This window comes from Shewanella psychrophila, assembly GCF_002005305.1.
In the GTDB taxonomy this organism is placed as follows: domain Bacteria; phylum Pseudomonadota; class Gammaproteobacteria; order Enterobacterales; family Shewanellaceae; genus Shewanella; species Shewanella psychrophila.
The window spans coordinates 2768228-3690973 of sequence record NZ_CP014782.1; the positions used below are offsets into that span (position 1 = coordinate 2768228).

Consider the following 922746-nt stretch of genomic DNA (forward strand, 5'->3'; position numbering starts at 1 on the left):
ATAGGTTTAAACCGTATACGAAGGATGAAAAATGACGCATCGCCTGGACTAATTGCATGGCTTTATCGTGTTTTTCTGGCTCCGCCTCGACCAGTCGAGCGCCCCAGATCTGAATCTGTTCCAACAACCATTGATATTTCTCACTGTCACGACCATGACAGACTACAACCACTTGTTTAGCCAAACTACCAACATCAGGGCCAAACATGGGATGAAGTCCTACCACTGGACCACTGTGAGCCTCGAGCATCGCCTTAACAGGCTCAGTTTTAACTGAGGTTAAATCGGCCAAGATGCAATCACTTGGCAATGATGACAGCTTATCCTTGATCAGATCGCAGGTAATAGAGATAGGCACTGTGACGATAACCAGACCTGCGCCTTCGAAAGTCTGCGCTGCACAGGCCCAGTCATCTTTATCCAATACTTTAACCTGATAGCCAGACAAAACAAGCATCTGAGAGAACAAGCCACCGAGCTTACCTTCCCCACCCACTATCACAACATGACCAAGATCTTCATTTATTTGTTTAAAGCCGACATCTTTCTCATTAAGATAAGATTCACGCATTAGGCGGCGCAAAATATCTTCAATTAGCTGAGGAGAGACATTCATCTTCTCTGCTTCATCTCTACGCTTGGCCAACATAGCGGCCTCACGCTGAGGAGCATAAATAGGCAGCCCAGCGCCATGTTTAACCGCTCCGACCTGAGCCACAAGGTCTAGACGCTTTCTTAAAAGGTGGATCAACTGCTGATCCACTCCATCGATCAGACCTCTGAGGTTCTCGAGATCCGATGTTGTTTTTTCATTCATCTATATTCTGTCCATCAAGAAAACGTAAAATCGATTGCTAACCAGTTAACGGTCAAGACAATAACCGCTACATTTATGCATTAACGACTTTTAGCATATCAAATCGGGACGGTAATACGTGAGTTAATAATGTCGATCCTTCACGTAAAATCTGCTCAGTGGTTGCCCAATCCATACAGGCATCAGTGACTGAAACCCCGTAGTCCAATTCATTCATGGGTTTATCACTGCTCTGTCGCCCTTCATTGAGGTGACTCTCGAGCATAACACCTATGATAGATTGATTACCCTGCAGGATCTGCTCGAATATATCTTCACAGACCCCCTGCTGTTTCCTATGATCTTTTAAGGAATTGCCATGGCTGCAATCGACAATCAAACGAGCGTTAAGCTTAGCTGCATGTAACTGACGTTCGCATTCGGCAACGCTCTGTGCATCGTAATTAGGTGTCTTACCGCCACGTAAGATCACGTGACCATCAGGGTTACCCGCCGTTTGCAGTAACGCCACCTGACCCTGTTGATTGATGCCCATAAACCTGTGTCCACTCGCAGCAGACTCCAGTGCATTGATGGCAACACCAAGCTTGCCGTCGGTGCCATTTTTAAAGCCCACTGGCATAGACAAACCTGAAGCCATCTCTCTGTGAGTTTGCGATTCTGTAGTACGTGCGCCGATGGCAGACCAGGTGACCAGTTCTGACATGTATTGAGGGCTGATAGGATCTAGGGCCTCAGTCGCCACAGGCAAACCTAAATCGGCAAGCCAGATCATCAGCTCACGCGCTTGACGCAAACCTTTTTCGACATCGAATGACTCATCCATATCAGGATCATTGATCATGCCTTTCCAGCCCACAGTGGTTCTGGGCTTCTCGAAGTAGACCCGCATCAGGATGTAGAACTCACCACTCAATTCATCATGTAGCTTCTTAAGCCTGAGGGCATACTCTTTCGCGGACTCGATATCATGGATTGAACAAGGACCTGTCACAATCAAGACTCGGCTATCACGCTTATGTACGATATCGGCAACGGTCTTACGGGCATTAAGCACGTAGTGATATGCATCTCTTGATAGCGGTAGTTCAAGCTTCAACTCCTCTGGAGTCACCAATACTTTCTCTGAACTGATATGAACGTTATTAATCGTATCTTGCTGCATACTACCCACCTAAGGCCTATCCGTTATTAATCGATTTCGACATAACTTGTATCGTCGTACTGCTACACCATTACACTTGTGAGCTAACTATGCCTACAGATTAAAATAAGATCAAGCATGATCTGCAAACTAAAGAAAAATTCATGGAATAAAGGGAAAATGTCTTAGCCTTGTCTCTAGCCTTTCTGCTAAAAATGGATTCCGGCCATAAGCATGCCGGAATGACCTGTAACTTTGATTTGCTCTTGTACTTACGACTTTCTCAGCTCTATCTCGAGACTTATAACTTTCTCAGCCTTATCTTTAGCTCGCAACTCGGAACTTTCTTAGCCTTGCCTCGAGCCTTTCAACTCAAACTGGATTCCGGCCACAAGCATACCGGAATGACCTGTGGTTTGGATTTACACTTAGCCTGACGACTTTCTCAGCTCTATCTCGAGACTTATAACTTTCTCAGCTCTATCTTTAACTCACGACTCGACACTTTCTTAGCTTTGTCTCGAAACTTTCTCGCCCCAAGATCACAAAAACCCGCCATAAGGCGGGTTATTGTGCGAACACTGCATCTTTTTCTTACTGCATACTACTAATTACTTAGTAGAAAGCTTCTCACGGATACGTGCAGACTTACCTGAACGCTCACGTAAGTAGTAAAGCTTGGCACGACGAACACGGCCGCGACGCTTAACTTCGATGCTAGAGATGATTGGGCTGTGAATCTGGAACGCACGCTCAACACCTTCACCATTAGAGATCTTACGTACTGTGAATGCAGAGTGAACGCCACGGTTACGCTTAGCGATTACAACGCCTTCGAACGCCTGTAGACGCTCTTTACCGCCTTCTACAACACGTACTTTAACAACTACTGTGTCACCTGCACCAAACTCTGGTACATCTTGCTTCATTTGCTCTTCGTTGAGCATTTTAATGATGTTATTCATGAAATAAACTCCATACTAGAAATAACCGATCGTAACTATCCGCTTGGGTTCGCTTATTCAACAAACTCATTTAATAGCTTCGTTTGTTCGTCAGTCAGAGCTAGATTTTCTAATAAATCTGGTCGTCTTAACAAAGTTCTACCGAGACTTTGCTGTAGACGCCAGCGTCTAATATGTTCGTGGTTGCCACTTAATAAGACTGCCGGTACATCTAAACCATCCAAGCTTTCAGGACGAGTATAGTGGGGGCAATCCAATAATCCGTCAGAGAAGGAATCCTGCTCCGCCGAGGCTTTTTTTCCTAGTACACCAGGAACCAGCCGTGATACTGAATCAATCAAAGCCATCGCAGGAAGTTCACCGCCCGAAAGCACGTAATCTCCGATTGACCACTCTTCATCCACTTCAGTCTGAATGATGCGCTCATCAATACCTTCGTACCGACCACACACCAAAACCAAACTGTCGTACTTAGCTAACTCTTCGACGCCTTGCTGTGTCAGCTTGCGCCCCTGAGGAGAAAGATAAATAACCTTCGCACTGTCGCCAGTCGCAGCTTTCGCTGCATGAATGGCGTCGCGTAATGGTTGCACCATCATCAACATACCAGGGCCACCACCGTAAGGGCGGTCATCCACTGTATTATGTTTATCATGGGTGAAATCACGAGGATTCCACGTTTGCAACTCCAGCAGGCCATTTTTAACGGCCCGACCCGTTACTCCAAAGTCTGTTACGGCGCGAAACATCTCAGGAAACAGGGTTACTACCCCTAACCGCATATGTTCTACCTCGACTTAAAAGTCCGGATCCCAATCCACTGTGATCTGTTTTTCCGTCAAGTTCACTTCAACGATGAACTGTTCGGTGACAAAGGGGATCATACGTTCCGCTTTGCCGAAGCCATCTTTTGCGTTAGCTTTAACTAAGAGCACGTCATTTGATCCTGTTTCCACGATCTCCTGCACCTTGCCCATGTTATAACCTTTGGTATTAACCACTTCACAACCAATAAGATCTCGCCAGTAGAATTCATCTTCCGGCAAGGTCTCCATCTGCTGCGGAGTGACCGCAATCTCACAATTTGTGAGCATTTGCGCCTGATCCCGAGTTTCTACACCTTCAAGGGAAGCAACAACTGCCTTACCCTGAAAGCGCCACTGCAGCACCTTAACCTCGCGCCATTCACCTTGCTCTTTAATCAACCAAGGAGAATAGTCAAAAATACCTTCAACAGAATCGGTATAGGTAGTGATCTTCAACCAACCCTTAATGCCATGACTGGATCCTAATTTCCCCAGTACGACAGGTTCTTGTTTACTACTCATCAATCTATACCTTAACGCAATTAAGCAGCAGCTTTACGCGCGTCTTTGATCAACTTAGCTACACGTTCAGATGTAGTAGCACCAGTTGCAACCCAGTGCTCAACGCGAGCTAGGTCTAAACGTAGAGTTTCTTCCTGGCCACGAGCCATTGGGTTGAAGAAACCAACACGTTCGATGAAACGACCGTCACGAGCCTTACGGCTATCAGCAACTACGATGTTGTAAAATGGACGCTTTTTTGCGCCGCCACGAGCTAAACGAATGGTAACCATGCGTCTTTTATCCTCTAATGATTTGCTTCTCAAGAAGCAAAAATAAAAACTGGAACTCCGTGTTCGCGAAGAGTCCCAGATAGAAAGCCGGACGATTTTACCTTACTCGCCGACGAATGCAACCAATTAGATGATTTTTACACCTAATGTTTACTGAAAACAAAAAGCCCACAGACAACAATATTAGCATCTGTAGGCTTAAAAACAGGATACTCTGTAGTCTATTTCAACGTACAGACAGCATCATTTTGATGGGAAAGTGCTACTAATACCAGCCAACCAGCCTTATTTATTAACGACCCGGCATCTTCATTCCTGGTGGTAGCATGCCACTCATGCCACGCATCATCTTCTTCATACCGCCTTTTGCAGACATCTTCTTCATCATCTTCTGCATCTGAGTGAACTGTTTTAGCAAACGGTTCACATCTTGGATTTGCGTACCTGAACCCATGGCAATTCTGCGCTTGCGTGAACCCTTAATGATATCTGGACGCTTACGCTCACCCGCAGTCATAGAGTTGATGATGGCTTCCATCTGATTGGTCATCTTGCCATTCTGCACTTGAGCAAGCGCCTCTGGTGGCAATTGGCCGACACCAGGCATTTTTTCAATCATGCCCATCATGCCACCCATGTTCTTCATCTGCTGCAACTGTTCACGGAAATCTTCGAGATCGAAGCTACCGCCCTTCTTCACTTTAGCAGCAAGCTTCATCGCCTTGTCTTTGTCGACGCCGCGCTCAACTTCTTCGATCAGTGAAAGTACATCACCCATGCCGAGAATACGTGAAGCCACACGATCCGGATGAAAGGCCTCTAAGGCGTCAGTTTTCTCACCCACACCTAAGAACTTAATAGGCTTGCCGGTAATGTGACGAATGGACAGAGCCGCACCGCCGCGAGCATCACCATCGACTTTTGTCAGTACAACACCGGTTAAGGGAAGTGCTTCATTGAAGGCTTTAGCCGTGTTAGCCGCATCCTGACCCGTCATGGCATCGACAACAAACAGAGTCTCGACAGGATTTACCGCAGCATGGAGTGCCTTAATCTCATCCATCATGCTTTCATCAACATGCAGACGACCCGCTGTATCGACAATCACAACATCGATGAATTTCAGCTTGGCATGAGCCAACGCCGCGTTAACGATATCAATAGGCTTTTGGCTGACATCCGATGGGAAGAATTGCACTTCAACTTCGGTAGCCAAGGTCTCAAGCTGTTTAATCGCCGCCGGACGGTATACATCGGCACTCACGACTAATACAGATTTCTTCTCACGCTCACGCAGGAATTTACCCAGTTTAGCAACACTGGTCGTTTTACCCGCACCTTGAAGACCCGCCATCATGATCACAGCTGGCGGCTGGGCTGAGAGATTCAGGCCTTCGTTGGCCTCACCCATGGCATTTTCAAGTTCGTTTTGAACTATCTTGATGAATGCTTGACCCGGACTCAGACTCTTTGAGACCTCCTGACCAACGGCACGCTCTTTGACTCTGTTAACGAAGTCACGTACAACAGGCAAGGCAACATCGGCCTCAAGCAGTGCCATACGCACTTCTCGTAGAGTATCCTTAACATTATCTTCTGTTAAGCGACCACGACCGCTGATATTTTTCAGCGTGCGTGACAATCTGTCCGTTAGGTTCTCAAACATTATCGCGTTCTTACCATTTAGAATTTATATTAATGAGCAGTATTATAGCGATGCCCAGATAATATGCTACTGCTATGGTGCAAGATATCCAGCACTCGTAGACCATAACATTTAGACTAAAGTGCAAAACTTTGGTCTAACGCTCAGAAAGCACTAATTTTTGTACCTATACCTACTGCACAACTCACCTTAGCTCGTGTTACTCTAGGAGTAACATTAAAAAGATGACTTTGCTTGCTTCTCACCCTTCGCATTTGTAGTGAGTTAAGCTGCCCCCTAGCAAACAAAACGATAGGTCAATACTCAATGGTTTTATTTTCCGCTTCAGCCATGTTCTTTTACTCCATAGCCTTAGTGCTGGTGGCCAGTCGCCTGTTTCATGCCGAAGGGCCTAATCGCCGTCTTGTTGCTGGTTTTGCCGCAATTGGAGTGGTGCTTCATGCAGCAGCTTTATCTCAGGCAATCCTGACCACAGATGGACAAAATTTTAGCCTGACCAATGTCATCTCTATGGTGAATTGGATCATTGCCTTCAGCTTCACCGTCTTATTATTCAGACTCAAGATGATTGTCGTAGTGCCGGTTGTGTATGCCTGCTCCGTCATCTCGGTGGCATTGCTCTGGTTGCTTCCACCCCAATACATCACTCACTTTGAGATCCATCCCGACATATTAGTCCATGTCGTTCTATCATTGATGGCCTATAGCGCCTTGATGATTGCCGCGCTTTATGCCATACAGCTAGCGATAATTCAACACAGATTAAAGAGTAAGAAGTTAATGATGAGCCCGTCAATGCCACCTCTGATGACAGTTGAAAAACAACTTTATCATCTGGTGATTGTTGGCGTTATCTTATTGAGTCTCTCTCTCGCCACCGGCTTTATCTTCCTCGATGATATGTTCGAAGAGGGCAAGGGTCACAAGGCAGTGCTGTCTATACTGGCCTGGTTTACCTATATTTCCATGTTGGCTCAACAGTATTGGGTAGGCTGTAAAATAAGAACCGCCGTGCTTTATACCCTCACAGGTGCCGTCATGTTGTCACTGGCCTATTTTGGTGCCAGAATTGTTAAAGAGCTAATATTATCTTAATAATTTCAACAACTAACTCTTTATATGCGCTGCGTTTCCCCCTGCGCATATAGACGGGCGAACTTGACACAAAACTCAAATCATTGTAATTACTACCCTTTGAATAAAAAAACTAAAGCACAGACATACCTAAAATTCAGATAAGCTAACAGTTATAGCGAAAACTGAATTGCAGATGTCGTAACCAATTTCAGATGTTTTAGTCAACTAATGGAGCTCCTTTTTGGACGCCATATCAACCAGCGCACTGCTCATCATTCTTGTCGTGTTACTCATCATCTCAGCCTATTTTTCGGGCTCAGAAACCGCCATGATGACCCTGAACCGCTATCGACTTAAACATTTAGCTTCAAGCGGCCATCAGGGCGCAAAACGCGCGATGAAATTACTGGACCGACCCGACAGACTCATTGGCCTTATCCTCATAGGCAATAACTTAGTCAACATCCTCGCCTCGGCCATTGCAACTATCATAGGGATGCGACTGTTTGGCGACATGGGCGTAGCCATCTCAACTGGCGTCCTCACCTTAGTGGTACTAGTCTTCGCCGAAGTCACGCCAAAAACCGTAGCCGCACTACATCCAGAGCGTATCGCCTTCCCATCCAGCCTGCTGCTTAAATGGTTGCTGGTTATCCTCTTACCTTTGGTGAAAGCAGTAAACTTATTCACCTCTGGGTTCCTACACTTACTTGGAATACGTTCAGTTAAAACCTCAGACGCCCTGAGTAAAGAGGAGCTCAGAACCGTAGTTCACGAGGCTGGCGCTCTCATCCCTAGGCGCCACCAAGAAATGCTACTGTCGATCATGGATCTTGAGAAAGTGACCGTAGAAGACATCATGATCCCTCGCTCCGAGCTATTCGCCATCAATATCAACGATGATTTCAAGAGCATCACCAAGCAGATGATCCAGAGCCCCCACACCCGGGTCCTGCTGTTTAGAGACAATATCGACGATGCTGTCGGCTTTGTGCACCTGCGCGATGCGCTGCGCCTGCAGTCTAAGAACCAATTCAGTAAGTCTTCCTTGCTACGAGCGGTAAAAGAGCTCTACTTCATCCCAGAAGGAACCCCTCTCAATGTGCAACTGGGTAACTTCCAGCAGAATAAGGAACGTATCGGCCTAGTAGTAGATGAATACGGTGATATTCAAGGGCTAGTCACCCTTGAGGACATACTCGAAGAGATTGTAGGGGATTTTACCACCTCATCGGAACCCACCCCGAGCGAAGAGATTAACCAACAACAAGACGGAAGCTTCCTTATCGAAGCCTGCATTAATATTCGAGAACTCAATAAAGAGATGAAATGGGACTTCCCCACCGATGGCCCTAAGACTCTCAACGGTCTTATTGTCGAGTACCTGGAAGATATCCCAACCCCGAATACCAGCATGCGTATTTCAGGCTACCCCATCGAAGTCGTCGACGTGGCCGAAAACATGATTAAAACCGTGCGCATCATGCCTCAGCACTATGAAATTCCGAAAAAATCATCGAATAAATGATGTGATGACAATTCAGATATAAAGAGTACACACAGAAAAGGCGCATAATGTGCCTTTTTCATGAAGAGAGAACAAGCAGTAAGTTTAAGATCTCGCCTCCCGGCGTAGAGTCTCCAAAGCACGGCGCTTTTCTACCGCCATGGGGGTTATCTGCTTATCTAACTCTTTCTCCAGCCCTAGCATAAAATACAATTCTGCCATCAGAAAAAATGGCCCAATCAATAGCTGATTAAGATCATCGACAAAGGCAGGCTTAGCCTTCTCGTATTTATGACCGATAAGCTGGAACACCCAGCCGATGACAAACACACCGATAGCTATCCACACCGCGCCTTGCACCTCGGCAACTAAGTAAGTGCTATAGAGCACAGGTAGAATGAATAGGCTCAAGCCAATCGCCAAACTAGCATGTAGCTTAAAATAATAAATAAGTACACCAATAGCGAAAGCCGACGCCACATTGATGCTAATAGCAGGATCATCCCAAGCGAAAAAGTTAACCGGGATAAGGTTTAGTAATAAAAATATTGACCAGATGATCAAAGGAACCCCAACAAAGTGAGTCCTGATATTCTTCGAATTCAAGTGAACACTCTTATAAGTCGATAACTGCTCTTCGGCGGATTTCATCTGCTCTTCTCCCATGGGGGCTAGGTATAATTATAGTGATTAAACTTTTCACTTCTTGTCTCGGGCAGGTTTAACCGACAGCCAAGACAAAACAAACGTTTGTTTAATTTAACACAGTATTAACCTAATGGATTTTACTCTCTTTTAACAGAGTCAATTTTTGACTTGTTGGATAACAAGTTACTTAAATATCCACTGAATTGGTTTCATTAGGCTGACTTTACACTTGGTTATTTTCAGGTAAACACAACTTCATTGCTATCTATTGCCTGCAGCAGGCTTAAGCGTAAACACTTCTGCGACACGCTGTGAATATGTCCCTATACGCTCTGCGACATCATCCCTGATGCCGAAGGTCACAGCCGCGTTCACACCTGGTTATTTGTTTCTTCGATTGCGATCAACTGTTGTAACTCGTTTTTTGACAGAATGTATGGTAATCAACATCAATCATATTATACAGTTCGATCAATTTCCTTTTTTCTCTACCAAGCCCACAGTAACCATCAAATAAGTAAGGCCCGCTAAAGCTATTAAAATTGATCCAGTTTGCTAACCAGCCACCATAACCGTCATATCCAACCGATTTAAAGACAACCTCGTGAGTATCAATATCATGAGTTGTATATAAATCTTCAGTTATTTTTATTGGCGTCAGGATAACTTCAGTACTCTCGAAAGTTGTTTTTACCTTCCGCCCCTCAAGATCATCCACTAACACCTCAAGTCCGGGGGTTGTGTAGCATAAATAACCAAATTGAATTCCCCCTATGACCTCATCGCCAATCAATATCATGTAGCATGTGAACACCACCCCGATGAAACTCAGCAATTAATCGGGTCAGAGAATTAATCGGGTCAGAGTAACATTTAGCTAAGTCTATGTTCGTTGCCATTTCTAAGCAGAATAAATGAAACACGACTCAAACTTTAAGCAAAACCTTTTATCCATAATACGAGTATTTTTATATGGTAAATCACCATAATCCAGAGCTAAAGAATTTATATTTAAACTCACAATGGGGAACAGTGAGTTACATACATTGCCTAGCTGTGACTTATAAAGCCACAATCGAAGAAGTAAATAACCGAGTGTAGATGCAGCTGCTGACGTTGATGGCATGGATACCATCGTCGAGCCCACAGGGAAGTGTTCACGGCGTTTCACAGAGGTATCTGCACATGCCTCGCCGGCCAGGCGGTTAGTTACAATGAAGGTGCAATTTTCCAACACAAGCCAATACCGATAGAGCCAAATGATAGCAACAAAACAGAATGAAAGAGTCTTATTCCTAAGACTCAACTCTTTATGACTCAAGGATTACTGTTGCAGTAGCGTAGTGCTTCTCATCGGCTATAGAGATATGCCCTCTCACGCCACCAAGCAGCGCTAATCTTTCGGCCGCGCCAGCACTGAAACTCACCAATGGTGCGCCATTGGCATCGTTACTTATCTCGATATGCTGAAACGACACGCCGCGGCCGATACCTGTGCCTAGGGCTTTAGCAGCAGCTTCTTTGGCGGCGAAGCGCTTTGCCAGGTAACGTCCAGGCTTTGATGAGGCGATAAAGATCGCCATTTCAACTTCGGTCAGCACACGTTTAGCTAAGCGGCACTGTGCTAAGGCATCTAAATCCCCTGCGGCAGGTACCTTTTGCTCGATACGTTCAATCTCGGCGATATCGGTACCTAAACCAACAATCATATATTTCCTTAAAGCTAAGAAGCTGTAAGTTTTAAGCTCAAGACAGAGCTAAGAAAGTCTTAAGTTAAAGCTGAGAAAGTTGCGAGCAACGAATTGCGAACAGCAAGCTAAAAGACTTAAGCACAAGACGGATCAACGAGCCAAGCTCGTAGCTCGTAGCCCGTAGCTTATGACTTAAAACTTATCGCTTATAACTTGTTTTTCGCAGGACTTATTCGCCTCTGCGGCCTTCATTCATTAGCTGCTTCATGTCTCTAACCGCTTTATCTAAGCCATCTATGACAGCACGGGCTATGATAGCGTGGCCAATATTCAGCTCATAAAGCTCTGGAATAGCAGCTATTGGCTTAACGTTGTGATAATGAAGTCCGTGGCCTGCGTTGACAATTAAGCCTTTAGAGTGAGCGTAGGTTGCCATTTCCTTGATACGAGCCAGCTCTTTAGCCTCTTCCACTTCGTTCTCGGCATCGGCGTAACAGCCGGTGTGAATTTCAATCAGAGGTGCGCCAACTTCAACCGCTGCATCGATCTGAGCCTTGTCGGCGTCGATAAACAGCGAAACCTGAACCCCAACATCATCGAGACGTTGTATTGCAGCTTCAATTTTGCCCATCTGACCTGCGACATCAAGCCCGCCTTCGGTGGTGAGTTCTTCACGCTTCTCAGGAACTAAGCAAACATAAGTGGGCTTAACTTCACAGGCGATATCTAACATCTCATCGGTGACGGCCATCTCAAAATTCATGCGAGTCTTGAGGGTTTTCGCCAGCAAATAGATGTCTCTGTCTATGATGTGACGTCGGTCTTCTCGCAGGTGCACGGTGATGCCTTCGGCACCGGCATGCTCAGCGACTGCCGCAGCATGCACAGGGTCGGGATATGAGGTCCCACGGGCCTGACGTAAAGTTGCAATGTGATCGATATTAACGCCTAGTAAGATACGGCTCATTGAAAGTCCTCAGAAAATAGGGTGAGTTTGCGACCACTTTCTATAGGCCGTCAAACGGATTTTGGTATTGTACTCAGGTTACATGCAAAGGTGAAATGACAAAACAAATACAAGAGCAGATAGTATGAAGAAATAACATCTCATGGATAAAAATCACAGGGAGTTTAAGTGAATTTCGTTTTCACAATTTGAAATTGAAGTAAAAGTTAACTGCGTTGCTGCACTCTTGATGACACGGGTAGTGACGACTGAGCTAGTAACTTGATTTAGAAGGGAAGCTATTTAGTCAACGGGGATGTCATTTTATATTTAAATAGCGCCCGAGATTTAAGTGGCTTATCACCCAAACATGGTGCCAACATCAAGCGCATCAGATATTTAGCTTGCTTTAGGTGTGGGGATTCTAGCCTATGTTCATCCAGTGCCAGTAACATCTCGCCGCTGTAGTGAGATGTCTTGGGACCCAAGGCATTGACGAAACCTTCGTCGGGCAGTAAACGATAATAGTAACCTGGCTCTATCACCTCTTGGGACAAATCGGTTCTGAGCGTCGGCATCAGCCCTAGCTCTTTGAGCAGGCTTAATTCGAAGTATCGCAACTGGCTCTCACAGAAACCTGAGGCCATGGCCATTAAGGTCTTGTGATAGGTGAAAAACAGCGATTCTGCACCATGATCGACGGCGATGCAGCGAACCAATAACTCATTGAGATAGAAACCAGCAAAACTAACGTCACCCGAGAGAGGGATAGCCGGGCTTCCCGCCTCTACACTGTTCATATTTCTTAGGGACGTGCGGCCGGATAATTGAAAGATCAGCGGTTGGAAAGGTTGCAATATGCTTTTAATGGAGGTCTTGCCGCTACCAAGACGAGCGACGCAATCGACTCGTCCTTGACCATCAACCAGCATATTGACTAACACACTGGAGTCTTTGAAGGGGCGAGTATGGAGCACGTAACCGCGCTCCATTATCTCATACCAAAGGTCAGGCTCATCACTAGCACTCCAACATAAACGACACTCGTTTAACTGTGATCATGATTCAGAGCTCGACTTATGATTTAAAGATAAGCACAGCGAAGCTGTTACAATAAAGCTAGCAACTTCACTAAGTGAATCAGTCAGATTGATTAATCTTCGCCGTAGCCTAAGCTGCGAAGTGCACGCTCATCATCGGCCCAACCAGATTTAACCTTGACCCACATCTCTAGGAAGACCTTGTTATCGAACATGACTTCCATATCAACACGAGCGGCAGAGCTGATCTTTTTAATACGATCGCCCTTGTTGCCTATGACCATGCGCTTCTGAGTCTCTCGCTCAACCAACACTAGAGCATTAATCTGATAGACGCCATTTTCCATCATCTTAAACTGCTCGATTTCAACGGTACAATCGTATGGCAGCTCATCACCTAAGAAACGCATCAGTTTTTCACGCACTATTTCTGACGCCATAAACTTCTGTGATCTGTCGGTAACATAATCTTCAGGGAAGAAGTGCGGCGACTCAGGCAATGATTCTATAGACATGTCTAAGATACGCTGCACATTGGTGCCCTTTGTCGCAGAGATAGGTAAGATCTCGTCGAAAGGAAACTTCTTCGATAACTCTTCAAGATAAGGAAATAACTCCTCTTTCTCTTTGATGTTATCGACCTTATTTACTGCAAGTACAGTTTTACGGCCATCATCACGGCTCTGTAGCTTGCGCAAAACCATATCGTCATCTTCGGTCCAGGTCATGCCGTCTACGACAAAGATAACCAAGCTGACTTCGGCTAATGAGCTCGCTGCGGCGCGGTTCATCAAACGGTTGATGGCGCGCTTCTCTTCCATATGCAGACCAGGGGTATCGATAAATACCACTTGGCGCGCGGCCTCGGTATGGATCCCCATGATACGATGACGCGTGGTCTGGGGCTTCTTCGAGGTGATACTGATCTTTTGACCCAGTAGCTTATTCAGCAGAGTCGATTTACCAACATTCGGGCGGCCAACAATCGCGACCATGCCACAATAGGTGACATCGTATTTTGCCGCAGATGAAGGGTTATTCATCTGTGCTAACAGGTCGTCTAAGTTAGGCTCGTTATTCGAAGCCGCTTCATTGGCTGTTGGTGCTTTCTTCTTACTCATTTCTTAATTAACTCCAAAACCTGCGCAGCGGCAATCTGCTCAGCTTTTCTTCGGGAACTTGCAACCCCAATAAGGGGTTTCTTCAACTCTTCGACGCTACACTCGACAGTAAAGGTCTGTGCATGTGCCTCACCTTTGATGTCTGTCACTTTATAGACAGGTAGAGGCTTCTTAAAACCTTGTAACAGCTCTTGTAACAAGGTCTTTGGGTCTTTCTGATTAATAGGCTCTATGGCTGCCAAACGAGACTCATACCAGCTCAAGACTCGAACTCGACAAGTCTCCAAATCAGCATCTAGATAGATAGCACCTATGATAGCTTCTACTGCATCGGCGATGATCGACTCACGTCTGAAGCCACCGCTTTTAAGTTCACCCGGGCCTAACTTAAGGTAGTCTCCGAGTTTGAACTCGAAACCGATTTCAGCCAGCATCTTGCCACACACTAAGGTAGCTCGCATGCGACTAAGGTCACCTTCGGTCACCTTTGGAAATTGATGATATAAAGCATCAGATATAATAATAGACAAGATTGAATCACCCAGAAACTCCAGGCGTTCATTATGCTTGCTAGAAGCACTTCTATGGGTCAGAGCCTGATCCAGATGTGCTTGTTGGGTAAATTGATAACCTAACGTCCGACATAGACGCGGGATATTTTTAATCGGTTCCATCTTAAGTAATTCCACCTACACGCTCGAAACGGACACCTGTTGGGATCCATGTCGGTAAGAAGTCTGCCTTTGTTCTATCAAACTCGAAGCTTATCCAGATGGCAACGGCTTTTCCGACCAGGTTCTCTTCGGGAACAAAGCCCCAGAAACGACTGTCGGTGCTGTTGTCTCGGTTATCGCCCATCATAAAGTAGTGGCCTTCAGGCACAATAAACTCACCCACAGGCAATTTACCCTCGCGGTAATAATAGCCAATAGGATCCGGGCGCTGAGGATTGATCAAGATGTCATGACTCACTTCACCTAGCTTCTCTGTGTAACGAGACAGTGGTGCACCATTTTGTGAAAACTCACCTTGATTAACCCCCACGCGAGCCACTTGTTTAAGCTCAGGGCAGCTTGTCTCACCTTCGGCACACGCAGGCTGAATGTACAGCTGCTTATTACGATAGACTATCCTGTCACCTGGTAAGCCAACAACACGTTTGATGTAATCGATACGTGGGTCTTCGGGATACTTAAACACGGCAACATCACCACGCTCAGGTTTACCATTTTCCACTAACTGACTGCGCCAGACTGGATCTTTTAATCCATAGGTAAACTTTTCCACCAAGATGAAATCACCAACCAGCAAGGTTGGCATCATAGAGCCCGATGGGATCTGGAAAGGTTCATAGATAAATGAGCGTAATATAAGAACAAATGCAATCACTGGGAAGATAGAACGAGACGTTTCTACAAACGCTGGTTCACGGGTGATTTTTTCGGCATTTTCCTCACTGATATCCGCGTCGACGGCTTGGGCCATAGCGAGTCTCTCTCGACGCTTAGGCGCGAGTAACAGAGCGTCAGCCATCCACACCAGGCCACTACACAAGGTTACTAACACCAAAATGAGGGAAAAATAAGCTGCCATAGTTTATGAACTCCTGCTTGCAAACAAAAATACTATTTATCACTGCGAGTTTAATCAAACTCGTACACAGCGATGGATAGGTCAGTTATACGTGAGTAACGAAAGCGCCGCAAACTGCGGCGCTAGATATTGCTCACTATTAACAATTCTTAACGATTTAGTCGTTGAGCTTAAGCACAGCGAGGAAGGCTTCCTGCGGCACTTCCACATTACCCACCTGCTTCATGCGCTTCTTACCTTCTTTCTGCTTCTGCAGTAACTTCTTCTTACGAGATACATCACCACCATAACACTTAGCGGTCACATCTTTACGCATCGCCTTAATCGAAGAGCGAGCTATGACCTGGGTCCCCACTGCGGCCTGAACCGCGATATCGAACATCTGTCTAGGAATAAGCTCTTTCATCTTATTCACCAGAGCCAGACCTTTATGACGAATGAGTCCCTTATGGATGATCATCGCCAAGGCATCGACTCTGTCACCATTGATGAGGATATCGAGGCGTACCATGTCAGCAGGCTCAAAGCGCGTAAAGTTATACTCGAGAGACGCATAACCACGACTGGTAGATTTTAGACGGTCGAAGAAATCCATCACCACTTCTGCCATCGGCATGTCATAGGTAATAGCAACCTGATTGCCGTGATAGACCATATTAGTCTGCATGCCACGTTTCTCGACACACAAGGTGATAACGTTACCCAGGTATTCTTTCGGTACCAGAATATTGGTCTCAACGATTGGCTCTCGCATCTCTTCGATGTTATTGATTGCCGGCAGATCAGATGGGTTATCAACATAGATAGTCTCACCATCTGTCTTGATGATTTCATACACTACGGTTGGCGCCGTGGTGATCAGATCCAGGTTATATTCGCGCTCCAAGCGCTCCTGAATGATCTCCATGTGTAGCAGGCCTAAGAAGCCAATACGAAAACCAAAACCCAGCGCCGATGAGGTCTCAGGCTCGAAGAATAAGGACGCATCGTTGAGGCTAAGTTTGCTTAGCGCATCACGGAAGCTCTCGTAATCGTCGGTAGATATTGGGAAAACACCGGCATAGACCTGAGGTTTAACCTTCTTGAATCCGCTTAAGGGCTCGGTAGCACCATTTTTAGCGAGAGTTAAGGTATCACCTACGGGCGCGCCGTGGATCTCCTTAATTCCTGCGATTACGAAACCAACTTCACCAGTCTTAAGTTCTTTTGTGTCGGTCTGTTTTGGGGTAAAGATACCCACTCTATCGGCGGTATGATTCACGCCAGTAGACATAACCTTGAACTTGTCACCCTTTCTGAGTATACCGTTCTTGATTCGAACCAGAGAAACGACACCTAGATAGCTATCGAACCAGGAATCGATAATCAAGGCTTGCAATGGCCCCTCTTTATCTCCCTCAGGAGGAGGAACTTGGGCGACGATAACTTCGAGTACGTCCTCGATACCTATGCCTGTCTTAGCCGAACAGCGCACCGCATCGGCCGCTTCGATGCCGACTATGTCTTCGATCTCTTCGGCAACACGCTCAGGATCGGCTTGAGGCAGATCGATCTTGTTCAAAACAGGAACGACTTCCATATCCATCTCAAGCGCCGTATAACAGTTCGCCAGAGTCTGAGCCTCTACACCTTGCCCAGCATCTACGACCAGCAAGGCACCTTCACAAGCTGCCAGAGAGCGAGAAACTTCATAGGAGAAATCTACATGACCCGGAGTATCGATGAAGTTTAGCTGATAGGTTTCACCGTTTTGGGCCGTATAATTTAGCGTAACACTCTGAGCCTTGATGGTAATACCACGCTCACGCTCAATATCCATCGAGTCCAAAACTTGGGACGCCATCTCACGATCTGAAAGACCTCCGCAAAACTGAATTAAGCGGTCTGAGAGTGTTGATTTGCCATGATCAATATGGGCAATAATTGAAAAATTTCTAATGTGCTTCATGATGCGAAATGACTGACTCAAAGTTGGAATTATCTAAAAGTGCGGAATTGTACCCGATCGGCTCCCCAATACCAATCTAAACCGCTCTCCATCGTCATCAATACTGTGAAAAGCGGGCGAGTAAACCTAATACCGATACGTATAAAATATTAAAGAGATTGGCCCAGATGAGAAAGAATCACAGGCTGACTGGTGTGCTCCATCTTCTTTGCAGCTCTTTTGGCATAGAGCCAAGACAGAAAGGCTCCCATGAGTGCAACGGGGATCACTTGAAAGTCACTAACTTCGACCTGAAATTGAGATAAAACAAGCGTCGCCATACCAGCCCCCAGAAAGAGTCCAAACAGGGGAAGCAAGTAAATGAGCGCCGCCGCCTTTAGAATCACACTTTCGGGTAAACCTAGCCGAAGAAGTTGACCAGGTTCATATTGTGTTTCAGATGGAATAGAGAAAACTTGCACCTTAGGGGAGAAGGCTGACGCTACTGCTGAGGTGCCACAAGACTCACTGTTATCACAATGATTACAGGCATTTTTGACTTGAACCTCTACGGTTATCCAGCCCTTGTCGTCACATTTTATGACTTTAGCCATCTCTTCCATCATAGAAGTATCCCCTATTGGAGCATCATTATTGGATACTGATGCTCTTAGCAACGCGAGTTAAGGTTTCAGTCGGCACTTTACCTACCGCCACGACTTCGAAATTACCGACAACTTCCGTCGCCAATGATAGTCCATTTCGAGTCACTAGCTCTTCGGGCATCTTAGTTTCCCCGGCACGGGCGACATAAACAGAGATGTTAGCCATGCCATCACTGAGAGCTATATACTCTACAGCCTCATGGCTGCCCATCAGTCTATGGCTGTCTTTAACCAAAACCTCGAAACCCTCAGGTAACCAGTTAAATTTCCAGTTATCACCGGCATCACGTTTAGATTGAGAGACGACTGCAGGCCACTCCTGCTTATAAGCTTCAGATAAAATAGCGGGAGGCTCATCTAATACCAGCAACTCGACCACTAAGATCTGCTCAAGTAACTGTTTATCTTGAGTCAACATGTCATAGCGTAAAGGCAGGAATGATTCCATATCCAACCAGACTTGGTAACCGTAGCGAAAATCATCGTTAGGAATGATGCGCACTAACTGGCCAGGACGACCCGCTAAACGAGTTCGACCACCCAAGACGAATTGATAACCTGACTCCAATTTAGAGATATCTCCGGCAAATGCCGGTGGCAAGATCCCCTGAATACGATTAGCACTTACGCTATAAGCGGGTTGATCATGCTCGATAAAAGTCACTGTATTACCGACTCTTACCGCATTCTTAGGAGGACCGTTGAGGTGTTCTAGAAAGGCGACTTCTTGATCTTCAATCTTGCCATGAATATAGACTAAGGGACGAATGTGATCCGCTTGTAGCTGGATCAGAGACACCTTGAATTCTTGCTCCCGCAAAGCTTGGCTCATATTTTCCAACCAAGCCTTAGCGGAGAGATCTTCCTGTGCCATCACAGGGAAATTAAAAACTAACAGGGCCAACAGGATAAGACGCAAGCTAACTCCTTAACGTTCATAACTTAGAAAACTAGTGATCCGCAGATTTCGAATCAAGTTTGCTATTGTCATCTATTTCGGTCCCATTATTCAATCTTTGTTGCAGCATATGATCTTGAATATAGGCATTGATGCGTTGACGTTGCTCCATCACCTGAACATTAGTGAAACTTTGGCTCGCTTGTACCGGCCCAGTCTGTAGACTCACTGGAGTCACACTACCGACCAGAGGACGAGTATTAAGCACAGGTAACGGCGATGCATCTATGGCACTCTGCTGACTGTAGTTTTGAACCCCAACGACTGCCACTAAGGCAACACTAGCTGCAATAGCATATTGACCGAACTGCTTAAACATAGGGATCACATTAGCGAATCCTCCAGCAGCCTGTTTTGGCTTTTGGCTATCGGCGCGCTGCACCGGTGCTATAATTGCGGGTTCTTTATCGATTGCATCTGCAATACTGGCACTGAGATCTAAGTTAATCGACTTAGGTAGCTCACCACGCATCGCGTCACCGATCATATGATAATCACGCCACTGCTGATGAGAACCCTCATCGGCAGCTAAATCAGCCAATGCCTGCTCGTCGGATTCACCATCGACGGCAGAGGAAACCCATTCCTGACCTAATTTATCCATTTATCACCTATGTTGGTACTTCAATAAGTACCTGTGTTAGTAAAAAGGCTACTATTCTTCCAGCAAAGGCTGAAGCTTTTTATCGATCGCTTCCCGGGCTCTGAAGATACGAGATCTTACGGTGCCTACGGGGCAGTCCATAACGCTTGCTATCTCCTCGTAGCTCATACCATCGAGCTCTCGTAATGAGATAGCCATTTTTAATTCTTCTGGTAATGAGTCTAGCGCATCGAAAACCACTTTTTGAATATCTTCGGCCATTAATAGACGTTCTGGAGAAGCAAACTCCTTTAACGCATCACTGCCATCGTAATATTCGGCTTCCTCTGCATCGACATCATTTGCAGGAGCGCGTCGCCCCTGAGCAACCAGATGATTCTTGGCGGTGTTTACCGCAATTCGGTATAACCAGGTATAAAAAGCACTTTCACCACGAAAGTTTGGTAATGCCCGGTACGCTTTAATAAAAGCTTCCTGAGCCACATCAGCAACGTCAGCCTGGTTTCGCACATAGCGTGAAATCAGGTTTATGACCTTGTTCTGATACTTGAGTACCAATAGATTAAATGCATTTTTATCACCTTGCTGTACACGCTCAACTAGTTGTTGATCACTTATTTGTCCACTCATCCGAGCCGACTACTCCTAAATCTAAAATGCTGATTTCTCAGTCGCTCGAATCATATGCACATATGTAGACTAGCGAACTTCGAAAAAGTTCTAAAAAATTACATCGAAATGAATTTATTTTCTGTTAACTAGCAATCTATCCAAAAAAGCTCTCTTGGTTTACCATAGCTAGACCCCACAGAACTTAACATGATACCTGATGAAACAAGTAGTTGAACACCAATCTGATATTTTGGTTATCGGCAGCGGCGCTGCTGGTTTGACATTAGCACTGCATCTTGCTGAAAAGTCTAAAGTTATCTTACTCTCAAAGGGACCACTGAGCGAAGGTTCTACTTACTATGCTCAGGGCGGCATAGCATCTGTCTTCGATGAAAATGACACAATTGAATCCCATGTTGCCGATACCTTAGTCGCCGGAGCCGGACTTTGTGATGAAAGTGTCGTTAAATTTACCGCCGAAAATGCCAAAGGGGCCATGGAGTGGTTAATCGAGTGCGGTGTGGCTTTCGATAAGGAAGAGACCAGTGACGGTGACACGGTAAATGCTCCTTACCACTTAACCCGTGAAGGCGGACACAGTCACAGACGCATCCTACATGCGGCTGATGCAACAGGTAAAGAAGTTCAGGTCACCTTACAAGATAGAGCCAAATCCCACCCTAACATCCAGGTTTTAGAGCGTTACAACGCCATAGACCTCATAACTTCCCGTAAATTAAACCTATCGGGTAACCGAGTCTTAGGTGCCTATGTTTGGAATAGAGATGTTGAACAAGTAGAGACCGTCAAGGCAAGGTTCGTCGCTTTAGCAACTGGTGGAAGCTCTAAAGTCTATCAATATACTTCAAATCCAGATATTGCATCCGGTGATGGTATTGCTATGGCTTGGCGCTCAGGTTGCAGAATTGCCAACATGGAATTCAATCAATTCCACCCTACTTGTCTCTATCATGCCGATGCCAGAAACTTTCTACTCACAGAGGCATTGCGAGGTGAGGGGGCCTATCTTAGACGCCCCGATGGCACGCGCTTTATGCCAGAATTTGACGAACGTGCCGAATTAGCTCCCAGAGATATAGTCGCACGGGCCATAGATTTTGAGATGAAGAGGCTCGGCTCAGATTGTGTCTATTTAGATATCACCCATAAGCCAGCAGACTTTGTCATTAAGCACTTTCCGACCATTCACAAGCGTTGCTTGGAATTTGGTATCGATATCACCACTGATCCGATCCCGGTCGTACCAGCCGCCCACTATACTTGTGGTGGCGTGATGACAGACCTTCACGGACAAACCGATCTTAATGGCTTATATGCCATCGGTGAAGTCGCTTATACGGGTTTACACGGTGCTAACCGCCTCGCCAGTAACTCACTACTCGAGTGTTTGGTCTTCGCCAGAGCCGCAGGTGAAGACATCGAGGGACTACTGCATAAAATTCCTATGCCAGGTACGTTGCCTGCATGGGATGAAAGTAAGGTATCAAACTCAGACGAGGAAGTTGTCATCGCCCACAACTGGCATGAACTGCGCTTATTCATGTGGGATTACGTCGGTATCGTTCGCTCAGATAAACGTTTAGAAAGAGCGCTACGTCGCTGCGCTATGCTACAACAGGAGATCCAGGAATATTATAGTAACTTCAGAGTAAGTAACAACTTACTGGAGCTAAGAAACTTAGTTCAGGTAGCTGAACTTATCATTCGCTGTGCCATGGAGAGAAAGGAGAGCGTCGGTCTTCACTACAATATAGATCACCCTAAATCTTCGAATAACCCCACTCCAACCATACTGCAGCCTGACAGCTAATCCTGCGAATTAGAAAGAAGCAGACGACACAGGTGACGATAACTTGTGTCGTCTAACATATCAGCCCAAATGATCACTAACCGTCTGCGACCAACACTCATATCTTGGGTGTTGATATAGAAAAAAACCACTAATGGTGTAACGATTGGATTCAAGACCAAGGTGAATTTTTCCATGGCAGTTTCATCCACAGAAGTAAGCTGACTCTTGTCTCCAAAAACTATCCTACCTTCCCCATCACGACCCAAGCTGAATCGACAATACCAATGTTTTAATTGCCAAAACTGATAAGAGAAAAACGTCAGAGTCAAACACGCAGCGCAATATTTAATACTCAGGTAGATAAGATTATCTAGAGGAGGCCAGACGAGAAATGAGCTTAAGCAAACACTCGCTAAAACGACCAACGCGAGACGCTGGTCGAAGGAAGGAGTTAGTCTAAAACTATGGCGCCGGTCTGCCACGGACAAGTATGACCATCTCGGCCAATTCAGGGTCGGGACACTGTTCATGACCCATAAACCAAGCAAATAACTCAGGATCTTCCCCTTCGAGAAGTCTGACAAAAATCCCTTTGTTCTTAACTGATAACTGCTCGTAGTGACTCTCGACAAAAGGTTGAAAAAGAACGTCCAACTCAAGCATACCCCGTCGGCATGCCCATCTCACTCTCGATATTTTCATTGGTTCAGACACGCATTTGACTCCTAGGTCTCGTTATGGAGCTAGTGTAACCTTAGTTGTGATTTGAGTCGATGAAATCACCATTTACACTCAAAAGTTCTGCACCTGTGCACCTATCCTAATCAGTCTACCAGATAAATTTTTTCTGTATCTTTAGCCGACCTATAAAAGATGCTGAACTTGCGCATCCCGGCCTTCAAACAAGTCGGTGAAATCTGTTTCCAATAGACGCTTTACTGCCGGATGCTGGATCATTCGCTCGGCAAACATGACATGGTATACCTCTTTAATGTCGGTAGTTTCACCTAACAAGTGCATATCATGGGACAAGATATCTTGTTTGTAGATAGAGGGGGCCACGAAGATCCCTTGCTTGAAATATCCAAAAGCCTTCATCATGGCCGCATCATCGAATTCGCCAAGAATATTGACGTTGAGTCCATTTTCATCGAACCAGTGATGTAGCTGTTGGCCAAGGGAAGTTCGCTTGCCCGGAATGAGTAACTTACCTTGCTCTAAGCACTCAGGAAACGGCTTGTCATACTTCTCGGCAGAGAAAAAAGCGACTCCACATTCGCCTAACTTCTTAGATAAGATCTCAGGGTATTTAAGCGACTCTCCAGCGCAATCAGACAGAATCATATCCAGCTTGTGTTCTCTTAATCTTGTCATCAAGTTTTCGTGTGTAGCCTCGAAACAGGCCAGATGCATGGACCCATCGCTGGGTACAACCGAAAGTAAGACTCTACTTGCTAAGGCTTTAGACAAGGCATCCGCAATACCAACCTCGAACAGAATATTCTCATCTTTCTGGTAATTAAGCAGATCTAGCATCTCATAGCTGAGGCTAAACATTTTATCGGCATAACGAAATACCAGTTCTCCTAGCTCTGTAGGCTCTAGGCTTCGACCCACTCGTTTAAATAGGCTCCCCTTAAAACGAGTTTCGAGAACCCGGATTTGTCCAGTAACAGTTTGTGGTGTGAGGCACAAAGCCTCAGCAGCTTTCGCCACCGAGCCCTTTTTATGTACCATCCAAAAGTAGTAGAGGTGGTTATAATTCAGATGTGACATATATGCTCTAACCTGATCCCATTATAAATGATAGAACAAGTGTGATCACTTGAGTCTCTGACAATCCATCAAGCTATACATCACCGTATTTAGTGACTCTACATCTTGAATCGTTCCGGCAGAGAAAGCTTCAGCGAGTCCGTCAACTAACACCTGCCTATCGGGAATACGGCTCTCACAATAAGTACGGTTAGCCTCTTGAAAGCGTTTCCCCCCCCTATATTTGAGAGCCCTGGACTCGTAGCTGTCAGTTTCAATTCGCGCCCCTGTTGCATTAGGCTTATACATCATGGCGCCATCTACAACGCCTTCGAGGTAGTGTTGACACACCACACTCTCTGTATCCTGATTACAGGCTTGCAATTGCTCGGCCTGAACTGCCCCTATGAATCCAAAACTAAATACTAATGATAGAAAAATGGTTCTCATAATGTTCTCTCCATGACTATTTAACCCGTTGTTTATCTATTATTTAGCGCTATTCGCAGCTTCTTTGGGTAACACTTTATCCAACCAAAAATAACCAATGACAGCAGATAAAAGCGATCCGACTAAGATCCCTAACCTTGCAAAATCACCGTAGGCAGCGCCCTCTCCCACAAATGCTAGAGATGAGATAAACATAGACATGGTAAAACCGATACCACACATCACAGCCACCGGAGCAATATGCCTCCACCCCATGCCTTCAGGAAGTACGGCCCATTTAAGTTTTACCGCAATATAGCTAAAAAACAGGACACCCAGTGGCTTACCTAACAGCAGACCTAAGGCAATACCTACTGGCACAGGAGAAAATAGCGCATCTAAACTCATACCACCTAGATTTACACCCGCATTAGCGAAAGCAAAAATAGGCAAGATGATAAAAGTGCTCCAAGGATGCAGGCTATGCTCTAAACTCTCCGATGGAGAGGTGCCATCTTTCGCCCTGAGCGGAATACAGAAAGCGATGATCACCCCCGCTAGTGTCGCGTGTACACCTGACTTTAGTACGGCAATCCAGAGGATCATACCTAGGACTCCATATGGGCCTAAAGCTGTTACCCCTCGCCTGTTTAAACCGATTAAGCCTAATATTGCGATAGCAGCGACAACCAGACTCACCATAGACAAATCAGTGCTATAGAAGAGGGCAATAATCACCACAACCCCCAGATCATCGATAATAGCTAATGCGAGTAGAAAAACTTTCAACGCCACCGGGACTCGGCTGCCTAATAGCGCCATGATCCCCAGTGCAAAAGCGATATCTGTTGCAGCTGGAATGGCCCAACCTACTTGAGTAACAGGGTCACTGTAATTAAATAGCAGATAAACACCAACCGGAAAGACCATGCCACCTATTGCAGCGAAAGTAGGAAGAGATGCCTGGGCTCTGCTCGACAGGGCTCCTTCGAGCAGTTCACGCTTCACCTCTAGGCCAATCAACATAAAGAAGATTGCCATCAAGCCATCATTGATCCAATGTATGAGCGTCTTGTCAATATCCAGACTACCGACTCGGACCTGCATCTCGGTATCTAAGAATCCTTGATATATTCCAGACAGAGGCGAGTTTGCCATTAGCATAGCGAGCAAAACCGCTACCATAAGCAGGATGCCACCCGCCGATTCCTGGCTTAAAAAATTCTTTATCGCCTTTTCCATAATACGCTCCAATAAACCTTAATGATTTGAGTGTAGCCGAATACAATTATGTTGAATATTCGCTTCCATCTGCTATTAACATCGGAAATTCCGAGCTATCCAGTGTAACCAGTGAATGACTAGTTATCAACTGTTCAGATAACAGGCAAGCATTAATACACAAGATAAACAATATTGTGACTCAAATCACAAGTGCAACAGAGGAGGAAGATGATGAGAATTTATGCAGATAAAATGGATAATGAGTGCTAACTTAAAACAAATTTAGCACTCGTTAACTCTGAAATATCAGTGAATTAACACTCAGTTAAGAAAACTTTATGTTTAAACAGAAAAAGGGTATTTGATGGCATCATGGTGTTGATAATTTGACACTTCAAAGTCATCCATGGTCACCCAGGTCTCTAGATCTTCCAGTGATTTGATATCAGGATTGATAGACAATGAAGCAGGCTCAAAAGGCTCTCGTTTCAATTGAACATCGCGCATCAAATCTAATTGATCTTCATAAATGTGAGCGTTGACAATTTTATGGTAGGCCATCCCCGGCTTCTTGCCGGTAATTTGCGCAATTAACGCCAGGAGTGTAAATACCTGAACCTGATTAAAATTCAATCCTAAGGGGACATCACAGGAACGCTGAAAGCTATTGAGATATAATGTATCTCCCAACAGGGAAAAATTATGGGTGTGCATACACGGGCGTAAGCAGCCCATATGAAATTCCCCCGGGTTATAGAAACTGAGGATCTCTCCGCGATCATCGACCCCTTTCTTAAGGTTATCAACTATTTTCTTCAACTGATCTATGGTGCCACCATCGGGTTTACTCCACGCCCTTCCCTGAACACCATATACCCGACCCATATCATCCTCTCCTTTTCGATGAGGATTATTCAACCAAGCCAAGTTCTCATTGGCATTAGCGTCCCAGGTCTTCGCCCCCAGCTTACGGAAATCGGCAGCATTATCATAACCACGAATATATCCCAACATTTCGGCAATAGCCGCTTTCCAAAAACTTTTACGGGTAGTGATTAAGGGGAACTCATTTTTCTCGACGTTATAAATAAGATCGGCATTTATGACAGTGAGACACCGTTTTCCGGTACGTTCATTCTCAATCCAGGTACCTTCATCGATGATCCGATTACAGAGTGCTAAGTATTGCTTCATTATGGTTGACCTTAATCTGGAACTTTAAAAATATGTCTATTATCGGTACTAATTCCCGATAAAACCATCCACTCAAATTTCAAACAGAGATAGATGAGATTGGAACTAAACTTAAGTTATTGCGAGCTTCACTCCGACAACAACTAACAAGAGTGCAAAAATTCTCTTCAATACTTTAGTCGGCCAAATACTAGCAGCCTTCACTCCTAAGGGAGCGATCAAGACAGATGTCATAACGATACCTAAGAGTGCTGGCAAATACACATAACCTAAGGTCCACTCTGGTAAATCCGACACGTTCCAGCCTGAAATGACGTAACTGGCACTGCCAAAAAGTGCGATAAATACCCCTGATGCAGAAGAGAAGCCTATGGCGCTTTTCATCTGTAATCCACACCAGCTCAAGAAGGGGATTAGCAGAACCCCGCCGCCGATCCCCATTAATGCCGCGATAATGGCAATAACGGTTGATACCGCAAATAATATCGACGTCGAAGGCATAGGTTTGTCGGCTTTACTAAATCCATAGGGGAAAATCATCTGTACCGCCATACAGATAACAAACACGGCAAAACTTGTTTGTAGCAAATCTGCGCTAAATAGGCTTGAAATAAAACCAGCGCTTAAGGAGCCCAGTATCAAGCCAGGCAGTACAGATTTAAGTAAAGGCCAGGGAATATTGCCCTGCTTATGATGAGCGCGAGCCGAAGACAGTGAAGTTAAGATAATGGCCGCTAAAGAAGTCGCGATGGCAACATGGGGAAGAACGGTCACATCGAAGCCAACCGATGGCAACAGATATAGGAGTATAGGGACGGCTATTATGCCACCGCCTATGCCTAATAACCCTGCCATGAAGCCGATAACACAACCGAGAAACAGACAGCTTATGAAGAGCAAGAATAGACTATCCATTAGTATTGAATACGCTCAAGCCAAAAAGTACGCTGCTTATAGAAGAAATACTGATCATATTCTAAGTGGGAACCTATATTAAAAATGAGCCACAGTTTAAAGCAAAATCTTAGATTAGTTAAGGATGGCCCCAAGCTGTCTTGATTCGAAGTACTCTCTCACCAATTCCCTCACCTCCTGACCACTGGTTAGGGTCAACGCCATCTCCAACAGTTCGCTGAGATCGGAATGAGAAACTCGACGAAGTAGGTAGTTAATCCGAGCTAGGCTACCTTGATTCATACTCAGCTGATCATAACCCATAGCCACGAGCAATATCACGCCGATAGGCTCCCCAGCTAATTCGCCACAAACACTTACCGGAAGGTGATATTGCCAACAATCAAATCTGGCCCTTTTTAAGGCCCTGAGGATCCCTGGGTGATAACAATCATAAAGTGTGCTCACCCTAGGGTTATTTCTATCCACTGCCAGCATATATTGAGTCAGATCGTTAGAGCCTACAGAGACAAAATCGACCCTTTTAGCCACTTCAGCGAGTTGATATAGCAAGGCAGGCACTTCAATCATTATGCCTATTTTAGGTCTGACTATCTCTTTTCCAAGATCACCTTTTAACTCAAAAAATGCTTGTTCCAGATAGGTTATGGCTTGATCTATCTCATCTAAGTTACTGACCATAGGCAAAAGAATATGCAACTGATCACTATCGGCTCCCGCGTGAATCATAGCTCTGAGCTGTACTAAGAAGAGCTCAGGGTGATCCAGAGATAATCTTATCCCTCGCCAACCCAAGAATGGGTTTTCCTCGTTAATAGGAAAATAGGATAACGGCTTATCACCACCCACATCTAAGGTTCTCATCACGACAGGCTTACCGCATGCGATTTCAAGTACCTGACGATACACTTTCACCTGTTCAGATTCGCTAGGGAACCTTTGATGCAACATAAATGGAATTTCAGTTCTATATAGACCGACTCCGTCGGATCCTTCTGCAATTTCCGACTCTAAGCTACTCAGTAGACCAGCGTTAAGATAGAGGTGTATCCGTTTACCATCTATGGTTTCAGCCGGAAGAGTTAATTCCTGTGCATATCTGTTTTGTAAGGCTTTTTCAGCCGAGATTAAATTTCTATATTCGGCTATGAGAGGTGGGGCCGGTGAAACCAGCAATTGGCCACGATTAGCATTGATGATCAATAACTTCTTGTCGATACCTGCAGTCAATACACCTTCGACGCCGATGATCGCTGGGACGCCAAGTGCTCGAGCTAAAATTGCGGCATGGGAGTTAACACCGCCCTGCTCGGTCACTATGCCGACTAACTTGTGACGGGGAAACTCGGCTAACATAGTCGCATCGGCTTCTTTTGTCACTAAGATCACAGGTACATCGGGCTCGAAACCCATTCTTTCCGGTTCAATAAGCAGACGTAATACTCGTAAACCAAGATCTCGAATATCTCCGGCGCGCTCCTTTAGGTAGAGATCTTGCATCTGAGTAAACTGATCTATATATCGCAAAGAGACACGACTCACAGCAGAAATAGCACTCCAGCCCTCTCGAACCTCCTTGATATATTCTCCACCTAGGCTGGCATTATCGAGCAGTAACTGTAGAGCCGAAAATATAGAAACAACTTCGTGATCTTCTTCTTGCTCGAAGCGCTGAGACAATGAAGAAAGCGTGTCTTTACACGCTTCTATAGCATGACTTAACCGAGTAACTTCAGCCTCGATGTCGGTAATTTTTACTTCAGGCTGGGATAATTCTATCTGCCCACCTATGACCAGAGCATGTGCTATCGCAATGCCATTAGCAGCAGAGGTTCCCTTAAAATGTAATAAATCAGGTGCTTCGGCTTTCTTTCGTAGGTTTCTTATTGCCATAGCGAGTTGAGCCGCCAATGTCATCAAGAAAGCTTCTTCGCCCTCACTAAACAGACGGGTATCGGCTTGCTGAACCACCAAGACACCTAGAATGCGTTTCTGATAGATGATAGGAGCAGCCAAAAATGCCCGAAAGCTTGCTTCCTCGGCTTCTTCAAACTGCTTAAATCTAGGATGTTGCTGAGCATCTGCTAGGTTAATAGGCTCTTCTCGCTCTGCAACTAAACCCACTAGGCCTTCCGATAGTGGCATTCTCACTTGGCCTACGGCGCTGTTTAACAAGCCATCCGTTGCAGAGAGCACCAACTGCTCCCCCTCTAACAGATATATAGAGCAACACTGAGTTGTCATCGCAGTTTTTGTACGAGAAACGAGCAAATCTAAAGCTGAGTGGAGATCTCGTGCCGCTGCCACGGCCTGTGTAATATCTCTTAGCATCTTAAGCACTTAGTCACTCCCTATACACCACTCAGTTGTTGTTGATTCTATTTAGAAGGCTAGGTTCTTTATACAAGCCGCATACAAGCCTTAGCGTCGCCTATTTCTTCTTTTATTACTCTGGCTATTACCGAAATGAGATTCTCGAGATTGAAATGGAAGTGCCGTCGGAGCAAATTCCTTCATTGCTTTCCTATATACATCCCGCTTGAAGGACACGACTTGCCTAACGGGGTACCAGTAACTCACCCAACGCCAATCATCGAATTCTGGGTGACCACAAGCATTGAGATCGATTGCACTCTCACCACTCTTTAACTGCAGTAAAAACCACTTCTGTTTCTGTCCAATACAGACAGGTTTGCTATCTTGCCTAATCAAACGTTTAGGTAATCTGTAACGCAACCAAGAGCGAGTCGAAGTTAAAATCTGAACATGTTCAGGTTTTAATCCCACTTCTTCATAGAGCTCTCTATACATCGCCTCTTCAGGAGTTTCGCCTTCATCAACTCCTCCTTGAGGAAACTGCCAGGAATGTTGACCAAATCTTCTTGCCCACATTACCTGCCCAAAGCGATTACAGATAATGATGCCCACATTTGCGCGAAAGCCGTCACTATCAATCACATGGACTCCGTATTTCACAATTTCAATATCACGATTGTTTCACAAAGCTGAGGCCGCGGCAAATGGCATGTAGCAGATTAACCTTGGATAAAAAAGTAAAAATATCACTTTTATCAACAGATGTAGATCACTAAAAGCAATGATATCCACAAAATCTGTGGATATCTCTGTTCTTAACTTATATATAGACCTTGATCCATCAAAAACCGGGTACATTAAAATGTGTATTACCATTTAACCAACGACAATAAAGAAGATGTAAACCATCAACTTAAATAAAAAAAGTGTTAACCAAGTCTAACTCAGCCTCATCTGCGATTGTTTTTTAACCATAGTCAGCTTTTGAATAACACAGAGGAACATTTTACTCGTTTATTCACAGGCGATAGTGAAAGTCCCATCTAAATGGAGAAAAATAGCTAAATTTATTGTTTGGCAAGGAGTATTTTTCAACTTGGATAACTTAAAAATTGAGTTATCCAATGTTTCTGTGGATAACTATGTTGGAAAAGTAAGGGCAAGAATAATCTAATCTCTAAATTGATTATCCAAATCAGAAACGATATATAAATTAATAAATATTTTCAATAACTTAAATAGACATAGTAAGTCGTAGTTACTAACAAACCCAAGTTAGTACGTTTTATGAGCAGATATTCAATGTGACTGGTATTATCTAATATCTTAGGTAAAATCCTTGAAATGAAAACTACGACCCCCTCTCCCAAGACAATAGAAGAACTGATGCAACGAGCCAATAACATGGCTGGCCTGACTCTGGGACAAGTTGCCAGTTCGCACGGATTCACTACTCCAGCCGATCTTAGAAGAGATAAAGGTTGGGTGGGCCAGTTAATCGAATATGAACTTGGCGCTCTTGCCGGCTCAAAACCAGAGCAAGACTTTCTTCATTTAGGTGTAGAGTTAAAAACGATCCCTATTGATAACAAGGGAAAACCCATAGAAACAACATATGTGACTGTAGCCCCCTTGGTCAATATACAAGGCCTGACTTGGGAAAAAAGTATCGTCTACCATAAATTGCAGACCGTACTTTGGGTTCCTGTACAAGGAAACCGTGACATTCCGGTGGCTCAAAGACAGATAGGTACTCCTATTTTATGGTCTCCAACACCGGATGAACTTGATCTTCTGAAGCAAGATTGGGAAGAAATAATGGAATTCATTGCCATGGGGCAAGTACAGCAACTTACCGCCAGACATGGTGAAGTACTACAACTTAGGCCTAAGGGTGCAAATAGCCGCTCTGTTACCCAAAGCATAGGTAAGGATGGGTCAAAGAAATTGACTAACCCAAGGGGCTTTTATCTTAAGATCCCCTTTACGCAATCGATACTAGAGCGTTTTTTTAGCTGAATTTCAAACGATATCACTTTCATTTGACCAAGATCACAAATACTACTGGAAATCATAGGGTCATTTTCTATAGACTAGCGCATCCTGAACAAATAGACCTACGTTAGGAAAAATTAGATACCGTGAGAGCACGCATACAAGCAAAAAAACTAATTTTTGCGATTTCCGCCTGGGGAATAGCCATGGCGGCCTTTGTGTTTTTCAGGTATGCCCAGGCTCCAGACCTCCCACAATGGGCGGTAGGAACCGCTGACCTCGCTACACTCGCTATATATATGGGGATAATATTCGGCAGCCTACATTGGATGTCTAACCTCATTGCCGACTTCAGTGCAATTAACAGACTCCCGTATTTGTTCTCTGTTATCTTCAAAGGCCTCTTCCTTCTGCTTGGTGCGACAACTCTTGCTTATATGACTCAATTTTTGAATATGTGGGCCATAGAGAATCATATGTCTACATTGAGGCAGATGCTGACTGCGCATATTCTTTATAGTCCCTCGTTCCAAGCTTTGATCGTCTATCTCGTTGTTGTTAGAGTGAGCTTAGCTTTTATCGAACAAATGGCGCTCTTAGTCGGCCCTAGGGTGTTACTCAATATTGGCCTAGGAAAATACCATAAACCCAGATATGAACAGAGATTATTTCTTTATTTAGACATGGTTGCCTCAACGACTCATGCAGAGTCATTAGGTGACTATCGTTTTAGCCGCTTGATTCAAGATAGCTTTAGCTTACTTTCTGACACTGTAGTTAATAATGAAGCCGAAATATATCGATATATGGGCGATGCAGTCCTGATCCATTGGCCCTTGGAACACGGAATTAAGAATGACCGAAGCTTTAATATCTACTACGAATTCAGTCAGCAGCTTAGTTGGCAACGACAATATTTTGAAGAGCAATATGGATTCGTACCTAAATTTAAAGCCGCGGCCCATTGCGGCCAGGTCGTTGCGGCAGTCGTTGGCGTGCAGAAGCAAGAGATAAGCTTTTTCAGTGACGTATTAAATACTCTAGCCAGACTACAAGATCAATGTAATCCCTTAGGGCAAAGAATGTTGATATCGGGCTCCCTTGCATCCCGCATAGATATTGATACCAGTGCATATAAGATTAACAGCTTAGGTCCTATTAAACTCAAGGGAAAACAACACTCGACAGAAGTCTTCAGTGTCATACCTAAATAGGCAGACAAGCTCACAGATACCCGTCATTATAAGATAAACAGCTTAGGCTAGATTAAAATCAAAGATAAACAGCACTCGACAGAGTGTCTTCAGTGTTGCCCCCAAACAGGAACAAAACCAACAGCGCCATCAAGCAAGTAAACTCGATGGCGCTAGATGTTATTTAATATCGCTCTGTTCCAAAATATTTTGAATCGCTAAACCTAAAGTTCTAAAGGTTAATATTCGACTCGATGTTTGACGCCAAACCAGCCCGATCTCTCTGTATGGGGCTTCACCAGGAGGCTGCATCACTTTCAACTCAGTATCATTTAAGATGCCTGCATCGATTGCCATCTGAGGCAAAAAAGTTGTTCCTAGCTTACTGTTCACCATCTGTACTAAAGTATGCAGACTCGTTGCAGCGAAAGGATTTACCTTGGCGCTATTAGCCAGTTGGCAGGCACTCACGGCATGACCCGTAATACAATGCTCAGCCTGCAACAGGAAGATGCTTTCATCAGGCAATGAATCATAATCCAGTGGTTCGTGTATCACATCCGTCAGTTCTTCATGAACAACGAGTTTAAATGGGTCTATCCCAACCTTCATACTATGAAAGCCACTTGTATCAACAGGCAAGGCTAAAAGTAACAAGTCTAGCTCGCCCTTTCCCAACGCATCTAATAAACGCTCTGTGGTATCTTCTTTCAAAAGTAGCGTTAAATCAGGATAAGTACTCTGACAATGCTTAACCACTTTACTTAATAAGAAAGGCGCTATAGTCGGAATACACCCTAGGCGGATATCTCCGGTCATTGGCTCACCCTGATGCTTGACTAACTCTACTAGATCATCAACATCGGTAAGTAATTTCCTCGAGCGCTGAACAACTTCCTCTCCAATAGCTGTAAAGATAAATGATTTGTGATCACGCTCAATCAACTGATGACCAAGCTGCTCTTCTAAATTTTGAATACCACTCGACAGTGTGGATTGACTGACATGACACATCTTCGCAGCTCTATTGAAATTCTGCTCTTGATGCAAGTTAACCAAATAAAATAGGTTTTTCAAACTGGGCAAATGTTTCATAAAATCGATTACCAACAACAATGTTTATCCAAATATCCAATCTAACTTTATCACATAGGACAAGTAAAGCGACTAAGCTTAACCCTCAATATGTGAACAGAATCCACTTAAACCATTAAAAAGTGGCCAATATGTGATGCTATTCTATACTCATGACAGATAATTCTTCGGAGTACTCAAGGAATGAGATTAGCATTAGCTTATATACTCATGCTGGTATCTGTTGCCACAGTACAGGCTCACGCACATGTTAATCTCTCAGAGAAAAGCAGGGAGATGCCAACCTCAATGCTTTTCGAAGTCTCGAGCCCAGAGCAATTATCAAAAATAAAGTCCTTGTTGCCAGATGACTACTTGCCTAATGAAAACCTTCTACCTAAGCTGCTGACACTGAAAAATGAGACGGCCAGGGCTCGAAAATGGACCTTAACCAGGCCGGTAAATTCATTTGATAAACAGCTAGCGAATTATACTCGCTATGAAAACGAGGGCTTTTCTCTCCTGCCGAGTCAAACATTAAACTGGCCAGCAAAAATAGTCATACAATCATTAACCATCCCCCCATATCAGCAAGTTGAGGTATTGCTCGACACACGTGTTTTACCGACTCAGATCTGGTCACATACCTGGTTAACACACAGGTTGAACCAATACAGTCAATATTCATGCCTAATGCTGGGGGCCATATTCTCCATCGTTTTGCTACAAGTGATCATGGGTCTGCTTAAAAATAACGCCAACCTGTTACTTTTATGCTTTCAACTCAGTTTCCTTGTATCCCTTAGCCATGAGCTGGGCTTAGTTGAAATCCTAATTCCATCGATTTCAAGTCGTGCCATTGGTTTTTTCTTGCCAATTCTATCTTTGCTTCTATTTATCCACATGAGGAGGAAGCAGAATCAAGAAATGAATAATCTAGTTCATTCTATCAATGTCACTCTTTATGGAACTGCAATACTCGCTTTACTAGTGACGACAATTCTCACTCAAGTTTCATTGCCTATTTTAGAATCAATTCTCCCCACCTATTTAGCTATCACCCTTTCAACCTTAGTAATCCTCTGTGGTTACACTTTTATCAGGTTCTCTAATGTCCATCACCTTTGTGATTTTGGCATCATAGTATTCATGGCATTGTTTTGCATCATACTCAATGACATAGCAAGCATCTTAGATAAGATGCTTCTCTACCTTCCTGTGCTGGGAATAAATCTATTATGCTTTGTATCGGCTCAAATTAGTGAGTCTAAAAACTTAAGTAATAATAAACCACTAGCTAACGTACAGAAGGTGACCTTAGAGAGGAAATTTAAGGAACTCGAGATGAACCATCGTCTTCTGCAGGAGAAAAATGCTATCGACTTCCTGACAGGGCTAAAGAACCGACAGTTTTTCGATGAGAGATACCACCAGGAATTATCCAGAAGCGCCCGGGAAAATACGCCAATCAGCCTAATTATTATCGATCTGGATCATTTTAAACGTGTAAATGATCATTATGGCCATCAAGTAGGAGATGAAGTATTGAAAATGGTGGCTAAACGTTTTTATTACGCACTCAACCGCCCTGCAGATGCCATCTGCCGATATGGTGGTGAAGAGTTCGTGATCTTATTACCTAATACCCATATACAGGGAGCAGCACACCTTGCCCAACAGCTCAGCTTAACTATAAGTAGCAAACCAATCCTAACCTCCAGGGGCGATATAAGCATCACTATAAGTCAAGGTGTAGCATGCGTTTCGCATCAGGCAGATTTTGAAGAGATGAAGCTATTGAGCATAGCGGATGAAGCATTATACCGAGCTAAAAGCTTAGGGCGTAACAGGTTTGAGCTCGCAAGATTAGAGCCTTTCATAGTAAAGGAACAAGCCTAGTACCAACCTCACTAGATGCTAGCAAACAAGCAATAAAAAAGCCCCAATGACCGACTCTATGAGTTAGGTCATTGGGGCTTTCTTTACCCCATGCATAAGCAAGAGGTGGAATTTTTATCTAATGATTAAGCTTTAGACTCTAAGTATTGCTTAAGCTCGGCTAAATCTTGGCTGGCATGCTCAACGATGGCTTGTAACCAGACATCATGTTCTGTAGCCCACGCCGCCTCTTCACCGTGCTGGAGTAACTGTGCAAATTGCTGAATTCGCTTTAACCCCACAGAACCAGCAGCTCCTTTAAATTTATGAGCTTCAGAGCATAATGTATCTTTATCTTGCGCTTCTTTAGCATTAACTAAGTTACCCACATATTCTGGCATTAGTTGCTCAAATAACACGACACTTTTCAGCAAAGTTCCTGCACCGATAGCGCTACAGTATTGCTCCAGTGTATTAAGATCCAAAATTGATTCTATTTCAGCTGTTGCCATCTTCAGGCACCTCTCAAAAATTTTGACTGTTTTAAAGACTAATTTACCACATAATACCCGCTATAATTACTGGTGCAACTAATTGAGCCATATGTCAGTAAAAACTGATACATTTTAACCACTCATTAACTATCTATTAATTGAATCTACTAATAAACTCCAATATCTTTGGCTTTAGAACAGGTTTTCCTTAAAATTCAAATAGCTCCCCTGACCGCCTTTGTCTTCCAAGTCATTCACAATCGCTACCAGCCCATCCCAACGAAACGCACACCAGTCAGGAGCCAATAACATGGGCTTCTTAGCGTAGGCTGTAACACGGTGAAAAATAATCTCTTTTGGTGTATAGCGAATCAACTCGCCGACACTATAGGCATAATCTTCTATGGTTAGCAGCGACATGCGATCATGTCGCCATGCTTTGGCCATGGTACTACCTTCAACAATATGCAAAGGATGTAACTTAAGGCCATCGACACCTGTACTGAGTACTGCATCGAGCGAAGATAGGTAATCCTGATGGCTTTCACCGGGTAGCCCAAGAATAAGATGAGTGCATACTTTAATCCCTTTCCCTCTGGCTTTTAGTACAGTATCGCGGTAGTCATTATATGTATGCCCTCTGTTGATCCGCTTCAGAGTCTTATCATTCGCCGACTGCAGACCTAGCTCAAGCCAAACCTCTATTCCTCGGTTTTGATAACTGATGAGTAAATCTATGACTTCATCAGACACGCAATCTGGTCGCGTACCAACGCAAAGCCCCACAATATCAGGGTCACTAATGGCTTCATCATATTTAGCTTTCAAAACACGGTACTCATCATAAGTGCTGGTATAAGCTTGAAAATAAGCAATATACTTTGTAGCCCTTCCTCTAGCCCTCTCACGACCTAGCTTTAGTTGCTCGTGAATAGAGAGCTCAATACCATGTTCAAAGCTAAAAGAAGCCACATTACAATAAGTACATCCGCCCTTGCCTAAGGTGCCATCTCGATTAGGGCAAGTAAATTTCGCATCTATGGTTAGCTTTTTAAGCTTTTCACCAAATTGCTTCTTGCAAGCAACACCGAAGGTATTGACGTAATGATCAAGTCCCACTCTATAACTCTATTATTCAAGAAAACGATAACGATATTTTAAGTCATCCACCTACCTCAAACATCGCGCTATATCAAACTCCTGACAGTCGGTATGTTTCAGTCAAACTTTTCGATTTAACTGAAAATAACGAGATCGAGTTCAAATCATGCTGAATAATGTTACTTATAGCACTAGTTATGCATAAATAATCACGCCAAAAACTCAAGAAAAATTCACTGTAGATGCAAAAAAAATCACTTTTAATAAAATAATATATTAGATTAAGTTTGTTGCGATTTAGTAAACCCACAACCATTCAAAAGCTAAAATTCTTTTTATTCATAACGTTATACAGCCAATTACACAGTTTACGTTAACGTAAAGGCGTTATTAAACCTGTATTAAACACACGGTAACTACCATATTTTATGCAATCATTTGGTTTGACCTTTGCACTATCAAGGGTTAATTTGAATGGTTCGGGTGCATATATATAACAAGAATTTCCCCGAGTAGTATTTTAGTTATAGTTTATGGAGTCGTGTATGAGCTTATATCACCCCAGTTTCGAGCGAGACAATTGTGGTTTTGGGCTAATAGCCCAAATGGACGGTGAACCTAGCCACCGCATAGTAAGAACAGCAATCCAGGGGCTGGATCGTATGAAGCACCGTGGTGGTATTGCATCCGACGGCCGCACAGGTGATGGCTGTGGGCTACTCATGCAACTGCCCGTGAAGTTCTTTGAAGCCGTTGCCGCGGAGAATGATTGGCACCTGAGCCGTAAATTTGCAGTAGGTGTGTTTTTCCTCAACCAAGATGACAAATTAGCTGAAGAAGCTAAGCAACTTTTAGAACATGAACTTGAAAAAGAAACCTTAAGTGTTGCCGGATGGAGAAAGGTTCCCGTCAACTCAGATGTGTTAGGTCCAATAGGTAAGGCGAGCCAACCACAGATTTATCAGGCTCTCATTAACTCCCCCATCGGCTGGCGAGAAAAAGATTTAGAGCGTCGTCTTTATATGGCCAGACGACGTTTAGAACAGCAGCTCACTCAAGATAAAGAGTTTTACGTAGCAAGTTTATCTGGCCAGGTCATTGTCTATAAAGGCTTGATGATGCCTGCGGATCTACCGGAATTTTATCTCGACTTAGCCGATATTCGCCTACAAAGCTCAATCTGCCTGTTTCATCAAAGGTTCTCCACCAACACTTCGCCTAAGTGGCCGTTGGCTCAGCCATTTAGATATCTGGCCCATAACGGCGAGATCAATACCATTACCTGTAACCGTCAGTGGGCACGTGCACGAGCCTACAAGTTCAATGCGCCACTTTTACCTGATCTTCAGCAAGCGGCTCCCTTCGTCAATGAAACGGGCTCAGACTCATCCTCACTGGATAACATGCTTGAGATGCTACTTGCTGGCGGTATGGACTTATATAGAGCCATGCGCCTGTTGATTCCACCAGCATGGCAAAGTAACCCTGAAATGGATGAAGAGCTTAAAGCCTTCTACGACTTTAACTCCATGCATATGGAGCCATGGGACGGTCCTGCGGGGATAGTCATGACGAACGGTAGACATGTAGCCTGTGCGGTCGATCGCAACGGCCTGCGTCCGTCTCGCTACGTGATCACCAAAGATAGAATACTCACCTTGGCCTCCGAAGTCGGTATATGGGATTACGCCCCCGACGAAGTCGTCGAGAAGGGTCGAGTTGGCCCAGGCGAACTACTCGTGCTAGATACACTCAATGGTCAGCTTTATTCTTCATTTGAGATCGATAACGATCTTAAACGTCGTCACCCGTACAAGGAATGGATGGCTAAAAACAGTCGAACCCTGATTCCTGCAGAAGATTTACCCAATGAAGCACAAGGAGTGAGCGAATTCAACGATGACCAACTCCTGCAATATCACAAACAATTTGGCTATTCCCGGGAAGAGTTGCAAGACGTCATCTGGGTACTGGCACAAAAAGGCGAAGAAGCCACGGGTTCTATGGGTGACGACACGCCTATGGCTGTACTTTCGAAGAAATCTCGTACTATTTACGACTATTTCAGGCAAAAATTCGCCCAAGTCACCAATCCTCCTATCGATCCATTGAGAGAGAAACACGTGATGTCTCTCGCCACATGTGTCGGCAGAGAGCAGAACTTATTTAATGAGACCACAGGGCATGCATACCGTGTCATGTTTAACTCACCGGTTTTACTTTATAGTGATTTCAATCAGCTAATGGCTCTTGACTCGATGTATTATCGTGCCAACATCATAGATCTAAACTATGACTTGAGTGAAGGATTAGAGAAGGCGATCACTCGAATCTGTGACGAATCCGAGAGACTAGCCAGAACTGGAACCACCTTACTCATTTTGTCCGACAGAGCCACAGACAAGTCTAAACAGGTTATTCCAGCCGCTATGGCCGTAGGAGCCATACAGCATGTGCTCGTCAACAAGAGTCTTCGTTGTGATACCAATATCGTGGTTGAAACCGCGACGGCGAGAGATCCACACCATTTTGCAGTGCTGCTCGGATTCGGTGCCACCGCTATTTATCCTTACCTGGCCTACGAATCTATCTGCGCCCTAGCGAAGAAGAGCGATATTGCCGACACTCGCCAATTGATGCTCAATTTCCGCCAAGGTATCGATAAGGGTCTAAGAAAGATCATGTCAAAGATGGGGATCAGTACCGTAGCCTCATACCGTTGTAGTCAACAATTTGAGGCCATAGGTCTGGCAACAAATGTAGTCGACCTCTGTTTCAACGGCGTAATTAGCCGTATTGAAGGAGCAAATTTTGACTTGCTAGAGCAAGATCAAGTCAAACTTCATAAAGTCGCTTTTCAGGCACACCAGCCACTCAGCCAAGGTGGGTTATTGAAGTACGTCGAAGGGGGGGAATATCACAGCTTCAACCCGGATGTCGTCAACACGCTTCAGGCATGTTTGAAAGACAGGGATTACCCCACTTATAAACGCTTCACAGAGCTTGTAGACAAACGTCCAGTAGCGACGCTAAGAGATCTCATCGAAGTGAAAGGTGAGTTGGCAGCCGTAGAAGTGGACACTGTCGAATCCGCTACTAGCTTATACCCAAGATTTGACAGTGCGGCCATGAGTATTGGCGCCCTTAGCCCTGAAGCACACGAAGCGCTCGCCGTGGCGATGAATCGGCTAGGTGGCCGTTCTAACTCGGGAGAAGGTGGAGAAGATCCACGTCGATTCAACACCGAGGGGAACTCCAAGATCAAACAGATCGCCTCAGGACGCTTCGGTGTCACGGCCCATTATCTGGTTAATGCCGAAGTGTTACAGATCAAGGTTGCCCAAGGGGCAAAGCCCGGTGAAGGCGGTCAACTTCCAGGTGATAAGGTGAGTGTCGAAATAGCGGGTCTACGTAATGCCAGACCTGGTGTCACATTAATATCGCCACCACCTCACCATGATATCTACTCGATTGAAGACTTGGCCCAACTCATTTTCGATCTTAAGCAGATTAATCCTAAGGCATTGATCTCGGTTAAATTGGTTTCAGAGCCAGGTGTGGGCACCATAGCCACTGGCGTGGCTAAGGCCTACGCCGATATGATCACCATCTCAGGATACGATGGCGGTACGGGGGCAAGTCCAATTACCTCAGTTAAGTACGCCGGCAGCCCATGGGAGCTTGGTCTTGCAGAAGTGCATCAGTCTCTGGTGAAAAACGGATTGCGTCATAAAATCCGTCTTCAGGTCGATGGCGGCTTAAAATCAGGCCGAGACGTCATCAAGGCAGCCTTGCTAGGAGCAGAAAGCTTCGGTTTCGGTACAGTGCCTATGATAGCTTTGGGATGTAAATACTTGCGTATTTGTCACCTCAACAACTGTGCGACAGGCATAGCAACCCAGAATAAGCAGCTCAGAAACGAGCATTATCATGGTCTTCCGGAACGTGTGATGACTTATTTCGAGTTCGTTGCCAGAGAAATTCGCGAAGAGATGGCAGCCTTAGGTGTTACCGAGTTTGAGCAACTAGTGGGCCGTAGCGACTGGTTACATGCACTGGAAGGCGAAACTCCTAAGCAAAATGGCCTCGACCTAAGCGCTATCCTTTACACACCAGAAGTCCCTGAGGGCAGTGCTGTTACCTGGAAAGAACTCAATCCAACCTCAGATATTGGTGTGCTCAACCAAAAGATCTTAGCTAAGTGTAAAAACGCCGTTGAGCAAGGTGAGGAATTATCCACCCGTTTCGAAATTGGCAATGTCGACCGCTCTATTGGGGCCACACTCTCTGGCTTTGTGGCTACAACAGTAGGTAAGGAGGGAGCTAAATCTCCTATTAAACTGCAGTTTAATGGCAGCGCGGGTCAGAGCTTCGGGGTTTGGAACAGTCCAGGTATCGAATTAACTCTCTGTGGTGATGCCAACGATTATGTCGGTAAGGGCATGTCCGGCGGCAAAATCACTATACATCCTCCTCTGGGAAGCAACTTCCAAAGCGAGCGCTCATCTATCATAGGTAACACTTGCCTCTACGGCGCCTCAGGCGGCAAGTTATTTGCTTCCGGCATTGCCGGTGAACGTTTCGCGGTTAGAAACTCTGGGGCCCTTGCGGTTGTTGAAGGCCTGGGCGATAACGGTTGTGAATATATGACCGGCGGTATTGTCGTGGTGCTAGGTAAAACAGGTGTTAACTTTGGTGCTGGAATGACGGGTGGCTTTGCCTATGTCTTCGACCGTTTTGGACGTTTTAACCGAAGAGTTAACACTGAGTTGGTCGATACACAAAAACTCGACTCACCTATACATCAGCAACATCTCAAGGGCCTCATAGAGGAACATCTGGCTGAAACGGGCAGTGAACATGCGAAAATGTTACTGAACGATTTTGAAAATTGGCTCGGCTGCTTCGTGATAGTCAAACCTAAGAGTGTGCCAGTCTCAGATCTATTGAGACTCGAGCAAAAACAACCAGAGCTCAAAGTGATCGCGGGGTAAATAATATGATGAAAAATAATTTTAAATTTATCGTGATTACACATAAAAAAACAGAATTAAATGTTGAAGTTACAGCGGGGGTAATAGCGATATGAGCAATGATTTTCAATTTATCGAAGTCGATCGTATCGATCCGATCAAACACCCTGTAAAGAAGCGCGCCACTCAATTTATTGAGATTTATCAGCCGTTCGCTCAAAGCCAGGTAAAAGAGCAATCAGACCGTTGTCTCGATTGTGGTAACCCTTATTGTGAATGGAAATGTCCACTGCACAACTACATCCCTAACTGGTTAAAACTGGCTAAACAAGGCCGCATACTAGAAGCGGCAGACTTGGTACATGAAACTAATACCTTGCCTGAGATTTGTGGACGAGTCTGCCCACAAGACAGATTATGTGAAGGCGCCTGCACGCTCAACGAAGAGTTTGGCGCTGTAACTATCGGCAACGTAGAGAAATACATCACAGATACCGCAATCGAACAAGGCTGGCGCCCAGACTTGAGTAAGGTTGTGGCTAGAAAAGAGCGTGTCGCTATTGTTGGGGCCGGTCCAGCTGGTCTAGGCTGTGCTGACATTCTGGCCCGAAATGGTGTCCAGGCCGTGGTATTTGACAAAAACCCTGAGATTGGCGGCCTGCTCACCTACGGTATCCCGGCATTTAAGCTAGATAAAGCTGTGATGGCGACTCGCCGCACGGTAATGGAAGGCATGGGGATCGAGTTCAAACTGGGTGTGACCATAGGTAAGGATCTGCCCTTCGACGACTTAGTCAATGACTATGACGCCGTATTTATAGGTATGGGAACCTACACTGCCATGAAGGCGGGTTTGCCCGGTGAAGATGCCCAAGGCGTTCATCAAGCACTGCCTTACCTGATAGGCAATACCCACCACATCATGAGTACTCAAGATACTGAATCCCCTTACCTGAATCTGAAAGGCAAGAGAGTGGTAGTACTAGGTGGTGGTGATACCGCCATGGATTGTGTCCGCACTGCAATTCGTCAGGGGGCTAAAGAAGTCACTTGCGCCTATCGCCGTGACGAACCCAACATGCCAGGCTCTCGCCGCGAAGTACAAAATGCTAAAGAAGAAGGCGTAAACTTCCTCTTCAACAGGCAGCCTGTATCCATCGAGACCCAAGATGGACAAGTCACCGGCATCACTTGCGTCGAAACCCAGATGGGCGCAGCCGATACCAGTGGACGACGCCGCGCCGAAGCTATAGAGGGCAGTGAAGCCTTACTCGAAGCCGATGCCATCATCATTGCCTTTGGTTTCCAGCCCAGTCCTGCTAGCTGGCTCAAAGATCATAATGTAGACCTTGACCAATGGGGACGTGTGGTCGCACCGAAAGCCGCCGATAATCCATTCCAAACGACCAACCCTAAAGTGTTTGCCGGTGGAGATATGGTGCGTGGCTCAGATTTAGTCGTAACAGCTATCGCCGAGGGGCGAGATGCGGCACTGGGTATCCTCAATACTTTTGAGTCATAACAACCAATATTGGTTCATCACCTAACCAGATACCGATTGAGATAATAGCAATCTGTATCAATAACGCTTTGCTTGTGATTTGCACATCGATTGATGTGCTTTTTTTTGCCTGTCAAAAAGCAATCCAACTGATTCCGGCTAGTAAGTTATGCTATATTGGCCGCCATCAAATTCGGCTTAATACATTTACGGTTACTCAATGAAAATCGGTATTAGTTAGCCTCCATCAATTTTACTTAACACATATTTAAGGTTACTCAATGAAAATCGGTATTATTGGCGCCATGGAGCCAGAGGTTGCTCATCTTATTGCTGCTATGACATCTGCAGAGTCAAAGACTATTGCGGGTATTGAATTTATCGCCGGCACACTAGATGGTACTGAGGTGATAGTCACTCGCTCTGGCATAGGAAAAGTCGCCGCCAGTATCGCCACAACCTTACTTATCGAGAAGTACGCTCCCGATGCCGTGATCAATACAGGCTCAGCCGGTGGTTTCGTCGATGAACTGGCTATAGGTGATATCGTTATCTCCACAGAAGTCAGACATCATGATGTCGATGTCACCGCATTTGGCTATGAGATAGGCCAGATGGCCAGTCAACCAGCCGCTTTTGCGGCCGACGAGAAATTAATGGACGCCGCTTGTAAGGCCGTAGCCAGCCTTGATGATGTGAAAGCCATCCAAGGTTTAATCTGTACTGGCGACAGTTTCATCTGCGATCCAGAACGTACTAAGACCATGCTCAGCCATTTTCCAACTATGGCTGCTTGCGAAATGGAAGGAGCTGCCATTGCCCAAGTCTGTCACCAATTTAAGGTGCCTTTTGTGGTCATCCGCTCACTATCAGATAATGCCAATAATGACTCTCCGGTCGATTTTGACACTTACTTAGTCAAAGCGGGCCACCAATCAGCCTTAATGGTGATGGCTTTACTTAAACATCTATAAATACTAATGTTTATTAGAGTTTAGTAATTACCGAACATCTAGCAAGGTCATTATCATGGTTCCAGAGTTTGCCCAACAGCTGCTCAACGACAGTTCGTTTTATGAAGGAACCATGATCCTCCTTGTCAGTTTATTGCTGTCTCGCCTCGCGCCACTGCCTAGAGAGTTTCAACCCATAGTTTGGTTCGGCTTACTTGCTAACGAATTAGCAAAGAAAGTAGCACACAGTAACCGCTCGCCTTCCCAACAAGTCATTGCAGGTTCAATGGCGGCGATACTATTGATATTGCCTTTCTGGGCCATTATCTATTTCTTGTTACAACTCGCCGCTTTCCCCTGGTTTTTCGAGTTTATTATTCTCTATCTCTGCTTAAATGATGATAATTTTAAACAAGTCGCTGGTGAGGTGAGGCAAGCTTTGAGTCGAGAAGATAAAACCCTCGCCAGACAACTGCTCTCTCTATGGTTATACCGGGACACAAAACAATTAAGCAGTGTTGGAATCAGCAAGGCCACCATAGAAAAATTGGTCACAACACCAGTTTACGGCACAGTTTCAACCATATTATTTTTTAGTATCGGCGGTGCACCTTTGGTACTTGTCGCCCGAATGATAAAGAAGCTTGAGCTTTGTTGGCCAGCGATTAACCCTAAATTTAAGTATTTTGGTCAACCAGTTAATCTGCTTAGCGCCGCCTTATTCATCATCCCGAGCTGGTTGTGGAATTTCACTCTAGCGATTCAAGGCGGCCCTAAGAGCATACTTTTACTCTTTAAACCCTTGTCTAATAACGGCCCCCTCTATAACTGTATTAACACCTGTGCAATCGCCGCATCGGTACTCAAGGTTGAGCTGGGTGGACCGATGAAGTTTAACAATCAGCGCGTCGCGGTCACTAAGCTCATTTACGGCCCTAAGCCCGATAGTCACTCTATCGCTGCTGCAATAAAATTGACCAGTACAGGGTATACACTTTGGCTCAGTTTTCTTATCCTGATCCCACTCATCTGGGCAGCACTTCGCTATTTACAGACTTAAGCGCTTCAATCAGTCTAGACATCTTCTTATCCATAGGTATCATTCTCATTATCGGCTCAAGACTTCCCGACATAGGCTATAAAATTTGTTCGACAATATTCATGTATCATTAACCACTCCCGCCTTGCTATTCCCAGCAATTTCCTTGCTGTTGCTGGCCTATACCAATCGATTCTTTGCCCTCGCGGCCCTTATAAGAAGCTTGAGTAGTGACGGAAAACCTGTTCATTATGAACAATTAAGAAACTTACGTCAGCGGATCAGCATCATCAGGCGCATGCAGGAAGCGGGTGTCATGAGTTTCGCCCTATGTGTGCTCTGCATGATTTTCATCTATGTCGGACTCAATAAAACCGGCTCGTTTATCTTTGGCTCTAGTTTGCTTTTACTGCTTTATTCACTGCTGCTCTCGGTGATTGAGATCCGCATTTCGGTCGATGCCCTCAACCTTCACCTGAAAGAGATGGACGAATGATTGAGTGGATCTACTTCTTCGATCTCTGTGGTACCGCCGTATTTGCCCTCTCAGGGGCGCTAGCCGCGGGGCGACACCGAATGGATCCTTTCGGAGTAATTGTACTCGCCTCGGTCACAGCCGTCGGTGGCGGTAGCATACGAGATGCGCTTCTTGGGACGACTCCGGTATTTTGGATCCGTGATCCCAATTATATTGTCGTTATCTTGATCACGGTATTAATAACCTTAATTTTGGTTCGAAAACCTAAGAAGGTCCCCCAACATACCTTGCCCATAGCCGATGCCCTGGGCTTGGCTTTGTTTACAGTTATTGGCGCCGAGAAAGCACTCAATCTCGAACTAGGTGGAATGATAGCCGTGGTAATGGGCTTGATAACTGGCGTGGGAGGAGGCATTATTCGAGACTTGCTTTGCCGTCAAGTCCCTATGATATTGAGAACAGAGATCTATGCTACCGCATCTATCTTAGGTGGGATCTGTTATAGCATGAGCATCTATTTAGGTGTGGAGAATATGCATGCCATGCTACTCTCCATGATGGTGGCACTTTGCATCAGGCTCGCTTCCATTAAATGGCATCTGTCCCTGCCAGCATTCGATTTAAAGAAAAACTTAAAGAATTAATTATGATGATCTCACGCTACCTTTACCTTATTCTTGCTTTTGTTGGCTTACCTGCAGTAGCAAACAACGGAGAGATGCCACTCGAACAGCAGTTGGCAGTGAAGTATATTCAAGCCGTCACAGATCATGATTACAAGGTATTAAGCGCCTTCTATGACAGAGACAGCATCTTCAAAGACAGAACAGCAAGCAAGTCCTATACTGGCCGCAGACACATCATTAGTTTTCTCAGACGCGCCCATCAGGGCGTCCTCGAATACGGCTTTAATATCGAACATATGTTTAACTCTGGTTCTTTGGTCGTGATGATAGGCAGCTACCACTACAAGGGGCCTGGAGATCAATTTGGTAAACCCGGTAAGATCATCGACTTGGCAATCCCCGGAGTTACAACCGTCAAATTAGATATGGATAATCGCAGGATCGAGGAGCATGAAGATCTGATGGATTACCAAACCATGGCCGATCAACTAGCGGTTCAATAGATTAAACGGCCATATGCCTTAGTCTTAGCTTTAGCCCTATTAAGTTCTGTTCTGCACAGTTTGGTTTTTCTTTCCCTTCATCCGTATTCCCCATCATTGAGATCCCCTTTCATCCCATCAGTGAACGTGTTTCAGATCGACATTTACCGGACTCCCCCGGTTCAGGTGGCCTTGTTAGGGGGATTTAATGCATTTTAAGGAAACCAGTCTGGGACGAAGTACAAAAGGTTCATAATAGAAAGCCACTCCGGGATAAAGAAGTTGTTTATAGCAATGAGATGACAATAATGGATAAGGTCATCATCACGGACACTAAATAGAAACTTAAGGATATACCACTAACCTCACCAAGCTAGAGCTGCATAAGCAAACGGAACAAGACCGTAAATATCAAATATCGCTCACCGAGTCGTGACTCAGTGGCACATGGGGAATGGAAAACTAGGAAGCATGGTAAAGAAAAGCGTCATATCTGGCGTAAGTTACACCTCGTAGTAGATGCGAATACGCATGAAGTCGTAGCAGGTGTAAAGGCAATAAACAAAGTCATAAGACTAGGAATGCCAGTTAAGAAACAGACTACCTAGTTAGCTCACATCCTTGGTGTTGCTGCATCTATAGTGAGGGGTTGGCAACAACGTCCTTAAATAGTACTCAGTACAAAGACTGTCCCCTTGAGAAGCTCGGCAATACTCTTTAAACATGAACTTTATTACATACCAGACCATGCAGGTTGGCTCCATATGGTTGAAATTAACGACATGAGAATGATGACGAAAAAAAGAGAGAGCCAATCAGACTCTCTACTAGTTAACACTTGTGTGATCCGGAATATGGAATATGGAGATATCTTAAATCATTAATTCCAAGGTAAAACTTCGCACCACTATTTAAAAAGGGGATTATTCTTATCCTTTGTCAGTCTTAATTTTAGTGGAGTTTGCTTTGTGTGAGGCAGACCAATATCTAGCCTTAAATTTATCTTCTAGGATTAAATAGTTAGTTTGTTTTATTGGTTTCCCCAGGCATTTATCAGAATTCCTGATTTCTACTTCTTGAAATATTTCACCCATTTTTTCAGATAGTTCCTTCAACTTGATGCACTTGGATTCAGACATGTTTACATCTTTATTTTTTAGATTTTTTATCTCTCCCTGTAATTTTGTAAAATTTTTAAAAGTCTGAATAAGTTGATCGCCAGACATATATTTAGGAACTTGCCTTACAGATTTAATTGATTTATTCAACTTGTTAATTTGTTTATTTGTAACATGGCTTTCATCTTTTCTCTGATTAAGAATACTTCTTATATTAAAATTCATATAGTTAAAACCTAAGGTTAAGTTACATTATAAACAGGGGAAATTATGACTTCCCCCAATTACATACAGAACGAGCAATAAATAACGCTATCAGCCTGTTAAAAACGGCTTGTTTAAGAGAATAGTAAATAGAATGCTTGTTACCTAAAACTATTAGAAATATATTCTCGAACTCCCCTTATTTTAGGAAGGATCTCTGTATTTAAATGGCTCCGTTCTGCATTCATTCTGTTTTAAGCTTATATTATCACGCACTTAGCATTACGACGTCACGTGATTAATGCTGAAAACTCCTGTAAAGTTGGGTATGAAAGGAGTTTGAATTCTAGAAGTCTACCCTGCCCCGATTAGCTCACAGCTAGGTGAAACCACTAGTCAAAACTTGAATAATAAAAGATAAAGTTTTATTTAAGCACGCAATCAACATATATATGACCCTTTTGAATTAACATGATTTATTCTTATATTTATTTCATGTGTTTACGGGAGGAACATATCAATATACCTATCCCATGTATAAAAATATTTTTACTGTCGTATACCTAATTTCAACATTCACTTCAATGTGGCTTTCTCAGATAGATAGTTCAGACTCATAATTGGTATGATGATGCATTCAACTCATTCGACAGCCAGTAAAGGTTAACTATCCGCGACCCTATGAGTTCACTTAATAATACATACTTAGCAGTTTTTTATGTACGCCACAGTTTAACTTATACACTAAACAAGCCACCCGACCAGAACAAAGATGATGGAATATAACCCGCATTAGATTTGGAAACGGAAATTTAACGGGTCAAGGTTGAAAACCTACTACATTATAATAACTTACATATACAAAAAATAATGAGTGCTGCTGAACTATAAAACAGAGATTCTAGTTATTAAAACTAATTTTAATGTTTTGACTGAGAAACTATTAAAGGAAGGAAGTAATTAATTAATTAATCTATATACCTTATGATATCCAAGATGACACTATTTACAACAAATCTCCTTTGAGAGGCTTAAGCGGTATGTGGTGAAATTTACTGGCCCCCCCCTTCGGAGAGCAGAGTTTGAAAACAGGCATGACTTTTCAGAGTTACTGTGAATGGGTTTAGAAACGGTTTAATCAATTGAAGCAAGATGCGACTTTTCATAGACTCAAGCACGCTAAAACTGTTCTGCACTCTGGATAAAACACTGTAATGATTGCAAATGAGTAACCTAAAAATGCATGCTTAATACCTTTCCTCCCCACTAGAATAAGAGATAGAGTCATAATGAACAACTAACCTAAAAGTCAGTTGACACAAGGGTTAAATGATTCATCAGAATACTCATGACTTGAGAAGCTCGATTGTTCATTATTCAAGCTCTGCTATATAATTGGCAGTAGACTAAAAATACTCTAGTAGAGTATCTAATTACTACATATTAACCAATGTGTTATCCATCAAACTAGCTCTCCCGCATTCCTTAACCGAATAACCAGGTTTTAGGGCTTGAGTCCAACGAAGAGAATAACGGAATGGCTAAGTTTGGCAGTTTTTTTCAGGATTAGTCTCGTGACGCTGATTGTTGGAAGTGGGATATTTCTCGATTATTGATTTCACCATCCATAATCAAGTTACTCAGATTGATTGGATCAGAATATAAATTCAAAAAAAGTACAAAGTATTCATTTAATTAAATAGTTTTCTCTTACTTATAATAACTTCCAACCAAAAACAGATATAACAGTTAAAAGGAATAATCTATATGCTTACTATTTATAAAAGTGGCAATCAGTTGGATAGTATTTCTATCTCACAAGCAGATGAGTCCAAAACCATCAGCTCAGCTAAAGGCATATCCATCGATGAAGCGAAACAACAAGCTTTAACAAGTGCCCGAATGTTCGAAGCCGGCACTAGTATGAATATTTTAAATAAACCAGGTTCTGCAGGCTTAGTTATTGACAAGTATGCAAAAACACTGGAAAAAACTATTGAAAACATTGATAAAAAAGGAGACCAACATAAAGTCGTCTTTAATAATAAAGAGATGACAATTAAAGAGTTATTCCATAAGCAGTTTGGCCAGATGAGTAGTGACTCAGACCAGATTGGACGTCAGTCAAAAACTTCAGATAAACCATTGATTGAATGGCTAACTAAAGAGTTAAAAACACCAATTGGTGAGTTAAATCACTCAGGAATGCTAACAAAAATAAAATCACTGAGTGTCTTTGGCACAACAGTTTGGCAGCTAATGACCCCGCCAGAAGGTAACCGGCCAACAAAATCCAGCGATCCAATAGAAAATAAAGCGAAAAACGCTGCGGATTTTAGTGCAAATCGCGATAAAAATATCAAGGCTCTTAATTCAGTACTGAGGGGAGTGTGTTCAGATGTTGCTCCTCTGTATAAAGAATTTACTCAAAAAACACGTACAAAAGCGTTTGATGATCCTCTTACCCGTGCACGTTCAGAGCGCATGCCCATGGTAGAAGACGAAAAAGGTCAACTAAAACCAGTAGAAGGTAAATATGAAGATGCCGCAAAATATGGTTTGGGCTTTGGTCAGGTCGTTCAACGAGTTCATGATAAGAACTCATTAGAACAAAAAAAATTGTCTGCGGCTCTGAATGACAATAAAAACATCAATGGAATTCCTCGTGAAAATGCTCCTATTCAGGATCTGAATCGACCTTATATGATGTCAGAAGACGAAATAAAGTCTATTCCTCAAGGCTACAAAGATCTAGGAATTGAACAAGGCATCAAAGCCCACGAGCTCAATCACGGTACAGGTGTTAACCGCTGGCAACCTTATGGGGTATATGCACTTGAGAGTACACAACAAGGTCTCCCTTTTGCTGGCGCTCAATCTGGGGGAACATGTGATATTTTGCTTGCTGCAACGGTACTTTCCGGTAACTCTCTGTATAGTAACCCTAAAGAAGTCATGCCATTAACTTTGGGAGCAGCAGCATTCATGAATTATGGTGGATATCATACTTTCAACGAAGTATTACCGATCGGAGAAGCGATGAGCAGTGGAAAGCCATTTGTTCCATCAAACAGAACCGAACGCAATAAAACTGAACTTTATGACCGTGTTCAGTCTCATGCTAGAAAGTACCTTCCTCCTATAACAGAACAGAATATTTCATCTTACAAGCAAGTACATACTGGAACTATTAACGAATTAAAACAGCAACATAAATCTTTGTCATTCGACTTATCAGATTTCGGTAATACTACCTTTTACAATAAATAATAAAGAAAACTATTCGAGGTTCCTACTTGGACCTCTACATGATGCTCACGTTAGTTATCGGTCTCTCAATGGAGGAACCATAAGTGTATCGTTCTACTAAATCGAAGGCTTAAGTTTCTGGGTCGACTTTACCCAAATAAATTAGTTATTATCTATGCTAATAAGGATAGCCGCAGCCTACCCTTATTAGCTATACCTTCGCGTTGAACAGCCATAACGTAATTTAAGCTATGGCAGTCTGGAAGTGATTTTATTTACTGGCAATAAATACTTACTAGAATGAGAACCATCAGATTCCACTGAAAATTTGGCTGAGGAAAAGGAGTGAACTAAGATGTGTGTTCATCAATACATCAACTTAGGTTAAATATCTTCAAGTACTTCATAGGTTACAATATTAGGAGCCTGAATAAGGAAGCTGAGCAGGAGGGAGAATTCACCTGTATTTTCCCTCCAATTAAGATAATGGCCTAAATCACTTTCATGCTGCCAGTAAGTAACAATGATGAATTTATTGTCAGATAAACGTGAAAAGTCAGTGCCTTTATTACCAGGAAAATCTCTTGTTCCTGGTAGAATACTTTTAAAAAAAGAAACAAGCTTTTCAGACATTCCTTCCTTTGATTGAATTTCAAATATTGTCATTTTAGTCATTGTGTGTTTTCCACATATTAATAGGAGATAAAGATCATTAATCGTTAATAACTAGTTACTTTTAAACTATTCCCAAGTGTTCTACGAATAATGGAAGTGACTAAACTCAGAAAAATAACCTCTCTCAAGTTTAAAAAATCACGTGGTAAAATATATCTAACCAACTAAGCCGAGTGATTTTCAGTACTACCCACATTACAACAACCAAATTGTGAGGCGGTCATAAACGCATGATTAACAGGTACTGTCACCCCATTAAATTCAAGCTCTAGCGTGGAGCAAGCATCATCCTCAACATGGTAATAACCCAAATCCATAACAGTCTGAGTCACCGCATCAATGCACATATGGCTCATGACACCAACTATAACCAGTTTTTCAACATTAAGTGCCTTCAAAAAAAAGTGTAATTCAGTACTACGAAAACTGTTTATTTGCAGCTTCAACCTTACAGTTCCCCATTTATTGGGGCAACGCTATAATGAGCTTTTTCCACTTCAGATCCTAATAGGAAAAAAGGAGCATCATTTAAAACGAACTCATGACGCACATGAATAACGGGCAATCCTTGTTGACGAAATGCAGTTAGTAAAGTGGCAGCTTTCCATGCTGCGGCTTCTGTACCTGATAAAGCCCACTGAGCATCTTGGTATGTAGAATAATCATCATTATGAAAGTCAATTAATAACAAGGCTATATTAACTATAATAATCATTCTTGTATTGTTTCAGTGTTTCGTTGAAGTAACGATACAAGATACAAATTAATGACTCCCCTAATGTGCTAAAGAGTGTAATTTTAAAATTAAAAGAACTTTTTACTATAAAATAATCATCGATAGTCAGCTTGAGAAGCGCTTTGTTGTTACAATTGTTCAGCCTGATAGTCAGTTAGCTTGTGTTAGTCAAAGTGACATTATTCTTCCCAACTTTGATGGTTGTTATTACCTTTCGCCTCAACCGGAATCATTACAGTTTCTCAATAATTCCCATCGGATGGGCTCAATATTAATCTCTACCTATACAGGTACATTTGAACTTCCTAAAGTAAGTTTACTAGAGAATCGAGCAGTGACGACACATACAAGCCAATTATAATCAGTCCCTGAATGTGTCGATGCTAGCAGCTTTAGCAGGCATGAGCGAACGAACGTTTCTCCGTCAATTTACCAATACCACAACCTTGAAACCTATACACTATATTAAAAAGATTAGGGTACAAAAAGCATGTAGATTATTAGAATCAACCACACAGCGTGTTGAGAAAGCCGCACTAACATTGGCTATGATGACGTGAGCTATTCTGGTCAAGCACAACTGGACACCTGACTTTGTAACTTTTCATAGTTGCTCGGTGTTAAATCACCTAGCGTAGTATGTAACCGCTCATGGTTGTAATACCTAATATATTCCTCAACATCTTGCTTCATTGACTCTCGTGTTAAATGAACTACATTCAACAGCCATTCGTGCTTTAAACTACCAAAAAATCGTTCAACGACAGCATTATCTAGGCAAGCGCCAACACTGCTCATAGAAGGTGTCATTCCGCTCTTTGTTAGCAAGCTTTGGAATTGCTTACTCGTATACTGCGAGCCTCTGTCACTGTGAAATAAAACACCGCAGCCTGGTTGACGAAGTGTTATAGCCACCTGTAATGCACGTTCAACCAAGCTGACGGTCATTCGTTTCGAGATACTCCAGCCAATGATTCGTCTAGAGTGTAAATCCATAACAATAGCTAAATACATCCAGCCTTCGTTAGTTCTCAGATAGGTGACATCACCTGCCCAAGCTTGGTTAGGTTCAGCAGGGTTAAAGTTCTGGCTCAGCACGTTATCTGCAACACTATCACTGTGTTTTCGCTTAGTCGTTACTGTATAGGCTTGGCGCTGAGTCACCACTAAGCCTAGCTTTCGCATGATAGAGCGAGTGCGATAACGGCCGATGATATAGCCTTCTTCACATAGTTTTTTGGATAACTGACGTGAGCCTAAGCTGTTACGACTGCGCTTGAAAAGGCGCTTTGCCGTACGATACAGTTTTAGCTCATTTTCGCTAATAATCTTAGCGGGCCTAGATAGCCAATCATAGAAGGCACTACGGCTAACGTTCAGCACCTTACAAACTGTTTTTATTTCGAATTGAGAGCGGTTGTCTCGAATATACCGAAACTTTACTTCATTTCTTTCGCGAAGAAGGCACTGGCCTTTTTTAATATTTCTTTCTCTACCCGAAGCTGCTTAACCTCTTTTCTTAGGGCTAAAAGCTCGGCTCTCTCATCTGAAGTTACGTTAGAACTCTCTAGCTCTTCAGCCTTCTGTTTCCAGGTATAGAGCAGGTTGGATGAGACACCAAGCGCGTCTGCGGCTTGTGGAACGCTATAGCCTTGTTCGGTTATCAAGCATAAAGCTTCTTCTTTAAACTCTTTGGTATAAGTTCGGTACTGTCTTTTCGTATTCATGCTCACCTCGATTGATAGTTCTATTATCCACAATCATGGTGTCCAGATCGATTAGACCAGAATAAGCAACCTAAAAAATCACTTGATAATATCAAATTAATTTAAAGCTAGATTTGTTTGGTCACGTTATTAGCCCTACCAGAAACGTTTAAATATGGCACGGTTAACCTTGTGTGTTATGCCAAGAAAAGTACAATATATATTGCATACTTAATGGGTATGTAACCCCTAAATTTTAGTAGTGAATGGAATTATTAGCCTTATGCCAGTAATGCAGTTTTAACTTATCTATCAAGTTTAATGGGGCTCTCCTATACTCCAAATGAGGTGATACTCGACGAACTCAGATAAACATATTACTCATTTAATATCTGCAGTATTAAACCTATGTTCAGTAGACTGCAATCTCTTGACTACAGATAGACCTTTTCACTTAAACATATTAAATCCCAACTTCGTAAACAGCCTGTTAGATGAGTTGTTTATTGTTGACCTATTGTTCATCCTAGCGGAGAAAGCTAGCTGTTTATCATTTTATAAAATATAATTGAATAAGGTGATATTGATAATTTTAGTCTATTTGTAGATAGCATTAATAGAAGATGGATAGAAAGTGACAGCGAATTCTTGAATATAGACAACATGATTTCAAACACTCCACGTTAACTCTTTAATTATTAATGCTCATACTTATCATGATAAACTCGCTACTGAACCTATCGTGAGAGTAATGAGATGCGTCTGTATTTAAAGTTGTGAAATGCCCCTTCACCCAGTGCATAATGAAAAAGCCAGCAACAGTTAGCGGCTGACCTTTATAAAAATCATCAACGTATTACAGGACATGGCAGATTAAGAGTATTTCAAACCATGATGTGATTACTTCAACCACAGGCTCGGTCTGCATCAATGCCTTCACAGCCAACTTCGTTTAGCGCCCTGTTATCGGGAGACTGAATTTTTCACGGACCTCAATAGTCGGTGCATAGCTGCCTGGCATTCCTTTAATGAGGTGCAATGCGTCTTTTTTGGGTAACGTAAACAGACCTTCATTTCTGGAAAGTATAAGACTGTTTATATTTTCGTCGTTCCTCAGGTGCTCAATAACCTCATTAAGTCCAAATGCTCTAGACTCATTCAGTGGATGGTCACCTTTATTGACCCAAATATGTAGATGCAAGGTAGCGGTTGAGGGAGCAACCGGAAAGTGAAAAAATAGATCAACATTGTCTTTTTCAGCTGAAACACCATAAGTGTCAGACAAGTGCCCAATAATATCAGACTTTAGTTTTTCCAACATCTTTAGATCTTTTGGCTCCAAATCAAGTATGGATGTCAGGGATTTCACAGTCCATTTGGACTCAGCTTTCCTTTGATTTAGCTCTTCCCCCTGGGTTACTGACGGTTTTCCTATTGGATGAACGTCGGTTATTTCTTGAATTAAACTCAGTGGGAGTGCAGGATGAACAGCCCAAGCAGTCAGCTGGACGCCTTCTCGTCTATCGGCCAAATCTTTGTGGTGTCCATTGGTATAGGTCTCTGACATGTAGGGGATATTAGGGTAAATGAGGAATCCATTACCTTGGTTCAATGACCCAGAGTAGTGGAATACATCCGGTTGCTTCTTATACAGAGAGGTATACACATTATCGAGAGATTCGGCGCTATCTCCACGTAGCAGATTAACCAAAAACTCAGTGGTATTTTCATCTTTATAGGTCGCTTGAAGTTGCTTTAGGTTTTCCATTGACAGAGTCACCTGAGCCAGATCGTTAGTCTGATATTTTTTCAAGCCTCTTGGGTTTAACCAGCGAAAAGCCCCATATTCATCTACGCCTACTTTAGATATATAAGCACCATGACTTAACTCAAGTGTGCCTGATTTATCTTTCTTTACAAACACATTGTATTTGTCTTGATTTAAATGACTCAGCGTATTTCGATTGTCATCAATCCCATAAGCATCTAATGTCCGACGGAGCTGAGAATGGCCGTTTTTCTCCAAGTCAGTGTGAATATTACGCACTTTACACACATCAATGCTTTGATTGAGGTTGGGGGTAGCACCGACCGTCATGGTCGAAGATGCGCGCTGTAACGTTTGAATGGTATTCATAACATATTTCCCATCAGTAGTTTAAAGTGGAAGAGTTAGCGAGTTATGAACAACCCCTTTAAAAGGAATGCCAACGATATCCTTAATGGAATCCGAGGTGGGTAAAAAGAATGATCCCTCGTTTCGATTGAGTACCAATTCATTGATATCTTTGCCCTGTTGAAGATGTTCAATTATGGTGTCTAAATCGAAAGACCTTGGCTCATTCAACGGGTGATCGCCTTTGTTAACCCAAGTATGTAGGTGGAGGGTGGCGGTTTTTTCTGCAACCGGAAAGTGAAAGAACATTCGTATATTGTCATTTTCATTTGTATGATAAACGTCCTGAAGATGTTGCAATGTCCCCTCCCTCAACTTTTCCAACTGTGGCAAATGTGCTAGTTTCAAGCTCAGAATACTGGTTAGAGAATCCATTTTTGTTTTTTCATCAATTGCTTTTTGTGGTGTTGGCAGGTTCACTTCAAGCCGCTCCAGATCCGGTTGATTGTGTTGACCACCCAAAAAGTCCGACTGTATACCAGGATGAATCGCGTAGGTACACAGGATGATCCCCTCTTTACTGTCTTTGAGCTTTTCGGGAGAATCGATATAGGTTTCCAACAAGGCATCACTGCTATACGGGGAGTTGGGGCGAATAAGATACCCATGCTGCGCTTGGTTAACTGGTGGAATAAACTTAGCTAGTTGAGGTTTCTTACTATAAAGAACTGTATCTCGGCATTCCTCTCCATTAAGGATCTGGATAAGAAAGTCCGGTAATGGCTTTTCTGAATAGGTACGGCTAAGCTGGGTTAATTCAGCTTGATTGCGAAAAGTAACGACAGCGACTTTTTCAGTTTGATATTTAGTGAGACCTTTAGGGTTCAACCATTTAAAACTGCCATAGATATCTTCTCCTTTTTTAGAGATATAGGCACCATGACTTAAATCTGCAGTGCCTGATTTATCTTTCTTAACAAACACATTGTATTTTTCTCGATTTAAATGACTCAGTGTATTTCGATTGTCATCAATCCCATAAGAATCCAATGTCCGACGGAACTGAGAATGTCTGCTTTTCTCCAAATCGGTGTGAATATTACGCACTTTACTCACATTAATGCTTTGATTTAGGTCTGGGATAGCACCGACCGTCATGGTAGAAGTTGAACACTGTAATGTTTGTATGGAGTTCATATAATTTAACCTTTAAAAATTTTACTGGATTTATTTGACTTAGAACGACTTTCCCCCGATAAGTGGGATAGCTATCGAGTGTATTGACGAATTAATCCATCGATTTTGTCCCTAGCGATATGTTTAGCGTGTATCTCGAGCTGGCTAATATCCACTCCTTTCGCCACAGTTCGTTCTAGAAAATGTTCAAGTTGCGGGAGCTGAGGCATATAGTGCCCTGAATCTAGGTGAAAGGATTTAGCTTTGCCCAGCTTAATTTGAATCATGCCCGCCGATAAAACCGGCTTGCCATCTGTCGTGGAGGTGTGTTGCCATTTTCCTTTTTCGTACGGGTGAACAAAGATATTTCCGTCACGGTGGATGACAATAGCAGCGTGGCCGCTCATCCCTTCCTTTCCTTGAAACTGTGTTGTATCTAACAAGGTACCTCCTTGCTTCCATTCTCCCTGTGAAATATCAATACGGTAGTTAAGTGACTGATTGGGATCCAAATAGTTAATATAATCAAGTTTCTGACTCAGCGGGTGTTTTACTCCACCTTCAAGAATGTCTATTTCAACATCTGGATTCAACTCAATCCACTGGAATAGCCCAAACTTGGTGTTACCGTCCGCCTGCCATGCGCCTAATGCACCGGACTTCAAATCAAAGCCGTTCAACGAAACTCGATCACGATGGTCCGAATCTTTAATTTCCAGCCAATATTTCGGGTGAGCAGCCACTTCTCCATTACTCTTTTTAGGCATTAACCCAGTTACAAATTCAGCCACTTGGCGGAACTTAGCCACGCCGTGATGGGATTGCAATCTATCGTTAACACACGTAGGTGATCGTCGTGATGAGTCAAGTCCAGTAAGTTCTTTTGTATTTAGATCTACATTGATAACCGATTTGACCTGAAGCACATTGTAGTGGTCAACCTTTTTTGGCCACGGTTTTATACGTAAGGCAGAACCTTCTTTCTGATTCATTTGGTGTCAAGCCACCGTTATATTGATGTGGTCTGACTTGGCTATAGTATCCAACTATATAGTTAATGATTGATGCCTTGGCTTCAGTGAAGCTGCTGTAGCCCGTAGAGGGGACCCATTCAGTCTTTAAGCTTCTAAAGAATCGCTCCATAGGTGCATTATCCCAGCAGTTTCCTCGACGGCTTAAACTCTGTTTTATTTGGTATCGCCAAAGTAGTTGACGATATTGTCGACTGGTATAGTGACAACCTTGGTCGCTATGAAACATCAGTGCCTGCGGTCTTCCTCTTGACTCAAAAGCCATTGATAACGCTTTTCCCGTTAAGGTACTATCTGGTGAAAATGACATTGACCAGCCAATTGCCTTTCGAGCAAACAAGTCAATAACCACTGCTAAGTAAGCCCATCGATTACCTGTCCAGATATAAGTCACGTCGCCACACCACACTTGATTCGGCTCAGTGACTTGAAACTGACGCGACAAATGGTTGGGTATTTCAACATGCTCGCTGTCCGCTCTTTTATAGCTATGCTTAGGAAGTTGGCAACTCACTAACCCGAGCTGTTTCATTAGCTTACTCGCTCGATAACGGCTTAAGCTAGTGCCTTTAGCTGTCACTATCTCAGCGATGCTCCTAGCGCCCGCAGAGCCGTTACTAGCAGCGTGGGCTTCTCTCACTAGGCTGTATAATTTAACTCTTCCTGGTGAAATATTTTTCACGCGGCCACACCAATACTTATAGCTACTGCGATGAAGCCCGAACACTTCACAAATACGCTTTACTGTATGGCTCTGCTTGAGCTTCTCGACTAACGAGAACTGTTCAGGGAGTCTGACATCAAGAGAGCTGTAGCCTTTTTTAAAATAGTATTGTGCTCCTCGAGACGGTCAATTTTCTTCTTTAGCTCACGGATTTCAATCTGCTCGTGTGTCATTGGAGAGGCTTTAGGGGAGAGCCCTTTACGCTCCTGTTTAAGCTGTCTAACCCACTTATCCATTCCTGATTTGCTCACGCCCATGACCTTGGCCGCTTCAGTCACTGAATAGTTTTGGTCAACAACTAGCTGCGCCGCTTCAAGTCGAAACTCTGCGCTATATGTGGGTCTAGATTTCTTTGTCATTGTCTCACCTGCTTTAATAGTGAAGTGATGATATCACCTCTAATCAGGTGGCCAAATTTAGTGTGCCACTACACATGGTTAGTTTGCTGTAACTCGGAAGCTAATTGTGTCACTGGTGTTGGAACCAACAATTGAAAAACTTTATTATTCGCAGCTGAAAACATATCGATTTAAACCTCTTAAATAATTTGACTCTTCATTATTAGTGCCTCAATACACCCTCATTTTCACCAGAATTTTCATGAAATGTCCTGTTGATTTCCGAGTTAATGTTTTAATCGCTTTTAAATAACTCGGTTTTAGGTTTAATAATAATTAGTTGTTGGTGAGATTATTTGGTATAAGCAGGCTATCACTGGTACCTTCGTTATTATTAAGCTACATAGATCTCAACGAAAGCTTGGTCTAGCGATTACCCGTTCCCCTTGTTCGATCAGCAGATGGAGCCGACATAAACATTAAAGGCTGTGGATTTACTATTAGCAAGCAGTTGATAATATTGTTCAATTAATGATTCTGACTTAAGTAAGACTCACCATGAAAAAGTAACTTTAGCATTTTTGATAAAGCAATGAACCGTGGCGTAATGCCGCGGCATTAATACTGTCAGCATTCGCCTTTGATTACCTGAATATATGCTGTTTATGATTATAGGACTCAATCGAAACCGAGCTTCACATCCTTATCACCATGGAAACTCTAGCGTATTCCAGTCCAGAAATGGTTAAAGGGAGCAATCTGATGAGAAGAAGCATTGTATTGCGTGTCTTTAGTAGAGTCATCGTCTCTCCGTAACAACTCGATATTATCCAAATTATCGACAAGATAAGGTGACACAGAAATGCATCAGCTAGCTCCGAACATGCCAACAACATGCTAAACGACAGTCGACTCAAGGAAAATTAGCGAGGGTTCAGACAAGATTTCAGATTATTTCACTCGCCAACATCAATTTTGCCAGGAAAACCTCATCACTATGCTTTTATTTTAAGCTTCCTCTGGACTGTAGCATATGAAGAAATAACTTAATTTATGAACACTCCTCATTATTAGTGGTCACCTGATAAGTAAATCATTCAGCACATTTAAAGCCTCCCAGCGCAACAAAAAGTTGCTCTATACTCCCTCAACTTAACTAGATCACACTTATTAGCGTTTCTCTCCGCATTCAATAAGCGTGATTTAATATTAACGACTTCCACATGGTCATATGGAAATAAGCTTAATGCTTCATTAAATTCAGCTCTTAGTGAGCTTGCCTTGGGACAGAAATCATATATGTAACTCATAACTTATTTACTTTCTTTTAAATTAACTAGAAACTGAAAAAAACACTCTAGACAGCATATCCCTGAGTATTGATGAAGGGTTCTCAACGGTTCAAATATTAACCATTCGCATTGAAAATGAATAATCAAAGCAAATTAATAATGTTTTTAGACTGAACCATAGCAGGACTAGCACAGTCCAGCCTCCTCTACGTGTCAGTTAAGTGTTTTGGCTAAATAATAAGGAAGGTTTGTGTTTTGTTAAATCACCAACAAAAGCACAACAAAAGGGTGTCTGACGGCTAGCAGGCTGAATGTTGTATTGTATTGTGTTGTGTTGTGTTCTATTGCCATAGATGCTTAAATTAATGCCTTAAGGCCATTGGTGATTAGCACTTGGTAAATGTTTGGAGGAATATTTTTGAAAATTAGTACGGTAAATGGCCGCACAGTACTTTTCGATGAGCAAGCAATTTTAATGGGAGAACATAAGACAAAGCTAGGCAGTGGGGACTGGCAAGTATTAGACTTACTTCTGAAAAAACATGGTGAAGTGATCTCACGAGAAGAGCTGATATCCCATGCCTGGAAAGGGAGAGTAGTAACAGAAGCAAGCCTAACGCAATCAATTTTTAATATCCGATTAGCTCTCGGAGATGACGGGAAAAAACAAACTGTTTTAAAAACCATTGCCAAAATAGGCTATATAATCCCTGCAGAAGTTATCCTATATTCAGAATCCAAACTCACTAGTCACTCTCGACAATGGAAGAATCCTATTGCAGTGGTAATTTTAATTGCTTGTTTCTTTTTTGGTATAGCCTTAGAGAGACCTGTATTCGAAAGTGAATACTTTCTAAACAATCTAAAGAAGACAAGAGTTCAGAATACTCTCACTGTCACTTCTAAAACTGGAAATATCAACATAAACTTTTTAAATGGTTTTTCAAGCGAGCAATTGGAAATACCTAAAAACCTTGAATTGATAGCAGGATCTACTCCAGATGTATACATTTCAGCAGGTAAAACTTATTACACCTTTATATTTGATGATATTGAGAAAGCACCTATAAGCATAGGTATTAATAGAACTATAGGTTTAACCCACGCTTTTACTCAAGCTATCAATCTATATATAGAGGAGCTGAACAGTTGAGATTTTATATCCTTTTCCTAGTAGGTACATTAATTTCTACACTTTGTGGTTTTTTCGTCAGTAAAATGTTTATCTCTGAGACAATATTATATGAAGGAGGTTACCACCTTTTTCACCTGAATAAAAAAGGGGTTAAAATACATGAACAGGGAAAGATAGTGGTTCGAGTAGACCATATACAAATTAGAGGAGTTGAACTTTATCCGAATGGTTCAAACTTTTACAGCTTCAAGTTTGGCTTAAAAGGGTTAAGAAGACATTTTTCAAATTCGATATCATTAGAAGATTTTACTTGTCAGAGAGCCCCTCAAGGAACTATTCCTCCCAGTGTATTCCTTAAAAATGAGTACTTTTTATCTGACTATGCTTTTACACAAAGTCGTAGTAGATTAGAATTATTTACCACTAATCAAGGAAATTACTACCTAGATCATGATAGAGATGGATTAGTTTGGATTATTAGTGAAGAAGGGTTCTATGAATGAGAAACTATTTAAAGATATTACTTAATATATAATACCAACATAAATTTAAAGTAATAACTCAAATAAAAACACGACACTAAAATTAAAATAATTACCTTGGTGCAATACCGAACCTAAATTGAAAATAATCACTTCAGTATAATGCTGGCCTTACTCCCGGTAATTTTTATTGATTAAATAAGGCGTATAGTCTTAGTATTGCTGTAAACATCATCATGTAAGCCCTTCTTATCTGGCTTACAAATTCAGCCACTTTGAGTTTGATGAAATATTTTTAAACATAATTATCATGACACAGACTAAACATGCCTATATACCGACCTTCAAAAATACCTCTTAAGAGGTATTCGATCGAATAGTGTGGGGGACATACAATCCTAACTTTCATCTCAATATAGTTTGGACCAATAAGATTATTGCCATCAATATGTCTGACTATCCCATCATCAAACGTTAGGTTACTGGTTTAATAGCGTGTACAAAAAACCGTGTTTATGCAAAATTTTAGCTCACTTATCAAGGTATTAAATACTGAAATTCTAGCTAATTCCCCCTCTTGAATAAGAGAAGCAACTTCCTTCCCCCATTCTAGCTATTATCGTTGTCGGATTAACATTACGCCTTACAAATGGAGTCATAGTCTTTCGAAGTGCGCTCAACAAGCTCATTGCAACGTCCTTGGTTAATCTCGATATCTAATTCATGAATATACTAGTTCAACACATTCTCTATCCTTGTGTACAAGTTGTTTAAATAAGCCTTTCTCTCCTTTTAAAAGTTATCAGGAATTCGACCAAGAACTGGCCTTCTTTATTATAAATAGTAGCTTCGGCATGCCTTTGAATTTATCCACGTTTTAAAACCAATTAAATACTCGACTTGAGCATTTTTTCGTTGCTTATACGCTTTAAAGGTATCTCTGATGACCTTAGTCGCACCTTGTCTTTTCCTTGCTGCGTAAGCTCTAGTAGCTTAGTAGCTGAAGTATTCAACACCTCAACTGGTTTTTCAGCCAAAGCTCGGCTTGACTATTGTATTTACGGATAAGTTCTATGACTTTTCAATAATTACCAATGCTTAATATTGGGAAATAAATTTTAATTTAGATAGCCTCATTATCAACCCACCAAAGATTGAACATCACATGATAACTTACGAAATATCCGGTAAAACCCTCCAATCAAAAGTTTCTTAATTATATGACTTGATAAATATCAAGACATCTTTTCGAACCAAAAAAGAAAACATTAAAAACAATCATACGCATATAAACTTACGCCAAGGAAATAATATGAAACTTTGTGATTATTAGCTTTAAGATTGCTAACCCACCCTTGTTCCCTCAAAAAAACAATACCCACATAGCAATTTATTTTTATAAAAAATATATATTAAACATCACATTCAGTGAAATTATTTCCAATGAATTCTCGTGACCCTTGGAAGGGTTTTATTTATAGTCGCAATAATAATTTTACAAGGAACAAAAGTATGCGTCCCATTAGCCCGTTAACCCAACAAGCCATTGCTTCATCGGCAATAATAAAGCCAAACACTAATTTCACTGTTCGTAAAATCACAAGCAAGTCTTTTGACTTTGTTAAAAAATTCGAGTTTTTCAACACTCCACCTCAAAATAAATCACAAATAACAAAGCAAACACAACAGCGGTTAAGTAAACTGACACTAAATCCACCACCGCTAAGCAAAGCACTGGTGACAGCACAGCTCCCAACAGAAAAGCAAGCGACATCAAGCAGAGAAAACCTACCGGCAGAGACTATAAAGCCCATGCCTCTTAAGAAGATTGAAATAAAACAAACACAAGAGCAGTCAAGTAAACAGACATTAACTCCACCTCCCCCACCAATGCCACCAATGCCACCAATGCCACCAATGCCAAGTAAAGCACAGGTGATTATACCGCTCCCAACAGAAAAACAGTCGACATCAAGCAGAGAGAACTTACTGCAAGAGATTATAAATCACAAGGCCCTGAAGAAAGTTGAAACAAAACAAACACCGCAGCCTAAAACTTCACAGTCAGCGCCTTTCGATGGCAAGCTAAAACAAAGCAGTCAATCAAAACAGTCAGTAGCCCAAGATTCCTCTGCTAAGCTACTAACACCACAAACACACAAGATTAAGCAAGAAAATACCGCCTTATCTTTCAAGCCTGAGCTTATCTTGTCAGAAACCTTGCATCAGGAGTTTTTTTCACTCCCCCGGGAGCAACAAAGTGCCTTAGCAAACCAGCTTAGTAAGGGAGTTGTCGCGGGTATGACAATCGACTGGCCCAAAGCCGCTAAAAACACACGATCCAATATATCAGACAAAGGACAGGAACATATTCAAGCGTTTGTTAATGAGATAAAACGTTATCCTGTGTTGTTCATTCCACTAGAGGCAAACTCTAAATATATACCAACCAATGCAGCAGAAGAAATAAAATGGAGTGGCAACAATACTCAAACATCAGCAACCACAACCCAGCCTCTATCGTTCACGGATGCAATAAAAAGATTACAACTTCAATCACCAAGAACCACATTAACTTCTGATTCTGGCGATAAAAATAGCCCTTTAGAAATAATGACGAAAGCCAGTAAAATAGCAAATAATGGTATAACTCCAGAACTAAAAGTCGAGATCATCGGCGATCAGTACCGATCATCGCTTCTTAAATCATTTAACGCTTTGCCATTTGTCGAACACATGACAAAAAGCATGGATAATAATGCTGTATTAGCCTTGGAAAAGAGCTTTAAAGCTCACATTAACTGCGCAAATGCACTGCAAACAAGCATCAATACATTCATCATCAAACACATGCACAACCAGTTTGGAGATTTTACTTACACTGGAAACCAAACGATAATCAAAGAACAACAAACCACAATCGAAAAACTTAAGGCCCAATTAGCACTAAGATAACATTTAACATAGAGCTTATTGCGGATTTAGCCATATTAAAAATTTGTACGAGCGCTACGTAGAGTAAAGAATAAGATTAGAATCTTGACTTTTCCTAATGTAAGCGCTCAAAAAAGGGTTCATAACCTCTTGTAAGCAGCAGGTTGCCAGCATGATTTAAATTTTTAACGCTTTTATGAACAGTTTAATGCTACCAGGAAATAACAACTGAGTTGATGATACCGTTGGTTGGTCGGCCCGCCACCTTGGATATTATGAGTTCAACTAATTTATGGTTGCAGCTATGAACATCATAATCACGAGATAAATGGTGAAATATCCTGATCACATTCAGGCTATGAATATCAAAATATGATTATGATATTCATAGGAACACTAGCGAACCTATTTATTTAAATTGGATTAACTTTAGTTATCGCATAATATACTTAGAATAAAAATGGGGAACAACAATAGTGAAGATGTGATTTTATAGATATTTAAAAATTCGATAATTAATTATTTACCCTCCCACATCGTGAGAATAACAAGAGCCCAATTATGTAGTCAGACTCTATTAACATTTAGTCGTTTGTTAACTTTTTATATAGGAAACCATATTATTGAACAGTATAAGTTTATCAGCAAGTTTTCGCTCCACATCGGTTACATCAGCCGAAAACTCCGTCAAAAATATCAACTTCTCCTTTTTTATACTAAAAAAAACCTCATCGTCAGACATAAGGCTTTCTATTATTTTAGGTGATTTATTTCTGAGCATACGTTGATCACACAATGGAATTTCAATAAATGTTTGCAGCGCCCCTTTTTGAAGGTATACAAAAATTTCTTCTCCTCCTTTTAATTCAATAGCAATAGGTTCATCCCCCTCTATACGCGACAGTAAGCTGGGTGATATATTAAAATTATCCACGAGTGTTTTATAAACAATTTCTCTAAGCTTTTTCATGATGGTATCCATTTTAAAAATACAACAATTGTGAGTAAACGTCTGGTCGTTAAAGTTGCCAAAATAATAAGTGGAATTGGTCATATATCCCTCCACCGACTTGTGTAAGTAATACAATAAAGACCACTAATTTAGCTGCCATAGGTAAGCCAGGATCTTGAACACTGAATACTGTTTGCAGTAGACCGACAATAACTCCCGTGACAACAAAGCTCAGAGAAAAAATAATAATAGCGTCCTTAACTATCTCTAAACACGCCGCAGTAACGTCAATGACGGTCATAATGCTCCTCGAGAAAATCAGTCACTTCATGACCGACAAATTGGAATAAGAAGTACTTATTACGAAAATAAACACGGTAAGTATTCACCTCTGCATACTGAGTAAAAAACTCAGGAGCTAATTGGTAATGGAACATCTGAGAGGACAATACCGGCTGAACAACCGTTGACACATTAATCGTGGCAATCCGAGTGAGCTTAACTCCTTCTAACCCCAAGCGTTCCATTTTAATTCCTGATGCAGGGGTCGCTTCTCCGAAACCAACAATACTTGTCATTAATGGAGCTTCCCCTTTTGAAGTCGAAGAAGCAGGAATTAACGTTTTTCCCTCGGATAAAACATCAGTCCCTATCGAAACAGACGATGATGTCATTTCAGATACAGGTGAAGCATAAACTACCTTTTTCTGAAAATTAACCAATTGGTCGGCACTCGATTGATTCATGTTCGTCGAAACTAAATTTTCTGATTTACTAGAAATACCACTCTTTATTTCTGCTCCTTGCGGTTGTGAAACACTGGAACTCAACATATTCTCTGAAGCTGGTGGTACTTTGGCACTCGGCTCTAGCGTCATCACAGACGAGCGCGAATTACCCGCTATTGCAACAAGATGATTCATTTTTACATTACCTGAAGCAGCAGCTTGCTGATCATGAACATTACTCAATGAAGTCTGTGGCACTTTGGCACTCGGCTCTGACGTCATCACAGACGAGTGCGAATTACCCGCTATTGCAGCAAGTTGATTCATTTTTACGTCACCTGAAATAGCAGCTTGCCGATCGTGAACATTATTCACCGAAGTCGATTGCACTTTGATACCCGCCCCTGGCATCATCACAGACGAGTGCGAATTACCCGCTATTGCAGCAAGATGATTCATTTTTACATCATCTGAAACAGCAGCTTGCCGATCGCAAACATTATTCACTGAAGTCGATTGCACTTTGGTACTCGGCCCAGGCATCATCACATACGAGTGCGAATTACCCGCTATTGCAGCAAGTTGATTCATTTTTACGTCACCTGAGATAGCAGCTTGCCGATCGTGAACATTATTCACTGAAGTCGATTGCACTTTGATATCCGACCCTGGCATCATCACAGACGAGCGCGAATTGAGGTACTCGGCCCAGGCATCATCACATACGAGTGCGAATTACCCGCTATTGCAGCAAGTTGATTCATTTTTACGTCACCTGAGATAGCAGCTTGCCGATCGTGAACATTATTCACTGAAGTCGATTGCACTTTGATATCCGACCCTGGCATCATCACAGACGAGCGCGAATTGCCCGCTATTGCAGCAAGTTGATTCATTTTTACGTCACCTGAGATAGCAGCTTGCCGATCGTGAACATTATTCACTGAAGTCGATTGCACTTTGATATCCGACCCTGGCATCATCACAGACGAGCGCGAATTGCCCGCTATTGCAGCAAGTTGATTCATTTTTACGTCACTTGAAATAGCAGCTTGCCGATCGCAAACACTATCCAATGAGATTGGTGGCACCTTAAGACTTAATTCAGGCCTCCCCATCAATGAAGAGAGCGATTTACTCGCTATTGAAGCAAGGTGATTCATTTTGGCATCGGCTGAAACAGGGCTGTCAGCATTCTGTTTTATCCGACCATTGTCTAACAAAGCTGATGGCTGCTTAGCATTAAGCGCAGGCCCATCAACACTCTGTTCAACTAAAGCAATTGATGCAGGTTTATTTTTAATACCAGATATACTGTTTAATAATTCATGCTGAAGAGGGGGAGAATAGATTGTAATCGAAACAAGATATTCACAGCCCTCCTTATGGTCCGCTTCATCATTTTCAGTAGCCTTTTTTATACCTTCGTACGTTGAAGATGCATTATGAGAAGAAGGCTTGCGTTCGGGTATGTTCAACAGCTGTTCAAACTCACTTTCATTATTACTAGCACTGTATTTCTTAGTAATGGAAGCTGGCTTTTCAAATTTTATCATCTTATTCTTCATCTCTTAGCTGCTCTTGAATCTCGCCTAATGCGTCTTTTCTCTTTTCCAGCCTTCGTTTTTCGACTACAACTTGTTCAATCTCAAGTTCCAGTTCATCTGCATTTTGCCGAGCAACGGACACATCGAAGAACAAGGATTCTATACATGATTTCACACTCTCTCTGCGTTGAAATAGTCGAGATAGGCCGTTAAATTCATCCTTAACCACTAGACTTTTTAACCTTTGCTGTTCATGGGTTATCAACTCCCACTTTTCATCAATTGAATCGATTAGTCCTTGAAACCTATTTTTTAATTTTACTAATTCACGTTGTTTCTTTCCGATTCTAATATCAATTATTTCAATAAGTTGATGAAATTCCAGCCATCTTTTGGAGGGTTTCTTCATATTCAACCCCATCGTACCCTTGTTTCAGAAATTCCATAATACGCGGATACAGCTCTATCGCTTCATCGGTTGCGAGATCATTGCCTTTCTCATACTCTCCAACTCGAATTAAAAGTTCTACGTTAAAATAACGATAAACCATATCCTTAAACTTTTCCGACATGCTAACATATTGATAATTTTGAACTTTACTTTGAAGTCGACTTTTACTTTTGAGTACATCGATAGCTGGATATCGTCCAGTAGATGCTATAGTCGTTGCATACACTAGGTGACCATCTATTAGTGATTTAACTTCATGTGCAATTGGATCCTCATCTATCTCTTTTTCAATCAAGACAGTGAAAATCCCCGTCACGGAACCATTGATAGAGTTTCCACAATTTTCAACAAGGCGTGATAGCGCCAAAGAAACGCCGATAGGAATACCGCCATGAATAGGGGTGCCATCTAACATGGCTTGGGCACGGGCAAAACGAGTCAATGAGTCGAAATAAAGGACTACTTTTTTCCCTTGATCCATAAAATGCCTGGCAATTGATACCGCCACCAGACCTGACCTCACCTTCTCGAGCGGGTTCGCCTCGGAAGTGGAAACAATAGTGATAGATTTTTGAATAACTTCAGGACCTATTTCCCCCTCAAGAAACTCAACCACTTCTCGAGCGCGCTCTCCAATCATGGCAAAAATCACTACATCCGCATCCATGTTATTAGCCATAATAGACACGGTAGTGGTTTTCCCTGCTCCCGCAGGAGCAAACAACCCTAGGCGTTGACCTACACCAATAGTGAATAATCCGTCAATTATTTTGAGTTTAGTAGGAAATACAGTGTCAATTGGTGCACGAATATTTAGAGGAATCGGCTTCTCAATGATGGGCAAATCAAGGTAATCACCATCCAAACTAAGGTAGTCATCACCATATAGTGACTCTCCATAGCAATTGATCACTTTTCCTACGATGGCAGTCTCATTCAGTGGAAAGCAGAATCGTTTGGATGTAATTTCGACTTTACTGCCTCGCTGAATGGCACCTGGTTGTAAGAGCTTTATTTCCACTCTTAAACCAGTTATTTTCATCACCTCACCACGAATACGCTCATTAGTGACAGAACTAATAAAACATTCCTGTCCCACAAAGGTATTCACGTTGACATGACAAATTACCGTATCTTGATAAGATTCTTTAACCTTAAAAAAATTCTTGAGCATGCCTAAATAACCTTAAAAGACACAGAGATATAGCGCTTGTATTTACGCTTAATTTCTTTCTTACTCTTAAACAATTCTCCTAACCATGGAATACTCGATAGAATAGGCACACCACTTTCTGTAGTCTCAGTCACTGTATTATCAAATCCACCGAGAATAACTGTCTGGTTAGGATCAATATAAACTTCTGATGCCAAAGATTGTGAGTTAACCTTCGGGGCCTGAGTCGTACCGGCGTCATCGGTATCGTCACCATCAAGAGACTCTTCTATATAGCTAAATTTTGCTTGTACTTTACCCGATGGTAGAAGACGTCCCGTCACATATAAGCCATTTTCAGCTTCAATAGTCTGAGTTGAAACCTGTTTATCAGAAATAAGTACAATCGTCGCGGTTTCTTTTTTCCCAAAGTGGCCTTGCTGATTTTCTAACACCAGTAAGTTGGTCTCATACACGCCCCTCGCCATATTATTGGTATACAAGGCTTGGAAGTTTTTGACAAAATCTACCGTATCAGTAAATGGAGGAACAACGATATCGTAAATTCCACGACTGCCGTTAAGCCAGGAACTATTAACACCTAATGCTTCAGTACGCTCTACAGAAACATCATAAACATGAAGAGAAAAAAGTAATTGTTTACGTTTAATATCGATCAAAGTGGCGATATGTTTTGCTAACTTAACCTCTTCTGGAGTACCGCGTATAAGCAGCGCATTACTCCCTGGCAACGATTGAACTTTGGAGGTTAACTCATCCTCCTCAAGCTGCTGCTTATCACTTTGACTGAGCTTAAGCTTATAGGCACGCTTCACCATTTCACCGTCGCTAATATTTTCAAACTGACCAATTCTTTCTATTGCAGACGATATTAAAGATTGAGCCCCCGGAAAGGTCACATTGCCATCATAGGTGCTAATGTCACGATCGATAACAGATAAATAATGAAACTCGATTCTCGCCAACTCCAAATTATTTCCATTTTCTAAAAATTCATTTTTGTCGATCATATTCGAATAGCTAACTGCATCATTGACGAATTGTCGGGTACCAGAAAATAAAATTGAGTTACCACGTGAAACTAATTTAATTTTCGTCGTATCGTCAGTTCTAAAAGTACTTTTTAATTCTTTAATAAGACTGGCAGATGAGATGTTGCGTGGTTGAAATGCATAATTTATGTACGCTTGCCCAGTGTGCACAGTAAGAGAACCGCCATAAACATACCAGTCAAAGTCGTAGACCTCTGACAATTGAGCTAACAAATCCAAGCCTTCGCCGGACAACGTTTGGGTGATAGCTTGTTTGGCAGCCTTGTCCTCGAGCTCATCGACCAATTTAACTTGCATATCTTTTGCAATAGCCCCCAATGCGCCTCTCAGATCGATATCAGATTGTTTAATAAATACCTTTGCCTGACATGTAAAAGTGGTACACAAAAACAATAATAACCAGATGCTAGGCTTCATCAAGAATGTCCTCCATACGCTCTTGATTTGCCTTCATCTGTCTTATGCTTTCATTGATGATGGTTTGCTCTACAATCATTTCTACTATCTCATCCTCCGTGACATCAGTAGTAGCTTTGGAATCGTGAATCTGAATTGAGTTATCGGTCATATTTCTATTTAATTGTACTTTGCTCGCAGCAGTTTTAAGTTCGAACTCAAAGTCTGTAACCTCTTTTTCAGAAGATAAATTGACCTGCTGGCTACTAAACACTGAATTGGTAAAATTAACGTTATTCATATCCTGCCTTTTTCATTAGTTGTGTGAACACATAGAATTGATCTTGTAAAAACCATAAATTGAGAATAATGATCACAGCCATGGCTTTAATATCCGCTGTTGTGCTAACGGATAAAGAAGCCTTTTTAAAGAAAAGATCCACATATCCACAACAGATCGTAATGCACAGCATTAAAATAATGTATTTCCCCGTGACGATAGCCATCATTACTAAACTGTCCGTGATGTAAAAATACAAGGTGTCAAAACCCACATTACTGACTTGGTCTACATTCTCCAGAATCACCGATAGTAGCGGTCTAAACACAACGCCTGAATCCACGGCATACATTAAAAAAACCAAAGAGCTAATCTTAGATAAGGCTTCTGATTCATCGGTAAAACGTTTATCCTGCACAGATTGTTCGTTAAGCAACAAAAGCTGCTGTATGACACTACCAACCATACCGCTGAGCCAATAAGGCACCGATGAAAACATAGCAAAGATAATGACGCTTAATACCCATATGAGTGTGGGTACTTCACCTAAATCACTGAGTTCAAGTCCAATTGCAAGAGCAATAGCGATGGCAAGTGATGTTGAATTATCCAAATATAGACGTGTTGGATTATAAATTTTTAAGAATAAAAACAATCCTGCAAATAGCAGCCAATTAGGGAAAAGAAGCGAGTCCATATCACTGCAGTGCCTTAAATAAAATAGTCCAACTATCAGAGAAATAAAACACAGCGAGTTTTACAGGTGTAGATATTACAGTCGGCGATAACATGGTCATACCAACACCACTCAGAATCACGGCGATTAAAAAATCTATACTGACAAATATCATGTACAACTTAAGACCAAACTCAAACCCTTGATATAAATCTAAGATCAGATTACCTAGAAAAAATTTTAACGTATCATTATCAGAGTCAAAATTAATCGGTATATCCATAATGCTAGTTAATTCATCAGTTTTACGTTCCGCCCGAGCCAATAATTCAGGGAAGAATTCAAACACATTACTGATCAAATAATACATCGTAATATTTTCTGATTTTCTTTCTAGCAACATAGGCGGCATCTGCATATCGCCTAGTACACCAGATGTTTCCACCGTCTCGCTGAAATAGGGTTTTATTCGCTCTAACCCCGGTTTTATATCCGGCCAAATACTATTAAGTGCCATTAAGGCAGCCAGCAAATTAACAACTATTGTGGGTGGAATTTGCTGCGTACCTACCGCATTTTTAATTATGTTAAGTACAATATTGTACTTAACATAGCCGGAAAAACAGATGAAAAAGACCGTTGATAACAAGACCAGAGTCAAGAGCAGTATTAAATTAGCTCCTGAAAATGCGTTATCCGGGTTCAATAGTTGCAACATCAATGACACTCTCTATAAACAGCTTCATAAGGAGATTAATTAAAACCTCCTTAACAAAAATTATATATTTCGAGCTGCCGCAGAAATTGAGTCTTTAATCGATTTTAAAGTCGACGTTGACGTTTGAGCAGTAATACTTTGATCCGCCATTAACTGTTGTAATGAGAGAGAATCTGATGCACTTAAAATAAGAGTACCATCTTTATTTGGGATGAAATTACCATCAGCATCCGTTGAACCAGTGTGGTCTGTGATAAAGGTGCTGACAGCGTCATCCGCATTATTGACTAATCCACCAAAAACCCCACTAATGTAACCTGTAGATAATTCAGACATTTAAAGCTCCTTTCTTGTATTTATAGACATTTAGAACCACAAATATAATGAGATGGCTTACAGGGAACCAGTGAAAAATTATGATAAAATACGATAAGATACAAAGGGTTACAACTACCCCGACAGTGTTTACACTATGTTGCAAAGGTTGCGTAACAGCATCGAAATCTAATCAGAATGATGATAAATAAATAAAAAGAGGTTAAAAACAATACAGCTACATTTAATAATATTTATCATCAGACCAATACACTAATATCCCAACCACAAAGCCAAATAAAATCTTAAAACCACGCCATACCAGGCCTTTGAAAAGAAAATACCTAAGTAAGAGAGCTGTAACAGCATGCCAAAGGAAGTGGTAATAGATAAAAGAGAGAAATGGAATCGACACTAACAGGCGTCGAACGAAGATCCATAATTAACACTGAAGGTATTACTTCGTGGTAACCAATATATTCTTTATCTGCATAATGTCTGAGGGGGTCCATCCCCTCTATTTTTTGCGGCCAATGTTCAATAAGTAACAGAACTTATACGCCTTGATAAGTGACGCTAAATCTTGCGTGAGCGGCTAAATTCGTAAAGTGAAATAATCTAATACATCTTCTAAATTGGATGTAGGTCACAGATAGAAAAACTCAGATATGATTAACTAGATAAGATTTTTAACGTAAAATCATAGTAACTCCAGTAGTTAACATGGCTGCGAACAAAGCAGAGAAAAAGCACAATAAAATCATAACCATGAGTTCAGTACGCTGTATTCCAACGGTGTGTATAGAAGGTGGTGCTTGCATGGGAGTATTGAAATGTAACTTGTTACTCTTCATCACATTTTTTACTTCAAGCACAAGAGGCTCTTCCGCTATAGAAATACCGGTAAGCCCTTCATCAAGTATTAACATATAGCCTTCTTTAGGGATCGTTTTGATCTCACAAGCCAAACTGTCGAACTGAGCAAGTGATCGACGCAAGTTTGAAATCGCTTTAGTTAAGGAAGTTTCATTGACAAACACTTTACCCCACACCTTGTCATTGATTTCATCTTTACTGATCACTCGGTTTTCTTTGTCGCATAGCAATTTAAGTATTGCTGCCTCTCGCCCACCGATGTTAATGATTTGTTTACCCGCACTAATTTGCCTTTTAAGCACATCGAAAATCATCTGGTTTCCTAATGCGTAATTTCTTGTCATATCTTATTCCCTAAAGTTATTACTTATATTCCTCAAACCGAATAATGAAGTTTTTTTCAGTAAAAGTAATATTAAAGTCGTAAAAACAATCTAAAAAAGAATATTTTTCAGTCAAAGCAATATTAAAGTCATAAAAATAATCTAAAAAAGAATATTTTTCAGTCAAAGTAATATTAAAGTCGTAAAAATAATCTAAAATATCAAATGGTAGAAACTACAAACCACGCCAAGCGTACAAATGATTCACATGACCACCAAAAACACAAGTTAACAACAATCATATCTGCGCATTCACTATTCAAGTGTATTAACTTGATCGATGGAAACATAAAACTGCTCATCCACTTTGACTAGAATCCCGGTAGCAATCAACTCATTACCGCTTTTAAGTAAAACTTCAGATTGAACGAAATCGTTGACAGGTTTAAGTTGACTATGTTGCAGTCGATTAAGCTCATCCAAGGTCATAGTGCAGTTAGCAATAACAACATCTATCGCAATACGCATCAATTACCCTCCTTGAGAAATCGAGATAATAGAACGACGAACATCACGGATCTCTTCTTGGGCCGAGGTGATTTCAGTCATCACGTTTTTAAACTCTTGTTGTTCTGTATCCAAATCCACCTGGATCGTGTCGCAATAAGCTGTCATGGTCGCATTCATTGATTGAAGCTGATCATAAGTAACATTCTGGCTCATACCACCAGAACCAACAATCTCTTTAATGCCTTCGCTATTACCAAGCTGCTGCTTAATTATTACATCTATTTCCAATAAATAATCACTGGCCTTGCCTCCATTCAATGAAGTTGTTTTGTTATCGCCAGGCTTAGTGTTTGGCAGTCTGTCACTCATTATCAACCCCCAAAGTCTGTTAATTTCTGCAATTGCCTCAGATTTTTTAGAAATAGCATCAGCCTTAGTCTCAGCAAGTTTTGTTTGATCGGTAATATATTTGGATAAGATACTATCAATCAGCGCAAGAGGGTCCCTGCTTCCTGATGAAAACAAATATAATGAAGTTGTATCTGTACCCTGTGATTTTATAGCTTTGGCTGCGATAGGACTTTGGCTTAACGCTTGATCTAGCATCTTTGTCTCTGCTCCCTGTATGGGCATAAAAGCAGGCATTGGTGTTACTTGAATTTCTGACATTAGAATTGTTCCTGTTATGGTTGAATAAAAAAAACTCGGAGTTTATCACCGTCTTTAAAAATGGCTTTATCACGTGAAATAGATTGAATCAATCCTAGACCTGGCACGCTACTTCCAACCCAATATCGATATTTATCGTCATACAAATAACGTCCAGCTCCCGACGAGTAGAAAATCGAATATGGGAAATTGGCACTGTCTATCACTTGGGAACTATCGTTTCGCGCTGCAATATGCGCGATGACGTCCTTCAGGCCGTTCTCTTTTAGTAAAAACACCGCTTTGGCCCTATTATTAACAAACCAGGTATTATCAAGCTTAATAAACGACAATCCATTCTCACCAAAAACGGCCATGACTCTGTTATCAGATTCAAATGTTTCAACTTGAATTTGATCACGTCCAGATTTTTCTATCACCTTTATCGGAACAGTTTTTTTTGAGTAACTTGACACGACTTCCACCACCAATTGGGTGAGAGCTTGAAAATTCGTCTTATCCACAACTTCAGCATTGACCTGCCAAGCCTGAGGCAAAAGATTAAGTACAGATGAGTCTAATACTTTCATTTTGCCATTTTTAATATAACTGCCATTAAGCTGGGTAAAGTATTCCGCAATCTGAGTTTGTTGATTAACTTTAAATGCTATAAACATCCCTACGCCTAAACCAATATTAAGTATTAAGGTAAATAGAATGACTGCACGATATTTTTTAGCACTATAGCTCATCAATTTAGGAGCACGATTGCCTTCGAGGTAGACAAAAAAAGCAACACCTCGTAGGCGATAGACATGCCCCTGCCTAAGTTTCTTCGATTTATCTCCCTTTTTAACCCCTTTTATTACAATGTCAGTTCCGTCATTTGAAAGCTCCCAATGCGTATTGGCAGGGACTGTCTCTGGAATACAAAGCGTGTCAGGCTTATCACTTTCACTAGCTCCGGTAATCACTAATTTGGGTTCTATAGGCAAGGTAACTCCATGTAAATGCCCATCAACAAACTCAATTAGCCACATGTAAGCTCAGCTCTTGTTTCAATGTTTTCGCAATATCCAGAGTGTTACTTAAAGTTTTTAATAACGCCTGCGGGTGTTCCGGCAGAGGTATACCACGAACAAAGAAATATTCTTCTGACTGAAACTGGGCAATATAACCATCAGAACTAAGTGAGAAATCAGCATTTATTCTTAGCGCTACTTCCGATTGAAATGGCCCCCCTCCCATCGAGATCATGATTAAAATGGAGTCATTGAGTCCCACGCGAACACCATCCTCAATACGACAACTCATCTCATCGAAATCACAAAGGAGCGCATGGTTTTCATCTAACAATAGCGACGAACCTTGTACTAACTGAGTAAACTCCATCATCAACAGAGTAAATTTTTTATTTTTCATCGTAATTAAACTTCATCTCAATAATAAATCGGCGCTGCGATATCCGCTGAGTAGCTGTTGGCAATCCATTTTCAACACTGCCTCGTAACATAATGGGGGTATCTCCCATACCTTCCGTTTGTAAATAGTATTTAACGCTATTGGCTCGTGCATTAGCCAAACGACGATTACTGGAATAAGAGCCTGACGAATCAGCAACACCATAAACCCGTAGGCTTTCCACTGGCTGACCCCGTAGCTCCTCAATCATGCGAATTAAGATATTCTTTCCTTCTGGTGTGAGCACAGATTCATTGACCAAAAATAAACTCTGAAACACCAAACGTACATGATCCTGATTAGTGTGGTGGATCAAGACTCCAGAATCTGATTTCCACAGCTCTGCGGAAAATGCCTTTTCTGTCGTCGCACTGACTAAATTTGAGTGGAGCCAATAGTCACCTTGGCAACTTTTTACTTCGTTAAAAGCGTAGGTGTTAATATTCGCAAGATAGTACTTACTTGATATAGCCGGTACAGCTACTTCAATACACGCATTCTGATGTGGCGAACCATCAACATATTCAGGCTCCCTTTTCACCCAATAACGCACATGGTCAATATCATCGATATTGGTGAAAAGTAAATTATATATATCCTGCTTCCATTCATGATCCCAAACTATTGAGTCCTCTCGGACATCCTGAGCACAAGAAACTAGTCCCATAAACACTCCTACAATCAGCCCTGCTTTAAACAGTCTTTGCATCTTTATGCCTATTCAATTCCAATAGAATAAATGCGATATCACGATAAAATGCTTTAGGTATAAAGTCTTCTCCTGTTCGCATGCTCTTATAAAACGCCCTTGCAAGTCCCTTATGCTCCAAAATCGGAATATTAAGCCCCTCCAATCTTCGTCGCTCTTCCAGTGCAAGTGATTCCGTACTAATCTGTAACACCACAGGGACTTTATCTATCAAACGGTCATAACAAATTGGCACCAAAATATGCGTCGGATTCGCAATCGCAAAGGTTGGACTACGTCCTTTTGTTATAGGAGTGTCCATGACCTCACGCATTTGCCGCTTTCGCTCCGACTTCATTTCCGGTGAACCTTCGGTTTCTTTCATCTCATTTTTCATTTCCGTAAATGTCATTCTATTTTTGCGGTTAAAGTGATAACGCTCAACCATCAAATCTATACATCCAAGACTGACTCCGTACACAAAAAAAAGCATTGAAACCAGCCCGATATATAACATTAAGTTGTAAATGAAATAGGAGGTGTTATTGACTTGCGCCAAGGTATTTAACTCGCTCCCCCCGACATCCGATACATACTTCAAGAGAAACAATAAAAAGATTAGTTCGAGGACCTTACGCAAAGAGCGGGATATAGCCTCAATCCCAAAAATATTTTTAGCCCCCGTCACTGGGCTTATTTTTTCCATTTTAAGGCCCAAAGACTCAGTACTGAATACAGTTTTATTAATCAAGACCCAACTGATAGCCGCCATAATGAGCTTAACCATAAACAAGATGAAGATCCCCCAAGCAATAACCGAATAAAGAATCCCAAAACCAGTTGATATATCGGCATATAACATCACCTCTAACCAATCATTGGCCGATTGAAACACCAGATAAATTGCACCGATAAATACCACTGTAAATACCACTAATTCCATCGTAGGCTCGGCCAATTCAGTTTTAGGAAACTGACCCTTTTTCATTAAATCTTTGAGCTTCTTCTCTGTCGGTGGATACTTTTTAGGTTCAGTAGATTCATTTGACATAGTATTACATCACAACCTGCAGTGGCTCAGAGCTAACGACACAGCTCGGTTCAGCTATATCACCATGGCTACAAACAGAAATCGTCGACACCACTTGCTGAAAGAATGATTTAACAGAATTAATTTCAGTATCATTCACCACTAGAGTTGGCTTACAGCCGTACTGAGTCGTCATACGTATAATTTCCTTACGCAATGAAGATTGCAACTCAATCAAACGATCCAAATCCTCATTTTCCCCCATCACAAAAGTTTCGATACACTCCGTTAATTCAGGGGTGAGCAGTGCAACATAAATTTGTCCATCGCAGTTCATCAATCGTGATGTGATCTCGTAGCGAGCTTGGTTCCTGATGCGATTCAGCCAGTTTTTAGGTTCGTTATCTATTCGAGACCAATAGATCAGAGCCTCAAAGAATGTCACTCTATCAAGATAAAACTCTCTGGCACGTATCATCTCTTTAATGACATCATGTACACGATTCAAACCGAGCGCAGCATCTATCTCGTTCTTCATTACTTCACTTTGGCTCGCAAGTCCGTCAATAATATTGCTGGTGTATTGGAGGTTATACTTTTCAATAAGGCACTTATTTAAAAAGTATTCCACTATTGTGGCAATACTTTGAGTCGACGCATCACTAATAAAGACTTCGTCTCCTAGTACTTCGATCAATTCTAAAGAGCTTTCCTGAGAAAAGGAGTAGATGCAAATACCTGAGATATACACTTCAATGTCACACTCCAGATCCCTCTCTATGATTATTGAAGGCGTCCCTAACGCTTGGCCCCAAAGTGTTTGCTCAATACGATGAAGACTAGTATCAACTAAGGTTTGATGCTGAGGCTCTCGTAACACCATTTTCAAGGACTCATAAAGGCCACTTCCTGCAGCCACTGTACTCGTCACTTTCTTTGGCTGGCCGTGTATTCGCCAAAGTAGACATGCTATCAGTGCACACATAAGAAACAGAATCACGCACACAAACAATAGGCTAGGACGGGCTAAACCGAGTACGAATATAAAACAACCAATAACCAAGAGGCTTTTCCAAAAGCTGCTAACCTGCTTTGCCATCTGTCCCATAAATGAGCCAGAATCCTCCTCTCCTTTGATGCGTGTTAAGTAAACGCCACAAGCGATTGAAAGCAGTAAACTTGGTATTTGTGATACCAAACCATCGCCTATTGTCAGTACGGAAAAACGATTAATACTCTCAGATAAAGTGAGATCAAACTGATTGACCCCAACATAAATACCGCCAAAAAGATTTACTAAACTAATTAAAATACCGGCTATAGAGTCGCCTTTTACAAACTTCATCGCCCCATCGAGTGAACCAAAAAGTTTATTCTCGGTATTGAGGTCTGCACGCATTTTCTGTGCCTGATCACCTGTTATCAAACCGCTTTTCAGATCGCCATCTATACTCATTTGCTTGCCAGGCAAGGCGTCAAGAGAAAATCGAGCGCCCACTTCCGCTACCCTTTCACCACCTTTTGTCACAACTAAAAACTGAACAATAGTGATGATAATGAAGATCAACAAGCCTGAAATAAGATTGCCACCCATCACGAACTCACCCACAGTCTCAATGACGTCACCAACATCCTCGTTAGCAATGATATTTCGCGTTGTAGCAATAGAAAGTAATAATCGGAACGTCGTCAACAGCAAGACTACCGTTGGCAAGAATGTCACCTTAAGGGGCTGATCATTCTCTAACATGATAACTAAAAGCAACACCGAGCTAGTAAAGCTAATTAATATAAAAATATCAATTAGCCCCCCTGGTAGAGTGAATAGAATAATCGTTGGCAGCATAAGTGCGATGATGATACTGCTAGGATTAAACATGAACAGATTACGACGAAAATACTTAATCATATGCTGTCCAAACTACGACCTAGCTCTTCGACGATAGATAGAGTATCTATGCTGACCAGGTTATCCTCACTTTCAATCGTTAGCACGACTCCCCCATTTTCAAACACTTGCTCAACAGACAAAGTGTTATCTTCGTCATCTATTGCTTTATGGAGTAAATCGATAAGATGACCTATCACTGCCTCATTTAAGCTAAGTGAGGGTAGGCGTGATTTGACCTTAGTAGCTATCGTACTTTTCAACTCATCTTTTAACGTATTTAAGCTATGGTATTGCGCTGCAACAAGTTCAGTGAGCTGTTGATTTGCCTTTTCAAACCAAAGAGCCTGATTGACCATTAATTTATCTTCCATCTCATTATGCAAATCAGCCACATGAAGGTTGAGCGCTTGCTCCTTCTCTTCAATAAGATGCACAACTTGTTCTTCAACTAGCTGTTGATATTGCTCAACCCTCTCTTCCAAAGCCGAAAGCAAGGATTTAGCCTCGGTGTAAATGAGGACATCAGACTTCTTTATCACATTTGAATGCCGCTCTTTCTTAAATAGAATCTGTGGGATAGTTCTCTGGTCTGAATTAATTTCTATGTACAAGGCATACCTCATTCTGGTTTCGAAATAATCATACTCAATCCTGAAACGGCACAACAAAAGAAAAAAAAAGACTAAACCTGAACTCTTATGATTTAGTCTTTTTTCAATGATTTATGAATCTTTTACTGAATGGCTTACTGACTGGATGATGAAGAAAAAGATAGTGAAACCAAGTTATCTATTTTTACTGGAGGGACGTACATTATTAAACTTCCATTATCCCTTGCTAGTTTGTTTAAATGACTATTAGTTTTGAAATCCAATCCTGCCATTTCCTTATAATTTGGCAGGCGATGTTTAGGTATAATCTGGAGACGTTCCTTTACCCTCTCCCTGACATTATTCATTGGACCAACCAAGTAATTCTGACCACGCATGCTCACCGCCCCTTGGCTCAATAGCACCTTCGTATTCAAACTTTGCAGATACGCGTTAAGATCGTTTTTCCGCCACTCCTTAAATTCAAACGAATCTGTTTTTCCTCTAAGCCATTCTGGTATAGGTCGCCATGAGCCCATAAATGTTCCTGCTTCGGGACGATCTAGGAACTTAGGTACTTTATACTGAATATGCCCACCATTCTTCCCTATAAACCTAGACCCTATTTTATCCAAGTCGACTTTATTCTTCCCTTCAGCGAGCCCACTATCAGATGTTATGTCATTTTTAGTAGTATTGTCTGGCGTCACCTTCCTCTGCTCACCAGTCTGTACCTGTCTAGTCGCCCCCCTATTGCCGACATTAGTTTGTCCGCCCATATGCGTAGTCATACTGCCAATATTATATCTTAGCCCTTGACTGTAATTACTCCCCATTTGTGCCCCATTAGTCAGGCTAACGGGAGCAGGTATCGGCCCACCCCGTTTTATGTCAGTCTGAATCTTGGCAGCTTGAGTCTCAGTCGGAGCAACTGTTGCTACAGTATCAGTCTCAATCTGACTGCCGATGGCCTGCTCCGTATTGCTGCCTTTTCTCTTGTGAGTACTGTCAAGGTTATATCTTGGCCCGGGACTGTAATTACTGCCTGTTTGTGCACCATTAGTCAGGCTAACAGATGCAGGTATCGGCACTTTCCATTTTTTCCCAGTATAAACTTTAATTGCTTGGGTCTCTGTCGGAACACCTGTTACTACTGTATCAGTCTCAACCTGATTACCGATGGCCTGCTCCGTATTGCTGCCTTTTCTCTTGTGAGTACTGTCAAGGTTATATCTTGGCCCGGGACTGTAATTACTGCCCGCTTGTGCGCCATTAGTCAGGCTAACAGATACAGGTATCGGCACTTTCCATTTTTTTCCAGTATAAACTTTAGCTGCTTGGGTCTCTGTCGGAACACCTGTTGCTACAGTATCAGTCACACCCTTGGCAGCTTGCGTCTCTGTCGAGATCAAAGCATAAGCAGTGACACCATCTCTTCCAACGATATCCACCATTTGTACATCAGCGGTCCCCCCTCCTTCACGAAGAAAATGAGACAAACCGGCTAAGTTAGGATCGGAAGAGTTTTGATGCTTTAACCTCAGATCCTCCAATCGCTTTTCACTGACATGTGGCAACGTCTTATCAACCTTCACCTGATTTATATCGGTAAAAGAGTTACTCGCACGATCAATCAATGAAACATTGGTTGTTTGCGTCCCTTCATCAGCCCTCGACTCAGCTGGAGTATTCACCATGTCCTCTGTTTCAGAGTTCGCGAGTCCGCCACCTTGATCGTCTAGAAAGATATACCAACTGTTATAATTGTTGGTATTAAAACAATGATTAAATGTATTTCCTCTCCCCCCTACATCAGTCACATCAGTCACATCTTCCGATTCATGTGTTGGTTCAGTCGGCGCAGGTGCATTAAATAAATGTTTGGGTGGCAAAACTGGCTTATCTTCATGTTTAGGTGACTCTGACTCTGATTTTTTCTTTTCTTTATCCCCTACAACAAACTCAGAGCCTCCATACATAGTTATCGCTGATGCATTGCCATACATGATTACAAATACTGTAGGTAATAAGCTAAGCCCACCAGTAAAAGGGGCTAATACGGCACCAAGAGTAACCGCTCCGGCAATAGACGCTAAGTGAACCTTTGCCTTCTTATCGTTGCTTACTCTATTGGATTTTTTACTGCTTTTTTTACTCTGTCTTGATTCAGTTCCTCCTGTTCCTAAGATAGTCGGAACAGAGGTTATCCCATCCGGAGATTGTGGTTCTACAGCTCCTAATATTGGAGTAGTTGCCTCCAACAAAGAAGCTGACCGAGTCAGCTTGCCTCGGGGAGTTTCATTACCTAAACTCGATTGGCTGGGGAGGGAGACACTTCGAGTTAATCCAGGAGTAGATACCATATTAAAACCTCATATTTTCAAATAAATTAATGGCGAAGTGCCTAACTTCATCTTCTAAATAGTCTTGCTCTACAATAGTGAACGTGAGAAATCCATCGACGCGAATAAACATGCCTTTTGTCATAATTTCAAACTGTAAAATCATCTCTATTACCGTTTCTAAATTGCCGAGGTGGACTAGCTGAAAAAAAGGCACAATAGGAAGTAACAGATGATCCGGGTAGTCTCTGAAAATAACCTTTTCGTTTTGTTCAAGCCGTTGCAGAAATCGTTCAACACCATCTAATGATATGGACTTCATCTACTTTGGAAAAACCAAAACAAGTTCATCTGCACTCAAGCCTCTTATTTCATCAAGGCTAAGCATGGTTTCGAAGGGGGTAATAGTCGATGTCAATGCCAAGGTTTGCGGCAATAAAGTTGAACGAGCCTGTAAACTATCGAAATCAATTTCTAATGTCTCCATTTTCAAAAAGGCCGCTACACTAATCCCTCCCATAAGGATCTGGCAGGCTATCAACAAAGGTTGATCCTGTTTGTTCATATCAAGGTACTGCTTTAACTCAACGCCATACTGACCCAACGCTTGAGTTATCACATATGAAAGGTAATCATGATCAAGGTGCTTTATTTTCAAACCTAACAATCTTTCAGCTTCAGCCAAGGGAACATAAACTTCAGCTTCAACCCCCAAATGACTTAAACTTAACTGGATGAAATCTTGCTGCCGACTTGACCTGTATTGCACAGCCCCCATTTCGATAGAAATAACCTGATTATTAAAATACTGCCCGGCCAATCCATTGATAATCAGCTTCATTTCCTCGCTAATCTCATATCTTGGAATAAAGATAATGCTCTGTTTATTCATGGTTCCCTCATCGATTTCTAGATAAAAGTGCTAATACATCTCTACTCATCTGAAAATCTACATCATCAATCCAATCCTGTACCCCGGCTGGCGTCCGACAAACAAAATCATAGAGCTGTTGATAAGCATCTTTCGAAGTCACAGCTTCGAAATCAGCACTTTGTACTAGCGTCAAAATAAAGGTGATTTTATGAAATTGGCTATCCAATATGCCTTCCACCACGATCGCCTTAACCGTTGCCTCAGAATAATCTCGTAACATAGAAAACCAATCAATGACGGCTTGCTTGTCGACATAAATTTCTACATCAGACAATCGGTTCCAGCTAAGGCGTTCCGATTTTGCTTTCAATAATTGATAAGGATCCAGTGATTGCCCCTGCAAATGACAATGAGCAATGCGACTCGATCGGTTATTTGTGGCCATTGTTATCTAACTCTTGTTCAGCTGACTTTCGCTTATCGTAACGACGGCATAACACCAAAATTGACAACAAGCCATCCAGATTATGCTCGTAAGCAAGAAGCTGTTGCACTGTCTGACTATCGACATTCATATCCTCTGTCAACTGAAACTCATCAATGTGTTTTTTAAGTAATTTTCGCAATGCCCTAGGGTATAGATGCTCACAAACTCTGGCCGCGTTCAGGATCCAACGTTGAGCATCATTCAATGACTCTATGTCGAGTAAGCTGTCAGAAAAACCTTGCCAATTACGCAATGCCTTGAGTTGATAGCTGTTTAGCTGTTTAGCAAATTGACCTTGCTGCTGAAAAGTTAAAGGCTTACGTTCAACACGAAACAGACGAGGATACTTTTTGGCTCGCTTATCCGGTTGACTTACCTCTTTGACACGACGAGGCTTAAAATCCTCACGAGTTTGCTGACCCCGCGTCACCTCCGACACTCTTTCTGTACGTTGTGGTATAGCCAAGGATATAGGTCGCAGCATCGTCAATCAGAGCGAGATAAGCTCGCTCTGCCCTTAGTTTTATCGGTTAGTTACCAGACTAGCTCTTGCCACAGCATCAAGGATCTCATTCAACTTCACACCTTCAGCAGTCAGATCTTGAATGTATTGATCAAGCTGTGCATCGAACTTCTCTTTCAAGTCTTTGCTGGCTTGCAACTCTTCTTGCCCTTTCACCTGTTCAGCATTTTGAATCTCATTAGCATTGCCAACCATACCATCGGCCATTCCACCCATCTGAGTGACAGAGTTATATTTAGCGGTACGCTGTTGCTGGAGACTTGCAGTGTATTTATTGAGTTCTTTCGACGTTAAATCAGACACTTTTGGAGACTTATCAAGGTTAGTGATTTTGCCTGATTCTAGATCAGTCACTTTTAATAACTTAACCCCTCCAGTATCTGCCGCCCCATTACCCGACATTTTAGATAAATGTTTATCTGTCAGAGTCTTAGTTTGTCCAATACGCACGGTAGCTCCCGTGGTCATCGCCATATTAACCACAGATGACGCTAAGGAAATACCAAAACGCAACTTGGCATCATTAGATTTATCCTGTGCTAGCATAGTAGCAAGAGCCGATGTGGCAACGGCTTCACCAATACGGTTTTTCATGACTTGAGCACGAACCTCCCTAGACGACGCGATAATTTGCGACAAGAGCGCAAGCAAATCACTCATTGATACAGTACCTTTATTGACCTCCGTCAATGAACTATCATAGGAGTTCCATGTTTTCTTATCTGCTGGATTAGACTGAGAAAATGAGGCAGTCTCTTCAGTCATTATCGATTGAGATGACTGTGCATTTATTGAAATTGAGTTCATAAATTTACTTCCTCTTACATATTGATTGATATAATCTTGTCGTTAAATTCACGCTGGTCACTATTAACTTTAAATAGTGATTCAAAAGCATGACTCACTGCCCGCAACGCTTGACTAAGCATCATCAATATTTGTTGGATTCGAGTAGCTAACTCTTCTTGTTCCGCTTGCGCAATTTCAAGATCTTTGGTGATATCTGCAGACTTAATCCCGTAGCCACTACTCACAACAGAAGTCAAATTTGAGCCAACTGAGCTTGCCTGACCGATTTGAGCTGTCAGCTTTTCGCCACCGACAGCAAAGGATTTTAGTTTATCGAGTAATGGCTCAATGAACTTCATGATCTTATTGACCGTATTTTGAATTTTGGTCGATAATGTGGTAAATGATTTGAATGTATTAAGGGCATCAACAGCTTTATCAACCAAATTAGCCACTTTAGCAGCACCACTTGCCGCAGCTTTACTGGCACTTGCCAGGAAGTTCCCTGGATTAAAACTGACCACCATACCGATAATGCCGATGGCAATCTCCAACCCCATAGACACATATCCTCGAATTTCTTCTGAAACACCGGCAGCTTGCAGAATCTTATCGACGATTTTAGGGAGCACAATCGCAGCAATCATAACGCCTATCATCACTGCAGCCATCACAGGGTTAAACGGTGCCATTACTATCGCAGCAAGAAAGCCAAATGCCATGGCAATCTTGCCCCAAATCCCCTGACTTTTTTGGGCTTGTTTCTGCTCTTCGATTTGCGCCATTCGTTCATTAAGCGAATCAATTTGTGTGTTTTTTTGGAGTTCAATCAGCGTTTTTTTAGCTTCAGAGTTCTCTTTTCCTGTACCTGAAAATGCGCTTGCCGCCAATTTCATACTCTCTTGCACCATACGCCAGAGCTGACTGTTGGACACTCCTACCGCACTACCAGGTAGCGGTTGATTCGGCTTGGGCTGTTGTTCAGCTTGGGCTTCATTACTTTGACGCAGAACGCTCAGGCTCGGGTCTTCGGCTGTGCTGACAATGCTTGGCACAGTAATGGCACTCATGAATGTACTCATCTTAATTTCCTTTCATGTGATAATACTGGGAATTGGTGCACTCATATTATTGATACACCATAACTCTCGCGACGCGAGCGGCATGGCCCCCAGCGTTACCATGCCCTTCTATTTTGTCCCGAGATCTTAAATCTGGGGCTATTTAGATGTTGCGGGCTATGGCCATCTGTTCATCACGACTGATTTGAATCCAGTACTTAAGAGTTTGCTGAATCATCTTTACCTGATCGCCAATACGATTAACTTCCTTTATGTCATCGTCAGTTAGTTCACGTGGTGGAAAATCGGTATACATATTTTTAAAGTAAGCTGCATCCAACCCGGTACCAAACCAATCAATCACAGTGTGACCATTTTGAGTGACTTCACGCCAACCTTCATTATCCGCTTCACCATCATTTTTAAATAAAAAGTCCATCGCATCTGTATAGTCAGTACCCGGAGTATTATTGATGATGTAGGCATCTAATTCACCCACTGACGCCGTTAAAAACATCTCGATGGTATCTTGTGTAACGTCTGGATACTGGTCCAAATACGCGGCCATCAATGCCATACGTAACATGGAGATAGGCCTGCACTGTTTGGATAATTAGCATCACCAACAAAACCACCTTGCTTATCGAAATTATTCCTATATTGCTGTTCCAGGGACGCTGGTGCCCCTTGTTCAACTTTCATATAAGTTAAAATGTCATGACATAGGCTCCCATCTGGTGCACTCGCTAACATAAAATTGAAAATGTCAGCTGTCTCATTTGCAAACTGAGTTCCGTCCCAACCTTCATGATACCCATGTGAGCCAGATCCAGTGCTTTCCAAATAATGCATCATCTTAGCTTCCATACCAGGAGGTAGATCTGCGTATTCCGAGGAGTGTGAGATGTAATCCATGATTGCTAATTGAAATAAGTCCTCTAGTTCACTACCACTGACTCCATCTTTAATGAAACCATCAAACATCACCCGCATAGCGCTCTCGAACATAGGCAAGCCACCATTAGTCCAACCTTGAATAACCTCTAATTGCTTACCATAGGCTTCGATACTTCCAGCCAAAGCTAACGCTATTGCACTCTCAGCATTTTGGCTAACCATAGCCATTACCACTTGCTTTTGTTGCGCCGCAACCATAAGCAAGGTGCTAACATCTACTGGCTCGGCTTCAAACGTGGCAAGAGGTTTATCTGCCTTAGCGAGCATCAAACCCGCTTTATTTGTGGCAATTTGCTCCGCTGACTTTATGTCTGATTTGTCTAAACCAGACTGGACTTGCCACAGGGGCTGAGCTATCGAAACTCCAGACATACTCATAGCAACACTCCTTCAAATAATTATATATTTCTAGCGATGGCCATTTGTTCATCACGACAGATTTGAATCCAATATTTAAGGGTCTGCTGAAGCATCTTCACCTGATCGCCTATTCGATTTACTTCTTTTAATTCTTCATCAGTCAGTGCTCGTTGGGGGAAGTTGGTATAAAGGCTAACAAGATCATTAATATTAATGCCATCTCCCTTCCAATCCACTTGACTTGTATGCCCCCCAGGATAGTTATACCCCTCCTGTAACTGCCAATTGGTTGAATCACAAAACCACGATAATGTTGTCAACGGTCCCAATGAGCCCGGGCCAAAGGTTTTATTGATGTAATTATCTATATCGGCAACGGATCCATTCAGAATAAGTTCAACCTCTTCCTGAGTCATAGTCGAATGTTGACTCAGAGATTCACTCAGAATAAAGAGGCGCAGCATAGGACTAAAATCACTGGCACCACTATCCCACCATCCATAATCTTGATAGTAATTATTTTCAATTTGTCCACACAGTTCATTAGCACCACCAGCCGCTTCTAGACCATCCATGGCTTGATCGAGTAATGACCCTTCCGGAATATTGCCGTTCGACAAGATACCCTCATATAATTTACGAGTAACATCGGCTAACTCCTTTGGAGTATCATAATTGGCTTCATGTAAGCCATGACTGCCACTTCCCGTACTCTCCAAAATATGGCTAATATCTTCCTTATTCTTTTCATACCAATCCGTAAGACCATATTTCTCGGGATTTATCATGACCTCTAGTAAAGCGATCTGGAATACATCCTCTAGCTCTTCAGGCTGTATTCCCCCTTCTTCGAGATCTGCCAGCATCAGCCACAATGCAGACTCAAACATAGCAACACCACCATTTGTCCATCCCTGTATCACTTCAAGTTGTTTACCATAAGCTTCGATACTTCCAGCCAAAGCTAATGCTATTGCACTCTCAGAGTTTTGGCTGACCATGGCTGCTACTAACTGCTTTTGATGTGTAGCAATAGCGGCAAGCACCTGAGTTGGTTCCGTATCATTTGGAGTAAATGGAAGAATCTGAGCTAAATTGACCTCTTCTTTAGTGGCTAATTCAATAAGCTTATTACTCTCCTCAAATTTAGCCTTTCCAACCTCTAATTGATTTGAACTCCCCTTTTCCACATTATCTACACCTGCTAATGACCATGAGTGAACTGGTATCATTTGTTGAACCTCTAATTAAAGTAAATACCATTCTAATAACAGCCACAGTACTGAAACAAACTTTTAACTTGTTGAGTTGCATTCCACTTATTATAAATATGGATGTAACTGTTTTTTAAGGTAGTCATACCGGTCCAAATAAAAACCGTTTAAATTATTTTCTTTGACGATTATTAATGTGACACTTGCCTGTGTATATTCTTTCAATTTATAATGACAAAGTGAAATATTAAGAATGGTCTCATCCAAATCATTAGTTGGAAATGTTTTCAGTATATTCAATATTTCCAATGCTTTTTTAAACTGGCCTTTCTCTAAAAGAATCGCCGCCAGACTACCTGGCCCTCGATGATCATATGGATTCAAGCCAATATAGGCAGAGAATATAATTTCAGCTTCCTTAAATTGGAAGTTATTGTAGAAGCTCACACCTAATTCATAAATTGATTTTATTTGAGTTATTGTGATTTTCTTTGACTTACGCATCATCGCAATATCTTGCTCGATCACAGTACCCTTAAGCAGTTCAAAAAAATCCTCACAAGCCTCACCGGGTTTTATAGCTTTTTTTTTCATGTTTCCTCAATCCAAGTTAAGTCGAAAATGTTACCCCACGTTAAGATTTATATTGGCACCCTTGGTCACTTGCGAAATTAATCCCCCCAACCGGGCAGGAAATCGCACAACCAGCGCAGAGTCAGGCAGTGACACACCGAGTCTCATAGACCAGATAATGGCGTGACGTGGATTGTGTTCCGCCAGTAACATAAGTCCTAACTGTTCTAAACATATAGATCTAGTACGATTAGAATCCAGACCAATTCCCAGAGTGTTAGACCAAAGATATAGCCTCTGTTCAAGACTCTTCTTGCTCAATAGCCAAGACCTATCACTGGCGTAATATTTTAATGTTTGATACATAACAATATTGCCTAAAATACTCGCAGCATTAGAAATATCAGACCGTCTTGGTGTAAACCAAATTTTCACCTCTCTCTCAGTCAAAGATGTAAGAACTCGATATTCATCTTCACTGAGTCGACGTTTTACCAACAAATAATGTAGATAGGTTTGGTACAACTTTTTATATTTCTTCATTTCCGATATTCTGAAAAAAGTAACTTACAGTTAATGTATCTAAGTCTGAAACCAGTCCATTCAAAAAACGCTCAATATTCAATTTATTTCTCGGTTCAATTTCATCGAAGCTCAAAATAAGTACTGACACTCGCTTAGTTTTATCCCCAGTAACAACCACACTCGTACGCAATACGTTGGGAATAACACTCAACTTATTGTATATGACTCGACTTTCAAGTAAGTTCCCCTTTACCATTTCTAACTTACTTAAACTGGCAAATTTAGACTCTAAAAGATCATTTAGATCTTCTCGTTCAAAATAAAAATTAAATTTGGTTAGTACCTGCCTCGCCTTTACTAAGTTCTCTTTACTGACAGAGACAAGATAATGCTCTTTAGTAACAGATAATGTTGCGGAAACCTGATATCGACCAAGTAAAACAATAACCTTATTGGCAAAATCAGCAGATTCGAAACTTGCCACCTCTAAATTACCTTGATCATTACATCCACAAAGCATAAAAAGCACTATCCAGAACAGTCTCTTCATTACTGCGCCTTCATAACATCATTAATTGCCGTAGCAGACTTAGAGGCTATTTTTGTGACTGTCTCTTGGTACATGCTGTAATGAAATACAGATTGCTGTAAGGCCAGAGTGTCTTGTAAAGAAATAGTGTTTCCACCTTCATTTATCTTCTGTAAATCATCCATGATTTCTTGAAACCCCTCACCTATGTTGTTGTAGGTATCTTCAAGCACTGAGGGCTGAATTGCTTGCACGTTAAGATCTGCCATTACTTAAGCTGTTCTCTAAGCTATTAAAAGTTCCGTGGCGATATTAGGACAGTCAACATCGGCAAGCAAATGGATAAACTTGAATCATTGTGAAAACTTACGAAATGAAAAGTTAAAAGTTAATTTCAATAACTTAATGTGACATTGAAATTTAATTCCGAGGGTAGACAATTTATTTCACTTAACATTATTTCAGACTTTTTGGAGATTTTGTTATTTCAGATTATCGAAATCAACCTGCATATTCGCGCGCCAGTTTTACATTAATTTCTATAATAGCGCTCACTAAAACAAGTACTTTTCCTCGTTAATTCAGGTATTGCATGTTTACTTCTGGTTGGCGCAGCGGTATCCCCTTACTTTCGATGTTCAATTCACTCAACTGCAATTTATTCAAGCCATGCTGAGCGGTTCAGGTCTAATCGATTTGAATACCTTGATTGTGGATTATACAAGCGTCAATCGGGGTGAGCAGATAATACAATGTCATCCCTACTTCACTTACTTCACTTCAGTTAAAAATACTAATCCCCTCTATGTACTAGTATTTATACCAAGCAAATATCAAAGCTTGTGAGGTAAGTTCATGAACCCAGCTCAAAATTCGCCAACCGAAGAACAGGGATTCAATGATGATTTCTTAGGCCACCCTAAGGGGCTATATGTCTGCTTCGCTACCGAGATGTGGGAGCGATTCTCCTTCTACGGCATGAAGTATCTACTGCTGCTTTATCTGACTAAATATCATCTGTTCTCCGACGGTGCCGGACTCGAAGTATTAGGCTCCTATGCGGGCCTGGTCTATTCACTTCCTGTTATAGGAGGCCTATTAGCCGACAGGTATTTAGGTATGCGCAAGGCGGTTATCTTTGGCGGGATTCTCCTGTGCATGGGGCACTTTTTGATGGCGGTAGAAGGACACCAAGCAATGCAGTATTCGGCGGGTAGCCAACTACTGGCCGATATCACCCTCAATGATGGTAGCGTGATACTCACTGGCACAGTGCTATCCGAAACTATCCAGATACGGGATCTAGCAGCCCTCAATGTCTTTTATCTGGCTCTGGCATTGATCGTCGTGGGTGTCGGCTTCCTCAAGCCAAATATCTCTACCATAGTCGGTCAGCTCTATGATAAAGACGACCCTCGTCGAGAATCCGGCTTCACCATCTTTTATATGGGGATTAATATCGGCGCCTTCGCTGCGACGATAATCTGTGTCTATCTGGGGGAAACCTTCGGCTGGGGATACGGTTTCGGCGCTGCCGGAGTCGGTATGTTGATAGGCTTATTTACCTTCCTCAAGGGACAGAAATACCTCAGAGGCTTGGCAGAGCCGGACAATCCACAGCGCCTTAGTGAAAAGGTGCTAGGCATGCTAAGCCGAGAGCACCTCATCTATCTTGCCGCCCTCCTCAGCTTGTCGATGTTCTGGTTGATAATTCAACATGAGCCAGTGGTCTTCGCCGCCCAACAAATATTACTACTGGTTTCTGGCGTCGGCCTGATTGGCTATGCAGTCTTAAGAGGCACCAAGGAGGAAATGCACCAGATGGTTGTCTTGATGGTGCTTATCGGCTCAACCATTGTATTTTGGGCCTTGTTTGAACAAGCGGCAGGCTCCATGACTCTGTACGCCGATCGCGTGGTAGACAGAAACCTGGGGGGCATAGAGATAGCCGCGGGGCAATTTGGTTCCCTCAATGCAGGCTTTATAATGCTGCTGGCACTCCCCTTCGCCGCATTATGGGTTTGGCTGGATAAACATAAGTTAAACCCCAATATTCCGGTCAAATTTGGCCTGGGTATCATTCAGGCTGGATTGGGCTTTGGCGCCCTTGTCATAGGTGCTTCGTATCCTAACGAGGCCGGACAAATCAGCCTCTGGTGGCTGGTGCTGGCATACCTGCTCCATACCACAGGTGAGCTTTGCCTATCACCAGTAGGCCTGTCGGCCGTGACTAAACTGGCCATCCATCGAGTCGTCGGTCTGTCCATGGGGGTCTGGTTTCTGGCCACCGCTCTATCAGAAACCGTCGCCATGCGATTAGGCCAACTGGCCGCCATAGACACCTCCGATCCCCAAAGCATGGACATAAGTCAGGCCGCCACCATTTACACTCAGCTATTCGAGTTCTTAATGTGGACAGGCATAGGCTTTGGGGTATTTATGCTACTCATCTCTCCTATCTTGAAGAAATACATGCATGGGGTACGATAATCAACACACAAGCTCTACCGGCTCCCAAAACCGTTACTGTGAGTAGACTTATGTGAAAGTTTTATTTCAGAAATCGATTCACATAAAAATAATAAACCAATATTCAATAAGTTAACGATCACTCCATAGATACCTCTCTACGAGGTTCAATTAAATGCTTAAGTGGGGGCTTACAAGTTCTGATCTGTGTACTAGTATTTTCTACGACCAGCACAATACAGGGGACGTTTAAGTCTGGCTATCCTGACTCCGACAATAGGAGTTTTCAAAAGGTAGCCTATTAATATGAAATATAAGGAAATATATTCATGTTTAAATATGTATTAGTCGCACTCGCCGCGAATCTATGTGTCACGACTCAAGCCTACGCTAAACCTCAACAAACCACGTTAACTCCGATTATCATTGCAGATACAGTGACAAAAACGATGTCGCTGAGCCCCAAAATAAATTCACTCTCAGCAGCACCTATCCCTAACGATATCCGTATCACACGAAGCGGCTCTGCTTTTATCAAGGTTCATTTCAGCTACTTCAGCCTGCCAACCGGGGCCTACGTGACAGTAAGCACACCCGATGGCAAGGAAAGCTATAGCTACGATGGGCAGACACATAAAACCGCTACCTTCGACAGAAATAAAGGAGAAAATGGTCTCAGTCAATTCTCAGCCATGTCAGTGTTTGGGGATACCGCCATAGTCACCTTAGTCATGCCTGCTGGCCGGGTATGGGAGTCACATCACGGTATCAAAATTGACAACTTCAATGCCGGTCACAGTGAAACCTATGATGACCAGAGCCAGTCTGTCCCCCTCATTGATGTCATCACCCCCCAGTCCACTTGTGGCGTCAATGAACGCCGTGACGTGGCCTGCTGGCAGTCTACTCACTCGGTTGAGTATGAGCGAAGTCGACCGGTTGCTAGACTATTAATGGCTGGCAGCGGGCTGTGTACTGGCTGGCGTGTGAGCAACGACAATCGTATGTTTACCAACAACCATTGCCTCTCAACCCAAGGAAAGCTTGAAAATACCGAGATATGGTTCAACTATCAGCGCAGTAACTGTGGCGGCTCTAGTAATGTCGCAACCATCAAGGTCACGGGACGGGAGCTACTCCAGACTGACTATGATCTGGATTATTCCCTATTTACGGTGAATAACTTTGCCGATATTACCCAATTTGGTAACTTCGGCCTGGAGCCCAGAGCTCCCAGTCTAGGAGAGACCATTTACATTGCCCAGCACGGTGCCGGAAACCCAAAAGAGCTAGCTATAGAAAGTGATCAAAATTCAGGCGGCCTATGCCAGATAGATACTGCTAGTGCCAATGGCCGGGCAGCAGGTTCCGATGCCGGTTATTTCTGTGACACTACCGGTGGCTCGTCGGGTTCTCCAGTCATCGTCCGTAGCTCCAAACAAGGTCATAGCTTTGCACCATTTTGGCGGCTGTGAGAATCAAGGGGTACGTATTGATAAGATATGGCCTCAGGTTTCGGCTCACTTCGGTGATGTAGTTCCAGATGGTGATGCCGGACCGATTCAGAATAGGCCTCCCGTGGCACAAATTGACGCCACTTGCAGCGATTTAAGCTGCAGCCTGAATGGTATAGGTTCCAGCGACGATAACGATGCCATCGTCGACTACTCCTGGGACATGGGCGACGGAACTCAACTGAATGGAATATCTGTTCAGCATCATTATGCCGCTACAGGCAGTTATACCCTGACACTCACAGTAACCGACGACCAAGGGCTTAACCACGCCACGAGTCTACAACTGATTGTCACAGATAGCGGTACAGGTAATGAGTTGCATGCGGGGATTCCCGTCTCAAACCTAACGGCAAAAAAAGATGAGGAACTAAGCTATTTCATTAGTACAGATGAGAATAATCGCGAAATCCTGATTAACATCACAGGCGGCACAGGTGATGCCGATCTTTATGTGAAATCAGGGGCAGAGCCGAACAAAAATGATTATGATTGCCGTCCCTATATCGGCGGTAATAATGAGCAGTGTCGGATCTTGATGGGCACTCCGGGCAAGGTCTATGTGAAATTAATTGCCTACAGTGACTTTGCCGGCGTGGAGCTCCTTGCCACTATTAAAGCGAATATGCCAGATGATTTTCCTCATACAGACCTCAGTGCAGACAAAGGAAGCTGGCTGAATTTTAGTTACACTGTTCCACAAGGGGTGACTCAACTAGTGATCAACGCTAGCGGCGGGATCGGGGATGCGGATCTCTATGTCAAGAAAGGAGCTGCGCCATCTCAGACCGACTATGACTGTCGTCCATATCAATCTGCCAATGATGAGTCATGCTCACTCACCGTCAGCCAGGATGAGCAGCTGCATATCGGCTTACGAGCCTACCAGAGCTTTTCCGGAGTCAGCTTAGACATTAACTAAATCTGGGTTCATAAATGGCCAAGATCGAAAAAAGGTTTCCGGCTAAGCCAGAAACCTTTTTAATTATATAACGTTAACTAAAGCTAAGCCGTCAGATTTTAACAAATCTAAACTAAGGTCACCTTGGCAAACTTACGTTTACCTACCTGGAAGATACCGCTCGTACCAGCAGTTAGCTGTAGGCGTGTATCTTCAATTTTTTCGCCATCGATCTTGGCTGCGCCTTGCTTGATCATACGCATTGCATCAGAAGTCGACTTAACAAAGCCTAACTCTTTAAGCAGATTAGCGATGGCAATACCTTCACCCACACTCAGCTCAATCTCTTCGATATCATCGGGAACCGCCCCTTTTTGAAAGCGATTGATAAATTCCTGATGAGCCGCTTCTGCCGCAGCGTCATCATGAAAGCGAGCAATGATCTCTTTCGCCAAGGCAATCTTGATATCACGAGGGTTTGCCCCGGCTTCGATATCGGCCTTAAACTGCTCAATTTCGCCAAGAGGACGGAATGACAACAGCTCGAAGTAGCGCCACATGAGTACATCAGAGATAGACATAATCTTGCCGAACATCTCACCAGCTGGCTCACTCACACCGATATAGTTATGAGCAGACTTAGACATCTTCTTCACGCCATCAAGGCCTTCAAGAAGCGGCATCATGATAACCGTCTGAGGCTTTTGCCCTTCAGATTTCTGTAACTCGCGTCCCATCAGCAAGTTAAACTTCTGATCGGTACCGCCGAGCTCAACATCGGCTTCTAATGCTACCGAGTCATAACCCTGTAGCAAGGGATACATAAACTCGTGAATAGCAATCGACTGACCCGAAGCATAACGCTTCTTAAAATCATCACGCTCCATCATACGAGCTACGGTTTGCTTCGAGGCAAGACGTATCATGCCAGCTGCACCAAGAGGCTCCAACCAGGTCGAATTGAACTCTATGCGCGTCTTGGCCGGGTCTAAAATTTTGTAAACCTGTTGCTTATAGGTTTCTGCGTTAGCGAGTACTTGCTCGCGAGTCAGCGGAGGACGAGTGCTATTCTTACCACTCGGATCGCCAACCATACCAGTGAAGTCACCTATCAAGAAGATCACTTCGTGACCTAGTTCCTGAAAAGTACGCATCTTATTTAAGATCACAGTGTGACCAAGATGAATATCAGGCGCGGTTGGATCGGCTCCAAGCTTAATACGTAAGGGACGCCCCTCTTTCAATTTTGCCAGCAGATCCGCCTCGAGTAATATCTCATCGGTACCGCGTTTAATCTCTGCTATTGCTTGGTCTAAATCAGCCATCTCGCCAACTACTCCTAGGAGCTCATTCAAAAATAAAGAGTCATGTTACTTGTTAGCCAGCACAATTGAAAGTGTGTACACTAAGGGGATCACTATAAGCAAAAAAATTGCGACTGAGCTCAACAGGAAAATGTTCGATGGGAAAGGTTATAACGCTCTTAAAATTACTACCGAAAGTACACCAAATACTCTTGTGTTTCTTAGTGTTAGTAACCTTAATCATAATTATTTTACCTTCCAGCGATACCGATGCATCTAATGATGCAAACTCTCGTCTTTCCGGTAGCATAGACCTAGGCAATGGTGACAGAAGTGCCGACTCGAATATAAGTGCCGATAAATTAGAACAGCTGAAGACTCCACTCTCATTCCGTACGCCGACACCACCAGCCGATCTGCCGCAAAATATTGCCGACTCAAATCTCCAGAACACTCCCCGGGCTGAAAGCTCCATCGATGAATTAAAGAATCAGCAAGCCCGAAAGAAACACGTTAAACATTTCAAAGTAGAGAGCGGTGATACCTTAGCCGCCCTGTTTAATCGTGCAGGGTTAAGCTCACGGGATGTCTATGAGATAACTCAACTACCGGCAGCGAAGAAAAACCTGCTGAGAATAATACCTGGCGAAGAGATCATCATAGTGAAAGATGACGCCGACGAACTCTTGCAACTGAGTTACCATATCAACCCCATTTCTACTCTGGTCATAGATAAAGATGACAAGGGCTATTCCGAACACATTTCACAAAAGAAAGTTGAGAGCCGTAATAAATTTGCCAGCGCGACGATTAGCAATAACTTCTGGAATGCTGGCGTGAGCGCAGGATTAACCCCAAATCAGATCATGCAGCTAGCGACGATTTTTGGTTGGGACATCGATTTTGCCCTGGACATCAGACTGGGAGATAACTTTGCCATCATCTTCGAAGAGGAATATGCCGACGGTGAGTTCCTCAGAAATGGCAATATTTTAGCCGCAGAATTTAGTAACCAGGGCGATCGTTACACAGCGGTGCGATACACAGATGGTAACTATTATTCAGAAGATGGACGTAGCATGCGTAAAGCCTTCCTGCGCTCTCCCGTCGATTTCAAATATGTCAGTTCAAGCTTCAACCCTAGGCGCTTACATCCAGTCACTGGTCAGGTCAGAGCCCATAGAGGCGTTGATTATGTGGCTGCAGTCGGAACACCGATTAAAGCTGCAGGTAAGGGACGAGTGATAAAATCAGCTTACAACCAATACAATGGTAACTATGTCTTTATCAAACATAACGACACCTATACCACTAAATATTTGCACCTGAAGAAGCGTAAGGTAAGACAAGGAGAGACTGTTAAACAGGGACAGATCATTGGTACCCTCGGCTCAACTGGTCGTGTCACAGGTGCACATCTGCACTATGAATTTATCGTCAATGGTACACACAGAAACCCTAGAACGGTCAAACTACCTAAATCATTACCCATAGCCAACACAGAAAAATCCAAGTTTTTGGCTCTAAGTAAGCAGATCATGGCTAAACTTCAACAGAACAAGCAGGTCCAGCTAGCCTCTACAATAAACTAAACGCTAAAAGCCCTTAGCCTGGCTTCCTGAAATAACTTACATTCCCAGGCTATTGTTCGATAGATTATGGAATATATGCAATGAACAAAGACTACTATATTGGCTTGATGTCAGGTACTAGCATGGATGGTGTCGATGCTGTCTTAGTCGACTTTAACGAGCGACAACCAAAACTTGTGGCGAAACATAGTGAAACGATTCCAAAACATACCTTAAATGGTTTGCAGCGCCTCTGTTTGCCTGGAAATGATGAAATCAACCTGCTTGGACAACTCGATCGCAGTGTCGGGCAGTTATTTGCTACGGCCGTCAACGCCTTATTAGCCAAAGCTGCTGTTGAAAAAGAGCAAGTGATTGCCATAGGTAGTCATGGACAGACTGTCAGACATATGCCCAATCTGGATATGGGATTTACCCTGCAAATTGGTGATCCCAACACCATAGCGGTAGCTACTGGTATCGATGTAATTGCCGATTTCAGACGTAAAGACATCGCCTTAGGCGGACAAGGTGCCCCCTTAGTGCCAGCCTTTCATCAAGAGATATTTGCCACTACAGACACACCTAAGGTCATTCTCAATATCGGCGGGATCTCCAACATCACTTACCTGCCTGCGGTTAAGGACAACCAAGAGGTGATAGGCTTCGATACGGGTCCGGGTAATACGCTAATCGATGCCTGGTGCCAACAGGCATTACAGCAACCCTATGACAAGGACGGTACCTGGGCTGCTAGCGGGAGTACAGATGAAAAGCTGCTCAAGCACTTACTGTCTCATTCCTACTTCTCTCAAGCATTCCCTAAAAGCACAGGACGAGAGCTGTTCAACCAAGCTTGGCTTGAACAGCAGACAGCGGCATTTGGTTATCTTAACGAAGCCGATATTCAGTCAACTTTGCTCGATGTAACCTGTCATAGCATAGCCAAGGATACATTAGCCTTATCTGATAGCGGAGAACTGTTTGTCTGCGGCGGCGGCGCATTCAACGGTGAGATGATGCGACGCCTAGCTAAGCTATTGCCAAGGTATACCTTGAGTACCACATCTAAGCTGGGGATAGATCCACAATGGGTCGAAGGCATCGCCTTTGCCTGGCTTGCCATGCGGTTCCACACTAGACAGTCTGGAAACCTCCCCGCTGTCACAGGAGCAAGCCGAAAGGCCGTATTAGGCTCACTATTTCCAGCGGCCTAAAAAGGCATAGCCGAGTGCTACTTTAATTAAAATAATACCTAGCCTAAGTAGCGCTAATCCTTTGCGGGTGCCATTCAATTCAGTGTAGTAACTTATGATCGAGTAACATCACATCCCGTTTAGAGTATTCTGACAAAGTCATCAGCACTCTATGCTCGCTCGGCACATAACTCATCGAACCGAAGGGATGCAGGCTATTCGGCGGTAGTTTTAATATTGGTGTGATAAGATCTGTATTGAAACTCCAAAAGTTAATCAGCTGATATTTTGAGTGAACGTCTCTAAAATAAACACCTTTACCTGTTACCACCCAATTGTAATCTTCATCAAAATCATCAACTGATATGAGTTCTCTAATTTCATCGCTCTTGCTTAAATCTAAAGTCCATAGTCCTTTCTTTCCAACCAGCGTAAAAATCAACTTGTTCCCATCGATAAGTTTACTTAAACGTATATGTAGTGGCGTGACATTTGACGGTAACTTGTTAGACAATGAAAAAGCCATTAAGCCATCATCAGTCGAAGACAGTACCACTTCATCATTAGCTCCCCAGGTTGGTCGTCTATGATCTAAGTAACTTGAAGCAAGTATGCTAACCCCATCATTTTCCAAATCGAGTACATGCACCTTATTGCCTTCATTTTTATCATCTGGCGCCAAGAATGCAATTTTACTGCCATCTCTTGACCAACTTGGATAGGCAACACGACGTTTAAGATCTGTGTGTTGCCTTCTATTCGTTCCATTAACATCGGAGGTCCAAATCTCATTATTACCGGTCTCATTAGAAACATAAACAATACGCTTATTCACTCTGGAGTAATCTGGATTACGGTAACTAAATTCTGCATTAGATAAGGGGAATATCGTAGACGGAATAGCCTGGTCCAGAGCTAAATATGCTACCTTGAAGTCCTTCACATAATTAGAAAAAACTAATTTAGTGTCATTGGGTGCAAACTTTGGATAACTAAAGCCAGGGACAGATAAATTTGTCAGCTCTTTAGAGTAAATATCTATGAGGTAACCCGATCTAGTACTCGAGTTTTCAGTACTAAAGACTAACTTATTGCTATCAGGGTGCCAACTTAACCCTCGAATATCCTCTAGACCTTGGGTTAATCGAATTTCATTTCCTGTTGACCTATCCCTGATAAAAATATCTTCAGATATATTCCCAAAACGTCTAGAGATCGCTAGCCAACGCCCATCAGGACTAAATGCCACATCACGATCTCGGTAATCACAATTCATAGAACAAGAGATCCTTTGAGGTACACTCTTCTTCGTTAAGTCAAGTTGGTACAAACCACTATATTCTTCTGAATCCCCCTTCCAGATATAGATAAGTGAGCTACCATCAGTTGAAATATCCAAGGCTGAACTTGTGTTATAACAAGATGTAAGATTCACCACTTCATGACTGTCGAGTCTCAATAAAGACATGTAACATTCGCCACTTTTAACGTCCCTGCTCGGATAAATCAAAGCCTTACCATCGGGAGTCCAAATTGCACGCAATTCAGACGTTTCTTTATGAGTGAGTCGTTTAGGAGTGTTGGTTGGCGTTTGAAGGTCTTTAAGATATAAGTTTTTTCCTTTTCCATAAACCAACCAACGCCCATCCGGCGAAAGAGCTGGATAAAGTTCGGCCCCTGCAGCTCTAGTTAACTGAAGTAGCTCAGTTTTTTTTAACTGCTTATTATCTTGATAAAGATGGAAAAAAATAGCGATAGTTATAACAAACAAGGAAAAAATAACTACAACTCTTCCCTTCCTAAGTTGATGTGAAAGACGCTGTACTTTTGCCTGCTCTATTTCCAAGACTTCTGGTTGAGAGACTAAATCGGCTGGTGAGAACTCAGGCTCAATTAACAGTCTGTAGCCTGTCTTTCTTACCGTTTCTATTGCTGGTGTTCTAGAGTCATTTTGCTGACAAACCAGAGGATTGAGTTGCTTTCTTAGATGCCATATGGCGTTGGTTAATGCCTTAGTTCCCACATAAACGTTGCCCTCCCAAATATTTTCGATCAACTCTTCCCGAGTCACCACGTTGGGATACTTTCTGGCAAGGTAACTTAACAACTCAATAAACTTAGGCTGCAATGAGATTTTATCGCTAGATAGTTCCTGATTATCTGCAATATTCACAGCACAACCTTTGAAGTTCAGGCTATTGTCGCTTGGCGTTATTACACAGCCTGCTAACGTAAATATGGCTTCTTTTTTTATCTCTATCATGATCCCCCCGCAAACAACCGAATCGTATTCTTTGACTATTTATGCATCACCTCACTTGAGTGGTGATTATCTCGGCCTCAAATAAGTTTACAGGTTTTAAACATATGATCACAAGTTAATTCAGCACATCAAAACTAGAGGTAAGAAACTAATAATAAAAGAAATAGATATTAAATAGATATATAAACAAGGTATAAACGACACATAAGCGATTGCCCAAAGCCAACATTTTATTTACAAATAACTCCAGCTAACATCTTACGAGATTGTGAATTGCTAATCGACAGCATAATCCCTAAAAAACTAGGTTCTAATCTAATTGGTCCTAGTAAATTATAAAAACAAGGACTGGACTCAGATGAAAAATCAGATGAAATTATCAGCTTTGACAATGGCCATAACAATGGCAGCGCTAACATCGTCAACGCTACAAGCTGCAGAGCAGACAGCCGGTAAAGCTGAAGCAGATAAAGAGATGGAGAAAATTGCTGTAACGGGATCTCGTATTAAGCGTGCTGACTTCGAAGGTGTTGCGCCAGTTACCGTGATCACAGCAGATGACATCGCCAATAGCGGCCTATCTTCCATCGCTGAGGTTCTACAATCATCAGTTGCCAATAACGGCGGATCTCTTAACGGTGAAAGTGACGGTTTCACCGACAGCGCAAGCTCAGTTAACCTACGTGGTATGGGCGCCAACAGAACTTTAGTATTGATTAATGGACGTCGCCAGGCTTCATTCCCATCGGCTGCGGGTGGCACTTCAAACTTTGTTGATGTATCCGATATTCCAACCGCTGCAGTTGATCGCATTGAGATTCTTACAGGTGGTGCTTCTGCAATTTACGGCTCAGATGCGGTTGGTGGTGTGGTAAACATCATTCTTAAGAAGCAATATGACGGCGCAAAAGTCGAAGCAAAATATTCAGATACCACCCAGGGTGGTGGCGAGCAGTTTGACCTTTCTTATCTTCAGGGCATTAACACTGAAAACAGCCAAACCTTAATCATGCTCGAATACAAACAAGTCGGCGCTATACAGACCTATCAACGTGATGATCTTTACAACCCTGCATATTATGAAGATGGAGATACTCGCTGGGGAGCGGGGCCCTTTGGTGATGCATCGGCTTCTAGCTGGGCCTCATGGGTACAGGATTATAGTAAGGTCTATACCGATGATAAGTACAGCCCTTTGAATAAATCTCAGTGTACGGATCTGTTTGGTGATAAAGGCATCTACACCCCCGTAGGTAAATATGATTGTTATTACGATAAGTACGCCGACCGTGGTTTACAGTCTGAATACGACAGAATTAACTTAGTCGTTAACAGCACTTATGATCTCAATGATGATTGGCAGCTATACGGCATGCTCAATGCCTCTTACAAAGAATCAACTAAGTACAAAGATGAAAAAGGCTTTGGAACTTACATCTATGAAGATGAAGTCACAGGCGCCATAAGTTACGAAAAAGCTGACTTTGAAGATTACAACAAATTCCAGATGCGTCGACGTATGGAAGAATTTCCAGGTACTCGCACCTATGACACTCAAAATACTAAGGCATCATTAGCGTTTGGCGCTAATGGCATGATTGGCGATTATGAGCTAGACCTTTCCTGGTCAAGCAGCTACAACAAATATGAGAAGCAGAATCATCACATGGTTAGTGCCGATGCCCTATTGGGCATGGTGACGTTCGATCCTAACGATACCGATGCCTCTAAATGGTACCCAAATAACACGTTAACTTCTGAGCAAGCTGAAGCGCTAATGGGCGACTCAACTAAAGATTCAGATTCCAGCATGCACCAGTTTCAGGCCGTTTTTACCGGCGACTTGATGGAGCTAGATGCTGGTACAGTCGGCTTTGCCACCACTGCAGAGTGGGCACGTGAAAGTTATGAAGATACCTTAGATGAGACCACTATGAGTGGTGGTTTCATCGGCATGGGGGGCACGGGGGGTAAGGGCGATCGAGATCGCGTAGCCGTTGCCGGTGAACTACAAATCCCACTGCTTGCTAACATGACAGGGGTTAAATCATTAGACCTATCTGCAGCACTGCGCTATGACCAATATTTAGATGATTCAGATGTGGGCGGTGCAACCACTCCACAAGTAGGCCTTACCTATCGTCCAATCGATGAGATGATGCTACGTGCTAACTGGGGTAAGAGTTTCAGGGCACCTGATATGCACCGTCTTTATGCGGGACAAACACGTGGCTATAGCAGCATAGATATTCCACACCCAACGGATCCAAATGATATCTACGAAGATGATTACGTTTCGTATAACTCAGGAAACCTAAACCTTAAAGAAGAAGAAGGTGAGTACTGGAACTTAGGCCTAGTTGCAAACATTACAGATAATGCCGACCTGACTATAGATTGGTGGAACATTGAACTTGAAGGCGCTGTAAAAACCATTTCCAGCTACGATGTGGTAAATAACCCTTCCTATGACAAAACAGGTCAATACAACGACTGCACAGAGATGTCAGAAGTGGGTTACCTGAATGAGTTTGATGATGACGGCATCGAAAATATAAAGTGTATGCGTAAGGGACCGATCAACAGTGCCTATGAAGCATCGGAAGGTATCGATGCGAGCTTCAACTACCAGTTCCCAGAAACTGCCGCAGGTGAGTTTAAACTTAAGCTGGCGACCTCTTACCTACTCAAGAAAGAGTATCAAGAGAAACTGGGGGATGTTATTGAGGAGCAGACTGAGACAGATTACTTCCCGAAGTGGAAAGGTAATGCCAGCCTGAGTTGGAACTATGAAGATTTCCGAGCAACCATCACCTACTACTACACAGGTGAAGCTGTCGGTACCGATCTGTTCGAGTACACAGACGCAAATGGCGATGACATAGAGTCAATTGAGACTGATACCTTAGATGCATATCAGACAATAAACATCACAATATCTTACTCAGCACCATGGGAAGGTAAATTCACCGCGGGGGTTAAAAACCTAACCGATGAGATGCCGCCACTTTATGACGCCCGTAACGACAAGCATAACGATTGGCCATTCTATGAAGATGATAACAGCAGTTACTCTTCAAAGGGTCGTAGCCTATTCCTCGGTTACTCACAAAAGTTCTAGCCCCTAGAACTAACAAATAAATAGCGTCCGTATTGGGCGCTATTCTTGCCTATTACAATCCTCTTTTATCAGGAGATAAGAATGTCTCGTATCCCCGTCTTTATGTTTGCCCTGATAGCTTTTTGTAGTCATATCAGCAAAGCCGATGAATACCAGGTGCCAAGCCAAGCCCTACAGGATGTCGTTAACCAAAATAAGAAAGTAAGCACTCGCTTATCAGGTAACAATCAATGGTTAGCGGTTTTATCACCCAAGAGTCATATAGAGATCCAAACCTTAGCCAAAGCAGAATTAAAGCTAGCAGGCCTTAGGTTATCTCCAGAGCAACTGCTCCCCAGCCGAATTAAGTCACAATACATAAGTATAGAATTAATTGACCTCACAACAGTGAGTCCATCCAAACCACCTAAAAAACGCAGTATCCTGTTAGCGACCACTAACATTGTAAAAGTTAATTTCTCTCCCGATAGCCGTTTCATTAGCTATATCGGTATATCAGAGCAAGGTGCTCACCTATATGTTTACGATATAGAAAAGCAAATTACCCAAAAATTAACTAAAACCAGACTCAATGCGAGCTTAGGCCTTAAGTATCAGTGGTTACATAACAGTCTGGGGGTGCTAACCAATATAGCATCTGTGAATAATGACTCTACAGAAACGCTAAATGAGCTTGGTCCTAACATCAGCAAAACCAGTAGCCAAAAAGCGCCTCGACGTACCTATCAAGACCTTCTTAAAAATACTCAGGATGATGAAAATTTTACCCTACTGACTCAAAGCCAATTAACCTTACTCTCCCTCAATGGCGATATAAACTTGATTGGCCCACCTGACATCAATATCGGCTACCAGCTATCCCCCAGTGATGAATATATTCTAGTTAGACGTATCTCCCCACCATTTTCTCATATGGTGAAATACTATGATTTTGCCCAATCAGTTGAGCTATTTGATATCGCAGGAAACCAGCTTAAAACACTGGCACAACTAGAAAGTAGCGAATTCAGACCGTCGGGAAGTGACTCGGTCAGAAAAGGACCACGCCAGATACACTGGCGCTCAGATAAACCCGATACTATTGCCTTCGTAAAAGCCTTAGATAAAGGTGATGCTAATGTGAAAGTACAAAACAGAGATCAGCTGTTACAAATATCAGCCCCCTTTAATGGGGAAGCTAAAGGTTTATTAAAAACACCTTGGCGAATAAAAAAAGTTCAATGGGGAGAAAAAGCCCTTGGCATGATCACCGAAAAGAACTCAAGCAAGAAACAGATACGAGTCAGCTTCTTCGATTCAAACCAAGCTTCAGAGCTTAAGCTTTGGTATCAAAAAGCCCTGCGTGATACTTATTCAGATCCAGGAAAAGTCCTTTCACAGCGCGGCGAGATTAATGGTAAAGCCTACGGGAAACTGATCTCAATAAAAGATGACACCCTACTTCACTATGGTTTAGGCGCATCAGCTCAAGGCTACCAACCTTTCCTAAAGTCGCTACCGATTAATTTAACCTCAGAACCCAAATTAACATTCTCATCTGAGACACTGTGGAAGTCCTCAGTCAATAAACTTGAAACAGTTCGATACGTGCTCAACAGAGCCCCGCTTAAACTCATTATCAATCGACAAACTAGTGAGAATCCATCACATCTAGTCTTGATTGACGCTGAAACTAAAACCGAAAAAATTTTATATCAAGCAGCTAGAGATCTGTCGCAATATGCAGGAATGAGCCGACAACTAGTCACGTATAAACGCGCCGATGGCCTGCCCCTATCTGGCAACCTCTATCTTCCCGCTGGTTATAAAAAAGAAGACGGACCTCTGCCGGTACTGATGTGGGCTTATCCAAGAGAGTTCAAAAACTCAAAAGTAGCAGGCCAAGTTAATTTTTCACCGAATCAATACAGCTACATAAGCCCGAAAGGCCCCATCCCCTTCGTTGCCAAAGGCTTCGCAGTATTTGACCGGGTTGCCATGCCGATCATAGGCACTGGCAAGGAGAAGCCGAACGACAGTTTCAGGGCTCAGCTTATTGATAACGCGGCTGCAGCCATCGACACTCTAGTCCATATGGGGATCGCCGATAGAAAGCGAATAGCCATAGGTGGTCATTCCTATGGTGCATTTATGGTGGTTAACCTACTAGCCCATTCAGACCTTTTCGCAGCAGGCATAGCCAGAAGTGGCGCCTATAACCGCAGCTTAACGCCATTTGGCTTCCAAAATGAAAAAAGAAACTTCTGGGAAGCCCCAAGCCTATATCAGCAGATATCTCCGTTTACCCATGCCGATAAAATTGATGAGCCACTACTCATCATGCATGGAGAAATGGACTCCAACTCAGGCACCTACCCAATGCAATCAACCAGATTGTTTAAAGCCATTAGAGGCTTAGGCGGTAACGCTAGACTCGTGACTTTCCCTTATGAGAGCCATAGCTATAAAGCTAAGGAGTCTATCTTACATATGCTGTGGGAGCAGGAGATGTGGCTGGATGAGCATGTAAGCCATAAGACCAATGCACCAGATACGGCAGTAAGCTTTCATTAATTTTTGGCTTAACCGCCCAGAGAAACCTTAAGCATACAGCGTCGAAAGGTGCTGTTTGTTAAATTAAGCAGCGACCCTCATTGAGATGATAAACGCCGAACGATTCAGGCTAAATCAATAAGGCTTTAGTCATATTTTAAATTTGCAACACTCCAAATCACACAAAATTCAGAGGGTAACATTAAGGAAACTGTGATCTGAATCCATTTACGCTTTAATGTGAATCGTTTGATACTACATAAACTGTAAACACAAAAAATTTCACTGTCTCATTCATTTAGCAAAGCGTAGAGTAGAGTTGAACTCATTTTGCTCTACTCTTGTTAGCCGATCTTTTGGCTAAAAGTACGTCTAATGTGGCTAAAAGGCTTTAGCTAACAAAGAGTATGAGCGGTAAAACAAAAGGAACTGTTAATGAACATGTCTCAAAAAATGGCTGCCGAATTCATCGGTACTCTTTGGCTCGTACTCGGTGGTTGTGGTAGTGCGGTAATAGCTGCCGCCTTTCCCGAAGTCGGCATTGGGCTATTAGGCGTCTCATTTGCCTTCGGACTCACTGTGCTAACCATGGCGTTCGCCATAGGCCACATCTCAGGTTGTCACCTTAATCCAGCTGTTTCATTCGGACTCTGGGCTGGCGGACGTTTCCCGGCAAAAGATTTAGCCCCTTACATTGTCGCTCAAGTTGCTGGTGGTATCGCCGGTGCGGGAATTTTATTCCTTATCGCATCAGGTAATGCCGACTTTAGCTTAATCGATGGCTTCGCATCTAATGGATACGGCGAGCACTCACCAGGTGGTTACTCCATGACTTCAGCCTTAGTAACAGAAGTCGTTATGACCCTGTTCTTCCTATTGATCATTTTAGGAGCAACCGATGCCAGAGCGCCACAAGGCTTCGCCCCGATTGCCATAGGACTGGGTTTAACTCTCATTCACTTGATCAGTATTCCTGTCACAAACACTTCTGTGAACCCTGCCCGTAGTACTGGACCCGCACTATTTGTCGGTGACTGGGCGATATCTCAGCTCTGGCTGTTCTGGGTAGCCCCAATCGCAGGTGCAATCATAGCTGGCTTTATCTACAAATTCTTTAACGCAAAAGAGAGTTAGTAACTGCTTTATATCGATAAATATTGTACCGACAGAGAGTCTACTCTCTCGGTACAATATTTATATTCTCCCCCTTTTCTTTCCAAAATAAAAAAGCCTCAAAATACTGCCAACGAAATGGTATGATCCGCTCAATTCCGTTATCGCTAACACTTTGGCGCTAACACGTTCAAGCTATTTAAAACGAGAGATACCATGAGTAAAAGTGCCAAAGATGCAAGCCAGATGACTCCAGAAGCTCGCTACGACTATTTTGTTGAGCAAGTAAAGTCTGAAGAAATATTATGGACCCTTCAAGATGATGATGGCTGCGTAATGCTAACCACTGAAGAGGAAGACTGTATTCCTATGTGGCCTAGCGAGGAGGCTGCGAAGTCATGGGCTGTCGATGATTGGGATAACTGCATCCCACTCGCAATCCCGGTATCTGAATGGTTGGAACGCTGGGTTCCGGGCATGCAGGATGATGATCTATTTGTTGCAGTATTCCCTGTGCAGGAAGACCTTGGTGTCGTTATTCCTCCCTTTGAATTAGAGCAGCGTCTAACACCGAAGCAACGTCACTAATTTAGGCCTTGCTTACAGGAGATTCAGCTTGGAAAAGAAAACCTCGGATCCTTCAATCGATAATCGCAATGATTTAGGTGAAGCCACGAATCGTGAGAATGAGAACGGTGAAGCTCTCCAAACACAAACCAATTCAGCTGCAATTCCTGTAGTAAATCAACCTCTGCCTAAAAGGCTTGCGGCCTTATGCGCTTTCTTCACGATCGCCTCAATTAGCGGCCTCATCGCAAATCAGGGCGAGTTATTTTGTATACTAACCATAATCATGGTGATTGCGATACTTGGCCGTCAGCGTACTGCCATGTATTTCTTACAAGGTTATACGGCACTTCAACTTGCTCTCGTCAGTATGTTACCAGTCTATCTTTATGATCCAGATAACTTGCTGGTCGGAAATCCATCGACATTTAAGATCGGTGACTTGCAAACGAAAGTGCCGGATTTCGTCATCTTCGGCATTATTATCGTACTTGCAATCATTCAAGTCTGGGTAGCCTTTACTCCTAAGGTAAAGGCCTACTTCAATACCAAGATAAATATGAATATAATGAGTTAAGGTGCTAGGTGCTAAAGACAACAAAAAAAGCCAGTTGCAATGCAACTGGCTTTTTCATAAATGCTTTAATTCAGCTTTAATCGAGAGCTTATACTGAGAAGCTAGCTCCACAACCGCAGGTTGTCGTCGCATTAGGATTCTTCACGAAGAAGCGTGAACCTTCAAGACCTGAGGTGTAATCGACTTCACCACCAACCAGATACTGTAAGCTCATAGGATCGACGACTAACTGGACTCCCTGCTTCTCGACGGTAAAGTCACCTTCGTTAACTTTCTCATCGAAAGTGAAGCCGTACTGAAAACCAGAACATCCGCCACCAGTGACGTAGACACGTAGCTTCAATGCATCGTTTTCCTCTTCATCCAATAACGTTTTTACCTTTGAGGCAGCCGCATCGGTAAATTGAATAGGCAAAGCATCTTCAGCTTCTGTCACTTGTTCAGCAGTTTGTTCAGTCATGAGTACCTCTAGATCTAATTACTGTGCGGGATTATCTAATACCTGACCAATTTGTTCAAGTATTAAGCCCATCGCATTTCGTTTCTGTGATCTAATAATAACACTGGCTCAGTCGATCACTGAACTGGTTTCTCGATTTTATCCGGTTCAATATTACTAGCATCGGGAAGTAACTCAAGGGCAGAGAACTCCATTTCAGCCTGAGAACCTTTAGCCCAACGGCTCGAGGGCACTATGACTTTAGCTAGAATTCTGGACAACTTAAAGCTCTCCGGTAAAGTGATCTCAGCCTCTAATACCTGAAAATATCTAAACTGGAAGTTCAAACTCTTATCGCCTGTTAGTTTAGCCAAACTAAGTTCAACGACTTTACCGTCTTGAACCCCGACAAAAGTAAATTCGGCTCTCCCCTTAAGAGACTGCTTACGTTTTTGTAGCTGCGTCAGGATAAGCTTGAGTCGATACTGGCTTGGCAATAGACTTGGAGTAAACTCTAGACCATTTATGGCTACGCCATCGGCAATGCTCTCAGGTGCCATAATACTGCGGTAGAATGCCAGTTCCCTATGTAAGTCTTTCTCTTTGCTGTGTTGCTCTACGAACAAGTCCTGCATTTTCTCATTAGTTTCTCTAGACAATGCCAGCTCAAGATTTTTGGCCGCTAAAGTTTGAGCCTGAATATTCAGTTGCTTATTCAATTTACTTAGCTGTTCTGTGTTATTCTCTGGGACGGGTCGATTATGGTCAGACCATAAGCTATAAGTGAGTCCACCCAAGGCAAAGGCAACCAATACCACTAACAGTAAATAAACACTCGATGGCCGAATTTTTCGCTCTAACACTTGAATACGATCGAGCCAACGCTGATAATTTGCCATTCAATAACAACCTCTTTATATAACTAGTGTGTAAAATAATCTCACCTCCAAAATGATGGTAGGCAATGGAAAATCAGGAAGGATCCGGTGCAAAACAGAATTAAAAATATCTACACGCGATGCCAGATGTACCTGAGAACAGAGCTGCAAGACAAGTTATCCCAAGCTAAACTCAGTCTGCAACTGTGTATGTTATCCCTGTTATTTGCCTTAATCGCATCAGGCGTGATTATTCTGTTTCGACTACTTCTACTCTGGTTGAATAACTATACCCAAACCAGCGAACTCGATTTTACTGAGATAGTGGACGACTGGCGAGTGCTTTTACCTATATTAGGCGCACTTTTAATCTGGCTAGTGGCTCGAATGGGGTCAAAACGCTATAAGCGTATGGGCATAGCCTATGTACTCCACCGGGTGAAGCTTCATTATGGCAAGGTCCCACTGCAATCGGCCCCCGGTCAATTTTTTCAGGCCTTATTTGCTCTTGCCACTAACTTTTCAGTAGGTCGGGAAGGTCCAGCCATACATCTTGGAGCTGTCAGTGCCAGCGTCATGGCAGAAAAGTTTAACCTACCCGATAACAGTGTCCGTATCATGTGTTCAGGCGGTATTGCCGCAGGAATAGCGGCAACTTTCAACGCACCTTTGGCCGGCGTATTTTTCGTATTTGAAGTCATATTACGAGAGTATAAACTGCACTACTTCTTCCCAATCATGATATCTGCCATCTGCGGCGCGGTATCTAGCCAACTAGTTTTCGGTAATATCCATGAATATGAACAAATTGGAGTCATTCGTATTCCATTGTCTCAATACCCTATCTTGGCCATCACGGGCATTATCATAGGGTGTGTTGCCGCGCTGTTTAACTACTCCCTCTTAAAAGTCACTGCTAAGGGACAAAACTGGCCCTTGATCTATCGCCTGCTCTTAGCAGGTATCGCCACCACTCTTGTCGGTGTCTTTTTACCTGAAGCCTTAGGCAGTGGCGATCTAGCCATCGAGCGGGCAATCAGTGAACACCCAGGATTACTGTTTCTTATAGCACTGTTCATCGGAAAAATCATTGCTACCATAGCGGCTCTCGGACTGGGCATTCCTGGTGGCATCATAGGCCCGTTATTTGGTATTGGCGCTCTACTTGGTGCCATACTGGCCATCATCAGTGCCGCACTTTTCCCCTCTATAGCGCCCTATATCGGCCTCTATACCATCATAGGTATGACAGCCATGATGGGGGTCTGTCTTGGTGCACCTCTGGCGGCGCTCATTGCACTACTGGAATTAACCAACAATGCCTCGATGATCTTGCCTGCCATGTTTGTCAGTATCCCGGCTTTCTTGATCGCCCATCAAGGGTTTAACTCTAAATCCTTGCTCTATAAACAGCTTGAGATAATGGGCCTTGATTACAAGGTATCGCCAGTCAAACAAGGCTTGATGAAAACCGGCGTTCGCGCCTTGATGGATAGACGCCTAGTTATCGTTAAAGATAATGAGGAATTATTACTAGAAGTATTAAAGCGTGCAGAGGGGCGCTCTGTCCTTGTAAGAGACAACTTAGGTGATATTCAGATGTTACAGCTTGAACTACAAGCTGCTGATGACGCCAGCACATTGACCCGTCACCCTATCCAGGGACTCCCGGATACCGCAACCCTCAATGAAGTCTACCAAATACTTTCCCGTGAACGCCGAGGCGAGGTCTATATCTACCAAGATAACCAAAACAATGTCATCGGCGTGATAAGCTGGGCCGTGCTTCAGAAAGAGATAAACTCTGGACAGGTGTAATTAACCTCTCACCACGCCTATTTACGAAAGCTAGCAAGATAAACATCAGGAAATATTTTCAACCCGAGAGTGATTCATTCGTAATTTTTTACAATCTGACTTAAGTTTAAATCTTCAACCATCAATTGCTTTCCCCAAATTGACTCATAATAAGAGTAAATAAACCTGAGATAGCATGACTTGAAACCAGCAGATAGAAACTTCCTCCAACGGCTTGCCCTCGACTGTATTAGGTGTATATCCCTTTACTGTTTGTTGTTCTTTGCCTGCTTCACTCTCAATCGAGTCCATGCTGAGGCGCTTCAACCTACCTCCCCAGTCATAGAGATATGCACAATCGACATTTTACCCTATGGTATTAAGACCAAAATCAATACAAGTTCATCTGAATACCTCACCAGCGGGATCTATTTCGATATTGCCAACATGCTGGCTGAAGAGTCAGGCTATCTGCCTCACAATGAAGTATATCCCTATGCCAGGATAATGCTTGAGCTTAAATCAGGACAAACAGACATGACCATCATGTTCAAATACAAAGAGCTTGAACAGTATGTGACTTACATAGCACCGCTACCGAGTTTAAAAAATGTAGTGATTGGTCTCAAGGGCACAAACTTTACTTCCCTAGAAAGCCTCAAAGGCAAAAAACTCGCCTATCTAAGGGGAGCAAAGTTTAGCGATGACATAGACAGAGACCCGGATATTATTCGCTTTAAGACATTTGATTTTGTTCAAGCCGTAAAAATGTTGATAGTAGGGCATGTCGATGCTGTAATTGGCCCAATGGATCCAATTCTGAGTGCAGCACTTCAGCTTAATAAAGATATAAACCTCTTCGGTGAACCTTTTATTGTTTCAGAAAGGACACCTTGGGTGCAGATTTCCAATAAGAGTTTAGGGAAAGTATCAGTCATCAAATTAAAGTCTCAATTTGAACAGATAATCGCAAAAGGCGAACTCACCAAACTACGTCAGAAATACTTAGGCAAGGCTCGTTGAAGTCTAACAAGTTTCCTCTCGTGATTTTTCCAGAGACTTCTCCTGTCGTTTCGATTTGACTCTTAAATTGAGTAACTCGACGATGACAGAGAAACCCATGGCAAAATAGATATATCCCTTGGGAATATGCAAGCCGAGCCCTTCAGCCAGCAAGGTGAAACCAATCAAGGTTAAAAACGTTAAAGCCAGCATCTTGACTGTTGGATGTCGCTCCACAAAATCTCCGACGCTTTTGGCCGCAAACATCATCACACCAACGGCAAGCACAATCGCCAATATCATCACTTCCACATTATCGGCCATGCCTACAGCTGTTATCACCGAATCCAATGAAAACACCAGATCGAGAATGGCAATCTGAATTAAGACAAACAGAAAGCTACTGTTCTTAGGTTCTGAGGCAACTTCGTCCTGCTCCTCAAAACAGGCATGTATCTCCGAGGTGCTCTTATAAATAAGAAACAATCCCCCAAAGAATAAGATCATATCCCTACCTGTGACTGAATGATCCATCACAGTAAAGAAAGGTTGGGTTAACTTCATCACCCAAGCGATGCTAAGTAGCAATAATATCCGGGTGAGCATCGCCAGCCCCAGACCCAGCACACGGCCTCGTTCTCTCTGATGCTCAGGCAGACGAGCGACCAAGATGGAAATAAAGATAACATTATCGATACCGAGGACGATTTCCAAGGCTGTCAGCGTCAATAACGCCAGCCAAACATTGGGATCTAACAAGAGTTCCATATAAGACACCTAAGCATAAGACACCTAAATACACCAAGTGTCACCAGTCTATGAGTCTGTTTATGAATTGGAAATTAACGCCAGATGTAACTTTATTTATTAACGTAAGAATTCCACGAGTCCGGATAATAGCTAAGGTATAGTCAACTCTAGGAGTGAACATTGTCTCCTTTACTCTATTTTTTAGGAACGCCTATACATGCTGGACTCTTTTACACATGTGCTTACCGCCTTATGGCATCAAGACTTTGCCATACTGCAGAACCCAGACAGTGCCATCATGATCTACTTGTGCATAGTGATGCTGATCTGGCTAGAGAGCGCCTTTTTACCTGCGGCTCCCCTGCCCTGTGACAGTGTGGTGATATTATCCGGTAGCCTGGCCGCTGCAGGCATAATCAGCTTACCCTTAACTTGGCTATTGCTGGTTATCGCCGCAGCCACTGGTAGTTCCGTCGCCTTTATGCAAGGACGTTGGCTGCATAAACTGCCTAAAATACAGGGCTGGATCAGTGCTGTCCCCAGTGAGCAACTGCAAACCGTAGATAAACTACTGACTCGTCATGGACTATTGGCACTATTCAGCGCTCGCTTTATTCCCGTGGTACGCTCGCTTTTACCCTTGATGATGGGATTACGCATGAAAGAATCAGCCCACTTTCAATACTATACTTGGATGAGTGCCTGCGTTTGGAGCGGTTTATTACTGGGTCTTGGCTACTCAATGTCGCTATTACCTGAAAACATATCAAAAATGATCACTATGGGACTGATTATAGCGCCAGTAATCACCCTTGGAGTGGCCATCGCAGGTTTCTTAACCAAGTATTTTCTGAAGAAAACAAGACACGTATAATTATCCATCTCCTCAGGCCTCTGCGCCTGTAGTTCAAAGATATAAAAAGGCTGAATCAGCTCGTAACTCAGCCTCTCCCTCCAAAACCACAAAAGCATAAGCCACTGTTTAAAATCGACTTTCATGGTTTTTTATAACTTTTTACATGCCATTTCTTACTTTTAACAGTAACTTCGCGACTTACAGTAAAGTGCTGCAAATAACTTTGATTTCAATCAAGCAAAACTGATTTCTTGTGCAAGTTTGTAAAGTAAATAATCCCAGCTTCTATGTATCGGTTTGCGTTTAATTTCCAAACCTGTATGTCAAAGTTTAGGAAAATGATGGGTGTGAATATGAGTAATAAACAACAAAGAATAAAGCAGCTTAGCTACTCACTTCTATTGCCATGTATCTTAAGCAGCTCTGTAGTGATAGCAGATCCTGACGCGAGACTCTTGGCTATGTGCCAAGCCTGTCATGGCAGCGATGGCAGTAACGAGTTTAGCTCGATCCCAAACCTCAAATGGCAGAACCAGCAATATATGGTGCAGCAATTACAGCAATTTAAAAGTGGCCAGCGCCAAGACAAAACAATGACCAAGGTGGCAATACTGCTTTCAACTGAGCAGATGGAATCTATGGCAAGCTATTTCAGTAAGGGTGAGGAAAAATAATAATGACTATTGATAGACGTAAATTTTTAAAAGGCGCAGTCGCAACTTCTGTCACTGCAATGCTGCCACTAAACTGGGCGTTTGCTCAAAATCGACCTGCAGGTATGGTACCTCTCGATGTTTCTGCCGTTACCTGGAAAAATGTCGATGATCTACCAAAGCATTTTAAAATACTTAACAGCAGTCCGCTGAATGCTTTTCCACCAGAACACCTACTTGCCCCAGCCAAAACCCCGGCCGATATTGCCTTTATCCGCTGGAATGGTCTGATGCCTGACTTTGACAGTATCGATGCAGATACCTGGGAGTTTACTGTAGATGGCGAGTCTATTGAGACACCTAAGACCTACACAATAGCCGAGCTAAAAAAGAAATTTAAAACCCATACTCAGCAGCTAGTTCTTGAGTGTGGTGGTAATAGCCGTGAAAACTTCTACCCCAATGCAAAAGGCAACCAGTGGAGCAATACGGCGGTTTTCTGCGCCGAGTGGACAGGGGTCTTAGTCAAAGATGTATTGGCCGATTGCGGTGTTAAGACTAATGCAGTCTACACAGCACATTATGGCGCGGATAAGCATATCAGTGGCAAAGGTGCAGCGATTTCCCGTGGTGTGCCAATTGAAGCCGCCATGAGTGAAAATGCCATGATAGCCTGGGGCATGAATGGCGAAGATATTCCATTTATGCACGGTTATCCGCTACGCATCGTCTTCGGTGGACGACCAGGTTCCGTGTCACAAAAATGTGCCGTAGGCATGGGGGTGCGCGACCGTGTTCACGACGGTAAAAAAATGGGGGCCCCAGCCTACCAAGTACCAAAAAATCCAGTAGCACCTGGCGAGAAGGTCGATAATAAAGACTTTAGGATCATCGAAGAGATGATAGTGAAATCCCTTATCACTGCGCCTCAAACTGGTGATGAACTGATCTTAGGAAAATCATTAGAAGTCAGTGGCCATGCCTGGGCTGGCACTCGTGATGTGGCTAAGGTCGAGGTCAGTTATGATTATGGAACAACTTGGCAAACCGCTTCACTGACTAAACCTGTGAACCCTATGGCTTGGCAGCAATGGAAAATAAACCTAAAACTGCCCCAAACAGGTTATTACGAGATCTGGGCCCGTGCTACCGATACTAAAGGTGATACCCAGCCCATGGTTCAACCTCAGTGGAACCCTAAGGGTTATCTATTTAATGGCTGCCATAGAGTCGCTATAAGGGTCGTATAATGAAGAAACGACTCATAGCAGCCAGCCTAGCAATCACCGGGATGATGTTTCCGGTCACAGCTGCCGAAGAATATCCGGTCGATGAGGTAACAGGCTTGATCATGGCACCGGGTTGGGAAATAGTAAAAGCTCAGTGTAATGCCTGTCATACCAGCCATATTATTCCTCAAAACCCAGGAAACCGAGAGGTGTGGCGAGATACCATTCAATGGATGATAGATACTCAAGGTTTATGGGATCTCAATGATACTTGGAAACCAGTATTGGATTATCTGTCCACTTATTATGATGAGAAAGCCATCGATATGCGCATCTTCAGGCGTAAACCTTTAGCTGAATCTCAGATGCCTCCGATGCCATCTAAGCTGGAGCACTAATGCTATGACAATGATGAAAAGTTCAATATTGCTATTAGCAGGTCTCTTGCTCAGTGGTGCGGCTTTAGCTAATACCCCACAAGACAATGATGCATTCAATGCCACCTTGGCTGTTTCAGGGCTCAAACTTGATACCGAAGTACTTGCACATGAAGCAGATTTTAGCAGGGGAGAAGCATTAGCAAACCAGCGCTGTATCGCTTGTCATGGAGAAACTATGTTAAAAATAATGCCTACATATCCGAGTTTGAAGGGACAAAAATCTGCTTACCTGTTTAAACAGCTTATGGAGTTTAAACGCGGTGTTCGTAATAACCCTCTGATGCAAGCCCAAGCGGGCATGCTGTCTGAAACAGAGATGAAAGATGTGGCTTATTATTATTCACAACAATCACCAGTCATCATAAAGTAATACGGGTAAAGTAAATTAGCTTAACTTAAGAAGTAAGAAGTTAGATTAACGGTATCTATCCACAAGCCGCCGTAAGTCTTCAGCCTGCCCAGCCTAAGTTGGGCAGTTTTTTTAGTCCAAACTCCTTTTAGAACACGCCCCAGACAGAAACGAACCTCTGTGTACGTATAGAAATGTCAACTTCACACTCGTTTCCCCCAAAGGAAACCTCTATGCCTGACTATGTGATCAGTGATCATTGAAATTGCCGGTCATAAGATCACAATAACAGATCAACTTGAAGGCAATTTAGATCGAACTGATATACTCTATCTGACACGAATTCAAGAAGAGCGTTTTCCTTCACGGGAAGAAGCGAACAAGTATCGTGGTAAGTTCCGTCTTAACCACAATATTTACACTCAGCGTTGATTCGCAGCAGGAAAAATATGAGTGTCCAGTAAATTGGTATTCACGAAAAGCCGAATTTTAATCAGGCCACTGACTTTAAGGATTGATAATGACCCGTTCCGACACACTTTTTGAACAGGCAAAGAAAACCATACCAGGTGGTGTTAACTCACCAGTACGTGCTTTCAATGGCGTAGGTGGTTCACCACGTTTTATCGAAAAAGCCGATGGGGCATACATCTATGATGCCGACGGTAACGCTTACATAGATTATGTAGGTTCTTGGGGCCCGATGATCTTAGGTCATAACCACCCAAAAATTCGTCAAGCGGTATTAGCTGCTGTCGAGAATGGCCTATCTTTCGGTGCCCCGACTGAACTTGAAGTCACCATGGCTGAGAAAGTCATCGAGATGGTTCCATCTATGGAACAGGTTCGCATGGTGAGCTCAGGTACTGAAGCAACTATGAGCGCGATTCGTCTTGCACGTGGTTTCACCAACCGCGATAAGATCCTGAAGTTTGAAGGCTGTTACCACGGCCACGCCGACTGCTTACTGGTTAAAGCGGGATCTGGTGCTCTGACTCTGGGTCAGCCAAGCTCTCCGGGGATCCCTGAAGATTTCGCCAAGCACACGCTGACAGCGACATACAATGAGCTCGAGTCAGTTAGAACATTGTTCGAGCAATACCCAAAAGAGATCTCTTGCATCATACTCGAGCCTGTTGCCGGTAACATGAACTGTATTCCGCCGATAGAAGGCTTCCTAGAAGGCTTACGTACTATCTGTGATGAGTACGATGCCCTGCTTATTATCGATGAAGTAATGACAGGTTTCCGTGTCTCTAAGAGCGGGGCTCAGGGTCATTATGGCATTACACCTGATTTAACAACCCTTGGTAAAGTGATCGGTGGCGGTATGCCAGTTGGCGCATTCGGCGGTCGTAAAGATGTGATGCAGTTTATCGCACCTACTGGCCCGGTATATCAGGCGGGTACCCTATCCGGTAACCCTATCGCCATGTCGGCAGGTCTTGCTCAATTAGACGCACTATGTGAAGACGGTGTCTACGAAGAACTAGCGGCTAAGACTAAGCGTATAGCTGAAGGCTTCAAGGCTGCGGCTAACAAGCACGGCATCCCTATGTCCATCAATTACGTTGGTGGCATGTTTGGTTTATTCTTCACTGAAGAAGAAAAAGTCACGACGTTTGCTCAGGTAACTCAGTGTGATGCAGACAAGTTCCCTATCTTCTATCATGGCATGTTGGATGAAGGTGTTTACTTAGCACCTAGCGCTTATGAAGCAGGCTTCTTGTCGATGGCTCACAGTGAGAAAGAGATCGAAGCAACTCTAGCAGCAGCCGATCGAGTGTTTGCTAAGATGGCTAAGTAAACTAGCTAACTTAAACGAATACAGAAGGGACGCTTTAAGCGTCCTTTTTATTGCCTGTCCTATGTGGGCAGAAGCCAGCTTCCCCTATCTATAACCCACAGTGAGAAAGAGAGCGAAGCAACTCTAGCAGCAGCCGATCGAGTGTTTGCTAAGATGGCTAAGTAAACTAGCTAACTTAAACGAATACAGAAGGGACGCTTTAAGCGTCCTTTTTATTGCCTGTTCTATGTGGGCAGAAGCCAGCTTCCCCTATCTATAACCCACAGTGAGAAAGAGATCGAAGCAACTCTAGCAGCAGCCGATCGAGTGTTTGCTAAGATGGCTAAGTAAACTAGCTAACTTAAACGAATACAGAAGGGACGCTTTAAGCGTCCTTTTTATTGCCTGTCCTATGTGGGCAGAAGCCAGCTTCCCCTATCTATAACCCACAGTGAGAAAGAGAGCGAAGCAACTCTAGCAGCAGCCGATCGAGTGTTTGCTAAGATGGCTAAGTAAACTAGCTAACTTAAACGAATACAGAAGGGATGCTTTAAGCTAACTCTTCTGTGGCTTTCTAGCCGAGTCTAATGAGTAATACTAAGGTAAGAGGTACTGGGTACCTCAGAAACTAAAAACTATCTCGGTTTCTCTTTGAGCCCCAAGTCGAACGTAGGATAAGCAAGGCAATAACACCTTGGATCAGGAGTAAGCTATTATCCATAGCAATCGAAGGGTTGTGTACCACACCCAATTTTAGCAACTCTTTGGCACAAACAATTAACCAAACTAAGGAGCCTAACAACAACACGGCTCGAAATATAAACTTCATACGCCCCCCCAAAAAAACACCTCATGCTAGATCTTATCTGCATTCGAGATTAAAGCCTAAAATGCTAAACCTAGTCACTATAATGAGCACAATATACTGTTTAATTATTGAGCGGTCAATTATTTGACCCCGTCATAAAAATGACGAGCGCATTAATTTTTAAGTTAACTCTATTGGATATTAAATCCGTAGCCATAAGTCGTTGCACCTAAAAGTTTTTTATTGGTTACAAACTAAATCTAGTGATGAAAAACATTTCACAGCCTTCCCACCTTTATCAAACATGCGTATCAGATGAACAGGATTTAATAAATTAAAAACCAGAGCGAAATTTCAGCTTAACGAGCGCTATTCAGGCTTTAAAAGCCTAAATAAGATGATCCTCAGCACAGAAATACCGAAAAACAGACCCAGTTAACACTTGTATTATTAACATCTGTGTGGCCTAATCCGCCCGATTAACACACGAAGCTTAATTAAACCTTGATTCTAGATGTTGCTTGCCCAAACCAGGCAACAATAAATCTTCTGTAGGAACTGATGTATGCTCAACATATTCCTGATCTCCCTCGCTGTTTTAGCCCTATTAAGTATCATTTTCGAAGAGGTCACACACCTCAATAAAACCAAGACCACCCTATTCTTTGGATGTATCTCATGGGTTGTACTGTTTATCTCTGCTGGTGATGCTGGCCATGAGAAACTCATCGAAGCTGAACTAAATGAAAACCTACTTGAGATAGCAAGCCTCTGGCTGTTCCTCATGTCCACCATGACATTCGTGGCTTATCTCAACGCGAAAGGCATGATCCAGATTCTGGTACACAAGCTTTTCCCCCAACGAGTATCAGTTCGTTTACTCATGATACAAGTCGCTTTCTTCTCTCTGGTACTATCCGCTATTTGTGACAATGTCACGGCGACTCTGGTCTCGCTCGGCTTGTTGACGACCTTTAAACTCGATAGTCAGGTACGCCGACGCATGGCGGTGCTAATTATCTTCGCCGTAAACTCGGGTGGGGTCTCCTTGATAACAGGTGATGTCACCACCTTGATGATATTTCTCGGTGGCCACGTACAAATGTCCGAACTCATGATGCTCTTTATACCTGCATCTGTCAGTGTGATGTTATTAGCCGTACTCTTCTCCCTCAAGGCTGAAGGCCATGTCAGCACCACACCAATAAAGCGGGATTTTCAAAAAGTTGATGCGGTTATTGCCATCATCTTCTTCTCAACCATAGTGGCAACTATGGCACTGAATGTCTTGTTTGGTATCCCACCAGTGCTAACCTTCCTAACAGGTTTATCCATTATGTTCCTTGTTGGTCACACCTCGCGCACTAATAAAGAAGAGCTGCAGATCCTCGAATATATCAGGCAAGTTGAATACGATACCTTACTCTTCTTCCTTGGGATCTTACTGCTTGTAGGCATGCTTAAAGAGATTGGCACCTTAGACCTGCTCACTCAAGTCTACGCTCAATTTGATCCAAACATCTCTAACTTCGTGGCAGGTATGGGATCTGCATTACTCGATAATGTGCCGCTCACCGCCGCATTATTAAAAGCCGATCCGCTACTCAATACCCCTGAATGGCTAGGGTTAACCTACTCGGTAGGCGTGGGTGGCTCATTACTCGTCATAGGATCCGCTTCGGGCATCATAGCCATGAGTAAGGTTAAAGAACTCACATTTGTCAGTTATCTGAAGTACGTACCAGCACTCTTGCTCTGTTACAGCGTAGGTTACGGTTTAACTCTGTTACTATCATATAAATTGTTTGGCTAAGCTAGCTTAGCTGAAAAGATAAAAAGAGGGCGCCAATTGGCGCCCTCTTTTTTGTTTCAACTATCTGAATAATATTAACTTGGTTCCTAGTTGCCTAGATTCTATATCGCTGGTACTTTAAACTTAGTGCCTTGTATCGCTAACACCACATCTCTTGGCCTTATCTCAACAATATCTAACTTACCACCTATGCTGTCACCTTCTTGCAGCTCTGCACCATCAACATTGAGCCAACGATTATCAGGGTCGGTAGAATACACATGCGCATTGATATTAAATTCCGGTACCTGCAATTGGAGCCCTGCGGGTAGCTGACCATATTTAGGCAAGGTATCAGACTTTGTGGCTGGAATAGGATCGAGTTCAAGTGCAGTCATGGGCGACGCAAGAGACTTTTCTACTTCAACCGCATTTAACGCAGCCTCAAAAGCCGCTAATAAATTATTTTCATCTTGATAGTTTTTCGGCGTAGCAGAAGTAGTTTCTAATCCGACCTCAGATGCAGCTTGATTAACTTCTAGCTTTAGCGCCGCAAGCATATCTTGCCCCTTCTGATTGGGATGTGCCCCCAGTATGATCGGCTCACTCGCTGAACTATTACTTGAAGCATTAGCTGAACTATTTTTTAGAGCTGTAGTTGAGGCTTCTGTTGAATGAATCGTAGTTTCAAGATATCCACTGGGCTCAATATATTGTGAAGAGCTAATCCTATTATCAACATATCCATTTGATTCTGTATGCTGTGATTTAACTCTATTATCGACATAGCGTTCGGCTATAGGGCGCTCTGTCGCCACAGGTAAGGCCACCTTTCCGGCAAGCCTAACACTCTGTTCACTTTTTAATGAGATGTCTTGAGAAGATGTGGCTGGCGTTACTTGTAGCTCTTGCTGAGGTACGGGTGTCAGTTTTAGCTCGGATAATTGTCTAGAATCATTCATAAGATAACCTCGGCCTAACCAGGCTATGATGACCAGGAGCAAGAGAATTAATACACCAAAGAGGATAGTTAAGTTTCTCTGGCTGTTACCAGAGAAATTATCATATTGAGCCCTAGGGGTTAATACGGGATCTATGCATGTATCCAGCTCTTGGTTCTTCGCCCGTGTCACAGCATCGAGTAAAATGGACATTAATAGTTCCTTCTCGCTTCGACTAATCTCGGCCCTTCCGCACTAAGGTAAAGGTTAAGCTGCACTAATGTCTGACTCCCGGCAATAGCATCGGCTCTCAAGCCGTGTTCACGTTGGAAGCGCATCAACTTATCTTCTAATTTGGCATCGAAACCATCAACTAATCTTGGTGCCCTGTGATCTATTTTAGCTAAACTATTTTCAAGCCATTGAATCTGCTCTGAGTTTGAACCTTGCCCTATCTCTCTTGGTTGGCTAACCGGAGCTTTCCACAAAATCTCGAAGGTACCGCTAAAGTGTCGCGTAAACCAATCTCTGTCGACCCAAAGTTGCTGCTCATTGAGTTGTAGCAACAGCTGTTCACCATGGCGTGAAACAACGGTGCCGTAAAAGGCCTCTTGTTGACTATCAATAAGATAAACGACAGCGGGAAAGTTGAGGCGAGTTAACGAGTTCCAATTCCCCTGCTGCTGGAAACAAGAAAGTCCCTGTTGCTCTGCCGATTGGCAAGCAGACAGTCCAATATATGGCACTCGGTCCCAGAGCCCTAAAATGCTGGCATAGGCGGTATCTATGTCTCTGCTTTGTGCAATCGCACCATTGAGTACTCTTTGACTGGAATTGGAAACCTGTGTCTTATTTTCTTGCTGCGAGGATTGTGGAACCTGACTGCTGCTCACTGAACCTGCTACTGAACTTTCAGTTGCACTCGCTGCAGAGTTATCTGGTTCAAGGCTGTTATTGCCCCATAAGATAACCCCTATGACGCAGCTAAGCGCCAGTACCGACCCTGCTGCAATAGGTAAGAAATAACTTCGCTGTTTGATATCTTGTCCCAGCACTTCGGCTGCTGCCGAGCGCACCATCTTCTGGTCGATAGGCACTTTAGACTGGGCATACCCAGCCATTAAAGCGCGCTCACAGAGCAAGTTTATCAGCCTTGGGATCCCGCCACTGTACTTATGTAGCGCCTTGATCGACCTTAGGTTAAACAGGGGCTCATGCCGTCCAGCGACCTTAAGTCTGTGCTGTACATAAAGACCCACCTCTTCGAGCGTAAGCGGAAGTAGGTGATAACGAGCGGTAATTCTCTGAGCGAGCTGACGAAGCTCTTGCCTTCTCAATAACTGTTGTAACTCAGGTTGGCCGATTAAGATAACCTGCAAGAGTTTCTTGGTGTCAGTTTCCAGATTGGTCAACAAACGTAGCTGCTCAAGTACTTCAGCCCTAAGATGCTGGGCCTCATCTATGATAAGGACTGTATTTCTGCCCTTCTCATGATTAGCCAACAGGAACTGGCTCAGAAGATCCGTTAGCTGCTTCAGGCTAGGATCTTTGTCATACACAATGCTGAGCTCATCACAAAGAGTGGCCAATAGCTCCTGCTCTGTCAGTGATGGATTTAAGATAAAGGCAGTATCAGTATTTTCAGGAAGTTGATTAAGCAGACAGCGGGACACTGTAGTCTTACCTGTGCCAACTTCACCGGTTAACAGCACAAAGCCACCTGTTTCCCCTAACCCATAGGTCAAATGAGCCAAAGCTTCGCGATGCCTATCACTGAGAAATAAATAATGGGGATTAGGTGCGATAGAGAAAGGGTTATCGCTTAAACCAAAAAACGCCTTGTACATACTGAAATCAATCCTTAACCAGTCACATATCGGTTATAAAATACAAAAAACAGTTCAAACTAAAGCTAACCGCTCACCTTGTCAAAAAATGCTTAACAAAAAACAATAAAAGTCCGTAAATAAAGCCCCGGAGAGACGCTGCAGCAGATAACATCTTATAAGTATTAGGAAGCAAATGCGTGTTAAGATTTACTCCATCTGATCCATACATGAAAACTGTGATTTAAATTGTGAAAATTTACCTCGTTGGCGGCGCAGTCCGCGATAGCTTACTCGAGCTCCCTATCAAAGATAGGGATTATATGGTCGTAGGTGCAACACAAGAGCAGATGTTAGCCAAGGGGTTTCGCCAAGTAGGCAAGGATTTCCCGGTATTTTTACATCCAGATAGCCAGCAAGAATACGCCTTGGCCAGAACGGAAAAAAAAACGGGTTCAGGTTACGGGGGCTTCAGCTGTCATGCCAGCCCTGATGTGACGCTAGAGCAAGACTTACTACGACGGGATCTCACCATCAATGCCATTGCCCAAGATGATGATGGTAAATTATATGACCCCTATGGCGGCGTGAACGACCTAAATAACAAGGTGCTGAGACATGTCTCTGATGCCTTTATCGAAGACCCATTACGTGTGCTTAGAGTCGCCAGGTTCGCCGCAAGGTTCCATACCCAAGGCTTCACAATTGCCGGTGAAACACTCACTATGATGACTAACATAAGTCAAAGTGGTGAATTAGAAGCCCTTACTGCCGAAAGGGTATTTCAGGAACTCAACAAGGCCCTGAGTACAGATAATCCTCACATCTTTATCGATATACTCGAGCAATGCGGGGCTCTAGAAGTGCTCTTTCCCGAGATACATGCTCTGTTTGGTGTGCCTCAACCAATTAAGTGGCACCCTGAGCTCGACACTGGCATACATACCCTCATGGTGCTCGAGCAAGCCGCTAAGCTCACGAAAGATAACTCGGTGCGATTTGCTGCCCTAGTGCACGATTTAGGCAAAGCCCTGAGCCCCAAGGAACACTTACCGAAACATCATGGTCACGGACAGAAAGGTTTAGCACCAATCAAGGCCCTGTGCACGCGGATAAAGGTCCCTAACGACTATCGGGATTTAGCCCTGCTAGTCAGTGACCTTCATCAAAACATTCACAATATCGATCAGTTACGTCCCGAGACACTGATCAAGCTCTTCGATAAGGCCGACCTGTGGCGTAAACCTCAACGTCTTGAGCAAATAGCACTAGCCTGTGAAGCCGATGCCAGAGGCAGACTCGGGTTAGAAGATGAAGCTTACCCTCAAGCTAGCTACTTTAAGCAAGCCTTCGAAGCGGCGAATTCTGTTGCGGTAAAACCTATTATCGATGCCGGTTTTAAGGGCGCAGAGATAAAGCTGCAATTACAGAAAAAGCGTATCGAAATTGTCTCAGAAGTGAAAGGGAACTTTAACAAAAGTGCTGCAGAATAGGCTTCTCTGAAGAAGATTTTGTCACTAAATTGTTAGAACATCATACTAAGCGCTCATAAATCAGGCGTTCAACTTGCATTTAACAGTAAATTAGTTAAGGTATTCAGGCCTTAGGTGAAAATTCGTAGCAATATACATCAGCTATGACATAATCTATTGGCTGCAGTTGTATGGTACAACTGCTTCATATCTATCCAACCTATTTAAAGGGATTTCCCAATGAACAAAAAAGTACTGATGATTGCTGGTGTAGCAATGACTGCCCTACTAGGTGGCTGTGCAAACACTACTGCTCTAGAAGAAAGCATTTCTAACCTAGGTAACAAGGTTGATCAACTATCTTCTGAAGTTAGCTCTCTGAAGTCTGAGCAAGGTGCTCTTTCTGCAGACGTTAAAGATGCAAAATCGGCTGCTATGGATGCACAAGCTGAAGCTAAGCGCGCTAACGATCGCATCGACAACGTTGCTTCTTCTTACAAGAAGTAATTTGTCTGTATCGGCAACACATATGTGTTGCCGATATGTTCTCCCCCTTTCTAAGCTAAATCTCCCTACACAAGTTCAAGTAGCTGTAAGCTGTAAGCTGTAAGCACCAGTAAAACTGAACATCAGTAAGATGAAGTTCATTCACCTACTTCTTATCACTTAAAACTTATCACTTTTATCCCTCAGCTTATTAGTTTCTATAAATCGTACCCACAAAAAAAGCGCCCACTGGGGACGCCTCTTCACACTGACCTGCTCATGTTAATACCAATCGATGTAATTGGCCTTCCTAGTCACTAGCAACACCTAGCTCTAACCTAGTACCTTCTGTAAAATCTAGTACCTTCAAACACCATCTCTAAAGCGTTATATTCACTGGCAGACCATTCTGAGTCATTAGTGCATCGTTAGCCTTGAAACTGTCTATATCGTCCTGGCTAATGAACTTGACGATGTTAGCACTCATGCTCACGACTTTCTCTTGCTGCATCTCTAACTCAGATTTAGACAGGGCAGAATGTACCTCTATGATATGGCGACCATCGGGCTCGGTAGAGATCTTAACCGTTTGATTAATCACCCGAACAGGATCGCCGTATTTAGTCTGATTAAACAACCATTCGATATCATCTGGGTTGAGACGTACACAACCTGAGCTAACACGCATGCCGATACCAAAATCTTTGTTAGTACCATGGATCAGGTAGCTGCCATCACCATAAGAAAGCTGCATTGCGTAATTACCCAATGGGTTATCCGGTCCTGCTTGCACTATGGCAGGAAGCACTTCACCACGCTCCAGGTGATCTTTGCGAATACTTGCCGGAGGCGTCCAACTTGGGTTAGGAATTCTGGCCTTAATCTTAGTGACCATTTCAGGAGTTTCACGACCTATACGGCCAATCCCAACGGGAAAGACATGAACTTGCTTACCGTTCTTAGGAAAATAGTAGAGCCTCAATTCCGGTAAATTAAGCACGATTCCTTTTCTTGGCACATCCGGTAGCAACATTTGAGTCGGGATTATGAGTTTAATCCCTGGAGTCGGTAAAAATGGGTCCACACCAGGATTTGACTCCATCAATTCCAAAATACCAACATTATACTGTTTGGAAATCGTCTGAAAAAAGTCCCCCTTCTGTACCACATGCTCCTGAAGTTCACCAATGAGACGACTGCCCTTTTCTGGCAGATCATAAACGTTGGCCATACTGATGGCTGGAATTACACTTAAGATGAACAACAGCAATATTCTCATCATAGGTATCTCTATTTCCTTTTTATTCTCTACTATCGAATCTGACGACTGCTAATACCAATCAATATAAATACCAGCAGATAACTCAAACACAAATATTCAGCTTAAATATTAACCTCAGTCGTCACTAAATCCTAGCCCTATCGAATACAAAGCGAGGATAAAATAAAACCATTCAGCCGAGGTTAACTTCAAGCTATAACGTTATACTTTCTTCGATAGGGTGACAATAAAGTCAATCTCTAACCCTTCGAAGTTGCCAGAGGCTATCTTCTTGCGCACCTTATCATTAGCCCGCCACGCATAAGGCGTCATTTCTAGCAGCGTCAAGGCTTGCTCGCCGTCTGCATTTAGTTTAAATGTCACTCTCTGAGTGTCTAATAATTCAAGCCCACTCACTTGAGTCGATTGCACTTCCTTCTCTTTCATATCTGGGTAGATATACCCTTTTAACTGCCATAGGTGCCGTGGAGCGGGAGAGACCTGCAATAAGTAACCGGCTTGCTTGAGGACACGTAGCGGCTCCTTTCCTTTGAGTTGCTTATCGATTAGCGTCACTAAGTCGAAGCTGGCGTCTGCGAAAGGAAGCGTCCTCAGGCTACTTACAATCAAGGTACTTTTTTCTGCTGGTTCAGGATTACTACCAGAGTCACTACTAGCATCGCTGCCAGTGCCTGTTGCATTATCAGAGTCCACTTCAGAATCGATCTTCGCTGCTGAGAAGAGTGCATTCTCAGCCTCGTTGATCCCATGCTGCACCAGATTTAGCTCGGCTTGCTTGAGCGGCTCATTAAGTGCCGACTTTATCGCCCTGAGATAGTAACCTTCGCCACAATCATAATCCAGATGCGCAATAGCACCTTCAGACGCCATATGCACGAGTTCAGGTTTAAGCATTTCTGTTATCCTCTCGACAAGAGGAGAAAATACACCGGATTCGAGTAAAAAACGTTTACCCCTCATCACCTGCCTAGAATCTAGCTTAGGCTTTTTAGCCAGGCTAAATATCCAGTATCCTTTATCACTTTTATCGAAATGATGCTTATTGCTACAGTGTAAACCTTGGGATTCAAGATGGATCAGCAGAGGCTGGTTACACACAGGGCATAGATAAATACTTTTCATAATGTCTCTTTAACAATGAAGATGAGACTTCCTGTAGCCCAAGAAGTCACACCTTGTAAAAATTAGGCGAATATAAATACACACAAGAGTGCGCCCAGTGCTAGACGATAGACGACGAAGGGAGTCATTCCAATCCTGCTGACCAGCTTTAAAAACACATGGATACAAGCATAAGCGGCAAGGAAAGAGACGATAATACCCAGAGTTAGGGCCTGATAATCTATAGCCTCACCACTGGATATCAGATCTTTAGTGACCAATATTGCCGCCCCTAAACTGATTGGTACCGACATAAGAAATGAGAAACGCGCCGCGGCCTCACGTCCTAAACCCAGCATCAAGGCAGCCGTGATGGTAGCACCGGAGCGAGATGTACCGGGGATCAACGCCATGGCCTGAGCCAGACCTATTATTAATGCCTTCTTCCAACCCACTTGAAACTCGGTCAGCCCCTGGCGGGTCATTCTATCGGCCCACCACAGCAAGAGACCGAACACGATAGTGGTCGTTGCCACCACTTCAATATTTCTCAGATGGGTTTCGATAAAACCTTTTGCGGTGAAGCCAACGATGACAGCCGGAATCGTCGCGAGTATGATCCACCAAGCCAGCTTACTTTCATCATTATGCTCCCCCTTGGTCATGCTGCCGCCCCAGGCAATAAACATGGACCACAACTCACGTCTGAAATAGATAATAACGGCGCACAATGAACCTGTGTTGACGGCAACATCGAATGATAAGCCCTGATCTTCCCAACCCAGCAGTTGTGCAGGCAAGATAAGATGCGCCGAGCTTGAGATTGGTAAAAATTCGGTCAAGCCCTGAATTAAGGCTAATACTATGACCTGAAATGTGTCCATGCATATTTCCTGTTAAATGAATCTAAACTTAGTACTTAATCTGTATTTAGATGAGAGCCTAGATTTGCACTTAGAATGAGTTAAGAGTTGAGGCTTTCATCTGCAAGAGCCGGAGCCCAGGAAAATGGGATTGGCCAAAGCCTTTGCTGAGTTTTATCGTATTCATCCCACAGGGTTTGATAGCGAATATTCACCAAAGGATGGGGTAAATCAGGTGCAAGTTCCGCCATAGGCCATAGAACAAAGGCATTGGTTAAGATTTCAGCCCTTGGAAGTTCTACGGGCTCGAGAATGACTCGGTCATCATAGAGCAAGAGGTCAAGATCCAATGTTCTGGAGGCAAACTTTTTAGCCCCTACCAGACGCCCATTGTCTTGCTCAATTTTCTTAAACAAGGACACTAGCTCACTGATACTCAAATCGGTATCGACACCAACCACCATATTTAAAAAGTTACTGCCTTCAAATCCAACGGCTTCGCTTTCGTATACAGAGGAGAGCAAGAGCTTACCAAAATGATCGTTCAGCTCACTTAATCCAGACTTAAGGTAACGCTCAGGCTCAATATTACTGCCTAAGCTGATATAGACACGAGATAACATCTAACAATAACCTCTCTCAATTTCGACACCAACGGCAGCAGCGCAAGGCACAGCCCCCGGTTTCATCACAGTGACTTTGACCTGAGGCACATCAAACTCATCCATTAAACAAGTCGCGATCATCTCGGCTACGGTTTCGATGAGTTCAATTGGCTTTTCAGTTATTAAGGCGACTAAACGATTCGATACCGTCTCATAACACAAGGCATACTGATAATCATCGGTATCCGCGGCGGGCTTGTTATCCCAAGCCATATCCAAATCGATCAACAAGTTCTGATGGATCTTTTTTTCCCACTCATAGATCCCGATAACAGTTTCTATTTTTAACTGTCGTATTAATACTCTGTCCATGATCTCTCCAAAACCAGACTCGCTCTTCATCGATGAGGCTCATTTGCGCCACCCGCCTAAGAGGTCTGATAAGCGTTAACGGATAAAAAAGATATAATACAAATCTTATCTATTAATTTGCTAAATGCCTCTTTCTAACGATACAAATCCCAAGTAGGATAAGGCGCTGTAGAAGGATTTTACCTTTCAGGCAAAGCAGATAAAATAGAAACTTGTAATTATGCCTTGGCACTGATAAATATTGTGGCGCGATGATACCTTAAGACGGATAAGGAAACCAATTTGACCATAACAGTACTCACTCTGGTAATGATATTGACCGCCTACTTGGCTGGCTCAATTTCCAGCGCCGTGCTCGTTTGTCAAATGCGTGGACTTCCCGATCCTCGCACTGAGGGCTCAGGTAATCCAGGGGCGACCAATGTCCTGCGCATAGGTGGAGCCAGCTCCGCAGCTATGGTGCTATTCTTTGACATGTTAAAAGGTGCCCTACCTGCCTATCTCGCCTTCCGTATTGGTGTCGACCCAGTCTCTCTAGGCCTGATTGCAATCGCCGCCTGCGTAGGTCATATCTTCCCAATATTCTTTAAATTTAAAGGCGGAAAAGGAGTCGCTACGGCATTCGGCGCCATGGCCCCAATCGGCCATGACCTAGCGCTTTCTCTGATAGGCACTTGGATCGTCATGGTAATAATCAGTCGATACTCCTCACTTGCGGCGATTATCACAGCCCTACTTGCTCCCGCCTATACCTGGTACTTAGATGACAGATTCACCATTCCGGTCTCCATGCTTTCGGCCTTAATCGTCATCAGGCATAAAGATAATATTCGTCGCCTAATAAAAGGTGAAGAGTCTAAAGTTTCCCGAAAGAAAAGAGAGAAGCCGGAGAAATAAGTTCTAAGTTCTAAGTTCTAAGTTCTAAGTTCTAAGTTCTAAGTTCTAAGTTCTAAGTTCTAAGTTCTAAGTTCTAAGTTCTAAGTTCTAAGTTCTAAGTTCTAAGTTCTAAGTTCTAGCAAGCCTAAGCTAAACCTCCAAACATAAAAAAACACCTGTTTGCAACTGCAAACCAGGTGTTTTTATTACTTGCCACTTATCGCTTAAAACTTACAGCTCCTAGCTTAGAACTTATAGCTTACGGCTTATGGCTTATGGCTTATGGCTTATGGCTCTCCTATAGCGGAGGCAGTGAGTCTAAGGACCAACGCGGCATACCTTTGACACCTAAATCCTCTGTTTGACCAGCCTTAAGCCTTTGCAAACCGGCATAGGCGATCATCGCACCATTATCTGTACAGAACTCGCCTCTGGGATAGAAGACTTCTCCGCCTAACTTTTGCATCATCTCAGCCAGTGAGCCGCGCAAACGAGAATTAGCACTCACTCCTCCAGCAATCACTAAGCGACTATAGCCTGTTTGTTTAAGCGCACGACGACACTTGATAGCGAGCGTATCAACAACCGCCTCCTCGAAAGCCAATGCAATATTAGCTCGGGTCTGCTCATCATCAGGCTCGCTGGCAATCGTATTGGCGGCAAAGGTCTTCAAACCAGAAAAGCTGAAATTGAGCCCAGGCTTATCCGTCATAGGCCGAGGAAAACGATAGTGGCCTGTTTCACCTTTAGCGGCTAACTTAGCGAGTCTTGGCCCACCAGGATAATCGAGCCCCATAAGTTTAGCCGTTTTATCGAATGCTTCACCTGCTGCATCATCAACTGACTCGCCAAGCACTTCATATTGACCAATGCCTTCGACGGCCACCATCATAGAGTGTCCGCCAGATACTAACAGCGCAAGAAAAGGAAACTCGGGCACATTATCCTCTAACATAGGCGCTAAGAGATGGCCTTCCATATGATGCACGCCAACGGCTGGCTTACTCCATGAATAGGCTAATGAGCGTCCCACACAGGCACCGACTAACAAGGCTCCGACCAAACCAGGACCTGTGGTATAAGCAACACCATCGATATCATCGATTCCACAGTTAGCATCGGCAAGAGCTTGTTTGATTAAGGGCACAACCTTTCTAACATGATCTCGAGATGCAAGTTCGGGTACAACCCCACCGTAATCGGCATGGAGTTTTACCTGGCTATATAATGTGTGAGATAACAAGCCTAGCTCATCATCATAAACGGCTATTCCTGTTTCGTCGCAAGATGTTTCAATACCTAAAACCCGCATCGTATCCCGTCAAAGTGTCATAAAAGGCTGCTAATTCTACCTGCTGTGCTTTAATTATACCAATAGACTTGTTGCTGATTTAGGGTCTCCCGACAATTGAACCTATTACAGCAATAATTACTGCACACAGGCGGAATAACCCGAACACGGGATAGCCGAGCCCTAAAATAGGATACTTAGGGTGAAAGGATCTAGAATATGATCGCGAAATGTGCTTTACAAACACGCTTAAGTCGGTATAGAATTCCGCACCATTTTTAAATTAACTTGAGTCTACTAATTGACTCATTACAAACTACACCTAAGGGGTGATGGCGTATGCCAATAATTAAAGTACGCGAAAACGAACCATTTGACGTAGCTCTACGTCGTTTTAAGCGCTCTTGTGAAAAAGCCGGTATCTTAGCTGATGTTCGCGCTCGTGAGTTCTACGAGAAGCCAACTACTGCACGTAAGCGTGCTAAAGCCGCTGCAATTAAGCGTCTTGCTAAGAAGCTTTCTCGCGAAAACGCTCGTCGCGTACGTTTATACTAATCTATTATGAGCCTAGTTGATCAGCTAAAAAGCCAGATGAAAGACGCCATGCGTGCCAAAGAAAAGGTACGCTTGGGGACTATCCGTATGGCACTAGCCGCCGTTAAACAGATTGAAGTGGATACCCGCGAAACTCTGACTGACGACCAAGCTATAGCTGTCTTAACCAAAATGGTTAAACAGCGTCGTGATTCGATTACACAATATAGTGCAGCCGGACGCGACGAACTAGCAGCAATTGAAGCAGAAGAGATCAAGGTACTTGAAGTCTTCCTGCCTCAGCCTCTTACTGAAGAGGAAATTGCCGTGCTAGTTGATGCAAGCATCGAAGAGATGAGCGCATCCTCCATGGCGGATATGGGCAAAGTAATGGGCGCATTAAAACCTAAAGTCTTAGGCAGAGCTGATATGGCGGCAATAGGCGCTATAATCAGAGCTAAACTTAAGTAACTTAAGAATAATGCGTAAATAAGCCGTGCTCTTGCGCGGCTTGTTTGTTTGTACTGTTTCAGTTTTAATTTCGCGATAATAGCGATAGGCGGCATTTACCAAACTAATGGCGATACCTCGTGATTTTATCAATGAGCTTGTAGCTCGCATCGATATTGTCGATCTGATCGACGCTAAGGTACCCCTTAAAAAGGCGGGTAAAAACCACTCTGCCTGTTGTCCGTTTCACAGTGAAAAATCACCTTCTTTTACCGTCAGTAGAGATAAGCAGTTCTACCACTGTTTCGGCTGTGGTGCTCATGGCAATGTTATCGACTTCGTCATGGAATATGACCGTCTCGACTTTATCGATGCTATAGAAGACCTAGCTGGGCAACTGGGCCTCGAAGTACCGAGAGAACAGGGAACGGGTCAGAGACGCGATGAAGGTTTAAGCCGCGATCTGTATCAGTTAATGGAAGAAGCTAGCCGACACTTTCAGAGCCAGCTTAGACAACATAAAGACAAACAAAAAGTTCTCGATTATCTGGATCATCGAGGCCTATCCGAGAAAGTGATAGAACACTTCAATATCGGATTTGCACCAGAAGGATGGGATGGTTTACTCAGCCGCTACCGCCAGAGTCAGGAGTCCCAGGATAAACTACTCACCGCGGGAATGGTGATTGAGAACGATAGTGGCAGACGTTACGACCGATTTCGCGACCGGTTAATGTTTCCCATTCGTGACAGACGAGGCCGAGTTATTGGCTTCGGCGGAAGAGTTTTAGGCGATGGTACCCCAAAGTACTTGAATTCTCCGGAAACGCCCATATTTCATAAGGGCAATGAGCTATACGGACTCTATGAGCTGAAACAGCGCCACCGAGATCCGCAGCGAGTACTCATAGTCGAAGGCTATATGGACGTAGTCGCACTGGCACAGTTTGACGTCGACTATGCAGTCGCCTCTCTTGGTACCGCAACCACGGCAGAGCAATTTCAGCTCCTGTTGCGAAGTGCCAAAGAAGTCATCTGTTGTTATGACGGTGACAGAGCCGGGGTAGAAGCCGCATGGCGCGCATTAGAAACAGCACTGCCACTGCTCAAACCCGGTAATCAAGTTAAATTTATGTTCCTACCACAAGGTGAAGATCCAGATACTATGGTTCGCCAGGTAGGAAAAGAAGTATTCGAAAGTCAGATTGATGATGCTACGGCACTGCCCGAGTTTCTTTTCGAGACGTTAGCCAAACGCCATGGCGCTGATAAAGGGACATTGGCCAAGCAAGCCATTAGTTTGATTGAGAAAGTACAAGACACAGTTCTACAGAGTTTACTGCTGGAAAACCTAGCCTTTAAACTTGGAATGAACGGTGCCGATGAGTTAAGAAGAAAGTTGGGATTCACCTCTAAAAATCAGAGCCAAACTCTTCAGACTAAAGCGTTAAAAGGACGAGGAACCCCACTGCGATTAGCCATCGCATTGCTAGTACAACATCCTATGTTAGGTGAAGGACTGCCGCTGCAGCCAGCACTAAAACACATCAAGATGGCCGGCGTAGATTTGCTGATCCACTTGCTAGACATTACTCGTGTACAAGTTAAAAACAGCGCACAACTACTTGAACAGTACAGGGATGCTCCACAACTGGGCACCCTAAAAAAACTGACCCGATGGGACCATCAAGTGGCGGATGAAAACTTGCAACAAGAGTTTAGAAAGACCCTGGTTTGGCTCAATAATCAATATATTGAGCAGCGATATCAGGAATTGAGTCTAAAACAGAACCATACTAAAGAAGAAAGGATCCAGCTAAGCAAGCTGATCGCAGTCATACAAGGGCAAAATTAAGACAGTTTTTGTCTTGAAAATAGGCACTTGGACTAGCACACGGAAGCGCACAAGGCTATAATTGACGATTTGCGTGGCGATAAATTATTGCCCGTCGTTTTAAACGTTACCCAACTTGGATGATATCTATGGAGCACACTCCTCAGTCGCAACTTAAACTGTTGCTAGCTAAAGGTAAAGAGCAAGGCTACTTAACCTATGCAGAAGTGAATGATCACTTGCCTGCTGATATGGTCGATGCAGACCAGATCGAAGATATTGTCCAGATGATTAATGACATGGGTATTCGCGTCTATGAACAGGCGCCGGATGCTGATGAAATCATGATGTCTGAAGACAGCACTGATGATGATGCTGCAGAAGAAGCTGCCGCTGCACTTGCAACGGTAGAGGCCGAGCTTGGTCGTACAACAGATCCTGTCCGCATGTATATGCGTGAAATGGGTACTGTGGAACTTCTTACCCGTGAAGGCGAGATCGTTATCGCTAAGCGTATCGAAGAAGGAATCAATACGGTTCAAGCATCGGTCGCCGAATACCCTCAAGCGATCTCCATGATCCTTGATCAGTTCGATCGCTATGAAGCCGAAGAAGTTCGTCTATCCGATATCATCTCAGGTTTTATTGACCCTAATGCCGACGATGTAGCTCCTACAGCCACTCACGTTGGTTCAGACCTGTCTCAAAAAGATCTCGACTCAGACGATGACGAAGAAGATGACGATGATGAAGAAGAGGAAGGTCCAAAAGGGCCGGATCCTGAAGAATCTAAAGAGCGTTTCACTCAGCTAAGAGAAGTTCATGAGAATACGCTGAGAATCATCGCAGAAAAAGGTCGTGGTCATCCTGAAGCAACCGTTGCCCTATTTGAGATTGGTGAGCTATTTAAAGAGTTCCGTCTCATGCCTAAGCAGTTCGATCGCTTAGTTAAGAGCATGCGCGCCACCATGGATAAGGTTCGTATTCAAGAACGTTTGATCATGAAGCTCTGTGTTGAGCAGGCTAAAATGCCTAAGAAAAATTTCGTTAAGGGTTATACCGCAGACGAAAGTAGCATAGCCTGGTTTGACGCCGAACTCGCCTCTAAGAAGCCTTATGTTGAAGGTTTACAGATGGTCGAAAATGACGTGCGTCGTTGTCGCGCCAAGCTCGATATTATTGAGAAAGAAACCGGACTCGCGATTGCTGCTATCAAAGATATCAACCGTCGTATGTCGATCGGTGAAGCTAAGGCTCGCCGCGCTAAGAAAGAGATGGTAGAAGCTAACTTACGTCTAGTTATCTCTATTGCGAAAAAATACACCAACCGTGGTCTGCAGTTCCTGGATCTTATTCAGGAAGGTAACATTGGCCTGATGAAGGCGGTTGATAAGTTTGAATATCGTCGTGGTTATAAGTTCTCAACCTACGCAACTTGGTGGATCCGTCAGGCGATCACTCGCTCAATTGCCGATCAGGCAAGAACGATCCGTATCCCAGTTCATATGATTGAAACTATCAACAAGTTGAACCGTATTTCTCGCCAGATGCTACAGGAAATGGGCCGCGAGCCGTCTCCAGAAGAGCTGGCTGAGCGTATGTTGATGCCTGAAGATAAGATCCGTAAGGTATTAAAGATCGCCAAAGAGCCTATCTCAATGGAAACACCTATCGGTGATGACGAAGATTCGCACTTAGGTGATTTCATCGAGGATACCACTCTCGAGCTACCTTTGGACTCGGCCACTGGCGAAAGCCTACGGAACGCAACTCACGAAGTATTAGCAGGTCTAACGGCCCGTGAAGCTAAGGTGTTGCGTATGCGTTTCGGTATCGACATGAACACTGACCATACCCTCGAAGAGGTTGGTAAGCAGTTCGACGTAACCCGTGAGCGTATTCGTCAGATTGAAGCTAAGGCGCTGCGTAAGCTACGTCACCCTTCTCGCTCTGAGATCCTCAAGTCATTCCTTGACGAGTAAGTCTACACGCTAAGTAATTAGCTAGTTAAGACTCGAAAGCCCTGCCATTTTGGCGGGGCTTTTTGTTTTCCGCCCTCTTGCCATTCTCTTTCTTAATCGAGCACCTAAAGTTAATATCGAGTAGTATTATTAGAAGTTAAGCTGGCAACTTCCCAAGAATGAACGAGTGAGCCATTCTGTTCTCCTTAATTTTGCCACTTTCACCTATTTAGCTGCTCATAAAAATGCCACAAACAGCTTTATCCCCCAAGGATTGATTAACAGATAAGCAGTTGAATTCAAAGTTAGCATTTCTCTTCAAAACACGGGTGACAATCGCATTTAAACCTCGTATACTTCTCGTCGCTTTAGGTAGTGACGACTTCCTTTAGTAGGCCCCTTAGCTCAGTTGGTTAGAGCATACGACTCATAATCGTCAGGTCCCCCGTTCGAGTCGGGGAGGGGCCACCATATTTTGATAAGCCGCTTGAAGAAATTCAAGCGGCTTTTTCATATCTGGAGTTCTGTGTAAAAATGATTAGCACTTTACTGAATTAATTTTCCCAAAACTTGCTAGCCTTCGAATGAAGACTGATTACATTTATTGTTGATGGGCCTAGGTTATATTGGTATTTCTAGATTATTGAGAGTCTAACCTTCGTAGCTATCTATCGCTTGCTCAGCGGGATATGCTCGTTCTTTATTTTGAGAAGGTTCTTCGATCGAGGCGCTGGCTCTTGATTTCATGAGCCCCCCTGTACGCTCTGCGATTTCCAATAACTTCCATGTTTAACTGCCAGTTCGGCATCCCTTCCTCTCGTTCGAAGAGTATCACTTCGCGATACCTCACCCTGAAATCGAAGCTCGCAGTCACAGGTACAAAAAAGCCTGCATCGCTGCAGGCTTTTCTCAAAGTTAACTCTCTTTGCTCTTTTCTATTTATCTATGACAAGCTTTCTATGGCAGAGCTAGATCCCTAACTTGTCCCTCATGGTGTAGTACCAGGCCCCGACGGCGCTAAAGGGGACTTGGAGTATATGTCCCCCGGGAAATGGGTAATGGGGCAAGCTGGCGAACGCATCGAAGCGGGTCGCCTGTCCGTGGATCACATCTGCAAGTATCTTGCCTGCCAGATGAGTGTAGGTCACCCCATGACCGCTACAGCCTTGCGAGTAATAGATGTTATCGCCGATACGGCCAACCTGAGGAAGACGAGACAGGGTCAGCAGAAAGTTTCCTGTCCAGGTATATTCAATTTTTACATCTTTAAGTTGCGGGAAGGTCTCCAACATCTTAGGACGTATGATAGCTTCGATATCGGCGGGATCCCGTGCTCCGTAGACCACGCCGCCACCATAAATGAGTCGCTTATCGCCGGATAACCTGAAGTAATCCAGCAAATAGTTACAGTCTTCCACGCAATAATCTTGTGGTAATAGGCTAGCGGCCAACTCGTCATTCAATGGCTCAGTGGTGATGACCTGAGTACCACAGGGCATGGACTTGGCCTGTAATTCTGGGATGAGTCCATTGAGATAGGCATTACCCGCAACGATGACAAACTTGGCTTTGACCGAACCTTGTGCCGTATGGATAGTCGGATTATCGCCCTGCTCAACCTTAACAACTGCCGAGTTTTCATAGATCTTTCCACCTTGAGCCTCTACCGCCTGAGCCTCACCTAAGGCTAGATTTAGCGGATGGATATGACCGCCACTCTTATCTAACAAACCACCAATATAACGCTCGGAACCCACCACAGAACCTATGCCTTGCTCATCTAATAGCTCTAGATGTCCAAGATGGCCATGCTTCTCCCAGAGTGCTTTTTGATGCTCTAAATGCCCCATCTGCTTTTTGTTAATAGCAGCAAATACGCCACCGTCTTTAAGGTCACACTGTATCTCGTGCTTGGCAATCAACTCCTTGATGATCCGCCCACCTTCGAAAGCCATTTCACCAAATAACTGGCCAGTCTCTTTACCCACAGTGTGTTCTATGGAGTCTATATCCCGGCTGAAGCTGTTGACTATCTGGCCGCCGTTACGACCGGAAGCCCCCCAGCCCACTCGAGCCGCTTCCAGTACTGTGACGCTATAACCTAGCTCTAGTAAATGTAACGCCGACGATAGACCGGTATAACCGGCACCTATAATGCAAACATCGGTTTCTATATTGTCGTTAAGTTGAGTACGTTCGACCTTATCATTGGCCGACGCCGCATAATAAGATTCTGTGTGAGGTACGCTGGGCATATCATTCCCCTAATTAAATTCGTAAAAGCGGCCTACTCCTCCTAGATCAAAATAAGCAGAGTAAGCCGTAATAAGTCAGATAGCTACATAGCTGGTGGCAGGTTCTTGCGCTCGCTTCTGCGGGCCAGATACCAACATATAAATGCAATCAAAGACACCGTCAGAATGATCAGGGTCGCTAAGGCATTGATCTTAGGAGAAACCCCCATACGCACCGATGAGAACACCACCATGGGCAGAGTTGTCGCGCCAGGTCCCGATGTGAAGCTGGCTATCACTAAGTCATCTAAAGACAAACTGAATGATAGTAACCAACCCGCCGCCAATGAAGGCGAAATCATGGGCACAGTGATATGGAAGAAGGTCTTCAAAGGTGTCGCGCCTAGATCCTGAGCCGCCTCCTCGATAGAGAGATCTAATTCACGCAGACGAGCCGAGACCACCACTGCCACATAGGATGCACAGAAGGTCGAGTGAGCAATCCACACAGTCAACATCCCCCGCTCCTTGGGCCAGCCCAAGAAATCTGCCATATGGATAAACAGCAACAACAAAGACAGACCCGTGATCACTTCCGGCATAACTAAAGGAGCGGTGATCATGTTAGATAGAGTCAGCTTGCCCCAAGATCGTTTGAAGCGTGTCATCACAAACGCCGCCATGGTGCCTAAGACAACAGCCATGGTTGAGGCGAAGAAGGCCACCTTCAAGCTAGTCCATACCGCATCTAAGATCTGCTGATCGCGAAACAGCTCACCGTACCACTTAGGCGAGAATCCCCCCCAAACAGTCACTAGCTTAGACTCATTGAAGGAGTATATGACTAAGATCAGCATGGGTGCATAGAGGAAAAACATCCCCGCCCACAGCATGATAGTAGAGAAGCTCATCTTACTTAACCTGCTCATAGATCACTCTCCATACTCTTGGCCTGATAGCGATGGAACAAGGTGATAGGTATGATTAACAGACCCAACATGATGATCGCCAGCGCCGATGCCACGGGCCAATCCCGGTTATTGAAGAACTCCTGCCACAACACCTTACCTATCATCAAGGAATCTGGACCACCTAAGAGTTCGGGGATAACGAACTCACCGACTACGGGAATAAACACCAGCATTGAGCCCGCAATAACCCCACCCTTAGACAGAGGCAAAGTGACTTTCCAGAAAGTATTCAGGCTACGGGAGCCAAGATCCGATGCGGCCTCTAGCAAGCTGCCATCAAGCTGAGACAGAGTTGCGTACAGGGGCAATATCATAAATGGCAGGTAGGTGTAAATAATGCCGATATAGACAGCAAAGTTAGTATTGAGCATCTGGATGGGTTCGGATATCACCCCGAGCCACATTAAGAAATTATTAATCACTCCGTTATTGCTCAATAGTCCCATCCAGGCATAGACCCGAATGAGGAACGAGGTCCACGAAGGTAGCATCACCAATAAAATCAATAGTCCCTGATGCTTTTTGGGGGCTCTGGCAATGGCGTAAGCCATAGGATAACCGATCAATAAGCAGCCTAAGGTAGTGATAAAGGCCATCTTCAATGAGCCCAGATAAGCCTGGACATACAGGGAGTCATCGAAGATCAACAGATAATTCCCCAGATTGAGCATGATCTGTATTGACTCATCTGCATAAGTCATCAGAGACTCATAGGGAGGGATTGAGATAGCTGCCGTCGACAGGCTAATTTTCAGTACGATGGCAAACGGTAGGGCGAAGAACAGGAGTAACCAGAAATAAGGCAAGCCTATGGTCCAGTATTGTCCCTTGGGTAATCTAAACTTTAATGGTCTTTTCATGATGCCACCTTAAGATCTGAGAACCACTCCACTGGTGGCCTCCCAGCTGATGAATACCTTGTCTTCCCATGTTGGCGGATCCGAGCGACGGTCCCTGTTAGTCATCATGGACTGGATCACTTGCTTATTATTCAGTCGAATATAGTAGACAGATATCCCCCCCAAATAGGCAATATCTTCGACTTCCCCTCGGCACCAGTTATATTCACTCTCTGGTTGCTCTCGGCTAATACGTGCCTTCTCCGGCCTGACAGCTAACCAGACACGTTTATCATCGACATTGGTGGATACGCCGTGACTGATATAGAATTGTTGCGTTAAATCGGGAGATTTAATGATGGCATGATCCGGCTTATCCACGACGATTTCGCCCTCGAACAGATTCACAGAACCAATAAATTCCGCCACCATACGACAGGTGGGACTCTCATAGATATCCATGGGCGAGCCAGTTTGCACTATCTTGCCCTCATGCATGATTGCAATGCGCTCCGCCATGGTCATGGCTTCCTCTTGATCATGGGTCACCATCACACAAGTCACCCCAACCTCTTCGAGGATATCGACCACTTCCAGCTGCATCTCGGTCCTAAGTTTCTTATCCAAAGCACCCATTGGCTCATCGAGTAACAGTAACTTAGGTCGCTTAGCCAGAGAGCGAGCCAGTGCAACTCGTTGACGTTGGCCCCCAGAGAGCTGATTTGGCTTACGTTTGGCATAATCTTCCATATGCACCAGCTTGAGCATCTCCTTGACCCTTTGCGCAATCTCCTCTTTCGGTAGCTTGTCCTGCTGTAAGCCAAAGGCGATGTTTTTTTCCACCGTCATATGGGGAAACAGCGCATAAGATTGGAACATCATATTGATAGGGCGCTCATGGGGCGGCATATCGGTGATGTCGACTCCGTCGAGGATAATGCGTCCCTCAGATGGCTTCTCGAACCCTGCCAGCATACGCAACAAGGTGGACTTACCAGAACCAGAGCCCCCCAACAGAGCGAATATCTCCCCCTTATGAATGTTCAATGACACATCATTGACGGCTCGAACTTCATCGAATAATTTGCTCACCCGCTCAACCTTAAGCAGCAGTTCTCCTTGCGTCTTTGTTGTTGGTTTATTGGCGACGCCTGCGTTGCTAACCATATTACTTCTCCACAACAGGCACTGATTTCAGTGCCTGCGGCAATATAAATGTGAATAACAAAAGAGATTTAGACATAAAAGGGCAAGCCTACAGGCTTGCCTTTACTTTCTAATAACCAGACTTGACCTTAGTCCACACGCGAGTCATTACACGCTGAGCCTTTAATGGACGAACCTCACCCACATAAAGGCGATTGAGGATCTCTTCATTTGGATAGATGGAGGTATCGTTTAAGATCTCCTTATCTACAAACTCTTGAGCGGGAACGTTAGGGTTAGCATAGGCCACATAGTTAGTGATAGGGGCTATCACCTCAGGGCGTAGCAAGTAGTTGATAAAGGTATGTGCATTCTTAACATTGGCAGCATCGGCCGGGATCGCTAGCATATCAAACCAAAGATTTGCCCCCTCTTTCGGAATCGCATAGCTAATCACTTGACCATTATCAGCCTCTTCGGCACGAGCCGCCGCCTGGAAAATATCTCCTGAATATCCGAATGCGACACAGACATCGCCATTAGCAAGATCGGTTATATAACGTGAGGAATGGAAGTAAGTAATAAAGGGGCGAACCTTAGCCAAGACTTCACCGGCTTTCTTAAAGTCATCGGACTTGGTGCTGTTGGGATCTAAACCAAGGTAGAGCATCGCCATCGGTACCATCTCATCGGCCGAGTCCAACAGTGCCAAACCACATGAAGATAATTTTTCGGCATATTTAGGATTAAAAATCAGTTCCAGAGAATCCAATGGGGCATCTTCACCTAGTACCGCTTTAACCTTAGCTTCGTTATAGCCTATGCCATTGGTTCCCCAGAGATATGGCACCGAATATTGATTGCCGGGATCTGCCGTCTCCAGCTGCTTCATTAGTTCGGGATTTAAGTTTTTATGATTTGGCAGTTGATTAGAATCTAATTTTTGAAATGCACCCGCTTTTATTTGTTTTGCCAGGAAGCTATTCGACGGCACGACAATATCGTATCCCGAGCGGCCAGAGAGCAATTTAGCTTCAACGACTTCATTACTGTCGAACACATCATAGATGACGCGGATCCCTGTTTCTTTCTCGAAATTAACTAAGGTATCTTCGGCAATATAATCAGACCAGTTATAGACGCGAACGACCTCTTCGGCCATGGCTCCTGTACTTGCCAATACACCCGCTCCCAAAAGCGCTAGTGTGGTCATCTTCTTTAATAGCTTCATGGTATCTCCTTGATTTAGCGTAGCAGCAAGCCTAAGCCTGCTGTCTGTCATTGTTTCCGGTCATGCCGGTTTTAGTTTTTATAGTTAACCAATGCTACACCTTAAAACCGCATCGGCAGTCTGTTACTGCTATACAGCTATCGCATCGCTAGCTTACTGAAATATATTAATTTTCAATAAGTCGCCATGCTTAATTTGACTCCTTTGAACAGTGAAGGCTCCACCCCAATGGTTAGCCTCAATCAATGCCAATTAAAATACGTGGGGACTTCACAGCCCCCGGAATATGAAAGATTGAATTGTTAAACCGTCAGTAGCAGGAATTCACGTTCCCAGGAGCTGATCACTCGCTTATAACTGGCAAGATCCGCTTGCTTCACCGCGATATAACCTGTAGTAAATGCTTCCCCTAGATACTCACGGCACGCTGCACTTTCTGACATAACCCCCAGAGCTTCTTCTAATGTCAGCGGCAGACTGATACTTTGGCGACTCTCATTTGCTCGCCCTTGAACTGGAGTTGAAGGCTTAACATCCTCTATCATGCCGATATAACCGGCTAACAGACTCGCAGCAATAGACAGATAACTATTAGAGTCGGCTCCCGCGATGCGATTCTCCACTCTCAGATTTTGCGGAGAAGACTCGGGAATGCGCAGACCGCAGGTTCTATTCTCTTCTCCCCATTCGAGGTTAATCGGCGCAGATGTGCCGGGAAGGAAGCGTCTGAAGGAGTTTACATTGGGTGCAAGTAACGGCAGTAATTCAGGGATAAACTTCTGCAAGCCACCGATATAGCTATAAAACAGTGGACCCTTGGTGCCGTCATTCAGTGAGAAGATATTCTTACCGGTTTTTGCATCCACTATGCTCTGATGAAGGTGCATGGCACTGCCAGGCTCATCGGCCACAGGCTTGGCCATAAAAGTAGCGCAAACATTGTGTTTAAGTGCAGCCTCACGCAAGGTACGTTTAAATACAAATACTTGATCTGCCAGAGACAGAGCGTCACCATGGCTGAAGTTGATCTCCATTTGGGCCGTGCCCTCTTCATGGATCAGGGTATCGATATCTAGACCCTGGATCTCACACCAGTCATACATATCTTCAAACAGAGGATCGTACTCATTGGCCGCATCGATAGAGAAAGATTGCCTACCAGACTCCTGTCGACCACTGCGTCCCACTGGGGGGATCAATGCCTGATCGGGATCTTCGTTACGACGAGTCAGATAAAACTCCATCTCTGGCGCAACCACAGGCTTCCAACCTTTGTCTTCATATAGCTTGAGCACCTTCTTCAACACATTTCGTGGAGAAAGTTCAATGGGATTGCCCATCTTGTCATAAGTATCGTGAATAACCTGGGCCGTCGCCTCTATAGTCCAAGGTAACTTGAACACGGCATTCTCATCGGGGACACAGATAAAATCAATATCCGCCTTATCTAACAGGGCATCATAGGGCTCATCTTCGACATAATCCCCTGTCACCGTCTGCAGCAGTACACTCTCGGGCATACGCATGCCCTTCTCATCGATAAACTTACCAACAGGTGCGATCTTGCCTCTGGCGATCCCCGTCATATCACTGATGACACATTCTACTTCTGTTATTTTTTGTTCTTTTAAATACGCAGTTAATTTTTTCATTTTTTATCTCGTTCGGCTGTTTGCACGGCGTTCACAGGCATTACTGAAAGCTTTGAAAATCGAGGTATAAAACGGATTGTCTAACACCTTCCATTCAGGATGCCACTGCACGCCCAGTGCAAAATTCTTTGCATCTTTAATAGAGAATGCCTCTATTAAACCATCTGGGGCATATGCTTCTGGCCGTAACCCAATACCTAGACGATCGACGCCTTGAGTATGCACAGAGTTCACCTCTGCGGAGCTACGGCCCCATGCCTCATGGAGCAATCCTCCAGGTTCGATGTGTACCTCATGTGAGATGCCATACTGCACTTCGACCGGCTCTTGCTTATCTTCTCTATGCTCGATAAAGCCATCCACCATATGTAATTTCTGATGCAAACTGCCACCGAAAACCACATTCATCTCCTGAAATCCACGACAAATTGCCAACACGGGAATACCGGCCTCAATAGCCGCCTTGAGTAGAGGAAAAGTTGTCGCATCGCGTTTAGGATCGTGGTGAGTGCCAGCCTCACTTGGCTGGCCCTGAAAATGATGGGGCTCGATATTTGAAGGAGAGCCGGTAAAGAGAATGCCGTCCAGACGAGGCAAGATTAACTCAGCCGGACAGTGGCCTAATGCAGGAATGACTAATGGCCATGCCTTAGTCGCATCCGCAATGCTAAGCAGATACTTCTCACCGACAATATTAAATGGATGTAAGCCTAAATCTTGATTGCACGCCGTCACCCCAATGACCGCAAGCCCTGCATCCGACATAAATCACCTTTATTGTTATATTTTTGATTTTATCTTTTCTGATTGCTCAAGTATGCGAACACACTTTAAGCAAGCGTTCAGTTTTTCAAACACTACACTGAAAATACCAAACAGGCAAGAGACTAAGTGAATACAATTTGAAATTATAATAACAAACAAAATAAACCAATCAATAACATAAGCTTAAGGCTATATCCACATTCGTAAACCACGAGATACAAGCAATTTCATGGTTTAATAATGGAAATTTTTTGACATGATTTTAGCAAGAAAGATCACAGCTACAGCTTGACATTGACCAATATTATTTACATCGAATATTCAATCTATCGAACATGTATTAAAATGCTAATCACTATTTTTACTGCCTTTTTTACAAGAAACAGCATAAAAGCCTAGATAACAATGACGGTAAACTTTGAATCTGCTAGAAAATAAAAATATAACGAAATGAATCACACACCAAGAGGAAGGGATACAACAAAGAAGAGGTAGGAAAAATAAAAAATTAAGCTAAAAAAACGAAAAGCGCGGTAACCCGCACCCTTGTATATCGTTAAATATATTATCCCTAAAGACATATCACTAAATTGAGTTTATCAGTATTAGAAATTTGCCGGTGTTGTTGCACTCACTGTACGACACTCTTCATCGAATGGATTTCTAAATCTATGGGGAGACTCACTGTTAAAATAATAACTATCGCCAGCTTCGAGAATAAACACCTCATCCCCAACGGTGAGCTCGAGTCTACCTTCAATCACCAAGGCCGCTTCTTCACCCTCATGCTTGAGCATCTCTGCACCAGTGTCGGAACCTGGAGGATAGGTCTCACTCATTACCGACATTGCACGATTAGGGTAATCTCGTCCGATTAATTTATAGTCTAAGTTACCATCGCCTATGTCCAGCAGCTCATCACTTCGGTACACCACCTTGGCTTCGCTTTCACCATTCCCCTCCATAGAGAAGAAATCCACCAGAGACAGAGGCAAACCCGATAACACCTTCTTTAGCGAGCTTACCGAAGGGCTAACACTATTTTTCTCAATCATAGAGATTGTACTATTGGTCACTCCAGCTCTCTTAGCTAGTTCTCGTTGCGACAGACCTTTCTGTTTACGGACAGCTTTCAGGCTAGCTCCAATATCCAAATGTATATCTCCTGTAAGAATGCTTAATTATTCTATATTGCTTTTAATCTAGGATAAAAAATATGCAGATTATTCCTCATAGTAATTTGTATCAAACAAAAAATCATGTTAAATATAAACAACACATGTGAATTATATATGACTCTAGCTTAATTGCAAAAAACATACTGGGCTAAGTCAGTTTCATTCTCAATGGCTAATAGATAATAACAAGAATTCTGGAGATATGATGCTAGTTAATCGCCCCGTTCACAGCGACCAATACCCCTCCTCATACTATTTCAATACTGCCAAGGAGCTATACGAACACCCACAATTGCAAGAATCTATCAAGGTGGATGTCTGTATCGTGGGTGGTGGCTTCAGTGGGATCAACACAGCCATAGAATTAGCCCAGAAAGGGTTTTCGGTGGCACTGTTAGAGGCAAAACGAATAGGCTGGGGAGCGTCCGGGCGTAATGGCGGAGAGCTGATACGTGGCATCGGCCATAATATTGAACAGTTCAAAGACATCATAGGCGAAGAAGGCGTTCAAGCCATCAACCAAATGGGCTTTGAGGCCGTCGACATCGTCAGACAGAGAGTCAAGGAACACAAGATAGACTGCAATCTACAGATGGGTTATTGCGACTTAGCCATCAAACCCAGACATATGAAAGAACTTTATGAAGACTATGATGACTTAGTATCACAAGGACGAGGGGAAGGTTTTAAAATCCTCGAGAAGCAAGACATGAATCAAGTTATAGGCTCAGATTGCTATGCAGGAGCCCTGGTCGACATGAACAGCGGTCACCTTCACCCGCTCAATCTGGCACTAGGCGAAGCCCGGGTAGCTCGTATGCTTGGGGTCAAAATGTATGAATACAGCGCCGCAGAAAAAATTATCAAGGGCGATAAGCCCAAGGTTCTCACAGCCAAGGGCGAAGTAAACTGCCAATACCTAATCTTGGCGGGGAATGCCTATATCGGCCACAAACTCGACAGCTATGTCGGTGGCAAGGTGCTACCAGCCGGTAGCTACCTGCTCGCCACAGAACCATTAACCGATGAGCAATGCAAAACCATCATCCCGCAAAATATGGCCTTCGCCGATATGCGTATCGATCTGGATTATTTCCATCTATCAGAAGATAACCGCCTGCTCTTCGGTGGTCTGTGCACTTACTCAGGCAAGGACCCTAAAGATATTGAAGCCGCTCTTAGGCCAAATTTAGAAAAGGTCTTCCCCCAGCTGAAAGGGGTCAGAATCGATTTCGAGTGGGGCGGCATGATTGGTATAGGAGCCAATCGCCTGCCCCAGATTGGCCGACTACCAGATTGCCCTAATATCCTCTACGCCCAGGCCTACGCGGGGCATGGTGTCAACGCCACCCACATGGCAGCGAAACTTATCAGCGAAGCTCTAACGGCTCAGGCTGGACGCTTCGATATCTTCGACAAAGTACAACATATGACCTTCCCCGGAGGGCCAACATTCAGATCTCCCATGCTAGCGGCAGGAATGTTGTACCACAGGGCCTTGGATATTTTTTAGAAAAGGGCTGACAGTAATTCTGACGCTAGGGGAGCTTGTCGGATGAAAAGTGTCGTGGTAGCAGGTGTTCTGGTGGTAGGTAATTGTGTTCTCTACATCATCAGGACATCTGACCCATCTTCCTATGGGTCCGATGTCATGGGTTCGGTGTCTAAGTATCTGATATCTATAAGCCCAGTGTAAAGTAATAAGCTGAGTATAGTGACGCCTTGATAAGCCTGTAAAATTTGTAAAACGGTAAAAATATTAAAGCTTGTAAAACAGTTAGCTAAATAAGTAAAACACTACATTTTCTCTGTTCGCTCACTTATACATTCACTTGTTCCCATGCCAAACTCTCGGCAAACCCATGGTCTATTTTCATAGATTGAGCACAATAAAGTATCTCGATCTAAAGCAGAGCACCAGCCATCATCTAATCGCAACATAGATTCACTCCCATACATATCAACATAAATATGCTGCTCAGGAACACCTGTATCGGAAATAATAATAACTTCTGAACTACAACAGCATGCTTGACAGTTTGAACATTTGACTTCGGGATCTAGTAAGTTTTTTACGCTAATGGTCATAAACAACAACGATAAATTCAATAGCCCATAGGATACTCTATACTGCAGTCCACCTCTAATTTATCGTTCCCTAATGTCTTAATTTTATGCCTTGCGTTGTTTACTGGAGTAAATGGCTTATTGGGCTTGGTTGAAAAATGAAGCCAGCCATTGCGAATCAATAACATATCCAGTCTATAGTAAATTATCAATGGGACTTTCCCATAAACCCAACCAAACAAATTAATGGCGCCTTCGAGGTCAGTAATATACTGAAGAGGATGCTACTAACAGTTAAAGACAGATAAAAGAGTTGAAACGAATAAGGTCAACTTATTTTACTGATAAAAGGTAATCAGCCTTCATTCGAAGGATGCCCCTGTTAAGAGCATCAAAAAAGCCCCTTCGGGGCTTTCTGATGTGAACCCCTTATAGCTTACAACTTATGACTCACTACTTACGCTTTATTGCTTAACGCAATTAATCCAACATGATCCAAGTCGCCTTAATCTCAGTATATTTATCAAATGCATGCAGTGACTTGTCGCGGCCGTTACCTGATTGCTTATAACCACCAAATGGGGCTGTCATGTCACCGCCGTCATAGTGGTTAATCCACACCATACCGCTACGCAGCGCCTTGGCAGTTTTATGCGCCTTGCTGATATCTGAAGTCCATACGCCTGCGGCCAGGCCATAGATGCTGTCGTTGCCTATTTCGATCGCTTGATCCATGCCATCGAAGGTGATCACTGATAACACAGGACCGAAGATCTCCTCTTTGGCGATAGTCATCTGGTTATTCACTTCACTGAATATAGTTGGCTGTACATAGACGCCGCCGCATTCGGCCATTACCTGCCCACCACCTTGTATGAGTTTTGCGCCTTCATCGACACCGGACTTGATATAGCTAAGCACATTATCCAGCTGTTGTTTATCCACTACGGCACCACAAGTGGTGGCAGGATCCAGCGGATGTCCCGGCTGCCAGGCTTGCATCTCCTCGGCTATCAGTGTCAGTAACTCATCTTTAACCCCGGCTTCCACCAGCAGACGTGAACCCGCGGTGCAGACTTCTCCTTGATTGAAGGCGATAGCCGCAGCGGCGGATTCGGCGGCCTTCTTTAGATTAGGGGCATCGTTGAAAACGATATTCGGACTCTTGCCACCAGCCTCGAGCCAGACACGCTTCATGTTTGACTCACCGGCATAGATCATCAGCTGTTTGGCTATCTTGGTAGAGCCAGTGAAGACCAAGGTATCGACATCCATGTGTAGTGCTAAGGCTTTACCTACAGTATGACCAAAACCAGGCAGGACATTGAGCACGCCTTTGGGAATGCCCGCTTCTATGGCTATTTGCGCCATACGAATCGCAGTAAGAGGAGACTTTTCAGAGGGTTTGAGTACCACTGAGTTGCCCGCTGCTAAGGCCGGACCTAGCTTCCAGCACGCCATCAAGATAGGAAAGTTCCAGGGCACAATAGCAGCCACAACGCCGACAGGCTCGCGGGTTATCATGCCTATTTCATTGTGAGCCGTAGGCGCAAGTTCATCATAAATCTTATCGATTGCTTCACCTGACCAACGAATGGCTCGGGCGGCGCCATCAACATCCACCGAGCCTGAGTAACGAATTGGCTTGCCCATGTCTAAGGTTTCTAACAAGGCAAGTTCGTCCCGGTTATGCTCCAGCACTTCGGCAAAACGTATCATTACCTGTTTACGCTTAACTGGTGGTATTTCAGACCAAACACCTGAATCGAAGGTTTGTCTGGCATTAGCCACGGCTATGTTGGCATCTTCGATATCACAACTGGCAACCTGACATAGCACTCGGCCATCGACAGGGCTGACACAATCGAATCGCTCACCGGACACCGATGCTAAATATTTCCCATCGATAAAGGCATCGGCCTTGATCTCTTTATTAGATATAAGCTTGTCAGCTCGACTCTGCCATTGTTCGCGACTGTTTGCTGTACTCATGATGACCTCTTGACGGGTAATACTCTTAACGGGTGATAGGTAGGTTCTCAGATTACGCTTTTATCTGACTAGGTTTCAATAAAAATTCAATATATTTTACAAAAATGTCTTTTTTGCTATAAATAAATGCACAAAAAGCTTTCATGTTCGTTATTTCTGACATAGCATGCAAAATATCAATCGCTCACAAAAACAACTAATACTGAATCAGGGTAGATGATATGACAGATATTCAGAATCACAGCAAAAGCGAAGCTCAGTCTCTGGAACATTACTGGATGCCTTTCACGGCAAACAGACAGTTTAAAGCTAATCCCCGCATGCTCGCCGAAGCCGATGGCATGTATTACAAAGATACTTCGGGCAGAGCTATTCTCGATGGTACAGCCGGTTTATGGTGCTGTAACGCCGGTCATGGCCGCCGGGAGATCTCCGAAGCAGTAAGCCATCAGATCAAACAGATGGATTACGCTCCTTCATTTCAGATGGGTCATCCTTTGGCATTCGAGCTCGCCGAGCGCCTGGCCCAAATAAGTCCTCAGGGCCTGAACAAGGTGTTTTTCACCAACTCTGGCTCTGAATCTGTCGACAGTGCCCTTAAGATAGCGATTAATTATCACAGAGCCAATGGAGAACCGACTCGCACCCGCTTTATCGGTCGTGAGCTGGGCTATCACGGTGTGGGCTTCGGCGGTATTTCGGTGGGCGGCATAGGCGGTAATCGTAAGGCCTTTAGCCAACAACTACTGCCAGGTGTCGATCACCTTCCCCATACCTTAGATATGCAGGGCAATGCCTTTACCCGTGGCATGCCAACAACGGGTGCAGAAAAAGCCGATGTACTCGAGCAGTTAGTCGCACTTCATGGTGCTGAAAATATCGCCGCCGTCATTGTCGAACCTATGTCCGGCTCGGCTGGCGTCATTTTGCCGCCGGAAGGTTACCTGAAGCGTCTGCGCGAGATCACTCAGAAATATGGCATTTTATTGATCTTCGATGAGGTGATCACAGCCTTTGGCCGTGTTGGCGATGCCTTTGCCAGCCAACGTTGGGGGGTGACTCCAGATTTAATCACCACAGCCAAGGCTCTCAATAATGGTGCAATCCCTATGGGAGCCGTACTTATCGATGACAAAATCTACGATGCCTCCATGCAAGGACCCGATGGAATAGAACTCTTCCATGGATACACTTACTCGGGCCACCCAGTTGCAGCTGCTGCCGCACTGGCTACTCTGAACATCTATGACAACGAGAAACTGTTTGAACGCAGCAGAGAGCTAGAGGGCTACTTCGAAGATGCCATGCATAGCCTTAAAGATCTGCCAAACGTCATAGATATCCGCAATATAGGCCTGGTCGGTGCGATTCAGTTATCTCCCAGTAATAAGGGCATAGGTAAACGAGGCTTCGATGTTTTCGAGCGCTGCTTTGCCAAGGGGACTCTGGTAAGAGCCACCGCAGATATTATCGCCATCTCCCCTCCACTGATTATCGATAAGCAAGAGATAGATCAGATAGTCAATACCTTAGCCGATGCTATTCGGGCAACCGATTAACCGATATTAAGTTAACCATCCACCGAACGAACAAAAGACATATGCCTCCGGCTGCGCCGGAGGTTCTATTAATAGGATCTAATCTATGCAAGCAGTCAACAACCAAGAGATCAATCATTACATCAACGGCAGCCACACAATATCAAGTGAGCGTACTAGTTCAGTATTTGAACCCGCTACGGGGGAGCACAGAGCCACAGTATCTTTAGCCAGTGCCGCCGAAGTCGATGGCGCCATTGAACTAGCTAAAAAAGCTCATAAGACCTGGTCTCAAGTGTCTCCGCTCAACCGAGCCCGTGTGCTGTTTAAATTCAAGGCGCTGATAGAAGCCAATATGGACGAGATGGCCGAACTTATCACACGCGAGCATGGCAAGGTCATCGACGATGCTAAGGGTGAGATTATCCGTGGCTTGGAAGTTGTCGAGTTCGCCTGTGGTATTCCACACTTGTTAAAAGGTGAACATACCGAGCAAGTTGGTAATGGTGTCGATGCCTGGCATGTCAATCAATCACTCGGTGTCGTTGCCGGTATTGCACCATTTAACTTCCCAGTCATGGTACCCATGTGGATGTTCCCTATCGCGATTGCCGCGGGTAACACTTTCATAATGAAACCATCTGAGAAAGACCCTAGCTCGGTAATGCGTATCGCCGAGCTACTCACCGAAGCTGGGCTACCTGATGGTGTTTTCAATGTCGTCAACGGTGACAAGGAAGCTGTCGATACCCTGCTAAGCCACAAAGACATTCAGGCCGTGAGCTTTGTCGGTTCGACCCCCATCGCCGAATATATCTATGAGACAGCATCCAAACATGGCAAGCGCGTACAGGCCTTGGGCGGCGCTAAGAACCACATGCTCTTGATGCCAGATGCAGATATGGATCAAGCCGTCGGTTCTTTAATGGGCGCGGCATTTGGCTCTGCAGGAGAGCGCTGCATGGCAATATCTGTGGTGCTGGCTGTAGGTGACTCAGGGGATGCCTTAGTCGAAAAGCTGCTACCGCAGATAAAAGCGCTCAGGATAGGTAACGGCGTCACACCAGAAATGGATATGGGACCACTCATCTCGGCTCAACATCTCGCAAAAGTAAGAGGTTACGTGGATAGCGGTGTTGCAGAAGGTGCCACCTTACTCGCCGATGGACGTGACTTAAGTGTTGCCGACCATGAACAGGGATTTTTCCTCGGTGGCTGTCTGTTCGACAATGTCACCCCTGAGATGACCATATATAAAGAGGAGATCTTCGGCCCGGTTCTGGCCATCGTTAGAGTTAAAGATTATGCCGAGGCACTTGAACTGATTAATGAACATGAGTTCGGTAACGGCACAGCCATCTTCACCCAAAGCGGCGAGGCGGCCAGACATTTCTGTCATCACGTCCAGGTGGGCATGGTCGGCGTTAATGTACCGATCCCTGTTCCTATGGCATTCCATAGCTTCGGCGGCTGGAAGCGCTCTTTATTTGGACCACTGCATATGCATGGTCCCGATGGCGTACGTTTCTACACTAAGCGTAAGGCGATTACCGCACGTTGGCCAAAGGCGAAAGATGCCAAGGCCGAGTTTGTTATGCCGACAATGAAATAGTACAAATTGAAGAAGCGCAGCCTATCTGCGCTTCTCTATTTTCGCTGCATTTTTATCAGTATTTCCACCTAATTAGATAAACCAATTCGGGAGCCCTGTACGTGAATATCGATGACATTATCAACTTTAACACCAGCACACCGGACATTGAACGTTATAGCTTAGCCGATGAGAAAGTCTTATCTGGCAAGCCGTCTCAAGAGCTGAGCAATCACTATTCCAGTCCCTGCGATCAATTTCACACCGGTGTCTGGCAGGGAGATAAAGGCCAGTGGCAGGTCGAGTACACCGAACATGAATACTGCGAAATTCTTTCGGGAACCAGTGTGATCAGGTGTGACGATGGCAATGAGATGCGGGTCACTAAGGGGGATAGATTCGTCATCCCGGCAGGTTTTAGTGGCACATGGGAGGTTATCGATACCTGTAAGAAGGTCTACGTCATCTTCGAAGCTAATAAAAGCTAGCGCTAGTGTAATTAACCAGATTAAAGGGCTCGAATATAAATTAAATAGAATTGAAGCTCAGGTTTCAAAACATAAGCCATGAGGTCTCAGCATTGAAGTTGATGTTTGGCAAACAATAGATGCTCTTGTTAAAGACATTTATGTCAATAAAGTAAAATGGAGAAACTACCGTGTATAAAAAATTAAATAATAAACGGATTGCCCAACTTACCGGCCTCACCTTGGCTGCCGCGCTAATCACTCCCCTTGCCCAAGCCGAAGTGACGGGCGAAGTCAGTGTTACTAACGATTATCGCTTTCGTGGTGTATCCCAAACTGCAGGAGATTTTGCCGTTCAGGGGAGTATCGACTACAGTGCCGATAATGGCTTCTTCGCCGGGGTCTGGGGAAGTAATGTTGACGATGAGAGCTATGACTCTGATGTGGAAGTCGACCTTTATGTGGGTTATTGGGGGGCACTCGGAGAAGATGAAGAGTTCGAATACGATATCACGCTCACTTACTATACCTATCCAGGACAAGATGAGAGCACCAAATATTTAGAGGCCAATATCGGATTCTATTATGCTGGGTTCCACTTCGCACAATGGTACACCAACGACTACGCCAATGCAGATGTATCACTGAACTACTCAGAGCTTAACTATTCATATGAGATTAGCGATAACTGGAGCATAGATGCTCATGTAGGTTACAGCTATGGTGATGGCGCCGATCTTGACTGGGGTGAAGACTACCTTGATTATTCTATCGGGGTCTCGACAGAGTTGGCAGGGGTCGGATTATCCCTCGCCTGGCTGGAAACCAACCTAAGTGATGACAACATCATTAAGGATGGTCCATGGCAAAATGATGGAACGGTACTATTCACAGCCAACTATGGCTTCTAACTGGGAGTAACCAGCCAAAACCCGACCGATTTTAAAACCGAGCTTTAAACCATAGACTTAGTCGTTCGGCTAGCCAACAAAAAACCGCCATCTTGGCGGTTTTTCTATCTAACTTATTCAGCGTCTCTATATCTATCTAGGGTATCACTTATTCAATACGTCTAATGTATCTAAAGTTTGCCCCCTACTCACCTGATCACCTAAACGACGCCAGCTGATCCCAAGATCGCTGTGATATTCTTTACGCTCGGGAAAGGCATTAGAGAGATTTTCTATGATCTCGGCTTGACGCTCACAGATCTGAGCCCAGCGCTGTGCATTTGATAAAAACATATGACCATCCTTGATTAACTGCTGTCCTAAGGAGTAATAATAGCCTACTAAGGTCATATGACAAGTAAGCTTACTTATAATACTAGAAACATATTCTATACAAAGTGTGCACTGCAACACTTTAAAAGTATCAGCCACAAGAGTATTGTTAACTAATATAAAGTAATGAGATAAATAAACACAGGATGACTAGATGACACCAACAATTTTGAAAGTGCTATTTATTGCAATAGGGATTTTTCTCGCTTATAAACTCATCTTTAGCGGTAAGAAGGGCCTAACTATCTTCGAGATGCACTTCAAAGATGGAAGACTTAAATCTCACAAGGGTAAGATCCCAGAGAAGTTTCAGAAAGATTGTCGCGCCTTAGTCAAATCCGAGAAGCTCACTTGCACTGTCAGATGTGAAAAGCTATCGGGTGCAGTTAGGTTACACATCTCAGCCAATGTTAACGACGCTATCACACAAAGAATTAGAAACCTGTTTCCCTTCGAATACTATGACAAGAAACAGGTCGATAATAGCCGCCAGGCCGGTTAACTAAATCCTAAGACAGATCCAATTAAGATCTGTCTACTCCCTTCAATTTCCGGCTAGTTTCGCTCCATCCTCCCGTCTTTTCTGGCATCTTCAATCATACGCTCATTGTTTTCGACCATAGGATCTTGCTTCACTTCCACTGCACCTTGATTCGCTCCATCTTCGCTTCCAAGGTCGAAATCGATATTGGTTGCACAGGCTGAAATACCCAATAGGGCCGTGATAATAAGTACTCGTTTCATTAAATTAAATCTCTTTGTTAAGCTTTGGCTTGTCAGTGTCAGAATCGGCATTACGCTCGGCAATCTTTTCCATTCCCCACACGAGTAATATGCCTGCAATCAATGCAGCCACGGCCCAAAAAATATGCGCCGCTTGTCCGGTGACTTGTTCAAAATGCATAGGTGAGAGGTTCTGCTCCAGCAGAGGCACCTGTTCTCCGGCAGAGTTTTCACGCCAAGAGATCACCTCTTTCCAGGGCCAGATCTTACCCAGAGTCCCCAACATCAAACCCGTTAAGAAGATAAGAGTGGCATCGTGAAACTTGCGAAGCAGTGCCGACAGAAGATGACTGAATGTCAGCAAACCGAAAATACAGCCGGTGGCAAAGACGGCAAGCACGGCAATGTCGAAATTTTTAGCTGCGGCTAACACCGATGGATACAGGCCTAATAACAGTAAGATGAAACTGCCCGAAATCCCCGGAAGTAGCATGGCACAGATGGCAATACTGCCACCTATGAATATATTAAGGTAGGTCATCTCCAATGAGATGGGATTGAGCATAGTGATGCCCCAGGCAAATAACACGCCCAAAGCAAATAGCACAATTCGGATAACAGAGAAGCCTTTTACCTGTTTGAGCATATGCACGACTGAGATCAAGATAAGACCAAAAAAGAAGGACCAAACAGGGATAGGATGATTAAGCAAAAGGTAAGAAATCAACTTAGAGAGGCTGAAGATACTGGTTAATATGCCACCGAAAACACATACAAGGAAAGGCCCGTTAATATGATTAAAAGCACCTTTAATACCTTGCTCTCTTACCACCTTAATTAAGCTCGGATTGATACGACGAATACTGTCTAGCAAGGTATCGAGAATACCTGTGATAAAAGCAATGGTTCCACCGGAAACGCCAGGAACCACATCGGCAGCGCCCATCGCCATGCCTTTTAGGTAGGTAAGCAGGTATTTCAATTTTCAGCCTTATATTCAGTTAAATTGTGTTGATCAATGTGTAATACCGATAGGTATAAAGTGTTTCACAGGGGGATTATACGGTTCATGATCCGCTAAAGGGAAATGAACTTTGTTTCATTTACGCTAAATCGGCTAACACAGGCTAGATTAGCCTCCGAAACGACTATTACCTTGGTTAAGGCCAGTATTGATTCAAAATCAGCTTGTTAGTTTTTTGTGATCCATATAGTCTAAACTCATCCGACCAGGAGCTGAGACTCCAGTATCACATAACAATAAGGCCAGATAAAGATGACACAGCAAAGACCCACTAAGGTAATGGCACTCTACAACAAGGTCACCCGCTTCCCTTTCGGCAACAAAATATTCTCAGTCATGGTATCCCGAATGGCCCCTTACTTCGGTACCATCAAGCCGCTGATCACTAACCTCAGGCCTCATTACTGTGAATGCCTCATCAAGAAGCGTAATGCCGTACATAATCACATTAAAACGGTCCATGTTATCGCCATCTGTAATGGGCTCGAGATGGCGATGGGCGTGATGGCTGAAGCGTCGATCCCACATCATTTAAGATGGATACCTAAAGGGATGAGCTTAGACTACACGGCGAAAGCTGGCAGTGATATCCGCTGCGTCGCAGAGGTAAAGCCTGAGCAATGGGTAGAGGGAGATCTACTGGTTCCGGTTACCGCTTATGATGAAAACGACATCATAGTGGTCAAGGGACACATTAAACTTTGGATCTCGGCTAAGCCACCTAAGCCTTAATGAGCGGTGAGCAGCCATCGAGCTCATCGGTTGTCGAAGTGAGTAACAAGCCTAGTGATCACCTTCAGTGTGATCGCTAACTCCTCTTCAGATATTCCCTCCATCGCAGCTGCGCTCCAATCTGGCAACAGCATAGTAAGCTGTTCAAATAGCTTGACTCCCCTCTGTGTTCTGGCAATCAGCTTAGCCGTTTTATGGTTAGGGTTATCATCGAAGCGTAAAATATCTAACTTCTCCAACTCATTAGCAATACGTTGCACACTCTGGCGCGTCTGCCCCATGGTTCGGGCAATTTCAGAAGCCGTTTGAGCACTATGCTCTATCGCTCCTAGCACTTTCCAACGCGCACTCGTTAAGCCAAGGGGTTGACTGAGTGCATCACCTTCATTGATCAATAAGCCATTGAGCCTAAATATACTCAACACCAACTGGGTAAAACCTTCATCTTCTGACATCTATCTCCTGCTCCACGTTAATCACAGTCAAAATCATCATCACTTCGCGTAAATATTCCTATCTATAGCTTCGACTATGACAGTCAACTATAACAGTACAAAACAAAAACGACAACAAGCTGTCAATATTGACAGTCTGCTGTCGAATGTACTAGACTACGAATATTGACAACACGCTGTCACTTTTAATTACTATCTGAGGTTACCCTATGAAGCTTAAAATTCATCTTATTGCAGCTATTCTAGCTAGCCTATGTATCACAACATTCTTCACAGCAAGTTTGTTGAGTGAGCTGTTTGGTAGTTTGCAGCTAGTCACTCAGATAAAAGCGAGTATTTTGTTTCCAGGCTTATTTATACTCATCCCAGCGATGGCAGTGACAGGTATCACCGGCAACCTATTAGCTAGAGGAAATAACAATAAACTAATTAGACAGAAGCAGTTTAGGATGAAACTCGCCGCAGCAAATGGATTACTCATCTTGCTTCCCGCCGCCATAATGCTGAACAGCTGGGCCCAGGCGGGACAATTTGATACTCAGTTTTATATTGTACAAGCCATCGAGCTTATTGCCGGCGCATGCAATCTGGTTCTGTTGGGGAAAAATGCCATTGCCGGTCGCAAATTGTCACGAAAAACAGACAGAATATTGAATGCTAAACAAAACGTTTAAAGCTTGATTCAAGCCACAGAATCATAAATACAAAACAAGTATTCTGTATGCGTATTAACGACTTTATCGAGTGAGAAGATATCTACATGGAACAACATGATTATTTCGTTATCGCCCGTGCTGTCCATGTTTTAGGGGTCGTATTATGGATAGGGGGCGTGGCATTTGTCACTACGGTCCTTATACCAGCCATTAAACAATTCGCCTCACCCGAGGAGCGACTCCAGCTATTTGAGCAGTTGGAGAGCAAATTTTCATTTCAGGCCAAGTTTGTCACCTTAGCCACAGGCATCTCCGGCTATGTGATGCTCGATATTATCGATGGCTGGAATCGCTACCTGTACCCACAATATTGGTGGATGCACTTGATGACTCTGGTCTGGGCAATCTTTACCTTAGTACTATTCGTGTTGGAACCTCTATTTCTGCACCAGTGGTTTCATAAAAAAGCGGCGAAGGATAGCGAGCAGACATTTATCTTAGTTCATAAGATGCACATTTTTCTACTGAGTCTAAGTCTCATTGCCATAGCAGGCGCTGTTGCGGGTTCTCATGGGTATGCTTTTTAACTTTTCCACTTTGATGTCGATAAGGGAGAAATTGAGATCTACTGGCTAAAAATAGCCTTACTTCTGATAAACTCGCTCCCTTGTTATATCAACTCTCAATGACAGAAAAATCCATGAGCCGAAAAAAAATAGACGCTACCAAAATTATCGCCCTCACCTTCCTAGTGCTAGTTGCCACCAGTGTCGTTTTTGATAAGCTTCCACTGGCCATATTGATTGCCTATTTCGTCGTCAGCCTGATTACTTTTATCGCCTATGCCAGAGACAAGTCTGCCGCCAGAGATGGGCAATGGCGAACAAAAGAGAGCACATTGCAACTTCTAGCCCTCTGTGGGGGTTGGCCTGGGGCTATCATTGCCCAGCAGAGCTTGAGGCATAAGTCGCAGAAGTTAAGTTTTAGAATTGGACTATGGTGCATGATTGCCATAAACAGTGCGGGTTTCATTTGGCTTATGTCCCCCCAAGGACAAGCATTTCTCCCAAGATTTTAGTGACTAAAACGTTAGAAACTGTTTAAAAAAGAAAGGCGCACTGGGCGCCTTTACGTGATCACTATTAGCCTTACTAACAAGGCATATTAATTTACCGTGACATTGGCCGTACCAGACTTACCATCGTAAGTTGCTGTTAGCACAGCATTACCTACAGCATGACCGTATATTTCATCATGAACTCCAGTAGCAACGTTCGGCTTGTCACTGCCCCAGTTCACGAAATCAGCATAATCATGTGATGTTTCATCGGCAAAGTGAGCCAAGACTTCGACTTTCTGACTCCCCCCTACCGTTAAGCTTATATCCGCTGGATTAACCTCTATCGACACGATCGAGTTTTTCTCAACCGTTAACAAGCGAGCATCACTCTTGCCTTCATAAGTCGCACTTATGGTCGCGGATGTGCCAATATTATACCCAATAGCCTCGCCCGCATTTTTATTACCAGTTTGTATATTAATACTACCCGGCTCATCACTCTTCCAACTCACATCTAAGGTTACATCATGCTGAGTATCATCGGAAAAATACGCCGTAGCCTTAAAATAAATCAGAGACTGTTGATAAATAACATCAGTGATAGGTATTATTTCAATCCGCTCGAGTACTGCGGGGGTTACAGTTGTCGTAACCGTACTACTCGAACTTTCGTACTCAGCCGTGATTTGACTGCTACCTACCGCATTAGCCGTACCCGTGCCACCATCAAATCCGGTTGTCACCATATGGATTATATCAGGCTCACTGGAAGACCAGGTAGCCTTGTTGGTTACATCGACTTTTGACAAATTAAACATAGTCGCCGTAGCCGTATAACGTCCCTTAGTACCTAATGGAACCTCTAGATTATTGGGAGTTACCTTTATACTGGTAACTTCACTGTCAAGAACAATTAGCCGCCCCTCACCGCGAACCTCCAGATAATCAGCATAAACAGCAGAGTTACCTACCTCAATTCCAGTGACTAGCCCTGTGCCATTGATCGATATAATTGAATTATTCGCCACAGACCAAACGCTCTGATTCGTGACATCTTTGCGAATAATATCCCCTCCACTGTCCATGTAAGCCGCTAGTGCTTGCATCTGAAGAGTTTCATTAATAATCACATGATCGTTAGCAGGTTCAACATCAACCCCCAGATACTCGAGATCAGTCACCACGACTTCGGCGTTGCCTGTCTCACCGATCCACTCCGCGATCACACCAGTACTTCCATGGGTATCACCTGTCACCAAACCTGCAGTTGAACCTGTAGGATTAACATGAGCTACACTTCCATCGACAACTGTCCAAGTAGAATCTTTAGTCACATCACTAATGTAGCCATCACTAAATATGGCAGACGCTTTATATTGCTGTAATTCACTGATATTGATTGTTGATGTTGCTGGCGTTACCTGAAGTTCTACCAATACAGCCTCACCGACATAGAGATTAGTCTCTGCGATTAAACCTTTGTATGTAGCCTTTATGACAGTTTGATATTCACCACCATCTATTATCGTTTGTGCCAGTCCATCCATATCTATGGTAGCAGCACCCAGATTCGAGCTCTGCCAGCTAGACGCTAAGGTTACCTCTTTACTGGTGCCATCGGAAAAACGTGCAAATGATTGATAGGGCTGACTCAAGCCTAAGGGGACGGTTTTATTTTCCGGAGATATAGTAAGTTCAAGCAACTCTGCGGCAGTCACTTCTATCTCGGCCGTAGCGCTCATGCCATTAAACTGCGCCTTAACTTGAGTGCTTCCAACATCGAGTGCGCTGGCAAAACCACCATTCAGTCTACCAGTTCCTATATGGACAATATCTTCATTTACACTTGTCCAACTGGCGATTTTAGTTATGTCCTCCGAATGGTTATCGGTATAAAAAGCCCAGGCTGCAAACTGACCCTCGGTCCCCTTAGGAACTTTTACATTAGGAGGAGTCACTTGAATAAAGCTTAACTCGGCATCGGTTACTGTTAATGTTGCCGTAGCAGTAAAGCCAATATATCTGGCCGTTACCGTCACTTCACCAGGGATGTAGCTGGTTGCGACGCCCTTCCTATCAAGGGTGGCAATACTCGCCTCTGAACTCTGCCAATAAGAGGTGTTGGTTAAATCTTTGCTGGTACCATCGGAGAAGATCCCCGTAGCTTCGAAGTCTTGAATTAAACCTGCAGCGACGGTCGCTATCACAGGACTCACAACAAGCTCTTTTAAAATTGCGTCAGTCACTGATACATCGACCGAATCAGTTTGTGCCTCAAAATCGGCTTGAACTTGGGTTTCCCCTACCCCAATCGCCTCGGCGAAGCCAGCTGTACTCCCCGTAGCTGTTACATTCAATATCGAGCCATCGACGGCAGACCAAGTCGCCAACAGGGTAACATCACTGCTATGACCATCTGAGTAGAATGCCGTAGCCACATACTGGCCACTTGTCCCTAATGGCACAGATTCGTTCGCCGGAGTCACTTGAAGTCCTATCAGACTTGCATCTGTCACATCGAGAGCCGCTGTTGCACTAAAACCTATATAACTGGCCTTGATCTGAGTGGTTCCCTTAACATAAGACAGTGCCAGACCGTGGCGATTAACACTGGCAACTGAGCCTTCGCTCGATTGCCAACTGGAAACTTCAGTCAAGTCTTGGTTACTGCCATCGGAAAATATGCCAGTAAATTGATATTGCTGAGTATTACCCGCAGCAATTGAAGCAGTAACAGGCGAAAGCGACACTGTTTCCAAAATGGCATCGGTCACCACAAACGCTGAACTTGACTCCATGGCATCGTAATTGGCTGTGATATTGGCATTTCCAACACTCAGGGCATGAGCAGAACCAGCATCAATACCAAGAGACACTACTTCAACAATGCTCGAATCATCTGATGACCAAGTCGCTAATTGCGTCACATCGCTAGAATGACCGTCAGAGTAATAAGCGGTAGCCGTGAGTTGTTGCTGCTGACCCTTTGGCAGCTGATTCTGCACCGGTGTCACTTGCAGACTTTCGAGCACTGCATCTGTGACAATGAGCTCCGCCTCTACGCTCATACTTGAGATAGATGCCATAATTTTAGTGGCACCGGACGCAATACTTATCGCGTTCCCCTCTTGGTTTATCTGAGCAACCAAAGGGTCGGCAACCTGCCAATCCGCTGAATCGGTTAGCTCCTTACTGCTTCCATCGGTGTAGATCCCGGTCAGCACATATTGCTGACTGTTCCCTGCTGCAACTCTGGCTATAAGAGGAGAAATAACTAATTGTTTCAATGCAACAGCGGTAACAGTTGCATTAGTGGTGTCTTTTACGTTTTCATTTTGTCCAGGCACTGGACTGGTCGCTGAAGGTTTCGCCCCAGCCCTGGAAAGTAAGCCTCCATAGCTGGCACTGATACTCGTTTCACCAACTGTACTCGCATGTGCAAATCCAGCTCTTTGTCCAAAAGTGATGATACTGACAATATTTCGGTCACCAGAAATCCACGTAGCTTCTTGGGTGACATCTTGACTATTACCATCGCTGTAATAAGCCGTGGCATGGTACTGGCCTTCAGTACCAATAGGGTCCTGCAAGTTTTTGGGAGTGACTTGCAAAGAGGTAATGCTGGCATCAGTAACCGTCAAAGAGGTCGACTGAGTCATCCCCATATAGTCAATTGAGATCTCAGTTTCGCCTGCAATGTATGTACTCGCTTTACCTGCCAAGGCATCGGTTAAGCCTATGGTCGCTATATTGGTATCACTGCTCTGCCAGTAACCTAGCGATGTGATGTCATGCACACTCATATCAGAAAATCGGGCACGGGCAGAATACGCTACATTGCTACCAGCAGGAGTAGTGACATCCAGAGGCGAAATCTCAATGCTCTCAATAACCGCATCAGTCACTTCGGCACTTGCCGTGCCAAGTACCTGCTGGAAACTGGCAGTCACAACCTCGTTACCTGGTTCTAGAGCCGTAGCATGCCCCCCCATCTCACCTGACTCGACAATAACAGCAACCACTTTATTGTCCACAGACCAAATCGCATCATGGGTAACATTTGCAGTTGTCCCATCTGAATAATAGGCTGTGGCAGTATAATCCCCTTGAGTACCTACAGGCTTAACCTGCATGTCCGGGCTAACTACAAGCTGAGTCACCACTATTTCGGTTATTGTCGCGGACGTTGAGTCTGACACATTGACATCTGCAAAACTTAAACTGGCTGACACTTGGGTTTCGCCAGCAGTCATGCCACTCAAACGCCCATCAGAATTAATACTCGCCACGGAAATAACACTACTTTGCCAGCTAGACTGAGAGGAGACATCCATGCTCAGACCATTTTCAAACACTAGGTCTGCGCGATATTGCTGGCTGGTTCCCGCAGGAAAAGAGATATCTATTGGGCTAATAATAAGCTTATCGACAGCCGAATCCAGCACGATTAGTGAAGCCTCGGCGTCCATTCCAGCATAAGTGCCCAGCACTTGAGTCTCACCGACAAGAAGGCCTGTTGCAATACCTTTGCTCTGTTCATCACTGGTAATAGAGGCAACACTTGGCTCTGATACGCTCCAGTCGGTATATTTTGTCACATCTTGTTTATGAGAATCGGCAAACAGAGCAACGGCTTTAAAGGCTTGGGTTAGCCCTACTAATGTTTCTCCTTGCCCGGGTTCTATTGTCAGTGACGTCAATACAGCATCTGTCACATTCAGAGTTGCACTGTCGCTAACCTCAGGGCCAGCCTGACTCGCTACAAGCGTTGCAATGATAGTTGTAATACCTGAGATTTTAGCATCTGCAAGTCCTTTGGCAGCAATTGCAGCTATATCCGGAGCACTGCTCGACCAGATAACATCAGAGGTGACATCCGCCCGTGTGCCATCGCTATAAAGTGCCGATGCAGAATATTGCTCACTGGTTGCAATAGCTAAGGTACTCAGCTGAGGAGATACGGTTAATTCAACCGCATAAGCCGGACATGGATCACCTTCACCACCACATCCACCAGTAGGGAAACCGTCGTTGTCTCCGCCGCAGGCCGATAATAGAAGAAGTAGGGAAAATAGAAAAAAGTGCTGCAGAGATTTGACGCTTGTCATCATTATCAATTCCAATCTAAGCTGGCTAGTACCTAACGTACATCCAGAAAACACAAGTGGAGTTATCAATCACTCACATCCTTGTCATGTTAAGTGCAGGTCTCCATTTTCGAGCTACACCCTTAAGAACCAACACCACACTAACTGATGTTATTAAAGCTATTGCAACTACCAAAATGTTGCAACTGATTTACACCAAGGTGACACCCACCTAGCAAATATAGCAGATCGAGAGAAACACAAACAAAACAAGACTCGAAAAGAATCATCTTATTCTCTTAATTATTAACAGCTTAACGTAAAGTGTATCACACCCGTAATTTAGGTGCACAATAAGCGCTAAATCTGAGTATATCCAAACTCAAAGTTTCTTTACCCAATACCCGCCAATCAGTACCATTGGGTTAATTCAATCAAGAGATCTATTTCATGAAAATGCTTTTAGCCATTGTCGTCATTGCCGGCGTCATTTTTTATTTCTTTACCTCAATGAACAATCAAAAAGTGTCTAAGGAAAATATTGAAATAGGCAACGCTTTCTTAGCAGAAAACAAAGCTAAAGAAGGTGTGGTCGAAACCTTGTCTGGTCTTCAATATAAAGTGTTGCACAAGGGAGACGGCGAGACTCATCCTAAAGCCAGCGATACCGTTACCGTCCACTATCACGGTACATTGGTCGATGGCACAGTATTCGATAGCTCGGTTGAGCGCGGCGAGCCAATTGCTTTTCCATTAAACCGGGTAATTAAAGGCTGGACCGAAGGCGTACAGTTGATGGTAACAGGTGAGAAAGTTCGCTTCTTTATTCCGAGCACATTGGCCTATGGCAATCGTAGTACAGGTAAAATAGCTGGTGGCTCGGTGCTGATTTTTGATGTTGAGCTTATCAGTATAGATTGATCTCCTACGCGACCTCTACAAAAGTAAAAACGCGCCTCCAGGGCGCGTTTTTACTTTCAAAAGCTTATGATTATCTGGCTATCCAGGCATCTTCCCAAGCGGCTCCGACTCCCGGCTCATAGGCCCATGCTGCTCCCGCGCACCAGGCTGTATAGGGGAAAGGTTTACACTCATATAAACCACCAGCATTACTGACTATATCCCCCGCAACATAAGCGTAGCCCGCCTGATAAGGGCTTGCTCCATCTGGTGGGGTCTCGCCACTAACCTTAACCAAGACATTATGAGAGTTAACAGCAGTCGCCCCCGCCTCATCTGTCACCGTGAGCATCACGGAGACACTCTCACTACTACTTGGTGTTGGTAAGGTCAACTCAAGGTTCACTAGATTAAGTGCCGGAGCCCTGCCGCCAACAGGTAGCTGCCACTGGTAACTCAAAGCGCCTCCCTCAGGATCACTAGACTCAGCAGCCGAGAGTGGGATCACAGTGCCAGCATCTCCCTCTAAGGGACCTTGGATCAGTACTTGCGGTGGTTGATTGACCGGATCTGTGGGATCCGTTGGTGTACCCGAGTCATCAATCACTATCTCCGGGAAGAAATGCTGAAGACACTGTACATAATCCCCACCTTTAAATGCACTATAACGCGTCTGATAACCAACCAATTTACAAGCATAGCTCTTACCACCATTGGGATTACCCGGGATATAGGACCAGTCCTGCTCCCAGTATATCTGCATGGCTCCTGCGCCTTGAGTGTCAAAGGGTTTCATATCTTTACAGCCTAACTCCTCATTCGCCTCAATGGGCACTCCCATATACTGCGCCAGCGCTTGGTAGTATTCGATACGGTTGAGGGACTGAGGTTTTTCGCTACCAGCGCCACACTCAATTCCACCGTTGATGATATGGGTGGTGATGCCAAACCCGGCTTGTAAGCCGTTTTGCACATCTCTGGCATTGGGCTGCCAGGTACCATCAATAACATGCAACATGGAAGCTTTAGGTGGCTGAGGGTAGGTAAAGAAAAACACTGCGCTGGCTAAGTTTAACCAGGTATCGGCGACCATTTCGGGATTATTCAGTAGTGTTGTCACATCACCAAACATGGCATCAGAGAAGGGCCCATAGTTATAATTATAAGATAGCTGCTTTGCCCCACGGCCAAAATAGCTCTTGTAGCTGCCATCATCAAAGGTACCACAAGGCCAAACCTGTCCCTGCCAGATATCAGGATTACATTCCATATTGTAACCACCATGCTTGGTTTCATCCCAACCAACTTCCCTCACCCAATATAAACCTTGTCGCCATTGAGGCTCTGTCATCCACTTATCATGGGCACCGGTTTCTTGGGCAAAATGAGCAAACATGGTCGCTAATGATTTACGACATATTGCTTCAGCATCACGGGCATCGGTGTAAGAGCCACATAAAGCTGGAAACTTAGCCGCGGATTGTAACAAACCAAGGTAAGTGTATTCGGCTGCTCGAACCGGAAACAGAAATTCAAATTGCGCTTCACTTAATACAGATTCGAGGCGTCTGACATTGTCTGGATTATTAGCGTTTAATGGGGTAACAGCCTCGACGATAGCGTTATCTCTGGTCGCTATGGATGACTTAACCGCCCGCATCAAGGGAAAGTCAGTCAACTCCGCTTCTTTAGCGTCAATCTCGGCTTGGGTGAAATGTACAGGTTCGACAGCTAACAGGGGAAATGCCATGACAGATGTTAGGATAGAAATGGCTAATTGATGATGTTTCATAGGAACTCTCCACCTAAATATAGACACACGCACAAGATAGATAATGATTAACCTGGCTCAAATGCCTGATCTGATATTTAGGTCTGTTCAAAGGAAAAGAGGGGGATTGCTCCCCCTTATGAGAATAAGAACGACGACTTAATTGGTTGTAACACCAAGATCATCCCAAACATCGGCAACGCCAGGCTCTTCACCTTTAGTCCACCATTTAGCCTGCCAAGTATGTCCATTATGAGTTGTCTGCTCGCCGCCGTTATAGGCCACTCCAGCATTCCACCCCATTTCAACATTACTCTGCAGCGCCCATTGACCCGCCGTCACTGTTGGCTCATTACCTTGAGTCCAGTATTTCGCTTTCCAAACTAAGCAGCTATGGCTCACGGTATCGCCACCATTGTAGATGATGGCTGTTTTCCATGACGGATGATTACCAGCATCGGGATCGCTCGAGTCACAGCCGCCAGTTGTTGGCGCTTTCACTGTCAACACAGTTTGAGCAGAGGCATCCAGTGCACCATCGGATACTAAGACGCTTAAGGTATAAACTGTATCTTCTGTCACTGCAGGTGCTGTCACCGCTAAGGTATTTGATGATTGCCCAGTTGCCGTTAAGCCAGCTGGCACTGTCCAACTATAAGTAAGACTGTCACCATCGGCATCGCTGGCAGTAGCACCAACACTGACCTGCTTAGCCGAATCCACCGATACAGCGGCATTCAATGAGACCTCTGGCGCTCGGTTAGCTTGAGGGGCCATATTAGTCACCGAAGTCGTCGCCGAAGTAGATAAACCTTCAGGGTCTGTAACCGTGAGTGAGAAACCATAAACCACATCGGCGTCGGTAGCATTTAAACTGAAACTAGTTTGAGCCATATCGGCATTGACTAAGGTCACTGCCGGGCCTGATGTTTGACTCCAAACATAAGTGAGCGCTAACCCTTCAGGATCTCGTGACAATCCGCCATCGAGTACTATGTCACTGGGGCCAGTGACACTTTGTGTACTCCCCGCATTGGCGATAGGCGCCTTGTTAGCCGGAGGCGTAGTGCCTTCTCCATGCCCGAGTCCTTCGTGCATGGCATTAAGGATGTCACCATTATCTGAATCTATCTCCCAGGCAAACAAGCCACCTAGCTGATTAGCCGTAACATACTGGCCTTTAGCCTTCACCGAGCGAGCATCATCGAAGGTGATCAAGTCACCGGTAGATGGCTTAAATACATAGGGAGCCTCGGCAACCTCATCATAGTGATATTGCCATTCACCAGCCATATACTCATTCACAATTTGACGGTAGTCGACCACGCCATCTTCCCAAGTACCTTTAACCTTGCCCGTTGCCGTTCCCGTGAAAGGATTGCCATCTTGATAACCTGTTACACCAGTCCAGCCTCGACCATACATGGCTGCACCGACGACTATCTTCTCAGGAGTCACACCTTGGGCAAGTAGCGCATTCACGCCGATTTGAGTGGTATTTTTGGTATCCGGTTTCCAACTCGCAGCATAAAGCGCCGCTTGATGGTTAAGATCTGTATTTGACCATCCGCCGTAAAAGTCATAACTCATCAGGAAGATGTTATCCATGTACTGCTGAGCTTCCTGATAATCCACCAGGGCAATCTTCTCTGCGCCAGCACTGATAGCTGATGTTAGTTCATAAGTTCTGCCAGTTTCTGCGCTCAGTTCATCTAGCATAGCCCTAAGCTCTTTCATCAAGAGCACATAGGTTTGGCCATCGGTCGCGGGATCGCCAAGATTTGGGTTCGCGCCGTTACCACCAGGAAATTCCCAGTCGATATCCACACCATCGAAAAACTTCCAGGTCTGTAAAAACTCTTTCACCGAAGCCACGAAACGGTCACGCTTAACTTTATCGCCTAGGAAATAGAAAGGATCTGACAGTGTCCAGCCACCCACAGAGGGTAATATTTTAAGATCGGGCTGAGCTTGTTTCAGCGCCATCAACTGACCGAAATTGCCCTTATAGGGATCTGAAAATTCACTAACACCCGCTTGTGGCATCTGCACTGCTGCCCATGGATCATGTATTGCCACCTTAAAGTCTTCGCGGCCACTACAAGCACGTTGCAAAGCCTGGAAGCTGCCTTCTATTTCCTTCAAACTGTCATTGATACCATCGCCACCACAGATGGGGGTGAAGCCATATAAAATATGGGTAAGGTTTTGTGCTGGCACTTTATCGACGGGAAACTTGCGACCATAAACGCCCCACTCGACAAAATAACTGCCTACCACCTTGCCAGACTTGTTAGCGTAAGGTTTGTTGTTTTCCCCAAGCTGAGTCTCTAAGGGCAATAAGTGACTACCATCGGTATCGGCGACGATGATCTCTTTAGCATCACTGAGCGTACATCCCTCAGCGTTACATAGCTGGATCTGCATCTGATAGCGCCCCCCCTGATTGACACTAAATGTCGCGGCGCCCGACGCCGTAGAAGTGCCCGACCAGACCTCTACCCCATCAAATAACACCTTAGCCGTCTCACCCAGCTCACCTGACCACAAGTTCCAGCTAACAGACACTTCAGCGGCATCTTTAACGGTAACGAGTTGGTTATATGCTGTGGCTGCTTGGTCTACTTCAATAATCGAAAAGTTGGTTTCGCCCCAACCGATAGTTGGCTTACCAGGAACCGATGCGTATGCCGATGAGGCGAGTACGCTAGCCACGACGAGTGCGGCGGATGAGATTTTAGTGTTAAACATAGGGTGTCCTTATTGCTTTTTATTTTTAAAATAATCAATAAGGCAAACAAAGCGTGAACAGGATACTAGCCTATTCTTAATACCATGGATGCTCTCGATGACGGACCGTTTAGGGCTCTTTTCATCAAGACATCACACGAAGAAATACCTGAAACATCCCCGCTATCATAGGTACTTCGATAACATTGAGAGAACGACCTTCTCAACACTATCCCCTTAGACCGGAGGCTTTGCGTCCCAACCTTTCGATTGGTTTGCCTTTCATTCATAATTTGCACTGGTGAATGACAACGCTGTCATCACTTAATTAGCATAGTCTTAAATTAAACATAAATGCAACACCTAGTTTTACATTAACACAAGCTTATGATTATTAATGGTTTAAACAGTTAACAATCTAACGTTTGACAATATTTTAAGAAGGGGAATATATCTAAACAGGAATATTTCACTAAATACGATTTGAGGAAAGATGACTAAAACTGACAATACATTGAATAAAATAACATCGAAAAAACAAATTTATCGGATTAAAACAGAGAAAAACTTCGGATAAAAACAAAGAAAAAAGCGGGATCACTCTAGGCAATACCCGCTCTGTATTTTTTGCCTCTAATAACTAGATTTAGCGACTCGCCCCCTCTCGACTAGATACCTAAATTCAAGCTTCATACCCAAAAGGATCATCGATGGAAAACATTGGCTTGGTGAACCACACAGGGCCTTCATTTGTCATATAGAAATGATCTTCATGACGCACGCCAAATTCGCCAGGTACGCATAACATAGGCTCATTACTAAAACACATGCCAGCAGCCAAAAGGGTCTGGTCATTAAGCACTAAATAAGGCCATTCATGAATGTCTAAGCCGACACCATGACCGGTTCGATGTGGCAAGCCCGGCACATCGTAGCCAGGGCCAAAACCTGCAGTTTCCAGCACATCACGGGCCGCTCTATCGACACTAGCACAGGTTGCACCAATCTTAGCCGCATCAAATGCAGCAATCTGAGCATCTTGCTCATGTTGCCAAATCTCACGCTGACGATCGCTTGGTTTACCGAACACAAAGGTACGGGTGATATCTGAGTTATAGCCTTGAAGCTGACAACCAGTATCAATCAGAACCGTATCATTTAGATCGAGCGCTTTAGGCGACTTAACACCATGGGGATAGGCACTGTCTTCACCGAATAACACGATACAGAAATAAGAACCAGCAGGGGCACCCACGGCTTTGTGAGCATCATTGATGAAAGCTTCAATTTCACCGACTGTGATGCCTTCTCGCAAAATACGCGCCACAGCTTTATGTACTTCAAGAGTCATATCTTTAGCGCGTTGCAACAAGCTCAGCTCGGTATCAGATTTGATCATGCGACAACCTGCTGTCACAGGCTTAGCATTAACATAATCGAACTGACTATGTTCCTGACGGACACCATCGAAGATGAAGAAGGCGGCAGACTCATCGATACCGACTTTACCCTTATCTATGCCCATCTGCTTGAGCACTTCACCGAACAGGGCAAAAGGACTCTCATCTTCTTGCCAAGTATTCACCTTACCTTCGATAACCATATAACCTAATAGTGTATCGACCTCGAATGCCGGAGCCATATATTCCAACTCGCCTTCGGCAGGAATGATGGCGCCAACCATACGCTCACTAGCATACCAGCGTGTACCCGTATAGTAATACAAGTTAGTACCAGCATTGATATAAATGGCTTCAAGTCCTTGAGACTTCATCAGTTCCTGAGCCTTCTTGATACGCGCGCCATATTCACTCTTAGAGATTGGCTTAGTGCCCTTGGTCATATCACTCAGTTTTGCCAACTCTTGCATTGCGGTCGAACCGCCCACACCTAAGGTCATAGGATTACCCTTTTATATTTTATCTAAGATTCAAAGCCTAATGCCTTGTCAGATTTTATGTTTTGATCAGCTTTGAAACTTGCCTTTATGTGAGGCGAGAAGCCGATACTGAAATCAGAGCTACTTTCTAGCATAAAATATACAAAGGGTCAGTAGAAATATTTTCAGAATAAAAGAAATGACTGTCACAGAGAAGGGAATAAGCGCAATAAGACAGTATCACGCTCACTGAAAAATAAATGGTGCAGTTAGCAGTTCATAATCAAGTTAAGCCTACTTATCCAACAACACCTTTAATCCGCGGCAGACTAAGGTTTCCATATCGTCGACGCGAGCTACTTTAACTTCTGAAAAATGAATGGTGCAGTTAACAGTTCATAATCAAGTTAAGCCTACTTATCCAACAACACCTTTAATCCGCGGCAAACTAAGGTTTCCATATCGTCGACGCGAGCTATTTTACCTTCTGAAATGAATGGTGCAGTTAACAGTTCAATCGAGTTAACCCTGATTTTCTATACCTACTTATCCAACAGCACCTTTAATCCGCGGCAGACTAAGGTTTCCATATCATCGACACGAGCTATTTTAACTTCTGAAATGAATGGTGCAGTTAACAGTTCAATCGAGTTAACCCTGATTTTCTATACCTACTTATCCAACAGCACCTTTAATCCGCGGCAGACTAAGGTTTCCATATCATCGACACGAGCTATTTTAACTTCTGAGAGCGGTGCAGTTAACGCCATATCTTTGAGTGAACTGACACACCCAAGGTAGTAATCTGAACTGTTCATCATGCCACCAGCTAGCCAGATGCGATTGGGGTTAAACAAGTTTATTGCCCACGCAATCCCCATTCCCAAGTATCTGCCTGCACGGTTGAGATCTTTCGGATTCTTGAGCCCACGAACTCTAATCGAGTCACCACTGGCGAGTTGCTCCAAACCGAACTCTCCTGATTCGGTCATTACCCGACAATGTCCCAGCTCACCAGCAAAGCCACTCGCACCGGAGAAGATTTTCCCATTGATTGATATCGCCATTCCGATCCCGGTGCCACACATGATCAATAACTCACAATCGTGCTTAGGATTTAACACAGCGTGCATACCTGCATCGATATCATTACTCAACAGAATAGTCTTAGCCTGGGTGTGTAGATCTTCTCGTGATAAGCCATTCAAACAAGGCAGCGACTTACTCGAAATCAGCTGGTTATTGTTTACTAAACCAGGCACTGCGATGGCGAGCCGATAATCCACCAGTCCATAGTCTGATTCCAACTCATACAATTGCTTAGTTAAACTCTCTATACCAAAGCCTTCGCCAGTAGGGATCTTATATTGCTCGGTTCTGTCCCCAAAATGCATCTCAAATAATGCCTTGGTTCCACCTATATCCACCGTAATCGTTTGCATCTGTTACTCCACTGGGATACGTATCATTTGAATTTTTTATGAGCAAAATATTAACATATCCTAAGTTGAATTAAGAATGAGTTATTCACTCACCTTCACACTTAAGAGTTTGCTTTGGTTGAATTTCCACCAAGCCATCAAGATCAACTGAATTCCGATAAACGGAATGCAGATAATGAGTAGCACTTGCCAACCCAATTGATGTATGACCCAACCGGCACTGAGAGATGCTATCGCTTGGGAGCCAAATACCAAGGTGTCATTGAATGCTTGGACCTTAAAGCGCTCATTGGCGCGATAACAACGGGGCAGCAACACAGTTCCCCCCACAAATAACAGATTCCAGCCTAAGCCAAGCAACACCAGAGCGGCCCAATAGTTGAGCACATCATTGCCCATTAAGGCGGTCACTATGGTAACCAAGTAAGCCAATAAACCCGTGAGCATCATTTTAGACACACCCAATTTTGCCACCAGATAACCGGTAAACAGAGACGGTAAATACATGGCAATGATATGGCTCTGAATCACCCATTTAGTATCGGCTAAAGAGTGATGTTCTATATGATGCATATGCAGAGGCGTCGCCGTCATCACGAAACTCATCATGGCAAAACCTATCATGGCACCGGCAATCGCAACCCAGATCTGCTCTTGATTCAATATGCTACTTAACGGCCTCATATCTCCCAGAGTCTCAGTACTAGCTTGAGATAATGCATTTCTATCCTCTCGATAGAAACAGAGTGTCACCCCGGCAAGCAGACTCACCATGGTCAAAAACAGAAAAGCTCCGACATAGGGAGTCTCGATTAACTCGCCACCCAGCACTGCAAGCTCAGGGCCCAGAAATGCCGCGACCAAGCCGCCTAACAAGACTCTCGATGTGGCCTTAGCACCCAATTCAGGCACTACAGACTCCATCGCCGCGAAGCGGTATTGCTGGATAATTGCGCCTGCAGCCCCCAGTAGAATGCCGCTTAAACAAAAGAGTTCAAAGTTGTGCTCTTGGGCCGCATAGGCCGCAACCAATCCAGCTACACCCGCCAATACCGAGCCACCGATAAACACTTTTTTCCGACCAAACATGCGCATCAGTAAAGTTACAGGCAAAATAGAGATGGCAACACCGACCACCATAGATGCTATGGGCAGAGTCGCTAATATGGGGGTAGGAGCGAGTTCGACACCGATAATCCCTCCCAATAGCATCATCATAGGTGCGGCGCTCATGGCAAAGGCCTGCGCTAAAGTAAGCACCCAGACATTAAATGGCATTTTTGTTTCCATTATTAAATTCATTCCTTTAAGCACTGAACAACAGTAGCCAATCTAATTGATTTAACAACAGATGTAACAGATATTATGTTTCAAAGTTTACAGCTCTTTCCTATTTGAGCTTTTTAGGCTAAACAATCCCTGCTCTTTCACTTCCCACATTCAACAGCAACTGCGATAATTGGCCGCTATATCGGCTTCCAGCCAAATAATCAATAAGAGTAATTCTGATAATACTTGCCTCTCATCAGAGATGCATTAGTCAGTAAACACCGGAGTATTTATGTCTCAATCTATTGCCGCACGACTCGATGCGGTTCGCAGTGAGATGGCCGACGCCAATCTCGATGCCTTCATTATCCCACGCGCCGATGAATACTTGGGCGAATATGTCCCCGAGCGTAACGAGCGCATGCAGTGGATCAGTAATTTCACTGGCTCCGCCGGCATGATCATAGTCCTAAAGGAAAGCGCCGCTATCTTTGTAGACGGTCGATACACAGTTCAGGTCAAATTACAGGTTGATGGTGAGCTATTTCAATACATGAGCCTCACCGATACGCCTCAGATCCCGTGGCTAGCCCAGACCTTAACAGCTGATGCCCGTGTAGGATATGATCCACGCCTACACCCATTGAGCTGGCAAAAATCAGCTGATAACCAGCTCAGTAAAGCACAAATGACCTTAGTCGCCGTCGACGAAAATCCTATCGACCTTCATTGGCAAAACCGACCTCTCGCCTCCAGTGCTCCAGCCATGCTTTTCGACGAGAATCGTACGGGTAAAAGCAGTCAAGAGAAACGTCAAGAGATAGGGGCGGTAGTGACTAAATCCGGCGCAGACATGGCGCTTATCACCTCACTGGATTCATTTTGCTGGTTACTGAATATTCGCGGTAATGACGTACCTCGCCTGCCTGTTATTTTAGGCGCTGCCCTATTAGCGGCTAATGGCGATATGACTCTGTTCACCGATGTTGAAAAACTTCCAACTGGTACATCTGAGCATGTAGGATCAGGAGTCTGTTTCAAGTCTGAAAGTGAACTTAAAGATGCGCTTGGTGAGCTTTCAGGCGTTAACTTGCTCGCCGATCCAAATTCGTGTAATGCCTGGTCTCAGCTCATTGCAGAGCAAGCAGGCGCGATACTCATTGCTGGCTTCGATCCTGTGTCGCTGGCCAAGGCCCAGAAAAATACCACTGAGCTGGCAGGCATGCGCGCTTGTCATATTCGTGACGGTGTGGCTGTCAGTCGCTTCTTAGCTTGGTTAGATGCAGAAGTCGAAGCCGATCGCTTTCATGATGAAGCCACATTGGCAGACAAGCTGGAGAGCTTCCGCTTAGAGGATGAGCTTTATAAAGAGCCTAGCTTCGATACCATCTCTGCCGTTGGGGCAAACGCCGCTATGTGCCATTACAACCACAACAATGGCATCCCAGCGACCATGACCAAAGACAGCATCTATCTGGTTGATTCCGGTGCTCAGTATCTAGATGGCACCACAGATGTCACCCGAACCATAGCCATTGGACAAGTCACTAACGAGCACAGAAAAATGGTCACCTTAGTGCTTAAGGGCCATATCGCACTGGATCAGGCTAAATTCCCTCGCGGCACCACTGGCCAGCAGTTAGATGGTTTCGCCCGCCAATACTTGTGGCAACATGGTTTCGACTATGATCACGGTACTGGCCATGGCGTAGGTCACTTCCTCAATGTTCACGAAGGACCTCAGCGTATCGCTAAAAACAGCAATGATGTCGCCCTGCTTCCTGGAATGGTGGTATCCAATGAGCCGGGGTATTATCGCGCCGACGAATTTGGCATTCGCCTCGAGAACCTTATCGCCGTTCGCCCTTGTAAAGCCCTGGAAAACGCTGAACGAGAGATGTTTGAATTCGAAGCATTGACACTTATCCCCATGGACTCACGCCTTATAGATAAGGGACTGTTAACTGATGCTGAGCTAAATTGGTTTAACGATTACCATCAGCAGGTGTACAAGACACTCTCACCACTGATGCAAGGCGAAGAATTAATCTGGTTAGAAGGTGTAACTCAAGCTATCTAATTGTTTGCATAAGCAGGCAGGTGATACCCTATAGGTATTAAGTAAACCTGCTTGCTTCTGTTTACGCCATATTCGAGTTAACAAGTCTCCGTCACTTCTAATCTGAGCAAAGGCTCAGCCCACTAGCGAATTTCATCTATCTAGGCTTTTATAACAGATGATATTATGGATTTTAGTAGGGCTTTGTGACAAATTCCGGTAACCATGCTGCCTGTTGGCACCGAACTTAACCACTTGGCCCTCAGCCAAGTGCTTCCACCGCTTATTTAAGAAGTACTCCATCGACCCACTCACCACTATGATGTGCTCTATCACACCCTTATTATGTGGTGCGGATAAGTACTCCCTTCCCGGCGCTAAGATGATCTGAAACGTTTCCATGCCAGTCTCTTTATCGAAAGGAAACAACGTCACGACTTCGATATCGGACTCCTCATTTTTCATAAGATCTGGCGTCTTCGTCACTTCTAAATCAGTCAAAAAATAGGAAAGCGGCAACTCGAAGCCATTGGCAATACTCCATAACCTGACGATGGTGGGGCTAGATTCTCCACGCTCAATCTGACCCAACATGGCCTTAGAAACGCCAGTCTCGGCACCCGCCCTGTCTAGGCTCCAGCCTTTGTGAGATCTAGCCTGTTTTAGACGCCCACCTAAAGAGCCATTAATATTTTTATTCATATCACCCTTGTGCGCTATAACGCACAGTGTTAGTTTTAATTCGTGCGCTATAACGCACGAAGATGAGATTAGCATATAAAGCACAGAGAGCACCAAGAAATGACTCAATTGGGTATGATTTTAAACCGTATTAACACAGGTTTTATCGCCGTTCTGGTTGGATTCACCAGCAGCGTGGCACTTATCTATCAGGCAGCGATAAATCTGGGTGGTGACCTACAGATGGTGTCGAGTTGGGTCTTTGCACTCGGTCTCGGCATGGGAGTCACCTCCATCGGCTTGTCTGCGTACTATCGGGTACCGATCCTTATCGCCTGGTCTACACCTGGCGCAGCACTACTCATCTCTGGAACCCAAGGCTTTACCATTAATCAAGCCGTGGGCGCTTTTCTTTTTTCAGCAGTCTTGATCACCCTTGCGGGTATGACTGGCTGGTTTGAAAGAATCATGAGTAAGATCCCTCAACAAATAGCCAGCGCCATGCTGGCGGGTATACTCATTAATTTCGGCATAAACACCTTCAACCTGATGAACCGGCAAGCCCCCTTAGTCTTAGTTATGCTTATTACATATCTGATTTGCAAGCATACGCTCCCCCGCTATACCATGCTGGCAGTTCTTACCGCTGGCTTCAGTGTAGCTTGGTCAATGCAGTTAATTGAACTACCCCAACTGCAATGGCAGATGAGTGAACTCAATTACATTCAGCCCCAGTGGAGCCTGCCAGCCTTTATCAGCATAGGATTACCTCTATTTATTGTCACCATGGCATCCCAGAATATGCCCGGTATAGCGGTACTCAAGGCTCATGACTACCACCCGCCAGTGTCGCGTACCATAACAGTGACCGGAGTGGTCAACATGATTATTGCCCCTTTTGGCGGTTTCGGTATTAATTTGGCCGCGATTACGGCGGCAATTTGTATGACAGAGAACGCAGATCCCAGGCCTGAGAAACGTTATTGGAGTTCAGTTGCCGCAGGAGTGTTCTACATCTTGATGGGAGTGAGTGCAGTCAGTTTAATGACCCTATTCGAAAGTTTACCCTCTGCACTCATTTTGGCTCTCGCAGGAATGGCCTTATTATCGACCATAGGCACTAGCTTGCAACAGGCCCTAAGCTCTCCACGTTATAGCGAAGCCGCATTGTTAACCTTGCTAGTCACGGCATCGGATCTAGTGCTTTATCACATAGGCTCGGCTCTTTGGGGAGCACTAGCTGGTTTGGTGACCTTGATGATCCAGAACCTACTAAGCAAGCACTCAGCTTGATGACATGGTTTCGGTCATGTATCAATTGGGATTAGATAGTGTAATTTGAAACTCTGATCTCACAGAGTTCAGCAGAAACAAGATAGCTTGCCTTAGACCCTGCATCTTTAACAGACGAGCTATCACTAGCCTGAGTTTTTAATCCCTCCACCTTCTTATGCGCTTTGAGCCAACGCATCAAGTCACCGAATGGTTTAGGTCGGCAAATTAAAAAACCTTGTAAGCGTAAGTTATCAATTTTCTCGAGATAGTTAAGATCCCTCAGGTCTTCGACTCCTTCGGCTACCAGTTTAACCCCAAGCTTACTACTGATCTCTTGTAAGGATTTTAGAATCGTTTGCGCTAGGGGGTCATGGTGTATCCCCCGCACAAGACTCATATCTAACTTAAGCTCACTGATGGGTAAACAACACAACTGAATGAGATTAGTATATCCGGTACCGAAGTCATCGATGGCTACCCCAAAGTCATGCAAGCGTAATCGACTGATATTTGAGTATTGGCTCTGCTCGCTCAATGCCTGATTCTCGGTGATCTCTATGGTGAGTTGCGATCTTGCTATCTGATTATCATGGCAATATTTAACTAAACGATTAGGCCAACTAGCTTGATTCAGTTGGCTTGGGCTCAAGTTAATAGAGAGGCTACAATTATCGCAAGAATCATCTTGGCTTATCAGCTTCCACTGTGACAAGGCCTTATCCAGTAACTTTTCAGTTAAATCATTAAGAAGATTATGAGATTCGGCTAGTTCAAGAAAGCTTGCAGGGGAAAGCAACTGCAACTTATTGCCCAACTGAATCCGACATAAGACTTCAAAACCGACTATATCTCCCGTTTTAGCATCCATTTGCGCCTGAAAATAAGGAACAATCTTATTTTCATTCAAAGCCTGATGTAACTCATCGAGAGAAATGGAGGCTGGCTTAGGAGCTAAATCTGACTCCATCATAAATAATCGTTCGATACACAGCTTAAGTTCCTTAGTCGAAACTGGCTTAGTTAATGCACCTAAGAGACGTAACCTTGAATTAGTGACTATTTGAGAAGCCGCCTCTATGATACGATTTTCCATTGCAGACGCTATGATAACGCCTCCCCTATAGCCTATTTCACTCAGGTTCATCAAGAGCTCAATGCCATCCATATTTGGCATATGCAGGTCGATAACAACGACCTGATAATCCCTGGCATACTTGGTCAAGATTTTTATCGCCGAACCAGCATCGGTACAATATTCAACACGATTAACATCTAATTGCATCAGATATTCGCTCAGAACATGGCAACAAGCTAAGGAATCATCGATAACCAGTACATTAATAGACATATTAGTTCTCTAGTTAGATAGCGATAAGCAGAGAAATACTGCCAAAAGAGACTGGAAGTTAAACTTGAAACAAGCGGGGAAACGTGAGAGTTGCTCACTTAATAAATGATGAATTATCCCTTTCAAAGCACACTGAAAAAGTGCCATATAGCCTCCATGCGTGATATCAATCCCACTCAACATCCGTTGAGTTCAGAGTAAGTTTCTAATAGGATAGATATGAATCTAATAAAGCCTAGTCCAAAGCCTCAAACTGTCAAATCCTTCGTCTTCTATATCTCCATAGCGATTCAAAAAATTTCAAAGAAAGTCAGGGTGGGTCTGATATAGAGCAGAAAATGATATGCTGTTAAAACCTGCTGAAAATTGCTATACTCCGCCGCCGCGATTTATTCCCGGTGCTTAGGCATAAAACGCCTGTTGGAAAGTGAACATTGCCTGCGTATGGTTAGGTGAACGAACAAGTTGAATAGAGGTCCCAAGATGAGATTTGAATCTTTTAGTTTTGCTCCCGAGATTTTGCGCGCAATCTCTGAATGTGGTTATCAAAAAATGACGCCTGTTCAGCAAGAAGCCATACCGGCGATCCGCCGCGGTCAGGATGTCTTAGCCAGTGCCCAAACTGGTACAGGTAAGACAGCAGCATTTGCACTGCCTATACTGCAAAAGATGTTCGATAACCCGATGGAGACTCAACGCTCCAATGCACGGGCGCTTATCCTCACACCTACACGTGAACTTGCCTCTCAGATCGCCGACAACATCAGTGATTACAGCAAGTATATGGATGTCTCTGTATTGACCATCTATGGTGGGGTTAAATTAGATACTCAGGCACAGAAACTTAAACGTGGAGCAGACATCATAGTGGCAACTCCAGGCCGTCTGCTGGAGCACCTTCAAGCCTGTAATTTGAACCTGTCTAATGTCGATTTCTTGGTGCTGGATGAAGCCGACCGTATGTTAGATATGGGCTTTATTAGCGATATCCAGAAGATAATGCAGGCCGTCAACAAGCAACGTCAGAACTTACTCTTCTCGGCTACCTTCTCCAGCTCCGTGAAAAAACTGGCTAACGACATGTTAGTCAAGCCTAAGCTTATCAGTCTAAACAGCCAAAACAGCACAGCAGACACAGTTAGCCAGGTTATCTATCCTGTTGAGCAACGCCGTAAGCGCGAGTTACTTTCCGAGCTTATCGGTAAGAAGAACTGGCAACAGGTCCTCGTCTTCACCGCCACACGTGATGCTGCCGATAAGCTGGTGAAAGAGCTAAACTTGGATGGTATCCCTTCATCTGTTGTTCATGGTGAAAAGGCCCAAGGCAACCGTCGTCGCGCCTTAAGAGAATTTAAAGAGGGTAAGATACGCGCCCTGGTTGCCACAGAAGTGGCGGCACGAGGTCTGGATATTCAAGATCTAGAATACGTAGTTAACTATGATCTGCCTTTCCTTGCCGAAGATTATGTTCACCGCATTGGCCGTACCGGTCGTGCGGGTAAATCTGGCGTCGCTATCTCTTTGGTAAGCCGTGAAGAGGAGCGTACTCTATACGATATCGAAACCTTAATCGGCAAGAAACTTCGCCGAATCACGATCCCAGGCTATGAGGTTGGTAGCCGAGACGTGCTGATCAAGCAACTACAAAAGCGTCGCAGCTTCGCTAAGAAACAGCAACGGGAAGATAATGCAGGTGCGCAAGTCGTTGGTGAAAGAAACATGGAAGGCCGCCGAGTCAAAGTGAAAAACACCTCCAATAGACCGGCCACCAAGGCCAAGAAAATCCGCTAAGGCTTAAGGGGAATAAGTTGATGACAAGTTATAATCAGGCCCTTATCGAAATCACTCAAGCGGGTCTTGCTGCACTCGAAGAGCGCAGCAAGAGTAAGAATGTCGTTAAAACAGCCGCGGCCGAGAGTCACTTCCTATGTAACTGGATGGTTCAGGCTCTGAAGGAGCGACGCTTCTCTAAGTTGATTGCCAAAGAGCTTAATCAGTGGATCCGGGATGCCCGCAGCATGGGCGCCGCTGCTCAGCTAACTTCAGTGTTGCAACGCATAGAGAGCCAATACCTGGCAGCGGAACAAAATCAAGCATTGGCCACATCCCTGAACGCCATGTTAAATGAGTTTAGGGAAAATGACTGGGTCGTTATCTTAGATAGTGAAGTCACCACCAGGCTAAAACTAGACAGCAGTGGCCAAAACAGCCTGATTATTTCCAATGAGCAGTATGATGGCCACATCGATGGCGATAATCTGACTAAGGCTATCACCCTCTATGTCCGTGCCAATGAGCAAGAATTGGCAAAGGCTGCAGCTAAACACGGTTTACTCCTAAGCCAAGGTAATAAGAAAGCTAGCCTTATTAAGCACCACAAGGCCTATGGAGTCTTCCCCAATAATCAAGTCCCAGCCATGGCACTGCTTGTAGAATAAGCTAATTAACCTTTCGGTTTATACAAGACATTAAAAAGCACCCTGAGGTGCTTTTTTACTTTAAACCGTATTACTATCGGCTTATTGCAGCTCTTGAAGTTCTTCACCTAAGTGTTTTTCCCCAAGGTGACTATTACCATTTAACTTACTTTTGGTATTCTCCCCTTGAACAACTGAGATAGCCTCTGTCATCATGGGGATCTTACCTGTGAGTAGGTCATTCAAACTGCCCTTATCGGCATCCACAAGACCTAGCTCTTTCAACATTGCATCGACAACTGGCGCGTTAGCACGATAGTTGAGTGCCGCATTAGTCACTTGCTCGGCGATACCCGCTTGACCCGTCTGAGCCAAGACACCATCTTGGGTCACGCCATTACCGCCAGTCCCATAGCCCTGTAAGATCTTAATGCCTTCGATATTTTCCAGAGGCTTAACCGCCTGTTTAACCACTTCAGGCAAAGCTGCCAGTATAGCCATAGAACGTTGAAGCTCGATCTGCTCATAGCTGAGTATATTCTCTGCTTCATGCAATGCCTGCTTACCCGCAGCTTCTACCGCATAAAACTTCTCATCGGCTTCGGCCTTGAGCTTCTTAGTCTCTGCTGCGGCTTTCGCCTCGATCAAGATGGCACTGGATCTGTCTTGTGCAGCACGCTTTTCCGCTTCTGCTTCGACCGTGACCCCAACAGCTTCACGTTCCGCCTCTTTACGTGCATCGATCACCTCAATCTCCTTACGGCGATTAGCTTCGGCGACCTGACGTGTGGTGATAACCGCTTCCTCTTTCTCTACCTTAAGCTTCTCGGCTTCGGCCGCCTTGGCCCTGGCAGCCGATTCCTCTTCCGATTTAACCGCAACGGCAATCTGCTTCTCCTGCTCCGCGACCTCAATATCTCTTTGCTGCTGAATTCGAGACTGCTCGATAGCCTTACGCTTCTCAATTTCCCGGGTTTCTATGTCTTTAGTCTTCTCTATCTCGGCAGTTTCTACCGCACGCTCTCTAGCGATCTCCGCCTCACGCTCTTCACGAGTCTTCTGCTCTTGCTTCTTAAGGATCTCTGCCTTCTGCTCCGCGCGCTTAAACTCAAGCGCCTGCTGCTGGATCAGTCTGGCCTCTTCTTCAGCCTGCTCAATCTCTAATGACTCTTTCTCGGCTTCAAGGTTACGCAGTTCAATCTTAATGCGGTTTTCCTGCTGGATATCGTTGGTCTCTTTACGCTTCTCTTCAATAATCTTAGCGAGTCGTGCACGACCTTCGGCATCGAAGGCATTATTTTCATTGAAATATTGGAGATCGGTCTGATCGAATCCAGTCAAAGATACAGACTCAAGTTCGAGGCCGTTTTTCTCAAGATCATTCGCCACATTATTCTGCACTCGCTGCACAAAGTCGGCTCTTTGCTCATGCATCTCTGTCATGTTCATTTCTGCGGCCACCGCACGTAGCACATCGACAAACTTAGATTCCATCAGCCTCTTAACTTCTTCCACTCGTGTGGTTCGCGAGCCCAAGGTTTGTGCCGCCATAGCAATTCCTTCTGCATTTGGCGCGACCCTAAGGTAGAAGTCGGCTCTCACATCGACACGCATCCTGTCTTTAGTGATAAGCGCATCTTTTTGCATCTTCTCCACTTCGATGCGTAGGGTATTCATATTGACACTAATGGTCTCATGTAACACTGGCAGCACTAGGGCGCCACCATCTTTAACGACTTTTTCACCGCCGAAACCAGTACGAACAAACGCAGTTTCTTTAGAAGCCCTACGGTATAGCTTGGCAAAAACAAGCCCGATAACGAACATACCCAGCAGTGTAGCACCGGCAATTAGCAGCACGAAGCTACTACCAAAATTTGAACTTATATCTTGGATCTGATCCATTTTATTTCCCTTAAAATTACGATCTAACAACGATTTTAATTATGACATTTTTAACTATTTTTCTGTTTCTTTACAGTATTGAGTGCGTTAAATGGTTAAGAATCAAACCTTGCGGCAGACCAGACCGTCCCCTCCCTTCTGAGTAGCACAACCTGAGTACCAGGGTTAAATTCAATGCCGGGTAATTCCGGCTCCACCAGCACATAATGTTTCTGCTGATACTGGTCTTTGACTAAGGCCTCACTGGGGTTGCCCTTAATCGCACAACCTATGGTCACAGTGCCTACACTGCCGAGTAAGACATCGATAGAAACGGCGCTGGACTCATTTTTGGGGAGTATTCTAGCGACAAGGACGCCGATATAGCGACAAGAGAAAGCGGTAAAGAAGAGTGCGATGGGTAGAGTAGCACTTTGAGGTAGTAGCTCATGACTGATAGCCAATGAGATGTAATTACTAATATAACCTGTGATAGAAAAACTGACCAACACCAGCACAAACCAGATAAGCAATGGCAACCTATCCAGACAAAGCCAACCGGCAATCCCTGTTAAGCCACTCCCGCCCCCGAGACCGTCCACATCAGAGTCAATATCGACATCACTGGGCGCCCAGTCATCCAACGCCCCCACAAGACTGTAACCAATGCACAGTGAAAACGCCTCGAAAGCACCGAGCAAGAAAACAAACGCAAGAGAAAGTGTAAAAGGTAAATTAGCTTGGGTGAGCAGAAAGTCCACCATATGTCGCCTCCATGTGTATTACCGCATCCATTTTATTGAAACTTAACGTGATTAGTGAACAATCTTGTTTACTGTAGCAACCCGTTTAGTCTCTAAAATCATAGCAAAGCCAAAACAATATGGAAACAATATTAAGATTAAGATTTTTACATATCACTCAACACTCCTGCAGATTGAGTGATAACATGAAGCAAGTGACAAATTTGATGAAGAGCCCCCATGACACACTCACACAGTTCGCCCCATTACCTGCGCTTAACTGAACACTTTCAGAAGATCGCCCATTTTGAACATCTAAGCGCCTTAGGCGATTGGGATCAGGCCACCATGATGCCAATTGGAGGCAGCGAAGGTCGCGGTGCCGCTATGGCCGAGCTGGCTCGTCACATTCATGAGCTAAAAACAGATTCTTTTATCGAAACCAGCATCGAGCAAGCCGAAGAGGAACTACTCGATAGTCACCAGATGTCTAACCTCAGAGAGATCCGCTATCAGTTCATGCAAGCCAATGTCGTTCCAGCCGATCTCGTTCAGGCTAAAACACAGCTGGCATACCGATGTGAACATGCCTGGCGGGATCAGCGAGCCAATAATGACTGGAAAGGATTCAAGCCTAATCTCGAAGCCCTGATGAAACTGGTGAAAGAAGAAGCTTCGATACGGGCACAGGCACAAGAACTCACGCCTTATGACGCCCTGTTAAATAAATTTGAGCCAGGCATGACCACCAAGCGTCTAGAGCATGTTTTTGGCGATCTCAAATCATGGCTCCCCGGATTGATTGAAACAGTTCAAGGGCAGCAAGCCGATGATAAAAAGATAACCTTGGCAAAATACTCGGCTCAAAGTCAGGAAGCACTGGGGCGTGATGTTATGGCATATCTGGGGTTTGACTTCACCCAGGGCCGTTTAGATGTCAGTAGCCATCCTTTCTGTGGCGGCGTACCCGGTGATATACGTTTAACTACACGTTACGACGAAGCAGATTTTACCAGCGGCTTAATGGGAATCGTCCACGAAACAGGACACGCCAGATACGAGCAAGGACTCCCAAAAGAATGGCGAGGTCAGCCAGCAGGTGGTCATCGCTCTATGGCCATACATGAGAGTCAGAGCCTATTTTGTGAGATGCAATTGGGCCGTGGTGAAGGATTCCTCACTCAAATCCAGCCCAAAATACGCCAGCACTTAAACAGCCAGCTCAGCATAAAAGAGTTAAATCACATCTATAGCCGAGTCAAACCAGGATTAATTCGAGTCGATGCAGATGAAGTCACTTACCCGTGCCATATTCTATTGCGTTTCGAAGCCGAAAAGGGCTTAGTCGACGGCAGCTTAGAAGTTGCCGATTTACCCGAATTCTGGGCAGAGCAGATGAAGTCTCTCCTAGGCATAGATACCCGAGACGATTTTCGTAATGGTTGCATGCAAGATATCCACTGGGCCGTTGGTGAGCTAGGCTACTTCCCCAGTTATACCTTAGGTGCCATGTATGCGGCACAATTTAGATTCGCCATGGAAGCAAACCTAGGGCCGGTCGATGAATTACTGGCTCAAGGTAACATTGCCCAAGTATTCGATTGGCTCGACAAGAACATCTGGTCTCAGGGCAGCTTATTAACTACCGATGAGCTGGTTAAACATGCCACAGGAGAAAGCCTGAATCCTAATTTCTTTAGGCGCCATCTAGAGCAAAGATACCTTAAATAACGTATCATACGGGGATAAATTAGGCTGCCTAGGTAAAATGATGCACTTGCGAAATATCGACTCCAGAGACTGGGAGACTATCCTCATAATTCAGGAGGAATGTTACCCAGAATTAGAACCCGAGTCTCTGAGTGTATTACAGAGTAAATGGCAATTATCCCCACAAACTTGCTTCGTCATAGAGGCGGATAATCAAGTGGTTGGATACAGCCTGGCACATCCCTGGACACTCGGCTCGCCACCATCGCTAGAACAAGTAACAGGCCAGGTTGAGCAAGCCGATACCTTGTATCTACATGATATTGCTCTGTCGGCCGGTGCTCAAGGAAAAGGCGCCGGACGCGCCGTTTTCGAAAAACTGTTAACATTGGCCCAGCAGCTCTCATTTAACAGTATCTCCTTAGTGGCCGTCCAAGGGGCGAGTAGCTACTGGAAAAAACAAGGATTCGTAAAACAATCTATCCATAAGAGCCTAGCAACCTATACACCTGATGCCTGCTATATGGTCTTGAAGCTATAGGCATATAACAGTGTTATTAGAAGTTTTATCAGATTGAATAAACAATTAGCACAAGATAAATAATAGAGAACATTATGGCCGTAAGAGTAACGTACAAATATAAGAAGCAAGCGAAAGAGATCAATTTCGCTTACGACAAGCATCATGATATCCATGAGGCTATAGCTGCAGCCGAAGGCGTCGACCTAACTCGCTATCATATGATGGAGCAGCAAGTCGCCATGACATCGAAAGGCTCTGCCGCAGTGAGAGATTTCAGAGATAAAGAGTTCGCTCGAATGGGCTTTAGCGATATTTATTACATTAAAGATGACCCAAAAGCCAAATAACCTTAGACCGACAGCAACGACTAACAGAATGCGAGAGTGAACTTAAAAATGACCGACAGCTCAATGCCAAACCGAGAACATGCTAACTTTCCTCGTGCGGGTTTTTTTCGCCGCTTCGGCGCCGCCGTCTATGATCTTCTACTTGCTGTTGCCGTCTATATGATTGCTGGTGCCATAGGTTTTGGCGTGTTTACCGCCCTCACCTCTTCAGGCCTAATAGACATGGGAACCTATGAGCATGTATCAGACCTGCTCAATAGTGACTCTCTTTATAAAGGAATATACCAACTCTGGATAGCACTCTGTGTGGGTCTGTTTTACATCTCCTTCTGGAGCTACGGTGGCCAAACCTTAGGCATGCGTGCCTGGCAACTAAAAATTCAGCACCCTAACGGTCAGAGCCTGAGTATGATCACAGCCTCGGCTCGCTTGGTGTGGTCTCTGCTGGGGATCGGAAACCTGTGGATCTTGATCAACGGTGATAAGCTAGCCCTGCAAGATATGATGACCCGTTCAGAAGTCGTGGTCTTGTCGAAAGAAGCCAACAAGATGCGCAACTGGCGCGGCGTTTAGCGATAAGCCAAATAAACAGCATAGAAAGTTGCGAGACGCGAGCTAGTGCAAAGAATATTAGCTCGAAACTCGTGACTCCTGTGACTCCTAGCTCGTAACTTTAAGTTTTGCCTTGTTTTGCACTTCTTTACATTAGCCTGTGATTCATTTACTCCCCTTACTTTATAGTTAACCTTGTTATCAATTTGTTATCGATTTATTTCTAACACAAGGTTAAGGAAGTCAGATATGGATCTCTCACCATACTCAAATGTCTCTCGGTCAACGAGACAAAAATTACCCGTATCAAGACTCATTTTTGCCTTACTGGCTTCAATCTTACTCAGTGCTTGTGGCGGAGATGGTGACTCTTCACCCTCTGAGCCCGGCATACCGACTCCTCCAGTGACTAACGCTGCACCAGAACTCAATCTTGCCACAGAGTCTGTTTCGATAGAGGCGAATTCAAGTCAAACAATCAGCTTTACCGCGAGCGATGCCGATGGTGACTCACTCACGGTCACGACTTCATCAAGCGACTCTCTTGAGATAAGTCACACCGAAAATGAGCTGATACTTACATTAGGTGAGAACCTAGAACAATCGGTTGAAACTATCACCTTATCCGTGAGCGACGGCACAGACACAGTATCTCGCCAGCTGATCGTGACCTTACAGCCTCAACCTATACTCATAGAGCCGCAACTGCCGGAAATATCCTTCGATTATGCAGGAGTCACCCTGCCTCAACATTTCCTACAAAATGACTTTCCCGCTAATTTCCAATTTCAATCCGCAGCCATAGACAGTGACAATACACCATCAAATAATCTTGTCACCAATGCTGGTGCGACCTTAGGACGAGTATTGTTTTACGATACCCAGCTCAGCGCCAACAATACAGTCTCTTGCGCTTCATGTCATATACAGGAACTAAGTTTTTCAGATAGCAGGCAAGTTAGTCTGGGCTTCGACGGCGGTGAGACTCGCCGTCACTCCATGGGACTGGCCAACGCCCGTTTCTATCAGACAGGAAGATTTTTCTGGGATGAACGTGCAGGCTCACTTGAAGAGCAAGTCTTGATGCCGATACAAGATGAAGTTGAAATGGGGTTAAGCTTAGATGAGCTTTTTTCTAATGTCTCCAGTCAAGGCTACTACTCACCACTATTTAGCGCCGCTTTTGGAGATGAGCAAGTCAGCAGTGACAGAATAGCCCTGGCTTTAGCCCAGTTTGTTCGTGCTATGGCCTCTATGGATGCCAGATACGACCAAGGCCGCAGTCAGGTTTCCGATCCATTACAGCCCTTCCCAAATTTCACCACTCAGGAAAACAATGGCAAGCGTCTGTTTATGACCTTTAGAAATGGCATCCCTCCATGCACTAGCTGCCATAGCTCAGAAGCCTTCGTAGGCCCTCTTATCGGCCCTGATTCAAATGCAACCACTATAGCCAGCAATAATGGCCTAGATGAGCAATCCGATGATGACTTAGGGGTATTTGAAACCACAGGAATCAATGGTCATACAGGAAAGTTTAAGGTGCCGTCTTTAAGGAATATCGGTGTACGCCCACCCTATATGCATGATGCGCGCTTCAGCAGTTTAGAGGAAACCATAGAACACTACAGTAGCGGTATAAAACCTCATCCAACGCTGCAGGCACTGCTAAGAAACCAAGTAGGAAATCCGGTGCAATATAACTTCTCGGCAGAAGAGCAGGCTGATCTTGTTGCCTTTCTTCATACCCTCACCGATGAGAGCTTTCTCAATGATGAGAAGTTTAGCGATCCGTTTTAGGTAAACAAAGTATCTAGAGGAGCTTATCGAGACATAAAAAAACTCCGAAGCTAAAGTAACTTCAGAGTTTTATACTTAAAAGAGAGCCTAAGCCTTTCCTATCTAAGTTTAATAAGCTGAGGCTTCACCATACAAGCCCACAATCTTTTAAAACTAGCAGAATAACTCATGCTTAGTAAGTCGCTTCACGCTTCTTAGCTTCAACTTCCCACTTAGGCACCTCAGTCTTCTTGAACTCTTCTTTATCAGCATTCATCTTCTTCATATCCATGCCCATGGCAGCTTGTGCCTTAGCCTTGGTAGAAGTGTCAGGGTATGAGATAGGCTGCTTAACACCTTTATTAGCAAGTAGGTGCGCCAGCTTAACACGGGCATCAGCTGCCTTATCTACCGCAGTACCTAAGATACGCAGGGCTTCAGCCGGAGCGTGAGCCGCAACACCGTGAGAGGCAGTCGCATAATCCCAGCGCCACTGTGAATGACGAATATCGGTAAGAATTGGCTTCATCTCGGCTTCGGTAGCACCGGCTTCCCAAGCTGCACCTGCCTCAAAGTGTGCTTTAACCAATTGACCTTCAGCAGCCATCTTAAGTTCTTCAACTTTCGCCTTGCGCTGATTAGTCAGGTCGACCATGAACTCCTTGCTCTGTTCATGACAAGTACCACAAGTTTCTTCGAAGCGATCGAATGGGTTACCCACCTTGTGATCGGTATACTTACGGCCTTCGGCATTCTTAACTCTAGGCATGTGACAATCTGTACAACTTACATTGTTCTGTCCATGTACACCAAGCTTCCAGGTTTCATAACCAGGATGCTGCGCTTTCAACATAGGTGTCTTAGAAATCTTATGAGTCCAATCAGCAAACTGAATCCCATCATAATAGGCTTCTGCTGCATCTACGGTAATGCCTTGATCCCAAGGGAACTTAACAAAACCTTTCTTATCTTTAGTCTTCTCGAAGTAGTATTCGACGTGACATTGGCCACAAACCATAGACTGCTTATCTTTACGAGAAGCTTTATCGAATGGCGTACCAATTGTTTCCATGGCGCGTTCGGCGAAAGGACGAGAGATACGTAACTTAGACTTACCGCTCACGTGACAATCGCTACAACCGATAGTATTGACGATTTCAGCACCGCCTTTGTACCACTTACCCGTAAAGTAACCGTCTTCACCTTGCTCTTCGATCATGCGAGGTACATCCGGGCTCTTACAAGACCAACATGCCATAGGCATTGGACCATCAGCATCAGACTTAGGTGCGCCGGTACGTAATGTATTACGAACATCGGTGATCGCATACATATGGCCACGGGCCTTGTTATAATCTTTCGCGAAGCCATAACCCGCCCACAAAACCACTAGGTTTGGATCGGCTTCCAATACATCGACAATTTCTGTGCTCTCAGAAGTTTCATGCCAACTGTTATACTGCTTAGAAAACTTATCTTTATATACTTCGTTTCTAGGCTCAGTCTTATCATTCGCCATCACACCTGAAGTCATAAGACTCGCTGCGACCAATGCACTTAGGGCAAAGGATTTTTTAGTTAATGTTCTCACCATCTCATCTCCGCGTTACTTTTTATAGTAGTCTTAATAACCACATCATCTCCAAGGCCAAAGTTAGACCCTTAACACCATTTTAAATATACCCCTAAGTGAGTATCCTATGTAAAGTTTGCGGTAGATCAAAATGTAAACGTGTTGTTGTTCACACTTTTGCCTATTTGTTAACAGGCTTAAGTGAAAACTAAATTAGGACAACTCTAACGGATAGACTAATCAAAGTAATTTAGCGAGTTTTAATCAATGAAAAAAGGTAGCTTAACGTCGACCATTTTGGGTCTAATGTTAACTTTAATATTATTATCGAGCGGTCTGGCGACTTTTGCCATTATCAACTTATCCTACAGTCTTGGGGATGCCAGAGCCATCAACGCATCCGGCTCTTTGCGAATGCAAAGCTATCGCTTAATGTTCTATGCAAACTCAGGTAGCGAAGATGCCTTACAGAAGATAGAGGAGTTTGAAAATACTCTATATTCAGATGCACTTAAACGTTCACTCGACTGGAAAACCCCTGATGAACTCGAAGCGCAATACCTGTTAGTCATTCACAAATGGAAGGTGATGAGATCTTATATCGAAGAAGAAAACTCACGTCTCTATGCCGCTGCACTGAAAGACTTTGTCGATACTATCGATCTGCTCGTTCTGGAAACTGAGCACTATGCCGCCTTCAAATTAAAGTTACTCGCCGTGAGCCAAATTATCGGGCTCGGCTTAATGCTGTTTATTGCTTTTCTGGCGGTGCGCTTCACCAAGCGAAAAGTGGTCGCCCCCCTCAATCAGTTAATGGAATCTGCCAATACCATCTCCAAAGGAAACTTCGATGTTGAGATGCCTAAAACTGAGTATATCGAGCTCAGTGCCTTAAGTAGTGCATTTGAATCTACGGCCAAGGAACTGTCAACCCTTTACCAAGACTTAGAGGGTCAGGTAAAGGATAAAACCTTAGCCCTGACTCGCACTAATAATGAGCTGACACTCTTGTACGATAACTTAGTCATGCTTCACTCGGGTAAGCTAGAGATCAGCAGCTTGAAAGCCGCACTTAACCAGCTAAGAGCCCATGAACCAGATACATTTCTTCGCCTTGTTATAGTGCAAGATAATGAAGAGGAATTAGTCATAGAGGCCGACGGCGGCTGGCCCATAAAGTCGAATAGCCAAACTCATTTCCCACTAAAATTCGAGACCAATGAGCTAGGTTACTTAGAAGCCAACTCCAGCGCGGAGCCCAATTTTCAACTATTCGAAAACTTTGCCATCATGCTAGCTCGCTCAATCGTTATCTATAATGCTGGAGAGCAGCGGCAACAGCTTGCGCTAATGGAGGAGCGAGGGGTTATTGCCAGAGAGCTGCATGACTCCTTAGGTCAAATTCTCTCCTTCTTAAAGATCCAAGTCAGCTTACTGTCTAAAGGGCTGGACAGTGCTTGCCGCAGCCCTCAAGTCGAGCAGCAAATAGCTGAAATAAACGAAGGGGTGAACACTGCCTATGTGCAATTAAGGGAGCTACTGTCGACCTTTAGGCTAACCATCAAGGATCCGAACTTGCACCATGCTATCGAAGCCATGTTGGAACAGCTTAGAATCCAGTCCAACGCTAAAATAACCTTAGATTATAAACTGCCCATGCAGCTGCTCGGCGCCCATCAACATATCCATGTGTTGCAATTAACTCGTGAAGCGACGGTTAATGCCATCAAGCATGCCCAAGCCGACCTGATTAACATTCGTTGTTTTAAGGACTCAGATACCCATGTCACCATCACTATTAACGACAATGGCGTAGGCATAGATAGCGTGAAAAAACGTGATCAGCATTTCGGCATAGGCATTATGCATGAGCGTGCCAGTCGCTTATCGGGTATAGTGGAGTTCACTGGCAACTCCGAAGGAGGAACGAGAGTAACACTGACTTTCCCTCCACAGCAGGAACCAGCCTAGATAAATGATTAGTTTCATATTTTTCTTTGTATACAATACAAGGCATAAAAAAATACCCTTGCAGGAGGCGCTTTAAAAAATGGGCAAACCTTACTCAGTGCTCGTTGTCGATGATCACCCGCTGTTACGCCGCGGTATTTGCCAATTAATTACTTCTGACTCAGATTTCACCCTTTTTGGTGAAGCAGGGACTGGATTAGATGCACTGTCGGCTATCGAAGAGAGCGAGCCGGATATAGTGTTACTCGATCTCAACATGAAAGGCATGACTGGATTAGATACCTTAAACGGTCTACGCCAAGAGGGAGTCACCTCTCGCATCGTCATACTCACAGTTTCCGATGCTAAACAAGATGTTATTCGCTTGGTTAGAGCCGGTGCCGACGGTTATCTATTGAAAGATACTGAGCCTGATCTGCTATTAGAGAAGCTAAAGAAGGCTATGCAGGGGCATAGAGTGATCAGCGAGTCGGTCGAAAACTATCTCTATGAGCTCAAAGATGCAACCGATGAACAGGTTTGGATCGATAACCTGACCCCTAGAGAACTGCAGATCTTGCAGCTCGTGGCACAGGGAAAGAGCAATCGCACGATCTCGGAGCAATTGCATATCAGCGAAGGGACAGTCAAAGTCCACGTTAAAAATCTACTGAGAAAGGCCAACGCCAAATCGAGAACCGAGATGGCAGTTCGATATCTCAATCAGTAACAAGTGATCCAGCTTAATTAAAAAGGCAGCCAATGGCTAATGCCGGTAAGTTAAGCTTACTGGCATTTTTTATTTCTGGCATATTTCTGTGGTCTGCGCTTGACCGTTCTAGGAAAAGACCGAGTTCGTCGGGGCTCTAAAATCAGGCTTTCAGCCATTTCATAGAAATATTTAAGCTGACGAGGAATTGCACCTGGTGTCGAGTAGGACAAACCCACTAATAGCCTCAAAATATGAGCCAAAGAACCATTAAAACTCAACTGATAAGGGAGATAATCCCCTTTGAGTTGATGACACATTTTCACCATCTGATAACGCACTAGATTGTAGGTGAGTAAGATCCCCCACAACTCCTGTTTTACAAGCTCTGGCAGTCGACTTCTCAACGTTAAACGATTACCTAGCATGTATTGTTTTTGCTCTCGATAACCTAATTCTATTTCCCATCGATGCACGTATAAGTCAGCTATGTCTGCAACGGGATAACGCATGGGATCTATCATTGATGTCAAAACCGAGTATTCCTTGCCATTAATCTTTCGACTTATCAGCCGAACTTCCAGCTCATAAGGCAGCTCAGGCCATCGTTTTCTGGCATGTGGATTACTTTTTAATTGAACGATTTTATCGTTGCGCCCCAAGCTGCGGAGCACTTCATATTGGACATTTTTTTTCAACGGAATTAGCCAGTGTCGCTCGTTACCTGTGGATTGCCACTGATAAAGTAGCCCTAGAGAATAAAAGCCTCGATCAAACAATGTCAGACTATGATCCGGTGTGGAGTCGATAAGCTTTTCGGCCAAAATCATCTCATTAACGGCGTAATCATCGAAAGCACTGGCGGTAATAAGATGGCTACTCAATTCCATTTGGCAGACCATACGAACTTGAGGATATTGAGTCTCTTTTTGTCGAGAAAAGGCTTCTGCATTATCGGGAGTATCTTCCGCCCGCCAGACTACACCATCGACTCCCAGTAACGTCAGTCCATTCCAGTTTGGATGTAGAGCTTCACGATTCCAGTGAGCTTGAGTGCACTCAAACAGAGCTTTCATTGCCGCTTCACCGAGATTTTTTCGTCGTTGAGTTAATGCGCTCGGAGCAACAAATGGCTTGCCCTCTCTATCAACGATATCGAGCATGTTAATGATGTGAGCCATCGACTTATCATTATAGATAGCCATTCCAATAATAAGCCAAGCCATTGACTCTAGTGTTAATTTACGTTTTCTAATCGTGACTGTTTCAGTTAATGAATACGCTTCCTCTATCAACTCCAGAGGGAGTAAATCTGCGAGGGTTTCAACTTGATGGGGCTTGAGTTGGTTGATCATGTCAAAAGCTTGGGAAACTTGCATAAAAAATCCGAGACCTAGAGATAGGACTCGGATTCTGAAGCATCTAGAAGATCAGTCAACCGATCGATAAATCACTAAATGATCGGCATTACAGCCAATGCCTGCCTTTTTAATACCTGCTCTTTCGGCGAGCAAGCCCCTATCGAGACTCGTCGAGAAACTCTCGCCAACTCACGAGTGCCGACTGGAAATCTTCTAAGCCACAAAATGCCTCGGATTCACCGTTATAGAGTGACATACCTTCTTCAAATTCATGATCTAATCCATCTTCTAATTCGTTGGCGAATACCCTGACCTGCTCACTGTCCAACTCCAGTGACAGTGCCTTACCAAGCCATCGCCTTTCGATAAGCGAGCCCACTTGTAACTGCTCGATGACCTGAGAGAGATCATTAAACTTATCTTTGCATTCACCCAACTCCTCCGCAAACCAAAAACCTAACACCTCATGATCCATACTAAAATTCGCAATCACAGTGCCAGTCATGGTGTTGCGCCGAAATTCATATTCCATACTAAAACCTATTACCCAACAAATTAACGCTATATCTCCCGTAATTTTACCTTAAAATAAATCTCGATGCGCAGTAACCTTAAATCTCAGGCATTAAAAAGGACGCCTAAGCGTCCTTTTTGTCTAACTCTACTAACTTAAAGATAAGCGAGAATTAGTGAGCGTGACCATGTTCTTCACCAGCGGCTGCAGCTTCGGCAGTCGGTGCGCCAGCTTTCTCGATAGAGTGCAGCGTGATTTCGAATATCAAGGTAGAGTTTGCTGGAATAGTACCTGTATCGCGCTCGCCATAGGCTAGGTTAGCCGGAATAACGAACTTGTACTTAGCGCCAACAGGCATTAGTTGTACACCTTCAGTCCAACCAGGGATAACACGATTTAGCGGGAACTTAGCTGGCTCACCACGGGCAATAGAGCTATCAAACTCAGTGCCATCGGTAAGAGTACCGACATAATCGACCTCAACAGTATCTTCAGCGCTAGGCTTCTCACCAGTACCTGGAGTCAAGACTTCATATTGAAGACCCGATTCAGTTGTGACTACGCCTTCTTTAACCTTGTTAGCTTCTAAGAATGCGCTGCTATCGGCTAAAGCTTTCTCAGCAAGGAGTGTCGCTTGAGCCTGACGCTTCTCGTTTAATTTTTCATCGAGACCCTGAAGGACAGTCTGCATCTCTTCTTCAGTCAGCTTAAGATCGTCATTAAGACCGCTACTGAAACCCGAAATGATCAGGTCACGATCCACTGGCATACCAAGCTCTTCTTGCTCTTTAATATGGCCAGACATGTATTTACCAATAGATGCACCAACACTGTAAGCTTCTTTCTGTGCTTCTGTTTTCAATTCAACATTGGCAGCAGCTTCAGTTGTTTTTTGCTCTTGATTACAAGCTGAAAGACCAATAACGGCCAAAGCAACCAGTGATAATTTATAAATAGATTTCATTAAAAAGCTTCCTCAGGATCTTCAAGTCGAGACAATAACCTTATCTTATAAGGCGATCCACTTTATACTAGTTAAATACGTTATTCCAATTACATTACTTATGTTTAATCATCGAATGTAAATGCAACTTCACTTGAGTTAGAGACAACAGTATTGGAGGCAAGTTCATGAAGAAATTCTTTTCGGTTGTTTTTTGCACTCTCATCATTTCAGCTTGCCAGCCCAATCCCATAGACACACAAGCATTAATCACAGAGCCTAGCTATGATGCCAGCCTGTCTGAGAATGGAAAATTAGTCCTGATCAGCACGGCCAATAGCGGCATACAAGTTTGGGATCTCGAGACTGGGCTGCAGAAATATACCTGGATACATAGCGAGTCCGATAACGATGCCTTCGATGTCGCCATTTCACCTAATCAAATCTTTGCAGCTTCCTTGAGCAGAGACTCCGTCGCCCTTTGGAGCATCTTAAATGGCTCATCCTTAGGATGGTGGTCATTGCCCTCTACCGGGCAAAGTGTGGCAGTATCGAACTCAGGCTCATTACTCATAGGTCTCACCGACGGCAGTGTCATGTCTCTGATGCCATCGGTTTCCACCAAAACACCTTCATTGATTAAGTTTCTTGGCCATTCAGAAAAAGTGAACAGCGTCGCCCTTTCTGCCGATGGGAAACTGGCTCTGACGGGATCGAATGATATGCAGGCCATATTGTGGCGCACCAACTCAGGTCAGCCCATTCATAGCTGGCAATTCGATAATCGAGTCATTAAGGTGGGCTTAAATGGAGCCGGTAGCCTGTCATTTATTGGTGACAGCACTAAAATAGCCAAGATTATGGACAATCTAACAGGCAAACAAATCAGCCAATTAAAAATCTCCCGTAGAAAAATGAACTTTTCGGCGGCGCGCTTTTCAAACCGTGATACATTGCTCCTGACAGGCACTCCAGCGAGAGAAGTTCGAATCTGGGACGTCAAAACAGGTCACTCCTTGGACAATTGGCAAGTTCAGCGTACCAAACATGCCCAAACCAAGGCTGCCGTTGTATACTCTATCGCTAACCTGGATTCAAACCAGATCCGTACCATCAGCAGCAATGGTCTAGTCGAAACTTGGCCAGTACCTGTCCATTAGAGGTAAAAATGGAACAAATAGAACAGAGAGTCGAAGATCTTGAGATGAAACTGGCATTTCAGGATGGCACCATTGAAGACCTCAATCAGCAAGTGATCAAGTTAAATGACCTGCTGTCTGATCAGCAGCAAGCAATACGACTCTTAGTCAGCAAGTTACAAACTGCAGAACCGAGTAACATAGCGAGTCAGTCAGATGAGAGCCCACCACCTCACTATTAAATAGGGTGGTAAACTTTTGCAAGATAGCTTTTGTAAAATAGATAGCGCTGTATATATTAGATATGGGTGCCAAAATATTGAAGGATCAAGATGTTAGCCATAGCTCAAATTGGTGAGTCCGTACTTAATAGACCAGCACAGAAGGTGATTGAATTTTCACCGGCATTAGCTAAGCTTGCCAATGAGATGCTAGAAACTATGCTGGAGGCCAAAGGTGTAGGCATAGCAGCGCCTCAAGTTAATCAAAGCCTATCACTGTTTATCATGGCTTCTAGGTCCAATGAGCGATATCCTGACGCCCCCTTTATCGAACCAAGCACAGTGGTTAACCCTAAAATCATTGCTTGCTCAGATGAGAAAGTCTCCGGTGAAGAGGGCTGTTTGTCCATCGCAGAACAAAGGTTCACCATCTTGAGACATGAATGGGTTGAAGTGAGTTTTCAAGATCTTAATGGCCTAGAGCATCATCAGACCTTAACCGGTTTTATTGCCCGCATTTTTCAACACGAATACGATCATCTTCAGGGTATCACCTTGATTGAAAGGAGTGCTATGCAAGCCAGTAATAGCCTCAGTGGGGCTGTACGATGAAAAGTACAATAAAGACCATCATGAAAAAGACGGTGAAACATTGGCTATTGCTCCCTCTGTTAACCCTCAGCCTGTCTGGTTGCGCATTTAACAGTATTTTCATCAACTACCCGTCGCAAATTGCACCGGTAAAAGCTCAACTTAATAGCAATGCTCCCATGAAAGAAGTCGAAGATGTGGCATCGAACATATCCGGAGCTGATGGCCTGCTCTATGCTCAAGAGGCTGGGCGGGTCGCTCAAATAAGTGGTGATTTCGAGGCGAGCAAAAATTACTATCAACAAGCCGTATCTGCCTATCTTAAGTTTGATGATAAAGCGACTCTGAGTGTCACCGACATTGGTGCCACCGCCAGCAGTCTTCTTATTAACGACAATGTGATCCCCTATCGCGGGCCAGGTTATGAACGGGTGATGTTGCACCAATATCAGGCTCTAAACTACCTGTTCAGTGGCGATCAAGAAGGCGCCTTAGTAGAAGTCAGACGCAGTAACCAACTGCAAAGTTCAGAACAGGCCAGGTATCAAAAATCTCAGAAATCCGTTCAAGCCATGGCCAACGGCACCATAGATGCGGAAGTGAATAAACTCGGCAAGGCCGCGGGCACAGTTACTAGCTCCTTCTTAAATGCCTACAGCTACTACACCACAGGCCTGTTACATGAAGTTTTAGGTGAACCCAACGATGCCTATATCGATTATCGTAAAGCTGCGCAAATAACACCGAATAATCCCTATCTGCAACAAGATCTTGTCCGTTTAGCGACACAACTATCTATGCCTCAACAGGACGAGTTTGAACGTCGCTGGGGGAAACCTAAGACCCAACAGAAAGGCGAAGGACAAGTCATCGTCCTGCTCGAACGTGGCTTTGTCCCTGAGAAGAAAAGTATAACGGTTCCCTTCACCATCCATGGAAACTGGCAGACCGCCTCATTAGCCACCTATACTTCAAATTCTCTAGCCGTTTCAAAAGGTAAGATAAACGGATTAGGAAAGACCTTAACCGCAGCCCCCATCGCCAACATAGACGCTCTGGCAATCACAGCCCTAAAGGAAGACCTCCCTGCCGCCTTAGTGAGGCAAGCAGCCAGAGTCTACGCCAAGTCTGAGATGGCCAGAAGTGTAGAGAGCAGCAGCAAGAAAAGACATAACGAAACCGACATTGCCTCCATCGCCATGCAGATATTTAACGTAGTGACAGAGCAAGCCGATAGACGCAGCTGGCTTACCTTGCCCAAACAGGCACAAATTGCCAGAACTTACCTTAAAAATGGCAGTTACTCACTCAAGCTTGATAATTCACCGAGCCAAGAAATAGAAGTAAAGAGCGGTAGAACCACCTTGGTCTGGGTAATAGACACTGGTAATCACACACGTTTTTATTCAATAATCATCTAATACACACTTAATGGAAGCCACTATGAAAAATTTTAAACTCCTTTTTATGCTAGCAGTCGCTATCGGACTGGCTGGTTGTCAATCAAAAGTTGAATACGGTGACGCCACTGAGGTGGAAACCGTCAATGAAAACTTCGGTTCTTCAGATCTTCAAGCTATCACGGCTAAGATGGTCGACAGCATGCTAACTTTCCCGCCGATCGTTGCAATGACAGTCAACGACCGTCCCATCATGTTCGTCGATAAAATCAAGAACAAGACCTCAGAGCATATCGATACTGAATCGGTAACTGACTCTATCAGCAACAAGCTACTACGTTCTGGTAAGTTCCGCTTTATCGATATGACAAAAGTCGACGCAGTGCGTAAGCAGCTAGATTACCAAAACAATGCCGGTATGGTTGACCCATCCACCGCCATTAGCTTCGGTCGTCAAATCGGCGCTCAGTACATGCTTTACGGCAATCTTTCTAGCATAGTTAAGCAGTCTGGTAGCACTAAAGATGTTTACTACAAGATGACCATGCGTCTGATGGATCTAGAAACGGGCCTCATCGAGTGGTCTGACGAAAAAGAGATCCGTAAGGTTAAGTCTAAGTCATTCCTGGGAATGTAATTTAGCGTAAACTGCTAACTAGCAGAATAATAAGAATGCCAGTCTAGATGACTGGCATTTTTTATAGGGCCAATTGACTAAGCGTTTTTTTATTATCGTACTCGGCAAAGAAATCGGTTAGTGTTGCCACTCATAACTCAATTGCCGGAAACCAAGCTGTGAATCTACTGCGTGTCTGTCAGCTCTGCCTTGTCTCACTACTGCTCATCTCATGTAACAGCACCAATACCAGCCAGTCTAAGTTAAAAGATAGTACTTCAGTCAACTCTCCAGCCGCTAAGCTAGCCTTAGCCAAGTCTCGTAGCGCCTGCATCTCTGAAGTCAGTTATCAAATAACATTGGATTTAGCTCAGAGTAAGCACTTCACTGGTACCACTCAGGTTAACTTTCAACTATCCGATACCAGTACCGCGCTCTCCTTAGACCTGCTCCAAGCCGACATAAAATCATTTATCATTAATGGTCACAAAATATACCCCAGATATAACGATAAGACCTTTATTATGAGTCCGGGCCTCTTGGTGCCAGGCGGTAACACTGTGGAAATCACTTACTCACAGAATTATGGTAAGAATGGCATGGGCTTAGTCCGTTTCGTGGATCCAAAAGATGCTAACGTCTACCTTGAATCGAACTTTCCCCCCTATGCTGCCAGCATGATGTTCCCCTCGTTCGATCAACCCGATCTTAAAGCCAGCTATAGCCTAAATGTCACAGTGCCAAAAGGCTGGGTAGTCATCAGCTCAGTCAAAGAGCAAGAAGTCATAGGTTCATTGGAATCAAATCAGTGGCAATTTCCCAGCAGCCCTAAATTAAGCCCCCATATGTTTTCCCTCCACGCCGGGCCCTATCGCACTTGGGAAGACGATACTGCTAAATCAGATCACCCAATTCGATTATTTGCCAGGCAAGCTATCGCAGACGAGATATCCCCACAGCTTTGGTTTGAAGATATGGGTAAAGGGATGCATTTCATGGAGGAGTATTTAAACACGTCTTATCCGTTCAACAAGTTTGATCTGCTTCTTAGCCCGACTTTAACCGATAACAATTCGATAGCTAGCGCTTCGGTAGTCAGCATAGATGAGAATCAGGCTCTCTTTTCAGGCCTGTCCCCGAAAGAGCAAAAAAAACGCATCGCAATAACCAGTATGACTGGCCTGTCCACCCAATGGTTTGGCGCGCTCATTACCATGAACTGGTGGAACGAAAGCTGGCTCAATATGAGTTTACGTTCTCTGTTAACCAATAAAACCTTGTCTCAGCTTGGCCATGGCTATCAAGAGTCTAATCACTACTATGACCCAATAAAATCCAGGGCATATATGGATGATGCTCTATTCGCCAATCATACAGATTCGTCGGCATTAGATTCTGTGGGAGTCCATAAAGGAGAAGCGAGTTTACTTGGGCTGGAACAGTTAATCGGTGAGTCAAATTTTAGACTCGGCCTAAAACGCTATCTGGAAGAATTTGCCTACCGAAACGTCAGTGCAGCCGGGTTTTTCACTAGCCTGAGTCCCCATGCCAAACGAGACCTGACTCAATGGCAGCGAGACTGGCTCTTCACTCCGGGTGTGAATACCATAAGGGCTGAGTTCGCTTGTGAGAATAACCGTATAAGTGAGTTTTCCCTTATACAATCTCCAGCCAGCGAGCAAAGCCCTACTCTGAGAGAACAGAAAATAACACTGGCACTGTTTACCAAGGGAAGAAACGAGCTTCACAGAGTCCGCTCAATTTCAGTTACCTACAAGGGCGAGAAAACGCCAATCGAGAAATTGAACGGCAATCGCTGTCCCGATCTCGTCTATCCTAACTATCTCGATTCAGGCTACGTGAAAGTAAGCTTGGATAGCCGCTCACTCGAGACGGTAACACAACACCTCAATATGGTCACAGAGCCTCAGTTACGCTCTATGTTATGGCAGAGCCTGTGGGAAAGCGTATCTGACGGTAAACTAGCATTAAATAAATATCTAGGTGTGGTCTTCATTAATCTTCCAAAAGAGAAAGATCCAGCCATTCTGGAACAAGTACTGACCCAGCTCAATCAGAGTAAAGCCCTCCTTGAGCAGATACTGCCAAATCACAGTAGTTACGTTCACATGGCACTGAAAGGCTTAGAGCAAATGAGCCTGAGAAAGGCCATGGTCAATGGTGAGAGCGCCGATATTCAACGCCTTTGGTTTAATGCACATGTTCAATTTTCACGCAGCCAAGATGCCTTGACCCACCTAGCTAAATTACTGGCAGGTCACTCTAGTATCAAGGGACTAGAGATAAACCAAGAGATGCGCTGGCACATCATCACCCAGCTCAATCGTTATGACTTTTTAGGCAGCCGCTCTCTGATAGACCAAGAGCTAAGTAACGATCTGAGTCAGCGCGGCCAAAATGCCGCCATTACAGCCCAGGTCTCCAGACCCGAAGCCGGAATAAAACGCTATTGGCTGACTCATATTCAACATGACAGCGAGCTGCCATTTTCGACACTCAGTATCGCCATGACCCATCTGTACCCAAAAGAGCAACAAAGATTGAGCTCTGCCAGCTCAGAGCAGAGACTAGAATCTCTGACTGAGATAGACGACCAAAAAAGTGACCGTTTTATGCAGATTTATGGCCAATACTTGATCCCAACTCAATGTAACCATGGAGGTATCGCCATGCTCAAAAAGACGATAAATAATCAGCATGGACTCTCGGCGACGACTCAAAAAGCCCTGTTACAAGCCTATCAGAGCGAGTTAAGGTGTGTCGCCATTAAGGAGAGCCTGCTGCACTAATGAAACAAGAATAGCTTGGTCGGGACGAGTTTGGTTTATATGATTAATTTTTAGTAGGAAGCACTAACGCTTGATATTAGGAACGAACAAAAAAACATTAACTATCTGATGAGTAATAACATTTATTCATGGCATAGAGATTGCTATTCCAATACATATATAATGATTAACAATCAGAATTGCAAAGCAAGCATAGAGGGAATTAGAAATATGGGACCATTTGAAGTCATCACAGTTGCCATCATTGCCGTATTCGGTGTGAAGGCCTTTAAAGAATATAACAATAAAAAAATCAGTGTCGATACCAGTGAAGTTGATGCGCTTAAGTCAGAACTCGTCAAACTACAGGAGCGCGTAGCCACACTCGAAACCATAGTCACTGACAAGTCATATCAACTCGGTGAGCAGATAAACAAGCTATAGCTTCCCAGAGCTTAAAACAAAAAACCAGTGCATAGGGATATGCACTGGTTTCATATACTCGGCCTAAATACTTAACCTTTATTAAACGAAAAGCTCTTTAATATTAGCCAGATCGCTTTTACCTTCGAGAATTTCATCGGGTGATAACCCAGAGACTTCATGGGGAAACACTAACCACTCTTCTGACTCATGAATAAAGTAATCAGGCTTTAAAGGCACAGATGTATTCTTAGGCTTGAAATAAGGACACGCAATACGCACATCTTTTGGCATATTAAGGCGCATCAACTCACTGAGTTTATCTTTGAGTGCATGAATGCTGCGACCCGAATCGAACACATCATCGACAATCAACAGACCATCATCGGCATTGGCATTTTCGACGATATAATGCAGTCCATGAACCTTAATTTTTTTGTTCTGCTTGTCGGTGCCGATCCCATAATAAGAAGAAGTACGAACCGCAATATGATCGGTTTCAACCTCTTTAAAATCGAAATATTCCTGCACCGCGATCCCTATAGGTGCACCACCACGCCAGATCCCAACGATAAATTGCGGACGAAAACCGCTCTCATAAACCTGCGCCGCTAGGCGAAATGAATCTTCAAGCAATTCCTGAGCTGTAATAAAGTGCTTATCTGACATTCGACCATCCCCATCTTGTTATTTAATTAGGTCAACTTGGTAGGCGAAACGAGCACTCCAAAGACGGAATGCGCGCTATTTTATTCCTGCGAAATAATCACAGGTTAAAGTGTAGGCACCAACCAGATTTTGGGGCGGAATTTTATACTAAAACGAGATTCGATGCCTCATATAAAATAAAAACTTAGACTCTAATCGCTATTTATTTTATTTATCGCCTCAAAGTAATGACTAATTTAAGGGATTAAATCTGGGATTTGAAAGCAAATTACTATCGAAAAAGAACTATTAAAAAAGTGCTATCAAAAAAGAGCTACAAAAAAATGAGCCACATCTTACTAAATGTGGCTCATGGTTTACTGCCAAGCTCTGGCTTTAGCATTACACTCGCTAGTTAATCACGACTTAATCGCTAACTGGCACTCACCACCTGCGCCGTCCCCATCTCACAGACACAAGTCTGTTGCTTACTCATATCTTCACTGAAGTCTTCAGAGAGTATGGTATCGACATAATGCCAGTCACTGCGAACTTCATCTGCTGTGAAGGTGAGTAGCATAAAGCCCCTGTCTCTTAAGTTGGTATACTTAAGGCCCTCCACCATCTCCAAGATCCCCGCTTCAGTTTGCACCTGCTGATCTTCCGGGATCCCCAGATAATACTCGAGACCAGGAGAGGATACAGAGCTGGTAGCAAACTCCACGCCTACACAGTCACCATGACTGTCCATAAGCTCATTAGCCCAGGCATTATGAGTATCCCCGGCTAGTACCACTAAGTTACAACCAATAGATTTCGCCGTGGCCAATACCACCTCACGCTCATAGGCATAGCCATCCCAGGCATCTAAGTTATAGGGCACTGCAGGCATCTGCAGCAAAGCTATAGCCTCTGGGGTTAACCTGTGCTGGTTCTCGATAAGAAAAGTATATTCAAATGCCGTAACCGTCGGATCTTTCGCCTCCCAACGGGCGGCTATTTTCGCGAGCGCCGCCAACTCACCAAACTCTGACACGCTCAGTTTTTGCATGGCAATGGCTGCCGGAAGCATCATGCTGCCCATCAAAACCTGCTGACCCAAAACTTGCCACTTGCCTGTCGCTGTCAGCAAGCTAGATTGTAACCATTGCAGCTGCTCGGTGCCCAGCAAGGTTCGCTCTGTCCCCGTCACTGCGGCCATAAAATTCTGACTATCCATAGATTTGGTCACAGGATCAATAAAGTCGACATAGTTTAAGGGTTTATCACGGGCTAAGACCCGTGTGTCTAGCATATGCAGGTCGACCAGATCGCCGAAACTAAAGGAGCGGTAAATCTCCTCATGATTGCCTTCACGCCAAGGGCGAATGGGCAACCACTCGAAATAAGCCTGCAGCGCTCCCTGTTTTCTCTCATCGAAATCACCGTCTTCCTCGTTGTGATTCTCGGCGCCATTCTGCCAGGTATCATTAGCGACTTCGTGGTCGTCCCATACCGTAATAAAGGGCACCTTGGCATGTAATTCAGTCAGTTTTGAGTCAGTTCGATATTGCGCATAGCGAGTACGATAATCGGTTAAGGTGAGTAGCTCCCCTGCCGGGAGAACCTCGCGATCCATTTCAGCAGCGTGCTCGCTGGCATATTCACCGCGAGCATATTCATAGATATAGTCCCCTAGGTGAATAACCGCATCCAGCCCCTCTTGCTGAGCCGCTAATGCGTATACATTAAAATGTCCTGCCGGAAAATTCGCACAAGAGAGCACGGCTAACTTAACTTGATCTATGGCCCCTTGAGGTAAGGTGAGTGCCCTGCCCACTTCTGAAACAGCTTCCCCTTGCTTAAAACGGTAGAAATATTGAGTCCCGGCGTCCAGCCCAGTTGCATCTACTTTAATGGTGTAATCTCGCTCGGCACTGGTGGTGGTTTCACCATTGGTGACTAAATTAGTGAACTCCGTATCCGTAGCAAGCTCCCAAGCAACCATGAGTTCCCCTTCTACTTCAGGGGTCACACGAGTCCACAAGATGATGGCATCATGGCTAGGATCACCACTAGCAACACCATGTAAAAATTCAGCCTTAACAGCATCATCATTGCTGTCGTTACTATCACTACAGCCCATCAAGCCATATGACACAACTGCCGCGCCCACACCTTTAGTCGACATTTCCAAAAAATCCCGACGTGTAAATCTCCGTTTCATTATTATTATCCTTATAATGCACAAGTGGTAAGAGGTCTAACAAGTATTGTGCAACACCACTATTACATTCGTGCTACACATTGTCTAATGTGGGGGAAACGTGCACAAAAAAAGATAATTAAGCTATATTACTCAGGGTGTTAAATGGGACAAAACGATCGGCCCCTAGTCACTATCGCAATCAGACATAAGGATAAGTGGATGAAAGTACAAGACATCATGACAATTTCAGTGGTATGTATCAGCGATCAGGCCAGTTTAAAAGATGCTCACGCTCTTATGACAAATAGAAATGTCAGGCACCTTCCTGTTATCTCTGAGCAAGACTCAAGTTTGGTCGGCATTCTTACCCATAAGAAGATGGTTGCAACCGTGATGGCATTAGTCAATAAATACGGCAGTGGAGCATTAGACAGACGTGAGCGGGCACAAACCGTTGAAAGTATCATGGACAAGAATTATCAACATCTCACCGCCGATGAGCCTTTACCCATAGTAGTAGAATACTTTATCGACAATAAACTCGGCTGCCTACCCGTCATCAATGCTCAAGGCAAAGTTGAAGGCATAGTCACCTCTTCTGACTTTGTGAAGCTGTGTGCCAAGCTGCTTAAGCTATCGGTAAGTTAACCCTAGAACGGCTTTAGTTTCGCACCGAAATGGCTTAACTTGGCAATAATCAGGCAAAGAGCACACTAGGTAAAAAGCGGACTAAATAACGGAGCAGTTAAGACCATGGCAATACCGGTAAAAATCATGGTAAGGCTGGCGATAACGCCTTCCTCTTCCCCTATCTCAGAGGCTTTGGCCGCGCCGACACCGTGAGCCGATGCACCGAGCGCGGCGCCCTTACCCAGAGATGTGCTAATTTTTGCCAACCTAAAAATAGGCTCACAAATTATCATGCCTAATACCCCAGTGAGCAAAACCAACATGGCCGTCAGCTCAGGCACACCACCAAAGCTCGATGTTGCTTCCATGGCAAAAGGCGTAGAAACGAAACGGACTAGCACACTTTGAGCGAGCTCCGGTGGCAGAGAGACTAGCTTAGACAGGCTCCAGGACGAGATTAAGCCTAAGAGGAGCCCGAAGATCACACCAATAGAAAGCGTGAGTGGGTATTTAGCAATTAAGTGCCGCTCACGATAGATAGGCACAGCGAAGGCGATGACCGCAGGCGTCAACATCAAGGTCAACAGATGACTGAAGTGAAAATAGCTAGGTAAGGGAATATCCAACAACAGGACCAGAGAGATAATCCCTAGAGGTGCCAGCATGATGGGCGACAACCACCAGAATTTGAGTTTTCCATAAGCATATTTTGCCCCCGAGTAACACGCTAGTGTCATCACTAAACTAAAAATGCCGACCAAAGCCAGGCCTGTATCTTCGAACATAGACATCATTTAACCTTCCATACTCGGTGCCAACGAGGCCTGGGCTCGCTGGCGATTCATTCTACGCTCGAAACGAAAAACACGATCGACCACGAACCCTGTTCCCACCAGCACAAATACCGTTCCCAGTACTAACATCACGATCAGTCGAGCACCGTAATGCTCAAATAAACTTTGATACTTAATCACTGAGACAACCGGAGGGATAAAAAACAGCAGCAGTTCGCCGATCAGCCAGGCCGAGCCTAAGCTAACGCCACGTTCGGGGATCGTTTTAGTCAACAGGAGTAACAGGACTATGGCGAGACCTATGACGCTCCCGGGAATAGGTAAGTTAAAGTATTGCTCGGCTTGCACGCAGATAATCGCTAGCAAACTAAACAGGCTCACCTGTGCCAAGGTCTGTAGCATCACTCTCAACTTGCCATTGCTCTTTGTCCCTAAGGAAACCTTAGCGCTACTCTCGCTAGTGAAGCTGGGATCGGTATCACTCTCATTGGAGGCACATGAAGCAGGCATAGGTTGGATAAACTCATTCAATAACTGAAGTGCAAGTTTACGCTTGCACTATAGATAAAAAAAATGAATATTAATTATAGAATACATTCCAATAGGTTATACAAATGGATCTACGTGTTATTGGTTATCTGATTGAGATAGTCGACTCCGGCGGCTTTGCTAAAGCCTCCGAGAGAGTCCACATCACCCAACCTGCACTATCGAAAGCGATTCAACAACTTGAACATGAACTGGATGTCATTTTACTCGAGCGCGGTAAGCGAGGCACTCGCGTCAAGCTCACCCCCGCCGGTGAGCTGGTCTACCGTCATGGACAAACCTTACTGGCTAACAAGCAATCATTAATCAATGAACTCGCTGCCCAGCGTGGGCTAACCTCGGGTCAGTTAAAACTCGGTCTTGCTCCATTGGGCAGCGCCGAGCTCTTCGCACCGGTTATCGCAAAGTACCGAGATACTTACCCTAAAATCGAGATGGAGCTATTAGTCCGTGGCTCAGTAGAACAAAAAGAAGCCTTGATTAAGGGAGAGATAGAGCTAGCTACAGGCATCATAGCCCGAAATAAGCAGTTTGAAGGCATCCTAGTACGTGATGAGCCTATGGTCGTCGTCTTGCCTAAACATCATGTATTAGCCAATGAGCAGTCATTGAGACTGGAACAAATCTCCCTCGAGCCACAAATCATGTTCGAACCAGGTTTTTCCCTCCATAGCATGGTCTTAGACAGCTGTAAGCAAGCGGGTTTTACGCCGAAAAATATCACTCGAATAAGTCAGGCAGAATTTGGCATCGCCCTAGTCGCTGCCGGAACTGGCAATATGTTACTGCCTAAGATGATCGCCGAGCGTCACAGGGTCGCTGGCGTCGTCTCGGTGCCACTTGTCGGCTCAGACTTGAGGTGGAACATGTCGCTATTTTGGCGAAAGGAGCAAGCCCTCTCTTTTGCAGCGAAAGCCATGATTGAGATGATAAAACAAACAAGCCCCGTTTAAACGGGGCTTGTTTTGGCAAAGATACAGCTTATACCCTTTGGCATTATGTTCCGGGGCAGACAATCTCACTGACACTATTGATGAGGATATTTTCTACGGGAACACTGTTACTGGTATCGACAATATCAATCTGATCGACGATTTCAATTCCATCAATCACCTTACCGAATACCGCATAACCAACACCATCGGAGGCGTGTTCTTGATCCAAATTAGCATTGTCTATTGTATTAATATAAAACTGTGAAGTGGCCGAATTGGGAGCTGTGGTTCTCGCCATGGCTATAGTGCCGCGCAAATTACTTATCCCGACATTCGCTTCATTCTCGATTGGATCTCGTGTCTCTTTTTGAACCAAATCTGGTGTAAACCCACCACCTTGCACAACAAACTGACGCACTACACGATGAAATATCAAGCCATCATAGAAACCAGTATCCACATACTGTTTAAAATTCTCGCCCGTGATAGGGGTATTGCTGGCATCGATAGCTAAGGTAATATCCCCCATGCTAGTACTCATAGAATAACAATAATCTTGTGCTAACTCAGGGGCTGGAGCCGGAGGTGGTGTTGGCGGTGTCGTCGAACCAGAGTCATCTGAACCACCACAGGCGGTTAACACGGAAGCCAACACTAAACTTGAGGCTATACTTACTGCAAATTTTTTCATCTATATCCCTATTTTCTTATCGGCTCATTAGCATTTTTATTAGTAGGCCGGTCAATGACTACGTTAAGACAGGTTAAACCCTACAAACATTTAACCTGTCACACAATAGAAGATACAAACTAAAACATTTAGGCAACCTTGGCTAAGTTTTAAGTTTTAGTTTTTGTACCCCAGACATAAGAAGCAAGGCCAGTGCACCGGCAAACACACCGAACACTGTATTTAACAGGCTTGGAGTGATAAATGATAATACAGACCCGATAACACTTACCTGCTCTACCCAATGTGCTGCAGTTTGAATCTGGACACTCATCCAATGCAAGCCATGGGTCAGAATCCCGCCTCCCACCATAAACATGGCTATGGTGCCGACTATGGTCAGGCCGCGCATTAAATAGGGAGCGGCGTTAACCAATTTTGTGCCAAGCCAACGTCCGAAGCGAGTCAACAGACTAGCGCCTTTTCTCTGGCTCATATACAAGCCGACATCATCCATCTTGACAATGCCAGCAACTAGGCCGTAAACCCCGATAGTCATCACCAGAGCAATCACAGAAAGCGTCACCACTTGAGTAAGAAAGCTGCTTTCCGCCACCACCCCTAAGGTGATGGCGATAATCTCGGCAGAGAGTACGAAGTCGGTACGAATGGCACCTTTCACCTTCTTGGCTTCGTATTCTCTGAGATCGTCAATTTCCGGCAGGTCATCCATTTCATCAGCGAGTTTCCCTCCGCCTTGAGCTAAAGTGGCGGCTTTCTTCTTTCGTTTCTCATAGGTGTGATGCAACTTCTCGAAGCCTTCGTAACAGAGAAAAAGTCCACCAAACATCAGCAAGGGCGTCACCGCCCAAGGGATAAAGGCACTAATAAGTAATGCTGCAGGCACCAAAATACACTTGTTACGAAACGAGCCCATGGCCACAGCCCAGACTACCGGTAGCTCCCTATCAGCACTGACTCCAGAGACTTGCTGGGCATTCAATGCCAGATCATCTCCAAGCACTCCTGCCGTCTTCTTGGCAGCAACTTTACTCATCAGAGCCACATCATCCAAGATGGCGGCAATATCATCCAATAACGTTAGCAGGCTAGCTCCAGCCATAAATTTTCCTTCCCTTTCCTTAATGCTGCAAACCCATTGCAACTCTCATACATGCTTAAGCAGCCAAATACTTAAGCCAAACTTAAATTCCAAGGGGTAAAGTTACTCTGTGGCCGTGACTTTTACCACCATCAAGAGATTAACTTGCTTTAATTTTTGCGTGAATTAAAACAGAAGCAAAGCCTAGGTTCTAGAAACTAGTCCCTAGAGCCTTCTTCCTGATTTACAACTGATAACACTATAGTTTCGATAAAGTGCGGGTATAATGACCTCAGAATTTTAAAAACTCCTTACAGGAAACGACCATGACACAAGATGAGATGAAGAAAGCCGCAGGTTGGGCCGCTCTGGAATATGTTGAAAAAGATAGCATCGTTGGTGTAGGTACAGGTTCTACCGTTAATCACTTTATCGATGCGCTAGCTACCATGAAAGCCGAGATAGAAGGGGCAGTTTCTAGCTCTGAAGCATCAACCGAGAAGATGAAGGCGCTGGGTATTCCGGTCTACGATCTCAACTCTGTGAATGAGCTTTCTGTCTATGTCGATGGTGCCGATGAAATCAACGAACGCATGGACATGATCAAGGGTGGCGGCGCCGCGCTGACCCGTGAGAAGATTGTCTCAGCCGTTGCCGACAAGTTTATCTGTATCGTAGATAATACCAAGCAGGTCGATATCTTAGGTGAGTTCCCACTGCCCGTCGAAGTGATCCCTATGGCTCGCTCATACGTAGCACGCCAACTGGTCAAGCTAGGCGGCGATCCCGTTTACCGTGAAGGTTGTCTCACCGATAACGGCAACATCATCTTAGATGTCTACAACATGAAGATCATGAAGCCGAAAGAGCTTGAAGAACAGATCAATCAAATTGTCGGCGTAGTGACTAACGGTTTGTTCGCAAAGCGCGGAGCAGATGTGTTGTTAGTGGGTACACCAGAAGGGGTTAAAACGGTTAAGTAGACCGTTTTTTTGCTCTTTTTGCTGGTAGCTCGTAGCTCGTAGCTCGTAGCTCGTAGCTCGTAGCTCGTAGCTCGTAGCTCGTAGCTCGGCAGCATCATAGCCACTCTTTTAATGGGTGGCTTTTTTGTGTCTTCATTTTGGATAGTACTGTTTGTTATTTGGTAGATCGTTGGTAGATAGTTGAAGGTCGTACCTTCATTGTTATCTATCACCTGCGGTGAGCTTTTATGCAGCTACTTCTGCGAGACGCTGCAAGTCCATCCATGGAAGCTCTGCCAAATCATCCCTGATTTGGAAGCTCGCAGCCGCATCTGCACTAGGTTATTCAAAAGAAGATTAACCTTATCCGCTACGACCCCTTTGTTATTTGTCAATTTACTCGACATAACAGATTCTTGCATATTAAAAAATAGCCATTTAAATGAAAACTAATTGTTAACTTTTAATAAATGAGTACCACTACTAAGTAGATTATGATTATAAATTGTTTTTAAAATATAGTATTCGCGAAATGGTTTTAACGTAAAATCAAGGGTTGGCTATTATAAGGTTACCCTTCATACAGGGGGAATAATACCGTCCATTTGAAATTTTATAAGGTTAATTATTTAACTTGAGAAAAAAATGTATTGTAGTCTTCCAAGTGCCAGTTTTTCATGATTTTTCCATCATGAATTTCATATATATCAGCTGCGGGGAAATCAATAATTTGACCTTTACCTTGAATATCACCCATTTTCCCATTGAAATTACCTTTAAAACGGTAGCGGACTGTCGCATAGTCACCAGTAATTAATAAATGTTCAACTTCTACATGCAAATTAGGAATAACCTTACGAAAACTTCTAGAAGCTTCTAATACACCTTCAATACCAGCTTTACGACCTTCTGGTGGAGTCATATCCTTAAAGTCTTTAAATAAAGCTTCTCGAGCATACTTTTCTTCTCCTGTATTCCAGAAATTAGCATAGTTCATCGCAGCTTCTTTAATTTCCATTGAATGTGCTGATTGGTCAGCGCTTACAAAAATATTTGGATCTAGAACATTTGCTATAGTTGTGTAACTAATTATTGATAGTGAAGTAATTACTACCAATTTAACTAGATTTTTCATGTATTATTTCTCATTTTTTGTATTTAACTAATCATCTGTTTTAATATTTAATGATGTACTAATTAATAAGTGCGCCACCATCGACATCAACGATAGATCTCGTCATAAAGGTATTGTTGATAACTAGTGAGTACGCCATGGAAATATCACTGTTATTCCCCACTTTACCAACTGGCAATGTACTTTAGCCTGTTCGTAAAAGCTGCCCGAACAGTACTAGCCATACCTTGATAGGCCGCTTTTTGCGTTAAGGCTGGGCTAATGCCGTTAACCCTAATGGGTACTAATTTTTTTGCCAGCACTTTGATATCAAGGCTGTTTTTGCATCAGTTATATTCGACAACTTTACCTGATGGTGCGTATGAACCTACTGTGATTATTAAATGGTCAAATGCACCGATAGATCCAAAATACTGATAGACCGATTGCTAGTTACTAACATCTAACCCTGTTTGGCGATAGGCCACATGTACAATATTATTTTCACTAACAAGTTGGTTGACCATTTCATCACCGATGCCTAATGTTCTGCCAATAATGACATAAATAGCTTTATCTTTACTCATGATGATTACTTCTCTTAGATAGGTTGATGGAGTCAGTATATGCATTTGAATCATTTTAATAATTGAGTAAAATTCGAATTCAATATTCAGTTCATCCGAATAATAGGAGCGTGGATGGAGACAGTAAATAGTTCCCCCCATTGCTAGTCAATAACATACCGAGTTTATAGGTGACTCCCAATGCTCTACTTGGCGATAAAACTAATCGAATGGGTCTATACATTATTCGAAGATAATAAAGTACTGGAAGTAGGTATTTAGAGGCGATAATTATGAAATTAAATTGCAGGTTTTGACTCGACTTACTAATAAGCTAGCTTTAACAGGTGGAGTGATTTATACGCTTAGTCAGCTTGAAAATACTGACAGTTTTGAGAAAAGTGTCGTCGTTTACCCAAATGTTCACAGTAACTCGTCAGCTCTTGTAATGTTCCCACAAAAAGACAGAGAAAAAGACAGAAAAAGACGAAAAGACAGGATAGCCATATCTTTTCTTGATGAATAGTAGAAAGTCGCCCCTTCAATGTTATCTATCGCATTTACGGCGAGGAATGCGCACTCTATATATTTGAGAAGGTTCTGTGGCACGCCAGTTCTTGATTTTATAAGGGTTACCCCTTAAGCATCCCCTCATAATAACCAGAGGCAGCAAGGCTTCCAGAGTATAATAAGCCAAATCACTCTATGTTCTAAAATTTATAACATGATAAATAAAGCCCTTATTCATAATCACATCGATGAACTCTTTGGCCATGACATGCATGCTAAAAGGGTCACCTCACTTGCTAATGCCGCTCACGGAGTGATTGAAAAGGGGTCACTCGCTATTCATGCCATTGGCGCTGGCTTAGCCCAAGCCAATAAACTTAAGCGTAAGTCTGCTATTAAACAAGTAGACCGATTACTCAGTAATACAAAGTTAAACGTCTGGCAATTACTGGACTCCTGGGGGCCTTATATTATCGGTGCACGCAAAGAGATAGTGGTCTCTCTCGATTGGACTGAATTTGATTCAGACGACCATTCAACCATCGTACTGAGTATGCAAACAACCCATGGACGTAACACGCCACTGCTATGGAAAACCCATCGTAAACATGCTTTAAAAGGTAATAGAAACAACCATGAAGATGAGTTGTTGGTTAAGTTAAGGTCGATCGTTGCAGAGGATGTTAAAGTGACAATTGTTGCTGATAGAGGCTTTAGTGATACGGCACTATTTAACTTCATTGAACATGAGCTGGGTTTTGACTTCATCATTAGAATTAAGGCTAATATCAAAGTCACCGATGCGGTAGGAGAGCTGTTTCCAGTAAAGGACTGGCTATTACCCAGCGGCATAACAAGAACCCTTAAGGACGTTCAAATAACGGGTAATAAGCAAGCAGTCGCTCGGGTCATTTGCACCAAGAAAAAAGGCATGAAAGAAGCTTGGTATTTAGCATCAAGTCGACGTGACCTAGTGAGTAGCAAGATGTTGACTTTATATGGGAAACGTTGGGGGATAGAGACGACTTTTCGTGACATTAAAGACTATCGTTTTGGCATGGGGATGAGTGCCACCTACACGCGTTCCCCGGTACGTAGAGACCGGTTGTTTTTGCTAAGCGCCTTGGCGATAGGCTTGCTGACGCTACTAGGAAAAGCGGGCGAGGATGCTGACTTGGAAAAGACAATAAAGGCAAATACCAGTAAAACTCGCTCATACTCTCTGTTTCGCCAAGGTTGTATTTACTATGAACTGTTACCCACGATGCGAGAAGAGTGGGCAGAACCTCTAATGGATAATTTTTATCGTTACCTTAAAAACCAGCCTATTTACCGTTCAATTTTCGGGATTATTTAAAATTGAAAAATGAGGGGATCTCTAAGGGGTTACCCTATAGCCTCGGCCGTGATATCTGATGTGAATGGATTCACATCAGTGAAACCGCAGAGCGGCCAGGGATGGCTTCACAGCGTCCCACAGAAGTGGCTACATATGAGCCTACTGCAAGCAATAAACAACTGTGAACTTATGGGCCTAAACACAGTTAACAAACTCTAATTAAAGTTTGACGCTAATACCACAAAGGATAAAGGCAGTGTATCCCTACACGGCCCCCTACCTACATGGGTTCTATCTGCTCTACCATTAACTGCACCGTCTGATTACCTCTAAACTCATTCACATCGAGTTTATAGACCACCTGAGCATGCTCTATGGTGGCATCGGGCCAGGTTTTAAGGTCGATATTAAAAGCGATGGCATCTAGCATGGTTTGCCCACATTCGGTTTCCAGCACCAACTTAAGGTGTTTCTCACCCACTATGCGCTGCTGGATGACCTTGAAGTGCCCGTCGAACAAGGGCTCAGGAAACTCTTGGCCCCAGGGGCCAGCGTTTCTAAGCTCACTGGCCATCGCTAAGTTCATATCTGAGGCGGACAAATCACCATCAGTGACAAACTCACCAGTCAGCTGTTCAGGCTTTAGTAACTCGCGCACACCTTGATCGAATGCCTTCTCGAAGGCCTCGAAGTCTTTGCCTCTCAAAGAGAGTCCTGCTGCCATGGCGTGACCACCAAACTTGAGGATCATCCCAGGGTAACGGCTATTAATCAGCTCTAAAAGGTCTCGCATATGCAAACCCTTTATCGAGCGCGCCGAGCCTTTTATTTCACCCTCTCCCGCATCGGCAAAGGCGATAACGGGTCTGTGATATCTGTCTTTGATTCTAGAAGCCAAAATACCGATAACCCCCTGATGCCAATCCTCCTGAAAAAGGGCGATCCCCCAAGGTAGGCTTGCTTCATTGAGTTCCACGGACTCCAGACTCTTTAGTGCTTCTTGCTGCATATCGGCTTCGAGATCCCGGCGCTCGGCATTTAAGCCATCAAGCTCAGCAGCCATTCGTCTGGCACTCATCATGTCATCACAAAGCAAGGTCTCGACCCCAAGGGCCATCTCATCGAGACGCCCCGCGGCGTTGAGTCTGGGCCCCACGGCAAAGCCGAAATCCGATGCCACAATTTTAGCCGGGTTACGCTTAGCGACTTCTAATAAAGCTGTGATCCCTGCGCGGCAACGACCCGCCCTCACCCTCTGTAATCCCGCTTCCACTAAGATTCGGTTATTACCGTCGAGGGCCACCACGTCGGCCACAGTGCCTAAGGCAACGATATCGAGAAGGTGACCTAAATTCGGTTCGCTAATGCCTTGTTCTTGATACCAGTTACGTTGTCTAAGCTCCGCTCTTAGGGCTGACATCAGATAGAAAGCCACCCCGACACCGGCGATAGATTTACTGGCGAAGGTACAATCCACTTGATTGGGGTTCACTATGGCGTCGGCATCGGGAATCGTCTTACCTGGCAAGTGGTGATCGGTTATCACCACTTGCATACCCAGCGCCTTAGCTGCGGCGACGCCTTCGATGGAGGAGATACCATTATCAACGGTGATCAACAGCTCTGCCCCCTTACTATGGGCGACGGCCACGATCTCCGGACTCAGGCCATAACCGAAATCGAAGCGATTAGGGATAAGGTAATCTATCTTGCTGGCACCCATCATCTTCAACGCCAGCATGCACACACAGGTCGAGGTTGCGCCATCGGCATCGAAGTCACCCATGATTAAAATAGTGCGATTGTCTCTGATCCCATCGGCGATAATCTTAGAGGCTATGTCCAAACCTTTCATGGTATTGGGGCGCAGTAAACGTGACAGAGTCAAATCGCAATCCTCTGCACTCGTGCCGCGGCTTGCATAGATCTGCTTTAACAGAGGAGAGAAAGAATCTGGCAGATGAGTGTCATCAACCTTGGAACGTCGCACTATCTTATGGATCACGTATTACTGCCTTATAGCTAGGTTGAACACAGAGAGATCAAACGACGGCTAGCATATCAAACCGCAGCCCGTATAACACTAGATTAGGCATACAAGGGGAGCATATTTCAAATATGCCAGACATAAAAAAGCCAGCGATATCGCTGGCCTTAGGCTTCGCAGAAGTGAATCTAGTTAATCGCTTCTAATGCACGGAGCAATTCTTTAGGCTGCTGATAGCCTGGGATCATGCTGCCATCTTCTAAGATGATAGCCGGAGTACCATTGATACCGAAACTCTGACCTAGATTATACTGCTCGGCAATTTTCGCGTCACACTGCTTATGCTTAACGATCTTACCCGCCTTAGCTTCAGTCATCGCCTTAAGTGGATCGGCTGCACACCAAACCGCTTCCATCTCATCGGCGTTAGCCGAAGGTACGCCACGACGCGGGAATGCCAAATAACGTATGGTGATGCCTAAGTCGTTATACTCAGCCATCTGGTTATGCAGTTTGCGACAATAACCACAGCTAATGTCGGTGAAAACCGTAACCACATGCTTCTCGTTCTTAGCCTTATACACCAACATATGGTCTTCAAGGGGCTTCATCATTTCTATACGAGGTCCTGCCATAGCAGCTTCTGTCAGATTCTTCATACCATTATCGAGATCGTACAGGCTGCCATGAAACAGTTTAGAGCCATCTTTAGAGATATATAGCACGCCACGATCCGTCAGGGCTTCGTACAAACCAGGGATCGGCGACTGACTCAAAGAGTGGACCTCGACACTTAATGTGTCACTCAACTTCTGCTTTAGCTTGGCGCTATTGGCAATTGTGTCACTTGTAGTATTCGATGTAGCCATAGCGAAAGGTGCTACTAACACGGCTATTACCAAAGAAAATATGCGAGTAAACTTCATTATATATCCTGTTCTTTGCATTGGTCTGGTGCGGTTATTTACAATTACAGTTCAATAGACCCTGTTTAGGCCAGAAAAGTTACAGTTTCAACGCGATTAAAGCAAATAATAACTGTAACTAAATCACTGCCAGTAGAGCTAATTATAAATTACCTCACAGTTAAGCAGCTTCGAATGAAGCTTGTTTGCATTTTTTGATGGTTCATTTGGGTATCAATCCTTCTTCCCCGTCGTTCCGGCAGATCTTTTTAGCCGGAATCCAATGGCGATTGTTAACCTTCAAATGAAGGTCGATGACATTTGGTTGGTTTCATTTGACGGTGTTGACGTTAACTATCGAACCTGAAAATTTAACCTTCAATCTAACCTAACGCTTCCCAGCGAGGGTTATGTAGGTACTTCTTCGGGACGCTACAAGGTCGTCCCTGACAGCTTAACGAAAACATCCCTGTTTTCGATACCCTCAGCTGTATCTACACTGGGTTATTTATCTCTTCGGTTGGGGTTTTAAGTTTTATGGTTTGTATACAATGCCCTTCTGCCAACTAAAACTAAACTCTGATCCCCGTTAAAATCATGAAACAGAAGCCTTTTCTCATCAATTTAACTCAAATCGAACAGACAGCTTTTGATTTTGAGATTACAAGTGTAGATGCGGCTGTAGCCGTTGATGGCAGGGACGCCATCGTCGAGCTTACAGGGACGTACTTGCAGCCTGCTACAGAAGTATCTGCACATCCCTCGCCGGCAGGCGTTAGATAACAAAACCATTTCGGCATATGGTAAATTGCCAAATACCAAAGTAAGCCAAATGAAACCAATCTAAGAAGATACTTCAAACTTGCTATCAGACAAGCCAACCTTTAGCTAGGGGGCTTAGGGCTACCCCCTAGGGTGATGCTCTGTGTGTAACTGACTAAGCCTAGCTTTCGCCACATGGGTGTAAATCTGTGTGGTCGACAGATCGCTGTGTCCCAGTAGCAACTGCACCACGCGTAAATCGGCGCCATGGTTAAGTAGGTGTGTCGCAAACGCATGCCTTAGAGTATGGGGCGAAATGTGTGTCGCGATTCCGGCTCTAAGCGCATAGAGTTTTATTCTATGCCAGAAGGTCTGCCTGGTCATCATCTGGCCACGTTTAGAGGGAAATAACACATCACTGAGCTTACCTTTTAGCAATTCTGCTCTGGCTCCCTGAAGATAGTGTTCAACTTCGTTGACTGCAAGCTCTCCCAGGGGCACTAGTCTCTCCTTGCCCCCTTTCCCCACGACCCTCACCAGACCCTGCCTGAGACTGAGTTGCTCCATAGTCAGACTCACTAGCTCAGTGACACGCAGCCCAGTAGCATAAAGAAGCTCCAACATGGCCCTGTCACGGCATTCGATGGGATCTTGTACTTCTGGTTCATTCAGCAACATATCGACATCGGCCTCGCTGAGTGAATCTGGCAGTTTACGTGCTAACTTAGGCGACTTTATCTGGGCAATAGGATCTACTTCAATCAGCTTTTTAAGCAACAAGAAACCATAAAAACGCCTCAGGCTACTCATCAAACGAGCACTACTGGTACGAGCGAAACCTTTATCGAATCTCACATCCAGATAATCACGGATCGATTCTTGAGATACCTGAACTAACTCGGCCCCCGATGTCTGAATATAACGATCGAAATGACGCAAATCGGTTCGATAGGCAGAAAGCGTATTATCACTCAGCCCGCGGCTCGACCACAGGTCATCCAGGAATGAATCGATAAGCGGGTCGGGTTGATATTTTTTAGATTCAGCAGGCTCAGCCAAGCTAATCACTCCTTTGAGGCATTAAAAAAGCGCGTTCTCATCGAGACCGCGCTTAGTATTCTATGACATCTTCAGCAAATTAACAGAGTGGTATAGCGGCTTATCCCAATACAGGCTCAGCTTTACTCTTCTTGATAAATAAACACGCCATAATTGTCAGACCCGTCGGCAGCAACCAGGCCATACCTTCATTGTGCATTGGCATGAAATCCACCCAACTCATGTCGATACCAGCAGCTTTAAGGCCATCGATAATACCAAACACCAAAGCGACGCTGAGCACGATACGATGAGAAAGCTCAGGCATGGCAAACTTATCCGTTAAGAAAGTCACTGCAACCAGCGCTATTGCAACAGGATAGATGGTGTAAAGCACTGGCACACTGATGCTGATTAATTGTGAAAGGCCAACGTTTGCCACAGTGGCACAGGCCAGACTCATGATAACTACAAATAGCTTGTAGGAGATACGTGGGAACAGTTCATTGAAGAACTCGGCACAGGCCGTTACCAAGCCAATAACCGTAGTTAAACAGGCTAACGTGACCACGGCTGCCAACAACATCTGCCCTAGGCTGCCAAACTCATGGTTCACATAGTTAGTTAAGATCATCCCGCCATTGTCTGCACCTTTGGCGAGTTCACCGGCAGAGGCACCAAGATAAAAAAGAGAAATATAAACGAATGCCAGGCCGGCTGCGGCAATCAAAGCGGCTCTAATCAGGTATTTAGTCTGATCTTTACTGTCATTCACCCCTTTTCGACGGAGAATATCGATAATCAACATGCCGAAGATGAGCGAGGCCAAGGTATCCATGGTGTTATAACCTTCCAATATACCTTTGGTCAGCGGGTTAGTTTGATAATCACCCACTGCTTGACCGACCTCAGAACCCGGCAACACCATGACTGAGATGGCTAAACCTACTAGAAGAAAAATCATGATAGGCGTAAGTATTTTACCTACACTGTCGAGTAACTTCCCAGGGTACAGCGCCAGTAGCATGGCCGCACCGAAGAAGATAATTGTATAAATAAGTTGGGATACATTAAGCGCAATGCCAGCAATCATAAATGAAGCATGACTGTCGGCGAGGAAAGGTTTAAAGCCCATTTCATAAGCCACTAAACCCGCTCGAGGGGCCGCGAAAGCAGGACCTATTACGATATAGATGGCGATTGCAAATATAGTGGCGGCAAGTGGTGGCAATAAGCCCATCACCTTACCATTCGCCTTAGCAACGGCAATCAGGGTGATCAGGGGCAAAGTGACTGCCGTGATCAAGAAGCCAATCATGGCTAAGGTCATATTTTCACCGGCGAGGTAACCTGCCAATGGCGGAAAAATAAGATTTCCAGCGCCCAAGAAGAACGCGAAAGTCATAAAGCCTAACCCTAAGGTATCAGCCATGCTCATTTGTTTGTTTTGCACTTTTTGCCCCATCATCTTTTATTATTTTGTAACGATCTCAATTTATTAGGCCAATCACAGACTCTGTAAATGGAGATTATATTTGTGTAAACTTATTATTACACGAGTCCATGGTCAATTCGGCCAATACTTGGCGAGTTTATGAACAGAAGCGGGAGTAGCTGACGCTAACATTACTAAAAACTGGCTTGCCTAGCCTGAAAAAACGCCTAAAGTCCTATTCCAGAGGCATACTATTATCAAATACAGCATAAATTGACAAGGAACCTACTCAAATCAGGAACGATCGGCACCAAAAATACAACAAAAGCACAACACACCATTAAACAAGCTCACAGGGCAACAGCATCCAACATCTAAAACGAGTTGACACAACAAACCAGTAACAAAATAAAACTGCCCCTTATGTGAAAGCAATTAACCTATCCCAGCCGATGGAGTACAATCCGGCCACCTAACTTTTCATTTCAGAACAGATCAGACCCGATGCCATTTACCTTCAAGCAATTTCATATAGATGACCATAACTGTGGCATGCCTGTTAGCACAGATGGCGTGATTCTCGGGGCCTGGGCACCTCTGACTCAAGCTAATAACATTCTCGATATAGGCGCGGGAAGCGGATTACTAAGCTTGATGGCCGCTCAACGAAGTGAAGGGGTGATCACCGCGATCGAACTAGATGAAACCGCAGCATCAGCTTGTGAGAACAATTTTCAGGCCTCTAACTGGGCTGAGAGGTTGACAGTAGAGCAGTGTGCGATTCAGGACTTTGCCCAACAGCATCTGGATACTCAAGAAAAATTTGATCATATCATCTGTAATCCTCCCTACTTCAAAGGCGGAACCCAATCTCAGAATCAACTTAGGGCAAAAGCCAGACATACCGATACTTTAGATTTTTCATGTTTGATAAAAGCGATAACTCGTCTCTTGGCAGTCGATGGCAGCGCTAGCCTCATCCTCCCAAGTCAAAGTATGCCTAAGTTTCAGGATGAACTTGCAGGCTCATCTCTCATCATAACCCGAGTCATGGATATTGCAGACTCGGCAGTCAAACAGCCTCACAGACACGTGTTTACTTTAGGTCATAGGCAAAATTCTCAACTTGAGCAGAGCAATCGAATCGACACTAGTCACTTCTGTATCAAGGAACATGATGGCAGTTACACCCAAGAGATGATCGCCCTCATCACAGGTTTTTATCTCAAGTACTAGGCTTACTTCACGTCGAATTAATCTCCACAAGGGCTAATGATTTAGATGAAATACTAAGGTAGTTTGGTGTATAATGTGCGGCTATTATTTATTGAGAACGCTGCGCATGCTATTTGAAGACTTCCTGCTTGATCCTATTTTACTAGAGTCATTAAAAGCCATGGGCCATAAAAAGCCTACCACGATACAGCAACAAACCATTCCATTGGCGATGGAGCAGAAAGACATTTTAGCTCGAGCACCCACAGGGACAGGCAAAACTGCCAGTTTCTTGTTGCCAGCGATCCAACATATCATAGACTTCCCTCGTCGCTTCGGCGGTCAGGCCCGTGTCCTCGTTTTGACACCGACTCGTGAACTTGCCAGCCAAATTCATCGCTATGCCTCGCATCTGTCCACAGGCCTAGATCTCGATATCAGCATCATCACTGGCGGCGTGCCTTACGGCCCACAAGAAGAAGCTCTGAAGAACAATGTCGATATCTTAGTCGCCACTCCAGGGCGTTTGATGGAATATCTAGATAAAGGCCACTTCAATGCCGAAGAGGTTGAAGTGCTAGTTATCGATGAAGCCGACAGAATGTTAGATATGGGTTTCTCCGCCGTAGTCGAAACCATAGCCATCGAATCCGTTGGTCGCAAACAGACCATGCTCTTCTCGGCCACATTAGAGGGCAGTGACGTGGGACGTTTCTCACACCAATTGCTAACCGATCCAGTAAAAGTAGAGGCAGAAGCACCTCGCAGCGAGAAAGCCAAAATCCATCAATGGATCCATGTTGCCGACAATAAAGAACATAAATTCGCAATGCTTTGCAGCATCCTCAAACAAGAAGATGTGAAACGAGCCATAGTATTTGTCAAAACCCGCGAAGGTGTAGCAAGCTTAGATGGTTTGCTACAGAGAGAAGGGATAGTCTGTAGCTTTATGCGTGGTGACATGGAGCAGAAACAGAGATTTCAGGCGTTGGGTCGCTTCACTAAAGGCGAGGTCAATGTCCTGTTAGCCACCGACGTTGCCGCCCGTGGTATTGACGTCGACGACATCACCCATGTGATCAACTTCGATATGCCAAGATCTGCTGATACCTATGTACACCGTATTGGACGTACCGGCCGTGCAGGCGCTAAGGGCACAGCGATCTCCCTGGTCGAGGCTCACGATATCCGCGTTGTCGGTAAGATCGAACGTTACACGGACCAGCTTCTTAAGCGTAGATTCGTCAAAGGTCTTCGCCCTAAGAACAAGGAAGCTAAGCCACCGGGGAAAAACAAGGTTAAGCCGGGTGCTACTAAGACATACAGTAAGAAAAATAAGAAGAAAAAGAAGTAACTTTTTCAGCTCATTTAATTCTTATTCATAAAAAAAGAGTCGCTAATCGCGGCTCTTTTTTTACATTTTTTTGTAGAGAAAAGATATGCCAGTAAAGCTAAGATAACGGCTACGCCTATTCGACTGACCCCGCCCTGTTAGTAAAAGCGAACTGTGTAGCGTCTTCTTTTCTGTAGGAGGGTGCTTCAGCCCCGAGGTTCATGGATTCATCCTCTCCCAGCTAAAGCCAGTCCTACTGGCATCATAGCGAGCCACTAACCTAAGCGGCTTTCAACCTAAAAAAACGCTACGTCTTCTAACCTAGTTCCTAGACCTCTAGCAACTAGTGCCTCCCTTCCTCTCTATATACCCGCTAAAACGCTAAGTAATTTATACATTTATTTTACAAAAACAGATTTATCCGACCTTAATACTCTGGTAATTTAAATAGTAGAAAAATTTCAGCAAGGAAAAGCGGGAAAATAATAATGATAAAAACAATCCTGAGAAGATCTTCTCCCCTATTGATTCTTTTAGTTTTCGGCGCCGCGGCAGCAATTCTCATCAGCACCAAGGAAGCACCAGAGCAGAAAGAAGATGAAGTACCTGTGCCCATCATAGATGTTATCCGTGTCGAACAAAAAACCGTATCTTTAAACTTACCCTCCTACGGTGTCGTCACTCCCAAGAACAAAACCCAGCTTGTGACAGAAGTTCAAGGACGCATGCTGACCATAGCCCCTAATTTTGTCGCCGGTGGTGTCGTTAAAAGAGGCGAACAACTTGCCGTTATCGAGCCTTCCGATTATGAAGCCGACCTGATGCAAGCTCAGGCCTCTCTAGCCCAAGCCGAAGCCGCACTGGAAGAAGAGGTCGCTCGAGGCGAAGTGGCTAAGAATGATTGGAAAGGATTCGATGGTGGCATTCCACCCGAGCTTGGTTTACGTCTTCCTCAACTGAAAAAAGAACAAGCCAACGTTAAATTCCAGCAGGCAGCACTGGCTCGCGCTCAGCGTAACCTTGAGAGAACCATCATTCGTGCACCTTTCGACGGCATCATCAAGTCAAGAAATGTCGATTTAGGTCAGTACGTTACCTTAGGCACCAACTTAGGGGAACTCTACGATACCCGAATCGCCGAGATCCGTTTACCTCTTGCAAATAATGACCTCGCCTATCTGGAGTCCGTCGATAACCCAGATACGCAAGTAACCCTAAGCGCATCTTTAGCCGGTAAAGATGTCACCTGGAATGGGACTATTGTGAGAAGCGAGGGTGTTATCGATGCCGAAAACCGCATGGTCTATCTGGTTGCCGAAATTCAAGATCCTTACCTGAGAAAAAACCGAACTGAGGGACAACTTCCCCTTAAATACGGCAGTTTCGTTACCGCCGTAATTAAAGGCCGTACCGTAGACGGTATTGTACAGTTGCCCCGCCACCTTGTGCGTAACGGTCATGTGGCCGTAGTATCCAGTGATAATGTTATTGAGATCCGTGAAGTCAATGTGGTCAGAACCGATATAGACAGTGTCTATATCAAGGACAGTCTGGCCGATGGAGAGCGTATCTCACTGACTAAACTCAATAATATGTCTACCGGACAGGTCGTTAAAATCCTAGGTGAGATGAAAAAAATTGATATAGGAGTTGATGCTCCGGATCCACAGACCAAGGAGCAGCGACTCGCTAGCGCGGGTGAGCAATAATGGATGTGCAAAATGTGGATCCTCAAAAAGGCATAATCGCCTGGTTTGCCCGCAACAGTGTTGCCGCCAACCTGTTAATGGCCTTCTTAATTTTAGGTGGCCTGTTTAGTAGTTACTTCTTGGTCAATAAGGAAATTTTTCCTTCCTTCGAGCTTAATTACCTGCAGATATCAGTAGCTTACCCTGGCGCTGCGCCTCAAGAGATTGAGGAAGGGATTAACATTAAGATTGAAGAGTCCATCCAAGATATCAATGGCATCAAGAAGGTCACCTCTGTGGCCAGTGACGGCTTTGGTAATGTCACCATAGAGGTAGAAGATGACTATGATCCTCAGGATATTCTCGATGAAGCTAAACTTGCGATAGATGCAATTTCAACCTTTCCCGATAATATTGAAAAGCCAAATATTTTTCGCATCAAACCAGAGAATAATGTTATCTGGGTCTCAGTCTATGGCGACCTGACTCTCCATGAGATGAAAGAATTAGCGAAATCCATTCGAGAAGATATTACGTCTTTACCAGCGGTGACTCGGGCAAAAGTCACAGGTGTACGTGACTATGAAATAAGCATTGAACTGTCTGAAGATAAACTTAGAGAGTATGGCCTGAGTTTCACTCAGGTCGCTCAAGCTGTACAAAACTCATCAATAGACCTTCCCGGCGGATCCATTCGTGCCCAAGATGGTGATATCTTGCTACGAACTAAGGGCCAGGCATACACAGGCGAAGACTTTGAAAAAATAGTCGTCAGCACTCGGCCCGATGGTAGTCGCATCATGCTGCCACAGGTTGCCGAGATTAAAGATGACTTCGAAGAGCGCCTTGAATATACCCGCTTCAACGGCAAGCCCGCGGCAATCATTGAAGTTAGTAGTATCGATGACCAAAATGCCTTAGATATCTCGGCTCAAGTAAAGTCCTATATCGAAGACAGGCGTGCGACACTTCCAGCTGGTGCTCAGCTAGATACCTGGGGCGACTTGACTCACTACCTTAAAGGCCGTCTGAACATGATGTTATCTAACATGTTCTATGGTGCGTTACTGGTGTTTCTAATTCTGGCCATTTTTCTGGAGCTCAAGCTAGCCTTCTGGGTCATGATGGGCCTGCCTGTGTGTTTCCTCGGTGCCATGTTATTGATGCCGGTCGAGCCTTTCTCACTCTCCATCAACTTGCTGACTCTGTTCGCCTTTATTCTGGTGCTGGGGATCGTGGTGGATGATGCCATCGTCATCGGCGAGAGTGCCTACACAGAAATAGAGCGCCACGGCCACTCACTGGAAAATGTGGTCAGGGGAGCAAATAAGGTTGCCATGCCGGCAACATTTGGCGTATTAACCACTATCGCAGCATTTATTCCAATGTTGATGGTCTCTGGCCCCCAAGGTGTCATCTGGAAATCTATCGGTATGATAGTGATCCTCTGCCTGATATTTTCTCTGGTAGAGTCTAAGTTGATTCTTCCAGCTCACCTCGCGCATATGAAGCCTAAGAAACCTAAGTCTCAACTGGGAAAACTTGGGCTGTTTAAGGCCAACTTAAACGACAAGATCCAATATTTTATTCATCATAAATATCGCTACTTTCTCGAGCGCTGCATCAAGCAAAGATATAACGTAGTTGCGATATTTATCGGGGTATTGATCCTGTCCATCGCCTTAGTCGTCAGTGGCAAGATCCGCTGGGTATTTTTCCCTGATCTTCCCTCCGACTTTATTCAGGTACAGTTGGAGATGGATGAAGGTAGCTCAGAGACCAATACCTTAAAAGTGGTCAAAGAGCTCGAAGAAGCCCTCTACGCCATGAATGACAAGATGATGTCTGAAAATGGCTACGAAGTGGTCAAACACAGCTTTATCGACATGAGTTCGAGAACCTCAGCCTTTGTGTTCGCCGAGCTGACTAAGAGTGAAGACCGTGAAGTTGATGGTGTCGCTATTGCCTCTGCCTGGCGTGAACAGCTACCTGAGTTGATTGCCGTCAAAAAACTCAATATTAACGCCAGAACCAATGACAGTGGCGGCGATATCTCTTTCAGATTAACCGCAAGCAATCTCGAGCAGCTATCAATGGCTGCAACAGAGCTAAAGCAGAAGCTGAAAACCTATGAGGGTGTCTACGATATTTCAGACAACTTCTCATCGGGTAGCCATGAGATACGCTTAAAAATCAAACCAGAAGCTGAGGCTCAGGGGCTGACACTGTCAGATCTGGCCAGCCAAGTTCGTTATGGTTTCTATGGTTATGAAGCCCAGCGTATCCTGCGCAACAAGGAAGAAGTAAAGGTGATGGTGCGCTATCCCCTCGAACAGAGACGTACTGTGGGCCATCTGGAGAACATGATGATCCGCACTCCGACTGGTATCTCAGTGCCTTTCTCTACCGTTGCCGATATCGAAATGGGCGACTCTTACTCTTCGATAACCCGGGTCGATGGACGCCGTGCCATTACTATCATAGCCAATGCAGATAAAAATAAGGTCGAGCCTTCTAAGGTAGTCACAGAGATCCAAAATGATTATCTGCCTTATCTGGAAGGTAAGTACCCTGCAATCTCGACAGCACTGGATGGTGGTAGCGCCGATGAGCAGAGTGCCTTAATTAGCCTATTACAAGGTTTCTTCTTTGCACTCTTTACCATCTATGCCTTGATGGCGATCCCGCTGAAATCATACAGCCAGCCGCTGATCATCATGTCGGTGATCCCCTTCGGCATCATTGGCGCCTTGTTTGGTCATCTTCTATTAGATTTGCCACTCAATATCTTAAGCCTGTGTGGTATTGTCGCCTTGTCAGGTGTAGTGGTGAATGACTCACTGATCTTGGTCGACTTCGTCAATAAGGCAAGAGCCCAAGGTCAATCGATTACGCAAGCTGCTATTGAATCAGGATGTTACCGTTTCAGGGCTATCATCTTAACTTCTATGACCACCTTCGTCGGTCTGGTGCCCATTCTGTTAGAGAAAAGCTTGCAGGCACAAATCGTCATACCTATGGCAACGTCACTGGCATTTGGCATAATATTCTCGACGGTAGTGACTCTAATTCTGGTACCACTTTTGTACGTCATATTGGATGATATCAAACGCGCCAGCCGCCGCTTCTACAACTGGTGGTGGCAGCCAAAGGAGCAAACATCTCATACTCGAGGGGCGGGCTCTGTGAATAGAAGCGAGTAGATAAACCCTCGTTCCCCTCAGTGAGCTTGCGAATGGCCTAGGTACTAGAAACTAGGCCATTTAAAAACCTATAAATATAATACTTCCACTTCCGTGATCCCTTTGGCAGTTTAAAGCCCCATCCTTATCTACACTAAAGCCCAGAGAATATAATCTTGGGCTTATACCATTCCGAGTAAGTATCGGATCATTCAGCGGGAGTTCAAAGCGCTGTAGGCAAGGCGAATTTTTGAAGCTAATCGTTATTCTCGGCAACAAGCTCCTGCGTTGCTCTACCTCCTGCATCCATGCAGTCGTATATCGAGAACATTCAACGTAGCATAAACCCGTACCGCGTGAGGCTCTCAGTGTTTCCACTTCGGTGTTGCATTGACTTAAAAAGGAATAACCATTTCCTCATCAATGCGCCTTGAATCGGAAAAACTAAGGGCCTCTGAACTGACCACATACTTATATGAAATGGTATTATATGGCTAACTCAACCTTAGTTTACGATATTCGTGATAGTCGCTATCTTAATATTACCGGTCGATGCACCCTGCGTTGCCAATTCTGTCCTAAACATAATGGCAGTAAACAAGTCCATGAATATCAGTTAGCTCTAGATCATCAGCCCACAGCCGAAGAGTTCATTCCCCTCCTTGGTAACGTCAATGCCTTTGATGAATATGTCTTCTGCGGCTATGGCGAACCCACTCTTAATTTAAATACCTTAATTACTGTGGCAAAGGAGATTAAGCTCAGAGGCGGCCAGGTAAGAATCAATACCGATGGTTTAGGCAATTTATTTCACCGACGCAATATATTACCTGAACTTGCTCCTTGGGTAGATAGCCTGTCAATTTCACTCAATGCAGACAATGAAACCGCCTATCTGCTGCACTGTAAACCTAAATTAAAGGGGAGCTATGACAACGTTAAAGCCTTCATTCGACTGGCAGTCGATACTATCGACTCAGTGCAGGTCTCGGCCATAGAGGGGCTGGATGGGGTTGATATTGAGGCGTGCCGAGCTTGGGTAGAACGCAGCGGCGCGGAATTTAAACATAGGAGCTTAGGTGTAGTAGGCTAACTATATCCGCTCATCATCTCCTTGGTGGACAAGAAGCTCATTAGCTTGAACAAAACTAAGGTTATCTTGGTGTAACCAGCAGTGTTCGAAAATTTGATTTATGTTAATATGATTTCCCATAAAGCAAACAACAAAAATACCTAGATGTTGACGCCAAAACTATCACCTCTTATCCCTGCCCAAGATATTCATTGGTCAAATCAAAGACTCTTGTCGGTAGCGACACAGATCTTCATACTGATAATCAGCGTGGTATTGCTCAGTAACGTCATCATCACCCTAGGCGAACGTAGACTACAAGAAGACTGGGCGACTCAGAGATACAGTGAACTCCAGGCTGTAGGTACCTTGATCGCAGATAAGGTCTCTTTCCAGCAGTTTCGCACTCAGATGTTTGCCAAGTCAGAACTCCTCAAGCGCTACCTTGATGTGCCTAGCATTCCAAGACAAGACAAGCTGGAAAAAAACTGGGATGTAATCACTAGTAATATTCCTGAGCTATTAGATATCGCCTTGTTTGATCCTCAAGGTAACTTCAAATTTGCTACCAGCGATAATTTCGGTCATGAACCTCTGCCTCCTTCCCTGCTCGGCGGCTCTAGAAATATGGGAGGCAATGAGATATATACCTCTCCACTGGAGTTTAGTCCGGTCAATGGCAAGCTAGAACCATACATGTACCAACTTGCCTGGCTTGAAAACCCAGATCAGAGTGTTCGAGGCTATTTAGTAACATACAACTCCATGTCTAAAATGCTAAAGAGCATTAAGCCTGCGTACTCCAGCACTCAATCGCCGCTTTTGATGTTAGATACTCAAGGGTTACTCTACGCAGGTGCAGATTCCCGTCCGTCATTGAAACGTGTTCCCGATACTATGGGAGGCAGCCTAAAGCAGAGGTATCCAGCACTTTGGCGTAAGATGGCCATGAGTAATTTTGGTCAGTTTCACGGTGATAATGCCACTTTTGTTTATCTTAAAGTTGAGCTTACCACCCAGTACGAGACCCGCAGGGAATACTTCCTGGTATCTTACGTGCGCAATGATGATATTGCAGCCAACTTCTCTCAGTGGCGCACCATACTTATGGGCTGTGCATTTATGCTGACTCTGTTGGCCTCTCTGCTCATTCTGCTGAGTCACTTTTATCGTTTAGAGCAGAGATCCAGACAGTTCAGCATAGAGCTATCGAATCGCCTCTTCCATCGGCAGGTGGGGTGCATCATAGTCAATAATAACAATCGGGTGATCTCGGCGAATGAACTGGCGGCAACTCAATTATCTTTGCCTAAAGATGAGCTACTCGATCGCAGTCTGCAGAGGATCTTACAGCTTGAGGATGATGACTATGAACATATCATGGCTCAGATCCAGCAAGAGCAAGAATGGAAAGGTGAACTTAGTCTGGATATGGGAGCCGAGGCACAAGCCAAATTAATAGCCCATATTAAAACTCAGGCCTCTAAAGATGAACAGAGAGCCTATCTAGTCATCACCTTCGAAGATGTCAGCCAACTCAAGCATGCCCAGCAAGATGCCTATCTGAGTAGAGTCTTAAATAACAGTGGAGTGCCGACGGCCTTGATTCAGGCTGACGGCACCATCATACGTGCTAACCCAACGTTTGAACAAGAGATGCTATTAAACACTGAATCTACCAATATCATTGATACCTTACCCAATGATTTAGGCAGTAAGTGGTCCCAGATTTCTCAGCTGATTTTGCTTCAGGGAAGTTGGAAAGGTCAGGTATTGTGTGCATCATCGAGTACTGATACCTGCTTGCAAGCCACACTCAAGGGACATATTGATGCGTCCGGAGAGCTGGACTATATCGTCTGTACCTTCGAACAAGCAATCATCAAGAATAACCATGATGAGTCAGGTGTACTGGTGCCTCATCGCTCGACTATCTTAGTCAACTATAGAGATCTTGAAAGCTACTTCAATTCACTAGAACAGAGCAGTAAAGATCGTTCTAGTCTACTCCTGATAGATATCACATCTGAGAGTATGTTGAGTCATATGAGTGATATAGGACTCCTGGAGAGCAGACAGAAAGAAGTTGAGATTTTTCTTCTCAGAGAGCTACCGGCCAATTATCAGATGTCACACTGGCAACTGGGTAAACTCATCTTCATCTTGCCAGATACAGATGCAGATCAGGCGCATCATTTCGCCATAAAGTCTTTAGCTAGCCTTAATGATATGGGACTGGGTCAAGGTATCTGTATGGGAATAGCGTCATTCCAGCCTGAGCAGAATCTCGAACAATATTTGGGAAATGCCGAGGTCGCACTTAAGCGAGCCAAGCAGATCGGCGAGCAGAATATCTGTCAGGCGTTTACGCGTTAGCGCTGAGAAAGTTCCTAAGCTCTAGGAACTTATACTATTGCTTCTATGCCTTCTGGCAACTCACTCTGACTGATATCGATTATCGTAGAGCGATTCATAGTGATCTTGTAACGGGCATATTGTACTTCGTCTTTACCATCTTTCACCGCTAAAATCAGGTTGATCTGATAACGGCGCTCCACCGAATCATTACTTATTTTACCATCCTGTTCCTTGTATATCTTCGCCTTTCCTCGTTCTAGATAGCGGGCAAATGGCGCTAAGCTAAAGTTTACCTGCTCCTGTATCGAGGTATAACCAGCCAGAAATTCCTTCTGAGTCACGCGAGTATGAATGCCATAGTGCAGCACTTCAGCATCGAGTTTATTTTGTCTGTGGCGCCGTTTAAGAATTTCAGCAACTTTATCCGGTAGCTCCATAGATTTCATAAAGTCTAACCAAACTAGCTGCTTAGCAATAGGAGCCTGACTGTTGGTGTCTCTGAGTAATCGACTCCACTTAGGCCTGCCCTTCTGTATCAGTCGCCAAAGCGCATTACGGATATCTTCTTTAAATATCTCACGAAAACCATAGATCACGGCCAGAGTTAGCACTAAGGCTATGGTCAAGCCGCTAAATACACCCTGAGCCTTGATAATAAGCGCCGACACCACCAACATCACCATTGCCGTTGCAAAGCCAGTAGTCATCTTCTTAAGGCCTATGCCTAAGGTTTTCATCTCCTCTTTTAACACTACACCTTGCTGTATTAAGCGTCTCAGTAGCAACATCTTGTTGGAGATACGATTAGGATCTTCCTTAGTCTGTTGAGAGTTATACCGCTTAGTTTTTCTATGCTCGCTCTCAGCCCTACACAGGACAATAGCGGCATCTAAAGTTTCACTGTACTCGCTACTTCTTGGCGCCCGCGATAATAGCTTGAGCAACCTCTGCTCACAGAACCAGGAGAGGTAATTGTCGGCGTTCTCAAAATAGGATTTCCATTTAGGATCGCTGGGTTCATTACGGCGAAATTTTTTCAGCAGCTGGCTCACCAAGTCACACAGACCTTGTAGAGAGTTGAAGAACTCTTTAGGATCTTCAATCTGTTCCAACTCCTTGCTGTCCGTCTCGATAGCAACTGAGAATTGATAGGCGAACAGGTTTAAATAGAGGCGAAACTCCTCCACTGTACGCTTCTTCTGACTGGCAAAGCGGCTCTGTACCAGAGGTAAGTGAAGCCCGGTAGAGTAATAAGAACGTCGCCCAGTGATGGCTGAATGATAATACTCTTCTTCATTGAGGCTCTGAGGCCCTATTCCCATCTCTTTAGGAAGAAAGAAATAAAGATCCAGACGTCGGTTATCTCCCACCTTCATCTGATGGATAAACTTAATAGAAAGCGACTCTTCCTGTTTGACTTTGATCTTAGACACTTAATTTCAGTTCCCTTTAAATGCAGTAAACGAACCAGCAAACATTGTGAATATTAAGTTCCAGCTAATGCCTTATAGGTTTGCGAGTAGAAACCTCTATGACACGTACTAGGCTTGGCGAAAGGCATGGAAACTAATCTTTAGGGACTATTTACTATGGTAATGTTTTATACGCTGCAAAAGCACGATCTCTTCTCATATCCGCCAAAAAGGCCATATAAAGAGTAATAGTTTGATCACTTTCTCATGCAGAAAAATACAAGAGGTAGGTTTAGATAAAATAGTTAAAAAATTAATAGGATATTAGATTATAGTATAGTCTAAAACTCTATTAATACCATATCAGAAAATATTAGAAATAGTAGAAAACTTTATCTTTGAAAGGCACTTCTCGATTAAATACCTTTCAAAAGCATTAATGACTACAGGATTAATCGAGCTCGCAGATCCAGATGCCATTACCTGGATTAAACTGAATGACAGCATAACCTTCAGCATTATTCATCTCTATAATCTGCAGATCGAGATTAGCTATTTTTGAATGCTCTAAGGCCCATTTTGCCGAATCAATTATGGATGACATATGGGGTGGAATAGCGTTTTGACCAAAACTAAGTTGAAACTCCCCTGCATCAATCAAAAATCTATAGGTCAAATTAGCAACATCAAGAGTATCTAGAACGCCTCTGAAGGTGATCTTACCTAAGGGACTATCTTTGCGGTAAAACTGATAATTTAAAGTGACCAGTTTAGCCTTAGTTTCAAGGGTTAGCGTTAAATCCAAATCATCCGAAGCATCTTCCCCATATGAGCTACCCGTGCAAACCAGATCAATCCCATCTTCACTTAAATGATAATAGTGCAAGCCAAAGACTAATATTACAACAGCAAGTAAACTGAACAATATAGGCCAAGCCTTAAGCCTAAATTTGTTTCTAGGAGAAAAATCAGCCACAGATACCGGTCCTTTTCAGCCATACCGGATTGACATAATCCATGCTAGCATCAGGTGAAACACCTTTAACATTTCTCACCTCGGTACCGCTATAATTTTTCCGCTTTAACACTATGCTGGTCACTCTCTGATTATGAGTAAGTGACACAAAAACATCATCCCATAATATGCTGTCGCAAAGCTCAAGTTGCTTTATAAAAAAACTTGATCGTTTTTCAGTATCAGCTATAGCTTCCCCTTCATTAAGTACTGGGTAATAAGAAACTACACCTGACGATGTAATAATTTCACGCTTATTCAAGTACTTTATTGATTCTGAAGGATCGAAAATTGAATGAACGAAGATAATCAATAACAAGATCTGTGCGATTAAAAGTCCGTACTTCTGCTTAGTCATACCCACTAAGGGGCCAGAGAGAGTATGATTTATAGAAGCCTTCATTCTAGTATGCAGAATGAAACCCTGATCATCTATCGTCTCTAACAAAGGAGCAGATTGCTCGCCCAAAAAAAATCTGAGTCTATCGATCGCTTCTTGTAATTTAACCGGTGTTCTCTGCTCTTCTGGTAGTTGCTGTAAAAGCTGCTCCTTTGATAACACCTGCTCCCTGAAACGTACTAATAGTTCGAGTACGGCAAACTCCACCGAAGGCATCTTCCAGCTAGTATCATTTATCTGATTTGATAGTGTGGTTCGCTTCATATCAAACCAACAGCAACCAATTTGCATAGTTAGCGGCTCAATTTATCTTATGGTCAAACATTGTATCTATTCCCATCACTGGAGTCAGCGATCGAAATTACCTATCTACAACCAATGAAAGGAAACGTGATTAAGTGCACATAAGCGATTGATAATATTAAACAAGAATTAATACAAATTAGCACGGATGTAAACTTATGGTTAATAATGAGGTCTATTGAGGAAATTGAGGAAGTTGAATTAACAAGCGCCATGATGACGCTTATTACTTTCAAATACGATTAGAATGCGTAAAGCAAGGTCATATTCGTTTCTGTATCTGTGCTTTCTTTGTCATCGAGAGGCGAATCGTTGTAACGCACAATAACGGCAAATTTCATTGCTAAAGCACCAATAATATTTGCGGTAATTGAGGTTTCAGATCGACCTTCGAAACTTTCGCCATAATCTGCAACAAACATCTGCTTAAACTTAGAACTCTCGGTGATCTCAGTTTCAAAGTTCATCACACCGTGAGCAACCCAGCTATCTTCGGTGTCATAACCAGCTTCTGCAGCACTCTCACTGTCTAAACGCTTATACTTATAACCTGGACCGACTTCAACATTAAACAGAGTCTTACCATCATCGACAAACTTATGACCGTAACCAGAAGATACTGTCGAGGTAGAATCGAAACCAGTGAAAGGATCGATTTCATGGTTTCCGTTCACAAATATATAGCTTGTGTCGGTTAACTGATAGTTACCTTGGATTAGACCAAAATAGCGCTTACCCGTTACAGCACCAGTGTCCTCAGTGTACAAGGCCTCTAACAGGTACTGATTTTCCCAGTTACCCAGCTCGTGCTTAATATCTAAGCGTCCCTTGAGTGAAGTCGTTTCAGTATTACCTGTGGTCAAGGTCGCGCCTAGTTCAGCCTCACCAGCCAAGGTTTTATCACCTTCGACAAAGTCAGCACCGGCTTGTGCAGCGAAAGGCGCCGCCATTAAAATAGCAGACGCTATCAGCATTTTTTTCATTTTTATACTACTCCTAAAGATCATATCCCTTAAAATCGGCGCAATATTAACACTCACAAAACAGAATTGAAAATCGTGATACATATTAATTAATTTAGGAAGAGGGCCTAAAACCTGAGCACCTCCTCTATTTCTTATGTTTCTATAGGTAAAGACCAGATACAAAAATGCCCGCAAGTAGCGGGCATTTTCACATTATATCTAAACTAGCGGTTACTTAATCTGTGGATCTAACTCACCAGATTGGTACGCCTTATACATGGCTTGCAGCGACTTAGGTTTGATCTTAGAACCCATGCCCGCACTGCCGAAAGCTTCGTAACGCGTAGTACAGATATCAGCCATGGCTTCCATGGATGCCTTAAGGAATTTACGAGGATCAAATTCGCTTGGATTCTCGGCCAGAAACTTACGCACCGCCCCCGTAGATGCTAAACGAAGATCCGTATCGATATTGACCTTACGCACACCGTGCTTAATACCTTCGACGATCTCTTCTAATGGCACGCCATAAGTTTCCGGGATATCTCCGCCGTACTGGTTAATGATCTTGAGCCATTCCTGAGGCACAGATGAAGAACCATGCATCACTAAGTGAGTGTTAGGAATACGGGCGTGAATTTCCTTGATACGGTCGATACGCAGCACTTCACCAGTAGGCTTGCGGCTAAACTTATACGCACCATGGCTAGTACCAATGGCGATAGCTAATGCATCGACATGGGTGTCAGATACGAAACGCGCCGCTTCTTCCGGCGTGGTCAACATCTGATCCATAGTCAATATGCCCGCAGCACCGATACCATCTTCTTCACCGGCTTCACCTGTCTCCAGGCTACCCAGACAACCAATCTCACCTTCTACAGACACACCACAAGCGTGTGCGAAAGCTACAGTCTTACGAGTTACATCTACATTGTAATCGTATGATGCCGGTGTCTTACCATCGGCCATCAAAGAACCGTCCATCATCACTGATGACATACCCAGCTGAATAGAGCGCTGACAGATATCAGGATCGGTACCGTGATCTTGGTGAATACACACAGGGATATCAGGATACTGCTCAAGAGCGGCAGCCATCAGATACTTAAGAAACTGAGGACGGGCATACTTACGTGCGCCAGCCGATGCCTGAACGATCACAGGACTGTCTGTCGCTTCGGCAGCTTGCATAATTGCGCGCATCTGCTCAAGGTTGTTTACATTGAACGCTGGTACGCCATAGTTATGTTCTGCAGCATGATCAAGCATTTGTCGTAGGGAAATTAAAGCCATTTTTTACTCCAATAATAGGGTGAGATCAGCACTTAAGTTTTACATTTAAATGTTAAAGACACCGAGGTCACTATCGTTTGGATTGATTTTTATATGCCTTGGTCAAACACAATACTCAGACCTAAATCTTAGTATCTAGCTTAACCAAAGCACGGTTTCTTTTTATCGCTGATTTAGAGGTTATTTATAATTTTAACAGCGCTATTTATCTCTAAATCAGTCTATGTTTGTTATTTTCCGCGAGATTCTAACATAGCTACGGCCGGAAGTTCTTTTCCTTCGAGAAATTCGAGGAAAGCACCGCCACCAGTAGAGATATACGAGATCTTGTCGGCAATATCATATTTATCCACCGCCGCTAAGGTATCACCGCCACCAGCGATAGAGAACGCCTTAGACTCTGCAATTGCTAGGGCGATACGCTTAGTACCTTCACCGAACTGATCGAACTCGAATACGCCGACCGGACCGTTCCAAACTATGGTGCCGGCATTTTCGATAATTTTTGCTAAGGCTCTTGCACTGCCGGGACCAATATCGAAAATCATATCGTCCTTGGTCACTTCACTCACATCTTTAAGTGTCGCGCTTGCAGTAGGGCTAAATTCACCGGCAACCACCACATCGGTCGGCACAGGAATATCACCACCTCGACTCTGAGCATTAGCAACCAGACGCTTAGACTCATCGATGAGATCTGCCTCATACAGAGACTTGCCCACTTCATGACCAGCTGCGGCGATAAAGGTATTGGCGATCCCCCCGCCGACCACTAGTTGATCAACGATGCCAGAAAGGCTTTCTAATACCGTAAGCTTAGTGGAAACTTTAGAACCACCCACGATCGCTACGAAAGGACGAGCTGGATTATCCAGAGCCTTACCTAATGCGGCAAGTTCATTGGCAAGCAGAGGACCCGCACAAGCTATAGGTGCATGCATACCCACACCGTGAGTCGAAGCTTGAGCTCTGTGTGCGGTGCCGAAAGCATCCATCACATAGACATCACAAAGACTCGCGAGCTTCTTGGCTAGAGATTCATCATTTTTCTTCTCGCCGACATTGAAACGAACGTTTTCAAACACAACCACTTCGCCGACATTTGCTTCGACACCATCGAGGTAATCATTAGCCAGGCGCACAGGACAATCCAATGCCTTAGTCAGATAATCGACTACAGGCTTGAGAGAGAATTCACTGTTGAATTCGCCTTCCGTAGGACGGCCCAGATGAGACATCACCATCACGGCAGCACCTTTCTCCAGTGCAAGCTTAATCGTTGGCAATGCGGCTCTAAGACGTGCATCACTAGTGACAACACCGGCACTCACAGGTACGTTTAGATCTTCACGAATAAGCACACGCTTACCTTGTAAATCCAACGCTGACATATTAATAATCGCCATTTACGTTTCCTTAAAGATTAAAAGTTAAAAGTTAAAAATAAAAATAAAATTTACGAATCAAAATTTGTCACTCTGACCGCTGGGACAGGACACCAAGCCATCAGAAAAATATATGTAGGAGGGGCTTTAGCCCCGAGGTTCCTAGGTTAACCCTCTCCCGGCTAAAGCTGGTCCTACAGCCTTACACTCTTTTCGCCTTAATCATTTCTAAACTGGTATCTAACATACGGTTGGCAAATCCCCACTCGTTATCACACCAAAGTAGTAACTTAACTAAGTGACCAGCACTCACACGGGTCTGAGTGCCATCGACTATGCTGGATCTGGGATCGTGATTAAAATCACAAGATACTAGCGGCTCATTAGTATAGCCTAGAATACCTTTGTAGAGGCCCTTTGCCGAATCACGAAGCACCTGATTTACATGATCAATATCGACTCTTGATGCTAAAGTTACCGACACATCTATGGCGGTGACATTAATCGTCGGAACCCGCACAGAAATAGCTTCAAACTTGTCTTTCATTTGGGGCAAAATTCGCTCTATGCCTCTAGCCAGCTTAGTGTCCACGGGAATGATCGATTGACCCGCGGCTCGTGTACGACGCAGATCGTCATGATAGGCATCGATCACTTGTTGATCGTTCATCGCCGAATGTATGGTGGTGATTGCGCCGCTCTTTACACTAAAGTGTTTATCTAACACTTCTATGACGGGAACAATACAGTTTGTGGTACAGGATGCATTGGACACAACAGTGTGCTCAGCCTGTAATAGTTCATGATTTACCCCATAGACGATTGTCGCATCCACATCACTGGATGAAGGATGGCTGATGAGTACCTGCTTAGCCCCCGCATGGATGTGAGCCTCACAGCTGGTTCTATCGGATAGCACGCCGGTGGCCTCATAGACTATATCTATATCCAGCTCAGCCCAGGGTAATTTGCTCGCATCACTTTCATGGAGCAGCTTGATGACATCATCACCGACATGCAGGTGATTTTCATCCACACTCAGTTCTACTTGAGACTGAAAGCGTCCATGAGTGGTGTCATATTTAGTGAGATGAAGAATTGCTTCGGGTTTAGCCAGCTCATTGATTGCTACGATCTGAATCTGATCACGCTTACCTGACTCATAAACGGCACGAAGAATTGAACGGCCGATGCGGCCATAACCATTGATTGCAACTCTGATCATTAAGCGCTTATACCCTATAGAAAAATATTGGAATCGACATCTGTAGCTCAACAAGCCTCCCACGGAGGTAAGTTAAAGCTGCAATTTCAATTTGCTCATCTCAACATGTATGTGAAAAGACAATTTTAAAACTGGCATTTATCAAAGATCACTGACAGCATTTCAATGACCTCTGATAAATACCCTATCCCCTTATATAGACGAAACGTACTCTATCAGATGTAACAACGGCCTACCCCATTATTTGTAGCTTTAAATAAGCCACATGAGATAAGCCGTTAATAAGATCACCGAGCTAACACGCTCGGTGATGCACTGCTAAATGAACTAATTAACCTAGCTCGTTCGCAGTAGCCACAACATTTTCAACCGTGAAGCCAAAATGCTTCAACAAATCAGCACCTGGAGCCGACTCACCGAAGGTAGTCATGCCCACAACCGCGCCGCCGAATCCGACATACTTGTGCCAGAAATCGACATGAGCCGCTTCGATAGCAACACGCTTAGTCACAGACTTAGGCAATACAGACTCTCTATAAGCCGCATCTTGCTTATCAAACTCGTTGGTAGAAGGCATAGAAACCACACGTACCTTCTTACCTTGCTCAGTAAGTGCAGCAGCCGAATCGACAGCTAACTGAACTTCAGAACCGGTAGCGATTAAGATCAAATCTGGTGTGCCAGCACAATCGACTAAGGTGTAACCACCTTTAGCAACATTAGCCAGTTGCTCACCAGTACGAGCCTGAGCTTTAAGGCCCTGACGACTGAAGATCAGTGACGTAGGAGCATCGCGACGCTGGATAGCAGATTTCCATGAAACCGCAGTTTCAGCAGCATCACATGGACGCCAAACAGTCATGTTTGGAGTCATACGCAGGTTAGCAAGTTGCTCTACAGGCTGGTGAGTCGGGCCATCTTCACCTTGACCAATTGAGTCATGAGTATAAACCCAAACGTTTTGGATCCCCATTAGCGCAGACATACGTACCGCGTTACGAGCATATTCCATAAACATCATGAAAGTTGCACCATAGTTGATGAAACCACCGTGAAGTGATGCACCGTTCATGATACCGCTCATACCGAATTCACGTACACCGTAATAAATGTAGTTACCGGCTGGATCGTCTTGAATACCTTTAGAACCAGACCAAAGCGTCAGGTTAGAACCTGCAAGGTCGGCAGAGCCACCTAACATTTCTGGTAAGATTGCACCGAATGCACCAATAGCATTTTGTGATGCTTTACGGCTGGCAATGCCTTCTGCTTTGTCTTGACACTCTTGAATGAAGGCTTGAGCTTTCTCTTCAAAATCTGCAGGAAGATCGCCAGTAATCACGCGACGCTTATATTCTGCAGCAAGTTCAGGGAACGCAGCTTCATAGGCAGAAAACTTGTCATTCCAGCTTGACTCGTTAGTCGCGCCAGCGTCTTTAGCATCCCAACCAGCGTAAACATTTTCAGGGATCTCGAAAGCACCGTGCTCCCAACCCAAGAATTCACGGGTCGCTGCGATCTCGGCATCACCCAGTGGTGCGCCGTGGCAGTTATGAGTACCTGACTTGTTAGGAGAACCGAAGCCAATAACGGTTTTACAGCAGATCATAGTCGGCTTGTCGGTAACAGACTTAGCTTCTTCGATAGCAGCGCGAATTGCATCGCTATCATGACCGTCTACACCAGCAACCACATGCCAGCCGTAAGCCTCGAAACGCTTTGGCGTATCATCGGTAAACCAACCTTCGACGTGACCATCGATAGAGATGCCATTGTCATCCCAGAACATGATGAGCTTGCCTAGGCCTAAGGTTCCCGCTAAAGAACAGGCTTCATGTGAGATGCCTTCCATCAAACAACCATCACCTAAGAAACAATAGGTGAAGTGATCGACTATGTCGTGACCAGGTTGGTTGAACTGAGCCGCTAATGTCTTTTCAGCTATGGCCATACCTACGGCGTTACTGATACCAGCGCCTAGTGGACCAGTAGTAGTTTCAACACCTGGAGTGTAACCATATTCTGGGTGACCCGGTGTCTTAGAGTGCAGCTGACGGAAGTTCTTAAGCTCTTCGATAGGCAGTGCATAACCTGTCAGATGAAGCAAAGAGTATATAAGCATAGACCCATGGCCGTTCGATAAGACGAAACGGTCACGATCAACCCACTCAGGGTTATTCGGGTTGTGCTTAAGGAAGTCATTCCAAAGCACTTCAGCGATATCCGCCATTCCCATTGGTGCACCAGGGTGACCAGAGTTGGCTTTTTGGACGGCATCCATACTTAATGCGCGGATAGCGTTTGCGAGTTCTTTACGAGATGACATGCTCTCTCCTGCTTGGTTTTGAGGTCTAGATCATCGAGCGCTATATCAATCAGCACTTAAATTAGAAATCGATGCTCTACTGCAAATTTTGGAGACATATTTTCGCCCACATAACAGACGGACGCAAACGATAATTCACCAAATCACGATATTTCACTGCAAGACATAGGGACTATCTTGTCTCTTATAAACACAGCATCAGTCAATCACTACCTTTACTTCATTTTTATCTGAAGAATATTCATCGAAATTAGTTATCCTATAAGGCTGATAACTAAGGTTTAATAACTAACATACAAATTTTCTTTACATATTCAATGTCACAATATGTACTAATAATTAGTGAACGGGGGTGATCGCCAACTCATTTTGAATTAATATAGACGTCTAGATGTAGATACTTCTACACATTCAAATTGTTCAATGACGAGATTTCCCACCATGGCAAAGCACTTGTTTACTTCTGAGTCTGTATCAGAAGGTCATCCAGATAAAATCGCCGATCAGATTTCTGATGCGGTACTAGACGCAATCCTAGAGCAAGATCCTAAGGCTCGTGTCGCCTGTGAAACTTATGTAAAGACCGGCATGGTCATGGTCGGTGGTGAAGTCACGACTTCAGCTTGGGTCGATATCGAAGAGATCACCCGTAAAACAGTACGTGAAATTGGTTATATCAATTCAGATATGGGCTTTGATGCCGATTCTTGTGCTGTATTAAATGTTATAGGTAAACAGTCTCCAGACATTAACCAAGGTGTTGACCGTGCCGACCCTAAAGAGCAAGGCGCTGGTGATCAAGGGCTAATGTTTGGTTATGCCAACAACGAGACTGACGTATTTATGCCTGCACCCATTACCTATGCTCACGCTCTGGTAAAACGTCAATCAGAAATGCGTAAAGATGAGACCCTTCCATGGTTACGTCCTGATGCGAAGAGCCAAGTGACCTTCGCATACGAAGACAACAAGATTGTTGGTATCGACGCCGTTGTTCTTTCAACTCAGCATTGCGACAGCGTAAATCAATCTGATCTGATTGAAGGTGTGATGGAAAGTATCATCAAGCCAGTACTACCAGCTAAATGGTTATCTAAAGACACTAAATACTTTATCAATCCAACAGGCCGTTTTGTTATCGGTGGTCCTGTAGGTGATTGTGGCCTAACAGGTCGTAAAATCATTGTTGATACCTACGGCGGCATGGCACGTCACGGCGGCGGTGCTTTCTCAGGTAAAGATCCATCTAAGGTTGATCGCAGTGCAGCTTATGCCGCGCGTTATGTAGCAAAAAACATTGTTGCAGCAGGCCTTGCCGATCGCTGCGAGCTACAGGTTTCTTACGCCATTGGTGTTGCTGAGCCAACCTCTATCAGTATTGAAACGTTCGGAACCTGTAAGGTATCAGAAGAGCTGCTAATTGCTTTGGTACGTGAGCACTTCGACCTGCGACCTTATGGCCTAACCGAGATGTTAGACTTGGCACGTCCAATCTATCAATCTACAGCGGCATACGGTCACTTCGGTCGTGATGAGTTCCCTTGGGAGCGTACAGATAAAGTTGAAGCACTAAAAGCTGGCGCTAAAATATAAATTTGTTTAGCCCGTCTAACGACGTGTTAAACCAGAAAACCGCCTTCGGGCGGTTTTTTTATGCCTACATCCTACAGCTCACACTGACTCTTCATCAGTTTTACACTTATTTCTACGTAGCTGAAAAAATCCTGCTAGGTTAAGCTCCTATTAAGTCCGTAGGCGGTAAACTTCCCGACACTTAATTTTTGATACATTTCAGCAAGCCTTCAATGGAGAGATAATGAAAGATAACCTTGGAAAATTGGTACTCCTTGCCCTTTTAATAGGGACTTCACTCTATTGGGGGGCCGATAGTTTCACAAATGACTCCGTCAATCTAAAAAATACTGATAACGCAGAACTCGATGTGACAGATCCCAGCAATAAACGAGCTGCACCATCAGACGAAGAACAAACAAAAAGCAATCTTCCTCAGCTGAGCGACAATATCCCCACCAGCGAAGCTAGAGATGTGGTACTTGACTCACTAGACGATCTTATCACCCTGTTCGATTCACTGGATTACAACACTCAAAGCTGGCTCAAAGGAAACCGCGAAGTGCCGCGCCTCACCTTTGAAGGCGTCAGCGATAACTGGCATAAGACATCCAACGAGATCCCCGTTCAACAGAAGAAGATGGTCTTCTTCCGTCTAATGGCACCGCTGATTCTAGTATCTAACGAGAAAATATTACTGGAGCGGCAGATCGTTGAAGCTGCCAAGTTAAATGATCCTGAACTAAAGCGTATCGCATTAAGGTATAAAGCCATAACGGATGCTAGCGTCCAAATAACCCAAGATATACGCCTTCAATTATTGAATCAGGTCGATATATTGCCGCCTTCTTTAGTACTAGCTCAGGCTGCCGAAGAAAGTGGCTGGGCTACCTCGAGATTCACCTTAGAGGGCAATGCATTCTTCGGTCAGTGGGATTTTAGCGGCAAGGGTATGATCCCTAAACAACAACGAAAAGAGTTAGGCAACTATGGTTTGGCGAGATTCGATAGTCCGTTAGCATCGGTGGAAGGTTACATGTTTAACCTCAATACTAATAATGCCTACGTTAAACTACGTAACCTTCGTACCGAGCTAAGAAAGAGTGGACATCCAATAACAGGACCAGAACTTGCGGGCACGTTAGATAAGTACTCTGAACGTGGTCAAGCTTACATAGATGGCATTCGAGAGATGATACGTTTTAATAAACTAGATCAAGTGGATCAAGCTTACCTCAGTAGCAAGCCCCCACTGCATTTAATTAGCAACAAACAAGAGTAGACCGAATCTAAAATATAAGCGCTAACTTTCTGATTTGAGTTAGCGCTTATTAAAGGTAAAAAGCTTCAAAGCCACTAGCAATGATCAAAGTGTGCATACTCCATACACATAAATTCAATTTGTTGTAGCGATAAGACGGGGACATTTATTTCCCTCAATAAGGACGTTTCTATATTAAGGGGAGCGAGAGTATCTTCAGCTGTGGCATGCACATCTCTAACCTCAGAGGTGCCCGCCTCCTTAATCTCCTGTACTTTAATCTCCTGTACTTTAATGCCTTGGCCATCATGAGTTAGCAATTGAATCGAAGCACTGTAATCATTAGTGAGGCCACAATCTAGCCAAAGGTTTTTCCATCGCACACAGTAAAATTGTCTACTCTGAACCAGAGTATCGTCTGCATTATCTGATTGTTCGTTCATGTTAGGAGTCACTTCATAGGCTATAGCTTCTTGCTGCGGCTCATTTGAACGCTTAGCTGAGGCACTAATAACAGCAATGACCAACTTCATATTATCGAAAGCCGACAGCGACTCTCTGGCATAGGGCGCGAGTAAACTTTGCACTAGCTCTAATACTTTTTTATCTGGTCCAGAATTCATAATCACACTACCTGTGGAGGTTAATTCAAGCTGATTGAATCTTGTTTATTCAAGTGGATAAGGCCAATAGATAGTAATCTCTATCATCAAAGGTAAAATAGTCTAAAACCACCATAGAAGCTTTTTTGGTATGAGCTGTAAAAGAAGCTAGGTTATCTTCTGCAATAAAGGTCAGCATAAACGAAAATTCGTTTTTAACTTGAGCCTTTATCCCATTGACCAAAGCCTCGAATATCCCCTGCCCACGACACTCTTTCTTAATCCAGATAGGACCATATTGGCAAGAGTTCCCCTTAGATAACTGACTACCATCGACATTGAGCTCCTTCAATCCCTTAAGAATGCGCCTGTAAACAGGCCAAGCTTCAAAAAACGTCCAACGGCCTGCAATAACATAGCCAATAATCTCACGAGTCTCTGTGCTTGAATCCTTAGCCATATTTTTTTCGGCAATGCAGATCCAATGGTTTTCAATGAGTTCTTTTAGCTCAGCTTTCCCGAACGCTTGCCCATCTAATGTCTTGGCTTTTGAACCATCATTAAGTTCATCATTAAGATGTAACTTTTCCAGTTCAATTAATTGTTCGAGATCGCCAATATGGGCGGGTCTAATATTCATTGTACAAGCATTAACCTTTTAACTATCGATGAAACACATTCGAGGAGATGAAGCCTAGATTATATACCTAAAAGGCTCAGGTATTGATTATATATCCTAAGGGTACTCGTCTCTAATTGAGCCCCTATTTGCATAATGACGATCTGACTACCACAATTAACGCAATAGCCAGATAACTTTGCCTAGGTTCCCATGCTTCCTGAAAATATTGATACCAGTATTAGCTTACTTGAAAGTGATAATACGCAGCTAAATTTAGTTCGCTGGATGCACCAGTGTGAATTGATGAAGCGTTATTATGAAGCTGATGTGGTATTTATCATTCAAGAAACCGGGAGCAGTTTTGAAGTTATCGTGAGCTCGATCAGTCAATCCAGACAGTTTACCACTGGCACAGCGTTCGATAGAGATCATAAAGTCTTTCAACGTTTAGTTCGCTCATTACCAGATGGGTTAAATATCGATTTGACCAATCATGACCATGTAGATCTACATGAAGAATTTGATCAAGCCCACAGCTTATTAACCCGTCCAATTCTCTGGCCCGATGGCACACACTTTGGTTGTATCTGTGTATTGAATGCCAAAGCATCCACTTCGGCATCGAACTCATTCATGTTGGAACCTTTTCAGGTATTACTTCAGCAAGAGCTGACCCTATATTGCCAAACTCAACGAATAGAATCGCTATCCATGCGTGATAGAGAAACTGGCATGTTGAACCAATATGGTTTCATCATGATGGCACCGAGACAACTTAGCCTTGGGCGACGCTTCGGTGCTCACGCGGGCATCATCTTCTTCGAACTCTATTCCGCTCATACCTTGGAGCATATCGAAGAGAAACATCATAGATTATTGGGAAGTATCATCCAGGATACGATAAGAACTGCCGATATTGCGGCCCACTACAGTGATGATCAGTTCGTTGTACTGGTATTTGTCGATTCAGAGAGAGATCTTCTCCATATAGGTAAGCGAGTCGACAAGCTGATTTATCAACAAAACGATCAACTTAAAGTCGACTCAAGCTGTAACTATTTCACTCCAGACTCGACACTTAAATTGGCCCCCATGCTTGAAGAATCAAAAAAAGGATTGAAATCTGAGCAGCTTAAGTTAGAAGAGCAAGCAGCCAAACTAGAAGCCGCAGCTGTAACATGAAAACCACACTTCACCAATAGGTTCGAATGCTGTCCCCCCCGCGCCTTTTTCCAAATATGCACAATATTGATTTAGTAAATAGTCGAACACTCTGTTCTTCAAAAAACATATAATGTTACATTTTATTAACCCTAAAAATTCAGTATGCTTGACCAGTGTTAGAACAGGCCAATCTAAATCCTGAACATGACTAATTTAATACGATAAAAATAATTGTAGTGCAGATTAAAACTAAGAGAGAAGTTACATGCTAGCCCAAAGCAACCATCATCAACTCTGGCTAAGAGAACAAGATCATCCTGCTATCAACTTGCCAAGATGGCAACAACAAATGGATCTCTTGGCCAGTTTCTATCGTTCACAGGCTAGCCTAATTTTACAATTAGCTGATAATCGTTTTCAGATAGTCTGCGCTCACCAGAGCCAAGATTACTCCCTCAATGGAGGAGCGATATTTTCCGATGCTGGATTATTTAAAATACTCGAATCCCACAGCGGTTATGGTCTACCTAACTCCAACGGAAGTGAGTTCACTTCAGGCCTATCTCAGTTTCAACAAGTGCTATACCAATTGATTTATTGGCCAGATGGTGAACTCTTTGGCTGTATATTGATCTGCGATCCTAAGCAGAATAGATTTCAAGACCGTCTAGCACCTCTTGTAGAAACAACTAAATCTTTAATTCAGGCTGAACTTAAACATCTATTCTTGATGATGAAAGTCCAGATGCTATCTGTACAGGATGAACAAACCTGCATGCTTAACCAATACGGCTTTAGCCTGATGGCACCAAGACAATTGAGCCTAAGTCGGCGTTTTGGTTCTCATGCTGGAATAATTTTAGTCGAAGCCATCTTCGATGACTCGACCGAAGGACAGACGGAATCAAATGAACAAAAACTGCGTATACTAGCCAGGATAATCCATAACAGTTTAAGAGATGCGGATGTATCGGCAAGAATAAATCATAACCAGTTTATTATTCTTTGCTTCATCGATAATCAGTCAAACCTTGATTCCTTGGTGTTAAGGCTGAAGAAGCAGTTTGCCAAAGAGGAGCAGAATTTGAACTTAGTCACAGGACAGAGTTACTTTACTCCCGATACTCAAATTAGCCTTGCTCCTATGCAGCAGCAAGCCAACGACAGTCTAAACCTGAACCGACTCCAGCTGCAAAAAAGAACAAACTAGCTCTAGGCTGATGATTTAAAATTGGACTAATCTTGATTTTCCTCCTGGGCTCTTGCCCATTGTATAAACATTACAATGGGAAAGGGTGACATCATTACCGCTCCCATTCCAATCAAGCTAGACACCAACACCATCCCGGATATTTCAAGTGTCATATCTGTAAAAAGGTAAGCACCAATGCCGCTAAGAAGCATCAGCAAGCCTATCCAATGTAATAGTTTCAAAGCTTTCATTACACTTTGCGCCCTTATCTCGAATTTTCGCTGTTTATCTTGTTCTAAACTTGCCACAATATAAGCATAAAATTATTTGGATCTCAGTTATGTCTTTAAAATCTTTTTTGATCGCTACTACATTCTTCGCATTATCCGCCTGTCAAAGCACGGCAGAGCCAGAGCCTCAGGGAATTGAACTAGCTGGAACCTGGCATATAGAGGTAATCGCAGGTAATCCTGTCATCGATTACAGTCCGGCTCAACTCATCTTTAGTCAAGATGGCAAATTGACTGGAAATAACAGTTGTAATAACTTCTTTGGTGGATACTCAATTCAAGGATCATCGATCACACTCTCTCCGGCAGGTAACACGATGAAAGCCTGTGTCGATGCATTAATGGATCAAGAACAAAGAGTCATGATGGCCATGCCTAAAGTCACTTCGGGTCAAATTGCCAAAGGAAAGCTGCTATTAAAAGACGCCAGTGGTAAAACTCAATTTGTATTGAGTAAGCTCTGAAGCGAATTAATCTGCTAAACAGACTCTCTGAGTAGATAACAAAAAAACCGCCCAATGGCGGTTTTTTGTTATCTATCATCAACTCATCTGCGGCGAGATTAACTCGTCTAGACCAAACCTGTTAGACTAAGTCAGCTAGATTAAGTCATTGCTCTCAGGCATCAAAATACCCACTCTTAGCCAGTTGATCGACTTCCACTTTATGAAGTGATGCCGGAGGTTGCTCCCGCTCAATAAGATAACTCCAATATGCATCATCAAACCCACGAAATAATTGATCCGCTTTTCCTTCAGACTTTAAGATCAACCACCACCAGACAAGCCCCCAAGCCCCAAAAGTTATCAGAGTAAGAATAAAGTGAATCAGCTTATTTTTCTCAAGGTTGGTTGGCTCAAGTTTGGTCCGTTTACCATTATCACGATGAATACCTGATTCTTCTTCCGGAATGAGGCTATCTTGATTAGCTGCCGTTTGCCGAAACAATGAGTGCATGTCCTCACCATTTCTTTTATATCTCACATCACAATGAGAAGAAGACTTTACCCCTAGCCGATGAACTCGATATTTATGGTGGACTGATGCCATAGGCGCCTCTTTTTTCTTGAGCCGACTTCTCTTGAGCCAATAATAAAAGTCTAGCAGAGATAGGGCCTGTTGACCTTTCATGGTTGTTTTGCAGCGAGTTGTTGACCTTTTTATACAAGTTGGAGCTTGAGTAGTGTAGTGACTCAACATAAACAAGCGATAACGCGGTAGAAATGGTCAACAAACGCTGCCCTACGGGCTCATCTCAATGGGCTTCCTGCTGTGTTACGAGCTTTTCATCTAATCCATTAGGCGTCATCGCTCGATGCCTTGCATCAACCCCATTAAGATTGAGCAAAATTCAAGCTCGAAAGATAAACAAGCCCTGGTGCTTTAGTCGAGTAAAAATCATAAATTATTCGTCAGAATAAACTCGGCAGCATGCTAGAGTATCTGCAAAATGGAGTCTTCCTCCGTAAAATCAAAAGTACAATGAGTGTGGAATCAAATATGCAAACAAATATGCAATTAAGAAAAGGTCAGCAGTCAGATCTGACTGCGCTGGTACAATTCAATCAAGCAATGGCAATGGAAACTGAAAATCTATCCCTAGATGAAGACTTGCTAACCAAAGGGGTGAACACCTTACTGTCAGAGCCGGAAAAAGGCTTCTACCTAGTCGCCGAAATCGATGGCGAAATAGTAGGTTCTCTGATGGTGACATTCGAATGGAGCGATTGGCGCGCACTTAATTACTTTTGGATCCAGAGTGTCTATATCCGTCCGGAGAATCGACGCCAAGGTATCTATGGCAAGCTATACCAGCAAGTGAAAACCATAGCAGCAGAGAATGGTGGTGCGGCCAGTTTCAGACTCTACGTCGAGCAGGAAAATACCAAGGCTCAACAAACTTATAAAGCCCTGGGAATGGAGCAGAGTTACTATTTAATGTACGAAGAAAAATAGCGAGAGCGAACGCTTCGCTTCGAGGACGTTCGCGGGAACAAGTTCCCTGCTAGAGCGCTTCGCTGCGAGAAAATGAGAATAAGCAAAGAAACAAGCAACAGCTTTTGACTTATCTTTTCCTCGCAGTGACGAAGTCACGCTCTCGAAGGCGCTTTCCAGCTGCTCTCAAAGACCGAAGGTCGCCCTCGAAACTATCTTTTAAGCACAGATACTCGTCACCTTGATGGCTAAACCACCTTGGCTAGTTTCACGGTATTTAACGTGCATGTCTTTGCCCGTTTCATACCATAGATTGTTGCGATAACCTGCTCTCATCTGCATGAGAATATGAACATAAAAAAGGCCATCTTTTGATGGCCTCTTCTCAAAAATGTTACTTGTTAAGCACAGATACTCGTCACCTTGATGGCTAAACCACCTTGGCTAGTTTCACGGTATTTAACGTGCATGTCTTTGCCCGTTTCATACAATAACTGTTGCGATAACCTGCTCTCATCTGCATGAGAATATGAACATAAAAAAGGCCATCTTTTGATGGCCTCTTCTCAAAAATGTTACTTGTTAAGCACAGATACTCGTCACCTTGATGGCTAAACCACCTTGGCTAGTTTCACGGTATTTAACGTGCATGTCTTTGCCCGTTTCATACAATAACTGTTGCGATAACCTGCTCTCATCTGCATGAGAATATGAACATAAAAAAGGCCATCTTTTGATGGCCTCTTCTCAAAAATGTTACTTGTTAAGCACAGATACTCGTCACCTTGATGGCTAAACCACCTTGGCTAGTTTCACGGTATTTAACGTGCATGTCTTTGCCCGTTTCATACCATAATTGTTGCGATAACCTGCTCTCATCTGCATGAGAATATGAACATAAAAAAGGCCATCTTTTGATGGCCTCTTCTCAAAAATGTTACTTGTTAAGCACAGATACTCGTCACCTTGATGGCTAAACCACCTTGGCTAGTTTCACGGTATTTAACGTGCATGTCTTTGCCCGTTTCATACATGGTCGCTATAACCTTATCCAAGCTGACTCTAGGCTCGCTAGTACGACGCATCGCCATGCGCGACGAGTTAATTGCCTTTACTGCTGCAATGGCATTACGTTCAATACAAGGCACCTGAACTTGACCCGCAACCGGATCGCAGGTTAATCCTAAGTTATGCTCCATGCCAATTTCTGCGGCTATGCACACCTGAGATGGGCTAGCGCCCATTATCTCGGCCAAACCTGCAGCGGCCATAGAGCAAGCCACACCCACCTCGCCCTGACAGCCCACTTCGGCGCCGGAGATAGATGCATTGCGTTTATAGAGTGAGCCTACAGCGGCTGCCGCCAGATAAAAACGAGTGTATTCTTGCTCACCCATAGGCTGAATAAACTTATCATAATAAGCCATTACAGCAGGAATAATGCCTGCGGCCCCATTGGTTGGAGAAGTTACCACACGCCCACCAGCTGCATTCTCTTCACTAACTGCCAGAGCAAACATATTCACCCAGTCGATAACGACCATAGGATCGGAAGACAGCCGTTCATTCGTCATCAGTTGACGATAAAGCGCAGGGGCGCGTCTTGGTACTCTAAGAGGACCAGCAAGCACCCCTTCAGTTTTTTGCCCTTTTTCTATGCCGGCTTTCATCACCTCCCATACTGCACCGAAGCCTTCATAGATGACCTCTTCACTGCTGAAAGCCTTCTCATTTTCCATCATCAAGGCACTGATACTCATGCCAGTATCGGTACATTGATCCAGTAACTCAGATGCATAGGCGTAGGGATAAGGCACCATGACTTCATTTGCCGCGGTTAAGCCAAAGTGCTCTTCATCGATGATAAAACCGCCGCCAGTTGAATAGTAGGTCTTACTAAAGACACACTTATCGTTAACCCAGGCATGAATCGACATGCCGTTCTCATGGAGGTCTAATGCGTAGTTATGAAAAGTCACGGCCCCTTTAGGCAATTGCACCTTATGGCCTTCTTTACCTAAAGATAGACTTTCTGTTAGTTCAATCTGCTTGATAGTCTCAGGAATTGACTCGATATCGACGCTCTCGGGACTGTTGCCACCTAAACCCATCAGAATCGCAATATCCGTGTGATGACCCTTGCCTGTTAATGAGAGTGATCCATAAATATCTACACTCATGCGGGTTATCGACTCTAACTCACCACGTTGACGTAACTCATCGACAAACTCTTTGGCGGCCTTCATCGGCCCGACGGTATGCGAGCTCGATGGACCCACACCTATCTTAAATATTTCAAATGCGCTAAACATAAATTTACCTCTTAATCCTGAACGGAAGGTGAAATGAGGAGGGTCAGCCTCAAAGATTGAGACTGACCCAAATAACCAGACGTTATTAAAGAGATGAAAACAGTGAACTTAAGACAGCATACCGAACAGAATTGCCGTCATAGCTAATAGACCCGCAATGACAACGAAGATATTGCTGATGCGGCCTCGATAAGCCTTAAGTGCAGGAACCTTGTAGATAGCATACATAGGCATTAGATAAAGAATCGCGGCTATAATTGGACCACCAAGCGCCTCAATCATGCCCAAGATGCTTGGATTAATGATGGCCACACCCCAGATGGTGACAAACATAAATGCAAGAATAAACTTATCGACTTTCTTATCAGACACTTCTTTATTGCTGCTACGTAGCTGCTTAGTGATAATGCCTTTCATGCCTTCTGTCGCGCCCATATAGTGACCGAAGAAAGAAGACACAATAGCTATCACAGCAATGATAGGACCGAAATAGCTGACGAAACCACTTGCATGAACATTAGCCAGATAAGACAGAATCGGTAAGTTTTGTGCCTTAGACTCGGCAAGTTGTTCCGGACTCAGAGAAAGCACACAAGAGAACACAAACAACATGACGAAACCAACTAACATCATAGAAGTATTACGCAGAATCACATCGGCTTTCTTTGATGCATCTTTACCATGCTCGCGCTTGAGCGCCACAGAGAACTGAGAAATAGCTGGAGAATGGTTAAAAGCAAAAACCAACACAGGAATCGTTAACCATACAGTCCCCAGGAAGTCACCCGCAGCAGGAACTTCCATCAAGGCATCCATTTTCCAGCTTGGAATTAGATACAAGGACATGAAGACTAGAATACCCACCAAAGGGTAGACCAAGAACTGAGTCACCTTCAACATCAGCTTCTCACCTGAAACCATAACAGACATCATGGCCATAATAAGCAAGCCGGATAATATCCAACGTGGAGGCGATGCCATACCGAGCTGATGAACGATGAAACTGTCTACGGTATTAGTAATACCCACACCATAGATCAATACAATCGGGAAAATAGCGAAGAAATAGAGCAAGGTAATTGCCTTACCAGCCCCTACACCAAAATATTCTTCAACCACATCGGTAATATCACTGCCTGGCTTCTGAGAAGAACAAACAAAACGTGACAAGCCACGATGAGCTAAATAGGTCATAGGGCCAATTATCAAGGCCATCATCACCAACGGCCAGAAGCCGCCCATACCAGCATTAATAGGTAAAAAAAGGATACCAGCACCAACGGCAGTACCAAACAGACTCAACATCCAAGTCGTATCTTTACGTGTCCAGCCCTGGCTGACGGTTGACTCGTTTTGAACCTCGGCTCCACCGAGCTGAGCATCCTTGACTGGGGTGACGGTCGCTTCTTTCTGCATAAACATTACCTTTGAGGTGTTCTACACCTTTGTTTTTCCAGATACCACTCCACCTAAAACCATTTTCAAAGGGAAGCAGCAAATTTCAAGGCCAGAGTATAGAACTCAAGCCATGAAAAATTGATCTGGAACGGGGTTTTGTAATCAAATTTAAGAACAAGCTAATAATGGGAGCTAGGTCTAAATTATCATGGTCTAAATCTTCATCTTAACTGCACCTTTGCAACCAAATCGAACCAAGAGTTAACAGTAAGAACACATATATTACCTGATGGTGATATTAGAAAATTTATTCAAGACAATAACTGAGTGATCTGGGTCACAATTAACAGAAGATTTGATGGGTCAAACCCCAGAAGCATTACAAAGCATGAATTAGATCACAGGTTTTTTCGCTAGCAGAGCCTTAAAGCTAAACGTGATCCACTATACATTCCGCAAAACCCATAACGTGACCCAGGTCTCATATCAATTTTTCTAACTCAAAACCGAAAGACAAAGATACCTATTCCCGCCAAATTCAATACTGGCCACCAGCAATAAAATAGGCGTAAATTTGGTATCATACCATTCCATATAAGTATCTGGTCAGTTCAGAGACTCTCAGCTTTTTCAATTCAAGGCGCATTGATGAGAAAATGGTTATTCCCTTTTAAGTCAATACAACACAGAAGTGGAAATACTGAGAGCCTCACGCAGTGCGGCTGATGTTTAAAGCAAAGGGCAAAGCCCTTTATGCTACGTTGAATGTTCTCGATATACGACTGCATGGATGCAGGAGGTAGAGCAACGCAGGAGCTTGTTGCCGAGAATAACTATTAGCTTCAAACATTCGCCTTGCCTACAGTGCTTTGAACTCCCGCAGAATGATCAGATACTTACTCGGAATGGTATAGCCCCTAGATTTATTGGAATAAATAAGAAAATGGAACAGATAACCAAGCTAAAAAAAATCAGAGTATTAGTCGGCTCGAAAAACCCAGTTAAAGTGAACGCGGCCAAAGTCGCTATCTGCCAACTGTTTCCGGATACGGATATCGAATGTAGTGGCATGCACGCCCCGTCAGGTGTGCCTGAGCAACCCATGACAGATCTTGAAACCCGGAAAGGTGCCATAAACCGTGTAAAATATTGCCGAGACTTTTCCGCCGTGGCACAACAGTCTGATGGCGAAGCGATCACTGAACTGTTTATTGCAATGGAAGGCGGCGTCGATAACTTCGAATACGGGCCAGCTACCTTTGCCTACACAGTAGTAGCCACCCAGAACCAAATTTCCGTTGGCCGTAGCGCGCAACTCCCCATATCTCAATCTATTTATAAATCATTGATCGCTGGTGAGGAACTGGGGGATGTAATGGATAATCTATTTAACACTAAGAACATCAAGCAACAAGGCGGAGCAATTGGCCTATTGACCCAAGGGCATGCCACCAGAGAGAGTGTCTATACTCAGGCACTAATCTTAGCCATGGCTCCCATGCTAAACCCTGGGCTTTATCTCGACTAGTGATGCTTTGTACAAGCCTTTTTATGCAAGCAATCTTGTTTCATTAGCAATTGCTTGCATTCTCCTCAATGAGCTACTAGGTTAGTCACTAGCCTGCGCGCATCATTACTATTAACTGAAATAAAAACCTCCTAGCTCCACAGAAGCACTGACTCCAACTTGCAATCTGGTTAATACCCCTCTAAGTTAGATGTAACTCGCAACCATTTTTCATTCAAATATAACAGTTACGTTAGCTCCGGATGAAAACGTTATTTCTGACCAAGATAACGAATGTCGATTCAGACAAGATAAATTGCAGGAACAGGGTATGACAGACGATAATAGACCAACTAACCATCAAGGTTCTGAACTCAGAACCGTATCTCGCCATATTGTGCGACAACTTGGCATGCTTAACTCTGCTTGCGGCGACCTACCACTATCTCCAGTCCAAGCCCATGCGCTTATCGAAATCAGCCACGGAGCAATATCGATTAAAAAATTGGCGCAAATCCTTAATATCGATAAATCCAATGCGAGTCGCGCCGTTAGCCACCTAGTTGAGAAGCGGTTTGCTCATACCAAGAGCAATCCCAGAGACAGTCGCAGCCTACTGGCCCACTTGACTCCCCAAGGGCGAAAATTACTACAAAAGTTAGATCATCAACAAAACATCATCTTCAATGAAATTTTATCCCAGTTATCCCCCTCGGAAACCCAGCAGATTGAAACTGCAATGACCTTATACCACAAGGCTATTCATCGTTCTCGGCTTCAGCAAGAATATCAACTTAGGGTGATAACCCCTGAAGATAATGCCCCAATGGCCGAGGTGATACGAACAGTCTCAGCAGAATATGGCCTCACCTCAGATAAAGGTTATAGCGTGGCAGATCCCACCTTAGACATTCTTAGCCAACAATACCAAGCACGTGATGCCTGTTATTGGGTCATAGAGAAAGACGGTGAACTCTTAGGTGGTGGTGGAATTGCGCCTTTAGTAATAACAACCAAAGTTAAACCCACAGCAATCCCGGATCGAGTGTGCGAACTACAGAAGATGTACTTCAGTCAAGCGCTTCGAGGCAAGGGATTTGCCAAACGCCTTGCTTATCTGGCACTCGACTTCGCCCGCGAGCTGGGATTTAGCTCTTGTTACCTGGAAACTACCGCGGAACTAAGTGAAGCGGTAAAACTCTATGAGTCTATCGGGTTTAAGCATTTAGACTCTCATCTGGGCGATACAGGTCACGATGCCTGCGAGATGCCCATGTTGTTAAAGTTATAAAAGGTACTAGTTCCTAGAGCCTAGGAGATAGGAACTAAGATCTTTATTTCCCTAGTCTTTCCTATGAAAGCTTGTTAGCCTCAAATGATAGTAAGCGCACTCTTGAGCCAAAATATGCGCCCAAATAACGAGTCTAAATAACAAACAAAAGTAACCGTGGAGATTTTATGGAATATCGTCGTATCCCACATTCCAACCTTGAAGTCAGTGAACTCTGTTTAGGCACCATGACCTGGGGTGAACAGAACACACAAGCCGAAGCCTTCTCTCAGCTAGATTATGCTATTGGCGAAGGCATCAACTTTATCGACACCGCCGAGATGTATCCGGTTCCTCCCAAGGCCGACACTCAGGGCGAGACGGAGCGAATTCTCGGTAACTACCTGCAAAAAAGCGGCAACAGAGACAAGCTGGTCATCGCCACTAAGGTATCTGCTCCTGGTCCGAAGAGTGACTACATCCGCCCAAATATGGCTCTGGACTGGCGCAATATTCATGAAGCGGTCGACGCTAGCCTAGAGCGGCTAAAGATAGACACCATAGATCTGTATCAGATCCATTGGCCAGACAGAAATACCAACTTCTTCGGTGAGTTGTCCTATCAACAAGTCGATGACAACGAGAAGCAAACTCCTATCATAGAAACTTTAGAAGCCTTGGCCTCTTTAGTGACGGCAGGAAAAATCCGTTATATCGGTGTATCCAATGAAACCCCTTGGGGCTTGATGAAGTATCTTCAGCTCGCCGAGAAACACGATTTACCTAGAGTCATCAGCGTGCAAAACCCCTATAACTTGCTTAACCGCAGTTTTGAAGTTGGCTTGGCTGAGATAAGTCACCGTGAAGAAGTGCCCTTACTGGCATACTCTCCCTTGGCATTTGGTGCACTGACAGGTAAATACCTTGACGATAAGTGGCCCGAAGGTGCCAGACTCACCTTGTTTAAACGTTTCTCTCGTTATACCGGTACCCAAATCGCGCTCGAAGCCACCAAAGCCTATGTAGAGCTTGCTCGTGAATTCAAGCTGAGTCCGGCACAGATGTCATTAGCCTTCGTCACCTCACGAAAATTCGTCGCCTCAAACATCATAGGAGCCACCAGTGTTAAGCAGTTAAAAGAGAATATCAACAGCATCAACACCTGTATTTCTCCAGAGCTAATGATAAGGCTAGATGAGCTGGCGCAAACCTATCGGCTGCCTTGCCCATAGCCTACCAATAAACAGCTCAACCAATAAAGTTGTAAAATAACAATCACAAATAAGAAAAATACAGTGAGACAGACCATACCTTCCATAAATGGAGTGACTAACTAGTTAGTCACTCCTCTCTCTTTTCTACGCCAATTTTCTACAAAAGCAGTAGACGAAATGCTGTTCGCTGCCACCAGGCGTTTGATGGGACTCCTTCTCATGGCCTAGCAAAGAGAAAGGTTCTCCAAACTCTTCATGGAGTTCATCGGCGCTATAACGCTTTACGGGAAGTCCACTGCACATAGTAGGGCCATTCTCTGCAAAAGTGGCCACGATAACTAAACCGCCAGGCTTCACGGCATGAAGCACGGCTTTCACATATGCCTGACGTTCTTCAAGCGTATTGAGAAAGTGAAACACAGCCCTATCATGCCAGACATCATAGCCATGATGGGGGTATTCGGCTTCAATCACATTAGCCTCAAGCCAAGTCACATTCGACGCTTGCTCGCCCAGCCTATTTTGAGCTTTGGCAAGCGCCGCTGCAGAGAGATCCAGCACACTAATATTGCGATAGCCGTTATCTAAAAGGTCATCGACAAGTGTAGAGGCTCCCCCTCCGACATCTATGATTGAGGCACTCTTGCTTGCATCCGAATTCTGGATCAATTTCAATGAGAGTTCTGCATGTTCTTGAAACCAACTAACCTCATCTTCATCTTTGGTTGAATAGACCTTCTCCCAATGCGTTTTTGATTGCATTTTTACTCCCTAGGTAACTTTCATCTCTGGCAAACTAACGAAACTCTAGCAAAAGTAGGTTTGAAAAGATTGCTAAACAATGTAATCAGATTCATCAAGAACACAATGCAAATAATCCAACTCAAAAGCCACTTGCATTAGCCGCCTAAATCTCCGAAGATCTAGGTGCCTTTCTCTTATGATGAACTACCGGACCGAACAATGGACTTTCCCCAGCTGCGTGCTCAATTTCCTACACTCGAGCAGACCTTAGAGGGATACCCTCTGTGTTATCTGGACACGGCAGCTACTAGCCAGAAGCCCAATAGAGTCATAGATGCCATGACTCAGTATTATCATAACAATAATGCCAATGTTCACCGAGCCGCACACCAGCTCTCGTCCAGAGCCACGTCTCAATATGAAGCGGTACGCGATCAGCTAAAGGGCTTTATCAAGGCCAGCCGTCGTGAAGAGATCATCTTTACCCACGGCACCACAGAGTCGATCAATATGGTCACCCATGGCCTGATTAATCAAATACAATCAGGCGATATCATCTTAATAGACACTGCCGCTCATCATGCCAACATCGTCCCCTGGCAAGAACTCGCTAAGCGTAGCGGTGCCATCATCAAACCAATCCCGCTGACTGATGATTGCCGAATCGATGAACTGGCTTATGAAGAGCTGCTCAAACAAAAGCCAGCCATCGTGGCTCTATGCCATGTATCCAACGCTCTGGGCACGCTTAACCCAGTGAATAATTTAGTCGCTAAGGCCAAGGCGACCGGTGCTATCACCTTAGTCGACGGAGCTCAAGCTATCGCCCATCTGGAGATCGATGTACAGGCCATAGGTTGTGATTTCTATGTGTTCTCCGGCCACAAGATGTATGGCCCAACGGGCATAGGTGTGCTCTATGGGCGTTTCGATATTCTCGATAAGCTCGAGCCTATGATGACTGGCGGTGAGATGATAAAGGCCGTCAGCTTCGATGTGACTGAGTTTAATATTTTACCCAACAGACTCGAAGCCGGCACACCGCCCATAGCCGAAGTTATCGGCCTTGGGGCGGCGATAGACTTTATCCTTGCCCTCCCTAAAGCTGAAACGGCTCAAAGAGAACAAACACTGTTGGCTTATCTGCAAAATCAATTAACAGGTTTAGGCGATATTCACCTCTACGGTGCCAACAAAAACAACATCGGTGCCGTCGCCTTTAATTTGGCCAGTGAACATCATCAAGATGTGGGGATATTACTGGATCAACAAGGGATCGCCGTTCGCTGTGGCCATCACTGTGCCATGCCTTTGATGCAGAGCTTAGGCATTAAGGGCTGCTGCCGGGCATCAATAGGCGTCTATACCAGTAAAGAAGATATCGATCGCTTTATAGAGGCTTTAGCGTCGGTAAAAGAGATGTTGTTAGATTAACGAAATCAGCTATAGCTTCTAGCTATGTTATTTAAACATCATTCAAGGTAACTAATTCAGGTCAATTTTATGAGCTCAGCAGTACAGCCAGCCACAGAGACATTTTTAACACTTAAACTCGATAGCAGTGAGATATTGCCTCGATTCGAAAACGCCAACAACTGGCAGGAGCGCTATCGTCAGATAATGCTCCTTGGCAAGAGCTTACCTAAGCTGGAAGATGAATTTCGTGTGGAGCAAGCCCAAGTCAGAGGATGCGAGAGTAATGCCTGGCTGTATCATAGTGAAATCGACGGAAAACATTACTACCTCGCCGACAGCGATGCCCGCATAGTCAAAGGCCTGGTGGCACTGCTACTCACCGCTTGCCATGGTAAGAGTTCAGCAGAGATAGCGGCTTTCGATATTGATGCCTACTTCGATAAGCTTGGGCTAACTGGACAGCTTAGTCCCTCACGCACCAATGGATTGTTTGCCTTGGCTAAGGCAATTAAAGCATCAGTCTGACTGACTTGTTAGATAACAAATAGGCTTAACCTGTCTGATAACAAGTAGTAAATATCTTTTTTGATTGGGTTCATTGGGCTTTACTGTTACTTGATTAGTTTACTAAGTACCATAGCATTATTGTTATTTATTGCTTGCAGCAGGCGTATGTGCAGATATTTCTGTAGCGCGCAGCAAGTACATCCTTGTAAGCTCGACGATGGCACCCTTGCCATCAACGGCTACAGCTGCATCTACACAGGTAATCCCAAAATCAAAAGCTGTGAATGAGTGACCTGATGTACAAACGTTTCCATCACTCTTTTCAGTGTGTATCTGTTACTTATCCTTGCCCTCAGTTCTCTCTGTGGTAAATGAAATGTGCTTAAATCTGTATTGCTTGTTACCTAAGTAGCATCATTTGACTAGCTTATTTGACTAATATCTAATTATGTTAATTTAGAATATGATGACATCACAAAGAGATGCAAAAACTCAGTGAGTAGAGTTGTTTACAATCAGAGAGGATTCCATTGAAGACTTTAGCGCACAGCAGTAAATTACCGCACTTAGGCACCAGCATATTTACTTATATGTCAGGGCTGGCAAATCAATACAATGCCATTAACCTCTCTCAAGGCTTTCCCGAGTTCGATGCGCCTAAACTGTTAAAGCAAGGTTTGGCCAAATACTGCGATCAAGGTTTTAATCAGTACGCCCCCTCCTCTGGACTTGCACCACTACAGACTCAAATTGCCTCCCTTATCGGGCGTAAGTATGGCGTAGATGTAAACTCAAAAGATACGGTAACCGTGACTTCGGGAGCGACCGAAGCATTGTTTGTCGCAATACAGGCCATCACCCATCTAGGAGACGAGATAATCATCTTCGATCCGGCTTATGACTCCTATAAACCCGCCATTGAACTGGCCGGAGGCCGTGCGGTGCATATACCAATGCAGGCGCCAGATTATGCCATAAACTGGCCGTTGGTAGCCGCTGCTATCACCGATAAAACCCGCGCAATTATTATCAACACGCCCCATAACCCCAGCGCAAAAACGTTAAAGCAAGCTGACTTCGATGAATTAAAGGCATTAGTGATCGAACATGATCTGCTGATAATAAGTGATGAGGTATATGAACATATCACCTTTGAAGGGACACCACACATCAGTGTATTGAGCGATGCTGAACTTTTTTCACGCGCTTTTGTTATCTCTAGTTTTGGCAAAACGTTCCATTGTACTGGCTGGAAGATGGGTTACTGCGTAGCCCCCGAGACGCTGACACAAGAATTTAGGAAGATTCACCAATATATCACCTTTTCAAGCTTCACCCCTGCGCAACTGGCGTTAACAGATATGCTGGCCGAAGAGCCTGAACATATCACAGCACTCGCCCCTTTTTATCAACATAAGAGAGACGTGTTAGTTAATGCACTGCAAAATAGCCGCTTTACGATTTTACCCAGCGAAGGCACCTATTTTTTGCTGCTAGATTACTCAGAGATCTCAGGACTAGACGACATGTCATTTTGTGAATATCTAGTCAAAGAGATTGGCGTAGCTGCAATCCCACTCAGTGTGTTTTACCAAACAGCCCCCGGAGATAGAGTCATTCGCCTATGCTTTGCTAAAGAGGATAGAACATTGATTCAAGCCGCCGAAAAGCTAAGTGCTTTGTAGCAAGTATTGTCCGCTACTAATATTGACTCACTTGTCAGATAACAAGTTTAAAATGCCTTTTTAGCAATGATTCATGAACTGCTTTAATACTTGTTTAGCTTGCTAAGAACCATAGCTGCATTGTTGTCTAACGCTTGTCCGTCGAGTGCCGAGCATGGATGCACCAATGTCGTGGTGGCAGGAGCCTGTGAACAACGTATATGCAAACACTTTTATTACACGGCGCGATAGTCTCTGCCGTGGCATCTTTGTCACGGACGGTCACAGCCGCGTTTACATCTGAGTATTTATCTCTTCGACTTTGGATGGCGGGTATTCAGTCACTCATTTGTGGACATAAATGAATTACAGTTAAAAATAAGCAAGCATTAACAATATCTTTTAGCTTCCCAACTCATCTAAAGGAAAGTTGCTTACACAAGCTTTCATAATCAGACGTTTCGATCCAACCTAGGCTAATTGTATTAATGGTTATTGGTGTGTCAGATAAAGAAAGAGCCTCGGCAACGCGAGGCTCAATAAGAAAGTAATACCTTTAAATCATTATGGCTGCTGACGAGTCGCAGCAATAACAATCTCACGAATACAAACGCCTTGTGGCTGCTGATATGCAAACTCAACTGTGCGAGCTATGTCGTCAGCGACTAACACGCCTTCCATACTCTCTTTCCATGCTTCGTAGCCTTCTTTGATCTCATCAGAAGTTGTGTGAGATAACAGTTCAGTTTCAACCGCCCCCGGTGCAATCGTAGTGACACGAACGTTTGAGCCTGCAACTTCTTCGCGTACATTTTCAGAGATAGCGTGTACCGCGAATTTAGTACCACAGTATGCTGCATGGTTGGGGAATGTCTTACGACCAGCAATCGAGCTAACATTAATGATAGTACCAGACTGACGCGCTTTCATTGGTGCAAGTACCGCTTGCATGCCGTTCATTAGACCAATTACGTTTACATCGAACATGGTTTTCCACTCCGATGCGCCTTGGTCAGCAAGTTCGCCGAGTAGCATCATACCCGCGTTGTTAACGATACAATCTGTTTCGCCGTAAACCTCTTCTGCTTTTGCAATGGCGGCTTCAAAAGAGGCTTTATCAGTCACGTCTACCTTCTCACATATCGTGTTTGGTAGATTTAGTGCTTCGAGGCGATCGACACGACGAGCCAGAAGAAGCAGTGGGTGACCAGCATTACTCATGCGACGTGCGATTGCTTCACCAATACCAGAACTTGCACCTGTAATAACAACTAACTTTTTCATTTTTAAATCTCCAAATATTCAATTAAGAAGCAACGTGGTTTGTTGCGATGGGGGTATATTAAGAGAATACCCTTAGTTGATATATAGCCATTAAATCAAATAACTGTTTCCATACAGCAACAATTGTAAGGGCCACATTTAACGATTAAATACACTTCCAATTTCCAATAGATAAAAACGAAACAAACCAGCGTTTTACAGGCCAAAAAGAGCAACTAAACGATAGCTTTGTTCACTAAGAGCTAATTAACGTAAGGTCTTTGAGAAAAAATCGTCCAACTTATCAATAGCTTGATTTACATACTTATCTTGATCATAAAGATCAAAGTGTTGAGCGCCTTCAATTTCAAAGAGTTGCACATTTTTGCCTGCTTCAGTCCCTCGTTTTACCGCAACTTCACTAAAATAAGCCGTTAATGCCTCTGTCCCCACAATCGCTAAGAATGGCGTATCACCAATGAGTTCCATGTTTTCCGATGGGTTAAATGCATAACGCGTATCCAATGACATCGCGGCGCGAAGCGGGCTGTAGTTTTCTGCCGCGGCACCACGTTCTGGGTTGCGATAATAGTCAGCCGCTCGTACCCAAAATTCGTTCATTGATTTAGCTTTCTCTGCCGACGGAATACCATCAACTAATACAACTTCACCTGTTTCGTAATATTTTTGGCGAGCATCACTTGCCATTTTGATCTGCTGGCGGTACTGCTCAATTGGGTCACCGGTAAGCTGATCCATATATTGCGTAGCGCCGCCCATACCATAATCAGTAAAGTCGACAAAACCACTTACGGTCGCAACAGAGTCTAAACGTGTGTCTTGTATTGCAACTTGTATGCTGTAACCAGCACCAGAACAGATACCCAGCTCTCCAACACGCTCAGGATCTACACCTGGGAAGTTACTTAGGAAGGTAATCGCATTTTTGATGTCTTCCACTTTCATTGGCGCATTTTCCATACCGCGAGGATAGCCACCACTTTCACCGTAAGTTCGGTGATCGAATGCTAATGTGATGTAACCTTCTTTTGCCATCTTCTGTGCATAAATCCCAGCCGTTTGTTCTTTAACACCGCTTGCAGGGGTGATCACAACAATCGCTGGATAGCTTTTATTTTCGTCGTAGTGAGGCGGTAGAAATACGTTCCCAGCGATGTGGACATTTTCACTGAGAAAAGCGACTTTATTTTTCCCTGCTTGGTACTCATCACCTAGGAAGTTGCTTTGAGCGATTGCAGGCGCTGCACTTAGCATTGCTGTAGCGACTAAAGAAAGGCTCATTAATTTTAACTTTTTCATTTTTTCTCCAATTAAATTCAAGTTGTTTAGAAAACGAGTCGAATTATATGGAGTGATTTATTGTAGATATATAGGTCACAATGCACAGCTATGTAACCTATTAGTCAACAATAAAGCTAAATTCAGCGAACTATTTTGTGTTATTCGTGTACACGATCCTTATTAGTCTAGACAGAAAGCAGAGCTTTTCCCTAGAAATCCGACTCAAATCTCTGCTTGATAAAGTCAATGAAGGCTCTTAAACGTTTAGGCTGATATTTATCTCTATGGTAAACCGCAGAAAATAACACCGATGGAATATGCCATTTGGGCAGTATTTCCACCAAGATCCCCTGTTCAATAGCATCAGCGCAGTACATACGAGGCACACGAATAATGCCGTTTCCAGCCATCGCATTGGTGATCAAAGCATATCCGTTCTTAGAAACCAGATTCCCTTCAACACTGATCCCCACTTGCTCATCGGCATTCTCATCCGACTCAAAACTCCAGCGTTTAACTGAGCCGGTCAAACATCGGTGCTCGCTCAGTTCACTTGGGTATTCAGGATTGCCATATTTGTTGACGTAACTTGGGCTCGCTAAGGTTACCACGTCAATGTCCATCAGTTTCTTGGCAATAAAGCCGGAGTCTTCCAACAGCCCCATTCGAAAGGCAATATCGAAGTCGTCTTGGATTAAATCGATTCGATGACTACTAAAATCGAGGTGAACTTGAATATGAGGGTGCTCTATCATGAACTCAGCCACATACTTGGAGATGATCCGCTCACCGATGTAACCTCCGACACAATTAACTCGGATCAGTCCCCGCACTTCTTCTGTATCATCCACTGCGGCGATAAGTGCTTGGTCAATCCCATTAATCGCTTTTTCACATTGTTGGTAAAAGCGTTCGCCCGCTTGAGTAAGTTTTAGACTTCGAGTTGTACGAGTAAGTAGCGTCACTTTCATGTTCTTTTCAAGTGAGCTTATCTGGCGCGATACATGCGAGCGCGATACATTCAGCGCTTCCGCCGCTTTAGTGAAATTACCTAACTGTGCAATCAGCACAAAAGAACGAATATCCGCCAAGTTGATATTGTTTATCACGACTCTCTCCCATTTCATTTGTAATCATATAACAACAGTAAATCAACCATTGCCGCATATATCAACAAAGTGACCTGATTTATTATCTCATTCGTTAAAACACAGCATGAATAGCAAACCTTTTGGAGAATATTAAAATGGCCATTCAAACTCTAAACCCTTACACCAACCAAGTTGAACAAGGTTTTGAAGCAATTTCTAATGCAGAGATCAAGCAAGCAATAAGTGACTCTCACTCGGCATTCCTAGAGTGGAGCAACACTGCTATTGAACAGCGTTCACAGTTACTCCTCAATGTGGCTGATTTACTAGAAAAGAATGCTAGCCACTACTCAGCTCTAATGACAAAAGAGATGGGAAAACTGTTTAGAGAAGGTGTTGAATGGGAAATTCCAAACTGCGTAGATATGTGTCGTTACTATGCCAACAACGCGGCGGAGTTCTTAAAACCACAGCCTATTTTGGATGTTGAACAAGGAACTGCACATATTGAAAGCCTACCTATGGGGGTTATTTTCGGTGTTATGCCTTGGAACTTCCCATTCTACCAAATAATCCGTTTTGCAGTGCCTAACTTGATGGCTGGCAATACAGTGCTATTTAAGCACGCTTCTAATGTTCCTCAGTGTGCCATCGCACTTACAGAGCTGTTTAAAGACGCTGGCTTCCCACACGGTGTTATCAATAACCTGTTGATGTCAGCTTATCAGTCGGAGTTAGTGATTAGTGACAAGCGTGTTCAAGGGGTATCTCTAACTGGGAGTGAACGAGCTGGATCTACCGTTGCGGCTCTGGCAGGCAAATATCTTAAGAAAGTTGTGATGGAGCTAGGTGGCAACGACCCATTTATTGTTCTTGCGGATGCCGATGTAGAAAAAGCCGCCGACTTAGCGTTAATTGCAAAAATGTTTAACTCTGGTGAGGTTTGTACAGGTGCCAAACGATTCATTATTGCGGCACAGGTTTACGATGAGTTCATGACTCTGTTTACGCAAAAAATGGCTGCTATGAAAGCGGGCGATCCGATGAATATGTCGACTGATTATGCGCCACTCGTGAGTGAGAAAGAGTGTCAATCTTTACTCGAACAAGTTCATAACGCCGTTAAACAAGGGGCAACATTAGTTCTTGGTGGTGAACGTGAGCCGTTACCTGGTGCATGGTTAAAACCAACTATCTTGGCGGATGTAACGGAGAAAATGGATGTCTTTGACCGTGAATTGTTTGGACCCATTGCAGTGGTTTACAAAGTGTCATCAGAACAACAAGCCATTGAGCTTGCCAATAACAGTTCTTATGGCTTGAGCTCATCTATCTTCTCTCGTGATGAAAATAAAGCTCGTGCTATCGCATCCAAACTTGAAACCGGTGTGTCATTCATCAATAGCTTTACTATCTCTGAGCCATGCCTACCTTTTGGTGGAGTGAAACACTCAGGTTTTGGTCGTGAACTAGGCCGTGCCGGTATGGATGAATTTGTAAACAAAAAGCTTGTACGTTCACTTTAATCTCAAAGGAAGCCTCCAAACGGAGGCTTCTGGTTTTTGGGAGAAAGAAATTATGAAATTGCGAGTAGATGAATCAAAAGAAAAAGACGGGACAGCCATATCTTTTGTGCTTTAGAACATCCGCCACGTTCAACCTTTAAGTCACCTCTACTCAGCTTTGTTCAGAATAACGATTATGACTTCAGCTCGACGTACCTTAATCGGCTCAGAATAGAAGAATTTCGCAGTCGAAATATGCCTATTTAATAAGACCTGTCTCCACTGCACCCGATAGCTTATTTTCCAGACTAGACCATAGCCCTTCACTGCCTTTAGCTATACGACGATTGACGGAAAAAACCTTCTCTTTAGGCACATTATTGTCACGCCAACTATGACCCTCGCCATGCAGATTATGTAATAGAGGCGGCACCCTGTCGATTGCCTTGGCGAAACTTGCATCGGCGGTTTCACCCAGCTCAAACTCATACCACAGATCCATATAGGTATCAGCCTGCCCCTCAGGTAAGATATCTAGAATACGCTTAAGGCCTGCCGCTTCTTTCTGTTTCATTTCCTGAGTTTCAGATTGATAGATGATGGTATCCCCTGCATCTATCTCACCTAAGTCATGTATGAGTAGCATCTTGATGACCCGATCGATATTGATAGGCTTATCAGCAAACTCTTTAAGCATCAGAGCCGATATACACACATGCCAGCTATGCTCGGCCGAATTCTCGTAACGGTCAAGACCAACAGGTCTGGTTTTTCTCTTAACATCCTTAAGCTTCTCGATCTCCACGATAAAGCTCAGCACCTTTTCGATATCACCATTAACTGAATCTGCTTTGTTCACTAGTCCTCCTTAATCTGTCATGTAGGATACTGCGTCTTGCACCATCCTGATAAAAGCGTGTCGTTTCTATCAGCTTCAGCAGATATTATAGGGGCTATAGTCATTGATAAAGACGGCAACCTTCTACACACTTTCAAAAATAAATTGTAAATAAACACCTTCCAGAACAAGACATCAGTTAAAGAAAAGGCCTTCTGTCGATGACTGAAGGCCTTAGGTGATTTTCAAGATATAACAGCAATTGGTATTAACAGTGTTTACTCGCAGTTGTTCTTATTGGAACCAACTCCGCGCCAATTACGTTCTCGTAACCAGCTCTCGACTCCTCCACTGCAAAAGTATTAATCCTAAAATAACTAGTATTCCCACGAAGCCTGCACCAAAAGGATTGAACAATATCAAGGGAACCATCATTAGCGCGATAACACGTTCCATATTAGACAGTACCCGCAATAGATACCCTTCGATGGATATCGCTAATGCCAGTATGATTGCAGCTGTCTGAGCGATAGCAAAACCAAACTCCAATACACTCGCCTCAGAACTTACCAGATCCGTATAGGCCATCATGATAGGGATAATAAACAGACCACCAGCAAGCTTAAAGGCCTCCACCGAAGATTTCATTGGATTCGCCTTGGCCACACCAGCCGCAGCAAAGGCGGCCAATGCAATCGGCGGCGTCACATTTGAAGTCTGAGACAACCAGAAAATAATCAGGTGCGCCGTCAACAAGGGCAGACCAAAGTCCCCCAACATGGGCACGGCCATCACGGCAAGTACGATATAAGCCGCGGTCACAGGTAATCCCATGCCCAACACCAGTGCTACGATACTGATGAGCCCGAGAGCCAGTAGCATGTAACCGCCGGAAAACTCCATCACAAACTGAGTGAACTGCAAGCCAATTCCAGTCTGACCCACTACACCGACGATAATCCCCGCCGCGCCACAGGCCACCGAAATTGGTAGTGCCATCAGAGCACCGTTTTTCATTCCCTGAATAAACTTGGTCAAGCCAATACGGCTGTGTTTACGCAGCGCAGCCGTCACTAATATGGCTGCACAACCAGCAACACCAACCAACAATGGCGAATAAGCCATCATCAGCAATGCGGTGATCAAGCCCAGAGGAATAAGATGATGAGCACCATGTTTCATTACAGAAATTACGGCCTCGGTGCGACTCACAGCCTGCAGGTTTAACTTACAAGCCATCAAGTGTACATAGAGCAAGGTACAGAAGAAGTAGAGAATAGCCGGGGCAATAGAGGCTAACATTATCTCGCTATAGGGGACCCCGGTAAACTGCGCCATCACAAAAGCGCCAGCCCCCATGATAGGTGGCATAATCTGCCCGCCCGTCGATGCAGCCGCTTCGATACCCGCCGCCTGTTCAGGTTTATAACCCAGCTTCTTCATCATAGGTATGGTCACCGAGCCTGTAGTCACAGTATTGGCAATCGCAGACCCCGAAATAGAACCAAGACCTGCCGAGGCCAAAACCGCGGCCTTTGCTGGACCACCGCGATACTTACCTGCGATAGAGAATGATAGATCAATAAAGAATTTACCCGCACCGGTCACTTCTAAGAAGGCGCCGAAGAGTACGAAGATAAATACCGTCGTGGCCGCAATGCCTAAGGCTGAGCCAAATACCCCATTAGCGGAGTAAATCTGAAACTGGATGAGTTCTTGCAGCGAATATGCCTTAGTCGCAATCGCGCTTGGCAACATGTCACCAAAGGCACTGTAGGATAGAAACAGCGCAGCAATCAGTACCATCACCCAACCCACAGTACGACGACAACCTTCCATCAAGAGCAATAACAGGGCACAACCCGCCACTAAATCTGGCACCTTCAAACCATAGAGCAAATGATCAATATCGTTATAATCAAAAATACTCATTCGGTAGGCGGCAAACAAGGTTAATCCACAGAGCGCGAGATCAAACACTCGGCCCGGGAGGTAGAGTTTGCTGTATCGATTGTTCACTAGCGGGTAATGCAGGAAAATCAGCACCAACACCCAGCACAAATGCACAGGCCTGAAGTAAGTCGCCGAAATGGTGGAAGTGATCCCCTGCCAAATCTGAAACGCAGATAGAGCAACTGCAATGGCTAGAATCACATAGCCAAATACTTTTAACGTTGATTCATAAGGCAGAGATGTATCGATGGTCACTGAGCTATGATTAGCTTTAGTATCTTCGAGTACAGGTTCAGCATGACCTAATTTAGTATTATTAGTTTGGGTCATATCATGTCCTCAATAGGTTAATGCCAAAGTGACTCCTTGCTTACGAAAAGAGAGGTTTACATTAGGCATCAACAAAAATGAAAAGGGTATATCAGAAAAAATAAAGGTAACTCATTAAGCTACCTTTACCTTTGTCTCATTGAGTTTTTAAATTGTAATTAGCTTACTTAGATAATGAATCCAGATACTTCTGCGCACCAGCATGCAGTGGCACACCCGCTAAACGGTTGGCATTTTCAGGTGTGGTCGCCTCGGCAACTTTCACAACCTTACGCACTTCACCCATGTTTTCAAACGCAGACTTAGTCAAGTTATAGGCCATTTCATCACTCATTTTGGCACTGACAACAACTACGTTCCATACACTCAAGGTAGACACAGCTCCCACGTTCTTATACACATCAGCAGGTATGGTGTACTTGCTATAAGCCGGGTTTGTCTCGATGAAGGCAGCACTTTCGGCATCGGATACAGGAATAAGATTGATCTTATGAGTCAGAGAAATTTGAGTCACTGCGCCAACACCTTGTCCGCCAACGATGAAACCAGCATCAATCTGACCATTGGCCAATGCATTGGTAGTCTCACCATAATTTAAGTAGACCGCATCGATATCTTTCTTCACATCAATACCGACAGAGGCCAGCAAAGCTGCAGCCGTTACCGCAGTACCGCTTGCCGGAGCACCTAAGGAAATACGCTTGCCCTTAAGATCGGCTAAAGATTTAATTCCGGACTTTTCCAATGCTATGGTATGTACTAGGTTTGGATAAAGCGCAAACAAGGTTTTAACTGGCATTTCGCTGCGAAATTTACCTTCGCCTTTATAGGCATCGAGTACCACGTTCCCCATAGCAATACCTGCAATCATGTCACCGCGCACGACCTTGATGGTATTCTCAACCGATGCCGCTGTCACTTCCGCTTTCACGTTTACATCAGGCACCTTGTCGGACCAAACTTTGGCTAACGCCCCACCGAATGGATAATAGATACCGCTTTGACCGCCAGTACCGATAGAGTAATTTTCAGCTTGTACAGCCGAAGGTAAAATAAGCAGCAATGCGAGTGCAAGCGCGCGATAAAACATAGCTTTCCCCTTGATTAATTTAATACATTTGTTGTTTTTAGTTCTTAACTTCATCAGTCAGAACCTGTTGATTATTAGTACGTTTTCACTTCAATTTGGCAACGATAGTCACTTAAGGGCAAGTCAAAGTCAAGATGTCGAATAGTCTAAGTGGATAGGTTAATATGAAGCTTATGGGAATAATAAAAAACATATGTACTATGGGTGTTTCCTTACCATAATCTCAGGAGAGATATGAAGCGCGAACTGAACAGACGACAACTGATTAAAGCCATAGCAGCTGGCGGTGTGCTTAGCCAATTCGGTAGCTTCTCGGCCCTTGCCACGCAAACGAAACGCCTCTATATCGATGGTCTATGTTTTCTGCCCGATGACCTCACCGATTTAAAAGCCTCAAACATCGATGCTTACCTGTGTGATATATCCGATATTGAAGCCATAAAGCAGCCCGATGGTACCACCAACTATAAACGCACCTACCAAGCGTGTATGAGGAGTATCTCCAAAGCACTCACGCGAGTGAATGATAACCCTGACAAGCTTATTCTGGGTACAAGCAGCAGCGATATTACCCGCGCCCACAACACTGGAAAAACTGCGGTTTTCTTTCAAATTCAAGGGGCGGATTGTGTCGAGAACAGTATTAGCTCAGGCTTGAGTCAAGTCGATGAGTTTTATGACAAAGGACTTAGAGCACTGCAACTCACTCACCATTATGGCAACAAATTTAGCGGTGGCGCCTTAGATAATACTCAATCAACAGATGACGCTCTGGGTAATAAAAAGAGTCAAGGGCTCAATAAACCACTGACCCAAGCAGGCAAACAGTTAATCACTAAGCTCAACGATAAACGTATCTTAGTCGATGTCAGTCATTCCAGTCCGCAATCAGCGTTGGACACGGCCAAGGTATCGAACTCCCCTATCGTTCAAAGCCACGGAGCCGTGCGCGCCATCGTCAATCATGCTCGCTGCTCACCCGATGAGGTTATCAAAGCTATCGCAGATACTGGCGGCCTGTTTGGCATATTTATGATGAGCTTCTGGCTCACTAACGACAAAATACCGACTACCGAGCACTACATTGCTCACCTGAAGCATGTGGCTAATGTGGCTGGCATAGATGCCGTTGCTATTGCCAACGACTATCCGCTTACTGGTCAGAATAACCTGCTTAAGCTGAACAACAATAATGCAGCAGGCGTAAAGCAGTATCTCGATTGGTGGCACAGTTTACGAGCCAAGAATGTACTTGGCTATGATATTGAGCCAGTACACGTGGTGATCCCCGAACTCAACCATATTCACCGTATGAAACGCATAGATTCAGCCTTAGCTAAGTCTGGATTTAGTGGCAGTGACAGAGATAAGATCATGGGCGGCAATTGGCAAAGAGTATTAAAAGAAGTATTAGGGTAAACTCTCATTGATTAATGTAGATACCTCTTCAACTGAACTGGTCAGACTATAAAATCTTATGGATAAAATGAGAATATACCAGCTGAGTGATTGTCACTTACACCTGGGCGATGAAGCCTCAAGAGCAAATTTAATTCGTGCTCTAACGACAATTGAAGAAGCTGATGATGGTGATGTACTCCTGTTAACTGGTGACTTAATCTGTGGCCCTTGTGTTGAAATATATACGCAATTTAAAGCCATAGTTCAGGCTCATACTTCTATCGTCAAAATCTTTGCCATTGCGGGGAATCATGACGATTTAGCTATGATGAAGTCGGTGTTTAGTGACAGTCGAATCCAAGTAAAAGATCATGTCCATCTTAACGATAACCTGAGTCTATGCTTTGTCGATTCCAGCCAAAAACCACTATCCAACATGTCACTCGGTGGGGGACGAGTTTCAACCAAAGCTCTAAGCGCCCTGAAAAAGTTCACCAGAAAGCATCGGTCCATCGTGGTGATTCACCACCCAGTGGTTAATTTAGGCGCCAAGTGGTTTACCGAGATAGGTATTGAAAATAATCTTGCTGTCATGGAGGCGATACATCCACAAACTCTGGCTATTTTAAGCGGACATGCCCATGCATTTTTCAAGGAGCCTATAAAAATCCAAGAGCGAATCATCCCGCTCATTGTCAGCCCGGCAACCTCCTACGGCTTCGAACACACCAATCCCAGCTATGAAAAAAATACCAATATAGGCATCATGGCTTTTGACCTTGTTCCCACTCTAGCTCTGACTCCAGCTCCAGCTCCAGCTCCAGCAGTGGGCGAAGAGATAAAACCAGAGAAAGCAACTGGCACTAACAACAGAGAAATTGAATACTCATTACGTGAATCTGTGATCAATCTCAATCACTAGGGTTTCATTGCTAATCCAACAGACCAGCAGCAGATAAAATCCTTCAAGAGCATCTGATTTTTACAGCTCCCTCCCCCTGAAAGAGACAACAGCAACAATTCTTATCCAAACAGCCTATTAGAACACATGTTCAATAATAGCCAATGATGTCATATCAAGGCCAAGTCTTGGGCCTGAATACATAAGCCACAACCTAGACTTTTAACCTAGTACAAAAGATTAAGTTTACCTGCTTTATGTAAATATCATTGTTCAAAGATAGCAATTAGCAGTCTACTCCAACTTAACAATTTTATTACCTATGTATGTCGCCTCCCCATCTTCTTTGGCCTGAGACATTCAGCGAATACCATCGATAACATTATATTTTAATTACAATTAACGAGTCAGAATAACCTAAGGGATTGCTAATATCTTTAATGTTATTTGTAGTACACATCTCTTTGATGTTGAGGAATCCGCCAATAATAAATAAAAATTAACTAATGTAACAATGTGAGATTGATCACACATTGTCGTCATAAATCGACGCATTATCAGATCTGATCATGAGGTTCAATCTACAAGTTGAATCAAACATATATTAAATCATCTCGACCAATGAAGGTTTTATATGGACATTTTAGAAGAACTTTTCAAAGCTGCTCCCTTAGTCGCACTTTTTATAACGCTCACTTTTGGTTACCTCATAGGTAAAATCACCATAGGTAAATTTGTCTTAGGCGGGGTGGCAGGGACATTGCTCGTAGGCGTTGTTGTTGGCCAAGTCGGTGTGGATATTGACAGTGGTGTCAAAAGTATTTTTTTCGCGTTATTTATTTATGCCGTCGGTTTTCAAGGCGGACCACAATTTTTTGGTGCACTAAACCGGCGCACACTCAATATACTGCTCTCCGCTGTCGTCATGACTGTGACTGGCTTAGTCTGTGTTATTGCTGCGGCTTGGCTTTTCGATCTTGATAGAGGCACTGCCGCAGGCTTGGCCGCCGGAGGATTAACACAGTCATCAATTATAGGAACTGCTGGTGACTCCATCGCTAACCTCATGGGAGTGAGCGACCAAGCTAAGAAGATCATGGAAACCAATGTGGCTGTCGGCTACGCCGTGACCTACATTTTCGGCTCATTGGGACCGATAATTATGGTGACCTGGTTTTTCCCCACGATTATGGGTTGGGACATTCGCGCCGAAGCAATCAAGAAAGCCAACTCGATGTCAGGTGGTAAACCCGAACTAGAACCAGGGCAATTCAACGCTATAAGCAGAATTGTTTCGAGAGCTTATAAGATATCTCCTGATAGCTATGCAATAGGCAAAACCGTCGCAGAAGTTAATGAGGCGCTCTACGATGTGGCTATTGAACTCATTCAACGACAAGGCGCAGACACCGCGGCCGATGCAGAGACAATAATACAACAAGATGATGTTGTTATTGTCACCGGTGTCAGAACTTCAATTCATAAAATACCCGATTTCTTAGGCGTAGAGTGCAGCGTACCGGAAGACTTTACCTTAATTGAAGAGCATCGACAGCTACTGGTGACTGGTGAAAAGCTGGTAGGTAAGAAATTAAAAGAGATAAAACAGGTTACAGGCTTGTCAGTGCGACGAGGTGTTTATCTATCTGACTACAAACGCGCAGGTAAAACCATCAATATATCGCCAGATCTTATTGTCGAAAAGAACGACCAGTTGCAATTAACCGGCACGCCTGATGATATTAACCGTGTTCAAAATACCATAGGTGACAGATTAGTCTCTCCATATTTCACCGACTTTGTATTTTTTGGACTGGGCATGACAGTAGGTATGCTGATTGGCCTGATACATTTTAAGATAGCCGGTATTCCCGTCACCATAGGATCTGGAGCCGGTTGCCTTGTTTCCGGTCTCATGTTCGGTTGGCTCAGAAATACCCACCCAAGATTTGCATCACTGCCTATGGGAGCCTCTAACTTTCTACGTGATTTTGGTCTTGCGGTATTTGTCGGACTCGTTGGCTTATCAGCTGGCCCTCAGGCGGTAGTCACCATCAAAGAGTACGGTCTCACACTGCTTTTCTTAGGCGTTTTTGTCACTATCGTGCCTCAAATTATCGCCTTTTTCTTTTCCTATTACGTCTTGAGAATAAAAGATCCAATAGAAGCCTTGGGCGCCTTAGTCGGTGGCCGAAGTGCTAACCCAGGCTTTGCCGCCTTACTGAGTAAAGCGGGTAACCCAACGCCAGTATTCTCTTTTACGGTGACCTATGCCGTAGCAAATGTTCTCCTCACATTGTGGGGACCTATCATAGTCGGCATCATCACTAAAAATGTTGCTGGTTAATTGTTTATCTATATACATAAATGGATGGTTATATGAAAAATCTAGATTTCTCACAATTTACAAACCTAAGCCCGTTTGAGCTAAAAGATAAGCTAATCGAAGTCGCTCAAGCCACGCCAGATCGAATTTTATTGGATGCCGGGCGCGGCAACCCCAACTTTTTAGCCACATTACCGAGACGCGCTTTTCTAAGATTAGGTGATTTCGCCTTAGAAGAGTCTGAGCGTTCATATGCTTACCTCAATGAAGGCTTCGGTGGCATTCCCGACGGCAAAGGCATCGTTGCCCGATTTGATACGTTCGCTAAAGAGCATAAAGATACCGAAGGCGTTAAGTTTCTCCAGTCTTCAATCAGTTATGTAAAAGACCAGTTAGGATTAAGCCGCGAATCGTTTCTACACGAAATGGTGAATGCATTTCTAGGTTGTAATTACCCAGTGCCTCCTAGAATGTTGACCAATATCGAATCGATCGTAAACGCATACATAGCACAAGAGATGTATGGCAGTTTACCTGTCAATAACGATTTTGATTTGTTTGCCACCGAGGGCGGTACGGCAGCAATGACCTATACCTTCCAAACTATGTTTACTAACGGCTTATTAAAGAAAGGCGATAAAGTAGCGTTAACCACACCTATCTTTACACCTTATTTAGAAATCCCGGAACTTGCAGAGTTTGAGCTGGAAATTGTTGAGATCCGCTTAGATGAGGAGACATGGCAGTTAACCGATCCGGAAATTGCTAAACTGGAAGACAAAGACATTAAACTGCTCTGCGTCGTAAATCCAAGTAACCCGCCTTCGGTTAAGTTTTCCAATGACATATTAGATAAGTTAGCCAACTTAGTTGCCACTAAGCGCAAAGACCTGTTTATCGTCACTGACGATGTATATGGCACATTCGCCGATGACTTTGTGTCGCTGTTTGCTAAATGTCCATACAACACCTTATGTGTATATTCCTTCTCTAAATACTTCGGCGCGACGGGTTGGCGCTTAGGTGTTATCGGTATTCAAGATAAAAATATCTTCGACGACACATTAAAGTCTATGTCTGAAGAGCACAACTTAACATTAGATGATCGCTATAAAACCTTAACCCCTCATCCCAGAGACATAAAGTTTATCGACCGCATGGTTGCCGATAGCCGAAATGTCGCCCTTAACCACACTGCTGGTCTTTCTTTGCCACAACAAGTACAAATGGCACTGTTCTCACTCAGCTGCCTGATGGACAGAGGTAATGACTACAAGCGCGCAACCAAACGACTCATTCGTGAACGTTATCAAACCCTCTACAAAAATATGGGGATTAAGGTAGAAGAGAACGAAAACAGTGTTGACTACTACACCTTGCTCGATTTAGATATCCTTGGGGCTAAAATGTATGGTGATGAATTCGTCAACTGGTTCAAGCAGTCTGGCTTAGGTAAAGAGTTTCTATTCAGGCTCGCCGATGAAACAGGGGTAGTACTCCTGCCAGGTAAAGGATTCGATGTAGTTCACGCTTCAGTCAGAGTGTCCTTAGCGAATTTAACCCATCATGAGTATGCAGCCATAGGTCGCTTAACCAGAAAAGTGATGGATGAGTGCTATGCCGAATACGTGAAAAATAAGTAAACTTATCTAACTCGCTCACTCAAGATAACGAGTGTGATCTTGAGTGAGTTTGTCCCCGACTTGCCTATCGTTCAGAAAGCCGTTCAACTTACTCTTATGTTCAGCTTCACTAAATCGATTTTTATCCCGCCGTTTCTCCCAGCTTGAATAACTGATTTAAGCACTAAAATCTTTTTCGACCATTGATTTATTGTCGCGATTCTCATCTAATACCAATCGGTATAATAATCCTGTTCGCCACAAACCAAAGAAATATTTATGCTGACAACCTTAGCCATTCAAAATTACCGTTCGCTGCGTGAGATCAGAGTCCCACTCGAGCGGCTCAACTTAGTCACAGGCGCTAACGGAAGCGGCAAGTCTAACCTCTACAAGGCACTGAGATTACTGGCGCAAACCGCACAAGGAGGCGTGGTTAACGCATTGGCATTAGAAGGTGGATTGGACTCCAGTTTTTGGGCTGGGCCTGAAAATATCACTAAGGGTATGCTAAGAGGCGAAACCGCCATAGAACCAACGGTGCGACAGCAGGTCAAGCGTCTTAAACTCGGATTTGCCAGCGATGAGTTCAGCTACCTTATCGAACTTGGACTACCTAAGCCTGATTCCACCACCTTATTCGGCTTAGACCCGCAGATTAAACGCGAAGCCATCTGGGTTGGTAACAAGTATCGTCCCGCGGCTGTACTCGTTGAGCGTCGAGGTCCTTTGGTCAAGAGCCGCGCCGAGAAAAATAAGCAAGCCGGCTGGCAAACTTTGAACTTACATATGCAACACGGTGACAGCATCTTTAGCGAACTTGCCGATCCCGAGCGTGCTCCCGAGGTACTTAGGCTCAGAGACAGCATCCGCGCCTGGCGCTTTTACGATCACTTTCGTAGTGACAGCGACGCCCCAGCAAGAAAGCCACAACTAGGCACGCGAACACCAGTACTTCACCATGATGGCCGAGATCTCGCCTCGGCAATTCAGACTATTTTCGAGATAGGTGATAAGGAAGGCTTCGATCATGCAGTCAGTGACGCCTTTCCCGGCGCACATGTGCATATCGAATATGAATCTAACGGTATGCTCAGCCTGAACTTCTATCAAGAAGGTTTACTCAGGCCCCTCAAGGCTGGCGAATTATCCGATGGTACGCTGAGATACCTGCTACTCATCGCAGCCTTGTTAACCCCAAGGCCACCGGAACTAATGGTGCTCAACGAGCCGGAAACCAGCTTACATCCGGATCTCCTGCCCGCCCTGTCTCGGTTAATTGCTAAAGCATCGAGCCTATGTCAGCTTTGGGTCGTCTCTCACGCCAAAAGGCTCATCAATGCCCTCAATGAATTTGAGCACTGTAATCTTATTGAGCTAGATAAACAGCTGGGTCAAACAGAGATCATAGGCCAAGATATCTTGAGTACACCGAGTTGGAACTGGCAACAGAAATGAGTTTACTTGTCAGATAACAAGTTTCAAATATCTTTATTGGGTTCATTTGGCAGGTTTGATATTTGGTTCGCTAACTGAACCGTTTTACTTCAATTTTATCTATCACCTGCCGTGGGCTTAAGTGCAAACACTTCTGTGACACGCTGTGAATATATCCCTATACGCTCTGCGACATCATCCCTGATGTCGAAGGTCACAGCCGCGTTTACACCTGATTATTTATCTCTTCGATTGGAATTTTACTGACTGTGATCACAGACTGTGATTATTGACAGTAACCCACTTTTGGACATAAACGAGTCAGAGCCTAGCCTCTAACTCGCGAGCTTTTGGTTAGGAGAAGTATGGCAATTAGATATGAGTTAACGCCGCCATAAGCGGTGAGTAACAGTTGGCTAAAATGTGTAGCGAAGCGGAACTGAGCCAACTGTTACTAATCCGACTTTATGGCCTTGTTATGTGCTGATTACTAATATGTTTATCCAACATAAATTACAGCTAGCGACCTTTCTACAAAGCTTAAAAGCTCACTATCTGTAATTTGAACTTGGTCTGCCGCTGGATTAGTATCGTGATGAAACTGTCCTGCATAACGATTTATTTCATTTAGTTCGTTAGTAATGTTTTGAGCATTAATAAGGGGACTTGATGGTTGCGCATTACTAATCAAGTCAATAACTTGACCAAACAAAAGGCCTCTATTTATCAGGTTAGGAAAGCGTCTATGTAGATACCCCTCAAGCATAGGCCTAATGGATCTAGCTATTTCCATACTACTCTGAGCAGTACCAACTATATATTCATCAAGCATACGGTGGCATTTGAAATATGCACTTTCACATTCTTGATCGAGATTAATTACATCGAAGTCACTATAGCGATTAATAACTGATTTTAGCTTTAAACATTTAATGTCGTTTGGGCTTCCGGTACGCAACACATCATCACGAAGATTGCGAAGAAAATGAACATCATGTGCAAGAACAATTATTTGCTCGCAACTATCATGCAATCTCTTTAAAACAGTACGTGTTTGCTGTTTTCTATTAAGATCTAAACTACACATTGGATCATCAATTACGATAACCTTGTTGGCTAAATCAGGTTCAGACTCTGCAGAAGCTATGAAGAAAGCAAAAGCTAATGTGCGTTTATCACCTTCGCTCAAAGAAGTCTTAAAATCTGGTACACCGCCATTTAAAGCAATATTGGCACCGCGCATTTGCAGTACATAATCACTTCTCAAACCACCCCGGTAATTAAAATCAATGTTAGGAATCAGAAATTGAGCACCAAAACCGCGTAAAAGCTCATTAATACGATCTTTATAGCTTTCTAGTGTTGCTTGCATGATTTGATTCAAGGCATCTTTTTTTGTTTGCTTTTCGGCTTTTGCAGCTACATCTTGATTTTTTTCCAACGCAAGCTGCGAAAATAAATCTATAACATCTTGCCTGTAACGTATTTGGGCCCACTCCAAATCACGGATTTGGTTTTGCAAATTATCAATACTTAGAGCTGCCAAATTGTTTTTGTAGTCTGTTATAATAGCTGTAGCATTTGAAATTGAATCGTTACATGCACCAACAACATCTAAAACTACCTGCCAGTTTCTAGAAACTTCGTTTCTGTCCTCTTCAGATCCAACAGAATCAAGCAAATTGACTTCTTTTCTCTCTCTCAAAGCGTTTAACAGATTTTCAATATTAGAAAGAGCATCTCTTGCTGAACTTTCATCGAATGTAGGAGGTATTACCTCAGCATGTTCCTGCCAACCATCAATGACTGCGCTGACAGTTTCAAACCGAGACTTTAATCTATCAATTATCTCATTAGAGCATCTTGCGTTAATAAGGCCTGTCAGCCGAGAAACTCCTGATTTCAGCTGATTATAATCTTGATTAAAATAACTGCGATATGCTTGTATTAATTCGACCCCATCAAGAGGTTGGTTGCAATACAAGCAATTACCTTCATCACCATACGAATGCCCGTCACTTATCCATTTCTCTAAACGATTTTTGCTATGACTATTTAAATGTTCTTTAACTTGCTGTTCCGCAGCTAGGTCAATATTTTCAAGGGATGTACCTAAAATATTGAAAACATCATCCACATTAAGTGTTGGCAATACTAATTGCTGAGGCAATGCCTTAGCTTGAATAAGACTGATATTTTGAGCTTCAACGATTTTGCCATTAAGAACGGATATTTGGTCATCTGCATCTACAACTTCTGCTATTCTTTGAAATTGAGTTTGCGTCAAACCTCTGTGTAACACTTCTAATTGATTGCTTGTTTCTCGTAAAGAGCTGGCTGCTGTTCTCGCATTATTATCTGCAAGATCATATTCTTGTTGCGCTACAACAGCACTTTCGCCAAGTGCAAATTGCAATAAGTTTTTTCGTTGGTCGGCAGTAACTTGTCCACCTGCATAAACATTTTGCTCAACGAAATCGGCATCAAATACTAAAAGTTCTGGGCGCTCGGTATTCCAACTACCATTTTGAAAAGTAGAACGCTGCCCATTAGAAAATTGAAGAATAGCTTCTTGGTCATTATTACCATCAATCGTTCGGCGGTTTACAAGTAATTCAGGCCTATTCGTTGAGCAAGAACGAAATAACGAAGCAAGTGTTGATTTACCTCGTCCATTATCTGCATAAATAAAGCTAGCTTTCTTTAGCCCATGAGCTCTTGCATCAGCATCATGTAAAAGCCCTATACCTTTTATTCTATGTATTCTTTCTAACATCGATATCCCTTTTGTAATTCGATACTAAACATGCTGGCTTTCCGAAGTACATAACAGCGTATTAGCGTGAATTCCGATAAACCTTTTGTAACGAACAGTGCTGAACTAAACTAAATCCTAATTAATTCACTATATTTTTAGTAACTTACCATCAAGAATATTGTCAAGCAATGGGATTAGGGAGTGGAGAAAGCGAGAATTTAGATAATCGAGAATCACTTTAGGTCGATATGTAAACTTAAGGAAGTATAAAATACTTACTTTTCAATATCATAAAGTTATTTATTCATTAAAATCGAGAGTTTCTCCTTTAACATAACGAGAAGCAAAACCTGCATATTGCTTGATTTGAATCATAACTGTACGAACAAAGGGGTCGGAGCGAATAAGGTCAAACCTTCTTGTAAATCCACAAGTGTAGATACAGCTGCGAGCTTCCAAATCAAGGATGATTTGGCAGAGCTTCCATGGATGGACTTGCAGCGTCTCGCAGAAGCATCTGCACATCCCCCGCTGGGAAGCGATAGATTGCAATGAAGGAGCGACCTTCAAACTACTACTCAAGAACAAAACAGCCAAATGAACCTCAAAAAATGTATTAAGACTTCATTCGAAGGCTAACGAAGTTTGGGGCAATAATGAGTCACAAACTCAACCCTGAGTTACTAAAAACTACAATCGAAGAGATAGATAAACGGGTGTAGATACGGCTGAGGGTATCGAAAACAAGGATGTTTTCGTTAAGCGGCCATGGATGGCGCAAAGCGTCCCGAAGAACTTCCTCAAAATAAAAAGCGCACATTCCTCGCCGGACAGGCGGTAGGTTACATTGAAGGTAAGACCTTCAAGCATAAATCCCAATAACAAAACCGCCCAATGAACCCCAAAAAAATGTAATCAGCCTTCATTCGAAGGCAGACAAACTCTATTGGCCGACGCCAATGGGTAAAGTCAAAGCGAGAAGTTGGCTATCGTCTTCTGAATGCCGACCACATCAGTGCCCTTCTTGAGCTCTTTAACTAGCGGCTTGTCTTGACCCGAGATCCACAGCTTGAGCTCTGAGTCCATATCGAAACGCCCCGCAGTTTCGACTTCAAAATGAGTGATAGCCTTGTAAGGGATGGAATGATAGCTAACCTTCTTGCCGGTCAATCCCTGCTTGTCGATAAGAATGAGGCGTTTATTGGTGAACACAAACATGTCACGGATCAGTTTATAAGCTAAGTGCAACTCTTCGTTATCGCCCATGATTGGATTTAACTCTGCGGCTAGTTCTTCAAGGTCAACTTCCGATGCATTACCCATCAATGAATCTAATAATCCCATAATTTCATCCTTAAAAATGTTGTTAATTTCAGCTAAACATCAGCAGTAAGATAGCACAATCTAGTAGTAGGCTTCAGATTCATCTCTTGCCTTTAGCTAATGCTGTTTTCTATAGACTGAACACTTTAGCTAAAAAAACAGCCTACCCTTGGAAGACTTGAAAGCTAAAGTCACTATAAGTTTGCACTCGAAGTGCTGCAATCAATTCAGATAGGCTGTATAAACTGTTATCGGTATTAGGTATAAAAAGTTAAGTGGCACAACGAAATTTACCACTTAAATAACGAGCAGCTCTTGCAGCCTGCTCCCCTGAGACGCTTTGGAATAAAAGTAAATTGTCCTCACTCAGTAAACCTTCAGTTAGCACCTTCTAACGGGCATAGGTTCATTGGCAGTCTCCAACTATTTTCCACACGCCCCACTGACCAGAATCGGCCGGAGACTCCCCCTGCGTCCACCAGTTTGCGGAATATTCCATACCTAACTGTGAAGTTTTATCTCCACCGAGATAAATAGTGGAGGCATCCCATGCCGGAGTCTGGCAAGTGCCAGGTTCATCTGGGTCGGTTTGCCTTTCTAGGCTCACCACTTGAGTTTGACTATGAGATAAACCGTCACTGTCGGTGACGGTCAATACCACGCTATACTCTCCTCCATCGCTAAATTGATGAGTCGGATTTAGCGCGCTGCTCGAACCACCGTCGCCGAACGACCAGTTGCGACTATTGATCGCCACATCATCGAAGGATAAATCGATAAAGCTCACACTTAAGCCAGTCACAGAGTAACTAAACTTAGCAATAGGTGCGTGTGGTGTTCCTCCACCATCACCGGTACAGGGACCGACAAGTGACCAGACTTGGGTATAAACATCTGGCGCTGCGCCCGTTGACCACCAAATGGCCTCATATTCATTGGCTTCAAATGCCACACGATCACCCAAGGCATAATTTACCGCCACATCCCAATCATACAAACCAGTACAGATGCCGGTATCAGGGGAGCCGCTAGACACAGAGACCGTTTGGCTATCACTATCAGATGCGCCATTATCATCGGCAACTGTGAGTGTTATTTGATATTGACCCGCCGTAGCAAAGGTGTGGTTAGGGGAAACTTCGCTGCTCGAACTAGCATCACCAAAGTTCCATCGATAGCTGGTGAGCTCCCCACTCGAAAGAGACGAATCGAACTGACAGCTGAGTGCATTACACTGAGTCGTGAAGCCTGCTACAGGCTCGATGGGGATGTCACCGATATTCGGGTTACCCATCTCGATGGCAAAACTCAGAGCCAGACGTGCAAAAGGCACCGAGTTAGCCGCTTCAGCATCACTGTTAGCCAAGGTATCATTACGGCTGTGAATATTCGGATTAGCACCGTTGAAGCTAGACTCGAAGGGCATAGTGGCCGGATAGCCTTGGTTATACCAGGAGGCGTGGTCTGAGCAAGCATAACCACAACGATCATCACCATACACCACCGTCGGCTGATAGGTATCGAGTAACTGTTTCATATAGCTGGTGAAGCTGCTATCGATATAATCTGTCATAAACACGATATCTTCGGTCGAACCATGATAGTTAGTCATATCAAGCTGCAAGGCTGCTAACACTTTCTCCCCTCGCCCCTTGTAATCTGCTGCTATCTCTTTCGACCCCCTTAATCCCACCTCTTCGGCGGCGTAACCTATGATATGAATACTGCGCTGTGGTTGCTCACCACTACTGAGTAAGGCACTGGCAACATTAGTGAGCGATGCTATGCCCGATGCATCATCATCTGCACCTGGCGCAACAGTCCCCTCCCTTGTTCCACTGCCAGCCGTGGAATCAAGATGCCCACCCATCACCAAAATTTCATCGGGATAGCGGCTGCCGGTTATTTTCAAAATAACCGAGTCCTGACCCCAACCACTGTGATTATAGGGCTCTACGATTGCCCAGCTATGCTGGCTGGCAAGTTGCCCCCAATGACTAGCTAGCCAATCGGCTGCTTGCTTACCTGTATTTGTTGTATAAAAACGGTTGGTAAAGTTACTCAGAGATTGAATTGTCGCCTTGATGTTTCCAGCCTTGATTTGTGGCAGCAATGCATTCACCTTAATCCCTTGCTGAATAGGCGGTGGCGTAAAAGCCAGCATCTGCTGCGATCCTTGCAGCGCATCGACCGCCTCTTGATAGCTACCATGGACGATATAACCGCCGCATCGATTTTTCTCTTCATGCATCAATTGAGTCAAGCTTTGTAGCTGAGTCTCATCGGCCTGATAAATAAGGATCTGTGATTGAGAAAGCTGAGTATTTTGCATTGCAGGTGCTAACTGAGCTCCGGTTTGCTCAACTTGAGATACTGCATCATTGCCAACAGTGATCCATACTTTGTCCTCGTGTTCACTAGCACTAGCGCTAGCAGATAAGAGAGCAATCAAGGCAAGGTGTACTGCATTTTTTGAATATATGTTCATAAACAAACATCCTATTAAGGAGTGTCGATAGAGCTGGTCCAAGGCGTTTAATCGATAAAAATGGAATAAATTAAGAGTTGTGAGCTTAGCTTTTAAAGATAGAAGCTAAGCTCACAGGTTTGATAAGCTTCCGTAGAATCCATAGCTCCCTAACGATTCTTTACAATAGATTAGAAAGGGAGCGAGTTATTTCTGCTTTACTGACAGTCTGAGATAAATTCCCAAACACCCCATTGACCGGCATCGGCAGGAGACTCACCTTGAGTCCACCACTTGGCGCGGTACTCTTTACCCGACTGAGATACCTGGTCACCACCTGAATAAATGGCCCCTACATCCCATGGGCTAGCACTACAGTCACCAGGAACTTCACCACCGTTTGATACGGTCACGACTTTAGTCATAGTATCGCTGGCACTATCGGCGTCAGTCACTGTCAGCTGCACGCTATAGCTACCTGCAGCAAGGTAAGTGTGAGTAGGGCTCACTTCAGACGAGCTAGCGCCATCACCGAAGTTCCAGGCATGACCTGTCACATCCGTATCATCAGTTGAACTGTCACTGAAGCTCACAACTAGCTTATTGGCACTGTGGCTAAAACCAGCCTTTGGTGCCTCATTACCAGGCACTTCACCACCAGAGCATTTAGCCCCCTTGCTCCACACGTTAGTGTAGACAGCAGGCGATGCCCCTGTTGACCACCAGATAGCTTCATATTGATAGCCTTCGAATGACACCATATCGCCAAGTGCATAACTCCTTGCTACATCCCATGCAGAAACTCCATCACAGGTACCCGGAATTTCCCCCCCTTCAGAAACAGCAACCACCATAGACTTAGTATCACTCAAGCCTTCGGCATCTTTAACCGTCAATGACACTGTGTATGAACCCTCGGCAGCATAACTGTATGAAGGGTTAGCACTCGTGGATGCACCGCCATCACCAAAGCTCCATTCGTGGCTAACCACAGCTTTATCATCGGTCGATGAATCATTGAACGTAACATTTAGCTGATTAGCCGAATAACTGAAGTTTGCATCAGGCCCTTGATTCTCAACTGGGCCACAACCTGAGCCATCCTTAGCACCACTATTATTTACCCCCACGGCTTCCAGCGATATCAGCACATCATCGACACAATAGCCGAGATCTTTGGTTGCATTGTAGACGCCGCGTCCCGCAGCATCGAAGGTGGAGTTTGCATTCCAATAGAGCTGGTTCGCTTTGACATAGATATCGAAAGCCTGGCGGATATTCCAACCCTGAGTCGTCGATAACAGATAAAAAGCCTTGTTATAAACACCCGAGCTAAAGTGAACATTCATGCCTGAGGTATAGTCACGGGTATGACCGATCGAACGACCATCTTGTGGCGGGTTATCCATATAGCGCATGGCGCCGCTACCCTTCTTAATCTTGTCACCAATCTGCCAGGTAAAGCTCCCCTCCAGATAATAGCTCGCCGCAGCTGCGGCAATATCAGAAAAGGATTCATTCAAACCACCAGATTGATTTTCATAGGCAAGATTTGAGTTTTGCTGAGTAAAACCATGACTGACTTCGTGAGCGACGACACCTAGCCCTACCAAGGGGTGGAAGGTATTTTGTCCATCACCGAAGGTCATCTGCTGACCATCCCAGAAAGCATTTTCATAGTTGCGGTCGTAATGTACACGCATCTTAAGCTTTTGAGTGATTGGCGCCTTGTTATACCAGTCTCGGTACATGTTGAAGGTCACCTGACCAAAAGCATGGGCATCGTTAAGCGCTGAGTAACTACCATTCACCTCACGAGATGTATTTTCATAACAGGGGAAGGTATGGATACTCCCCCCGGATTTTTGGTGGTTCATATCGTGAGTTTCAACATTTGTGCTGTCGAGGCGACATGAGCTGCCACTGCCGGTCACTTCGAACGCTGGATACCTGTCACCGTAAGCATAACGACCCGTTCTCTGGTTACCACCTGGGCCTGTACCCTGAGCGAAAGTCATACCGTCCCAATGATGTAACACGGCTCCACTGTGAGCGTCGATAAACTGATAAGGCCGACTAGGTTTAGCACCATTGGTGTCCACATAGGAGATAAGCCAGACAAGGTGTGCTTCCTCTTTTTCATCCAGCCAAATATAGATCTGACTCTCAACGTTATAAACTTGATCTTGGTTTAATTGATTCTTACCTTGGCCCAGTGCGACCTGCATAGCTTCGCCGAGAGAGAAGCTTGGGCTGGTAGAAATGACATCGCTGTCAATTTTAGCAACATGAGAACCTGAAACATCATAAAACATGTTCATCGCCGAACGAGTGGCGACCACACTCGCTCCGTAAACAGGTACACCTTGATAGAGTTGCTGATAACGGGAACGCTCATCACCGCTCGCGGCTGTCGATGTCATAGATGCCTGGTAAGTATCGCCTTGGGTGGCAGAAAGCAGGCTCTGAGCATTGGGGGAATCAGCCGAAAACGTCAATGGCTGTTGAAGATCGATTCTTTGTGCTGATAATGCATTTCCACTCAACACTGCACTTACGGCTATCGCGCATATTGCGAGCTTTTTATTTATTGTAAACATTTCAAACTCTCCATGTATCTCTTGGGTAATTGATCTAGTGATTAATATCCCGACACGGTTTACAACATGCACATCATAAAAACATAGCTACAACTCAAGCTGTTACACTAACAACCACACTATCTACAACAATGAATAACATAAACATTGTGCCGACAAAAAATGACTACATCTTTGAATATTCTCTTCTATTGAGAGAACTTATTATTTATTCAGTCATAAATCCTGATGACATTCCGACTATAGGATCCGATTAAATATTCATCAAGATTAAATTTTTATGTCAAAAAGTGATAAATAGTAAAGGAATGATGACAAAAGCGTAACGTAAAGCGGACAGTGTATATTTCAATCTGCATCAGTATGTAAATTGCTCAATAGAATTGGCATCGAGGCGGAGTATTAGTGTTTAAACACTATCTTAATGGAGGTGTAACTTTAACGGTGCAGTCTGACTAAATCGGCTAAAAAAACCACTTATTGCGTTTTGAAATATCTTATAGCAAAAACACCAAAATGGCCGTTAATATTTATATGAATCATATGAAAACCCATTAATATTAATTGGTTAAATTATTTTTCCAGCTCAATTAGGGAATAGTCAAAAGGGGTGAGCTTTAGCCCACCCCTTTTGACTAAAAAGGCGAAATTATAGAGCTTTAGGATTAACCTCGACCTTCATTGGGCACTTGACGGTTGGCTCCAACCACCAACATCTCACATTTAGGGCAATCGAATACCAGCTTCAACACGTCTTTACCTATCTCCAATATCATGGGTTCGGCCTTGATCCCCGGCACTTCTTTGGGACACAAATTGAAGTTAAAACGCAAACAGTGTTTAGTGACCATCAAGGGCACCTCTTCAGTGATACCGTTCTTCTCATAGGTATCCTCAATCTCTATCACGCCATGTTGTTGATAGAAATCTTTCGACTTTTGGTTGGCCACATTGGCCAGATAACTTAAATGCTTACTTGGATACATGGCATCTTGATTATGCTTCCAGGGCTTAGGTCTCTGATACTCATCGATACGGGCCTTCTCAAGCGCCGCCACCACATCGCGTCTGAGACCATTGATAACAGAGGCGGGAGCAAACCAGACTTGGGCTGTGCTAATGCTAATCTCTCTGGCGACAAAATCTGTACTACCTAGTTTAGCCAGTTGCTTACGTAATTTACCACGCGCCGCCTCTTGATCATTAGCTGGCAGCTTTTCCATCGCCAATGAGACCTCACCTTGATGACCATACACATCAGTCATGATCATTTTGATGCCATCATAGGTATCTGTGACAGCTATATCGACATCGATGGATCGCTTAGAAGACTCTTTGGCTAATACGACTTCGAAGGCCTGATCACGATTGCGGTATATCGTCATGCCCACCTTAAGATCTCCAGGAACCATCAGCACATGCAATATTAGTCCTTCGGCACGATTGACCCGCAGCCCCTGTAACTTATCGTCAGATTGTTTGGCAGTGGCATAATTTTCAGGGAAATAACATAATCCATCACCATTATTGAAGGTGTTGGTCGAACTCACTTCGATAAAGTTTTTCCCCAGACGCTTAACGGTCGCCACCTCTTCACCTATGTATTTAGGCGAACGAAAATCACTGACGCCTTGGCTACGATCATTAACGAAATAATCGGTACGGCCGCGGTTAAACGTCTTCTCAGGATTAGGCGTAAAACAGTGTACCGAGCGGCCATGGGAAGAGGCTTTCAATTCAGGGCGGCGGGCGATTATTTTATCCAGCTCTTGGCGATAATGAGCGGTGATGTTTTTGACATAATTGATATCTTTGAGTCGCCCCTCAATTTTAAATGAGCGAACGCCTGCATCAATCAAGGCTTCAAGATTGTCGGTCTGATTATTATCTTTGAGTGATAACAGATGTTCATTTTGCGCCAGAACTTCCCCCTGACGAGTCTTTAACTCACCCGGCAGACGACACATCTGCGAACATTCGCCACGGTTAGCACTGCGATTACTAAAAGCATGACTCAAATTACACAGGCCACTGTAGGCCACACACAGAGCGCCATGAACGAAGAACTCCAACTGCATCTTAGTATGGGTCGCCACTTCACGAATTTGGCTTAAGCCTAGTTCTCGAGCCAAAACGACCTGAGAGAAACCCACTTGCTCTAAGAATACCGCCTTCTCTGCGGTGCGGTTGTCCATCTGAGTACTGGCATGGAGGGCGATTGGAGGAAGATCCAGCTGAAGTACCCCCATATCTTGCACGATAAGTGCATCGGCGCCCGCCTCATAGAGCTTCCAGATCAGTTTTTGTGCTCCGGCAAGCTCATCATCCATCAATATGGTATTGAGGGCGACAAACACCTGAGCATGATATTTATGAGCAAAGTGACACAGCCTAGCAATATCTTCGACGCTATTCCCCGCAGTTAAACGAGCGCCGAACTCGGGCCCACCGATATAGACGGCATCGGCACCATGGAGAATCGCTTCCATGCCAAACTCCGCATTTTTTGCCGGGGCAAGTAGTTCCAGTCGATTCGGTATATGTGAGATAGCATCAGGGGTAAAGATACTGGTTTTACTCATAAAAGATCGCTCATAAAAGGTCACTCGAAAAAGTTATCGTGTAAATTTTGGTGGGAGAGTATAGCAAAAACCACAAAATTGCCTCCGTGCAATATACGCGGTGTTAAGGACTGTGATCTAGTCCCAAAACTTTACCACTAGCACCAACAAAGTCACAATCAATAATGCACCGCAAGCCATAAGGTTTCAGTTTCAGTGCTGGTCCAGGCAACCCTATGTTTACAATGAGCCGGAATATCCAAATGTTCACCCGCTTGTAGGTGTACCAGCTCACCTTGCTCGAATTGCAATTTGGCCTCTCCCTGCAGCACCATAACCCATTCACTACGGTCTTGATCGTACCACTGTCCCTCGGGAGTCACGTGAGCCTTAGAGACAATCCTTTCTATGAGAATCTTAGCATTACCACCGATCTGCTCGAAGGCCTCATCAGTCAGATCCGATGGTATCTTGTCGAAAATATTACTCTTTTCCATTGACGCTCTCCTCAAGTATTTATGATAGCTCTTTAATTATTTCTTTTAATAACAGCGCTTCAACCACAGCAGATCAGCTACCACTAAGGGTGACAGCTTTTATCACACTGATCCCTAACCTCTTTGCTAACCTGCTCAGATTGGCTCTATCTGTTTGTAGGCGTTTAGCCGCAGCCGACCAATTTCCAGATTCCTGACTCAATACTCGGGTAATAAGCTTACGTTGAAACGTTTCCGTTTCCAGCTTAAGGCCAATACTCGCTCCATTCTCCACCATTAGTCCCGTCGTCAACAAATCGGCATTTAACCCATTCGAGGCTGAAAACTCCAACTTATCTTCTGAACGTCCCACCGAATCGACTAATTGCTCGATATGTCTGGTATCTATTCTCACAATAGCCTGATTACCGCGTCCTCTGGCTCTGAGTGCAGCGCGACCTATCACATGCTCCAACTCACGAACATTACCAGGCCAATCATAGCGATTGAGAATGCCCATGGCCGAAGCATCAATTGCCAGCTGACGGATGCCTAATTTGCGCCGGATCTGTTCAATGAAATACCCCGCCAACATAGTCACATCCCCTTCCCGAGCCCTAAGAGGAGGCACAGAGATGGGATAGACACTCAGTCTGTGATACAAATCAGCTCTAAACCGTCCCTCACTCACCTCCAACTTAAGCTTCCTGTTCGTCGCCGCTAAAATGCGAACATTGACCTGTTCGGTGGCATCTTTCCCCACGGGCTGGATCTCTTGGCTCTGCAGTGCCCGCAGTAACTTGCTCTGTACACCTAAAGGAAGCTCACCAATCTCATCGAGAAAAATAGTGCCGCCATCGGCCAGACTGAATTTACCAGTACGATTTCTATCGGCCCCGGTAAATGCTCCCTTAACATGACCGAACAGTTCACTCTCGATCAGGTTTTCCGGCAGTGCGGCGCAGTTAACATAGACCAGAGGCCCTTCTGCCCGCGCCGATTGCCTATGTAAGGTTCTGGCCACCAGCTCCTTGCCCACACCAGTTTCACCTTCAATAAGAATCGAAAAACCTGAGACCGCCACCATATCGATCTCTCGTTTAAGCTTTAGCATCACAGGGCTATCACCAATCAACTCGCCACCATCCTTAACCAGAGCCTCGTTTGTCAGCTCGGCAACCAGCTCCTGACTGTGTTGGGAATGACTCTCCAACTCTTGCAGTAAAATTGCCGTCTTTAGGGTCGCTGCCGACATGGCGGAGATGATATCTAAGGTACGCTTAGGTAATTCATCAAACACTTGTGGGGTCATGCTATCTAAGGTCAGCACCCCGATAAGCTGGTCATCGGCAAGCAGCGGTAAACCCATACAAGCATGAACCGGAAGGTCACCTTCATGAGCTAACAACATGCCGTCATAGGGATCGGGAAGCACGCAGTCGGCGGCGAAGCGCACCGGAGTTGAGGAGCCACAGATAACCTCGAATCTAGGATGAGCCTGAATATCGAAACGTCGCCCCAGGCTGTCTTTGCTCAGACCCTGTTGGGCCAAGGGTTTCAACCTACCACCTTGAACGTGCAACAAGACCACGGCATCACAACTCACGGTACGACGCACAGTACTGAGTAAACGCTCGAAACGATCTTTGGTGGTCAAGCTGTTAGTCAAATCTAGGGCCAATTCTATTAGAGCCGTCGAAGAGATATCTATCATAGTCATAAACGTTGCCGCATTTTTGCCTGCTCGAACGAGCCAGGTTGTGGAATATAACCTGACCATAGCATGCAGATAGAAAAAACACATCATAAGAGTCAATTTGACTCAAAACAAAAAGAGTCAATATGACTCACCAAATACCATAGAATAAGCCAACACACTGTAAACAAATGATTTTCACACTTGGCATGAGATTAGCAATATTAAAAACATAATAAGTTCGGTATAAGTTATTTGAACTAACTATCTGGCTCAAACACAGACTCAGATTTAAGGAGTTCCGCCATGTTTGCTACTCATGCTAATGATTTCAGATTCGCTCATGACACAGATCTCAGCACAGACTCACTCACTACAAACTCTAAGAGATTTAAACTGGTATTACACAGTGGCAATGCTGCCATGTCGGTTGCGCTAGTCGGCATGTTGCTTTCTATCTTTGTTGGTTATACCCATGCAGAGCAATTTTCATTGTGGGCTCAAGTCGCCAGCCACATCACACTCATCTTGTGCGCCACAGCCATCAAGATTGGCTACGTGATGCGTTGTATCGGGCTTCATGGATTGGGAGCTACTCAGCTATGAGCCAATCCTTGCATAAGATCTGCGAACCTCAAGCCAGTTATGCTAAACAGCAGGAAAGTAATACACAAAAATTCAATTTCAGACTCTCTTCGACCGGGGAGGTCGAAGAGATATCTGAAACCAGAATGGCGATAGAAGCACCACTGTCTAAACTGACTCAACTGCCAATTTGGGATCTGGCCTTTCGCCCTTGGTTTATCTCGGCCACCGCCTTATCAGTGATCAGCTTAAGCATCTGGATCTTATTCCTCCATGGCAAGATATCGCCTCTTAGTGGTGATGGGATCAGCCCGCTTGTCTGGCATATTCATGAGATGCTTTTTGGCTTCGGTGCCACCATAGCCGTGGGCTTTCTGTTAACTGCAGCCCAGACTTGGACCAAAATTCGCAGTCTCAACGGTCTGGGACTACTCCTGCTCACCAGCATCTGGTTAGCCGTTCGTTTCTTACTCTTAAGCAATTCAGTTAATCTTCAGCTGCTGGCTATCGCATTGCAGGCTCTATGGTGGCTGATATCCATCGGATTTTTAGCCTATATGGTGCTACGCGCTAAAAGCAGGCGTAATTATCAATTTATCCCACTTCTTTCGGCCATGATGCTGCTGAACTTAGCTTTTTTGTTGGCTGATATCTTCGGAGATACCGAACTCGCCCTGCACCTGTCCCGCAGTGCCATACTCATGTTTGGTTTGCTGGTTGGTATCGTTGGTGGACGTGTTATTCCCTTTTTCACCGGACGAGGTGCCGAAGGAGCTCAGGTAAAGGCCACACCGATACTCGACAAGTTGCTGCCTGTTGTGACTTTACTCGGTGTATCTGTGTTCTTTAGTGGCCATTTTATTGCTCTGCCATTCACACCCGCAGCCTTGCTAATTACTGCAGGAGTGTTACATCTGCTGCGTCTATATTGCTGGGATCCCTTATCTACAATTAAGGTGCCCTTGCTCTGGTCACTCCATGCCAGTTACTTAGCCCTAGGCCTAGGTTTGGTGCTGTTAGGCGCAAGTTATTTGACCGACACCATACGTTTCGCCGATGCCTTACACCTAATAACGATCGGTACCATAGGTGGCATGATACTCGCCATGATAGCCAGAGTATCACTAGGTCATACGGGCCGTGCACTCAAACCCCATTCCTCACTGAATATCGCCTTCGCCCTGATTTTATTTGGTGCAGTAGCTCGCTTCACGCTGCCACTGTTACAGCAAGCGAGTTGGGGCTGGGATATAGGCGCAGCATCTTGGGTCATCGCCTTTAGCTTATTTCTGTGGCACTACACACCTATCTTGTTTAGTGCCAGACGCTAAGGAGCCATATTATCGAACCATTTTCACTCACAAGTTGGTGACGTCTAGTGATAAATACGCTCACTAGCACAGCCTAAGATTTATGCAGCTTAACTCATGCTATCAGCCGCATACCGTTAAGCTAAAACAGTAAAACTAAGACAATAACCCTAAGGGATGACGCACAGTGTCGCCCACAAAATGAAGGATATTTAGATGTTATCTGCAAAACATATCGAACTGGTAAAAAGCACTATTCCTCTATTAGAATCTGCAGGCACAGACATTACCGAATACTTCTATCAGCGCATGTTTAAGCATAATCCAGAGCTTAAACACATCTTTAATATGAGTAATCAACGTAGCGGAGGCCAACCAGCAGCACTCTTTAGCGCCATCGCTGCCTACGCTAAAAATATTGAAAACCTCGCCGCTCTCTCTGGGGCTGTCGAACGTATCGCACATAAACATACCAGCTTAAATATACAGCCTGAGCACTACCCGATTGTGGGACACCACCTGCTAGCCACGTTACGAGAGCTGGCACCAGAGGCGTTTACCACCGAAGTAGAAGAGGCTTGGGCTGCAGCTTACGGCCTGCTGGCTGGGATTTTCATCAACCGGGAAGATGAGCTCTACCAAAAAAATGCCAATCAGCTTGGTGGCTGGCTAGGCGCAAGACAGTTTAAGGTGATAGAGAAACGCCAGGAATCAAGCTTAGTCACCAGTTTTGTGTTTGCCCCAATCGATGGTGAGTCAGTGGTCGATTACCAGGCCGGACAATACTTGGGTATCAAGGTTGAACCTGCCAATCATGAATACAGAGAGATGCGTCAATACTCACTGTCAGACAAGCCCAATGGCAAAACTTACCGTATATCGGTGAAACGCGAAGACTCGCGAACACCTGGCAATGAGCCGGGCACCGTTTCCAACTACCTCCATGACCAAGTGAACATAGGCGACGTGTTGGATGTTTTCCCACCGGCTGGTGATTTTCATTATGTTGAACGAAACGAACCTGTGGTACTTATCTCGGCAGGTGTGGGTGTCACCCCTATGCAGTCTATGTTGGAGATGCTCGCTTCAAAGGCTCTCGACAAGCCGGTATTTTACCTCCATGCCTGCGAGAACTTGGCCCAACACTCTTTCAATGAACGGGTTCAGGCACTGACAAACGAGCTAAAGCTAACTCACCATACCTGGTACAGAGATCTCGATGGCAATGAACAGGAAGCCTTGAATTCACAAGGCCAGAGTAATAGCGGCAGCGTCAATAGCCATATGGGCTTTATGAACCTTGTCCCCTTGAAAGCCGAATTGCCTCTGGATAAAGGTGACTTCTACCTATGTGGTCCGGTCGCCTTTATGAGTTTCGTCAAACAGCAACTGATCGAGTTAGGCGTCGAAGATACACGTATTCATTACGAAGTCTTCGGTCCACATTCGGATTTATAAAAAGAGTAAGTGTGAAACATCCCAGTAAAAAATGAGGATGAAAACTTTACTTTAACGACAGGCTAATAGACTCCGTGATACTAACCTGTATCGCGGAGTCTATTCAATTCAACTAATCACAAGTTCAAGAAAGTAATTTGCTGATCGCATCCAGATGCGTATCTACCCAGGCCGAGCTTATCGGTCCCCAGGTACTGATCTTGTAATATCCCGAGTTATTACGTTCTCCATCCTGCACAAACTGACACTCGATACCGACATCACTCAGGGCGGCTATCGAATCTTGCAAGGTTCTTCTTGGCATGCCTGTCAATTTGTTCAAAGACAGCAAGTTATGCTGCTCGCTATCGATGGCGTGAGCAAGATAAAGCTTACGTAAAAATGCTTTTTTCTGTTTAGAAACTTCTATATCCACAAAAACACCTATTTTCAGATAGTGGCGAATCAATTACCTATTGATAAAATAGCACATTATTCACTAATACCAGCAATGTGAATGGTGTCAGCTAGGTTTATGCAAACCACTTAAATACCTCTCATTAAATTGTTGTGAAATATGTCTGGCCTAGAGTAAGTTGGTGCGATCCTGATATAGTGATTTTCTATTTAATAGGAACAAATTGAGAAGAGATGGATAATTCGACCAACAAGGGTTCAGATAATATATCAGGCGATGCCTTATCCAATCTTCAAGCCTCTGAACTGGCTTCTGATAAAGTAAGCGCCCAAGAGAATAAGTTACCCAGACACGGCCAAGCTGAACCCGACTGGTTAGGCTTCGATCAAATCCCTTTGACCCCGGTGGCTCAGCGTCACTACACCCAGGTCTTATGGGAGACAATCATAGGGACATTGGTTCTTTTCAGCGTGCTCTCAGTGTTTATTATCTTCGTCGCGCAACTTCCTATTCTTATTGCTCTGCCTATGCTGTCAGTTTTAGGCCTGATTTTTAGTGCGATCAACTGGTTACGTTACGCCCATGCTAAGTCAATAGCCTTCGCCGTGTGTGACCACGAACTTTTGATGCAAAAAGGCATAATCTGGTTTAAGCGTATCTCGCTACCTTATACCCGACTGCAACATATTAGTCTGTCTCAAGGCCCCCTAGAGAGAAAGTTTGGCCTACATACGCTTAAGTGCTTCAGTGCCGGTAGCGGCAGCGCAGAAATAGAGTTGCCAGGTTTAGAAAGCAGAACGGCCGAAAAGCTCAGGCAACATCTACTGGCTAAGGCTGGCATTGCCAGTCAAGGAAGTAAGCCAAACATCAATTCAGACACGAGCTTAAACAGCTCTACAGCTTTCTCCCCGGAGACTTCATCAGAAACCTCTCGAGTTACTTCTCCTAATACGCACCCTGAAGGACAGCTATCGAAACCGGCCAGCCTCACCACAAAAAGTGAGCGCTAATATGCACAAGAGATTCTCACTATGGTCAGGCCTCTCGCCCTGGTCGATAATCAGCTATACCTTAAATACGATTCGTTTAGTGATCACCAACGGTTATGCTATGGTGCCTGTGGTCTATACCGGTTGGAAACAAGGCTTTAACTCCCCCTGGGTTATAGTGGCAGCAGTTGGTGTCACCTTAGCAGTATTCGTCTACGCTATCGTTCAATGGGCCATGTTTCGTTATCGCTTATTTGAAGATAAACTCGGGGTGCGTCAGGGGCTCATTTTTAAGAAGACCCACGAAATCCCCTTGAGCAAGATACAAAATGTGCGTCTGGAACAGCCCTTCTATTTCAGACCCATGGGGCTCTATAGCTTAGTCGTGGAAACCGCTGGCTCCAAAGAAGATGAAGCCGTACTCGCCGCAGTCAGTTACCGCAAGGCTATTCAGCTAAAGAAACGTCTGGTCAATCCATTGCTGCCAACCCCACTAGCATCCGACCCGGATGATGTAGTTCTAGATGAAGATCCAATTTTAGATGAGAGGACAAAGCCTAAAAATCCCAATAAAACATTAGTTCGCAAAGATCTTAAACAACTCCTGCTGTTCGGCTTATACCAGAACAACCTATTTTGGTTTGCCATTATCGCTGGTCCAATCCTAGGCCAGCTCGACTGGTCACAGCTTGCAGATACCCAAATGGTGCAGTCTGCAATGCAGTGGTATGAGCGAGTTGTCGGTATCAGTGTGCTTTATCAAATCGTCCTTGGCAGCTTATTACTGATAGGCTTTTACTTTCTGCTGTCATTGATTTCAATGGCGGCATCGGTACTTAAATATTACCCCTACCATCTAAGTCGAGACAGCAACACCCTTCACCGCAGTGGCGGCGTTATCGCTAAACAAAACGATGCCTTAGCCCTACAACGGATCCAGGTTATCCGATTTTCTCAACCTGTCATAGGTAGGCTATTAAGCCTATGGACCGTCTACTTTAAACAAGTTCAGGGCACAGAAGTTGAGCAAAAGTCACAGCGACATATGTTAGTACCTAGCATGACCCGCAAGACGGCCTCAGAACTGCTCAGTGATATGAATGGCATTGAAGCTAAAACCACAATATTGCCGACTCGATTTAACCCTATCCATTTTGGCTGGTATTGGCGACGAGCTCTAGCCCCACTGATTGTGCCTGCTGTAAATACCATTGGTATGGGGCTTAATCCCATCACCGAAATCATGTGGTTTATTGGCCTTGGGTTTACCTTAGGGCTTTATTTAAGATATCGTCAGTGGGGTTACTATTTAGATGGTTCAGATTTCTGGATACACACAGGGATGCTCGGCCATAGCTGGCATTTAGTCCCATTAAGAAAGGTACAACATGTGGCAATAACCCAAACCCAAGGACAACGCCGTAAAGGCTTGGCAACACTCGAACTTGGCCTTGCCAGTGGTACTCAGACGATCCCATACATGCCACTTTCTGACGCAAGAGAGATAGCCGAACGAGCCTTGGCCATCACAGCCCGATCACCTAAGAATTGGATTTAAATGCACTAGGATCTAGAAACTAGGAACTGAAAAAGGAGAATACTCTTGAACACAAGTGAACAAGCACTTTCCCAGAGAGAGTCACAGACAAAACTGACCACACCTGAAACTATCATCAACTTTTGGTTTGATGAGATTGAACCAAAACTCTGGTGGGTAAAAGATATTGAGTTTGATGCATTGATAAAACAAAGATTCGGTTTGCTCGTCGAGCAAGCTAAAGCTGGCGAACTCTACCATTGGCGTGCCACGCCTCAAGGACGACTTGCCGAGGTCATTGTACTGGACCAGTTTTGCCGTAATATTTTCCGTGATACCCCCGATGCATTTTCAGCCGACTCGCTCGCATTAGCACTGGCTCAAGAAGCTGTGGCCCACGGTGCAGATACTGAGCTCAAGGCCAAGCAGGTTCCTTTCCTGTTTATGCCATACATGCACAGTGAATCTAAGAAGATCCATGAAATCGCCATGGTACTGTTTAGCCGTGAAGCTGCAGCTGGCAACTTGGAATTTGAGCGTAGACATAAGGCGATTATCGACCAGTTCGGCCGCTATCCTCACAGAAACGAAATCCTTGGACGAGAATCGACGCCGGAAGAGTTGGCGTTTTTGTCACAGCCAGGATCAAGCTTTTAGATAATAGAATCTAGGCTCTAGTGCTTAGTGCTTAGTGCTTAGAGCTTAGAGCCTAGGTTCTAATATCATTCTAAAGGAAGGTAAATATCTGTGATTAGTTCATGTTCAGCCACTTCGGGGAAGAAGTTTTGATAGTGAAAGAAACAGTGAAAATCTCTTAAAGACTCGCCGCTTTCCGGTAACCACTGCCCATATAGATAATGAATCTTGGTATCTAAGTTGTCATGTGAACCCAAATGTTGAATGACGGCGCAGCGGCCAGCAGGAATGATTTTATTAATAACCCCCAAATCGTTATCTGGCACCTCATGCAATACTGAGCCACCGATATCAAACCTAAATTTTTCTGCTGGTACTGATTTAGGATCTTCATAGATGAGTCCGAACGTATGGCTCTTAGCCACAGGCGATAGCCCAGTCAGCTTGCGCCACTTAATAAACTTACCCGCAGATTCATTAACGAGCTCAGGAGCACCTCGGTGTTCAAATACCGCTATCTTAGTCTCGGCAAAGTTGACTATATCGACCTTAACCTCTAACTGTTCAGCCTGCTGTTTTTTATCCATTTTACTACCTCCGAATTGATACTTTTCATTCCAGCTCACCCAATGAGCCTGACGACGAAATTCAGAAGGAGATTGATCAAATGCTTTCTTGAATGCCCGAGAAAATGACTCGGGATAATCAAATTTTGCATCTAGTGCAATATCGATAATCTTGGCATCAGGGTTAAAGTAGAGCCTGTAAGAAGCTCGCTTTAAACGTAATAGTTGGACATACCTGAATATACCAACACCAAAATAATCCGAAAACTGACGATGAAAATGATACTTGGAAAAACCAGTAAACTGACTCAAGAGTTCAACAGACAAATCTTCATCCAAATTTTCATGGATATGGTCACAGACCCGATCCATCACCTCGTTATAACTCTCTATTTTTGTTTTCAACTTCATAAGCTCTCAACTAGTTTCCATAGCCAGTTCAAGGTTCATATCATCAACTACTACGTGCCCTTCTGAATATGAAGCTAGTATGAAGGTGTCAGACAAGGCTTTCCTGACAGATATTGCTCTAATACCAATCGATATAACCTATAACGATCAGTAAAGCGCTGACCTTAATAGCACCTTTACGAGTTCCTGTTGAATAATCCCCATAAGAAACTCATCCTGCTTATTGGCAATCCCATCGAATAATTCGGATGTTATTAATACTGTCACCACTGAAAGAAGTGGTGTACCTCAGAGGCTAAAAATAAAACAACCAACAAGTTAACCGTAAGCAGTAAGGCTAGTAGCCAAACAAAAAACATCATTAATGAAGTCCGGTCTCCCTTGTTAAATGGATCCCCCTTTTCGCAATAAGGGCACTCTTTTACCTCCAAAACAATTTTTTGGTTGCAACTTGGGCAAGGTAATAAGCTCATCACTGGTCCTTCAGGCTTATTCAATAGTCTAAGTAACGTACCATTACCCGTCTTAATTGTTAATTTATTGTCGATTTATTTCATGCAAAATGGAAATATTGATGCCTTGCGAAAAAAATATGCCGCAAAATTGATGGGATTATCTTTGTACTGGATCTGTTTCTCCGTCACATACGCAGTCAGTCCAAAAAATAATGTAATAGCCAAGGTACTATTTAGCAGAGAAGTCACTCCGTTAGAGTTTGAACATCAGCATATGGAGGTTATCGACCACTTTGAGTGATATCACCATAGAAACAAGATCCTTGGAAGATAGTCGACACCAGAGGAAGTAAAGTTCCAGTCTCAGCCAGAATCCAGCTTTGGATTAATACCAATAAAAAATGCCGGATACATGAGTATCCGGCATTCTTTAGAAACTATATAATCAAACTGATTAACCGCCAGCAGCTCTTTCTTTTATCGCCGCAGTGATGGCACTGCCACCGTGGCCATTGCCGTCGGCCCAATCTGTAATTGTCATACCATCTGCTTCAGCAGCCGTAAGATCTGATACAGAAAGGCGTTTAGCAATGAAAGTACCCACTTTATCTGAACCGCTATTCATTGCGGTCCGCAGTAAACTACTTCCATTACATGTAACACCAGAATAGATATTACGCAGCTTTACGCGATTTTCTTTTAACTTTTTGCGCAAACGATTCTTATCATCTGTTTGAACATAATTACAGATATTCGCCGCAAGTTGGTCTGAATTGGCATGTACTGGCATTGAAAATGCCGATGCGGCGATAATTGCAGCAATGCTTGTAGGTAACAGACGCATCTGATACTCCCTCTTATTATTTATTTTTATACTGTAGAGCATCAAACAATCACATTTTATATGCCCCACCCTAAATCCGAAACATAACAACCCCCACAATTTAACATTTTTTCACCAAGTTGATAAAGCTATATTCTAAACCTTTGTCATTTTTTGATGTTTCTTGGCTAATCCGTTCCCAGGAACCATCATTCCACTCGGGGAAGTAAGTATCGCCATCGACATCTAAGTTAATCTCTGTGAGATAAAGTTTGTCGGCTTTACTCAAAAGCGAGGCATAAAGTTGTCCACCACCAATCACCACCAGTTCTTCACACCCGTCGGCCGCTTCGATAGCACTTTCAAATGAAGTGACACAGGTCACTCCGGCTATAGACAGATTGTCTTGGCGGCTAATGACAATATTGAGCCTTCCCGGAAGTGCGCGACCTATGGATTCATAGGTCTTTCGGCCCATGACGATGGGCTTACCTAAGGTCATCGCCTTGAAATGTTTAAGGTCTTCAGGCAGGTGCCAGGGCATCTGATTATCTTTACCAATGACACGATTATTAGCCATCGCAGCTATCATGGCGATTTTCATAGTTATCTCCGGGTCTCTTGACCCACTTAAATTAAATAACGGGGCGACTTCTGAAATATATCAAGCTAGGCATAGCTAGCCCTACCGATAAAGCACCCAGAATAAACACAGTTTTTAAGCCATTACTAATAACTTGCGAGGTGAGCTCTGGACTTATCTCAGATTGTGCCGTCAGTTGGACTAGAGCAATAACGGTATTAAACGCGTAAGTGCCAGGAATCATAGGAATAATCGCCGCAACCGCATACATAAGAGGTGGTGCTAAATGACGTTTAGCAAAGCCTATGGTAATAAGCCCTACAAAGGCTGCTGCCGCAAATGTCGCCCATTCGATGGGCAAACCGACATGAAGTAATAAGGTTCTGCTACTGTGGCCAATAGCACCAGCTAATGCACAATAGGAAAGGAATCGTTTGGGAACATTAAAGACCATGGCGAAACCGACAGCCGGTATTGCCGAAAATAGTGCATCATTAAGTAAAGACCAAACCAGTTCGACGATTTGCTCCATCAGAGAAATAACCCACCGAGTTGCATCGCCATCGTAATACCTATAACCGACGAGACGGTCAGCAATGTCGCGTGTCCCCATCTTGAAATACCGACATTGAGGTGACCCTTAACCATATCGGAAATAGCATTTATCATGGGAAACCCGGGGACTAGCATAAGCACACTCGCAGCCATGGGCAGCTTAGGTGTTGCGGTAAAGGGAATTTGATAACCAAGCTGAGCAATTAACGTTGTCACGAATGCCGTAACGGCAAAGTTTATCAGTAAATTAAAATGACGTTTGGCAATAGAAAGCCTAACAAACATTCCCACCGACGACGCACAAAAGGTCAGTATAGATGCGGGAAGATCCCCGCCAAAAAGATGACAAAAGCTGGCACATGACAAGCCAATCATAGGCACTAGGTAACGTTTGGGATAGGTTCTAGGTTGGATTCGGGAAACCCGTCTCCTGACTTCCTGAAGGCCATATAAGCCTTTCTCTGTGAGCAAACATATTCTCTGTAGTTCACAGATGACGGTCATATTAATACCATGATCGCGGGTACGCCGAGTAGTCGTAATGCAGCGGCCATGAACTAAGCTGGTTAATACTAGGGAATTTGAAGAGATAGAGATTTCGACACTGGCGAGACCCAATGCATAACCTAAGCGCTGACTGATCTCTTCAACCAGCTCAGAATCAGCACCATAAGCTAGCAGGAGTTGAGCAACCCGGACAACTTGCCGGGTTATATCATTTTGAGTATCTGCGTACACATCAATCCCGAAGAATATAAACTCAAAATGAGGCTCCGATTTACACTAAAGCTAAAGACTTACCTTTGATAGATCACTTTGACATCGTAATCATCGTCATCAAAATCATCGTCATCATCGAGGTCGTCCTCGAAGCTTTCATTTAGCTCATCACTATCTTTATGATAGTTATCCCACTTAAATTCAACTTCTTGGTCTTTATCGATGACTTCCTCATCAGGAAGTGAGTCAATAAAGTCCATAAGCTTAAGGCTTAACGCTTCTGTGCCATCGCGGTTATAAGCTGAAATGGTGAAAACATCACCCTCCCACTTAAGCTCTTTTACTATGTGATCGACACGCTCTTTAAGCTCCTCTTCGAGCAGCAAGTCTGTCTTATTGATCACCAACCATCTAGGCTTGCCGGCAAGCTCAGGAGAATGCTTCTCCAGTTCGCCAACAATGGCACGCGCCGACTCAACAGGATCGCTACCATCGATAGGTTCTATATCGATAAGGTGAAGCAGCACACGACAACGTTCTAAGTGTTTCAAGAAGCGAACACCTAGCCCGGCACCATCGGCAGCACCTTCGATCAAACCAGGAATATCGGCGATCACAAAGCTCTGACCATGTCTGGGATTAACAACCCCTAAGTTAGGCACAAGCGTGGTAAACGGATAGTCGGCTACCTTAGGAGTCGCTCTAGATACAGAACGAATAAAGGTCGACTTACCCGCATTAGGCATGCCTAAGAGACCTACATCAGCAAGCAGCATAAGCTCAAGCTTAAGGCTACGCACTTCGCCAGGTGTACCTAAGGTTTTCTGCCTAGGAGCGCGGTTAGTACTACTCTTGAAGCGAGTATTACCTAAACCGTGGAAGCCACCTTTTGCCACGAGCATTTTTTGCCCATGAACAGTCAAGTCCCCAAGAGACTCCATAGTCTCTTCATCGATAGCTCGGGTTCCTACAGGTACTTTAAGCACCAGTTCCTCACCACCATGACCGGTACAATCGCGTCCACGGCCATTTTTTCCACGCTCAGCGCGATGAAAACGCTCAAACTGGAAATCGATTAATGTGTTGAAACTTTCATCTGCTTGCAGATAAACATTACCACCATCACCGCCATCGCCACCATCCGGGCCGCCATCGGGTACATATTTTTCGCGTCTGAAACTAACGCAACCACTACCACCATCACCAGCTTCAACTCTGATCACAGCTTCATCGACAAACTTCATATCTACTCCTGGCACCACAGATTAAACGAATTATACTCGTTTCCGCTTTGGGTCGCCAAAACAATTCTTAAATATCTAAAACAATAAAGCCCCACCAAAGGCGGGGCTTTCATAAGCAATCTTAGCTAAAAGCTAAAGATTAGCCTTCGATGCTAATGAACTTACGGCTCTTAGGACCTTTAACTTCAAACTTAACTTTACCGTCAGTCAAAGCGAATAGAGTATGGTCACGACCAATACCTACGTTAACACCAGCGTGGAATTTAGTACCACGTTGACGAACGATGATGTTACCAGCAAGAACTGACTCACCACCGAAACGCTTTACACCAAGACGTTTGCTTTCTGAATCGCGGCCGTTACGAGTAGAACCGCCAGCTTTTTTATGTGCCATGAGTTAGACTCCTAATTAAGCGTTGATAGCTGTAATTTTAACTTCGGTAAACCACTGACGGTGGCCCATTTTTTTGTCGTGATGCTTACGACGACGGAACTTAACGATAGTAACTTTATCGTGACGGCCATGGCTGATAACTTCAGCAACAACCTTTCCACCTTCGACTAAAGGTGCACCAACATGTACAGTCTCACCGTCAGCAACCAAAAGAACTTGGTCAAACTCAACAGTATCGCCTGTAGCGACTTCTAATTTTTCTAAACGTAATGTATGGCCTTCAGCAACACGGTGCTGCTTACCACCACTTTGAAAAACAGCGTACATAGCTATTTTACTCCGGTATTCTAACACGGCAGCTCATTTGTTGAGTCTGGGGTGTTATAAAAGCTTTAATGACAATGGTCGCGGAGTTTACGCTAAGAAGCGTAAGGTGACAAGCCCTATTCACTAAAGAATAAAAAAAGATCGGAATTACTCGCACAATTCGCCTCAAGTGCTGTCTTAAGACGCTTTTTTAGGTAGAATCCCATAATTATAACATTAAGCCTTAATTTGGGCCGACAAGTAATTTTCGGCCCCACAGACCAGAGCCTATTTATGGATTTGAACGCCATCCGTCAGTTAGCTGATAGCGATATGCAAGACGTCAACAAGCTTATATATACACAACTTGAATCTGATGTTGCCCTGATCAATCAGTTAGGCTTCTACATTATTAATGGCGGCGGTAAACGCATGCGTCCATTACTCTCTATTTTGGCAGCTCGTGCTATTGACTACCAAGGAGAGACTCATCTTAAGCTAGCCGCTATCATTGAGTTTATCCACACAGCATCGCTTCTCCATGATGATGTCGTAGACGAGTCCATGCTCCGTAGAGGAAGGGAGACTGCTAATGCCCTATTTGGTAACAGTGCCAGCGTATTAGTCGGCGACTTCCTTTACACTCGTTCATTTCAGATGATGACTGAATTAGGCAGCATGAAAGTATTAGAGATGCTTGCCGACGCAACCAATGTACTGGCCGAGGGAGAAGTGCTGCAGTTAATGAACTGTAATGATCCTGACACCAGCGAAGAAAGTTATATGCGTGTCATCTATTGTAAGACTGCAAAATTGTTTGAAGCCGCCACGCGACTCGCTGGTGTGCTCGCCGATAGCCCCATAGAGATACAGACTGCGCTGGCGGATTACGGCAAGTACTTAGGCACTGCATTCCAGTTAACCGATGATCTACTCGACTATACGGCCGATACCGAAGAGTTAGGTAAGAACATAGGCGATGACTTGGCAGAGGGAAAACCTACCCTACCGCTTATTTATGCGATAGCCCATGGTACGGAGAAAGAACAAGGATTAATTCGTAAAGCCGTCGAACTCGGTGATGGAACCCAAAACATCGAAGAGATCCTCACAGCACTGAAGAACTGTGGTGCATTGGAATATACCTATAACAGAGCCTTAGAAGAGTCTGATAAGGCCATAAAAGCCTTGGCCTGTATTCCCGATAGCGATTACAAGCAAGCCCTGATATCTCTGGCTAAAATTGCCGTAGAAAGAAGCCACTAGAGCGTTAACCTCTAGATAGAAGCTAGAAGCTAGAAGCTAGAAGAACAGTTTGGAATCAGCCTAGCCGAAAGCAAGATCAAAAAAGGAGCCATTTGGCTCCTTTTTATTAAACAGCTATTTTATTCGTAAGCGCGATTACTTAACGAATTCAACACCTAACTTAATATCCGCTTTCAATGTATCTAACATAGCATCACGGGCATTACTTTCGAACTCACTCACGTCACCGTAAGCCAGTAGTTTCTCTACGCCATTCTTGCCCAGTAAAACTGGCTGAGCGAAGAATTCAGCATGCTCACTGCCACCATCGACATAGGCACACTCAACAACATTCTCTTCACCTTGAAGACCACGAACCAAAGATAGACCGAAGCGACATGCAGCCTGACCCATAGAAAGTGTCGCGCTGCCGCCACCGGCTTTAGCTTCAACAACTTCAGTACCCGCATTCTGGATACGAGTCGTCATTGCGGCAACTTCTTCATCGGTAAAGCTTATGCCTTCGACCTGAGATAGAAGTGGAAGAATCGTCACACCACTGTGGCCACCGATAACGTTCAGCTTAACATCAGCAACGTTTAGACCTTTCGCTTCAGCGATAAAGGTCTCAGAGCGAATAACGTCCAATGTAGTCACACCGAACAGACGGCTCTTGTCATAAACACCGGCTGCTTTTAACACTTCAGCGGCAATAGCTACTGTGGTGTTAACTGGGTTAGTGATGATACCGATCAGTGCTTTTGGACAAGTCGCAGCACATTTCTCAACTAGGTTTCTTACGATACCTGCATTGATGTTGAAAAGATCTGAACGATCCATTCCAGGTTTACGTGCAACACCAGCTGAAATAAGAACCACATCGGCACCTTCTAGGGCAGCAGATGGATCTTGACCAGCAAAGCCTTTAACTTCGACAGCTGTCGGGATATGGCTTAGATCGACCGCAACACCAGGTGTTACAGGAGCAATATCATAAAGGGACAGTTTTGAACCGGCTGGCAATTGAGTTTTTAGTAATAGGGCAAGAGCCTGGCCAATACCACCAGCGGCACCAAGTACAGCAACTTTCATAGTTATCTCCGTCAATTCTTGGATATTTGTGATACAGATCTATCTTTCTAGATGGCGCAACATTACTGGAATAATGAATAAATTTCAATTATCCCTTAGTCTTGATTAGATTTTATTTCTAATTGCCATCACAAAAACGTCTAAGTCGGTGAGCCATATACGCATTTCCCAGCATATTATCAGCTAAACAACGCAACTTTAACGCTCAGCTTAGCCTAACTTCACCTAATTACTTGGTATAACAAATCTCCCCCCTTGATAACTTGCATTTTTATTCATCCAACTCGAGTATTTGTTGACAAAAAAAGCAACAATATTCAAAATAGAGGGGATTTTTGAATAAAAGAACACAAAAACTATGCAAGCAAATAAAAATCAAGACGAACTTGTTAAGACCTTTAAGTCGATTTTGAAAGAGGAGCGTTTTGGCTCCCAAAGTGAGATTGTTATCGCCCTTCAAGCCGAAGGCTACGGCAACATAAATCAATCGAAAGTCTCCAGAATGCTGAGCAAATTTGGTGCGGTGCGTACCCGAAATGCTAAACAGGAGATGGTCTACTGCTTACCGGCAGAACTGGGTGTTCCCACCGCGGGAAGTCCGCTGAAAAATCTGGTATTAGATGTTGATCATAACCAGGCCATGATAGTCGTCAGGACAAGCCCGGGAGCGGCTCAGTTAATCGCACGTCTGCTGGACTCTATAGGCAAGCCTGAAGGGATTTTGGGCACCATTGCTGGTGATGATACTATTTTCATTACACCCGCTAACATAGACGAGATAAGCAGAACCTTAAATACGGTTAAATCTCTGTTTAACTATACAGATTAACTCAGTTCCTGAAGGAAATGATGGGACTCCAGGCCTCGGAGATGTATTATTTTCAGCATAGAAGAAGAGACGCTTATGGCGTCTCTTTTCATTTCAATATTTCCCCCCTCTTTAGTACCTATTGATATAATTATCACTCGATAGTATCCAATATATTGAATCACACTTTAATTCGTGCGAAATTAGTCAGACTATGAGAGGCAGCTTCGGGCTAAGGATGTATGATGACAATAAATAAAATAATTAAAGTCGATGATGTTTGTTGGGAGTCCTGGCAGCATTCAGAGCAATATACCAGCCAACAGAAACATATCGGCGATGCTGCAGGGTGTGAAAAAATAGGCGTAACCATGGAACGTCTCGCCCCGGGAAAATTATCAACCGTCGCTCACTATCACACCAAGGAAGAAGAACACCTTTATGCCTTAGAAGGCGAAGCAACATTGTTCATCGATGGCGAGCCTCACCCCTTTAAAAAAGGCGACTATATCTGCTTCAATGCCGATACAGCCATAGCTCACACTCTCAGGAATGATTCAGACACAGAGTTTCTTTTTATGGTGATTGGTAACCGGGATAAACACGATGTGGTGGTCTACCCAGAGAACAACAAGGTGTTAGTCAGGGCTGTCGATGAGATCTATGCCAAGCGTCCGACCAATTACTGGGATGCAGATAACCAAGATTAATCTGGTTAACCTCAAACAAAATAAAGCGCACCTAAGGGTTTAATGCAAAACCCTTAGTGTGTTTCGGTTTACCTCATTCACCTTAATGCTCTGATTACTATTTCGCCCAATCATAAAGAAAATCAGCATTATTGAGTCATACCTTTCGTAGCATTCTTAGCTGCACTACCTCATTCTCAAGTTGATTAACAAACAGATGACCTTTTAGCTGTAAAGCAAGCCAGCTATCAATCTCTACCTAAATTTAGACAGGCCAATAAGAGTGTTTTTTTAGTATATGACTATACTCAAGGAGGCATGGCTAAATCCAACCTCGGCTTGCCGCCGATTCTAAGGGTTAACAAGCACAAGCGAGCTATCTTGGCCAAATATTTAGAGGATGTTTTCATGATTAACCTATCGCTCAAGGCAAGATTACTTGGCAATACAGCCATAGTCATCGGCCTGTTAGTTCTCAGCTCTGGATACGCTATTTACAGCATGAATCAAATAGGAAAAGAGTTAAAGGCTGTTGCCGAGCAAGATATTCCGCTCACAGATAAGCTCGCCGCCATCACCACTCATCAGCTTGAACAAGCAATTCAATTTGAACGAAGTCTGCATTTCGGCACAACGATGGGAAGGGAACCTGATAACCGAGAGCATTTTAACGCTGCAATGCATCATTTCGCCGCCCTCACTCCTAAGATCGAAGCCGAAATCTTCGAAGCAGAAGCCATGGCTAAAGAAGCCATGGTGGGAGCAACGGGAACCATCTACACTGAATTCGAGTCTGTTTTGACAGCATTGAAACAAATTGAAACCGAACACAAAGGTTTTGTCGAACACGTGCATCAGGTATTTGACCTTCTGCAAAAGGGTGAGTTACATGAAGCAGAGATGATGGTTCAAAAAGTTGAACACGAAGAAGATAAACTCGATCAAGAACTCTCAGCCTTATTACATGAGATAGGTAGGTTTACCGAAGCCAGTGCCCGACATGCTCAAGACTATGAACATCAGGCTATCTGGGTGTTAAGCTTACTGTCTGGAGCCAGTATTATCATAGGCCTATTAACCAGTTGGCTCACCACCAACATGATCATTCGTGGGATTAAGCAAGCAACAAATATGGCCGAGGGAGACATAAACCACCAGATAGAAGTCAACAGCAAGGATGAAATAGGAGAGCTGTTAACCGCCATGAATGAAATGCGCCTCCGACTAGTCAATATGATCAATCATATTTCAGAGACTACGGTACGGCTTTCAGCTGAATCGGAGCAGCTAGCCGATGTCTCTCAGCAAACCAGCCAAGTGATCGATGAACAACGCAAAGAGACTGAGATCGTCGCCACCGCCATGAATCAATTAACAGTGACTTCTCAAGAGGTCGCCTCGAACCTGGCCCATACAGCTAACTCTACCACCGAGGCCAATAAGCAAACCGATGATGGCGCTAAAATTGTGCAACAGGCCGTGGTACAAATTGATGAGCTAGCTAAACAGATAGATATTTCGGTACAGGCAATTGCAGAAGTCGATCAACAGAGCGCAGCCATCACCACGGTTCTAGATGTGATCAAGGGCATAGCCGAGCAAACAAACCTGCTTGCATTGAATGCCGCCATCGAAGCAGCAAGAGCCGGCGAGCAAGGACGAGGCTTTGCCGTTGTGGCGGATGAAGTACGCACCTTGGCCGGTAGAACTCAGCAATCTACCCAAGAAATTAACTCCATAATAGATAAACTCCAAACAGGCTCAAGTAAAGCTGTGGCTGTTATGGAGCAGAGTCGTGAACAATCTCAGGCAGCAGTCGAATACTCCACCCGCTCAGGTATGGCACTGACTAAAATAGCTGAGGCCATAGACTCTATTCACCAAATGAATGTTCAAATTGCCTCTGCCGCCGATGAGCAAAGTGCAGTTTCTCAGGATGTAGATCAGAATATTACCAAGATACATACGATGTCAGTCGAGCTAGCTACGGGGGCTGAAAAACACTCCCTTGCGGGTCAAAGCCTATCTAAGATGAGCGGTGAACTAGAAGAGATGGTTAAGCAATTTCAACAGGGGCACTGAACAGTACGTAATTATACTCTAGCTAGCCACTAGCGATTCGATAATGAGTGTTTAACACTCATTTTTAGGGGCTCGATTTAAATAAACTAAAAATAACTCTGTACAATTTTTGATTATAGGGTAATATTTGCCTCGCTCAGCTGTTTAGAGTTATTAGTGATAAAATAAGTAAAAAGTAAACCTTAGATTTCTTCGTTATTGTTGTTATCCTCAGTTTCCCTTATCTTCATCGTCACATTCAATAATTCAATTTCAGCTCATCGCATATTGCGATAATTTTATGAATTTAACTATAAGGGACACATCATGTCTAATTCAACAACTGGTCTAGTAAAGTGGTTTAACGAAGAGAAAGGTTTTGGTTTCATTACTCAAGACAATGGCGGCGCTGACGTATTCGTTCACTTCCGTTCAATCACTTCTGACGGCTTCAAGACTCTAGCTGAAGGCCAGAAAGTATCTTTCGAAGTAGAGCAAGGTCAAAAAGGCCTTCAAGCAGCAAACGTAGTTGCGCTGTAACTTTGTAAGTTGACGTAAATGGATTTATGCCATTTACGTCATATTTGATTCAACTTTAATAAAATTTTATACCGTACCTGCGAAAATATTAACATTCCAATCATCTGCTTCTTTGTATATGTCGTTACGTTTCTCACTCAGCTCGTTACATCACTATAAATAAATATTAAACATTTACTGCCAAAGCTAATTTTCAGTTTGTACCTCTAGTACATTGATCTTGCAAATAATAAAACAAGCCGAAACATGTCTTGGGCACCAGATCTGACACTATTTAAGTACAACATCTGTATCAAAATCAGTAAGCCAATCCCCCCAATAAACCAAAAGGTAATCAATGAAAGTAAACTTCAACATCTTTAAGAATCAAATTTCCTGGAATGCATTAATCCACCAGTTAAATGGTGATGTACTATTACGTCATATTTTAATGAAAGGTAACTTAGATAACAGGAATATTGAATTGTCCTATTGTGATGAAACCTGCCAAGGTAAGATCATTAATAGTGAAAATCAGCTTATCGGCAACTTCTCAATCTCCTGCTAGTACCATTAAGCCATATATTTAGAAAATAATTAACGCCTGTGAGTTGCCCCAGTCCCGCTCTCCCCTTTTCAATGAGCAATTAACACCAGCCTATTGAAAGAGCAAATTGAGTGTAATTCGATAGAAATGCAATAAAACTAAGTCTATGGCCCTCTGAACAGATAAACCGACTTCGGTATTGTGTTCCTTAAAGTATGACTTCAAAAGGGAGCACCATTCCCTCACTCATCCGTCTTGAATTATGCAGCCAAAAATAACTCTGAGTTAACCACTTTTTTATACCGATTAGTATACGCTCACCAAACAAGTTGACAGCGCTGTCATTCGGCGGGTAAGTTAATCATCGCTAGAGGGTAATGGAGTACCTCTTGGAGTAACTATTTATAAAAACAATAGATCTCAATAATTTAAAGGAATAATAAAATGAAAAAAGCAGCACTAATCGCCTCTACAATTTTATGCGCATCGACACTATTTGCAGGAGTGGCGACAGCCGGAGACTGGTGGCGCACAGTAAGTGCCACAGCTTCTATAAGTGGCGGGAGTGGACAAGGTCAAGTCTGCGGTTTAGCTGAAAACAAGCTGCGTGCTCAATATAGTGATGTAACAGCTATCAAAACCTACTTTGGTTTCGATACGTACACTTTAACCTCACATTGTAGAGCTACGGGTCAAACCCAGCAATAACCCTAGCTTGCACATCTGGAATAAAAACTAAATTTTTCACTCATTTTTAAAATATCTATGGATTACGCTGTCATTAAGCGGGGAATTTAAGACCCTGTAGCAGATTCTGTGTAACTACCTAAATTATATATAGTCTGCTATTCGATCTTCAAATTCAATAATAAAACGATTGAGTGCTGGTTTCCAGTTTCTTATCGGCATGGTCCACTTCTTCGAAGCTTGCATAATCGCCAAGTAAACGACTTTCTTCGCTGAGTCATCATTTGGGAAGAGCTTACGATTCTTGATTGCTTTCCTAATCACACTGTTTAATGACTCGATAGCATTAGTTGTATAGATGGCTTTCCGGATGTCTTGAGGGTAATTAAATAGCGTATTAAGATTAGTCCAGTGCCTGTGCCAGGATGCTGAGATACTAGGATATTTAGCGTCCCATTGCTCGCCAAAACGTTCCAAATTAAGCAACGCTTCCTCTTCGGTCACTGACTGGTAAATCCTCTTTAAATCAGCTGTCACCGCCTTGTAATCTTTGTACGGCACAAACTTCATCGAGTTTCGAACCATATGGACGATGCAGAGCTGGATTTGAGTGTTTGGGAACACGGTATTTATGGCATCAGGAAAACCTTTTAGACCGTCAATGCAGGCGATGAGGATATCTTTGAGTCCACGATTTTGAAGCTCTGTCAGTACATTTAACCAAAACTTAGCGCCCTCGTTCTCTGCTATCCACATGCCAAGTAACTCTTTATGGCCTTCGAGGTTAACGCCAAGCGCGAGGAAAATAGCTTTGTTGATGACCTTACTGTTCTCCCTGATTTTAACCACAATACAGTCAAGGTAAACGATAGGATACACGGGTTCTAGCGGACGAGATTGCCATTCGACGACACGCTCAAGGACTGAGTTAGTGACGCGAGAAATTAGCGTTGGTGATATCTCTGCGCCATACATCTCATCAAAGGTATCGACAATATCTCGTGTCGTCATTCCTTTCGCATAAAGATGTAAAATTTTGTCATCCATCGAGGTGAAGCGGCTTTGGTTCTTTTTAACAATCTCAGGCTCAAAGCTACCATTTCGGTCACGGGGAGTGTCTAACTCGAAGCATCCATCTTCGGTCTTTATTTGTTTGTGGGAGTAGCCATTGCGGTTATTACCAGCCGCGACCTTCTCGTTTTTTTGATAGCCTAAGTGATAATCGAGTTCAGCATTTAATGCGGCCTCAACAGTGACTTTGGTTAACATAGCCCTGAAGTCATTTAAATCGGCTTCGGTTTTAATGCCTTTAGCGGCTTGTTTAGCGAATGCTTCTAGTTCTTTTTTATTCATACTCTACCTTCCATTGACCCACATAGGGTACTGATTGAAAGGTAGTTACACAAAATTATTTACAGGCTCGTATTTAATCATCCCCGGAGGGTAATGGAGTACCTCTGGGAATAACTATTTATAAAAATAATAGTTATTAACAACTTAAAGGAATAATAAAATGAAAAAACAGCATTAATCGCATCGACAATTTTATGTGTATCTACCCTACTCACAGGCTTTGCAGCGGCAGGTGATTGGTGGCGTACTGTATCTGTAACGGCATCGCAAAGTGTGCCCGCAGACCATAATCAAGTCTGCGCCAATGCCTCTAATAAACTTAGAGCACAATATTCAGATGTAACTATTATCAAAACCAGAATCAGCTTTGATCAGTATTCAGGAACCCTGTACTGCACGGCGACAGGCCAAACCCAGCAGTAACGCTAACGATAGATTAAGTCGGTTAAATATCAAGTAGGCGTCATCAACTGAGTTGGTGACGCCTTTTAAACCTAAAATGATGCACTTTTATCATTTCACTGTTAACGCATATCGCCTAGAAAGCTTGATATACAGAAACAGTGACAGGAAGATCACACAACCACCTAGCGCTTTTTGTAGTTCCAACGTCTCTCCCAACATAGTGACACTCAGCATCATGGTCCATATAGGCTCTAAAATCATGATTAACGCTGCGGTTTCCATCTTGATAGAGTACTGACCCATAGTTTGCAGCAAGTAACGTATCGAAGTCGCCAAAATGGTAGAAATAACAAACCAAAATAGTAAGTTGTGGCTGTATTCGAAGGCATACTCTTGAGTAAATCCTACATAAACTAGGCCCACTATGCCCACCGTAAATAGCTGTAAACATATTGAAACCAAGGGCGTTAGCTGGCTACTAATTCTCTTATTCAGCACAAAGTGAATAGAAAGAAGCACCGCAGCAAGTAAAAAATAGAGCTGGCTTGCATCAACTTGCCAACCATTACCTAACGTCAGCAACATCATGCCTATCATGCTAACAGGCAAAGCTAACCAAAATGCTTTGTTCGGTGTGACCTGAAAAAATATCCATGAAGTCACGGGAGCAATGATCATAGCTAAACTCATGATAAACGCCCCTTCAGACAGGCTACTGCTAATTGACACGGCATAGACCCAAACTTGCAATGCCAGTCCAAGAAATACACCGACACCACAAGCCAAAAAAATCTGCTTAAGGCTTAACTTCACGACATGCTTATAGCAGAACGGCAGTAAAACCAAGCTGGCCAGCAAGAACCTTATCGCAATAAACGTCTCTCCCGGCATCTCTAACACGACTAACTTAGACGCAATCCAACCTAATGCCGCCAGTAAGGTGGCTAAAAGTAGGTACAACTCTGCACGCATCAACGACTCTCTTCTCATTGTGTGGGCTGAAATCGATAAATTTACTCTTAAATTTCAACCTATCAAGCAAACAATACAGACTCAGCTCAAACTCAAATTCAAATTCAAATTCAAATTCAGCACTGAAAACAAAAAAGCAACCACACGCGAATGCGTGGTTGCTCTATCAAATATCAAGCCGATCTTAACCTACCTTTGCAGGTTTAACTACTGGTAGACTCACAATAAAAGCTAGGTTTGATTTACTACTGAAGTTATTCAGTTTCCCGTTTAACCAAAATGAAGGTCAGGTACATTTTGGTGGGTAAAGACAACGCCATGCCGAAGGCAACGCACATGGCACTAACCATGATCCCTCTTACCCCCATAGCTTCAATCATGTCACTGAAGTTGTGGAAGTAAACTCCAAGCATAATTAAACAAATACCAATTATGACACAGCTCTTTAAAATTAGGATTAGCTTGTCATCAGTCACTATAGCCTCCCCATTATCAGCATTATCTTTGGCTAATGTATCACGCCATTATAATGAATCGTTCTGGTCTAATACGCGTTGACTGAGATCAAAAAACAGCGGCTAAAAATTAACATGCTCATCAACACCTCAATCCATGGCACAGGCCTACGGCATAGCCTAATTATGCAGGTTAACGCTCATATAGCTGGCTTAAGGTTTCCAAGATCAAGCTCTGTTTACTCGACATCTGCTTAAATTCAACTTCGTGCTTACCATTAAAGATATCACTCATCCCCTTAGCACCAACATCCGGCTGATAGATATTCTTTGATATGGTTTCTAATAGAAGGCTTTTATCGTGGTAATCCGTTTTCAATGTCAGCTTATCATTAATTTTTTGAGGCAAGATGATATAGGCTACACCGAACTCTTGGGCCAGAGATATTGTCCCCTTGCCTTCTGCTAATACCAGGCATGACTTGGAAATCATATAGTTATTAACTTCAGCAGGCAGCTTTCCAGCGAAGACGATTAATGGCGTATTCAGATCGGACGAGAGTTTCTTGGGTATCTCCGCATCACTAATGTGGATGGTTTCATGCTGTTCAATTGCTGGAATACCATAGTCTCCGACAATGAAGATAATCGGGCGTTGGCGATTCTTCCCGCTTAAGGCATTTATCTGCGTCTGCACTAATTCCTCACGACTTTCCTCCGACACTTGATGAAATCCATAATTGTAGACCAATGGAATGTCTTCTTGTGCTAACAAGGCTAAGTTCGATCTTGTGGTAGGTGCTAACTGAGTACTGGTATCGATACTGGCTTTATTGACTAAGGTACGATAGATGGCTTTGGCTTCGATATTCTCTGGATATGTCTCCTCGCTACCCGCAATAAATATCTGCCTTTTCTCTGGCTGGTGATCTTTATCTCGCATATGAACTTCGGTGATATTTTGCAGTTCAGGGTACATGATCCCTTGGCTATCACGCGCCCCTGTAAGCAGCAAAGTCTTCCCCTCCCACGGGTCACTCATGTTACTAAACTCGAACCCCGTCTCTAAGAGGTTCGGACACAGCTTAAGCAGCTTACCTCTTGCCGTTAAAGGGGCTTTTTGTTCAAACGTAAAGGTAAATTCACTCTTTTGTGAGTACAACTCTTTGTCGTAGCCCCTAACAAGAGCAGGGACTTCTAATTTTTCATTGTCAGCTGAAGGCCCCTTTATTACGATGGCATCATTGGTCACTGTGCCAAAAATTTCATGGAGTTCATCTGCATTCGTGAAGCAAGCGGAGGTACTATCTGGAATAATGATATGAACTTGGTCCTCGTCTCCTTCAATGATCCCTCCATCTGCAAACACTTGATAAAATTCAGGTAGATAATTATTCACGTCATGGCCTTCTTTCACGGCCAGAATGACTCGTACCTCCTGATGGAAAGGCTTAAAATCGTCATCATCTGTGATTATCGATATGACCTGTTTACTGGGTAAATACGAAGAAAGTTCCAGCATTGCTCTCAAATTGATTCCTTGCTCCCCATAATTCGGCGAATTAGGCACAAAGAACACGATATTATTAAACCCCGCACAAAAAGCGGCTAGCTTTCCAGCTTGATCAAGAGAAATTTCAGCGACTCGGAGTACCGCCAGTTCAGGCATAAGGGTTTGCTCACTAATCCCTAGCACACCGGTTAAGATATCTCGATTCGGATAACTGTAATACACATTTTCGGGTCGACTCACGGACTGTGGAGGCTGAGGAGGTTTATCTTTTACAGCTTCATTTCTGGCAATCACCATTTGCTGATTAATGGCCAAAATAGGGGCTGGCTCAATGATAAAGGCATTATCATTGAGCCAATTTTTGTCGATTGATTGCAATATTTCAGTGGTTAATTTTTCTTGACTGTAATAAATGTGTTGAGGAGCTACGGCTTGACCTTCTACCTTCCAAGGTAAAAAAATATGCCCACGTAGTTCACTAAACCGGATCTCATCGGATAACATGCTGGCCGTTGAGCAAGTGATATTAAAGTAACCTTTACTGCCATCGACAATTTGGTATTCGTGTATAAGGTCTGCATGTCGAAAATGATAATAAAAGCCCTTAGTGGGACAGCCGAGTCTCGCCCCCACTTGAATAACCAATTGAACCGGAATAAATGATTCACTGACTTTTTGAGAACCAATGGGGACCATAGCCACAGGCTGAACCGATAATTGACTACTCTTGCCCGTGGCCAATATATGCTGAAGCCGTTTCGCTTCATCAAATCGTCCTAGGGTACTTAGCAAAGTATGTTCGCCAAAGGCCTCGGCTGTGGAGAGCGCTAGGACGGGTTCATTATAGGTTTTAGCCAGCATAAAGTAGCCGTAGCTTAGTGCACTCAAGCGCTGAGGTGTGCAAGCTATTTCTATATTGTACTGGTAAGAAATAGGGGTCACCGCTTCTTTAACTTTTGACGTATCCGGCTTGTAATCCAATGGCGGCGAAGGCGGCAGTGACTCAGAGCCCCCACGCCCAAATAAGATACTGCTGCCAGCAGAGCTAAAACGTTGAGTAATGGCGGTAGTGGCACCGATAGGAAAATCCATACAAGCACTCGCCGACGTGATCCATTCACCTTCGGATAAAACAAATAATGGATTTCTAGGACTGCTGCTCAATAAAACAAGCTCACCGGCGGCAAGTTGATATTTGATTTGGCTTAACGAGTTGCCACTAGGCAGAAGCTCCAGCCATTCATTATCACTTATCCAAGAGATATCCGATTCAATACTGCTTGCGTCATGTAACATCAATTCATTAACATTGACTATCTTACCTATTGGCATATTTTCTCCAAAAGAGGATGGTTGCAAATAATCAAATGAGGCAGATCGAGTCCATCTTTCACTCCATGTAATAAAGAGACTCTTTCAAATATTTAAGAGATGGAATCTTAAAAGCGGCTCACTCCCGCCAATAGTTTCATATTCATTGCGACTTAAATAAAAGTCAACCTGACCTTTATTTAACATAGGTGCTGTTCCATATCCCCCTAGTTACCATAATTAATACCAAGCATTCTTATATCTCCCTAATTCAGGCATATAAGCGATTTTCTTAACTGTACGGGAGCTCGACTATGGTGGAATTATTAAATCCATTTCATTTTAAAGTAGGTTAACAAAGACACAATACCGACGCATACTTTTCACACAAAATAACAATGGAACAACAATAGGCGTTTCATGCTTAACTTAAAATGAATGTTACCTATTCTCCTTCTATCATCTAGTTGTGCCAATTTACAGCTTCCGGATATAGGATCAGAAATAAAAAATTCAAAGTTGGTTCCGTCTTTCAATGGCTCTACATATAATAGTTATAGCCAAAACAAAAATAGCCTCTTTATGATGCATATTATGAAGCGGAATATTTTTCAAAGGAATACGGTCAATACGCGGGTGACAGCGATAACAAAGCTAAGTATTTTTACGCAGTGATATTTCTATCGACATTGTCTGCTGATGTGGTTTTCAAACAGAATGACTTATAAGAAGTTTATCAAAAAATAATGGTGTTAAAAATGGTACTAAATAGCAAAAACATCAGTAAAGGCAGTGGGGAACTGCCTTTAGATGCGATGAAAATCAAAGACTCAACTTGTCCTCAATCACAGCAAGCTGCTTAGTCTGATACCAATGCTTTCTCAAACTTTGATAGAATTTTAGATCTAGCTTATCTTCTGTAGAGACTATCAACAAAAAGTCACTATCATCATTAAGCAGCACTGTAATTCTCGTTTGTTGATCTAAGTCCTCTCCAAACTCCACCTTGAGATTTCTTACATCGACAAAATCAGCTGTAGCAACCTTAAGCTCGCCATCTTCTTCCCAATAAGAGAACACAGATGAATCGGTAAACCCGTTGCCATCTTCTTCGTAGCTGATGACACCATCACTATAGAACATCAAGATATCTTCATTTTCCTTTATGATCTTATTGTCATTCATAAAGTCTATGTTGCTTTGCCAAACCTCACCGCCGCTCATGATCTTACCCGACGGGAAAACGGTTAGATCACTGCCAATATCGAAGAGTATCCAGGGAATAAAGAGCAATGAAACCACTGTGTGGCGTATTTTCCAGGCTGAATTATCAATATAGGCTTCAGAGTTTCTGCCATTGAGCTTAATGATATAATTTATCAAAGGAAACAAGAGTATTGGTGTAGCTAACACACCAGCTAGATACCAATCATCTGAATTATACGCGTAATTAGCAATGAAGAAGATAATTGCAGCCACGACACCAAAGCTCATTGGCATAATGCGATTTCTGCTATACCTCTCCTTACTGTCATCGACTAAATGGGAAAATAAACCGTAGTACCAAAACGGACTAAAAATCCCTCTGGCGATAGGCATTATCCCTAGCTGCTCGGTCTGATTAATATACTTCCAGTTCCTATACATCCAATAACTAATGTATAGGCCACCCGTAGAAAGTGACAAAAAGAACAGTTTACGTCTTGAAACTGGATAATACTTTTCATCGGGATACTCGAGCCGGCTTTTTGAATCAAAACGCCAAGTTACAATGGCGTATATTAGACCTAAGCTATAAAGCAACACGCAAAGTAAAATCAGTTTATCTTTTTTATCAAGAGTATCGCCTACAACGGACTCTGACACACTTGTTTCACTCACTGCAGGAGTACTTCCTTCACCATAGGTCATCACAGAGTAGTACAGCGAGTCTTCAATCTTATTAATTGAGCTAATGTAGTCACCAACATTCATCGCAGCGATATACTCAACTTTAGACTCATAATTAAACGTCAGCGTTAACGTTTTCTCTGCATCGTCGAAGTTGGATGTAAAGTTATAGATGAAATACGGGTTACTCTCCGTTATCGTTTCATTAGGAAACTGCCAATCTCCGTTTGAGACCTTTATATGGATCTTATGAGTGATTTTATTAGGATATCGGGTGGAAAATGGTGATTGTCGATTGGAATTTGTTGGCTTTTCCAAGGCATTCTGGATCGAATAACTAACAAAATTGATATTAAAATCAGCCCCATCAGGCTGCCATGCATTATCTATCTGATAAGCTTCTTGTGTGTTAACGACCCCTGTTTGGCCATTGTCATCGATGATGAGTTTATTGGCCAATTTTATGCCAGAAAAATCTTTTCGATAGTAATCTTCATAACTAGTTTGAAGCGCTTTTAGCCCTATATCTTCGAGCTGATAACGAAATGATTGAGCCCGCTCACCTTGATAGCGACTCTTAACAGATAATGATGCCCGCCCTTTAAAACCTGCACTTACATCGTAGGATTCAGTCAAGGTTAACAGTGACTTAGTTTTCCCAAGTCTGAGCGCAGTCAGATCGCTCTCCCCTGGTTTAATCACCAGCCCATGGTGATAATTGGCCTGAAAAATATCTTCTAGCGGCCCCTTTTGATAATTCATTGTAGGGTCTAACCAATACGTTAGCCCAAACACTTGTACTTTGGCGATAACATGATTAAACGCATTGAGCGATACAGGATGAGCTAGTAAGTCATGGCCATAATCTGTATTGACTAAAACCGGATAGGCGCTGATATCGAGTCCGTTAAGCAGCGCGATAAACAACATGACCTTGTCTTTACAGTCACCATAACGCCTGCTGAGCGTATCTTCAGCCAATGAAGGCTGGTGAGAATTAACTCCCATTTCAAGGCCTAAGTAACGGATCTGTTCTTGAACATAATTAAGCGCTAACATCACCCGCTTATTAGGGTCTCTAGTTTGTAACTTAATATCCTTAATGACTCGACTAACCTCTTCACCAGCCACTGATCGTTGGCTATAGAGCGGTATAGCCCAATCAACAACTTGCTCCCAGGAGTTCAATTCAGAAAAATAAACAGTAGCGAACGGGTTATACCAAGAGGGAGTGTTGCTATCCCGTATGAGTATAGGGCTATAAGTACCTACTATGACATATTCGATGTAAGCGTCATTATCTATAGTCAGCTTTCTCTTGATGACTGTATCTTGCATATTTTTGACATCAACATACAAAGGATGTTTTTTCCCCCAGAGCACTCTTAGGCTTTGGACATGAATGGGGAAAGACCACTGTAAAGCTCGCTGGAAGGAGAATATATTCTGATAGACAGGGTTGGCGCCACTAATAGAATAACTGTACTCGATAATGTCACCCACTCGCACATCATCTAAAATAATGTGAGCCGTCAAACGTCCATCATAGAGCCCTTGTTCGATACGACCCTCTTGCTTTAACAAAGATATATTAGGATCTGATAGCTTATCTATGACTTCAGAATGTCGGATAATCTGCATGGAATGAAACGTCAGTGATTCATATAAAGGGTCAAAATCCACCTCTATCTGAGAGACTTTATCTAAACCTCTTTGATTAACCACTAACTGGCGTAGACGCGTAAAACGAACTTGAGGGCTAGATTCATCAAGCTTTAATTGATTATCTACCAGCAAGTAATAGTTGCCAGAACCAATTTCTTCTACCGGGATATTATCCGGTGTTGAAGCCTCCACTACCTGTACCCAAGCAGGAGCGGATTCAATTGCAAGGGTATACTCTGTCCCAGCGACTGACACTTGAGGCAGTAATAACAGCAGTAACATAGCCTGGAGATAACAGAATAAACGACGAGCTTGAGGCATGTGGCTTCTGTAGAAATGAATAGAAGTAATGATTGAAATAGACAAGATCAGCATCCTTTGCTGTTGAGAAACGAATATAGATTGTTACCAGTTCATACCATTCGCTGTTAGGCAGCCAATTTGGCATTAAAAGCAACATTCTATATGAAAAACACCAACACATTAAAGCAACTTACACTCAACTAGACTTACATATGCTCAATTTTCCGCTAATTTGATTCATGCATTGTCTATGCACGCTTTGCACCATAGAAGGGATAACCTCGGAATATAGTTAAGAGTATTCAAAATGCTTTATCAAAATTCAGTACCATGAGATTTACTAACCCAGCTTGTCTGAACCTGAATTACCAGGAGTCTACGTAAAAACGAGCAGTTCTGGCTTCAGCCGTGGTGCAATCGGTGATATGGATCAATTCGGCCAGGGTGATGTTGGGGTTATCAGTGATCATGCGCGCTAATTTGGCCTCCAAAGGTTCTAGTTTGTCAGCATGATCAAGCAAAGCGGTTTCAATTTTTTGAATAAGGTAACGAAATTCACCAGCTTCCTTTTTCAGATGTTCCGTTTTCAATCCTGCGGTTTCTGCCTGCACTGTTTTTAAGTGAGCGCTAAAAGATTGAATCTTGATAGCTCCACCAGAGATCTTCCAGTTTCTAGAACGACGGACACGCTTAAGCTCGCAGTGATATTGCAATGCAATTGATTTAGCTTGATTGACCTCTTCCCTTCCAATTCGATGAATCAGGGAGGGAAGTGAGATAGTGATAGTTTCGTTCATAGCGGTGAATAGTTTACTTTGATCCTATTTAACCGAGTAAAACCTGACATAGGAAACACCATTGGGCTTCTGCCTTAAATTAAATTCTGGAAAACCTTATTATGGCAATCTAGATTAAGCTTAGACTGTAGCTATTCAGGCTTCTTTATTACATTTTCCAGCTTAGCACCGCAATGAGCACATTGATGTAAGTTCATCTGTATAGAGCGACCATCTGGCCCGGTTGCCATATGAAGGCATGCAGGGCAGCGAGTCCAGCGATATAAACCAAAAACGTAATAGAATATACCTAAGAAGATGATCAATAGTCCCGATGAAAAATACGGTATCTTGGTAATAAAAAACAGTACCGTTAAACTGACACCAATAACAGCTATGACCGCGCAAACCTTAAAGTGTTTTCGCATTCGAATCATGTTAGCTTGATAAATGTCGGCGAAGTTTTCATCGAGCCGATCTAATGGGTGATGTTCTTTACCTGTTAACAAAGTAAAAAGCGCATGAGAAAAAATAAGCCCGCCAACAGCAAAGGGAATACCAATAACATAAACAGCCAAACTTTGACTATTATTCTCCCCAATTAAGCTTTCTAGCGTTAATTGCACCACAAAGCCCGCAGCAGCAATTAGCCAACCAATAAAAGCCTGCTTCTTAACTTCTTTTCCATCATAGATCTTGTTCATTTTATGTTTTCACTAACAAACCCCTCTTAATTTTTACACATCAGAGAGATTCAGCATAGATATATAAACCTTCTATACCTCATTGAGATGAGATCACATCTGTCTCCATCACGTTCTGTTAGATTTTACTGTGCCAGACACTGTTAGCTTTAAAATACGCCAATAAAAAAGGAGTGGTCTTAACCACTCCTTTTTTGCAATAGCATCGCCTTTAATTAGGCTCCTATTAAATTATTCACAGTCATCGTTTTACGTTTAGCTGTCGCTTTACGCTTAAACTTAGCCTTAAGCTTGCTCTTAATCAGCAATGGCTTTCTCTGCTTCTTTTTTAACAGAACATGGCAAATCTCAGTGATTAAACCAAATGCCATCGCAAAATAGACATAACCTTTATTAACGTGCAAACCAAAACCTTCTGCTATCAATAGTCCACCTAATAACACCAAGAACAGCAGCGCCAAGGTTTTAAAGCCTGGATAAACTAAAATCAGATGAGTGATCTTGCCAGCTATCAATACCATCACTACCGCAGAAGATAAAATGGCCGCAACCATAATAGGCACTTCACTGGTGAGTCCCACGGCGGTGATCACTGAATCCATCGAAAATACCGCATCAACTGCGATAATCTGCAATAAAATAACCACTAACCCCGTTTTAGCATAATTAGATTGATTCACTTCCGTATGACTCACTAACCAAGACCAAAGCTCCTTTAAGCTTTTGAGTAGTAAAAATAGACCACCAAAGATCAGAATTAAATCACTACCGGTAAAGGCCATGTCGGCGATTGAAAATACCGGCTTAGTTAATGTCATTATCCAGGAGATTGAGAAAACCAAACCAATACGAGAAATAACGGCTAAAGATATGCCTAAATTTCGCGCCAACTTGCGCTTCTCTTGCGGTAGGCGCTCACAAAGCACCGATATAAATACCAAATTATCGACGCCTAAGACTATTTCCAACGCAAATAATGTTGCAAATACAACCCAAGTCTCAGGCAATAAGAAGAGTTCTAACATGATAATTTAAGCTCCATATAAAGACAGCTTATTAACAGTGTCAGTCGACTTCGTGGGTCATCCATTTTGATTTTAAAACCTATAAGTAATTAATGAACTTAAATTAGAACATCAATCTTAAAACCTGACAATAGAGCAAATCTATTCAGTTATACGCTTTATAGCACCTTATACGAAAATCATACATCACCACTCAGAAAGTTAAAGCAATTATCTTTATTTACAACTAGATACGTGATCATTAACTTAAGATAACTGATGGATTAATTAACGTTAAGGATAAGTTTAGGTATATTTTGGCCACTTAAAACAAGATTTAAGTACGCAGTCAATCACAGGGAGATAACATGGGGCACAGTTAATCACGCTTAACAATGGTGATAGCAGTGCCCCATATATGAGCGTTAACTGACTAACTGCTCAGGGGTTTGATAACTAATATGTTGATGGAACCGTACAATGAGTTCTTCACGGGATTTATCTAACGCTAACTCGGAGGTTAAGCTCTTTAGCGCATCTTCAACTCGATTCAAATAACGGCCAAGTCCGCCATCTTTACAGTCTTTTTCTCCTGCGGCTATAGTGAAGCTCACCATTTCGACTAAGTGGCTACCATCCCAATGACGAGTGTATTGCTGCTCTTCTACATTGGGGTCAAAACCGAGCATTTGCACTTCGTCAGTACCATCAACTAGATCGTACTTACTGTTACGTACAAGTGGTGTTAGACCATTAGCCACCATAGCAACCCGCTTAAGCTGTTTGGCTGATGTAGCTTGAATGAATGCATCTTCTAGCTTCTGATACAGTGGCGAAAAATCATTGGTATACTCTTTAGGCAATAAACTTTGTTTAAGCTTGCTACTTAGAGGGAGCTTTACCGTGACATAGCATAATGAACCGTGCAGTTCGGGGATCGGACAGCTTCTAGCTCCATACCTGTCACTAATCGATCTTAACTTATATCCATAGCTCTCTTTATTGCCTTTAGCTTTGGCGAATAAATCATAAGAGAGGTGTTGATGATCGCGGATTTTAATTGCCAGATCTTTTTCTGGCAATTGAGGCATCAGTTTCGCGAGGAAAGACTGCACTTTTATATGGAAATTAGCTGAATTTGCACGAATATCTTCACCCGTCGCTAACAATACAACTCTTATTTTTCTTGCTCGGTAATCATCCTGGCTATGGAGCGTTTGCGCTTCATGATACTCAGGATTATAGAAAAATATGATCTGCTCCGCGGTTGGGAAACAATACGCTTCAGTGTGAAAACGCACTACTGGTAACTTATCGTTAGTGATCACATGGAGGTTATATAACTCTTCTTGCTCCGCGAGATTGAAAATAATGCGGCTAAGGGTCTGATAACAGGTTTTATAATCTGGGTAATGAGCTAATAAAGCATCCGTTACTTTAATCTCTGCAGTGATATATTGATTACTTCTAACGTCCTTGGGAATGTACACTTTTTGTTGATGACTGCGGGACATAAATCTTCCTTGTAATAAGTGAACCATGTGCAACTTGGTGCTAATCCTAGCAACAATCTGTCACAACGGTTTAATACGGTAATAAGCTGTTACGAAACTTGTTAAGCGAACCCTGCGATAAAACATGCTTTACCAGCTAGTAATATCATACCCTTATATTATTATTTATTTATTAAAATCAATATACAGAAAATCAATTTAATAAACAAAAACACCAGTCCTCACGTTACAAGTATACTTATATCATAAATTAGTAAATAGCGACGAGTTCTCGATGTTTATCTCTTTCGGCCTTGTATCGGAAAAGTCGATAAAAGCTCCATGGCTTGCAAGTTACAATATTCAAGCGATTGATTTATTTCATCTAAGCTAATAGCTAGATCATCTAGAATACCCTGATTAATTAACGCTTCCTTGGTATATACCCCTGGTTCAGCATTAATCACGGCAATACGCGAAGCAATATAGAGTAATTTGCTATTGGCTGCTTGTTCGGCAAGCTCTACACTATTGAACTCAGCAATGGGCTGTATAATGGAGTCGGGTAAATTCCATAGCTTTAACAATTCAGTGGTGCAATCAGCAAAGGTAAAGCCAAACATCTCGTGCTGGCGAAGCCAAGGGGTTTCGTCGCTATCATAGCCTTCACAATATCTGACTTTATCAGGCTCGCTGTGGACAATGGCCAGCATTCCCAAATTATGAAATAGCCCCGACAAAAATATATTGTCAGTATTAGGGATCTGCTTATCTTTTGAAAAGTACTGACAAATCAAAGCACAATCTACACTTATCTCCCAAAATTTATCCATATCAGCGACTTTAGGATCTATGCCAGAAAATGCCGCGGTAATGCCATACGCATTCACCAGATTCTTTACCTGCTTGATACCCAGTAAGACTAATGCTTTAGCAAGACTGTCTATCTCTCTTGGCATACTGAACATTGCACTATTAGCGATTTTTAAAATCGATGCGGCAATAGCGGGTTCATAGGCAATGGCATCGGCCAACTCCTCCATACTGCAACCATCACTGGATAACATTCGGTTCAATGTCATATAAACATCAGATAGCACACAGAGTTCTTGCGCTTGCATAGCATAATCAAGAGGTAACTTTGACATTAGGTTCAACTAGTTCGGATTGGGTAATACTAATAATAGTTAACGCATTGATTTGTTCAATGCCAGTAACACGGGGACAAGGTTAATCTGTTTGAATAAAGTAGATTCAGCCCCAAATATCCGCAACATAGCGACAAGAAATAGGTATTTCCATATACAAAAAACGCCCTCCTCATGGTGCTGCCATACAATTTAGCTGCACAATGATAAAGGGCGTATCTTCAAAGCCAGTGAACGCGTTAACAAGCATGCGTTCTGTTAATCGCTTATTCTAGCTTTCTAGCTTTCTAGCTTTTCAACGTTCTACATTTTAGTCTAAACTGTTGAATTAGTTTATTTATAAAAAACTTCGACCTTGCCTTTTATCGTCATCAAAAGCGGTTGCCCGCGACGATCTAACGCTTTATGTGATGGGACTTTTACCCAAGCTTCACTGATGCAATATTCTTCGACATCAAAACGCTCTTTGCCATTCAGTATAATACCTATCTCGTGCTCGAAAATTGCTGCCACATGGTGTGGGCTACGGGGATTGCCGGAAAGGCGATCGGGTAAAGCTGGTTGCGAAGTTGTGTCGGTCATGGTCTGGCCTGTAGTAAAGAAGTGTAATATATAATCGCGCTATTGTAGGCAAAACAGGCCTTATGCTCAAGAGAGGCTGTCATAAATGTTGTGGACTACCTCTGTTCTCAAGACAATAGCCAGTCAATAAGATTTAAATAACGTTTATTCTGACCCAAATGATTCACTAATTTCGCCTTATTCCCTACTTATTTAAAGATAGATACTGAGCTTTACTGGACACCTTAAAAGCAGTAACAGCTGAAAATATACACTGGATGACAGAGCAAGAAATTGCCCGATATGGCTTAGAGATCCCCTCATTTTTCAATTTTAAATAATCCCGAAAATTGAACGGTAAATAGGCTGGTTTTTAAGGTAACGATAAAAATTATCCATTAGAGGTTCTGCCCACTCTTCTCGCATCGTGGGTAACAGTTCATAGTAAATACAACCTTGGCGAAACAGAGAGTATGAGCGAGTTTTACTGGTATTTGCCTTTATTGTCTTTTCCAAGTCAGCATCCTCGCCCGCTTTTCCTAGTAGCGTCAGCAAGCCTATCGCCAAGGCGCTTAGCAAAAACAACCGGTCTCTACGTACCGGGGAACGCGTGTAGGTGGCACTCATCCCCATGCCAAAACGATAGTCTTTAATGTCACGAAAAGTCGTCTCTATCCCCCTACACGCGTTCCCCGGTACGTAGAGACCGGTTGTTTTTGCTAAGCGCCTTGGCGATAGGCTTGCTGACGCTACTAGGAAAAGCGGGCGAGGATGCTGACTTGGAAAAGACAATAAAGGCAAATACCAGTAAAACTCGCTCATACTCTCTGTTTCGCCAAGGTTGTATTTACTATGAACTGTTACCCACGATGCGAGAAGAGTGGGCAGAACCTCTAATGGATAATTTTTATCGTTACCTTAAAAACCAGCCTATTTACCGTTCAATTTTCGGGATTATTTAAAATTGAAAAATGAGGGGATCTCTAAGGTTTGTACCAGTCTTTTTTACTCTTACCACGACTTGAAGCCCAATCTAAAATTTCAGGATAATCCAAAGACAAATCCACTTTCTCTTTTGGGTGCTCCCATACTTGCGGGATGATCATCGCCCAAGGTAAATTATCTTCTGTCTGGTAAAATTTATCAGTGCTTTTATCTGTATCATCATGATTTGAACCAAATTGTCTTTTCGATGCGAACTTGGTTGGTCGATAACCAGGGAAATGTACTTCAATAACTTCACCATTGCCCAGTTTGCGTGAAATATACGTATTATAAGGTGCTGAACCAAATAAGTTCTCATCCACTGGATTTTTTAAGCTGATGGTTACAGTAAGCATTGCACCTGTCACTTTAGGACTATTCGGTTCTGTATTAGCAAATTTAAACCCATTTGGGGTCGGTAAAGCCAGGGTCAGATCGTGAACGTTATTTGAGCCGTTTCAGCAAAATATTGACCTGATCAAGTGCTTGTGATCTTATACTCCTTTTTAAGGAGTCTCATTATGTATATTGAATCATTCAAAGAGCATTTTGGCGCGATTGACGACCACCGCCAAAGTGCAAAAATCACCTATCCATTGTTCGATATATTGTTCGGTTCTCTTTGCGCTGTTATTGCAGGTTCGAATGGTTGGTTCGATATCCGAGAATACATTCTTGGTCACCACCATTGGTTCAAAACGCAAAAAATGTTTACAGGCGGGATCCCTACTGACGATACAATTGCTAGAACAATTTCTGTGATTAATCCTGATAGTTTTAACGAGTGTTTTCTAGCATGGATGCAATCGGTTCACCAGCTAACTAATGGGGAAGTCATTGCGATTGATGGAAAAACGCTACGCGGCTCATATAATCGTGATGACCGAAACAGCACTATTCATATGATAAGTGCTTATGCTTCAGCAAATAAGCTGGTACTTGGTCAATTAAAATCAGACCAAAAAAGTAATGAAATTACGGCAATCCCAGAGCTTTTAAAAATGCTAGATCTACGCGGAGCGCTAGTGACAATCGATGCTATGGGCTGTCAAACGGCTATTGCTAAAGCGATCATCGACAAAGGTGGTGATTACCTACTGGCTGTAAAAAGCAATCAAGGCCACTTAGCTAAAGCGGTAAATCAAGCTTTTAGTCAGCATCGTTCAGCAGGCTTAAGTAATGATGATTTCAATATAGAAACAGGCCATGGTCGTATTGAAAATCGAACGTGCTATGTTTTAAATTCGGCTGAACTCGAAGGTGATTTCTCACGCTGGGAAGCACTCAAATGCATTGTTATGGTTGAAAGTTTTAGGGCGGTTAAAGGTAAGGCGATAAGCCTTGAATATCGTTACTATATTAGTTCGAAAGAGTTATCAGCAGAGCAAGCCTTAAGTGCTACTCGTGAACATTGGGGTATCGAGTCAATGCACTGGGTCTTGGATGTCAACATGAACGAAGATACATGCCAGATATACAAAAATAACGGCGCTGAAAATCTAGCTTACTTGAGGCATATGGCTCTCAACATGCTTAGAAAAGAACCGACCAAACTCAGCATCGTTGGTAAACAAAAGCGCTGCTTAATGAATCCTCAACATCTAGAGAAAGTTTTACTCGCTGGATTATGTAGCTCGACTAAAAAATAAACACTCATGCGGTCGCCCTGTCGGTAAAGCATCTTCAATATCATCGATAATAACAAACATAGTCTGATTACCATCTGCAATCGGCGTTAATGGTACAGCATTAGAAACCGGCCCCATGGTTGCGGATGCGATATTCGTAATGGGGGTATTAATACTGACCTGAAGTGCATTTTTATATGACGTGCCCCTCGCGACTGGTTGAAGTTTAAGGATAACTTTACTTATCTGTCCATCAACTTTCGTCTCTGTCGTATTATAATTAATCACAACATCATTAAAGTCATAATCACCTTTACTGGGCCAAAAATCTTCAAAAGCCATTGTCCCCATCTGATTCTCCGCGGGTGAGTAAGCAGTGCTACTGACTAACGGCACTGGTACATCGGCCACCTCTAACGGAGAAGTATCATAAAGATTAACCTCAAGACCATCACTAAAATTATCCTTATCACTATCAGCATCGAGGGGGTCTGTAAGATGAAGATTAAGTTCTTCATTATCGGTCAAGCCATCACCATCGTATCGGCCAGTTTAGGGTCTGTTGCTAACTCATTCACTTCAACTTCATCAGATAATCCATCGCCATCGGTATCAATTAATCCTGGGTCAGTATTAAGTATGTTTACTTCGTATTCATCTGAAAACCCATCCCCATCCGTATCCAATAAAATCGGATCCGAATTATAAAATATAACTTCCTCTAAATCGGTCAGCGTATCTTGGTCTGTGTCACTTAAAAGCGGATCTGAGCCGTAAACAGTCACTTCTTCAAAGTCATTTAACCCATCGTTATCAGTATCAGGATCTGTCGGTGATGTATTTAAAATATCAGTTTCATCACTATTAGATAATCCATCTCCATCAAGATCATCTGGATTTACAACCGCTTCCGCAGTGGGATTATTCAATGTTGCCAAGGTATTTTCTAAATCTATTTCAGCTTGAGTTTGCTGTGTTTGCACATTCAATGCATATACATAAACATCACCAGGTAAACTTTTTTTGATCTTCTTATTATGTGCGCCAACGGTAACATAGCTTTCAGAAACAGCCACTGCATGGCCAAAATTATCCTGTGAGGCACCGTCTGCCGCTGTAAATGAAAATTGCTCCAGCCAAACATCACCAACAAGATGGAACAGAACAACGCTTCCTGATGATGAATTCCTATTTTCAGCACCAATCACTATATGCTCGCCAACAATCGCGACTGAATTACCAAATTGATCGCCAGAAGCTCCCGTACTAGCGGTCAGCTTGGCTTGATTAGTCCATACATCATCTTTGCGTTTATATACGTAAACAGCCCCCTTTTTAATCTCATTATTTCCATGGGGATTACTTTCCATCCCAGCACCAACAACCGCATAATCTTTAGAAATAGCCACTGATAATGCGTAATTAGCAGCACGAGTCACTAAGCCTCCTTTTAGTGTTGCTTGCTTAGTCCAAGTATCATCATAATCATCATATTTATAAACATAAGCAGAACCTTCTTTAGTCTTACCTGACTCACCATCGCCAATGATTAAATAGTCTTCAGATATGTTGACTGCCGCTCCAAATTTTTTACTCTTGAACTCTGAATCAGGAGTGATAGTAGTATTTAATATCCAATTAGATCCCGTACGTTTATAAACATAAACAGCACCATCATCATTCGAGCCTCCTGGCGAAGCAATTACCGCAAGATTGCCCGATATACTGACTGACTGACTGTCCGAAAAAGTCATTGCTCGTTGTCCCCGGTTTCGTCATCTCCCCTTGCTGACTCCAGTTACCATTTTCATAATTAAAAATATAAACTGCACCAGTTTGTCCGCCTTGAAGCTCAGCACTAACAATCACACTCTGATCTGAAATCGCCACTGCACGACCAAACTGTTTAATTGCTTTTTGAGTACCTGAGATAGGGCTTAGGCAACTCGTCATAGTCCAAGTGGATTGATTTCGTAAAAAAATACACGCCTCCCCCTGATCGTTTTGTTTTCCTGGCGTTCCAACAAGGATAAAAGACTCAGTAACGGCCACTGAAGTGCCAAAATTAGCAAATGATTTAGTTGCACCATTAGCAAGCTGCCCCTGTAGCGTAGGCTCAGCATTAAGAGAAAAATGCCATAAGCTGGTCATTAGCAATAAGATAAATAACAGTACATCTGAATATTTTTTTATATTAAGCATAATCGTTTACTCAACTAGGTAGTGAATATGATTAGTTTTATCTATAGGTAGCTCAAGCTCTGCATAACTATCGCCATCAATAACGACGACCATTGATTCTGTATAACTGGTGACAGGCAGCAAACTGGTGTATTTCATCGCCTTGTGGATTTCAGCTTTTTCTAGCAAATTGACTGGCGTATTAGTATCAGGATCAGTTGCTGAATAAACTGAAATAACCGTAAAGTCTTGCATCTGACTAAAAGAGATATCAATTTTCACGGCTCTTTGCATATCAAACGTAAAGCCATCTTCAATTACAACATCGTCAAAAGACGCTATTAACTCAGGCTCTGGTTCAGGTACGGGGTCAGTGTACTCCTCTACTTCCGGTACAGTATCTTCCTCTCCATCTGAGTTTGAACACCCCATAAAGAGCATCATAAACAAGACTGCATAACAGCATATTTTTACTCGGCTTAGATCTCCCATCACTCGATATCCTTTTAGCAAATTTAAGTTGGTTCCCGGTAGACACAGAATCTATAGCTTCGCGAAACCAATCTTCAGTTCTAAAGAGCAATGTTTACGCCAACTGGATAATATTAATAAATAAGGTTTTAAAACAAGACCAAAAAAAACCATAACCAACTGTTAATAAATAGGAAAGAAAGACAACCTCAATATGAAATGATAATGAGCTTACTTAGCTGTATTCTCAAAAAACGATTAAAGTGTGTAATTTGCAATGAACATAGCAAAGTACACATTTCAATATTGCATAATGCAAATGCTGTTACCTCAGCCCCACTAGGGACAAGAGGCGCAAAGAAAATTAAGAGATAATTAAGACACCCATATTTGTTCTCGAACACTTTAGTTTGAGCCATTTAACTAAAGCGAGTTGCTGAGAGGTTGATTTATCACTGTTCTCCATAGAGAATGGCACCTAGTTAGACTAATTTATTCAGTAGCATAGAATTGGAGTTCTTATTAAGATGATGACAAAATGGCCAACACGTTTTCTACAGATGGCAGAGCTCGTTGCATCTTGGAGCAAAGATCCCTCCACTCAAGTTGGTGCGGTGATCACCGAAGATAACCGTATTGTCTCTTTAGGATTTAACGGCTACCCTCACGGGATCTCCGATAGTGCAGAAACCGATAACCGGGAGATGAAACTCTTAAAAACCCTCCATGCAGAAGAGAACGCCATTCTCTATGCTAAACGTGATCTCAGCGGCTGCGAGATCTGGGTTACTCACTTCCCCTGCCCCAACTGCGCTGCAAAGATAATCCAAACGGGTTTGAGCACAGTGCATAGTCCACAACCAAGCGAAGATTTCCTGTCACGCTGGGGGGAGAAGATTAAAATAAGCCAAGATATGTTCGACCAATCCGGCGTTAAAATCGATTGGATGCAGGTAGAGTCCTCAGAATCTGTTTGATCGGTTTATTTAGTTAAGACATCCATTTAAATTCGACAAATATACTCTTTAACTATCAAATTTGCGTCATGCAGACGAAGCCTACTATCAATGCTAAGAAGTGGTCATCAATAGTCCGTTATGAGCGAGTAACGGCTTAATTGAGGTGTGTAACTAGGCGCTATCTAGGACCGTTAGCGACCCTTTCCTTACGCTTTCAGTTTAAAATGTTCAAAATAGCTAGAGAGCTTTTACAAACTCCCTATAGGACAATGAATTCAGGTATGAATCTTGCCTTATTGTAATTCAGCAAGTTCGATTTCTAGTTCAGATATGTCCTCTTCTTTTTCTTTAATTTTTCTTTGATACTTTTCAATTTTATCTGTTTCATTGTCTGATTCAGCTTCATTGAGGTCTTGTCTGTATCCCTCTATGTCTGCCATCTTATCATCAATTTTATCGAGTAAATCATCACGTAATCCTTGGATAGAGCAATTCTCTTTAGCGTATTTTAAAGCCTTAGTTAATCCATCAACCTTAAATTCATTGTTGTTAGATTTGGCGATTGATAGCTGATAATTTATTTCACAAAACTTCCTCTCACATGCCTTTAAATCTCTGCAATCTGATGCTGAAGCAAATGCATTACTTGATACACATACAAGGATAAACAGCCCTAATTTGTAGTCTACTTTCACAAAATAATCCTCTGGACGTTATGAAGACAAGTTAAATTCGATTTTATACATGTTGCAAGATTAAGGGAGTGCTAGGCAAGAGGTGAATTAACATTAACCTCTTGGAATAAGTTGGAGTTGAGTAAACTTTAGAATTCAATTTTCGCTATGTACTTCTATTTTAAATATTTTTGTGAGAATACAATAATAATTCCAATCCTTGACTATACGGTTTATATTTTGTCATCCTGACAAATGATAATGATTAAGGCTGCCTGAAAACGAAAACAGGACAGCCTTATCTTTTCATCAGTGATTAATTAGTCTGTTGCTTTAACCACTTAGCCACATCATTACCTAAGGTATTGACCGTGTGCGCCAATACCGAGCATGAGCCTTTAAAACCGCCGAAGAAGCCACCACCCGAATTTCGAGTCTTTTCTGTCGTTGCCAGCATCTCACCATCGACTAGATATGATGCCGTTATACTCGCTGACTTACGGTGACCTATGAAAGCATTTCCCGCGCTGTAAACATCATCAATGGATAACTTTAATACTTTGCCATTAGCGGGTAGTTGATCTACAGCTTTAAGCGAAAGCTTCTGTTTCTTAGCATACTTTAATACAGAGTTTGAGAATTGATTCCCAAGTTCAGCACATTCATTTTCAATATTATCCGCGATATGGCTGTCTGGACGAAAAGGGATATCCATTAAGATATAAACGGTCTTGTCATCAGTCAAGTTCGATAATTTAGTGACCTGCTTAACCGTTTTTTCCACCTTTTGCGTTTGCACTATTTCTGTCTGTGCTATCTCTGTTTGTGCTATTGCTTTATTCGTTTCAAGTGCAGGGCTAGAAGCAGTCTTAGTGGCACCACAGCCACTTAATAGGGCAGCAGTTAGCAAAGATAAAGCGATGTGTTTCATTTTAAGTCCTTTTATAATGATAGTAATTAAGTTGTTTACGCATGACATGTGATAAAAATTAGTCACTTATATTATTTGAGGTGAAAAGTTGAAGCAGTATACATTTATCTACTTCTTTCTAAAACAGTGCTGGAAAAAGACAGATAATAAGTGGAAGTTAAATAAACTTTGGAATGCTAAATCCGACATATCTTCCTAACCCAAATTTTCTAATGGGAGTGGAGACGAGTATAGGAGCAGCGACTAAAAGAAATAACTAAGCCCCCATAGCTAACCTCTTCCATATAAACGACTCACTTGTGTCGGAAAGATTAACTATGCATGTCCATATTGGCTCTCATCTATGTCAGTCCTCAGATGTTCACACTTATCAGGGGCTGGCACATAATAAAGAATTAAACCGGGGCCTGTTCTTTAATTATATCGACAAAGAAAGACTTTAGCGCTTGCTTACTCTCATCGTCTAATGCTTGACCATTTTTATCAGAGACTAGGAATACATTGTCGACTTGCTCTCCAACTGTGGTTATTTTTGCAGAGTGAATGTTAAGCTCAAACAGCCTGAAACCGTTACAGAAGTGGCTCATAAATTGTGGGTTATCGAGTGCGGTAACACTGATAAGCGTTCTATCCTTTTTACGAGAGTGTAAGAACTCAACTTTGGCCTCACTGACGAATGAGCCAATGTTGCTATTAAGGCGTTGTTTAGGCACCTTTCTATTTTCAAACAATACTTGTTTCAGTCTTTTCTTGATACGGTCACGTCGACCCGCAGTTCTTATTGGGTGATGGTCATAATCCAATATTTTTAAAGACTCCACCACATAACCATCTTTAGTTCTGGAGATATTAGCTTGTTGAACTGAAATTTGTAGTGAAGCTAAGGTATTAAATAATGTCACAAACAGGCCTGGCTTATCCTTCATATAAACAAACAGATCACTGCTACCTTTAGTACTGCTTTCATCTAACAAAATAAGTGCATGTTCAGTGGGGTACTTCATCATGGCTTTAGAGTAACGTGCGATGTCACGGGGTTGAGCGTTACTGAAAAATGATAGCGGTAAGCGCTTCCAAAGCTGTTTAATATCATCAGTCGTTTCACTCATTCCCATCAGTTCTAGGGCTTCATTTTTGTGCTCACGGACGATAGTTCGCTGCTCTAGTACATTTTCTAGACCATTACGCAGTGCATAACTAATCGACAAATAGAGATCTCGAAGTAACGTTGCCTTCCAGTTAGTCCACAAATCATCATTGGTCGCCTTAATATCGGCAACCGTTAAGCAATAGAGCGCATCGAGCCTGGCTTTAGTTCCTATCGTTTTAGCAAGATTCTTAACTTCCGAAGGGTCATATATATCTAACCGTTGGGATGATAAAGATAACAATAGATGGTTTTTAACTAACCATACGATCACCTTAGCTTGCGATGGTTTTAGCTCATGAAATTTAGCAAATTGTAACGCGTCGACAGCTCCTAATTCACTGTGATCACCGCCGCGTCCTTTGCCTAAATCATGGAACAAAGCGGCTAACAACAATACCTCTTTATTCTCTATCGCTTTGTAAACAGTACTAGGCTGTACAAGAGAGGGAATTTCAGGTTTATTATTTAGCGAGTATAAGTTTTTAAGTAGCTTATGCGTATGCTCGTCAACGGGGTAAACATGGTACAAGTCGAATTGCATTTGACCTACAATTTCGCGCCACTGCGGAAGATAAGACGCTAAGATCCCATGTTTGTGCATTAATGATAGTGCGAGGCCCATGCCTTGAGGATGTCGAAATAGTGAAATGAACTCTTTACGGCAACTATGAAAATCTTGCAAATCACCCAGTAATCGTCGTCTCACCTGACGTATTAATCGAATCGTCTGTGGCGTAATACCGTCTATATCGTTCGCGTTTTCTGCTATATGAATGAAGAGAGCGATTAGCTGCTTACGATCAACAAATACATCATCATGGCGAGCATTGATCAGTCGACCATTTATTTCGAAGTGTTGATTTAACGGGGTAGATTTCCTGTCTGTTTGCTCTAGGATTTCATCTTTAAAATACTGCAGTAGCATTTGATTAAGTTCGCTAATCCGCCTCATTGCTCTGTATAACTGACGCATCATTTTTTCGATAGTAAGGTGACTGCTATCTCCAAAGCCCATCAGCCTAGCCACATCACTTTGCAAAGAGATAAGTAATCTGTTTTCAGAGCGCTGCGCTGCTGCGTGTAATGCCCAACGTGCACGCCAGATAAAATGTTGTGACTCTAATAACTCAGCATATTCGTCAGCAGTAAAGAAGCCGAACCGTCTTAAAGCCGCCATATCCTCAGCAGCAAAGTACTTACGGGTTACCCAAATCAGGGTTTGAATATCCCGCATTCCACCTGGGCTATTTTTGAGGTTTGGCTCTAGGCTAAAAGCACTGCCTTGTGCCTTTAGATGACGTTCCTCTTGCTCACTGACCTTAGCTTTAAAGAAAGCTTCACTGCTCCAGAGGTCATCCCCATAAAGTCTGTCTAAAACTTGATTAGCGTGAGACTCAGGCCCTGTTAAATGGCGAATCTCAAATAATGAAGTAGCAATGGTGATATCTTCACACGCTTTATCAATTTCAGTCAGTGCTCGAACGCTATGCCCAAGCTCTAGGCCTAAATCCCATAGTTGAGTAAAGAAAAGGCCAATCTGGGTAGTTTGGTGAGGACTAAGTTCTTCGGGAAATAGTACACAAATATCAATGTCTGAATGTAGGTGCAAGGTTTGACGGCCATAGCCACCTATAGCATTGAGGGATAAGTTTTCGCCGGTGAGTTTGGCACATTCCCAGAGATGGAGAAGCAAGGAGTCAAAAAAATCAGCACGTAACTTTACTATTTCGTCGATAGCAACGTGGGTAAAGTTTTTATTAAAGTAGTTGTCAGCATCTTGGATTACTTTTTTATAATCAGTAATGCTCATTTTTGAACTAAATTGAGGTGATATATCAGAGTCTGACATGCTTCTCCTGTGCCTGTTTGCACTGAGTATAATTAAGCTTTATAGACTTTTAGTTATACTCATTAAACCGCTATGCAATGGCCTTAAAATGAGCAAATAGAGTAGATGATCTCAGTAGGAATTACAAATCGCTAACAGGAAAACCAAGCCGACCTTTGCTAATAAAGAATGACTTGGACTCAAGGTAAACGATAGGAAGCCAGCAGTAATGGGAGACAAGATAGCCGTATCTTTATTTTAATTTTGTGAACTGTGCACCTAGGTTTCAGCGCACACTTGTACGCATAATAGTCACTAGCCATAGGACTAACTTGTGACAACTGGAGTTTGCAATGAAAAATAATGATTTCCCATGCTTTCAATGTACAGAGTGCAGCCAAAATATCGACCCGAGTTTAATCGTCTGCCCACTATGCCATGCAGCTCAAGGGTTAGAAGCACTCGCAGGAATCGATCCGCACATGCGCATTAAAAATCAAAAGCTCGCAATATGGTTTAGCTTGTTATTGGGGGGGTTAGGCTTACATAAGTTCTATTTAGGTCAATATCTGAAAGGCAGTTTGTACTTAATGTTTAGCTGGACCTTAGTCCCTATGATTGTTGGCTGGGTCGATGCTTTTCGCACCATGAAAATGAGTCCATTTAATTTTGAGCAACGTTATTGTCGTAGAGGGGCTCGTCACTACATTTAGCAATGATAAAGAGCTCAAAGCCCATCAGCTTCCAGTTTCAAAACAGGAAAAGAAATATCCACCGTTAACCCTTTACCTACACCACTGGTGAGCTTGATATGACCATTAAGCTTTTGAGTGACAATATTGTGAATAATACTCAACCCTAGCCCACTACCTCCTTCATCTCTTTTAGTCGTGAAAAAGGGCTCCATCACCTTTGGCAGAACCTCATCAGCAATACCAATACCATTATCACGATATTGTATGCTGACTTCATTATTTTTAGCCGATATAAGCAGTGTAATCGTGCCATTCTTTTGCTCTGCAAAGCCGTGGATAATAGAGTTGGCTATTAAGTTAGTTATCACTTGAGATAAGAAGCCTGGATAAATAAAGCAAGTGCGATCTTCAATGCAGTCAAAATCAACCGTCACTTGTGCTCTTTTGGTTTTAGGCAACATGCTATGAATAACTTCTTTGAAGTATTCAGATAGCAATACCTCTCGTGCTTGTTCACTCATTTGATCGACCGATACTTGTTTAAAACTGCGAATAAGATCTGCCGCTGAAGATAAATTTCGAGTTAAAATAGTCATTGAACTACGACTCGATTCTAAAAACTCCTCAAAGTCCTCCTCATTTAACTCCCCAGAAGCAAACTTCTTGGCTAATATTTCAATTTCACCTTGCAAAAAGCTGGTTGCGGTAACGCCAATACCTATGGGTGTATTCACATCATGAGCGATGCTGGCCACCATCCTGCCCAATGAGTTAACTTTTTCTGTTTCAAATAGTTGTTGCTGTTTTTCAAGTTCTTGACGTTCTAATAGTGCAGTTTTAAACAATTGAAATGCCATGTACATTTGATGTGTTTCTAACGTGGCAGAATATTGAGGTATTTCTGTCTCGTAATCGCCCTTACCAAGGGCAATCATGCCTTGTGAGATATTACCGACTTGCTTGGTTATTTTCCCCGTTAAGAAATAAAAAAGTATGATCAGTAATATACACGCAATGAGCATGCATGAAATTATCCATAAACTTAAAGTATTTGCTAGAGCCAGTTGAGACGAAATATCTATACTCACCTCTAATACGCCACGTACATCACCTAACTTCCAGTCTGCTTTAGGTGTTAGTGGATGGTTATTATGACAATCTACACACGTTTGCACCTGCATTTGATCGGAAATCGCGACTCTTAATATCGTATGATCATTTTCATTATTTACGACACTAATTATTTTACTCGGATTATCCTTGAGCTCTAACCAAGCTTTTTGTTGAAAAGAGTCAAGTACAATATGTTGACGATTAGGAAAAGGGTAAGCGCTGAATAGGTTCAATTTACTTCCATTTTCGTCAAACAACTGGCTTAAATCGTGAATCATAGTCGCCGGCAGAGGAATTTTATCAGTCTCACCTAAGTGTTTAATCGCTGGTGTTAACACGCCAAAATCTTGCACTTTCTTAACAACATTTTTGGTATAGTAAGCGCGTAATGATTTCAGTTGTTTTAAGGAGTTAAGTGCTGTGTGTAATGCATGTTGCTCTGCATTTCTTTCAACCAGTATTGGAATAGAATAACTAAGTACCGCTAACATAATCGCCATAATAAGCGACAGTGGGAATATTATCTGAAATCGTAAATTATTCTGAAAAAATGACATAGCTATCCATGTTTTTCTGAGCTTGACCATTGCTTAGTCCATCACTGAAATATAGCCATAGTTTACTTAGAAAGAAACTTAACAAGTGTTTGGCTCCGCCATTTCAACCTATACAGTGAGTAATATGACCCTATTCGGCAATGTGAATTGAAACCCATTTAAATGTTAGAGCCAGCCAACTATCTCCAGACTATCCAGTAAAGCAATATCAAGGCTAAGAGCACATGGGCTCAGTCTCTCCCCCCCAAGGATACCCATTGATACTTTTGTCGCAATCAACGCCAGATGCTATACCCTATTTAACGCATTGTAATAATTAGTAAAAGATGTTGAGCGACCTTACTTTGACTGTGATAATGATATTTTTTCAGGTGTTACAAATGTATTTCAATAATAAAAGTGGGCTTCCCGTAACCCTCATTTTCCTCTGCCTCTCTAGTGCTGTAAATGCACAAACCATTCGCCACATTGCAGACCCTCTCAATTTAACCACAACCTTAGGGGCTGGTTTCGACGCCGATGTACTAAAAGTCGCTGGGCGCTATGGGTGGAACAATCAAAAAATTGAACTAAACACAAACTTTGGCGGAGATAAATGGAACTTGTCTTATCTCTATTCTCCTCAAAGCCCGTTAAGTAACTGGAATCTGAGCGCTTCAATTAAACATGGGAAAACGGATACAGAAATCGGCCGCTTTAACCACTACCAATATCAAGTTGGCATTATTAGCGAATTTAATGGTTGGATGGATACAGCCTTATTTACTGAGTTCGGGGCAAACTACCTGAATGTAAAAGATTACTCGAGTAGTGACAGTATTACAGCAACTGCCAGTGCAACGATTCTCAAACCATGGAGTGATAGGTGGTACAACACATTGGTTGTACAGGGCAACGCGGCTATCGATGGCAGTGAACGATATGAAGTTTATACCTGGCTGTCACTTGGATATCGTGTAACCGAACGTTGGTCATGGGAAATCAGATATCGTTATGAGTCTAGTCATTTTGATAATGTTAATGAAGAAGAGACTAAGTGGGGCTTAGCTATGCAGTCTCAATTTTAGTTAGATTTAATAACGGTGCACATACTGAACTCGATGTTTAGACAGTGGATCTTTAGCTCAGATCCACTTGCACTGTAAAAAATCAATCTAGTTTAATAGGAGCCGTTTTTAATGACTCATCTAAATCGTCATTTATCTCTATATAGTTTTTACCTTTCATATCATAAATTGATTTTTTGTCTGTAAGGATATTCTCTCCAGTCCAAAACTCAATAGGATTAAATAGACCATAATCAGCAACAGTAGTGACAGCATATACTGGAGCCATCAGTATTGTTAGGCCGCCTCTGGCATAACGATTATCGACAGCATCCATATTAAATTTCATTGTTGCGTTACTTACAGCCATTTGACCTGCACAACCCGATAATAACACTGACAGCATAACTGCAGATAGCACTTTGATTTTCATTGACAACTTCCAGACTTAAAAATAAAGCCAGTAAGCTTAATAGGTTGTAGCCTATTATCAATACTTATTTATTTTCTTACTTTCATAATTTGAATTCAATCACAATAAAGCTATTTTACAGTTATCTCCACTCCCTAACTTCATTAACAACAAGTGAGAATAAAAAACAAAGGCACTGCTTATAATAAATAATACTGAGTTTCAATATAAAAAACCACACTCTAGCTACATACAAATTAGCATGGATAAATATGGTTTCATTAATAATAATTAATGAAACCATATTATATTACAGAATTTAAGTATCTTAGACTCTTGAGAATGTTTTAGCAGCTAAATAGGCTAGCAATAAACAACAGCTAGCCTATAACACCATATTCGACAGTTAAACGTGTTCAGGCCAATACTGGCTTGAGACTTCATTTCCTTTCTCGAAAGTAATTTCAGCAGCTTTTTCGCCATTAGGGTACCAAGCCGTCACCGTCCCATCATTTAACTTACCCAGGGTGTAGTTTGACACCTGGTACTTTTGTCCATTGCGATACCACAAGGTTTTCGTCCCATTTTTCTTGCCATCTTTATAGGTTATCTCAGAAGATTTTTGGCCATTTTCAAACCAATGTGTTTCTACTCCATCTTCTTGGCCTTTAGTGAATTGAGATTCAACGGCTTTTTGACCATTTTCATACCAGCCAATCTCCTTGCCATCTTTTTGCCCATCACTATATTGAACTTCACTGATCTTTTGATCATTCGGGTACCACCTTGTTGCAGTGCCATTCTGTTTACCGTCTTTGAAGCTGACTTCAATGTCTTTTTGACCATTGTTATACTTATTCACAAAAGTGCCAGTAAAGGGCTTGTCATGGTTTACCTGATACGCCACCCCACCTCTTGATTGTAAGTAGTCCACCGTGGCCGCTTGAGATGCCCCAGCAAAAGTCATTAGAAGTAATGCAAAAGGAATTGTTTTTTTCATGATGATATTTCCATTTAATGGTGATCAATTCAATGTTGACTTCACTATGCTTGAGCTTAGCGAGTTGGCTCTGTGAAGTATCTGTGTGACAAAAAAATCATCGGGAAAGTTCACCTCCTAAACTCCTTTTAATAATCTGGCAATGTTTACCTGCACATAAAAACAAGGAGACACAGGTCAGCCAAACCATCTCATTCGTTCAACATAAACATGGCCCCTTCAGCTCTTGACCATTGCCCCGAGCGCTTTAATTCAAAGCAGACAAGTTCACCTAAGCTTCATAAGGTCTTGATTTATGGAGAAGCAGGACAAAGGTTCATCATCATAGAAACCAAACAAGCCCCACACTATACAAGTCCACGCGACCAATGTTTATAAAAATTAAACGCATGTTAAATACATTTAAATATTTTTACTTACCAATTTAGACAAATATAGCCTCATGTCATGGACATTTATTTAAATCTAGTACAGGCAAACAGGTTAAATATCCTGGGGAATTCCCGAAATAAATTAGCACAAAGGTAAATACTATCTTTGTGTATTGATTTTTATATCTGAAAATATATTGGAAACATAAAATCATGTTTAAAAAAACTATGTTAGCTACAAGCTTATTTATCGTTAGCTCATTAGCCCATGCAATTTCAACAGAACCTCTGGATAAAGATTTTACCTTACAGTTATTAGGTTCTGGCGGCCCAATTTCTGATGATGCCAGAGCTTCCTCAGGTGAGGTGATTTGGTGGAAAGGTAAATCACGGATCCTTATCGATGCTGGAGGAGGTGTATACCTGAGATTTGGTCAGTCAGGCTCCAGAATGGAAGAGTTGAATTTCTTAGGTATGACTCACTTTCACACCGATCATGTTACAGATTTACCAGCCTTACTAAAAGGCGGGATATTTTTTGACCGAAGTTCGACATTAGCCATATCAGGCCCAACTGGAGGTGGAGGATTCCCAAGTTTAACTGAGTATATGGATGCATTATTTAACTCGGATAAAGGGGCTTACGCTTACCTTAATGGCATCTATGATGGCAGCCATGGTCTATTCCCTGTCTCTTTAAATGATGTCGACATCCATAAAAAACAACCTACCAAGGTATATGACGCAGATGGCTTAACCATTTACGCCAAGAGTATTCCCCACGGAGATGTACCTTGCTTATCTTATCGGATTGAATCCGCCAAAGGCACAATCGTTATTTCAGCCGATCAAAATGGCAGTGATGAATCATTTATCGAATTTGCTAAAGATGCCGATATTCTGGTAATGCCGAGCGCTATTGATGAAGGTGCTGACAGCGGCTCTGCTTATTTACACGCTAAACCTTCAACCGTTGGACAAATTGCCGCAAAAACCCATGCGAAAATGTTGGTTCTTAATCACTTTATGGGTAAGAGCCTGGGCATGAAAGATGAATCTATCGAAATAATCAAGCAATACTATCACGGACCAGTCTATGCGGGTCGCGACCTTGCTAGTTATCCCGTTAACGCTAATAAAGGATCTGACAAATGAAAAACAAATTAATTCTCTCAATCGCCATGACCTCCTTAGTTGGTCTTAATATTAGTCTGGTGCAAGCTGCTGTATCTCAACCCCAGCTTCAGTCTCAGTCTAGTCTGCCGCAGACTAAACCAGAGAAAACCACTGGTAATAATGGTGCCTGTGCCGCTGGTAAATGCGGAGGAACAAAGCAATTTGGCAAAAAAGATTTAGTCAATGATCCCCAGGGACGATTGGTTTACGCTCGGGATGGTCAATGTGGCTCTTCAGGGGAAGGCATTACCAACAAGAAAACACAGACTCAAATAGCTCAACCAGGAAAATGCGCAGGTGGCTTATGTGGTCAATAACAGCTGCAAATAAAGGGATTGGTCTGCGTAACGAACATATCCTATCGCTATGTAACCAAGCTAAAATTCCACAACTAGATTTCCTGGAACTCGCACCGGAAAACTGGATGAATATGGGAGGGCTGAAACGTGAAAGTCTCGACTGTATTGCCGAACGGTATCCTCTTATTGCTCATGGACTCAGCCTGTCAATCGGTGATGCCCAACCTCTGAATATTGATTTCATCAAAAAAGTCGGTGACTTCTTAGATTACTACGATATTGATATTTACAGTGAGCATTTGAGTTTTTCTCGAGATAGAACCGGTTACCTCTATGAGTTGCTACCCATCCCCCGCCACCGGGCCAATATTGACTACTTAGCGGATCGTATTAAACGGGTTCAGGATATTATTAAGCGTCCATTGGTATTGGAAAATATATCTTACTATTACCAATATGCTGATGAGATGGCAGAAGCAGAGTTTATATCAGAACTCGTTGATAAGAGTGACTGCGAGCTACTACTGGATATAAACAATGTCTATGTTAATAGTAAAAACCATCATTATAACGCCTTAGACTTTATTACTTCGCTGCCTAGTAAGGCTATTCGCTATTACCATATTGCTGGACATTTAGAACAAGATGACGGCTTTCTTCTGGATACTCATGGCAAGGCTGTAAATCATGAAGTTACCACATTAGCTCAACAGGTCATTAAATATCATGGTCTACGGCCTTTACTGTTAGAGCGAGATCACCATGTTCCAGAGCTAGCAAGGCTTTGTACTGAACTGGAGCTATTACATGATTCGATAGCAGGAGAGAAGCAAGTCGAGGAGGACTGGTATGCACAATCCGCCTGAGAAGCTATGCAAAGATACGCAACGACTGACTCAAGCTATTCGTCACCAAAGTATGACGACTAATAAGGCAGATGTTACCCTTTACCGAGAATTTATTATTGACAACATAAGTGATGTTATCAGCAATACGTTCCCATTATTTAGCTTTTCATTAGGAGTAAAAAATAAAGAGAAGCTAGCCTTAGACTTTTTATATAATCATCCTTCAATAGAGCCTGAATTTCATAATATAGCTACAGAGTTTGTTCGCTTTATGCAAGGTTATAATGCAATAAGCCACATACTATTATCTCTAGTTGAGTTTGAGTGGGTTATATTCAACACGGAAATAAACCCATTATCAATAAAACATTCAGAGATAATACCTGAGTTAAACGATTTTAATGAGCAGGAAGTTTATATCTATCTGAATCAAACTCTTCAGTGTATTGAAGTTCCATTTTCAATAGACCAGGCAATGGTAGGGTTTTGCAACCTTAAACCTGAGCGATTGTCATATGGGATTTTTAGAAATATAAGACATCAGGTTTTATGGCAAGAGCTAACTCTTATTGATAGATTTTTAATCGGTTATCTAAATCAAGTCATGCCTGTTAGCTATTCTGCACTTAAAGAATATATAGATAAAAACCTAAAGCATTTCGATTTAAACATGTGGTTAATTCAGTCCCACAAAACAAACTTAATTAACATGTCACACAAAGAGGAATTCCATGATTAAATTATTATTTTCTCGAATCAATTTATTACTCAACAGATGTAAGAAATTTGATTTTATTGCTTTGCTTGCCATTCGCCTATATTTAATTCCGGTAATATATACAGGAGCCCACTCTAAAGTTGTAGGTTTTTCTGGCACTGTAACCTCGTTTGGAGAGGGTGGTTTGAATTTACCTTTTCCGACATTAATGGCCTTTATGGCAACAGGGACTGAAATTATAGGACTCATTTGTATTGCACTGGGGCTGTTCACACGAATCATGTCGGTTCCAATGATATTTATGATGAGTGCAGCCAGTGCTTTAGTTCATTGGTCTAATGGATGGCTGGTTGTTGCAGGTAAAGGAGCTGAATCCAGTATGCGGTTAAGTTCTTTTATGACTTGGTTAGGCGAGAACTTCCCGGGACGTTATAACTACCTTACTGAGCTGGCCGATCCTGTGATGTTAAATAACGGAATGGAATTTCCAATAACTTATTTTGTTATGTTTATGGTTCTATTCTTCTACGGTGGGGGACGTTATGTCAGTGCCGATTACTGGCTGAATAAACGTTTCAAGCTAATCAATAATGGATAACACGTCTAGCCGTCTAATTACAATTCAGTAAACCTAATGAGTTAAAGTCAGCAGTTTTTATATCAAGAGACATGCTCTACTTAAGCCAAAATTATTATTCCCTCCTTTTAACGAAGGAGGGAATAAATGAAACTGTGAATACATAGGTTAGCACTCTTTATCTTTACGCCTGAACCCTCACTTCAATGGGGCTAACTGGCACTATCGAATCACCTGTTAAGACGTTCCTTTCTTTGGGTTTACCCCCTGAAGTGAGACTTATCGATTTTTTATCAATAAGTCAAATATATAGCGCGCAGGCAACAAACATAAATAAGATTAATAGGAAATCTTTATATGATTAATGAAACTCTCGTGGAGTTATCTCGCTGGCAATTCGCCATCACAGCTCTGTTCCATTTTCTCTTCGTCCCCTTAACCATAGGCATGTCCTGGATATTGGTCATCATGGAGGTAGTTTATGTAATAACGGGACGTGAAATATACCGGGACATGACTAAGTTCTGGGGCAAGTTATTTGGTATTAACTTTGCGTTGGGTGTCGCAACAGGCCTGACTATGGAGTTCGAATTTGGTACTAACTGGGCTTACTTCTCACATTATGTTGGTGATGTGTTTGGCGCCCCTCTGGCTATCGAAAGTTTAATGGCTTTTTTCCTTGAATCTACTTTCGTAGGCATGTTTTTTTTGGGTTGGGACAGGCTAACTAAACGTCAACATTTAGCCGGCACTTTTTTGATGGCCCTGGGCACTAACTTATCTGCATTGTGGATCCTGATTGGTAACGCTTGGATGCAAAACCCGGTCGGTAGTGAATTTAATTTTGAAACAATGCGCATGGAAATGACCAGTTTCACACAATTGATATTCAATCCAGTGGCCCAAGTGAAATTCATTCACACTGCAGCAGCCGGATATGTTGCTGGTGCCATGTTTGTAATGAGCATCAGTAGTTATTACATATTGAAGGGCCGGGACCTCCCCTTTGCTAAGCGTTCTTTTGCGGTCGCATCTGGATTCGGTCTGGCAGCGATTTTATCCGTTTTAGTACTGGGTGATGAGTCAGGTTATGAGGCTGGAGCAGTACAAAAAGTTAAGCTTGCTGCAATTGAAGCTGAATATCATACCGAACAGGCACCAGCTGACTTTACCCTGATAGGCATACCGAACGATAAAGAGATGCATACTGATTATGCGATAAAGATACCCTATGCTCTGGGGATTATAGCGACCCGTTCATTAGATAAAAAAGTCATTGGGATCAGCGATCTGAAAAAGGATCACGAAGTGCGGATCCGCAATGGCATACTTGCCTATGACTACCTGTTAAAGCTGCAAGCGGGAGACAAAACTCAAGAAAACCTCACAGGTTTCAACGATACCAAGCAAGATCTGGGATACGGCCTGCTACTTAAGCGCTACACCGAAAATGTAATAGACGCCAACGATGAGCAAATAAGCATGGCTGTGGATGACTCTATTCCCCCAGTTGCTCCACTATTTTTTGCATTTCGTATTATGGTTGGTAGCGGTATAACTATGCTACTCCTGTTTGTTCTGGCATTTTACTTCAATGCAAAACGGGTTATCGAACAAAAAAGATGGTTACTTAAAGCCATTTTATTTGCACTACCATTACCTTGGGTTGCCATAGAAACAGGCTGGCTTGTCGCCGAATTAGGCCGTCAACCTTGGTCAATAAGTGAAGTATTTCCGACCTTCCTCTCCGTATCCAACCTAGCGGTGAGCGATGTTCTTACCAGCATGCTCGCCTTTATTTCTGTCTATCTCATTCTGTTCGTTATCGAAATGTGTCTGATGATTAAATTTGCCCGGATCGGACCCAGCTCATTACACACAGGTCGTTATCATTTCGAGCAAGAATCCGATGCCAGCCCTCTATTGCATCTAAGCACCACAAAGGAATCCTTAAATGTTTGACTATGAAAGCTTAAAATTACTCTGGTGGGGATTGATTGGCGTCCTGATGATAGGCTTTGTCATCACCGCGGGGATGGATATGGGAGTGGGCGGCTTATTACTCTTCGTTGGAAAAAGTGATAATGAACGCCGAGTCGCGATTAATAGCATAGGCGCTCATTGGGACGGTAATCAGGTATGGTTTATCGCCTTTGGCGGTTGCTTGTTCGCTGCCTGGCCTATGGTTTATGCCACCGCATTTAGTGGATTCTATTTTGTCATGATGTTGACCCTATTCTCGCTATTCCTTAGGCCTCTGGCTTTTGATTATCGCAATAAGATTGACTCTCCACGCTGGCGTAATAACTGGGATATAGCCTTATTCGTTGGCAGTATGGTGGCTCCTTTAGTATTTGGAATCGCTTTTGGTAACTTACTGCAAGGTGTGCCATTTCATTTTGATAAGTTTATGCGCGTTACTTATACCGGCACTTACCTAGGCTTATTTAACCCCTTTGCCATACTGTCTGGCGTCGTGAGTGTTGCCATGATTATTATGCATGGCGGCACCTGGTTAGTGATGCGCACCGATGCGCTAGTCGCATCCAGAGCGGCCAAGGCTGTCCAAATAGCCGCCTTGGTTCTGGTTGTCAGTTTTGTTTTAGCAGGAGTGATGATTGCCCAATCTATCGAAGGCTTTGTGATCACCAGTCAGGTAGATCCTTCCGCATTAGCGATTCCGGTCACTAAACAGGTTGTCACTGAGCTAGGTGCCTGGATGCATAACTATAAGTTACAACCCTTGCTTTGGTCATTCCCGGCGCTCGGTATAGTGATGGCGCTTATAGCAGGCTTGATGGCCCGCGCTGGTAAGGGCACATGGGCATTTACCGCCAGTGCCTTATCTGCAACTGGCGTCATTCTCACTGCGGGTACTGCAATGTTTCCATTTGTCATGCCATCGAGTAGCGTTCCAGATCATAGCTTGACCCTATGGGATGTTGTCGCCAGCCAATATACCTTATCGGTTATATCAATTATCGCGGTCGTCATCATCCCGGTCATCCTACTCTACACTTTTTGGTGTTACTACAAAATGTGGCGAACCGTTACGGTAAAAGAAATTATTCAAAATAATCACTCGGCATATTAGCGCCTAGCTATACGTGCTTCAGTTCTTAGATATCGCCTTAAATAGGCGATATCTAAGGTTGAATTTGATCAAGCCAGCTTTCAGAATGCTTGGCCTCATGGTAAAGCCAAGCATTTATTAGCAAGCATTAAAGAAAGTAATAACAAGCTAAGGTATATAAAAATATACCTATTTAGGAGTTTATATGTGGTACATGTGCTGGATATTAGGTGTTTTTTTTGCATGCGCTTGCGGCATAGTCAATGTAATCTGGTATGAGATGGAACAACATCAAGATAACATTGCAAAAGATCAGCAAGACCAAGTGTGATGCCAAGGTGGGTATATGGGACTTCTATGGACAGAAATCTCTATACTCAGATCACGGCTAAAATCTGTAGCAGATGTCAATTTAAGCCCCATGTTTCTCAGTGAGTCAATGATGAATATTACCTTTAAACAGCTTAAAGTTTTCGCCACCGTGGCCAGAAACACCAATTTGAGTCTGGCTGCCGAGAAGTTATACCTATCAAAGCCTGCGGTCAGTATCTCACTCAAGGAACTGGAAAAGCAGCTAAACAGGGAGTTATTCGATAGATTGCCAAATTCCTTGAGGCTTAACTCCAATGGAGAAAAGTTACTTCCCCTCGCCGATGAATTGTTAGCTCGGGCTAAGTTGCTCGACAGCTTATTTGATAATGCCGAGTTGACCGGAGAAATTAAGATAGGTTGCAGCAAGGCCATAGGTAATCATGTACTACCAGAGTTACTGGCAGGCTTCCGCCAGCAGACAGGACATACAAATCAACGGATAGAGATCCTCAATAGTGAGGATGTTTGTCGAAAATTGGCCAACTTCGAGTTGGATATCGGCTTAATCGAAGCCGATATCCCCCGGGAAGGTCAGGTACATTTACCCTGGTGGCAAGACCGTATGTGCCTTATTGCCGCTACTAATCACCCTTTAAGCCAACAAGCCAGTCAATCTTACGCTGATCTAGGTGGGCAAGACTGGATTTTAAGAGAGTTAGGTTCAGGAAGCCGTGATGTATTTACCCAATGTCTAGCGCCCCACCTGAGCCAATGGAATATGACTCTGGAACTCAATGACAGCGAAGCCATTATAAACGCCGTCAGCACAGGTCTGGGGTTAGCGTGTGTTTCAGAGTTAACGGCCAAGTGGGCATTAGACGACAAAAGAGTTAAAGAGCTGCCACTAGACGTCGTCATCGCACATCCGCTATTTATTACCTATCAAGAGCATAAATATAAAACACCGTTATTCGAGGCGTTTTTTAAGTATTGCCAACAATATGGAGAAGCTAAAGATGGATGATAGTCCGCCTGCTTATTCTCATCCAGAACCACAATAAACAAGCACAGCTAGAATCCAGTAAATACAGAGCTTGCCATTAATAGGCCAGATACGAAAAGAGTAGACAACTTTAGAGGATGGCTTTAATTTTTAAATCATAAGGTTAAACAGAAAAAGACTCCGCTGCACAGGCAACGAAGTCTTTTTAGTAAATAGCATTCAACTTACGATCATTTAGAAGGTATAAGTCACATTCACACCGACATTTCTAGGATCAATAACTGCCGCATATCCATCCGGGTAACGGCCACTGGGTGGGTCGTTAACCGTTAATGCCTGCTCATCAAACAGGTTGTTGACGAAAGCACTCACTCGCCACTCGCCTGTCTGATAATCAACATTGAAACGGCTAACCACGTAATCACCGGCGACTCTCTCTTCGGTGTTATTGATATCGGCAAAGTACTCACCCACATAATTGCCCGATAGCCCGAAGCTAAGCTCGTCATTAAACCAGTATTTCACACCTAAGTTAGCGGTGAGATTGGGCGCAGAGTTAAGCTCATTACCTATGATGTCACCATAACTCGCATCGGCTTCCTTAATCTCTGATTTGAGTAGGCCTAATCCAGATGTAAGTTGCCAGTCATCACTCAACATCGCGGTAAGCTCGGCTTCTAGACCCGTTGTCACTGCCTTGTCCACATTGGTGATCATACGTTCACTGTTAGACGCCTGATAGCCATCGAAATTATTGTAAAACAAGTTGGCACTTAGATTGACATTGCCATTGAGGAAGCTACTACGAGAACTTATTTCGTAGGTGTCTACCGACTCTTCATCATAGTAGTAATAGGCACTGGTCGAGAATGAAAGTGCGCCGCCACCTGCGTTATATCCGCGGCGAGCACTCGCGGCTAACGTAGTACTGTCGCTGATAGCATATTGCAGCACTAGCTTAGGTAAGCTCACCGTTTTACTGGTGTCTAACTGCTCATCCAGATCATTGCCTCTAAACTCCATGGCGAAATTTCGGGTTTGCTCGTCACGCATCACTCGACCACCGACTGTGAGCTTGAGTGTCTCTGTCATGGCATAGGTGACTTCACCATAGATAGATGATGAAGTACTGCTGTCGTCACCCCCATAAGAAAAGCCGCCTTTACTAGTAAAATCCTGGCTACGCTTGTAATAAGCAAGGCCGACAAAGCCATTAAAATTGGCATCGTTCAAGCCGAAACTATACTTACCATCGACGGTGTAACTCTTGTCATGCATCATGACATCTTGCTGAGCTGCAGCTGAGGCTTCATAGGAGACAAAACCCCAGTCATAACCCATATAGGCTATCTGTAGATCCAAAGCTTGGCCGTTACCCAGCTCATAATCGAATGTCACCGAGTGAGTATTAGATTGGGTCTCTATGTAGCGCTGGAACATGGGTTTATAGGCCCAGGGATCATCGCCAGTAAAGAAATTTCGACCCGAATCCCCCTTCTCATCGTTATAAGAAAAGCTATAGAGGACTTTGAAATTATCGACTCCGGTAGGCTGCCACAATAACTTACCTCGCCAGCGGTTGGTGATAAGCTCATTCTGGTCGAATGTCTCAGGGTTAGTCTCAAACACTAAGCCATTATTATAAGTCTCACCCGTCACATTCTGACCAGTGACACGAAAGGCTAATTGGTCATCTAATATGGGGCCGGATAACATCACCGCGCTGTCGATATGACTGTCTTGATTGCGATAACCGAGTCTTGCCGCGCCTGTCCAGTCAAAACTTGGATCTGCGGTCTTAATAAAAACGGTACCACCTATGCTGTTACGGCCATTAATGGTCGATTGTGGCCCACGAAAAACCTCTATCTGCTCAATATCCCAAAGACCCGTGTCGCCGGTTAAGTCTGCAACGAATGGCTCAGCGACACCGTCGACCAGGGTCGATACTCTCGCCTTGGCTCCACCAGAGAATGAGTTAAAACCCGTTGCAGAGCCATTACCGGTGACACCACGAATATCCGGTACTGCACCACTTAACACCACCACGTTGGGAATTTCTGATAAAGCACTGGATACGGAAAGATACTGGCCGCTATCTAGCTTGTCCTTATCAATAACGGATACCGATGAAGTAGTATCTTTCAAACTACGCTCTATTTTTTCACCATATACGGTGATCACTTCAATAGATTTGGTCGACTCAGCATCAACGACGGCATACGCCGAAAATGCTGGACTGCACAGCATCGCGATGACAATAAGATTTTTCTTGAACACCCTGTTTTCCATGAGATCCCTCAGACTTCTAATAAGTAAATTTCATCATGACTTTGTAAATCCGCAACAATTTACTCCAAATTGCGAAACTGCGCAATTGCGAATCATTAGCATTTACATTACGATTGTCGCGAGTTTTACATCTAGAAGGGAAAGGAGTTACTTATGTTTCAAATTACGGCATTAGTATTAACCCTGTGTGGTGCCACGTTGATTTACCTCACCAACAGGCATCAAGGATTGATCCGACAAAGGTTGCCTAAACCCATCAGGCAGATAGGCTACGGCCTTTTCATCTTGGCACTCGCTTGCTGGTTGCAAGTACTCACCACCAGCGCCGCGATATTCACCTGGATTTTTACCTCTATTACCTTACTGACCTGTATTCCCTTATTGAGCCTGAGTAAGAAACGAGAAGATAACGGATGAAGCGTTTATCGAAAACGGAGAAGATCCAACCCCACTGGTGGCAAAAAAGCTTAGCCGCATCTGTGCTGGGCTTAACGCTGGCCTACGCCATCATCGCCATCTTTGCCTGGTTCGGACCTGGTGGTATAGATGCGCCGATGAAAGTGCAATTTAATATGTGGATGGTTAGCCTACTATGGATGCCAATTCTGGCATTCAGCTTTATGTTTAAGACCGGGCTTAAAACGCTTATTTATCTGGGTTATGCCAATATTTCGGCCTATCTTCTCTTTGCTTCTTTAAAGTGGTTGTCAGCATGAAAATTCGCAGCGATATATTAAGAACTTACCAATCTATCCACACATGGACAGGCATTATTGCAGGATTGGTGCTATTTATTGGCTTCTATGCGGGCTCTCTCACCATGTTTAAGCCGCAAATAGAGGAGTGGGCAACCCCACCGAGTCAGCAACTAGCTCAGATAGACTCAAGCCAGCTGGACACTTTAGTCGAGCAGACCATCACCCAACATGACCAAGCCCGAGAGGGTTTTATCATTAACTTAGATGATCACAGCTCCCCCATGAGCTGGTATGAGCAAGGTGGCGGCCGAGGTATCAGACTCGACGATAGCTTAAGGCACGCAAGTTTATCTGCAACTGGCGAAATGATCACCCAAGCAAGTAGTACCAATGAGCTGGGAAATCTTATCGATCAACTGCATCGCACCGCGGGTATCATGGGCAAGGTCGGGCGCGAGGATATCGGCGTACTCATATTGGGCATAGCGGCGCTGCTGTATTTTCTCGCCTTAGTATCGGGCGTGATCTTCTTGCTACCCACGCTGGCTAAGAGCTTGTTTGCCCTACGTAAGAACAAGGGAGCGAATCGCTTCTGGCTTGATAGCCATAACTTAGTCGGCGTGTTGAGCCTGCCCTTCCACCTTATTATTACCTGGACCGTTGTCGTATTTGCCTTCCATGATGTTTTCTATGGCGGCCTCAGCTTAATTTATGGTGATAAGCCTATGTTTGAGCCTAGAGAAAAGTCGACACTAGAGTATTCAATAGAAAACCTCCCATCCATCCAGAGCTACATCAGCGAAGCACACAAATTGGCCGAAGGCTACACCATCACCTCGATGAACTTTTCTAAACTTTCATCCACCAGCCCGTCAGTAGCCATCAAGGTAGTGTCTGAAGACAGGATGATGCGCGGAGGGTACAGTGATTACATCTATATGAATCCTTATACTTATAAGGTTCAATACAATACCGTCTCCGGCTCAGATGACGGCGTTTACGGACCTATAGTCAATAGCTTATTCGCTCTGCACTTTGGTAACTATGCCGGTAGTTTCGGTCGTTGGCTCTATTTCACCATGGGGCTATTAGGAGCATTTCTTTTTTACAGCGGTAACTTACTCTGGCTCGAAAAACGCAGACAGAAACAGGGATCACAAACCCGAGGCAGTCGCTTTATGGCATCGCTTACTATAGGGGTTTGTTTAGGGTCTATCTTAGGTGTCGGATTGGCCATGCTATCCACTAAGTGGCTATATCTGATGGAGCAGACAGTAAACAGTCACTACTTAAGTGTTTACTATGGCGCTTTCTTTATTGCTATCGCCTATAGCTTTATTCGCGGTGCAGCCCAGGCAGCCATTCACCTGTTACAGCTAGTCGCATTGACTTGCCTACTCATTCCAATGAGTTCCTTACTCACCTTCCTGTTACCCGAAGTTGGATTATGGACACCAAAAGGACTCAGTGCGGTAACGCTCGAACTTATGGCAATGATCTTTGCAGTTCTATTCTTCTATAGCGCCAAAAAAGCCAAACACAGAGCCTACTATGGTGAACGAAACAGCATCTGGGCCCTGATACCGCCATCTCTGAATACAGAGTTATCCCAGGAAATCGATGGCAGCAAAGCCCATTACAGTTGAAATAAGCGGTTAGATAGGGTTTCAATGCAAACTGCTGCCTGACTTAACAGTAAGCAGCTTATACCGATGAGTATTACGTCATGTTGTTCATTAAAACAGTCACAGCAAAATTTACACTTTATGTATAGCTAATTGAGAGAGAATTTTTCACGCATCCTCTTCATGCATATAATCTTCAATCTGTGTCATCTGTTCGGCTAATTCATCATCCTTAGTTACGAGCCGATAACTGCCATGTGCCATTTTTTCGAGACAGATACTGTCTCCGGCACCAAGGTGGAGCCGCTCTACTACATCTTGTGGTAACTGCAGCCCTAAGCCTTTACCCACATTTTGAATCTTGAGTACTGTCATCATCGCTACCTATTCGTTTTATTTATCATCCGACACTTCATCGTTAAAAAAGTGCGAAATCAGAAAGAAGCCATTAATGCTGATTATAGTTGTTCTGCATAGAAATGAGCCAAGCCTTACCTGCTGACAATATTAGCAGGCCAATATCGTCAGCCAAATTAACAGGCTAACAATTTAGCTAGCCACTAGCGGGAAAACAAAGTTAGTCTGCAAAACTGTTACTTAAATGAGATATCGACACTAGCCTCAGTCTGTAATTGAACCGCCTCTCAAAACTGATACTATTCTCTCATTGCTCACTATCTCACTTTGCTATGCTACCACTCATCTATCACCCCATATATTCACTCTTGCCTCTGCCTGAGGGACATAGATATCCCATCATGAAGTATCAATACTTGTATGACGCAATAGTTGAGAACATGCAAAACGATAGTTACTGGCAGCAAAAAATTGCATTTTTCTCGCCCCAGGCTTTAAGCTTTCGAGATATCAAACTGGTACACGATGAAGCTTATGTTGATCTGTTAGCCAGTGGTCAACTGCCTGCGCATAAGATGCGCCGCATAGGTTTCCCTTGGAGTGAGGCGCTGATGCAACGCACTCTGACTTCGGCGGCAGGAACAGTATTAACTGCCCATAAAGCGATAGAGTCAGGCATTGCGATTCACCTAAGCGGCGGTTACCACCATGCCCATAAAGACTTTGGCAGTGGCTTTTGTTTATTCAACGATCTGGTATTAGCCGCTCACTTCGCCTTACAGAAAGAGGATATCGAAAAGGTATTGATCATAGATAGTGATGTGCACCACGGTGATGGTACTGCGACCCTATGCCAAGGAAGAGATGACATCATTACCCTGTCTTTCCACTGTGATAAAAACTTCCCGGCCCGCAAGCCTGACTCAGATCTTGATGTCCCTTTAACACGAGGAACGGGTGACGAAGCCTTTTTAGTCACCTTTAAACAAGTAGTGAAGATGGCGATACGTTTACACCGGCCAGATCTGGTAATTTATGATGCGGGTGTCGATCTTCATCAAGACGATGAACTGGGATATCTCAATATATCCACACAAGCCATCTATCAAAGGGATTTATTTCTATTACAGACCGTGCAAGATAATCAGATCCCTGTCGCTGCCGTTGTCGGTGGAGGCTATCGAACCGAGCAAAAAGAACTCGTGCCGGTGCATTTTCAGTTGATCCAGGCAGCGCTGGATTTAGGCTTAGATTTAAATTTAGATTTATTAAAAAATTAAGTTAAAACACACGTTTGCGCCTAAACTAAAATCAATGGCATTTGTAACTTGTCTGATGCCAGCATTAGTAACCTAGGTGATACCTATGTTTACTATATGAGTGATAGGCTAACTATCTCAACAATTTCCTAGCGAAACCAACGATATATTGCTTTAATCTAATTTAACTTGTAACCCTGTTGAATAGTCAATGGGTTGATACCAATCGGTATAACCTTAGCCTCTGGTTCGACTCACGTACCTAGCATGCCTATTCTGCTTACGAATAAAAAAAGGACAAATTACATGATTAACAAGACACGAGTATTGTGCGCCACGGCGGTGCTTTTCCCACTTTTGGTTAATGCTGGAACGACGCAAGATACAGTCTCAGATAAAGTGATAGAAAAGCAGAGAGCCGAATTGGCCTCTAATACTCAAGGCAAAGGTTATGGTCCTCAGTCGCCAAGAGATATCGACTCCATTCAAGGCAACAACAAGCGCATATTTTCTGAGGCGCCTGACTACATGGAAATGAACCTATGTAACATACATTTTCATAAAAATGCCGAGCACAAAGGTGGCGAGTTCACTAAATATGCCGGTAATGGTGATGGTCATGGTTACCAAAGCGGTTACAAATATTCAGGTAAACTAACCAAGCAGGAGCTAGCTCCACTTGACCATGAAGTTGGCGCGAGTAAGCACGGAAGTCTGTATCCAGGAGATACGATTGAAGTGCACTATGTCCATTCAACCGCACAAGTAGGTCCAGGTGCGACTCTGGGCGCTTGTCTCAGTGAGGCCAATAGCAACCCTCAGCTACGGGTTGAGACTCAGGTATACGTGTTGGTAAACGATGATAAAGCCATGAGCTTTATGGAACTGACTAAGTTAGGCATGAAAAACGGACTTAACCAGGCCCTCAATATCCCATCCAATACCGGTGATCCAGTAGAGTATGAAGGTTCAACCACAGGCCCTGGATATAACGAGAAAGCTTCACCATTACAGGTGAGCTGGAGCGTGCGTCCAAAAGTAATGAAGGTAAATATTAACACTGTAGGTAAGTGGTTAGAGGGCAATGCCTTCGATGAAGATCATGCCCACGGCGTCAGAAATCTAGTGATTAACCCAGACTTACTATCTGCTGACAATGACTAATCTTGACAATCATGTCTAAAGTATAACTAAATAAAGGGGCCGATTATTTCGGCCCCTTTATTATGTCTGTCATCTCAGTCTTAGATTTTATGACTTATACCGATTGGTATTAATCCAGTTCACTTCTCAACAGGTTTTCGTACTGCTACTGAGTCCCGGATGACTAAAGTGGGTGGTAACAAGGTACGTTGCCCTTCCCGTTCGGGAGTCTCTATTCGAGCGAGTAACATGGCAATCGCCTGCTCCGCCAATTGTTCCAATGGTTGACTCATGGTCGTCAGTGGGGGATTGAAATACTTAGCCCCAGGAATATCGTCATAACCGATAATAGACAGATCATGTGGGATAGTGAGCCCCTGCTTACCTGCCACCCTTATCGCGCCCATGACCATAAGATCATTGGAGGCAAATATGGCCGTCACCGAACTGGGCTGGTCAAGCAACTTACTCATGGCCTCTGCGCCACCTTCGTAGGTAAACTCTCCGGATTGGATCCAGCGCTCATCCACTTCGGCATAGGCTTCCGCCATTGCTCGGCGATATCCGGCAATACGGTTCTGACTGTTAGACTTATCCAGCGGCCCGGCCAACAAACCAATACTTCTATGACCCGAGGCTAACAGATGTTTGGTCGCCATGTAGCCGCCCTGCTCAGAGTCATCCAAGATGCGATCATAGCCAGCCTGCTCCGGACCGGAATCCATCATCACCATGGGCATGGTGCCGTAAGAGGAGACCGGTAACTGCCGAGCATCGGAACTCATCATTAGCATGCCATCGACCCGTCTCTGATTCAGCATCACCATGTAATCTTTTGCCCGTTCAATGCTGCCCTGGGTATTACACAAGATCAGGTTATAACCATAACGGTATGCAACTTGATCGACCCATTGGATCAGGTCTGCGTAAAACGGATTATTCGCATCAGTGATCAGCATACCTAAGACCCGACTACTGCCGCCTTTGAGACTACGTGCAATGGTATTGGGCACATAGTTAAGCTCGATAACTGCCGCCTCGACCTTGGCCTTCCCCCCTTCAGAGACAAAGCGTGTCTTGTTGAGCACGTGAGAAACTGTAGTAGTTGAAACACCGGCCAGCTTGGCAACGTCGCGAATGGTGCTCATTGATAATACCGCCTAAGATTAGCCAAAATGCTACGAATGCTGATCATGGAATTCGACTCCTATCGAAAATTCACACTAGGGCTAGAAAACTAGCACTAAAGCGAATACTGAATCGTACACAACTGATCGATCAAGCTAGCAACGCCAAGGTTTCTACCTGAGTCGGAATAGAACTTTGAGCGCCCATGCGGGTCACTGAGATTGCCGCGGCCGCCTGACCAAAACGCACAGAGTCCAGCATAGATTGACCTTCGAGTAATCCGGTGACGAAGCCACCGTTGAAAGTGTCCCCAGCTGCCGTCGTATCTATGGCCTTCATCACGAACCCGGCAATGTGCTTGCCCTCGCCCTTATGTGACAACCACACACCACGCTTACCTAAGGTGATCAGCACTGTCTCTATACCAAACTGAGTGTGCAGCTTGTTGGCCGCAACATCTGCATCTGATAACTCATTGATCGCCACGCCAGTTAATTGCTCGGCTTCGGTCTCATTGGGCGTGATAATATCGACATGCCGCAGTAAGCTCTCTGGCAATGCCTTGGCCGGAGCTGGATTCAACACCACTCGAGTACCGGCAGCTTGCGCAATTTTAGCCGCCGCTATTAAGGTCGTGATTGGGGTTTCCAGCTGTAACAAGAGTAAGTCAGAACCTTGGATAGCGGCCTTGTGCTCTGCCATTACAGTCTCAGTCAGAGCAGCATTGGCGCCAGGCCAGATCCCGATACGATTTTCACCTGAGTCCTCGACATAGATCATTGCCACTCCGGTATTTTCACCGGTTATGGTGGTGATGCCCTTAGTGTCGATACCAATATCCATAAGACCTTGTTTCATCTGCTCACCAATGGCATCTGCGCCGATACAGGCAATCATCGCCACGTCCGCCCCAAGTTTAGCCGCGGCCACCGCTTGATTCGCACCCTTACCACCCGCTACAATTTGGTACTGTTTTGCTTCGATAGTCTCCCCGCCCCTGGGGGCTGCACCGACTTGCATCAGGTGATCTACGTTAATACTGCCCAATACGGATAATTTGGCCATCTGAATCTCTCTTTACTTAATTGGATAACTGCACAGCCTAGACAGCGGCGCAGCAAGGGTCAAATAACCGACCCTGTTATAATAATTTCGTTTTAAATAAGCAAGCTAAACAAGCCACTAACGGTCTATTGAGTAATAATCTTCAGGGGTACGGGCTGGAACTCAGGAACAACTTCGCCTTTAAGCACTTTAATTGCGGCCTCTACACCCAACTCACCAATCAGTTGTGGCTGCTGCGCCACGGTTGCACTCAACAGGCCACGTTTAACTGCGGCAATGCCTTCATCAGTGCCATCAAAACCAACTATCAATACCTCTTTACCTGCACCACGTACTGCGCGCAATGCCCCCAGAGCCATCTCATCGTTCTGAGCAAATATAGCCTGTACATCTGGCTTCGAAGCCAACAAATTTTCAGTGACATTCAACCCTTTAGTGCGATCGAAGTCCGCCGGTTGTGACGCTTGTAACTCAAAGCCGTTAGCCGCAACGGCCAGAGCAAATCCCTCACCACGATCACGGGATGCCGACGTCCCCGCCACACCTTCGAGTTGGATAACCTTAACGCCTTTACCTAGCTTTTCTGCGATGAAATCACCCGCAAGCTTACCGCCGGCCACATTATCTGATGCGATATGAGACACAACCTTGCCTCGGGTTACGCCGCGGTCCAGGGTCAATAATGGGATACCTGCACGGTTCACCATGCGAGCCGCATTCGAGGCCGCATCGGAATCAGTGGGGTTAAGCAAGATAGCCTTTACCTGACGAATAGTCAGATCTTCGATATTGCTCAGTTCCTTAGAGGGATCGTTCTGAGAATCCAGGACTATCAGCTTATAGCCCAGTTCATCGGCCTTCTGCTCCGCGCCCTCTTTCATCGACACGAAAAACGGATTATTGAGGGTAGATACCACTAAAGCTATGGTGTCTTGTGCCATGGCCGGAGCGGTTAGGCCCAAAGTCATAGCCAGTGCAACTGCTGATGTGAGTAGCTTGTTCATATTAGTCACCTTGTTTCCGGTTTAGTTATCGTTATGTGTTGGATTTTCGGTCGGCGAGTACCGCCAGTAAAATGACCCCAGCCTTGGCGATCATCTGATAATAAGATGAAACATCCAGCAGGTTCAAAGCGTTGTTAAGAAAGCCTATGATCAGCGCGCCGACCAAGGTTCCCCAGATAAACCCGCGACCACCAGCCAGTGAAGCACCGCCAACAACGACCGCAGCGATGGCGTCTAGTTCATAGGAGGTGCCCGCCGTCGGTTGAGCCGAAGACAAACGTGATGTCACAATCAGACCCGCTAATGCCGCCATCATACCCGAGAGCCCGTAGACCGCGACTTTAACCCGATCGACATTGATACCAGACAAACGCGCAGCGGATTCATTACCGCCTATGGCGTAGATGTAGCGGCCTAATCGTGTGTGAGTCAACATTACCCAGACCAGCACGAATGTGATCAGCATCAGCCAGACCGGAACAGGTACCCCAGCCAACCAGCCTGTGCCAATAAAGGCAAAACTGTCGGCGGTGTCGGTAAAACCGGTAGAGATAGGACGCCCTTCGGTGTACACCATAGTCAGGCCGCGGATAGCCGTCATGGTCACTAGCGTCGCGATGAAAGCTTGAACCTTACCTTTAGATATCAGCAAACCATTCATGGCACCAAGCGCTCCCCCCAACATTAAGGTCAGAGGCAAGGCCACTGCCAAGGGTAGCTCAGCTCCCACCATCGACGCACCTAGCGCCCCGGTCAGAGCCAAAATAGCGCCGACAGACAAGTCTATACCGGCGGTCAAGATCACTAAGGTCATGCCCACGGCGATGATGGCGTTAACCGACGTCTGGCGCAGTATATTCATCAGGTTACCCATGGTGAAGAACTGATCGTTCAACATAGAGACCACGGCAATCAAGGCGATAAGGGCGATAAGGGCTTTTTGCTGCTTCAGCCATGCCAAGGTTTTAGTGCCTGTGACGTTATAAGTTGCAGTTTGATTCATTATAATAATTCTCTAATCAGTGGTTGCCGATGGCCGCAGCCAAGAGTTGTTCCTGAGTCACTTGGGTGGCATCGAACTCGCCGCTAATGCGACCAGCGCTCATCACCATGATCCTGTCACTCATCCCCATTACTTCCGGCATATCGGAAGAGACAAGAATGATGCTCATGCCTTGTTGCTTGTACTGGTTAATCAATTCATAAATCTCTTTCTTCGCACCGACATCGACTCCCCGGGTCGGCTCGTCCAAGATCAAGACTTTAGGTCTGGCCATCAAACCTTTAGCTATTGCCGCCTTCTGTTGATTTCCACCGGATAATTTACCTATTGGCTGGTCCAGTGATGGTGTTTTTATGTTGAAGGCTTGCTTGAAATGTGTCGCTTGTGTGAGCTCCGCATCGGCCTTGATTGCCCCCATGTTAGACAGTGCAGTCAAAGAACTGAGACTCATATTCTGTTTTACCGACATGCCCAGCACTAGGCCGTCACCCTTACGGTCTTCTGAAATGTAGGCGATTCCCGCCTTTATGCCCTCACTCGGATGAGTCGGGCGTACAGGTTTTCCATATAGCTCCACCTCACCACTAGTACGTCTGGTATCCCCAAACAGCACTCGCATCAACTCGGTTCGACCCGCGCCCATCAAACCATTGAAACCTAAGATCTCCCCCTCATGCAGATCGAAACTGATGTTATTAACGCCCTTGCCTGACAGGTTACGTACCTTCATCGTCACCTTACCCGACTTGTGTTCGATGCGCGGATACAAGTCCTCAAGCTTACGGCCGACCATCAATTCAATCAGACTCTCTTCGGTGAGTTCAGATACTGCGGATTCAGCAATATACTGACCATCACGCATCACAGTGACGCGATCGCAGATGGTAAATATCTCTTGCAGGCGATGGGATATATACACTATGCCTACGCCCTGTTCGCGCAGCTCGCGGATCACCTTGAACAGGCTTTCAGTCTCACGTTCGGTGAGAGAATCTGTAGGCTCGTCCATCACTATGATGTTGGACTCGAATGAAAGGGCTTTGGCTATCTCTATCATCTGTTGCTCACCCAGAGGTAAAGCCCCCATCTTCTCGCGGCTACTGCGCTGCACATTCAGGCGGGTCAACAGGGCGTCAGCCTCACTGAACATCTTGTGCCAATCGATCAGACCCGGAAATTTCTGTGGCTCACGGCCCAGAAAAATATTTTCGGCAATGGACAAGTCGTCAATCAGATTCAGCTCCTGATGAATGATGCTGATCCCCGCCGCCTGTGACTGGCGAGGACCATCGAAGTTCACTGGCTCACCGTTTAAGATGATCTGACCTTCATCGGCATGATAGATCCCCGTCATCACTTTCATCATGGTGGATTTACCCGCACCATTCTCTCCCATCAGCGCCATCACCTGACCGGGATAAACGTTTAGTTGGGCACCATCTAAGGCTTTCACCCCAGGGAAAGATTTATCGATACCGGCAAGACTTAGCAGTGCTTTCATTTGAATACCACTCCTGCTTGCAAGATGATGTTAGCGTAAGGGGTACACTCTCCGGTACGAACCACGGCGCGGCTATTGGCGGTTTGTATCTTAAAGGCTTGATGACTGATGGTATTCACACGAATAGGATGAGATTGGGCTTCCCCTATCTCATCTAATAACTGCAGCAGCTGAGTGTGCACGACTGAATTGTAAATCAACAATTCCTCGGCAATAACCACAGACTCAATTTGTAATTCGGTGGCAACTATCTTTAGGGTGTCGATAAAAGCCGGGACCCCATGAGTCAAAGCCAGATCGATACGTTCACAGCTCTCAGGCACGGGCAGACCGGCGTCGGCTATGGTGATTTCATCGGTATGAGCTGACAGGCCAATGACCCGCGCCAAATCACTGTTCAGCAGTGCACATTTTCTCATCTCACGAACCTTACTTCAAAACTGTGAAATAAATGCGCAAACGTGTGCGCAAACGTTTGCGTGAATACTAATGCACCTAAATTTGTATATCCAGACCAAAAACATGATCTAGATCACGCTATTATAAATGTTAGCTACTTTCAATAATGGACTATTTAGATCATAAAAATGGAGAAATTCTTCGGCCAAATGTAAATAAAAGGGCTTAACTAACCTCTAGCCAGATTTATTAAAGAGTCACTAAAGAGAGCCGAATGAATATATGTGTGAGAAATATCGAGGTGAAGCCAATGGTAAAATTATAGTCACTGGAATATTGATTAAAACGGCAAGACTTGCTCTATCTGCTGACGAACAAGCTTGCCAATATACTTCTACTCCGAGCTTTATAAGATTAGCTATCTTGGCTGGATCACCAGAGGCGCAAAGAATGCCCTGGCATTACCGCCAGCACCATGATGATTTGTATAAGTCTCTCCCTCTTGTAGGGTGTAATACACATCCACAAAGTCATCGTCATTGGTAAACCAAGCATCGGGTAAGGCATTTAAAATCTCGTTAGTTATCGTGGCTATGATGGCATACCCCTGAACTTCCGGGTCGGGATATTGCTGCAAGACGCGCTCGGCGATACTCACCAGTGCAGTCGCAAGGTCTTTATAGTTAGTACCATCATCATGTTCCATGAGTACAAGGTCGGCAGCAGCCCAACGGTAACGCTCCCAATGAATCACGATCTGATTGGGATAATACTCTGTGCCTGAATAATCGAGATATGGCATCTCAATGATATCCAGTGCGGGTTCATCACGGCTTGGATTAACCCCTGTCACTATGCCGTAGATCTCGGCTTTCCCCGAAACCCAAGGCTCTTCATCATCTTGCACACTGATCTGTTTGATGACCGTGGTCGATATGGGCTGATCTGCAGTGGTAAAGCTACTAATCTGAGGCCTAGCCTGAGAGATAGACCTTTTACTCAGATTTGCAGAGTCTGTGCTTAAAGCGAATGTGTCTCGCATGACAGCCAATCCTTCACGCATGGCCTGCTGCTTATCCAAGCCAATCACAATCACCGGTCTTTGTGGAAGCTGATAGACATCCAGCAGATGAATATTACCTTCAACGTCATAGGCTTCGATATTAGCCCACAGCTTATCATCGCCATCGGGTTCAAAGGCAAATAGTGGAGATTCGCCTTGTTGCCAATCACTCAGCATGCTGGCATCGGCCAGACGAAATTGCACTAAATTGGGCTCCATTGAGCCCTTAAGATCTGTATTAATCTTAGATTTAGTATGAGTATATAAACCTTTTGCTTCACGGATTGCCAACTCGCTTTGACGTAACTTCTTAGTGTCGCTACCACTGGATTTGAACGCTAAATTAGCATCCATAGCTAGATTATATTGGTTGATATTGGATTGCAGTGTAGGTAATAACCGAGCGTATTGGCGACTGAGCTCCAGTGCTATCTCACGCTTAGCACTTGATACGCTGACACTGTATTGTGATGCTTGCTGAGTAGAAAGCTCTATTTTATCGACTGGTTCGGCGAAACTAAATGGCGAAATAATAGAAGCCAGAGGTACCGTTATCATAAGCAAGGCTAAAGTCATTTTTTTCACATTATGTCCTTATTGAATATTATTCGTTTTATATTGCTTCTGTTCGGTCCTGAAAAGCATATGAGCATATACAACAAAGCTTGTAAATAATAACAACAACTATTTATAATAATATTTACATTTCGTTCACTTGATATTTAAACCTAAAAGAAGCTATTTAATAAGCTTGAGTAATTGATATTCTTATATAAAAACAAAGACTGGATAGACATCTATAAAAGATTTATTACTAGATATAATCTGTAGCTTCTTATGAAAATTAATTTTTATATTTTTATTTTAACTAGCCTAGTAACATGACAGTTATTATTGACCCCAATGGATTTCACTCAAATTTTCACAAGCACTATGATGAATACTATTAATAACCAGCCTGAAAATGACCAAGCAGATCATGCAAGTCTAATCCACTTTCTTTCTATATTAGGTGTCAATAAGGATGCTATCGGACGGGATCTGGCACAATTTAAAACCATGAATGTAAATGCTGGCGAGGTATTATTGCTACAGGGTGGAGAGCAGAAATATGCTTACTTTATTGTCTCCGGTATTTTAAAAGCTTGCCATTATGGTGATTCGGGCAGTATTTTGTCAAAAGAGTTCTATTTCCAACATGAGTTATGTTTCCTATATTGCTCATGGTTAACTCAAGTTCCGGCAAAATACCAGATCGAATCGGTAGAGGATACGCTACTCATTCAAGTCCCTCTGGAGCTACTATCCCATGTAGACTGGCAGTCAGCCAAAATAGCCTTACTTAGCCAGCAGCTCATTTACAAAGAGGAAAAAGAAGCATTCTTCCTTTTGAACACGCCTGAACAGCGTTACCTGTTTCTGGTAGAAAATAGACCTCTATGGGTAAAAAAACTCAATAATATTCAGCTTGCTAGCTATATTGGCATCAGCCCAGTGAGCCTTTCACGCTTAAAAGCACGGCTATAGACGATTTCTACATTGAAAAATGGGCTGATATTGAGAATGAGCAAGAATAAATAAAAGTCATCACTATTAACTTAGGTTAATTCACTATCCCCGAACTTTCCCTATCCTTAGCCTATCTTTGCTTAGTTTGTTAACTAAGTTCTTCGTTAGCTAGGTTACTCTATGTCGGCATTTGCAATATCTCAAGTCCTGATCGCTATCGCGATCATTTTTGATCTGATCTCATTCCAATTTAAGCAGAGGAAAAAAATCCTTACTTGCTTATGTATATCCGGCATTTTAATCAGTAGCCATTTTTTTCTGTTAGAGCAGTGGACCGCAGCCATATTGATGCTGCTTGCTTCAATCAGATACCTGGTCACAGTTTTTAGCCACTCAAAATCTTGGATGATGTTTTTTCTAGCGGCAAGCTCTCTAGTTACCCTAGTCACTTTCAGCGGGATCTTGAGCTTAATCAGTTTTGCTGGCAGTGCCACCCAAACCTGCGCAGCATTTTGTCCAAACGATCAAAGATTAAGGCAAATGATGTTGATAGGTACCAGCATCTGGCTGCTTAATAACACGCTAATCGGCTCCCCCACTGCGGTATTGATGGAGGTGCTATTTATCGGCAGTAACTTACTGGGCTATTACCGATACTATGGTTTCACATTATCGAGTAAGTATGAGCAGGCTTAAAATTGAGATGACTCACTCATCAAGTCGCCAAAAAGGCCTATAGGTATTGCTCTACTACGTTCTGTATCACGTCTGGCATAATAGGTTTATTGATATAATCGTTAGCACCGAGTTTCAGGGCGAAATCACGATCTGAGGTTTCTACTAATGTACTGATAACAACGACAGGTATTTGAGATCGTGACAAGTCCCCTTTTAGGTACTTAAGCACCTGATAGCCATTCACCTCAGGCATAGTGATATCCAGAAAAATAAGGTCCGGAGTCAAGGAACTTAAAATATCTATGCCACCACTGCCTGAATTGGCGGTAGTAATTTGATAGTCATCTCCTAAGATTGCCAGTAATACCCCGGTACAAACAGGGTCATCATCAATTATCAGAATTTTAGCTCTTTCCATGTAGCCCTCTCGGATCTATTTCGGATACCTTTATTGTATCCAATTTAATAGAAAAAGATAATGGTTAATCCTAACTAAGCTTTGAAAACCTTAGTTAGGATTATTGGCACCTTTTACACCTAGTAGCTGAGGTTAATGAAACTAGAAAAACATACTACTTAAGTCCCACAAAATGTTGTGTAGGGACCAAAACTCATGGGGGCAGGTTTGGCGTATTCCCCGGCTCCAGACTGGTATGTGAACGGACTTTCCAGCACCGCAAGCAAGTTTTCAAACGGCTCATAATCAGCTCTTTGCTCTGCCGCTTCGATGACATGCTCAACCTGATGGTTTCGAGGTATGTACATAGGATTGACTGCATTCATCATGGCCGCGTGTTCTGCTAGATACCGCTTTTCTTGGGATGACTCTTGTTTTGACTGCGAGTCTCTTGACTGATCGTCTCGAGAAAGGCGAGCCCGCCATAATTCCTTCCACTGAATAAACTTCTCGGCATCATTGAATAGATGATCACTTTCGTTGGTTACCTTCTCAAGATCCCTAGCAAGCTGGCGGAAAAGCTGAGTAAAGTCCACCTCTTGCCCCGACATAGACTCGAGCAGTTGCTCACAAAGTGCTAAGTCACCTTCCTCTTCAGTGGATATACCCAGTTTGGCTCGCATACCTGTTAACCAATAGCCTTGATACACCTCCCAGAACTTGGTGACCACTTCGGTAGCTTTCGTGACCGCTTCCTCTTCATCATCGCTTATCAAGGGCAACAAGGTTTCGGCTAATCTAGCTAGGTTCCACTGTGCTAAGACAGGCTGATTATTATAAGAATAACGTCCATCTCTATCTATGGAGCTAAATACAGCTTTGGCATCATAATCATCCATAAAGGCACAGGGACCATAATCTATGGTCTCCCCGCTAATCGTCATATTATCAGTATTCATCACACCATGGACAAAACCGACCAGTAACCAGCGGGCCACTAGATCAGCTTGCTTGTCACAAACCGCACAAAGAAAGTCGAGGTAAGGCTGCTGGCTGGTTTTTAGCTGGGGATAATGACGCTCAATGGCGTAATCAGCCAATTGTTTAACTTTGTCTTGCTCGCCACGAGATGCAAAAAACTGAAATGTGCCGACACGTAAATGGCTGGATGCGACGCGAGTCAACACAGCGCCTGGCAGGAGTTGAGTGCGCATGATCCGCTCCCCTGTGGTAACAGCCGCTAATGCTCTTGTGGTGGGGATATTCAGGGCAAACATGGCTTCACTGACTATGTATTCACGCAATACGGCACCCAGTGCCGCCTTGCCATCACCACCTCGTGAGAATGGCGTTCGGCCAGATCCCTTGAGCTGAACATCCAGACTCTTTCCGTCCTCATCTAACACCTCTCCCAACAACAGGGCTCGGCCATCACCTAGCTGAGGACTAAAGCCGCCAAATTGATGCCCTGCATAAACTTGTGCCAGTGGGCTAGCGCCTACTGGTGCTTCGCTGCCTGATAACACTTCGGCTAATTGATCCGGATCATTATTACTAAGGCCAATACTATTCGCCAATGAGGTATTTAATTTTACTAGCTCAGGATTCGGCGCTTTTGCTCCTGGGCAGGCAGCATAGAAACCTTCTAAGTTTTTTGCGTAACTGTTATCGAATGTCAAACCTAGATCAATCTTCATGCTATTCATCGTTATTCCTATGCCATCGAGACAAAAATATTCTTAAAACCATTCTCTCTACTTTAACTCAATCTGCATAAGAAGGTGATCTAGGTTGCCATTTTCCCATAGTTTATACATAAGTTTTATACCTAAGCTTAAGTCTAAGGCTCGATAGCATAGAGAAAAGTAAGCCTCAAATTACTGCCTAGTAATAACCCTGAATTTAATCCTATTTAATAGAATGTTTAGTTCGTTATTTCGCAATATTCATTCGATTATCCAGAGGGTATGCTGTTCTTAATCACTAATAAAGACATTAACTAGCTAGATAAGACAATTGCTAACTAGCAAGCTTTAGCCCAATTCAGGAGATAAACATGAAAGTACTGAGTCAGTTTTCAGCCAGACCAGCGATGGATGGCGATGGCGTAAATATACGCCGGGTAGCCGATTTTACTAATACCAAGTTCGACCCTTTCTTGATGATGGACGAGATTAAGTCCGATGATGAGCAAGATTTTATCGGTGGCTTCCCGCCTCACCCTCACCGTGGTATCGAGACGTTTACCTATATTCGCAAAGGCGGGTTTGAACACAGAGATCATCTGGGTAATGTAAAAGCCATCCGCGCTAAAGACGTACAATGGATGAGTACCGGCAGTGGAGTAATCCATTCTGAGATGCCTCTAGCCGATACCGATGAGGGACTGCATGGCTTTCAAATTTGGGTAAATATGCCAGCGAAAGACAAGATGCGTCCGGCGAGATATCAGGACACCAGTGAAACGTTAAATCCTGAGGTCAGCAATAACACGGGGGCGACACTGCGTGCTTTAGCAGGGGACTGGGAATTTTCCGGACAAGAAAAAATAAGTGCGCCGATACAAGGACTCGCAGGTGGAGCCGCGATTGCCGATCTTGATTTAGGCCCTGACGCTATAACAGAATTAGTACTCAAGCAGCATGATTTTGTCGGCCTCTATCTGTATCAAGGTACTCTCAGCAGTACTCACATCAATACAGGCAAAAATACCGACAGAGATAATAACAAGGAAGCCAAGCAATATATCGAGGGCCAATATCTTATTCTGGATAGTCAGACCTTACTCCAGATGCAAGCCGGTTCTGACGGCGCAGGGTTGCTCTTGTTCGCAGGCAAACCAATTAAGGAAGATATCGTGCACATGGGGCCCTTTGTGATGAACACACAAGCTGAGATCCAGCAGGCGGTAGAAGATTATCAAGCCGGACATTTTGGCGAGATCCCGGCGTAATGATAGTAAACATGAGTGTTGAACCTGAAAGTGAAACCGCTAGCCAACACCGGAGTCAAGTGTTAGAAATATAGCCTAATTAAAATAACGGCGTTATCTATAACATTCAAGGGAATGCATCATGACTAACTCAATGCCTGACTCAAAAGCAGAACCAAGATCGATTGCAACAGCTGAAGGCAACACCTTAACCACAGTTTCCAATGGGACGCCGACCGTGCTGATCACAGGTGCATCTAAGGGGGTTGGTGCGGCTTGTGTTCATGGATTTGCCAAGGCCTTTCCTGAAGGAATTAATCTAGTCATAGTGGCTAGGGGATTAACGGGCTTACAGCAGTTAGAGACTGAATTAGGCCAATACCCTAATGCCAAGGTGTTAACCTTGGCAGCCGATATTGCCGACCTTAAGGCCTGCAAACAGTTAGTCAAGGCCAGCGTCACAGAATTTGGCGGCATCAATGTCTTAGTGAACAATGCGGGCCTGCATCATAGGGGAGAATTCATTGAAAGATCACCAGAACAGATAGCGGCCATGGTAGATGTAAATCTCAAGTCGCCCTTGTATCTGTCCTCACTAGTGTTGCCCCTAATGCCTAAATCAGGCCCTAAAGCCATAGTCATGGTGGGCTCGCTGGCGGGGCGTGCGCCACTCCAAGGCGCTGCAACCTATAGCAGCACTAAATCTGGGCTCAGAGCCTTCGCTTATGCCTTGAGTGATGAACTTAGGGATAAAAATATCAATGTAGCCGTAGTATCCCCAGGTCCCATTGACACCAGCTTTATTATGGATGAGATAGATGAAGTGGAAGATATCGTCTATTCCCAGCCCATGAGCACACCGGAGCAAGTCGCCGAAGCTGTGGTTAAGTTAGCGAAGGGCAGCGAAACTGAAATTGCCATGCCCTGGTTTAGCGGTAAACTCACCACGCTAGGCTACCTATTCCCAAACTTTCGCCGTGCCAGCCGTGGCTTACTCTATCGCATAGGTCGTAAGAATAAGGATAAATACCGTCAAAGACAGTCTTAACTGTTTCACTATCCCCAGCCGATTTCATAAGCATCGGCTATATTTAATTCTGTCGGGTTCCATTAAATGTCAGAGTAGCGATGTTTTTTAATCAAATACGTACACAGAGAGGCTGTCAGTCTTACCTTATTGGCTGCAATGAAACTGGTTCAGCGATTTTAATCGATCCCGAAACCAGTCAAATTGAACATTACTTAGGCCTTCTCAACCATGATAGTCTGAGCCTTCACTATATTCTCGATACCCATACCCATGCGGATCATTTCTCTGCCAGTAAACAATTGGGAAGTCAGCTAAATGTTCCTATTATCATGCATAGTTACAGCCCTGCACCTTTTGTGAATATGCATGTCGATGACGGCGAGATGATAAAAGTAGGAGAATTACAGTTAAGCATAATGCACACACCGGGTCATACTGCAGATTCTATATCTATCATCATGAAGGATAGGGTTTTCACTGGCGACACCCTACTGATTGGTGGAACCGGAAGAACTGATCTGCCTACAGGTGATCCCGAACAGCTATACACCAGCCTGTTCCATCGATTACTTAGACTCGATCCCGAATTAAAAGTCTATCCAGCCCATATCTATTCCCAGCGTCTCCATAGCACGATAGGTGAAGAGTTAGCCAATAACCCCAGACTCCAGAAGCGTGATAAAGAAGAGTTTGTGACTCTTATGGCTACACTCGAACTCAATACGCCGACACACTTAACCGAATCCTTACGCACCAACTTAACTGGCGCCAAACCTATAGAGCGCTTACTTAGAGAAGCTGCTAACGACATCTCTTTCATACAAGCCAAACAGCTGTATATTCATGCACAAACTGACTCAACTGAATTTATAATTATAGATGTTCGCGAACAAGAGACTTTTAGCCAAGGTCATATCAAGGACGCCATAAATATTCCCCGTGGTCAGTTAGAATTTAGGGTTAATGAAGTATTACCTGATCCCACAAAACGTATTGCCGTATGTTGTGAATCAGGTACCTTATCAACCTTAGCCACTGCAACCTTGAGAAGTCTGGGCTACTCACATGCTGTAGCGCTAGAGCAAGGAGTTAATGCTTGGAAACAACTCGGTTACCCGCTAGTAAAAAGCTCAAATCAATAGAGACCTGTCCTCACTTTTATTTGGCAAAGCCATACAATAACTGTTTACTTTTTCCTCGAGTGTCGATTATAGTTCGCCCGTTCATATAAAGATGAAATCAAATAGGTTTGCTGAACAGAACGAATGCGAATTGTATGTAAATATAAAATACACAGAGGTAAGTCATGGCAAAACACAGTACAAAGACTGCCATTATCGAACACGATAATAAGCGCGGCACAATCAAAGACAACGCCCTAAAGGCCTTAGTCACCAGCGAGCTTTTTAGAATGAGGACCGAGAAGCCTAAGAAAGGTAAAGGTTCATATAACCGCAAACAACAGAAGGGGCATATGCTGAAAGGCAATGCCCCTTTCGACTTTTTAACCTTTAACGAAATTTAAAATCACCTTCTCAATTCAGCTGAAAAGATTAACTTCCTTCCGAAAAAACCTATCAAAACCTTCATCTTTATTAGCAGTAAATAAATTAGATTTTCAATTGACAGCTCACCTTAAGAGATACACTATCAATGTTCACTTAATCTCCAAATTTAGGAACACGGTTTAGTCCATGCTTTTAACTCAATCTCAAACAAGTCATCTAAATAAACAGGTATTAGTGCAGTTGCGACTCCTCGCAACGAATGCCAATACTCGTGTGATTTCTTGTGTGTGGCTTAATCAGCCCGCGGATGAGATGGAATAGAAAACTAGCCTAAACCATTACCCAGCCGCAGAAGATAGCAATGTAGCACTCTATGGCGTCTCATCCATCGGTATAGTCGGCGATATGTTACTCAGCTACTTATCGGCTCGTTATCTGGCGTCGGGTACTATGTCACTGATCTTCGGCCTGTCTCCACTTATTTCAGGCTTGCTGGCTCAGAGGCTGCTCGGTGAAGCAAAATTTGGTTCCATGAAAATACTCGCCCTAGGGATGGCATTTACCGGACTGGGGATTGTCTGTTCATCTAAGCTGTCACTGGATTCAGATAGCTGGATTGGCCTTGTACTGATCTTAACCGCGGTGTTTCTATTTAGTCTCAGTGGGGTGTTAATAAAAACCATCAAAATCAATATTCATCCCATTGCCAGTACAGTTGGAGCATTAGCGTTTTCTACGCCAGTGTTTGCCTTGGCCTGATTAACATTCGATGGCACCTTGCCAGTAGAGACTTGGCAGGAGAGATCACTCTGGTCAATTCTGTATCTAGGGGTGTTTGGCTCCCAGATAGGCTTTATCTCTTATTTTTATATTTTGCAGAATCTGAAGGCGAGTACCGTCGCTTTGGTGACCTTAATAACACCAGTGTTCGCCATGATGTTAGGTGCCCAGCTTAATGATGAGACAATCACGGATTCCTTAGTCATAGGCGCCATGTTTGTAATTTCTGGCCTGGGCCTATATCAGTTCGGTGAAACGACCATAGACTCTATCAGGCGCAAGCAATTGAAGAAAAAGAGCAGTGAGCTTAAATAGGTTCTGACGCAAGTTCAGCATTTCGAAGGATACCAATTGCAGTAAAAATACGGCTCAGTGTATTACTGTGATTGGTTTATACCCTCAAATATATTGCTGTCAGTGAACATCTGATAAGTCAGACTACCGCCGACAAGTAGTAAGACTATGATAAATAGCCGTGATATAACACCCGATGAGGAGATAGATATTTTACTATTGCCATTACCTAGATAGGGTTTATTTTCCTTCACATTATCAGTATTAACTGTAACCCCCTCAATATGAGCCTGGATGGCATTGAGCTTACTGTCGAGTTTAGTCTCTATCAGAAAGAAAATAGTATCTCCAACTTTAGGACGCCTGCTCATATGCTTCAAGGCAGAGATATGAATAGAAATTTCCTGCTCACTGGCAGGGCCATGTAAGGTGGCCATATCGACATGAGACGTATCCGGCCTAATAAAACCGCCGCCCTTATCATCGTTCCAGCGGATCAATAAGCCCTTTAACATCTGAGTTTTCATACCTGTATCTACATTGTCCTTAAAATTATTCTTTGCCTGTGGCAAGTTTACCTAAACTTGCTCACCTCAGAGTCTAGGACTCTTTTTTATATCGCTCATCGCTTGCAGCTTCTGCTGAAAATGAGTGTCGAGTTTAAACCATAAGCCTCCAGTTGGTGCCACATTCTTCATAATTGTATAGTCACCAATCTTGCCTACATAAAAACGAGAAAACTTATCGGCCATAAATGAAGTTTGAACGAACATCTCGCCTTTACCCACAGCATCACAGCTTATCTTAATCGGCGAGGTCTTAGATATTGAAAAGTCGGCTATGTTCATCACCTCCCCCTTAACTCTCATTGACTCCTCAGACAATATTTCTACCAGTTCATCGTAATGAGTCTTGCCATCGCAAACACCAGGGATATTCACCCAAGAACCTACGATGAGGGGAACTAAACTCTTATCTTGATAGTGTTTGTCAGCATTAAGGTACAGACCTACCCCGACTCCAGCCGCAGCGAGTGAGAAGAATAAGCCAAGGAACATTATTTTAGTATTTTCTGAGGACATTGGGTCTCTTCACAGATACACAAACTAGGTGGGCTAAAGTTATCCTAATAGCTATGAAACATCCATAACATATTGTTAAACAGCTATAAATAATAATTACCACTATTAGAACATATATCCATGTTAATCAAGGAAACCAAGTATTAGCCTGATAGAATAGAGAAGTTTAGTTATAACATTCTCTATTCTAGGAAAATAAGCTTTATTAGCTTTTATCATAAAACATAAGCAAATTCACACTCGACAATTAGATGTTATTGACCAAATATTATCAGTTATAACCTCGAATAAAATCCTTCTCCAAATTAATCACATCTTCCTTAGTGCAATGTGCCTCTTTAGGCTGGCCTAACTCTTCGGCGGCGAGTAACTTGATAACGTAGTCGACTCTACAGCGGTATGAACTAGAGGTTTCATAAAGATGATGATTAACTTTAAAATGCAACTCTGGCTTGACAGGTTTATCTTGGCTTGTAATTGACATGATAGATTCCTCATATGACTCATCCATATCCTTTATATCGGATATAAACAGCTAGACTTTAATACAGCATATGCTGTGCCAAAATCTATCAGAACCATAATGAGAACTTTATTTTACTCGGTTTTGAATGGGTTAATAAAAAAGATAATCATTTGAAATTATTATTTACTTAACTAGCAATTATTTCAGACAGTCAGCAGCCAAAATAAATACCAGAATAAGGTTCTCATTGGCGAAATGCTAAAATTCAGCAACAGTCTCCCACTTTGCAATGCATCACGAATGTGCAGTAAAGCGCTCTGATTCTGCTATCAGCGAGTACTCCCCTTAACGCCTGTTAATCGTCTAACTTGGAGATCGCCATCCGGTTAATGTCTGTCCCCCATAACTGAATAATTTTTCTGGTTTTTTCTTTATTGAAAAAACACTTACCAAAAATGATGATCCCCGCCCCTTCAAGATCCCGCCGACCTTGGATATCGAACCTCTTACACAAGGCCTCCTGGTAATCTTCGATGGGGATCCCCACATCCCTGCAATCGGCAGGATTGAGCCAATGCATATTTTTGTCACTGTGAGAAAGAGTTCCCCAGTACATGCGCGGCGCGCCATTATCGGTAGGCTCGGCATCGGCAAAATTAACGAACAAGTTTTTGGCCCGCCAGCGATACTTCTCATCGGTATAGACCCAGAGATCTGATTCGGCCAGTTCACTGCCTCTAAGCAGACTGTGAAGCAGTTTATCCAGTCCCTCAGAGGAGACTCGACTCATACCAGACTGTTCATCTTGGACGAGTTTATTTTCTGGGTCAGTCCTTAATAGGCCTGTATTACCTTTACTCCCAACGATAATATTCTTATCTGTTGAGCTACAGCTAGCCCGCTTTCCTCCAGCCCGCTTAGAAAAATCGATGACCAGGGCATCACTGTCCACCAGCAGTTGATTAACCTCAATGACGGCAAGCTCTTCACGAATTTTAGCTTTAGAGGGATTAAACTCACTGCAATCGACCTGATGATAACGAGAGCCAAAACATGCGGCCTTGCCATCCTTAGAAGCCTTGCGAAAATATGCCTTGCCGTTACAGACCGGACAGGAGAGTGACTGGCGATACTTCTCAATATCGTCATCACTCAACTTTTGAAACTTAAACACGGTATAAGTCACCGGCTTTACCTCATCTAAGGTACAGATGGCATCTAACATGGCTATAAGAGTCTCTTGCAGTAAAAACTAACGCTAACCTAAAGTCACTATAGATGATACCAGTTCCATTAAGTAAGTGATCATTCTGCGGGAGTTAAAAATGCTGTAGGCAAGTAAGGGGATTGAAGCTAATAGTTATTCTATATCGAAAGCCACTTGCGCAGCATAAAGTATTTTTAACCCCGCACTACGTGAGCTTCTCAGGACTTCTACTTCTGTGTTGCTTTGCCTCAAATAACCATTTCCTCAACAATGCGCCGTGAATTAAAAGCCCTGAGAGAGCTCTGAATTGTTCATCAATTTAATGGAATTGGTATAATACTGAAGCCCACAAAAAAGGAGAGCCTATGCTCTCCTCCCATGATAAACCGCTAAGCTAACCAGTCAAAATCATTAGCTATTTGACTTCATTAGCCACAGCTTCGAGGTTAGGCTCAGAAGTGTCACATTCAATCGCTAGTTCTTGTGCTGCCTCTTGTTCCTTGCCAGCCTTTAACCAGACAACAAATAACTCATACCAGATGGCGAGCACTACGGCGCCGAGGAACAAACCTATTATCCCAGCCGACAACATGCCGCCGATGGCACCGATCAAGATAACGGGCATAGGCACATCCACTCCACGTCCCATCAACAGAGGCTTAAGGAAGTTATCCGACACGCCTGCTAGCAGCACCCATATAGTGAAGATGGTCGCTGGGGTCGTATCCTGAGTAGAAAACACATAAAAAATCACCGGCAGCACAACGATCAATGCGGGCAGCTGGGCGATACCGAGTATCAGCACACCTAATGTGATGAGACCTGCCGCAGGCACATCAAATACGAACATGGCGGAGCCGATTAACATCGACTGGATAAACGCCACGCCGACAACCCCAAGCAAGACGCTGCGTATGGTCGCGGCCGTGAGTGTAGTCCATTCCTCGCCATTCTTACCCACAACTCGTACTGCGACAGTGCTAACGGCCTCGGAGATTTTCTCTGCATGTGACATGAAACCTGCCGCAATAGCTAAGGAAATGATAAACATCATCAGAGTCGCCAAGCTGCTACCTATAACCGAGGCAATTGTGCCCACGGCTGTCTTTATCTCCGGTAAAAAGTGCTGCACCGCCTTCTCTAGATTTGTGGAGAACAAGGCCCATATTTCATAAAGCTTATCGCCGAGCACAGGAATGTCAGCCACCTTCTGGGTGGGACCAGGGATCTTAACATCGCCACTCTGCAACACCTCTATGGTGCGGCTAACGCCATCGAATATTGAACCTGAGACTAAGACAAATGGAACGACCAGAAGGGCGATTCCGATAATAGCCAGTGCGGTCGCAGCGATACCGCGCCTGCCTTTGAAGGCCTTCTCTAACTTTTGGGTCAGCGGCATCAGAGCCACGGCTATGATGGCACCCCACAACACGGGAATGACGAAGGGCCTGATAATGTCATATGTCCATACGATAAGCATAAACAGCAAGCCGATGCGAATAGCCGACTCCATCATGTTATTGACGAATATTTTACTCTGCTGATTTCCCACTCGATTATTTCCTTGTTGATTATCCATGCTGTTTTCCCTGATTTGAACTTACTAAACTCGCTACCACGATAGCCATATAAAACACGCCGGCAATCGCTTCCATGTAGACAAGAACCTGTGAAAATGGGCTGATGGGACTGATATCCCCATAGCCTAATGTTGTTAAAGTAACGAAGCTAAAATAGGCCATCTGAGAGAAATTATCCCCCCAGGACATCTGATTCATACCGGTAAAAGAATCTGGCGAAAACTCCATAACCACCAGATAGGCTATGGTCCACATCAAGCCCATCAGGAGGAACAGGGCCACAGACCCCACCACCTTGTTGCTGTCCACTGTGCCTGTAAATAAAATCTGCCTAGAGATAGATCTGAACGTGCCCCAGAAGAAGGCAAACATAATCAGTAGCACCAAAAAATCTATCTCCTGTATACCTAAGGCTTGCCTAAGTATCGAGGCAAGCACCCAGCACAAGGCTAACGTCTGCATGAAACGTTTCCAACGAGGATCGAAACGCAGACTCAATATACAAACCAAGAAGGTGAGCACTATCACTCCTTCGAGCACGTACTCTAAGATACCGCTCGGCATCACCTCTACCAGAGATGAGGTTATCAGCAAGGCAATAAGCGCGAAGGTCATGTAGTAGAAGTTGTTCTCCTTATTGATTTTCTTATTCATCGCCAAGCACCATGATCGAAGCCGACAGGCCGAACCTAAGCTCTACTCCCTCGGGTAGCTCATCTAAGGTAATACGCACCGGAATACGTTGAGCAAGGCGGATCCACTGAAAAACAGGATTCACATTAGGTAACAAGTTATAGCCCACAGTGCCGTCTTTAGGCGCTATGCCCCAGCCTATAGATTCCACCTTGGCCTCGATGGGCTTTTCAGGATGGGCCATCAAGGTCACCATGGCTGTACTGCCTATATGGATCTGCGCTAACTCACTTTCACGAAAATAGGCGAAGGCCCAGAAACTATTGCTGTCAACGAGGGCGATAAGAGGCTGATTCATCACAGCCTGAGTGCCAACCTGGATGTCTATGTTGGAGACATAACCATCCACAGAAGCATAGATTTTCGTAAAGGCCAGATTCATCCTCGCCGCTTTCAACTGCTCTTCCGATGCTTTGATCTTAAGTTTGGACTCTTCATAGGCTATCTCACGGCGGATCAAATCTTTATGAGAAACCGCTCCCTTGTCTTTCGCCCTAATGTCCTGAAGGCGATCGAACTCTATTTTTTTCCCCTGTGAGCTCAACTTTGCCCGCTCCAGCCCTACTTCGGCTTGGGAGAGGGAGACCTCATAGGTGCTGGGATCAATCTGAAACAACAAGTCTCCTTTATGCACAAACTGATTGTCCTTGATATGAACCTGCACCAAAGGGCCGGAAACCCGGGGAGCCACCTTGATCACATTCGCCCTAATCTGGCCATCGCGAGTCCAGGGGTTATTAAAGTACTCCTGGTATTTCTGATATCCCAGAAACAGGGCGCCGCCTATGATGAGAACATTGAGGACTATGATTAATAATTTTTTCATCTTATTCACTTGTTCGAAGATCCGTTTAGAAGCGTAAAAAGAAACTATCTATGGCGATAACGTAGCACAAGGTTATTGCCATAAAGGTAATCGAAGGAAACGCAATGAAACGTGACAATCGCGTCTTATTTAACAGGGCTACCGTTATCCAGCTGGCGATTATCGCCATCACCAGCACCAATAAAAGGGGTGAGAAATAAACATCTCCCGCTGCGAGTTCATGAGGCAGTTCCATTACTCTTCCCCTCCTTCGACCAAACTGGGAGATTTAGCTGATTCAACATCTACAACCTTAGGTTTATTGCCCAGTACAGGCAATAGTTGAGGTTCATCTAGGACATCTCCCCAATCGGTTCTCTGTCTCATCAGCTCTCTGGTTTCATCGCTGATAAAGGCCTTACCGTTATTTATCTGCCAGCCACCGCCCAAGGACTTATAGAGCGCCACGACCTGATTGGCCACATTGCCCTTGATCTGGGCATAACTGTCTTCGCTACGGGTCATCTTCTCTACCGAGTTAAGTAGCCGCTCAAAGCCGATCTGGCCATTCTCATACTGGGTCATGGAGATGTTAAAGGCCCGAACCGAGGCATTAACCGAGCTCATTCTCAAGGCTTTCTGCTCCTGGTACAGGGAGTAGGATTCCATAGCACCGCTCACCTCTTGCACCGCCAGCAGTACTTTCTTGTTGTAGTTGGTGAGTGCCTCTTGTAAGCGGGCATCCTCCAGACGGACATTGTTCTTAATCCGGCCATATTGGAAAATGTTCCAGGAAAATGAGGGGCCAGCAGAAAGGGTCAAGGAGTCACTGAAACTGCTACCGCTGGGAGTATTGCTATTAATACCTATGGAACCGAATAGGGAAAAGCTGGGGTAGAGGGCTGCCTCTGCCGAGCCTATTTTGGCACTCTGGGCATGGGCCAGTAACTCGGCGACCTGAAGATCAGGACGTCTCATCACCAGAGAAGCATCGATACTGGCATCGAGCATGGGTGGCGTAGGAACGATAGATTCGGTATTCTCATCAGTCATGGTACGCTTGGTATCCGCCCTACCATACTCGATATTGTAAGCATCGACCTTAGCCTTGAGCTGCTCCGACTCCAGCATGGACACTATCTCTGCGGGCATAACACCGAGTAACACGGCTAGGGCATTTCTTGCCTGCATCATGCCTAATTTAAGTGAAGGCAGCGCCGCCTTAGTGGTGTAGAGCTGGCTCTTGGCCTGCTGCACGTCTAGCTCGGTGACATTGCCCGAATCATACTGCACCTGAGTGATGTGTACCACACGCTGCTGGATCTGAATATTTCGCTTAGAGAGCAGTACCCTCTCCTGAAAAGTTCTAAAGTTAATGTAATTACGTGCCACTTCCGATGTGATGGTGACGGCAATATCATTGTATGAGGCTATGCTGGCATAGAGCGCCGCTTCCGTGGCTTCGACTCCTCGAGCATATTTGCCCCAGATGTCCATCTCCCAACCAGCGTCGAATGACAGGGCAGCACTATTGAGTGAGCTCTCATTGCGATACGCTTTCGCTAAGCTACCCGACACCACCTGCACCTGTGGATAGTTTAGTGAATCGCTGATCCCCAAGATCATTCTAGCCTGCAAGATACGCAGGCCCGCAGCCTCGATATCCAGGTTCTGAATATTGGCTCGCTCCACCAGAAGATTTAAGATCGGATCGTTAAACTGTTTCCACCATTGAGCAGATGATTGCACTGTCTGCTCAACCTCACTCTCTGAATCTGAGCCTGAAGCAGAATTTTTCCAGCTCTCAGGTAACTTCTTCGCCTCCAGAGTCTGAAAGTCTGGTCCCAGAGTTGTACACGCCGAGAGACCCAGCAATGGCATCATCACCAGACAGGTTTTGACGTACTTATTTAACATTGCCACTCTCCTAAAAACGCTTCTGTCGCAAATTGTTCCAACTGATACCTTCGTATGCCTGCTTACACTGATTTGTTGCATCAAACACATTCTTCTTCAAGTTGAGGAAAATATAGAAGCCTGAGATATCCGTCGCCGAATACCCAGACAGGTCAAGACCATTGAGATAATCCTCCAACTGCAGCTCTGTGGCTTCATAATCCAACTCATAGTCCCTAAATACCTTATCTAACGCCTCTTGCTTATATCCACCAGCTAGAGACTTAGTCATAGGTAGCAGCACCCTATCCTTGAAAGAGTGCCGCCCCTGCAACACCAGCTCATTGGTTGCAAACTTACTCTGGGCAGAGACAAAGATATTAAGCTGGTTATTAAGCAGTTCACAGGCTGCAGAGAAATCCGCCAGCACTTCAGGTTTGGTTTGCTCAAACTGCTTATTATTAATTTTTGTCGACCATAGGGTTAACTTCTTCACCGTGATGTTCATGGTCATTTGGTGCCAATCTGCCCTGAGCCGCCGCAAGCCGTTAGGTTTAAGAATTTGATTACAACGGATCACCCCAGCCGCATGCCTGAAGAAGCGTTCCCTCATCACCAGAAACAGATGTTCTGGCCGCGATGAGAAGGGAAAATAATAGGACAAAATGATCATCAAGACCACCAAGTAAAACATCATCATGACACTAAGCAGCACGGCAAAGTTATACTGCATAGTATTATCTATACCCAGCACAAACAGCCCCATAAGGAAAAAGATGGTGACTGGCCCCTTAAACAGATAGAAGGCGGCAAAGGTATAGATGAAGATAAAGACCCCAAGCTCGGCACCTAAAGTCAGGCTTGGCAGAACGAACACATAGGCTGGCACCGCAAACAGGAAGCCGAAAGTAAACAGCACCAACAACATCACTGGATGTACAGGCAAGAAAGACAACAGGGACATATAGATCACCGAGAAGATCACGAAGGTGTAGCCACCCGGCGGATTGAAGTAGATCCAGATGAGTCCCGCGATCCAATAGGTGACGAACACTTTTATTGCCGTCTTGGCATTCTCCGCATCCCACCAGATAAACTGTGATAATGCCTTAGGAAAGCGCTCGCTGAAATTCACCTCACCTGTCACTGAGTCTATGCAGCTGATGGTCGCCGTCAACCTAGACAATTTTTCATGGAGCTGATTGAGCAAGTAGGCGAAAGTCAGCACCTTGCCTCGGCCAAGATGAGTGCAGGTTTTTAACGCTTCTTCATCTACCGTCACCCAGTGTTCGATGGCCTCACAGGCGCGCTCTTTATCTTCCCAAACCTGCTCTGACTCGGCAAACAAACTAGCCAGCTTTTGGACAGTTTGATCATAATCTATAATAAAGCGATCTAACCTTAACTCTGCCCCCTCTCTCACACCATGAGAGCCTGACTCGGCGACGAAGATCAGCAATTCTGTGATCTGCTTATAATAGAGCAGAGCCAGATCCCACTCTTTCTTATAAGCCGAGACATCACTGCACTCGGCACTAATTGAGGTGTACCTCTGCTCCAAAGCCCCCTGTGCTGCGAACAGCTGCTTCACCAGAATTGGCATTTCCGTTTGCTCTGCCAAATCTTCGGGGCAATCCATGGAAATTGGCTCAGCAGCATCTACAGAGGCTCGCCTCATTTTAGGCTGGGTCAAAAGATGAAACATCAACCTCTGTATTCGATTCAGATCATGGGCCAATGCTCTGAGGTTTTGTTCTGTCTTGACCGGAAATAGAAATACGCTGACTAAGGTGAACACCACCACACCGAATGCAGTCATAAAGGCCCGGTCAACACCATAGATGAAGGCTCCATTGGCATCCCCACCATTAGACATCATCAATACCATCACCCCGGTGAGCATAAACACACTGGGATCTTTCTTATAGGCATTGCGAAAATAGAAGATGACCGAGACCACTACAGACACCACGAGCATGTAAATGAAGCGCTCTTGGGCAAAGAGTCCCACCAACGACAAACCGATAACGGCGCCAATCAAGGTGCCAATTACCCTATAGGTGCCCAGAGCGAGAGACTCACGGCGACTACCAGTAGAAGCAATCAGCATAACGGTGGTGGCTGCCGTCGATGCTTGAGGCCAGCCCATAGCCATGGGGATCAGATACGCCAGAGTCAGACTCAGGGCGACTCTAGAGGCAAATTTGAACTTCTCGCTCAGGCAAAATGGCCATAGCCAAGAACTAAAGTTCAGCCACGACCAACTAGACTGCTCAATTTGACTTGAGTCCTTATCTTGCATTAAATATCCTTATAGAGTCTCTATACTTGCTCAAACAAACACATGAATCGACTAATGCTTTTATACTGACTCATTCGAGAAAGCTATAAACTCTGCTAAAAAAGTAAACTGACACCAAGCGGTATAAATCGACAAACGACCAACAGATTTCGATCAGGGAATGAGAAAAACCAGAGCGAATCATCGTACTAATCTAAAATTGAAATGTTAATGCTGTGCTGCATTATTAGATGAAATCATTTCCCTGATACATGTGATAACGTCCATCGTGAACAGGCTCCTGTTCTGTGCGACTATTTTATCACCATGTAGAAGCTTTACCGATAACCTTTGCCTCTTAGTCTATAAAAAATGTGACCCATTTAAGAGTTAACAAACATAATCCGGATAAAAATCACACAGCAGATGGGGTACGGCTGAAATTATCTGCTAAATTACCATCAAGATGATGGTTACAGCACTTATACTAAGGCTAAGTATTTTCATCTAAGCCTCAATACTCCGTTACTTTTCATTATCATAGAAACAGCATAGGTATAACTCTCGGCTTGGAGCGGCCCTAAAGATGTTACATGGTCGTACAGTACCCACTCAGTCCAATACCCAACAAACATGTTAGAACGGATGATCCACCATCACCCAAGTGTTACTGCCCTCTTCTGAAACTGCAATATCAGTCCTCACGACTAGGCCAGCGGCTAGAAAACGTAAAGAGAAGCCTGCGTCATATTTAAGATCTGTGAGTAGCTCACTGGCAGTATATTCCGCGCCCACTCTTCCTGCCTCGACAAAGCCCACCAATTGAAACCAGTCAATCTTGAGAAACTTAAGCCAATTCACATCTTCGATGGGATTATATTTCAGGGTATATCGATATTCCGCAGAGCCGTAAATAGCCGCTTTATCGTGGAAACGATTCTGGTCGAAACCACGCATTCGATAAAAACCACCTAAAGTAGCCGCCTCATTATAGGGGGCATTATTCACGACTTTCTGACCACCTAAACCGTCATACTCCAGCTCCCAGGAGGGTGAGTATCCGGTCCAGAAGTTTAGCGCCAAAATTCTCTGATGAGCATAATCTGACTCGCCGAAGGAGAAGTACTTGCTCATGTCTAAATTTAAAAACGTCCATTGACTATCTGAATCGAGCCAGGCGGCATCATGGGAGATAGATAAATACTGGCTACTGCCTCTCGATGGGTTAATAGAGAAGTCAGTGTTGTCATACAAGATCCCAAGCTCGATTGCATGTATGGTGCCATCGGATTCCCCATCTTCGAATTCAAAGCTCTGGTAACGATTAAACTGGCGTAACACCATTACGGTCGCCCCATGATCCAAAGGATTCCAATCTCCTCCCCCGCTAGGTTCAGAAATTAACAGGCCATCTTTGAGCTGGTATTTCACCGAACCTTTATCGGCAGTTGCGCCAATGGGAAGCGCATATTCAAGTTTAATATCGAACCAGTTCGACGAGCCATCGGCCTCGAGAAACTGGGTATTGTCCGAGTCATTGCTCCCGGGAAGGGGCGTATTCGCGGGAATAAAATCTTGAGTACCACCCGCATAAGCGCGCTGTTTAGGATAGTAACCCATCATGCCATAGGCACTTAAATAGAAACGCTCTGTATTTGGCAGCAGGAAGTTCCAGACACCACCACCGGCCGCCTTGCTGACGTCACCGCCAAATATAGTCCCGCCTATGGTCATATGATCTTGATAGTAACCATTGAGCATACCACCAACGCCAATATTCAAGCCCATAGAGTCTGAACTGAAGAGGTAAGGTAAAACTAAGCTTTCTTTAACTCTGTTTAGAGATTCGGTGCGATTAACCGATGTTTTCACATTGGCCGCGGGAGCGGCGAAAATGGAAGCGCTGAATACCAGGACGAAGCAGGCTGAAATAGAAAATGAGACAGAGAAAGATAAAAAGAGAATTTGCTTCATAGGAGTCGGTTCCATTAGCCTGTAAAACTGAACACATTTAGGCAATTACTAAAAACACCCCAAGCATATTATCAAAACGATAACAAAACCGCAGCATTAACTCATTCTCTGATAGCAAGGGTGATCATCACAGGGGCATGATCTGTACTTTGGCTGTCATGCTCGAAGCTGGGATTGAGCAAATGGCGGTCATAGGTTTCGTAACGGCCGACCTCAGCCAAGCTTAAATCGTTTTTTGCATCAAACTCACTGGACAGCAAGATGTAATCCAGCACAGAGCCTTTAGCAAAGTAAAAATGAGTCGCAGGCCTAGCCTGCTCCGACAGGCTATACTGACTCGCTTGGTAAAGATCATAGGAATCTCGTAAACGATAAAAACCTAACTGATGTGCCACGTCCCCCATTGCTCCCTGACCCATATCAGCTTGAGGTTTGATGCGGGTATCTACCGAGGTTATGGCTGCTAGTACGCCATCGCTCAAAGTGTCATTAAAATCCCCCATCAATATCATAGGGTTTTGTGTCTGACTTCGACGTTCAACCATGGCGTATCTCAACAGCACGGCTTCGCTGCCCCGCTGAATACTCGAGCCCCATTGACCCAGCGCCTCCATGGCTAGCAGCTGTCCGGTGTTTGATGCAGCACTTTTACTAGAAGAGCCAGTATCGGAACCTAGCTTGATCTCCTGTGCATCGAAGAGGGGACGCTTAGATTTAAAGTGCACTACATAGCAGTCACATAAGCCAAGCTTAGGCAGTTCCACCGTTGCCCTAAGCGGTTTTCGGCTAAATTCAAATTGATTAATTAGCCCCATCTTCGTCGCCCATTCTTTATCTGCGTTAACTGAAACCGCTTCTTTAATAGGATAACGAGAAGCCAACGCAACGACCGGCTTGCTATAGATAAAATCGTCCATGACCTGAGGGGAGTCTAAAACAGTAAAGTAGTCTAAGCCGCAAGACTTAGTGAGATGTTCCAGTTCAACTGGGCTGAACACCTCCTGAAAACCAATCACATCAGGTTGATGCTCTTTGAGATACTTAGCTATCCAATTTAGCTTCTTCTGCCACTGCTCTTGAGTGTAGATATTGTCAAACTCATAGAAGGCATCGGGAGGCGCAATAAAATTAAATAGATTAAAACTGGCTATCTTTAATTGATAATGGCTATCGGAGGAAGTTGATAACAAGGTTGAACCTAGAAATAGCGAAAACTAATTAGAAGGTATACCGAAAATAACTCGAAGGATAGTATTCACAGCAGCTAAATGTAAAAAATGACGGTACAGCAAATCTCCGTCATCAATCCATCAACTAGTTTAAGTCACACCTTTACTTTACTGTACTATAACGACGCATAATATCGAGGTAGAATCATCTGCCGATTGATGACTTGAGCTTACTTCCTCCTTTTCCCTCAATCGGCTAGGAGTATGATGCAAACCACAGCTATCGAACGAGTTAAGTCTGCTTTTATTGCCGGAATTTGGGCTACATTAGCCAGTATAAGTATCGGTTTCGGATTTAAAATTTGGCTAGCCCAATGGGTAGCTAAGGAAGATTTAGCCCTCTATCACACAAGCATAGATATCATTTCACTGTCTCTGATCTTGATGACAGGTTTTCGCTCATCAATGGTGGTGAGTTACTCCCAAACACAGAACGATAAAGATATCACCAATATCTTCCGTTATAGCCTAATCGCTATGGTATTACTCACTTGGGGAGTGGTCTTACCTTATATCAAACACCAGCTGCATATCCAAGTGGAGTACTTCCACTTAGTTGGTATCATCTTAGGTATGGGATTCAAGGTCTACTTTACCAATCAGATAGCCATGTACCGTATGTACAAGATCTCCAACAAGGTCACCTGGATGGAGCCCTTAGCTCAAATGTTAATCTTCTTTATCTGCTTCTATCTACTCGGGCAAGCAGCCATTGCCTCGCTATTTTTCTCCATGATGTTTTCCTCTCTCGCCATGGCAGGCTTCATGTTTATTAGCCGGCGTAAGCAGATAGCCACAACCCCTTTAGACTCAGTAAACATGAATTCTAGTCTAGTCAACTTCGTGAAAAAAAGCTTTACCGCATCCTTGGAAGCCGGTGCTAGCATCTTGATGATCTACATTACCGTATTACTCACCATCGCTCACTTTAGCATTGCTGAACTGGGGGACTTTCAGGTGGTTGTCAGACCTGTGATTGCCTATCTGACACTCCTGTTCGTTTTCCCTATCTATCGATTCGTGTTACCTGAACTTGCTGTATGCGTTCGAAACTCTGATCTACAACAAATTAAACAGATAAAAAAATGGATTTATAAACTAGCCATCATAGTCGGATCAGCTTTCTTCATTACTATGCTTCTATTTAGCCACGACTTAGTAGATTGGGTATTTCCACAGGAATACGCTAAGGCTGCACCTGTGCTGATGCACTTTTCCATGTTCTTCATCTTCATGATGCTCAACGCCTATCAGCTAGCATTCATTAAGGCCCACGGCTTATTTACTCAAAGCTTAATGATCAGAATTAGTGGCATCTTAGCCCTAATAGCAAGTTACTATATTTACAGCGAGCTAACCGATAATGTGGTTGCAGTGATCTTAGCTTTGGGGACCGGGTATCTCTTGATGTTTATCTTCTCAAGCTTAGTAGAAAGGCAGATCCACAGAAAAGAACGCTGCAGCCTACCTAAGGAGAAAAAACAATAAGATAGTGACAGTGTATTCTTTCGATACTCTAAGCTTGTTACAGCACTTTATCGGCCTGAGGGATAAGCTCCAGAATATCCATATATTGGGATTAAAAGTCCCAGGGCATATCGATATAAACTCTAACCAAGGTATCATTATCCCAAGGTAAGATCGGTAAGTAATCTGAATCGTCTAAGGCCACTTTGGCATATGGGTCGAGATTGTATTCGGTATGCTCAACACTCACCACAAACAGACTGCCCTTCACCCAAGTATTAGAATCATAATTCAAGGCAACACTATAACGATTCTCTAGCCACTCATTACCATCGTTCCAATGTTGAATCTTTGCCGATAGATCGAACGAAGACCCCAAGGCCAATCGAGTATCGGCAGCGAGTGTATAAGCCCCTGTCTTATTCTGGAAATCACCCCGATCGTACCCGCGCATTCTTGGCACATCATCATCGATTTCCAGGGAGTAGTATCCCACCCCCGCCTTGACTCCGGCAAAGAAAGCTTCAGTATCGTATTCATAGCTTATACTAGGAAAAAGTTTCAGCTGTTTCTCAACTGAACTGACTGTATTTCGCCTACTATTCGCCTCTACTTCCCATTGCAATGAACTATCATGAGACAGGCGAAGCAGCTCGCCCTTTACCATAAAGTTCGAACTGAACCAGATAGGAATATGATCAGGATCTAACTTATCTTTATCATGGTCGACAAAAACATCTAAAGAGCCGGTCAATAAAATATTGGATTGCATGAGATGAGACAGTGAAAAGGTCGCCCCAGCACCTAGAGTATGTGAGTCAGCTTGCTCGACTATAATATCATGGCCACCAAAAGCGATACGCCAATCCAGTGCCTGAGCACTAAAAGTACTCACTGATGAGACACACAAGACAGAAAGGATGAGTGTAGGACTTTTCAATGCCATTTTACGATAACCTTATATTTCCCAGCGAACGAGAGCTACACCAGCAGGTTGCTGTGAAAACTTAGCCACAAACCAAGATTAAAGTCAGCAATTGGTGACTAAGTAGAACAATTAAGCTAATGATGAAGTAGGCATCGAAGTGAAAGTACGAGAAGGAGGCTTCGAACAGAAAGCAAATTACTTCTTCGGTGCTTTAAAATCTATCACATCCCCTTTCTGCAGGATTAACCGCTCATCGATACAGACTCTATTCTTACCTGAGTCCTTGGCAAGATACAATAATTTATCCGCTTTCGCAGTGAAGGAAAACGGATCGCAGTTCTGTGTAGGAGCAACGCTAATCACCCCAAGACTGATGGTCACATATTCAGAGACGCTCGACGGTTCATGGGGAATATGTAACTTTTCAATATTCATTCGACATTTATCGGCCAGCAATGTCGGTTCATTAGTATTTGGCAGTAAGATGACGAATTCTTCACCACCATAACGAGCAATTAAGTCTGTGTTACGACTCATGTTACTCTTCAATGCCTTGGCCACATCCCTCAAACATTGATCTCCCGCCAAATGTCCATAATGATCATTAAACTGTTTAAAGTTATCGATATCGATCATGATAAGGGAAAGTGAAGTATTGCTTCGAACGGCTCTCTGCCATTCTTTCTCGAATTGTTCATCGAATTTACGACGATTAGCAATCTTGGTCAAACCATCGGTATGAGATAATTCTTCTAGCTCCAACTTGGCCTCATTCAGATCTTGGGTTCGCTCTTCTACCTCAACCTTTATTAAGGAGCTGCGTCGAATAATGGCATAGGTATACGCACCACAAAGCAGTACGAACAAGATCCCAAATACACTGCTAATAAAAGGCAACAAACTTCTACGTTCTGCAATATAGCCAAGCGTCGGAGTCGCCACTAAGGTCCATTGCCGGCCTCCGAATCGACTTAAAGGCTTATTGTATGTGAGCTGAAACTGAGTCGTATGTAGAACTTGGTCACTAGAATAATTTGAATAGAGTTGCTCCGCCGAGACCCCAGTATTATCAATCAGTTTTAAATTTATGCCCTGAGCGCCTGTATACTTGATCGCTGTTTCGAACATATCTCCTATTCTATACACCCCGAGCACAAAGCCAATCAACTTATCCCGGCGCTTAATTAAGGTATTAGGCTCGCCTCGATAAATAGGCATAAACATCAGAAATCCCTTCTGATTGGAAATTTCCTGTACTAAGGTAATGCTGGCTGTCGCCAATGAGAGGTCAAGATCCCGTGACTTCCTGAGAATTTTTTCTCGTTTAGGATTAGATGCCAAGTCAAAACCGAATGCCACCTCATTGCCTTCCATAGGCTCGACATAGTAAACAGGGAAATACTCTTTACGCTCAGTCGCTCGGATCATACTCCCCTGAAACTCACGCTCGGTGAATTCAAAATCAGGATGAAGCAGTCTTCTTTGCAGCTCATATTTCTCGCGCTGATCCAGACTCACTCTAGGGATCCACTCTAATGCCTGTATATTCTGATGCCTGACCAAAAAACTACTTGCTAGCCTTCTAAATTCACCTTCAGTCACATCATCTGAACTATTGAATAAGCCTTTAACCGCATAAAGCACTTCTAAATTAATCAAAAGCTCTCGTTCCAAGGCGGCGGCCTTATCACCAACATCTCGCCTAAAATCAGATTCGATGGCCAATGTCTCATTTTGATAAAAGCTGTACCCAATCCCACCAGAAAGTATGATGCCAACTAAGATGGAAAAAAGGACTAAGTAGTTAGAAAAGATGCTGAATTTGCGCATAATTAATTATCTCGACTCAAATTGAGTAGAGCAACAAAGAATGAAATAGGCTCAAGTTGTGACAATGTTTTACTCTGCTTGAAGAAAATAAAAAGGCTAACAGGCTGTTCCCCTAATAAGTTTAAAACCCGAGGGTTCCACATGAGTCTAAAAATGACACCAAACATTGAATGTCCAAACAATGCCAGAGTGGGTTCCAAGGAATATAAATAAGTTATATTAGTTAGCCCTTTTATGCAATTAACTCCCATCAGCTATCATCCAAAATTTATACCAGATAAAAACAATCGTGAGAAATGCTAAGACGATTACAGAGACATACGAGTAAACGAAGAGAAATGATGAAAACCTTTCTCTTAGACTAGTTATAACAGTCAAAAAATCAAATACTATTTTGTCTATAACCAATGACAGAAACAAACCCACTGCAGATTCAAATGCCAAGTAGCAAACCCCTGACCATCACAGAAAACGATTTTCACTTAGCTTTGAAACAAAGAAAACCTGATAACGTGCTCAACCAAACTTATTTTAGTGAAATCATTCTTGTGTTCTCTTGCACCTATGGCATAGTCTTAATCATAAGCCTATGCCATAGACTGAACACATGGTCAGTAATTCAGGATGAATTCCACATATGCTATTTGCTAAAAACTCAACTTCGGTTTCAGCGATAACAGAGAAGAGTCCTGATGCCAGCTTATGTGACATCAAGGAGGATAACCCTTTGATTTGGCCGCTGCTAAGCCTGTTAAAATCCTCCAACACAAGCTGGAAAGTACATCACCTAGCGGCCAAACTTCAACAGCAAGGATTAATGCATCACCTAGACGATGATCAACAGAAAGCCCTATTCAAAACCAACTTTCTCCTGATGAACGCTCTCTTCGCACTGCAGCAATTGCTCTTGCCGCAACATTGGCTACAAGTTAAAGCCATGGAGATCCAAATTTTCAGAGTTGTACCCCAAGATCTGGTCACTAGCCTCAAGGAAGATGATGCTTTAAGAGATTATTACCTCAATTGGCTCAATTACGATACCTGTCCCAACATCATTCAGGAGATGCTCGAGTCTTTCTGGAGTCGATACGAAAACTACATAGGCACGAATCCCAACTCGATGCATAGCAATCAGGCATTATCCGTATTTGAGTTAAATGACGATGCAACTAATAAGCAGATCCGCAAGCAATGGCGAAAATTAGCCCTAATTTGGCACCCAGATCGTCCCAATGGAGATGCAGCTCAATTCCGCAAAGTTTGTGAAGCATGGCAAACTTTAAGAGATAAACGTTAAAACATCCTCGAAATTCATACCTAGATCACACTGTAAACGCTGCTCCAGTTGGTTAATTCAGTCATAATTAAGCATTAGCTTTTATGCTGGATTTCACTAGGTACAGTATGGCGTATCGAAAGCTTGATTTGTCCTTCAGACAGAAGCTCCGATATTTAATACCAGTCGGTATAAGCCAGCTCTAACCTATCACTTTTGAGGATAATCAATTGATTAAGCACTTAGCATTAGCGTTAACTTTGGCTTTAGCCCCTTTAAGTAGTTTTGCCGCACAATTTGAAGAAGGTAAGCACTTCACTCAAATAGCCGAAACCGCCAGCGCCCAGCCAAAACTTACTGAATTTTTCTCTTTCTATTGCCATAACTGCTACAACATGGAAAAGCAATATCTTGGTGATATTAAGGCTAACTTAAATAAGAAAGTCACCTTCGATAGCAAACATGTAGACTTTATGAATAGCGACATAGGTACGGAAGTCATGCGCTCTCTGGCAGTGATTCAAGAGCTAAATTCCGGTGACAAAATGACTCACGCCATGTTTGCTGCGATTCAAGGTGGCGAAAGTGCTCATGGACATAATCATGAGCACGGCGCACATGAGAAGCCAGAGCTTAATAATCGAGAGGATATCAAGAAGGTCTTCGCCGACAATGGATTCGATATAAAAAACTATGACACTATCGCTGACAGCAAGGCTGTTAATGACAAGATAGATTTATGGCGCGTACAACAGAGACAGTTCCAAATCCAGAGTGTCCCGGCATTTGTGGTAAACGACAAATATGCGGTCAACATGAGCGCTGTTCGAACACTTGGTGAGCTTATCGACCTTATCAATTACTTAGCCCTAGAGCGCAAGTAGTACAGATAAAAGTTAAACTAAAAAAACGATAAACTAGGCCCTAAAACCTAGTTTATCGTTCAGTTTCTAATGAAATCCAGTAGATGCAGGCATGCACAGAAAACATGTATCAAGAAAAAGCCGATAAACCCTTTCACAAGCAGTATGTGATAACCGCGCCACATCAAGGCATCCGAACTGCCTTGCAAACAAAACCAGATCACACCAGTAAAGCCAACACCAACAAGCAACAAAATTCCAAGGCCTTCGATGCAACTATATAGACCTCGCCCTCCGGCCAATGGTATTTTTCCCTTAGCCAACCCAAATAAGTCTTTATTGAGCTGAGAAAAGTCAGCAAGAAGCCAAGGAAACATCTGTCGCCACCTGCCTTTGATACAGCAAATCACCAACATGCTAAAGGATAAAGCAGCAGTGATTAGCCCCAGATAGACATGTAAGTAGTCCCATATAGAAGCACCGTTACGCAGGCCTCGTCCCATCAAGATCCAGCCACTGGTAGAAATTAGAAATACTGATAATATGATGATTAGCACATGTTGATAATCGACTAGCTTAGCAACCAGTCTGCTAAAAACCGAAGGAGAGTCAGACATTAAAACCTCTGCTTAATAGAGTTTTGATAGGCGTCATGCATTAAAGGCGTTCGAGTTCCTTGACGAAAACATCGACCCCCAGCCAATCCGTATACTCAACCTTAGTATTTACAGCCGTTGGACCTTTGGTTATCCACATGATTAGACGAATGATATTCCTATCTAACCAGTTATACCCCTGATAGTCCAAGTTACCAGCAAACACCTTAAGCAAGTTAGGTCGCCACTGGGTTTTACTCAGAAATGCCTGCATATAGGGGTTACTCCCTGGGGTATTCCTACCGTTTTTCCGTGCAACTAAACTCACAGAAAAGAAGCCGCTAGACTTAGATTCTAATGCTTCAAGATGGGTCGCAATAAAGTTATACACCTCTGAATTATGTTTGCCGTGGCGGATACTAGCTCCAATAATAATTTTATCGAACTCACCGAGGAGCGGAGCTTGCTCTATGCAGCAAGTCACCACTTGGTTGCCATTTTCAATCAAACGTTTGCCGATATGCTCAGCAATTTTGCGTGTCTGGCCATGAACACTGGAGTAGATTATCAATATTTTACTCACCGGGCCCCCTGACTAATTTACTCATTATGGATTAGAGGCATACTAATGTATAAGGCAAAATATTTACTTGAAACAGATCACGAGGCTCCGAGGTCAAATCTGGAATACGCCTACCCAGCTCACAAACTCAACCATCAACCATCAACCATCAACCATCAACCATCAACCATCAACCAGGAGTGAAAACATTAAAGCTGATCTTGCAAAGAACACGATTAAGCCAACTGATACCTTTTAGTTAAAAATGTTACCAATACGTAGTCGTTAAGTTTTCATATAGAGGCTATTTAATATGGAATCGATTTCCTTAAAAGGGAATACTTTCATTCACTAGTCTCTTTTTGGTATGCTCCGCCTCATATCACAATCTTAACATTTTCATTTATTTACCTTTATCTGAAACCATTTCCGGATAAAGTTATATAACATTGTTAATCACCTAAGTACTTGCAAAGTTAAGCAGGCTTAATGCCTCAAAAGTGCCTTGCCATCATGATTGATTAACGGTTATACAAACCTCATAGGGCCAAGCTAAATAAACAAGGTTGGAAACTCTCGGATGCTAGTAACTGAGCTCCAATCATACTTAGAGAATCGAAATGAAAAAACGAATAGCCATCGTGCTAGCTTGGGCAATATCTGGATGTGCAAGTGAAAACCAACTCTTAGCGGATCTAAAAAAAGACACGCAGCCTATTGAGCTCACTACGTGTCAGCAGGTACTCGATGCCTACAAAAAGGGACAGGATATTGAACCTTATGTGCGGCTCGCTAGGACATTATGGATGACACAGAAGAGCACTGAATATGGCAGTGCGGCAGCCATGAGTAAGTATCAGGTTGATGAACGAATGGGTTTAGTCATCAAGAAATGCATAAACGAACCTAAAAACACTTTTATTGCCACCTATGCTCTCGCTGCAGATTAAGGGCGTATAACAAAACAACACTGGACTCAGAATTCCTTTTCAAAGCCAGTTACCAATTAACTAATCTAAAAATTGAGTATATCGTGGCCCCTAAAGGAAAGTCCTAATTCCAATTGCCGTACAGAGAAAAACAGAAAGCATGATAGTGAGTAAAACTCTAGATACAAAAAAGCGGAGCAATGATTTGCTCCGCTATAGGTGCTAGCTGGTTAAGCTTTATAGTGACATCAAAAAGGCGACGACTTGATCTCTCTCCGTCTTAGTCAGCGCCATAAATGCATCACGGCTATTTTCAGCTTCACCACCATGCCACAATATCGCCTCTTCCAAGGTCGCGGCGCGGCCATCGTGTAAGAAGCCAGCTAGTGGGTTAACGGTCTGAGTCAAACCTATGCCCCATAATGAGCGAGTACGCCACTCATTACCATCGGCAAGAAAATCAGGACGGCCATCGGCTAGCTCTTCACCCATGTCATGTAGCAACATATCGGTGAAAGGATAGATGGTCTGTCCCTTTAGCGCATCTACCATAGGTGCGCCACCAATATCGCCAGTAGACTTAGTCACGAAGCTGGCCTTATGACAACCTGTGCAGTTAACTTGCTCAAATAAGCGTGCGCCTTCACGAACATTAGCATCATCCACATTTCGTCTGGCCGGTACAGCTAAAGTCTCGGCATAGAAAACCACTGAATCACTAAACTCGGCGCTCGCCTCAGGCTCACCATTAACATCTTCTCCCGTGTCAACGAAGCCGGTTCTGGTCATATAACTATCATGCAAGGCTGTGCCGAATACGCTCTCATCAGGAAACAGTGGGTTAGTAATACCAATATCACCACGCAATGCGCCGAGTGACTGAACACGTACACTTGGGGTATTTGCCTTCCAACCGAAACGACCCAGAGAAACAGGGTTAGTATCTCCTGCCTGCGCCTTAACGGCGTCGAACACAAAGTTGGCACGACCTGAGATCTTATCGCCATCGGCATCATTCTCATCCACCAATGCGAGAATATCGGCTTCAGGAATAGCTTCAAGTAAACCTAAGCCAAATACTGGCATACCGTTTCGCCAGCCCAGCAAGACATCCTCTTGAAGCAGATCGGAGGTCACATTGGCACTGCTTAAGGTTTCACCCGGCGCATCATAGGGATTTTCTACCGCAAACAATGGCTTCTTCAATGTGGTACTTGAGCCATCCGAATATGTCACTATTTTGGTTTCATAGGAGAGATACACATCCGCCTGTCCACCAAACAAATTATCCTCCCAATCGGGTCGCGCCTTTAGCACGCCGCGATGAAATAACTGACCACCAAAGTTGGGGACAGGAATTGGCGCACAGTAATCATTCGCTGCAGTACCTATGGTACACGTCTCGGCAGGTGCCTTACTGATACGTAAAAATAGCCCGGTTTCAGAACTTAGTTTTACTCTATCTTGGCCAACTGGCACGATAGGCGTCGAGTTACGCCCATCTCGCTGATGACATGAGTTACAGTCGGTATTATTAAATACTGGGCCTAAACCATCCAGATCAGGATGTTCGACGTTTGGCGCAGTAGTGAAGGCTGTCTCGAAACTAAGATCACCTTCCAGGTGATGCTCTAGGCTCGCATCAGATAAATTAGGTGCTGGCGTAGAGAAGCCATGTCCCGATTCAGATGCATCAAAAGTCGTGGTCTCACCACCACTGGACTTCATATCGGTAAAACTTGGATAGACTTTTTCTTCGGGTTTAGGTTCAGGGGCATCGTCACCAGATCCACCACAGGCGGTTAAACCAAAGCAGATAGCGAGAGCTAAACTGGTATATTTATAGCGATTAAAATTCATCATTTACATCCCACACACATTTTTACTTAAGCGAGTATTTCTCTATCCTGAGCTGAATACTGCTTAAAATAGGTCTTTTCATATTAAAAAAGGAGGCCATTCCTGTACCTCCTTTTTCTATCCAGTCACATCTGTGTTAGATAGGGAGTTATACTTTCCACTTATTAAGTAGGGGAAGTACATCGGACTCCAGGCTGGCTTGTAGCTTAGAAAGCGCATCCACAGCAGTTTGGATTCTCACTCGGCCTTCTGCATCTGCAATTGCCTGACGGAATGGCATATTGTTAGAGCCATTGATAGCCTGGATCTTGATGATGGCATCATCAATTTCACTGCCTACACGCAATGCAAGTGACTCATCGCCGGCCTTAACAAAATCGATAATGCCTTGCTTGTCACTGGCGCCTGTTAACTCACCCTGATAGACATTACGCACGCCTATGATGTTATCGCTGAAATCAGTCAGTGAGTTCCATGAGTACTGAGACTCAACCTTAGAGGTATCAGCAGTTGCTGCCGAAGTGCCAAAAGGATCGGCAATCTTACCGTTGCCTACCTCATCGACAATACCTATCATGCCATTTACCAGCTCCTGGATCACACCGACCTGAGAAGCGTAGAAGGTGTTATCGGCTGTTCCCGGAGCTTTAACAAGCTCACCATAGGCCTTACTAGCAGCTTGACCGTCATGGCTTATCTTCCATGCATCATCCAGAGTCTTGGTGTAGTCACGAAACACTTCCGATAAACCCATTAGGTATTCGGCTTCAGAAATACTTAGATCGGCAACATCTTTCTGGTTATCGGCAACGCCATCACCAAACAGCAGGTATTCCATGGTGTGGAAGCCTTGAATATCATCGTTCCAGCCCTTAATGGTATCGGCAGCGAAACCACCAGTATTATTCGCCAATACACCGGTAAGATCGGCAGTATTTAATGGCCAGCTATCTAAATGTGGATCGATACTCAGAGAGTCAACCGGGCCAAAGATATGAGACTCACCTTGCTCCCATGGCTGACGTGCAGCCTTCCAAGCTTCTTGCGCCGCAAGCAGGTTAGCCTGAGTCTTGTTAGCCACTAGAGTTTGAGACGCAAGAAACATCTCCTCGCCTTTCATCGCCAGCGTCGAGTAGCCACTAATAATCACATCGTCGGTCAAGTTAGTGATCATCTCTGTCGCAGCAAATTCAAACTTGTCATCAGTAGGCGGTGGTGTCGAATCATCACTACCTGAACCACCACATGCGGCAAGAGTAGAGATGAGTGCAATGGCGACTGCTGAGTACTTAAGTTGTTTCATGTAAAGCTCCATTTTTACTTTATAATTAGGTGTTATAGTGAGAATTGGTAACCCACGCCCAAGGCGAAAAAGTTAGTATCAGGAATTGAAGACACGGCGACTTGCTGACGCCCTGCTTCGGCCTTGATAACAATTTCAGGAATTGGGAAGTAGTTAATTCCGACACTGGTCCAGGTATTCTCATAGCGCTTAGATGCGATGCCGGTATCGACATCGGCTAGTGGATTTGAGTAATCGATATTGGCAAAAACGGTAATAGGAACCGGAGTGAAATGACTCAGGTCTACACCAGCCTCGACGAAAAAGGCTTCAGACTCTGAGCCAACTTGAGCAAAGTTTCCTGGCTTTAGACCCGGTGTGGTCTTGTTTGCTTGGGTGATGGCATCAGCATCGCTCAAAGTGCCGTTTAGATACTGGCCGCGTAAAATCCAAGGCCCCTGAACGAAGGCACCAGAAACAGCCAGAATACTGACCGTGCCGTCACCGCTAACCTTATTACTCTTATGACGGTTACCTGTAGTATTACCATAGTAATAAGCTACACCAACGGCGCTGCCCTTCTTGAAGTTGCCGTAATCCAAACGCAGTGCATAGGCAAGGTCGTCGGCATTAACATGTTCGAAACGCTTCTGGTGGCCGGATGCAATCCAGTCATAGGTACGGAAATACTCGGAGTTTAGACCGCTTACGACCTGAGCTTGATAATGGAAGTTAGCCAATTCACCAAATATGCCAACACCCATCTCATTCCAAACTGCAGGTAACATGGCCGCCTCACTGCGGTGACGCAATACAGTCAGGTATTGATCTGGCTTATGTAAGATGCTTGAGAGCCCGATTGGCAGATGGATATTACCGAACTTAACGCCAAATTCATCACTGGGACGGTATCTCAACTCAGCCTTCTCGACCATCACCTCACCACCAGCTTCGACTTCAGTTTCAAATTCGCCAAACTCATCGAAACCATCATATTCAAGTGCCGTGCCCGTGCCACCATGTTCGTACTCAATCTCGACTTCCATGTCCCATTCATCGTTGAACTGGTAGCCGAACTCGGTGACGATGCGTTCGAGATCGAATCGGCTACGGCGTTCAGGAGATGTATCTTGTACATTCTGGTAATACTCATCACTGGTGTAAGTCATGCTGCCGTATGACTTGAAAGAAAACTTGTTCCATTTACTTTCAATCAACTCTTTTGTGGCAGTTGCAACCACTTCAGCCTGCGCTTCTTGCTGCTGTTGTTGCATTTTCTGGTGGGCTGCTAACTCTGCGAGATCGTGTTTAAGCTTATTGAGTTCCGCTTCCTGTTTAGCAATTGCCTGCTCTAATTGAGCTGGATCTGTTGCCGCAATGGCACTGGTACAACTTAAGCCAGCTATACATAAAGCCAACAAACTTAACTTAGTTTTCATTTATCTCTCCGAACAAATTAACAGCATCATCTAAAATCGCGAACAAAATACTACAAATGAAAATGATTTGCATTAAAATTTACACTAACCTTTGCAACCGTATTTACAAAACACTTACATTTGTAATGTCTAATATGAGTAATTTGTACTAGTACAAATATGAATTTGAGAGATTCCTACTAGATAGATAGGCAAATTGCAGTGAGTTTTACGGAAAGCTAGATAGCAAAAAATTAGATAGAATGAACAAACAATCGCTAACCAAATGAGAAACAACTCATGTAGACTAGTTGTAAAATAGCTAATTTTGACGCCCTATAATCTGCGTTAATTGCCATATGGAAGGCCTAATGAAGCATAAAAAACCGCAGAGTCTCCTGCTTTGGATGACCTTCATCATGTCCCTGGTATTCGCCGTGTGGCAGGTACTGCTCAATAACTTTGTTATCGAGAGGGCACAATTTACTGGCGTGGAGATCGGCATACTTCAGAGCCTACGTGAAGTCCCAGGCTTCTTAGCCTTTACCGCCATATTCGTACTACTGCTTATCCGAGAACAAACCTTCGCCTTACTCTCTCTGGCAGTTTTATCCATAGGCGTCGCGGTTACCGGCTTTTTTCCTCAGGTACTAGGCCTCTATATCACCACAGTGCTCATGTCTGTGGGCTTTCATTACTTCGAAACCATAAACCAGTCATTAACGCTACAGTGGGTAGATAAAAAGGAAACCCCAGGCTTTCTCGGCAAGGCACTGGCCTGGCGCTCAGCCGCTGCACTGTCAGGTTATGCCAGCATCTGGCTAGTAATGAGCTGGCTAAAACTCGATTATGTGTATATGTATGCATTAATTGGCTGCTTGGGTTTATTGATGGTGCTAATCATCACCTTGTATTTCCCTAAATTTGAAGTAGGTGAAGTACAGCACAAGAAGATCATTCTCAGGAAAAAATACTGGCTCTACTACCTGCTCACCTTTTTCTCAGGAGCTAGGCGTCAGATTTTCATGGTCTTCGCTGGCTTTATGATGGTGGAGAAGTTCGGTTATAGTGTCAGTGAGATCACTAGTTTATTCCTGATCAATTACGTCGTTAATCTGCTGTTTGCTCCAGCCATAGGTCGTTTCATCGGCCGCACCGGCGAACGTCGAGCACTCACTATCGAATACCTTGGCCTTATCATCATCTTTGTCAGCTATGCCTGGGTGCAGCAGCCAGAAATCGCAGCGGCCCTCTATGTGATCGATCACTTGCTATTTGCCATGGCGATTGCCATCAAGACTTATTTTCAGAAGATTGCCGACGCCAAAGATATCGCGGCCACAATGTCGGTAAGCTTCACCATTAATCATATTGCCGCGGTGGTGATCCCAGTTTTACTGGGTGTACTCTGGCTATATTCCCCACAGGCTGTATTTTATATAGGAGCAGGCTTTGCGGTTTGCTCCTTAGTACTTGCACGAAATATTCCTAGTGCTCCATCCCAAGGTAATGAAGTCAATTGGAGCTGGTCAAGTAAACACAACCAGCATAGGCTCAAGCAATAACCTTGAGCCTATGCTGGAAACGAGTTAAAAACCTATGTATATGAACCGAGAGTGATATGGCCGAAATATCGAAAATCAGCGAAGTAAAGTCAGCACAATCTGATGTATCTGCCCGCAAGAAAGCACTCCTGTTAGGGCGTCAGCTTGGATTGAGCAGTGAGGAGGGTTATAGTGCCAGCACTGCCTCGATCGCAGAGCGCGCCGAGCATAGGCAGCGTAAGTTAATGAGCCAGTATCAGCTCAATCTTGAAACCATCTATAAGATAGCCTTAAGCATCACGCCATCAGACGTAACTGGTGCCGATCTCGATCCTGACTGGTCGCATCAATTCTTTCAAATCGCAGAGCAGATACATAACCGTAAGATGCAGGAGTTATGGGGCAGAATTCTTGCCAATGAAATTACCAATCCTGGTAACTTTAGCCTAAGAACCCTGACAACACTAAAGCAGTTAACACACAAAGAAGCGCAGATTTTAGAAAAAGCCTTAGGTATGGCCGTTAAGGTTAATAATGAGACTCGTCTAAAACTCATCATTGGATATAGATATACTGGGGGGATCGGTCAAATATTCAGAAAGTCAGCACCCATCAATATCGGCTTATCGAATTTCGGTCTGCCCTATTCCAATATTCTCACCTTGATCGATACGGGTATACTGCACCGAAGTGAATTTGAGACGGGGTTATTAAATAGCAAGACGCCGATTCATTTCACCATGCTAGATACTAAGATGAAACTGACCCCAAAAAGTGGCCACCTACTGTTTAACTATTACCGCTTAACGCCGATTGGGGATGAACTCACCCAACTTATTCACCCTAAATCTGATAATGACTATACCAAGGCCATGAGATCTCTGTTCGCCAAAGATTTCATGATCGAATAAAGATCTATTGTGCTAACTCAGCCTTTAACTTTTGACTCAACCCTCGAAGCAATTCACTGTGCAGCAGTGTGTTATGAGTAGAATCGTTTTGGATTGTGTCGCTTTGGTTGAAATCAGGCTTAAACCAGTTCAAGGTATCGGCGAGTTCCACCACTTCACCTATGATCATCAAGGCGGGCATCTTAAGCTCGGGATGTGATGCTAATCGCTCTAACTCTCCCAAGGTTCCTATGAAGCACCTTTGATCTTGTGTGGTAGCCTTAGAAACAATTGCCACCGGCGTATCGATATTGCGTCCAGCTTCTAACAGCCCAGATTTTATCAAGCCTGCATTCAAGATCCCCATATAGATGACTAAGGTATTATTGGGATTTGCATAGTCCCTCCAGTCCATTGGCCGGCTCTCAAGCTGACAATGGCCCGTTATAAATGTCACCCCTTGGGCATAATCTCTATGGGTCAGTGGAATACCTGCGTAGGCGGATGTCCCACTGGCAGCAGTAATACCCGGAACAACTTCAAATGCTAAATCCGCCTCGACTAAACTCTGAAGTTCTTCGCCGCCACGTCCAAAAATAAACGGATCGCCCCCTTTGAGACGCACGACATTCTGCTTAGTAAAGGCCTTAGTGACTAAAAGTTGATTGATTTCATCTTGGGCTGCACTGTGCTTACCAGCGCGTTTACCAACAGCAATTTTCTCGGCATTTTGAGGAACCAGAGCCATGATGTCTTCACTAACTAGGGCATCATAGAGGACAACATCGGCAGTTTGTAAGATCCGGTATGCCTTGAGTGTTAACAGCTCAACGTCTCCCGGACCCGCTCCAACTAACCAAACTTTTCCACCGGCTCTCTGACCAGGTAAAGTGACTATTTCCATCTCTATGCCCCACACACGATTTTAATAGTGTAAATATAACCGCCTACTTATAACTTAATAAATAGTTATTTCTTTATTGTTATAACTTTTAGTTATTAATTGTAGGAGCTTTGCATTCATATTCAATATTTTAACGGTTACGAAAAGAGCCTTATCGACTATAATGCCCGTACCCAATACATAGGCAACGACGTATTCCTATTTAAATAATTTTTAGTTGCTTCAGATCGGTTGATTAACCAATCGAACCTATAACTTTTTCTACTTCCGGGTAGTAACGTCTACTAGCAGTAACAAGCTGGACGCACAACCAGTGTATCAAGGAGAGATATTGAGATTCGGATTTCCACAAATAGTCAATGTATTTGGACTCTGTTTACTGATCAGCACCCTACAGCTAGCACGCTTAACCCTATATTCTGTCGAGTATAAAACCCGTCTAACTCAGAGTGAAATGCATCAAGACCTCGATGTATTGATAAACGAGGTTAGGTTACATTCAGCATTTGCAGCATTAGATGAGCAGCGCTTCGCCAAGATAGAGGCCGATGTAGAGCCACTCGTCTATCGCGCCACGAACTCCCTTGAATCCCAATATTTTTATGCCGAAGTCGTAAAGCTCCTCGCCACTCTTGAAGATCCAGGGGCTATAATCACGTCACCCAATAAGCCTCTGCCAGTTTTACCTGTGATCCTCAAACCTGTTGCAGACTCTTGGCTTGCACTGGATGGAAATGCCGTCCCAATAGATCCCGATCATCCTTTCATTACTCATATCGACGGCCTTCCTCTATCTCGCTGGGAACAAACCAGTCAGAAATTTATTTCTAACCCTGTGAACAAGAGCGTCAGTGAGCGTGTACACTGGCTTTCACAGCTGAATATTCTGAGGCGCGATATGGGATTGCCTCTCAAAAGCCAGGTAACTCTGTCACTCAGCGATAATCTGGATTCCAATATTCAGCTAGTCTTACCTGTTGCCAAGCATCAAGTCCATCCCCCCAGAGAGCTCATCTCCGGCAAAATGAATAGCTTGAGCGATTCTGGCACGACGAGTCAGCCTGTGTACGCTTCAATAGAATTGCTATCTAACTATGATAGAGATTCTGAACTAGTGGCAAAGCTAGAGAGAGGGGCACAACAAGCCTTAACCATAATCGACCTCAGGAATGCCGTTGGAGACAGTGATGAGCTGTTACATTTTATCGCCCGTCATTACCCTAACCCCGAAACCACCAACAACCGAAACAATGCGCCTCAGCGCCTCATGGCCCTTGGCCAATACCGCCGCTCAATTGATTTCAAATCCGACTTTCTCAGGCCTCTTGGCTTTATTCCTTTTGATGAGTTTAATTTCTTCGAACAACTTGAGTTCCGTCAGACAAGCCAAACTATCGATATTGATAAAGCAGAACGATTCGGTCTCTGGTACGGAAGAAGATCGCCACTCGCGGCTGAGTTCCACTATGATGAGTCATACAGGGCAACATCCAGTCGCCTCGGCTTAATCATAGGCCCAGAATGTCGGCGGGAATGTGAATGGGTGGCCTACTTTGCTAAATCATTATCACGAGTCACCCTTATTGGCGAGAAAACTTCTGGTGACTTAGGTAGACGATATGGCTTTACCCTACCCAACAGTGGCATTAAGGTTGAGCTTACCGCGAGTCTCACCTACAACATGCAAGGAAAGTTACTGTCTAGTGTAGGAACTCAACCCGATATTCCACTGCCAATCACTGAGGTTATAAACTGGCAAGGATTATTGTCACTGATTGAAAGTGAGCAGCAAGATCGTGAAACAGTCTACACTCTCAATAGTCCTGATACTGAAGCTAAACAGGCCTTAGGTGTCGAGCAAGGCTCTGATAAGACTCCCACTACAGAGTCCCGAGTGACGTTACAACAAGAGAGTCATACCATGACGGAATTAGCAGTTAAAGCGTTGACCCCCTAAGATAGACATAACTAAAACAAGTAATTAGTCTGATTTCGGTTAGATCAGATAGTCAAAGGAAGTAAAAAGCCAAAGGAGAGGGATATGCAGAGTCAGGAAGAGGTAGTATCAACCGCAGATACGTTTAGCCGAGGAGCTTTACGCATGTCAGTCACCCTATTACGCGGCATAAATCCGAAACTGGCACTCACAGTACAAAATCAGATGCATAGCCCCATCAATCCTCAGCCAGATAATAACCCAAGCCCTAAAGACAATTTCAAAATAGAGCTCGCTCCATTAGAGGTTAGATGGGTAGTTGAATTCTTGCAAAAAAAAGGGCAGCACCCCCAAGTAGATCCTGGCACTCAGATGTTGGTGAAAGCACTTATCATTGACTGGATAAATTATGCAAATTTACTCATAGATCTAGAAAACAGCAAGAATGCATAGTTGTGTAAACATAATAAAAAATGAGGCCTTTTGAGATGAGCAGCCCTATCGGTGGATTCTATTTAAATGCGCAGTATAGGGACAAGGCTGCCAAATTCGAGCTAACGACCAAACCTGAGATTACACTCAATATCTGCATCGAGCTCGATGGCATCCCACTTATCAACCAAACTCAAACGGTCACCTCAGAATCTCAATGCCATTTAGAAAATGATCTAATCACTGTCTCTGCTTTGCCAGCACAAATTTCCAATGAGATGATACGACTAGAATTTCATATCTTGATCAAGCATCTTGACTTAGAAATCCCAAAGCCGAAGCAGCAAGTATTAAACCTCGAACCAAATGAGAGCCTATGCGCTTTAGTCGAGGGAGATGAGCGATTAAAAGTCACCGCATCATGCTCAGTCACCCCATAAGATAGCTCAGCTCAATACTTTACCTTCACCTATTTTCGCTCTGACCAGATTACATGCATCTGCCAATGTGTTAATTTGAAAGGATCATATATCAGTAATGCCGATTGATATAACAAGCAATATTCATACTAGGTACTAAAGATGTTTAAATTATCGCTCAAGCTTATTCTATTATCCATACTCAGCTTCTCCGCCATGGCAACCGATCTCAAGGTTGGAGATACTGCGCCAAATTTCAGATTACAATCCACCGACGGTAACTTTTATCAACTAAGTGATTATCTAGGTAAGCAGACCTTAGTCCTAGCTTGGTACCCCATGGCCAACACCCATGGCTGTACATTGGAGTGTCGCTCGCTAGTTCAGAAGGGGCACTTAATCAGGGAGTTTAACGCGGTTTATATGATGGCCAGTGTCGATGACTTAGAAGACAATCAAGATTTCGCCAAGAAACAAAAAGCCGACTTTCCCATGTTGAGCGACCCAAGTAAGGAAACAGCTAAGGCTTACGATGTGCTAAATTTCGTCCGTGTCGCGAGTCGCGTCACCTTCTATGTAGGCAAAGATGGCAAGATAATTAAGATAGATGAAGATATCAATGCTGCAACGGCAGCAGAAGATATAGCCGCTAATTTGAAAAAATTAGGCGTCGAAAAAAGTGATTAGTAGCTAAAATTTAGGTTCTAGTTCCTAGGAACTAGAACCTTTTATTTAACCTTCTTCAGCTTCCCGGATACGCTCTTTGCGCTCCTGTTCTTCATCGAATGCCGCTTCAATTTCAGCGAGTACCGAATTTACATCAGCAGTCTTAGTACTCTCTTTAAACTTACCAGTGAGTTCAGACTCAGGATTTAGCTTACCTGACTCAAACAGAGCCCACATCTCCTTGGCATACTTACTAGTCAAAAGCTCGGGAGCAAACTGACCGTAATATCTGGTCATATTATTCACATCGCGCTCAAGCATGCGCTTAGCATTATTGTTTGCTGCCGCATCAACCGCTTGGGGGAGATCTATTATCACGGGGCCATGACTGTCTAGAAGTACATTAAACTCAGACAAGTCGCCATGGATTAAGCCGACACACAACATACGCTGTACATCTTTTATCACCGACTTGTGCTGCTCTATTGCCTGCTCACTGGTCAAGGTAATGTCGTTAAGCCTTGGCGCCACATATCCTTGATCGTCGGTGATTAACTCCATCAATAGCACACCATCGAAACAGCCGTATGGCTGCGGGACTCTAACACCAGCGTAGGCTAGGCGAAATAGGGCATCGACTTCGGCATTTTGCCAAGAATTTTCCTGCTCATTACGACCAAATTTCGAGCCCTTTTCCATGGCACGAGCTCGGCGACTGTTACGGCTCTTTCTGCCTTCTCGGTATTGGACAGCCTGCTTGAAGCTACGCTTCTCGGCTTCTTTATAAATCTTGGCACAACGAACATCGTCGCCACAGCGGACAACATAAACATCGGCCTCTTTACCACTCATCAAGGGGCGAAGGACTTCATCAACTAAGCCTTCATCGACGAGAGGCTGAATGCGTTTCGGTATTTTCATAGCGCCGTTATACCTTACTTAAGGCTTCGATGGAATATTAAAACAAACTTTCATGGGGACTGGATCATTCCAAAAACCAAACCCACTAACGTAATTTCTACAATTACAGTAATTTTTCAAAAGCTTATATAATTTGGGTTAGTTTAACAGTTCAAACGCCAGATCATAAGCCTTACCTAAATCAACCGTTTTAGGTTTTAAATCTTTTAGGGTGAGAGTGCGTTTATCGGTCGCTCTTATTGTGGCAGGATGAACCAAGTCAACACTGATCATTGAGCTTGCTAATATCACTCCTTCCATCAGAAAGGTCCCTGCTCCGCCGGCACCTTGGCCCTTACTTGCGCGCCTGTTCATCACGATTAACTCAACTTGATGCTCACCGCAATAGGCCTTAATCTCTGCAACAAACTTGCTGACCTCTTCCCGAGTAGGGCTCTTATTGAGCGTTAACTTGTTTACCTTAGGTGCCACAAGCTCATGGGATTCACGCGTACCACTCAAACTTACCATTCTCACTTCATTTGCCTTTAAAAACAGTCCAGCAATGACCACTTTTTACCTCCATCTTCTAATTTCTTTATTACAGTTATCTTCAATACCCGCTGTTATGACATAAAAAAGAGCCAGCAGTACTGACTCTTTTTTATCCTAGAGTTTACTCACCACCGGGTGTCGCTTTACTATTCATGTATGAGTCAAATACTATGCCTTGGTCATTGATATCCAGGCCCATCTGCAACTGCATATTGTAATCTTTCATCATAGAGAACTCTTCCGGCAATGGCTCGCCAGTCATCTCTGCCAAGCTTAAGATCGGCGCAAACACCTTGCTATAATCCAGATAGACACTATATAAACCATTGTTATCTAATGCCTCATCAGCCAGCTTATTAGCCACAATCTCGGCTTTATCTCCCGTATACAGGACTAGATGTTTGCCTTTTAGCGCCAGCTTAGGAGAAATGCCATATTCTGGCGGAAGTGGTAGCAATTGAGAAAGGTCAACAGGGCTACCATCTTGTGGTAATTGAATATTGGCCAGTTCAGGCGCGAAAGGTTTCACCATACTAAATAACATACTCGGGTTATCTGCTGACAGGCTTATAATAGCATCAACACTTTCTAAACTTGGCTCTCCCTGGGCGCCCGCAGCTTGCTCGGTAAACTTATAATCAAGGAGTGCAGCACTCACGCCACGAACCCCATTAGCCATGCCAGTAAACATACCTAACATGGCAGGATTTTGGCCCGACATCTCTTGCTGAAACTCTTGTAAAACCTGACACTGGTATTGAGGTTGTAGCATTTCATCCCATACGGCAGTTAACGAGGGAACCAATTGATTTAACTCAATGCCCAACCCCATAGAAAATACGGTATCACGACTGTTCTTTACATAGTCTGGAATAAAGCCACGCATACCCTTCAATGCGTTAAGAAAAGCCTGATTTTTACTCTCAATCACAGTAGAGAAATCCAGAGTACTCTCTTGTTCTCCTATTGAAACACTATTCAAACCAAATACGGTACGCGGCCAATTAGCGGCAATAGCCGTAAACTCACTATGACACTCTGGGGTGCGAAGCTCCAAGAACGGGTCCTCCCCCTCTTGAGCAAGAATAGCTGTCACCTGGCGGGCCAGCTGATTACCATCTTTGGTAGTAATGGCTTTAACTAACTCTTGGTGATTGACGAAACCCACTGCTTCATCGCTAAAACCATGGGTTTTAATGATATCTTGTAATACCTTTGCATCCGCAAGAGAAGGGGTTACCGGGTTAATGCCAAGCGCCGTTTCCAGAGTACCTGGTGCAAGCATAGATGCATTCAAGGTAATGGTTAACAAACCATCTTGCTGTAAAAACAACAGTTCGATAGGTTCGGCATCACCCGCATCGGTTAACGTATATGAACGATAAGATAGCCCTTTCAAGGTCTTCATCTGGTGACTGAAACCACTGTCTTTTTCCGCCTTATCCAACAGAGCCCATATGACCTCAGGCTTTTCGACGTCGAGTTTAAGTACAGGTAACAGGCCTAAGGTGTAAAAATAACTTTTGATCTCATCGGCTAAACCAAAGGTTGTCACAAATGTTTGACCACTTTCCAGACTATCCATATAGGTCCGACTTAAACTAACAAAGAACTTAGCTCTGGCATCATCTGACTGCTCTAACTCGGCAAACATCTCTTCTGGATAAGTCTTGTAGCTTTGAGACAGTGAATTGATATAAGACTTGATAGGGAAAGGCTTTAACTGACCCGAAAAAATAGGCGTATCTGCGGGTACCGAAGCCAATACATCATTAGACTGACTCGCTCCCCCTCCGGACTGCTGATTAAACCAATACCCGCCAGCACCAACGGCAACCACTGCCGCAGCGATTAGTATTTTTTTCATTCATTAAACTCCATTTTATAGATCGAAATTAGTATTTGGGGGATGTTGAAAACGCCCTGACATTAAAGTCTCTAATATACTATATTTGTAGAGAAAAAGGTTCTCAAAACTAAGAAGGTGACCTTAACAGCTTGAATTCAACGTCTGCTCCACGACGACTTGAACGGCTAAAGCTTCCCTAAAACTCGCCAGTTTATGAGGCTTCCCTGTCATCATTTTGGCAACTTCATCAAGCTGTAATGAAACAGCACTGCCCACTTGTCCTATCTCTATATCGTTCCAGCTATCCTGAGTTCCTATACTCAGCTTGTTCCAATCTGAATATCTAATGGCGCGCCTGTCAGTGTATAAAGTCCATTCATTGGTGTCTGGTGCGGCTCCGCCAATGCCACCACAGACTCTGACGGGAAGATCTCCACAAAGATACTCGGCCATCACATAAGTTTCGCAGCCCTCTTTGGCAAAGGTAACCTGACCCTTTACTAGCTTCATCTCCCCAAAGAGGCGATGCTGTAGAAATACAAAGTGAGAGAAAACCTCACGAAGAAAACCGCCCTGCTCCCTAGAGCTTAACCAGTCAGCAGCAGCCTGCCAATGCCTAGGCCACTGGCTATAGTGAAACCTCATCTCTACTTGCTGCGCTTCCCCATGCCCAACCTCTTCTGCGAGTGATAGGAGTTTATCCAGAATTGGACTACTGGCTAACGACAGATTAACCGCCGACATGACTCCAGCGGCTTCAATCTCTTCGACTAACTTATCGGCAGCAGTCAGATCGACACTGAGGGGCTTTTCGCACCATACCGCCTTCCTCTGAGCTAAGGCTAAACGACAATATTCAATATGAGATGCCGGAGGCGTGGCAATATAAACCAGATCGACCCGCTCACATGAAACCAACTCATTCACTGACGCCATCAGTCTGATGCGCCTATATTCAGGCCTAGACATAAACTCAGCAGACGCTGATAACAAGTTGGGATCGAAGACAGCTGTCACCTCAAACTCATCATGTGCCAGTGCACCATCTACTACATACTTACCAATAGTACCGAAGCCAATCACTCCGATGCGTATAATCTTAATATCGACAGACAAAAATTACTCTCCATGTATGCTCTTCTAGGTTCTAGCCTTCAAAATAGATTACCAAATATGTTGGCTTAGAAAACAGAAATGATGCTAAAGGAAAGTAAATGTATGAATGGTCAATGAATTGCTGTGGTGAGTTATAGCATTCGGGGGCAGATCCTGAATAGCCGCATCGGGCTATTCAGGGGTAACGGCTTTTGATTAAGCAGGCGCTAACAAGCCAACCAAAACCACATATCACCTAATCACAATCAAATAAGATACGTGAGGTGAATAGGCTTTAAAGGCCGTCTGCGACTTCTAGTGAGTATCATCACAAGGGTGACAACAAGCTCTAGGAAGATCTAAAAGTCATTTGGCTGAGGTTAATAACTAACTTAACAATAGCCCTATACAGAACAGCATTCTAAAACCATCTACGGGAACTCCTGACTATAGACTAGTTTTCACGCCTGTGCATAAGTTTGTGCGTAAAACTGTACTAATTTTCAAGATGGATAATCGAAACATAAGGAGCTCAACATTTTTACCTTTAAATTATATAGATAAGTTAAATATAAAAAAGCTAACTAGAGCCGCTCCCATACTGACGCACCAGTACACCTATGTGGATAAAAGGTGTAATTTAATACTTATGACCAACTCCAGAATTTGAAAAACGGCCAAAAGAAAAGAGCCAGAACATCTGGCTCTTTTCTAATGTCTATTACTGATATGTGTATAACTAATGCATAACCTTGCTTCTATATCTCGAAGTGCAGGCCACACTCACGCTTGAGACCATTGAAACGAGTATCCTCTTCACTCATACCCAGCTCTAATGGCTTGCTAGAATGTGTGTCACCCACAGAAACATAACCTTGCTCCCATAGAGGGTGGTAAGGCAGGTCATGCTCAGTTAAGTATTCATGCACATCCTTGTTACTCCAATCTAAGATCGGCAAGATCTTATAGCGGGAACCATGAATAGCCAAAATAGGCAAAGCTTCTCTAGTACTGGATTGGCTGCGGCGCAATCCCGCAAACCAAGTACCTACACTCAAGTCATCGAGGGCACGCTGCATTGGCTCGACCTTGTTCATGCGGTTATATTGATCTAATCCATCCAAGCCCTTCTCCCACAACTGGCCAAATCGCGCCTCCTGCCAGGCAGGGGTTATGGGTGATGCAAATATCTTAAGGTTCAACGATAAACGCTCACTCAATTCATCGATAAACCGATAGGTTTCGGGAAACAGGTAACCGGTATCGGTCAAGATAACCGGAATATCCGGTTTCTCTGTGCTGACAAGGTTTAACATCACTGCACCTTGAATACCAAAACTCGACGATAACGCATGGTTACCCGGGAGGTATTTCAATCCCCAAGCCACCCTTTGCCCGGGAGTCAAACCTCCCAAGAAACGGTTGATACGCTCAAGCTCACTCTTCTGCTCGACTGCCGGCGCAGTTAACAGCGCTAACAACTCTTGTGAAGAAACCACCGTTTCAACCTGATAATTAGATTCAGGCATTACTACTCTGTCCATGAAAATCCTTAGCGGCATCAATTACCGCTGCCACGACGCCTATGCGTACCGTGAAATTACCAAAGGTTTCACCCTCTTCTTTCTCGCTCACGTATCTGGCAAACAAATTATCCAGCTCAGATAAAATCTCTGCTTCTTGAATATTTTCGCGATAGAGTTTATTTAAACGTGTACCTTCGAAGCTCGCGCCTAGATATAGGTTATAGCGACCCGGCGCCTTACCTACCAGGCCGATTTCCGCCGCAAAAGGTCTTGCACAACCATTAGGGCAACCCGTCATACGGATAACAATGCCTTGATCCAAGAAGCCATGCTTTTCCTGCAATGACTCTACTTGCGTCAGAAAGTCCGGAAAGTAACGCTCGGCTTCGGCCATGGCAAGAGCACAAGTAGGCAGTGCAACACAGGCAATTGAGCGACCTCGAGTTTGCGTGATCAATTTCCCCATCAAACCATGGCTACGGGCTAAGCCTTCAATTTCTACCTTATCCTCTTCGGCAACACCGGCTATGATAAAGTTTTGATTAGAGGTCATACGGAAATCACCCTTGTGTATCTTGGCAATTTCCCTTAATCCAGTTTGCAGAGGCTGACCCGGCAGGTCCTTGATGCGTCCACCTTCGATGAATAGCGTCAGGTGCCACTGGTTATCAACACCTTTTATCCAACCATAACGGTCGCCGCGATCGCCGATGATCACGTCACGTTTGGCTTCAAATTTAACCCCTGCACGCTTCTCTACTTCGGCTTTAAATGCCTCATAGCCATACTTGACTATGGTGTACTTGAGTCTCGAAAGTTTACGGTTAGAACGATTACCCCAGTCACGCTGGACTTTTAATATCGCCTCGGCAAACTTCAATGTATCTTCGGCCTTAATAAAGCCGAAATCATCGGCAAGACGAGGAAAGGTCTGTACTTCACCATGGGTAGAACCCATGCCACCGCCGGCCACTAAATTAAAGCCGATAAGCTCACCTTCTTCCGCTACCGCAATAAAACCCAGATCATTGGTGTATACGTCTACATCATTATCCGGCGGTACGGCCACGGCCATCTTAAACTTACGTGGCAAGTACGTCTTGCCATATACAGGCTCAACATCATCGCCTTCGCTGGTCACAACCTTGTCATCCCCCAGCCAAATCTCGGCGTATGCCTTAGTACGTGGCAAGTAGTTATCCGACAATTTCTTGGCCCAATAGAAGGCCTGTTCGTGCAGACGCGACTCGACAGGGTTTGGATTACACATCACATTACGGTTCACGTCACCACAGGCGGCAATCGAATCCAATGCCTTACTGTCCAGGCTCTGGATCAAGGTTCTCAAATTACGCTTAGAGATACCATGATACTGAAATGTCTGACGAGTGGTCAGGCGAATGCTGTTAGAGCTGGTCAAAGTTGAGGAGATTTCATCGACACCTAACCACTGTTCCGGCGAACACACACCACCAGCTACACGTGCACGTAACATGAAGCTATAAAGTGGCTCCAGTTTCTGCTCTTTACGTTCATTTCTTAAATCACGATCATCTTGCTGGTAAAAACCATGGAATTTAATCAGCTGCTGATCGCCTTCACTAAATGATCCCGTGACAGCAGTATCTAAGCCTTCCTCAATGGTGCCTCTCAGAAAATTACTGTCGGTTTTAAGGTGCTCATTGACTGATAATGGCTCTGCTTGCTCTACACTTTTATTCTCTGACATGGCTATCGCCTCACTCATCTCTGTGCGACGCTCTTAATAGGCACCGCATCTTATATTAGGTTTAAACAGAAGATCCCATCACCGGGTGCTCAGACCCGGCAAGGCTTCTAAATATCAATAGACATCTTTCTGATAACGCTTGTCGCTGCGTAAGTTCTCAAAGTAGGCTTCGGCCTCTTCTTCGGTTTTACCACCAAACTTCACCGCGATATCCAACAATGCCTGATGGACATCTTTCGCCATACGCTCTGCATCACCACAAATATAGAAATGCGCGCCGGACTCAAGCCATTTCCATAGCTCTTCACCTTGCTCGGCGATTCTGTGCTGCACATATATCTTGTGAGCTTGATCTCTAGAAAAAGCTAAATCAATCCGAGATAGCGAGCCATCTTTAAGGTACTGCTGCCACTCAGTTTGGTAGAGAAAGTCCTGCTCGAAATGTGGGTTACCGAAGATAAGCCAGCTATTGCCTTCGATGCCTTGAGCCGCACGCTCTTGCATAAAGGCTCTAAACGGTGCAATACCTGTCCCCGGCCCCACCATAATCACTGGCGTCTCAGGGCTTTCTGGCAGTCTGAAATGCTTATTAGGTTCGACATAAACTTTTACCTCTGCCCCTTCATCTGCCTGAGCTAAGAACTGTGAAGCACCACCAAACCTTGATTCTCCTTCACGTTTATCCTCGACTAAGGCAACGGTCAAGTGTACTTCAGACTCGACTTCGGACTGGCTAGAAGCAATTGAATAGAGGCGAGGTGTAATAGGACGCAACATGGCTAACAGTTGAGTAGAGGTCACTTCTGCGCTGTAATTAGAGACTAGATCCGCTAGCTGATTATTTCGCACAAACTGACGAGTCAGCTCTTTGTCATCACTAATACTAACTAACTCAGCATTTCCACTAAGTGCGGCCCAATCTTTAATCAGACCGGGATAAAGCTGAGTCAGCTCTTTTTTCTCGATTAAGGCTTGCTTGAGAGATAGTGCATCTTTGCCCACAGTAACGGCTTCATCACCGTTCAGGGATAATTTAGTTAGTAGCTCTTCGACTAAGGTTTCTGTATTGGTAAACCAAACTCCTAGTGCATCACCGGCTTGGTAACTCAACCCAGACTCACCTAAGTCAATTTCGACGTGTCTTACGTCACGATCAGAATCTCGGCCCGTTAACTTCTGACTGACGAGAAGCTCTGCAGTATAAGGCTTCTGCTTAGTAAATTCATTTGTTGCTGCACCTGGTATGCCCGTACCAGACAGAGAAACAACACTCGCACCTGAAATTTCGATGAGCGGCTTAACGGCTTCCAGCACACTCTCGTGCCACTGATCAGCGGTCAATTCATAGTCAACATCACACTCAACCAGAGCTTGAAGTGGCTTAGCGCCTAATGCAGATAGGCGGTCATCAAAGTCTTTACCTGTCTGGCAGAAAAATTCATAACTCGAATCTCCTAGAGCCAACACGGAATAGTTTAGGTTTTCTAACTTAGGCGCTCGCTTAGATGCCAGGAACTTATGCAGTTCGATGGCATCATCAGGCGCTTCGCCTTCTCCATGAGTACTCACAACGGCTAGCAATATGGTTTCTTGCTTAAGTTGACGGATCTTGTAATCCCCCATAGAAGCAAGATTAACGGCGTACCCTTGGGCTTGAGCCTTCGCAGCCAGCTCACTTGCTACCCCACGACCATTACCAGTTTGACTACCATATAAAATAGTAATGGTCTGTGCCGGAGCACTCTGAGCAACAGTTTCGCTACCAAGAGGATTAACTCCTTGCTCGGCAGTAGCAGATAAATATCCGCTTACCCATGCAAGTTGCACGGCACTCAGCTCAGCGGTGAGCTGCTTTAACTTATTCACCTGCACTTCTGACAGTGGCGAAGCGAGTGATGAAAGCTCTTTTAACAACATGGGTACGGCCCTATATCAGTGTAATGTCAGTTAGCTTAGCGCCTATCAAGAAAAGCAAAAAAGAATAAAATCTGATTTTTAATACTTTTTTGGAATATAGGCCGGGTTATTTTTGAACACTGAGAGCAGCAAATTGATTAATCTGTGATTGCATTCAGCATAGATACAGATAAGTTAAGAGATAATAATTCTTTTAACTTTCTGTTTTCATTTTATACTAGCCAAATAAAGACCTCTAAAAACAACCCTATGAATAATCATTCTTTACTCCTATCGTCAACACAACTGTTTGCTCAACCTCTCGCCTTATCCCTAGCGCTATTTAGCGGGTTGGCACAATCATCTGAGCACAGTGATACGCAAGCGTCTCAAGCTGATGAGCCACCAGCTAAAATTTATGCCACTCAATTCCAGACGGAAAACTGGGGGCTTGGGATAGGCGTGAGAAGGGGGGATATTCCCTTTGTTGCGGAAGATGACGAGGTATACGATGTGCTACCGATGATAAAATATCGCAACGATTATTTCTTCATCAACGGCATGGAAGCCGGTGCACATCTGTGGAAGAATGATGAGCATCAGGTTAACCTCTATACCCGCTTTCGTTTCGTCGACATACCACAGGAACTCCAGAATGAATCTCAATCTCAGGCCTTCGACTTAGGCCTACAATATCGCTTCCTCCTGGACGCCTGGGAATTTGACGTTGCCTTCATGTCTGACTCAAATAAGCGTAGCTATGGCTATACCCGAACTCAATATCATTGGGAATATGGCGATTGGTATCTTAACCCCTATGCCGAGTTTCAATGGAAGAGTGCAGGTTTCAACCAACACTATTACGGCTTAGATCAATATGAAACGGGTGGCGGGATTGAATTTAATGCAGGCATTAAGACCAGATATCACCTCTATAGCAACTTGTATCTACTTGGACAGTTTGGTGTGGGTCGTATAGATGATGAGACGGCTAACCTGCCGACCATGGATACTCAATATCAATTTGAATCCTTTCTCGGTTTCGGTTTCTTTCCGGACTTCAGTAATAAAAGCGCTAAGAGCAAGGCCACTAAGGTCGAATCGAGAGTTTCAGCCTCTAATGGCAGCGATGGTGAGTTTATCCGTGTTGCACATGGCTGGGCCACGCCTTCGAACCTGAACGCTATCTTCTCCTGGCAGACCCAAACAGATCCCTATAATAATCAATTCACTTCGGTATTCTACGGTACGCGTCTCACCGACACTCTGTTTAACTTTCCTATTGAACTCTACTTCACACCTGGCTTAGTTTGGCATCATGACTCCGAGGTACAGAGTAACCTGGCCGAAGGCGTCGTCGCGATCAAAGCCTTCTACACCTTCGAATTTGGCCCTAGATGGCGCTTGGGTGTCGCGGAAGGTCTATCCTATGTATCAAGCGTCACATATATAGAAGGCTCGGAGCTGGAAGAAAAAGGTTATAAGCCATCCAAACTTCTTAACTATCTGGATTTCTCCTTAGATGTAAATATGGGCGATCTATTTAATAACCGCACCATGGACAAGATGTGGCTGGGTTACAGCATACACCACAGATCCGGTATCTATGAGAAAAGCTCAGCCTTTGGCCGCATTGGTGGGGGGAGTAACTACCAATCTTTGTACCTGCAGTGGCACTTTTAACCTGTTATCGATAAAAAGGCTGCAAACGCAGTAATGCCGATCACTTAGTCACTATTTTGCATAGATAATCACTTTTTATTCACTTTCTGAATTAACGGAATTTGTGTAGCAATCATTGACTAACAGCAGAACGAGTAAGGGCTACAGCCAGATTTAGATTAAATCCCCTGTAGCCCTTATTTTATCAATATTTTTTCTTAACTTACCGGCATTACTGCAAACGCAGCCTTTTTTAGTTTTTCAACCCAAAAGTATCAAGGATTAACGCGTAACCTTCACCTCGGGCTCATTGAGCATAGCCAAAATAGGGTTACTTTCCATCACCTTGCCTTTCAATAAAGTACCTATGATAAGCCCGGCCACAAATCCGCCGATATGCGCCCAATAGGCAACGCCTTCCCCTGCCATCATTAAACCAAGAATATTGAACACCAACCAAATAGCAAAAAATGCCATAGGGCTCAATTTCTTCTGATAAACGACAAACATAAAGGTCAAACTCGCATGACGGAACCAGAGCAAATACATGCCAAACAGCCCGGCAATGGCACCGCTGGCTCCCACCATATAGATACCAGATGTTGGATCGGCAGCAATTTGAGCCGCCGCTGCAGCAAGACCACATAGGAGATATAGGCCTAAAAATCGTAATCGTCCTAAAGAGTCTTCAAGATTGTCTCCTACCACATAGAGGAAATACATATTGCCAGCAAGATGTATCAGGTCCCCATGGAGGAACATATGACTCAACAGGGTCCATGTATGAGTGCCGCTGACAATGTCACTAGCTCGCATGGCAAAGTGATCAAACACACTGTCTGTCATCTCAAAATCGAAACCATATGCCGCAAAGATACAAATATTCAATGCTAATAATAGATAAGTGATCGATGGTTGACGCTTAGGCTTAATATTAAATTCCACAGGCATTTGCGAAAGAAACTGAAACAACCAGGTCTTGGTGCTTATTTTGGCATCTAACTCAGCCAATAACGCTTTAACCTTAGGCGATTGAACCACTTTAGTTCGCTCATGTTCATCTATCCAGACCCCACTACATGTATGGCAAACATCAAGCTCAATCTGATAACCATCCATCAGATGGTAATGCTCCATGGTGCAATCACAATGGGCACACTGTCTCTTAGAATGCCCTAAGTGCTGGCCTAGAGTTTCTTCAACACGCACACAGTCATCGCCATTGTCTGCGTTAGAGAGTGCTCGGTTAAGCTCACCATTTTCAAACCAAATGCCACCACAAGCCTGGCAACTATCGACTTCCTCTCCGTGAAAGTCATACACTTTCATCTGGATGCTACTGCATCCTGGACATTTCATTGTCATCTCTAAATCCTTTTACTCGACGATAATATCGGCACTTTTCAGCTCTATTGCCAGGGCTGAATAATTGTTTTTCAATGCCGGTAATGTTTGTTCAGTGACTCTTTGAGTTAATTTTTTTAACTGTTCAGCGCCGTACTTTGCCCCATAAAAACGATTTTCTATCTTAGTTACTATTTCCTTCGACTCCATATAGAAGCGTCTGGTTTCAGACAATATCCGACTCGGCGTTTCCAAGGTATAGGGAGAAAAACGCATGTTTTCCCAGATGAAAGATGCCATTTGAGGATGAATCGCCTTGAGATCATATGGAGATTTAGCAGAAATAAGATCAGCATATTCATTGATGGTTTTAACGTTATCACTAACTTCATCATAGAGTGCGTGACGTAAGTAATAGTTATTTTGTTTATTGGTCAGATTATCGAAAGCTAATGCTTGGGATAAGCCCTCTTGAGCAGCTAAATAGACACCGACGATAGTCGCGATGATCATAAAGACCTGACTGATCCAAAAACTGGTTTTTATCAGTTCTCGGTTATCAAGTTGCGGAAAACGTTTTACTGTTTCAGTTGTAGCTAGTGGCTTAGGTTTGATCTCCATATCGTGCACGACTCCTTGATGTTGCACCTAATGAACAAATGTAGGCTCATAACCTCGTGAATCAAATCGAGTACATATGAAGCCTTCTAGGATTAAACACCGGAAAGAATAACTGAGCCCCTACATATCTGCTAGCCTTAATCCATGATTTTACAAACGAGCCAAGATCAAAGCCTCGCACCTAACCAACTGAAAGACAGATACAAAAGAGTCCTTTTCGCCAGAAGAACATAGTGTTTTTCAGTCATTAAGGTTAAAACAGCAAACCCGCTTGCATAAAATATCGGCATCTGGTTATATAATGCCAGATTCAAGAATATTCATGAGTGAGTAACAAGGAGTTGTTAATATGCAAGCATCGGCCATCAGTTCTTTCGCAGATTTCGATGATAGAAGGATCACTCAGCCAAACATAGACCAGCACTGGCATAGGCTCTCAACAGCACAGAGATTCGCGTTTTATACCCTGGCAAAACTTGGCTATCAGCTATTATTCGTCAGACAAGCCAAAAATGAAAAAACCGCAGTGGCGAGACAGGATGGACAATTGGTCACCATAGACAGTGAGGGTGATATCGATTTTAATCCCACTCTAGTGTTGCGCGAGAATCGATAATTAAAATCTGCAGATATCCACCTAGGTATCAATAAGTTCAATAAGAAAAGGAGCATAAAGCTCCTTTTTTGTTCTGCAAAATAGCCTATGCCGCCTCAGCCTCAACGCCACAGCCTTGAGATAGCAAGATCACCGCACTTCTTCCCAGCAGATCATTGAAGGTGCCTTCTCCCAGTGAGCCCAAATTTGATATTGCGGTATCTCTGGCAGTATCTATCGCCTTAAACATGGTGATATCTTTATTAGAATAGCCACACAGGCTAAAAAATAGACGTAATACGGCGCAGAAACGATGGCTCCCAAGGGCTTTCATCCAAGATGTTTCCAATGCCGATAGCGTCGAAAAGTCCAAATCATGAATAAAGAGACTTGCGATATTGGCATCTAAACGGATCAAGAACTCTGCTTTACGAGGAAAATGATGGCTGATGCCAGTACGACTGATCCCGGTCGCCTCAGACAAGGTGGTATAGGACATGGACTCATAGCCAATCGATAGAACCTGCTGTAACGCCTCATCCAAAATTTGCTTTATAGTTTGCTCGGTTTGCGCTTTTGAACGTTTGGCCATAACTGCTCCCCCAATCTCAATTCAATACTTACTTTTTGTACCCTACTAGTTCTAAGATGCTACCAAACCACATAAGCGAATACTTGAGTAACTAAGCCTTTGGCTGAGGTATCGGATACTTGTTCAGCTAAGGTTCAGTTTGAAAAGTTAGGAGGTCAGCTTAAAAAGCAGGATTTGTCTCAGTATCTATTTACATACTTTGCTGCTGCAGCCATTGGTTCGCGCCGTTTCTTCCAAGCAAACTCACTAAAGTAGACTCAAAATACTGACGAAGGGCTGGCTTACGCCAATACATATAACTGGGAAGGTGTAGCGATGCTTGAGTGCTGAAACTCCTATGTATTAAACTGGAGAATTCATCCAGAGTATCTTGATCCAATTGCTCGAGTTGAGGTAAAAAATCACTCATCAAGGATTCGAAAGTCCTAAATCGATTTAACTCCTCAAAGCTATAATGGCCTAACAATTGAGATAACACAGGCACAGTCCAATGAGACATAAAGGACACATCTTTCATCACATCGATATTTCTTCTGTGATATTGCTGCCAGGCCAAGTCTAATCCTAGTGTTTCTCTCGCCGTTCGCCAAACTAAATAGCAGTCCGCAACCCATTCGTGTTGATAGCTTGAAAGCTTCCCCATCAGCCCCTTACCTACTAAATTTGCCGCTTCTAGATGACCGAGTTCATGCCATAGAGTCACTTTTTTCGACTCAACTAAGGGGAAAGAATGCAGCTCACCTGAAAGATCTACCAAAATGCTATTCGGGATATAAGAAGGAGAGATGAGTATCAGGCCCGATATATCTCTGTCCGCAACAGGTAACACCATGGCTCCTCTCAGCCCCATGGCATGATTAAGCCCATCTGCAGTGCTCGGCAGCTGTTGCCGCACATGAGGAGATAAATTAGCGAGACAGGATTCCATCTGCGTCACCTGACACACGAGTGCTTGCTTCACCCCGACATCGGTCCAATAAAGGCTAGGACTCAAAACCAGTGCGAGCCAAATCACAGTTCAACCTTAAGGGAACTGATGATTTCAATACTCAAGAAGACCTCAGCGTTCACCAGCTCAGATAGTGCAAATTCGAGCAGAGAAACCTTCATAAAACACGCTCTTAATCTTTAGGGTTATTACATGATTGTACCTAATTTTATTGACCAGTAGCAGTGAGAATATTCAGTGATTTTCAACTTTTATAGGACTAATTACGTTAGAATAAACGCTCTTTATTCTCATATTAGAGTTTTCCGTGGTAGAAAAAGCCCAATTCTCAACACATCTGTATCACCCCAAATACTGGCTACTCTGGTTCGGTATAGGTTTGATGCGTCTGACACAACTACTCCCCCTATGGCTACAGATGAAACTTGGTAGTCTTATAGGCCGATTAGCAAAAGCCGCCATGGGCAGTCGAGTCAACACTGCCAAGCGTAATTTGGAACTTTGCTTCCCCGAGATGAGTGCTAGCGAGCGTCAAGACTTACTGAAGCTAAATTTTAAAGAAACCGGTAAGGCCATCTTCGATACTATCAATGCCTGGTGGTGGTCCGATGCTAAGGTGCAAAAGCACATGACTATAACTGGCCAAGAACATGTCGAAAATACACTCGATGACGGCCATGGGGTGATCCTGTTCGCCGTGCATTGTCTGCCCCTGGAGATGGGCGCAAGAATTTTTGGTCAGTTTCAGCCCGGCGTAGGTGTCTACCGTCCACACAACAACCCAGTCCTAGAATATCTCCAGGTTAGAGGACGACTGCGTTCTAATAAGGCGCTAGTGTCTAAACGAGATCTGCGTAAGATGGTGCGCTGTCTGAGAAACCCGGATGTTATCTGGTACACGGCAGATCAAGATTTCGGCCGTTCCAGTGCCACCTTTATTCCCTTTTTCGCCATGCAAGAAGCGGCAACGATCACAGGGGCTACCACCTTGGCACGATTGGGCAAGGCTAAGGTATTGCCCTTCAGTGTGGTCCGAAATGCCGATGATAAAGGCTACACCATAGAGATCATGCCAGCCCTCGATGACTTCCCTGGGGAAAATGAGGTTGTAGATGCTAAGCGAGGCAATAAGATCATCGAAGGGATAATTAACCGCTGTCCGAGTCAGTATATGTGGCTACATCGCCGCTTCAAGACACGCCCTCACAAGGATGATCCTTCGGTATATTAAGTGATAAAATGAAAATGGAATTCAGTCTTAAAAATTATCTGCTAGCCTACACTTTTTGCCTATACGCTTTTATAAGCCCTAACACCTTGGCAGAAGAGTTGAGTCTGAAGCAACTGGCAGCGCCTCTGTACCAATTAGAGCAAAAAATCGACTACCAGACATTAGACAATGGACTCCAGATAAGATTACTCCCCATGGATAACACCTTGAGTGTGTCTATTGCCAGCCAGTTCAGTGTCGGCTCCAGAGATGAAAATTCCGGACAAACCGGTTATGCACATCTTTTTGAACACATGCTATTTAAGGGCAGTAAAAATGCCCCCGGCGACAGCTACGCCCAGACAATGAGCTCACTCAGCGGCCAATTCAATGCCTCTACCTTCTTCGATTTCACCAACTACTATTTGACGATTCCATCTGAAGCCCTCGAGCTCGCTCTATGGCTAGAAGCCGACCGTTTCATTCGCCCAGCCTTAACTCAAGAGACAGTAACAAATCAGCAGGCGACCGTGTTAGAGGAGATGGCCACCAGCATAGATAATCAGCCCTATGTGCGCAAGGCGATGGAGTTTCTATTAGAGCAAGCCCAAGGCTCCCCCTATCAACATGCGGTTATTGGCTCTAAGCAAGATATAGTACAATCGACTACAGCAAGCCTAAATCAATTCCATCAAAACCATTATCGCCCGGACGCTATGCAGCTCAGCATAGTCGGTGGCCTTCCGGCTCAAACCACAGATTGGATTCATTCACTCTTCGGAGACTGGACTCAACCTTCCACAGCCGTTAAGACTCATCAAGAGTACATTTTTGACAACAAGCCCGTTCGCGGAGAGGTCATCGACAGCCGGGGCCCCTGGCCCGCAATACTGCTTGCCTGGCATACCGTAGGACAAGCTCATCGTGATGCTGCAGCCATCACTTTACTCGAAGGCTATCTGTTTCAAAATCGAAATAGCATCATCAAGCAAAGTGGCTTAAAAGATCCGGATCAACTGCTCACCTACTCTATACCTTTATCCATGGAGCATATGGGGGTTACCAACCTGGTCATGGTGCCAAGGGCCAAAAGCTCTCTCGACCAACTGGCAGAGAATATCGAGCAGATGATAAATGAAGTCACCAGTCAAGGAGTAAGCCAGAGCGAACTGATTCAATTGAAGGCCCAATGGATCAACCTTAAACTCAGGCAAGTCGATAGCCCTTCTTCATTGGCAAGGGCTCTATCGGCAACTTTACCTCAAGATAGCCTTGCTCCTCTAACTGGCCCCTGGGAACGCATAAATGCAGTGTCGGCAGCCGATATTCAGAGGGTAGCCAATCGCTACTTTTCTCACGGCTATGTAAGGCTAGACCTACTGCCACCTTGGTATATCAGGTGGGGGAAAGCCTTACTGGAATGGCTTCCCGGTGGGCTAACCGACAGCTTAGAGGATAGTGCTTTATGATCTGCTTTAATAAACATAGCGTTAACTTGTCAAGATACCTACTTAGCATCTTGCTGTTACTGTCGCTCTTTGGCTGCCAACAGACAAAATTAGTGTTCACCGAAGAGAAGCCTGCGGTAACACCAACATTTAACCAGCTCGAAGGAGCACCTCAGTTGCAGAGTCTACACTCCCAACATCAACAATCTCCAACTACAGAGTCTCTACCTTCACTGACTCCCTCAAAACAGCAGCAAGATACAGTCCGGCCTGAATTGAACCTAAATACCGAATCATGGGCTCCGGAAGTTCATTTACTGGTATCTGACTTTACCCTGCATCTCTTCCCGGCTAGCCCATCAAAGCTTAATTATGTCGAGCTTGTATTGATAAATTCAGACAAGCCCTTTAACAACATAGATATTCTCAATACAGCACTCAATGAGCACGCACTCTGGTTAGCGACTCAGCATCAAATCTCATGTATCGAGAGCCTTCTAATTAGAGCAAAAATGCACAGCATTAGCATAAAAATGGCCTGCCCAGCCGAAGAAATACCACAATCACTGAGCATACTCGCCGGCAGTTGGCAGGAGTCAGCATTTGAGCATATTGATATAGATAATGTCCGTAGAAAGCTAAGGCTCAATAAGCATATCAATGCCTATAGCGGTGCAGAAATTGATAAAGTATGGGCTAATATTATATTGGGAAATAAGCATCCTTATAATCAGGCACTCAACAATCAAGACCTTCAGGATGAGCTAAGCCTTAGCGAGCTATCTGAGCTACAGCAAGAGATACGAGCAGGTGCTACCTGGCATCTGTTTATGTCACGGCCATCGAATGAACGAGTCTCCGAACCAGTCCAATCCAATATCCTTACTCAGGAAGACTTGATAGAAGAGGCTAGAATATTAGCCAAACAGTTAACTCGCGCACCAAATATTAGTGAGAATAAAAACACCAGAGCCCCTATTGCATCAACAAATTTTCCGGAAAAAAATGATACTAAGCGCTTTCTCAATACACACAAGACCATCTACCTGATAGATGCACCAGGTGCCGTGCAGACACAGGTGAGAGTGGGATATCGACTACCACTTTCAGCTAGTTCTAGTTCTGATACATTGGAGCATGAATTTTCATCTAGCCATCCCCTAAGTTGCCAGCTACTCGCCGATTGGCTGGGTCGCAGTTTTTCAGGTCGTCTCTACTATGACTTGAGAGAAAAGCGAGGACTCACCTATGGTATCTATGGCCGCTGTTTCGATAACCCTCAATCTCGTACACTCAAGTTTTATGGCAACACACAACTGCAGCACACAGGGGCATTTGTATCAGGCATTCTAGCTCACCTTCAACTCACCACCGAACAAGAAATAGCAAGCGCCGAACTATCGGCATTGAAGACCTTTGAGGAAAGTAAGTACACGCTAACCATGCAGTCCCAGTACTCGAGTAAAATACAGTATATTAAACAACTGACACTCAAACGCAGCAGCAAAGACTTAGCTAATATTCAAAATCAGATAAGAGAATTGACCGATAATGAGCTAATGCAAATGTCTCAGTCTGTTTTCGGCGAACCTCCCTACATCTTACTCAGAGGCGATGCCGATAAAATTAGTGGCGATCTAAGAGATAAATTACCCGACTGGCACATTGAAAAGATAGAACCTTAAGTTACTTTAGGCCCCTCAGCTGCTAACGGGTAACAGATAATACCAATTGATGTATAGAGTTAAGCATTCACTGAATCAAATCATATCAGTTGTCTCTTCTTTAAAACGGCACAACTGATATACTGCGCCCATCCCCAATCGATATATCCAGTCAATATGAGCCTCTCTCCTCTCGTTAAATATCGGCAGAAATTAACTCAGCTAGACTTTAGCTTCGACCCCAAGCAAGAGCAGGCGGTGACTTTACTCGATAATCTGTTCGAACAGCTCAACTCACCACGCAAAGCGATTCCTGCAAATTCGATTAAAGGAGTCTATCTCTGGGGGGATGTGGGCCGGGGTAAGACCATGTTAATGGATCTTTTCTGCGACGCCCTAGGTAAAGAGCATACATTGAGACTGCACTTTCATCGATTTATGGCGCGGATCCATAAAGAGATGTTGGCTGAATCCGGTAAAAGGGATCCCTTAGTTCGCATCGCTAAACGAATTGCCAAAGAGTGTGAGGTGATCTGCTTCGATGAGTTTTTCGTCTCTGACATAGGTGACGCCATGATCCTCGGCACCCTGTTCGAAGCGCTATACAAAGAAGGCGTGATCTTAGTCGCCACCTCCAACATACCTATCCCCCGCCTGTATGAATCAGGGCTGCAAAGAGACCGCTTTTTACCTACGATTACTTTGTTACAGGCTCACTGCAACGAGTTTCACTTAGATGGCATGGAAGATCATCGGCTGCGCTCCCTGGAATTTAAACAGACATACTTCTTAGCCCATCAAACCGACTTTAATGAATTTTTTACTTCGAAAACTGATGGGAATTCCCATGCCAATGAGTCGATAAAGATCTTAGGCCGAAACATACCTGTCATCAGAGTCAGTGATAACCAGGCCTGGTTTAGCTTCGATGCTCTGTGCGATGGCCCCAGATCTCAACTTGACTATATTGAATTGGCCAGTCGATTCGATACTCTTTTCGTCAGCGATATTCCCGTGCTCGGCGGTCAGCCTAAATCTTGGATCCGTGCCAGAGGCACGGAAGATGGCTCTATCGCCACCGAAACAGGTGAACGTCAACTCTCCTACGCTGTGGGTGACGATCCAGCCAGGCGCTTTATTGCATTAATAGATGAACTTTATGATCAGCGAGTCAATCTCTACCTGTCAGCCGAGGTTCCTCTGGAGGAACTATACAGCGAAGGTGCACTGAGTTTCGAGTTCAGACGAACCTTCAGCCGCTTACAAGAAATGCAATCCAAAGAATATGCCGCTAGCTCGAATCGACTAGTGGCTTGAGCCTCTAAGCAATAAACGCTCTATTGTTCCCAATCTAAGTAAAGATATTGGTTTAACGCTATTTTTCCTTCAGAGCTACTGAATTCATGATAGTGAACTAGTATTTAAGAGATAGATTTTCGCTAGGGGGCACAATGATTCAATTTTCCAGTATTCGACATCAGATATTACTCTTCGGTACCGCGAGTTTACTCGTAGTAACCATAGCAATCATAGGCTATGGATATCTGTCGAACCAATCACTGCGCCATGAAGTACATAACAGCGTGCTCAATCAAGCCAAAGAGCAAGTAATTGAAAATATTAATTTATCCACGCAGCAAGAGGCGCTGAAAATCAATGCTGCCTTTGACCATGCCATGGATATTGCTACCTCTGTTGCTGGAGGATTATTCCCTGAAGCACCTGGGCTAACCCGGGCCCAAGTCAACAGCATGCTTAAGAATTTAGTGGAAAACAATCACGACATCTTAGGTATCTATACGGGTTGGGAAGCCGATAAATTCGACGGCTCAGATACCTTTAATACTGACAACAAATACTCGCAACCCGATGGCAAGTTCGCCCCCTACTGGACACGTTCGGCCTCGGGGAAGATAGATATCCAACCCTTAAGTGATTTCTACACTGAAAAATTAACCCCTACCGGAATAAGAAACTCTGAGTGGTATCTGTGCCCAATGGAGAGCCGCGCTCCCTGTGTTGTCGATCCCGCCTCCTATAAGGTTCAAGGGGTGGATACCCTACTCAGCTCATTTGTTGCACCTATTATTCGTAACAGCAGCTACGTTGGTATGGTTGGGGTCGACTACTCACTCAACTTCCTCCAACAACTAGCAACTCAAGCGGCCTCAAACCTTTATGGTGGAGCCGCTAGGGTGATAATTCTCAGTCCCAGAGGGCTCGTCAGTGCCGACAGCACTAATAAGGACAACATCAGTAAGGTCGCCACTAACACAGATATTACCGGTCTAATGTCGGCCAGACAGAAGCAACAAACATCCATTAGTGACACCAGTATTATCGCCAGTAAAACATTTGCGGTGACTGGCACCAATGCCCAGTGGGAGATTTTAATACAAGTGCCAAAAGAGCTAGCACTAACTAAGGCTAATGAAATAGTCGAACAGTTGGAAACAGGCTTTGCCTCTAACCTTAACGGTCAACTCCTTGTAGGTTTTGTTGCTGCTCTTTTAGGCATGCTACTCATCTGGTTTATGTCCGGCTCTATCAACCGACCCATTCGAGAATTGGTCGATGTGGTCGCTAATTTGACCCAATCTGGTGGCGATCTAACTCAAGAAATAAAAATCAAACGTAGCGACGAGACTGGTCAGCTTGCCGCTCACCTTAATACCTTTATTGCCAATGTTCGCTCTATTGTCTCAGATGTCGCTAAAAGCATGGGTGAACTAACCCTAAGTTCCGAACGTAATGCTGGCTTATCAGAGTCCGGAAGAGAACAGATAAGCAAGCAGCAGATGGAGATAGAGCAAGTCGTAACCGCCACCAATGAGATGTCGTCCACCGCCCACAGTGTCTCCGATAATGCTCAGGTCACCGCCGATTCAGTATCTACGACTCAGGAATCTGTTTCCAGAGGGCAGGAGGTGGTCAAAGCTAACGCCGATGGATTGCAGTCTTTGTCTGAACATGTAAACCATGCCTCTAATGAGATAATCGATCTTGAGAAGCAGACTGAGAGTATTGGCTCTATCTTAGATGTGATCCGCAACATCTCAGAACAAACCAACTTATTAGCACTCAACGCCGCCATCGAAGCCGCTAGAGCCGGTGAACAAGGTCGAGGGTTTGCCGTAGTTGCCGACGAAGTCAGGGTATTAGCGACCCGAACCGCGGACTCTACCGACGAGATCCAGCAGATGATAGATTCCCTCCGCAGCAAGAGTAAACAGGCGGTGAATACTATGTCTCAAAGCAAAGAACTCAGCCAAACCTGCCTGACCCATGCTAAGCAAGCCGTATTCGAGCTCGATGAAGTCAATAATCAAAGTAGTAAAATTCAGGATATGGCACATCAAATTGCCAGCGCGGCTGAGGAACAAGCCGCAGTGACCGAAGAGGTTAATCGAAACATAGTAGCCATTAATGACGCCGCCGAATCTCTGGCACAAGGAGCGGTTTCGGCCCAAGAGGAAAGCAGCAGCTCTGCCAGACTGGTAGATGAGGTCAACGAGAAAATAAATCATTTCCGATACTGACTTCAGCTGATATTTCGTCTACATCACACCACTAAAGGGCTCATAATATGAGCCCAAAGCCCGTGAGTAAACGGCGTTCATATGCACTATTTACTGCGGGTTTAGATCTGGTATATTTTTAAATTTTTTTCAGCATATTTATTGCTTTTTTATCGAATCGAACAAGACTTAAGAGGAGAACTACATAAAGACGGGAGTTAGAAATGAGCAGAAAACTCTTGATATTATTATTCGTTTTAACAAGCAGTTTAACCGCCTGTGGACAAGACCCTCTGGTAAAACGCCAGGTCATCTCCATTGCACCCATGGATCAAGAAAATCTATTATTACAAATAGATAAACATATAAGTCTCACCCCAAGACCCAAAGAGACCTACCCTTTCCCGATCGAACTCGGTGAAGTAGGCCCCGCCGATAGCCTCTACTCGGGTAAGCGCCAATATCCTTTTTACTGCATGACCTTAGACGCTGGAATAGGCCAACCTCTGGTGGATAATCAAGAGGGCTATGGTGTCAAAGTTTACGATGAAAACGACAAGAAAATTGGCTATAGCAAAGACTGTATGGTCACTTCAAGAATCGACTACTTCTACACCTTAACTGGCACAGATAAAATACGTAGCTATGACCTCGACAATCCACCAGCAAGATCTGAGATAGCAATCACAGAGATCAAGGGAAAACCTGTTCCTGAGATCTTTCGTTTAGAGAGAGGGAGCATCAACCGCTATATTTATTTTATTGCCATGTTAGTCCCCGAGACCAGCTTAGGAGATAGGGACACTAAACAATATTGGAATAATAAACTCATCTATCAATTTAAAGGCGGAGCCAGTATAGGTTTTCGACAGGGACAGATGGGGGCTAGCCGATTTATTAATCGTCGGCATACCCTTTTAAGACAAGGCTATGCCGTTATAGGTTCAAGTGGCAACAATACCAGCTACAGCTATAACATGCTACTCGCCGAAGATACTGCCAGAAGAGTCAAGGCACAATTTATTTCACTCTATGGCGAGCCACTTTATACCTTAGGTATCGGTGGCTCAGGTGGCGGACTCGCCCAGTACCTTATTGCCCAAAACAGCACAGGGGTTTTAGATGGGCTAATGCCAATTTATAGCTTCCCAGATATGGTGTCACAATCGATATTTCTGCTAGATTGCGATCTGCTGCAGCACTACTTTAATGTCACGGATAACGGCAATAGCAAGTGGAAAGACTGGGAGCAGAGAGAGAATATCGAGGGCATGAATGGTATTAATGGTTTCGATCATCCCTATACCTTCTTAGTCCCCCTTAATCAAATGTTTGCAGGTGCCTGGCCTTCCATGCCCAATGGCAGTAGCGAATGCGTCTACTCCTGGTTTATCGCCGCAACTTTCTTTTACAACCCTAAGCAAGGCTTCGTTAAGCCTTACTTCTCCGATGAGGTTAAAGAGCAGGTCAACTGGACTTACTGGCAAGATCTAGCCCAGATCTACGGCACTGACAATAATGGTTTTGCACGCACAACCTGGGGAAATGAAGGCGTTCAATATGGCCTGAGGGCGATGCAGCAAGGCGATATAAGCATAGATGAGTTTATTCACCTCAATCAGTATATCGGTTCATGGGTTCCCCAGGACAAGATGCGCAAAGAGACAGCCTTCACTCCATTGGGAATGAAGTTTCCCATCTGGTTAAGCCTGTGGAGCCGAAATAACATCACCGAGCCTAAATCCCATGTGGCTAAACGAAAACCATCCGATCCCCAAGCGATCGGCAATGGCTATAAATATGGACAAATCTTCATCGGCAAGGCCGAGCTTCCTATCTTGGAGATCCGTCACTATTTGGAAGATGATCTTAATATGCACCACACCTTAGCCTCCTTCGAAACTCGACTAAGGATCCAGGAATATCAAGGACACAATGAGAACCAAGTGGTATGGATATCCCATAAAGATCACATTCCTATCGATAAAGGCATAGCATTTCTTGATCGATGGCTATTGGCCATAAGGGCCTCCGAAGATAAAGACCCTATCACCAGCAAACCCATAGATTTAACCGATGCCTGCATAGATTATCAGGGTAAGGTGCAATTTGAAGGGGAAGATGTTTGGGATGGTAAGTGGAACAATCAGCCAGCGGGAAAATGCAGTAAAATATACCCCATCTACAGCAATATTCGTGTACAGGCTGGGGGTCCCTGGGCCGGCAGTATCTTCAAGTGTGGACGTATTCCTGTTGGTGATGCCATAGAACAAGGTTTATACGGTAATGTCTCCATGCAGGCTTACCAGGGTCAATTAGAGAATATATTCCCCGATGGGGTTTGTGACTATAGCCAAGGTGATATTGGTAAGCCAGATCTCGGCTTAACACCGACGCTACAGGCCCGAAAAAACAAGCACTCCAATCAATCACCTATGGCTGCTGGCAGCAGACAAAAATCTGAACACTGAATGGATATTAATGTCATTGTTATTATGCGGTTTATCTTAGTAATCTCATGTTAAGCCGCTTTGAATAATAACTTACTTTGGGACAGCTTACTTTAGCAAAAGTAAGCTGTAGAAATAGATTAGTGGCCAATTTGTGCAGATGTTATAGGAAATGGGAGCAGCTCAGAAATGTTCACATTTTCTTGGGTCATGCTGGGGTTATCGACAAAAACCTAAGTCTTTTACTCCTGATGGGGGGTAAAATTAGTGCTTAAATAATGTCTACTATAGAGTACTGCTAAGCCTATCAAGGGCATTAACATGGTGTATTGACCGGCAATAAACGCAAAATCAATTAAGATTAACGCCGACAAAAATACCATCTTCTCATCGAACTCTCGCTTCTGATTTTCCCCACTCAGTACCAATGATATAATAGTTATTCCTAAGAGGAAAATAGCCGTATTAAGCACACTAGATAGTCGTCTCTTCTCAAGCTCAACTTTATAATTAGGATCCTTGTGTAGTTTTCTCAAGGCTTCGAGCCTAGCTGTCACACTCTCTCGAGTATTCACCTTATCATTGCTTTTAATATCCCCGGTTTTAATACCACTGGTATTGGACAGATTAGCTTTAACACCCCGACCTAAATTATTTGTGCCTACCTCGGCCATAGCAGGGTTAGTCACACTGGAAAATTCATTGTAACTACTTATAGCGATAGTATTTTTTGTTTCAGAACTGGGACTTTGAGGTTTTTCTAATTGAACTTGAGCTATTGCACGAATATCAGACATCGATACTCTGTGCTCTACGGCGACTCTGCCATAGGCCTGTTCGGTACCGTATACATGAGCCTCATCAGACAGAGATACATGTTCAAGCTTGCCTGTGTAGAAGATGACAGCTAGGTAGCATAAGACAATGGCTAAACCTAACAGCAGGTTTCTTCTTATAAAATACATACCATCTCCATAACTTTCGCTAATTGTTTCGAGTAAAAACAGCTAATCGCTGTCGCCGTTAGCCAAAGTATAGTCAAAGAAATTAGAAGCAAACAAACCGGCAACTAAGTAGTAACATCTTGATATCTTAATCTTAGAAAGACAATCTATAATGGCTGGTGGGTAACAATTTGATGCATAGGTTGCAAGAGTCATGAATAAATAGCAGTTCCCCCTATACACTAAATTCCTATGGTGGCACTTCTTTCAGCGTTAAAAAATCACGAAAAATAAAACCCTTTTCTGTTTTCCATGCGTTTATAACTTCAGAGCTTTTACTTTTTATTATTAAGATTGGAGTCATTAAGCATGAACAAAACACTAGTAGCCGCACTGATATCTGGCAGCCTTATCTTTACCTCTCCCCTTATTCAAGCTGCTGAGCTAAATTTCCCTCATCTGGAAACAGTGGGAAGCAGTCAGCTCGAGGTTGAAGCTGATATGGCAGAGATCAATGTCGAAGTCGCAGTCAAAGAGAAAACTGCTAAGGCCGCGAAAGACACCTCTGACAAGGCTGTAGCCAAATTTATTGCCCGTTTAAAGCAAGCAGGGATTTCGAGAGACAAGATCCAGAGTGCCAACTTAAATTTGCAGCCACAGTATCATTACCAGAAAGACAAGCCCGCAGAGCTGACAGGCTATAGCGCAAGCAGAAGTCTGATCGTCACAGTCGATGATCTGTCTCGCCTTAATGAGATCTTAGACTCGGCGCTCGAAGAGGGCATCAACAAAATAAACAGCATAGCCCTCAAGACCAGCAAGGAAGAGGAGTACATGGATAAAGCTCGCCTGGCTGCCATCGCTGATGCTCAGCAAAAAGCCAAGAAACTTGCCGAAGGATTCGGTGAAAAGATCAAGGGGATCTGGGAGATCCGTTACTTAAATCAGCGCCCGGTTCAACCAGTGATGTATAGGATGAATGCCGCTCCTAGCTATGACGTTGCCGAGAGCTATCAACAGGGCCAGGTCAGCATCCGAGACAGAGTCGAAGTAATTTATAAACTAAAGTAAGACTCAGCTAAAAGCCTAATACTCTCCTACAGACAGAGATATAGTTAAAATGAGCCTATGGATTGATTTCCATAGGCTCATTTTAATGATCTTCCTTGGTAGGTTATTTTAAGAAAGTCAGCCTGTTGTTACCCTCAATACCACTAAGAATCGCATATTGGCCATTAACTAACGTCAAGCCTTGTGGGTTTTCGATTCCAGAAAAAGCCATGGCAGACTCCAGGTTATTGCTTGCCATAACCATAACCATAACCAAGATTTGATGACTAGTGTGATTAAGCAAATACGCTTTATCCTCAGCGAGGACTAAACCTATGATCATAGGGTAATCACCAGAAGTATTGCCTATTTTCGCTTCGCTATTGAGTTCATAGTCTTCACCGCTTAAGCGTGAAACAACAAAGTTATTACGCACCTTCACCGGTAGAGTGATGGTTAGATATTCCTGCTTTTTCTCATCCCACCCCAAGCTAGCGATATAATTATACTTAGCTCTCACCGTTGAAAATCGGCTACGCTTAAGCTCCCTCACCCCGTCTGCACCCTCCATAAATAGCCAATAGCTATCTTCAACTTTTGCAATTTCATCATAGGCAAGACGAACAAAACTCTTATGATCTGTGGTAATAAGTACACTTGAATCACCATCGAATACCACAGCAGTAAGATTTGAGAACTCAACCGAGAAAGCACCATCGAGCAATACGGATGCGAGTACAGTCTTAAGATCGCCACTTAAGAAATAGACCCCGTTGTTGCTAATCACAACAGTATGCATATCACGAACCGAGCTATAGCTGACTCCGGTAACTAGTCCCTTTATCTCAGCAGGTAAGCTCACCGAATTAAGGGCTGTCCAGCGATGTTTATCTGCTTTTTCGCTGAGTTTATCTCCCTGTAACACCAAGAGCACAGAGGCAAATAACAAGACAACGATGAACACAAGCATGACCCAGACATAGGTATGCACACCAAAGATGGTTGGACCGAAGCCTTGACCTATATCTCTGAGTATATGATTCGAACTGTGGCGGTAACCCGCCCATAAATCATAAACCGATGCAAAAACTAAGGCACCTAAATACTTAGGTTTAAGGCCGTAATGCATGATAAATATCCTGTAAAATCAATGCACTTTTTAAAACTTGCGAGGAATATTAAATTAACCCGAATTTCGTGACACTGTTATCAATTGCAACATGGATAAACGTGATATAAATTTTAATGCTATCAGTTCTTTATCCTATGAGATCCAAACTAACAATGGCCACACATTTGTGACAAACTAATGAAGCGAATAAAAACGAGCAATCATCACAACAAAGGAGGCTACGTGAAACTTCTATTGGCAATATCACTTAGTCTCTGCCTGACTAGCATGGGCTGTAGTAAACCCATAGCCAAACAGGTACCAGATTCAATTCATAGATATGTTAATGACAACTTGATCGATGCAGAGCTGTCCAGGGATGCCAAACTTGCTGTCACCTTAAGCCGCACCCGAGAGCTGTCAGTGTGGAGTAACGCCTCCAAAGCTCTGCTACATCGATGGCAGGCACAAGACTTCGGTGAGGCCACTTACCTGGTATCACTTTCAGGAAATAATCAGTATCTGGCGACGGCGGGAAAGCATCTGATCTCAATATTTGATCTCCACAGCGGTCAACTCGAGGTCTCCTGGCTTGCACAAGGCTTCGATACCGATGCCAGCATCTCCAGCCTGTACCTGAGTCAAAGCGGAAAGCGAGTCATTATAGGTATGAGTGAAGGCTCAGTGCTCACCGTCAATCTCCAGAGCAAGCAATTGTCTATGTTTAAGCTCCATGATGGCCCTGTCGGCCATGCGGAATTTAACTCATACGACGAACGAATATTATCGGCAGCCCATGATGGACATGCACTCATTTGGGCCAGTAGTAATGGACAAGTTATCAAGGACTTTAGCCTGCCACAACGTATCACCAGCATCAGTTTCGATGAAGCTGACCGTAGACTATTTATCGCCGATGCCTTAGATAATCACATCATAGCCGACTCGCACTCTGGGGAGAGTATCGGCCAGTTAAGCTTTCTGGGACGCTATAGCTATTTTAGGCAGGCGTTATTTGTCGACCGAGGCAAGACACTTATCACCGCCACTTCAAAGCAGAAAATAATGAGTTGGAATATCAACTCAGGTAAGGAAAGGAAGCACTGGAACATCACGGCGTTTACCGCCGGAGCCACAGTGCTGGATATGACCATAAGCCCAGACGGCCAGCTAGTGACCTTAAGCTCGGACGGCGCCTTGGAACACTGGGACTACTGACCCCATTATCTAGAAATAGTTAAACATTGAGTGATTCAAAACAGATTTAAACCGAACGCCTGCTTCACTGAGCTTAGCACTCGATTCGACTCTTCCTGAGCCTGCTCGGTCCCTTGCTTTAATATCTCAATCAGCTGCGCCTTATCATCGATAAATACGGCTCTTTGTTCACGAATCGGTCTCAAGGTTTCCTGCAGGCACTCCTCCAAAATTTTCTTGGTAGTGCCATCCCCTAGACCGCCACTGCGATACCGCTCCTTCAGTCCATTGATATAATCGACATCCGGATGAAATGCATCTAAATAGGTAAACACCACATTTTCCTCCACCTTGCCAGGGTCTTCCACACGCAGATGCTCAGGGTCGGTATACATGGACTTGACCGCCTTAGCTATCTCCCGCTCACTGGCAATTGCCCATAGATTTAGACATCTTGCTGCGACCATCGGTACTGGGCAGACGGGAAACCTTACTCAACAGAGGCTTACACTCGTTTAAGACGCCGCGACCTGCAATATGGTTCAGCCTCCTGACGATCTCATTAGTCTGCTCTAACATAGGTAATTGATCTTCCCCAACTGGCACCAAAGTGGCATTAAATGCCGTGATATCGGCCGCCTGACTGATGGGATAGGTTAAGAAACCCGCTGGAATGCTGCGACCAAAAGACTTAGATTGGATCTCATTTTTCACCGTGGGGTTACGCTCTAGTCTGGCAATAGATACCAGATTAGAATAGTACATGGTGAGCTCAGCCAGCGCCGGAATAGCAGACTGCAGACAGATCCTGGTCTTTAAAGGATCGATTCCAACGGCAAGGTAATCGGCCACCACATTAACAATATTCGATGCCACCTTATGCGGCTGATGACCATTATCGGTCAGGCCCTGCATATCTGCCACTAAGATTGTCTGATGATACACATCTTGCAACTTGACCCTCTGTTGCAAAGAGCCGACATAATGGCCTAAATGCAGCTGACCCGTAGCGCGATCCCCCGTTAGCACCTTCTCTTTTGTCGCGCTTAACTCGGCTTCAGCCCGAAGCGGTTCATGTTTATTTGAACAGCTTACTTCGATCGAATCGATTGGTTTTAGATTGGGGTTAGCATTTGATTTTACTTGCATAATTGACTCCTGATTAATACCACCGGAGACACTATGACTGAGATCCATTAGCTACCATCCGGCGGCTTATGAACATGATGAAATGTGCCGCTCTAAAGAAGAGAGCGCCACCAAGATAGTTGAGGATTGTAACTGAGGAAAATCGTTTTCATAGTCTCAGGTTATCAAGCTCATTCCATTGGAACAAGCTAAAAAGAGATTAAAAATTATTTATTTTCTTTTGACTGCCCCTTGGCATAATTGGCTTTGTTATTCAGCTTAAGCTTATTGGCCAAGGGCTCGATAGCGCCGCCCTGGAGCAGTATCGAAAACATCACTATAAAGAACACCATATGTACAAGATCTATTGCGCCTTCCACACCTGCGGCGGCAGGGATCAAGGAAAACACTATGGGTGTAGCCCCCTTGAGGCCAATAGATGAAATGAACAAACGCTTACGCCAACTTGCCTCTCTAAAGGGCAAGTAACAGAGCTGTACTGCCAAGGGCCGAGCCACAAACATGAGTAAGGCCGCAGGAATAAGCGACAAAAAGAACACTGAAAACAGAGTCTGAGGGAAAATTTGTAATCCTAAAATGATAAACATCAGCGACTGAGCCAGCCAAGAGAGGCTATTGAAAAAATGCTTATTGACCTCTTTACCCCGCTTAATGCCGTTACCTATCACCACACCCACCACATAGGAGGCGATTAAGATGTTACCACCAGCCAAATCGCTGCCGTAGGCCGCTATGATAAAGCTCGCCAACACGAATACAGGTATTAAGCCATATTCTTCTAAATGTATGGTGTTGAGCAGGTAAACGGCGAGCTTTCCTACCAGATAGGCAATGATGACCCCAGCGCCTAACTGGATCAGCAGAGTCTGAGCGATCTCCCAACCTGAAATGGCCTTGTCGGGAGCTAAGGCGATACCGGTTAAAATAACCACCATGACCAGAGCTACCGGATCATTAGTCGCCGATTCAAATTCGAGTACAGTATCAGTCTTCTCTTTTAACTTTAGCTTCTTAGATTCTAAAATTGAGAACACGGCGGCGGCATCAGTGGAGGAAACGATCGCCGCAAATAACAAGCAGATAACTAGGCTCCACTCGGTCAACGGATATAACAGAGCCGCTAAGATTAACGTCGTAAACAAGACCCCGAGCGTCGAAAGTACCCCGCCCTCTTTGTAGGCTAACTTGATGCTCTCATTTGAGGTGTTAATGCCACCAACAAATACAATAATATTCAGCGCAACGGCCCCCACCATAGAAGTCACTGCCAAGTTATCGTAAACGAAATTAAACTCGCCATTGCCAAGCGCTAACCCTACTCCCATAAAAATCAACAGAGAGGGGATCCCTAAGGTTTTCGAGGGGTGGTGCAATAGGATGCCTATTGCGATCAACACGGCGATTCCCAATAGGAGTATTTCGTATGACATATATGTCCAAGTCCTCTATGTAAAAAATGAGAGTGAGAATTCAGGCGACAACAAGACCAGTCTAATTCTGTTTTAAGTTTATGAGGGTTAAGGGTTAAGGGTTAAGGGTTAAGGGTTAAGGGTGAAATTCTGAGTATAGGCTAACTAAACGTTCTATTAAAAATGCGAACTAAGAAGCAGTGAGAAACCTGTCACCGATCAGTGACTTTGAGACGGCTATTCTACACTATTTATCACCAGTTTTTAAGACGTTAACCAATAGATTAACGAACAATAATGTATCGTCTTAGGCGATTATTGCCAAAGAATAAACAAGTATAAGCTAAAAAAAAGGCGCCAGAGAATGATGTCCCTAGCACCTAGTTAGTCTATACCAATCGCTATAAGCTCAAATGTCTCGAGTTAAGCCTTAACTTTCTTATGCAAATAAGGCATCACCAGCAGTACTACGCCAACGATGAGGAATGGCACACTCAACCATTGACCAGCACTCAAGGTCATCCCCTCGGCGTAAGCAGCCTGCTTAACCTTGACGAACTCTATAGCGAAACGAGCACTGAACACCAAAACCAGGAACAGGCCAAAGATAGCGCCTTCTTTCTGCTTCATTTCGGTGTATTTGTAAACCGCCCATAGACCAATAAAGATCAGCAAGTAGGCGACGGCTTCATAAAGCTGAGCCGGATGACGAGGTAACATATCGACGCGCTCGAAGACGATAGCCCAAGGTACATTGCTCGGTAGGCCTAATATCTCTGAGTTCATAAAATTGGCCATACGTACAAAGAAACCAAATATGGCAGTGGCTATAGCTAATCTATCCAGCAAGAACAAGAAAGGCATATCCATCTTACGACGGTAATAATAGAGCGCAAGAATAGCGCCTAAACCGCCGCCGTGGCTGGCCAATCCTCCTTCCCATATAGCAAAAATCTTCAGTGGGTTACTGAAGTAATAGGCTGGGTCATAGAAAATACAGTGAGCCAGACGAGCACCGACGATAATGCCAATCACACAATACATCAGCAGATTATCTAACGACTCGACAGGCAGCTTTTCCTTGATATAGATGCGCTTCATCACCTGAAAACCACAGGCGATAGCCGTCGCGAACAAGGCACCATACCAATGCACTTTAAGCCCCATAAAGGAGATTAATACGGGGTCGACGTTCCAAACAAAATGATCCAAAATTCAGCCTTCCAGTTTCTTTTTAAGAGTAGAGAGATTTAGCTTCTTTGGGCTGTTTTACGCTGAACTTAGTAACTTGGCAAGTTTTCTTAGGATATCCACATGGCTATTTGAGCCAAGTAGGAACTTTATGGCTAAACTTCGATACCTTCGACTTGGCTTCGACGCTCCAATAGTGTCACATCTCTCCAGATACCATCCATCTTACCTAACCTATCTCTGGTGCCTAAAACGGTAAAGCCACACTTCTTATGAATATGCAGACTCGCTTCATTCTCGGGAAAAATACCAGCCTGAAGAGACCAAAATCCAGCGACTTCGGACAGCTTTATCAACTCAAGCAGCAGACTAGTCCCAACACCTAACCCTTTAGCCGAGCTGCTGATATAGATGCTCACCTCTGCCACTCCGGCATACACGGCTCTATTTGAGATACTAGATAAGGCTGCCCAACCGATGAGTCCTCCACTTCGCTCTGCGACGATTCTACATCCTTTGAGCATAGCCTCATCCCATTCAGGCCAACTTTTAGTCTTTTTCTCAAACGTCGCATTACCGGTTTTGATCCCTTGAAGATAAATCTTCTGCACTTGCTCAAAATCTCCTTCAACAAACTCTCTAATCTGGGCCATTATCTATGCGCTTCCTTCTGACCTGCATGAAACTGAGCTTTCTCAACCTTTTTATATTAAGTCTTATTTTATATACCTTACTTTATCAATCTGTACCCTTGCAGATCCATTACTTATAGGGCTGCGGTTTACAGACCAACTCTTTATAAAAGAGCACAGTAGCATCTAACTCGCCACAAGAGCTAAGTGCGAAGCTAGGGATCTCACCGACTTTCACATAACCCAACTTAGAGTACATGCCTTCGGCTATGTCCCCTTTCTTGGTATCGAGCACTAATAGACTGCGAGATAAGGAAAAAGCCAAAGCCTCTACTCTTTGCATTAAAAGTCTAGCGACTCCCAGGCCTCTAGCTTGAGTGTGTACCATCAGCTTCTCTATCTCAGCTCTATGCAATCCATTGGCCTTATTTGATACAGAAAGCTGCACCGAGCCAACCAACTTGCCACTCAAACGCGCTACCAATAGATAACGAGCCCCCTTATTGATATCAGCTTGCACTCCACACCAGTACTCTTGTGACTCTATCTGAGAAAATGGGCGAAGAAAGCCCACCGATGCACCACTATCGACACAGTCACAGAGCAAGAGAACTAGCTGACTTTTAATGACGCTATCACTTACATCAAAAGTAATATCTACAATTTCAATACCTTGAACATCACAACAAACTTTAATCACTCAATATCCCCTAGTTAATCGTTTCCCAGACTTAATAGCTCGCGACTTACTTCAGCAAAAGATAAGCCAACTAATCGGTATAAATCCGTTGCTAGAACTGAATGCAGTATCTTGCTAATGCTGGATAACTATATTAATGGGCGAGTAAAGCTCGAGGGTACATGTCAGGGGGGAGCAGGTTCGAGTCACCTGATAGTAAAGATGGATCTCAGTGAGCCAAACTGAGTTCGGCTCACTGTACTTTTAAAGGTTGCGATTTAGTCAGCAAGTACACTAAATAACCGATTAAATTTTTCTAAACCTTCATAGATTAACTCATCAGATATGGTCAAGGCGGGCAAGAAACGAATAACATTGCCGTAGAAGCCACAAGCAAGCAAGATAAGCCCATGCTCGGCCGCCTTGCCAATAATGGCTTGAGTCAAGGCGGTATTAGCCTGCTCATTGTCACCGTCGATAACCAGCTCGATGGCAATCATTGCCCCTTGATTACGTACTTCACCTATCAAGTTTGGATATCTAGATTGCAGCAAACTCAGTTGCTCATTGAAGATTTGGCCTATCTGATCTGCGCGCTGAACCAGATTTTCCTCTTCAACCACCTCGAGCACCGCAAGTGCAGCAACACAGCCAACGGGAGAACCGCCATAGGTACCGCCAAGGCCACCAGGTAGAGGCGCATCCATTATCTCACTCTTGCCAACAACCGCAGCGATAGGAAAACCACCGGCAATACCTTTAGCCATAGTGATCAAGTCAGGCTCAACATCCCCATGATCGAAACTGAACATCTTACCAGTGCGGCCAAAGCCCGTCTGAATTTCATCAGCAATCAAGACGATCCCATGTTGATCGCATAAAGCACGTAACGCCTGCAAAAACTCGGCTGGTGCCGCATAAAAGCCACCTTCGCCCTGAACTGGCTCAACGATAATTGCCGCCACATCGCTTGGTGCGATATCCACCTTGAATAGATTTTCAATCGCCTTGAGTGAGTCTTTTATCGACACATCATGATAGGCAGTTGGAAACGGTGCATGGAAAATATCACCAGGAAACGGTCCAAACAGATGCTTATAAGGACTAATTTTTCCCGTTAGCGCCATGGTTAAATTTGTTCGACCATGGAAACCACCGTTAAAGGCTATAACGCCGCGGCGACCAGTATGCGCTCTGGCTATCTTGACGCAATTCTCTACCGCCTCTGCGCCAGTAGTCACAAAAATGGCCTTTTTCTCACTAGATCCAGGTGCTATCTCGGTCAGCTTTTCCGCTAACTCAACCGCTGATTCATAGGGATTGATCATCACACAGGTATGGCTGAACTTATCTAGCTGCTCCTTGACTGCTGCGACCACTTTCGGATGGCTATGACCGGTATTACACACGGCAATACCAGTACCAAAATCGATATAACGATTGCCGTCCACATCCCAAAGCTCGGCATTATCCGCTTTATCCACATACACTGGATAGACATTGCCTTGACCACGGGCGATAACTTTAACCTTTCTCTCTTGTAAGCTACTGTTTGTCATTGTTATTGTCCTAATTTATTCAATCCTAAGCCTGAAAAGATAAGATGACGGACTGCGTCCTAGCTCCACCAGCCCAGCGTCATCTCAGCTCTTACTTATCTATCCCACCCATACACAGATACTTGATTTCCATATAGTCATCTAAACCATACTTAGAGCCTTCTCGGCCGTTACCCGATTGCTTAACCCCACCAAAAGGTGCTGCAGCATTAGATATAATGCCTTCATTGATGCCTATCATGCCGTATTCAAGCCCTTCACCTACACGCCATACCCGACCAATATCACGAGAATAGAAATAAGCCGCTAAGCCATACTCGGTATCGTTAGCCAAAGTGATAGCTTCCTCTTCGGTATCGAAGCTGATAATCGGCGTCACAGGTCCAAAAATCTCATTAGCAGCCAAGGGCATATCATTAGTCACCCCGGTTAAAATTGTCGGCTCATAGAAGTTTTTACCTGCAATGCTACGCTTGCCCCCAGCAATGACCTTTGCCCCCGCAGCCACAGTGTCTTCCACGAGTTTATGTACGCCATCGACCGCTTGTGATGTGATCATCGGGCCTAAGTTGACACCTTCAGCTAAGCCATCGCCAATCTTCAGGCCTGCCACAGCGGTAGCAAATTTATCGGTAAACTCTTGAGCCACGCCCTGCTGAACTAAGATTCGATTGGTACAAACACAAGTTTGGCCAGCATTACGATATTTAGACACGAGTGCGCCTTGGACTGCGGCATCGATATCGGCATCATCGAACACGATAAAGGGTGCGTTGCCCCCGAGCTCCATCGACACCTTCTTAACGGTTGTGGCCGTTTGCGTCATCAATATCTTGCCAACCGCTGTCGAGCCTGTGAAGGTGAATTTAGCCACATCTGGATGCTGAGTCAGTACCTTGCCCATACCCGATGAGTCCAAGCCTACAACCACGTTGAACACACCAGCTGGAACACCTGCCCGCTCAGCAAGCTCGGCCATGGCCAAGGCAGAAAGAGGCGTTGAAGGTGAAGGACGAACCACAAAAGTACAACCCGCAGCCAGAGCGGCAGCCGCTTTACGGGCTATCATGGCATTTGGGAAATTCCACGGTGTGATCGAAGCCACTACGCCCACCGGCTGCTTGATAACTATGATACGTTTGTCACCTGCAGGTGCCGGAATGGTATCGCCATAGACTCGCTTGCCCTCTTCGGCAAACCAATCAATAAAGGCGGCACCATAGGCAATCTCACCTTTAGCTTCGGCTAAGGGCTTGCCCTGCTCTAAGGTTAAGATACGTCCCAAGTCATCCTGACTCTGCATCATCAAGTTAAACCAGTTACGCAAAATAGCGGCGCGCTCATTGGCCGATTTTTTAGACCAGGCAGGCAGGGCTTTTTTAGCGGCAAGAACGGCAGCTTCCGTCTCAGCTATTCCGGCGTTATATACTTGAGCCACGACTTGGTCATTAGCAGGGTTGATGACATCGAAACGCTCACTATCACCGCTTAACTGACTACCGCTTTGACCATCAGTCCACTGACCATCAATGTAAGAACTGAGCTTCACTAATCCTGAATCGTTAACTTGTTGCATAATCACTCCAGTGTGCTTTCATCTGACGATGGCACCAATTTCTTCTCCAGAGATGAAACTGGTATTTAAAATTAATATAGCTATTGAATAGCAAAATCAACTCGGGTTAAATACAAAACAATAAACCTTATGTTTTAAGTATGTAAAACTATATGCGGTTAACTAGGTGGCGATTTGAAAAACATCAAGAATAAAATGAGTAATAAGCGCTCCATCATCCCAAAAGCAGTCACCGAATATGACCTACGCCTGCTGAGAATTTTCCGTACTGTAGTTGAAAATGGCGGCTTCTCAGCATCAGAAGCCGAACTCGGCGTGACCCGCTCAACCATCAGCGTGCATATGTCTAACCTCGAGAGTCGCATGAAACTCAAATTATGCAGCCGAGGACGGGGTGGCTTTGCGCTGACAGAAGATGGTCAAACGGTCTACCATGCCTGTATAGAACTATTCGACTCGCTTAATGATTTTTCAAGGTTAGTTAATAGCCTGGGCGAAGAACTCAGTGGTGAGCTCATCATGCTGTGCGCCGATCAGCTCGATACACGAATGCAGCTTAAGCTGGCGGAAGTCGTGAAAAAGATACATACGGCCCAGCCACAATTGCACCTTGTTCTCGACAATGAGGCTCTGAAACATATAGAAAAATGTCTGCTTAAAGAGAAGGCACATATAGGATTATTGCCTAGCTACCAGCAGGTTGAAGGGCTGGATTACCAAACCATTTACAACGAGCCTATATACCTATGCTGTAGCCATTCACATCCATTTTTCCTGCTTGAAGATAATGAAATCAGCGCTGATATGTTAGCCCAAACACCAGCCATTCATCCGGGAATAGATATAGATGCCGATGGAAGGGAGCAATTAAAACAGTTAAATTTATCGGCTAAGGCCTATCAGTTTGATACACGTAAAACCTTAATTTTATCTGGCTGCTATATAGGTTACCTACCACTGAGCTACATTCAACAGGAACTCGAATCCAAACAACTGAAGATTATTCACAGCGACAGTGCCAGTTATCAATTTAACCTCTCCCTAGTGTCTAAACATAACCCTCGTGAGACCAGTAAAATTGAATTACTGAAAACAATTTTCAATGAAGTTTTTAACAAAGAGCAAGGCTAATCTTAAAATAGAATGAAATCCTATCTGTATAAGCCAGCGATGGTTCGTTACTTCATCAAATGGAAAAAAGCTGGCTTAAAAAATCGTTAAATTTTGTCATATTTTTGACGCAACAGTAAACGAGAGGCTGTTTTTATCTTATGGAAATCAGTTTTTTGTTCGAAAAACGTCCCCTTTGATAGATTTATACACTAGCCAACATAGCTGTAAAATTGTGTTTATTTACAAAGCCATCAGACTCAAAGAACTGTAAAGAAAGAAGTTACTTAGTCTAAATAACTGAAATGTAGTACCCCTTTGCTACCCTTTAGTCAGCCAAGTCACTTACATTAGCCACCCTTTCATTATCGGCAGTAACTTTTTGACTATGGGCACAAACATGATCAATGTATTGACACGCTTTAAGGCACAAAGTGGCAAAGAACAGGCATTGCTTGAGCTCCTTAAGAGCTTAGTTAAACCGACTCGAAATGAACTGGGCTGCGTCAAATATGAACTTCACCAAGAAAATGAGCAACAGGGACATTTCATCTTCATTAAGAGTTTTGTCGACCATGCCGCATTCGAAAAACATCAAAATACTGGGCACTTCAAACGTTTAAAAAAAGAGATGCCAGCACTCATCGCTCAAGAACCTGAAATTATCATCTTATCTCAGCACGCATAACCGGATAGGAAATCATAAGTTGTGATCCCTACGTAAGTTAGTGTAATTGGACACATCCCTAATGGTAAAAAAGATAATGAAGATATACAATACCTTAAAATTCAATAAATTAAACCAATCAAATAACATCATGCATGCGAATCAAAGCTATGGATAATCTATTTTTCGATAACCCTACCAGCCATTATTTGCCCATTCAGAAATCCATTAGAATCCAGGGGCACGTAACCAGCATCTCATTGGAAAAGCTGTTTTGGGATCTGTTAGATCAGATTGCAGAAAGCCAAGGTGTAAAAAGAAATCAGTTTATCGCTAGCCTATATATAGAAGCTCTTAACCATCACGGGGATGTAAAAAATTTCACTTCCTTGCTTAGATCGGCCTGTGTACAGCATATTTTATCTAGGGAGAATGTTTAGCAGCTTATTGCCCTTAGACCAGGCAAAAAATACCACCACAAACAAAGCTTACAAGTAAAGCCTTCATTAATGAAAAACTCACTCTATATTTTCCAGTTTCCATTCATCGATAATTTTTTGATAGCTGCCATCTTGCTTCATCTGCAGTAAAGTTAGGTCAAATTGATCTCTTACATGACTAAGGTGACTCTTCTTAGAGAAGGTCATATAAGTCGGCGTCGATTGCACCTCTTTTGTTAATCGCTTGATGTTCTTACAACGTTTCAGCGAATCAGTTTGCAGTTTTTTTATCTCATTATTGACATAAAAAATGGTATCTTTCTCGGCAATAAGAATATCTATATCTCCGGTACACAACTTAAGTAACAAGGTAGAGGATTTGACATCCACACTCAGCTGTTTAATCACCTTGGTCTCCACAGCACTATCGAAAATAGTCCCGTAGCTAAAATCTTTCCTCATACCAAAATGATAGTCTCCCAGCGCTCCCAGTTCCCCATTGAACTCGATATCTGAGTCTTCAGTCACGAAGAGCATTACCACCTCCTGCATCAATACCTGCTGACTATAATCAGCATAGACTTGTCGCTCTGGCCTGATAAGCACTTCAAACAAGCCGTCAATCTTCCCTTCCTTTAACAATTTAAGCGCCCTTGACCAAGGCAGAACCTGAAAGGCTATTGGTTGCTTAATGCGTCTAAAAACCTCTTCAACCAATTTCACCGACATACCATCGAAGTGAACTTCACCTTGGGAATCGACGCGGGTAAACTCATAGGGGGGGTATTCGACGATGGCAATATCTAGAGCATGGTCAGCTCTCACTTGCAGGACAAAGAGGTTGCCCACAAGCAGTATGGTTACCATGATAACGCCAATGATGGTTTTCTTCATGATTCACCTTAGTCAGCAATAAGCCAGATCACAGTGAGGTTTATAATAGTAACTACAAGTTTAGACCAATTCCTCCTGTTACTATCACATACAGTTAAGGGCCTTTGGGCGACCCCATATCTATCAGAGAAGTCATGCAGTGCCCTCATTTCTATTAAAGAAGCTAGATTAAAGCCCATATAAAGATCGAAGAAATTGCTCCCGATTAAAACTTGTTGAGTAATTCGGCGTTAAAGTCTTCAGCCGATATGGTCAGATTACGTTCACTAATAACGGTTTGAAGATCATTAATATCTTTCTCTAACTTGCTCAGGGTAAGCGTATTGTTATCCAGCTGATAGACCAGCTTCTGACTCTGATAATAGAAACTTAATATAACCAAGGCGTCGATATCATGGTCAGCAGCGGCAGCCTTAACCTTCTTCAACCGACGATAAACACGGTTATGTAGCGCTTTAAGCTGCCATATATAATAGACCTCAGCCAAATAAGGTTTGTCTTTGACCTGCATAAGCACCACAACAGAGATAATGGCAGCCATTACAACACCCAGTAGATTGAGATGAAAATTCCCAGTAGCCTCGCCACTCACATCCTTGACCTCACCAAATAAGGCTATGAGCCCAGCCCCAAAAGCCAGGGATAGCAAGATGAGGCTGGCAACCAGCGCGATTGTGACGACATTTAGGTGCTTACGATATACAACTTTATCTATCTCTTGTAACTTCATGCTTTGACCTTTTGAATTTCAAGATTAACATTTTAATTTTCCTGTCATGGCTTGTATAGCTTGAACTGACTCTTTTCGGATAAAGTTCGGATAAAATATTGTAGTTTCGGCTCTTTTTACAAAACGCCAGCCAAGTGAGTTCGCTCTCTCAAGTTAGTACTGAAAATTGCCGTTATTAACCTGATGTAAAACAAGAATAATGAATTTTCTTAAACATTAAATAATTTGGGAGTACATATGCAGTATCGAATATTCGCCATCTTCTCCACGCTTCTATTGAGCTTTTCTTTAAGCGCAAAACAGACCGATCAATATATCTGTAGCCTGGATAACCAACAAAGAGTGATTGAGGTTATCTACACTAACCCAACTGCTGCAGTCCCTTGTTTGGTCAAGTATCACAAAGATAATGCATCACAAATTCTATGGCGCGCTGAAAACCAAGCCGGTTACTGTGAAGCTAAGGCCAATGAGTTTGCCATAAAGCAGCAAATCTGGGGTTGGCAATGCCAGCATATAACCGAGACGTCAGAGACTGTACCAGAATCACCACAACTAGAGAGCGAATAGCCGCCTCAGCCCTCTCTGAAGGCAAGCCTTTAACCACAACTAAACGTTTGCCTTTTAGTTGCAACTTGATAACAACAGTGTCCCAATGCATAAAAAACAGTCAACACTGTAAAATCACTAACAAACAGTGAGATAGCAACCGATATAGTGATAAGGATAGAAAAAACGAAATGGAAGTAAAAACATCTAGACGTCTAAATTGACAGACGTCTGTTTATCTCATATCCTGCCAACTATTGAGATCGACCATTCTGTTGATACCGACCGCTTTTGAACTTAACAATTCACTCATAAGCAAGTCAGGAGTAGACGGTACGTTCCAGCTAGGAGGCATGGGAACTAATGGTTCCTTTACGTGACTAGACTGGACGAAATAAAGTAGAACTACCTCCAGTTTACGAGTAATAGCTTAAAACTAAATGTTTAAGAATAAGTGACAAGATAAGAGAGAAGACTTTGACCACATCGACCAATGCCTCAGCAAGCGCTCAAACAAATAATGCCAATACACCAAGAGCCTCATTTGTTGCCCTACTACCTTTATTTCTATTCCTCGGCCTGTTTATCGGCGCGGGTGTTTACTTCCAAAGCCAGGGCGTTGATTTTGCTTTCTATCAGCTACCCAGCGTCGTAGCCATACTACCTGCGATTATCTTTGCCTTGATCATCTCCAAGCAGAGACTTAACCAGAGCATAGAGACTTTTATTGCCGGCATAGGTCATGCAAACATCATTGCCATGTGTTTGATTTACTTGCTTGCTGGTGCCTTTGCAGCCGTAGCTAAAGCCACTGGCGGTGTGGATGCCACAGTCGCTCTTGGTTTGTCACTTGTGCCATCTAACTTGCTCTTGCCCGGCTTCTTCGTCATCGCAGCCTTCATCGCTACTGCCATGGGTACCTCTATGGGTACTATAGCAGCTGTCGCGCCTATTGCGTTAGGCGTTGCAAACGAAGCTCAAATAGAGCTAGCTCTGATGGCTGGCGCGGTAATTTCTGGTGCACTTTTTGGTGATAACCTCTCTATCATCTCCGACACAACCATAGCCGCGACACGCACCCAAGGTTGTGAGATGAAAGATAAGTTCAAAGAGAACCTTATTTTCGCAATCCCAGCGTCCATCATTACCCTGATAGCCTTCACCTTTGCCGGTCAAGGTCAGGCAGATGTTGCCGCCCAGGAGATAGACTTTGTTAAAGTCATTCCTTACCTAACCATCTTAGTATTAGCCGTCTCTGGTCTGAACGTATTTGTAGTACTGACCATAGGCATCCTGCTCGCTGGTATTACAGGCTTGCTCACTATGGATTACGGTGTTATCCAATTTGGTCAGGATATCTACACAGGCTTTGGCAACATGCAGGAGATCTTTATCCTTTCTATGTTAGTGGGTGGTCTGGCGGCACTGATGCAGCAGCAAGGCGGCCTGGCATTTGTCAGCAAGCAGATTGAAAAGTTAATCGCTAAATTCTCTAAAGCTAAAGGTGGCGCTTCGACTCGTGCATCTGAGTTAGGTATGGCTGGTATTGTCGCTGCAACTAACACCTGTGTCGCCAATAATACGGTATCAATCGTGGTAACAGGTGGTATAGCTAAAGAGCTAGCACAGAAGCACGACGTAACCCCAAAACGTGCAGCCAGCATCATGGATATCTTCTCCTGTATCATTCAGGGACTTATACCCTACGGCGCTCAGGCCCTGCTTATCGCATCGACCTTTAGCATTTCACCACTAGAAGTGGTTACTCACGCCTGGTACTGCATGATCTTGGCTGTAGTGGCTATCTCAATTGTCATCTTCCGCAAGCGAGCCAGCTAATCAGGCAGGCGCTACGACTATTGTGGTATTGCAGATGCAACTTAAATAGGGCAAATTGATACCCACTTAGACTAAACTTAATAGTGACTCTAGAGTGACAATTAATCAGGTTTAGTCGAACCGATAGGGACAGTCTATTTCGACGTAATTTTTTACGTCGATACAAGTAAAGGAGTGCAGTTTACTGCACTCCTTTTTCTTTTTAAAATCCGTATTCCGTACTGAGAAAAGCTGAAGACAGATGCAAGGCGAATTCAAAACACATTCAACCCATTACGACCTGCACAGATTAGTGGTACTGATGATCTTAGTCGGTGCCTGTGTGACATCGGTAGGGATCTCAGTTTCAGTCTGGGCCGAATATCAAAATATTGGCATGCAAGTCTTCTTCAGACGATCCGACTTCTTAGGAGATTATGTCCACTCCCCCTTAGCCTATGTGTTTAACATGTCACTGATTATCGCAGGCTCATGCATCTTGCTCGCCATGTATGGCCTGTATCTGCTTAAGCTGGGCGATTTCAGTCACTTTCTATCGATTACCGGCTCTTGGGTCGGACTATCCATCATCTTAATCGGCGTGTTTCCGATTAATTATTTAGACGAACATAGACTAGTTTCTACCAGCTTTTTATTGGCGACCTTCGTCTTGCACCTGTTTACCATCTCCACTCGATTTACTCACAAAGAGATCTGCTCAAGACCCCTGTTTATATTGGCTATCTTTGGCTTTATCAGTGCCACAGGGCTCATCTATCAACTAGACTGGAACACCTTAGATTTCGCCCCTTGTCTGCATAATGAAGGCGACGTCTGCTGGGTAGCGCTAAATATGTGGCTACAAACCAACATCACCATGCTCTGGTGTGTGTTACTAGCGCTTAACATCAGAAAAATAGCCAAAGAACAATTCCAGCAAGATTCGGCAAAGCAATTATCTAACTGGTAATATCGCGAAATAATACAGGGCTTAGTGCTAAGGTATTGGCCACAGGGAAGCTCAAACGGTAAACTCTGGCTATTAAGCATAACTCTCAAATAACTAAGCTTGGTATGACACAAGACACCTCACCAATCCGCTTGGCAAAATACCTCGCCATGACAGGACTCTGCTCCCGCCGAGCCGCTACCCGCTTTATCAGAGATGGGCGCATCACCATAGATGACCGCCTCGCCAACCATATCGATACGGTCACCCTAGTTCAGAGTAAAGTGGAGAGTAAAACGGGCATTAACAGCCAAGAGACACTCAAATTCGACGGTGTACTTATTCAGGGAATCGAGTCTAAACAGTACTGGATGCTCAACAAGTCTGTCGGCACAGATTGCCGGCTATTAATAGATGATCCCAGCTCACTACTACACCTGCTACCAGCTAGCCCCAGGCTCTATCCTGTTGGCCGCTTAGATAAAGACTCCCGTGGCCAGCTGATACTCACCAACGATGGCGAGCTAACCCAGCAGTTAATGCACCCGAATTTCGGTCATAGCAAGACCTATCATGTGCAAGTTGATCGCGACTTCGATGACAGTTTCTTGATAAAAATGGCCCAAGGGGTTAGCTACCGCGATGTCACCACCCTCCCCTGCAAGATGAGCCGCCTGGCTAACAACAAGTTTGAAATAATACTCACCCAAGGGCTCAACCGACAAATCCGCCGCATGAGCCAAGCTTTGGGCTATAAGGTTGTAGACCTTAAACGGGTGAGTATCCAAACCTTAGCGCTTGGTAAGCTTGGTGAAGGAGAGATGAGACAGCTCTCTGGTTCAGAGCTTTCCCTTCTCATAGAAAGTTGCCGACCTTCGAATGAAGCTTGATTACATTTCTTATTGGGATCATTGAGCTGCTTTAGTATTGGGAAGAGTGTTTATTAATTTTAGTTTCATTGTTATCTATCGCTTGCAGCGGGCTTTTATGCAGATACTTCTGCGAGACGCCGCGAGTACAGTCCCTGTAATCTCTGCGGCAGCATCCATGCTGCCGCAGCTCGCAGCCGTATCTACACTGGGTTGTTTTCTCTCTTCGATTGAAGTTTTATAGGTAACTCGATGCCTGAATTTGTAACTCACTTTTGCCCCAAAACTTGTTAGCCCCCAGAGTCATTAAAAATTTACTGCATTTAGATTCCCATAGAAAAACTTATGTTTGGCATTATTGTTAGTCTAAAACTCACACTTCCCTCCACATGCTTTTCCTTAATTTAAAAAGCAGATTTTCGCCATGTGTAGTCAATGCTGGTTAGCTGTCATTTTATACAGTCGTATTGGTTATTCGTCGAATTCTAGGAGAAAAATGCGTGAACTGTGCGCATTTACACTTGTTAGATATGGGATTAATGTGTAATGTCAGACACTTATGTTGTTGATAATTTAGATAATAGGTTTGAAAACCGCGCATGCTCGTTTACGCTGAAGGTGTATTGAGGTTTTATCTAAATTTCATGTTAAATACAAATGATTATCCGTGCGCGTTTTTACTGGTCTAATGAGGTAAACGCGCATGCGCACTATACAAAGGTTATATGCCCAAACGGAGTTCGTAGCATAATTATGGAATTAACTAATCCTCACCCACCTCAAGATAATGAATTTGAAGCCCTGAAAACTGGTTTGACGGAGTTTAACGAATCGCATACTGGTAATGTGTTTAGAGAAAAAATATCTTCATTCGTAAAAGATGAATCGGGTGCTATTGTTGGCGGTATCCTAGGTGAAATAAACTGGAACTGGATGCATATTCAGGGGCTTTGGATTGATGAAAGTATTCGCAAAGATGGATGGGGAACAAAGCTATTATCTTGCATGGAGGAATATGCTTTATCTCAAAACACTCCAAGTATTCGCTTAGAAACAACTACGTTCCAAGCACTAGATTTTTACATCAAAGCTGGTTACTCAGTTTTTGGCGAATTACCTGATATGCCTAAAGGTCACACTAGTTATTTTTTACAGAAGCAACTGGGCATATAACAAGCCAATTAATCAGGACAAATAACAGTTGGTTTTTGCTCCTGCGTCGCTTATTTTAACCAACTGTAATTTGCCCATTATTGGGGCGTTAGTTGGTTTTTAAAATCGTGGTTGTTAATTCTTTCTACGTAGTTTTTCTGGCTAAGGTTTGAGTTTGGCAGCCTTCAAAGTTGTTGCCTTGTAGCTTGTAATTCGGTCGTTCCGCCTAAATATGCTGTCGCTAATAGTCGTCTGGTGCAAAGTTTAACTCGTAAGTTAATCAGAACTCTCGGCTACATTAGCTCCGCTTATTTTATAATGGCGCCATTCTGTTTTCTAGTTTTCAAACCCTTATCACGTGTGTGTTGTTTAGTTGAATTGAGTCCAAGTTTTTCAATAGGTTACTAGATAGTCTTTCTTATTTTAGTTATCGTGTTTCATTAGGTAATTATTACCGCCAAACACAACTAATCGGGTAGCCGGAGGTGTCTAGCCTCCAGCCCCCACACCACCCTGCATGCGGCTCCGCACAGGGCGGTTCATTTAGAACGCCTAACCTAAACTCTCTGGTTAGGATAATGAAATGCGATCCATCCTTCTCTCAGTGAATATAGTCCTGCTCTCTTAAGATAATCATTACTCAATGCTTGCTGTATCCCTGGTGTTTTCGAACTTCGCCATGGGCCTTTACTTGTGATCCCACATGCAACAGCAGCTTGGATCCTGACGCCACGTTTAAGTAAGTTTTGCACCTTAGTTCGTGGTTTTCGCCACTGGCGCCAGTAGCACATACGTACGCGACGGCGGATCCAATGGTCTAAGTCGACACACCCTTGGTAAGCGTTAGCGATGCCAAAGTAGTTGATCCAGCCTTGCATGTATTGCCGCACTTTAAACAGCTGATAACCCATACTCACGCCCCAATTTCGGTTCGTCAGTCGTCTCATCTTTTGTTTGAAAATATGCAGCGTTTTAGCGTGCCACTGGATCTTCCCTCGGTTAAATGTAAACCCTAGGAACTTGCTTTGACCTACCTTAACCACTTGGCTTTTCTGTTCATTAACAACCAGTTTTAGCTTAGTGGCAAGGTAGCGAGTAATGCTCTTTAGTACCCGTTCATCCGCTCGAATGGATTTAACCAAGATGATAAAATCGTCCGCATAGCGGGCGAATTGATGCCCTCGGCTTTCCAGCTCTTTATCCAGACTATCCAACATTATGTTAGATAGTAATGGCGAGAGTGGACCGCCTTGAGGTACCCCTTCAAAGCTTGCCTCAAATTGGTCGTTGACCATCACACCTGCACGAAGGTATTTACCAATAAGCGCCAGCAGACGCTTATCCTGAACCTTGTTCTTTAGCTGAGTCATCAAGAGATCATGATTAACTCGATCAAAGAACTTAGACAGATCAACATCGACGGAAAATTTGCGTTTCAGCTTGATGATATCCCTGACTTGCAGTACCGCTTGTTTGGCATTTCTGTTCGGCCTAAAGCCAAAACTATTAGCCGAGAAAAATGGATCAAACAGTGGCGTGAGTATTTGTGCAATCGCTTGCTGTATGACACGGTCAATGACATTTGGGATCCCCAATTTGCGTTTACCGCCATCGGGTTTGTCGATCTCTACGCGCCTGACCGCTGAGGGTTGAAACTCACCTAGTTCTAATTGAGTTTTACATCGTTGCCAGCCGCCTTGTTGCATCCAGAGCGGGAAAGCTTCGATGGTCATACCATCGATGCCAGCCGCGCCCTTATTGGCTCTAACTTGCCGCCAAGCTCGGTGGAGGTTCTCTGGTTCGAGTAATTGATGAAATAGATCGCTGTCGAAGGACGGTTGCATCTCAATACGCTGCTGATAGTAATCGTCTGACGACGTAGTGGGTATCGACAAGTTTGACAAGACTCCTCCTTCTTCTAAATGTTCAGGCCTTCACCATATCCCAACCATTACGATGGGCGTTGGGCTACTATGCCGTCTGCTGACTTCTGTTTAATCACATACCGAGTTCCCCCGTCATGCGCTATCGGTTTTCATCTGGTTCGCTCTTTTCAGTCGATGACACTGAAAAGCCAAGGCACTTGTAGACCAGAGCCTGACTGGTTAATGACCGATCGCGTGTTAAGCAGATCTCCCCAGATAAGAACATGAACTTTCTTTGCACTGCTGCATCATTTACGGTGGCCATTAGATCACGTGGTTTCGTCGTCTTGTGCCAACTCACCTCTAGCCTACGCCTCATATGATGTTCTTGTTCATCAGCTCGCAAATTTGCTAGCGGCTTCCTTCAGACCAAGCCTCGCGGCTAAGCCCTTGCCATTCGCTAGTAGTTAACGTTTAATAACAGCACGTTATTTAACGGTGACCTTCCTACAGAGGACTTTCACCTCATTAGTTCATGCCCATGCTGGGCGTACACAAGCAAAGTCACAACCGCCCGCAAAAAGAGCGGGCTGGACGCTCACTGCGTTCGCGCCTGTGCTTTGGGCGTTAGGTTTACTATGACTATCAAACACTACCTTTATTCATTATGGCTGGTTCCTATTTGCCTGATGTTTGCCTTATTGCCGCAGACGGAGTTGGAGGAGGTTGCTGTAGTTTTCAATGTTGAATTAATGAAACCAATTAAGGCGGTCATAGTTGGCTTCGTAATAGGGATGGTATTTCGGCTGCATAAAGTTTCCGACTATATTGGAACAATGCCCTTAGGAGGTTTGGTTACAGGCTTTGCACTTGGGGTTGTCGGGGCTGGTTTAGCTATTGGAGGCTTCGTTTGTGGTGTGATTATCCTGTTGCTACATGGCTCTGTAAACCTCTTAGGAGTGCCCCTTCATCTTTTAAGCCTTGGCTTGTCTGCGTATCTAATTTACCAAGTGTCGCATTGGCGAAAAGTTGAAACCTAACAAGCCTCTGAATTAAGATTCACCAAGGCTGTCATGCCATTTGCTGAGCAAATCGCCCGCCAGCACATGGCTCACTTATTAGAGGGGCGTTAGCAGCCTATCAGATTCGGAGAAATAATCACAAGTGATAGAAAAGTATGAAAATGAGGTTTTGGCATTTATTCAAGCTGAAATGACTCAAGACCAAGCTCATGATATTAATCATGTATTACGAGTTGTTAAAACAGCAAAGAGCTTGTGCAGTAGCGAAACTGCTATGCTTGAAATAGTTTTGCCAGCTGCATATCTTCATGATTGTTTTTTCTTTCCCAAAAATCACCCTGATAGGTCGACAAGCTCAATGGTCGCTGCCGATAAAGCTATCAATTTCCTAACATCTATTGGCTATCCAAGTGAATACTTAGAAGGAATTCATCATGCAATTGTTGCTCATAGCTTTAGTGCAGATATTAAGCCTGAGACAATAGAAGCCCAAATAGTTCAGGATGCTGATAGGTTAGATGCAATAGGAGCAATCGGCATCGCAAGGTGCTTGCAAGTTGGTACTACGCTAGGGGTAAAGCTTTATAGCAATGACGATCCCTTTTGTAGTCAACGGTCACCTGATGACCGTAAATTTTCAATTGACCATTTTTACGTAAAATTACTAAGGTTAGCCGATGCTATGAATACTGTATCAGCTCAAACTGAAGCACAAAATCGAATTAATTTTATGAAAAAATATTTACGACAGCTAGAAACCGAGGTGTAAATACAGCTAACAAATAAGGATAGGCCGCGCGAAGCCGCGTCCTTATCCCAAGTGTTGAACAAGTCCGAGTGATACCTTTATATAGTAAATAGCTGCGTGAGAACTTATGCTTTTTTGGGTGTGTGTTGAGCAGGTACGCTTTTTGTCAGCCATAGCGATCCATTAGCATATCCATCTAATAAATTGCTTCGTAATATCAATACCTTAATACCTATTGGTGTTTGACTTGCTCTGTACCTTAAGCCTTAACTTTATCTGTCTTCCACTTAAACAGTGGCGTTAGGTTCCCTTGTTTTCTGCATGATAAAGCTTGTCGGTCGTGCATGCTTATTCCCATGTACTCCCATAAATTTCATCGGCTGTTTGCAGCAGGGGCAAGGTCGTATGGCTTTGGTTTTGGTGGCTTTTTCGAGCGGCTCAAATACCGTTCCTGCAACAGCCAGCATCAAGCGTATGCGTTGCCGCAGCTTGGCAGCACTTCCTCTGAGTAACCCGTAGTCTCGAACTCGCCGCAACCCCCTTGGCAACACATGTTGTAATACCAAGTACAGAAACTTAGCCGCTGGTAAGAAGAAGACGTAGTTTTGTTCAGGATAACGATTATGACTTCAGCTCGAAGAATCCTTATCGATGCAGAATCGACTCCGTTTTACCACATAATAAATCGTTGTGTTAGAAGGGCTTTTTTGTGCGGAGAGGATAAACTCACAGGTAAAAGCTACGAGCATAGACCCGGCTGGATTGTCGATAAAGTTAAGGCTCTATCTGCTATTTTTTGTATTGATGTTTGTGCCTATGCGGTGATGAATAATCACTATCATTTAGTCCTTAAAATCGATACCGACAAAGCCAAGTCATTGAGTAACCGTGAGGTTATTAGTCGATGGTGTAAGGTGACAAAAGGGCATGATGTAGCGACTAAATTTATGAATGGAGAGACCTTAATCGAGGGGGAGCGTTTACTACTTGATGGGTTATTGGCTGAGTGGCACGAACGTCTATCCAGCATATCTTGGTTTATGAGGTGCCTCAATGAAGAGATAGCGCGTAGAGCCAATCGTGAGGATGGATGTAAAGGGGCTTTCTGGGAGGGGCGCTTTAAGTCACAAGCTCTACTTGATGAACAAGCACTATTAGCCTGCATGATGTATGTTGATTTAAACCCTATTAGAGCAGGGATTGCTAACACACTTCAAGCTTCTGATTATACGTCTATTCAGGAGCGCATTAACGAGCTAAATACACCTGATAAAGACACTAAACCAAATGATGAATCAGAACTAACCTCGAGTGAGCGACTCAAACCCCTTGCCCAATTTGATGGTGCAGCTCATTTAGCGACTCAATCAGGCGTCCCATTTCATTTTTGTGATTATTTACAACTTATCGATTGGACTGGCAGAGCCATTAGGCCAGACAAAAAAGGTTTCATCGACTCAAGTCGTCCTAAATTACTTGATGAACTTGGTATCTCATCCGATGCCTGGATAACCTCAGCAAAAGAGTTTCGCCGCCAATACAGTGGTATTAGTGGTCGTTGGGATACTATGTGTGCCTTCAAAAAACAGCATCACTGTGGTCAATGGAGCAAAGGTAAGACCAGTAGCGATGCACTTCACCCCTCGCCTTAGTCGTATATAAATCATCGACAAAGGCTTGGAGATAATTAGGGGGTTCAAATAAACCAAGATACTTTTCTAATCAATGTCATTTTAATTAGACTCGATGCTCTAGCACGTTTATGTCAAAAGTGAGTTATGACCAAAAAACTCTAGTTCGAAGAGATAAATAATCAGGTGTGAACGTGGCTGCGAGCTTCGGCACCATGGACTAAAATGTTCCATATATTTTAGTCCATGGTGGTCAGATGTTGTCGCAGAGGCTATAGGGACCCATTCCTTTAATAGATAGCGCGCCGCGTCACAGAACCTTCTCAAAGTAATAGTACGCATCCCTCGCCGGGCAAACGTTTGATAACAATATTGTATTGGTGACCAGAATACTGCCAAATACCAAGCATGACCAATGATTCCCAAAACATCTATTTGAAACTTGCTAGCCGGCAAGTATCGCACCATGCTGGTATTAATTATCCTTGTCGCCGTCGCAGACTTATTGAGTTGAGCTCACTCTGACTTAAGTAGCCGTCAGAGTCCCTATCTAGCTGGCTAAATCGTTGTTCAGGAGATCGTGAGTAGAATACTAAATCTAAAAACTCTTGCTTAGATATATTTCCATCACCATCTATATCTAGTTTTTCAAAATCAAATGTATGCAGTGACCCTCCACCTTTAGAGTTCTCGTTATTAGCACAGCCACTGGCTAGCAGCATGCATAAAGTTAACGCCGTAACTTGATGAAAATGTGTCATTGTTGCTTCTATTTGATATGAGTAGTTTTAGGTCACGAAATATTAACCGTTTCCATGTAAATAAGAGCAAAGCCTGAGTAATGTTAAGTAAACTTTTCAAGTGAAGTGAAGTCTAGCGCACCAATTTTTGCCAGCTGATTAGAAACAACTTCCCTTGTTCAACATAGCAGCGCATTGCCCGTAAGAATCGAATAGTAAGATTCAAATCAGAGATAACTTTCTCGAAACCATAACAGGTGTGAACACGGCTGTGACCTTCGACATCAGGGCGAGGTTTCACAGGGTGAAACTATCCGAGCGAGAGATAGGGATATCGAACTGGCTCTTAAACATGGAGGTTGTTTGATGTCGTAGAGTCCACAGGGCCAATTTTATTCCATACAAAATTTGGTATTTCCTCCCTCCGTGGAGGTCAGATGTACTTGCGGCGCGTCACAGAAGTGTTCGCACTTAAGGTCGATTTTAGGCATCCATGCCTTCGCGACATTTGTATATCCATATACAACACCCACGACAGGTGATAGATATCAACGAAGTTAGGCTTACCTAAAACTAACCAAACACCAGCTAAGCCCAATGAACCCACACTAGATATTTCAGAAGTTTGTTATCTGACAAATAAAAAACGGGCACAAAAGTGCCCGTTTAAATGACCCTGTAGCAGATTCTGTGTAACTACCTAAATTATATATAGTCTGCTATTCGATCTTCAAATTCAATAATAAAACGATTGAGTGCTGGTTTCCAGTTTCTTATCGGCATGGTCCACTTCTTCGAAGCTTGCATAATCGCCAAGTAAACGACTTTCTTCGCTGAGTCATCATTTGGGAAGAGCTTACGATTCTTGATTGCTTTCCTAATCACACTGTTTAATGACTCGATAGCATTAGTTGTATAGATGGCTTTCCGGATGTCTTGAGGGTAATTAAATAGCGTATTAAGATTAGTCCAGTGCCTGTGCCAGGATGCTGAGATACTAGGATATTTAGCGTCCCATTGCTCGCCAAAACGTTCCAAATTAAGCAACGCTTCCTCTTCGGTCACTGACTGGTAAATCCTCTTTAAATCAGCTGTCACCGCCTTGTAATCTTTGTACGGCACAAACTTCATCGAGTTTCGAACCATATGGACGATGCAGAGCTGGATTTGAGTGTTTGGGAACACGGTATTTATGGCATCAGGAAAACCTTTTAGACCGTCAATGCAGGCGATGAGGATATCTTTGAGTCCACGATTTTGAAGCTCTGTCAGTACATTTAACCAAAACTTAGCGCCCTCGTTCTCTGCTATCCACATGCCAAGTAACTCTTTATGGCCTTCGAGGTTAACGCCAAGCGCGAGGAAAATAGCTTTGTTGATGACCTTACTGTTCTCCCTGATTTTAACCACAATACAGTCAAGGTAAACGATAGGATACACGGGTTCTAGCGGACGAGATTGCCATTCGACGACACGCTCAAGGACTGAGTTAGTGACGCGAGAAATTAGCGTTGGTGATATCTCTGCGCCATACATCTCATCAAAGGTATCGACAATATCTCGTGTCGTCATTCCTTTCGCATAAAGATGTAAAATTTTGTCATCCATCGAGGTGAAGCGGCTTTGGTTCTTTTTAACAATCTCAGGCTCAAAGCTACCATTTCGGTCACGGGGAGTGTCTAACTCGAAGCATCCATCTTCGGTCTTTATTTGTTTGTGGGAGTAGCCATTGCGGTTATTACCAGCCGCGACCTTCTCGTTTTTTTGATAGCCTAAGTGATAATCGAGTTCAGCATTTAATGCGGCCTCAACAGTGACTTTGGTTAACATAGCCCTGAAGTCATTTAAATCGGCTTCGGTTTTAATGCCTTTAGCGGCTTGTTTAGCGAATGCTTCTAGTTCTTTTTTATTCATACTCTACCTTCCATTGACCCACATAGGGTACTGATTGAAAGGTAGTTACACAAAATTATTTACAGGCTCGTTTAAATTCGACTTTAACTCGAAACTCATAGCCCTTAGCTTATCGCTTACAACTTATAACTTATAACTCGTAAGTCGAAGCTCGAATCTAAATACTAATAAACAATATTCATCTCTTCTAAAAGGTTATCAGCGTTATCCAGATACTTCATTACCCAAAGCATGTAACGGCTATCTACCTGAATAGAACGGTTAGACTCAGGATCGTAACCCCAATCACCGATAATACTCTCGTAAACACCATCAAATAGCAGACCTACAAGCTCGGCACGACCATTTAAGGTCGGTGAACCTGAGTTACCACCAGTGGTATCTAGCGTCGACAGGAAGTTAACTGGCACTGAGTCGATAGACTTCATGTAGAAGTCGCCGTATTCCTTCTTCTTAATGAGCTCCAGCAGCTTAGACGGCGCATCGAATGGATCTGCACCTGTGTCTTTCGCTAAAATACCTTCCAGACGAGTGAATGGCACGGCTTTTAGGCCATCTTGTGGCGAGTAACCTTTCACATGACCCACAGTCACACGCAGACTTGAGTTTGCATCGGCGTAAACCGGCTTACCCAGCTCCGTGTTATAAGCTATAATCGCGTCCATATACTGAGGACGCACCTTCATCAACTTACCTGCCAGCTCCTTGTCTTTCTTCTCTGCTTTCATGTCCGTGTCATACATGGCAACGGCAAACTGAATAAAAGGGTCCTTCGAGGCTTTAAAGTCGGCAACCGGCTTATCTAACCAAGCCAGACGCGTATCCATATCACCCAGTTTAGTCTTGGCATACATCTTATCCAGCGTCTTGCTTAGCTTCTTCTCATCCAGCTTCTTACCAATACCGAATGCCTTGTCCAAAGCAGCAATGCGCTCACTGGCCGGTAATGTGGCGTAGCGCTTAAGTAAGTCAAACACCACAGCCTTATCGACACTGGCCGCATAGCGACGATCGATACGCTCCATGCTCGACTTGAAACGAGTCATATCACGTTCCTGATAACCAGGTTCACGCGCCATATCGTCCAACTGCTTCTCATTAGCTAAGCGATACAACTTACGCGCAGTAGGCATCATAGTTGTGTAGCGGATATAGCCTAAGATGATATCTCGAGCCTGATGCTCCTGACCTTCGGCGATCAGCTTATCAAGATCAGCCAAGGTCTTACCGTATTTTGCTTTACGCTTGCTATCTTTATTGATCCAGCTAGCCAACTCTGACTCACGACCTTTACGATCATCAAGCATGGTCGACTTACCGTAAAATTCAATCATAGAAGTGAAGTTCTTGGCGTAGTTTGCCAAACCGGCGATCAGGCTTTCATACTTGATGCGCTCATCACTGCCTTCAGGTGCTGTCTCCTTGATGATCTCGATGAAGCGCTCACGCAGCATCTTGCCTTCCGGGTATGCCCACTCAAACTGATTCTCGACTTCATTCGCCGTGCGGTAACGGTTAGTACGGCCAGGGTAACCTGCCACCATAACAAAATCGCCGTCACTCACGCCTTTAGCCGACACCTTTAAGAAACTCTTTGGCTCGTAGGGTACATTGTCTTTGCTGAAATCTGCAGGCTTGCCGTCTTTAGACACATAGCCACGGTAGAAGGAGAAATCACCGGTGTGACGTGGCCACATCCAGTTATCGATATCCCCACCGTATTTGCCTACGCTTGCTGCCGGGTTATACACCAGACGCACATCGCGGATCTCCAACTGCTTAACCAGGTAATACTCTAAACCACCGTGGAAACTGTTAACCTGACAGCGATAACCATCCTCGGCCTCACACTCGGCAATAAGCGATTTTTCTTTCAGCTCAATGCCCTGATAGAAGACGTGACCGAGCTTGTTCTCTAAGCCCTGCTTGACCTTGTCCGTCACATCCGTCACCGTTTCAGTCACATAGATACGTGAACCTGGTGTCGCTTGTAACTCTTCGCCATAAGACTTAGCTAGGAAGCCGTCTTTAAGCAGGTTCTTCTCCGGAGTCGAGTTGTACTGAATCGAGCCATAGGCACAATGATGGTTAGTGACCACCAGGCCTTTAGGAGAGACAAATGATGCCGTACAACCGCCTAAGCTGATAACGGCATTCATTGGATATTCGGTTAATTTAGAGATAGATTTCACATCTATCTCTAATCCCTTTGCTTTTAATTCATCAGCCATTGCAGGCAGTTGGTATGGTTGCCACATACCTTCGTCGGCCTGTGCGCCAAAAGTGGCAGCTACAGCGACGGTGAGAAGCCATTTCTTCATTTTGTTAAGTCCATTTTTTAATTATTAGTGCGTCATTATTATTCTGCTTTGCTTGTACTTGTTTATATAGCAATAGCATTTAGCCGTTTGCTAAATCTCAGCCAATAAAAAAGCCGAGCCAAATAATATACCAATCGGTATTAGTATTCGGACTCGACTTTATCATAAGCCTAGAGAATTAAAACAGGCTTTGCATTATCCCCTTACAAAGCATAACTACCTTTAAGGATAAAAACGTTAACTTAGCTTGCCAGCAGATTAGGCTTATAACGCAACAACTTATAACGCAACCAAAAGCTGAGCAGCAATGATCACGGCACCTAACACACCCGCAACCCCAAGAGCAGCACTACCACCCGAGACCTGATAGCCTCCAAGATTCTGTTTACGCTGCTTCAGTGCCATGGCAATCGGTAAGAAGATAATCATAATCACCAAAGGAATTGCCGCAAAACCTAATACCTTAAAGAAGCCATCAGGATAATAAAGCGCGCACAACAGAGGCGGAATAAAGGTGATCAGCCAGGTCTTAGCACGGCCCGAAAAATCATCTTTAGCACGAGTTAACTCGGCTACATAGTCAAACAGACTCATGGTCACACCCAAGAAGGAAGTGATAAGCGCCAGGTTAGCGAAGAGGTCGATACATTGCTTCAAAAGTTCTGAATTAGCCAGACCTTGCAACGCCGTCACCAGCAGAGGCAATGAACCTTCGAAACCATATACCCTGTCGCCACCTAAGGTGCCTAAGGTCACCATCAGCCAGAGAATATAACTGACAAGCGGTATGGTTGAACCAATAATTAAAATCTTACGCAGTGATACAGCGTCGCCATCTAAGTAACGCACTATCGTCGCAATACACACATGGAAACCAAACGAGGTGAACACGATAGGAATAGCTGCCAACCATAAATTGTTGAGTTCACTACCAGTCACAAGCTCACTCCCCGTGCTTGAGAGCATCGCTGATATATCCACTTCAGGAAGTAAGAAGGCCACCACGATAACTAAAAGAATGACCATAGAGGTAAAGAGGACGCGAGAAACCTTATCGATCCATTTGACCCCAACGGCAATCAAGCCACCGAAGAAGACTGTGAATAACAGCACAGCGACCTGGTTATTCATGGTGATACCAAGAGGCTCGAAGCGAGTCTCGAGCAGAGAAGAACCACCCATCAGGTATACCATAGTCAATGCAAACAGCAGGCTCATAAATGAGGCGCCTTGGATTAACTGCCCTACTTTTCCTAAAATTTTACCGGTTATGGCATGGACGTTGTCACCTACTCCGGTGCGCAGGTTGATCTCTAACATCAGCAAAGATGTATAGATGGAGATCCCCCAAATAACAACGAGTAGCAGAAACGCGGGTAACGTGCCTAATGAAGCAGTAGCTAAAGGTAGGGCTAACATACCGCCACCGATTGCAGTACCCGCAACGATAGCGATGGAGCCAAGCATTTTTAAATTCACAAAATTGTCCTGTTAGATATATTTTTATTCTACATTTTTGGTAGGTCAGATTTAGAACGACTTTGAAGGAGAGAATTAGCAATTTAAATATTCATTAACAGCCTCCAATCGAATCGGGTCTATCGACCTTGTTTTCAATTGGCCTCAATGGCTCAGTTAATAGTTGTTTTACCCTATCGACAAAGCCACTGAGGCTGTATAAATCGGGTTAAAAACAGGTAAGAATATTTCATTGCAGCTCTTTCTCTAAAATGACCTAGGGACATTAACAGCTACAAACCCAGTGAGCAAGCCATCTATGGCTTGTGTAAACAAGTTCGCACACCGGCTCAATAAGTTTCCAACAAGGGTGAAACACTCTTGTTACCAGCGTTTTTTTCACTCAATAAAATGCCCAATTTGAGAACTTGGATATTGCGACTCGGCTCTCAAAATGTATAATGCACGCCTCTACTTCAGGGGAGTAGCGAGCAATCTTTGTTGTCTGAATCGATTTACTTCGAGGCAAAGATTGAGTGAGTGTCAACATACTTGGCCACAACGCCATGGTGCTCACAACAATATGAGGTGATGACTCAATATTGTTTTGCAAGACCTGAGTGCAGTGACCGCCCATAAAAAAGGGGGGCCGGTTTTCTGTACTCGGATTTTTGCCCCCCCTATAAGGAAGTATCTTGGACGCACTAGAACCACTACTAACCTCAACCTTCACGGTTGCTATCGCCGAAATTGGTGACAAAACTCAACTGCTTGCTCTTATACTTGCCGCCAGATTTAGCCATATAAAAGGCAGTAAAACGGCAATTATTCTCGGTATTTTTCTGTCGACTCTGATAAACCACTTTGCTGCCGCCTGGCTAGGTAATTGGGCCATTGGATTAATTAGCCCGGAACTGGCTCGTTATCTTGTCGCAGCGTCATTTTTTGCTATCGCTCTGTGGGTACTCATTCCTGACAAGGTCGATTGTGAAGAAAGCCGTTTCTACAAGATGGGGCCTTTCATTGCCACCTTCATTCTGTTTTTTATCGCCGAGATGGGAGATAAAACTCAAATTGCCACTGTGGTATTAGCGGCGAAGTATGATGCTCTGGCTATGGTTGTCATGGGCACCACCTTAGGCATGCTTCTTGCCAACGTTCCAGTAGTCATCGCCGGCAACTTCAGCGCAGAAAAGTTACCTCTGACCCTGATTCACCGTGGCTGTGCCGTACTGTTTGCCCTACTCGGTGTAGCGACATTGATGTTTTAACTAACGAGCGTTAAGTCTTAAGTTTTAAGAAAAACACTCGATTAACTTACCGCTTATCGCTTACAACTCGTCACAGCTTGTTATGATCAAAAAAGCCAGTGCATTAAGCACTGGCTTTTCAATTTCAACCGCAATAACGGCTAAGGATTAAAGCCCCAATGCCTGCTTTATACGTTGACCATAATCCGCATCCGCCTTGGTAAAGTGCTCGACCATGGTCTGCTGCACATCCATAGTCGTCTGACTCAGGCTGCCGCAGATAGTAGCGATCAATCTGGCCTTCTCATCTTCGGGGAAGATACGGTACAGGTTACCCGCCTGAGTAAAGTCATCCTGATTATAACGGCTGTATCTATCGGCTTCGCCATCGAGACGCAGTGCAGGTTCTGCAAATGTACTCGGCTCGACTAAGGCAGCCTTTGTGCTATTAGGCCCGTAGTTTGGACTCGCATCTCCACCCGTTTGACTGCCGTTATATGGACACTGAGTTCCCGCCATGGCACCTGCCCTCTGATGGTGATTTGCCTTAGTGGCATGTGGGCAGTTCACTGGTAACTGATTATAGTTAGTGCCAATTCTATATCTCTGTGCATCGGCATAGGCAAATAAACGAGCCTGCAACATCTTATCCGGTGATGCGCCAACACCAGGCACTAAGTTACTCGGAGCCAATGCGACTTGCTCAACTTCGGCGAAGTAGTTCTCTGGCATGCGATTTAACTCGAGTTCACCAATCTCAATCAAGGGGTAATCGGCGTGTGGCCATACTTTAGTCAGATCGAATGGATTGATATGATATGTATTAGCATCGGCTTCCGGCATTATTTGCACTTTAACAGCCCAGCTAGGGAAGTTACCGTCTGCAACTGCCGCAACCATGTCACGCTGAGACGAATCAGGGTCGATCCCTTTTAGAATATCGGCCTGTTCAGGGGTCAAGTTAGCTATGCCTTGCTTAGTCTTGAAATGAAACTTAACCCAGAAACGTTCGCCTTTATCATTCCACAGCGAATAGGTATGTGAACCATAACCATTCATCTGACGATAGTTAGCCGGAATACCGCGATCTGACATCAAGATTGTCACTTGATGTAAGGCTTCAGGATTCAATGCCCAGAAATCCCACATGGCTTGTGGATCTTTCAAATTAGTCTGAGGGTTACGCTTCTGCGTGTGAATAAAGTCCGGAAACTTGATGCCATCACGCAAAAAGAAGGTTGGGGTGTTATTGCCCACTATGTCGTGGTTACCACGGGCCGTATAGAAACGTAGACCGAAACCACGAGGATCGCGCTCCGCGTCAGCCGAGCCCATCTCACCACCCACAGTAGAGAAACGAATGAAGGTTTCAGTTTGTTTACCTACGCCATTGAAGTGATCGGCAATAGTGTACTCGCTCATATCTTTAGTCAGGGTAAACGTACCGTAAACACCCGTGCCTTTTGCATGTACTACACGCTCAGGGATACGCTCACGATTAAAATGAGCGAGTTTTTCTAATAGATGAAAATCTTGTAGTAGTACAGGACCACGCTCACCAGCTGTCATAGAATTTTGGTCATCAGCAACAGGGGCGCCATTTTGGCTGGTTAAGTAGTTCGCTTGTTTAGTCATATTGTTCTCCAATGCTTGTTATTCGTTAATTCTCTCATTCAGTCGTACTGGTCGATTAGTTCAACCAGTCTTCGATAACATCAAATATTGTGGCCATAGTTATTGCTCCGTTTTGCTTCCGTTAAACCGCTAAGCTTTAGAAGCCCTCACATAAACTCTGTCGATGAATAAATATTAGTTCAAAAAGAAACCGAAGAAAAACGATTAAACTAGATTAGTCCAATTCACTTTAAAGATTAAGAATGTAAGAACCAGCTCACAGATACCCACAAAGAAATACATTAAAACTAATGGAGATTACGCCTTCCATCAGCTGAAATACTGATTTAAATCAACAAAAGGCACATACAGTATTCAGCTCTGTAGAGAAGGTATTCATGGAGAGATATGTGGTAAAACTGGATAAACGAGAGTTGAAACTCGGGGGATGAACATCTGTAATCATAAAATAGCCAGCCAACAGGTGGAATTAACTGACTCTTTTATTCACTTCAAGACTGCTAGTTAGCACAGGCTGTGCTAACTGACTCAGAAAATAGTTAGCTCAAGACAGTAACTAAGCTCAGGGCTATCTATTCAGCTCAAGGCAAGCAGTTAACTCAAGGCTGTGCGTTAATCGCTTTTTCGGCTTTATAAATTTTGACGATATAATAGGCATCAATCAATACAATAAAGAAATTTACCAGTGCCACTGGCAGCGCTTCTATGGCCAAGCCATAGGCGACAAAAAGTCCTGCACCAATCAGGTTCCACCAGCGTAACTTTTTGATATTGGACATCATAAGCGAGATGGCAACCACCACAGAGGCTAAATAGCCAATCCACTCCCAAATTGTTGCACTGTCCATTTTACTTATTCCTCGCTGTACTGATACCTATCGGTATAACAGCTCAAAGCCGGCTCAAAGCTACACAATAAGTTTAGTGCATTAAAGCCTGTATTTCGCTGTTATTAAAGGTGCCTATTATGTACCAGTTACCCATACCTCTATAGTCTATTTACGCTAATTAAGCCTTCGTCATACTAAACTTGCTACCTGTATCACTAACGCTTAACCACCGCAGCAGTCATGCGCGAAATACAGCAAAGATCGCCACCACTATTATGGATGAGGATCTCCCATACTGAGCTTCTCTTGCCTAAATGCACAGGTTTTGCCGTTGCAGTTAAGGTGCCATTTCTGGAGGCTTTAAGATGATTGGCATTGATCTCTTGGCCGACACAGTAGTAATTCTCAAAATCTACTGCAAAATTGGCCGCATAACTGGCAACGGTTTCCGCGAGTGCAACATTGGCTCCACCGTGAACAATACCCAGCGGGTTATGAACCTCTGGCGATGCTTGCATAGTCGCCACCATATAGTCATCACCAATTTCGCTGATCTTAATTCCCATGGTCTGCATCAATGTGCCCTTGCCATGCATGCCTGAATCCATTTTTGCGCAATCTTCCAAGGTCACAGGTCTAAACCAAATACTCATCACTACATCCCTTCTTCTAATAATTGAGCCACAGTCTACTGGCTAGCGCTGTAAGTTTAAACAAGTAGGAGGAGCTAAAGGCTAGCCTAAGCTCACCAGTCAGAGCATTTCTAACACCTTGATGAAAACTTCCAACATTTTTTATCGATGAAACCATGAGATGTAGTCAATTTATACAAATTAAACTTTAATCTATGATATTGACCTAATTTACCGAGAGATAGATGGACTTTTTACAGGTTTAACCCACTAAATTCTCGCAAGCGATTGCAATACAGAAAGTAAAATTGAAAAACCTAACAAAAGCCGAAAAACACGAATAAAATGGGGATGCAGCAGCTAACTAGGCAACACTTACCTAAACGCTTCCTAATGATAAATGAACAAACAGACTCTTAATTGCCAATTTAAGATCGATTTACTACTTTAACGAAATGAAATAACAAAGAAAAATAGCCAGTTAATCACTAAACTAAATCTAAATACCACTTTAACTAACTTTAGTTATTTTCTAGCATAGAAATAGAATGAAAAACCGCCTTTAATCGATTAAAGGCGGTTTGAGATTAGTGCATAGTCAGCTCAAGAGTTAGTGCTTGCGGCGACGTAAGCCAAGCAATGACAACATGGCTAAACCTAAGTAACCTAAAGAACCGCCGTCATCTGGTTTCGGTGTTGGCTCAGGTGTCGGCTCTGGGTAGCTAAGGGCAACAATTACAGGGTCATGATCTGATGCCGAGAACGCATTCTCAGACTTCTCCAAGTCGCCAGTGTATTTGCCACTGTATTCAAACAAGTTAGATTCAACTGCATTGATATGCCAATCTTCAATAGCTACCATACGCTCAGCAACACTGGCATTACCTAACGCGTGATCTAAGTTACCAAGCTCGCCGCTATAGCTGTACGAGTAAGTAGCAGGACCATGGGCTTGAGTGTTCAAGTTGATCAGACCGTAGCCCTTATCAATCTTGCTACCTTCACGCTCATAAATAACGCCATCTAATGTTGTCCACGAAGCGGTGACTATCTCACGCTCTGCAGTGGCTGCATCATAGTCAGTCAACACAGCAATAGGATCTTCCATGCCATAGGCATTCATATCACCGATAACCAGCAGATCACCTTCGATATCCGTAAGTGCTTCACCTATGACTTTAGCCGCCGAAACACGGAACTCGTTACAGTGTCCCTGTAGATCGGCTGGATCCTCATCTTCGGCAAATTCAACCCAATCCTCTAAACACTCAGACCCCTTAGACTTAAGATGATTAACCACTATGGTGAGTTTCTCGTCATGGATCTTAAATGTCTGACCTAGACTATGACGCTGATATTTATCATAAGCAGGGCTCGTCTCATCTTCACCACGAGATGCAACGCCTTCAGCAGCATGTTGCTCTGGGGTCTTGATCACAAATGCCGCGTTCTCAGGCGTTACACTTGCTGCGCGGTACAAGATACCCACGGTAATCGCATCGCTGCCGATAAACTTGCCTTGGTACTTATCTTCATCACTTATCTCGATAAAGCTATAAGCGTTTTCATCCGATAGCTCTGCATTGAGGGCATCGAGCAAGTTCCGAATCGCACTCATCTCGCCAAATCCGTTATTGGCGATCTCCATTAAGCCGACAATATCCGCATTCATGGCAGTAATAGCATTAACAAGCTTTGTCCGCTGCAGTAACATCTCTTCTTCAGTTGAAGCACCACGGTTACCGTTAGGTGTATCGTCACCGCCAACCATGTCATTGAAGAAGTTAAGTACATTAAAACTTGCTACGCGAATGTCACCTTGAGTCGCAATGGCTGGTGCATCGGTGCGATCGTTTTCACGAATCAGATCGCCAGCAGTGATCTCATTGGTCACCACTAAACGATAATTGTTATAACTGTAACCGATAACACCAGAAATATTAGTTACTTGATCGCCAACACGCATATAGCCAGTTTCGGCATTAAAGTCTGGGAAGTAAGGCACTTCGCCATTGCTAGCCTTATAATCAGACTCGACAAAAAGCTCGTTAATTCTGTTTGCTTGCTGCAGTGCAACGGCTGCATCAGATAAAGGAGCGTGAACCTGAGTGGGCTTCATTAAAGGGGCTTTGTGCGATAACACCATATTGTTACGGTAGCTTGAATAATCGAAGCTAAAGTTACGGCTTATCTTCATATCACTGCCTGCATCTAGGACAATATGCATGCCTTCATAACGTTCCAATGCTTGAGCTAGGTTCTCTCCATCGGCAACATAAAAAGGCGTTGGGGCAAGCTCTTCGCCTTGCTCGCCAATCTCAATCTTAGTGGCATCGCCGGCAATCTGCGTCTGGCCATACATCTCCTGTACCAGCCCTTTCACACAGACTTCAACACCAGGCTGAATGCCATCGGCTGCTTTATTACCTAAGTAGACAAACACACCATCTGAGGTGTATGGAGAACCATCACCTTGTGCTTCTTGCAAATAGAAACCTTTTTGCAGCGATTCACCACGCGCGGTAACGATACCTTTGATGGTTACAGTATCGACTGATACATATTCGCCATCAGGCACTAGCGGACTTGAATCTCCAGCGCCCTGCACCTTGTAGATAGGTGTGATCGTTTCGCCAGTACAGCTAAATGCTGGCACCTCTGGAGCTTCACCGCCATCGAAGTTGCCAGTACGGACACCCAACCCACCAAAGTCATTAGTGCCTTTAGTGGTCCACTCACTTGCTACATAACTTGAGTTTGCAGCCGTGATACCTGCGTTACGTTCTATAGTGACGTCTTTGGCCCAATCACCTGTTGTGCCTACTTCACCAAGAATATCGACAAGTACGCCATCTTTAAGAATGCCAACCTTGTCATCACCGTTAAAGTAGATGGTGGCAGATTCGGTATCGATAGAAGAGTCTAAGACAATAGCGTTATCGGCATGGTTATTGATAATAACCTTGATACCTTCAGCGTCCAGATTACCGGATAAATCCAGTATGGTCTTAGGTGCGGTTTCACCTTTGGAATAGTAAACCAGCGAATAGCCAGTTAGATCGATTGCGGAAGCACCTGAATTGTATATCTCAACAGCTTTGCTGTAGCCAGTGCCTTCGACATATTCGGTGATCATCACATCAGCAGAAGCCGCCATTGGCAACGCCGCAGCGATTGACAGTGCAAGCACTGACATTTTTGTAACTTTATCCATTTATTCAACCCCATTATTATAATTTTGCCGTTATTTTTTATTAACGTGCCGGGGGATTCTTGCAGAGTTAGATGACAAAAAAAAGATGGGTCAATCACATTAACGAGTGATAAACACTTGTTAAACAAAGAAAAAACAACACGCATTTAACACAAGACAAAACAAGCAAAGCTACTTATAGTTTTAACAGGATAAAATCAAATACTTACCAAAGAACAGACTACGGCAAGTCATACCGAATGCCAGTTCGTTAAGATGTGACAATTATTTACAAAACAATGATATAAACAGTCTCGGCCGAATGAAGTTTGTACAGGAATAGTTAATTAACCTTAACACCTGGGGTTTATAGGCATAAAAAAGCGGCCATTGAGGCCGCTTTAGCGTTTTTCGTTAGTGACTATCCTCTACAAGAACCACTCATTAGTGTGACCCTTGTAAATCAGTAGCTTATTAATCTGCTAAGAACAAAGTTCAAAATGGCTTTGATATGTCTGCGCCCATCTCAGTAATTCCACACGATTACGCGATTGTGTTTTCCTGAAAATAGAGGAGATATGAGCCTTAACAGTATGCTCACTGATACAGAGTCGATGGGCGATCTCTTTATTTCGAGCACCACTGGATACCAACTGAATAATGGTGCGCTCTCGGTTCGTCAGCATCTGTAGCATAGCCACAGTATCTTGCGAATAATCGTTGGCGCTGTCTAAACGACTCACCAGCTGACGGAACATCTTACTGATCAGAGTCCTGTCATACCAAAGCTCATCAGCCACCATCTTTCTTAAGCCAGTTAGCAATAGATCCATACGTTGATCTGCATAGAGCAACCCACGTATTCCCAGTAACAATGCAGATTCTGGCTCAAGTTTCTCGCGATTCACTTGATAGAGTGCAACGGGTACATGGGATACCAGACGCGATGCTAATAACGGTATCCCCTTACTGTCTAAGGCGGCCCCCTCCTGCTCTATCAGATAAAAACAGTTACTGTCTCTCTCAGGTTCAAGCTCAGATACCTGTTTAACGATACGTGTTTTTAGCCCAATAGATTCGGCCAGTATAGCCAAGTGACATGGCGCGGCGACTTGGTGTAAGAACACCAATTCATCAATCTTACTCATTCGCTTCTCTCCCTGAAAAGTTTTTTTTGTGCTCTGTAAGGGGGGTGGTCAATCTTCCCTATCAACCAGAATGATTACTATTTTGAATAGTTTTAGTAGATTTGAATAGTTTTAAATGTAATACCATAGTAAAAAAGTATTAACTGAATGTAAAATTTGATGAAAAATTGTTTTTTATCATCTTTAGCTATTAAAACCTTACTCGCTTAGACCTTTAAAGCATAAAAAACCAGTAGACTTTATACAAGATAAAATAATTCACTAATTACCTGTTAAGTTTGGCCAGTTGTGAATCATGAAATTTAATAAGTGTAACAATACAAGCTATTGCCCCCAACAAGGCCATCCCCATATCCGATTGAGTGTCCCAAATGTCACCTTGGGTTCCCAGAAACGCTTCTGCATCCTCCCCCGTTAGCAAAGCAACCCACCACTCAATTAACTCATAAAAAGCAGAAAACGCTAGAGCAAAGCATAAAGACAAGAAATTACACCAAGCTCCGCGTTTAACGACCTCTAGTCTTATAAAAATCTCCCGAGCTAATAATGTCGGGACAAAGCCCTGTGCAAAATGCCCTACCTTGTCGTAATTGTTTCTATCTGAGCCGGTAATATCTGCGATCCAATCAAATAAAGGCACTTCGGCATAGGTGTAATGGCCGCCAACCATAAGTATGACGCAATGGATTAATACCAAGACATAAGCCAGTGACGTCAGCGGGAAACGCTGACGAGTCAGAAATAAGATAGGTAAAGCAATAAGGGCTGGAAACACCTCAAGAAACCAAGTGAATTGATCTTTGGGATCAATAGCCGACCAAACCAGCACGGCCAGAAAAATGGCTAACCAAGTAAACTGTTTATTCAAAATTGGAACCTCATATTCGTTTAAACTCTATTGTTTTGATATAAGAATAATAACTTTAGCCATCTAGCCCTCCACAGTGCACAAAAAAAATGCTACTTTGGTCGGACAAGTATCAATAGAATACTAATACTATAAAAAATCAACTTAGTTAACAAAATACCAATAACCGAAGAAGGTACCCAAATCATGGCGAAACATTCGCTGGACAAGGATAAGATCAAGATCCTGCTGTTGGAAGGCGTCCACCAATCTGCGGTTGATGTATTAAAACGTGCAGGCTACAGCAACATCGAATATCACAAAGCATCTCTCGGAGAAGAAGCCTTAATTGCCTCTATTCAAGATGCCCATTTTGTCGGCCTTCGTTCCCGCACTCAACTTAACGAAACCGTGTTAAGTCATGCGGAAAAGCTTGTGGGTATCGGTTGCTTCTGTATCGGCACCAACCAGGTTGACCTGAGTTTTGCTGAAAAGCTGGGCGTCCCGGTTTTCAATGCGCCATTTTCAAACACCCGAAGTGTCGCCGAGCTAGTACTTGGTGAAATTATTATGTTATTCCGTGGTATTCCACAGCGTAATGCGATGGCACACAGAGGCGGATGGCTAAAAAGCGCCAGTGGTAGTTTCGAAGCTCGCGGTAAAACACTCGGTGTTATCGGTTATGGTCATATTGGTACTCAGCTCGGTATCTTGGCCGAGACGCTTGGCATGCGCGTCATTTTCTTCGATATCGAAGACAAGCTACCACTGGGTAACGCCCAACAAATTCACTCGATGCAAGAGCTGATGTCTCTTGCCGATGTAGTCAGCCTACATGTACCTGAGACGCCACAAACTAAAGAGATGATAGGTGAAGCCGAGCTTTCTTATATGAAGCAAGGTAGCATCTTAATCAACGCCTCTCGCGGCACCGTTGTCGACATAGATGCACTCGCCTCGGCCGTTCGCAGTGAAAAACTCGCTGGCGCCGCTATCGATGTATTCCCTGTTGAGCCTAAGTCGAATAATGACGAATTTTTCAGCCCGCTACGTGGCTTGGATAATGTCATACTGACCCCCCATGTTGGTGGCAGCACTCAGGAAGCTCAGGAAAACATCGGTATTGAAGTGGCTGGCAAGCTAGCCAAATACTCAGACAATGGCTCGACCATGACTGCAGTTAACTTCCCTGAAGTGTCTCTGGCCCAGCATAAAGACGCATCTCGCTTACTGCACATTCACCATAACCGTCCCGGTGTACTGATCAAGATTAACCAAGCGTTTGCAGAAAAGGGCATCAACATTGCGGCTCAGTATCTTCAAACTACTGCAGAAATTGGTTATGTAGTGATGGAAGTCGACTCGGATCAAGCCGAAGAAGCTCTGGAACAGATGAAGGCTATCGAAGGCACTATTCGAACTAGACTCCTGCACTAAATACCAGTCTGAGACTAAAAATTAATAGCCCGCATAATTTTATCAATTATGCGGGCTATTTCATTTCAAGCATTTGCAAATTAGAGTTACAATCGGTTCTTTCCAGCCCGTTTATTTCCTAGGATCATGATATGACGCTTTCCGTTTCTCAGCCCAGTTGGAACTTGAATGACCCAATTCCATCGCTATTCTTCTCTAACTTGTCCCACTTGGGACTAATGAGCGTGACGGGTGAACAAGGCCGCAGCTTTATCCATGGGCAAGTCACCACAGACATCAGCTCATTAGAGAGCGACCAATGGCGCTGGGGTGCACATTGTGATCCTAAAGGTAAGATGCTGGCGAGCTTCAGAACATTCGCCCTCGAAGATGCGCTGATCATGATGATGCCATCAGACACATTAGCTCTAGATCTATCTCAGCTGGCTAAGTATGCCGTTTTCTCTAAAGTCGATTTAGTCGATGTCACCGACAAGTACTTACTGTTAGGCGTCGCCGGTGAGCAAGCACAAACTTGGATTAACGAACGTTTCGGCCCTGCCGACAATACTGACATCGATAAAGAAGTCACCGAGATCTCAGGTGGCTTACTGCTTAAAGACAATGACCGCTTTATCATCATGATGGACAAGGAAGCCGCTGCGCCCTTCCTCACCTCTATCAACCAAGAAATAGTCGATGCCACAGCCTGGCAGGCTCTGGAAATCCAATCCGGTTATCCCAACCTGGCCGCCTCGCATCAGAGCCAGTTTGTACCACAGATGTGTAACCTACAGGGCATCAATGGCATCAGCTTCCAAAAAGGCTGTTACATGGGTCAGGAAACCATTGCCCGCATGAAATATCGTGGTGGCAATAAACGTGCCCTGTATATCCTAAGCGGCACCAGTTGCGAAACTGTCAGCCTGGAAACCAGACTAGAGCTAGCCTTAGACGATGGCTTCAAGCGGGCAGGAACCATCATAGAAGTCGTTCAATCCGGAGAGCAAGTCTTACTCACAGCCGTACTACCTAATGACACCCAAAATAGCGCTAAGCTACGAATAGCAGGAAATGAAACCTCATCGCTAGCGATTACGCCACTGCCTTACTCCCTTGAAGATGAGAGTTAAGACTAAACGATAAGCGACGAGTTGCGAGTTGCTTAAACTAAGGCGCACTCTAAAGCCTATTTCATGAGCTGAGTGCGCTTTTTATTGCCTTGGTTTTACCCTTGTTTAGAAAGAGTAAGTCAGATAGTTTAATAGGTTCCATACCAATCATCTCCAATCAAAGGCTGGCTCTTGAAACAAGCAGATCTCACCTCAAGCGAGAAACAAGAGCTACTCACTAAGCTCAAACATGAGCTGGTCGAATTAGAGCAACAGCTGACCACAATCCATGAACGCAGTGCCCCGGTTCAGCTTGACCAACAAGCGGTTGGACGAATATCACGCATCGATGCTATTCAGCAGCAACAGATGGCACAAGCCGGTGAGGCGCTGATGCAGCAGCACATCTTGCGTATTAAGCAGATTTTTCTCGATACTGATGAGTATGGGTTTTGTCTGGAATGTGGCGAGAGTATTGGACTCGGTAGGCTCACGATACATGCTATCGCAAAATTGTGTATTCAATGCCAAAGTGAGGCCGAGAACTCATAGGATATTTCTCTTTTTTCTTTACCTTAAACCCTATCTGGTATTGGGGGGCTAATTTGTAACTTTGAACGTTACTAGACGTATTGCTTATCACCAAAGGTGACATACCTTTCCAAACTTCGTTTGGACGAAAGTCGTGAAATTCCATTCCACACCAGGGCAAGGAGAACTGCTCGTCCTCATCCTCCTTCGCCCCGGCGAAGTTACATGCATTTAGTACGGGTCTCAGACTCCAATCAAAATTACCTAACGACTCAGATGCCACATCCATGTGACTCCGAGCCTGACTCATCATCCATGATGAATCCACGAAATTTTAATCTCCGCCCTTCAACAACTTCCAACGGGGACAGCTTGTAGCGTTAACCTGTATTTGGAGTAAACCAGCTTTATCGGCAACAATCTTTTTGTTAATAATCTCTAAGCTTGTTTTGAGGTACTTTCTTAGTAATAGAAGCGAATATCTCCAGGGTCAGATCGTGAACGTTATTTGAGCCGTTTCAGCAAAATATTGACCTGATCAAGTGCTTGTGATCTTATACTCCTTTTTAAGGAGTCTCATTATGTATATTGAATCATTCAAAGAGCATTTTGGCGCGATTGACGACCACCGCCAAAGTGCAAAAATCACCTATCCATTGTTCGATATATTGTTCGGTTCTCTTTGCGCTGTTATTGCAGGTTCGAATGGTTGGTTCGATATCCGAGAATACATTCTTGGTCACCACCATTGGTTCAAAACGCAAAAAATGTTTACAGGCGGGATCCCTACTGACGATACAATTGCTAGAACAATTTCTGTGATTAATCCTGATAGTTTTAACGAGTGTTTTCTAGCATGGATGCAATCGGTTCACCAGCTAACTAATGGGGAAGTCATTGCGATTGATGGAAAAACGCTACGCGGCTCATATAATCGTGATGACCGAAACAGCACTATTCATATGATAAGTGCTTATGCTTCAGCAAATAAGCTGGTACTTGGTCAATTAAAATCAGACCAAAAAAGTAATGAAATTACGGCAATCCCAGAGCTTTTAAAAATGCTAGATCTACGCGGAGCGCTAGTGACAATCGATGCTATGGGCTGTCAAACGGCTATTGCTAAAGCGATCATCGACAAAGGTGGTGATTACCTACTGGCTGTAAAAAGCAATCAAGGCCACTTAGCTAAAGCGGTAAATCAAGCTTTTAGTCAGCATCGTTCAGCAGGCTTAAGTAATGATGATTTCAATATAGAAACAGGCCATGGTCGTATTGAAAATCGAACGTGCTATGTTTTAAATTCGGCTGAACTCGAAGGTGATTTCTCACGCTGGGAAGCACTCAAATGCATTGTTATGGTTGAAAGTTTTAGGGCGGTTAAAGGTAAGGCGATAAGCCTTGAATATCGTTACTATATTAGTTCGAAAGAGTTATCAGCAGAGCAAGCCTTAAGTGCTACTCGTGAACATTGGGGTATCGAGTCAATGCACTGGGTCTTGGATGTCAACATGAACGAAGATACATGCCAGATATACAAAAATAACGGCGCTGAAAATCTAGCTTACTTGAGGCATATGGCTCTCAACATGCTTAGAAAAGAACCGACCAAACTCAGCATCGTTGGTAAACAAAAGCGCTGCTTAATGAATCCTCAACATCTAGAGAAAGTTTTACTCGCTGGATTATGTAGCTCGACTAAAAAATAAACACTCATGCGGTCGCCCTGCGAATATCTCCTTGTAACTCCTCAGCTTGTTCTATAAGACTCTGTGAATCTGGATATGCTTCTTTGTTTAACTCACCAAGTATTTTAATACTTCTGATTAAAGAGCTATTTAGTTCTTCTAGTACATATTCGGGTGGATCATTTCTTTTATTAAATGAAATAAATAAACCCAATGTCTCAATTTTTGCTTTTTGTGCTGAATACTCCTCTCGTTCTTTTAGTACTCCAGATTTTATAGAAAGCTCCTCATTAAACTCTCGCATTATTTTCAGGGCAGCATTTACTTCTTCAACTTCTTTTTGACTAATAAAGGGGCCAGTAAAGAGCCCAAGAAGAAACGTAAAGATGCAAATCGGTATAACAATCTTAATCTTCATAATTCCTCCCCCAACTAATAAGTAAACCAGTGACTGGCAAACTATTCCCCCTGGAAATTATAGGCAACGTTAGTGAATCTGAATTCATCAAGTTTTTAGGTAAACTTTTGACCACAACTTTTACACTCCTTCACATTCCAACCTGAGCCAGCTATTTTTGTACATGATGGACACTTTGAATTTTTATTTGTAAATAAAATAAATACTAAACCGACAGTTTGAAGCTGTAATGCAAAAAATTGTAGGTACATCAAAAATGAAGCAGACAGTGCAAACATCTCTGCTATCGACTCTTCATAATATTGAATTAAGAGTGCCAGCAGAAAAATCAGAGCTCAAACGGTGTATTTTACTCGGTTCTTTTTTTGCTGATTAAATGTATCAATGATATCCATATCTCTTCCTAAAATGTGTGCTGTGTTCATGCCCACTTATCAAGTGGGCATATATGCACAAATATCAAACCTATTATTTTTAGCTTGCGCAACCTATGTAACTGAATCTAAATTAGTTAAGCAACTAACTCAAGCGAAATCGAACAAGGTTGAGTAATAAAGGCTCCAAGTCTTGCTCTTGTTCATTTAGCCAAATTAGCCCTATGAATAACAACCCTCCCCCGTACTCAATAAACCTGCCAGTTCGACACATCCCCGTTGGAAGTTGCCGAAGATCGTTGGAATAAATCACGTGAGACTGACATGGATGTCGGGCTAACTTTCGCAGGTGCATGGATGCATCCTTCGGAAGTGGTAGTGATTTATCCATAAGAACAGAGGGAGACAACTTCGCCGGGGCGGCATGGGGTGATCCAAGAGGGGCGAGGCCGTCCAGCCCCTCTTGGTCGGGTGTGGGTTGAAAATCCACGACTTACCTCGGTCGTAAGGCCGCATACTCAAAATTTAATTGAAAGGTAAGATAAAGAGATGGATTCCGGCCCAAAAGCATTGCCGGAAAGACAATATAGAAAATATCTCAGCCAGCTGGTGCCAAGGGTTCCTGTTTGATATCCACGACTTTCATCAAAATTAAGTTTAGAGATATTCCTCGGCTACAAGGACGCACAACTCCAAACGAAGTTTGGAAAAAACTCCTCCTACTGGTGAAAGCGGCCTCAACAAAGTACGATATTGAACTAATCAAAAATCAGTAGAATTAGCTCTACACCGAAAGGCTATAGGGTTAACACTAGAGTAAATTTAAGCGGAAGTTATGAAATCAAAAAATGGTAAGTTTGGGGTTGGAGACAACTCCTACCAAATGGCGGGTGGCTTAGTGGGTATCACTCAACTAGTCGATGAGTTTTATCAGAATATGGATAAGTTATCCTCATCCAAGAAGATCCGGGATATGCATCCTAGTGACCTTACTGATTCTCGCCAGAAACTCGCCTACTTCCTCTCAGGCTGGCTTGGTGGTCCTAAACTGTATTCGCAGCATTACGGCTCAATCAATATCCCTGCCGCCCATAAGCACCTCACAGTCGGCCATGAAGAAAGTGAAGCTTGGCTACACTGCATGCAGCAAGCTGTAGATAATCAGCCTTACGAAGCCGACTTTAAGGTATACCTGATGAAGCAACTACGCGTTCCGGCAGAAAGGATTAGACTGGTATCCAGCAGCTAAGATTTTAAACATATTCGGAGCCTAAAAGTTCTTCGCCAAGGCTTCAGGGTACTGGCGCTGCTCGGCCAACAGCTCGGCTCTGGCCGTCACTTCTTCTTGGGTACATTGACCAGTTACCGGAAAGTAATGCTTAGTTGCGTATTGCTCGATGAGTGTTGAGTTGACGAGTTCATTAGCAATCAAGTCATGCAAAATAGCATCAGCTGCGGCCAATGCAGAAGAGGCTTTAACGATCTCGGTACGGGCATAATGTTTGCCATAAAACGACACATCTGCCGCACGTAAACCCGCATCATCCCCAGGGATTTGTTGCGCGCCGAATAAAGGCTTAGCTGCTACGCTAGCCTGGCTAAAGCTTGGGATGTATTGGGCGATATGCTCAATAGAGCCTAAGGTCCTCTCTTCGATAAGCTCTGCTGGCCATTGGCGTTCGATCTTATTGATAAAACGTTCGGCAAGTTTCGGCTGAGCACTGTTTTCACAGCTAGCCACTAAGCCGTTATTGAACAAGGTGATATCTTGGGTCATACCGTGTAACTGAAAATAACCATCTGGATAAGGCGTTAATTGCGCCATGCCTTGAGGTGTACCGCGCTCCCCATAAAAAATAACCTCGGGCCATAAGCCTTTACACTTTGGCCAATGGGCAACATAGGCAGCCTTAAACTCGACCATACGCCGACGCTTAGCGTTGAGCATGTCATCGATTTCGCCACTCTTAAAACCACAGGCATTAATAACATAATCAAAATCGGCATAGATGATCTCGTTTTCGTTATGCCTTTCCATCGATACACGCCAGCCGGATGCGCCTGTAAGCTGTTCCAATCCCCGCACCTGCGTGTTGGTATGTAGATGGCAATCGGGTAAATTATCTATCGCCATGCTAGCAATAGCAGCAAAACGAAAGGCTGATAGACCATACTCCTGCACTAAGAATATCGGGAATTGTAAGTTATCCAACTCGACATTTTGAGCGAAGGCCACCAACCAATCACTTGGACATCGGGCTTCCTCTGGTAAGGGGAGCTCTTTTAGGGCATCTATTTCGGCTCGCTCAAACAAACGAAAATACTGCTCAGGCTCGCCTAACACTTTATTGCTGGCATCTTGTTGTACTAAAGAGGCGTATTTAGCGCGTAACTTTTCTAAACGCGGCAATAAGTCCAGCGGATGCCCAGGATCGTTTATAGGCAACGCAATCACAGTCGGGCGCTTATTCACGCTTTGGGGGTAGACTTTTACGGTATCTATTGATTGCTGTAACAGGGTTAAGCACTGCTCATCTGATATTTCCCGGTAAAGATTACCGCCAGCATGTAAATGACAAATTGGAGGACCATTGACTAAGCTGTCACCTTTTTCGATTAAGCTAGTGTCTATACCCAGTTCGGCAAAGCGCAAGGCTATAGTTGAGCCGGCAACCCCACCGCCAATGATGGCAATTTTAGGACTCGCTAGAAGTGGTGTCTCAGATTTTATTACAGCTTGATTCATTGTGCTTACAGAGTGACGTACAAAATTCGCGGCCATTTTACGTCGCATACTGTCAAGTTTATAGCCATGAATCACAAAAAATTCATATTTACCTAATCCACCTTCTAAAAATCCTGAAATTAACTACCGACGATAATCAAACGCACCAGCAGCTTACAATAGATCCCCGTTGGAAATTGCTATGAGGCGTTGAAGAAACTAGTGTGAAGCTCACCTAGCCATTCTTATCCATCCTTGGACTACAAGGCATTCATGCCACCACGGAATTTATAAATCCATTCACATCAGATCCCCCATCGGAAGTGGTACTGATTTATCCATAGGTATAAAGGGAGTGTAGCTAATTAATTACTGACCTAAATCAAATGTGCCTGTGGGTTACAACAGATCCCCGTTGGAAGTTGCCGAGGTCGCATATTCCAAAACTAACTTCAAAAAATAAAGAGCTGGATTCCGGCTAAAAAGCATTGCCGGAAAGACAGTAATTAAACACGAATCCACTAAGATAAAGAACAAAAAGTTAACCTTCATTGCTAACTAAAGTAAGCAGCTATACACCCCACCAACGTCATCACAAACAAGAACCACTTTAGAGTCTCAGGTCTTGCCTTAATCGCCATTTTTACGGCGAGGTGAGCCCCAAACATGGTGCCGAAGGCGAGTATCATCCCGGGGAGCCATTGGATTAATCCCTCAATCATAAACAAGACTAAAGCCACAGAGGTAAAAACGAGAGTGCAGAGCATCTTGAGTGCATTGGCGCGTACCAGATCATATCTCAGCGAACCCGCTAATGCCGCCAACAACACAAAGCCGACTCCTGCCTGGACGAAGCCACCGTAGAAACCCGCGATACCCAGCCACCACCATGAGCTCGGTGTCTGAGAGACCTTGTTAACTGGCGTACCGTATTCCGGTGCCACCATGGAAGGTTTGACTAGAATAACTAAGGCCATCAGCAACATGGTGCCCAATAACAGAGGCTTGATCCACTCGCTAGGTGCATAGGCTGCACCTGCCGCGCCTAATAAGCCACCGATAACTGTGGGAATAAGGATAGGTACCTTATCGTCTGTGTCTAACTTGCCATGTTTCTTAAAACCAAATACGGCAACAACCGACTGCATCAAGACGCCGACTCGATTGGTTGCATTGGCTACCTCAGCAGGCATGCCCATCACCATCAAGGCGGGCAGGGTCAGATTCGAGCCGCCACCAGCAAGGGTATTGATGATACCCGCAAAGAATCCTGTCACCAGTAACAGGATTGCATGGGTCAAAGTGATATCCATCTAGGCAATAGCTCCCTTTAATACGACTAATTATAAATTACTATAACAAGCTAAAGACTCAAAATTTGTGCAGTGAACAGCTTACCGATTTATACCAGCAATTCAAAATATACTTTGTATCCAACTTGTTACGGCTAAGGTAGACTGATGGTTAATGCCGCGATCTTGGCTCTGTAAAGGTCGACGGACCCAAGTTAGAAATGATGTATGATTCGATATGCTAAGCGGCTCACTCAATACTAACTAATAGCATTAACTCAAAAATGATTCATAGTATTAATTCAGAATTTTGACCCATAATGGAACTCGCTTTGGCAATTGGAGCCTTATGACAGATCAGATTGTTCAACTGCAAGGGATCACTAAAGAGTTTATCGATGGAGGCGTTGGTCATAAGGTTCTCGACCGACTCGACCTCTTGCTCACCCAAGGTGACACCATTGCGCTCACTGGGGTCAGTGGAAGCGGCAAGAGCACCTTGCTTAACTTGATTGCCGGATTTGAACGTCCCAATATCGGCTCTCTTAGCCTGTTGAACGAGGAAACCACCGCCTGGAATGATCGTAACTGGAGTCATTTCAGACAAGTATCTCTTGGGGTCGTCTTTCAACAATTTAACCTGCTTACGCCACTCAATGTTGAAGATAACATTGCATTCCCACTCAGGCTCAATGGATTAGATTGGAATTCCTGGTGCGATCATTTAGTCGAGCGGTTAAGTCTGAAGCCGTTACTCATGCGCCATGTCGAAACCCTATCTGGTGGTCAACAGCAAAGAGTCGCCATCGCCCGGGCATTGGCCCATAAACCTAGGCTACTGTTGGCCGATGAGCCCACAGGGAATTTAGATCAAGTAGCCAGCTTAGAAGTGATGAAGCTGTTATGCGAACTGGCAGGAGAGCAAAGCACCAGTATTCTTATGGTCACTCATAGCATGGAATGCGCCGAATTTATGCAGCGCCGCTGGAATCTGGATAATGGCCAGATCCATGAATAAGTCCAGTCTCATCCGAATGAACTGGCTTAGCCTTAAGGTCTTTCTCGCCCATTATCGTCAAGCCCCCCTACAGGCGGGTGCCATCACTATCGGTATCATTCTGGCTGTCACCTTGCTAATAGGGGTTCGCACCACCAATGAAAATGCCATTCAGAGCTACAGGTCTGCCACTGAGCTACTGAGTCAGCAAGCCAAATGGTCTATCACCCCGCCGCTCGGTAGCAAGCGAATAGATGAAAACCTGTATTTCGATATCCGCGAAGGTGGTTTCAATAATGGCCTACCAGTAATACAAGGCGTCGCCACTGACTCCAATGGTAAACGTTGGCGCATTCAAGGCAGCGATATTATGGCCGCCCTCACCTCTTTCTCAGCTTCTGGAACTGAAGCAAAGAATGAAGTAAATGCTAAGGCTGGCAGCGGGCTTTTTTCTTTAAATATCCCCATCGGAGATATCTTATCCGGCGCCCCTCTAGTGTTGGCCAGCACATCTTTGGCAAAGCAAATAGCCCAAGACGGTGACTTGATACTTGGTGGGGTGAAGGTGAGTGTTATCGCCTTAGATGATGCCAGCAATCTAGGCTCGGATATCTTAATGGATATCTCTCTGGCCCAGCGCATACTCAAGCGGCCTAATGAACTCAGTTATATTGCACTCTTCTCCGACATAAGCGGTAAAAAGGGGCATTTAGAGCAAATTATTGGACATCGAGGCACACTAGTTGAGAGCGATAATGGTAATGGCCTCACCGCCCTCACCGAGAGCTTTCATCTAAACCTGACCGCCATGAGTCTGTTAGCTTTTGTCGTCGGGCTATTTATCGCCTATAACGGGGTTCGCTATAGCTTACTCAAGCGGCAAAGGTTACTGACACAACTGCAGCAACAAGGCGTAGCCAAGGCTCCCTTGATGTTGGCCTTATGTATTGAGCTTCTGCTGCTGGTGATTGTGGGCTCTATCATAGGCTTTATGTTGGGATTGCAGCTCAGTCATTGGCTACAGCCCATGGTGTCGGTCACACTAGAGCAGCTTTACGGCGCTAAGATATTTCCCGGACACTGGCAGTGGAGCTGGTTGTTTCAGGCCATAGGACTGACATTTCTAGCCGCGTTCGCAGCCTCGACCTCACTATTCATCCAACTTCTTCGTCAACCTCTGGCGAGTAACTCGGCTCGACTGGTACAGCAAACCAGTGCAGATAAGCTACACAGGTACCAGTTGCTTATCTCCATGACTCTCGGGTTAGTGGCGTCCATATTACTGCCTTTTAGCCAAGACTATCGCTATACCATGGTTCTGCTTGGCTTGGTAGTTATCGCCATACCTTTAGCTCTGCCTTGGGCTCTGGTTTTTATGGTCAATCAAGTGTTAAAGGTGACACCCAAAGGTTTATTACATTATCAGGTCGCCGAGACCAAGGAGCTAATTGCCCCCCTGTCGCTGGCCATGATGGCCATGTTACTAGCGCTTACAGCCAATATCTCCATGAACACCTTAGTTGGCAGCTTCGAAAGCACCTTGAAAAACTGGCTCGATGCCAGACTGCACGCCGAGCTCTATATCAGGCCAGCATCAAACCAGATGGTCGAAGTAGAAGCTTTTCTGAAGCAGCACAAGGATGTAGATGCCCTCTATAAGCAGTGGTATCTAAGCAGCAAACAAGACAAGCTGCCTATCAATATCGTTACTCGAGATAAACGTTCCCTACGTGAAACCACAGTGTTTAAAGAAACGGTCGACAATATGTGGCCAGAGTTCTTTGCAAATAAACGAGTGCTGATAAGCGAACCTTTGGCTATCAAATTAAAGCTCAACTTAGGCGATGCCATAAAATTACCACTCCTGCCTGAACATCATTTTACTGTGGGCGGAGTGTTCTACGATTACGGTAATCCCTATGGCGAAATAATCATCTCCCCGGAAACATGGCAAGCGAATGGATTTCCCGAAACGCCCCTGAGCCTGGCCATAAACGTCAACGGAGACTCGGACAAATTTAAACAAGAGTTACAGCAGAAATTCTCCATACCCGACGCGATGATCTTCAGTCAGGAAAAAATTAAGCAGCAAGCGATCATCACGTTTAAGCGCACCTTCTCTATCACTCAGGTACTTAATACGCTCACTCTGCTTGTGGCGGCCATCGGCTTATTTAGCGCTTGCTTTATGCTGACTCAGGCAAGAATGGCACCAATGGCGAGGCTCTACACCATGGGAGTTAACCGCCGCCAGCTCACCACTCTCGTCTTCGGACAGATGTTGATTATTGTGCTGTTTACCTGTCAGGTAGCCCTGCCAACAGGCGCCATCTTAGGTTATCTGCTGATCAATAAGATCACCCTGCAAGCATTCGGTTGGAGTATCGCCATGGAGTGGGATTGGCTCGCCTACGGTCAGGTGCTCGCGCTAGCACTGGTTTCCAGCTTATTGGCCGTGGCTTTCCCCTTGTATATGCAAACCAAGCGTCCTCTAATCTCTAGCCTTCAAAGAGAGGTTATATGATAACTCTGCTAAATAAGAGTTTCGGATACCTTGGCCTATTTACGCTTTTAGCTCTTACGGCCTGCTCAAAACCACCAGCACCTCCTTCTATGGGGAGCCTGTTAGGCGATAATAGCCAAGGCTATACCAAGGTAGATAAAAGCAGGCCGATAATATTTCCAGAGGATCATCTATCCCACGATGATTTTCGTCAGGAGTGGTGGTACCTCACTGCGAATTTAAAAACTCAAGAGGGCGAACTGTTAGGACTGCAATGGACTCAATTTCGTGTCGCCTTAGCGCCTGAAAAAGCAGATATTCAAAGCCCAAAGTCCGATTCAGGCTGGGCCGCAAATCAAATTTTTATGACCCATGCGGCCATCACTAGCAAGTCATCGCACTTTGCCGAAGAGAGATGGTCAAGACGCCATCCAAGGCTGGCCGATGTGACGACCAAGCCCCTCATCATAAAAATAGATAACTGGCAGTGGACCGGCACAGGTGAAGACTTGTTCCCCGCCCAGCTTAAGGTCGATGCCGAAAAGTTTAGCTATCAATTATCTCTGCAAACTAGCTCGCCCTATCAGCTCCAGGGAGAGAAAGGTTACAGCATAAAAAGCGCCGACGGCTCGGTAGCCTCTCATTACTACAGCCAACCTTTCATTACCGTTTCTGGCACAGTAAATCTTGACGGAATAGATCATGAAGTAAGTGGTGACGCCTGGCTAGACAGGGAGTGGAGCTCGCAGTTTCTTAACAAAGCACAAGCTGGCTGGGATTGGTTTTCCCTTAGGCTAGAAGACGGCTCAAGCTTGATGTTGTTCCAACTTAGGGGCCAAGACAAACCTAGCTTCTATAGTGGCCGCAGAATGTTTGCCGATGGCAGCGGCCACAATATTACGTCCGAAGAAATCCAAGTTGAAGTCGCTGACTGGCATAAGATTGACTCAAAGCGCTATCCCATTGCTTGGCGTATTTCTATTCCCTCTGAGGAAATAGAGCTCAGTACACAAGCGCTCAATGCCAATGCTGTAGTCCCCTTGAGTGTCAGTTATTGGGAAGGGCCGGTAACGGTTTCAGGCAGTCATAAAGGTGAAGGGTATATGGAACTGACAGGCTATTAAAATGACTGCCTATTGAAATAAGCAACTATCTGAAATGAGTAATTAGGGTTTACTATATTCTATGACTTATGCTCTGTGGCTAAGGAAGGGATTCAGGCTGGTGCTACTCGCTTTGTCTTCTGTAGGCTTATTGTCGTTATCACTTGTGACTACAGGCTCAGTTACGACAGTATCCGTTATTACATGACTCATCACTTCAATCTGTCCTTCTGCTGCCTCATTCTTTACCGTCATTGTCTCTACATAAGCGATAAACTCACTATAAGGTAAAGGCTCAGAAAACAGGAAACCCTGCACTCTGTCACACTCATGATCGATGAGATAACGCAGAGAATAGTCATCCTCAACGCCTTCTCCAACCACCTGCATGCCAAGATTATGAGCCAGACTGATGATGGATGACACGATAGCCGCAGAGCCCGCATCGCTACAGACGTCGTAAACAAAAGAGCGGTCTATCTTGAGTATATCGACGGGAAAACTCTTCAAGTAAGAAAATGACGAATAACCAGTACCAAAATCATCGATGGCCACCAACACCCCTAGCTCCTGTAGTTCAAGTAACGCCTCACTAACAGTCTCTTGATCTTCTAGTAAAATAGATTCAGTTATCTCCAATTCTAATAACGCTGGCGGCATCTTGGTCTGAGCTAAGATGAATTTTACCGTATCGGCAAAGTCGGGCTCTATGATCTGTCGGGCAGATAAATTGACACAGATGGTACATTCATCGGGAATAAGCCCTTTCTGCCGCCATTCTTCACGATACATACAGGAGGTTTCCAGCACCCAATTGCCTACGGGTACAATTAATCCTATATCTTCTAACAGGGACAAAAAATCTGAAGGCGGAATGACTTCATTAGCAGACTTCTGCCATCTAAGTAGTACCTCAACGGCTAACATATGACCTCCGTTGATGGCTATTTGAGGCTGAAAGTACAGCTCAAACTCCTGATTCTTATAGGCATGATGTAACTCTTGCTCTAATCCAGTTCGTTTTGAATAGCAAAAATCTAACTGTTCACTGTAAAATTCGAACTGATTACGTCCTCGCTCTTTTGCACAATACATGGCCATATCAGCCTGCTTAATCAATTGGGCGACGGTTTGCCCTTTTACTGCTTTCACTATGCCGATACTCGCCGATATGGTGACTTCATGGTTATCTAATACCATGACTTTATTTAACTGCTCTAACACTTTCTGAGCAACCGATGTCAGAGCCTGATCTGTCTCAATCTTTTCAATAAGCAAGCAAAACTCATCGCCTCCCAGCCTGGCAACCGTATCCTCTTCACGCACAACAGATTTCATCCTGTTTGCGACTTCCTGCAATAACAGATCACCGACGCCATGACCCAAGTTATCGTTGACCTGTTTAAATCTATCGAGATCGAATAGCATAAAGCCCACTACATCATGACTACGATTGGCTCTATACAGCGCCTGACTGAGACGATCCATCAGGAGCAAACGATTAGCCAGCCCCGTCAGACTATCGTAATGGGCTAATCGATTCAGAGTCAGCTCAGTCTCTTTTCGCTCTGTAATATCTCTGAGCACTAATGAGTAGAGGTGCGAATGAGGTAACTCTAATCGAACAAAGCTGGACTCGACGGAAAACCCAGCTCTTAACTTACTGCAGTCTATCTCATGCCATTTAGCCTGCCCTTTATCACCGAGTAGATCACTGAGCTCTATCTGTTCACTGAAACTCAAGTGAGTATGTTTGCACCTAAGTTGATAGATCTCACTAAAATGAGTCTTACCCACCTCAAGTTCAGCCGCAATCAATAGCTCAGCCGCAGGATTAAACTGAATTAACCATCCGTCGGAGTCGAAGCTCATAACGCCATCAGTAATATTGTCCATGATGGCATGATTAACGATTTCTTCTGACTGTAGCTGCTCGGTGATCAACTGCAACTCATCACTTTTTTGCTTAAGAACCTTCTCTCGGTTAACTGAGTCGCTAACATCTCTAATTGAGATGAAGCAACATGCCTCATTCTCAGCTGTCGTCAGGGGTTGAATAGAGATCGCCTGCTTGATTCGGCTCTGATCTTTATTCAGGGGAACATTCAATTTGATATGTTCAGCACTAAGAGAATATAGCGGGAAGACCGTAGGATTTAACGCCGTCGATAATTTAGAGGAAAGCTTATGCTTCAGCGCTTGCTGGATTGACATCTCCAACCGCATCAAACCTTGAATACCATAAATATGACTAAATGGGCGATTTAGAATTTGTGATTGCTTGATACCAGATTTTTCAACTAACCAAGTATTCCAAACTAACACGTTCATCTGCTCATCTAATATGAGCACACCACACTCAATCTCGTTAATCAGGGAGTAAGTAAAGGAAGCATCTAGCTCACCAGTCATAAACTCATCATCCTCTTCAAGTAATCATCGACACTCTTGATAAAAATAACCAGTGAGGAAAGGCTCATAAAGAAGTTAACACAGCCAGTGACCTTGTGATTGGGGAGATTGAATTGCATATAAAGCATCAACACATATTCACTACAGCTTATTTTTGAAACCTGACCAAACAGCGCCTCGGCGTTGCCTTGGATGTGGGTTGGTAATGAACTTTGAAACGGGGTTTCTAGGGCGTCCGAAATACAGCCAAAACATGAATTAAGAATAATATTACCCACTTCGATAAGGGCATCACTCTCGAGTTCTGATAACTGGTCAGCTGGAAGATTAGTTTTTAAAATTTGCTTCACTAACTCCAGACTGTCGCAGTGGGGGAATACCAACATTGCCACGCCATCGATACCACCTTCGAAACTCTGCTCAACGGCACTGATCTCTTCTGCATTCGCTTCAAATAACAACTTAGAGGCTTTAGCTATGGGAACAATTTCAACCTTAGGCGTAGTGAGTTCGACCTTATCCTGAATCATCTCCGAAAGAAGGGAGGCTGCATGACCGATGCCTAAATTAAACAGCTCAGCTAGGGCATCTTCTTGCATATCAGTTAAGCTAACTGGCACTGATGACATATATGCTCCTTAATTCCAGCGATTTATAGCATTCAACCTAAAAAATCCAGAATCTTATCGCCCGAGATAGGTTTGGGAATGAATGCTATTCCCAGATTTTTAACTTGCTCTTGAGTCGAGCTTTGAATATTGGCAGTCAGGAGGGCAATTTTTACATCGGGATTGAGGTCTAGCAATTCAGGAGCGGCTTCCAAGCCATTCATCACAGGCATATTGAGATCTAAAGTGACATAGTCAATCTGATTTTCTCTGGCAACATCAATTGCTTCCTGCCCATTGGAGGCTTCGTGAACAGTCCAATCAGGAAAAGAGTTCTGCACTATTGAGGTGATCATAATTCTCGACAGTCGGCTATCGTCCACCACCAACACACATTTGTTAATCCCCATAAGGACTCACCTCCCTGTTAAATTGACTATTCATGATGAATCTTCAACAAGTATAGAAGCTGTTTTAGAACTTGCTTATCCAAGCCAGTAACTTTCTATCTCTAAAAGTGGGGGGCTGACAATTCGATAAAACCTTAGCACTAAACTATATTTAATAGGCACTAAACAAACGGTCTGAGCTGTGGGGTATTCCTCAAAAAAAATCTGTTTATATCTCATCATTTTGGGCATTGTTATCATGCCTATTATTGTTCATGGCCAGACACTTACTCAAATAGGTCTTAGAGCTGACTCCAGCCGAGATACGATGCACGGAGTTAGAAAGCCAGGTTCTCACGTGAAAGTCTTCTTGCCTTACCTCCCCTATATCGCGACCTCTCACTCCATAAATGCCGGTTTAGTCAGGCCAGCTAACAATGAAAAAGGTTGGGAATATGATCTTGCGGTGGCACACAGAAGAGTGGCCGATAACATCTATGAATTTGATTTAAGGCAAGGAGTTAAATTTCAAGATGGCACAGAGTTCGATGCAGATGCAGTACTACTCAACATGAGCTACTTTAAACGGCAACCTTATACGTTTACCCGCATAGATAGTGTCTATGGTCACACAGAAAAAATATCTAAATACAGAGTGAGGTTTCACCTTAAGGAGAAATACGGGCTGTTTATCTATGATGCTATCTGGATCCATTTTTATACTAAAATTTATCTGGAAAAATATGGTTGGAACGGTAAAGCAACCTGCCCTAACCTCGCAGCCCCAGGCCCCTATGGTATAGGCCCCTATACCCTCACCCAAGGCTATATCGAAGGCGATAGAAACTCCTCGGTCGCTCAACTCGTCGCCAATGAATACTATTGGGATAAGAATGTACCTAAAGTAGAGAAAATCACCGTCTATATGGATCTCGATACGGATACCGCCATAACCAATATCCTAAGCGATGAGGGGAAACTTGATGTAATGCCCATCCCCTTCTCAGAAGAGCTGCCAACAGTGCTTTCTCCTTTTGCCAAGCTAATACGCAGTCCTTCTTCCAACAACTATTCTGTACATATCAATCTTGTCAGTGGTCACCCATTATTAAAAGAACGAAAGGTAAGAGAGGCGATCAATAGCGCCATAGATCAAGAGTCGCTACTGATGCTCTCCATGAATGGTGAAGGTGAATACTCACCAACCATGATCTCACCGCGATTTTATGGCGTGAAAGAGGCCAGTCAGGAGCTAAAGCCACATTCCTTGATACAGAGCCCCTTGCAAGCTCACGTTCGGGAAGAACTGATAGCGCTAATAAAACATTATCAACAAAAATATGGCTTGGACCCCACGAAGAAACTTCAACTGACTCTGCTGGCTCAGGAGAGTTTTTTATACCTGATCACTGATATTAAATACTTGCTGGAACAGATACATATAGAATTAAAAATAAAACTAGTGAACGAGGAAAAAGATGTATTTAGTCAATTATTTAGGACTATATCTAAGACAAACAATATTGATTACGACATGTTAATTTGGGGGAATTATGATTGGTTTCGACACCCCTGGACTGCTTTTTTGGTTTATCGTCCTAACAGTGTCTGGTCCACAATAGGCCAAGATGAGTTATTAGAAGGCTATATAGAAACCTTATTCAAAACGGCAATCGACGAAACTAGCTATATCCCCCTACTTAAAAAAATCATTCATCATGTTTACCACCAATCTTACATGCTATTTCTGCCTAGCCCGAATAAGGTACTAGCCCTTAATAAGGAGGTCTATTACCCTCCAAGAACATCAGCATTTATCCCGCTTTGGGAAATAGAAGTAAGCGACAATCATTGGTCCATCAGGCAGGGAGACTATCCTGAAAAACTCAAGACTCCGGTAGATACACTGAGCAGTAACCTTAATTCATTCAATATGAATCAAGGAGAAAATTAGCGATGTCTAAGCAAGTATCGACAGCGAGACAAGCTGATGTGGAGCTTATTGATAAGGGGTTATCGGCTAAAGGACTCTCTAAGCGTATCTTAATCCTCTTTGTCGTCACCACCAGCGTGTTGATTTTACAGGGGATATACAACATATTCAACATCAATGATGTGAATAGCTCCATCACTCGAGTTTATGGTTCAGTCAACCAGGTCAGTATGATCTCATCTAACATATCCCTGCCAATTTCTGAACTCAGACAACTCTCAATGAGTCTGGTCATGGCACCAAACCAAAAAATGAGGGACGAGCTAAAACTTAAGATTTTTGAACTTCAGAAAAGCACTCAGATAAGCATTGTAGATGACTCAAAAATACAACAATCTGAGCCTAAGGCTGAGCAGCTATTTAACCAGATAATTCAGGCTTGGGGGAACTATTCCAATACGGTCAACACCACCATAAAATTTGTTGAAGCTGAGATACGGATAGCTGAGTTTATCAATGTCACCATTTATGAGAAGAGTGCCTATAACAAGATCACCGAAGCGATTTTAAATTATAATAACCACCAACTCGCTATCAGCGAAGAGGTGTATCAAACAGCTCAAGACAACTCGATATTTGCGTTTTGGGCGGTGGTAGTCACGACCATCATCGAAGCCGTTATCTTAAAAATTATTCTCGCCTATGTCCTCAACCTAGTACGCCAATATGTAGCCTCTAAGAAGCAACACGAGGAGGAACTCATCACTATCAATCGTGAACTGGCACTCTCCTTAAGCGACCTCAAGCAAGTCCAAGTAAAGTTAATAGAGTCAGAAAAGATGGCCTTGCTCGGTCAGCTAGTTGCAGGAGTCTCACACGAACTCAATACACCTGTAGGGGTCGGTATAGTCGCAGCGACCAATATGAATACCTGCTCAAAAACTATCGAGCAATCCTTAGCAAAGGGCGAAGTCACCGAAGAGGAGCTTGATGGCTTCATTAAACTCACCCAAGAGAGTGCCGTCATTATAGAGAAAAACCTCAGAAGAGCGGGTGAGCTGATTAAAAGTTTCAAAGATGTCGCCGTCGAACAACATTCAGAAGAGTTCAGAGAATTTAGCTTAAGTGAGGCATTGGAAGATATCTTGTTATCGATGAAGCCTAAGCTAAGAGAAGGCGGGCATAGTATAGACGTGACTTGCCCAAGCGAGCTGATGATAGAAACCAATTTAGGCGCCATCTATCACGTACTGACGAATCTCATCATTAATGCCATAACTCATGGCTTTGAACAGGGCCAAAGCGGACAGTTAACACTCGTAGTTAAACAGGTAGATCAAGATAATATCCATATTAATTTCTCAGATAACGGCAAAGGGATGAGTGAAGAAGTCAGACAGAAAATATTTACCCCTTTCTATACGACAAACCGAAAGGGAGGCGGTACCGGATTGGGGCTATCTATCGCCTACAATGCTATAGCAAAAATTGGTGGGCATATACGTTGTGAGTCGGCCTTAGGCCAAGGAGCACATTTCTTTATTGAGCTAAAATGCCGCGTAGTCTCCTCCGTTTTCCATTCAGACACTCAAGACTAACCCAGCAAGCCCAGAGTCTACACAAGCAGATCCTTATTTAATACACCTAAGTGATAATGAATACTATTTACCAACTGGTTGTTTTGTTGATTCATTTGGCTAAAAAACACCATACCTGTTCCCGCGATTAATTAAGGGATCATTCATGTAAGTGGCTATTTATTAAACTGGGAGTTAGATCACATCGAAAAAGATGATCTTGCTCTACAAACAGATCCAATACCTCTTCTTAGGTATACCCACATTTTTTATGGGGTCTAAACTCGATGAATACTTTGACAGTTAGCGCTCCTAAACCTACTCCCCCGGTGCTATCTGCCTCCCTCTGATTAAAGGTAAACAAGCAGATGAGTCAGGAATACCATGTTACTAGTCTAGTCGTGCACGCTTCACCTAAGGCCATTTCGCAGGTTGAATCCCAAATCAATGCACTCACTGGCACGGACATCCATGCAGTTACCGATCAAGGCAAGCTGGTGATCACCTTAGAGGGTGAAACCCAGAAATCGATTCTCGATAACGTCGAAGCGATTAATGCCTTGGAAGGGGTGCTTAATAGCAGCCTTATTTACCATCAAGTCGATAGTCTCAACAACATAAATCAAGAGAAGTCTATCTAAATCAACCTGTCGCTAAACTAGATAGCAACTACACAATTCAAATAATAATTAAATCGAATTAAAGATTTATTACCAAATTAAACAATAGAAAAAGAGTGAGGAACACCATGAGCATTAGCCGTCGCGAGTTTCTGAAAGCCAACGCCGCCGTTGCCGCCGCAACAGCTGTTGGTGTCACTCTGCCAGTGAAGATAGTCGAAGCCGCTGAGCAGAAGGACGATATCAAGTGGGATAAAGCACCATGCCGTTTTTGTGGTGTAGGTTGTAGCGTTTTAGTTGGTACTAACAATGGCAAGGTTGTAGCCACACAAGGTGATCCAGAAAGCCCAGTCAATAAGGGCCTAAACTGTATCAAAGGTTACTTCCTATCGAAGATCATGTATGGCAAGGATCGTCTAACCACGCCGCAGCTGCGTATGACAGATGGTAAATATGACAAAGAAGGTGAGTTTACTCCTGTAAGCTGGGATACCGCCTTAGATACCATGGCTGAAAAGTGGAAGCACACGTTAAAGACCAAAGGCCCTACAGCTGTAGGCATGTTTGGCTCTGGTCAGTGGACGATATGGGAAGGTTACGCCGCCTCTAAGCTACACAAAGCAGGTTTCCTCACCAACAACATAGATCCTAACGCCCGTCACTGTATGGCATCGGCCGTAGGCGGCTTTATGCGCACGTTCGGTATCGATGAACCGATGGGTTGTTATGATGATTTAGAAGCTGCTGACCACTTTGTACTCTGGGGCGCGAACATGGCTGAGATGCACCCAATCCTATGGGCTCGCCTATCAGATCGCCGTCTAAGCAGTCCAACAAGCCGCGTGCATGTACTGTCTACTTTCCAGAATCGTAGCTTCGACTTAGCCGATAATGCCATGGTGTTCCGTCCACAATCGGATCTGGTTATCCTGAATTACATCGCTAACTACATCATCCAAAACGATGCAGTGAATAAAGAATTCGTTAGTAAACACACTAAGTTTGTTCTTGGTACCACTGATATTGGTTATGGTCTTCGCCCTGAGCATCCACTCGAGCAAAAAGCTAAGAATCCAGGTAAAGGCTCATCGACACCAATTAGCTTCGATGAATATGCAAAATTTGTCAGCACTTATACCTTAGAGTACACCGCTAAGATGAGCGGTGTTGAGCCTGAAAAACTCGAAGAGATGGCCAAAGCTTACGCCAACCCTTCTATCAAGGTCATGAGCCTATGGACCATGGGAATTAACCAGCACACACGTGGGGTGTGGGCAAACAACATGCTCTACAACATACACCTATTGACCGGTAAGATCGCAACACCGGGTAACAGTCCGTTTTCGCTGACGGGTCAACCATCGGCTTGCGGTACCGCCCGGGAAGTGGGCACCTTCTCTCACCGTCTTCCTGCGGATATGGTTGTTAATAATCCTAAGCACAGAGCCATCACAGAAAAACTCTGGCAGATCCCACAAGGCACCATTCCACCTAAGCCGGGATATCATGCCGTACTTCAGAGCCGTATGCTCAAAGATGGCAAGCTAAACTGTTACTGGACCATGTGTACAAATAACGTACAGGCTGGTGCCAACATCAATGAAGAGATCTTGCCTGGGTTCCGTAACCCGGAAAACTTCATCGTCGTTTCAGATCCATACCCAACCGTCTCGGCCATGGCCGCCGACCTTATTTTACCTACTGCTATGTGGGTAGAAAAAGAGGGTGCCTATGGCAACGCCGAACGCCGTACTCATATGTGGCATCAGCAAGTTAAGCCACCCAAGGGCACTAAGTCTGATCTTTGGCAACTCGTAGAGTTCTCTAAGCGCTTCAAAGTCTCTGAGGTTTGGCCAAGTGAACTTATCGCTAAGCAGCCAGATTTAGCCGATAAGACACTCTATGACGTACTGTTTGCTAACGGTGAAGTCAATAAGTTCCCGACTTCAGACTGTAAGGCTGAGCTAAACGATGAATCTGAGGCATTTGGCTTCTACCTACAAAAAGGCTTATTCGAAGAGTACGCTCAGTTTGGACGTGGCCATGCCCACGATTTAGCCGATTTCGATACTTATCACGAGACACGCGGTTTACGTTGGCCTGTAATAAACGGTAAGGAAACTCTGCGCCGCTTTGTAGAAGGTAGCGATCCCTATGTTAAGGCAGGCGAAGGCTTTAATTTTTACGGTAAACCAGATGGTAAGGCGGTTATCTTCGCCCTCCCCTATGAGCCTGCAGCAGAAGAGCCAAACGAAGAATATGACCTATGGCTATCTACCGGCCGAGTTCTTGAACATTGGCACACAGGCTCTATGACGGCTCGTGTTCCTGAGCTATATCGCGCCTACCCGGATGCACAAATTTTCCTCCATCCACAAGACGCCAAGGCTCGTGGAGTTAAACGTGGTGATGAGGTTGTTGTTGCCTCTCCTCGCGGTGAAATTAAGACTCGAGTAGAAACTAAGGGCCGCAACAAGCCGCCAAGAGGCGTGGCATTTATGCCATTCTTCGACGCACGTCAACTAGTCAATAAGCTGTTACTGGACGCCACAGATCCTCTGTCAAAAGAGACAGATTTCAAGAAGTGCCCGGTCAAGGTGATGAAAGTCTAATTGAGATGAATAACTCTAAATAACATAAGAGATTCATGACCTACACAGAGGGCGAGCCCTTGCTCGTCCCCTAGGAGATAAAATGAAAAAATTACTTACTACCGTAGCCATGCTATTTATGCTCAATGCATGCTCGGGACAACAAGCAGACACTCAAGCAGACCCGGTCAACATCAGTTCTCTGGGTCAATCAGAGATAACTGCGGTACGCGCTGCCGATGCTATGCCGACTTACCCCAATCGCGGTAAGTCCATCGAGCGTACTTTTGTTCATCAGCCTCCTTTGATCCCCCATAAGGCTGAATACCCGATCAACATGAAGAAAAACAGCTGTATGAACTGCCACAGTCCAGCGAAAGCTAAGCGCATGAAAGCTACTGAGATAGATGCATCTCACTTGCTTGCCGATAGCAAGTTGAACAAACACTACTACAACTGTAGCCAATGCCATGTACCCCAGGCAGATAACAAGCAACAGCTAATAGAGAATGACTTTTCGAACAAGTAGCGAGTTGCGAGTTGCGAGTTGCGAGTTGCGAGTTGCGAGTTGCGAGTTAAAAATGTAAAACATGAAGCTTAAAATAAAAACCACCTTTCGAGGTTAATGCCGATCATTTAGTGATTTATCGATCGGTTGACTGATCTTCTAGATGCTTCAGAATCCGAGTCCTATCTCTAGGTCTCGGATTTTTTATGCAAGTTTCCCAAGCTTTTGACATGATCAACCAACTCAAGCCCCATCAAGTTGAAACCCTCGCAGATTTACTCCCTCTGGAGTTGATAGAGGAAGCGTATTCATTAACTGAAACAGTCACGATTAGAAAACGTAAATTAACACTAGAGTCAATGGCTTGGCTTATTATTGGAATGGCTATCTATAATGATAAGTCGATGGCTCACATCATTAACATGCTCGATATCGTTGATAGAGAGGGCAAGCCATTTGTTGCTCCGAGCGCATTAACTCAACGACGAAAAAATCTCGGTGAAGCGGCAATGAAAGCTCTGTTTGAGTGCACTCAAGCTCACTGGAATCGTGAAGCTCTACATCCAAACTGGAATGGACTGACGTTACTGGGAGTCGATGGTGTAGTCTGGCGGGCGGAAGATACTCCCGATAATGCAGAAGCCTTTTCTCGACAAAAAGAGACTCAATATCCTCAAGTTCGTATGGTCTGCCAAATGGAATTGAGTAGCCATCTTATTACCGCCAGTGCTTTCGATGATTACGCCGTTAATGAGATGATTTTGGCCGAAAAGCTCATCGACTCCACACCGGATAATAGCCTGACATTATTTGACCGAGGTTTTTATTCGCTAGGGCTACTTTATCAGTGGCAATCCACTGGTAACGAGCGACACTGGTTGATCCCTTTGAAAAAAAATGTCCAATATGAGGTGCTTCGCAGCTTGGGGCGCAACGATAAAATAGTCCAATTAAAAAGTAATCCACATGCTAGAAAACGATGGCCAGAACTGCCTAATGAGCTGGAAGTACGACTCATAAGTCGAAAGGTTAATGGCAAGGAATACTCGGTTTTGACATCAATGATAGATCCCATGCGTTATCCCGTTGCAGACATAGCTGATTTATACGTGCATCGATGGGAAATAGAATTAGGTTATCGAGAGCAAAAACAATACATGCTAGGTAATCGTTTAACGTTGAGAAGTCGATTGCCAGAGCTTGTAAAACAGGAGTTGTGGGGGATTTTACTCACCTATAATCTAGTGCGTTATCAGATGGTGAAAATGTGCCATCAACTCAAAGGTGATTATCTCCCTTATCAGTTGAGTTTTAATGGTTCTTTGGCTCATATATTGAGGCTATTAGTGGGTTTGCCCTACTCGACACCAGGTGCAATTCCTCGTCAGCTTAAATATTTCTATGACATGGCAGAAAGCCTGATTTTAGAGCCCAGACGAACTCGATCTTTTCCTAGGACGGTCAAACGAAGGCCACAGAAGTACGCCAGAAATAAAAAATGCCAGTAAGCTTAACTTACCGGCATTAACCTTTCGAGGTGGTTTTTTATTAACAGTTTTAATCAGATGAGTAACATGTAATATATTGCCAAGCTTTCCAAGGGTTTTGGGTATTGTATTGATACCTCATGCGGTTGTTATCTACATCCTGATTCAATTGGTGTGTGATTGCATCTTGGAACACAAAAACCCCCTGACCAACGTCAGCTACACTCAGCCCCGTTGCATCACTCATCCAGCGTGTCAGCTCCGCCGCTAATGTGCCTTCTAAATTTTCAAACTGTTCACGGGAAGGAGGACTGGATATGCCCCCTTGCTGGTACCATATCCAATTATCACGCCCAGAAACTTCGGCGGCGTTAAGAATATCGCAGTAATCTTGCGCGTATACGCCAATGGATTCTTTAATGTTTGACTCTGATTTACCTAAAATATCGGTACTGTAATATGAGTAAACAGGAGTTGTATTTGACGTTGTAAGATAAGGAATATCACCACCAAATTGGTCCAATTTATACCCCAAGTTAATCAGGATATGGTCAGCTACCGCTGCTGTGTATTTTTCACTAGTCTCTTTATTATCCAATACGGGGATACAGCCTAAATACTGAGTATCATTTACAGTTACCCCATTAGGACACGCCCCAGTCCCAACAATTAACGTGCTTGTGTCTTGTAGACTTCCTTGCACATTATTGGGGTCTGTGATTTCTAAAACAGCCTGAAATACGCGAGTGGAAGCTTGCTTTACAATTATATTATTTTCTTGTACTTCAACAATAACTTGGTCAGCTAGATTTGCCGGATTAGTATCTACAACTTTGTACTCTAATTCATATTTACTCGGAGGCAGTGGAATATGGTTCCCGTTAACCTCTGCAGAGGCTAACACTATGGTATTTTCATTCCAATCAGCGCCTAAGTACTTTGAACTAAAATTGTAGTCGCTGGGCAACTCGACTTGCTCAATACACGATACATAGCCCACTTGCCCCGCTGTTAAACTGCTAGCTCCATCAAATAACGAAAAGGTTCCATCGATTGCCATATAGGATGAGCCTGAGGGCCATTTGTATTGACTAGTAAAAACTGAACTATTACTTAATGGGTCTGTATATAAACTCCGAAGTTGAGAGATTGCTGGCAATACCAGCCCCCGGGTTACACAGTAAGCATCAGCCAAGTCTGTATTGAAAATAGGATATTGCCCAGCCTCTCCTTGTGTTCCATTTTCAGTGTATGTACCACTAAATGACCCATTGGTACTAGCAAGCTCCTCTAATGTATAAGTGGGATAAAAAGTTACGTCTTGATTGTCATCAAAAATAATACCGTATGAGCGAACCTTAAAATTTAAGGTGCCAATACCATAGCCGCCACGATCGTCTGACACTACGTATGTGAGATATTGCATGCCACTTAGGTTAGGACTATATTCGAACGTATATTGAGTTAGATTAGTCGCCCAACCTAAACCGTTAGTATAAATTCCGGCCAGTTGTAGCTCATCTCCGTCAGCGTCGGACACATAATTTTCTATATTTATAGTAAATGAACCTGTCGGACTGTCGGCTAATATTTTATCTCTAAGTGTCTCGTTAATACTAGCTATCGGTGCTGTATTAGCAGTGTCACTAATCGTGACATAAATAACACCAGGCAGAATATCCATTTGATCGTTAATGGCGGAATAATAGATTGTAACGACCCCTAAAGCCTCATCCGGAGCTGTATAAGTGATGCTATTCCCCTGAGATTCAAAAGCACCAACATCTCCGGTGTCAGTATATCCAACCAACTCGACACTGGTATTATCAAGAGAAAAACCTTCAGGCAAATAAGAAGTTAAATCAATAACTAGCACCTCTGACTGATACGCCGTTTTGCTAATAGGAGGCAAGGGAGAAGATACTGTACTTTCATCGGAGACGACAATTTGGCTGATACCTGACTGACTACCTGAAAAATCCCCACTCAGTGGCTCAACGGTGTAACTGAACCGGCAAACTTGGGCTTCCTCAGTTTCAATTCTAAACTTAAGCCCACTCACATCAACAAAGTCACAGTTATTGTAATCTGAGAGCGGTGTAATATCTGTTATATGTAAATCCTGTCCGCTATCAGATCTGACTTTACTGGTTAAATTCACCGAAGTAAGGACGCTTTCAGGTACAAAGTCCAATGTGTTCTGCGTATCAATAGATATACTCTCGGCTGGCTTATTACCACCGTTATCTGTATCCGATCCAGTTTCTTGGCCACCACATCCGAGTAAAATGAATGACAGCAGAGCTAAAATAGTAACTTTATTTAATAAAATCAATTTATTAAGCCTCACGCTATAGTTGTTTGAGTTTTCAGTCTGGGGAGTAACATGTGATGTACTGCCAAGCTTTATGATCGCTCGATCCTCTAGGTTGATATGCTATAGCCTGAGTATCAACATTCTGATTAAGCTGGTTTGTAGTCTTGTCTTTAAAAAAGAACACCCCTTGCCCTGACATGGCAAGATCGATACCTGCCTCATTAGATATCCATCTAGTTAGATTTTGAGCCATCGGGAAAGTAGCATTAGAAAACCACTCTTCTCTCATGGTATTGTCTGGATTCTGGATGTACCAAGTCCAATTGTCACGCCCACCTAATTCGACTGCGTTAGCAATATCGCAATAATCTTGCGCATACTGATTAATGGCTGATTTCATCACTGACTCGGAAATATCAGAAACATCGTTGAGATCGTAATAGGAGTATTCAGGGGTTGTATTTGACGCTTTAAGATAGGGAATATCATCACCAAATTGATCCAATTGATAGCCCAAGTTAATCAGGATATGGTCAGCTACCGCCCCTGTATATTTTTCACTAGTATCCCTATTATCCAGCACTGGGATACAGCCTAAATACTGAGTATCATTCACAGTTACCCCATTAGGGCACGCTCCAGTTCCAACTATCAGCGTGGTAGTGTCTTGTATATCTCCTTGCACCATAAGGTCTGTAATTTCTAGGACTGCCTGGAATACAGCATCAGAGCGTTTTTTTACAACGATATTATTCTCGTGTACTTCAACAATGACTTCCCCAGCTAATCCTTCGGGGTTGGTGTCTACAACGGTATACTTTAATCCATATTTACTTGGGGGCAGCGGGATGTTGTTTCCGTCAACAGCAGCAGAAGCCAGCACTATGGTATTTTCATCCCAATCAGCACCTAAGTACTTTGAGCTAAAATTGTAGTCACTGGGGAATTCAACTTGCTCTACACACGATACATACCCTTCTTGACCACTTGCTGCACTGCTAGTCCCGTCATTTAATGAGAAGGTTCCATCGGTTGCAATATAAGAGGAGCCTGAGGGCCATTTGTATTTTGTTTCAAAAACAGAGCGGCTACCTAATGGATCCGTATATAAACTCTGAAGTTGAGAAGCTCTTGGTAATACCAGCCCTCGAGTTACACAGTAGGCATCAGCCAAGTCTTCATTAAAAATGGGATATTCACCAGCTTCACCTTGCGTTCCATTTTCAACGTATATATCACTAAAAGTGCCCTCAGTGCTGGCAATCTCCTCTAATGTGTAAGTCGGGTAAAACGTTATATTCTGATCAGCATCAAAGATGAAGTCATATGACCTAACGTAAAAATTTAAGGTTCCAATACCGTAGCCACCGTGATGGTCAGCCACTATGTAAGTGATATATTGCATGCCACTTAGGTTAGGACTATATTCGAACGTAAATTGAGTTAGATCGCTCGCCCAACCTAAACCGTTAGTATAAACGTCGATGAGTTGTAGATTGTCTCCGTCAGCATCGAAAATATAATCTTCTATATTTATTGAAAATGAATCTGTCGGGCTGTCGGCTAATATTTTATCTCCAAGCACCTCATTAATACTGGCTATCGGAGCTGTATTGGCGTTAGCCAGATCACTAATACTGACATAAATCACTCCGGGAAGAAGATTAGCTATATTGTTAATGGCTGAATAATAAATTCTAACCACTCCCAGTGCCTCATCCGGGGCCGTATAAGTGATGCTACTATTCTGAGACTCAAAAGAGCCCAACTCTCCGGTGTCAGTCGTTCCTGTCAACTCGATACTTTTAGTATCAAGAGTAAAACCATCAGGTAAATATGGAGTTAAATCAATAGATAAAACCTCCGATTGATAAGCCATTTTACTGATAGGAGGCAAAGACTCAGGTAATATATTTTCATCTCGTACATCTCGTACATCTCGTACATCTCGTACATCAGAGACCACAATTTGACTGATGCCAGACTGACTTCCCGAAAAATCCTCACTAATAGGCTCAACGGTATAGCTGAAGCGACAAACTTGAGATCCATTGGTTTCAATTCTAAACTGAAGTCCATCCATATCAACAAAGTCGCAGTTATTATGATCTGAGAGCAAGGCAATATTTGTTATGTGTAACTCATGCTCGCTATCAGTTCTCACTTTTTTTGCTAAATCCACAGAGGTTAAGACACTTTCTGATGCAAAATTCAATGTATCTTGCGTATCAATAGAGATACTTTCACCAGATTCATTGCCACCATTGCCAGTGTCTGATGTCGTCCCATCCCCCCCGCATCCGATTAAAAAAAATGACAGCATAGCCAAAAGCGTAATTCTCTGTAGATTTATCATTGGTTTAATTGTCTCGTTGTAATTATCGATGGCTGAGATATAAATGATGAATAAATGTAAAACATCTACTTTAAAGTTAAACGCGTACAGGGATAAATTAGGTCAGGGTTATTAACAACATTAGCATTCATCAATATTAGCTTTGAAAGTTCTATATTAAATCGTTCTGATATATCCCATAGTGTGTCACCTTTAACTATTACATAAAATTTATTTGACTCATTGTCAGGATAGTTAACTCTGTGATCAGAAGCCTTTGCATAATCAGGTTCGATGATTGATTCTAATGGTTTATCACCTGATGTTTTAACGGGAAGAGTACTCGCCACACCTTCATTACCAAACTTATAACTCAAGCCAATAGAAAACTGGTATTCAGAAAATTCATCTGTACTTCTCACCGTACTCTCTATATTAAAAGTCATCGTTTTAGATAAGTGAGCTGCAATACCAAAGCTCGCCTTAGGTACAAACTCCCCCTCCATAACATCCCCACCTAGACGTGAGAATATATCGTAGCCATCACTGACTTTATAAGTATAATTAAGACTCCCGCCCAAATATAAAAGTGCGTCAACCTCATCTGAAATATAAGTATCCAAACTTATACTAAACGAATCAGATAGCCCGTATTGGGCTCCAAAATTTAAATATGATTTAAAGTCTTCTTGCTGAACACCATCATCGCCTTTAGGGTTATATAAACCGACATTAACTTTATAAATCATATCATCAGATCCTGCATACAGTATTGGGGAAAATAACAATCCAGATAATATCAATAACCTAACTTTATAAATCAAGTTCAAAAATAATAGTGACCGCATCGCTATAATCTCCTTCATCAACTTCCCCTGCATATACATCATTAAAACTAAAGTTTAAAATGAAATTCAAATTGTTACCTACTAAACCTATTTCAGCATATTCTTCACTCATAGTTCCATTGCTGATAACGAGTCTATCGTTACATTTTTCACATATTAGTTTGTATGGGATCTTACTAGATGCCTCAGTATGTTCTAGAGAAAAATCGCCCTCATTTCCTGATGATAGGAAGGACATTTTTATACCTGGATTAATGTATCCACTGACATTGACAGCATATTTAGTTTGTCCTTTTACACTATGTTCCTCAGTGTCATACTCAAGATCAAACTGACCATCACCGATTAGATTCACGGATGAAATAAAGCTAGGTTTATAGTCAATAATAACTTGAACCTGGTCATAATAAATTTGATACGATTCAACTTGTTGATGTTCATAAATCAAAAAATATGCAACTGGTTGACTAAAAGAAGCAAGGTAACGACCCGCAGGTACATTAGCCAGAGTAAAGTCCGCTAATAAATCAGGTAATTCAAAGAAAGTTCGGTAAAAATCAAACGGCCTTAATTTTTGTTGTTGAACTAAGGTAAAATTAACACCGCATGATGAAGCCGATTTTAACAAGAAGTCTCCTCCAGAATCTTCCCCTGTTTGACACTGTGGTCCTGTATTAAGACCAGCATCAATACCACCATTACTAGTGTTATAAGAATTTGCAGTACGAAACTCGATCCCGGTATTTTTAAAATCAGTCTCGACCCTTGCCCCTAACTCAGAGGTAAATGTTAATGACCTTAACGAGTTTTGGTAAAATGCAGGACTCCAACGTAATACAGGTAGTAAATTGAATGAATTGCTTGACTGCCATACTGATTGCTGTATTTCATTACCATTGGTGGTAGCATTCGTCCACTGAATCATGTTTCCAGTGACTTTGCCATGAATTATCGACGCATAGGCATTTGCGCTACATGATATAAATAGCACAACGCTAAAGAGTAACTCTCTCATGAACAACCTCATTAGCATTAATCACTGAAAATTTAAGTGTTGATTCTTCCTGACTCTTAAGAGGTAATTTGAACTCTCGTTTTGAATTAGGCAACAAGCGGTATTCATAAATACAATCAGAGTTAAAATCTTTTGTGCATAGATTTAAAACAGCATTAAGCATAGTGTTACTTCTATTTTCAAAACTAATTTTATCTTTTGAAATTCGTTTCAGATCGTAATCAACTTTAACTTCTGACGCAGGGTCAATAAAGTAAACCTTGTAGCCAAAAGCCACTGCTACAGCCGATTTTTTCCCTTCACTGTAAGGAACCGGAGTCACAGATACCGCGTAGACTTGATCTTCAGGAAATTCACAATATTCATCACAATCATTAAGCATTCGAATTGTTTTTCTTTCTCCTGGCTTGAGGATCATTTGTGATGGAGAGACACGAAATGTCCAATCCTGCACATTGTCCTTGTTAAGTTTCTCCTCCACTTTTTCACCCTCAATATAATGGACTTTTGACATTTCAAGATTAATAAACATATCTTTACCGTCATTATTTATCACCTGTATATCTGCGAGATGAGTGTTTACATCCGCAACTTCAAATAAGCTACTAATTGCAATAGCCTGAGATTGACAACTAAAAATTAAAGCTGTCATTGCTATAACCACTTTTAGTTCTTGTCTAAACATTTTAATTACCTACTTAAGTGCGAAACTATTGTTTTCACTATCATTGCTTACATATGACTGTAATTCATTGATAATATTCATTTGAACAAGGCTTATTAATGTCCTTTTACTTTTACTTTTACTTTTACTTTTGAGCTTTACAAACAAATGAGTTTCTTGCGCAAATTCATACTCTATATATTCAATATTAGCCTTCTTCAAACCTTTAATTATTCGGTCCGGGATATCCTCATCTAATTCACCTAAGTAGTAGATAAAATCACCTTGTTTTCCTAATCCTGAGGAAACCAACTGCATGCCATCATCGGTCGTTTCAATAGTTGGAAAACACTTTATTTTAGCTTGATGACCTTTCTCGCCCTCTGGTCCAACAAAACAGAACTGATCGTTGGAAACAATTTTGAAAGACTGATCCCTAATAAGTGATATTGAATAAATACCATCACCGACCTTGCTAACAGAAACACAAGCTTCACCTAAACACTGAATATTGTTTAAGGATTTATTATTAAAATCTTCAAAATAACTAAGGAAGGATGTGACCTCTTCAACATCACTAGATATTGTATGTACGGAGCCAGGGTAAGAAAACATTATGTCAGTTTTATACTTCTCCCGATCTCGTGATGAATAACCACTAATTTCATTATCTAGATTTATTTCATAGCTTTTAAAGTAATCCAACCCAATTAGCGTCGTTTTACCCGTAATATTTTTATCCACGTATCGGCCATTGTTAACTTGTAATCCTAGCACTCCAGTATTTTCATCTTCATCGATATCATCTAAAAAATTATTACTATTTACAATAATATATGAATCATTAAAATATTTAGATTGGTAAATTCCTTCTCCCGAGATAATCGATGTTGATTCTAGAGTCATGGATAAATTACTATTACCTTGACTTGAATAATTACCATACCCGCTTGCGTAAAACTGTTCACTATTCAAACTAATATTTCCATTTAAACTAGTCTCAGATTGCTCACCATCGAGATAGTTACTCAATGAAGTCCCCCCACTTGAATCGACGGATGAAAATAACCCTAACTCGTTTTCATGATAGCTAACTGTGTTAGTAACTCTTCCACTACTACGATTCGATGATTCATAGCCCCCTGAGTAGGATAAATGATCATTGCCTAAAGGAATTGAGATATTTAATGAAAATATACCGTCTCGTTTATTTATAACTTGATCACTCATTGACAATGAATAACCAACATTTAATGATATATTATTAAGTATATTAGTTTGATAGTTTACTGCTAGGTTAGTACTATCAATCTTCCCGGTATAATATTCACTGCTATCTTGAGCTAAATACCCATCATGGCTATCCATTGCAGTATTATAAGTATCATCATACATAAAATAATTATGATGTAATGAACTGTTATAATTATTAAATTCTCTGGCATCACGATGTAATTTACTACCATAAATACTTACACTGCCATTCGCAATGGGAAAAGAATATGACAATATGAGCTGGTCGTAGGATTGCTGACCATACACAGCAGACACCAAATTATTTGTTGGCCCTATCCCATTAACATTTAAATATTCATAATCTAAGTTTAATCCAAATAAGCTCAAAGAAGTCTGATAAAAAATCCCACTCGGAAGTTTATTGTAATAAATGGCAGCACTTAAATTAGGATCTGAATAAATAGCAGCCGCACCAACATCAATAGAATCACCATCGCTTCGACTGTTAGATCCCAATAGGAGTGTATCGTTAAACAGAGATTTAGTAATCGATACCTCTGCATATGCTAAAGTCTCGACATCTTGTTCTGTATCATATTCAGACTGACGTAAACTGACGTTATAGTCATAGCCTTTGTGACTTGTTTTACTGATGTTATTACTTATTCGTCTTATTATTCTTTCTTCGGCATAACCATCTGCACGGATCCTCAATTCAACATCATAATTCCCTCTGGGTAATTTAGCATAACTGATTGAATGCTGCCCTTTGGGATACGACTGGCTAAACAAGGTTTTACCATCTCGTATAACATCAATCGTACCTGAATTTTTAATGTCAAAATATAACTGTTTCTGTTGAGAGTCATTGATAGCTAATAAGTTGTCACTTGAAGATAAGCTAAGGTAATAGCTATTTTTACTACGAGAAAAATCTAAAAGAGATGTAGAATTATTTTTTACTAGATTATATGATGAATAACCTAACTGTAAAGAATGTCCTTCAAAGTTAAACTCATACTTCAGATTATTCACATCAAAATCTGTACTTTCATGACCTTTTGTACTTGAAAATAAAGACACATCAGTCTCTAGATAACCTTTTCCCAATCCAATTATGGTTCCATTATTTAACGTCGAATTAAAATCATTATCATAGTAACTAGTATACAGGCGATTATTAACGATAATCGCACTGGGGTCTGGAGATATTTGGGTATAGTTTACTTTCCCTTTACTTTCACTCATAAAATCTGAACTTACATCAAGCTGTAACTTGTTATCTTCGTAAGAATATAAAGACTGAATTCCTCCTTGATTGACGTCATTACTTAAAATCGCAGCTACAACCTCTTCAACTCGATCATTTTTTATTCCAGATTTGGTCAAAGCCTCATAAAAACTTTTTACATTTTCAATCCTACTAATTGAATAATAATTAGCATAGACTTTAGTTTCATAATAGTTATTGTTAGGAAGAGTAAATAAAACTGTACGCTCTTCATATTCATAAAAATGTTGAAAACCTTTAGGGATATATTGACTGTGTGCAGTTCCTGTCAGTAACAGTAGTAGAAAGAAATAATATTTAAGCATCGGTCATATTCCACTAAAAGCTTAGAGCCACATATAAAGTTGCACTTCCCTTACAACGAGATTTCCACACATCAAGCCCAGGTGTAGGGGAAAATTCGATAGAGAATTCTCTTGTATCACTTAAGAACTGAGAATTAGAATTATTAAAATAATCAAAAACAATTGGCTTTTCGATCTGTAGAGCTTGACCGTCCATATAATATGTCGCAAACCCTTCTACATCGATACTGCCATCGACATCAACACAACTACTTTCTAAAACTGTAGGAGTTATTTCAAAGCCGGCACTAAAACCAACAGGAATATCTGTCTTTATAAACACTGTTGTAGACTTAGATATAAACTTTTCTACACTTTGGTTGTATTCAATATCTAAGGATGGTTGCTTAAAACCAAACTTAGTCACACTGTAAGAGTAAAATTCTTCATTGTTAATGTGGGCATACAGAAAAATATTTTTCTCTATTCGATCAGCTGAATAGGATAAATTACTCATAAACATAAAAAGTGAAAAATACATAGTTTTAAATTTCATAATAAGATAAGGAGTACCTTAAAATATAGTTGATTCTAATTTAACACATACAGTGACTCTAAATACCCTCCACAACCCCCTACTCTTTCTTGAGTAAAATATACAACAAAGCGGCCGTGACCGCTTTGCTACTAATAGCCGTAGATAAATATAAACAGCGGAGTGTTGCTAATAACTAAATTAGTTTTATGTGTACACTCATATTTTAATAATTAACTATATAAGATAATTAATTAGCGAAATTTACATCTGCATATATCACTGTTGTCGCAGTCACTGTATCTCCAGCAACCGTATCATCTATACCTGAACCCGGTTTATTCTTAATAGACCAACTCGTCTTCCAAGAATCGGCATCAGTCTCCACTAGATCGACGTTAGACGACACTGGTACATTATTCATCAAAACTTGTGCCTGAGTGCCAGATAAATCGTTATCCTGTTTAGAGGTCAATTGAACCGCACTCACTCTATAGGTGATTGTGTTTGCCTTCACAAGTCCTAAGCCAGGTACATCCTCACCAACAATCACTCCAGTCCCAATATCGCCTGTTTCATCGTCATAATAACGAAGTTCTAGCAATACAGGGGTAGAAGAAAACTTTCCATTGGCTTGAATATCAAGCATGCCATCTTTTATAGGGCCGGAATTATCACCGGTAAACGTAATAAACTCACCAGGTACAATTACAGGGATATTAGCAGCCCACTGAATTGCTGCACTACTAGAATCAGAAGTGCCAGCAACAGGCCCAGCTATTACGGTATCGGCTGTTATAGATAAATAAAAAAATGAAGTTATGGCTGTAAATATAATGATTTTTTTCATTTTGTAACTCCTATTTAATTCAGCCATAATTCAATATAATTTATACGGCTGGGTCTACAAAAGAGACTTCTGCAAATACGACTGTTGTTGCAGTCACGGTATCACCAGCGACAACATCTTGTATACTTGATCCCACTCCATTCTGAATCTTCCAGTTTGTTTTCCAAGACTCTGTTGACGGTGCTTCCAAGTCTTTATTAGAATCAACTGCAACATCATTCATAAAAATTTGTGCCGTTGTAGCAGAAAGATCAATATTTTGAGCAGATGTAAATGCAACGGAATTCACTGAGTAGGTGATAGAGTCTGCATTTGAAGCACCATCAGCAGTGTTTTCACCGACAAGCACTCCGCCACCAACGGTATCAGACTCTTCGTCATAATAACGAACTTCTAGTGCTACAGGGGTTGAAGTGAAGGTTCCATCCGCTTTGATATCAAGCACTCCAGATTTTACTGGACCACGGTCAGCACCAGTAAGTGTGATGTACTGGCCAGGTACAACTACAGGTATATCAGCTGTCCATTCAATTGTTGCACTGGTTGAATCAACTGTACCAGGAGTGGGATCTGCAGCCACTGCAGATAAAGAAAACAGAGAAGTGATAGCTGCAGAGACAATAATGTTTTTCATCTAATAAACCTTTTTTGTACGTTTAGTTTTGTTACTTAACCTAGTGGTAAGAACATTAATAATTTAACCTATCCAGTCTAAACCTCGTAGGTCCAATTATTATATCGGATATATAACCTAGATAATTAGCACTTATTTTTTATAAAATAAAACATGCTAACAATTATATTCACTCTATTTTGAAGTAAATATTATTAGTAATATAAGTTCTTATATTTTGGAGTGAAATGAGAACGGAATGATATTTCATCAGTATTTGCAGCATATATTTAAACAAAATGGTATTCGTCAGATCGAGCTTCTATCCCAGCTTCAGTCATCCCACTCCATATTTTCAGGCCTAGATGCCATAACCCTAAGTCGCTGGTGTAACAATAAAACAACTCCATCTTACAAGAAACAATTGTTAATTTCTAAACATTTTGAAAAAGACTTGAGCTATTTTATACAACATATAGATCACCCAAAGATAACAAAGGTGTTTTTAAAAGCGTACGACACATTATTTAATAAACTTGAAACTTCATATTCTCGAATTGGGTATTTATCAATTGACAAAGGGCCCGCTACATTATCAATGTTAAACCTTACTACCGAGACACATAGGAAATTATTCGGTGTGTTTTATAAACATATGGAGGCGTACAGATTTATCTATTCAAAACTGGATCAAAATAACGTGATCTCACAGAATTGTGTATTTACGGTCAAACAGGGTGTTCAGATCGTGTCCCATCTCGGATTTGTTCAAGATATGACAACATTTTCCCGTTATTTCAAAAAAAGATTACCCACGCAGCCTACAGCTAACTCCATTGTCATTAATGTAGGTCATTTTTCCTGCCGTAATTATTTCGAATCACTGATTGGGCATCTATTTAACCATCTTGTAGACAGTTATTGGGATATTGAAGAATGTTACGTAGCAACCCGAAGAGCAGATTTCCTGACTTTTTGGGAGCAAATGGGAGGAACTCAACTATTATCGGTACAAGAGTCTCGCTTTGTCGGTAATGTTTACATTGTCCAATTCAATTTAAAACAATTGTTAGCTTCTCCCTTTATATTTCTTCAAATTCAACGAACCTACTTAAGTTATCTTAAGTTAAAACAGCATCTCACCATCCCCATTTGAGTCCCATGTGAATAAAGCACAGCCATGCTTACAGCAGCCTAATCTAGATTAAAAATAGATAGATCGAACTAAATCTGTTGATATTTAAAGCGATAGTTATCTTGAACACTTGATGGGCAATGTCTTTGTCATCGGGTCTACATACAGGTGTTATAACGAGGACAGTCTGGCATGAATACTACACAGATCACCCTCGCCAAAACTTTTACCCTGTCGAATCAATTACCTGATAAAAAGTCCCTTAGCAGGCATTCTATTAGTCCTTTCCACTGCTTGACGGCTAGCTAGTCAGGTCCAACAATCACTCCAAGAGGCTCGAGCAACTGCTCCTGCTGCCACATGCAAATTTTAACCCCGCTCAGATCCACCTTTCTAGGATCTAAACCATAGAGTTCTGCATGAGAAAGATCACACTCACTCAGATTAAACTGACCCCAAGCGTCACTGGAAAACTCACCTCTGCTCAAGTCAGATCCTTTAAACGAAGCCCCATACAGATTTGCACCTGTCCATTTATTTTCAAATAGATCGCACTTCTCAATACATTGCCGCTCAAAATTAGCGTAAGACAAGTTGCACCCCGTCATATACACAGAGCAAAAATACACTTGTCTGCTTATCTGATTAGCAAAGCGTGTCTTGAGAAAGTTGGCCCCTTTCAAGTCGCAATTCCTAAACTCTGCGCCGAAACAATTAGCACCGATGAAATTAACCATAGCTAACTGACAGTCTTTAAAGCTCGCATCTTGTAAATTAGCGTAGTCAAAATCACAACCACTCACAGCACCTTGCTCTATAAATGAGCAGTCAACAAAATGACTGTCACTGAGATCAGTATGGTTAAAATTACAGTTATAAAATTTACACTGCTCAAAATGTGAATCATTCATATCCTGATGACTAAAGTTGACCCCTTCGAACACTTCATTTTTTTTATTCAATTAACGCCTCTTGCTATATCAAACTAAGTCCAATAACCGAAGACTATCACCGATAGCCTAAAAGCCCAACAAAATAAAACCCTGCAAATACAACAACTTAAAGTATGACGGGTAATCGATTTTAAGATGCCAAAATAGCATTGTGGCTAAATAAAATTAGTTGTAAAACCGCTGAGCCCAAGAAAAAAGTTAAACTCAACCTATGAGCTTATAGGGACTCAAGTAAAAGTATTTGAATACTAGATGAGGCATAGTTTTGGAAGGATAGAAGTTTCTAATTCCTAGCTACTAGGATTAATAGTTACAACCTAAGCCTTCAAAGTCGGCCCTACTCATATACTCAGTCGTCGGTAAGTATTCTCCCATCATTACATATTCATCACCTGGCACAGATGTATTCTGAATAGCCTGATGAAAATCCTCTTTAGGCAGCATATTTCTTACGATCAATAATGCCTCATTCAATCGATTTACTCCCCCTTTTACCACGCGACCAAAACCATCCCCCTTCTCCGTCCAAGCTAAGTAGTTATAACCGCACTCATTAGTGGCATTCAGTGGTTTATCATCCAATAGACTAGTAACTATCGTATAGTAACCATCTTCATCTACCGCTAACTGCTCATCATAAATACAGTCGGTAACCATCTGAGAATAGTACTCATTTTGACAAATAGACCAATACCTTAACTGGCTTTCTCTTTCATCAAAAATAGCCTCAGAAGCAAGCGTTTTGGGGACGAGCGGTAACTTACCTCGTGTCACTGCAACCGCACCAAAATCATTATTCAAAAAAGTACTGACATATTGATTATCAGCATTAGCATAATAAGTTACTTGTCTTTCCGGCGTACCATCACACCGTCCTAAGAAGGCACACTGAAAGCCAAATGTGCCATTGTAAGCAGCCCGCCAAACTGCAGGGTTTCGAGCAGGTTCCACTGCAGGATTAGCTCTAACCTGTTGATAGGTTTCGGCTGGAATGAGCGGAATAGCTAAGTTATCCGTATCAACCTGCAATGCACTGCAGGCTTGATCGCCAACAAGTACTTCTCCCGTATCTAAAGTCAGTTCAACAGCAGGTAACTCAACATTGCCAAATTCATCACTTCCCTCATCGGCAACATAAATGCGATAGATTAACGTCGACTTATCACCAGGTTCTGCATGATCATAGAGAGTATTACTCGGTGCTTCCCCGTCAGGCGTGCCATTAGCGAGCGCTATGGTGAAGTCTCTTGAAGCATTTTGTCGTTCGGCACCTTGCTGATAAGGATTAAAGTCACCTTGATCGGGCTCAATATCGCGATCGGTTAACGATGATGCAGGAGAGGTATCAGCTCGGTAACTGTTTATCGATATATACCTAGCATAAGGATACTGACCATTAAGCTTTAAAGTCGCACCGATAGGGAGTATGTAACCAGCATGCCAGTAATTTGCACCTGTATCAGGATAGGCAAAGTTTCGATCTGGATGCTCTATATTATAGGGGCCAACCCAGAAGCATGGGCTGGGTGTCACCTGCTTTGAAGCCTCCGCATCTGGATTACCACTGCTATCAAGTTCATCGTCACTGCAGCCCATTAGCATCACGGCTGAAAAACATAACAGCCCAAGCCCCGTTTTTTTTAAAATAGCCTTAGTGTTAACTAAACCTTCGTTATGCATATCATCTCCCCTAAACCTTGTTTTATATTTATAATTTTCGAATAAAAAGGTAATTTACTGCTCAATCATTACTAACGGTTAAGGCACTAACCATGTTTGCAAGTTGAGCACTTTGGTTTGTGATCATCTCCTTTTGTTTGTAACCTAGCCTATCGAAGAGAGTAATAATGGTTGGGTCGAGACAAATTTATGACTTTTCAGGACAATCTTAAACTAACAACTGAGCCAACGACCCTGTCTTCCTGGGCGTTAGCGATTTGCCGAGCCATAGATAGTTATGGAATAAACAGCCAGAAACTACTGCAAGAAATAGGCATTAATACTGACCTATTGCAGGACCCTAATGGTCGTATTCCGACAAGCCAAATTACTCAGCTTTGGGCGTTAGCAGTAGAGGCTTCTGGAGATGAGTCATTAGGGCTAAAGGTGGCAAACTTTGTTCAGCCAACCAGCTTTAACGCACTCAGCTTCTCTTTATTGGTCAGTGAATCTTTAGCTGATGCCTGGATTAGAATTAAACGGTATTATGAAATTATCAGTAATGTGCTTGAAATGGAGATAGTTGAAGGTGAGCTAGAGTCAGCACTCTGCTTTAATCGGTTGCCAGGAAAAGATTACGCCCCAGAAGCGATAGATGCCTTTATGGCGACAAGCTACTTGATGCCATTGCAAGTGAGTCATGGCCTCGTCAGGCCAATAAGACTCGAACTTGAACGCTCTCCACCATCAGACACCACTCCCTTTCAATCGCTTTTTTCTTGCCCGATAAACTTCAATTCAAGCGGCAATCGTATCTACTTTAGCAGTGAAGCACTCAACACGCCTTTCCCATCGGCAAATAGAGAGCTAGCCATTAGGAATGATGATGCAATTGAGGAGTATTTAAGCCGACTATCCAGCCAATCATTTAGCAGCAAGGTTGCTAAAGAAATTGTTATTTCAATGAGTTTAGGTAATCCTGATCGCGAAGCTATAGCCAAAGTATTCCATATGAGCAGCCGTAATTTACAAAGAAAACTGAAACTTGAAAATACCACATTCAGTGAGCAACTAGATCTGATCCGCAAACGATTAGCGTTAACCTACATTCTAGACTCAGATCTCGCTATTATTGAAATATCATTTCGCTTAGGCTTCAAAGATCCGAGCAATTTCACCCGTGCATTTAAACGGTGGTACAAACAGTCTCCACTGCAATATCGTAAACAAGGCTAAGTACGGCTTCGCAGCTAATTATGCCAATCGGTATAAAATTACGACAAAATTAAACGTTTCACTGGTAAGCTGAAAGCTAATCTTGCTATCTCATTTAATTCAGGTAATTTGTTGGATATAACCTTTTGAGGGAGCTCATATGAAGCAAGGTAAGCACGATGTACAACTGTTAAAACTCGCCATGGAAATTGGTGTCGGCTATGCTAAAAAACGTGGTTTTGACGATTTCGGCAAGGGAATTTCACCAAAAGATAAAGTCGAATGTATCTATCGTCTGCTCGTTACCGATAAGCTCATTCAACCGCTAGCAGTGGATAAAGAAGACGGGCCAAATATGAAACATAAATTGGTTTTATGGATTAGTAGACAGCTTCCCGAAAATCATGAGCTCTTAAACTAGTAAGTACTATTAAGCTCATTAATCGTTAGCATCTTGATTCATTCTGTCTGTGTTTTGAGACTGAGCTTTCGAGTCGTTCTTATCGCAAGAACTTAGCTCACCCACAAGCTTTGAATCGAAGATGCTATATTGATTTCGCCCTCCTTGCTTCGACACATACATAGCACTGTCAGCCGCAGACAATACGGACTCCAAAGTCCCCCCATGTTGCGGATACATGGCGATACCTATGCTAGCGCCGATCTCGATACTTCCTCCACAACTTAAGTTTACATTCTCGCTTAATGCTAGCCTTAACTCAGATGCTAACTTCTCTATCGCTGGCAGACTGCGTCTTTCAAAATCTGCACTATCGAAGTAACAAGCTACAACAAACTCATCGCCTCCCCAACGAATACAGAGATCATCGTTTCTAAACACAGCCATCATGCGCTGACCTACTTCGATTAGCACAAAATCACCGGCCTCATGGCCATAAATATCGTTGATAGCCTTAAAGTTATCCAGATCGATATTCATGATCACCGCTATTTTGTCATTTTCTTTAGCGCGATCAAATAACTCTACCAGTGAGCGTCTTCCTGCTCTCCTGTTCTTAAGATGAGTTAAGCCATCATGATCGGCTTCGAAGCGAGTATTGATCTCCCTCTCAGTTCGCTCGGTCACATCATACATCAGCACTTCTATCATCAAGCAGGTCTGCTTATCTTCATCTAAAACCTTAGAAAATAGGCAATGTACCCAGCAATCAGGGGATCCTGGCAAGGTCTTCATCTTAAGATCCAATGCAACCGTATCTAGATTATGACTCTGTCTGATATCAGCCAGAAAGCTCTCTAACTGTCGCTTATTGTAAAACCAATCTGTGAGCCTTAAGCCTATAGCATCTGCGATGGAATGTGATTTATAGATAATTCGCTCAAAGGCAGGATTAGCAGTAACTAACAAGTTCTCACTATCTATGAGGCATATACCCGCACTCGCTTGCTCGAAGATGAGTCTGAACTTTTTCTCCAATACTTGAGTCTTTTCTCTTAAATTACGTTCCGAATCTATAGACTGATTAAGAGATGAAACCAGAGCGTTAATTCCATTCACCAGACGGCCGATCTCGTCTTTCTGATGGAATCTAGGCACTGAAATATGACTGTCCTGGCCAGGAATTACCCCTTCAAATTTATTGGTTATCCTATTTAGCGGAGAGGTTAACGTCTTATGCACAATAAAAGAAACAAGAATAGCTGTCACAACAGTTAATAATGCCAACATACGGGCCTGATTTACGGCGGCATCCTTGGCGTTATGATCAATAAATGCCTCATTAGGCAATATCTTAAGCTGACCTATGACCTCTTCCTCAAAAAATGGGTTATACAAGGTCAGAGTAGAAACGCCCTCCCTGCCAATGAGTGTTTTCTCACCAGAAAAAACTGAAAACCCCGGTTCACTGATCAGCTCAACTTCAGAAACAACGTCATTAATCGCTAATCCATCGATGATCTCCCTTGCTAGCACAGAATCCTGTACATACACGGCAATAGACGCTGTCTTCTCTATGGTTCTGGATAACTGATTAACATGCTCCCTCGAGTCCTGCTCATTTCTCTCAAGCTGTTCGAAATAGAAAAAGTATGAACTCAAGACTGCAACTAGGGCTGCACTCAATGCAATAGCGAATGCCACCTTAAAGTACAATTGATGCCTAAAGCGCCTCAAATCGATACACCACTTTTAATGAATCAGTTAAGTCCTGACTAGAAATATAGCCTATAGCATGGCTCGAACTCATTAACTCATGAATTAATTGACCCGGAGACTCTGTTTCTTTAGGAGGGAAGTTACGACCAGAAAAAAGTAGTCTGGCCCAATAAGCATCTATTTGCGCCTCGGTTCGGTTAACCAACCTTTCATAGAATAATCCCTTGAGCTTAGATTTAGGAGCAAGGTCGAAAACTTTAGCCTTGTCACCATTAGGAAAATTCACATATCGCCCCATAAACAGATCCACCACTTCACTCTTGGTTAATGAATCGATACGACTCTCGCGGCTAACGACTACCAGCAGTTCGCTTTCGGCTCGAATAGTCAGAGTGAACATTAAGATAAGTAACCCAGTCAAGTACTTCATAAATTGAAGATAAAGCTGAAGTTAATTGACAAAAGATCGACCTCCGCATCCCCCACAGGTTCCTGAGTCCAAGACCACATAGCTGCCCCACTATGATCGACCCAGGAATGATCCCACTGAAAGTTCATACTGATATTGGGATAAAGATCCCACCTCAACCCCAAGGTAAAAGTCGTCTGCTCTATCTTGCTAGCACTCAGAGCCTGCACACTCCCTTCATACACGGTATTGATTCCAGCTAATAATTCCGTAGACAATTGATCAGGTAATTGCGGTGAAGCGTAGCTAGCTGGCTCTTCTGAGTTGTCTATATAAGCCACAACGCTATAAAATGTCATCTCATCGACACGGTAGCCCACACTCAAGTAACCATTGTAGAAAGATTGCAGTATCCCCCAGTCAGAATCGATATAGCCAAGCTCCGACTGAATAACCCAGTTCATATGATCGTATTGCAAACCCAGGGCATAATATTGCAACTTCTGACCCGGTCCATCTATGCTTTGTGCCAACGCTCTGGCCTCTGGCCACAAGCTATTTGGTACTAAATTAAGACTCTTGACTAGGTCATTAGTTATAAAGTCCAATTCATCTACTTCAACAGAAGTCGCCGCGAACCGAAATATCCAGTCATCCCAGGTATAAATGGATGTAAGCGCGAAGACATTTTTGAGATCGATATCAAAACGACTATTCTGAGCCGCTAACAAGGAGTGCGTATTCCCATAGGCCAACTTAGTCTCCCAACTCCCCCCGCCTATGTTATGGGTATAACTGATATCTATACCGTCAATTTTCGCGATAGATGAGCTAATAGCATAAAATTCAGGAATGGGTCTGGACCATAGATAGGCATAGCTGACGTTTCTGTATTCCGAGAGTATATAAAGATCTGTGCTGGTCCTCCCCAACCTGATTGCCCAGTCACGATTTGGACGATAGCGCAGGAACATCAGCTCTAAGCTGTCTAAAGTAGCATCGCTCGCCCTATCTTTGATCACTACTTGAGCTATGGCATCTAGGCTCTCAGTAAAATCCGCATTGACTTGCAGACCGAGTAAACTGTCTGGTTTAAAGGAGTACTCAGAATCACTGGCGTTCATACTGAACTCTCGATGAAAGAGCAAGTCATCACTGGATGACCTCACTACGCCTAAGGTACCGAAACCACTGAAGCTTAAGTTAAACTCTGACTGCTCAGGATGATCATGGGTGCGAGCTTGAGCCTGACCCACCACACTGAACAGGGCTAATAGCAGCAAAGTGATCCCACCTACTATCAGAGGTGGGATATAGACAATCTTGTCTGGGATCCCATTTAATTTATTAGTTCTTTTTTCAGGCATAGCGACCTTAAACGGGCATAAAGTTGCCCTATTTAAAAGTAGAACAGTTATCGCTAAATCAGCAATGTATTTGAGATTAGGAACTTTGTGCTATGAAGTTTTAGCTATTACAAATGAAGAAGTGAAGAAGTGAACTTTTAATTAGAAGTCCAGATTAGTCACCTTACTCGACTAATCTGGACATTAGATATTTTAGAAAGAAGTATCGACTGGTAAAGGTCGCTTCCAGCCCAACTTTTTCTCTATGGAATCGATCATAGCGCCTGCGACATCTATGCCAGTTGCCGTCTCAATGCCTTCTAATCCTGGGGATGAATTTATCTCCAGTAACAGAGGTCCCTTACTGGAACGAATAATATCGACACCCGCAACCTGTAGACCCATGGTTTTCGCCGCCTTAATTGCCAGCTTCTTCTCCTCAGGGGTGATCTGCACAAGAGAAGCAGTGCCTCCCTGATGAATGTTCGCCCTGAACTCACCCGGCGCGGCAGTACGCTCTATGGACGCGACAATCTTGCCATCAATCACAAAGCAACGCAGATCTTTGCCTTGGGCTTCCTTAATAAATTCCTGAACTAGCAAATTAGCCTTCAAGGATTTAAACGCATTAATCACGCTCTCTGCAGCCTTGCGGGTCTCAGCCAGAACGACACCTTTGCCTTGAGTGCCTTCGAGTAACTTGACGATTAACGGTGCCCCGCCAACCATATCGATCAAGTCCGTAGTATCAGCCGGTGAATTGGCGAAGCCACTGGTGGGTATATCTAAGTTGTTTTTCTGTAATAGCTGCAAAGAGAACAACTTGTCTCGCGACTGAGTGATGGCTTCCGAGTTATTCAGTGCCATGACCCCCAAACTCTCGAAATGGCGCGTCAAAGCACAACCATAAAAAGTCATACTAGGGCGAATTCTAGGGATCACTGCATCGAGATCATTTAAGATCCTGCCGTCACGATAATGCACTTCGGGCTCAGAGGCATCCAGCTTCATATAACATTGCTGTATGTTATAGAAAAACATCTCATGACCACGTTGCAGTCCCGCCTCCATGATACGACGATTACTGTATAAATTCGGGTTACTGGCAAGCAAGCCAATCTTGAGGCCCGTACTCGGCATGTTTTTATTGCCATACAAGAGATTGATTTCATCTTCGGTATAATCACCAAAGTTGTAGTTAACCGAAGGATCAACCAAGATCCTCTGCCCCATAGCCTCACGTCCCAAGAGCATCCGAAAGCCCATGCTAGCTCGATTAGTTAAAGTCAGATCCACATCCCAGCTTTGATCCCCAAGCTGCAATTGCTCACGGATAACATAACGCCTTTCGGTTTCACCATTGGAACTCTTAATTACACGACGATCGATAAGCTTCGACTCACAAAGTAAGGTCACCTTTCGGCTCCCCTGAATTGGATGCACCTCATAACTGACCCAAGTGCTTCCATTACGCTTAAAAGTCGTGATATTTATCGCGTGAATTGAGGATGTTGCAGCCCCGGAGTCAACACGAGCCTTAACCGCCTTGATACCTAGCCCAGGTAAAGAGCACCACTCTTCACTGCCAACAATGATTTTATTAGTCATCTATTTTTGCTTCATAAATAGGTTTAGAAAAAACGAAAATACACCCGTTTATGCCAAGGATAAAGATATAAATTCTAATAATACAAAAACAATAAAAATCATAAAGATATAACTAATAAATGAAATCATCTATGACGAATAGATTAGATAAAATAATGTAGCGAGAGAGAGGATTGTAATAAGCATAAAAAATCCCCATCACATGTGATGGGGATTAATATTTTATATTCTAATTAAAGCACATACATTGCGCGATAAAGAATTAGCTTTCTACGGGTGAAACCACAAACAGCAGATCACCTTGAGAGACTTGCTGACCATTACTGTTAAGAATACGCTCGATACGATATTTCTTATCTTCAGGATACAGAACCGCATCCGGGCGATTATAACCAGCTAAGTTCAGCTGTGAGAACATCTTCATTGCTTCTGTAAGCGCTAAAGTCTGGTCCGCTGCCACTATGTCACCTTCTTTAACAAAGTCGGCTTCACCAGGTGCTGGAGAGGTATAGAAGATACCCGCCCCTTGTGCCATCACTTTCAGCTCGTTACTCTCACCGACGCGCAGTGAGGCTGTATCGACACCGACAGTTTCCGCAGCAGCTTCCATCTCTGCAATCAACTCAGGCACATCTAACTCAGCCATCAGACGAGGTAAGTAGTTAGTGTCGTAAACGCCTTCGTTGAAGGTGCCATCTTTCAAGATGCGAGTCAGTAGTGGGATGTTAGTCGCAATACCTTTGATGACAACGTGATCAGCGAGGTAATCGTGCAGCTTATTGATCACATCTTCGCGGCTCTCACCTCGACAGATGATTTGTGCAATCAAGCTATCGTAGTAAGGTGAAACCTCTTTACCCGCTTCTGCAATAGAGATGATTTCTATGTCATCACGCTCAGGCATCGCATATTCGGTAATCATACCAGGATGAGGTAGCAGTTGGAGTACACCATTGCTGTCCAGAGCAGCCTTCTCGGCAGTAACACGGACTTCGATGGCGTAACCCTTATCCTGTGGTTTCAGGGCTTCGATCGAACGACCCGCCGCAATATCGAAACCAGCACTCACAATATCGATACCCGATGTCGCTTCGGTAACTGGATGCTCAACCTGAAGACGAGTGTTCATCTCCATAAAGTAGACTTCGTTAGTATCTAAGTTATAGATGAATTCAACCGTACCTGCGCCCATGTAATCTGTCGCATTACCAAGATCAAGGGTATATTGAAGTACCTTCTCTTTCAGCTCAGCCGGCAGCATGGTAGAACCAGACTCTTCAACAACCTTCTGGTTGTTACGCTGAACCGAACAATCACGAATACCCAATACCTTAGTATTACCAAACTTATCACGTAGGAGCTGTACTTCGATGTGACGCAGTGAAGTCACATATTTCTCAAGATAGAGATCGCCATTACCAAACGCCGCAGCCGCTTCGGTAGAAGTCTGCTGGAACAAGCTAATCATGTCCCCTTGACGCTCAACGACCTGAATACCTTTACCACCACCACCTTGTACCGCTTTAAGCAGAACCGGGTAGCCAATTTCATTAGCAACGTTTACCGCTTGCTCTGCATTGCTTAAGATACCGTGACTACCAGGAACGACAGGAACACCATTATCCTGGGAAGTCTTAATCGCATTAGACTTGTTACCCATTGTCGTCATGCTGTGAACACTCGGTCCGACGAAATTAACGCCGTTATTGACACAAAGCGCCGCAAATTGAGGACTTTCAGATAAGAAACCAATACCCGGGTGAAGGGCATCGACATTTTCATATTCGGCCACTTTAAGCACAGAATATGCGTTGAGGTAACTCTCATCTGATGTGTTACCACCAATACAGACAAGTTTATCGTTGCCTTTTAGCATATCGGCAGGTACCGAAGTCATATCCGGATCAGATGCAACGAGAACGACATCAATGCCATTATCATGAGCCTTACGAATTAGCTTAACCGCGGTACAACCACGAGCATGCACCAATACCTTCTTGATAGGCTTCATAAGTTCACGAGGATCGTCCTGAACTATCTCTTCATCAGCGGCCATCATCTCAGGAACTAAAGTTGAGAGTGCATTAGCAATCACATCTTCAATCTCAGCGGTAGGCTTAGGCATCAAAGGATCGATACTGCTCAGCTGGTCATCTATAGTGCTGCTGAATGGATTAGTCACCAAGGCATTCATCGCACCAGGTACTTTCGACAAGTAATTCGACAGCGTCGCAGTGGAAGGCAGGTAAGCCGGAACGACCATCTGGCCCGCAAAAGGCATGTTAGTACCCGATAGGTAATATGTTTGCACTAATGGGTGAGTCACGAAACTTGCCTGTGCTCCACCTGTACAATCACCATAACCGAACATCAATACCGGTAGCTCGTTATCACGAATGAAGCGAGTAATACGATCGTTCACCACAGCCATAGAGAAAAGTGCAGCAGCACCTTCTTTAGTCTGCATACCACTTGAGCTGATGAAACAGATAACTGGAAGCTTACGCTTAGCACACTCGATCAATAGCGCACTGAACTTCTCGGCACTGGCCATATCGAAGGCGCCAGCCTGGAAAGCTGTGTTTGACACGGCAACACCGACACGCATCTGTTGACCGTTACGTTCGAAATCAGCCATACCAGTAATGAGACCACAGGGACGAATGCCTTTATCCAATGCATCTTCGATGGATAGACGGAATCCCGGGAAGTTTAGCAAGTTGGCAGACATCTTATCGCCATTGATTTCATCAAAATCAGTGAAGAACTTACCTAAAACGTTTTCCCAGCCCATTTTACCGGCACGCTTATCATCACGTAGTACTTTCTGGATCAAGAGATCCTGATAGCCCATGGTGAGACGGTTCCAGAAATCTTTACGGCGACCAATACGTACAGGGTTGATTGCACCTGTGTATTCGCCACTTTCCTCTTCACTATCGAAATACTCAGGTAGCAGACGTTCGAAGAAGTAAGTCAGGATCACGAACAGACTGTCGTTTAGCTGTGGGAAACCAACACTCTTCCACTGCTCAGTCTTAGTCAACAATTCTGCACGGTTCGATTGACCCATGAAGTACTTGAGCCACTTGTAGAATTTACTCTTATCGTTAGCCGTATCTTGAGTGGATAAGGCGCGATCGATGGAGCTGTGTAACAAGTTATCTACCGATGCACGTGACAAACTCTTAGACATCATGGCTTCTTTAGCGATAGAGGCTAAGTTGCCAACGACATTGTCGTAAAGTGCGTTGAAGATAAGAATATTGTGACACTGCCAGATAAAGTCTTCACGTAATTCGTCGTGAATAACCACATCCAGTACTGTTAGCTTGTTCAACTCAGGCCAATCAGCCTGAGTCACTTCAGATGGAAGTGTCTCCAAATACTGGATCAGGCCTTTGAAGTTGTTCTCGGCATTACCTTTCCAACGATGAAACAAAGACCAACTGATGTTGAAGATAAGCGCCTTACGGGCCTTCTTATAGTTCTCTTTCGGCTCACCTAAGATCAAACGGGTCAGCATGTTTCGTTCGGTAGAAACCTCATCACGCTTAGCACTGAAGTTACCCCAAAGCTTGTTTAACTCTTCATCATAAACCAGCTTATCCGGGTTAGATAACCAAGACTGGAACACGCGATCTTGCTCTTGCTGAATACGTGCGAGTAAATCACCTTCGGGTACACTCACCTTAGACAAACGACCATACTGCTCTTGAGAAATAGACTGAATACGACTACGTAACGTCAGGTAACGCAAGTAACGGTATGAGCTACCAAACAAGTTAAGGTGCATTGTAGGGTTATTAGCAACCGCAAGCTCCGCATGGTGCTCAAGAGCTTCCAGATTCTTAGACGGGTTCAAGAAACGAGTCAAACTACGATCATAATGCTCACGCAAGTCTTTCGACTCTCTCACGAACTGCACGGCGGCATTTTCAACAGCTTCGATACTGCTGATAATTGCACGGCGAAGGTTATGCTGACGCTCATCTTTATCCGTCGGAGAAAAATCGATGATGCCGTCGATGCAACCAGAGGTATACAGCTCTTCAGGTGAAACACCCACCGATTTAGCACATTCTTGCCAAGACAAGTTGTACTTACGGGCAATACTCTGCAGGCCCTGAGGCTGAATAGTATTAAAGATACCATCACGCAGTGACAATAAGATGTTTGCCGAAGCAAGTGGGATCGCACCACCTGAGTAACCGGCACCGATGACGATACCGACAGTAGGCACATCGACATTAGCACTCTCGGCAATCGCCTTAGAGATGCTGTGAGCCTGGTTCTGACTGTTAGCCACTTCACCCGCATCGGCACCAGGGGTGTCGATAAGGTAGATGATAGGCATAGACAGTTCTGCAAACTTACGAATAGCCTTACACGCGATCAAGTGATGCTCGGGCATCCAAGCACCATTATTAGTGGTACGTTCTTGTGCGATAAAACCGATACGGCGAGTACGAGTACCAAAGTTCAATTCGATCTCTGCACTATAAAAAGGCCCTTGGTGGTTTTCAGCAATAAGCCTGCCTTTAAGATCGGCAATCACACGCTTAGCACCGGCGCGGTTTTTATCTAATGTTGGTTGAATCACCTTAGTGACATAACCATCTACATCGAGTAGATCTAACTCTTTCAAGTTAGACTGAATTGTATCTTCACCCAAGAGACCCTTGATCTCTTCGGCTAGGCTCTGCTTACTGTGTTCAGGAAACAGTGAAAAGTTTTGTGCCAGATGTTCTGCTTTCAGAAAAAGCGGGTCGGCAGATTGAGCCTGAGTCTTGTTTGTGGGCTGATTTTTGCTGGTCATCATTGATCCTCTGCTTAGCCTCTAAAATTTTTAGCGAGTAAATATAACTTTGTTAAGGCGTCAAATACCATTAAACTAGGTTAGACGCTTTGTTCCATTTTTGAGACAGTGATAAAAACATGCCAGATCTTAACGGTATGATGCTGTTTGCGGCGGTAGTTAGAGCCAAAGGTTTCTCCCAAGCAGCCCGCGAAACAGGCATGCCAAAATCAACCATAAGTCGTAAGGTTGCTCAACTCGAAGAGCAACTTGGTGTACGTCTACTCCAGCGAGACACTCGAAATTTGAGTCTCACTCAGGTAGGTGCGCTCTTCTATCAGCATTGCACTAGTATTCGTGACGAAATAGAGGCTGCTAAAGCCACCATAGAAAACACTAACAACGATGTTTCAGGTTCCCTACGCATTGCGATTCCGGTCTCATTCAGCCAAGAACTTATCGCCAACCTGTGTAGCAGTTTTATGCGCCTCTACCCCAATGTAGAACTAGATGTGCAGTTTACCGACAGCGAAGTGGGTCTAGTCGGAGAAGGCTATGATATCGCTATCAAGTATGGTCCACTGCAATCCTCAGACTTAGTCGCCCGTCTTTTGTTCGAGCGCAAACCTATTTTAGTTGCCAGCCCAGGTTACCTGAAGACCAATGGCACCCCAGCCACACCACAAGAATTAGCCAACCATGATGGTATATTACTGGGCACCTCACGCTCAGCACCCATCTGGCCACTGGGAAAAGGCAACAGAAAAACCATGGTGAATTTCAAGCGTAAGGTCAGAGTAAACAGCGCCGTTATGGTAAAGAAACTGGCTCAGGATGATTTTGGCATTGCCATGTTATCTAACTCAGTATGCAAAAACGAGCTGGCCAGCGGCTCTCTTGTGCCTATTCTTCAGGAGTGGCCCATCGAGGCATTTAAAGTCTATGGTGTTTACTCGAGCAGAAGGCAGCTGGCCACTAACATCAGTGTATTCCTAGACTTCTTCACCAAGCGCTTCAGTAGCCAGGAATCTCTGCAATCCTTGATGGTATAGGTATAAAATCCTTCCTAGATTTTAGAGTCTAGGAAGGAGACGAAAGAACCTAATTTACAGCGATTAAATCAAGCCTTCCAATACTAATATCTGTTTCACCAAGTCTTTCCTCAATGGCAATTGGCTGTTGCTTTCAATGTCCATATTGAGTGCGAAGAAGTAGACCCTCTCTTCTCTTTCAAGCCAACCGACAAACCAACCAAGCTTCTGTCCTTTTTGCACCGCATAACCAGTTTTACCTCTTAGCACCCACTCACTATTCGCTTCCAGTAACATCATCTTCTTGACGATTCTCTGACTGCGGTCTGAAACAGGTAAACGGTTATGGTAGAGGCGCTGCAGAAACTCAACTTGCTCCTTCGCTGAAATGGCTAAATCGCCATTTAGCCAGAAGCTATCAACTCCTCCACTTATATCATTGTTACCATAATTAAGTTGCGCTACGCCTTTAGCCATCTCGCTTTGCCCCATCTCTCGAGCCAGCGCTTGATATATAGGCACAACAGAGTATTTCATCGCCGTTGAAAAGTTATGGTCTCTATTCCAGGCAAGAATGTTGCGCTCCTTTCCATCCCATGGAAATTGACTGTATTCATCCTTGACGATACCAGCCTCCAACAAGAGTAAGCTGTTAGGAACCTTAAAAGTCGATGCGGGAATGAACCGCTTTACCGCTCTTTTTCCATCATTGGTCATTAGCCTTCCCTGCTCATCCAGCAACACCATCACACCGATTACCTTCTCTTGAGCAAACTTAGCCAACCAGCTACTGGTTACTTCCAGGCTATAGTCTTTAGCATTCTCAGCTTCCGCCCCCTTCGTTTCCGAACTATGCGCTTCAACGGCTTGTTTCGCCGCAGCGGGGTGACACAAAACAGCCAGTAATGCCAGCAAACCAATATTAAAACGCATATAACTTATCCTTTTAATTCATCATATTGACTCGAAAGAGTCTGAGTAGTTAGCCTATCAAACTTTCCCACCAGTAAGAGCCGAATAAAAAGGCAATTCGGAGACAGATAGTGGCAAAAAAATGACAACTCTCCTTCAGCACAAGTTAGTAGCCGGATACTTTATTTGCACTCGCTTGTCGTGCATACTCAGGCGTTGACTATAATAAGCTCAAATCGATAACTCATTAATTGATAAATTATTAATAAGAATAAAATCAATTCTAAATCACTCTCTATTCCAGATAAAAAGGAACAAGCCATGACGAAATCCTGTTTAGCACTTGCCGTTGCAGGACTACTTTCCAGTGCAATTACCAGCACTAGCGCTATGGCTAATATCGATATCGAAGAGGCTCGTGTGCCCACTGCAGCCCAAGCTATGCCTGAAGTCGTTGGCCGCTATCAAGCTTTAGTCGATAGTCTCGAGGAACAATATAAAAAGCAAACTGATGAGTTGTTAATGACTCAGATGGTTGCCAGACAGGGAGAGCGACTCTGGCAGCAGGCAGTCAGGGATGTCCAATCGGGTGGGCAAGATGACCGACCTCTGTATTGGGGACGCTTGGCCATGAAAACCTTGCTTAAGCAACAAGCGCCGTCATTCAAACTTGCCCCCTGGCAACGAGATGTGAATCTAAGCGCAGTAGAGAAATCTTCAAGAGGCTTCAGTAACATCAGCTTTTCTGCCGATACCCAGATCAAGATCTTGCTAACAGGATTTGATCCTTTCTTTCTTGATCATAATATAGATCAGAGTAATCCTTCAGGCTTAGCGGCACTAGCACTGGATGGCTATCAATTCTCCGTGAATGGCAAGAAAGCGCAAATACAGACGGTGATGATCCCAGTACGCTTCGCCGACTTCGATCAAGGCATAATCGAATCTCTGCTTACCCCTTATTACCGCGATAATAGCTTGGATATGATTATCACCGTCAGCATGGGTCGCGATGATTTCGATCTTGAGCGTTTTCCGGGACGTAATCGCAGTGCAGCATCACCGGATAACTTAAACGTATTGACGGGTGGCAACAAAGATAAGCCGATCGCCCCTATGTTCAATGGCAAGACCTTGAATGGTCCTGAATTTGTCGAATATTCACTTCCTGTAACCGCTATGCAGTCGGTTCATGGGGATGGAGCCAAATGGAAGGTAAACGATAACCACACAGTCACCACACTGGCTAGGGGTGAGTTTGAGGCAATGTCCTTATCCGAGTTACAAGGTGCCACCTCAGTCGAAGGCTCAGGTGGAGGCTACCTATCGAATGAAATTTCATACCGCGCGGTCTTATTACAGCAGCAATTTAACAGTAAGATCCCTGTCGGTCATATCCATACCCCAAGAGTGAAAGGTTTCGATGCTAAGACTGAAGCTAACATAGTTGCACAGATTAAAGCCATGGTCATAGCAGGGGCTAAGAGCTTATAATCTGGAATAGATAAACACGCTTGTGAATAGCGAGTCAGTAATACTCGCCGAATGATAGAGTGGCGGGTATTACTGTCCAATTCAAGCTATTAACTCTCGTATAATGCCAGCTCAGGCTGGCAGCCTTCACTCAGTTTAGCAATAATAGTTTTAAATCAGGGCTGCATGCTTAATTTATTCGGATCGAAAACCAGAACGAAAGCCAGCTCTGCAGAGCAAGCCCAATATGAATTTGAAGATGAACGCCACCAGCAGATAGCTGAACAGGTCTCAGAGTGTTATCGGCAAGCCGAAGTTTATTTGAACAGGGCTTTTTCACTTCCTGAAATCAACTTTAAACTCAGGGGGAAGAGTGCGGGCACGGCTCACCTGCAGCTCAATCTACTCAGGTTCAACTCCACTTTACTGGCTGAAAACCATCAGGCCTTTATCGATCAAGTTGTTCCCCACGAGATCTGCCACCTACTCGCTTATCAGTTATACGGTAGGGTCAAACCCCATGGCAAGGAGTGGCAAGCCCTTATGATTGAGATTTATCAACTGGAGCCAGCCACAACTCATACTCTAAATATTGGTTCAGTAGCTGGTAAGACCTTCGATTATTTATGCGACTGTGGCAACGTATCTCTGAGCATTCGACGTCACAATAAGGTGGTCCGCGGTGACACTCAGTATCGTTGCAGACGCTGTAAACAGGAGCTTAAAAGAGCTTAACTTATCTTACTTCAACCAAGCTCTTGCTTCTATTACCATTCATCCCGTAAAATCCCGCAAAAGAGCAGACATAAGTTCTGCCTATCGTCTTTGGGGCATGCTAATAAACGCATAATTGCCCTGCTTTAGGGAACACCATTGAAACCTTTTACAACACTCAGCGCAGCCTCCATTGGCCTAGCGTTAAGTTTACTCTTGTCATCGACATCATTCGCATCTCCCTCTCATCCCACCAGCTTTAGCCAAGCTAAGCGCTTGGCAAAAAAGATCTATAGCAGTGAACTGCCAAACACTAGCTTCTATTGTGGCTGTGACATCAAGATCCAAGGTAAGAAGTGGAACCCGGATCTACAAAGCTGTGGTTATCAAGTCAGAAAGCAAGAAAAACGTGCCAGCCGAATAGAATGGGAACATATCGTCCCCGCATGGGAACTGGGCCACCAAAGACAATGCTGGCAAGAGGGGGGACGAAAAAATTGCGGTAAGAATGACCAAAAATTCAAAAGAATGGAATCAGATCTCCACAATCTGGTCCCTGCAGTTGGTGAGGTTAATGGCGATCGAAGTAACTACCGTTTTAGTCAATGGAATGCTAAACCACAACAATATGGCCAATGTGCCATGGTGGTCGACTTTAAATCTCGTAAGGTTGAGCCACCAATCTACACTCGAGGACGTATAGCCCGCACATACCTCTATATGCAGAACACCTATGGTTTAAAGATCGCCAAAAGCCAATTAAAACTGTTTAAAGCATGGGATAAAACTTATCCAGTTGATACTATCGAGTGCAAGAGAGACGAAGCTATCGCCCGGACTCAAGGAAACCATAACCCTTTTGTCAAAAAAAGATGTGACTCACCAGCTAGCAACACTCGGATTGCGGAGTAATAAATAGATGAGAACCCCAAGAATTTACCAAGACTCACCTTTAGCAATCGGTGACAGTTTGGCACTCAATGATGAGGCAGCTTCGCACATAGGCAGAGTTCTGCGAATGACCCAAGGTGAACAAATTAGCCTATTCAATGGTAGCGATCATGATTATTTAGCTGAGATAATCTCTGCCAGTAAGAAAAATGTCTCCGTTAAGGTCTTATCTTCGAGCACTAATGCTAGTGAGTCGCCGCTACATATTCATCTGGGACAGGTTATCTCCCGTGGTGACCGCATGGACTTTACCATTCAAAAGTCGGTAGAGTTAGGCGTCAACACCATCACACCTTTGTTCTCAGAGCGTTGTGGTGTCAAACTCTCCGGTGAGAGGTTAGAGAAAAAAATACAGCAATGGCAGAAGATTGTCATCGGCGCTTGTGAGCAGTCGGGCCGCAGCCAGGTACCAAAAATCAGACCCGCCATGTCATTAGAAGCTTGGTGTAGCGAACAAACAGATTCACTCAAGTTAAACCTTCACCCTAGGGCTGCACACGGTATCGGCGGATTATCTCTTGAGGTAACTAAAGTCAGACTCTTAATCGGCCCCGAAGGTGGCCTCTCAGAGGTTGAGATATTGAAGACAGAGCAAGATGAGTTTACCGATATCTTGTTAGGTCCAAGAGTACTAAGAACTGAAACGGCGGCACTGACGGCTATCAGCGCCCTGCAACTCAAATTTGGTGATTTATAGCTTCTAGTTCTAGCAAAATTAAAGTTGAAACCTCTTACGAAAACACCAAACAAAATTCAATTGTCCCATCGAAAGATGGCGAAAGAAGGAAGCGAACGATGATCAAGCTCGGCATAGTAATGGACCCAATCAGCGACATTAACATCAAGAAAGACTCTAGTTTCGCTATGTTACTCGCGGCTCAGGACCGTGGATACCAGCTCTTCTACATGGAGATGCAAGATCTGGCCATGGTCAATGGCAAAGCGATGGCCAATATGCGAGCGCTAACCGTCAAGCAAGATCCTGAAAACTGGTTCGAATTAGGCGAAGCTATCGACACACAGATGTCAGACCTTGATGTTGTGTTAATGCGTAAAGATCCGCCGTTCGATACTGAGTTTATCTATGCTACTTACATGCTCGAGCGAGCCGAAGAAGAAGGTGTGCTGATCGTCAATAAGCCCCAGAGCCTTCGTGACGCCAATGAAAAACTATTCACAGCCTGGTTCTCTGAGTTTACACCGGAAACGATTGTAACCCGAGATGAGACCCGCATCCGTAGTTTCTATCAGGAGAAAGGCGACATCATCCTCAAGCCATTAGATGGCATGGGCGGTAGCTCCATATTCAGAGTCAAGAAAAATGATCCTAACTTAGGTGTTATCATCGAAACATTGACTAATCACGGCCAGCAATACGCCATGATCCAAGCCTTTATTCCCGACATAACCTCAGGTGATAAACGGATCTTAGTGGTGGATGGTGAACCAGTTCCTTACTCCTTAGCTCGTATCCCACAGAAAGGCGAGACCCGAGGCAACTTAGCCGCAGGCGGTCGTGGTGTAGCCCAGCCACTTTCAGAAAGTGACTGGCATATTGCTCGTAGCTTGGGGCCCGAACTCAAGAAACGCGGGCTGATCTTCGTAGGCCTAGATGTGATTGGCGATAAGCTAACCGAAATTAACGTCACTAGCCCAACATGTATCAAAGAGATTCAAGCGGCTTATGATGTAGACATTACTGGTATGCTAATGGACGCAATCGAAGCTCGGATTAAAAGCGCAGATTAAAGTTCAGACTGCAGCACATAGGTAATGCGACACTCGCTATGTGCTGATAAACGCAATCGAAGCACGAATCAAAGCAAGCTAGGATGTAGGCAATGGCCGCGACGCAAAAAATGAAGATATTCAAACTCTGTATGCTAGCAGGTGTGGCACTAATCAGCAGCGTGGGCGCCGCAGCTCAAGCTGTGACTCCAGTGCAAACCATATTAGGCGACGCCCCAAGCATCCCTAAAAATATCGTGATCATGATAGGAGACGGTATGGGCCCAGCCTATACCAGCGCCTACCGATACTATAAAGACAACCCAGATACTCAAGAGATAGAGCAGACGGTATTCGACCGACTGCTAGTGGGAACCTCCAGTACATATCCGGCTAGGGTGAGTGGTTATGTCACGGATTCGGCAGCCTCGGCAACGGCATTAGCCACCGGGACTAAAACCTATAATGGCGCTATTTCTGTCGATACGAATAAACAGCCAATTCCTACCATAATGGAAAAAGCCAAAGCCCTGGGGCTATCCACTGGAGTGGCGGTGACATCACAGATAAACCATGCTACTCCAGCAGCGTTTCTCAGCCATAATGAAAGCCGTAGCAATTACGATGAGTTAGCCCAAAGCTACCTTAAAACCGATGCCGATGTGATGTTGGGCGGTGGCCAGAAATATTTTCCTGTCGGCCTGATAGAAAAGTTCGAGGCTAAGGGTTATCAATACCTGTCGGACTTTAACCTGTTGGACTCGGTCAAACAAGGCAAGGTCATAGGCCTATTTGCCGATGTTCAACTCCCATGGGCAATCGATGACAGTGACAGTAATAAACTAAGCAAGATGACGACTAAGGCTCTAGAGTTATTATCGCAAAATAACAATGGCTTCGTGTTGCTGGTTGAAGGCAGTCTAATCGATTGGGCCGGACACAATAATGATATTGTGGCGGCAATGGGCGAGATGGAAGAATTCGCTAATGCAATCGAGGTCGTAGAGCAGTACATCAGGAAAAATAACGACACCCTGATGGTAGTAACTGCAGATCATAATACCGGTGGCTTAAGCATAGGTGCTAACGGCGAGTATAGCTGGGACACAGCTATCATCAGGGGCGTACAAGCTAGCCCGGACTTTATCGCCAATGATGCTCTCGCCGATGGTGACTGGCTAGCTCGAGTAACATTAAACTTAGGTTTCGAGCCTAATGAAGATGAAATATCTCAACTATCTCGAGCGAGAATGCAAGGTAAAGAAGTGATGATCACGAGTATCAAGCAGCTCATAGATAGCCGTTCAAACACAGGCTGGACCACTGGTGGGCATACAGGTGTCGACGTACAGGTATTCGCAACGGGTCCTGCAGCGAGCCTATTTGCAGGTTATCAAGACAACACAGATATCGCGACTAAGCTAATTAGCTTGCTACCTAAAGTAAAGTCTCAGCCGAATAAATAACCCAAATACTAAATATTAACTCCCCAGTTTAGCGAGCTGGGGCAGTGACTCTACTGGCCACACTCCATCTCCCTCGATTTCATTCAGTATCCTGAAAGCCTTCCTCTCATCTATCGGTTTCGAGAACAGGTATCCCTGCGCTAATTCGCATCTGGCGGCAGCGAGAAATTCACACTGCTCCTGAGTTTCTATACCCTCAGCGACTACGGTCCTGCCCAAATTGTGCGCTAGATCTATGACTGTGGTGACGATATGAGTATCAACGCTATTATCGAGTACGCCGGAGGTAAAACAACGGTCGATTTTCAGTACATCGAAGGGGAGCTGCTTAAGATAACTTAAAGATGAATAGCCAGTGCCGAAATCATCGATGGCTATCCGTACACCCAGACGCTTCAATGACTTCATAGCAGATAAGGCTAGATCCACCTGTTCAATCACACTCTCCTCGGTGACCTCTAACAGCAGACTTTGGGGCGGGATATTATATTTTGACAAGATGCGTTGTACCAAGGGGATCAAACCAGGATCCATATAGTGCTTAGCCGATAGATTGACCGCAAGATAAAGATCGTCCCAACCTTGGTCAATCAGCCGGGACAAGATAGCTCCTCCCTCTTCGAGCACGTAGTTGCCCACTTGTATGATGGCTTCACTATCTTCAATATCAGGGATAAAGTTACCCGGCATGATCAACCCCCTCTCCGGGTGATGCCATCTGATTAACGCTTCGAATCCTTTCACCTTTCCATCTGGGAGTGACACTATGGGCTGCAGTGAGAGTGACAACTGCTTTTCTTCGATAGCTGCACCAATATCTTGCTCTATCATCAACTTGTTATTCGCCCTTTGTAGCATCTCTTGAGTGAACACTCGATAGTTGCTACGTCCTGCGTCTTTAGCCTGATACATGGCCAAGTCGGCGTATTTAATCAGCTCTTCGGCTCTAACATTATTGCTTTCGCAGTAGGCGACTCCGATACTTGTGGTCACGATCAACTTATGATGTCCTAACACAACGGGTTGCTGCAGGGAGGCAAATATCTTATGAATGACCTTACGCACATCCTCTTCCGAGCGGATCCCCCTCAATAGAATAAGAAACTCATCCCCACCTTGCCTAAATACCGTATCCATAGCACGTACACTGTGATTCAACCTCTTAGCTACAATTTTTAATAGCTCATCTCCCTGATCATGTCCTAATGTGTCGTTGATCCGTTTAAATTCATCGAGGTCGAGAAACATCAAAGCTATCTTATCGTGAATGCGTCCGACACAGGCGATAGTCTTCTTCAATTCATGATTGAGCATTGCCTTATTAGGTAACCCCGTAAGAGTATCTAGCATAGCGAGCCGCTCTAATTCACAAGTATATTCATCAACTTCCAGCTCTAGGTTCTGCATGCGCTCGGCAAGATTTAGAGTCGCAATATTGATCAAGTCCACCTCATCGACAATGAATGAAGAACTCTTAGGTGACAGGGTTTTCAGGGTCTCAAAATCATGATCAGCGAGCATAGGAAGCAAAGTGGCATGGCGACTCAAACTAACCACAGGAGCCCAGGCAGCCAGAATAACTAGGGCTCCGGATAAAATTAAACTGAACAGGAGAGTACCCAACATACTCTCCTGAAACTCATTGAGCAGAGACTGCCAGTCATTAATATTGTTGATCACCAATATCACTGGAGGAGACTCCCCCTCAGCCAAGGGAAATGCCCACAAAACAGAAAGTTCACCGCCCACTCGGTATACACCTTCCCTGTTCTCTATCTGCTTCCAGGTAAATTGCTCCGCAGCTTGCTCTAACTGGACCAAACTCGCGTGCTTATTGCTTATACTAAAGACTTCTCTGCCCCAATAACTTTGTCTCTCCTCAACATCAGTAGAAGGGGCTAGTACAGCCAACTCAAATGTTTCATTAATCCTGAACCTTGCCAAAATATCAGTCAGGCCAGTTTCCATAAATAAAAAGTGTGGTTCGCCTTGTAGTAAGTTAGGCACTAAGACCTGAATAACACACTCTTGTAAGCATACGATGCGCCAATGAGGCTCCAGCTTAACCCCAGCCGATTCAAACCAACTTAGCTCTTGCTTTTCGATTAACTTACCTGCATGAGCGAGCACTTGGCCAGATAGCGACAAAAGACTCAACCTATCAAGCTCCCAGTAGAGCTGTAAATCCGGCCAGTGAAGATCTAACATGGCTTGGTAGTCCGAGGGGGTTTGCTGATCACCATTGACGAGTAATGCAATCTGTTGAGCCGCAGACAAGGAATGATCGACACTCAAAGAGATAGAAGTTTCCAGATTCTGAGCTAATTTATCGCGCTGAGATTCCAACAAAAAGTTCTGCTGACTGATAAGTTGTCGATATGCGAAGCCACCTAAGATCCCACCTAAGATAGTGAGTATGATGAGTACGGCAACCAGCAGTTTCCACTTAAGGCTAATAAATACTGTCCGACCTTCAGGCTGCAAAGTCATAGCATCACCACTGGAATCGATAGGAAAGTTGCAGCGCAAACATGGACCAATGCTTCGACTGCGTAGATGGGTCCGGTGCCACTATGGGAGTAACCCAAGACGCACCTTCGACTAGATGATATTCTGCTGCTAATAACCAATCATTATTCAAAAACCAACGAGCCCCAAAGGTCCAGTCATCTGTGTAAGCAAAATAAGCAGGCAAGCCAGTTGTTGCCTCATACTCCTTGCCATCGGCATCGTCTTTATCATCTATATGTTTATCGAATCGTACAAAAAGCTCTACTTCATGGGGCAAATAGGCTCTGAGGTCTAAGTAATAGCCTATACTGGAGTCAACAAGCTCATTCGCCATTGGAGGAAACACTAGGCCATTAATCAGTCTATCTCCAGTCATGTATTCCGCGGTAAACTCAAAGTTTAGATATCTGAACTGTCCCGAGAACACCCAATTTTTTAGCCGGATATCACCCGGGAAATAGTAGTCATCCATAGATGGGAGATAGCTAACTTCGGCATCGTAATAGGTAAAACCTAATCTCAAGTAGTCATTTTGAAACTCAATATCTCCGGAGTAATAACGCTCAGAGTCGAAGGTGCCTAACTTTTCACTGCCCATCACATTTCTATCTAAGTCTTCGGTGACATCCACTTTACCAACAGACACATGCCAGTCTAATGCTCCATTCCAGATCTGATGCATACCGAACAAATCTGCCCCCTCGATATGCAACTGGGCATCACGAAAGTAATCGCTATAGATAGATTGGGGCAACATGATACTCGGCCTTGTAAAGGGAACATCTCTGGTACTGGAATAGAAGCCCGTTTCATTCTTAAAACGGCCTCCACGAATACCTAGGGTTCCTTCACCTAGCTGATGGCTATATTCGACAAATAAATAGTCGAAATCAACACCACCTTCAGCCAGGCTGCCCCACTGCCTGTAACTAAGCGCACTGGCAACGCGAATATGCTCGATGGGCTTCCATGACACAGCAAATGCGGCTTCGGTGATATTAAAGGTACTGTCATCCTCCCCTACGACGAACTGGGTGTCATCTGCAGCAACGTAGCCCTGGCCAATAAAACCATTAAATTGCCAGTCAGAAGACCAAGAAGAAAAAGATGCGAGAAGAAGTACTAAACTGGTAAACCAATTAGCGACTAGTTTCATATAGGCTCCTAGTCACTCTGCTGTCACCATTGAGATTGTCACCGCTTAGCGCGGGAGCTGCGACATAGCCTATCGCGCCAGGCGTTCTTGCAATTTTTTCCTGCATCTCGGCTTCATTTCTTAATATGATTGGCCGCTCTCCTGTGCCGGAATAAACTAAACGATCCCACCTTCGCTGTAACATATATGGCATCATATCCAGCTGCTTAAAACAAAATTCTTTATGGACTTCAGAGCCGGGAGCAAGAATAAAAACCTGGATTTTTTGACCATCGGGCCAATAGACTTTTTGCATTGAAAAAATCAGGCGTAACTCTTGAGCAGGCAAGGGGAAATCAATGGCTGAATCATTCACTATGACCTGAGCTGCGGTCGAATGAGCACAAAAGAGATACAGCACTAACATCCATGTGGCCAAAAGGCGCATTAACCAGTCTCCTTACTATCCTTTAACCCACATAAGCCATTTATAAGCCATGCAGCTGCATCAACAAATCAAGCAGATACTAATACCTCGCGTATCTACAGCTTAGGCAAAGAATACTTATGCCGCTCAGAATTTATTGCATAGAAGGAGAGAATTTACATTTGAAAAACGTGATTAAAAAGTTTTCAATAAAATCCGTGCTCAGACTATCTAACCCAAGTCACTATTAGCCATAGTGATTTACTTTCAATTCACCTTATAAATTCAGTCATCAATATTCAGAAACATTCAATAACCAGAAGCCTTTACCTAGTCAATATCTGTATATATCAGACTAAAAACTGATAGAGATCTTAAATTTTGAGATATAATAGCCGCTCAAATTTCCTAACTGTGGTCGTCGTGTTAACTAATCCATCTCAACTCATTCTTAGAAATAGCAATTTATTCGAAAATCAAAATGTATTAGTGCTCAATTATGAAGACGATCGTCTACCTAAGCATCTATTAGATTATGCCAGTAAGGTCACCGCACTAGCACTGGACTTCCACCATCACCTACAAATGGAGCCCGAGGCCTGTCCAGAGCTATCACTATTTTTTGGCCATAGTCTCCCCAATGAAGAGCTGTTTGATACCGCGATCATTTATTACCCTAAGGCGAAAGCACTTGCCGCCTACCTCATTAACCTAGCTGGACAGCACTTGAAACCCGGTGGACAGCTAGTCGTAGTGGGTGAAAATAAAGGTGGAATTCGTTCTCTGGTCAAACAGGCCCCAACCTATTTTGATAAACCGTTTAAACAAGACAATGCTCGCCACTGCCTACTTTATATCAGTGAGCTTATCAACCAAGCGCCCAAAGTCAGACTCACCGACTGGGTCAGTCAATACCAGCTACATACCCCTCAAGGCGAAGTGACAGTATGTAACTTAGTCGGTGTGTTCAGCGAGAAAAGGTTAGATGAAGGCACTAAACTATTACTATCGAATCTGCCAAATATGAAAGGTAGAGTATTAGATTTTGGCTGTGGTGCAGGCGTCATTACTGCCGCCCTACTCAAGGCGCAACCCAAATTGCAAGTCGAGTGTGTCGATATCAATGCCATGGCTCTAGCTTCATGCGAGCTGACACTAGAAGCCAATAATTTTACCGCTACTACTTACCCATCAGATGGTTTAGCCCAAACCCAAGATAAATTTGATGGCATCATCTCTAATCCACCATTTCATGATGGACTCAAGAGCACTCCCGAAATAGCCAAAAAATTTGTAAGCGATAGTGTAAAAAAACTGAGAAAAGGCGGTGTGTGGCACATAGTCGCCAATCGACATCTAGCATATAGTGATACTATCGAAACTCACTTCGGTCAGGTCGACGTTATCGCCGAAAACAACAAGTATAAAATTTATTCTAATAAATTCAATAGATAAACTCGAAATCCACAAGTTTAAGTCAATGCTATGTAAGGGCCTGATAAAACACTTATGGCCCTTTTATTGCTCAAAATCAATTTTGTATTAATCTTATTAGACTCCATTCACTTTTCAGTCAGTTAGAGCTTCTTAGCCGAAACTTTATACTGTTATACTCGGACAGTAGTAACCTAATATAAAAAACATAAAAATAATAATGAATCATTACATCGGAATTGACTATGCTATCTCCAGAACTCATTGAACTAAGTGCAGATAACAATTTTGCCGAATTTAAGGTCACCCCCAATACGCACGGTCCCCTCACCGAAGAGGCTATCTTTAACCTCTTAGCACTCCCAGGTTTCGATTGTCTTTTCCCCCTTGAACCTAGTATTCAGAAGGCTGTGATCCAGGTAAATCAACTCAGTGGCCAAGATGATGGCCAATTCGAACAATTTTTTCAGATTGCCGAGCGCCGCGATGGTCTAATCGAAATAGAGATAAGTGAAGACAAGATGAGTGCAGAGATGCAACTCACAGCAGCCTGGGGTGGTGAGGAAGTCACCATCCAAGATATCTTAAAGTCACTCAAAACCAATAATGTCGGCATGGGCCTGAGTAAAGTTAAGATTCAAACCCTGTTGAAGCAAATAACACAAGTTCAACCGGGTAAGACTTGTCGTAGTATCATCGCAACAGGCAAGCCCTGTGTAAATGGCGTAAACGCCAGCCTTGAACGTAAAGTCCCCCTCGCCAGAGAACGCTTATTGCAACCCCAAAAGAGAGAAGACGGCTCCGTCGATATGCGTAATTTAGGTGCCATTATCATGGTAAAACCCAAAGACCTATTGATGGTGAAACACCCGGCAACACTGGGAACGAAAGGCTATAACATACATGGTGAAGTGCTAGTACCTATCCCAGGTAAAGATCTCCAGCTTAACGAAGGGGATGGAGCCGGGCTAGATCCTGCGAATCCCAATAACCTGATCGCAACAGTTGCAGGGCAACCCGTTGAGACAAAAACAAGCATGAAGGTCGATGATGTGCTCAATATTAAGGATGTCGATGTTGGTTATGGCAACGTCGACTTTCAAGGCAGCGTATTGATCACAGGAGATGTACACGAAGGCATGGTGGTTAAAAGCTCCGGGGACATTACCGTTATGGGGTTTGTCGATTCAGCAACATTAATAGCCGAAGGCGATGTGATTGTCAGTAAGGGCATCATTGGCAGACAACTCAAAGAAAATGAGCTATCGACTAAGGTACAGGCTAAAGGCCAGATCTGCGCTCAATTCATCCAGTATTCAGATCTGAATGCTCAGGGGGAAATCCTCGTCACTAAGCAACTACTTCACAGCTATACCAAGACAACTCAGAAGCTTACTGTCAGCGATGCCAACGGGCGTAGAGGCGATCTCGTAGGTGGAATAGTAAAAGCTGATAAAGGACTTAAAGCCGTTATCATAGGCGCTACAGCTGGCACTAAAACCGAAGTATTTTGTGCCATGAAACAGAGTGAACTGAAGACAAATCTCAAAGAGCTAGATCAGGGTATCAAGTCTATGGTTGTAGCAAAACTGGAGATTGAATCCCGCATAAAGAAATTGCCCCCAAAGAGTGAATGGCAAAATGATGCCATGATGGTGGAACAAGTCCAAATGATGCTGGATGAGAAGCAACGCGTCGTAAATGAACTCGCAAGGGAAGAGGTTGAATATGAGTTCATCAAACAGGAAGTTGACAGTTACTATCAAGATAACCGTATAGAGGCTCATAAACACATTTTTGCCAATGTCGAGATTCATATAGGTAAAGCCTTTAATCGAACTCAGAGAGAGCACGGTACCTGTATGGTATTCAATCAAGATCAAGAAATAGCTTTCGATTATAACAATCGCGGTTAATACCCCCCCTGATTTGAATACTCAGGCTTAACTGTTATACCAATCAGTATAAAGATGTGATCGCTCAGCGAGAGTTTAGTGCTTCAGAGGCAAGGTCATTAATTGCTCCTGCATAAATGACATTCACAACATCCATGTTGCTAGCAACGAGTGAAGAACATAGTTATTCTACGTTTAGGCACGTTAACACAGCATCGGATGTGCTAAGACTCGCCTTTCAGGAGTGTTTTTGGCTGCCTACTTCGTCGTTGAATAGATTCACAAGGGAACACCATTCCATCACCTATTCAGCTTGAATTAGTTTGCCAAAAATAACTCTGAGTAGATCACTTTCTTATACTGATTGGTATTAAATAATAGGGAAGAGGCAGCTCCTCTTCCTTATGTTCTAGTCACCTCCTCCCCACTGAAGCTGGTTTTTAACCGCTCGCTTCCCCCAAAATTTCCATGCATAATCTCTCCATAAAAACTTATTGATCAAGAAAGCTAAGAGAACATTTGTGGAATTATTAAGAATTGATTGTTTAGGCAAAGAGCTGCGATTAGAAGGCTCTATGGCGGGCTGGCAACAGCTTTTTTGGGGAGACACCTTAGTCTCGGTCAAACAGGCTTCTGCGGATAATGAGGGGCTAAAAACTCATGAGTTTGAACTCGCCGCACAGGCTAATCCTGTCAGCACAGATCCGAAAACAAGTAGTGAACAGGCTGTGGTCAGCCAGGCTATAACGATAAGTCTTGAAATCGATCTTACTTGGCAACCATTTAACTTAGATTATCGCTTGATAAAAGATGAACAGGTCATCAATAGCGGCACTCGAAGCACTAAAGATATCGAGCGGCAGGTACCGATCAAACCTATCGAGGCACAGCGAAAGCTCAGTGTGGTCGGTTTAGCTTCCTTGGGATTCAAGCTGCTAAAAAGCGCTAAAGTCATCAAGGTCGTTTTAGCCGGTGCTAGTGTAGCCGCATACTCCTGGTTATTCTCCTTCCAGTTTGCTCTAGCCTTGATCGCTTGTCTGGTCTTTCACGAATATGGCCACATCAGAGCCATGAAACATTTCGGCATGAAAACCAAAGGCATCTACCTGATCCCGTTTATGGGAGGACTTGCACTCAGCGATGAGAAGATCAATACCCGTTGGCAAGACGTAGTGATATCTATTATGGGGCCAACATTCGGCCTGATCATGTCCATCATGGCTTTGGTAGCCTATTGGTTAACTGGTAACGTATTTTTCGCCGGCCTGGCCGCCTTTAACGCCCTTTTAAACCTATTTAACCTGTTACCTATACTCCCACTCGATGGTGGACACATATTAAAAAGCATCAGCTTTTCGATGAACAGCGTCTTGGGTCTAGCCACCTGTATTGCCGGAGCAGCTGTGGGCGTTTACTTGAGCTACACCTTAGGTCTTGCACTATTGGGATTTCTGCTACTTATAGGCAGTTTAGAAATAGTATTCGAGTGGAAGACACGTCATCAGAGTCACTTGTTACCTCTAGACAGGTATGGACAGGTATTCTCAACTATTTGGTACTTTTTCACCGTTGGGGCACTCATAGCCATTATCTGGTATCTAGCTGGTTCGGGAGACGACATGTTGGGCTTACCACTGAAAATATTACAGAGCTAGAACACGATTGAATACAGGTATCAATAGGGAGACTTGGCCTCCCTATTTCTTGTCTGGAAGAAATGAGCAGACTAAAATTCAGACATAAAAAAACCTGCGCTAGGCAGGCTTCTCTATTTAATTGGTACCGGAGGACGGACTTGAACCGTCACGCTCGAAAGCAACGGATTTTGAATCCGTCGTGTCTACCAATTCCACCACACCGGCTTAATCAAATAGACTAACTAAAATCGTTTAAGACCTCAGTAAGTGACGGGCATTATACCTTTGAGACGACTAATGGCAAGCCTTTAAAATCAGAAAATAACTGACCGAACAATTTTCACTCTTATCCCAGTATTTATTCATCAGATAACTTACTATCAGATTAAATAGTACATATCTATCGTCCTCCACTATGCCTCCCCACTGACAACTAAATAAGCAAAAGTAGATGAACCCCATAGTTTTAACAATATCAACGCAATTTAATAATGATTCGGAGCGATTATTGATCGAGATCAGCAAGCTGATATCAAAACCAGATTAGGTTAGGGGTATGCAATAAAATGAATTTTTGAAAGAGGATTTCACTATGGCTTTTTGGTTAGATTTGATGTTTGGAAACCCAATCGGGCTGATGTCAATGATCGTTATTTTCTGCACCATAAGTATCATGGGATATCTTATGTGGATGTTTATTCAGAAGTCTAAGCCAGAATAAGCAAGTTTTCGATGAAGTTGCACCTTAAACAGGTGCAACTTCTAATGCAATGGGGGCATATTGCCCCCTATTTTTTACCCTAAAATCAAAAATATTGCGAAGCCTAAACCTGACAGGCTATTAAGCGGCGTGCTTTCTTGGGCCCACCACATTATTAGCAAAGGTTGGTCTGGCTTTAATCAAGTTTTGCATCTCTTCTTGGCTGGGCTCTCCAACCGGCAATCTTAACACTTGTCGATTCAGGTAAATCCTTGCACGCATAGAAATTTTGTAATCTGCTGTAGACCCTTGTATAGCATAGTTTTTCTGATTACCTAATAGCTCAATGATGTTCGCCGCCAGCAGACTTTTAACCGCTGGCTCATTTTGTGGCAGGGTCAAGATAGTCTCCCCCTGAAGAAAAAACTCACGCAACAGAGCCCGTTCAGTCGGATCTAAAAGCCTCACTTTCTCCTCGATTATTTCAATAGTCCGTTTTGATCTTAACGCACCGATGGCCTCATCTAAGAAATAGTTCACCACTTGAGTAATCAGGTAAGCGATGCCAATAATGAAGCCTAATCCAATGAAAGGAGAGTTAGCACTGACAACAGTTTCTAAGTTAACTGACGTCAAAATTCCTACAGGTACAAATAGCAAGGCCCCACTCACGATAGCCAACCAAAGCATAGAGCTGAAAATCAACTGCTTAGGGACCGATGGCTTAAATATCTGTGTCTTTATTTTCTGCATAAGAATACCTAGTGTCAAAAACCTGTACTTAAGTAAATTAAAAGCAAAATTAATGCCACTAATTTACTAAAAATATAGATTGCCAATAAATAGGATTTTTTGTTAATTTTTAAGCCACTAAGTCACTCAATTGGTAATTGTCAGACTATGCTTATGGAGGGATGCTTACTTTGACACAGTTCGAAGGCGAAAGTGAGCAAGTCTGACTTAGTTTTCAATGCTCAAGAAAAGGGTCCATGCATACTTTTACTAGCAGATTAATCAAAAGCCAGATAGGCCGAAAATTAACAATATCTATCATTTTATTTAGTTCATTAATCACCTTGATCACCACAGGTTTTCAACTGGTCAATGACTATAAAGGCGATGTCGATCGTATAACTCGACAATTTACCAGTATCGAAAAAGTTAACTTAGACGTGCTGGCGGCAAGCATCTGGGTAATAGATGAAAGATTAATAAACACTCAACTTAATGGCTTGATTCAGCTCCCCGACATCACCTATATTTCAATCAATGATGATAGCGGTCAAGTCTGGATCTCAGGTACACCGACACCTGAAAACACCATAGAAAAAACCTTCGAGCTCTTCTATAGCTCTGGCAACGACAGCATTCCTGTCGGCACCTTATTGGTTCAAGCAGACCTAAAAGCCGTTTACGATAAACTGCTGGACAGAGCCATCATCATTTTACTCTCCAACGCCATAAAGACATTTATAGTCGCAGGTTTTATACTTTTTCTTGTGTGGTTCATGGTCGCTAGACACTTACATCAGCTCAGCCAGTATTGTAAACGATTAGATCTAGATAGCCCTTTTGAGCCGCTAAAATTCGATCAAAACAATAAGAAAGGAGACGAGTTCCATCAAGTATCATTAGCAATAAATACCATGCAACAACAGTTAAGAACCTCATTTTCCGACATCAAGAAATCGAAACAGGAACTGCAGGATGCGTTAACCGACAGAGAAAGATTATTAGCCTTAGAAACCAGTTACAAAGAGGAACTGGCGAGACAAGTAAAGGAAAGAACTCAAGAACTAGAACAATCTCTCTTAGTATTAAAGCGAGCTCAGGAAGTGTTAGTCGAACAGGAAAAAATGGCAGCATTAGGAGGTCTAGTCTCTGGGGTAGCCCACGAAATTAATACCCCGATAGGGATCTGTTTAACAGCCGCTACCTCTCAGCTTGTTCATATCGAAGAGTTGCTGCTACTTATTCATGGTGAGACCACCACCTTAGAGGAGATCAACGCAATATTAGAAGAGTACCAGGAGAGTTGTGAGTTAATAGTCAGTAATATCACTAAGGCTAGCACCTTAATACAGAAATTTAAGACAGTAGCAGCCCAGCAGAGTCAGGAAGAATTAAAGACGTTCAATCTGAAGCAGGCACTCATAGATAGTCATGAGTCCATGAAGATCCTCTTCGATAAACAACAGGTAGAAGTGCAATTTGATCTCGCCCCGGAATTAGAGATAACAACTAACCTGAGTCTACTTAAGCAGATCACCACCAACATTCTCTCCAACGCATACTCCCATGCATTTAAGAAGGTAGATAAAAGCATCATTATAATCAGGGCGAAGTTAGCCGATAATATTATCAATATCTCGATACAAGACAATGGTTCAGGGATATCTACCGATGCAGCAACTCATATTTTCGAACCCTTCTATACAACTTCGCGTAACGAAGGCGGTACAGGGCTTGGACTATCAGCCGCTTATAATGCCGCTATCTTGCTAAAAGGAAACATCAAGTTTGAGGCTGAGTGCGAACTCGGTGGCGCTTGCTTCCTGATCTCTTTCCCGATGGGGCAAAATTTAAAAGATGATGAACAGAGGGGACATACCTCCGAATCGGTTAGCTAAATCAGTTCTAGGAGGGATTACTCGCCTTGCTCGCAAGCTTTTTCAATACTCTGCTTGCGGCGACAAAGCCAAAAGTTCCGGTGACAACTGTCACTGCACCGAAGCCTGAAGCGCAGTCCATACGCATGCTACCATCAACATTTGCCTTACTGCTACAAACACTACCATCAGCCTGAGGGTAAACCAATTGCTCAGTAGAAAACACGGCTTCGATACTGAATCGACGTTGTAAATTTTTAGAAAAATTATACTCACGCCTCAGTAAATTACGTACTTTAGCTAACAATGGATCTTGATACGTCTTGGCAAGATCAATCACTTGAACTTGCGTTGGATCAACTTGCCCTCCAGCACCACCTACGGTCACTAAAGGCAGTTTTTGTCGCTTGCACCAAGCTATCATCGCCGCTTTCGGCTTAACAGCATCAATACAATCGACAACATAATCTAAAACATTAGTTTGGTCTTCTTTGGCGTACTTCTTACCGATAAAATATTCACCAAGATTATCTGTAGTGATGAAATCCTCGACCTGATTCACCTTACACTCAGGGTTTATCTGCAGAATACGTTGAGCCATGACTTCAACTTTGGACTCGCCTATTGTCTGTTTTAAGGCATGGATTTGACGATTGGTATTGGTTACGCAAATATCGTCAAGATCGATAAGTGTAATTTCACCTATGCCACTCCTGGCCAATGACTCCGCAACCCAAGTGCCAACACCACCTATACCAACTACAGCAACATGGGATTGAGAAAATAGCGTTAATGCCTTCTGACCGTATAGACGACCAATACCGGCAAATCGATTAAGATACGCTTCTGAAAGCACTTGATTATCCAACGAAATCTCCAAACAAAAATAAATGATAGCGCGCAAATTTAGGCAACATAATTTCTCCCAGTCCCACTCACCCCATTCAATCCTACTCAGATAGTATAGTGTTGAAACTAAAGTATTCGCGCCGCATACACATGAGCGGGCAGATATTATCTCATTTGATAAATAAAGACTAAAATTTCCAATCTTATTTCCAGTGCCTGTTTTGGAAGTAAAGTGTAAAAACAGACACACTAGTTAATAGCGCTCATCAATTATTACGCTTCAGACAAAAGCTATGCACCCTTTGTTGAAAAGTTAATGAATTAACAAAAATACCTTGTAAAATAAGGTGATACAGACAGAAAGACTTCTACCAAGTGTGACCGACATCTCATAGGTTAGTTCAATATTTATGACAAACTCGACTCGACATATACAAATTTACAGCATCAAGCTTAACCGTATTGTCGCCCCTATAAGTTTTGAATCTAGACCCTAATGACATGCTCATCAACTCTCTGGTTGATGATAAAACTAGCAACAGGAAAACCCAAATGAAAAAACTGTTCTGTCCGCCACCATTTTATCGACTCTAGCGATCACCTCTTTCTCAGCACTTGCAGAAGGCCCAAATTTTTACGGTCGTGCCGATCTTGCTTTTACTAATTCTGACACAGGTATTGCAACTCAAAATCAGAAAGATGGCACCATTATTGAGAATAACTTCTCTTGGTTAGGGGTTAAAGGTACAGAGAAAATCAATGATGACCTGGAAATTATCTATCAGATGGAATTTGGAGTCAGTAACTTCGATAATTCAGGTGACACCTTCGCGGCTCGTAATACCTTCTTAGGTGTGAGAACTGTCGCTGGTACAGCATTAATCGGTCGTAATGATACGGTATTTAAAGCATCTGAAGGTGGCTTCGACCTCTTCGGTAACACCAACTCAGATATCGATCTTCTGGCTGCGGGACAGTCTCGTACAGCCGATGGTATCACTTATTATTCACCTAAGATTGCCGATCTGGTGACACTAAACGCTACATACCTTGTTGAAGATAACTATGTGACTTACAAGGGTGAAGAACGTATTGCACCTGATAACATGTATGCCTTAAGTGCCACCATAGGCGACAAAGCACTAAAAGCACAGAACTACTATGTTGCAGCGGCATATAATGACGGCATAGATGACGTTAAAGCGTACCGAGGCGTCGCCCAAGTTAGATTTGGTGATGTGATCTTAGGTGGCTTCTACCAAAACAGCGAAAGCCTAGATAATGATCTTTCTAATCTGGAAGGCGACACTTACTTTGTGAATGCCGCTTACGTGATTGGTAATCTTAAACTAAAAGCCATGTATGGTAATGATAACTCGGGTCTGGGTAAATTTGTCAGCCGATCTGTTGGTGAAGGTAACTTAGACAAGGTTTCAGATGTCGATCTACAGCAGCTCAGTGTCGGTGCCGACTATCGTCTAAGCAAGAGTACATTGGTCTATGGTCACTACACTAAATACGATGGTGATCTAAAGCTAAATAGCACTGCAACACACGAGCTAAGCGATGAGCTATTCACCATAGGTGTCCGCTTCGACTTCTAACCCTAGTCCGGAGCATTTAATCTCTGCCCAAAATATTATCTCCAAGAGAGGCGACTTTTAAAATCGCCTTTTTACCTAAACTAGCGATACATGCCCCATGTCCCTAGTGAAATACCATTTTCCTTAGCCATTCTGGGATCTGTAAATAACTCCCCCTAGTACAATCGCTTATTTTTTCAACATTTTAACGACAAGGTTTTTCATTTATGTTAAAACTTTAGCTTTAACTTATATAGCTAAAACTAAAGCTAATTTGAAACGTGCAACACACATTCACAGGAGGTGATATTGCTATATTTTCAGTGTTTGATCTAAACACAGGCTAAAGGTCAAAATTGTCAAAAATTATTGTTGGACTAAGCCTCTGACAGTAAAACTTTGATCTAGCCCACAATCTTATCGACATAAAACTGTAAAATTCGGCCTCATGTTTGCTACAAGGATGGATCCTTGCAGCAAGAATAATAAACCATAAATAACCATTATAAAATGGAAAAGAACTTAGGTTCTTGGGAGCACTTAAACATGAAAAAAACGCTAATCTCTGCATCTGTTGCATCGGTTTTGACTCTGGCTTCATTCGGCGCGCTAGCCGATGGACCTAACTTCTACGGTCGTTTAGATCTATCTGTGACTAATTCAGATACAGGCGCAACCACCCAAGAAGGTAAAGAAGGCACAGTACTAGAAACTAACTTCTCACACGTTGGTGTTAAAGGTAGCGAGACTCTTGCCAAAGGTTACGACATCATCTATCAGATGGAGTTCCAGGTTGAGAACACTTCTACCAATTCAGATGTATTTAAGGCCCGTAACACTTTCCTAGGCCTTAGAACCAATGGCGGTACCGTACTCGTCGGTCGTAACGACTCGGTCTTCAAGCAATCTGAAGGTGGAGTCGATCTATTCGGTAACAGCAACGCAGATATCGACCGCTTAATCGGTGGTCAGATCCGTGCAGCAGATGGTATCTGGTACTACTCTCCAAAAATCGCCGGCCTAGTCACGCTTAATGCGACATATCTGATGGAAGATAACTACACCAACGATGCAAACAAGATTTCTTACGAAGACCAGTATGCACTAAGTGCGACTATCGGCGACAAGAAGCTAAAAGCACAGAGCTATTATGCAGCTATAGCCTATAACACTATCGGCGGTATCGATGCATACCGTGCTGTAGGACAAGTTAAGCTAGGTGACTTCAAGTTGGGCGGCCTGTTCCAAAACACAGAAAGCCAGACAGATCCGGATCAAGAAGGTAACTCTTACTTCGTCAACGTATCTTACAACCTAAACGGCGTTAACCTTAAAGCTGAATACGGAAAAGATGACGCTGGTTTCGGTAAATACTACAAGAACATCACTGATATCGAAGGTACTGATTCAAACGTTCAAGTGATCACTATCGGTGCCGACTACAAGGTGGCTAAATCGACTCTGGTATATGGCCACTACGCTATGTACGAAGGCGACCATAAAGTTGGTGGCATGAAAATCGATCTAGAAGACGACAACATCTTCACCGTCGGTGTACGTTACAACTTCTAATTTCGCTTCGCGAATTTAGCCATAAAAAAGCGACCATATGGTCGCTTTTTTGCCTTAGAAAAAGAGATAATTAAGAGTACGGCTAGGAAGTCATCTCAGAGAACGCAGCCAAGCGACATACGGAACGCGGCAAAGCTGCTGCGAGAAAAAACTTTTGATCTTCTCTCGCAGCCAACTTGTTGGCGTTCTCGAAGTGAGTCAGAGAACGTACTCGTAGCGAAGCGTTCTCCCCCCTAAAATCTAAGATCTTCTTTTGAGCTTATAAACCGACTCAGTCAGCCAAGGTACGCCTTTATTCACAAACCTTTGATTATCCGCCAGAGCATCATCACAACTGAGTTTCTCTATCTCGAATAAATCAGACATATTTGCCATCACCCAATCGTTAGACACGGAAAATGGCGGGCCTTTTAGCGCCTCTTGAGGGTAATCTAAGGTGATCAACAAGCCGACACTCTTAGGCGGTATCAGTGCAGAAATCTTCTCTACATAGGCGAGGCGCATAGACTCGGGCCAAGCGATTAATGCCGCGCGATCATAAAATGCATTGATTTCGGTAAACTGCTCGGGGTCTAAGGTAAATAAATCCCCCTGTAATATGGTCACCTGCTCGGTGGTGAACTTATTCATCCGGCCTAATTTTTCGACTTGATGAGACAAGTTATTTTCAGAGAAAAACTGCTCAACCGCCTTTTGACTCAACTCACAACCCAGTACATTGTGACCTTGCTCGGCTAAGTAACACATATCGAGAGACTTACCACACAGGGGAACAAACACATTGATATCACTGCCTGAGCTGACACTATTTAACGCTAATTCAGGCCAATATTTTATTAATAATGCATTGACCTCACCCAAGTGAAAACCGAGATGCTTTGCATCCCACTTATTATGCCAAAAACCGGGTTCCATATTGCCGTCCTATATAACTGGTATTAATCAGCTTCAACCCGGTACGAGTCATACCAATCTGTATAAGAACTCGAGGTTGAAGAGCCAGAACTATCTTTGGTCGATACTCTAATAGGAACACAGCTTGTATGTAAAGCTTGGCTTCAGGCTTGGTCGTAAAAATAGAAAATAGTAAAAGAAGTGAGACTAAAACAATAATCTGAGTCAATCTTCAAAGATTGGCTCAGATTAATCTATCGCCAAGAGCTTTTGTGTCTGCCTTAGCCAAGAACAATTATCACATTCGCAGTTTCTTCTGGATAGGTGGTGGGGTGTGAGATTAGAGTCAATAAAGTCGACGGCGATAAGCAGTTGCTGCTTAATTTCTTTCACCGACTTTTGTTCAACCGCGACCAGCTCATCATTATGGTTCATCCAAGTGCACTCCATGCCTTGATGACAGTTTAAACATTGCTCATCGCTGGTATTAAAAAATCCAGCATGGGGGCAGGAGTTCAGTTCCATAGATTGTAGGATGCGTTTTCTAGGAAATTCCAGTAATTCAATTAATCGGGCCTTAACCATCTCCGGCATATACCCTCCTCTTCAATGATGCCTTGCTGCAAGGCTTGAGACTATGTGCTAATGCAACAGATTCGTCGGCAGTTAAGCACTTTATTAATTAAAGATTACATCCCAAGGTTTAAAGCTGAATTGATTTAGGTCAATAACAGCCCCGAAAAAATGCCATAGGAGGAAAAACCTATCTTAAGAAGCTAACTCTATAAAGGATCTCAACAACAGTTTTAAGCTAGTTACTTAAGATGCATATTGAAAAACCTATTTCATAGATTAACCAGCTGATAGCTATGAGCCTCACACTTTGTATTTCCAGATCGTTTGGGTATAGACTGACTCTCGATCTTACTTCAGCGAATGAGCGTTATTTTTCTCAATGGCCACATCAAAACAGACGACTCCTAAACCCACTCCGCAGCTGCAGCACTTCTATATATCAGAAGAGCAATCCATTTATTTGCTCAAGGCAAACGACGCCAGAAAGCACAGAGCCTGGATAAGATTATGTAAACAGCAGTTAGGAAAGTTGGGCTATGTCGGTTTAGAGCTAGTGGGTAAAGGTGCCTATGGTTTCGTATTTGCTGGGATTAACCCCCAAGGTGAATCTCATGTTTTTAAATTTTCTCGGGTCACCTTGCCCCAAAATGTGCAAGACAGGTTGGAAGAAGAGGCCTTCATGCTGGCTCAGGTCAAGCATCCTAATGTCCCACCAGCCATCAAGTTTGCCCATTCCGGTAAGCAAGGAATATTAGTCATGGCTAGGGCTCCTGGAGAAGATCTGGAACAGCTCTGCCTCAAACGCGGCGCATTACCCGCTCACATGGTAATGAGCATTGCCCGGCAACTTGCCCATATACTTCAGTATCTTCACCATGGACGCCCCTTAGTTCACGGTGATATCAAGCCTTCAAACTTAGTCTATGATGTTAAAAATAATCACCTCTCCCTCATAGATTGGGGCTCGGCCGTATTCGCCCAACGGGATGCTCAAGGGAACCCGGTCAATGGTAACGTCATGGACCTGCTCTCAAGTGATCATCAGCATACCAACGCCAGAATGGGCGATGTCTATTTTATCGGTGAGGAACAACTAAACGGTGCACTATCCAGCACTCGCTTCGATGAACAAGGCGTGGCAGCGACCCTCTATGCTATCGCATCAGGACAATCCAGCCGCTTTGGCAGCAAGGTCATTAAAGCCACTTCAATTGGCCTGCCGGTAGAACTGGCCAGAACCTTAGACGGCATGCTCAGTGATGAACCAGAGCAACGTAAGCGTGCCGGTGATTACTTCCTCAAGAGTATGCTGCACAGCCATAGACTGCACCTACCAGATATCCCTATGCCTGCATTAATTGAAGAGATACCTATCTGGGAACTCTCCCAGGACCGAGATGTAGAAACAGTGATTTATAGCTCTAGGAAGTCATTCCTTAAGGAGCACAACACCGAAGAGCCCATTGAGAAGATGGACGATCTACAATTGGAAAAGTATTACCGTAACTTTATGGCGGGCATGGGAGACACAGAGAAAGGCTTTATCGCTGCGGTAGGCCGAATAAGTCAATATTCAATAGTCGGTGGCTTAGCTGTTCATTGGCGAGAAACCGGCATTTTTGTTGACTCAAACCTGGCACTTTACAACGTCCATGAGAAAGAGGCGCTGACCTTAGCCGTTAATAACATGGTGACCCTAGCCAGAGGCATCCGACGCATAGGTGTTTTCAAGGCGTGTTTCTTCAATGCCCGTGACACACTTCATCTGGAACGGGACAACACCAACACACCGTTTGATATCGACTCTGAACAGCAACTGCCATTCGAGGTCGGCAGCGCTCCATCACAGGAAGATAAGTCTCGCCTACACTCTTATTTCGAAGATGGCCGAGATCCGGACGAAAACCTTGAGCTACCACCTGAAATCATGACCGAACTGGCCTGGATAAATAAGATCCACCACACAGGCTGCATCATCTTCGAGGTGTTACCTAATCACATGAAAATTCACAGTTACCTCAGATTGCTCAATCCCAGGAAACAGGCGGCATTTCGCGCCAGTTTAAACCGAATATTGAGTCATGTAGGTAAGATTCAGGGGAAAGGGGTATCAGGCTTTATGAAGCTTCCCTACAAGAATACGCGCAAATTTAGCCATATAAATTGCAGGGAAGAGTATTTTTATCCGAAAAATCCGAAAATCAGTTCCTAGAGTACTAGGGGCTAGTTCCTAGGGTTTTGGTCTTCCTTATTGTCTTCTTTACCATCGTGGATCTGATGACTCTCGGGACGCTTATCACTGGGATCAGCTTTATGTTCAAAATCCCCATCGAATGTGTCTCCACCTTCGGGGTTGTTGCCCTCATTAGGACCTTGACCATAATTTCCGAATGGATTACCGCCCTGATGGCTTCCATTCGAGCTACCTGGTCCAAATCCAGCTTGAAATCCACCATTGGCGGCAACCTTTACCTGCATACGCTTATATAAAAAGCCCGCAACGGGAATACGGGTGAAAGGGGTTAAGAGCAGTAAACCAATAAAATCGGTAACAAATCCAGGGATCAATAGCAGTAAACCCGCTACCGCCAACATCATACCTTCGACGATTTCTTGCCCGGGAGCCTCACCGCGAGATAGCTTCTGTTGCACCTGCATTAATGTACTGATCCCTTGACTACGAACCAAAGATACACCAACGATAGCAGTTAAGAAGACCAAGCCTACGGTAGTCCAGCTACCTAAGGATTCGCCTACACTGATCAGGACATTCAGTTCAATGACCGGCACCAGTACGAAAATAATTAATAAAAGAAAAAACACACTGACCTCACAGATACTGACGATGAATAAACATTTTTTTACCCACTATGAAACCTAAATGGGGGTATACGGGTCTATTTTCAAGTAAGACTTAAATAAGACATTGGGAGAACCATGGCAAATAGCGAGCTATTCGCTCACCAATAAAATTGGCAAATAAACTTCCGAGCATTGAATATGAGTATGAGTCAATTTGCAATGGCCTTGAAGTGTTCAAACCAGCTAAAGCTCACTATTTTAACAATGCCATAATGCAAGCACGCCTTAAAAAACGTAAAGTATGACGTATAAGCGGTTGAAACACGTTAGAGTACGACGTTTTACTGAGTACTATTGGGCTTTATTGGGTTTGAACACACTCAAATCACTAATGTTCCTTAAACCAGTTTTAATTTCCGATGGGAGAGTCACTCAAAGATGCAAGATGATTTCTGTTAGTCATGACCACATGTCCTACTCAAGAATCAGCTAATCACACTTCCGATCACTGGAGGCTTACCAGCTTACTTAGATTGGATACGTGAAACTTGATACTATGTGCAGACTCGAAGTTCCTCTATTGGATCACCGAATGTTCAGCCCAAATTAACCGTCTGTTTTAAATGGAACAATAAGCCACGCAACCATGAAAAAATTAGTCACCTTAGCTATTTCATTAGTGTTTACCTCCTTACTGCTGTTAACGCCGTTAGCGCACAGCGAAGGGATTTTTAGCAGCAATAAATTCGACTTCCTCAAAGATGAGCCTAAGTTGATGCCTGTGGATGAAGCCTTCGTCTTCGATTTCAGTCAAGAAGGCAATCGACTCAAGGTAAGCTGGGTCATTGCCGACGGCTATTACATGTATCGCGACAAACTCAAGTTTGAAGCCGATGGTGCAACATTAGGTGAGATGTCGATTCCACGGGGAAAAGATCACACAGATGACTATTTTGGCAAGCAAGAAGTCTATTATTCTTATGTCGAGATCCCCATCGCTATCGGAGAAGCTAGCGAAGGCAGCTCTGTTAACGTCACCTTTATGGGGTGTGCCGAAGGTAAACTATGTTTCCCTCCGACCAAGAAAGCCGCCTTACTCAGTGAGATCAAAGCCAATGATGGCTTACTCAATGATGGGCTTCCCACAGGAGAAAAGCTTGCTAATACGCAATCTAATCCTGACTCATTAGGCTCCCGGGCTCCAATTACCCAACAAGATAGCCTGAGTCAGATGCTGTCTGGCGACAGCCTAATCTGGACCTTAGTGATCTTCTTCGGCTTAGGTATAGGCTTGGCACTCACACCTTGTGTCTTCCCCATGTACCCCATCCTATCCGGGATTATAGTCGGCCAAGGCAAGAAACTGTCTACCGCTAAAGCGTTCAGCCTGTCGATGGTTTATGTACAGGGTATGGCGATCACCTACTCATTAGTTGGCTTGGTAGTAGCCTCTGCGGGTATGAAGTATCAGGCCGCGTTACAGCACCCCGCAGTACTGATAGTGCTGGCAATTTTATTCTTCGTACTCAGCTTGTCTATGTTTGGCCTCTATGAGTTAAGACTCCCCTCCAAGTGGCAGGAGAAGATGAACAACTTCTCCAATAACCAAAAAGGCGGCAATGTGATTGGCGTCTTCATGATGGGGGTGATTTCGGGCCTGGTAGCCTCACCTTGTACTACCGCTCCACTATCTGGCGCCCTTATCTATGTCGCCCAGACAGGTGACCTGCTACAGGGATTCCTTGCGCTCTACGTGCTAAGTATGGGCATGGGCTTACCTCTGCTGATCATAGGCACTTCAGGTGGTAAGTTACTGCCTAGAGCCGGCAGTTGGATGGATGTGATCAAGACTATATTTGGCTTCTTGCTTATCGCCGTATCTATCGTGATGATTGGCCGGATTTGGCCTGGACTGATCTCAGATATCTTCTGGTCTATCTGGGCTGTTACCTTAGTGGGCTACTTGATGCATCAAAACAAGCTCACCGAGTTTAATTGGAAGCAGACAGCCCGCTCCGTTCTGTTGACCTTGATGCTACTAGCCAGCTTCTCCTACGGTTTTCAGGCTGTGATGACTCATTTAGGTCATCAAGTCCCTGGAATATCGGCGGTCTCAGAGCAGCACATATCTCATAAGCGCATCAAGTCATTGGATGACTTGAACGCCGAAGTAGCGAAAGCCACGGCTCAAGGCAAACCAGTGATGTTAGACCTCTATGCCGATTGGTGTGTAGCCTGTAAGGAGTTTGAGGCCATCACCTTCAAAGACCCGCAGGTTCAGGCGCGTCTGGCCAACATTGTCTTCCTTCAAGCCGACGTCACTAAAAATGATGATATCGATATCGAGCTGCTGGAGCACTATGATGTGTTAGGGCTACCGACACTCTTGATGTTCGATGCATCTGGCCAGAGCCGAGACGACTTAAGAGTCACAGGCTTTATGAAGCCTGCGAAGTTTGCACAACATTTAGATATACTTCTGAGTCAGTGATACAGAACCTAGGTTCTAGATCTTAGAATCTAGGTTCTTCTCCTCCTCAGCCATAATATTCATTTAAACTTCACCGAATTCTTATACAATAAGAGGTAGTTAACTCAAACCAATTCAGGAGCATCATGGAACCCGCCATACTCATTATTACTCTAGCCTGTGGCATGCTCGTCAGTCGTGTAGGACTACCACCACTCATTGGCTACCTTGTCGCGGGATTTGTGTTATTTCTGTTTGGCATAGATGAGTCCAGTCTACCCTTGCTCGAGCAGCTCGCCGAGTTAGGTGTCACCCTGTTGCTCTTCGCCATCGGCCTCAAGTTAGACATCAAGAGCCTGTTTAAGGCCGAGGTGTGGGCAGGTTCGAGCCTACACATGATTGGCTCCATGCTCTTTTTCATCCCATTACTCAAACTACTAGGCTTCATAGGCCTAGATCAACTCACGGATTTAGATTTAAATCAGCTAGCCCTGCTAGCCTTTGCCTTAAGCTTCTCCAGTACCATTTTCGCCGTAAAAGTGCTGGAAGATAAGGGTGACATGCAGTCCCTCTATGGCCGTGTAGCCATAGGTATTCTCATCATGCAGGATATCTTCGCTGTCGCCTTCCTGACAATATCTAAAGGAGATATCCCCTCGGTATGGGCTTTTGGCTTACTCCTACTTCCCTTCGCTAAGCCGCTTATATACAAGGTGTTCGATCGTGTCGGTCATGGAGAGCTTCTGGTGTTGTTTGGCCTAGTCATGGCTCTGGTTCTCGGTGGTTGGCTCTTTGAAACTGTCGGCCTGAAACCCGACTTAGGTGCACTGATCATAGGAATCTTACTCGCGGGTCACCCTAAATCTTCTGAACTAGCCAAGTCTCTGTTTTATTTCAAGGAGCTCTTCCTGGTCGCCTTCTTCCTGACCGTAGGTCTCAACGGCCTGCCTAGCTTCTCGGACATAGGTCTGGCGACCATCTTAGTGTTAGTTATCCCATTGAAGATCGGCTTGTTCCTCTATCTACTGACCCGTTTCAAACTGAGATCCCGCACCTCACTCATGACCTCATTTAACTTAGGCAACTATAGTGAGTTTGGTCTTATTGTTGCAGCCGTTGCAACTACCAAAGGTTGGTTACCGTCTCAGTGGCTAGTGATCTTAGCCGTAGCCCTGAGTATTAGCTTCCTGTTTGCCGCGCCTTTAAATGCAATTTCCAGTCGCCTATATCAGAAATACCAAGGTAAATTACAGAAGCTTGAAAAGCATCCTTTGCACCCTGAAGATCGCCAGATCCCAGTTGGTAATCCACGCTTTTTAATCTTAGGGATGGGGCGAATAGGCAGCGGTGCATACGATGAACTCAGCGCTAAGTTCGATGGCGAGATCTTAGGCATAGAACACAAACAGGATCTGGTCGACTATCATAAAGGCCAGAGGCGCCATGTAGTTCAGGGAGATGCCTCAGATACCGATTTTTGGGAAAAACTCGAATATGCTCCTAACCTTGAACTGGTATTGCTGGCCATGCCCCATCATATAGGTAACTTATTTGCCGCCGAACAACTACGCAGGCTAGATTACAAGGGAAAACTCAGTGCTATCGTTCAATATACTGAAGATGCAGAATCTTTAAAGGAGTCTGGAGTCCACAGTATCTACAATTTATATGAAGCAGCTGGTGCCGGTTTTGTCGATCATGTGGTCAATGACTTGCTGCCAGAATCCCATGTGGCCTTATCTAACGCCGAAGAGATAAAGAACAAAGGGTAAATGTACACTCAAGAAATATAGACATTGTATACATTATCCCAACAATCTAGTATTGTATTTCTCATCTGCATAAGATGGGAAATACTTTGCTGTGAACCAAGCCAACACAGAGTTAATACAAACTAACATACCCACTCCACCGCGCGTTTATTTCTCTAGTCAGAGCAAGCGCTCTGGTGCCCTGTTACAGGCTATGCGCGCTATCCAGCACCTTAGTCACCTCCCCCTCTATCGCTGCTGGCTATGGTATCTGGGTCTATCCTCTCCATCTTGATCAGCAGACTTCCATCTGGCAGCTTGGTGTGCCAAAGCCTGTATCGAATTGCGAAGGCTATTACAATCAGCCTGAATTCAGCGCTGTCAGCCCAGATCTAAAGCATATTGCCATCGTCTGGAGTAGAAAATAGCAGCACGAACAATCCAAACTTTATTATCTAATAAATCAAAAAGATAACAATAACAAAGGAATATTAACCTTGATAATTAACACACAGATGGCTGAAGAGTTAACCTTAAAAAAGTCGACTTCTACTCCCCACAAGAAAACTAGGCTGACTCGCCTGATAACCGCCAGCCTTATCTGCTTGAGTCTCCCCGCTCAGCTCGCCTTGGCTGCCGAACGTTGGCAAGATCACACCCTCTTTGAAGTAAACAAAGAAGCTCCCCATGCCAGTTTTTTTCCATACAGCTCTGTGAGCAATGCCGCTAAAGATGAATACAGCAATAGCAGTAACTTTCTAGATCTTAACGGGATCTGGCAATTTCATTACGCCAAAAATCCTAAATCCGCGCCTTCCGATTTTGCCAGTGCCTCTTTCGATAAGTCAGGTTGGAGCACCATTGAGGTTCCCGGTAACTGGGAAACTCAAGGCTATGGTCATGCCATCTACTTAGATGAACGCTATCCCTTCACTACGACCTGGCCAAATGCACCAACCGAGCACAATCCCACAGGCAGTTACCGACGGGAAATAACCTTGCCCGATAATTGGCACGCAAAGCAGGTCTTCTTCCATGTAGGAGCCGCACGGTCCTCCTTCACCTTGTTCGTCAATGGCAAAGAAGTGGGTTATAGCCAAGGGGCTAAGACTCCAGCCGAATTTGATATCACAACTTACCTAAAGACAGGTAAGAACCTGATCGCGATGAAGATCATCCGCTGGAGTGATGCCAGCTATCTTGAAAGCCAAGATATGCTACGCATGAGCGGCATAGAAAGAGATGTATATCTTTACGCAACTGAGCAACAGAGAATTGCCGATATAGATGCAAGCTATCGGCTCAGCGTCGATCTTAGCCGCGCCAATATGGCACTGACACTCAAATTAAAGAATCACCATAAAAAGCAGAGAGTATCCCTAGATTACCAACTCTTCACTCCCACAGGCATTGAAATCGCTAAGGGAACTAAATCACTCAATTTAAACGATGAGAGAGATGAACTATTCAAGTTTGCTGTTAAGCAGCCGCAACTGTGGAGCACCGAAACACCAGAACTGTATCAGCTTATCATCAGCCTAAGAGACAAGACTGGTGAATTACTCCAATCCAGTAGTCAGAAAATAGGCTTTCGCCATATCGAAATAAAAGGCGGCCAACTACTGGTCAACAACAAGGCCATCACGATACGCGGCGTCGACCGCCACGAAACCGATCCAGAAACTGGCCATGTGGTCAGTCGTGAGAGCATGGAAAAAGATATACGCTTGATGAAACAAAGCAACATCAACGCAGTGCGCTCGAGCCATTACCCTAACGATCCATACTGGCTGCAACTCGCTGACAAATATGGCATGTATATCATAGATGAAGCCAATATCGAGTCCCATCCTCTGGCGATCGATGAAAAGACTCAGCTCGGCAACGAGATGAGCTGGCTGCCGGCCCATAAGGCCAGAGTTGAGCGTATGCTAGAGCGTGACAAGAATCATCCCTCCATCATCATCTGGTCATTAGGCAACGAGGCGGGCGAAGGAAAATTATTTGAATCTCTTTATCATTGGGTAAAACAGCGAGATCCCAGCCGTCCAGTACAGTATGAACCAGCAGGCACACAAGCCTATACCGACATCGTCGCCCCCATGTACCCGTCCATCGAACGCATAGAAAAGTATGCAAAAAACCACAGCGACAGGCCACTGATCATGATCGAATATGCCCATGCCATGGGTAATTCTGTGGGTAATTTACAAGATTACTGGGATGTAATAGAGCAGTACCCTAACCTTCAAGGTGGCTTTATCTGGGACTGGGTCGATCAATCACTGGCCTTTACCAATGATAAAGGCCAAAAATATTGGGCCTACGGCAAGGATTATGAGCCGGATATGCCTACTGACGGCAACTTTCTCAATAACGGCTTGGTGGATCCCGACCGCAACCCCCATCCACACTTGAGCCAGGTAAAAAAGGTGTATCAACCCATTGGATTCGACAACTTCCACATAGATACCGCCGAGGTAAAATTTACCTTGAGTAACAAATACGACTTCAAAGACACCTCGGGCCTAGCGCTTAGCTGGTCACTGCAACAAGATGGCATATCGATCCGCAGCGGCCAGATGAAGATGCCAATCATTCCAGCCAATGAGAATAAAACTATTGAGCTTAATCTCGCATCTAAGCAAACACTAAATCTCGATAAACGCTACGATTATCACCTGCTCGTCACCGCTCTGGTCGATAGCCCGCAACCCATGTTGCCCTCAGGCCACAGATTGGCTTTCGAGCAGATTAAGATCCAGCAGGCTTCACCTTCAATTAGCGAGTTCGACAAAAATAGCCGTATTAGCGAACAAGATGATTTATGGCTGCTTAGCCAGAAAGATAACAGTTATGCCATCTCGAAGGATACAGGCTGGCTAACCCAAGTGAACACAGGCGGTGAATCTCAGATAAGCGCGCCCTTAATGGCAAACTTCTGGCGAGCACCGACAGATAATGACCTAGGTAATGGCCTGCCTAAGTGGGGTGATATTTGGCAAGATGCTGCCATTGAGCTTCAACTTGAGTCTATTGAACAGATCAAAAACAAGGGCCTTAGGGTGATCCAAGTCCACCCTACACTCGGCTTCAGCTTAATCAGCCTCTACCAGCTCAATACCAAGGGTGAGCTAGTGATAAAGAGTCAATTTAAACCGGGTGATAAGGTGCTAGCGGATCTTCCCAGATTTGGCTTCAGCACTCGACTGCCTTTCGATCGACGATTTATGAGTTACTTCGGTCGTGGACCGGAAGAAACCTACGCCGATCGCATCACGGGCAATCCACTCGGTTGGTATCAATTGCCTATCGAAAAGCTGTACCACCGCTATTCTCGCCCACAAGAGACAGGCCAACGCACTCAGGTACGATATGCAGCCGTAACCAATAATGAAGGTCGCGGCTTAATGGCCATCGCCGCTAAAGAGTTACAGACCAGCTTATGGCCCTTCTCTCAAACCGATATCGACTTTAGATCCCATCATGCTCAAAGCTCGGCTTCGGGGTTAGTACCAGTCACTAAAAACCATGGCGCAGAGATCCCAATTCGGGATTTTGTGACCTGGAATATCGATTACAAACAAATGGGGGTTGGCGGTGATACCTCATGGGGTAGACCGGTACATAAGCAATATCATATTCAGGCCCAGCCCATGCTCTTTGAGTTTAGACTTGTGCCCATCGATTCCAGTAGCCAACTGCAGCAGCTAGCCAGAGACTAGTTAAAATCTGAGTATTCCTGTTGCCTTAGACACTGGTTTTAACAACTGGTTTAATAGCCACGGGCTTACTCTAGTCTAAAAAATATTAGTGTAAACATAGAATAAGAAAAGGAAATCAAGATGGAACAGATCATTCAACTGGTCATATTTTTTGGCCTAACGGCGACGGTGGGACTCATTACCTATCTAAAATGCCGCAACATCAAACGAGATGCCAACGACAGTAAAGATTACTTTTTAGCTGGCGGCGGCCTAAGTTGGGTGGTCGTAGCAGGATCCTTGATGATGACAAACATCAGCGCCGAGCAGATAGTCGGCATGAATGGTGCTCAGGCATTGCTCGTTGCCTGGTGGGAAATCGGTGCCGCCATCGGCCTGATCATTCTGGCAAAATGGCTCATCCCTATCTACTACAAATATAACTGTACGACCACCACTGAGCTGCTGGAGCGCAAGTACAATGATAAGGGCATTCGAGCCATGGTCTCGGTGCTCTTTATGCTAGGTTATGCCTTCATCTTGTTACCTGTGGTGCTCTACACTGGCTCTCTGTTTATGAAGTCTATGTTTGGCCTACAGATATCCGTCACCATGTTGGCCATTATCTTCGCCGTTGTTGGCGCCGTTTATGCCATCTTCGGCGGCCTCAGAGCCATTGCCATATCAGACACATTAAACGGCATAGGCCTGATAGCCATGGGAATTATTGTCTCTTACTTAGCCATGAACGCTATTAACTGGGATCTCTCGGGTATCCCGGTTGAACGCATCACCCTGATTGGCGATGATAATTCAGACATACCCTGGCATACCTTGCTAACTGGCATGGTGTTCATTCAGATCTTCTATTGGGGAACCAATATGGTGATCACCCAAAGAGCGCTGGCTGCCAAGTCTGTCGAAGAAGCGCAGAAAGGTCTTTACGCCGCGGTGGTGATGAAATTAATTGTGCCTTTCATTGTTGTGCTCCCTGGCATTGTCGCCTTCAAGTTATATGGTGATGTGGGCGATGTCGCTTATGGGAGGCTGGTTGGTGACTTATTGCCATCTTGGTTATCCGGCGCCTTCGCCGCAGTGATTGCAGGCGCTGTGCTAAGCTCATTTAACTCTTGCCTTAACTCGGCGGCAGCCCTCTATACTTGTGATATTCACCAAAACTACATCAACCCAAATGCAGACGTGCGTAAGATAGGCACGCGTGTAGCCTTAGTCTTCACCTTAATCTCGGTCGCTTTGGTTCCTATTTTTGCACAATCTGAGAGTATCATCTCCTTGCTGCAGCAACTCAACGGCCTTTACTCTATGCCTGTGTTAGCCGCTTTTATCTGTGCCTTGGTGTTTAAGAATGTTCACGCAAAAGCGATCAAGATTGGCCTAGTCTTTGGTGTACTTGTCTACGCCATATTCACCTTCGTTTGGAGTCCTTTTCACTTCATACATATGATGGCGATCACCCTGTTTACGACCATCTTAGTCACCCTGTTATTGAGTAAATTTGTCTTCGGAGACCAAGTGATAGCGCCTGTAGCAGTCACAGAGAGCTAGGTCTAATCGATGACACTCATAATGTCTTGATGAAAAAAGAGCGAACTTAGCTAGCTGAGCTAGTGAGTTGTCGCTCTTTATTCTATGCTGAAACTTATCCCTAAACCGACGAGTTAACCTATGAAAAGATGTAAAAATCAGCCCAAACTTATTGATTGAGCCATTTTGCATAAGAATGTCGAAAAACTCAGTTACAGCCCCGTCTTACTCATGCTATAAAAACCTATGTAATATTTATTTACATATTTAGCTGGTGATACATAAACTAGATACCAAGCAAGTAAGATAAAGCGGCCAACAAGTGCCGTATTTAAACTTCTGCCTAATGGCAGTTATTAAGCAAACTATTTTATAAGGGAAGCTTTAAAGCATGTCGAATCCCGCACAGCGCGCGAACAAATTATTTGTGCAAACCTTTGGCACAACTGCAGACGATCTTTACCTGGCTCCTGGTCGGGTTAACTTGATCGGAGAACACACAGATTACAATGATGGCTTTGTCTTACCAGCAGCCATCAATTTTCATACGGTTATCGCAGTCAAACGTCGAGATGATGATATCTATCGCGCCGTATCAGATGCTTTCCCTGGGGACATTAAAGAGTGGACCTTCGGTCAGGAAGGCAAGATGGATCCTGATGATGGCTGGGTTAATTACCTTAAAGGATTCACTGCAGCGATGGCAGTTACTGGACTCACAGCTAAAGGATTAGACATCTCAGTTGTTGGTAATGTGCCGTTAGGCGCAGGCCTCTCATCGTCGGCGGCCTTAGAAGTAGCCTTCGGCACCGCTGTCAACGATTGCAGCCAGCTTAGGCTTTCGCCCTTAGCGGTAGCTCAGATGGCTCAGCGCGGTGAAAATCAATACGTCGGCTGCGCCTGCGGTATCATGGATCAGATGATCAGCGCCCTAGGTGAACAAGATCATGCCCTGCTCATCGATTGTGAAGACTTAGACAGTGAGCCGGTTCATATTCCTGACAGTTTGAGTCTTATCATAGTGAACTCAAATGTGCAGCGTGGGCTGGTGGACTCGGAATACAACCTAAGACGTGAACAATGCGAGGCCGTCGCCGAACACTTCGGAGTTGAGAGCCTCAGGCACGTAGAACTCTGCCAACTTGAAGCGGCTAAATCTGAACTGTCCGATGTCTGCTATAGACGTGCACGGCATGTGCTGACCGAAAACCGCAGAACCCAACATGCCAGCCATGCATTAGAAGCCGGAAATATAACTAAATTAAGCGAGTTAATGGCACAATCCCACGCCTCTATGCGTGATGATTTCGAAATCACTGTGCCAGAAATCGATACCTTAGTCGAAATCATCTCACGAGTCATCGGCGAGCGCGGTGGCGTGAGAATGACAGGTGGAGGCTTTGGTGGTTGTATCGTCGCCTTAGTGGATCACGCCTTAACTGATGCAGTAGTCGAAGCTATTGAGAGTCAATACGCGACTAAAACAGGATTAGAAGCCACAGTTTACCTCTGCTCCGCTAGTGCTGGCGCGACACGAGTAGATGAAGAGGTTTATTAAAAATAACTAAGATGACTAGAGTTAGCTCCTAGGCCTTAGGGCCTAGGAACCAGAATTTTGACTGCACATAATTCAATTTAAGGATATCCCATGGTACGTTTTCGCCCGCTAGACTCCTGGACCGATCCTCGTGGGGGTCAAATTGAACGTGTCAGGATAGATAATGGCATCATCGCCATAGAAGTCTTGAGTTTAGGTGGCATCATACGCTCTTTATGGACTCCAGATCGTCATGGCGAGCGTGGAAATATCGTGCTTGGCTGTGACTCTATCGAAGATTACCTTAAACAAGACGCTCACTTAGGTGCCATCGCCGGTAGATATGCAAATCGTATAGCCAATGGCAGGATGAGTTTCGGTGATGATGAATATCAGCTTGATATCAATCAGGCGAGTCATTGCCTCCATGGAGGGAGCGAAGGTTTTAATCGCAAGCGCTGGCATATGGGTCAACTGCCAGATGGTGTTCGTCTTAATTTAGTTAGCCCAGATGGCGATATGGGATTCCCAGGGATCTGCAATGTGCAGTTAGATTATCGATTAGTTGGAAATAATCTCTATATGGAGATCTTTGCCGCCGTCAATAAACCTTGCCCCATTAGCTTGACTCAACATAGTTATTTTAATCTTGAGGGTAGCGGTTCAACGAACAACAGAGGTCATCAATTACAGATAGAGACCACCAGCATGCTTGCTCTGGACGAGTCAGGTATTCCCACTGGAATAACAGATACTTCGGGTTCTCTGCTGGATTTTCGCCGCGCTAAAGCCTTCTCTATCGCCCAGGATAGTGAGGAGTTTGTCTCCACATCCGGGATAGATCATTGCTATCTAACGAACTGTTCGGGGGCAGAAATGACTCGCTTTGGCTGCCTTAGCGCACCTGAGTCCGGCAGAAGTATGACCCTATATACCAATCAGCCCGGTGTACAGGTTTACGGAGCAAATTACCTTGGTGGCAACCCGGGAAAAGGTGGGCAAGCGCTAAAATCCCATCAAGCCATTTGTATCGAACCCCAACAGCTTCCTGATGGTGCCAACCAACCCACTCTCGAGGCCGATCCCTGGATAAAACCTGAAGAGGTTTATCACCATATCAGTCGCTATGAATTTAATACGTTTTAAGATGGAAAAGCGCCTAGGCTTTAGACCCTAGGCGCTTACATTCTTTCGACAGGCAAGTGTTGAGAAAATTATTCTTCGAGCCCCCCAGACCAGCCGTTAGCAAACTCTCTGTCCAGACTCTCAGAGCCAGGCTCATTATCTGATGAGTCACTGGCGGTCTCATCTTGCTTTTTCGATTTAACTTTGGCCTTAGCCTTGGTAATTAGCGGCTTATGCTTAGTAGCGTTCGCCTCAACCCACCCTTGATGCTTCTCCATAAATTCTGAACGAGCCGAGTCCCAGGCTGCACCATAAGTATCTTCTGCCGCCTTAATCCTTGCCTTATCGAGATCATGCAGATTTCCCGAGACTATCTCTTCGGCGTACTCAATTATCGTATCTCTCACCGCATTATAGAGGTAGATACGTCCCGCTTGAGCTTCAGGAAACTGCTTGTCATGAATCACAATGACATTGCCTCGAGCGGTTCTTAATTCGCCATACCATACTGGTGTTTTTGTTGTGTTATACATATATGCCAATACCCTTAAATCAACACATACAGGAAGAAGTCTGTTCGTCACTAGCCACTTAGACTAATAACACCCAATACGATCATCCGGTGTAGTTTCGGTCAACAAGTACAAATGTTTGCCCATGATAAAAGAAAATCACCTTACTTTTTCCGTAAGGTCGCCCTGTGATCTGAACATCTCAGTCAATATCGAATTTAGCTTAAAGACACAGTTATTCAAGTTTTTCTGTGTAAAAAAAATTTAATCTACAATAAATAAACCATGTGCGCGGCTTTCTTAGACTCAGCCTAAATAAAAGGAAAACTCATCATAATTACATTCAAATCAGCATCAGTAACAGCGTCAAACTCAATTACTTAGCCAAAAAGTAAAGCCAGTAATGACGAGTTTGAACTAGCCAGATGACAGTGAGATTTCAATGAGACTACAAAAATATTTCAATCGAACTCTTCTCCATGGACCGCTAACACTATTTTTCCTCTGTGGCGACCCGACTCCATTAGTCGATGCGCACTAACACAGTCAGCGAGAGAGAACCTCGCCGATATATTAGGCACTAGCTTATTGGTGCTAGCTTCACCTTCTTGAGTCATATTCAATAATGGCCAAACTTTTTTCCGTAACTCCGCGGCAATACTTGCCTTAGCTTCTACGCTCTGCGGCCTCAATGTGGAGCCAGTCCAAGTGATGCGCTTAGCCATGATCCTGAATATATCCACTTGCGCCTGTGACCCTCTTTGCATTGCAACAGATACCATACGCCCATCGACGGCTAACGCCTTCAAGTTCTGGTTAATAAAATCACCACCAGCAATATCGAACACCACATTCACCCCCATATTTGAGGTGTATTCCATCACAGGTTTAACAAAATCATCCTGATAGTTGAGGGCTAAATCCGCCCCTAAACTCAGACAATAATCACATTTATCATCACTACCCGATGTGGCAATGACTCTAGCACCGAATGTTTTAGCTAAGGCTATCGCTGCACTACCTATTCCGCCAGAGCCGCCATGAATGAGCACCGTTTCCCCAGATTTCAAACCCGCTCGCATAAACAGGTTACCCCACACTGTGAAGAAAGTTTCCGGGATAACGGCTGCTTGCTTCAAAGTCCAGCCCTTGGGGATAAGTAAGCAATGACAAGCATCTGTCGCCACGTACTTGCCATAACCTCCACCCGGCACTAAGGCCGTAACCTTGTCACCGAGTTGCCATTGGCTTACTTCATCTCCAAGCGCGCAGATTTCTCCCGCCACCTCTAGACCCAAAATAGGGCTAGCATCCTTAGGCGGTGGATAGACTCCCTTGCGCTGAGCGACATCAGGGCCATTGACACCGGCATAGGCCACCTTGATTAATACCTGGTTTTTAGCAAGTTTGGGCAAGATAGAACGCTTGAGAAACATCACACCAGCGTCGCCGGGATGATCGAAATCAACATGAAGATAATCTTGGGGTAGTAAGATGTTTGACATAGTCGTTTGAGGTTTCTATTTATGCTCTCTTATACATACACCCCTTAATGACTCGAATCAATAGATCCGAAGTGAGTGATTTCCATCTCTGGATCCAATGGCTGTTCCATCAGTAAATTTTTAGCATTAAATGCTACTTTTTTATGGACTTTAAAATTAAATTAAAATCAATGAGTTAAATACCTACTTAATAGAACCAATCTAATTACGAACAAAAAACGATCAAATTTATATTGTATATTATATTCCGCACCTATATTGTTACCTTTATGTTACACCGTCAACCAAGGAAAGTGTTGCATCTCAGATGTCATGCATGTGGTCGCTTCTTTATCTACAAGATTAACAAGATCTGCTCAGCAGACAGTTATCTCCAGAGTCAATTAGGCCTCTGGAGCAATCAACAATAATGGAGACCCCATGAAACTTAATACCCTGGTCGTCGCACTTGGCTTAGCAACAAGCTTCAGTGCAATGAGTAATACACAAGTGAGCCAAGATGAGAGTAATTTAGACTCGAGTCTAGTCTCTACATCCTTACCTTCATCCAATTTATCACCGACTCTAGCCTCAAGCCTAACCGGCTCCCCTTGGGTTAACACTGCATCGACATTCGCATCGCCTGGCCCTATTGGGCTAAGTGGCCCTATGGCTGCTACTGGTTGCAGCGCATTTATCGGCCTTAGCGGCAATGCTCTGGTGACTGAACTTGCGAGCTCAGATCCTCAATGTGTCAGCCCGCTCTATAACTTAAAAGGCCCGGACGCCACTGCGTTATTTAGTGAGTCTAATATGCGCTCTGTCGCCGCAGCTGTGCGTGACCGTGCACCTGCTTATACCGGAGTTGATTCTACAGGTATCGAATCGTTGATCTATTTTCAGCGCGCCGCACTCTATGTGCAGTTCTATAGTCCTAACGATGTACCGGTCTATTCGAGCGCAGTTAAGTCTGATGTCAAGACTCAGCTCACCAGCCTCTTCAACAATGGCAACATCTGGACCGTCTCAACGGAGAATTCTGGTGTTTTGAAGGAAACCCTGATCCTCATCGACTCCATTGGACTCGGCGCCGATTTCAATCACATCACCAAAGAAGTACTCACCCGCTTTGATGCCAGCTGGGAAGTTAACTTCGGGATGAATGCCGCCGCAAACTCGGTTTTCACGACCTTGTTCCGCGCCCAGTGGGATGAGCCCATGAAGGCACTCTATGCCACGGACCACACCATTCTCGATGCCCTGAATAATTTCCAATTAGCCAATCGTCACCTAGTCGGTACCGATGCCGAATATGTACTAACCAATGCTGTTCGTGAGATGTCTCGTCTGTATCACATCCCTGAGATGAAAAGTCGAGTCACCACCTTAGTCAAGGCCGTACTCGACAGCAGCAGTAAGAATGATGCTTCGAAAGTGGTCTGGATGGCCGCGGCCGAAATGGCCGATTACTACGATCGCAGTAATTGTAACTACTACAATATCTGCGGCTTCAAGGCGCAGCTTGAGGCTGAAACCTTAACCTTCAATTGGGAATGTTCTTCCACATTGAAGATGCGTGCTCAGAGTATGTATCGAGATCAGGCGAATTGGGCATGTGGCGTGTTAGGTACTCAGGAAAATTACTTCCATACTAAGCTGGCCACTAACCGTACCCCGGTCGCAAATGACAACAACAGCGCCTTAGAGCTGATCGTATTTGACAGCTCCAGCGACTATCAGTCCTATGCAGGGACTTTTTTCGGTATCGCAACCAACAATGGTGGCATGTATCTAGAGGGCTCGCCTGCCGGACTTAAGAATCAGGCACGCTTTATTGCCTATGAGGCCGAGTGGCGCAGACCCGATTTCCATATCTGGAACCTACAACACGAATACGTGCATTACTTAGATGGCCGCTATAACTTGCAAGGTGATTTCAGCCGCGGGATCTCGGCTGATACCATCTGGTGGATCGAGGGCTTAGCCGAATACATCTCTTACCGTGATGCCAACACGACGGCAATCACCTTAGGTGAAACCGGAGAGTTCCCACTTTCAGCTATATTCAAGAATAACTACAACTCAGGCCAAGACCGTATTTATCGCTGGGGCTATCTGGCGGTTCGCTTCATGTTTGAGAATCATAAAGCCGATGTGGATCAAATTTTAGCCTACCTGAGAAATGATCAATATACTGAATATCAAACCTTTATGGATGGTATCGGTACACGCTATGACAACGAGTGGACCGGCTGGCTAACCAGTGGCTTAAGTACAGTAGATAACGGCATAGTCGACCACGGTCCATCCGATACCGCCGCTCTTCTCAGTGGTACAGAAGGTAACTGGACAGGTCCGGTTTCGACCATAAGTAAAGACTACTCGCCATGTACCGTAACCAGTGAAGCCTATCGCTACACGCCTGATGCATCTCTGGTCATAGATCAACCCATGGAGTGTATCGACTCGCAAAATGGCAGAGCCAGCTTTGCCTTTGCCAATGTCGACAGAACTAACCAAACCTTATGGATCAAGACAGGCGGCGGCTGGGGTGATGCCGATATCTACTACAGCACCACAGGTTGGGCGAGCGGTGAAGTCAACGATGGCTTCGGCATAGGAAATGGTAACCATGAGGTAATTCAGGTCACCCTGAATCCGAATGAGTATTGGCACTACCTGACACTCTCGGGTGAATTTGGTGGAGCTAACCTTCTTGTCAGCACCACAGAGGTGTTTGCCGATCCAGATCCGGCTCAAGGCGGTGGAACCAATCCAAACCCTAATCCAGATCCAGCTCCCGACTGCGGCGCTGCGACCATGAGTGATGGCCAGCTAACGTTCGCTAAAGAAGAGTGTATCAGTGGCGGTAGAAGCAGCTTCTATGTTTTTGTAGAAGAAGATAATACTCAGCTAACCATCACAATATCGGGTGGGATCGGCGATGCAAGCCTGTATTACAACGCTAATACCTGGGCCGATGCTAACAATGCTCATGCCCGCTCTACAAACGCAGGTAACGAAGAGTCTATCCAAGTGACAGCCAACCGTGGATGGCGTTATATCGTAGTCGATACCGATACCGAGTACAGCGGCACGACCATTAACGTTAGCTTAGGTGGCGGCACTATTCCGCCAGTTACCCCACCAGCTACGGGTAACATCAGTGATGCCTGTCAGACACTCAACCCTGTGAGCGATGGACGACTCGCATCCGGTGAAGCAATCTGTACAGCCGATGGCGTGAACTACTACACCATGTGGGTTGATGCTGGTACCACAGAGCTGACAGTGAGCACAGCTCATGGAACAGGTGATGTGAGCCTATACGGTGGCACTAGCTGGCCTAGTGCTCAGTCTAACTCGGCATCATCGACTAACGCGGCGAGTACCAGTGAGTCATTCACTGTGACTAACCCAATCGAAGGCTGGTACTACATCACTCTACAGAGTGAACAAACCAGTTCGGGTGTGGCCATTCAGGCAGATCTGAAGTAATTAATGAAGGAACCTAGCTTCTAGAGTTTAGGAGCTAGGTTTCTTATCTGGAGTTATAATGAAAATACTAGCCCCTATAACCCTGCTGTTTATCTTCAGCAGCCCAAGTCATGCGGATCAAACCTCTCATCAAGAAGCTGCACAGTCAGTATTAGATGCCACCTTCGCTCAAGACGTGATCCCCCAAGCCATGTATCAGCTTAAAGCCAGTTACGCTCATCTGGTTAAAGATCTGCCCTTAAAGAAAGACCATAGAGAGATTGAGACCAAGTACAGGGAGCAGGCTTTCGAACTCGCTAACAAGCGGCTAAACTGGGAACGGATCCAACCTGAGTTTATTTCTCTCTATACCAGCACTTACAACGAGCAAGAGCTAAAGGATATTGCCGCCTTCTACCGCAGCGAGACAGGCAAAAAGTATCTGAAAAATATGCCCACTACGTTAAGACAATCCAGCCAGTTAGTACAAGCTGAGATGAGGAATATCCAGGGCGAGTTCAAACAAATCATCACTCAACTCGAGCTCGCTAGCGGCATTGAGAAGTCCCATACCCCTAGCCAATCCACTAGCGGCCACCAACACTAATACCAATCGGTATAACACCAGTGTTCCCAGTTTTTAAAACCCAAAAATAACCATTAAAAAAGCGGCCCTAAGGCCGCAATCTAACAAGGAATAGTTTCCTTATGGCACATCTAAGTGCCTTAAATCTATTAACTTAGAACTGAGCCGTAATTGGATCAGAACATAGGCTAGTAGAGGTTTCACAGATCTTGTACTCAACCGATGCTGGAGCATTAGTGAAACGGTCACGGTAACGACCGTCGTTATCTGTAGTTGCGACCATGACACCATCACGATAGATAGTTACAGACTCACCAGAAGCACCATCCCATGTCAGATCCACAAGTGCACTACCGCGACGTGAAACTCTCGCTCGTGTAACACCAGCTGTGATGCTGTGCTCAAACACTTCAACGTCCATCATAGCTGTGTCTTCGTTGCCTTCGGCATCAGTCACAGTCATAGACACAGAGTATGTACCTGCAGCAGCATAAACATAGCTTGGGCTCATATCAGCAGAAACCGAACCATCACCGAAGCTCCAGCTATAGCTAACGATATCGTCATTAGCATCAGTACTCGTGTTAGTAAATGCCACATTCAGGCTATCAACACTGTAATCGAAGCTTGCAACAGGTGCAGCAGGAGCCGCATCACCAACACCAGAAACCACCATACCCCAGCTATTTAGTGTACCTGTATCAGCACCAACATTATCACTAACAAATAGCGTCCAAGTACCGGCTACCATCTCACCATTGAAGTCACTTAGATCCCAACTCTTGATGATGTCATCGGCACTGCCACCAGCACGATTAGATAGAACAACTTCTGTGCCAGCTGGTGAAGTCAAAGTCACCAGTAAATCACCACTCCAGGTATGAGTGATATTCACATCGGCATTAACACCAAATATCTGCACCTCATCACTAACCTCGATAGTGCTGGTGATACCAGCTGCATCGTTATCAGGAATGTCTACAGATGAGTCATTGCGGTAAGTGAAGTCTTCAAGCCCCTGTGGAAGCACAGTCAGAGATACTGACTTGTCTTTCTGGATCATGCCATCATCACCAGAAACGGTAATGGTGTAGTCACCCCATGCCGCATTATCTGCAGTCATCACATCGACGGTAAACATATCTCCCGCCATCACAGAGTCGGTAGATAGAGTCACACCATCGAGTGCAGGTGAAACGGCAACTGTTAGCGCAACTGTATCATCCCAACCCGCTACACTACCGACACTGAAATCATAACTGGTGCCAGAACCCGCTTCGACAGTTTGAGACACTGGCGTTGCAGTGAAGCGATAACTTGGAGAAGGATCGGCCATATCCAATGCAGTCGCTACGTTGAGTCGAGTACCTGCAACAGTCTTGCCTGTTAGGTCAGCATTCGTATCACCTGAATCCATCAGCAGTTGCTTCATCTCGGCAACGCTCAAATCTGGGTTAATAGACCAAACTAAAGCAGCAGCACCTGTCATATGAGGCGTTGCCATCGAAGTCCCCGAAAAGGTCGAATAACCATTACCTGGAGTCGTCGATAGAATAGATGAACCTGGTGCTCCCATATCTACACTGGTTAAGCCCCACTGTGAGAAGCCTGACATATTGTCATTTCTATCGGTACTGGCAATAGCCATCACAGCATCTGAATCATAACTTGCCGGATAACTAGGAGTAGCATCATTATCTGACGCGCTGTTACCCGCTGCAGCGAAGAATAAGATGCCTGCATCGCCTGCTGAATCAATTGAGTCTTTTAGCGCTTGGCTAAACCCACCGCCACCCCATGAGTTGTTGGTCGCCTTGATGTCGACACCATGATTGATCTTAAGATCTGTCATATAATCGATACAGGCAATCGCCCCTTCGGTAGAACCTGAGCCACCCGCATCGAGGAATTGACAACCCACGATCGTCACGTCCCAGTTTACGCCAACAACACCGATACCATTGTTGCCTTTAGCGCCAATAGTACCCGATACATGTGTACCATGACCGTTACCGTCCATTGGATCGCCATTATCATTGATGGCGCTGTAACCGTGAACATCATCGATCACACCGTTGCCGTCATCATCGATACCATTACCAGGGATTTCATTAGGGTTAGTCCAAATATTTCCCTGTAGATCTTCATGGTTATAATCGACACCCGTGTCGATAACACCAACGACTACGCTAGTATCACCTGTAGTGATATCCCAGGCTTCCACCGCATCGATATCGGCATCGGTCGTTCCACCATCCTGACCTGTGTTATTCATGCCCCAAAGAGAGACAAAGTCAGGATCATCTGGTGTACCTATGGCCTTTATCACATAGTTAGGCTCGGCATACTTAACCGCAGGGTGTTTACTGATGACCTTAATTGCCTCATCAACATTTGCGCCTGAACGCAAAGACATTTTAGCTAAGCGTCCATCGAGCAAGCGAGAAAATTTATCATCGATACCATCAGCATTGAGATCCCGAATGGAGCCTCTCACTAATCTCTGAGCCGAAAGTCGCTCACTCTTAGTCGTATTATCTTTATAAACAACGAGAATTGAGTCTTTAACATACTCATGATTAGAAATTGATTTTGCTTGTACTGGCGCAGATACAGCCATAACCCCTGCAATGGCAATTGCCAGAGGTGACAGTTTGTTCAACATAAACTGGTTTCCTATTAATCCTTTAAAATTCCCCAATCCGGTACTTCATCCCTTTACTGCGACATTCCTTGAGCTAATACCTAAAGGTATAAGCAAGCTTCGAATGTCACAGCGTGATAACCGGCACTTATTAACCCGTGAATTTTTGCCACACAAATACAAAATTTAAAAGAGCGTTAACATTTTTTACAACTTTACTACTAGTCGGATGGGGTTATGCATTTAAAGAATATTTAATAACATTAAGGGTAAAAACCATATTTTTCACTGAATTACATCAAATTATAAGTTTATTAATTTAATTTGAATAAATATACCTTCTTCCGATTGCGGCATTTTTCATCGATACGTACCTTGGAGATCAAATTTGGCTTAGCTAAATACATGGCCAAGTCAGAGATATTTATCGCGAGTCAGAATCAATTTTTTGCAAGTATTACGCATTTATTGTCATGACAAGCAACTCGTAAAGGGGTGTTAAGTGCAAGCGTTAACTAAGGCTCTATCCATCATCATTCTGCTATCAAGTAGTTTTTGTGCTCAAAGCCAAGAGCCACAAGATCGCCAAGATAGTGAAGATTACGAGCTACCTATCACTCTGCAAGCTCTACTTGAAACTAACGGGCGAGGTAATTTCATTAACTTGGTTCAATCGGGTGTACTTAATCAGGCTTACTTGCTGCAGTCAGGTCATGACAACAGCATAGAGCTAGCTCAAGTAGGTCTAGATAACCAAGCGAATATCACTCAATACGGTGATAACAATGAAGTGGAATTACTCCAGGTTGGTGAGCGCAATCAAGCCGATATTACTCAAATAGGTAATGACAACTTGGTTCAACTCAATCAACTGGGAAGCGCTAATTTTTCAATTGAACAGATTGCAGACGGGGCAGCAATCACAATAACTCAATATTAACAGGGAGCGTCAAATGAGAACGCAAACAAAATCGATCATAGCTTTAGCAATCGCCGCAGGACTAGGAATGAGCTCATCTGCTTTTGCAGACTCAGATAATAGTGCCACAGTGACTCAGACAACTGTCACTGAAGGCGATGTCGTTGGCCAAGAAGCTTACGTCACTCAAACTGGTGATCGTCATACTACAGTGCTCAATCAAGAAGGCGACGAGCAGACAGCCACGATCGTTCAGGATGGATATTGGGCGGAAGCTTATGTCGATTCAAAAGGCTTAGGTAACAATGTCGAAGTCGATCAAGCAGCTGATTGGCATGTAGCTGATGTAGCTATTGAAGGCGATGACAACGAAGCTTTAGTTGCACAGGCTGACTTCTGGAACCAGGCCAATGTTGTTATCTCAGGTAATGATAACTTTGCTGACGTTCAGCAAGACGGAAGCCAGAACGAAGCTGTAGTAGAGCTATTAGGCGATACTAACTCTGCCATCGTCCTTCAGGAAGGTGACAGTAACTTCGGTGTATTCCGTGTTGAAGGCAACGATAACGACGGTGATATCACTCAATATGGTGATAACAACGTAGGTGGCATGGTGTCGCTAGATATCACACCTAACGTAGGTAATAACAACGACGTCGAAGTTTATCAGGAAGGTAACGGTAACTTAGGTGCGGTCAAAGGTGTTGATGGCGATAACAACAACTTCTTAGTCACTCAAGAAGGTGATAGCAACACAGGTTTTGTTTACTCTCTAACTGGCTCAGACAATGAAATCGAAATCAGCCAAGATGGTAACAGCAACACGGCTTATCTTGCCCTTACCACAGGTGATGATAACGATGTTGAGATAACTCAAGATGGCGACAGTAACACTATAGGCGACACGCTTGTTGCCGACATCCAAGGCAGTGATAACAATATCGACCTAGAACAGGAAGGCAATAACAACGGCACCGAGTTCCAGGTATGGGGCGATGAGAACGATATCGACCTAGATCAAGAAGGTGAAACTAACTTCGCTACTTTCGGTGCCTATGGCGATGACAACGACATCGACATGAGCTCAGACGGTGACAACAACGAAATCGTAGCCTTTGCCGATGGCGAAGATAATGACATCGAAGTGCATCAAGATGGCGATACAAACTTTGGCTATGCCGATGTTCAGGGCAACGATAACGAAATCGATATCGACCAAAATGGTAACGAGAACGAAGCGCTAGTCACAGTTGTAGGTTTTGATAATACAGATGTTGAAGCGACTCAAAATGGCGACCTCAACCTTATCGATCTGATTATTGTCGGTGATGAGAACAGCGCTATGATCACTCAGACTGGCAACGGTAACTGGGTTGGTGGCGAAGATGACCCAGCATTTGCTGTAGTTGGTATGGGCAACAACCTTATGATTGCTCAGACTGGCAACGATAACCTAGTAACAGGTTCTCAAACGGGTATGGGTAACAGCATATCAGTGACTCAGACTGGTGACTTCAACTCGGCAACTGTCATTCAGAACTAAGACTAGTTAAATATTAACTAGATTAGAAAAGGGAGCTTAGGCTCCCTTTTTTTATAGCAAATAGGGAACGCTGCAGAGTCGCTGCGAGATCGGCTATGAAACGCCTCCGAATACGTCGCTTTGCGACTACGAAGAAAAGACAGGTCAAATGCCCAGAAGCTATTGCTCTTTGCTCGCAGCAAACTTGTTAGCTAACTCGAAGGGAACGCAGCAAAGCTGCAGCTAAGATGTGACTTCGTCACTGCGAGTACGGGCTTCGCCCTGCTAGAACGCTGCGCTGCGAGATCGGCTATGAAACGCCTCCGAGTACGTCGCTTTGCGACTACGAGGAAAAGACAAGTCAAATGCCCAGAAGCTATTACTCTTTGCTCGCAGCAAACTTGTTAGCTAACTCGAAGGGAACGCAGCAAAGCTGCAGCTAAGATGCGACTTCGTCACTGCGAGTACGGGCTTCGCCCTGCTAGAACGCTGCGCTGCGAGATCGGCTATGAAACGCCTCCGAGTACGTCGCTTTGCGACTACGAGGAAAAGACAAGTCAAATGCCCAGAAGCTATTGCTCTTTGCTCGCAGCAAACTCGAAGGGAGCGCAGCAAAGTGCTGCGAGAAAAATCTTTTGCTCTTATTTCGTAGCCAACTTGTTGGCGTACTCGAAGCGCAGCGTCCTCGCAATGAGCCCGCGAACGCTCTCATAACTAGCCTTTTACTGATGAATCATGCTGATTCCAATATCCCAGCTTGATCCCTTTCTCTATGATTTCCGCCACCGCGAGCTCTATTGCCTGAAGCACACAGAACTGCACTGGCTCATTGGTGGTAAAACCTATTTCGGCTTCAGCCAAACGATTAAGGCTAGTAAAACGCATCAAGCCTGCACGCATCTCCTGAGAGAAGACGCGCTTAGTGGTCGATACCGACATCATGACCTTACCAGTGTGTACATCGACGGCTCTAAGATAAATAGTCACCTGATCTTCACGGTACAGCTCTGAAGCCCCGATACCATAATACTCAACACCTGCTCCACCTGTACTGATGTTGGTCTCATAGCTGATGATCCCTCCCTCAAGTAATAAACGGGCATTAGTTAATAAAGGCACTTCCGATTCTTTCTTTTTTACTGGTTGTTTCTTACTTATCTTCCGTTCAGTAAGCAGGTTTTGTAACCCTTCGCGCTCCACCGGCGTGAACCACTTAGATTCGAGTAACGTCTGGATCAACATAGAGGTCGCGCCTTGCGTCACGGCTGTCGAAAACGAACTCACATTCTGTTGCGGCTTATATTGCCCAGTCTGATCCCTGAAAGAATAGACGGCAACCGGTATAGGGTATTTAGGCCCAGGTTTTGCCTGCAACTCTCGCATGGTTTGACTCACAGGATTAAGCTCGGCATCGGTGATATTGAGCTCAGGTTTAGGGATCAAGCTACAAGCAGAAAGCAATAACACGCCGAAGCTAGAAATTAATTTTTTCATCATCTAACCTCCGTAAGTTGGCATTTCTATCACAGTCACTTCACCCGTTAACAGGTTAGTAATCGTCAACATGACTCCATCACCAATAGTGGCGACCTCGATTCGAAAATCCCCTGTATCATAAGTGCCATCGGTGATCTCACCAGTTGCCACACCACGGGTAACCGTATTGAGAATATTACGCTCCAGTGATTCCTTAAAACGAGTGACGAAATCTTTCTCAGCACTATCTGCCGTATGATCATTCTGCGCATTGGCTTTATTAAGCAGATATGAGCCGTTGAGAGGCGAACCGCCAAAGCTTGGGTTGATAGGGGTATAAACTAATTCGGTGGCTTGAGTCTGGTTAGCTCCCAGACTTGCAGCCGATAGCGCTGCCCCCATAAGTAACATCCTGTAATTCATTATTCTTATTCCTAATCATCTTGGTTAGCTGCTGAGCTAATAACCGTCTGAAGTATCGGCAAATTCACCTGTTATCGCATTTGCTCTGACTTTAGCCATGTAGTCTATGGTTAACAAAATGGCCTGCTCCGCTCTCTCCTTAATAGGATTTGCTCGGCGTCCAAAATGGGTTCTATAGATAGCCGTTCCATTGACCTCTAAGGTGAGCTGTGTGCCAGCTTGTGGAAAGACCGTTTCGTATAAAGTGACATTAAACCCCTGTGTAAAAGGAAGATCCCTCCAATATCCTGAATAGTAAAAGCCGAAATCTTTTCCAAAGCGCGTCAAGGTTCTATCGATCACTAGACCGCTAATCTCGATGTCGTTCTCCTTAGCCATCACAGGCCAAACCAGACTCAATAAGAGGGAAATTAAAATCAGTTTTTTTACCATATACTCAGTCATACCCTAGGCTTTATTGGCTCTCCATATGCCTAATCCAGCACTAACGGGTGATTTCCTTATGTTGTTATTGTGAAAGACATGAACCTGTCCACAGTAACAGTAAACAGCAATCTTACGACGGGAAAAAAGGCTAAAATTGCAGCTCGAAATAAAAACTAGAAGAAGGGAGTAATACTTTTAGGTAATAAGACCTAGGTGAAAAGTAAGCGCAAAGATGTAGCAGACTCACACTATCTCACTGGATAATCCTCGAATAAATATCATAAAAAAACCTCGCCGTAGCGAGGTTTCTGAGTCATGCATAAGGAGTATATTTGAGTATACTCTTTAGCCATGTCTAGAACGGGATATCATCATCCCAACCGTCATCGAGATCCGGTGTAAAGTTCTGTTGCGGCGCAGCCTGTTGTGGCTGAGGCGCAGGACGTTGCTGTGGAGCTGCTTTAGGAGCCGCCTGCTGTGGTGCTTGTTGAGCTCCTTGCTGAGGTTTGGGCGCATAGGCTGGAGCCTGCTGCGGTGCAGCCTGTTGCTGCTGACCATAACCACTCTGCTGAGGTGCTTGCTGTGATGCCTGCTGCTGACCACCTTGATAGTTAGATTGCTGCTGCGGAGCCTGCTGACGCTGTTGAGGCGCCTGCTGTTGTCCATAACCACCAGACTGTTGCTGCTGACCCTGCTGCTGACCATAGCCACCTTGCTGTCCGCCACCTTGACCACGGCTATCGAGCATCTGCATCTCGTTAGCATTGATCTCAGTCTTATAACGGTCTTGACCGGTAGACTGATCTTGCCACTTACTGGTCTGCAGTTTGCCTTCGATATAGACTTTTGAACCTTTCTTCAGGTACTCGCCAGCAACTTCAGCCAAGCGACGGTACATGACGATATTGTGCCATTCGGTGCGCTCTTGTTGTTGACCCTGTTGGTCTTTCCAAGACTCACTCGTCGCCACTGTAAAGTTGGCTACGGCATTGCCATTTGGCATGTAACGAACTTCAGGGTCTTTCCCTAAGTTACCGACCAAAATTACCTTATTGACACCACGACTGGCCATTGAAATCTCCTGAGATATTCTTACTAATTACTATAAATTTTTGCGCCCACTTCGAAACAAAATATCCGAATAGGCGAGTTAGCTGACAGAGCCTAACACAGCTCGCGCTTCTCTTAAATCGAAATGCTCATCAACTTTTAAATATGCGACTCTCTCTTCCAAGACAACTATCGCCTCGGCAACTCCGGTTAATTGAGACAACTCACTTGCCATAGCCTTGGCCTGTTCTTTACCTTCTACTGTAGCTTCAAGGGTATAGCTCTTGAGTAGCACAGGATTTTTCATGCCTAGGGTCAATAATAACCAGAGAGTCATCAAGCACAGAGCCGCTATGAATACCCCTACGGCGCCCAATAATTGAAATGCGCCACCACCGAGTAAGCCACCGCAAAAGGCACCAAGAAATTGACTGGTGGAGTAAACACCCATGGCTGAGCCCTTGTCGCCCACGGGACAAAACTTGGCAATCAAACTTGGCAGAGAGGCTTCCAGATAGTTAAATCCGGTAAAAAACAGCACCACGGCAATACTCAAAACCACTAGGTTATGGGCAAACAGCGCCATCAAACCTAAAGCCAACATCATGACCAACAAAGAGACCTGAAACGTGGCCTTAGTATTTTTCTTCTTCACCCCGATAACGATCAGCGGCACCATAAGGAAGAAGGCTGCAATGAATGCCGGAAAATAGAGCATCCAATGCTTCTCTTTCACTAGGCCCGCATCAACCAAATCCAGTGGCAAGGCCACAAATACAGCCGTCAGCACCAGGTGAAGAATAAATATTCCGGCATCGAGCCTGATTAATTGCGGGTCGCTGATCATGGCTTTTAATTTGGTTGGCGTCGCCACGGTGTCACCTTTCGGCGCATGGGTGACGGGAGTTGGCACCAAAAACTGTACGATTAACATGCCTAGTACAGCCAGGCACGCCGTCATAGCGAACAAGCCCGATAAACCAATATACTGAGCAACAATTGGCCCGACCAACAACGACAATGCGAAAGAGAAACCTATGCACATGCCGATAATCGCCATCACCTTAGTGCGCTGCTCATCCCGGGTTAAATCTGCAGCCAAGGCAAGCACTGCTGCAGCTATCGCCCCCATTCCCTGTATTGCCCGACCGGCCACGACACCATAAATTGTATCGGCATTGGCAGCGACCAGGCTACCGATAGCGAACAATACCAGACCGATGAGGATGATAGGTTTACGGCCAAACTTATCCGATAGGATCCCCATGGGGATCTGCAGGGCGGCTTGAGTTAAACCATAAGCACCTATGGCTATCCCCACCCAAAGTGGTGAAAAGCCCTCTAGATGTTGCCCGTATAGTGCAAAGACAGGCATGATCATAAATAAGCCCATCATGCGCAAACCAAATACACCGGCTAATGAAAACGCGACTTTTGTCTCAGTCTTTGAGAGTCCGTTGTTGGCCATGTTCCGCCCTGATCTGAATACATAAATAAGTCGCGCATATTATCACGAAGCGCTTAATTAGCTCAAAAAGAATATCCCAAGATGTGATTAAACAAAGTTTAGGCTTCCCTATAGTCGAAGTGAATCTATGGATGTACTCAAAGTATGCTTCCTGAGTGCAAATGAACGGGCTAGAAGGATCCTGTCCGTCCTCAAACCTAAGAGTTCCGCTTTTGTCATTTTTTATGCGATAATCGATCTCTTTTTTATTCGGCATAGAGAGACAGATGGACAAGATTGAAGTACGTGGCGCCCGCACCCACAATCTAAAAAACATCGATTTAACGATTCCCAGAAACAAGTTGATTGTGATCACTGGCCTTTCCGGCTCAGGAAAATCTTCCCTAGCCTTCGACACCTTGTATGCCGAAGGACAGAGACGCTATGTTGAATCTCTCTCCGCCTATGCGCGCCAATTTTTAAGCCTGATGGAAAAGCCTGATGTCGATCTGATTGAAGGTCTAAGCCCAGCCATCTCAATCGAACAAAAATCCACATCTCACAACCCCAGATCTACCGTAGGTACCATCACAGAAATCTACGACTATCTACGTCTGCTTTTTGCCCGTGTGGGTGAGCCCCGCTGTCCAACCCATGGCCAGCCACTCGCCGCACAGACGGTCAGTCAGATGGTCGATAAAGTCATAGAGCTACCTGAAGGCAGTCGCCAAATGCTGCTTGCCCCGGTAGTCAACAATCGCAAGGGAGAGCATGTCAAACTCCTCGAGAGTCTGGCGGCTCAAGGATTTATTCGTGCCCGTATTGATGGGGATGTCTGCGACTTGACCGATCCACCAGAATTAGAATTGCATGTGAAGCACACTATCGAAGTCGTTGTCGACCGCTTCAAGGTACGGGATGATATTAAACAACGTCTGGCCGAATCATTCGAAACCGCACTCGAGCTATCCGGTGGTATTGCCACTGTCGCCTCTATGGATAATGACAAGCAGAACCAAGTAGAAGAACTGTTGTTTTCTGCAAATTTTGCCTGCCCACATTGTGGTTACTCCATGGCCGAACTCGAGCCTAGAATATTCTCCTTCAACAACCCAGCTGGTGCCTGTGGTACCTGTGATGGCTTAGGCGTGCAGCAGTTTTTCGACGCAGACCGCGTGATATTAAATTCTGAACTTTCCCTCGCTGGCGGCGCTATTCGTGGCTGGGACAGACGTAACTTCTATTACTTTCAGATGCTCAGCTCATTAGCCGAACACTATAAATTTGATATAGAACACCCCTTTCAGCAACTGACTGATGACGTACGTAAACTGGTGTTATACGGTTCCGGAAAAGAAAGTATTGCCTTCAAGTACATCAATGACCGAGGGGATGTAGTGGTACGTAACCACCCTTTCGAAGGCATTCTCAACAACATGGATCGTCGCTACCGCGAAACCGAGTCAAACGCCGTCCGTGAAGAGCTGGCTAAGTTCATCAATACCCAGTCTTGTCAAAGCTGCGGTGGCTCTCGTCTGCGGGAAGAAGCAAGAAACGTATTTATCCAAGATCTGAACCTGCCGGTGCTGACCGAGTGGTCTATCGGAGAGGCGATGGACTATTTCAGCAGCCTAGAGCTCCCGGGACAAAAAGGTCAGATAGCAGAGAAGATCCTCAAGGAAGTGCGAGACAGACTCGGCTTCTTGGTAAACGTGGGACTCAATTATCTGAGCCTATCCCGCTCGGCTGAGACATTATCCGGCGGAGAAGCCCAGAGGATCAGACTCGCCAGCCAGATTGGCGCCGGACTCGTCGGTGTCATGTATGTGCTCGACGAACCCTCTATCGGCCTGCACCAGAGAGATAATGAACGCTTACTGCAAACTCTGATCCACCTAAGAGACTTAGGTAACACAGTTATTGTCGTCGAACACGATGAAGATGCTATCAAGATGGCCGATCACGTTATTGATATCGGCCCTGGGGCCGGAGTTCATGGTGGCGAGGTGATCTGTGATGGCACCCTGCAAGATATTCTCGACTGTGAGTCTTCGATCACCGGCCAATATCTGTCCGGCGCGAAACAGATCCATATCAGTGAAGAGCGGGTCGAATACGACGGCGACAAGTTGATTGAACTATTCGGCGCCAGCGGCAACAACCTTCAAGATGTGGATTTAACCATTCCAGTCGGCCTCTTCACCTGTGTAACTGGGGTATCAGGTTCCGGTAAGTCTACGCTGATAAACGATACCTTCTACAAGATAGCTCACAGGCAACTCAATGGTGCCACTGTAGATGAACCAGCGCCCTATAAGAGTATCAAGGGCATGGATCACTGCGACAAGGTTGTCGATATCGATCAAAGCCCTATCGGTCGTACGCCCAGATCGAATCCGGCCACCTATACAGGTATTTTCACCCCTATTCGAGAGCTGTTTGCCGCGACTCAAGAGTCTCGCACAAGGGGCTATAAGCCAGGTCGCTTCTCTTTCAATGTCAAAGGTGGACGCTGTGAAGCCTGTCAGGGCGATGGTCTGATTAAAGTTGAGATGCATTTTCTACCGGATGTTTATGTCCCTTGTGATAGCTGTAAGAGTCAGCGGTATAACCGTGAAACCTTAGAGGTGAAATACAAGGGTAAAAATATACACGAGGTGTTATCTATGACAGTCGAAGAGGCACGCGGCTTCTTCGATGCCGTGCCAGCTATCTCACGAAAACTACAAATGTTGATGGAAGTCGGTCTCTCTTACATTGGTTTAGGTCAGAGCGCGACGACACTATCAGGCGGTGAGGCCCAGCGCGTCAAGCTTGCCAAGGAACTCTCGAAAAGAGATACCGGCAAGACCTTGTATATTCTCGATGAACCGACAACCGGGCTACACTTCGCCGATATTCAGCTACTACTAGACGTCTTACATAGGCTAAAAACCCACGGTAACACCATCGTCGTCATCGAGCATAATTTGGACGTCATCAAGACTGCTGATTGGATCATCGACTTGGGCCCCGAAGGCGGCGCAGGCGGCGGAACTATCTTGGTCGCTGGTACCCCGGAAGAGGTTGCTCAACATGCTGACTCCCATACGGCACGATTCCTCAAACCTCTACTGCAATGATGAAAGCCTACAGTAAAGTCAGGTGGGAATAAGATTGGTATAAATGTCGGCCCGAGTCTATATGGCTTGGGCTGCTCACTTAATTTAGCCTATTGTATGAATAACCAGCCCCCGCATTATCCGATTTAAAAGACAAACCTAGTGTATCTCAGCTTAAATGGGGTTAAGTTAGATAAAACAACTGGCAGTAAGGAACGGGATGGATCCAACTCCTCATCGACTTAATGGGTTAACGAGTACCAGACTGAGATTTCAGCAATCAGTTATGCTGGCCACTGTGTTATTCACTAGCCTGATAATCTCCGGCTGTACTCACTCAAGTTCCTCCTATGCCTCTTGCAAAACTCAACTTGCTCTTGAATGGGCCGACACAGAACAGCTTCATGCCGATATAGCTAAGCTTACTTCTCCGAAATTTGAAGGAAGAAAAACCGGCACCTCAGGGGCAGAGTTAACTAGACAATATATTGACCTAAGATATCGTGAGATAGGACTCACCCCCTGGAAAGGTAAATATTCGGCGCCATTTACATACCAATATAGTTTCGGTGAGCGCCGAGGAATCAATATGATCGGCGTCATCTACGCCCCTGAGCCCACAGATAAATGGCGAGTCATTCTCGCCCATTACGATCATTTAGGTATGAAAGGAAATAAAATCCACCCTGGAGCCGACGATAACGCCTCCGGAGTTGCCGCTCTTTTACAAGTAGCCAGCCAAATCGCTAAACACAACAAAATCGGTTACGCCGGCCTCCCTGACTCATCGCAAAGTCCGGTCAACACCTTGTTTGTCGCAACCGATGCCGAAGAACCCGGCCTCTTTGGTGGTTATGCCTTAGTCGAACAACTCAAAGAGCTCGGGACCATCCCACAAATAGAACAGATAGAATTAGCCATCAACATGGACATGGTTGGCCGCCCCGGTCGCCCTTATGTTATCTACCTCGAAGGCAGGCGAGGCTTTACCCATTTTAATGATATAAAAAGAACACTAACCACCGCCACAGGTCTATGCATCAAGGCAAACCACCCTAGTCCCTTAGGAAGAAGTGTCCTGAAAGTAGACTGGTTGAGAGCATCTGATCACTACCCTCTACACAAAGCCGGAGTTCCTTGGCTCTATTTTGGAGTCCCGCCTCACAAGGATTATCATGGGAGCGGCGATACAGTAGAGAAAATAGATCTTAAATTTCTGGCGGCTGTAAGCGAATCGGTCTATCAACTGCTGATTATTGACAGTTTAACGTTGAAATAAACGTGAAAATCACTAATAGAAATTAAATACCTCACTCGCTAACTCATTAATTGGCTTAATATTTGCTAGGAAATCATCAGATATATAGGCTAAAACCCCATCTTTAATTGGTAATACCAATTGCACCCTGCTATAATGTTCGGCTTACTGATACGTTATTCGGTGCGGGAAGTCGACACGGGGTTGATTTTCTGTCTATAAACCTAAGTGCTTTACGAGCACTCTGCTATTCCACAAGGTTACAACCCATGTCATCCAATGAACAAACTTTCCGCGAACTCGGCCTTTCCGAGCCTCTTTTGCGTGCTCTTGACGACCTTGGCTATGAGAAGCCAACACCGATTCAAGCCGCAAGTATCGACCCTCTTATGGCCGGTAAAGACATACTAGGTCAGGCGCAGACTGGTACAGGTAAAACCGGTGCTTTCGCACTGCCACTACTGAACAGCATAGACCCATCGGTTCATGCTCCTCAGATTTTAGTCTTAGCACCGACTCGTGAACTTGCAGTACAAGTTGCTGAAGCATTCGCCAGCTACGCTAAGTTCATGAAAGGCTTACATGTACTACCAATTTACGGTGGTCAGAGCATGCATCAACAGCTGAACGCCCTCAGACGTGGCCCTCAGATCATCGTTGGTACGCCTGGTCGTGTAATGGACCATATGCGTCGCGGTACACTTAAGCTAGATTCACTAAAAGCTATGGTGCTCGACGAAGCCGATGAGATGCTAAAAATGGGCTTCATCGACGATATCGAATGGATCCTTGAGCATACACCTAAGCAACGTCAACTTGCTCTTTTCTCTGCGACTATGCCAGAGCAAATTAAGCGTGTTGCCAATAAATATTTGACAGAGCCAGTTCACGTCAAGATTGCTGCGACAACTACGACAGTTGAAACCATCGAACAACGTTTCGTTCAAGTGTCACAACATAACAAGCTTGAAGCTCTGGTACGTGTTTTAGAAGTTGAGAAGACCGAAGGTATTATCATCTTCGTTCGTACTCGTAACAGTTGTGTTGAACTTGCTGAAAAGCTTGAAGCTCGCGGCTATGCATCATCGCCACTTCATGGTGATATGAACCAGCAAGCCCGTGAGCGTGCTGTTGATCAGCTTAAGCGCGGCAAGTTAGACATCATTATTGCAACAGACGTCGCAGCTCGCGGCCTAGATGTTGAGCGTATCGGACACGTAGTTAACTACGATATCCCATATGATACTGAAGCTTACGTTCACCGTATTGGTCGTACAGGTCGTGCAGGCCGTACGGGTATGGCCATTCTTTTTGTTACACACAGAGAAATGCGTATGCTGCGCACTATCGAACGTGCGACTAAGAGCCGTATCTCTCCCATGGATGTCCCAAGCCCAGAAACAGTAACTGAACGTCGTCTATCTCGTCTAGGTGAGCAAGTTGCAGAGGTTATTGCTAAAGACTCTTTAGACTTCATGAAGGGTGCAGTTGCGAAGCTATGTCAAGAGCTAGAAGTCGATACCGATGTACTTGCAGCTGCATTACTACAGCAAGTTCAGAAAGATCGCCCGCTACAGTTACCATCGATTCACGAACGTCAACGTGATAGCCGTGATGATCGTAACTCTCGTGACCGCAATGATCGCGGTGACCGGCCTGCTCGTGGCGAGCGCAGTGAGCGTCCACGTCGTGATTCACGCCCGACTCCTAGTAATTTAGGTACAGCTGACTCACTTAAAGACAATCCAGACGTTAAGATGTGTCGCTACATCATAGACGTTGGCCGTGACAATGGCGTTGGTGTCGGTAACATTGTTGGTGCAGTAGCTAATGAAGCTAACATCGACAGCCGTTACATAGGTCAAATTCAGTTGTTCGATCAAATAACAGCTATCGACCTTCCTGCCGGAATGCCAGCGGATGTACTACAACACCTTAGGAAAGTGCGTGTTTGTGGTAGACCTCTGAACATTCGTGAATCGGAAGGTGCTGAACTGCCTTCAGGTGGAGATAGCCGTCCGGCACGTCGTCCACGTAAAGCCTCAAGCGATCGTCGTCCATCAGGTGACAGAAAACCACATCGTAAAGGTGGCGCTCCTAAAGAGAGCTAAGCTAAGATGATTTCACTAGCAAATAAAGGCTAAGTGAATACATCAATGAAAAGGAGCCTATGGCTCCTTTTTTTATGGCTAACTTTGTTATTTTTGGCTAGCAAAATGAAGCTACCAAGTGCTCATGCTTAAAAGCATAGGTTTGATCTGAGTATCGAAAAAAACGACAAGGTAGAGTATGAGTAACAATGTCAATGACACCAGACAACGTCTTCTGGACTCCTGTCCATTGCGGTTAAGTAAGCTTGGAAAGAGTAGAAAATTAAACGGGTTAAACAGATTCTGATAACAGATGATCCCAATGCCACTTTTTCTTCCTTGCTTAACCATACGATAGAAGTAAAAGCTAAAACGGCACATTAAAACCGGAATACTGACAAACATAGCTAAAGAAAACGCTAATTCGATACCAGATATTTGAACCTCAAGTTCCGTTAAGTACTTAACCTCACCAGTTATTGAAAAGACAAATCCAATAGTCACAATCAAGGAAAAAAGTAAAAAAAGTAGGCTATAGCCGAGCAGCCTATACCAATCGAATCTTATATTTCGCATATGGACACCTTAAGTCATCAATTAGCCTTCAGCTTTTAATCAATATCTTATCCATAAGAGATGCGAGTAATTTACCCCTGATAATACTTACCCAGCTATATATAAATCTAGTACAGTTTGAATTATTCCATAGCTAGGAATATTAAATTCTGTGTAAGCTAAAATATCTATTTATTGATCTCAAGCTGTTCAGCTACATGCTTAGCTATCGCTAGACTGGCGGTGAGCCCTGGAGACTCTATGCCAAACAGATTAATCAGCCCCTCTATGCCGTGTGCTTCGCTGCCATCTATACGGAAGTCTGCAAAACTAGTGTTAGGCCCTTGAAGCTTAGGCCGTATTCCCGAATAACTCGCCTGTAGTTTGTTCGCATCTATGCCCGGGAAATAACACTTTATTGCCTCTAGGAACTTGGGTTTCAGGCTTGTGTCTATGCTGTAGTCAGGTATTGTCGAGCGAGAGATGTACTGAGTATCGGGTCCAAATTTTAGTTGCCCACCTATGTCTACAGTAGCGTGGACGCCAAGCCCTGCGATATTTCTCTCAGGTACAGGATAGACAAGCTTTGAAAATGGACTCTTGCCAGTATAAGAAAAATAGTGGCCTTTACACCAATAGAGTTCAGGAATGTTTTCTTTACCCGCCCCAGCAATGTTCTTAGCGACATCAGTAGAGTACAAACCAGCACTATTGATAAGATAGCGACTCTGCAGTGACATGACTTCGCCATCAATATCCAGACTTAGATTAAATCCCTTATCTGTGGGCTCGGCCCCTATAAACTGAGTATTAGCTGCTAACATGGCGCCATTGGACTCGGCCTCAGCCAGAAGGCTTTGCATGTAACGGTGGCTATCTAAGATGCCGGTCGATGGAGAGAGAAGCCCGGTAGATGCCTTTAACTCAGATGAAAATCGATGCAGGTCTCGATGCGATTGCCATACAAGATCTTCTACACCATTGTTTCTGGCTCTAAGCTGCAAGTCTTCTAAATATGCATGCTGATCTGAATTCTGGGCCACAATGAGCTTACCTAAGCGGCTAAATGGGACTTTTCTTTTTTGGCAGTATTCATACAGTGCCAGCTTGCCCTCGACGCAGAGCTTAGCTTTTAAACTCTGCTCGGGATAATAGATACCAGCATGGATCACCTCACTGTTACGGCTACTGGTCTCTTCACCGAATCTCTGGTGCTTATCTATGATGAGTACATTGGAAAGCTTACTGCTTAACCTCGCCGCTATTGCCAGCCCCACGACTCCTGCGCCCACAACGACAGCATCAACTTTATCCATTTCAATTACCTAAGCCTTTGTCGACAATGCAAGCCTTATACTATCAAGCATTACCCCCAATTGCGTCAATTTACCCAGTGGGATTAATACACTATATTGAATAAGACCAAACATAATAAAATTAAGGGTGAAGGAGATGCCTAGACTCAGTTTTGGCTGCACTATTAACCATCTACATAAAAGTATTGCCGAGGTGATTGTAGATTCGGGGATTGAACTCACCATAGAGATGGTTGAAGAACTAGATACTTATCTGGACACATACTATTCGGACTCCTTCGCACTCCTGGTCAACAAGAAAAACCCATATAGCTACACCTATGAGGCTCAGCTGTGTTTGGCGTCGTTAGAAAAGCAGAAGGCCATTGCCGTCTTATATTATGATTTACACCGAGAGCAGATCCCGCCACTATTTGATAAGAGACGTAAAATGGATAACATTAAGATAAAAAGCTTTCCCGCTACAAAACTGGGCACCAAGAAAGCATTAGTCTGGCTAACATTGAGCGTAACTTAGGCTCTTTCTGATGGAGCTGGGAGAACTATTGAACATCAATTAGATTAATTATCATTCACCTGCGAACTTCTTCCCTTTCAGACTGCTCTAATACACTGAAATACCAATAAACACTCAAATTTCCTCAATAGTCTTTAGAGATGAATAAGAGATTACTGTGCTTCCACAATGTAAATGTAACCGCATACATTTTACAGCTTTAGCTATTTTATACTAAGCTTCTATGGCGCTATAAAAGTAATAATACAAGGAAGAAAAACATGCATAAATTTAATTTTGGTTGTTCGGTCGAACTGTTAACTAACAATATTGCTCAAGTGACTATTGAGCCTGGCGTTGAGATCACTCTAGAGATGTTAGGGGAATTTGATGAATACATGAGTCAAACTTTTAATCATGACTATGCCTTACTCGTCAATAAGCAACACAGATATACTTATTCCTTCGAAGCCCAGCTTTGCATGGCATCTCAAGAAAACTTAAAGGCAACGGCCGTCGTCTTCTACGATGAAAATGAAGCGAAACTCCCCCCACAATTTAGCCAAAGACGCCAGATAGATGAGTTGAATATACGCCTCTTCTCAGGCATCAACGACGGTAATAAAACCGCCATCAACTGGTTAGAAGAACAGCTATCGACAGAGAAGCAGCTCGAGTTAACCTCATAAGACTATTTGCCATCTTGAATCATTAGGGCATCTAATTGTTTAATAGAGAGAGGAAATATCTACAGACTTCATTACAGAAATAATGATCATCCCAATACCTGACAGCGACAAAATATCTAAACTATCGCTGCTCAACATGTCAGGCCACAGACCTAAACTGACAACGAGTGCTTACTGCTAAAGCTAAAAATAAGCGCTAGCATGGCACTCATTAGGATCGCCAGCTAATACTAGATCGACTATCCAAAACAGCCATAGCCAGCAAGTATTAATGGCACAAAATATTGCAATCCACCATTCATCCATAGTCCCAGTCACAAACTGACTAAAATCACTGAACGACGCCATCACAAGAATCTCTAAGGCATAGATAAACAGTGGCGCGTCACAGCATAGCGGGCGTTACATGACTATCAACAGAATCACACCTGCTGATATTTTTCTACCAGCCGATTGATTGTTTCACAAATACTCTCTATCAGTGACTGCCTGACAGGGGTTGGATTTTTTGATTTAAATGACCATAAACTTATAGGAAAGCAAACAGCTTGATTCAACTCTTTAATATTTAAACGCACTAAAGACCCCGCAATAAGATCGTCATGAACCAGACCTTTAGGCAATAATGCCCAGCCTTCATGAATTTCAAGCAAGGCTTTCAGCACGCTCATATTCTCTATCCTTTGATAATGAGGCGACAACACCACCGAGGATTGCATATCTGCAGTGATACAATCTTCAGGGACCAGCTGCCTAACTCCTCTCAATTGTGTAATACCTACTTTTTCTGTCTCTGAAACTTTCACCAATGGGTGTCCAGCCCCTACCACAGGAATAAAGTGTAAGTTAGCTAAATGAATATATTGCATCCGGCTTATCGCCTTCCCCTTAAAGGATACCCCCAAGCCTAAATCAGCCTCACCGGCTTCTAACTCCGCAATGATCTCTTGCCTGCTTCGATGTAACCAATGAATGTTGGTATCGGGAAATTTTGAACGAATCGCTTGAACGCTTAAGGTTATCAGTTCCTTTGGAATTAAATCACAATGCACAATCGTTAATTCACTCTCAATACCTTCACCTATGCTGGCACTCAAGGATTCAAAAGAGGAGGTGTACTCAGCTAAGTTTTTAGCGTGCGCCAATAAAGCATGACCGTCACGAGTGAGCACAGGAAATTTAGCCGAACGCTCGAAAAGCCCGTAGCCCAAATCTATCTCTAAATTTGCGATCACTTGACTGAGAGTCGACCGATCTCGTCCTAACGTTCGCGCAGCGGCACTAAAGGACCCAGTTTCAGCCACAGTAACAAAGGCCCTGATCTGCTCATAACTTAAGCTCATGACAATCCCCCCTAGCGTGGATCTCATCCATCAACTCTGATGTGTATCCATAGAATGTACCACATATGATAAGGCGACATTGACGACTACGAGGCATACACATGAAGATTCACTTTACTGCACTTACTTGTATATTCACCTTAGGTCTTGCTGGGGCAAGCACATTTACAGTCGAAGCCTGCACAGACGTTGCTTGGAATACCAAAACATTCGGCACGCTCATTAGCCGAACCAATGATTGGCTAGAGCCAACGAAAGGAGAGATCCGGGTACTACCAGCAGGTTCAGAACGGCTCTTACTAGGTTTAGACAAAGCTGGCGGAAAATACAAAACCAAATACACAGTTGCGGGCATATTCTCATATGGAGGCTTAGTTCATGACGTCGTTAATAGCGAAGGCATGCGAGCTAGTGTTCTGTATTACGGACCTATGACCATGGGAGAAAAGCTTAAAGGCAGCGTGTCTCAACTAACATACGGTGAGTATCTGGCAACTAATTTTGCCAATGTAAAAGAGGTGCTAGCTAACATTAACCAGATAAAATCCACCTTAGTTGAGCTTCCGGGGCTTCCTATTGCACCTAAGTTCCACTGGACTGTGACTGATAAGTCTGGCGATCGCGCGATTATCGAATTAGATCCTGAAGGGGTGAACGTCTACACAGGTGAAGACGCCCAGGTCATGACCAATCAACCTAGCGTAAAAGCGCACATCGATAATTGGGACAAAGTCTGGTCCAAACAAGAGCTAGCGAATTCCAATGGAAAAAGCATAATAGGTGAGAAAGGTAATGTTAACCCAGAGCAAAGGTACCTACATGCTCGCTATTTTCTATCGCATCTAACCGAACCTCAAAGCACCATCAATGGCTTAATGAAATTACAGGCCACTGTCGTCAAGGTTCCTCACGACGCGCCAAATAGAATTGTCGATGGCGAGATGACTGAGTACGCCACCGAGTGGACCATAAGCCAGAGTCTGGAGACAGGAACCACCTTCCTGGAATATACATGGGGCGATGTCTTTACCCGTTTTAACCTTAACGTTTACACACTTATCGAAAACAACAAACCAGTGAGAATCAAGTTAGATGATCCAAATCTGGCCGGGGATATCACCCAGAAGATAATCGACTTAAGTAATAAGTAATAAGTAATAAGTAATAAGTAATGAGCATATCAGGTCACCTTACTCTAATCATTAGCCTAAGGTGACCTAACGACTTAATGGCTATGCAGCAAGTTAGATAAAGCTGGCCCTACCTTGCTAAAGGAGTCATCAAGCTCGCCTTTGTAGCAGTTCAATACCCAAGGATAACTGTCGGTAATGTAATAGCCATATTGGCCATCGATTGTCATGCCATTACATTCATCTAAGTCACCTTGCCCGGATAAAAACTCATAATCACCTCTGAATTGACCGTCATAATCACTACTGGCTATGCCACCGACTCCATCAATAGGCGTTGTATAGCCACTTACGGGTTGTCTAGCACCGCCATTCGCTTTCAAGATAAAACTAGACTCAGCTTCACGGACTAAACTGGTCTGAGGGTCTTGAAAGCAGGGGCCATATACCGGGAAGCCATCTGCTGCAAAACCGATAACAGGCGACACCTCTCCTGTGGCAGCACAATCTAAGTCATACATAGCCATAGGGCTGCCATGATAATGATAAGTGCCATCAGGCTGAACATGGGCATTATGTTCATCGGTGCCAAAGTTATTCAGCTGTGACATAGGGTCATAACGCCAAGGATTATCAATTTGATCTTGGCCGCAACCAATCTTCTCTTGGCCCAAAGGCTCGTTACCTACCCCATAACACGCTGCGGCCAACAGATCGATAGCAACTCCATTGAGCATCACAGCATTAGTAACACCTAGGTTTAAACTTGTGCTGCTTTGCACCTGCAGAGGCTGACTATTAATAACATAATTGGAGTCCTGCACAGACACATTAGTTGCAAAGCTTGCTTGAGCATCATTGAAGTCATGATTTGGAATATCATTAGCTTGTACAACACAGTCCCCATTACTCATTGCAATGGTTAGATCTCCGCTGAATCCCATAGCTCGTTGAAGATCCATGACATTGGAGAAGTAACTGCCTTCATAACTACCACAGCTACCGGCACGGCTGGTAAATTCAACATTGGTGATATCCACAGACTCTGTAGTGGCTATCACATCGATTAAATCTTCATTACTATCGACCTGACCATCGTTGACAATCAAGGATACTTGATAGCTTCCTACAATATCGGGGGTGAAATCCGGTTGCGATGAAGTTTGTCCATTCAAACTGGCATTACTGCCATCAGGCATCGAAGCAAACACCCAGTTATATGACAAGCTATTACCATCGGCATCACTACTTGCTGTACCATCAAGATTCACAACGCTGCCAACAGCCTGTGTTATATCGGCTCCAGCATTTGCCACAGGCGCGATATTCGAAGCTGGTACATCAGGTGTAGTATCAGTCCCACTACTGTCATTACCTGAATCACTATCAGAACCACCACACGCCACTAATAATGTACCTAGCGCGACTATCGGTAAACTTCGCTTTAAACCTGAAAATGTATTATTAAATTGCATCATTTATCCCCCAGAGATCCCATCTCATACTTAACGACTCCAACCAGTTGTTAAATATTGGTTAACAATACGATTTTAAGCAATACACTAAGGTGTAAAACAAGGTAAAGCTGTGTCAAGCTGACTTTGAAGTGCAAAGAGCAAGGCTCGCCATGTAATTGAGGCTAGTTTGCAGGCTGCGTAGTAAGTAAGATTAACCGACAGGCATTATTTCCAGTGACTAACTCCTCCTGAGGAAACGACTCAAGGTAATCTTCATATGCGCTGTTCATAACAGGGGGGAACTGAGTTATATGACTTTCCATAGCCATTATTTTTCTGATTTTATAAGCCGTTATATCGACCTTAATACTGACCTCAGCATCATCGATAGGCCTAGCGACACGATAATCTAAAGCAAATTTACTTGCCGAATTCGCCAGTTCATCAGCCTGAGATTCAGATACGCCAAAATATATCCCAAGCTTAGAAAAATACGTTTCAACCAAGATATTCATGGTTTTATGATCTAGGTTATCCGTGATCCCTCCTCTTACAAAGGTCAATATTGCTTGGGGCTTTTCACGCTCAATAATACTGTGAACAGCAATAAGAAGACTTTCAATATCTTGATTAAGCTTACCATCAGAAAAACGCAGGAATATCGGGGCTTGCAGACCTAAAATAGCTACAGCTTCTAATGCTTCTTGCTCCCGTACTTTAGCCAGCTTAGACCCAGATAGCCCTTGGCCTGAATGGTCACTACCAGCATCTCCAGAAGTGGCGTATACAGGAAATACTTTTATGCCTAGATCGGCTAACTTTGCCAAAGTACCCGATACCCAAGTTTCATCATCGGGATGGGCTAACAATACAACAACGGATTGAGTGTCTATGAGCTTTGTCTCCCGAGTCAACTGACAAGAACAAGCTAGTAAAGTAAGAAACATAATTATACAGCTCATCTTCATTAATTTCATGATACACACAAACATCAGCCTCATTGTGTCACCTCAAACCGTCGTAACAGAGTAAAGATCGACTTAACGTTTATTTAAAATTCTATGGATATATTTTCACAAACAAACTATACAGATGTATAGATCCATGTGTCATCTAAGTATAGCTAATCAACCTTGAGACACCCATGATCTACTTTAATAATTTAACAGGTCGAAATTATAATAAAGTCTACGATGAAGAGGCTAATAATCCACCAGCAGATTACGACCCCATCATCTTCAATCTCGATGATCGCCAAGTAGAGAATGCAGTAAATGAAGATTGGCAGCGGGTGATACCAGGGCAAATGGCAATGGTGGTTCAGGGCGACGAAAAACTAAGTACAACTGTCTATAAAATTAGTGCCATAGAGCGAACAAAAGACGTAACCACCAATACCGAAGGTTTTATTGTCCGTGGCTCAGTGCTTAGTAAATTGTCAGTTAAAGGTAACCGCTATAACATCTCTTTCATGTTACATGGTATCGAGCACAAGAGACTGACCGATGGCAGCTTTCAGCGAGATGTCAATCTGATATCAGCGGCTGAATATTGATAACCTACAATCACTAACCTATACGTTTGATGCCTAAGATGACTTCTTGATTTAATTTTTCTATGCAGGTTTCACAAATACAAGAATTGGAGGATGGCATTGCACCTTGCAATACATCTTTTGGCGGAAAAGAAACGCGAGTGCACCAGCAAGTATCTATCGCTCCCCCTGACTCCACAGCACAAGCGTTACCTCGTTGACAGAGAGGACAAAGGCCCTGCTCAACGACAAGCTTATTCATCTAAATCAACTCTCATTATGTTAGGCATCCGATCCGCTGAATGGTTAACGCCATCATATAGTGTCACACCTTCCTGCAATAGCTTTTGAAGTTGAAAAGGGTCACCCTCTAAGCAAGCCACATTGAATGCATATAAGTGGGGATTAGAACGTCTCTGGTGATGGGTATAGATCCCACATTGAGAGCAGAAAAAATGTTTCGCACTATGAGTGTTGAATTGATAAAGACTCAATACTGTTTGCCCTTTGACGATCTGAAGATCGGATAAAGGCACAGAAGCAACAATCGCCCCACGCCGCCTACACATGGAGCAATCGCATCTACGAGGGTCGACTAAACCTTCGGGTAAATTTATCTTAAGCTCGACAGCACCACAGTGACAGCTCGCCTTAAATAGGTTTGTAGCCTGTATCATTCCTCACATCTCATAAAATAGGGCATGTAACTATACATGCCCTATTTAAGTATATTCAACGGATAAACTAAGAAGCGTTAATTTTCCTTAGATTTCTCGGATCCCAAAACAGACCCGGATACTTCCTCACCATAATATCCCTGATGTTTATGGTATTTATCCTTTAACCCCTGTACATCACCTTTAAAGCGTGGATCTTGAGGCCTTTGGTGATAATTAATATAGGCAGCAACATCCCAAGCCTCTTGGTTAGATAGCTGGAAGCCTTTAGCAAATGGCATGTTCTCATAGATAAAATAGGCTGCGGTATTGACTCTGTGCATACCCGCTCCCCAATTAAAGCTGTTCTCGCCCCATAACGGAGGCAGAGAATCAACTCCCTTCATCTCTACCCCTTGACCATTATCACCATGGCAGGTCTGACAATGGGCGCCGTACACCACTTTTCCTCTCTCAGGAGAGTAGGCTAACTTAGGCTTATCGATAGAAGGAAAGCCCTTACCGGGTAGCTTAGCTCTTTGCTCGACCGTGAGGGCCTGCTTTATTACCTCCGGAACAGGAAAATCAGCTCGCTTACCACCTTTTACCAACTCCTCGTCACTTAACTCAGGGACGGCTCCTGCAACTTGATATTTATCCATCAAGCCACTCATGCCTAACCAGTAAGAATAAGCTGACAGGGCGACGAGTTCAGGGCTTCCCTTACCAGGAGCTATACCATTCATCGAGTAAGTGAAACAACCTTGAAGACGTTCCTCATAACTGTTGACCTTATCGTTTTTCTTACGGTATGCAGGATAAGCAAAATAGGCAGCCCAGAGAGGCGATGCATTGGCCTGTTGGCCTGCATTCATATGGCAGTTTGAGCAGTTAAGCTCATTGCCAACCTGTTTATCCTTCAACTGCTGAGTATCAACGAAGAGTTTATACCCCAAACGCACTTTATCCCCAAATTCTCCCTCGGGAATAGAGGCTAAACTTCTTGGTTTTAAATACTCACCGGCAGCAGACTTAGGTACAGAGGTCAACTCCGCTTGCTTATCTTGCAACTCTGTAGCCTGAGCAAGGGAAACATAGGAAAATAAAGCAGCAAATACCACAGTTAGCCAAGCAAAGGCCACTAAAACTTTTTTCAAAAAATTCATGAGTGACTCCTATTCTAGCGTGGAAAAATATTGTGATAAGGCATCGATTTCGCTAGCGGTAAGCTTAGCCGCTATATCGCCCATAATCCCGTCGATATCCCCTTTGCGTGAACCTGTTTGCCAGGCTAGCAGTTGAGCCTTAAGGTAATTAGCCTGTTGACCCGCCAAACGCGGAAACTGACCACCACCAATCCCCGAAGGGCCATGACAAGTGACACAAGCTGGGATAATACGCTCCCAATCCCCTTGGTAAACCAGACGCTCGGTAGGATCGTCATAGCTGACCTTTTCCCCACGGACATGAGTAGAAACATCGGCTACATCTTGAGATGAGAAGTATTTAGAAACCTGCTCGATAGCCTCTCCCTGAACCGTCATAGCCATGGGCCCCATGGTCGGATTTTGACGTTGCCCAGTTTGAAAAAGCTTAATCTGTTGTTGAATATATTCGGCGGAAAGGCCTGCGAGTCTTGGACCTACGGGATCAATCCCTTGGCCTTGCAGACCATGACAGCCTGCACACAACTGAGCTGAAGCAGGCATAGGCGCAGCTTTTGTCTTAGTTTCAGCCGTCGACCCTGTTACTGTTCCGGCAAAAAACTGACCACTTAACAGTGTTACAAGGCCTTGTTTCCTAAATCGATTGAACCTTTTGCAGCTTATGTGATCTGATCTTCCAATGTGGTTATTGGAAACATCAAGATGGGTAAAGCTAAGCGTAAAATGACCAATTGGTCTCAGTACAACAAGGCATTGATTAATCGAGGGTCCTTGACCTTTTGGATTGATGAGCACGCCATTAGCTCTTGGTGTTGCTCTGAACATCACGGCCGCCGTGGCCGTGGGTATATTTACTCTGATGTTGCTATTGAAACTGCATTGGTTGTTAAAGGTGTATTCAACTTATCACTGAGAGCACTAGAAGGTTTCACTACCTCGGTTTTCCAGCTTATGGATGTGCCACTAACCTCACCAAGCTATAGCTGCATTAGCAAACGTGCCAAGACCGTAAATATCAAATATCGCTCACCGAGTCGTGGCTCTGTGGCACATGTAGTGATTGATTCAACGGGCCTCAAAGTTTACGGCGAGGGAGAATGGAAGACTCGAAAGCATGGTAAAGAAAAGCGTCGTACCTGGCGTAAGTTACACCTCGCAGTAGATGCTAATACGCATGAAGTCGTAGCAGCAGAAGTCACTCTGGTTAACGTTGCTGATAATGAAGTGTTACCCACATTAATCAAGCCGTTAAGAAGACAGATTAAACAAGTTTCTGCTGATGGAGCATACGACACCAAAGCGTGTCACAAACTACTTCAGCGTAAAGGTTGCAAACCCACTATCCCACCAAGAAGCAGTGCTGGGTTTTGGGAGGATGGGCATCCTCGAAACGAGGCAGTGAGAGCCCTCAAAAATAATGAGTTAGCGCAATGGAAGAAGGAAAATGACTATCACTTACGGTCACTATCTGAAACAGCAATGTACCGATATAAGCAACTAATTAGTCCGAAACTTAGCCTACGAGATTATAATGCTCAAGTAGGTGAAGCGCTGGCAGGTGTAAAGGCAATGAACAAAGTCATAAGACTAGGAATGCCAGTTAGGAAACAGGCTGCCTAGTTAGCTCAAACCCTTGGAGTAGCTGCATCTATAGCGAGGATTTGATCAACAACGCCGTGTTACAACGATAAGTGTAAAGAGATGTCTCATGTTAATCACCCAATGAATACGCCCACAACACATTAAATGTACCATAGATGTAACGCAACTGTATCACATGTGTGTCATCGAGTTAGTTCAGAGATAAACTTAAATACTGATAGGAGGAAAGGGTGATGCTGGTCGATATTGGAATAGCTCGTATGCCGCGCATAGGCTATAAATATCTAGAACTTAAATATTTTGTAGAAAGCTAATGCACTTAATATAACTAAAACAGATAAAAACCATTTAAATACTATCCATGAAGTCGGTCTGAGTTGAACCCATTAAAAAATGCCCCATCACAAGACGGGGCATTCAATTCCAGCTTTATGCATTACAGCAACTAAAAATAACTTATTGCCCTGGGCGTACACCTAACGTATGACAAATGGCATAGGTCAGTTCCGCACGGTTAAGGGTATAGAAATGGAAGTCTTTAACCCCTTCACGAGACAAGACTTTAACCATGTCGATAGCCACGTTTGCACCTACCATCTGACGCGTCGCGGGATCATCATCTAAACCTTCAAATTGCTTGTGTAGCCAACCTGGAATAGAGACGTTTGTCATGCCAGCAAAACGCTTAAGCTGCTTAAAGTTAGTCACAGGCAGTATGCCCGGAACGATTTCAACATCAATACCTGCCGCGACACAACGGTCACGGAATCTTAGGTAAGACTCGACATCGAAGAAGAACTGAGTAATAGCCCGATTTGCACCGGCATCTATCTTCTTTTTAAGATTAATCAAGTCCGCCTGTGCATTCTTTGCATCAGGGTGAACTTCAGGATAAGCCGCCACTGAGATATCGAAATCGGCGACAGAGCGCAATAGACGTACCAAATCGTTAGCAAACCGGGTCGGCTTAGGGCTACCATCGGGAAGATCCCCACGTAGCGCGACTATGTCTCTTATCCCTGAATTCCAGTAATGTTTAGCCAGCTCTTTGAGCTCTTCATCACTGGCATCGACTAAGGTCAAATGAGGTGCAGCGACCAAATCAGTCTCTCTCTGGATACGTTCAATCACACCATGTGTACGGTCTCGAACACCAGAGTTCGCACCATAAGTCACAGAAACAAACTTAGGTTTCAATGGCTCGAGACGACGAATAGAGTTCCAGAGGATCTTTTCCATCTCTGGTGATGCAGGAGGGAAAAATTCGAAAGAAACATTAATATCACCATTAAGCTCAGCTAAGCTCTGATTTAGTGATGTTGAATGTTGTGCGTGATGAAAACCCATTCCTATTCCCTCTACAGCTCGACTTAACTGCTTTAACTGATTAAGCGTAACTAAAATAATAAACATTATAAATGTATATAAATAAAACCATCTAGACGTTTGGACGTCTAGACACCCATATTAGTGAAGCTGAGTTTGAAGTCAATAGAAAATAGACGACTAAATACAAATAAGATAGAAGAAGAGAACGCAGCAAAGCTGCTGCGAGAACGTGACTTCGTCACTGCGAGAGCGGCTAGAAAGCGCCTTCGAGACAAGAAAAGCCAAAAGATGAAAAACTTTTGCTCTTACTCGAAGCCAATTTGTTGGCGAACTCGAAGGGAACTTGTTCCCGTTCTCGTATCGAAGCCCTCTCGAAGCGAAGCGCCCTTCTCTGCGGTGCTATTCTTGCACTAAATCCCGACAAATCTGCGCCAGATCTGACTGTACAGCAGCTGCAGTCACTTCACGCCCGGCACCGGGGCCTCTGATAATTAAAGGGTTGTCTTGATAGAAGGCACTGCGTATCACAAAAACATTATCGCCTGGAGTTAGATTTGCATAGGCATGTTGAGTGTCGACCCACTCCATTCTAACAGCAGCCTTAAGCTGGCCATCAACAACATCGAGTCCGGCAACATATCTCAAGACCTTACTTTGCTCTGCCGCTGTCTGAAACTGCTGCAACATATCTCCATCGAGTTCTGAGATCCGCGCTAAAAACTGTTCCAATGGAATATCGGCTAGATCAGCTGGCACTAATGAATGAAGTTCAATATCTTCCAGTTCAATCTCATGACCAATCTCGCGAGCCAAGATCAACAATTTTCGCTGCATGTCTCGACCGGACAGATCATCACGAGGGTCCGGCTCGGTAATACCTAGCCCTCTAGCCTCTAACACGAGTTCAGAGAACGGCTTCTTAGCGTCATACTTCTCGAATAACCAACACAAGGTGCCAGAAAATATACCACCAACAGCTTCGATACTATCACCGCTGTTATGCAGATCATTCAATGCGTGCTGTACCGGTAAACCTGCACCACAACTGGCATTGTAACGCCAAAATAACCTACGATTGCCTAACTGTAACTTAAGCTCTCGATAAAAAGCTAAGGGCCCTGAACCCGCTAGCTTGTTTGCGCTAACCACATGAATGCCACGTGAGAAGAACTCAGGATATTGCAGCGTTAAGTCGGCGCTAGCACTGATATCTAAGGCGATGAGTTCGTCACATTCGAGTGCTTGTAGCTGCTCAAACATATGATCATAGAGCCAAGGAGTAGCTTGCTCGTCAAACGCCTGTTTCCATGAGTCGAGATCTATCCCTTCCTCTTTTAATAAAGCCTTCTTAGAACTGAGTAAACCCACCAGCTCAACGCTAGCTTCTAACTCTTTATTGAGTGCAACTCTAGCTCGGCTGAACAGCCGAGCCCAAGTCTCACCAATATTACCCACCCCAAGCAGAAGCACACCTATGCGCTTGCGAGGACCAGCGCAACGACGATGCACTTTTTGAGTCAGCAGGTTAACTTGTGATGTCGGAACTAAAGTCACCAGACTTAAACCATCTTTAAACAATGGTCTTGCATCTCTGCTCAGCAGTCGAGCGAAGCCACGGCGGTACAGCCCGGCATCGGCGCTGACCAAGGCTACTAAACCTAGATCTTCTCGAATATGTATGTCAGAAACTTCCAGGGCATCGGTTGCCAGGATAGCTTGAACTTGTTTCTGATTCTCATGGGTAAAAGCCAGCTCAACTCGGTTATGAGCCAACTTCCAATGGGCTAACGGGATCAAGCCAGCCACTTCCAATAACTCAGCCAAATTAGCAGTATCACTACTGATTCTGAAACTAAACAGAGAGACACTGGACAGATTAGTCACCACCGGAGCACTGGCTTGAGAGCTCTTTGGTGCAATTAAGGTGAAATCGGTATGAGAGGCATAGCTGGAACGAACAGCCAGACTCACTTGAGTGTCAAATAGGGGCTGTAGAGAACGGTTATGCAGCACGGGTGAGCCCAGATGCGCTAAGCGATTAGCTTCATCTAAAGATAGGCTCTTAAGTAGTTTGGCATCGTTAATCTTGTTTGGATCGGCGTTGAATACACCTTCCACATCAGTCCAGATGGTGACACGTTCGATATTAGCTAAACTGGCAATCAAGGTCGCACTATAATCTGAACCATTACGCCCTAGTAGTAAGGTTTCGCCACGGCTGTTGGCGCAGATAAAGCCTGTGATAATCAATCTTTCGTTGGGATGCTCACCAAGGGTTTTCTGAACTCGTGATCGAGATTCATCGAGTCTGATCTGCGGCACGCCTCCTTCATCGGCTAGCAACAAGCTTCTGGCATCGACATCTGATGCTGCAACGCCGGACTCTCTGAGTAAAGCAGCCAAGAGACGAGCGGACCAACGCTCACCAAAGCTCACCACTTCACTTCTTTTATACTCGTTTAACGACTCTAGAGAAAACAGACTGATGAGCTGATACTTGTCGATAGACAAACGCTCTCTCAGGCTTCTGGCCTGCTCGTTAGAAAGCAGCTGTTCGATCAGATTCTGTTGAAAGCTGATTAACACCTGCAACTCTTCCTGCCATAGCTGACCAGTGTCTTTGAGTTCCAATAATTTATAAAGAAAATTGGTGCTCTTACCTGCGGCCGATACAACGACGAGATCATCGCTATTGCCGTGAGTGAGAAGGATATGAGCAACACGGCGGTAGCAATCTGCATCCGCTAAGCTAGAACCACCAAATTTGTGCAAATGACAACGCGCCATCTTTAACTCCTATCTACCGAGATTAACAACTCGCCGCTGCAGCGAGTCCAGCTTCAATATCGGCAACTAAATCGTCGGCATCTTCGATACCCACTGAAAGACGGATTAGGGTCTCTTTTACCCCAGCTTCTGCTCGAGCCTCTGGCTCCATAGCTCTGTGGGTCATTGTCGCAGGAACTGCGACTAAACTCTCTACCCCACCTAAACTTTCTGCGACAGAAAACACAGATAATTTGTCAAGAAAAGCTACCAACTGCGTTTCTCCGCCTTTAAGCTCGAAACTGAGCATGGCACCAAAGCCCTTTTGCTGCTTAGCAGCAATCTTATGACCAGGGTGATCACTAAGACCTGGATAGTAAACTTTATCGACCGCCTCGCTGGCAGTTAATACCGCTAACACCCGTTGTGCATTAGCCTGATGTTCACGAATACGTACCGCTAAGGTACGAATACCGCGTAGGGTAAGATAACTATCAAAAGCAGATCCTGTTAGGCCTAAGGTATTAGACCACCAATGCAATAACTCACCTAACTCGGCATCTTTAGCGACGACAGCACCACCGACTACATCGCTGTGGCCATTGATATATTTAGTAGTCGAATGGATAACAATATCGGCACCGAGCAAGAGTGGCTGCTGTAAAATGGGAGACAAGAACGTATTATCGACAACGACTAGGGCATCGACGGCATTACTCGCCTTGGAAATTTCTTCGATATCGACGACACGCAGTAAAGGGTTCGATGGTGTTTCCAACCAGACCATCTTAGGCTTCTGGGCAATAGCGGCTTCCAGTGCTATATTGTCAGTCTGATCCACCACAGCAAGCTTGAAGGCCCCCTTCTTGGCTAAGTTAGTAAATAGACGATAACTTCCCCCATAACAGTCATGGGGAACGATTAGCAGATCATCGGGACCAAGCAGGCTAGTCACTAATGTGATCGCAGCCATGCCAGTACAAGTCACCACACCTGTTGCGCCTTTCTCCAGTCCAGCGATGGCATCACCGAGAATAGAACGAGTCGGATTTCCCGAACGGCTATAGTCAAAATCTCTGGGGTTCTTGTGCCCATCGAAAGAGTAGTTAGTCGACAAATAGATGGGAGGCACCACGGCACCATGTTGGGTATCGGACTCAATCCCTTGACGCACTGCAATTGTGGCTAACTTACGTTCGGTCATCTACTACTCCTAGAACTATTTACTGAACACCTTCCTCCCAACAAAAATTGGACAGGAGATGTCTGGACGTCTAAATGTACCTAAGGGAAAGCCCAGCGTCAACCAAATATAGACGTTTAGACGTCCAAACATATGGAAATCTATTTGCAATTGTCATAAATAAGAGGCAATAATTTGACTGCACAATTTAAAGGGTTAAAATCTGCCCCGAATTTTGAATATACAGGTGAGTCAATGACTGAGTGGAATGGCGATTATATTAGCCCATATGCTGAACACGGCAAGAAGAATGAACAAGTAAAAAAAATTACTGTTTCTATTCCCTTGAAGGTACTTAAGGTTCTTACCGATGAGCGCACCCGTCGTCAGGTTAACAACCTACGTCATGCCACCAATAGTGAATTGCTTTGCGAGGCATTCTTGCATGCATACACAGGCCAACCTCTGCCTAACGATGATGACTTGTCTAAAGATAAGCCTGATACTATCCCTGCTGAAGTGAAGCGCTTGATGGATCAGATGGGTATCGAATGGGAAGATGTAGAGTAATCATACTCACTTAAATCTTGTTCAGTCAGTTTCAGGGATCGCATTGCGATCCCTGTTTGCTTCCACACTAGTTTCGACCCTGCAGAAACAATCGAGCCCGACTAAAAGATTAATATCGAAGCCTTTCATATTAATTAACAAGGCTAACGCCTTAACCATCACAGTACAATTGAGAGAAAATGCCGTGCTTTCAATGATAGATCCAACCACATTAGCTTTAGCTTCCCTTATCATCTTCTGTGGTGCCTTGACCCAGAGCCTTATCGGTTTTGGTTTAGCCATTGTCGCCTCTCCTCTGCTGTATATTGTCGATCCAGAGCTAGTACCGGCCCCGGTTATCATCATGGGCTTCTCTATCTCCTTGCTGACCCTGTTTAGAGAGCGAGGTGCCCTTGAGTTTAATGGGCTGCAATATGCCCTTCTTGGACGCATTCCTGGTGGTTTTCTCGGGGCAGGTCTATTGATATATGCACCACAACCCATTCTTGGACTGGCCATATCGGGCATCGTTGCCACGGCGGTCATATTGAGTTTGCTTAAGTTCAACATAGCCGTTAACCGCAAGAGCCTGTTTGGCGCCGGCGTGATATCTGGTGTATTTGGTAATATTGCCGCTATCGGTGGCCCACCACTGGCAATTTTGCTTTCAGGAAAAGATGCCCGTCAGTTTCGTGCGGCCCTATCGGCTTTCTTCATCTTCAGCTCACTGATCGCGCTTGTGATTCTTGGGATCACAGGTCTGCTTAGCATCAAACATCTATGGCTGTCGCTATTGCTTCTGCCTTCGGTGATCTTAGGTTATGTGGTCGCGGGGAGACTGATAGGGCATGTTGATAAAGATAAGACTCGCAAGGCAACACTCATATTATGTTCAATCTGTGCAACGATATTGGCGGTGAAGTCATTAATGGAATTAGGCTAAGAGAAGGTGCGAGTACGGAGCTTCGCTCCTACGAGTTCAAGAAAAGTCAGAAGCGAAAAGCTTTTGCTTTTAGCTCGCAGCCAACTTGTTGGCGAACTCGTAGCGAAGCGCCCTCGAAACTTCTTTAAATTTAAAAATGATATGACGTTTGTAAAACACCGCCTATAGCATCATCGCTGCCGACCATGCCGGTAAAGTCCAGATAAAAGACTCGACCAAATTCGAAGCCTGTACCTAAAGAGTAAATATCAGCCGTCGTGTCTTTCATATCGTGACGGTAACCTAAACGCAGTGCAAACCAATCCGTAGCTTTCAACTCACCACCAACGCGCCAATACTGAGTACCACCAACTTCTTCGAAGCGTTTATAGGCGTTCAGATCGATATCTGAGGTTAAACTTATACTGTCCCAGTCATAGGCGATACCTGCAGTAAATTGTGGCTTAACTTGATAGGTAAATTTACGGCCTTGTGCTTCTACCGTCTCCACATCCTGACTAATAAGGTTTCGACCAGATAGCCCCACAACCAAACCTTCTACAGGTTTCATGGCGACACCAACATCTAAGTTAAAAGTGACCTCGTCGTTTCTATACTTAAAATCATCAAAATCACTAGCCTCGAAGTTATTCGCACTAACGGCATAGTTATAGGTATCTATACGCTGAAGCTTAGGTGATACCCCGACTGCAATGGGCATATTGACAATTGAAAGTGGAAAGCTCAAGGCTACGCCTAAATCAGAAACCACACCGGCAACCACAGCTCCCTGTGAATCTAGGTCTGCCAGTTCTGAAGGATTATTTGGATCTAACCCATTAAGAGTATCAATATCAGATTGGGCAATGGCTGCGACTCCAATGGCATCCATATAGCTCTTATAAAACACCGCCATGGGCATTTTATGTGTGGGTAATACGATAGAGAATCCAATACCTGTACTCACATAAGCATTGTTATCTTTTAAAGACTCGAGATCGGTGACTAACTCACCACGATAGAGATCGACTGAAGTAGCATCACCGACTGTAATGGCAGCATCTAGTGCATCATAAGAGTCTTGCAGGGAATCAAACTTATCTATCATCTGATCTTTATCGGCACCATCGGCTCCGATCACGGGTAGTAACATGGCAAAATTATTGAATTTAGGTGTTTGCAGGGCCAGTAGAGCAGGATTAATGAAGCCAGCGCCCTCACGGCTTGATGAGGCCACACCGGCACCGCCCATGGCATCGCTTCTAGCCTCGTAGTATTGCTGCCCAGCGATAGCTACCGACGGGGTGAGTAGTAGTAGTGCACAGTAAAGTGCAAATTTGAGCATTTTCATCCTTTCAGCCCTTATCTTTATTTTTATTATTTGATGTTTGTTACGTTTCTTCCTACTAGGTAAAATCCAGCGTAGCGCACTGAACAAAACTCACAGAAATAAGTAGAGACACATAAAAACAGTCGAATTTAAAGATAGTCCAACATTCAGAATTGTGTACGATAAACACTCAAAAAACCAACACTTGTATCGATTTATTTTGATCTTTTTTTTAACAAGATGCCTTACTTAAGAACTACCCAGCTTAACCCGATAATAAATATGAATATTTACCACTCTTTATGGCTAATAAATTCAGTTTATAAATCACTAAATTCAGCGCTATTATTTGTAAGTTTTCTTTATTGCCCTAAAGCACATAATCCATAAAATGCTCAGCAGTAAGACCTAGGAATTATCTTAAAACCACAGGCTGATATTTGTCTTCATGCTAGAGGAGATAAAAGGAGGTATCGGCTATTCGTCAGTCATCAAACATAGAGACAAATACACCATCATTAAGAAGTTAAGAAGTAGGCTAATCACACTAGGCCATTAGCCTCAGGCAATGCTTAGGAGTTTAATAGGCGATCACAGGGAAAGAGAGCTAAGATCTGAGGATGAAGCAGCCCCCCAGACCCTTTATCGAAATTAACACATAAACTTAGTTGTCCTCTTGGGGGGAGACTAAGAGATCAACCCGTCGATTCGCTTTCCTGCCTTCGACATTATCATTACTGGCTAAAGGCTTAGCCTCGCCAAGGCTTTCGCTCTTAAGTTGCACAGCATTCACCCCTTGCTTACCTAGGTAATCTTGCGTAGTTACGGCTCTGCGTAATCCCAGAGCATAATTATACCAGACACTTCCCTTGCTATCGGTATTTCCCTCAAGCCTAATCATATCCGGGGAATTCGCCAACTTTGCGGCGACTTTAGCTAAGATATCACGGGATTCTGAAGTTAGCTTATCACTGTCAAAATCGAAATAAACCCGAGCCAGTAATTGCTTTTCGGATGTGACTCTCATTAACCCGCTAGCCGACAAATACTCCATACAGGCAGAGTAAACATCTTGGCTCTTTGCTAATTTAAGTAGCCTATTATTGACCTCTGTGTCACTTACCTCTTGTATGATCACTAGCCTACCATCTCTATGGTTCGCTAATGCGGTAACATCAGAAATTGTCACATCCTGACTAATAGTGTGACTCTTAGTGGAACAAAAAGAAGCCAAGTCATATTGAACTTTTTCAACAGCTTGTATCTCAGCTCCAGGCTGTACATCTTGAGCGCATCCGCTTAAGGCCGAGACCAGAGTAAAACAGATTAATAAGGTGGGGAATATTCTTGTCATCGCAATTTAACTCTCTGTGTGTCGGTAATAAAGTTTACTGATGCCATCACTCTTGGCGCCTTTCTTAATTAAGTCTAAAATTTCCTGGATCAAATCATCTAAGTCATCCACATCTATGATGTTGTCTGCGCCTACGCAATTTTTAAAAGCATTTTGCCCCGAAGCACTAAATTGAATCCCTATCACCCCCATATGCAGTGGAAGTTCGCCATCATTAAACTGAGACCTGATCTTGTCGCACATACCATAATTATTCACCAACTTAGAGAAAGTGTTTTCATAGGGAGATTCCATACCATCGCTAAGGATAAGGATCATTTTAAGGCGCTTGTTATACTCCTCACTCTCCTCCTCACTTGGCTTGACTGGTCGTCCCTTATCTAAGATTTGCGCCCCTCTCAACAAGCCTTGATAAACTGAAGTCCCGCCATCAGGAGACATACGACTCACAGTGTCTATCTGTGACTCTTGGTTTGTCAGCGGAATCGACCAAAAATTGCCGTTACACATAGAGCCGCTATAGAGCCTTTGGTAGCTAGGATTATGTTGAATATCTGCAGAGTTCTCGATAAAAATATCAGCAACCGTACGGCTATAATCTATCCAATTAGCACTATCAGGCCACTTCGAATTCCAATAAGCTGAAGGGGCATCATCCACAACAGCCCTCACAGTGCGTGCATCGCTTCTCGGGCCAGGTAAGCCGTTACACTTACGACTGTTATTAACGCAACGATCAACCTGGCTATAGCTTTCATTGGCCCAGTCTCTCCAATTTATCGATTCATAATCAGAGTAATTACTGCTAGTTTTTCCACTCGGATTTCGATACTTAAGCTGAGACATACAGACATTTCTACTGCTTCCCCCCTCTACTACTCGCATGTTATAGGGGACTAAAGCAATCCTATTACGAATTTCGGTCTCTCCGTCACGGGGCACTAAGATCTCATCGGCAACCTGAGTTATCGCCTCCTTAAGACTATTAATTTTTCCATGTTGATCCATGGAGCCAGAGAAATCGGAAACAAAAACGATATCCACATCACGGTCGCCCAGATACTCAGGATAATTACGGGCAATGGCAAGATTGGCTAAGGTTACAGTCTCTTTGAAACTCGGAATAACATCGCTATGTAGCCAGGAGTGATGGTCTGTTTTAGCCGTCACTCTATACTGGGTATATTCTCTGTCTTCAACACTGCCATTGGGCAGGGGGTAATGATCGACAGCCTCATTGCGCTCTACTTTTATCTGACTAATGTTATTGATATTTCTAATGTAGCTTGAAATATAATCACTCGCCAATTTCGACTCATATGCCTTGTCGTCACGATTGGCTATAGACACGGCAAGACTCGCCGCCTCTGTTGCATCGGCGAGACGATTTTGCTTTTGAATATAGCGTGTGCCCTCAAGCGCTAAAAAGACCATACCGAATAATGGAATAAGTAAAAAAGCTAAATAAATGGCCGCCGCACCTTGCTGCTTTTTTAAGGAGAATCTTGCTCTTCTATACATAACTACCTTCCGGGCATGACTGAACTGGAGTGAATATAGTGCTGCTCACTATCCCCCCAAAACTGGTTGAACCAGGAGTCTATTTTCAGGCACAGGGTAACTTGGTAAAGCGGAAACGTCTTATGCGCTGAGTTTATCGGAACAAGACTCGCTTTATCTTGAAGCGAATCATCGGGGCGACATGGTGTCCCTCCCCCAATGCCTTTATCGATACCGCCATAGCCGCCGTCCACTAACCACTCTACGCGTACCCCATAGGGAGCAGCCTCAGATGTATTGGGATAGCCGAGTAATCTAGCGGCCAAGATGTCTATTTCGTCCACTTCACTCGCTGTCACAATTGGTTTTTCCTCATAAAATCGAGTGCGCTCCTTGAGGATATTCACCAGTGAGTAACTCACTCGATCCAGATTCACCCTATTGAGTAGCTGCAAAGCGATATCCCCGGTGAAAACAAGCAGAGCTGAGGTAAAAAAAAGCACAAAGGCCAACTCTACGGTAAAAGAGCCTTGCTGCTTACTCTTCATCAACTGGCCACCCCTCATGCTCCATCGTCACTAAAATCCGACGACTGATTTTTTTCTCAATCACACCAGCCAGAAAAAACATAGGCGTATAGTCATAGGAGATCTCATACAAGGCCAGCGGGCTACGCTGCTGTTTCGCTTGTGTTCCACTACTCTTGTTATCAATCAAATCTTGCAAGCTCTCAAAATAAGAGATAGAAAGCTGATAGCGACTGGGGTCGACTAATAAGTGCCAAATCTCCCCCTTCTTCTCAAACATCTGAGTCATCCTCTGCCCATAAAGCTCTCCAGTCCGCTCACCATCCCAGACCCGAGTATCCCTGGATGATTCACGCAGAGCCGATTCGGTCAAATTAATCACGTAAATCAATCGACTGATTTCAAAAATGCCAAATGTGACCAGAAACATCACTATAGATCCTATGGCAAACTCGATAGAGATGACTCCCAATTGACGACGCTTGGACTGGGCTAACAAGCCTTTCCTCTTCACAAGTTGTCCTCCCCTCGACGTAAACTATAAAATAGCGCTGACACCTGCTCGGCTGAATAGTCATCGGCCAACAAACGATGTGCCTCACGATAACTTCCCTCCTTAAACAGTGAAATAGCCAAATTAAATGCCAACTTCTTCTCGTCGGGATGCTGTCGATATATGGGAGTCAAAAGCTCTACTGCCTGCAGATATTGCCCCTGAGCCAGATAGAGCACAGCTAAATTATTCTTAACCGCTATATCGTCATGGCCTTTTAAACGAGCTTGATTGAACTCGACTTCTGCCTCCTTATATCGGCCACTATTAGTTAACGCAATGCCTAGCTTAATGAATAAAGAGGAATCAGGGTAACCCAGAGACTCGGCCTTTCTAAACTCAGAAATAGCCATATCAAACTGGCCAGAATCAGCCGCAATACTCCCAGAAAGGAAATATAAACTAGGTTGATGAGCCTGCTGACTCTTTAGCTGTTCGACATAGAAATGAGCTGATTCAACATCTCGATTGTCATAGTAGGCCTGAGCCAAATTAAGCATCACAGCCGATGAATCAGGCGTTTTCGCCAGCTCTGCCTTGTAATGCTGAATTAGGCCCTCATGGTTACCCACCGCGACTAGCTCTTTAACTGTCACTTGGTGGGGCTCTGGTGTCGTGGTACACCCAACTAATAAGCTAAGAAGCAGTATTGGAATTAAGTAATATCTTCTCATTAGTTAACCTATAGATAGAGAAAGCTGCATAAAGCCCGGAGCCAAGATCAAGATAACGATGGGAAACATAATAAGTATGATCAGAGGCACACTCATTTTTGCCGCAAGCTTACCTATACTTTCCTCCATACTCAGCACCTGCATTTTGCGCATGTCTTCTGCCAAATCTGACAAGACATTAGCGATAGAAGTGCCGTAATGAATATTCTGGATCAGGGTCAATGAGAAGCTGCGAACTTCAGCAGTGGGGATCCGCTCACTCAGCTCTAACAGCGCTTTTTCCAGTCCAGTGATACGTGAGGAATCGGCGGTTTTTTTGATATGGAAACAGAGATCTTTATCGAAAGCCTTTAACTCTTCGGCGAGATAAGCCAGTGCGGTTTCAACCGTCATCCCGGTTGAAACACACACAGACATCATATCCAGCATGTAAGGCAACTGACGAGAAGTCTTCTTAATCAGCATCTTCTTGCGCATAGACAAGATAATATCGGGTAATATCAAGGCTGCCACCATGCTTATAGCCCCAACAGTAACCTTGCTTGACAGTGTCATATCCGAAATAACAATAAGAAGAATAATCAGCAGAGCAAAAGCTATTTTAGCTGGTACATAGAAACGGGCGAATCGAGTGTTATAGATACCCGCATCAATAAATTGCTGCTCCAACTCTTCTCGTTTCTCCTGACCGATACGCACCACGAGTTTGCTTAGTTTTTCCAGACTGGTCTCTTGTGAAGTTTCAAGATAACGTAAGATATGCCATTGGCGCTGTTTCTCCTGATGCCACAAAGCCAGGCCTAATGCCAATAAAGCACTTACAAGAACAATAACCAAGATGATAATCGTCATCAGCCCATGCCTCTAATCAGTAATTGTGATTTAGTCCCTGAAGCCTGCAAAACAACCGCCGCAAAACTAACGCAGATAATCACCATCAGCGCATACCTCTAATCAGTAAATACAGATTAATACCTGAGATCAGCAAGCCAATTGTCGCAATCACGAGCAAAATAATGGTAACCACTAGCGCACTCCTTTGATCAGTAACCAGATAATAAACATTCCCAGAGCCTCACTTCCGACCACGTAGTACAAGATGTAGCGCCCAGAAGGATCCGTCAGCACAAAATCCAAATTCTGCGGGCTGAGATAGCTAAGTAGAATCATGAAGAAGAAGGGCAAGCAACCCACTATTTTCGCCGATAGCCGTGCTTCCGATGTCAGCGCAGCCTTCTTCTTATCTAAGGTTCTGGCATCCATCAAGACGCGAACCAATCTGGCCATAACAGGCTTAAGCTGCCCGCCTCGGGACATGTTGGCGCGGATAGTGACGATAAAAAATAGAAAGCTCGGATAGGGGAAGCGTTTACTGGCACGCTTAAAAACCTGCTCAGGAGGTTCACCTAACTTGAGACGATCCCCCATATCTCTAAATTCGTGTCCGATTTGATTATCCAGTGACTGGCCGACATAACAGATGGCCTGCATAATACTTTCACCGGAAGCGACGGCACTCATCATAATATTGAGGGCATCGGGGAAGGTCTGTTCGAAGGTCTGTTTACGCTTTCCCATCAACCAGCTCCAGCCCCATAAAAAACCTAGAGCAGGCATGATCAGCGGCAACCACAGATTATCCAGCTGCAGGAAGCTATTGATATAGATCCCGGCTCCGCTAAGCAGCAGCAGGAAAACAGATAATTTTAGCCAAGCTTTTTCACCAAGGATGCTAAATGCTGGGCGAAGTAGTAGCTGAATTTTAGTCAACCAGACCCTATGCTCCAAGGTTTCAAGCTTAACCGCCGACTGGATTTCATCTATGTCTGCCCTGTCGATCTTTTTTACCAGATACTGACTCTTGATATCTTGGCTTCTCATGCCCCACAACAATGCGGCGATACCGAGTAAGAATAAGGAGAAGTACAAGATCATTGCTGGCCCCTAAAAGCCAACATCAACTCCTCTTGCAGACCAAAGTAGGCCGCTCGCTGCATCAAGATAGAGCGCTGCATAATCCCAAGAGTCACATATTCACCCATCACCTTATCTAAACTCTGGCCCTCGGCTGGTTGGAACTTGAATAACTCCTCCATCACCACACTCTCGCCTTCGAGGCCAACGACCTCTGAAATACTGGTGATCTTTCGCGACCCATCACGTTGACGGTTAACCTGAACCACTAATTGTACCGCCCCGACTATGGTGCGACGTATGGCGGCTAAGGGTTGATTCAAGCTAGCCATCATCACCATAGACTCGACTCTGGAGATAGCATCTCTGGGAGTATTGGCATGCAAGGTAGACATGGAGCCATCATGACCGGTGTTCATCGCCTGTAGCATCTCGAATGCTTCGGCTCCACGGCACTCACCTAAGATGATTCGATCCGGGCGCATACGCAGGGAGTTGATAATCAAGTCCCTCTGATCTACCTGACCGGTACCTTCGGTACTGGCGGGACGTGTTTCCAACCTGACCACATGGGGTTGTTGCAGATTTAGTTCGGCCGCATCTTCTATGGTGATGATGCGTTCATCATCTGCAATATAATTCGAAAGTGCATTGAGTAAGGTTGTCTTACCTGAACCTGTGCCTCCTGAGATCAATATGTTTAAGCGGCAGCGAGCCGCTATCATCAAGACTCTCGCCATATCTGGCGATAAAGAGCCGAAACCTACCAGCTCCTCTAAACCAATCTTTTGCTCTCTAAACTTACGAATAGAAATGGTTGTACCATCGATAGCAACAGGCTTAATTACAATATTGACTCGACTACCATCACTAAGACGGGCATCCACCATAGGTGAAGACTCATCGATCCGACGCCCAACCCTAGCCGCAATACGCTGAGCAATCTCCAGCAGTTGCGCCTCGTTCACAAACACCACTTCCGAACTGTGAATTTTACCGTGACGCTCATAGAAAATCTGATCACAGCCATTGACCATGATGTCATTAATGGTGTCATCTTCCAGCAGCGGCTGCAGTGGACCCAGACCAATCAGTTCATCAACCAGGTTTTTAACCGTCATATTGCGTACTGAGGTAGAAACAGGCTGACTGAAATTGTTCGCGAGCACCTCAACCGCACTCTGGATCTGGCGGTACAACTCCTCCCGTGGCATTTTGGCTATTGCCTGAGCATCCAAAGCCTCAAAAATTTGCCCCCGAAAACTAAGGTAAATCTCTTTATTATTGTTCATCGTTGCATTAGCGCCTTGAGTTTATCCAGAGCAGATACCTGGGCTTCAGCCTGTTTACCCTGTATCAGTTGGGCTAATTTATTGAAGGCGCCATTACGTTTCTCAAAGCGATGTAATCGCTTTCCTGACAACATAAGAGCCGAGAATTTCGCGGTATAATCCAACTGAATATCTACCGAGCGCTCCAGATAACGCTCAACCTCATCCTTTTTCAAAGGAAACGCCCCTTCGGGACGATGAATATTGAGAAAGGTTAAGATACGTATATCAGCAGTACCCGACAGATTATGCATCTCAATTTTTTCGATGATTTGGCTGGCATTGCGCACCGAAGAGACCGTGGGGTCAAGCACGATAACAAACACATCCATCCGCTCCGACAGCGCTGCTGGATCCATCATAAAATCATTAGCACCGGAAAAGTCTTCAATAATAAAGTTGGCTTTTCGGCTGAGTAGCTCGGCTATATTTTGGCTGTTGCTATAGAGATTTTCGGCCGATTGCGCCCCCCCTAATGCCAATAAACTAAAGTGTTTGTCTATTTTACTCAGGTAGTTACTGGCACTCGCTTCATCCATATCCCTAAGCTGTAACTCGAGGTTATCCGAGTCTTGACGTATGAACTGTTTAAGGCCCAATAAGATATCTGTGTTGCTGTTGAAGTACTGATGGTCAACTTGGATCGTGTCTATCCCTTGAAAAGCTAATGTCGCCGATAGCTCACAGGCAACCATGGTATTGCCTATGCCACCTTTAGTTCCTACCACCGCCACCCGCTTAGCCTTACGATTTCTAGTTACCCCAGAAAGACGTTGCTGGTTAATATGTACATGACGCAAAAACTCACTTAATTCCTCTTGGTTCAGCGGCCACAGCAGATAATAAAAACCCATCCCTTTTAGCTCACGCAATGTGGTGATGGTGTCCTCTTTACCTATCACGATGACGCCTTTCTGATTTGGCAGTTTACTGGCCAAATCTCGAGCATCTTCGACAATATTCGTCGACTGGTTAAGCTCAAAAATTACGATATCTTTTAACGCATCCAGCTGTAAGTCACCGGGATTAGAGATCTTAATACAATCTGGGTAATTCCAACCTTCGAAACGGAAAACCTGCTCTATCAGCTCCCGACAGTGTGCCGTTTGATAATAAAAAGAGCAGCTAGTCGGTCCCGCTGGTTCACGGTTAAACTGGGCTGCCTGGGTGACAACCTTGGCCAAATCAAACATGCTATTGCCCCTCTGGCAGAATAAGAGTTCGCGGATCACGCACATGTTTGAGCCGCATAGAATCGACGAAGCAGCCAGTATCACTGTCCATTCTTCCCAAGATGCTGGGTTTGCAAGTCTGAGTTTTGACTCGGTATTTACCTATGCTCATCTTTATCACTGACTTCCCTGAATCCAGCTTTTTCACCTTTATTCTCGAAGAAACAAGCCCTAGATTGAGTAGCTTCTGCTTAATTACATTCACCCAAGACTTATCAAGCTGAGTTCGGTAACTTAAGGTCCACAAAGTTTGTTCAATCTCAGGTTCAAAACTATTAATGATGCGATCTAGCTGCGCATTTATCTCCACTCGGTCACTGGGGTTTTTAGGCTCGATAACAAAGTCATGTATCTCTTGATACACGACCGCTTCGCTGCCTAGTTGGATCTTGGCGCTATCGGCGCAGCCACTGAGACTCAACATGATTAGGCCTAATATGATTAAGGTTCTCACTGAATAAAGCCCCCTTGGTTGAGCATATGAATGACGTTGACATTATTATCTTCGTCGGATTCAGGCTCGATATTAAAGAAGCGCGCCAAGGACTTAGTCGGCGTGATTTTGGGTAAGCGAATGTCTGTGGGCGCAATGGGTTTGACGAGGTTAACCGTGGCTACGATCACTAGCTCAGTTTTCTTGCGAGTCGTTCCTACATGCCTGAATAGGGCACCAACGCCTGGAATATCACCTAATAGCGGGATCTTACTGACTTGCTCTAGTTCATCACTACTCATCAGGCCACCAAGCATAAAGCTTTGGCCATCCCCCAGTTCTATGGTGGTCATAGCGCGACGTGTGCTCAACTGTGGTACCTTGATCCCAGCGGCCTCAATAAAACCTTCAACGGCACTGACTTCAGGCATCAATTTAAGCTTAATCCTACTATTATTCAAAACCTTAGCCGAAATATCTAAGCGGACACCAAACTCTTTAAAAGTCACATTGGTAGTATTATCATTGGTAAAGATCACAGGGATCTCACCACCAACCAGGAAGCTTGCCGATTCTCCAGACATGACAGAAAGATTAGGTTCTGCCAATACCTCAGCAATTTTGTCGTTATCCAGCGCAGTGATGACGGTCGATAAATCACTGGCTTTAAAGTCTAAGAAAGAGAACTCACCGGCAGCATTCCCCACCGTCGACCAATTAACTCCTAATGTCTCATTAAACTCTTTGGTAACCTGCGCCACCGAAATTTTTACATTCACCTGCTGTGTCTGAGAAAGTCTTAATCCCTCAATAATGCCTTCCCAGGTAAAGTTTCGCTGGTAAGTTAGCCAGTTAGATTCACTGAAGGAGTCTTCGAATTCCACATCTTTAGTTTGGTCATCGAAGCGGTCGACTTTCTCCCGCCCTAATAACTTAGCGACCAGACGATAGATATCATCACGTTGCTGTTCACTATCGACGATGCCGCGCACGGCCACCTTATCGCCCACCGAAGTGAGGTTAATATCAAGGTCGGGATAAAACAGTTTAATTTGACGGCGGATCTGAGACAGGTTGATATCCACATGCAATAACTGAGATAAGATCACCTCATTGGCTTTGTTATAAACAAATAGCCTTGCCTGGCCTAATTTATTGCCGTAGAGAACCAGTTTATTACTGCCGGTGATCTTATAATCGGCTATCTCAGGCTGGCTGATGAACACAGTCCCTATATCCTGATCCAGCTCTACACTAGTGGCATCATTTAGGGTAATAAATCTATCACCTGCCATAGCATTACTACAAAAAAACAGGCCCAACAATAGGCCCTTCACACACATATTCACTAGATTCGTCATGGTTAAAAAATCCCGCCGACATTACTCTTAGATGCACCACGCAACTCAACCACCCCGGTGTAATTCGTAATAACATCACTCACATCAGCCTCAGGATTTGGACCATAGTGTTGACTAGGATGCACTTCGATATGCATGGTCCGCTGGGCCAAAGTCAAACGAGCCAGATCATCGGGAGCCACTTCGATAACCATGCGGGTCTCCTCCTTATTTGAGCTTTTCACCTTAGGGGCTGCTCCTCCGGGTTCGCTTTCACCAATTGAGATGACTCTGACTTTTCTCATCAATAACGATGCCTTCAAGCCAATAAAATCTTCAACTCTATGGGTGTCGGTGGCTAAGTTATACTCAGGTGAGCTGACCACTAAAATGTCGATATCATCACCGGGCAAAATATAATTGTTGATCAGATTTTTTGTTGCTACGGTCAGTGGATATAAGGTCATTCCCTCCCTGGCAATCAAGCTAAGGTAGCCAAGGTCTCCAGGGTGACTAAGCTGCTCGGGAAGCAGGTATTGATCGATATTAAGTGCGGTATTAGTTAATGTCTGCGTGTCTAGTTTAAGGTCGACATCGGCATTAAAGCCCAAGGCTTGCGCCTCCTTCTGCCCTAGCTGCACTCTCTTAAGATCCCTTAAGGTTAAAAAAGTGCCTTTATCCATATTTTTTTTCACTTGCCACAGGGTATAAGTTATCGGCGCCTCATCATCACTAACAGGCATGACAACAGCCTCTGGACTTGAGAGCAGTTTATCTGCCACGCCATACAGTCCGGTCAATACCGCAATAAATGCGATAATGAAAATCAATTTAGAATTAAGCATTATTCTACTGTTCTGTTAGTGCTGGTTAATGACGGTTACAGCCAAATATCAAGATTGAGTTGTAGCGCCTAAATAACGAGCCAAGATAGGAATATAAAAACCTAAGGAGATAGCGATACCATAGGGCAAACCGGGATCTTCTCCTCGGGGGATTTTTTGGATAATTCGATATTTAATCAGATAGGTAACTGCCAGTATTCCACCAAATATAGCGGTCAAGCTTAACGCTATAGACAATGACGTTATTGGTAAAGCGACGCCCAGAGCGCTGGCTAACTTTCCATCTCCTGCGGCGAGCCACCTGAGCTTAAAAAGCAGTAAACTGAAAAAAAAGATTAAACATCCGCTAAGCAGGCCAGCAACCAATTGCTGCTGACTCTGGGCTAGCCAGATGCAGATAACCAAGACGACGAGACAGCTTGAGTTAGAGATACGTCGTTGACCTATGTCACTGACACAACAAGTAGTCAAAACGAATAACAGACTAGCTATGGCCAATATGGTTAGTTGCATACAATCAAAATAACCTATGGTTCGCTTTATTATGTACCAGCGGTCATTTTAGCTAAGTTAGTTGTGATCAATGCAAATGCATCATTCAGCGCAGTCATCAAGTTGCCATCAGAAGCAAAAACTGCTGTCAATGCAACTGCCATAGCTACAGCGATCAATCCATATTCGATTGCCGTTACGCCGCGCTCATCTTTTTTATAAGTCGCGAGAAAAGCCATAGTATTGCAGTAAAACTTGTTCATAAATAACTCCATCATATTTATATAGCCTAATTAATAATTAGTCTGTTGAATCGTTCAACGGCTGGATTATATTAAAGACAGAAATCAAAATAAAAATAGAATCTATAAGTTTTAGTTATAGGTCAAAATAATATTAAGAAAGATTTAGCATTTAATATTAATTAGAGAATACTTAAACGGTTAAATATTTAATAATTGTTGAGTTAGCCATTCGACTGCTGGTGACTTTTGATGGCCAATCGTAAAAATTAATGAGCTTCTCCAATCTCTATTTCTCGACTGTTCTTTTTCAAGAGAAAGCTTATTTAAACTGCCTTTTTCCAGATCGTGCGCAACGACAAAACTAGGCAGAAACGCAATCCCTAAACCATTACGACAAAATGACAACAAGGTATGAATATCCTCCACATACCAAATTTTCTTAGTCAAACTCACCTCATAAAACCCTGCCAATGGGGTTTCTGAGGGCAGTAATATACGGGATTGATTAAAGGTGGCTCTATCAATCTTGATAGCTCGGGAATCAACATCATCATGCTGCAAATTTTTAGCGAGTGAATAACTTGGTGACACGACCCAGCAGCTATCGAGCTGGAATGCGGGCATATTTTCAAAGGTCTTCTCAATATCTCGACCGAATAACCCGAGTGCAAATTCCAGTGTTTCATCCGCAAGTTTTTGAGATAAAGACTCGCTGGACCTCTGTACAATGGTTAGCTCAACTGCGGGGAAAGCCTCTGAAAACCTTAGGATTATATCTTTAACCTCTTGGCAGCAAACCAGAGGATCTATACCTATACTCAGCTTGGTCTGTTCTACCGTGGAGATAAATTTAGAGCGCTCGACAAACGTGCTGTATTGAGACATCAATAAGCGTGCGTCTTTCAATACCAACTCCCCTTGCTGAGTCAACAGAGGGTATTTTCCATTTCTGTCAAACAAGGTAAAACCCAGATCTATTTCCAGGTTTTGAATCGACAAGCTGATACCAGCCTGAGATTTTTTTAATTTTCTACCTGCTGCACTAAATGAACCTGTATCGGCTGCTGCGATAAAGGAGATAAGACTCTCGAGTTGAATTTTCATGAGTGACTATTTTTGAAGTCCTGATTTTACTGTCAACTTCCCTGCCAGTAATTTATGTAAGAATGTATAGATACAGTATAAAAAAACAAATTATTAAAGTTAAATATACATATACAAGCGAACACTATCTAATCGAGTTTAATATGAGATCATATATTAAACTGTCGCAGATAATAACCGTGAGAATATTAACTATACAACTAGACATTTGTATCACATTGTATCACCTTGCGATACATTTAAAATAAAAACCAATAAAGTAACAATATAGAAACAACCCAAACGTTACTAATATTAACATTAGATCCTCGGAATAATAATAAAACTCATTTAAAACAGTGCATTTGATTTTCCGTCAAAAAACCTAATTGTTTCGCAGAAGTTTCACCTTTGATCCAACCTTAACCAAACCTATCAAATTTAGTTTCACTTGTATATTTTGGATTTTATGTGGGATTTTATTCCCTAGTATATTTCATAAAATTATTAATAGTGAATGAAATAAACGTTTTTAATCTTGCTGGCTGAAATTTGTCTTTATGATAAAGCAAATAAAATGGTGTGTCGGCGACTCGCCAACCTTCAAAAACCGAAACCAATTCACCTCGACTAAGCTCTTTAGAGCAATAGAGCCCGGGCAGTCTCACTATGCCATTGCCCGCTAAAGCACTGTGCTTCATTGCCCTGCCATTCTTACAACGAAAAACTCCATTGATATGCACATCAAGTTTATGCTCGCAATCATCGACATGGTAGAAGGACCAACTATTGATTGCTCCCGTGATGCACAGATGCACTTTCAGCTCTCTTGGATGAGTGGGATAACTGCGGCTGTTAAAATATTTAGGTGAAGCCAAGATCCTGTTTTCAATGCTCATTAGCTTGTGCGCAACGAATCCGTAATCTTCTAGCTCTCCCATGCGAAAAACCAGATCAAACTGCTCCACCAGCAAGTCGACTCGCTGACTACTAAAATCCAGCTCTACTGATATACCAGGATATTTAGCAATAAAGTCATTAACCAGACTCGCGATAACCTCCTCGCCGAGAAAGCCCCCCACACAGTTAATTTTGATGCTTCCTTGTAAATTGTGGGCATTGTCCACGGCAATTTCCACCGCCTGATCAATACTAGATAGGGTATTCTGGTCAAGCACAACTGGACACCTGACTTTGTAACTTTTCATAGTTGCTCGGTGTTAAATCACCTAGCGTAGTATGTAACCGCTCATGGTTGTAATACCTAATATATTCCTCAACATCTTGCTTCATTGACTCTCGTGTTAAATGAACTACATTCAACAGCCATTCGTGCTTTAAACTACCAAAAAATCGTTCAACGACAGCATTATCTAGGCAAGCGCCAACACTGCTCATAGAAGGTGTCATTCCGCTCTTTGTTAGCAAGCTTTGGAATTGCTTACTCGTATACTGCGAGCCTCTGTCACTGTGAAATAAAACACCGCAGCCTGGTTGACGAAGTGTTATAGCCACCTGTAATGCACGTTCAACCAAGCTGACGGTCATTCGTTTCGAGATACTCCAGCCAATGATTCGTCTAGAGTGTAAATCCATAACAATAGCTAAATACATCCAGCCTTCGTTAGTTCTCAGATAGGTGACATCACCTGCCCAAGCTTGGTTAGGTTCAGCAGGGTTAAAGTTCTGGCTCAGCACGTTATCTGCAACACTATCACTGTGTTTTCGCTTAGTCGTTACTGTATAGGCTTGGCGCTGAGTCACCACTAAGCCAAGCTTTCGCATGATAGAGCGAGTGCGATAACGGCCGATGATATAGCCTTCTTCACATAGTTTTTTGGATAACTGACGTGAGCCTAAGCTGTTACGACTGCGCTTGAAAAGGCGCTTTGCCGTACGATACAGTTTTAGCTCATTTTCGCTAATAATCTTAGCGGGCCTAGATAGCCAATCATAGAAGGCACTACGGCTAACGTTCAGCACCTTACAAACTGTTTTTATTTCGAATTGAGAGCGGTTGTCTCGAATATACCGAAACTTTACTTCATTTCTTTCGCGAAGAAGGCACTGGCCTTTTTTAATATTTCTTTCTCTACCCGAAGCTGCTTAACCTCTTTTCTTAGGGCTAAAAGCTCGGCTCTCTCATCTGAAGTTACGTTAGAACTCTCTAGCTCTTCAGCCTTCTGTTTCCAGGTATAGAGCAGGTTGGATGAGACACCAAGCGCGTCTGCGGCTTGTGGAACGCTATAGCCTTGTTCGGTTATCAAGCATAAAGCTTCTTCTTTAAACTCTTTGGTATAAGTTCGGTACTGTCTTTTCGTATTCATGCTCACCTCGATTGATAGTTCTATTATCCACAATCATGGTGTCCAGATCGATTAGACCAGAATAGGGCTGTTCTGCAGCGAGTGAAAAACACCTCACCTTGCGCAGTCAAACGTTGGGCTCTTGTGGTTCTGGTGATAAGTGTCACCCCAAGACAAGACTCTAAATGAGTTAATTGCTTGGAGAGATGGGAGCGTGAGCAGTTCAATACCTCGGCGGCCTTAGTAAAGCTTCCCTGCTCAGCAATCACAGTAAACGCCTTAACATCAGCCAGATTTATCTCACTTTTAGTCATACCCAACTCTCATGCTCGACTCTCATATTTGAGATACGGATAATATTACGCTATTCGCAGCCAAATGGAAACAATCATGCTGTTTTTTGAGTTATATATAAACAATAATGAACACCCTATAATGCTTGCAACTTGATTGAACAGCTAGATAATCAGTCGATTCAATCCCTCTATTTAAGCAGGTTATGTATCAGCGTAGATGTCACTGACGATGAAGCCATTAAGGCTGCAATAGCTAAAGCAGTCAATAAGTCTGATCCCGTAGGCGGATTGATTAATAACGCCGGCATCATGTTGCTGGGTCAAGCCGACACTCAAGATCCAGCCAAATGGAGCCGTATGCTCAACATCAATATCATGGGTGTCCTCAACGGAATCCATGCAGTATTGGGCAATATGAAAGCCCGCAAAATAGGAACTATCATCACCGTTAGTTCGGTCGCTGGTCGTAAAACCTTCCCTAATCATTCAGCTTATTGCGCCACAAAGTTTGCGGTACATGCACTGACAGAAAATATCCGTGAAGAAGTGTCCATGGACGCTTAGTCACCATTGCACTTGGTGCAGTCGAAACAGAACTAGTGTCACACACCACCAGCGATGAGATAAAAGCGGGTTATGCTGATTGGAAAGAAGATATGGGCGAAGTTATCGCACCTGAAACTATCGCTGATGCTACTCTATTTGCTTACGAGCAGCCACAAAGCGTCTGTGTGCGTGAAATTGTATTGGCGGCGACTCGTCAGCAACCTTAAGACATACATATCCCAATCTCCCCCAACAAACAGCCAAGTCATTGACTTTGACGGTTTCATTTTATGAGTCTTAATTAACTAACAAGGAGTACCCATATCGATACAGTTCATCTTAGTTTATGGTCAACTTGTCCCATCCAAATGGTCTAAATAGCCATAATTGCCCCCTAAGCCCCTAAAATGCAGGTGTAAGAATTGGCACTATAATTGTATTCATATCTACAGATATTTAATAAGTGTTCTCTTCTCACGGCAAGCTATATGACATGCAAAAGCACATTTCTTAACAGGTGTGATCGATTCTCAGGTGAGCTCAGCGGAGCCTTCGCCGACTTAGGTACGTTTTTACCACTCGTTTTAGGCCTTATCGCCCTTAACCATTTTTCTCCCCAGGGGATCTTCATGGGCTTTGGCGTGTTTGCGTTATTTACCGCTTTTTACTACAGGCGTCCAATCCCAGTACAGCCCATGAAAGTGATCGCCGCCTTGGTTATTGCTCAAGGTTTAACCCCTGGCATGCTACAGGCCAGCGGCATGATGATGGGTATCATACTGCTTCTGCTCGCCTTTAGCGGTGCGATTAGCTGGCTGGCGAAGCAGCTCTCCCCTGCTATCAGCATAGGTATACAGCTCGCCATAGGTTTACAACTGATCTGGATGGGGGGACAGATGATGGGTGAAACCTGGTTTATTGGCATAACCGCTTTCGCCATCCTCTTTGTCAGTCGCTTCCTTCCCATGCGTTATCTGGCAATGCCTCTGGTATTAGCATCGGGCATGCTATGGCAGTTCACTAGTGGCATAGCACCTAGCTTTAACCTAAACGTCGACACTAGCTGGCAGCTAAGCTGGCCTAGTATCCACGAGTGGACCTCAGCAGCAGGTCTGCTGGTACTGCCCCAACTAGCGCTCACCCTAACCAATGCAGTGATCGCCACCACTGCAATAGCAAAAGATAAGTTTCCCGGTGATACCGTCAATGGCCAAGAGAACTTTACTCCAAAACGTTTAGCCACCAGCTCAGGCTTAATGAACCTTATCCTCGCCCCTTTCGGCGCCACCGCCATGTGTCACGGCGCTGGTGGCCTCGCAGTTCAGCACCACTTCGGCGCCAGAACCTGGATAGCTCCAACGATATTTGGTAGCACTTGCCTGCTAATCGCCCTCACTTGGGGTGAAGGAATAGCAAGCATGTTGTCACTCATTCCACTGGCAGTACTAGGCAGTTTATTAGCGATTGCAGGTTTACAACTCGCCTGGTCGAAGCGATTTATCGATGGCAGACCCTTCTGTATTTTCGTTATCCTCTCGACTGCCGCTATCTGCCTGCTAGTAAATACTGCTGCAGGATTGGCTGCAGGGTTTATCTTAGAAACGGCTCGACGACAATGGAGAGTGTTCTCGGATTTGAGAAGTTAAGATTTGTTTTGGGGTTTTGATCTTTGATTACCTTATTTGGGGAGTTGAAAGCCTTACCTTCATGGCTAGTTTATGCTTTGAAATCATATAGGCAATACTGGAGATAGAGCTTTCATCGTGATCTATAGCCTGCGGCTCGCTGAATGTGCAAACTCATCTGCAACACGGTGAATTTGGCGTAGCCAAGTGCTTATGAACGAGAGGCAAGGATGCCGAACTGGATTTTAGATAGGATATCATTCAAACACATTCCCTGTGGGCTCTACGACAGCATCTGATGTGAATGGGTTCACAAATGCCGCGGTGACCAGGTTGTCATAGAACGGCCATGTTGTCGAAGGTCGCAGCTGCGTTTACACTAGGTAATCACTCTCTTCGACTAAACTTGGCTAACCTTGTTTTCTAGACTTACTAGCTACATCATCCAAGTAACCTATCCGTTTAGCATACCTAACGCAGCCACTGGATGAGCTCGCTAGCACTTTTCAAAGCATACTGCCTTTTAATTAGGCGGCCAGATGGATCAAAGAGCAAAATCTCCGCTGGCTTGGCGTGGTATTTAGCGATCAATTGCTTGCCCTCAGGGGTTCCCACGCTGGCGATGAGAAAGAATACTTGCTCGTCAAGGTGCTCACTAAGATAATCGCGAGCTTCATTCATCTGCTCTGTCTGGCTGTTACTCACAGTAAGGCTAAGATCATAGACAAACACGACAGCAGATTTGCCTGTGCCTATTTGTTCATGGGTCGACTTAAAACCCTTAGGCATCACCGATATCAACAGCCCAATAATGATCACTATGGATGTGATAACGCCGATAGCAACCCAAGGCATTCGGCGAGTCACACCTGACTCAAATTTAGGCTCAGCTTCAGCCTTAGCTTTTTGCTTAGCGCTAGATGTATCCATGATAACAAGTCCCTCTTTTAACTTTTGAAAGAAACAACAATGTCATCAATTGTAATAAACCTATCTGAGCCAGAGATTAAATCTGGCCTCACCTATTCGAAAGAATCCAAACCTAATCAGCTAGTGCAAACCTATGGCTGTCAGCCCCTTATTTGTGTCATCAAGATTACCTTGCAGAAACATTGTCCCCTTCTTAATTAGAGGACAATCCCTATGAGTCTGTAGTGGGGCTTTAGTTTATTCCAGATTTTATTTTTGCCTGTATTTAACCGCTCTTCTCTGAATAGATTAGAACCCTTTCTTTTCTGCTCTCCTCACTGAATTCATCGCACTTTTATCTCAAAGAATGAATAAATTCATCTTCTTTAAAACATAACTACAAAGAGAAATTAATTGAATATCCAATCTGTTGCGTGTGTTGTCGCGCTAATGAGTGTGACCAACTTAGCCTTAGCATATGATGGCAACGGCACTAACCAGTCTTTCAGCAAAGCTAAGAAGATGCTTGAACATCAGGTATACCAGGACCATAGAGAGACCATCTATTGTGGTGCACATTTTAATGCCAAGAAGAAAATTTCACCTCCCCAAGGGTTCAGAACCTCAAAACACATCAAACGAGCTAAAAAGGTTGAGTGGGAACACATAGTACCTGCTGAAAACTTTGGTCGTGCATACAGTGAATGGCGCGATGGCAATGCCCTATGCGTTAATAACAAAGGAAAATCATTTAAGGGCCGTAAATGTGCGGAGAAAGTGAATAGCCAATATCGATATATGCAAGCCGATATGTTCAACCTGTTCCCGGCAATAGGCGCAGTGAATGCTATGCGTTCAAATTACAATTTTACCCTACTGCCAAGTGTTGTCAGTGAGTTTGGTTCATGCCAGATGAAGATTGACAACAAAAAATCCGAGCCTCCGGTGAGTGCAAGAGGCCGCATTGCCAGAACCTATATGTATATGGACAAAACCTACCCCAAATACGCCATGAGTAAACAGCAAAGACAACTGATGAATGCCTGGGATAAAACCTATCCGGTCAGTAGATGGGAATGTGAGCGGGTAAAGCGTATTCAAACCCTGCAAAAGAATCAGAACCCAATTACTCAGAGCCGTTGCGAAGCTGCTGGATTTTGGAATAAATGAAAGAAAGTCAGGAGGCGATATGAGTGTTTATTATGCCTTTGAATACCCCCATGGCAATGTAATCAAAGTGGGTGAGCCTAACCCTGTCACAGGTGATAGAAACATTAAGGGACAGCTATTTGCTTTCTCAAATAAAGGGAAACGGATAAATTTTATCAGCTCTGATGCTCCTTATCGTCGAGTTCCGATGACTCATAAAGGTGTCAGATATGTGCATTTAGGCATGTCACTTAAGACATACAAACATATGCTTACCAGCATAGAAGTATTGTAGGTCTACACTAGGTGCGAAAATATAAGAAGAGACCAAAGCTTGGAGAAGCCCAAGCTTTGATTGTAATCATTAAATCTATTCAGGCAGTCGACCAAATTCCACCTTGTCGATCTCTGGGTATTGCAACAAATTCAACTCCACCAAGGGACGGATTTTACCTATTGTGACAGAGACACCGGCCCAACCATCTTCATCCATCTCTAATATCACATAGGCAGTGCCATCCTTGACCTCATAATATTTCACCTCGCCAGCCATCTTATAGGGGCTGATTAGCTGAGCTACTGTTTGTGCCAACTGACGTGCCGTTACATCTTGGTCAATGGAGGTTTCGACCATCTTGGTTTTATCCAAGGGATCCTCCCCACCAACTTGAACAAATTCCACCATCCGCTCCTCATACAGCTCCATGTCTTGAGGTAAGATCATGTGAATCGAGCTGACATCGACAGCATCTTTCTGGCTGCTACATTGGAGCAACGCAGCTCTGGACTCTGCAACTGTCTCATTAAACTCATAGATAGAATTATCGTGATCTCGGCTAGCAGATGAATCAAGGTAATAAGGGAAACTAGCCGCCTTCTTAAGCACTAATGCATACTTGTCATTTGCATGGACAATATAATCGGAAAAGTTGATATGTTTCTGAACATCACACTGAGCGGTGTACTGGTCGAGCAAACGGAAAGCAATTAAAATTTCCCTATGAAAGCTATCCAACTCCTGGGTTATTTGCAGCCTTTTCCCTTGAAAATTTGCTAGCCCATAACCAGATAAAAATACTAAAATTAACAGTAATACTAAAGGTAGCCCCTTAGGAAAGCTCCGTTTCACACTCATATTTAATCCTTTGATTTCACTCTTACAACATTATTGAATTTATCATCAACAACTTCATCAAGTGGATCTCCCGCCGCTTCTTTACGCTTTCTCTGCTCTTGCTTGGCTCTCTCCGCATTCTTATAAACTGGCGTAGGGATAGGAAACATAGAGATAAGTGTAGAGACCGAGAGCACCTGGAATGCCGCATTGGCATTCCTTTGGCTCATGTTATCACGTGAAATAATCCAAACAGACTCACTAAGGTTAAAATGTTCAGGAAAACCTAAAGTAAAAAGTCAGGTGTTAATCTGATATTGCGGGTAATCGATATAGCCTTCAGCGCCACCACCAAACAGTGGTCCCTTATCGAAATTAGCCAAGGGTAGCTGATTACACAGACGATAAGGCAAATCAGGATTAGCAATAAATGAACGCCCAAATGCGACTAAATCGGCATATTCCTTAGTTAAGATCTCATTGGCTCGATTAACATCATAACGCCCCGCCACGATAATGGTGCCATGAAACACTTCTCTGAGTTCAACGCGAAATGATTCTGGGATCTGTGGTGCATCATCCCAATCCGCTTCAGATAAATGAACATAGCCAATATTCATCGTGCCTAATTGCTTAGCGGCTAACAAAATCGTCTCTACAATTTCAGGGCAGCCCATATCTTTAAAGGTCACAAAGGGGGCTAATCTAACACCCACTTTTGCGGCTCCAATTTTAACGCTGACCGCTTTGACTATTTCGATTAAAAAGCGAATACGTTTCTCTGGTGTTCCGCCATATTCATCAGCTCTATGGTTAGAGTTGGTACGTAAAAACTGATCGATAAGATAACCATTGCCACCGTGAATTTCGACTCCATCAAAACCAGCATCGATGGCATTTTTTGCCGCTAGGGCAAAGTCATTGACCACACGATCGATATCCCCTTGGTGCATTTCTCGAGGCGTTGGACAATCGACCATCTGTCCCTCTGGATTGGCCTCATCTACCACCCAAACTTGAGTATCTGTCGGCTTTATAGCCGATGGGCCTATCGGTGCCTGTCCCCGTTGAAAAACAGGATGAGATACCCGCCCCACATGCCATAGCTGATTGAAAATAGTGCCTCCCGCCAGATGTACTGCCGATGTGACTTTTTTCCAGCCCTCAACCTGCTCTGAGGTGTAGACTCCCGGCGTAAATGAATAGCCCTGACTATCATCTGAGATCTGAGTTGCTTCGGTGATAATTAAGCCCGTAGAAGCTCGCTGAGCATAATACTCAGCCATCATCTCATTGGGTGTATTGCCTGGCTGAGTCGTTCTCGAACGTGTCATCGGTGCCATCACCATACGATTACTCAATGACAGATGTGATTTTTTATAGGGGGTAAAAAGGCTCATAATAACTCCTGATGATGACTAAAAATATCGAATGCTTGTTGGCTGTTTACATGCTTGGTTTGCAGTTCAAACACAAGGTCGCCTAACTTGACGAAGACCTGCACTATGCTGCTATCCGGAACTTGGAAAATATTGTATTTCAATGCTTGCTGCTGCAACTTCATGGTTAGCTCAGGCAAACTCATATTGATGTCAAAAGCGATATGACCCAATCGACATGCTTGCTCTTCCTCTGATTCGATAATGTGAACTAAGGCTTGGTCACCTTGATATAACCATTGGCCTTTAAAAGGAAAGTTAGGCCTGCTACCTATCTCTAGTCCTAACACATCCACAAATATTTTAACGGCATCACTATGTGCCGATGCTAATAGATTGAGGTGGTTGAAGGTTATCGCCATAGGGATATTTCCCCTCCGATTGAAAACATGAGCTAAGTCTACCCCCGTTAACAATTTTTGATAATTAGGCTATTATTAAAATCATTTTCAAAAAATATTTGATATGTATCATCTCAAAGATCTCCATCTCGCCATCAGAATTGCCGATCTTCAAAGCATCTCGGCAGCCGGTCGCGAACTAGGTATGACACCAGCGGCGGCCAGCGCTGCGCTTCAGCGGCTGGAAAAACTGATAGACTGTCAGCTGTTTTCTCGCTCTACCCGCTCAATGACACTCACTCAAGAAGGGCAAGTTTTTATCGAGACGGGTCGTAAAGCTCTGGAATTACTTGAAGGTGCAAATACAGCACTGGCGGATAACCGAGGAGAGCTAAAAGGAGAGATACGTATCGCTCTACCTTCAGATCTAGGGCGAAACCTCATCCGTGGTTGGCTCGATGATTTTGCCAATCAGGCTCCCGACCTGACCCTCACTCTCTTGTTTGGCGATCATATGTCAGATCTCATCAATCAGAACCTGCATCTGGCACTTAGATATGGCCAGCTTGAAGACTCTAATCTTAAACGCCGCCAGCTAGCCATGACCCACAGGGTTGCCATAGCCTCCCCCGATTACCTCGCTAAGAGTGGAATGCCAAAAAACCCAAATGAGCTCAATCAACACCAAGTATTGATCCTCAATCGAGGCGGAAAACCTTGGAATAGGTGGCAATTCAGCCATAAGGGTGAAAGCTATGAGACCCATGTAAGGGGTAATAAGATAAGCAATGATGGTGCCGTCATTCGTGACTGGGCCTTAGCCGGTGAAGGCATAGCCTATAAGAGTTGGCTGGATGTTGCCGCAGATGTGCACCAAGGCAGGCTGGTATTACTCTTTCCCGATCAGCTGGCCGAGAAGATCCCACTACAACTTGTGTATCTGCAATCCGACTATCCAACACTAAAGATCAGAAAAACCATAGACTTTATCATCAAACGCATAGAAGATTTTTCAGAGACTTTTCCCTTAATAGTTAAGTAATCCCGCTTTATAGCACTGCACAAACCTGCCACTAATTTAACCGCCCCTGCGACAGCTTGTCGCAGTTTGGTGATTAGCCTTTGTCACTCATCCAGTTGACTGACACAATCCGCCGCGAACCAAGATGGTCACATCAAAAAACAAATTATCAACAGATAAATAAACGAAGATAAATACTATGACATCGCGCTTATCAATTATCTCATTCTCAATCTTTTCAGCTCTTTTTTCATCAGCCAACGCTTTCGCCGACGATGCAGGCTTCGAAGTTATCGAAGTCACTGGCCATCACGAAGGCAGCTATAGCTCAGTTTCGGCCGATACGGTCGCACCTAAAGCCGATATCAGTGGCTTACTGGAACAAGTTCCCGGTGCAGCAGTCAATGGTAATGGTCCGCTAACAGGCATAGCCCAATATCGCGGACTATATGGCGACAGAGTCAATACTCAAGTTAACGGTGTCACCTTAGCGAGCGCCGGGCCAAACGCCATGGACTCTCCACTGAGCTATGCCAGTTTAGTCAATAGCGAACGCCTTGAAATGACGCGAGGCATAGCACCGGTATCAGCAGGCACCGATACCATAGGCGGCAGCGTCAAGGTCATAGAATCTCAAGCTAGCTTCGATGAAACCAGTGGCAAAATAGCGGCACAATATCAAGATAATGGCCAGCGTGGTCATTTAGGCGCTAAGGCCAATATCGGTAACCAAGATCATGCCCTACTGGTTTATGCCGACATACTCAAAGGCGATGAAAATACCACCTCGGGTAATGGCAGTGAAATTTCACCCACCACATATGACAAGCAGATGTTTGGTGGTCAGTACCGCTTCAATCTGGGAACATCTAGTTCAGACAATGAGTCTATTGCTATAGGCTATCAGCACGTTGAAACCAACGAAGCCGGAACGCCGGCACTGCCTATGGATATCGACTTTATCCGCAGTGACAGGGTCAAGCTAGAAGGTGTTCATGATATTTCTAACTGGGAGCTCAATTGGCATCTGGCCTACAGCGATGCAACACATGGCATGGACAACTTCAGCCAGCGCATGAAGATGCCCTCCATGAATGCCAGATATAACAACGCCGACAGCACCAGCTTCGATGGCCTGGTATCTATAGGCAAAGACGCCTGGCTATTCGGGGTTGATACTCAGCTTAGTGAACATAATTCAGTGATCACCGATCCCACCATGGCCATGTTCCATGTGGATAATTTCAATGGTGTAACTGACGATACCTACAGTGCCTTTGCTCAGTGGCAGCAAGATATCGGCCAGTGGAATTGGCAACTTGGTGCGCGCGTTAAGCACTACATCACCGATGCCGATGAGGTAGAACACTCTATGGCTGGCAGCATGCCTGCGATTAAGATATTGATGGATAGATATAACAATGCCGACCGTTCGCAATCTCAAACCGGTGTCGATCTTGTGCTTAATGGCCGTTATCAAGTCAACAGCGAACTGAGCTGGATTTTAGGCTTGGCCCGTAAACAAGACAGCGCTAGCTACCAACAGAGATACCTCTGGGTACCAATGCAATCAACCGGCGGCTTGGCAGATGGACGCACCTATGTCGGCCAGATGGATCTGGACTTAGAAACAGCCTATCAAGTCGAAGTCGGCGCTGATTACACCAGTGGCGACTTTAGCTTCAGCCCGCGTATCTTCTTACACCGTATCAATGATTATATTCAAGGGGTTGCAGCAACAGACCCAGCAGTGATTATGGCGGCGCAGATGATGGGCGATGACAACCCCATGCAGTTTGATAACGTCGATGCCCAGCTGTTTGGCATGGATCTCACTGCGGCTTATCAGCTTAGCGACAGCTGGAGCCTGGATATGAATGCCAGCTATGTCAGTGGCGAACGTCGTGATATCGACGATAACCTCTACCGCATCGCTCCACCTAAGGTCATGCTTGGATTGAATTATCAAAATGGCAACTGGATAGCAAGAGTCGAAGGCCTAGGTGTCAGCGCTCAGAACAAGGTATCAGAGACTCAACTTGAAGAAACCACTGCCGGCTATGGCCTGATGAATGTATCTCTGGGCTATGACGCTGACAGTTGGATGATTAAAGCTGGGGTCAATAACCTGTTCGATACCGAATATGAAGATCATTTAGCCGGTTATGACCGAGTCATGGGTGGTGATTTGACGGCCGGCGAACGCATGCCTGGCACAGGTATGAACGCTTGGCTGACGGGTGAATACAGGTTTTAAATATTAGGTTTTAAATATTAGGTTTTAAGTTTTAAGTTTTAAGTTTTAAGTTTTAAGTTTTAAGAATATAGAACCTAGGTTCTAACCAATTTAGAAACTTGCTTTATTTTAGGGATTCCACTGCACTTTCCCTCCCCGAGGAGATAGCGTTATCAAACGCTATCTCCTCGGGGACTTTTTATTTGAAACAACTTTTTATTCCAAACAATAGAGAAATCAACTAGCTTCCTGCAAGTTTTCCCAGCTTGCGGATCAGCATCTCTTTATCTGCACTGTCGAGCAGTGACATGAAATCCAGCCTTAAGTCCACTTTTACATGCCCAATGGAAACTGAGTACTCCGGCAGAGCGCCGCAAGCTACTCCAGAGGTGATTCCATCTGTTATCCGCAGCTCAATTTTATTCAAATCATCTTCTTGCTCCATGACCACCAGAGCAACAAACTCATCCCCACCCATTCTACCTATCACATCAGTATGCCTCACACTCTCCTCCAGCGTATTGGCCAGATGTTGCAGCACCTCATCGCCGACATTATGACCGTGACGGTCATTGATGGATTTAAAATCATCCACATCGATGTAGAGCAGGCCTAAGTGACCCTGAGTACGCTGTGCCAGTCTGATCCTCTGCTCGGCTAACACTGAAAAACCACGTCGATTATTGATTCCACACAGAGGATCTGTGATGGCCAGTTTCTGCATCTGTTCATAGACGCCCAACATCGATAGGTCAGCCTCAAGAATATCCTTCAGATGACGGATCAGCTCAAGATAGGTCTCTTGATAATCTGTCTGCTTATAATCCATCACACAGAATGTGCCAAACCCTTTGCCGTTAGGCCAAAAGACTGGCACTCCAAGATAAGATGTAAAGCCATCATTATGGACTTCGGGATTAGTATCCCAGCAAGGATCGATAGGAGCGTTAGATACATATAACTCTTCGCCGGTTTCGACAATTTTACGGCAGAAAATATTCACTTCAGGCTCTATCACCACGCCTGCAGGATAGGGATTAGATGCTTGCTCACTGGCAATGGTAACCTGAAAACCAGAAGAGGTGTGTTGTACCAAAAAACCGGCTGGGGCATCGAAAAGTTTGGCCAGTAAGTTAACCGTCTTTTGCCATTTTTCGATTGAGATAAGATCGTTTGGGTTGTCGAGTAAAAACTTATCAGTTTCGAATACTGAACTGTGAGTCATCTTATGCGACCCTCTATATACAGGCTGTCATTAAAAACTACAGTGAAACACTCTATAATCATAGAAGAAATGAGCCGATTGTCTTATACGATTTATACCAATATGGGTTTTTTCAATAGTTTCCGTTGTAATGTACGCCTATGCATACCTAACTGCCTCGCCGTTGCCGAAACATTGCCTTTATTAGTATTGAGCACCTGCTGAATATGCTCCCACTCCAGCCGCTTAGGGTTTAGGGGCTTTTCATCTACAGGAGCAATGCTCCCTTCATCTGGCGTTGTATTTAATGCGTTAAGCAAGGTCTGAGTATCGACGGGCTTTGCCAGATAATTATCTGCGCCCATGCGAATGGCCTCGACGGCTGTGGCAATACTGGCATAGCCAGTGAGCAGCACCATCAACACATTTGGTAGATATTGTCTTAATGGCTCTATCAAAGCCAAGCCATTATCTTCGGCGAGTTTCATATCCAGCAGTATATGGCTTGGCATAAACTGTCTGGCTAGCAGTAGACCTTGTGTCGCATCATGGGCTTGCTGACACACAAATCCATGCCGAGTCAGGCGTCTGGCAAGCACGCCTGCAAAGGCTAAATCATCTTCTATGATTAATAACGTCTTTTCTTCAATCACTTCAGCTCCACAAGATTCGACTAGGATTCAGCATTAATTACGCCTCGATTACCGGCAGGGTCACTTCTGCTACAGCGCCGCCTTCTCGATGAGAACCTAAAATTAAGGTCCCACCGAGTCGCTCTAAACTGGCATGGCTCAACATCAAAGCCACCCCCATACCCGATGGACTATCAATTAATTTATGGCCTAATTGAGACACTAGGCCTTTAGGTATCCCTTGGCCGTAATCCCGCACTCTAATCCTTAGATTTAAGCTGTGGGGCTCAAGTGAAAACTCGATTCTGACTCTTTGCTCCGTTGTTTTTTCTTCGCTGGCACGAGAGGCATTTTCTACCAGAGATAATAGCGCGGGCAACAAGCTGGTATCTGTCTGAATTTGGGCTTGCTGAACTTCGGCATCGACTAATAGCTCAAGCTTAAGTTGAGGCATAAGCAATGTCAGTTGCTGTTTCAGCATGGTAATAAGGTCGCTCACCTGAGCTTCAACTTGCCTTTGCTCTCTGATGGATTCGGTAGCCAGTCTCAAGTCGGTTAAGGTATATTCACACCTTAATAGTGCAGCTTCCATCTCTTCTACTGCCTGATTGTCTGAACCTAGTTCTTCTGCGACCTCGTCCACCAGCAAACGTAAACTCGATAACGGAGTCGCGAGTTGATGCGCCATCTGAGCCGATGCGGTGCCTAAAGCTAACAGCTTCTCTTGCCTCAACTGTGCCTCTCTCATATAAGCAAGCTCAGCATCCTGCCTTCGCATACGTTTAGCAATAAAGGCCACACTCGTAGTAAGCACTAATGATGAAATAACAAAATTAAACCACATGCCTAAATAATGTGAACTCATATTCATGCCATGGTGTTGCATCTGACTATCAGGCACGGCATATAGCATCACACTATAGGCCAGAGTCGAGATGAAGGTCAGCGTCCAAGGCGCCCAGCGAGGCAAGATCACCGCCGCTATGGCTATGGGTAATAACAGCAGTGAAATAAATGCATTAGTGGCACCACCGGAAAAATAAAGCCAAGTGATCCAAAAGGCGGTATCGAGCAACAGGGCGACAAATAACCCTGAGTCCTTCGACATCAAGGGCTGTCTGATTGCAAACGTGACCGTCAGGTAAGCCGCCTCTAACAACAAGGCATAATTCAACACCGGGCTGAAGATAGACAAACCAAAAGTCTCGGCAGCAAAAAAGGTTAACCCCAGCTTTAACACGAACCCTAATATGCGCAAGAAGGCTAACTGATCCGAGGCTTTTAAATTCGGCACTAAACTCTTAGGCATAACGCACCTTAGATGGCAGTCGTTGACTGGCTGAAATTGGATACTTCATAGAAAACCCGTTAACTGAGTTTCAAACCAATCGCCGACAGCGCGGCTGTGGATGCCTTTAAGGCATCGAGCACACCGGACTTGAAATCGACCTGTGAGGCAATACCAAGCAATGCGAGCCTGTCACAATTTAAGGTGCAATCTTGAGGACGTTTAGCACTATCTGTTGGCTCAGAAACCGGGGTTAAGTGCCCGGTGCTGCGCTTGAGTAGCTCGCCTAAAGCAAGCAACATTTGGTACTTGCTCATGGTCTCTTTACCACTGAAATGATAGATCCCAGACAGGTCGAGCTTCGCAAGCTTTAGCTCAATCATCTTCTCGATGGCCATAGCAATATCTTGTGTCGATGTGGGACTACGCACCGCCCAATGGTCCACATCTTGAGCCTGTTTATCCATTAACTGATTGAGCAAGACTAGGATGGCAGATTCCGATACTTGCTCAACCTGGCCATAGAGAATAGGCAGCCTAAGTACGGCAAAGTCTTTGGAAGTTTCCTGCAACACCTGCTCACCTAACCATTTAGAATCACCATAGAAATTGACCGGATTTGGCTTGTCCGACTCATCATAATTTGGCGAAGTGCCATCGAAGACATAGTCAGTAGAAATATAGATGATCCAGCAATCATGCTTTTTAGCCGATTTGGCTAATGCCTTGGTCGCCCCTAAGTTCAGGGATAATGCTGCGCTGGGATCTCGCTCAGAAACATCAGGTCGACGCTCGGCGGCGCAATGCACTATTACATCGGGCTTATGATGACCAATAAACTCATCGACTTGGTCTGCTTGGGTGAGATCTAACTTGTATATACCAGCTTGAGCCCGGCTAAAACCCGTTGCTATCACCTGATGCAGCGGGTTTGATTCAATTTGAGCCTTTACCGTCCTGCCAAGCAAACCTGTCGCACCCGTTATCATGATGTTAGCCATCTTATCTCCGTACCGAACCTTGTATATTAAAGATTGGCTCAGTGTAATGAATTTCAAGCCAGAAGCACATCGATTTACACCAAGGTTTAACCGAGATTAATGAGCAAATCAGCTATTGAATATCTAGCTTGTTCAATAATGATGGATAACCCCAGCCATTCTCTCCCGGTATCACCTGCTCTCCAGTGAGGAATTCATACAAGGTTGGCGCCAGCGAGCCATTCTCCTCAATCTTGAATGTACTGGCATTCGGTCCTATGGGCGTCCCCCAAAAACCGATGAAGGCATCCTTCTCAGGAAAAGACTCACCAGCATGGCGACCCGGTACTTTAGTGTTGTAGCCAATGCCCGTCTTAGGAAATAGGTTAATCGTACCGGCGCGGGCTTCATCGTATAGTCTAGCGAGCTGATTGACCGAATCGGGACGGGGAGTAAATCGGGTTAAGTCTCGCCATTGTTCAACACTACACCAGGAGTTCACATCTTCGGCTTTCGCCTGAGTGATACATACATTTTTCAACTCAGAAAAATGTTCCATCTCTGCTTGAGAGGGAAGTTGTCGATATGGATTTAGCTTCTGAACATCCAGTAACTCAGGTGCTTCCCCTTTTAAGCTGGTATAGAGCAGCTTATCCCCTCTTCGTTCCACCAACTCATCGTGTCGAACCCCATCACGGTGACCTATAAGCCGTACCTGGCATCCATCAACTCTGCACGGGCGCTGGCGTAACACCATATAATCCAGAGATTCCGATAGGCTATTGGTCGTCTCAGTGACTATGTCTACGGTATCTTCTGACTTTAGCGCGTTAATAGGTAACCAGTGGATTAAGTCTTCATAAACAGGCTGCGCCTCCCATCCAGCCTTAGCATTGAAAAAGTCCATCATCATGTTGCCGCCTGCGGTCGACGCCACAACCACATCGATACCTTTGTTGCTCGCGTAATTTAGCGCATTGGTGATTTTGGGCCCTTCTCCTTCATCGGAAGAGATCTTCTTAACTAAGAGAGAATAGCCAAGCTTTTTCGACAAGCGATCAAACACTTGCTTCTCTGGGTTTAACGCATAAAAGACCGGAGATAAGCCGTGATCGCCAGCCATTCCCCATAGCGTCTGGGAATAAATACCTGCATTTTTATAGACCTGCTCAGTCTGGCCTAACCAATAATCCAGTCGATTCAGCTCGCCGGTAGGCATGATAATCTCATCACTGAATGGCCCGGTAAAATGAGCGAAATGATCCGGCCATGGGTTATAGATCAAGGTATGATCTGGCATACCCTTACCATCGAGCTTCGCTAGCTCTGAAATGGCGTTCTCAATTTTCCACTTCTTAGTCAATTTAGTGAACACATCCAAAAAGAAGATGCCTTGATAACCGCGAATATCCTCGATTAGTTCGGCTCTATCCTTCCTGAGTTTTACTTCAACCTTGGCTCGCTCCTGCAATTCTCTATTACAACGCTTCTCACCATAATCACGCTGCACCTCACCAAAACCTAAATTGACTAATCCGTCATAGCTAGTGTGCGCATTCCAGTCATATTGGCCATTACAGTTGAGTGTGATGAGATAGGCTAAACGATCGAACATGGTTCTCACTCCATGGCTCTCCATAAGGCGATCGAGTTGCAATGCATCATTGCCGAAAAAGTAATAGGCGCGATCATCTTGACGATCGACAAAATGAAAATTAGGGATCCCGGTCCCTCTATCTCCCGAGACTTTGGCCCCAGTTTTGATAATGGGTAGATTACGCACACTGATTGTTGGCGTAGAAGATATTCCGACCTGAGTAACAGACTCGGAATGCTGACGATATAGACGTTTAAAGAAGGGAAGATAATTAGTGTCGCTGTATTCCCCTTTGGCGAGCTCGGCCATAAATTTAACTTGTTGTCGATGCTCCGGCTCTTGGGTAACCTCAGTTTTAGGCTTAACTGTGGCTCCCTCTTGATGCAACTGATAGGCCTTATGGATAAAGGGTCTAGATTGATCCACCAAGCCTTCGACTAAGCTCTGCTGTAGACCATCGACAGTCACCTGCACCGAATATCGTCGCGTCTGCTGTGATTGTAGAAAACCAATCAAGCCATCACTATTATCATCGAAGGTGTCCTGCATCCAGGCATTTAATGCCTGCTCACGCTCAGTTTTGAACACAAATTGACGGTAGGCCTTGAGTACATTTAAGCGCACAAAATCTATCAGAGTAATAGTTAACGCCTGAGCCTTATTATTGACCTTATCTCGGTTTTCCGGCTTATTATCTGCGATGATGGCAAGCATCGAAGCTTTCATCTCGCCCTCATCCATACCACCAGCCGCCTCTGACATGATATCGATAATGATAGGCTGAATCTTTTCTACTAACAGTAAGTCAGCTGAACTCTGAGTGAGATAGGTATACTTAGCTGGCACGGCATCCATATCCTGCCACATACCAATATCGACTAATGCATCATATATGGTGACCATAGATGAAATAAAGTGGCGATCGGCTTTTATACCTTGGGCTTGGCCACTCTGGTGTTTAACAGATGCCTGTTTAGCTAGTTCCTGTTTTATTAGATCTGGTTTGCTCGATTCCGGCTCATCTAATTCAGACTGTTTTGCACCTGCTGCGCCAGAAGCCTTATCTTTTTCAGGCTCAGTGCCAAAATGATAGAGACTGTGCTCAAATTGTTTAAGCTGCTCTTCATCATAGACGCTAGCCAAGTGCTGCTTAAATTCATCTTCACTACTCAGGCCGGTATATCGGCCGTAAAAGCTGTAGAGGAAATGACCCAGAGGGATCGCATAGGTAGGATCGCTGAGCTGGGCAATGACTCGCGCTTTGACTTTTTTATCCAGAGGCAGGGTTAAAATATATGCATCGAGCGAGACGCCACCAATAGTAAATAAGGCAACATCTCTTGTCAGCTTAGTAGAATAGCTCAGTGAAGAGACAATCTGATCTCTCATAATCTCACTGGCATTAAATACACCACCAATGACAGGCGTATCACCGATATCGGCCCAAGCTGAGGAACTTAACAGAGACACAGAAACAAGAGCCCATTTACCTAGCCCACACCAATAAGATTTAGCACAAATATCCATATACAGCTCATAACCACAAGAATCCCAGAGCCTGCAATGATTGCATACTTCATCGGCAACTCAAATTTTGGTTACACTCGACTTAAGATTTATCTTTGTAATCATTAAAGACTTAGTTAATCTGGTGCCTAAGGCTCAGCAATAAGTGACGAGCACTTAGGGTTAAACTGAGATCACAGCAATAACTTGTATAACCCAGTTTTATCCACTGGCATGAGCAGCTGTCATGTCAAAATCTAAACAAGCTGGATACTCAAAAGATGCAGAATAATAAACCTTGTTTAGCACTATTCGATTTCGATGGCACTATCACTCGCTCCGACATGTTCTCTAAATTTATCCGGCATTCGGTGAAAAAAAGACGATTCTTATTATGGGGGAGCATTATCCTTCCCTTCTTTATCGCTTATAAATTTAGCTTATTTCCAGCTAAACGATTACGTCCCATGGTCGCTTATATGGCTTTTAAGGGGCGTTCGAGTAAGCATCTCGATGCTTTAGGCAACAATTATGCTCAAAATACTATTCCCCTTTATCTCAGAGATATAGCCTTAGAAAAAGTCCATTGGCACTTATCCCGTGGTGATAATGTTGTGCTCGTGTCTGCATCTCTGGATATCTACTTAAAATTTTGGTGTGACGCCATGAAGATAGAACTGATATGCAGTGAGATGGAATTGATTGATGGAAAATATTCCGGTCACTATTTAACAGGTGATTGCAGCGGCGATAGGAAAGCAGAAAAAATTAAGGCAAGATTCAATCTCGAAGACTATCAGAAGATTTACGCCTATGGTGATACCCATCAAGATCTGGCAATGCTGGCCCTTGCCGATGAAGCCTACATGAACTGGATACGTCATAACTAAAGCTTGCTCGACGATAAAACACTTGCAGCATATTAAATATTCTCTGACGATTAATATTTTGCAAATTCATGGCTTTTGTTTAATCTGTGGACTCATGAATTACATCTGGGATCCATACTGAATATGCCCGCTGCACTCCCCTTAGTCCTTGCAGGTCCAACACTTCGTCATTGCGACCAGGATAACTTCACCCTGTGGTTCGTCTGCTCAGCGCCCATGAACCAGCTGACCTTACACCTGAACGAAGAGAATCTAATATTAGAGAGTGAGCAACTGCATGAAATTCGGCTTGGGGAGCATGCTTGGCAGTATCTGATCCAGGTTGAGCAGAAGGATTTTCTTTGTGTCGACTCTGCAATAGGTTATGAGTTAACCGATAGCCAACATGGGGCGCTATTTAGCAATATCCGGCATCTAAACTACCAAGATAAACAGACCCCCGAGTTTGTTATCAAGCCTCAAATAGATAACATGCTCCACGGTTCCTGTCGTAATCCTCATCATCATAGTGGCGATGCCTTAGTCGCTGCCGATACCAGACTCAGTCAAGATCTCAGCATTGAAGCCAGACCATCCCTCTTGATGCTTAGCGGTGATCAGGTTTATGTGGATGATATTGCAGGCCCCATGCTCTACGCCATAGGTCAAGTGATTCAGCTTTTAGGGCTGCCCCAAGAACAGTTTTCCGATGCTGCCCTAGCTGGAAGTTCCGCCATCAGTTATCACCCGGCGGCTCTGTATCAGCGACATAAAAACTTACTCCCCAGGACACAATACCAGGCAAAAACAGCATTCAGGCGTTGGTATATCAATCACCCTATTTTCACTTCTTCCTTAGCCGAGAATCATTTGATTTCTTTAGGTGAGATCATGGCACTTTATCTGCTGACTTGGTCTCCCGAGCTTTGGGAACAGATCGATATCCCCAAAGAGGTCGATGGTCTGTCTGCAGTAAATAAGCTGCGCTGGAACAAAGAATGGCTGCATCTTCTGGAATTTAAGGCCGGACTCCATCAAGTCAGACGCTTAATGGCACATCTACCGACCTATATGATTTTTGATGATCACGATGTTACCGATGACTGGAACCTTACCGCCAAGTGGGAAGAAGCTGCCTACGGCCACCCCTTCTCTAAGCGCATCATAGGTAATGCACTTATTGGCTACGCCCTATTTCAAGGTTTAGGTAATGCACCGCAGAAATTTAAGGCTGAGATAACGCCGCTAATCGATGATTACTTCTCAAAACCCGATGAAGAGAAACAAGACAGCTTAATCGATGAACTGCTTAAGTTTGACCACTGGCATTACACCTTAAATACATCCCCTAAATTAGTGGTACTGGATACTCGAACCCACCGCTGGCGCAGCGAGTCTAACCTGGTTAAACCTTCAGGGTTAATGGACTGGGAAGCCTTGATGGAGTTCCAACATGAATTGGTTGGTCAGAGCAATGTCATCATAGTATCGGCGGCGCCCATGTTCGGGGTAAAGCTTATCGAAACCGTGCAACGCACGGCGACGATGCTCGGTGGCTCTCTACTGGTCGATGCCGAAAACTGGATGGCTCATCCGGGAACGGCCAACACACTATTGAGTATTTTCCAGCACAGGAAAACCCCCGAGCAATTCGTCATCTTATCTGGCGATGTGCATTACTCATTTGCTTATGACATTCGTATACGCTTTAGGAAAGCCGGACCAAAAATTTACCAGATCACCTGTAGCGGCTTAAAGAACCAGTTCCCGGAAAAGCTAATCCCTATCTTCGATAAGCTCAATGGCTGGCTATATGGCCACTTCTCGCCCCTCAACTTTTTGACTAAGCGTAAACGCATGTCTATTCGGGGCAGACGCCCCGGTGGTGCGCGTAGCAAACGCTTGATGAATCAAAGTGGAATAGGTTTGCTCAATTTGGCTAAGAATGGCGCGCCGACTAAGATAGCCGTGCTGCATGCCGACATGAGTGAAACCCATTTCGACGCACCAAGAAAAGATTAACCTTGGGCTTATTTAACAGGAGCCTGGGATGGCATGCTCACAGGTGCTGATACCGGCTGCTCTGTACCCGGTCTCGGGTGATGAGCATACTCTGAAGCTGAATTAGGTGCCGATCTCGGAGCCCTGTTTGCGTTCGGAGCCTGACGTGGAGGGTGGCTAGGATCATTAACAGCTGAAGGTTTAGCATCTGGGCTAGCCGCAAAATCTGTCGCTTCAGACGCGATATTTTTCTCAGGCGCCGATTGCGTCGCCATTGAAGTTTGAGTCACAGCCTTTGGCGCACTCATAGAAACAGGCGCTACTGGCTTAGCAGATGTTCCACCTTGCTGTGTATCTGTAGAGGTTGTCACATCTTGAGGCGAAGTCGCCCCAACAGATCCAGGCTCAGAGCTGAAACTTTGGTAACCTATTGCAGCCACGACAGCGACTGCAACTAATGTGATAGAAATCAGGGCCGATTTAGTCATTATTATTATCCTTCTATTTTGAGCTCGCCTTTATACTTAACAAGAGTGACAAGCGAGGGTCTTAACCCCTACCGCATACTGAGGCTATATATTTATTGGGAGCATAGCTTTAGTGCTATTCACCAGCGACTCCCTTATACAATAACGTTCTTGTAACAAGCCCAGCATAGAGTGAATCGACAAAAAAAACAACGATCGAATACTTTATGCAATTACTGGGATGGCCATTTATAGTCGAAACTGATTTCCACAGGAACTCCCTCTACAGTGAAAGGCAAAGTTTCTTCCAAGGTAAGCGTCACTTTTAATGCAGCCTTCTCACCATCGAAGGGGCCAGAAAGCTGCTTAGGTATCTTAGTCACCAACTCGGTAGGTTCTTCTATCTTACCTCTGATATTTTGCCCGTTTGGCAGCTTAATTGTTGCCAGTTGGCCAATATCAACGTATTCGAGGTACTTAGGATCTAAATAGGCCAATACAACAGGCTTATCTCTACCTGTTAACCACAATAAAGGCTGATTTTCGTCAACTTGTTCACCAACCTGCACCAGAGTGTCTTCGATCCTGCCGGTAAACGGAGCGATTATTTTCATCCCCGATTGTTTCGACTTTAGCTTGGCAAGCTGAGACCTAAGTTGGTTGCGGGTTTGAGGTATCACCCCAGCGATAGTCTGGATATGCTGTCGTTCTAGTTCATGTAACAAGTCGACCTTCGCCTGCTCTAATGCCATTTTAGACGCCGTGTTGGCCTGCAAAACCATGGCCATATCAGAAGTAGGTACCACTCCTCTCTTTTGAAAATTTTGATAGGTGACGAGTAGATCATCTTGGCGCTTTACCCCATTCTGAGCCACCTCTATACGTCGACGTAACCTTTGCAATACCTGCTCACCATCGAAGGATTCTCTCCCTTCAATCTCAACTAACTGCCGACTTAGCTCTGTTACTTGGGCATCTAACTCAGGATCTGCTATCACCAGCAAGTCACCACCTTTGTTAACTGCTCCAGTGTCCTGCTCTACAACACTTTGCACCGTACCTTTACTAGGTGCTCTCATCTCCAACGGCTCGGCAGTGATAATCCCCGGAGCAAGTACAAAAATATAAGGCTTGGCCAATATCCAGCTGACTAAGAGCACGGGTGATATCACCAAAAACAGCAGCAAGTACCATCTAAACTTAAAACCAGCCCGTTTCGCACCAGAATATTTAACCTCGACACCATTGTCTACATCTGGCTTCTCAGCCTTAGATGTCGCTTGGTAGTTAACTTTCATCTCAATATTCCTACTTAATTCTCTGTCTTATAACTCGCGTTAATAACTCATTATTCAAAATTTCCGTCCTCGTTTAAGCACCCACCATGGGGCCATAGAACTCTCTTCATGTGAACGTCTGACCACCTCATTAATCAAGGCAAACAAGCAGACTAGCCGCATGAAAAGTGCATAGAAGGGATACAGGGGTAACCAGAGTGCCAGCCTTAGGTCTTGTTTCGGCCGCTCTGAAATAGCCAACAATACCAAGAGGTAAAAAAACACTAAGATCGCAAAATAGAGGCTATATATAACAGCGGATATGGATGCAATAAATTGCCAAGGATAGAGTAAAATAATCCCAGCGCCGTAAAGCACGATAATAAAAGGCATCAAGACATTCTGTAAAAAACCATAGAATAAGGTAAATATAAATGTCCCCCAGCCTAGTAACTTAGGTGTAAATGCCGGCCAGTGTTTACGGAAATAAAGAAACAAGAGATCGCCATCCCAGCGCAACCTTTGCATCACTAAAGTTTTTAGATCCCCTGGGGCATCCGTGTGGCCTATGGCTAACGTTGCAAATGGGATCTTCCAGTCTGGATGCCGCTTAAAATACTGCTTAATTCTTACTGTTAAATCTAAATCTTCAGCGGTATGAGTATCCCAGCCTCCAATCTGCATTAAAAACTCTCGCCTGAATGCACCAAATGCACCGGAGATATTATTCAAAAAATTCCACTGAGCCAGCCCGGTTTTGCCTCCCTGCATGGAGATCAAGTATTCGATAGATTGCATTCGGGTCCAGATAGACTCATTGATATTTCTCACTCTGAGTGCCCCACCTAAAGCAGGTACATTGGGGTCTTCAAAGTAAGGCACAACTTGATTGACCATGTCGTTATCAAAAGAGGTGTCAGCATCGGCATTGATAACAATTTCCCCCGACGCCATGCTTAGACCGGCATTGAGCGTGGATACCCTTCCCCCCCGCTGCCATTTCGGTAAAACAATGACCTTGCGGTTTTTCGAATTACAAGCCTTCGCACAGGCCATAGCCACTCGATATGTATCGTCATTTTGCACCGCACCATCTACGACAGCGATAATCTCAATCTCGCCATCGTAAGTTTGCTCGACAAAAGAGTCGATGGTCGACTTAACTGCATCCCCTTCTGCATAGCAAGTGATGACACAAGACACCTTAGGCTTAAACAATGACGCCTTAGGTGGCAGCATAAAAGTGCTGTAATACCAACGTAAGATACCTCCTACGACAATGATCATCAGAGGCATCTCATACATAAGCACTAAAGGAATAAGCCAAACGAAGAAGACTAAATGCTCACCCAGCTGATACCAGATATCTAGTGCTATATAGCTAACCGTATTAAAATCACTTAGCATTAGAGTGGTTCCGCACTCGCTAACTTGTCAGTTAACCATGCCTGAACATCATCACCCCAATTTTTATCGGGTAGTGCAATAGCCCTGACCCTAACTTCAATATTAGAGGCCGTCAGTCTACTTTTCAGCTCAAAAATTTTGCTATAAATAACCTTTATGTGATCTGCTTTGGTAAATGGCAAAAACAACAATAAGCCATGTTCAGTGGAGTAGCTGCACGCATCAGTTGTACGAATTGTACTTCTAATCCTTTCCAACAACGCATCCAGATGAGCGAAGCCCTTAGCTTCTCCCTCTTGGGTAAGAAACTCATTTAGGTTTAACATTTGCAGCGACACTATTGTATGGTCATGTCCATGACGAATTGCTAACTGATTCTGCCAATTGATCAACCAATCGAACTGAGTATTGGTCATAGCGTCACCTGGTACCAATGCGAATAACCCTTGATCTTTTCCCTGACGAACCAGACGTCTGCCCGCTGTTTCCAGACCATAATCATAAATATTACGCACTTGCAGGTCAGTCAACTTATTATGAGTCTTGCAATGTAGGCACTCGGCCTCCACATTAGCTTCAATAAAAAGAGAGTCGCAACTGGTACAGTGCTGATTTTCAATCGGCCTGTCGTAATCGACACCTATGTGACGCAAGCCTTGCAAACAATTGGGACACGAAAGCCCTAATTGCTTCTTAAAACTATCCTGTTTGCCTATATGCCCACAATTAAAACAATGCAGGCTTGCCTGCATTTCAATCTCAATACTTTGGCATCGAGGGCAAGTGTCTATGTAGTTAAGGTGTCCTGATTGGCAAGTATCACAAAAACGCACCCGATTAATTAAGCTACTGGACTCAATCCAACCTTTACGTTGTAATGATATCAACCAAGAAAAGCTCTCTTCGGGTGCCAGTCCCCAGCACTCAAGTAAGGGATAATTGAATAGCGTTCTAGTGGAAGGAACACTGTGAGGTGTTAGCGTGAACTCTGGATGCAACCAAAGATATACCAGTAATTTATAAGCATTATCATCAAAATAACGCAGTTTTACCTGCTGCCTCCGTGACTTATACGTTTGATACTGCTGGTCATAGTCTTCACTCCATATCCCGTTAGCAAGGTAGGGAGATAGCACACTCTCTTGCAACACTAAGATTAGACAATGGGAGGTTAACTCATGATGGCGTAATGTCATCAACACTTCATCTTGAGCTTCAGCCTGCAGAGATAACACGATTAAATCCGGCGTTAGTTGCTCAGAAAAAATGTCACTGGCTGAATGGAAGTATTTAAATCTGGGATCGGGCGATTTGGACTGATCTTGGCCTAACCAGAGTAAAACCTCTTGAGCTAGCTCTTCTTCATTACTCTTTCCCTTGACCAACATAAAATACCGCCTACATCTAATAAATTTTTTACTACAATTCTAAGCATAGGTAACAAAGCCCTGTTTAGGCTCACCAGAGAACACTTTAAAACAAGTAGCAACATTAACAGTCACGAAACACCGGAAACACAACAAAGGAGAAACAACAAAAGCAAATTGTTTCTTTTTGTATCCATTTTTTGGTTTTATGAACCATAAAAAGCGGATGTCGGCAGCATTTTATTCTGACAAAGTGTGACGCACAACCAAGATGAACGATTATTAATCAAGCGGGTAAGCGATAGAAAGCAGACTGAGGGAGTGAGAAAGAAAGTAAACTCAAATATTCATTTCAATAGGTGTGTGATCCCGTCTATCTGAACATCCTGAGGCAGCGAAGTCACAGGATCTTCAAACAGCAATCGCTTAGCCACTAATTTCAGAGGGTGAGCATAGTCATCATCAGACTTAGGCTGTAAGTTCGGATAACAAGTATCATTGAGTATTGGCATGCCTAAGCTTTGCATATGTACTCTTAACTGATGAGTACGCCCCGTGATAGGAGATAAATCAAACACACCTATGTCATCTATCACCTGAATCAAGCTGATCTCTGAATGTGTATTTGGCTCTCCCTCTACCACCTTCATAGTAAAACTAGGCTCGCCCTTCACCATGCGGTTTTTCACCGTCCAGTGAATAGGCAGAGTTAACCTGCCTGCTAAATGACGAGTCAACAGCTCGGGAGTTAACTTAGCTAGTGCTTGATATTCTTTAGTGATTTGATGATTCTTGAACAAATCATGATACTGGGTACGCGTCTCAGGATTGAGGATCATAAGCACTATGCCCGCCGTCGCCCTGTCTAATCTGTGCGCGGGCACTAGTGTCTCGATACCGGTTTTAATTCGTAATCGATTAACCAGACACTCGTTAACAAAATTACCACTGGGATGCAGCGCCAGAAAGTGAGGCTTAAACGCCAATATTATCTGCTCATCCCGATAAAGAATCTTCTCCTCGAAGGGCACCTTAGCCTCAGACTTCACTTCACGGTAATAGTAAACTCGCGCCCTAGGTTTAAAAGCAGTATCTAGCTCGATAAGCGATCCATCTTGCCAATGTACCTTGCCATCGATGATCCGCTGTCGCCACACTTCTGCGCCGACCAGTTCAAAACGTTCGGCAAGAAAACTCAACACGGTTGGTTTATCGGCCACATTTTCAGGGAGCACAACGTAAGAGGCTTGAGAGGCGCGAACGGATGAAGGCATATAAACTCTAATAAGAACGGACTAAAGACAGGATATTTTAACAGAAAGCTGCTGCGAGAATACGAGGAAAAGAAAAGTCAGAAGATGAAAAGCTTTTTCTTTAGCTCGCAGCCAACTTGTTGGCGTCCTCGAAGTGAGTGTAAATCCTTTTACAAGGCCAGTTCGTCATCCATGACTCTCGTTCATGAGCCAATGGTTTCACCACATTCACCTAGCGAACGGACTCTAAGCGAAGCGTTCTAGAAGCACAGCGGCCTCTCACATTAGTCCACGTGAGACTTTATCAGTTCAAGCACAAAGTTCATGGTCTTGTGGCAGTCAGGCTGGTTCATCAAAACTTGCTTATCTTTGCTATATAAGGGAAGTACCTCGAGCCAACGTTGGCTGACCCATGTCGCATCATCGAGATGTAGATTGGAATAGAGGCCAAATAGATCAGGGTTCACCTCATAAAACTGCTCTAAAGCCGCACTGATCAATTCAAACTCGCCTTTTATTGGCTCTTCACACCAATTATGACAAGGTAAGGTTCTTGCGATCCACACACCGTCCCTTTTTTGCGCCGCAGATAACACCTTTACTCTCTGCTTACCTTCTAAAACTATACCTAATGATTCATCATTGAGCAGATTGAAGTCGATGATTTCACACTGAGTTGCATTGGGATAGCAGGGAGGCCTGCCATTAGGTAGAAGCATACCGAAAGCTAAGGGGTACTTGCCTTTAAGGACATCCGCAATCATCTTTAAAAAGGCAGGGCCCACAATTCTGATTTCGAGTCTGCCATCGGGCAGCAACACGGCATCGCGCGTGATTAACGCCATCTCCTGTGTACGCATAATACCTCCCACCTAAGGCTAGGTAACCGACAAAAAGCGCTGCCCATCTCGAACTTAGAAACTGCCAAGGCAATATTCCTAAAGTGTAGCAGTTGCAGAATTAACTGCTAAATGAACGAGTTTGAGTTTTTCTGAAAACAAAAAATGCCAAACCCAACTTTTGTTGCCTATTTTCAATGTTATTACAGCATAGAACTCAGACTATTGCTTCATTGTATTAGACATACATTAGTCGGTATTTGTTGCAATGAAAGTGCACTAGTTGCAATGGCGAGATTAATAAAAAGGCTCGAGGCGCTTCATGACAGATCCCTTAGCCAGTACCTCAGCAAACTCATCCGCTAACACTTCGCTCATAGCGATAGTTTTATGCCAATATGCCATTCTTTCCTCACTACTAAGATGCTTAAAGTCACTACGATCAGGCAACTTTCCATAGGGAAGAGAAGCCAGATATTCCTCACTCGGCGCAATAATAAGCGCATTGTGATAGTTAGCTTTCGCCTGTCTCCAAGGCAATGACTTATCAAACCAACCAGGAGTAATTTTAGGATAGAAATGAGGGTAGATAGTCAGCCCTTCGGCATGGGAAAGCGGCAAATCAAAATGATAATCTGTGATACCACCATCATAATAATGCCCCTTGGGCGCACCAACAATATCGGTTACCGGCGCGAGCACCCAAGGAATGGAGCCCGTTGCTAATAATACTTGAGCAATATTATCTTCATTCAAACCTATATGCTTACTGGGAAGATCCTTAAGTGTATTAAACGGAGATCCTGCATCAAACGAACTAAATAGAAACCGTTCAAAGTTAAACCCTAGCGAACTGCGGCTAATTAAGTTTGCCGCAGCCGTAGTGGCGAGACCTAAGCCTAATGCTAGCCTATTCGGCAAACGGTTTAAATGTTTCCCCCGACACGCTAAAAAGTGACTCTTGATAACCTCATTTCCGACGATATCTTTGCCAGCCTCATCACCCAGCAGGCCATTAATAATCACCTTCACCTGTTGCGATACATCTTTTGCGGTCGGCTTCACATCATATCTTTGACCTATATAGAGTTCCTCTAAGCGGGCATAGGCAGATAATGGCTCATCTTGAGCCAGACAAGCGAGTCGCCAAGCACCGGAAGATGCTCCCAAGGTATGCAGTGGCTCCTTCCTGCCTTTAAAAAATTCACCAAATAGATATTTATCTAATCCGGCAATACCAATCCACTTAGGGCCTCCGGATGCCGCCAGTAATTGAGAAAATAGCTCAGGTTTAAGGCCATTCTCTTCAATCTTCTTGTATGCGGTCGGTCCCGCGAGAAAGCGCAGTGCTAGCAAATCATCTCTCCAAAGAATATTTCAGTGATATTATTTAACAAAAATAAGCTTTTTAAAATAGAGACGCTAATATAGCTTAAAGGAAAGGAAAATTTTGATAAGGAATATCAAAGATGGAAGACACCAAGATTCGCCCCTTCAAAACTTTATGCATGATCATAGGAATTTCCTCAACGGCCTACATATTATTTATCATTAAGGTGAGCTCTTTCGATTCTGGCTGGGATCTAATCGTGCCGCTACTGTTTATCTGTACCTGCATCAGCTGGATATATTTTATCTGGCAGCAACAGATACAATTTACCGCTAATTCAGTTAAGTTTATTAAGCTCTCTATAGAGAGCGATTGGGGGCCAGCAAAGGATCTGGCAGTCAAGTATGATGAGATAAACTCGGTACGTTTACTCGGTGACCAGCTGTTTATCCACGCCACCAAGGGCAAGATCTGTTTTCCACTAAAGCCCAAGTCAAAAATCACTACGCAATTAAAAGCTGCGTTTGAGCTAAGAGATATCCCCTTCGAAATAAAGTCTTATCTTGCCTAGTCTAACACCATAGTCATAAGAAGAGCGCCACTAGAGAGCAGGGCTAGCCCTGATGTTTTTTTAACTGAAAATACAGACCGTAATAGAGGGTAATATTCAGATGAAAATGAACGCCCCTCGTTTTTATCCCAACCTTTTACCGCCTGTATCTCACTAGGTTTCGCAGTTTTCCATACCATATCAACTGCTGCCTTTGGCCAAGTAATCAGCAAAACCATGGAAGCAAAGTTGAGCAAAAGCATCATGCCAACTGTCTGTAAATGGCTAAATTGACTATCTGCTTGAAAAAACTCACTGACTAACACAACAAGTCCACGCAAATAAAAAAATATACCCACACTTAAGTAAAGCACTAGACCTAATATAAAAGAATCCATAAAACCCTATTAAAAATTTCTGTTAAAAAATCCCCGCGACTCAGAAAGAAGCAGGGCTAAGAACTAGCGCCATAGATATATTAACGACTAGAAAACATAAACATTCAGCATTAGAATGGGCTAATACTGAATTTAACTAGCTTACATGCCCTACAGACTGACAAGCAATTACCAGTATTGATATCCGTTAGTCGTTTTACTTATATATCAAGCCCTATAAATTATACCTCCTTCTAAAACAAGCTCTTGTCAGGTACCGCTACCTAATCAATAGATACTAAGTGCTAGCACCTTCCATCTAAAAATGACTCTTACGGCGCTGATTTATTACTACTCTTGTATAATATGGCACGGGCGCTAAACTCGTGGCATAAATCGAAAACGAGCCAGAGTCCAATATGATCGTCGATACCTTAATTAACAAAGACCTTTACTCAAGCATCAACCCGAGAATCACTAGGGCTTTAGCCCATCTGGCCGAAACAGACTTTACCAAAGTGGATGTCGGTAGCTATGAACTCGATGGTAAGAATATCTTCGTTATCGTTAATGATTACGAGACTAAACCACGTGCAGTCGAGCCATTCGAGGTCCATCAGCAGTATATCGACGTGCAATATGTGGTGAGTGGTGAAGAAGAGTTCGGCTACCTTCCTTTAGCAGAACAGACACCGTCACGACCCTATTTTGCCAAACATGACTATGCCGAATTTGATTACGAGAATAATAAATATGAAGCGGCGTTCATCCCCTTTAAAGCCGGTATGTTTGCCATTTTCTTCCCCCAGGACATGCATATGCCAGGCACGAGTGAAACGCCTCAACAAGTTCGTAAGGTCGTCATCAAAGTAAAAATCTAATCTAGTAAAATAAAAATAGCCTAGAAAAATAATGAGCTCTAAAGGGCCCATTATTTAAGGCGTTTCAGCCCATCAACAAGACTTCCCTTCTCAACCACCCATATTTCTACAACTGAAGACATAGCTAAAATCACGTTAATTCAAGCACTTTAAATAACTAAAAATGTGATCTTGATCACTTAAGCCAAACTGCTAATATAACCACATCGAATTACATATATCAAATAGTTATATAAATGTTATTTATTGAGCACTTGTATAACGAAATGCCAAACAACAAGACGAGTGCCCTTATGAGTCAAGCAGCCCATTTAAGCCAGATCTACCTAGATGCTAACGCCACAACACCTGTACTTCCCCAAGCGGCGCAAGCTGCAATGACAGCCATGGAAGAATTGTTTGGTAATCCAAGTAGCAGCCATATCACAGGTCTTCAAGCCAAGAACTTGATGGAGCAAACCAGACAACGAGCTAAGGTCTTGCTGGGTACGGGCAACGGCAAACTCATCTTCACCAGTGGCGCAACCGAAGGGATTCAAACAGGGATTCTTTCAGGTTTAATCAAGGCCAGAGAAAACCTCGAACCAGGTAAGCAATACACTATTCTTTATGGTGAAACTGAGCACAAAGCAGTACCAAACTCACTGGAACATTGGAATAATATCTTAGGTCTTAATGCTAAAATAATCGCTATTCCAGTCGACTCATTAGGTAACCTAGACCTCAAATTCATCGCACGAGAAGTGCCTAACGCCCTGATGATCTGCACCATGGCGGTCAACAACGAAACCGGCGTATATCAAGACCTCAAACAGCTAGAGCAGACAATTCGTAATAACAATGCCGATATTTTCTGGATGGTTGATTGTGTACAGGCTCTGGGGAAGCGTCCACTAGAGCTGAGCAAAACCAGCATAGACTACGCCCCATTTAGCGGCCACAAACTCTATGCTCCAAAAGGCATTGGCTTCATTTATATTCGAGACTCGGCTCCCTTCACTCCCTTTATTGCAGGTGGCGGACAGGAGAGCGGATTACGTTCAGGCACTGAAAACCTGCCTGGATTCGCAGCCCTCAATGTGATTTTCGAGATGTTGCTCGACCATGAAAACTCCTGTTTTTCGACCGCTGAAAAACTTGAGGATTACAGACAACAACTAGTGACGAGTCTTACCGCAGCTTTTCCTGAGATAGTGTTTAACCACAGCTTCGAAAACAGTGTAGCCACTACACTAAACTTCGCCGTTCCGGGGTTTAGCAGCAAAGAACTCATGGATCTCTTCGATGCCGCAAATATTCGTGTCAGCTCAGGCTCGGCTTGTAGCTCTAAGGTTACCCGTAGTTTCGTTCTCGACGCCATGGGCTTACCCGCCTGGCAGAGTGAGTCAGCTATTCGTCTCTCTTTCGGCCCAGCCATGACTCAAACCGAGGTCGACGCCGCCTGTGACAGAATTCAACTTGCCGCCAGCGCCTTAACCCACAGCTGCCTGATGTTAGATGACACTCAATTAAACGATGATAAGGCCCCTCTCGATGGTTTAGTGCAACTCAGAGGTGGCGCAAGTTGCACCTGGATTTACGCTGATCTGAAAACGAAACAGGCATTGATCATCGATCCACTGCCCGAGCTAGAGAAACGTATCAATACCCTGCTCGAATGCCAGCAACTCTCGCCAATCGCCATTATCGATACCCATGGTCATGCTGATCATATCTCGGGCCGCGTCGCCTTGGCCGAGAAGCACCTCAAGCATCAGAAGTGTGATCACTTAGGTTGGCCAGAGGCAAGTGAAAAAGTACAGCTTGATGACACTGAACTCCATATGATTAAACTAGGTGAACTCTCGCTTTTAAAAGTCGCCTCACCGGGCCATACCGATGACAGCATCAGCCTCTTGTTAACATCAGATATCACCAACCTCAAGAACTCGACCCGATTCGCTTTCTGTGGTGATACCGTACTAATGGGAAGCTTGGGCAGAACCAACTTCGAGTCCAGTAGCTCAAATAAAATGTTCCACAGCTTAAAGCAACTCGAACAGTTAATCGGCCCCAACACCTTACTCTGTGCCAGCCATGACTATAACAACGAGTTTACCACCAGCTTGATGGCCGAAGTGACGCGTAACTCTTTGCTCGATGACGTACTTAAAGGCCAAGTCACCGAGAGTCAGTTTGTAAATAGAAAAGCAAACTTAGACGCAAACCTTAATGATGAAGTCGGTACCGAGATCATGTGCGGCGCCTATACGTCCGATTGCCATAAATTGGCCATCAAGGAGTACGACGCTTCCAGTCTTAAGCTAGAACTCGGACAGTCAAACAAAATCAAATTAGTAGATATCCGTGAGCCACACGAGTACGCATTGCAACACTCACTTGGCATGGAAACTGTCGAGACAACCAAGAGTATCAATGTACCTATGACACGCTTAGTACAATTTATTCAAGAGCATCAGGCTGATAAAACCAGTGAGTGGGTATTAGTGTGCCGCAGTGGCAGTCGCTCACTCGTGGTAGCCCAAGCTATGCAAAGGTTAGGTTTTAGCAATATCGCCCACCTCAAAGGCGGCTACGCGCTCAGCAGCTAATGGGATTTGCTATAGGATAAACGTCATTGTAGTAACTGAGCACACTGCTTTGGTTTCACCTTGACAGGTTTAGGCTCTTTCTTCTTATCTTTAGACGTTTGAGCCGACTTTTTAAGCTGTAAAATCTGCTGCTTCCACCAACTAAGGTCTCCACAACCTGTGCCGCTTTTGGGCGGATTTTGATTTTGACACAGCTTGTCTCCATCCGGGCAACTTAAGCGCACATGCATATGGATCTTATGCCCCCACCAGGGGCGTACTTTACTGAGCCAATGATGACTTGAGTCGATATCGCCTTGAGCCTGCTCACACAGCTTTTGTTTAATCGCGGGGTTAACAAATACCCGGGCCACTTGAGGGTTTTCAGCTGCCAGCCTTATCATCTTGCCATGTAAAGCTTGCCAGTTATCATTGACCTCAAAGCTATTAGTATCTACCAGACTCAACTCTTCAGGGGACTCTCTTTGCTCTAGGGTTTGCAGCTTGGCAGCCTGTCTAAACCAGATGTCCACATCCAGACCAATTTGATGACTAGCATGGCCAGAAACAAAATTCCCGCCACGGGGCATGGAGATATCACCAATCAATAGATCATCACCTTCTGACTGGTTTAACTGCTTAGCAAACTCTTGCACAAAAGAGATAAGTTCGGGGTGGCCATAGTAGCGATTCCTTGAAGTACGAATAACCTGATAGCCCTTACCTTCTAATGGCAAGGTATCGGCTCCAGCGAGACAACCATTAGCATAGGAGCCAATGGCCAAGCTACCAATTTTAGTAACGAACGGCACCTCACCATCAGGCTGATCATTTGTTACCGGATAAGGCGTCTTCATCTCGCTCCACACATTGGCAATGGCTTGCAGCGGGACAAACAGTGGCAATAACTGGAAGAGTATCAGCCATCCCTTATTCATAACTCCGTCCTTACTTACTATTACTTCTCTGCATCCATACACTTTTGACACTTATTAGTGAAAAATGACTTAAAGAGTGTCGGCTCGATCCACAAACAGACAACATTTTTTGTACTTAACAAGTGTCATCTTAAAATCAAAATACTCGAGCCTTTAACTAACAGAGATATAGCCAATATGACAATAATCATTGCCGGACGTCTTTTCTTGATTGGTATAGAGGCGAACCGTTGTACCAGACATTTTTGCAGCAAGAAGCACGCTGACAAAAATTTGATAATTACTATCATCGTCATTTAAGTATGCCCAACCACTGTCATTACCACACAGCTTAGGTGCCCCCTCAAGAGTGACTCGAAAACCATAGTTCTTACCGTGGGTAACATCTATAGTATTAACCTGTCCAATAACCGCACCATCCCAAGCTTGAGTGTCTAACGTCCAAAGCAATGCAAGAAGCAAAGTAAAAAACACAACTAGATACTTCATAAAAACTCCAAATATAAATCCATTAATGTGCCAGTAGTTGAACCGTAGAGATATCCTCTCCATCACCCCAGCGTGTACAGCTATGCTTTCCCGTTATCTTTACTGGCGTTTTAGCCATGTAAGCGGCAAGAAGCATACTGAATTGACTCTGGCCATAACGAGTGTTCTCATCTTTGATCATCCAATAGGTATGAGTTGCTGAACATTCGGGGCGTTCACTTCTCTCGCCGCTCCCGTCTGAAAGAAGTATAAACCAATGCAAGCCATCATCCCGAACAATGACGTTGGTCACAGTCCCTTGTTGAACACTGGCCAAGGATGAGAATGACACCAGAAAAATAGTAAATAACAACAAGACTCTTTGCATATCCATTTGCTCTTATATTTCGTTTATTGAATTATTGTCCATGTGAGTTATCAGCTCATACGGACAGATGATGTAATTGCTTCTCTACCACTTTTGCCATCACGCTATCTACGGCCTGCTTCATCAATAACACTGACAATGCACCATCACGTTTCAGATCGGCTAATGGATAGCTAGGGATGATTGTGGTTTGCGTATCTTCATTTGCGTCAGTAAAGTCGTTAGGATAGTGATATGCGAATTGCTCTTGTTGGCTGATATTGACAATCACCACCAGCTCGGCAGATGTCGCATCATCAGTCCCACCAGTAGTTTTAAACCCATATCGCTTTATTTCTACATTTGGGAATCCAACAGTAACATCACGATTTTCCTCACCCCAGAAAACAGCCTTCCAAGCAGCTTGAGACTGAGTCTCGATACTCTGGGAAATATAGGAGTTCATGTCAAAACCACTGACTCTTGCAGGCTCTTGGATATCTTTGGCAATCCCTACATCAATGGCAACGCCTAACGCGATACCAACAGGTCCCATTGTCGACATCAAAGCAAAACTGGCGCCAGCGCCTTTACCCTGAAACTGTATGCGATTAGGCTCTGAAAAATGAACAGCAATAGCTGAAGACTTCTTACTATAAACTGCTGAAGACTCCTCCCCATAAAAGGAAGAGCAGCCAACCATAAATTGAGTAACCATAAGACAAAGCAGAACAATGCGTTTTTTCAAAATAACGTCCTTAATTTACCGGGTAGAGCCTAGTGATTTTTATAAACGCATTTGAATTTGCATCCCATGGCTCACATCTCAACGGGTTCATTATGTAATTAATACACTTCCAAACGTTTAAGACCTTCGATGTTGCCATTGACAATACACACGTCAGAACCCACCAGCCTCAGCGTTTTTTTAGCTGCATAGGCAGTCAATAACTGCGCGTAGACTTGCTTACCAAATTCGCTCTCTGTAGGCAAAACATAGTCCCAAACTGACGTTGAATGGCAATGCTCGCTATCCCTTGCAGCCACACCTTCCGTTTGAATAAATACTTTTTGACCGTAAGTGTTATCCATCATAAGTCGCGTAATTGTCGTATCGACTATTTCTGATGCTAACGCAGTAAAACTGACTGATATTGAAATAATTAAGAAAATTACTTTTTTCACCTTTGCCCTCTCCAACACCTTGATTTAATCTAACCGGCTACTGAGTGAACATCCCTATAAAGTTAGCACCAGCGCAGCTATTATCTTCATAGTTGTGAGCACGAATCTTGTTACCAGAAGCGGCAGTAGCTAAAGCAATCGAAAAAGCTTGATTATAAGACTCTTTTGATTGAGATTTTTATGCTGGGAACAAGAGTGACTTACCAGCACAAGGTCCCGTACCACCAGATATTCTCAGATAAAATACATCTTGATTAGCCGCACTACTCGCTATTTCAGTAATCGTCGCCCCTCTGACTAACTCACCCGAGACTGCATAAGAAGATAAAAAAGCTAAACACAATGTAGCCACACAGATTTTGTTTTTCATTGGTATTCCATTTCGCAATAATCAATATTATTGACGACCTCCTAGCCCAGCCATCCATACTTGCTATTGATGAACAACTAGCATTACTGCTTATCAAGTGTCACGTAGGCAATTTTACAACCAACTGATTTATCTACGGTACGAATGTGTACTTTCTTATCGGCCATCTGAGCCGCGAGCAAGGTTGAAAAAATCATATCAGCTGCAGGCTCACTACGCTTTAACGTGACATAAACATCCGACACCGCGGAACATGACATCAAGGTTTCATCACCCGAAGTACCAATGTAGATAATGCCTGATGCATTAATGTAAAGCGTCTCAACATACACTCCGGAGCATCCAGTACTGTTGCATGCAGCATACGCAAAGCAATTAATAACTAAGAGAAGCAACCCAGCCGAAATTTTTAAAATTGTTTTCATAATATTTCTTACTAAGTCCATTTAACTATGTGTTTATCTAAAAACATGGGAGGTAATCTCTATCACTCCGGATATTCTATGGCGTACAACTTACACCAAAAACTCTCACTACCACTCCACTTTTGATCTTCATGACCCTGAATTTTCACGCTGGATTTAGAATGAAAAGCGGCTAACGCCATACTTAAATTAGCTTCAAATCCAGGGTCGGCTTTATTCATCCAATACCCAAAACATCCAACTGTAGAATTTTTGATACGGAAAACAACGTCACCATCACCGAACTGACTATATGAAATAAACCTGCTAATGGTGCTGACTGGACTCGCTTCGAGTGCGTAACTGCCAGCAGTAAATACGCCTGAGGCAATAGATGTAAGAGCTACAGTGCAAATTATTATAATTTTTCTCATTGTGATTTGTTCCAAACTTCATAGTGATTAATGATTAACTTACCTTTCTAAATCTATCAAAAGCAGACATATACCTAGAGCGAAACAGCTCTAATCAAAGGAGCTTTATGAGTTCCGGACTGCTCGCACTGATTCCAATAGTTAATATTGATATCAGAGCCATCTTTTTTTGCCTGCACAACTAATCCATATACATATGGAAACATAGGGTTGTTAGAATCGATAATGAATCGCGTCGAGTGTGCCGCACAAGCTGGCTTTACGGCCATATCAGATGGTGCATTTATCAAATGTTAGGTATAGACAACAGCGCTAGTTATACTTAATTTCACTGATTGAAAATATCGTACTAATATTTTCAAACCCATTGTCAGTACACTCACCATTACCATAGATTCGTGCCGTATTACCTGTTGCTAAACTCGTTAATGCGATACTAAGCATCTGTTGTGCAACAGGCGAATCATGTTTAATAAAATACCACTGATGTGTATTGGTGGTTCCACTACACACAGATTCCCCTGACCATAAACCACCTTTAATCACAACATAACTGCCCGTAACTTGTGGCTTATCAACAGCACCAACCCACACTACAGTTCCATCAGTAACCTCTGTCTTTGCGCTAGTGTCAAAAGCCAGAAACAATAAAGCCACCGTCAGTTTATGTATCAATTTCATTTTGTTTCTCGCTATTTATCAAAGATGTCACGTGTTTTAAGTTTCAATTTATAACGTCCAAATATGACAGTTCACAAGAACCATTTCTTATAGGAAGGGCTTCATTGGCATTGATATTGACTTTCTTCCCAGAGGCGAATGCCAAATATGCAGCACTGATCATATGTTGATTGTCGGCATTAATATAAACCCTATATGTAGCAGTACAGCCTGATGTTTCTGGCCATAAAATCGGTTCAGAAAACCATAGCTCAACCGTATTGTCATATGTGGTACCTGATTCATAATTTCCGACCGTACGAATTTTGTTTATAGTCAAATTCTTCACATAATTAGTTTCTGCTTGCACGAAAAATGACGCTAACAATAGTGCTAACAATTTCAGCTGTTTCATAAAATTATATACTTTAGGTTAATCGTAAGTGGTTATGCTATTTCTCTTACTGGTATTTATACCGAAGGAGCAATCCACTAGTATGCACAAAGCAAAAGCTAATAGGCATAGCCTCCCCTTTATCACTGTTCAATTAATTATGAATATTCAAAAATGAAAATTCATAATGTCCACCCGAATTAGGCTCAGTATCGTATGCAACGCTCACTTTTTTATCGGCAGTAAAAGCAGTTAAGAGCATACTAAAAAACAACTTAGCTTTTTCATTTGGCATGGGATCCGTTCCCCAATAATAAACGTATGACTTACCGTCCCCGCCATAGAACTGCACCCAATGAGTGTCCCACTGTAGATAAACATTGTTAACCTTTACACCAGCGCCACGCCAATCAGAATCAGTCCAACGAACTGCCGCTTCAGAAGTAAAACTAGAGATTAATAAGACTATCAATACGATTCTTAACATTTTTATATCCATATAATCTAAACAATAATAGAGTCAACAGTTCAGAGCTGACTTTCCTATATCTAATGGGCTCTGTTCCCTTTATTCTTTTAGCATCACGTACGCTGGTGAAGGTGCGTTTGAATAACTAGGCACTAAATTGCAAGCTGGGACATCTGAATATTGAACAATAACATTGCCATCACTTACCCTTGCAGTAACCGCAAGCGAAAACCAAGTTTTACATAGCTCTACAGAAACTGCTTTCCAAGGTGAATTGACGTTGCATATCTGAGTATAATCATTACGCCAATTCCCAAATATGAACACATTTCCTGGTTTATCTACATATACTCGTTGTATCTTACCTTCGCACCATTGCCCCGCAGAAATCGCTCCTGTTGAAACAAACAATAGGAGAAAACAAACATATTTTTTCACGTCAAAATCCTTATGAAACTCTATCAATCAAGCACTGGGCCAAAGTACCAACCAGTTAACCAGCCCCATGCAGTATGGCTATTGCAGTCACCCGAATCATTGAATGACAAACTAACCTCTTTCCCCGTTGTTTGGGCTGTCAGCAAGGCGCTATAAATAACCTTACAAGCCTCGGGAGGAACATTATTCTCCGTGATAGCGACGCTACATAACCTAGGCCAAGATAAAGTTCCGATCGATGCAACAAAAACTTGCCCATCAGGGCTTATCGTGACGCCTTTCACCTCCCCTCTACAGGCGTAGTTAGCAAAGGCAGGCGTAATAAACATGCTGCTAGCAACGAGAACAGCTAATAGACAATTGATAAACTTCATATTTTCTCAAAATAGTTATTAAAATTTCAGATAAGCTAATGGGTACTGACCCCTTTATTCCTTTTTTATCTCTCAACCCTATTGAAATAATACAAAGCACTCCATATAAAAGAAGTAGCAAAGTACAATAAATACCCTGAGACACCTCTCCAAGCGATAAACGAATACACGGCATAAATAGCTAAAACCAGCATGAAAGATGATATTAAACAAAACAACTTACTCAACTTCAAAATGCTCACAATCTGTTTAAAAGGGAGTGAAAAAAAACAAACAATAAGCCCGATGATGCCAAACCACCATAGTAATGTTGTTAATGCTATAAAAAAGAATGGTAAAGCAGAAACAGCAATCCCCAGCATTCCCATTTCACCATATAAGGTTCTATGTTCTAATTCATTCACTTCTAATTATTCCTTCCATCTAGATAAACTGCGGTTCCTGTTGTGGTACTGATTGAATCCAGAATTATACTTACTGGAACTCGTGCAGGGGCTGGCAAAACTCTAGGTAACATTTTTTGAGCGGCGAAACTAGCCCAGCTTATACCTAGAGCCGCATTATTATTTGTATTCATGTTCTGTAAATCATTATAATGAATATATGCATCTGTGCCGGCACTAAACGTGCCAAGACTCATTGAAGCATAAGCTAGTGGAGGTGCTGCTGGTGGTACAAATATGAGAGCACCCGAAGCTAATACTCCAAGACCTATTGATGCACCACCAGCAAAATCTCTCACGTTTTCCGAACTAGGTGCTGACACAGTCACATTGAAATCCACACTCAGAGCCATTCTCGCACTATCTATAACTTGATTGCCCATTTTTTGGAAGTACTCAGCTTCTCTTTGCAAAGCATTATATTTATTCACAGACCAACTCTGCGCCTGATTCAACAAGTACTGCATGGCCCCCATTCGCGCGCCGTTAGCAAACTTACCGCCACTGACCGCTGATGCTGTACCACCAATAATGGCTGAAGCCACTGTGCCTTTCAACACCTGTGATGCCTCTAGCCCACCACCGCCAGACAGGAAGACACCGCCTGCACCTTTAGTGACACCTGCGCTGAAGAAGCCATGACCAAACTTGCCTCCTTGCAAGGTCGACGACAGTCCACCGACCAGAGCATGGGCCCCTATCTGAGAAGCTGCCTGGCCCGCCGTCAGCATATTACCGCCAAACTTAACGAAGCCATCTTGAGCCCAAATTCCTGAGTCTATTGCAGCGCTATTTAATTTCCCCACCCCAGTAAAGTGCTCACCTATCCCCTGCAAGGCATAACCTGCTGCTGCGCTAATAGCACCGACTTTTAAGCCCGATGTCAGGCTACCTGTCGCGACAAAGGTCGACATGCCGTTATAAAGCGCGCTACACCAGACCTGACAGCCGGGGATCACGTTAAGTACCACGCTAACAACACTATTCAGCACAGGGACACTGTTCAGAAACTCATGAGCAAACCAGGCACCAGTGATCTTCATCACTCCTTTGAGAATAGACTTAAAGGAATAGCCACTTGGATCGGTCGCATTGAGCGGGTTGTTCAGTACGTAGCTATAGGCATTAAAGTTTTGCAGATTATCCGGTGCCTGAACCACAGGATCTGCTTGTAGCATACGCCCAAGTGCGGCGTCATACATACGGCCATTCATATGAATGATGCGTTTGTCGCCATCAAAATCTACTGGCTCATGTCCGGTATAACTGCGGGTATTAGGCGAGATATCAGCCAGTAGCACGGCTGACATGGCCGTATGCTCATAATGGGCGATACGATCCGCTTCGGTTGGCACTATTTCTGTTTGCTGACCGAAGACATCATAACTAAAGCGCTTGACCAATTTACCGCTGTCGTTGGTGATAGCGATAACAGAGCCTAACTGATCTTTATACAGCCAACGCAGCATGGCATTGCCATCTGCATAATAGGTCTGCATGGCATCACCCAGATAACGCTTGATGTAGGTCTGCGATTGGCCCGTGCTAGTCGCAGGCTTGAGCGTCAGCTCCAGATTACCGACATAGAAGATGGTGCCTTGACTGTCGGTACGCTTGAAACGATTGTTATTAGCGTCATAACTAAAGCGGGTTGTTTTATCGCCGACAGTGATCTCGGTAGCCTTATTGCGGCCACTGTAATTAAAGCTGCGCCACGCTGCTCCATCTTTTAAACCTGAGATCTGATTACCATTGGCATCATAACCATAGGTTTCTGTTGCCTGACCTAGTTTACTGCGACTGGTCACGCCATGAAGCGGTTTGTTATCGCCATCAAAACCTAAAGTCCAGCCATCTTTGTGTTTTAGGTTACCGTTATTATCATACTGGTAACGCTCCACGCCATTAACATGGGTGACCCGATTAAGCGCATCGTAGTCGAAGCTTTGCTCAGTGGAACTAGCGAAAAGGCGTGATGTTAGGTTGTTCATGCTGTCATGGACATACACATCAGTTTGCAGATGGTCGCCACTACTTATCCCATCTAATCGATTGGCAACATCGTAACTCAGGGTCATGGCCTGGTTACCCTTGTTGTACTCGGTTAGTAGGCCATTTTCATTGATGGTAACAATTTCATGATAGATACGTCCCGCTGTGCCTTCACGCGCTTCCTGCTGCTTAAGCACTTGGTTATTTTGATAGTGCTGACGCAGACCACGGGCTTCGACGAAAGTGCCATCACTCTTGCGGCGATAGTCGTCAAACTGTTGGAACACCCTGCCATATTGGTCAAACTGAGTCTGCTGTATCACACAGCGGCTGGCAATGGGATCGGCTAAGGTGTCATCCACCATTCGCAAATCGTTGTTAGCCGAGTTAAACACGGCCTTAGCAACACAGTTAGTAGTACCATCTAAGTTAGTGAGCGTGGCAACGCCGCGACCTAAGTTGTCATAGTAGAAATAACGACTCCAACTCCCCCCTGACCCATTGCCAATAGACTCTCTAATAAGCCGGTGCTTATTATCGCCAGAGCCATAAGCCCAGAACATATCCTCAGAGACAACGTCGGCGGTGCCAGTGACTTTTTGGTGTATTTTACGCCCCAGATTGTCGTAATAGACCTCAGTTATCACCCCGCGGGCATCGGTTTGCTTGGTGAGCTGACCTAATGCATCGTACTCATAGGTCCAATTACCACGGTTCTCATCCTGCATGCTGGTTTTACGGCCCAACTTGTCGTAGTCGATGTCGCTGAGCACACGATTATCGACACTGCTATGAACGGTATCCAGTGCGCCAAAGACATCATAGGTATACGTGAGTGTATTGCTCAGTTCATCGATAACCTGATACTGCTCACCTAAGGCGTTATAGACGGTACTCTTGCTTTGCTCACCGCCTGGAATATCGCCTGAAATACTACTCGTCTGTTGACGGCCACTAAAGCTATGGCTTGAACTAAGGCCGGTATTGTCCTCATTGGAAGAGATAACCCTGTCCAATGCATCATACTCGCTGGTCACTGGCACAAGACCCGGCGCAACGGCTGAGACTACGCGACCATATTTATCATAAGTCTGTTCATTAGTGTGCCAGTTACCCAATACATCTAGACTACTTTCCTTGTAACCACGACCCGCATCATCTATGTATTGTTTTTTCGACACCACACCATTAACCGATGTCTGCACCATGGTGTAACAATAACTGACCCCCTCGTCACAGGTTTTGTTCAGCTTACTCCCTTGTGCACCCGAGGCACCATAACGCGCAACCTCTGAACCAAAGGCATCAAATATCACCTGAGTTTCCACACCATCGGTGTTTTTCGCTTTGGTTACCTGCCCTAATGCATTACGGGTGATAGCTTCACTGGTGACGACACCATTGCTGGTCGACTTAATCACATAGCGGCCACTAGCATCATATTCGATGACACTGCTGCGGGATAACGCCGTTTGACAACTTGCATCGTTGTAGACGGTTTTATTGGTGAGGTTACCTAAGTCATCGTATTGATAATCGGTTGTCAGCTTAGTATCACAAGCCCCATCTGGCTCGATAATTTCCTGACTGATCATGCCATTATCAAAATATGTAAATTCACTGGTGCGCAGCTCACTCAACGCACCACGACTATGAGTCACAGTCGCCTTACTTAAACGACCAAAACGCTTGCTGGTATCGGTGCTGCCGTATTCGTTACTGCTGACTAGAGATTTTAAGCTAGCGGGTTTAAGCGCAGCAGTAAATTCATCTTCCATACTGACAAATGTCAGTGGATCACTAACATCATAATGACCCGTTTGAGTGCTAGTGACATTGGCAAACTCATCCTGCACCGTTATCAGTTGCTGACAGTTGAAAGCTGATGCTGTCACACCGGTACCCGAAATACTGTCCACTATCGCCTGACAGTCACGACTTTCCTGTTGATATACACTACGGACTAAGTGGTTAGCAGATATTTCACTTTCAGTGACAAGATAGCGATTTTCAGCCGCTGAGATCACCGTGCCATTGGCTCGTTTAATCGTACGAATAGGCATACCAGTCAAAGGAAATTGCTGCGCATATTCCGTCGTGGTGGTAAATGACACTCCTTGCTTATCTAACTGGGTAGTGATGGACGCGAAACCTAAATTACCACGTCCAAACTGAGCTCGCGCTCCGGCATAGCGGTAGCTGACCTTGACCTCTTCACTTGCGTATTGGGTTGGCGCATCGGTGGCCACCGACGCAACTAAAGTCCCTGTCCCGGTAATGTTCATAATACGGGTAGCAGCGCCTGTTACCGGTACGTCTGTGGGCAGACCACTGCCTTTACTGTACAGAGATTCATCGGTCATAGAGCCGTAACTGATGCGAGTTTCAATGCCTGAACCTGTAGTGACGGTGTCCATTAGCCCAGGGTGAATAACCCGATCTCCTGCGCTATAAAATACCAATGAATTATAGGCATTACCTGGAGAGTCATGCTTATAGACAAAATCCAGACGTCCATCATTATCGGCATCGGCAAACATGCCATATTCAACACGGCGATTGGCGGGATCAGTCATCCCATCATCAGGCGGGCTAAAGGTCCAATCAGAGAGTGCGGGGAGTAACTTTTCAAAGCCCCCTGTCATAGGTGCAAAAGCGGTATATGATTCTGAATTAGTCCATTCGTAACGGTACCATTTTTGGTCATCGTCATTATGGAATACCAGTTCAATTCTGCCATCACCATCTAAATCCACTAAGATTGGGGTTATTGAACTATTAAGCTGAGTTGCGCTGGTAAAGTCTGTGCCGATAGCAAAGTAGTAGCCAGTATTAATATGATACTGCCAACGATTAGTTTCCGTATTGTAAACAACAATATCAGTTAAGCCGTCACCATTAATATCAGCGGCTAGTGCATGCTTACCCTTAACAGCAATCTTTTGATAGAACTTAGCTTGATAGGTATCACCTATAGATGGCGGGCAATAACTACCATCCACAAATGTACCTCTATCTGTTCTCCTGTTATCTATTGAACAAGGATTTTCACTCGCAGGCACAAAAGTAGAGGTATAAAAAATTAACTCTGACCCTTCGGCACCGCCACAATTATCACCGCAATCTTTCCAACCCATTAAATCGCCAATGCCATCACGATTAATATCAACACTCTGCCATCCAGATTTGATATTCAGCTTATGGTTGTTATATCCAGAGAGAATAACTTTTACGGGTGAGTTATAACTAGCGGTATTGTTATCCCATCCGCGGATATAGATCCTATCATCTATGGTTTCAACAAGATCGTTATAACCATCGCCGTCAAAGTCTTGTGGTCTAAGATTTAGACCGACACTGATGTCTCCCGTTAATGGTAAACTTGTTGGCTCAGATAAGCTGCCATCAGATAACACATCTATTTGAATCCACTTGGCATCTGAACGATTATTGGATTTATTGATTAGGAACTGCAGTAAACCATCACCGTCAGGATCTGTCGGAACTAAGCGAGTATTAAAGTCGGCTTCGTCATATCGATCGAAAACTTGGCAAGCTTGAGTTGGGTTGACGTGACTACCCACACACAACTTAACTTTGACACCGTTCACTTGAGTTAAGGTGACCACCTCATTAATACCATCATTATTGGTATCCATGATCATAGCCTGCCTTAGCATACTGCCACTGCCTGTATTTAATACTTGTCTACCCGACATATCATTGAAATCGTGTGAAAACACATCACGATAGGTAAACATAACAGGCTTCTTACAAACGTTCCCTAAGCCACACTCACGAATAGAGGTTAACTGGCGCTGACCAATACCATTGACTTTAAATGAGAACTTATACTCACGAACTTTTTCACCATCATGGTTATAAACAGAGACACCTTTAAGATCGGCGCGTTGCGCATACCTTTGGTCTTCGATATATCCCGCACTCTTTGTTGTGCCGTTAAATTCGTAATCAAGCTCTACTCGATTACCACTGTAAGTTATCTCAGAGAGTACTTTCTCGTTTTCACCCAAGCCTTCTTGATACTGATAGACAATTTGATTACTTGTTTGACGTAAATTATCTTGTGACTGACTCAATAACCAGGTCTGCGTCACTTCTACTGGGTTAAATAAACCAACGAAAGCCAACACTTTACTGTTATCACTATCACCATAAGTGCTTAAGCTTTTATCTTTACCTTCGACGGTAAAGGAATCATTACTTTGGTAAGTAATCAGTTGTTGGTTATTGACTTCTGTTACATAGGTTGAACCTGGCTGACCTTCTGTGCCTGTTTTCAGCAGCAGACGCTGTCCGTCAAGACAGAAGTGATCATTATCATTAAATTTGACAGGTTTATTGAAGCCATCTACCAACTTACTACTACCACAACGGCTAATAATTGATTGCCCTTGTAAGTTCCAACCAACACCTGCAAGACCTTCACCCGATTGGCTGTTATAGGCTAAACCTAACTGAGGAGCAACACCTGCAATACCAGTAGGTAACGCGAATGGCAAAGTGTAACTGGCTGCGCCCGCTTCGGTTACCCTAAATTCACCAGCGGTTAAACCAAATTCGGCAGAAGTAACTATTTCATCTAAAGAAGGCCCATCGAATTGAGCCGTGTATTCAGGCGCAGCTTCAGGTTGAACACCAGCTTCGACAATACTGTCACCAACATCAACGCTGGCTTGGTTTGACCATTGACTACATATCTGAGAGTGGATACAAGCTTGCACCTGATAAGTGTAATTACCGCTAACTTTCAATAGGCCGTAATTATTAGCCGAATAATCAGTAACCAACACAGCATCGGCTTGATTATTGATACTTTCAGAGATGCGATAATAGACCGAACGCGCACTATCGGGTGAACTCACAGTTTGCCAGCTTAGGGAAAAATCACCCATCTGTGGCTCTGTAGCATTCAATACTGGCTCATCAATAAGCAGATCTCTTGGATCTAACGGGTTATATCCAAGTTCAATTTCAACGGTATCTAGGACGCCATCTCTATCAGAATCTATATTTTCATTGCAATTACAATGATCGTAAAACACTTGAGTGACCAGCGCGATAGCATTAGCACTATAGGCAAAGTAATCCTCTGTTTGTATCAACCGATAAGCCACCTCACTTCTGGGGTGACCAAGTTGTAATAAGTTTACCCATTGCGCCCGAGTGAGATCGCCTGCCGATGCTTTGTCATTCTCTGATGGAAACAGATTCGTAAACAACTTATCGATAAACATCTCTGCTGAATCTGCTGTCGGGAAACGCATCAAACCTGAATCAGAACCCAGGAAGGCCGCGGTGATCTCATTTTCCCTCATACCTTGCCAATAGGCATAGGCAAAGAAGGTGAGTTCAGCACGAGTAGGCGAACGCCCGAGTAGACCATAGAACAAGCCAGCAAAACTACGTAGTGGAACATTGGCATCTTCTGGGATCTGCCAATCCGTTAATTCATCGAGGTTAGATTTGATCAACGAGCTATCGATATCTTGCCAACGTAATGCAAATGGACCTAACGCCTGACGATTAATGATATGCAATTGATCATCTTCAGTAGTGATGTGCATGTCACCATTAGTGAATATCTTAGGCTGCTGCTTTACACCGGAGACCAGTGGATACATGAAATGCTCTTCGCCAGTCTCGGCATTGAGTGCATACAGGCCACTAACATCATTACCACCATTGGCTACTGCGCCGACATAGAGGAGTTTTCGTAACTGATTATTGTTATATTGATCAGCCTCGTTCAATAATTGAGCCTTTGCATATACCTCACCACGAATACGGGTTTGCCAGAGAATATGCGGACCAGGAGTTTGATTTATCTGACCTAACTTGTACACGTACCTATTTGTTGCGCCAACATAGATAATGTCATTAGCATTGATATCTTTATCCAGCGTTGGAGCGGCCTTGAGCCTCACCGCTTCCGGCGTGCCTGATGGCAAGGTAAAGGGCCAATTAGTGAGGTTATTACCGTCTTTCAGTGCGTGTACCGATTGACCGGCACTGACATAAACCACACCTTGAGCACTGACAGTTGGACTGGCTTCGATAAGATCGATATATTCACGATCACTGCTGCCCGTTTTATCAAATTCGATACTGGCATGACCAACGGCATTATTGACTCTCAATCGTAGCCCACCATTATCTAGCCCGGTGAGCACATCGCTGCTAGGCGTAAAACGATATTGAGTACTACTGTCTCCAGCCGATTTATAAACAGTAAAACTAAAGGTTTCTGCACTATTACGTATCTGCACATTAGCTGAGAGCAGGCCGGTCATTCCCAAGCCTTCAAAAAGGATCTCCGCAGGTTTACTCACGGTGGCAGCAAGATAAACAGCACTGTGTATATAGGGCACTTGATGATTTACGGTTAATACTTGTCCATTACTACAAATATTATTAGCATTACAGGCTTTGATTCTGTAACTGACATCACCTGGAGACAGCGTAACCACTCTGTATTGGGTTGCATCTGCATTAAGCTGAATTGGAGTCCAATCGTTATTGCTACCAGGTTGGCCTATTTTGCTCTCCAACACATAGGACTTCTCAGCTGCAACGCTATCGTTAAACCATTTAAGATCATAAGCGTCATTTACAGTCAAGGACAAGCTAGGATCAAAACGGGTAAACCCTGCATCTAAGTCGGGAATATTAACGGTAACTTGTGCACATTGACTACCTGTGCCTATTGGTCCATCACCATTGGGGTTCGTTGCACGAGCACAGTAGCAGTAGCTAGCATTTTGAAAATATGACTCTTTCTGGAGCACGATAGTCGGTGACGAAGTTCCCCCTTTGAAAAGGCCAGTTTGAGCAGAACTTGGGCAAGCTGTATATTCAAACCATTCATACTTATTTGCATTAGCAACATTTGTAGCATTAAGCGCTATACGACCATCTGTTGTGTTACCAGGGCCTGTTACCACTGGTGAGCTGCTAGGCGGCGTGATATCAAGATTAAATATTATAGGTACTGACCAGATCTGATTACTATTCCCATCTATCAGCTTAAATTTAAATTGATAATTTGCTACGTTACCTAAGGTAAAATTAAGCGAAAAATTTTGTGGAATAGAATTCTGAAGAGTCGATACCAGTGCATCATTAGCATATAATTCAACTTTAGTGACAGGATTATTATCATTGCCAATTTTATTGTACGCCCCTTTAACTGACACAATAGTACCGGGGTAATTAGCTCCCACCACACTAGGCGCTGAAACAGTATAGGTGCCGTATATGCTGCGAGTGACACTATGATTTACGGCTGCATTAATGCCATCAGATGCATAAGCATAGAAGTCATATTGCCCTGTTGAAAAGTTGCCTGAACTCAGAGGTAGATTAATTGAACAAGATAAACTGCTACACGATTTAAGACTGATTTTACAACTTGCTTTACTGACACCTTTTGGACCATAACAGATCTGCAACTGACCAGCATTTGATTCAGCTGTAAGCGTTATAGTATTACCAAGCACAAAGCTACCTGTAGTACTCATTTTTACAGTAGGCGCTGCGATAACTTTCACTGTCGAAGGAAGTGATTTCGTATATGCACTTGTTGTGCTATCGGAGACCTCGGCCCATAGTGTGTAACTACCAGCTGCAGTAAATGTTTTTGAATAGCTACATTTGGCACTTGCACCATTATCGAGTAAAAAACACTGATCGCTAGTGTTACTATTGTCACTAATAATTTGAGTGCAATTATTGGTGGTACCATTGGTTGAGAAACACCAACGGATCATATTGATTTTATTACTGCTTGCTGTATCACTATCTGTGGCAGTAGCGATTAAATTAACACTTTGACCTGGACCTATTTTGGCTTTATCTAATGAAACCGTCACTCTGGGGGCTGTATTTGTTTCTTTAACCGTTATTTTTCCAAACACCCTTCCAGTAAGATTGAACTCGTCTGTCACTAGTGCTTCAAGGGTGTGAACACCAACTATAGATTGGCTATTTGTAACTTGGAATTGGCAGACTTGTCTATAAGCTGTATTGACCGAACACTGAGTAACATCCGGCATCCAGTATGGCCACGAGTTACCTACAATGACGAAAGGAACTTTCTTTAACTTGCCTGCAGGATCATCGACGCTAACCGTAACCTCTGCAAGCTGCCCCCTTTCAACCATGATATTGGAGTTTGATAACGTGACTGTTGGCGCTTGATTTTTATATAGGGTTACCCTTTTCTGTGACAAATAACTATGATACCGCTGCCAATTATCAATCTGATTTTCCCATTCATACTCATGTGTTCTGATTATATATTTTATGAAATAATCACCATACACACCATTGAGAAGCTCTTGGTCTATTTTTAACATTTTTATACTTGTCGATGATTTTGGAATATCTATTGTTTTGATCAATGTATTATCAAGCGTACAAATTTGAACCTTAATGTCTCTTAATTCCGTGTAGTTCATATGATTTCGAGAATACTCAAAGGCACTTGCTTCAACCGTCCAAAACTGCTTTACAACTGAAGTCCCTTCAAGAATCGATACGTGCTCATCATAATTATAAGCACCGGGAGATTCCGACATTGATATACACTGCGCAGCTTGCGAAGTTGAAGTAAGAATAAAGTAACTTAACACACCGATCATCTTAATTAATCTGGAAGTATTTATGTGTTTAAACTCAATCTTATATACCGTATTTCTACTTCCCTTCAAAAAAGGCCGGCTCACCGATTTACATAGAGATTTGACGACTTCACAGCAATAAAACCAATATCCACTTTGAAAATTCATTTTATTTCCCCTCTTCCTGAGTTAAAGACTTAGTCCATTGAACTTCTAAACTTGATGGACTTTCAGCATCCGATGCTGAACTTGAGGAAAACAGTGACATTGTTTTTTTCATCATTCTGTTAACTAAATTTGGCGAGGAGGGAATGTTTAAGGCAATAATCTGCTCTTTCTTTGTTCTGATAATAAAGCCTGCACTGGTTTTATCTATTGCAGGGGTCGTTAATATTGCGTCCCCCTGTAATAATGGAACGGAGCCAAGCGCTCGGTATGAATCAGCAGTAAAGTTTAAACTACTCACTTCATAAAGTGCCCCCCTTGTATCAAAGGCAAACAATCTATCTTCCAGCAAGAGTGGCGCAGCAACGATACCTAGTAGATTTTCTGTACTACCCGGCTTTTTGGTAAAGCATGCAATTGAATCTCCATTGATATCGACTTTACATAAACGTCCAGTACCATCTAATGAGCTCATGCTAAAAAATAACTCATTTGTATCGCGCTTTAACACAGGTTGATTAGCAACGAGGCCATCAAGCACCAGTGTCCATATGACCACTCCATCATTCGACACTCTGGATAACTTATTATCTTGTTGGGGAATAATATTTAAATCTGAGCCATCTATTAATCTTGTTGATAATAGGGCTCTCTCTATCGGGAGCATCTTTTGATTATTACTCTTTACTAATTCCAGTAAAGGCTGTGTATAAGTATCTTGCTTTGGAGTCGCGCGAAAATCTGGTATTACAGCGGTAGGTGAAACAATTAACTTCTGACTATACGATTTACCGAAGCTCGTCGCTTTTAAGGTAAATTGAGTAAATTGGTTAATGGTAAATGCTTTCTGTCCTTGGCCCACATAAGTTGTATACCTGTGCCCTTTATTGCTTGTAATCTCTATTTTTACTGCAGAAGACACATTCCACGATAAAGCAACCTGACTTCCCTGCGAAACAGCATCAGCCGACTTACTAAACTGGCTTATCATTAATTCGCCACTCACGATGTTATTTACTGTTCGCCAATCTGAACAGCCGTATCGATCACAGGCACTCACACGAAAATTAGGGCCATTGTTAATCGATGTCTGATATGAATTAGTTGAAATGCTGTCGGAAAGGAGTGCCCACGCTCCGTTAACTAGGTGTTCAACCTTGTAACGCGCTGCACCACCATCAGCATTCCACTCTAAAAGATATTGGTTACCACTTGCTTTAATTGATAAAGATGGTGGCAGAGCTGGCTGCCTATCAATAGGGATAAAGATAGTGATATCCCCTACAGATATAGGCGCATAGGCTTGTTCGAAAGTCTCAGAAGAAACATTGAAACTGATAAAAAAGAAAAGAAAAAGGGCAATCCATTGTCTGGTCATAGCTTTATAACTCAACATATCCGTATATTAAAAACAGCAAAGCAAGTGCGCAATCTACACCTTTCTCAACCAAAATAAAACATCTTGTTACACCAGTAATACAAATGAATCATAAGCTTATTCTAAAAACAGTAATTGAAATAGCCAAAAAAGAGACAAAGGATCTAAATAAAGGTCAAACAGCAGGGGATTAAACTAACAAAACTCATTAGGCGACATTTTATAATATTATTTATTCAGATAATTTTTTGATAGATACAGGTAGGAAATGTGGGATAGGTTGTAGATATCACTTTTTTGTTAACCGTTTCATTGTTAACAAATTTGCTTAATCTCTTTTTAAAAAAGCGCGGCGTCCTGCCGCGCGTACTAAATCGACTTGTTTGAAGAGAAATATTGAGAGTTATCAGGTTAGACAGTGGTTGAATAACATAATAAACCCATTACTTCCCTTCTATTTAACGCTCTTTACAGAGGTAAGCAAGTGAACGTAGCTAAATATAAGGTGCGACGGCAGACTAACGCTACGCACCTCATTTCTTCCACGAGAAAGAAGACCCTCCATGTCGGTTAAAAATTTCAAACTAATTTAAATATAACTAGTTGTTAATTTTGAGTTTCCTCTTTCTGGTATATCCAACGATACAGGGTCGGCAATACCAGTAGTGTTAGCGCCGTCGAGCTAAACAAACCACCGATAATCACCACAGCCAAGGGCTGCTGAATCTCACTGCCTACGCCAGTTGAGATCAAGATAGGGATAAGTCCCAATGCCGAGGTCAATGCCGTCATTAATACCGGACGCAATCGACCTACAGTGCCTTCATACACGCTGGTATAAAGGCTTTCACCTTGACCAATAGTGCCTGTCGCTTCTCGCAACGCCTGTTGGCGCCTCTGGTTAATCGAGTCCACCAACACCACGCCATTAAGTACGGCGACACCGAACAAGGTGATAAAGCCAATGGAGCTAGGTACCGAGAGATAAGTTCCGCTGACAAACAATGCAACCACACCACCAATTAAGGCTAACGGTACGTTCGCCATGATTAGGGCAACTTGCTTGAGCGAACCGAACGAGAAGAACAGCAACAAGGCAATTAAGCCGATAGAGATAGGCACAACTAACATGAGTTTCTGCTGAGCACGCTGCTGGTTCTCATACTGACCGCCAACCACGACGGTATAGCCTGCAGGTAGCTCAGCCTGAGGGATCACGGCGTAAATATCCTTGACCACAGAGCCCATATCACGACCTGAAACGTTAGCCTGCACCACTACACGGCGCTGCACATCGTCGCGACGAATGTTCGGCGGCGCCATTTCGACCTCGACGCTGGCCACTTCACCAAGGCGCACTGTAGCACCGTTGACACCATTGAGAATGAGATCTCTCAAGGCATCGGGCGAGCTGCGATATTCTTCTGCAAGACGCACATTGATATCGTATCTGGCATTGCCGTCAATCACTTGTCCGGCGCTTACACCACCGATCCCTTGACTAACCAGGCTCATGATTTCATCGACACTGATACCATAACGCGCCAATAGATCGCGCTTAGGCCTCACAACCAGCTGAGCCTCACCACTGACCTGCTCTAATGAGACATCCACCGCACCAGGAATGTTAGATACCAGCTCAGTAAGACGCTCACCACTTTCAGAAAGTACATCTAAGTCAGGGCCAAAAATCTTAATTGCCAGCTGAGCTTTTACCCCTGATAACAGTTCATCGACACGGGTTGCGATGGGTTGTGAGAAGGTAAACAGCAAACCTGGATAGATGCTGAGTTTCTCCTCCATCTTACGTTGTAGCTCGATACGGGTTTCCGCATGCTCCCACTCATCAATGGGCTTAAGACCTATATAGATCTCGATATTACTCACAGGCTCAGGGTCGCCGCCAAGCTCTGGCGCACCTATACGACTCAAGGCGTAGTCCACTTCAGGAAACTCAAGCAGCATCTTCTCAAGTTTAGGCGCAACATCGATAGAAGTGCCAAGGCTAGCGGTTGGCGCAAGAGTCACACGCAAGTTAATGGTGCCCTCTTCCAGTTCTGGTACAAACTCTGTGCCTAATCTAGGCAGCAAGGCCATGCTGAGAACAAACAAGGTCACAGCAGTTATAACCACAGTTTTAGGACGCGCCATGGTCGTCGTCAACAAGCGACGGTAGACAGACTCGATAGGCTTAAGTACCGCACTCTCTCTAAGGGTAATACCACGTTTAAACATGTATACAGCTAGAGCGGGTACAGCAACCAGTGCCACTACTAGGGCCGACAACATGGCTAAGATGATACTCACCGCCATGGGCTGGAACAGCTTACCTTCGACACCTTCTAGGGCGAACAATGGCGCAAATACCACTATGATAATGGCCGTTGCGAAGAAGATAGGACTACAGACTTCCTTCGCCGCCAACATGACACGCATGCCTATGGCAGACGATGTTTCGCTATGGGCCGGTGTCCCTTCGCCATCTTCTCCCGCATGATAGGGATCGTTTTCACCATCGGCGCGACCGCGGGCATCACTAAGGTGCTGCCTATCGGGCTGTGTCAGATGTTTGAAGATGTTTTCAACCATCACTACTGAGCCATCCACCAGCATACCAATAGCCACCGCCAGTCCACCTAATGACATCAAGTTGGCCGACATACCAAAATATGACATCACCATCAGCGCTAAGCCGATAGAGACAGGAATAGATAAGAGCACCAACAGTGTCGCTCTGATGTTCACCAGAAACAGTGCTAAGATCACCACAATAAATACGAATGCCATCAAGAGTGCATCACGTACTGTGGTGACCGCCTGATCGACAAGATCGGCTTGATCGTAGAACACCTCGAAGGTCACACCATCTGGCAGAGCCTGTTCAACCAGTGCTGTACGTGAGTTGATATCATCAATCGTCGCCTTAGTATTGGCGCCCATACGTTTTAGGATAACGCCAGCAACAACTTCACCCAGCTGTTGAGGCTGACCCGCCTCATCACGGCGTGTCATGGTCACAGCGCCGACACGAATTTCACTGCCGTAATCAACATTGGCAATATCGGCAACACGTACCGGCGTACCCGCCACTTCTGTTAACGGGATCTGTCGAATTGCACTCAGTCCGGCATCACCTGCAGGCAGTAAACCATAGCCACGAACAACGAGTTGTTCCTGACCCTGATCCATAAACCAGCCACCCGCGTTGCGGTTATTACTTTCGAGCGCGGTAGTCACCTGCTCCATGGTCAAGCCATAACTAAGTAACTTGTTTGGATCTATCTGCACCTGATACTGGCGTACATCACCACCAAATGAGAGTACTTCGGTCACACCACCAACAGGCATCATGATGAGCTTAACTAAGTAATCGTTGAGACTACGAAGCTCGCTGGCATCTATGCCCGATTCAGGTTCGGCGCGCAGAATATATTGATATATCTGACCTAGACCTGAGGTGTTAGGGCCGATTTCTGGCACACCAATACCATCGGGGATCATCTCTCGAGCCGCCTGTAACTGCTCAAAAACCTGCTGACGAGCAAAGTAGATATCAGTGCCTTCGGCGAATACCACAGTCACCAGTGACAGACCGGTACGAGAAAGTGAACGTACCTCAGTCACCGAAGGCAAGGCGTACATGGCCGACTCAACTGGATAACTGATTAGCTTCTCGACTTCTTCAGCCGCTAAACCTTCGGCCTCGGTATTAATCGTGACCTGTACATTAGTAACATCCGGAAAGGCATCCAGATTCAATTTAGGTAACATGGCCACACTGGCTATCGCAATAGCAATAAGCGCCAGTACCACCATGAGTCGGTTGCGAATAGCAACCTCAATAAGTCTCTGTAACATAAGAGAGTTCCTTAACTTTTAAGAGAGTGTGGTTGCTTAGTGGTTATGTATGTCGAAGCCGGACTTAGCCTGCTCTGAGGCTAAGAAAAATGCCCCTGATACCACAACATTACTGCCAGGCGTTAGGCCACGAACTAAGTTCATGCCACGCTGGCGCTCAACCACTTCGACCTCTACTGCCTCGAAGCCATCTTCATCCTGAATAAATACCTGCCAGTCACCATCGCCGCCACGAGTCAATGCCGCATCGGGTAAGATCACCCCGCCTTGGACTGAACTTGGTAAGTACAACTCGGCAAATTGTCCGGCATGAATAACATGGCCTGGGTTTTCTAGGCTTACTAAAATCTGTTCGGTGCGAGTCACGCTGTTAAGCTCATGTGAGCGACCTATGATCTTAGCTTCTAAAGTTCTGTCACCCACACGAACCAATGCCTTGCTACCGATACTGATATTTTCAGATTGTGCCGGGGTTACCTGTGCTTCTACCCATAGATGTGACTCATCGGTCAGCTGCATGAGCGCGGTACCCGCGGTGATCACTTGACCTAAGAAACCGATATCTTGCTGCACTCGGCCATTAATCGGTGCTAATAATTGATAACTACCGATAGTGCTTGGATTGGACTCCAGCTTAGCTATCTGAACTGGCGTCATCTTCATCGCTTCTAAGATTGCACGTTTGAGCTCAGCATCGACCTGCGCCTGCAAGCGACGGCTAGCGCTGACGGCGCTCTTACCCATGCGTTTTACCCGGCTCCACTCAGCCTCGGCATTAATATAATCGGCCTGTGCCTGAGCAACGGCGACGCCGCCTAAAGTTAATAAAGGCTCGCCTTTACTAACCTCTTGACCTGGCACAACATGGCGTTCCAATACGCGCACATCGACTTGCGGTGCCAAGGCCATGGTTCTATCTCTGTCGACCACAAGCGTTGCCGTGGCTACTGCTTCTAAATTAAACGACTCTTCAGACAGTTGCATCACTTCAACCCCCGCAAGGGCTTGCTGCTCAGCGGTTAACTTAAGTGCATGATCTTCTCCGCTCTCCTCTGCTGCTGGAGCCTTAGCTGTTTCTGTTGTTTCGGCGCCGTGATCATGGCCTTCCCCGGCAAATGCTGTCGAAGGAGTGACAACTGCTGCGGTTAAGGTCATTAAAAATGCAAAACTCATGGCTCTTGCAAGCGCATTCAAATGAAAGGGTGTTGCTAGTGTCTGTGTTTGTTGTTGGTTTTTCATATCTGTATTCATGCTCTTAAATCTATTTTTTATGCTTTTACTTTGTATGTTCATAACAAGCGTTCCCATCTGAATTAGTGCTGAGCTGAAGAGCCGTTTTGGTCGGCGCCTGCATGATTAATCTCTGATAAGCCGGGCAACTGAGCATTTAAATATGTCTCCAGTTGACCACTCGCGCCCATCCATTCAAGCCAGCTGGTATAAAGGGCTGTCTCTAAGGACAAACCTGCAAGATAGCTAGTAGAAAGTTGACGTTGGCTTTGTAAATACACACTGGTTTCTATGTCTCCGGCGCGCCATTGCTGCGCAAGACCCGATGCCGCTTCGTGGCCAGAGTTCAGTACTAATTCACGCCAATCCTGATAACGCTCAGTAAGCCTTGGCATAGCAAGATAAAACTTTTGCTGTTGCTGCTTGAGCACGCGTTCTTGAGCCAGATAGGTTTGCTCTGCAATGGCTATCTCTTGACTAGCCACCGCTAAGGTATCGCTATAGTTATTACGGATCTGCAAGGGGATAGAGAATCCGACACCGACCTTATTTTCAACGCCTTCGCGCTCAGCACTTAGGCTAATCGTTGGGTCGGCAGATGTATCAGCTTTAACTTGATCGGCACTGAGCTTAGTCAGCATGACTTGTTGATAAGCACTTTTAAGTGCCGGCAATTCAGGGTCAATTTGCATCGAAATAGTGGGAACTCTCAATGAACCGATAAAACCACTAAATGCTGTTTCACTATTACCCAACAGTATCAATACACTGGCATCAGCCGAGATAGAGTCTTGTTCGGCAAGAGCATATTCTGCGGCGCGACTGGCAACATCCAGCTGCACCAATTGCAAGGCTACTGACGAAAGGTCACCCACCTGTAATTGCTGCTTAGCGATATCCAGAGAACGCTTGGCCGAAGCTAGCTGTTGCTGCTGAAAATTAAGTGCCTTACGGCTTTGGGATTGCTCTACTAACGCTTGAATCACGTTCGCCAGCATCTGGCTGCGCTCGAGTGTGATATCTGAGAGCAAAATTTCAGTTTGAAGTTGAGCAATACGTGTTGCCGCGCCGCGCTTATCGCCCCAATCTATGGTCTGACTGATGTCCAGACTATAGGTATCGTCGGTGGCATTTTGATAGTTCATCCCCAGCTCAGGATTATAAATGGCTTGATCAGCCGCTTGAACACTGAGCTTGGCTTGAGTACGCCTGGCTTGTTGAGCTGCAACCTCAGGCAAGGCGTTGAAGGTTTGCATCAAATCAGGTAGCCAGGTCTTGAAGCCCTCTCTACCATTCTGGGTGAACATTGCTTCACTGCTATTGAGTGTGCTGCCTGTTTCTGTCGAATCGAGGTTTGCAGCCTGAACTGGTATTAGGCCACCGGTAAAGTAGGCTAATAACAGACTGGCTATTATGGTCTTTTTCATCATATATCCTATCCCCAAAGCCACATCTTGAGACAATACCTGTGCTGCACTTAAGCCGAATCTCAATGTGATCACGGACAGATGTTTGCAGTCAGATTATTGCAGGTCTAACAGAGTGCTTTAGGGTTAAATCATAGCTAAGAACCTCATGGCTAAAGCCAGAAGATCTCACTTACTTTAAAATGAGTAAATCATGATTTTTACTTGCAATGGACAGATAGCTTAGCGCTATTTAGAGCAAGTATAGGTGTTATACGATTGGAGGGCGATAATCGGGTAGAGACTCTGGGGGTAAGTAAGCACTAACCATAGCAACGAGTTCATCGCTAACAGGAACTGATGGCTCAGTCGATAGGTTGGTCATTACCGTAGCATGGCCACCATGACACTGGCAGTCTAAGCAAAGGTCGAAAAGTTTAATTTCGGTCTTACTAATTTGATGGCTATGCGGCTCTGTAACAGATGCTGTTGAGAAAGAGTCATCGAAATTTGCAGCTAAGTAGCCATTGGTGACAAACTCACCATCGCCAACAGTATCATCACAGCTATCTGGTGCAGTACTTGAATCGTCAAAACTTAAATCAGAACATGTTGTACATTGCTCCATCTCTACCGTTGTGACTTGGGCAGTAAACTGAACATGGGGATGGTTGGCAGGCTCTTCGTCATGGCTACCAAGATGCAATTGATGCTCGCCCATGTTGCCACCTGCAAACTGCAGAAGCACAACGGCGATCATCGCTAGAGCGATCTTGTGAGTGAATTGACGAAAATAATACTGCAAAGAATGCCTTATTTATTCAAAGAATTGTCAAAAACGAAATTAAGAGTTAGAAGCTAACTTCTAATCGTCTGACCCACATTGTAATCGAAAGTTCAAAACTGACAATACTTAATACCTAAGTGTTTTTGTAAAGTATTGTCAGAATCACATTGTTACAGCCTAGAATTATTTATACAGCCTGTTACTTAAACACACAGTGCTTAGCGTAATCAGCCGCTTCGTTGGCAGTCCAATCACCTTTATCTTTTTCGCTCATCTGCTTACACCACTTGTCGCTACCGACCTCAGGTGCACAGCCGCTAAGCCCTAGGGCAAAGATAGCCGCTAATGAGATTGCGCCCAATTTAACTAAAGTGCGACTAACTGTATTAGATGAAGACATGGTATTTTCCTTTAAAATTTTATTGCCACCAGCACTTCCTTCACTGACAGCGGTCGAAATGTAATTAATGAGTAAAATAACCGTTTTAGCTTGTGACCCTGATTATTAATACTCATCAAAGTAATTCAATTGATGTGCTTAAACCCATAACCGTTCAAATTTATTGGCTCTGACGTAACGCTATCCAGTCGGCTGCGAGCTGCTTTTCCTCTAGAGGAAACCAAGTGACTTCAGCCTGCATAAATGGCCCCAGCAGTTTCACTGCATTACCAAACCAATCGGGTCCACCGACAAGTACCAAACCATCAAACTTAGGTAACTGAACTTCACCACTGCCAGACAAAGATTGAGAGTCCCAACCTTCTAACAGGACATCGGCTTCGATGTAGAGACAAACTTTACCTGTTTGCACATGGTAGTCATCGATTAGTGGCTTAAGCTTCTGTTGATAATCTGAGGTCGACAAACGCCCGCTTGCGAAAAGGCTTATAACCCCGTCAGCAATGTCTGGGATTTTGCATAGCATAGAGAAACTCCGAACAAATATGAACAGCAAAACTGTAGCTTACTGTTGAATGGCCTAAATCATATCAGATCACTCAATGCAGAATAAATCGATATTCGATTATCTTCTGTTAATATGGCTGACTTAGTTAACGCTACTTTCAAATAACGACATCATTCTACTATGATCAAAATCTCTAACAGTGTATCTCTTCAAGACAATGTTAATATGGTTGGTAATGTTAATGCTACTTTCAAATAACGACATCATTCTACTATGATCAAAATTTCTAACAGTGTATCTCTTCAAGACAATGAAATTGAGTGGCAGTTTATACGCGCGAGTGGCGCTGGCGGCCAGCACGTCAACAAGGTCTCTACCGCAGCGCAGATCATCTTTGATATTAACGCTTCCTCTCTGCCTGACTTTTACAAACAAGCCCTGTTAAAACGCGCCGATCATCGCATTACTAAGAGCGGTAAGATCATTATAAAATGCCAACAAAGCCGCAGTCAGGACTTTAATCGCCAAACAGCACTTGAACAGTTTATCGAACTGGTTTCCAGTGTAGCCATAATGCAAAAAAGACGAGTAGCCACTAAGCCTACCAAGGGAAGCCAACGCCGCCGCGTCGATGCGAAAAAGCAAAAAGGGGCCACTAAAGCCTTGAGACGCAATAAGTCAGACTATTAAAAAATCTTAGGGTTTGAAGCTAAGACGATGGCCTTCGGCCTGTCGCTTCACAGACGGCTTCGCCTATTAGACGGACTGCGTCCTGAATTGTCTGTAGGAGGGGGGTTAGCCTCGAAATTTATCGGTTTGTTCTCTCCCAGTTAAAGCAGTCCTACATCCCAGTCCCACCAGCGCAGCATCATCCCAGCCCCACCAGCGTAACTCTATTACCAACCTATTTTCGTCGAAAATGCAGCCATGTGTCGACATCTTCGCCAACTTCTGTTGAAATCAGACTAATCATCTTATCCGTGATTTATGCCATTTAGTCATAAATCACGAGCCATCTGTATTCTCAAAGGATTTTGACATGAGCAGCAAAGCAAAGGTCTTATTAATTAATGGCCCGAATCTAAACCTTCTGGGTCGACGTGAGCCTGGCCACTATGGCGTAAAGACCTTACCGCAAATCGTTACCGACCTTACCGATGAGTCTAGAGCGGCAGGGATAGAGCTTGAGCATATTCAGTCTAATGCCGAGCATGAACTTATCGATGCCATACATAATACAGACGCTGACTTTATCATCATCAACCCGGCAGCATTCACCCATACCAGCGTAGCTATACGTGATGCCATATTAGGCGTCGCGATTCCTTTTATCGAAGTGCATCTCTCTAATGTCCATGCTCGTGAACCTTTCCGTCATCACTCCTACTTCTCAGATAAAGCCATTGGCGTTATCTGTGGTTTAGGTCCTGAGGGTTATCACTTTGCCCTAAAATCGGCGATTACGCGTTTACATGCCAAGACCGCAGAGCATTAAGGTAGAGTTATGGATATTCGCAAAATCAAGAAGCTGATTGAGCTAGTTCAAGAATCTGGCATCGAAGAGCTTGAAGTCAAAGAGGGCGAAGAGTCGGTACGTATCTGCCGCCAAAGCCCGACTCAAATACATACGCCCCAGCAGGTCTATACCGTGAGTCATGATTCATCACAAACAAATATCACTGCCACTCAGCCTCAAAGTCACGGGCAGAATTCAACGACAAATGACGAGCTCGTTGAGCCTAACGAAAATACAGTCATTTCACCTATGGTAGGCACCTTCTATCTATCTCCTGCTCCCGAAGCCGCTCCCTTATCTACACTTGGGCAAAGAGTCGAGAAAGGTCAAGCCATTTGTATTATCGAGGCGATGAAGATGATGAACCAGATAGAGGCTCATCGCAGCGGTATCATTAGGTCAATTTTGGTGGAGAATGGCGACGCCGTCGGTTTCGATCAGCCCTTGATTATCATTGAAGATGAATAAGATCTGTTGTGAGCAGCAGGTGACGAACTTCGCTCTATAGCTCGTGACTCGAGGCTTTCTTAGCCTTGTCTTGAGCTCGATACTTTATTGAGTTGCGAGTTGCGAAAAAACACTCAGCATTTAAGCGCATAGCTAAAAAGGAATTGCCATAGATGAACCTGCCAGTTGTGCGCCCAATTAAACGCGTGCTTATCGCCAACCGAGGCGAAATAGCATTGAGAATTCAGCGCGCTTGCACTCAACTTGGCATCGAAACTGTCGCCGTCTACTCTAGCGCAGATAAAGACCTTTTACATATCAAGCAAGCCAATGCCAGTTTGTGCATAGGCAAACCAGCAGCAAGCGAAAGCTACCTCAATATTGCCGCCATACTCGCCGCAGCATCTGCCGCCAAAGTCGATGCCATACATCCAGGTTATGGTTTTCTGTCAGAAAACGCCGACTTTGCCGAACAAGTTGAAGCCTGCGGCTTTAGCTTTATCGGCCCAACAGCGAAAGTGATTAGGCTGATGGGCGATAAAGTCTCTGCCATCGCTGCAATGAAAAAAGCCGGAGTACCTACTGTACCAGGCTCAGATGGCATGCTTTCTAATGATGAACAGCTCAATAAACGCTTAGCAATAGAGATAGGTTATCCGGTGATCATCAAGGCAACTGCGGGTGGCGGTGGCCGTGGCATGCGCGTTGTCCATGATGAAAGCAAGTTGATACAGGCCATTGAACTCACTCAAGCCGAAGCCAAAGCAGCCTTCGCTAATGGCGATGTGTACATGGAAAAATATCTGCAAACACCTCGCCATATCGAAATTCAAATCCTCTGTGATGGCCAAGGTCGTGCCATTCACTTAGGCGAGCGCGACTGCTCCATGCAGCGCAAGCACCAGAAGGTGGTAGAGGAAGCGCCAGCCTTAGGCATAGACGCAGACACTCGTCGCGAGATTGGTACTTTATGTGCTAAGGCCTGTGTCGATATCGATTATCGCGGTGCAGGCACCTTCGAATTCCTCTATGAAGCAGGCCACTTTTATTTTATCGAGATGAATACTCGCATACAGGTAGAACACCCCATCACTGAGATGGTGACAGACGTCGATCTGATTCAGGCGCAACTTGAGATCGCAGCAGGTAAGCCGCTCACTATCAGGCAAGAAGATATCTCGCTAAACGGCCACAGCATAGAGTGCCGCATCAATGCCGAAGATCCACACGCCTTTATCCCCTCACCCGGCACAGTGAAAGCCTTTCACGCCCCCGGCGGCATCGGCGTTCGTTGGGATTCTCATATTTACTCAGGCTACACAGTTCCGCCCTATTACGATTCTATGATAGGAAAGCTGATCACTTGGGGGTCAACACGAAACCAAGCCATAGCCCGTATGCAGACCGCACTCAATGAGTTGACCATCGAAGGCATCGCCACCAATGTGCCTCTGCTACAGCAGATACTAAAAGATGAAGGGTTTAGAGAAGGTGGACAGTCGATACATTATCTTGAGGAGAAGGTTTTAGGGGCTTGAAGGATTAGTAAAGAAGAATTCAGGCGCTAGATTAGGGCTTTGATTTGAGTTTGGGGCTAATGAGCTGTGAGCCTTTTATCTATTATCCTTTGTGATTATATTTCCCTATCTACTAATACTGCATAACCTTAAGCTAATGTGCTCTGCCCCCCTTTATCTAAGTACAAAAGATATGGCTGCCTTTATGGCCTTTACTCAAATAAACCTTGATTTTTTTTAATCAAATCTTGCCCCCGTACCAGTATAGTAACAATATCCAAGCCACCCATTGTTAATCAACAACATACCTAGTGCATTTCAAGTTATCAATGCACACCTAAGCCAGCTTAGCCAAGAAGCTTACCGTTATAACAATAAACTCAACGAGCTTGAGCAGAGCTGGGCTCACATGATGAGGTGTAACTATCGAGTTCGATTAGCCCTCGAAGTATGATGCCGTGATAGCGGGCTTTAATCAGTTGGTAATCCATAGCTGGGGCAAAGTAATAGGTAACATCTTCAGCACCTGTTTGCTCCACAGGTATCAAGGTTAGCTCGCCCCAGGGCTCTATGTTTTCTGTCTGGCGTTCTTGAACATAGAATTGATAGGGCTCTATATCATCTGAAGCTTGTCGGATTAAGGCAAATTGCTTTCGGCCTTGTAACAGGTATTCTCGGATTTGAATCGCCAAGGTGTCCACATCTCGCAGAGGGATAGTTTCCGATTTATAGGTCTCTACCTCTCCATTGATATCGACCCGAGAGTCAAGGCCATGATTATCAAAGGTCACCCTCATGTCTCTAGAGCGAAACCCTGTCACTTCTTGATGAAATTTATCGGTTAGCCATTCATTAGTTTCACTCGACCAAGATAACTCAGCCCGCTGATGGTACTGAGTACCTATGCCTAAAATGCTGGCTTCACTTGTTGTAGTTACAACCGCAGTCTTACCCTGCCAAGCCTCAATCCTGTTCATTGTGCCGGTATATATGCCACTCAGATAAATAGAGAAATTTGACGTGCGGCTGCACTGAACCTGCTCTTTTTGTTCGTGCTTTTGTTGTTCATTGGCGAAAGCTGTATTGGTTAATGTCCCGAGTAATAAAGTTAGCGCTAGAACTTGTACTAAAACAGTCTGTGTCATCATCTAAATAGGCTCTTTATACACTTCATACTTCCCATAGCGGTCGCAATGTTAGCTGTGCTTAAAAGACTTCATTCACATTAAGGTAGAAGTTGGTTTCATTTTCACCAACGCCCACATCAAAACGTAAATTGATATTGTCTTTGATATTAAAACGGAAACCTGTTCCGTAAGAGGTTAATAGCTCCTCGGTCAGATCATTTATTTTGGGTGCCACGCTACCTACCGCGCCCCAAAAGACCATGCCATAACGTTGGAATATGGGTAGGCGGTATTCAACTTGTCCCATCATCATCTGCTCATCACGGTAGCGGCCTTTGATATATCCGCGCATGGCATTAGAGCCGCCAAGGTCTGGCAACATGTTCCAAGGCACATCGCCATCGGTAAAGTGCCCCTGCACTTGCCAAGCGATGAGCCCAGGTGCAGAGTTGCCTAGGTCAATATAGTTGGCTAACTCGATATCATAAGTCGAAAACGAAGAGGACTCGTTGTTTTGATATAAGCCGGCATCGATTTGAAATAACCAACCTTTTGTGGCGTTTAAGCGGTAATCTCGTGAATCATAGATACTGGTGATCACGACGCCTGAACTAAAGTTATCCGGTAAAATATCGGCAGAATCTACGGGCGTTTCAGTTTCCACCAACTCTAGCTGTCCTGCGCTTGCGTAAACAAAGTCGGCACCGACACCAATAAAATAGTTGTCAGCGACTTCGGTCATCCAGCGTGGTTTGAAACTATATAACTGCTCTTCAAACTCATGATGATTGCTGTCTAGATCGCCTTGCTCTATGCCTTGGCCATAATAAACTGCGGCTTCATTATGTAACTCTAACTCCAGCAATAATCTTTGTTTGCCTTCATTAAAAAATGTCATGTTTTCGACTTCGACACCATAAGAGTTGTTCATGGATACAAACGAATTTAACACTAATGATGATGGCTGTTCTTCACTCGATGCATTGTCAGTTTTATATAAACCCACCATCAATAAACCCACACCAAATTTTTTCTCTGGTGTGTAATAAGCCGTTGGTAAGTAACTCATATCAATGGCTTTAGTCTCATCATATTCACCATCAGCACCAAAGACAGACAAAATGTCATCAACCCATGTCGGCTCCATATCTTCTGGAGTTTCAAACAGAGGTTCAACGGCGATGGCCGCATTAGAAAAAACAAACAGGGATAACAGTAAAATCCGTTTCATAAAAACTCTAATCAATGATGGGAAATAAGGAAGGCACTAAACGACCTTTTTAGCAGTCATTTGACTTGCCGAGCGCATTTTAGCACGACATCAATTTTGAACAATTAATTTGTTTTAGCTTTGGAAACAAAAGATCCAAGCCGCATATGAACACCTTGATTAGGACAAAAAAAGTTAACAGACAACAAGCCTACTTTTAGTTTCATATTGATAATTATGAGATGAAATTAAAGTCCATTTCTGGCCTGCCGCCTTAAATTATTAAGCAGTAAACTCTTAAATAAAATGATTCAAAAATATCGTGCTTCAGTAAGAGGTTACTGCCTCAGTAACATTCATACAGATGAGGTCAACAGTGAATCTAAAGCAGTTTAAGCAAGTTCAAACCCAAGCACAGGATGAGTATATTGCAAAAATGGAGTCTCTCTTAAGTAAACATAAAGAGGCTGAGGATGCATTTTGTATCTGGCTTGGGATCGCTATTTTATTGGGGATGATAATCTTCGATATGAGTGAGCTGCCCAACCTGTTAATGGGTATTTTAGCAATTCCTGTACTCTATGCTTTTATCCAACTCATTCAATACAAGAGTGAAATAAGCATGACCCGAGAAACTTACTTTGCCAGTAACCGAGAACAGCGAAATTGAGCTGAAAAGCACCAACTCAATTGCTCGCTGCTAAGCCTTTCACACTAGGCACTGCGCTTAAGCTGTTCATCACTCAGATACTTATCAATATTCACCTCGTTAATCTGCTTAGCATCGAGGAATTTATGCGCGTAGTCGAGATAGATACCACTGCTAAGGAACAGCTTGAAGATATCCATATCCAGATGCTCGTCCAACGCCATCTTATGGAGAATATCGATAGCGACACTAAGCGGTTTGGCCTTTTTATAGGGTATGTCGGCTGCGGTAAGCGCTTCGAAGATGTCGGCCACCACCAGAATACGCTCAGGAATTGAGAGGTCTCCTGCGCTGAGCTTTCGGGGATAACCCGTTCCCTTTAATGTTTCATGGTGAGTCGATGCATATCTTGGCACACGAGCAAGTTCAGGCGGGAATGGCAGAGTTTCAAGCATCTTGATGGTGCTGGTTACATGCTCGTTTATTTTGAACCTGTCTTCGGCGGTGAGGGTTCCTCGCGATATGGAAAGGTTATACAGCTCACCTAAGTTATATTGATGTTCAGGGATATCCATCTTAATGCCAAACTTAGGGTCAAATTCCACCTTGTTAATGCGCTTAATGATATGTTCCGGTTTGTCTCTCAACAGTAGCTCAGTCACTGGGTAGCTCTCTGCCGACTGAGCATCACTTAAGTTAAGCTCTTCGACTGGCGATAAGCCTAGCCTATCATCGAAGTTTCTCTGCCAAGTGATCACGGCAAGTTCGGCCAGACGGTCTTTATGAGCTTGATCCATAAATTCGCCGCCCACATTGGCATTAGCGATAAACTCAAAATCAGCCTTAAGCTGCTCACGTTTATGTTCTAACTCTGCGGTTAACAGTTCACTTGAATCTGTAGAAGATAATCGCTTAAGGTGATCAATCTCAGCATCACGCCAAAGCACTTCAAATCGCATGCGCACTTCATGGATCCGGTTATATACGGCCTCTAGCTTAGTGCCTTTATCGACTATGTATTCCGGGGTGGTGATTTTACCGCAATCATGTAGCCAGGCAGCAATACGGAACTCTCTGTGCTCATCGGCCGATTTGAAAGCGAAGTTTTTAAAAGGATCCAGTTCAGATTTAGCGGCGGCATCGGCGAGCATCAAGCCAAGCTCAGGAACCCGATTACAGTGCCCTGCCGTATAGGGAGATTTATCATCGATGGCTTGGGCTATGAGTTTAATAAACGATTCCATCAACTCTTTTTGATTACGCTCATAAAGCTGAATTGACTCAGACATGTCCCACATTGAGCTAGCCAGTTCATCGAGTTCGGCAATATTAGAGTCAACATTGGTGACTTCATCATAGTGGCGGTTCTTGATTTTCTCATTTTCGATTGCAAGCAGCTTAATCGGGCGAATGATAGGTGATGCGAACACTGTAGAGATGGGAAGTAACAAGAGTAAACATAGTACTGTGATAGCGATAGACTTCTGCACCTTGTCCGTGCTCGAAGCCAACAGGGTTTGGGTTGGCACTATGATGGCGAAACGATCTTGTGTCTGTGAGTTATTACCGAATGGCGTGACAAACACAAATTGTTCTATGCCACCCAGTTCACGGCGAACCAGCTGATTGTGCAATTGATTGTTTTCACCGATATCGATAAGTGCTTCATAGGGCACTGCGCCTTGAGTGGTTAACAGGTGTTGAGGCCCTTCGGCAAACCATTTGGATCTTAAGGCCATTACCTGCTCAGGCGTGATATTTGCCAGTGCCTTATCTATGATAGGGATCAACGGCGCATTCTTACCTTGCATGGCAATATGTAATCCCGTTGGTACTTGTACATCCTCAAAACAGATATCTTCGTGATATTTAAGCTCATCAATGAAGAAACTCTTAGCCGTATAATGCAAAATAATACTGTTGTCTAAGGCTGCAAATACTTCGCCTTGCTCCACGGCACTCAATATTGCTTGGGTCGATGCAAGCTCGACGACTTCCATCTCAGGAAAATTAGCTTGGATAACAGGAATAATCGACCAGCCTAGGGGAATAGCCAGCCGCTTACCATTTAGTTCTGACAATGCCTTTATCAGCTTCACATCGGGACGCGTCACTACGCCATATTTAAGGTCTAAAAATGGCATAGTAAACTCACCCAGACTTTCATTCTTGACCGTTTTCATAATAGGTTGCAGCATATCTAACTCTTCGATCATGTAGCTGTCGACCAGTTCGTTCCAGGTGAAGCCATTGATAAACTGAACTTGTAACCCAGTCATCTCGGCAACTAAGTTAACCACGTCTATGCTATAACCCTGGGGTTGACCCGATACCGCAAAATCGATGGGTGCCCAATCCGTTTCGTTAGAAACCAGCAGGCTTGGTGTATTTTCAACAAGTACCTGCTGCTCCTTAGTCAAATTAAGCTTTTCTGATTGAGGGATCTGGGCTTGTACTCGCTGCTTCTGATTAGAGGCAATTAGCTCACCACTCGGTTTATAAAGATAGATTTCAGTTTGTGATTCTCCCGATTCATTCTCACTCTGGCTAATAAGGTATTCGTTCAAGGTCGATAGCGCGATATCGACGCCGAGAACCGCCCCGGACTCGGCTAATTTGATTGAATAGGTCTGACCTGGAGATTGCAGATGCCTGAAAAGGTAAGGTTCGGTCTTGGATACACTCAGTGTGTTTGAGTCGATAAACCACAGCCGACTGGTTGCATCATAATCACTGGATTCTGTGCGTGTCACTCGCAACTTGAATTGCGCGTCTAAATAGCTCGTTTCTCTTATCCCCCTACTTCCATCTTGCTTTATCGTTATCCTCACCCACCTGTCCATATGTGTGGCATCTAGCTGTTTTCTGATGATTGGATGGGCATTTAGATTGATCAACTCATAAAAGTCACCGTCGGGCATGCCAACATAGATGGCATAAAATAGGGGGTTGGTTCGCATAACTTGGGCAAACGTCTGAATAGACTCTTGATTAAAATCATCATCGAGGACTAAATTATCGAAACTCGAGAGTAACTTAGTGGTATTGATAGCCTGACTATCCACCTGAGAGAGATAACTGCTGACATTCTTAGCAGTAAGATTATAGAGCTTAAGCGCGGATTCGGTGGCCATGGTCTTACTGAAATAATACTGTAAGCCGATAGCAATTGCTGCGGTAACGGCTGTGGCTAAAATAAATATCCCCACCACAGTAAAATGTATGGTGAAACGCTTACTCTTTCTCTTCGTTATCGATCCCATCGAAAACCCTTACACATTCAATCCATGAAGGGTACCAGTGTATGAAAATCATACTAACAGTCAATAACCCGTAACAACTAATTAACACAGGGGGTTATCAGCTGGGAATCTGTTAGCCGGCAATGCTCTCAACTCTGGCAAGACACTCAGTTTCTCCCTCACATGCCAGAGTTTCCAAATGGCTAATAAGTTTAAAACAGAGTTCAATATATTGAATCGCTTCCACCTTGCCTATTTCGTAACCTACCGCATGAGCGACTCGGTTTCTTAGTTGCCTAAGTTCACTGAACAGCTTGCCTTGCTTGGTATTGATGAAGTTCTCTTTGAGTAAGATGCTCTCAATATGCTTATAGCGAGTATTCACATCCAATTCGATATTGATTTTTTTTGCTCTGATAAGGGATTCTGCAGCGGTATCTACAGCTTCCCAGGCCTGAATAACAGCAGAGTTTGGCAGGTTATTAGCAGCAGCGATGAGCAGAGACTTACTGTCATATTTTAGCTCAGGAAATGCGCCTTCTGCTTTCTGCGCTATGGACTTCAACTCTTGGCCAAACTCCACTTCCAGATCTTTAAACTTGAGCTTTTTAGCCAGCGGGATCAACTTAGCGATTGGACGTTTTAAACTAGATACACAAATCAACAGAACCAGCGGCCAAGCCAGTTTATCAAAAAGCTGTATTATAAATTCCATCCAGTTCATTTATCATCCCTCATATATTTTATCTGGACAAAGAGTAACAAGTTACACAAATGAAACATAGTGGTTGATACACTTGTCCAATAACAAGTTTCTGAAATATCTATTGTGGATTCATTTGGCTGGTTTGATACTTGGTAGTGTTCAGCTTACCAATATTGCATTGTTATCTACCGCCTGTCCGGCGAGGAATGTGCAAACACTTCTGCGAGGCAGAATTCAAATCTCTTGTCTGGTAATAGGTTGTAAGTATCTTTTAAGGTTTCATTGGGCTGAATGAGTATTTGGTTTTATGTCGATTACCAAAGCTTCATTGGTGTTTATTGCTTGCAGCAGGCTCACATGTAGCTGCTTCTGTGGGACGCTGTAGATATGTCCCTATACGCTCTGCGGTTTCATCCCTGAAACCGAAAGTTAGACATGATGATCACCTCTTATTTGTTAACCAGACAAACTGGAGTTTAACACTAGGTTGGGGCGTACCATCTTATTAGCGTGTTACCAATTCAAGCTTAGACTTACCAATAAAATCCAAATCGAAGAAAGAAATAACCCCGTGTAGATGCAGCTGCGGACGTTGATGGCAGGGATGCCATCGTCGAGCCCACAAGGAAGTGCTTGCGGCGTTTCGCAGAAGCCTCTGCATAGCCCCCGCTGGGAAGCGTTAGGTTGCAATGAAAGGTACTACTTTCAAACACAACCCAACATGAACTAAGCCAGAATATAAATCAGAAAATGCAACCAGTCTTCATTCGAAGGCTAGCAAGCTTTGGGGCAGAGATGAGTTACGAAGCCTAGCAATAAACCTAAATTGAAAGGATAGGCTGCTTGTTAAAACCTAAGTGTAGATGCGGCTGTGAGCTTCGGTTTCAGGGTGAGGTATCATGAAGTGATACGCTTCGAACGAGATGTATGGACTCCCTTCCCTCGAAGGAGTACGGTCTGAATTTGACCAATTAGCCAATTCTGTTCCATACAGAATTTTGCATTTCCTCCGCTTACCCATAAGGAGATGGGAAATATCTTAAAAGCGTCTGGAACGCTTAAGACCTTGGAGGTCAGATGGACTCTTATGAAATCAAGATCCGGCGTCTCATAGAACCCTCTCGCAATAAAGAGTGCACATGCCTCGCCGGCCAGGCGTTAGGTTACATTGAAGGGCCGACCTTCAAAATACTATCCAACAGCAAAACAGCCAGAAACTAACCACAGAAAATGTAATCGAGCTTCATTCGAAGCTAACTCCCTTAGGGGCTCTTCTTGCGCCAGCTTTGAGGCAGGTCGACCTCATCCCACAATTGACGACAGAGCTTGTCTCCTGAATGCCACTCACCAGAGAGCAGCCATTTGACCAACCCATCACCCACTTGGGGGTAGTGAATTGGCTCAGGAGCTGCCAATTTTAACCATCGACGTAAGGCTTCGCTGTCGAGTGACATCATAGTATCAGCTGCGCCTAATAGCTCTAAAGCTGCAACATTAGATAACTGTTCGAACTGTCCGATTAGCGGTTTAACCAATAGCTTCTTACCTAAGGTTAAGGCTTCGCTCGCCAGCTCGAATCCTGCGCTACCAATCACGCCGCCACAAGTTGATAGTTGCAGCTTAAAACCATCACGATTAAAACCGGACCACTTAATATGACTAGGGTAAGGAGTCTTCGGCGCCTTACCATGATAGACATGAAAGCAATATTCCTTAAAGGGCGCCAAAAACTTAACTATGTCATCGGGCTCTTCGAACGGCAGATACACTAAGATTTGATGTGAGTTAACGGCTACAACAGGATCAACCTCGACAAATGGCGGTAAAATAGGGAAACCAAAATGATGCCAATGGCAACCCAGTGCGATATCCACAGGGGCAAAATAATTCAGTAATTTCTCATTGAACCAAGTCTCTCCCACCTTAGGCACTGCATATTTAAGGGCTGCCTGATGACTCACACTTATTGAAGTCACACCTTGACGCTTCGCAGCCCAGGCAGAAACCGGTTCAAAATCGTTCAATACCAGATCATAAGGGCTCAGATCTAAGGAATGTATATCATTAAGCAGAGAAGGAACTGAATTTTTCCATGCGGTTCTTGCCATACTCACTCGGCCACTATTGGTCGCAATTGTCAGCCCAGCCTCAACCTGGTATTCCCCGAAGCACTCCATATCAAAAAACTGCTCAGGAGAACGGCCAGAAAAGAAGAAGTCGACATCCACGCCATACTTTTGCAGAGACTTAGCCATGACTCGTGCTCGGCTTAAATGGCCATTACCCGTTCCCTGGACGCCATAAAGAATTCTCATTTTTTCTCCCTGAAATGACACAAATTAATACCTGCTTATGTAAATACCAATTCCATTAAATGTATGACCTATTCAGAGCTTTCTCAGGGCTTTAAATTCAAGGCGCATTGTTGAAGAAATGGTTATTCCCTTTTGAGGCAATGCAACGTAAAAGTGGGAGTCCAGAGAAGCTCACCTTGTGCAACTGATGTTTAAAGCAAAAGGAAAAACATTTTATGCTGCGCAAGTGGCTCTCGATATACGACTGCATGGATGCAGGAGCTTGTTGCCGAGAATAACCATTAGCTTCAATCCCCTTAACTTGCCTACAACGTTTTTAATTCCCACTGAATGATCACTTATTTAATGGAACTGGTATAAAACAGCAATCACAGAGCCCGAGCCCAATAAGGCACCAGCTAGGATATCCAGGGGGTAATGCACCCCTAGAGCAATGCGTGATAGCCCGATAACGAAAGCCCAGAAGTAGACCAATAACAGCCATTGTGGATAAATAGCCCAGATGGAAGTCGCCATAACGAATGCGGCAGCGGTATGTCCCGATGGCAGACTAAACTTATCTGACGGCTCAAATTGCTTCGAAGTATTAACGTTCGAAGCAATAACGCAAGTAGTAGACAACAGCGAGTCTTCTTGTTCCGCATTGACAGAACTCCCCTCGAGACAGAGCCCCCCTCTATGGCAAGGACGTGTTCGCCTAATGGAGTTTTTCAATATGAGGTAGAGTGGGATTTCGAGAATAAATGCCACTAAAACCAGATTAAACAGCTCCCCACCTCTGGTATGACTCACCAGTAAGATCAACGAAAGAATGAAGTAGAATGGGCCATCGCCGGTTTTTGATATTTTTCTGGCAAGCGAGTGCCACTCTTTCTGTTCGCTAAGCGCGAAGAAATATTGAAATGCTTGTCTATCTAATTTTGTAATAGTCCCAAACATAAAAAGGCTCCTCATCAGCCAGTATGCTGATTTAGAGCCTAAAAAGGTGCCATTACGGCGAGGTGACAACTAGCCTAAGTTTTTATGACATTCGAAAATGTCTGCCAGCATATTCTTATGCCATGGCGACTTGTTGTGATTTTGCACGATAGATTTTTATCAGGTGGTAGATATTGATACAGGCAACAAACGCATTCATGCCTGCCACCGGCCAAGCCGATATATAGATCCCGTAAACAACGAACAAGGAACAGCCGGTAAAGTTTAAACATCTAAGCCAGATGATATCTTTCATCATTAACGAAATAGCGACCATTACTGACGCAAAATAACCAATGATTTCAATCGTTGAAGCTTCCATGAAGGTACCTTTTAAGGCCTTCTGCCATCCATAAGCGAATTGGGGGGTCCGTGCCCCTAAAGCAAGTTAAAGTTAAGTTAATTTAATCTACGTACATGCTAACAAAGTTATGCCATACATGTAATAAAAATACGTCATTTAATGACCTATATCATGTTTAGCGCTGCTTTATTCAGCAACAGAAGAAACTTTACAACAAACTCGTTAACAGGGGCATATATCAACAATTGCGTGATTGATAACACTTTTCTTTTTAAAAATCCCTTATATACTGGCCTTATCTCGTCAAATTGTGCACGACTCAGCACAATATCGATCTACAGGAGTATGACTATGGAATACAACACCTCAGAACTTTGTGACACTTACATCGATGTCGTCGATGTTGTCGAGCCCATGTTCAGTAACTACGGTGGTTGTAACTCATTTGGTGGCTCAATCAGCACTATTAAATGTTTCGAAGATAACGGCCTTATCGCTGAAGCGCTTCAACAAGATGGTGAAGGTAGGGTTCTACTTGTAGATGGTGGCGGCTCTTTAAGACGCGCACTGCTTGATTCTGCGATTGCTCGGATAGCAGTCGAGAACAAATGGGAAGGCATCATCATCTACGGCTCAGTGAGAGATGTAGATGCTCTGGAAGATCTCGACTTAGGCATTCAGGCTCTGGCCTCTATTCCTGTTGGTGCCGATGGTAACTCGATCGGTGAGCTGGAAATTCCCGTCAACTTTGGCGGCGTTACTTTTCTACCTCTGGATCACGTTTACGCCGACAACACAGGTATCATTCTTTCGCCAGAACCTTTAGATATTGAATAGATAGCTTGAGACAAGACAATCAAAAAGGATGATGAAACCTAAGTTTCATCATCCTTTTTTAGCGCTGTTTTATACCCATTGGTATTATTTATTTAATGGGTAACTGCTGTAATACATAGGTACCCGGGGCCGATGCCAAAGACATTTCGGGGTCTATGTTTCTCGCTGGCACCTTCTCTTTATCCAGTTTCTCCAACCACCCTTGCCAGTGACTCCACCAGGAGCCTTTATGATATTTGGCCGTTTCCAGCCATACATCGGCATCAGCCTCTTGCTTGCCGCCCTCCCAATAACCATATTTCTTCTTATATGGCGGGTTTATCACTCCGGCGATATGACCTGACTCACCGAGAACAAAAGTCACCTCACCTGACAATAGCTGGCTGCCCGCATAAGTCCCCTTCCATTCGGCTATATGATCTTCACTGGTGGAGAGATAATAAACCGGCACTTTGACCTTAGCCAAATCTATACCTGTACCCTTAATCTGGACACTTTTAGGTACCTTTAACTTATTCTCGAGATAGAGCTGACGTAATATAAAGTTATGACATTCAGCCGTTACGTTAGAGGAGTCGGTACTCCAGAACAAGAAATCGAAATCCACCGGACTCACGCCCTTCAGATAATTATCTATGTAATAATTCCAATGTAGGCTATTTTCCCGCAATAAATTAAAGGTCACCGCCAGCTGTCGGCCATCCATATAGCCTAAGCTTTTATTGCGTAACTCCAAACTCGTCACCATAGCTTGATTAATATAGACCCCCAGCTCTCCAGGATTGGCAAAATCCAGTATCGTCGTCAGTAAGGTCGCGCTTTTAATTCTCTGCTTAGCGCGCTTACTCACCATATAAGCCATAGCCGTCGATAATAGCGTTCCGCCAATACAGTACCCAATAGCATTAACATGTTGCTCACCCGTGCATGACTCTATGGCTTCTAGCGAAGCTATGATGCCATTGAGCACATAGTCATCGAAACCACTGTCGGCAAGAGAAGCATCAGGGTTACGCCAGGAGATGAGAAAGACCGTATGCCCTTGTTCGACTAACCAATTCACCATGGAATTTTCTTTACGCATATCTAAGATGTAATACTTATTCACAAACGGCGGCACGATAAATATAGGCCTGGTATTAACCTGTTCAGTTTGGGGATGGTATTGAATGAGCTCGAGCAGATGATTGCGAAACACGACTTCGCCTGGGGTTAAGGCCAAATCCCTACCCAGTTTAAACGAATCTTTTTGGGTCATTCGCACTTTGAGCAGATCCGAGCTTGCTTGCAGATCTTCCTGAAACTGCTCCATTCCCCTGATAAGATTATCTCCCTTTGTTTCCTGGGTTAAGCGCATCAGTTCAGGGTTCGTCAGCACAAAATTGCTGGGAGACATGGCGTTGATAGTCTGCCTGCTAAAGACATTGAGACGTTGTTTCACATCTGGATTGAGACCCTTAGTCTGATTGATCATCTTAAACATGTTTTTACTGAATAAGAGATAAGATTGCTTGATCGCATCATATAGCACATCTTTCTGCCAGGCAGGGTCATCGAACCTAAGATCGTATTTTTCAGGCTCAACAACGGCATCATGATCTTGAGGTGACTGGCTTATCATGGAGTTCTGCCAGATTTGTAACTGGTCTTGCCACCATTTCATCTGAGTATGAAGCAGTTGTTCCGGTTGCTTGCTCGTTTCCTCGAACCAGGAACACAGATCTTCGCTATTTTGCTGCATCATGGCTTGTTGCATTGAGTTATCAGTTGTGGCGCTTTCATTAAACGTCTTGAATAACTCCGCATTACATTCATATAGATTCTTAAAAAAATCACCATACACATTGTTAGCTGACGACATTTGTTCTCCTAACTGCTAATACCAATCTCATTAAATATCTGCTCACGCTGAAAGAACGCATATGTAATAGGATTGGTGTGATCTACAGACCTCAGATTGGATAACGAGACAACGCCTAAGTAAGGAGTGCTGTTATCCATCTGACGCCTTATTTTTAAACTTTTGCAGTCGCCTTCTTAACTGTTTCACTGGCCATAGCATCTAATTCAGTTTTGAATTCTTGACCAATTTTCGATAGTTTTTCACCATCTTCAATCATCTGCGAGCTTAATTCAGTGATCGCTTCAACTTGCTTAACGTTGAAGTTAAACCAGCTTTGAACATCGGTCACCGAACTCGCGCCCTTCATTTGTTTTACGCCAGTTTCCGAATAAACCTGCATTGCAGCAAGCTGCAAACGAGTCGTCTCCTCAATGCTCTTAACCAGCATTTTGTTGTACTGAGTCATTGGGGAAAGTGCTTTTTCATTTTGCTCTATGAGTGTTTTAAAGAAATCGGTATACATAAGTTTGCTCCTATTCAGGGTTTAACGTTTGAGGACACATTTGGCATGCTCCCCAATAGATTTAAAGTTCCGCTTATCCCAACAAAAACCACGTACAGAAAATGATCATGAAGCCGCTGATGATGGGCAAGCTGTGACCACTAACTAATTACTGATAAATAAGGTTTCGTCGGTTAAGCTGGTTACGACATATACTGGCCGCCATTAATCGATAAGGTTTCGCCGGTAATGTAACTCGCTTCAGTGCTAGCAAGATAAATGATGGCTGCTGCAACCTCAGAAGGTTCAGCAAGGCGTTTAATCGGGATCTGTGAGGTGATATTTTCCAATAGTTCAGGTTTCATCGCCGCTACCATAGGTGTTCGGGTATAACCTGGGGCTACGACGTTCACTGTGACGCCCTTGCCTGCACCTTCATAGGCCAGGGCCTTGGTAAAACCTATCATGCCGGCTTTCGCCGCAGAGTAGTTTGTTTGGCCAAATTGCCCCTTCAAACCATTGACTGAGGAGATATTGATGATACGTCCGAAGCCCTGCTCACACATGGCCTGAAAGATAGGTTGAGTCATATTGAACAAGCTATTCAAGTTTGTGTTAATGACCTGATTCCATTGTTCAAAATTCATTTTTTTGAATTGAGAGTCGCGGGTGATACCAACGTTGTTAATCAATACATCCACATGGCCGAACTCTTGAAAAATAGTCTTAAGACCCACAGCGCATGCTTGGTTATCTGTTACATCCATAAAAAATGACTTAACATCTCGAGTGGTTAAATCATACTTATCACGCCACTCCGCCATCTCCTCATCTGTTCTAACACGACATACAGCAATAACCAGGTAATCGTTCTTAACTAATTCCCTACAGGTAATACTGCCTATTCCACCTAAAGCTCCGGTCACTATCGCGACTTTCCTATGACTCATTACTCGACCTCCGCTTGTCGATTATTAGCATGAATGTTGCAGTATTTGACTGGATAGCCGGAAACCAGAACTATCCATGAAATAGTTAACTCACATCAGCGAATATCAAACTAAATCAAGCCTGACAGATGCTGCAGCTATAGATAAATTACTAATGGTCCCAAAAGCTTACGTTCATCATACGAATGTGTAAGAGGAGAGTAACGCTGTTCTAAAGGACAGTGGAGAAGCGACCAAGAAGTGATGTATCTGGCCGGAAAAGACACTAGAAATACTAAAATATAGCCAAGTAAGATGACTTCTAAAAACTTGTCAGAAAACCAATCCACCAGGCCAACAATAAATCCCTCGAGGATTTCATTGCCATCAAAAGCCTAGTTAAGTCACAATGTGGTTATTAGCATCAAAATAAGAACTAAATTGATATGCAATATCTCATTCCTTTTACCAGACAAGTGTGCCGGAAACTCGTTTCAATTCGTGACGGCGAAACTAAACTTGCCCAAACCGTTCACTGCAGCGATGGAAGTAGTCACCTCAGCGAGACACTCGATAATGCTAAAGCCAGTGGTGTACGTTTCGCTATCCTAGGCATAGGTGAAGACATAGGCCCACGCGCCAATTTGGGTCGCGGCGGCGCAACCGATGCATTCGAATCGGCCATGGCGCAATTTCTAAACCTACAATCTAACCGCTTCTTGAGTGGCAACGAGTGTATGGTGTTGGGTCAGATACAGACAGACGACCTACAGCTCGGAGAAGAGGCTGATGCCGATGCACTGAGAAGCAATGTTGAACTGCTTGATGACAGAGTGATCACCATAGCCAGTCAGGTAATTTCGGCGGGCCTCGAGCCTATCGTTATCGGCGGCGGCCATAACAATGCCTATGGCTTATTGATGTCGGTCAAGCATTGCCTTAACAAGAAAGTCGCGGCGGTAAACTTAGATCCCCATTCCGATTTTCGCCCGCGTGAAGGTCGCCATAGCGGCAATGGTTTCAGCTACGCTGCGGCCAGCGGCGCATTGGGTTACTACCATGTACTCGGCATGCATGAACTCAAGAACAGTGAAGAGACTCTGGAGCAACTCAGCACCTTCGGCGGCCACTGGCACACCTTACAGTCAATCTGGATACGTCGAGAAATCACCTTGAAGTCGGCATTAGATGAGATAGTCACGCGCCTAAACGACAGCCAATTACCTGTGGCCCTAGAACTGGATCTCGATGCCATCATCAATATGCCCAGCAGTGCCTCGACAACTGCGGGGATACCACTACTGGACGCCTTACATTATGTGAGCACAATAGCCAGAAATACACCTTGTACTTATCTGCATTTAGCAGAAGCCGCACCTAGCTGCCATGTTGCTGGCATAGCGGCAGGTTATCGCGAAACAGGCCAGAGTATCAGTGAGCTGATTTATGCGTATATTCAAGGCAGAATGCAGGCACAGCAGATAGGTTAAATCTAGATTTTAGTCCCTAGGGTTTAGAACCTAGGTTCTAGGTTATTTCTCTCATACTATTCACCAATGGCTAACTTCTTGTGAAGCTAGTATGTAAGCGCCTGCGCATCCTGAAAATGAGTCAAAGATGCCTATATTTCTCTCATACTATTCACCAATGGCTAACTTCTTGTGAAGCTAGTATGTAAGCGCCTGCGCATCCTGAAAATGAGTCAAAGATGTCTATATTTCTCTCATACTATTCACCAATGGCTAACTTCTTGTGAAGCTAATATGTAAGCGCCTGTGCATCCTGAAAATGAGTCAAAGATGTCTATATTTCTCTCATACTATTCACCAATGGCTAACTTCTTGTGAAGCTAATATGTAAGCGCCTGTGCATCCTGAAAATGAGTCAAAGATGTCTATATTTCTCTCATACTATTCACCAATGGCTAACTTCTTGTGAAGCTAATATGTAAGCGCCTGTGCATCCTGAAAATGAGTCAAAGATGTCTATATTTCTCTCATACTATTCACCAATGGCTAATATTATGATGTAATGCGCAGTCAAATTTGCGAAAGGCTGCGCCAACGCGCATTTTCAACAATTCCGAGTCCAGATAACTAACATCGATCACAATGTGATTGATGTAGTATTCTTCGACGTGAATGAATGGCTTACACTCGCTTATAATAATTGCAGAGATAGGAACAACCAGATGTCACAGGGCACAGAAAACAGTACCCATTTCGGTTATAAAACAGTTGAAGCAGAACAGAAGGCTGATATGGTCGCTGGCGTATTCCATTCTGTTGCGGCCAAATATGACATCATGAATGATGTCATGTCCTTCGGTATCCACCGCATGTGGAAGCGCTTTACCATCGAAAGCGCTGGTGCGCGTCCAGGCATGAAAGTATTAGATCTTGCGGGCGGCACAGGCGATCTGACAGCAAAATCCTCTCACCTAGTGGGTGACAGAGGCCAGGTTACCCTCGCCGATATTAACGATTCCATGCTTAAAGTCGGTCGTGAAAAGCTAAGAGACAAGGGTATAGTTGGCAATGTGAACTATGTTCAAGCCAATGCCGAAGCCCTGCCTTTTCCTGATAATCACTTCGACATCATCACCATTGCATTTGGCTTACGTAACGTGACCGACAAAGATGCAGCCATCCGCTCTATGCTTCGTGTACTTAAGCCAGGTGGAAAGCTATTAGTTCTGGAATTTTCAAAACCAAAGCATGATGTGATGCGTAAGATTTATGATCTTTACAGCTTCAAAATAATGCCAAAAATGGGCGCTCTCATAACTCAAGATGCCGACAGTTATGAGTATCTGGCCGAGTCTATTCGCATGCACCCAGATCAAGAGACTTTAAAAGGTATGATGGTCGAAGCAGGCTTCGAGCAAGTAGATTACACCAACATGACAGATGGCATTGTGGCCTTGCACAAGGGCTATAAGTTTTAATCTTGGTTAAACGGTTCAGTTTAACGCCTAGGTAAAAATAAGAGTCTGTGCATGACTCTTATTTTATAGTTCTAATGCTAGAGTCTAAATTAAGTCATTGGATTAATTATGAAACGTGAAATTGCATTGTTGCTCAGTGCCGGGCTTGAGACTGCTTTCAAGCAAATCCTCGCTCAGTCTCCGGAAGAGTATGCGAAATTGCGTTCTCTACATGGTAAGGTCCTTTGCATTCAATTGAGTCAGCTCAGTTGGCCAATCTATCTGGTTTTTGCTCGCGAAATTCAGGTATTAGGAAAATATGAAGGTGAAGTCACCACTAAGGTCAATGCCGATGTAACGACCCTATATCAATTAACCGAAGGGGCTAACCTTACCGAGCTTATCAAACAAGACAAGCTGAGTATCGAAGGCGATCTCAACTTGCTACAGGTATTTAGCCATTACCTGCAACAAGTAGAATTCAATTTTGCCGAACCCATTTCTCGCTATATTGGCGATGCTCCGACTCACTTTCTAGGTAGAGGCGCTAAACAAGCCAAATCAGACCTAGTTAACGTCTTCCGCAAGAGTCGCTCCCATGTGGGTCAATTAACCACCGAAGAATATAAGTTAGCCCCTCATAAAATCGAGTTTATTCATTTAGGTGATAGAATCGATGAGCTAGTGGCAGATATCGACGCCATAGAGAAACGAATCAAACAGCTACAGAGCCACTTTCCTAAATAAGGCGAACGCTAAGACATGACGCTAAAAAGTATCAGACGAGCTTATCAAGTAATCAAGATAACCCTTCACTATGGGCTCGATGAGTTAATTCCTTCTAAAATGACTCCCTGGTATTTCAAACTACTGCGTAACTGTCTATTTTGGATTAGAAACCAGCACAAGAACAAGGTAGGTGGCGAACGTTTAAAGCTTGCCATGCAAGAGCTGGGACCTGTATATATTAAGTTTGGCCAGATGCTTTCTACCAGACGCGATCTGCTTAGTGACGAGTGGGCCGAAGAATTGGCCATGCTGCAAGACAGGGTACCTCCCTTCGACTCGGCCATCGCCAGAGAGATGATCGAAGCAGAACTCGGCGCAACCATAGATACTTACTTCGAAGATTTTGATGACACTCCATTGGCATCGGCTTCTATTTCACAGGTTCACACGGCAACGTTAAAGTCCAACGGCAAAGCTGTGGTGCTCAAGGTGTTGCGTCCCGATGTAGAGGACCAGGTTCATGCAGACATTCAGCTGATGTCTCAAACCGCCAGTTTTCTCGAGACATTATTGGGTCATGGTAACCGGTTGCGTCCGGCCGAAGTAATCGAAGATTACCGCACGACTATAGAAGGGGAGCTGAATCTCAAGTTAGAAGCCCTCAATGCCATCAGGCTTAGAAACAACTTCCTCGACTCGGGCTCCCTATACATTCCCTATATGTATGAAGAACTCTGCTTCACACGTCTAATCGTGATGGAGCGGATTGACGGCATTCCTGTTTCAGATATGGCGGCATTGAAAGCCCAAGGCACCAATCTTAAAAAGTTAGCCGAACGCGGTGTTGAACTATTTTTCACTCAGGTGTTTCGGGATAACTTCTTTCACGCCGATATGCATCCTGGCAACATATTTGTCAGCCGAGAGCACCCGGACGATCCTTACTACATAGGATTGGATTGCGGCATCATGGGCACACTGACAGATGAAGATAAACGCTACCTAGCAGAGAACTTCTTAGCCTTCTTTAATCGAGATTATCGCAGAATTGCTCAACTCTATATTGAGTCTGGCTGGGTCTCACCAGATACCGATATTGGCGCGTTCGAACAAGCCGTGAAAGTTGTTTGCGAGCCCATGTTTAACAAGCCATTAGATGAGATATCTTTTGGCCATGTGCTGCTAGAACTATTTCGCACGGCGAGACGCTTCGACATGGTGGTTCAGCCTCAGCTTGTGTTGCTGGAAAAAACACTGCTTTATATCGAAGGTTTGGGACGTCAACTCTATCCTCAGCTGGATCTCTGGCAAACCGCTAAGCCTTTCCTGGAAGATTGGATGTCTGAACAAGTCGGCCCCAAAGGAATGGCAAAGAAGATCAAACAAGAGATGCCCTATTGGATCGATAAACTACCAGAACTTCCAGAGCTGGTGTACGACAATCTGAAAATGGGCAAAAACTTTGTCAAATCTCAGAACCAGATGCTTGCTCGCTACTTAACACAGCAGCAAAGATCCCATAAAAGTAACTATCTTTTGCTCACTTCCGCAGTTTTAGTGATCTGTGGCACTCTTTTGTTTAATCAAGGCGCTACACTATGGGCCTCTTATACCTGCATCACCTCAGGCACCATACTCTGGCTGCTCGGATGGCGATCCAGGCCAAAGAATCGCAAATTTTAGCTAGCACTAATTAACGATAAGTTCATAATAGAACTATACACATTCTACGAGGTAAACGTCATGGGTAACATGGGTATTTGGCAACTTCTGATCATAGCAGTGATCGTAATCTTATTATTTGGAACTAAGAAGTTACGTTCTCTAGGTGGTGATTTAGGCGGCGCAGTTAAAGGCTTCAAGAGCGCCATGTCTAGCGAAGACGAGAAGAAATCATTAGAAGAAAATAGCTCAGATGTAGCTAAAACTTCTGCAGCGGCTACTGAAAAGAAGCCGGAGTCAAAGGATAAAGAACAGGCGTAACTCCTTATGTTCGACGGTATCGGCTTTATGGAGCTATTGTTGATCGGTATTTTAGGGCTGGTAGTACTCGGCCCTGAAAGACTTCCGGTAGCAGTCCGCTCAATTACAGGTTGGATCCGCGCCATGAAAAAAATGGCGAATTCAGTGAAAGATGAACTCGAGCAGGAGCTTAAAATTGAGCAACTGCATTCAGATCTAAAAAAGGCTGAAAACCAGGGTTTAAAAAATCTTTCTCCCGAGTTACAGGATTCTATCGATCAATTAAAAGATGCAGCTCAATCAGTTAATCGTCCCTATAAGGTAGAAGAAACGCCTTCGGCTAGCACCAATGCAGCCGCAGATCCTACACCTTCGAAGACAAGCAAAACTGAGACTAGCTCAACTAGCTCAAACACTGAAAAACCTAACGGGTAGTCCATGTCGCAACAGCAGCCCCTTATCAGTCATCTACTCGAACTACGCACCCGCTTGCTTCACGCAGTCGGCAGTGTACTTGTGGTTTTTGCCTGTCTGGCCTATTGGTCAAATGATATTTATCACTATATGGCAACGCCTCTGATGCAGGCTCTGCCTGAATCCAGTAGCATGATTGCAACCGATGTTGCAGCGCCCTTCTTCGCGCCCTTTAAGCTAACTCTGGTTTTATCTTTCTTCATCGCCATTCCCTATGTCTTATATCAAATCTGGTCATTTATCGCACCAGGCCTGTATAAGCATGAAAAGCGCTTGATGATGCCTCTACTCGCCAGTAGTACACTCCTATTTTACCTGGGAATAGCCTTCTCTTATTATGTTGTTTTTCCTGTGGTATTTGGATTTTTTGCCAACGTAGCCCCAGAAGGCGTTCAGGTGGCAACAGACATCAGCAGCTATCTAAGCTTCGTACTTAAACTCTTCTTCGCCTTCGGCTTAGCCTTTGAGATCCCCATCGCGGTGATTTTGCTCTGTTGGGCGGGTGTTACTACGCCGGATGAGCTCAAAGCTAAACGTCCTTATATCGTAGTCGGTGCCTTCGTTCTAGGCATGTTACTGACACCACCAGACATCATTTCTCAAACGATGTTGGCAGTTCCTATGCTGATATTATTTGAAGGGGGATTGATTGCAGCTCGTTTCTACAGTAAAAAGGACGATGAAGAAGACGATGAGCAAGAAAAACAGGATGAACCTGGCCAGGAAACTAAATAAGCAATAGCCGATTAGTTAGACATGGCGCGCTCAAATATCATAAGGGAAAATATTAATGCGCATAAGTTGGATTACCGCAGCAGCGATACTCGTATCGACACAAGCTACAGCAGGCCTAGAACAAGACCTGCTGTCCTGTAGCGCCAAGGCGGATAAATTAGATCGCTTGATCTGTTATGACCAGATATCAGCAAGCGTCAAGAGTGCGTCAAAAGTCACGAATAGCATATCACCGAGTACTGCACCAGCCACAACAGTTGTAGCGACGACGAGTGTGGCCGCAACATCTCAATCTGTAACTGCGATACCTACCACGCTTCCCGCTAACATCGAAGATGATTTTGGAAACCTTAAGAAAAAAGAAGGTGAAGCAGTTAAAAAAATCTTTTTAGAAGTCGATACGATTAAAAAAGATGTGTATGGGGCACTAAGAATAACTTTTAAGAATAGCCAAGTTTGGAAACAAACTGAGAGTAAACGCTTCAAGTTAGAATCAGGTCAAACTGTATATATTGAAAAAGGTGCTTTTGGAGCATTCTATTTGGGAGTAAAAGACAGAAACTCCACAATTAAGGTGAAACGCCTAAAGTAATGTCTAAATATATAGATATCGCTGTCAATCTCATTGGCAGCGCCCTTGAAAAAAATATTGATGATGTAATTCAAGATGCGGCGGCCCAAGGGGTATCGCCGCTTATTGTTATTGGTAGCGAACTCCATGAAAGCGAGCAAGCGATAACATGTTGCCAGCAATATCCAAAGCAGCTCTACTGCACCGCAGGTGTACACCCTCACCATGCTAGCGAATGGCAGGCCAAAAGTAGTGAACAGCTTAAACGACTCACCGCACAGCCTCAGGTTGTTGCCGTCGGCGAATGTGGCTTAGACTACAATCGTGACTTTTCTCCCAGACCCATGCAAAGAAAGGCCTTCGAAGCACAACTCGCTCTAGCTGCGGAGTTAAAAATGCCGGTACTTATGCATGAACGCGATGCCCATGAAGACTTCTTAGCTATTTTAAAAGAATATCGCTCTTCTCTACCCGGTGCGTTATTGCACTGCTTTACCGGCAACAGGCAAAGCATGCAAGCCTATCTGGCTTTAGATCTTCATCTGGGGATCACTGGCTGGGTGTGCGATGAACGCAGGGGTCAGGAACTAGCCGAATTGGTGATCGAAATTCCTGACAACAGAATTCTTATCGAGACTGATAGCCCATACTTACTGCCACGTAGCATGCGGCCTAAGCCTAAGTCGAGTAAGAATAAGCCTCAATACCTGCCCTATATATCTGCATATATCGCAGATCTCAGAGGACAAAGTCACGAAAAGTTTGCCCAACGCGTCTATGAAAATAGTGTCGCCTTCTTTGGTCTGAATAAGCGACATGCTGTCGAAGTAGAGCTCAGTGAACCCCATGAAACATCTTAGCTTTATTTTCATCAGCTTCACTTTAATCTTCTGTGCTCAGCTTCGTGCTGAAACCATACTCGCCGTTGGAGATGATGAGGGAGCCCTGGAACTAGCACACTGGCTCTATTACACTCCCGCAAAAAATGCTGACAATATAAACTCAGTTCAAAACCTAGACTCAAATCAGTGGCAGCGCTTAACTCCCGCCTATAACAACCGAATAGGTGTAGAAGCATTTTGGGTTAAGTTCAGTATTTATAATTCTAAAGAAATACCAATAGACCGTATCCTGTCGTTAGCCAACCCTCATATCGACCTCGTTTATCTCTATCACGGGGTGAGAGGTAAATTAATTGATAAGATAGTAATGGGTGACAGCCTCCCCTTTACAGAAAGGCCTGTAATAAACAACCACTTTATTTACCCTTTTCAGCTTGAACCTGATGCCTTACATACTTTTTATTTAAAGATAGAGACCGAAGGCAGCGCGTCATTGCCTTTGAGTCTGTCATCACCAAAATCATTTGCGAAAGATATCGAGTCCAGCTCACTAATCAACGGATTTCAGTTAGGCGCTCTCACCGCAATCGGATTGTTTAGTTTGTTTATCGCCATCAGTTCACGTTCATTTAGCTATAGTTATTATTCAGGCTACGTATTATCAGTCACACTGTTAGTCGCGACCCTCCACGGATTTGCATTTAGATTTCTCTGGCCACAATGGCCTTTACTGCAAAAGTACATGATCCCATTTCTCATTCCTACGGCGATATTTTTTGCTCTTTTGTTTACCGAGAAAGTTTTACAGCTTAAATACCATAATCTACACATGCTCAGACTCTGCCGATATAGCGGTGGATTAGCTGTAATACTGGCGTTAGTGACACCTTTTTTAAATTACGCACTGGCTTTATATATCAATATAATTACTGTACTGATTGTGACGGTTCTCTTGATGATCATGGCCGTCATTCAAGCACTTAAAGGCCACAAACTCGCTAAGCTGTACACCTTAGCCTGGAGCGGCATGTTAGTTGGTTCGTTCATGACCAGTGCCATGTATTTAGGGTTAATCGAGCTGCCCATCTCACATTTAACTCCTTTAATTTTGGGACTGTTATTCGAGATTGTCTTTATGGCTGCAGTACTGGCCATCAGATACAACGATGAGCGCAAGGCTAAACTGAAGATTCAGCAAGAAGCTGTGATTCAGGCTCAACATGCCCGTGAGACGCGAGAGCAGGCCCTGAAAGTTGAAGCTGAGAGTAATGAAAAGCTAGAGAAAATGGTGCAAGAAAGAACTCTTGAGCTAGAAATAGCCCTACGAGAACTCAACGAGGCCAATCAAAAGCTCACCGAACAAGCCACCATAGATAGCCTGACCGGAGTCAAGAATCGAGCGGCATTTGATAAGCGTTTACTCGCAGAGGGACGTCTCAGCCGACGGCAGCAAACACCTATGGCGCTATTGATGTTAGATATCGATCGCTTCAAGTCCATCAATGATAATTATGGCCACCTTGCAGGGGATCAAACCCTGAGATTAATCGCGCAAACACTAAAAGAAAAATTAAAACGTCCGGGAGATCTGGTATCACGTTTTGGCGGAGAAGAGTTTGCTATCATACTGCCCAATACTGGTGAGGAGGGTGCTGTGCAAGTTGCGGAGCAGATCAGACAAACGATTTGTAAACTGCCCATCAGTTGGAAAAATCACGCCATACCACTGACGATAAGTATCGGTGTTAGTACCGAAATCATCAACAGGGAGCTAGATCCAACTAAATTACTCGATCAAGCAGACAAGGCTCTCTACCGCGCTAAAAACGAAGGAAGAAACCGAGTCATGGTGTATACCGAATCCCTTTAAGTCACAATTATCAGCAACACTCAGAAAAACTATTAGTTAGTGGCTATTCCACACTGAAGATTATCTGAGTAATTAGTTAGGAGTCGAAAGTGAATATAATTACCAGTGCTTTTCCTCAGCGCAGAATGCGCCGCATGCGTAAACACGATTTCAGCCGCCGCTTAATGGCCGAAAATACCCTCTCGGTAAATGATTTAATCTATCCAATGTTTGTGCTTGAAGGCAATAATCGCACCGAGACCATTGCCTCTATGCCCGGTATCGAGCGTTACTCTATAGATCTCTTGCTTAAAGAAGCTGAAGAGCTCGTCGAATTAGGTATCCCATTAGTCGCCCTCTTCCCGGTCACTCCAGCAGAGAAAAAGACTCTACTAGCGGAAGAAGCTTACAATGCCGATGCCTTGGTTCAACGTGCCGTACGCGCGCTAAAAGAAGCCTTCCCCGAGCTAGGTGTGATGACTGATGTGGCTCTGGATCCATTTACTACCCATGGCCAAGACGGGATCATAGACGAAGACGGCTATATTCTTAACGACATCACCACTGAAATCTTAGTCAAACAAGCCCTCTCCCATGCCGAAGCGGGTGCCGATATTATCGCACCGTCAGACATGATGGATGGCCGTATCGGTGCTATCCGTCAGGCATTAGAAGAAGCCGGCCACGTTAACACTCAGATCATGGCATATTCGGCTAAGTACTCCTCTAGCTACTATGGCCCTTTCCGTGACGCTGTCGGCTCTGCTGGTAATCTCAAGGGTGGCAATAAACATAGCTACCAGATGGATCCAGCTAATAGTGATGAGGCTCTTCACGAAGTGGCACTTGATATTCAGGAAGGTGCCGATATGGTCATGGTCAAGCCTGGTATGCCTTACCTTGACATAGTCACACGAGTTAAGCGTGAATTGGCCGTACCAACCTTCGCCTATCAGGTCAGTGGTGAATATGCCATGCACATGGCTGCCATTGAGAATGGTTGGTTAGCCGAGAAAGCCATAGTGATGGAGTCGCTGCTTTGCTTCAAACGCGCCGGAGCCAACGGCGTGCTAACTTATTTTGCTAAGCGAGCCGCACAATGGCTGAAAGAGGATGCTGTTAAGTAATCTAGAAAACAGCTACAGCTTACTTTGCCACTTAGTATAAAGCCGCTTAACGCGGCTTTTTTGTTTTCAGAGCATGCTAAAACAGGTAATCAGTCTACTCATGCTACCCTTCCCGACATTTATCCCCAATTAGCAATTGCTTAAAGACAACCAACGCTCCCCAACATCTCACATCAAACCAGCCAAAAAGATTGCAATATTGATAACAAACAATAAAATATACCGTAACAAATTCTCATTTGTATATTTTCACTTTTCTACGACAAAATCCAGATTGAATAAGGAAGTTAAGCATGGCTGACCTGTCAGAGCCAACTATCATCTACTACGTGCAATCGAATGATAACATTTGGGCTGTGACTGCCGATGGTCGCTGGTTTGCCATCACTGCCGATTCGGTCATGCCTGGACTTATGCTTTATAAAGTTAGCAGTGATGATATACAGGTCGACGATGAGCAGCTTCCAACCATTCTCATTGGTGAACAGACTATAACCCTGCCACTGGATATTGCTATTCGCATCTCACCAAATCTAAGTGGTCGTTTCGATACCCAACAGGACTCGAGCTCCAGCCAAACAAGTAAATCAACTAGCTCCTCACAGACATCAGACTCCGGTGACACCACACCGGATCAACAGGGAGTGAATTTAAACTTTCAACTCATCGCCAATACTGAAAACGATTTAACCCCGACATCGGGCTTCGATACCTCAGGCGATAGCTTAGAAAAGCAAAGCGCTCAAATACAAAATCAAGGTGCCGAACAGGACAGCTTTCAGACTCTCGATCTAACCGTGGAAATTATCGATGGTGGCGATGGCTACATTAATCGTGCCGAAACCCCTATTATTGACCTCATAGGTCAGGCTATCGATGCCAGAGATGGTCAACAACTTTTACTGACTTTGACCGATATCAATGGACAGCAAATAACCTTAGATGTTTTTGTGACAGGTGAAAGCTGGCAAGTCATAGATCTTAATATTTCTATACTGGCAGATGGTGTGATAACCGCAGAAATTACCGCACCGACCTACCCGGGCATTGCCCATAAGGGTGAAGATACTTCGATTAAAGATACCCAGGCGACAATCTCAGTCGAGATTGTCGATAATGATCAGCTTATCAATGCAGATGAAATGTCGGCTGTAACCCTCACAGGTCAAGTCAATAATGTCGAAAATGGCCAAACCATCACTGTCACCATCGCAGATGATAATGGTCACAAGTTAGTTTTTGAGACACTGGTGATAGCAGGTACTTGGGCTATTGAGAATATCGATCTCTCAGAGTTCGAAGATGGCAGCCTAATGGTAACGGCCGCAACCTTTGATGTCGCAGGAAATCCGACTAGCGCTAGCACTGTACTCCCGGTAGACATACTCGCAAGTATCACAATCGATGTAGACAGTGGCAGTGATACCGTAATCAACGCCACCGAGATGTTGAGCACAGATATGAGTGGTACTGTTTTTGACATTGAGGACGGACAATTAGTTACCATACTGGTAACAGACTCCCAAGGCGATCAACTCTCCTATTCAACCTCTGTCATAAATGGGCAATGGCAAATTGACGATGCCGATCTTTCTTCTTTAGCCGACGGTCCTTTGGAGTTCAAAGCCCAAGCGGTAGATATTGCAGGCAATAACGTATTTTCAACGAATGATGTCTACAAAGAGAGCCAGGCAGCGGTAAGTATTGTTGCAGCAGATATTGATGGTGTTTTAAATAAATACGAAGTCTCGACGACTAATCTGCTAGGCCTAGTTCATAATGTTGAAGATGCCCGACCCGTCGCCATCACAGTCACAGATATTAATGGCAACAGCCTAAATTTCTCCGCCACGGTCCGAAATGGCGTATGGATAGTCAAAGATGCCGATCTCTCATCCTTAGCCGACGGTGAGCTAGTATTAACTGCAATCACATCAGATTTTGAAGGTAACGTAGCCGAAAATAGTAATACGGTACAAAAAGATACTCAAGCCAGTGTCACCATTACAATGATAGATAATGATGGTGTCATCAATGCCGCTGAACTTAGTGCAGTTGAAGCCAAAGGTAGTGTCACCAATATCGAAGATGGCCAAGTCGTCAGTATCAGTTTCAAGGATACAAACGGACATACCCTGACCGTCACCACCACTGTAATTTCGGGTCAATGGAGCGTAACGGGTGTAGATCTAACGGACTTCGACGATGGCAGCTTAGTGGCTACGGCTCAAGTCAGTGATAAAGCAGGCAACGATGCCTCGGCGACAACCGATATTCCAGTCGATATCTTAGCCACAATCACCATACACGTAGATAGTGGCGAAGATACAGTCATTAACCAGACTGAAACCCTTAGCACAGATATCTACGGAACGGTCAGCGATATTGAAGATGGTCAAGCTATCACCATTGAAGTTATCGACACCGATGGCAATGCATTAACCTTTACTACCACAGTGAACCTGGGTCATTGGAACATAAACGACACTGTTCTCTCATCTCTGGTTGATGGTCCATTAACTTTCAATGCATCTGCCACCGATCTGGCTGGCAACACAGCCAATTCTGGCCTAGGCCTTTATAAAGAGACTCAGGCAGCCATCACCATACGCGCCATCGACGGAGATGGCATACTCAATGGCATTGAGTCTACCAATAGCCTGCTTGCTGGGTTGGTCCACAACGTAGAAGATGGCCGCCCTGTTTTTATCTCGGTCACTGATAGCTCAGGCACTAGCCTGACATTTACCAGCACAGTACGTAATGGGGTATGGTTAGTGAAAGGGGCCGATCTCTCATCGTTAGAAGATGGCACCCTCATATTACAAGCCGACACTTCAGATTTTGAAGGTAATTTTGCGACCAACACCAATACCGTAGAGAAAGATACCAGCCCGGTAGAGGTGACAATAGAGATTATTACCGGTAGTGACGATACCCTAAATCAGTTCGAATCCCCTTCGACAAGACTCCATGGCCAGACGCTCAATATTGAGGATGGCCGGATAGTCAGCATCACAGTTATCGATATCAATAACCGTACCCTGACTTTCGAGGCAGTAGTTAAGGATAACCTGTGGCAACTGGATAATGTCGATCTTAGCTCACTGGCCGATGGCCCCATTACGGCAACGGCCAATGTTAGTGATATCGCAGGTAACACTGCTAGCTCAACTGACAATAAGAACAAAAATGTTATTGCGGATATTGAATTTAGTCCCTCCACAGAAGATCAAACCCTAAATGCGACTACGGTTCAATCTGCCATTTTTCGAGGCGACAGCCTAGATATAGAAAATGGTCAAACAGTGACAGTGACCTTCACCGATACCAGTAATAACAGCCTGACATTTACGACCCAAGTTATTTTTGGCCAGTGGCTACTCCCCAATCTCGACCTTAGCAGCCTTCTCGATGGCAACATCAGTGTCACTGCTGAAACCATAGATATTTATGGTAACCCAGCCAGCGATACCACATCACTGCATAAAGACACTCGAGCAATGGTATCAATTGAGATCATAGATAACGATGGTGTTCTCAATGCTCAGGAAATGGCTACAGTTTTAATAAGAGGCACAGTCACTAACGTCGAAGATGGCCGCACCGTAACAGTGTCCTTATCCGACGGCACAAACATAGCAACTGCCACCGCGATTATCACTGGTGGGATCTGGCAACTCACCGCGCAAGATCTATCCGGCTTCCTAGACGGAGTTCTCACTGCGACGGCTACCGTCACAGATGAAGCAGGCAACACAGCGACAGCTGACACGACTATGCCGGTCGATATACTCGCTAACGTGACTATCAGTGTAGATACCAGTCAAAATGTCAGTGATAGCATCATTAACACAGCCGAGATGAATCAGGTCGATATATCGGGCACCACATCGGATATCGAAAATAATCAGACAATAACTGTGGTAGTACGTGATGCCTCCCTCAATGAATTAACCTTTACCACCACAGTCATCAATGGTGTATGGACTATCAATGATGCCGATCTTTCCATCCTCACCGACGGCAACCTCACTTTCGAGGCCTCGGCTAGCGATCAGGCAGGCAACTTAGCAACAAGCAGTACATCAGCACTCAAAGATTCACTCGCCGACATAAGCATACATATCGACAGTGGTAGCGATGAATTATTAGCCAGCAGTGAACTCAGCGCTGTGTTAATTTCAGGAACGACGACCAATATCGAAGTAGGCCGCACAGTGACAGTGGTTCTAACTGATTTTGCTGGTAATACCCACTCGCTAAACACCACAGTACAAGCTGGCGGACTATGGTCTATTCCACTGCAGAACTTTATTGCTTTAGGCTTCGCCGACGGCCTGTTTACAGCCACCGCTAATGTAACAGATCTCGCCGGTAATCCTGCCACGGCATCGGATACCGCAACCTTAGATACCCAAGTGACCATAGACATAGACACAGGTGCCGATGGTTTCAATGCAGCCCTGTTTATGTATGGTGTGCAAGACTCTCTTACGGGTACAACCACAGGTGTGGAACAAAACCAGACAGTGACTCTGACAGTCACCGACGGTGTCGATACCCTCACCTTCACCACTCAGGTAAACGCCGATGGAAGCTGGCAATTTAATACATTAGACGTCTCAAGCCTTAATAAAAACAATACCTGGGTCATGGACGTAGATGTCAGCGATCTCGCGGGCAACAGCGCACAGGATCTCATGCCGACATTGGATCTGCCCGAGGCTCATTTTCTGTTTGAGATAATATTAAACCTAGATCCAACCACCAGCACCACAGTCGATTTCGATATTCCTGATGCCGTATTAAAAATATCTGCGGAGCAGGCCAGACTACTGACCATGACCTCAGATAATCAAGCTCTGAGCATCAATGTCGCCAGCGATGGCTTGTCCTTCATCCTGACCCGAGATGGTGATGGTGAAACTGTGATGACAGCAAGCTTAGTCGGCGGTGCCCTGCAAGTCACCTTGCATCAAACTATCGATGAACTGAGCGGCATCAACACCACGACTTACATTCAACTCGAGGCGCTACAGACTGACACCGATGGCACCACTGAGCAGGTCATCACCTATGCTGTACTCAACATCTACGATACTCCCCCTCTGGCGGTCGATGATGAAGTCAGCGTCATAGAGGATGTACTCTCCAAGGGCTCCCTAACTGGCAATGACTACACAATCGAAGGGCCTCTGGTTCTGACTAAGATCAGTTATAACGGGACGGATTATCCTATTTCGGTAGGCACTCCAGCCGTCGTAGTCACGCCACAAGGAACCCTGACGGTACAGAGTAATGGGAGTTGGCAATTTGTAGCATCAAATAACTTAGACAATACCCTGAACCAGAATTTTCAGTTTGACTACCATGTACTCGATGTCGATGGCAGTACAGGCATGGCGACTGCAAACTTCAGTGTTGAAGACGGCGCGGCGGGTCAGATGACGGATGTTGTCATTTTTACTCAAGAAGCCGACATCGATGCCAGCCTGAGCCAAAATGAAAATTTCACCATAACCGGGGGTTCTGATGCACTGCTGACCTCAAGTCTGGCTTTCAGCTCACTCACCCCAAGTCATCTGGATAATCAGCTATTTACCAGTGACGGTAAACTCATTAAATTTGATCTATCCGCCGACGGCAAGACGCTGACGGCGTATACCGAAGGCATGCCCAACGTCACCATATTTACACTCGTCTTGAGTAGCGTCAATAATGGCAACGACCTTGATGTCACAGTGGTCTACGATCAATTCAGGCCACTGGATCATGATCTCGAAGAGATCTTAGACATAGAGACCCAAATCACTGCCACCGATAGCGATGGAACAGAGATAGACTTAGGGAGTCTGCAATGGCAGATAACCGATGGTAATAATCCTCAACTGACCAACATCAGCCAACTGACCTTCGCCGAAGATGCCCTTGTCGGCCCAGCACTGCAACAGACGGGACAGTTCGATGTCTTAGTAGGCAGCGATGCTATCGCTTCGATCGCTTTCTCAGATATCGGCCAACAACCGGGTTTAACATCAGGCGGCCAGACTATCATTTACAGCCTCAGCGGTGATGGACTGACTCTGACTGCACACACTGGCAATATCGCTAACCCGGTATTTGTCATCGTTTTAACCCAAACCTGGAATGCAGAAACCGACAGCCTGAGTCAGGATTACACCATCACACTCCATCGCGCCTTCGATCAAGTTGGTAGTGAAAATGTCGACTTGAAACTCAATGTCACTGATTTGGATGGCGATAGCACTCAGGCCACTCTGACCATGACGGTTAATGATGCCAGTGCGGCGACTATAGATAACATCAGCCTGAATGTGAGCGAACTTCCCTCAGTTACGGCATACGATAATGATGATAACGGGCTATTTAACGTCAACGCCAGTAAAGATCCCATTGTCGATGTACAGTTCGACGTTATCGATGGCGCAGAAGTAAAAAATACCGACGGCACTACCTTGACACAAAATGGTGAAACCATTCACTGGGTGATCAAAGACGATGGTGCCAGAATAGAAGGCGTCACCACCAGTGGTGACCTAGTGTTTACCATAAGCTTACCTCTGGATATAAATATCGGAGCGGGTACCAGTGGTACTATCGCCATTGATTTCACCTTACTCGGTCCCATCGATCATTTAGGCACAGCAGATCTGATGGACACGCTAGCGGTAAATGTCAAAGTTATCGACAGTGACAACACCACTGCGGCAGGTCAGGTCAGCATAGATATCTATGACGGCAAAGAAGCCATCTTACCCGATCCCGTGGCACTGCATATGACTGAGGGAAATCTCACCACCTCCAGCAGTATCTCCACCAGCGAAATAATGAATGCCCTCCCTGGTGGCGACAATATTGCCAGTATTGAGCTGGCCGATGGTTTCACTTTTGGGGCATATAAGAGTGCAGGACAAGACATCAGCCTCACCGGGACTCCCAATGGCAACGGCTGGTATACCGCCACACGAGACGGCGATAGTCAGACTGTGTTTCAGATCAGGTTCGGGGCCGATGGTAAAGTCGAATATAAACAATTCCTCTCCCTGGATCACGCCGATGCCAATGGAGAAAATGACCTGGATATCACTTTCCAGGTTCAGGCCATAGATGCCGATGGCGATAAGTCGACGAGCCAGACGGTCACAGTAACTGTGACCGATGATGTACCAGACGCCACCACAAAGACCTTATCGTTTTTCGAGTCTGCAAACGAAGTCCACACGGTACAGATGTTTTCAACAAGCGAGCAAGGCGCAGATGGCGCCAGTGCCACTAAAGTCATTTACAAGGGAGTTGAATACGACATAGGTGTCACCATAGACCTGATGACAGATGCAAACCCAACGGCTGAAAAATATGGTGAGCTTGTCGTCGATGCTAATGGTCTGGCGACTATTACTTCGTTTGAATTCAACTACGCCGATCCTCAATTTAGTGAAGTGGTCAACATACGAGTCACCGACGCCGACGGTGATATCGTCATCAATTCCTTAACTATCACCGCCAAAGATCAACTCGGTTCGGTAAAAGTATTCACTACAGATTTTGTCGAAGATACCACGGGCACTGTTGCCGTGCAGGCCTCTCCAGGCGATATTGATGCAGGCGAAATAGTTACAAGTCTGGTGTTCGATACCGCCGCGCTTCAGGGAGGAATACTCTCCTTAGATGGAGTCGAGCTGCCAAAAGATGGCATGGGTAATTATATTCTATCAGGCAGTAATCTCAATATCGACGGCCTCACGGGCGTCGCTATCCCCAACGGTAACCTGACCTATACTCCGGCGGAAGATGCATCCGATGCAACTGTGGCTGCATCTTTTGATATTACGGTGAACATAGCCGGCAAAGGGCCTATCGCTACCAGCGTCCCCATCACCATAGCCTCAGTGGCCGATGTGCCAATATGGGATAACGCCAGCATATTTAGCTATAGTCTCGATGAAGATGATTCAAGCATAGCGCTCACTTTGGATGCGAACTCGAAAGATGAGAATGGTGCCGATGCCCAGGGTTCTGAAACCATCTCCTATATCATCACTAATATTACACTAGGCCTAACACTGAGCTCAGTTGGCGTCCCGATCACTAACGGCATGACCATCAGTCAACATCAACTTGACAGTTTAGAGGCCGAAATAGGCGCTAACCTAGCCGGAAGTTTCACCTTCAACATTCAGGCTGTGACGACCGAGAGTGACAATGGTGATACGGCTCTAAGTAGCATAGAGACGGTCACATTAGACGTCACCCCTATAGCGGATAAACCCACGCTCACCACCCGGGATATTCGCAGTGAAGAAGATGCGCCTATCCTACTCAAAGATATCATATCTGGGGAACTGACCGATGACTCCGGTTCGGAAACCTTAAGCTATGAATTTACTTTGCCCGACGGCTGGTCGTTACAGGGAGACTCAGTTGTCGACCTAGGTGGCGGAGTCTGGACTGTACTAGCCATCGATGTACTCTCGGGCAATGCAAAACTGCTACCCGGTGTTGATGTCAGTTCTGCAAGCTCCGGCGATTTCAGCATCACGATCCGTAGTTTCGCCACTGAATCGAGTCAAGATGGCTTAGATCCCAAAGATAAGGTGCTAAATCCAAACCCCAATTATAGCGATCCCGACACCATTACTATCTCACTTAAAGGTGTCGCTAACGATGTACCGACCATCAATGGTGACTCTGCTGTTTGGAGTATAGATCATGGCACAGGGGTGATATCCAGTGTCGTAAACTTCAATGAAGATCAGAATATCCCCCTCGATTTCAGCATAGTCACCTCGGATGACGACGGCTCAGAGACATTGGATCTGCGTATAGCAGGCTTACCTCAAGGAGTCATTTTTGTAGACTCAGGTGGCACTCCCGTAAACTTACCTGTGGTCGAATTCATCAACGGACAACCCGTATATGGTGTATCGACAGCCCTATTAGCCACACTAAGTTTACAACCAGTAGAAGATTTCAGTGGCCAAATCAGTCTAACTATCTTTGTCGAATCTACCGAGCTAGATGGTGACTCTTCCGATTATGAACTAACCCTGAATATCGGCATTTCTCCAGTGATAGATGCCAACGCAGCATCCCTAGCCACTACCAATTATGGCTTGGAAGATCATGCAATCCCACTAGATTTAACCCCATCTCTAGGAGCCGATTTAGATAGCAGTGAAACGGTAACGGGTCTTATAATTCCACTCCAAAGCGGCTCAGGCTTTATCCTCACCTTGGATGGAGCTGAGATCGATATCCCCGTATCCGGACTGGATGTCAGCAGCCTACTCGATAGCACCAGTCCGGATATTGAATCCTTATTAGCCTCGGGCCGACTGGCCGTGGTTCCGCCACAGGATGCCGATGGCAGCTTTAGCTTCGATGTTCAATACCAGATCACTGACACATCCGAAACAGGCGAAACCATAAGTGAATATGTCTCCACACAAGTGACTATCATAGTCGATGCTGTAGTCGAAGCGAACACGCACCTTCAGGCTAATCAGACCAGCCTGATTAGCACAGATGGCAGCGCCATCGACCTCACTAATCAGGTACTCTTTTACGACGAAGATATCGATGGTTCAGAAGTACTCGACTATGTGGTTATCCGCGTGCCTAGCGGGGATGGCTGGTATATCAGCCATCCCAATGGCGCCATAAATGATGGTGATGGACGCTGGATAATTCCAGTCGACGGCATGACTAATGACACCACACAGGAATACGCCTTAGATATTCTTGCCGGGGCAACAATCATCAGTGAATTTGCCACAGGGCAACAGTTAATTACCGTTGAAGCTAGGGTCTTGGACAGAGATGATGCCGAGATCATTCGGGCTAACTTCTTCGTCCAATTCGATCAAGATGCAGGAACAAGTTCTGCAACTGTAGTTGACCCGTTACAAGCCACACCCGCCGATGCCATCGAAGATAATGTCATAGACTTCGCAGGTCACCTCAACCTGAGCATCACAGCCGATATGAACGATCAGATAAGCTTCAGAGTCTTAGCCTCAGATCTCCCTCAAGGTGGCTACTTCACTGGTGCTGATGTCAGAGCCGTCTTCGATGCCAGTGGCGATAATGTTATCGAATATGTGTTTACCTCTGCCTCACTGGCAAACCTGCAACTACACAATATTAGTGATAATTATGCCGGTGAGCTAAATATTCCTATCCGCATCATAGCCACTGATACCATAAGTGGTGACACTCAGATAGACGACACTCAAATACTGGAGATAGAGATAGCCCCCAGAGTCGATGGTGCATCATTAACAATCACCAACAAGACCATGCTGGAAGATCAACCTATTCCCTTAGGCATAAACCTTAGCTTTCAGGACTCAGATACAGGCCCGACGACAGGTGGTAATGAAACCTTAATTTTCAACGATGCAGGCAAGCCCATCTCCATCACCTTCCTCGATGGTGGCGGCATAAACGATCCATCCGGACTCTGGGTCTTAAAAGCCGGTACCACCGACACTTACCTGTTCGGTGGTAACAATTTAGTTACCCTCAATGCCTCTTTGGCACTGATTCAGTTTGTGCCCCCTGAGCATTTGAGTGGTGATTTTCGCTTCAAGATTGCGGGCACTGTCATAGATACCGCCACCATCAATGGTAGCGACGTCACTCATGAAGCCAGTTTCGAAAATATCTCTACCATTACCGTTATGCCAGTAACCGATGCCGCCGACTTACCCACCACGACTCAGACTCTGACCGGGCTCGAAGACTCAGATATAGACCTATCTGCACTCGCTGGCGGCTCAATAAATCTTATCGATCTCGATGGCTCGGAAGTGATCTTCTTGACCCTACAAGGGGTACCGGAAGGCGCAGTGCTTTATTACCGCGATGGCGCAAACCTGATACAACTCCCCAACAATGGAGTCGATGGCGGTAGTTTCGAGGGCAACCCGACTTATTCCTGGTCTGTCACTCTGGCTCAGCTTGCTAACTTGGTCATGAGACCGCCTCAGGATTTCAATGGTGATATCCCATTATCAATCCAAGCCATCACTCAGGAACTTGGCACCACAGACTTTGTCACCACTTCAGCCGACATCATAGTAGGCATATCTCCAGTGGCCGATGGAGTACAGATTATTCAAACCCCAGATAGCCTCTATAACAGCCTTGAAGATGAGATAATTGTTATAGACTTAGCAGCCGAGGCATTAGAGTTATCTGGAAGTGAGCAGTTGCAACTCACCATCACAATTACTTCGGCTGATGCATCCGCCTTGGTGGATCTAGATGGTATCAAGGTCGGTAGTGACTTCGTCTCCTTCACCGATCTGGGTGGTGGCGTATTTAGCGCAAGTTTACTGATCTCGGCAAACAACCTCTCTGAGTTTGAATTGCATCCGGGTAACCTTGCCTTCGGCACCTTAAACGTGCAGATGGATATCGCCTCAGTCGATACAGCAAGAGTGCTCGGCATTGATGAAACTGACACCAGCGCACCGCAAACCTTTAATTTCGATATCGAAATTGAACCTGAGGTTGACGCACCGATCTGGACTCAGGTGGGCGATATTATCGCTAACGATCCTAACGATGTATCTCTAAACTTAGGCGTCGAGCTACAAAACCCTGCGGCCACAGAAACGGGGAATGTGAGTATATTTGGCCTACCCGATACCATGACCCTGTCTGCAGGCAGTAAAACAGGTAACAAGTGGATAGTCAGTCTAGATGATCTTGCCGGTCTTAAGGTCATAGGCGCCAATGATGGCGATACTTTCCAGCTGTATATAGAGCCTATTGCCGAGCTCAATGGTGATACTGCGCCAGGCAGTCTGCGCATAATCACAGTCACAGTCGATATCAACGCAGTCATGATGCTAAGCGCCCCAGCAACTAACTTATTGAGCGTTCAACAAGATTTGATGGCCTCACCAGATATGGTAGAGAGTCAAGCAGCCATAGAAGACAGCCTCTTATCCAGCGAGTCCTACGAAAAAATCAGTAGGCATGTCGACGATCGAGCGCCTATTGATGCAATTAACTCTGAGCAGCCTTTAACTGAGCAGCCCTTCGACAGCGACAAGCAAAAAACAGAAGCTGAATTGGCCCAAGACATATTAACCGAGTCCATAAGCGATTCAGTGTCACGGAATGAGGACCCACTCTATCAGGCATCCCAAAACACGCCAGAGCCGAGTAATACACAAGTTTTACCTTTTGCTGATGGGGCAAGCCGGGAAGCCCTCAACAATCTGCAAGATGAGATCAACTTAATGAGTCAACTACCATGATAGAGACGAAAGTGCACTGTGACCCACTTTTAGCTATTGTCTTAATTGCGAGCCAAAATCTTGGACTGAACACCAACAGTGAGCAAGTCACTACTGCACTGCCTTTAGTCAAAGGTAAGCTCACTTTAGGCTTATTAGCTGATGCGTTCACCAATGCCGGGATTGAAGCTGCTCCCCAAAGCCTGCCAATAAAGAAGATGGCAATGCCGGCTCTGGTATTTAACAAACACAAACAAGCTTTCTATCTCGATAGCAAAGATGGATCAGAGCTGACACTCTACGATATTGAAGGCCAGAAACTCACCTTGGATATTTCAGAGTTCCAGCAAGATTTTCTACGTGACTCCTGGTATCTATCCCGTAGGGTCGAGCTCGATGAACGCGCCAAAGAAAACACGACTCAAACATCCAGACACTGGTTAGTTGCCGCATTTGATGAGGTAAAGCCATTTTATATGAGCTTCCTTTTGGGCTCCCTCGCGATCAACATCCTTGCTCTGGTCACCCCGCTTTTCACCATGAATGTGTATGACAGAGTCGTACCAAATCAGGCGATGGATACCTTATGGGTACTGGCTACCGGGGCTTCTATTGCCATCGTCTTCGACTGGCTTCTCAGACAGGCTAGAACTCGTTTGGCAGATGTGGCAGGTAAAGAGGTCGACATCAGGCTGTCTAACCTGCTATTTCGTAAAGTATTGGGCATGCGCCTAGAACACAGGCCCGCCTCCTCGGGTGCCTTTGCCAAACAGTTACAAGAGTTTGACAGCATCCGCGAATTTATCACCTCGGCCACCTTAGTGACCGCAGTAGACCTGCCTTTCACCTTGCTGTTTTTGGTGCTCATCGCCTGGTTGGGTGGCGTAATGGTACTAGTCCCCATCACTTGCATGGTGTGTTTATTGGTGATCAGCTTTTTCATGCAGAAAAAACTCATGGCCAGTATAGAGAACAGCTCAAAATTCTCGACGCAACGTCAGGCTCACCTGATTGAAACCCTCAACATGCTAGTGGAAACCAAACAAAATAATGGTGAGGCCAAGGCGAAACACATATGGGAAGACACCATCAAAAATTTGGCTGATTGGCAAAATGAATCCCGTATCGCCTCTAACACTCTGACCCATAGCGTGATGAACAGCCAGCAACTGGTCACCATAGGGCTGATACTCACAGGTGTATACCAGATCTACGAAGGTAATCTGAGCATGGGCGGATTAATCGCGATTGTCATGTTGAGCGGCCGAGCCTCCAACGCCATCAATCAAATAGCTATGTTATTGCTTAAATTTAAGCAAACCCAATCGGCAATCGTGGCTGTAGACTCCATTTTAGCGATACCTCAAGAACACACAAACAAGTTAACTTCATCATCAAAAGTCCCCTTCAATGGCGCTATCACCTTACGCTCGGCCAGTTTCAGTTACCCGGATCAGCCTATACCCGCTTTCAATGATTTATCGATAACAATCAAGCCAGGTGAACGGGTCGGCCTCTTTGGTCCTGCTGGTGCCGGTAAATCCAGTCTGCTATCGGCAATTGCAGGGCAATATCAGCTGACTTCGGGGCAACTTTTCTACAATCAACTGGAGGCACGTCAATGGTCTACGGCAAAGCTCCGAGACCATATCGGCTATATGTCTCAACAACCTAACCTAGTCTATGGAAGTGTGTTGGATAATCTACTTTTCGGTCTCAAAAAGGTCGATGAAAACTTGCTGGCTAAAACCTTGATGACAACGGGAATAGATAAGTTGATGGATCGCCTAGGTAGCGGATTAGATAGCCAAGTCGGAGAGTTCGGTCGCCAGCTATCTGGAGGGCAGAGGCAGGCTATCTCATTGTGCCGTGCACTGCTGAGGCAACCTAAGCTGCTTCTTCTGGATGAACCCACCAGCGCCATGGATGAGCGCGCAGAGAATCAGGTAATTGCCTGCTTAAAATCTCAACCCAGAGACTGCTCTATGGTCATCTCATCCCACAACCCTAAGGTACTCAGTATCTGCGACCGTATCTTGGTCATGGACAAAGGAGGCTTGATCACAGAGCAAACCCCGACAGATATGGCCTACACGAGTAAGCGTCGCATCAAGGCAGTTACGATTCGCCCTAGGGAGGAGCAAGCATGATGAATGATCACCTGTTAGTACTTGTTTACTCAGAGACCTTCAACTTCCAGTCAAGGGAGCTAACTTATGGGCGCTAATCTTCATATTAAGCACCTTGAAGGTGCCAAACGCGCTAACCGGCTCATACTCATCGTCTTGGCGCTCATTGTCAGTACATTAGTTTGGGCCCACTACGCCACGTTAGAAGAGGTCGTCATAGGTCAGGGAAAAGTGGTGCCAACTTTGGCAGTACAACAGGTCGAGAGCTTAGATGGCGGAATATTAAAACAGGTATTAGTCAGAGAGGGGGAGATTGTAACAGCGGGTCAAGCCTTACTGGTGCTCGATGAGCTAAGATTCGCTTCGGCTTTCGATGAAGCTCAACTGAGTCGTAATGCATTGCGTCGTCAGCGGGCACGCCTAGAAGCCGAATTAAAGAGTGTCAATATAGATAATTTAGCGAATCACTGGCTAGCTAAAATCACCGTAACTCCACAAGCTATCGAGATGATCGATGGTGAGCGGAGCCAGAGATCTCAGGCAATATTCCACTCCCGCCTGTCACAACTAAACTCTCAACTCGATCAGGCCGAGCAAGCCGTTGAACAGAAGATACAGGCTCAGGAAGAGAACCGTATCACTACACGGGCTCAGGTCAGCGGTTTAAAGCTGGTTCGCCAGGAGATAGCCATGACCAGAGAGGCTGTCAATGAAGGCGCTGTCGCAGAATTAGAACTGCTCAAGCTAGAACGAGATGAGATACGACTCGAGGGCGAACTCTCAGCATCAAAATCCATGGCACGTCAATTAAAGGCGGTTAAGAGTCAGGCAATTGGAGAAAGACTCACCTTAGCTCTGGACTTTCGTAGCAGAACCGAAGCCGAACGCAACGAAGTGATCAATGAGCTGGCGGGTTTACAAGAGAGCATAAAAACACTCGCCGACAGGCTGGAACGCACAAAAATTGCATCACCGATAGATGGCAAGGTCACCAATATCCTAGTCCGCTCATTAGGCGCGGTGGTGGAACCCGGTGAGTCAATCATGGCCATTGTACCATCCGATGGTGCCTTGATTGTCGAGACTCGCATCGCTCCAAAAGACATAGCCTTCGTGCATACGGGGCTGGAAGCCACAGTCAAATTTACCGCCTATGACTTTGTCATCTATGGTGGCCTGAAAGGTGAAGTCATCTATGTCAGCGCCGATGCCCAGCAACTAGAAGATGGCACCACCTATTACGAAGCCCATGTTAAGACCGATGAGAACATGCTCAATGGCTGGCCGATAATTTCAGGCATGCAGGCCAGCACAGATATTCTTACAGGAAATAAAACCGTTTTAAATTATTGGCTAAAGCCACTCTTACGCGCAAAAGCCAATGCGTTACGTGAACCATAAGGTATGGATACAATGAGAAAACTTATACTCATCCCACTATTAGCACTTTCTAGCCAAGCTCAAGCTCTGACGCTGGAACAGTCTGTGGCTGAAGCGATTAACCATCACCCCTCATTACAACAAAAATATGCCGCATTCGAGGCCGCTGTCAGATATAGGCGTGCCGCAGTGGGTGATTATTTGCCTCAGGTTCGCCTATATGGCGGAGTAGGTTATGAAGATGTCCGCTATAACAGTGGCCAGAGAGTCGATAGCGAGCTAACCCGCACCGAGATCGGAGTTAAAGTTTCCCAACTTATTTTCGATGGCTTCAGAACAACATCGGAGATAGACAGACTCGACTTTGAGAAAGAAGCTGAGCGGTTTGGTCTTATCTCTGAAGCCGAGAACCTAAGCCTTGAGGTTAGCCGTATCTACCTAAAACTTATCATGGCCAACAAAATCGTCGGACTTGCCGAGCAAAATATTGAAGAACATAGGGAAATCCTCAAAAATATCCAGTCGAGAGAGAACAAAGGATTGAGCAGTGAATCCGACGTAGCCCAGGTCAGGGCAAGACTCGCAACGAGCCAATCTGGCTACTTAGCCGCACGCCATAATCAGATGGATATGCAGGCAAAGTATTACGATCTGGTCGGCGAGCTCCCCAAAGATCTTATTAACCCTATGCCTGATTTTGAATATGTCCCTACCACGCTCTCTTACGCCTTGGAACAAGCCGTTAAAAATCATCCTGAAATCGATGCTGCTATCTCAGATACCCAAGCAGCTAGCGCTCAACATGAGCGGGAAAAAAGCGATTTCTGGCCTAAGCTTTCTTTAGAACTACAAGCCAATAAGAATGACAATATTGGCGGAATAGAGGGACCAGACGAAGATGCTAGAGCCATGTTGATGCTCAGTTACGATATCTTCAATGGTGGATCTACAATAGACAGAACTGAAGCCGCATCATGGCGTTATCAGCAAGCAATGGCCGTTAGAGAAAATACACAGAAACAAGTGGTCGAGAGCACACGCTTGGCTTGGAACTCCTATGATTTTGTCGGTCAACAGCGTAGTTTTTACCGGGAAAATGTCGATCAGGCCGTGATAGCCGAAAAGGGCTATATCAAACAGTTCGAACTTGGCAGACGCTCGCTGCTCGATGTATTAGATGCAAAAGTAGAAGTGTTTCTAGCTCGAAAAAACTATATCAATGCCCATCATAACTACCATATAGCAGCCTATCGATTAATTAACGCGACAGGACAGTTAATGGAATCATTCAGAATCGATAAGCCAACAACCTGGAGCGAGGAGAAATAACATGAAAACTATAATATCAGGTTTGTTTATTGCACTGACTCTAAGCTTAATATCGGGCTGCGCTCAAACTGCTGAACCTTATGCCGATCAGGCTCAGAGTCGTGATCTACTCGATACTGACAATGACGGTGTGATCAATGCGAGAGATAGTTGTAGCGAGACCACAATGGGTGCAATAATATCTAATGATGGCTGCCCTGAGAGTCTCAATCAAGTTCAAGAAAAAACTAAAGTTATCATGTTCGATTTCGACAGTTCACAGCTATCGAAAAATGAAGTCGACAAGATTTCTGAGCTATTACACAAACTGATGGATTTACCTGAGGCCAAACTGGTGCTCATAGGTGATACCAGCCCGGAAGGTAGCGACAGTTATAACCATGCACTGGCTCAACGCCGCGTCGATACCATACACGGTATTGCCAAAGAGATAGGCTTCCCAACTCAGAGTATCGTCACCCAAACCTATGATCAGATCGACCGAACGCCGACTTCAATCAAAGGAAGAGAGCACAGACTGATTGCCGTGGGTCAGTGGCAAGTATCAGGCACTCAGATGATGTGGAATATTTTCACTTCAGAGCAGAATTCCAGATAACATTTGATGACTCTTGTTAACTCCAAACCCTCAGTACATTTGAGGTTTTGGAGCTACTTCCCACATATTAATTAAAGTTCTTCTCTAATAAAATATAGGCACACCATTGCCACTCCAGCATGACTAACTCTCTTATATAATGATTTTTGTGATCAACACAGCTAAATACGATATTGGGATGTGATCTAGCCAAGCATTACTAAGTGTCATTCTTCTCCTCACTACCACTAAATGATTAAATACCCTCAAAGCGCGCATCAAACACAGCTAGTCATTTCCCCCGAGCATGAGGTATTATCATGAATCAGAACATCAAGGCATTACTTGCCACTACAGCCCTCTTCTTTAGCTCCCAAACTCTTGCAAGCAGTGGCTGTGCATTCGAAGATGAGCAAGATGGCTTTATCGCTACATGCAGCGAGGAGAAACAAGAAGTGATATTAACCGGATTAGTAGAAGCACAAACCTTAGTCACCGAACTCGATGACTTTGCTGAAGGCTATAAAGAGTATCAGGTCAACACAGCGGCAATAACTCCATTTAAGTCACTCAAAGAGCCGACTGAAATCATTGTGATTATTGGTACCTGGTGCCCGGATTGTCATCGTGAGACACCGCGTTTCATCCGCATCATGGAAGAGCTGAATAACCCGAATATTAAGGTGACTTATATTGGCATAGACCGCACTAAAACCGATTCGAAAGGTTTAGCCGCCCAATATGAGTTTAGCCGTATTCCGACATTCATTGTGATGCAAAAAGACGAAGAGATTGGTCGAATAGTAGAGCGGCCTGAGGTGTCATTAGAGATCGATTTAGCTAAAATTCTAAACTGATTTAATTTAGCATCAAAAAGGAAAGGCACTCGATGAGTGCCTTTTTATAACTATTTTTTAGCTAATCATGATTAGAATGATTGACTAAATGACACCCAGTAAGTACGACCAATGATGTCATATATACCGCTGTCATAATCACCACCTGCGTCGAAGCTTGGTTCTTCATCGGTCAGGTTGTTAATACCCGCAGAAACTATATTGTTCCAAGGCATAGTGTATGAATAACTTAGTGTATGGTATACGATCGAATCAATCTGATAGCTAGAACCATTATCGTTTGTATCAGTTGTAGACTGATGATCGATATAATCAGCTTGATAGAACAAGCTATGATCGCCCACTAAGTAATTAGCTGAGAAATTTACCCGGTCATCTGGATAATCTTCGGTGCCACTCCAGTTGCGAGACATGGTCTGCACACCACCTTCAGGGCTTGAATCTGTATACTTGATATAATGAGACCAGGCAAGACCTAGCTTAAAGTCACCCACTTCAGTTTCAAATGTAGACGCAAACTTAGTATCGACACCCTGACGCTCACTCAGACCAATGTTTTGTAGAACGTTAGTCATAGCAGTCAGTTTGCCCGCACCATTTTGGCTAACTGATGTACCAGGATAAATAGCGCTCACATCGGGACGAGGCTGACCAGCAGCATCAGCCGCTTGCCATAACTCAGCTTGAGTACGTGTGATCTCACTATCGACAAGCGTTGAGATAAGACCTTCAGTCTCTAATGACCAGTAATCTACCGACATGTTAATGTTATCGGTAATATCCCACACCATGCCTATGTTATAGCTTTCAGACTCTTCCGGACCTAAGTTCTCATTACGATTAGTCGAAACTGGAACATTGTCTTCGATGCTACAACCATCGATGCCTAGACCATCTTCATAACACTTAAGGTAGTTAGTCACATCGTTAAAACCAACACTGGTAGATTGATTTAGATCTTCCAAAGTAGGAGCTCTAAAACCTGTACCCCATGAAGCACGAAGTAACAATGGCTCTAAAACGTTATAACGTACTGATACTTGAGGATTAAAAGTTCCGCCAAAGTCAGAGTAATCATCATAACGGGCAGCAAGATTGACCTCTAAGTTATCCAAAACAGGAAAAGACATCTCCATAAATACGGCTTTCACATCACGCTCACCGCTACCACCGGCACCACCACTACCTCCGGCAATTAAACCAGCCTCTTCTAAGGCATCAACTTGAGAGTCTAACTTCTCTTCACGGTATGATGCGCCAACATACAGACCCGTCGCACCACCAGTAAGTTCAAACAATTCAAAACTAAGACCACCATCCATTTCTAATGCGCTACTGGTTAAACGTGCATCTGAATTAGCCGTCGCGCCAGCAGGAACTTCAGAATTCGGATTCCGTGGATCCCAACCTTCAAATGTATTAGTAGCATCATTCCAAGCACCAACGAGATCAGTGGTCGCGCCTTTTAGCTGATAACCTGTTCCCCACTTAAATACGTCATACTTGTTGTAAGACACTGACGCATTCCAATCGAAGCTATCGGTTGTACCATCGAGGCCCACTAAGAAATCATAGATATTATCGGTACTTTCACGAACGCGATTACCAGCAGTATCGAAACGATATAGCATAGCCCCGCCTTCGGGTACTGCACGTAGATCTAAACCTTCTGCAGTAGTATATTCAGGCATAGCCTCTGGGAATTCGATATAACCAGGAATTGGTGCCGAAATATCAGTGGTCTTATTCGATGCCCAGTAGGCGCGCGCAGTAAGCTGAATATCTTCGCTCAACTCATAAGAATACGACAGTAGCGTAGATGTACGCTCTTGATCGACATCAAGATAAGCAGCTTTTGTATAATCATAGGCACAAGACGTTTCGCCAGCATACTTACTATCACCTAGCGGACCGGTGAAGTTATTACCATACACATCGGCGCAATCCAGGCCAGCATTAGTAAATGGCGTCTGATACTCCCAACCACCATTAGGCCCCATATCGAGCGTACGACCAGTCTGACTCAGTCCGATCCAACTTCTGTAATCACTTGGATCTTGTCCATCTTTCACATGAGCAGCTGTATAAGGACGATCAGCTTGAAGTATGCCCGTCTTCCTATAATGTTCGATTGTGAACATCAAGTTGCCTTTATCTGAACTCAGGCCGCCAGTAAAAGAAGCAGAATGGTTATCACCACCACCATCGGCATCTGGCTGTTCGGCGCGAACTTTAACTTCGACACCTTCAAAATCTTTCTTCAAGATAATGTTAATTACACCGGCGATAGCGTCGGTACCATAGATAGCCGATGCCCCATCGGATAAAATCTCGATACGCTCAACTGCCGCTGTTGGGATGGTGTTGATGTTAGTTGCACCGCCACCCAGTACAGGCGATTTAGCCATACGCTTACCATCGAGCAACGTCAGAGTATGACTGGCATCGGCACCTTTAAGTCTTATTGTCGCCTGAGAAGACCAGCTGTTGTTTGATGTTCCACCATAAGAACCGAAAGAATTTAGGTTAGATGAACGCAGTGCATCACCTACGGTTGCGAAACCTGCAGTTGCCATATCTTCAGCGGTAATAGTGGTAACAGGGCTCGCACCTTCCATATCGACACGCTTAAGACGTGAACCAGTAACTTCAATGCGCTCTACTGTATCTTCATCACCTTCTGCAGCATACACAGGTGCAGAAAGCGCGACGACTCCACCACAGGCCAAGCTAACGAGCTTAGCAACTTTATTAAATTTCATACTTCCATCTCCCAAGAATATATTTTTTATAGGTCCTATGCTCAGTCAACTTTGATGCTTGAAACCAAAAAGCAAACAACAACAAAACATGGCAACAACATTTGTATCACATATTTTATTTTGTATGCAATATATCATTTAAGCGATGGAATTGTCTTTATGCTAGGTTTTAGAGTATTTATGCAATTAAATAAAACTTTGAAAAAGCTGGCAAGAAGTGACTAATGACGAAATAAATAATCAATTAATGCAGTGAACTACTGGTTTACCTCAGTGAAATTGCCTAACCCCTTACAATAAATTTGCGCTAAAGAGTCATACATGAAAGGTTAACATCCACTAAAAATGCACTCTGTATAAAAAAGTATCTTAATATATCTAAATGGAATAAAGACCAAAATAAAGAGAGGGATTTAACAATTGTGATAATAAAAAAGGCCGCAGATGCGGCCTTTTTAGCTTACTTGAATGCTCTTAGAACTGATAACGAGCTACAAGAGAGAAGTATCTTTCTTCCTGACGCTCAGTTGTCATTCCATAGTTTGGATTTAGCATCAAACCATCTTCGCCATAGGCTGTGCGCTCTTCATTGATGTTTGTCGCTGTATCTGAATTCAACACATTATAAACAGTGCCTTTAATACTAAAATCACCATTAAATAGCTCTGTTCTGTACATTAACGAAAGATCGAGCTTAGTTACCCAAGACAAGGTACCAGCGGTACCACGTGGTGATGGGTCACCATTTTCGTCATAATGACTGGCATGGCCGTAATAACGACTGATACAGGCATCCCATGGATTACCAGGAGCACAACTATCCACACCTTCAGGATGAACTGAGAACTCATTTTGTGGACGACCCGAACTAATACTCGTTACAAAACCCAGAATCAACTCTTCAGTAATATCGTAGCTACCATTAAATTTGAACACGTGAGTGTGATCATTTGGCAGATCACCATAACCATGATCCATTAAGTCGCCATAATCATATGAAGTCGTCCAACCCGGATCGGCCTGATCATTATCTGTTTTAACTAAGCCCTCAGTGTTACCCCAGTTATGAGACAAGGTGTAAGAGGAATTTATACGGAAGTCATCAGTCACATTACCATCGAGTGTTAGCTCGAGTGCTAAGTAGTGACGCTCCATAGCATCAAGTGCCATCTCTTCAGGTGAAAGAGTAATATTATCAACTTGCCCATCACCATCAAAATCATAGCTTAAGTTTACTGCTTCACCTGGGTTATGCAGTACATAGTATGAACCTTGACCAACATTATCATCGATGCCAAGCTCAGCTAACTTTTGACTTAAAATCGGTTCAACATCGGTATCTTCTATACCACGCCCTAGGTCACGCCAGATAACGCGTGCACCAGCAGACATGGTTTCAAACACTTCTTGCTGATAGCCGACGGTAAACTCATCTGAGTACATAGAGTCGAGTGAAGATGAAGCGATTAATCCTGGTTCAGTAATGCCTTGCTGTCTTACGCGAGTATCACGAATGTTGACGCCACGGCTTGGAGAGCCATCGGCGGTAATGATTGGGTGACCATCACTATCAAGCTGATCTAGCTCATAATAATCAAATACTTCACGCTGCGAACCACCCTGCTTGATGTTCATATTGACCGAAACAGGCTGGAAATAACGACCATATGTCGCAAATATCTTAGAAGTGCCATCACCATGAATATCATAGATAGCCTGAAGTCTTGGTGCTATCTGATTATCTAGATCGACATAAGCTCGGCCGTCAGATACGGTATTTTCATAACTATTGACTCTCACGCCAGCATTGATAACTAGGTTATCAGTTGCCTGCCATGAATCATTGATATAGTAAGCTAATGAACTCACCTCTGAATCGTTGTTAGCAAAGGTCGAACGGCGGCGACGCTCAATGTAATCTTCACCTTCTGCAGCGCCAGAGATATCATTGGCACCAGCAGTCGCAATTGTCCACCAGCCCTGTGCTTCACCGATACCATTTTGGTCTTCTGAATAATCAACCGCTACACTGCTATAATCGACACCAAAGCTGATAGCATGATCTTCAAGATCCCAGTTAAAGTCGATACGAGCCTGATCGCGTACATAATGCTGCTCAACAACAGTAGAATTCGTATGTTGGCTCAAAGTAACAAATGAACCATTTCTCTCGTCCCATACGCCAGGATTTGAAGAAGCAACACGGTTCTCTACATTTTCCTCAACTCGACCAACCACTGCAGATACAGAGAAGTCATCTGTGATGTAACCGTTATAATTTAAGCTATATAACTTACCACCATCTTCACCCGGTGCAGCAACACCTTGCTGATCACCAACTTTATTAGTTTCCCAATCATAAGCATAGGTCGTTGTCGTCCATGTACGCTTATTGTTCATCGCCATGAAGCCGATAGAATGATCTTCGGTCATGTACCAATCTAACTTAGCGAACCAGCGATTCGACTCACGATCTTTTTCTTTGTAAACCGTTTGAGTTGCCCACTCGAAGTCATTTTGACTTGGTTCATAAAGGCCGTAATAAAACAGCTTATCTTCGATGATTGCACCGCTTGCCCAGATTCTGGCCTGCTTAAAGTCTTCACTATCTTGCATGGTATTATTGTCACTATCGATCGTTCCATCGGCTTGATAGATTGAATCATGTGACGCTCTCAGCGATGCAGGATCCCAACGGCCCTCAACCCCAAAATGAAATTCGTTATCACCAGACTTAGATACAGCATTCACGACACCACCAATAGCACTGCCAAATTCTGGAGTAATCGCGCCTGTTTTGACCTGAGTCTGTGCTATCGCTTCCCAAGGTAGGCTAAGTGAGCCAAGGCCAGTTCTGATATTGGTAATATTAAGTCCGTTCAAATAATAGGCATTTTCAGCAGATGATGAACCACCAAAACTTGATGCACCATTAAAACTTTCACCACCAGGAGCAGATGTTCCAGGTGCAAGCAGTGCGATATTTTCAAAACCTGAATCGACAGGCATGGTGTTAAGTTCATCTTGACTAAAAGTAACGCCAGATGTTGATGAGCTCATATCGACACGACGTATCATGCTGCCAGTCACGGCGATACGCTCGACGTTATCAAGACCAACTGCAGTTATTTGTCCATCTAAGATCACTGGCTGGCCAATACTGACTCTCACTCCTGACTCTTGAGTCTTAGCAAATCCATCTTTAGTAATGCTGACATCATAATCACCAACCGGGACATTACGTAAAAAGTAATCACCCTTTTCGTTAGTTTCTACGGTATACACAAGACCTTTGGTCTTATGTTTCAAAGTGATAGTAGCATTTGAAACTTTAGCACCGTCACTATTAACAATATGGCCCTTAACAATACTGGTATCAGCAGCCATGACTGCTGGTGCTGACATCATCAATACTGAACCTACAGCGATTGCTGCAAGTGTTTTTCTTGGTGTAAATCGCTTAAGCACGTTACTTCCAGACATAATTTATTCTCCCTTAAACCTTCTCTGAATACGCGCTTAGCAGAAATATTATTAGTTGATTTGTGTACAAAACGAACCAAGCGCAACAAAACGATAACACAACCCATATATTTTATACAATCTACAATATTCAATAGAGGTCCTGTAACAAAGCCATTCGGAGTTTGATCTCAGTGAGAAATCTAGGTTATTCGAATTTTACAAGAATATTATTGTTAATTAATTTAACAATTTGGTGGTAAGTATCATTTTTAATATTCACAATGGTTTTTTAAACTAATTTGTGTCTATTTTGTTTCAAAGGGAAGTATTTAGGTCAACTGAAGTTGGGTTTTGCAGTTATGGATCGGCACGAAACAAGCAGGCTATAGATGACTGATACAGATAAACATCTGTAAAATATCTCTGGGAGCTTGTAAGGGACAACAGAAAAGGATGCTTATGAAGTGGTTTAATCTAGAGACGATTAGCTAGGCTTTGTAGCACGCCTTCACGGAGTGCGCCTCCGGAGAGGTTTAGCTTCTCGATGTTAAGGAGTTCAAACAAGGCAAGTAAAATTGAGATCCCAGCCGCAAAGGTCGGTGCTCTCTCATGATTTAAGCCAGCAATTTCAGACATCGACAGATCTGACTGCGCCAGTACTTCTTGTTTTAGGCTGTTAAGCACATCGGGGGTAATACAAGTCGATTCGTTTCTATGACTCAGGAGTTCGACAACGGATTGAACACTTCCGGATGCACCGACAACACAATGCCAACCTAAGCTTGTTAGCTCTGTTAAATGCGTACCCAGTGTAATTTTAACCTGGGACTTAGCATCTTCGAAGTCTAGTTCTTGCAGTGGAAATGAATTAAAAAACTGCTCATTAAAGGTGACACACCCCATAACTAAACTGTTTTTCAATAACACTTTATCACCATCACCGATAATAAATTCGGTACTTGCACCGCCAATATCGATCACTAAGCGGCGACCTTCGCCACAAGTTGTGGCTACCATGCCTTGATAGATCAACTCGGCTTCACGCATGCCTGTGATTATCTCGATGGGATGACCTAAGATAGGCAGAGCACGACGACAGAAGTCATCGGAATTGGCTATATTTCGTAGAGTCGCTGTCGCGATCACCGCGATATTATCGCTATTGACGCCCTCTTTCTCGAGCATCTCGGCGAACATGGACAAGCAATCTAGTCCTCGCAATAACACCTCTTCACTCAGGGAGCCATTGTTCTGGATCCCTTCGGCGAGACGAACTTTACGCTTGTACTTGGCAATAATTTTGGGCTGGCCAGCCACAGTTTCGGCGACCAGCATATTAAAACTATTAGAACCTAAGGTAATAGCTGCATAGCGAGATGTTGTCATCAGTGCTTATGAATGTCTACGGGTCTTATCGTGACGGCGAGGTGCGCTGTTACGATTACCATTTCGACTTCCATTTGGACGACCCGAACCGCTACGTCCTTGAGGACGACTATTGTGCTTTCTATGAACTCGGATTGGTGCCGGAATATCTTCAAGCAGCGCAGTGCTGTCATAGTTAGACACTGGGATCGAGTGAGTTATATACTCTTCAATCGCCGGTAAGTTCAGTGCATATTCTTCACATGCAAAACTTATTGAAATACCTTTCCTACCCGCTCGACCGGTACGACCGATACGATGGACATAATCTTCACAGTCATCGGGAAGATCGTAGTTGTATACATGTGATACATCAGAGATATGTAGACCACGAGCCGCAACATCCGTAGCAACTAAGAGATCCAACTCACCCGTTGTGAACTGCTCAAGGATGCGGATACGTTTCTTCTGTGGCACATCACCAGTAAGCAAGCCAACACGATGACCGTCACCCGATAACCAAGACCAGACGTTTTCACAGCTGTGCTTAGTATTAGAGAAAACGATCGCCTTTTCTGGCCAGTCTTCCTCAATAAGTGACAATAACAACTTCATCTTCTCATCCATTGATGGATAGAAGATCTCTTCTTTAATGTTTTTAGAGGTTTTTTCGTTCGGCGCGATAACGACTTTCTCTGGCTCATTCATATGATCATAAGCCAGTTCCTGCACCTTCATAGAAAGAGTTGCAGAGAACAGCATGTTCAGACGCGACTTGGCATCAGGCATACGTCTAAATAAGAAGCGTATATCTTTAATAAAGCCAAGATCGAACATACGATCGGCTTCATCGAGCACAACAGCTTGAATTGCACTTAAATTAATGATGCCCTGGCGTACATAATCAATAATACGTCCCGTGGTACCGATAAGGATATCGATACCTTTATCTAGCACCTTACGCTGAACTTCATAGCTTTCACCACCATAGACAATACCAACTTTCAAGCCAGTATGTTTAGCCAATAGCGTCGCATCTTTAGCGATTTGGATAGCCAGCTCACGAGTCGGCGCCATAATCATAGCGCGCGGTTGATTCAGCTGACGACCTTCAGGAATTGGGGTTGATAGCAGATGTTCAAAGGTCGCCACAAGGAAAGCTAAGGTCTTCCCTGTTCCGGTCTGTGCTTGACCTGCGATATCTTTTCTCTGCAAAAGGATCGGTAATGATAATGCTTGAATAGGCGTGCAAAATTCAAAGCCGCTCTCGTTAAGTGCTGTTTTTATCCCTTCGTGAAGGGAAAAGTCGGCAAACTTCTGATTAGATAAATGTGTTTCGCTCATAGCGGCAGCATACCAGTTGGGGTTGCAATAAGAAACTCAATCGTTTGAAATAGCGACTAATTATAAAAAGTAACTTTAAAGGTTATTATAATTGCCTTGAAAAGTTATTTTTCAGACCCAATATACAGGTTAAGCCATTAACAAACCAGCGATGGCACCCTAACTGGAGAACATCATGAGCGACAAGATAGTACATTTAAGTGACGACAGCTTCGAAAATGACGTAATAAAATCAGAACTTCCCGTAGTTGTTGATTTTTGGGCTGAGTGGTGTGGCCCTTGTAAAATGATTGCGCCAATCTTAGATGACGTGGCCGATGACTATGCAGGCAAAGTCACTATAGCCAAACTCAATGTCGATCAAAACAGCGTATCTCCAGCTAAGTATGGTGTTCGTGGTATCCCGACTCTACTTATTTTTAAGAACGGTGAATTGGCTGGCACTAAAGTTGGCGCACTGTCTAAGACTCAATTAAAAGAGTTTATCGACGCTCAGCTTTAAATGAAGTAAAGCCTATATCCAAAATATAGGCAGCCCAGCTGCATACTGTCTGTACGTAAACGGATATGAAAAGTATGAAATTGCCGCAGCTACTGGGTATAATAGTGATATCTGACACAGCTTATTTATTAAATTGTGTCAGGTTAAACTAAAACCCTAGACGCACAGTCGCTATAGTGCTACTTTAATAACCAGACTCTTTCTATTAACCCACATCTAGCTATTCGTTCAACCTTCAAATTGTACTTAAACACTTTATGATCGCTTGATCACAAATAGCATTGTCTCGCATAAAAAGACCCACCAAGATGAATTTATCAGAATTAAAAGACAAGTCGATTTCAGACTTAGTAAAGCTCGCCCAAGAGATGAAAGTTGAAAATACTGCCCGTGCTCGTAAGCAGGACATCATATTTTCAATCCTAAAAGCCCACGCCAAAAGCGGTGAAGATATCTTCGGTGGCGGGGTACTCGAAATTCTGCAAGATGGATTTGGTTTCCTTCGTAGCGGTGATGCTTCTTACCTTGCCGGCCCGGATGACATCTATGTCTCTCCTAGTCAGATCCGTCGCTTCAGCATGCGAACCGGTGATACTATCTTCGGTAAGATCAGACCTCCAAAAGAGGGGGAGCGTTATTTCGCGCTACTGAAAGTCTCTGAAGTCAATTTCGACAAGCCTGAAAACTCCCGCACAAAAATCTTATTCGAAAACCTTACTCCACTGCATGCCGAAGAGCGTCTGCGTATGGAGCGTGGTAATGGTTCGACCGAAGATATTACTTCAAGAATTCTCGATCTATGTTCACCTATCGGTAAAGGTCAACGTGGCCTAATTGTTGCGCCGCCAAAAGCCGGTAAGACATTACTGCTACAGAACATGGCTCAAAGCATCACCCACAATAACCCAGATGTGGTATTGATGGTTTTGCTTATCGATGAGCGTCCGGAAGAAGTTACCGAAATGCAACGCATGGTAAAAGGTGAAGTTATTGCTTCTACCTTTGATGAACCAGCCAGTCGTCACGTTCAGGTAGCAGAGATGGTTATTGAAAAAGCCAAGCGTCTGGTTGAGCATAAGAAAGACGTAGTTATCCTGCTGGATTCGATCACTCGTCTTGCTCGTGCATACAACACGGTTATTCCATCATCGGGTAAAGTTCTTACCGGTGGTGTCGATGCCAACGCACTACATCGTCCTAAGCGTTTCTTCGGTGCAGCACGTAACATCGAACATGGTGGTAGCTTAACCATTATCGCAACAGCACTTGTCGATACCGGCTCTAAGATGGATGAAGTTATCTACGAAGAGTTTAAAGGTACAGGTAATCAAGAGTTACACCTGTCACGTAAAGCAGCTGAAAAGCGTGTCTTCCCTGCTATCGATTTCAATCGCTCTGGTACTCGTCGTGAAGAGAAACTCACGACTCCTGAAGAGCTGCAGAAGATGTGGATCCTACGTAAGATCCTTAATCCTATGGATGAAGTCACGGGCATGGAGTTCCTTATCGATAAGTTAGCCTTAACCAAGACTAACGAAGAATTCTTCAACGCAATGAGAGGTGGTGGTAAAGGCTAAACCCTTTTCCTCTATTCCTTGTAAGACATAGCGATTAGTACTCGCAATAAAAAAGCCGCACTCGTTGCGGCTTTCTTGTGTCAGGAACACTTGTGTATATTTTCCATGGATGGATAAAAATAGACCTTGTGTCAGGACTTCTTGTAATAACACTTGTGTATATTTTCCATGGACTCTTATCATAAGAGTTATGTCTATCTTTTCAAACAGTCCATGAGCCATATCATGCTCATGCCTAGGAACTCGCTCCTTAGATCCTTAGCTTCTAATTCCTCGCTTCTAATCGCTGCTTACACCTCTGTCTAAGCATATCCCTTAGTAATAAAATAACCGGTGTGACATGCTCTCTTCCCGGGCAGACAAGATAGAGGTCTGCACCCTCCCCTTCATAATCTGTCATCATAGGGACTAACCTCTGCTTCAATATATCTTCACCAAGATCCAAAGCTGATTTGTAAACGACACCTTTACCCGCCACAGCCCAGCGACGGGCGACTTCGGCGTCATTACAAGTGCGGTTCCCTGTGACTCTCACCTTAAACTCACGACCATTTTTAGTGAAGCGCCACAGATCATGGGTTCGCTCATCTAACATAAAAAACAAACAGTTATGATCAGACAGCTGCTCAATAGATGTAATTTCACCATGCTTGGCGATATATTCCGGAGAGGCGCAAAGCTGCCTCTTCACTTTAGCTATCTTAAATGCGACTAAAGAGGAGTCCTTTGGTGTACCTATGCGCAGTGCGACATCTATCTTGTCATGGTAGAAATCTGACAGGGTATCACCAATATGTAACCTGATTTTAAGCTCAGGGTATTCATCCATAAAGTCATCGAGCCAAGGAAGTAATACGGTTCTGCCAGTATCTGAAGGCACAGCCAGACTGACAACACCCGAGATCTTCTCTCTTACATCATTGATAGCCTGCTGCCCCAGACTTAAATCTGCCAATGCCCTGCGACAATGGATCAGATATCGCTCACCCGTATCGGTTAACCTAAGGCTCCGCGTACTTCTAATAAATAAACTGGTTTCGAGTTGTTTCTCAAGCCGCTTCAATGCGGCACTGGCCGCAGCCGGTGAGAGTTCAAGCTCAGTCGCAGCGGCCGTAATGCTACCGCAGTCGGCTACCCGAACAAAAAGCATGAGATCGTTTATTTGCATTCGCCTTCCCAAAATAAGTTTCCCAGCACCAATTTCACTATGCTATGGGCTCTTCGACAAAAAAGAAAGCCTGCTATAGAAGCAGGCTCTCGGACTTGGCACAATAAGTAAAAAATTAAACCTGAGCCATTGCCATCTTACGACGCAAATAGGCTATCTGCTGCATATGGGGCAAGTCCTTGGGGCAGTTATCCTGGCAGCCTAGTAAGGTCATACAGCCAAACACACCATCCTGATTGCCAATGACATGATAGAAGTCTTCGACACTGCGACTATCGCGGCTATCGAGTTCAAATCTGGCTAACTTCATCATGCCGACAGCTCCGACGAAGGTTTCTCGCATCTGCTTAGTGGCGCAGGCCGATACGCAAACACCACATTCGACGCACCGCTCCAACTCATAAAGCTTAGCAGCTTCCTCTGGTGACATCGGCGTTTCGAGCCTATGAACGTTGGCATCTTCACTCATTGGGTGTAGCCAGAGCTTAAGTCGTTCCGCCAGTTCACGCATAAACTTACCGGTATTCACCGAAAGATCGCCGATCAGCTCGAAGCCAGGTAGCGGCATCAAGGTTATTTCCCCTTTGGGATATGTGTTTGTCAGTGTTCGGCATGCCAGAGTCGGCAAGCCATTGATCACCATGGCGCAACTACCACAAATACCAGCACGGCAGACAAAATCAAATTGTAGAGAAGTATCTTGATGCTCACGTAGCATATTCAGCGCGATAAACACTGTCATACCAGGCGTTTCTTCAATTTGATATTGAACTATCTTGGGCTTATCACCCACTTCTTGTGGGTCATATCTAAAAATATTGAATGTTAAGGTACGACCCTTAGTCTCAAATTGATTCATTTAGCTATTCCCCTCACTGCCTGCACCCTACCACTTTCATTCAATTTATCACTTAGACGTTCATTTTTAGCCATCAAAGCTTCTGGTACTTCGAAAGGCATAATTGCATTTTGCTTCTGATGACAATCGGCTTCTTCATCTAACTCACTTAAGATTTGAGTGATCTCCAACTCTCGTTTCTCAGTATCCGGGTGTGCAATCGCATTGTTGATACCGTAACCTCGATACCCAGGCGGCAGCTCCATTTTCATCACATCAAGCTGTTCATAACTGAGTTCTGGAGAGAGTGCATTCTCATCAGGCCAGCTTGAAAGCGTTCTGTTCAACCAATCTTTATCATTTCGTTGAGGGAAATCCTCTCGAGCGTGGGCACCGCGGCTTTCTGTACGGACTGCAGCGCCACATGCCACAGTTAAGGCAACTTTAATCATGCGCTTAACACGTAGCGCTTCAACCAACTCAGGATTGGCATGGCGCTTATTACATTTAAGACCAATATCACGGGAACGCTTCAGTAGCCCTTGGAGCTCAGAAACCGCTTTATCGAGTTCAGTACCATTACGGAAAATACCGACATAATCCATCATAATCCGCTCCATCTCTTTTCTGATCACAAACGGACTCTCTGTACCTTTACCTTCCACTAAATCGTCAATTTCGCTACGCACCTTATCGATAAATAACTCGGCAAGCCCAGTGTCTATTTCTAAGGTATTTTCCTGACAGAAATCGGCAACATATTTACCGATAATCATACCGCCGACCACGGTTTCAGCCAGCGAGTTCCCCCCTAGTCGATTAAAACCATGCATATCCCAGCACGCAGCTTCACCGACACTGAATAAGCCTTTTAGCTGAGGGTTTTGACCTGTCTTATCGGTACGTATACCTCCCATAGAGTAGTGCTGAGTCGGCCGCACTGGTATCCATTCTTTTGCAGGATCAATCCCCAGAAAATTCTCACAGATCTCTTTCACTTCACGTAGGTTAGTTTCCACATGTTTACGGCCAAGCAAAGTAATATCTAACCACAAATGCGGGCCATAAGGGCTATCAACCCCCTTCCCCTTACGCATATGTTCTGTCATGCGACGAGAAACCACATCACGAGAAGCGAGCTCCTTCTTCTCCGGCTCATAGTCCGGCATAAACCTATGGCCGTCTTTATCTCTTAATAAGCCACCATCACCTCGACAACCTTCGGTCGTCAGGATCCCAACAGGAACGATAGCTGTAGGGTGAAACTGAACCGCTTCCATATTGCCAAGTTTGGCGACGCCAGTTTCGAGGGCCAGTGCCTGACCGATGCCTTCACAGATGATGGCATTGGTCGATACTTCATAAATCCTGCCGTAACCGCCAGTAGCAATAGTGGTGGATTTACCGATATAGGCTCTTATCTCCCCAGTAACCAGACAGCGGGCGACAACACCGTGACAACGCTTACCATCATGAATAAGTGCCAAAGCTTCGACGCGCTCATGGACAGGAATATCCATAGAAATGGCCTTATTATCCACGGCATAAAGCAACGAATGTCCGGTACCGTCTGCGGTATAACAGGTACGCCATTTCTTGGTACCGCCAAAATCACGGGCATTGATCAAACCATGGGCATCTTTAGCCTCTTCAATGGTTACCTTTTCAGCATTCACCACCACCTGTCTTGGGCCTTCTGTGATCCGTGTCCAGGGGACGCCCCAGTTTGCTAGCTCTCTAACAGCCTTAGGGGCACAGTGAGCAAACATACGCGCGACATCTTGATCGCAACCCCAGTCAGAACCTTTTACCGTATCCTGAAAATGAACATCTTCATCATCACCCATTCCTTTGACAGTATTACCCAGACTCGCTTGCATACCCCCTTGCGCCGCAGCGGAATGTGACCGCTTAGCAGGAATAAGAGAAAGCACGACAGTATCCAGTCCGCGCTCTTTGGAGGCAATGGCAACTCGCAAGCCAGCCAACCCAGCTCCAACCACTAAAGAATCGGTATATATCAGTTTCACACTTGCTCCTTTTAAAGCGTAAGGTTCTGGTTTTTAAGTTTTAAGTAATAAGTGCTGAAGGTTAAAGCTAAGACGACGGCCTTCGGCCTATCACTGCACGGACGGCTGCGAATATTCGAGGGGCTAGGCCCCAATAGCGCTAGCATCATTTTTCTGTCGAAGAGGCTTTAGCCCAGATATTCATGGGTTTATCCTCTCCCGGCTAAAGCTGGTCCTACAGCGCAGCTGTCATCTCAGCTCTATCAGAGTAGCGTCGTCTCGGCTGTTATGCGTAAGGTAAAAAAGCCAATAACGACGCTAATCCAATCAACACAAACACCACACTAATAATGGTTTTTATCTTTTTCATGCGAGTGCGGGTATTGAGGTTTCCGGCCGCCCCCCACTTAATCACCACCCGGTAAATACCAATTGCTGCATGTAACTCAACACTCAACAACAAGGGCAAATATAAGAGCCAAACTCCGTCGTTCCAAATCCTACTCGCCGACCCCGATGGGCCTATGGTCTCTGGCGCCGAGCCGATAAGCCAAAGGTGTACTGGCAGCAAAACAAAAATAATAACGCCAGTAACCGCCTGCCACACCCAAAGCTGAGTATCGCCATGCTTGATAGCACTCATCTGTGTTTTAAGCGCTACTAGCTGCTTTAGATTCAGCGGTAATTTTTGCAGTGCTACTAGTACATGAATGAAGGCTAACGCACCAATCCCTATGGCAATAATCGAAACAACCCAAGGATAGCCATGGCCATCACTGCTCAGAAAATTCAGCTCCATCAAGCCCGCTACCCAGGTCATAGCCTCTCCCCCGAGCAAGATGGAAGAGACTAAGACTAAATGCATCCATAGGAAAATGGCTAGAATTACACCAGAAAGGCTCTGACTGATATCAAGCCAGGCTGTCCAACGTCTGCCTTGTACCTTAGCTGTTGTATTTGTCGTCATTATTGTATTTGTCGTACTTTCTGCGATTGCAGAGTCATTAATTGTCATAGGTCCTCACTGAATGTTGAGTTGCTACATAATCTAAAACCTTATAAAGGATAATGTCGCCCACAAATCACTCAATTACAGTGAGGTAGATCAATTCAGATCTAAATAATCAAGGATATCCTTATCTAATCATGACTAATGGCCAGTTGGGACATAAGGCTCAATAGGTAAAGACAAGCCGTGACCTAAGTAAATATATGAAACTAAACTAAATACACCGATAGTAATAAGATAAATAATCATGACTTTAGCCAGCTTTCTTAACCCTGAACGATTAGCAGTAAACCCCCACTTCACTGCAACACGATACAAACCAATCATGGCGTGGATAACCACCGCTGGAAGTAGCAAAGCGTAGAGCAACCAAGCATTGGCGTGATAAACACGCTCAGCAGACAAATGAGGGCCAATTTCTGGGTTAGTGATCATGGTAAATATGTGCACAGGTGCTAAGAAGAACAAAATAAAACCGGTAACAAGCTGCCAGAACCAAGCATGACTGTCTTTATGCTTGATGACATTCATGTGCCTGCGAAGCGCGCGCCATTGGCCTAATTGCGCAGGGAAACGACGCAGCGCAACAGCCGCATGCAAGATCACAACGAGCAAAATTAAAATTGAGAATATTTTAGTAACAATGGGGAAACCATGGCCCGTTTCGCTAAACATGCCGCCTTCCAGTATCTGCACCACCTGATAGAACGCTTCTTTACCGAGTAAAATACTCGATTCGAAGTGCAGGTGAACTAATAAAAAACAACCCAGTAAGATACCTGTGGCACTTTGAATTTTGTCGGCTTTAGCGGACCAAGGGTGTCCAGCAATGCCAAGGATACTAGATGCAGGTAGTAAAGTTCTCACAGTCATCTTCTTATGTGCCTATTTTTAAGATTTATACTCTAACAGGAAGTGTATTGATGAGATGTGTGCCCTATAAATTTCGTGAGTTAACTCACGAGGTTAAGCTTAAGTATTTGAAGCCTGTCACAAACAATGGGAGAATTTAAAAACAGAGGTAATACCAACTAACCAATTTAATTCAATTGGTTACACCCAGTATTAAAACAAAACAAATATGTATACATCTTGATTTAATTCAGCAAGATAAGTAAGAAGTTCACCAATAATGACTAGCAACCACCTAGATTCATCACTCATGCTCTGTTTGTCTATTTAGCTAAATCAACCCAAATCGTAAATTGCTCTGAAACTCGCATTACATGTAGGCTTGGGTATACAATAGCCGCAATTTTACAAGTAACGGGACGACTCCATGCCTTGGATCCAACTGAAAATTGATACTGACAACCAACACGCAGATGCATTAAGCGATCTGCTAATGGAAAAAGGTTCACTGTCTATCACGCTAGAAGATGGCAAAGATACCCCGATTTATGAGCCAACATTAGGTGAGACACCACTTTGGAATCACACGGTATTGACCGCACTATTTGAAGCAGACAGAGATCTTGCTGTTGTCGTCGAGCAGCTAAAATTAGTGCCTTATTTAGGTAGCGATTTTAGTTATAAAATTGAACAGGTCGAAGACAAAGATTGGGAGCGTGAGTGGATGGATAACTTCCACCCAATCCAATTTGGCAAGCGCCTGTGGATTTGCCCTAGCTGGCGTGAAGTCCCGGTCCCGGAAGCGGTTAATGTCATATTAGATCCAGGATTAGCATTCGGTACAGGCACTCACCCAACGACAGCCCTATGTCTAGAATGGCTAGATGGACTGGAATTAACCAATAAAGAAGTCATCGACTTCGGTTGCGGCTCAGGCATCTTAGCCGTCGCAGCGCTAAAACTAGGCGCTAAAGAAGTGACAGGAATAGATATTGACTATCAGGCAATCGAAGCCTCAAAGGCCAACGCCGAGCGCAATGATGTATTAGATAAAATCAGTCTCTATCTTCCTGAAGATCAACCGAAGGATCTTAAGGCCGATATCTTAGTTGCCAACATTCTTGCGGGGCCTCTACGTGAATTGGCACCATTAATTGCTGAAAAAGTAAAATCTGGTGGTCATTTAGCCTTATCAGGCCTGTTAAAAGAACAAGCTAATGAGATTGCTGAATTTTACACCGAATGGTTCGATATGGATGAGCCGGCTCACAAAGAAGATTGGAGTCGCTTGACAGGAATACGTAAATAGCTGTATTGGGCGGTGCACCTTGTTCCGCCTAACTATTCTCAGCTTGCAAAAGTCAAGAAAAAAAGTTTGCCTCAGGTCATTTATTGACCTTTTCACCGACTCAAAAAAGACGTACTATAGCGCCCCTTTGAAGCGCAGGTATGTTGAGAATGCAAATTGGACCCTATCAACTGAAAAATCAGCTGATCGTGGCACCAATGGCAGGTGTCACAGACCAACCCTTTAGAAATCTTTGTATTCGTTATGGTGCTGCCATGGCGGTTTCTGAGATGCTTTCATCCAACCCCGATGTTTGGGATACAGATAAGAGCCGCCAGCGCATGAGTCATGCTGGTGAGAAGGGAATACGCTCAGTGCAGATCGCAGGTGCCGATCCTGAATTGATGGCCAACGCCGCTGTTGTCAACGTACAACAGGGAGCGCAGATCATCGATATCAATATGGGTTGTCCTGCTAAGAAAGTGAATAAGAAGCTAGCTGGTTCAGCTTTGCTGCAAAACCCCGTACTGGTAAAAGAAATTTTACAGGCCGTGGTAGCCGCAGTCGATGTACCAGTGACCCTGAAGATTCGAACCGGTTGGGTTCCAGAGCACAGGAATGGTGTTCAAATCGCCCAGATAGCCGAAGACTGTGGTATTGCCTCGTTAGCCGTTCACGGCCGTACTAGGCAATGCATGTATAAAGGCAACGCCGAATACGACACAATTAAGGCTATTAAACAGAATATCTCGATCCCAGTTATTGCTAATGGAGATATTGTCACCCCAGAGAAGGCACGCTACGTGCTTGATCATACCGGTGTCGATGCCCTCATGATAGGACGAGGTGCCCAAGGACGGCCTTGGATTTTCCGAGAAATCCAACATTACCTGGATACGGGTAACAAGCTAGCGCCTGTTGAGATAGATGAAAAGCGTCTTGTGATGCTGGAACATCTTGAAAACTTATATGAACTGTATGGTGAGTATAAGGGCATCCGTTTTGCTAGAAAGCATGTTGGGTGGTATTTGGACCAGGAAGAACAGCGTCCATTCCGCGCCGAATTTAATCGGCTGGAGACTGTTGAAAAACAATGTTCCATGGTGGAACGCTATTTTGATGAAATTGCACAGAATTAATTAAAGAGCAGAATACGAATGTTTGATCAGACTACTAACACAGAAACTCATCAGCTTACAGTTGGCAAAATTGAAACAGCTAACGGTACTATTAAGCCTCAGTTACTACGTGACGCTGTAAAGCGCGCCGTAACAAACTTTTTCGCTCAAATGGACGGACAAGAAGCTGAAGAAGTATATGAAATGGTGTTGAGCGAAGTTGAAGCTCCTCTGCTAGATATCATCATGCAGCACACTCGCGGCAACCAGACTCGCGCTGCGAACATGCTGGGTATCAACCGTGGTACTCTGCGTAAGAAATTGAAAAAGTACGGCATGAACTAATCATTCTTTCCTTACTAAATAAAAAAACCAGCTTCGGCTGGTTTTTTTATGTCTGATTTTTCACCTAAGTTTAATCTACATCATAAAAAGGTCTATTCCCGACTAATTTAGTCAAGTTTTACTTGTCCATAAGCTAAGTGGCAAATAACATCCCACTAAAGATATAAATTATTTACAGCTTTGGAGCAAGTATGAGCACAACTTTTCAATCGGATCTCAAGCTATCCCAGCAACGTGTCGGAAAGTTAGTAGCCGATGATTTTCGAGCCGCGCATATTTTCAGTCAATTCGATATCGATTTCTGTTGCGGTGGAGGACGTTCACTCGCCTCGGCCTGTGACAGAGCTGGGGCAGACTTAACAGAAGTAGAAGCCGCGCTGATCGCCATCGATACATCGGGGCCTAAGGAAGATACACTCAATCAACTCGCCATCGATAAACTGATCGACTATATCGAAGAGACGCATCATACCTATGTGCGAGAAAAAGCCCCACTGCTACTCGAGTACAGCCAGAAGATGGTGCGCGCCCAGGGCGAAAATTATCCGGAGATAAAGCCATTTGCGGGCTGGGTGCAGGCATTAGTCGAAGATCTCGTTCCTCACTTGATGAAGGAGGAAAAGATTTTATTTCCTGCCATCAGGGCCATGGCCGACGGAGCATCTGTTAACGCTTGTTTCGGGCACATAGGCAATCCTATCAATGCCATGGAACATGAGCATAACGAGGCGGTTCAGATGCTGGAAAAGCTCCATGAGCTCACCAATCACTTCCAACCTCCTGAGTATGCCTGTACCACCTGGCGCGTATGCTACGCCACTTTGGCAGAGTTTGAGGCCGACTTGAAACAACATATTCATCTGGAAAATAATATCTTGTTCCCTAAGGCTCTGGCCCAGTCTGAATAGATTTTAGCATATCTGTATGATGAAATAGGCCTGCAACTACAGGCCTATCAGTGAGGAATTAGATCGCGACTCGATGTAAAGGAGACTAATGGAGAGAGGCTTGTTGTTCATTTTGTTTGATCAGCAGCTCTATCAACTCCCTAATCTTAGGCTCAGCATCAATAAACTTACTCATATTAGCTCCACCACTACGGGCATCATAAATATAATCAGCAAGACGTTAAATAAGACTTTCTAAAAAACTTCCAATCATATCAATCTCTATATGAGGCAAGATGCCTCTGTGCTCTCTGATCTTGGAGCGACCGAAGCTTGGATTAAGCCAAACAGACTGACAGCCTGCCATTCTGGCTCCCATAACATCGGATGCATGACTATCCCCGACGTGCAGTAAGCTATGTAATGAAATGTCCAGCCTGCGACTGGCAATATAAAACATATCCGGATAAGGCTTCATACGAGTGCCCTCACCAGGGTGGAGCACAAATTCCAACACACCACCCAGACCAACTTTATCGGCATCGACATTGCCGTTAGTGATGCCGATTAATGGATATGTAAAGCTCAATTCTCGAAGCAAGTTTATGATAGACCTTGGAACGGTAAAATCTGAGCGCTTTTGTAAGAAATGATTCAAGCCCGCCATGGCACCCGATTCGGCACGCTCTCTGGAGTAGCCAAGCATTAACAGGCCTTGTTCCAACATGATCAAACGTGCGGCAGTCGTATCATGGGCAAGCTCGGGCTGACTCTGAATTAGACTCGCTTTAAGCTTTATCCAGTCATCTATTTGCCAGCGACGCGTTTCGCTATAGGTTTGATGTAAAAATTGCTGCAGTGAGGCTTCTGCGGCCCTGATCACGGGACCATTATCATATAAGGTGTCATCGAGATCGAAGCTGATCGCTTGAAATGGACGAGGCCTGAGATATATCCGCGTCATCAGCCTTTCTCCCCTTTCCCATTATTGAGCTTCTTAGCTCTACTGGCTCTTGGGTGGGCTCCATCGTACACTTTTGCCAGATGCTGAAAATCTAAACTTGTGTATATTTGAGTCGTCGAGAGATTGGCATGGCCAAGGAGCTCCTGTACCGCACGCAGATCGGCGCTCGACTCCAGCATATGAGTCGCAAATGAGTGGCGTAATTTATGGGGATGGACCCGCATATTCAAGGCTTGCTCCTGCCCCCACTTGGCTAATCTGGCTTGTATACTTCTATGAGCAAGGCGTTTTCCCTTGGCTGTAACAAATAACGCATCATCTTGGCTGGGAATACTTTCTCTAAACACTAACCAAGCTTGAATGGCATCGATCGCACATCTCCCTACAGGGACTATCCTTTCCTTGCTTCCTTTACCTAATACCTTAACTTGCCGTTCGGCAAAGCGGATATCAAGCACATCTAAAGCCGCCAGCTCGGCGAGTCGTAGGCCAGAAGAGTAAAACAACTCCATGATGGCTTTATCACGCACACTCAGAGGGTCGTCGGCGTCTATCTCTAATAGGTGGGTAACAGAATCGAGATCCATATTTTTGGGCAGAGGTTTATTCTGCTTAGGCGCACTCAGACTCTTTGCGGGATTAGCCTTAATGACTCCTTCAACCAATAAAAAGTCGCAAAACTGCTTTACCGCAGAAAGCGTTAATGACAGGGAGCGGGGGCTCAGGCCTTGGCGGTGTAGTTGACCTAAAACATGTTGAATTTGATCATGGCTAACTTCAGACCAAGGGATAGCAAAGGAGACATTTGCTTCGAGCTTATGGGAAACCCGATGTAACTCGAATAGGTAATTTCGTACTGTATGCGCAGAAAGCTGCCGCTCAGCACTCAAATAACTCTCAAACTGTTTGAACCAGTTGGCGTTCATCTAACTCCTCAGTTGCCTACGAGCCTTGTAAGCAGCTTCTTTATAGGCTAATAGCCAGATCCAAACTGCACACTTAAAGTTTAGGTAAAAGATGATCTATGAGTTGCTTCAATTGATCCAAGAGTAAATGATCCATTTCCGGATGAAAATGCATAGCATTTTGACTCGCTATGGCAAAAATGACCTGACCACATTGCTCTGATAATCTAGATAAAGCCACTGAGCCGACTTCACAGCCAAATAAACGTTTCGACTCTGCCGTAGTGAGTCGACCAAAATAATAACCTTGGCTCAGGCGCTTACTCCAGATACGCGACAACTCACTATCAATGTCGTGTACCGTAATTAAACGAACGTGACTAAACTGGAATTGCGCTTTTAAGCTTTCAGACAACTCTTGCCTAAGTTCGCCAAGATCTTCACATTCAAGCAGCTTAAGTGAAAGTTTGGTATTGAACATATAGATCATCTCATTACGGGTAGCCATACCCATTAAAGATGTGATCTCCTCCTCTAACTGCTGCACCCGACTACGCAGCATCTCTTGTTGACGCTCAACCAAAGACACTGCTCCACGTTCCGCATGAGGAATTCGCATTGCCAACAGCAACTCAGGATAACGACTGAAAAAGTCAGGATTATCCAGTAAGTACTCTCGAATCAATATCTCATCGAACGGCAATTGTTTCTTTATATTAGTCATTTCGGTCATGTTTGTATCTGTCCGTCATATACGTGTTCTGCAGGTCCAGTCATCCATAAAGGCTTACCCTCTCCTTCCCAATTAATAGTCAGAGTACCGCCGGGGAGATCGACACGAACACTTTTATCGAGCTTACCTTGCAACAAACCCACGACAACCGCAGCACATGCTCCTGTACCACAAGCAAGCGTCTCTGCTGCGCCTCGCTCATATACTCTAAGTTTAATATGACCTGAGTTAATCACCTGCATAAAACCGACATTCACTCCCTTTGGAAAGCGATCATGCTGAGTTAATAAAGCCCCAATCCCCTCAACATCTGCAGTCTGAATATCTTCCACATCCAAAACACAGTGTGGGTTACCCATTGAAACGGCGCCACAGAGAAAGGTCTGCACCTTAGATTCTGCAATATCAGCCTGTAACAAATATGTTTTTTCGGGTCTCTTAGCATTAAAAGGGATCTTACTGGGTTCGAGTATCGGAATCCCCATATTCACGGTGACATTGCCGTCTCGTTCCAGTCGCAGGGTGAGCTTGCCGTTGGAGGTGCTGACTTTAATTTTCTGTTTGTTGGTCAAGCCCTTGTTACGCACAAATCGAGCGAAACAACGTGCGCCGTTACCACACTGCTCAACCTCTCCTCCATCTGCATTGAAAATACGATAGTGGAAATCAAGTTCGGGATCATAAGGAGGCTCCACCAAAAGCAACTGATCGAAACCTATACCAAAATTTCGATCCGCAAGGCGCTTGATCTGCTCAGGCGAGAAGAACACATTCTGTGTTACGCCGTCGACCACCATAAAATCATTGCCTAAACCATGCATCTTAGTGAAATGGATCAAGTTAGGTATCCTTTAAATCGCTCTGTTTCGCCGCTCAGTAAAACCTTTGTACTTTTTCTAAGAAGGAAACAGAAACATCATCAGTTAATATAAACAGTTTACGGCAGGAGTTGCTCACCTTGCCATAGCTGAGTCACTTTTTCTCTCTCTCGGATAACATAAGCCTGCTCCCCATCGACCATCAACTCGGCAGCACGAGGCCGTGAATTGTAGTTAGATGACATGGTAAAGCCATAGGCGCCCGATGAGCGCACAGCCAGGTAATCACCCGCAGCTATATTCAACTGCCTATCTTTGCCTAAGAAGTCACCGGTTTCACACACAGGGCCAACGATATCGTAATTTAGGGTTTCACCATCACGTGGGTTAACAGGAATAATATTTTGCCAAGCGCTGTAAAGCGCAGGACGGATAAGATCATTCATCGCACCATCGACCAGTGCAAAGTGCTTATCACCGTTGCCTTTAAGATAGAGCACCTGAGTCACAAAAATACCTGCATTCGCTGCAATAGCACGACCAGGTTCGAAAATGAGCTTAAGATCTCGGGAGCCTAAGCGTTCGAGCAAGGCCGCGGCATATACATCAGGTTGAGGCGGTGTCTCACCGTCATAAGGCACACCTAAGCCACCACCCACATCGAAATGTTCAATATGAATATCCTGCTCAGCGAGTCTGTCGATTAGGGCTAACATACGATCCATAGCATCGAGGAAAGGCTGCATCTCGGTCAACTGGGAACCGATATGACAATCAACACCTTTAACTTTTAAATTTGGTAATGCTGCGGCGCGGGCAAAAATAGCCTCAGCCTCCTCCATAGCAATACCAAACTTGTTCTCTTTAAGACCCGTAGATATATATGGGTGTGTACCGGCATCGACATCTGGGTTAACGCGCAGTGAAACTGGTGCCAGCTTGCCAATACGGCCGGCAACGATATTTAGCTGCTCAAGCTCAGCAGCCGATTCGACGTTAAAACAATGAATATCTAGATTGAGCGCCATCTCCATTTCGTCGGTTGTCTTACCCACCCCAGAAAATACCACTTTGGCGGGATCGCCACCGGCTTCTATCACTCGCAGCAACTCACCACCAGAAACGATATCGAAGCCACTTCCCAAACGGGCAAGCACGTTCAGAACGGCAATGTTAGAGTTAGCTTTTACGGCGTAACAGATAAGATGAGGATGATCGGCTACCGCACGGTCAAATGCGTGCCAATGACGCTCTAACGTAGCACGAGAATAGATGTACAAAGGAGTACCGTGGGTACGAGCCAGCTCAGCCACAGAGCAATCTTCAGCTAATAATTCATTATTTGTATAGAGAAAATGATCCAAGAGTCTATTCCTTATTGCTTTGTTTCTTTGGTTGCTGCTGTTCTTGTTTCTGGTTATCTTTTTTGTCTGGCGATTTATATAACGCCCCTGTTTGTCCGCAAGCGGTCACAAAAAGGCTGGCAAATAATATCAGTGAACACAGTCTCATTTTTCTCAACATCAATCTTTCCATCTAATAGGGTATGAGTGCTATTTTTAATCTTATCGGTATTTAGTCGCTTCGAGTCTTAGAACGCGCGAGCTCTAAACTCTCACTACAGCCTACCGATGTTGCAGAGTTCAGCTTTCTACGTCAAGCATATATAGGCCTAATACATACTAAACTGAAATTTATTTGCTACGAGTAAGCACTAATACCATTCCATATAAGTATCTGGTCAGTTCAGAGACTCTCAGTTTTTTCAATTCAAGGCACATTGATGAGGAAATGGTTATTCCCTTTTAAGTCAATGTAACGCAGAAGTGGAAACACTGAGAGCCTCACGTAGTGCGGGTTTCAAAGCCCTTTATGCTACGTTGAATGTTTTCGATATAGAATAACTATTAGCTTCAAATATTCGCCTAGCCTACAGTGCTTTGAACTCCCGCTGAATGATCAGATACTAACTCGGAATGGTATAAGATGATTTTCGTAAAAAGTAATGGAGCATACCAATCTCGATTGTTACTATGTAAACATTCAAATTTGCCCCATTGAAGGACGAAAACAGATGGCAATGACAGACTCACAATTTCATCAACTTGCCGATGAGATGTTTCAATCGATAGATAACGCTATCGAGCTTGCTATCGATGAACAAGATGCAGACATAGATATCGATGCATCGGGAAATGTATTGCAGCTAGAGTTTGAAGATGGTTCTAAGATCGTAATAAACAAGCAAGAGCCTCTGCATCAAATCTGGCTTGCAACGAAATTTGGTGGTTATCATTTTTCCTATATCGAAGGAAAATGGATCGATGAGCGAAATGGTGGTGAATTTATGCCTTTCGTCCTCGAGTCTATTCTCAAGCAAGGTGGCTTAAATCTATCTCTTTAGCCAATAGTTATCTGACAAAAATGATAAAAGGGAACCTTAGGTTCCCTTTTAAATGATAGGTTAAAAATCCATTTCAGCCTCTTCCATCGACACCCCAAAAGGTATCACCTGCAATCGCCCATCAATTCTCATCAGGCGGAAAAATTGTGGTAAGTTAAAACGTTGCGTCGTGATATCAGGCTCTTCAAACGCATGAAAATGACTCACCTCACTCACCAACTCATCGACACTGGTTCCCTTCTGAATATAATGATTTAACTCATTTTTTTCATTCAGAACAAATACATCTAAATCATTATCACTCTGACGCAAAAAGTATTGGATCGCTCCTCTGGCGGCAAAATCTTGGATCACAGCTGGAACCTTAGTAAAAGGTTCATTACCTAAATTCGGTCTGGGTAGCTCGATCAACATACTCATGGTTAACTGCTGATAAAACGCTTTAGCGTCTTTAAGATCCTGATACACCATGCCTTTACTATTAAAAAACAGGCCATACTGCACTTTAGCCACCTTAAGTGGGTAGACTAATGTTGAAGAAGAGGACACTTTCCAGCTTAAACGCGCCGCTCGACGAACCAAGTTTTTAACCGTCTGTTCAAACTGATCTTGCAGCCTGGCTGAGCCACTCACCACTTCGACCTTCATATCTTCGGCCGAACGACGAATCCCCGGAGTAGTGAAGGCCAAAGCCTCTAATATGGCGAGCTCTCCATCGTAATGATGGCAATGCCACTCTCCCCATGAATTAAGACAAAGAAGATCGATTGACTCCAACATATTTTGTTCGGCCCGACCCAAGGAAAAAATATTGGCATTGAGGTAATCAACCATGACCTCCTGCCCCTGCCACTGGGACGTTGAATCACTGTTGAAATTGAGCATAAACACTAATTTTCGGTATTGCCACGGTTGATAGAGGTCCATCTTAGACACTCTCTTAGGAAGCGGTTCGAAAACGTCACTTAAACGCTGAGACGCCTTGATCAAACACACCGATTTCCGTTCACCATTAGCCAGTTCATACCAGCGAGTCATTTTTTCACTGACACCGTTCATCACCGCCCAGGCGAGTAACTTCGCTCGGCTCTTAGAACGGTAAACAGCCCTCTGCCCGATAAAGGCTTTCCGATTTGGTGGGCAACAATATAAACAATACACTCCCAGGTTATGGCTGTAGACAATCGTCAACTCTTGCTCTGAGATCGAATCGCTCCAAAGCCGATTTAAGCTAATAAGCTGCTCGGTATCACTACTAAAATAAGTATGAAGTTTTCGAGTCAGCAGACCCAGTTCAGATAATTTCAAACTCTCACTGAGTTTATGAGTCGATGCAAATTGCAGCAGTGTTTGATAACAACCTAACATCAACTCATTCAGCTGCTCATTAAACCACTGCAGTTGGCCACAATGCCAACGCTCACAGTTATCTAATGTCTCTAACAGACTCTTGGACCAGTGCCAACTTTCGACCAGATGATTTAACTTATGATAACGCCAGTCTTGCGCTTGCTCAGGCTCACTTAGTCGGACACCGCACTTCAAATAAAAACAACGCCGAGCTATCTCTAAACGACGAGGGTCATCTTGGGCGATTAAATAATTTTCTATCGATTCATAGAGCAAAAAATAACTATCGTTTGCCGATGAAAAGTCACCTTCTATTGTGTGTTGCCACACTTTTTCACTGATAAACTCGGTATTCGGGTATTGGGCAGCATAAGATTCGAGTAGTAAGACCTTCAAAAGCGCCTTGTGTGGCTTATCTAGCCCCTTATAAAGCTGCCAAAGTGAAGCACCAAAGTATTCACAAGCCGGGATTTGACTCACATCCCCTAAAAACAATAACTGCTGTGAGTCTTGAGCATTAGGCCACCAAGCAACTTTCTTACCTGCCAGACAAATCTGGCTGCGATAAAACTCTTCCAGTAATAACCAGTGCTGAGCACTACCACTATGTTCGTTGCCTATGGCTCGCAGCGGCTCTGCTTTATCTTGAGAGCAAACAGAAAACTGTTCGGGATGAACCAGATAAAAGTTTACCTCTAGTCGATACTGAGCAAACCATGTGGTCAATAAACCTGATTTGTCTTCGAGTAATCGGCACTCTTCCTTACTTAGCAGGCGATCGTGAACTAGCCACACATCGACATCACTCTTGGGGTTTTGACCGAAGCTCGACATACTCCCCATGCTATACACCCCTTCGATAGCGGCCTGCTTAACGAGATGCACCATAGGTCTAACTAAACCTAAGGTGTCACAAGCCGCGAGCTCTTGCTCACTTGGTGCATACTCAAAAATACCTGATGGTGTCATAGGACCGTTATACCCAGGGTATCCTGCTCTGTGGTAATGCAAAAAAATAGGAATAAGACGAAGGAGATCTCTTTTCAGCGGAGACAATAATGCGAGAGCACGAGCCTGCCTGACACGATTTAATCGGTCTGCGGTTTCGATAATGTGATTCTGTTCATTGTTCAATAAGAGTCACGCCAAGGCAGTTTTGAGGAACAGCAGTAATGCTAACAGCTTTAACCACCACAAGGAATAAATGCGACAATGATCACACTTTTAACTGAAGTCGTTTATGGGCAGAGTTCAAAGAATCAAACCCTGTTTGTTACATCTATTCCTGAGCAATGTTAGCATTAGTGCATCTAAGGCCTCTGATGGAACATCGAGCATGTCTCAAAACGTCATTCGAATCGCAACACGTAAAAGCCCCCTTGCACTTTGGCAAGCAGAATTTGTAAAAGCAGAACTGGAAAATTTTCATCCAGATTTGACTGTTGAACTTCTCCCTATGAGTACTAAAGGTGACATAATCTTAGATACTCCATTGGCAAAAGTAGGTGGCAAAGGCTTGTTCGTTAAAGAACTTGAAGTCGCCATGCTTGAAAACAGAGCCGATATTGCCGTTCACTCGATAAAAGATGTACCGGTTGATTTCCCCGACGGCCTGGGACTCGAGGTTATTTGTGAACGTGAAGATCCACGTGATGCATTCGTCTCAAACAACTATAAGTCTATCGATGACCTCCCCCTAGGAGCAGTCGTTGGCACCTCGAGCTTACGACGCCAGTGCCAGATTAGAGGCATGCGCCCCGATCTGAAAATAACCGATCTTCGTGGTAACGTAGGCACACGCTTAGGTAAGCTAGATGCTGGAAATTATGATGCAATCATACTTGCCGCCGCAGGCCTTAAACGTCTAAAGCTTGAAGAGCGTATCACTAGCTTTATCTCAGCCGAAGATTCTTTACCCGCTAACGGCCAAGGCGCTGTAGGTATCGAATGTCGTACCGATGATGAGCGTGTAAAAGCTCTGCTAGCACCACTAGAACATGCAGAGACTCGCTACCGAGTGACCGCCGAGCGCGCGATGAATACTCACTTGGAAGGAGGATGTCAGGTACCTATTGGGGCATTCGCCGAAATCCAAGGTGATACACTAACATTACGTGGTTTAGTGGGTAATCCCGATGGTAGCAAAATAATAACAGGCACAAGTGTTGGCCCAAAGTCTGATGCTAAGTCGATAGGAATTTCACTGGCAGAAGAACTGCTTAGCAAAGGGGCAAAAGAGATTCTTGATGCCGTTTATATCAAGTAATTGATGCTTTTGTAGTGAGTAGCGATCAATGACACCTGACTTGCCATGAAAGTATTACTGACCCGCCCACAAGGGCGAAATCAATTGATGGTTGAGGCGCTGACTTCCAGAGGCGTCTCCCATATGGTCACGCCTTTACTTCAGGTAGAAGCGACTCAAACAGAACACAAAAGTCACGGCATGGCTTTATTGCAGCATGCCGATATCATCATATTTATCAGCACCAATGCAGTAAAATTTGCCGCTAAAGCCATAAAGCAAACCTGGCCCTCCAAGACGCAGTTTTACGCAGTCGGTGAAGCAACCCTTAAAGCACTATCGCAATGTGGGATCTCAGCCCAAGAAGCCCCTCAAGATAGCCAACAAACCGAAGGGTTACTCACACTTCCTAAGCTCCAATCACTTTCAAAAAAGAAAATTGTCATCGTCAGAGGCGTCGGAGGACGGGAGGCACTGGCTAGTGAGCTAACCCATAGAGGCGCCGATGTTAGCTATTGGGAAGTGTATCGCAGAACATGCCCAACATTAACATCAGTAAGCAATGCACAAGCCTGGCAGCACGCCAAAATAGACACAATAGTCGTCACCAGTGGCGAGATTCTCGATAACCTAATCAAACTTGTACCAAAAGAGTTATTTGCTTGGCTGCGTGCATGTCATATTATAGTCCCTAGCTCACGAGTACAGGAGCAAGCTATTGCCAATGGATTTCAGCACGTTACCAATGCAAAAGCGGCAAATTGTAAGGCAGTGCTTGCAGCCCTAGGCTTGTAAAGTTCGCCTGTTAACGCGCTAAACTCGTCATTTTTGTAGCTGTATTGCTTTAAGGGACTGTTTAATGGACAAGAAAAAATTAGATGATAACGCTGTAGAAGCACCAACAGAGTTAAGCTCTGAAGCTGATGCTAATAAGGCAGCTCTAGCAGTCAAAGAAGCAGATACCACGTCAGACACTCGCGTCGAGCGTTCCGGTGTCTCTTGGGGATTCCTATTCAACCTGATTTTTATCTTACTACTGACTTTTGCGACTGGCGGTGGAGGCTACTATCTCTACCAGGAAATTGCAGTTCAAAAAGATAAAGCTCAAGCGCTATCAGTTGAACTCAAACAAGCCTTGAGTGAACCAGCCCAACATATTTCCAGACTCGAAAGAGAACAAAAGCAACTCGCCAGCAGCACAAACTCAGGCATAGACAAACTGAAAAATAATCAGCTTCAACTGAGTGATAGAGTCGCCAAACTTGCTCAACGTAATCCCAACCACTGGATGGCAGAGGAAGCAAAATACCTGGTCAGAATGGCGGGGAGTAAGCTTTGGCTTGAAAAAGATCCCAGCACATCGGCTAGCTTACTCAAGGCGGCAGATGACCGCATAGAGTCGATGAAAGATCCCTCGCTAACCCCCTTGAGAAAAGCGTTAGCGGCCGATATAGCATCGGTTTCCGCGATTAAGAGTACCGACATTGCCGGCACCGTACTGACCCTAGATAACATGATAGAACACCTAAACCAGCTTCCATTAAATAGAGTCGATGTAACCAATGCGGCCAATCGCCCTACCAACCCAGAGATGAGTGAGTCGATAGATGACTGGCAAGAGAATCTAGCTAAATCCTGGAAAGCGTTTATGGACGATTTTGTGGTCATTCGCAAAAGAACCACAGATATCACGCCTATACTCACGCCAGATCAACAATGGTACCTAGTTGAAAATATCAGAAATAAGCTACTTCAATCTCAGCTTGCGCTATACCGACAAGATCAGGTTAATTACCGTCAATCTTTGACCCTGGCCAGAAAGTGGATTTATCAGTACTTTGATCTTAGCAAGGCTCAAACTGAAGAAACATTAGCTGCACTCGATGCATTAAGCACCTTAGAAATACAGACACCGGGTATTAACCACTTTCAATCGACTCCTATGCTCCAGCAGTTAGCTACCCATGGTAACTTAATGGTGACTGAAGAGGTTTCCCTATGACACGTGTATTGATCTATCTGGGAATTATTTTATTCGGTCTCTGTATCAGTCCTTTTTTCGAAGGCATGAATGGCTATCTATATTTCACTATCTGGGACTACGAAGTTGAAACGGGTGTCGTTTTTGCTGTTATCGCCCTCATCATTTTTTACGGTGTACTACAGCTCGCTGAGTGGGTGATTATTTTCATACTTAACCTGTTACTCAGCAGTCGTTTACTCCCCGAAAAGTGGCGCAAGAAAGCCGCAAGAAAACACACGCTAGTGGGAGCGCTCGCTTTAGCGGAAGAGGATTGGTCCTCAGCCGAAAAAGCCATGATTAAAGGTGCTGAAAAAGGTGAACTACCTACCCTTAACTTACTTGCCGCAGCCAGAGCTGCACAGCATCAAAACAATACGGAATCACGAGACAAATACCTACAACAAGCGGAACAGGAGCCATTGGCAAGCAAGGCCGTGGGCACTAGCCGCACCCGATATTTACTCCAGCAAGGAGAACTAGACCAAGCTAGAGTAGAGCTAAATAAACTCTCTCCAACGAGTAAGAGCAAACAACCCGTCTTAAAATTAGCCTTAGAGTTATATCAAGCACAAGCCGACTGGAATGCACTAAAACTACTGCTCCCCATAATTAAGAAGCGTCAAGTGCTTAGTGATGATAATTACCAAGAACTCAGCATTCTCACTAATAAAGCTTTACTTATTCAAGCCCAATCCAACAGTGAACAAGAGTTAGAAAAAGTATGGCACTGGTTAAGCCGAGCCGAACGAAAAGAGCCACAATACATAGCCAGCTACTGCCTAGGTTTAAATAAATTTAACCGTGAGACAGAAGCTAAAAAACTCTTAATGAAACAGATAAAGAGCAGACTTTGTTCAGAGACTTCTTTGGCACTTGCTGAGATATTGTCTCCGGCTGACGTCGAAGAAAGGAAACAGATATTTGCACTTGAGAAAAAGTACGGTGAAGAGCTCAATTTCCAAATATTACAGGCCAAGCTCCATTCGCAAAATAAAGATTATCGTCAAGCCATGACATACTGGAAAAAAGTTTGCCATCAACAGCCAAGTAAAGAGTTCTGGCTGGCCTTAGGTGAGACCCATGAGCATCTTGGCGAGCAAAATGGGGCAATTCAAAGCTACCGACAAGCCGCTAACACTGGTTAATTCTTATACGATTATTAACTAACAAAGTCACCTTCTAGGTGGCTTTTTTATTTAGAACTGTAACCTAGCTCATTTCAACAATGCCAAACAGCTGAATAACTTTTAGTTTTTAGTTTTCCCTCATACAAACCCAATATTCATGCCATCTGTAGCTAATAGTCATTAATTTGACTCACAGTCAATTAGAGCCACACTCAAAACAATATGTGTAATAGCAGAAATTTATTTCTGATCAATCAATTTGCAGCTGACGTCATGGAAAAATCGGCTCTAGGATATGGTTATGGGTGTTTCAGTAGCTAAACAGGACGCAGTTGTCACTAATCTTGTGGGTCAATTAAAGGCCAAAGATGAGCAAGGGAATATCAGAGATGTGACTATAGGCGATCTCATTAGAGATGGTGAACAACTGATCTTTTCTCCAAACTCTCAGTTCATCTTACAGATGGCTGATGGAACGATAATTACAGAGACAAACTTTGCCGAGCCGATACCTGAAATCTCCTTAGGAGCAGCGCCTGAATTTGCTACTGCACCAGTGTCTGCAGATGCTGAAATCGCCGCCTTACAAGCACAAATTTTAGCGGGTGAAGATCCTACCGCTGGCCTACCAGAAACTGCGGCAGGGACTGCAGCCGGTGGTGGTGGAGGAAATGAAGGAGGCTCCGACTATATCACCTTAGGTAGAACAGGTGATGAAACATTAGCAGGAGCCGGATATGACACAGCTGGATTCGAATTAGCTCCCGCCCCCACAGAAGACTCCCTAATTTTAACTGCTGAAATTCCAGATCTCCCAACAATAGGTGCAAGTAGTATTACTTTATTTGAAGCTAACTTATCGCTAGGTTCAAACCCGTTAGTAACAGATTTAACTCAATCAGACAGCCTGTTAATTGATGCAGAAGCTGGCGTAGGTATCCTAACCATTAATGGCATAGACATTGTTGTTGGAGGGATATTTGTTGGCCCTATAACAATAACAACAGATAACGGCGAATTAGTGCTCACCAGCTTCGACCCTGATACCAATGCGCTTGACTATAACTTCACTCTAACCAGCGGCGTAGACAATTCGATATCCGATCCTTTCTCACAAACCTTTACCGCTTTAGTGACTGATCTTGCTGATAATACTACAACGTCTACCATCACAGTAAATATCGTCGACGATAATCCGAGCGGTGTAGATGATACGAACAACGTCTCAGAAGATGGCGATACTTCAATTGCTGGCAATGTTTTACTTAACGATACCCAAGGTGCCGATTCGGCAGTCCTGTCGCAAATTACTAATTCTGACGGAACCACTGTTGCAGTGTCAGACGCTACAGGGATTTCAGGTAGCTTTGGTCTATTACAAATTTCTGCAGACGGCAGTTATACCTATCAGTTAGATAACTCATTAGATAACATACAGGCACTAGCGGAAGGAGAGCAAGTCACTGAAACATTTACCTATCAGTTGACCGATACCGACGGTGACAGTGTACTGGTGACCCTTGCAATCACAATCACAGGCACTAACGATGATCCCGTTATCGTCATAGTTGATCCTGGTGATCCTGACGATCCCGATGGTCCTATCCCTGCCGGCAACGAAGGTTTAGTCATCGAATCAGGTAATGAGGATGACGGTACAATAATTCCTGGTGTAGTCACGGCAACAGGTAGCTTAGCTGGCACAGATGTCGATAATGGGGCTGTTTTAACTTGGAGCGGTGACCCTAACGGAGAGTTCGGTAGTTTAGTCATTGACCCGGTAACTGGCGAATGGACTTATAGCCTAGATAATTCATTGGCGGATAGCTTAGCCGAAGGCGATGCAGTTCAAGATATTTTCATTGTCACTGTTACAGATGAGTTAGGCGCAACATCAACACAACAAATAACAATAACAGTCAACGGAACCAACGACTCCCCAATAATTACCTCATCTGAAGTTGACGCAACTGGAAGTGTCAGTGAACTAGAGTCTGAGGAGCCTCTCACAACGATTCAAAGCACAACAGGTACTTTAGCGGCAACCGATGTGGATTCAGGGGCTGTACTGAGTTGGAGTGGTAACGATAATTCAGCTTTGGGTAGCTTTGTCATTGACCCAAATACAGCCGAGTGGACCTACACCTTAGATAATGCAGCAGCAGACAGCCTAGCTGAAGGTGAGCAGGTCGAAGAGACCTTCCTCGTCACTGTCACCGACGAATTCGGTGCGACAGATACTCAACTCGTCTCAATCACTGTTACAGGTGCCAACGATAACCCTATCATCACCCCACCTCCAGAAGAACAAGAGGGTGATGGTTACGATACTGGCACAGTGATCGAAGCCGGTAATCTCGATGATGGCACAGTAGTTTCCGGCTTCCCAACAGCAACAGGTATGCTCGAAGCCACCGATGTAGATAACGGCGCAGTACTCACCTGGAGTGGTGATGCAACTGGCAGCTTGGGCAGCTTCTCTATAGACCCAGATAGCGGCGAGTGGCTCTTTAACTTAGACAACGATGCATCCGACAGTTTAGCCGAAGGACAATCCACTCAAGAGCAGTTTCTGGTCACGGTCACCGATGAATTTGGCGGCACAGATACCCAACTAGTAACCATCACCATCATAGGTACTAACGATAGCCCTATTATCACATCTTCTGTTAGTGACGCCACTGGGGCGGTAACTGAATTTGATGAAGATGAACAACAGCAAACTGGTGAGCAAGTTGCAACTGGTACACTTACTGCCACCGATGTCGATTCAGGTGCAGTGCTGAGTTGGAGTGGAGATGATACTTCAGCCTTAGGTAGCTTTGTTATTGACCCAAGCAGTGGCGAGTGGACTTATACCTTAGACAATGATGCATCAAACAGCCTCGCACAAAACGAGCAAGTCGTTGAAAACTTCCTAGTCACAGTTACAGATGAGTTCGGTGCAACCGATACGCAACTTGTCACAATTACCATCACGGGTACCAACGATAATCCCATTATTACCCCTCCACCTGAAGAGCAAGAAGGTGAAGGCTACGATACGGGTACAGTGATCGAAGCTGGTAACCTCGATGATGGTACTGTCGTTCCCGGCTTCCCAACAGCTACTGGCATGCTCGAAGCGACCGATGTAGATAACGGCGCAGTACTCACCTGGAGTGGTGATGCAACTGGCAGCTTAGGCAGCTTCTCTATAGACCCAGATACCGGTGAGTGGACCTATAACTTAGACAACAATGCTGCCGACAGTCTAGCCGAAAACCAATCAACCCAAGAGCAATTTCTGGTCACGGTCACCGATGAATTTGGTGGCACAGATACCCAAATGGTGACCATCACCATATTTGGTACAAATGATAGTCCTGCTATCACTTCCTCAGTAACAGATGCCACAGGAGAAGTTTCTGAAGTAAATGACCCACAAACAGCTTCCGCTACAGGCACGCTCACCGCAGATGATGTCGATGATGGCGCAATATTAACTTGGAGTGGTAACGATACCTCAGCTCTTGGTCGTTTTGTTATAGATCCCGATACCGGTGAGTGGACTTACATTTTAGACAATGATGCTTCCAACAACTTGGCAGAAAACGAACAAGTTGTAGAAAACTTCCTAGTGACAGTCATTGATGAATTTGGGGCTACCGATACTCAACTGGTCTCTATTACCATTAACGGAACAAATGACGATCCCTTCATCACCTCTAACCTCGGTGATGCTACCGGTGATGTCCTCGAAGCGGGAGTCATGGACGGCGGTAATGTCCCTGAGTCTGGCGACTTAGTCACTGGCGGTACACTCACCGCCGATGACGTTGATAACGGTGCCAGCTGGAGTTGGACTTTCGTCCCCCAAATCAACAATTACGGTACCTTCACGCTCCACCCTGATACTGGGGTGTGGAGTTACACCCTTGCTGATAACCCATTGGTCGATGCCCTCGCCCAAGGTGAAATGCATGATGAAACCTTCTTGGTCACGGTCACTGATGAGCACGGTGCCTTTACTACCCAACTGGTGACCGTCACTGTCACGGGCACCAACGATGACCCAGAGATCACCAACATTGATTCCCTTATAGTTTCAGAAGAAGGGCTAGTAAACGGAATTATTGATAATGTAGGTGATCCCACTGATACGACTGACTCACCAACTGATGGAGGTACGCTAACCTTTACAGATGTTGATAATCCAGATGTCTTAGATATTACCGTGTCATTAGGTACCTCAACAACTGACGTTTTTTCTGATAATTTCTTAGTCAATTGGAGTTGGGACGGTAATACAAATACCTTAACAGGAACTGCAAACAACATCGTAGTTATGACCATAGTGCTTGGCTCTGTTAGCGTTAACGCCTCTGTTTATAGTGTGGGATATACCGTTAACTTACTCGGACCACTGGATCACCTTGTCAATGATACCGAAGATCTCATGTCCATTAATTTTGGAGTCACAATCAATGATGGATTTGCTAATGTAGATACACTACTCAATGTCGTTGTCGAAGATGATGCCCCTCTCGATGAAGTCGATGAGTTAGCAACTCCCAGCATGCCTCATACTATTGATGAATTTATCACTGGTGATTTATTCGACCCTGGTGCCGATGGCTTCGGCAGTGTTGATTTTGAAGTCATTACCCAAGGGCTACAATCTAATGGCATAGATTTAATCTATACCATGAATGGCGATACATTAACTGCTACAGCGGGAAACACACCAGTATTTACCTTACAAGCGATACCTGATGGCACAGGTCATTTCGATTATAAGTTCACATTACTCGATCAAATAGACGTTGAAGTCCTAATCGATTATGACCTAAGTGGCGCTCCTGCAGGTAACAATGCCGCCTACTATGTCGACACAGACGGCTCAATCTATGCTCAAGATGATCAAGCGGCTATGGTTATTTCTACCATAACCGGTACTTTTAACGGCTCAGCTTCTTCAATCAACTCTAATGCACATGGTATTGGGGTTGGACCTCAGACATCTATCTATACAGGGGAAGCGATCAAATTTGTGTACGGTGTAGATGGAACGTCACTAGCAGCCATCAGTCTAGGAACAAACAATAACGGTAATCACACTGGAACCTCTGATATACAGTATATTGTGACTTACTCGGATAGCTCAACCAATGTTGTCAATACGACCATTAATGGAACTTTAACCATTGAAGAGTTGACGCAAAATGGCTTTGCTATCATCTCTATCGAAATATTGCATATGAGCGGTAATGACTTCCAAGTCACTGGATTGTCCTCTGTAGACACTCTCTTTAATGCACCAATCGATTTAGAGTTTGCCTATGGCGCTACAGATAACGATGGTGATGCAGTAATATTCACCCCCGAAAACGATGGACACTTCACCATCACTCTAGAGCCTGAAAACTTCGTACCAGATGCTCGAAACAATACCTACCATGTAGACGAAGGCGAATCAGTAATCGGTAACATCATCGATGATGATGATACGAGTAACGGTATCGATAGTGATATTGATGGTGATACCTTGCTAATCACCCATATCAATGGTGTCGTTATAGTGTTTGATAATAATGGTGATGCCGAAGTTGAAATTACTGGCGGTACATTATTTATCAATCAGGACGGTAGCTTTACTTTTGAACACGACGGTAGCGAAGATGCACCAACCAGCTTCACCTACACCATAGACGACGATAATGGTGGAACAGATACCGCAACGGTTTATTTTGAGGTCTATTCTGAAGAAACATTTGGGCCAGAAGATGACACCACTGTAGAAACAGGCAATGCACACGATATCCTCATAGGTGATACAACGGGTTTCGGTCCAGGTCAAAATTACAATATAGCCTTTATTATTGATACATCAGGCAGTATGGGAAGCGCGGTTAATACCGCCAGAACACAGATAACAGAGGTGTTAAACCAGTTGATATCGACCATTGGTCAAGGTAATCCCGGAGTCGTAAATATCTTAGTAATAGACTTCAATACAGGTGCTGAAATTCTTCTAAATATTGATTTATCAAATTTAGATGCAAGTATCATTGAGGCAGCTCTAGAAGATATGAATAGTGATGGATGGACAAATTATGAAGCCGCATTTAACCTTGCGACGACTTGGTTTACTTCTGGGTTGGCTTCAACAAACTTAGGAATGAATTACACTTTCTTCGTTACAGATGGTGAACCTACAAAACCTGGTGATGATGATAATGACTATGAAGAAGCTTACCTTGCTGCCGTAGCAGCTTTTGCATTGCTCACTTTTGAAGACCTGACTTACGTCCAAGCGATAGGGCTAGGAAATGCATTTAACCCTAATGACCCAGATTATATACTGGATCAATTCGACTCGGGCGCTACCCCACTGACGAGTGTCGATGTTGATAACTTAGCAGATGCCATACTACAAACAGAATTATTACCAGGAAATGATGATCTTAATGCAGGTAATGGTAACGATATCATTTTTGGTGACTTGATCGAATTTGACGGTATAGACGAAGAAGGGTTTGATGCACTCGTTGAATATGTTGAAGCACAGCCAAATACAGATCTAAACAACGATACCAATATTTCCAACTATGAAGTCCACAGCTACGTATCAGCCAATGCTAGTGACTTTGATGTATCACGGGAAAACGACGGTAATGACATTCTTACTGGTGGAGACGGTAACAATATCCTATTTGGCCAAGGTGGAGATGACCAGCTACTCGGCGGCAATGGCAACGACCTGATGTATGGCGGTGATGATAATGATGAGTTAGTGGGTGGTAGTGGTGATGACCAGATGCATGGCGGAGAAGGCAATGACACCTTCATCTGGAATACTGATTCCATCAACGGCGAAAGCGATACTGTATTGGACTTCGATGCTGTAGAAGATGTACTCGACCTTTCTGACCTTCTTTCTGGCGAAACTGATAACGCACTAGATCTAGTTGATTATTTATCTTTCGATGTTTCAGGCGGAGATACGATTATCACTATCGATCTTGATGGTAATGGGGCAGGCACAGATACTATCACTATTCTTCTTCAAGGAACCAGTTTAGCCGGAGTTGGTGATCAAGCCATTATTCAAGGTTTACTCGATAATAATGCACTCATCGTAGATGTTGCGTAATTACAGCAGTCTAATAAGTTGATTAGCCTGCTAAGCTATACATGTTTGATGAACAAGATTATCGCTACTAGACTTAAGTAAGGATTATTAACAGAACTGACTTAAGGTGCTTTCATGGTCGAAATAAGCTCTCTGGGCCGAAAGATGAAAGGAATTATCGCACCATTAGCCGTGGTGTCCTTACTCGCCTTAATCGCAATGGCGGGCTTGGCATTAGACTCAGGGAAAGTTTACTCAGATTATCGCCGAGCCCAAACCGCCGCCGACGCCGCCGCCCTAGCCGGTGCATTTGAGAAGTTTTATGGCCGTGACTCCACTATTATCACAGCAGCAAATACTGAAGCTATCGTCAATGGTTTTACTCACGGTAATGAAGGTATCGACGTAGTCATTAACCATCCACCATTAACAGGCTTCTACATCGGCGATCCCTTTTCTGTAGAAGTGATAATCACTCAACCAACCCTCACCTTCTTCTCAAAAATACTCAATATAGATTCTATCCCCTACAAGGTAAGAGCCGTAGCAAATGGTAATACCGCCAGCGGGATCAACTGCGTTTATGTCCTCGACAACGAACAAAAAAAAGCCTTCGAAGTCACTAGTGACTCGGTACTCGACGCGCGCTGTGGAATTTGGGTAAATTCAGACGATAGCGGTGCAGCCAGCGTGGTTGAGAGTGGAGCTTGTGTGAAAGCCGGCATGATCACTGTCGTTGGCGGCTATACAACCGGACAAACTTGTGATTTAGGCGGAGACGCCTACCAATGTGATAATGATGGGGACTGCCCTCTCAGTGGTATGGGCTTACCACCCGAAGAATCCCCCTTACCCGCACCAGACCCTTTTGCAGGCCTGACGCCGCCGACAGTTGATAGAAGCTCTGGCGCATGTCCAGCGGATGAAAGTTGCAATGCCAGTGGGTGTAGTGGCAAAAAGAAAGACTCAGGTGGTCCCTATGAGCCATACACCATAGATACCAATGGCTCAGTAACTCTTAATCCCGGTACGTATTGTGGCGGGATATTAGTGAAAAAAGGCACTGCAAACCTCAATACTGGGGTATATATTCTTCGAGGCGGTGGGCTCGTAGTTGAAGGAGCAGACTCAGAAGCCATCGGCACAAGTGTTTCCTTTTATAATACTTGCTATTGGGCCTGTGATGATTCTAATTCGGATCATGACCCCGAAAAAGGTAAAGAATGGTTTTGGACTCTGGACATCAACTCAAGCTCTGAGGCTAACTTTTCCGCACCACCTTGCCTAGGCGGTACAAGCGGTAGTCAATGTGAAGGTCTAGATGGGATTTTATTCTTCTCAGATAGAGATGCCCCTTCTTCAGATGATCCAGGCTCTTACCCAGTAAACAGAATAGATAGCAGTGTGACGGCAACATTAGCCGGAGCTATATATGTGGGTAATCAGCACTTAAAGTTTCATAGCAACTCAACGGGTAACCCATCCGATACTATCTTAGTGTCAAAGTTTTTAGAGATTTCGAGTGGCTCAACCGTGGAGATTAGTAATTTCACCGGCTCAGGTGGCTCTCCGCTTAAACGGGTTACTTTGGTTGAGTAAGGAGCAATATATGAATGTAAGTCGGCAATTCACTTTGAATTCAACTAAACAAAAGGGGGTTGCAGCCATTGAGGCCGTCATTGTTTTGCCCATTATCATCTTTATTATGCTGGCAGTAATCGATTTTGGCCGTATCATGTATGTATCGATTACCACCACCAACGCCGCACGTGCAGCAGCCGGCTATGCAGCGCAAAGTACCAATCTCGTCATAGACACATCTGGAATCAAGGCCTCTGCACTTTCGGAAGCTAGCGATCTCATTAGCGATGCCTTTAACTCAGATCCCGTAGCTGTAAGTTCGAAACGTGTGTGTAAGTGCCCAGGTAGCAGCAGCGAAGTCTTTTGTACTAGCAACTTATGCACGGGTCAGGTTCAGATATTTGTAGAAGTAACGGCAACTCGCGACTTTCGTACCGTCGTTTCTTATCCACTCATACCCAATCAACTTGTAATAAGCAGAACCGCTACCATTAGGGCGCAATAGCGATGAAAAGATATCTACAATCAAATCAACTCAGCTACAAAAAGATTAGCAAGTTCCAAAAAGGTTTAGCTGCGGTAGAAGCTGCAATTGTCGCTCCCATATTTTTTCTCATTCTATTTGCTATTCTCGATGGTGCCAGGATGATATACGCTTACGGAGCCGTTGCTCATGCAGCTCGAGAAGGTGTGCGTTATGCTGTAGTCAGAGGCGCAGAAGCAGGTGATGACCTACGTAGAGTAGGAGACTCACCGACTACCGATGCGAAAATTGAGGCTCACGTATTGCAAAGGGCACAGCCTCTGGAGCGAATACGAATAACCACCACATGGGAGGAAGACGCGAATCAACTTCGGGATCAAGGTGCCGGTAAAGTTGTGGAAATACAAATTGAGCACGATTTCGAACCAGTTACCCCCTTCTTACCAGCGATTACATTATCTAGCACATCTCGAACAGTGATCTATTTTTGACACTTACTATACCTGACAACATTTGACTAACTATTTTCGATTACAAGAAGTGCAAAATTGAACTAGAAACCCAGTCCAAAAAGCTATGCACCCTAGCGCCCAGTAAACACATAAATGCAACATTAAACACGACTAACCGACACCCAGCAATTTAGAAGCACGTAAAACTATCGAGTTACACACAAATAGATATTCAAACGTCAACAAATTGACCCTAACCACCACATGGGTTAACATTTGTGATCCTATTGTAGGTATATGCCGCCGATGTTGGGTAAAGGGTTTACCAGAGCTGCACTGTTAACGTTATTCGCTTGGAGTTAAGAATGAAATCTTTAGTCACCACACAACACGGACAAGTTTTAATTGCTAATGGAGAGGTCACCGTAGAAGTAGATGGTGAGAATCGACCAGTGGTATCAGGCGAACAACTCCCAATTGGCACGGCATTATTTTTAGAAGACGGCGCAGAGCTTGAGATCGCCTATGAAGATGGTACAAGCTTCTCCAATCAAACTGAGCAGATTGAAGACTCTGAAGTGGCTGATACTGACACGTCTGTCATAGACGAAATCCAAGCTATTCAAGCTCAAATCGCAGCAGGAGAAGACCCAACTCAAGGGCCCGATACCGCAGCTGGTGCCGGTACAAATGGTAATGAAGGTGGTGACTTTGTATCGTTAGGACGTAGCGGTGATGAAACTTTAGCAGGCTCAGGTTTTGACACATCTTTCGGTGCACCTATTAATGTAAATGCGACATTAACGGCTAACCTTTCTCTAGCTCAAACAGATAATCAAACAACAGATAGCTTTAAAATAGCCCAATTCACCGATAATTTTGTCAATGGTGTAGCTTATACAACATCTTCAGGACTGAGTGGATTCACTGGCGATATGGGAGCTGATGGCTCATTCGCGTACAACCCTGGAGACACCATCACCTTTAGTATTGGCGATGTCATCATTGCCAGCTTTAGTGCCGATGTCATTCAAGGCACCATTCTTTTCCTTCAGGATATTGCCGGTACATCACTTTCAGATAGCAACATGAACTATGTTGAAAACATGGCTATCTTCTTACAAGCTTTGGATAACGACCTCAGTGATGGAACCGACGATGGTATCTTACAGACTAATAGCCTAGTCAACCTAGATGCTAGCTACACGTCTAACATCAATATTATTGCAGCGATTCATGAAGCATTAACGGGTTATATCGACCCCACTACTGGTCAACCATTGAACCTAGCAACTGCGGGTAAAGAGATGTTATCTCTCGTACTGGCTGACCTAGGTATCATCTTCACTCGTGACTCAGAGTTTGATCCGAGCGGTGCGAATACCTTCGAGACTCTGGCAATGGAGCATGTTGCCGACACTATCGATGACTTAGCCGGTGATCGCGGCCCGGTAACTGCAGACGATCGTACCGCAGATATACTTGATGTGCCTGGCGGGCTAATTACCTACAACTACAATGAATTAGATGGAAAGATCACCTTTTCAGCCAATGATCTACTGGCGGGCGCTTCGGGTCAGCAGGTAACTACTGAAAATTTAGTCGTTAAAAATGTACAGCTTAATGCTGACTTCGCCGACATAGGCACACTTGTCGATCTTGGAAACGGTAATTACGAGATAATTCTCAATGCTGGTATCACTCAATATGACTTAGAAGGTCTAAGCATCGATTACCGTGTTGAAGATTGGACCGCCTTCAGAGAGATCACTTCGGCAACACAAGATCAGTTTAAATCACATCTATCGGCAGATATTCCAGATGTATTTGAGCATGATGGATTCAACCAGTTTACCTTAAACAGTGAACTGACCTTCGCTGATGATCAACGATTAGAAATCAACTTTACCAGTGAGAGCATGAGTGAGCAGCTTGGTTTTCCCATTGCTGAATACGCCGATGATTATCTAGTACCACTAGAATATTCGAATGATGGTGGCCTCACTTGGCAAACCATGACAGTTACATCTGTTGACTATAGCGGCAGTATACCTCGTCCTATTTTTGGCTTTGTCTTAGAGTCTGGAAATGACAGTGTCATCATACGTGTACCTATCTTTGATGATGTAGCTATAGAACCTACCGAGTATTTCATTGCCGAAGTCACAGGTGAAAATGTCTACGATGAAACACTGCAATTTGCCATTTTTGACAATGATGCCGATGGTTCAAGCCTCCCCCAAATAGATATTGATTATGTTATCGTGATCGAAGGGATGGAAAATGCTGTATTCACCCTCACATTGAGTGAGGCAAGTACAGAAACTGTTACCGTTAACTACAGTACAGAAGAGCTTTCAGCACTATTTGGCGAAGATTTCATCTCTGTATCAGGCACCGTAACCTTCCTTCCTGGTGAAACAACCGCCTATATCACTGTACCAATTGTTGATGATTTAATCATCGAAGATAGTCCTGAGTTTGCAATTATCAACCTGACAGACCCAGTAAATGCTGCACTCGTCGATGCCCAAGGTACTTTACGTATCTTCGATAACGATGGTCCATCAAATACAGCAGTAAGCATAGATATCGACCCTATCACCGGTGATAATTTAATTACCGATGCTGAGGGTAATCAAGCGATAACTGTCACAGGTACAGTTTCGGCCGATGCCTCTATTACTGTTGGTATAGTGATCCTCACGATTAATGGTCAAACCTATCAGACAGAGATGAATGCCGACGGCACCTTCTCGATTGAAGTTGCAGGATCTGAGCTAATTAATGATCCAGATACCATTATAGAGGGGATTGTATATGGCTTTGGAGCAGGCGGAGCACAAGGTACTGCAAATACAACTGAAAACTATGATGTCGAGTCCATATTAGCTAATGACAGCAACACTATCGATGAAGATACTGTGGCAACTGGTAATGTATTAGATAACGATTCAGACATAGATAATGACCTTTCCGTTGTCAGCTTCGAAGTTAATGGTGATACATACACTACAGGCACAACAGTTCAACTTGAAGGCGGCTCACTGATCATCAATGACGATGGCACTTACACCTTTACGCCAAATGAAAACTGGAACGGCTCAGTTCCTGTCATCACTTATACAACCAATACTGGTTCTACCGCGACACTCACTCTTGAAGTCACCCCAGTCGATGACCCGAGCGTACTCGTCAATGACAGCAACACTATCGATGAAGATACTGTGGCAACAGGTAATGTATTAGATAACGATATAGACATAGATAATGCTCTAACCGTTGTCAGCTTCGAAGTTAATGGTGATACACACACTACAGGCTCTACAGTTCAGCTCGTTGGTGGCGCATTGACCATCAATGAAAATGGCACTTATACCTTCACGCCAAATGAAAACTGGAACGGCAACGTGCCAGTAATCACATATACAACCAATACTGGCTCAACTGCCGAGCTGACCATCATAGTTAATAATGACAACACAGATGCCACCGATGACCAGCAAACTATAGCTGAAGACACAACAGCCATAGGAAATGTGCTTGATAATGATGAAAGCGAAAATACCGAGATCACTAGCTATACCATCGATGGCTATAATGGCCCCCTACAGTCAGGAGAAGGCGCTGAATTAGAAAGCGGTGTTTTTTATCTAAATGCTGATGGTAGCTACGAATTTACACCTTGGGAAAATTGGAATGGTACAGTCCCCGTTGTCACATACACCACTAACACAGGTGAAACCGCAACACTTGAAATAAATGTAACATCACTTAATGATGCCCCAACAACAAATGAGCTCACTATATCCGGTGAGGAAGATGCGGCTAGTATAGCCATATCAACTTTAAGCGGTAATGATATTGATGGCTCAGTGACGAGCTTCATCATTGACTCATTACCTGATAACGGCACTCTAATGTTAAATGGTGTAGTCGTAGAAGTTGGCGCAATAATCTTGGCAGAAAATGCTGCCGACCTCACTTTTGTTCCCAATGAAAATTGGTATGGAGAAACAAACTTTACCTACCACTCGGTAGATAATGAGGGACTAGCAGACATAACTCCTGCGACAGTTAATATCACTGTCACTCCAGTGAACGACACCACCACCATTGGCGGCGACATCACGGGCTCAGGCGCAGAAGATGGCGCGGCTATCACAGGCCAGCTCACCGCAACCGATGATGACGGCCTCACCGATGGCACCATTTACAGCGTAACTGGCGCGGCCGGTAACGGCGCCGCCAGCATCGATGCCGCAACTGGCGAGTGGACTTACACCCCAACGGCTGATCACAACGGCGGCGACAGCTTCACCGTCACCATCACCGATGATGATGGCAACAGCGTCACTCAAGTGATCAACGTCACCGTCACCCCAGTAGTGGATATCCTAGCCCGATACCATCAACACCCGATGAAGACACCCCAAGGTGTACTGAACCTGCTCACCAACGACAGCTTCGAAAATGCGGATGCTGAAGTCACCGCCTTTACCCAAGGCGCAAACGGCACGGTGAGCATCACCGCAGCCGGTGTGGCGACGTACACCCCTGCCGATAATTTCCATGGCAGCGACAGCTTCACCTATACCGTGACGTCCGGCGGCGTTGAAGAAACCATTACCGTCACCGTCAATGTCGGTGAAGTGAATGATGATGTAACAATCACGTCGACTACCAACACTCGAGTCTCAGAGGAAGGTTTAACTGACGGTCTAGTTGATGACACCGGTAATACAGATACGACGAATGAAGTCGCAGCAAGCGGTATTATCAGTATTGAAGATGTTGATGGTGATGCTTTAACAGTTTCACTTTCAGGCCCAGCAGCATTAACTTCAGGTGGTGAAACGGTTCTGTGGTCTTGGGATTCTGGCTCACAAACTCTTACAGGTTTCGTCGGTACACCAGGTGAAAATTCATACCTTGAAGTAATGTCTGTAGCGCTTACGGCTCCTGCAGGTAATACGCCTGGAGATTGGGGTTATGATGTAACCTTACTCGCTCCAGTCGATCACACAAATACAAGCAGTGAAGATAACATCTCATTAGACTTTGGCATTTCAGTCAATGACGGGGATGGCTCTACAACCAACGGAAACTTTACCGTTACGATTGAAGATGATGCTCCGGAAATTATCGATTCAGCTGCAGAAGTTGTTACCGACATAGATATTCCAGACAGCTTGATTGGTGAATTCTCGCTCACGGGCCAAAGTGGAAATTCTAGCTCAATCGATTTCGATGGCTTCACTATCACAGCTCGTGGATTTACATCTTCTACAGATTCAACATTGATTAATGCCAGCGTCAACAGTACCAGTAATGGCATTGGCGTTAACAGTGTGGGAGCGCCTTATCATAATATCTCCAACGAAATAGACTTCCGTAAGTTTGCCGATGGGTCTGAAGCCTCCGAAGAGATTGTCATCACATTAGATCCTGGCACCGTCGCTTATGGCGTAAACATTGAGTTTGCCAATATGTTTGGTGGGGAACTTGAAGTTGGTGTGGTTGAGTTTTATCGAGATGGCCAGCTAATCGCAACACAAACGTTTAGCTCAGATGCCTCAGATGGTAATTATGCTGCTGTCTTTGAAGTGCTTCAGGGGGGCTTCGATCAGCTCGTCATCAAGTCTACCGATAACGGGTTCAATGCCGCACACGGTGACAATAGCGATATAACAATCAAGTCTATTGAATTCCTTGGTACCGATGCACAAGCTATTGGTTATGCATCGGGAGAAGTCGATACCAATTGGGGAGCCGATGGTTTTGGCTCACTTGTATTAACGGGGAGTGATGAAAATGCTCTGCTGACTGCAAGTGGTGAAACGATTCTAATAACTCAGTCTGATAATACTATGCTGGGACAAACGGCCTCTGGTGAGCTTATTTTTAAAGTCGAATTCACCCCAGGGACTGGCCAGTGGGAGTTTTATCAATATCAGGCGATGCAAAGCCCATCTGACGGTCAGATTGACTTTAATGTGGTTGCCACTGATGGTGACGGTGACAGCGTTACGGGTCGCTTTGCTGTTTCACCCCACGTCGATGAAGCGCCTATAACAGCTGATGGTTCAACCTTAAGCACTGAGGATACAGGGCTAGTCTTGCAGTGGAGTGACTTCAACGTCAGTGACACAGATACGGCGAAAGCCAATCTATCAATCAAGGCGACAAACCTTCCAAACGCCGCTAACGGTAGCTTACAGTATCTCAACAATGGCTCTTGGGAGGCTGTTGGTATGTTATTGAGCTCGGCTATGTTTGATGCAAGCCAAGTCCGATTTGTTCCAAATGATAATCAGGCCGATGGTAATCAAGCTGGTATAGGTAACCGTGGTGACGCATTGGCTGAGTTTGATTATATTGCGACAGACGGAACTACGGATAGTAATGCCTCTACCGTAACTATTCATATTACAGCAGACGCAGATGCGCCAGACTTATCAGCCTCTGCTGACGACTTGGTTTGGATTGATAAGGCTCCAATAGATACCACAGTCCCTAGTAATGTTCAGGTTAATGATGAGGTGTTTGGCACTAACATCGAAGCGGTACTATCGGGCCAACATGTTGTCTCTGGTAATGAAAACTCGTTCATTGAAGGTAGTGAGAATGCTCTAAACTCACTTAGTGGGGGAACTGGCAACGATATATTGATTGGCGGTGCACAAGCTGACTCTTTGCATGGTAATGCCGGTGATGACATTTTCATCGGCGGCGGGGAAAATGATTCCATCTACGGTGGTTCTGGAACTGATACATCCATCTACTCGGGCAACTTTGCCGACTATACAATTACTAATCACTTTGATCATTCAGTAACGCCGTATCTATTAATCAATGATAGCCGTGGCATTGATGCCAGCTCGGTCAATACAGCAGACTTAGATGCGGGTGATCACCTATATGAAGTTGAGCGTTTGATATTTGCCGACGGCGTCTATGTCGTTGGTCCTGATGGCTCTCTGACTCAAGTACAGCTTAAAGAGATTCCACTAGATATTAATGTTGCTTTAACCGATAACGATGGAAGTGAAACGCTATCTGAAGTAACGATTAGCGGCGTGCCAAATGGAGTTTATCTATCGGCTGGAATCAATAATGGTAACGGTAGTTGGACACTAACGACTGCCGAGCTAAACGGTTTAAAGCTTCAAGTAGAAGAAGATTATGCTGGCGATTTTGAGCTAGCCTTAACAGTTAGCCTAACTAGCACTGAGTCAAGCAATAATGATTCCGAGATAAGTTCAGTACCGCTAAACATTTCATTGCGCGGCTATGTCCAAGACAATGGTTCATATGGCGATGACAATATTACAGGCACTGCAAATCATGATGTTATCGTCAGTGACTCTACTGGTATTCAAGTCGTTGAAGGTGAAAACTACAACATCGCCTTTATTCTTGATTCATCTGGCAGTATGGGAAGCAGCAATGTAAATACTGCTAAAGCTCAATTATTAGAAGTGTATAATACTCTAAAAGCTAGTGCAGCTGGTGCCCATGCCGGTGTAGTGAATATCCTACTTGTCGATTTTGATAGTGGTACTAAGGTTACAGTATCCGTTAACCTTGCCGATACTAGTGCAATATCTGATTTAGAAACGGCTCTTAGCACCATCAATAGTGGCGGTAGAACTAACTACGAATCAGCTTTTGAAACGGTTATAGATTGGTTTAACAATGGCGATGCGGCAAGTAATGTAGGCAATAACTTTACCTATTTCATTACGGATGGAGAGCCGAACAACTACGTCATAGATACACCAACAAGTGATATCAAAGTTATTGATTATATGGATAATCAGAACTATGACGATGGTCATCATGGTGTTGATCTTAACCTTAACGAATTAATTGCACTTTATAACTATCAAATAGGCCAAGAGTTAACTCACGAAGGGCATCTCATTATAGATACCGATGGAAATGTCTACAGCTGGGAAAGTGATGATCACCAATGGAGCTCTGATAATGAGGGAACTATTGCACTTGATGCCAATGGAAACTTTGTCGTTAAAACGATTGGTGAAGGTGGTAATGCAGAAGCAGAAGCTCTTGCAGCATTCGCTGTACTCAACACCATTTCTGAAGTTGAAGCTATCGGTATTGGCAGCGGAATTGATTTAGATGATTTAATTCCATATGACTCTGATGGCCAAGCCCATGCCAATATCAATGCATCTGATCTCGCCAACATCATTCTCGGTTCAGAACAAACGCTTATACAAGGTGATGATACCGTCGATGCCGCAGCTGGTAATGACATCATCTTCGGCGATTTGGTCAAGTTCGATAATATCGAAGGTCAAGGCTATGCCGCACTACAGAAGTATGTGGCACAAGAGACGAATCAGAATATCGCCGATGTTTCAGTAAAAGATGTTCATGAGTTTATCTCGGCCACCCCAGATCTATTTGACGTGTCTCGTACCGATGATGGCGAAGACACAATCTATGGCGGAGAAGGAAATGATCTCCTCTTCGGCCAAGGCGGTAACGATGTCCTTATCGGTGGCTTAGGAGATGACATCCTTATTGGCGGACTGGGTGACGATACTCTAACTGGAGGAACGGCTACAAATGACATAGGTGCAGATACCTTTGTTTGGTCTGCAGGTTCCACTGGCACCGATCATATTACCGATTTCAACTTAGGAGAAGATAAGCTAGATCTTAGCGACTTACTACAAGGTGAAAATACCGGTAATTTAGGGGAGTATCTGCACTTCACAGTGAATAACGGTACGACCACTATCGAGGTTGATGCGAATCATGATGGTAATGTCGGTCAGCTAATTGTTCTCGATGGTGTCGACCTATCAAATGCTTATGGTGCGACTGATGAGGCCATAATTAATGGTTTACTCGGTAGTAATGGTGAAGGTGCTCTGATCATTGATAACCAAAATACTGCATCATCTAGCCCAACCGTATTTGCCGATAATTCAGGTTCTGGATCAAATCCGCAACAAGAAGAGCAAATTCAACATCTAATTCCTTAAATAAAATTAAATCTAACAATGGCCTATAGCAATATGGGCCATTATGATTAATAATTTCATAATATAATTTCAATAAATTCTTAGCATCATCCTTAAGGATAAGTTTTAGGTGTCTGTAACTACTTCTCAGAAAACTGAGCAATGGGCTGTCTCTGCTTCACAAAGAGTCTCTGTCGACCCCTTGCTAGACAGTTTAGTCCTACTGACCGAATATTTCGGTAGCCCATGCTCCAGTGAATCACTGGCGGCAGGACTGCCCCTATCCTCTAGCGTCCTCACACCAGATCTGGTTCCTCAAGCAGCTGGGCGAGCTGGCTTAACGGCTAAATTAACCCGTAAGGGGCTGGATCAAGTATCGCCAATCTTCTTACCTTGTATCTTGCTGCTAAAAGATAAAAAAGCCTGCCTCCTCAGGGAGATAGATTTCGATAAAGACAGAGCCGTTATTCAATTGCCGGAAACTGGTGGTGAGCAGGTTTTATCCATAGAAGAATTAGAAGCGATCTACGTCGGTTATTTGTTTCTGGTCAAACAGCAATACCGTGGCGATATGGGTTTCGACGTTCACCAGCATGACACTGGCAGTCACTGGCTATTGCAAACCCTTAAAGATTCCGCGCCAATTTATCGAGACGCGTTGATCGCTTCGGTATTGGTCAATATATTCGCCTTAGTTTCGCCCCTCTTTATCATGAATGTCTACGATAAAGTGGTACCTAACTTAGCATTTGAATCTCTGTGGGTCTTGGCCATTGGCGCAGGTATTGCCTATATTTTTGACCTTATCATGCGACAACTGAGGGCTTATCTTATCGATGTCGCAGGTAAGAAGGTTGATATCATAGTCTCTTCACGGCTATTCGCTAAAGCCATAGGCATACCATTAGAGAAGCGCTCACCAAGTGTAGGTGGCATGGCGAAACAACTAGGCGAATTTGATAGCATTCGAGAAATTTTAACCTCTGCGACGATTACAACTTTGGTGGATCTCCCCTTCGCCATCTTCTTCATGATCATCATCTACGTTGTGGCAGGAGATCTCGCGATCATCCCGCTAATAGGCAGCATCATCATTATCGGCTATACCTTGATCGTGCAGCCAAAACTGAAAGCTGCGATAGAGGAGAGTAATAAATTTTCCAGCCTCAAACATGGCCACCTCATTGAATCTCTGGCTTCTCTGGAGTCAATAAAATCCAGTGGCGCTGAAGGCTTGGTCCAAAAGAGCTGGCAGCAGATGATAGGTCATACTGCAAACTGGCAGTTGAAGTCAAAGAAGCTATCTACTTCAGTGACTAACCTAGCCAACTTCACCGTACAACTTTCAGTCGTATGTGTGGTTATTTTGGGTGTTTATCGAGTAGCAGATAATGCGATCTCTATGGGTGGTATTATAGCCGCGGTTATCTTATCGAGCCGCGCAATCTCTCCAATGGCACAGCTAGCAGGCTTGATGACCAGAGGTAATCATACCGCCAGTGCTCTGCGCCAGCTAGATGAGATAATGACGCAGGAAGATGAGTTTGAAAACAAAGGACACCTAGTCAGCCGACAGCGACTGGAAGGCCAGATCAATGCCGATCATATTAGCTTCTCCTATCCCGGATCTGAAAAGCCGGTTCTGCACACCATGTCACTCAACATTAAACCCGGTGAACGCATAGCTATCATTGGACGTAATGGATCAGGTAAGAGTACCCTGGCTAAGATGCTTGTAGGCCTCTACCAACCTACAAAGGGAAGCCTTAGGTACGATGGGCTAGATTCGGCTCAAATACATCCCACAGACCTTCGTAGAAACTTTGGTTACCTACCTCAGGATATCACCCTGTTCCATGGTTCCATTAGAGATAACATCTTATTTGGTACCAGACAGGTCACAGAGCATCAACTCATCAGAGCGGTACAGCTTTCCGGAATCAATCTATTTACCGATCTGGAAACCGAAGGGCTAGATCAACAGGTTGGTGAAGGCGGTCAATCCCTCTCCCGTGGCCAGAGGCAGACTGTCGCATTAGCGAGAGCAACCTTAAATGATCCTCCAGTGCTCTTAATGGACGAGCCAACAGCCAGTTTGGATGCAAGAGCCGAAAAGCAATTTATTCGAGCGATGGAGAATGTCAGCCGCGATAGAACCTTACTGCTTATCACCCATAAAATGCATCTGCTTAAACTTGTTGATCGCATCATAGTCCTGGACCGAGGTCATGTCATCGCCGATGGTCCCAAAGATGAGGTTTTAGATAAATTGAGTAAAGGCTTACTCTCAGGGGCCTCGAAATGAGTAAGCATCTAACGACCCAAGATTTAGAGATGGTCGATGACGTATACGGCGCCATGATGACCGACGCACCGACTAGCCATAGATTGATCATCTGGTCACTCGCGGCCATGGGTGTTTGCTTTATATTCTGGGCCTATTTTTCCGAGCTTGATCAGGTTACTACCGGGATGGGAAAAGTTATTCCCTCCTCTCAAATTCAGGTGATTCAGAGTCTCGATGGCGGCATCATGCAGGATATGTATGTCAAAGAAGGCATGATGGTTACTAAAGGCCAGCCCTTAGTTCGCATCGATGACACACGTTTTCGTTCTGACTTTGATCAACAGGCACAAGAGGTTTACAGTCTGCAAGCCAACGTTGTCCGTTTATCTTCCGAATTATCCAGCATCACTATTACCAGTATGTCCGTCGACTGGAGAGAGCAGGTCAAGATAACCCCAAAGCCACTGCAATTTTCCGGAGAATTAATCAAGGAGGAGCCCGCCTTAGTTCAGCGTCAATCTAATGAATATTCTGGCCGATTGGATAGCCTGATTAACCAACTGGAGATTCTGGCACGCCAAATCCAACAGAAACAACAAGAGTCTAAAGAATTAGCTTCAAAGATTGACACACTCTCCAGAAGTTATCAGTTGGTTTCCCGCGAACTGGAACTCACTAGGCCCTTAGCCGATAAAGGTATTGTGCCTGAAGTCGAGTTGCTAAAAGTCGAGCGTGTAGTCAATGACATTCGAGGTGAGCTCGCTTCTCTTAGATTATTAAGACCTAAACTCAAGGCTTCTCAGGATGAAGCGATATTAAAAAGGCGTGAAGCCGTTTTAAATTTCGCAGCTGACGCCAGAACCCAGCTTAACGAACAGCAGACCAAGCTTTCTCGAATGAATGAGGCCCAGGTCGGTGCACAGGATAAAGTCAATAAAGCAGAGATAACCTCACCGGTCAATGGAACCATTAAAACCATTCACATCAACACATTAGGCGGGGTCGTTCAGCCTGGAATAGACATCATAGAGATTGTACCATCGGAAGATCAATTGCTCATTGAAACAAAAATATTACCGAAAGATATTGCATTTTTACATCCTGGCTTACCCGCCGTAGTCAAAGTTACCGCTTATGATTTCACCCGTTACGGGGGATTGAATGGCGTTGTAGAGCACATTAGTGCCGATACAACACAGGATGAAGAGGGGAACAGTTTCTATCTTGTAAGGGTTAGAACTAAATTATCAAGTTTGACCAAGGACGATGGCACTGAAATGCCAATTATACCAGGGATGTTAACTTCTGTTGATGTAATTACTGGGCAAAGATCCGTTCTAGAGTACATACTTAATCCAATTTTAAGGGCAAAAGATACGGCGCTCAGAGAACGCTAAGCCCAATAAAATCGACCTGGAGGGGTTAACATGAAAACCAGCACTATTCGGCAGTTAAAACGCAGCACTCTTGCGTTAGCCGTTGGCACGCTGATGCTACCAGCCTCGGCATTTAGCCAGACACTGGAGCAAGCTGTCGCGCATACACTAGATACGAATCCAGAAATTCGTATCGCCTTCAACCGCTTTAAAGCCAGAGAAGAGCAAGTAAACCAAGCAATAGCTGGTTATATGCCTACTGTAGATGTTAGCGGTGGTTATGGTTGGGAACAAACCAATAGCCCATCCACAAGAAGAAAGGCAGGCTTCGGTGAAGTCGATGATGAAGGTGTTATCGAGCTAGAACGTGGCGAGGCCGGCTTCAGCATCAAGCAGATGCTATTCGATGGTTTCTATACTTCCAGCGAAGTAGACAGATACAGCTTCGAGGCCAGCGCCGAGCAGTGGGCATTGTTTGCCGCGGCAGAAGACATGGCACTGGATGTCGCTAAAGTATATGTAAACTATATAAAAAGTGAGCAAGTTCTCACTCTGGCGGAAAAAAACCTGCTAAGTCATCAAGATATTTATGAACAAATCAAAGAGAGAACCGACTCGGGTTTAGGCTCTGTCGCCGATCTGTCTCAGATCACGGGTCGCCGAGCTAGGGCTAATGCTAATCTTATTTCGGCTAAGAATAATTTCTATGATGCCAAGGCTCAATTTGTGCGTGTGGTCGAGAAGCAGCCGGAAGATCTAATCGTACCAGTACCGGATGATGACATGCTCCCGGAAGATCTCGTTACCAGCGTAAAGTTGGCCCAAAGTAATCACCCGATATTGAAATCGGCAACCAGCGATATTAACGCTGCTGTAAATGAACGTGATTCAGCCTTATCTAACTACTATCCGAAATTATCATTAGAACTAGATGGTAACTGGAATAACAACTTGGATGGTGAAGACGGATTACCTGGCAGTACTTTTGGTGTAGACGTAGGCGGCCACAGTAATGACTTAGTTGCTATGGTCAGAATAAAGTACAACCTGTTCTCAGGTGGTAAAGATCGCGCCAGAGAAAGAGAAGCAAGCTACAAGATAGGTGAAGCCAAGGAGATCCGCGAGCGTGCTTATCGTCAAGTCGTCGAGGGTGTCAACCTAGCCTGGAATGCCTACGAATTATTAGTTCCGCAGAAAATGTATATTCGTGATCATGTGGTCGCCGCTAAAGATACTCAAGTCGCGTACAGCCAGCAGTTTAATTTAGGCCAACGCACCCTACTGGATTTACTCGATACCGAAAATGAGTTATTCGAAGCTCGTAAAGACTACCTCGAAGCTGAATACGACGAAATTCTATCTGAATACCGTATTTTAAATGCTACGGGTCGGCTACTCGAGTCTCTGCGAGTCACACGCCCGGATGTATGGCAAGGTGAGCGTAATTACGAAGGAGGAGTAAACTAATGAAAACCTTCATCACACTTTTAACCATCACCTTACTAAGTGCATGCTCAAGCATAGTAACTATGGATGGCAAAACGACACAGGTTCACGATCTTAACGATATGGACAAAGACGGTGTTATTGTTGCCCGCGAGCGCTGTAACGATACCGTTATGGGCGCAACTATTGATAACTATGGTTGCGGTAAAGTTAAGCCCATTCACGAACGTTCTGAACTAAAAATATTATTCGCCAATGACTCCTACTACATAGAGCCTATGTATTATGAGCAAGTTGAAGTCATTGCGAGTTTTATGAGCGAGTTCCCAAATACTGAAGTCACCATTGAAGGCCACTGTAGTAAAACAGGCTCCTATGACCATAACTTGACCTTGTCGCAAAACAGAGCCGATGCGGTGACTTCGCTATTGGCTGAACGTTACAGTATTGCATCTGACAGGTTAACCGCGATAGGTTATAGCTATGACCGACCAGTAGATGAGAGTGGCACCGATATGGCCCACACCCGAAATAGACGCGTTATTGCTGAAGTCACCGGAGAAGACACTACGGCTGATATGAAATGGCATATCTATACCGTTGATGAAGTAGTGGAATAGAGGCATTAACTGAGCACCATGAAAGGCAGGCTTAGTCGTAAACTATCATACAGAAAAGTCTGCCAATTCATCTTAATGGCACTGGCTCTGGCAGCTTCATGCCTATATGCCTCGCCCACGCAAAAACTAAATAAAGGACATATTATTTCGACTCTCGAGTCGAGATATGGTGAACGAGCAGGAAAACGAGCCAGAGCCTGGTTTAAGGTACTCGATAGTGCCCAAGGTCTCAGCGAAAGAGATAAGCTCACTAAGGTGAATAAATTTTTCAACCTTTTCCGCTTTGTCGATGACATCAAGCTCTGGGGTGATAGCAATTATTGGTCTACCCCTATGGAGTTCATTGGTGTCAATGGCGGGGATTGTGAGGATTTCTCTATTGCAAAATATTTCACCTTGCTTCAGTTAGGTATTCCTGAAGATAAGCTGAGGATTACTATGGTTAAAGCGACCACGGTGAATCAATATCACATGGTACTTGCCTACTATGAGAAACCCTCTTCTATTCCTTTGGTGCTCGATAATTTAGATAGAAGAATAAAGCCCGCGACTCAAAGAAAAGACTTGCTGCCGGTATACAGTTTTAATGGTCGACAGCTATGGCTGAACAAAGAAAAAGGACGAGGCGTTCTTGCTGGTTCATCTAAAAAACTAGCAAAGTGGAACGATCTCAAATATAGATTGGGTGTCGAAAGACTTAGAAAACCCAAATTAAGATTGGAGTAGCTAGAAAGATGACACTGTTTCGACAGATATACTCACTGCTGTTTGGCCTATTTTTATTAGTAGTGGCAAGTCTAGGCTATGTACAGTTTACAGAGACACAGAGCTTTCTGACCAAGCAAATGGAGTCAGATCTCAATAATACCAGTAACTCTTTGGGGATCATGTTAATTCCAGATCTTGAAGCGGGTGATATTGTCGGCGCTGAAACCTTGATTAATGTTATCTTCGAAGGCGGTTACTATCAACAAGTTAAACTCACTTGGCTCGTCGATGGAAAGCAGCAAGTGTGGGAAAACCCTGTCAATATTCAAGGTGTACCTCAATGGTTTATTGACCTAGATTTTTTTGAAACCATCAAGAAAGAAAGCACCATTACTTCAGGCTGGATCCAACTTGCCCGATTAGAGATAACGGCTCACCCAGGGTTTGGTTATCACGAATTATGGCGCACCATGACTAACGCTATCATAGTATTTTCTGTGCTTTTCCTTATCGCCATAGTCTGCGCGCGTGTTGGTCTCACCTGGATTTTGCGGCCATTGCATGAGATAGCCGAGCATGCCAAAGAAATTGCCCAACGTAAGTTTGGTCCTGATATGAAAATCCCAAAAACCATGGAGTTAAAGTCAGTGGTACTTGCTTTTAACAGCATGTCGGATCAGCTTAAGCAGATCTTTAACTCCTTGGATGAAGAGGTTGGCGAACTCAGGAAGAAAAACCTGGTCGATCAAGTATCAGGCTTACCTAACCGTCAATATATGATGGGTCACCTAAGCAGCTGGCTTAATGAGCCTAAGAGTGGCGCACTAGTGATGGCCAAATTTGACTGGCTGGAAGAAGTCCACAGTAAATACGGGTACCAGGTCAGAGACGAAACCATAAAGCTACTCTCTGAGAAGATGAAAGAACATTTAGACGCTATCACCACCTCAGTTATTGCTAGAATTGCGGCTTATGAATTTGCATTTTTAATTTCCAGCGCAGAGCATGAACAAACCAGCAAATACTTACAAACGTTAATTCGCACCATAAATCAAGAGATGTCTAAAGCTGGCTGTAAGCCAAATGAAAACTTTTCTATCGGTATTGCCGAACGAATTGGACAGATGTCGGTGTCGGATATCTTAGCTCAAACTGATAATGCCCTTCAAAAAGCGATCAAGGAAGATAAGGTTTTTCATTGGTTCGAAACCAACGAGAAGCAACTATTTACTCGTGAGCAGTGGCGTGAGCACCTAAGTCATGCGATTAACAATCGACAGTTCAAATTTAAGTGGCAACCAGTCCACCTAAATGACGGTGATTCCATTACCCAAAGAGAACTCTACTGTCAGTTGGAAATCGGTGATAAAACCATACATGCGGGTCAATTTATGCCCTATGTAGAGCTGCTTTCTCTTGGTGCCCTGCTGGATAAATGCCTTATCGAAACGCTAACTACCCAGAAGCTACTCGAGAGAAACTATGAACCTATCGCCATTAACTTAACTTTCCATAGTTTAAGTGACCCCAAATTCCATGAGTGGCTAAATGGCTTTTTACGCGCATCTAGCCTCTCCGAGCGGATCTGTTTCGACATTCCCGAAGCTGGTGTATATAGCGACCCTGACTCTTGTGAAGCCTTATGTACTATTATCCGTGATAACGGTGCTCACTTCGGTATCGATCACTTCGGTCGCCAATTTGGTTCCATGTCCTATCTCCAGAGCCTTAGACCGAGTTACGTGAAACTCGACCAATCTTTCGCTTATTATGACGAGAGTGAACATAGCAGTGAACTGTGCCGAGCCCTGATCAATGTCGCGAGAGGATTAGATATTCAGGTCATAGTGACAGGTATAGAAGAGAAGCAGCAACTAGAACGCTTCGTGCCATTAAAAACCAGTGCCTACATGGGCTATATCCATCCTCCTGTGGAAGTTGAAGAAATCTAGCCCATACACTGGCAAGTGAATAAAAAAAGCCTCAGATAAGCTCTGAGGCTTTTTTTGATTCGAATCTCTGGCCTAAGCAAAGTGCTTCTACGCAGTTCTCATTAAAAGTCCGTAAAATTTTTACTAAAACTGAGCACTGTCGCCCCTACCTTTTATAAAAAGCAAAATTCGAACCCTGTGCTCTTTTGGCTTAAACGAAAAAGCCTTCTGATTTCTCAGAAGGCTTTTCAAAAGTGGTCGGCCATGCTGTCATAAAAAGAGAGAATTTGGATCTCTGCTCAACCAATATAAGCTATTAGATGCAAAAAAGCCTCGTCAGATGACGAGGCTTTTAAATGTGGTCGGTGATAGAGGATTCGAACCTCTGACCCTCTGGTCCCAAACCAGATGCGCTACCGGGCTGCGCTAATCACCGTAAATCTTTTGTACTGCTAGATAAGGAGAATTACTCATTATCTTTTAAATGTGGTCGGTGATAGAGGATTCGAACCTCTGACCCTCTGGTCCCAAACCAGATGCGCTACCGGGCTGCGCTAATCACCGAGAATTTGTTACTATTGAAACTAAATGTGGTCGGCCTTATCTTTATAAAAAGTAGGATTCGAACCTCTGACCATCTGGTCCATTCTTGTTTCAAATCGGGATGCGCTACTGAGCTGCGCACTTTCTCTCATTGAGAGTCCGAAAATTTGTATCTTTAAAACTGCCTTATTTAAAATCTAAATAAGGGATTGAAATGGGGTGACTGATGGGGCTCGAACCCACGACAACCGGAATCACAATCCGGGGCTCTACCAACTGAGCTACAATCACCACTGACTTTCAATTTCAAACAACTTCTTTTACATCACTAACACTAACTTGGCGTTCTGTTCAATCTGGTGCACCCAGAAGGATTCGAACCCTCGGCCTCACCCTCCGGAGGGGTGCGCTCTATCCAGCTGAGCTATGGGTGCCTGCCTTGTTAGCGGCGCACATAATATGAATTATTTACCTCGCCGTCTACAGTTAAAATCATTTTTTTCGTCTGTTTGCTCACCTTTTAACTAATTGGGGCAAATTAATCCATTTTGGGCGCTTTTCGAACTGTCGAGCGTCAAAATAATGACTTGGCACTGTTGTTTTTTCGTGCTATCAATACCTCTTGTACAAATTTAGTCCAAATCCTAGCTCTCATATAATAAATAGCGATTGGCGGAAATCATGTTTAGGGAAGAATTGGTTCAACATTCACACCGTGAAGCTGAACGTTTGCAAAAAAGGATTGCTCGCTTAAAGAGTCTGGCTCTTAAATACAAGCGAGCCGAAGTCACCCAGAATCTACTGTTAGAGATCTCAAATCTAGCGGCTCATGTTGATTCGCCTAATGCCTTCTTTTCTGAAGTTCATCGCTCACTAAATTTGCTTCTTCCTGCAGATAACTTTTTTGTTGCCTTATTAGACTCAAGTACCTACAAGTTAAATATTCCTTTTTTCCTCGATGAGAAGGATCCACACCCAAACACTATCTATTCTATAGATGCAATTTCAGAGACCTTGTTAAGCGGCCTAACGGGATACGTACTCAAGTCCGGTGAAGCACTTCTTTGTGATGATATGATCTTTGATCAACTTATTGCTACGAATAAGATTGTCAGCAGAGGAGCTCCATGTCATCAGTGGTTAGGCGTGCCAATCAAAGTAAACAACCGGACTTCTGGTGTATTAGTGGTACAGAGTTACTCCCCCGATATCAATTTTTCAGAAATGGAGATAGAACTACTTCACTTTGTCAGCTATCAAATCTCTGGCATATTAGAACGATTAGAGCATCAAGAGCAGCTAGAGCAAGCAATAGAGCAGAGAACCAAAGAGCTTAGCGTTGCTTACGATAAGCTCAAACGTGAAGTGTTTGAAAGGCGTCGTGCCGAGCGTCTACAGAAGTCTTTGTTCGAAATTGCAGATCTTGCTACCTCTAACATAGATAGCGACTCCTTCTATTCGGAAATTCATAGAGTGATCAGTCATCTAATGCCAGCGAGTAACTGCTATATAGCCCTGCTCGATGATAGGTTAACTCGTATACACTTTCCTTTTTATGTGACTCAGAACGAAACTACAACCCCACAGCCAAGAACCACATGTGATGGCTTAACTGAATACGTCATCAAGAACCGCAGGTCTTTGTTACTTCAACGTACTGATCTAGATGCCTTGATAGACGCGGGAATTGTTTATTCAAAGATGCCTGAGCTGAACTATACCCAAGACGTCTATCAGTGGATTGGGATCCCCTTATTTATCCATGGGCAGGTTCGTGGAGCTTTAACCATCTATAGCCTATGCATATCCCAGAGCTACCAAGACAAAGATCTCGATCTGCTGACTTTCGTGTCTCAACACATAGCCACTGCGATCGAGAAAAAACTCTCCGCAGAATCTCTTAAGTCCAGCTACGAACAGCTAGAAGAAAAAGTCATCGTCCGGACACGTGCTCTGGCCATGCTAAATCAAGATTTAGAGAAAGAAGTAGCCCAGAGACGTAAAGCGGAAGAACAACTTGTTTATGATGCTAATCACGATAGCCTAACAGGCCTGCCTAATCGAGCCATGTTTATGGAGCGGTTAACCCAAGCCGTAAAACACATTCGCAGACATGGATTAGATAGATTCGGCCTGTTATTTATCGATCTCGACAGATTTAAGCTCATTAATGACACCTTAGGTCATCAACAAGGAGATAGTTTTCTGATTGAGACTTCAAGGCGCCTACGCCTTTGTATTCGTGATAATGACACCTTAGGGAGGATCGGTGGAGATGAATTTGTGATCTTACTCGACTGCATCAGTGACACTTGCGATGCTAAGGAAGTTGCAGAGCGTATTCTCACAGAATTATCGCGCCCCTATGAATTAGCCAATCAAAGTTTCACCTCTGGAGCCAGCATAGGAATCGCATTTAGCTGTGATCATAAGTCAGATACGGCTGAGTCCCTTTTACGTGATGCAGATGCTGCCATGTATCAAGCTAAGTCCAAAGGCAAAGGCTGTTATGTAATTTTCGATGAGAAGTCTCACCAACAGCTAGTCAAAGATGTAGAACTTGAGATTGAATTAAGGCAAGCAATATCGAATCAAGAGCTGCACCTGACTTATCTGCCTATTCAAAATTTGAAAAAACTCTCTACGGTAGCCTTAGAACCACGTTTGCATTGGAATCACCCCTTGCTAGGAAAAGTAAAGCAAGCCCAGCTCAATAATATTGCCGAACATTGTAACTTGATAACCGAACTGGATATCTATCTACTGGACCAACTCAATACAGATCACCGGGCGCTTGGCGAACAATCATTAGGCCACTTGCCCCTACATCTCAATATTTCTGGCACACACTTAAAACATAAACATGCTGTCAGGCAACTTAAAAATAAGCTTAAACAGAGCCGCTTTAGCCCAGATCAGTTATGGTTATTTTTTGATGAGAAAGGTTTTATCTTAGATACAGATAACCATATCAATGCCTTTGAACTTCTTAAAAATCTCAAGGTAAAACTCGGATTGACTGGCTATGGTAGTGCTCATAGCGCTTTGAGTAGCTTAACCTTCTTACCACTCCAGGGCCTAAAGCTGGATTCTAGCTATACCAAACACCTTAATAACGAGCAGCACCTTAAACTATTAAAGGCACACTATTTAACCGCTCAAGCACTAGAGCTAGTGGTTTTTGTAGATGGGATTTGTGCCGCACAGCAAAAGGAGACATTAGTAAAAATAGGTTTCGATTTAGGTCAGGGTCAAGCCCTTGGCGAAGTGATCAACCTAAACTCTATCACCAAAGATTTAGTTTGCGCTTAACTCTATGTGAACAGTTAAACCCAATAACTCGATCTTAATTCCATGAGCTAATCTACAGGTTTCCATTTATCTAAAGGCTATTTTTTAAACATATCCCTCAAATTGGCAATATTAGACTTACCAGTCGTCTGCCTTTGTTGCTCACTCTGCACTTGTTTACGATTTTCCCAGATTAGATCATCCTGAGGCAGTTCCAGCAGAAAACGACTTGGCTCACAGCGTATAGTCTCACCAAATTGCCGACGTTCACGGCAAAGTACAAACCAGAGTTCCTTTTGGGCGCGTGTGATCCCTACATAGGCTAAGCGGCGTTCCTCCTCAACATTCCCCTCATCTATGCTGCTTTGATGAGGTAATATCCTCTCCTCTGAACCCACCATAAATACATAAGGGAATTCCAAGCCTTTAGATGCGTGCAGCGTCATCAACTGAACCTGATCACCCCCTTCATCTTCACTGTTACGCTCCATCATGTCACGCAAGGTTAGACGGGTAACCACTTCAGGCAGCGTCATCCCTTCATCGAGTTCATCCCCTTCAAGCATCTCAGTGACCCATCGATACAGCTCGGAGATATTTTTCATTCTCATCTCAGCCGCCTTGGCACTGGTACTGGTCTCGTAGAGATAATCCTCATAGTTAATATTACGGATCAAATGCTTAATGGCCTCTATGGGCTCTCCTCGAGTCACAGTCTCACTGGTATCGACAATAAACTTGCCAAACTTGTAGAGAGAAGCCATAGCCGCTGGAGGGAGGTGATGGTTCAACTCTGGGTCGAAGCTGGCCTCAAACATAGAGATCTGACGTTCGTTTGAGAAGGTACCCAAACGCTCTAGTGTAGATGGACCAATTCCACGTTTAGGCAGATTAACGACTCGTAGGAAGGCATTGTCATCATCCGGATTCACCACCAACCTGAGATAAGCCATGATATCTTTGATCTCGGCTCTACCGAAGAATGAAGTACCACCACTGAGTTTATAGGGAATGCGGTTAGTCATCAGCGACCGCTCCAGCAGACGTGACTGATGATTACCCCGATAGAGAATCGCATAATCTCCGAATTGAGTTTTCCCCATGAACTTGTGGCGGATCATCTCGGCAATGACTCGCTCCGCTTCCTGTTCCTCATTGGCGGCGATCAATACTCGCAGCGGCTCACCATAGGCCAGCTCACTAAACAGCGCCTTATCGTATACATGGGGGTTATTGGCGATGAGAATATTGGCAGCTTTTAAGATCCTTTGGCTAGAGCGATAGTTTTGCTCTAGCTTAATCAAACGTAAAGCAGGGAAATCTTTACCCAATAACACCAGATTCTGTGGCTTCGCCCCTCGCCATGAATAAATAGATTGATCATCGTCCCCCACCACTGTGAAACGGGCCCTATCTCCCACAAGTAGCTTCACCATCTCATATTGGCTGGTGTTAGTATCTTGATACTCGTCCACCAGCATATATTGAATACGAGTTTGCCAGCGCGTTCTCACCTCAGCATTGTGCCTAAGTATAAGTGTCGGAATTAAAATCAGATCATCAAAATCCAGCGCATTATAGGCCTTCATATGCTGAGCATATCTTGCGTAAAGAGCGGCAAACAGTTGTGACTGCTCATCCTTAGCTATCTTGACAGCTTGAGAAGGAATGATGAGATCGCCCTTCCAATTGGAAATCGCCGTCATCAAGGATCTAAGTAGATCTTTATCACCATCGAGCTCATCTTCGGTAAGATCTTTGAGCAGAGCCAAGGAATCTTGATCATCGAACAAGGAAAAACCTGGTTTCAGACCGACGACTTTATGCTCCCTCTTGATGATCTCCAAACCCAGTGTGTGGAATGTCGATATCCATAATCCGCGTGCCTCTTTACGCCCCATGGACTGAGCCACTCGCTCCTTCATCTCACGGGCAGCTTTATTAGTAAAAGTCACCGCCGCGATATTCCGAGCCTTATAGCCACACTTCTGCACTAAATGAGCGATCTTATTGATGATCACTCGAGTCTTACCGCTACCAGCCCCCGCAAGTACTAAGCAGGGGCCAGATACATAGTGCACGGCTTCATCTTGTCCGGGGTTTAGCTTCATGGGGTTACTTTTACCAAGATTTAAAGGTTTTTGAAGCTGGCGATCATACCAGAAACTCGGACATTTCAATCTGACAATTTAAATTTCTCAGCCAGTTAAATGAATTCGGAACTGACTTAAGATAAAACTTATTTCCATATCAATTGTCTACAAACGACCAAGCTTACTGTTCAAGCTAAATAAAGTAACTATTATTTATATTTACACATTGGGAATTGCGTTCGGCAGTCCTCTGACATAAAATAATGAATGAACGTTCATTCACTCAAGAGTTCAGACCTTTCATGGATAACAAACGCGAACTGATATTCGAGGCAACTGAGAAGATCATCGCCACTAAAGGCCTGCAAGGGCTATCTATGCAGCAAATAGCCAATGAAGCAGGCGTCGCCGCCGGAACCATCTACCGATATTTCAAGGACAAAGATGAGTTAATCGGCGAACTTAGAAAAAATGTACTGCGCGTAGTCGCAAACCATATTTTAAAAAATAGCCGTGAAGGTACACTCGAGCAGAGATTCAAGAGGATCTGGTTCAATATCGTTGATTTCGGTCGTCAACGTACGCCAGCTAACCTCAGTTATGAGCAATATATCCATCTACCAGGCATAGACTCAGACCCACATCAGACATTCGAAAAAACAACTTTTGGAGAGCTACATCTACTCTTCGAAGAAGGCAAGGCTGAAGGCCTGTTTCACTCTCTTCACAACAAAGCTCTCTTTGCCGTGTCGCTAGAGCCTGCAGTCGCCCTTGGACGAAGCATCCGACGCAAACAATTAGAATACGATAAAGCTGAACTAGAACTTGCCTGTAACCTTTGCTGGCAAACCATTACTAAACAAACTAAAAGGAGCTATCAGGACTATGAATGATTCGAATAAACCTGATGCTGCCAGCGGCGTTTTCTACCAAACCGATCTACCTAACTTAACTCAAAAGGAGCTATCAGGACTATGAATGACTCGAATCAACCTGATGCTGCCAGCGGCGTCTACCAAACCGATCTACCTAACTTAACTCAAAAGGAGCTATCAGGACTATGAATGACTCGAATCAACCTGATGTTTCCAGTGGCATTCTACCAAACCGATCTACCTAACTTAACTCAAAAGGAGCTATCAGGACTATGAATGACTCGAATCAATCTGATGCTTCCAGTGGCATTTTCTACCAAACCGATCTACCTAACTTAACTCAAAAGGAGCTATCAGGACTATGAATGACTCGAATCAACCTGATGTTTCCAGTGGCATTCTACCAAACCGATCTACCTAACTTAACTCAAAAGGAGCTATCAGGACTATGAATGACTCGAATCAATCTGATGCTTCCAGTGGCATTTTCTACCAAACCGATCTACCTAACTTAACTCAAAAGGAGCTATCAGGACTATGAAAAAGTGGACCCTGATGATGCTAATCATCGCACTACTGGCATTCGGTTCAGTGATAGGATTTAACTTAATGGTTAAGGCCAAGATTGCCGATGCCATCGCTAATATGCCTGAACCAGAATCCCCAGTTACGGCACTGACTCTGGCTAGTGTTAATTGGCAACCCACCATCGATGCTATTGGATTTGTAGAGCCAAATCAAGGACTCACCATTGCCAATGAGCTCTCTGGCGTAGTATCTGAAATCAACTTCGAAAATGGTAGTAAGGTCAAGGTAGACCAGAGTTTAATTGTACTCGACTCAGCGGTAGAAAAAGCCAACCTTAAGAGTAAGATGGTTCAGCTTCCTGCTGCTGAGGCCGACTATAAGCGACTAGTACTCCTGTATAGACAAAAGTCGGTATCTAAGCAAGATCTTGACAATAGCCAAGCTAAATACCTGGCACTTAAAGCAGATATCGAAAGCTTAACAGCTACCATTGATCGCAGAGAAATTGACGCGCCATTTAACGGGCTTATCGGGATCCGTAGTGTTAATTTAGGTGAATACCTCCAGGCCGGTACCGATATCGTTCGACTCGAAGATATCAGCACCATGAAGATCCGCTTTACCGTACCTCAGACACAGCTACCACGTATCTCAAAAGGACAAACGATTAATGTCTATGTCGATGCCTACCCTGAGCATCCGTTCGAAGGCAAGATATCGGCTATCGAGCCTGCAGTTTTCTATCAAAGCGGCTTGATCCAAATTCAGGCCAAAATACCTAACATAGACGCTAAGTTGCGTAGTGGTATGTTTGCCCGTGTCGCCATTCTGCTGCCAGAATTAACTAACCAACTTGTTCTACCACAGACAGCCATTAACTTTACCCTTTACGGTAACTCTATCTATGTCATTCATGAGGTGAGTGAAGATGGAAATATGGTAAAACGAGTCAAGCAGATAAATGTCGAAGTACTCGAGCGTAATGGTAACGATGCCCTCGTCAGTGGTGACTTGAAGGCTAACGACCTTATCGTGACTTCCGGCCAGATCAGACTCAGTAACAACAGCAAAGTCAAAGTGACCGAGGATAAAGCTCTAACTCCTCCGGCTACGATGCCACAACTTTAAGAGGAGCTGGCAATGCGCTTTACTGATATTTTTATTCGCAGACCGGTACTCGCCGCCTCGATAAGCTTACTCCTGCTGCTATTAGGGTTTTACTCCCTTAACAGTATGCAGGTTCGTGAATACCCTGAGATGACCAATACCGTGGTCACCGTCTCCACCAGCTACTATGGTGCCGATGCAAACTTGATCCAGGGCTTTATTACTCAGCCTCTGGAGCAAGCCCTTGCTCAAGCCGACAATGTCGACTTCATGACTTCAGACAGCGCCCTTGGTACCTCCAAGATCACTGTTTATATGAAGCTAAACACAGATCCCAATGGTGCCCTAGCCGATATTCTGGCCAAGGTTAACTCGGTACGTTCTCAGCTTCCTAAAGAGGCCGAAGACTCCACCGTGGATATGTCCACAGGTTCACAGACCTCTGTCTTGTATATCTCTTTCTATAGCGATCAGATCAACTCAAGCCAGATAACGGATTATCTCGAACGTGTCGTTAAACCTGAGCTGTTTACCATAGATGGGGTTGCTAAAGTTAACCTCTATGGCGGTATCAAGTACGCCATGAGAATATGGTTAGACCCTGCTCGTATGGGAGCCTTCAACCTGTCCTCATCCGAGGTGATGCAGGTTCTGCAGGCCAATAACTATCAATCTGCCGTAGGTCAAGCCAATGGGGTGTTTACCCTGTTCAATGGTACAGCTGATACTCAAGTTGCCACCGTCGATGAGCTCAAAAAACTTGTTATAGCTAGCAAAAATGGTCTGGTTATTCGTCTCGGTGATATTGCCGATGTCAGCTTGGAAAAGAGCCACGATGTCTACCGCGCTCTGGCCGATGGACAAGAGGCTGTAGTTGTCGCACTGGATGTCACTCCAACAGCCAATCCATTAGTCGTCGCAGCCGATGCACGCGCTCTGATGCCAGATATAGAACGTAATCTACCAGTCTCTATGAAGACACGCATCTTGTATGATTCCTCTCTCGCTATCGATGAATCTATTAACGAAGTGATTAAGACAATTGGTGAGGCCTCGCTTATCGTTATCGTAGTGATAACTTTATTTTTAGGCTCACTACGCGCCGTCATTATCCCGATAGTAACCATTCCTCTGTCACTAGTAGGCGTTGCCGTTATCATGCAGATGTTTGGCTTTACGCTGAACCTAATGACTCTACTAGCCATGGTTCTAGCCATCGGCTTAGTGGTGGATGACGCCATCGTGGTGGTAGAGAATGTCGATCGGCATATCAAGCTAGGTGAGACACCGTTCAGGGCAGCGATTATCGGTACCCGCGAGATCGCGGTACCTGTGATATCCATGACCATAACTCTGGCAGCGGTCTATGCACCGATAGCCCTGATGGGAGGAATAACAGGCTCCTTGTTTAAAGAGTTTGCCCTCACCTTAGCCGGTGCGGTATTTATCTCGGGGATCGTGGCACTGACACTTTCACCTATGATGTGCTCCAAGATCCTCAAATCTCACACGACACCTAATCGTTTCGAGCGTGGGGTCGAGAGCTTTCTTGCAGGCATGACTAAGCGTTATCAGCGTATGCTCAATGCCGTCATGGAGCGTCGTCCCGTGGTGATCGGATTCGCGGCTATCGTGTTTGCCTCACTGCCTGTGATGTTTCACTTTATCCCATCTGAACTTGCTCCGAACGAAGATAAGAGTGTGGTCATGATGATGGGTACTGCACCATCAACAGCTAACTTGGACTATATCCAGTCTAATATGGCGATAGTCACCAGCATGATTAAAGCCCATCCTGAATCAGCCGCATCACTGGCCTTTGTCGGCGTACCAAACTCCAACCAAGCCTTTGGTATTGCGCCACTGGTCCCATGGAGTGAGCGAGATAAATCACAGAAAGAGATGCAGAAAATACTAGGGAAAGAAGTTAAGGAAGTCCCGGGCATGGCGGTCACGACCTTCCAGATGCCTGAACTTCCTGGTGCATCCAGCGGCTTACCCATACAATTTGTTATCACGACTTCTAACTCATTTGAGAGCCTATTCCAAATTGGTAGTGGCGTGCTTGAAAAGGTGCAAAAAAGCCCACTTTTTGTCTACTCGAAAATCGACCTGAAATTCGACTCTGGCACCATGAAACTCCATATCAAGCGTGATTTGGCTGGTACTTACGGTATCACGATGCAAGATATCGGTGTGACCCTGACGACCATGATGAGCGACGGTTATGTTAATCGTATCAACTTAGATGGCCGATCATATGAAGTCATCCCTCAGGTTGAACGTAAGTACCGAGCGAACCCGGAATCGCTCGACGGTTATTACCTAAAAGCCGCCGATGGTCGTTCGGTCCCACTATCTAGCTTAGTGGATATCGAGATGGTATCAGAGCCGAGATCCCTGCCACACTTTAATCAGATGAACTCTCTGACGGTGAGCGGCGTAGCCACACCCGGAGTGGCTATGGGGGATGTCATCACCTTCTTGCAAGATATTGGTGATACCGACCTGCCTAAAGGCTACAGCTATGACTTCCTGGGTGAATCTCGACAATTTGTCACCGAAGGCTCCGCCCTGTTTGCCACCTTCGGCCTAGCGCTAGCAATCATCTTCCTAGTGCTAGCCAGCCAGTTCGAGAGTGCTCGCGACCCTCTGGTTATCTTGGTTTCTGTTCCACTTGCTATCAGTGGTGCACTCATAGCCCTGGGCTGGACTCATGTCTTCGGTTTGTCATCGATGAACATCTATACCCAAGTTGGCCTGATCACCTTAGTGGGGTTGATCACTAAACACGGTATCTTGATGTGTGAAGTGGCCAAGGAGGAACAACTGCATAACGGCCTTAGTAAGATGGATGCGATTAAACTTGCGGCTACCGTACGTTTACGCCCAATCTTGATGACAACAGCAGCCATGATTGCTGGCCTTATCCCACTGCTATTCGCTGTAGGAGCCGGTGCAGTGGCACGCTTTAACATAGGTCTAGTGATCGTGTCAGGCTTAGCCATAGGCACGCTGTTCACTCTGTTTGTGTTACCAGTGATCTATACCTACTTGGCAGAAAGGCATGAGCCACTACCCGTTTTTGACGAAGAATCAGCCCTCGATACATCTAAAGCTTAGGTTCTAGGTTCTAGGTTCTAGGTTCTAGGTTCTAGGTTCTAGGTTCTAGGTTCTAGGTTCTAGGTTCTAGGTTCTAGGTTCTAGGTTCTAGGTTCTAGGTTCTAGGTTCTAGGTTCTAGGTTCTAGGTTCTAGGTTCTTCAACACTCAGGCCTGAATAATACTAATTGGTATTATTCAGGCCTTTTATTTTCATTAAATACAATAACTCAACTTTTGTGAGTAATCTTTTTCCAATAGCGAGTATGCTCAGGTACAATCCAGCTAATATTAAAGCACTGAGTGCTTATAGCATTTGCCAACGGCGGACCATAGATAATGATAAATCCAAAGAAAATTGAAGAAGTTGCCAAGCAATTAGCCGATAGCCTGCCCAGCGGCCTGAAGCAATTCGCTGGTGAGTTTGAAGATAAGAGTAAGCAAATCTTGCAAAACCAGTTGATGAAATTGGATGTGGTTTCCCATGAAGAATTTGAAGTTCAGCAGCATGTTTTACTCAAGACCCGTGAAAAGCTAGAAGCCTTACAGGCACAGGTCGATGCGCTGGAGAAGAGACTCAACGAGAGTGAAAGCGAATAAGTTTCAGGTTATACCAATCGGTATGAAAACTGACACAAAAAAAGAGCGCTTAAGCGCTCTTTTTTATTGCCTGTCGCTCATCTCAACTATTTGACTGCTTTTTTATGAGTTGCGTAAAGCAATAGACATCCCGCCAGCAAGACGAGATCCTTCACTATAAACTGACCACTCCCGGTTAGTAGTGGGAATCCTTGGCTCACCTCATAGGCCGGTAAGCTGATAATAAAGGTCTGGGTCGCCAGAAAGGTCAGGGCTGCTACCACTAAACCCAATGTCCGAGCCCAATTATATTTACTGCCAATAATAAGACCAAAGACAGCAACTAACTCAATTAATCCGATAAAATATGAACCATGAAGCACACTAAATAGATCATAAATCCAGCTAAACAATGGGCTCGTCGCCATTAATCTCTCGATACCATCGGCTTCGAACTGAGTAAATTTCATTCCGCCTATCCATAGCATCACCAATACCACACCGGTCCAGATAACCTTAAGTGAGAAGCGGTTTATCTTTTTATCATCACCATAATGAGAGGCGATAAAAGCAGATACACCAGCTATCGCTAGGTACTTAATCAATCCCTGTCCAGCGCCTATAGCAGGAAATCCGCCCAGACTATCGATCCAAACCGGGTGAGTAAATAGCATCGACATAGGTATCAAGGCCAATAGCGAATACAGATAAAGAACTCTCTGGCTCAGTTTATGCCTAGGAAAGATTAACGCAACAATCCCAATTAGCTGCATGACGCCTAACAACGCCGATAGCCAAGTAAGCTCAGGCAAGCCTATGCCCGTGAGTTGTTTATTAAAATAACCAGCATCGAGGGCTGTAAAGCGATTCATCGCTGTCGTTAACAGGAAGAGTCCTAATAACACGCGGGCAAGGACTAACGCAGGTATAGGTTTAATCTCTAGCATTTCAGTCTCCAATTAAGATGCAGCATTAGACCCATAAATTGAAGGAGCTATTTCATCGAGAACGAAAGAAAAATATATCTCACACATTAATACCAATCCTAGCTCCTCAATTCCTCACCAGATTGCCTTTTTCTCGCCACCATTGAACACAGCTTAGCCCCCATATTCATGCAATATTCTGTTCAAATGGTGTCTATCACATTAGAGGGAATTTTCATGTTAGATCTTTTTACTTCAGCTAAAACTAATCTTACCCATAAAATACTACTGGTTGCGCTCGTATCTATTTTGTCACTCATTCCATTGGGCATGGTAATGGACATGGTTTGGGAAAGAGAGGCCCTATACCATCAAGTGGTGGAGGAAATAGGCCAATCCTGGGGAGAGCGACAGCAGATCTCCGGGCCAGCCCTGGTCGTACCCTATACCTATCGAGTCGTACAAGAGACGGTCAATGACGAAGGCAAGGTCAGAAAATTTACCAGCACCTATCAAAATGAATTGGTGATCTTACCTAAACAGCTAGCGCTAAATATCGACCTCACACATGATTTTCGTTCCAGAGGCATATTTCAATCTCTGGTCTACAATGCACGTCTCACTGGCACCGCAAACTTCGAGCTAGCCCCAGCTAAGGTGCCAAACCTGTCTAAGTTCGATATTGAAAATGCCCGTATCGTCTTCGGCATATCAGCCAATCAAGCCATAGATAAAATAGAGAATTTCGAACTTAAAAGTGAATCTACCGGGGAGTTGATCGCACAATCCAGCATAATGTCGGGCACGGGACTGTCGAATCAGATTGGACTGGAGCGGGGCTTCCACCAGCCCGTTAAACTGGAAAGTGGACAGCAGAAATTAATCTTAAATTTTGCTGTCAAACTAAGGGGTTCACAATCTATCAGCGCACTGCCTCTGGGTGAGCAGACAAGTATCAAGATCACCGCCGATTGGCCTCACCCCAGTTTCAAGGGAATACTTCCGGCACATAGAGAAGTCACTAAGCAAGGCTTCAGTGCTAGTTGGGAAGTCAGCCATCTCAGCCGTAATTTCCCTCAAGTATTTAGCAAAAACCAAGAGATCAACTTAAGAGAGATAGAGGCAAACACAGTACTGTTCGAACCCGTCACCCACTACGGAAAGATAGAGCGTTCTGTGAAATACGGTCTACTATTTATTGTGCTGAGCTTCATCGTGTTACTGATCTTTGAACTCGGTCAGAAGACCAGACTTAGTCTGATACAATATCTGCTAGTGGGCTGTGCTATGACACTATTTTATCTCTTGCTACTGTCTCTGTCAGAGCACTTAATCTTCTCACTGGCTTACATCATAGCGGCCAGCATCCCCGTTATTTCAGTTTCGGCCTATGTTGCAAGTGCTACATCCTGTATCAAACGCGGTGGGATCATGTCAGCCATGTTGATTGCCCTGTATACTGTGCTCTACTCCATTCTCAAGCTGGAAGATTATGCCCTGCTAATGGGAACAGGACTTTTAGTGGTCATCATGTTAATCCTCATGTTTGTCACTCGAAGGACGGGGCAAGCGCTTTTAAACTCAGATAGGACCGATAAAACCAACTTATCAGATTAACGATATTTAATTGATATATTGCAAACTGGGCTAGCTTGCCGCGAATGCACAAGTTAGCCTACGCACTTTTAAAAATGAGGCCACACCGTTGAAGCTTCCGTTCTCCTTTAAGTCTTCCGTGCTAATTCCTATGATGCTTGGCTGGTTAATACTGCTTATCATACCCGGCATATTGTTTGTCTTTGACATATCTTTATTTCCCTTGCTATCTCTCGATTCAACTGCGGCAGAAACACTATTTTGGATAACCTCGAGTGGCACGATTCCCTATGGCGTAGCGACAATACTCTTAGTGTTACTCCTTAGCTATCGAAGACTGGAGCGCTCAAGGTTTTTTAGCCTATTTTTCACTATCTCACTGAGCATGTGTACCATACTCGGACTCAGCCATTATCTTAAACCACTCTTCAACGAAGCGCGCCCTAATGCAGTCTGGCTAGAGCAGCATTACCTGCTGAATACCGACAACTTTTACTCTCTGTCTAAAGCTGAACGCAAAGAACAGATGATGGCAGCAGTCAATCAAATTGAACACGCCGACACAGAAATCACCTTAGCCCCATTAGTTAAACAACATTGGCAACACGAAGTTGATTTCTCCTTTCCGTCTGGGCACACCTTGCTTGCTATCACCTTGACCATGGTTACCAGCTATTACCTCCTTTTAGCAGGTAATATATGGATACCCAGCTTGCTCTTTTTCTGGAGTATTTCCATGGGGTTCAGCCGAATGCTACTGGGAATGCATTGGAGCCAAGATGTACTCGCCTCTACGCTACTCGGCGGAATAATCGGACTGGTCAGCCTATTCGCTATTCACAAGACGTTTCCTTTCATCTGGTCACTCTCAACCAAATTAGTTTCACAACGAAGAAAAGCTAATCAGTAGTCATAACTATGCCAAAGAGGTAAACACTTCTCTTTGGCTACCTACAGCTTGATAGAATGGGATATCATTAGTCACAGACATCTTGGTTTATATCTTCCTTAGACACAAACGAGCTCCCTATGGCAGAACTGCAACTCGACAAAATTGATTTAGATATCTTACGCCTGCTGCAGAGCAAGGGACGACTCTCCAATCAGGAACTCGCCGAAAAGGTGGGTTTATCCCCCTCTCCCTGCTCCCGCAGAGTGAAAGCCATGGAGGAATCAGGCTTTATCTCAGGCTATGCCACCATACTATCTGCCGAGCATTTTAATTTGTCACTCACAGCTTATGTGCAGGTACGCTTAGAGAAGCATGCGAAAGCGATTCTGGAGTCCTTTGAAGCTAAGGTAAGCAGCTATGATGAAGTACAGGAGTGCTGTCTACTCACGGGCAGTGATGCTGATTATCAGCTGAAAGTATTGGTAGAAGATATGAACCAGTTCAAACTATTCCTACTCGATAAATTAACCACACATCCCCATATAGCTGGGGTGCATTCAAGCTTTGTATTGAAACAAGTGAAAAGCCAAACCAGCATTCCGCTACCTAATTAGCCTAATTTATGGCTCATCGATCGCAAAAATGAAGAAAGTTGAATACGCAATATTCTTGCGTATCACAGGACTCAGATAGACCTGTCACAATATAATCTCAAAAAAAGTATCACCAACGAATATAACTACTACTCAAAGTTTATTTATTAGAATATACAATCCAAAATGTAAGATTCACTGACATAAACCTACATTGACCAGCTAAAATAAAAGACTATGATGCGTCCTCATCAAAAAGTGAGAGATAAGCATGAGTTCCACAGACACAAATCATTTCAGCTCAAGACTAGGTTTTATTATGGCCGCCGCAGGATCCGCCGTCGGTGTCGGTAATATCTGGGGGTTTCCAACACAAGCCGCCACTCATGGCGGAGGCGCGTTTCTCTTAGTTTATCTGGTGCTTATCGTCATCTTAGGTTATCCCATGCTCGTCGCTGAACTGATGATCGGCCGTCATGGCCAGACTAACCCTGCCGATGCTATGGGCAAGATAGGCTCCGGCCCAGTAAGCCGTAACATAGGTAAACTGATAGGCTTCACCTCTATCGTTACCGCGACCTTGATCTGTACCTTCTATACCATTCTATCCGGCTGGTTCGTCAGCTTTTCTCTCGCCCCGATAGCTAAGATATTAGGATTCTCACAGGCTTCAGCCTGGCTGATGGATTTCTCACTATCCCGAAATTTAGTCTTTACTACTATCTTCATCTTGATGGTGACTTGGGTGATACGTCAGGGAGTACAACAGGGAATCGAGCGTTGGTCGAAACGTTTAATGCCTCTGCTGCTATGCATCTTAGTCTTAGGTGTTGTCTATATCCTGACTCTACCCGGCGCCATGACAGGCCTCGAAGTATTACTCGTCCCTGACTTCTCACAAATCTGGGATGCTGATGTACTCGTCGGAGCCCTAGGACAAACCTTTTTCTCACTGACCATAGGCACTGGTGCCATGATGGTCTATGGCGCATATCTGAACCAAAAAGAGAACATAGGTAAGCTCACCGCTTATGTAACTTTAATGGACACAAGTGTGGCCTTCTTAGCCGCCCTGATGATCATTCCCGCCATGTATGTGGCGCAGCATAACGGCGTACAGATCTTCGCCGCCGATGGCAGCCTGCTTAATTCTGATACCTTAGTCTTCACCGTACTACCTGCGTTATTCGATACCTTAGGTGGCAACCTGCAATACCTGCTGGCCTTCGTATTCTTCGTTTTGATGACTATTGCAGGACTGACATCGGCTATTTCTATCGTCGAGGTGCCCACCAGCTACCTGATGGAGAAAAAAGAAATAGGCCGCAACAAAGCTACCTACTTGATAGGTGCCTTAATTATGGTGCTGTCGTTGACTCTAGTATGGAATTTCGAGGAGTTATTTAGCTTTATGATCACCCTGACCACAGAGAGGGCTCAACCACTCATAGCTCTGGGTATCGCCATCTATTTAGGCTGGGTATGGCAACGTAACGACCTACTTAAAGAGATCCAGGCTCAGGAAGGAGCTGATAGCAACAGTCTATTCTGGCGTCTATGGCCTATCTATGTGAAATTTGTCTGCCCACTGCTCATCATATTGATCATAGTGCAGCTATTTAACTCTTAGTCGAAGTAAACGGCTCCCCATATTGGATTATGGAGAGCCGTCATTCATCATTGCTAAACCATTAAGCGGTCTAATTAAAACCAGTGCAGCAGCACTAAGCTATATCCAGTGTCACTTCAACTTAATTTCAATCTTGTAAATACCTATCATATGCCACCGTTTCAGCACTGGTTTGTCCATTATCCCGTGTTGCTTGCGTGCATATTGCACCGATGCATTCAACTCCTGTACCTCATGACAAGACACACACTGTTCACTGGTGGCCGTATCCGCTGACATATAGGTCAAGTAATCGACTCCATTTTTATCACTGATGTAAAGATAGGGTTGCCATCTCATCTCCTTCACATTTGTCGCTGCATTCTGTTGTTCCATTAAGAATGTCCACCCAGCCCTTTCTTGGCTATCGACCAACCGACTCTCTTCATTGACAAAATATTTGCTCTTGAGATGAATAATTATTTCATTTTGAGACTCTCTATTTAATTCTTTTCCTATCTCTTTGATCAACTGAGCTGGCAAGGGAGCAAACCCCTTATAATGGGCATAATCTTTTATGGATCCGGTACCATCTTCGAATAATTTATTACTTACTTCGGAGGTATAAACCTTCCGAGTCGATATCAAGATATCTTTAATCGCATCAGCTATTCTCACCTCGGGCAGATCATCCATTTCTTGGGAGTATGCCGGACTTAAAAAGACGACCAGCAGCAATAATATCAATTCTTGTTTCATCTATCGGCCTATGAGTTAGCGGGCAATCAAGCAAAGAAACTAGCTATGAATCAATAATAGACGAGAATAATAGCAATCGATATAAAGGGTTCTGCATGGCAGGCAAAACCTTGAAGATAAGCGAGAAATGTATCCCATAGATAATATCTGATTCGAATGGCAATCCCACAATCAGACTTCAAACAGACTCAACAGCGTTATGTATATTGCTTCAGAATCATCTGTACCGCAGTGTTGGAAATCAATTCAACTTGCTGCTCGTCGGGAAATTCAGCCCCCTGTATAAGCTGAGGCCAGAAGCAAAATGCCTTGATCACCGCCATAAACTGCGTAACCACAATCTCAGGGGTCTGGGTCTTGAGTACGCCAGCATCCGCCGCCGAATAGAACCAACTCGTCAAAGGTGACTCCTGCTTATTGAACTCACTCATCGCATCCTGAATCAGTTCCGGGGAATGGATAGCCTCTGCAATGATCACCTTGGCCATAGAAAGAAAGGCTTCAGATCTAAGTTGAGATACTTCATGGGCGACTAGCTGCTTAAGTTGCTCTTCCAGTGAACGCTCGGCAGAAAAAGGCACATGCTCAAATGCACAAAGTAGTGACATCATCTCAACCATGATCGCGCTAAACAAGGCATCTTTATTAGAAAAATGGTTGTAAACCGTACGCTTAGAGACCTCTGCTCGTTTAGCTATATCATCCATACTCGCCGACTGGAAGCCTTTAGTCTCAAACTCAGACTTAGCAGCCTGGATAATAGCTGCACGTTTTAATTCGGATCGGGATATTTTTTTCTCTTGCATTTTCAGCTTCTTATTTCATAAAAATCAGATGACCACCACTATATTACACTAACCAGTTTACTTTTCAAAAACACAAAGTAAACTACACTGTATAGTTTACTTTAATTAAACACATTATTTATGAAGCTAACGATAATAATCATCTGCTTGCTCATAGGAGGCTTTATGCTCACCACTACACAGTCAAAAACAGCTCAATCTGAGGCGATTAACAGTTTAGCGTCGCACCATAATCTTGATGGTGGCTATATCAATACCGCTAAAGACTTCACTGAGAACACTGCAATTCTTCCATTACTAAAACGCTATATCACTGAAGACCGCATCGATGCACAGCCAAAAAATTCCATCCCCCTCATTGAGCAAACTGCACATTCACTCGAGCAGCTTCCTCCCGAACAAGATAGCGTTATTCGTCTTGGTCACTCGAGTATTTTTATTCAGATCTCAGGACAAAACTGGCTAATAGATCCTGTTTTTAGCAATAGAGCCTCACCTTTTAGTTTTGTCGGTCCTAAACGCTTCCATCAGCCCCCGATAAGTCTCGAATCCCTGCCACACATTGACGGCGTGATGATCTCTCACGATCACTATGATCATCTGGATAAGCAAACAATCAAATATTTAACTAATAAGGTGAAACATTTTGTCGTCCCCCTAGGCGTAGATAAGCACTTGATAAAATGGGGAGTCCCCGCGACTCACATTCAGAGCCTGGATTGGTGGCAATCGGCACGGTTTGACGGTGTGACTTTAACCGCGACCCCGACCCAACACTTTTCAGGCCGCGGACTCTTCGATAAAAATGAGACTCTATGGGCCTCATATGTCATAGAGTCAGAGACACATAAACTCTTCTTTAGCGGAGATTCTGGCTATTTCGATGGTTTTAAACAGATAGGTGAACGCTTCGGGCCATTCGATTTAACCATGGTAGAAACGGGGGCCTACGATAAAGACTGGCCCTCGATTCATATGACACCGGAGCAGAGCCTGCAAGCCCATATAGACCTCAAAGGACATCAGATGATGCCGATACACAACGGCACCTTCGACTTGGCATTTCACAGCTGGTATGAACCGCTGAATCGTATAACCGATTTAGCGAAGCAAGAAAATGTAGATCTGTTGACTCCCATCATGGGGCAGATAATTTCTGTAGGAAAAACACCTGAAACATCAGCCTGGTGGGAGCATAAGCCTGAGAGGATATCGGCTGCTGATTAATTTTGAACCGCTATACTTGCTCTAACTATGGTTAGCATTAGGCCAAGATGATAAAGGCGATCGATTACGCTAACAACAAGCAGCAAAAAACCACAATAAACTTATTACACTAAGCCAGTATAAAGCAACTTAAGCATATTGCTTATGCAGCTTTATACTGAAGCCTCATTTAATATTTACAGCAAATTAGATGAAAATAGCTTCCACTTAATTCAACACCTCTTCTAGTGCCCCTAAACAAAGCGCCACATTCTCCCGGCGGGCACCGAACCCCATCAGACCGATGCGCCATGCCTTACCAGCTAGTGCGCCGAGACCTGCACCGATTTCAAGATTATAGTTTTCTAAGAGTTGTTTACGCACCGCAGCATCATCGATACCCTCAGGAATATAGACGGCATTGAGTTGAGGCAAGCGGCAAGCCTCTTCCACCACAAACTTAAGACCTAACCCCTCTAAGCCTTGTTTGAGTACTTGGTGCATATCGGCGTGACGTTGCCACGCAGCCTCTAATCCTTCATTGGCCAGCAGGCGTAGAGACTCATGCAGGGCATAAAGTGCATTGACTGGGGCTGTATGATGATAACTGCGCTTGGCACTATTATCTGTACTGCCACTCCAATAGCCCATAACCAGAGTCTGATCCAAAAACCAACTCTGCACCGGGGTGGCGCGACTCTTGATTTTATCTACCGCGGCTGGAGAAAATGACACAGGCGACAGGCCAGGGACACAAGAGAGGCACTTCTGACTACCGGCATAGATGGCATCGATTCCCCACTCATCGACTCTTAGCTCGACACCACCGACTGAAGTCACGGCATCAACAATTGATAAACAATCATATTGCTTCGCCAGAGCACACAATGTTTTAGCGTCAGACAGAGCACCTGTTGAGGTCTCGGCATGAACAAAAGCAACAAACTTAGCATCTGGATGAGCCTTTAATGTCGCCTCCACATCGCTAGGGCTGACCGCCTCTCCCCACTCATTATCGACAACCACAGCCGTGGCTCCGACTCGCTCAACGTTTTGGCGCATGCGTTCACCAAACACACCGTTGCGACAAACAATCACCTTCTCACCCGCCTCAACTAAGTTAACAAAGCAGGTCTCCATGCCAGCGCTACCCGGCGCCGATACGGCTAAGGTCATCTCATTTTTAGTCTGGAAGGCATACTGAATAAGTACCTTCAATTCGTCCATCATTGCGACAAATAGAGGATCTAAATGACCGATAGTGGGGCGCGCTTGAGCGGCTAATACTTCAGGGTAGACATCGGAAGGGCCGGGGCCCATCAAGGTCCTACGCGGGGGATTAAACGCATCGATACTAGGTGCTGATAACATATTACTTCCTCGAAAATTCCTTATCAATATACCAATAGGTATAAGAAAGTGGCCAACTCAGAGTTATTTTGGGCTGCATAATTCAAGGCGAAAAAGTGAGGCCTTTTGAACTCATTCAACACCGAAGTAGTCTGCCAAAAACACTCCTGAAAGGCGAGGTTTAGCACTTCCGAGGCGTTAACGAGCTTAAACGTAGAATAACTATGTTCCTCACTCGTTGCCTTGCCTCACAAGCGCTAAACTCTCGCTCAGTGACCACACCTTTATACTGATTGGTATTAAAGATAAGGTTTAACCATTTGATTAACCTCTTGCCTTGAGACAAGAGACTTCTTCCCTACGCATTAAATTATCTAGAGTGACCTATTTATGCAGTACCTTGCGGCATCTTATTTTCTATTTGTGCCTATCACAAGTGGACTTAAGACTATGGCTTAATATCCAAATTCAAACTAGCGTTTAAAAGATAACATAAAAAAGGACGCATATGCGTCCTCTGTGTTATTCACTATTCAAGCCTACGGCTCATAATGCTCTTAATCTCGGTTATCCAAGAAGAGCTTATAAGCCGGACTCTGGGTTTCTTCATGATAGACGAAACCTAATTCGGTTAAGAATTGCTGGAATGCCTGGTTATCGGACTCTGGAACCTCAAAACCAGCCAAGACACGACCGAAGGCGGCGCCATGGTTACGATAATGGAATAAACTGATATTCCATTTACTCTGTAGGGTCGTCAGAAACTTGAACAAGGCGCCGGGATGCTCTGGGAACTCGAAGCTGAACAAACGCTCATCAAGTTCCTCCGGCGGATGCCCCCCCACCATATAGCGCACATGTAATTTAGCCGTCTCATCATGAGAGAGGTCTTGCACCTCAAAGCCGTCATTCTCCAGCCTTGCGATAATTTCATCCAGCTCACTCTGGCCTTCCGTTAGACGGATCCCGGCAAAAACCACCGCTTTATCTCGGCTACTGAATCGATAATTAAACTCTGTCATCACACGTTTTTCTAACAGCTCACAAAAACGCAGGAAGATACCTGGTCGTTCGGGGACTTTAACTGCCAAAATAGCTTCTTTCTTCTCCCCAAGCTCGCAGCGCTCGGAAACATATCTCAGGCTATGAAAGTTAACATTGGCACCACTAAGAATGGCGGCCACCTTCTCGCCTCTACCAGCATCGCCCATATATTTCTTTAGGCCCGCCAGAGACAGAGCGCCGGCTGGTTCCGCTATGGCGCGGGTATCTTCGAAGATATCTTTAACCGCGGCGCAGATCTCATCTGAGCTTACAGTTATCACACCATCCACATACTGACGTGCGACTTCGAATGGCGCCGCGCCAATCTGCTTAACGGCGACGCCGTCGGCAAATAAGCCTACCTGAGGCAACACAACACGCTCATCGGCTTCTAATGCAGCCTTTAAACAGGCTGAATCTTCTGGCTCGACAGCGATGATTTTCACTTTTGGCATCACTGCTTTATAAAACGCGGCAATACCGGCGATCAAACCACCACCACCAACGGGTACAAAGACGATCTCTAAGTCCCTTTGCTGTTGCAGCATCTCTTGCGCGACAGTCCCTTGACCGGCGATCACAGCCTCATCATCGAATGGGGCAACATACACCCGCCCTTCTGTTTCAGCGAGTTTTTGAGCATGACCATTGGCCTGATCAAACGCCTGACCATGAAGAACAACTTCACCGCCGAGTCGTCTAACCGCATCAACTTTAATCTCTGGTGTAGTTTCAGGCATCACGATAATGGCGCTAATGCCACGGGCGGCTGCAGACATGGCAACCCCTTGAGCATGATTGCCTGCAGACGCACATACAACACCACGCTGACACTCATCGGCAGTGAGTTCAGAGATCTTGTTATAAGCCCCCCGCAGCTTGAAAGAGTGCACAGGTTGCATATCTTCACGCTTGAGAAACACCTGGCAGCCCAAGCGGGCCGACAGCTTATTCAAACTAGAGAGCGGCGTGACTTTAGCCACATCATAGACAGAAGACAATAAAGTCTTCTGTAGATAATAGTGGGCCAGATCTACGTTAGGTTTTGGGGCTACTGCCAACATATTAATCCTCCAGCATGGTGACATCTCTCACCGCGCCTTTATCGGCACTGGTCGCAAGCAAGGCATAGGCCTTGAGCGCTAGAGAAACAGAGCGTTCACGATCCACAGGCTTCCAGGCTTGCTTACCACGCCCTTCCATTGCATTACGACGTGCTGCCAGTTCTGTATCACTGATAGCAAGTTTGATCGACCGCGCCGGAATATCAATCTCAATCCTATCACCGGTTTCAACCAAACCTATGGTGCCACCAGCCGCAGCTTCAGGTGAAACATGGCCAATAGACAGGCCTGAAGTACCACCGGAGAAACGACCATCTGTGATAAGCGCACAAGCCTTACCCAGACCGCGAGACTTAAGGTAACTGGTTGGATAGAGCATCTCTTGCATGCCTGGGCCACCTTTAGGGCCTTCGTAGCGAATGACCACCACATCACCAGCAACCACTTCACCACCTAAGATAGATGCAACGGCATCATCCTGGCTCTCAAAGACACGAGCCGAGCCGATAAAGGTATGATTCTCTTCATCCACACCCGCAGTTTTGACGATACAACCGTCGATGGCGATATTGCCCGAAAGCACTGCTAAGCCACCTTCCTGACTAAATGCAAATTCACGTTTACGGATACAACCATCTTCGCGATCATCATCCACACTATCCCAGCGACAACTTTGGCTAAAGGCCTTAGTCGTCGGGATACCTGCCGGGCCTGCGGAGAAGAACTGCCGAACGGCTGCATCCTGTGTCTGTACTATGTCCCATTTGGCCAGCACATCTTTCAGGCTTGCACCTGCCACATGGTAAGCATCGTTATGAATGAGGCCAGCTCGGTCGAGCTCGCCTAAGATCCCCATCACGCCACCGGCTCGATGCACATCTTCCATATGATACTTGGGAGTCGAAGGTGCTACCTTACATAGATGAGGAACCAGACGGGATAATCTATCGATATCGTCCATAGTGAAATCAACTTTGGCCTCATGAGCCGACGCTAACAGGTGCAATACTGTGTTGCTAGAACCGCCCATGGCGATATCTAGAGTCATGGCATTCTCGAACGCCTTAAAGTTAGCAATATTACGTGGCAGTGCTGATTCATCGTCATGTTTGTAGTAACGAGTGGCCAAGTCCATGATACGGCGACCCGCCTCTAGGAAGAGCTCGCGACGATCGGCGTGAGTCGCCAACATTGAGCCATTACCCGGCAGAGACAGACCCAAAGCTTCGGTCAAACAATTCATCGAGTTAGCGGTAAACATTCCGGAACATGAACCACAGGTAGGACAAGCGCTACGCTCAATCTGCTCACTATCGGCATCCGATACACGATCGTCCGCCCCAGCCACCATGGCATCCACCAGATCCAATTTAATGATCTTATCCGAAAGCTTAGTCTTACCCGCTTCCATAGGGCCACCGGAGACGAAGATCACTGGAATATTGAGACGAAGGGCCGCCATCATCATGCCAGGGGTGATCTTGTCGCAATTTGAGATACACACCAAAGCATCGGCGCAGTGGGCATTAACCATATACTCAACGCTGTCAGCTATCAGCTCACGAGAAGGCAAACTATAGAGCATGCCGCCGTGTCCCATGGCTATACCGTCATCTACCGCGATAGTATTAAACTCTTTGGCGATTCCGCCCGCTTCTTCGATAGCACCAGCCACTAATGAGCCCATATCTTTGAGGTGCACGTGGCCGGGAACAAATTGAGTAAATGAGTTGGAAATCGCAATAATTGGCTTACCGAAATCACCATCTTTGACGCCGGTTGCACGCCATAGTGCGCGAGCTCCGGCCATGTTACGACCTTCGGTACTGGTAGCTGAACGTAATTTTGGCATTGCGATTATCCTGTTTTGAGAAGGTTCGAGATGCTAGTTCCTAGGAAGAGCAAACGATTCAAGCTTCTAATTAATTTTTTAAGCCTAAGAGTATAGACTCTTGGGCATCTGTATTCTTTGCTACTCTAAATACTAGATTCCAGGTCCTAGAACCTAGGTTCTATAATACTTCCAACCAGCCCCATTTGTCTTCGGTCTCACCAGTAAACAAACCGAAAAAGCTTTCCTGAATCGACTTGGTAATGGGGCCGCGCTTTCCGGCGCCAACATCAATTCTGTCGACGCTACGCACAGGCACTATCTCAGCTGCTGTTCCCGTCATGAATATCTCATCGGCGAGATAGAGAAACTCACGAGACATGGCCTCTTCAACCACTTCATAACCCTTCTCTCGAGCCAAGGTTATAATGGTATCTCGGGTCAGACCCATCAGGATGGCCGACGTCGAAGGTGGAGTATAGATTTTACCCTTCTTGACCACGAACAGGTTGGCACCAGCGCCTTCGCTAACCAGACCATTGACATCCAAGGCTATACCTTCATCGAAACCATTACGTTTAGCTTCGGTGGATATCTGAATAGAAGATAGGTAGTTGCCACCGGCCTTAGCACCGGTAGGTATGGTGTTGGGTGCGAGACGATTCCAGGAGGTCACCGCCACATCGACCCCAGCTTCCATACTGTCCTCACCTAAATAGGCTCCCCATGGGAATGCCGCAACCATGACATCACACACGGCATCTTTAGGCGGGGTTATCCCCATGCCGACATCACCATAAAACGCCAATGGACGAATATAGGCACTCTTGAGATCATTCTTCTGCACACTGTCAGTGCAAGCTTGCATCAGTTCATCCAAGGTATAAGGAATTGGCATGCGGTAAATCTTGGCCGAATCGAACAGGCGCTGAACATGATCGGTTAGGCGAAATCCCGCCGGACCTAAGTGAGTATCATAGACTCGGATCCCTTCGAAGACAGAAGAGCCATAATGTAAGCCGTGAGACATCACATGCACCTTGGCATCACCCCAAGGCATTATCTCACCATTGAACCATATAAACTCTGCTTTCTTCGCGGTCATCTCTATTTCCTCACTCTTTTTCAATATTCAGTGCAACAGGCGTTAACTGTGCTTTGTTATTATCTCTAATCTAACAATCAGCCATCAGTAGTTATAAGCCTTAAGCTTGTACCTGGCAGTCGATAACATCGAAAAGCTTGTCCAACTGATTGGTCAGCAGCTCGATGGCCCTTTCGCTCTCGACTTGCATAGCAAGTTGAACGCTTTGATCACCTTCTAACTGCATATTCATCTTGGTCACTTTAAAGCCACGATGACGTACCACTCTCAATACACGCTCCAACACTTCAGGCTGCTGCATTAAGGTTAAACTCAATTGATAACTCATCTCTACTCCCTATCCACTTGTTCTTTATCTGCTTTGTGCTTTAGGTCTGTTTGTCCATCTCTTCCATCATGTCGTGACTATAAACACGCTCCTAGCGGGACTAGTCTGCGTTAAGTCTGTTTGTCCATCTCTTCCATCATGTCGCGATTACAAGCCCCTGGTGGAACCAGTGGCCAGACATTGTGAGCATCATCAATCCTCACGTGCAGCAGGTATGGTCCTTCACAGTTCACTAAATGAGCTAACGCTTCTTCCACTTGATCTGTTGTGGTGATGGTGCGACCGGGAATATCGAATGCCGATGCCAAGGTGACAAAGTCCGGGTTATCGGAAAGATCAGTCTCGCTGTAACGCTCCTCGAAGAAGAGTTGCTGCCACTGTTTCACCATGCCCAGCTTTTGGTTGTCGATAAGCAGAATTTTTACCGCCAACTTGCGACGCTTGATAGTCGTAAGCTCTTGCACGTTCATCATAAAAGAACCATCGCCAGAGACTACGACTACAGTAGCATCGGGACGAGACACCTTAGCGCCAATAGCGGCCGGAAGGCCGAAGCCCATGGTACCCAAACCTGAGCTGGACAAGTGATCTTCAGGATTACGGAACCACATATGCTGCGCCACCCACATCTGATGTTGGCCAACATCACAAGTCACAACGCTATCCTCAGGCAGTTTATCGGCTAAGCGATTTAACATAGCAGGGGCAAAAATAAGCTCACCGGGACGATCATAATTCCACTTATGCTCGGCTTTTAGCTGCTCAACTTCGACGCGCCAGGGAGCAATATCCAGCTCCGCGGCCAATGCAGGTAACACTTGACGTAAATCGCCGGCGATGGCTACTTCTGGTAGACGCAGCTTACCGAGTTCAGCCGCATCGATATCTAGATGAATCACCTTTGCGTGTTCGGCAAAAGTAGCTAAACGACCGGTAACCCTGTCATCGAAACGCGCGCCGACCACGATTAACAGGTCACACTCCTGAACGGCAATATTTGCTGCTTTCGAGCCATGCATGCCTAACATGCCTAAATAACCCGCTGTATCTTTCTCGATGGAACCCAGGCCCTTAAGCGTTGCCACAGAAGGAACCCCAGTCACCTCAATAAATTCACGTAACTGAGGAACGGCTCTTGCCATACCTACGCCACCACCCACATAGAGCATCGGCTTACAGGCTTGCTTGAGCAAGGCCAATGCATCATCGAGTTTGCAAGTCTCAGCTTCCGGCTGAGGATACTTCTCCTGATTAGGCGTAAAGTAGTCGAGCATCCCAATCTGAATATCTTTAGGAATATCCACCAGCACAGGACCTGGTCGGCCCGAAGCCGCGATCTCGAACGCCTTATACAGAGTCGGAACCAGCTCTTCTATCTTTGTCACCATGAAGCTGTGCTTAGTACACGATAGCGACATACCCAGAACATCGATTTCCTGAAACGCATCGGTACCAATAACCGCAGTAGATACCTGACCAGTAATGGCTACCACAGGTACAGAATCGAGTAAGGCATCGGCTAATGAGGTCACCAGGTTTGTTGCACCTGGGCCAGATGTAGCAAAACACACGCCTGTCTTGCCTGTCGCGCGGGCATAGCCTAGGGCTGCAAATGCGGCTCCCTGCTCATGGCGACTCAACAGGTGCTCAACAGGGGCCCCATAGAGTGCGTCGTAGATAGGCATAATAGCGCCACCTGGGTAACCAAAGATGTTAGTGACGCCATGGTCGACTAATGCCTTGATAACCGCATCGGCACCACGCATTCTTTGTAGAGAATGAGTCTCGCCTTGCTCTACCTGTCCGCTCTCCGGATCACCTTGCTGTGTTTGCCCTTGTTCCATTTGCATCTCTCACTCTCTGCTGAACATTCACTGTCCAGTATTTGTAGGGGAAAGCCTTAGTCTTATGCTTTCATCTGGGCTTTAAACGAAAAACCCCCCGGTCCTTTCGGAGCGGGGGGGTTAGTTGCAATCTTTACCTAATTAGGTGTTTCGATGCGCCATGGGAGCCCCCCGCTGTGATCTAATAATCACCACGGTAATAATCTCAATAATGAGTAGGGCAGCTTGGTTTATCATGTTTACACTGTTTCCTAATTAGTTTGCTTAAATTCGGTGTCCGTTTGATTCGCTCTCGAGAGAGCATTCATCCTCAAGACCCTTAATCAATACCACAAAGCCAATAAAAAACACAACAAAAACCTGTTTACCTAGAAGAAACGTTTAGTTTCAATATTCAAACGATAACATTCAGCCAGCGTTTTAAACGACTCGGTAACCTCGCCTCAATCTTGAAATTATTCTTTTACTTCAATGTTTTGTTTCTGTGTTCTTTGCTGTTCTAGCGATTAAGCCCGGCTCGGTCACTGGGCTTAATCAGCTTTGAATCTGATTACTTATCTTCGACAATTTGCTGCATAGCTGTCATATGACCACGTAGCTCGGCACCCACTTTTTCAACACCTGTGCCACGAATGGCGGCATTAACTTCGATTAGGCGTTGGTTATCGACACCATTGCTGCTGTCGCTTAGTCCACGGCCCAAGTAATCTGGAGACATGTTCTGTACATATTCACGTAGCATAGGCACTGCAGCGTGATTAAACAGGTAACAACCGTATTCTGCTGTATCAGAGATAACCACGTTCATCTCATAGAGACGTTTACGAGCGATGGTGTTAGCAATAAGTGGGGTTTCGTGTAGCGACTCATAGTAAGCCGACTCTTGGATAATACCAGCAGAAACCATAGTATCGAACGCTAGCTCAACGCCAGCTTTAATCATGGCTACTAGGAAGATGCCTTTGTCGAAGTAAGTCTGCTCATCAATATCTTCGTCGCTAACAGGGGCGTTTTCGAAAGCTGTTTCACCCGTTTCAGCGCGCCACTTCAGCAAGTTTGCATCGTCGTTAGCCCAATCGGTCATCATGGTACGAGAGAACTCACCGCCTATGATGTCATCCATGTGCTTTTCGAAAAGAGGAGCAAGAATGACCTTTAGCTCATCAGCCATCTCGAATGCTTTAATCTTAGCCGGATTAGATAGGCGATCCATCATGTTGGTAATACCACCATGCTTTAGCGCTTCAGTGGTTGTTTCCCAACCTTGCTGAATAAGTTTTGCTGCGTAACCCGGCTCTACGCCGTCGGCAACCATCTTCTCGTAACCAAGAATTGCACCTGTTTGCAGCATGCCACAAAGAATGGTCTGCTCACCCATGAGGTCAGACTTAACTTCTGCAATGAATGATGAATGTAGGACACCCGCTCGGTCGCCACCTGTTGCACTGGCATAAGCCTTAGCGATATCGAAACCTTGACCTTTAGGGTCATTCTCAGGATGAACGGCAATCAGAGTCGGAACACCAAATCCACGCTTATACTCTTCACGTACTTCAGTACCTGGACACTTAGGTGCGACCATGATGACGGTGATATCTTCACGAACCTGCATTCCCTCTTCAACGATATTAAAACCGTGAGAATAAGACAATGTCGCGCCTTGCTTCATTAACGGCATAACGGTGTTAACGGCGTTAGTGTGCTGCTTATCAGGAGTCAGGTTAAGAACGAGATCAGCATCAGGAATAAGCTCTTCTATAGTGCCGACGCGAAAACCATTACCGGTTGCTTTTTGGTATGAAGCTCGTTTCTCTTCAATCGCCTCGGCGCGAAGTGCATAAGCGATATTCAGACCAGAGTCACGCATGTTCAAGCCCTGGTTTAGACCTTGAGCACCACAACCCAGAATGACAATATTCCAACCCTTAATGAAGTCACAGCCTTCGCTAAACTCATTACGATCCATAAAGCGGCACTGAGCCAGCTGTTCTAATTGTTGACGCAAATTCAGAGAGTTAAAATAGTTAGCCATCTGATGTACCACCTTCTGTATCGAATTTAGGAAAGTTGCTTCATGCGCTTCAATAAAGTGCACGAGAGCAGTGATTGAGATCACTATAGCTCATGATTTAAATTGCTTAAAATGATATATTCGGGATACTACATTGCATTTATTGCAACACATAGTGGCTCAGTCACTAAATTCTGATGAGGTAAATATGGACATAAAAACAATCAAACTTTACCTGCACTTATCGGAAAGTCTGCATTTTTCCAGAACGGCTCAAGCGATGCACGTCAGCCCCTCAACATTGAGCCGGGTTATGCAAAGATTAGAAGATGAAGTCGGTGCTAAGTTATTTCAACGTGATAATCGCAGTGTTTCCTTGACCAGCGCCGGCGTTGAATACCGTCACTTCGCCGAGCAGACCTTAGATCATTGGACCAAACTTAAGACTAAGATTGACCCTAAACAAGATTTGCTCAGGGGAAGATTAAACCTATACTGCTCGGTAACAGCGGCATATAGCCATCTTCCCGGGCTACTCGATAGCTTCAGACGGGAACACCCTCTGGTAGAAATAACTCTGACGACCGGTGATGCCGCTAACGCGCTTAGCGAAGTCAAAAATAATCGCGTCGATATCGCCATTGCCGCCCTGCCAGACCCTTTTCCCGACAACTTACACTTCGCCAAGATAGATGATATTCCCTTGGTGATAATAGCACCGACATATCGTTGCCAGGTTCAGGAGTTATTAACCGAATCTTATATTCCCTGGGACCGTCTGCCCTTTATCGTACCTGAGCATGGACCGGGGAGACGACGTACCGACAACTGGTTTAAGCAGCTCGGTCTGATTCCCAACATCTATGCCCAAGTCTCGGGACAAGAAGCAATCGCCTCTATGGTGGCTCTTGGATGCGGGGTGAGCATCACACCAGAGATAGTGATCAGTAACAGTCCGGTGCGGGATCGCATTCAAATCATCCCCACCCCTATAGACATTCCCCCTTTTGAGCTAGGTTGCTGTTGCAGAAATAACAAATTAGACGACCCTATCGTGGCTGCCTTCCTGAAAGTGATATAACCAAAGCCAGAGCTATTTATCGCCTTCTGGGTAATCGGTTCCATTCACAGAGACTATACTTTGCATAATGATTAACATTAGATAAGCGTTATGATAAATCGTTTCAGCTGGATCTTTTCGGTTCTGCTATTTGGCTTGCTTGTCTCCTCTCCTATGGCCGAACAAGACTATTTACAACCTAAGCTCAGATTTTGTGTGGAGTCGACTGAGTTTCCGCCTTTTAACTACTTTAAACGTGTCAAAGGCCTGAAAACTGAACCCAGTGGCTACGATGTTGACCTGCTAAGGCTGGTTTTTGAACCAGCAGGCATAGAGTACCAAGTGATAGCTCTTCCATGGCGCAGGTGCCTGAAAGAGGTATACGACGGAATAGTCGATGGGGCAATGAGTGCCTCTTTGAACCCACAAAGAAAGCGCGACTACCTTCCCTCCGCTCCTTACTATCATCTAAACCCAAGCTACTTCTACCTCAAATTCAATTACCCCGATGGATTAAAAATATCGAGTATGAGTGAACTCGAAGAAAGGGGAAAAGTCTGCGGCATTGTAGGATTCAACTACCTGAACTTTGGCTGGAGCAACTTAGATAAGCTCTATGAAATAAATGACATATCCCAGCTTCCTATTATGCTACAAAAAAATCGATGTCAATTTTTCTTAGCACGAAAAGAGACATTGGCCGGCACCTTAGCCATCAATAAAATGCATAACTTAGACAAACTGCTGAACGGGCAAGTGGTACCCGACTCACAGCCAGAACCATTTCATATGCTAGTGTCGAAAAAATCCGCCTATGGCAATTTAATTAATCCATTATTCAATAAAAAAGTGCTTGAGTTAAGGAAGAATGGCGATCTTGACCGTCTATTAGAATATCACCTCAATGAGCTCAGAAAAGGAGCCAAAGAAGAAAATGACTAGCAGTAATGTCAGCCATTATCATGAGCCGATTTCACATCTCTCTCACCTAGAATAAGTTCATCTATACTTAAGCCAGATAAAATACGTCTACAAAAAACCTGCTTAATTTATTGGAACTATCTAAAAATCACTATGGATACTCTTGCGATTGTCTTAGTAATAGTTGGGTTGTTAGGGCTGATTGCCTCTCTGGTTCCTACTCACCAGGTCTGCAATATCCCCGATCATCAACATAATGGCTGGCTAGTCTTGCTCAGCATGATCTTTATGTTTATTTTCGGCTACCTAGGATTTTTATGGACTCTATTTACACATAAAGCCGATACCTTAGATTTAATCATAGCCATCATCTTCTGTGGTGGCGGTGGCTTCGTCTGGCTCGTGACTAAGATGAGTCGGGAGACCATCTTTAAACTAAAAAAAACCATCAAAGAAAAACATTATCAGGCTCACCACGACCAATTGACAGGCCTGCCTAATCGCAATCAATTCTATGAGGAGATTGATAAGCTGATTGCCACAAAAGATCAGGTATTTAGCTGTCTAATGATGGATCTCGATGATTTTAAAATGATTAATGATACATTCGGTCATGCAGAAGGTGACCACGTACTCCAGGTCGTTGCTGACAGAATAATTAAGGTGATCCCACAAGATGGCATTTCCGCGAGACTCGGTGGAGATGAACTTACCGTAGTACTGCCATGTACCTTAGCCGAGGATGCAGTCTCAACCGCTCGGGCGATCCAAAACGAGTTACTAAAAGAGATCAGTTGCGAAAACCATTCTCTCATCATAGGCGTCAGCATAGGAATTGCTCAATACCCAAAAGATGGCGATAGCAGAAAAAGCATCATGAAGAGCGCCGATACCGCCATGTATCACGCTAAGAAAAACGATGAGCATTATCAGATATATCAAACTCATCTTGTTTAAAACTAGGAGAAAGTTGCTAGCCAAGAGGTAAAATAAGAGAAAACAACAGCCACGAACTGAATACGATAATTTATTTCATGGCTGAAGGTATATTTCTAGGGGAGCTAAATACAGCTCAACAATCGGACTCGAAGATAGTTTGTTCCATGGTTTCTGCCGGGCACATAGACTCGGGTTTACCCACCATCTTAGCTGGCACACCGACCACAGTCGTATGGCTGGCCACATCGGTCAATACAACTGAACCTGCGCCAATTTTGGCGCCTTCGCCAACCTCGATATTACCCAATACTTTAGCTCCTGCGCCTATCATCACACCGGCACGGATCTTAGGATGACGATCTCCCTGCTGATTACCCGTACCGCCTAGAGTCACACCTTGGAGCAGAGACACATTATTTTCGATAACCGCAGTTTCACCTATAACAATACCCGTAGCATGGTCGAACATGATACCCGTGCCCATCTTACACGCCGGATGAATATCGACACCGAACACTTCCGAATTGCGGCTCTGAATGAATTGCGCTAACTCAGTACGCCCTTGATTCCAAAGACAGTTGGCTAAACGATGCACCTGAATCGCCTGAAATCCCTTGAGATTCAAGATGACGGTCAGGTAGCTCACGATCGCCGGGTCTCGCTCTTTCACCGCCTTAATATCTGTGGCCACATTGGTCAGCATCTGATCGCAATGAATAAAGGCTTTATCGAACAGCTCACGAAAAGTAAAAGGAGACACGACTCCATCTGAGAGTTTATTGGCCACAATAAAGCTGAGCGCCGACCCCAAACATTCATGATTGAGTATCGATGAATAAACATGACTGGCAAGCAAAGGCTCCTTACGAACCAAGGCTTCGGCTTCGACCCTAAGCTGTTCCCAAACTTCATAACGCATATGACGTAAACTCTTTAATAATGAACGAAGAAGATTTAAAAAAGACATATCTGTAAAAAATGCAGAAGTGTAAAGTCTAACCTAATCTGTGAAGAATACATCAAGCTATAAGAGTAAATAGCTATATGGCATAACAAACTGAAACCACCAGTTTAAGACATTCGACTTTAGCCAACCTATTGGCTTAAACATGAACTGATGGGTAAGTTAATGAATTAGTCGATAAACCTCTGCACTAAACCCGAAAAAACAGCTTTAGCATCTTGGCTAATAACATCGCCGTGAGTGACGACTATTTTGTCGAAATCCCAAGCCTTGATATTAGTAATAAATAGAGAAAATGCAGGTTTGTCCTTGATGGTAAAGCCCATTTTTAGAGGAGGGGCAACACATTGGTCCTTGAAACCAAGAGGCCTAAATACACACTTAGTCATCAAGCCAGCGAACCCCGATGGGCAGGCATCGCTATGATTTTGAATAAGATCTGTCACCAAGAGTGACTTTGACTTCTTGTGGAGAAACACTGATTCGTTAAAGAAATTTACGCCAGGCATGTATAGCCTTTCAAAGTCATCACTCCAGATATTATCGAAATGCTCATCGAGCACATGATAGTTTTCGATAGATATTTTTTTCGGTATGCCGCCACTCACATACATTTTTGCTTCTGGATAAGCACTTTTCCAATCATTTAACCAAATATTGTGGCCATTACTCGGGCCAACCAGATATCTGACTTGCCCTAGCTGCTTGATAGCCGCCTGTAATTCCGTGCTTAGTTGAGTGGGCGTATGTAGCCATAATCCACCACAGGCTAATTTAATCACTGTCATGCGTAGCCTCAACTGAGTCCCTCCCAGCGGCATAGTATCTTCGTGAGCCCAGATATCTTCACCCAGCTGCTCTAATGCTAACGTCATATGTATTTCCTATTTAGTCTTGGCGTAAATTCATGTGGTGAAATAGCTAACCTACCTAGGGAAGCTAATAAAGGATAGAAGCAAATCGTAAAAATTTATGCCTCTTCATTGATGCATACCCAAGTTAACCTGAACCTGAAAATCATCGGAATCGCAAGCGGTCTCATTATTTTGACACTGGCTCACTGACGCATCTTTAGCACAGATAATTTCGGAATATTCTTGGATATAGTCGACTAATACTTGAGCATCAGATACATGCATATCGATATCCTTTACTCGTCCAGAAAGTTGGCCCAGCCCGCCAAAATAGATCTGAGGCCGAATAAAGCTCAACTTTATGTTGCTACTCTCACCGTAGCCGAAATGCAGTTCTTCCTTGTCATCCTTTCTTAGATAGCAGCCCAAGTCCACACTTTTTATATCCTCAATTCTTATGGATATAAAACCCCAGACACTATTATTTATAATCAAGTTGTCTTGATGTCTATAGATGGAGAAATGGCGGGAGATCCTGTAATTGGCAACAAGCATAATGACACCATAGCCGGTAATACTCGCCACGATAATGGCCACTAGCTCACTCTAGGGGGGAAATAACCACATAAGCCAAAGCGGCCATAACAAGAGTTCCCAGAGTCATCATCAACCAATGCCAACCGGCAGCCGAACGTAATTTGAGATTAGTGATGGCGCTGACATGTTTACGTGATAAATAAGGAATGGTGTAGTACCAACTTGCAGGCTCCGATGCCAAGACTAATGCCAGAGCACGCTTCTTATCGTCTTCCTCTTGAAAGGTATCTAAGATATGTACTCTTGGATCACCGGATAAATTACGCGCTAGCCACAGCGCCTTGACGATACTCACCATCAGAAATAGCTCTATAGCCAGCAATATGGCGATAATCGGGTAACGTAGCCAGGCGATAAACTCAAAATAATTGGCTATTTCAGCCGGAAAACTAAACCTTGCCATCAGACTACTCAAGTTGATTATAACTAGCATCTTCCACAGTTTCTGCCCACCCACCTTGATGATGCAATACCAATAGATGACAGGGAGTATGACAAAATAGAGAGTCGAGAAGGCCAATACATATAGATGGCTATTTTCTCCATCAAGGTTTTCGGGAAGCAGCTGAAAACTCAATGTATAACTGATGATTGCACTGACAAGAAAAATCAGCCTAAACTTGATGCTACGTTCATAGAGCCCCCAACACACAAATGCTATCAGCATGTTACATGATATCTGTTTATCGGGTCGCGATTAATAGGAAAAGATACGCCATGGAGACATTTAAATGGAGGAAATGACACATTCATTCAGCGAAAACAACACTATCAAATACGCTGAATTAGGTTTGAGTAGCTGGAGCTAGATCCTGCTGGCAACCGACATATTACCTGCGGTTTTAAGTCGCTCAATCTTAATGATACAGGGTGCCTTAAGTTTGTAAGTCTGTTGCTTAAACTCATAATTACTCTCGAACCAATGAATGTAGAGGCGTAGATTTACATTATCATTGAAGTGATTATCGCTATAAAAATCACGATAACAGCGAGAATTTGGCAGGTAGCCAGAGTGATAAAGCTTTATGGTTCTGTCATCCAGATTGATCTCACGATAGTCAATGCCATGCTTAGCCATGTAGGGAAAGTGATACTCTCCATAACGAAACTCACCATCGATAATCTCTATTGCCTTGCCTTGAGACAATAAACTATCTAACTGCATGGCATTCAGCCGGCTATGGGCACATAGACTCGCCATCCCGGCACTCGCCAGAATAACCAAACTCCAGGACATAAATCCCTGTCGCTTGAAATGCGTCAAGATCAACCAAAAAATGATAAGCGCTGCGACACCGGCAGCCAAAATAAGCTCGAAGAATTGCCAATCTCCCGCTTCGAAAGCCGTATCAGAATAGGCCATGATTCCCTCCATATAAATAACTAAATCCATTTACTTTTTGCATTAAAACTCACTCTCATCACGAGGGAGAGAACAAATAATAACCTGATACTGTAGTGAAATACCAAACTAATCACTGCAAACGAGATATAAGTCTAAATTCAACTGTAATATAGAGTTAAGACATCTAATAAAATTACACATAGGGACATGCCGCACAGTTTATGTGTTGGGGTACAAGGAGTACCAAGTTAAGTATAGATAAAGGAGAGAAAAAGAGTGTGGGAAACGAGGAAAAATAGACATTGAGCCACTGGGCTCAATGTCATGTTAAACACTAAATCAGGTAATCGACACCTAAGGCAACAAACAGGGCTAAACCTGCCCAATTATTATTAAGAAACGCCTTAAAGCAGGGAGCACGCTCCCTAGCGTAAATAAGCTTCTGTTGATAGAGGCTAAAGCCAACAAAAGTGATCACACCTAAACCATATACTAGGCCACGGTCTGCCGCCCAACCCGCTGTAATAAAGCAGGCTAATGCAGCGAGCTGAAACAAGCCAATAATCTGCCTATCATACTTACCAAACAAGATAGCCGTGGACTTGATACCAACTTTCAAGTCATCGTCGCGATCCACCATGGCGTACATGGTGTCGTAAGCTACAGTCCAGCACCAATTGGCGGCAAACAACCACCATGCCTCGGCGGGAACATTCCCTGTCTGCGCCGCGTAGGCCATAGGAATAGACCAACTCCATACCACACCGAGAAACATCTGCGGCATGTTGGTAAAGCGCTTAGTAAAGGGGTAGATAATAGTCAGTATGATACCAACAACGGACAATTGAACTACCAATGGATTCAGCATCAAGACTAAGGCGAAGGCAAACAGTCCCATTACAGCAAACAACAGAAGCGCCTCTTTGCTGGAGATCTCACCACTAGCCAATGGTCGAGACTTAGTCCTGTCTACATGGGAATCGAGTTCCCGATCGGCGTAATCATTAATGATACAGCCACAGGCCCGCATCACTACTACACCTATGATAAAGATCACCAATACTTTGAGATCCGGCATCCCATCTGCCGCTAATATCAATGCCATCAAACATGGCCACAACAGCAACAAGGTCCCTATGGGCCTATCCATTCGGGCAAGGCGCATATATACGTCTAACTTACCCTTTAAAATACTCAACATTCAGGCTCTCCCAAAACCGCTCAGGCGCTTAATTTAACGATCTTAATCTAACGTTATTAACAAATAGAATTGGCATTATCATCGACAAGTTCAAGGATTCAACCGTTTTCTAGCAAGTTTCCAATCGAGCATAGGCAACAACCAACCACTTACTACCGACATCGTAGAAATTGACTTGTACTCTGGCTTGAGAACCACTGCCCTCGGTATTGGTCACCTTACCTTCACCGAATTTAGGATGCGTCACCCCTTGGCCAACCTTAAAGCCTGAATCATTCACCACAATGCTACGGGTGAAAGAAGTTTTCGCCCTTTGAGGCGCACTCACCTGAGTCTTAAGGCGGATCTCCTCCACATGCTCCGTTGGGATCTCTTTGATGAAGCGTGACGGTCTGGCGAAATTTTCCCGGCCGTAGATTCGACGTGTCTCGGCATAGGTGATGTAAAGCTTTTCCATGGCCCGCGTCATACCAACATAACAAAGGCGGCGCTCTTCATCGAGTCTATCCCCTTCATCCATAGCCATCTGACTGGGGAATATTCCCTCCTCGACACCCGACATAAACACCACAGGAAACTCTAGGCCTTTGGCAGAGTGTAGTGTCATCAGCTGTACCGCATCGGTGAATGCATCAGCCTGCCCCTCTCCAGCCTCTAATGCCGCATGGGATAGGAAAGCGTTAAGCTCGCCCATATCTTCAATCTCTTCGGGCATGATAAAAGTACGTGCAGCGGTCACAAGCTCGTCAAGGTTTTCCACTCGAGAACGCGCCTTCTCGCCTTTCTCAGCCTCATACATGGCCTTAAGACCAGATTTAGCAATCACATGGTCAGTTGTGCGGTGCAGGGTCAACTCTTCAGTATCTTGCTGCATCTCCACGATGAGATCCATGAAGCCACGTATGGCATTCGCCGCTCGCCCACTAAGTAACTTCTCTTCGAGGGCGCGTAAGCAAGTTTGCCACAGGGTTAACTGTTGCTGCCTTGCCGTAGAACGTAAAATATCTAACGTACGCCCACCAATCCCACGAGCAGGCGTATTAACCACACGCTCGAAGGCTGCATCATCATCTTTATTGTTGATGAGACGCAGATAACTCATGGCATCTTTGATCTCCTGTCGCTCGAAGAATCGCAAACCACCGTAGATACGATAGGCTAAGCCCTTATGGAGTAAGGCTTCCTCCAGCACTCGAGACTGAGCGTTAGAACGATATAGAATAGCGCAATTACTGAGATTGCCGCCCATATCGTGCCAATCACTAATGCGTCCAACAATAAATCGGGCTTCATCCATCTCATTGAAGGCACAGTATATTGAGATAGGCTCGCCATCTTTGTCTTCGGTCCACAACTTCTTGCCCAAGCGATCCGGGTTATTGGCGATCAGCTCATTGGAGGCTTTAAGGATATGGCCAGTGGAACGATAATTCTGCTCCAAACGTATGGTGCTAGCCTTGGGGAAATCTTCAAGAAACTTGTGTAAACTCTCGACTTGGGCACCGCGCCAACCATAAATGGACTGATCGTCATCACCGACGATCATCACATTAGCACCTTCACCCGCCAGCACACGGATCCAGGCATACTGAATCGCGTTGGTATCTTGAAACTCATCCACCAGAATATTCTTAAACCTATCTTGGTAGTGTTTAAGAACATGAGGTTTGTTGAGCCATAACTCGTGAGCACGTAATAGAATTTCGGCAAAATCGACCAAACCGGCCCGATCGCAGGACTCTTGATAGACCTGATAGATCTGTAATAGGTTTTGCTCTATTGGAAAGCCACCGGCATCGATATGCTTAGGTCTTAATCCCTGATCTTTCTTACCGTTGATATAGCCCTGAGCCTGACGAGGCGGATATTGCTTCTCGTCTAAATTAAGGCTCTTCAGAATACGTTTGATTAAGCGTAACTGATCATCTGAGTCGATGATCTGAAACGTCTGGGGCAAATTAGCATCTTGATAATGGGTTCGCAGCAGACGATGGGCCAGACCGTGGAAAGTACCTATCCACATGCGCCCCATATTGCTACCACTGACCTTCTCAACTCGCTCGCGCATCTCTGCCGCCGCTTTATTGGTGAAGGTTACCGCTAAAATTGAATATGGACTCTGCTGTTCGACCTGCATCAGCCAGGCAATTCTATGGGTCAATACCCGAGTCTTGCCACTGCCAGCCCCCGCCAATACCAACATACTGGATTGGGGCGCCCCTACGGCTGCACGTTGTTCATCATTCAGGCCGTCTAGTAAAGAAGATACGTCCATTCTTGCCTCCAAAAAATCGAGGAGGCAGTATAACAGGAGCGAGGGAAGAGATCCTAGATGCGAGTTCCTAGGATCTATGTCCTAGGAACTAAAACCTTGCTTTAAACTTTTTCTGCCGCTACTACAGATATCTCGACTAATAAAACATCACGAGCCATTTTAGCCGCGACACAAGCACGAGCTGGGGCATGCCCCTCGGGAACCCAGGCATCCCATACCGCATTCATCTCGGCAAAGTACTGCATATCCTTGATGTAGATTCGCAGCAAGAATGTGCTCTCTGTCACTTCCCGCTTGTTCAAGAAGAGCATCAACTTTCTCCAACATGCTGGATGTCTGCTCAATGATTCCTTCGTTAGCATCTTTACATACCTGACCACACAGATAAATAGTGCCATTATGCTTAACGATACGGCTCATGCGGGTAGCAGTTTCTAAACGTTCAATTGTCATTGCAATGCCTTAAATTAAGGAGAATTCTAAAGAAGCTATCTTACCGATAAGAGCATCAAGTATCGACTATATTATAACTGAAATGATAACTAACTAAGCCGCGATGAGTATCAGCAATTAATCGATAATGCAGGTAATAAAATAAAGCTACATAGGGCTATATAAGCTCACTGATGAGTTTAATTAACCAAAAAAATTCACGCTAGCCAGCACAAATTCACTCAAAATTTTTTCAACTATACTCATTAATATTATAAGTGAGCTAAAACTGACTTTTATCGACCTACATATCTGCTCAATTCAGATGCTGAGATGACCTTGATTTAATTAATGGACTAAAGGATGGTGCATTTAGTGACTTATTCTCTTTCACGCTTAAACATCTCACCACTCGTCTTTAGGGTGATTTCCTGCTTTAGCCTGTCACAATTGCACTGCTTGCGGTTCATTTTCATAGCTCTGGCGTTAATATTTCCTCTATCAGCCTGTAAGCCCATGCCAGAAGCACCACTGCGTATTGCCAGCAATACCTGGCCCGGATATGAGCCTCTCTACCTTGCCCGTAGCCTAGGTTATTATGATGACTCTCAAGTGAACTTAATTGAAATGACATCAGCATCCGAAGTCATTCATGCATTACGCAATCACACCATAGAAGGAGCCGCATTAACTCTGGATGAAGTATTAACTGTAATGGAAGATGGTTATCAGCTGAAAGTCATCTTGGTGATGGATTTTTCCAATGGTGGTGATGTTCTACTTAGCAAGCCAGAAATCACCTCACTGACACAACTTAAGGGCAAAAACATCGCCGTGGAATACACAGCTGTTGGCGCAATTCTACTCAACGGAGCACTGAATGCGGCGCAACTCAGCGCCCGTGATGTCAACATCATCGCCTGCTCTTTCGATGAGCACCAAGTTTGCTACGCCCAGGCAGATGCTGTGGTCACCTTCGAGCCCAATAGAACCAATATTCTTGCTCTTGGCGCCAATCAGCTCTTCGATAGCAGCCAAGTACCGGGGAGGATCATCGATGTACTCGCAGTACACACTGATGTGATCGACTCTCATCCCAAGGCGCTAGAACAGCTGATTAAAGGTTATTTCCAGGCGATAGATTACTTCAACCAAAAACCTCAAACTGCTGCTGAGTTAATGAAAGCCAGATTACAGTTGACTCCAAGAGAAGTTCTACTGAGTTACCAAGGCCTACACTTGCCCAGCCTAGCCGAAAACCTAGATCTTCTCAGGGGAGAAAAATCAAAACTTGAGGAGATTGCCACCGACTTGTCCATCTTCATGCATGAACGTCGACTGCTTAGTCATAAAGTCTCAGTTGAAGCACTGGCAACGGATCGCTTCACTTTAGAAGTAAACCCATGAAGGGAATAAGAACCCTTTCTCTGAGGCTCTGGTTACCTGGGCTTATACTATTCACATTTAGTGCCTTAGGGGGATTTGTTGTTTTGCAGTCCTACAAAGATCTCGAGTCTGAGCTCGTAAATTCGAGTCTAAACTTTATCCGTAAAGATATTTCTGCTCTGCAAAGGCAGATGGAAAAACAACTCAGCAGCGATCGTCCTCTGGAAGCAGAGCAGTCACTGTCAGCTAGAGGTGTGAATACTCGTTACAAGACCTTACTATCTCTCGATGAGAGTGGAAAAATATTACACTCGACCCGGTTCGCCATTAAAGGATTAATGGCGAACTCAGCCCTGCCACTTTTTGAGATGAAACGTTTTATTCAAGTGCAGAAAAATAAACAGATGGACATCCAGATTTCTGACGATGGTCACCAAATATTTGCCTACTACCCCTTGGTTCTCGCTCGTGCAGCCAATGAGATCCGCCCCACTCGTACCGGGGCTATTTTTGTCATCTACGATCTTAGCTCAGAACAGGCACAGATATGGTCAAAAGTAAGCCTGTTTAGCATTCCCATTGGGCTGCTTTTGTTGCTCGCCATGGTGATAATAAGTCTATTTCTCGACCTGTTCGTTACCCGGCCGATCCGGCACTTAGCCACACGTTCCAAAAACCTTGCGGATGGGCAGCTAGAAGTTCGCTGTCAGATCAAAGGGCAAGGAGAAATCGCTCTGCTGGGTCAGTCTTTCAATGATATGGCCACTCAACTAGAAGAAAGGTTCGAACTGAGTAGACAAGCCGAAATTGCCACCTTGGAACAGAAACTCTTAGTCACAGATATTTTAAATTCTACCGCCGAGGCCATCTATGGTATCGATCTCAAAGGAGAATGTATCTTCGCTAACCCTACCTGCATTAAGATGCTCGGCTATAGAGATATAACTGAGCTGTTAGGCAAGGACATGCATGAGCTCATACACTATAAACATGCAGATCTGACTCCTTACCGTATTAAAGATTGTCCTATTTTCAATGTGCTGCACACAGGTAAAGGTGTCCACATCAACTCGGAGAAACTATGGCGAGCCGACGGCAGTGGGTTCACATCCGAATATTGGTCCTACCCCATAGAGCGTGAAGATAAGATAATAGGTGCCGTTGTGACTTTTCTGGATACCACAGACAGAGAAATAGCGGCGGAGGTCATACGACATCAAGCTCATTACGACACACTGACCGATCTCCCCAATCGTTTTCTAGCCTTGGAACGCTTATCTCAAATGCTAGAAGAGAGCGAACGTTCGAAGGATAATATCGCGGTCTTATTTCTCGACCTCGATGACTTCAAGAAGATCAACGACTCACTGGGACATGAAACCGGAGATAAATTACTCATAGAGTCGGCAGAGCGACTACTCAACTCGATTAGGAACGGAGATACCGTTGGCCGTTTAGGCGGAGATGAATTCATCATACTGCTACATGGACTCAAACAAGCTGCGAATGCAAGGCCCGTTGCCGAACACCTTATCAATAGTTTTAGGAAGCCATTTCTTGTAGGAGAACGTGAACTGATTTTAACTGCCAGTATTGGTATATCTATCTACCCCGATGATGGTCATAACGCCTCAGAGCTATTAAGAAATGCGGACTCGGCCATGTATCATGCCAAAGAGAAAGGCAGAAATACCTATTCCTATTTCACCAACAAAATGAACAAGGAAGTTTCTAGAAGGCTCGCCATAGAAGAGCAGATACATGGTGCTCTGGAGCGCGGTGAGTTCGAAGTTTTTTATCAGACCCAAGTTGATATCATCAACAACATAGTAATGGGAGCCGAGGCCCTGTTGAGGTGGAGTAATCCAGCACTAGGAAACATATCACCGGATGAGTTTATCCCCATTGCCGAGCAAACTGGGGTTATCATTCCTCTGGGGAAGTTTGTTTTTCTGCAAGCCATAGTCGCTACTACATTGTGGAAGAAGAAACACCTGAGCCCATTTCGAATAGCCATCAATCTCTCGCCCTGCCAGTTTAGAGATCCAGATCTAGTGTCGTTCATCATAGATAACGTCAATCAATCTAAGATGTCACCTAAAGACATTGAATTAGAGATCACCGAAGGGGTTCTACTCAGCGGTCATGACTATATTACCGAAGCGTTAGAGTCCTTGAGTAAGGCGGGATTTTCACTTGCCATGGATGACTTTGGCACTGGCTACTCGTCTCTTAACTATCTGAGAACTTATCCTTTTAATGTACTCAAAATAGATAGGAGCTTTATCAACGATATAGAGACAGGTACAGCAAACAAAGAGCTAGTATTGGCTATGATTGCCATGGCTCACGCTCTGGGAATAGAAGTCGTGGCAGAAGGAGTCGAGACAGAGGCACAATTAAACTACCTGAAAAGCATCAATTGTGATTATGCCCAAGGTTATTTCTTTAGCAAGCCAAGCCCAGTCGTCAAGCTGCTCATGTCTAGCCCTGAGCCTCAATGTGATATTAATACAATAAACACACCTTAAGCTTAATAAATGTGGTTTACCTAAATGAAAACGGCGCACTAATATTGAGTGCGCCGTCGTTAATGAAGACTAAAAATTTAATGCTAAACTATTTGTTTGGCGACTCTTCCTTCAAACCTATGCTGTCCATCCAATGATCGAAGTCCATCATATTGCCAGGTAGCACGATTTTACTGGCACTATTGCTCAAGCCGTCGAGTTGCTTAAGATATTGACCCCCTAGCTGCATACGCACCACATTCTGACCGCCGGGAGCTGAAATCACTTCGGCAATACGCACGATAGACTCGGCGGTTGCTCGAGAAATCGTTAAAATCTCCTCACCTTTACCCTCGGCCTCATTGATACGACGTTGCATCTCACCTTCAGAAAGGTTGATCATCTCAGCCTTAACACCCTCAGAGCGATTGATCTTACTCTGTTTGTCACCTTCACTCTTTGCTAACAAGGCACGGCGCGAGCGCTCAGCATTCACCTGCATCTCCATGGCTTTTTTTACTGTTTCAGGTGGAGTAATATTCTTGATCTCATATCGATGGACTCTAATGCCCCATGTGGCTCCAGCTAGATCTAACACTTCAACCACTTTGGCACTAATCACATCGCGCTCTTCGAAGGTACGATCTAGCGCTAGAGTGCCTATGACAGAACGTGTCGTCGTCTGGGCTAATTGAATCGCAGCATAGCGGTAATCTGTGACTCCATAGCTGGCCTTGACCGGATCTATCACAGAGATATAAATCACCCCATCGACCTCAACATTAACTTCGTCACTGGAAAAACACTCTTGAGGTGGCACATCTATAGTTTCCTCTTTGAGGTCATGTATATATGTCACTTTATCGATGAAGGGAATTAAGGCATGAAACCCTGCATCTAAGGTGGCGTGATATTTACCTAAACGCTCGACGATATAGGCCGATTTCGTTGGCACTAAGCGGATAGATTGAAATAATTTGATGATAAAGACGGCAAAGATAAGCCCCCAAATACCCAGCACGATAAAATCTGTATCTATTCCTGCAATCATGAGCGAACTCCTTTCACTGTATTAGTCTTTGCCGAAGAGGCGCTGACGGCATGTGTTACCTGCTCCATTCCCTCAAAAAAACCTTCTAACTTAGCCATCTCGGCTGGCACAACCGAGACATCAGCTTCCTCCAAAATCTTACCCAATTGACCGATAAACTGCTCCTTTAACTGCATATTCATCGCATCATGGCCACCATTCACGGCCAATGCCGTCGACAACATCTCCATCCCTTCCGCTTTTGCCTTGGCAACTATGCTGATCTCATAAGCCGTACCTTTAGCCTCGTTGATACGCTTCTGCTTCTGGCCCTCAGAGACATTAATCGCCTCCTGTCGTTCACCTTCAGATAAGTTTATCATCGCCGCTTTTTCGGCATTAGCTAAGGTGATCTCGGCGCGCTTACTTCGCTCGGCTTCCATCTGTTTCTCTAGGGTGTGAATAACGTGTCTCGAAGGAGTGATATTCTTTATCTCATATCTAAGTACCTTGATACCCCATGAGTCGGAGGCCTTATCTATCTCACGAACGATGGACTCATTGAGGCTATCTCGCTCAGAAAACGTCTGGCTTAAATTCAATTTACCTATCTCAGAACGCATGGTTGTCTGGGCTAAGTTAACCGCTGCTAGGCGGTAATTTTCGATGCCGTAACTGGCAAGCTTGCCATCCATTACCTTGAGATAAACCAGACCGTCAACCTCAAGCTGGGTGTTATCTTTCGAAATACAGCTCTGGGGTGGAACATCTAAGACTTGTTCACGGATCTCATGCTTATATGCGACTCTGTCGAAGAAGGGGATCAGGAAGTGAAACCCTGGTTGCAGTACGGCACGAAACTTTCCTAAACGCTCGATTACATTCACTTCGCGCATGGGGACAATTAACAATAACTTATAGAGAATAAAAAAGATAAACAGCACAAATAGGGTAAACACAAACATAGATTCCATCCTTACTTATTAATTAATCTGTTCATAAATAGATCACAGTTTATTTGGTGTATTCAGCCCCTTCATAGGGCTCTACGACAAAGGCAATATTATCTCTGCAGATGATACGCACACGAGTTCCGGCAGCTATTTCACTGCCATCACCTAATGCTGACCACTCAGTTCCTTGAAACTCGATACGGCCCTGTTTCTGCGCCGGCCCTATGGCTTCTTTCACTAACGCTATTTGGTTATAGAGCTCCAGCTCTTCATCTGTGTTAGCCACATGAACATCTCCACCGACCAATTTCTGAGTCACTTGCCTAAAACTCAACAATAAGACGATAGATGCGATGAACCACAGGGTCAACGACTGAACGATTCCATCGACGAAGCCAACAGTGAGTGCTCCAGCCACAAGCAGGCATGCACCGCCGAGTAAGATGACTATGCCACCTGGGATAATTATCTCTGCCAGCATCAAAAAAACACCCAGGCAGGCCCAAATGATAATGGGATTAGAAAACTCCATATTTCCCCCTGAAATCATGGTTTCCGTAAAAACTACTATATCAGCAGTTAACACCTTTCGCGACATAATATGTCACAAAAAAATCAATACTAAGCACTAAATCAGCCAATCATTTGATTATGTACACGATTTAACCACAAGCATAGGCTTATTCAGGTTCACAACAGGCATGTGATCCGAATCAACCACTTGATATAGTTCTTGTTTTGTATCGCTAGATAGTCATTGAGTTTGAGACAAAAAATATGAGCTGGAAATAAATCGTTGAAGCAAGCAGCAACTTTGCCTCAAGGGAGCCGACTTATATAATGCATCAGGCTCACAACAACACCAATCGAATAACCAATCTTTAATCAAGTCTGATAGCAAACTATCGGTAATTATCTCGTTTTATTCAGTGGAATCAAAAAATATGGCCTAATTATTTATTTTTGATTACTGTAACTTTTGTTAATGCTTTAACTCTAAATAAAAAACAAATTCAATCAAACGCTTAAGTTAATTATTCCACCTTAAATATTTCGAGTAGAAGTTAACTAACAAGAAAGAGTAAGTTTTTTCTATAAAACAATAAACACTTAAAATTATAAATAAAAATACACCACAGAGGTGTATAAAGAGGGTTTGAGATGAACAAGAAATGGCTTTATCTAGCAATGTTAGCGACGCCCCAAGCGGTAGCTGATGACTTAATACACTGGTGGGATGCGAGTGTGACAGCTCTATATGGTGAGGAGTACGACCTTGCTCCTTCCGATAAACTCACCACCTTTACTTTCGAGACTGCTGGCGGCTGGAAATATGGTGATTGGTTCGCGTTTCAAGATGTAACTTACTTCAATGGTTCGAATGTCGACAAAAGCAGTACGACTTATGGTGAGATCTCCACACGCCTCAGCGCAGGGAAAATCTTAGGCAAAGAAATCGGTTTTGGCCCGGTAACAGATCTTTCATTGGCCATGACCTTCGAGGAAGGCGAAGGACCGGTAAAGAGTTTCTTATACGGCCTAGGCATGGATATAAAAATCCCTTACTTCACCTACTTTACACTTAACACCTATCGTCGCCATGCTATCAGCAGTGGCAACATCAGCGACGGCTGGCAAGTCACTCCTGCATTTAGAATGGATTTTCCCGTGGGTAATTCCAATATCGTTTTCGATGGATTCATCGATTGGGTATTCGCTACAGACAACCAAGGTTATGAAGAGAATTTCCACTTCAATCCTCAACTAAAATACGATCTCGGTGCGGTCATCTTTGGCGAGCATAAGAAGAATAAGCTCTTTGTCGGTATCGAGTATGATTACTGGCAGAACAAATATGGTGTTGACGACATAGACCAGAACACCTATTCGGTGATCGCCAAATACCATTTTTAATCAAGAGAGCAGTAATAACGAAAAGGCGCCCAAAGCGCCTTTTTTACATCTGTATCACTGGATTAGTAGCTCAATTAGCTAACATGGAGTTAAACAGAGCTAATTGCAGGGAAGCTCTAATTGATTCTATTAAGCCAGTAATTTTTTCGCCGCTGCAACAACGATCGAGATGGCACTCACCTCTGTTTTCTTCATCATAGCTTCATCAGGGATCTCCTGCTGAGTACGATTAACGATAACACCCGCAACACAGGCTGCACGCCAACCTTGAGAAGCACACATGGTGAATAGTGTCGATGATTCCATCTCATAGTTCAATACGCCCAAGTCTTGCCACTCTTGCATCGAACCTTTAAATTGACGTGTCACACGACCTGAAACCGTATCGTAACGCTCTTGGCCTGGGTAGAAGGTATCAGAAGATGCGGTAATGCCGATATGCGGCTCCAAGCCAGCTTCGCGACTCGCAGCTACCATGGCGGTAGTACATTCGAAGTTAGCAACGGCAGGAAACTCCATAGGAGCGAAGTGCAAGCTTGCACCATCCAGACGGACCGATGCCTGAGTAACAATCACATCGCCAACATTAACCTGAGGCTGAATTGCGCCAGTGGTGCCGACGCGTAAGAAAGTCGTCACACCCAACTGAGCAAGCTCCTCAACTGCGATAGAGGTAGAAGGTCCACCGATACCCGTTGAACAAATAACCACTGCTTTACCGTCTATATATGCCAGGTAACTAGTATATTCACGATGGCTGGCTAGAAATGTCGCCCCTTCCATCAATTCGGCAATGCGCTTTACCCGCTCAGGATCTCCTGGCACTATCGCCAAGCTTGCTCCATCTAACATTTTTTTAGTTAAGCCTAAATGAAATACATCAGACATTGTGAAAACCCCTTTCAATTTTGATTATAAAATTCTTCTAAATTCGACTTTAACCTAGTATCGAAGCGGATAAGGTTAACTCGATCACACTTTTTCTGGCAACAGGTAAATATTTTGATGTAAGCCAGTTACAGAAAAGGTTCTTTGGTCTCTCGAGTCTAAATAGCATAGATGCCTATAAAACTCAGTAATATAGGCACACTTGCAGAGGCCTGTTGCTCAAATTAACGAATGTCAATCTAGTTGACTCAGATCACATTCATCGCTAAAAAACTGAGCTAATTTAAACTTGAACTAGGGGAAAAAAACAACAGAAAGGATATAAACTATGTTTCCGGAATACAGAGAACTAATCACTGAACTTAAGAGCAATGATGCCCACTTTCTAAAGGCCTTTAACAAACACAATGCGCTAGATCATCAGATAAAAGAACTGGAACAGCACAGCGCCTGCGATTCAAATAATCAGCTCCATGAATTAAAAAAGAGAAAACTTCATCTTAAAGAAGAAATATTCTCAATCCTGAAAAAATCTGGGTAATATAAGAATCTTCGCTAACAATGGGCCCTAAGCGCCCATTTTATTTTTCATCTATTTTATTCGGCATGCGAATAAAATAGCGGCCATCACTGCAATTATCATAACGGCCCCCCAGAGATTACTTCAACGCTTTGAGTAAGGCTTCACTCGAATCAAAAATTACCACATCGACTATTTTAAGCTTATCTAACCTGATCAATGTCGCTTTATCTTTCTCACCAGGTAGCACTTTAGTCACATCCCCTTCCCTATCAAGCCCCATGGAAAAAGGCAGATCTTTCATCTGAGGAATAGCCACGAATTTAGCAATAAGTGAGGGCATACCGCTGATATCTGCCACATACACTAAGTTATCAAGGCCTTGTTGGTTATCGGCCTGAAGCTTTTCAAGCGCTTCTTTGATGATATCGCCACCTTTCATATTACGGCTAAATAACAAGACTTCAGTAGCAGATGTTACAGTCACTTCGTGTTCAAATTGATCTTGTAGTACGATTGGTGCAACAAGTGCCCCCTCGGTGTAAACAGATGCCTGAACAAAGCCTACAAACAAGGTGCAGATGGCAAAAATAAACGCTCTCATTATTTAGATCCTAGATTAAGTCATATGAGACAACAGAATATCCTATCCCTAATCTTGTCAGTGTAACCTTAGCGCCAATTCATGATCTTGTTCACGTTGAATCTCAAGTTGCAGAATATGCCCACTAGAGTCCCAGCAAATTACTTACAATATAAGTACAAATATCAACAAATTTGGGTAACATGATCATCCAGCCTCAGCATCTAGCTTTGCAGTTATTTAAAGGACAAGTTATGAAGGAAGATCATCTGCAACAGGAAATTCAGCAACTACAAAATGTATATTCGCTGATCACCGAATTTTTAGTTCAATACAGTTTCCGCCTCGTCGGTGCACTCTTCATCTTCTTAATAGGTCTCTGGCTCGCCGCCAAAGTCTCAAACCTTGTCACCAGACAATTTGAAAAACACAACATAGATATCACCCTCAGCAGTTTCGTCAGTAACTTGGTGCGTATACTGATTATCATCATGGTAGCTATCATCTCCTTAGGAAAATTGGGGATAAGTATCACACCTATGGTTGCAGCGATAGGTGCCGCTTCTCTAGGGGCTGGTTTGGCAATACAAGGCATGCTGTCTAACTACGCGGCAGGTATCACCATCATAGTGACCAGACCTTTTGTGGTAGGCAATACCATCACAGTGAAAGAAGTGACGGGTGTAGTCAAAGATATCTTCCTTGGGATGACGGTGCTAACTAATGAAGAGGGAGAGCAGATAAATATACCCAACAAACATATAGTCGGCGAGATACTGCATAACTCCTTTGCCAACAAGTTGGTCGAAACTCAATTCAATATCAGTTATAAATCCGATCCAGAGCAAGTCACTGCACTGGCTAAAGAGATCTTAGCCGCAAGCCCTAATGTATATCAGGATAAGGGGGCTCATGTGGGTATCAATGGATTCAACAGTATAGGTATCGAAATAGGCATACGATACTGGGTGCCAACACAGACCTATTATCAAGATAAGTACCAAACCAATTTGGCTATATATAAGTCACTGAACACAGCTGGTATTGAAATCCCATGCCCGGTACGAGAAGTACACATAGAAAAGTAGCTATATATAAGGCAGTAAATGCAGCAGGCATTGAAACTCCATGGCCGGTACGAGAAGTTTACATAGAAGTTCATAGATGCAATTTTGAGCCAGCATCTACCCAGAACACCACACAGGTTAATTTGTTTTCCTTATTAATATTAAATTCAGACTTGATATTAATAAGGAGGGAAATATTACTAGAATGTATCCAAAACAAACGAACCCACATAAAAGCCAGCCAAATCAACAACCTAAGCAGAGGCTGCGCGCTCCCACCTTCTATTACATAAAATAAATAACTCAATGCCCCCCCTCCAAACTTAATTTAATCTTAAGCCAGATAAGGGTTTGAACCTAGGTATTACAAATTCGAATAATCATTATAAGATATACTCTATCGATCAAATCTGCTTTTTCCCTCAAAATGCGTCCCATACAAACAAAACACATAATGATTTTGAAATTTCCATTAGGGAGCACAAAGATGAAAAAATCACTACTAGCTATCGCACTGATGAGCGTTTTCTCATATGCAAACGCAGCAGATGTCGACAACACTTGGTACATAGGTGCCGGCGCAGGCCAGAGTAACTTCGAAGGTGTTGATGTAACAGGCGATTACCTAAGCGACGACAGCGACCTAGCTTGGAACGCTATCGTAGGTTACCAGCTAAACAAATACTTCGCCGTCGAAGCTGGCTGGCAAGATCTGGGTACTCTTGATGATGCTCACATGCGTACCGACAATGGCCAAAACATCGAAGTCGACGGTTTCACACTAGGCTTAGTTGGCACACTTCCACTTAATGAGAAGTGGTTCCTAACGGGTGAAGCGGGTGCTTATCAATACCACATCGCTCATCAAATGACTGCCGACCAATACGTCAGTGATACTGATACCGCAGCCTACTTCGGTGCAGGTGTTGGCTACAACATCACTGACTCATTGGCTATATCAGCTAAATACCGCCGTTTCGCAGGTATCGATGAGAACGCTTGGAACACAGCAAATATGGATGCACAAACTGTAGGCATTCAGATGACTTACCGTTTCGGTGTTACTCCAACACAGACTGCTGCCGTACTACCTGCAGTGATCAAAGAGACTAAGCCTGCACCGCGTCCGGAGCCTGTTTACGAGACTAAAGTTGAGAAAAACAGTGTAGCCGTACTTTTTGGTTTTGATTCGTCAGAACTAAGCAGCACAGCTCAAGCGAAACTTGACGAAGTCGTTCGTATCTCTAAGAAAAATGACAGCGATGCCATCATGCTTATCGGTCAAGCCGATAACCAAGGCGATGCAAGCTACAACCAAAAGCTTTCTGAAGCGCGTGTACAGCATGTTGAAGACTACCTGACTTCTCATGGCGTTGAAGTTAAGCAGCTAGATCATCAAGCATCTGGCGAGAAAAATGCTCACGCTAACTCGACTCAAGAGCGAGCTCTAGAACGTCGCGTAATCATCACTCTAACCAGTGAAAGCCAAGTTATTGCATCTTAGACTTGAGATGTAACTCTGGAGGCCAAGGATAGGCCTTTAGTGTGTTAGCGCGCGAATTTGTCAGAACATATGGACCCGACCACTCTAGGATTGAGTATCTGACTATAGAAAGGATTCATTATCTCTGGAAAGGAAATACCAGAGGCTAGGCAGGAAGCTAGTGCACAGGATGTGTAAACCAAAAGCAGATGGAACAAGCTATCACAGGGACGTATTACTTCATTAATGCAGGATGCATCCAGGACCCGGACGTACTGGTTTGAAGTGAAATTGATATGAACGATGAATTTGTACCAGATATGGATAACACTGTTTAATCAGGCGGGATGCCTGAGCCCAGGTAAAGGATACTTAGGCAATTAAACAAGATGGAACTTTTAAAAGGATTTAGGCTAAAAGGAAACAGCGCTCTCGCGAGTTCAGGTACAGAAAAGGACGACATATACTCGAGTATATGTACAGCGAAAACAGAAGGCGGACGCCTCTGCTGATATCGCTAAAGGAGATATCACTCTTTGAGTGAACAACTAATTTATCCCTCTTAATCAATAGTCTTGGTTAAGAAGCAAGTTTGTGACCCCTAAGGCCAAGGATGGCCTTTTTTCACGTCTTATATCTATGCTGAAAGCAACTTTTCATCTATAGTCAAACAGTTATGAGATCATACCTTAGAGCTGCTGGATGCCATTAAAAAGAAACTTCGATCTACTTAAAGAATGTGACCTAAACCTACTGATCGCCTTATCTGTGCTACTAAAAGAAGCACATGTAACCAATGCAGCAAAGGAACTTGGGTTATCTCAATCGGCCATGAGTCAGGTACTAAAACGCCTAAGATTAATGTTCGAAGATCCTCTATTGGTGAAAGGCCACAATGGCATGACACTCACCAACAAGGCTACAGCTATAGAGCAAGATCTCAAACCTTTACTCAATCGAGTCATTAGCATGCTTGAGGGAGATGAATTCGATCCAGCCACAGCACAGGGTCGAATCAGAGTCATGATGAATGACGTTATCGCTCAAGTCTGTATCGCTCGTATAATTAAAGACTTGGACAAATATGCTCCGGGCATCGAGCTTGAATATGTCACCCAAAAAACCCAAGGCTTTAAAATGCTCAGACGAGGGCACATAGATCTTATTGTCGGTTTCTATGACAATGTACCTAAACCCATAAAGAGCCAAGTTATTGCTCAATATCCCTGGCAGATGGTAACACTAGATAAGACCGCAGCTAGGTATAATGAAGGTTTACATCAAGATGACAACATCAACGATGATAGTCCATTTCAGCTTCTGAGATACTTGTATCAAGAACATAATCAGATCCATGTCATCAATGCGTTGAAGACCATCAACGCCGAAGATGCCTCATACTCACTATCATCGGGCTCTTTAAGTACTATGATACAAGCCTTGACCGCACCTAACACTGCGACCTTAGTCCCCCACTTTTCTACTGGTGTGCTAAAGGGCCGAAACACAGAAGATTTTATCTGGCTCGGAGAGCCTATCGAATTGGAACTTAAAGTGTGTTGGAACATGCAACACCGAAATAGTAAATTGCAGAAATGGTTTAGAAAGCTTATTTCATCAATTCTTGTTGAACAGTTAACCGATAAAGATGTCACTAAATGAACCACTCGGATCTAAAAATAATTCAGCGCTGCGATCTTAATTTACTGCTGAGCCTGACAGTATTAATCGAGGAACAGAGTGTTTCTAAGAGTGCCGAGCGCCTCGATATCTCCCAGCCCGCCATGAGCCAAAATTTAAAGAAGCTGCGAAATTTATTCGATGAGCCTTTATTTATCAAGCATGGTCAAGGTATTAAAGCGACGGAGAAGGCCCTAGCTTTATTACCCAATCTGCTGGAATGGCTGGAAATGAGCAGTCGGTTAATTTTACAGAAAACCTTCGATCCTCAAGAGGTGCACGGTGTCATTCGAATCGCATTTATCGATAGCATGACTTCTGAAATAGTTCCTCAGATACTCGAGATGGTGATGCAGGCGGCACCTAACGTCGAGTTAGAATTCTTACATCAGCCAAAAGACATGTTTTCCATGTTAGAGTCCGGAGAAGTTGACCTCTGCGCTGGGGGGAAAGTCGCACCACCAGCAAACATATACGGCCGTCATATCAGCAGAGAAAAATATTGTATCGCCTCTAGTTTAGACCATCCCATCAATCAGCTGAACAAACCTAGCCTAGAAGACATATTCAGCTTCGACACTGCCGAATATTCGACCTCCAGTGCAGCTGAGACACATATCAATCAGCTAGTGCAGGCTCATAACCTGACCCGTAAGGTCAGTTTCTCCAGTAGCTCTATGTTGGTGCTAAGAAATGGGTTACTGGCGGGAAAACATATCGCTTTTCTTTCCGATACCATCATCCATAATGCACATTGGCAAGATAAACTGGCCTTCATTCACCATGAACAGCTGCCAGTTATTGAGAGCGCCTTATATTGGCATGCAAGAGTTCATAAAGACCCACTCATCCAATGGTTTAAAGATTACTGCCTAACCATCACCGACTCACTCAGGTTGAGCCGTAGCCTCAGAAACTTACCTGGAAACCCACAAATAGGATCGTACAACAGCCCTAGCTAGAGACCCCGCTGCCACTCCTGTCTCAGTAGAGTCTCCTTAGGCCTGTTTATTGCGCTTTCGACTTGAGCAAGCAGGCTGCTCTTGTCCTTACCCAATATGCCTTTGAGCACCAAATAATTCGAGGCGTGATCCGAACGAAATATCGTTTTATTCAACTCCAAATGCTGTAACAAGGTTTGCATCTCACTGAACAATCCCATTGGATCGGGCAGTTGAAATAGGCCGTCATAGGACTTATCCATTCTCTGCGTGCCCAAGGGTAGCGTCACGACTAAGGTCGAAAGGAACTCCGGCTGAGCCGCATTCATCAAGCGAGCCGAGTTTATTGCATGTTGGTCTGAGAGTGCTGTTCCGCCTAAGCCATTGAGAATCATCACAGATGACTTGATCCCAGCAGCCTTTATCTTATTCAATGCCTCTAGAGAAGACGCATAGGTCTCACCTTTCTCAATACGCTTTAGCACTTCATCATCGCCACTCTCACAGCCGATATAGAACAAAGACAAGCCTAACTCCCTTAATCTAAGCAACTGTTCTGGGCTCTTGTTTTTCAAGTTTCTCGGCAAGCAGTAACTGCTTATTCTTGTGACCTGAGGCAAGTGCTCCCTGATCAGTAAACAGATCTCTTCTAATCTGGAAAAAGGCAGACTCATGGCATCACCGTCGGCCAGAAAAATACGGCTAACGCTCACTCCCCGACTGGCCACGGCCTTAATATCATCGGCGACTTTATCCAATTTCTGTGCGCGAAAACGTTTCTGTGGTGCCGTATACATGTCGCAGAAACTGCACTTATTCCAACTGCAACCATTAGTCACCTGCAAGATAAGTGACTTCCACTCAGATGGGGGACGAAACACAGGCTCGATATAATTCAGCAAGTTACCCTCTCCTAATAAACTCATACCTAATAAACTGTGAACTAGCTCTCAAGAAAGACTTTTGAATACTCATAAATAAGTATATGATGATGCAGTTCAATTTTTGTTCAGCAATGAGCTGTTACTATAACACTTCACTTAGCCTCTCTCGAGGAGAAGTGAACGCACCGAGTGCGGAAAAGACAGGCAGCATCGGCCTGCATACGTGAAGATAAAAATATGCAAATAGCACAACAACTGCAAGATAGACGAAGTACCACCCCAGAGCAAAACGAACATTGGAACTCAATGAACGCCGAGCAGAAGATGGCGCTATACAGTCTACATCGATTCGGATATCGACTGTTGTTTGTCCGCCATTTGCCCTCTGGACCACTAGCGATGATCGCACAACATAACCAAATGGCAAGTATCTGCCATCATGGTGAAGTTGATTTCGACACTAAGGTCCAGCTAAGGGAATAACCTCAATTTATTGCGGCAATACCCAAAAAGGAGCACTCGATTAATATCTGGAGTGCTCCTTTTATTTACTGATTTTATATAACATATCCAGATGCGGTATCCCATCTTCCAAATACATCTCAGACACAGGCTCGAAGCCTAACTTCTGATAGAAGCTCTTCAGATATTCTTGTCCACCTAATTGAATATTTTCTTCGGGCCAATATTTCCTCGCTAGCTTGATGGATTCTTGCATCAATTGATGGGCAACACCTGCTCCCCTAGCTTGTTCGGCAACCGCGACACGGCCAATGCTAACCTCAGGGTAGCTCACACCGGGGGCCAATATGCGAGCATAAGCCACAATATCACCCTGTGAGTTTCGTCCAAGTAAGTGCTGTGTTTCACTGTGTCTATCTTTATCATCCAGCTCCGGATAGGGGCAATTTTGCTCCACCACGAAGATATCCACCCTAAGCTTCAGCAGCTCGTATAACTCATCAACTGAGAGTGCATTAAACGCCAACTCACTCCACTGCATAACCTTTCTCCGGCAGGGTAAAAGATCAGTCTATCACAGCCCCTAAAATCCAAATATGCTTTTTAAAACACGCGATAGTGTAGTGGGGAATAGCCCTGTTGCATCGCATCAACCATTCTCAGCATCACAGGAAGTGAATGCTTAAAGAAGGCTTCATAACCTTCACAGAGCACATTGAGATCTTCACCATTATTTGTGCTAGCGACTCTATTTTTTGGACAACCTCCATTGCACAAAGGTTTAAAATCACATTGCAGACATTTTTGACTTAACGACTCATGTTTATCTTGACCAAAATTGACTTGCTGCTCTGAACGCACCATGGCCGCGAAGGATGCTTTGTCTCGATGAATATTGCCAATCTTGTATTCATCATAACCATAATGATCACAGCTAAAAACCTCTCCATTGGATTCAATCATGAGCTGCTGACCACAAGTATCGGCGTGATGACACATCTGGCTCTGGTGACCCATTAGAATCATCAGGCAGTTTTCAAAAAACTGAACATAGGTTTTACCTATATCATTTTCTACCCACTCATCGAAAACTTCACACAGAAATTGTCCCCACTGTTTACCCGAAATGGTCCAGTCATAATCGAATCGGCGATCCATATCATGATCAATACAAGGCTGAAACTGCAGATAAGTGCTGCCGTTATCCTTTAAAAACTGATAGATCTGCTTACCGTGACGGTAACTCTTATTATTAATCACAGTAAGTGTATTAAAATCAACTTCATGCTGCTTGAGGTGACGCATGCCGCGCATGGTTCTTTCGAATGAAGAGTGTCCGGTTTTATCAATACGGGCAATATCATTGATAAGTTGCGGACCGTCTATGCTGATGCCTACCATAAAATGATGCTGAGCGAAGAAAGCGGCCCAACGATCATTAATTAAGGTGCCATTAGTTTGAATCGTATTCTGGATAGGCTTAGTGGATTTTTGTTGACGCTGTAATTCAATGGCAGAGCGATAGAAGTCTAATCCTCTCATCATAGGCTCACCGCCATGCCAGATAAAGTCAACAACACTGGCTTGTTCAGGTTGTGACTTCATATGATTGACTATCATTTTCTCTAGTGTCGTTTCATCCATCCCTGGCTTTTGCTTATCTTCATGTTTGAGGTAATAACAGTAGTGGCAATCCAAATTGCATTTAGCACTTTCAGATTTAATAAAGAGACTATAAGGCATTAATGGTGCCGGATCAGATGTCACTATCATCCTATTACCTTATTAATAACAATTATCGATTGTTATTAATTTATGCAATTTAATTAACCCAGTCGAATTGATATTTTTAATAGCCGCTATTCATTCTTTTAATTGTTATTGTTTACCAAGAATCGCTAGCCTTTACTGATATCTATGCAAGAGGCGTTAATATGAAAAAGGCGATAATTTCTACACTCATTGCGACAAGTTTATTGAGCAGCACAGCGGTATTTGCAGCTGAATTAACACCAATAAATCCACAAGAAGAATTAGCGTATAACTTAGGTCTACAGGCCTTTATATACGGTGCAGGACCATTGACCGTAGCCCAAGTCAGACAAACTTCAACGAACGTAAACATGCCAATGGATAATGGCATGGCCCCCATGAACATGATGGGTAAAACCGTCAGTCTTGCTGGGCCAGATGACAAAATTGTTCCAACTGTGAATAACGATACCTTGTATTCACAATCGCACATCAACCTGAATCAGACAGGCCCCATGGTGATTGAAATACCGCCCACAAACAGTCGTTATTTCATTGTGCAGCTGCTGGATGATTACTCCGAAGCTGTAGGCAATTTGATTGAAGAAAATGTCGGTAAAAATGGTGGTAAGTTTCTGCTGGTGAACAAGGGATGGAAAGGAGATAACGGTAAAATACCGGACGGAATTGACGCTATCATAGAGTCCAGAACCCCCTTTGTCTGGTACATTCAAAGAACCGGAGTTGCCGGTGATAAAGATCTCAAGGCCGCATTAAAAACTCATGATGGCTTCATAAATTACCCTCTATCAGAACTTGGACTGCAACACAAAAGTGTCAAGCTAACTCATGCCAAAGGCGGCATTCCTCCTATGACCCGTCCTCAAGGGTTGGACTGGTATAAACTGATCGATAAAGAACTACGCAATAACCCCATTCCTGCCGATGCCTCTATCGTCGATCAATTTAAGTACATAGACATAGGGAGAGATAAACCCTTCGATTCAGATAACTTGACCGTTGATCAGAAAAAAGGCCTGATGCGTGCGCTTAATGCTGCGCCGCAGATCATCGAATACGCAGGCCGGAATTTAGGAACCAAGAATAACGGTTGGTCAATGATGTTCAAGGGAGGTAAATATGGTCATGATTTCTTAAGTCGTGCCAGTATTAACTTCCGCGCCGCGGGGTTGAATACTAAAGAGAGAGCCCTATACCCCAATCGCTATACGGATGAGGATGGACAACAACTGTCAGGAAAGAATCAATACAGAATGACGATGTCGGCCGATGCGCCAGCAAAAGCATTCTGGTCATTGACCATGTACGATGCCAAGCACTTATTTATGGTACCAAATAGTATTAACCGCTACTCGATATCAAGCAGTCGTAAAGATGAACTGACCTACAACAAGGATGGCTCATTAACCATGTGTATTCAGCACGATAAGCCACTAGATGCACAATGTAATTGGCTACCTGCACCGGAAGATGATTTCTACTTACATATGCGCCTGTATGAGCCCACCCAAGCTGTATTAGACAACACCTACCAACTTCCCCAAGTGATCAAACAGTAATGACACCATTCCGAGTAAGTCTCTGAACTAACAACTACTTATGTGGAATAAAACCATACCCATCGGTATTAAATAAGTCTCGATGAAGAGTATCTTGGGTGTTCGCTCAAGATACTCTTTTTGTTTGGCACTGTGTACTGAAAGAGGATCTTCCTATGAATAAAATACACTCTTTAACCTTATTGAGTTCAGCCTTGCTGCTCGCCTGCCAGGCAAACGCGGCCGGCACCTTAATTCCGGAAATGAGTACCATGACTGTGAGTACTGCCGGAGCAGGTAGTGCTGTGATAGCAGAAAATGCATCGGTAGCATATTCGAATCCCGCAGGTATGAGTTATCTTGATGGTGACGCATTAAGCGTTAACCTAGCCATGATGGATCTCGGAGTTCATTATAAAGATGCATCAGATCCTAGCTTGGATAGTGGCAATGCCGGAGGACTTCAACCCTATGGCTCCCTCTACTATGTACATCAACTAAGTGATGATGTACATCTTGGCATGAGCATCTCAGTCCAGGGAGGAAGCGCATTAGATTATGGAACAAGCTATGGGGGATCATTAAACTTGAACGACCTCAGATTATCGGTAATGCAGTTTAATCCAAGTGTTGCTTATCAAGTTAATTCAAAGCTATCTCTTGGTGCAGGCCTTCAAGTTGACTATGCGACGTTTGAAGAAAGTCTGATCTATGATCAAGCCAATGTGAATACGGACAGTTGGTCTCTGGGGTATAACCTTGGCGCCATTTATCAGTGGGATAAAGATACACGTTTTGGTATTACCTATCGTTCTCGAATGGATCATGACTTAACCGGAACATTTAATAGCAATCCAGTCAAGGTAGATCTACCGAATGTACCTGACTCATTAGATCCGACTATCCCTGCCAAATCTGGCCTGGCAGGTTTAAATGTATTGAACCCACGTCAAGTTGAAGTCTCGGGACTGCATCAATTATCTCAACCTCTTAGTCTTGTTTGGAGCCTTGGTTTTGAACAGTGGAGTGATAATGAATCCACCCGAGTATCTATTAATGGCAACAACGTGACTCAAATAGATCGCAATTTTGAAAATGTCTGGACTGGCGCCCTGGGCGCCCGTTATCAATTAACCTCTAGAGTACGACTAGAAGCCGGCATAGGGTATGCGAGTTCTCCATTGGATATACCTGAATACCAAGGTGCAGACCTGCCTGTTGATACTCAACATAGATACAGTATTGGCGTAACGTATCGATGGACGAAAGACACCGTATTCAATACATATTATAGCTATGTGGATTATGGCGAACCTAAGATTAATAATGATGGTATGAACGGACAATTTGATAACTCGAATCAATTTTTCGGAATTACCATGAACATGGCCTTTAACTGACCCACCTACTAAGCAAACCGCCATTACTCTTTTCTAATCACCCAACTTATACCCGTTATATCCAGTTAAAGGGGAGTAATCCCCTTTAACTGCTGAGCTTAAGGCGTCAAAACACAGCTATATTCGGAATTTATAGGTAAGCCACATTTGTTGATCTGTACTGCCGGTAAACATAATGATGTTACTCTTGTCTATCTTATAACCTAGGCTAAGCTCGGCATAGAAATCACGAAACTCCTCACCATCTAGGCCATATTTATATTGCGGTGATGCCATAATGAAAAACTTTTCATCGATTTTATATTTAGCGTAAATCTGAGTATTAATGAGTTTAGTATCTTGAAATTTATTGTTAGCTTCCCAAGATTTACCATAGGTGATCCCAGCATATAGCCTTAAATTCTCATTGATAGGGATCACCTGTAATACTCCAACTGTGGCGTATTTAGAGCTGATGCCATCAATATGGTTATCCTTACCCGCATCAATGTAAAAGCCAGTCCCGGTTTTTTTATTAGGTGTAAAAATACGGGCTCGATAGGTCTCAAAATTATTTGTCGCATCTAACTTGCTCATTGCGGCCCAGTCATTCTTGCCTACCGATATTTGTAACGTTCCTCCCAGGCCCTGATCGCCAGCCTTAATTTCTCCGCCTGTGTATACCGCCATGGGATCAGACATATCCACATCATCACCTGTTGTAGCTGTTGTAGCTGTTGTAGCTGTTGTAGCTGTTGTAGCTGTTGTAGCTGTTGTAGCTGTTGTAGCTGTTGTAGCTGTTGTAGCTGTTGTAGCTGTTGTAGCTGTTGTAGCTGTTGTAGCTGCAGCACAATAGAATGGAGTTAAAGCAATCACTAAGAGAGATAAAGGTATATATTTCATCGCACACCTTGCTTAGAAAATGAAGAAAATAAAAAGGAGCTAAATGCTCCTTTTATCACTATTTAGCTTCAGCCAAATGCCCTATTTAACTGATTTATCCGACATGCCGATCCCACCCGACTTTTGACGAGGAGGAAAAGCTTTCAATGATTTTTTGTAATCCACAATTGATTTTTGCAATATTGGCACTACCCAAGAACGCTCTTTCATCCATAGGAACCAACCGTTAGTATCGATACTGCGCTCAAAAGGATCCGCCTTAATATCCAGGATGATGCCCAGAGGCCAGGCTTTTGCTGGTTCGGTCCACTCGGTCTTAGTTTTCAAGTGCACTTTCCACTTGCCGACACGAAACGCGTTCAAATCTTGCTCGTTATAAAAAAAGAAATCGTGACGCTTACTGGCTCCATTGTTAGTCAACATATCTAATTGGTTGTAACCATCTAAATGCACCTTGTAGTTTGTATCGCCAATTTTCTTACCTTTAAGTAATTCCTGTTTAATTTTAGTATCGCCGGTAGCTGCGGCCATCAGAGTAGGAACCCAGTCTTCGGAAGTCATAAAGCCACTTGTGTATTTCCCTTCAGGGATGTGTCCCGGCCAGCTGATAAGCATAGGTACTCTAAAGCCTCCATCCCATGTAGTCCCTTTCTGACCACGGAACGAAGCCGAACCCGCCATTGGCCAGTGATCTAAGTTAATACCGTTATCTGCGGTGAACATGATGATGGTATTGTCCGTTTCTCCAAGGGCATCGAGTTTATCTAGCAACACCCCAATTTGATCATCTAACTCTTTCAATGCATCGAAGTATTCGGTATGCCCGCTCGAACCTAAATACTCATCTTTGACGTGAATTTGTTGATGCATACGCGATGGATTAAACCACATGAAGAAAGGCTTATCTGGCTGGCTTGCCTCATGTTTATCTAACCAATTCGTGGAAAATTTCAAAAAGTCATCGTCTATGGTTTTCATGCGCTCTGCGCCCAAGGGTCCCTTATCTTCGATGCGCTGCTTACCAATTGCTCCCCAGCGATCCTGTACGGTTTTATCATAATCATCGGTGGCATAACTGTGGATCATATTTCGTGGCCGCCCGACAAAATCGGGATCTTTAGGAAAGTTTGCCTGCTCAGGCATCTCCATGACATTTAAGTGATACAGGAAGCCATAAAACTCATCGAAGCCATGAACGGTAGGTAAGTACTTATTACGATCTCCTAAGTGGCTCTTGCCAACATGAACCGTCGAGTAGCCTTTGGCCTTCAGCATCTGAGCCAGAGTCGGATCTTCTTTTTGCAGACCAATATTCGAGCCTGGCTGCCCTACCGTTGTCAGGCCCGTTCGATAGGGGTATTGACCGGTAATGAAGGCACTTCGACCCGCAGTAGAGCTGCCTTGTGCATAATAATCACTCACCATCATGCCGCGTTTCGCAATACGATCTATATTGGGGGTTTCTATCGCCCCTAAGCCACGGTGATAGGCTGAGATATCCATAGGACTCACATCATCAATCATAATAGTGACAATGTTAGGTTGTGTATGAGCCGCATGAGCACCAAAAGAGGTCACGGCAATCGCCAAGGCAGTCTTGGCTAAGCTTGTTTTTTTCATTGAGTACTACCTATAAATTTAAAAGAGTCATAGCTGCAATTAATCGATTATTTCGACGGATTAATCCCTGGTACAGTCCACTTCATATCGAGAATTGCCTGTGATGGCACATATAGACGAGTGATGGCATAGAAGTTATCTTTGGCTGTAGGTAGCCAATTGGACACCAGCTTGCTGTCTATGGGTTTTTTATAGGAGAGGACAAGATCGAACGTTCCATCACTATTCTTGGTGATGGGGGTTTGGTCGCTGATGCTAAAACGATTAATCTCATTACCAATTAACATCTTTGTTTTTGCATCGTACAGAGTGACGGACCAGAACGAGTGAACTGGCGGGGCGGTAGTAAAATGCATGGTGTAGTTCTTGTTACCCGAAAGCAATTGACCTCGTGAGTCTGTATAAGCAATCGGGTACATGGCTTCTTTCGCCCCTTGCCCGCCGAGATAGGGGTGAGAAATCAGTGAGCGTAACGCGTTATCATCACCAAATTGGTCAAGCACAAAAGAATAAAACCAGGCATCTTTCTGCATCAAAGTGACCGGATTTGACGTTTGCGCCGCGACAATTTGTCGTCCATCTCTGACAGCTTTCTCCAGTTGCACCTTCATCGCCTGAGTTAATTTACTGGGATCAAATCCATCTTCACTCAGGCCTATTTTTTTGAATTGCCCCAAGAGTGCTTGCTGACGTTTAGAAATCGGGTTGGCTTTTAGGTAAGCACCAAGTTCTTCATAGAATCTCAGAGGATCCTTAGCAATTCCAGCTCTGGGCGATAAAGGCGTAGAGGTAAAGTCGGTGATTTTCCCCGACAGATACATGCTCAATGGTGTCAGAGTGTAATGATCTTGAATCTCATGAACCTTAGAGTAATCTTTTTCACCAAAGACTTGGGTACGCCCCCATAACCAGACCTTAGCGGTCGGCGCCTCAACAAGCGTGACTCCCTTTGGCACATCGCCTTGCCAATCAGGTGCCACAATCATCATTTTTTGAGCAGATTTTCCCGTAGTACGGGTTCCCACGTACTTAAACAGGTTATGCCACATATCAAACATGTCGATGACAAAATATCGATCATCGACCTCGGGCGTCGATAAGATCATTGGCTGTTTCGACACATCGACTATTGCACTCGAATACAAGGTATCGCGATTTGCGGTGGGCATATCTGTATCTTCATCGGTAGGAAGGCGACGGGCATGGCCAAAATGATTTAAGGGCGCACGATAACTAGTGTCATTTTGAGCTTGCGATAGATCAGTATATTGGCGTGCAACCTGCTCCATCCTAACTAAGGTCGAGCCCCATAAATAGGCATCGGTTGCCAGTAGGTAACTTTCTTGATCTAACCAGGTACTGGCTTGATTATCTTGTATCTGGGAGGCTGCAGACGAAGGAAGAGATTTCATTTCATGGGCACTGACCCCCATAGAATGCATTAAAACCGTTGCCACAATAACGGCAGTTATTCGTTTCTTAAACATAAGCTACTCCTCTCAAGTGGATAGGATTAGCTTACGTATTTTCGCTAAAATTTGTTTCTATACTCTCTATTAGTCTTTTAAATAAAGAATTTTAATTCAATTAAATAAACAAGATAGTGAGTTTCACTCTTTGAGGGCTAATGTCCCTGAATTTAAGGGCAACCTTGGGCTAGTATTGCTTTCGACTCCCTGATTAACCACTCGGTTAGGGGTTGCTTACGGTTAGTTTGATGACAGAAAAACGCAATTTTTCTTTGATAACCTCTCGGAACCAACTCCTGAGGCAGAGAGAGAAAACGAAAGTTGTCGCCAATAGAGGATTGCAGTGAACGCGGCATGATACTTATGTAATCACTCTCTTTCATTAAATTAGTCATCAAAGATATGTCACCGGTTCTCAGGCTTATTTTTTTCTTTAGCTTAAAATGACGAATGAGTTTCTCGGCTTTAGACGGGCCCGTGACACCCGGAATAATACTGATACAAATAGGGTAAGGCAGCAGGGCCTTAACAGTCGCTTCCGTTAGGGGGTGGTCTTTTCTCACCACAAAAGCAAATTCATCACTGCCGATCTCTTGTTCCATTAACGTCTTATTGGTTTCCATGGGAAGGTAAGTAATACCGAAATGTTGAGCATTAAGCTCAAGCTGTTGCGGCGTCCCCAGACTCCAATGGGAACATTGCACCGTGAGTTCGGGCGCTAATGACGTCAGTAGTCTAATTAAATGAACCCCGAGAGTCGGGATCAGAGGCGGCGAAAGTATGAGATGAAGTTCTCCACTAAGCTCTGAGATATCCCACTTGGTGTTATCGCTATAAAGCGTATCTAGTTGAATAAATATATCGGGTAAGCTTGATAAAATTCGGCTGCATTTTCTTGTAGGCACCAAGTTATTTTTATCTCTGATAAAGAGGGGATCATCAAATTGATCCCGCAATTTTTTCAACATGATGCTGATAGTCGGCTGGCTTACATTCATGCGTTTTGCGGCTAATACAGTTTGTTTTTCTTCACCTAGAATAATCAGCAAACGCAGTAGATTTAAATCTTTAGCCATTTTTTTCTTCCCGAATTATACAAGTATCAGTCTATCGTAGAGATCATAGTTCTAAGGCTTACTACCTGATTTCCTGATCAAGAGTACTGACGCTACGGCGATCAGCAGCAGAGCCGACAACATGTAGAACACATCATTATAGGCCTGAATATAGGCTTGTTGCGTCATCGTCTGACTCAGCATCGCATGAGCCTGAGCCGAAGCTGTCACAGGATCTGACCCAGCCTGTGTTAGCACGCTGGCAGTTTGAGTGAAATAGTCATTAGCCAGAGAGCTCACCGCAGGCAGCGTCTCTTTAATATGGGCCAGATGCTCCCGAGACAAGTTATCTGTCATGGTCGCCACCAACGCAATACCACAGGCTCCTCCTAAGTTACGCATCACATTGAGTACCGTCGATGCCGAGGCATTTTCGTGGGGCTTGATATGCATGGTGGCTATGATGCCAATGGGCACCAGAATAAATGGCTGACCCAGAGCGCGCACGATTTGTGAGGCTATCATCTGATCGCCTGCATAATCCGCCGTCATATGGCTATTCATATAGTAACTCAGAGAAAACATGGCGAAACCGAATGCCGCCAGATAGCGACCATCGAAACGCTCCATAAGTTTAGGAATAAAAGGTAGTATTAGCAGCTGCGGAAAGCCCATCCACATGATCACTTCGCCTATTTCCAGAGGACTATAATCATGAATTTGTGATAGATAGAGAGGGATCAAATAGATGGCACCGAATAACGCCATACCCAACAGAAAGTACGCCAAGGTTGAAAGGGCGAAATCTCTCTGCCCCAGCAACCTGAGATTAACCAGAGGCTCTTTCTTCTTCAGCTGTATATAGATAAACAAGGCGATGTTGACGGCAGCTACGATACTCAGATTACGGATCAGATCCGAGCCGAACCACTCCTTACGATTGCCTTCCTCAAGCACCACTTCCAAGCACCCCATCCCCAATGCCATGGTGATGATGCCAGACAAGTCCATATTTTTCAGCTTATCCCATACGACAGGTTTCTTCTCCAGACCGTAGGCGAGCATGGCCATCACCAGTAGTCCTGGGGGCACATTGATGTAAAAAAGATAGTGCCAACTAAACTGCTCGGTCAACCAACCACCCAGAGTCGGGCCAATAGACGGGGCAAACGTAGCAGTTACGCCAAACAAGGCCATACCCACCGAACGCTTATCGTCGGGAAGAAACTCAAGAATCAGCCTGAATGCCAAAGGGATCAACGCCCCACCGAAGAAGCCTTGCATGGCTCTAAAGGCGATCATAGACTCCAGATTCCAGGACATAGAACAGAGTACCGACGCCCCGATAAAAGCAGTCGTAGTCCACAACAGGTAACGTCGTACCGACAGACCCTGACTCAACCAGCCTGACAGTGGAATGGCGATCATCTCTGCCACCAGATAAGCGGTAGCGATCCAAGAACCTTCTTCTAAGGTCGCTCCCAGGCTGCCTTGAATCTCCTTCATGGAGGCATTGGTTATCTGAATATCCAGAATCGCCATAAAGGCACCGATAAGACCACCAAAAACGGCAATCCAGGCTCGGCGGCTACCTTTCCCATAACCCTGAGGCTCGGCCGTCACTGCGGATGGCAACTCTGATATTGACTCGGCACCGGCACTCATGGCTAGCGACCCGGATTAGCAGCGAGGGCTTGATCTAGTGAGGCACTGCGGGTATCGACTTTAACGACGGCACTCAAACCAGGAACCACCCTCGCCTCCTCTTCACTAAGATCGAGACGGATCCGCACCGGAATACGCTGCACTATTTTGGTGAAGTTGCCGGTAGCATTTTCTGCCGGCAACAGGCTAAATTTGGCACCGGATGCGGGTGACAGACTATCGATAACACCTGTAAAGGTTTTGTCGGGAAACGCATCGAGATTAACTTTCACCGTTTGACCGGGCTGCATATGTTGGATCTGGGTCTCTTTAAAATTAGCCGTGATCCATACAGCCCCATCCGGCACCAAACTGTAGAGGGCCTGACCGGGCTGCACATACTGACCCATCATGGCCCCGCGCTTATCGATCACACCCGAAAATGGCGCTCTCACCTGAGTATCGGCCAGCTGTATCTTAGCCAAATCTAATCCGGCTCTCGCCTTAACAACATTTGAATCGATCTGTTGTAGCTGCGCATTAAATACAGCTAGCTCTCTCTGCTGAGCGATCAGCGCAGCCTTAGCTTCATCCAAATGAGCAATGGATGACTCCACGCCGGCCTGCCTCTCATCGACATCGTCTTGAGAGCTGTAATTCTTCACTTTTAGTTTCTTCGAACGCATTAACTGCTGCTGTGCACGAGAAAGATCTGACTCAGCAGCGGCAACACCTGCTGCGGCTTGATTAATCAAAGCATGCTGCAGACTCACCTTTGCTAACAGGGCTTGTTGATCTGCGATAGCACTGTCTAACTCGGCATCGCCCTGAGCGACCTTAGCTTCATATTGATTGTCTTCAAGCTGAGCCAATAGTTGACCAGCGTCGACATGTTGGTTATCGGTAATATCTGTCATCACCACATAACCGGGAACCTTAACACTAATATTTGAAATGTCTGCTTCCACATAGGCATTATCGGTGGATTCGAAGAAGCGCACCTGAGTCCACCAGTAATAGCCACCACCCGCTATTGCTGCGATGAAGAGTGGCGCTAGAATGAATAATTTACTTTTGGACATACATGACTCCTTGATTAGTACTTCATAGTCTACTACTGTCTCTATATGTTTATTAGATAGTTAAAATTCAACCCACTGTTTCACAGGTGTAACAATAATGGATCTCAATCGCGTGCAAATGTTTGCTCAGGTCGTCGAGCAGGGAAGTTTTACCGGAGCGGCTAAAGCCTTGGGCCTGACCAAGGCCACGGTGAGCCGTAAGATAGCCGAATTAGAAGCTGATGCTGGGGTTCAACTCTTGTTTCGCACCACCAGAAAGCTCAAGTTAACCGAGGCAGGTTCGGCCTATTACAACCGGGTTCATCGTATCTTACTGGATCTTAAGCAGGCCGAAGATCAACTCAGTGCCAGCCAGCAGGTGATCAAGGGACAACTCAGAATTGTTTGCCCCATTGAGCTAGGACAGCTATTTCTTGGAAAAATATTTGCTCGCTTCCTCGAGCGCTACCCTGACATATCCATAGAAGCTGAGCTCAGTAACCGCAAGGTTGATGTGATTGAAGAGGATGTGGATGTGTTGTTTCAAATAACCTCGTCAACAGATACCAGGCTGCAGAGTTATGATCTGCTTATTACGGCCAAAACCCTGATGGCGAGCCCGGCATACCTTGCTCGTAATGGCACACCAAAAACTCCGCAAGACCTCAACCAGCATAAGGCTATTAAGCTGAAATCAGCACATATGGACGCCAGCTGGACCCTGTTTGACGGCGATAAGTGGGTAACCTTAGACCCGGATGCTCAACTGACAGTGAACAATGTCACTTTAGCCAGAGAAGCCGCAATAGAGGGCTTAGGCATAGCGACCGTGCCCAATATAATAGCCCAACATGCCTTAGAAAACAGACTGTTGATCCCTCTGCTGGAAGACTTCCCTATGACCCAGACTAAGCTCACCATGAGCTTTCCACAACGAGCCTATCTCCCGAGAAAATACCGGGTGTTTATCGAGTTTCTCTACGAGAGTCTGAGTCAAAACCCGGATAATATTCTGCTTGAGACCCCCGATTTCATCTCAATGCCACAGTAAAACCCCTTATTTATATCGTCCATAAAAAAGCCGCGAACAGAATAACTGTTCGCGGCTGATTCAATGCTTTGAAGTCAATATAACTTAGTCTCTAGGCATTGACGGGTTCGATATCGAGCTCTGTTTCAGTATCGGCTCGCCTGCGCTGACGCCAGAAGACAAACCCGGCAAGCATCAGTGCCGGAATGAATATCCATTCTTTAGCGAAGCGAGTATTCACCTGCTGCACAGCCAGTATCTGTTGATCGAAATCGATCCCCGCCTTCTGCGCGTTACTGGCAAAGCCAACCATGTCGACAACAGTCTGACCTTTATCGTTTTGCATCAGCATCAGGCCTGCATCATCGAGACGTTGCTGCGCCGTATCAGCTTGGGGAAGATCCAACATTACCACCCTCTGCTTACTCTCGCCTTTATAGGTTTCATAACCCAAGACCAGACGTAACGGCTCATCGCCCTCAAGTGTCTCCACGACCTGAGCTATCTCACTGCCAGGATGATCGGTAAACTTGGGCTTTATCAGATCCTGCCAAAAATCGGGGCGAACCAAGCTAAAGGCCACAAGAATAAGCAACACAGACTCATAACGTTTACTTCTGGTCACGAAATACCCCTGAACCGCGGAGGCGAACAGGCACATGGCCACTAAGGTATACATAAAGATAAACATCATCTGCCAGATGCTATCTATGCCCACTAATATGATGTCGGTATTGAAGATAAACATAAACGGCAGAACCGCAGTCAGCATGGCGTATTTAAACGCTTGAACACCCGTTTTTATTGGATCGGCCTTAGAGATTGCCGATGCAGCAAAGGCCGCCAAACCTACAGGAGGAGTGATATCCGCCATGATACCAAAGTAAAACACAAACAGATGTACTGCGATAAGCGGCACAATCAAGCCATGTTGAGCACCTAGGCTAATCACTACTGGCGCCATCAGGCTAGAGACTACGATATAATTTGCGGTTGTAGGTAACCCCATGCCTAAGATCAGGCTAATCACAGCAATCAAGACCAACATCAAGCCTAGACTGCCACCTGACATCACCTCTACCAGCTCAGTCATCACAGGTCCCAGACCTGTCAGGGTTACCGCGCCAACGACGACACCGGCAGCCGCTGTAGCGACACCGATACCTATCATGTTTCTGGCACCAGTCTCTAAGCCAACCAGCAGATCTCTTACACCCTCCTTGATTTCGCTCAACCCCGCCTTCTGTCCCCTGAAGAAGCTAAACAGCGGCCGCTGAGACAACAGAATAAAGATCATAAATGCGGTGGCATAGAAGGCCGAAAGACCAGGCGATAGCTTCTCAACCATCAGACACCAGACCAAGATCACCACAGGCAACAAGAAATGCAGACCCGACTTTACCGTTGGCCCAAGCTTAGGCAGCACAGGCGTCGTGCAATTAGGATCGTCAATCTCTAAATCCGGATACTTAGCGCTGTGTGAAACCAGAAAGATATATGCCAGCAAGGTACCCACGGAGATGAGCCAAACCGCGGCATCTCCCGTATTACCCTTGATAAAGTCTAGAGCGAAATAGACTACACCCGCCAGAATAATCAAGCTGGATATGGTGATACCAGACCGTAGCAAACGCACCTTCCAAGGCGCTGGCGGTTCGGTACGCGCTATGCCCTGCAAGTTAGCCTTCAGAGCCTCGAGATGCATGATGTAAAGGAACGTCAGATAAGCCGCAATCGCCGGTATGAAGGCGTGTTTAATCACCTCAACATAGGGAATACCTACATATTCCACCATCAAGAAAGCCGCGGCTCCCATGATAGGTGGCATGATCTGACCATAACAGGATGAGGCAACTTCCACAGCCCCAGCCTTATGAGCTGGCAAGCCCATACGTTTCATCAAAGGAATAGTAAAGGTACCAGTCGTCACCACGTTCGCGATAGAGGAGCCAGAAATCAATCCCGTCATGCCCGATGCAAGTACGGCCGCCTTTGCTGGCCCACCGCGCATATGGCCTAAGAGGGCAAATGCCATCTTGATAAAGTAATTACCTGCTCCTGCTTTTTCTAACAAGGCGCCGAAAAGTACAAACAGGAATACGAAGCTGGTGGATACCCCCAAAGCGATGCCAAAGACGCCTTCAGTGGTGATCCATAAATGGCTAGCTGCTTTCGATAATGATGCGCCGCGATGAGAGATCACCTCCGGCATAAAAGGACCGGCGAAGATATAAATCAAAAATAGTCCCGCCACGATCATTAATGGTGGGCCTAATGCTCGACGAGTGGCCTCAAGCAGTAATACCATGCCAATAACTGCCACATAGATATCCATGGGTATAGGTGCGCCGGGTCTAGTCGACAGCTGCTCATAGAACCAGAAAAGATAGAGGGTGGCTCCGGCTCCCACAAAAGCAAACACCCAATCGAGTACAGGGACACTGTGCTTTCTGGATGATTTGAACGCCGGAAATGCCGTAAACGCGAGGAAAATGGCAAATGCCAGGTGAATAACCCTAGCTTGAGTATCATTGATGATGCCGATATTCAAAATAAACGGCAGTGGTGAGGCATACCAAAGTTGGAACAAGGCCCAAGATAAGGCGATACAGGTGATAAACTTGCCGGAAAATCCCTTTAACTCCCTAGCTCCGGAATCATTACTGGCGGCCATATCAGCTAACGCCCCTAGTTTTTGTGTTTTTTGCATGTGAATAACCTGTTTGAACTGATTGTGCTCCCCCCGACGGGCATCACAAAATATAATCTTTGAAATCTAGCTGGCACACTTGGGCAGTGTAGGAGACCTACACTGCCCAAGATTATTAACCAGAATATATTGCTCGCTAGCTTAGTTAATTAAGCCAACCTCTTTGAAGTACTTCTCAGCACCTGGGTGAAGTGGTGCGGTGTTACCTTCTAGCATCTCAGCTTTTGTCAGGTTAGCGAAGCCTGGATGTAGGCGACGGAAGTTGTCGAAGTTGTCGAAAACTGATTTAACGGTCCAATAAACCGATTCATCAGAAACCTTAGTGCTAGACACTAATGTTGCTTTGGCACCAATGGTCGTTACAGGCTTATCGTTACCGCTGTACATGCCACCAGGAATCTCATAAGAAACAAAATAAGGTGTAGATTCAACCATCTGCTTCACTTCTTTGTCATTAACGCTGACAACGGTGGTATCACAAGACGTTGTCGCTTCCTGTACCGCACCATTAGGGTGACCAACGAAGTAAACCATCACATCTATCTTATTGTCACAAAGTGCCTGAGCCTGCTCGGCCGCTTTTAGCTCAGATGCAAGGCGAAAATCGCTGCGCGTCCAGCCTTTAGCATCCATGATCGCTTCAATCGTGGCACGCTGGCCCGAGCCTGGTTCGCCGATATTAACGCGCTTACCTTTAAGATCATTGAACGTGGTGATGTTGGCATCTTTTCGGGCTACGACTGTGAACGCTTCGGTATAAATAGAAAACACCGAACGTAGCTCTTTATAGGGAGCGGCATTAGCGAAGGCACCTTCACCTTTAATCGCATTATATTGCTGATCTGATTGGGCAATGCCAAACTCAAGCTCACCCGCTCGCAAGGTATTGAGGTTGTAAACTGAACCACCGGTACTCTCGACTGAACAGCGCATGCCGTGTTCTTGATTATTCTGATTAACTAAGCGACACATGCCGCCTCCAGCAGGATAATAGATCCCCGTGACACCGCCAGTTCCAATAGTAATAAATTCTTGTGCCTGGACTAAGGGGGCCAATGCCATAGTCGATAGTGCCGCAGCAACCAATATGGATTTTTTAGACATGCTTGTTTCCTTCAGTTCGTAAAGTATCGGCGTGATATTTTTCCCAACAAGACCAGCGGATCCTCAAGTACACAAACCAGCTCAAAAGAACTTACTCGATGAACACTAGATGAACATAAAAACAATAAATGTTCATATTCGCTTTATTGGCACGCTCTAATTTAGGCCTAAACACTCTTAGATCTCGCCATTTCAAGCAAGTCCAACCAGAATAAAAAGCTCAGATAGTGGGATATACCGCTAAAAGGCAAACCTGCAGGCAACACAAAGCTCACTTTTGCAAGGAAAAGACATACAAAGAAAAACAAATGACCTCAGAATGTATCAAAGCGAATCACCAAGGCATGACCTCATCGACGTTTATAGGCCAATACCTTAGATTTACAGCATAAAAATTAGGCTAAATAACAGATGAATCGATAAAAATATTAATAATGACCTTTCATACAGTTCCAATACTTCAAGCTGAAATGAGAAAATAAGGCCCCAATCAAGGTTCAAATTGTTTATGCAGAGTAGGAATGCAGTACAGCATCTATAACTAGAGCGACTAATTGTTCTAAATCTATGCCGACTTCTTAAATTAAAAACGCCTTCCCTGCAAAAATGCCTTTAAAGCTGCTAACATTGCAGACAATTTTTTAAGCATAATGAGATAGATCAAGATGGGAAGAGCATACCAAAACCGCAAAGAGTCTATGGCTAAAACTGCTGGCCAGAAAACCAGACTTTACTCAAGATACGGTAAAGAGATTTATGTTTGCGCTAAGAATGGTGGCTTCGACCCCGACGGCAACCTGCCACTACGTCAAATGATCGCCAAGGCTAAAAAAGATCAAGTCCCTGCTCACGTGATCGAACGCGCTATCGACAAAGCAAGAGGCGGCGGTGGAGAAGACTATGAAACGGCTCGCTACGAAGGTTTCGCTCCAGGTGGCGCTATGGTCATCGTTGACTGCTTAACCGATAACGGTAAGCGTACCTTCACCGAAGTGCGTCAGTCCTTCGTAAAGAATGATGCCAAGCTAGGTGGCCCAGGTACAGTTGGCCATATGTTTGACCACCAAGCCGTTTTCGCCTTTAAAGGTGACGACGAAGAAGCGGTACTTGAAACCTTAATGATGGCCGATGTAGATGTTACCGATATCGAAGTTGAAGATGGTATCGTCAGTGTCTTTGCCCCCCACACCGAGTTTTTCAAGGTCAAAACATCTCTGACCGAAGAAACCCCAGATATCAGCTTCGAAGTAGAAGAGATCACCTTCGTTCCACAAACTTTTACTGAAATCACAGATCCTGAAGTGATTGAGCAATTTGAGAAATTCTTAGCGGCTCTCGAAGATTGTGACGACGTGCAAAACGTCTATCACAACGCAGAGCTTCCTGAGTAAAAACACCAAACCAAGGTGCTATTTCACATATAGCACCTTGGAATATTAACCATTCCCTTATCTCAGATTAAACCTTTTACATATTCCACACCTAAGCATCACTCTTAATAGACTTTTCACACTCCATCCCTATTCTAACCTCCCAGGGAGTACTATATTTAACGGAATATCATACTTAGAGAGCACAATAACAAGTTAACAAAAGCTCTTCTTCGGTTTAGTCATAGAATATCAGGTGAATTATGAGACATAACAAAACAATAATCGCAATCACACTGGCAAGTTTATTAGCAGGCTGTGGTGGAAGTGATAGCAGCTCTCCAGAGCCAACAACGGGTACATTTAGTCTGGGTGTATCGGATAACCCAGCCGATGCAGATGTGGTCAATATTGCCTTCAAGCAAGTCGTCTTAAAAAATAGTGAAGGTTCTCTCTCTTTCGATGTATCAGAAGGTGGAGAACTCAAACATGTGGATCTGCTCACAGTCCAAGGAGCTGAGGTAGCTACGCTTGCAAGCGGCGAATCTGTCCCCCTAGGTGAATACCAGATGTGTATTTACATGCAAAAAAATGAAGAAGGAGCCTCTGGAAGCTCTTATGTAGAAACAGCCGATGGCATTGAAGGCCTAACGACCAATAGTAATGGTAGCTGTGGTGGCGTCGGCGCTGAAGATGAAGATACTGGCCGATTATTTTTCAACAAATCATTCACTATTGCCGCAGGCACTAACACCTTTGTCGCCGAATTTAATCTAGCGAAAGGACTTCAAGCCCCTCATGGAAGTCATGATTATTGGACACTCAAACCAACTTCAGTACAGCTGGTGAATATCTCAGATGTTGGAGCCATCACAGGCCAGATTAGCCCTGAAACCATGGCTAGCTGTGAATCTGCTGCCGTTGAGCTTGGTCTACCCGATGAATACAGTCCGGCAGTTTATCTCTACCCGACGATGACAGCATTGGCCAATATGGCAGACTTTAGAGGAGATGAAGTGCCTTATCTCCTCACTGAAGTGGCTCCTATCTCTTCAGCTAGAGTCAATGAGATAACCGATGAATCAGAAGCCGTCATAGGCCATGAATATGAATTTGGTTTCGTCGTCGCCGGAGATTACAGCTTAGGCTATACCTGCGTTGCGCAAAATGATGATCCTGAAACGGCTAACACACCAGAAGATGTCACCGATGCCTTCTTTATCCATCTCGATGAACAAGGACTGGAAGTCACAGAAGGAGCGACCACAGAACGTCATTTTCCTGAGACTTTTGTTCCTACAAGTTAAGCCCTAGCTCAAATATAAAAGGCACTCAATTGAGTGCCTTTACATTTTTATATCAAATCAGTTTTAGCCGCTACTTAGTCGCCACTCTTTCACCAGGAAGCCGACCTGCATCACCTTTCAAGTAGGTATCCAGAAACTTCACATAAGCTTCAGAAGCGGTAATTCGATTTTGCTTCTTACGGAATCCATGACCCTCATCATCAAAAACTACGTACTCAACTGGCACGCCGTTTTGCTTCACCTTTTCCACCAACTCATCACTCTCAACCTTAAGCACGCGTGGGTCATTAGCCCCTTGAATGACCATGAGTGGCTTAGTAATATTCTGTGCATGGAATAGCGGCGAGATAGCGCGATGGCGTTCGCCGTCAGTGGCAGGATCCCCCATCTCATCATAGAGCGCCTTCTTAAATGACTCCCACCAAGGCGGAATTGAATCTAACGTCCGAACCCAGTTAGTGACACCGAAGATATCGATACCTACCTTGAACTCTTCAGGCTCGAAGGCTAAAGCCGCAGCCGTCATATAGCCACCATAACTGCCCCCCATGACACCTATCTTATCTTTATCGACCCAATCTAATGTCTCTAGGTATTTCTTACCGTAAACGATATCCTGTAGGTCATTCTCACCATGATTCTTATCATCGAGGTGAAAGAAGGTCTTACCGTAACCTGAGCTGCCACGATTATTCACCGCAAAAACGGCGTAGCCATGGTTGATCAGATGTTGACGCATGGCGCTGTATCCGGTGCGACTCTGGCCTCCGGGTCCACCATGGACAAACACTACCGCAGGCCTTTTGTTATCTGCACTAGCCGTTTTTGGCTTAAACAATAAACCCGGAATTTCGAGATCATCGAAGCTCTTAAAACGTACCACTTCACTGGCGACTAAGTCATCGGGGTTAATCTTAGGATTTAAGGCTTGAGTCAGCTGATTTGCCGAATCAGTACCGAGTTGCCATACAAATAGATTCGACGGCGAAGTGTCTGAATTAATGTAGAAGGCGACATTCTTTTCATCTTTCGTGAAGTTAACATTTCTGAGATCGCCATCGGGTAGTTCAGGTAACTTGAGCGCTTTGCCTGTCTGAGTATCTAAGATACTGATACGTGTGCTGGCATCGGCGTTAACGCCGGAGACTCGATATCGTCCCGATTCTGAGAAATAAACAAAACTGACATTCCAATCATCTTTCACCGCTAGGCTATGCTCACCAGTGGCGATATCGTACTGCCATACCTGAGAGAACTCTCCCTTGGCATCGGTGCTGTAATACAGAGCACTGCCATCGGCTGAGAACGTCATCGGATTATAATTTGCAGGATCGTTATGCTGACTGATGATGCTAGGTTTAGCGATACGCTTTCTGAAATCTAATAGGTAGGTATCACTGTCTCTGTTGGTGTGGGTTTTAGACAGAGCAACAAAATGGCCGTCGCTCGAAACCTCTGAAATGTCGAAGCCTAGCTCATTCTTAAATACTAGCTCGCGCTCATAACTCTTGGCATCATAACGGTATAAATCCATAAACTTAGGATCGCGCTCGTTAGTTGTCGCAAAGAAGTACTTGCCATCGTTAGTGAAATTCACAAAATTAGCACGAGTCTCCTCACCCGGAGTAATATCCACGATCTTACCATCTAGCTCTCGTACAAACAGATGATAAAGTTCATTACCGCCATTATCTTGGGTCAACAAAACTCTATCATCATTAGGAAACCAAGAAACAGGATAAGTGGTGTCTTTAAAGGTTGTCAGGGGAGATTGCTCACCCGTCACAGCATTGACCTTATATAAATTAAAGATCCCTGATTTATCTGAGCCAATCAAAATTGACTCACCATCTGCTGAGAATGATGAACCGAAATAGGTGGTTGTCTCGAAGAAGGTCTTGGCATCATATTGCTGAACAGGCACTTGCTGTGTCAGCTGGGTACCGTCTGAAAACTGATTCGTTCCGGTATGAGTTCCAGAGCAAGCTGATAGACCTAAGCTAACAGCCAGCGCAAGCGCGCTAAGGTGAAGGGACTTTTTCATTGTGTTCCTCTTGTATAGTCATCGAAAAAGATCGTCAAAATCCATGTACTTCACGCCACTAACACCTACCGAGAGAATAAAAAAATCTCGATATAGTAGAAGTGACCAGATAGCAAGCTAGCTTATCGTTGGCGAAAAAACGAGTCATTTACATTTAAAGCACTGCATCAAATTCAGCCACAATCGTAAAAACTGTAAAGCTCTGATAACAAAAAAGGCCCATAAGGGCCTTCTCAACTAAGATTGGGATGGAAGTGACAGCCTGCAGGGTAGCCATTTCCCATCCCCGTTTACCACTCAAGTTAGCGACAAGCGGTAATCTGATGGGACCCGAGAGATTTAATTCTGAGGTCCCCCATAGACCCAATGCTTACAGCGCACGGTCAAAAACGTGGAACTTATCGATGCCATATGATTTACCTTCTGAATGACAGGTCGCACAAGACTCAGAAGTTGGCAGCGTATACCAATCTTCCAGCTTCTCAACATTGATTTCGCCACCTTGTTGAAGCATATGGTTCTTCGCCGAGTCATCATTATGACAAGCAAAACAGTTTGCAGTTATGGGACTAGTCATCACACCTGATACACCGCCGTTATAAGCTTTTGATAAGATATACTGGTTGGGAATAACGTCTAGGTCTATGCCTTCGGCATGACAAGCCACACAATTTTCAGCATTTAACTTAGCGGCTGAGTTTGCTTCACCTTCAGAGCTAGTTGCAGTATTACCCACTCCCCAGTGCATGCTATGAACCATAGGGCCGAAACCAGGCGCCGAGTTCTTCGCGCTGCGATCTTGGCCATTGTTATGACAAGCGACACAGTCTTTACCACCTTCGTTGTAGCTACCATTCTTATGGTAATTAGTCTCGTTAGTGTGACAAGTCGTACAACTTTCAGCCGTAACACTGTGGCGACGCTCGAAATCTTGGATTTTTAGACCTACATGATCGACAACATCTGAATAACTAGTGAAGGAGACGCCATCGTAACCGCCATCTTCATCTTGCTGTTTAAATGTCACTCGAGTACTGGCCGTTAACCCTGCTAAACGGTAATCAGTTTCCAAACCATCAAGATGCGGATAACAGATTGAGCGGCTACCATCAATATTCTCAATATACTGCTCAGATCCACGTGGGCTTGGACGGCCAACTAACGAATCATTTTTATAACCGTGAACATATGCACCGGCATATGTCAGGGTACCGTCTGAATATAGGGCTGCAATATTTAGCTGAATTTCGGAGTCGCCCGCAGTATTAAAGAGAGCAACATCGGTACATCAGCCACCATTCGGATACTCTTCCCACTCCAGGCCATCGTTAATATATGGCGCCGATGTCCTTGTATAATGAGTATCACGTAACTCGGCTCGTGCGGTTACTTGCTTGTGGAATAAGCGCGCATCTTCACCTTCATTGAAAGCATTAAAATTAGCCGTTAATCCTTTGGTACCTATACCAGCTGCATCATGACAATCCGTACAGGTCTGCATAGAGTAAACTGTTGTGATTGGTTTCTCATGACAGGTGTAACAGTTAGATGGTGCAAAGTCCTTCTCAAATTTTTGGTGATTAATATGACCAATTTTCTGCATAGTATTACGCGCATAACCACCATCATCACGTGCTATGTTACCGTGACAGGTCATACAGCCTGGGACTAAATCTGTTTCATTTTCTGGGTTTATTGCCGTATAGCTAGGATGCTTCAATGAAGATGTCCCATAGTCAGTATGGCAAGCATGACAGGTCGCTGTCGAAGTCGTATGGATGCCATCACTCTTAGCTACAACGATATAACGAGACTTAGCTATGTTATCCCCACCACCTACAGCAAAGCGAATCAGACCCTCAGTCCCCGCATTAACTGAAGCCATAGGTGCCACAAACTCATAGCGACCGGGCTCAACTTCAGTCAGGCTTGCACCTTCGGTCGCTTCACTTGCACTCCCGCCCAGAATCGTACCTTCAAAATCATCACGACTACGACCAATACCTTTCTCGGTTAGCTCGGCAACTTCTGCATTGGCTTTTACGAGACCCGATATTAATTGGCCTTCTTCATCGGTGATTTCAAACTCAAATCTCACCAAGCCTTCCTCTAACGTGTGAGCAATCATCTCAACGTTAGTCACAGTTGATGCTTCAACTGTTGGTGGTGGAGTTGGTTTGCCATCTTCACCGTCTTTACCATCACTGCCACATGCGGATAGGCCCATAGCCCCCGCCACTATCAACGCTATATAGCGCTTATTAAGGTTTTTCATCGCCACTCCAAATTCATCATTTTTATATGCAGATCTTTTACTCCCCTTGGAATACGATATTAAAAAAACCTTAATATTTGTAATGACTTGAGTGATTGCTAGACCTAAGTCATAACATTTTCGACCGAAAAACAAACAAGCAACAGGGGTGACATATCAGTAGCCACTAGCAGCAACCGAGGTAAAACAGGCTTGCTAATTTTAATGAGAAAGGGAGGTTTTGAGACACAAAAGCTTCAATGAATGTACGCTGAGGCGAACCTTAACCATAGATTAAACCCCTTATGAAACATAAGGATAAAAACTAAAGCTAATGTAGTTATAGCGAAATTAATAAGATATATAAACGAGCAGAAACACCATGAGTTTTTGATTAAAACAAAAGCTGCAACATAGGAAAATCAAGTTTATCTGATTATTTTTACCCGATAAAAAGCCAGCTCTCTGGCTGGCTTAAATAGCTATCAAACTTGTTATCAACAACAAGCTAACTCGCTATGAGCAACAATCTCTGCGCCACCAATTCTTAGGCAACTTCTCCAGTAAGACTTTTGCCATAAGTATGGCTAACACCACGCCAGAGCTATAAACGATAAAATCCGGTAATAAGTTATGCTGCTCACCAACCTGTGGCATAACCACAAAACCATAGGTTTCTACAAGATAGTTCACTATTATGCCAGAAACTAGAGCTACTCCGAGCACGCCACCTAAGTAACCCAACAATGCACGCTTGCCTAGCTCTTTAGTCACTACACCTAGTGTGGCTATGTTAGTTGCGGGGCCTGCCAACATGAAGACCAGAACAGCACCAGGGGAAACCCCCGCCAGCAAAAGACCTGCAGCTATTGGCGTCGATGCGGTAGCACAGATATACATAGGCACAGAGATAAGCACCACCACCAACATGGCTAAAATACCGTCTCCCCACTGGGCCATAAAGTCCGCTGGTACATAAGTCTGCACTATTGCCGCGAAAAACAGGCCTATCAGCAGCCAGATGGTGGTATCTCGTACTAAGTCAGTAGCCGCGAAATGTAAGCCCTTGCCGATACGACTAATCACAGGTGTCCCCTTAAGCTCGGCGGCGATGTCCTTGGTCGACTCGCAGCAACTTTCATCTTCACTGGCTTTAGCCGACTCACTCTTGACTGAGCTGCAGCATGAAGACTCCTTCTCTGGCGCTTTAGTTTTACTGCTGCAACATGCATCCGTTGTATCTAGTGACGCAGACGCCGATTCGGGGTTCGTCATAGAGCCAATCATAGGAGTCGCTAACAGGTTTTCACCGGCAGCCATAGGCGTCATAGTCACGGCAGGAGCCACCTTTGGTTCGGTCTTAGATCCAGATTTAGAAGCAGAACTACAACAGGAGTTCTTAACTTTAGGCTCAACCTTTTCTTTTTTACTGCTGCAGCAAGATACAGATGAGACAGTATCCTGCTTAGCTGAAGTTTTAGATTCAGAAATTACCGCATTGGACTCATTTTTGTCGTCACGCCCTACTAAAAGCCCAGCCACAATAGCACTGGTGACAGCCGCTATGGGTCTGACTATGGCCATGAAAGGGCCGAGTAGCACATAAGATACCGCCACAGAATCGACGCCAGTTTCCGGTGTAGAGACTAGAAATGAAGTTGTGGCAGCCTTAGAAGCACCTGAGCGTCGCAGACCGACGGCAGCTGGAATGACTCCGCAGGAGCACAGGGGTAAAGGAGCACCAAGAATGGCCGCCTTAACAGTGGTCTTAAATCCATGGCCACCTAGTTGTTTCTGCATCCAAGCCATAGGCACAAACATCTTCAACATCCCGGCTAAGAACAGCCCCAGTAGCAACCAGGGAGCAGAATCTAAAAAGAGGTCAATAAAATTCGCAAACAACATACCTAACCCTTATTTTGGCAATTTTTTGTGTACTGAGAATCATCATGGTGATGGTCATGGTTCTCACATTTGATATTATCTGTATTCGTCTCGAGCGCTTCCAATATTGAACAATGCTCGGCGCTCTCGGGGCCACCACAACAGGCATCGGATAATCGCTGCAGCGATACTTGAAAGTATTTAAGCTCGGCTATCTTGGCCTCTACATGAGCAAGTTTGCTGTCCACCATGCCCTTCACATCGGCGCACGCCCAGTTGGACTTATCTAACTCGATTGAAAGTAGCTCGGTGATCTCGGCTAAGGTAAACCCCACCGTCTTGGCCCGCAGAATAAAACGCAGGCGCTCGGCATCGTTTTCTGTATAGATCCTATAACCGGAATCGGTGCGTGAAGATGGCGATAGCAGACCATGCTTCTCATAAAATCTCAGGGTATCGGCTTTCACTTCACACTGTTTAGCCAACTCTCCAATCCGATACATTTTTCTGCTCCATTTAGCCCAATTGGCTCTAATTATCTGGAAGTATAAACCTTGGAGTTAAATCTAAGGTCAAGGGTTATTATGGGACTTATTTATGACCTGTGCTTGTTCTCCTGTGCGTATTGTGAAATCGCGCAGAAAAAAACAACCTATGAGCCCATTTTACGGTAAAATGTGCGCGCACGAATAGGGGCTCAACAAAGCAGCTAGAATTGAGGGACTTTTGGAAAGCGGTGAGGTGCTACACGCCTTTTATGCCGTTCTGTTTTCCGAAAGATCCTTAAATATAACTACTGGACACTGTACCCAAAATGAATAATGCCAGACCCATTCGTCGCGCGCTGTTAAGCGTTTCAGATAAAACCGGAATCCTTGAGTTTGCTAAAGCATTACATGCTCAGGGCGTAGAACTACTATCTACTGGTGGCACCGCCCGCCTTTTGGCTGACAACGGTGTGCCTGTCATTGAAGTATCGGAGCATACCGGACATCCGGAGATCATGGATGGTCGTGTCAAAACCTTGCACCCTAAAGTGCACGGTGGCATCTTGGCACGCCGCGGTATCGACGAGCTTGTCATGGAACAGAACAACATCAAGCCAATCGATCTGGTTGCCGTTAACTTGTACCCCTTCGCAGAAACAGTCGCTCAAGAAGGCTGTACTCTGGCTGATGCCGTGGAGAATATTGATATCGGCGGCCCGACTATGGTTCGCTCTACAGCGAAAAACCATAAAGACACCACCATCATAGTTAACACTCGAGATTACGATCGCGTGATCAAAGAGATGAATGACAATGAAGGCAGCACGACTCTTGAGACTCGTTTCGATTTAGCAATTGCCGCTTTTGAGCACACTGCCGCCTACGATGGCATGATCGCAAATTACTTTGGTACTATGGTTCCGGCTCATAGTAAAGACGAGTGTCCTGAAGACTCTAAATTCCCACGCACTTTCAATACTCAACTCATCAAGAAACAAGATCTGCGCTACGGTGAGAACAGCCATCAAACGGCCGCTTTCTATGTAGACACTCATATCGATGAAGCATCGGTTGCCAGTGCAATTCAGCTACAAGGTAAGGCACTGTCTTACAATAATATCGCCGATACAGATTCAGCTCTCGAGTGTGTGAAAGAATTCAGCGAGCCAGCTTGCGTCATCGTTAAACACGCCAATCCATGTGGTGTGGCTATCGGTAGCAACCTACTCGATGCCTACAACCGTGCATACCAAACCGATCCTACTTCGGCCTTCGGTGGCATCATCGCCTTCAATGGTGAACTAGACGAAAAAACCGCCAGCGCTATCGTTGAGCGTCAATTTGTCGAAGTGATCATCGCACCTAAAGTCAGCCAAGCCGCTCGCGATGCCATTGCCGCTAAGGCAAATGTCCGTCTGCTTGAATGTGGAGAGTGGGGCACTAAGACTAAGAGTCTCGATTACAAACGCGTCAACGGCGGACTGCTTCTACAAGATCGCGACCAGGGCATGGTTGGAATCGATGAAGTTAAAGTTGTCAGTAAGCGTCAACCTACTGAAGCCGAGATGAAAGATCTGATGTTCTGCTGGAAAGTGGCTAAGTTCGTTAAATCTAACGCCATCGTTTATGCCAAGAACAGCATGACTATCGGTGTGGGTGCAGGCCAGATGAGCCGTGTATACAGTGCAAAAGTAGCCGGTATCAAGGCTGCGGATGAAGGACTAGAAGTTCAGGATTCAGTGATGGCATCTGACGCCTTCTTCCCATTCCGTGACGGTATCGATGCCGCTGCCGCAGCAGGGATCAGTTGTATCATACAGCCAGGTGGTTCTATTCGTGATGAAGAGATCATCGCCGCTGCCGATGAACACGGCATGGCCATGGTATTTACCGGAATGCGTCACTTCCGTCATTAATTGAGACAAGGTGAAAGTTCCTAGGGTTTAGTTCCTAGGAACTCGAATTTCAAACAGAATATAAATTTTTAATATTTAGAGCAAAGCCATTATTTCTAGGTCATGGAAAGCATGCGCAGTGTATACCCACACATGAGCATGCTTGACACTGAGATAGGGAAAATGGAGCAGCGATAAAGGATAAAAAAATGAATGTATTAGTTATAGGTGGCGGCGGTCGTGAACATGCACTGGCATGGAAAGCTGCCCAATCGGCTCAAGTTGACACAGTTTTCGTTGCACCGGGTAATGCTGGCACCTCGAGTGAGCCTAAATTAGAAAATGTAGCCATTAATGTGGAAGATATCTCGGCTCTTGTGGCTTTTGCACAAGATAAACAGATTGAGCTCACCATAGTGGGTCCGGAAGTGCCATTAGCTTTGGGTGTTGTCGATGCCTTCAATGAAGCAAAGTTACCTATCTTTGGCCCGACTAAAGGGGCGGCGCAGCTGGAGTCTTCTAAAGCCTTCACTAAAGATTTCTTAGCGCGTCACAATATCCCCACGGCTGCCTATTCCAATTTCACCGAGATTGAACCGGCTAAGGCCTATGTCACCGAGATGACAGCAAGCACAGGCTTCCCTATCGTGATCAAGGCCGATGGTCTAGCGGCGGGTAAAGGCGTGATAATCGCCGAAGATCAGGCTCAGGCCGATGCGGCAATCGAAGATATGCTCGAAGGCAATAAGTTTGGTGAGGCCGGTTCTCGCGTGGTTGTCGAAGAGTTCCTAAAAGGCGAAGAAGCCAGCTTTATCGTCATGGTTGACGGCAACAACATACTCGCTATGGCCACCAGCCAAGATCACAAAGCCCGTGATAACGGCGATTACGGCCCTAACACAGGTGGCATGGGGGCATATTCACCGGCTCCAGTGGTAACTCAAGCGGTACATGATTGGACTATTAATAATGTGATTCGTCCAACGGTTGATGGCATGGCGGCAGAAGGCAACGTCTACACAGGTTTCCTCTATGCCGGCTTGATGATCTCACCCGATGGCAGTGCAAAAGTTTTAGAATACAACTGCCGCTTCGGCGACCCTGAGACTCAGCCTATCATGATGCGCCTAAAATCAGACTTAGTTGAGCTTTGTTTAGCCTCGACTCGTGGCGAGCTGGATAAGGTGACTGCAGAATTTGATGAGCGCGCAGCAGTCGGCGTTGTACTTGCTGCAGGTGGCTACCCGGAAGCCTATCGCAAGCATGATGTGATAGTTGGCCTAGACCTTGGTAACAAGGACGCTAAAGTCTTCCATGCGGGTACCAGCATGAAAGACGGACACGTAGTTACCAATGGCGGCCGCGTCTTGTGCGCAACAGCATTGGGAAACACTGTGACCGAAGCCCAAGCCAGCGCATACGGCTTAGTTGATACCATCCATTGGGATGACGTCTACTTCCGTACCGATATCGCTTATCGTGCGATTTCGCGGGAAAGCTAGAGATAGCTTACGCCTAAACTAAAAATTTAATGTAAAAGCCCTCAACAGAGGGCTTTTTTGTTGACTAATTTTAAGACCCGCGGATGGAGCTAGACTAATGCCCTGACGCCACCGATCTTCGGGCTATCTTGTCTATCAAACGCGGCGCAATCAACTTAAGCAAGCGCCCCAAGCGGCCTCTCATCGAAGTGATAAGTAATCGGCCTCGACTGGATATCACAGGTACCATCATCTTGGCACACTCCTCCGCCGTGAGTATCTTCGACTCTTGCATAGGTGACTCGCCTAAGGGGTGTCCATGCCTGTCCAAGGCACGTTTATGTATTTCTGAGACGACAAAATCCGGGCAAATAGTGGTGACAGCGACATTGTCATCGGCAAGCTCAATCCTCAGGGAATCGAAGAAGCCTATTACCGCATGTTTTGATGCTGCATATCCGGAGCGAGTGGGCACTCCCGTGAGGCCAGCTACCGAAGCGACGATAACCACTTGACCTAGATTCTTCTTAAGTTCGGGCAAGGCGGCATGAGTCAAATAGGCAGGACCTAAGTAATTAACCTTCATGATACGTTCCAGAATATCCAGCTCCATAAGATCATCGAACTTAGAAGACATGGTCATGCCCGCATTATTGACTAAAATATCTATGCGACCAAAATGCTCAACACTGGTGTCGATAAGTTGCTGACATTGAGACTTACTGGTGACATCTGCAGCAAAAACGAAAGGCTCGTGTCCTTGGCTGACAACCTCGTGAGCGAGTGAGAGTAATCTGGACTCATTTCTCGCGCTTAGAACTAACTTACAGCCTAACGGTGCCAAGGCGAGTGCTAGCGCTCTTCCAATCCCTTCTGAGGCTCCTGTGATTATGATGACTTTATCTGTCAGGCCTTCCATATTCATTCCTTGAATAATGATTTTATCTAAGTATATAGCATAGATAAAATCACACATCGAGTTCAGAGATTGATTATTAATTAACTCATGCTGTCAGACGTTGAGATACTGGTTTCCTTGGCTGATAACTGGACAGAGGTTGAGGTCGGCCTATGGCATACCCTTGGGCGTAGTTAATCCCTATCTCCTGCAACTTATCTATAATATCTTGATTTTCAACAAATTCTGCGACAGTCTCTATGCCCATAACACAACATACATCATGGATAGACTTAACGATGGCAAAGTCTTTCGCGTTAGTGGCTAAATTTTTCACGAAGCAACCATCTATCTTCACATAATCCACTGGCAGCTCTTTAAGATAACCATAAGAGGCAAATCCACTACCAAAATCATCTAACGCAAAGGAGAACCCAAGCTTTCTCAAGTATTCGAGCATATCCATAGCACGGTTTCTATTTTGAATCGCACTGGTTTCGGTGATCTCGAAACAAATACACTTACTGGGTATAGCGAAACGTTCGAACTGCTGGGTAATGTAATCCACCATGCCCTCGGCGCCTAAGCTATTACCCGATAGATTAATAGATATACAGTGGTCATCCCAGATCTCTTCATGCATAGATAGCCAGAGAAAAGTCTTTCTAATCACCTCCTTATCTACATCATTCATCAATTTAAAGCGCTCAGCTGCGGCAATAAATTGAGCCGGGGATAATATCCGTCCATTTGGCTCCTGAATACGCAGTAAAATCTCCATGCGTTGCCTATGTTTACCTGTGCCCATCCCCTGAATAGGTTGATAGTAGAGCAGCAGTTCATTGTGCTCTATCGCTTGACCAATTCTAACCGCCCACATAGGCGCATTACGTTGGCAGGTCAGCTCTTTATCTTTATCATCATAGAAGTGAACCTGATTGCAGCCTTTACTTTTTGCCGCAAAGCAGGCGATATCAGCGTCTTTCAATAACTCTTTCGCCGAAATGTAAGGAGCCCTGGCTATGGCAATCCCAGCACTGACACCGACCTTATAATGACAAGCATTGTCCCGCAGCACTTGCATCGACACACTGGCAACTATACGTTTGGTTAATTGAGCCACCTCCAAGGCGCTATGATCTCGGATCGCTAAGCCAAACTCATCACCACCTAGCCTGGCTAGCATCTCATCTTTAGTCAGGCAAGATTGCATCGCCCTAGCCACCATAACTAGCATCCTGTCTCCCGCGCTATGGCCACAAGAGTCATTGATTAACTTGAACTGCTCTAAGTCAAAATAGCAAATAGCAATCGATTGAGCCCCAAGGCTGAATCCCTCTAATCTCTCTTCGAAAGCTCGGCGGTTAAGCAGGGAAGTAATGGGGTCGAAGTTGGCTCGCTGACGTAATTTACGCTTGAGCAGCTCCTCCTGAGTGATGTCCCTGAGCAGAATAACGGTTCCCATCACTCGCTGCTTATGGTTAAGCAAATTACTAATGCTGCGTTCCATAATTCGTGTCGATTCGCTATTCAGCTTGAGCTTACTCAGTGCCGGTTCCTGTGCCCGACTGGCCATAAAGTCGAACAAATCTTGGTTAAAACTCTTATCTGTTTTAAGTAAGACGTCGACGGATACTCCTATGGCATAGGCACTCTTTACCCCGAGCAATCGCTCGGCCTGAGGATTTAAATACACCACTTTTGCCTTGGTATCGGTCAATATTACAGCTTCGGCAATTGATTCTAAGGTGGTTTTTGAGCGCTCTTTGAGTTGAAAAATCTTTGCCAACAAGGTATTGATCCTGTCAGCCATCACCACGAGTTCGAAGCAACCACCTCCTATCAGAGGCGTGTAAGTCTTAGCCGTGGGATCTATTTCCTCCAACTGTGTCATCAAGCGATGAAATGGGCGTATAAGCCCTAATTTCAACCAGATATAACCAGCTATGAGTATCAATATCCCTACACAAACGATACCAATCGAGACCAAATCATATTTTAATTGTACTTGATTGAAAGCCTTGTCAGAGAAGTTGACCTCCAGGTAAGCAGGTTTATCATAGATCAAACTTGGCACCTCTAAGAACGAGGTGTCACTCCTGGAGTTGGTTTGTTGAACCGGCGCGGCGCCATCTAGGATGGTCATCCTACTCACTATACCTTGTAAGCCATAGCCCAATAGATACTCAGAAGTCAGCCTCCTCACCATCATAACCGACCTGTTTGGTTCGATCGGCACGACACTCACGATATAGCTAATCCCTTTATTTATATACACTCCAGAATGGGGAGAGGTCCCGTGTGACAGATAACTGGGAATAGGTTTAAGCTCGAATGACATCACGTCATCATAAAGTGGAGAAAATGGCTTTAACTGCCCCTCATTGAGATAAAATAGGCTGAGATGCTCAGATATTCTGCTCGCTCTCCAAGCTTCATCTAAGGTGATTCTCTTAAGCGGGCTTAACTCCGACAGGGGCACGGCATAGATATTAGCGAGTAACTCTAACTGCTTGATATCTTTATTGAGCTGAGATCCTATGGTGACTAACTCAGTATTAAATGTACTCAGCTTTAAAGACTCGATTCTATGATCGAACCACATGCTTAAGCAGTAGGAAACAGAAATCACTGCAGGCATGCAGAAACCTACAACAAAGACGATCAGTTTTTTGCCTATATGCATCTTCTCTCGCAGCGATAAACTTTGAAAATTAACGACGGAATCCACTAAATTGATTTAGCGCTTCCATAACTTCGGCATGCAAAATACCCCATTTACATCACGGATAAAACCCGTTTTGCTTTGCCCGTTGCTAAAGTAGGCAATAGAGTGCATTTTTTGCTACTCGCCTATCTTGATATAGCTCAGTAAGGCGACCAATAAACTGTAAAACAATCAGAATTACCCCAGAAATGAGATGTGACACTTTCGTGATACTTTCTTATCTAACTTGTGATTAAGTCGCGACAACCCGGTGACATAACTTTGTAACAATCAAATGATACCCAATCGATTCGTCTACAAGGAGATACACCATGAATCTAAACCACGCCACTCGTCTGTTAATACTCGGCAGTATGATAAGCATTCCAGTCTCTGCCGCCGATTTAGAGATCAGCATCACCAACCTGACCCATGGCAACCACTTTACCCCTATCCTAATCACAGCCCATGATGATGCCAGTCACCTTTTCCAATCAGGAGAGATAGCCAGCCCTGCACTGCAGAAGATGGCAGAGGGAGGAGATATTGCTGACTTAGCCACGGCAGCGATGGGCAACAATGAGATAACGGTGGAGAACCCAGCCATGGGACTCTTAGCTGCAGGCGCTAAAACTGGTGGTATCATGTTAGATACACAAGCTATGACTCATCTGTCGGTAGTCGCTATGGTGTTACCCACCAACGATGCTTTCATCGGTTTAGATGCATGGGAGATACCTACAACGGCTGGCACCTATACCCTTAACCTCAATGCTTATGATGCTGGCACCGAAGCGAATGATGAAATAATTAATGGCGGTGGCATGCCTGGAGCACCTGGGATACCTGCAGCACCTGGCGGCGATGGTGGCACTAATGGCACCGGAGTAATGGACACCAGCAGCAATACGAATGTTCATATCCATCCTGGTGTATTAGGCGATACAGATACGGCTGGTGGCATGAGTGACGTCGATAGTCGCATCCACAGATGGCTAAACCCGGTCGCTAGAGTCGTCGTGGTCGTTAAATAAGGGGCAAATTATGAGCATCATCAAACAAATGACCCATAAGCGACTCACTGCCTCCATGGTGATCGCTACTCTGTTCACCCTGAGTGCATGTTCAGATAATGACAATGACGCCATGGATACACCTGAGCCAACCCCTGTCCCGACACAAGATTACCGAGTGACAGTGACTAACTTGACCGCTAACCAACCTATGTCTCCAATCGCCTTGATAAGGCATTCAGCAGATATGACAGCATGGCAAACTGGTGGGTCAGCCAGCCTTCCTCTGGAAACTTTAGCCGAATCGGGTGATAGTGCAGGCTTTGCCGATATGGATGGTGTGGATGCACTCGTCAATGGTCAAGGAGTTTTACCCTCTGGCATGACAGAGAGTATCGAACTCAAGCTTAGCCAAGATGAGGTCTCTTCAATCTCGGTGCTAACCATGTTAGTTAACACTAATGACGCCTTCGCCGGGCTAAATAGCGTTTCTCTGGTGGATCTAACAATCAACACCAAAGTGACATTTAGCTCCATCGCCTACGATGCAGGCACCGAAGCCAACTCCGAAGCTAAGGGAAGCATTCCCGGACCAGCAGACAGCGGAGAAGGCTTTAATGCCATGCGAGACGATGTTGATAGGGTTCATGCTCACCCAGGTGTCATCAGCGCCGACGATGGATTGGCCGATTCGGTATTATCAGCCTCCCATAGGTTCGATAACCCTGTTCTGAGCATCTCAATCGAACGACTGAGATAAGCATGAGAAAATAATTGTTCGAAATAAATACCGCCCGAATCAGGTCTATTGATTTACGGATCTGCTTTGGGTGACTCAAGATGAATGGAACACAGAAGGCATTTGGTGAACACTATAGCCACCACATATTAATTGTGGAAGATGAGCCTGATCTGGCGAACTTGATCAAACTCAATCTCAATACTTTAAGCTATGGAGTGTCCCATAGCACGACATTGAAACATGCCAGAGAAACATTAGAGATAAGGCATTTTGATCTCATTCTCATCGATCGCATGCTTCCCGACGGAGATGGCATCATGCTGTGTCAGCAACTCAGAGAATCGGGCCAAACTGTGCCATGTATGATGTTGACGGCTAAAGATTCCGAGGCCGATATTGTACTCGGATTAGAAGCCGGAGCAGATGATTACTTAGTCAAACCATTCAGCGTCTTAGAGTTGAGAGCTAGAGTCAAAGCCTTACTACGCAGGAGCCACTTGATTGAAGACCAACAGGAATCACAGCTGGATTTCAATGGCATAACCATTAACTGTACCACTCGAGAAGTGATAGCTTTCGATACCAATTTGGACCTCACAGCCAGAGAGTTTGATCTCTTACTGTTTATGGCTAAGCATCCAAAGCAAGTATTCAGCCGTATGCAGCTGCTGGAAGCCGTCTGGGGCTACTCATATAGCGGATATGAACATACAGTCAATAGCCATATCAACCGCCTGAGAGCCAAACTGTCCCATTGTTCATCCACTGCCGATCTGGTGAAAACAGTTTGGGGAGTAGGATACAAATTCTCACCACCAAGCCAAACCTTGAACCATTAATGAATCTGGATGGTGGGCTCGATGAACTGGTGAACCTATCTAAGGCCTAAACTATGAAGAGTTTATTTAGTCGACTGCTCTTGTCGGCGAGTGTGATTGTTTTCATCTTGATACTGGCCGTTTGGCAGTGGTTTCAATTCAGTCAAGATTTTAGCCGTAACCAGGTACAACAATCTCTACACCAAGAGTTAGCCCTGCATATGGCGCACATTAATCCCTTGCTGTCCCAAGGAATCACCTCAGATGCAGCATTAAAAGAAGCCTTTCATGACTTCATGCTTCTGGGGCCCAGTTTCGAGATTTACACCTTAGACATTCAAGGCAATGTCATCGCCTACGATGCAAACGAAGAGAAAATAAAACGTCCACAAATATCGACTCAACCCATAGAGGCCTTCATCGAAGGTGGTGAACTGCCAATTAAAGGCATGGATCCTCGCTCACCAGATAGCAATAAAATATTCTCAGCAGCTCATCTGCAAGAAGCCTCAGGCAAGATCACAGGTTACCTCTATGTCATCATAGGTGGTGAAGATTTTGATATGTGGCAATCCTTGGTCAGTGAACACCAAGCACCGCGGATCTGGGGAGGTATGCTCATCGGCTCTAGTATCTTTGCTTTACTGTTATTTGCCTTATTAGCCAGATACTTGACCGCGCCTCTATCCAGACTTGAACAAGACTTACGTCTAGTAGAAAACCAAAAGCTCGCCGATGGTTTAAGCCTATCTAATGATTACCGGGGTAGCATAGAGATCCGTCAATTAAGCTTACATATAAAACGCTTACTCAAGGAAATAAGTCAGCAACATCTCGCCATCAATCGCCAGCAGCAGGCGAGGCATGACTTCATGCTGCATCTATCACATGATCTTAAGACCCCGCTCACTTCACTGCAGGGATATATCGATACTTGGCTATTATTGCCTGCCAATGAGCGCAGTAGTGACCTCATCGAAGTCGCCGCCAACTCAGGAAAATATATACAGCAACTTCTTAGCCAGATGCTGGAGCTAGCTGCACTGGAAAACGGTCAAATCACCCCAGAATTTAAAGAGACCAGGCTGAGTTTATTGCTAGAGGAATTAAAGCAATACTTTACTCCCAGAGCCAATACACAAAAGGTGCGGCTCGACTTTGAAGTAGACGAGAACCTATCAATCATCACCGACCCTCAAATATTAATGCGAGTCCTATCTAACCTTGTAGATAATGCCATTCGCTATACACCATCGGGTGGCATCATAAGTATTAAGCTGATCGCCGCCAACACAAGTCCAGAAGCTCAAAGCCACCAGCGTATTTGGCTCAGCGTATCCGATAACGGCTCTGGCATGCATAAACATGAGCTTCAGGCACTACAACAGATGCGCAATAAACCTAGCTTTAAACGCGATGATATCTTGCCTCAACTCGGTGTGGGGCTGGCGATAGTGAGACAATTACTAGGCCTACTTGAGTGCAATATAGATATCAATAGCACCCCGGGAGAAGGCAGCTGCTTCCAGATTGAGTTGCAGAAAATCTAGTCTAGATTTGAATTTGATAAATGACAGAGCAAAAAAAGACCCGCCCTGAAGGCGTAATGCCGATCACTTAGTCACTATTTTGCATACATAATCACTTTTTATTCACTTTCTGAATTAACGGAATTTGTGTAGCAATCATTGACTAACAGCAGAACGAGTAAGGGCTACAGCCAGATTTAGATTAAATCCCCTGTAGCCCTTATTTTATCAATATTTTTTCTTAACTTACCGGCATTAGCCCTGAAGGCGAGTCTTCTCGAATAACATATCGCTAATGACTTATTCCTAAGCGCTTAGCTATAAGTTACTTATGGTATTGAGCCGACAGTTCATGCACAGACTTGATAAATGCACCTGCATGCTCAGGATCGACATGTTGATGGATACCATGGCCTAAGTTAAATACATGGCCAGTTCCTTCGCCGTAGCTTGCAAGGATTTGATCAACTTCTTGATGAATACGCTCAGGTGAAGCATAAAGTACCGAAGGATCCATATTGCCCTGAAGTGCGACTTTATTCCCGACACGACGACGTGCGTCACCAAGATCAACCGTCCAATCCAGACCCAATGCATCACAACCAGTCTCAGCCATAGACTCTAACCATAAACCGCCACCTTTAGTGAACAGGGTTACAGGAACCTGACGACCGTCTGCATGACGAGTCAGACCATCGACTATCTTCTGCATATAACGAAGTGAGAATTCACGGTAAGCATGGTGGGACAGTGCGCCACCCCAGGAATCGAAAATCATCAAAGATTGTGCGCCGTTAGCCACTTGTGCATTCAGATATAGAATCACTGAATCGGCAAGTTTATCTAACAGCATGTGCAAGGCTGCTGGCTCTTCGTAGGCCATCTTCTTGATCTTCTCGAACGTCTTGCTTGAACCACCCTCAACCATATAAGTGGCGAGTGTCCATGGAGAACCAGAGAAACCAATTAGTGGTACTTCACCCTTAAGCTCACGACGAATGGTACTTACGGCACGCATCACATAGCCTAACTCATCTTCCGGATCTGGAATTGAGAGCTTTTTAATAGCATCAATAGTATCGGTCGGGCGCTGGAAACGTGGGCCTTCGCCAGTCTCGAAATATAGACCTAAACCCATGGCATCTGGAATAGTCAGAATATCAGAGAATAAAATAGCGGCATCCAGATCATAACGGCGTAGTGGCTGTAGCGTCACTTCACAAGCCAAGTCCTGATCCTTACAAAGAGACATGAAGTCACCGGCCTGAGCACGTGTAGCTTTATATTCTGGAAGATAACGGCCAGCTTGACGCATCATCCATACAGGAGTTCTGTCGACAGGTTGTTGCAACAACGCACGTAAATAACGATCATTCTTTAATTCTGCCATTTGGCTTGATTCCTAAACTTATAGTGATATCCGCTTGGGTCGCTAGTTTAGCATTTACGTTAATAAAGTAACCTTAATCTGAGTATTTATGTGACAAAGCCCCCCAGATACGTAATTTTTCCCTAATGAGCCGCTCTAATGCACCCTACAGCACATTTTAAGTAAAATACCCTGATAAAAAATAGTGTTAATGTTCCCAATATGACAGAAAAAAGTTGCACACATCTTCAGCCTTTGGTATAAAAAGTCTGCGCTAGCAAGAACAATCAAGAAGCTCGTCGCATCGAGCCCGCAAAACCTTTACTCGCCCAGCGATAGATTTCTATCGCTGGGCATTTTATTTTCTAGGGGATTCAACTCTCTATCCCACTTCGATTTCTGTATACAAAACAGCCATCTTAACTATTTTAGAATATCTCACTTATATCGGCGAAAATGGTTGATCAATACCCTATTTGTCACCTACATTAGAAGTCAGGGAAGCACTTTAAAACGGGAACAATCATGTTAAAACAACTCGAAAAAGCTGAAAAAAAGTGGGGCGGCTCTAACACTCTTATCGATCATTGGCTTAATAATCGTCGCCAACTACTGATCAATTATTGCCAAATTGCCGGCATCCCGCCCTACGAATCTACCGAGAAGTCACTTCCCACAGTCAAGACAGTTAAAGAGTTTTGTGATCTCTTAGTAGACTATGTCTCCGAAGGACATTTCGAAGTCTATGATCGAGTCGTCACAGCCTGTGAGAGAAATGGAACATCGAGTAAGTCTTTGGCACAAAACCTTGTCCCACGAATAAGTGAAACTACAGATTCGGCCTTAGACTTCAATGAAAAATATACCGAATCCGTCGATGATCAAATCCTATATCAACTCGATAAAGATCTATCGTCATTGGGTCACGCAATGGAAACCCGTTTCGAATTAGAAGATGAGCTGCTGGAAGTGCTGCACACTAAACACTCATAACTCTCGAAATAGATATCCGTTATAACGAATAAGAGTAGAGTAAACACTAGCCAAGCTCCCCGTCTTTCTTGGCTTTACTTTACACACTCTAGTAAACCCCAACTTTCACAATACGGTAGATGATTAATGCGTTGCCCTCACCCAAGGTCAAAATAACGAAATCATCACTTGGGGTAACCAGCACCGAAGAAACACCAGTTAGTTCACTGAGCTTATCCTGCTCCTCACTCGAATCACTGGTCTGTAAACTGTGTTTGAAAACCAAGTGACCCTTCGACTCTCTGATAAAATAATTTAATGCCCCATCCTCCTCAGCAGTAACAAACAAATGGTTGCCATCAGAGGTCAACGCCAGATTTCCCGCTCCAGCCAAAGCTAAGCTAGAACCGAGCTCAGAACTAGAACCAGCACTAGAGTCAGCGCCTAAATCGACTGTTTGCGTTAATGTCTGCACATGCTGATACTCACCGGTATTTTCACGCTTAAAAACCATTAGCGAACCCGTGCCTGAACAAGCCACATAGAGCCAAGCATTATCTTTAGATACGAGTAGGCTCTGAGGGTTAACTAATGCATCTAACCCTTGCTTTCGCTGACTAATGGTTTGCTTCCATACCAAGTTGCCACTGACCTCTCTTTTGAAAATGCTTATTGAGTTATCTTCGAATGCCGAGGCAAATACCTGAGTACCGTCCGGAGATACCGTTACTCCCACGGCTCCACTTAGCCCATATTCCTCTCCACCGAGTAACTTGTCGTAACTGGTAAACATTTGCCTTAGCTGGGCCTTACCACCATCGCCAAGATCAAATACGCTCAGGCTATTACTCTTATAACCCGTCACCAAAAGTTGTCGCGGCTCAGTCGTTATAGCCACATCCCATGCACCTAGCAACCCGAGAGTATCCAGATCTCCAATGGGTCGCTCATCTTTAAATATTCTCTCAGAGCTAAGGCCATCGTAGAGTAATTGATGAAAAGACCAGATATGATCCTCTCCCCTCTTTAATACCAGTAAAGCGCTGCCATAGAAACTAACGATATAGGCATATTGTCCGTCACCAGAAAGCACCAAATTAGAGGCCCCGGCCAAGACATCCATTTCACTACTCAAGTTATCTAAGCTCAGATCTCCACTGCGAATGACTTGCCTTAAGGTTGGCTTGAACGACTCATCCAGGTCAAAAACAGCCACAGAATCATCATCGCCACTTGCGATTAACAGCTGAGTCTCATCCGGTGTTATAACCGCAGCATGGGCATTATCTAAGCCTTCAACCCCACCTTCACCTTGTCTGAGTATATGGACTGGGATCAATCTGATTTCCATGGAGCTTTGATCTTTATTCGAAACATCATGAGTGATAGCACTACATGCCGATAGCATGAGGAAAATTGTGATCTGGAGCAGTTGTTGATTGGACATCTATTTAATCTTAATCGGGCTCTGAACTTGGGTATTAACGCTAAGGGTAAATATATCTGGTCTCGAATAATGCCCCACCACATCTAATGCCCGCTTTGAGATTGCCGCTAATTTAATATCTATCTCGGCGTAGAGTATGCCCTTCTCTTTTCTAAGAGGGCCAGCAACTATCTCACCACCAGGGGCGACAACCACTGAATCTCCCGGATTTATCCATTCATCACTGTCTGGGTACAAGTTATCTTTATCAGGAAAATCATCAGGAAGATCTCTGTGTTCCAATACCACGCCACAACAGATAACCCAACAGCGTCCCTCCCGCGCTATGTGCTGCATGGTGCCTAACCAAGCATCACCACTGTCATAAGTTGGTGCGATATAAATCTCCACTCCTTGAGAATAGAGAGTGTACCTTGCCAGAGGCATATAGCTCTCCCAACAGAGCAAGGTACTCAACCTGCCTACGGGCGATTCGACCACCTTAAGACTCGAGCCGTCGCCAAATCCCCACACCATACGTTCTGGATTAGTAGGCATCAGCTTTCGATGTCGATTGAGTAGCTTGCCCTCCTCAGAGATAACGACAACTGTGTTGTACAGGGTCGCCCTGCTGCGCTCATTATCCCGTTCATTGAGACCACAAACCACAGTCACCTGGTTAGCTTTGGCCGCATCGCACAAGGGAGCTAAGTCACCGTTTTCAATATTGACTGAACTGTCGAGTAATAGCCCATGCAATGCTTCGCTCGTCCCCCAATCCATACCGGGTCTCAATCGCCAGATCCATGCTGGATACCCGGAGATAAAGGCTTCAGGAAATACCACTAGATTGGCACCAGACAAGGCGGCCTCTTGAATGAGTTGCACGGCCTTCTCTATGGTTTTATCACGATTTAATACGATCGAAGATTCTTGAACTATGGCCACTCTAGACATATAGACCCCATCCATCAGCAAAGCAGTACAGTCAATTGGTACAACTATAAATTTAGCCGAATAGAGCTATAACGCCAGTATTTCAGAACAGAGGAATATCTTAGGTGACTAGTCTTTCTTCTCTATGGTGATCTCTAATACCTTACTGTCTGTGGCAAACCATTTCTGCACATAGAGGGTGCCAAGAACGGGGGCCTGACCCGGCTCAGGTATCTCCTGGTAGCGCACGCTATTTTTAGTTTCTTTCTCATATTCAAACTTAAGGATTTTCTTAGTCATATTTTTCTGATTGCCTGTACATACTTAGCTAAAGATTTTGATAAACTAACATGACAGAAATTCAAAAACAGCTCACCATGTCTAAATTAATACCAGTTCCATTACATTAAGTAAGTGATCATTCAGCGGGAGTTATAAACGCTGTAGACAAGGGCTATATTTGCTCCTGCAATATAGACATTCGCCACATCCGTGTGGCTATAAGGGGATTGAAGCTAATAGTTATTCTCGGCAACAAGCTCCTGCGTTGCTCTACCTCCTGCATCCATGCAGTCGTATATCGAAAGCCACTTGCGCAGCATAAAGTGTTTTTACACCCGCACTGCGTGAGCTTCTCAGATTAACTAAACCTACTGTTCATGTCCCCCAGAGATCGATATCGAATTTGGTTTTATTACCCGGATCAAAAAACCAAAAACTCAGGTATTGCATCTATCATCCCGATATTCCCGATGATAACGGCAACATCAGGCTCCCTTTCGATGGTGAAGTCTACGTGGAAGAAAATGATTGGAAGTTCTATCTTGGCGATACCATCTGGGCACCAGAGTATAACAAGCTAGATAAGTGGCGCATGACCTTAGAACTTAAGGGCAAGGTCATTGCCGAGAAGGCCTTCAAAGTACACATGGCTGATAACCCTCCACAAGATGGCACTCAAACAAAAGCTAACTCTGATATAGAAAAAATTGCTTCATTTTGGAAGAAGCGCGGACTGTAAACAATAGGAATCCTAGGGCTCGCATTCCTATCACGCTATTTCTTTCCTAAACGAAAAAAGGCTCATCACTATCTCTAATAAGAAGTGATGAGCCTTTCGTCTTTATGCACGAAAAAGCCCCTAGCATTTCTGCTAAGGGCTTTATCTGAATGTGGCGGAGAGATAGGGATTTGAACCCTAGACGGGCTATAAACCCGTGCCGGTTTTCAAGACCGGTGCATTCGACCACTCTGCCATCTCTCCGAACGCCGCTGATAATAGGGATTGTTGACCTTGATGTAAAGAGGCAAAATGCTCAATTGGGCAAGAAAACATCATAAACTGCAATTATTTCAAAAAAAATGCACTGACTGATGTTTTTTTGTCATTTACGCATCAATTTTAATCGCTGACATTACCTAATAATAAGCTCTGTAATTCAGTTAATGAACTCACCTGATAGTGAGGAGTTATCCCATCAGGTACATCGACACCATCACTATTGAGCCAACAGGTATCAAATCCAGCGTTTAAACCGCCTTGTATATCTGAATGTGGATTATCACCCACCATTAAGACTTTATCTCTTGCCGGGTGATTCATGTGAGCAAGGGCATGCTCAAAAATTGCCACATCGGGTTTAGCCACACCTACCTCTTCAGAAATCACCACAGGTGAAAAAGCATGAATGAGCCCTGTACGCTGCAAACGAATGGTTTGTAGCTCAGTGAAGCCATTAGTGATGATTCCCATATTCACCTTGCCATGAAGAGTATCGACCAGCTCTTTAGCACCCGGTAACAAGGTACATATCTCCGCCATAGCTTCAAGAAAAGCGCTATTGAGCTGATGTGCAGTCACGGCAAGCTTCTCAGCCCAAGACAAAAAACGGGTGGTTTGCAGATAGTCGGCACTGATTTTTCCATCTTGATACTCGACCCACAGCGGCTTATTCACCTCTTGATATAATTGAAAATCATTAAAAGTAAAGTCGACATCAAACTTGGAGAACATCAGCTGTAAGCCTTTAAAGGCGTCGAAATGAAACAAGGTTTCATCGGCATCAAATAAGATCCATTGGTACTTCATTGTATAACTTACTCCAGATAAACCTAAATTCTGTTAACGCGCCTGAATTGGCTAAACACTAGTTCAGGGCATTCATTATGGATCGACAATAATCACCTAGCAGCCCCTTGTAAAGAGAAGCCACGCCATAAGGATATACAATGCGTAGAATTTATTCTTAGATGTCGCAGACAGACTTTGACTCAGATACAGGAAGCATGAGCATGCCATTGCTCTACCCTTGCCCGATTAACATGCAGCCACTGTTTTGCTGCCTGCTCAACGCTCAAGTTATCTATATCAACTAAAGCTGCAGCCAAGGCAATATCTTGGTTAGACAGTGAAAAACTCCGCACAATATCTAAGGCACATGCAGACTTATCAGCCAAGTACCGAGAAACGGCCTTCTTCAACCAACCATTCTTAGGGTTGCCACAATCCCAGAGATATTTATCATTCACCCCCCATGCAGGCTCAAGCTCACACGCTTCACTATATGTGGGAAACTCAATAAATTTACCTTTATAAACTGCTTCAACCCAGTTAGGAGTCCAATTAAAGATGACAAATGCTTGCCTCTTCTCGATCAAACGATTGAAGGTCTCCCAAAGTGCATCTCCGGTCGGCATCTCCCACACTCTAAAATCTAAGTCTAAGGCTCTAATTCTGGCTCTGTCCGGCTTAACCCAAGGACCAGAGATATAGACTCCTTGCAGATCATCACCATCGGAGAAAAGAGCCGAGCATGCTTTCAGTGCCTTCCAGTCGGGCAGACCTGGACATAATGGCTCAATATAGTCCGGGTACCACCAATCCTCCCTAGTCACCGCCATGTGGGTGCCTGCATCGATAATCTTGCCAGCCTTGACCAACTTATCGAATTGAGTCGCCATACTTCCCTGCCAAACTTCTATCTGCACATCCGCATGACCATAAACCAATTGATACCACTGACCATCGGCGGCGGAGGAGACATAGTTCACCTCAACGCCTTTGGCTTGAAGGAGTTCACCGACCACATGAGTCAACACCTTCTGACTGGACCAGTCTAATTCCAACAAGCCAACTTTAGCGCAGACACTCATACTCACGGAGGCCAACATGGCCACAAACAAGCACAAGGGTCTGCTAAATTTATCCATTATTAAACCTAATTCACTCTAGTAACTTTGAGCATAGAATCTATGTTTATAAAGCGCAATGCCCACCCAATGTTAGCCAAAACGAGTTAATAATACACATCTGCTTACTTTTAACTTCCTGCTATTTTATCCCCTTCCGGAACTGATCCTGACAAACATAAGTCAGAGCTAATGAACTAATAATCGATAAAGGATCTATTGATGCTGAAGGGACTAGTTAAACTACTCAAACATAACCGCTCATTCTTACTGTTTATGGTGCTAATGTTGGTATTTAGAAGTGCCGTGGCCGACTGGAACTCTGTGCCTACAGGCTCCATGAAGCCAACTATTCTCGAAGGGGATAGGTTACTGGTTAATAAGATGGCCTATGATATCCGCCTACCTTTCACCCATCTTTCTCTGGTAAAAATTGCCGACCCAGCCCGTGGAGAGATTATCATCTTCGACTCAGTCAAAGCGGATAAGAAACTCGTTAAACGTGTGGTAGGAGTACCCGGTGATATCGTCGAAATGAGACAAAACACGCTCATCATCAATGGCGATAAGCTGAACTATCAAATTCAGGGCAAGCTGGCTTCGAGCACTGATAGTATCGAGAACCTGTTAGGTGTAGAACACATGGTTCGAGTCCATGACACTCCCTCTAGACTTGCCAATTTTGGCCCGATAACTGTGCCTGATAACTTCTATCTGGCACTCGGCGATAACCGTGATGCCAGCGCAGATTCACGAGTAATAGGCTTTATTCCCAGAGATGAGATCACCGGCAGAGCTAAGACAGTTGCCTTTTCTAATAATTACGATAACTACTACCTTTTTAGACCCGAGCGGTTTATGCATACTTTATAATAAGGTGCTAGTTTCCTGGCTCTAAGAAAACAGATCTCTAGTGGCCTGAATTTGAGTATTTATCTACACAAAAAAGCCGATATTTGCTATTTTAAGCGCACTTTCTATTAAATGGATTTGTGATGAAACAGCTCATATCGGCCATACTATTCTCAATGACTTTACTCCTTTGTGGTTGCGCTGCTGCACCAGGAGATGAACAACTTGAATATCAGACCTATGTCAAAGCAGGACAAATGGTACCTGTAACTCAATTTACCGATACCAAGGGTAATCTTATTGATTTAACACAGTCTACTAATGCCAAGCTATTGGTACTATTTGCTACTTGGTGTCCAGATTCTCAGCGAGCCATGAAGGCACTAGAAGCATCAGATCTCAATCTAGATCCAAATGTCGATATCATTGCCATAGGCCGCGAAGAAAATACCCAGGAACTAGACAAATTTGCCAGCGAGTATGAGATAAACTTTCCTCTGATTGCCGACACAGATAGAGCAATTTATGCCAAGTTTGCCAATGCAGGTATCCCCAGACTCATTCTACTCGACGGCAATAACACCATAGTGAAGACTGTTATCGGTGAAGGTGAAAATCCATTGGCCGAAGTACAGTGGTAACTCCCAATCAGTAAAATCTGGCGATATCAGTAACTCGCTAAAAGTACATTTTAAAGGGATAAATATGAACGGTGCAGGTGGAACATCCGGTGGTATAGGCCAGTTTTTCATAGGCCTAATAATGATGTGTGGTGGTTTTTATATGCTGCTCAATGCCATCAAGATAACCAGCTCTTTTGGCATGGGTAGCAGTCTTTATCACGGTTCAAACTTTGGTGGCTTTAATGTTACCAGCGGCATGATCATGATCCCATTTATATTTGGTGTCGGCATCATGTTTTACAATTACAGAAATATCCTCGGTTGGGCACTCACTTTCGGTTCATTAGTCGCTCTTGTCTTTGGCGTGATCAGTTCGATTCAATTCCGCTTTACCCATATGAGCGCCTTCGATCTTATCGTGATTCTAGTGCTTAGCGTGGGTGGTCTTGGGCTTTTCCTACGCTCATTTCGGTCGATTGAGCAAAAGTATCCCGATAAAGCCGATTAGCACAAAATTAGAGATGGCTTAGTGCCCAACCTGAATGGCTAACGGGCATACTTGATGAGTAAAGAGCACCTTGAAATGTATTTTTTTCATGGTGCGATACTGACAGATGAGTACAGTTCCATCGGCTTCTGATTTAACTAATTGTGCGGTAACGGCTGTTTGAGTAGAGGCAAATGCCAAGCCTGTAGAGAAGATAAACGAACAAGCTAAAGCCATCACTTTTTGCATTATGTTTTTTATCATTCAATCATCCTTATACGCGATAGACACAGTAAGACACTGCATACGGTATAATTCTACCACCTCCAGCTGAACCGCTACTTAACAATAAGTTAGCTTGTATTCCCCTCCAGATAATCTTTTATAACTTTAGCAAGCCGGATGACCCCAGATTCCATTTTTTCATTCCAAGGCAGCGCAAATGTTATTCGAAAATAACAGGAATAATTTGATGTGAAAGAGAACATAGCTCCTGGCGCAATCGAAAGTTTTTCCTGAATGACACGATCCCATAATTCCTCACTGGAAAATTCATCAGGTAACTTAAGCCAGATACAGGGGCCGCCCGTTGGTTGACTCATATAAACCGAATCATCAAGCACTGAGCTCATCAAACTCTTCATTTTAAGGTAATGAGTATTCATCTGAGCTCTGAGCTTTCCCGTTAGTGTAAGATATTCACCGGAAGACATTAGGTTCGACACCATATGTTGCAAGGCAATACTTGGCTCCTCGGCAATGGTTTGTTTTGCATACTGACAGGCGGTGAAAGTATCGCTACATATCAGATAGCCTAAGCTGATGGTCGGTGAGATGGTGTCATAAAAATCACCTATGCTTATCACCCTACAAGATCGAGATTGAGTCACTAAACTTGCGATAGTCACTGGCCGGGCTAAGCCAAAATATAACTCACCACGATCATATTCAATCAAGGTAACATCATGCTCACTTGCCCACTCAATCAAGGCGTTTTTGTCCTCTACCGATAAGACCCGCCCGGTAGGGTCGGCAAAGTTAGGATTAACCAAATAGGTATCGAAGCACTGCTCTTTATGAGCCTTTGAAAGTAGTACCAACTCATCCGCATAACTCCCTTGCATTGGCACCTCAATCACATCGGCATTGAACTGTTTCAAAATCGCCTGAAAATAGAATGATACCGGAGACTCCACCGCCACCGCTTTTCCTATGGCTTTGGCGGCAGAGAGTGCCAGCAACAAGCCCTCTTGCCTGCCATTGGTTATCAGCACCTGCTCCTTGAGAAATACTTGCCCTGAACGCAGTAGATGACGACAAATTTCGAATCTCAACTCTGGGATCCCCCAGATAGGATCTTGCATCAAAAGTTTATAAGGGCGATGCTTCAATACCTGTTTATGCAAACGATTAAGTAGGAGTTCTTGATCAATAACAGTACAGGGAGCCGTGCAAGAAAGAGGCAAGATATCCGGGTCGTTAAACGAATATTGCACCGCATTGGCTAACTCTAATTGCCCATGAATCCGATTGATATTAGAGCCATAATCAGGTTGCTTAAGCATTTCCCTTGAAGCGATAAAATACCCACGCTTAGGCTCTGAGTAGATCCAGCCTAGTCTTTCAAGCTCATAGTAAGCCTGAGTCACAGTTGATACCCCTACGCCTTTATCTTTAGCATAGCGACGCACCGACTCGAGTTTATTGCAGCACAACTTATTTGAGAATATGCCTGACTCAATAGCACGAATAATCTCGTCGACAATTTTCTGATACTTAAACTTAGCCATAATTAGGCATTCAACATCTGTATTGAGTTTTATTGAGGTTAACTGTATCTGTTTTGGTTTTAAGACTCCAGTTAAAGTAAAAAGCAACACAGTAATACTATAGCTATAGAGGTTGCGACTGAGATAGCTGAAGAATCGAATGAAAACAAGGTGACCAAGATGAGCAAAATATTAACCGAGACACAGCGACTTATTATCCGAGAATTTAATCTCGATGATGCACAAGCTGTTTACCACTTTAATGCACCTGAAGAGGTCAACCGCTTTACTGGTGATGCCGGCATCTGTAGCAGCATTGAAGATGCTGAGAATATCATTCGCGACATCTGGTTAGCGGAATATAAAAAATACAGCTACGGCCGCTGGGCAGTAGTGCTTAAAGAGACCAGTGAAGTAATTGGCTTTTGCGGCTTTAAAAATGATAGCCGTATCAATGCGGTCGATATCGGTTATCGCTTCCACCCTGTTCATTGGGGGAGAGGTTATGCGACCGAATCCAATCAGGCCTGTATCGAATATGCAAAACAGCATTTGGATCTAGATCAGGTATTCGGAGACGCCGTAGCCGAAAACCTAAGCTCCATCAATGTATTGCTCAAGCTGGGAATGAGCTATATCAGTCAGTACCAAGAAGATGGATTTACCGTTAATCGATATGAAATTTTCTTAAAATCTAAAATTTAGATGTGAATGCGAAAGGTCAGATTCAAGAGCGACCTCATTCTAACCTGGCTCTTACTGACCTTTTACTTAGCCCTTGTTATCACCCAAAACCAAGCCATCAACCATAGCAACCATACTGCCAATCTCAGGCTTAGTGATAGTATCGTTGGCACCGAGTTGCAGTGCCTTCAAGCGATTACCTTCACTCATCAAGGATGAGAACATCACAATCGGAGTCTTGGCATAGTGAGAGCTATCCCGTAATCGTTTCAATAAATGCAGGCCATCCATGCGGGGCATCTCCACATCTGACACTATCGCATCAACAAAATTATCGGCTGAGCCTCCCTCCTCTTCTGCGAGGCGCACAAAGTCTTCGAGAATTTCCAGCGCATCTTGACCATCCTTTGCATCCAAAATGTTATAACCAGATGACTGTAAGGTCTTCTCTATCATCTTGCGAATAAAAGCGGAATCATCCACAACCATTATCGTTTTAGCCTGACGCTTTGCTAGCATACTGTCGTTAATGACCACATTCTTGTCTTGAGTCACGTCGTACTTATCCATACTCAATTCAGGATTAATATCGGAAATAATCCTCTCAAAATCTAAGATCATAATCAGATAACCATCCCGCCGAACAACAGCGACCACACAATCCTGCTCCCCTGACTCTAAGAACTGACTCGGAGACTCCACATGCTCCCAAGAAACCCGATGAATGCTCAAGACACTATCGACTAAGAAGCCATTAATCATCTTGTTAAAGTCGGTCACGATAACAATTTTTTGGTCCAGGTCATCACATGTGGGGATCTCCAGCCAGCTAGCAAGATCCACAAGTGGAATTAAATTATCACGTAATGAGAATACCCCAATCATATGAGACTGGGCATTAGGATAATCTTCGGTTTCCGGTACCCGGATCACTTCCCTGACTTTGGCGACATTGATACCGTAATGACAAACTTTATAGTCACCACCAGGTAAGGTTTTATGCAGATGAAACTCGATAATCTCGAGTTCATTCGTGCCACTTTCCGTGAGGATATCTGGTTTTTTCATACTCAATACTCGAAGGTGCCATCTCGTGAATAATTTAGCGCTAATGAGAAATAGCTCTCAATAAAAATAGCGCTAACTATGAGTATAGGAAGGGAATGAAGCTTAGTGAAAGCTTGAGAGCATGTTTTGGCTAATAGGTTAAATAACTATTTCAACTCGCGGTAGGTCTCAGTGCTCCAATCGAACACATATTCGACACCTTGCCATTGGTAAATGGTACGGCCATCTCTTTGCATGACACGAGCATTTTCAGGCAGGCTCTTCAGCCCGGATGCATATTGCACACTGGTAGTTACTCGCTGGGGAGCCGCGATTGATTTAGGCGGAGTAGGCTCTCTTTTTACTGCTCGGCGCTCATTGTAATAGTAGCTGTCATAGCGATTATAACGATAAGGATAGCGCCAATTATTACGCCAATAAGGACGATACCAATTGTTGTTCCAACTGCTATTCCAACCATGGTTCCAAGAAGGATTGTTCCAGTAAGGCGAGCCAGTTCCTATGCCAACGCCGATTCCAGTGCCCCAACTGCTGCTCCAAGTTGGCTGAACCCAGACATTACTGCTCCAATTGAAGCGATCACTTGCTTGTAGGCCTAAGCTAAAAAGAGAGAGCAAACCAGACAGCAGTATAGCTTGTACAACACGAGATATTTTGCCCATTACCGTCTCCTCTAAAACTCACCCTTTGATAGAGTGCAAACTTAGTTCTGCCTTTATAATATACCTATTGGGCCGCTAATTAAACGTCATCATAATTTACCACTAACTTAACTAATTATTATCTTGCTCTATATAAAGTTAAGCGGTTAAACATGCGTACTAAAAATGCTATAGTGCGCGCCATATCACATTTTTATGGCAGCAAGTATCAATGAGTTTTAAGGATCTGCGCAGTTTTATCGCCCACCTGGAAAGTCAGGGTGAACTAAAGCGTATCAGCCATCCCGTCGACCCTCACCTTGAGATGACGGAGATTTCCGACCGAGTGCTCCGTGCTAAAGGTCCAGCTCTACTGTTCGAGAACCCTGTCGGCAACGAGATGCCTGTGCTGGCTAACCTTTTTGGCACACCTAAACGTGTAGCCATGGCACTGGGTAAAGAAGATCCTCTGGCCCTGCGTGAAGTCGGAGAGCTACTGGCTTTCCTTAAAGAGCCTGAGCCGCCTCGCGGCTTCAAGGATGCGATATCTAAGATACCAAAATTCAAGCAAGCCTTGAATATGCCGCCTAAGTCAGTGCGCAATCCTCCCTGTCAGCAAGTTATAAAAACAGGTGATGATGTTGATCTGACTAAGCTGCCCATCCAACACTGTTGGCCCGGTGATGCCGCTCCCCTAGTGACTTGGGGATTGACCATCACTAAGGGACCCCGCCAGAAGCGTCAGAATCTGGGCATATACCGCCAGCAGCTGCTAGGTAAAGATAAGCTGATCATGCGCTGGCTAGATCATCGCGGCGGCGCGTTAGACTTTAAAGATTTTAAAGAGAAACACCCGGGTGAGCGTTACCCGGTTGTAGTGGCGCTAGGTGCAGATCCGGTCACTATCTTAGGTGCAGTCACACCAGTACCCGACTCTATGAGTGAATATGCCTTCGCAGGCCTGCTTCGTGGCGAGCGCACCGAAGTCTGTAAAGCTTTAAGCTGTGACTTAGAAGTGCCCGCCACCAGCGAAATCATCTTAGAAGGTTATATAGACCCTGAAGAGATGGCCGAAGAAGGCCCCTATGGTGATCATACGGGATATTACAACGAGACAGATAAATTCCCTGTCTTCACCGTGACCCATATCACCCACAGAAAAGATGCCATCTACCATAGCACCTACACAGGCCGTCCACCGGATGAACCAGCCATGTTAGGTGTGGCACTCAATGAAATATTTGTGCCTATCCTACGCAAGCAGTACCCCGAGATCATCGATTTCTATTTGCCACCGGAAGGTTGCTCCTATCGCATGGCTGTGATCTCTATCCGTAAGCAGTACCCAGGTCACGCTAAACGCGTGATGATGGGCGCTTGGTCCTTCCTGCGTCAGTTTATGTACACCAAGTTCATCATAGTCGTGGACGAAGATGTTAACTGCCGTGATTGGAACGATGTGATCTGGGCTATAACGACCCGTATGGATCCAAAACGCGATACCGTAATGATAGAGCATACACCTATCGACTATCTGGATTTTGCCTCTCCCGTTGCAGGTCTAGGCTCTAAAATGGGCATGGACGCAACCAACAAGTGGCCAGGCGAAACCGATCGTGAATGGGGTACGCCAATCGTGATGGATGAAGCCGTCAAACAGAAAGTCGACGATATGTGGGCCGACTTAGGTTTAGATACCTAACCTTAGGTTTACACTCTTTTGGTTTAGAAATTTAGTACGAACTTAGATTTCAAACTAAGCTTCCAGCTTGCGAGCAATTTCCCGCTTAACCTGCGGGAAATGACTATGATTAATGTATCTGTTTTAACTTGGTTCAGAAGCAAGTGCTTTGAACTTTTAACTTTGAACTTTTAAATGGTAAAGCTCCCACAGAGGGGTTCGAAAAGGACGTTAGATGAACACCATAAGTTGTAAAATCGAAACTGTTACCCCATTCAATGATGCGGTTTATCAAATCATTCTAAAACCTGAAACAGCGTTCGATTTCAACGCCGGTCAGTACCTCTGTGTGGTTATGGGTGAAAAAGATAAACGCCCATTCTCTATCGCTTCAGCACCAAATGCAGAACTTATCGAACTGCATATCGGCGCCGCGGTCAGCGAAAGCTACCCGATGCAAGTCGTCGAGCGCATGAAAGATTGCCTGGCGAACGATGGTCAGATAGAAATTGAAGTTCCAGGCGGTGAGGCTCACCTGCGCCACGAGAGTCAGCGCCCTAGATTACTGATCGCTGGCGGTACAGGGTTCTCTTACATCAAGAGCATCGTCGAACAGCAGATTGCACTGGGACAGAAGATCGAAACCACTCTTTACTGGGGTTGCCGTAACGCCGATGCCATGTATTACGAGACGATTGCCCGTGAATGGCACGATGCCCATCCATGGTTGCATTTCGTTCCTGTACTGGAAGAAGCTGGCGGAGATTGGAAAGGTAAGAAGGCTAACCTGTTAGCCCAGATCAAGGCCGATTTCATTAGCTTACATGGTTATGATATCTATATTGCTGGCCGTTTTGATATGGTGGGTGCAGCCAGGGAAGTCTTCCGCGCCATAGGTGTTGAGGAAGAGCATCTCTACGGCGATGCGTTTGCGTTTATTAAGTAAACGCCAGTTTACTCGTTCCTAGGGGCTAAGTGCTAGAACCTAGGAACTCTTTATAATTCAACCTTCTCATATTTAGTCCAGGCGACGATATTGCCCATCAAGGGCACAATCCAAACCGCCGTCGTTTCATCTTTGTAGATTCGATAATAATACAACTCTTCATCGCGGATATTGTGCTTTCTGATCTCACGATAGAAATGCATTGCCGATGAGCTGACCGCATCGGGTTTTATCAGGTCTTTCTGGCTCACATCCACCTTAAACACATCGACAGCCATATTATTGATGGTCTGCTTATACTGTTTAAATTGACCCCGAATCTTGTACTTAATCGGCGTAGTCAAACAGTCTTCATCGGTGATACAGGTCGATGAGTAGAACTTTCCCGTATCATCTCCTTCATACACCATAGAGACACTCAAGTCGGCACGCACAAGCAGCTCCTTAGCTACCGGAAAATAAACGTCGCCGTGATAATGATGCTCAATAAGCTCAGGAACAAGCTCAGTACCGCCAGCTTCTTCGTTAAATACTTCATTATTAGGGATGAGAATTCGGTTATAGCGAATGCGACTCTCCATCTTATCGGTCAACGCCATAAATTGACTCATATTCAGGCCGGCGGGCTTAAGGTCGATTGAGGTAATATTGATAAGTTGCTCTGCAGGACACGCTCCCAGTTCACCATTTGGACAAACTGCAAATGAATAATGATTACCATCGGTTAGCGCAAAGGCATTAAAGTTATCGATCCCCTTAATCGAATTTGATTCAGGAGCGATATGTTTCTGCCACATAGAAGGATGAAGCTGATTGACGCCATCGGGATAAATAAGCTGAGCGCTACCGATAGTTCCACCTATGTTGAGTGGGATATCTCTATCGCTATTCCACTTATTGGTCTCCTCAATCACACTGTAATGATCGCTGTTAAACCAACAGATCCCAGTGATCAGCAACAACATCAGTACCCCAGTAATTTTCACCACCAGCGAGACGTGAAAGCGCGCCTTTGTTATCGACTCGCTATCTTTGACCTGAGGCACTTCGGTATCAGGCCTTGCTGATACGTGTACTTGATAACCCCGTCTTGCTATGGTTTTCAGTTGGACTTCGGGATAGGGCTCCAGCTTCTTCCTCAATGTACTGATACACTGAGTCAGCGATGTTGCCGCCACTACGCGATCGGGCCAGCCCTGCTCTAGCAGGACCTCTTTTCCACAGATAACATCTGGAACAGAAAGAAGATAGGTTAATACAGCCGACTCAGAAAAAGTCAGGTCTATGGTTTCGCCACTGGTTTGATCGACGAGATGTTTTGCTTCGCTATCTAACTCCAGATAAGGAGTAACTTTTAACAACACACACCTCTTTAAATCTCAATCCTTCCTCGAAAAACATGTAAAACGAGTCTTTGAGGTCAGGTAGAGATCTATCTATTATTATTCTAGGTTCAGGTTTTGAAAGATACTGGGATTACCAGCTCAAATCAAACACTATATCCGACTTAACTCGATGCTGGTATTCAATGATTTAAAGAGGGAGACTTTACTACCAAGCCTTTGAGCCTTCAGCATTTATGCTTCGGCTCCTCGGAATTCTAAAATATCTCCAGGTTGGCAGTTGAGGTATGCGCAGATACTGGCCAAGGTTTCAAATCGCACTCCTTTCACCTTGCCTCTTTTTAGCAGAGAAAGGTTGGCTTCGGTGATGCCGATAGCCTTTGCCAGTTCCTTCGAACTCACCTTACGCACCGCCATCATGACATCTAAATTAACGACTATTTCCATAATTTTGGGGCCCAACACGCTAGAAGTAACATTTAGATAAACTCTTTGTTTTCGGCTTCGATCTCTTTCGCCGCCTTCAATAAGTAAACGATCAACAGCATCAGCAAAAGGGTGGTAATGTTACCGAATTCAAGCCCAAGCTCTATGCTGGTATGTTCAAAAAATTGCTTATGATAGTAGCCAGTCGCCAGATGTTGAACGATCTCTAGCACGATATCCAACACTTTCAGCCATATTAACCAGAGGTAACAACGCATCGCCTCATTGCCAAAAAACTGCCCTTGTTGAAAGTGACTCAACAGGCGTTGCAACCAATAAATTCCCACAAATAAGGTGATTAATAGCGGCGCCTGAATAGCCATCAGTACAGCACGGCTTGCACCATCATGATGCCAAAGATCGAGAAACAACATATTGGTCTCGAAACGTATTTCATCCAGCACCAAGTAGCTATAGCCCAGATAAACCACCACAGCTGCCGTAGCCACTAATACCAAAACCCTGAAAAAACCGCTGATCTTCATCAACTTCTGCATGCTCGCGTTAATTGCCACAATCATTCCCTTATCTCGATTTCCACAGATTATACCAGACAGAAACATTTCATCATAAAAAAACATTTAATTATCGTTTTACAATAATTATTTTATGTATTACTTTAATTGGGAATTCATGGATAACTGATTTGTTGATAAAGCAGATAGGCATCTGAGCTGTTATTTAAAGGAATGAACGATGAAGACACATAAGATTTTACCTAGCGTACTCTCGACAGCGCTCGCCGCTAGCTTATTTATAACTGGCTGTTCCCAGACTCCATCACCAACTAGCTTGCCAGCTCAAGTCGCTGTCCAAGAGCAAAGTCAGCAAGTTCAACTGCTACCTGTCGAAGCCTTCTTCAACGAGCAAGGGATCAGCGGGCTCAAGAGCTCTAGTGACGGAAAATGGTTAGCCTTTTTCAAAGAGTATCAAGGTGCGAAAAACCTCTATCTGATGGCGGCAGGTGCAGACTTAGATGCATCTTTCCCTATAACTACTTCAAAAGAACCGATTCAGAGTTTTCGATGGTCAAGCCAAAACAATGAACTCTTCTATCTCAAAGACAGTGGCGGTAATGAGAACACGCAAATTTATAAGCTGACTCTGGATGTTACCCAAGCCAAGCCAACTGCCAGCGCCATAGCACTGACAAATAATAGCGATATAAGATACGACCTGCTCAAGCAGCCAAAAGACAAGCCCAACACCTTAGTGGTCATGTCTAATCAAGATAACCCTCAGCAGATGGATCTGTACCGTATAGATATTAATTCCGCCGAAATAACCAATATTTTCTCTAACACCTACGGCTTCTCTTCTATAGAGACAAACCAACAGGGAGAGCCAGTACTTGGCACTAGCAGTAACCCGGACAATACTTCCGATCTTTACGCCAAAATTGATGGCAAATGGACCAGTTTGATTAAGACCCAATTTGGTGAAGACATCGATATTCTTAGCTTTGATGAAGATAACAACTTAGCCTACCTCAGAGCCAATATCCAAGGTCGTGACAAGCAGCAGCTATTACGCCTCAATATAACCACAGGAAAACTGCTCACCCTACATCAAGACCCCATGAATGAATCTGATGTCTATGATGTGCTCTTTAACGATGAAGGCACA

At 44.2% G+C, this 922746-nt stretch carries 765 protein-coding genes, 7 tRNA genes, 14 pseudogenes and 1 riboswitch (2 of these 787 only partly in view); of the genes and pseudogenes, 328 read left to right on the top strand and 458 right to left on the bottom strand.

Annotated features, from left to right (window positions below; translation table 11 throughout):
• From tyrA to ffh, 7 genes are all read right to left on the bottom strand, one after another.
• Positions 1 to 817 carry the 5' portion of a bifunctional chorismate mutase/prephenate dehydrogenase gene (gene tyrA, locus sps_RS11885; RefSeq protein WP_077752726.1) on the bottom strand. Its footprint begins 323 nt before the window's first position, so only the first 817 of its 1140 coding nucleotides appear in the window; the start codon lies at positions 815 to 817; its stop codon lies off the left edge, out of view.
• A 73-nt stretch (positions 818 to 890) separates the two neighbouring features.
• Positions 891 to 1982: a 3-deoxy-7-phosphoheptulonate synthase gene (locus sps_RS11890; protein ID WP_077752727.1), complete on the bottom strand. Its 1092-nt coding sequence runs from the start codon at positions 1980 to 1982 to the stop codon at positions 891 to 893.
• A gap of 590 nt (positions 1983 to 2572) precedes the next feature.
• Complete coding sequence (gene rplS, locus sps_RS11900; RefSeq protein ID WP_077752729.1) at positions 2573 to 2926, bottom strand: 50S ribosomal protein L19; 354 nt, start codon at positions 2924 to 2926, stop codon at positions 2573 to 2575.
• A gap of 53 nt (positions 2927 to 2979) precedes the next feature.
• Positions 2980 to 3708 (bottom strand): tRNA (guanosine(37)-N1)-methyltransferase TrmD, encoded by a 729-nt coding sequence (gene trmD, locus sps_RS11905; RefSeq protein WP_077752730.1) that lies wholly within the window; start codon positions 3706 to 3708, stop codon positions 2980 to 2982.
• A 15-nt stretch (positions 3709 to 3723) separates the two neighbouring features.
• The gene (gene rimM / locus sps_RS11910; RefSeq protein ID WP_077752731.1) at positions 3724 to 4254 is read right to left on the bottom strand and encodes a ribosome maturation factor RimM; all 531 of its coding nucleotides are present in this window, start codon (positions 4252 to 4254) and stop codon (positions 3724 to 3726) included.
• A 20-nt stretch (positions 4255 to 4274) separates the two neighbouring features.
• Positions 4275 to 4526 (bottom strand): 30S ribosomal protein S16, encoded by a 252-nt coding sequence (rpsP, locus tag sps_RS11915; protein ID WP_077752732.1) that lies wholly within the window; start codon positions 4524 to 4526, stop codon positions 4275 to 4277.
• Between the two features lie 292 nt (positions 4527 to 4818).
• Complete coding sequence (gene ffh, locus sps_RS11920; RefSeq protein ID WP_077752733.1) at positions 4819 to 6192, bottom strand: signal recognition particle protein; 1374 nt, start codon at positions 6190 to 6192, stop codon at positions 4819 to 4821.
• 306 nt (positions 6193 to 6498) lie between these two features.
• Here ffh and sps_RS11925 point away from each other — a divergent pair, with 306 nt between their 5' ends.
• Both sps_RS11925 and sps_RS11930 read left to right on the top strand, forming a co-directional pair.
• Complete coding sequence (locus tag sps_RS11925; RefSeq protein ID WP_077752734.1) at positions 6499 to 7287, top strand: cytochrome C assembly family protein; 789 nt, start codon at positions 6499 to 6501, stop codon at positions 7285 to 7287.
• A gap of 223 nt (positions 7288 to 7510) precedes the next feature.
• Positions 7511 to 8797, top strand: coding sequence for an HlyC/CorC family transporter (locus sps_RS11930; RefSeq protein ID WP_077752735.1), 1287 nt, complete (start codon positions 7511 to 7513; stop codon positions 8795 to 8797).
• A gap of 84 nt (positions 8798 to 8881) precedes the next feature.
• Here the strand turns inward: sps_RS11930 and sps_RS11935 are convergent, their stop codons facing one another.
• From sps_RS11935 to rpoE, 13 genes are all read right to left on the bottom strand, one after another.
• Complete coding sequence (locus sps_RS11935) at positions 8882 to 9427, bottom strand: Mpo1 family 2-hydroxy fatty acid dioxygenase (RefSeq protein WP_077752736.1); 546 nt, start codon at positions 9425 to 9427, stop codon at positions 8882 to 8884.
• A 400-nt stretch (positions 9428 to 9827) separates the two neighbouring features.
• Entirely contained in the window at positions 9828 to 10223 is a 396-nt protein-coding gene (locus tag sps_RS11940; RefSeq protein WP_077752737.1) for a hypothetical protein, read from the bottom strand.
• A gap of 511 nt (positions 10224 to 10734) precedes the next feature.
• Positions 10735 to 11133, bottom strand: coding sequence for a holo-ACP synthase (gene acpS, locus sps_RS11945; RefSeq protein WP_077752738.1), 399 nt, complete (start codon positions 11131 to 11133; stop codon positions 10735 to 10737).
• Between the two features lie 211 nt (positions 11134 to 11344).
• On the bottom strand, positions 11345 to 12082 hold the full coding sequence (gene pdxJ / locus sps_RS11950; protein ID WP_077752739.1) for a pyridoxine 5'-phosphate synthase: 738 nt from the start codon (positions 12080 to 12082) through the stop codon (positions 11345 to 11347).
• 278 nt (positions 12083 to 12360) lie between these two features.
• Complete coding sequence (gene recO / locus sps_RS11955) at positions 12361 to 13053, bottom strand: DNA repair protein RecO (RefSeq protein ID WP_077752740.1); 693 nt, start codon at positions 13051 to 13053, stop codon at positions 12361 to 12363.
• A gap of 161 nt (positions 13054 to 13214) precedes the next feature.
• The gene (era, locus tag sps_RS11960; RefSeq protein WP_077752741.1) at positions 13215 to 14222 is read right to left on the bottom strand and encodes a GTPase Era; all 1008 of its coding nucleotides are present in this window, start codon (positions 14220 to 14222) and stop codon (positions 13215 to 13217) included.
• Entirely contained in the window at positions 14219 to 14896 is a 678-nt protein-coding gene (rnc, locus tag sps_RS11965) for a ribonuclease III (protein WP_077752742.1), read from the bottom strand. Before rnc ends, era begins: the two co-directional genes overlap by 4 nt.
• Before the next feature lies 1 nt (position 14897).
• Positions 14898 to 15815 carry a signal peptidase I gene (gene lepB / locus sps_RS11970; protein ID WP_077752743.1) on the bottom strand — a complete coding sequence of 306 codons (918 nt, stop codon included), beginning with the start codon at positions 15813 to 15815 and terminating at the stop codon, positions 14898 to 14900.
• A 157-nt stretch (positions 15816 to 15972) separates the two neighbouring features.
• On the bottom strand, positions 15973 to 17763 hold the full coding sequence (lepA, locus tag sps_RS11975) for a translation elongation factor 4 (protein WP_077752744.1): 1791 nt from the start codon (positions 17761 to 17763) through the stop codon (positions 15973 to 15975).
• A 149-nt stretch (positions 17764 to 17912) separates the two neighbouring features.
• Entirely contained in the window at positions 17913 to 18368 is a 456-nt protein-coding gene (locus sps_RS11980) for a SoxR reducing system RseC family protein (RefSeq protein ID WP_077752745.1), read from the bottom strand.
• 25 nt (positions 18369 to 18393) lie between these two features.
• On the bottom strand, positions 18394 to 19326 hold the full coding sequence (locus tag sps_RS11985) for a MucB/RseB C-terminal domain-containing protein (protein ID WP_077752746.1): 933 nt from the start codon (positions 19324 to 19326) through the stop codon (positions 18394 to 18396).
• A gap of 31 nt (positions 19327 to 19357) precedes the next feature.
• Positions 19358 to 19969, bottom strand: a complete 612-nt coding sequence (locus sps_RS11990) for a sigma-E factor negative regulatory protein (RefSeq protein WP_077752747.1) — start codon at positions 19967 to 19969, stop codon at positions 19358 to 19360.
• A gap of 51 nt (positions 19970 to 20020) precedes the next feature.
• On the bottom strand, positions 20021 to 20599 hold the full coding sequence (gene rpoE, locus sps_RS11995) for an RNA polymerase sigma factor RpoE (protein ID WP_077752748.1): 579 nt from the start codon (positions 20597 to 20599) through the stop codon (positions 20021 to 20023).
• 199 nt (positions 20600 to 20798) lie between these two features.
• Between rpoE and nadB the strand changes: the two genes are divergently transcribed.
• Entirely contained in the window at positions 20799 to 22412 is a 1614-nt protein-coding gene (nadB, locus tag sps_RS12000; protein WP_077752749.1) for an L-aspartate oxidase, read from the top strand.
• Here the strand turns inward: nadB and sps_RS29140 are convergent.
• The 9 genes from sps_RS29140 to rppH form a co-directional block, all read right to left on the bottom strand.
• Positions 22409 to 22924: a protein YgfX gene (locus sps_RS29140; protein WP_335695444.1), complete on the bottom strand. Its 516-nt coding sequence runs from the start codon at positions 22922 to 22924 to the stop codon at positions 22409 to 22411. The genes nadB and sps_RS29140 overlap by 4 nt on opposite strands.
• Positions 22857 to 23096, bottom strand: a complete 240-nt coding sequence (locus sps_RS12010) for an FAD assembly factor SdhE (protein WP_077755657.1) — start codon at positions 23094 to 23096, stop codon at positions 22857 to 22859. Before sps_RS12010 ends, sps_RS29140 begins: the two co-directional genes overlap by 68 nt.
• Positions 23097 to 23258: 162 nt before the next feature.
• A complete protein-coding gene (nhaR, locus tag sps_RS12015) occupies positions 23259 to 24170 on the bottom strand; it encodes a transcriptional activator NhaR (protein ID WP_077752751.1) in 912 nt (303 codons plus the stop codon).
• A gap of 45 nt (positions 24171 to 24215) precedes the next feature.
• Positions 24216 to 24599, bottom strand: a complete 384-nt coding sequence (locus sps_RS12020) for a hypothetical protein (RefSeq protein ID WP_077752752.1) — start codon at positions 24597 to 24599, stop codon at positions 24216 to 24218.
• 39 nt (positions 24600 to 24638) lie between these two features.
• On the bottom strand, positions 24639 to 25820 hold the full coding sequence (nhaA, locus tag sps_RS12025; RefSeq protein ID WP_077752753.1) for a Na+/H+ antiporter NhaA: 1182 nt from the start codon (positions 25818 to 25820) through the stop codon (positions 24639 to 24641).
• A gap of 324 nt (positions 25821 to 26144) precedes the next feature.
• Positions 26145 to 26996, bottom strand: a complete 852-nt coding sequence (locus tag sps_RS12030; RefSeq protein WP_077752754.1) for a thymidylate synthase — start codon at positions 26994 to 26996, stop codon at positions 26145 to 26147.
• A gap of 111 nt (positions 26997 to 27107) precedes the next feature.
• A complete protein-coding gene (locus sps_RS12035; RefSeq protein WP_077752755.1) occupies positions 27108 to 27911 on the bottom strand; it encodes a sulfite exporter TauE/SafE family protein in 804 nt (267 codons plus the stop codon).
• A 114-nt stretch (positions 27912 to 28025) separates the two neighbouring features.
• A complete protein-coding gene (ptsP, locus tag sps_RS12040) occupies positions 28026 to 30251 on the bottom strand; it encodes a phosphoenolpyruvate--protein phosphotransferase (protein ID WP_077752756.1) in 2226 nt (741 codons plus the stop codon).
• A gap of 81 nt (positions 30252 to 30332) precedes the next feature.
• Positions 30333 to 30869: an RNA pyrophosphohydrolase gene (rppH, locus tag sps_RS12045; RefSeq protein WP_077752757.1), complete on the bottom strand. Its 537-nt coding sequence runs from the start codon at positions 30867 to 30869 to the stop codon at positions 30333 to 30335.
• 702 nt (positions 30870 to 31571) lie between these two features.
• Between rppH and mutH the strand changes: the two genes are divergently transcribed.
• On the top strand, positions 31572 to 32246 hold the full coding sequence (mutH, locus tag sps_RS12050) for a DNA mismatch repair endonuclease MutH (protein ID WP_077752758.1): 675 nt from the start codon (positions 31572 to 31574) through the stop codon (positions 32244 to 32246).
• Between the two features lie 122 nt (positions 32247 to 32368).
• Positions 32369 to 33436 carry an adenylate/guanylate cyclase domain-containing protein gene (locus sps_RS12055; RefSeq protein WP_077752759.1) on the top strand — a complete coding sequence of 356 codons (1068 nt, stop codon included), beginning with the start codon at positions 32369 to 32371 and terminating at the stop codon, positions 33434 to 33436.
• A gap of 159 nt (positions 33437 to 33595) precedes the next feature.
• Here sps_RS12055 and oxyR read toward each other — a convergent pair whose 3' ends face one another.
• Positions 33596 to 34510 (bottom strand): hydrogen peroxide-inducible genes transcriptional activator OxyR, encoded by a 915-nt coding sequence (oxyR, locus tag sps_RS12060; RefSeq protein WP_077755658.1) that lies wholly within the window; start codon positions 34508 to 34510, stop codon positions 33596 to 33598.
• Positions 34511 to 34693: 183 nt separating this feature from the next.
• Between oxyR and sps_RS12065 the strand changes: the two genes are divergently transcribed.
• Positions 34694 to 36388, top strand: a complete 1695-nt coding sequence (locus sps_RS12065) for a GGDEF domain-containing protein (protein WP_077752760.1) — start codon at positions 34694 to 34696, stop codon at positions 36386 to 36388.
• Positions 36389 to 36513: 125 nt separating this feature from the next.
• Here the strand turns inward: sps_RS12065 and sps_RS12070 are convergent, their stop codons facing one another.
• Positions 36514 to 36879, bottom strand: coding sequence for an Hpt domain-containing protein (locus sps_RS12070; protein ID WP_077752761.1), 366 nt, complete (start codon positions 36877 to 36879; stop codon positions 36514 to 36516).
• 174 nt (positions 36880 to 37053) lie between these two features.
• Positions 37054 to 37980 (bottom strand): tRNA modification radical SAM protein MnmL/YtqA, encoded by a 927-nt coding sequence (gene mnmL / locus sps_RS12075; RefSeq protein ID WP_077752762.1) that lies wholly within the window; start codon positions 37978 to 37980, stop codon positions 37054 to 37056.
• A gap of 527 nt (positions 37981 to 38507) precedes the next feature.
• On the opposite strand from mnmL, the gene gltB reads away from it, so the two are divergent.
• From gltB to sps_RS28800, 8 genes and pseudogenes are all read left to right on the top strand, one after another.
• On the top strand, positions 38508 to 42956 hold the full coding sequence (gene gltB / locus sps_RS12080) for a glutamate synthase large subunit (RefSeq protein ID WP_077752763.1): 4449 nt from the start codon (positions 38508 to 38510) through the stop codon (positions 42954 to 42956).
• 91 nt (positions 42957 to 43047) lie between these two features.
• Positions 43048 to 44457, top strand: a complete 1410-nt coding sequence (locus tag sps_RS12085) for an FAD-dependent oxidoreductase (protein ID WP_077752764.1) — start codon at positions 43048 to 43050, stop codon at positions 44455 to 44457.
• A 260-nt stretch (positions 44458 to 44717) separates the two neighbouring features.
• Entirely contained in the window at positions 44718 to 45410 is a 693-nt protein-coding gene (gene mtnN / locus sps_RS12090) for a 5'-methylthioadenosine/S-adenosylhomocysteine nucleosidase (RefSeq protein ID WP_077752765.1), read from the top strand.
• Between the two features lie 55 nt (positions 45411 to 45465).
• Positions 45466 to 46449: a cobalamin biosynthesis protein CobD/CbiB gene (locus tag sps_RS12095; RefSeq protein WP_077752766.1), complete on the top strand. Its 984-nt coding sequence runs from the start codon at positions 45466 to 45468 to the stop codon at positions 46447 to 46449.
• 97 nt (positions 46450 to 46546) lie between these two features.
• Positions 46547 to 46924, top strand: a complete 378-nt coding sequence (locus sps_RS12100; protein WP_077755659.1) for a DUF2721 domain-containing protein — start codon at positions 46547 to 46549, stop codon at positions 46922 to 46924.
• Positions 46921 to 47550, top strand: a complete 630-nt coding sequence (locus sps_RS12105; RefSeq protein ID WP_077752767.1) for a trimeric intracellular cation channel family protein — start codon at positions 46921 to 46923, stop codon at positions 47548 to 47550. Before sps_RS12100 ends, sps_RS12105 begins: the two co-directional genes overlap by 4 nt.
• A 2-nt stretch (positions 47551 to 47552) precedes the next feature.
• Positions 47553 to 48035 (top strand): nuclear transport factor 2 family protein, encoded by a 483-nt coding sequence (locus sps_RS12110; protein ID WP_077752768.1) that lies wholly within the window; start codon positions 47553 to 47555, stop codon positions 48033 to 48035.
• 320 nt (positions 48036 to 48355) lie between these two features.
• Positions 48356 to 48583: pseudogene (locus tag sps_RS28800) on the top strand (IS5/IS1182 family transposase); the annotation flags it as partial.
• A 360-nt stretch (positions 48584 to 48943) separates the two neighbouring features.
• Here sps_RS28800 and sps_RS12115 read toward each other — a convergent pair.
• Positions 48944 to 49357 (bottom strand): hypothetical protein, encoded by a 414-nt coding sequence (locus tag sps_RS12115; protein WP_077752769.1) that lies wholly within the window; start codon positions 49355 to 49357, stop codon positions 48944 to 48946.
• A 1746-nt stretch (positions 49358 to 51103) separates the two neighbouring features.
• Here sps_RS12115 and sps_RS12120 point away from each other — a divergent pair.
• On the top strand, positions 51104 to 52606 hold the full coding sequence (locus sps_RS12120) for a hypothetical protein (RefSeq protein ID WP_077752770.1): 1503 nt from the start codon (positions 51104 to 51106) through the stop codon (positions 52604 to 52606).
• Between the two features lie 363 nt (positions 52607 to 52969).
• Here the strand turns inward: sps_RS12120 and sps_RS12125 are convergent, their stop codons facing one another.
• The 3 genes from sps_RS12125 to sps_RS29035 form a co-directional block, all read right to left on the bottom strand.
• Positions 52970 to 53260 (bottom strand): putative quinol monooxygenase, encoded by a 291-nt coding sequence (locus sps_RS12125; RefSeq protein ID WP_218919642.1) that lies wholly within the window; start codon positions 53258 to 53260, stop codon positions 52970 to 52972.
• 164 nt (positions 53261 to 53424) lie between these two features.
• Positions 53425 to 53706 carry an isochorismatase family protein gene (locus sps_RS29030; protein ID WP_335695445.1) on the bottom strand — a complete coding sequence of 94 codons (282 nt, stop codon included), beginning with the start codon at positions 53704 to 53706 and terminating at the stop codon, positions 53425 to 53427.
• A gap of 2 nt (positions 53707 to 53708) precedes the next feature.
• Entirely contained in the window at positions 53709 to 53975 is a 267-nt protein-coding gene (locus sps_RS29035) for an isochorismatase family protein (RefSeq protein ID WP_250638020.1), read from the bottom strand.
• Between the two features lie 422 nt (positions 53976 to 54397).
• Here sps_RS29035 and sps_RS28805 point away from each other — a divergent pair, with 422 nt between their 5' ends.
• Positions 54398 to 54556: a helix-turn-helix domain-containing protein gene (locus tag sps_RS28805; RefSeq protein ID WP_237158108.1), complete on the top strand. Its 159-nt coding sequence runs from the start codon at positions 54398 to 54400 to the stop codon at positions 54554 to 54556.
• A 10-nt stretch (positions 54557 to 54566) separates the two neighbouring features.
• Here the strand turns inward: sps_RS28805 and sps_RS12140 are convergent.
• From sps_RS12140 to sps_RS12160, 5 genes are all read right to left on the bottom strand, one after another.
• Positions 54567 to 55723, bottom strand: a protein-coding gene (locus sps_RS12140) for an IS3 family transposase (protein WP_149027232.1) whose coding sequence is annotated in 2 segments (ribosomal slippage) — positions 54567 to 55477 and positions 55477 to 55723 — 1158 coding nt in all. Because the reading frame shifts where the segments join, the coding sequence is not laid out codon by codon here.
• Between the two features lie 931 nt (positions 55724 to 56654).
• Entirely contained in the window at positions 56655 to 57839 is a 1185-nt protein-coding gene (locus sps_RS12145) for a m7GpppX diphosphatase (protein ID WP_077752771.1), read from the bottom strand.
• 21 nt (positions 57840 to 57860) lie between these two features.
• Complete coding sequence (locus sps_RS12150) at positions 57861 to 59015, bottom strand: hypothetical protein (protein WP_077752772.1); 1155 nt, start codon at positions 59013 to 59015, stop codon at positions 57861 to 57863.
• A 71-nt stretch (positions 59016 to 59086) separates the two neighbouring features.
• Positions 59087 to 59986 (bottom strand): hypothetical protein, encoded by a 900-nt coding sequence (locus tag sps_RS12155; RefSeq protein ID WP_077752773.1) that lies wholly within the window; start codon positions 59984 to 59986, stop codon positions 59087 to 59089.
• Positions 59931 to 61108, bottom strand: a protein-coding gene (locus sps_RS12160; protein ID WP_149027206.1) for an IS3 family transposase whose coding sequence is annotated in 2 segments (ribosomal slippage) — positions 59931 to 60850 and positions 60850 to 61108 — 1179 coding nt in all. Because the reading frame shifts where the segments join, the coding sequence is not laid out codon by codon here. Before sps_RS12160 ends, sps_RS12155 begins: the two co-directional genes overlap by 56 nt.
• Positions 61109 to 62797: 1689 nt before the next feature.
• Between sps_RS12160 and sps_RS12165 the strand changes: the two genes are divergently transcribed.
• From sps_RS12165 to sps_RS12175, 3 genes are all read left to right on the top strand, one after another.
• Complete coding sequence (locus sps_RS12165) at positions 62798 to 63532, top strand: winged helix-turn-helix domain-containing protein (protein WP_169915757.1); 735 nt, start codon at positions 62798 to 62800, stop codon at positions 63530 to 63532.
• Positions 63529 to 64017: a hypothetical protein gene (locus sps_RS12170; RefSeq protein ID WP_077752775.1), complete on the top strand. Its 489-nt coding sequence runs from the start codon at positions 63529 to 63531 to the stop codon at positions 64015 to 64017. Before sps_RS12165 ends, sps_RS12170 begins: the two co-directional genes overlap by 4 nt.
• A gap of 1491 nt (positions 64018 to 65508) precedes the next feature.
• On the top strand, positions 65509 to 66951 hold the full coding sequence (locus tag sps_RS12175) for a hypothetical protein (protein ID WP_077752776.1): 1443 nt from the start codon (positions 65509 to 65511) through the stop codon (positions 66949 to 66951).
• A 574-nt stretch (positions 66952 to 67525) separates the two neighbouring features.
• Here sps_RS12175 and sps_RS12180 read toward each other — a convergent pair.
• From sps_RS12180 to sctI, 34 genes are all read right to left on the bottom strand, one after another.
• A complete protein-coding gene (locus sps_RS12180; protein ID WP_077752777.1) occupies positions 67526 to 67900 on the bottom strand; it encodes a hypothetical protein in 375 nt (124 codons plus the stop codon).
• A gap of 49 nt (positions 67901 to 67949) precedes the next feature.
• The gene (locus sps_RS12185) at positions 67950 to 68183 is read right to left on the bottom strand and encodes a flagellar biosynthetic protein FliQ (RefSeq protein WP_077752778.1); all 234 of its coding nucleotides are present in this window, start codon (positions 68181 to 68183) and stop codon (positions 67950 to 67952) included.
• The gene (locus tag sps_RS12190; RefSeq protein ID WP_149027267.1) at positions 68170 to 69264 is read right to left on the bottom strand and encodes a hypothetical protein; all 1095 of its coding nucleotides are present in this window, start codon (positions 69262 to 69264) and stop codon (positions 68170 to 68172) included. The genes sps_RS12185 and sps_RS12190 overlap by 14 nt, the downstream gene beginning before the upstream one ends.
• A 23-nt stretch (positions 69265 to 69287) precedes the next feature.
• Positions 69288 to 70178, bottom strand: coding sequence for a hypothetical protein (locus tag sps_RS12195; protein WP_077752780.1), 891 nt, complete (start codon positions 70176 to 70178; stop codon positions 69288 to 69290).
• Positions 70168 to 70566 (bottom strand): hypothetical protein, encoded by a 399-nt coding sequence (locus sps_RS12200; RefSeq protein ID WP_179948398.1) that lies wholly within the window; start codon positions 70564 to 70566, stop codon positions 70168 to 70170. The genes sps_RS12195 and sps_RS12200 overlap by 11 nt, the downstream gene beginning before the upstream one ends.
• Positions 70520 to 71782, bottom strand: a complete 1263-nt coding sequence (gene vscN2, locus sps_RS12205) for a type III secretion system ATPase VscN2 (protein WP_077752782.1) — start codon at positions 71780 to 71782, stop codon at positions 70520 to 70522. The genes sps_RS12200 and vscN2 overlap by 47 nt, the downstream gene beginning before the upstream one ends.
• 2 nt (positions 71783 to 71784) lie before the next feature.
• The gene (locus tag sps_RS12210; protein ID WP_077752783.1) at positions 71785 to 73251 is read right to left on the bottom strand and encodes a secretin N-terminal domain-containing protein; all 1467 of its coding nucleotides are present in this window, start codon (positions 73249 to 73251) and stop codon (positions 71785 to 71787) included.
• Positions 73241 to 73531, bottom strand: a complete 291-nt coding sequence (locus sps_RS12215) for a hypothetical protein (RefSeq protein WP_077752784.1) — start codon at positions 73529 to 73531, stop codon at positions 73241 to 73243. The genes sps_RS12210 and sps_RS12215 overlap by 11 nt, the downstream gene beginning before the upstream one ends.
• The gene (locus sps_RS12220; protein ID WP_077752785.1) at positions 73524 to 74207 is read right to left on the bottom strand and encodes a type III secretion system apparatus protein VscT2; all 684 of its coding nucleotides are present in this window, start codon (positions 74205 to 74207) and stop codon (positions 73524 to 73526) included. The genes sps_RS12215 and sps_RS12220 overlap by 8 nt, the downstream gene beginning before the upstream one ends.
• A gap of 1 nt (position 74208) precedes the next feature.
• A complete protein-coding gene (locus sps_RS12225; protein WP_077752786.1) occupies positions 74209 to 74904 on the bottom strand; it encodes an EscR/YscR/HrcR family type III secretion system export apparatus protein in 696 nt (231 codons plus the stop codon).
• Positions 74905 to 74964: 60 nt separating this feature from the next.
• The gene (locus tag sps_RS12230) at positions 74965 to 75240 is read right to left on the bottom strand and encodes a hypothetical protein (protein WP_077752787.1); all 276 of its coding nucleotides are present in this window, start codon (positions 75238 to 75240) and stop codon (positions 74965 to 74967) included.
• A gap of 668 nt (positions 75241 to 75908) precedes the next feature.
• Entirely contained in the window at positions 75909 to 76439 is a 531-nt protein-coding gene (locus sps_RS12235) for a winged helix-turn-helix domain-containing protein (protein ID WP_077752788.1), read from the bottom strand.
• Between the two features lie 294 nt (positions 76440 to 76733).
• Positions 76734 to 76946, bottom strand: a complete 213-nt coding sequence (locus tag sps_RS12240; RefSeq protein ID WP_077752789.1) for a FliM/FliN family flagellar motor switch protein — start codon at positions 76944 to 76946, stop codon at positions 76734 to 76736.
• Between the two features lie 3 nt (positions 76947 to 76949).
• Positions 76950 to 77597 (bottom strand): hypothetical protein, encoded by a 648-nt coding sequence (locus sps_RS12245; RefSeq protein WP_077752790.1) that lies wholly within the window; start codon positions 77595 to 77597, stop codon positions 76950 to 76952.
• A gap of 14 nt (positions 77598 to 77611) precedes the next feature.
• Positions 77612 to 78616 (bottom strand): hypothetical protein, encoded by a 1005-nt coding sequence (locus sps_RS12250; protein ID WP_077752791.1) that lies wholly within the window; start codon positions 78614 to 78616, stop codon positions 77612 to 77614.
• Positions 78603 to 78998, bottom strand: coding sequence for a hypothetical protein (locus sps_RS12255; protein ID WP_227992735.1), 396 nt, complete (start codon positions 78996 to 78998; stop codon positions 78603 to 78605). The genes sps_RS12250 and sps_RS12255 overlap by 14 nt, the downstream gene beginning before the upstream one ends.
• Entirely contained in the window at positions 78988 to 79704 is a 717-nt protein-coding gene (locus sps_RS12260) for an OmpA family protein (protein ID WP_237158062.1), read from the bottom strand. Before sps_RS12260 ends, sps_RS12255 begins: the two co-directional genes overlap by 11 nt.
• A 25-nt stretch (positions 79705 to 79729) precedes the next feature.
• Positions 79730 to 80776, bottom strand: coding sequence for an EscU/YscU/HrcU family type III secretion system export apparatus switch protein (locus tag sps_RS12265; RefSeq protein WP_077752792.1), 1047 nt, complete (start codon positions 80774 to 80776; stop codon positions 79730 to 79732).
• 4 nt (positions 80777 to 80780) lie between these two features.
• Positions 80781 to 82664: an FHIPEP family type III secretion protein gene (locus sps_RS12270; RefSeq protein ID WP_077752793.1), complete on the bottom strand. Its 1884-nt coding sequence runs from the start codon at positions 82662 to 82664 to the stop codon at positions 80781 to 80783.
• Positions 82661 to 83257: a hypothetical protein gene (locus sps_RS12275; RefSeq protein ID WP_077755663.1), complete on the bottom strand. Its 597-nt coding sequence runs from the start codon at positions 83255 to 83257 to the stop codon at positions 82661 to 82663. Before sps_RS12275 ends, sps_RS12270 begins: the two co-directional genes overlap by 4 nt.
• 134 nt (positions 83258 to 83391) lie before the next feature.
• Entirely contained in the window at positions 83392 to 85599 is a 2208-nt protein-coding gene (locus tag sps_RS12280) for a hypothetical protein (protein WP_077752794.1), read from the bottom strand.
• Position 85600: 1 nt separating this feature from the next.
• Positions 85601 to 85900, bottom strand: a complete 300-nt coding sequence (locus tag sps_RS12285) for a hypothetical protein (RefSeq protein ID WP_077752795.1) — start codon at positions 85898 to 85900, stop codon at positions 85601 to 85603.
• Positions 85901 to 86470 (bottom strand): hypothetical protein, encoded by a 570-nt coding sequence (locus sps_RS12290; RefSeq protein WP_077752796.1) that lies wholly within the window; start codon positions 86468 to 86470, stop codon positions 85901 to 85903.
• Positions 86471 to 86477: 7 nt separating this feature from the next.
• A complete protein-coding gene (locus sps_RS12295) occupies positions 86478 to 86897 on the bottom strand; it encodes a hypothetical protein (protein WP_077752797.1) in 420 nt (139 codons plus the stop codon).
• Positions 86884 to 87369, bottom strand: a complete 486-nt coding sequence (locus sps_RS12300) for a hypothetical protein (RefSeq protein WP_237158063.1) — start codon at positions 87367 to 87369, stop codon at positions 86884 to 86886. Before sps_RS12300 ends, sps_RS12295 begins: the two co-directional genes overlap by 14 nt.
• Before the next feature lie 93 nt (positions 87370 to 87462).
• Positions 87463 to 88269, bottom strand: coding sequence for a type III secretion system protein (locus sps_RS12305; RefSeq protein ID WP_077752799.1), 807 nt, complete (start codon positions 88267 to 88269; stop codon positions 87463 to 87465).
• Positions 88270 to 88283: 14 nt separating this feature from the next.
• Positions 88284 to 89333 (bottom strand): VspD, encoded by a 1050-nt coding sequence (locus sps_RS12310; RefSeq protein WP_077752800.1) that lies wholly within the window; start codon positions 89331 to 89333, stop codon positions 88284 to 88286.
• 142 nt (positions 89334 to 89475) lie between these two features.
• The gene (locus sps_RS28810) at positions 89476 to 89898 is read right to left on the bottom strand and encodes a hypothetical protein (protein ID WP_237158064.1); all 423 of its coding nucleotides are present in this window, start codon (positions 89896 to 89898) and stop codon (positions 89476 to 89478) included.
• Entirely contained in the window at positions 89880 to 90647 is a 768-nt protein-coding gene (locus sps_RS28815; RefSeq protein WP_237158065.1) for a hypothetical protein, read from the bottom strand. The genes sps_RS28810 and sps_RS28815 overlap by 19 nt, the downstream gene beginning before the upstream one ends.
• Positions 90648 to 90667: 20 nt before the next feature.
• Positions 90668 to 91861 carry a hypothetical protein gene (locus sps_RS12320; RefSeq protein ID WP_077752801.1) on the bottom strand — a complete coding sequence of 398 codons (1194 nt, stop codon included), beginning with the start codon at positions 91859 to 91861 and terminating at the stop codon, positions 90668 to 90670.
• 90 nt (positions 91862 to 91951) lie between these two features.
• The gene (locus sps_RS12325; protein WP_077752802.1) at positions 91952 to 92437 is read right to left on the bottom strand and encodes a tetratricopeptide repeat protein; all 486 of its coding nucleotides are present in this window, start codon (positions 92435 to 92437) and stop codon (positions 91952 to 91954) included.
• A 30-nt stretch (positions 92438 to 92467) separates the two neighbouring features.
• The gene (locus sps_RS12330; protein ID WP_149027268.1) at positions 92468 to 92851 is read right to left on the bottom strand and encodes a regulator; all 384 of its coding nucleotides are present in this window, start codon (positions 92849 to 92851) and stop codon (positions 92468 to 92470) included.
• A 94-nt stretch (positions 92852 to 92945) separates the two neighbouring features.
• Complete coding sequence (locus tag sps_RS12335; protein ID WP_077752804.1) at positions 92946 to 93491, bottom strand: type III secretion protein; 546 nt, start codon at positions 93489 to 93491, stop codon at positions 92946 to 92948.
• Positions 93491 to 93739, bottom strand: coding sequence for a type III secretion system inner rod subunit SctI (sctI, locus tag sps_RS12340; protein ID WP_077752805.1), 249 nt, complete (start codon positions 93737 to 93739; stop codon positions 93491 to 93493). Before sctI ends, sps_RS12335 begins: the two co-directional genes overlap by 1 nt.
• A gap of 586 nt (positions 93740 to 94325) precedes the next feature.
• Between sctI and sps_RS12345 the strand changes: the two genes are divergently transcribed.
• From sps_RS12345 to sps_RS12355, 3 genes are all read left to right on the top strand, one after another.
• Positions 94326 to 95960 (top strand): peptide MFS transporter, encoded by a 1635-nt coding sequence (locus sps_RS12345; RefSeq protein WP_077752806.1) that lies wholly within the window; start codon positions 94326 to 94328, stop codon positions 95958 to 95960.
• Between the two features lie 308 nt (positions 95961 to 96268).
• Positions 96269 to 97414 carry a trypsin-like serine peptidase gene (locus sps_RS12350; RefSeq protein WP_077752807.1) on the top strand — a complete coding sequence of 382 codons (1146 nt, stop codon included), beginning with the start codon at positions 96269 to 96271 and terminating at the stop codon, positions 97412 to 97414.
• On the top strand, positions 97392 to 98375 hold the full coding sequence (locus tag sps_RS12355) for a pre-peptidase C-terminal domain-containing protein (protein ID WP_237158066.1): 984 nt from the start codon (positions 97392 to 97394) through the stop codon (positions 98373 to 98375). Before sps_RS12350 ends, sps_RS12355 begins: the two co-directional genes overlap by 23 nt.
• 107 nt (positions 98376 to 98482) lie before the next feature.
• On the opposite strand, the gene tyrS is transcribed toward sps_RS12355, so the two are convergent.
• Positions 98483 to 99679 (bottom strand): tyrosine--tRNA ligase, encoded by a 1197-nt coding sequence (tyrS, locus tag sps_RS12360; RefSeq protein ID WP_077752809.1) that lies wholly within the window; start codon positions 99677 to 99679, stop codon positions 98483 to 98485.
• A gap of 137 nt (positions 99680 to 99816) precedes the next feature.
• Here tyrS and sps_RS12365 point away from each other — a divergent pair, with 137 nt between their 5' ends.
• Both sps_RS12365 and sps_RS12370 read left to right on the top strand, forming a co-directional pair.
• Positions 99817 to 101250, top strand: a complete 1434-nt coding sequence (locus tag sps_RS12365; protein ID WP_077752810.1) for a peptidoglycan DD-metalloendopeptidase family protein — start codon at positions 99817 to 99819, stop codon at positions 101248 to 101250.
• Positions 101251 to 101330: 80 nt separating this feature from the next.
• On the top strand, positions 101331 to 102446 hold the full coding sequence (locus sps_RS12370; RefSeq protein WP_077752811.1) for an anhydro-N-acetylmuramic acid kinase: 1116 nt from the start codon (positions 101331 to 101333) through the stop codon (positions 102444 to 102446).
• 79 nt (positions 102447 to 102525) lie between these two features.
• Here sps_RS12370 and sps_RS12375 read toward each other — a convergent pair whose 3' ends face one another.
• Positions 102526 to 104688, bottom strand: coding sequence for a winged helix-turn-helix domain-containing protein (locus tag sps_RS12375; RefSeq protein ID WP_077752812.1), 2163 nt, complete (start codon positions 104686 to 104688; stop codon positions 102526 to 102528).
• A 358-nt stretch (positions 104689 to 105046) separates the two neighbouring features.
• On the opposite strand from sps_RS12375, the gene sps_RS12380 reads away from it, so the two are divergent.
• The 5 genes from sps_RS12380 (at position 105047) to sps_RS12400 (ending at position 112598) form a co-directional block, all read left to right on the top strand.
• Positions 105047 to 107809 carry a TonB-dependent receptor plug domain-containing protein gene (locus sps_RS12380; protein WP_077752813.1) on the top strand — a complete coding sequence of 921 codons (2763 nt, stop codon included), beginning with the start codon at positions 105047 to 105049 and terminating at the stop codon, positions 107807 to 107809.
• An 81-nt stretch (positions 107810 to 107890) separates the two neighbouring features.
• Entirely contained in the window at positions 107891 to 110362 is a 2472-nt protein-coding gene (locus sps_RS12385) for an alpha/beta hydrolase family protein (RefSeq protein ID WP_077752814.1), read from the top strand.
• A gap of 414 nt (positions 110363 to 110776) precedes the next feature.
• Positions 110777 to 111475: an aquaporin Z gene (aqpZ, locus tag sps_RS12390; protein WP_077752815.1), complete on the top strand. Its 699-nt coding sequence runs from the start codon at positions 110777 to 110779 to the stop codon at positions 111473 to 111475.
• Between the two features lie 195 nt (positions 111476 to 111670).
• Positions 111671 to 112042, top strand: coding sequence for a DUF2750 domain-containing protein (locus tag sps_RS12395; protein WP_077752816.1), 372 nt, complete (start codon positions 111671 to 111673; stop codon positions 112040 to 112042).
• Positions 112043 to 112184: 142 nt separating this feature from the next.
• Positions 112185 to 112598 (top strand): hypothetical protein, encoded by a 414-nt coding sequence (locus sps_RS12400; RefSeq protein WP_077755664.1) that lies wholly within the window; start codon positions 112185 to 112187, stop codon positions 112596 to 112598.
• Positions 112599 to 112686: 88 nt separating this feature from the next.
• Here sps_RS12400 and erpA read toward each other — a convergent pair whose 3' ends face one another.
• Together erpA and sps_RS12410 are read right to left on the bottom strand one after the other, a co-directional pair.
• The gene (gene erpA, locus sps_RS12405) at positions 112687 to 113058 is read right to left on the bottom strand and encodes an iron-sulfur cluster insertion protein ErpA (protein ID WP_077752817.1); all 372 of its coding nucleotides are present in this window, start codon (positions 113056 to 113058) and stop codon (positions 112687 to 112689) included.
• Positions 113059 to 113174: 116 nt separating this feature from the next.
• Complete coding sequence (locus sps_RS12410; RefSeq protein WP_077752818.1) at positions 113175 to 113936, bottom strand: DUF6776 family protein; 762 nt, start codon at positions 113934 to 113936, stop codon at positions 113175 to 113177.
• Positions 113937 to 114062: 126 nt separating this feature from the next.
• Here sps_RS12410 and sps_RS12415 point away from each other — a divergent pair, with 126 nt between their 5' ends.
• Together sps_RS12415 and sps_RS12420 are read left to right on the top strand one after the other, a co-directional pair.
• Positions 114063 to 115733, top strand: a complete 1671-nt coding sequence (locus tag sps_RS12415; RefSeq protein ID WP_077752819.1) for a chloride channel protein — start codon at positions 114063 to 114065, stop codon at positions 115731 to 115733.
• Between the two features lie 180 nt (positions 115734 to 115913).
• Positions 115914 to 116735: a substrate-binding periplasmic protein gene (locus sps_RS12420; RefSeq protein ID WP_237158067.1), complete on the top strand. Its 822-nt coding sequence runs from the start codon at positions 115914 to 115916 to the stop codon at positions 116733 to 116735.
• Positions 116736 to 116738: 3 nt separating this feature from the next.
• On the opposite strand, the gene sps_RS12425 is transcribed toward sps_RS12420, so the two are convergent.
• Complete coding sequence (locus sps_RS12425; RefSeq protein WP_077752820.1) at positions 116739 to 117482, bottom strand: TerC family protein; 744 nt, start codon at positions 117480 to 117482, stop codon at positions 116739 to 116741.
• A gap of 199 nt (positions 117483 to 117681) precedes the next feature.
• On the opposite strand from sps_RS12425, the gene sps_RS12430 reads away from it, so the two are divergent.
• The 7 genes and pseudogenes from sps_RS12430 to hemL all read left to right on the top strand — a co-directional run bounded on the left by sps_RS12430 (position 117682) and on the right by hemL (position 122798).
• On the top strand, positions 117682 to 118338 hold the full coding sequence (locus sps_RS12430) for a DedA family protein (RefSeq protein WP_077752821.1): 657 nt from the start codon (positions 117682 to 117684) through the stop codon (positions 118336 to 118338).
• Positions 118339 to 118673: 335 nt separating this feature from the next.
• Positions 118674 to 118994, top strand: a complete 321-nt coding sequence (locus tag sps_RS12435) for a c-type cytochrome (RefSeq protein WP_179948399.1) — start codon at positions 118674 to 118676, stop codon at positions 118992 to 118994.
• A gap of 2 nt (positions 118995 to 118996) precedes the next feature.
• Positions 118997 to 120223, top strand: coding sequence for a molybdopterin-dependent oxidoreductase (locus sps_RS12440; RefSeq protein ID WP_077752822.1), 1227 nt, complete (start codon positions 118997 to 118999; stop codon positions 120221 to 120223).
• Positions 120223 to 120600: a cytochrome C gene (locus sps_RS12445; RefSeq protein WP_077752823.1), complete on the top strand. Its 378-nt coding sequence runs from the start codon at positions 120223 to 120225 to the stop codon at positions 120598 to 120600. The genes sps_RS12440 and sps_RS12445 overlap by 1 nt, the downstream gene beginning before the upstream one ends.
• Positions 120601 to 120604: 4 nt before the next feature.
• Positions 120605 to 121012 (top strand): c-type cytochrome, encoded by a 408-nt coding sequence (locus tag sps_RS12450; RefSeq protein ID WP_077752824.1) that lies wholly within the window; start codon positions 120605 to 120607, stop codon positions 121010 to 121012.
• A 157-nt stretch (positions 121013 to 121169) separates the two neighbouring features.
• Positions 121170 to 121484, top strand: a pseudogene (locus tag sps_RS12455) (aspartate carbamoyltransferase); the annotation flags it as partial.
• A gap of 27 nt (positions 121485 to 121511) precedes the next feature.
• Positions 121512 to 122798, top strand: coding sequence for a glutamate-1-semialdehyde 2,1-aminomutase (gene hemL / locus sps_RS12460; RefSeq protein ID WP_077752825.1), 1287 nt, complete (start codon positions 121512 to 121514; stop codon positions 122796 to 122798).
• 607 nt (positions 122799 to 123405) lie between these two features.
• Here hemL and sps_RS12465 read toward each other — a convergent pair.
• Positions 123406 to 123606 carry a hypothetical protein gene (locus sps_RS12465; RefSeq protein ID WP_077752826.1) on the bottom strand — a complete coding sequence of 67 codons (201 nt, stop codon included), beginning with the start codon at positions 123604 to 123606 and terminating at the stop codon, positions 123406 to 123408.
• A 544-nt stretch (positions 123607 to 124150) separates the two neighbouring features.
• Here sps_RS12465 and nhaD point away from each other — a divergent pair.
• Positions 124151 to 125398 carry a sodium:proton antiporter NhaD gene (gene nhaD, locus sps_RS12470; protein ID WP_077752827.1) on the top strand — a complete coding sequence of 416 codons (1248 nt, stop codon included), beginning with the start codon at positions 124151 to 124153 and terminating at the stop codon, positions 125396 to 125398.
• Between the two features lie 101 nt (positions 125399 to 125499).
• On the opposite strand, the gene sps_RS12475 is transcribed toward nhaD, so the two are convergent.
• Positions 125500 to 126531, bottom strand: coding sequence for a general secretion pathway protein GspB (locus sps_RS12475; RefSeq protein WP_077752828.1), 1032 nt, complete (start codon positions 126529 to 126531; stop codon positions 125500 to 125502).
• Positions 126531 to 128165 (bottom strand): ExeA family protein, encoded by a 1635-nt coding sequence (locus sps_RS12480; RefSeq protein ID WP_077752829.1) that lies wholly within the window; start codon positions 128163 to 128165, stop codon positions 126531 to 126533. The genes sps_RS12475 and sps_RS12480 overlap by 1 nt, the downstream gene beginning before the upstream one ends.
• 230 nt (positions 128166 to 128395) lie before the next feature.
• Between sps_RS12480 and sps_RS12485 the strand changes: the two genes are divergently transcribed.
• Positions 128396 to 129637, top strand: coding sequence for a multifunctional CCA addition/repair protein (locus sps_RS12485; RefSeq protein ID WP_077752830.1), 1242 nt, complete (start codon positions 128396 to 128398; stop codon positions 129635 to 129637).
• Between the two features lie 219 nt (positions 129638 to 129856).
• A complete protein-coding gene (locus sps_RS12490) occupies positions 129857 to 130123 on the top strand; it encodes an Lpp/OprI family alanine-zipper lipoprotein (protein ID WP_077752831.1) in 267 nt (88 codons plus the stop codon).
• A gap of 358 nt (positions 130124 to 130481) precedes the next feature.
• Here the strand turns inward: sps_RS12490 and sps_RS12495 are convergent, their stop codons facing one another.
• From sps_RS12495 to folB, 5 genes are all read right to left on the bottom strand, one after another.
• Positions 130482 to 131384, bottom strand: a complete 903-nt coding sequence (locus tag sps_RS12495) for a L,D-transpeptidase family protein (protein ID WP_077752832.1) — start codon at positions 131382 to 131384, stop codon at positions 130482 to 130484.
• Between the two features lie 201 nt (positions 131385 to 131585).
• On the bottom strand, positions 131586 to 132506 hold the full coding sequence (locus tag sps_RS12500; RefSeq protein ID WP_077752833.1) for a putative RNA methyltransferase: 921 nt from the start codon (positions 132504 to 132506) through the stop codon (positions 131586 to 131588).
• 62 nt (positions 132507 to 132568) lie between these two features.
• Entirely contained in the window at positions 132569 to 133369 is an 801-nt protein-coding gene (locus tag sps_RS12505; RefSeq protein WP_077752834.1) for an undecaprenyl-diphosphate phosphatase, read from the bottom strand.
• Positions 133370 to 133449: 80 nt separating this feature from the next.
• Positions 133450 to 133971 (bottom strand): 2-amino-4-hydroxy-6-hydroxymethyldihydropteridine diphosphokinase, encoded by a 522-nt coding sequence (gene folK / locus sps_RS12510; protein WP_077752835.1) that lies wholly within the window; start codon positions 133969 to 133971, stop codon positions 133450 to 133452.
• The gene (gene folB, locus sps_RS12515) at positions 133972 to 134325 is read right to left on the bottom strand and encodes a dihydroneopterin aldolase (RefSeq protein WP_077755667.1); all 354 of its coding nucleotides are present in this window, start codon (positions 134323 to 134325) and stop codon (positions 133972 to 133974) included.
• A gap of 282 nt (positions 134326 to 134607) precedes the next feature.
• Between folB and plsY the strand changes: the two genes are divergently transcribed.
• Complete coding sequence (gene plsY / locus sps_RS12520) at positions 134608 to 135222, top strand: glycerol-3-phosphate 1-O-acyltransferase PlsY (RefSeq protein ID WP_077752836.1); 615 nt, start codon at positions 134608 to 134610, stop codon at positions 135220 to 135222.
• A 277-nt stretch (positions 135223 to 135499) separates the two neighbouring features.
• Here plsY and tsaD read toward each other — a convergent pair whose 3' ends face one another.
• The gene (gene tsaD, locus sps_RS12525; RefSeq protein ID WP_077752837.1) at positions 135500 to 136513 is read right to left on the bottom strand and encodes a tRNA (adenosine(37)-N6)-threonylcarbamoyltransferase complex transferase subunit TsaD; all 1014 of its coding nucleotides are present in this window, start codon (positions 136511 to 136513) and stop codon (positions 135500 to 135502) included.
• 318 nt (positions 136514 to 136831) lie between these two features.
• Between tsaD and rpsU the strand changes: the two genes are divergently transcribed.
• From rpsU to sps_RS12550, 5 genes are all read left to right on the top strand, one after another.
• Positions 136832 to 137047, top strand: coding sequence for a 30S ribosomal protein S21 (gene rpsU, locus sps_RS12530; protein ID WP_020911290.1), 216 nt, complete (start codon positions 136832 to 136834; stop codon positions 137045 to 137047).
• Positions 137048 to 137053: 6 nt separating this feature from the next.
• A complete protein-coding gene (locus sps_RS12535) occupies positions 137054 to 137497 on the top strand; it encodes a GatB/YqeY domain-containing protein (RefSeq protein WP_077752838.1) in 444 nt (147 codons plus the stop codon).
• A gap of 106 nt (positions 137498 to 137603) precedes the next feature.
• Positions 137604 to 139331, top strand: a complete 1728-nt coding sequence (dnaG, locus tag sps_RS12540) for a DNA primase (protein WP_077752839.1) — start codon at positions 137604 to 137606, stop codon at positions 139329 to 139331.
• A 128-nt stretch (positions 139332 to 139459) separates the two neighbouring features.
• Positions 139460 to 141292 carry an RNA polymerase sigma factor RpoD gene (gene rpoD / locus sps_RS12545; RefSeq protein WP_218919643.1) on the top strand — a complete coding sequence of 611 codons (1833 nt, stop codon included), beginning with the start codon at positions 139460 to 139462 and terminating at the stop codon, positions 141290 to 141292.
• Positions 141293 to 141665: 373 nt separating this feature from the next.
• Positions 141666 to 141742 (top strand) — tRNA-Ile (locus sps_RS12550).
• Positions 141743 to 142239: 497 nt separating this feature from the next.
• On the opposite strand, the gene sps_RS12555 is transcribed toward sps_RS12550, so the two are convergent.
• From sps_RS12555 to sps_RS12590, 8 genes are all read right to left on the bottom strand, one after another.
• On the bottom strand, positions 142240 to 143526 hold the full coding sequence (locus tag sps_RS12555) for an NAD(P)/FAD-dependent oxidoreductase (RefSeq protein ID WP_077752841.1): 1287 nt from the start codon (positions 143524 to 143526) through the stop codon (positions 142240 to 142242).
• A gap of 83 nt (positions 143527 to 143609) precedes the next feature.
• Positions 143610 to 144434 (bottom strand): ABC transporter permease subunit, encoded by an 825-nt coding sequence (locus sps_RS12560; RefSeq protein ID WP_077752842.1) that lies wholly within the window; start codon positions 144432 to 144434, stop codon positions 143610 to 143612.
• On the bottom strand, positions 144431 to 145336 hold the full coding sequence (locus sps_RS12565) for an ABC transporter permease subunit (protein WP_077752843.1): 906 nt from the start codon (positions 145334 to 145336) through the stop codon (positions 144431 to 144433). The genes sps_RS12560 and sps_RS12565 overlap by 4 nt, the downstream gene beginning before the upstream one ends.
• 9 nt (positions 145337 to 145345) lie before the next feature.
• Positions 145346 to 146482 (bottom strand): polyamine ABC transporter ATP-binding protein, encoded by a 1137-nt coding sequence (gene potA, locus sps_RS12570; protein WP_077752844.1) that lies wholly within the window; start codon positions 146480 to 146482, stop codon positions 145346 to 145348.
• 109 nt (positions 146483 to 146591) lie between these two features.
• Positions 146592 to 147692: a polyamine ABC transporter substrate-binding protein gene (locus sps_RS12575; protein ID WP_077752845.1), complete on the bottom strand. Its 1101-nt coding sequence runs from the start codon at positions 147690 to 147692 to the stop codon at positions 146592 to 146594.
• 302 nt (positions 147693 to 147994) lie between these two features.
• Positions 147995 to 149344 carry a glutamine synthetase family protein gene (locus sps_RS12580; protein ID WP_077752846.1) on the bottom strand — a complete coding sequence of 450 codons (1350 nt, stop codon included), beginning with the start codon at positions 149342 to 149344 and terminating at the stop codon, positions 147995 to 147997.
• A gap of 3 nt (positions 149345 to 149347) precedes the next feature.
• Positions 149348 to 150109, bottom strand: coding sequence for a gamma-glutamyl-gamma-aminobutyrate hydrolase family protein (locus tag sps_RS12585; protein ID WP_077752847.1), 762 nt, complete (start codon positions 150107 to 150109; stop codon positions 149348 to 149350).
• Positions 150110 to 150714: 605 nt separating this feature from the next.
• Positions 150715 to 151263 (bottom strand): cupin domain-containing protein, encoded by a 549-nt coding sequence (locus sps_RS12590; protein WP_077752848.1) that lies wholly within the window; start codon positions 151261 to 151263, stop codon positions 150715 to 150717.
• A 229-nt stretch (positions 151264 to 151492) separates the two neighbouring features.
• Here sps_RS12590 and sps_RS12595 point away from each other — a divergent pair, with 229 nt between their 5' ends.
• Positions 151493 to 152800 carry an NAD(P)/FAD-dependent oxidoreductase gene (locus sps_RS12595; RefSeq protein ID WP_077752849.1) on the top strand — a complete coding sequence of 436 codons (1308 nt, stop codon included), beginning with the start codon at positions 151493 to 151495 and terminating at the stop codon, positions 152798 to 152800.
• Between the two features lie 284 nt (positions 152801 to 153084).
• Here sps_RS12595 and sps_RS12600 read toward each other — a convergent pair whose 3' ends face one another.
• Positions 153085 to 153375 carry a YkgJ family cysteine cluster protein gene (locus tag sps_RS12600; RefSeq protein WP_077752850.1) on the bottom strand — a complete coding sequence of 97 codons (291 nt, stop codon included), beginning with the start codon at positions 153373 to 153375 and terminating at the stop codon, positions 153085 to 153087.
• A 459-nt stretch (positions 153376 to 153834) separates the two neighbouring features.
• Positions 153835 to 155346: an aldehyde dehydrogenase gene (locus tag sps_RS12605; protein ID WP_077752851.1), complete on the bottom strand. Its 1512-nt coding sequence runs from the start codon at positions 155344 to 155346 to the stop codon at positions 153835 to 153837.
• Between the two features lie 221 nt (positions 155347 to 155567).
• Here sps_RS12605 and aptA point away from each other — a divergent pair, with 221 nt between their 5' ends.
• The 4 genes from aptA (at position 155568) to sps_RS12625 (ending at position 159853) form a co-directional block, all read left to right on the top strand.
• Positions 155568 to 156905, top strand: coding sequence for an omega-aminotransferase AptA (aptA, locus tag sps_RS12610; protein ID WP_077752852.1), 1338 nt, complete (start codon positions 155568 to 155570; stop codon positions 156903 to 156905).
• 85 nt (positions 156906 to 156990) lie between these two features.
• Positions 156991 to 158496, top strand: a complete 1506-nt coding sequence (locus sps_RS12615) for a CoA-acylating methylmalonate-semialdehyde dehydrogenase (protein WP_077752853.1) — start codon at positions 156991 to 156993, stop codon at positions 158494 to 158496.
• Between the two features lie 95 nt (positions 158497 to 158591).
• Positions 158592 to 158963 carry a cupin domain-containing protein gene (locus sps_RS12620; protein ID WP_077752854.1) on the top strand — a complete coding sequence of 124 codons (372 nt, stop codon included), beginning with the start codon at positions 158592 to 158594 and terminating at the stop codon, positions 158961 to 158963.
• Positions 158964 to 159133: 170 nt separating this feature from the next.
• On the top strand, positions 159134 to 159853 hold the full coding sequence (locus sps_RS12625; protein ID WP_077752855.1) for a TorF family putative porin: 720 nt from the start codon (positions 159134 to 159136) through the stop codon (positions 159851 to 159853).
• Between the two features lie 144 nt (positions 159854 to 159997).
• On the opposite strand, the gene sps_RS12630 is transcribed toward sps_RS12625, so the two are convergent.
• Positions 159998 to 160186 (bottom strand): hypothetical protein, encoded by a 189-nt coding sequence (locus sps_RS12630; protein ID WP_077755668.1) that lies wholly within the window; start codon positions 160184 to 160186, stop codon positions 159998 to 160000.
• 193 nt (positions 160187 to 160379) lie between these two features.
• On the opposite strand from sps_RS12630, the gene sps_RS12635 reads away from it, so the two are divergent.
• The gene (locus sps_RS12635; protein WP_077752856.1) at positions 160380 to 160727 is read left to right on the top strand and encodes a DUF3634 family protein; all 348 of its coding nucleotides are present in this window, start codon (positions 160380 to 160382) and stop codon (positions 160725 to 160727) included.
• A gap of 53 nt (positions 160728 to 160780) precedes the next feature.
• Here sps_RS12635 and sps_RS12640 read toward each other — a convergent pair whose 3' ends face one another.
• Both sps_RS12640 and sps_RS12645 read right to left on the bottom strand, forming a co-directional pair.
• Positions 160781 to 160969: a hypothetical protein gene (locus sps_RS12640; RefSeq protein WP_077752857.1), complete on the bottom strand. Its 189-nt coding sequence runs from the start codon at positions 160967 to 160969 to the stop codon at positions 160781 to 160783.
• A gap of 4 nt (positions 160970 to 160973) precedes the next feature.
• The gene (locus sps_RS12645) at positions 160974 to 161930 is read right to left on the bottom strand and encodes a polyprenyl-phosphate transporter (RefSeq protein ID WP_077752858.1); all 957 of its coding nucleotides are present in this window, start codon (positions 161928 to 161930) and stop codon (positions 160974 to 160976) included.
• Between the two features lie 294 nt (positions 161931 to 162224).
• Between sps_RS12645 and sps_RS12650 the strand changes: the two genes are divergently transcribed.
• Positions 162225 to 162704: a hotdog fold domain-containing protein gene (locus sps_RS12650; protein WP_077752859.1), complete on the top strand. Its 480-nt coding sequence runs from the start codon at positions 162225 to 162227 to the stop codon at positions 162702 to 162704.
• Between the two features lie 23 nt (positions 162705 to 162727).
• On the opposite strand, the gene sps_RS12655 is transcribed toward sps_RS12650, so the two are convergent.
• Positions 162728 to 163159 carry a MarR family winged helix-turn-helix transcriptional regulator gene (locus sps_RS12655; RefSeq protein ID WP_077752860.1) on the bottom strand — a complete coding sequence of 144 codons (432 nt, stop codon included), beginning with the start codon at positions 163157 to 163159 and terminating at the stop codon, positions 162728 to 162730.
• Positions 163160 to 163368: 209 nt separating this feature from the next.
• Here sps_RS12655 and sps_RS12660 point away from each other — a divergent pair, with 209 nt between their 5' ends.
• The 3 genes from sps_RS12660 (at position 163369) to sps_RS12670 (ending at position 164893) form a co-directional block, all read left to right on the top strand.
• Positions 163369 to 163833: a hypothetical protein gene (locus sps_RS12660; RefSeq protein ID WP_077752861.1), complete on the top strand. Its 465-nt coding sequence runs from the start codon at positions 163369 to 163371 to the stop codon at positions 163831 to 163833.
• A gap of 86 nt (positions 163834 to 163919) precedes the next feature.
• Complete coding sequence (locus sps_RS12665; RefSeq protein ID WP_077752862.1) at positions 163920 to 164402, top strand: hypothetical protein; 483 nt, start codon at positions 163920 to 163922, stop codon at positions 164400 to 164402.
• Between the two features lie 113 nt (positions 164403 to 164515).
• Complete coding sequence (locus sps_RS12670; protein WP_077752863.1) at positions 164516 to 164893, top strand: DUF1294 domain-containing protein; 378 nt, start codon at positions 164516 to 164518, stop codon at positions 164891 to 164893.
• A gap of 86 nt (positions 164894 to 164979) precedes the next feature.
• Here sps_RS12670 and sps_RS12675 read toward each other — a convergent pair whose 3' ends face one another.
• A complete protein-coding gene (locus sps_RS12675; protein ID WP_237158068.1) occupies positions 164980 to 169986 on the bottom strand; it encodes an Ig-like domain-containing protein in 5007 nt (1668 codons plus the stop codon).
• A gap of 426 nt (positions 169987 to 170412) precedes the next feature.
• Between sps_RS12675 and sps_RS12680 the strand changes: the two genes are divergently transcribed.
• A complete protein-coding gene (locus sps_RS12680) occupies positions 170413 to 170883 on the top strand; it encodes an FKBP-type peptidyl-prolyl cis-trans isomerase (protein WP_077752864.1) in 471 nt (156 codons plus the stop codon).
• A gap of 70 nt (positions 170884 to 170953) precedes the next feature.
• On the opposite strand, the gene sps_RS12685 is transcribed toward sps_RS12680, so the two are convergent.
• The 6 genes and pseudogenes from sps_RS12685 to sps_RS12705 form a co-directional block, all read right to left on the bottom strand.
• On the bottom strand, positions 170954 to 172654 hold the full coding sequence (locus sps_RS12685; RefSeq protein ID WP_077752865.1) for a glycoside hydrolase family 19 protein: 1701 nt from the start codon (positions 172652 to 172654) through the stop codon (positions 170954 to 170956).
• A 138-nt stretch (positions 172655 to 172792) separates the two neighbouring features.
• Complete coding sequence (locus sps_RS12690; protein ID WP_077752866.1) at positions 172793 to 175384, bottom strand: glycosyl hydrolase family 18 protein; 2592 nt, start codon at positions 175382 to 175384, stop codon at positions 172793 to 172795.
• Positions 175385 to 175533: 149 nt separating this feature from the next.
• A riboswitch (cyclic di-GMP riboswitch) is annotated at positions 175534 to 175653 on the bottom strand.
• A 392-nt stretch (positions 175654 to 176045) separates the two neighbouring features.
• Positions 176046 to 177263, bottom strand: coding sequence for a M24 family metallopeptidase (locus sps_RS12695; RefSeq protein ID WP_077752867.1), 1218 nt, complete (start codon positions 177261 to 177263; stop codon positions 176046 to 176048).
• A gap of 521 nt (positions 177264 to 177784) precedes the next feature.
• Positions 177785 to 177880 (bottom strand): annotated as a pseudogene (locus sps_RS29300) (ROK family protein); the annotation flags it as partial.
• 33 nt (positions 177881 to 177913) lie between these two features.
• Complete coding sequence (locus tag sps_RS12700; protein ID WP_077752868.1) at positions 177914 to 178684, bottom strand: ROK family protein; 771 nt, start codon at positions 178682 to 178684, stop codon at positions 177914 to 177916.
• Positions 178685 to 178765: 81 nt separating this feature from the next.
• Positions 178766 to 179974, bottom strand: a complete 1209-nt coding sequence (locus tag sps_RS12705; protein WP_077752869.1) for an MFS transporter — start codon at positions 179972 to 179974, stop codon at positions 178766 to 178768.
• A gap of 271 nt (positions 179975 to 180245) precedes the next feature.
• Here sps_RS12705 and sps_RS12710 point away from each other — a divergent pair, with 271 nt between their 5' ends.
• On the top strand, positions 180246 to 182033 hold the full coding sequence (locus sps_RS12710; protein WP_077752870.1) for an aminopeptidase P family protein: 1788 nt from the start codon (positions 180246 to 180248) through the stop codon (positions 182031 to 182033).
• Positions 182034 to 182165: 132 nt separating this feature from the next.
• On the opposite strand, the gene sps_RS12715 is transcribed toward sps_RS12710, so the two are convergent.
• A complete protein-coding gene (locus sps_RS12715) occupies positions 182166 to 182714 on the bottom strand; it encodes a helix-turn-helix domain-containing protein (protein ID WP_077752871.1) in 549 nt (182 codons plus the stop codon).
• A gap of 99 nt (positions 182715 to 182813) precedes the next feature.
• On the opposite strand from sps_RS12715, the gene sps_RS12720 reads away from it, so the two are divergent.
• Positions 182814 to 183986 (top strand): benzoate/H(+) symporter BenE family transporter, encoded by a 1173-nt coding sequence (locus sps_RS12720; protein WP_077752872.1) that lies wholly within the window; start codon positions 182814 to 182816, stop codon positions 183984 to 183986.
• 31 nt (positions 183987 to 184017) lie between these two features.
• Here sps_RS12720 and sps_RS12725 read toward each other — a convergent pair whose 3' ends face one another.
• Positions 184018 to 185316 carry an EAL domain-containing response regulator gene (locus sps_RS12725; RefSeq protein WP_077752873.1) on the bottom strand — a complete coding sequence of 433 codons (1299 nt, stop codon included), beginning with the start codon at positions 185314 to 185316 and terminating at the stop codon, positions 184018 to 184020.
• A 483-nt stretch (positions 185317 to 185799) separates the two neighbouring features.
• On the opposite strand from sps_RS12725, the gene sps_RS12730 reads away from it, so the two are divergent.
• The gene (locus tag sps_RS12730; protein ID WP_077752874.1) at positions 185800 to 187107 is read left to right on the top strand and encodes a DEAD/DEAH box helicase; all 1308 of its coding nucleotides are present in this window, start codon (positions 185800 to 185802) and stop codon (positions 187105 to 187107) included.
• Between the two features lie 20 nt (positions 187108 to 187127).
• Positions 187128 to 187754, top strand: a complete 627-nt coding sequence (locus sps_RS12735; RefSeq protein WP_077752875.1) for a DUF2913 family protein — start codon at positions 187128 to 187130, stop codon at positions 187752 to 187754.
• An 81-nt stretch (positions 187755 to 187835) separates the two neighbouring features.
• On the opposite strand, the gene sps_RS12740 is transcribed toward sps_RS12735, so the two are convergent.
• Positions 187836 to 189638, bottom strand: coding sequence for a flotillin family protein (locus sps_RS12740; RefSeq protein WP_077752876.1), 1803 nt, complete (start codon positions 189636 to 189638; stop codon positions 187836 to 187838).
• A gap of 95 nt (positions 189639 to 189733) precedes the next feature.
• Complete coding sequence (locus sps_RS12745) at positions 189734 to 190381, bottom strand: OB-fold-containig protein (protein WP_077752877.1); 648 nt, start codon at positions 190379 to 190381, stop codon at positions 189734 to 189736.
• 219 nt (positions 190382 to 190600) lie between these two features.
• Here sps_RS12745 and sps_RS12750 point away from each other — a divergent pair, with 219 nt between their 5' ends.
• The 5 genes from sps_RS12750 to sps_RS12770 all read left to right on the top strand — a co-directional run bounded on the left by sps_RS12750 (position 190601) and on the right by sps_RS12770 (position 195292).
• Positions 190601 to 192091, top strand: coding sequence for a carboxypeptidase M32 (locus sps_RS12750; protein WP_077752878.1), 1491 nt, complete (start codon positions 190601 to 190603; stop codon positions 192089 to 192091).
• Positions 192092 to 192131: 40 nt separating this feature from the next.
• Entirely contained in the window at positions 192132 to 192611 is a 480-nt protein-coding gene (locus tag sps_RS12755) for a GNAT family N-acetyltransferase (protein ID WP_077752879.1), read from the top strand.
• 74 nt (positions 192612 to 192685) lie between these two features.
• Positions 192686 to 192940: a DUF2960 domain-containing protein gene (locus sps_RS12760; protein WP_077752880.1), complete on the top strand. Its 255-nt coding sequence runs from the start codon at positions 192686 to 192688 to the stop codon at positions 192938 to 192940.
• 63 nt (positions 192941 to 193003) lie between these two features.
• Positions 193004 to 193513, top strand: a complete 510-nt coding sequence (locus tag sps_RS12765; RefSeq protein WP_149027408.1) for an RDD family protein — start codon at positions 193004 to 193006, stop codon at positions 193511 to 193513.
• 228 nt (positions 193514 to 193741) lie between these two features.
• Positions 193742 to 195292 carry a cytochrome-c peroxidase gene (locus tag sps_RS12770; RefSeq protein ID WP_077752882.1) on the top strand — a complete coding sequence of 517 codons (1551 nt, stop codon included), beginning with the start codon at positions 193742 to 193744 and terminating at the stop codon, positions 195290 to 195292.
• A gap of 172 nt (positions 195293 to 195464) precedes the next feature.
• Here the strand turns inward: sps_RS12770 and nrfA are convergent, their stop codons facing one another.
• Positions 195465 to 196865 (bottom strand): ammonia-forming nitrite reductase cytochrome c552 subunit, encoded by a 1401-nt coding sequence (nrfA, locus tag sps_RS12775; protein ID WP_077752883.1) that lies wholly within the window; start codon positions 196863 to 196865, stop codon positions 195465 to 195467.
• Between the two features lie 246 nt (positions 196866 to 197111).
• Here nrfA and narQ point away from each other — a divergent pair, with 246 nt between their 5' ends.
• Positions 197112 to 198815: a nitrate/nitrite two-component system sensor histidine kinase NarQ gene (gene narQ, locus sps_RS12780; RefSeq protein WP_077752884.1), complete on the top strand. Its 1704-nt coding sequence runs from the start codon at positions 197112 to 197114 to the stop codon at positions 198813 to 198815.
• A 79-nt stretch (positions 198816 to 198894) separates the two neighbouring features.
• Positions 198895 to 199524: a response regulator gene (locus tag sps_RS12785; RefSeq protein WP_077752885.1), complete on the top strand. Its 630-nt coding sequence runs from the start codon at positions 198895 to 198897 to the stop codon at positions 199522 to 199524.
• A gap of 56 nt (positions 199525 to 199580) precedes the next feature.
• Here sps_RS12785 and sps_RS12790 read toward each other — a convergent pair whose 3' ends face one another.
• From sps_RS12790 to fkpA, 3 genes are all read right to left on the bottom strand, one after another.
• Positions 199581 to 200882 carry an IS4 family transposase gene (locus sps_RS12790; protein WP_077752886.1) on the bottom strand — a complete coding sequence of 434 codons (1302 nt, stop codon included), beginning with the start codon at positions 200880 to 200882 and terminating at the stop codon, positions 199581 to 199583.
• 139 nt (positions 200883 to 201021) lie between these two features.
• Entirely contained in the window at positions 201022 to 201396 is a 375-nt protein-coding gene (locus sps_RS12795) for a YacL family protein (RefSeq protein WP_077752887.1), read from the bottom strand.
• Between the two features lie 154 nt (positions 201397 to 201550).
• Entirely contained in the window at positions 201551 to 202342 is a 792-nt protein-coding gene (fkpA, locus tag sps_RS12800) for an FKBP-type peptidyl-prolyl cis-trans isomerase (RefSeq protein WP_077752888.1), read from the bottom strand.
• A gap of 167 nt (positions 202343 to 202509) precedes the next feature.
• Between fkpA and sps_RS12805 the strand changes: the two genes are divergently transcribed.
• From sps_RS12805 to sps_RS12835, 7 genes are all read left to right on the top strand, one after another.
• The gene (locus tag sps_RS12805; RefSeq protein WP_077752889.1) at positions 202510 to 203481 is read left to right on the top strand and encodes a WD40 repeat domain-containing protein; all 972 of its coding nucleotides are present in this window, start codon (positions 202510 to 202512) and stop codon (positions 203479 to 203481) included.
• Positions 203482 to 203489: 8 nt separating this feature from the next.
• A complete protein-coding gene (locus sps_RS12810; RefSeq protein ID WP_077752890.1) occupies positions 203490 to 203702 on the top strand; it encodes a SlyX family protein in 213 nt (70 codons plus the stop codon).
• A 90-nt stretch (positions 203703 to 203792) separates the two neighbouring features.
• On the top strand, positions 203793 to 204293 hold the full coding sequence (gene def, locus sps_RS12815; protein WP_077752891.1) for a peptide deformylase: 501 nt from the start codon (positions 203793 to 203795) through the stop codon (positions 204291 to 204293).
• Complete coding sequence (locus sps_RS12820) at positions 204290 to 205693, top strand: COG3014 family protein (RefSeq protein WP_077752892.1); 1404 nt, start codon at positions 204290 to 204292, stop codon at positions 205691 to 205693. The genes def and sps_RS12820 overlap by 4 nt, the downstream gene beginning before the upstream one ends.
• 22 nt (positions 205694 to 205715) lie before the next feature.
• The gene (lpoB, locus tag sps_RS12825) at positions 205716 to 206309 is read left to right on the top strand and encodes a penicillin-binding protein activator LpoB (protein ID WP_149027270.1); all 594 of its coding nucleotides are present in this window, start codon (positions 205716 to 205718) and stop codon (positions 206307 to 206309) included.
• Between the two features lie 158 nt (positions 206310 to 206467).
• On the top strand, positions 206468 to 209098 hold the full coding sequence (gene pepN, locus sps_RS12830; RefSeq protein ID WP_237158069.1) for an aminopeptidase N: 2631 nt from the start codon (positions 206468 to 206470) through the stop codon (positions 209096 to 209098).
• A gap of 210 nt (positions 209099 to 209308) precedes the next feature.
• Positions 209309 to 209521 carry a hypothetical protein gene (locus sps_RS12835; protein ID WP_077752895.1) on the top strand — a complete coding sequence of 71 codons (213 nt, stop codon included), beginning with the start codon at positions 209309 to 209311 and terminating at the stop codon, positions 209519 to 209521.
• An 81-nt stretch (positions 209522 to 209602) separates the two neighbouring features.
• On the opposite strand, the gene sps_RS12840 is transcribed toward sps_RS12835, so the two are convergent.
• Together sps_RS12840 and sps_RS12845 are read right to left on the bottom strand one after the other, a co-directional pair.
• Positions 209603 to 210169, bottom strand: coding sequence for a phosphoribosyltransferase (locus tag sps_RS12840; RefSeq protein ID WP_077752896.1), 567 nt, complete (start codon positions 210167 to 210169; stop codon positions 209603 to 209605).
• A gap of 412 nt (positions 210170 to 210581) precedes the next feature.
• Positions 210582 to 212354, bottom strand: coding sequence for an alkaline phosphatase D family protein (locus tag sps_RS12845; protein WP_077752897.1), 1773 nt, complete (start codon positions 212352 to 212354; stop codon positions 210582 to 210584).
• A gap of 201 nt (positions 212355 to 212555) precedes the next feature.
• Here sps_RS12845 and sps_RS12850 point away from each other — a divergent pair, with 201 nt between their 5' ends.
• The gene (locus sps_RS12850) at positions 212556 to 212984 is read left to right on the top strand and encodes a CBS domain-containing protein (protein ID WP_077752898.1); all 429 of its coding nucleotides are present in this window, start codon (positions 212556 to 212558) and stop codon (positions 212982 to 212984) included.
• 65 nt (positions 212985 to 213049) lie between these two features.
• Here the strand turns inward: sps_RS12850 and sps_RS12855 are convergent, their stop codons facing one another.
• Together sps_RS12855 and sps_RS12860 are read right to left on the bottom strand one after the other, a co-directional pair.
• On the bottom strand, positions 213050 to 213757 hold the full coding sequence (locus sps_RS12855; RefSeq protein ID WP_077755670.1) for an LrgB family protein: 708 nt from the start codon (positions 213755 to 213757) through the stop codon (positions 213050 to 213052).
• Positions 213758 to 213760: 3 nt separating this feature from the next.
• Positions 213761 to 214162 carry a CidA/LrgA family protein gene (locus sps_RS12860; RefSeq protein ID WP_077755671.1) on the bottom strand — a complete coding sequence of 134 codons (402 nt, stop codon included), beginning with the start codon at positions 214160 to 214162 and terminating at the stop codon, positions 213761 to 213763.
• Positions 214163 to 214374: 212 nt separating this feature from the next.
• Here sps_RS12860 and sps_RS12865 point away from each other — a divergent pair, with 212 nt between their 5' ends.
• Positions 214375 to 215262 (top strand): LysR family transcriptional regulator, encoded by an 888-nt coding sequence (locus sps_RS12865; RefSeq protein WP_077752899.1) that lies wholly within the window; start codon positions 214375 to 214377, stop codon positions 215260 to 215262.
• 43 nt (positions 215263 to 215305) lie between these two features.
• Here sps_RS12865 and sps_RS12870 read toward each other — a convergent pair whose 3' ends face one another.
• Together sps_RS12870 and sps_RS12875 are read right to left on the bottom strand one after the other, a co-directional pair.
• Entirely contained in the window at positions 215306 to 215935 is a 630-nt protein-coding gene (locus tag sps_RS12870) for a peptidylprolyl isomerase (protein WP_077752900.1), read from the bottom strand.
• Positions 215936 to 216077: 142 nt separating this feature from the next.
• Complete coding sequence (locus tag sps_RS12875) at positions 216078 to 217037, bottom strand: DUF808 domain-containing protein (protein ID WP_077752901.1); 960 nt, start codon at positions 217035 to 217037, stop codon at positions 216078 to 216080.
• Between the two features lie 305 nt (positions 217038 to 217342).
• On the opposite strand from sps_RS12875, the gene rpiA reads away from it, so the two are divergent.
• Positions 217343 to 217999 carry a ribose-5-phosphate isomerase RpiA gene (gene rpiA / locus sps_RS12880; RefSeq protein WP_077752902.1) on the top strand — a complete coding sequence of 219 codons (657 nt, stop codon included), beginning with the start codon at positions 217343 to 217345 and terminating at the stop codon, positions 217997 to 217999.
• Positions 218000 to 218603: 604 nt separating this feature from the next.
• On the opposite strand, the gene sps_RS12885 is transcribed toward rpiA, so the two are convergent.
• The 3 genes and pseudogenes from sps_RS12885 to sps_RS28820 all read right to left on the bottom strand — a co-directional run.
• Positions 218604 to 219113: an ester cyclase gene (locus sps_RS12885; RefSeq protein WP_077752903.1), complete on the bottom strand. Its 510-nt coding sequence runs from the start codon at positions 219111 to 219113 to the stop codon at positions 218604 to 218606.
• Between the two features lie 428 nt (positions 219114 to 219541).
• Positions 219542 to 219679, bottom strand: coding sequence for a hypothetical protein (locus tag sps_RS28705; protein ID WP_218919644.1), 138 nt, complete (start codon positions 219677 to 219679; stop codon positions 219542 to 219544).
• Positions 219680 to 220023: 344 nt separating this feature from the next.
• A pseudogene (locus sps_RS28820) lies at positions 220024 to 220116 on the bottom strand (transposase); the annotation flags it as partial.
• Positions 220117 to 220382: 266 nt separating this feature from the next.
• On the opposite strand from sps_RS28820, the gene sps_RS12900 reads away from it, so the two are divergent.
• Positions 220383 to 221525, top strand: coding sequence for an IS4 family transposase (locus tag sps_RS12900; RefSeq protein WP_077751384.1), 1143 nt, complete (start codon positions 220383 to 220385; stop codon positions 221523 to 221525).
• 262 nt (positions 221526 to 221787) lie between these two features.
• On the opposite strand, the gene recJ is transcribed toward sps_RS12900, so the two are convergent.
• The 4 genes from recJ to brnQ form a co-directional block, all read right to left on the bottom strand.
• Complete coding sequence (recJ, locus tag sps_RS12905) at positions 221788 to 223512, bottom strand: single-stranded-DNA-specific exonuclease RecJ (protein ID WP_077752904.1); 1725 nt, start codon at positions 223510 to 223512, stop codon at positions 221788 to 221790.
• Between the two features lie 170 nt (positions 223513 to 223682).
• Positions 223683 to 224420: a bifunctional protein-disulfide isomerase/oxidoreductase DsbC gene (gene dsbC, locus sps_RS12910; RefSeq protein WP_077752905.1), complete on the bottom strand. Its 738-nt coding sequence runs from the start codon at positions 224418 to 224420 to the stop codon at positions 223683 to 223685.
• An 882-nt stretch (positions 224421 to 225302) separates the two neighbouring features.
• Positions 225303 to 226220: a site-specific tyrosine recombinase XerD gene (xerD, locus tag sps_RS12920; RefSeq protein ID WP_077752907.1), complete on the bottom strand. Its 918-nt coding sequence runs from the start codon at positions 226218 to 226220 to the stop codon at positions 225303 to 225305.
• A 100-nt stretch (positions 226221 to 226320) separates the two neighbouring features.
• Positions 226321 to 227664: a branched-chain amino acid transport system II carrier protein gene (brnQ, locus tag sps_RS12925; RefSeq protein ID WP_077752908.1), complete on the bottom strand. Its 1344-nt coding sequence runs from the start codon at positions 227662 to 227664 to the stop codon at positions 226321 to 226323.
• Between the two features lie 474 nt (positions 227665 to 228138).
• Between brnQ and sps_RS12930 the strand changes: the two genes are divergently transcribed.
• The 6 genes from sps_RS12930 (at position 228139) to sps_RS12955 (ending at position 238500) form a co-directional block, all read left to right on the top strand.
• The gene (locus sps_RS12930; RefSeq protein ID WP_077752909.1) at positions 228139 to 228870 is read left to right on the top strand and encodes a tRNA1(Val) (adenine(37)-N6)-methyltransferase; all 732 of its coding nucleotides are present in this window, start codon (positions 228139 to 228141) and stop codon (positions 228868 to 228870) included.
• A 106-nt stretch (positions 228871 to 228976) separates the two neighbouring features.
• Positions 228977 to 230203, top strand: coding sequence for an ATP-dependent RNA helicase SrmB (gene srmB, locus sps_RS12935; protein WP_077752910.1), 1227 nt, complete (start codon positions 228977 to 228979; stop codon positions 230201 to 230203).
• 467 nt (positions 230204 to 230670) lie between these two features.
• Positions 230671 to 231891, top strand: coding sequence for an efflux RND transporter periplasmic adaptor subunit (locus sps_RS12940; protein ID WP_077752911.1), 1221 nt, complete (start codon positions 230671 to 230673; stop codon positions 231889 to 231891).
• 14 nt (positions 231892 to 231905) lie between these two features.
• Positions 231906 to 235073 (top strand): efflux RND transporter permease subunit, encoded by a 3168-nt coding sequence (locus sps_RS12945; protein ID WP_077755672.1) that lies wholly within the window; start codon positions 231906 to 231908, stop codon positions 235071 to 235073.
• A 469-nt stretch (positions 235074 to 235542) separates the two neighbouring features.
• On the top strand, positions 235543 to 236145 hold the full coding sequence (locus tag sps_RS12950; RefSeq protein WP_077752912.1) for a TatD family nuclease-associated radical SAM protein: 603 nt from the start codon (positions 235543 to 235545) through the stop codon (positions 236143 to 236145).
• A gap of 144 nt (positions 236146 to 236289) precedes the next feature.
• Positions 236290 to 238500: a PAS domain-containing protein gene (locus sps_RS12955; protein WP_077752913.1), complete on the top strand. Its 2211-nt coding sequence runs from the start codon at positions 236290 to 236292 to the stop codon at positions 238498 to 238500.
• A 29-nt stretch (positions 238501 to 238529) separates the two neighbouring features.
• On the opposite strand, the gene sps_RS12960 is transcribed toward sps_RS12955, so the two are convergent.
• From sps_RS12960 to tkt, 8 genes are all read right to left on the bottom strand, one after another.
• Positions 238530 to 239915, bottom strand: coding sequence for a hypothetical protein (locus tag sps_RS12960; RefSeq protein ID WP_077752914.1), 1386 nt, complete (start codon positions 239913 to 239915; stop codon positions 238530 to 238532).
• Positions 239916 to 240345: 430 nt separating this feature from the next.
• Entirely contained in the window at positions 240346 to 240870 is a 525-nt protein-coding gene (locus sps_RS12965) for a hypothetical protein (RefSeq protein ID WP_077752915.1), read from the bottom strand.
• The gene (locus sps_RS12970; RefSeq protein WP_237158070.1) at positions 240863 to 241573 is read right to left on the bottom strand and encodes a helix-turn-helix domain-containing protein; all 711 of its coding nucleotides are present in this window, start codon (positions 241571 to 241573) and stop codon (positions 240863 to 240865) included. Before sps_RS12970 ends, sps_RS12965 begins: the two co-directional genes overlap by 8 nt.
• A gap of 281 nt (positions 241574 to 241854) precedes the next feature.
• Positions 241855 to 242595 (bottom strand): DUF481 domain-containing protein, encoded by a 741-nt coding sequence (locus sps_RS12975; protein WP_077752917.1) that lies wholly within the window; start codon positions 242593 to 242595, stop codon positions 241855 to 241857.
• A 213-nt stretch (positions 242596 to 242808) separates the two neighbouring features.
• The gene (gene fba / locus sps_RS12980; protein ID WP_077752918.1) at positions 242809 to 243873 is read right to left on the bottom strand and encodes a class II fructose-bisphosphate aldolase; all 1065 of its coding nucleotides are present in this window, start codon (positions 243871 to 243873) and stop codon (positions 242809 to 242811) included.
• Between the two features lie 230 nt (positions 243874 to 244103).
• Complete coding sequence (locus sps_RS12985) at positions 244104 to 245279, bottom strand: phosphoglycerate kinase (RefSeq protein ID WP_077752919.1); 1176 nt, start codon at positions 245277 to 245279, stop codon at positions 244104 to 244106.
• Positions 245280 to 245460: 181 nt separating this feature from the next.
• On the bottom strand, positions 245461 to 246483 hold the full coding sequence (gene epd, locus sps_RS12990) for an erythrose-4-phosphate dehydrogenase (RefSeq protein WP_077752920.1): 1023 nt from the start codon (positions 246481 to 246483) through the stop codon (positions 245461 to 245463).
• Between the two features lie 331 nt (positions 246484 to 246814).
• Positions 246815 to 248809, bottom strand: coding sequence for a transketolase (gene tkt, locus sps_RS12995; RefSeq protein WP_077752921.1), 1995 nt, complete (start codon positions 248807 to 248809; stop codon positions 246815 to 246817).
• A 441-nt stretch (positions 248810 to 249250) separates the two neighbouring features.
• Between tkt and metK the strand changes: the two genes are divergently transcribed.
• The gene (gene metK, locus sps_RS13000) at positions 249251 to 250402 is read left to right on the top strand and encodes a methionine adenosyltransferase (RefSeq protein WP_077752922.1); all 1152 of its coding nucleotides are present in this window, start codon (positions 249251 to 249253) and stop codon (positions 250400 to 250402) included.
• Positions 250403 to 250625: 223 nt separating this feature from the next.
• Positions 250626 to 251663 (top strand): glucosaminidase domain-containing protein, encoded by a 1038-nt coding sequence (locus tag sps_RS13005; protein WP_077752923.1) that lies wholly within the window; start codon positions 250626 to 250628, stop codon positions 251661 to 251663.
• 74 nt (positions 251664 to 251737) lie between these two features.
• Here the strand turns inward: sps_RS13005 and sps_RS13010 are convergent, their stop codons facing one another.
• Positions 251738 to 252265, bottom strand: coding sequence for a hypothetical protein (locus sps_RS13010; protein ID WP_077752924.1), 528 nt, complete (start codon positions 252263 to 252265; stop codon positions 251738 to 251740).
• 49 nt (positions 252266 to 252314) lie between these two features.
• Positions 252315 to 252884 carry a GNAT family N-acetyltransferase gene (locus sps_RS13015; RefSeq protein ID WP_077752925.1) on the bottom strand — a complete coding sequence of 190 codons (570 nt, stop codon included), beginning with the start codon at positions 252882 to 252884 and terminating at the stop codon, positions 252315 to 252317.
• 192 nt (positions 252885 to 253076) lie between these two features.
• Here sps_RS13015 and sps_RS13020 point away from each other — a divergent pair, with 192 nt between their 5' ends.
• Together sps_RS13020 and sps_RS13025 are read left to right on the top strand one after the other, a co-directional pair.
• Positions 253077 to 254048, top strand: a complete 972-nt coding sequence (locus sps_RS13020; protein ID WP_077752926.1) for a GGDEF domain-containing protein — start codon at positions 253077 to 253079, stop codon at positions 254046 to 254048.
• A 247-nt stretch (positions 254049 to 254295) separates the two neighbouring features.
• Positions 254296 to 255240 carry a nucleotidyl cyclase domain-containing protein gene (locus sps_RS13025; protein WP_077752927.1) on the top strand — a complete coding sequence of 315 codons (945 nt, stop codon included), beginning with the start codon at positions 254296 to 254298 and terminating at the stop codon, positions 255238 to 255240.
• Between the two features lie 26 nt (positions 255241 to 255266).
• Here the strand turns inward: sps_RS13025 and sps_RS13030 are convergent, their stop codons facing one another.
• Entirely contained in the window at positions 255267 to 255473 is a 207-nt protein-coding gene (locus sps_RS13030; RefSeq protein ID WP_077755673.1) for a hypothetical protein, read from the bottom strand.
• An 89-nt stretch (positions 255474 to 255562) separates the two neighbouring features.
• Between sps_RS13030 and sps_RS13035 the strand changes: the two genes are divergently transcribed.
• Complete coding sequence (locus sps_RS13035; RefSeq protein ID WP_077752928.1) at positions 255563 to 255976, top strand: META domain-containing protein; 414 nt, start codon at positions 255563 to 255565, stop codon at positions 255974 to 255976.
• A 154-nt stretch (positions 255977 to 256130) separates the two neighbouring features.
• Here the strand turns inward: sps_RS13035 and sps_RS13040 are convergent, their stop codons facing one another.
• Positions 256131 to 256469 carry a DUF4234 domain-containing protein gene (locus tag sps_RS13040; RefSeq protein WP_237158112.1) on the bottom strand — a complete coding sequence of 113 codons (339 nt, stop codon included), beginning with the start codon at positions 256467 to 256469 and terminating at the stop codon, positions 256131 to 256133.
• 555 nt (positions 256470 to 257024) lie between these two features.
• Between sps_RS13040 and sps_RS13045 the strand changes: the two genes are divergently transcribed.
• Positions 257025 to 257468 carry a GNAT family N-acetyltransferase gene (locus sps_RS13045; RefSeq protein WP_077755674.1) on the top strand — a complete coding sequence of 148 codons (444 nt, stop codon included), beginning with the start codon at positions 257025 to 257027 and terminating at the stop codon, positions 257466 to 257468.
• A gap of 198 nt (positions 257469 to 257666) precedes the next feature.
• Here sps_RS13045 and sps_RS29070 read toward each other — a convergent pair whose 3' ends face one another.
• The 3 genes from sps_RS29070 to sps_RS13055 form a co-directional block, all read right to left on the bottom strand.
• Positions 257667 to 257789, bottom strand: a complete 123-nt coding sequence (locus tag sps_RS29070) for a hypothetical protein (RefSeq protein WP_257788644.1) — start codon at positions 257787 to 257789, stop codon at positions 257667 to 257669.
• Positions 257790 to 258391: 602 nt separating this feature from the next.
• On the bottom strand, positions 258392 to 259759 hold the full coding sequence (locus tag sps_RS13050) for an L-serine ammonia-lyase (protein ID WP_077752930.1): 1368 nt from the start codon (positions 259757 to 259759) through the stop codon (positions 258392 to 258394).
• Between the two features lie 108 nt (positions 259760 to 259867).
• Positions 259868 to 261175 (bottom strand): serine/threonine transporter, encoded by a 1308-nt coding sequence (locus tag sps_RS13055; protein WP_077752931.1) that lies wholly within the window; start codon positions 261173 to 261175, stop codon positions 259868 to 259870.
• A 925-nt stretch (positions 261176 to 262100) separates the two neighbouring features.
• Here sps_RS13055 and yjjX point away from each other — a divergent pair.
• The 3 genes from yjjX (at position 262101) to sps_RS13070 (ending at position 265166) form a co-directional block, all read left to right on the top strand.
• Entirely contained in the window at positions 262101 to 262685 is a 585-nt protein-coding gene (gene yjjX, locus sps_RS13060) for an inosine/xanthosine triphosphatase (protein WP_077752932.1), read from the top strand.
• Positions 262686 to 262995: 310 nt separating this feature from the next.
• Positions 262996 to 263955 carry a bifunctional helix-turn-helix transcriptional regulator/GNAT family N-acetyltransferase gene (locus tag sps_RS13065; RefSeq protein ID WP_077752933.1) on the top strand — a complete coding sequence of 320 codons (960 nt, stop codon included), beginning with the start codon at positions 262996 to 262998 and terminating at the stop codon, positions 263953 to 263955.
• Positions 263956 to 264122: 167 nt separating this feature from the next.
• Positions 264123 to 265166 (top strand): NADP(H)-dependent aldo-keto reductase, encoded by a 1044-nt coding sequence (locus tag sps_RS13070; protein ID WP_077752934.1) that lies wholly within the window; start codon positions 264123 to 264125, stop codon positions 265164 to 265166.
• A 126-nt stretch (positions 265167 to 265292) separates the two neighbouring features.
• On the opposite strand, the gene sps_RS13075 is transcribed toward sps_RS13070, so the two are convergent.
• Positions 265293 to 265910, bottom strand: a complete 618-nt coding sequence (locus sps_RS13075) for a class I SAM-dependent methyltransferase (RefSeq protein WP_077752935.1) — start codon at positions 265908 to 265910, stop codon at positions 265293 to 265295.
• A 201-nt stretch (positions 265911 to 266111) separates the two neighbouring features.
• Between sps_RS13075 and sps_RS13080 the strand changes: the two genes are divergently transcribed.
• The 3 genes from sps_RS13080 to sps_RS13090 all read left to right on the top strand — a co-directional run bounded on the left by sps_RS13080 (position 266112) and on the right by sps_RS13090 (position 269500).
• Positions 266112 to 267326 (top strand): cysteine desulfurase, encoded by a 1215-nt coding sequence (locus sps_RS13080; RefSeq protein ID WP_077752936.1) that lies wholly within the window; start codon positions 266112 to 266114, stop codon positions 267324 to 267326.
• Positions 267327 to 267395: 69 nt separating this feature from the next.
• Positions 267396 to 267833: a SufE family protein gene (locus sps_RS13085; protein ID WP_077752937.1), complete on the top strand. Its 438-nt coding sequence runs from the start codon at positions 267396 to 267398 to the stop codon at positions 267831 to 267833.
• A gap of 512 nt (positions 267834 to 268345) precedes the next feature.
• A complete protein-coding gene (locus sps_RS13090) occupies positions 268346 to 269500 on the top strand; it encodes a methionine aminotransferase (RefSeq protein ID WP_077752938.1) in 1155 nt (384 codons plus the stop codon).
• A 543-nt stretch (positions 269501 to 270043) separates the two neighbouring features.
• On the opposite strand, the gene sps_RS13095 is transcribed toward sps_RS13090, so the two are convergent.
• From sps_RS13095 to sps_RS13105, 3 genes are all read right to left on the bottom strand, one after another.
• Positions 270044 to 270763: an SDR family oxidoreductase gene (locus sps_RS13095; RefSeq protein WP_077752939.1), complete on the bottom strand. Its 720-nt coding sequence runs from the start codon at positions 270761 to 270763 to the stop codon at positions 270044 to 270046.
• A gap of 246 nt (positions 270764 to 271009) precedes the next feature.
• The gene (locus tag sps_RS13100; RefSeq protein ID WP_077752940.1) at positions 271010 to 272062 is read right to left on the bottom strand and encodes an alpha/beta hydrolase; all 1053 of its coding nucleotides are present in this window, start codon (positions 272060 to 272062) and stop codon (positions 271010 to 271012) included.
• 191 nt (positions 272063 to 272253) lie between these two features.
• Positions 272254 to 273153: a LysR family transcriptional regulator gene (locus sps_RS13105; RefSeq protein WP_077755675.1), complete on the bottom strand. Its 900-nt coding sequence runs from the start codon at positions 273151 to 273153 to the stop codon at positions 272254 to 272256.
• A 137-nt stretch (positions 273154 to 273290) separates the two neighbouring features.
• Between sps_RS13105 and sps_RS13110 the strand changes: the two genes are divergently transcribed.
• Complete coding sequence (locus sps_RS13110) at positions 273291 to 274661, top strand: NAD-dependent succinate-semialdehyde dehydrogenase (RefSeq protein WP_077752941.1); 1371 nt, start codon at positions 273291 to 273293, stop codon at positions 274659 to 274661.
• Between the two features lie 238 nt (positions 274662 to 274899).
• Here the strand turns inward: sps_RS13110 and sps_RS13115 are convergent, their stop codons facing one another.
• The 3 genes from sps_RS13115 to sps_RS13125 form a co-directional block, all read right to left on the bottom strand.
• Positions 274900 to 275499, bottom strand: a complete 600-nt coding sequence (locus tag sps_RS13115) for an HD domain-containing protein (protein WP_218919645.1) — start codon at positions 275497 to 275499, stop codon at positions 274900 to 274902.
• A 297-nt stretch (positions 275500 to 275796) separates the two neighbouring features.
• On the bottom strand, positions 275797 to 277761 hold the full coding sequence (locus tag sps_RS13120) for a TRAP transporter permease (RefSeq protein WP_218919646.1): 1965 nt from the start codon (positions 277759 to 277761) through the stop codon (positions 275797 to 275799).
• A gap of 163 nt (positions 277762 to 277924) precedes the next feature.
• Entirely contained in the window at positions 277925 to 278851 is a 927-nt protein-coding gene (locus sps_RS13125; RefSeq protein WP_077752942.1) for a TAXI family TRAP transporter solute-binding subunit, read from the bottom strand.
• Positions 278852 to 279085: 234 nt separating this feature from the next.
• On the opposite strand from sps_RS13125, the gene sps_RS13130 reads away from it, so the two are divergent.
• The 5 genes from sps_RS13130 to sps_RS13150 all read left to right on the top strand — a co-directional run bounded on the left by sps_RS13130 (position 279086) and on the right by sps_RS13150 (position 286559).
• Complete coding sequence (locus sps_RS13130) at positions 279086 to 280270, top strand: membrane dipeptidase (RefSeq protein WP_077752943.1); 1185 nt, start codon at positions 279086 to 279088, stop codon at positions 280268 to 280270.
• 67 nt (positions 280271 to 280337) lie between these two features.
• Positions 280338 to 281174: a metallophosphoesterase family protein gene (locus sps_RS13135; RefSeq protein ID WP_077752944.1), complete on the top strand. Its 837-nt coding sequence runs from the start codon at positions 280338 to 280340 to the stop codon at positions 281172 to 281174.
• Positions 281175 to 281787: 613 nt separating this feature from the next.
• The gene (gene aspT, locus sps_RS13140) at positions 281788 to 283500 is read left to right on the top strand and encodes an aspartate-alanine antiporter (RefSeq protein ID WP_077752945.1); all 1713 of its coding nucleotides are present in this window, start codon (positions 281788 to 281790) and stop codon (positions 283498 to 283500) included.
• A gap of 32 nt (positions 283501 to 283532) precedes the next feature.
• Entirely contained in the window at positions 283533 to 285122 is a 1590-nt protein-coding gene (locus sps_RS13145; RefSeq protein WP_149027273.1) for a bifunctional aspartate transaminase/aspartate 4-decarboxylase, read from the top strand.
• A 258-nt stretch (positions 285123 to 285380) separates the two neighbouring features.
• The gene (locus tag sps_RS13150) at positions 285381 to 286559 is read left to right on the top strand and encodes an AAA family ATPase (RefSeq protein ID WP_077752947.1); all 1179 of its coding nucleotides are present in this window, start codon (positions 285381 to 285383) and stop codon (positions 286557 to 286559) included.
• A 478-nt stretch (positions 286560 to 287037) separates the two neighbouring features.
• On the opposite strand, the gene sps_RS13155 is transcribed toward sps_RS13150, so the two are convergent.
• The 7 genes from sps_RS13155 to norR all read right to left on the bottom strand — a co-directional run bounded on the left by sps_RS13155 (position 287038) and on the right by norR (position 300443).
• Complete coding sequence (locus sps_RS13155) at positions 287038 to 289314, bottom strand: AAA family ATPase (RefSeq protein WP_077752948.1); 2277 nt, start codon at positions 289312 to 289314, stop codon at positions 287038 to 287040.
• Positions 289315 to 290265: 951 nt separating this feature from the next.
• Positions 290266 to 290640, bottom strand: a complete 375-nt coding sequence (locus sps_RS13160; protein WP_077752949.1) for a PH domain-containing protein — start codon at positions 290638 to 290640, stop codon at positions 290266 to 290268.
• Between the two features lie 385 nt (positions 290641 to 291025).
• The gene (locus sps_RS13165; RefSeq protein ID WP_077752950.1) at positions 291026 to 293107 is read right to left on the bottom strand and encodes a M20/M25/M40 family metallo-hydrolase; all 2082 of its coding nucleotides are present in this window, start codon (positions 293105 to 293107) and stop codon (positions 291026 to 291028) included.
• A gap of 197 nt (positions 293108 to 293304) precedes the next feature.
• On the bottom strand, positions 293305 to 295686 hold the full coding sequence (locus sps_RS13170; RefSeq protein WP_077752951.1) for a M4 family metallopeptidase: 2382 nt from the start codon (positions 295684 to 295686) through the stop codon (positions 293305 to 293307).
• A gap of 665 nt (positions 295687 to 296351) precedes the next feature.
• On the bottom strand, positions 296352 to 298268 hold the full coding sequence (locus sps_RS13175; protein WP_077752952.1) for a peptidase U32 family protein: 1917 nt from the start codon (positions 298266 to 298268) through the stop codon (positions 296352 to 296354).
• Between the two features lie 158 nt (positions 298269 to 298426).
• Entirely contained in the window at positions 298427 to 298744 is a 318-nt protein-coding gene (locus sps_RS13180) for a cupin domain-containing protein (protein ID WP_077752953.1), read from the bottom strand.
• A gap of 73 nt (positions 298745 to 298817) precedes the next feature.
• A complete protein-coding gene (norR, locus tag sps_RS13185) occupies positions 298818 to 300443 on the bottom strand; it encodes a nitric oxide reductase transcriptional regulator NorR (protein WP_077755678.1) in 1626 nt (541 codons plus the stop codon).
• Positions 300444 to 300725: 282 nt separating this feature from the next.
• Here norR and sps_RS13190 point away from each other — a divergent pair, with 282 nt between their 5' ends.
• From sps_RS13190 to hmpA, 3 genes are all read left to right on the top strand, one after another.
• The gene (locus sps_RS13190; RefSeq protein ID WP_077752954.1) at positions 300726 to 301025 is read left to right on the top strand and encodes a hypothetical protein; all 300 of its coding nucleotides are present in this window, start codon (positions 300726 to 300728) and stop codon (positions 301023 to 301025) included.
• Positions 301022 to 302335, top strand: a complete 1314-nt coding sequence (locus tag sps_RS13195) for an NnrS family protein (RefSeq protein ID WP_237158071.1) — start codon at positions 301022 to 301024, stop codon at positions 302333 to 302335. The genes sps_RS13190 and sps_RS13195 overlap by 4 nt, the downstream gene beginning before the upstream one ends.
• Positions 302336 to 302530: 195 nt before the next feature.
• Positions 302531 to 303772 (top strand): NO-inducible flavohemoprotein, encoded by a 1242-nt coding sequence (gene hmpA / locus sps_RS13200; RefSeq protein WP_077752955.1) that lies wholly within the window; start codon positions 302531 to 302533, stop codon positions 303770 to 303772.
• A 124-nt stretch (positions 303773 to 303896) separates the two neighbouring features.
• On the opposite strand, the gene sps_RS13205 is transcribed toward hmpA, so the two are convergent.
• A complete protein-coding gene (locus sps_RS13205; RefSeq protein ID WP_077752956.1) occupies positions 303897 to 304187 on the bottom strand; it encodes a winged helix-turn-helix domain-containing protein in 291 nt (96 codons plus the stop codon).
• Positions 304188 to 304402: 215 nt separating this feature from the next.
• Between sps_RS13205 and sps_RS13210 the strand changes: the two genes are divergently transcribed.
• From sps_RS13210 to sps_RS13220, 3 genes are all read left to right on the top strand, one after another.
• The gene (locus sps_RS13210) at positions 304403 to 305179 is read left to right on the top strand and encodes a PH domain-containing protein (RefSeq protein ID WP_077752957.1); all 777 of its coding nucleotides are present in this window, start codon (positions 304403 to 304405) and stop codon (positions 305177 to 305179) included.
• 1 nt (position 305180) lies between these two features.
• Complete coding sequence (locus sps_RS13215) at positions 305181 to 306716, top strand: PH domain-containing protein (protein ID WP_077752958.1); 1536 nt, start codon at positions 305181 to 305183, stop codon at positions 306714 to 306716.
• A 93-nt stretch (positions 306717 to 306809) separates the two neighbouring features.
• Complete coding sequence (locus sps_RS13220) at positions 306810 to 307352, top strand: DUF924 family protein (RefSeq protein ID WP_218919660.1); 543 nt, start codon at positions 306810 to 306812, stop codon at positions 307350 to 307352.
• Positions 307353 to 307417: 65 nt separating this feature from the next.
• On the opposite strand, the gene sps_RS13225 is transcribed toward sps_RS13220, so the two are convergent.
• The 8 genes from sps_RS13225 to rplU all read right to left on the bottom strand — a co-directional run bounded on the left by sps_RS13225 (position 307418) and on the right by rplU (position 313409).
• Positions 307418 to 308308: an AraC family transcriptional regulator gene (locus tag sps_RS13225; RefSeq protein ID WP_077752960.1), complete on the bottom strand. Its 891-nt coding sequence runs from the start codon at positions 308306 to 308308 to the stop codon at positions 307418 to 307420.
• Positions 308309 to 309217: 909 nt separating this feature from the next.
• On the bottom strand, positions 309218 to 309607 hold the full coding sequence (locus tag sps_RS13235; RefSeq protein WP_077752962.1) for a DUF3718 domain-containing protein: 390 nt from the start codon (positions 309605 to 309607) through the stop codon (positions 309218 to 309220).
• A gap of 100 nt (positions 309608 to 309707) precedes the next feature.
• Positions 309708 to 310190 (bottom strand): type 3 dihydrofolate reductase, encoded by a 483-nt coding sequence (gene folA / locus sps_RS13240; RefSeq protein WP_077752963.1) that lies wholly within the window; start codon positions 310188 to 310190, stop codon positions 309708 to 309710.
• Between the two features lie 31 nt (positions 310191 to 310221).
• The gene (locus tag sps_RS13245; protein WP_418346751.1) at positions 310222 to 310701 is read right to left on the bottom strand and encodes a threonine/serine exporter family protein; all 480 of its coding nucleotides are present in this window, start codon (positions 310699 to 310701) and stop codon (positions 310222 to 310224) included.
• Positions 310701 to 311462 carry a threonine/serine exporter family protein gene (locus sps_RS13250; RefSeq protein WP_077752964.1) on the bottom strand — a complete coding sequence of 254 codons (762 nt, stop codon included), beginning with the start codon at positions 311460 to 311462 and terminating at the stop codon, positions 310701 to 310703. The genes sps_RS13245 and sps_RS13250 overlap by 1 nt, the downstream gene beginning before the upstream one ends.
• Before the next feature lie 59 nt (positions 311463 to 311521).
• The gene (cgtA, locus tag sps_RS13255) at positions 311522 to 312688 is read right to left on the bottom strand and encodes an Obg family GTPase CgtA (RefSeq protein WP_077752965.1); all 1167 of its coding nucleotides are present in this window, start codon (positions 312686 to 312688) and stop codon (positions 311522 to 311524) included.
• A 139-nt stretch (positions 312689 to 312827) separates the two neighbouring features.
• Positions 312828 to 313082, bottom strand: a complete 255-nt coding sequence (gene rpmA / locus sps_RS13260) for a 50S ribosomal protein L27 (RefSeq protein ID WP_077752966.1) — start codon at positions 313080 to 313082, stop codon at positions 312828 to 312830.
• Positions 313083 to 313097: 15 nt separating this feature from the next.
• Complete coding sequence (gene rplU / locus sps_RS13265) at positions 313098 to 313409, bottom strand: 50S ribosomal protein L21 (RefSeq protein ID WP_077752967.1); 312 nt, start codon at positions 313407 to 313409, stop codon at positions 313098 to 313100.
• A 273-nt stretch (positions 313410 to 313682) separates the two neighbouring features.
• Here rplU and ispB point away from each other — a divergent pair, with 273 nt between their 5' ends.
• Complete coding sequence (ispB, locus tag sps_RS13270) at positions 313683 to 314654, top strand: octaprenyl diphosphate synthase (protein WP_077752968.1); 972 nt, start codon at positions 313683 to 313685, stop codon at positions 314652 to 314654.
• Positions 314655 to 314789: 135 nt separating this feature from the next.
• Here ispB and mdh read toward each other — a convergent pair whose 3' ends face one another.
• A complete protein-coding gene (mdh, locus tag sps_RS13275) occupies positions 314790 to 315725 on the bottom strand; it encodes a malate dehydrogenase (protein ID WP_077752969.1) in 936 nt (311 codons plus the stop codon).
• A gap of 358 nt (positions 315726 to 316083) precedes the next feature.
• Between mdh and argR the strand changes: the two genes are divergently transcribed.
• The 6 genes from argR to sps_RS13305 all read left to right on the top strand — a co-directional run bounded on the left by argR (position 316084) and on the right by sps_RS13305 (position 321057).
• Positions 316084 to 316554: a transcriptional regulator ArgR gene (argR, locus tag sps_RS13280; RefSeq protein WP_077752970.1), complete on the top strand. Its 471-nt coding sequence runs from the start codon at positions 316084 to 316086 to the stop codon at positions 316552 to 316554.
• A 221-nt stretch (positions 316555 to 316775) separates the two neighbouring features.
• A complete protein-coding gene (locus sps_RS13285) occupies positions 316776 to 317243 on the top strand; it encodes a cupin domain-containing protein (protein ID WP_237158072.1) in 468 nt (155 codons plus the stop codon).
• A 297-nt stretch (positions 317244 to 317540) separates the two neighbouring features.
• The gene (locus sps_RS13290; protein ID WP_237158073.1) at positions 317541 to 319304 is read left to right on the top strand and encodes a methyl-accepting chemotaxis protein; all 1764 of its coding nucleotides are present in this window, start codon (positions 317541 to 317543) and stop codon (positions 319302 to 319304) included.
• A gap of 306 nt (positions 319305 to 319610) precedes the next feature.
• Positions 319611 to 319823, top strand: coding sequence for a transcription antiterminator/RNA stability regulator CspE (gene cspE, locus sps_RS13295; protein WP_005497134.1), 213 nt, complete (start codon positions 319611 to 319613; stop codon positions 319821 to 319823).
• 337 nt (positions 319824 to 320160) lie between these two features.
• Positions 320161 to 320370 (top strand): hypothetical protein, encoded by a 210-nt coding sequence (locus sps_RS13300; protein ID WP_077752972.1) that lies wholly within the window; start codon positions 320161 to 320163, stop codon positions 320368 to 320370.
• Between the two features lie 423 nt (positions 320371 to 320793).
• Positions 320794 to 321057 (top strand): hypothetical protein, encoded by a 264-nt coding sequence (locus sps_RS13305; RefSeq protein WP_077752973.1) that lies wholly within the window; start codon positions 320794 to 320796, stop codon positions 321055 to 321057.
• A gap of 123 nt (positions 321058 to 321180) precedes the next feature.
• On the opposite strand, the gene sps_RS13310 is transcribed toward sps_RS13305, so the two are convergent.
• From sps_RS13310 to sps_RS28130, 12 genes and pseudogenes are all read right to left on the bottom strand, one after another.
• Positions 321181 to 322389: an IS256 family transposase gene (locus sps_RS13310; RefSeq protein WP_077751464.1), complete on the bottom strand. Its 1209-nt coding sequence runs from the start codon at positions 322387 to 322389 to the stop codon at positions 321181 to 321183.
• A 513-nt stretch (positions 322390 to 322902) separates the two neighbouring features.
• Positions 322903 to 323766: a DMT family transporter gene (locus sps_RS13315; RefSeq protein ID WP_149027274.1), complete on the bottom strand. Its 864-nt coding sequence runs from the start codon at positions 323764 to 323766 to the stop codon at positions 322903 to 322905.
• Positions 323767 to 324020: 254 nt separating this feature from the next.
• A complete protein-coding gene (locus sps_RS13325; protein WP_077752976.1) occupies positions 324021 to 324242 on the bottom strand; it encodes a hypothetical protein in 222 nt (73 codons plus the stop codon).
• A 172-nt stretch (positions 324243 to 324414) separates the two neighbouring features.
• Positions 324415 to 327066, bottom strand: a complete 2652-nt coding sequence (locus tag sps_RS13330) for a hypothetical protein (protein WP_077752977.1) — start codon at positions 327064 to 327066, stop codon at positions 324415 to 324417.
• Between the two features lie 801 nt (positions 327067 to 327867).
• Positions 327868 to 330966: a DUF3857 domain-containing transglutaminase family protein gene (locus sps_RS13335; protein WP_169915760.1), complete on the bottom strand. Its 3099-nt coding sequence runs from the start codon at positions 330964 to 330966 to the stop codon at positions 327868 to 327870.
• 302 nt (positions 330967 to 331268) lie between these two features.
• On the bottom strand, positions 331269 to 331700 hold the full coding sequence (locus tag sps_RS13340) for a ribosome recycling factor family protein (protein WP_077752979.1): 432 nt from the start codon (positions 331698 to 331700) through the stop codon (positions 331269 to 331271).
• Positions 331701 to 331831: 131 nt separating this feature from the next.
• A complete protein-coding gene (locus sps_RS13345; protein WP_077752980.1) occupies positions 331832 to 332383 on the bottom strand; it encodes a hypothetical protein in 552 nt (183 codons plus the stop codon).
• A gap of 215 nt (positions 332384 to 332598) precedes the next feature.
• Complete coding sequence (locus sps_RS13350) at positions 332599 to 333408, bottom strand: TerC family protein (protein ID WP_077752981.1); 810 nt, start codon at positions 333406 to 333408, stop codon at positions 332599 to 332601.
• 404 nt (positions 333409 to 333812) lie between these two features.
• Positions 333813 to 334901 carry a DUF3083 family protein gene (locus sps_RS13355; protein WP_077752982.1) on the bottom strand — a complete coding sequence of 363 codons (1089 nt, stop codon included), beginning with the start codon at positions 334899 to 334901 and terminating at the stop codon, positions 333813 to 333815.
• Between the two features lie 278 nt (positions 334902 to 335179).
• Positions 335180 to 336028, bottom strand: a complete 849-nt coding sequence (locus sps_RS13360; RefSeq protein ID WP_077752983.1) for an HDOD domain-containing protein — start codon at positions 336026 to 336028, stop codon at positions 335180 to 335182.
• 333 nt (positions 336029 to 336361) lie between these two features.
• Complete coding sequence (locus sps_RS13365; RefSeq protein WP_077752984.1) at positions 336362 to 336610, bottom strand: DUF3297 family protein; 249 nt, start codon at positions 336608 to 336610, stop codon at positions 336362 to 336364.
• A 312-nt stretch (positions 336611 to 336922) separates the two neighbouring features.
• Positions 336923 to 337267, bottom strand: a pseudogene (locus tag sps_RS28130) (IS4-like element ISAs18 family transposase); the annotation flags it as partial.
• An 11-nt stretch (positions 337268 to 337278) separates the two neighbouring features.
• Here sps_RS28130 and sps_RS13375 point away from each other — a divergent pair.
• Positions 337279 to 337551 (top strand): annotated as a pseudogene (locus sps_RS13375) (IS4-like element ISAs18 family transposase); the annotation flags it as partial.
• Positions 337552 to 337572: 21 nt separating this feature from the next.
• On the opposite strand, the gene sps_RS13380 reads toward sps_RS13375, so the two are convergent.
• Positions 337573 to 338007: a DUF4842 domain-containing protein gene (locus sps_RS13380; RefSeq protein ID WP_077752987.1), complete on the bottom strand. Its 435-nt coding sequence runs from the start codon at positions 338005 to 338007 to the stop codon at positions 337573 to 337575.
• Positions 338008 to 338094: 87 nt separating this feature from the next.
• Here sps_RS13380 and sps_RS13385 point away from each other — a divergent pair, with 87 nt between their 5' ends.
• On the top strand, positions 338095 to 339222 hold the full coding sequence (locus sps_RS13385) for an ISAs1 family transposase (RefSeq protein WP_077751231.1): 1128 nt from the start codon (positions 338095 to 338097) through the stop codon (positions 339220 to 339222).
• Here the strand turns inward: sps_RS13385 and sps_RS28825 are convergent.
• Genes sps_RS28825 through sps_RS13395 form a run of 4 tightly spaced genes read right to left on the bottom strand, consistent with a single transcriptional unit; the run spans position 339199 to position 341874 of the window.
• The gene (locus sps_RS28825; protein WP_237158074.1) at positions 339199 to 339729 is read right to left on the bottom strand and encodes an LruC domain-containing protein; all 531 of its coding nucleotides are present in this window, start codon (positions 339727 to 339729) and stop codon (positions 339199 to 339201) included. The genes sps_RS13385 and sps_RS28825 overlap by 24 nt on opposite strands.
• Positions 339726 to 340955 carry an FG-GAP repeat protein gene (locus tag sps_RS28830; protein ID WP_237158075.1) on the bottom strand — a complete coding sequence of 410 codons (1230 nt, stop codon included), beginning with the start codon at positions 340953 to 340955 and terminating at the stop codon, positions 339726 to 339728. The genes sps_RS28825 and sps_RS28830 overlap by 4 nt, the downstream gene beginning before the upstream one ends.
• Entirely contained in the window at positions 340879 to 341403 is a 525-nt protein-coding gene (locus sps_RS28835) for an FG-GAP repeat protein (RefSeq protein ID WP_237158076.1), read from the bottom strand. Before sps_RS28835 ends, sps_RS28830 begins: the two co-directional genes overlap by 77 nt.
• Before the next feature lie 6 nt (positions 341404 to 341409).
• Entirely contained in the window at positions 341410 to 341874 is a 465-nt protein-coding gene (locus tag sps_RS13395) for a hypothetical protein (protein ID WP_169915762.1), read from the bottom strand.
• Between the two features lie 506 nt (positions 341875 to 342380).
• Between sps_RS13395 and sps_RS13400 the strand changes: the two genes are divergently transcribed.
• Complete coding sequence (locus tag sps_RS13400) at positions 342381 to 342830, top strand: dCMP deaminase family protein (protein ID WP_077752988.1); 450 nt, start codon at positions 342381 to 342383, stop codon at positions 342828 to 342830.
• Between the two features lie 275 nt (positions 342831 to 343105).
• Here the strand turns inward: sps_RS13400 and sps_RS13405 are convergent, their stop codons facing one another.
• From sps_RS13405 to glnD, 3 genes are all read right to left on the bottom strand, one after another.
• Positions 343106 to 343507, bottom strand: a complete 402-nt coding sequence (locus sps_RS13405) for a DUF1090 domain-containing protein (RefSeq protein ID WP_077752989.1) — start codon at positions 343505 to 343507, stop codon at positions 343106 to 343108.
• Positions 343508 to 343802: 295 nt separating this feature from the next.
• On the bottom strand, positions 343803 to 344417 hold the full coding sequence (locus sps_RS13410) for a hypothetical protein (RefSeq protein WP_077752990.1): 615 nt from the start codon (positions 344415 to 344417) through the stop codon (positions 343803 to 343805).
• Between the two features lie 395 nt (positions 344418 to 344812).
• Positions 344813 to 347416, bottom strand: a complete 2604-nt coding sequence (gene glnD / locus sps_RS13415; RefSeq protein ID WP_077752991.1) for a [protein-PII] uridylyltransferase — start codon at positions 347414 to 347416, stop codon at positions 344813 to 344815.
• Between the two features lie 332 nt (positions 347417 to 347748).
• Between glnD and sps_RS13420 the strand changes: the two genes are divergently transcribed.
• Positions 347749 to 348108 carry a TM2 domain-containing protein gene (locus sps_RS13420; RefSeq protein WP_077752992.1) on the top strand — a complete coding sequence of 120 codons (360 nt, stop codon included), beginning with the start codon at positions 347749 to 347751 and terminating at the stop codon, positions 348106 to 348108.
• Between the two features lie 14 nt (positions 348109 to 348122).
• Here the strand turns inward: sps_RS13420 and sps_RS13425 are convergent, their stop codons facing one another.
• Positions 348123 to 349790 (bottom strand): ATP-binding protein, encoded by a 1668-nt coding sequence (locus sps_RS13425; protein ID WP_077752993.1) that lies wholly within the window; start codon positions 349788 to 349790, stop codon positions 348123 to 348125.
• A 350-nt stretch (positions 349791 to 350140) separates the two neighbouring features.
• Here sps_RS13425 and sps_RS13430 point away from each other — a divergent pair, with 350 nt between their 5' ends.
• Complete coding sequence (locus sps_RS13430; protein ID WP_077752994.1) at positions 350141 to 350827, top strand: hypothetical protein; 687 nt, start codon at positions 350141 to 350143, stop codon at positions 350825 to 350827.
• Positions 350828 to 350909: 82 nt separating this feature from the next.
• On the opposite strand, the gene sps_RS13435 is transcribed toward sps_RS13430, so the two are convergent.
• Together sps_RS13435 and sps_RS13440 are read right to left on the bottom strand one after the other, a co-directional pair.
• The gene (locus sps_RS13435; protein WP_077752995.1) at positions 350910 to 351239 is read right to left on the bottom strand and encodes a DUF3332 family protein; all 330 of its coding nucleotides are present in this window, start codon (positions 351237 to 351239) and stop codon (positions 350910 to 350912) included.
• A 385-nt stretch (positions 351240 to 351624) separates the two neighbouring features.
• Positions 351625 to 352218: a toxin-antitoxin system YwqK family antitoxin gene (locus tag sps_RS13440; protein ID WP_077752996.1), complete on the bottom strand. Its 594-nt coding sequence runs from the start codon at positions 352216 to 352218 to the stop codon at positions 351625 to 351627.
• 584 nt (positions 352219 to 352802) lie between these two features.
• On the opposite strand from sps_RS13440, the gene sps_RS13445 reads away from it, so the two are divergent.
• The 9 genes from sps_RS13445 to sps_RS13485 all read left to right on the top strand — a co-directional run bounded on the left by sps_RS13445 (position 352803) and on the right by sps_RS13485 (position 360616).
• Positions 352803 to 353744: an MBL fold metallo-hydrolase gene (locus tag sps_RS13445; RefSeq protein ID WP_077752997.1), complete on the top strand. Its 942-nt coding sequence runs from the start codon at positions 352803 to 352805 to the stop codon at positions 353742 to 353744.
• A complete protein-coding gene (locus tag sps_RS13450; RefSeq protein ID WP_077752998.1) occupies positions 353741 to 354082 on the top strand; it encodes a hypothetical protein in 342 nt (113 codons plus the stop codon). The genes sps_RS13445 and sps_RS13450 overlap by 4 nt, the downstream gene beginning before the upstream one ends.
• Positions 354070 to 354930 carry an MbnB/TglH/ChrH family RiPP precursor modification enzyme gene (locus sps_RS13455; protein WP_077752999.1) on the top strand — a complete coding sequence of 287 codons (861 nt, stop codon included), beginning with the start codon at positions 354070 to 354072 and terminating at the stop codon, positions 354928 to 354930. Before sps_RS13450 ends, sps_RS13455 begins: the two co-directional genes overlap by 13 nt.
• Positions 354914 to 355651, top strand: coding sequence for an HvfC/BufC family peptide modification chaperone (locus tag sps_RS13460; protein ID WP_077753000.1), 738 nt, complete (start codon positions 354914 to 354916; stop codon positions 355649 to 355651). The genes sps_RS13455 and sps_RS13460 overlap by 17 nt, the downstream gene beginning before the upstream one ends.
• Complete coding sequence (locus tag sps_RS13465; RefSeq protein WP_077753001.1) at positions 355644 to 356228, top strand: HvfX family Cu-binding RiPP maturation protein; 585 nt, start codon at positions 355644 to 355646, stop codon at positions 356226 to 356228. Before sps_RS13460 ends, sps_RS13465 begins: the two co-directional genes overlap by 8 nt.
• Before the next feature lie 336 nt (positions 356229 to 356564).
• The gene (locus sps_RS13470) at positions 356565 to 358169 is read left to right on the top strand and encodes a cytochrome ubiquinol oxidase subunit I (protein ID WP_077753002.1); all 1605 of its coding nucleotides are present in this window, start codon (positions 356565 to 356567) and stop codon (positions 358167 to 358169) included.
• Positions 358162 to 359301 carry a cytochrome d ubiquinol oxidase subunit II gene (gene cydB / locus sps_RS13475; RefSeq protein ID WP_077753003.1) on the top strand — a complete coding sequence of 380 codons (1140 nt, stop codon included), beginning with the start codon at positions 358162 to 358164 and terminating at the stop codon, positions 359299 to 359301. Before sps_RS13470 ends, cydB begins: the two co-directional genes overlap by 8 nt.
• A 184-nt stretch (positions 359302 to 359485) precedes the next feature.
• Positions 359486 to 359611 carry a cytochrome bd-I oxidase subunit CydX gene (gene cydX / locus sps_RS13480; protein ID WP_077753004.1) on the top strand — a complete coding sequence of 42 codons (126 nt, stop codon included), beginning with the start codon at positions 359486 to 359488 and terminating at the stop codon, positions 359609 to 359611.
• 15 nt (positions 359612 to 359626) lie between these two features.
• Positions 359627 to 360616, top strand: a complete 990-nt coding sequence (locus sps_RS13485; protein WP_218919647.1) for a LysR substrate-binding domain-containing protein — start codon at positions 359627 to 359629, stop codon at positions 360614 to 360616.
• Between the two features lie 213 nt (positions 360617 to 360829).
• Here the strand turns inward: sps_RS13485 and sps_RS13490 are convergent, their stop codons facing one another.
• Positions 360830 to 362887: a TonB-dependent receptor gene (locus tag sps_RS13490; protein WP_077753005.1), complete on the bottom strand. Its 2058-nt coding sequence runs from the start codon at positions 362885 to 362887 to the stop codon at positions 360830 to 360832.
• Positions 362888 to 363040: 153 nt separating this feature from the next.
• Between sps_RS13490 and sps_RS13495 the strand changes: the two genes are divergently transcribed.
• From sps_RS13495 to sps_RS13505, 3 genes are read left to right on the top strand one after another with little or no spacing between them, the layout of a single operon-like run.
• The gene (locus sps_RS13495; RefSeq protein WP_077753006.1) at positions 363041 to 363304 is read left to right on the top strand and encodes a hypothetical protein; all 264 of its coding nucleotides are present in this window, start codon (positions 363041 to 363043) and stop codon (positions 363302 to 363304) included.
• Positions 363301 to 363603: a hypothetical protein gene (locus sps_RS13500; protein ID WP_077753007.1), complete on the top strand. Its 303-nt coding sequence runs from the start codon at positions 363301 to 363303 to the stop codon at positions 363601 to 363603. Before sps_RS13495 ends, sps_RS13500 begins: the two co-directional genes overlap by 4 nt.
• Positions 363600 to 365231 (top strand): PepSY-associated TM helix domain-containing protein, encoded by a 1632-nt coding sequence (locus sps_RS13505; RefSeq protein ID WP_077753008.1) that lies wholly within the window; start codon positions 363600 to 363602, stop codon positions 365229 to 365231. The genes sps_RS13500 and sps_RS13505 overlap by 4 nt, the downstream gene beginning before the upstream one ends.
• Positions 365232 to 365378: 147 nt before the next feature.
• On the opposite strand, the gene sps_RS13510 is transcribed toward sps_RS13505, so the two are convergent.
• Positions 365379 to 365588, bottom strand: coding sequence for an AbrB/MazE/SpoVT family DNA-binding domain-containing protein (locus tag sps_RS13510; protein ID WP_237158077.1), 210 nt, complete (start codon positions 365586 to 365588; stop codon positions 365379 to 365381).
• A 311-nt stretch (positions 365589 to 365899) separates the two neighbouring features.
• Here sps_RS13510 and sps_RS13515 point away from each other — a divergent pair, with 311 nt between their 5' ends.
• Positions 365900 to 366847 (top strand): histone deacetylase family protein, encoded by a 948-nt coding sequence (locus tag sps_RS13515; protein ID WP_077753010.1) that lies wholly within the window; start codon positions 365900 to 365902, stop codon positions 366845 to 366847.
• Between the two features lie 285 nt (positions 366848 to 367132).
• Entirely contained in the window at positions 367133 to 367990 is an 858-nt protein-coding gene (locus tag sps_RS13520; RefSeq protein ID WP_179948401.1) for a delta-class carbonic anhydrase, read from the top strand.
• Positions 367991 to 368109: 119 nt separating this feature from the next.
• Here the strand turns inward: sps_RS13520 and sps_RS13525 are convergent, their stop codons facing one another.
• From sps_RS13525 to sps_RS13555, 7 genes are all read right to left on the bottom strand, one after another.
• Entirely contained in the window at positions 368110 to 369117 is a 1008-nt protein-coding gene (locus tag sps_RS13525; RefSeq protein WP_077753011.1) for a LacI family DNA-binding transcriptional regulator, read from the bottom strand.
• Between the two features lie 130 nt (positions 369118 to 369247).
• Complete coding sequence (gene rbsK, locus sps_RS13530) at positions 369248 to 370162, bottom strand: ribokinase (protein WP_077753012.1); 915 nt, start codon at positions 370160 to 370162, stop codon at positions 369248 to 369250.
• A 125-nt stretch (positions 370163 to 370287) separates the two neighbouring features.
• Positions 370288 to 371166 carry a ribose ABC transporter substrate-binding protein RbsB gene (gene rbsB / locus sps_RS13535; protein WP_077753013.1) on the bottom strand — a complete coding sequence of 293 codons (879 nt, stop codon included), beginning with the start codon at positions 371164 to 371166 and terminating at the stop codon, positions 370288 to 370290.
• 31 nt (positions 371167 to 371197) lie between these two features.
• Complete coding sequence (gene rbsC, locus sps_RS13540) at positions 371198 to 372169, bottom strand: ribose ABC transporter permease (RefSeq protein ID WP_077753014.1); 972 nt, start codon at positions 372167 to 372169, stop codon at positions 371198 to 371200.
• Positions 372170 to 372185: 16 nt separating this feature from the next.
• A complete protein-coding gene (gene rbsA / locus sps_RS13545; protein WP_077753015.1) occupies positions 372186 to 373670 on the bottom strand; it encodes a ribose ABC transporter ATP-binding protein RbsA in 1485 nt (494 codons plus the stop codon).
• Complete coding sequence (rbsD, locus tag sps_RS13550; protein ID WP_077753016.1) at positions 373667 to 374089, bottom strand: D-ribose pyranase; 423 nt, start codon at positions 374087 to 374089, stop codon at positions 373667 to 373669. Before rbsD ends, rbsA begins: the two co-directional genes overlap by 4 nt.
• A gap of 398 nt (positions 374090 to 374487) precedes the next feature.
• On the bottom strand, positions 374488 to 375708 hold the full coding sequence (locus sps_RS13555; RefSeq protein ID WP_179948416.1) for a DUF3103 family protein: 1221 nt from the start codon (positions 375706 to 375708) through the stop codon (positions 374488 to 374490).
• 357 nt (positions 375709 to 376065) lie between these two features.
• Between sps_RS13555 and sps_RS13560 the strand changes: the two genes are divergently transcribed.
• Together sps_RS13560 and sps_RS13565 are read left to right on the top strand one after the other, a co-directional pair.
• Positions 376066 to 376659, top strand: a complete 594-nt coding sequence (locus sps_RS13560; RefSeq protein WP_237158078.1) for a Crp/Fnr family transcriptional regulator — start codon at positions 376066 to 376068, stop codon at positions 376657 to 376659.
• Between the two features lie 162 nt (positions 376660 to 376821).
• Positions 376822 to 377337, top strand: coding sequence for a YgjV family protein (locus tag sps_RS13565; RefSeq protein WP_077753018.1), 516 nt, complete (start codon positions 376822 to 376824; stop codon positions 377335 to 377337).
• 37 nt (positions 377338 to 377374) lie between these two features.
• Here sps_RS13565 and sps_RS13570 read toward each other — a convergent pair whose 3' ends face one another.
• Both sps_RS13570 and sps_RS13575 read right to left on the bottom strand, forming a co-directional pair.
• Entirely contained in the window at positions 377375 to 377737 is a 363-nt protein-coding gene (locus sps_RS13570; protein WP_077753019.1) for a response regulator, read from the bottom strand.
• Between the two features lie 158 nt (positions 377738 to 377895).
• Entirely contained in the window at positions 377896 to 379422 is a 1527-nt protein-coding gene (locus sps_RS13575) for a protein adenylyltransferase SelO (RefSeq protein ID WP_077753020.1), read from the bottom strand.
• Between the two features lie 350 nt (positions 379423 to 379772).
• Between sps_RS13575 and sps_RS13580 the strand changes: the two genes are divergently transcribed.
• The 6 genes from sps_RS13580 (at position 379773) to sps_RS28845 (ending at position 384281) form a co-directional block, all read left to right on the top strand.
• On the top strand, positions 379773 to 380669 hold the full coding sequence (locus sps_RS13580) for a pirin family protein (RefSeq protein ID WP_077753021.1): 897 nt from the start codon (positions 379773 to 379775) through the stop codon (positions 380667 to 380669).
• A 121-nt stretch (positions 380670 to 380790) separates the two neighbouring features.
• The gene (locus sps_RS13585) at positions 380791 to 381696 is read left to right on the top strand and encodes an SDR family NAD(P)-dependent oxidoreductase (protein WP_237158079.1); all 906 of its coding nucleotides are present in this window, start codon (positions 380791 to 380793) and stop codon (positions 381694 to 381696) included.
• Positions 381697 to 381776: 80 nt separating this feature from the next.
• On the top strand, positions 381777 to 382820 hold the full coding sequence (locus sps_RS13590; RefSeq protein WP_077753022.1) for an MBL fold metallo-hydrolase: 1044 nt from the start codon (positions 381777 to 381779) through the stop codon (positions 382818 to 382820).
• A 164-nt stretch (positions 382821 to 382984) separates the two neighbouring features.
• Positions 382985 to 383203: a ribosome alternative rescue factor ArfA gene (locus sps_RS13595; RefSeq protein WP_077753023.1), complete on the top strand. Its 219-nt coding sequence runs from the start codon at positions 382985 to 382987 to the stop codon at positions 383201 to 383203.
• A gap of 388 nt (positions 383204 to 383591) precedes the next feature.
• Complete coding sequence (locus sps_RS28840; RefSeq protein ID WP_237158080.1) at positions 383592 to 383945, top strand: hypothetical protein; 354 nt, start codon at positions 383592 to 383594, stop codon at positions 383943 to 383945.
• An 18-nt stretch (positions 383946 to 383963) separates the two neighbouring features.
• Positions 383964 to 384281, top strand: coding sequence for a DMT family transporter (locus sps_RS28845; RefSeq protein ID WP_237158081.1), 318 nt, complete (start codon positions 383964 to 383966; stop codon positions 384279 to 384281).
• A 62-nt stretch (positions 384282 to 384343) separates the two neighbouring features.
• On the opposite strand, the gene sps_RS13605 is transcribed toward sps_RS28845, so the two are convergent.
• The 12 genes from sps_RS13605 to sps_RS13660 all read right to left on the bottom strand — a co-directional run bounded on the left by sps_RS13605 (position 384344) and on the right by sps_RS13660 (position 397437).
• A complete protein-coding gene (locus sps_RS13605) occupies positions 384344 to 384787 on the bottom strand; it encodes a cold-shock protein (RefSeq protein WP_077753024.1) in 444 nt (147 codons plus the stop codon).
• A gap of 66 nt (positions 384788 to 384853) precedes the next feature.
• Positions 384854 to 385342, bottom strand: a complete 489-nt coding sequence (locus sps_RS13610; protein ID WP_077753025.1) for a hypothetical protein — start codon at positions 385340 to 385342, stop codon at positions 384854 to 384856.
• 271 nt (positions 385343 to 385613) lie between these two features.
• Entirely contained in the window at positions 385614 to 385826 is a 213-nt protein-coding gene (locus sps_RS13615) for a hypothetical protein (RefSeq protein WP_149027276.1), read from the bottom strand.
• 337 nt (positions 385827 to 386163) lie between these two features.
• Positions 386164 to 387033, bottom strand: a complete 870-nt coding sequence (locus sps_RS13620) for a hypothetical protein (protein WP_077753027.1) — start codon at positions 387031 to 387033, stop codon at positions 386164 to 386166.
• Positions 387034 to 387430: 397 nt separating this feature from the next.
• Positions 387431 to 388597: an AI-2E family transporter gene (locus sps_RS13625; protein WP_077753028.1), complete on the bottom strand. Its 1167-nt coding sequence runs from the start codon at positions 388595 to 388597 to the stop codon at positions 387431 to 387433.
• Positions 388590 to 389252, bottom strand: a complete 663-nt coding sequence (locus sps_RS13630) for a potassium channel family protein (protein WP_149027277.1) — start codon at positions 389250 to 389252, stop codon at positions 388590 to 388592. The genes sps_RS13625 and sps_RS13630 overlap by 8 nt, the downstream gene beginning before the upstream one ends.
• Entirely contained in the window at positions 389245 to 390117 is an 873-nt protein-coding gene (locus tag sps_RS13635) for an HlyD family secretion protein (protein ID WP_077753030.1), read from the bottom strand. Before sps_RS13635 ends, sps_RS13630 begins: the two co-directional genes overlap by 8 nt.
• Before the next feature lie 25 nt (positions 390118 to 390142).
• Positions 390143 to 390352: a DUF1656 domain-containing protein gene (locus sps_RS13640; RefSeq protein WP_077753031.1), complete on the bottom strand. Its 210-nt coding sequence runs from the start codon at positions 390350 to 390352 to the stop codon at positions 390143 to 390145.
• Positions 390352 to 392013, bottom strand: a complete 1662-nt coding sequence (locus sps_RS13645) for a TolC family protein (protein ID WP_077753032.1) — start codon at positions 392011 to 392013, stop codon at positions 390352 to 390354. The genes sps_RS13640 and sps_RS13645 overlap by 1 nt, the downstream gene beginning before the upstream one ends.
• Positions 392014 to 392023: 10 nt before the next feature.
• Positions 392024 to 394294 carry an FUSC family protein gene (locus sps_RS13650; RefSeq protein ID WP_077753033.1) on the bottom strand — a complete coding sequence of 757 codons (2271 nt, stop codon included), beginning with the start codon at positions 394292 to 394294 and terminating at the stop codon, positions 392024 to 392026.
• Between the two features lie 615 nt (positions 394295 to 394909).
• Positions 394910 to 396247: a BamA/TamA family outer membrane protein gene (locus sps_RS13655; protein WP_077753034.1), complete on the bottom strand. Its 1338-nt coding sequence runs from the start codon at positions 396245 to 396247 to the stop codon at positions 394910 to 394912.
• Between the two features lie 101 nt (positions 396248 to 396348).
• The gene (locus sps_RS13660; protein WP_077753035.1) at positions 396349 to 397437 is read right to left on the bottom strand and encodes an endonuclease/exonuclease/phosphatase family protein; all 1089 of its coding nucleotides are present in this window, start codon (positions 397435 to 397437) and stop codon (positions 396349 to 396351) included.
• A gap of 243 nt (positions 397438 to 397680) precedes the next feature.
• On the opposite strand from sps_RS13660, the gene sps_RS13665 reads away from it, so the two are divergent.
• Complete coding sequence (locus tag sps_RS13665; RefSeq protein WP_077753036.1) at positions 397681 to 398964, top strand: lipopolysaccharide biosynthesis protein; 1284 nt, start codon at positions 397681 to 397683, stop codon at positions 398962 to 398964.
• A gap of 91 nt (positions 398965 to 399055) precedes the next feature.
• Here sps_RS13665 and sps_RS13670 read toward each other — a convergent pair whose 3' ends face one another.
• Complete coding sequence (locus sps_RS13670; protein WP_077753037.1) at positions 399056 to 399889, bottom strand: hypothetical protein; 834 nt, start codon at positions 399887 to 399889, stop codon at positions 399056 to 399058.
• Positions 399890 to 400066: 177 nt separating this feature from the next.
• Complete coding sequence (locus sps_RS13675) at positions 400067 to 401701, bottom strand: CHASE domain-containing protein (protein WP_077753038.1); 1635 nt, start codon at positions 401699 to 401701, stop codon at positions 400067 to 400069.
• 637 nt (positions 401702 to 402338) lie between these two features.
• Here sps_RS13675 and sps_RS13685 point away from each other — a divergent pair.
• Together sps_RS13685 and sps_RS13690 are read left to right on the top strand one after the other, a co-directional pair.
• A complete protein-coding gene (locus sps_RS13685) occupies positions 402339 to 402998 on the top strand; it encodes a DNA-J related domain-containing protein (protein WP_077753040.1) in 660 nt (219 codons plus the stop codon).
• Positions 402999 to 403207: 209 nt separating this feature from the next.
• Positions 403208 to 403861, top strand: coding sequence for a thiol:disulfide interchange protein DsbA/DsbL (locus sps_RS13690; RefSeq protein WP_077753041.1), 654 nt, complete (start codon positions 403208 to 403210; stop codon positions 403859 to 403861).
• 59 nt (positions 403862 to 403920) lie between these two features.
• On the opposite strand, the gene sps_RS13695 is transcribed toward sps_RS13690, so the two are convergent.
• Positions 403921 to 404457: a cytochrome b/b6 domain-containing protein gene (locus sps_RS13695; protein WP_077753042.1), complete on the bottom strand. Its 537-nt coding sequence runs from the start codon at positions 404455 to 404457 to the stop codon at positions 403921 to 403923.
• A 40-nt stretch (positions 404458 to 404497) separates the two neighbouring features.
• Positions 404498 to 405019 carry a menaquinone-dependent protoporphyrinogen IX dehydrogenase gene (gene hemG / locus sps_RS13700; RefSeq protein ID WP_077753043.1) on the bottom strand — a complete coding sequence of 174 codons (522 nt, stop codon included), beginning with the start codon at positions 405017 to 405019 and terminating at the stop codon, positions 404498 to 404500.
• 599 nt (positions 405020 to 405618) lie between these two features.
• Between hemG and sps_RS13705 the strand changes: the two genes are divergently transcribed.
• The gene (locus sps_RS13705) at positions 405619 to 405948 is read left to right on the top strand and encodes a hypothetical protein (RefSeq protein WP_077753044.1); all 330 of its coding nucleotides are present in this window, start codon (positions 405619 to 405621) and stop codon (positions 405946 to 405948) included.
• A 216-nt stretch (positions 405949 to 406164) separates the two neighbouring features.
• Here the strand turns inward: sps_RS13705 and sps_RS13710 are convergent, their stop codons facing one another.
• From sps_RS13710 to sps_RS13720, 3 genes are all read right to left on the bottom strand, one after another.
• Positions 406165 to 407787, bottom strand: coding sequence for a di-heme oxidoredictase family protein (locus tag sps_RS13710; protein WP_077753045.1), 1623 nt, complete (start codon positions 407785 to 407787; stop codon positions 406165 to 406167).
• Positions 407788 to 407935: 148 nt separating this feature from the next.
• Positions 407936 to 409090, bottom strand: a complete 1155-nt coding sequence (locus sps_RS13715) for an imelysin family protein (protein ID WP_077753046.1) — start codon at positions 409088 to 409090, stop codon at positions 407936 to 407938.
• A 32-nt stretch (positions 409091 to 409122) separates the two neighbouring features.
• Positions 409123 to 410508 carry a porin family protein gene (locus sps_RS13720; protein WP_077753047.1) on the bottom strand — a complete coding sequence of 462 codons (1386 nt, stop codon included), beginning with the start codon at positions 410506 to 410508 and terminating at the stop codon, positions 409123 to 409125.
• Positions 410509 to 410858: 350 nt separating this feature from the next.
• Between sps_RS13720 and sps_RS13725 the strand changes: the two genes are divergently transcribed.
• Both sps_RS13725 and sps_RS13730 read left to right on the top strand, forming a co-directional pair.
• Positions 410859 to 412052: an MFS transporter gene (locus tag sps_RS13725; RefSeq protein WP_418346663.1), complete on the top strand. Its 1194-nt coding sequence runs from the start codon at positions 410859 to 410861 to the stop codon at positions 412050 to 412052.
• A 56-nt stretch (positions 412053 to 412108) separates the two neighbouring features.
• Positions 412109 to 412942: a TIGR03899 family protein gene (locus sps_RS13730; protein ID WP_077753049.1), complete on the top strand. Its 834-nt coding sequence runs from the start codon at positions 412109 to 412111 to the stop codon at positions 412940 to 412942.
• Positions 412943 to 412946: 4 nt separating this feature from the next.
• On the opposite strand, the gene cobA is transcribed toward sps_RS13730, so the two are convergent.
• Positions 412947 to 413825, bottom strand: coding sequence for a uroporphyrinogen-III C-methyltransferase (gene cobA / locus sps_RS13735; protein WP_077753050.1), 879 nt, complete (start codon positions 413823 to 413825; stop codon positions 412947 to 412949).
• A gap of 120 nt (positions 413826 to 413945) precedes the next feature.
• Here cobA and sps_RS28850 point away from each other — a divergent pair, with 120 nt between their 5' ends.
• From sps_RS28850 to sps_RS13755, 5 genes are all read left to right on the top strand, one after another.
• On the top strand, positions 413946 to 414035 hold the full coding sequence (locus tag sps_RS28850; protein WP_237158116.1) for a phospholipase A: 90 nt from the start codon (positions 413946 to 413948) through the stop codon (positions 414033 to 414035).
• A 121-nt stretch (positions 414036 to 414156) separates the two neighbouring features.
• Positions 414157 to 415782, top strand: a complete 1626-nt coding sequence (locus tag sps_RS13740; RefSeq protein WP_237157835.1) for a S41 family peptidase — start codon at positions 414157 to 414159, stop codon at positions 415780 to 415782.
• Positions 415783 to 415866: 84 nt separating this feature from the next.
• Positions 415867 to 416214, top strand: coding sequence for a hypothetical protein (locus sps_RS13745; RefSeq protein ID WP_077753051.1), 348 nt, complete (start codon positions 415867 to 415869; stop codon positions 416212 to 416214).
• Between the two features lie 35 nt (positions 416215 to 416249).
• Positions 416250 to 416633, top strand: a complete 384-nt coding sequence (locus sps_RS13750; protein WP_077753052.1) for a hypothetical protein — start codon at positions 416250 to 416252, stop codon at positions 416631 to 416633.
• Positions 416634 to 416774: 141 nt separating this feature from the next.
• Positions 416775 to 417299 (top strand): peroxiredoxin family protein, encoded by a 525-nt coding sequence (locus sps_RS13755; RefSeq protein ID WP_077753053.1) that lies wholly within the window; start codon positions 416775 to 416777, stop codon positions 417297 to 417299.
• Between the two features lie 45 nt (positions 417300 to 417344).
• Here sps_RS13755 and sps_RS13760 read toward each other — a convergent pair whose 3' ends face one another.
• The 7 genes from sps_RS13760 to sps_RS13790 all read right to left on the bottom strand — a co-directional run bounded on the left by sps_RS13760 (position 417345) and on the right by sps_RS13790 (position 426849).
• A complete protein-coding gene (locus sps_RS13760; RefSeq protein WP_077753054.1) occupies positions 417345 to 418199 on the bottom strand; it encodes a PA4780 family RIO1-like protein kinase in 855 nt (284 codons plus the stop codon).
• Between the two features lie 138 nt (positions 418200 to 418337).
• On the bottom strand, positions 418338 to 418751 hold the full coding sequence (locus sps_RS13765) for a DUF3010 family protein (protein WP_077753055.1): 414 nt from the start codon (positions 418749 to 418751) through the stop codon (positions 418338 to 418340).
• 103 nt (positions 418752 to 418854) lie between these two features.
• A complete protein-coding gene (locus sps_RS13770; protein ID WP_077753056.1) occupies positions 418855 to 420600 on the bottom strand; it encodes a hypothetical protein in 1746 nt (581 codons plus the stop codon).
• A 123-nt stretch (positions 420601 to 420723) separates the two neighbouring features.
• Complete coding sequence (locus tag sps_RS13775) at positions 420724 to 421698, bottom strand: Gfo/Idh/MocA family protein (protein WP_077753057.1); 975 nt, start codon at positions 421696 to 421698, stop codon at positions 420724 to 420726.
• Between the two features lie 737 nt (positions 421699 to 422435).
• Entirely contained in the window at positions 422436 to 423221 is a 786-nt protein-coding gene (locus sps_RS13780; RefSeq protein WP_149027278.1) for a phosphoadenylyl-sulfate reductase, read from the bottom strand.
• A complete protein-coding gene (cysI, locus tag sps_RS13785; RefSeq protein ID WP_077755688.1) occupies positions 423199 to 424932 on the bottom strand; it encodes an assimilatory sulfite reductase (NADPH) hemoprotein subunit in 1734 nt (577 codons plus the stop codon). The genes sps_RS13780 and cysI overlap by 23 nt, the downstream gene beginning before the upstream one ends.
• Positions 424933 to 425046: 114 nt before the next feature.
• Entirely contained in the window at positions 425047 to 426849 is a 1803-nt protein-coding gene (locus sps_RS13790; protein WP_077753059.1) for an assimilatory sulfite reductase (NADPH) flavoprotein subunit, read from the bottom strand.
• A 249-nt stretch (positions 426850 to 427098) separates the two neighbouring features.
• Here sps_RS13790 and sps_RS13795 point away from each other — a divergent pair, with 249 nt between their 5' ends.
• Entirely contained in the window at positions 427099 to 428511 is a 1413-nt protein-coding gene (locus sps_RS13795) for a MipA/OmpV family protein (protein ID WP_237157836.1), read from the top strand.
• Between the two features lie 261 nt (positions 428512 to 428772).
• Here the strand turns inward: sps_RS13795 and sps_RS13800 are convergent, their stop codons facing one another.
• On the bottom strand, positions 428773 to 429855 hold the full coding sequence (locus sps_RS13800) for a rhomboid family intramembrane serine protease (protein ID WP_077753060.1): 1083 nt from the start codon (positions 429853 to 429855) through the stop codon (positions 428773 to 428775).
• A 12-nt stretch (positions 429856 to 429867) separates the two neighbouring features.
• Complete coding sequence (locus sps_RS13805; RefSeq protein ID WP_077753061.1) at positions 429868 to 430455, bottom strand: hypothetical protein; 588 nt, start codon at positions 430453 to 430455, stop codon at positions 429868 to 429870.
• A 349-nt stretch (positions 430456 to 430804) separates the two neighbouring features.
• Between sps_RS13805 and sps_RS13810 the strand changes: the two genes are divergently transcribed.
• Positions 430805 to 431071, top strand: a complete 267-nt coding sequence (locus tag sps_RS13810) for a hypothetical protein (RefSeq protein ID WP_077753062.1) — start codon at positions 430805 to 430807, stop codon at positions 431069 to 431071.
• Positions 431072 to 431156: 85 nt separating this feature from the next.
• Here sps_RS13810 and sps_RS13815 read toward each other — a convergent pair whose 3' ends face one another.
• Both sps_RS13815 and sps_RS13820 read right to left on the bottom strand, forming a co-directional pair.
• Complete coding sequence (locus sps_RS13815) at positions 431157 to 431642, bottom strand: TetR family transcriptional regulator (RefSeq protein ID WP_077753063.1); 486 nt, start codon at positions 431640 to 431642, stop codon at positions 431157 to 431159.
• Between the two features lie 190 nt (positions 431643 to 431832).
• Entirely contained in the window at positions 431833 to 432657 is an 825-nt protein-coding gene (locus sps_RS13820; protein ID WP_077753064.1) for a hypothetical protein, read from the bottom strand.
• A 241-nt stretch (positions 432658 to 432898) separates the two neighbouring features.
• Here sps_RS13820 and sps_RS13825 point away from each other — a divergent pair, with 241 nt between their 5' ends.
• The 6 genes from sps_RS13825 to sps_RS13850 all read left to right on the top strand — a co-directional run bounded on the left by sps_RS13825 (position 432899) and on the right by sps_RS13850 (position 442902).
• A complete protein-coding gene (locus sps_RS13825; protein WP_077753065.1) occupies positions 432899 to 433822 on the top strand; it encodes an LpxL/LpxP family Kdo(2)-lipid IV(A) lauroyl/palmitoleoyl acyltransferase in 924 nt (307 codons plus the stop codon).
• Positions 433823 to 433830: 8 nt separating this feature from the next.
• Positions 433831 to 435270 (top strand): M16 family metallopeptidase, encoded by a 1440-nt coding sequence (locus sps_RS13830; protein ID WP_077753066.1) that lies wholly within the window; start codon positions 433831 to 433833, stop codon positions 435268 to 435270.
• Positions 435267 to 436934 carry an insulinase family protein gene (locus sps_RS13835; RefSeq protein ID WP_077753067.1) on the top strand — a complete coding sequence of 556 codons (1668 nt, stop codon included), beginning with the start codon at positions 435267 to 435269 and terminating at the stop codon, positions 436932 to 436934. Before sps_RS13830 ends, sps_RS13835 begins: the two co-directional genes overlap by 4 nt.
• A 156-nt stretch (positions 436935 to 437090) precedes the next feature.
• Entirely contained in the window at positions 437091 to 438230 is a 1140-nt protein-coding gene (gene zapE / locus sps_RS13840; RefSeq protein ID WP_077753068.1) for a cell division protein ZapE, read from the top strand.
• 134 nt (positions 438231 to 438364) lie between these two features.
• Positions 438365 to 440452, top strand: coding sequence for a methyl-accepting chemotaxis protein (locus sps_RS13845; RefSeq protein ID WP_077753069.1), 2088 nt, complete (start codon positions 438365 to 438367; stop codon positions 440450 to 440452).
• 203 nt (positions 440453 to 440655) lie between these two features.
• On the top strand, positions 440656 to 442902 hold the full coding sequence (locus tag sps_RS13850) for a DUF6351 family protein (RefSeq protein ID WP_077753070.1): 2247 nt from the start codon (positions 440656 to 440658) through the stop codon (positions 442900 to 442902).
• Positions 442903 to 443123: 221 nt separating this feature from the next.
• Here sps_RS13850 and sps_RS13855 read toward each other — a convergent pair whose 3' ends face one another.
• Positions 443124 to 443846 carry a hypothetical protein gene (locus sps_RS13855; RefSeq protein ID WP_077753071.1) on the bottom strand — a complete coding sequence of 241 codons (723 nt, stop codon included), beginning with the start codon at positions 443844 to 443846 and terminating at the stop codon, positions 443124 to 443126.
• 348 nt (positions 443847 to 444194) lie between these two features.
• On the opposite strand from sps_RS13855, the gene sps_RS13860 reads away from it, so the two are divergent.
• Positions 444195 to 444896 carry an oxidative stress defense protein gene (locus tag sps_RS13860; RefSeq protein ID WP_077753072.1) on the top strand — a complete coding sequence of 234 codons (702 nt, stop codon included), beginning with the start codon at positions 444195 to 444197 and terminating at the stop codon, positions 444894 to 444896.
• Between the two features lie 103 nt (positions 444897 to 444999).
• On the opposite strand, the gene sps_RS13865 is transcribed toward sps_RS13860, so the two are convergent.
• Positions 445000 to 446004 carry a hypothetical protein gene (locus sps_RS13865; protein WP_077753073.1) on the bottom strand — a complete coding sequence of 335 codons (1005 nt, stop codon included), beginning with the start codon at positions 446002 to 446004 and terminating at the stop codon, positions 445000 to 445002.
• Between the two features lie 225 nt (positions 446005 to 446229).
• Here sps_RS13865 and sps_RS13870 point away from each other — a divergent pair, with 225 nt between their 5' ends.
• Complete coding sequence (locus tag sps_RS13870) at positions 446230 to 447204, top strand: WD40 repeat domain-containing protein (protein ID WP_237157837.1); 975 nt, start codon at positions 446230 to 446232, stop codon at positions 447202 to 447204.
• Between the two features lie 35 nt (positions 447205 to 447239).
• Here the strand turns inward: sps_RS13870 and trpS are convergent.
• The 7 genes and pseudogenes from trpS to sps_RS13905 form a co-directional block, all read right to left on the bottom strand.
• Positions 447240 to 448212 (bottom strand): annotated as a pseudogene (gene trpS, locus sps_RS13875) (tryptophan--tRNA ligase).
• 326 nt (positions 448213 to 448538) lie between these two features.
• Positions 448539 to 449762 carry a potassium/proton antiporter gene (locus sps_RS13880; RefSeq protein WP_077753074.1) on the bottom strand — a complete coding sequence of 408 codons (1224 nt, stop codon included), beginning with the start codon at positions 449760 to 449762 and terminating at the stop codon, positions 448539 to 448541.
• A 402-nt stretch (positions 449763 to 450164) separates the two neighbouring features.
• On the bottom strand, positions 450165 to 450953 hold the full coding sequence (lgt, locus tag sps_RS13885) for a prolipoprotein diacylglyceryl transferase (RefSeq protein ID WP_077753075.1): 789 nt from the start codon (positions 450951 to 450953) through the stop codon (positions 450165 to 450167).
• Between the two features lie 134 nt (positions 450954 to 451087).
• Positions 451088 to 451585: a GNAT family N-acetyltransferase gene (locus sps_RS13890; RefSeq protein WP_077753076.1), complete on the bottom strand. Its 498-nt coding sequence runs from the start codon at positions 451583 to 451585 to the stop codon at positions 451088 to 451090.
• A 109-nt stretch (positions 451586 to 451694) separates the two neighbouring features.
• Positions 451695 to 452264, bottom strand: a complete 570-nt coding sequence (locus sps_RS13895) for a GNAT family N-acetyltransferase (RefSeq protein ID WP_237157838.1) — start codon at positions 452262 to 452264, stop codon at positions 451695 to 451697.
• Positions 452265 to 452521: 257 nt separating this feature from the next.
• Positions 452522 to 453802: a 4-aminobutyrate--2-oxoglutarate transaminase gene (gene gabT, locus sps_RS13900; protein ID WP_077753077.1), complete on the bottom strand. Its 1281-nt coding sequence runs from the start codon at positions 453800 to 453802 to the stop codon at positions 452522 to 452524.
• 91 nt (positions 453803 to 453893) lie between these two features.
• Positions 453894 to 455378: an NAD-dependent succinate-semialdehyde dehydrogenase gene (locus tag sps_RS13905; RefSeq protein WP_077753078.1), complete on the bottom strand. Its 1485-nt coding sequence runs from the start codon at positions 455376 to 455378 to the stop codon at positions 453894 to 453896.
• 195 nt (positions 455379 to 455573) lie between these two features.
• Here sps_RS13905 and sps_RS13910 point away from each other — a divergent pair, with 195 nt between their 5' ends.
• The 3 genes from sps_RS13910 to sps_RS13920 all read left to right on the top strand — a co-directional run bounded on the left by sps_RS13910 (position 455574) and on the right by sps_RS13920 (position 457595).
• A complete protein-coding gene (locus sps_RS13910) occupies positions 455574 to 456509 on the top strand; it encodes a LysR family transcriptional regulator (protein ID WP_077753079.1) in 936 nt (311 codons plus the stop codon).
• 379 nt (positions 456510 to 456888) lie between these two features.
• Entirely contained in the window at positions 456889 to 457176 is a 288-nt protein-coding gene (locus tag sps_RS13915) for a putative quinol monooxygenase (RefSeq protein ID WP_077753080.1), read from the top strand.
• A 149-nt stretch (positions 457177 to 457325) separates the two neighbouring features.
• Positions 457326 to 457595, top strand: coding sequence for a ribbon-helix-helix domain-containing protein (locus sps_RS13920; RefSeq protein ID WP_077753081.1), 270 nt, complete (start codon positions 457326 to 457328; stop codon positions 457593 to 457595).
• A 78-nt stretch (positions 457596 to 457673) separates the two neighbouring features.
• Here sps_RS13920 and sps_RS13925 read toward each other — a convergent pair whose 3' ends face one another.
• Both sps_RS13925 and sps_RS13930 read right to left on the bottom strand, forming a co-directional pair.
• Positions 457674 to 458489 carry a substrate-binding periplasmic protein gene (locus sps_RS13925; protein ID WP_077753082.1) on the bottom strand — a complete coding sequence of 272 codons (816 nt, stop codon included), beginning with the start codon at positions 458487 to 458489 and terminating at the stop codon, positions 457674 to 457676.
• Positions 458490 to 458694: 205 nt separating this feature from the next.
• The gene (locus sps_RS13930; RefSeq protein WP_077753083.1) at positions 458695 to 459219 is read right to left on the bottom strand and encodes a DUF3087 domain-containing protein; all 525 of its coding nucleotides are present in this window, start codon (positions 459217 to 459219) and stop codon (positions 458695 to 458697) included.
• Positions 459220 to 459456: 237 nt separating this feature from the next.
• Here sps_RS13930 and sps_RS13935 point away from each other — a divergent pair, with 237 nt between their 5' ends.
• From sps_RS13935 to sps_RS13950, 4 genes are all read left to right on the top strand, one after another.
• Positions 459457 to 459789 (top strand): hypothetical protein, encoded by a 333-nt coding sequence (locus sps_RS13935; RefSeq protein WP_077753084.1) that lies wholly within the window; start codon positions 459457 to 459459, stop codon positions 459787 to 459789.
• A gap of 456 nt (positions 459790 to 460245) precedes the next feature.
• Positions 460246 to 461607: a Na+/H+ antiporter NhaC family protein gene (locus sps_RS13940; RefSeq protein ID WP_077753085.1), complete on the top strand. Its 1362-nt coding sequence runs from the start codon at positions 460246 to 460248 to the stop codon at positions 461605 to 461607.
• Between the two features lie 241 nt (positions 461608 to 461848).
• Positions 461849 to 462556 (top strand): DUF998 domain-containing protein, encoded by a 708-nt coding sequence (locus sps_RS13945; protein WP_169915765.1) that lies wholly within the window; start codon positions 461849 to 461851, stop codon positions 462554 to 462556.
• A 104-nt stretch (positions 462557 to 462660) separates the two neighbouring features.
• Complete coding sequence (locus sps_RS13950) at positions 462661 to 463425, top strand: RNA pseudouridine synthase (RefSeq protein WP_077753086.1); 765 nt, start codon at positions 462661 to 462663, stop codon at positions 463423 to 463425.
• Between the two features lie 75 nt (positions 463426 to 463500).
• On the opposite strand, the gene sps_RS28500 is transcribed toward sps_RS13950, so the two are convergent.
• Complete coding sequence (locus sps_RS28500; protein ID WP_169915767.1) at positions 463501 to 463677, bottom strand: hypothetical protein; 177 nt, start codon at positions 463675 to 463677, stop codon at positions 463501 to 463503.
• A gap of 480 nt (positions 463678 to 464157) precedes the next feature.
• Here sps_RS28500 and sps_RS13955 point away from each other — a divergent pair, with 480 nt between their 5' ends.
• Positions 464158 to 464577, top strand: a complete 420-nt coding sequence (locus sps_RS13955; RefSeq protein ID WP_077753087.1) for a GNAT family N-acetyltransferase — start codon at positions 464158 to 464160, stop codon at positions 464575 to 464577.
• A 536-nt stretch (positions 464578 to 465113) separates the two neighbouring features.
• On the opposite strand, the gene ltrA is transcribed toward sps_RS13955, so the two are convergent.
• Complete coding sequence (ltrA, locus tag sps_RS13960; RefSeq protein ID WP_077753088.1) at positions 465114 to 466460, bottom strand: group II intron reverse transcriptase/maturase; 1347 nt, start codon at positions 466458 to 466460, stop codon at positions 465114 to 465116.
• Between the two features lie 599 nt (positions 466461 to 467059).
• Between ltrA and sps_RS13970 the strand changes: the two genes are divergently transcribed.
• A complete protein-coding gene (locus sps_RS13970) occupies positions 467060 to 467461 on the top strand; it encodes a hypothetical protein (protein WP_077753090.1) in 402 nt (133 codons plus the stop codon).
• A 124-nt stretch (positions 467462 to 467585) separates the two neighbouring features.
• Positions 467586 to 468212 carry an HD domain-containing protein gene (locus sps_RS13975; protein ID WP_077753091.1) on the top strand — a complete coding sequence of 209 codons (627 nt, stop codon included), beginning with the start codon at positions 467586 to 467588 and terminating at the stop codon, positions 468210 to 468212.
• Positions 468213 to 468478: 266 nt separating this feature from the next.
• Here the strand turns inward: sps_RS13975 and sps_RS28140 are convergent.
• A pseudogene (locus sps_RS28140) lies at positions 468479 to 468781 on the bottom strand (transposase); the annotation flags it as partial.
• 33 nt (positions 468782 to 468814) lie between these two features.
• Here sps_RS28140 and sps_RS13985 point away from each other — a divergent pair.
• A complete protein-coding gene (locus tag sps_RS13985) occupies positions 468815 to 469843 on the top strand; it encodes a transposase (RefSeq protein WP_077753093.1) in 1029 nt (342 codons plus the stop codon).
• A 458-nt stretch (positions 469844 to 470301) separates the two neighbouring features.
• Here sps_RS13985 and sps_RS13990 read toward each other — a convergent pair whose 3' ends face one another.
• The 4 genes from sps_RS13990 to sps_RS14005 form a co-directional block, all read right to left on the bottom strand.
• On the bottom strand, positions 470302 to 470583 hold the full coding sequence (locus sps_RS13990) for an EF-hand domain-containing protein (protein WP_077753094.1): 282 nt from the start codon (positions 470581 to 470583) through the stop codon (positions 470302 to 470304).
• 684 nt (positions 470584 to 471267) lie between these two features.
• The gene (locus sps_RS13995; protein WP_077751464.1) at positions 471268 to 472476 is read right to left on the bottom strand and encodes an IS256 family transposase; all 1209 of its coding nucleotides are present in this window, start codon (positions 472474 to 472476) and stop codon (positions 471268 to 471270) included.
• 164 nt (positions 472477 to 472640) lie between these two features.
• Complete coding sequence (locus tag sps_RS14000; RefSeq protein WP_077753095.1) at positions 472641 to 474797, bottom strand: S46 family peptidase; 2157 nt, start codon at positions 474795 to 474797, stop codon at positions 472641 to 472643.
• Positions 474798 to 475076: 279 nt separating this feature from the next.
• Positions 475077 to 476276 (bottom strand): aromatic amino acid transport family protein, encoded by a 1200-nt coding sequence (locus sps_RS14005; RefSeq protein ID WP_077753096.1) that lies wholly within the window; start codon positions 476274 to 476276, stop codon positions 475077 to 475079.
• A gap of 674 nt (positions 476277 to 476950) precedes the next feature.
• Between sps_RS14005 and sps_RS14010 the strand changes: the two genes are divergently transcribed.
• Positions 476951 to 477526, top strand: coding sequence for a TMEM165/GDT1 family protein (locus sps_RS14010; RefSeq protein WP_077753097.1), 576 nt, complete (start codon positions 476951 to 476953; stop codon positions 477524 to 477526).
• Positions 477527 to 477673: 147 nt separating this feature from the next.
• Here the strand turns inward: sps_RS14010 and katB are convergent, their stop codons facing one another.
• The 6 genes from katB to sps_RS14040 form a co-directional block, all read right to left on the bottom strand.
• Positions 477674 to 479140, bottom strand: coding sequence for a catalase KatB (gene katB, locus sps_RS14015; protein ID WP_077753098.1), 1467 nt, complete (start codon positions 479138 to 479140; stop codon positions 477674 to 477676).
• A gap of 599 nt (positions 479141 to 479739) precedes the next feature.
• Complete coding sequence (locus sps_RS14020) at positions 479740 to 479988, bottom strand: YgjV family protein (RefSeq protein ID WP_077753099.1); 249 nt, start codon at positions 479986 to 479988, stop codon at positions 479740 to 479742.
• A gap of 197 nt (positions 479989 to 480185) precedes the next feature.
• A complete protein-coding gene (locus sps_RS14025) occupies positions 480186 to 480623 on the bottom strand; it encodes a PaaI family thioesterase (protein WP_077753100.1) in 438 nt (145 codons plus the stop codon).
• A 589-nt stretch (positions 480624 to 481212) separates the two neighbouring features.
• Positions 481213 to 483816, bottom strand: a complete 2604-nt coding sequence (exeM, locus tag sps_RS14030; RefSeq protein ID WP_077753101.1) for an extracellular exonuclease ExeM — start codon at positions 483814 to 483816, stop codon at positions 481213 to 481215.
• 461 nt (positions 483817 to 484277) lie between these two features.
• Positions 484278 to 484943 (bottom strand): helix-turn-helix transcriptional regulator, encoded by a 666-nt coding sequence (locus sps_RS14035; RefSeq protein ID WP_077753102.1) that lies wholly within the window; start codon positions 484941 to 484943, stop codon positions 484278 to 484280.
• A 265-nt stretch (positions 484944 to 485208) separates the two neighbouring features.
• The gene (locus sps_RS14040) at positions 485209 to 485811 is read right to left on the bottom strand and encodes a DUF2238 domain-containing protein (protein WP_077753103.1); all 603 of its coding nucleotides are present in this window, start codon (positions 485809 to 485811) and stop codon (positions 485209 to 485211) included.
• A gap of 186 nt (positions 485812 to 485997) precedes the next feature.
• Between sps_RS14040 and serA the strand changes: the two genes are divergently transcribed.
• The 4 genes from serA (at position 485998) to sps_RS14060 (ending at position 490558) form a co-directional block, all read left to right on the top strand.
• Positions 485998 to 487227 carry a phosphoglycerate dehydrogenase gene (gene serA / locus sps_RS14045; protein ID WP_077753104.1) on the top strand — a complete coding sequence of 410 codons (1230 nt, stop codon included), beginning with the start codon at positions 485998 to 486000 and terminating at the stop codon, positions 487225 to 487227.
• Positions 487228 to 487358: 131 nt separating this feature from the next.
• Entirely contained in the window at positions 487359 to 488339 is a 981-nt protein-coding gene (gene ygfZ, locus sps_RS14050) for a tRNA-modifying protein YgfZ (RefSeq protein WP_077753105.1), read from the top strand.
• Between the two features lie 171 nt (positions 488340 to 488510).
• A complete protein-coding gene (locus sps_RS14055; protein WP_077753106.1) occupies positions 488511 to 488870 on the top strand; it encodes a TraR/DksA family transcriptional regulator in 360 nt (119 codons plus the stop codon).
• Positions 488871 to 489430: 560 nt separating this feature from the next.
• On the top strand, positions 489431 to 490558 hold the full coding sequence (locus sps_RS14060) for an ISAs1 family transposase (protein ID WP_077751231.1): 1128 nt from the start codon (positions 489431 to 489433) through the stop codon (positions 490556 to 490558).
• 4 nt (positions 490559 to 490562) lie between these two features.
• Here the strand turns inward: sps_RS14060 and sps_RS14065 are convergent, their stop codons facing one another.
• Positions 490563 to 490955: a hypothetical protein gene (locus sps_RS14065; RefSeq protein WP_077753107.1), complete on the bottom strand. Its 393-nt coding sequence runs from the start codon at positions 490953 to 490955 to the stop codon at positions 490563 to 490565.
• Positions 490956 to 492164: 1209 nt separating this feature from the next.
• Between sps_RS14065 and sps_RS14075 the strand changes: the two genes are divergently transcribed.
• Complete coding sequence (locus tag sps_RS14075) at positions 492165 to 492578, top strand: group II truncated hemoglobin (protein WP_077753109.1); 414 nt, start codon at positions 492165 to 492167, stop codon at positions 492576 to 492578.
• A gap of 21 nt (positions 492579 to 492599) precedes the next feature.
• Here sps_RS14075 and sps_RS14080 read toward each other — a convergent pair whose 3' ends face one another.
• Positions 492600 to 494075, bottom strand: coding sequence for an FAD-dependent oxidoreductase (locus tag sps_RS14080; protein WP_077755693.1), 1476 nt, complete (start codon positions 494073 to 494075; stop codon positions 492600 to 492602).
• 533 nt (positions 494076 to 494608) lie between these two features.
• A complete protein-coding gene (locus tag sps_RS14085; protein ID WP_077753110.1) occupies positions 494609 to 495367 on the bottom strand; it encodes a sulfite exporter TauE/SafE family protein in 759 nt (252 codons plus the stop codon).
• Between the two features lie 328 nt (positions 495368 to 495695).
• Between sps_RS14085 and sps_RS14090 the strand changes: the two genes are divergently transcribed.
• Genes sps_RS14090 through sps_RS14100 form a run of 3 tightly spaced genes read left to right on the top strand, consistent with a single transcriptional unit; the run spans position 495696 to position 499970 of the window.
• Positions 495696 to 496364, top strand: coding sequence for an ABC transporter ATP-binding protein (locus sps_RS14090; protein WP_077753111.1), 669 nt, complete (start codon positions 495696 to 495698; stop codon positions 496362 to 496364).
• Complete coding sequence (locus sps_RS14095) at positions 496357 to 498867, top strand: ABC transporter permease (protein ID WP_077755694.1); 2511 nt, start codon at positions 496357 to 496359, stop codon at positions 498865 to 498867. The genes sps_RS14090 and sps_RS14095 overlap by 8 nt, the downstream gene beginning before the upstream one ends.
• Positions 498864 to 499970 carry a lipocalin-like domain-containing protein gene (locus tag sps_RS14100; RefSeq protein ID WP_077753112.1) on the top strand — a complete coding sequence of 369 codons (1107 nt, stop codon included), beginning with the start codon at positions 498864 to 498866 and terminating at the stop codon, positions 499968 to 499970. The genes sps_RS14095 and sps_RS14100 overlap by 4 nt, the downstream gene beginning before the upstream one ends.
• Positions 499971 to 500036: 66 nt before the next feature.
• Here the strand turns inward: sps_RS14100 and sps_RS14105 are convergent, their stop codons facing one another.
• Genes sps_RS14105 through sps_RS14115 form a run of 3 tightly spaced genes read right to left on the bottom strand, consistent with a single transcriptional unit; the run spans position 500037 to position 503379 of the window.
• Entirely contained in the window at positions 500037 to 502361 is a 2325-nt protein-coding gene (locus tag sps_RS14105; protein WP_077753113.1) for a putative bifunctional diguanylate cyclase/phosphodiesterase, read from the bottom strand.
• Entirely contained in the window at positions 502358 to 502990 is a 633-nt protein-coding gene (locus sps_RS14110; RefSeq protein WP_077753114.1) for a chemotaxis protein CheC, read from the bottom strand. The genes sps_RS14105 and sps_RS14110 overlap by 4 nt, the downstream gene beginning before the upstream one ends.
• Before the next feature lie 32 nt (positions 502991 to 503022).
• Positions 503023 to 503379 (bottom strand): response regulator transcription factor, encoded by a 357-nt coding sequence (locus tag sps_RS14115; RefSeq protein ID WP_077753115.1) that lies wholly within the window; start codon positions 503377 to 503379, stop codon positions 503023 to 503025.
• A 238-nt stretch (positions 503380 to 503617) separates the two neighbouring features.
• Here sps_RS14115 and sps_RS14120 point away from each other — a divergent pair, with 238 nt between their 5' ends.
• From sps_RS14120 to sps_RS14145, 6 genes are all read left to right on the top strand, one after another.
• On the top strand, positions 503618 to 505312 hold the full coding sequence (locus sps_RS14120; RefSeq protein WP_077753116.1) for an ABC transporter substrate-binding protein: 1695 nt from the start codon (positions 503618 to 503620) through the stop codon (positions 505310 to 505312).
• Between the two features lie 2 nt (positions 505313 to 505314).
• Positions 505315 to 506889 (top strand): sensor histidine kinase, encoded by a 1575-nt coding sequence (locus sps_RS14125; protein WP_077753117.1) that lies wholly within the window; start codon positions 505315 to 505317, stop codon positions 506887 to 506889.
• Positions 506890 to 507236: 347 nt separating this feature from the next.
• Positions 507237 to 507509 (top strand): chaperone NapD, encoded by a 273-nt coding sequence (locus tag sps_RS14130; protein ID WP_077753118.1) that lies wholly within the window; start codon positions 507237 to 507239, stop codon positions 507507 to 507509.
• A 107-nt stretch (positions 507510 to 507616) separates the two neighbouring features.
• Positions 507617 to 510100, top strand: coding sequence for a nitrate reductase catalytic subunit NapA (gene napA, locus sps_RS14135; protein ID WP_077753119.1), 2484 nt, complete (start codon positions 507617 to 507619; stop codon positions 510098 to 510100).
• An 82-nt stretch (positions 510101 to 510182) separates the two neighbouring features.
• Positions 510183 to 510608 (top strand): nitrate reductase cytochrome c-type subunit, encoded by a 426-nt coding sequence (locus tag sps_RS14140; protein ID WP_077753120.1) that lies wholly within the window; start codon positions 510183 to 510185, stop codon positions 510606 to 510608.
• A gap of 185 nt (positions 510609 to 510793) precedes the next feature.
• A complete protein-coding gene (locus tag sps_RS14145; RefSeq protein WP_077753121.1) occupies positions 510794 to 512095 on the top strand; it encodes an IS4 family transposase in 1302 nt (433 codons plus the stop codon).
• 49 nt (positions 512096 to 512144) lie between these two features.
• Here sps_RS14145 and sps_RS14150 read toward each other — a convergent pair whose 3' ends face one another.
• The 9 genes from sps_RS14150 to sps_RS14190 all read right to left on the bottom strand — a co-directional run bounded on the left by sps_RS14150 (position 512145) and on the right by sps_RS14190 (position 524083).
• Entirely contained in the window at positions 512145 to 514409 is a 2265-nt protein-coding gene (locus sps_RS14150; RefSeq protein WP_077753122.1) for an Ig-like domain-containing protein, read from the bottom strand.
• A 34-nt stretch (positions 514410 to 514443) separates the two neighbouring features.
• Complete coding sequence (locus sps_RS14155; protein WP_149027279.1) at positions 514444 to 516720, bottom strand: hypothetical protein; 2277 nt, start codon at positions 516718 to 516720, stop codon at positions 514444 to 514446.
• Positions 516721 to 516812: 92 nt separating this feature from the next.
• Positions 516813 to 517475, bottom strand: coding sequence for a LysM peptidoglycan-binding domain-containing protein (locus sps_RS28855; protein ID WP_237157839.1), 663 nt, complete (start codon positions 517473 to 517475; stop codon positions 516813 to 516815).
• Positions 517476 to 517539: 64 nt separating this feature from the next.
• Positions 517540 to 518589: a hypothetical protein gene (locus sps_RS14165; protein ID WP_077753125.1), complete on the bottom strand. Its 1050-nt coding sequence runs from the start codon at positions 518587 to 518589 to the stop codon at positions 517540 to 517542.
• Positions 518570 to 519274: a fimbrial biogenesis chaperone gene (locus tag sps_RS14170; RefSeq protein WP_077753126.1), complete on the bottom strand. Its 705-nt coding sequence runs from the start codon at positions 519272 to 519274 to the stop codon at positions 518570 to 518572. The genes sps_RS14165 and sps_RS14170 overlap by 20 nt, the downstream gene beginning before the upstream one ends.
• Before the next feature lie 9 nt (positions 519275 to 519283).
• Complete coding sequence (locus tag sps_RS14175) at positions 519284 to 522085, bottom strand: CS1-pili formation C-terminal domain-containing protein (protein ID WP_077753127.1); 2802 nt, start codon at positions 522083 to 522085, stop codon at positions 519284 to 519286.
• 13 nt (positions 522086 to 522098) lie between these two features.
• Positions 522099 to 522620 (bottom strand): hypothetical protein, encoded by a 522-nt coding sequence (locus sps_RS14180; RefSeq protein WP_077753128.1) that lies wholly within the window; start codon positions 522618 to 522620, stop codon positions 522099 to 522101.
• 229 nt (positions 522621 to 522849) lie between these two features.
• Complete coding sequence (locus tag sps_RS14185) at positions 522850 to 523449, bottom strand: hypothetical protein (protein ID WP_077753129.1); 600 nt, start codon at positions 523447 to 523449, stop codon at positions 522850 to 522852.
• A 40-nt stretch (positions 523450 to 523489) separates the two neighbouring features.
• The gene (locus sps_RS14190) at positions 523490 to 524083 is read right to left on the bottom strand and encodes a hypothetical protein (protein ID WP_077753130.1); all 594 of its coding nucleotides are present in this window, start codon (positions 524081 to 524083) and stop codon (positions 523490 to 523492) included.
• Positions 524084 to 524321: 238 nt separating this feature from the next.
• On the opposite strand from sps_RS14190, the gene sps_RS14195 reads away from it, so the two are divergent.
• Positions 524322 to 525218, top strand: a complete 897-nt coding sequence (locus tag sps_RS14195) for a helix-turn-helix domain-containing protein (RefSeq protein WP_077753131.1) — start codon at positions 524322 to 524324, stop codon at positions 525216 to 525218.
• A gap of 284 nt (positions 525219 to 525502) precedes the next feature.
• On the opposite strand, the gene sps_RS14200 is transcribed toward sps_RS14195, so the two are convergent.
• Together sps_RS14200 and sps_RS14205 are read right to left on the bottom strand one after the other, a co-directional pair.
• Positions 525503 to 526159, bottom strand: coding sequence for a Qnr family pentapeptide repeat protein (locus sps_RS14200; RefSeq protein WP_077753132.1), 657 nt, complete (start codon positions 526157 to 526159; stop codon positions 525503 to 525505).
• A 294-nt stretch (positions 526160 to 526453) separates the two neighbouring features.
• A complete protein-coding gene (locus sps_RS14205; protein ID WP_077753133.1) occupies positions 526454 to 527830 on the bottom strand; it encodes a hypothetical protein in 1377 nt (458 codons plus the stop codon).
• A gap of 189 nt (positions 527831 to 528019) precedes the next feature.
• Here sps_RS14205 and sps_RS14210 point away from each other — a divergent pair, with 189 nt between their 5' ends.
• Both sps_RS14210 and sps_RS14215 read left to right on the top strand, forming a co-directional pair.
• Positions 528020 to 529045: an AraC family transcriptional regulator gene (locus tag sps_RS14210; RefSeq protein ID WP_077753134.1), complete on the top strand. Its 1026-nt coding sequence runs from the start codon at positions 528020 to 528022 to the stop codon at positions 529043 to 529045.
• A 139-nt stretch (positions 529046 to 529184) separates the two neighbouring features.
• On the top strand, positions 529185 to 529445 hold the full coding sequence (locus sps_RS14215) for a DUF5062 family protein (RefSeq protein WP_077753135.1): 261 nt from the start codon (positions 529185 to 529187) through the stop codon (positions 529443 to 529445).
• A gap of 18 nt (positions 529446 to 529463) precedes the next feature.
• On the opposite strand, the gene sps_RS14220 is transcribed toward sps_RS14215, so the two are convergent.
• The 6 genes and pseudogenes from sps_RS14220 to sps_RS14240 form a co-directional block, all read right to left on the bottom strand.
• On the bottom strand, positions 529464 to 531140 hold the full coding sequence (locus sps_RS14220) for a sensor domain-containing diguanylate cyclase (protein WP_077753136.1): 1677 nt from the start codon (positions 531138 to 531140) through the stop codon (positions 529464 to 529466).
• Between the two features lie 7 nt (positions 531141 to 531147).
• A complete protein-coding gene (locus sps_RS14225; protein ID WP_237157840.1) occupies positions 531148 to 531543 on the bottom strand; it encodes a type 2 periplasmic-binding domain-containing protein in 396 nt (131 codons plus the stop codon).
• A gap of 26 nt (positions 531544 to 531569) precedes the next feature.
• Positions 531570 to 532919, bottom strand: coding sequence for a hypothetical protein (locus sps_RS14230; RefSeq protein ID WP_077753138.1), 1350 nt, complete (start codon positions 532917 to 532919; stop codon positions 531570 to 531572).
• A 192-nt stretch (positions 532920 to 533111) separates the two neighbouring features.
• Entirely contained in the window at positions 533112 to 534038 is a 927-nt protein-coding gene (rimK, locus tag sps_RS14235) for a 30S ribosomal protein S6--L-glutamate ligase (protein ID WP_237158118.1), read from the bottom strand.
• A 66-nt stretch (positions 534039 to 534104) separates the two neighbouring features.
• Positions 534105 to 534506: pseudogene (locus tag sps_RS28860) on the bottom strand (ATP-dependent zinc protease family protein); the annotation flags it as partial.
• A 262-nt stretch (positions 534507 to 534768) separates the two neighbouring features.
• Positions 534769 to 539325 (bottom strand): ATP-binding protein, encoded by a 4557-nt coding sequence (locus sps_RS14240; protein WP_077753140.1) that lies wholly within the window; start codon positions 539323 to 539325, stop codon positions 534769 to 534771.
• A 119-nt stretch (positions 539326 to 539444) separates the two neighbouring features.
• Between sps_RS14240 and sps_RS14245 the strand changes: the two genes are divergently transcribed.
• Positions 539445 to 540356 (top strand): LysR family transcriptional regulator, encoded by a 912-nt coding sequence (locus tag sps_RS14245; protein ID WP_077753141.1) that lies wholly within the window; start codon positions 539445 to 539447, stop codon positions 540354 to 540356.
• Between the two features lie 63 nt (positions 540357 to 540419).
• Here sps_RS14245 and blaOXA read toward each other — a convergent pair whose 3' ends face one another.
• On the bottom strand, positions 540420 to 541268 hold the full coding sequence (gene blaOXA / locus sps_RS14250) for a class D beta-lactamase (RefSeq protein ID WP_077753142.1): 849 nt from the start codon (positions 541266 to 541268) through the stop codon (positions 540420 to 540422).
• A 300-nt stretch (positions 541269 to 541568) separates the two neighbouring features.
• On the opposite strand from blaOXA, the gene sps_RS14255 reads away from it, so the two are divergent.
• From sps_RS14255 to sps_RS14280, 6 genes are all read left to right on the top strand, one after another.
• Positions 541569 to 542741, top strand: coding sequence for a hypothetical protein (locus tag sps_RS14255; protein ID WP_077753143.1), 1173 nt, complete (start codon positions 541569 to 541571; stop codon positions 542739 to 542741).
• A 165-nt stretch (positions 542742 to 542906) separates the two neighbouring features.
• Entirely contained in the window at positions 542907 to 543455 is a 549-nt protein-coding gene (locus sps_RS14260) for a SprT family zinc-dependent metalloprotease (protein ID WP_077753144.1), read from the top strand.
• Between the two features lie 138 nt (positions 543456 to 543593).
• Positions 543594 to 544346 (top strand): endonuclease, encoded by a 753-nt coding sequence (locus tag sps_RS14265; RefSeq protein ID WP_077753145.1) that lies wholly within the window; start codon positions 543594 to 543596, stop codon positions 544344 to 544346.
• A 7-nt stretch (positions 544347 to 544353) separates the two neighbouring features.
• Positions 544354 to 545082: a 16S rRNA (uracil(1498)-N(3))-methyltransferase gene (gene rsmE, locus sps_RS14270; protein ID WP_077753146.1), complete on the top strand. Its 729-nt coding sequence runs from the start codon at positions 544354 to 544356 to the stop codon at positions 545080 to 545082.
• Positions 545083 to 545180: 98 nt separating this feature from the next.
• Entirely contained in the window at positions 545181 to 546134 is a 954-nt protein-coding gene (gshB, locus tag sps_RS14275; RefSeq protein WP_077753147.1) for a glutathione synthase, read from the top strand.
• 92 nt (positions 546135 to 546226) lie between these two features.
• Positions 546227 to 547579: an alkaline phosphatase gene (locus tag sps_RS14280; protein WP_179948374.1), complete on the top strand. Its 1353-nt coding sequence runs from the start codon at positions 546227 to 546229 to the stop codon at positions 547577 to 547579.
• Between the two features lie 15 nt (positions 547580 to 547594).
• Here the strand turns inward: sps_RS14280 and sps_RS14285 are convergent, their stop codons facing one another.
• Genes sps_RS14285 through sps_RS14295 form a run of 3 tightly spaced genes read right to left on the bottom strand, consistent with a single transcriptional unit; the run spans position 547595 to position 551673 of the window.
• On the bottom strand, positions 547595 to 550069 hold the full coding sequence (locus sps_RS14285; RefSeq protein ID WP_077753148.1) for a putative bifunctional diguanylate cyclase/phosphodiesterase: 2475 nt from the start codon (positions 550067 to 550069) through the stop codon (positions 547595 to 547597).
• Between the two features lie 4 nt (positions 550070 to 550073).
• Positions 550074 to 551246: a hypothetical protein gene (locus sps_RS14290; protein ID WP_077753149.1), complete on the bottom strand. Its 1173-nt coding sequence runs from the start codon at positions 551244 to 551246 to the stop codon at positions 550074 to 550076.
• Positions 551230 to 551673, bottom strand: a complete 444-nt coding sequence (locus tag sps_RS14295; protein ID WP_077753150.1) for a type 2 periplasmic-binding domain-containing protein — start codon at positions 551671 to 551673, stop codon at positions 551230 to 551232. Before sps_RS14295 ends, sps_RS14290 begins: the two co-directional genes overlap by 17 nt.
• 402 nt (positions 551674 to 552075) lie before the next feature.
• Here sps_RS14295 and sps_RS14300 point away from each other — a divergent pair, with 402 nt between their 5' ends.
• The 3 genes from sps_RS14300 (at position 552076) to sps_RS14315 (ending at position 556636) form a co-directional block, all read left to right on the top strand.
• Entirely contained in the window at positions 552076 to 553107 is a 1032-nt protein-coding gene (locus sps_RS14300; RefSeq protein ID WP_077755696.1) for a class I SAM-dependent methyltransferase, read from the top strand.
• Positions 553108 to 553331: 224 nt separating this feature from the next.
• The gene (locus sps_RS14305; RefSeq protein WP_077753151.1) at positions 553332 to 555002 is read left to right on the top strand and encodes a DUF342 domain-containing protein; all 1671 of its coding nucleotides are present in this window, start codon (positions 553332 to 553334) and stop codon (positions 555000 to 555002) included.
• 500 nt (positions 555003 to 555502) lie between these two features.
• A complete protein-coding gene (locus sps_RS14315; RefSeq protein ID WP_077753152.1) occupies positions 555503 to 556636 on the top strand; it encodes a site-2 protease family protein in 1134 nt (377 codons plus the stop codon).
• A gap of 122 nt (positions 556637 to 556758) precedes the next feature.
• Here sps_RS14315 and sps_RS14320 read toward each other — a convergent pair.
• A tRNA-Leu gene (locus sps_RS14320) sits at positions 556759 to 556843 on the bottom strand.
• Positions 556844 to 557210: 367 nt separating this feature from the next.
• On the opposite strand from sps_RS14320, the gene sps_RS14325 reads away from it, so the two are divergent.
• On the top strand, positions 557211 to 557339 hold the full coding sequence (locus tag sps_RS14325) for a DUF3149 domain-containing protein (RefSeq protein ID WP_077753153.1): 129 nt from the start codon (positions 557211 to 557213) through the stop codon (positions 557337 to 557339).
• Positions 557340 to 557459: 120 nt separating this feature from the next.
• Here the strand turns inward: sps_RS14325 and sps_RS14330 are convergent, their stop codons facing one another.
• Positions 557460 to 558071, bottom strand: coding sequence for a superinfection exclusion B family protein (locus tag sps_RS14330; protein WP_077753154.1), 612 nt, complete (start codon positions 558069 to 558071; stop codon positions 557460 to 557462).
• 236 nt (positions 558072 to 558307) lie between these two features.
• Here sps_RS14330 and sps_RS14335 point away from each other — a divergent pair, with 236 nt between their 5' ends.
• Entirely contained in the window at positions 558308 to 559948 is a 1641-nt protein-coding gene (locus sps_RS14335; protein WP_077753155.1) for a sensor histidine kinase, read from the top strand.
• A 7-nt stretch (positions 559949 to 559955) separates the two neighbouring features.
• Here the strand turns inward: sps_RS14335 and tcdA are convergent, their stop codons facing one another.
• Positions 559956 to 560795: a tRNA cyclic N6-threonylcarbamoyladenosine(37) synthase TcdA gene (gene tcdA / locus sps_RS14340; protein ID WP_077753156.1), complete on the bottom strand. Its 840-nt coding sequence runs from the start codon at positions 560793 to 560795 to the stop codon at positions 559956 to 559958.
• Between the two features lie 547 nt (positions 560796 to 561342).
• On the opposite strand from tcdA, the gene sps_RS14345 reads away from it, so the two are divergent.
• Together sps_RS14345 and sps_RS14350 are read left to right on the top strand one after the other, a co-directional pair.
• Complete coding sequence (locus sps_RS14345; protein ID WP_077753157.1) at positions 561343 to 562380, top strand: porin; 1038 nt, start codon at positions 561343 to 561345, stop codon at positions 562378 to 562380.
• A 525-nt stretch (positions 562381 to 562905) separates the two neighbouring features.
• The gene (locus sps_RS14350; protein WP_077755697.1) at positions 562906 to 563931 is read left to right on the top strand and encodes a porin; all 1026 of its coding nucleotides are present in this window, start codon (positions 562906 to 562908) and stop codon (positions 563929 to 563931) included.
• A 240-nt stretch (positions 563932 to 564171) separates the two neighbouring features.
• Here sps_RS14350 and sps_RS14355 read toward each other — a convergent pair whose 3' ends face one another.
• Together sps_RS14355 and sps_RS14360 are read right to left on the bottom strand one after the other, a co-directional pair.
• The gene (locus sps_RS14355) at positions 564172 to 564846 is read right to left on the bottom strand and encodes a thiopurine S-methyltransferase (RefSeq protein WP_077753158.1); all 675 of its coding nucleotides are present in this window, start codon (positions 564844 to 564846) and stop codon (positions 564172 to 564174) included.
• Between the two features lie 228 nt (positions 564847 to 565074).
• Positions 565075 to 565419, bottom strand: a complete 345-nt coding sequence (locus sps_RS14360) for a hypothetical protein (protein WP_077753159.1) — start codon at positions 565417 to 565419, stop codon at positions 565075 to 565077.
• Positions 565420 to 565780: 361 nt separating this feature from the next.
• Between sps_RS14360 and sps_RS14365 the strand changes: the two genes are divergently transcribed.
• On the top strand, positions 565781 to 567613 hold the full coding sequence (locus sps_RS14365) for a protein kinase domain-containing protein (RefSeq protein ID WP_077753160.1): 1833 nt from the start codon (positions 565781 to 565783) through the stop codon (positions 567611 to 567613).
• 11 nt (positions 567614 to 567624) lie between these two features.
• Here sps_RS14365 and sps_RS14370 read toward each other — a convergent pair whose 3' ends face one another.
• On the bottom strand, positions 567625 to 568224 hold the full coding sequence (locus sps_RS14370) for an FxsA family protein (RefSeq protein WP_077753161.1): 600 nt from the start codon (positions 568222 to 568224) through the stop codon (positions 567625 to 567627).
• A gap of 625 nt (positions 568225 to 568849) precedes the next feature.
• Between sps_RS14370 and sps_RS14375 the strand changes: the two genes are divergently transcribed.
• From sps_RS14375 to sps_RS14405, 7 genes are all read left to right on the top strand, one after another.
• Positions 568850 to 570694, top strand: a complete 1845-nt coding sequence (locus tag sps_RS14375) for a protein-disulfide reductase DsbD (protein ID WP_077753162.1) — start codon at positions 568850 to 568852, stop codon at positions 570692 to 570694.
• A gap of 125 nt (positions 570695 to 570819) precedes the next feature.
• Entirely contained in the window at positions 570820 to 572445 is a 1626-nt protein-coding gene (locus sps_RS14380; protein WP_077753163.1) for a cation:proton antiporter family protein, read from the top strand.
• A 176-nt stretch (positions 572446 to 572621) separates the two neighbouring features.
• Entirely contained in the window at positions 572622 to 572852 is a 231-nt protein-coding gene (locus sps_RS14385) for a hypothetical protein (RefSeq protein ID WP_077753164.1), read from the top strand.
• A gap of 69 nt (positions 572853 to 572921) precedes the next feature.
• On the top strand, positions 572922 to 576149 hold the full coding sequence (locus sps_RS14390) for a glycoside hydrolase family 2 TIM barrel-domain containing protein (RefSeq protein WP_335695427.1): 3228 nt from the start codon (positions 572922 to 572924) through the stop codon (positions 576147 to 576149).
• 120 nt (positions 576150 to 576269) lie between these two features.
• Positions 576270 to 577694 carry a solute:sodium symporter family transporter gene (locus sps_RS14395; RefSeq protein WP_077753165.1) on the top strand — a complete coding sequence of 475 codons (1425 nt, stop codon included), beginning with the start codon at positions 576270 to 576272 and terminating at the stop codon, positions 577692 to 577694.
• Positions 577695 to 578064: 370 nt separating this feature from the next.
• On the top strand, positions 578065 to 579231 hold the full coding sequence (gene galK, locus sps_RS14400; RefSeq protein ID WP_077753166.1) for a galactokinase: 1167 nt from the start codon (positions 578065 to 578067) through the stop codon (positions 579229 to 579231).
• 90 nt (positions 579232 to 579321) lie between these two features.
• Complete coding sequence (locus sps_RS14405) at positions 579322 to 580356, top strand: aldose epimerase family protein (RefSeq protein WP_077753167.1); 1035 nt, start codon at positions 579322 to 579324, stop codon at positions 580354 to 580356.
• Positions 580357 to 580424: 68 nt separating this feature from the next.
• Here the strand turns inward: sps_RS14405 and sps_RS14410 are convergent, their stop codons facing one another.
• Together sps_RS14410 and sps_RS14415 are read right to left on the bottom strand one after the other, a co-directional pair.
• Positions 580425 to 580868 carry a hypothetical protein gene (locus sps_RS14410; RefSeq protein WP_077753168.1) on the bottom strand — a complete coding sequence of 148 codons (444 nt, stop codon included), beginning with the start codon at positions 580866 to 580868 and terminating at the stop codon, positions 580425 to 580427.
• A 440-nt stretch (positions 580869 to 581308) separates the two neighbouring features.
• Entirely contained in the window at positions 581309 to 582352 is a 1044-nt protein-coding gene (locus tag sps_RS14415) for a zinc-binding dehydrogenase (protein ID WP_077753169.1), read from the bottom strand.
• A gap of 420 nt (positions 582353 to 582772) precedes the next feature.
• Between sps_RS14415 and sps_RS14420 the strand changes: the two genes are divergently transcribed.
• The gene (locus sps_RS14420; RefSeq protein ID WP_077753170.1) at positions 582773 to 585829 is read left to right on the top strand and encodes a M9 family metallopeptidase; all 3057 of its coding nucleotides are present in this window, start codon (positions 582773 to 582775) and stop codon (positions 585827 to 585829) included.
• Positions 585830 to 585887: 58 nt separating this feature from the next.
• Positions 585888 to 586415, top strand: a complete 528-nt coding sequence (locus tag sps_RS14425; protein ID WP_077753171.1) for a DUF2059 domain-containing protein — start codon at positions 585888 to 585890, stop codon at positions 586413 to 586415.
• A 133-nt stretch (positions 586416 to 586548) separates the two neighbouring features.
• On the opposite strand, the gene sps_RS14430 is transcribed toward sps_RS14425, so the two are convergent.
• Positions 586549 to 589059 carry a S8 family serine peptidase gene (locus sps_RS14430; protein WP_077753172.1) on the bottom strand — a complete coding sequence of 837 codons (2511 nt, stop codon included), beginning with the start codon at positions 589057 to 589059 and terminating at the stop codon, positions 586549 to 586551.
• A gap of 481 nt (positions 589060 to 589540) precedes the next feature.
• Between sps_RS14430 and sps_RS14435 the strand changes: the two genes are divergently transcribed.
• Both sps_RS14435 and sps_RS14440 read left to right on the top strand, forming a co-directional pair.
• On the top strand, positions 589541 to 589978 hold the full coding sequence (locus tag sps_RS14435) for a curlin (RefSeq protein ID WP_077753173.1): 438 nt from the start codon (positions 589541 to 589543) through the stop codon (positions 589976 to 589978).
• 13 nt (positions 589979 to 589991) lie between these two features.
• The gene (locus tag sps_RS14440; RefSeq protein WP_077753174.1) at positions 589992 to 591500 is read left to right on the top strand and encodes a curlin; all 1509 of its coding nucleotides are present in this window, start codon (positions 589992 to 589994) and stop codon (positions 591498 to 591500) included.
• A gap of 693 nt (positions 591501 to 592193) precedes the next feature.
• Here the strand turns inward: sps_RS14440 and sps_RS14445 are convergent.
• From sps_RS14445 to sps_RS14465, 5 genes are all read right to left on the bottom strand, one after another.
• Positions 592194 to 592973 (bottom strand): CsgG/HfaB family protein, encoded by a 780-nt coding sequence (locus sps_RS14445; RefSeq protein ID WP_077755699.1) that lies wholly within the window; start codon positions 592971 to 592973, stop codon positions 592194 to 592196.
• A gap of 3 nt (positions 592974 to 592976) precedes the next feature.
• Positions 592977 to 593378 (bottom strand): curli assembly protein CsgF, encoded by a 402-nt coding sequence (locus tag sps_RS14450; protein WP_077753175.1) that lies wholly within the window; start codon positions 593376 to 593378, stop codon positions 592977 to 592979.
• Positions 593379 to 593414: 36 nt separating this feature from the next.
• Positions 593415 to 593756 carry a curli production assembly/transport protein CsgE gene (locus tag sps_RS14455; RefSeq protein WP_237158120.1) on the bottom strand — a complete coding sequence of 114 codons (342 nt, stop codon included), beginning with the start codon at positions 593754 to 593756 and terminating at the stop codon, positions 593415 to 593417.
• Positions 593757 to 594159: 403 nt separating this feature from the next.
• A complete protein-coding gene (locus tag sps_RS14460) occupies positions 594160 to 594876 on the bottom strand; it encodes a single-stranded DNA-binding protein (RefSeq protein ID WP_077753177.1) in 717 nt (238 codons plus the stop codon).
• Positions 594877 to 594954: 78 nt separating this feature from the next.
• Positions 594955 to 596322 carry an MFS transporter gene (locus sps_RS14465; protein ID WP_077753178.1) on the bottom strand — a complete coding sequence of 456 codons (1368 nt, stop codon included), beginning with the start codon at positions 596320 to 596322 and terminating at the stop codon, positions 594955 to 594957.
• 266 nt (positions 596323 to 596588) lie between these two features.
• Between sps_RS14465 and uvrA the strand changes: the two genes are divergently transcribed.
• The 3 genes from uvrA to sps_RS14480 all read left to right on the top strand — a co-directional run bounded on the left by uvrA (position 596589) and on the right by sps_RS14480 (position 602771).
• On the top strand, positions 596589 to 599423 hold the full coding sequence (uvrA, locus tag sps_RS14470) for an excinuclease ABC subunit UvrA (RefSeq protein WP_077753179.1): 2835 nt from the start codon (positions 596589 to 596591) through the stop codon (positions 599421 to 599423).
• A gap of 199 nt (positions 599424 to 599622) precedes the next feature.
• The gene (locus tag sps_RS14475) at positions 599623 to 600681 is read left to right on the top strand and encodes a M28 family peptidase (RefSeq protein WP_237157841.1); all 1059 of its coding nucleotides are present in this window, start codon (positions 599623 to 599625) and stop codon (positions 600679 to 600681) included.
• A gap of 248 nt (positions 600682 to 600929) precedes the next feature.
• The gene (locus sps_RS14480) at positions 600930 to 602771 is read left to right on the top strand and encodes a DEAD/DEAH box helicase (protein ID WP_077753180.1); all 1842 of its coding nucleotides are present in this window, start codon (positions 600930 to 600932) and stop codon (positions 602769 to 602771) included.
• 111 nt (positions 602772 to 602882) lie between these two features.
• Here the strand turns inward: sps_RS14480 and sps_RS14485 are convergent, their stop codons facing one another.
• Together sps_RS14485 and sps_RS14490 are read right to left on the bottom strand one after the other, a co-directional pair.
• Positions 602883 to 603326, bottom strand: coding sequence for a hypothetical protein (locus sps_RS14485; protein WP_077753181.1), 444 nt, complete (start codon positions 603324 to 603326; stop codon positions 602883 to 602885).
• Positions 603327 to 603493: 167 nt separating this feature from the next.
• Complete coding sequence (locus tag sps_RS14490; protein ID WP_077753182.1) at positions 603494 to 604621, bottom strand: NAD(P)/FAD-dependent oxidoreductase; 1128 nt, start codon at positions 604619 to 604621, stop codon at positions 603494 to 603496.
• A 136-nt stretch (positions 604622 to 604757) separates the two neighbouring features.
• On the opposite strand from sps_RS14490, the gene sps_RS14495 reads away from it, so the two are divergent.
• Positions 604758 to 605138 (top strand): hypothetical protein, encoded by a 381-nt coding sequence (locus sps_RS14495; protein ID WP_077753183.1) that lies wholly within the window; start codon positions 604758 to 604760, stop codon positions 605136 to 605138.
• Positions 605139 to 605398: 260 nt separating this feature from the next.
• The gene (locus sps_RS14500) at positions 605399 to 605806 is read left to right on the top strand and encodes a hypothetical protein (RefSeq protein WP_077753184.1); all 408 of its coding nucleotides are present in this window, start codon (positions 605399 to 605401) and stop codon (positions 605804 to 605806) included.
• A gap of 183 nt (positions 605807 to 605989) precedes the next feature.
• Here sps_RS14500 and sps_RS28670 read toward each other — a convergent pair whose 3' ends face one another.
• Both sps_RS28670 and sps_RS14505 read right to left on the bottom strand, forming a co-directional pair.
• Entirely contained in the window at positions 605990 to 606154 is a 165-nt protein-coding gene (locus tag sps_RS28670) for a hypothetical protein (protein WP_179948375.1), read from the bottom strand.
• Positions 606155 to 606228: 74 nt separating this feature from the next.
• Entirely contained in the window at positions 606229 to 607149 is a 921-nt protein-coding gene (locus tag sps_RS14505; RefSeq protein WP_169915771.1) for a LysR family transcriptional regulator, read from the bottom strand.
• A 101-nt stretch (positions 607150 to 607250) separates the two neighbouring features.
• Here sps_RS14505 and sps_RS14510 point away from each other — a divergent pair, with 101 nt between their 5' ends.
• Positions 607251 to 608300: a linear amide C-N hydrolase gene (locus tag sps_RS14510; RefSeq protein ID WP_077753186.1), complete on the top strand. Its 1050-nt coding sequence runs from the start codon at positions 607251 to 607253 to the stop codon at positions 608298 to 608300.
• Between the two features lie 74 nt (positions 608301 to 608374).
• Here sps_RS14510 and sps_RS14515 read toward each other — a convergent pair whose 3' ends face one another.
• On the bottom strand, positions 608375 to 609757 hold the full coding sequence (locus sps_RS14515) for a YHYH protein (RefSeq protein WP_218919593.1): 1383 nt from the start codon (positions 609755 to 609757) through the stop codon (positions 608375 to 608377).
• 161 nt (positions 609758 to 609918) lie between these two features.
• Positions 609919 to 610683, bottom strand: coding sequence for a PIG-L deacetylase family protein (locus sps_RS14520; protein ID WP_237157842.1), 765 nt, complete (start codon positions 610681 to 610683; stop codon positions 609919 to 609921).
• A 197-nt stretch (positions 610684 to 610880) separates the two neighbouring features.
• Here sps_RS14520 and sps_RS14525 point away from each other — a divergent pair, with 197 nt between their 5' ends.
• Positions 610881 to 611291 (top strand): hypothetical protein, encoded by a 411-nt coding sequence (locus sps_RS14525; RefSeq protein WP_077753188.1) that lies wholly within the window; start codon positions 610881 to 610883, stop codon positions 611289 to 611291.
• A 13-nt stretch (positions 611292 to 611304) separates the two neighbouring features.
• Here the strand turns inward: sps_RS14525 and sps_RS14530 are convergent, their stop codons facing one another.
• From sps_RS14530 to sps_RS14545, 4 genes are all read right to left on the bottom strand, one after another.
• The gene (locus tag sps_RS14530; protein ID WP_077753189.1) at positions 611305 to 611532 is read right to left on the bottom strand and encodes a cysteine-rich CWC family protein; all 228 of its coding nucleotides are present in this window, start codon (positions 611530 to 611532) and stop codon (positions 611305 to 611307) included.
• Complete coding sequence (locus sps_RS14535; protein ID WP_077753190.1) at positions 611525 to 611947, bottom strand: GFA family protein; 423 nt, start codon at positions 611945 to 611947, stop codon at positions 611525 to 611527. The genes sps_RS14530 and sps_RS14535 overlap by 8 nt, the downstream gene beginning before the upstream one ends.
• 77 nt (positions 611948 to 612024) lie before the next feature.
• Entirely contained in the window at positions 612025 to 613092 is a 1068-nt protein-coding gene (locus sps_RS14540; protein WP_149027282.1) for a c-type cytochrome, read from the bottom strand.
• Positions 613093 to 613101: 9 nt separating this feature from the next.
• A complete protein-coding gene (locus sps_RS14545; protein ID WP_077753191.1) occupies positions 613102 to 613635 on the bottom strand; it encodes a c-type cytochrome in 534 nt (177 codons plus the stop codon).
• A 159-nt stretch (positions 613636 to 613794) separates the two neighbouring features.
• Here sps_RS14545 and sps_RS14550 point away from each other — a divergent pair, with 159 nt between their 5' ends.
• Entirely contained in the window at positions 613795 to 614712 is a 918-nt protein-coding gene (locus sps_RS14550) for an IS5 family transposase (protein WP_077751385.1), read from the top strand.
• Between the two features lie 438 nt (positions 614713 to 615150).
• Here the strand turns inward: sps_RS14550 and metF are convergent, their stop codons facing one another.
• The 3 genes from metF to metB all read right to left on the bottom strand — a co-directional run bounded on the left by metF (position 615151) and on the right by metB (position 619993).
• Positions 615151 to 616041 carry a methylenetetrahydrofolate reductase gene (gene metF, locus sps_RS14555; RefSeq protein ID WP_077753192.1) on the bottom strand — a complete coding sequence of 297 codons (891 nt, stop codon included), beginning with the start codon at positions 616039 to 616041 and terminating at the stop codon, positions 615151 to 615153.
• A 381-nt stretch (positions 616042 to 616422) separates the two neighbouring features.
• On the bottom strand, positions 616423 to 618810 hold the full coding sequence (locus tag sps_RS14560) for a bifunctional aspartate kinase/homoserine dehydrogenase II (protein WP_077753193.1): 2388 nt from the start codon (positions 618808 to 618810) through the stop codon (positions 616423 to 616425).
• Between the two features lie 22 nt (positions 618811 to 618832).
• Positions 618833 to 619993, bottom strand: coding sequence for a cystathionine gamma-synthase (gene metB / locus sps_RS14565; RefSeq protein WP_077753194.1), 1161 nt, complete (start codon positions 619991 to 619993; stop codon positions 618833 to 618835).
• Positions 619994 to 620227: 234 nt separating this feature from the next.
• Between metB and metJ the strand changes: the two genes are divergently transcribed.
• Both metJ and sps_RS14575 read left to right on the top strand, forming a co-directional pair.
• The gene (metJ, locus tag sps_RS14570; protein WP_005500679.1) at positions 620228 to 620542 is read left to right on the top strand and encodes a met regulon transcriptional regulator MetJ; all 315 of its coding nucleotides are present in this window, start codon (positions 620228 to 620230) and stop codon (positions 620540 to 620542) included.
• A gap of 184 nt (positions 620543 to 620726) precedes the next feature.
• On the top strand, positions 620727 to 621464 hold the full coding sequence (locus sps_RS14575) for a sulfite exporter TauE/SafE family protein (protein WP_077755703.1): 738 nt from the start codon (positions 620727 to 620729) through the stop codon (positions 621462 to 621464).
• Positions 621465 to 621594: 130 nt separating this feature from the next.
• Here sps_RS14575 and sps_RS14580 read toward each other — a convergent pair whose 3' ends face one another.
• The 19 genes and pseudogenes from sps_RS14580 to sps_RS14670 all read right to left on the bottom strand — a co-directional run.
• Positions 621595 to 622794 carry a conjugal transfer protein TraF gene (locus sps_RS14580; RefSeq protein ID WP_077753195.1) on the bottom strand — a complete coding sequence of 400 codons (1200 nt, stop codon included), beginning with the start codon at positions 622792 to 622794 and terminating at the stop codon, positions 621595 to 621597.
• 643 nt (positions 622795 to 623437) lie between these two features.
• A complete protein-coding gene (locus sps_RS14585) occupies positions 623438 to 624127 on the bottom strand; it encodes an OmpA family protein (protein ID WP_077753196.1) in 690 nt (229 codons plus the stop codon).
• Between the two features lie 6 nt (positions 624128 to 624133).
• Entirely contained in the window at positions 624134 to 625648 is a 1515-nt protein-coding gene (locus tag sps_RS14590) for a pilus assembly protein (protein WP_077753197.1), read from the bottom strand.
• A 2-nt stretch (positions 625649 to 625650) separates the two neighbouring features.
• A complete protein-coding gene (gene tadF / locus sps_RS14595; protein WP_077753198.1) occupies positions 625651 to 626175 on the bottom strand; it encodes a tight adherence pilus pseudopilin TadF in 525 nt (174 codons plus the stop codon).
• Positions 626165 to 626668: a TadE/TadG family type IV pilus assembly protein gene (locus tag sps_RS14600; RefSeq protein WP_077753199.1), complete on the bottom strand. Its 504-nt coding sequence runs from the start codon at positions 626666 to 626668 to the stop codon at positions 626165 to 626167. The genes tadF and sps_RS14600 overlap by 11 nt, the downstream gene beginning before the upstream one ends.
• On the bottom strand, positions 626665 to 627381 hold the full coding sequence (locus tag sps_RS14605; RefSeq protein WP_077753200.1) for a tetratricopeptide repeat protein: 717 nt from the start codon (positions 627379 to 627381) through the stop codon (positions 626665 to 626667). The genes sps_RS14600 and sps_RS14605 overlap by 4 nt, the downstream gene beginning before the upstream one ends.
• 3 nt (positions 627382 to 627384) lie before the next feature.
• Complete coding sequence (locus sps_RS14610) at positions 627385 to 628233, bottom strand: type II secretion system F family protein (protein ID WP_077753201.1); 849 nt, start codon at positions 628231 to 628233, stop codon at positions 627385 to 627387.
• Positions 628234 to 628407: 174 nt separating this feature from the next.
• Complete coding sequence (locus tag sps_RS14615) at positions 628408 to 629316, bottom strand: type II secretion system F family protein (protein ID WP_077753202.1); 909 nt, start codon at positions 629314 to 629316, stop codon at positions 628408 to 628410.
• Positions 629313 to 630587, bottom strand: a complete 1275-nt coding sequence (locus tag sps_RS14620; protein ID WP_077753203.1) for a CpaF family protein — start codon at positions 630585 to 630587, stop codon at positions 629313 to 629315. Before sps_RS14620 ends, sps_RS14615 begins: the two co-directional genes overlap by 4 nt.
• Positions 630584 to 631819, bottom strand: a complete 1236-nt coding sequence (locus tag sps_RS14625) for a CpaE/TadZ family protein (RefSeq protein WP_077753204.1) — start codon at positions 631817 to 631819, stop codon at positions 630584 to 630586. Before sps_RS14625 ends, sps_RS14620 begins: the two co-directional genes overlap by 4 nt.
• Before the next feature lies 1 nt (position 631820).
• Positions 631821 to 632312, bottom strand: a complete 492-nt coding sequence (locus sps_RS14630; protein ID WP_077753205.1) for a hypothetical protein — start codon at positions 632310 to 632312, stop codon at positions 631821 to 631823.
• Positions 632309 to 633652, bottom strand: coding sequence for a type II and III secretion system protein family protein (locus sps_RS14635; RefSeq protein WP_077753206.1), 1344 nt, complete (start codon positions 633650 to 633652; stop codon positions 632309 to 632311). The genes sps_RS14630 and sps_RS14635 overlap by 4 nt, the downstream gene beginning before the upstream one ends.
• A 2-nt stretch (positions 633653 to 633654) precedes the next feature.
• The gene (locus sps_RS14640; protein WP_077753207.1) at positions 633655 to 634476 is read right to left on the bottom strand and encodes an RcpC/CpaB family pilus assembly protein; all 822 of its coding nucleotides are present in this window, start codon (positions 634474 to 634476) and stop codon (positions 633655 to 633657) included.
• Between the two features lie 48 nt (positions 634477 to 634524).
• Entirely contained in the window at positions 634525 to 634989 is a 465-nt protein-coding gene (locus tag sps_RS14645) for an A24 family peptidase (RefSeq protein ID WP_077753208.1), read from the bottom strand.
• A gap of 29 nt (positions 634990 to 635018) precedes the next feature.
• Positions 635019 to 635231, bottom strand: coding sequence for a Flp family type IVb pilin (locus sps_RS14650; protein WP_077753209.1), 213 nt, complete (start codon positions 635229 to 635231; stop codon positions 635019 to 635021).
• A gap of 180 nt (positions 635232 to 635411) precedes the next feature.
• Complete coding sequence (locus tag sps_RS14655; RefSeq protein ID WP_077753210.1) at positions 635412 to 636317, bottom strand: LysR family transcriptional regulator; 906 nt, start codon at positions 636315 to 636317, stop codon at positions 635412 to 635414.
• A 458-nt stretch (positions 636318 to 636775) separates the two neighbouring features.
• Complete coding sequence (locus tag sps_RS14660; protein ID WP_237157843.1) at positions 636776 to 637474, bottom strand: substrate binding domain-containing protein; 699 nt, start codon at positions 637472 to 637474, stop codon at positions 636776 to 636778.
• Positions 637467 to 638623 (bottom strand): IS3 family transposase gene (locus tag sps_RS14665; RefSeq protein WP_149027232.1). Its coding sequence is split into 2 segments (ribosomal slippage): positions 637467 to 638377 and positions 638377 to 638623, totalling 1158 coding nucleotides; the frame shifts between segments, so codons are not numbered across the junction. The genes sps_RS14660 and sps_RS14665 overlap by 8 nt, the downstream gene beginning before the upstream one ends.
• 62 nt (positions 638624 to 638685) lie before the next feature.
• Positions 638686 to 638916: pseudogene (locus tag sps_RS14670) on the bottom strand (LysR family transcriptional regulator); the annotation flags it as partial.
• 180 nt (positions 638917 to 639096) lie between these two features.
• Between sps_RS14670 and sps_RS14675 the strand changes: the two are divergent.
• Together sps_RS14675 and sps_RS14680 are read left to right on the top strand one after the other, a co-directional pair.
• Positions 639097 to 639671: pseudogene (locus sps_RS14675) on the top strand (SDR family oxidoreductase); the annotation flags it as partial.
• A 261-nt stretch (positions 639672 to 639932) separates the two neighbouring features.
• Positions 639933 to 641090 (top strand): putative sulfate/molybdate transporter, encoded by a 1158-nt coding sequence (locus sps_RS14680; RefSeq protein ID WP_077753213.1) that lies wholly within the window; start codon positions 639933 to 639935, stop codon positions 641088 to 641090.
• A 450-nt stretch (positions 641091 to 641540) separates the two neighbouring features.
• On the opposite strand, the gene sps_RS14685 is transcribed toward sps_RS14680, so the two are convergent.
• The gene (locus tag sps_RS14685) at positions 641541 to 641999 is read right to left on the bottom strand and encodes a hypothetical protein (protein ID WP_237157844.1); all 459 of its coding nucleotides are present in this window, start codon (positions 641997 to 641999) and stop codon (positions 641541 to 641543) included.
• Between the two features lie 429 nt (positions 642000 to 642428).
• Here sps_RS14685 and sps_RS14690 point away from each other — a divergent pair, with 429 nt between their 5' ends.
• Entirely contained in the window at positions 642429 to 643148 is a 720-nt protein-coding gene (locus tag sps_RS14690; protein ID WP_077755705.1) for an endonuclease, read from the top strand.
• A gap of 19 nt (positions 643149 to 643167) precedes the next feature.
• Positions 643168 to 643422, top strand: a complete 255-nt coding sequence (locus tag sps_RS14695; RefSeq protein ID WP_077753214.1) for a hypothetical protein — start codon at positions 643168 to 643170, stop codon at positions 643420 to 643422.
• A gap of 75 nt (positions 643423 to 643497) precedes the next feature.
• On the opposite strand, the gene sps_RS14700 is transcribed toward sps_RS14695, so the two are convergent.
• The 4 genes from sps_RS14700 to sps_RS14715 form a co-directional block, all read right to left on the bottom strand.
• The gene (locus sps_RS14700; RefSeq protein ID WP_077753215.1) at positions 643498 to 644262 is read right to left on the bottom strand and encodes a hypothetical protein; all 765 of its coding nucleotides are present in this window, start codon (positions 644260 to 644262) and stop codon (positions 643498 to 643500) included.
• A 2-nt stretch (positions 644263 to 644264) separates the two neighbouring features.
• On the bottom strand, positions 644265 to 644471 hold the full coding sequence (locus sps_RS14705; RefSeq protein WP_077753216.1) for a hypothetical protein: 207 nt from the start codon (positions 644469 to 644471) through the stop codon (positions 644265 to 644267).
• A 69-nt stretch (positions 644472 to 644540) separates the two neighbouring features.
• Complete coding sequence (locus sps_RS14710) at positions 644541 to 645641, bottom strand: alkene reductase (protein ID WP_077753217.1); 1101 nt, start codon at positions 645639 to 645641, stop codon at positions 644541 to 644543.
• Positions 645638 to 646042: a VOC family protein gene (locus sps_RS14715; RefSeq protein WP_077753218.1), complete on the bottom strand. Its 405-nt coding sequence runs from the start codon at positions 646040 to 646042 to the stop codon at positions 645638 to 645640. The genes sps_RS14710 and sps_RS14715 overlap by 4 nt, the downstream gene beginning before the upstream one ends.
• 103 nt (positions 646043 to 646145) lie before the next feature.
• On the opposite strand from sps_RS14715, the gene sps_RS14720 reads away from it, so the two are divergent.
• Both sps_RS14720 and sps_RS14725 read left to right on the top strand, forming a co-directional pair.
• Positions 646146 to 647063, top strand: coding sequence for a LysR family transcriptional regulator (locus sps_RS14720; protein ID WP_077753219.1), 918 nt, complete (start codon positions 646146 to 646148; stop codon positions 647061 to 647063).
• 178 nt (positions 647064 to 647241) lie between these two features.
• The gene (locus sps_RS14725; RefSeq protein ID WP_077753220.1) at positions 647242 to 649299 is read left to right on the top strand and encodes a TonB-dependent receptor plug domain-containing protein; all 2058 of its coding nucleotides are present in this window, start codon (positions 647242 to 647244) and stop codon (positions 649297 to 649299) included.
• Positions 649300 to 649519: 220 nt separating this feature from the next.
• On the opposite strand, the gene sps_RS14730 is transcribed toward sps_RS14725, so the two are convergent.
• The 5 genes from sps_RS14730 to sps_RS14750 all read right to left on the bottom strand — a co-directional run bounded on the left by sps_RS14730 (position 649520) and on the right by sps_RS14750 (position 656506).
• Entirely contained in the window at positions 649520 to 650503 is a 984-nt protein-coding gene (locus sps_RS14730) for a sensor domain-containing diguanylate cyclase (protein WP_077753221.1), read from the bottom strand.
• Positions 650504 to 650595: 92 nt separating this feature from the next.
• The gene (locus sps_RS14735) at positions 650596 to 651135 is read right to left on the bottom strand and encodes a response regulator transcription factor (protein ID WP_237157845.1); all 540 of its coding nucleotides are present in this window, start codon (positions 651133 to 651135) and stop codon (positions 650596 to 650598) included.
• 37 nt (positions 651136 to 651172) lie between these two features.
• Positions 651173 to 652423 (bottom strand): sensor histidine kinase, encoded by a 1251-nt coding sequence (locus tag sps_RS14740; RefSeq protein ID WP_077753222.1) that lies wholly within the window; start codon positions 652421 to 652423, stop codon positions 651173 to 651175.
• A 59-nt stretch (positions 652424 to 652482) separates the two neighbouring features.
• Positions 652483 to 653403, bottom strand: a complete 921-nt coding sequence (locus sps_RS14745) for a dTDP-4-dehydrorhamnose reductase family protein (RefSeq protein ID WP_077753223.1) — start codon at positions 653401 to 653403, stop codon at positions 652483 to 652485.
• Positions 653404 to 653515: 112 nt separating this feature from the next.
• On the bottom strand, positions 653516 to 656506 hold the full coding sequence (locus sps_RS14750) for an alkaline phosphatase family protein (protein ID WP_077753224.1): 2991 nt from the start codon (positions 656504 to 656506) through the stop codon (positions 653516 to 653518).
• Positions 656507 to 656766: 260 nt separating this feature from the next.
• Between sps_RS14750 and sps_RS14755 the strand changes: the two genes are divergently transcribed.
• Both sps_RS14755 and sps_RS14760 read left to right on the top strand, forming a co-directional pair.
• Positions 656767 to 657375: an HAD-IB family hydrolase gene (locus sps_RS14755; RefSeq protein WP_077753225.1), complete on the top strand. Its 609-nt coding sequence runs from the start codon at positions 656767 to 656769 to the stop codon at positions 657373 to 657375.
• Between the two features lie 123 nt (positions 657376 to 657498).
• Positions 657499 to 659376 (top strand): alkaline phosphatase D family protein, encoded by a 1878-nt coding sequence (locus tag sps_RS14760; protein ID WP_077753226.1) that lies wholly within the window; start codon positions 657499 to 657501, stop codon positions 659374 to 659376.
• Positions 659377 to 659384: 8 nt separating this feature from the next.
• Here sps_RS14760 and sps_RS14765 read toward each other — a convergent pair whose 3' ends face one another.
• The 7 genes from sps_RS14765 to sps_RS14795 all read right to left on the bottom strand — a co-directional run bounded on the left by sps_RS14765 (position 659385) and on the right by sps_RS14795 (position 667321).
• The gene (locus tag sps_RS14765) at positions 659385 to 659843 is read right to left on the bottom strand and encodes a hypothetical protein (protein ID WP_077753227.1); all 459 of its coding nucleotides are present in this window, start codon (positions 659841 to 659843) and stop codon (positions 659385 to 659387) included.
• 212 nt (positions 659844 to 660055) lie between these two features.
• A complete protein-coding gene (locus sps_RS14770) occupies positions 660056 to 661120 on the bottom strand; it encodes an HlyD family secretion protein (RefSeq protein ID WP_077753228.1) in 1065 nt (354 codons plus the stop codon).
• A 54-nt stretch (positions 661121 to 661174) separates the two neighbouring features.
• Complete coding sequence (locus tag sps_RS14775; RefSeq protein ID WP_077753229.1) at positions 661175 to 662506, bottom strand: glycosyltransferase family 2 protein; 1332 nt, start codon at positions 662504 to 662506, stop codon at positions 661175 to 661177.
• A complete protein-coding gene (locus sps_RS14780) occupies positions 662506 to 663894 on the bottom strand; it encodes a TackOD1 domain-containing metal-binding protein (protein ID WP_077753230.1) in 1389 nt (462 codons plus the stop codon). Before sps_RS14780 ends, sps_RS14775 begins: the two co-directional genes overlap by 1 nt.
• Before the next feature lie 326 nt (positions 663895 to 664220).
• Positions 664221 to 665147, bottom strand: a complete 927-nt coding sequence (locus sps_RS14785; protein WP_077753231.1) for a pseudouridine synthase — start codon at positions 665145 to 665147, stop codon at positions 664221 to 664223.
• A gap of 263 nt (positions 665148 to 665410) precedes the next feature.
• Positions 665411 to 665986 (bottom strand): LON peptidase substrate-binding domain-containing protein, encoded by a 576-nt coding sequence (locus tag sps_RS14790; RefSeq protein WP_077753232.1) that lies wholly within the window; start codon positions 665984 to 665986, stop codon positions 665411 to 665413.
• Between the two features lie 276 nt (positions 665987 to 666262).
• Entirely contained in the window at positions 666263 to 667321 is a 1059-nt protein-coding gene (locus sps_RS14795) for a patatin-like phospholipase family protein (RefSeq protein ID WP_077753233.1), read from the bottom strand.
• Positions 667322 to 667434: 113 nt separating this feature from the next.
• Between sps_RS14795 and sps_RS14800 the strand changes: the two genes are divergently transcribed.
• Entirely contained in the window at positions 667435 to 667866 is a 432-nt protein-coding gene (locus sps_RS14800; RefSeq protein ID WP_077753234.1) for a hypothetical protein, read from the top strand.
• On the opposite strand, the gene sps_RS14805 is transcribed toward sps_RS14800, so the two are convergent.
• The gene (locus sps_RS14805) at positions 667863 to 668243 is read right to left on the bottom strand and encodes a hypothetical protein (RefSeq protein ID WP_077753235.1); all 381 of its coding nucleotides are present in this window, start codon (positions 668241 to 668243) and stop codon (positions 667863 to 667865) included. The genes sps_RS14800 and sps_RS14805 overlap by 4 nt on opposite strands.
• A 398-nt stretch (positions 668244 to 668641) precedes the next feature.
• On the opposite strand from sps_RS14805, the gene sps_RS14810 reads away from it, so the two are divergent.
• Complete coding sequence (locus sps_RS14810) at positions 668642 to 669103, top strand: NanQ anomerase/TabA/YiaL family protein (RefSeq protein ID WP_077753236.1); 462 nt, start codon at positions 668642 to 668644, stop codon at positions 669101 to 669103.
• 293 nt (positions 669104 to 669396) lie between these two features.
• Complete coding sequence (locus sps_RS14815) at positions 669397 to 671694, top strand: aminotransferase class V-fold PLP-dependent enzyme (protein ID WP_077755707.1); 2298 nt, start codon at positions 669397 to 669399, stop codon at positions 671692 to 671694.
• 23 nt (positions 671695 to 671717) lie between these two features.
• On the opposite strand, the gene mepA is transcribed toward sps_RS14815, so the two are convergent.
• The 22 genes and pseudogenes from mepA to sps_RS14925 form a co-directional block, all read right to left on the bottom strand.
• The gene (gene mepA / locus sps_RS14820; RefSeq protein ID WP_077753237.1) at positions 671718 to 672611 is read right to left on the bottom strand and encodes a penicillin-insensitive murein endopeptidase; all 894 of its coding nucleotides are present in this window, start codon (positions 672609 to 672611) and stop codon (positions 671718 to 671720) included.
• A gap of 153 nt (positions 672612 to 672764) precedes the next feature.
• Positions 672765 to 673100 carry a hypothetical protein gene (locus tag sps_RS14825; RefSeq protein ID WP_077753238.1) on the bottom strand — a complete coding sequence of 112 codons (336 nt, stop codon included), beginning with the start codon at positions 673098 to 673100 and terminating at the stop codon, positions 672765 to 672767.
• Positions 673101 to 673122: 22 nt separating this feature from the next.
• Positions 673123 to 673473: a hypothetical protein gene (locus sps_RS14830; RefSeq protein ID WP_077753239.1), complete on the bottom strand. Its 351-nt coding sequence runs from the start codon at positions 673471 to 673473 to the stop codon at positions 673123 to 673125.
• 49 nt (positions 673474 to 673522) lie between these two features.
• Complete coding sequence (locus sps_RS14835; protein WP_077753240.1) at positions 673523 to 674194, bottom strand: hypothetical protein; 672 nt, start codon at positions 674192 to 674194, stop codon at positions 673523 to 673525.
• 98 nt (positions 674195 to 674292) lie between these two features.
• On the bottom strand, positions 674293 to 674631 hold the full coding sequence (locus sps_RS14840) for a hypothetical protein (protein ID WP_077753241.1): 339 nt from the start codon (positions 674629 to 674631) through the stop codon (positions 674293 to 674295).
• A gap of 37 nt (positions 674632 to 674668) precedes the next feature.
• A pseudogene (locus sps_RS14845) lies at positions 674669 to 675001 on the bottom strand (DUF5992 family protein).
• Positions 675002 to 675084: 83 nt separating this feature from the next.
• Entirely contained in the window at positions 675085 to 675333 is a 249-nt protein-coding gene (locus tag sps_RS14850) for a hypothetical protein (protein WP_218919595.1), read from the bottom strand.
• Positions 675334 to 675488: 155 nt separating this feature from the next.
• Positions 675489 to 675839, bottom strand: coding sequence for a hypothetical protein (locus sps_RS14855; protein WP_077753242.1), 351 nt, complete (start codon positions 675837 to 675839; stop codon positions 675489 to 675491).
• A 312-nt stretch (positions 675840 to 676151) separates the two neighbouring features.
• On the bottom strand, positions 676152 to 676520 hold the full coding sequence (locus sps_RS14860) for a hypothetical protein (protein ID WP_077753243.1): 369 nt from the start codon (positions 676518 to 676520) through the stop codon (positions 676152 to 676154).
• A 43-nt stretch (positions 676521 to 676563) separates the two neighbouring features.
• A complete protein-coding gene (locus tag sps_RS14865) occupies positions 676564 to 676914 on the bottom strand; it encodes a hypothetical protein (protein WP_077753244.1) in 351 nt (116 codons plus the stop codon).
• Between the two features lie 133 nt (positions 676915 to 677047).
• A complete protein-coding gene (locus sps_RS14870) occupies positions 677048 to 677380 on the bottom strand; it encodes a hypothetical protein (RefSeq protein WP_077753245.1) in 333 nt (110 codons plus the stop codon).
• A gap of 81 nt (positions 677381 to 677461) precedes the next feature.
• Positions 677462 to 677800: a hypothetical protein gene (locus tag sps_RS14875; RefSeq protein WP_077753246.1), complete on the bottom strand. Its 339-nt coding sequence runs from the start codon at positions 677798 to 677800 to the stop codon at positions 677462 to 677464.
• A 23-nt stretch (positions 677801 to 677823) separates the two neighbouring features.
• On the bottom strand, positions 677824 to 678174 hold the full coding sequence (locus tag sps_RS14880) for a hypothetical protein (RefSeq protein ID WP_077753247.1): 351 nt from the start codon (positions 678172 to 678174) through the stop codon (positions 677824 to 677826).
• 65 nt (positions 678175 to 678239) lie between these two features.
• On the bottom strand, positions 678240 to 678578 hold the full coding sequence (locus sps_RS14885) for a hypothetical protein (protein ID WP_077753248.1): 339 nt from the start codon (positions 678576 to 678578) through the stop codon (positions 678240 to 678242).
• A 2-nt stretch (positions 678579 to 678580) separates the two neighbouring features.
• Positions 678581 to 689209: a SpvB/TcaC N-terminal domain-containing protein gene (locus sps_RS14890; protein ID WP_169915776.1), complete on the bottom strand. Its 10629-nt coding sequence runs from the start codon at positions 689207 to 689209 to the stop codon at positions 678581 to 678583.
• Between the two features lie 211 nt (positions 689210 to 689420).
• Positions 689421 to 690794, bottom strand: a complete 1374-nt coding sequence (locus tag sps_RS14895; RefSeq protein ID WP_149027284.1) for a hypothetical protein — start codon at positions 690792 to 690794, stop codon at positions 689421 to 689423.
• 606 nt (positions 690795 to 691400) lie between these two features.
• On the bottom strand, positions 691401 to 694652 hold the full coding sequence (locus sps_RS14900) for an efflux RND transporter permease subunit (RefSeq protein WP_077753251.1): 3252 nt from the start codon (positions 694650 to 694652) through the stop codon (positions 691401 to 691403).
• 36 nt (positions 694653 to 694688) lie between these two features.
• Positions 694689 to 695891 carry an efflux RND transporter periplasmic adaptor subunit gene (locus sps_RS14905; RefSeq protein WP_335695428.1) on the bottom strand — a complete coding sequence of 401 codons (1203 nt, stop codon included), beginning with the start codon at positions 695889 to 695891 and terminating at the stop codon, positions 694689 to 694691.
• A gap of 74 nt (positions 695892 to 695965) precedes the next feature.
• On the bottom strand, positions 695966 to 697309 hold the full coding sequence (locus tag sps_RS14910) for a TolC family protein (RefSeq protein WP_077753253.1): 1344 nt from the start codon (positions 697307 to 697309) through the stop codon (positions 695966 to 695968).
• A gap of 250 nt (positions 697310 to 697559) precedes the next feature.
• Positions 697560 to 698093 (bottom strand): hypothetical protein, encoded by a 534-nt coding sequence (locus sps_RS14915; protein ID WP_077753254.1) that lies wholly within the window; start codon positions 698091 to 698093, stop codon positions 697560 to 697562.
• A 181-nt stretch (positions 698094 to 698274) separates the two neighbouring features.
• Positions 698275 to 698475 (bottom strand): DUF3012 domain-containing protein, encoded by a 201-nt coding sequence (locus sps_RS14920; RefSeq protein WP_077753255.1) that lies wholly within the window; start codon positions 698473 to 698475, stop codon positions 698275 to 698277.
• A gap of 160 nt (positions 698476 to 698635) precedes the next feature.
• Positions 698636 to 699001 (bottom strand): SpoIIAA family protein, encoded by a 366-nt coding sequence (locus tag sps_RS14925; RefSeq protein WP_077753256.1) that lies wholly within the window; start codon positions 698999 to 699001, stop codon positions 698636 to 698638.
• Positions 699002 to 699256: 255 nt separating this feature from the next.
• On the opposite strand from sps_RS14925, the gene arfB reads away from it, so the two are divergent.
• The 4 genes from arfB (at position 699257) to accC (ending at position 702484) form a co-directional block, all read left to right on the top strand.
• Positions 699257 to 699673, top strand: a complete 417-nt coding sequence (gene arfB, locus sps_RS14930) for an alternative ribosome rescue aminoacyl-tRNA hydrolase ArfB (protein WP_077753257.1) — start codon at positions 699257 to 699259, stop codon at positions 699671 to 699673.
• Between the two features lie 349 nt (positions 699674 to 700022).
• Complete coding sequence (gene aroQ, locus sps_RS14935; protein WP_077753258.1) at positions 700023 to 700478, top strand: type II 3-dehydroquinate dehydratase; 456 nt, start codon at positions 700023 to 700025, stop codon at positions 700476 to 700478.
• 9 nt (positions 700479 to 700487) lie between these two features.
• On the top strand, positions 700488 to 700967 hold the full coding sequence (accB, locus tag sps_RS14940) for an acetyl-CoA carboxylase biotin carboxyl carrier protein (RefSeq protein WP_077753259.1): 480 nt from the start codon (positions 700488 to 700490) through the stop codon (positions 700965 to 700967).
• A gap of 152 nt (positions 700968 to 701119) precedes the next feature.
• Positions 701120 to 702484 carry an acetyl-CoA carboxylase biotin carboxylase subunit gene (gene accC / locus sps_RS14945; protein WP_077753260.1) on the top strand — a complete coding sequence of 455 codons (1365 nt, stop codon included), beginning with the start codon at positions 701120 to 701122 and terminating at the stop codon, positions 702482 to 702484.
• 359 nt (positions 702485 to 702843) lie between these two features.
• Here the strand turns inward: accC and sps_RS14950 are convergent, their stop codons facing one another.
• Together sps_RS14950 and sps_RS14955 are read right to left on the bottom strand one after the other, a co-directional pair.
• Positions 702844 to 703611 (bottom strand): hypothetical protein, encoded by a 768-nt coding sequence (locus sps_RS14950; RefSeq protein ID WP_179948376.1) that lies wholly within the window; start codon positions 703609 to 703611, stop codon positions 702844 to 702846.
• 58 nt (positions 703612 to 703669) lie between these two features.
• Positions 703670 to 704821, bottom strand: a complete 1152-nt coding sequence (locus tag sps_RS14955) for a BamA/TamA family outer membrane protein (protein ID WP_077753261.1) — start codon at positions 704819 to 704821, stop codon at positions 703670 to 703672.
• Positions 704822 to 705176: 355 nt separating this feature from the next.
• On the opposite strand from sps_RS14955, the gene sps_RS14960 reads away from it, so the two are divergent.
• Positions 705177 to 705470, top strand: coding sequence for a hypothetical protein (locus tag sps_RS14960; RefSeq protein WP_149027285.1), 294 nt, complete (start codon positions 705177 to 705179; stop codon positions 705468 to 705470).
• Between the two features lie 44 nt (positions 705471 to 705514).
• Here the strand turns inward: sps_RS14960 and sps_RS14965 are convergent, their stop codons facing one another.
• From sps_RS14965 to sps_RS14985, 5 genes are all read right to left on the bottom strand, one after another.
• Entirely contained in the window at positions 705515 to 708712 is a 3198-nt protein-coding gene (locus sps_RS14965; protein WP_077753263.1) for an HD domain-containing phosphohydrolase, read from the bottom strand.
• A 112-nt stretch (positions 708713 to 708824) separates the two neighbouring features.
• Positions 708825 to 709415: a DUF4145 domain-containing protein gene (locus sps_RS14970; protein WP_077753264.1), complete on the bottom strand. Its 591-nt coding sequence runs from the start codon at positions 709413 to 709415 to the stop codon at positions 708825 to 708827.
• Positions 709416 to 710659: 1244 nt separating this feature from the next.
• Positions 710660 to 711712, bottom strand: a complete 1053-nt coding sequence (locus sps_RS14975; RefSeq protein ID WP_077753265.1) for an MJ1255/VC2487 family glycosyltransferase — start codon at positions 711710 to 711712, stop codon at positions 710660 to 710662.
• A 342-nt stretch (positions 711713 to 712054) separates the two neighbouring features.
• On the bottom strand, positions 712055 to 712651 hold the full coding sequence (locus sps_RS14980) for a phosphatase PAP2 family protein (RefSeq protein WP_077753266.1): 597 nt from the start codon (positions 712649 to 712651) through the stop codon (positions 712055 to 712057).
• A gap of 115 nt (positions 712652 to 712766) precedes the next feature.
• Positions 712767 to 713012 (bottom strand): YgjV family protein, encoded by a 246-nt coding sequence (locus sps_RS14985; protein ID WP_077753267.1) that lies wholly within the window; start codon positions 713010 to 713012, stop codon positions 712767 to 712769.
• Positions 713013 to 713345: 333 nt separating this feature from the next.
• On the opposite strand from sps_RS14985, the gene rraA reads away from it, so the two are divergent.
• A complete protein-coding gene (gene rraA / locus sps_RS14990; RefSeq protein ID WP_077753268.1) occupies positions 713346 to 713831 on the top strand; it encodes a ribonuclease E activity regulator RraA in 486 nt (161 codons plus the stop codon).
• Positions 713832 to 713919: 88 nt separating this feature from the next.
• Here rraA and phaC read toward each other — a convergent pair whose 3' ends face one another.
• The 3 genes from phaC to sps_RS15005 form a co-directional block, all read right to left on the bottom strand.
• Positions 713920 to 715692 (bottom strand): class I poly(R)-hydroxyalkanoic acid synthase, encoded by a 1773-nt coding sequence (phaC, locus tag sps_RS14995; protein ID WP_077753269.1) that lies wholly within the window; start codon positions 715690 to 715692, stop codon positions 713920 to 713922.
• A gap of 154 nt (positions 715693 to 715846) precedes the next feature.
• Positions 715847 to 716197, bottom strand: a complete 351-nt coding sequence (locus tag sps_RS15000; protein ID WP_077753270.1) for a phasin family protein — start codon at positions 716195 to 716197, stop codon at positions 715847 to 715849.
• Between the two features lie 182 nt (positions 716198 to 716379).
• Positions 716380 to 717126 carry an SDR family oxidoreductase gene (locus tag sps_RS15005; RefSeq protein ID WP_077753271.1) on the bottom strand — a complete coding sequence of 249 codons (747 nt, stop codon included), beginning with the start codon at positions 717124 to 717126 and terminating at the stop codon, positions 716380 to 716382.
• Positions 717127 to 717551: 425 nt separating this feature from the next.
• Here sps_RS15005 and sps_RS15010 point away from each other — a divergent pair, with 425 nt between their 5' ends.
• From sps_RS15010 to sps_RS15090, 17 genes are all read left to right on the top strand, one after another.
• Positions 717552 to 718595 carry a formimidoylglutamase gene (locus sps_RS15010; RefSeq protein ID WP_077753272.1) on the top strand — a complete coding sequence of 348 codons (1044 nt, stop codon included), beginning with the start codon at positions 717552 to 717554 and terminating at the stop codon, positions 718593 to 718595.
• Positions 718596 to 719296: 701 nt separating this feature from the next.
• Entirely contained in the window at positions 719297 to 720052 is a 756-nt protein-coding gene (gene ubiE, locus sps_RS15015) for a bifunctional demethylmenaquinone methyltransferase/2-methoxy-6-polyprenyl-1,4-benzoquinol methylase UbiE (protein ID WP_077753273.1), read from the top strand.
• 108 nt (positions 720053 to 720160) lie between these two features.
• Positions 720161 to 720778 carry a ubiquinone biosynthesis accessory factor UbiJ gene (locus tag sps_RS15020; RefSeq protein WP_077753274.1) on the top strand — a complete coding sequence of 206 codons (618 nt, stop codon included), beginning with the start codon at positions 720161 to 720163 and terminating at the stop codon, positions 720776 to 720778.
• Between the two features lie 15 nt (positions 720779 to 720793).
• Positions 720794 to 722443, top strand: a complete 1650-nt coding sequence (gene ubiB, locus sps_RS15025; RefSeq protein ID WP_077753275.1) for a ubiquinone biosynthesis regulatory protein kinase UbiB — start codon at positions 720794 to 720796, stop codon at positions 722441 to 722443.
• A 60-nt stretch (positions 722444 to 722503) separates the two neighbouring features.
• Positions 722504 to 722743 (top strand): twin-arginine translocase TatA/TatE family subunit, encoded by a 240-nt coding sequence (gene tatA / locus sps_RS15030; protein ID WP_077753276.1) that lies wholly within the window; start codon positions 722504 to 722506, stop codon positions 722741 to 722743.
• Positions 722744 to 722749: 6 nt separating this feature from the next.
• Complete coding sequence (tatB, locus tag sps_RS15035; RefSeq protein WP_077753277.1) at positions 722750 to 723157, top strand: Sec-independent protein translocase protein TatB; 408 nt, start codon at positions 722750 to 722752, stop codon at positions 723155 to 723157.
• Positions 723158 to 723160: 3 nt separating this feature from the next.
• The gene (gene tatC / locus sps_RS15040; protein ID WP_077753278.1) at positions 723161 to 723931 is read left to right on the top strand and encodes a twin-arginine translocase subunit TatC; all 771 of its coding nucleotides are present in this window, start codon (positions 723161 to 723163) and stop codon (positions 723929 to 723931) included.
• Between the two features lie 55 nt (positions 723932 to 723986).
• Positions 723987 to 724523, top strand: coding sequence for a hypothetical protein (locus sps_RS15045; protein ID WP_077753279.1), 537 nt, complete (start codon positions 723987 to 723989; stop codon positions 724521 to 724523).
• Positions 724523 to 725362, top strand: coding sequence for a TatD family hydrolase (locus sps_RS15050; RefSeq protein ID WP_077753280.1), 840 nt, complete (start codon positions 724523 to 724525; stop codon positions 725360 to 725362). The genes sps_RS15045 and sps_RS15050 overlap by 1 nt, the downstream gene beginning before the upstream one ends.
• Positions 725349 to 727214 carry a sensor domain-containing diguanylate cyclase gene (locus sps_RS15055; RefSeq protein WP_077753281.1) on the top strand — a complete coding sequence of 622 codons (1866 nt, stop codon included), beginning with the start codon at positions 725349 to 725351 and terminating at the stop codon, positions 727212 to 727214. Before sps_RS15050 ends, sps_RS15055 begins: the two co-directional genes overlap by 14 nt.
• An 89-nt stretch (positions 727215 to 727303) precedes the next feature.
• On the top strand, positions 727304 to 728320 hold the full coding sequence (hemB, locus tag sps_RS15060) for a porphobilinogen synthase (RefSeq protein ID WP_077753282.1): 1017 nt from the start codon (positions 727304 to 727306) through the stop codon (positions 728318 to 728320).
• Between the two features lie 293 nt (positions 728321 to 728613).
• Positions 728614 to 740616 carry a beta strand repeat-containing protein gene (locus tag sps_RS15065; protein ID WP_149027286.1) on the top strand — a complete coding sequence of 4001 codons (12003 nt, stop codon included), beginning with the start codon at positions 728614 to 728616 and terminating at the stop codon, positions 740614 to 740616.
• Positions 740613 to 742745, top strand: coding sequence for a type I secretion system permease/ATPase (locus tag sps_RS15070; protein WP_237157846.1), 2133 nt, complete (start codon positions 740613 to 740615; stop codon positions 742743 to 742745). Before sps_RS15065 ends, sps_RS15070 begins: the two co-directional genes overlap by 4 nt.
• A 66-nt stretch (positions 742746 to 742811) precedes the next feature.
• Complete coding sequence (locus tag sps_RS15075) at positions 742812 to 744125, top strand: HlyD family type I secretion periplasmic adaptor subunit (protein ID WP_077753283.1); 1314 nt, start codon at positions 742812 to 742814, stop codon at positions 744123 to 744125.
• A gap of 12 nt (positions 744126 to 744137) precedes the next feature.
• The gene (locus tag sps_RS15080) at positions 744138 to 745433 is read left to right on the top strand and encodes a TolC family outer membrane protein (protein WP_077753284.1); all 1296 of its coding nucleotides are present in this window, start codon (positions 744138 to 744140) and stop codon (positions 745431 to 745433) included.
• A gap of 1 nt (position 745434) precedes the next feature.
• The gene (locus sps_RS15085; RefSeq protein WP_077753285.1) at positions 745435 to 746031 is read left to right on the top strand and encodes an OmpA family protein; all 597 of its coding nucleotides are present in this window, start codon (positions 745435 to 745437) and stop codon (positions 746029 to 746031) included.
• A 299-nt stretch (positions 746032 to 746330) separates the two neighbouring features.
• Complete coding sequence (locus sps_RS15090; protein WP_077753286.1) at positions 746331 to 746867, top strand: thioredoxin family protein; 537 nt, start codon at positions 746331 to 746333, stop codon at positions 746865 to 746867.
• Positions 746868 to 746938: 71 nt separating this feature from the next.
• Here sps_RS15090 and sps_RS15095 read toward each other — a convergent pair whose 3' ends face one another.
• The 4 genes from sps_RS15095 to rhlB all read right to left on the bottom strand — a co-directional run bounded on the left by sps_RS15095 (position 746939) and on the right by rhlB (position 755803).
• Positions 746939 to 749629 carry a TonB-dependent receptor domain-containing protein gene (locus tag sps_RS15095; RefSeq protein ID WP_077753287.1) on the bottom strand — a complete coding sequence of 897 codons (2691 nt, stop codon included), beginning with the start codon at positions 749627 to 749629 and terminating at the stop codon, positions 746939 to 746941.
• A 474-nt stretch (positions 749630 to 750103) separates the two neighbouring features.
• A complete protein-coding gene (locus sps_RS15100; RefSeq protein WP_077753288.1) occupies positions 750104 to 753112 on the bottom strand; it encodes a TonB-dependent receptor in 3009 nt (1002 codons plus the stop codon).
• A 456-nt stretch (positions 753113 to 753568) separates the two neighbouring features.
• The gene (locus sps_RS15105) at positions 753569 to 754480 is read right to left on the bottom strand and encodes a Ppx/GppA phosphatase family protein (protein WP_077753289.1); all 912 of its coding nucleotides are present in this window, start codon (positions 754478 to 754480) and stop codon (positions 753569 to 753571) included.
• A gap of 6 nt (positions 754481 to 754486) precedes the next feature.
• Positions 754487 to 755803: an ATP-dependent RNA helicase RhlB gene (gene rhlB, locus sps_RS15110; protein WP_077753290.1), complete on the bottom strand. Its 1317-nt coding sequence runs from the start codon at positions 755801 to 755803 to the stop codon at positions 754487 to 754489.
• A gap of 175 nt (positions 755804 to 755978) precedes the next feature.
• On the opposite strand from rhlB, the gene trxA reads away from it, so the two are divergent.
• Both trxA and rho read left to right on the top strand, forming a co-directional pair.
• Positions 755979 to 756305 (top strand): thioredoxin TrxA, encoded by a 327-nt coding sequence (gene trxA / locus sps_RS15115; RefSeq protein WP_077753291.1) that lies wholly within the window; start codon positions 755979 to 755981, stop codon positions 756303 to 756305.
• Positions 756306 to 756613: 308 nt separating this feature from the next.
• Positions 756614 to 757882, top strand: a complete 1269-nt coding sequence (gene rho, locus sps_RS15120; protein WP_077753292.1) for a transcription termination factor Rho — start codon at positions 756614 to 756616, stop codon at positions 757880 to 757882.
• A gap of 265 nt (positions 757883 to 758147) precedes the next feature.
• Here the strand turns inward: rho and sps_RS15125 are convergent, their stop codons facing one another.
• From sps_RS15125 to sps_RS15145, 5 genes are all read right to left on the bottom strand, one after another.
• On the bottom strand, positions 758148 to 759050 hold the full coding sequence (locus sps_RS15125; protein ID WP_077753293.1) for a LysR family transcriptional regulator: 903 nt from the start codon (positions 759048 to 759050) through the stop codon (positions 758148 to 758150).
• Between the two features lie 115 nt (positions 759051 to 759165).
• Positions 759166 to 759909 (bottom strand): fumarate reductase iron-sulfur subunit, encoded by a 744-nt coding sequence (locus sps_RS15130; protein WP_077753294.1) that lies wholly within the window; start codon positions 759907 to 759909, stop codon positions 759166 to 759168.
• Positions 759906 to 761918: a fumarate reductase flavoprotein subunit gene (locus sps_RS15135; RefSeq protein ID WP_077753295.1), complete on the bottom strand. Its 2013-nt coding sequence runs from the start codon at positions 761916 to 761918 to the stop codon at positions 759906 to 759908. Before sps_RS15135 ends, sps_RS15130 begins: the two co-directional genes overlap by 4 nt.
• A gap of 265 nt (positions 761919 to 762183) precedes the next feature.
• On the bottom strand, positions 762184 to 762864 hold the full coding sequence (locus sps_RS15140) for a fumarate reductase cytochrome b subunit (protein WP_077755712.1): 681 nt from the start codon (positions 762862 to 762864) through the stop codon (positions 762184 to 762186).
• A 183-nt stretch (positions 762865 to 763047) separates the two neighbouring features.
• On the bottom strand, positions 763048 to 763779 hold the full coding sequence (locus sps_RS15145; protein ID WP_077753296.1) for a fumarate reductase cytochrome b subunit: 732 nt from the start codon (positions 763777 to 763779) through the stop codon (positions 763048 to 763050).
• 406 nt (positions 763780 to 764185) lie between these two features.
• Here sps_RS15145 and prmA point away from each other — a divergent pair, with 406 nt between their 5' ends.
• The 4 genes from prmA to ric all read left to right on the top strand — a co-directional run bounded on the left by prmA (position 764186) and on the right by ric (position 767417).
• Positions 764186 to 765067: a 50S ribosomal protein L11 methyltransferase gene (gene prmA, locus sps_RS15150; protein WP_077753297.1), complete on the top strand. Its 882-nt coding sequence runs from the start codon at positions 764186 to 764188 to the stop codon at positions 765065 to 765067.
• A gap of 149 nt (positions 765068 to 765216) precedes the next feature.
• On the top strand, positions 765217 to 766185 hold the full coding sequence (gene dusB, locus sps_RS15155; protein ID WP_077753298.1) for a tRNA dihydrouridine synthase DusB: 969 nt from the start codon (positions 765217 to 765219) through the stop codon (positions 766183 to 766185).
• An 18-nt stretch (positions 766186 to 766203) separates the two neighbouring features.
• On the top strand, positions 766204 to 766509 hold the full coding sequence (gene fis, locus sps_RS15160; RefSeq protein ID WP_005496187.1) for a DNA-binding transcriptional regulator Fis: 306 nt from the start codon (positions 766204 to 766206) through the stop codon (positions 766507 to 766509).
• A gap of 191 nt (positions 766510 to 766700) precedes the next feature.
• On the top strand, positions 766701 to 767417 hold the full coding sequence (gene ric / locus sps_RS15165) for an iron-sulfur cluster repair di-iron protein (RefSeq protein WP_077753299.1): 717 nt from the start codon (positions 766701 to 766703) through the stop codon (positions 767415 to 767417).
• Between the two features lie 220 nt (positions 767418 to 767637).
• On the opposite strand, the gene sps_RS15170 is transcribed toward ric, so the two are convergent.
• From sps_RS15170 to lptM, 6 genes are all read right to left on the bottom strand, one after another.
• Entirely contained in the window at positions 767638 to 768360 is a 723-nt protein-coding gene (locus tag sps_RS15170; RefSeq protein ID WP_077753300.1) for an HAD-IA family hydrolase, read from the bottom strand.
• The gene (gene xerC, locus sps_RS15175; protein WP_077753301.1) at positions 768360 to 769286 is read right to left on the bottom strand and encodes a tyrosine recombinase XerC; all 927 of its coding nucleotides are present in this window, start codon (positions 769284 to 769286) and stop codon (positions 768360 to 768362) included. Before xerC ends, sps_RS15170 begins: the two co-directional genes overlap by 1 nt.
• Before the next feature lie 73 nt (positions 769287 to 769359).
• The gene (locus sps_RS15180) at positions 769360 to 769998 is read right to left on the bottom strand and encodes a DUF484 family protein (RefSeq protein WP_077753302.1); all 639 of its coding nucleotides are present in this window, start codon (positions 769996 to 769998) and stop codon (positions 769360 to 769362) included.
• Entirely contained in the window at positions 769995 to 770837 is an 843-nt protein-coding gene (gene dapF, locus sps_RS15185; RefSeq protein WP_077753303.1) for a diaminopimelate epimerase, read from the bottom strand. The genes sps_RS15180 and dapF overlap by 4 nt, the downstream gene beginning before the upstream one ends.
• Before the next feature lie 98 nt (positions 770838 to 770935).
• Positions 770936 to 772180 carry a diaminopimelate decarboxylase gene (lysA, locus tag sps_RS15190; RefSeq protein ID WP_077753304.1) on the bottom strand — a complete coding sequence of 415 codons (1245 nt, stop codon included), beginning with the start codon at positions 772178 to 772180 and terminating at the stop codon, positions 770936 to 770938.
• Positions 772181 to 772184: 4 nt separating this feature from the next.
• On the bottom strand, positions 772185 to 772352 hold the full coding sequence (gene lptM, locus sps_RS29230; protein WP_418346666.1) for an LPS translocon maturation chaperone LptM: 168 nt from the start codon (positions 772350 to 772352) through the stop codon (positions 772185 to 772187).
• A 538-nt stretch (positions 772353 to 772890) separates the two neighbouring features.
• Here lptM and cyaY point away from each other — a divergent pair.
• Positions 772891 to 773220 carry an iron donor protein CyaY gene (gene cyaY, locus sps_RS15195; RefSeq protein WP_077753305.1) on the top strand — a complete coding sequence of 110 codons (330 nt, stop codon included), beginning with the start codon at positions 772891 to 772893 and terminating at the stop codon, positions 773218 to 773220.
• Positions 773221 to 773280: 60 nt separating this feature from the next.
• Here the strand turns inward: cyaY and sps_RS15200 are convergent, their stop codons facing one another.
• The gene (locus sps_RS15200; protein WP_077753306.1) at positions 773281 to 775704 is read right to left on the bottom strand and encodes a class I adenylate cyclase; all 2424 of its coding nucleotides are present in this window, start codon (positions 775702 to 775704) and stop codon (positions 773281 to 773283) included.
• Between the two features lie 202 nt (positions 775705 to 775906).
• Between sps_RS15200 and hemC the strand changes: the two genes are divergently transcribed.
• The 15 genes from hemC (at position 775907) to sps_RS15310 (ending at position 806984) form a co-directional block, all read left to right on the top strand.
• The gene (gene hemC / locus sps_RS15205) at positions 775907 to 776836 is read left to right on the top strand and encodes a hydroxymethylbilane synthase (RefSeq protein ID WP_077753307.1); all 930 of its coding nucleotides are present in this window, start codon (positions 775907 to 775909) and stop codon (positions 776834 to 776836) included.
• 45 nt (positions 776837 to 776881) lie between these two features.
• Complete coding sequence (locus sps_RS15210; protein ID WP_077753308.1) at positions 776882 to 777610, top strand: uroporphyrinogen-III synthase; 729 nt, start codon at positions 776882 to 776884, stop codon at positions 777608 to 777610.
• 64 nt (positions 777611 to 777674) lie between these two features.
• A complete protein-coding gene (locus sps_RS15215) occupies positions 777675 to 778817 on the top strand; it encodes a uroporphyrinogen-III C-methyltransferase (protein ID WP_077753309.1) in 1143 nt (380 codons plus the stop codon).
• Positions 778814 to 779983, top strand: a complete 1170-nt coding sequence (locus sps_RS15220) for a heme biosynthesis HemY N-terminal domain-containing protein (protein WP_077753310.1) — start codon at positions 778814 to 778816, stop codon at positions 779981 to 779983. The genes sps_RS15215 and sps_RS15220 overlap by 4 nt, the downstream gene beginning before the upstream one ends.
• A 283-nt stretch (positions 779984 to 780266) precedes the next feature.
• The gene (locus sps_RS28160; protein ID WP_169915779.1) at positions 780267 to 787100 is read left to right on the top strand and encodes a retention module-containing protein; all 6834 of its coding nucleotides are present in this window, start codon (positions 780267 to 780269) and stop codon (positions 787098 to 787100) included.
• A 114-nt stretch (positions 787101 to 787214) separates the two neighbouring features.
• A complete protein-coding gene (locus sps_RS15265) occupies positions 787215 to 788678 on the top strand; it encodes a pilus assembly protein TadG-related protein (RefSeq protein WP_077753311.1) in 1464 nt (487 codons plus the stop codon).
• 10 nt (positions 788679 to 788688) lie between these two features.
• Entirely contained in the window at positions 788689 to 789165 is a 477-nt protein-coding gene (locus sps_RS15270) for a TadE family protein (RefSeq protein WP_077753312.1), read from the top strand.
• Between the two features lie 2 nt (positions 789166 to 789167).
• The gene (locus sps_RS15275) at positions 789168 to 789635 is read left to right on the top strand and encodes a TadE family protein (protein ID WP_077753313.1); all 468 of its coding nucleotides are present in this window, start codon (positions 789168 to 789170) and stop codon (positions 789633 to 789635) included.
• Positions 789636 to 789961: 326 nt separating this feature from the next.
• Positions 789962 to 798616: a retention module-containing protein gene (locus sps_RS28865; protein ID WP_077753314.1), complete on the top strand. Its 8655-nt coding sequence runs from the start codon at positions 789962 to 789964 to the stop codon at positions 798614 to 798616.
• Between the two features lie 109 nt (positions 798617 to 798725).
• Entirely contained in the window at positions 798726 to 800900 is a 2175-nt protein-coding gene (locus tag sps_RS15285) for a type I secretion system permease/ATPase (protein ID WP_077753315.1), read from the top strand.
• Positions 800897 to 802279 (top strand): HlyD family type I secretion periplasmic adaptor subunit, encoded by a 1383-nt coding sequence (locus sps_RS15290; RefSeq protein ID WP_077753316.1) that lies wholly within the window; start codon positions 800897 to 800899, stop codon positions 802277 to 802279. The genes sps_RS15285 and sps_RS15290 overlap by 4 nt, the downstream gene beginning before the upstream one ends.
• A 30-nt stretch (positions 802280 to 802309) precedes the next feature.
• Positions 802310 to 803725, top strand: coding sequence for a TolC family outer membrane protein (locus sps_RS15295; protein ID WP_077753317.1), 1416 nt, complete (start codon positions 802310 to 802312; stop codon positions 803723 to 803725).
• The gene (locus sps_RS15300) at positions 803725 to 804324 is read left to right on the top strand and encodes an OmpA family protein (protein WP_077753318.1); all 600 of its coding nucleotides are present in this window, start codon (positions 803725 to 803727) and stop codon (positions 804322 to 804324) included. Before sps_RS15295 ends, sps_RS15300 begins: the two co-directional genes overlap by 1 nt.
• Before the next feature lie 18 nt (positions 804325 to 804342).
• The gene (locus sps_RS15305; RefSeq protein WP_077753319.1) at positions 804343 to 805050 is read left to right on the top strand and encodes a transglutaminase-like cysteine peptidase; all 708 of its coding nucleotides are present in this window, start codon (positions 804343 to 804345) and stop codon (positions 805048 to 805050) included.
• 8 nt (positions 805051 to 805058) lie between these two features.
• Complete coding sequence (locus sps_RS15310) at positions 805059 to 806984, top strand: bifunctional diguanylate cyclase/phosphodiesterase (protein WP_077753320.1); 1926 nt, start codon at positions 805059 to 805061, stop codon at positions 806982 to 806984.
• 338 nt (positions 806985 to 807322) lie between these two features.
• Here sps_RS15310 and sps_RS15315 read toward each other — a convergent pair.
• From sps_RS15315 to sps_RS15330, 4 genes are all read right to left on the bottom strand, one after another.
• Positions 807323 to 807399 (bottom strand) — tRNA-Pro (locus sps_RS15315).
• 51 nt (positions 807400 to 807450) lie between these two features.
• Positions 807451 to 807527, bottom strand: a tRNA-Pro gene (locus sps_RS15320).
• Between the two features lie 194 nt (positions 807528 to 807721).
• Positions 807722 to 807797: transfer RNA gene (locus sps_RS15325), tRNA-His, on the bottom strand.
• Positions 807798 to 807863: 66 nt separating this feature from the next.
• Positions 807864 to 807940: transfer RNA gene (locus sps_RS15330), tRNA-Arg, on the bottom strand.
• Positions 807941 to 808187: 247 nt separating this feature from the next.
• Here sps_RS15330 and sps_RS15335 point away from each other — a divergent pair.
• Positions 808188 to 810818, top strand: coding sequence for a sensor domain-containing phosphodiesterase (locus sps_RS15335; RefSeq protein WP_077753321.1), 2631 nt, complete (start codon positions 808188 to 808190; stop codon positions 810816 to 810818).
• A 77-nt stretch (positions 810819 to 810895) separates the two neighbouring features.
• Here the strand turns inward: sps_RS15335 and rep are convergent, their stop codons facing one another.
• Positions 810896 to 812908 carry a DNA helicase Rep gene (gene rep, locus sps_RS15340; RefSeq protein ID WP_077753322.1) on the bottom strand — a complete coding sequence of 671 codons (2013 nt, stop codon included), beginning with the start codon at positions 812906 to 812908 and terminating at the stop codon, positions 810896 to 810898.
• 245 nt (positions 812909 to 813153) lie between these two features.
• Here rep and sps_RS15345 point away from each other — a divergent pair, with 245 nt between their 5' ends.
• The 4 genes from sps_RS15345 to ubiK all read left to right on the top strand — a co-directional run bounded on the left by sps_RS15345 (position 813154) and on the right by ubiK (position 819100).
• On the top strand, positions 813154 to 813783 hold the full coding sequence (locus sps_RS15345; RefSeq protein WP_237157847.1) for a TetR/AcrR family transcriptional regulator: 630 nt from the start codon (positions 813154 to 813156) through the stop codon (positions 813781 to 813783).
• Positions 813784 to 814302: 519 nt separating this feature from the next.
• A complete protein-coding gene (locus tag sps_RS15350) occupies positions 814303 to 815421 on the top strand; it encodes an efflux RND transporter periplasmic adaptor subunit (protein ID WP_077753323.1) in 1119 nt (372 codons plus the stop codon).
• 12 nt (positions 815422 to 815433) lie between these two features.
• Positions 815434 to 818523: a multidrug efflux RND transporter permease subunit gene (locus sps_RS15355; RefSeq protein WP_077753324.1), complete on the top strand. Its 3090-nt coding sequence runs from the start codon at positions 815434 to 815436 to the stop codon at positions 818521 to 818523.
• A gap of 316 nt (positions 818524 to 818839) precedes the next feature.
• The gene (gene ubiK / locus sps_RS15360) at positions 818840 to 819100 is read left to right on the top strand and encodes a ubiquinone biosynthesis accessory factor UbiK (RefSeq protein ID WP_077753325.1); all 261 of its coding nucleotides are present in this window, start codon (positions 818840 to 818842) and stop codon (positions 819098 to 819100) included.
• An 86-nt stretch (positions 819101 to 819186) separates the two neighbouring features.
• Here ubiK and sps_RS15365 read toward each other — a convergent pair whose 3' ends face one another.
• Complete coding sequence (locus tag sps_RS15365; RefSeq protein ID WP_077753326.1) at positions 819187 to 820026, bottom strand: DUF417 family protein; 840 nt, start codon at positions 820024 to 820026, stop codon at positions 819187 to 819189.
• 216 nt (positions 820027 to 820242) lie between these two features.
• Between sps_RS15365 and creD the strand changes: the two genes are divergently transcribed.
• The 4 genes from creD to sps_RS15385 all read left to right on the top strand — a co-directional run bounded on the left by creD (position 820243) and on the right by sps_RS15385 (position 824716).
• Positions 820243 to 821622, top strand: coding sequence for a cell envelope integrity protein CreD (gene creD / locus sps_RS15370; protein ID WP_077753327.1), 1380 nt, complete (start codon positions 820243 to 820245; stop codon positions 821620 to 821622).
• A gap of 88 nt (positions 821623 to 821710) precedes the next feature.
• On the top strand, positions 821711 to 822511 hold the full coding sequence (locus sps_RS15375; RefSeq protein WP_237157848.1) for a phosphatase PAP2 family protein: 801 nt from the start codon (positions 821711 to 821713) through the stop codon (positions 822509 to 822511).
• Positions 822512 to 822630: 119 nt separating this feature from the next.
• Entirely contained in the window at positions 822631 to 823107 is a 477-nt protein-coding gene (locus sps_RS15380) for an Lrp/AsnC family transcriptional regulator (protein WP_077753328.1), read from the top strand.
• 250 nt (positions 823108 to 823357) lie between these two features.
• Positions 823358 to 824716, top strand: a complete 1359-nt coding sequence (locus tag sps_RS15385) for a sodium-dependent transporter (protein ID WP_077753329.1) — start codon at positions 823358 to 823360, stop codon at positions 824714 to 824716.
• A gap of 111 nt (positions 824717 to 824827) precedes the next feature.
• On the opposite strand, the gene sps_RS15390 is transcribed toward sps_RS15385, so the two are convergent.
• Complete coding sequence (locus sps_RS15390; RefSeq protein WP_077753330.1) at positions 824828 to 825454, bottom strand: c-type heme family protein; 627 nt, start codon at positions 825452 to 825454, stop codon at positions 824828 to 824830.
• 197 nt (positions 825455 to 825651) lie between these two features.
• A complete protein-coding gene (locus tag sps_RS15395) occupies positions 825652 to 826260 on the bottom strand; it encodes a TetR/AcrR family transcriptional regulator (protein WP_077753331.1) in 609 nt (202 codons plus the stop codon).
• 165 nt (positions 826261 to 826425) lie between these two features.
• Between sps_RS15395 and sps_RS15400 the strand changes: the two genes are divergently transcribed.
• Entirely contained in the window at positions 826426 to 827487 is a 1062-nt protein-coding gene (locus tag sps_RS15400; RefSeq protein ID WP_237157849.1) for an MBL fold metallo-hydrolase, read from the top strand.
• A 207-nt stretch (positions 827488 to 827694) separates the two neighbouring features.
• Here sps_RS15400 and sps_RS15405 read toward each other — a convergent pair whose 3' ends face one another.
• The 7 genes from sps_RS15405 to ilvC all read right to left on the bottom strand — a co-directional run bounded on the left by sps_RS15405 (position 827695) and on the right by ilvC (position 838064).
• Positions 827695 to 828837 (bottom strand): pyridoxal-phosphate-dependent aminotransferase family protein, encoded by a 1143-nt coding sequence (locus sps_RS15405; protein WP_077753333.1) that lies wholly within the window; start codon positions 828835 to 828837, stop codon positions 827695 to 827697.
• Positions 828838 to 829373: 536 nt separating this feature from the next.
• On the bottom strand, positions 829374 to 830924 hold the full coding sequence (ilvA, locus tag sps_RS15415) for a threonine ammonia-lyase, biosynthetic (RefSeq protein ID WP_077753334.1): 1551 nt from the start codon (positions 830922 to 830924) through the stop codon (positions 829374 to 829376).
• 1 nt (position 830925) lies between these two features.
• Positions 830926 to 832776: a dihydroxy-acid dehydratase gene (gene ilvD / locus sps_RS15420; RefSeq protein ID WP_077753335.1), complete on the bottom strand. Its 1851-nt coding sequence runs from the start codon at positions 832774 to 832776 to the stop codon at positions 830926 to 830928.
• A 160-nt stretch (positions 832777 to 832936) separates the two neighbouring features.
• Positions 832937 to 833860, bottom strand: a complete 924-nt coding sequence (locus sps_RS15425; protein ID WP_077753336.1) for a branched-chain amino acid transaminase — start codon at positions 833858 to 833860, stop codon at positions 832937 to 832939.
• A 100-nt stretch (positions 833861 to 833960) separates the two neighbouring features.
• On the bottom strand, positions 833961 to 834188 hold the full coding sequence (gene ilvM, locus sps_RS15430) for an acetolactate synthase 2 small subunit (protein ID WP_077753337.1): 228 nt from the start codon (positions 834186 to 834188) through the stop codon (positions 833961 to 833963).
• Positions 834189 to 834298: 110 nt separating this feature from the next.
• Complete coding sequence (gene ilvG, locus sps_RS15435) at positions 834299 to 835954, bottom strand: acetolactate synthase 2 catalytic subunit (protein WP_077755717.1); 1656 nt, start codon at positions 835952 to 835954, stop codon at positions 834299 to 834301.
• Positions 835955 to 836582: 628 nt separating this feature from the next.
• The gene (gene ilvC, locus sps_RS15440; RefSeq protein WP_077753338.1) at positions 836583 to 838064 is read right to left on the bottom strand and encodes a ketol-acid reductoisomerase; all 1482 of its coding nucleotides are present in this window, start codon (positions 838062 to 838064) and stop codon (positions 836583 to 836585) included.
• Between the two features lie 187 nt (positions 838065 to 838251).
• Between ilvC and ilvY the strand changes: the two genes are divergently transcribed.
• The 3 genes from ilvY (at position 838252) to sps_RS15455 (ending at position 840981) form a co-directional block, all read left to right on the top strand.
• The gene (gene ilvY, locus sps_RS15445; protein WP_077753339.1) at positions 838252 to 839124 is read left to right on the top strand and encodes an HTH-type transcriptional activator IlvY; all 873 of its coding nucleotides are present in this window, start codon (positions 838252 to 838254) and stop codon (positions 839122 to 839124) included.
• A 90-nt stretch (positions 839125 to 839214) separates the two neighbouring features.
• Positions 839215 to 840045: a substrate-binding periplasmic protein gene (locus sps_RS15450; protein ID WP_077753340.1), complete on the top strand. Its 831-nt coding sequence runs from the start codon at positions 839215 to 839217 to the stop codon at positions 840043 to 840045.
• 132 nt (positions 840046 to 840177) lie between these two features.
• Positions 840178 to 840981: a GGDEF domain-containing protein gene (locus sps_RS15455; RefSeq protein WP_077753341.1), complete on the top strand. Its 804-nt coding sequence runs from the start codon at positions 840178 to 840180 to the stop codon at positions 840979 to 840981.
• A gap of 115 nt (positions 840982 to 841096) precedes the next feature.
• On the opposite strand, the gene cysE is transcribed toward sps_RS15455, so the two are convergent.
• The 8 genes and pseudogenes from cysE to sps_RS15490 form a co-directional block, all read right to left on the bottom strand.
• A complete protein-coding gene (cysE, locus tag sps_RS15460) occupies positions 841097 to 841882 on the bottom strand; it encodes a serine O-acetyltransferase (RefSeq protein WP_077753342.1) in 786 nt (261 codons plus the stop codon).
• A 215-nt stretch (positions 841883 to 842097) separates the two neighbouring features.
• Positions 842098 to 842802, bottom strand: a complete 705-nt coding sequence (locus sps_RS15465; RefSeq protein ID WP_077753343.1) for a DUF4336 domain-containing protein — start codon at positions 842800 to 842802, stop codon at positions 842098 to 842100.
• 105 nt (positions 842803 to 842907) lie between these two features.
• A complete protein-coding gene (locus sps_RS28880) occupies positions 842908 to 843378 on the bottom strand; it encodes a hypothetical protein (RefSeq protein ID WP_237157850.1) in 471 nt (156 codons plus the stop codon).
• A 4-nt stretch (positions 843379 to 843382) separates the two neighbouring features.
• Complete coding sequence (locus sps_RS28885; RefSeq protein WP_237157851.1) at positions 843383 to 844045, bottom strand: hypothetical protein; 663 nt, start codon at positions 844043 to 844045, stop codon at positions 843383 to 843385.
• A gap of 138 nt (positions 844046 to 844183) precedes the next feature.
• Positions 844184 to 844741 (bottom strand): hypothetical protein, encoded by a 558-nt coding sequence (locus sps_RS15475; protein ID WP_077753344.1) that lies wholly within the window; start codon positions 844739 to 844741, stop codon positions 844184 to 844186.
• 316 nt (positions 844742 to 845057) lie between these two features.
• The gene (ubiA, locus tag sps_RS15480) at positions 845058 to 845924 is read right to left on the bottom strand and encodes a 4-hydroxybenzoate octaprenyltransferase (protein ID WP_077753345.1); all 867 of its coding nucleotides are present in this window, start codon (positions 845922 to 845924) and stop codon (positions 845058 to 845060) included.
• Between the two features lie 109 nt (positions 845925 to 846033).
• Positions 846034 to 848199 carry a DNA helicase II gene (uvrD, locus tag sps_RS15485; protein ID WP_077753346.1) on the bottom strand — a complete coding sequence of 722 codons (2166 nt, stop codon included), beginning with the start codon at positions 848197 to 848199 and terminating at the stop codon, positions 846034 to 846036.
• Positions 848200 to 848300: 101 nt separating this feature from the next.
• A pseudogene (locus tag sps_RS15490) lies at positions 848301 to 848652 on the bottom strand (RidA family protein).
• 495 nt (positions 848653 to 849147) lie between these two features.
• Between sps_RS15490 and sps_RS15495 the strand changes: the two are divergent.
• Positions 849148 to 850038, top strand: coding sequence for an ABC transporter substrate-binding protein (locus tag sps_RS15495; RefSeq protein ID WP_169915780.1), 891 nt, complete (start codon positions 849148 to 849150; stop codon positions 850036 to 850038).
• A gap of 83 nt (positions 850039 to 850121) precedes the next feature.
• Positions 850122 to 852548, top strand: a complete 2427-nt coding sequence (locus tag sps_RS15500) for an EAL domain-containing protein (RefSeq protein WP_169915782.1) — start codon at positions 850122 to 850124, stop codon at positions 852546 to 852548.
• An 88-nt stretch (positions 852549 to 852636) separates the two neighbouring features.
• On the opposite strand, the gene sps_RS15505 is transcribed toward sps_RS15500, so the two are convergent.
• Genes sps_RS15505 through sps_RS15515 form a run of 3 tightly spaced genes read right to left on the bottom strand, consistent with a single transcriptional unit; the run spans position 852637 to position 855042 of the window.
• On the bottom strand, positions 852637 to 853578 hold the full coding sequence (locus sps_RS15505; RefSeq protein ID WP_077753349.1) for an SPFH domain-containing protein: 942 nt from the start codon (positions 853576 to 853578) through the stop codon (positions 852637 to 852639).
• Complete coding sequence (locus tag sps_RS15510) at positions 853575 to 854522, bottom strand: SPFH domain-containing protein (protein ID WP_077753350.1); 948 nt, start codon at positions 854520 to 854522, stop codon at positions 853575 to 853577. Before sps_RS15510 ends, sps_RS15505 begins: the two co-directional genes overlap by 4 nt.
• Positions 854523 to 854571: 49 nt before the next feature.
• On the bottom strand, positions 854572 to 855042 hold the full coding sequence (locus sps_RS15515; RefSeq protein ID WP_077753351.1) for an NfeD family protein: 471 nt from the start codon (positions 855040 to 855042) through the stop codon (positions 854572 to 854574).
• A gap of 629 nt (positions 855043 to 855671) precedes the next feature.
• Here sps_RS15515 and sps_RS15520 point away from each other — a divergent pair.
• A complete protein-coding gene (locus sps_RS15520; RefSeq protein ID WP_077753352.1) occupies positions 855672 to 856424 on the top strand; it encodes an outer membrane protein OmpK in 753 nt (250 codons plus the stop codon).
• 129 nt (positions 856425 to 856553) lie between these two features.
• On the opposite strand, the gene udp is transcribed toward sps_RS15520, so the two are convergent.
• Positions 856554 to 857312 (bottom strand): uridine phosphorylase, encoded by a 759-nt coding sequence (udp, locus tag sps_RS15525; protein ID WP_077753353.1) that lies wholly within the window; start codon positions 857310 to 857312, stop codon positions 856554 to 856556.
• 328 nt (positions 857313 to 857640) lie between these two features.
• Here udp and sps_RS15530 point away from each other — a divergent pair, with 328 nt between their 5' ends.
• Positions 857641 to 857853: a YdcH family protein gene (locus tag sps_RS15530; RefSeq protein ID WP_077753354.1), complete on the top strand. Its 213-nt coding sequence runs from the start codon at positions 857641 to 857643 to the stop codon at positions 857851 to 857853.
• Between the two features lie 118 nt (positions 857854 to 857971).
• Here the strand turns inward: sps_RS15530 and sps_RS15535 are convergent, their stop codons facing one another.
• Positions 857972 to 858436, bottom strand: coding sequence for a hypothetical protein (locus sps_RS15535; protein ID WP_077753355.1), 465 nt, complete (start codon positions 858434 to 858436; stop codon positions 857972 to 857974).
• 233 nt (positions 858437 to 858669) lie between these two features.
• Here sps_RS15535 and sps_RS15540 point away from each other — a divergent pair, with 233 nt between their 5' ends.
• The 4 genes from sps_RS15540 (at position 858670) to sps_RS15560 (ending at position 863607) form a co-directional block, all read left to right on the top strand.
• Positions 858670 to 859503, top strand: a complete 834-nt coding sequence (locus tag sps_RS15540; RefSeq protein ID WP_077755718.1) for a mechanosensitive ion channel family protein — start codon at positions 858670 to 858672, stop codon at positions 859501 to 859503.
• A 466-nt stretch (positions 859504 to 859969) separates the two neighbouring features.
• Positions 859970 to 860986, top strand: coding sequence for an outer membrane beta-barrel protein (locus tag sps_RS15550; protein ID WP_077753357.1), 1017 nt, complete (start codon positions 859970 to 859972; stop codon positions 860984 to 860986).
• A gap of 681 nt (positions 860987 to 861667) precedes the next feature.
• Positions 861668 to 862627 carry a LysR family transcriptional regulator gene (locus sps_RS15555; protein ID WP_077753358.1) on the top strand — a complete coding sequence of 320 codons (960 nt, stop codon included), beginning with the start codon at positions 861668 to 861670 and terminating at the stop codon, positions 862625 to 862627.
• The gene (locus tag sps_RS15560; RefSeq protein ID WP_077753359.1) at positions 862624 to 863607 is read left to right on the top strand and encodes a LysR family transcriptional regulator; all 984 of its coding nucleotides are present in this window, start codon (positions 862624 to 862626) and stop codon (positions 863605 to 863607) included. Before sps_RS15555 ends, sps_RS15560 begins: the two co-directional genes overlap by 4 nt.
• On the opposite strand, the gene sps_RS15565 is transcribed toward sps_RS15560, so the two are convergent.
• On the bottom strand, positions 863604 to 864512 hold the full coding sequence (locus sps_RS15565) for a radical SAM protein (protein ID WP_077753360.1): 909 nt from the start codon (positions 864510 to 864512) through the stop codon (positions 863604 to 863606). The two genes, sps_RS15560 and sps_RS15565, sit on opposite strands and share 4 nt — an antisense overlap.
• A gap of 147 nt (positions 864513 to 864659) precedes the next feature.
• Here sps_RS15565 and sps_RS15570 point away from each other — a divergent pair, with 147 nt between their 5' ends.
• Positions 864660 to 864953, top strand: a complete 294-nt coding sequence (locus sps_RS15570; RefSeq protein ID WP_335695429.1) for a hypothetical protein — start codon at positions 864660 to 864662, stop codon at positions 864951 to 864953.
• Between the two features lie 61 nt (positions 864954 to 865014).
• On the opposite strand, the gene sps_RS15575 is transcribed toward sps_RS15570, so the two are convergent.
• Together sps_RS15575 and sps_RS15580 are read right to left on the bottom strand one after the other, a co-directional pair.
• A complete protein-coding gene (locus tag sps_RS15575; RefSeq protein WP_077753362.1) occupies positions 865015 to 865473 on the bottom strand; it encodes a GNAT family N-acetyltransferase in 459 nt (152 codons plus the stop codon).
• A gap of 62 nt (positions 865474 to 865535) precedes the next feature.
• Positions 865536 to 866705: an anaerobic sulfatase maturase gene (locus tag sps_RS15580; RefSeq protein ID WP_077753363.1), complete on the bottom strand. Its 1170-nt coding sequence runs from the start codon at positions 866703 to 866705 to the stop codon at positions 865536 to 865538.
• Between the two features lie 161 nt (positions 866706 to 866866).
• Between sps_RS15580 and sps_RS15585 the strand changes: the two genes are divergently transcribed.
• Positions 866867 to 868264: a DUF1254 domain-containing protein gene (locus sps_RS15585; RefSeq protein WP_077753364.1), complete on the top strand. Its 1398-nt coding sequence runs from the start codon at positions 866867 to 866869 to the stop codon at positions 868262 to 868264.
• 155 nt (positions 868265 to 868419) lie between these two features.
• Positions 868420 to 869643, top strand: coding sequence for an OmpP1/FadL family transporter (locus sps_RS15590; RefSeq protein WP_077753365.1), 1224 nt, complete (start codon positions 868420 to 868422; stop codon positions 869641 to 869643).
• Positions 869644 to 869760: 117 nt separating this feature from the next.
• On the opposite strand, the gene sps_RS15595 is transcribed toward sps_RS15590, so the two are convergent.
• The 6 genes from sps_RS15595 to sps_RS15625 form a co-directional block, all read right to left on the bottom strand.
• Positions 869761 to 870525 (bottom strand): hypothetical protein, encoded by a 765-nt coding sequence (locus sps_RS15595; RefSeq protein WP_218919596.1) that lies wholly within the window; start codon positions 870523 to 870525, stop codon positions 869761 to 869763.
• 81 nt (positions 870526 to 870606) lie between these two features.
• Complete coding sequence (locus sps_RS15605; protein ID WP_077753367.1) at positions 870607 to 872145, bottom strand: sulfatase-like hydrolase/transferase; 1539 nt, start codon at positions 872143 to 872145, stop codon at positions 870607 to 870609.
• 47 nt (positions 872146 to 872192) lie between these two features.
• Complete coding sequence (locus sps_RS15610) at positions 872193 to 873632, bottom strand: DUF1254 domain-containing protein (protein ID WP_077753368.1); 1440 nt, start codon at positions 873630 to 873632, stop codon at positions 872193 to 872195.
• A gap of 152 nt (positions 873633 to 873784) precedes the next feature.
• On the bottom strand, positions 873785 to 874690 hold the full coding sequence (locus sps_RS15615; RefSeq protein WP_077753369.1) for a LysR family transcriptional regulator: 906 nt from the start codon (positions 874688 to 874690) through the stop codon (positions 873785 to 873787).
• Between the two features lie 51 nt (positions 874691 to 874741).
• Positions 874742 to 876334 carry a DHA2 family efflux MFS transporter permease subunit gene (locus sps_RS15620; protein ID WP_077753370.1) on the bottom strand — a complete coding sequence of 531 codons (1593 nt, stop codon included), beginning with the start codon at positions 876332 to 876334 and terminating at the stop codon, positions 874742 to 874744.
• Positions 876335 to 876336: 2 nt separating this feature from the next.
• Positions 876337 to 877395 carry an HlyD family secretion protein gene (locus sps_RS15625; RefSeq protein ID WP_077753371.1) on the bottom strand — a complete coding sequence of 353 codons (1059 nt, stop codon included), beginning with the start codon at positions 877393 to 877395 and terminating at the stop codon, positions 876337 to 876339.
• Positions 877396 to 877492: 97 nt separating this feature from the next.
• On the opposite strand from sps_RS15625, the gene sps_RS15630 reads away from it, so the two are divergent.
• Complete coding sequence (locus sps_RS15630; protein ID WP_149027289.1) at positions 877493 to 878425, top strand: LysR family transcriptional regulator; 933 nt, start codon at positions 877493 to 877495, stop codon at positions 878423 to 878425.
• 91 nt (positions 878426 to 878516) lie between these two features.
• On the opposite strand, the gene sps_RS15635 is transcribed toward sps_RS15630, so the two are convergent.
• Both sps_RS15635 and sps_RS15640 read right to left on the bottom strand, forming a co-directional pair.
• Entirely contained in the window at positions 878517 to 881114 is a 2598-nt protein-coding gene (locus sps_RS15635; protein WP_077753373.1) for a TRAP transporter permease, read from the bottom strand.
• A 141-nt stretch (positions 881115 to 881255) separates the two neighbouring features.
• Entirely contained in the window at positions 881256 to 882218 is a 963-nt protein-coding gene (locus tag sps_RS15640; RefSeq protein WP_077753374.1) for a TAXI family TRAP transporter solute-binding subunit, read from the bottom strand.
• Positions 882219 to 882883: 665 nt separating this feature from the next.
• Between sps_RS15640 and sps_RS15645 the strand changes: the two genes are divergently transcribed.
• Positions 882884 to 883609: a YebC/PmpR family DNA-binding transcriptional regulator gene (locus tag sps_RS15645; protein ID WP_077753375.1), complete on the top strand. Its 726-nt coding sequence runs from the start codon at positions 882884 to 882886 to the stop codon at positions 883607 to 883609.
• A 242-nt stretch (positions 883610 to 883851) separates the two neighbouring features.
• Complete coding sequence (locus sps_RS15650) at positions 883852 to 884895, top strand: DUF4382 domain-containing protein (protein ID WP_077753376.1); 1044 nt, start codon at positions 883852 to 883854, stop codon at positions 884893 to 884895.
• A gap of 70 nt (positions 884896 to 884965) precedes the next feature.
• On the opposite strand, the gene sps_RS15655 is transcribed toward sps_RS15650, so the two are convergent.
• The 5 genes from sps_RS15655 to zntR form a co-directional block, all read right to left on the bottom strand.
• Entirely contained in the window at positions 884966 to 886939 is a 1974-nt protein-coding gene (locus sps_RS15655) for an alpha/beta hydrolase family protein (RefSeq protein WP_077753377.1), read from the bottom strand.
• A gap of 370 nt (positions 886940 to 887309) precedes the next feature.
• Positions 887310 to 888011, bottom strand: a complete 702-nt coding sequence (locus tag sps_RS29145; protein WP_335695430.1) for a multiheme c-type cytochrome — start codon at positions 888009 to 888011, stop codon at positions 887310 to 887312.
• A 216-nt stretch (positions 888012 to 888227) separates the two neighbouring features.
• Positions 888228 to 889214, bottom strand: a complete 987-nt coding sequence (locus sps_RS29150) for a hypothetical protein (RefSeq protein ID WP_335695431.1) — start codon at positions 889212 to 889214, stop codon at positions 888228 to 888230.
• A gap of 495 nt (positions 889215 to 889709) precedes the next feature.
• Positions 889710 to 891098: an SO_0444 family Cu/Zn efflux transporter gene (locus sps_RS15665; protein WP_077753378.1), complete on the bottom strand. Its 1389-nt coding sequence runs from the start codon at positions 891096 to 891098 to the stop codon at positions 889710 to 889712.
• 2 nt (positions 891099 to 891100) lie between these two features.
• Complete coding sequence (gene zntR, locus sps_RS15670; RefSeq protein WP_077753379.1) at positions 891101 to 891580, bottom strand: Zn(2+)-responsive transcriptional regulator; 480 nt, start codon at positions 891578 to 891580, stop codon at positions 891101 to 891103.
• Positions 891581 to 891891: 311 nt separating this feature from the next.
• Here zntR and purH point away from each other — a divergent pair, with 311 nt between their 5' ends.
• Positions 891892 to 893481: a bifunctional phosphoribosylaminoimidazolecarboxamide formyltransferase/IMP cyclohydrolase gene (gene purH, locus sps_RS15675; protein ID WP_077753380.1), complete on the top strand. Its 1590-nt coding sequence runs from the start codon at positions 891892 to 891894 to the stop codon at positions 893479 to 893481.
• Positions 893482 to 893669: 188 nt separating this feature from the next.
• Positions 893670 to 894962, top strand: coding sequence for a phosphoribosylamine--glycine ligase (gene purD / locus sps_RS15680; protein WP_077753381.1), 1293 nt, complete (start codon positions 893670 to 893672; stop codon positions 894960 to 894962).
• A 94-nt stretch (positions 894963 to 895056) separates the two neighbouring features.
• Here purD and sps_RS15685 read toward each other — a convergent pair whose 3' ends face one another.
• Positions 895057 to 895860 carry an SDR family oxidoreductase gene (locus sps_RS15685; protein WP_077753382.1) on the bottom strand — a complete coding sequence of 268 codons (804 nt, stop codon included), beginning with the start codon at positions 895858 to 895860 and terminating at the stop codon, positions 895057 to 895059.
• Between the two features lie 85 nt (positions 895861 to 895945).
• Positions 895946 to 898525: a putative bifunctional diguanylate cyclase/phosphodiesterase gene (locus tag sps_RS15690; RefSeq protein WP_077755719.1), complete on the bottom strand. Its 2580-nt coding sequence runs from the start codon at positions 898523 to 898525 to the stop codon at positions 895946 to 895948.
• Between the two features lie 353 nt (positions 898526 to 898878).
• On the opposite strand from sps_RS15690, the gene sps_RS15695 reads away from it, so the two are divergent.
• The 4 genes from sps_RS15695 to sps_RS15710 all read left to right on the top strand — a co-directional run bounded on the left by sps_RS15695 (position 898879) and on the right by sps_RS15710 (position 902669).
• The gene (locus sps_RS15695; protein WP_077753383.1) at positions 898879 to 899580 is read left to right on the top strand and encodes a spondin domain-containing protein; all 702 of its coding nucleotides are present in this window, start codon (positions 898879 to 898881) and stop codon (positions 899578 to 899580) included.
• A gap of 10 nt (positions 899581 to 899590) precedes the next feature.
• On the top strand, positions 899591 to 900319 hold the full coding sequence (locus sps_RS15700; protein WP_077753384.1) for a spondin domain-containing protein: 729 nt from the start codon (positions 899591 to 899593) through the stop codon (positions 900317 to 900319).
• Positions 900320 to 900399: 80 nt separating this feature from the next.
• Positions 900400 to 901140 carry a response regulator transcription factor gene (locus sps_RS15705; protein ID WP_077753385.1) on the top strand — a complete coding sequence of 247 codons (741 nt, stop codon included), beginning with the start codon at positions 900400 to 900402 and terminating at the stop codon, positions 901138 to 901140.
• A gap of 53 nt (positions 901141 to 901193) precedes the next feature.
• The gene (locus sps_RS15710) at positions 901194 to 902669 is read left to right on the top strand and encodes a sensor histidine kinase (RefSeq protein WP_077753386.1); all 1476 of its coding nucleotides are present in this window, start codon (positions 901194 to 901196) and stop codon (positions 902667 to 902669) included.
• 304 nt (positions 902670 to 902973) lie between these two features.
• Here the strand turns inward: sps_RS15710 and hemE are convergent, their stop codons facing one another.
• Positions 902974 to 904038 (bottom strand): uroporphyrinogen decarboxylase, encoded by a 1065-nt coding sequence (gene hemE, locus sps_RS15715; RefSeq protein ID WP_077753387.1) that lies wholly within the window; start codon positions 904036 to 904038, stop codon positions 902974 to 902976.
• A gap of 504 nt (positions 904039 to 904542) precedes the next feature.
• Here hemE and sps_RS15720 point away from each other — a divergent pair.
• On the top strand, positions 904543 to 905010 hold the full coding sequence (locus sps_RS15720) for an Rsd/AlgQ family anti-sigma factor (protein WP_077753388.1): 468 nt from the start codon (positions 904543 to 904545) through the stop codon (positions 905008 to 905010).
• Positions 905011 to 905098: 88 nt separating this feature from the next.
• On the opposite strand, the gene sps_RS15725 is transcribed toward sps_RS15720, so the two are convergent.
• The 3 genes from sps_RS15725 to sps_RS28515 all read right to left on the bottom strand — a co-directional run bounded on the left by sps_RS15725 (position 905099) and on the right by sps_RS28515 (position 907651).
• A complete protein-coding gene (locus tag sps_RS15725; protein ID WP_077753389.1) occupies positions 905099 to 906436 on the bottom strand; it encodes a beta-propeller fold lactonase family protein in 1338 nt (445 codons plus the stop codon).
• On the bottom strand, positions 906437 to 907372 hold the full coding sequence (locus tag sps_RS15730) for a carbon-nitrogen hydrolase family protein (protein ID WP_077753390.1): 936 nt from the start codon (positions 907370 to 907372) through the stop codon (positions 906437 to 906439).
• Positions 907373 to 907480: 108 nt separating this feature from the next.
• The gene (locus sps_RS28515; RefSeq protein ID WP_169915785.1) at positions 907481 to 907651 is read right to left on the bottom strand and encodes a hypothetical protein; all 171 of its coding nucleotides are present in this window, start codon (positions 907649 to 907651) and stop codon (positions 907481 to 907483) included.
• A gap of 372 nt (positions 907652 to 908023) precedes the next feature.
• Here sps_RS28515 and sps_RS15735 point away from each other — a divergent pair.
• Positions 908024 to 908372: pseudogene (locus tag sps_RS15735) on the top strand (DUF3859 domain-containing protein).
• Between the two features lie 152 nt (positions 908373 to 908524).
• Here the strand turns inward: sps_RS15735 and sps_RS15740 are convergent.
• From sps_RS15740 to sps_RS15750, 3 genes are all read right to left on the bottom strand, one after another.
• A tRNA-Ser gene (locus tag sps_RS15740) sits at positions 908525 to 908615 on the bottom strand.
• A gap of 138 nt (positions 908616 to 908753) precedes the next feature.
• Positions 908754 to 909440, bottom strand: coding sequence for a pyrimidine 5'-nucleotidase (yjjG, locus tag sps_RS15745; RefSeq protein WP_077753391.1), 687 nt, complete (start codon positions 909438 to 909440; stop codon positions 908754 to 908756).
• A gap of 182 nt (positions 909441 to 909622) precedes the next feature.
• Positions 909623 to 910561 carry an ABC transporter substrate-binding protein gene (locus sps_RS15750; protein WP_077753392.1) on the bottom strand — a complete coding sequence of 313 codons (939 nt, stop codon included), beginning with the start codon at positions 910559 to 910561 and terminating at the stop codon, positions 909623 to 909625.
• Between the two features lie 201 nt (positions 910562 to 910762).
• Here sps_RS15750 and lepB (sps_RS15755) point away from each other — a divergent pair, with 201 nt between their 5' ends.
• The 3 genes from lepB (sps_RS15755) (at position 910763) to sps_RS15765 (ending at position 912523) form a co-directional block, all read left to right on the top strand.
• Complete coding sequence (gene lepB, locus sps_RS15755) at positions 910763 to 911413, top strand: signal peptidase I (protein WP_077753393.1); 651 nt, start codon at positions 910763 to 910765, stop codon at positions 911411 to 911413.
• 122 nt (positions 911414 to 911535) lie between these two features.
• On the top strand, positions 911536 to 912033 hold the full coding sequence (locus sps_RS15760; protein ID WP_077753394.1) for a TlpA family protein disulfide reductase: 498 nt from the start codon (positions 911536 to 911538) through the stop codon (positions 912031 to 912033).
• Positions 912034 to 912097: 64 nt separating this feature from the next.
• Complete coding sequence (locus sps_RS15765) at positions 912098 to 912523, top strand: hypothetical protein (RefSeq protein ID WP_077753395.1); 426 nt, start codon at positions 912098 to 912100, stop codon at positions 912521 to 912523.
• A gap of 18 nt (positions 912524 to 912541) precedes the next feature.
• Here the strand turns inward: sps_RS15765 and sps_RS15770 are convergent, their stop codons facing one another.
• Together sps_RS15770 and sps_RS15775 are read right to left on the bottom strand one after the other, a co-directional pair.
• Positions 912542 to 912766, bottom strand: coding sequence for a hypothetical protein (locus sps_RS15770; protein WP_077753396.1), 225 nt, complete (start codon positions 912764 to 912766; stop codon positions 912542 to 912544).
• A gap of 89 nt (positions 912767 to 912855) precedes the next feature.
• Positions 912856 to 914292, bottom strand: a complete 1437-nt coding sequence (locus tag sps_RS15775; RefSeq protein WP_077753397.1) for an aminotransferase-like domain-containing protein — start codon at positions 914290 to 914292, stop codon at positions 912856 to 912858.
• A gap of 159 nt (positions 914293 to 914451) precedes the next feature.
• On the opposite strand from sps_RS15775, the gene sps_RS15780 reads away from it, so the two are divergent.
• Positions 914452 to 914976, top strand: coding sequence for a GNAT family N-acetyltransferase (locus tag sps_RS15780; protein WP_077753398.1), 525 nt, complete (start codon positions 914452 to 914454; stop codon positions 914974 to 914976).
• Between the two features lie 66 nt (positions 914977 to 915042).
• Here the strand turns inward: sps_RS15780 and sps_RS15785 are convergent, their stop codons facing one another.
• Positions 915043 to 916023 (bottom strand): chemotaxis protein, encoded by a 981-nt coding sequence (locus sps_RS15785; protein ID WP_077753399.1) that lies wholly within the window; start codon positions 916021 to 916023, stop codon positions 915043 to 915045.
• A 146-nt stretch (positions 916024 to 916169) separates the two neighbouring features.
• Complete coding sequence (locus tag sps_RS15790) at positions 916170 to 916685, bottom strand: hypothetical protein (protein WP_077753400.1); 516 nt, start codon at positions 916683 to 916685, stop codon at positions 916170 to 916172.
• A gap of 211 nt (positions 916686 to 916896) precedes the next feature.
• Here sps_RS15790 and ubiD point away from each other — a divergent pair, with 211 nt between their 5' ends.
• Positions 916897 to 918366 (top strand): 4-hydroxy-3-polyprenylbenzoate decarboxylase, encoded by a 1470-nt coding sequence (gene ubiD, locus sps_RS15795; protein WP_077753401.1) that lies wholly within the window; start codon positions 916897 to 916899, stop codon positions 918364 to 918366.
• A 214-nt stretch (positions 918367 to 918580) separates the two neighbouring features.
• Positions 918581 to 919291 (top strand): NAD(P)H-flavin reductase, encoded by a 711-nt coding sequence (gene fre, locus sps_RS15800; RefSeq protein WP_077753402.1) that lies wholly within the window; start codon positions 918581 to 918583, stop codon positions 919289 to 919291.
• A gap of 50 nt (positions 919292 to 919341) precedes the next feature.
• Here fre and sps_RS15805 read toward each other — a convergent pair whose 3' ends face one another.
• The 3 genes from sps_RS15805 to sps_RS15815 all read right to left on the bottom strand — a co-directional run bounded on the left by sps_RS15805 (position 919342) and on the right by sps_RS15815 (position 921635).
• Complete coding sequence (locus sps_RS15805) at positions 919342 to 920652, bottom strand: winged helix-turn-helix domain-containing protein (protein ID WP_077755720.1); 1311 nt, start codon at positions 920650 to 920652, stop codon at positions 919342 to 919344.
• A gap of 216 nt (positions 920653 to 920868) precedes the next feature.
• On the bottom strand, positions 920869 to 921081 hold the full coding sequence (locus sps_RS15810; protein ID WP_077755721.1) for a helix-turn-helix domain-containing protein: 213 nt from the start codon (positions 921079 to 921081) through the stop codon (positions 920869 to 920871).
• Positions 921082 to 921113: 32 nt separating this feature from the next.
• The gene (locus sps_RS15815; RefSeq protein ID WP_237157852.1) at positions 921114 to 921635 is read right to left on the bottom strand and encodes a DUF2975 domain-containing protein; all 522 of its coding nucleotides are present in this window, start codon (positions 921633 to 921635) and stop codon (positions 921114 to 921116) included.
• A 181-nt stretch (positions 921636 to 921816) separates the two neighbouring features.
• Here sps_RS15815 and sps_RS15820 point away from each other — a divergent pair, with 181 nt between their 5' ends.
• A protein-coding gene (locus sps_RS15820) for a S9 family peptidase (RefSeq protein WP_077753403.1) crosses the window boundary here: on the top strand, positions 921817 to 922746 show its 5' end (the start). The gene runs 1137 nt beyond the window's last position; only the first 930 of its 2067 coding nucleotides appear in the window; it begins with the start codon at positions 921817 to 921819; its stop codon lies beyond the right edge, outside the window.

Bases quoted from the DNA above. Each gene is read 5' to 3' on its own strand.
- sps_RS11890 (WP_077752727.1), bottom strand. From the start codon at position 1,982: ATGCAGCAAGATACGATTAATAACGTTCATATCAGTTCAGAGAAAGTA.
- rplS (WP_077752729.1), bottom strand. From the start codon at position 2,926: ATGAATAACATCATTAAAATGCTCAACGAAGAGCAAATGAAGCAAGAT.
- trmD (WP_077752730.1), bottom strand. From the start codon at position 3,708: ATGCGGTTAGGGGTAGTAACCCTGTTTCCTGAGATGTTTCGCGCCGTA.
- rimM (WP_077752731.1), bottom strand. From the start codon at position 4,254: ATGAGTAGTAAACAAGAACCTGTCGTACTGGGGAAATTAGGATCCAGT.
- rpsP (WP_077752732.1), bottom strand. From the start codon at position 4,526: ATGGTTACCATTCGTTTAGCTCGTGGCGGCGCAAAAAAGCGTCCATTT.
- ffh (WP_077752733.1), bottom strand. From the start codon at position 6,192: ATGTTTGAGAACCTAACGGACAGATTGTCACGCACGCTGAAAAATATC.
- sps_RS11925 (WP_077752734.1), top strand. From the start codon at position 6,499: ATGGTTTTATTTTCCGCTTCAGCCATGTTCTTTTACTCCATAGCCTTA.
- sps_RS11935 (WP_077752736.1), bottom strand. From the start codon at position 9,427: ATGAAATCCGCCGAAGAGCAGTTATCGACTTATAAGAGTGTTCACTTG.
- sps_RS11940 (WP_077752737.1), bottom strand. From the start codon at position 10,223: ATGATATTGATTGGCGATGAGGTCATAGGGGGAATTCAATTTGGTTAT.
- acpS (WP_077752738.1), bottom strand. From the start codon at position 11,133: ATGATTGTTGGTTTAGGTACCGATATCGCCGAGATTGAACGTATCGAG.
- pdxJ (WP_077752739.1), bottom strand. From the start codon at position 12,082: ATGAGCCGTATCTTACTAGGCGTTAATATCGATCACATTGCAACTTTA.
- recO (WP_077752740.1), bottom strand. From the start codon at position 13,053: ATGGAGCGCGGTTACGTGCTCCATACTCGCCCCTTCAAAGACTCCAGT.
- era (WP_077752741.1), bottom strand. From the start codon at position 14,222: ATGAGTAAGAAGAAAGCACCAACAGCCAATGAAGCGGCTTCGAATAAC.
- rnc (WP_077752742.1), bottom strand. From the start codon at position 14,896: ATGGAACCGATTAAAAATATCCCGCGTCTATGTCGGACGTTAGGTTAT.
- lepB (WP_077752743.1), bottom strand. From the start codon at position 15,815: ATGGCAGCTTATTTTTCCCTCATTTTGGTGTTAGTAACCTTGTGTAGT.
- lepA (WP_077752744.1), bottom strand. From the start codon at position 17,763: ATGAAGCACATTAGAAATTTTTCAATTATTGCCCATATTGATCATGGC.
- sps_RS11980 (WP_077752745.1), bottom strand. From the start codon at position 18,368: ATGATGGAAGAGATGGCTAAAGTCATAAAATGTGACGACAAGGGCTGG.
- sps_RS11990 (WP_077752747.1), bottom strand. From the start codon at position 19,969: ATGGATAAATTAGGTCAGGAATGGGTTTCCTCTGCCGTCGATGGTGAA.
- rpoE (WP_077752748.1), bottom strand. From the start codon at position 20,599: ATGAGTGGACAAATAAGTGATCAACAACTAGTTGAGCGTGTACAGCAA.
- nadB (WP_077752749.1), top strand. From the start codon at position 20,799: ATGAAACAAGTAGTTGAACACCAATCTGATATTTTGGTTATCGGCAGC.
- sps_RS29140 (WP_335695444.1), bottom strand. From the start codon at position 22,924: ATGAACAGTGTCCCGACCCTGAATTGGCCGAGATGGTCATACTTGTCC.
- sps_RS12010 (WP_077755657.1), bottom strand. From the start codon at position 23,096: ATGAAAATATCGAGAGTGAGATGGGCATGCCGACGGGGTATGCTTGAG.
- nhaR (WP_077752751.1), bottom strand. From the start codon at position 24,170: ATGTCACATCTGAATTATAACCACCTCTACTACTTTTGGATGGTACAT.
- sps_RS12020 (WP_077752752.1), bottom strand. From the start codon at position 24,599: ATGAGAACCATTTTTCTATCATTAGTATTTAGTTTTGGATTCATAGGG.
- nhaA (WP_077752753.1), bottom strand. From the start codon at position 25,820: ATGGAAAAGGCGATAAAGAATTTTTTAAGCCAGGAATCGGCGGGTGGC.
- sps_RS12030 (WP_077752754.1), bottom strand. From the start codon at position 26,996: ATGAAGCAATACTTAGCACTCTGTAATCGGATCATCGATGAAGGTACC.
- sps_RS12035 (WP_077752755.1), bottom strand. From the start codon at position 27,911: ATGGATAGTCTATTCTTGCTCTTCATAAGCTGTCTGTTTCTCGGTTGT.
- mutH (WP_077752758.1), top strand. From the start codon at position 31,572: ATGAAAACTACGACCCCCTCTCCCAAGACAATAGAAGAACTGATGCAA.
- oxyR (WP_077755658.1), bottom strand. From the start codon at position 34,510: ATGAAACATTTGCCCAGTTTGAAAAACCTATTTTATTTGGTTAACTTG.
- sps_RS12065 (WP_077752760.1), top strand. From the start codon at position 34,694: ATGAGATTAGCATTAGCTTATATACTCATGCTGGTATCTGTTGCCACA.
- sps_RS12070 (WP_077752761.1), bottom strand. From the start codon at position 36,879: ATGGCAACAGCTGAAATAGAATCAATTTTGGATCTTAATACACTGGAG.
- gltB (WP_077752763.1), top strand. From the start codon at position 38,508: ATGAGCTTATATCACCCCAGTTTCGAGCGAGACAATTGTGGTTTTGGG.
- sps_RS12085 (WP_077752764.1), top strand. From the start codon at position 43,048: ATGAGCAATGATTTTCAATTTATCGAAGTCGATCGTATCGATCCGATC.
- mtnN (WP_077752765.1), top strand. From the start codon at position 44,718: ATGAAAATCGGTATTATTGGCGCCATGGAGCCAGAGGTTGCTCATCTT.
- sps_RS12095 (WP_077752766.1), top strand. From the start codon at position 45,466: ATGGTTCCAGAGTTTGCCCAACAGCTGCTCAACGACAGTTCGTTTTAT.
- sps_RS12105 (WP_077752767.1), top strand. From the start codon at position 46,921: ATGATTGAGTGGATCTACTTCTTCGATCTCTGTGGTACCGCCGTATTT.
- sps_RS12110 (WP_077752768.1), top strand. From the start codon at position 47,553: ATGATGATCTCACGCTACCTTTACCTTATTCTTGCTTTTGTTGGCTTA.
- sps_RS12115 (WP_077752769.1), bottom strand. From the start codon at position 49,357: ATGAATTTTAATATAAGAAGTATTCTTAATCAGAGAAAAGATGAAAGC.
- sps_RS12120 (WP_077752770.1), top strand. From the start codon at position 51,104: ATGCTTACTATTTATAAAAGTGGCAATCAGTTGGATAGTATTTCTATC.
- sps_RS12125 (WP_218919642.1), bottom strand. From the start codon at position 53,260: ATGACTAAAATGACAATATTTGAAATTCAATCAAAGGAAGGAATGTCT.
- sps_RS29035 (WP_250638020.1), bottom strand. From the start codon at position 53,975: ATGATTATTATAGTTAATATAGCCTTGTTATTAATTGACTTTCATAAT.
- sps_RS28805 (WP_237158108.1), top strand. From the start codon at position 54,398: ATGAGCGAACGAACGTTTCTCCGTCAATTTACCAATACCACAACCTTG.
- sps_RS12145 (WP_077752771.1), bottom strand. From the start codon at position 57,839: ATGAATACCATTCAAACGTTACAGCGCGCATCTTCGACCATGACGGTC.
- sps_RS12150 (WP_077752772.1), bottom strand. From the start codon at position 59,015: ATGAACTCCATACAAACATTACAGTGTTCAACTTCTACCATGACGGTC.
- sps_RS12155 (WP_077752773.1), bottom strand. From the start codon at position 59,986: ATGAATCAGAAAGAAGGTTCTGCCTTACGTATAAAACCGTGGCCAAAA.
- sps_RS12175 (WP_077752776.1), top strand. From the start codon at position 65,509: ATGCGTCCCATTAGCCCGTTAACCCAACAAGCCATTGCTTCATCGGCA.
- sps_RS12180 (WP_077752777.1), bottom strand. From the start codon at position 67,900: ATGAAAAAGCTTAGAGAAATTGTTTATAAAACACTCGTGGATAATTTT.
- sps_RS12185 (WP_077752778.1), bottom strand. From the start codon at position 68,183: ATGACCGTCATTGACGTTACTGCGGCGTGTTTAGAGATAGTTAAGGAC.
- sps_RS12195 (WP_077752780.1), bottom strand. From the start codon at position 70,178: ATGAAGAATAAGATGATAAAATTTGAAAAGCCAGCTTCCATTACTAAG.
- sps_RS12200 (WP_179948398.1), bottom strand. From the start codon at position 70,566: ATGAAGAAACCCTCCAAAAGATGGCTGGAATTTCATCAACTTATTGAA.
- vscN2 (WP_077752782.1), bottom strand. From the start codon at position 71,782: ATGCTCAAGAATTTTTTTAAGGTTAAAGAATCTTATCAAGATACGGTA.
- sps_RS12210 (WP_077752783.1), bottom strand. From the start codon at position 73,251: ATGAAGCCTAGCATCTGGTTATTATTGTTTTTGTGTACCACTTTTACA.
- sps_RS12215 (WP_077752784.1), bottom strand. From the start codon at position 73,531: ATGAATAACGTTAATTTTACCAATTCAGTGTTTAGTAGCCAGCAGGTC.
- sps_RS12220 (WP_077752785.1), bottom strand. From the start codon at position 74,207: ATGGACTCGCTTCTTTTCCCTAATTGGCTGCTATTTGCAGGATTGTTT.
- sps_RS12225 (WP_077752786.1), bottom strand. From the start codon at position 74,904: ATGTTGCAACTATTGAACCCGGATAACGCATTTTCAGGAGCTAATTTA.
- sps_RS12230 (WP_077752787.1), bottom strand. From the start codon at position 75,240: ATGTCTGAATTATCTACAGGTTACATTAGTGGGGTTTTTGGTGGATTA.
- sps_RS12235 (WP_077752788.1), bottom strand. From the start codon at position 76,439: ATGACAAGAAATTACGCATTAGGAAACCAGATGATTTTCGATGTGCTT.
- sps_RS12240 (WP_077752789.1), bottom strand. From the start codon at position 76,946: ATGCGTATTGCGATAGATGTTGTTATTGCTAACTGCACTATGACCTTG.
- sps_RS12245 (WP_077752790.1), bottom strand. From the start codon at position 77,597: ATGTCAGAAATTCAAGTAACACCAATGCCTGCTTTTATGCCCATACAG.
- sps_RS12250 (WP_077752791.1), bottom strand. From the start codon at position 78,616: ATGTGGCTAATTGAGTTTGTTGATGGGCATTTACATGGAGTTACCTTG.
- sps_RS12255 (WP_227992735.1), bottom strand. From the start codon at position 78,998: ATGAAAAATAAAAAATTTACTCTGTTGATGATGGAGTTTACTCAGTTA.
- sps_RS12260 (WP_237158062.1), bottom strand. From the start codon at position 79,704: ATGGGACTAGTTTCTTGTGCTCAGGATGTCCGAGAGGACTCAATAGTT.
- sps_RS12265 (WP_077752792.1), bottom strand. From the start codon at position 80,776: ATGTCAAATGAATCTACTGAACCTAAAAAGTATCCACCGACAGAGAAG.
- sps_RS12270 (WP_077752793.1), bottom strand. From the start codon at position 82,664: ATGATTAAGTATTTTCGTCGTAATCTGTTCATGTTTAATCCTAGCAGT.
- sps_RS12280 (WP_077752794.1), bottom strand. From the start codon at position 85,599: ATGGTATCTACTCCTGGATTAACTCGAAGTGTCTCCCTCCCCAGCCAA.
- sps_RS12285 (WP_077752795.1), bottom strand. From the start codon at position 85,900: ATGAAGTCCATATCATTAGATGGTGTTGAACGATTTCTGCAACGGCTT.
- sps_RS12290 (WP_077752796.1), bottom strand. From the start codon at position 86,470: ATGAATAAACAGAGCATTATCTTTATTCCAAGATATGAGATTAGCGAG.
- sps_RS12295 (WP_077752797.1), bottom strand. From the start codon at position 86,897: ATGGCCACAAATAACCGATCGAGTCGCATTGCTCATTGTCATTTGCAG.
- sps_RS12305 (WP_077752799.1), bottom strand. From the start codon at position 88,269: ATGAACTCAATTTCAATAAATGCACAGTCATCTCAATCGATAATGACT.
- sps_RS12310 (WP_077752800.1), bottom strand. From the start codon at position 89,333: ATGAGTACATTCATGAGTGCCATTACTGTGCCAAGCATTGTCAGCACA.
- sps_RS28810 (WP_237158064.1), bottom strand. From the start codon at position 89,898: ATGTTACGTATGGCATTGATGGCCGCGTATTTGGACCAGTATCCAGAC.
- sps_RS28815 (WP_237158065.1), bottom strand. From the start codon at position 90,647: ATGAGTATGTCTGGAGTTTCGATAGCTCAGCCCCTGTGGCAAGTCCAG.
- sps_RS12320 (WP_077752801.1), bottom strand. From the start codon at position 91,861: ATGATACCAGTTCACTCATGGTCATTAGCAGGTGTAGATAATGTGGAA.
- sps_RS12325 (WP_077752802.1), bottom strand. From the start codon at position 92,437: ATGAAAAAAAAAGCTATAAAACCCGGTGAGGCTTGTGAGGATTTTTTT.
- sps_RS12335 (WP_077752804.1), bottom strand. From the start codon at position 93,491: ATGAAGAGACTGTTCTGGATAGTGCTTTTTATGCTTTGTGGATGTAAT.
- sctI (WP_077752805.1), bottom strand. From the start codon at position 93,739: ATGGCAGATCTTAACGTGCAAGCAATTCAGCCCTCAGTGCTTGAAGAT.
- sps_RS12345 (WP_077752806.1), top strand. From the start codon at position 94,326: ATGAACCCAGCTCAAAATTCGCCAACCGAAGAACAGGGATTCAATGAT.
- sps_RS12350 (WP_077752807.1), top strand. From the start codon at position 96,269: ATGTTTAAATATGTATTAGTCGCACTCGCCGCGAATCTATGTGTCACG.
- tyrS (WP_077752809.1), bottom strand. From the start codon at position 99,679: ATGGCTGATTTAGACCAAGCAATAGCAGAGATTAAACGCGGTACCGAT.
- sps_RS12365 (WP_077752810.1), top strand. From the start codon at position 99,817: ATGGGAAAGGTTATAACGCTCTTAAAATTACTACCGAAAGTACACCAA.
- sps_RS12370 (WP_077752811.1), top strand. From the start codon at position 101,331: ATGAACAAAGACTACTATATTGGCTTGATGTCAGGTACTAGCATGGAT.
- sps_RS12375 (WP_077752812.1), bottom strand. From the start codon at position 104,688: ATGATAGAGATAAAAAAAGAAGCCATATTTACGTTAGCAGGCTGTGTA.
- sps_RS12380 (WP_077752813.1), top strand. From the start codon at position 105,047: ATGAAAAATCAGATGAAATTATCAGCTTTGACAATGGCCATAACAATG.
- sps_RS12385 (WP_077752814.1), top strand. From the start codon at position 107,891: ATGTCTCGTATCCCCGTCTTTATGTTTGCCCTGATAGCTTTTTGTAGT.
- aqpZ (WP_077752815.1), top strand. From the start codon at position 110,777: ATGAACATGTCTCAAAAAATGGCTGCCGAATTCATCGGTACTCTTTGG.
- sps_RS12395 (WP_077752816.1), top strand. From the start codon at position 111,671: ATGAGTAAAAGTGCCAAAGATGCAAGCCAGATGACTCCAGAAGCTCGC.
- erpA (WP_077752817.1), bottom strand. From the start codon at position 113,058: ATGACTGAACAAACTGCTGAACAAGTGACAGAAGCTGAAGATGCTTTG.
- sps_RS12410 (WP_077752818.1), bottom strand. From the start codon at position 113,936: ATGGCAAATTATCAGCGTTGGCTCGATCGTATTCAAGTGTTAGAGCGA.
- sps_RS12415 (WP_077752819.1), top strand. From the start codon at position 114,063: ATGTACCTGAGAACAGAGCTGCAAGACAAGTTATCCCAAGCTAAACTC.
- sps_RS12425 (WP_077752820.1), bottom strand. From the start codon at position 117,482: ATGGAACTCTTGTTAGATCCCAATGTTTGGCTGGCGTTATTGACGCTG.
- sps_RS12430 (WP_077752821.1), top strand. From the start codon at position 117,682: ATGCTGGACTCTTTTACACATGTGCTTACCGCCTTATGGCATCAAGAC.
- sps_RS12435 (WP_179948399.1), top strand. From the start codon at position 118,674: ATGAGTAATAAACAACAAAGAATAAAGCAGCTTAGCTACTCACTTCTA.
- sps_RS12440 (WP_077752822.1), top strand. From the start codon at position 118,997: ATGACTATTGATAGACGTAAATTTTTAAAAGGCGCAGTCGCAACTTCT.
- sps_RS12445 (WP_077752823.1), top strand. From the start codon at position 120,223: ATGAAGAAACGACTCATAGCAGCCAGCCTAGCAATCACCGGGATGATG.
- sps_RS12450 (WP_077752824.1), top strand. From the start codon at position 120,605: ATGACAATGATGAAAAGTTCAATATTGCTATTAGCAGGTCTCTTGCTC.
- hemL (WP_077752825.1), top strand. From the start codon at position 121,512: ATGACCCGTTCCGACACACTTTTTGAACAGGCAAAGAAAACCATACCA.
- sps_RS12465 (WP_077752826.1), bottom strand. From the start codon at position 123,606: ATGAAGTTTATATTTCGAGCCGTGTTGTTGTTAGGCTCCTTAGTTTGG.
- nhaD (WP_077752827.1), top strand. From the start codon at position 124,151: ATGCTCAACATATTCCTGATCTCCCTCGCTGTTTTAGCCCTATTAAGT.
- sps_RS12475 (WP_077752828.1), bottom strand. From the start codon at position 126,531: ATGTCCATTTTACTCGATGCTGTGACACGGGCGAAGAACCAAGAGCTG.
- sps_RS12480 (WP_077752829.1), bottom strand. From the start codon at position 128,165: ATGTACAAGGCGTTTTTTGGTTTAAGCGATAACCCTTTCTCTATCGCA.
- sps_RS12490 (WP_077752831.1), top strand. From the start codon at position 129,857: ATGAACAAAAAAGTACTGATGATTGCTGGTGTAGCAATGACTGCCCTA.
- sps_RS12495 (WP_077752832.1), bottom strand. From the start codon at position 131,384: ATGATGAGAATATTGCTGTTGTTCATCTTAAGTGTAATTCCAGCCATC.
- sps_RS12500 (WP_077752833.1), bottom strand. From the start codon at position 132,506: ATGAAAAGTATTTATCTATGCCCTGTGTGTAACCAGCCTCTGCTGATC.
- sps_RS12505 (WP_077752834.1), bottom strand. From the start codon at position 133,369: ATGGACACATTTCAGGTCATAGTATTAGCCTTAATTCAGGGCTTGACC.
- folK (WP_077752835.1), bottom strand. From the start codon at position 133,971: ATGTTATCTCGTGTCTATATCAGCTTAGGCAGTAATATTGAGCCTGAG.
- folB (WP_077755667.1), bottom strand. From the start codon at position 134,325: ATGGACAGAGTATTAATACGACAGTTAAAAATAGAAACTGTTATCGGG.
- tsaD (WP_077752837.1), bottom strand. From the start codon at position 136,513: ATGCGGGTTTTAGGTATTGAAACATCTTGCGACGAAACAGGAATAGCC.
- rpsU (WP_020911290.1), top strand. From the start codon at position 136,832: ATGCCAATAATTAAAGTACGCGAAAACGAACCATTTGACGTAGCTCTA.
- sps_RS12535 (WP_077752838.1), top strand. From the start codon at position 137,054: ATGAGCCTAGTTGATCAGCTAAAAAGCCAGATGAAAGACGCCATGCGT.
- dnaG (WP_077752839.1), top strand. From the start codon at position 137,604: ATGGCGATACCTCGTGATTTTATCAATGAGCTTGTAGCTCGCATCGAT.
- rpoD (WP_218919643.1), top strand. From the start codon at position 139,460: ATGGAGCACACTCCTCAGTCGCAACTTAAACTGTTGCTAGCTAAAGGT.
- sps_RS12555 (WP_077752841.1), bottom strand. From the start codon at position 143,526: ATGCCCAGCGTACCTCACACAGAATCTTATTATGCGGCGTCGGCCAAT.
- sps_RS12560 (WP_077752842.1), bottom strand. From the start codon at position 144,434: ATGAGCAGGTTAAGTAAGATGAGCTTCTCTACTATCATGCTGTGGGCG.
- sps_RS12565 (WP_077752843.1), bottom strand. From the start codon at position 145,336: ATGAAAAGACCATTAAAGTTTAGATTACCCAAGGGACAATACTGGACC.
- potA (WP_077752844.1), bottom strand. From the start codon at position 146,482: ATGGTTAGCAACGCAGGCGTCGCCAATAAACCAACAACAAAGACGCAA.
- sps_RS12575 (WP_077752845.1), bottom strand. From the start codon at position 147,692: ATGAAGCTATTAAAGAAGATGACCACACTAGCGCTTTTGGGAGCGGGT.
- sps_RS12580 (WP_077752846.1), bottom strand. From the start codon at position 149,344: ATGAAAAAATTAACTGCGTATTTAAAAGAACAAAAAATAACAGAAGTA.
- sps_RS12585 (WP_077752847.1), bottom strand. From the start codon at position 150,109: ATGTCGGATGCAGGGCTTGCGGTCATTGGGGTGACGGCGTGCAATCAA.
- sps_RS12595 (WP_077752849.1), top strand. From the start codon at position 151,493: ATGCTAGTTAATCGCCCCGTTCACAGCGACCAATACCCCTCCTCATAC.
- sps_RS12600 (WP_077752850.1), bottom strand. From the start codon at position 153,375: ATGACCATTAGCGTAAAAAACTTACTAGATCCCGAAGTCAAATGTTCA.
- sps_RS12605 (WP_077752851.1), bottom strand. From the start codon at position 155,346: ATGAGTACAGCAAACAGTCGCGAACAATGGCAGAGTCGAGCTGACAAG.
- aptA (WP_077752852.1), top strand. From the start codon at position 155,568: ATGACAGATATTCAGAATCACAGCAAAAGCGAAGCTCAGTCTCTGGAA.
- sps_RS12615 (WP_077752853.1), top strand. From the start codon at position 156,991: ATGCAAGCAGTCAACAACCAAGAGATCAATCATTACATCAACGGCAGC.
- sps_RS12630 (WP_077755668.1), bottom strand. From the start codon at position 160,186: ATGTTTTTATCAAATGCACAGCGCTGGGCTCAGATCTGTGAGCGTCAA.
- sps_RS12635 (WP_077752856.1), top strand. From the start codon at position 160,380: ATGACACCAACAATTTTGAAAGTGCTATTTATTGCAATAGGGATTTTT.
- sps_RS12640 (WP_077752857.1), bottom strand. From the start codon at position 160,969: ATGAAACGAGTACTTATTATCACGGCCCTATTGGGTATTTCAGCCTGT.
- sps_RS12650 (WP_077752859.1), top strand. From the start codon at position 162,225: ATGACACAGCAAAGACCCACTAAGGTAATGGCACTCTACAACAAGGTC.
- sps_RS12655 (WP_077752860.1), bottom strand. From the start codon at position 163,159: ATGTCAGAAGATGAAGGTTTTACCCAGTTGGTGTTGAGTATATTTAGG.
- sps_RS12660 (WP_077752861.1), top strand. From the start codon at position 163,369: ATGAAGCTTAAAATTCATCTTATTGCAGCTATTCTAGCTAGCCTATGT.
- sps_RS12665 (WP_077752862.1), top strand. From the start codon at position 163,920: ATGGAACAACATGATTATTTCGTTATCGCCCGTGCTGTCCATGTTTTA.
- sps_RS12670 (WP_077752863.1), top strand. From the start codon at position 164,516: ATGAGCCGAAAAAAAATAGACGCTACCAAAATTATCGCCCTCACCTTC.
- sps_RS12675 (WP_237158068.1), bottom strand. From the start codon at position 169,986: ATGATGACAAGCGTCAAATCTCTGCAGCACTTTTTTCTATTTTCCCTA.
- sps_RS12680 (WP_077752864.1), top strand. From the start codon at position 170,413: ATGAAAATGCTTTTAGCCATTGTCGTCATTGCCGGCGTCATTTTTTAT.
- sps_RS12685 (WP_077752865.1), bottom strand. From the start codon at position 172,654: ATGAAACATCATCAATTAGCCATTTCTATCCTAACATCTGTCATGGCA.
- sps_RS12690 (WP_077752866.1), bottom strand. From the start codon at position 175,384: ATGTTTAACACTAAAATCTCATCCGCCGCACTCGTCGTGGCTAGCGTA.
- sps_RS12695 (WP_077752867.1), bottom strand. From the start codon at position 177,263: ATGACCTTAGGTGTGGGCGGTTCGACCGCAATGCAAGAGTTGGCAAAA.
- sps_RS12700 (WP_077752868.1), bottom strand. From the start codon at position 178,684: ATGCAAACGATTACGGTGGATATAGGTGGAACCAAGGCATTATTTGAG.
- sps_RS12705 (WP_077752869.1), bottom strand. From the start codon at position 179,974: ATGGAAACAAAAATGCCATTTAATGTCTGGGTGCTTACTTTAGCGCAG.
- sps_RS12710 (WP_077752870.1), top strand. From the start codon at position 180,246: ATGTCTCAATCTATTGCCGCACGACTCGATGCGGTTCGCAGTGAGATG.
- sps_RS12715 (WP_077752871.1), bottom strand. From the start codon at position 182,714: ATGAATAAAAATATTAATGGCTCTTTAGGTGGGCGTCTAAAACAGGCT.
- sps_RS12720 (WP_077752872.1), top strand. From the start codon at position 182,814: ATGACTCAATTGGGTATGATTTTAAACCGTATTAACACAGGTTTTATC.
- sps_RS12725 (WP_077752873.1), bottom strand. From the start codon at position 185,316: ATGTCTATTAATGTACTGGTTATCGATGATTCCTTAGCTTGTTGCCAT.
- sps_RS12730 (WP_077752874.1), top strand. From the start codon at position 185,800: ATGAGATTTGAATCTTTTAGTTTTGCTCCCGAGATTTTGCGCGCAATC.
- sps_RS12735 (WP_077752875.1), top strand. From the start codon at position 187,128: ATGACAAGTTATAATCAGGCCCTTATCGAAATCACTCAAGCGGGTCTT.
- sps_RS12740 (WP_077752876.1), bottom strand. From the start codon at position 189,638: ATGGATCAGATCCAAGATATAAGTTCAAATTTTGGTAGTAGCTTCGTG.
- sps_RS12745 (WP_077752877.1), bottom strand. From the start codon at position 190,381: ATGGTGGACTTTCTGCTCACCCAAGCTAATTTACCTTTTACACTTTCT.
- sps_RS12750 (WP_077752878.1), top strand. From the start codon at position 190,601: ATGACACACTCACACAGTTCGCCCCATTACCTGCGCTTAACTGAACAC.
- sps_RS12755 (WP_077752879.1), top strand. From the start codon at position 192,132: ATGCACTTGCGAAATATCGACTCCAGAGACTGGGAGACTATCCTCATA.
- sps_RS12760 (WP_077752880.1), top strand. From the start codon at position 192,686: ATGGCCGTAAGAGTAACGTACAAATATAAGAAGCAAGCGAAAGAGATC.
- sps_RS12765 (WP_149027408.1), top strand. From the start codon at position 193,004: ATGCCAAACCGAGAACATGCTAACTTTCCTCGTGCGGGTTTTTTTCGC.
- sps_RS12770 (WP_077752882.1), top strand. From the start codon at position 193,742: ATGGATCTCTCACCATACTCAAATGTCTCTCGGTCAACGAGACAAAAA.
- nrfA (WP_077752883.1), bottom strand. From the start codon at position 196,865: ATGGTGAGAACATTAACTAAAAAATCCTTTGCCCTAAGTGCATTGGTC.
- narQ (WP_077752884.1), top strand. From the start codon at position 197,112: ATGAAAAAAGGTAGCTTAACGTCGACCATTTTGGGTCTAATGTTAACT.
- sps_RS12785 (WP_077752885.1), top strand. From the start codon at position 198,895: ATGGGCAAACCTTACTCAGTGCTCGTTGTCGATGATCACCCGCTGTTA.
- sps_RS12790 (WP_077752886.1), bottom strand. From the start codon at position 200,882: ATGCAAGTTTCCCAAGCTTTTGACATGATCAACCAACTCAAGCCCCAT.
- sps_RS12795 (WP_077752887.1), bottom strand. From the start codon at position 201,396: ATGGAATATGAATTTCGGCGCAACACCATGACTGGCACTGTGATTGCG.
- fkpA (WP_077752888.1), bottom strand. From the start codon at position 202,342: ATGAAATCTATTTATAAATTATCACTGGTTGCTTTGGCCGTTATTGGT.
- sps_RS12805 (WP_077752889.1), top strand. From the start codon at position 202,510: ATGAAGAAATTCTTTTCGGTTGTTTTTTGCACTCTCATCATTTCAGCT.
- sps_RS12810 (WP_077752890.1), top strand. From the start codon at position 203,490: ATGGAACAAATAGAACAGAGAGTCGAAGATCTTGAGATGAAACTGGCA.
- def (WP_077752891.1), top strand. From the start codon at position 203,793: ATGTTAGCCATAGCTCAAATTGGTGAGTCCGTACTTAATAGACCAGCA.
- sps_RS12820 (WP_077752892.1), top strand. From the start codon at position 204,290: ATGAAAAGTACAATAAAGACCATCATGAAAAAGACGGTGAAACATTGG.
- lpoB (WP_149027270.1), top strand. From the start codon at position 205,716: ATGAAAAATTTTAAACTCCTTTTTATGCTAGCAGTCGCTATCGGACTG.
- sps_RS12835 (WP_077752895.1), top strand. From the start codon at position 209,309: ATGGGACCATTTGAAGTCATCACAGTTGCCATCATTGCCGTATTCGGT.
- sps_RS12840 (WP_077752896.1), bottom strand. From the start codon at position 210,169: ATGTCAGATAAGCACTTTATTACAGCTCAGGAATTGCTTGAAGATTCA.
- sps_RS12845 (WP_077752897.1), bottom strand. From the start codon at position 212,354: ATGAAACGGAGATTTACACGTCGGGATTTTTTGGAAATGTCGACTAAA.
- sps_RS12850 (WP_077752898.1), top strand. From the start codon at position 212,556: ATGAAAGTACAAGACATCATGACAATTTCAGTGGTATGTATCAGCGAT.
- sps_RS12855 (WP_077755670.1), bottom strand. From the start codon at position 213,757: ATGTCTATGTTCGAAGATACAGGCCTGGCTTTGGTCGGCATTTTTAGT.
- sps_RS12860 (WP_077755671.1), bottom strand. From the start codon at position 214,162: ATGCTACAGACCTTGGCACAGGTGAGCCTGTTTAGTTTGCTAGCGATT.
- sps_RS12865 (WP_077752899.1), top strand. From the start codon at position 214,375: ATGGATCTACGTGTTATTGGTTATCTGATTGAGATAGTCGACTCCGGC.
- sps_RS12870 (WP_077752900.1), bottom strand. From the start codon at position 215,935: ATGAAAAAATTTGCAGTAAGTATAGCCTCAAGTTTAGTGTTGGCTTCC.
- sps_RS12875 (WP_077752901.1), bottom strand. From the start codon at position 217,037: ATGGCTGGAGCTAGCCTGCTAACGTTATTGGATGATATTGCCGCCATC.
- rpiA (WP_077752902.1), top strand. From the start codon at position 217,343: ATGACACAAGATGAGATGAAGAAAGCCGCAGGTTGGGCCGCTCTGGAA.
- sps_RS12885 (WP_077752903.1), bottom strand. From the start codon at position 219,113: ATGAAAAATCTAGTTAAATTGGTAGTAATTACTTCACTATCAATAATT.
- sps_RS28705 (WP_218919644.1), bottom strand. From the start codon at position 219,679: ATGAGTAAAGATAAAGCTATTTATGTCATTATTGGCAGAACATTAGGC.
- sps_RS12900 (WP_077751384.1), top strand. From the start codon at position 220,383: ATGATAAATAAAGCCCTTATTCATAATCACATCGATGAACTCTTTGGC.
- dsbC (WP_077752905.1), bottom strand. From the start codon at position 224,420: ATGAAGTTTACTCGCATATTTTCTTTGGTAATAGCCGTGTTAGTAGCA.
- brnQ (WP_077752908.1), bottom strand. From the start codon at position 227,664: ATGGGGCAAAAAGTGCAAAACAAACAAATGAGCATGGCTGATACCTTA.
- sps_RS12930 (WP_077752909.1), top strand. From the start codon at position 228,139: ATGCCATTTACCTTCAAGCAATTTCATATAGATGACCATAACTGTGGC.
- srmB (WP_077752910.1), top strand. From the start codon at position 228,977: ATGCTATTTGAAGACTTCCTGCTTGATCCTATTTTACTAGAGTCATTA.
- sps_RS12940 (WP_077752911.1), top strand. From the start codon at position 230,671: ATGATAAAAACAATCCTGAGAAGATCTTCTCCCCTATTGATTCTTTTA.
- sps_RS12950 (WP_077752912.1), top strand. From the start codon at position 235,543: ATGGCTAACTCAACCTTAGTTTACGATATTCGTGATAGTCGCTATCTT.
- sps_RS12955 (WP_077752913.1), top strand. From the start codon at position 236,290: ATGTTGACGCCAAAACTATCACCTCTTATCCCTGCCCAAGATATTCAT.
- sps_RS12970 (WP_237158070.1), bottom strand. From the start codon at position 241,573: ATGAAGCGAACCACACTATCAAATCAGATAAATGATACTAGCTGGAAG.
- sps_RS12975 (WP_077752917.1), bottom strand. From the start codon at position 242,595: ATGAAAAAAATGCTGATAGCGTCTGCTATTTTAATGGCGGCGCCTTTC.
- fba (WP_077752918.1), bottom strand. From the start codon at position 243,873: ATGGCTTTAATTTCCCTACGACAAATGCTTGATCATGCTGCAGAACAT.
- sps_RS12985 (WP_077752919.1), bottom strand. From the start codon at position 245,279: ATGGCGATTATTAATATGTCAGCGTTGGATTTACAAGGTAAGCGTGTG.
- epd (WP_077752920.1), bottom strand. From the start codon at position 246,483: ATGATCAGAGTTGCAATCAATGGTTATGGCCGCATCGGCCGTTCAATT.
- tkt (WP_077752921.1), bottom strand. From the start codon at position 248,809: ATGTCATCTCGTAAAGAACTCGCAAACGCTATCCGCGCATTAAGTATG.
- metK (WP_077752922.1), top strand. From the start codon at position 249,251: ATGGCAAAGCACTTGTTTACTTCTGAGTCTGTATCAGAAGGTCATCCA.
- sps_RS13005 (WP_077752923.1), top strand. From the start codon at position 250,626: ATGAAAGATAACCTTGGAAAATTGGTACTCCTTGCCCTTTTAATAGGG.
- sps_RS13010 (WP_077752924.1), bottom strand. From the start codon at position 252,265: ATGAATTCTGGACCAGATAAAAAAGTATTAGAGCTAGTGCAAAGTTTA.
- sps_RS13015 (WP_077752925.1), bottom strand. From the start codon at position 252,884: ATGAATATTAGACCCGCCCATATTGGCGATCTCGAACAATTAATTGAA.
- sps_RS13020 (WP_077752926.1), top strand. From the start codon at position 253,077: ATGCTTCCTGAAAATATTGATACCAGTATTAGCTTACTTGAAAGTGAT.
- sps_RS13025 (WP_077752927.1), top strand. From the start codon at position 254,296: ATGCTAGCCCAAAGCAACCATCATCAACTCTGGCTAAGAGAACAAGAT.
- sps_RS13030 (WP_077755673.1), bottom strand. From the start codon at position 255,473: ATGAAAGCTTTGAAACTATTACATTGGATAGGCTTGCTGATGCTTCTT.
- sps_RS13035 (WP_077752928.1), top strand. From the start codon at position 255,563: ATGTCTTTAAAATCTTTTTTGATCGCTACTACATTCTTCGCATTATCC.
- sps_RS13040 (WP_237158112.1), bottom strand. From the start codon at position 256,469: ATGCACTCATTGTTTCGGCAAACGGCAGCTAATCAAGATAGCCTCATT.
- sps_RS13045 (WP_077755674.1), top strand. From the start codon at position 257,025: ATGCAATTAAGAAAAGGTCAGCAGTCAGATCTGACTGCGCTGGTACAA.
- sps_RS29070 (WP_257788644.1), bottom strand. From the start codon at position 257,789: ATGCAGATGAGAGCAGGTTATCGCAACAATCTATGGTATGAAACGGGC.
- sps_RS13050 (WP_077752930.1), bottom strand. From the start codon at position 259,759: ATGTTTAGCGCATTTGAAATATTTAAGATAGGTGTGGGTCCATCGAGC.
- sps_RS13055 (WP_077752931.1), bottom strand. From the start codon at position 261,175: ATGCAGAAAGAAGCGACCGTCACCCCAGTCAAGGATGCTCAGCTCGGT.
- yjjX (WP_077752932.1), top strand. From the start codon at position 262,101: ATGGAACAGATAACCAAGCTAAAAAAAATCAGAGTATTAGTCGGCTCG.
- sps_RS13065 (WP_077752933.1), top strand. From the start codon at position 262,996: ATGACAGACGATAATAGACCAACTAACCATCAAGGTTCTGAACTCAGA.
- sps_RS13070 (WP_077752934.1), top strand. From the start codon at position 264,123: ATGGAATATCGTCGTATCCCACATTCCAACCTTGAAGTCAGTGAACTC.
- sps_RS13075 (WP_077752935.1), bottom strand. From the start codon at position 265,910: ATGCAATCAAAAACGCATTGGGAGAAGGTCTATTCAACCAAAGATGAA.
- sps_RS13080 (WP_077752936.1), top strand. From the start codon at position 266,112: ATGGACTTTCCCCAGCTGCGTGCTCAATTTCCTACACTCGAGCAGACC.
- sps_RS13085 (WP_077752937.1), top strand. From the start codon at position 267,396: ATGAGCTCAGCAGTACAGCCAGCCACAGAGACATTTTTAACACTTAAA.
- sps_RS13095 (WP_077752939.1), bottom strand. From the start codon at position 270,763: ATGAAAAAGTTAGTTGTTATTACAGGTGCAAGTTCTGGTATTGGTGAA.
- sps_RS13100 (WP_077752940.1), bottom strand. From the start codon at position 272,062: ATGAAAAAGTTAAAATTAATGAGCCTTTCTTTAGTCGCTACAGCAATG.
- sps_RS13110 (WP_077752941.1), top strand. From the start codon at position 273,291: ATGGCCATTCAAACTCTAAACCCTTACACCAACCAAGTTGAACAAGGT.
- sps_RS13120 (WP_218919646.1), bottom strand. From the start codon at position 277,761: ATGACCCAAACTAATAATACTAAATTAGGTCATGCTGAACCTGTACTC.
- sps_RS13125 (WP_077752942.1), bottom strand. From the start codon at position 278,851: ATGTTTTATCGCGCGCTTGCACTCGCATTGCTGCTTATTTTACCTTCG.
- sps_RS13130 (WP_077752943.1), top strand. From the start codon at position 279,086: ATGAAGCGCGAACTGAACAGACGACAACTGATTAAAGCCATAGCAGCT.
- sps_RS13135 (WP_077752944.1), top strand. From the start codon at position 280,338: ATGAGAATATACCAGCTGAGTGATTGTCACTTACACCTGGGCGATGAA.
- aspT (WP_077752945.1), top strand. From the start codon at position 281,788: ATGGACATTTTAGAAGAACTTTTCAAAGCTGCTCCCTTAGTCGCACTT.
- sps_RS13145 (WP_149027273.1), top strand. From the start codon at position 283,533: ATGAAAAATCTAGATTTCTCACAATTTACAAACCTAAGCCCGTTTGAG.
- sps_RS13150 (WP_077752947.1), top strand. From the start codon at position 285,381: ATGCTGACAACCTTAGCCATTCAAAATTACCGTTCGCTGCGTGAGATC.
- sps_RS13155 (WP_077752948.1), bottom strand. From the start codon at position 289,314: ATGTTAGAAAGAATACATAGAATAAAAGGTATAGGGCTTTTACATGAT.
- sps_RS13160 (WP_077752949.1), bottom strand. From the start codon at position 290,640: ATGGGATTATTAGATTCATTGATGGGTAATGCATCGGAAGTTGACCTT.
- sps_RS13165 (WP_077752950.1), bottom strand. From the start codon at position 293,107: ATGAACATATATTCAAAAAATGCAGTACACCTTGCCTTGATTGCTCTC.
- sps_RS13170 (WP_077752951.1), bottom strand. From the start codon at position 295,686: ATGTTTACAATAAATAAAAAGCTCGCAATATGCGCGATAGCCGTAAGT.
- sps_RS13175 (WP_077752952.1), bottom strand. From the start codon at position 298,268: ATGAGTAAAACCAGTATCTTTACCCCTGATGCTATCTCACATATACCG.
- sps_RS13180 (WP_077752953.1), bottom strand. From the start codon at position 298,744: ATGGAAAAGAGTAATATTTTCGACAAGATACCATCGGATCTGACTGAT.
- norR (WP_077755678.1), bottom strand. From the start codon at position 300,443: ATGACTATGATAGATATCTCTTCGACGGCTCTAATAGAATTGGCCCTA.
- sps_RS13190 (WP_077752954.1), top strand. From the start codon at position 300,726: ATGTTTGCTACTCATGCTAATGATTTCAGATTCGCTCATGACACAGAT.
- sps_RS13195 (WP_237158071.1), top strand. From the start codon at position 301,022: ATGAGCCAATCCTTGCATAAGATCTGCGAACCTCAAGCCAGTTATGCT.
- hmpA (WP_077752955.1), top strand. From the start codon at position 302,531: ATGTTATCTGCAAAACATATCGAACTGGTAAAAAGCACTATTCCTCTA.
- sps_RS13210 (WP_077752957.1), top strand. From the start codon at position 304,403: ATGGATAATTCGACCAACAAGGGTTCAGATAATATATCAGGCGATGCC.
- sps_RS13215 (WP_077752958.1), top strand. From the start codon at position 305,181: ATGCACAAGAGATTCTCACTATGGTCAGGCCTCTCGCCCTGGTCGATA.
- sps_RS13225 (WP_077752960.1), bottom strand. From the start codon at position 308,308: ATGAAGTTGAAAACAAAAATAGAGAGTTATAACGAGGTGATGGATCGG.
- sps_RS13235 (WP_077752962.1), bottom strand. From the start codon at position 309,607: ATGCGTCTGTTACCTACAAGCATTGCTGCAATTATCGCCGCATCGGCA.
- folA (WP_077752963.1), bottom strand. From the start codon at position 310,190: ATGAAAATCGCCATGATAGCTGCGATGGCTAATAATCGTGTCATTGGT.
- sps_RS13245 (WP_418346751.1), bottom strand. From the start codon at position 310,701: ATGGAGCAAATCGTCGAACTGGTTTGGTCTTTACTTAATGATGCACTA.
- cgtA (WP_077752965.1), bottom strand. From the start codon at position 312,688: ATGAAGTTTGTCGATGAAGCTGTGATCAGAGTTGAAGCTGGTGATGGT.
- rpmA (WP_077752966.1), bottom strand. From the start codon at position 313,082: ATGGCACATAAAAAAGCTGGCGGTTCTACTCGTAACGGCCGCGATTCA.
- rplU (WP_077752967.1), bottom strand. From the start codon at position 313,409: ATGTACGCTGTTTTTCAAAGTGGTGGTAAGCAGCACCGTGTTGCTGAA.
- ispB (WP_077752968.1), top strand. From the start codon at position 313,683: ATGGATTTGAACGCCATCCGTCAGTTAGCTGATAGCGATATGCAAGAC.
- mdh (WP_077752969.1), bottom strand. From the start codon at position 315,725: ATGAAAGTTGCTGTACTTGGTGCCGCTGGTGGTATTGGCCAGGCTCTT.
- argR (WP_077752970.1), top strand. From the start codon at position 316,084: ATGCAAGCAAATAAAAATCAAGACGAACTTGTTAAGACCTTTAAGTCG.
- sps_RS13285 (WP_237158072.1), top strand. From the start codon at position 316,776: ATGATGACAATAAATAAAATAATTAAAGTCGATGATGTTTGTTGGGAG.
- sps_RS13290 (WP_237158073.1), top strand. From the start codon at position 317,541: ATGGCTAAATCCAACCTCGGCTTGCCGCCGATTCTAAGGGTTAACAAG.
- cspE (WP_005497134.1), top strand. From the start codon at position 319,611: ATGTCTAATTCAACAACTGGTCTAGTAAAGTGGTTTAACGAAGAGAAA.
- sps_RS13300 (WP_077752972.1), top strand. From the start codon at position 320,161: ATGAAAGTAAACTTCAACATCTTTAAGAATCAAATTTCCTGGAATGCA.
- sps_RS13305 (WP_077752973.1), top strand. From the start codon at position 320,794: ATGAAAAAAGCAGCACTAATCGCCTCTACAATTTTATGCGCATCGACA.
- sps_RS13310 (WP_077751464.1), bottom strand. From the start codon at position 322,389: ATGAATAAAAAAGAACTAGAAGCATTCGCTAAACAAGCCGCTAAAGGC.
- sps_RS13315 (WP_149027274.1), bottom strand. From the start codon at position 323,766: ATGCGTGCAGAGTTGTACCTACTTTTAGCCACCTTACTGGCGGCATTA.
- sps_RS13330 (WP_077752977.1), bottom strand. From the start codon at position 327,066: ATGCCAATAGGTAAGATAGTCAATGTTAATGAATTGATGTTACATGAC.
- sps_RS13340 (WP_077752979.1), bottom strand. From the start codon at position 331,700: ATGAACGAAACTATCACTATCTCACTTCCCTCCCTGATTCATCGAATT.
- sps_RS13345 (WP_077752980.1), bottom strand. From the start codon at position 332,383: ATGAACAAGATCTATGATGGAAAAGAAGTTAAGAAGCAGGCTTTTATT.
- sps_RS13350 (WP_077752981.1), bottom strand. From the start codon at position 333,408: ATGTTAGAACTCTTCTTATTGCCTGAGACTTGGGTTGTATTTGCAACA.
- sps_RS13355 (WP_077752982.1), bottom strand. From the start codon at position 334,901: ATGTCCCGCAGTCATCAACAAAAAGTGTACATTCCCAAGGACGTTAGA.
- sps_RS13360 (WP_077752983.1), bottom strand. From the start codon at position 336,028: ATGTCAAAGTTACCTCTTGATTATGCTATGCAAGCGCAAGAACTCTGT.
- sps_RS13365 (WP_077752984.1), bottom strand. From the start codon at position 336,610: ATGACCGACACAACTTCGCAACCAGCTTTACCCGATCGCCTTTCCGGC.
- sps_RS13385 (WP_077751231.1), top strand. From the start codon at position 338,095: ATGTATATTGAATCATTCAAAGAGCATTTTGGCGCGATTGACGACCAC.
- sps_RS28830 (WP_237158075.1), bottom strand. From the start codon at position 340,955: ATGACTTTTTCGGACAGTCAGTCAGTCAGTATATCGGGCAATCTTGCG.
- sps_RS28835 (WP_237158076.1), bottom strand. From the start codon at position 341,403: ATGCTTAATATAAAAAAATATTCAGATGTACTGTTATTTATCTTATTG.
- sps_RS13395 (WP_169915762.1), bottom strand. From the start codon at position 341,874: ATGGGAGATCTAAGCCGAGTAAAAATATGCTGTTATGCAGTCTTGTTT.
- sps_RS13400 (WP_077752988.1), top strand. From the start codon at position 342,381: ATGATGACAAAATGGCCAACACGTTTTCTACAGATGGCAGAGCTCGTT.
- sps_RS13410 (WP_077752990.1), bottom strand. From the start codon at position 344,417: ATGAAACACATCGCTTTATCTTTGCTAACTGCTGCCCTATTAAGTGGC.
- glnD (WP_077752991.1), bottom strand. From the start codon at position 347,416: ATGTCAGACTCTGATATATCACCTCAATTTAGTTCAAAAATGAGCATT.
- sps_RS13420 (WP_077752992.1), top strand. From the start codon at position 347,749: ATGAAAAATAATGATTTCCCATGCTTTCAATGTACAGAGTGCAGCCAA.
- sps_RS13425 (WP_077752993.1), bottom strand. From the start codon at position 349,790: ATGGTCAAGCTCAGAAAAACATGGATAGCTATGTCATTTTTTCAGAAT.
- sps_RS13430 (WP_077752994.1), top strand. From the start codon at position 350,141: ATGTATTTCAATAATAAAAGTGGGCTTCCCGTAACCCTCATTTTCCTC.
- sps_RS13435 (WP_077752995.1), bottom strand. From the start codon at position 351,239: ATGAAAATCAAAGTGCTATCTGCAGTTATGCTGTCAGTGTTATTATCG.
- sps_RS13440 (WP_077752996.1), bottom strand. From the start codon at position 352,218: ATGAAAAAAACAATTCCTTTTGCATTACTTCTAATGACTTTTGCTGGG.
- sps_RS13445 (WP_077752997.1), top strand. From the start codon at position 352,803: ATGTTTAAAAAAACTATGTTAGCTACAAGCTTATTTATCGTTAGCTCA.
- sps_RS13450 (WP_077752998.1), top strand. From the start codon at position 353,741: ATGAAAAACAAATTAATTCTCTCAATCGCCATGACCTCCTTAGTTGGT.
- sps_RS13455 (WP_077752999.1), top strand. From the start codon at position 354,070: ATGTGGTCAATAACAGCTGCAAATAAAGGGATTGGTCTGCGTAACGAA.
- sps_RS13460 (WP_077753000.1), top strand. From the start codon at position 354,914: ATGCACAATCCGCCTGAGAAGCTATGCAAAGATACGCAACGACTGACT.
- sps_RS13465 (WP_077753001.1), top strand. From the start codon at position 355,644: ATGATTAAATTATTATTTTCTCGAATCAATTTATTACTCAACAGATGT.
- sps_RS13470 (WP_077753002.1), top strand. From the start codon at position 356,565: ATGATTAATGAAACTCTCGTGGAGTTATCTCGCTGGCAATTCGCCATC.
- cydB (WP_077753003.1), top strand. From the start codon at position 358,162: ATGTTTGACTATGAAAGCTTAAAATTACTCTGGTGGGGATTGATTGGC.
- cydX (WP_077753004.1), top strand. From the start codon at position 359,486: ATGTGGTACATGTGCTGGATATTAGGTGTTTTTTTTGCATGCGCTTGC.
- sps_RS13485 (WP_218919647.1), top strand. From the start codon at position 359,627: ATGGGACTTCTATGGACAGAAATCTCTATACTCAGATCACGGCTAAAA.
- sps_RS13490 (WP_077753005.1), bottom strand. From the start codon at position 362,887: ATGGAAAACAGGGTGTTCAAGAAAAATCTTATTGTCATCGCGATGCTG.
- sps_RS13495 (WP_077753006.1), top strand. From the start codon at position 363,041: ATGTTTCAAATTACGGCATTAGTATTAACCCTGTGTGGTGCCACGTTG.
- sps_RS13500 (WP_077753007.1), top strand. From the start codon at position 363,301: ATGAAGCGTTTATCGAAAACGGAGAAGATCCAACCCCACTGGTGGCAA.
- sps_RS13505 (WP_077753008.1), top strand. From the start codon at position 363,600: ATGAAAATTCGCAGCGATATATTAAGAACTTACCAATCTATCCACACA.
- sps_RS13510 (WP_237158077.1), bottom strand. From the start codon at position 365,588: ATGATGACAGTACTCAAGATTCAAAATGTGGGTAAAGGCTTAGGGCTG.
- sps_RS13515 (WP_077753010.1), top strand. From the start codon at position 365,900: ATGCTACCACTCATCTATCACCCCATATATTCACTCTTGCCTCTGCCT.
- sps_RS13520 (WP_179948401.1), top strand. From the start codon at position 367,133: ATGATTAACAAGACACGAGTATTGTGCGCCACGGCGGTGCTTTTCCCA.
- sps_RS13525 (WP_077753011.1), bottom strand. From the start codon at position 369,117: ATGAGCACCATTCGCGACGTTGCCAAGCTGGCCGGTGTTTCAACTACT.
- rbsK (WP_077753012.1), bottom strand. From the start codon at position 370,162: ATGGCCAAATTATCCGTATTGGGCAGTATTAACGTAGATCACCTGATG.
- rbsB (WP_077753013.1), bottom strand. From the start codon at position 371,166: ATGAACAAGCTACTCACATCAGCAGTTGCACTGGCTATGACTTTGGGC.
- rbsC (WP_077753014.1), bottom strand. From the start codon at position 372,169: ATGAATCAAACTGCAACTTATAACGTCACAGGCACTAAAACCTTGGCA.
- rbsA (WP_077753015.1), bottom strand. From the start codon at position 373,670: ATGAAAGCACTGCTAAGTCTTGCCGGTATCGATAAATCTTTCCCTGGG.
- rbsD (WP_077753016.1), bottom strand. From the start codon at position 374,089: ATGAGAAAATGTGCACTGCTGAACAGTGATTTGGCGCGGGTCATTGGC.
- sps_RS13555 (WP_179948416.1), bottom strand. From the start codon at position 375,708: ATGACTTTAGCCTTGCTTATGATAACGGTACCTCTGGCTTCTATTATT.
- sps_RS13560 (WP_237158078.1), top strand. From the start codon at position 376,066: ATGATGAATACTATTAATAACCAGCCTGAAAATGACCAAGCAGATCAT.
- sps_RS13565 (WP_077753018.1), top strand. From the start codon at position 376,822: ATGTCGGCATTTGCAATATCTCAAGTCCTGATCGCTATCGCGATCATT.
- sps_RS13570 (WP_077753019.1), bottom strand. From the start codon at position 377,737: ATGGAAAGAGCTAAAATTCTGATAATTGATGATGACCCTGTTTGTACC.
- sps_RS13575 (WP_077753020.1), bottom strand. From the start codon at position 379,422: ATGAATAGCATGAAGATTGATCTAGGTTTGACATTCGATAACAGTTAC.
- sps_RS13580 (WP_077753021.1), top strand. From the start codon at position 379,773: ATGAAAGTACTGAGTCAGTTTTCAGCCAGACCAGCGATGGATGGCGAT.
- sps_RS13585 (WP_237158079.1), top strand. From the start codon at position 380,791: ATGACTAACTCAATGCCTGACTCAAAAGCAGAACCAAGATCGATTGCA.
- sps_RS13590 (WP_077753022.1), top strand. From the start codon at position 381,777: ATGTTTTTTAATCAAATACGTACACAGAGAGGCTGTCAGTCTTACCTT.
- sps_RS13595 (WP_077753023.1), top strand. From the start codon at position 382,985: ATGGCAAAACACAGTACAAAGACTGCCATTATCGAACACGATAATAAG.
- sps_RS28840 (WP_237158080.1), top strand. From the start codon at position 383,592: ATGTTACTCAGCTACTTATCGGCTCGTTATCTGGCGTCGGGTACTATG.
- sps_RS13605 (WP_077753024.1), bottom strand. From the start codon at position 384,787: ATGAAAACTCAGATGTTAAAGGGCTTATTGATCCGCTGGAACGATGAT.
- sps_RS13610 (WP_077753025.1), bottom strand. From the start codon at position 385,342: ATGTCCTCAGAAAATACTAAAATAATGTTCCTTGGCTTATTCTTCTCA.
- sps_RS13615 (WP_149027276.1), bottom strand. From the start codon at position 385,826: ATGTCAATTACAAGCCAAGATAAACCTGTCAAGCCAGAGTTGCATTTT.
- sps_RS13620 (WP_077753027.1), bottom strand. From the start codon at position 387,033: ATGTTAGATGCCATCTGTACCTTAGATGAGGTAAAGCCGGTGACTTAT.
- sps_RS13625 (WP_077753028.1), bottom strand. From the start codon at position 388,597: ATGGATAATCAACAAGGAAATAATCGAGTGGGAAATCAGCAGAGTAAA.
- sps_RS13630 (WP_149027277.1), bottom strand. From the start codon at position 389,252: ATGAATAAGAAAATCAATAAGGAGAACAACTTCTACTACATGACCTTC.
- sps_RS13635 (WP_077753030.1), bottom strand. From the start codon at position 390,117: ATGAAAAAATTATTAATCATAGTCCTCAATGTTCTCATCATAGGCGGC.
- sps_RS13640 (WP_077753031.1), bottom strand. From the start codon at position 390,352: ATGGAACTGCCTCATGAACTCGCAGCGGGAGATGTTTATTTCTCACCC.
- sps_RS13645 (WP_077753032.1), bottom strand. From the start codon at position 392,013: ATGTTAAATAAGTACGTCAAAACCTGTCTGGTGATGATGCCATTGCTG.
- sps_RS13650 (WP_077753033.1), bottom strand. From the start codon at position 394,294: ATGCAAGATAAGGACTCAAGTCAAATTGAGCAGTCTAGTTGGTCGTGG.
- sps_RS13655 (WP_077753034.1), bottom strand. From the start codon at position 396,247: ATGAAGCAAATTCTCTTTTTATCTTTCTCTGTCTCATTTTCTATTTCA.
- sps_RS13665 (WP_077753036.1), top strand. From the start codon at position 397,681: ATGATGCAAACCACAGCTATCGAACGAGTTAAGTCTGCTTTTATTGCC.
- sps_RS13670 (WP_077753037.1), bottom strand. From the start codon at position 399,889: ATGGCATTGAAAAGTCCTACACTCATCCTTTCTGTCTTGTGTGTCTCA.
- sps_RS13675 (WP_077753038.1), bottom strand. From the start codon at position 401,701: ATGCGCAAATTCAGCATCTTTTCTAACTACTTAGTCCTTTTTTCCATC.
- sps_RS13685 (WP_077753040.1), top strand. From the start codon at position 402,339: ATGCTATTTGCTAAAAACTCAACTTCGGTTTCAGCGATAACAGAGAAG.
- sps_RS13695 (WP_077753042.1), bottom strand. From the start codon at position 404,457: ATGTCTGACTCTCCTTCGGTTTTTAGCAGACTGGTTGCTAAGCTAGTC.
- sps_RS13705 (WP_077753044.1), top strand. From the start codon at position 405,619: ATGAAAAAACGAATAGCCATCGTGCTAGCTTGGGCAATATCTGGATGT.
- sps_RS13710 (WP_077753045.1), bottom strand. From the start codon at position 407,787: ATGAATTTTAATCGCTATAAATATACCAGTTTAGCTCTCGCTATCTGC.
- sps_RS13715 (WP_077753046.1), bottom strand. From the start codon at position 409,090: ATGAAACAACTTAAGTACTCAGCAGTCGCCATTGCACTCATCTCTACT.
- sps_RS13720 (WP_077753047.1), bottom strand. From the start codon at position 410,508: ATGAAAACTAAGTTAAGTTTGTTGGCTTTATGTATAGCTGGCTTAAGT.
- sps_RS13725 (WP_418346663.1), top strand. From the start codon at position 410,859: ATGAAGCATAAAAAACCGCAGAGTCTCCTGCTTTGGATGACCTTCATC.
- sps_RS13730 (WP_077753049.1), top strand. From the start codon at position 412,109: ATGGCCGAAATATCGAAAATCAGCGAAGTAAAGTCAGCACAATCTGAT.
- cobA (WP_077753050.1), bottom strand. From the start codon at position 413,825: ATGGAAATAGTCACTTTACCTGGTCAGAGAGCCGGTGGAAAAGTTTGG.
- sps_RS13745 (WP_077753051.1), top strand. From the start codon at position 415,867: ATGCAGAGTCAGGAAGAGGTAGTATCAACCGCAGATACGTTTAGCCGA.
- sps_RS13750 (WP_077753052.1), top strand. From the start codon at position 416,250: ATGAGCAGCCCTATCGGTGGATTCTATTTAAATGCGCAGTATAGGGAC.
- sps_RS13755 (WP_077753053.1), top strand. From the start codon at position 416,775: ATGTTTAAATTATCGCTCAAGCTTATTCTATTATCCATACTCAGCTTC.
- sps_RS13760 (WP_077753054.1), bottom strand. From the start codon at position 418,199: ATGAAAATACCGAAACGCATTCAGCCTCTCGTCGATGAAGGCTTAGTT.
- sps_RS13770 (WP_077753056.1), bottom strand. From the start codon at position 420,600: ATGAAAAAAATACTAATCGCTGCGGCAGTGGTTGCCGTTGGTGCTGGC.
- sps_RS13780 (WP_149027278.1), bottom strand. From the start codon at position 423,221: ATGGACAGAGTAGTAATGCCTGAATCTAATTATCAGGTTGAAACGGTG.
- cysI (WP_077755688.1), bottom strand. From the start codon at position 424,932: ATGTCAGAGAATAAAAGTGTAGAGCAAGCAGAGCCATTATCAGTCAAT.
- sps_RS13790 (WP_077753059.1), bottom strand. From the start codon at position 426,849: ATGTTGTTAAAAGAGCTTTCATCACTCGCTTCGCCACTGTCAGAAGTG.
- sps_RS13795 (WP_237157836.1), top strand. From the start codon at position 427,099: ATGAATAATCATTCTTTACTCCTATCGTCAACACAACTGTTTGCTCAA.
- sps_RS13800 (WP_077753060.1), bottom strand. From the start codon at position 429,855: ATGACAATGAAATGTCCAGGATGCAGTAGCATCCAGATGAAAGTGTAT.
- sps_RS13805 (WP_077753061.1), bottom strand. From the start codon at position 430,455: ATGGAGATCAAACCTAAGCCACTAGCTACAACTGAAACAGTAAAACGT.
- sps_RS13810 (WP_077753062.1), top strand. From the start codon at position 430,805: ATGCAAGCATCGGCCATCAGTTCTTTCGCAGATTTCGATGATAGAAGG.
- sps_RS13815 (WP_077753063.1), bottom strand. From the start codon at position 431,642: ATGGCCAAACGTTCAAAAGCGCAAACCGAGCAAACTATAAAGCAAATT.
- sps_RS13830 (WP_077753066.1), top strand. From the start codon at position 433,831: ATGAAAATGGAATTCAGTCTTAAAAATTATCTGCTAGCCTACACTTTT.
- sps_RS13835 (WP_077753067.1), top strand. From the start codon at position 435,267: ATGATCTGCTTTAATAAACATAGCGTTAACTTGTCAAGATACCTACTT.
- zapE (WP_077753068.1), top strand. From the start codon at position 437,091: ATGAGCCTCTCTCCTCTCGTTAAATATCGGCAGAAATTAACTCAGCTA.
- sps_RS13845 (WP_077753069.1), top strand. From the start codon at position 438,365: ATGATTCAATTTTCCAGTATTCGACATCAGATATTACTCTTCGGTACC.
- sps_RS13850 (WP_077753070.1), top strand. From the start codon at position 440,656: ATGAGCAGAAAACTCTTGATATTATTATTCGTTTTAACAAGCAGTTTA.
- sps_RS13855 (WP_077753071.1), bottom strand. From the start codon at position 443,846: ATGTATTTTATAAGAAGAAACCTGCTGTTAGGTTTAGCCATTGTCTTA.
- sps_RS13860 (WP_077753072.1), top strand. From the start codon at position 444,195: ATGAACAAAACACTAGTAGCCGCACTGATATCTGGCAGCCTTATCTTT.
- sps_RS13865 (WP_077753073.1), bottom strand. From the start codon at position 446,004: ATGCATTACGGCCTTAAACCTAAGTATTTAGGTGCCTTAGTTTTTGCA.
- sps_RS13880 (WP_077753074.1), bottom strand. From the start codon at position 449,762: ATGTCATACGAAATACTCCTATTGGGAATCGCCGTGTTGATCGCAATA.
- sps_RS13890 (WP_077753076.1), bottom strand. From the start codon at position 451,585: ATGGCCCAGATTAGAGAGTTTGTTGAAGGAGATTTTGAGCAAGTGCAG.
- gabT (WP_077753077.1), bottom strand. From the start codon at position 453,802: ATGACAAACAGTAGCTTACAAGAGAGAAAGGTTAAAGTTATCGCCCGT.
- sps_RS13905 (WP_077753078.1), bottom strand. From the start codon at position 455,378: ATGCAACAAGTTAACGATTCAGGATTAGTGAAGCTCAGTTCTTACATT.
- sps_RS13910 (WP_077753079.1), top strand. From the start codon at position 455,574: ATGAGTAATAAGCGCTCCATCATCCCAAAAGCAGTCACCGAATATGAC.
- sps_RS13915 (WP_077753080.1), top strand. From the start codon at position 456,889: ATGATCAATGTATTGACACGCTTTAAGGCACAAAGTGGCAAAGAACAG.
- sps_RS13920 (WP_077753081.1), top strand. From the start codon at position 457,326: ATGGATAATCTATTTTTCGATAACCCTACCAGCCATTATTTGCCCATT.
- sps_RS13925 (WP_077753082.1), bottom strand. From the start codon at position 458,489: ATGAAGAAAACCATCATTGGCGTTATCATGGTAACCATACTGCTTGTG.
- sps_RS13930 (WP_077753083.1), bottom strand. From the start codon at position 459,219: ATGAAGTTACAAGAGATAGATAAAGTTGTATATCGTAAGCACCTAAAT.
- sps_RS13935 (WP_077753084.1), top strand. From the start codon at position 459,457: ATGCAGTATCGAATATTCGCCATCTTCTCCACGCTTCTATTGAGCTTT.
- sps_RS13945 (WP_169915765.1), top strand. From the start codon at position 461,849: ATGCAAGGCGAATTCAAAACACATTCAACCCATTACGACCTGCACAGA.
- sps_RS13950 (WP_077753086.1), top strand. From the start codon at position 462,661: ATGACACAAGACACCTCACCAATCCGCTTGGCAAAATACCTCGCCATG.
- sps_RS13955 (WP_077753087.1), top strand. From the start codon at position 464,158: ATGGAATTAACTAATCCTCACCCACCTCAAGATAATGAATTTGAAGCC.
- sps_RS13970 (WP_077753090.1), top strand. From the start codon at position 467,060: ATGACTATCAAACACTACCTTTATTCATTATGGCTGGTTCCTATTTGC.
- sps_RS13985 (WP_077753093.1), top strand. From the start codon at position 468,815: ATGACTTCAGCTCGAAGAATCCTTATCGATGCAGAATCGACTCCGTTT.
- sps_RS13990 (WP_077753094.1), bottom strand. From the start codon at position 470,583: ATGACACATTTTCATCAAGTTACGGCGTTAACTTTATGCATGCTGCTA.
- sps_RS13995 (WP_077751464.1), bottom strand. From the start codon at position 472,476: ATGAATAAAAAAGAACTAGAAGCATTCGCTAAACAAGCCGCTAAAGGC.
- sps_RS14000 (WP_077753095.1), bottom strand. From the start codon at position 474,797: ATGAAGAAATGGCTTCTCACCGTCGCTGTAGCTGCCACTTTTGGCGCA.
- katB (WP_077753098.1), bottom strand. From the start codon at position 479,140: ATGACTAAACAAGCGAACTACTTAACCAGCCAAAATGGCGCCCCTGTT.
- sps_RS14020 (WP_077753099.1), bottom strand. From the start codon at position 479,988: ATGGACAGTGCAACAATTTGGGAGTGGATTGGCTATTTAGCCTCTGTG.
- sps_RS14025 (WP_077753100.1), bottom strand. From the start codon at position 480,623: ATGAGTATTTGGTTTAGACCTGTGACCTTGGAAGATTGCGCAAAAATG.
- exeM (WP_077753101.1), bottom strand. From the start codon at position 483,816: ATGGATAAAGTTACAAAAATGTCAGTGCTTGCACTGTCAATCGCTGCG.
- sps_RS14035 (WP_077753102.1), bottom strand. From the start codon at position 484,943: ATGAGTAAGATTGATGAATTGGTGTTCTTACACCAAGTCGCCGCGCCA.
- serA (WP_077753104.1), top strand. From the start codon at position 485,998: ATGGCGAAACATTCGCTGGACAAGGATAAGATCAAGATCCTGCTGTTG.
- ygfZ (WP_077753105.1), top strand. From the start codon at position 487,359: ATGACGCTTTCCGTTTCTCAGCCCAGTTGGAACTTGAATGACCCAATT.
- sps_RS14060 (WP_077751231.1), top strand. From the start codon at position 489,431: ATGTATATTGAATCATTCAAAGAGCATTTTGGCGCGATTGACGACCAC.
- sps_RS14065 (WP_077753107.1), bottom strand. From the start codon at position 490,955: ATGAAGATTAAGATTGTTATACCGATTTGCATCTTTACGTTTCTTCTT.
- sps_RS14075 (WP_077753109.1), top strand. From the start codon at position 492,165: ATGAAATCAAAAAATGGTAAGTTTGGGGTTGGAGACAACTCCTACCAA.
- sps_RS14080 (WP_077755693.1), bottom strand. From the start codon at position 494,075: ATGAATCAAGCTGTAATAAAATCTGAGACACCACTTCTAGCGAGTCCT.
- sps_RS14085 (WP_077753110.1), bottom strand. From the start codon at position 495,367: ATGGATATCACTTTGACCCATGCAATCCTGTTACTGGTGACAGGATTC.
- sps_RS14090 (WP_077753111.1), top strand. From the start codon at position 495,696: ATGACAGATCAGATTGTTCAACTGCAAGGGATCACTAAAGAGTTTATC.
- sps_RS14095 (WP_077755694.1), top strand. From the start codon at position 496,357: ATGAATAAGTCCAGTCTCATCCGAATGAACTGGCTTAGCCTTAAGGTC.
- sps_RS14100 (WP_077753112.1), top strand. From the start codon at position 498,864: ATGATAACTCTGCTAAATAAGAGTTTCGGATACCTTGGCCTATTTACG.
- sps_RS14105 (WP_077753113.1), bottom strand. From the start codon at position 502,361: ATGACTGGTGAGCTAGATGCTTCCTTTACTTACTCCCTGATTAACGAG.
- sps_RS14110 (WP_077753114.1), bottom strand. From the start codon at position 502,990: ATGTCATCAGTGCCAGTTAGCTTAACTGATATGCAAGAAGATGCCCTA.
- sps_RS14115 (WP_077753115.1), bottom strand. From the start codon at position 503,379: ATGGGGATTAACAAATGTGTGTTGGTGGTGGACGATAGCCGACTGTCG.
- sps_RS14120 (WP_077753116.1), top strand. From the start codon at position 503,618: ATGCCTATTATTGTTCATGGCCAGACACTTACTCAAATAGGTCTTAGA.
- sps_RS14125 (WP_077753117.1), top strand. From the start codon at position 505,315: ATGTCTAAGCAAGTATCGACAGCGAGACAAGCTGATGTGGAGCTTATT.
- sps_RS14130 (WP_077753118.1), top strand. From the start codon at position 507,237: ATGAGTCAGGAATACCATGTTACTAGTCTAGTCGTGCACGCTTCACCT.
- napA (WP_077753119.1), top strand. From the start codon at position 507,617: ATGAGCATTAGCCGTCGCGAGTTTCTGAAAGCCAACGCCGCCGTTGCC.
- sps_RS14140 (WP_077753120.1), top strand. From the start codon at position 510,183: ATGAAAAAATTACTTACTACCGTAGCCATGCTATTTATGCTCAATGCA.
- sps_RS14145 (WP_077753121.1), top strand. From the start codon at position 510,794: ATGCAAGTTTCCCAAGCTTTTGACATGATCAACCAACTCAAGCCCCAT.
- sps_RS28855 (WP_237157839.1), bottom strand. From the start codon at position 517,475: ATGATTTATAAAGTTAATGTCGGTTTATATAACCCTAAAGGCGATGAT.
- sps_RS14165 (WP_077753125.1), bottom strand. From the start codon at position 518,589: ATGAGAGAGTTACTCTTTAGCGTTGTGCTATTTATATCATGTAGCGCA.
- sps_RS14170 (WP_077753126.1), bottom strand. From the start codon at position 519,274: ATGTTTAGACAAGAACTAAAAGTGGTTATAGCAATGACAGCTTTAATT.
- sps_RS14175 (WP_077753127.1), bottom strand. From the start codon at position 522,085: ATGCTTAAATATTATTTCTTTCTACTACTGTTACTGACAGGAACTGCA.
- sps_RS14180 (WP_077753128.1), bottom strand. From the start codon at position 522,620: ATGAAATTTAAAACTATGTATTTTTCACTTTTTATGTTTATGAGTAAT.
- sps_RS14185 (WP_077753129.1), bottom strand. From the start codon at position 523,449: ATGAAAAAAATCATTATATTTACAGCCATAACTTCATTTTTTTATTTA.
- sps_RS14190 (WP_077753130.1), bottom strand. From the start codon at position 524,083: ATGAAAAACATTATTGTCTCTGCAGCTATCACTTCTCTGTTTTCTTTA.
- sps_RS14195 (WP_077753131.1), top strand. From the start codon at position 524,322: ATGATATTTCATCAGTATTTGCAGCATATATTTAAACAAAATGGTATT.
- sps_RS14205 (WP_077753133.1), bottom strand. From the start codon at position 527,830: ATGCATAACGAAGGTTTAGTTAACACTAAGGCTATTTTAAAAAAAACG.
- sps_RS14210 (WP_077753134.1), top strand. From the start codon at position 528,020: ATGACTTTTCAGGACAATCTTAAACTAACAACTGAGCCAACGACCCTG.
- sps_RS14215 (WP_077753135.1), top strand. From the start codon at position 529,185: ATGAAGCAAGGTAAGCACGATGTACAACTGTTAAAACTCGCCATGGAA.
- sps_RS14225 (WP_237157840.1), bottom strand. From the start codon at position 531,543: ATGTTCACTCTGACTATTCGAGCCGAAAGCGAACTGCTGGTAGTCGTT.
- sps_RS14230 (WP_077753138.1), bottom strand. From the start codon at position 532,919: ATGCCTGAAAAAAGAACTAATAAATTAAATGGGATCCCAGACAAGATT.
- rimK (WP_237158118.1), bottom strand. From the start codon at position 534,038: ATGCCGAGTACGGGCCTCAAGATTGGCTTGCTTGCCAGTAACCCGAAT.
- sps_RS14240 (WP_077753140.1), bottom strand. From the start codon at position 539,325: ATGACCAGCAAAAATCAGCCCACAAACAAGACTCAGGCTCAATCTGCC.
- sps_RS14245 (WP_077753141.1), top strand. From the start codon at position 539,445: ATGCCAGATCTTAACGGTATGATGCTGTTTGCGGCGGTAGTTAGAGCC.
- blaOXA (WP_077753142.1), bottom strand. From the start codon at position 541,268: ATGCGTTTTAATATTGGTTTGCTGGCATTACTGGCTGTTTTGTGTCAC.
- sps_RS14255 (WP_077753143.1), top strand. From the start codon at position 541,569: ATGACGAAATCCTGTTTAGCACTTGCCGTTGCAGGACTACTTTCCAGT.
- sps_RS14260 (WP_077753144.1), top strand. From the start codon at position 542,907: ATGCTTAATTTATTCGGATCGAAAACCAGAACGAAAGCCAGCTCTGCA.
- rsmE (WP_077753146.1), top strand. From the start codon at position 544,354: ATGAGAACCCCAAGAATTTACCAAGACTCACCTTTAGCAATCGGTGAC.
- gshB (WP_077753147.1), top strand. From the start codon at position 545,181: ATGATCAAGCTCGGCATAGTAATGGACCCAATCAGCGACATTAACATC.
- sps_RS14280 (WP_179948374.1), top strand. From the start codon at position 546,227: ATGGCCGCGACGCAAAAAATGAAGATATTCAAACTCTGTATGCTAGCA.
- sps_RS14285 (WP_077753148.1), bottom strand. From the start codon at position 550,069: ATGACTTTGCAGCCTGAAGGTCGGACAGTATTTATTAGCCTTAAGTGG.
- sps_RS14290 (WP_077753149.1), bottom strand. From the start codon at position 551,246: ATGAAACTAGTCGCTAATTGGTTTACCAGTTTAGTACTTCTTCTCGCA.
- sps_RS14295 (WP_077753150.1), bottom strand. From the start codon at position 551,673: ATGCGCCTTTTGGCCACATGGATGTTAGTGCTGTATCTCTTTTGTGCT.
- sps_RS14305 (WP_077753151.1), top strand. From the start codon at position 553,332: ATGCTATCTCCAGAACTCATTGAACTAAGTGCAGATAACAATTTTGCC.
- sps_RS14325 (WP_077753153.1), top strand. From the start codon at position 557,211: ATGGCTTTTTGGTTAGATTTGATGTTTGGAAACCCAATCGGGCTGATG.
- sps_RS14330 (WP_077753154.1), bottom strand. From the start codon at position 558,071: ATGCAGAAAATAAAGACACAGATATTTAAGCCATCGGTCCCTAAGCAG.
- sps_RS14335 (WP_077753155.1), top strand. From the start codon at position 558,308: ATGCATACTTTTACTAGCAGATTAATCAAAAGCCAGATAGGCCGAAAA.
- sps_RS14350 (WP_077755697.1), top strand. From the start codon at position 562,906: ATGAAAAAAACGCTAATCTCTGCATCTGTTGCATCGGTTTTGACTCTG.
- sps_RS14355 (WP_077753158.1), bottom strand. From the start codon at position 564,846: ATGGAACCCGGTTTTTGGCATAATAAGTGGGATGCAAAGCATCTCGGT.
- sps_RS14360 (WP_077753159.1), bottom strand. From the start codon at position 565,419: ATGCCGGAGATGGTTAAGGCCCGATTAATTGAATTACTGGAATTTCCT.
- sps_RS14365 (WP_077753160.1), top strand. From the start codon at position 565,781: ATGGCCACATCAAAACAGACGACTCCTAAACCCACTCCGCAGCTGCAG.
- sps_RS14375 (WP_077753162.1), top strand. From the start codon at position 568,850: ATGAAAAAATTAGTCACCTTAGCTATTTCATTAGTGTTTACCTCCTTA.
- sps_RS14380 (WP_077753163.1), top strand. From the start codon at position 570,820: ATGGAACCCGCCATACTCATTATTACTCTAGCCTGTGGCATGCTCGTC.
- sps_RS14395 (WP_077753165.1), top strand. From the start codon at position 576,270: ATGGAACAGATCATTCAACTGGTCATATTTTTTGGCCTAACGGCGACG.
- galK (WP_077753166.1), top strand. From the start codon at position 578,065: ATGTCGAATCCCGCACAGCGCGCGAACAAATTATTTGTGCAAACCTTT.
- sps_RS14405 (WP_077753167.1), top strand. From the start codon at position 579,322: ATGGTACGTTTTCGCCCGCTAGACTCCTGGACCGATCCTCGTGGGGGT.
- sps_RS14410 (WP_077753168.1), bottom strand. From the start codon at position 580,868: ATGTATAACACAACAAAAACACCAGTATGGTATGGCGAATTAAGAACC.
- sps_RS14415 (WP_077753169.1), bottom strand. From the start codon at position 582,352: ATGTCAAACATCTTACTACCCCAAGATTATCTTCATGTTGATTTCGAT.
- sps_RS14420 (WP_077753170.1), top strand. From the start codon at position 582,773: ATGAAACTTAATACCCTGGTCGTCGCACTTGGCTTAGCAACAAGCTTC.
- sps_RS14425 (WP_077753171.1), top strand. From the start codon at position 585,888: ATGAAAATACTAGCCCCTATAACCCTGCTGTTTATCTTCAGCAGCCCA.
- sps_RS14430 (WP_077753172.1), bottom strand. From the start codon at position 589,059: ATGTTGAACAAACTGTCACCTCTGGCAATTGCCATTGCAGGGGTTATG.
- sps_RS14440 (WP_077753174.1), top strand. From the start codon at position 589,992: ATGAGAACGCAAACAAAATCGATCATAGCTTTAGCAATCGCCGCAGGA.
- sps_RS14445 (WP_077755699.1), bottom strand. From the start codon at position 592,973: ATGAAAAAATTAATTTCTAGCTTCGGCGTGTTATTGCTTTCTGCTTGT.
- sps_RS14450 (WP_077753175.1), bottom strand. From the start codon at position 593,378: ATGAATTACAGGATGTTACTTATGGGGGCAGCGCTATCGGCTGCAAGT.
- sps_RS14455 (WP_237158120.1), bottom strand. From the start codon at position 593,756: ATGGCTAAGGAGAACGACATCGAGATTAGCGGTCTAGTGATCGATAGA.
- sps_RS14460 (WP_077753177.1), bottom strand. From the start codon at position 594,876: ATGGCCAGTCGTGGTGTCAATAAGGTAATTTTGGTCGGTAACTTAGGG.
- sps_RS14465 (WP_077753178.1), bottom strand. From the start codon at position 596,322: ATGGCCAACAACGGACTCTCAAAGACTGAGACAAAAGTCGCGTTTTCA.
- uvrA (WP_077753179.1), top strand. From the start codon at position 596,589: ATGGACAAGATTGAAGTACGTGGCGCCCGCACCCACAATCTAAAAAAC.
- sps_RS14475 (WP_237157841.1), top strand. From the start codon at position 599,623: ATGGATCCAACTCCTCATCGACTTAATGGGTTAACGAGTACCAGACTG.
- sps_RS14480 (WP_077753180.1), top strand. From the start codon at position 600,930: ATGTCATCCAATGAACAAACTTTCCGCGAACTCGGCCTTTCCGAGCCT.
- sps_RS14485 (WP_077753181.1), bottom strand. From the start codon at position 603,326: ATGCGAAATATAAGATTCGATTGGTATAGGCTGCTCGGCTATAGCCTA.
- sps_RS14490 (WP_077753182.1), bottom strand. From the start codon at position 604,621: ATGGATAAAGTTGATGCTGTCGTTGTGGGCGCAGGAGTCGTGGGGCTG.
- sps_RS14495 (WP_077753183.1), top strand. From the start codon at position 604,758: ATGCCTAGACTCAGTTTTGGCTGCACTATTAACCATCTACATAAAAGT.
- sps_RS14500 (WP_077753184.1), top strand. From the start codon at position 605,399: ATGCATAAATTTAATTTTGGTTGTTCGGTCGAACTGTTAACTAACAAT.
- sps_RS28670 (WP_179948375.1), bottom strand. From the start codon at position 606,154: ATGGCGTCGTTCAGTGATTTTAGTCAGTTTGTGACTGGGACTATGGAT.
- sps_RS14505 (WP_169915771.1), bottom strand. From the start codon at position 607,149: ATGAGCTTAAGTTATGAGCAGATCAGGGCCTTTGTTACTGTGGCTGAA.
- sps_RS14510 (WP_077753186.1), top strand. From the start codon at position 607,251: ATGAAGATTCACTTTACTGCACTTACTTGTATATTCACCTTAGGTCTT.
- sps_RS14515 (WP_218919593.1), bottom strand. From the start codon at position 609,757: ATGATGCAATTTAATAATACATTTTCAGGTTTAAAGCGAAGTTTACCG.
- sps_RS14520 (WP_237157842.1), bottom strand. From the start codon at position 610,683: ATGTTTCTTACTTTACTAGCTTGTTCTTGTCAGTTGACTCGGGAGACA.
- sps_RS14525 (WP_077753188.1), top strand. From the start codon at position 610,881: ATGATCTACTTTAATAATTTAACAGGTCGAAATTATAATAAAGTCTAC.
- sps_RS14530 (WP_077753189.1), bottom strand. From the start codon at position 611,532: ATGAATAAGCTTGTCGTTGAGCAGGGCCTTTGTCCTCTCTGTCAACGA.
- sps_RS14535 (WP_077753190.1), bottom strand. From the start codon at position 611,947: ATGATACAGGCTACAAACCTATTTAAGGCGAGCTGTCACTGTGGTGCT.
- sps_RS14540 (WP_149027282.1), bottom strand. From the start codon at position 613,092: ATGAATTTTTTGAAAAAAGTTTTAGTGGCCTTTGCTTGGCTAACTGTG.
- sps_RS14545 (WP_077753191.1), bottom strand. From the start codon at position 613,635: ATGCCTGCTTCAGCTCAGTTGTGTGCAGGCTGTCATGGTCTGCAAGGC.
- sps_RS14550 (WP_077751385.1), top strand. From the start codon at position 613,795: ATGGGTAAAGCTAAGCGTAAAATGACCAATTGGTCTCAGTACAACAAG.
- metF (WP_077753192.1), bottom strand. From the start codon at position 616,041: ATGGGTTTTCATCACGCACAACATTCAACATCACTAAATCAGAGCTTA.
- sps_RS14560 (WP_077753193.1), bottom strand. From the start codon at position 618,810: ATGGCGCGTTGTCATTTGCACAAATTTGGTGGTTCTAGCTTAGCGGAT.
- metB (WP_077753194.1), bottom strand. From the start codon at position 619,993: ATGACCGAACGTAAGTTAGCCACAATTGCAGTGCGTCAAGGGATTGAG.
- metJ (WP_005500679.1), top strand. From the start codon at position 620,228: ATGACTGAGTGGAATGGCGATTATATTAGCCCATATGCTGAACACGGC.
- sps_RS14580 (WP_077753195.1), bottom strand. From the start codon at position 622,794: ATGAAAATGCTCAAATTTGCACTTTACTGTGCACTACTACTACTCACC.
- sps_RS14585 (WP_077753196.1), bottom strand. From the start codon at position 624,127: ATGACAAGAATATTCCCCACCTTATTAATCTGTTTTACTCTGGTCTCG.
- sps_RS14590 (WP_077753197.1), bottom strand. From the start codon at position 625,648: ATGTATAGAAGAGCAAGATTCTCCTTAAAAAAGCAGCAAGGTGCGGCG.
- tadF (WP_077753198.1), bottom strand. From the start codon at position 626,175: ATGAAGAGTAAGCAGCAAGGCTCTTTTACCGTAGAGTTGGCCTTTGTG.
- sps_RS14605 (WP_077753200.1), bottom strand. From the start codon at position 627,381: ATGAGAAGATATTACTTAATTCCAATACTGCTTCTTAGCTTATTAGTT.
- sps_RS14610 (WP_077753201.1), bottom strand. From the start codon at position 628,233: ATGACGATTATCATCTTGGTTATTGTTCTTGTAAGTGCTTTATTGGCA.
- sps_RS14615 (WP_077753202.1), bottom strand. From the start codon at position 629,316: ATGATCTTGTACTTCTCCTTATTCTTACTCGGTATCGCCGCATTGTTG.
- sps_RS14620 (WP_077753203.1), bottom strand. From the start codon at position 630,587: ATGAACAATAATAAAGAGATTTACCTTAGTTTTCGGGGGCAAATTTTT.
- sps_RS14625 (WP_077753204.1), bottom strand. From the start codon at position 631,819: ATGTTTGATTTGGCCAAGGTTGTCACCCAGGCAGCCCAGTTTAACCGT.
- sps_RS14635 (WP_077753206.1), bottom strand. From the start codon at position 633,652: ATGACGAATCTAGTGAATATGTGTGTGAAGGGCCTATTGTTGGGCCTG.
- sps_RS14640 (WP_077753207.1), bottom strand. From the start codon at position 634,476: ATGCTTAATTCTAAATTGATTTTCATTATCGCATTTATTGCGGTATTG.
- sps_RS14645 (WP_077753208.1), bottom strand. From the start codon at position 634,989: ATGCAACTAACCATATTGGCCATAGCTAGTCTGTTATTCGTTTTGACT.
- sps_RS14650 (WP_077753209.1), bottom strand. From the start codon at position 635,231: ATGAACAAGTTTTACTGCAATACTATGGCTTTTCTCGCGACTTATAAA.
- sps_RS14655 (WP_077753210.1), bottom strand. From the start codon at position 636,317: ATGAAAATTCAACTCGAGAGTCTTATCTCCTTTATCGCAGCAGCCGAT.
- sps_RS14680 (WP_077753213.1), top strand. From the start codon at position 639,933: ATGACATGCAAAAGCACATTTCTTAACAGGTGTGATCGATTCTCAGGT.
- sps_RS14685 (WP_237157844.1), bottom strand. From the start codon at position 641,999: ATGGATACATCTAGCGCTAAGCAAAAAGCTAAGGCTGAAGCTGAGCCT.
- sps_RS14690 (WP_077755705.1), top strand. From the start codon at position 642,429: ATGAGTGTGACCAACTTAGCCTTAGCATATGATGGCAACGGCACTAAC.
- sps_RS14695 (WP_077753214.1), top strand. From the start codon at position 643,168: ATGAGTGTTTATTATGCCTTTGAATACCCCCATGGCAATGTAATCAAA.
- sps_RS14700 (WP_077753215.1), bottom strand. From the start codon at position 644,262: ATGAGTGTGAAACGGAGCTTTCCTAAGGGGCTACCTTTAGTATTACTG.
- sps_RS14705 (WP_077753216.1), bottom strand. From the start codon at position 644,471: ATGAGCCAAAGGAATGCCAATGCGGCATTCCAGGTGCTCTCGGTCTCT.
- sps_RS14710 (WP_077753217.1), bottom strand. From the start codon at position 645,641: ATGAGCCTTTTTACCCCCTATAAAAAATCACATCTGTCATTGAGTAAT.
- sps_RS14715 (WP_077753218.1), bottom strand. From the start codon at position 646,042: ATGGCGATAACCTTCAACCACCTCAATCTATTAGCATCGGCACATAGT.
- sps_RS14720 (WP_077753219.1), top strand. From the start codon at position 646,146: ATGTATCATCTCAAAGATCTCCATCTCGCCATCAGAATTGCCGATCTT.
- sps_RS14725 (WP_077753220.1), top strand. From the start codon at position 647,242: ATGACATCGCGCTTATCAATTATCTCATTCTCAATCTTTTCAGCTCTT.
- sps_RS14730 (WP_077753221.1), bottom strand. From the start codon at position 650,503: ATGACTCACAGTTCAGTATTCGAAACTGATAAGTTTTTACTCGACAAC.
- sps_RS14740 (WP_077753222.1), bottom strand. From the start codon at position 652,423: ATGCCTAAGAGTTTAGTGCCGAATTTAAAAGCCTCGGATCAGTTAGCC.
- sps_RS14745 (WP_077753223.1), bottom strand. From the start codon at position 653,403: ATGGCTAACATCATGATAACGGGTGCGACAGGTTTGCTTGGCAGGACG.
- sps_RS14750 (WP_077753224.1), bottom strand. From the start codon at position 656,506: ATGGATATTTGTGCTAAATCTTATTGGTGTGGGCTAGGTAAATGGGCT.
- sps_RS14755 (WP_077753225.1), top strand. From the start codon at position 656,767: ATGCAGAATAATAAACCTTGTTTAGCACTATTCGATTTCGATGGCACT.
- sps_RS14760 (WP_077753226.1), top strand. From the start codon at position 657,499: ATGCCCGCTGCACTCCCCTTAGTCCTTGCAGGTCCAACACTTCGTCAT.
- sps_RS14765 (WP_077753227.1), bottom strand. From the start codon at position 659,843: ATGACTAAATCGGCCCTGATTTCTATCACATTAGTTGCAGTCGCTGTC.
- sps_RS14770 (WP_077753228.1), bottom strand. From the start codon at position 661,120: ATGAAAGTTAACTACCAAGCGACATCTAAGGCTGAGAAGCCAGATGTA.
- sps_RS14775 (WP_077753229.1), bottom strand. From the start codon at position 662,506: ATGCTAAGTGATTTTAATACGGTTAGCTATATAGCACTAGATATCTGG.
- sps_RS14780 (WP_077753230.1), bottom strand. From the start codon at position 663,894: ATGTTGGTCAAGGGAAAGAGTAATGAAGAAGAGCTAGCTCAAGAGGTT.
- sps_RS14785 (WP_077753231.1), bottom strand. From the start codon at position 665,147: ATGCCTTCATCCGTTCGCGCCTCTCAAGCCTCTTACGTTGTGCTCCCT.
- sps_RS14790 (WP_077753232.1), bottom strand. From the start codon at position 665,986: ATGCGTACACAGGAGATGGCGTTAATCACGCGCGATGCCGTGTTGCTG.
- sps_RS14800 (WP_077753234.1), top strand. From the start codon at position 667,435: ATGGAAGACACCAAGATTCGCCCCTTCAAAACTTTATGCATGATCATA.
- sps_RS14805 (WP_077753235.1), bottom strand. From the start codon at position 668,243: ATGGATTCTTTTATATTAGGTCTAGTGCTTTACTTAAGTGTGGGTATA.
- sps_RS14810 (WP_077753236.1), top strand. From the start codon at position 668,642: ATGATCGTCGATACCTTAATTAACAAAGACCTTTACTCAAGCATCAAC.
- sps_RS14815 (WP_077755707.1), top strand. From the start codon at position 669,397: ATGAGTCAAGCAGCCCATTTAAGCCAGATCTACCTAGATGCTAACGCC.
- mepA (WP_077753237.1), bottom strand. From the start codon at position 672,611: ATGAATAAGGGATGGCTGATACTCTTCCAGTTATTGCCACTGTTTGTC.
- sps_RS14825 (WP_077753238.1), bottom strand. From the start codon at position 673,100: ATGAAGTATCTAGTTGTGTTTTTTACTTTGCTTCTTGCATTGCTTTGG.
- sps_RS14830 (WP_077753239.1), bottom strand. From the start codon at position 673,473: ATGGATATGCAAAGAGTCTTGTTGTTATTTACTATTTTTCTGGTGTCA.
- sps_RS14855 (WP_077753242.1), bottom strand. From the start codon at position 675,839: ATGAGAAAAATTATAATAATTTGCACTGTAGCTCTTACATCTATTGCC.
- sps_RS14860 (WP_077753243.1), bottom strand. From the start codon at position 676,520: ATGAAATTGATACATAAACTGACGGTGGCTTTATTGTTTCTGGCTTTT.
- sps_RS14865 (WP_077753244.1), bottom strand. From the start codon at position 676,914: ATGAAACAGCTGAAATTGTTAGCACTATTGTTAGCGTCATTTTTCGTG.
- sps_RS14870 (WP_077753245.1), bottom strand. From the start codon at position 677,380: ATGTTAAGAATCGTATTGATAGTCTTATTAATCTCTAGTTTTACTTCT.
- sps_RS14880 (WP_077753247.1), bottom strand. From the start codon at position 678,174: ATGAAGTTTATCAATTGTCTATTAGCTGTTCTCGTTGCTAGCAGCATG.
- sps_RS14890 (WP_169915776.1), bottom strand. From the start codon at position 689,209: ATGTCGGAATCTCCCGGTGCTTATAATTATGATGAGCACGTATCGATT.
- sps_RS14895 (WP_149027284.1), bottom strand. From the start codon at position 690,794: ATGACCAGACAATGGATTGCCCTTTTTCTTTTCTTTTTTATCAGTTTC.
- sps_RS14900 (WP_077753251.1), bottom strand. From the start codon at position 694,652: ATGTTACAGAGACTTATTGAGGTTGCTATTCGCAACCGACTCATGGTG.
- sps_RS14905 (WP_335695428.1), bottom strand. From the start codon at position 695,891: ATGAAAAACCAACAACAAACACAGACACTAGCAACACCCTTTCATTTG.
- sps_RS14910 (WP_077753253.1), bottom strand. From the start codon at position 697,309: ATGAAAAAGACCATAATAGCCAGTCTGTTATTAGCCTACTTTACCGGT.
- sps_RS14920 (WP_077753255.1), bottom strand. From the start codon at position 698,475: ATGTCTTCATCTAATACAGTTAGTCGCACTTTAGTTAAATTGGGCGCA.
- sps_RS14925 (WP_077753256.1), bottom strand. From the start codon at position 699,001: ATGCTATGCAAAATCCCAGACATTGCTGACGGGGTTATAAGCCTTTTC.
- arfB (WP_077753257.1), top strand. From the start codon at position 699,257: ATGATCAAAATTTCTAACAGTGTATCTCTTCAAGACAATGAAATTGAG.
- aroQ (WP_077753258.1), top strand. From the start codon at position 700,023: ATGAGCAGCAAAGCAAAGGTCTTATTAATTAATGGCCCGAATCTAAAC.
- accB (WP_077753259.1), top strand. From the start codon at position 700,488: ATGGATATTCGCAAAATCAAGAAGCTGATTGAGCTAGTTCAAGAATCT.
- accC (WP_077753260.1), top strand. From the start codon at position 701,120: ATGAACCTGCCAGTTGTGCGCCCAATTAAACGCGTGCTTATCGCCAAC.
- sps_RS14950 (WP_179948376.1), bottom strand. From the start codon at position 703,611: ATGATGACACAGACTGTTTTAGTACAAGTTCTAGCGCTAACTTTATTA.
- sps_RS14955 (WP_077753261.1), bottom strand. From the start codon at position 704,821: ATGAAACGGATTTTACTGTTATCCCTGTTTGTTTTTTCTAATGCGGCC.
- sps_RS14965 (WP_077753263.1), bottom strand. From the start codon at position 708,712: ATGGGATCGATAACGAAGAGAAAGAGTAAGCGTTTCACCATACATTTT.
- sps_RS14970 (WP_077753264.1), bottom strand. From the start codon at position 709,415: ATGAACTGGATGGAATTTATAATACAGCTTTTTGATAAACTGGCTTGG.
- sps_RS14975 (WP_077753265.1), bottom strand. From the start codon at position 711,712: ATGAGAATTCTTTATGGCGTCCAGGGAACGGGTAATGGCCATTTAAGC.
- sps_RS14980 (WP_077753266.1), bottom strand. From the start codon at position 712,651: ATGTTTGGGACTATTACAAAATTAGATAGACAAGCATTTCAATATTTC.
- sps_RS14985 (WP_077753267.1), bottom strand. From the start codon at position 713,012: ATGGAAGCTTCAACGATTGAAATCATTGGTTATTTTGCGTCAGTAATG.
- rraA (WP_077753268.1), top strand. From the start codon at position 713,346: ATGGAATACAACACCTCAGAACTTTGTGACACTTACATCGATGTCGTC.
- phaC (WP_077753269.1), bottom strand. From the start codon at position 715,692: ATGTCGTCAGCTAACAATGTGTATGGTGATTTTTTTAAGAATCTATAT.
- sps_RS15000 (WP_077753270.1), bottom strand. From the start codon at position 716,197: ATGTATACCGATTTCTTTAAAACACTCATAGAGCAAAATGAAAAAGCA.
- sps_RS15005 (WP_077753271.1), bottom strand. From the start codon at position 717,126: ATGAGTCATAGGAAAGTCGCGATAGTGACCGGAGCTTTAGGTGGAATA.
- sps_RS15010 (WP_077753272.1), top strand. From the start codon at position 717,552: ATGCAATATCTCATTCCTTTTACCAGACAAGTGTGCCGGAAACTCGTT.
- ubiE (WP_077753273.1), top strand. From the start codon at position 719,297: ATGTCACAGGGCACAGAAAACAGTACCCATTTCGGTTATAAAACAGTT.
- sps_RS15020 (WP_077753274.1), top strand. From the start codon at position 720,161: ATGAAACGTGAAATTGCATTGTTGCTCAGTGCCGGGCTTGAGACTGCT.
- ubiB (WP_077753275.1), top strand. From the start codon at position 720,794: ATGACGCTAAAAAGTATCAGACGAGCTTATCAAGTAATCAAGATAACC.
- tatA (WP_077753276.1), top strand. From the start codon at position 722,504: ATGGGTAACATGGGTATTTGGCAACTTCTGATCATAGCAGTGATCGTA.
- tatB (WP_077753277.1), top strand. From the start codon at position 722,750: ATGTTCGACGGTATCGGCTTTATGGAGCTATTGTTGATCGGTATTTTA.
- tatC (WP_077753278.1), top strand. From the start codon at position 723,161: ATGTCGCAACAGCAGCCCCTTATCAGTCATCTACTCGAACTACGCACC.
- sps_RS15045 (WP_077753279.1), top strand. From the start codon at position 723,987: ATGCGCATAAGTTGGATTACCGCAGCAGCGATACTCGTATCGACACAA.
- sps_RS15050 (WP_077753280.1), top strand. From the start codon at position 724,523: ATGTCTAAATATATAGATATCGCTGTCAATCTCATTGGCAGCGCCCTT.
- sps_RS15055 (WP_077753281.1), top strand. From the start codon at position 725,349: ATGAAACATCTTAGCTTTATTTTCATCAGCTTCACTTTAATCTTCTGT.
- sps_RS15065 (WP_149027286.1), top strand. From the start codon at position 728,614: ATGGCTGACCTGTCAGAGCCAACTATCATCTACTACGTGCAATCGAAT.
- sps_RS15070 (WP_237157846.1), top strand. From the start codon at position 740,613: ATGATAGAGACGAAAGTGCACTGTGACCCACTTTTAGCTATTGTCTTA.
- sps_RS15075 (WP_077753283.1), top strand. From the start codon at position 742,812: ATGGGCGCTAATCTTCATATTAAGCACCTTGAAGGTGCCAAACGCGCT.
- sps_RS15080 (WP_077753284.1), top strand. From the start codon at position 744,138: ATGAGAAAACTTATACTCATCCCACTATTAGCACTTTCTAGCCAAGCT.
- sps_RS15085 (WP_077753285.1), top strand. From the start codon at position 745,435: ATGAAAACTATAATATCAGGTTTGTTTATTGCACTGACTCTAAGCTTA.
- sps_RS15090 (WP_077753286.1), top strand. From the start codon at position 746,331: ATGAATCAGAACATCAAGGCATTACTTGCCACTACAGCCCTCTTCTTT.
- sps_RS15095 (WP_077753287.1), bottom strand. From the start codon at position 749,629: ATGAAATTTAATAAAGTTGCTAAGCTCGTTAGCTTGGCCTGTGGTGGA.
- sps_RS15100 (WP_077753288.1), bottom strand. From the start codon at position 753,112: ATGTCTGGAAGTAACGTGCTTAAGCGATTTACACCAAGAAAAACACTT.
- sps_RS15105 (WP_077753289.1), bottom strand. From the start codon at position 754,480: ATGACAACATCTCGCTATGCAGCTATTACCTTAGGTTCTAATAGTTTT.
- rhlB (WP_077753290.1), bottom strand. From the start codon at position 755,803: ATGAGCGAAACACATTTATCTAATCAGAAGTTTGCCGACTTTTCCCTT.
- trxA (WP_077753291.1), top strand. From the start codon at position 755,979: ATGAGCGACAAGATAGTACATTTAAGTGACGACAGCTTCGAAAATGAC.
- rho (WP_077753292.1), top strand. From the start codon at position 756,614: ATGAATTTATCAGAATTAAAAGACAAGTCGATTTCAGACTTAGTAAAG.
- sps_RS15125 (WP_077753293.1), bottom strand. From the start codon at position 759,050: ATGCAAATAAACGATCTCATGCTTTTTGTTCGGGTAGCCGACTGCGGT.
- sps_RS15130 (WP_077753294.1), bottom strand. From the start codon at position 759,909: ATGAATCAATTTGAGACTAAGGGTCGTACCTTAACATTCAATATTTTT.
- sps_RS15140 (WP_077755712.1), bottom strand. From the start codon at position 762,864: ATGACGACAAATACAACAGCTAAGGTACAAGGCAGACGTTGGACAGCC.
- sps_RS15145 (WP_077753296.1), bottom strand. From the start codon at position 763,779: ATGACTGTGAGAACTTTACTACCTGCATCTAGTATCCTTGGCATTGCT.
- prmA (WP_077753297.1), top strand. From the start codon at position 764,186: ATGCCTTGGATCCAACTGAAAATTGATACTGACAACCAACACGCAGAT.
- dusB (WP_077753298.1), top strand. From the start codon at position 765,217: ATGCAAATTGGACCCTATCAACTGAAAAATCAGCTGATCGTGGCACCA.
- fis (WP_005496187.1), top strand. From the start codon at position 766,204: ATGTTTGATCAGACTACTAACACAGAAACTCATCAGCTTACAGTTGGC.
- ric (WP_077753299.1), top strand. From the start codon at position 766,701: ATGAGCACAACTTTTCAATCGGATCTCAAGCTATCCCAGCAACGTGTC.
- sps_RS15170 (WP_077753300.1), bottom strand. From the start codon at position 768,360: ATGACGCGGATATATCTCAGGCCTCGTCCATTTCAAGCGATCAGCTTC.
- xerC (WP_077753301.1), bottom strand. From the start codon at position 769,286: ATGAACGCCAACTGGTTCAAACAGTTTGAGAGTTATTTGAGTGCTGAG.
- sps_RS15180 (WP_077753302.1), bottom strand. From the start codon at position 769,998: ATGACCGAAATGACTAATATAAAGAAACAATTGCCGTTCGATGAGATA.
- lptM (WP_418346666.1), bottom strand. From the start codon at position 772,352: ATGGAAAGATTGATGTTGAGAAAAATGAGACTGTGTTCACTGATATTA.
- cyaY (WP_077753305.1), top strand. From the start codon at position 772,891: ATGGCAATGACAGACTCACAATTTCATCAACTTGCCGATGAGATGTTT.
- hemC (WP_077753307.1), top strand. From the start codon at position 775,907: ATGTCTCAAAACGTCATTCGAATCGCAACACGTAAAAGCCCCCTTGCA.
- sps_RS15210 (WP_077753308.1), top strand. From the start codon at position 776,882: ATGAAAGTATTACTGACCCGCCCACAAGGGCGAAATCAATTGATGGTT.
- sps_RS15215 (WP_077753309.1), top strand. From the start codon at position 777,675: ATGGACAAGAAAAAATTAGATGATAACGCTGTAGAAGCACCAACAGAG.
- sps_RS15220 (WP_077753310.1), top strand. From the start codon at position 778,814: ATGACACGTGTATTGATCTATCTGGGAATTATTTTATTCGGTCTCTGT.
- sps_RS28160 (WP_169915779.1), top strand. From the start codon at position 780,267: ATGGGTGTTTCAGTAGCTAAACAGGACGCAGTTGTCACTAATCTTGTG.
- sps_RS15265 (WP_077753311.1), top strand. From the start codon at position 787,215: ATGGTCGAAATAAGCTCTCTGGGCCGAAAGATGAAAGGAATTATCGCA.
- sps_RS15270 (WP_077753312.1), top strand. From the start codon at position 788,689: ATGAATGTAAGTCGGCAATTCACTTTGAATTCAACTAAACAAAAGGGG.
- sps_RS15275 (WP_077753313.1), top strand. From the start codon at position 789,168: ATGAAAAGATATCTACAATCAAATCAACTCAGCTACAAAAAGATTAGC.
- sps_RS28865 (WP_077753314.1), top strand. From the start codon at position 789,962: ATGAAATCTTTAGTCACCACACAACACGGACAAGTTTTAATTGCTAAT.
- sps_RS15290 (WP_077753316.1), top strand. From the start codon at position 800,897: ATGAGTAAGCATCTAACGACCCAAGATTTAGAGATGGTCGATGACGTA.
- sps_RS15295 (WP_077753317.1), top strand. From the start codon at position 802,310: ATGAAAACCAGCACTATTCGGCAGTTAAAACGCAGCACTCTTGCGTTA.
- sps_RS15300 (WP_077753318.1), top strand. From the start codon at position 803,725: ATGAAAACCTTCATCACACTTTTAACCATCACCTTACTAAGTGCATGC.
- sps_RS15305 (WP_077753319.1), top strand. From the start codon at position 804,343: ATGAAAGGCAGGCTTAGTCGTAAACTATCATACAGAAAAGTCTGCCAA.
- sps_RS15310 (WP_077753320.1), top strand. From the start codon at position 805,059: ATGACACTGTTTCGACAGATATACTCACTGCTGTTTGGCCTATTTTTA.
- sps_RS15335 (WP_077753321.1), top strand. From the start codon at position 808,188: ATGTTTAGGGAAGAATTGGTTCAACATTCACACCGTGAAGCTGAACGT.
- rep (WP_077753322.1), bottom strand. From the start codon at position 812,908: ATGAAGCTAAACCCCGGACAAGATGAAGCCGTGCACTATGTATCTGGC.
- sps_RS15345 (WP_237157847.1), top strand. From the start codon at position 813,154: ATGAATGAACGTTCATTCACTCAAGAGTTCAGACCTTTCATGGATAAC.
- sps_RS15350 (WP_077753323.1), top strand. From the start codon at position 814,303: ATGAAAAAGTGGACCCTGATGATGCTAATCATCGCACTACTGGCATTC.
- sps_RS15355 (WP_077753324.1), top strand. From the start codon at position 815,434: ATGCGCTTTACTGATATTTTTATTCGCAGACCGGTACTCGCCGCCTCG.
- ubiK (WP_077753325.1), top strand. From the start codon at position 818,840: ATGATAAATCCAAAGAAAATTGAAGAAGTTGCCAAGCAATTAGCCGAT.
- sps_RS15365 (WP_077753326.1), bottom strand. From the start codon at position 820,026: ATGCTAGAGATTAAACCTATACCTGCGTTAGTCCTTGCCCGCGTGTTA.
- creD (WP_077753327.1), top strand. From the start codon at position 820,243: ATGTTAGATCTTTTTACTTCAGCTAAAACTAATCTTACCCATAAAATA.
- sps_RS15380 (WP_077753328.1), top strand. From the start codon at position 822,631: ATGGCAGAACTGCAACTCGACAAAATTGATTTAGATATCTTACGCCTG.
- sps_RS15385 (WP_077753329.1), top strand. From the start codon at position 823,358: ATGAGTTCCACAGACACAAATCATTTCAGCTCAAGACTAGGTTTTATT.
- sps_RS15390 (WP_077753330.1), bottom strand. From the start codon at position 825,454: ATGAAACAAGAATTGATATTATTGCTGCTGGTCGTCTTTTTAAGTCCG.
- sps_RS15395 (WP_077753331.1), bottom strand. From the start codon at position 826,260: ATGCAAGAGAAAAAAATATCCCGATCCGAATTAAAACGTGCAGCTATT.
- sps_RS15400 (WP_237157849.1), top strand. From the start codon at position 826,426: ATGCTCACCACTACACAGTCAAAAACAGCTCAATCTGAGGCGATTAAC.
- sps_RS15405 (WP_077753333.1), bottom strand. From the start codon at position 828,837: ATGTTATCAGCACCTAGTATCGATGCGTTTAATCCCCCGCGTAGGACC.
- ilvA (WP_077753334.1), bottom strand. From the start codon at position 830,924: ATGTTGGCAGTAGCCCCAAAACCTAACGTAGATCTGGCCCACTATTAT.
- ilvD (WP_077753335.1), bottom strand. From the start codon at position 832,776: ATGCCAAAATTACGTTCAGCTACCAGTACCGAAGGTCGTAACATGGCC.
- sps_RS15425 (WP_077753336.1), bottom strand. From the start codon at position 833,860: ATGACCGCGAAGAAAGCAGAGTTTATATGGTTCAATGGTGAGATAATG.
- ilvM (WP_077753337.1), bottom strand. From the start codon at position 834,188: ATGAGTTATCAATTGAGTTTAACCTTAATGCAGCAGCCTGAAGTGTTG.
- ilvG (WP_077755717.1), bottom strand. From the start codon at position 835,954: ATGCGTGGTGCCGATGCGGTTATCAAGGCATTAGTCGACCATGGCGTC.
- ilvC (WP_077753338.1), bottom strand. From the start codon at position 838,064: ATGGCTAACTATTTTAACTCTCTGAATTTGCGTCAACAATTAGAACAG.
- ilvY (WP_077753339.1), top strand. From the start codon at position 838,252: ATGGACATAAAAACAATCAAACTTTACCTGCACTTATCGGAAAGTCTG.
- sps_RS15450 (WP_077753340.1), top strand. From the start codon at position 839,215: ATGATAAATCGTTTCAGCTGGATCTTTTCGGTTCTGCTATTTGGCTTG.
- sps_RS15455 (WP_077753341.1), top strand. From the start codon at position 840,178: ATGGATACTCTTGCGATTGTCTTAGTAATAGTTGGGTTGTTAGGGCTG.
- cysE (WP_077753342.1), bottom strand. From the start codon at position 841,882: ATGCGTTATGAAGTTTGGGAACAGCTTAGGGTCGAAGCCGAAGCCTTG.
- sps_RS15465 (WP_077753343.1), bottom strand. From the start codon at position 842,802: ATGACGTTAGCATTAGAGCAGCTGGGTGAAGATATCTGGGCTCACGAA.
- sps_RS28885 (WP_237157851.1), bottom strand. From the start codon at position 844,045: ATGCTGATAGCATTTGTGTGTTGGGGGCTCTATGAACGTAGCATCAAG.
- sps_RS15475 (WP_077753344.1), bottom strand. From the start codon at position 844,741: ATGGCCTATTCTGATACGGCTTTCGAAGCGGGAGATTGGCAATTCTTC.
- ubiA (WP_077753345.1), bottom strand. From the start codon at position 845,924: ATGTTGAGTATTTTAAAGGGTAAGTTAGACGTATATATGCGCCTTGCC.
- uvrD (WP_077753346.1), bottom strand. From the start codon at position 848,199: ATGGACGTATCTTCTTTACTAGACGGCCTGAATGATGAACAACGTGCA.
- sps_RS15495 (WP_169915780.1), top strand. From the start codon at position 849,148: ATGCCAGAAGCACCACTGCGTATTGCCAGCAATACCTGGCCCGGATAT.
- sps_RS15505 (WP_077753349.1), bottom strand. From the start codon at position 853,578: ATGATTGCAGGAATAGATACAGATTTTATCGTGCTGGGTATTTGGGGG.
- sps_RS15510 (WP_077753350.1), bottom strand. From the start codon at position 854,522: ATGTTTGTGTTTACCCTATTTGTGCTGTTTATCTTTTTTATTCTCTAT.
- sps_RS15515 (WP_077753351.1), bottom strand. From the start codon at position 855,042: ATGGAGTTTTCTAATCCCATTATCATTTGGGCCTGCCTGGGTGTTTTT.
- sps_RS15520 (WP_077753352.1), top strand. From the start codon at position 855,672: ATGAACAAGAAATGGCTTTATCTAGCAATGTTAGCGACGCCCCAAGCG.
- udp (WP_077753353.1), bottom strand. From the start codon at position 857,312: ATGTCTGATGTATTTCATTTAGGCTTAACTAAAAAAATGTTAGATGGA.
- sps_RS15530 (WP_077753354.1), top strand. From the start codon at position 857,641: ATGTTTCCGGAATACAGAGAACTAATCACTGAACTTAAGAGCAATGAT.
- sps_RS15535 (WP_077753355.1), bottom strand. From the start codon at position 858,436: ATGAGAGCGTTTATTTTTGCCATCTGCACCTTGTTTGTAGGCTTTGTT.
- sps_RS15540 (WP_077755718.1), top strand. From the start codon at position 858,670: ATGAAGGAAGATCATCTGCAACAGGAAATTCAGCAACTACAAAATGTA.
- sps_RS15550 (WP_077753357.1), top strand. From the start codon at position 859,970: ATGAAAAAATCACTACTAGCTATCGCACTGATGAGCGTTTTCTCATAT.
- sps_RS15555 (WP_077753358.1), top strand. From the start codon at position 861,668: ATGCCATTAAAAAGAAACTTCGATCTACTTAAAGAATGTGACCTAAAC.
- sps_RS15560 (WP_077753359.1), top strand. From the start codon at position 862,624: ATGAACCACTCGGATCTAAAAATAATTCAGCGCTGCGATCTTAATTTA.
- sps_RS15565 (WP_077753360.1), bottom strand. From the start codon at position 864,512: ATGAGTTTATTAGGAGAGGGTAACTTGCTGAATTATATCGAGCCTGTG.
- sps_RS15575 (WP_077753362.1), bottom strand. From the start codon at position 865,473: ATGCAGTGGAGTGAGTTGGCGTTTAATGCACTCTCAGTTGATGAGTTA.
- sps_RS15580 (WP_077753363.1), bottom strand. From the start codon at position 866,705: ATGATAGTGACATCTGATCCGGCACCATTAATGCCTTATAGTCTCTTT.
- sps_RS15585 (WP_077753364.1), top strand. From the start codon at position 866,867: ATGAAAAAGGCGATAATTTCTACACTCATTGCGACAAGTTTATTGAGC.
- sps_RS15590 (WP_077753365.1), top strand. From the start codon at position 868,420: ATGAATAAAATACACTCTTTAACCTTATTGAGTTCAGCCTTGCTGCTC.
- sps_RS15595 (WP_218919596.1), bottom strand. From the start codon at position 870,525: ATGAAATATATACCTTTATCTCTCTTAGTGATTGCTTTAACTCCATTC.
- sps_RS15605 (WP_077753367.1), bottom strand. From the start codon at position 872,145: ATGAAAAAAACAAGCTTAGCCAAGACTGCCTTGGCGATTGCCGTGACC.
- sps_RS15610 (WP_077753368.1), bottom strand. From the start codon at position 873,632: ATGTTTAAGAAACGAATAACTGCCGTTATTGTGGCAACGGTTTTAATG.
- sps_RS15615 (WP_077753369.1), bottom strand. From the start codon at position 874,690: ATGGCTAAAGATTTAAATCTACTGCGTTTGCTGATTATTCTAGGTGAA.
- sps_RS15620 (WP_077753370.1), bottom strand. From the start codon at position 876,334: ATGAGTGCCGGTGCCGAGTCAATATCAGAGTTGCCATCCGCAGTGACG.
- sps_RS15625 (WP_077753371.1), bottom strand. From the start codon at position 877,395: ATGTCCAAAAGTAAATTATTCATTCTAGCGCCACTCTTCATCGCAGCA.
- sps_RS15630 (WP_149027289.1), top strand. From the start codon at position 877,493: ATGGATCTCAATCGCGTGCAAATGTTTGCTCAGGTCGTCGAGCAGGGA.
- sps_RS15635 (WP_077753373.1), bottom strand. From the start codon at position 881,114: ATGCAAAAAACACAAAAACTAGGGGCGTTAGCTGATATGGCCGCCAGT.
- sps_RS15640 (WP_077753374.1), bottom strand. From the start codon at position 882,218: ATGTCTAAAAAATCCATATTGGTTGCTGCGGCACTATCGACTATGGCA.
- sps_RS15645 (WP_077753375.1), top strand. From the start codon at position 882,884: ATGGGAAGAGCATACCAAAACCGCAAAGAGTCTATGGCTAAAACTGCT.
- sps_RS15650 (WP_077753376.1), top strand. From the start codon at position 883,852: ATGAGACATAACAAAACAATAATCGCAATCACACTGGCAAGTTTATTA.
- sps_RS15655 (WP_077753377.1), bottom strand. From the start codon at position 886,939: ATGAAAAAGTCCCTTCACCTTAGCGCGCTTGCGCTGGCTGTTAGCTTA.
- sps_RS29150 (WP_335695431.1), bottom strand. From the start codon at position 889,214: ATGAAAAACCTTAATAAGCGCTATATAGCGTTGATAGTGGCGGGGGCT.
- sps_RS15665 (WP_077753378.1), bottom strand. From the start codon at position 891,098: ATGTTGTTTGCGAATTTTATTGACCTCTTTTTAGATTCTGCTCCCTGG.
- zntR (WP_077753379.1), bottom strand. From the start codon at position 891,580: ATGTATCGGATTGGAGAGTTGGCTAAACAGTGTGAAGTGAAAGCCGAT.
- purH (WP_077753380.1), top strand. From the start codon at position 891,892: ATGAATAATGCCAGACCCATTCGTCGCGCGCTGTTAAGCGTTTCAGAT.
- purD (WP_077753381.1), top strand. From the start codon at position 893,670: ATGAATGTATTAGTTATAGGTGGCGGCGGTCGTGAACATGCACTGGCA.
- sps_RS15685 (WP_077753382.1), bottom strand. From the start codon at position 895,860: ATGGAAGGCCTGACAGATAAAGTCATCATAATCACAGGAGCCTCAGAA.
- sps_RS15690 (WP_077755719.1), bottom strand. From the start codon at position 898,525: ATGCATATAGGCAAAAAACTGATCGTCTTTGTTGTAGGTTTCTGCATG.
- sps_RS15695 (WP_077753383.1), top strand. From the start codon at position 898,879: ATGAATCTAAACCACGCCACTCGTCTGTTAATACTCGGCAGTATGATA.
- sps_RS15700 (WP_077753384.1), top strand. From the start codon at position 899,591: ATGAGCATCATCAAACAAATGACCCATAAGCGACTCACTGCCTCCATG.
- sps_RS15705 (WP_077753385.1), top strand. From the start codon at position 900,400: ATGAATGGAACACAGAAGGCATTTGGTGAACACTATAGCCACCACATA.
- sps_RS15710 (WP_077753386.1), top strand. From the start codon at position 901,194: ATGAAGAGTTTATTTAGTCGACTGCTCTTGTCGGCGAGTGTGATTGTT.
- hemE (WP_077753387.1), bottom strand. From the start codon at position 904,038: ATGGCAGAATTAAAGAATGATCGTTATTTACGTGCGTTGTTGCAACAA.
- sps_RS15720 (WP_077753388.1), top strand. From the start codon at position 904,543: ATGTTAAAACAACTCGAAAAAGCTGAAAAAAAGTGGGGCGGCTCTAAC.
- sps_RS15725 (WP_077753389.1), bottom strand. From the start codon at position 906,436: ATGTCCAATCAACAACTGCTCCAGATCACAATTTTCCTCATGCTATCG.
- sps_RS15730 (WP_077753390.1), bottom strand. From the start codon at position 907,372: ATGTCTAGAGTGGCCATAGTTCAAGAATCTTCGATCGTATTAAATCGT.
- sps_RS28515 (WP_169915785.1), bottom strand. From the start codon at position 907,651: ATGACTAAGAAAATCCTTAAGTTTGAATATGAGAAAGAAACTAAAAAT.
- yjjG (WP_077753391.1), bottom strand. From the start codon at position 909,440: ATGAAGTACCAATGGATCTTATTTGATGCCGATGAAACCTTGTTTCAT.
- sps_RS15750 (WP_077753392.1), bottom strand. From the start codon at position 910,561: ATGGATAAATTTAGCAGACCCTTGTGCTTGTTTGTGGCCATGTTGGCC.
- lepB (WP_077753393.1), top strand. From the start codon at position 910,763: ATGCTGAAGGGACTAGTTAAACTACTCAAACATAACCGCTCATTCTTA.
- sps_RS15760 (WP_077753394.1), top strand. From the start codon at position 911,536: ATGAAACAGCTCATATCGGCCATACTATTCTCAATGACTTTACTCCTT.
- sps_RS15765 (WP_077753395.1), top strand. From the start codon at position 912,098: ATGAACGGTGCAGGTGGAACATCCGGTGGTATAGGCCAGTTTTTCATA.
- sps_RS15770 (WP_077753396.1), bottom strand. From the start codon at position 912,766: ATGATAAAAAACATAATGCAAAAAGTGATGGCTTTAGCTTGTTCGTTT.
- sps_RS15775 (WP_077753397.1), bottom strand. From the start codon at position 914,292: ATGGCTAAGTTTAAGTATCAGAAAATTGTCGACGAGATTATTCGTGCT.
- sps_RS15780 (WP_077753398.1), top strand. From the start codon at position 914,452: ATGAGCAAAATATTAACCGAGACACAGCGACTTATTATCCGAGAATTT.
- sps_RS15785 (WP_077753399.1), bottom strand. From the start codon at position 916,023: ATGAAAAAACCAGATATCCTCACGGAAAGTGGCACGAATGAACTCGAG.
- sps_RS15790 (WP_077753400.1), bottom strand. From the start codon at position 916,685: ATGGGCAAAATATCTCGTGTTGTACAAGCTATACTGCTGTCTGGTTTG.
- ubiD (WP_077753401.1), top strand. From the start codon at position 916,897: ATGAGTTTTAAGGATCTGCGCAGTTTTATCGCCCACCTGGAAAGTCAG.
- fre (WP_077753402.1), top strand. From the start codon at position 918,581: ATGAACACCATAAGTTGTAAAATCGAAACTGTTACCCCATTCAATGAT.
- sps_RS15810 (WP_077755721.1), bottom strand. From the start codon at position 921,081: ATGGAAATAGTCGTTAATTTAGATGTCATGATGGCGGTGCGTAAGGTG.